We start from the raw sequence: 915814 nt of genomic DNA, 5'->3' as shown, positions 1-915814 counted from the left end.
ACGTGCGTTAGGGTTGTCGGAAGTCCGCCGCCGCGCCTTAACCCATCCGCCAAGCTTTTCGACTAGCATCGGGTCATGTCCATGAAACGCCCCACGCTGCGCGCCGCGCAGGCGATGCTGCTTCTGTCCCTGACCGCGGCGCCGGCGCTCGCCGACAGCGGCGGCTTTGCCATCGTCGTTCCGGGCCGCCCCGGCGTGCCGATCATCATCAACGGCCGCGACGTGTCCTATTCGGTGGTGGAGGGCGATTGGGGGCTGGAGCGCGGCACGCACCGGCAGCCGACCTTCTACGGCAGCCGCCCGGTGCGCCTGCCCGAGGTCGGGCACTATTATCCCGGCTCGAATCGATTGCCCGGCTATGGCCGGCTCGAGATCGAGCCGCCGGCGAACCGGCCGCTGCCGAAGCCGGCCGAGAGTTTCCGCCAGTCCTGGGAAGTGGAATCGCGTCCGCCGCAGCCCGCCGCAGCGCCGCTGCCGATGGATCCGCCGCAAGTGATCATCGCGCCGCCGCTGGACGAGGGCGGAGGGCGGCTGCCCGTCGAGCCCAACTACCGCAGACCGCGAGGCTAGGACCTTCGAGCTGCGCCGCGTCGAGACCAACCAAGAAAAGAGCCCTGTAGGAGAGAGTAACATGCGTCAGATGATGTCGGGATTGGTCGCGGCGATCGCCGTCGTGACGGTGAGCGCCGCGCCGGCGCTGGCTTGCGGCGGCGGCGTGTTCGCGGGCGCCTGCGCGCCCTGCGGCGCGGTCAGCGGCTGCGGTTCCGCGGCCTATGTGCCGTATGACTACGGCTACGGTTATGGCTACGGCTCCGCGGCGTTCGAGCGACTGCCGGACCCGACGCGCTATTACTACGTCAATCAGGGCCCGACCTATACCGGCCCGGGCAATTTCGCGCCGGCGCCGTATTACGACAACCGCGCCATCTCGGTGTGGCGCACCGGTTCGGCCTACACCGGCGGCGTCTATGCCGACGCGATGACGCATCAATATGCCGGCGCGCCGGCGATGGGCCCGGTGGTCTACAGCTACGGCCGCCGCCACGCCCGGCATCATCATCGCCACGGCATGCACCATCGCGCAATGATGCGCGGGCATTACGGCGCGCCGCGCCATGCACACGGACCGCGCAGCCATCACCGCCATCACGCGCCGCCGCGCCGCTATTACTGATCGCCTTTCGGGCGAGGGCAGGGCGCCCGTCCGCAGCGATGCGGGCGGGCGTCCGCGTTTCACGTCAGCGCATCAGCCCGAGCCGGCTGGCGCCGATATACAGCGCCAGCGCGGCGGCGTTGGAGACGTTGAGGCTCTTGATCGCGCCCGGCATGTCGAGCCGCGCCACGACGCTACACGTTTCGCGCGTGAGCTGGCGCAGGCCCTTGCCCTCGGCGCCGAGCACCAGCGCCAGCGGTTGCCGCAGCTCGACTGCGGCGAGGTCGGCGCTGCCTTCGCTGTCGAGCCCGACGGTGAGGAAGCCGCGGTCCTCGAGCTCAGTCAGCGCGCGGGCGAGGTTGGTCACCAGCACCAGCGGCACCAGCTCCAGCGCGCCCGAGGCCGATTTCGCCAGCACGCCGGTCGCCTCCGGGCTGTGCCGCGCGGTGGTGACGATCGCCTTGACGGCGAACGCCGCGGCCGAGCGCATGATCGCGCCGACATTGTGCGGATCGGTGATCTGGTCGAGCACCAACACGATGCCGTCCTCGGGCAGGGTGTCGATCCGCGGCGAGTCGAGCGGATCGGCTTCCGCCAGCATGCCCTGATGCACCGCGTCCGGCCCGAGCCGCCGGTCGATGTCGCCGGGGCGCACCATCTCGGGCGTCACCCTTGTGTCGATGTTCTCGTCGGCGAGCTTTCGCGCGGCGTTCTCGGTCAGCCACAGCTTGCGGATGCGGCGCGCGGGATTGGCCAGCGCGGCGGTGACGGTGTGCCAGCCATACAGGATCGCCGGACCGTCGGGATCACGCTCGCGCGCGCCGTGGCGCCCGCCCGATCCCTGCGGTCGGCCGCGATCCAGATTGTCGCGGCGCTGAAACCGCGGATTTCGCTCTTTCGGACTCATCGCGCGCTTGTCCCACGCGGCCGCGCGCAAGGCAATTTGGTCATGCCGCCTATTGGCCCAAGAAATTGTCATGTGATTGGTTGACTTGAGGGGGCCGCATCGCCCATAACCGCGCCGCGTTGCAGGCCCGCCCGCGGGCTCGCTGCGGCTGTCCGGTTCCGGTTTTGCCTGCCAAAGGCGTTCGGCCGGCGGCACGGGCGGGGGAGTGTCCCGAGTGGCAAAGGGAGCTGACTGTAAATCAGCCGCCTTATGGCTTCGCAGGTTCGAGTCCTGCCTCCCCCACCAATCATCTTATTGAAATCACAGAGCCGCTCTGCTGCTGCATCACGCCGACGATCCGGCGCGGCACCTTGCCGGTCAGAATGACCTTGCCGACCGCGCCGTCGCCACGTCGGCGAATACTCCTTCGGATAGTGCCCCCGCGTCTGATCCTTAGGGAAGCCGCTCCCGCATCTTTCGCTTCCCTGCCGGGGAGCGGACAAGCTGCGCCAATGGAACCGACCAGGCCCCCTGCGCGAAAATTTCCCGTTCGAGGTGAATGCAAAATCCCCTGGTAGTTTCCGAGTTCAGCATTCTCTTATGAATTTCAAATGGTTAAGGGGCGAGTCTCGATTCTGCCACACCTCGACCTCATTTCGCCACCTCATCGCCACACCACTTGCGTGCGGTTTTCAACATTGTTAGCACTGGTTCCATGTTCAAAATCGCTCAAATAGCTCTCGCTGCAGCCGTTGTCGGTCTGGTTTCCAGTACCGCCGCCTTTGCGGCGGAGCCGTTCACGATCTTGGACGCCATCAACCAGGCCGTGAAGACCAATCCTGGAGTGGGCGAGGCGGCAGCCAACCGGCGCGCGACGGAAGCCGAGATGAGGCAGAGCCAGGGGACGCTGCTACCGCAGGTCCGGCTCGAAGCCAGCGCCGGCCCGGAGATGCTGAAGCAATACGTCTCGCCGGAGCCGCTCAATAACGACGTTTATCTGCGCGGGCGCCAGGCCGGCGTCGTCGTGCGGCAATTGCTGTTCGACGGATTTGCCTCGATCAACGAAGTGTGGCGGCAGGCGGCCCGCGTCGATGCCGCGGCATTTCGGGTGCTGGAGCGCACCGAGCTGATCGGACTCGACGCCGCCGAAGCTTATATCGACGTGGTGCGCTATACCCGGCTGGTGGGGCTCGCCGAACAGAACCTCAGGGTCCATCTCGAGCTGCGCAAGAACGTGTTGGCGCGTTTCGAAGGCGGACGGGCCGGCGAGGGCGACACCCAGCAGGCCGAAGAACGCGTCGCCGCAGCACAGGCCGTGGCCGCGGAGTTCCGTCTCAGCCTCGAGACCGCACGCGCTAAATTCCGCAAGGTCGTCGGCCTAGAGCCGTACAATCTGCGCTTCCCCGGCCGCCTCCCGGAGATGCCGAAGAACAAGGCCGCATCGCTCGACGTCGCCTACAAGTTCAATCCGACGCTCCGCGCTGCCGGAGCCGACGTTGTGGCGGCGAAGCGCGGCTTCGACGCCACCACCGGCGCGTTCCTGCCGACGTTGTCGCTGGAAGGGCGGGCGTCGCGCGGCAAGGAGTCGATCCTCTACAACAATCAGTACGATCAGGTCAGCGGCAAGCTGGTGGCATCCTGGGACATCTTCAACGGCGGTCAGAGCAGCTGGCGGCGGGAAGAAGCCGCGCAGCGGATGATCGAGCAGCAGCAGCGCCAGGCTCGCCTGCAGCGTGATGCGCTCGAGTCGATCGACAAGGCCTGGGCGGCGCGGACCATCACAAATGATCGAGTCGCCGCGCTGGTGCGCGATGTCGAGGCCGCGCGCCGCACCTTCATCGCCTACAACAAGGAATACGAGCTCGGCCAGCGCACGCTGATCGACCTGCTCAACTCGCAGAACCAGTATTTCAACGCCAACGTGTCCTTGATCTCGGCGCGCGGCGTCGCGGTGTTCGCCGATTATCAGCTTCTCGCCACGATGGGGCAGATGCTGAACTATCTGAAAACCGGCCATCCGCCCGAGACCGAGCTGGTCGACGTGCATCCGAGCGGCTTCATCGGCTACAAGCTCGCGCCGATCCGGCTGGCGGCTCCGTCGCCCGGTCCGGAGCCGCTCAGCACGGTGCCGCCTGTGCAACTGTTCGGGTTCTATTTCAACGGGCCGCCGAAGCTGCCGACCGTGATCAATTTCGACGATCGCTGGGCTTCGCACGAGGTTGCCGAGAGCAGCGCGCTGTTCGTTGCCGCCGGGACTTATGGTCGCAACGCGTCAGCCGCGAAGTAACGACCGGCAGGCGCGCTTAGCCTGCCGCCCGGCGGAACGCCGCAGTTTACCCTAACATCAGTTCGTTACGCAGACGACGTAGGTTACGGCTGGTAAATGCAGATTTTCGGCTAATACAAATCAACAGCAATCGTGCTGGCGAGAGCCTTGTGGGGCGGGCTCTCTGAAACCCGAGGCGTCGGTGAATATTCAGTCCTCAGACTTCGATCTCACTGGAGCTTCGTCCACGACGCCCCCGAGCGCGCTGGCGTCGCACCCGGATCCGTTGAGCGACAGTCTGCTGTTTCTCGCCTCGCATCACGGACGCGCGCTCAGCCGCAGTGCGCTGTTGTCCGGCCTGCCGCTCGAACGTGGCATTCTCACTGTCGGTCTCTACGAGCGCGCAGCGCAGCGCGCCGGGCTCGAAGCCCAGCTCATAGAGCGTCCGCTGCAGGACATTCCGGCGCTGGTGCTGCCCTGCGTGCTGATGCTGCACGACGGTTCGACCCGGATCCTGCTGAGCATCGATGGCGCCGGGCGGCTGGTCGTGGTCGATCCGTCGCACGGCGATGCCCAGGCCGCGGAGCGTCTCGAGGCCGTCGCCGCGCAATATTCCGGCTTCGCTTACTTCGTGAGGCCGGCGACGGTCGCCGATCCGCGGGCGGTGGCGAGCGGCGATCTGCCGAAGTCGCACTGGTTCTGGTCGGTGGTCGGCCGGTTCGGGGCCAACTATGCGCACGTCGCGATCGCCGCCTTCATCGTCAACATCCTGGCGCTGGCGGCGCCGCTGTTCACGATGAGCGTGTACGACCGCGTGATCCCGAATGGTGCGATCCCGTCGCTGGTCGCGCTCGGCATCGGCCTTGGGCTCGCGATCGCGTTCGATTTCCTGCTCAAGGTGGTGCGCAGCCGGATCATCGACATGACCGGCAAGAAGATCGACGTCGTTCTGGCGGCCCGGATCTTCGAGCACGTGATGGCGCTGAAGATGGACAAGCGCCCGCCCTCGGTCGGCATCCTCGCCAACCAGATGCGCGACTTCGACTCGGTGCGGGAGTTCTTCACCTCCGGCACCGTGGTGTCGGCCACCGACATGCTGTTCGCGATCCTGTTCATCGCGGTGCTGTTCATGATCGCCGGACCGCTCGGCTGGATTCCGCTGGCGATGCTGCCGGTGATGATCATCGTCGGCCTGCTGATCCAGCGTCCGCTCGACAAGGCAATGCGGCGGATGCAGGCGGAGTCGGCGGCCCGCCATGGCATTCTGGTCGAGTCGCTGAACGGCATCGAGACCGTCCGCGCCGTGGCCGGCGAGAGCCGGGTGCAGACGGTGTGGGAACGTTCGGTCGCGGCGACGGCGCGCTCCAGCGAGGACGTGCAGTTCTGGGCCTCGCTGGCGATGACCGCGGCGAGCGTCGCCAGCCAGCTCTGCAGCCTGCTGCTGGTGGTGGTCGGCGTGTTCCTGATCCTCGACGGCAAGCTGTCGGTCGGCGCGCTGGTTGCAGCCAACATGCTGGCAGGCCGCGTGCTGGGACCGATCGCGGGCATCGCCGGGGTGATGACGCGTGCCACGCAGACGAGTTCGGCGCTGCGCTCGATCGACCGGCTGATGTCGCTGGAGCGTGAACGGCCGCCGGAGAAGATCTACGTCGCCCGCGAGATCAAGCAGGGCGCGATCCAGTTCAAGAACGTCAGCTTCTCGTACCCCAACAGCCAGGCCAAGGCGCTCGACAACGTCTCGTTCCAGATCCGGCCTGGCGAGAAGATCGGCATCATCGGGCGTGTCGGCTCGGGCAAGACCACGGTCGGCCGGCTCGCCACCGCGTTCTATCCGCCGGGCGAAGGCACCATCCTGATCGACGGCATCGACATCCGTCAGTACGACCCGGCCGATCTGCGCGCCGGCATCGGGTTCGTGCTGCAGGACACCGATCTGTTCTACGGCAAGCTGCGCGACAACATCACGCTGGGCCGCTCCGGCGCGACCGACGCGGAAGTGCTCGAAGCCTCGCGGCTGGCCGGCGTCGAGACCTTCATCGCCGGTCATCCGGAGGGCTACGACATGATGATCGCCGAGGGCGGCCGCAGCCTGTCCGGCGGCCAGAAGCAGGCGATCGGTCTGGCCCGCGTGCTGATCCGCAAGCCGCGTGTGTTGTTCCTCGACGAGCCGACAGCGCATTTCGACGTGCGCAGCGAAGGCGAATTCCTCGAACGGTTGAAGACACTCGCGAACGGCGAGATGACCATCATCGTCTCGACGCACCGGCCTTCGCTGCTGTCGCTGGTCGATCGCATCCTGGTTTTCGAGCAGGGCAGGATCGTCGCCGACGGCCCGACCGAACAGGTTCTGACCAAGCTGCGGCCGCAACCGACGGCGGCCCCGGCAGCCGCCGCGCGCGGGTGAGGGCTGGTCATGGCACAAACTGATTTCGCCTTCTCCAACGACGTCCGCGCCGCGGCCGAGTTGCGCACGCCGAAGACCGCGCGGATGTTGCTGTTCGCGTCGCTGGCGCTGTTCGTTACCTTTCTGACCTGGGCGCATTTCGCCGTGCTCGACGAGGTCAAGCGCGGCAACGGCAAGGTCGTGCCGTCGCGGCAGACCCAGGTGGTGCAGTCGCTCGAAGGTGGCATCATCGCCGAATTGCTGGTCCAGGAAGGCGCGATCGTCGACAAGGATCAGCCGCTGGCGCGGATCGAAGACACCAACTTCGCCGCACAATTCGGCGAGATTCGCGAACGCCGCGGCGCGATGGCGGCGCGGGTTCTGAGGCTCGAGGCCGAGACCGAAGGCCGTACCGGAGTCGCCTTTCCCAGCGAACTGGTGCAGGTCGCGCCGCGCGCGGTGGAGGCCGAGCGTCTGGTGTTCGAGGCTCACGTCCGCAAGCTCGTGCAGGACGTCGACGTCGTCCAGCAGCAGGAGATCCAGAAGACGAAGGAGATCGACGAACTGCGCGCCAGCGAGAAGCGCTTTTCCGAAACGCTCGCGCTACTCAACCGCGAGATCGCCTTGACGCGCAGGCTCTATGAACAAAAGGTCGTCCCGGAAATCGAGATGCTGCGGGCCGATCGACAGGCCACCGACATGCGCGGCCAGCTCGCGGTGGTGCAGGCGAGCATCGTCAAGACCGAGGCGGCGGTGCAGGAGGCGCGGTCGCGCCGGCTCAACATCACGACGGCGTTTCGTGCGCAGGCCGAGGACGATCTCGCCAAATCCCGCGGCGATCTCGCCGTGCTCGACGAGAACATCAAATCGGCGAAGGATCGTGTCCGTCGCACCGAATTGCGCTCGCCGGTCCACGGCGTCGTCAACAAGCTCAATATCACCACGATCGGGGCGGTGGTCGCGCCCGGCGCAAGCCTGATGGAAATCGTGCCGCTCGACGACACGCTGCTGGTCGAAGGCCGCATCCGGCCGCAGGACATCGCCTTCATCCGCCCCGACCACGAGGCGGTGGTCAAGCTGAGCGCCTACGATTCATCGGTCTACGGATCGCTGCACGGACGCGTCGAGCGGATCAGCGCCGATACCATCACCGACGACAAGGGCGACAAGAACGAGCGCGGCGAGACCTTCTACCGGGTGATGGTGCGGACCGAGAAGAACCATCTCGGTACCAACGAACAGCCGCTGCCGATCATTCCGGGCATGGTGGCCACGGTCGAAATTCTCACCGGCAAGAAATCGGTGCTGGATTATCTGATCAAACCCGCCCGCACCCTGCGCGACGAGGCGCTCCGCGAACGCTGACGTGGTACACGCCGTCGTGGCGGCAGCGATACGGTCAACAAATCCTGAATCGATAAATTTCGACGCGATTCGTTGGGGCCCGATTAGTTGCGATTCCAGCTACTTATGTGATCCTGCCGCGGTTTAACCGCGTTGAAGCGGCGTCCGCTCTATCCCTGATCCCACAAGATCCGGGACAGGGATCGACGCGACGACGTCGGCCGATGTCCCGGACAAAACGGGGCGTCAGTCATGTTGCGGATCGATCGGCCGCGGGCACTCCCGCGCGCGCTGGGGCTTGCGCTTGCCCTTTCGGCTGGGACCATGCTGTGCGGTACGGCGCCGGCCGACGCGCGGACCAAGAAGTCGCCGTCCGAGAGCGCGATCGAGAGTTCGCTGCCGGTGACGGCGCCGCAGGTTCGATTTTTCACCATCAACGCGGTGCTCGCCAAGCACGACGGGCTGCGACGGTCAGCGTCCGGGCCGGTCGAAATGGCGTCGACGGGGCCGGCATCGCCTTCGGCCGTCGCCAGCGATGCGCCGGCCTTGCCGGCGATCCCGACACCGACCGACGAGCCGTTCGGCCTGATGACCTTCCGTGCCCCTGAGGGCGTGTTGTGGACGAAGTGGCGCGGCGTCGAGGCCGCGATGGATGTGGACGCGGGCTCGGTCGGCCGGTGCAATCGCGACGACGCGCGCTGCTCGCCGTCGGAGCGTCGCTTCGTCGCGTTGATGCGGAGCGCGCGAGAGGCCGGCGATGCGCGAACGCGCGCCGAACTGGTCAACCGCGCCGTCAACGACGCCGTGCGCTACGTCACCGACTATCAGCAGCACGGCGTCGCCGATCGGTGGACGTCGCCGCTGCAGACGCTGCGCAGCGGGATCGGCGACTGCGAGGACTACGCGATCGCCAAATACGCGCTGTTGCGTGCGGCCGGCGCCGACGAGGCGGATCTGAAACTGGTGCTGGTTCGCGATCTCGCGGTGCGCCAGGACCATGCGGTGCTGGCGGTGCGGCTCGACGGCCGCTGGCTGGTACTCGACAATCGCCGCGCGTCGCTGCTGGACGGCCGCGATCTGCAGTCGTTCATGCCGTTGTTTGCGATCGATCACCGCGGCGTCAGCCTGTTTGCCGCGCCCTATGCCGCTCGCCCGCACCATGAGAGCGAGAGCGACATGGCGCCGGCCGCTGACGCCGGGACTGCGGCTGCAAGCTCCGCGCTGCCGCTGCAACTCTGACAGCTCGCGCGAGAAGGCTGCGCGAAGCTGTTCCTCCGCTTGTATCGGCGACCGATTTGCGTTCTTAATTGAACATAAATTGGTTCGGGGCAGGGGAAGTGCGATGAATTTCAAGCAAGCGATGTTTTGCGGGCTGCTGGTGCTGCCGGTTTCGCTCGGGTCAGTCGTGTCGGCTGGGGCAGAGATCATCCTGCCGGGCGCCAGCCTCTCGGTCTCCTGCGCCAATGGCGGCAACTACGTGCTGCAATCGGGCCCGGTCGCTTCGCCGGGCGAGATTGTCACCGCGCGCCTGTACCTCAAGCCGCATCGCGCCGTGCCGATGCGCCTGATTCCGATGGGCGATGGGTATCGGTATGCTGGCCGCGGCATTTGGCTCGACGGTATCGGGCAACAGGCGTTGCTGTATCGCAGCAAATATCAGCCGACCCCCTGCGTCATCGGTCGGAACTGAGCATTCCAATACGCACGCGTCTCGCGAAGACCAGGGCGGTCGCTCGCAAATAGTTCCGGCGTGCAGCGGCGTAAATCCGGCCATTTCGTGGCCGGAATACCGTTTTCGCCATGAACGCGGAGCGATCTCCTAAGTATTCGAGCCTCGTGGAACCCCGGGCCTTTCTCGTCCATCGAGCGGTATATTCTGATTCAATACTAGTCGATCGCCTCGAAATTCGATGGAACCTTAAGTATACGTTGGAATCATGGAAGTGTCGTCGTTCAAGTAAGCTTCTCTGAACTTAACCAAAATCCCTAAAACTAGCTGAAATAGAACGACAATTATTGACCGAATACAGGCGTTAAGACTATTTTAACCTCATGAGCGAGCCGCCACGAATGCGGTTCGTCGATGGAGGTTGTGGTCTATGAATGCTCCCGTCCTGCTGGCTCAGCTGTCTGGCTCGTCACAGCAACCATCGACCTCTCCAAAGTCATTGAAGCTGGCAAAGCCGCAGAGCGGGCAGGCGGTCACCGTCCATCTCGACGGTGCAGCCAGGATCGATTTCAGCGAGATTTCCAGCGAGAAGCTGACCTTCGTTCGCATCGGCGATCGATTGATCATCCTGTTCGACAACCAATCGACGGTCTCGATCGACCCGGTGTTCAGCAACACCGGCGCGCCGCTGCCGGAGGTGTCGTTCGAGATGGCGCTGGACCGGGTGCTCGACGGCACCGCGTTCGCGGAGTTGTTCCCGATCACCACTGATCAGTCGGTGCTTCCGGCGGCTGGTACGCCCGGCGCGCCGTCGTCACCGTCCGGCGCCAATTTCGGTTCGTTCACCATCGATGCGCTGTCGGGTGGCACGCCGCTGGATCTGCTCGGCGCTGAAGCCTCCGGGACGCAGGTCGGCACAGCGCAGCAGACCGCGACGTCGACGCCGATTCCGGGCGGGGCCGACACCGTCATCCTCAATGAAGACGGCCTGTTCGAAGGTCAGCCGGGCGGTCTCGGCGACACCGGCGGCACGCTGACCAGCTTCACCGGCTCGCTCAACATCGACTTCGGCACCGACGTGATCGGCCGCAGCCTGTCCTTCGCGGCGACGCAGCCGGGTCTGACCGGGCTGACCTCGGGCGGGCAGGCGGTCAACCTGCAATTCACCACCATCAATGGTCAGCCGGCGCTGATCGGCTACACCGGCAGCGATCCGTCGGTCGCGGCCAACCAGGTTTTCATCATCTCGCTTGATGTCAATTCGACCATCCAGGGCGCCTACACCGTCACGTTGCTGCGCCCGCTCGATCATCCGGTCGGCGGCACCGAGGACACGCTGAGCCTGACGATCGACGTCGTCGCCACCGACGGCAGCGGCGACACCGCGCCATTGTCGATCGTGATCAGCGTCAACGACGACTCGCCGGTGGCCGGGACGGTGGTGCCGACCGCGCTGGTCGAGCAGACCGGCGAGGGCAATCTGTTCGTCTCCAGCGCCGTGACGGCGTCGCTCGGCATCGGCTGGGGCGCCGACGGCGGCAACAGCAGCGTCGACGGCGGTTCGACCGGCTCGCCGGTCCTCGGCGACCGCTCGCTGGTGTTCGCCAATTCGACGTTGGTCACGCTGACGTCGCTCGGCCTCACCTCGAATGGCGAGACGATCAGCTACGCGCTGTCGGCCGACGGCACCTCGATCGTCGCCACCGCTGGCGACGGCCGCACCGTGTTCACGGTGGCGCTGTCCGACGTCGACAGCGGCAGCTACACTTTCACGCTGCTCGACAATCTCGACCATGTCGGCGTCAACGGCACGAGCCAGCCGCTGACCTTCGCGATCGTCGCGACCGACGCCGATGGCGATCCGGTGGCCTCGAACTTCACCGTCGACGTCACCGACGACGTGCCCGTCGCCAATCCGGGCGACATCGCGACCGTCGAGGACGAGTCGCTGTCGGGCGGCAACAACGAAGACGACGGTCTCTCCGCCTCGGTGAGCGGCGTGTCGCTCAACATCGACTGGAATTCCGACGACGCCAACACCGATTCCGGCCAGCCCGGCGATCGCTCGGTCGCGTTCAGCAATGCCGACGTCGCGGTGTCCGGTGCGTTCGGCGAAACACTGACTTCGCTCGGACAGCAGGTGAGCTTCACCATCCTGTCGACCGGCGAACTCGTCGGCTACACCGGCGAATCCGCCCCGACTTCGATTTCTGGGTCGAACGTCGTGTTCTACGTCGCGCTGTCGGACGTCGACAACGGCGAATACAGCTTCACGCTGGTGAAGCCGCTCGATCACGCCTCGGGCAACGGCGAGAACACGCTGGCGCTGAATTTCAACTACACTGCCACGGATTCCGACGGCGACACATCGTCGAGCGTGTTCCAGGTGCAGATCGTCGACGATATGCCGATCGCAAATCCCGGAACCACCGCGACGGTCGAGGACGAGTCGCTCACGGGCGGCAACAACGAAGCCGCCGACGGCTTGGCCGCTTCGGTCAGCAACGTGTCGCTGAACATCGCCTGGGGCGCGGACAACGGCAACGACAACAACGGCCAGCCGGGCGACCGCGCGGTCGCCTTCAGCAACGCCGCCGTCGCGGTGTCCGGCGCCTATGGCGAGGCGCTGACGTCGCTGGGACAGACGGTGCAGTTCACGCTGCTCGCGGATGGCACGCTGGTCGGCTACACCGGCGCGACCGTGCCTTCTTCGACTGCCGCCAGCAATGTGGTGTTGTTCGCCACGCTGTCGGACCTCAATAATGGCGAGTACAATTTCACGCTGAAGCAGCCGCTGGATCACGCGGCCGGCAGTGACGAGAACGCGCTGTCGCTGACCTTCAACTACACCGCCACCGATTCCGATGGCGACACCTCGTCGAGCACGTTCACCGTGAGCATCGTCGACGACGTTCCGCTGATCGGCACGCCTTATCAGGACGGCGTGGTCGAGGAAGAGCAGCCGATCGTCGTCGGCGCGGGCAACGAGGATTTCGGCGGCGCCGGCGATGCCGACACCGGCATCACGGTGGTCGGTGTGCCGATCGTCCTCAGCGACCGCACCACGCAGTCGACCGGCGGCACGCTGGCGATCGCCTGGGGCGCCGACGACGCCAATGACGGCAACGGCCAGCCCGGCGACCGCGCGGTCGCGTTCACCGCCGAAGGCGTTGCCGCGCTCGAGGCGCAGCAACTGACCTCGCGCGGCGCGGAAATCCACTACAAGGTCTTCACCGTCAACGGCGGCCAGGTGCTGGTCGCCTACACCGGCAGCGTCGAGCCGGCCTCGGTGCCGGCCAACACCAATGCCGCGATTGCGGCGCATGTGGTGTTCACAGTCAGCCTGTCAGATTCCGGTTCGGGCTCGTATCAGTTCACCCTGGTCGACACCATCGACCATCCCGGCGAAGTGCAGGGCGAGGAGTCGCTCGCGCTGCAGTTCCAGTTCACCGCCACCGACAGCGATGGCGACACCACCGCGCCGGCATCGTTCAGCGTCAAGGTGATCGACGACGCGCCGGTGGCGATCGGGACAATTCTCACCCGCACGGTCGAGGAAGAGCAGCTCGCCGGCGGCAACGAGGACACCCGCGGCGCTGGCGACGGCGATTTCACGCTGTTCGGCTTCGCCGACGTCACCACCGCGTCGGCCGGCGGCCCGCTCAACATCTTCTGGGGCGGCGACGATTCCAACACCGCCGGCAACGGCGGCTACACCGGCACGCAGGTGGCGGGCGATCGGTCCGTGGTGTTCGGCGGCAGCAACGGTGCTTATGTCGCCGATGGTGTCATCAGCGCGGCGGTCGCGGCGCAATTCATCGGCGTCAGCGGCGGCAACGGCGCGATCAATCTCGACACCCTGACGTCGGGCGGCCAGGCGCTGGTCTATACGTTGTCGGCCAACGGCACGGTGCTGACCGCGACCGCGGGCAATCAGACCGTGTTTACGGTGACGCTGTCGGATCAGGGCTCCGGCGGCTACGTCTTCAATCTGAGCGGCGTGCTCGACCACCCGGTGGCCGGCACCAGCGCGTCGCAGGAGGACACGCTGTCCTTCACCTTCACCTTCACCGCGCGGGACGGCGATGGCGACATCGCGCGGGACACCTTCACCGTCAACGTGATCGACGACAGCCCGGTGGCGAACACCGGCACGGCGTCTCGGGTCGAGGACGAGTCGCTGGCGGGCGGCAACAACGAGGCCGAGACTCCCAATCTCGGCGCATCGGTCAGCAACGTCTCGCTCAACATCGCCTGGGGCGCGGACAACGCCAATGACGGCAACGGCCAGCCGGGCGACCGCTCGGTCGCGTTCGGGAGCGCGAGCGTCACAGTCTCGGGCGCCTACCAGGGGACGACTCTGACCTCGCTCGGCGTCGCGGTTCACACCGCGGTGCTGTCGGACGGCACTTTGGTCGGCTACACCGGCGCGACGGTTCCGAACTCCACGAGCGCGAGCAACGTGGTGTTCTTCGCCACGCTGTCGGACGCCAATAGCGGCGAATACAGCTTCACGCTGGTCAAGCCGCTCGATCACGCCGCCGGCAGCGACGAGAACGCGCTGGCGCTGACCTTCGCCTACACCGCGACCGATTCCGACGGCGACACTTCGTCGAGCACCTTCACGGTCAGCATCGTCGACGACGCGCCGGTGATCGGCACGCCGTATCAGGACGGTGTGGTCGAGGAGGAACAGTGGATCGTGGTCGGCCCGGGCAACGAGGACACCTCGGGCGCGGCCGACGGCGACTATTGGGGCAGCTTCTTCGGTATCCCGTATTTCGTCGACGCCACCACCGAGACCACGGGCGGCACGCTGGCGATCGCCTGGGGCGCGGACAGCGCCAATGACAATAACGGCCAGCCGGGTGATCGATCGGTGTCGTTCACCGCGGCCGGCATCGCGGCGCTCGAGGCGCAACACCTGACCTCGCGCGGCGAGCAGATCCACTACAAGGTCTTCACGCTCAACGGCGGCGAAGTGCTGGTTGCCTACACCGGCGACATTGCGCCGTCGGCCGTGCCGTCGAGCACCAATGCGGCGATCACTGCCCATGTGGTGTTCATCGTCGGCCTGTCGGATGCCGGAAACGGCTCCTACGCGTTCAAGCTGGTCGACACCATCGACCATCCCGGCGCGGTGCAGGGCGAAGACGTTCTGTCGCTGGCGTTCGGTTTTGCCGCGACGGATTCCGACGGCGACACCGCCACCAGCAGCTTCACGGTGCGGGTGATCGACGACGCGCCGGTGATCGGCCGTCCGGACGACGAGACCGTCCGCGAAGTCAATCTGCCGACCACGAACTACGACACCACCCACCCGGACTATCCGAATTCGACGGTGCAGACCGGCGACCTGGACATCTCCTGGGGCGCCGACGACAACAATTCGGGTGCGATCAGCAACCGCTCGGTGGCGTTCACCACGTCCGCCGGCGCATCCGGGCTGACTTCGGACGGCTCGGCGATCAGCTACACCCTCTCCCCCGACGGCACCACGCTGACCGCGGTCACCGCCGACAGCCGCGTCGTGTTCACCGTCCAGCTCTCCGACAGCGGCGACGGCAGCTACACTTTCACCCTGTTCGACAGTATCGATCATCCGTCGTCCGGGCCGAACGATGACAGCCTGCCGCTGACCTTCGGCTTCAAGGCCACCGATGGCGACGGCGACACCGCCACCAGCAGCTTCACCGTCACCATCCGGGACGATGAGCCGACGGTGGGCCCGAACACGACGGTGCGGCTGGATGACGACACTCTCGGTGGCAACCCCGGCGGCAATGGCGATGATGCCGACGCGGTCGCGAAGACCGGCACGCTGGTGCACAATGGCGGCGCCGACGGCACCGCATCGGTGCTGTGGTCGAGCGTCGGCTTGACGCTGCCCTCGAGCTTCTGGTTCGAAGTCTCCGCGGACGGCACCGTGATGACGATCACGCAGGATCAGGGCAACGGCTATGTGCCGGTCCTGACCATGACGATCACCAACACGGCGACGGGTGCCTATTCGGTCGCGCAGGTCGCGCCGATCGATCACCCGCAAGGCACGATCCCGGGCTTTGAGGACAACGTCCAGTTCACGGTCTCCTATATCGTCACCGATGGCGACGGTGACACGGCGACCGGTACTATCAGCGTCAATGTCGACGACGACACCCCGACTGTCGCTGCCAATGCGCTGATCCAGCTCGACGACGACGCTTTGCTGGGCGGCAATGCCGGCGGCGTCGGCGACGATGTCGAATCCCCCGTGCTGACTGGCGTGCTGTCGCACAGCGGCGGTGCCGACGGCACCGCGTCGGTGCTCTGGGCGCCCAACGGACTCTCCCTGCCATTCGGCTTCTGGTTCACGCTGTCGCCCGACAGCAAGACGATGACGATCACCCAGTTGCAGGACGGCACCTATGTCGGCGTGTTCCAGGCCACCATCACCGACACGGCGACCGGCGCCTATCAGATCACCCAGCTCGCAGCGGTGAAGCACAACACGCCCGGCATCGAGGACAATGCCGAGATCTCGTTCCAGTACCGCGTCACCGATGGCGACGGCGACGTCGCAACCGGCACGCTGAGCTTCAATGTCGATGACGATACCGCGACGATCGGCGCCATTGCCACCCGGACGGTCACGGAGCTGACCGCCTCGGGTTTCTCCAACGCGTTCCAGGCCCAGAGTCTGTCCAACGTTTCCCTCAACATCTCCTGGGGTGCGGACGACGCCAATCCGACCGCGGGCGCGGGCGCGCACGACCGCTCCGTCGCCTTCGCCGCGTCGCTGGCGAATGCGGTGCCGGCGGGAATCACCTCCAACGGCTTCGATCTGATCTATCTGCTGTCGGCGGACGGTCAGACCTTGACTGCCTATCGCTACGAGAACGGCCACTATCTCACCGGCTCCGGCGGCGATCTCGGGGCCTCGCCCTCGAACTCGGCGCGGGTGTTCTCGGTGTCGCTGTCGGACGGCGGTAGCGGCTCCTACAATTTCACGCTGCACGACAACCTCGACCAGGCGAGCGGCCTCGCCGCCAACACGCTGCCGCTGAGCTTCGGCTTCACCGCGACCGACAGCGACGGCGATGTCGCCAGCGGTTCGTTCACGGTCGAGGTGATTGACGACTTGCCGATCACGACCGGTGCGCCGGATCTCGGCGCTGTGACGGAAGTTGCGCTGGCTGGCGGTCTGTCGCTCACGACCGGCGCACTGAACATCGACTGGAACGCCGACGATTTCGGCGGCCGCCACCTTGAATTCGTCACCTCCGGCGGCAATCCGGTGATCACGCCGGGCCTGACGTCGGATGGGGTGCCGCTGGTTTATGTCGTCCGCGCCGCCAGCAATGGCTTCGATCAGGAACTGATCGCCTACAAGACCGGCGACGCGCAGATCGACAGCAACGCCGTCTTCATCATCGCCCTGAATTCGCCATCGAACCCGACCTACGTGTTCACTCTGTACCAGAATCTCGATCACACCGGGATCAACGGAACGACGCTGCCGGTGACGTTCGAGGTGCGTGGCGTGGACGGCGACGGCGACGCGGTCGACCAGGCGGTAACGGTCAATGTGGCGGACGATACGCCGACGCTGACGCAAGTCTATCGTTACAACGACGTGCATGAGGCGCAGCTCAGCGGAGGCCCGGACGTCGATGGTCACAGCTTCGCGGTGCAGTTCGGCGCCGACGGCTACGGCGCGACGGCCTTCACCGGCGCGATCAAGCTCGATATCGGGCCGGGGCTTGCCGGCAATGTCAGCTTCGACGTGTCGGCGGGGGCCCACCGCGAGCCGCTGCTGACATCCGAGGGGCGGGCGATCACCTTCGTCAAGGTCGACGCCAACACCATCCGCGGCTACGTCGCGGCGGCGGACAACGGCGGCAACCCCGACGAGACGATTATCGAGATCAAGCTCACCGACACCGATGCGAGCGCGACCACGACGCTTTACGGGGTGATCGACCACATCGCCGTGCAGGACGGGTCGCAGATCGACGGCATCCGGGTCGATGCCACGGTGGCCTTCAGCGACGGTGACGGCGATGTCGTCACCGGCATCATCCGGACGACCATTCACGACGACGTTCCGGTCTCGACCGGCGCCGTCACGGCCTCCACCGTTCTGGACGACGATGCGCTCGCCGGAAACGCCGGAGGTGCCGGCGATGTTCCCGATGCGACGACGGCGAGCGGCGGACCCGGTGCGCTGTTCGCGATCGGCGCCGACGGTCTCAAGAGCGTGGTGCTGGGAACGACTACGGCATTCAGCGCGATCTATACCGACGCCAACGGCGTCTCGCACTCGGAAGCGGTCACCTGGGGTGCGCCGACCGTGATCGGTGGCGCAACCACCTGGATTGCCGCGGGCGCACACGGCGATGCGGCGAGGCTGACGATCGGCGCCGACGGTTCCTACACCTTCACGGTGCTCAAGCCGCTGGTGCATCCGACCTCCGGCGCGACCGAAGAGACCCTGACGCTGACGTTCAACTACACAGTGACGGATGGCGACAACGACGCTGCCGCCGGTTCGCTGACCGTCAATGTCAACGACGACACGCCGACGCTGGCGCAGGTCTATCGCTATAACGACGTGCACGAGGCGCAGCTCAGCGGAGGCCCGGACGTCGACGGCCACAGCTTCGCTGTGCAGTTCGGCGCCGATGGCTACGGCGCGACGGCCTTCACCGGCGCGATCAAGCTCGATATCGGGCCGGGGCTCGCCGGCAATGTCAGCTTCGATGTGTCGGCGGGGGCCCACCGGGAGCCGCTGCTGACCTCCGAGGGGCGGGCGATCACCTTCGTCAAGGTCGACGCCAACACCATCCGCGGCTACGTCGCGTCGGCGGACAACGGCGGCAACCCCGACGAGACGATTATCGAGATCAAGCTCACCGACACCGATGTCAGCGCGACCACGACGCTTTACGGGGTGATCGACCACATCGCCGTGCAGGATGGTTCGCAGATCGACGGCATTCGGGTCGACGCCACGGTGGCCTTCAGCGACGGTGACGGCGATGTCGTCACCGGCATCATCCGGACGACCATTCACGACGATGCGCCGGTCTCGACCGGCGCCGTCACGGCCTCTACCGTTCTGGACGACGACGCGTTCGCCGGCAATGCCGGTGGCGCCGGAGACGTTCTCGATGCAACGACCGTGAGCGGCGCGGCCGGCGCACTGTTCACGATCGGCGCCGACGGCCTCAAGAGCGTGGTGCTGGGAGCGACCACGGCCTTCAGCGCGATCTATACCGACGCCAACGGCGTCTCGCACTCGGAAGCGGTCACCTGGGGTGCGCCGACCGTGATCGGTGGCGCAACCACCTGGATTGCCGCGGGCGCACACGGCGATGCGGCGAGGCTGACGATCGGCGCCGACGGTTCCTACACCTTCACGGCGCTCAAGCCGCTGGTGCATCCGACCTCCGGCGCGACCGAAGAGACCCTGACGCTGACGTTCAACTACACAGTGACGGATGGCGACAACGACGCTGCCGCCGGTTCGCTGACCGTCAATGTCAACGACGACACACCGACGCTGGCGCAAACCTATCGCTACAACGATGTCGATGAATCGCATCTCGGCGGCGGCGCGGCGGTCGACGGTCACAGCTTCGCTGTGCAGTTCGGCGCCGACGGCTACGGCGCGACGGCCTTCACCGGCGCGATCAAGCTCGATATCGGGCCGGGGCTGGCCGGCAATGTCAGCTTCGACGTGTCGACGGGCGCGCACCGCGAGCCGATGCTGACCTCCGAGGGGCGGGCGATCACCTTCGTCAAGGTCGACGCCAACACCATCCGCGGCTACGTCGCGTCGGCGGATAACGGCGGCAACCCCGACGAAACGATCATCGAGATCAAGCTCACCGACACCGATGCGAGCGCGACCACGACGCTTTACGGGGTGATCGACCACATCGCCGTGCAGGATGGTTCGCAGATCGACGGCATCCGGGTCGACGCCACGGTGGCCTTCAGCGACGGTGACGGCGATGTCGTCACCGGCATCATCCGGACGACGATCAGCGACGACGTTCCGACGGTCGCGGTGATCGCCAACCAGTCGGTGACGGAAACGACCGCCTCGGGCTTCTCCAACGTGTTCCAGGTCCAGAGTCTGTCCAACGTCTCGTTGAATATTTCCTGGGGTGCGGACGACGCCAATCCGACCGCGGGCGCGGGCGCGCACGACCGCTCCGTCGCCTTCGCCGCATCGCTGGCGAATGCGGTGCCGGCGGGAATCACCTCCAACGGCTTCGATCTGATCTATCTGCGGTCGGCGGACGGCCAGACCCTGACCGCTTATCGTTACGAGAACGGCCACTATCTGAATGGATCAGGCAATGATCTCGGCACGTCGCCCTCGAATTCGGCGCGAGTGTTCTCGGTGTCGCTGTCGGACAGTGGCAGCGGCTCCTACAGCTTCACGCTGTACGATAACCTCGACCACGCCAGCGGCGCCGACGCCCTGCCGCTGAATTTCGGCTTCACCGCGACCGACAGTGACGGCGATGCCACCAGCGGCTCTTTCACCGTCGACGTCGTCGACGACGTGCCGCTGGTGACGGCCAACGCCGAGGAGGGCTCCGTCGAAGAGCGCTATCTCGACGGCCCACATCCGACCACGTTCGGCAACCTCGCGATCGACTGGAATGCCGACGATCGGAATGTGCATCTCACCTTCACCAGCACGACGATCACCGACGACCTCGGCAACGTGCTGGCGCTGACCTCGGGCGGAATCGCGCTGAAATACGCCATCGTCCCGGCCGACGGCAGCACCAACCCGCTCGATCAGAAGCTGATCGCCTACAAGGATGGCGACACGCCCGACAACCCGGTCTTCAGCGTCAACCTGATCTCGGCCGGCAATCCGTCCTACCAGTTCGTGCTGTATCAGGCGCTCGATCATTCGGGCAGCTACGACGACACATTGCCGCTGACCTTCAGCGTCACCGGCTATGACGGCGACGGCGACGCGGTGACGCAATCGCTCACCGTGACGGTCGAAGACTGGGCGCCGCTGGTCACGGCCAACGCCGAGGAGGGCTCGGTCGAAGAGCGCTATCTCGACGGCCCCCGTCCGAGCACGTTCGGGAACCTCGCGATCGACTGGAACGCCGACGACCGCAACGTTCATCTCACCTTCACCAACACGACGGTCACCGACGACCTCGGCAACGTGCTGGCGCTGACCTCGGGCGGAGTCGCGCTGAAATACGCCATCGTTTCGGCCGACGGCAGCACCAATCCGCTCGATCAGAAGCTGATCGCCTACAAGGATGGCGACACGCCCGCCAATCCGGTGTTCACCGTCAACCTGATCTCGGCCGGCAATCCGTCCTACCAGTTCGTGCTGTATCAGGCGCTCGATCATTCGGGCAGCTACGACGACACATTGCCGCTGACCTTCAGCGTCACCGGCTATGACGGCGACGGCGATGCGGTGACGCAATCGCTCACCGTGACGCTCGAAGACTGGTCGCCGCAATCGAGCGACGTCGACGCAAAGACCATCGAGGAGGCGGCGGGCAGCGTTTCAACCGGCAATGTCGATCTCGAGATCGATTTCGGCGCCGACGGCGGCAGCGCCGGTGCGTCGGTCACGTTCGTCTCGGCCGGGCCGCTCACCGTCAAGACCCAGGACGGCAACGCCGTCTCGCTGACCTCGCTCGGCGTTGGCTTGAGCTACGTCCTTTCGGCCGACGGCGCCACGCTGACGGCGTATCGTTTCAACGGCACCGATTACATCAGCGAAACCGGCGTCTCGCTCGGCAGCGACGTCGTCAATGCCTCGGCCGCCGCGGTGTTCACCGTCACACTGTCAGACGCCGGTACCGGCTCGTACAATTTCACCTTGCTGCAGCCGCTCGACCATCCGGCCGCGACGGGCTCCGTCCAGCAGCTGACGCTCGATTTCGGGTTCCAGATCAAGGACGGCGACGGCGACACCGATACCAACAATTTCAGCGTTATCGTCGACGCTGCGGGGGCGGTCTCGATCGGTTACACCGCGCCGGACTCGGCGTTGTTCGTCAACATGAGCGAGACCTCACAGACCGTCGATGGCCAGACCGTGGCCGCGCACAGCGTCACCGACCGGGCTTCCGTGACCGACCGGGTGGTCGGACTGGATCGTCTCGGCTCCATCACGATGGCCGATGGCGGCAGCGCCGGCGACATTCTGATCGGCGGCGCGGGCAACAACAAGCTGTTCGGCAACGGCGGCGACGACACTCTGATCGGCGGTGGCGGGCTCAACACGATCCAGGGCGGCACCGGGAACGACACGATCATCTACACCGCCGGCAGCGGCGGCATCGACACGGTCGACGGCGGCGCCGACACCGATACCCAGATCGTCAACGGCACGGCGGCCGCCGAAACGTTCAATATCAACGCCATCAATCTCGGCGGCGGCAGCTATCTGGCTGCGAATATCGACGCTTCCGGAACGGCGGCGGACGGCACGAACTTCGAAGTCGCGACGACGGCGGTGGAAGAGTGGTTGGTCAGCGGCGGTGGTGGCGGCGACACCTTCAACGTGTCCGGCGCACTGCTCGGAACCGGAATCGCGACGTCGACCCTGACGATCAACGGCGACGCGGGCAACGATACGCTCGACCTGACCGGATATGCCCACGACGTGCGGATCGTGTCGGACGGCGGTGCCGATGCGGACACGGTCAAATTCGCGTTCAAGACCACCGATGCGACCTATGCCAAAGTGTTCGCCCAGGACGGCGTGACGCTGATCGGCGTCGAGGTCACCTACAACGGCGTCACCAGCACCTTCACCAACTACGAGAGCTTCGTCTTCACCGACGGCACGCGGTCGCTGCCCGCGCTGTTCAATACGGCGCCGCTGGCGCTGGACGACACGGTCATGGCGTCCGAGGACGCGCCGCTGTCCATCGACGCGCTGCTCGGCCTGCTCAACAACGACAGCGACATCGACGGCAACACGTTGACCGTGACCGGCGTCGCGAACGCGACGCACGGCACGGTGGCGCTGAACAACGGCAATCCGATCTTCACGCCGACCGCGAATTTCTCCGGAGTTGCCGGTTTCGACTACACCGTCAGCGACGGCAACGGCGGCACCGCCACGGCGCACGTCACGGTCGACGTCGCGCCGAAAGCGGATGCGCCGGTGCTGTCGAGCAGCAGCACGAATCCGACCAAGGCGGAAGAAGTCGCGATCGACCTGTCGGTCGGCGCTGCGCTGGCCGATCTCGACGGCTCCGAGACCATGACCGTCTCCCTCGGCGGCGTGCCGAGCGGCTTCGTGCTGACCGACGGACAAGGCCATTCGGCGCTGTCGACCGGTGCCGCGATCGTCCTCACCGGGTGGACTCTATCCACGCTCAGCCTGACCCCGCCGTCGAACTACAACGGCGCGTTCACCGTCGAGGTCAGTGCCACCGTCACCGACAGCGCCGTGTTGTCGGACGGCCAGACCCACACCGACGTCCGGACCGAGGTCCAGTCGATCAATGTCGTCGTGACCCCGGTCAATGACGTACCGGTCGCGGGTGCCGACGCGCTGTCGTCGGTCAAGGAGGACAGCGGCGTCCGGATCATCAGCTTCACCTCGCTGCTCGGCAACGACTCCGCGGGCCCGGCCAACGAATCGGGTCAGACGCTGACCATCACGGCGCTGTCGAACGTCATCGGCGGCACAGCAGTGATCAACGGCACCAACATCCTGTTCACGCCGGCCGCCAATTTCAACGGCACCGCGTCGTTCGACTACACCGTTCAGGACAACGGCCAGACCGCCGGCATCGACGACTTCAAGTCCAGCGTCGGCCAGGTATCGTTCAGCGTGACCCCGGTGGCCGATGCGCCGGTCGGCACCAGCAACACGGTGACCGCGACCGAAGACGGCGCCCACATTTTCACGGCGGCGGAATTCGGCTTCACCGATCCGCTCGACAGCCCGGCGAACAACTTCACCGGCGTGGTGATCTCGACGCTGCCCATGGCAGGCACGCTGACCAACCACGGCGTCGCGGTGACGGCGGGCTCGCTGGTGTCGATCGCCGACATCAATGCCGGCTATCTGGTGTTCACGCCGGCGGCGAACGGCAACGGTGACGACTACGCCTCGTTCACCTTCCGGGTGCAGGACGACGGCGCAGTCAGCGGCGGCAACAGCACGTTCATCAACAACCAGTTCGCGTCGGGCTGGTCGGTTCCGGCCGGGGCTTCGGCCACTTGGGGCACCATGACCGGCGGGCCGAGCCAGATCACCGACCAGACTGCGGTCGCGTTCGCACAGAACATCGGCGGGCCGAACGCCAAAATCCAGACGGACACGGCGAATCAACCAAACGCGATCGCGCATGCCGGCGAAAGCTACCACTTGACCTTCGACGCCCTGAAGATCGTCGGTTACGGCACCGCACCGGTCACGGTGCAGGTCTATGCCGGCAACACGCTGATCGGACAGACCAGCTACACGTTGACCGGCGGCGCTCCGAGCCACAGCATCATTCAACTCACCACCAGCGTGGTGGGCGGGGGCAACGACAACCAGCCGCTCAAGGTGGTGTGGACCGCGGGCGGGGGGCATGGCGACGCGATCGTGATCGACGACGTCGCCCTCACGAAGGTCGGCGGCGCTGGCAGCAACCTGCTGGTCAACGGCGATTTCGGTCCCGGCAGCTACTACGTCGGTGACAACGTCGACGGCACGCCGCGGACGATGACGATCGACGTCACGCCGGTCAACGACCTGCCGGTGGCGGTGATCGACAACCCGTCCGGAGATGCACCGGGCTACACGATCACCGAAGACACCATTTGGGCGACCTTCAACGCAATCGGCAACGATACGCTCGATCCGGATGCGGGGGCGCCGAACAGCATCACGATCGGTGCGATCACCGTTCCGACCAATTATTACGGGATCACCGCCAGCGATCTGAGTGTGACCGTCGCCCCGGACAACAAGATCAGGGTCGAATTGCTCGGCACCAATTGGCAGAAGCTGGCCAACGGCACCTTCATGACGATCCCGATCAGCTACACGCTGCATGGCGACGGGACCGACGCCTCGACCGCGCAGATGATGATCCGGGTCACCGGCGTCAACGACGCGCCGGTGCTGGACGTCTCCAAATCTCCGGCGATCACGCTCGCGGAAGACGCCGGCGGACCCAGCTTCGCCGGCAAGGTGCAGGTCTCGTCGCTTGCCGGCTTCGCCGGGACTGCCGGGATAGGCAATGTCACCGACGATGGATATATTGTGGGCATCGCGATCACCGGAGCCAACGCGGCGAACGGCACCTGGTCGTGGTCAATCGACGGCACCACCTGGTTCCCGATCAACGCAGCCAGCCTGTCGGACAGCAACGCGCTGCTGCTGTATGGTAACTACTACGTCTATTTCCAGCCGGCCGCCGGCTTCGACGGCACTGTCAGCAATGGGCTGACGATCCGCGCCTGGGACCAGTCCGCGGGCACACCTGGCAGCTATGCCAACACCACCACGAACGGTGGCAGCACGGCGTTCTCGTCGGCCACCGACACGGTGGTGGTCACGGTGACGCCGTCGAACGACGCGCCGGACTTTGGCAACGGCGTCGTCGCAGGCAGCGTCACGCAGCAGATAGGCGTGCCGCCGGCGAGCGTGCTGACGAACGGCGGTTTCGAGTCCGGATCGGCCGGATGGACGGCAAGCAGCACCGAGGGAGGCAGCAATTTCGGCAGCGGCTTCCCGGGTGAGGGGTCGTACAATTTCACGGCGAACTCGTTTGGCGTGTACACCGCGGTCAAGGCTCAGTTGGCCCAGACCGTGTCGACCCTGCCCGGCGTGCAGTACACGCTGAGCTTCTCGGTCGCGACCACCAGCCTGACGCCGGATGCCCATGTCTACGTCAACTGGAACGGTCAGCAGGTCGCGGCCATTGCCAGTGGTCAGGCGTCGGGCGGGGGCTATCAGACCTTCACCGTCGCGGTCACCGGCACCGGCAGCGATACGCTGCAGTTCGTGATCGACGACGCCAACAATCCGGCCACGTTCGATGCCTGGTATCTCGACGCGGTCGCGCTCACGCCGACGGCTCACTACGAATCCACCAGCGGCACCATCAGCTTCAGTGACGACGATGTCGCGGACGTGCACTCGGTGTCGGTCACGACCCCGCAGGGCAGCAGCTATGTCGGCCATTTCGTCCCGGTGGTCGATCAGGCCGGCAACACCGTCAACTGGACCTTCTACGCCAGCGATGCCGAAATGCAGGGATTGCCTGCGAACTCGGTCGATCAGGTCTATACGCTGACGATCTCCGACGGCAACGGCGGGTTCGACACGCAGGACGTCACCGTGACGCTGGTCAAGCACGTCAATTCGGCGCCGGTGATCACCTCGTCGGCCCAGACCGGCGTGGAGACGGAAGATGCCTCGTTCGGCGTAGCGAATCTGGTTCAGAATCCGACCTTCGAACTGCCGGACGTGTTCAATCCGGTTCTGACGCCCTGGAGCGTCTCCGGCGGCGGCGCGACGATCTACGGCAGCGGCGCCAATGGCAGCGTGAACTCGCTCTATCTCAGCCCCGACTCGGCGATCAGCCAGACGCTCACGACGGTGGTTGGGACCACCTACACCATCAACTACTTCCTGCAGAATGGCGGCACGCCGTTCTCGGTCAGCGTCAACGGAACGCCGGTCTGGACGACAAATGCGGTGCTGTCGAACTGGACCGAATATTCGGTCACGTTCGTCGCCAGCTCGACCTCGACGGTGCTGTCGTTCGGCACCACCGGGGTGAACGGCGCCAGCCTCGACGAAATCTCGGTGCAGGCCGGAACCAGCCACGTCGTCGCCGGAATCGAATCCAGCAAGGGGACGATCACCTACAGCGACGCCAATCTTGTCGACACCCACACCGTGACGGCTGGCGGGCCGACGTTCTCCTGGTCGGGCGGCTCGCTCTCGCAGGCCCAGATCGATGCCCTGACAACCGCCAGCTCGCTGGCGCTCACCGCCACGGACAGCGTCGGGACCGGCACCGGATCGGTCGCCTGGAAGCACAGCATCGCCGACAGCGCGATCCAGTTTCTCGGCGCGGGCCAGACCCTGACCGGCACCTACACGGTCTCGATCGACGACGGCCGCGGCGGGTTCACGTCGCAGCAGGTGGCGATCACGATCAACGGCGTCAACGATGACGCATCGATCGGTGGTACCGGCACAGGCACCGTGAAGGAAGATGGCACACTGACCGCCGGCGGCACGCTGACGATCGCCGATGCCGACAGTGGGCAGAGCCTGTTCCAGACTCCGATGTCGCTGACCGGCACCTACGGTACCTTCACGTTCAACGCGACGACCGGTGCGTGGGGCTACACGCTCAACAACTCTGCCTCCAACGTGCAAGATCTGAATGCCACCGACGTCGTGCACGACACGCTGATCGTGACCTCGGCCGACGGCACCGCGAGCCGCACCATCGATGTCACGATCCAGGGCGCCGACGAAGTGGTGGCGTCGCCGCTGACGGTGAATGACACGACCAGCGCTTCGGGAAGGTATGCGTTCTCGCCGAATTCCTCGGCGCTGAACGCGGTGAATCTGGACGCGTCGACGCTATTCTCGGGCGGCACCGGTCCGGTCAGCTACAGCTATCAGCTCGTTTATGCGTCCGGCGACAGCAACTGGATCTCGTTGTCGGGCAATCAGTTCACCGGCAATCCGCATGACAGCCAGCGCGGCGTCTACGTCTACAAGGCGACCGCGACCGACAGCGTCACGTCGGTGTCGACCTATTTCGCTTTGAGTGTGCTGGATGACGGAGCGCTCGTCGTGCAGATACTCAATGACTCGGAAGGTTCTGCCACCAACTCGCCCGGCTGGGTTGCCGGCTACAGCGCGGAGTGGAGCGACCTGATCGTCGGCAACGTGGCGAACCCGAACAACGAAGCGAACGCCGCGGGCGGGTACGATGTCATGCTCGGGCAGGCCGGGGTCAACCGCTTCGATGGCGGCAGCGAAGACGACACGCTGTACGGGTTCGCCGGCAGCGACATCCTGAACGGCGGCTCCGGCAACGATTTCATTGATGGCGGCGCCGGGAACGACACGATCACCGGTGGCACCGGCAACGACGTGCTGGTCGGCGGCTCCGGCGCCGATCTGTTCAACTACACCATTGGCGACGGCAACGATATCATCGACGGCGGAGCGGGCACCGATACGCTGGCCATCGCCGGGTCCAACGGAAACGACACCCTCGGCGTCGTGATCGCCAACAATGCGATCACTCAATTCCCTGGTAACAGCGTGGTTAACGTCGAGCGTGTCATACTCGATTTGGGCCTCGGAACGGACACGTTGTCTTACGCCGGAACCACGCAGGATGTGATCGTCAACCTGACGACGGGGACGGCCACGGGTTTCGCGTCGATCGGTGGGGTCGAGAATGTCACCGGCGGTTCAGGTAACGACATCCTGGCCGGAAATGCGGGTGCGAACGTCTTCAACGGCGGCGCCGGGCGGGACACGATCGTGATCAACGCGGCTGTCGGATGGTCCGGCGATTCGGTCCGGAGCAACATCGCAGGCAACGGTAACGATGTCGGCACCGACACCATCGTCGGCTTCGACCTGGCGCAGGATACGCTGAAGATCGTCGCGACCAACGTCAGGAGCTTCGTGCACGGAACGGATACGGCGATCGGAACGGCGGGGAATTCCTCGGACGGCTCCGCGGCGAGCTTCACCGTGCTGACTGGCCTGGTTGAGCTGAACCAGTTTAACGATGGCAAGTGGACCGACACGGGGGATATCGCGATCACGTTCAATTCCTCGAACGGCGCCTTCACCGAAGCGAGCTTCGAGAGCCGTCTGCAGTACGACCTGACCGGCACGAACAACGGCGATACGCTGACGGGCGGCTCGCTGAATGACGTGCTCAACGGAAGCGGCGGCAGCGACCATCTGTCCGGCGGTGGAGGCAGCGACACGCTGACGGGTGGAAGCGGCAACGACACGCTGCGCGGCGGCACCGGTTCGGACGTGTTCAAGTTCTCCGAGACCGGCAGCGGGAACCTCGACGCGATCCTCGACTACAGCAGCGCTGAGGGCGACACGCTCGATCTGTCGGCTCTGCTCGATGCGGCTTACGGCTCAGGGAATAATGTCGACGCCAATTTCGTCAGGCTGGTGAATGAGGGCAACGACGTGAAGGTCCAGGTCGACGTCAACGGTGCGACGGGTGGCCAGAATTGGGCGGATGTCGCACTACTGCAGGGCTACCACACCGCCGGTAACACCGTTCTCGCGCAGTTCGAGAACACCACCCACACGCTGACCGTCGCGGCCTGAGCCTCGGCAAATGTCAAAGACCCGCCGGTGATCGCCGGCGGATCTTTTCATTTCGGTGCATCGTTGCCGGCGTAGTCGTCAGTGGCTCAGATCTTCTGCCCGCCCGGCCCGACGCCGACCGTGACGGTGATGCGCTGCACTTCGATGCGGCCCTGCGGAAACTTGACTTCGAGCGTCACGGTGTCGGTGCCGGTGAAGTCGGCCTTGCTCTGGTAGAACGCGACGAAGCCGGGCACTTCGAGCGCCAGACATTGCTTGTAGTTGGTGGCGCTGATCTTGCCGCGCTTGATCTTGACGGTGCCGTTGCGGGGCGGGCTGACCAGCCGGATCGAGGGCAGCGGACCCGAGCTGCAATCCGGCTGAACGTTGAGATAGACCCCGACGCGGACCGGCTTGCCGGCGGCGGCGCGAGCGCTGCGTTCGACCGTGGCGGCGGACGGGGCAGCAGGAGAAGGCGCCGCCGATTGGGCGGAGGCTGCAGTCGGCGCCGTCAGCGTGAGCGCGGTCAGCGCAGCGATAGCGGCCTTGCGCCTTGCCCTCGGTCCGTCGATCGTCGCCCGCATCGGTCGCTCGCTGTCGTCGTTGCAGGCGGCAGCTTGCCGTAGTCCGGCGACGGTTCGACGACAGTTGCGGAGGTCGCGCGGAAGTCCCGCGGCGCTTCGGCGTGGGTGGCAGAGTCGCGCACCTCAGGCGTTGCCAGTCAGCCGCAGGATCGCCTCGACGACGTAGCGGCTGGATTGCGCGATCCATTGCGTCGCGCCGCCGAGGCCGGCGAGCGGCATCAGAAAGACCAGTCCGATCAGGATCAGCATGCCATAGGGCTCGAGCCGCGCCAGCGGCCGTCCCAGCATCCGCGGCAGCACGCCGATGGCGATCCGGCCGCCGTCGAGCGGCGGGATCGGGATCAGGTTGAAGATCGCCAGCACGACGTTGATCAGCAGCGCATTCGCGAGGTTGCGCATCAGCCATTCGCCGGCCTCGCCGGGGATGTCGATCAGGCGGATGGCGATCGCGGCGATCAGCGCCAGCACCAGATTGATCGCGGGGCCGGCGGCCGCCACCAGGATCATGTCGCGCCGCGGATGCCGCAATCCGCAGAAATTCACCGGCACCGGCTTGGCATAACCGAACAGGAACGGCGACTGGATCGCGAGCAGCAGCAATGGCAGCAGGACCGTGCCGAATGGATCGATATGCTTGATCGGATTGAGCGTGACCCGGCCGAGCATCCATGCGGTGTCGTCGCCGCACGCCCGGGCCACATAAGCATGCGCCGCCTCGTGAAAGGTGATCGCGATGACGAGCGGCAGCGCCCAAACCGAAATCACCAGCATCATGGTGGAGAGAGGATCCGACATCGATCGTCCTGGTGGCGCCGGCGCCATCCGCCGATCCTGGTTCCCGATATAGGACCGTGATCCGATCCGCGCCACCGCAGCGAAGGCCGGGGCGGCGATTATGACCACGAATTCACTCTTTCCCGGCGGCGCGCTCCGGCCGCTCTCGGCGATCGATATGGCGGCGCTGCCTTCGCCATTGGAACCGGGGCTCGGCGCGGCGCATTATCCGGCGGAACTGCGATGGAACCGCTCCGGTCCGATCCAGTGGATGCCAAGGACCCGCCGACAATGCCCCCTTCCGTCCCGCCGACTGCGCGCAGGCCCGATCCGCAACTGCGCCGGGCGCAGCGCACCGACCTGCTGCTCCGGATCGCCGTGATCTGGCTCCTGCTGCTGGCGACCGCCTGGGTCGCCCAGCCTTATCTCGCCTCGTTATGGTTCTCGGTGTCCGGCCCTCGTACCGTCACCGCCCGGGGCGATCTGGCGCCGGCGGAGACCGCGACGATCGAGCTGTTCAAGCGGGTGTCGCCTTCGGTAGTGCACGTGTTCGCCCAGTCCAGCAGGCGATCGCCCTCGCTGTTCGAGCAGCAGCAGGGCGGCGTGCAATCAGGCTCCGGCGTGATCTGGGACGCCGCGGGCCACGTCATCACCAACAACCATGTCATTCAGGGCGCCGGCGCGCTCGGCGCGCGGCTGTCGACCGGAGAGTTCGTCACCGCGCGCGTCGTCGGCACCGCGCCCAATTACGACCTCGCAGTGCTGCAGCTCGAGCGGCCCCGCGCGGCGCTGCGCCCGATCGCGATCGGGAGTTCGTCGGACCTGCAGGTCGGGCAGTCGGCGTTCGCGATCGGCAGCCCCTACGGCCTGGAGCAGACGCTGACCACCGGCATCGTCAGCGCGCTGCAGCGGCGGCTGCCGACCGCGGCCGCGCATGAAATCAGCGGGGTGATCCAGACCGATGCGGCCATCAACCCCGGCAATTCCGGCGGCCCTTTGCTCGACAGCGCCGGCCGGCTGATCGGACTTAACACGGCGATCATTTCCGGGTCGGGGGCTTCGGCGGGAATCGGCTTCGCGATCCCGGTGGATTCCGTCAACCGCATCGCCACCGCGCTGATCAAGACCGGCACCGTGCCGGTGCCTGGGATCGGCATCATCGCCGCCGACGAGAATGAGGCTGCCCGGCTCGGCATCGACGGCGTCGTCGTCGTCCGGACGCTGCCGGACTCTCCGGCGGCGCGCGCGGGGCTCACCGGCGCCAGCGAAACCGGCATGGTTGAGGACGTCATCGTCGGCGCCAACGGCCAGGAGGTTCACAGCATGTCGGATCTCGCCGCGACACTCGAGCGCGTCGGCATCGGAAATGAGGTCAAGCTGCAGGTGATTCGCGATGGCCGCGCGCGGACCGTCAACGTTCAGGTCACCGACATCGCCCGATTGCGGCGCAGCTAGCCTTTCGCGGGGTCGTTGGCCCCCGGTGATCGCAGGGATCGTGCGGGATTTGAGTAGTCCGATCAATTCCGGACGCTGAACTTTCGGCTATCCGTAATACTACTGGTTCTCGCGTTAACGAGCCTATCAGAGCCCGACCGTATGCTTTGCGACATCAAAGGATGAACGCAAATGCTCAAGCTCAATCGAATCGGGAACAAACTCGGAATCGCTGGCCTCATCGGCATTTCTCTTGCGATCGGCATGGTGGTGAACCAGTCCATCACCGAATCGAAGGTGAGTGAAGCGACGCGGCTCGCAGATATCGAGGCCCAGGTTTCGGAAAAGGCGCTGATCGCCGAATCGGAAATGCGCAACATGCAACTGGCGGTGCGAGGCGTCCGGCTTTCGCGGTCGCTCAAGGAGCTCGATCAACGCGTCGGCCAGTTCGACAGCGCCCGGATTGCACAGGGCAAGTTGCTCGATGCGGCGATTTCGCTCGCGACTTCGGTTCCGGAGAAGAACACGTTCGCTGAAATCAAGAAGATGACCATCGAATACGCCGTCGGCGCCGGCGAGCAGGCCGAGCAGCATCGCCGCGGTCTCGATCTCAACCTCAAGCGAGCGACGATAGCCGCCGAGTGGGACAAAAAGGTCGAGGCGCTGGAAGCGGCGCTCGTCAATAGTCCGGCCATTGCGAGCCTGCAGGCTGCCGATGGGGATTTCGCCGGCATCCGTTCGATCGGCTGGAAATACTTCGTGGTCGACGACAAAGACTACAAAGCCCAGATGGACAGCAAGGTTTCGGCGACTGCCGAGGGGCTGAAGCGCGCCGGGGAACAGGCGCCTGACGCCAAGACCAAGGCGGCGCTGAGCGACCTCCAAGGAATGCTCCCGACCTATGCGAAGACCACGACCGAAGCATTCGCCGCCGACACGTTGAAGAACAGCATCAGCCGGGAGCGCACCGTCCCGATCGCCAACAAGGCGGCCAAGATGCTGCGCGGCGCGGTGGAGAAGTCGCAGCAATCCGTGCTCGAGGCCAAGGCGAAGACCGCTGCGGAGATCGCCTGGTCGGGCCGCGTCAATTTCGCGTTCGGCGCAGCGATCATTCTGGTGTTGATCGGCTCGGCGATATTCTCGTTCCTCGGCGTGGCGCGGCCGCTGACGCGGTTGAACGGGGCGCTCGGCCAGATTGCTGCGGGGCGGCTGGACGTGAAGATCGTCGGCGCCGAACGCGGTGACGAGATCGGTGATATCGGCAAAACCGTGGGCCTGATCCAGGCCAATGCCGAACAGAAAGCCCGTGACGAAGCCGAGGCCAAGACCACGCTCGATCGCGAGATCGCGATGAAGCGCAAGGCCGACATGATCCGGCTTGCCGACGAGTTCGAAGGGGCGATCGGCGAGATCGTCGACACGGTGTCGTCCGCTTCGGAAGAACTCGAAGCATCCGCCACGTCGTTGACGACGACCGCCGAACGGTCGCAATCGCTCGCCACCACTGTGGCGTCGGCATCGGAGGAAGCCTCCACCAACGTGCAGTCGGTGGCGTCGGCGACGGAGGAGATGAGTTCGTCGGTCAACGAGATCAGCCGCCAGGTCCAGGAGTCGGCGCGGATCGCGCAGGAGGCGGTCGACCAGGCCCGCCAGACCAACGACCGGGTCGAGGAATTGGCGCAGGCGGCGGCGCGGATCGGCGATGTGGTCGAACTGATCAACACCATCGCCGGACAGACCAACCTGCTGGCGCTCAACGCCACCATCGAGGCGGCCCGCGCCGGCGAGGCCGGCCGCGGCTTCGCGGTCGTCGCAAGCGAGGTGAAAGCGCTCGCCGAACAGACCGCCAAGGCGACCGGCGAGATCAGCCAGCAGATCAGCGGCATCCAGTCGGCGACCGAACAATCGGTGGCCGCCATCAAGGAAATCGGCGGGACGATCGGCCGGATGTCGGAGATTTCCTCGACCATCGCCTCGGCTGTCGAGGAGCAGGGCGCGGCGACGCAGGAAATCTCACGCAACGTTCAGCAGGCCGCCTACGGCACCCAACAAGTGTCGGCGAACATCACCGACGTCCAGCGCGGCGCGACGGAAACCGGAGCTGCGTCGTCGCAGGTCCTGCACGCGGCTCAATCGCTGTCCGGCGATAGCACCCGATTGAAGCTCGAAGTCGAGAAGTTCCTAGGAACCGTGCGCGCCGCATAGGGCGCCGCGCACGGTCAAGCGATCTTGGAGAGCGTCCACTGCGCCAGCAGGCCGCCGAGCGCGCCTGCGAGCGCGGTGAGCGCTGCGCCCCATGCGATATCGGTGCCGACCAGGGCCCAGTCCCACTGCCGCAGGATGGCCATGTTGGTGAGCTCGTAGGTCGCGTAGCAGAACAGGCCGAACAGCGCGCCGTAAAGCGCGTTGTGCCGCCAGTCGCCTGGCGCGGCGCCGTTGACGAAGATGACGATGCCGGCGGCGTAGAGCAGATAGAACGCGATTGCCGGGGCGACGCGCGGGGTGCTCAGCATCAGATCGCCGATGTGCTGCTCGAACATCCTTTTGCCGACGCTGCCGAGGAACAGAAAGTCCAGCGGCAACAGCACGACGAGCGTGGCGAAGTAGACGATCGCGTGGCGCTTCATATCGATCTCCGGTGAAAGGTTCCGGGCTCAACGGCGCCGATGCGCCCCGGTTCCCCAGCGAAACCGAACGATCCGCGACCCGGAACGAACAGTCGTGGCTGTCATTGTCGAGGCAAACCACGATCGTTCACGAAGGAGGCGCAGATGGGCAAAGCTTACTACGACATCATCGGCAGCGACGACAATTGGGGCATCCGGCACGACGACGACCCGACCGGCGAGTATGCCAGCAAGGAGGCGGCGTTCGAGGCGGCTGTCGCCGCGGCCTCCAACGCGATCAAATTCGGCCACGAAGTCCGGATCACCGTGCCGGGCCAGGACGGATCTGGCAATGCGCTGGGGACGGTCAGCAACTGACCGGATGACGGATGCGATTCGCTCCGGCTCGTCCCGGGCGCTTTCGTTTGCTTCCACAGCATCCTCGGCAACAGGAATGCCCGGCGCAGGGGCCGGGCATTCTCGCAGTTTCAGCTACGGTGTCTGCTGTCGAAACTCGTCTACGCGACCTTCGACAGCGCCGAGGGCTGTTCGACAGCCGGCTGCTCGGTGACCTCGTGGGTGATCACTTCGAACTGCAGCAATTGCGCGGTACCGAACGAGGTCGAGATCGCCACGTCGGCGGCGTCGCGCCCACGGGCCATGACGATGCGGCCGATCCGCGGGTGATTGTGGCGGGCATCAAAGGTGTACCAGCGGCCGTCGAGATAGACCTCGAACCACGCCGAGAAATCCATCGGAGCCGGGTCGATCGGCACGCCGATGTCACCGAGATAGCCGGTGCAGTAGCGCGCGGGGATGTTCATGCAGCGGCACAGCGCCACCGCGAGGTGCGCGAAGTCGCGGCACACCCCGATGCGTTCGGAATGTCCCTCTGCCGCCGTGCGATCGTTGCGGGCGTGGTGGTAGCCGAACTCGATCTGATTGTGGGTGTAGTCGACGATCGCCTGCACCCGCTCCCAGCCGGAGGTGATGCCGCCGAACAGCGACCAGGCGAGGTTCGACAGTTTGTCGGTGTCGCAATAGCGGCTGCCGAGCAGATAGATCAGAGCCTCGTCCGGCAGTTCGGCGATCGGCAGTTGCCGGGCGCCCGGCGCCGCTTCGTCGGGCAATCCGGAATCCTCGATCAGAAAATCATTACCGATATCGATGCGGCCCGCGGGCGCGACGATGCGCGTGCAGATGTTGCCGAACATGTCGATGAAGTCGCGCGCCGGAACGTCCGGCGCGAACCGGATCTTGTGTTCGCCGATGATGTGCTGCTGCCGGGACGGATGAACGCTGAGCAGCAGGTTCATCGGTGTTTCCTGGAAGCACTGGAAGGCGATGTTGTAGCCCGCTCGAATTTTCACCGCTGTCTCCGTCGCTCGCGTGCGCGTCGCTCTTGCGCGTCAATGTATGTGTCATCGACAATGACGGGACGTTCAGTCGGTTCCCCTCTAACCGCCTGAACCCTTGCGCAAATGTGCGGCAGAGAGCGATGAAAACTATTCCACCAGACCGAACAGCAGCACCGAACGTGCGGTGACCTGATAGATCGAGCCGCAGGCGAACTGTTCCTCGTTCGCACCGTCGGGCATGTTGGTGTCGAGCAGTAGCGACCATTTCGAACCGTGCGGAACCTCGGGCAGGGCGAAGTCGACGAGGCCGTCGAATGCGTTGGTGATCAGCAGCACGGTGTCGTCCTCGGCGTGGCGGCGAATGCCGGTCTTCCGGGCGCGGCCGTCGAGCAGCATGCCGAAGCACTTCACGTTTCCGTCCTCCCAATGCTCGTTCTGCATCGGACCGCCATTGGCGTTGATCCAGGTCACGTCACAGACGTCGAGTTCCTCGTCATATTGGCCCTGCAGGAATCGGCTGCGACGCAGCGTCGGGCAGTTCCGCCGAAGTTCGATCAGCCGCCTGGTGAAGCCGAGCAGGTCCTGCGCGGCGCCGTCATGGTCCCAATGCACCCAGGAGATCTCATTATCCTGGCAATAGGCATTGTTGTTGCCCTGCTGGGTCCGGCCGAATTCGTCACCGGCGAGCAGCATCGGCGTGCCCTGCGCCAGCAGCAGCGTCGCCAGCATGTTGCGCTTTTGGCGTTCGCGCACCCCGAGGATGTCTTCGTCCTGGGTCGGTCCTTCGGCGCCGCAGTTCCACGAGCGGTTGTCCGAATGGCCGTCCTTGTTGTCCTCGCCGTTGGCGATGTTGTGCTTCTCGTTGTAGCTCGCCCAGTCGTTGAGTGTGAAGCCGTCATGCGCCGTGATGAAGTTGACGCTGGCCCAAGCCCGGCGGCCCTGGCGATTGAAAACGTCCCCGGAGGCGGCCAGTCGCGGCGCCAGCGCCGACACCGAAGCTTCTCCGCGCCAATAATCGCGGATGGTGTCGCGGAATTTGTCGTTCCATTCCGCCCAGCCGGGCGGGAATCCGCCGACCTGATAGCCGCCTGGTCCGCAATCCCACGGTTCAGCGATGAGTTTCACCGAGCTCAGCATCGGGTCCTGATTGACCGCCTTGAGGAACCCGCTCTGCTCGTCGAAGCCGTGTACCTCGCGGGCGAGGATGGTGCCGAGGTCGAAGCGGAATCCGTCGATGTGCATCTCGCCGGCCCAGTAGCGAAGCGAGTCGGTGACCATCTGGATCACGCGCGGATGCGTCAGATTCACCGTGTTGCCGGTGCCGGTGTCGTTGATGTAATAGCGCTTCTGATCGGGCAGCAGGCGATAGTAGCTGGCGTTGTCGATGCCTTTGAATGACAGCGTCGGGCCGAGCTCGTTGCCCTCGGCGGTGTGGTTGTAGACGACGTCCAGGATCACGGCGAGGCCGACATCGTGCAGCCGCGCAACCATCTCCTTGAACTCGCGCAGGCTGTTCGGCACGTCCGCCGCGTAGCGCGGATCGGGCGCGAAGAAGCCGATGGTGTTGTAACCCCAATAGTTCACCAGCTTCTTGTCGAGCAGATAGCTGTCGTTGACGAAGGTGTGGATCGGCAGCAGCTCGACGGCGCTGACGCCGAGTGCGGCGATGTAGTCCACCACCGGCTGGCTGCCGAAGCCGGCATAGGTTCCGCGCAGATGTTCCGGCACCTCCGGATGCAGCTTGGTGAAGCCCTTGACGTGGGTTTCGTAGACGATGGTCTGGTCCCACGGCACGAATTTGCGGCCGGGCTCGCCCTTCCAGTCGAAGCCGGGATCGACGACGACGCATTTCGGCACGAACGCCGCGGAGTCGCGTTCGTCGAAGGTGGTGTCGTCGCCGGTCTCCATCTGATAGCCGAACACGGCGGGATCCCACTTCAGCTCGCCGGCGTGCGCGCGCGCGTAAGGATCGAGCAGCAGCTTGTTGGGGTTGAAGCGGTGACCGTTCTCCGGCTCGTAGGGGCCGTGTACGCGATAGCCGTAGAAGGTGCCGGGGCCGATATCCGGGATGTAGCCGTGGAAGACTTCGTCGGTGTATTCCGGCAGCTCGATCCGGCGCTCGGTGTCGCCGTCGAACAGGCAGACCTCGACCTTGGTGGCGTTCGCCGAGAACAGCGCGAAATTGGTGCCTTCGCCATCCCAGCAGGCGCCGAGCGGGTAGGGCAGGCCTTCGCGCACGTTGCCGGTCTCGTTGATGAGCTTGTAGGCCGGCGCGGGTTTCGTCGGCTGCTTCGCTTCGGCGATCGCCGCGGTGGTCGGCGGCGGCGGATCGAGAGTGTCGGTGTCGGTCATCGTCGTGCCTCCGGAAGCTGCCGCGTTGTCACGCAGGCGGCCGTGTGCGCCGCCGATGCCGATCGATCTCTCATGATGTCGTCCCCCATTCTGTCGACCGCGATAATGCCGCAGCCCCGCTTCGGTTCCATGACTGACGGACGGGAGGATCCGCGTAGATACCAGACATCAAACGGCCCGGAGCCGCATCGCGGTCCGGGCCGTTGATCGAGAATGCGTGTGGCTTACTTGTTGGATTTCGACGTGGTCGTGCTGTGCTGCTTCTCGAGGTTCTGCGCCATGTCGAGGTGGTGCTTGAGCGCGGGCAGGGTCTGGCCGGCCCAGTTCTTCAGTTCGGCGTTCTCGCCGCCGCGCGCGTAGCGGTCGAACAGCGAGACGGCGTCCTTGTGGGCGCTGACCTGCTGATCGATGAAGGTCTCGCTGAACTCGGCGCCGGTGGCGGTCTTCAGCTTCTCCAGTTTGCTCTGATGGGCGTCGTCGAGCGCGGTCGGCATCTGCGCCGTGACCTTTCCGCCCGATACCAGCGACTTCAGCTCGTTGCTGGTCTTGGTGTGGTCGGCGACCATCTGCTTGGCGAAGGCCTTCTCGGCGGCGTTGCCCTTGGTTTCGGCCAGCTTGTTCGACTGGATTTCGAACATATCGCTGATCGCCGCCTGCTTGACGAAGTCGGCGGTGGACGGCGCGACGCCGAGGACGGAATTGACTCCGGTCTTCTCGGTGATCGATTGCGCCAGTGCCGGGGAGGCCAGCAACAGGCATCCCAGAATGATTGCGGTGCGTTTCATCGAATGATCCTTCAGCTTGCGGCCTTGCGATTGACGCCCTTCCGGAGCGCCACGGTGTTGAGCTTGGTGTTGGCCGCTTTCTCTTCGTTCAGATTGGTGGTCAGGAAGCGGACGATGTCGTCGTGGCCGAGTTCCTCGGCCCACGCGATCAGCGTGCCATAGCGCGCGATCTCGTAGTGCTCCACGGCCTGGGCGTTGGCGACGATCGCGGCATCGAGCACCGACTTGTCGGCGATCTCGCTGGACGTCGCGTTGGCTTCCTTGATCAGGCCGTCGATCGCCGGGCAATCGGTGCCCGAGGGCGTCTCGCCGAGCTTCTTGAACACCTGATCGAGTCGCTCGATCTGTTTGCGTGTCTCTTCGAGATGCGCCTCGAGGCCCTGCGACAGATCGCGATTGGTGGCCTGCTCGATCATCGTCGGCAGCGCCTTGGTGATCTGCTGTTCGGCATAATAGATGTCGCGAAGTCCATGCACGAGCATGTCGTCCATCGTCTGGATGTCCTTGGTGAACAGACCCATCGTCGCCTCCTGTTGTGAGCTTCAGGGAGTGGTTTCCTGCACAACTGGAACGGGACATTTCGGTTCCTGCCCACCCGGTGACAGCGGCAGCCGGCTCGGCAATTGAGGGGTCGCCATCGCGATCGCGCAGGACGCCGGCTCCTGCCGTGGTGGGCGGGCGGCGCGTCTGGGCCCGCGGATCGACGGCTCATCGGCCGAATCGATCCGGCGGTGGGTGTTGAGACCGGCCGGCGAGCATGTTAGGGAACGGCCAGCGCGGGTGTAGCTCAATGGTAGAGCAGCAGCCTTCCAAGCTGAATACGAGGGTTCGATTCCCTTCACCCGCTCCAATGATTTCAATGGCTTATCGGATTTTTGGATTTCCAGCTGATCCACGCAGGCCTAGTCGCATTTGGGCGTGAGGGGCGTTCGCTGATTTATTCAGCGAATTCTGCGGTCATGAACATGCTGTTGGCCTACCTCACGAAGAACTGCTGCGGCGGGGACGCCGGCGCTGCGTGACAAGAGCGGTCCTCATGGCTCGCGCCGCCTGGCCACAAATTCCGCTGACGAGCGGGGGATTCAACCTGCTTGCCACTCGGTCGGCGGCAGCCTTGCTCGATCCACGGCGGCTCCGAGCGGCACTTCCACCCCATAAAGGGCCATCATGCGTTTACGGACACTACCTGATCCGGACCACCTGCCGGCTCTCGATCGGCGTTTCATCCACGAGCGGCCCGCGATCGATCTCGGACCGGACGGCCACAAGCCGCGGGTCCTGATGCTCTATGGGTCGTTGCGGCCACGCTCGTTCTCGCGGTTGGCTACCGAGGAGGCCGCTCGATTGCTCCGCCTGTTCGGCGCTGAGGTCCGCATCTTCGATCCCTCGGACATGCCGTTCCCGGACCAGATCCCCGGTGATGACCATCCCGCGATCCACGAATTGCGCGAGCACGCGATGTGGTCGGAGGGAATGGTCTGGTGCAGCCCCGAGCGGCACGGCACGGTCACGGGTTTGATGAAAGCGCAGATCGACAACCTGCCGCTCAACATGGGCGGGATGCGCCCGACCCAGGGGCGCACGCTCGCCGTGATGCAGGTGTCGGGCGGCTCGCAGAGCTTCAACGCAGTGAACACGCTTCGGCTGCTGGGCCGATGGATGCGGATGATCACGATCCCCAATCAGTCGAGCGTCGCCATGGCCTATCAGGAGTTCGACGATGCCGGGCGAATGAAGCCCTCGGGCTACTACGATCGCATCGTCGACCTGATGGAGGAGTTGGTCCGCTTCACGATCCTCACGCGTCCCCACGCGGCGCGTCTCGTCGATCGCTACTCGGAGCGCAAGGCGAGCGGAAAAGCCTTGGACCCGGCAAACGACCTTTCGGCGATCGCAATCGCACCGCAGATGCGTTCCCGATGAGCCGCGCCGATCATGATGTCGTCGTGATCGGAGGCGGGCAGGCGGGTCTTGCCGTGGCCTACTATCTCCTCCGCGCCGACGTCGATTTCGTCGTGCTGAACGCCGATGACCGTCCCGGCGGCGCCTGTCCGTGGAACGCGATGGCGAACTGCTGCGTCTCGAGTTCGAGGATCGACGCAGCATCACGGCGCGTGCAGTCGTCAGCGCCACCGGCACCTGGCGCGCACCTTACATTCCAGCCTATGCCGACCGCGACCGGTTTCACGGTGTTCAGCTGCACTCGGCGGAATACCAAAACCCCGATCCGTTTGCGGGAAAGCGGGTGCTGATCGTGGGCGGCGGCAACTCCGGTGCGCAAATTCTCGCGGAGGTCAGCGAGGGGGCCGAGACGGTCTGGGTCACCCGCAAGGATCCGGTTTTTCTGCCCGATGATGTCGACGGCCGCGTCCTGTTCGAGCGCGCGAGCGCAAGGGTGCGGGGAGACTTCGACCCGGTTGCCAACACCACGCTGGGCGACATCGTCATGGTGCCTCCTGTGAAAGCGGCGAGAGCTCGGGGCGTTCTCAATGCGGTCCGCCCGTTCGAGCGCTTCACGGAGAGCGGCGTGGTTTGGCGGGACGGAAGTGAAAGTAGGCACGACGCCGTGCTGTGGTGCACGGGCTTTCGACTCGCGACCGATCACCTGCGCTCGCTCGGCGTCGTCGAATCCGATGGACGAATCGAGGTCGTTGATCAGCGGTCTGTCAAGGAGCCCCGGCTTTGGCTGGCGGGCTATGGAAACTGGACGGGGGCCGCTTCTGCGACGCTGATCGGGGCAGGGCGCACGGCGCGCGAACTGGTCCCAAGGATCAGCGCAGCTCTTGCCGAAGCCGAGTCGTCCCGGGACCTCGACGGACGAACTTGAGCGACGTCGAACCATTTGAATGATGATTGTACGGCTTGCGACGATGGAAGTCGTCGCTGCTGATCGAGAGTGAATGCGTCGCGCCGAACGCTACAGTTGGCTGCAGGCCAGATGCCTTACGCGATATCGGAAGCGAAGCCAGTGAGTCGCCCAGGTTGTAAGTGATCTTGCCGGCGGCACGATGACCTCGATGGATACGGCTGCATTCCCTCGGGCGTGCGGGTCGACGACGCGATTCCGGTGCAAGACGAGTCCCCGCGTAACAAGACTTTCGTCGATGCGTCGGTCGCGATGTCATTTCCTTGTAGCAAAGCCTCCGTATGAAGATGCCGAACAAAGTGCGCGAATGTTCGGTTTTATCGAACAGCGCGTGGTGTCGGATCGGTGAGGCTCCATGCTGTCCAGTCGCGAAATCTGCGTCACCTATGCCAACGGCGTGGTCGCGCTCGAGCCGACCTCGCTGTCGTTCGAGCGCGGCAGCTTCGTCGTGTTGTTGGGCAGTTCGGGCGCTGGCAAATCCACGCTGCTCAGGGCGCTGAACGGGCTTGTCCGCCCTCGCTCGGGCGATGTCCTCGGCAGTGACGGCAAATCCATTTTCGCCAGCGCTGCGGCGCTGCGCTCGCATCGGCGTCGCACCGCCATGGTGTTCCAGCAGCATCACCTCATCGGGCGCCTGAGTATTCTGAAGAATGTGCTGATGGGCCGATTGGCGCATCATTCGTCGCTGCGGTCCCTGCTGCCGTTGCCGAAGGCGGACCGGATGGTCGCACTCGAGGCACTGGATCGCGTCGGCTTGGCTGCGCGGGCGCTGGAGCGCGCCGACCAGATTTCCGGCGGCCAGCAGCAGCGAGTCGGTATCGCCCGCGCCATGGCGCAGAAACCGGATATCATCCTCGCCGACGAGCCTGTCGCCAGTCTCGACCCTGCCACGGCGTTTCAGGTGCTAACCGATCTTCACCGGATTTGCCGCGAGGACGGCATCACGACCGTGGTCAGCCTGCATCAGGTCGATCTGGCCCGGCAGTTCGCGGATCGCATCTGCGCCTTGGTTCAGGGGCGGGTCGTGTTCGATGGCGCGCCCTCCGCCTTGAGCGACATCAAGCTCGACGCCATCTACGGCGCCTCGAATTCCTCGCCGATCAGCTCCTTCGCGCTTGCCGCCGAATAACCCATCCAAACGGGAGAACATCATGAATCGCCGTCAGTTCCTGCTTGTCAGCACCGCCCTCGGCTTGTCCGCCCTGTCGACGCCGGTGCTGGCCGACAAGGCCAACCCCGAAAAGCTGCGCGTTGCGCTGCTCCCCGACGAGAACGCCTCGACCCTGATCCAGAATGCGCAGCCGCTGAAGGCGTATCTCGAGCAGACCCTCGGCAAGCCGGTCGAGATCATCGTTACGACGGACTATTCGTCGATGATCGAGGCGATGCGTTTCGGTCGGATCGAGGTCGCGTATTTCGGGCCGTTCTCCTACGTGCTCGCCAAATCCAAGGCGCCGGAGATCGAGCCGTTCGCGGTCGGCGTGGAAAAGGGCAAGCCGAACTACAATTCCATCCTGATCGCGTCTGCCGATGGTCCGGTCAAAACGCTTGCGGACGTCAAGGGCAAGCCCTTCGCCTTCGGCGACCAGGCCTCGACCTCCAGCCATCTCGCCCCGCGTGCGCATCTCGCCAAGGCGGGTCTGATCGGCGACAGGGACTACAAGGTGGTCCATCTGGGCAAGCACGACGCCGTGGCGAGGGCCGTGGCCGCGGGGCAGGTGCCCGCAGGTGCGCTCTCGGAACAGATCTACCGCGTACTGGTCGAGACCAACAAGATCGACGCCACGAAGCTCGTGCAGATCGGCCTTTCCGATCCGATACCGAACTATCCGATGACGCTTCAAGGATATCTGGCGCCGGAGCTGAAGACGTCGATCCGCAATGCGTTCCTGAATCTCAAGGATCCTGCCATCCTGAAGCTGTTCCGCGTGGATGGACTCGCCCCGGCCACCGACAAGGATTACGACGTGCTGCGCGACATGGCCAAGATCCTGAACCTCGATATCGCCAAGCTCGGGTGAGGTGGTGACGCAAGTGCGGAGCTTCGAAGCCACGCTTGTCCGCGAAACACAGGCGGCGCGACGGGATTGGTTGCTGCTCGGCGGCATCGTCGCGACGGTGGTCGTGGCGCTGGCTTCGACCGGTTTCTTCGACCCGCAGCGCTTTATCGAGGCGGTTCCGGCCTTTCGGCAACTCGCGGCCGAAATGATCCCGCCGGATTTCTCGCGCTGGCAGAGTTGGCTGCGGCCGCTGGCGGATACGTTGGCGATGTCGATTGCCGGCACGGCGCTGGCGGTGTTGTTCTCACTGCCGCTGGCGCTGCTGGCGGCGCCCAACACCAGCCCCTACCGGGGCGTGGCTTTTCTCGTCCGGACGTTGCTGGCCTTGCTGCGTTCGGTGCCGGAAATCATTCTCGGCGTTCTGTTCGTGGCGGCGGTGGGTTTCGGGGCTCTTCCGGGCGTGCTGGCGCTGGCGCTCCATTCGGTCGGCATGGTGGGCAAGTTCTACGCCGAGGCGATCGAGCACGTCGATCCCAAGCCGCTGGAAGCAGCGCGGGCGGCCGGCGCCACGCCATTGCAGGTCATCACCCATGCGGTATTGCCGCAGGTGCTGCCGCAGCTCACCGATGTGACGATCTACCGGTGGGAGTACCACTTTCGCGCCTCCGCCGTGCTCGGCATCGTCGGTGCGGGTGGCATCGGTTTCGAACTGATGGCCGCGCTACGCCTGCTCAACTACGATCAGGTCTCGGCCATTCTTCTCGCTATCTTGCTCTGTGTAGTCATCGTCGATTCGATCGGCGGCTGGCTCCGCAAGTCCCTGAAGTGATCCCATGACTGATCTGCCGCTGGTGGTTCTGACCAATCGCACGTTCGATGATACACGCGCGCTTTTCTCCGGGCGCGCGCGGATCATTGCCAATCATCTCGAGACTCCGTGGCCCGCCGACGTGTTGTTGGCTCACGCAAGTATTGCCGACGCGCTGATGGCCTTCATGCCCGACTGCATCGACGCCGCGTTTCTCGATTCCTGTCCACGCCTGCGCGTGATCGGGGCCGCTCTGAAAGGCTTTGACAACATCGACGTCGAAGCTGCTACCGCGCGTGGCGTCACCGTCACTATCGTGCCCGATCTGCTCACGCGCCCGACGGCCGAACTCGCCGTGGGGCTGACGATCGCGCTTGGGCGTCACATCCTTGCCGGGGACACCGCCATTCGCCGGGGCGGGTTCAATGGCTGGCGACCGGAGTATTACGGCCTCGGCCTTGCCGGCTCTACGGTGGGCGTTGTGGGCTATGGCCGGGTTGGGCAGGCGATCGCGCGGTGCCTGTCGGGCTTTGGATGTCGCGTTCTGGCCTGCGACGCGAACTGGAATCCGTCGGTGCCGGACGATGCCGAGCGTGTAACGATGGACGTCCTCACCGGATCGGCGGATATCCTCATTCTCGGCATGCCCCTGACCCCGGCGACCCAGGGGATCGTGGGGCATGCCTTTCTCCGCTCGATGAAGGCGGGCGCCTTGCTGATCAATCCGGCGCGCGGCTCACTGGTCGATGAGGCCGCCGTGGCGGATGCGCTCGAAGGCGGCCATTTGGGCGGTTACGCCGCGGATGTTTTCGCGTGCGAGGACTGGGCTCGCGGGGATCGCCCTGGCGAGATCGAATCGCGCTTGCTGAGTATGACCACGAAGACCGTGTTGACGCCGCATCTCGGCTCCGCAGTCGTTGAATCGCGCAGGGCCATCGAATATTCCGCGGCGGACAGCATCTTGAGGGTGCTGGCTGGCGAAAAACCGGAAACGGCCCTGGCCTGACAGAACTGGCGGTAGCCGACCGTGCTGAACCTGACGCATGTCCGCAGTTTTTTGACGGTTATCGAGGCGCGGAGCATACGTGCCGGCGCGAGAACAGTCGGGCTTTCGCCCTCCACGGTTCTCGAACATCTCCGCCAGCTCGAGGCGTCGCTCGGATCGGTGCTGCTGGTTCGCCAGGCGGGGAATCCGCACTTGACGCCGGCAGGGGCACGGTTTCTGCCGCTGGCCCGGGCTCTGGTGGCTACAGCCCTGCGCGCGGCCGACCTGATCCAGCGTCCGCATCTTGCCGTTGCCGCCTCTAGCAACATCGGCACCTATCTGCTCCACCCCCGCATTGCGGCTTTCGAGCGTGACGCCAGGGTCGAAGTCCGCGTCTGGATTGGGAGCAACATGCAGGCCGCCGCCCGTCTCAAGAGCGGTGAGGCAGATCTAGCCGTCCTGGAGGCCTGGGAGGATACCGACGGTTTCGACGTCACCTGTTGGAGCGCCGAGACTCTCAAAGTGATCGTGGCGCCGGATCACCGCTGGGCTGGAAAAACATCCATCGACCGGGAAGATCTGACCAGGGAGTTGATCCTCACCGGCGAACCGGGCACCGGAACGGGGCGTATCCTGCGCGAGGCGCTGGGAAGCGTCGTTGCGCGCCTGCATTATCTCGACGGATTGGGGTCCACCGAAGGCGTCAAGCGTGCGGTGCGCGCCGGGCGAGGCATTTCGATCGTGATGGAATCGGCGATCCAGGATGAATTGCTGAACCGTACGCTGGTCGCGCTCGATGTCGACGGAACGAGTTTGGAAAAGCGCCTGTTGATCGTGAGATCTTCTCACCTGCCACCCACCGCCTCAGCATCGCGCTTCGCCGAGTGTCTTCTGGAGGGGCCGAATAGCAGCAGTGGGCCACCGGTGTCGCCGAACGCTGGTCGCCCGCTTTGAACTCGGGCTGAATTTGCGGACGATGGCTATCGGATCTGTGCGAGTGCGCTTTTCGAGAGGACTGACAATGGGCGGCCTAAGCGCTGCGTTGGTCCGCAGCCGCGGCACCTGATATTGAAAGCACGTGCCGACGAACTTCGATCGCACCGGTCGCGCGTCCCGCCAGCAGTTCGTAGGCCGGAGTCAGACCGGTGTCGAGATGGCCTTCGACCATATGGCTCGAGAGCTTCATCAGAAATCCGTCCAATTCGCGCTCGATGTCGTCGAGTTCTGCAGCGGTCGTTGCCGCGCGTGCCTTGTTGATCAGGGTTTCCAGCGCGTGCTCTTCGCGGATGGCGAGGGGGAGGTCTTGCGGAAACAGGTACCTGGCAAACCACAGCACCCCCGAAACGATGCCGCTGAAGCCGAACACAAAGATGTAGATCAGCACTTCGTAGCGATCGAAGAGACTCTCGTCTTCAGCGCCTGGGATGACGCACTGCGGCCGCCTCAGTCCTCGTCGATATGGATCACGCCGACGACACGGTCCTCGTGTAACAACTCGACTCGTATCCCTCTGCCGCCCTGCCAGAAATTGCCGGGCTGCAACGATTTGAGTGTCACGTCTTCCCAGAGCGTGCCGACCTGTTCATTGGCTGCGACGATAGGCGTTCGTTTCACGCCTCGTGGTGTCGTGAAAGGCGGACCTTTCTGTGCCACGGTGAGTAAGGCGCGGACAGCGCTCTCCACTCCCATCCTCTCTGATTGAATCGTCGGCGTGGGCGGTAAGGGATCGGCGTTTGCCGAAATGCCGACGACGGCCGCAGCGATGAACGTCAGCACGGCCACTATCTCGAGCTTCGGAATGCGTCGGCGACGCTCCAGCATGACGAAGAGACCGATACGGCGATGCCGTTGCCGGTGGTGCTGCGAATAACCCATGCCGTCTCCGCAAGCCCAGTGCCGTTCGGCTCTCTGCATGACGCGAGAGCGTTGAGCTTTTCCATTGACAGCCGTCGAGCGCGATTGCATGAATATGCGAATATGCGCATAAACGGAAATGGGCAATAGGCTTAATGGAGCCGTCTCATGTTCAGCAGGATGACAATGGATCCGATCGACCTCGTGTCGGCATTGGCCGAAGAGACGCGGCTGGAAGCCATGCGGCTTCTGTGGGACGGCCAGGAACACTGCGTCTGCGAGCTGATGAAGAAGCTGGGCGCCACCCAGTCGCGGATGTCGCGCCACATGGGCGTGCTGAAGATTGCCGGCCTGGTGGTCGATCGTCGTGATGCGCAATGGGTTCGCTACCGCCGGAATCCCCATCTCGATCCGCGTATCATTGCAGTCGTCGAGGCCGTCTTGGCATTGCCGTCGCGCGACAGGAGGGCGGCGGCATGACCACGTTGGAGACGAAAGCCGGGCGCGAGCCGCGGACAGCCGTCTGGCTGGCCGGGACCGCGGCATTCCTGGGTGCCTGGGGCCTGATCTACGCGCAATTGCAGCCGTTCTCCAAATGGGCGGTCGGGCTGCTTCCGCTCGATCCCGGCAGCCATGCGGCAGAGGCTGTCGAATTCTTCGTCTACGACACTCCGAAGGTGTTGATGTTGCTGACCCTCGTAGTGTTCGGCATGGGCGTGCTGCGGAGCTGGTTTTCGCCGGAGCGGACCCGCGCGCTGCTCGCCGGCCGGCGCGAAGGTGTCGGCAACGTCGCCGCCGCCGGGCTCGGCATTCTCACGCCGTTCTGCTCCTGCTCGGCGGTGCCGCTGTTCATCGGCTTTGTCAGTGCCGGCGTGCCGCTCGGCGTCACCTTCTCGTTTCTGATTGCCGCGCCGATGATCAACGAAGTCGCGCTCGGATTGCTGTTCGTGCTGCTGGGCTGGAAAGTGGCGCTCGCCTATCTGGGCTTCGGGCTCGGCATCGCCATCGTCGCCGGCTGGGTGATCGGGCGCTTCCATCTCGAAGGCTGGCTGCAGGACTGGGTCCGCAACGTTCGTTCCAGTGCCGTCGAGATCCCGTCGGCCGCCGTGACATTGGTCGATCGCCTCCGGGCCGGGATCGAGGCCGTGGTCGACATCGTCGGGCGGGTCTGGATCTGGGTCATCGCGGGGATCGCGGCCGGTGCCTTCATTCACGGCTATGTGCCCGCCGACCTGCTGGCTTCGATCATGGGGCGCGACGCGTGGTGGTCGGTGCCCGCAGCCGTCGTGCTCGGCATTCCGATGTATTCCAATGCCGCGGGTATCATTCCGGTGGTCGAAGCTCTGCTCGGCAAGGGCGCCGCGCTCGGCACCGTGCTCGCCTTCATGATGAGCGTCATCGCGCTGTCGGCGCCGGAACTGATCATCCTGCACAAGGTGCTGACCCCCCGGCTGATCGCCGTGTTCGTCGCTGTCGTTGCCTCTGGCATTCTGGCCGTCGGCTTTCTGTTCAATGCCTTATTCACATAGGAGCGTGTCGTCATGAAGGACGTCAAAGTACTCGGTCCCGGCTGTAAACGTTGCGTTACGACGGCCGAGATGGTGCAGGCGGAGGCCGACAGGCTCGGTGTCGCGATCGCCATCGAAAAGGTCACCGACTATGCGGCGATCGCCGGCTACGGCATCGTCTCGACCCCGGGGATCGTGGTCGACGGCAAGGTGGTCCACGCCGGCGGGCTGCCGAAAGCTGAAGATATCGCGCTCTGGCTCGCGTGAGGGGCCGCGGCTCGTCGGATCGCGACGGGCAGGCGGTGGTGCCGATGATGTCTAGGGCAACTCGCCGATGGTGGTTTGCTGCGGGCGCCACCGTGGTCTTGGGCCTCGTCGTGGCTGCCACAATCATCCTGCCGCGATGGTCGGGTGATCAGCCGGCGAAGGCCACGCCACATGATGACCCCGTCAGCGTGGCGATCAGTGCGGGCAAGCCGACGGTCGTCGAGTTCAGCTCCAATTGGTGCCGAAGCTGTCGCGACATGAAACTGATACTCGCGGCGCTTGCTCGTGAGGCATAGCGAGCAATTGAACGTCGTTGACATCGATCTGCTGTCGGCGACAACCAAGCGGTTGGCTCCGCAGTATCGGATTCAAATGATGCCGACCCAGGTATATTTTTCGATTCTGACGGTCGTGAAATCGATCGTCGCCTCGGCTCGATCTCAGGCGACGACATTCAACGACGGCTTGGGTTGCTCCCCCGGACCTCAACGGAGCGTCCATGAACGGTGCAGCGGCTATCGCCACGGCCTTTGCCGCCGGCATCGTCTCGTCGGCGACCCCTTGCGTCATTGCTGCCGTGCCGGTCACCATCGGCTTCGTCGGAAGCCGCTCGACGTCTCGTCGTCAGGCGCTGCTTCTGTCCTTCGCGTTCGTCGCGGGGATGACGCTGGCCTTCGTCCTGTTGGGGCTTGCGGCCGCTCGGCTCGGGTTGTTTTTCGGCGTGGCCGGCGGCTGGTGGGTTGTCATTGTTGGCCTGGTCCTCGCCGCTGCGGGCGTCTGGTTCTGGAAGTACGGCGAGCAATGCTCGATCACGCTTCATCCGTCAGCGACGAGCCGGCTTCGCGGTTCTGGGTGGATTGGCGCCGCGGGCTTCGGTGCCTTGACCGGAACCGTTATGACCCCCTGCGCCACACCGGCCCTCGCTGCCGCCCTCGGATTGGCTGGAACCGGCGCTTTTCTCGGGCAAGCGACCTGGATGGGAGCCGCGATGCTCTTCGCCTACGGATTGGGCCACAGCGCGCTGCTGTTCGTCGCCGGTATCGCGCCGACCTATGCGCAGACGCTGATGGGACGACTTGGACGTTTTGAACGATGGTCGCCCGGCCAGCGGACTTTTGCCGGCATCCTAGTCGTCGCAGGACTTTGGATTGCGTCGAGCGGCGTCCCCGTGTGGGCGGGCAACTGACGTGTTCGTCGAACAACGGCGGCGAAGGCATGTCCCGCCGGTCGTGGTTCGTCAAGCCAGCCGAAACGAACGTTCGACGGGCCGTGGTCCCGGATCACGACACGCGTAACTGGGACCACGGCATCGCGATCGTATCGATCGCATGTCAACGGAGAAGACAATGAGGCGTCCACTACTCTTTCTTGCGATCGGCTGCTGCCTGATCGCCTTCGTGGCTGGTGCACAGTGCGCCTCAGCCGATCCCGCGCCGACTAAGGCCGGCGCTCTGTTTGACGCCGTTCTGGGCCGGCCCGAGGCGAAGGTCACGGTGGAATAACACTCGTCGCTCGGCTGCTCCCATTGCTCCGATTTCCACGTCAACGTGCTGCCGCGCATCAAGGCGCAGTATATCGACACCGGGAAGGTGCGCTGGGTCGTGCGGGACTTTCCGCTGGGGCAATTGCCGCTGGCAGGTGCGGTTGTGGCCCGCTGCGCGGGTCCCGACCACTATCTCGCGCTGCTCGAGACGTTGTTCAAATCCCAGGCGCAATGGATGGCGGGCAAGGACCCTATCGGCAACCTTGAGCTCATAGCCCGCCAGGCCGGGATCGGTCAGGCTCGCTTCGACGCCTGTCTGAAAGACGATGCGCTGATCAACAGCATCATGAACAAAGCCCAGGACGCGCAGAAGCGTCATGCCGTGTCGGCGACGCCGACCTTCATCATCAATGGTGAGAAAGTGGAGGGCGCGATCCCCTTCGAGGAATTCGCCGCCACCCTCGATCGGCATGAAAAGAAGGCCGCTGGCAGGTAGGTCGGGACCGACGAAGCGTCGAGGCCGGAAATCTCCCATCGTCACGAGACGGACATGAAGCACTCATCCTGGTTCGAGCAACCGTCGTTACTTCTCGCCGCGGTCTTCGTCGTCAGCGTTGGCGCGCTCGGCGTGGCGTTTGCCGGCGAGCATTTGTTGGGAGCCGAACCCTGTATTCTCTGCCTCTATCAGCGCGTTCCTTACGCCATAACTGTAATATTGGCCGCGCTGGGCGCTATCTTGCCGATCTCATCGCTCCACAAGAGATTCGTCGTTGCGACATGCGGCGTGGTCTTCCTGCTCGGCGCGATGCTTGCGCTTTACAGTGTCGGCGTCGAGGAACATTGGTGGGCCGGGGTTGCAGGCTGCACTGGCAATCTTCCGGAAGGATTGTCTCTCGATCGGCTTGGAGACCGCACTCTAGTGAGACCGTTATTGCGCCCATGCGACGTCGAGGTGTGGCGGCTATTCGGGCTGTCGATGGCGGCCTACAACAGCGGTTTTCAGGCCATCCTCTGCGCTGGATGCGCCGTTGCTATGTGGCTCCATGACCGGATAAATCGGCATGATTGATGCTCGTCGCAAGCGGGCAGAACGATCTCGGTGTTCCGCTGGATATCGAGATTCGTGCCCCACCGTGCTGAGTCTTGTTCGGCGCGGTAGGCCTGGGCCTCGCCGATCGGTGATTGCCCCACCGCAAGTAGCCATTGAGAATCGGTCGGCGCTAGACTAATGGCGCTCGGATTGGCTCCCAGGGTTATCTTTCGGCGACAGCGGCCGGAACATTGTCGCGCTTGGTCGCAAGCCGTGTCGCGACAGCCATTGCTGCAAGCGTGGCGAGGTCGTTTCGCATTCCTCGGCAAGGCCGTCGGCAAACAACCGCCATTGGTCGAGGTTGCGATAGGGCACGCCAACGATGATAGGTATCCCCAACTGCACGGCCGCAGCGAGTGCATCGCGCAACCCTTTGCCCTCAGCCTCGAGTTTGCCGAATTTGTTGACGATCACCAGTTTTGGATCGTTATGCAGCGCCGAGCATAGCAGGGCTGCGGCATCGGCCAAGGCGCCGTGGTCCAGTCGGCATCCGCGCGCGTCTCTGCCGCGATCCTCAGAAACTCGCAAGATCGTTCCGGATGCAAGTTCTTCAACATCCATGTCGCATTTTTCGCGATCGGGATTGGCCTTGTTGTGTTGAACGAGACCTGCCACGGCCAAGCCGTCGGCACGAAGTCCATAGCCCAACTCTGAGATCGCGCGATCTGCAGCAATGCTATCAGAGTAGACGAGGGCGAGGATAGGAGCGGCGCACTGGGATCGTTTCATGGGGCAGTCACCAGTTGGAGTCACGGTTCGGCGCATGGTCGGGAGAAGCCATCCCCGTCAGTCGAATCGCCGCGCGCAATCGGACCCACGTGATGCCGGGTTGAAGAATGGTCAGCCCGCATGCAAGAAGCCTGCGGGCTGACTTTTACGGGAGCTATGCCTTGAATTGAGGCGACTTGAACGAGAGCCGCTTCGTCGTCTCTGAAGCGGACGCGATCTTGCGAATGTCGGCCCAGCTGTGTTTGTAGTCCGGAATGACGAGCTCGTTGACGCCGGCGTTGACGATGTTGCCTTGCACGCCGGTCGGGAAAGCAAACAGCATAAACGTCTGATTGCGTTTCGCCGTGGGCGTCGGCTGCACCATGGCCTGGGTCGAGCCGGCGTCGTTGAAGACCTCAACGAGGTCGCCCGCGCCCAAACTCAGGTCCTTCATGTCGTCCGGGTTCATTTCGATGAAGGGGTAGGGCATCCGGTCCATGACAAAGTCATTGTACTGGTCCATGAACGCATTCTGCCAAACCATATTGGTTCTCCCGTTGTTGACGAGGAACCGGTACTTCGCCTTCTGCTCGGCCTTGCCCGCCGCCTGCAAGCCGCGCCAGGGCGCTGCCATGAAGAAGGCCTTGCCGTCCTTGGTCGAGAACTTGCCGTCCGTATAGAGACGCTTGGTTCCGACAATCTTGTCGTCGACGACGGCGGTCGCTGGCTCCTGAAAGCCGTTGGTGCCCATCGTCTTCAGCCTGGCATAGGTGACGTGCTGGCCGCCCTTCTCATGTTTGGCGTAACCATCGAGGAAAGCGTCTTCCTCCGTCTTCCAGTCGAAGCCTTTGAACTGGTCGGCGTAGGCGGTCTTTCCCTGTTCGCGCAGCACGCGTTCCATGGTGTTGGCCAGCCGGGCGGCGATCAGGCAGTCCGGGATCGCGTTGCCCGGTGGGTCCATGTAGCGCTCGGTCAGCCGCATGCGCCTTTCGCCGTTCATCGAGGTGAGATTCATTTCACCGGAGATCGCCGCCGGCAACCACACGTGCGAGGCTTGGCCGATCTGGGTTGGGACGATGTCGACGTCGACCGAGAACAGCCCGCCTTGGCGAACCGCCGTCATGATCGCATCGACCATGGCCTTGCGGTCGCCCCATGGCACGGTGTTCATGGCGTCCTTCACCATGTCCGTCCGGCGTTTGTAGATCTGCTTGAACTTCAGGGCGTTCAGTGTCGTCTTGTAGTGGTCGCAGGCCCAGATGTGATGAACGCCACCCCGGCCTTCGATCAAGAGCTTGTCGACATAGGCTGCGGGCCGGCCGACATGCGCGTCCGAGGGACGCGAATAACCTTCCTGGTGGCCGCCCAGCCGGACCACGCCGCCCCCGGGGCGCCCGACATTGCCGGTCGCGAGAGCGAGATTCACGATCGCGCCGTTGGTGCGGTAGTTGTCGTTGCCCCAGATGATGCCTTTTTCATAACCCAGCATGGTGCGGCGGCGTTTGCCCCCCGCCTTCGGCTGGGCGATCCACTCGGCAGCCTTGACGATGTCCTCGGCCTTGAGACCGGTGATCTTCACGGCATCGGCCATCGAGGTTCGGTTGGCGGCCAGCGCCGCGGCGAAGTCGGTCAGCGGTTGATCGTTCGGCAGGCCGCCCGGTCGCGAAATGAGCGATGCGCCTTGGTCCGCAGGCAACGTGTTCGCCGCGATGAAGGCCTTGTCGATCCAACCCTTGTCGGCGATGTAGCTCAGCAACGCGTTGAATAGGACGAGATCGGTGCCGGGCTCGAGCGCGAGATGCAGCACACGGTCCTTGCCGGCCTCGGCCTCGCAGGCGGCAACAGTGACGGTCCGGCGGGGGTCGATGATAATGATGCGGCCCGCTTCAACCGCCTCGTCCGGGAGCTCTTTCTTCTTCTTGTCGACCGACGACCCGCGCAGATTCGGGATCCAGTGGTTGAGGAAATAGTTGGTCTGGGTCTCCAGCGGATTGGTGCCGATCGCGACGATCGTGTCGGCGAGTTCGGCATCCTCGTAGCAGTTGTTGAGTTCGCCGACGCCCATGTCCCGCGTGCCGTGGACCTCGGAATTGTAGGCGGGGCGGTTGTGAATGCGGACGTTCTTGACCTTCATGGCGCCGAAATAGAGCTTGCCGGTGCCCCAGGTGTTCTCATATCCGCCGGCCGAGCCACCATGGTCGAACATCGAAACGAACAGGCCATCCTCGCCTTGCTCGTTGATCACCGCGGCCGTCACGCGCGCCACCAGGTCCAGCGCGTCGTCCCAATTCGTTGGCTGCATCGAGCCGTAGCGCCACACCATCGGATCCGTCAGTCGCTGCAACTGGGTGCCGCGCTGCTGCGAGGTGTGGTTCTCCGCCATCCGAGCGCCGCGGATCGAGCCCAGGCCGGAATTCACAACGCAATCGACGTCAGGCTTGATGACAAGCTGTACGTCTTGGCCGTTCTGCCGGACGACGTTGTACATCGACGGTGCGTACCACGCGTTGGTCTCCGCAGCCTGCTGCTTGGAGAGATCAACGCCGAATTTGTTCGATTTTGCGTCGTAGCCGCCCTGCTTGTTGATCGGCCAAGTGTAAGCCTTGTAGCCGCAGCCGACGATGCAATAGTGACACGTAACGTTGTGCTCCTTGGCATCCGCGGGAATGATGGGCAGGCGATCGATTTGTCGCTTGTGGGTCATGATGTCCTCCCGTCAGAGCACGTTGGAAAGTCGGCCATAGAGTAGTTCATCGACGCCGTCCGCGTAGATGTCACCCTTGCCGTCGACACGCAGTGCATATTGCGCGAGGTTCTGTGTTGCATGCCCCCAGATCTGCTGACCTGCTTTCTCGCAGTCGTACCGTGCATAGTGGCCGGTACAGGTCAGGGTCTTGTCATCCGCGGTGTAGTGCAGCGGGAAGCCCTTGTGCGGGCAGACGGTGGAGAAACCGACGATGTCACCCTGGGGCCCAATGCCGCCCTCGACCCGAGTCCCCAATTTGAGCAGCACGCCTGGCGCATCTTTGTCGGGATAGCTGACTTCGAACGGTTCGTTGAGCTTCAGCTGCGACAAGTTCGCAAGCCGATTGGACGGATAGTTGATCCTCGCCGAGGTCGGTGCCGCGTTGGCCTCTGTCGGCAGCATGGTCGTTACGGCAGCACCAGCTGCGGCAAGGCTCGCACCGCTGAGGAAGCGGCGGCGGCCGGCATCGACCTGATTGTTGCATCTCTTCATCTGGTTTCGCTCCCGAAGTTTCGCGCTTTGATGCGCAATCATCTGCAGGAGATGGGCCACTCTCAAAAGGCGAGTGTAATCATGACTTCGCAGTGCGGTGAGACGATTGGCGCGGGCGTTCATGTTCGGAGTTTCGAACATGGTGCAATGCCGCTGGTTCAGGAAACCGACGGACGCGAACCGGGCGGGGGACGCGAGAACGCTTCATCGATTGCTTGAAGCATATGGTACTTGCCAGATGCACTGGCTCCTCATCCAGAGGAGCCCGGTGAAGCCGGGCGTCTCGAAGGATGGGCGACGACGCCGTGCAGGCGGCGCATGGTTCGAGACGGCGCCGCGCGCCTCTTCACCATGAGCTGTGCCTGTGGTGGGCCTCCCAAAACGCCAGCGCTGATTCCGTTGGAAACAGAACTGCTCCAGTGAAGGGTCTGCGAGGGAAGTAGGTACGAAGTGCTCCGCGTAGCGATCTATGCGCCACAGCGCTGCGATTCGGCCCTAATTCTCTCCGCTCAGGTTCAGGCGACGCATTTTGTCCCATAATGTGGTGCGCCCGATTCTCAGCAATTTGGAAGCCGCGCCGATTTCTCCGCTGGTCGCAGACAGAGCGCGTAGGATATGCCGTTTCTCTGCGCTCTGACGGGCGTCTTCGAGCGAGCCCATCTGGGCGTCGGAAGCCGAGTCGTCTGCCTGATCTGGAAAGAGATCGCCTGGCATGACCCATTGCCCCAGGCCAAGCGCAACGGCCCGCTCCATTCGATTGCGTAGTTCCCGCACGTTTCCAGGCCAAGCGTAGGCGAGGGCGGTCTCCTCGGCGAGAGCGCTGATCCCTTTCAACGATGTCTCAATCCGGCCTGCGCTTTCTTCGAAGAAGCGTTGCATCAGCCAAGGAATATCGTCGTGACGAGTCCGTAATGGCGGGATTCGTACAGTCACGACATTGATTCGATAGTACAGATCCTCGCGAAACCGACCCGTCTCGACCAGCTTCGGAAGATTGGCATTCGTCGCGACGATCAATCGACCCTTGAACGGGATGGGGCGTTCGCCGCCCAGCCGGTAGAATGTTCGCTCCTCGATCAGGCGCAGCAGTTTCGCCTGCAACTCGAGCCGAAGATCGCCGATCTCGTCGAGGAACAGAGCCCCTTCACCGGCGCGTTCGGCGTAGCCCAGATGTCGTTGCGACGCTCCCGTGAACGCGCCTTTCTCGTGACCCAGAAGCTCGCTTTCCAGCATCTCGCCCGGAATGGCGGCGCAGTTGACAGCCATGAACGGCCGTCTCTCGGGGCCCGACATCGCGTGAAGATATCTGGCGGCAACCTCCTTGCCGCTGCCGGTCTCGCCGGTGATGAGCACGGTCGAATTCAGCCTGGCCACGCGCAACAACAGACGTTCAAGGTCCTTCATTGCCGGCGAAAGCCCGAGCGCATGGCTGTTGGTGTCCGAGCGTGGCCCTATCAATTCCGTCAGCCGCAGCAGAAAGTCGTCCAGCTCGAACGGCTTGGTGAAATAGTCGTGCGCCCCGATCCTCATCAGTCGGACCGCCTGATCGATGTCGCCATGACCGGTGATGAACAGAAACGGCGGAAGCTTGGATGCTCTCGCGGCCTCACGAAACAGGTCTTCGCCGCCGATGTCCGGCAGGCGAATGTCGCAAACGATCGCCTCGAGCGGACTAGATTTGATGTTCTTCAGCGCATCCTGCCCGCATCGCCACCATCTGACCGTGGCGCCTTCAAGGGCCAGTCGCTGGACGATGCTCTCGCCCATGATCGCGTCGTCCTCGACAAGACCGATCGTGCGACCGTTAAGCGACATCAGACAACTCCACATCGGCAAATGGAACCAGCAGCCGTACGGCGGTTCCTCCAGCTAGCGGTCTTTCGACCTCGATCGTTCCACCCAGATCTGTGATCAGCCGATTGATAGTCCAAAGACCCAAACCTCCGCCTTCGATTGGAGGAGGAGCTCCCGAACGGCCTGTCAGCACTTCGGCTGCCGGTGGGGGCAGGCCCGGCCCGCGGTCAATGACGACAATCGTGATCTGCGTCGACGTTGCAGCGGACGAGACGCTCACTTCAGATGCGTCTGGGGCTGCGGCGACGGCGTTCAGGACGAGATTGAGGATTGCCTGGCGGATCGGCGTGCTCGGTATCGGCACCGACCCAGTCAAAGCATTGTCTATGACGATCTGGATCGATTTTCGTCGAGCTTCCGGCGTAATCAGAAGGCCGAGGTCGTTGATATCAGCGGGGGCAAGATCACGCGGAGCGGCGTCGGTTCGGTAAATCGCCAACGTGGTCCGAACCACGTCGCGGATGCCGGTGAGGCCTCGCTCCAGTAAGCCCAGGCTCGCGTTGCGAACGTTTGAGAGATGGCCATGAGCTTTGAGGGTCGACACCGCATTGAAAAGCCCGCCTAGCGGATTGTTGATCTCGTGCGCGATCGCCGATGCCATCCGCCCGAGACTGCCGAGCCGCTTTTCTTCGGCCAAGCGCTTGCCGAGATCCTCGCGCTCCTTCATCGATCTGACCAGTGCGTTGTAGCCGTGAAACAGACGGTTGAATTCGCCACGGGTTTCCGCAACGACGCGGTCTGGAATTGCGACAGCAAGTGTCTCCTGGTCGACGCCCAAATGTTGTGACAGGATTCGCACCGGCCGCATCATGCGCGCCACCAGCAGCCAGCCGGCCGCAGCGAGTAGGATGGTGAGGACGCCATTGGTGAGGACCAAGGTGATGACGACATTCTGCCGCTCGGCCGCCAAATGCCGCGTATCGAAGCTGGCGTAAATGATGCCGGCGGTGCGCCCGGGATAGGACAGAATGCGCGTGGCACTCGCCGTATTGGCGCCTGCGTCGAAGCTGAAGATCTCGTTGTCACTCAGAGCGGTGCCGGGTCGCTTGTCCTTGACGGTGGAGTTTATGGGATGCTGCTTGGGATCCGACGCGGCAATGACGATGCCGTCGGCATTGGTAACGATGGTTTCGGCAGGTCGAAGACTCTTGTTCAGCTCCTGAGCGCGCGCGATTGCATCAAATACCTCCCAGTTGTCTTCACGCAGGATCGACGGCGCGATTGCCGATGATAGGCCATCAAGATAGGATCGAGACAGATCGATGAGGTGGCGTTCCTGAGTGTCGGTGAGCCGCGAAAGCACCCGCTCGGATAGAACAAATCCCACAAGCATCATCAAGGCGGCGACTGCGAGCGGCACCTTCAGGGTGATCGGCCATGAACCGTCGAAGAGGCGGCGCATGGCGATCATCCAGCCGCCGCAACCAATGCGGCCTTCGATGCGATCGAGTCGAATAGCGCGGGATCCTCCATGCTGAATCCGTCCAGGCGCAACAGGTGAAGCACCGTTCGGCCTTCATCGTCATCGCTCATTCGAAGAAGCGCCGCGGTCAGTGCCGCCAGTCGTGGACCGTCATTCGGGGTTTTCGGGGCAGCGATCGGAGGAAAGCCCAGCGGCTCGGAAGCTTTCAAGACCCTTGTCCGCGCGGTCAGCGCCGGTTCGAGCTCGGAGAGCACGTCGTAGACATAGCCGTCCACGGAGCCAGAACCGGCAAGCCCCGACGCGACGGCTCTCACAACATTGCGATGGCCGTATGTGAAAAACGTTTTCGAAAAAAACGTCTCGGGTCGAAGGCGTCGCTCGGCCAGAGCCGCACGGGTGACCAGAAATCCGGAGTTTGAATCGGGATCAGAGAACGCGTGGATATCCCCCCGCAGATCGTGGACATCCGCGGCAACTCGCGCACGGTCTACGATCAGGTAGGATTGGTAAAGCGGCTTGCGATGCCACAATGGAACCGAGACCAACTGAAGCTCGGACCGATGGGCGACGAAGGGAAACCCACAGATCCATGCCGCATCAAGCTGTCCCGATGTCAGAAGAGCGGTAATTTCCTGATAGGTGCGCCGCGAAATCAGCGATACTTGATAACCTGTTGTGCGCTGCAAATAGGACTGCAGGCGTCCCAGCAGCTCAAGATCGGATATCAAGAAGACGGGCGTCAGGCCAAATTTGATCGGCGCATTCGGCCGTGGCTCCGCCGCATGAGCGTTCGACGACAAAACGAGCCCCGCAACCCAGCAGGCCAAGCCCCGTCTGCTTAGCACTTGGTCTGGACCGAAGCCCATTTCGTCCTCCCGGTATCCCTATTGGAGACGATCCTATCGTGGATCTGCTGGCACCGAAATAGGTAGTTTGAACTGCACCAGTCTTACGACGGGCGCTGCGGTGGGTTTCATGGTGAAAGAGAGCGCAAAGTGTTGATTGAGCTAATTCGGAGGGGTGATCTCACGGCCCGGCCGATGAGTGTGTTAGTATGATCGCTGAATCGACGCTCGGCTCTGATCTGCCCAAGAGCTGCAGCTTGGCGGCGTCCCGGGTAACGAAATGCCTAAACAGTTGAATCCGAGGGGACCATTTGTCCACTACGACTCCTGCTCGAAATGGGACCTATGCGCGGGACGCGTGATGGGCGGCCACCGTCTCGCGGTGGCTCGAGTCTCGAGAGTGCTATGCAGCACTTGGCCGCGCAGGATCTCAACTGGGTGTGGCGATTGGTGCGCTCCGCTTCTGAGCGCCTCAATAGGATGTCGTCGCTTGAAGGTCAGCGCGTGCCCTGGCAAGGCAGTAAATCGCGCTGAGATCTCGATCCTTGACCACGTTTTCGGCGGCGAGCTGCCTCACATCGAGGTTAGCACTTGAATCGCGACCCTGCTGTCCGCTAGATTGCTTTGATAATCGGACTCGGCGCAGCCGGGTGGCTCGGCCGGGCGCCTATCCCTCGGATCATTCAAAGCAACGCACCTGACGCTCCGCAATGCGCGATGCGCTGCCCATCCAGAGGATGGGGTTTGCTTGTCCCACGGGTCGAAATCCTAAATGTTCTCAATCGCTTCGCTTCGTCGCGTATGGTTTTCCAATCCGCGCGGCGATATCCTCGCCGGCATCGTCGTGGCGCTCGCGCTGATCCCGGAGGCGATCGGATTCTCGATCATCGCCGGCGTCGATCCCAAGGTCGGACTGTACGCCTCGTTCTCGATCGCGGTGATCATCGCTTTCGTCGGCGGGCGTCCCGGCATGATCTCGGCGGCCACCGCGGCGGTCGCCGTTCTGGTGGTGCCGCTGGTCCGCGACCACGGCGTCGAGTACCTGTTCGCGGCGACGATTCTGATGGGTGTGTTTCAGGTCATCGCCGGATTCCTGCGGCTCGATCTCCTGATGCAATACGTCTCGCGCTCGGTGGTCACCGGCTTCGTCAACGCGCTGGCGATTCTGATCTTCGTCGCGCAGTGGCCGCAACTGATCAACGTGACGTGGGTGACCTACGCGATGGTCGCCGGCGGGCTCGCCATCATCTATCTGTTTCCGCTGCTGACCAAGGCGGTGCCGTCGCCGCTGGTGGCGATCGTGATCCTGACCGTGATCTCGATCTATGGCGGGCTCCACGTCAACACCGTCGGCGACATGGGGCAGCTACCCTCCGCGCTTCCGCACTTCCTGATTCCCGATGTGCCGCTGACCTGGCAGACGTTGCAGATCATCGCGCCGTATTCGCTGACGATGGCGGCGGTCGGGCTGCTGGAATCGATGATGACCGCGCAGATCGTCGACGACCTCACCGACACGTCGAGCGACAAGCGGCGCGAGTGCAGGGGGCAGGGCATCGCCAATTTCGCCACCGGCTTCATAGGCGGGATGGGCGGCTGCGCGATGATCGGCCAGTCCGTCATCAACGTGAAATCCGGCGGCTGCACGCGGCTGTCGACGCTGGTCGCCGGCAGCTTCCTGCTGTTCCTGATCGTCGTATTGGGCCCGCTGGTCAGCCGGATTCCGATGCCGTCGCTGGTGGCGGTGATGATCATGGTCTCGATCGGCACCTTCAGCTGGAATTCGATCCGCGATCTGAAGATTCACCCGTGGCAATCGTCGCTGGTGATGGTGGTGACGGTGGTGGTCGTGGTGTGGACGCACGATCTGGCGCAGGGCGTGCTGGCCGGCGTGATCCTGAGCGGCCTGTTCTTCGCCAGCAAGGTGAGGGGCCTGTTCACGGTGAGCTCCGAGCTCGCGTCCGATGGAAGCTGCCGGACCTATCGGGTCGCGGGGCAGGTGTTCTTCGCATCAACCGAACGCTTCGCGGAAGCGTTCGACTTCAAAGAGGTGCTCGATCGCGTCGTGATCGACGTGTCGGCGGCGCATTTATGGGATATCTCCGCCGTCGGAATTCTCGACAAGGTGATCCTGCGCTTCCGGCGCGAGGGCGCGACCGTGGAGATCGTCGGCCTCAACGAAGCGAGCGAAAGACTGGTTCGCCGCTTCGCACTCCACGACAAGCCGGGCGCCGATACGCGCCCCGCCGGACATTGAGGAGGATTTCCATGAAACGGATTCTCGCCTGCATCGACGCCTCCGCTTATGCGACCAGCGTCTGCGAACTCACCACCTGGGCGGCCGGTCGTCTCTCCGCCAGCGTCGAACTGCTCCACGTCGTCCAGCGCAAGGATGCGGTGGCGGCGCGCCACGATCTCAGCGGCGCGATCGGTCTGGGCGTCAAGAGCGAGCTGCTCGAGGAATTGACCCGGATCGACGAAGCGGAAGGCAAGCTCGCGATCGAGCGTGGGCGCATCCTGCTCAACGAAACGGCGCGGCGGTTGGCCGAGGCGGGGATCGCGGACGTCCGCAAGCTGCACCGGCACGGCGGCATCCTCGAAACCATCATCGAACGCGAGGCCGAAGCCGATCTGGTGGTGATCGGCAAGCGCGGCTCGTCGAGCCAGTTCGCGAAGGAGCATATCGGCTCGGAAATCGAGCGCGTCGTCCGCGCCAGCATCAAGCCGGTGCTGATCGCGTCGAGCAAGATCCGGGAGCCGCGCACCGTCGTGGTCGCCTTCGACGGCAGCGCCGCGGCGTCCAAGGCCCTGGGTTTCGTCGCGTCGTCTCCGCTGTTCGAGGGGATGGCGGTGCATTTGGTGGTCGCCGGGCCGGACGATGCCGCGCATCGCAGCCGGCTCGAACAGGCGGCCGCGCGGATGTCCGATCGCACGCCCGCGCCGGTGAAGTTTCTGGGGCAGGGCACCGCCGAAAAGGTGATCGCCGACTACATGGCCGGTCAGCCGGACGGGCTTCTGGTGATGGGCGCCTACGGTCACTCGCCGCTGCGCGCGCTGATCGTCGGCAGCACCACCACGGCGATGATCCGGACGGTTCACGTGCCGGTGCTGCTGATCAGGTAGCGTCCCATCACCGCTGCCTATCCTCGTCGCCTGCGGCATCGTAGCGGTTCCGTTCGCGGAACTATGCCGGTGCGCGTGACTTGATGGGGCGAGCGCCCGACGCACGGATTGATTGTCGGGCGTCAGTCCACCGCGGGCTCCCGCCGCGATGCGATCTGCGCTCGCCAGAACAGCCGGGGAAAATCCATGCTCCATGTTGACGTTCCGACGCGCCAGGAAATCACGACGCTCAACCGTCGCCGTTCCGAGGCTTGCGTCTCGATCTATCTCGCCACCACGCCGCTGACGCAGAATATCGCCATCAGCAGGACTGAATTCGGGAATCTCTCGGAGCAGGCGTTCGCACAGCTCGAGGAGATCGGCTTCGACAAGCGGCGGCTGTCTCGCCCGCTGCTCGACGAGCGATGACCGCGGCGCAGGGCGCCGACACAATGCAGGTGAGAGCCGCTCTTCCGGAGTCGAGCCCCTGCAACAGAGCATGGCCTGAGCGGCCAGCGGCGGCGGTGCCTTCCTGGCCGTGCGATAACTGGGATGGCGCTATGTTCGGCGACAGCCGCAGCATGGTCGAGTTCAGGAGCACTATCGGGAACGATGAAAGTTCAAGCGAGTCCGGATGAGCAGTGCGGTCACGCTCAGGATCGACAGCGTGGTCGACCGTTCCGACAATGACAAATTCCGTCGTGATCTCAATGGGTCGAAACTGACAAAAATATCGGAACGGCCTCTGGGATCACTCCGATATTTCGAAGACTTCCAAGCTGAATACGAGGGTTCGATTCCCTTCACCGCTCCAGATCGCGCGGCCTAAATCGCCGGCCCGGATCGTCGGCTTTCGATCGCCCGCTTCAATGCTCTGGCCCGTCCTGACGGAACTGGAGCCAGCGCAATCGGAGCGTTCACGGTTCAGTCGTTCGGCGCCTCGTGATATCGCGCGACGAGAGCGACTTCGTTCGTCGAGCCGAAAACGACGCGACGCCCGCCAGATTGATCACTCGCCCAATGCTCTTCTCGACGATCGAAGCGCCGGCTTTATCGGGCCGACGGCCTGCGTCGGCTTTCGGCTCACCTCAAGCCGGGGGAATCTTCGGACTGTGGTCGAACGACACGCCGGATCCGGCTTTCACCGACAGGCTGTCGGGCATCTTTGCCGAGGCCTGGACTGACCCGTGACCTCCCACAATCCGCTCCATAACCGGCTCCATACGCAGACGGTCTATCTCGCGCGCGCCGCCGGCGCGTCGACGCGGCCTTGCGGCGTTGAAACCGCCACTGCGTCGTCCTGACGCAACGCCGGGACCTACATAGCACCTGAGGCGTCGGAAACAGGTGGGATTGCCCTGCTATATCTCGCAGCCGGCAGATTCGACGATCGGAGCATGTTTATGAAAGTCGCGGTATTCAACACCAAACCCTACGATCGGCAGTTTCTGGCTGCGGCCAATACCAAGGACGGGGACAGGCACGAGCTGCGGTTTCTCGAGCCGCGCCTCGGGCTGGATACGGCGCAACTGAGCGGCAATGCCGATGCGATCTGCGCTTTCGTCAACGACGGGCTCGACCGATCCATTCTGGAAAAGTTGAAGGCCAATGGCGTCCGGCTTGTGGCGTTGCGCTGCGCCGGCTTCAACAATGTGGATCTGATGGCCGCGCGCGATCTCGAGATCACCGTGGCGCGCGTGCCGGCCTATTCGCCGTCCGCGGTGGCGGAGCACACGGTCGCGCTGATCCTGTCCCTCAACCGCAGAATTCATCGCGCTCACGCGCGCGTGCGCGAAGGCAATTTCGCTCTGGATGGACTGCTCGGGTTCGATCTCAGGGGACGGAGCATTGGAATCGTCGGCACCGGCAACATCGGGCTGTGCCTGGCCGGCATCATGACGGGATTCGGTTGTCGCGTGCTGGGCTTTGATCCTCGGCCCAATCCTGCCTTCGAGGCGCTCGGGGGACGTCTCGTCGGCCTGGAGGAATTGCTGGCCGAGTCCGACATCGTCTCGTTGCATTGCCCGCTGACCCCGGACACCCGGCACATGATCGACGACACCTCGATCGCCAAGATGAAGTCGGGTGTGATGCTGATCAACACCGGACGCGGGGCGCTGATCGATACGCGGGCGGTGATCCAGGGGCTTAAGAGCAAGAAGATCGGCTTTCTCGGGCTCGACGTCTATGAGGAGGAAAGCGACCTGTTCTTCGAAAACCTGTCCGGGCAGATCATTCAGGACGACGATTTCGCGCGATTGCTGACATTCCCCAATGTTCTGATTACCGGCCACCAAGCCTTCTTCACGCAGGAGGCGCTGATGGAAATCGCCGAGACGACGATCCGAAATATCTCTCAGTTCGAGCTGACCGGACAAGCGGCGCATCCGATCTCGTTGGAATTGCGTGTCTGAACGTGGCCGAGCTGCTCGCGCTGCTTCCGATCCTGATCCTGCTGGTTTGCATGATCGGACTCGGCTGGACCGCGGCCCGCTCGGGTATGATCAGCGCCGCCGCAGGCCTCGCTGTCGCAGCGTGGGCCTTCCAGCCCGCGCCCGGCCTGATGTCGGTTGCAGGCCCTCTGGCGGAAGCGGCTTTCACCGCGACGACGATTCTGTGGATCATCTTTCCGGCGCTTGCGCTGCACGAATTCCAGATGCGCTCCGGGGCCTCGGAGCGGATCGGCAGCTGGCTCGTCTCGATTTCGGACAAGCGGGAAGTGCTTGCGCTGCTGCTGGCCTGGTTCTTTGCCTTGCTGTTGGAAGGAGCGGCCGGGTTCGGCACGCCGGTGGCGCTGGTCGCTCCGATGCTGGTGACGCTCGGCTTCTCGCCGGAGCGATCATTGCTGCTCGCGCTGATCGGCCACGCGGCCGGGGTCTCGTTCGGCGCGGTCGGCACGCCGATGCTGCCGCTGTTGCAGGTCCTGACGGTCGATCCGAAAGTCCTGTCCGGCACCATCATGCTGATGCACGCCGCACTCGGCTGGATGCTGGCGCTGGTGGTGTTTCGACTGGCTGCGCCGGCCAGCGGCGGCGCGACCTGGTTCGCCGTGCCGACGGCGGCGGCATTCTTTCTGCTGCCGGCGCTGGCGCTGGCGTGGCTGAGCGGACCTGAACTTCCCACCCTGGGCGGTGCCCTGATCGGCCTGTTGCTGTTCATCGCCGTGGCGAAGTGGCGATGGTCGACGGGAAGCCGGGCCCCGTCGGGCGCAAACGATGGCGTGATCTCGGCAATCCTGCCCTATGGGCTGGTCCTCGTCGCGATCCTGGCCACACGAACGGTGCCGTCATTGGCCGCATGGCTGCAGTCATTCACGCTGGAATGGACGCTCGGAGACCGCTTCGCCGGCTCGGTCAAGCCGCTCTATCATCCCGGCACGATGCTGATGCTCGCCCTTGCTGTTGCCGCCGTGGCGAGCCGGCGCAACCGCGCGGTGATCCTGCCGGCTGTGTCCAGCGCAGCCCGCCGTCTTCCGCTGGTGGCGCTGGCTCTGGTTTCGGTCCTGATGCTGGCGCGGATCATGGTTCACAGCGGGATGATCGATACCCTGGCCAACGCCGCCGCGGCACTTCTTGGATCGGCATGGCCGGTGGCGGTGCCGATGGTCGGCGCGCTGGGCTCCTTCGTGACCGGATCGGCGACCGCGTCCAACGTTCTGTTCGCAGGGTTTCAGGTCGCGGCGGCAGAGGCCGTCGGATTTGCACCGATGGCGGCGCTGGCAGGCCAAAGCTTCGGCGCCGCGATCGGCAATGTGATCGCTCCACACAATATCGTCGCCGGGGCTGCGACGGTGGGCCTGATTGGTGGCGAAGGAGCGGTTCTCAAACGGACCTTGCCGGTGTGCCTCGTCTACGCGCTGCTTGGTGGCGGATTGCTGATCGCATTCGAAGGGCTTCGGTGATGCCGACGATACCGATGCAGGCGGCAAAGCCTTCCGTCGCGTGTGCGCGGATGCCGAACGTAGGGACGATCAACCGTCTGGACCTCGTCCATGCCGCTCGTGATCATCGCCCGCGGCGGGCAGGGGCCTTGTCGGCGGCCGCGGACGCTTTCGGCGCGGTCAGCGCCAGCGCCGCCACGTTCACCACGCGATTGATCACGCCGTCGACGTCGTCGAGGTCGCAGGCGCCGTCCGACAGCCGAAGCAGCCGCTCGCTGTCGCGCACCGTCTGGTGTGCCATGGCCAGGGCGAAATGCAGCCCCCAATAGATCTCCGTGTCGGCCTTGCCGGGTAGCGAGCGCCGCAGCGCCGCGGCGAATTTCCGAAGATGATCGATCTCGCGGTTCTTGATCTTGCGGATCGCCGGGATCGCCTCGATCGAGGCGCGGATCATGAAGCGCGCCGCATCGGAGCGCTGGCTGTCGGGGCCGAGGCATCCGCGCATGGTCGGGCCGACCAGCGCGCGCAGCACGTCCTCGACCGGCGCGCGCCCGCCGCCCGCGGCCTCCGCCGCCTTCAATTCGTTCAGGCGTTCGCGATTGGTCGCGATCGAGCGCGTCACGAACAATTCGGTGATCAGCTCGTCCTTCGAGCCGAAATGGTAGTTCACCGCGGCGAGATTGACCTCGGCGGACGCGACGATGTCGCGCAGCGTGACGTCGCCGAAGCCGCGCTCGGCGTAGAGCCGCTCGGCCGCCCGGAGGATCGCTGTGCGTGTGGTGTCGGTGGACATGCCATGCCGTGGAAAATCGTCGAACTTGCATTTCAAACACCTGTATGAAACTATCGTTTCACAGCCGGAAGTCAATGCGTGCGCGTCTGCGACGTTTCGGCAGCCCACCGGTCCGCCGCCTTCGCGTCGCGCTCCCGCGACGCAGCGCGCAGCGCAGAATTGCCTTGCGGAGGCGGAGCGGCGGGGAGACAGTGCCGGCAACCCGTGTCGGCCGAACAGGGAAACAGTGAGGATCGCCTGATGGATTTCACGATGTCCGATCGCCAGCGCGAGTGGCTGGACCGCGTCACCGCCTTCATGAATACGCATGTCCGGCCGGCGGTGCCGATCTACAAGCAGCAGGACGCCGAAGGCGACCGCTGGAAGGTGATTCCGATCCTCGAGGATCTGAAGAAGAAGGCCAAGGCCGAAGGCCTGTGGAACATGTTCATGCCGCCGTCGTCGCACGAAGACGACGAATTCCGCGGCGCCGGCCTCTCCAATCTCGAATACGCGCTGCTGTCCGAGGAGATGGGCCACATCAGCTGGGCCTCCGAAGTGTTCAACTGCTCGGCGCCCGACACCGGCAACATGGAAGTGCTGATGCGCTACGGCTCCAAGGAGCACAAGCGGCAGTGGCTGCGTCCGTTGATGGACGGCGAGATCCGCTCGGCGTTCCTGATGACCGAGCCTGCGGTCGCGTCCTCGGACGCCACCAACATCGAGACCCGGATCGAGAAGGACGGCGACCACTACGTCATCAACGGCCGCAAATGGTGGTCGTCGGGCGTCGGCGATCCGCGCTGCAAGGTCGCGATCGTGATGGGCAAGACCGATCCGAATGCGCCGAAGCATCAGGCGCAGTCGCAGATCCTGGTGCCGCTCGACACCCCCGGCATCACGATTGAGAAGATGCTGCCGGTGTTCGGTTTCGACGACGCGCCGCACGGCCACGGCCAGGTGCTGCTCGAGAACGTTCGCGTCCCGGCGTCGAACCTGCTGCTCGGCGAAGGCCGCGGCTTCGAGATCGCGCAGGGCCGCCTCGGCCCGGGCCGCATCCATCACTGCATGCGCACCATCGGCAAGGCCGAAGAGGCGCTGGAGAAGATGGTGCGACGGCTGCAGTCGCGCACCGCCTTCGGCAAGAAGATCATCGAATATTCGATCTGGGAACAGCGCATCGCCGAGGCTCGGACCGACATTGAAATGAACCGCCTGCTGTGCCTCAAGGCCGCCGACATGATGGACAAGGTCGGCAACAAGACGGCGCAGCTCGAGATCGCGATGATCAAGGTCGCGGCGCCGAACATGGCGCTGAAGATCATCGACAACGCGATCCAGGCGTTCGGCGGCGGCGGCGTCTCCGACGAGGCCGGCCTCGCCAAGGATTACGCCAACATCCGCACGCTGCGGCTCGCGGACGGCCCGGACGAGGTGCACAACCGCGCCATTGCCCGGCTCGAGATGAAGAAGTATGCCAACGCGGCGCACTGACCGCGCAGGCCGCATAAAAACGTCATCGCCGGACTTGATCCGGCGATCCATCTCTTGAAAAGATGGATACCCGGGTCAAGCCCGGGTATGACTGTTTCTGGATTGTCGGAACGCGCGGCGCGTAACGCGCGAACAAGAACAAGGGAGCGTCACGTTGGTCGGGATCCGAAAAGACGACGAGTACACCGGCACCAAGCCGGTCGAGGAGCGGCATCGCGTCGACGAAGCCCGCCTCGCGGAATGGATGCAGCAGAACGTCGAGGGCTATGCCGGCCCGCTCGAAGTGCAGCAGTTCAAGGGCGGCCAGTCCAACCCGACCTATCGGCTCAACACGCCCGGCCGCTCCTACGTGATGCGGCGCAAGCCGTTCGGCAAGCTGCTGCCGTCGGCGCACGCGGTCGATCGCGAATTCCGCGTCATCGCCGCTCTCGGCAAGCAGGGCTTCCCGGTCGCCAAGGCCTACGCGCTGTGCACCGACGATGCGGTGATCGGGGCGGCGTTCTACATCATGTCGATGGAAGAGGGCCGGGTGTTCTGGGATCCGACGCTGCCGAGCCAGACGCCGGAGGCGCGCCGCGCGATCTTCACCGCCAAGATCGAAACCCTGGCGAAGCTGCATTCCTATGACCCCGAGGCGATCGGGCTTGGCGACTTCGGCAAGCCCGGCAATTACTTCGCGCGCCAGGTCGATCGCTGGACCAAGCAGTACAAGGCGTCCGAGACGCAATCGATTCCGGAGATGGACCGGCTGATGGAATGGCTGCCGAGCACGGTGCCGGATCAGCAGCGCGTCTCGGTGGTGCATGGCGACTACCGGCTCGACAACATGATCTTCCACGCCACCGAGCCGCGGGTGCAGACGGTGCTCGACTGGGAGCTGTCGACGCTCGGTGATCCGATGGCCGACTTCACCTATCTGCTGATGCAGTGGGCGATGCCGGGCCTCGACGGCGCCGATCTCAAGGCGCTGAACATCCCGACCATCGAGGAGGCGACCGCGATCTACAACCGCGCCGCCGGCATTCCCGAAGTCGACGACATGAACTGGTACTTCGCCTACAACACCTTCCGGCTCGCCGGCATCACGCAGGGCATAGCCGGCCGCATCCGCGACGGCACAGCCGCCTCCGACAAGGCCAAGGATTCCGCCGCCCGCACCGTGCCGCTCGCCAAGGCGAGCTGGGCCTATGCGCAGAAGGCCGGCGCGAAGTAAGCGAGGTCGGGCTCTACGCAAGAAACAGGCGCGGTCCGCAACGGGCCGCGCCTTTTGTCATCCGGTCTTTCCGGGGCGCCGCGCAGCGGCGAACCCGGAATCCCGAGATTGGTACGACGAGATTCCGGGTTCGCGCGTTTCACGCGCGCCCCCCGGAATGACTTCGTTTGCTAAATCGGCTTTCCCGCATAAGGCATCGACGCCGTCAGGCCGCCGTCGACCGGGAAGGCCTGGCCGTTGACGTAGCTGGCTTCGTCGCTGAGCAGGAACAGGCCCATGGTGGCGAGTTCGTGCGGCTGGCCGGCGCGCTTCAACGGGTTGAGCTGGCCGATCTTGTGGTCGGTGCCGCGGGCGCGGGCGCCGTCGAACACCGGCTTGGTCATGCCGGTCTCGATCAGCCCGGGGCACACCGCGTTGATGCGCACGCCGGTGCCGGACAGCGAATAGGCGGTGGTCTGCACCAGGCTGATGACGCCGGCCTTCGACGCCGCATAGGGATGCCCCGACGCGCCGCTCTTCAGGCCTGCGACGGACGCCGTGCAGACGATGGCGCCGTGGCCCTGTTTGATCATGTGCGGCATCGTGTGCTTGATCGCGAGGAACGGCCCGATCAGATTGATGCGCAGGATCTCCTGCCAGTGCTCCGGCGTCTGCTCGGGCAACGGCACCAGCCCGCCGCTGATGCCGGCATTGGCCCAGATGCCATCGAGCTTGCCGTAATAAGCGATCGCCTTGGCGATGAAGCCTTTGACGTCGTCCTCGGAGCCTGCATCCGCGGTCACCGCTTCGGCGGCGCCACCGGCCTTGCGCACCTGCTCGACGGTCTCGTGAACGCCCTCGGTGCGATCGACCGCGATCAGTTGCGCGCCCTCCTGCGTGAACAGCAGAGAGGCCGCGCGGCCGATGCCGCTGCCGGCGCCGGTGATGATGACGGATTTGCCTGCGAGGCGGCCCATGCGTTGCTCCCTGATGATTGCGGCGTTTGCCGTTGGACGGAATTCGGCCGAACGATTGAACGGTCCGCACCGCGCACGGACACACAAGTGACTTGAGGCGATGCAAGGTCTGACGTACAGCGACTTGAAACGGGAATGAAGGATTTTTTGCATGTCGAATGCGCCGCCTTCCAAGGACGACAAACCCTTCGTCGCCCAGCACTCCGTTCCGACGGGCGTCACCGCGACGCGGTGGTGGTGGGTGCGCCACGCGCCGGTGCGCAGCGACGGCGGCAACATCTACGGCCAGATCGATATCGACTGCGACTGCAGCGACAGGGTGGTGTTCGACGCGGTCGGCCGGGTGCTGCCGCGCAGCGCGGTATGGTACGCGAGCAGGCTGAAGCGGACGCATATGACCGCGGATGCGATCTTCGCCGCCGGCTTCCCGCGGCCGCCGCTGATCACGCATGACTCCGACCTCAACGAGCAGCATCTCGGCGACTGGCAGGGCACCAACCGCGCCGCGTTCTTCGCCAATCTGCCGATCAATCTCGATACCTTCTGGTTCGCACCGATCGACGAGCGTGCGCCGAACGGCGAGAGCTTCATGGACCTGTACGAGCGGACCAAACGCGCGATCGCGCGGATCACCGCCGCGCATCCGGGCGAGGACATCGTCGCGGTGGCGCATGGCGGCACCATCAAGGCCGCAATCGGCGTGGCGTTGCGCGACCAGCCCGAGCGCGGGCTCGCCTTCACCATCGACAATTGCTCGGTCACCCGGCTCGACCACATGATCTCGGACGGCCAGGAGGGCTGGCGGATTCCGATGATCAATCAGCAGCCCTGGATCGCCGATCCATCGCACGCCGCAATGCATCAGCCGGCAGGGCCGGAAGTGGCGACGCCGACGAAGCTCGCCTAGTCCGTCATTGCGAGGAGCGAAGCGACGAAGCAATCCAGTAACTCCGCGCACAGCGCTTCTGGATTGCTTCGCTTCGCTCGCAATGACGAGCAATTCATTCAGACCAATAACCAACAAAGGGAGAGAAACATGACGTTGTTCGATCTGACTGGAAAAGTCGCGGTGATCACCGGATCGTCGCGCGGCATCGGCAAGGCGATCGCCGAGCGGATGGCCGAGCACGGCGCCAAGGTGGTGATTTCGTCGCGCAAGCAGGACGCCTGCGACGCCGTTGCCAAGTCGATCAATGATGCGCGCGGGGCGGGGACGGCGCTGGCGATCGCCGCCAATATTTCCAGCAAGGACGATCTCAAGCGCCTGGCGCAGGAGGCGACTGCGGCGTTCGGCAAGATCGACGCGCTGGTGTGCAACGCCGCGTCGAATCCGTATTACGGCCCGCAGGCCGGCATCAACGACGATCAGTTCCGCAAGATTCTCGACAACAACATCGTCGCCAATCACTGGCTGATTAGCGAAGTCGTGCCGCAGATGATCGAACGCAAGGACGGCTCGATCACCATCGTCTCGTCGATCGGCGGCCTCAAAGGCTCGACCGTGATCGGCGCCTATTGCATCTCCAAGGCCGCCGACATGCAGCTCGCGCGCAACCTCGCCTGCGAATATGGCGAGCACAATATTCGCGTGAACTGCATCGCGCCGGGCTTGATCAAGACCGATTTCGCCCGCGCGCTGTGGGAAAACCCCGAGACGCTGAAAGCCTCGACCGCGCGCTCGCCGCTGCAGCGCATCGGCGAACCCGACGAAATCGCCGGCGCCGCGATCTTCCTCGCCTCCAAGGCCGGCACCTTCACCACCGGCCAGACCATCGTGATCGACGGCGGCGCGACGATCAGTTGAGGCGCTCTCTGACTTGCACGTCATTCCGGGGCGTGAGCGTAGCTCGCGAACCCGGAATCCCGAGGTTCAGGTCGGCAGTCGCAGAACATCTCCGGATTCCGGGTTCGCTCGCTTCGCGAGCGCCCCGGAATGACGAACGAAAGGATGCCGCTACATGCACCGACCTCATCCTGAGGAGCGCGCCCTTTTGGGCGCGCGTCTCGAAGGATGGTGGCGGGAGAAGGCGCGTGCGGCAATCCTTCGAGACGGCCGCTTCGCGGCCTCCTCAGGATGAGGTCAGAGCAAACAGCTGAGCAGCGCTACTCCACCGCCGCGTACACCAGATTCCGTACCAGCGTTCGGAAGTACTCGCGCTGTCCCGGGCCCTGCGACATGAACACCGCGAACAGCTCCTCCGCCGGATCGATCCAGAAGAACGTGCCGGCGATGCCGCTCCAGTAGAATTGCCCGACCGAGCCGGGGAAGGGGGCGATGCCGGGTTCGGTGCGCACCGCGAAGCCGAGGCCGAAGCCGTGCCCGGGCGGCAGGATGTAGTTGTCCGGCGGGATGTGCGCCTCGAGATGATTGCTCGCCATCAGTTGCAGCGTCTTGCGGCCGATGATGCGGGTGCCGTCGAGCGTGCCGCCACTCAGCAGCATCTGGCAGAACCGCGCGTAGTCCATCGTCGTCGACACCAGCCCGCCGCCGCCGGATTCCATCGCCGGCTTCTCCAGCATGTTGAACAGCGCCACCGGATCGTCGGTCCAGGGATCGGTCGGGAACGGCTCGGCGAGCCGGCCCTTGTTCTCGGCGCCGGTGTGGAATGCGGTCTCGGCCATCTGCAGCGGCGCCAGGACGCGCTCGGTCAGGAACGCGCCGAGCGTCTTGCCGGAAATCACTTCGATGACGCGGCCGAGAATATCCGTCGAGCGGCTGTAGTTCCACGCCGCGCCCGGCTGGCACACCAGCGGCATGCCGGCGATCAGGCCGGCGTGCTCCTCGTTGGTAATCTTGCGGCTGCGGATGCGTGACTCGCGATACATCTTCTGAATCGGGCCGTCGCTGACGTGATCGTAAGTGATACCGGAGGTATGGCGGAGAAGGTCCTGAATCGTGATCGGCCGCACCAGCGGCACCAGATCGAGCTTGCCGTCGCGCACCACGCCGACGCTGGTGTTCTCGAATTCGGGAATGAACTTCTGCAAAGGGTCGTCGAGTTGCAGATGACCGTCTTCGACGAGTTGCATGATGCCGACCGAGACGATCGGCTTGGTCATCGAGAAAATCCGAAACAGGCTGTCGGGACGCATCGGCGCGTCCGAGCCCGGCGCCTGCCGGCCGAGCGCCTCGAACCAGCCAATATGACCACGGCGTGACACCAGCACGGTCACGCCGGGGATGCTGCCCTTGTCGATCTCGCGCTTGAAAGCGTCGGACATCGTCTGCAGCCGGGCGGGGGACAGGCCGATTGCCTCAGGTTTTGCTTGGTCGAGCGGCGGGGTGAGTGGGGCCGCGGCGGATTTGGCGGCTGAGTGAGCGGTCATGGCGTCTCCCGATTGATCTTTTGTTTCGCGGCCTTACATGAGCAACCATGCGGCCTTTCTCGGTACGGCGCAGCGAGATTGGCCCAGAACTTCCGGCTTGAACAGTGTGCTTTTCCGCAGTAACCAGCCGCGGGTTTCGCCGCATGTCTGCTGCGCCGACAAGGATGGATATCGATGGCTAAAGCAAAGTTTGAACGAAACAAGCCGCACTGCAACATTGGGACGATCGGTCACGTCGACCATGGCAAGACGTCGCTGACGGCGGCGATCACCAAGGTTCTGGCGGAGACGGGCGGCGCGACGTTCACGGCCTACGACCAGATCGACAAGGCGCCGGAAGAGAAGGCGCGCGGCATCACGATCTCGACGGCTCACGTCGAATACGAGACGCAGAACCGCCACTACGCGCATGTCGACTGCCCGGGCCACGCCGACTACGTCAAGAACATGATCACCGGTGCGGCGCAGATGGACGGCGGCATCCTGGTGGTGTCGGCGGCCGACGGCCCGATGCCGCAGACCCGCGAGCACATCCTGCTGGCGCGTCAGGTCGGCGTTCCGGCGCTGGTCGTGTTCCTGAACAAGTGCGACATGGTCGACGATCCGGAACTGCTCGAACTGGTCGAGATGGAAGTGCGCGAGCTGCTGTCGAAGTACGACTTCCCGGGCGACGACATTCCGATCATCAAGGGCTCGGCGCTGGCCGCTCTGGAGAACTCGGATCAGAAGCTCGGCCACGACGCGATCCTGGAGCTGATGAAGGCGGTCGACGCCTACATTCCGCAGCCGGAGCGCCCGATCGACCAGCCGTTCCTGATGCCGGTCGAAGACGTGTTCTCGATCTCGGGCCGCGGCACGGTGGTGACCGGTCGCGTCGAGCGCGGCATCGTCAAGGTCGGCGAGGAAATCGAGATCGTCGGCATCCGCGACACCCAGAAGACGACCTGCACCGGCGTCGAAATGTTCCGCAAGCTGCTCGATCAGGGCCAGGCCGGCGACAACATCGGCTGCCTGCTGCGCGGCACCAAGCGCGAGGACGTCGAGCGCGGCCAGGTGCTGTGCAAGCCGGGTTCGGTGAAGCCGCACACCAAGTTCAAGGCCGAGGCCTACATTCTGACGAAGGAAGAGGGCGGACGTCACACCCCGTTCTTCACCAACTATCGTCCGCAGTTCTACTTCCGCACCACCGACGTCACCGGCGTCGTGCATCTGCCGGAAGGCACCGAGATGGTGATGCCGGGCGACAACATCGCGATGGAAGTGCACCTGATCGTGCCGATCGCGATGGAAGAGAAGCTGCGCTTCGCCATCCGCGAAGGCGGCCGCACCGTCGGCGCCGGCGTGGTGGCCTCGATCATCGAGTAACGTTGCGTAAGCAATCATCAGGGCCGCGAGTGCGCCGGGTCGTGCTCGCGGCCTTTCTATTCGGACTGCCGCTGTTTGCGGCCCAAGCGGCATGCCCGGACCGCCCGCCTTGCAAAGGTTGCGGTTGCAAGGGCGGCACCGGCTATCGGGCGCCGGACGGACACTGCGTCGGCTTTCGCGAGCTCGACAGGGTTTGCGGCACGCCGCCGAGCCGCTGTGTGTTCGAGAACGCGCCGGGGACGGGCGCCAACCGGGCGTGTGCGCTGGCGCCCCGGTCGAACCGGAAGTCCACAGGCGCTCCGCCTGCCGCGCCTGTGGAACCAGCCGAATAGACCAAAGCCTTAGCGCGTAACCCACTTGCCAGCGGGGCATCGCCTATGCTTCAACGGGCCCAATCGGCGGTGACGCTGATCTAGGAGTGTAGCTCAATTGGTAGAGCACCGGTCTCCAAAACCGGGGGTCGCAGGTTCGAGCCCTGCCACTCCTGCCAGGTCGCCGCTATCCACTTGATTTATCACAATTTAGTTCTGCTATGACGGCGGTCTCAATGGCGCCGGTGCAGCCCCGTTTCCGAATCGTCGACTCTATCCCCTGACGTGTCCTTCGCTGCACGGTCGCTTCCGATTGGTCGCGACCGCCCGGATCGTTGCATGTTCGCCGCCTATGCCTTCTGCGACGCCGCTTTCGGGCGAGCGTTCCGCTCGCGGGCCAGCCGCGCCTTGCGCTTCTTCCACCAGACATAGAGCCCCGTATAGGCGCTGATCGCCAGCGCAAGTCCGACGAACGCGACGAAGACGCGATAGGGCAGGCCGAACACCTTGGCCATATGCAGCGATTGCAGCCAGCGGCTGACGGTGTCGCCTGAATATGCCCCGGTCGGCATCCGGGAGCCGAGCAAGGCGCCGGTGCGGGCGTCGATGAACACGCCGGTCTGGCCCCGGTCGCTCTGCACGTCCCGCGACGTATTGGCATAGTAGATGAAAGCGTCGAAGCGGCGATTGTAGAACAGATGGCTGCGGAAATTGACGGTGAAGCCCTGCTGCGCCGCCAGTTCGTCCATCGCGCGGGAGGCGATGTCGTAAGCCTGCTGCCAGCCGAGCAGCGGCTTGCTCGTGTCCGCCTTGCGCGGCGGCGGCGTCTTGCTGAACTCCAGGAAGGTGGACATCACCGGCGTATAGACCTCCTGCCGCAGGTTGAGCATCACGCTCGACCACGCGAACAGGAACAGCACCGCCCACAGCCAAAGGCCGGAGGCGCGGTGGATGTCGTAATGCAGCCGATAGGTGCTGGACCTGTGCTTGATCAGCCAGGCCGGCAGCCAGCGCTTCCAGAACGGCGAGATCCGCGGGAAGGTGGAGACGATGCCGACCAGGCAATTCACCGTCCACACCAGCGCGACGATGCCGAAGAGCCATTGGCCGTAAGGAGCCGGCAGCGCCAGCGCATAGTGCAGCTTGTAAATGAAGCCGACCAGCGTGGTGCGATCGAATGGCGTCGCGCCGTATTTACGCACGCCGAGCAGGCGTCCGTCGTAAGGGTCGAGGAACGCGTCGTCCGCGTCAGGCGCTGTTGCATCGCGGCGCGTGATATTGAACCGGACCGAACGGTCCGGCTCGCGCAGAAAAGGAAATCCGTTGATCTGATAGCCCGGCAGCGCCGCAACCGCCCGTGCATGCAGCTCGAACGGATCGAGCATCGCGGCGGGCTGCCCCTGCGCGTCCAGGCGCGGCTGCACCACATATTGCCCGGGATTGACGAGAGTCTCGAGCTCCTTCTCGAACGCCAACAGGCTCCCGGTCACGCCGGCGACGATCAGAAACGCCGCCGCAAACAGGCCGGTCCATTTGTGGATGAAGACCGAGAACGAAATCATGCGGACCACGTCGTGGCCCGCGCGCAGGCCGGGCGTCGGCTCCGTCCGGCTCTGCGCGCATCATTCGTCATCGTCGTAGGCTTCTTCCGGATCAGAACCGGAACGTGGTCGACACAAGATAGGTGCGCGGTGCGCTGAGATAGATCTGTCGGTCCGCTGCGCTGGTCATCCAGTAGCTGCTGTTGCCGACGTTCTCCACCGCGAACCGCAACGTGATCGGCTTGCCGTTCCAGGGCGAGGCGAACGTGTAGCGCGCACCGAGATCGAACCGCGTCCAGGACGGCACCAGGAAACGGTTGGCCGCGTCGGCATAGGCCTCGCCGAAATGGATCGCGCGGCCGGTCAGCGTCAGACCGTTGGCGAATGGCGTGTCCCATTCGGTGCCGAGGCTGACCTGCACCTCGGGAATGCCGATCGCGCGCTTGCCGTCGTTGATGCCGTTCTGCGTTTTGGCCTGACGGGCATCCATGAAAGAGGCGCCGCCGAGCAAGCGCCAGCCAGGCGTGAGTTCGCCGAAGGTGTTGATCTCGACGCCGCGGTTGCGGTTCTCGCCGTCGATCGAGTAGATCGGCAGCGGCGAGTTCGGAACCGCGATCTGTGCCGGCTGCGAGATGTCATAGGCGGCGACCGTGGTGGTGAAGCGACCCCAATCGACCTTCACGCCCATTTCGTGCTGTACAGACTTGTAGGGCGGGAACACCTGTCCCTGATTCTGGAAACCGGCGTCCACGATCGTGCCCATCATCAGGCCTTCGATGTAGTTCGCGTAGACCGAGACGTTCTCCAGCGGCTTGATGACGAGCATGTAGGCCGGGGACCATGCGCCCGCATTGTAGCTCGAGGTCGTGGCGCCTGTAATCGCATTGAACGCGTCCGACGCAGCTTCCTGCCGGCGGATACCCATCGTGAACTGGATGCGCTTGTTCAGCACCGACATCGTGTCGGCGATGCCGTAGCTGTTCAGCGAACTGACATTGGCCTTGACGACATCCAGCTCCGGGATCGACTGGAAGGGCGCGGGGATCGGGTTGTAGATATTGGACCTGACCGGCGTGCCAGTGCTGCGCGAGCCGTCGATCTGGCCGCTCCACAGCGTGGTGTTGAAATTGATCTCGTGCAGCACCGGACCGGTTTCCACCGTGGCCCGAAAACCTGCCTGTTCGGTATGGTTGTGTCGGTTTTGCCGGTTGATGAAGGGCGTGGATGTGGTGTCGCCGAGGGCGTTGACGATGGTTGGATTGGCGATCGTCGGAGTGATGGCATTGTCGAAGAATCCGCCGCCGCCATAAATGGTCAGCCAGTCGGTGACGTCCACTTCCGCCTGGAAAAGCGCTGCTGTGTTCGATCCCTTGATGCCGGTCCAGGCCGGAATCCAGAAATTGGTCGGGGAGGGCGGCGCCGGCACGGCGGTCAGGCTCGTGCTCAACGTGCTGCGACCGCTGAGGCCGTTGCCGCTGAATTCGTTGTGGAGAATATCGGCGGAAACCCGCACGCGCTCGCCGCGATAATCCAGCGCCAGCGCGTGGCTCTGATCCCGCAGGCTCTGATTGTCGACCTCGGTATTGCCGTCGCGATAGCTGCCGTTGTAGCGGATGCCGAATTTCTTGTGCTCGCCGTAGCGCTGGCCGACGTCGAGATGGACGCCGCCTTGTCCGCGCGAGGCGAACGACGTGGTCAGTTCGGCGATGGGCTCGTTGCGCGCTCGCTTCAATACGAGATTGATGGCTCCGCCGATCGAATCGTCGGGCGACTGGCCGTTGAGCAGGCCGCTGAGGCCCTTGATGACCTCGACGCGCTCGACCGCGTCGAGAACGTTGAAGTTGTTGTTGCCGATCAGGCCGAAATAGCCGTTGATGCCGACGGCGGTGTTGCCGAGCAGGAAGCCGCGGATCACCGGCTGTTCGCGGCCGATATTGCGCGGCAGCGCCGAGGCGACGGCGGGATCGTTGACGAGAACGTCCGCCAGCGTACGCGCCTGCGTGTTCTCGACGAGCTCGCGCGTGTAGGTGGTCTGGTTGAACGGCGTATCGAGCACGCCGCGATTGCCGAGCAGACCGACTTGACCGCCGTTCGCGACCTGGCCGCCGGCATAAGACGGCGTCAACGCACCGACGGTGCCGCGGCTGGGCACGACATAGGGGACAGGAGCGACCGGCTGCAGCGGCGCCGCCGCACGGCGGGGCGCGGCGCGGGCGGCCGATGCTCGGCGGGACGGTGTAACGCTGGGCTTGCTTTGCCGTGTCGGAGCTTCGACGCTGATCGCGGGCAGCATCGACTGCGCATGCGCCGGTGTAACGAAATCGATCGCCAATGACAGAGTAAGATGGCTCACAGCACCTAGGCACGCCACGCGAGCCAAATTGTCGAGTATCACTTCCTTCGCCCCTCCCAGAAGACATCAACGAGCATGTGTCCGATGAGATGCGGTCTACGAAAACGATCGCGATCGCAAGATGGCCGCAATTAGAACGGCTCAAATTCGCGATTGCTTCCGGCGATGTGGCTTTGATGAAACAAATTGGGCCGCGAACACGACGCCACCTTCGCGAAGACGATGGTGTTGCTGGAATCATTCCGACATGGTGCGGTCCGCCGGCGAGGAAATGCGTCGATCGCTGCCGGCCGTGGACTACGCCGGCGATGGCACGCAACGCCTCGATCCTTCGAAGCGAATCCAACCGGCACGGTGAGCTCCGCGACGCGCCCGGCGGAGGCGGCGGAACGGGCCACAATCGTCACCAGCGCCAGCGCACGGCGGTTCGCGACGAATACACCCGTAATCACATGATCAGCGGCCGGGCCTCTTCGGCCATCCGCTGCAGCGGCGGCAGGAAGCGATCGATCATTTCGCCGGTGGTGATGCGGTCGACATGCGCGCCGATATTGGCGGCGGCGACGATGCTGCCGTCGTAGCGGCGAATTGGGACCGCGATCGAGCGGAAGCCCGGCTCGGCCTCGCGATCGACCAGCGAATAGCCGCGATTGCGGTCGGCGATGATAGTGGCGACCACGGTCGGCTTGTCGACGATCGTTTCGGGCGTCTGTACCACCAGATTCATGGCCTCGACCGTCGCGGCGAGTGCGTCATTGTCGAGCCGGCCGAGCAGCACCCGGCCCACCGAGGTGCAGAACAGCGGCAGCCGATAGCCGAGATCGATCCCCGCGGAGAACACCCGCGCCGGGCTGGCGCGCGCGACGAACACCGCATCGTCGCCATCGAGGATCGCCAGCGAGCAGACCTCCTTGGCGGTCGCCGACACCTCATCCATCAGCGGCTGCAGCACGGCGCTGATCTGGTTCGACGAGAGATAGGCCGAGGCGAGCGCGAGCACGCGCGGGGTGAGGGCGAACAGCCGGTCGTCGCTCGCCACATAGCCGGCCTTGCGCAGCGTCAGCAGCACACGTCGTGCGGTCGCGCGCGGCAGATCGCAGGCTTTGGCGATGTCGCTGAGCGTCATCGGCCGGCGCTCGACGCCGAAGGCTTCGATCACCCGCAGCCCACGCGCCAGGCTTTCGATGAATTCGGCGCCGTCGTCGCTGGCATCGGCCGGGTCGGCGGGACGTTTCAGTTTGGGCATGCGGTGCGTGGGTCCGTCCGGGGAGAGCGCCGCTTCGCAGTCGCGACAGTGACAATTTACCGGTGTTCGTGTGCCGAACACAAGTTCGGCCTCCGCGCGAAATACGCCTTGGCGGTTGGTCGGCGCGGCTCTGCAAACAGCTTGTGCACGTGCAGCATGGAATTTGCGCTTGCTCTTTTGCACATCAGAGGCAATCTTATTCTAATCGAACGAATGTTCGTCTAGCGAACTTTTGCGGCGGAGCGCGATTTTAATCATGCGACAAGGGTGCCCTGGCTTTTGCGAGGCTGTTGCGGCACCCCACACGCTCTGTCGCCTTCAAACACAAGGCAGCGCGTCGCAAGCTGCCCGGAGGAGGCCAACGCCATGATGAGTCAGGAACAAAACGATCTGATCAGCCGGATCGGACCGGCCACGCCTTGTGGCAAACTGATGCGCGCCTATTGGCAGCCGGCGGCGCTGGTCGACGAACTCGAAGGCGAGCGGCCGATCAAGCCGGTGCGGCTGCTGGGCGAGGACTTCGTTCTGTTCAAGGACGAATCCGGACGCTACGGCCTGATCGATCGCGATTGTCCGCACCGCGGCGCCGACCTCGCGTTCGGCCGGCTCGAAGGCGGCGGGCTGCGCTGCGCCTTCCACGGCTGGCTGTTCGACGTCGATGGCAAGTGCCTCGAGACGCCGGCTGAGCCCGCCAATTCGGTGCTGTGCCAGAACATCAAGCAGCGCGCATTTCCGGTCGTCGCCAAGGGCGGCATGCTGTGGGCCTATCTCGGCGCCGGCGAGCCGCCCGCATTCCCCGAGATCGATTGCTTCGTCGCGCCCGACACGCATGTGTTCGCGTTCAAGGGGCTGTTCGAGTGCAACTGGCTGCAGGCGCTGGAGGTCGGCATCGATCCGGCGCACGCGTCGTTCCTGCATCGCTTCTTCGAGGACGAGGACACCTCGCAATCCTACGGCAAGCAGTTCCGCGGCGCTTCCGCCGGGAGCGAGTTGCCGATGACCAAGGTGCTGCGCGAGTACGATCGCCCTATCATCAATGTCGAGCATACCGAATACGGCTTGCGGCTGATCGCGCTGCGCGAGATCGACGACGAGCGCACCCATGTGCGCGTCACCAACCAGCTGTTCCCGCACGGCTTCGTCATCCCGATGAGCACCGAGATGACGATCACGCAGTGGCACGTGCCGGTCGACGACAACAATTGTTACTGGTACGCGATCTTCACCAGCTACACCAAGCCGGTCGACAAGGTGAAGATGCGCGACCAGCGGCTCGAACTCTACGAACTGCCGGACTACAAGTCCCGCCGCAACAAGACCAACGACTACGGCTTCGATCCGCACGAGCAGGCGACCGCGACCTATACCGGCATGGGCGCCGACATCAACGTCCACGACCAGTGGGCGGTGGAGTCGATGGGCCCGATCCAGGACCGCACCCGCGAGCATCTCGGACAAAGCGACAAGGCGATCATCCAGTATCGCCGGCTGCTGCGTCAGGAGATCGCCAAGGCCGAGGCCGGCGGCAAGCCGCTGCTGGCGCTCGACGAGGCCAGTGCGCGCGGCATCCAGGGGCCCGCGACGATGGACGGCATCGGCCCGAGCCGCGGCTGGGAAACCTATTGGATGGAGGTCGACGTCAAGCGTCGTCGCGGCGCGCCCTGGGCCGCGCCGGTGCCGGCGGAGATCGCCGCCAAGGTGCCGCATCTGACGGCGGCGGAATGAACATGGGCGAGCGGAACGGATCGAGGATCGAGCGTTGAGTCTGGTTGAGAAGTACGGCCTCTGGTCCGACGAACAGATCGAAGCCGCCGCGCGGATGCGGCGGATCGCCGAGGAGCACGGTCTCGAGACCATCCGGTTCTCGTTTCCCGATCAGCACGGCATTCTCCGCGGCAAGACCCTGGTGGCGTCGGAGGCGTTGAACTGCCTCGAGTCCGGCGCCTCCATCACCACCACGATGCTGGCCAAGGACACCTCGCACAAGACGGTGTTTCCGGTGTTTCAGGCCGGCGGAGGCTTCGGCATGGCGGAGATGCAGGGCGGCGCCGACGTCGTCATGCTGCCGGACCCGACCACCTTCCGGATGCTGCCCTGGGCGCCGAACACCGGCTGGGTGTTGTGCGACCTGTACTTCGCCAACGGCCGAGCGGTGCCGTTCGCGACGCGCGGGCTGTATCGTTCGGTGCTGCAGAAACTGGCCGATCGCGGCTACGACTACATGGCGGGACTCGAGGTCGAATTCCACGTCTTCAAGGTCGAAGACCCGAAGATGCGGCCGGAGCACGCCGGCCAGCCCGGCGAGCCGCCCGAAGTCAGCCTGTTGTCGCACGGCTATCAATATCTCACCGAGCAGCGCTACGATCAGATGGAGCCGGTGCTCGAACTGATCCGCCGCGACATCGTCGCGCTCGGTCTGCCGCTGCGCTCGATCGAGGTCGAGTTCGGCCCCAGCCAGTGCGAGTTCACCTTCCAGCCCACCGTCGGCCTGATGCCGGCGGACCTGATGGTGCTGTTCCGCAGCGCGGTGAAGCAGATCTGCCGACGTCACGGCTATCACGCCACCTTCATGTGCCGCCCGCGGATCCCGAACGTGGTGTCGTCCGGCTGGCATCTTCACCAGTGTCTGATCGCGCGGGACGGCGGCCACAATGCGTTCGTGTCGGAGACGGACGTTCTGTCCGACCTCGGAAGGCACTACCTCGCGGGGCTGCTGCAGCACGCCCGCGCCGCGACGGTGTTCACCACGCCGACCATCAACGGCTACAAACGCTACCGCTCCTATTCGCTCGCGCCCGATCGCGCGATCTGGGGACGCGACAATCGCGGCGTGATGCTGCGCGTGCTGGGCGGGCCGGGTGATCGCGGCACGCGAATCGAGAACCGGGTCGGTGAGCCTGCGGCAAACCCGTATCTTTACATGGCCTCACAGATCCTGTCGGGTCTCGACGGCGTCGACCGCGCGCTCGATCCCGGGCCGTCGGCCGACACGCCTTACGAGACCAAGGCGGACCTTCTGCCGAAGTCGCTGCGCGAGGCGATCTTCGCGCTGCGCGACGATCCGTTCTTCCGGACCGCGCTGGGCGACGAGTTCGTCGATTACTACACGTTCATCAAGAATGCGGAAATCGAGCGCTTTCAGGCCGAAGTGACGGAGTGGGAGCAGCGCGAATATTTCGAGATGTTCTGAGCCGAAAGTCCACGAAATTGTCAATCAACAGTGAGGAGAGACGTATGGGTTGGGGATTGCGATCTGTGTATGCACTCGCGGCGGTCTCGTTGATCGCCACCGGCGCGCGCGCCGACACCATCAAGGTCGGCGTCATCGGCACGATGTCCGGGCCCTACGCGCTGTTCGGCAAGAACTACAAGATGGGCATCGACGCCTGGGTCGCCGAGCACGGCAACAAGGTCGCCGGGCACACCGTGGAGTTCGTCTATCGCGACGAGGTGTCGCCCAACCCGGCGCAGTCGAAGGCGCTGGCGCAGGAGCTGATCGTCAAGGAGAAGGTGCAGTATCTCGCTGGCCTGTACTTCACGCCGAATGCGATGGCGGTGGCGCCGCTGCTGCAGGAAGCCAAGGTGCCGATGGTGGTGATGAACGCGGCGACGTCGTCGATCACCGAGAAGAGCCCTTACATCGTCCGCACCTCGTTCACGATGTTCCAGAACACCGTGCCGGCGGCGAAGGTCGCAAAGGCCAAGGGCGCGACCAAGGTCGCGATCGCCGTCAGCGACTACGGTCCGGGCATCGACGCCGAAACCGCGTTCAAGAAGACGTTCGAAGCCGAGGGCGGCAAGGTCGTCGAGGCGGTCCGGATGCCGCTCAGCACCACGGATTTCGGTCCGATCATGCAGCGGATCAAGAATTCCGGCGCCGACATGATCTTCACGTTCCTGCCCGCGGGCCCGCCGACTCTCGGCTTCGTCAAGGCCTACATCGACAACGGCCTGAAGGCGGGCGGCGTCAAGCTGATGTCGACCGGCGACGTCGTCACCGAGCCGGATTTGCCGAACATCGGCGAGGCCGGGCTCGGCATTCTGTCGACCTATCACTATGCCGTCTCGCACGACTCGCCCGAAAACAAGGCGTTCCTGGCCCAGCTCCAGAAGGGCGGCGCCAAGCTCGACGAAGTCACCATGACGTCGGTCGCGGCCTATGACGGCGCGCGCCTGATCTACAAGATGATCGAGGCGACCTCCGGCAAGAGCGATCCCGACAAGGCGATCGCGGCGGTGAAGGGCATGGAGTGGGTGAGCCCGCGCGGCCCGGTCTCGATCGATCCGGACACCCGGCACATCACGCAGAACGTCTATCTGCGCGAAGTCGAGAAGGTCGACGGCAAGCTGATCAACAAGGAGCTCGAGACCTTCAAGGCGCAGCCCGACTGGGGCCTCGCAAAGTAGCAAACTGGCCGCCCTCTGCGCTGGAATGCGGAGGGCGGTCGCGGTAACAGGGGCGGGCGGCCGCGGGCCGCTTCGGAATCGAGCGCGAGGGCCGGGTCGTGAAGGCTGAGTTGGACACGTCGATATCGCGATCCTGTCGGGCTCGCCGGCCGATGCCGGCGGTGGCGACGGCGACGGTGTCGTGATGCAGACCGTTCTCGGAATTCTGCCGGACGCGCTCGCTTACGGCATGGTGCTGTTCACGATCTCGATCGGCCTGTCGATCATGATGGGGCTGATGCGGGTGGTGAATCTCGCCCACGGCGCGTTCGCGATGATCGGCGGTTATCTCGCCTCGTTCGCGCTGGTGTCGCTCGGCGTTTCCTATCCGGTCGCGATCCTGATCGCGGTGATCGGGACGGTGATCGTGTCGGTGCCGTTCGAGTTCCTGCTGTATCGCCGCATCTATCGCCGCTCCGACGAACTGACCCAGATCCTGCTGACGATCGGCATCACCTTCTTCATCGTCGGCATCGCCAATTACATTTTCGGTCCGACCTCGAAGCCGATCCCGCTTCCGGAGCTGCTCAAAGGCCCGTTCGATCTCGGCTTCCGCATGATCCCGGCGCACCGGCTGTTCGTGATCGGCTGCGGCGTGGTGACGGCGGTCGCGCTCTGGCTTCTGATCGAGAAGACCGAGTTCGGCGTGCGGCTGCGTGCGGCGGTCGACAATGGCGACATGGCGGAGGCGTTGGGCATCCGGACACAGGTCGTCTATTCGGCGACGTTCGCGCTGGCGGTCGGGCTCGCCGCGTTCGGCGGCGTCGTCGGCGCCGAGCTGCTGCCGGTCGAGCCGTTCTATGCGCTGCGCTACATGGTGACGTTCCTCGTCGTCGTCTCCGTCGGCGGCGCGGGGTCGGTCACGGGCGCGCTCGCCGCGTCGCTGCTGCTCGGCCTCGCCGACACCACCGGCAAGTATCTGGCGCCGGAGTTCGGCGAATTCTTCTTCTATGTCGCGGTGATCGTGATCGTGTACATCTTCCCCCACGGCCTGTTCGGAAGGGCCCATTGATGACGACCACTTCCGACACCGCCGGTCCGGTCGCCACCGCCGGCCTTCGCAACGACCTGATGGCCGCTGCGATCATCGCCGGTCTCGGGGCGATCGGCTATTTCGTCTTCCCTGATGATCTCGCCTTTCTGACGCGCGTGATCGGTCTGGCGTTCCTCGTCATCTCGCTCGATCTCGTCACCGGCTATTGTGGCGTCGCGACGCTCGGACACGCGGCGCTGTTCGGCGTCGCCGCTTACGCCGCGGGCAACGCCGCGCTGGCCGGCATCACCGATCCGATCGCGATGCTTCTCGTCGGTGCCGTCGCCGGCACCTGCACCGGCCTGGTGTCCGGCCTCTTGGTCACGCGCTTCCGCGGCCTTCCGCAATTGGTGCTGTCGATCGCCTTCGGCCAGCTCGTCGCCGCGCTGGCCAACAAGCTGTCGTCGATCACCGGCGGCAGCGACGGCCTGGCCGGCATTTCGCCGGGGCCGGTGTTCGGCGTGTTCAATTTCGACATGTTCGGCCGGACCGGCTACGTGTTTTCGGTGGCGGTGCTGCTGATCGCGATGGTGGCGCTGCTGCGTTTCGCGCGATCGCCGTTCAGCCTGATGTGCCGCGCGATCAAGGACGACACCCTGCGCGCGCGCATGATCGGCGTTCGGGTCTACCCGCGGCTGGTGATCATGTATTGCGTCGCGGGCGCTGTCGCCGGCCTCGGCGGCGCGCTGACGGCGATCAACACCGGCGTCGTCGGGCTCGACAGCGTCGGCTTCGAGCGATCCGCAGAGGCGCTGATCATGCTGATCCTCGGCGGCGCCGGCAATCTGTGGGGCGCCCTGATCGGCGCCATCCTGTTCGAACTGTTCCACCACTACGTCTCCGCGGCCAGCCCCTTCCACTGGATGATCCTGGTCGGCCTGTTGCTGATCGTGGTGGTGCTGTTCTTCCCGCGCGGTCTGGTCAACGAGGTCGTCCGGCGGATCGAGGACTTCCGGCAGGCGAGGGCGGTGCGATGACCCGCTTGCTCGAGGTTCAGAATCTGTCGCGGTCGTTCGGGGGCTTGCAGGTCACCGCCGATGTGTCGTTCGCGCTGTCAAGCGGCGACCGGGTCGCGCTGATCGGCCCCAACGGCGCCGGCAAGACGACGCTGGTCAATCTGATTTCCGGCGATCTGCCACCGTCCGGCGGGCGGATATTGCTCGCCGGCGAGGACGTCACCGCCGCCTCGATCCCCGAGCGGGTGCAGGGCGGGCTGGTGCGGACGTTCCAGGTCACGCGGCTCTTCACCACTCTGACGGTGGCCGAGAACGTCGCGTTGGCGGTGATGCAGCGTCGCGGGCTGACCAAGCGGATGTTTTCATCGGCGATGGATTCGGCCGAGGTGCGCGACGAATGGCAGGGTGTTCTGAGCCTGCTCGGCATCGCCCATCTCGCAGCGATGCCGGTGACGAAGCTCGCTTATGGTCAGCAGCGGCTGCTCGATCTGGCGATCGGGCTCGCGATGAAGCCGCGGGTCCTGGTTCTCGACGAACCGGCCGCCGGCGTGCCGCACGACGAGTCGCCGCGGATTCTCGAAGCCATCGCCAAGATGTCGCCGGAGATCGCGATCCTGATGATCGAGCACGACATGGATCTGGTGTTCAAATTCGCCAAGCGCGTCCTCGTGCTGGCGAATGGGGCGCTGATCTTCGAGGGAACGCCCGCGGACGTGAAGCAGAACGACGCCGTTCGTCAGGCCTATCTGGGAAGCTATGCCGATGCCCGCAGCACGTCTTGAGGTCGAGCGTCTGAGCGCCGGCTACGGCTCGGTCGGCATCCTGAGCGAGATGAGCTTCGCCGTTCGGGCCGGGGGCCGGTTGACGGTGCTGGGCCGCAACGGCGTCGGCAAGACCACGCTGCTCGCCACGATCATGGGCCTGACGTCGCACCAGGGCGGCGCCATTCGCGTTGACGAGCGGGATGTGACCGGACTGAAGACGTTCGCACGCGCCGCGTCGGGCCTCGGCTATGTGCCGCAGACCCGCGACGTGTTCCGGTCCCTGTCGGTGGAGGAGAACCTCTTCACCGGCCTCAAGGGCCGCCCGCGCTCCGAACTCGACGAGGTCTACGCGATGTTTCCGCGGCTGGCCGAGCGGCGGCATCACAACGGCGTTCAGTTGTCCGGCGGCGAACAGCAGATGCTGTCGCTGGCGCGCACGCTGCTCGGCAAGCCGTCGGTGCTGCTGCTCGACGAACCGCTCGAAGGGCTGGCGCCGGTGATCTGCGACCGGTTGATGGAAACCATCGTGAAGCTGGCGCAGTCCGGCGAGATGACCGTGGTTCTGGTCGAGCAGCAGATCGCGCGGGCGCTGGATTTCGCCGACGACGTCATCGTCATCGAACGCGGCCGGATCGCCTGGAGCGGTCAGGCCGATCAGCTTCGCGTCGAGCGGGAACTGGTCGATGCGCTGCTCGGCGTCGGGATCGGGTGAAACGTCGCATCGCCCCGCGGTCGCGCGCCGAGATCCGCCATTACCGCCCGTGAAGCCAAGTATCTGGCAGAAAGACGATTTTTCGAGCGGTGCGGACGGCCTGGGAGCTGCCGCAGGAGCGTCTCGGATACGCCGCCGGCTTGACGTTTTGCCGAACTCGCCATAAAAGGCGTCACTCGCTGCCGGCCCGCTTCGACGGATCTCCGGCGCGGCTTTCATTTCCCGAAAACAGGGCCCGGTTGGCGGCTCATCCTTCGCGAAGGGGTTCCTTGGCAGAGGTTGGGCGCAACAGGGCTGTTCGGATTTCTGAAAACCCGACATTCGACCGACCGATCTGGATCACACGATGGCCTTCAGCCCGTTCAAGTTCCTGCAGGAAGTGCGGAGTGAAACCGCCAAGGTGACATGGCCGTCGCGCCGCGAAGTCACGATCACCACCATCATGGTGTTCGTGATGGTGGCGCTCGCTTCGGTTTTCTTTTTTGCCGCCGACCAGGTGATCAGGATCCTGATCACCTTCGTGCTCGGCGTTTAACGGCAGGCCCCTCGACATGAGCATGCGCTGGTACATCGTCCACGCCTATTCGAACTTCGAGAAGAAGGTCTCCGAATCGATCCGCGAGCAGGCCAAGCAGCGCGGCCTGGAGGATCTGTTCGAGCAGGTGCTGGTGCCGACCGAGAAGGTCACCGAGGTGCGCCGCGGCCGCAAGGTCGACGCCGAGCGCAAATTCTTCCCGGGCTACGTGCTGGTGAAGATGAACCTCACCGACGAAGCGTTTCACCTGATCAAGAACACCCCGAAGGTCACCGGCTTCCTCGGCGCCGAGAACAAGCCGATGCCGATCTCCGAAGCCGAGGCGATGCGCATCCTGCACCAGGTGCAGGAAGGCGTGGAGCGCCCGAAGGCGTCGGTGTCGTTCGAGATCGGCGAGAACGTCCGCGTCGCCGACGGCCCGTTCGCGTCGTTCTCCGGCGTGGTCGAGGAAATCGACGAGGCGCGTTCGCGCGTCAAGGTCGCGGTCTCGATCTTCGGCCGCGCCACGCCGGTCGAACTGGAATTCGGTCAGGTCGAGAAGGTCTGATTGGGTAAGTGTCATTGCCGGGGCCTGGCTCCGGTTGTGGCGTCATTGCCGGGCTTGACCCGGCAATCCATCTTCTTCGAAAGATGCTTCTTGCGAAGAGCGATGGATGCCCGGATCAAGTCCGGGCATGACGGGAGTGAGCGAGGCGAAGGCTTTGCTCTGAACTGACGTGGGAGGTTCAAGACGATCGCCAGTCGTCGTGATGCCCCACCACGAAACCTGAAACCGCCGGCTGTGCCGGCAACAGGAGAAAAGTATGGCAAAGAAAGTGACCGGATACCTGAAGTTGCAGGTGCCGGCCGGTGCGGCGAACCCTTCGCCCCCGATCGGTCCCGCGCTTGGTCAGCGCGGCCTCAACATCATGGAGTTCTGCAAGGCGTTCAACGCGCAGACCCAGAAGGAAGAGAAGAACACCCCGATTCCGGTGGTGATCACGATCTACGCCGATCGTTCGTTCACCTTCGAGATGAAGACCCCTCCGATGTCCTTCTTCCTGAAGCAGGCGGCCAAGATCCAGTCCGGATCGAAGCTGCCGGGCCGTGACTCGGCCGGCAAGGTGACCTCGGCGCAGGTGCGCGAGATCGCCGAGAAGAAGATGAAGGATCTGAACTGCGACACCATCGAGTCGGCCATGCGCATGGTCGAGGGCTCCGCCCGTTCGATGGGCCTCCAGGTCGAGGGGTAACGGACATGGCAATCGGTAAGCGTCTGAAGAAGGCCCGCGAAGGCATCGACCGCACCAAGCTGTACGCGCTCGACGAAGCGGTGAAGATGGTGAAGGAGCGCGCGACCTCGAAGTTCGACGAGACCATCGAAGTCGCGCTCAATCTCGGCGTCGATCCGCGTCACGCCGACCAGATGGTCCGCGGCGTGGTGATGCTGCCGAACGGCACCGGCCGCACCGTGCGGGTCGGCGTGTTCGCGCGCGGCGCCAAGGCGGACGAAGCCAAGGCGGCGGGCGCCGACGTCGTCGGCGCCGAGGACCTCGTCGAGCAGGTCCAGGCCGGCAACATCAACTTCGACCGCTGTATCGCCACCCCCGACATGATGCCGCTGGTCGGCCGTCTCGGTAAGGTGCTCGGTCCGCGCGGCATGATGCCGAACCCGAAGATCGGAACGGTGACGATGGACGTCGCCGGCGCCGTCAAGGGCGCCAAGGGCGGCTCGGTCGAGTTCCGCGTCGAGAAGGCCGGCATCATCCAGGCCGGCGTCGGCAAGGCCTCGTTCACCGAGGAGAAGCTGGTCGAGAACATCAAGGCGCTCGCGGATGCGGTGACCAAGGCCAAGCCGACCGGCGCCAAGGGCACATATATCCAGCGCGTCGCGGTGTCGTCGTCGATGGGCCCGGGCGTCAAGGTCGAGCCGGGTTCGGTTCACTAAGCCCGTCGCAGCCTTGCGGCAAACTCGAGGCAAACCAGGGGCGGATGGGGCAAACCCGTCCGCCCCTTTGTTTTTGCTTCCAAAATCAAGAATCGACAGGAAAAGGAGACAGCATGGCGGACAAGGTTCTGGTGTTTTCGCGGTTCGCGAAGTCGATGCTGACGCGGTTCGGCGACAAGTTCGAACTGCTCGAGACCGGCGGCAAGCCGGCCAATGAAGTCTTCAGCGCGACCGAGCTTGCCGACGTTCGCGCGCTGCTCACCATGGGCGCGCAGCCGCTCGGCCGCGAGACGATGGATCTGCTGCCCTCGCTCGGCGCGATCGTCTGCTACGGCACCGGCTATGACGGCGTCGACCTCGAAGCCGCGGCGGAGCGTAACATCCTGATCGGCAACAGCCCGGCGGCGAATGCGTCGGCGGTCGCCGATCTGGCGATGACGCTGCTGCTCGGACTGATGCGGCGGGTGATTCCGGCGGACGCTTACTTACGCAGCGGCGGCTGGTCGGGAGCAAGGCCGTCGCCGCTGCTCAAGCCGCCGCGCGGGCTGACCGGCGCCAAGGTCGGCGTCTACGGCATGGGCGAGATCGGCCGCAAGATCGCGGCGCGCGTCGCGTCGTTCGAGACCGAGGTCGCCTATCACAGCCGCAGCCGCCACGACGTGCCGTATCGCTATGTCGGGAGCCTAAGCGAACTGGTCGACTGGTGCGACGTGCTGCTGGTCGCGGTCCGCGCCGGCCCGGATACGCAGCGCATCATCGATGCCGACATGTTGAAGCGGCTCGGCAAGGACGGCGTGCTGGTCAACATTTCACGCGGCTCGGTGATCGACCAGCCCGCGCTGATCGCGGCATTGGCCGACCACACCATCGCCGGCGCCGGCCTCGACGTGTTCGAAGAGGAGCCGTACGTGCCCGATGCGCTCAGCGAGTTCCCGAACGTGGTGTTGACGCCGCATATCGGCGGCCACACCCTCGATGCGCATGTCGCCATGCAGGATTGCGTGATCGCCAACCTCGAGGCGTTGTTCGAAGGGCGGCCGCTGCCTTATCGCGTCGACGCGTGATCGTCCCCGCCAAGGGAGCCGACGCATTGGGACCCGGAAGCCCGCGTAATGCAGTCAGGACGATTTAGTTCCCGCAGCATTTGGTAGATCTGCCCCAAATTGATGTGAGTTGTTGCGACACAATCGCAGTGTGTAGCTTCCGCCTCGGCCAAAGGGAGCATCGGCGATGGCGGCTTTCACGCTCAGGATCAATGGTCGGTCGCATTCCGTCGATGTCGATCCGGACACGCCGCTGCTCTGGGCGATCCGTGACGGCGCCGGATTGACCGGCACCAAATACGGCTGCGGCGTCGCGCAATGCGGCGCCTGCACGGTGCAGATCGGGGGCGCCACGCTGCGCTCCTGCTCGCTGCCGGTGTCGGCGGTCGAAGGCCGCGAGATCACCACGATCGAGGGGCTGCAGAGCAAGGAAGGCCGCGCGGTGCAGCAGGCCTGGGCCGCGATCGACGTGCCGCAATGCGGCTACTGCCAGTCCGGGCAGGTGATGAGCGCGACCGCGCTGCTCGAGCGCAACAGCAAGCCGACCGACCGCGACATCGATCTGGCGATGAACGGCAACATCTGCCGCTGCGCCACCTATGTGCGGATCCGCGCCGCGATCCATCAGGCCGCGAAATCGCTGGAGGGCTGAGCCATGACGATCCACGACCGCAGCCTCAGCCGCCGCGCCGTGCTGAAGGCCGGCGCCGGCCTCGCGATCGGCGTCTATGTCGCCAGCCGCACGCCGTCCTTCGCGCAGAACCAGCCGGCGCCGCAACAGGTCAACACCGCGCCCAACACCTTCCTGATCATCGCGCCCGACAGCACCGTCACCGTACTGTGCAAACACATCGAGATGGGGCAGGGGCCGCTGACCGGAATGGCGACGCTGGTCGCCGAAGAGCTCGATGCCGACTGGGCGCAGATGCGCGCCGATCACGCGCCGTCCAATCCGGCGCTGTACAAGAATCTGGCGTTCGGCGTGCAGGGCACCGGCGGCTCCAGCGCCATCGCCAATTCCTACGAGCAGATGCGCAAGGTCGGCGCCGCGGCGCGGCAGATGCTGGTCGCGGCGGCGGCCGAGAGCTGGGACGTGCCGGAATCGGAGATCACCGTCGAAAGCGGCGCGATCAAGCATCGCTCCGGCAAGCAGGGCACGTTCGGCGAATTCGCCGGCAAGGCGATGCGGATGCCGGCGCCGCGCGATCCGAAGCTGAAGGACCCGGCGGATTTCAAGCTGATCGGCAAGGAAGGCGCGGTGAAGCGGCTCGACAGCGTCGCCAAGTCCGACGGCTCGGCGATCTTCACGCTCGATATCAACGAGCCTGAGATGCTGACGGTGCTGGTGGCGCGGCCGCCACGGTTCGGCGGCAAGGTCGCCTCGTTCGACGCCGCAGCCGCAAAGGCGGTGCCGGGCGTGGTCGACGTCAAGCAGGTGCCGACCGGCGTCGCGGTCTACGCCAGGGGCTTCTGGCCGGCGAAGCAGGGCCGCGACAAGCTCGCGATCGAATGGGACGACGCCAAGGCCGAGCGGCGTGGCACCGCCGAGATCCTCGCGCAGTTCCGCGAGCTGTCGACCACGCCGGGTCGCGTGATCAAGGCGGAGGGCGATGTCGACGCCGCGATCGCGCAGGGCGGGCAGGTGATCGAAGCCGAATTCGTGTTCCCGTATCTCGCGCATGCCGCGATGGAGCCGCTCAACGGCTTCATCCACTGGCAGGGCGACACCGCTTCGGCGCGCTACGGCTGCCAGTTTCCGACGCCCGATCACGGCGTGATCGCCGAAGTACTCGGCCTCGGCGTCGACAAGGTCAAACTGCAGACCATCCTGGCCGGCGGCAGCTTCGGCCGGCGCGCGCAGCAATCCGCCCAGGTCGCGCGCGAACTCGCCGAGGTCGCCAAGGCGATCGGCCCCGGGCGGCCGCTCAAGCTGGTGTGGACCCGCGAGGACGACATGCGCGGCGGCTACTACCGGCCGTTCGGCGTCCACCGGATGCGCGGCGTGGTCCGCGACGGCAAGATCGTCGCCTGGAGCGACACCATCGTCGGGCAGTCGATCATGAAGGGATCGGCGTTCGAGTCGATGATGATGAAGGACGGCCTCGATCCGACGGTGTACGAGGGCTCGAACGAGCCGCCCTACGATATCGCGAATTTCAGATGCGACGTGCATCAGGTCGATCTCGGCGTGCCCGTGCTGTGGTGGCGCTCGGTCGGCCACACCCACACCGGCTACGCGGTCGAGGCCTTCGTCGATCAGTTGCTCGAGGCCGCGGGGCAGGACCCGGTCGAGGGACGCCTCGCGATGATGAAGGACAAGCCGCGCCACGCCGGCGTGCTGCGCGCGGTGGCGCAGAGCAGCGACTGGAAGAATGCCAGGCTGGAGCCGGGCCGTGCCCGCGGCGTTGCGGTGGTCGAGAGCTTCAACACCTTCGTCGCGCAGGTGGTCGAACTGTCGATCGGCGAGAGCGGCCCGAAGGTGCACAAGGTCTGGGTCGCGGTCGATTGCGGCGTCGCGGTCAATCCCGACATCATCCGGGCGCAGATGGAAGGCGGCATCGGCTTCGCGCTCGGCCACATCCTCTATGCCGAGCAGACGCTGGAGCAGGGCCGGCCGGTGTCGGGCAATTTCGACACTTATCGCTCGCTGCGGATCGACGAGATGCCGGAGATCGACGTCACCATCGTCGCCTCGACCGAAAAACCCACCGGGGTCGGCGAGCCCGGCGTGCCGCCGCTCGGGCCGGCGGTCGCCAACGCCATGGCGAAGCTCGGCGCGGGCCGCCCGCGGCAATTGCCGATCGTGCCGGGAGCCAGCGCATGAGCCGGCTGCGTCACGCTGGGATGGCGGTATTGGCCGGCGCGCTGGCCGCGGGGATGCTGGCGATCGCTGGGCCCGCGTTGCAGGGCGAAGCCGACGCGGCCAATACGTCCGCTGCGAACGCGGCGACGCTGCGGCCGGTGTCGGATTTCGCCAGGATCCGCGACAGGCAGGCGCGCGCGGTCGCGCTGTTCGAGGAGGCCGGCAAGGTGATCGCCTCGCCGCGCTGCATGAATTGCCACCCGGCGGGCGACCGGCCGACCCAGACCGACTCGATGCGGCCGCACCAGCCGCTGGTGGTGCGTGGCGAAGGCGGCCACGGTCCGCTCGGCGGCCTCGCCTGCAACACCTGCCACCACGACGCCAATTACGATCCGGCCCGCGTCCCCGGCAATCCGAAATGGGCGCTGGCGCCGCTGGAAATGGCCTGGCAGGGCAAGACGCTCGGCCAGATCTGCGTCCAGCTCAAGGACCGAACCCGCAATGGCGACATGGACATGGCCAAGCTGGTTCATCATATGGCGGAGGATGAGCTGGTGGGCTGGGGCTGGAATCCCGGCGCCGGCCGCACTCCGGCTCCCGGCACCCAGAAGCAGTTCGGGGCGCTGATCAAGGCCTGGGCCGACGCGGGAGCGGCGTGCCCGAAGGGGTGAGACGAGCCTGCTGCGACGGCGCGGCGCTGCCCTTGAAGTGGACCATTAATTGGTCCACTTTCATGGAGGTGATCGTGGCGAGGGCCGATCGATGCGGATCTCTGTAACCGAAGCGAAAGGGCAACTGACCGAATTGGTGCGGCGCGCCGAGGCGGGAGATGAGGTCATTCTCACCCGGCATGGACAGCCGGCTGTGCGTCTGGTGCCGGTCAAACCAGTGCGCGATGATGAATCATTCTGGGCGTTGATCGCGGAGGTGCAGCACGAGGCGGCTGCGAAAGCAACGCCCGGGCCTAGTGCGGCACGCAGCCAGGATTTCCTCTACGACGAGGACGGTCTCCCGAAATGATCGTGGTCGACACGTCGGCCTTGATAGCGATCCTGTTCGACGAACCGCAAGCCGAAGCCTGCGCAAGGGCAATCAGAGCGGATGGCGACCGATTGATCTCGGCGGGTACGGTTACCGAGTGCCTCGTCGTCGCCGCGCGACGAAATGCCGACGGCGCAATGGCCCGTTTGATCCACGGAGCGGGGTTCGAAATCGTCAGTGTGACGGCCGCTTCTGCGCGGCGTGCCGGCGAGGCTTACAAGCGATGGGGAAAGGGCCGGCATCCCGCCGGCTTGAATTTCGGTGACTGCTTTGCCTACGCTTTGGCGCAGGAATGTGCCTGCCCGTTGCTTTTCATCGGCGATGATTTTTCAAAGACCGATATCGAGAGCGCGCTCCAGAGCGTTTCATCGTTTGATTGAAGCGATCTGGCCCTTGCCGGATGCACTGACCCCTCATCCTGAGGAGCCCGGCGAAGCCGGGCGTCTCGAAGGATGGCGAACCCGCACGGCCCGCGGCGCATGGTTCGAGACGGCGCTGCGCGCCTCCTCACCATGAGGTTGTGCCTGTGGTGAGCGCCAGTGCTGATTCCACAGGAGGCAGAACGGCTCTCGTCGCCCATGATCGCGGCTCGTTGCGGACAAGGGCCGCGCCGCGCGTCGCCCCTTGTCGCCGCCCCTAGGCCCCGGGCGTGGTGGCCGCCCGACTCAGAACGCCTTGTTGATCGACACCGCCACCGCCTGGTTGATGATGTGGCCGGACCAGTTGCCGCTGAGGATTCCGGTGTCGGTGTAGCCGTCGGTGGCGCTGGCGAACGGCGCCGCGTAATTGATGGTCTGGTTCCTGGTGATGCCGAAGGTGTAGTTCACGTCGATGAACCAGCCGCGGTCGATGAAGTAGGTGCCGCCGACCGTCGCGGCGCCGCCCAGCACCCATTGCGTGCTGGAGAAGTTGCTCGGCTCGCCGGTGATGTTGACGTGGGTGTTGTTGATGGCCGCAAAGCCGATGACGTTGTTCAGGCTGGACTTGACCTGCGACAGCGACGGGCCGACGCCGAAATACACCATGCTGCGCTCGAACGAGTGGCCGACGAACGGAATGAAGTTGATCTGCTGGCTGATGCCGCTCTGGTAGGAACCGATCACCACATTGCCGGTGAAGCTGTCGGAATTGGCGCTGGTGAACGAGCCGACCTGCGGGTCGCGGACGCGGTTGTCGGTCGAATGCGCATTGATGTAACTGTAAGTGACCTTGGCGCCCCACAGCCAGTCGCTGCCGCCGAAATGCTGGAAGAAGCCGAGCTGCGCGGTCGGCGCGAAGCTGGTGCGGGGATCGAGCGACGGCGTGGTCGGGCCGCCGGCCGTCCCGAACGCGACCTGGGTGCCGCCCAGGAAGATCTCTGAGACGCCCTGGGCGTAGATGTTCTGGCTTTCATAGCTCTGCGAATTGACGCTGCCGCCGATGCCGGCGAACCACGCGGCGCGGGGCACCAGCGAGGCCGGCATGTAGATCGGAGCCACCGCCTTCAGTGCCGGCAAATCGGCGGCGCCGGCGGGCAGCACGGCCATCGCCGGTGCCACGAGAGTCAAAGCAGCCATCGTGCGTTTCATGAAAGTGTCCCGGAGGTTGTCGTGCGCTGCGTGAAAACAAGCGTACCGAGTTCAGGGACTCACCCGAATTCGAGGTGGGTAGCCTCATCGAGGAGGCGCAGGCCTGGAAGCGGCCGCGAATCAGCAGTTTTGAGGCTGCGCCAGCATGGTCATGATGGGTTGCGGGCCGCAAGCGACACAACTGATCGCCGGTAATAATACCAGTGGCAGCAGCGATCCGTCGTTTCGGGGAGCGTGGCGCGCGTTCCAAGGGCGTGCGCGCGGGCGCCGCCGCCCGGGCCGAAACTGTCCTTGCATAAAAGATGCCGTTTTCCTGACAACGGCCTTGGCAAGTCGGTTCAGACTCGTTAAACAGTTCCTTCCGGGCGTGCTGGCTGGTGCTGGCGCGCTCGTGCGCGCATTCCGATCACCGGTATCGATAGGAGACCAGTCCTTCAAGTCGTCCATCCCAGGATCGCTCGAAGGAAGGGGTACTGTCGTTTCGGGGAGTGCGGGCAGGGGTCGCAGGAGGTTGGTCCGGTTCGCCGGATCTGGCGTCCGACCGACTCCGGTCCTGTCCAAGACTGCAGGCGCCGACGTTGAAACGTATCGTTTCTTCAGAAGCTTAATCGCATGGCCTGCATAGACGGGTGAAGACCGGATTTTGTGTCCTGCCGCGTGCGGTGGGCACGGATAGGGTTCGAACCTCGACACCCCGTGAGGGCAGCGGCTTCGGCCGGCGTCCGATCGGGAGGGCAGGCTGTTCAAGATCGTCTTGCCCTTGGTGTCTGAAGACCGTGTGTCTTGAGGTCAGGTGAGGGCAGGACGGTGGGTGCAACCCGGCGGTCCTGTTCGCAGAGACCGCCAACCGGAAAGAGCTTGCTGTGGAAAGAGCGGCAAAAAAAGAGGCGGTCGAATCGCTGAACGGTCTGTTCCAGACCACCAGCGTTGCGGTCGTCGCTCATTATTCCGGCCTCACCGTGGCCCAGATGCAGAAGCTGCGTTCGCAGATGAAAGCCGCTGGCGCTTCCGTGAAGGTCTCGAAAAACCGTCTCGCCAAAATTGCTCTTGAAGGCACCGACGTCGTTGCCATCGGCTCCCTGTTGAAGGGGCCGACCGTGATCGCGACTTCCGACGATCCGGTGGCGGCGCCGAAAATTGCCGTCGAATTCGCCAAGGCGAACGAGAAGTTCGTCATTCTCGGCGGTTCGATGGGCAAGACTGTCCTGAATGTCGATGGCGTCAAGGCTCTGGCCTCGCTGCCGTCGCTCGATGAACTGCGTGGCAAGCTGGTCGGCCTTCTGGTCGCGCCGGCCACCAAGATTGCGCAGCTCACCACGGCTCCCGCGGCCAAGGTCGCGCGCGTGGTTCAGGCCTATGCCTCCAAAAGCGAAGCGGCCTGACGCTTCATCTCATTCAACCCTGGTTCGAACTGATACCCGTAAGGAACTGATTCAATGGCTGATCTGCAGAAGATTGTTGACGACCTCTCGAGCCTCACCGTGCTCGAAGCCGCCGAGCTCGCCAAGCTCCTCGAAGAGAAGTGGGGCGTGTCCGCCGCCGCCGCCGTGGCTGTCGCCGCTGCGCCGGGCGCCGCTGCCGCCGCCGTCGAAGAGAAGACCGAGTTCACCGTGATGCTTGCCGCCGCCGGCGACAAGAAGATCGAAGTGATCAAGGAAGTGCGCGCGATCACCGGCCTCGGCCTCAAGGAAGCCAAGGACCTGGTCGAGGGCGCTCCGAAGCCGGTCAAGGAAGGCGTCAACAAGGAAGAAGCCGACAAGCTCAAGGCCCAGCTCGAGAAGGCCGGCGCCAAGGTCGAGCTCAAGTAACCGCAGGTTACTCGAGCGAAATCCCCGGGCGGGCGTCAGCGCGACCGGGGATCTGCCCAGAACGTCGACGGCCGGGTCAAGCCCGGCCATGACGGGGCGGGCAGGGTGACTTCAGCGGTTGGGGCCGGTTCGCCGGCCCCGGTCGCGGCGGTTGGGGGCGGTGAGGAGTCGCCGGCCCCGGGTGGCCGTCACAGGAATGTGTGGGGATCAGTGGGGGAACCCCCTCGAATCTCCACATTGTCGACCCATATTGGTTCGGCAGCACGAAAGCGCAGGCGCGATGGACATGGTAACATTCCGCGCAGCCTCTAGGAGAATCAGCAATTTCGGGCTTTTTCGGTCTGTGACGAGATGGTTTTGACGGGCGGGTGCGCTAGCGCCCCGCACGTCGTTTTGCGTTCGGATTTGGTGTTGCGCGAATTTAGGACTTAGTTCCTGATATTCGGCTTCTGAATTTCGGATGTACGTAATTCAACCCGGGGGCGATGCGGATCGCGCTTCGGAAGGTTCGCCCCACCGGGCGACGACATGAGAGGCCACGATGGCGCAGCAGACGTTCACCGGTCGCAAACGCGTTCGCAAGTTCTTCGGTCACATCCGGGAAGTCGCCGAGATGCCGAACCTCATCGAGGTTCAGAAGGCGTCCTACGACCAGTTCCTGATGGTCGCCGAGCCTCCCGGAGGCCGCGACGACGAGGGCCTGCAGGCGGTGTTCCGGTCGGTGTTTCCGATCTCGGACTTCTCCAACGCCTCGATGCTGGAATTCGTTCGCTACGAATTCGAGCCGCCGAAATACGACGTCGACGAGTGCCGCCAGCGCGGCATGACCTATGCCGCACCGCTGAAGGTGACGCTGCGCCTCATCGTGTTCGATATCGACGAGGAAACCGGCGCCCGTTCGGTCAAGGACATCAAGGAGCAGGACGTCTACATGGGCGATATTCCGCTCATGACGATGAACGGCACCTTCGTGGTCAACGGCACCGAGCGCGTCATCGTCTCGCAGATGCACCGTTCGCCGGGCGTGTTCTTCGATCACGACAAGGGCAAGACCCATTCGTCGGGCAAGCTGTTGTTCGCGGCCCGCGTCATCCCGTATCGCGGCTCCTGGCTCGACATCGAGTTCGACGCCAAGGACATCGTGTTCGCGCGTATCGACCGTCGCCGCAAGATTCCGGTGACGTCGCTGATGTTCGCGCTCGGGCTCGACGGCGAAGAGATCCTGTCGACGTTCTACAACAAGATCCTCTACAAGCGCACCAAGGAAGGCTGGCGCGTGCCGTTCGATTCCGCGCGCTTCCGCGGCTATTCGACTGTCAACGACCTGATCGACGCCGACACCGGCAAGGTCGTGCTCGAGGCCGGCAAGAAGCTGACCGTGCGCGCGGCGCGCCAGTTGCAGGAAAAGGGCCTCAAGGCGCTGCGGCTGAGCGACGAGGAACTGGTCGGCAACTATCTGGCCGAGGACCTGGTCAACCCGAAGACCGGCGAAATCTACGCGGAAGCCGGTGAGGAAATCACCGAGAAGTCGCTGAAGGCGCTGAACGAGCAGGGCTACAAGGAACTGCCGCTGCTCGACATCGACCACGTCAATGTCGGTCCCTACATCCGCAACACGCTGTCGGCCGACAAGAACATGACGCGTGAAGACGCGCTGTTCGACATCTACCGGGTGATGCGCCCGGGCGAGCCGCCGACGCTCGACTCCGCGCAGAACATGTTCCAGTCGCTGTTCTTCGACGCCGAGCGCTACGACCTGTCCGCGGTCGGCCGCGTCAAGATGAACATGCGCCTCGACCTCGATGCGCCCGATACCCATCGCACGCTGCGCAAGGAGGACATCCTCGCGGTGATCAAGACCCTGGTCGGTCTGCGCGACGGCAAGGGCGAGATCGACGACATCGACCATCTCGGCAACCGCCGGGTGCGTTCGGTCGGCGAACTGATGGAGAATCAGTACCGCATCGGCCTGCTGCGCATGGAGCGCGCCATCAAGGAGCGGATGTCGTCGGTCGATATCGACACGGTGATGCCGCAGGACCTGATCAACGCCAAGCCGGCGGCCGCCGCGGTGCGCGAGTTCTTCGGTAGCTCGCAGCTCTCGCAGTTCATGGACCAGACCAATCCGCTGTCGGAGATCACCCACAAGCGTCGTCTCTCGGCGCTCGGCCCGGGCGGTCTGACCCGCGAGCGCGCCGGCTTCGAAGTCCGCGACGTGCATCCGACCCATTACGGCCGGATCTGCCCGATCGAGACGCCGGAAGGTCCGAACATCGGTCTGATCAACTCGCTCGCGACCTTCGCGCGCGTCAACAAATACGGCTTCGTCGAGACCCCGTATCGCAAGGTCAAGGAAGGCCGCGTCACCGACGAGGTGGTGTATCTGTCGGCGATGGAGGAGGGCCGCTACGCGGTGGCCCAGGCCAACATCTCGCTCGACGCCAAGGGCCGCTTCACGGACGATCTGATCGTTTGCCGCGCTGGCGGCACGCGTGACGTCGTGCTGATCCCGGCCGACCAGGTCGACTACATGGACGTGTCGCCGAAGCAGCTCGTTTCGGTGGCCGCGGCGCTGATCCCGTTCCTCGAGAACGACGACGCCAACCGCGCGCTGATGGGCTCGAACATGCAGCGCCAGGCGGTGCCGCTGGTTCGCGCCGAGGCGCCGTTCGTCGGCACCGGCATGGAAGGCGTGGTCGCCCGCGACTCGGGCGCTGCGATCGCCGCGCGCCGCACCGGCGTGATCGACCAGATCGACGCCACGCGTATCGTCATCCGCGCCACGGAAGATCTCGATCCGACCAAGTCGGGCGTCGATATCTACCGGCTGATGAAGTACCAGCGCTCCAACCAGTCGACCTGCATCAACCAGCGTCCGCTGGTGAAGGTCGGCGACCGCGTCGCCCGCGGCGATATCATCGCGGACGGTCCGTCGACCGACCTCGGCGAACTCGCGCTCGGCCGCAACGTGCTGGTCGCGTTCATGCCGTGGAATGGCTACAACTTCGAAGACTCGATCCTGCTCTCCGAGCGGATCGTCAAGGAAGACGTCTTCACCTCGATCCATATCGAGGAATTCGAAGTGATGGCCCGCGACACCAAGCTGGGTCCGGAAGAAATCACGCGTGATATTCCGAACGTCTCGGAAGAAGCGCTGAAGAACCTCGACGAAGCCGGCATCGTCTATATCGGCGCCGAAGTTCGCGCCGGCGACATCCTGGTCGGCAAGATCACGCCGAAGGGCGAAAGCCCGATGACGCCGGAAGAAAAGCTTCTGCGCGCCATCTTCGGCGAAAAGGCCTCGGACGTTCGCGACACCTCGCTCCGGGTGCCGCCGGGCGTGCAGGGCACCATCGTCGAAGTCCGCGTCTTCAACCGGCACGGCGTCGACAAGGACGAGCGTGCTCTGGCGATCGAGCGGGAAGAGATCGAACGCCTCGCCAAGGACCGCGACGACGAACAGGCGATTCTCGACCGTAACGTCTACGGCCGATTGGCGGACCTGCTCGACAACCGTCAGGGCGTCGCCGGTCCCAAGGGCTTCAAGAAGGACACCAAGATCACCCGCGCGGTGCTCGAGGAGTATCCGAAGTCGCAGTGGTGGATGTTCGCTTCGCCGAACGACAAGCTGATGGCCGAGATCGAGGCCATGCGGAAGCAGTACGACGAGTCGAAGAAGGGCCTCGAGCAGCGCTTCCTCGACAAGGTCGAGAAGCTGCAGCGCGGCGACGAATTGCCGCCCGGCGTGATGAAGATGGTCAAGGTCTTCGTCGCGGTGAAGCGCAAGATCCAGCCGGGCGACAAGATGGCCGGCCGCCACGGCAACAAGGGCGTGGTGTCGAAGATCGTGCCGATCGAGGACATGCCGTTCCTCGAAGACGGCACCCATGCCGACATCGTGCTGAATCCGCTCGGCGTGCCGAGCCGGATGAACGTCGGTCAGATCCTCGAGACCCATCTCGGCTGGGCCTGCGCCGGCATGGGCAAGAAGATCGGCCAGACCATCGACGCCTATTATCAGAGGCAGGATCTCAAGCCGCTGCGCGAGACCCTGAAGAAGATCTACGGCGACGACGAGACCATCAAGTCGCTCGACGATGGCGAACTGATCGAGCTCGGCCGCAACCTCAGCCACGGTGTCCCGATCGCCACGCCGGTGTTCGACGGCGCCAAGGAAGCGGACATCGAGGAGATGCTGAAGCTCGCGGGCTTCGACGCCTCCGGCCAGTCGACCGTCTATGACGGCCGCACCGGCGACGAGTTCGATCGCAAGGTCACGGTCGGCTACATCTACATGCTGAAGCTGCACCATCTCGTCGACGACAAGATCCACGCCCGGTCGATCGGTCCGTACTCGCTCGTCCCCCAGCAACCGCTGGGCGGCAAGGCGCAGTTCGGCGGCCAGCGCTTCGGCGAAATGGAAGTGTGGGCGCTCGAAGCCTACGGCGCCGCCTACACACTGCAGGAAATGCTGACGGTGAAGTCCGACGACGTCGCCGGCCGCACCAAGGTGTACGAGGCGATCGTGCGCGGCGACGACACGTTCGAGGCCGGTATCCCGGAATCGTTCAACGTGCTCGTGAAGGAAATGCGCTCGCTCGGCCTCAACGTCGACCTGCACAATTCCAAGCTGGGCGTGCCGCCCCCGGCCGAGGCGGCCGAGTAACGACGAGCGTCATGCCCGGCGGTTCACGCGAATTCATCTTCGCGCGAACCGGCCGGGCATCCCCGCCGCGCCGACGCATTGCGCGCGGACGGGAGCGACCAGAGAAATTCGAATTTGCTGCCGGTGACGATCGGTACGCGAGGAGAAGACGATGAACCAAGAAATCATGAATCTGTTCAATCCGACGACGCCGGCTCAGGTCTTCGACCAGATCCGGATCTCGATCGCGTCGCCGGAGAAGATTCTGTCGTGGTCCTACGGCGAGATCAAGAAGCCGGAAACCATCAACTACCGCACCTTCAAGCCCGAGCGCGACGGCCTGTTCTGCGCCCGCATCTTCGGGCCGATCAAGGACTACGAGTGCTTGTGCGGCAAGTACAAGCGGATGAAGTACAAGGGCATCATCTGCGAGAAGTGCTCGGTCGAAGTGACGCTGTCGCGCGTCAGACGCGAGCGCATGGGCCACATCGAGCTGGCCGCGCCGGTCGCCCACATCTGGTTCCTGAAGTCCTTGCCGTCGCGGATCGGGCAGTTGCTCGACATGACGCTGAAGGACCTCGAGCGGATTCTGTACTTCGAATACTACGTCGTGCTGGAGCCGGGTCTGACCGCGCTCAAGGAGCGTCAGCTCCTGTCGGAGGAAGAGTATCTCCGCGCGCAGGACGAGTACGGCCAGGACAGCTTCACCGCCATGATCGGCGCCGAAGCGATCCGCGAATTGCTGAAGGGGCTCGAGCTCGAGAAGATCGATGCGCAACTGCGCGTCGAGATGGCCGAGACCGATTCCGACATCAAGCACAAGAAGCTCGCCAAGCGGCTGAAGATCGTCGAGGCGTTCCGCTTCTCCGGCAACAAGCCGGAATGGATGATCCTGACCGTGGTGCCGGTGATCCCGCCGGACCTGCGGCCGCTGGTGCCGCTCGACGGCGGCCGGTTCGCGACGTCGGATCTGAACGACCTGTACCGCCGCGTCATCAACCGTAACAACCGCTTGAAGCGGCTGATGGAGCTGCGCGCGCCGGACATCATCATCCGCAACGAAAAGCGGATGCTGCAGGAGGCCGTCGACGCATTGTTCGACAACGGCCGCCGCGGCCGCGTCATCACCGGCGCCAACAAGCGTCCGTTGAAGTCGCTCGCCGACATGCTGAAGGGCAAGCAGGGCCGGTTCCGTCAGAACCTGCTCGGCAAGCGCGTCGACTATTCGGGCCGTTCGGTCATCGTCGTCGGTCCGGAACTCAAGCTGCACCAGTGCGGCCTGCCGAAGAAGATGGCGCTCGAACTGTTCAAGCCGTTCATCTATTCGCGGCTCGACGCCAAGGGTCTGTCGACCACCGTGAAGCAGGCGAAGAAGCTGGTCGAGAAGGAGCGTCCCGAGGTCTGGGACATCCTCGACGAGGTGATCCGCGAGCATCCGGTGCTGCTGAACCGCGCCCCGACGCTGCATCGTCTGGGCATCCAGGCGTTCGAGCCGGTGCTGATCGAGGGCAAGGCGATCCAGCTTCACCCGCTGGTCTGCGCCGCGTTCAACGCCGACTTCGATGGCGACCAGATGGCCGTGCACGTCCCGCTGTCGCTCGAAGCGCAGCTCGAAGCGCGCGTGCTGATGATGTCGACCAACAACATCCTGCATCCCGCGAACGGCCAGCCGATCATCGTGCCGTCGCAGGACATCGTGCTCGGCCTGTACTATCTGTCGATCCTGCGGGAAGGGCTGCCGGGCGAAGGCAAGGTGTTCGGCGACCTCGCGGAGCTGGAGCACGCGATCTACTCCAAGGTCATCCACCTGCACACCAAGATCAAATATCGCTGGGACTCGCTCGACGACGAGGGCAAGCCGTACCAGCGGCTGATCGAAACCACCGCCGGCCGCATCCTGCTCGGCCAGGTTCTGCCGAAATCGGTGAAGCTGCCGTTCGAGGTCATCAACAAGCTGATGACCAAGCGCGAGATCTCCAGCGTGATCGATCAGGTCTATCGCCACTGCGGTCAGAAGGAGACGGTGATCTTCTGCGACCGGATCATGGCGCTGGGCTTCTTCAACGCGTTCAAGGCGGGCATTTCCTTCGGCAAGGACGACATGGTCGTGCCGGCCTCGAAGTGGAAGATCGTCGACACCACGCGCACGCTGGCGAAGGATTTCGAGCAGCAGTACAACGACGGTCTGATCACCCACGGCGAGAAGTACAACAAGGTGGTCGACGCCTGGTCGAAGGCCACCGAGGAAATCGCCAAGGAGATGATGAAGGAGATCTCCGCGGTCCGGAAGGACGCCTCCGGCGCGGAGACCCAGGTCAACTCGATCTACATGATGGCCCATTCCGGCGCGCGTGGTTCGCCCGCCCAGATGCGTCAGCTCGCCGGTATGCGCGGCCTGATGGCCAAGCCGTCGGGCGAGATCATCGAGACGCCGATCATCTCGAACTTCAAGGAAGGTCTCTCGGTTCTCGAATACTTCAACTCGACCCACGGCGCCCGTAAGGGCCTCGCGGACACCGCGTTGAAGACCGCGAACTCGGGTTATCTGACCCGCCGTCTGGTCGACGTGGCGCAGGACTGCATCATCACCCAGGATGATTGCGGCACTTCGCTCGGCATCAAGATGCGGGCGATCATCGACGCCGGCACCGTGGTGGCGTCGCTCGGCTCGCGCATCCTCGGCCGCACCGCGGGCGAAGACGTGCGCGATCCGCAGACCAACGAGGTGATCGTCAAGAAGGGCGCACTGATGGAGGAGCGCGACATCGAAGCGATCCACCAGGCCGGCGTCCAGGAAGTGAAGATCCGCTCGGCGTTGACCTGCGAACTGGTCAACGGCATCTGCGGTAGCTGCTACGGGCGCGATCTCGCCCGCGGCACGCCGGTCAACCACGGCGAGGCGGTCGGCGTCATCGCCGCGCAGTCGATCGGCGAACCCGGCACGCAGCTCACGATGCGTACCTTCCACATCGGCGGTGCGGCGCAGATCAACGAGCAGTCGGTGATCGAGTCGAACTTCGAGGGCAAGGTCGTCATCAAGAACAAGGCGATCGCCCGCAACGGCGAGAACCACAGCGTCGCGATGGTCCGCAACATGGTGATTGCGATCGTCGATCCGGACGGCACCGAACGGGCCACCCACCGCATCCAGTACGGCGCGCGCATGCACGTCGACGAGGGCGACATGGTGAAGCGCGGCCAGCGCATCGCCGAATGGGATCCGTACAGCCGCCCGGTGCTGACCGAGGTCGAAGGCACGATCGATTTCGAGGATCTGATCGAGGATCAGTCGATCTCGGAAACGCTCGACGAATCCACCGGCATCGCCAAGCGTATCGTGATCGACTGGCGCTCGACCCGCGGCGGCGCGGATCTGCGTCCGGCGATCGTGGTCAAGGGCAAGGACGGCAAGGTGCTGAAGCTGGCGCGCGGCGGCGACGCCCGCTACATGCTGTCGGTCGACGCCATTCTGTCGGTCGACGTCGGCGCCAAGGTGAAGCCGGGCGACATCCTGGCGCGTATCTCGACCGAGAGCGCCAAGACCCGCGACATCACCGGCGGTCTGCCGCGCGTCGCGGAACTGTTCGAGGCCCGCAAGCCGAAGGACGCCGCCATCATCGCGGAAATCGCCGGCACCATCCGGTTCGGCCGCGACTACAAGAACAAGCGTCGGATCTCGATCGAACCGATGGACAGCGAAGAAGAGGCGCGCGAGTACCTGATCCCGAAGGGCAAGCACATCCACCTTCAGGACGGCGACATCGTCGAAAAGGGCGACTTCATCGTCGAAGGCAACCCGGCGCCGCACGACATCCTGGCGATCAAGGGCATCGAGGAACTCGCGGCCTATCTGGTCAACGAAATCCAGGAGGTCTACCGGCTCCAGGGCGTGTTGATCAACGACAAGCACATCGAGGTGATCGTTCGCCAGATGCTGCAGAAGGTCGAGATCACCGACCAGGGCGAGACCGACATGATCTCGGGCGAACAGATCGACAAGATCGAGTTCGACCAGCTCAACGCCAAGGCGCGCGACGAGGGCAAGAAGATCGCCACCGGAACGCCGGTTCTGCTCGGCATCACCAAGGCGAGCCTGCAGACCCGCTCGTTCTTCTCGGCGGCGTCGTTCCAGGAGACCACCCGCGTGCTCACCGAAGCCGCCGTCAACGGCAAGGTGGATCCGCTGGAAGGCCTCAAGGAAAACGTCATCGTCGGCCGGCTGATCCCGGCGGGCACCGGCGCCTCGATGGCCAAGATCCGCGAAGTCGCGATGAAGCGGGATCGCATGATCCTCGACGAACGCGAGAAGCAGGCGACCATCGTGCCGCCCGCCGCGCCGGAAGCCGAACCGCTGGCGTTGCCGCCGGTCGAGTAAGGCGCCGCTGCTGCGATGCAATCTGAAGAAGGCCGGCGAAAGCCGGCCTTTTTTGCATCTGCCCGGCTTTTGGGGCTACGCATTACGGTCCGTTCATGTTTCCTTCAGGTGAAAGCCGCCTTGCTGTTCATGAACGATGCGATCCGTGCTCCGGGAGCGCGGATTCCGCGCCAAAATCAGCGTTAAGTCTTTGAATATAAGCTGATTTTCGCACAGAATCGGTCTGCCGTGCGCCGGCGGGGCGGATCGGGTATGGCTGCGCGCGGCCGGACGGCCTGCGCCGATGTGTTGAAAGAACCAGATGTTTGACCTTGCGATCGTTGGTGGCGGCCCGGGCGGACTGATGAGCGCCTGGTATCTGAAAAAGAAGCTCGGACCGATGTGCCGGGTGACGATCTTCGAGGCGTCCGACCGGCTCGGCGGCAAGATCGTGTCGCGCACCTTCGACACCGCGCCGGCGCTGTACGAGGCCGGCGTCGCCGAATTGTACGACTACTCGATGACCGGGCCGGACCCGCTGCGCGAACTGGTGCAGCATTTCGGGCTGCAGACGATTCCGATGGACGCCGAACAGGTCCAGCTCGACGGCGAATTGCTCGACGACGTGCCGGGGATGCGCAGGAAATACGGCGACAAGACCGCCGACGCGATCCTCGCCTTCCGCAAGACCTGCAGCGAGATGGTGACGCCGCTGGAATATTACGAAGGCGTCGGCGCGCACGACAACGAACATCCCTGGGCCTGGACCAATTGCGAGCAACTGCTCGACAAGGAGATCGACGACCCGGTCGCCAAGCGCTTCTTCAAGGTGATGGCGCGGTCCGACATCGCCACCGAGAGCCACAACACCAACGGCCTCAACGCGCTGAAGAATTTCGTGATGGATATCGACGGCTATATCGGCCTGTATTCGATCCAGAACGGCAACGAGCAACTGATCGAGGGGCTGCGCTCCGAGGTCGACGCCGAGATCCAGCTCAACCACCGCATCCTCAAGGTCGGCAAAACCGAGAGCGGCCGCTACGAGCTGAACATGATGAACGGCAAGGGGCCGGAGACGCGCGACTTCGATCTCGTGCTGATGTGCCTGCCGCACAACTGGCTCGCGACGCTGGGCTGGGGCGACGAACAGCTCCGCAAGGCGATGGTCAAGCACGTCGCCTATTTCGACCGGCCCGCGCATTATCTGCGGATCTCGCTCTTGTTCGACGGCCCGTTCTGGGGCGACAAGATCCCCGGCGCGTGGTTCATGTCGGAAGCGTTCGGCGGCTGCTGCGTCTACAACGAGGGCGCGCGCCACGACGTCGGCAAATACGGCGTGCTGAACTTCCTGGTCGCAGGCTCCGACGCGCTGGCGTTCTCGAACCTCACCGACGACGAACTGACCGACCTGGCGCTGAAGTCGCTGCCGGCGGCGTTCGGCGACGCGCGCGAGCATTTTCTCGAATCAAAGACCCATCGCTGGCTGTCGTCGGTCAACTGCATCCCCGGCGGCCTGCCGGCGCGCGACGTGATGACCAATCACCGGCCGGAGCCGAAGAACCATCCGGGCTTCGTCGTGGTCGGCGACTATCTGTTCGATTCGACGCTGAACGGCCTGCTGGATTCCTCCGACGCCGCCACCGACATCATCGTCACCGAGACGATGAAGCTGCGCCGCGCCCGCGCGCTCGCCGGCAATGCGGCGTCCGACAAGATCGACGCGTCGTATTTCGCCAATTATCGCAACCAGGGACCGTATGCCGAGGTCTGGAGCCGGTTCACCGACCCCGATTATCTGCTGGCGATGATCAGGACGGTCTGGGACGTGCCCCAGGGCGTCAAACTGCTGGTCGCGGGCGCGGCCAGCGGCGAACTGGTCGGCGCGCTGCGCGAGCGCGGCATCGACGCCTGGGGCGTCGACAACAACCGCGGCATCCTCGCCAGGACGCCGGAGGCGCTGAAGCCGTTCAACCAGTTCGGCTCGATCGTCGATCTGCCGTTCGAGGACGCTTCGTTCGACATCGTGTTCGAGACCAGCCTGTGCCACGTCCCGGACAGTCGCGTCGTCAAGGCGATCCGCGAACTGAATCGGGTGACGCGCACCGGCCTGGTGTTCGGCTCGGTGACCAGCGACATGGATCCGGGCGTGATCGACCGCTACGACCTGCTGCGCGGCGTGAAGAAGCTCGGCACCTGGTGGGAGTGGTCGGAACTGTTCTTCAGCAACGGCTTCGATCTGGCGATGCATCGCAACGACGTGAGCGACAAGCTCTGGGAAGCGACCCTGAAGGCCGGCAAGGGCCCGGGCCAGTGGTACGGCGACGCCGACAGCCTGCGCTATTCGTTCTTCGACAAGGTCGACGACGAAGACGAGGACTGAGCGCTTTGCCGGCCTCGAGATGATAGCTTAGGATACGCCTTAGGATACGCCGTGGCTCACGAGTCACGGCGCTCGTCATTGCGGTCGTGCTGGCCGTCCATCCACGGTTCGACCCCCGGTTCGATACATGGCCCGAAAGCCGCCTGCCAAGCCACCGACCGATCCGGCCGACGCGCCGACGGCTGATCAATCCGCCGTTCCCGACGCGAAACCGGGCGAGGGCGACGCCGCCGCGTCGCCGCTCGACGAGAAATTCGCGATGCCGGTCGGCAAGACCGCCGCCGTGGTTCCTGGCACCAAGCCGCCGCTGAAGCAACTCGTCCAGGACAAGACGCCGCCGGCGCCCGCGAAGGCTGCGGCGGACGACGACGATGATGATGACGACGACGAGGACGAAGCGGCGGACGACGACGATGATGACGACGAGGAACTCGTCGTCTTCACCGCTCGCGAGGCCGCCGGCGCGCTCGCCACGGTGGCGCGGTTAGTGCGGCCGATCCTGCCGAACTACCGGAAGATGGTCGCGATCGTGGTGTTCGGCGTCGTCGTCGAAACCCTGTTCAACGTCATCATGCCGCTCAGCCTGAAGTTCCTGATCGACGACGCGCTCGGCGAGGAGGACTTCCAGGAACTCTACAAGATCCTGTCGATCCTCGCGGTCGCCGGCGTGATCACGTCGATCGTGGCGATCTGGTACGAGCGCTGGGACGCGCGGCTCGCCGCCGCGGTGATCAGCGACGTGCGCACCCGGCTGTTCGACCACGTCCAGCGCCTGCCGGCCGGCTACTTCGCCCGCACCAAGCGCGGCGAGACGCTGTCGCGGTTCTCGATCGACATGGCGGCGTTCGAGAACGTGGTCGAGATCTTCGCCAATACCGCGCTGCTGCCGCTGCTCGAGCTGATCGCCGGCATCATCCTGATGCTGTTCCTGAACTGGCAGCTCGCCGTGGTCGCGCTCCTGATCTTCCCGATCACGCTGATCGGCCCGCGCATCCTGACGCCGAAGGCGGTCAAGGCCAATTACGAGCAGAAGGTTCAGGAGGCCGGGCTGCTCGGCATGGTGCAGGAGAGCGTCGGCGCGCAGGCCGTGGTCAAGGCGTTCAGCCTGCAGCGCAAGATGTTCGGCTTCTTCACGCTGCGCAACAACACGACGCGGAACAAGATCGCCGAGGCGGTGTTCCTGCGCACGATGGTCGAGCGATCGGTCACCGTCGCGGTGCTGCTGCTGCACCTCGTGGTGCTGGCGATCGGCGCCTATCTCGCCACCAAGGGCCAGATCACGGTCGGCACCTTCGTCACTTTCGAGAGCGCGTTCTGGGAAGTGTCGTACAACATCGCGCATCTGATGCAGTTCATCCCGGTCGCGATCCAGGCCGCCGCCGCGGTTCGCCACATGGAGGAAATGCTCGACGAGCCGGTCCCGATCGCCGACCGGCCGGGCGCCGCCGAGCTGCCGCGCATCACCGACAACATCGCGTTCGAGCGGGTGACGTTCGGCTATGAGGGCGCGGAGCGGCCGGTGCTGGACAATCTCAGCCTCGAGCTGCAGGCCGGCAAGACCATCGCCATCGTCGGCCCCAGCGGCTCGGGCAAGAGCACGCTGCTCAACCTGATCCTGCGGCTGTATCAGCCCGACGAGGGCCGCGTCAGCATCGACGGCGTCGACGTCCGCAAGGTGACGCTGGATTCGTTGCGGCAGAGCATGGCCGTGGTGTTCCAGGAGAACATGCTGTTCAACATGTCGATCCGCGAGAACATCCGGCTCGGCAAGGAGGGCGCCACCGACGCCGAGGTGGTCGCGGCGGCGAAGAAGGCCGAGATCCACCGCTACATCATGAGCCTCCCGGACAAATACGACACCCAGGTCGGCGAGCGCGGCGACACGCTGTCCGGCGGCCAGCGCCAGCGCCTCGCGATCGCCCGCGCGATCGTGCGGGATCCGGCGGTGCTGCTGCTCGACGAGGCGACCTCTGCGCTCGACCAGACCACCGAAGCCGCGATCAACAAGACGCTGCTGAAGCTGGCGCGCGGCCGCACCATGATCTTCTCGACCCACCGGCTCGCCTCGGTGGTCGGGATGGACGAGATCATCGTCATTTCCAACGGCCAGGCGATCGAGCGCGGCTCGCACAAGGAACTGCTGGCCAAGGACGGCGTCTATCGCAAGCTGTGGGACGACCAGACCCACGGCCGCCACGGCAGCCGGAATGACGACGATGATGATGACGACGACGAGGAGGATTGATCTGGTACGGATCGACGGATCTCTCCCGGGTCCCAGGCTGCCGATCCTGGCGATCGGTATGCACGGCGTCGATCGCTTCGCGACTGCAAGGGCCGGGCAGGGGCCATCGCGCGCCGAGTTCCGATCTGCTCGATCGAAGTAGGTAGACGCACGAGGCTCCGAATCGGGCTTCGCCGATGCAAGGATGTGCTCCATGGGGGGGCCGTCTGCGTCAAAGCGCTCGGACCTTCGCATTCGGCATCGCACGCGAACCGAACGCAGGCTGCCGGTAACCAGTCGCAGCAGCTCCGGCGACGACGGGGCTGAGACGAGAGTATCCGGCCAATGGCGTTGCGTCGGACTGACAGCGAGCAGGACGGGACGGTCTGCGGATGCGCTCCAGCGGCCCGACCGCGACCGCGGCCCGAATTCCGGTCATCGACGCGCGATCGACGCCGTTGGTTCGCTGCGGCTCTGCTGGCGGCGATGGCTGCGCTGATGCTGCCGTCCGCGGCGGCCGCCGAGGACCTGAACGCCCGGGCCGCGGCATCGGCCAAGGCCGACGACGGCTCGCTGCGCGCGCGTCCGGTGTTGCCTCGTCAGCCGATCAGCGCGCCGCGCTGGACGGTCTCCGCCGAAGCGCTGTTTCTCGGTCGCTCCGGCGCGGGTCGTCAGCCGCTGGTGTCGCTCGTCCCCGGCGACGTGTACTGGTGGACGCCCACCGGCCCGAACACCACCAACGTCCCCGGCGTCGAAGCCCTGAACAGCGGCCAGCTCGGCCAGCGTCTCGCAGCCGGACAGAAGCTCGGCCTCGCATATCGCGATCCGTCCGGCATCGGCGCCGAGCTGTCGTATTTTGGTGTGCTCGGGCTGAAGGTCGCCAAGGCCACCGGGCCCGAGAACCCGGGGCAATGGCTGGTGATGAAGGCCCCCGGCACGTTCTGGCAGACCCAGGACTACGCCTACCAGTCGATGGTGTGGCAGAGCGACACCCGCCTGCACAGCCTCGAGGCCAATGCCCGGCTGGAGCTGTCGCCACGCGTCACATTGCTGGCGGGCGTTCGCTGGCTGCAATTGCGCGACAGGCTCGAAGGCACGCTCGATCCGGCCGATCTGGGCCAGCCGATGTGGAAGTTCACCATTCCGAGCCGGCTGTCGGATGCGGTGCCGGTCGCCGGCAGTCCGATCGTCGCCAATCCTCCGTTCTGGACGACCGAGACCACCAACGATCTCTACGGCATTCAGATCGGCGCCAATGCAGCGCTCTGGGAAGCCGGCCGCTTCTCCCTCGACGCAACGATCAAGGCCGGCGTGTACGACAATCGTGCCAGGCAGCTCACGCTGGTGAGCATGCAGAAGCAGATCTATCCGGCAGAGGCTGCCAGCAGCGCCGCGGCGTTCGTCGCCGAGGGTGGGCTGGTGGCGAAATATCGCATCACCGAGGCCGCCGCGCTCAAGCTCGGCTACGCGGCGCTGTGGTTAGACGGCGTCGCGCTTGCCCCGGGCCAGATTCAGCAGACCTCGACGACGCCGAGCAGCGTCACCGCGCAGGGCGTCAATCACCGCTCCGGCACGCTGTTCCAAGGCATGACGTTCGGCGTGGAGTATTCATTCTAGCGCGCCTCATCAATCAAACGAAGCATCTCCTCACCCCGGCCGTGCCGAGCGAGTCCGTGCCCTTCAGTTCTTCGTCAAATACAGCGGCGTCCGCAGGATGAGCTGATAGGCCGGCTTCGGCGTCCAGGCGATCTGGGCGGTGACGCCGAACAGGCGGTTGTCGTTATCGTCCATGCGGTCGAGATCGAACCGCAGGATCGGCTGGGTGAAGGCCGCGATCGGCGTCAGGGCGAGGAGCTGCGCGCCCCCGAACGACTGCACGCCGGCGCGGCCCGTCGCCTTCCAGTTGTTCTCCCATTGATAATAGCCGCCGAGCCAGCCGACCCAGTTGGGCCGGATCTCGGCGCGGTCGGCGTCGATCGCGGTCAGCGTCGATTGCACGCCGGCGAGAAATCCGCGGGTCTCGTCGGCGCGAGCGCGTAGCTCGCCTCCAGGATGGTATTCAGCGACGTGGTCGCCAGCGGCCCGGACGGCACCGCGCGGGTCAGGGTGGATTGCAGCGTCAGCGTCGGGATCGCGCCGCCGTTCTGCTGATGGATGTCGGCCTGAACGCCGACGTTCCAGCTCGTGATCGCGACCGCGGTCCAGTCGAAATCGCCGGCCTTCGAGGCGGTGGCGCTGAAGCCGCCATACAGCGAGACCTGGTCGTTGACGTCCACCGTCAGCGGCACATCGAACCCGACGCCCTGGCTGGACGGCAGCGACGGCGCGGGCAGGGCGGCCAGCGACCTCAATTGCGACAGCACCCCTGAGGGATGGCTGAAGCCGATCGACAGCGCGCCGGCCGGAACCCGCGAATAATAGCTGCGCAGATCGAGATAGACTTGCGGCGCGCTGGGCTTGGCGGGGGCATCGTCGTCGTCCGAATCCGCGGCGAAGGCGAAAGCGGGAAGCTGCAGCGCGACCAGCGTCGCCACGGCCACGCGCACCGCGATGCCCGCATGCCGCGCGCTGGCGCCGGATGCGGGCCGCCTGCTCGCCTGATCGCTCCGCCACGCTGTCACGGATCGGCCGCCCTCTCGCCGGCACGATCGGAACGCCGCCGGGCAGAATCAGTAAGCACGCCGGCCGGCCGGGTTGCAATGGCGGGAGACCGCGGCAAGTCCGGACAGCGGGGGAAATCGCCGGTCACGAATCGTTAACGCGACTCGGGCTGCCTGCAGGGCGCGGATACGACGGTTGCATGACCGATTCTGCCGAAACCGGTGCTTCCCGCGCCGGATCGCGCGCCCGGGCGCCATCGCAGCGTCCCCCGAAGCACGCTTTCTCCGCTCTCCGCGACCCCTCGAAAAGCCTTATATGGCGGGCATTTCGCGCAAACGGAGGGTGGACCGGCGCGCGGCCCCCGAACGACGGCGAATGCGCGGTTTTGCCTTGACTTGCGGGGCCTGCGCCGATAAAACCCGGCCACTTCAAGACAGGCGGTGAGCTTCGCCAACGTCGGAACGGACCACCCGGACGTCTTCACGGACTTCGGGCACCAACCTCGACCCAAGACGCTCAAACGCTGTCTCTATAAGCCAGGCAATGCCAGGACGTTCATCGTTCTCCGGAGTTTCGATCTCCTGAGGACTGTTTTGGAAGCATGACCTCGGTACGAGGCCGGTCAGCAGACGCTGTCCGGACTTTGCTGCGGTCCTCTGTTGCATGGAAGCGCTTTCCGCTCAGCAATGAGTGGCTGGCGCGATTTCGCTTTGCGCGATCGGACTTGCTCCGATCCTGCGAGGCGGCCGCTGGGGCGGGTGCCCCGAACGAATTTTGCGAGGCCCCATAAAGGTTTCGCGTGAAGCTAAGGGTGAAGGCGAAGATGCCGACGATCAACCAGCTGATCGCACGTCCGCGCGTTGTGCAGAAGTCGCGCAAGAAGGTTCCGGCGCTCCAGCAGTCGCCGCAGAAGCGCGGCGTGTGCACCCGCGTCTACACCACGACGCCGAAGAAGCCGAACTCGGCTCTCCGTAAGGTCGCCAAGGTTCGGCTGACCAACGGCTTCGAGGTGATCGGTTACATTCCGGGTGAAGGCCACAACCTTCAGGAGCACTCGGTGGTCATGATCCGCGGCGGTCGCGTCAAGGATTTGCCCGGCGTGCGCTACCACATTCTCCGCGGCGTCCTCGATACCCAGGGCGTCAAGAACCGTAAGCAGCGTCGTTCGAAGTACGGCGCGAAGCGTCCGAAGTAAGCGGGAAACTGAATCATGTCTCGTCGTCATGCGGCTGAAAAGCGCGAAGTTCTTCCGGATCCGAAGTTCGGGAACATCGTGGTCACGAAGTTCATGAATTCGGTGATGTATGCCGGCAAGAAGTCGGTCGCCGAGGGCATCGTCTATGGTGCGCTCGACCTCATCGAGGCCAAGACCAAGCAGCCGCCGCTGGGCGTGTTCGAGCAGGCGCTCGAAAACGTCATGCCGGCCATCGAGGTCCGCTCCCGCCGCGTCGGCGGCGCCACCTACCAGGTGCCGGTCGAAGTCCGCAGCACCCGGCGCCAGGCGCTGGGCATTCGCTGGCTGATCACGGCGGCCCGCGGTCGCAACGAGAAGACCATGACCGAGCGGCTGTCGGCGGAACTGCTCGACGCCTCGAACAATCGCGGCAACGCCGTCAAGAAGCGTGAAGACGTGCACAAGATGGCGGAAGCCAACCGCGCGTTCTCGCACTATCGCTGGTAACGGCGAAGCAACGGAATCAAGGAAGACGTCATGCCCCGCGTTCACGCCATCGAGGACTACCGCAACTTCGGCATCATGGCTCACATCGATGCCGGCAAGACCACGACGACCGAGCGCATCCTGTTCTACACCGGCAAGAGCCACAAGATCGGCGAAGTGCACGAAGGTGCCGCGACGATGGACTGGATGACGCAGGAGCAGGAGCGGGGCATCACGATCACCTCCGCCGCCACCACCGCGTTCTGGAACGGCAAGCGCCTCAACATCATCGACACTCCCGGCCACGTCGACTTCACCATTGAAGTCGAGCGTTCGCTGCGCGTGCTCGACGGCGCGGTATGCGTGCTCGACAGCAACCAGGGCGTCGAGCCGCAGACCGAGACGGTCTGGCGTCAGGGCGACAAGTATCGGGTTCCGCGCATCGTCTTCGCCAACAAGATGGACAAGACCGGCGCCGACTTCTTCAAGTGCCTGCAGGACATCGTCGACCGCCTCGGCGCCAAGCCGGTGGCGATCCAGCTGCCGATCGGCTCGGAGAACAACTTCAAGGGCCTGATCGATCTGGTCCGCATGAAGGCCGTGGTGTGGAACGATGAATCGCTCGGCGCCAAGTTCGAAGACACCGACATTCCGGAAGATCTGCTCGAGCAGGCCAAGGAATATCGCGAGAAGATGATCGAGGCCGCCGTCGAGCTCGACGACGACGCCATGGCCGCCTATCTCGACGGCAAAGAGCCCGACGAGGCGACGCTGAAGCGGCTGATCCGCAAGGCGGTGCTGAACGGCGCGTTCTATCCGGTGCTGTGCGGTTCGGCGTTCAAGAACAAGGGCGTGCAGCCGCTGCTCGACGCCGTGGTCGACTATCTGCCGTCGCCGGTCGACGTGCCGGCGATCAAGGGCATCGACGAGGACGGCAACGAAGTCGTGCGCAAGGCGGACGACAGCGAGCCGCTGGCGCTGCTCGCGTTCAAGATCATGGACGATCCGTTCGTCGGCACCATCACCTTCTGCCGCATCTATTCCGGCGTTCTGCAGAGCGGCACCGGCGTGGTGAACTCGACCCGCGAGAAGAAGGAGCGCATCGGCCGCATGCTGCTGATGCACGCCAACAACCGCGAAGACATCAAGGAAGCCTATGCCGGCGACATCGTCGCGCTGGCCGGCCTCAAGGAAGCGCGCACCGGCGACACGCTGTGCGATCCCGCGAAGCCCGTGATCCTCGAAAAGATGGAATTCCCGGAGCCGGTGATCGAGATCGCGATCGAGCCGAAGTCGAAGGCCGACCAGGAGAGGCTCGGCGTCGCGCTGGCGAAGCTCGCGGCTGAAGATCCGTCGTTCCGGGTGTCCACCGATCTCGAATCCGGTCAGACCATCCTCAAGGGGATGGGCGAACTGCATCTCGACATCAAGGTCGACATCCTGAAGCGCACCTACAAGGTCGATGCGAATATCGGCGCGCCGCAGGTGGCGTTCCGTGAGCGTATCACCAAGAAGGCCGAGGTCGACTACACCCACAAGAAGCAGACCGGCGGTACCGGTCAGTTCGCGGCGGTGAGCTTCATCGTCGAGCCGAACGAGCCCGGCGCCGGCTACGAGTTCATCTCCAAGGTCGTCGGCGGTTCGGTTCCGAAGGAATACATCCCCGGCGTCGAGAAGGGCATCGAGAGCGTGCTCGGCTCCGGCGTGGTCGCGGGCTTCCCGGTGGTCGACGTCAAGGTGACGCTGGTCGACGGCAAGTATCACGACGTCGACTCGTCGGCGCTGGCCTTCGAAATCGCCTCGCGGGCCGCCTTCCGCGAAGCGCTGCAGAAGGGCAAGTCGGTTCTGCTCGAGCCGATCATGAAGGTCGAATGCGTCACCCCGGAAGACTACACCGGTTCGGTGATCGGCGACCTCAACTCGCGGCGCGGCCAGATCCAGGGCCAGGACATGCGCGGCAACGCCAACGTCATCAACGCGATGGTGCCGCTCATGAACATGTTCGGTTACGTGAACAACCTGCGCTCGATGAGCCAGGGTCGCGCGACCTTCACGATGCAGTTCGACCACTACGCGGAAGCCCCGGCAAACGTGTCGGCGGAAGTCCAGAAGAAGTTTGCCTGATTGTCGCCGGCGTAAGCTGCGACTGAACGGAGAAGAACGATGGCCAAAGCAAAGTTTGAACGAAACAAGCCGCACTGCAACATTGGGACGATCGGTCACGTCGACCATGGCAAGACGTCGCTGACGGCGGCGATCACCAAGGTTCTGGCGGAGACCGGCGGCGCGACGTTCACGGCCTACGACCAGATCGACAAGGCGCCGGAAGAGAAGGCGCGTGGCATCACGATCTCGACGGCTCACGTCGAATACGAGACGCAGAACCGCCACTACGCGCATGTCGACTGCCCGGGCCACGCCGACTACGTCAAGAACATGATCACCGGTGCGGCGCAGATGGACGGCGGCATCCTGGTGGTGTCGGCAGCCGACGGCCCGATGCCGCAGACCCGCGAGCACATCCTGCTGGCGCGTCAGGTCGGCGTTCCGGCGCTGGTCGTGTTCCTGAACAAGTGCGACATGGTCGACGATCCGGAGCTGCTCGAACTGGTGGAAATGGAAGTTCGCGAACTTCTCTCCAAGTACGACTTCCCGGGCGATGACATTCCGATCATCAAGGGTTCGGCGCTGGCCGCCCTCGAGAACTCCGACCAGAAGCTCGGCCACGACGCGATCCTGGAGCTGATGAAGGCGGTCGACGCCTACATTCCGCAGCCGGAGCGCCCGATCGACCAGCCGTTCCTGATGCCGGTCGAAGACGTGTTCTCGATCTCGGGCCGCGGCACGGTGGTGACCGGTCGCGTCGAGCGCGGCATCGTCAAGGTCGGCGAGGAAATCGAGATCGTCGGCATCCGCGACACCCAGAAGACGACCTGCACCGGCGTCGAAATGTTCCGCAAGCTGCTCGATCAGGGCCAGGCCGGCGACAACATCGGCTGCCTGCTGCGCGGCACCAAGCGCGAGGACGTCGAGCGCGGCCAGGTGCTGTGCAAGCCGGGTTCGGTGAAGCCGCACACCAAGTTCAAGGCCGAGGCCTACATTCTGACGAAGGAAGAGGGCGGACGTCACACCCCGTTCTTCACCAACTATCGTCCGCAGTTCTACTTCCGCACCACCGACGTCACCGGCGTCGTGCATCTGCCGGAAGGCACCGAGATGGTGATGCCGGGCGACAACATCGCGATGGAAGTGCACCTGATCGTGCCGATCGCCATGGAAGAGAAGCTGCGCTTCGCCATCCGCGAAGGCGGCCGCACCGTCGGCGCCGGCGTGGTGGCCTCGATCATCGAGTAAGGCGAATAGGGAATAGAGAGTGGCGGGCAGGGACCTGTCCGCCGCTCACTACTCACCATTGGCTCACTGAAGAAAGATACGGCAATGAACGGCCAGAATATTCGCATTCGCCTCAAGGCGTTTGACCATCGGATTCTCGATACGTCGACGCGTGAGATCGTCAACACCGCGAAGCGAACCGGTGCGCAGGTGCGCGGGCCGATCCCGCTGCCGACCCGGATCGAGAAGTTCACCGTCAACCGTTCGCCGCACGTCGACAAGAAGAGCCGCGAGCAGTTCGAGATGCGCACTCACAAGCGCCTCCTCGACATCGTAGACCCGACCCCGCAGACCGTCGATGCGCTGATGAAGCTCGACCTGGCTGCCGGCGTCGACGTCGAAATCAAGCTCTGAGATTGGACCGTCCGGTTACTTAACGGACAGAAAGAACAGGAAGCACGCCGATGCGCTCCGGAGTGATCGCACAGAAGGTCGGGATGACGCGGGTCTTTACGGAGACCGGCGAACATATCCCTGTGACCGTGCTGAAGCTGGGCAACTGCCAGGTGCTCGCCCATCGCACCACCGAGAAGAACGGCTACGTCGCGCTGCAGCTCGGTTCGGGTGCGCGCAAGACCGTTTACATGCCGAAGGCGGAGCGCGGCCAGTTCGCCGTCGCCAAGGTCGAGCCGAAGCGCAAGGTCGCCGAGTTCCGCGTGTCCGAGGACGCGCTGATCCCGGTCGGCGCCGAGATCCAGGCCGATCACTTCGTCGTCGGCCAGTTCGTCGACGTCACCGGCACTTCGGTCGGCAAGGGTTTCGCCGGCGGCATGAAGCGCTGGAATTTCGGCGGTCTTCGCGCCACGCACGGTGTGTCGGTGTCGCATCGTTCGATCGGTTCGACCGGTGGCCGTCAGGACCCGGGCAAGACCTTCAAGAACAAGAAGATGCCCGGTCACATGGGCGTCGATCGCATCACCACGCTGAACCTGCGTGTGGTGCAGCTCGACGTCGAGCGCGGTCTGATCCTGGTCGAGGGCGCCGTTCCCGGCTCCAAGGGCGGATGGATCGCGGTGCGCGACGCCGTCAAGAAGGCGCTGCCGGCCGACGCGCCGAAGCCGGGCAAGTTCCGGCTCGCCGATGGCGGCGATGAAGCAGCGGCTCCGGCTGCCGAGCAGGAGGGTGTGTGAGATGGAATTGAAAGTCACCACTCTCGAAGGTCAGGAAGCCGGCTCGGTCCAGCTCTCCGACGCCATCTTCGGTCTCGAGCCGCGCCAGGACATCGTCCAGCGTTGCGTGATCTGGCAGCTCGCAAAGCGCCAGGCCGGAACCCACAAGGCCAAGGGTCGCGCCGAGATCTGGCGCACCGGCAAGAAGATGTACAAGCAGAAGGGCACCGGCGGTGCTCGTCACGGTTCGCAGCGCGTGCCGCAGTTCCGCGGCGGTGGCCGTGCGTTCGGTCCGGTGGTGCGTTCGCACGCCATTGATCTGCCGAAGAAGGTCCGGGCTCTGGCGCTGCGTCATGCGCTGTCGGCCAAGGCCAAGGGCGGCGGACTGATCGTGATCGACAAGGCCGAGCTCGAAGCCGCCAAGACCAAGGCTCTGGTCGGTGCGTTCTCGGGCCTCGGCCTGACCAACGCGCTGATCATCGACGGCGCCGAGGTCAATACCGGGTTCGCCACGGCGGCCCGCAACATCCCGAACATCGACGTGCTGCCCGTCCAGGGCATCAACGTCTACGATATTGTGCGCCGTCGGAAGCTGGTTCTGACGAAGGCGGCGGTCGATGCGTTGGAGGCGCGCTTCAAATGAAATCCATCGATCCGCGCCACTACGACGTGATCGTCGCTCCGGTGGTGACCGAAAAGGCGACCATGGCCTCCGAGCACAACAAGGTTGTGTTCAAGGTTCTGGGCGACGCCACCAAGCCGCAGATCAAGGAAGCCGTCGAGAAGCTGTTCGACGTCAAGGTGAAGAGCGTGAACACGCTGGTGCGTAAGGGCAAGTCGAAGTCCTTCCGCGGCACCTTCGGCACGCAGTCGGACGTCAAGCGCGCGGTCGTGACCCTGGAAGAGGGTCACCGCATCGACGTGACCACCGGACTGTAAGGCGGGACCGACCATGGCATTGAAAAAATACAATCCTACGACGCCGGGCCAGCGCCAGCTGGTGATGGTCGATCGTTCGGCGCTCTACAAGGGCAAGCCGGTCAAGACGCTCACCGAGGGCAAGCACTCGAAGGGCGGCCGCAACAACACCGGCCGGATCACCGTTCGATTCCGCGGCGGCGGCCACAAGAAGACCTATCGCGTGGTCGACTTCAAGCGCACCAAGGTCGACGTTCCGGCCAAGGTCGAGCGGCTTGAATACGATCCGAACCGCACCGCCTTCATCGCGCTGATCAAGTACGAGGACGGCGAGCAGGCCTACATCCTGGCGCCGCAGCGTCTTGCGGTCGGCGACACCGTGATCGCCGGCTCCTATGTCGACGTGAAGCCGGGCAACGTCATGCCGCTCGGCAACATGCCGATCGGCACGATCATCCACAATGTCGAGCTGAAGATCGGCAAGGGCGGGCAGATCGCGCGTTCGGCCGGCACCTACGCCCAGCTCGTCGGGCGCGACCACGACTACGTCATCGTTCGCCTCAATTCGGGCGAGCAGCGCCTGGTCCACGGCCGCTGCACCGCCACCATCGGTGCGGTGTCGAACCCGGACCACATGAACATCTCGATCGGCAAGGCCGGGCGCACGCGCTGGCTCGGCTGGCGTCCGCATAACCGCGGCGTCGTGATGAACCCGATCGACCATCCGCACGGCGGCGGCGAAGGCCGCACCTCGGGCGGCCGCCACCCGGTCACTCCGTGGGGCAAGCCGACCAAGGGCAAGAAGACCCGCTCGAACAAGTCGACCGACAAGTTCATTCTCATCAGCCGCCACAAGCGGAAGAAGAAGTAAGGAAGCCGGACATGGTTCGCTCAGTCTGGAAGGGCCCGTTCGTCGAGGGCTCGCTGCTGAAGAAGGCGGATGCCGCGCGTGCGTCGGGCCGTCACGACGTCATCAAGATCTGGAGCCGCCGCTCCACCATCCTGCCGCAGTTCGTCGGGCTGACTTTCGGCGTCTACAACGGCCAGAAGCACGTCCCGGTGGCGATCAACGAGGAAATGGTGGGTCACAAGTTCGGCGAGTTCTCGCCGACCCGCACGTTCCACGGCCATTCCGGCGACAAGAAGTCGAAGAAGGGTTGAGGACTAAGCCATGAGCAAACCCAAGCGCGAACGGGTCCTCCCCGATAACGAGGCCAAGGCCGTCGCCCGGATGCTTCGCGTCAGCCCGCAGAAGCTCAATCTGGTCGCTCAGCTGATCCGTGGCCGCAAGGCCGCGGCGGCGCTGGCCGACCTGCAGTTCTCGCGCAAGCGGATCGCGGTCGACGTCAAGAAGTGCCTGGAATCGGCGATCGCCAATGCCGAGAACAACCACGACCTCGACGTCGACGCGCTGGTCGTCTCCGAGGCCCATGTCGGCAAGGGCATCGTGATGAAGCGCTTCTCGCCGCGCGGCCGTGGTCGCTCGGGCCGTATTCTGAAACCATTCGCGCAGCTGACGATCGTCGTTCGTCAGGTCGAAGCCGAAGCAAGCGCTTAAAGCCAGGGCGCGGGAGACTTTCGATGGGTCAAAAGATCAATCCGATCGGGCTGCGGCTGGGCATCAACCGGACGTGGGATTCCCGTTGGTACGCCGGCAAGAACGAATACGGCAAGCTGCTGCACGAGGACGTCAAGATCCGCGCGATCCTGCACAAGGAATTGAAGCAGGCTGCGGTGGCGCGCATCGTGATCGAGCGCCCGCACAAGAAGTGCCGGGTGACGATCCACTCCGCGCGCCCGGGCGTCGTGATCGGCAAGAAGGGCGCCGACATCGACAAGCTGCGCAAGAAGGTCGCCGACATCACCGCGTCGGACGTCGTCATCAACATCGTCGAAATCCGCAAGCCGGAGCTCGACGCCACGCTGGTCGCCGAGTCGATCGCGCAGCAGCTCGAGCGCCGCGTCGCGTTCCGCCGCGCGATGAAGCGGGCGGTGCAGTCGGCGATGCGTCTCGGCGCCGAGGGCATCCGGATCAACTGCTCGGGCCGTCTCGGCGGCGCCGAAATCGCGCGTATGGAGTGGTATCGCGAAGGTCGCGTTCCGCTGCACACGCTGCGCGCCGACATCGATTACGGCGTCGCGACCGCGTTCACCACCTTCGGCACCTGTGGCGTCAAGGTGTGGATCTTCAAGGGCGAGATCCTCGAACACGATCCGATGGCGCAGGACAAGCGTATGGCCGAAGGCGACAATTCCCGCCCGCGCCGCGACGCTGCCTGATCTTCTGCTGAATAAGGTTTGAGGGCGTAAGCCATGATGCAACCAAAGAAGACCAAGTTCCGCAAGGCGCACAAGGGCCGCATCCACGGCGTTGCGTCGTCGGGCGCTACCTTGGCGTTCGGCCAGTTCGGGTTGAAGGCGATGGAGCCGGAGCGCGTCACCGCGCGCCAGATCGAAGCCGCCCGGCGTGCGCTGACCCGCCACATGAAGCGCGCCGGCCGCGTCTGGATCCGGATCTTCCCGGACGTTCCGGTGTCGAAGAAGCCCGCCGAAGTCCGCATGGGCTCCGGCAAGGGCGCGCCGGAATTGTGGGTCGCCCGCGTCAAGCCCGGCCGGGTGATGTTCGAGATCGACGGCGTCAACCAGCAGCTCGCCAAGGAGGCGCTGACGCTGGCCGCCGCCAAGCTGCCGATCAAGACGCGCTTCGTCGCGCGCATCGCGGAGTGACTGTAATGGCTGAGATGAAGAGCGGCGACATCCGCGCGATGAGCGAAGACCAGATGGACGACGCGATCCTCAATCTGAAGAAGGAGCGCTTCAACCTGCGCTTCCAGCGCGCCACCGGCCAGCTCGAGGACACCTCGCGGCTGCGCGAAGCCCGGCGCGACATCGCCCGGATCAAGACCATCGCCGCGCAGAAGCGCGCCGGCAAGACGAAGTAAGGACCACAGAGATGCCGAAGAGGACCCTGCAGGGCGTGGTCGTCAGCGACAAGCAAGCCAAGACCGTGGTGGTGCGCGTCGACCGTCGCTTCACCCACCCGATCTACAAGAAGACTATCCGGCGCTCGAAGAACTACCACGCGCACGATGAGAACGATCAGTTCCATCCGGGCGACATGGTGTGGATCGAGGAGAGCAAGCCGATCTCCAAGTTGAAGCGCTGGACGGTTGTCCGGGGCGAACCCAAGAAGACCGCCTAAGCGCATTCGCGCGTCAGTTGAGAGCGCGTCAGCGCATTAGAGAGAGGACGAGGTGCATCAATGATCCAGATGCAGACCAACCTCGACGTGGCCGATAATTCAGGCGCACGCCGTGTCATGTGCATCAAGGTGCTCGGGGGCTCCAAGCGCCGCTATGCCACCGTGGGCGACGTCATCGTGGTGTCGATCAAGGAAGCGATTCCGCGCGGCAAGGTGAAGAAGGGCGACGTCATGAAGGCCGTGGTGGTCCGGGTCCGCAAGGACATCCGCCGCCCCGACGGCTCCGTCATCCGCTTCGATCGCAACGCCGCCGTGCTGATCAACAATCAGTCCGAGCCGGTCGGGACCCGTATCTTCGGGCCGGTGCCGCGCGAGCTGCGTGCGAAGAACCACATGAAGATCATTTCGCTGGCACCGGAGGTGCTGTGATGGCCGCCAAGATTCGTAAGGGCGACAAGGTGATGGTGCTGAGCGGGCGCGACAAGGGTCGCACCGGCGAGGTATTCGAGGTCCGTCCGGCCGCCGGTGTGGCGCTGGTTCGCGGCATCAACATCGTCAAGCGTCACCAGAAGCAGACCCAATCCCAGGAAGGCGGCATCATCTCGAAAGAGGCGCCGATCGACCTGTCCAACATCGCGATCGTCGGCAAGGACGGCAAACCGACCCGGGTCGGTTTCAAGATCCTGGCGGACGGCAAGAAGGTTCGCATCGCCAAGAGCTCGGGAGCAGAGATCGATGGCTGAGACCGCATACGTTCCGCGCCTTCGCACGGAATACGACAACAGCATCCGCACCCAGCTGACTGAGAAGTTCGGCTACGGCAACGTCATGCAGGTTCCCAGGCTCGACAAGGTCGTGCTGAACATGGGCGTCGGCGAGGCCGTCAACGACCGCAAGAAGGCGGAGCAGGCGGCCGCCGACATGGCGCTGATCGCCGGCCAGAAGGCGGTCGTGACCTATTCGCGGGTGGCGATCTCGACCTTCAAGCTGCGCGAGAACCAGCCGATCGGCTGCAAGGTGACGCTGCGCAAGGCGAAGATGTACGAGTTCATCGACCGCCTGATCACGGTCGCGCTGCCGCGCGTCCGCGACTTCCGCGGCCTGAACCCGAAGAGCTTCGACGGCCGCGGCAACTATTCGCTCGGCATCAAGGAGCACATCATTTTCCCCGAAATCGACTTCGACAAGACCGGCGAGTCGTGGGGCATGGACATCACGGTGTGCACCACCGCGCAGACTGACGACGAAGCGCGCGCGTTGCTCACCGCATTCAATTTCCCGTTCCGGCAGTGAGACGCTGACAGCCCCGAGCTGATCTGCCTCTCAAACGCGGAAACCCAGGAGCCTGGCATGGCAAAGAAGAGTTCGATCGAGAAGAACAATCGTCGGAAGAAGATGACCAAGAACGCGGCGCCGAAGCGCGCGCGTCTGAAGGCCATCATCGCCGACAAGGACCTCCCGATGGAGGAGCGTTTCGCGGCGACCCTGAAGCTCGCCGAGATGCCGCGCAATTCGTCGGCCACCCGGATCCGCAACCGCTGCGAGATCACCGGCCGCGCGCGCTCGGTCTACCGCCTGAACAAGCTCAGCCGTATCGCGATCCGCGATCTGGGCTCGAAGGGCCTGGTTCCCGGCCTCGTCAAGTCGAGCTGGTAAGGAGGGGCGGAGATGTCTACGCACGATCCGATCAGCGATCTCATCACCCGCATCCGCAACGCGCAGATGCGTTCGAAGTCCAAGGTCTCGACTCCCGGCTCGAAGATGCGCGCCAGCGTGCTCGAAGTGCTGAAGAGCGAGGGCTACATCCGCGGCTACGCCAGCGTCGAGCATTCCTCGGGGCGCAGCGAGCTCGAGATCGAGCTGAAATATTTCGACGGCGAGCCCGTGATCCGCGAGATCGAGCGCGTGTCGCGCCCCGGTCGCCGGGTCTACGCGTCGGTCAAGAACTTGCCGCGCGTCAACAACGGCCTCGGCATCTCGGTGCTGTCGACCCCGAAGGGGATCATGGCCGATCACGACGCCCGCGACGCCAATGTCGGCGGCGAGGTTCTGTTCACGGTGTTCTGAGCGAAGCGCGATCCGCCGCACGAGGCGGTCGGGACGCGCCGAGACAACGGAAATTGGCGCATCTTCCGCGGCGTCGTTACGCCGGAGGATGTTTGGTTAGGAAGGATCGACCATGTCACGCGTTGGCAAGAAGCCCGTCACGGTCCCGTCCGGGGTGACGGCGTCCGTCGAGGGTCAGACCGTCAAGATGAAGGGGCCGAAGGGTCAGCTTCAGTTCGTCGTGCACGACGACGTCGACGTCAAGTTCGAGGACGGTTCGGTGAAGGTGGCGCCGCGGTTCGAGACGAATCGCGCTCAGGCGTTGTACGGCACTGCGCGCGCCCAGATCGCGAACCTGGTGGAAGGCGTCACCAAGGGCTTCGAGAAGAAGCTCGAGATCACCGGCGTCGGCTATCGTGCCGCACTGCAGGGCAAGAAGCTGCAGCTCGCGCTCGGCTACAGCCACGACGTGCTCTACGACATCCCGGAAGGGATCACCATCACGGTGCCGAAGCCGACCGAGATCAACGTCGTCGGCATCGACTCGCAGAAGGTCGGGCAGGTCGCGGCCGAGATCCGCGACTATCGTCCGCCGGAGCCCTACAAGGGCAAGGGCGTGCGCTATTCTGACGAGTTCATCTTCCGCAAGGAAGGCAAGAAGAAGTAACGGAGCCGGTCATGTCGAAGTTGAATGTCACGAATGCCCGGCGCAAGACTCGGGTCCGGATCGCCCTGCGGCGCACCGCCAACGGCCGCCCGCGGCTGTCGGTGTTCCGCTCGTCGAAGCACATCTACGCCCAGGTGATCGACGATCTGAAGGGCGAGACGCTCGCCTCGGCGTCGTCGCTGGAAAAGTCGCTGCGCGAGGCCGGCAACACCGGCGCGAACATCGACGCGGCGAAGGCGGTCGGCAAGCTGCTCGCGGAGCGCGCGGTGAAGCAGGGCGTCAAGGAAGTCGTGTTCGATCGCGGCGGCTATCTGTATCACGGCCGCGTCAAGGCGCTGGCGGATGCGGCCCGCGAGAGCGGCCTGAGCTTCTAAGTTTCGGTTTGAACGGATACAAGGATCGGGGCGACAGCCTCGCAGAGATTGGAAAACACCATGGCAGCTGAACGCGAACGCGGTGGACGCGAACGGAGCAGGGATCGCGAGGAGCGCGACAGCGAGTTCGTCGACAAGCTCGTCCACATCAACCGTGTGGCGAAGGTCGTGAAGGGCGGTAAGCGTTTCGGTTTCGCAGCGCTGGTCGTGATCGGCGACCAGAAGGGCCGGGTCGGTTTCGGCCACGGCAAGGCGCGCGAAGTGCCGGAAGCGATCCGCAAGGCGACCGAAGCGGCGAAGCGCAACCTGACCCGGGTGGCGCTGCGCGACGGCCGCACGCTGCATCACGACATCGCCGGCCGTCACGGCGCCGGCCGCGTCTATCTGCGCGCCGCTCCGGCCGGTACCGGCATCATCGCCGGCGGCCCGATGCGCGCGGTGTTCGAGACGCTCGGCATCCAAGACGTGGTGGCGAAGTCGATCGGCTCGTCGAACCCGTACAACATGGTTCGCGCCACCTTCGACGCGCTGAAGCACCTCGATTCGCCGCGTGCGGTCGCAGCGCGCCGCAACATCAAGGTTTCCACCCTGCAGGCCCGCCGCGTCGGCGGCGATGCGGAAGTGGTTGCCGAATAACGGCGTGATCGCGCGATCACGCTGACAGAGACAAGACGCGATCCGGAGTGAAGACGATGGCCAACGCCGCAAACATGATCAAGGTCGAGCAGATCGGCAGCCCAATCCGCCGCCATCACTCGCAGCGCGCGACGCTGGTCGGCCTCAAGCTCAACAAGATCGGCCGGGTCACCGAGCTTCAGGATACGCCTGAAGTTCGCGGCATGATCGCCAAGGTGCAACACCTCGTTCGCGTCGTCGACGAGAAGTAAGAGGGCAGGGCGATGAAGCTCAGCGAGATTTCCGACAATCCCGGCGCACGCAAGAAGCGCATGCGCATCGGCCGCGGTATCGGCTCCGGCAAAGGCAAGACCGGCGGCCGTGGCGGCAAGGGCCAGACCGCGCGCTCCGGCGTGCGCATCAAGGGCTTCGAAGGCGGCCAGATGCCGCTGCATCGGCGCCTGCCGAAGCGTGGCTTCAACAACATCTTCCGGCTGGAATTCGCCGAGATCAATCTCGACCGGCTGCAGGATGCGATCGACGCCAAGACGATCGATGCCGGCGCGGTGATCAACGCCGAATCGCTGGTCGCGGCCGGCGTGCTGCGGCGTTCGCGCGACGGCGTGCGGCTGCTCGGCCGCGGCGAGCTCAAGTCGAAGCTCACCATCGAAGTCCACGGCGCCACCAAATCGGCGATCGAGGCGGTCGAGAAGGCCGGCGGCACGGTGAAGATCCTGGCGCCGAAGAAGGACGAAGGCGAGGCTGCGTAACATTGCCGTCATCGCCCGCGAAAGCGGGCGCCGGCCTTGCCGGCGGCAGTGGAATTGACGACAGTCGCGCACCAAATTGATGCCCGGCGCTCACTCGGCGGCCCGCATCCGGCGGCACCACGGGACGAGTAGCGCGGGAGAAAGCCGGACATGGTCTCTGCAGCGGAACAACTAGCGGCAAACCTCAATTTCTCGGCGCTCGGCAAGGCCGAGGAGCTGAAGAAGCGGATCTGGTTCACGCTCGGCGCGCTGCTGGTGTATCGGCTGGGCACCTATATCCCGCTGCCCGGCATCGATCCCACCGTGTGGGAACAGGTGTTCAAGTCGCAGGCCGGCGGCATTCTCGGCATGTTCAACATGTTCGCCGGCGGCGGCATCCACCGCATGGCGATCTTCGCGCTGAACATCATGCCGTACATCTCGGCATCGATCATCGTGCAGCTCTTGACCACGGTGTCGCCGCAGCTCGAGGCGCTGAAGAAGGAAGGCGAGTCCGGCCGCAAGACGCTGAACCAGTACACCCGCTATCTCACGGTGATCCTGGCCGCGTTCCAGTCCTACGGCATCGCCGTCGGTCTGCAGGGCGCCGGCAATGTGGTGTCGGAGCCGGGCGCATTCTTCCTGCTGTCGACCGCGATCACGCTGACCGGCGGCACCATGTTCCTGATGTGGCTTGGTGAGCAGATCACCTCGCGCGGCATCGGCAACGGCATCTCGCTGATCATTCTCGCCGGCATCGTCGCCGAGCTGCCTTCGGCGCTCGCCAGCATGCTGGAACTCGGCCGTCAGGGCGCGCTGTCGACCGCCTTGATCCTGGTCGTGCTGGTGATGGCCGTCGTCGTCATCGCCTTCATCGTGTTCATGGAGCGGGCCCAGCGCCGGCTGCTGATCCAGTATCCGAAGCGCCAGGTCGGCAACAAGATGTTCGAGGGCCAGTCCTCGCATCTGCCGCTGAAGCTCAACACCTCGGGCGTGATCCCGCCGATCTTCGCGTCGTCGCTGCTGCTGCTGCCGACCACCATCGCGAGCTTCAATTCGGGCACCGGCCCGGAATGGTTCCAGTGGGTCGTCACCCAGTTCGGCCACGGCCGGCCGCTGTTCCTGGTGTTCTACATCGCGATGATCGTGTTCTTCGCGTTCTTCTACACCGCGATCGTGTTCAACCCGACCGAGACCGCGGACAATCTGAAGAAGCACGGCGGCTTCATCCCGGGCATCCGCCCCGGCGAGCGCACCGCGGAGTACATCGACTTCGTCCTGACGCGCATCACCGTGGTCGGCGCGATCTACCTGGCGATCGTCTGTCTGATTCCCGAAGTGCTGATTTCCTATGCGGCGGTGCCGTTCTATTTCGGCGGAACTTCGCTTCTGATCGTGGTCAGCGTCACGATGGATACGGTCGCCCAGGTGCAGGGTTATCTGCTGGCGCACCAGTATGAAGGCCTGATCCGGAAGTCGAAGTTGAGGGGCCGCAAGAAATGAGACTGATCCTTCTCGGGCCGCCGGGGGCGGGCAAGGGAACGCAAGCGGCTCGCCTGGTTCAGCAGTACGGCATCGTCCAGCTCTCCACCGGAGACATGCTGCGCGCCGCCGTCGCGGCCGGCACGCCGGTCGGGCTGAAGGCCAAGGACATCATGGCGAGCGGCGGCCTGGTGCCGGACGAGGTGGTGATCGGCATCATCTCCGACCGCATCGAGCAGCCCGACGCCGCCAACGGCTTCATCCTCGACGGCTTCCCGCGCACCGTGCCGCAGGCCGAGGCGCTCGATGCGCTGCTCAAGGACAAGAAGCTCGGCCTCGACGCCGTGGTCGAACTGCGCGTCAACGAGAGCGCGCTGCTGGCCCGGGTCGAGACCCGCGTCGCCGAGATGCGCGCCCGGGGCGAGGAGCCGCGCGCCGACGACAACGCCGAAGCGCTGGCGAAGCGTCTGGCCGCCTACCGCGCCCAGACCGAGCCGCTGGTCGAGTATTATTCGGAAAAGCGCAAGCTGCTGACCGTCGACGGTATGATGACCATCGACGAGGTCACCCGCGAGATCGGCCGAATCCTCGAGGCGATCGGCGAGGCCAACGCCAAGAAGGCCGCCAAGACCGCGGCTGCAAAGCGGGCGGTCAAGAAGAGCGCGAAGAAGCCGGCCAAGACCTCGAAGGCCAAGGCCGCCAAGGCCAATACCTCCAAGGCCGCCGGCAAGTCGAAAGCTCCGGGCAAGGTTTCGGCCAAGAAAGCTTCGGCCAAGAAGGCAGTTAGCGGCAAGTCTTCGAGCAAGGCGGCATCCGCCAAGAAGGCGTCGTCGGGTCTGAAGAAGCCGGCGAAAGCCACTAAAAAGGCTGGCAAAAAGGCCGCCAAGGTTGCGGGCAAGGCGCCCGCCAAGGCGACCAAGAAAGCCGACAAGTCGAAGGCCAAATCGACCGCCAAGGCGCCGAAGCGCGGCGCCAAGGTGACGAAGAAGGCGGCCAAGAGGGCAGGGACGTCCTCCGCTCAAAAGGCCAGGAAAGTCAACAAAAAGCGAGCTTGAACCTGGATTCGGTTGACGAACAGAAACGGAATCCTTTAATAAGGCCCGATATCCCGTCGGATAGGTTTCAGACGATGCCGGGCCCCAGAACGACCGAGGGGATGGCGTCGTGTTCGCGTTTGTGAACGCCAGACCGAGATAGCAAGAATCAGCCGGCCGGTTGCGGTCGGTGACAGGAGAGAAGTCTGTGGCCCGTATAGCCGGCGTGAATATCCCGACCAACAAGCGCGTGCTGATCGCGCTCCAGTACATCCATGGCATCGGCCAGAAGAACGCCGCGGATATCATCGAGAAGGTGAAGATCCCGGTCGAGCGTCGCGTCAATCAGCTCAGCGACGCCGAGGTTCTTCAGATCCGCGAAGTCATCGACCGCGACTATCTGGTCGAGGGCGACCTTCGCCGCGAGACCGGCATGAACATCAAGCGCCTGATGGACCTCGGCTGCTATCGCGGCCTGCGTCATCGCCGCGGTCTGCCGGTGCGTGGTCAGCGCACCCATACCAACGCGCGCACCCGCAAGGGTCCGGCCAAGGCGATCGCCGGCAAGAAGAAGTAATTTTGCGAACAGCGAACGGTGCGTGGCGAGTAGGGCTCTACTCGCGGCGCACTTTTCGCCATTCGCATTTTGGTGGAGCCGCTGGTGTTACGGCGGCGTTGAGATCACTCAGAAAGGTAGACCATGGCTAAGGAAGCCGGCCGCATTCGCCGCCGCGAGCGCAAGAACATCGCCTCGGGCGTTGCGCATGTGAACTCGTCGTTCAACAACACGACCATTACCATCACCGACGCGCAGGGCAATGCGATCGCCTGGTCGTCCGCCGGCACGATGGGCTTCAAGGGCTCGCGCAAGTCGACCCCTTACGCCGCGCAGGTCGCGGCCGAGGACGTCGCCAAGAAGGCGCAGGAGCACGGCATGCGCACCCTCGAGGTCGAGGTGGCCGGTCCGGGTTCGGGTCGTGAGTCGGCGCTGCGCGCGCTGCAGGCTGCCGGCTTCACGGTGACCTCGATCCGCGACGTCACCACCATTCCGCACAATGGCTGCCGGCCGCGCAAGCGCCGCCGGGTCTGATTTTTCCATCGCGGGTGGCGGCTTGCCGCCCGCGATGCTCGATATTTCGACGCGGATTGATCCGCAGTTTCCATCGCGAGTGACCGCGCCCTTATTATCGGCGGCGGACTGGCCAGGAAGGTGACACAGTGACGATCCAGAAGAATTGGCAAGAACTCATTCGACCGAACAAGCTCCAGGTGACCGCCGGCAGCGACGCCAGCCGTTTCGCCACGCTGGTCGCCGAGCCGCTCGAGCGCGGCTTCGGCCAGACGCTGGGCAACGCGCTGCGGCGCGTGCTGCTGTCGTCGCTGCAGGGCGCGGCCGTGCAGGCGGTGCATATCGACGGCGTGCTGCACGAGTTCTCCTCGATCGCCGGCGTGCGCGAGGACGTCACCGACATCGTGCTGAACATCAAGGACATCTCGCTCAAGATGCAGGGCGAAGGCCCGAAGCGGATGGTCGTCAAGAAGCAGGGCCCGGGCGTCGTCACCGCCGGTGACATCCAGACCGTCGGCGACATCGTCGTGCTGAACCCCGACCTGCAGATCTGCACCCTCGACGAGGGCGCCGAGATCCGCATGGAGTTCACCGTCAACACCGGCAAGGGCTACGTCGCCGCCGAGCGCAACCGTCCGGAAGACGCGCCGATCGGCCTGATCCCGGTCGACAGCCTGTACTCGCCGGTGCGCAAGGTGTCGTACAAGGTCGAGAACACCCGCGAGGGCCAGATCCTCGACTACGACAAGCTGACCATGACGGTCGAGACCAACGGCGCGCTGACCCCGGACGACGCGGTCGCCTTCGCCGCCCGCATCCTGCAGGACCAGCTCAACGTCTTCGTCAACTTCGAAGAGCCGCGCAAGGAAGTCACCCAGGAGATCATTCCGGATCTCGCCTTCAACCCGGCCTTCCTCAAGAAGGTGGACGAGTTGGAGCTGTCGGTGCGTTCGGCGAACTGCCTGAAGAACGACAACATCGTCTATATCGGCGATCTGGTGCAGAAGTCGGAAGCCGAAATGCTGCGCACCCCGAACTTCGGCCGCAAGTCGCTGAACGAGATCAAGGAAGTGCTGGCGCAGATGGGCCTGCATCTCGGCATGGAAGTGCCGGGCTGGCCGCCCGAGAACATCGACGAACTCGCCAAGCGCTTCGAGGATCATTACTAAGCAAATCGGCCTCATGGTTCGAGACGCGCTTTCAGCGCTCCTCACCATGAGGCCTCTCTCCTCATCCTGAGGAGCGGCGTAGCCGCGTCTCGAAGGATGAGGCACCACCGGGCGAACGCAGGCAGCCCACCTGCAACTCCGACGAACCGTCGGGACATTGAATTAGAGGACTACCACAATGCGTCACGGCAAGGTTCATCGGAAGCTCAACCGCACCGCCGAGCATCGCAAGGCGATGTTCGCCAACATGTGCGCCGCGCTGATCAAGCACGAGCAGATCGTCACCACGCTGCCGAAGGCGAAGGAACTGCGGCCGATCGTCGAGAAGCTGATCACGCTCGGCAAGAAGGGCGGCCTCGACAAGCGCCGCCAGGCGATCAGCGAGATGCGCGACCTCGACCAGGTCAAGAAGCTGTTCAGCGTGCTGGCGCCGCGCTACGCCGACCGTCAGGGCGGCTACACCCGCATCATCAAGGCCGGCTTCCGCTACGGCGACAACGCCCCGATGGCGGTGATCGAATTCGTCGACCGCGACGAAGACGCCAAGGGCAAGGACTCCGGCCCGACCCAGGACAGCGCCGAAGCGGCGTAAGCCAGCTTCCACGACACCCGAGTTTTCAGAAGGCGGCGCCGCAAGCGCCGCCTTTTTCATTTCGCATCAGCATCGCGTGTCCCACGATTGCAGGGCAGGGCGACGCACCCGATATCTCCCCACATGCAAGACGGGAGATAGCTCATGAAGATCGATCTGAGTGGCAAGACCGCGCTCGTCACCGGCTCGACCGCCGGCATCGGCCATGCCATCGCCAAGGGGCTCGCCGCGGCCGGCGCCGAGGTCGTGGTCAACGGCCGCAGTCAGGCCAAGGTCGATGCCGCGCTCGGCGCGCTGGATAAGGCAGTGCCGGGCGCCAAGCTGTGCGGCGTCGCCGCCGATGTCTCCACCGCGGAGGGCTGCGCCGCGCTGGTGATGGAGATTCCCCGCGTCGACATCCTGATCAACAATGCCGGCATCTTCGAGCCGAAGGGTTTCTTCGACATTCCCGACGCCGACTGGCAGCGCTTCTTCGACGTCAATGTGATGAGCGGGGTGCGGCTATCGCGCGCCTACATGCCGGCGATGCTGGAGCGCAATTGGGGCCGCATCGTCTTCATCGCCTCGGAATCCGCGCTGATGATCCCGAAGGAGATGATTCATTACGGCATGACCAAGACCGCGCAGCTCTCGGTGTCGCGCGGCCTCGCCGAAATGACCCGCGGCACCGCGGTGACGGTCAACGCGGTGATGCCGGGCCCGACGATGAGCGAGGGCGTGCAGACCTTCGTCGCCGATCTGGCCAAGCAGAACGGCCAGTCGGAGAGCGAAGCGGCGGCGAACTTCATCAAGCAGCATCGCCCCGGCTCGCTGATCCAGCGCTTCGCCACCGTCGAGGAGATCGCCAACATGGTGGTCTATGTCAGTTCCAAGGAAGCCTCCGCCACCAACGGCGCCGCGCTGCGCGCCGAGGGCGGGCTCTTGCAGACGATCGCGTAGGTCGTCGAGCTCACTGCCCGCGGCAGCGCGGGCACGACAGCGACAATTTCGTCATTCCGGGGCGCGCCGCAGGCGCGAACCCGGAATCCCGAGCTGTTCTGCATCCCCCGAGTCGTGCTCAGAGCGAGATTCCGGGTTCGCCCGCAGCTTCGCTGCGCGCGCCCCGGAATGACTCGCGGAGGGCGCGCGCTGCTACCACCCCTCCAGCACGATCTTGCCCACCGATGTGCCGCTCTCCAGCAGCGCATGGGCGCGCTTGAGATTCGCCGCGTTGATGGCGCCGAAGCTGTTCTCCAGCGTGGTGCGCAGCACGCCGGCGTCGATCAGGTCGGCGACCTCGTTCAGAAGATCGTGCTGCGCGATCATGTCGGGCGTGGTGTAGCTCGACCGCGCGAACATCGCCTCCCAGTGCAGCGACGCCGATTTCGGCTTCAGCAGCATCGGGTTCAGCGTCGCCGGGTCGTCGATCAGCGCCACCTTGCCTTGCGGCGCGAGGATCTCGACCAGCGCCGGGAAGTGCTGCTCGGTGCCGGTGAGGCTGGCGATCAGCGCCACCGGCGGCAGCTTCAAGGCCTCGATCTGCGGCTTCATCGCCCGGCTGTGATCGATCACCGCATCGGCGCCGAGATCGCGGCACCAGGACTGCGTCTGCGGCCGCGACGCGGTCGCGACCACGGTCAGCGCGGTGAGGCGGCGCGCGAGCTGGATCAGGACCGAGCCGACGCCGCCGGCGCCGCCGATGATCAGCAGCGTGCGCGGGTCGTGCGCCTTGCCGGGCCGCACGCCGAGCCGGTCGAACAGCAGTTCCCACGCGGTGATCGAGGTCAGCGGCAGCGCCGCGGCCTGCGCGAAGGACAGCGTTTTCGGCTTGCGGCCGACGATGCGTTCGTCGACCAGATGCAATTCGGCGTTGGTGCCGGAACGCCCGATCGAGCCGGCGTAGAACACCTCGTCGCCGGGCCGGAACAGCGTCACGTCGCTGCCCACGGACTCGACCACGCCGGCGGCGTCGTAGCCGAGGATCTTGATCTCGCCCGCCGGCGGCGCGGCGCGGTTGCGGACCTTGAAGTCGACCGGGTTGACCGAGATCGCCTTCACGGCGACGCGCAGATCGCGCGGGCCGGGCTCCGGCTTCGCCACGTCGACATCGATCAGCGCGTCGGCATCGTCGATCGGAAGGGATTTGCTGTAGCCCACGGCCTTCATCGAATGGTGCTCCTGTGCTCTCGGTGTTTCCTTGCGTCTAGGTGCCATTCCGGCGGTCAATTGCAAGCGTCCCGGCCGCCGGGCTATGCTGGGCACACGCATGATTGACCTGCCGGCGGTGCGCCGGAAGGCTACAATCCGCCGTTTTTGACCGCTTCGATTCGCGCGGCTCGTGGACTCACGCTGCCCCGTCAACCCTGGAACATTGCCTCATGTCTGCTGTCCGCATTTTCACGGCAATCGTGCTTTCGCTCGCGACTGCGCTGCCCGCGCTGGCGCAGGAGCGGCGGCTGCCGGCCTCGCAGGCCGAGATCAAGCTCAGCTACGCGCCGATCGTGCAGCACGCGCAGCCGGCGGTGGTGAACGTCTACGCCGCCAAGGTGGTGCAGAACCGCAATCCGCTCTTGGAAGATCCGATCTTCCGCCGCTTCTTCGGCGGCGGCCCGCAGCCGGAGCAGATCCAGCGCTCGCTCGGCTCGGGCGTGATGGTCGATGCCTCGGGCCTGGTCGTCACCAACAACCACGTCATCGAGGGCGCCGATCAGGTCAAGGTGGCGCTTGCCGACAAGCGTGAATTCGAGGCCGAGATCGTGCTGAAGGACAGCCGCACCGACCTCGCGGTGCTGCGCCTCAAGGACACCAAGGAGAAGTTCGCCACGCTCGATTTCGCCAATTCCGACGAACTGCTGGTCGGCGACCTGGTGCTGGCAATCGGCAATCCGTTCGGCGTCGGCCAGACCGTGACCCACGGCATCGTCTCGGCGCTGGCGCGCACCCAGGTCGGCATCACCGACTATCAGTTCTTCATCCAGACCGACGCGGCGATCAATCCCGGCAATTCCGGCGGCGCGCTGGTCGACATGACCGGCAAGCTGGTCGGCATCAACACCGCCATTTTCTCGCGCTCGGGCGGCTCGCAGGGCATCGGCTTCGCGATCCCGGCCAATATGGTGCGCGTGGTGGTGGCCTCGGCCAAGAGCGGCGGCAAGGCGGTGAAGCGGCCGTGGCTCGGCGCGCGGTTGCAGGCGGTGACGCCGGAGATCGCCGAGACGCTCGGCCTGAAGCGGCCGAGCGGCGCGCTGGTCGCGAGCGTCAGCAAGGGTAGTCCGTCGGAGAAGGCCGGGCTGAAACTGTCCGACCTGATCGTCGCGGTCGACGGCTTTGCGATCGACGATCCCAACGCGTTCGACTATCGCTTCGCGACGCGCCCGCTCGGCGGCACCGCGCAGATCGACGTGCAGCGCGGCGGCAAGCCGGTGAAGCTGACGATCACGCTTGAGACCGCGCCCGACACCGGCCGCGACGAGATCGTGCTGACCGCGCGTTCGCCGTTCCAGGGCGCCAGGATCGCCAACATCTCGCCGGCGATCGCCGACGAATTGCGGCTCGACCCCAGCGTCGAAGGCGTGGTCGTCACCGAACTCGCCGACGGCGCCACCGCGGCGAGCGTCGGCTTCCAGAAGGGCGACATCATCGTCGCGGTCAACAACAAGCGCATCGCCAAGACCAGCGACCTCGAGCGCATCACCAACGAGTCGTTCCGCCTGTGGCGCATCACCGTCGTCCGCGGCGGCCAGCAGATCAACGTCACGCTCGGCGGATGAGTATGCGTCACGCGCGCCTCTTCACCTCTCCCGGCGCGCGGGGAGAGGTCGGTCAGCGAACGCAGTTCGATGACCGGGTGAGGGGGCGTTTCGACACGGCCGAGCCTCTGCGTGAGGTCGAAGTCGTGCCGCTGCGACAAGTGGCTGCCCCTCACCCCACCCCTCTCCCCGCGAAGAGTGGGGCGAGGGAGCAGGCAGCGGCTGGGAGAACGCGCCCCTTCTCCAACGAACAGGCTGGCGCATGAGTCCCAAGCGCCCGACGCCATCGTCCAACCTGTTCGCCGCCGCGGGGCTCGAGCGCGAGGCGCCGCGGCCGTTGCCGGACCGGCTGCGGCCGCGCGCGCTCGGTGACGTCGTCGGCCAGGACCACATCCTCGGCCCCGACGGCGCGCTGACGCGGATGCTGGCGACGCGGACGCTCGGCTCGCTGGTGTTCTGGGGCCCGCCCGGCACCGGCAAGACCACCGTCGCGCGGCTTTTGGCCGACGCCACCGAGCTGCATTTCGAGCAGATCTCCGCGGTGTTCTCCGGCGTCGCCGATCTGAAGAAAGTGTTCGACGCCGCGCGCGCGCGCCGCGAGATGGGCCGCGGCACGCTATTGTTCGTCGACGAGGTGCACCGCTTCAACAAGGCGCAGCAGGACTCGTTTCTGCCGGTGATGGAAGACGGCACCGTGGTGCTGGTCGGCGCCACCACCGAAAATCCGTCGTTCGAACTCAACGCGGCGCTTCTCTCACGCGCGCGCGTGCTGGTGTTCCAGTCGCTCGATGCCGACGCCATCGAGCAACTGTTCGTCCATGCGGAAGCGGCCGAAGGTCGGACGCTGCCGCTCGACGCCGAGGCGCGGGCGGTGCTGGTGCGGATGGCCGACGGCGACGGCCGCGCCTCGCTGACACTGGCCGAAGAAGTCTGGCGCTCGGCGCGCGAGGGCGAGGTGTTCAACGCCGCGCAGCTCCAGGAGATCCTGCAGCGCCGCGCGCCGATCTACGACAAGGGCGCCGACGGCCACTACAATCTGATCTCGGCGCTGCATAAATCCGTGCGCGGCTCCGATCCGGACGCGGCGCTGTACTATCTATGCCGGATGTTCGACGCCGGCGAGGATCCGTTGTTTCTGGCGCGGCGCGTGGTGCGGATGGCGGTCGAGGACATCGGTCTCGCCGATCCGCAGGCGCTGGTGATCTGCAACGCCGCGAAGGACGCCTACGACTTCCTCGGCTCGCCGGAGGGCGAACTGGCGATCGCCCAGGCGGTGATCTATCTCGCCACCGCGCCGAAATCCAACGCCGCCTACACCGCCTACAAGGCCGCGATGCGCGCGGCGAAGCAGGGCGGCAGCTTGCTTCCGCCCAAGCACATCCTGAATGCGCCGACCGGGCTGATGAAATCCGAAGGCTATGGCGGCGGCTATCAATACGACCACGACACGCCGGAGGGCTTCTCCGGCCAGGAGTACTTCCCGGACGCGCTCGGACATCAGACGTTTTACGACCCGCCCGACCGCGGCTTCGAACGCGAGATCAGGAAGCGGCTGGACTATTGGGCGAAGCTGCGCGCGGCGAAGTCGTAATCTCGTAGGGTGGCGCTGAGCGAAGCGAAGCCCACGCGAACCTCCGCACGGTGCATCGTCTTCGTCGCGCGTGGGCACGGCGCTATGCGCCTCTTGCCCACCCCACGGACTGCCATTCCATACACCGTCATTCCGGGGCGCGCGAAGCGCGAACCCGGAATCCCGAGATTCCAGGTTCGGCGACCCCGCACCTGCGGTGCGCGCTCGCCGCCCCGGAATGACCGCGAGGGAGCAGGGCCTATCAGCAGTCGTCCCCGCCTGTGCGGGGACGACTCGTTGCCGATGCGGCGGTTGAACGCTCGACCGATATGCGCGGCTGCTACGCGCGCAGCGGACAGACTAGCCCGCCTGCCGTTTCGCGGCCGGCTCTTCGTCGAACCCGACGAACACCGCGGCCTCGTCGACCGACTTGCGTTCCGACACCACCGCATTCGCCGGGAAATCGTCGTCCGGCCAGCCGAGCGCGATCGCTTTCATGATGATCTGATCGTCGGCGATGCCGGCGTGTTCGCGCACCACCGGCGACTGCATGATGCCCTGGCTGTTGATGACGCAGCCGAGCCCGCGCGACCACGCGGCATTGACCAAAGCCGTGGTAACCGCGCCGCAATCGAACGGGGTGTCGTCGCTGCCGTCGAGCACGCGGTCGTAGGTGATGATGATGCAGACCGGCGCGTCGAACTGGCGGAAGCCGCGCAGCACCCAGTCGTTGCGCATCTCCTTGTCGTCGCGCGCGATACCCATCGCGGCGAACAATTGCTTGGCGACGCCGACCTGGCGGTCGCGATGGGTGCCCGCGAACGGCTGCCCAATGCGGAATTCGCGGCTGTGCGGCACGCCGGCCAGATTGCGCTCGGTGTTGCCGGCGCGGATCCGGTTCAGCGGCTCGCCGGTGATGACGGTGAAATTCCACGGCTGGGTGTTCATCGACGACGGCGCGCGCATCGCCAGCGTCAGAATCTCCTCGATCAGCGCGCGCGGCACCGGATCGGGCTTGTATCCGCGAATACTTCGGCGGCCGCGGATCACGTCATCGAACTGCATCTGTCTGGTTTCCCCCGTTGTTGCTTGGCCCGGATCATCGCGGTTTCCCGATCACGGCGCAAGGCGGCCCGGTGGCTGCTGCTATTCCGCGCGGCGGGATCGCCGCGGCGGAAGCCGCGTTGTGCTATGCTCGCAGGCAGCGAAACGGCTGGGACATTGACGATGCGACGTTGTTCGACGACACCGATTCACCCACGCACCGCGCGCGCCCGCAAGCGGCTCGCGCTCGTCGCGCTGACATTGCTGCTGGCCGCGTCGCCGGCGCGCGCCGACAGCGTCGAGGTCGCGCCCGGCGTGCAGGTCACGCGCAAGAGTTACAGCGGCCCCGCCAATCAGCAGCCGTTCTTCGGCTTCGCCGCCAAGACGCCTGAGCAGCGCGCCGCCGACGAGAAATTCGTGAACGATATGGTCGCGGCGACCGGCTCGCGGCAGAAGGCGTTCGACGAGGCCAGCCTGCGCGGCTGGCGCGCGATCAGCAAGGGCAACGCCTCGGAAGCGGCATTGCGCTTCAACCAGGCCTATCTGCTGGCTCCGCAAGAGAGCGCAGTCTATCATGGCTTCGCCATCGTCGCGATGATGCGATTCAACGACATCGACTATGCAGACGAATTGTTCAAGCGCGCCAGGATGCAGCCGCATCCGCTGAAGCCGCTGGCGTCCGATCACGGCCGCGCGCTGCTGATCGGCAAGCGCCCGCAGGACGCGCGCGCGGTGCTGGAGCAGGCGGTCACCGAGGCGCCGGATCTCGCCGACGCGTGGTCCAATCTCGGCTTTGCCCGGCTGCAGACCGGCGACGCCGCCGGCGCCTGCGCAGCCGCCAATGAGGCCGCCACGCGAAAACCGTCCAGCACCGTCTCCAGCGATCTGGCGTTGCTGCGTACCACGGCGGAGTGCAAGTAGTCGTGCGGACGGAGCATCGCCGCAGCAGCGGCGCGGATGCGCCGCGAGCCTAGCGGCCGATCTGATGTTTCAACGAGGTGAGGCCGAACAGCGCCTTCTGCGCGTCGTCGAGATGGCGGCCTTTGAAGAACGCCGCATCGATCACCGCGCCGAGCGCGAACAGAAGGGCAAAGACTACAAGGCCGCGCATCGCTCGATCCAACCTCGCCATCGCCCGGCGCGCCGCAGGTCGGCGCGAAGCGGACGGCGATAGTCTACATCGTCGCGGGCGCGCCGCAAAGCCGCGACCTTCGGCTGAGAACGTCCAGCCCCGCCCGCCGCGACGGCTTGCAGCGGATGTCGCGCCGCGCTGTTTCGCGGTAGACCAGTCGCTCATCCGAGAGGTTCACCCATGAAATCATACCGCAAGGAACTGTGGTTCGAGACGCCGGGCCGCCGCGCCTTCGTCAACATCACCCGCGAGGTCGAGGCCGCGTTGCGAGACAGCGGCGTGCGCGAGGGGCTGGTGCTGGTCAACGCCATGCACATCACCGCCTCGGTGTTCATCAACGACGACGAGAGCGGCCTGCACGCCGACTACGAACTCTGGCTGGAAAAGCTGGCGCCACACGCGCCGGTGGCGTCCTATCGTCACAACCGCACCGGCGAGGACAATGCCGACGCCCACATGAAGCGCCAGATCATGGGCCGCGAAGTCGTCGTCGCCATCACCGACGGCAAACTCGATTTCGGCCCGTGGGAGCAGATCTTCTACGGCGAGTTCGACGGCGGCCGGAAGAAGCGCGTGCTGGTCAAGGTGATCGGGGAGTAGCAGCGTCGTCACGCCGTCGCGTGAGCTTCGCGCCGCCACCAGCGCCGTCATTCCGGGGCGCGTGCCGGTCAGCGCGCGCCATGTAAACCCGGAATCGCGAGATTCGGGGCTCGCCCCCGCGTCCGGAATTGCGCCTGCGGCAATCATCCCCGAGGAATGGCATAGCGACATAGCGCAGCCGCCTCGCCGTTCGAGCTACGTCAATTGTTAAATAATCAAAGGTAGCATGCGCCATTCTCGTGGTTATACCGGGGGTGGCCGTGATCAGATCCTATTTCGAAGCCCATTGGGTCGCGGCGGCGCTGTGCATGGGCGTGGCGCTGTTGCTGCTGCTGCCGCTCGGCGTGCCCGGCGGCGATCGCGCGCTGCTGCTGGTCTATCTGGCCTCGCCGATCTACATGCTGCACCAGGTCGAGGAGCATCTCGGCGACCGCTTTCGCACTTACGTCAACAGCAAAGTGTTCGGCGGCGTCGAGGCGCTGACGCCCGGCGACGTGCTGCTGATTAATCTGCCCGGGGTGTGGGGCATCAATCTCGCCGCGCTCTACGCCGCGTATTTCGTCGCCCCCGGCTGGGGCCTCGCCGCGGCCTGGCTGATCCTGGTCAACGGCCTCACCCATGTCGGCATGGCGGCGCATCTGCGCGGCACCAACCCCGGCCTCGCCAGCGCCGCGCTGGTGTTCATCCCGTTCGGCCTGTTCGCGGTGATCGAAATCCCCGGCACGGCATTGCAACACGCGGTGGCGGTTGCGATCGCCATCGCCATCCACGCCGCCATCGCGCTGCACGCGCGGCAGCGGGCGATGGCGGGGCGGGGGGCGATGGCGCGGGCGTGAATCCGCCAAGGCCCGTAGTGTGGCGCCGAGCGCCTCGTCCGCCATAGCTCGAAGAGCGGCGGCGGAAGCAAAGCCCACGCGAAACGCGGTGTGCAACAGCGCGTGGTCACGGCGCTTGAGCGCCTTTGCCCACCCTACGCTTGCTTACGCTTGATGCGTCTCAGTCATTTGTGGTCCAGGGATCGATCACGGTCAGGCCGGCGGCGTCGAACGCGCTCGCGTCTCGCGACGCCACGGCGAACCCGTGTGCGGCGGCGATCGCGGTGATGTAGCCGTCGGGCGTGGGGAAGCCCTTTCCGGCCGCGCGCGCCTTGACGGCGAGATCGGCATAGCGCTGCGCAGCCGGAGTATCGAACGGCAGGATGCGGGTGGCAAACACGTCCAACACATCGTCGAGCGCAGCGCCCAAGGCGTTCTTACGCTTTCCGGCCGGCAAGGCGCCAACGCCGAACAGAAGTTCGGCGACGGTGATGCTGGACAGGAACAACGTCTCGGCAGACTGAGCATTGAGCCATTCGCGCACCCGCGGATCCGGATCGCGCGTCATCGCTTCGGAGACGACGTTGGTGTCCAGCAGGATCATTCGAGGCACCAATTCGAAAGCGTCAGGTCATTCAAACTTCATCGGCTCGGCCGGACGCGTGTCGCGGACCTGTTCGAGCGCTTCGATATCGGCATTGGTGATGTCGTGTTTCCGCCCGATCTCCTGCAAGGCGGTGCCGAGCCGCACGCGGCCCTCAGGACGGACAGCGGCCTCCAGAATGGCGCGCATCTCCGCTTCCGCGCTGCGATTATGCTGCGCCGCGCGGACCTTCAGGGCGCGATGCGCCTCGTCGGAGAGGTTGCGAATGGTGACTGCGACCATGCTGGCGTCCTCCGCGGGATAAAACCGATGCTATCAAACTAGGAAAAATGATAGCATCTTTCAAGGGTTGCCGGCGCTCAGGAACCGCCAGGACCTCCCGGGCGGAAGCGGGCAGGTTTGATCACGCCGAATGAATCCGCAGGCGGATCAGCCGAAGGCGTCATCCGCCTGACGCGACGAGCGAGCGCGGCCCGTAGGGTGGCGCTGAGCGGCTTGTCCGCCATAGCTCGAAGAGCGACGGCGGAAAGCGAAGCCCACGCGGCGCAGCGGCTCAGCATCGCGGAGCGACCTACACGTGGGCACGGCACTGACGCGCCTTTGCCCACCCTACGCCTGCTGAAATTCGCAGTTCAGGTCGATTCGGTCGGCGTGGAGATCGTAGGGCGGGTTAGCCGAAGGCGTAACCCGCCATTGCGAGGTTTCGGCCGAATTGCGGTGGACGAGTCGGCGGATTACGCGCCGCTAGTCCTCCCTGCGGGCTAACGACGGCGGACTTTCTGCTGGAGATACACGAACGCCATCGCGCCGTTCACAACTAATACCCCGAAGAACACGACAGCCGCGATCTGCGCAGGCGCCTCAACGATCATCAGAACGACGAGCAGCCCGATCGCCCAGGCGACGTTGATCATGATACGCTTGAACAACACGCCATGCGTCGGAATATCTGCGAGCCATTCGCTGAGAAAGAACCAAAGACCCATTCTGAAACTCCGAGCGACCAATTGCGCAGATAGTAGGCGGGTTAGCCGGAGGGGTAACCCGGCATTGCGAAGTTTCGGCGAATTGCGGTGGGCAGGGTGGCGGATTACGCTCCGCGAATCCGCCCTACGGGCTACGCCAATCCGCTACGACAAAATCAACGGAAGGTAAGTGTGGTATGGCGACGGAGATGGGGGAGTACCTCGTAGGTGCTTATTTGAAAATGGTGCTCAAGTGCGGTTTTGTCGACTACAATGCGCGGCCTCCGGGCGGAGGTCTCTCAGGGCTTGGAGAACTAGACGTTATCGGCTTCGATTTTGTACGGCAGAAGGCATATTTCTGTGAGGTGACGACGCATCTCGACGGATTGTTGATTGGCAAAGGTAAACAGAGCACGATCGATAAGCTAAAACGAAAGCATGTGCGGCAGAGAGAATATGCTGAGCGTCACCTCCATCTTCCCGATTACAAGATTCGTTACATGTTCTGGTCTCCGGTGGTCCGAAGGGGATTGATCAAAGAGCTTGAGGCCACCGGATTTGAGTTGTTCATCAATCAGAGTTATTTTGAAGCGATTGAGGAGCTCAAGAGAATGGCAAGGGCGTCGACTGCTGACGCGACTAATCCCGCCTTTCGCGTCCTGCAAATTCTAGAACACCTCCGCCAAACTCCTCGGGCAAAGGGGCGAGCCTAATTGGTAGGGCCGTAGGGTGGCGCTGAGCGAAGCGAAGCCCACGCGAAACGCGGTTTGCAAACGCGCGTGGGCACGGCGCTCCGCGCCTCTTGCCCACCCTACGCTTGCTAGTCCGCCCCTATGCGCTCTTCACTATGCTGGCAAATCATCAATTCTTCGCTCTCCAGAATGTAACAACCAAACTCGCAAGCGCCACGATCCATCCTGCTCTCAGAATTGTGGGCGACTTTCCAGCAACTTCAATCGTTCGAAGATACAAGAACCCTCCTATTAAGATGCCATAGTTGCTTCTAAATTCGGCAAGGCGCGATGCAACCTCAACGAGATCGGAGCTCTTTCTAGCTTCAATATCATTCTTCGGTTCAAAGCACTCGATGCCTGTAGCCTTTGAGCACTCAGAATCGCGCGTTTTTGGCAACAGAAGATCGTTCACCGGCTTCGGTGTCTTCTTAAGTTTGCTCATCTTAGAACCGTGCGGGAAACGCCCGCCCCCTGTTGGCTTGCTTATAGCAAAGCCGTCCCTAAGTGCTGTCTAGTGCTTCGCCATCGGCTTCGTCTACGAATCCTGGGCGTGCGAGAGATGCTGCAACCTGGCGAAAAGCATCACACCTACCCAGTGTTATTTCAACTCCTCTACAGTTCCTAAAGTTTCACTCGGTTCGGGAGTGAGAGCGTCGGCCGGCCTCAATCCAATGGCCCGAGGAAAATCATGAGCGATTGCAACAATTTGAAAGATTGTCGAATTTTCATTGTTATGGCCTATTCGTGTAGTTGTTGGTGTAGTAAGCTCCTGAGGTTGTTCTCCACATTTAGAACTTCGCACGAGCACCCAATTTTATGTCTGTCGAGTTCACCAGTTTCCACATATCTCCAGAAAACTAACATCGTGCCTCCGCCTCCAGAAAATAGATCGAGAACCAATTGTTCAGAATGCTCGCTCTTGACAAAATTCCCATAGGATCATATACCCACTCTCGTCCCGTCCACGAGGGGCGCTTCTAGAGGCGTCTTGGAGTGGGGCGGGGTGTGGCGCCTGCGGGCGGGGGCAGACGTGTTCTCCGCACTCGGGACGCTTCGGGTCGCCGTCCGGGCCCATTACGAGGCTCTGCCACTTGTTAGTTGGCTGGACGCGGCACAGGCGAAGGCGGGAGAAATCCCGCCGGATAAACAGGGTTTCATTACCCGGACCTGCGCCCGGAAGCACGGCCCTGAAGCGACAAGTCGCCACGGTGGAGCGCCGGAAGGCGTTTCCGCGGCCTCTGATTGCCGGCGATCCGGTGATCACGCTGCGGCAACCACGACCAAGGTGCGCCTTTCGGCGCTCCGCCGCCCCTCATCGTGCAAGGGGCGGAACGTCCGCAAAGCTCGGGCGCGGTTGCGCCGCGAGAACGCGGACGTTCGGCCGGGGCTGCCGTTGAGGCGGTTGTTCCGGTCCGCAGTCCAGCCGGCGTAAGCCGCGCCGGGCTGCGCGCTCCGAGCCGCGGCTCCGCGCCGCGCGGCGGTCCCGGATGTCGCTGCGCTCATCCGGGCTACCGGGCAGGCCACGCGCCGAGCGCACCGCATTCCGGCCGTGACCCGATGGCGCTTTTGCGCTAGGCACAGCCTCAACCCCGGAGCTTTCATCCTATGAGCCGTCGTACCAAGAAACCCCTCGCCAAGCGCGGCCCCGGCGGCGATCGCCCCAAAGCCGGCCGGCCGGCCGCGAAGCGGGGGCCGGCTGCCGGCGGGCCGGTGCGCGGCAATCGCGGCGAGGACGGCCGTCCGATCTCGGCGCGGCCGCAGCGCGAGCCGCGTGGCGAGCGCGCCGAGCGTCCCGCCGCCAAGCGTCCCGCCGCCGAGCGGCCGGCCGCTGAACGTCCCGCGTCCGATCGCCCGCAAGGCGCGCGTCCCGGCCGTCCGCCGGCCCGGTTCGGCGCGTCATCCGCCACGCGGCCGCCGCGTGCGCAGCGTCCCGAGGCCGCAGTCGAGCCCGAGAAGATCGTTCCCGAGGCGGCGCCGCTGCCGACCAAGGTCGAGACCGTGGTCGTCACCGCCGACGAGAACGGCATGCGGGTCGACCGCTTCCTCGAGGGGCGGTTTCCGGGTCTGTCGTTCTCCCATATCCAGCGCATCGTCCGCAAAGGCGAGCTGCGGGTGAACGGCAAGCGCGCCGATTCGAAGGACCGGCTGGAGGAGGGCCAGAGCGTGCGGATTCCGCCGCTCAAGCTCGACACGCCGAAGGCGCCCGGGCATCTGTCCGAAGCCGAGCAGAAGACGCTGGCGGCGCTGAAGGCGATGACGCTGTACGAGGACGCCGACGTGCTGGTGCTGAACAAGCCCGCCGGTCTCGCGGTGCAGGGCGGCAGCGGCACCACCCGGCACATCGACCTGATGCTCGAGGTGATGCGCGACAGCAAGGGCCAGAAGCCGCGCCTGGTGCATCGCATCGACAAGGAGACCGCGGGCTGCCTGCTGGTCGCCAAGACCCGCTTTGCCGCCACCGCGCTGACCGGTTCGTTCCGCCACCGTTCGGCGCGAAAAGTCTACTGGGCGCTGGTCGCCGGGGTGCCGAAGCCGAAGCAGGGCCGGATCTCGACCTATCTGGCCAAGGAGGAGAGCGAGGACGACAGCATCATGCGGATCGCCGAACACGGCGACGAGGGCGCCAGCCACGCGGTGACCTACTACGCGGTGGTCGAGACCTCGGCGCAGAAGCTCGCCTGGGTGTCGCTGAAACCGGTGACGGGGCGCACCCATCAGCTCCGCGCCCACATGGCGCATATCGGCCACGCCATCGTCGGCGATCCGAAGTACTTCAACATCGAGAACTGGCAATTGCCGGGCGGCCTGCAGAAGCGGCTGCATCTGTTGGCGCGGCGCATCGTGATTCCGCATCCGCGCGGCGGCGTGATCGACGTCTCGGCGCCGCTACCGCCGCATATGCTGCAGTCGTGGAACCTGCTCGGGCTGGAGCACGACCGGTTCGATCCGATCGAGCATGCGCCGGAAGAATGAGCGCGCAACGCGCCGGCGCGGCTTGCGGTTTTGCGGCGCGATGCCGACATGATGGCGATGAAACGGATCGCGCCCTTGCTGCTCGCCGCAGCGCTTCTTGTTCCGCCCGGCGGCGCCGCGTCGGCGCAGGTGATGATCGGGACGCAGCCCTCGCTGCTGCCACCGCCCCCGGCGCCGCCGCCGCCGCCGCGGGTGTATGTTCCGGAGGTGCCGAAGCTCGACGCCCCGGCCCCCACCCCCCGGGCGCAACTGCCGAACCAGCGCCGCTCGTTCGGCGACCGCATCACCGATTGCCTCACCGACGGCAACGCGGCGCGGCTGTCGCCGAACGACCGCGCGGCGTATTCGCGTGGCTGCGCCAATCAGTAGACACTGATCCGGAGTTTGAGCGATGATGATCGGCATCTCTCCGTCATGGCCGGGCTTGTCCCGGCCATCCACGTGTTCGAACCGCTGCGGCGCTGATGGCGTGGATGCCCGCGACAAGCGCGGGCATGACGTGTGGAGAGCGTCGTATCAATCGCAGCTCGCATCGAATGGACAACATCATGCGTGAACTGTTCGACGAGGTCGCGGGCAAGTCGATGCTCGATCCCGAGGAAGCGGTGCGGCGCACGACGCGTACTTCGCTGCCGAAGCGGTTCTACACCACGGCCGCGATCAGCGAGACGCCGGACGGCTTTGCGATCACGCTCGATGGCCGCAATGTGAAGACGCCGACGCGCAACGCGCTCGCGGCGCCGACGCGCGACCTCGCCGAGGCGATCGCCGCCGAATGGCAGGCGCAGCAGGAGCTGATCGATCCGACCACGATGCCGCTGACGCGGCTCGCCAACAGCGTGATCGACGGCGTCGTCGGCCGCATCGACGCGGTCACCGACGACGTCGCCAAGTACTTCGGCTCGGATCTGTTGTTCTATCGCGCCGGCCATCCGGACGAACTGATCGCGCGCGAAGCGCAGCATTGGGACCCGGTGCTGTTCTGGGCCGCGGAGGAATTCGGCGCGCATTTCATCCTCGCCGAGGGCATCATCCATGTCGACCAGCCCGAGCCCGCGATCGAAGCGGCGCGCGCCGCGCTGCCGCAGCATCCGTGGTCGATCGGCGCGCTGCATGTGGTGACCACGATCACCGGCTCGGCGCTGCTGGCGCTGGCGCTGGCGCACGGCCGGCTCGATCCGGATCAGGTCTGGGCCGCCGCGCATGTCGACGAGGACTGGAACATCGCCCGCTGGGGCCTGGACGACGAGGTCGCGGCGCGGCGGGCTGCGCGGCAAGTCGAGTTCCAGGCGGCAGCGCAGGTGGTGGCCGCGCTGTCGCCGCGCGGAAGTTAACGAGGGGTTTACGGGGCTGCGCTAGCCTGATCGGAATTCTCGCGCAGCGACGTGGTCCTCATGGCGATTTCGGTCAATCCGAACCTTCCGGTCATCGCCCTGCAGGGCGTGACCGCCGACGTCGCGCTGCAGCCCGGCACGGTGGTTCAGGCCAAAGTGCTGTCGGTGCTCGACAACAATCAGGTCCGGATCGCGATCGGCGGCCAGACCGTCGACGCCACCACGCAAATTCCGCTGCAGGCCGGACAGAGCCTGCAGGTCGCGGTGTCGCAGACCGAACAGGGCATCCGCCTCGCGGTGGTGAACCAGCCGGCGACGGCGTCGGTCACGACCGCAAATCTCGCCGCGTCCAGCGCCGCGCTCGACACCGTTACGCTCGCACCCCAGGCGATCACGCTGACGTCGCAAGCCGCGCCCAGCATCGTGCCGTCGGCGAACGCGCTGACGCCGCAGCAACTCACGGCGCTGACGAATGCGGCGCAAGTCGCAGCGACGCAGCAGACCGGGCTGTCGGCGCTGTTCGCCAATCTCGCCGCGGCGACCGATCTCGCCAGCCTGCCGCAGGCGGTGCGCGCGGCGGTCGAACAGGTGCTGGCGCAGCGCTCCAATCTCACGCCAGCTCTGACCGGCGCCGACATCCAGCGCGCGTTCCAGCGTTCGGGGATCTTTCTCGAAGCGTCGCTGGCGAGTGCGCAGCCGGCGACCGCCGGCACAGATCTCAAGGCCGCGCTGATCGTGCTGCGCCAGGTGCTGAGCACCGCGCTCGGGAGCAATGCGACCGCCGCGCAGCCGGCCTCGTCCGCAACGACGATGCAGCTCCTTCAGGCCGGGCAGGGCACCCAATTGCTGGCGCAGACCGCGCTGCTCGCCGCGCAGACCGGCCTTCTGAACGCGACCGATCCAACGACCGCGCAGGCGACGCCGTTCGCGGCCGCCGGCCTCGCGACAGCGACGCTCGCGACTTCGACCGCCGCGCCGGCGAGCGTTGCGAGCGACGCGGCCGAGCAGGCGCTGATCCGGAACGTGATCAATCAGCTCACCAACGTCAACGCATCCCCGTCCGCTTCGAACCCGACGGCGTCGACCCAGACCACGGCCGCGACGCTGAGCGCATTGCAGGCGGCGATCCAGGCCAATCCGCAGGCGGCGGCGCTGCTCGCCAAGACCGGCTTCGCCAACAACGCGCTGCTGCTGTCGCTGCTGCCGGCGGTGGCCGGCGGCGCGCGCGCGGGCAAGGTCGACGACAACGCCGTCGCGCGTACCAACACGCCGCCGCCGCCGATCGGCGGCGCGCTGCCGGCAGCGCAGCCGGTGATGCCGGCGAACCTCGATCCGCACGCGCCGCTCGACACCGCGCTGCGCCGGATACTCACCGAGACCGAAGGTTCGCTGGCGCGGCAGACGTTGCTGCAGGTCGCCTCGCTGCCGGACCGCGCCGATCTCGCACAGGCTAAGCTCGACGCGCCGCAGCCGCGCTGGAGCTTCGAGATTCCGTTCACCACGCCGCACGGCACCGCGGTGGCGCAATTCGAAATCTCCCGCGACGGCGACGACGGCCAGACCGGCGCGGCCACGCACCGGGTGTGGCGGGCGCGGTTCTCGCTCGACGTCGAGCCCGCCGGTCCGGTCCATGCGCTGATCTCGCTGCAGGGCGAGAAGACCTCGGTGCGGATGTGGGCGGAGCGGCCGTCCACCGCGGCGCAATTGCGCGCCGGCGCGTCGCAGCTCAGCGCCGCGCTCAGCCGCGCCGAACTGACGCCCGGCGATATCGTCATTCGCGACGGCGCGCCGACCGCGCCGCCGCCGGCTGCGGCCGGCCATTTCCTGGATCGCGCGCTGTGACCGTCAGCATCAAGAACCCGATCGCCGTCGCGCTGCACTACGATCACGACGGCGCGCCGCGCGTGGTCGCCAAGGGCAGGGGGACGATCGGCGCCAGGATCATCGAGGTCGCCAAAGAGCACGACGTTCCGATCGAGGAGAACGAAGTGCTGGCCGGCGCGCTGTCGCATGTCGAGCTCGGCGACGAGATTCCCGAGGAGCTCTACAAGGCGGTCGCCGAAGTGCTGGCGTTCGTGCTGAAGCTGTCGGGCCGGGCGCCGCGCTAAGCTTCTCGCCGTCATTGCGAGCGTAGCGAAGCAATCCAGCGCCGTGCATTGAGCCGCTGGATTGCTTCGTCGCTGCGCTCCTCGCAATGACGGTGAGGTTGATAGCTCGACGGCCATCGTTTCACCACGAGCCTCGCGCATCCTCCGCGCTTTATCCATCCTCGAGGACCATCCGTTGCTCACCCGTCGTTCCGCTCTCGCCCTCGGCGCCGCCGCCCTGCTACCCACCCCCCGGGCCTTTGCGGAAGTGGCGCCGCCGCGCAGCGAAATCCGCACCAGCCTCGCCAAGCGCTTCACCGATGAAGGCACGGCAGGTACTTTCGTCGGCTACAGGACCGACGATTACTTGATCATCGCCAGCGACGCGCAGCGCTCGGGCGAAGCTTTCCTGCCGGCGTCGACTTTCAAGGTGCCGAATTCGCTGATCGCGCTCGAGACCGGCGTGGTCGGTGATCCGGACAAGGATTTGTTCAAATGGGACGGCGTCACCCGCAGCATCGAGGCGTGGAATCGCGACCACACGTTGCGCAGCGCGATCGCGGTGTCGGCGGTACCGGTGTATCAGGAGATCGCCCGCCGGATCGGTCCGGAGCGGATGCAGAAATGCTTGGACCTGTTCGAGTATGGTAACCGCAACATCGGCGGCGGCATCGATCAGTTCTGGCTGACCGGCGATCTGCGGATCGACTGCATCCAGCAGATCGACTTCCTCGACCGGCTGCGCCGCCGCGCGCTGCCGGTCGCCAAACGCAGCCAGGATATGGTCGTCGACATCCTGCCGGTGACGAAAGTCGGCGACGCCGTGATCCGCGCCAAGACCGGGCTGCTCGGCGCCGAGAAGGGCCAGCCGTCGCTCGGCTGGCTGGTCGGCTGGGCCGAGAAGGGCGACCGGCAGACGGTGTTCGCACTCAATCTCGACGCCCGCGAACCGCGTCACGCCGCGGCGCGGATGACGCTGGCGCAGCAGTGCCTGACGGATATCGGCGCGATCTGAGCGCTTAGTTCACTTCGGAGGTGACCGCTGCGGCCGGCTTGCGCTTGCCGATCCGGCCGAGATGGGTGTCGTGGAAGCTCGATCCGTATTTCAGGCCGTAGCCGAGCATGCGGTCGAATCCGATATGGGCGAACCAGATCAGCGCCAGCGTGCCGGCCATCGGCCACAGCACGAGGATGCCGCCGATCGCCAGCGCCAGCGGCGCGACCGTGGTGTGCAGCGCGTTGTAGACGATCGCGCCGATCCGCGGCCCGGCGAGATAGCCGAGGAAGCCGAGATCGGGCGCGAAGAACAGGATCGCGTACAGCTCCCAGGGCGCATCCGCGATCAGATAGAACAGCGACGCGCCGACGAACAGCGCCGCGCCTTCGGCGCGGACCAGCGACGCAACGCCGCCGCTCACCGCGCCGGGATTGCTCGTTTCATGGGTGGGCTCGATCATGTGGGTGCTCCAGCGCGGGACACGCGATATAGGGCGGTTTGCGCTGCAGCGCCATCGCGCTTTCGCATCTGGCCGATGCAGTTTTGGCGGCAGTGGCGGGCTGCCGGCCGCTTTGCGTCCCGCAAAGCCGCGGCGCGGCCGGCCGGAACGCGCCGAAAGGGCTATTCCGGGCCGCCCCGAGGTGGTTTCCCCCTGCGAAAGCCCCGTGCTAGAAGGCCTTGATTATCGGGGCGATCCGGGGGCACAAACCCGGCACGCCTTGCGGCAGGACAACGACATCAAGAAGCGCGGCTCAACCTCATGAAACACATCCTAGAAGCACTCGACGAACGCCGGGCGGCGGCCAAACTCGGCGGCGGCGAGAAGCGCATCGACGCGCAGCACGCGCGCGGACGGCTCACCGCGCGCGAGCGCATCGACCTTTTGCTCGACAAGCATTCGTTCGAGGAGATGGACATGTTCGTCCAGCACCGCTCGACCGAATTCGGGATGGAGAAGACGAAAATTCCGGGTGACGGTGTGGTCACCGGCTGGGGCACCGTCAACGGCCGCAAGACCTTCGTGTTCGCCAAGGACTTCACCGTGTTCGGCGGCTCGTTGTCGGAGACCCACGCCGCCAAGATCACCAAGATCCAGGACATGGCGCTGAAGGCGCGGGCCCCGATCATCGGCCTGTACGACGCCGGCGGCGCGCGCATCCAGGAAGGCGTCGCGGCGCTCGCCGGCTATTCCTACGTGTTCCGCCGGGTGGTGCAGGCCTCCGGCGTGATCCCGCAGATCAGCGTCATCATGGGCCCCTGCGCCGGCGGCGACGTCTACGCCCCGGCGATGACCGACTTCATCTTCATGGTGAAGAACACCAGCTACATGTTCGTCACCGGCCCCGACGTGGTGAAGACGGTGACCAACGAGGTCGTCACGCCCGAAGAGCTCGGCGGCGCCTCCGTCCACGCCACCCGCTCCTCGATCGCAGACGGCGCGTTCGAGAACGACGTCGAGACGCTGCTGCAGATGCGCCGGCTGCTCGACTTCCTGCCGGCCAATTCGTCGGACGGCGTGCCGGAATGGCCGAGCTTCGACGACATCGAGCGCGAGGATTTTTCGCTCGACACGCTGATCCCGGACAATCCGAACAAGCCCTACGACATGAAGGAACTGATCCTGAAGGTCGTCGACGAGGGCGACTTCTTCGAATTGTCGGACGCCTTCGCCAAGAACATCATCACCGGCTTCGGCCGCATCGCCGGCCGCACCGTGGGCTTCGTCGCCAACCAGCCGATGGTGCTGGCGGGAGTGCTCGACTCTGACGCCTCGCGCAAGGCGGCGCGGTTCGTGCGGTTCTGCGACAGCTTCAACATCCCGATCGTCACCTTCGTCGACGTGCCGGGCTTCCTGCCGGGCACCGCGCAGGAATATGGCGGGCTGATCAAGCACGGCGCGAAGCTGTTGTTCGCGTTCTCGCAATGCACCGTGCCGCTGGTGACGCTGATCACCCGCAAGGCCTATGGCGGCGCGTTCGACGTGATGGCCTCCAAGGAAATCGGCGCCGACATCAACTACGCCTGGCCGACCGCGCAGATCGCGGTGATGGGCGCCAAGGGCGCGGTCGAGATCATCTTCCGTCAGGACATGAACGATCCCGACAAGATCGCGGCCCGCACCAAGGAATACGAGGACCGCTTCCTGTCGCCCTTCATCGCCGCCGAACGCGGCTACATCGACGACGTCATCATGCCGCACGCGACGCGGCGCCGGATCGCACGCGCGCTGGCGATGCTGCGCGACAAGCACGTCGATCTGCCGCCGAAAAAGCACGACAATATGCCGTTGTAGGGAGATAGAGACGACAATTCGATCTCTAGAAGATATTGCCCAGTGCTCCACGGAGGCGAGCGCTCGTTAACGAGACAAGGACGGCTAGTTCGTCATCAAGGTACTTGAACGGTGCTCATATGAGGGCAAAGGGGCACGCTGGAACTGAGTAGAAACGCTGTCAAAGGGGCGCGGCACAGCAATTCCGTTAGACCCTGATTGGTAGATCAGACATGTGGACCTCCTTGTCCGCCATATTATGCTGATAAAGGATGTCATGTATCGTCTGTCGTTGAATTTCGGGATGCGCGCACGGTCCTATAGTGACGCTCTTAATGGGTAGTCGGTCAGGCATATTTTGATCGTCAGGCCGCGCCTTCAAGTATGGAACTATCCCGATAGGCGATGCTCGGTAATTCTGGCCACGAAGGTACCTCGGCCCCGGCGGCCATCGGACCGCTAATCGCCATTCTTTCTCAACTTCAAACTGAGGGTGCTTCATTGTTGAGCAGCAATCTATGCATAGCGAGGCGAATTTCTGACTGAAGTCGACCTGCGACTGATGGTTTGCTAATATGTACTTTCGGTGATGCCTGAAGTATTCGAGGCCGCCTTCAATAACGTTGTTTACTATCTCTGTTTGTTTAGATGCATGGTAAACCATCGGTACGAGGTCGAAGTCGTTGGGTGACCAATTTACAAACATGAACCCACGCGTGGCGAATTCTATTGAGATGGGTACGGTATCTTTGCCATAGACGCGCCACTGATTTAGCAGGTTGTTCTCCTCGCACATACAAAACACGAAGATGTCGGTAGCGGATTTCGCTTGCTCGATCTCCTGCAATGTAACAAGTAAAATGTGTGATTCGTCCGAGTCTGTAAGGGTGCTGCTTTGATCCTCGATAATTTGGCGAAAGAGCTTCGCCCCGTATGTCAACTCTGATAGGTCGTTCATGTACCTGAAGTCAGAGAACCAAAGCTCGCCACTCTGAATGATATTAAGAAACGCTGCGCTAGACGTATAGTGAAAGAGCGACTCAGGGTATTCGTCGGGGTTGCTCCAGCCTGAATGACGAATGACGCTTTCTTCCAGCTCGCTGAATTGCAGCCCAGTTTGTGTTCTTTGACTCATTTGCTCCTCGCACCAATCAACGCTGTTAGGGGGCGTGCAAATGTCGCCTTTCTCGGCCTGATCCGCTTCAGCTCTTCAGCGCTATTATCCTCCGCGACCTCGAGATCGAACTGCGCCTGCAGGTTCATCCAGAAATTCGGCGTCGTGCCGAAATACTTGGCCAGTCGAAGCGCGGTGTCGGCCGTCACTGGGGTTTCCTGGCGCGCCAGCCGTTCGATCCGGGTGCGCGGCACGCCGCAGGCCGCGGCGACCGCATAGGGCGACACGTTCATCGGCAGAAGAAATTCCTCGCGGAGAATCTCGCCGGGATGAACAGGGGGAAGCTTCTTCGTCATCGTGGCCTCGCGCTAATGATAGTCGACGATCTCGACATCTTCCGGGGCGGTGTCTCTCCAGCGGAACACGATCCGCCATTGATCGTTGATCCGGACCGAATGATACCCCTTGAGGTCCCCGCGGAGCGCTTCCAGCCGATTGCCGGGAGGGAGCGCGAGGTCGTCGAGCGATCCGGCCGCGTTGAGCTGAACCAGCTTACGTCGTGTCACCGCGAGCAGGTCCGCGGGAAATCCCTTCGGCGCCCGCCGGTCGACCAGAATCGTTCGAGCAAACTTGCCACGAAAGCTGCGGATCATGCTGATCCCCAAATCGTGAGGAAGCGTATCACGGTGCGATACGTTCAGTCAACCCAAGGCTTCGTCGTGTTTGTCTGGTTCGCGAAGATCTCGAGACAGCAAGCAAGGCCAGTATAGGCGAAGCGTGAGCCGGCTCGTGGCTCCCCGACGCGTGGTATTTCGGGCCTCTTGTCCGCCGTTAGTTGTAGCGCCGCCTCCGCAACTTCGCTGGAATTGCGCCGCGAACAGGGACAAGATCGCCGCCTGAGCGCAACGCCTCCGCGGCATTTGTCGTCGCGGCCGATGGCGTAGGCGGCTCCGATTTCGAGACGAAACTGATTGCTCGATCCGGGAGGGCCGAACCATGCGTGCCCTGTTTCTCATCCTGCTGATCGCCGCAGCGGCCTTGGCCGGGTGGCTTTACTATCACGGCTCGTTCGACAGCTATCGGCAGAAGACCGGCGAGGCCTTCATTCGGGTCGGCGATTTTCGTGCGGCGCATCTGCCGTCTGCGAACTATGCCGGGCACTATCTGCCTTATGCGCTGTTCGCGCTGCAGGCCTATGATCCGGCCGGACCGGGCGGTTCGCCGAAGCTGAACGGACTGCTGGAGCGCCCGGCGCCGGACGATCCTTCGCGGAGCAGGATCACCGCCGAACTGCGCGATGGCTGGCTCGACGACTGGACCCTGATCGAGCAGGGTGAGGGGCCGTTGCCGTGTCCGGAGGGCGACGGGCAGTGCGGCGGCCGGGCACTCGGCGGGCTCGGTTACAAGGTGTTCGGTTCGCAAGCGCGCAACGAGATCGTCGTCGCGTTCCGCGGCACCGACTTCAAGGAGGCGCACGACTGGATCGCCAATCTGCGCTGGGTGACGCGGTTCCTTCCGTACTACGATCAGTACGCGCAGGTGCAGCGCCATATCGGGCCGATCCTCGACCGCGCCCTGGCCGCGCACGGACAGGCCGATCCGACGATCGTCGCCACCGGGCATTCGCTCGGCGGCGGGCTGGCGCAGCAGGCGGCCTACAAGGACGGGCGGATTCGCTTCGTCTACGCATTCGATCCCTCGACCGTCACCGGCTATTACGACCCCGATGTGCCGGGCAGGGAGAATTCGGTCGGGCTGCTGATCGACCGGGTGTATCAGCGCGGCGAGGTGCTGGCCTATCTGCGGTTCCTGATGACGCAGCTCTATCCGGTGGCGGCGTTCAATCCGCAGATCCGCACCGTGCGGTTCAGCTTCGGCGCCGAGGGCGGCGTCGTGGCCAGGCACAACATGGCGGATCTCGCCGCCGGCCTGCTCGAAACCGCGGGAGCGCCGGAGGCGTGGGCCGCGCGCGCGAGCCCGCTGCCGAATGCGCCCGGCAGCGATCCCGGCGACAACTGGATCTATCGCCTGGTCGACTGGATCAACCGGAAGTAATTGAACCGGCCGACGGCCGGTGACGACCAAGGCGATCGCTCCGCTCCGGTGCAGGCTGCGGCTGCCGGGCCGGTGCGCGATATTGTAAACGGCCGCGGTCTCGGGCACAGTTCGCCGTCCTTCCCCAGGTTCGCCCTCATGCATCGCCGCTTTATCGCCGTCCTCGCCTTCGCCGCCGTGCTGGCGCCTCTCGTGCCGGCGCAGGCCCTGGAGCAGATGCTGCTGAAGCCGCCGAAGGGCTTCAAGGTCGTGGCCGAGTCCAAGACCGACACGACGAGCACGGCGGTGATGGTTCCGGACGGCCAGAGCGCGGCGAACTGGACCGAGAAGCTGACGACGCAGATTCTGTTCAAGCAGGCCGAGCAGTCGCCCGCCGACTATCGGGCGCACTCCGAAAAGGCGGCGGCGGCCGAATGCCCGGGCGCGACCTTCGAGACGATCAAGGACGGCACCGAGAACCTCTATCCGATGGTCACATGGACCGAGACCTGTCCGAAGGCGAAGGACGGCGGCAAGTCCGAAGTTATCTGGTCGAAGGCCGTGCGCGGCCGCGAGAATTTCTATCTGTTGCAGAAGGCGCACCGCTTCGAGCCCAATGCCAAGCAGCGCAAGGCGCTCGCCCGGCTGTTCGATGCGTCGCGAGTGTGTGATACCCGCGTGCCCGGCCATCGCTGCAAACAGAAGTGAGCCGCGGCGCGATCGCTCGCGAGGCGGCGCGCGTGACGATGGAGCGGGCGGACCTCGCCACTCGCATCGACCCGTTTTCCACGTGGCGCCATGTCGGCCGCCGGCCTAATATGCCGGCGGACGGCGATTGCATCACGCGGCCAGTCGAGGCGAGTCGATATGACAGTTCCGTGGCATCTTGTCGGGCTTGCGTTCCTGATCTGCCTGGCCGTCTCGGCGCCGGGCTTCCGGCGGGTGTATTACTTCGTCAGCCTTTGCTATGCCGGCGCCATTGCGGCGCAGAGCCTGGTGTTCTGGCTGGTGTTTCACGACACGGTCGAGGGATGGACGCTGCTGCAGCTCGGCCTGCTGTTCGTCTACGGCGTCCGGCTCGGTGCCTTTCTTGCGATCCGCGAGCGCAACCCGGTCTATGCCAGAGAACTCGCCGGTGCGGAGCGGCGCACCGCCGGAGTGAAGCTGTGGCAGAAGGTGGCGATCTGGCTCGGCGTCAGCCTGCTGTTCACGCTGCTGTTCCTTCCGGCGCTGCTGACGCTGTCGTTGCAGGCGCAGGGCGCTTGGCCGGCCTCGACGCCGCTCGGCGTCATGGTGATGGTCGCCGGTCTCGTCATCGAGAGCGTCGCGGACTGGCAGAAATATCGCTACAAGCTGGCCAACCCGGCGCATTATTGCGACGTCGGGCTGTACCGCATGGTGCGCTGCCCGAATTATTTCGGCGAGATGCTGTTCTGGTTCGGCGTCTGGCTGTCCGGCCTGTCGGCCTATACGACGATCGCGGCGTGGCTGCTGGCGACGCTCGGGATGTTGTACATCGAAGCGCTGATGACGGCGGCGGCGGCCGGCCTCGAACGCAAGCAGGACGAACGCTACGGCACCGAGCCGGACTATCAGGACTACGTCCGGACCGTGCCGATCCTGTTCCCGGCCACCGCGATCTATTCGCTGCGCAAGCTGCGGCTCGCGTTCCGCTGACCGGGCGTGCCCGGCGAACGACGCTCGTCGTCGCAAACGAAAAAGCCCCGCGCGAACGGGGCTTTCGTCGATGCGGCGTCGATCCGGATCAGTAGCGGCGGAGGCAGCGGCCGGCACGCCAGAAATAGCCCGGCGGGCAGACGCGCGGTGCGACGACGCGCGGTGGGACGACGACCACCGGCGGACGGCGATACATCGGACGGCAGCGGCCCATCGGACCGCGGGCCCAACCTGGGCCGCAGCCCTGTGCGACCTGAATGACGTCGGCCGGTGCGGACGAGCCGAGCGGCGCCAGCGGAATCGCGCTGGCTGCACCAGCGCCGACAAGCGTGGCTGCGAATACGGTCGCTGCGAAGATGGCTTTCATGTTGTTTTCCTCTGTTGCCGCGGCGCGGCGCAACACGCGTCCGTGCCCCGGGCCGACCTAGTCGAGTCGCCGTGAATAGGCCATGAACGCCTTCGTTTCGACGAGAGCCGCCGTGCGGCCAGGATCGATGCGCAGCGCATGGAAATGCAGCGGATGCATCGCTGCATCCGCTGCTCAGGTCGATCCGCCGATCAAACTGTGTGCTACTTCGTTCCTTGGGACCCGGCCGGGCCGGTCGGCGATGTCGTGCCATCCGCCGTCGGCGGCACTGGCGGCGCCGCATTGTCGCGCGATGGAGCGGCTCCGGTGGTCGTCCCCGGCTGCCGATTGATGCCCGGCGTCGCGGCCGGCGCAGCCGGATCGGTGGCGGGCGCGGTCTGCGCAGTCTGGCCTGCGGATGTTTCCGGCGGATTCGGAATCACGATCGCCTCGTCCTTCGGATCGAGCGACGACGTATTCAGGCCGTAGAACACCGCCGCGAACACCACCACGATGGCGACGGCAAACGCCGCAATCCGGCCTGCGGTGGCCGGGCCTTGCTTCGATTCGGGATCGGCCTGAAGTTCGTGATCGAACTGCGACGGAGCCCGCCGATCGTCGGCCTGCATGCCGGGCCGAACAGGATCGTTGGGATTGCGTGGCGCCATGAAGTCCTCCTTTCGTCATCGCGGAATCAATCCATCGCGTCCTGATCCGTTCCCGGCCGATTTCGATCGGCATGGCCTTGGTCGCTTCGCCTGTTGCAGCGCGTCGGACACGATCGTTCGCGGAGAAGCGGTTCCGCGACGTTATCTTTAAGTCCACGGCGCGCAGAAGAGAACGAAACTGCGAAGTTCGGCGTGCAGTGCATCCGCCGTATTTTGTGATGCGCCAGCCACATGAACCGGCATAGACTGATTCCAAAGACCGCAGGAGCGGCCGGATGGTTGCGCGGTCCAACGTGTCATGAGGGCCGTATGGGAATCGACCAGGGACCGATCAGTCTCGACCAGAAATACACCCAGCATTCGGGACACATCTTCCTCACCGGCATTCAGGCGCTGGTGCGGCTGCCGATGGCGCAGGTCCGGCGCGATCGCGCCGCCGGGTTGAAGACCGCGGGATTCGTCACCGGCTATCGCGGCTCGCCGCTCGGCGGCTACGACCAGCAGCTCGTCGCGGCGCGCCGGCATCTCGAGCAATACAACGTCAAGTTTCAGCCCGGCGTGAACGAGGATCTCGCCGCCACCGCGATCTGGGGCACCCAGCAGCTCAATTTGTCGCCCGGCGCGCAATATGACGGCGTGACGGGCATCTGGTACGGCAAGGGCCCGGGCGTCGATCGCTGCGGCGACGTGTTCCGCCACGGCAACGCCGCGGGCTCGGCCAAGAATGGCGGCGTGCTGTGCCTCGCCGGCGACGATCACGGCGCCAAATCCTCGACCGTGCCGCATCAGTCCGACCACGCCTTCATCGCGGCCTTGATGCCGTATCTGTATCCGTCGTCGATCCACGAGATCATCGAGATGGGCCTGCTCGGCATCGCGATGTCGCGCTATTCCGGCTGCTGGGTCGGCATGAAGGTGATCACCGAGACGGTGGAGACCACCGCCGAGATCAATCTCGCCGACGAGATGACGCCGTTCGTGATCCCGAACGATTTCGAGATGCCGCCGGGCGGCCTCAATCTGCGCTGGCCGGACGACCGCTACGAACAGGACCGCCGGCTGCAGGACTACAAGGGCTTCGCCGCGATCGCCTTCGCGCGCGCCAACAAGGTCAACCGCATCACCATGGATTCGCCGAACGCGCGGTTCGGCATCATGGCGTCGGGCAAGAGCTACGAGGATGTCCGCCAGGCGCTGCGCGAACTCGGCATCGACGAGCAGGTGGCCGCGCGCATCGGGCTGCGGCTGTACAAGATAGGCATGCCGTGGCCGCTGGAGCCGGAAGGCGTGCGCGACTTCGCCCACGGCCTCGAGGAGATCTTCGTCGTCGAGGAGCGCCGCGAGATCGTCGAGAACCAGCTCAAGCAGCAGCTGTTCAGCACCCGCGACCGGCCGCGCGTGATCGGCAAGATGGACGAGCACGAGCATCGCTTCCTGCCGTTCGCGCAGGAGCTCAGCGTCGCCAAGGTCGCGACCTCGCTGGTCGACCGCCTGCTGGCGATGGAGATCGATCCGACCATCGCCGAAATGCTGCGGGCCAAGGCCGACTGGTTTCACGGCCGCGACGCCTCGCAGGTGCAGAACGTGGTGCCGATCGCGCGGACGCCGTATTTCTGCTCGGGCTGTCCGCACAATACGTCCACCAAGGTGCCTGAGGGCAGCCGTGCGCTGGCCGGCATCGGCTGTCACTTCATGTCGCTGTGGATGGACCGCAACACCGAGACCTTCACCCATATGGGCGGCGAGGGCGTGCCGTGGGTCGGCATCGCGCCGTTCACCGACGAGAAGCACATCTTCGCCAATCTCGGCGATGGTACCTATTTTCATTCCGGCTCGCTGGCGATCCGGCAGTCGGTCGCCTCGAAGGCCAATATCACCTACAAGATCCTCTACAACGACGCGGTGGCGATGACCGGCGGCCAGCGCCACGACGGCGATCTGTCGCCGCAGCAGATCACCTATCAGCTCCACGCCGAAGGCGTCCGCGCGATCTATCTGGTCTCGGAAACGCCCGACGCCTATCCGGCGGGCAGCATCGCGCCGGGCACCATCACGCGGCATCGCGACGAACTCGACGCGGTGATGAAGGAATGCCGCGAGATCGAGGGCGCGTCTGCGATCGTGTTCGTGCAGACCTGCGCCGCCGAGAAGCGCCGCCGCCGCAAGCGCGGCACGCTGGAGGATCCGCCGCGCCGTGTGATGATCAACGCCGCGGTGTGCGAAGGCTGCGGCGACTGCTCGGTGCAGTCGAACTGCATCTCGGTCGAGCCGCTGGAGACCGAGCTCGGCCGCAAGCGCACGATCAACCAGTCGACCTGCAACAAGGACTATTCCTGCCTCAAGGGCTTCTGCCCGTCCTTCGTCACCATCGACGGCGGGGCCTTGCGCAAGCGCGCGCCGGTCGATCTCGGCGGCCTCAGTGATCTGCCGGAGCCTTCGAGCCGGCCCGGCCTCGACAAGCCGTACAACATCGCGGTCGGCGGCGTCGGCGGCACCGGCGTGCTGACGATCGGCGCGCTGCTCGGCATGGCGGCGCATATCGAGGGCAAGGCCTCGATGATCCTCGACATGTCGGGGCTGGCGCAGAAGGGCGGCGCGGTGCTGAGCCACGTGCGCTTGTCGGACAAGCCCGAATACGTCACCTGTTCGCGGATCGTCACCGGCACCGCCGACGTGCTGATCGTCGCCGACGAGGTGATGGCGATCTCCAAGGAGACGATCTCGCTGTGCGAGCAGGCCCGCACCCACGGCATCGTCAACACGCATCTGATCCCGATCGCCGATTTCATCCGCAACCGCGATTTCGATTTCCAGACCCGCAGGGTCAACAGCGTGCTCGAAGGCGCGCTGCGCAAGGACTCCGCGTTCCTGGATTTCACCAAGGCGGCGGAAACGCTGCTCGGGGATTCGATCGCCACCAACATGATGATGATGGGCTACGCCTATCAGCAGGGCCTGCTGCCGCTGCAGGCGGCATCGATCGAGCAGGCGATCGAACTCAACGGCGTGTCGATCAAGATGAACACCCAGGCGTTCAATCTCGGCCGGCTCGCCGCCGCCGATCCGGCGCGGCTGGCATCGCTGCTTCAGGGCGCCGACGACACGGCACCGCGCAAGACCCAGGGCGAGATGTCGCTCGACGAGATCATCGCGCATCGCAGCGCGATGCTCACGGCATATCAGGGCAAGCGGCTCGCCATGCGCTACAATGATCTGGTGGCGAAGGTCCGCGCCGCGGCGGACGCCGGCGGCTATGGCGAGGAGCTGCCGCGCGCGGTGGCGATCAACTATGCCAAGCTGCTGGCCTACAAGGACGAGTACGAGGTGGCGCGGCTGCTGACCCAGCCCGCGTTCGAACAGCAGATCCGCGATCAGTTCGAGGGCGACTACAAGATCAGCTTCAACCTCGCGCCACCGATCCTGCCGGGCGTCGACGTCACCGGCCGCCCGAAGAAGCGGCAGTTCGGCGAGGGCATGCGCCCGGTGTTCCGGTTGATGGCGAAGCTCAGCTTCCTGCGCGGCACACCGCTCGATCCGTTCGGCTATCACCCGGAGCGCAAACTCGAGCGCGACCTGATCGCCGGCTATGAGAAGGACGTCGGCACGGTGCTGCAGCAACTCTCGCCGCGCAGCATCGACATCGCGGTCGAGCTGCTGTCGATGCCCGACCGGATTCGCGGCTACGGCCCGATCAAGGAAAAATCGGTGCAGGACGCCAAACTCCGCTACGCGGAATTGGTGCGCGATCTCGTCAATCCGCCCGACCTGCCGCGGCAGATGGCGGCGGAATAGCTCATCTTTTTTGTGCCCCGGACAAGGTGCATTGCGTCGCTTGCGGCGTGATGCACTGCAGATCCGGGGCCCCGGCTCGTATCGCGCGCCACAGACCGGGGTCCCGGGTCTGCGCCGCAGCGCTACGCGCTGCGTCTTGTCCGGGACACGGTCGAAGCGTTTTCCGGAACGCGGCAGGCAGCGTGCTTCAATGACAGTGCACTTGCCAATTCGTCTCCGACGCGCGAAACATCTGCGACAGCAAACGCCAGCGGAGAACTGCGTTGACAATAAGAGGCAAGGCTTTCATTGCCGGAATCTACGAACATCCCACGCGCCACGCGCCCGACAAATCCATCGCCCAGCTCCATGCCGAAGTCGCCAAGGGTGCGCTCGACGATGCTGGGCTGACCCACAAGGACGTTGACGGCTATTTCTGCGCCGGCGATGCGCCCGGCGGGCTGTGGCCGATGGTCGACTATCTCGGCATCAAACCGCGCCACGTCGATTCGACCGAAACCGGTGGCTGCTCCTACATCATCCATCTCGGCCATGCCGCGCAGGCGATCGCCGCCGGCAAATGTTCGATCGCGCTGATCACGCTGGCCGGCAAGCCACGCACCGGCGCGATGCCGCCGCGCGCGCAGGGCGCCGAGGCCGATTTCGAGACCGCCTACGGGGCGACCACCCACAATGCCTATGGCATGTGCGCCATGCGCCACATGCACGATTACGGCACCACCAGCGAACAACTCGCCTGGATCAAGGTCGCGGCGTCGCATCACGCGCAGTACAACCCGCATGCCATGCTGAAGGACGTCGTCACGGTGGAGGACGTCATCAATTCGCCGATGATCTCCGACCCGCTGCATCGGATGGATTGCTGCGTGGTCAGCGATGGCGGTGGGGCGCTGATCGTGACCACGGAGGAGATCGCCAGGAGCCTGAAGAAGCCGCTGGTGCGCCTGATCGGCCATGGCGAGGCGATGAAGGGTCCGCGCGGCGGCAAGGATCTCGATCTCACTTATTCGGCCGGCGTCTGGTCCGGCCCGCGCGCGTTCGAGGAAGCCGGCATCACCCCGAAGGATATCAAATACGCCTCGATCTACGACAGCTTCACCATCACGGTACTGATGCAGCTCGAAGACCTCGGCTTCTGCAAGAAGGGCGAGGGCGGCAAGTTCGTCGCCGACGGCAATCTGATTTCCGGCGTCGGCAAGCTGCCGTTCAACACCGATGGCGGCGGACTGTGCAGCAACCACCCGGTGAATCGCGGCGGCATGACCAAGATTCTGGAAGCCGTGCGCCAGCTCCGCGGCGAAGCGCATCCCAAGGTGCAGGTGCCGAACTGCGACCTCGCCATCGCCCACGGCACCGGCGGCATGCTCGGCATCCGCCACGCCGCATCGACCTGCATTCTGGAGCGCGTGTGATGAACAGCCCCGTGAAATATCCCGCGCCGCAAGGCAATCCGGAAACGAAGGCTTTCTGGGATGCGGCGAGCGAAGGCAAGCTGCTGATCAAGCGTTGCCAGGCCTGCGGCGAGGCGCACTACTTTCCGCGCGCGCTGTGCCCGTTCTGCTTCTCCGACCAGACGGTGTGGGAAGAGAGCAAGGGCGAGGGCGAGATCTACAGCTACAGTCATATGCGAAAATCCGCGACCGGCCCTTACGCCATCGGCTACGTCACGTTGAAGGAGGGCCCCTCGGTGCTGACCAATTTCGTCGATTGCGATTTCGCCTCGCTGAAAATCGGGCAGAAGGTCAAGGTGGTGTTCAAGCCGAGCGACGGCGGCGCGCCGCTGCCGTTCTTCACAGTGGTCTGATTACTTCCCTCTCCCTTGTGGGAGAGTGTGCCCGTGCGCAGCACAGGCGGGTGAGGGGTCGAAGCGCGCGATGCCGCTTGCCCTCACCGGACTGCAATCGGTGCGACGTCAGTGCAGCCATCTCCCACAAGGGGAGAGGGCGCAGTCGCAGGCGTAACACTAATAACAACAATGGAGAAGCCGATGTCGGCCCGCTACGATGAACTGATGGCCCTGAAGACGACGGGGCAGAACTACGCCTACACCGATCGCGACGTGATGCTGTACGCTTATGGCATCGGCCTCGGCGCCGATCCGATGGACGAGCGTGAACTCGCCTTCGTCAACGAGGCGACCTACACCGAGCGGCCGCTGAAAGTGGTGCCGACCTTCGCCTCGGTCGCGGCCTGGGGCGCGGGCCCCGGCGAGATGAATCTCAACCGCCTGCTGGTGGTCGACGGCGAGCGCGACATCACCTTTCAGCGGCCGATGCCGGTGGCGGCGAAGATCACCGCGGATTCGAGCGTGCTGGCGGTCTACGACAAGGGCAAGGACAAGGGCGTGGTGATCCGTCACCAGACCATCCTGCGCGACGAAGCCGGCGCCGAACTGGCGACGCTGCTGGCGTCGCGCTTCGCCCGCGGCGACGGCGGCTTCGGCGGCCCGGCGCTGGAGCAGCCCGAGCCGCACAAGATGCCGAGCCGTGCGCCGGATCGCTCGGTCGACATCACCACGCGGCCGGATCAGGCGCTGATCTATCGGCTGTGCGGCGACCGCAACCCGCTGCATTCCGATCCGGAGTTCGCCCAAAAGGCCGGGTTCCCGCGGCCGATCCTGCACGGCATGTGCACCTACGGCATCACCTGCCGCGGCGTGCTGCAGACCTACGCGGATTATGACGCCTCGGCGTTCCGGCAGCACGCCGTGCGGTTCTCGTCGCCCGTCTATCCCGGCGAGACCGTCACGATGGATTTGTGGAAGGACGGCAATGTGATCTCGTTCGAGGCCAGGGTGAAGGCGCGCGACGTCACCGTGATCAAGAGCGGCCGGAGCGTGTTGGGCTAAGGCCCGACGCCGCCGCAGATTCCGGATCCGGCCGCAACGCACTGGTTCCCGGATTTCGCGGACCGGCGGCGGGACACGGCCATGCGAGCGCGTGGGGGATTTTCGCCGGGGATGATGTTATCGAGTGCTCGATCGGATTAATTTCTCGACCACGACCGAACAAAGGCTGCCCCGATGAAGCTGACCCCCGACGCCGCAGGCACTTTCGCCATCGCTCCGACGCCGTTCCATCCGGACGGCAAGATCGACGAAGCCTCGATCGACCGGCTGACCGACTTCTACGCTGAGGTCGGTTGCGAAGGCGTCACGGTGCTCGGCATTCTCGGCGAAGCGCCGAAGCTCGATGCCGCCGAGGCGGAAGCCGTGGCTGTGCGGTTCGTCAAGCGCGCCACGTCGATGCAGGTGATCGTCGGCGTCTCGGCGCCGGGCTTCGCCACGATGCGCGCGCTGGCGCGGGCGTCGATGGACGCCGGCGCTGCCGGCGTGATGATCGCACCGCCGCCGTCGCTCCGCACCGACGAGCAGATCACCGGCTATTTCCGCCAGGCCGTGGAGGCGATCGGCGACGATATTCCCTGGGTGTTGCAGGACTATCCGTTGACGCTGTCGGTGGTGATGACGCCGGACGTGATCCGGCGGATCGTGATGGAGAATCCGTCCTGCGTGATGCTGAAGCACGAGGACTGGCCGGGGCTGGAGAAGATCAGCAGATTGCGCGAGTATCAGAAGGACGGTTCGCTGCGGCCGCTGTCGATCCTGACCGGCAATGGCGGGCTGTTCCTCGATTTCGAGATGGAGCGCGGCGCCGACGGCGCGATGACCGGCTATTGCTTCCCGGACATGCTGGTCGACGTCGTCAAGCTGTCGAAAGCCGGGCAGCGCGATCTCGCGCACAATCTGTTCGACGCGCATCTGCCGCTGATCCGCTACGAGCAGCAGCAGGGCGTCGGGCTCGCCGTGCGCAAATACGTGCTGAAGAAACGGGGCATCATCGCCTCGTCGGCGCAGCGCAAGCCCGGCTCGGTGCTGAGCGAGACCGCGCGGGAGGAGGTCGACTACCTGCTGTCGCGGCTCGCCCGCGTCGACAAGCGCGCCGATCTCGAATTGCGTTCGAACGCGGCGGAGTAGAGCGAATGTCCAGCGAAGCGCCGGCCGCACGTCCCGCGTCCACCATCCTGCTGCTGCGCGATCGGCCGGACGGCTTCAACGTCTTCATGATGGTGCGGCACTATCAGATCGAATTCGCCTCCGGCGCGCTGGTGTTTCCCGGCGGCAGCGTCGATCCCGGCGATCGCGAGATCATCGACCAGCCGGAGCTGTATTGCTGCGCGGAGGCCACCGGCGAACCAGCGCTGGATTTCCAGATCGCGGCGATCCGCGAGACCTTCGAGGAGAGCGGCATCCTGCTGGCGCGTCCGCGTGGCGCAGATCAGCTCGTCGCGGCCTCGCACGCCGCCGAAATCGAGGCCGCGCACCGCACCGCGCTGTGCGAGAGCAGGATCTCGTTCGCGCAGATCCTCGCCGACAACGGTCTGGTGCTGGCGCTCGATCTGCTGGTGCCCTATGCGCGCTGGATCACGCCGGAGAAGCTGCCGAAGCGGTTCGACACCTGGTTCTTCCTCGCCGAGGCGCCGCCCGAACAGCTCGGCATGCACGACGGCAAGGAGTCGACCGATTCGGTCTGGCTGTCGCCGCAGGAGGCGCTCGACGGTGGCGAAAACGGGCGCTTCACGCTGCCGTTTCCGACGACACGCAACCTGATCCGGCTCGGCAAGCAGCCGAACGTCCGGCAGGCGCTCGCCGACAGTCGCGGCAAACCCGTCGTGACGGTGATGCCGGTCATGAGCCGCGACGGCGACAAGCGAACGCTGCGGATTCCGGCGGAAGCCGGATACGACGGCGAAGTGTTCGAATTCACCGGCAGTTAGTTAGTTAGCAGGTGCGGCATCGCACTGCGGCGTGAATCGCTGCGGCGCGGCGGTCGTCACGAGCAGAAGTAGCATCCGACCTCTTCGGTTGACGCTGCTCGGAACGCGCGTCACATTTCCTGTCAGGCCCGCCAGAGGCCGACCAGGGAGCGAACGCATGACACAGCCTCTCGATCCGGTGTGGACGACGCACCGATCCCCCCGCATCACGCAACAACGACCGGTCAAGACGAATTTGAAAGTCGGTGCCGCCGCTCTCATCGCCGCGGCACTGCTGCACGGAGTCGCCTTCGCACAGACCGCGAAGGGCTCCGCCGATCACATCCGCGCTGCGACCGGCGCGATCGACGGCGCTGCGATCGTCGCCAACGCCAAGACGACGAACGACTGGCCGAGCTACGGGCTCGACTACGCGGAGACCCGTTTCAGCAAGCTCGACAAGATCAACGCCGACAACGTCAAATCGCTTGGCCTGCAGTGGAGCTACAGTCTCGGCTCGGATCGCGGCGTCGAGGCGACGCCGGTGGTGGTCGATGGCATCATGTACGTCACCGCCTCGTGGAGCGTGGTGCACGCGATCGACACCCGCACCGGGAAGAAGCTGTGGACCTACGATCCCGGCGTCGACCGCTCGAAGGGCTATCGCGGCTGTTGCGACGTCGTGAACCGCGGCGTCGCGCTGCACAAGGGCAAGGTGTTCGTCGGCGCCTATGACGGACGCCTCGTCGCGCTCGATGCCGCGACCGGCGCGAAGGTCTGGGAGAAGGACACACTGATCGATCACGAGCATTCCTACACCATCACGGGCGCGCCGCGGGTGATCAAGGGCAAGGTCGTGATCGGCAATGGCGGCGCCGAATACGGCGTGCGCGGCTACGTCACCGCCTATGATGCCGAGACCGGCAACCAGGCCTGGCGCTGGTTCACGGTGCCGGGCGATCCGTCGAAGCCGTTCGAGGATTCCTCGATGGAGGCGGCCGCCAAGACCTGGGATCCGGCCGGCAAATGGTGGGTCAATGGCGGCGGCGGCACCGCGTGGGACACCATCACTTTCGATCCCGACCTCAACATGGTCTATATCGGCACCGGCAACGGCTCGCCCTGGGCGCGGCATCTGCGCAGCCCGGCCGGCGGCGACAATCTGTATCTCGGTTCGATCGTCGCACTGAACGCCGACACCGGGAAATACATCTGGCACTATCAGGAGACGCCCGGCGACAATTGGGACTACACCTCGACCCAGCCGATGATCCTGGCCGATCTCACCATCGACGGCCAGCCGCGCAAGGTGGTGCTGCACGCGCCCAAGAACGGCTTCTTCTTCGTGATCGACCGCACCAACGGCAAGTTCATCTCGGCGAAGAATTTCGTCGATGTGAACTGGGCGACCGGCTACGACGCCAACGGCCGCCCGATCGAAAATCCGGAAGCGCGCGACCCGACCAAATCGTTCGACAGCATTCCGGGCCCGTATGGCGCTCACAACTGGCACCCGATGTCGTTCAATCCGCAGACCGGGCTGGTGTATCTGCCGGCGCAGGGCGTGCCGATCAATCTGACCGGCGAGAAGGCGCTGACCCAGAACAAGATGGAGCCGTTCAAGTTCGGCTCGACCACCGGCTGGAACGTCGGCTTCACGCTGAACGCCGTGCCACCGAAGAATCTGCCGTTCGGCCGGTTGCTGGCGTGGGATCCGGTGCAGCAGAAGGAGGTCTGGCGCGCCGAATATGTGGCGCCGTGGAACGGCGGCACGCTCACCACCGCGGGCAATCTCGTCTTCCAGGGCACCGCCGACGGGCGCTTCGTCGCCTACAACGCCAAGACCGGCGAGAAGCTCTGGGAGAGCCCGCTCGGTACCGGCGCGGTGGCGGCGCCGGCCACCTACATGGTCGACGGCGTGCAATACGTCTCGATCGCGGTCGGCTGGGGCGGCGTGTTCGGCATCAGCCAGCGCGCCACCGAAAAGGAAGCGCCGGGCACGGTCTACACCTTCGCGGTCGGCGGCAAGGCGCCGATGCCGGAATTCACCAAGTATCAGATGGGCAATCTGCTCACCGGCATCGAATACGATCCCAAGGACGTGCCGGAAGGCACCGCGATCTATGTCGCGGCCTGCGCCACCTGCCACGGCGTGCCCGGCGTCGACCGCGGCGGCAACGTCAAGAATCTCGGCTACACCTCGACCGCGAACATCGCCCATCTGAAGGACATCGTGTTCAACGGTCCGTACCGCGACAAGGGCATGCCGGACTTCACCGGCAAGCTCACCGAGGCGGATGTGGTCAAGATCCAGGCCTTCATCCAGGGCACCGCGGACGCGATCCGGCCGAAGAAATAGCGCCGCGCCGAGCACAGCGAGTTCCCGCGAAGGCTCGGCCATGATCTGCCCCCGTCCGTGAGGGCGGGGGCGACGAAAAGCGACCAGTCCGGCGGGCCGTCGCAGCAGGCCCGCCGACGGACATTGTTGTCGGCCGACGGACGCTATACCCTTCGCGGCGTATTTGTGGGACGATATACGCCCCGACGGGAGCAGCGGTTTCGCCAGCATGCCAAACGCCATTTCAGCGTTCATCCAGAGCGTGAGATCGCGCACGCTTTCGATCGGACAGATGACGTTCGGCAGCTTCCTGCTGCTGCTGACCATCATCGCCATGACCAGCATCGGCAGCGTGGTGGCGATCCGGCATATCGACGCCACCTTCGCCGAACTGCAGCGGCTGCAGAGCGTCGGGGATCTGGCCGAGGAGATCGAGCGCCGGATGAGCGATCTGCGCTTCGCGGCGCGCCAGGTGGTCAGCGAGCCCAGCGCCCAGCCGGCCGGCCGGGTGTTCGAGGCCGCCTCGACGCTGACCGCGCTGCTGAAGAAGACCCGTCTCGAACTCGATTCCGATCAGCGCGAGATGATCGACGGCGTCACCGAGCGGCTGAGCAATTATCGCGACGGCCTCGAGCGGATCACGGCTCTGATGCCGCGGCGGGCGGAGATGATCGCGACTGTTCCGCCGCTGCGCGAGGCGTTCGAGGGCGTGGTCGTCGGGCTTCAGGACCGCTCGCTCGCGGCGAGGCTGCACGGCGAGCACAGCAGGATCGCCGCTGCACTGCTGTCGCGCGATCTGGTCGGCGCGGGTGAAGCGGCGCAGCGGATGCGCGCGATCCCGATCGGCGAAGCCGCCGCCGCGACCGCAGTGCGCGACTATGCCGACGTGATCATCTCGACCACCGCGGTGGAGCAGGAGATCGCGTTGCTCGAGCGCAACGTACTGGGCACCGAAGGGCGGTTGATCGGGCGGGTCACCGAGTTGCTGCGCGATGTCGCCGGAAGGCGGGGCAGGGTGCTGTCGCGCGATCTCGCCCGGACGCTCACCGAGGACAAGTGGCAGAGCATCGTGCTCGGCTCCGCCGGCGTGCTCGTCGGCCTGATGGCGGCGGCGTTCGTGGTGCGGCGCACGGTCGGTCCGCTGACCGCGATCACCGCGGCGATCCGCCAGCTCGCCGCCGGCCGGCAATACACTGCGATTCCGGCGATCGACCTCAAGAACGAGATCGGCGACATCGCCCGCGCCGCGGAGGTGTTCCGACGGACCTTGGTGGAGGCCGACACTGCGCGCGAAGCCGCGGTGCGGGCGCTCGCCGAACAGCGCCTCGCCGAGGAAAGCTACCGCAAGCTGTTCGAGGGCTCGATCGACGGCATTTACGTCACTACGCCGGACGGCGCGCTGCTCAACGCCAATCCCGCGCTGGCGCGGATGATGGGCTACGACGACGCCGCGGAGCTGATGCGCGACACCCGCGACATCGCTCGCTCGATCTACGTCGATCCGCGCAAGCGCGAGGAGTATCGCGCGCTGATGCAGCGCGACGGCATGGTGCGCGAGTTCGAATATCAGGCCTTCAAGCGCAGCGGCGAGGTGCTTTGGCTGTCCGACAGCGCCAGCGCGGTGCGCGACGAGACCGGCGCGGTGATCCGCTACGAAGGCGCCGTCCGCGACATCACCGATCAGAAGCGCGCGGAAACCGCGGTCGCGGAAGGTCGCCGCCTGCTGCAGCAGGTGATCGACACCGTCCCTGCGGTGATCAACGTCAAGGACACCGAGCTGCGCTATCTGCTGATGAACCGCTACATGGCGACCATCTTCGGCATCGACCCGAACGACGCGATCGGCCGCACCACGACCGATCTGATGTCGCGCTACGGCTCGCACAAGACCGACGCCAACGACAAGCGCGTGCTGGAGACGGGCGAGGGGCTCGGCTTCTACGAGGAAGAATATCAGGACGCGACCGGCGCGATGCGGCAGTGGCTCGTCAACAAGATGCCGCTGAAGGACGCCGAAGGGAACATCGAGCGGATCGTCACCGTCGCGCTCGATATCGGCGAACGCAAGCGCGGCGAGCTCGAAATGCGCAAGGCCAAGGACGCGGCCGAAGCGGCGCTGCGCAATCTGCGCGAGACCCAGCAGTCGCTGATCGAGGCCGAGAAGCTCGCCGCCCTCGGTCGTCTGGTCGCCGGCGTCGCCCATGAGGTCAACAATCCGGTCGGCATCAGCCTGACGGTCGCCTCCGCGCTGGAGCGCAAGACCTCGGTGTTCGCCGCCGAGGTCGAGCGCGGCGATCTGAAGCGCTCGCGGCTCAACGAATTCCTCGCCACCAGTCGCGATGCGTCGTCTCAGCTCGTCGCCAATCTCAATCGCGCGGCCGAACTGATCCAGTCGTTCAAGCAGGTCGCGGCCGACCGCAACTACTCGGATCAGCGGCCGTTCGACCTCGGCGACCTGACCGAGCAGGTGGTGATGAGTCTGCGGCCGGGGTTGCGCAAGCACAATCTGACGCTGGACGTCGACTGCCAGCCCGGGCTGACGATGAACTCCTATCCGGGCCCGTATGGGCAGGTGCTGACCAATCTGTTCCTGAATTCGGTGGCGCATGCGTTCCCGAACGGCCGCGCCGGCACGGTCGAAATCAAGGTCCGCGCTTCCGGCAAGGACAATGTCGAGATCCTCTACGCCGACGACGGTTGCGGCATGAGTCTCGATGTGCGCCGGCGGGCGTTCGATCCTTTCTTCACCACCCGGCGGGATCAGGGCGGCACCGGGCTCGGCCTGCACATCGTCTACAGCATTGTCACCAACCGGCTCGGCGGCCGTCTCGATCTCGACTCGTCTCCGGGCAACGGCACGCGGATCCAGATGATCCTGCCGCGGGTCGCGCCGCGCGACGTCGTGGACGAGCCGATGACCGCGCAGGCCTGAGGGGGACGGCGTGTCGGCATGTCACGGCTGGCCTGAGCCACGCTGCTGCGTCTGAGCCGGCAGCGCGGCTGTGCAAGCCATAAGCATTGGAGCATTGGCAGGTTTCTTGCTTGCATGCGGTTGGCACGTTCAGGAAGCCCGGAGCGACGCATGCAGGCCGCTTTCTCGCCCCAACCTCATCGGACGGTGGATTCGTTTCAGACCGGTGTGCGCCAGGTCTGCGGCGGCTACGCCGTTCGCGCGGCGTCTTTCGGCGATTTCCCATTCACCGCCTGGACGGGTTTGCTCCGGACCGAGCCCGGGATCGAACTGGCCTATGTCCGCCTGTCGGGTGTGCAGGTCGAGCGAACGCCGGCGCATATCCGCTCGGATTCGGTCGACCATTTCGTGCTGACGATGCAATTCTCCGGTGAGGCGGAAATGATGCAGGGCACCGGCACTGCTGTGTTGCGGCCGGACGATATCTTCGTCAGCGACGCCACGCGCCCCAGCCGCTTCAGCTTCGCCAGCGGGGAGGTCGAGCAGGTCTCGTTTCATATCCCGCGCACTGTCGGACTTGGCCGGTTCGGCAAATTGCTGGATGGCCCGAGCCTGATCCGGGGCGACAGCGGCTTTGCAATCGCCCTGAAAGTGCTGCTGCAGCGGTTGACCTCGCAGATCGCTCACACCAGCCATACGACAGCAGGCGCAGCCGATGCCGCTCCTGCCGATCCGGAGCCGGAGGGCCGCGGCAATGAGACCTCCGAACGGCTCGAGGAAGCGTTCTTCTCGGTGCTGGCCAGCGCGCTGATGGACTCGAAGGCTTCGGGCCTTGTGCCGAGAGAGACGCATGATCGCCTGTACGAGCAGGCGCTCTGCATCATCCAGCGGCAGGCCCATGACCCGGGCTTCGGCGCTGGCCAGATATGTCGTGAACTCGCGATCAGTCCGCGCCAGCTGCAGCGGAGCTTTGCCCGCCACGGTGACAGCGCGCGAGAACAGATTCTCTCGACCCGGCTCGAACGGGCTCGCCGCCGGATTCTGAGCGAATCGCAGTTGACGGTGGGCGAGATCGCCTACGCGTCGGGTTTCAACGATCTGTCGTTCTTCTACCGTGCCTATCGCCGTCATTTCGGCGCCGCTCCCGGCGAACGCCGCTGACGTTCGCTTGCCCGCAAGTCTTCGGCTCGTCGCAGCAGCCCTCTCTCCGGTCTCCGGTCGCTTTAGTCCCAAACGTCGGTCGCTTCGGTCGATGTTTGCCGGCGCGACGTGGTCCTAACCTCTCCTGCGTTCCGAACCGGAGGAGGGGAATCCATGAACCAGCGTATCCTGCAAACCGCGGGCAACGAGCCGCTGTTTCCGATGTTGATCGGCGGAGAGGCGGTCGTGGCAAGCGGCAGCTTCGCCGTGTCGAATCCTGCGACCGGCGAGATCGTCGGCTACGCGCCGGATGCCGGAGCCGAGGAGCTCGACGCCGCTGTCGCCGCTGCAGCGCAGGCCTTCGCCGGCTGGTCGACGACGGACGACGCGACCCGCGCTGCCGCATGCCACGCCATTGCCGACACGATCGAAGCGCATGCCGAGGAGCTTGCGCACCTCATCACGCTCGAACAGGGCAAGCCGCTCGCCGGCATCGGGTCCAGGTTCGAAGTGCAGGGCGCCGTCGGCTGGAGCCGCTACACCGCCGGCCTCTCGCTCGTCACCGAGGTGCTGGCCTCGGGCGAAGGCGGGACGGTCGAGAAAGTCCGCAAGCCGCTCGGCGTGGTCGGATCGATCACCCCGTGGAATTGGCCGTTGCTGATCGCCGTCTGGCATATCCTGCCGGCCATTCGATCCGGCTGCACCGTGGTCTCCAAACCCTCGCCGTTCACACCGCTGTCGACGCTGCGCCTCGTCGCTTTGATGAACGAGGTTCTCCCGCCCGGCGTCGTCAATATCGTGACGGGCGACGACAGCGCCACCAGGCTCGGCGCGCTGATGTCGGCCCATTCCGGCATCCGCAAGATCGTGTTCACCGGCTCGACGCCGACCGGCCAGAGCATCATGCGCTCGGCCGCCGATACGTTGAAACGTCTCACGCTCGAACTCGGCGGCAACGATGCCGGCATCGTGTTGCCCGACGTCGATCCGGCCGCGATCGCCGAAGGCTTGTTCTGGGGCGCGTTCATCAACGCCGGCCAGACCTGCGCGGCCCTGAAGCGCCTCTATGTTCACGCGGACGTCTACGACGCGGTGTGCGAGGCCCTGACCGCTTATGTCGCCAAGGTGAGCATCGGCAACGGGCTCGACGACGGTGTCATGCTGGGGCCGATCTCCAACAAGATGCAGTTCGACAAGGTCGTGGCGTTGGTCGAGAGCACCAAGGCCAAAGGCCGCGTTCTGATCGGCGGAGAGCCGGGCGAGGGGCTGTTCTACCCGCCGACCCTGATCGCCGATCTCGCGAATGGAGATCCGCTGGTCGATCAGGAGCAGTTCGGCCCGGTGCTGCCGATCATCAAGTACACCGATATCGACGCGGTGATCGCCGCGGCCAATGCCAATCCGGCAGGTCTCGGCGGATCGGTGTGGTCCGGTGATCCGCAGAAGGCGCGCGCCATCGCCTCGCGTCTCGAATGCGGCACCGTCTGGATCAATCAGCACGGCATGATCCGCCCGGATGCTCCGTTCGGCGGCACCAAGATGTCCGGCCTCGGCGTCGAGTTCGCCCAGGACGGCCTGCACGAATACACCGACCTCCAGATCGTCATTTCCTGAAGGGCATCGCCATGACCAGCAAGATGAACCGCCGTCAATTCATCGGCCGCACCGCCGTCGCGGCCGGCGTTCTCACCGCGACCGGCGGGCTGCCGGGCGCCTCCATCAACACCGCCGACGCGCTGGATGCGAGCTACGACTACATCATCTGCGGCGCCGGCAGCGCCGGTTGCGTGCTGGCCAATCGCCTCACCGAAAACGGTGCGCGCGTGCTGCTGATCGAGGCGGGCGGGCCGGACGACAGCGAGAAGATCTCGACGCCGATCCGCGTCATCGAGCTGTGGAATTCGCCTTACGACTGGGCGTATTGGACCACGCCGCAGAAGCACGCCAACAACCGCCGGCTGTTCTGGCCACGCGGCAAGACGCTCGGCGGCTCGTCGTCGCTGAACGGCATGATCTATGTGCGCGGCGCGCCGACGGACTACGACCGCTGGGCGAGCTGGGGCAATGCGGGCTGGGACTGGAAGAGCGTGCTGCCGTACTTCCTCAAGTCGGAGGATTACGACGGCGAGCCGTCCGAGTATCACGCCACGGGCGGACCGTTGCACGTGACCTCCGAAGTCCGTCCGCATCCGGTCAATCTGGCGATGATGGAAGCGGCGGTGCAGGCTGGTCATCCCTACAATCCCGACTGCAACGGCGCGACCCAGATGGGCGTCGGCTTCTGCGATCTCAACACCCGCGGCGGGCTGCGGCAATCGACGGCGGTGGCTTTCCTGCGGCCGGCGCTGGAGCGTCCGAACCTGACGGTTATCACCAACGCGCGGGTGCACAAGGTCGAGATCGAAGGCGGCCGCGCGACCGGCGTGACCTACATGCAGCAGGGGAGCCTGCATACGGTCACCGCGACGCGTGAGGTCGTCGTGTCCGGCGGCGCGATCGAGAGCCCGCGGGTGCTGATGCTCTCCGGCATCGGGCCGCGCGCGCAGCTCGAGAAGCTCGGCATCGCCGTCAAGCGCGATCTGCCCGGGGTGGGACAGAACCTGCACGACCACACGCTGTTGCCGGTGACGTGGGAAGCGTCCAAGCCGGTGCCGCCGCCGAACAACATGGGCGTCACCCCGCTTCACGTCCATCTGTTCGCCAAGACGTCGCCGGACCGTCCCGAGCCCGATATGCAGCCGCTCGGTCTGTTCGCGCCTTACTACGCGCCCGAACAGGACGCCTCCGTGGCCAACGCCTTCACCTTCAACGCCGGCGGCGTGAAGCCGACGTCGCGTGGCGAGATCCGGCTGACATCGGCGGATCCCGCCGCCGACATCGAGCTCGATATCAATGTTCTGGCCACGGAGTACGACGTCGAGACGCTGGTGACCTGTATCAAAATGCTGCGCAAGATCGCCGATCAGCCGGCGCTCAAGACCTGGATCAAGCGCGAGATCTATCCCGGCCCGGCGGCGCAGAGCGACGCGCAACTCGCGGCCTACGCGCGCTCGGCGGTGATGTCGTATCACCACCAGTGCGGGACCTGCAAAATGGGCACGGACAAGATGGCGGTGGTCGATCCGCAATTGCGCGTCCGCGGCGTCGCCGGTCTGCGCGTCGTCGACGCTTCGATCATGCCGGAGGTGACGACCGGAAACACCAATGCGCCGGTGATCATGATCGCCGAGAAGGCGGCCGATATGATCAAGGCCGAACGGGCCTAGAGCTTTTCCGATTCTGATAGTATCAGAACCGGAGCTCTAGACTCTTGTTTTGACGCGTTTTCTTCACGCGAGCCGGCGTCCACTTCGCTCGAAAACGCTATAGAGCCTCATCGCGTGAAGTGATCCTGCTCGCGTCGCTTGCCAGGCGCCCGCGAGCCGGTCGGCGCGTAGGCGCTCGAAGCGGGCGCTTGCGCGGGCTCAGTCGGCCTCCGCCAGCCAGCGCAGCGTCGCCCTGAATAGCTGGCTGGATTTGCCGACCAGCGCCGTGCCCTGCATCACCGCCGACGTCTCGGTGAAGGAGCCGGAGACGCCGATGCCGACCGGCTCTTTCTGGCCGCCGAACAGTGGATTTGCATCGGGGCTAGGCGTGTGCTGGCTGACCGTGACCTCGCCCTTGAAGGTGTCACCGGTCGTGACGTAGCTGCCGGTGTAGAACAGATACGCGTCGCCGCCGTGGATCTTGCCGTTTCGGAACAACGCGACGCCGCTGCCCTTGCCGGAGCGGCCGTCCAGCAGATCGGCGTGGATCGAATACAGACCGTTCCTCATCACGTCCCCCCGCGCCAGTCGGTCGATCGCTGAGAGGCGCTGCTCACTTATGCCAAAGCCGGCCGATCGGCGTCAACGCGACAGGATCACCCGAAGTCGCTGCTGGGCGTTTCAAAGCTGTTCGAGCAGGGGAACACGAAGAGGCCGCGGGTCAGTGCCGGATGGCGACACGACTCCACGGCCCAATCGTCGAGATCTCGATGTGGCAGGTCGAAAGCCCGGCCCCACGCGGAGCCGGGCTCCGTCGTCGTTACGCGGCGCGGACGGTATGCAGGAACTTACCGACCTCGTGCTTGAGCCGATTGCTGTCGCTGGACAAGGTCTGGGCCGCGGACAGAACCTGCGAGGACGCCGAGCCGGTTTCGGTGGCGCCGCGCTGAACGTCGGTGATGTTGGACGACACCTGCTGCGTGCCTTGCGAGGCCTGCTGCACGTTGCGCGATATCTCCTGGGTCGCGGCGCCCTGTTCTTCGACCGCCGACGCGATGGTGGAGGCGATCTCGGACAACTTCTCGATGGTGCCGCTGATGCCTCGGATCGCGCCCACCGATTCGTTGGTGGCACTCTGGATGCTGGAGATCTGCTGGCTGATGTCGCCGGTCGCCTTGGCGGTCTGCTCGGCGAGGGCTTTCACTTCGGACGCCACGACCGCGAAGCCGCGACCGGCTTCGCCGGCGCGCGCCGCCTCGATGGTGGCGTTGAGCGCCAGCAGGTTGGTCTGGCCGGCGATGGTGTTGATCAGTTCCACGACGTCGCCGATCCGGGCCGCCGCCGCCGCCAGTTCGCCCACACGATCGTTGGTGGTGCGCGCCTGGTTGACCGCATCATTGGCCATCCGCGCCGATTCCTGCACCTGCCGGCTGATCTCGTTGACGGAGGACGACAGTTCCTCGGTGGCCGAAGCCACCGACTGGACGTTGGTTGAGGCTTCCTCGGACGCCGCCGCCACCATGGTGGCGAGTTCCTGCGAGCGTTCGGCGGTCGAGGTCAGCGTCGAGGCCGAGGCTTCGAGTTCGGTCGAGGCCGACGACACGGTGTTGACGATCTCGCCGATCGCAGTTTCGAAGCTGTCGGCGAGCTGGATCATGTCGGCCTTGCGGCGCTGCGCGGCGATCTGCTCCTGCTTGGCCTGGGCCTCGGCTTCGTCGCGGGCCTTCTGCTCGGCGTTCTTGCTGATCACCACCACGGTCTTGGCGATGTCGCCGACCTCGTCGCCGCGATTTGCACCCGGAATATCGGCGTTGACCTCGCCGGCCGCGATCCTGCCGAGCGCGTTGTTCAGCATGGTGAGCGGACGGGCGACGCCGATGAAAGTGAAGATCACCGAGCCGATCAGCGCCAGCATCACGGCGACGGCCGCCATGAAGCTGATCCGGTTGGCCGAAGCGAGCTCCGCATCGGCGGTCTCCTTGGCAGCGCGGAAGTTCTTGCTGGAGGCGTCCACCGCAGCGCGCATCAACTCGGCCGACTGGTTGGCGATCGCCAGCGTGGTGGCTGTCTGCTCCGTTCGGGCGGCTTCCAGCTTCAGCACGTCGTTCGTCATGCCGCCAAACGTCTTGGCGATCGCCGAAAGCTGATCGGTTGCGGCGGTCACCGACTTCTCGGTCGAAAGACTGCGCAGCCGGGCCAAAGCCTCGGTCATTTGGCCGGCGTGCAGTTCGACGGTCCTTTTCTGAGCTTCGTCTGCGGTCGCGGCGAAGCGCCAGGTCGCGGCGCGCATCGCGTTGAAGTGCGAATCTGCCTCGTACAGCGTCTTTTCCACGTCCAGCCGATTGGTCATCGCGAGCGCGGGCGAAGCCCGCAGGGCGTCGAAGGTTTTGCGCCAGTCGGACGATGCTTCGTTGCGCCGGGCGGTGACGTCGAAGATCTGCTTGATGGTCTTGCCCTGGGCCAACGACTGGGCCTCGTAGTCCTTTGCGAGCGTGGCGATCTTTTCGAGGCGCGCCTTGTTCTCCGGCATCACGGCGCGCTGGGCCGCCCCTTCGAGCTCCTTGTTGGTGCGCGCGCTCAATTCCGACAGCGCAAAGAGGGCTTTATCAAGTTCGACCGGGCTCTTCGCCAGCCGGCTGTCACGTACGGCGAGTTGCATCCGCCGCAAGGCGATATTGGCTTCCAGCGTGTGTTCGTTGATGTACTGCTGACGCTCGGCGAGCGTGTTGGCGGCCGTGATCTTCTGCTCGGCCATCATCTGGTTGACCAGCATGCCGCCGCTCAAAACAACACCCAGTAAGCCGGCAAGCCCAAGCTTGTTGCCGATCCGATCGAACTTCATCATCTAGCGCGAGCCCCTAAAGAGAAGAAAGTAGCTACCATCCTGGTAGCTACATAGGTATCATTATGGGGCGATCGCATTAGCGGAACATTAATGCTGATGACTAGTAGAAGTACTAGTGATGCGGCAAGGGTGTGTTGCCAAGGCAACAATTAGCGAGGCGGAGGCGCTGGCGAAGGCCGGAGGGCAGTCATCCATCGAAGCTGTTGTCCGAGGCGGGCCGTTTTCGTCGTCGCGCCCGGACTCGGGCATCCCGGGATGGAGCGAACCGATCGGCAAGGCTCGCAGATGGGGTAGGACAGAACGAGCCCGGCTTCTCGCGAAGCCGGGCTCTGTCGCATTATGCTGCGCGGACCGTGCTGAGGAATTTGCCTACTTCCGCCTTGAGCCGGTTGCTGTCGCTGGACAGGGTCTGGGCCGCCGACAAAACCTGTGAGGACGCCGAGCCGGTTTCGGTGGCGCCGCGCTGAACGTCGGTGATGTTGGACGACACCTGCTGCGTGCCTTGCGAGGCCTGCTGCACGTTGCGCGAGATCTCCTGGGTCGCGGCGCCCTGTTCTTCGACCGCCGACGCGATGGTGGAGGCGATCTCGGACAACTTCTCGATGGTGCCGCTGATATCCCGGATCGCGCCCACCGAGTCCTGGGTCGCGGTCTGGATGCTGGAGATCTGCTGGCTGATGTCGCCGGTCGCCTTGGCGGTCTGCTCGGCGAGAGCTTTCACTTCGGAGGCCACGACCGCGAAGCCGCGACCGGCTTCGCCGGCGCGCGCCGCCTCGATGGTGGCGTTGAGCGCCAGCAGGTTGGTCTGGCCGGCGATGGTGTTGATCAGTTCGACGACGTCGCCGATCCGGGCCGCCGCGGTGGCGAGCTGGCCGACGCGGTCGTTGGTCATGCGGGCCTGGTTGACCGCCTCATTGGCCATCCGCGCCGATTCCTGCACCTGCCGGCTGATCTCGTTGACGGAGGACGACAGTTCTTCGGTTGCGGAGGCTACCGACTGCACGTTGGTGGAAGCCTCCTCGGACGCCGCCGCCACCATGGTGGTGAGCTCCTGCGAGCGTTCGGCGGTCGAGGTCAGCGTCGAGGCGGATGCCTCGAGTTCGGTCGAGGCCGACGACACGGTGTTGACGATCTCGCCGATCGCAGCCTCGAAGCTGTCGGCGAGCTGGATCATGTCGGCCTTGCGGCGCTGCGAGGCGATCTGCTCCTGCTTGGCCTGGGCTTCGGCTTCGTCGCGGGCCTTCTGCTCGGCGTTCTTGCTGATCACCACCACGGTCTTGGCGATGTCGCCGACCTCGTCCCCGCGGGTCGCGCCTGGAATATCGGCGTTGAGTTCGCCAGCGGCGATCCGGCCGAGCGCGTTGTTCAGCATGGTGAGCGGGCGGGCGACGCCGATGAAGGTGAAAATCACCGAGCCGATCAGCGCCAGCATCACGGCGACGGCCGCCATGAAGCTGATCCGGTTGGCCGAAGCGAGCTCCGCATCGGCGGTCTCCTTGGCGGCACGGAAGTTCTTGCTGGAGGTGTCGACGGCTTCCCGCATCAATGGGCCCATCTGGCCGGCGGCCGTCAGCATCGCGGCCGACTGCTCGTTCCTGTTGCCGTCCAGCTTCACCGCCTCATTGGTCATACCGACAAAGATCTTGGCGTCGGCCGAGAGCTGGTCGGCGGCTGTAATGAGCGCCTTGTCGCTGGAGATCGTGCGCAGCCGGGCCAGAGTATCGTTCAAGGCGGCGGCGCGGAGTTCGATGACTTTCCTCTGGTTCTCGTCTCCGCTTGCCGTGTATCGCCAGTTCGCTGCGCGGATCGCGTTGAAGTGCGAATCGGCTTCGTACATCGCCCGCTCGATCTCAAGACGGTTCGCGGCCGTCGCCGGAGAGGCCTTCAGCGCTTCGAAGGACTTGCCCCAGTCGCTCGACACCCGGCCCCGCTTGGCTGCCAGCTCGAACGCTTGCTGGATGGTCTTGATCTGGGCCGATGCCTGGGTCTCGTAGTCCTTGGCGAGGGCGTCGACCTTCTCGAGCCGTTGCCTGTTCTCCGGCCTCACGGTGCGCGAAACGGCCGATTCGAGCTCCTTGCGGGTGCGCGCCGCCATCTCGGCGAGCGAAGCGATAGGCTTCTCCATTTCGGCGGGGGTCTTCGCGAGCCGGATGTCGCGCACGGCGAGCTGCATCCGCCGCAAGGCGATGTTGGCTTCCAGCGTGTGCTCGTTGATGTATTGCTGACGCTCGGCGAGCGTGTTGGCCGCCTCGATCCTCTGCTCGGCCATCATCTGGTTGACCAGCATGCCGCCGGCCAGCGCCACGCCCAGCATGCCTGCCAGCCCGAGCTTGTTACCAATTCGATCGAATTTCATCATCGCGCAGAATCCCAGGGTTGAGTAACCGTTTCATGGTAACGGAATAATCACGTGGTAGTTATGATTAGATTTTGCTTAGGAGTGATGAAATTCGGGACGCGTAAGAGTACCAGTGAACTTTCTGATATTACGGCGGGGGGATTAGTAAGCTGATGAAACTAATTCGCATCCCGTGCCGCAATTTCGATCCGAGCGAGATATCGCGGTTTGGTGCAGGCGGCGATCCAGTCGTCGATTGATCGATCGGCGAGGCGTCGTCGTGTCGTGTGGCGATGACCTCCCGACGGTTATCGTCGGACACCTCGGTGATCGGCATTAGCCGAAGACATCCGGCTGATCGCATGCCGGCGTCGCAGTCGTCCGGACCGCCGGACTTCCCGGGCGATCGCGATGCGGTCATCGGCGACAATGCCGCGACCCTGGAACTGACGTCGGCGGGGCGCCTGCGCGGGCACTGGGCGCCTGCCGAAAAGGCGGAGAAAACGAATTTGGCGCGCTCGGAAGGATTCGAACCTCCGGCCCTCGGAATCGAAATCCGATGCTCTATCCAGCTGAGCTACGAGCGCCTGACCAAGTCGACCGGCCGCTGGAAGCAGCCGGACATGTGCCGATTACCGCATTTTTGCCGGGATTTACAAGGGGGTGCGCAGAATTGCCCATGTTTTCGCCGGAATGCGGTGTTTAAGGATTTCCCAACCATGTGACGCCACATTGGGGAGCCTGGCGCACCTTGCCAGCCGTTTCCTCCTGACATTCCGGTTGTCGACCGATCCATGCGAAGATTGCTTGCAGCGCTGCTGTTGCCTCTGGTGCTGATGGTGTCGCCGGCCCATGCCGATCTGCGCATCACCCGCGATCACGGCGGCTACGTCACCGAGTACAAGGCCAAATACGAGCGCATCCGCGATCGCCGCGAGCGGGTGATCATCGACGGCATCTGCAATTCGGCCTGCACCATGGTGTTCGGCATCGTGCCGCTGAACAAGATCTGCGTCACCCCCCGCGCCAGCCTCGGCTTTCATCTGGCCTATTACGACAAGTCCTTCACCTTCGGCATCAAGGTCACCAGCCTGGAGGGCACCTCCGAGCTGATGGGCTATTATCCGCAGCCGGTGAAGGACTGGATCCGGCGCAACGGCGGTCTCACCAACGAGATGAAGAAGATCAAGAACGGCGTCGAGCTGTGGAAGATCGTCGATCCGTGCCCCGAGGACTTCTGATCGCATCGCCTCGCTGAACGCATGCGCGCGTTGCGCTGCCGATTTCGCGATTGCCGCCCGACCGCCGATCGGGCACTCATGCCGCGATGACAAAACCCACCGACCATCTCGCCGCACGCGCGGCGCCGGCGATCTTCGTGGTGCTGTGGAGCACCGGCTTCGTCGGCACCAAATACGCGCTGAGCGGCGCCGAGCCGCTGACCTATCTGGCGATCCGGATGGTGCTGGTGGTGGCGCTGATGGCGGTGATCGCCGCGATCGGCCGGCCGCGCTGGCCGAACCTCGCCGGCATCGGCCACAGCATCGTCGCCGGCCTGCTGGTCCACGGCGTCTATCTCGCCGGCACCGCGATCGCGATCGCGCATTCCGTGCCGGCGGGACTGTCGGCGCTGATCCCGGGGCTGCAGCCGATCCTGACCTCGACGCTGGCGAACCGCTGGCTCGGCGAGCGCGTCACCCCGCAGCAATGGGCGGGGCTGGCGCTCGGTCTCGGCGGGGCGCTGATGATCATGCACAACCGCACCATCAGCGGCGACGCCGGCTGGGGATGGTTCGCCTCGGGATGCTCGCTGGTCAGCATCACCGTCGGCACGCTGTATCAGAAGCGGTTCTGCGGCGGCATCGACTGGCGCGCCGGCAACATCGTGCAGTATCTCGCGGCGCTGGCGTTTTTCGCCGCGGGCGCATTCCTGTTCGAAACCCGCAAGGTCGAGTGGACCGCGGAGTTCGTGCTGGCGGTGAGCTGGCTCGCGGTTGTGCTGTCGATCGGCTCGATCGGGCTGCTGTACTGGCTGATCAGGCGCTCGGCCGCGACCTCGGTGGCGAGCCTGTTCTATCTGGTGCCGGCGGTGACGGCGCTGATGGCCTTCGTGCTGTTCGACGAACGGCTGGACGCGGTGGCGATCGCCGGCATGGCGACCTGCGCCGCGGCGGTGTTCCTGGTCAACCGCGCGCGGGTGTAGCAGCACGTCGTGCCGCTCGCCCGGATCCGCGCGGCGTGATGAATGCGGCGCCAAATCTCCCGGCCGTCACCCTCCGCGAACGCGGAGGGTCCAGTATTCCAGAGCGTTGGCGGGAGCGCACTGCAGAGCAACGAGCGCAATTGAATACTGGATCGTCCGGTCGAGCCGGACGATGACGTCAGGAGGTGGTGCGAGCCACTGAAGGATGGCGGCGAGCCCGTGCTGCTCATGGCTCGAGACGCCTGGCTTCGCTGCTCCGCGGACTCCTCACCATGACGGCACTGCTGACGATCCAGGAGGTCGGACCGGGTGCCCCGCACAGCAAAAAGCCTCCGGCGATGATCCGGAGGCTTTCGCTTTGCCGAGGCCGAAAGGCTCAGCGCTTCGACTTCTTGGCCTTCTTGCCGGCCTTCTTCGGGGCCTTCTTGGCGGTCTTCTTGCTGGCCTTGGCGACCTTCTTGCCGGCCTTCTTCACCGCCTTCGCCGCCTTCTTGGTGGTCTTCTTCGCCTTCTTGGCTACGCTCTTGGTGGCCTTCTTGGCGGATTTCTTGGTGGTCTTCTTGGCGGGGGCCTTGGCGGCTTTCTTCGCCTTCTTGGCGGTGGCCTTCTTGCCGGTCACCTTCTTCGCGACCTTCTTGGCCGCTTTGGTGGCGGCCTTGCGGGCCTTCTTCACCACCTTCTTGGCTTCGTCGGCCGCGGTGTTGATGGCGTCGGTCATCTGATCGAGCATCGGCTTGTCGTCGTCCATGTCATTCCCCGAGGGTTCACTAGATGGTTTACAGATGGAATCGACGATAGCCGATTCGCGTCAGTTAGTAGCGGTGCTAACCGAAGTTGTTCAACTCTGACGCAGTTCGGCGTAAGCGGCAAGCGCGCGCGCGCGTCCGACCTTGTGATCCACGATCGGCGCGGGGTAATTGCCGCCGAGTGCAACGCCCGCCGCGGCGCGTTCGAGCGGGGTCGCGGTCCACGGCTGGTGGATGAATTTGTCGGGCAGGGCGGCGATCTCCGGCACCCAGCGGCGCACATAGTCGCCGGCGGGATCGAATTTCTCTCCCTGCAGGATCGGGTTGAAGACGCGGAAATACGGCGCGGCGTCGGCGCCGCAGCCCGCGACCCACTGCCAATTGCCGGGATTACTGCCGGGGTCGGCGTCGACCAGCGTGTCCCAGAACCATTCTTCGCCGAGCCGCCAGTCGATCAGCAGATGCTTCACCAGGAACGACGCCACCACCATCCGGACGCGATTGTGCATCACGCCGGAGTGCCAGAGTTCGCGCATCCCGGCGTCGACGATCGGATAGCCGGTGCGGCCGCGCTGCCAGGCGTGCAGCCGTTCGGCGTCGGTGGTCCATGGAAAGGCGTCGAACGACGCCTGCAGATTGCGGTCGGCGAGATCGGGGTGGTCGTGCAGCAGATGCCGGCAGAACTCGCGCCAGCCGACCTCGCTCAGGAACTTGTCTACATCGCCGGCGATCGCCGGCCGCTTTGCGACGGCAAAGCGTGCGGCGTACCAGACCTGACGCGGACTGATTTCGCCGAACCGCAGATGCGGCGACAGCCGCGACGTGGCGTCGCGATCGGGTCGGTCGCGGTCCTCGGCGTAGCCGGGCAGGCGATCGAGAAAGGCCTTAAGCTTGTCCTGCGCGGCGCGCTCGCCGGCCGTCCAGTTCGCGCGCAGGCCGCCGGCCCAATCCGGGGCGGTCGGCTCCAACTGCCACATCGCCACATCGTCGCTAACGAGATCGGCGGCAGCGCGCAGCGTCTGCGGCGCCGGCAACGGCTTCGGCGGGTCGCCGAGGCTGAGGACGCGGCGCCAGAACGGCGTGAACACGCGCAGGCCGCGGCCGTCCTTGGTTCGGATGTCGGACGGTGCCACCAGCAGGTCGCCGGGATGGCGGTGGTGATCGATCCCGGACATGCTCAGCGTTTCGGCGAGGTCGTCGGCGATCGCGCGATGCGGTGCGATCTCGATCTCGTTCCAGTGCACCGCGCCGGCGTCGACCTGCCGCGCAAGTTCGCCAACGACCGCGGCGGCGGGGCCGCGGCGCAGGATCAGTCGCCCGCCGCGTCGTTCGAGCTCGGCAGCGAGCGCGCGCAGCGACTGCGCCAGCCACCAGCGCGAGGCGCCGCCGAGCGGCCGCGCCTGTGGCGGACGGAGCTGCGGGCTTTGCTCATCGAGGACGTAGATGCAGATCAGCGGGCCGCCGGAGGCCGCCGCTGCGTGCAGAGCCGGATGGTCGGAGAGCCGCAGGTCGTCGCGAAACCAGACGAGGACGGGGCGGGGGGCGTCGGTGCTCATCGGAAGATGCAATCCGGCAGGAGGGATTTTGATCCGTGGCGAGGGCTACAGGCTTGAAACCGGACAGGAAGTGAAGCGTATTGAGGACGACGGCTGATTGCAGGAGGTTGATTTGAAACGGTATGGCGTTCTCTACCTGGCGACGTTCATCATTCTGATCCCGCTGGATTTCCTGTTTCTGGGATTCATTGCGAAGGATTTCTTCGCCAGCCAGGTCGGCGAGATGCTCGGCCCGGTCCGGATGCTGCCCGCGGTTCTGTTCTATTCGCTCTACGTCGTCGGCATCATGGTGTTCGTCAATGGCGCGGCGACCGCCACATGGAAATCCGCGCTGGGGCTCGGCGCGCTGTTCGGCTTCTTCTGCTACGCGACCTTCGAGCTGACCGCGCTGGCGGTGCTGAAGCACTGGACCTGGCCGATGGTCGCCGTCGACATCTCCTGGGGGACTTTCGTCACCGCGGTGTCGGGCGCGCTCGGCCTCGTGATCGCCGACAGGTTGTCGCAGCGCTGATCTCCGCCACGGCTAGGCTGAACCGGACATGTCTACGGCGGCACTCGCGGGCGGCCGGCTGCTCGGTGCCCACGCACCGATAAGTGATGGCGCGACACTCTGAGCGCCGGCCTGCCTCGATAAAGCCTTTGCTGCGCCGCAACGCCGCCGGAGCGGCCTGCGATCTGACTGTCCGTGACCCTGGTCACTGCGACAGACCCGCAATCCTCTTAACGATGATCGTGCGTGGATGCAGGAACCTCGCAAGCCGGAATGAAGACTTAACCAAGCGTTTACGCCGGCATGGAAGTGCTGGTCGGCAACCAACATGAAGAGCAAGGAACCATGACTGCCGCTGCCCTGGCCGACGAGATCGGCATCGAACCCACCCGTATTTCGGACCGCTACACCGCCGCTCTGGCGCTCGGTGTCGTGCGCGATGGTGTGATCACCGGAGAGGGCCCGACGACCCGCGGCAGAGTCCATTTCTCGCGGACGCTCGACGAAGCAGACGCCGCCTGGTGTGCTCGCATCCTCACCGCCGCCGCGGTCGAGGACCAGCCGATCAGCCGCGCCGAAGCCGAGGCGCTGTTCGAGATCAACGCTGCCGCAGCCGAGCGCAAGGACGATGGTCGGTTCGACGATCTGTTCGCCAAGGCGGTCGTCCACCATGCCGCGGCCGCGTCGGGCCTGCCGGTGCCGTCGCGCAGCGTGGCGCTGGCGCCGGGTACCGACATCGAGTCCTGGGCGCCCACCAAGGCTGTGGGCGTCGACACCGAGGTTCTGGAGTGGATCTCGCGTCAGATGCGCGGCAGCGCGCGCCCGAACAATCACACCTTGATGCGGATGGTCGCGACCCTGGTCGGCGTCGCCACCCTGCCGCTGATCCAGTTGCCGCAGGTCTTCGACCTCGGCATGTAAGCGAGCTCTCTCAGGCTGAGCCTCGGGGCGGCGGGATCATCTCCCGCCGCTTTTTTATTGGACGGACGCTGCGGCCGGCCGGGTGTGGGCGCTCGGCCGACTTCATCCAAGATATCGCACGATTGCGCGAGGTCATTGTCTGTGATGCGGAATTTCGGCATCGGCAGCAACGGGATCCTGCCGCTCCGGGCGGTCGGGCCCGGTGAAATCAGGTTGCGGGTTCGTCCATTCTGGGCGACATCGGGCGGCCGACGGAGGACGGACCCGCGCAAGCGGAGCGAGGGAGGAACGCGCGCGCACCCGGCGACGGGCGGCGAGGCACCCCTTCGCAATAACTAGTTTTCCTCGGCGTCAGAATTGTTACAAGCACACGCACGCCGATTGCCGTCCCCGCCGGGAGGGCAGAACCACTCCCAAGGTCGCAAGCAACAAGAACATGTTCAAACGTATTCTGATCGCCAATCGCGGCGAGATCGCCTGCCGGGTCATCAAGACCGCCCGCCTGATGGGAATCGAGACGGTCGCCGTCTATTCCGAGGCGGACCGCGACGCGCTGCACGTCGAGATGGCCGATGAAGCGGTCCTGATCGGCCCGGCGGCGGCGTCCGAGAGCTATCTGGTGATCGAAAAGATCGTCGAGGCCTGCCGCAAGACCGGCGCCGAGGCGGTGCATCCCGGCTATGGCTTCCTGTCGGAACGCGAAGCTTTCCCGCGCATCCTGGCCGACGCCGGCATCGTCTTCATCGGTCCGAACCCCGGCGCGATCGCCGCGATGGGCGACAAGATCGAATCCAAGAAGGCGGCGGCCAAGGCCAATGTCTCGACCGTGCCGGGCTATCTCGGCGTGATCGAGGACGCCACCCACGCGGTGAAGATCGCCGACGAGATCGGCTATCCGGTGATGATCAAGGCCTCGGCCGGCGGCGGCGGCAAGGGCATGCGCATCGCGCATTCGACCAGCGAGGTCGCCGAAGGCTTCAACCTCGCCAAGGCCGAGGCGAAAGCCTCGTTCGGCGACGATCGCGTCTTCATCGAGAAGTTCATCGTCGATCCGCGCCACATCGAAATCCAGGTGCTCGGCGACAAGCACGGCAACGTCATCTATCTCGGCGAGCGCGAATGCTCGATCCAGCGCCGCAACCAGAAAGTGATCGAGGAAGCCCCGAGCCCGCTGCTCGACGAGGTCACCCGGCGCAAGATGGGCGAGCAGGCGGTCGCGCTGGCGAAGGCGGTGCAGTACGATTCCGCCGGCACCGTGGAGTTCGTCGCCGGACAGGACAAGAGCTTCTACTTCCTCGAGATGAACACCCGCCTGCAGGTCGAACATCCGGTCACCGAGATGATCACCGGCATCGACTTGGTCGAGCAGATGATCCGTGTCGCCGCCGGCGAGAAGCTGGCGCTGGCGCAGAAGGACGTCAAGCTCAAGGGCTGGGCGGTGGAGTCCCGCGTTTATGCGGAAGATCCGTTCCGCAGCTTCCTGCCGTCGATCGGCCGTCTGGTGAAGTACCGCCCGCCGACCGAGAGTTCGGCCGACGGCATCACCGTGCGCAACGACACCGGCGTGCAGGAAGGCGGCGAGATCTCGATCTTCTACGATCCGATGATCGCCAAGCTGGTGACGCATGCGCCGTCGCGCGCGGCGGCGATCGAGGCGCAGGCGCACGCGCTGGATGCGTTCTATGTCGACGGCATCCGCCACAACATCCCGTTCCTGTCGGCGCTGATGACGCATCCGCGCTGGCGCGAGGGCAATCTGTCGACCGGCTTCATCGCCGAGGAATTCCCGCAGGGCTTCGCCGCGCGTCTGCCGGCGGGCGACGTCGCCCGCCGCATCGCCGCGGTGGGCGCCGCGATCGACCGCGTCATCGGTGAGCGCAGGCGCAAGATTTCCGGGCAGATGATCGGCCGCGCGGTGATCCGCGAACGCCGCCGTTGCGTCTGGCTCGAACGCACCGAGATCGCGCTCGATGTGATCCGCGAGGGCGAGGGCTTCGTGGTGCGCTTCGTCGAGGCCGACGGATCGCTGGGGCAGTCGCATCAATTGCTGTCGTCGTGGATCCCCGGCGACCCGGTGTGGCAGGGGACCATCAACGGCAAGCCGGTCGCGGTGCAGGTCCGCTCGATCCCGAACGGCGTCCGGCTCGCGCATCACGGCTACGAAGTCGCGGTCAACGTCTTCACCGAGCGCGAGGCGTCGTCGGCACGCTGGATGCTGGAAGGCAACAAGGCCGACACCGGCAAGAAGGTGCTGTGCCCGATGCCGGGCCTCGTGATCTCGATCGCGGTGACCGAGGGCCAGGAGATCAAGGCCGGGGAGACGCTGGCGGTGGTCGAGGCGATGAAGATGCAGAACGTGCTGCGCGCCGAGCGCGACGGCACGGTGAAGAAGATCCACGCCGCGCCCGGCGCCACGCTGGCGGTCGACGCGCTGATCCTGGAATTCGCGTAAGGCCATGGCCTGGCGCGGCCGCCGCGGCGCGCTGCGGGCGATCCTCGAAGGATCGGCCTGCGTGCGGCCGGCGTCGGTCTATGACGCGATCTCGATCCGGATCGCCGACGATCTCCAGTTCCCGCTCGGGATGTTCGGCGGTTCGGTCGCGTCGCTGGCGATCCTCGGCGATCCCGATAGCGCGCTGATCACGCTCACCGAACTCGCCGAGCAGATGCGGCGGATGGCGCGCGCCGCGGCGCTGCCGGTGCTGGTCGACGCCGACCACGGCTACGGCAACGCGCTCAACGTCCGCCGCACCGTGCAGGAGCTGGAAGCCGCAGGGTGTGCCGGCCTCACCATCGAGGACACGCTGCTGCCGCAGGCCTATGGCGAGGCCGCGCCGCAACTGGTCTCGCGCGAAGAGGGGCTCGGCAAGATCAACGCCGCGCTCGACGCGCGGCTCGATCCGTCGCTGGTGATCATCGGCCGCACCGGCGCGTGTTCGATCAGTTCGCTCGACGATGCGATTGAACGGGCGGCGGCCTATGAGGCGGCCGGCGTCGATGCGTTGTTCTTCACCGGCGTGAAGGCGCGCGAGCAGCTCGAAGCGATCAGCGCCGCGACGCGGCTGCCGATCGTGCTCGGTAGTCCGCCGGCGGAACTGGCCGATTGGGAGTACCTCGCTGCGCAACGGGTGCGGATCGCGGTGCAGGGCCACGCGCCGATCGCCGCCGCGACCGAGGCGGTGTTCAAGACGCTGTCGGCGATCCGCGATGGCGCTGCGCCGAAGCAGCTCAGAGGTCTGGCGACGCCCGAGCTGATGGACCGCGTCACCCGCGCATCGCTGGTCGAGGAGCGCGGCGGCCGGTTTCTTGGGCTCGCACGCGAATGAGCAGGGCGATCCGGCAGGTGATCGTTCGCGGCCGTGTGCAGGGGGTCGGCTATCGCGCCTGGGTCGCGACGACGGCGCAGGCGCAGGGCCTCGAAGGGTGGGTCCGCAACCGCCGCAACGGCAGCGTCGAGGCATTGCTCGCCGGCGTGAGCGCGACCGTGACCGAGGTGATCGCGGCTTGTCACCACGGCCCATCTGCGGCGCGGGTCGATGCGGTGTTCGCGGAAGATGCAGATTCGGACGCACTCGATCAGCGGCATCCTGGCGAGCGGTTTTCGATCCTGCCGACGGTGTGACGTGAGTTGGCGCTGCAGCGCCGCGTGATGCTCTATCCGCGCGGTCCCCACAGGATGATCGCCGCGCCGGCGAGACAGACGCAGGCGCCGCTGACGTCCCAGCGGTCGGGGCGCACATGCTCGACGCTCCACAGCCAGATCAGCGAGGCGACGATGTAGATGCCGCCATAGGCCGCATAGGCGCGGCCGGCGGCTGTGCTCTCCACCAGCGTCAGCAGATAGGCGAACAGCGCGAGGGAGAGCAACCCGGGCGCTAGCCACCACACCGGCTTGCCCAGCCGCAGCCAGCCCCAGAACGCGAAGCAGCCGGCGATCTCGGCGATCGCCGCGCCGATGTAGACGAGGACGGTCTTCACGCCGGCGACCTCTCGCCTGCATTCTTCGCCGGCTCGGCGCGCTGTGCATCGACGGTCTGACCGAATATCTCGCCGAACGCCGTCCGCAGCGCGATGTCGGCGTCCGTCATCGTCACCGGCAGGCCGAGGTCGACCAGGCTGGTGACGCCATAGCGCGGATCGCTGATGCCGCAGGGCACGATCGCGGTGAAGTGGCTCAGATCGGGCTCGACGTTGATGGCGATGCCGTGCAGCGACACCCAGCGCTTCAGCCGGACGCCGATCGCGGCGATCTTGTCCTCGTGGTCCGCGCCCTTGTCGGGCCGCGCCACCCAGACGCCGACGCGGTCCTCGCGCCGTTCGCCGCGCACATTGAAAGCGTCGAGCGTCGCGATGATCCACTGTTCCAGCGCGGCCACATAGGCGCGGACGTCGGGGCGGCGGCGCTTGAGGTCGAGCATCACATAGGCCACCCGCTGGCCTGGGCCGTGATAGGTGAGCTGCCCGCCGCGCCCGGTGGTGTAGAGCGGAAACCGCGGGTCGAGCAGGTCGTCGGCCTGGCCGCTGGTTCCGGAGGTGTAGAGCGGCGGATGTTCGAGCAGCCAGACCAACTCGGCTGCGTCGCCGGCGGCGATCGCCGCCGCGCGTGATTCCATCGCCGCGACCGCGTCGGAGTAGGGCACCGGCTGCTCCGAGATCAGCCATTCGGCCGGCCGGGCGTCGGCAATGGGCAGGAAACCGGCGATATCGAGCGTCTGACGGGCATGAAGCGGCGCGTTAATCATTGGATAACCATAACGTGGTCAAGTTCGCACACTTTCATTCACAGCCTGCCGGTCCGGGTCCCAGTGCCAACACTCGATAACGTTTCGGTCGATCTCATGGTGGTGCTCGGCACCACCTCGATGCCCATTCACCAGGTGCTGCGGCTCTCCCGCGGCGCCATCATCGAACTGGACGCCACCGAGGCCGACGAGGTCAAGATCCTCGCCAATAACATGCCGGTGGCCAGCGGCGTGGTGCTGGTCGATCGCAATCGCATCGCGGTCGAGGTCAAACAGATGTTGACGCGATCACCAGATCGACGATGACGGCCTTGTACCCCCTTCATTGATTTGTTAAATGGGCGCCGTCGATCCGGTCGGGCGCCCAGCCCGAACCGGTCCCAAGCGCTCGTGGCGGAATTGGTAGACGCGCTGCCTTGAGGTGGCAGTGAGTAAAATCGTGGGGGTTCGAGTCCCTCCGAGCGCACCAAGCAATGCCTAATTGACTGAAATTAGGCCTTCTCTTCGAACATGCACGGTGCGGAGCTCCCGCGAATCAGCGGGAAAGCGACCCAGCCGGCGCGTGTCGTCACACCCATCCCCACCGAGTCGACGCCGACCTATCGCGCGAAGGTCACCGTCGCGCGCAGCCCGCCTTCGGGGCGATTGGTCAAGGCGATGCTGGCGCCGTGCGCCTGCAGAATGGCGCGGGCGATCGGTAGCCCGAGACCGGTGCCGCCGGTTTCCCGCGAGCGTGAGGTCTCCAGCCTGACGAACGGTTCGAACACGCGCGTGAGGTCGTTGTCCGGCAGACCGGGGCCATGATCCTCGATCACCACCCGGGCGTCGGTGCCGTCGTGCTCGATCCGGACCTCGGCGCCGCCGCCATAGCGCTGGGCGTTTTCCAAGATGTTGCGGAGCGCGCGGCGCAGCGGCACCCGCCGCAGCGGCAGCACGATCGGCTTCGCCGAACTGATGCGGATCGGTGGTCCGATCGCGCTCAGCTCGGCGGCCAGCTCCGACAATAGCGCGGCGAGGTCGACCGGTTCGGTCGGCTGGTCGGTGGAGACGCCGCGGGCGAAGGCCAGTGTGGCCTCCACCATCTGCTGCATCTCGTCCAGCGTCGCGATCATTCTTTCCTTGTTCTCGGCGTCGTCCACCATCTCGGCGCGGACGCGCAGCGCGGTGATCGGCGAGCGCAGGTCGTGGCCGAGCGCCGCCAGCATCCGGGTGCGCTCTCCCAGCATCCGCGACAGCCGCTCGTGCATCCGCGCCAGCGCATCCGACAGCGCACGGACTTCGCGCGGTCCGCCGGTCGGCATCCGGGGAGGCGGGGTGTCGAGGCCGAACCCGTCGGCGACCGAGGCGAGCTGGTCGAGCGGTCTGGTGATGCGCCGCAGCGCGAACCACAGCGCCGCCAGCACCAGTGCCAGCGAGACCAGCGTGGTGCCCATCACCTGCGGCGGCAGTTGAATGGCCGGCCGCTCGAAACGCGAGGTGACGTTGAGCCACTGCGCGTCGCGTAGCGGCAGCGACAGCTTGAACGCGACCGGGGCCAGACTGGATTTCATGAGCCGATCGCGAAACCGGGGTGGCGGATCGCTGAACCGGCCGCCATCGTGCCGCGAGACGAAGTCTTCCTGCATCCGCAATCCCGGCGGCAAGCCGAGATCGGCGCAATCGCGCTGGCCGCAATCGGCCCCGAGCAGGTCGACGGGATCATCGACAATCGGTGCCGTGGCCAGGTCGAACCGGGTCGAGCGTGAACTGGCCGCTTCGAGCAGGTCGTCCCGCGCTGTCGCCGGGGTCTTGTTCAGCAACGCGGCGACGGCGGTGACGCGTTCGACTACCTCGATGCGCTGCGCGACGCGGATCCGCTTGGCACGGTCGACCGTGAATAGCCAGAAGCTGACGAATTGGGCGACGAGGAGCGCTGCGAAGCTGAGCAGCGCCACCTGAGTGAGAAGGCTGCGCGGCCTGCGGCGGCTCATGACAGGTCCCGGACGTCGGCGGCGAGGCTGTAGCCGCCGGAACGGACCGTGGTGATGATCTTCGGATGCGCCGGGTCGTCCTCGATCTTGCGGCGCAGCCGGCTCACCTGGTTGTCGATGGTGCGGTCGAACACGTCGGCGCTGCGGCCGCTGGTGATGTCGAGCAATTGCTCCCGCGTCAGCACGAAGCGCGGCCGTTCCAGAAACGCCACCAGCAGTTTGAACTCGGCCGTCGTCAGCGCGATTTTCTCTGCGCCTTCGGCCACGCGGATCAGGTCGCGGGTATCAGTGTCGAGCACCCAGCCGGCGAAGCCGAGCTTGCGGCCGCCGAGACCGCCGGCCAGTGGCTCGCGCCGTTCGCTGCGGCGCAGGATCGCCTTGATCCGCGCCAGCAGTTCGCGCGGGCTGAACGGCTTGGCGAGATAATCATCAGCGCCGATCTCCAGCCCGACCACCCGATCGGTCTCGTCCGACAGCGCGCTCAGCATCAGCACCGGCGGCCCGCCGCCGGCACTGAGCCGCCGCGCCGCCGACAGCCCATCCTCGCCGGGCATCATCACGTCGAGGATGATCAGGTCGAAGCGCCCGGCCTTGAGCTGGGTGTCCATCTCGATCGCGTTGCTGGCGGCGCTGGCGCGCATGCCGTTGCGTTCGAGGTATTTCGTCACAGCCTCGCGAATCTCGCGGTGATCGTCGACGACCAGGATGTGCGGCAGTTGCGGTTGATCGGCCATGTCGTTGATCTAGCCCGACTTGCCCCGCGCCGGAAAAGACTTCTGTCGCAAATGATCGCAGGCCGGGGGTTTGCGACAGAGCGATACAAAATCCCTGCTGACCGACAAGCTGCTGCGACAGGGCGCGCCGATCTTCGCTGCATCCATTCTGGAGCAAGAGGAGATCACGACATGAAACGCACCACAATTCTGGCGCTCGGCGCCGTCGCCGCGGTGGTTGCCATCGCGGTCGTGGCGATCCCGGCGATCGCGGGACCGTTCGGCAATTGCGGCCCGCACGGCTTTGGCCCGATGGGCAATTGGGGCCCGGGCATGATGCAGTTCGCGCAAGGCGGCTGGGGCGGCCGCGGCGGCTTCGCCAACAATCCGCTGATCAAGACCCTCGATGCCAATGGCGACGGCGTCGTCTCGCCTGAGGAAGCCAAGGCCGGCACCGCGGCGCTGCTGAAGAAGCACGATGCCGACGGCAACGGCACGCTGTCCAAGAAGGAATTCGGCGACATGGTCGCCGAGATGTCGCGCGGATTCGCCGAGCGTCCCTTCGCGATGCTCGATGCCGACAATGACGGCCAGGTCAGCATCGTCGAGATCAACGCCCCGGCGCAGATGATGGCGCGGATGCACGCCTGGCGCCACGGCGCGTCGAAGCCGGACGCGGCGCCGCAGAAGCCGTGATCGAAATTGCGACGGCGCCCGGACAAGGCGCCGTCGTTCGATTCCAACATCACGAGGACACGTCGATGAACTCTCCCGCAGGCTATTCGCGCGTTCAGATCGCGCTGCACTGGATCGTGGTGGCGCTGGTCGCCGCGCAATACATCTTCAAGGATTCCATCGCCAACGCCTGGATGGCGTGGCAGCAGGAACTGCCGTTCGCGTTCGACCCGCGCATCCTCGCGCATATCGTCGTGGGGATGCTCATTCTGGTGCTGATCGGCTGGCGTCTGGTGCTGCGCGCCAAAGTTGGAGCGCCGTCCCCGCCGGAAGACGAGCCGGCTCCGATGCGCGCGATCGCCAGCTTCTCGCACGCCAGCTTCTACGTGGTGCTCGCCGCAATGTCGGTGAGCGGCGCCATCGCATGGTTCGGCGACCTGGTCCCGGCGGCGCTGATCCACAATCTGCTCAGGCTGGTTCTGCTGGGGCTGATCGCGCTGCATGTGTTCGCCGCGCTGCTCCATCACGTCGTTCTGAAGACCGACGTGATGCGGCGCATGGTCCGGCCGCAAGCCTGAGCGATCGCACGCTCTCATCCAGGCTCGGCTCGGCCGTCGGCCGCCCGTCAGTGATTCAGCGGCCGCGGCCTTGCGGTGACGTTGATCGGGCCGCGCTGCAGGGCGGCGGGGGCGATCGCGGCGCTGCCGGAGATCGGGCGGGCGGCGGCGCCGATCTCGGTCGAGCGCTGCTCCGTCTGTGCCGTCCGCGCGCCGGCGTCGCGCGACGCGCGGTGTGCCGGGATGCGAACCATCGCGCGGATCTCCGGCTGGGTCTTCTCGGGGATGCTGAACAGCGCTTCTGCCGGAACCGGGAAGGCGATCAGGTTGGTCGGGGTCCCGGCCGGTTTCTGCCGCGGCCAGGGCGCAGGCTTCGGCAGCGGCAGCTGCCCGCGCGCCAGGCGCCGGACGCCGTCGAACGACTCCGGCACGCGGCCGATGTCGAGGCCGAGATCGGCGATCGCCGGCCCCGGCAGCATTTCCGCGCTGGCGTAGCTGAAGCTCGGCACTTTCGGCCAATGCGAGATCGCGACCTGTTCGGTGACAGGGTGCAGCCGCCATTGCGACGGAACGGTCGGCGTCTTGGGGCGGTCCGGCGTCGCCGGCACGACGTGAACGATGCGGAAGCCGCGGGCCTTCAACTCGTGCAGGATCTGCGGCAGCGCCGCCACGGTGCGCGGCTGGATGTCGTGCAGCAGCAGCACGCCACGGCCCTTGGCCTGCAGCCGGCTCATCGCCAGGCTGTAGACGGCTTCCGGCGAAATGTGCCGCCAGTCGTCGGCGGGGAAGTCGGCGCTCCAGGTCTGGATCCCCTGCGAGCCCAGATAGCCTTCCACCGCCTCGGCGCGCAGCAGGCCGGGGATGCGAAAGAACGGCGCGATCGCCGCCCGGGTGCCGAGCGCGGCCGCGACCGCATCGATGCCCTCGTCGACTTCCTGCTTGGCCTGCTCGGCGGTCATCCGGTTGAAGCTCAGCGGATGGTTCTGGCTGTGGGTGCCGATGGTGTGGCCGCCGTCGCGCATCCTGCGCACGCCTTCCGGATAGGCATTCGCCATCCGCCCGACCACGAAGAACGTCGCCTTGACGCACTCCTTGGCCAGGATATCGAGCACGGCGTTGCTGTGGCGCGGCAGCGGGCCATCGTCGAAGGTCAGCACCACTTCGTGGTCCTGCAGCGGCAGTGTCTCTGCATATTGCATGGTGCCGATCCGCGGGTGCTCGCGCGGATCGACGACCAGCGTGCGGGAGGTGCCGAGCGCGCCGGGATTGCCGGGGCAGTCCGCGGCCATCGAGGGGGCGGCGGGAAGGGCGAGCGCTGCGGTCACGCAGGCGATGCCGAGCAGGGACCGGGTCCGCGCCCGTCGTCGAAACAGTTCACTTGCCATTACGTGACCACGCACCCCGGACCGTCAGATCAGTCGCTTCGCAGCATAGGATAGCGGTCTGAACGGCTGCTTAACCGTGGCATTGATCACGGTTTCACGCCCCGCGCCAGCGTGCCGATCAGCGCGTCGCATGAGACCCGGCGGCGACCGCCGGCTGCTCGTCCGGCGGCGGCACCGCGTGCACGACGCGATAATGATTGTCGCGCAGCCAGCGCAGGAAAGCCGGTATCATTTCAGCGGTTTGCGTGCGGGGGTCGTGAAACAGGATGATGCCCTTGCCGGCGGCCTTGAGCCGATCGGTGATCAGTTTGAGCTGGGCCTCCGGCGTCATGACGTTCCAGTCGCTGGCCCAGAGATCGGCACCCCACACGACGATGCCGCGCGACTGCAGCGTGTCGAGCAGCGCGGGCGTCGATTCGAAAAACGGAAACCGGAAGAACTTCGTCGGTGACACGGCGATGCCGTTGCGGCGGAGGATCGCCTCGTCGGCGGCGATGCCGCGGTCGATTTCCGCCAGCGCGTCGGCATAGCTCAGACTGGACAGATGTTTGTGCGTCCAGGTGTGATGCGCGACGGTGTGGCCCTCGACCGCGATCCGCCTCACCAGGCCGGGCGTCTCGGCGGCCGGCTTGCCGACCAGAAAGAACGTCGCCTTGACGCATTCGTCGGCGAGCGCCTTCAGCACCTTCGGCGTCGTCGCCGCAGGGCCGTCGTCGAACGTCAGCACGACCTCGTGGTCGTCCAATGGCAATGTCTGCGGAAAGCTCTTCGTCCCGATGCGGGGATATTTCGCCGCGTCGACCACCATGGTGCGCGCGGTGCCGAGCGCCCCGGGGCGGGCGCACTCGGCGGCCTGCGCGGCGGAGCCGAGAACCCCGAGAGCTACGATCGCGGCCAATGCTGTCGATGCGTTCATGACACCCCTTCCGGCTGATGATTGATCGCGGGTGCCACGAAATTCATTGCGCCGTGCATCACCGATTGAGTATTGCCAAAGTCATTCGATCCGCCGACCGACAGCGCATCTTGCCCGACGGCGCACGATATCTGCAACCGATAAAACCCGCGGGGTGCGCCATGGCCGACGAACTCGATACGGTCGTGCGAGCCGGGCCGTCCGTGCTCGATCAGCTCTCGATGCGGGACGAGGACGGCGAAATCAGGGTTGATTTCGTCGCAGCGATCGCTCGCGCCATCGAGCAGGAAAACGCGCCGTTTCTGCGCGAAATCGTCTCCGACCTGCACGAGGCCGACGTCGGCGACCTGATCGAGGCTCTCCAATCCGACGAGCGCGTCCGGCTGGTGGAACTCACCGGCGCCGATTTCCATTTTTCGGCGCTGAACGAGGTCGACGAGACCGTCCGCGAGGAAATCCTCGAGGAACTTGAGCCCGCGGCCGTCGCCGAAGGCGTTCGCGAACTGGATTCCGATGACGCGGTCGAGCTGCTGCAGGTGCTCGACGAGGACGATCAGGACGAGATTCTCGGCAAGCTGCCGCAATCCGAGCGCGACGCGCTGGAGCGCAGCCTCGACTATCCGGAAAACTCCGCCGGCCGGCGGATGCAGACCGAGTTCATCGTGGTGCCGCGCGACTGGAATGTCGGGCAGGCGATCGACTTCATGCGCGAGACGCCGGATCTGCCGGACCGGTTCTACGAGATCTACGTCGTCGACGGGATCAACCGTTGGCAGGGCGCGATCGCGCTCGACGCGCTGCTGCGGTCACATCGCAACATTCCGCTGGCCGATCTGATCGACGAGGACCGCCGCAAGGTCTCGGTGCTCGACGATCAGGAAGAAGTGGCGCGGATGTTCGGCAAGTACAATCTGGTCGCGGCGCCGGTGGTCGATCCCGACAACCGGCTGGTCGGTGTGATCACCATCGACGACGTCGTCGACGTCATCGAGGAAGAGGCCGACGAAGACCTCAAGGCGCTGGGCGGCGTCACCAGCGACGAAGAACTGTCCGACCGGGTCTGGACCACCGCCCGCGGCCGCTTCAACTGGCTCCTGGTCAATCTCGCCACCGCGTTCCTGGCGTCGTCGGTGCTGGGCATGTTCGAGGACCAGTTGCAGCAGATGGTCGCGCTGGCGGTGCTGGCGCCGATCGTCGCCAGCCAGGGCGGCAACGCCGCGACCCAGACCATGACCGTGGCGGTGCGGGCGCTGGCGACCCGCGAACTCGGCTCCAGCAATGCCTATCGCGTGGTGATGCGCGAATTGCTGGTCGGTCTCGTCAACGGCATAGGCTTCGCGATCATCACCGGCGTGGCCGCCTATGCCTGGTTCCGGGTCCCCGGCCTCGGTGTGGTGATCGGGCTGGCGATGATCACCAACCTGGTCGCCGGCGCGCTCGGCGGCATTTTGATCCCGATCGCGCTCGACAGGGTCCGGGCCGATCCCGCGGTGGCGTCCGGGACGTTCGTCACCACGGTGACCGACGTGGTCGGCTTCTTCGCCTTCCTCGGCATCGCCACGCTGTGGTTCGGGCTGAAGTAACCGCGCCTTCATCGGCTGTTAACACTGCTGACGGACCATCTCCCGATGGTCAATCAGTTGCAACGGCTGCGCCTGAAGGCGGATGGACGAATCGTCGAACTGCGCGACGGGCGGGAGTTTCCTCTGGCGCCGGCGGTTCCGGAGCCGGCGACGCCAGTCGTGCGCGATCTGCGTCGGCGCGCCCGGCTGAGTCAGACCGAGTTCGCGGTGCGGCTCGGCGTGCCGGTCGAGACCATCCGGAATTGGGAGCAGGGCAAGCGCGTGCCGCGTGGACCGGCGCGGGCGCTGCTGTCGGTGATCGCGCATGCGCCCGACACCGTGTTCGAAGCGCTTGCCGGAACCGCCCCTGCAAATCCGGCGGCCTCGTAGCCGCAGCCGATTGGCACGGCCGTGATCAAGGGACATAATGCGCAGAAGGGTCTGCGTGGCCGACTGCGAGACGACCGACATGCAGTTCGTTGAAGCCCATGGCGCGAAGATACCCCTGATCGGCCTCGGTACATGGGAGCTGAGCGGTCACGCCTGCGCCCGTATCGTCGAGCAGGCGCTGCGGCTCGGCTATCGCCATATCGATACCGCGCAGATCTACAACAACGAACGCGACGTCGGCGAGGGCATCCGCAATTCGCATATCCGGCGCAGCGAGATGTTCGTCGCCACCAAGGTCTGGACCACGCATTTCGCGCCCAACGATCTGATCCGCTCGACCAAGGAGAGCCTGCACAAGATGCGGCTGTCGGAAGTCGATCTGCTGCTGCTGCACTGGCCGAACGCGCAGGTGCCGCTGAGCGAGACGCTGGGTGCACTCGCTCACGCCAGAGAACTCGGCATGACCCGCCATATCGGCGTGTCGAATTTCACCGTGGCGCTGCTGAAGCAGGCGGTCGCGGTGAGCCCGGCGCCGCTAGTGTGCAATCAGGTCGAGTATCATCCGTTTCTCGGCCAGGCCAACGTACTCGCCGCCTGCGCCGAATTAGGCGTCGCGATGGTCGCCTACAGCCCGATCGCCAAGGGCACTGCCCGGCAGAGCGAGGCGCTTACGCGGATCGGCGCCGCGCACGGCAAATCCGCTGCTCAGGTTTGCCTGCGCTGGCTGGTGCAGCAGAACGTCCCGGCGATCCCGCGCACATCGCGGGTGGAGCGGCTGTCGCAGAACATCGACGTGTTCGATTTCGCGCTCAGCGACGACGAGATGCGCGAGATCTTCGCGCTGGGCAGCCCCGAGGGGCGGCTGGTGCATACCGCGACGGAGCCGGACTGGGACTGAGCGACATCGCGGCCGATTGACCCGAGCGCTGAAATCAAGCACCTCGCTGGCACCGCATTGCTGCCCAGGTGACCGATGTTCTTCGTGCTCTCCAAGATCCTCGGCTTCTTCATCCATCCGTCCAACACCATCGCGGTGATCTGCGTTGTGGGCTTGGTGCTGTTGCTGACGCGTTGGCGGCGGGCAGGGGCGGGGGTGCTGAGCGTGGGCGTCGTGGCGCTGCTGATCGTCGGCTATTCGCCGCTCGGCAGCGTGCTGCTGCTGACGCTGTCGGAGCGCTTCCCACCTTGGCAATACAGCGGCCGCGCCCCGGACGGGATCATCGTGCTCGGCGGCGCCATCGACTCCGAGGTCAGTGCCGCGCGCAACTCGCTCGAACTCGATTCTTCGGCTGAGCGCGTCATGGCCGCGCTCGAACTGGCGCGGGACTATCCGCAGGCGCGGATCGTCTACAGCGGCGGCAGCGGCAACCTGATGCAGAATTCGGTCGCCGAGGCGCCAATCGCCGCCGACCTGTTCGCGCGGTTCGGCGTCGCAGCGGACCGCTTCGTGGTCGAGAGCCGATCGCGCACGACGGCGGAGAATGCCAGTTTCACGCGTGAACTGGTATCGCCGAAACCGGGCGAGTTGTGGCTGCTGGTGACGTCGGCGTTCCACATGCCGCGCTCGATCACCGCGTTCCGCGCCGCCGGTTTCGACGTGACGGCCTATCCGGTGGATTGGCGGACGCGCGGCTGGCGCGACGCGGCGCTGCCGTTCAACCGGCTCAGTAGCGGGCTGGCGCGCACGGACGTCGCGGCCCATGAATGGGCCGGGCTGCTGGCGTATCGGTTGAGCGGCCGGACCACGAGCCTGCTGCCGTCGCCGTAGCGTTCAGTCGCTTCGGCCTTCAGTCGTGCCGCGGCAGGCCGAGCCGGTAGACGCCGCGGAAGTCGGTCGGGTCGGCCGGCTTGCCCTTGCGATAGATCACCAGCCGGCCGGCCATCGCGAGCTCGACGGCGGTGCGGCGGATCGGCATCAGCAGGCCGTGCCAGTCGCCCGCTGGAGAGATCGCATGCGCGATCTCCGGGGCGCTCAGTGTGCCGGGGCTGGCATTGGCCAGGATGGAGAGGAGCGCATCTTCGAGAGACGCGGGCGCGGCGGTGGTCGAATCCTGGATGTTCATCCGTCACACCTGCAGCATCGCGCCGTCGTTCGCAACCGCCACTCGCGCGGCTCTGATGTCGACGCGTTCTCTCGGTGGCAACTCCGCTCGAAAACGCTCCGATTGACAGCCGGCCCGGCGTCGCGATGATTGTGCCGCAGGCCCTGTGGAATCGGCTGCTTCTGGAGTTCATCGATGGCGCGCACGCTGGTGATCGGCAACAAGAACTACTCGTCCTGGTCGATGCGGCCGTGGCTGGCGCTGAAGGCCACCAACATCGCCTTCGACGAAGTGCTGATCCCGCTCTACACCGGCGACGCGGACAAGCGGCGCATTCTCGCTTTCACCGATTCCGGCAAGGTGCCGGTGCTGGTCGACGGCGACGTGACGATCTGGGAGTCGCTCGCGATCATCGAATACGCCGCCGAGCGATTTCTCAAGGCGCAGCTTTGGCCCGATGACGTCGCCGCCCGCGCGCATGCGCGCGCAGTGTCGGCGGAGATGCACTCCGGCTTCGCGGCGCTGCGCAACGAATGCGGCATGAACATTCACCGGCCGGTCGGTCCGAAGACGCTGTCCGAGGCGGCGCAGGCCGACATCGCCCGGATCAAACAGATCTGGACCGACTGCCGCGAGCGTTACGGCAGGTTCGGTCCCTATCTGTTCGGCGGCTTCAGCGGGGCGGATGCGATGTTCGCCCCCGTGGTGCACCGGTTCCGATCCTATGCGATCGAGCTGGATCCGATTTCGCAGGGCTATGTCGAGGTGATGCGGGCTCTGCCGGCGTTTCGCGAATGGACGGAGGCGGCGCTCGCCGAGACCCTGATCATCCCGAAATTCGAGGAGGATTGACCGGGTTCCCTGATCGCGCCTGGGAGACTGCCGAAAACACTGCGACGATCTGGCCTACCTCGCTGAAAAAGCTGCAAATTCGATGCGGAGCCATGCCCTCTGCTCACTGGTCATCGGACCCCCTCGCATGCTATAAAGCATCAGGGTTTTGGCCGGCTTTCGCAGGGGATCAGCGGCAGCCGGCGTTCTCTTGGCGCATGGAGTAGAGCGTTGAAGCACAAGTTCGTGGTTGGTGAAAACGTGTATTTTACCGCCAGCAACGTTGCCCGCCCGGCAGCGAGCGGTATTTACGAGGTCATCCGGTTGCTCCCGACCGATGGCCACGACTGTCAGTATCGCATCAAAAGCTCGTCCGAAACCTTCGAGCGCGTCGCCAAGGAAAGCCAGCTCACGGTTACCTGATCCGGCCGTTGGCTGACCGGCGTCGCAACGCCGGCAGCCCGCCGACCGATGGCGCGGCGGAGCTTTGGTTGCACGACTCGCCCGCAATGCTCGCGCGTATTTTGGTCGCAAATCCCGTGTTGATTTGATCCGGGTAGGCGCAAGGGGACAACGCGCATGGAGTGGGCGTCTTGGTCGGCGGCAGCCGATCGCATTCTGCATTCGCCGAATTTGCCGATCTGGGCCGCGATCGCCGCATCGGCGATCTTCGTCCTGATTCTCGTCATCGCGCTGTTGCGAGCCGACAGATCGGTGGCCAATGCCGTGCTCGGATTCATCACGCTGCTCGCCGTCGGCATCGCCGGCTTCGCGTCGTGGCGGCTGTTCGTCGACGGGGCGGGGCCGTCGCTGCACAGCGCGGAGGCGGAGCGCGCCATCAACACCACGCCGGCGCTGGCTTGTGTCGACGATCTCGCCGGCGACGCCGTGCAGGCCGCATGCGAACGCGCGTTGTTCTCTTCGCCGGAGACGGTGGCGGCGGCGGTGTCCTACGCCTCGGCGCGGCTGGCGCAACTGACGTCGCAGGGCGACGTCGCCTCGGCCGACAAGCGGATGACCCCCGAACTCGACCGGCTGCGGCGCTCGATCGAGCGCGACCGCTACGGCCTGATCGCCTATGTGCTGACCGCGCAGGATCGTTGCGTGCCGGATCAGTGCCCAGCCTTCCAGTCGCTGACCGATCACAGCCGGATCGCCGCCAATATGAACGAGCACGTCTACGAGACGACCGTGACCCGGGCCGCCCCATCGTGGGGCGCTGCAAATGGACCGCTCGCGGCGGCCGCGCCGGTACCGGGAGGCGTGCTCGGCGTCGCCGAGGCGCCGAGCGGCAAGCCGGTCAATATAGATTTCGCGACCTCGTCCTCGATCCCCCCGATCTCGATCATGACCGAGCCGGCGCCGGCCGCGCCGAAGCCGGCCGGTGCGAACGCGGCTGCCGGCCACGCATCGCCACCCGCCGCCAAGCGGCAGCCGGCGGCAGCCAACCCCCATTCTCCATCCAATGGCCTGGCTACAACGAATGGGCAGGCCCCGGCGAATGCTCAGGCCGCGGTCAGGCGCCCGCCGCCGCCGCCGAAACCGAAGCCGCCATTGGCTGCGCCGGTCCAGCTTGCGCCGGCGGGGGCAAATCCGGATAACTGATCGCGACCCCTCCCGCATCAGGATCGATCCGAACCATGGCGCTTCATCTGATCAAGCTGGCGGTCGGCTGCGACTCGGTGAAGGATCTGACCGACCGCGTCGCCGATCGCGCCAAACTGGCGCGCCAGCAGGGGCTGCCGCGCCAGCATATCCACATCACCCGGATGGTGCCGAAGCGCGATGCCGAGCTGCTCGACGGCGGCTCGATCTATTGGGTGATCCGCGGCGAGGTCGCCGCGCGTGAGAAGCTGATCGGCATCGAGCCGTTTCGGGACGGCGACGGCATCGGCCGCTGCCGTCTGATCATGGAGCCGAAGGTGCATCCGGTGAGCCCGCGGCCGATGCGGCCGTTTCAGGGCTGGCGCTATCTCACCGCCGCCGACGCGCCGCCCGACCTCGGCAAGGCCGCCGAGAGTATCGCGGCGATGCCTGAGCCGATGCGCCGCGAATTGCGAGAGCTCGGGCTACTGTAACTACACCGCGACGTTGTCGATCAACCTTGTATTGCCGAGCTTGGCGGCGACCAGAAGACGGATCGGACCGTCCTTGATCGACCGGACCGGCGCCAGCGTGTCGGCGTGGCGGGCTTCGAGATAGTCGAGCGCGAAGCCGGCTTCGGTGATCAACTTGGCCCCGACCGCCAACGCCGCTTCGGCGCTCTTGCCGGCCTTCAACAATTTCGCGGTCTCCTTCATCGCGCGGTACAGCGTCGGCGCCACCGCCCGCTGCTCGGGCGTGAGGTAGACATTGCGCGACGACATCGCGAGGCCATCGCGTTCGCGGATCGTCGGCGCGCCGATCACCTTGACGCCGGTGTCGAGGTCTGCCGCCATCCGCGTGACGACACGGAGCTGCTGGAAATCCTTCGAGCCGAACACGGCGACATCCGGCCGGACCTGCAGGAACAGCTTGCCGACCACGGTGGCGACACCGCCGAAGAAATGCGGACGGAAGCGATCCTCCAGTCCGGCGACGGCGGGGCCTTCGACGCCGATTCGGGTCGCGAAGCCCTCCGGGTACATCGTCTTAACGTCGGGATTCCAGATCAGGTCGACATTCTCTGTTGCGAGCTTCGCCATGTCGGCCTTCCAGGTCCGCGGGTAGGAGCCGAAATCCTCGTGCGGCGCGAATTGCGTCGGGTTCACGAACACCGACACCACGACCCTGGTGGCGCGCCGCTTCGCCAGCCGCACCAGCGACAGATGGCCGTCGTGCAGCGCGCCCATGGTCGGGACCAGCGCCACGGTGGCGTTGCGGCGCCGCAGATCGTCGAGCGCGCGGCGAAGCGCAGGGAGGGTGCGGGCGACGACAGGAGGACGGGGCATGGGGGCTCGCAAGCATGAAGCGCTGCCGGACGGCGGCGTCGAGGACTTCGATCTTATCAAAGCTCGCCTTCAGCCGCCAATACCAACGCGTTTTCCGGCGCCCGGAACGGCTGCCGTCGCGGTTACGATTCATGATGAAGCGGGAACGCCATTGATCCGGCAGTGCGTTCACGCAATTTTCTTGACCGCGGAGGTCGCCGCTTTGAAGATATCCACAAGGGGAGATCGATGCTGGTTCAGGCTCCGCAGGCACAGTCCGGCTCGGCGCGCGTCGTTGTCCTCGGCAACGAGAAGGGCGGCTCGGGCAAGTCGACGCTGGCATTGCACATCGTGGTGGCCCTGCTGAAAGCCGGCCAGCGCGTCGCGACGATCGATCTCGACTGCCGCCAGCAGAGCTTCACCCGCTCGATCGACAACCGCCGGACATGGGCGCGGCATACCGGGCTCGACCTCGAATTGCCGGAGCATCGTTGTATCAAGCTCGGCGAGACGATGCAGGTCGCCGACAACGAGGCGAGCGAGTTCGCGCAATTCGCCGACGCGGTGGCCGCAGTCGAACTCACGCACGACTTCATCGTGATCGATACGCCCGGCGCCGACAGCTATCTGATGCGGCTGGCGCATTCGATGGCCGATACGCTGGTCACGCCGATCAACGACAGCTTTCTGGATTTCGACGTGCTGGGCCGGGTCGACCCCGCCGGCTTTTCGGTCACCGGCCCCAGCCACTATGCGTCGATGGTGCTCGATGCCCGCCGCAGGCGGCGTCAGCTCGACGGCGTCGATACCGACTGGATCGTCGTGCGCAACCGTCTGTCGACGATGGGATCGCGCAACAATCAGCTCGTCGCCGGCAGTCTGAAGGAATTGGCGATGCAGATCGGCTTTCGTCCGCTCGACGGCTTCGCCGAACGCGTGGTGTATCGCGAGTTCTTTCCGCGCGGACTGACGGCGCTCGACGATCTCACCGAGGCGACCCTCGGGACCCGGCCGAGCATGGGTCACGTCACCGCGCGCGAGGAAGTCACGAGCCTGCTGCGGCAATTGAAGCTGCCGCTCGACGAACGCGGGCGTCGCCGCGCCGCCAACCGCGCCGAATGGTTCGCCCAGGTCGACAAGCCGCTCGAACTACACGACATCGTCGGCGCGTAGCAGGCGGGCGGTCGCCTCGTGCTTTGGTCGCAGCTTGCTGCGATGGCAGGGAATCGTCTGCTTCCGAAGCCTGCCGTGACCTTCATTCAATCCCGCAAGATGCTGCCGAGACAGCAAAAACAGCCTTCGATGTCTTCGCATTGTGCAGTTGCACAAGCGGCGAGCGGGAATCTCCTAATGTTTGATCTTCCCGTCATTTGGCGGTGATTTATAGTTGCGGTATCGGCGTACGAAGCCTCGGGCCTTGGTATTGCGCCGTTACAGGATGGACCATGACGCGCGGAATTGCCGTTCTGCTCACGCTGTGCCTCGTGACGGCCGCAGCGTATTTCACCGCTTCGAAGTGGGCGATCCGTCACGAGACGCTCACGTTCTTCGATGCCGCACGCAACCGGCCGGTCGCGGTCGACATCGCAGTGCGGCGCGACAAGGAGCTTCAGGCAGACGCCGGTCTGCTGGAACTGCCGGTCGCGGTCCTCAATCACGGAAACACCGTCCGCTTCACCGAATACTCGTTCCTCGCCAATCTGTTCGCCGCGCGCGGCTACATGGCGGTGAGCATCCAGCACGATCTCGACAGCGATGCGCCGCTGATGACGAAAGTCGGCGAGCCTTATGTCGGACGTCTGCCGGTGTATCAGCGCGGCATCGCCAACATCGAATTCGCGGTGAAGAAACTCGCCGAGTTGCAGCCCAATGCCGACTACGATCACCTGACGATGGTCGGTCATTCCAACGGCGGGGACATTTCGATGTACTACGCCAAGCTGCACCCCGACCGGATCAAGAAAGTGGTGACGCTGGACAATCTGCGGGTGCCGTTCATGATCGACGGCAAGTTCAGAATTCTGTCGTTCCGTTCCAAGGACCCGGTGTTCAAGCCCGATCCCGGCGTCGTGCCGGATCAGGAGATCTGCGACAAGGCCGGCATTACCGTGGTCAACACCGGCTTTCAGCACGTCGAAATGAGTGACCGCGGCCCCGAGTCCGTCAAGGCGTCGATCACCAGCGCGCTCGATCAGTTCCTCGACACCGAGGGAGCCAAGCCCGGACGCGTCAAGGCGCGGCAGGCACCGGGCTCAGGCCCTATGGCGCAGGTGAGGTGAGCCGCAGACTTCTGCCGTCGCGGCGCTCCCGGCATTGACCGTCGCCGGGGCAGACGCCACATAAGCCGCGTAATCACGCGCGAGCTTTGATGCCTCACGATCCGACCAAACCGTCCGAACGACCGCTGGCGGACACTGTCGATCGATCAGTGCGGACCAGCAATTCGTCGGACGAGATCGCGGCCTTCGTCGCCAGGGCGCGGGCGATGACGCCGGGGGCGGCCGGCGCACGCGGCCGGCTGGTGTTTGCGCTCGATGCGACGATGAGCCGGCAGCCGACCTGGGACATGGCCTGCGCGCTGCAGGCCGACATGTTCCGCGAAGCGGCGGCGATCGGCAGCCTCGACATCAGATTGGTGTATTACCGCGGCTTGAGTGAATGCCGCGCCAGCGGCTGGATCTCGTCCAGCGACGAACTGGCGCGGCTGATGGGCAGGATCGACTGCCGCGGCGGCCATACGCAGATCGGGCGCGTGCTGTCGGACACGCGCCGCGAGGCTGTCGCCTCCGGCGTGCGCGCGGTGGTGTTCGTCGGCGACGCCATGGAAGAATCGGTCGACGATCTCTGCGCGAAAGCCGGCGAACTGGGCATGCTGAAGGTGCCGGTGTTCATCTTTCAGGAAGGCTACGACCCCGTTGCCGAACAGGCGTTCCGGGAGATCGCGCGGCTGACGGGCGGGGCGTGGTGCCGGTTCGATCCGGGGGCGGCGGCGCAATTGCGCGAACTGCTGCGGGCGGCTGCGGCCTATGCGGCCGGCGGCCGCGATGCGTTGCTGCGGCTCGCCCGGGGAGGCGGGGGTGCGGCACTGCTGCTCGGGCAGATGAAATAGCCCCGGCGATGCTTTTTGACGGCGGCCGTCCTATATTGAGTCCATGACTCTGATCGTCGGCATCGTCGCCGTTTTCGTTCTCTACATGCTGCTGCAGATGGTCCGGTCGGCCAACCCGGCCGTGCTGGCGCGCGCGATCAAGGTCGCCGGCGGCATCGTGACGCTTGCGGCGGCCCTGTTCACCGGCGTCAAGGGCCAGTTGGCGGTGGCGATCCCGCTCGGCCTGTTCGGCGCCGGCCTGCTCGGCTGGGCGCCGATGGGCAATACCGGCTTCGGCAGGCTCGGCGGAGTGTTCGGGTCGGCCGGCCGGCGCTCGCCCGGCCAGACCTCGCAGGTCCGCACGTCCGCGCTGGAAATGACGCTCGACCACGAGAGCGGTGCGGTCAACGGCCGCATCCTGACCGGAGCCCATGCCGGCCGCTCGCTGGACGAGTTCGATCTTTCGGAACTCGCCGCGATGATGGCCGGCTTCGACGCCGAGAGCTGTGCGCTACTTGAAAGCTATCTGGACCGCCGGTTTCCCGCCTGGCGTCAGAACGCGCAGGGAGACGCGGCAGGGGGGCGTGGAAGCCAGGCGTCGAGCGGCAAAATGACGGCCGAGGAGGCCTATGAGGTCCTTGGCCTGAAGCCGGGCGCGGGGCCGGACGACATCAGCCGCGCTCACCGCGCCCTGATGAAGAAATTGCATCCCGACCAAGGGGGGTCGACGTACCTTGCCGCCCGTGTAAACGCGGCCAAGGATACTTTGCTTCGCACGCATCGCAGTTGACTCCGGCAACGCAACTCTACGCTACAGACTGCGAGGGCTCTGGTTCTCTGCTGACACCTCATGCCCGCCGATTCCGGCGTGGCTGTTGTCCGAGTTTTATCGCGCAATGATTGACGAGTGGTTTCCCGCGGCGACGGCGCACGGGATCTCGTCTCGCCGATGTTAGCCGTGACCGCGCAAACGCCAACGCGGCCGGGCGAGGGCCCGACCGCGTTGCGAGACGATCAAAAGCGGCGACTTAGTTCTTGATGGTGAAACAGGAGATGTCGGAGCGCTTCAGCTTTCGGCACACCGCTTCGGCCTCTTCGCGACCAAGTCCGGCGAAGCGGGCGCGATACAGCTTGCGGTCGCCCTTGGACACGACAGTCTCGGTGAACGGATCGGCCTTGCCGAGCATGCCGCGGGCCTGATCGCGCGCAGCTTCGAGCCGTGCCAGCGCCTGGGTCTCGCTCTCGAGCGCGCCGACCTGGATGATCCAGCCGGTATGGGTCACCGACTTGATCGCGCCGTTCTGTTGAACCGTGCTGGGCGACGGTGCGGGCGCCGGCTCGACCGAGGCCATCGCCTGGGCGTTCGACGGGGTCACTCGCGAGGCGGGCAACACGCCGAGTATGCCGTTGCCGGTGCCGTGATTGGCCGGCTGCTGGACCAAGTCGGCCTTGGCGATTGCGGCGGCGGAGGTTTCGGCGATCTCGCGGCGTGGCACCAGAATAGCGTTGGTGACGGGCGGTGCGGCGACGGCGGACGCGAGCTTGATCGGTGCCGATTTGACCTGAACGGTCTTCACCCGGACCGGCTTCATCGGCTCCAACGAGCCGGGGATAAGCGACAGCGGCTTGGTCTCGATCGTGCCGCTGTTGAAGGGGCCGGGCTCCGGCTTCTCGGGCCTGGCTGCGATGGCGCGGGTGACGGGAGCGGGCGGGACGGGGCGGGCCACCGTTTCGATCGGCTCCGGCGCGGCGGATGCGACCTGGACGGCACCCTTGACCTGGACGGTCGGCGACGGGCGAGTATCCGGCGTATCGTCTGCTTCTGCGACCTGTGTCTGCGACGGCGCCCGTTCGACGATCGCGGCGACCATGCGCCGGGTCGCGCCCTTATCGAGATTTTCGGCGAGAAGCCTGCGCATGATGGCGTCACGCGAACCGCCGCTGCGGCCGCCCAGCACCACGCCGACGAGGAATCGGTTGCCGCGGCGCATCGAGGTGACGAGGTTGAATCCTGAAGCGCGGGTGTAGCCCGTCTTGATGCCGTCGACGCCTTCGACATTGCCGAGCAGGCGATTGTGATTGCGGATCGACGCACCACGATAGTTGAACGACGCCGTGGCGAAGTAGCGGTAATAGCGCGGGAAGCGATCCTGGATCGCGCGGCCGAGGATCGACTGATCGCGCGCGGTGGTCACCTGATCGTCGTTCGGAAGGCCCGAGGCGTTGCGGTACACGGTGCGGGCCATGCCCAGTGCGCGCGCCTTGCGCGTCATCATCCGGGCGAAGTCCGTCTCGCTGCCGCCGACGGTTTCGGCGATCACCACGGCGGCGTCGTTGGCGGAACGGGTGACGAGGGCCTTGATCGCATCTTCGACGCGCAGCCTCTGGCCGGGGCGCAGGCCGAGCTTGGTCGGAGCCTGCGACGACGCATGCGCAGACACTTCCATCTCGCTGTCGAGCGACAGCTTGCCCGCCTCCAGCCGCTCGAACAGCATGTAGAGCGTCATGATCTTGGTCAGCGACGCCGGATGGCGCAGCGCGTCGGGATTGGTCGCGCTCAGCGTGGCGCCGGTGTTGGCGTCGACGATGATCGAGGCGAAGGCCGGATTGTAGCTGTTGCGTTCGACGTGATGCCGGGAGGAGCGGTGTTTTCGCCGGGCGTCCGCCGTGTCGGTGGTTGCGATGACGGCAGCGGCGATGGTGGCCAAGCCGAGTACGCAAACTCGCAAGACCCGCGAGCTGACATAGGTGTTGCGGTGCATGAACGTCCCCGTCCGATCTTTCATCAATCACCGGACCGTGAGGCAGAATTATGCCCGTCACGGCGGCAACGCTTCCCGGTTCGGCCTCGAGTTCAGCCGCGGAAGCCCGCCCCATCGAGTCGAGGACGAACGGTCGAGATTAAGCGGCTGTGTTAACGCAGCTTTTTCTCAAGAGCGCGAACAATCAGAGGTAGAGGTTAGGGGAGGCGCGTTTCCAAAAGGTTAAGCATCCGTTGCGGCAAACCCGAGGATTTCGTTCAAATCGGCCGGGCACCCGGCGCGAGTCCCGACCAGAATGGTGCAATGCAAAGAACAGCGACCGCCGATTCGGCGCGACGTGGTCAGCCTAGCCGGCAAATAATACCGCTCTTATGAGCTCTGAGCGGTCCGGTCTTCGGACGTTGCTTTAACGCGGGAGCGAACCCGGCCGTCTTGGCGGGCCGGGCTCACTTGGCGATGCGCAGCTTGGACAGCGAGTTGCCGATCTGGGCGAAGGCGGTGCTGATGCCGGAGGCGGTGGTGGTGGCGAAGAAACTGCCGCTGTCGGCACAGTATTTCAGAATCTCGGATTCCGGGTCGCCGTCGGTGTTGACCTGAATCGTGTAGATCACGGTCTTCGTCTCACTCGCAGCGGAGGCGGTGCGGATGTTGTCGCAGAGCAGCTTCTGACGGGCGTCGACATCCTTCGACCAACTCGAGCCGTTGCCGTACCAGCGGTCGATCGTGTTCATGCCGTCCGACAGCAAAATGATCGCGTCGGTGTATTTGTAATCCGAGTCCTTGGCCGGAGTGTTGAGGGGATCGCCGTTCTGCAGCGACATCCATGCCCAGTGCAGGCCGATCGGCTGATTGGTGCCGCCATTGCCCTGCAGCGCATCGATCTTGTCCTTTATGGTCTGAGCGCCACTCGCCGAATAGGCGGAGGTCATCGGCAGAATTTGCGCCGGGCAGGCATCGTAGTCGGCCGCCGGAAACTTCGTGGCCGTCGTGGTCGGTGCGTCCTTGGTGGTGTCCGCCGGCTGATCGCGATCGGTGACGCAGCCGCCCCATGTGCTGGTACTGGACACCGCCCAGGTGCCGCCGTTCTTCTGGCAGGTCGATTTGCTGGTGTAGCGCGACTTGCTGCAGCTAAAAGCCGTGCTATTCCAATAGTCCCATTTGATCCAGGACGCGTTCTTGTTGGCGCTGCCGACATTGACCATCTGCGCGAACGGCACGATCGAGACATAGACGTCCTCGGCGTCCTTCGCGTTGGCGCGCAAGTTGTCGACCAAGGTCTTTGCGGCCTTCTGCATTTCGGCGAGTTTGGTCGACCCGTATTGAACCATCGACCCGGTGACATCGAGCGCCATCGCGACGCGCAGCCGAGTGCCGCCCCAGGTTGCGGTGGCGGAGCTGCCGATCCCGAGCGTCGGGAAGCCGAACAGTCTCATGAATTCGGTGCTGATATCGCCGGAGCCTGTGAGCAGGACGGTCGAAGAGCCGGTGCTGTCCTTCGCCGTGTAGGTCGCGGTGACGGTGATGCCGGGAGCTTCGGTGTTGTTGTAGAGGCTGGCGAAATAGCTGTTCGCCTTCGCCGACACCTGGCCGGAGGTGATGACGCCGGACGACAGATCCTTCGACACCATCAGGGCGGCCGAATCGAGCGCCGCCTGCATCGAGGTGCGCGCCTTGTTGGCGCGGGAATAGTCGATCGCCGCGCCGATGAAGCCGATCATCGGCAACAGCGCGATCGCGAAGATGATCGCGACGTTGCCTCCCTCCGCCTTGACGAAGCGGCTCGAAACGTCCCTCGACCAAGGGGCTATGGACGTCAGCGACATCTGCAAATTCCCGACTGTAAGAAGATCGCCGGGATGTTCCATTCTACCGCTGAACGGCGAGTAAAGCCGATCTGCGAAAGTCGCTAAATTGCATGACAAATGCTGTCGGACCCGCGCCCAAGGTGAATCGCCCGCAAACGGCTCCACCGCGATTGCGGGCGAATCGGCAGGGATGCGTTAACCCTCACGGTTTCGGTGGGCGGAACGCTGTTTGGACAGCCTCCGGAATTTCCGCGCTTGCGGCGCACCGCGTGTGGACCCATATTTGCGGTACCCGGTCCTGTCGGATCGGCCCGCCGGGGTGGCGGACAGCCGGAGCTGAATCGTCGATCACATTTTGTGCGCGTTGCGGTTCCGGTGACGATGAGTTCCCTGGGGATTCGAATACCTGAGCCATGCTGCAACGAATTTCATATTCCGACTCCGTCCCCGCATCCGCCGGGCCATCGAACTGCCTGACCCGTATGGCGGGCGAAGGCGGGCGCTCAAGCGGCGGCAGCCCGACGACCTCGGTCATCACCAAGGTCAAGCCGAAGACCAAGCGGCCGAACCTGTATCGCGTTCTGATCCTGAACGACGACTACACGCCGATGGAGTTCGTCGTTCACGTGCTGGAGAAGTTCTTCCAGATGGATATCGAGGCGGCGACCAAGGTGATGCTGCACGTTCATCATCACGGCATCGGGGAGTGCGGCGTCTTCACTTACGAGATCGCCGAGACCAAAGTGACGCAGGTGATGGACTTCGCGCGAAAGCACCAGCATCCTCTGCAGTGCGTGATGGAAAAGAAATAGGTGGGGTGAGGTCGCTGAACTCGGAACGGCTCTTGCATCGGTTCTGTTAGCGGGTTTTCCCGGACTTGCTGGGTGCGCTGCCCGACACGGAAAGGAACGGGGCTTTCGTCGGCGGGTTGCGACACTATATGTCGAAAGGTTGTTGTTGCGCGACGTTGCGGCGGCGATCATGATGAGCGGGGGCCACAGAGGACGAGATGCCAACATTTTCGCAAAGCCTTGAGCAATCCCTCCACCGCGCGCTCGCGATCGCCAACGAGCGACATCACCAATACGCCACGCTCGAGCATCTGCTGCTCTCTCTGGTCGACGACTCCGATGCCGCCGCGGTGATGCGCGCCTGCAGCGTCGATCTCGACAAGCTGCGCGCGAGCCTGGTGAACTACCTCGAAACCGAATTCGAGAATCTCGTCACCGACGGTTCCGAAGACGCCAAGCCGACCGCCGGCTTCCAGCGCGTGATCCAGCGTGCGGTGATCCATGTGCAGTCGTCGGGCCGCGAAGAGGTGACCGGCGCCAATGTGCTGATCGCGATCTTCGCCGAGCGCGAAAGCCACGCCGCGTATTTCCTGCAGGAGCAGGACATGACGCGCTACGACGCGGTCAACTACATCAGCCACGGCATCGCCAAGCGTCCCGGCGTCTCCGAGGCGCGGCCGGTGCGCGGCGTCGACGAGGAGACCGAGACCAAGAGCGGCGAGGACTCCAAGAAGAAGGGCGACGCGCTCGAGACCTATTGCGTCAACCTCAACAAGAAGGCCCGCGACGGCAAGATCGATCCGGTGATCGGACGCAATTCCGAAATCAACCGCGCGATCCAGGTGCTGTGCCGCCGGCAGAAGAACAACCCGCTGTTCGTCGGCGAAGCCGGCGTCGGCAAGACCGCGATCGCCGAAGGCCTCGCCAAGCGTATCGTCGATTCGGAAGTGCCCGAAGTGCTCGCTGCGGCCACGGTGTTCTCGCTCGACATGGGCACGCTGCTGGCCGGCACGCGCTATCGCGGCGATTTCGAGGAGCGCCTGAAGCAGGTGCTCAAGGAACTCGAAGCGCACCCGAACGCGATCCTGTTCATCGACGAGATCCACACCGTGATCGGCGCCGGCGCCACGTCCGGCGGCGCGATGGATGCCTCGAATCTGCTCAAGCCTGCCTTGGCATCAGGCACGATCCGCTGCATGGGCTCGACGACGTATAAGGAATACCGCCAGCACTTCGAGAAGGACCGCGCGCTGGTGCGCCGGTTCCAGAAAATCGACGTCAACGAGCCGACCGTCGAGGATGCGATCGCGATCCTCAAGGGCCTCAAGCCTTATTTCGAGGACTATCACAAGCTGAAGTACACCAACGAGGCGATCGAGTCGGCGGTGGAACTGTCGTCGCGCTACATCCATGACCGGAAGTTGCCGGACAAGGCGATCGACGTGATCGACGAATCCGGCGCGGCGCAGATGCTGGTGGCGGAGAACAAGCGCAAGAAGACGATCGGCATCAAGGAAATCGAGGCCACCGTCGCGACGATGGCGCGGATTCCGCCGAAGAGCGTGTCGAAGGACGACGCCGAGGTGCTGAAGCATCTCGAAACGACCTTGAAGCGCGTGGTGTTCGGTCAGGACAAGGCGATCGAGTCGCTGTCGGCCTCGATCAAGCTGGCGCGCGCCGGCCTGCGCGAACCGGAGAAGCCGATCGGCTGCTATTTGTTCTCCGGCCCGACCGGCGTCGGCAAGACCGAAGTCGCCAAGCAGCTCGCTTCGTCGCTCGGCGTCGAGCTGCTGCGCTTCGACATGTCGGAATATATGGAGCGCCACACCGTCTCGCGGCTGATCGGCGCGCCGCCCGGCTATGTCGGCTTCGATCAGGGCGGCCTGCTGACCGACGGCGTCGATCAGCACCCGCATTGCGTGGTGCTGCTCGACGAAATCGAGAAGGCGCATCCCGATCTGTACAACGTGCTGCTGCAGATCATGGATCACGGAAGGCTGACCGATCACAACGGCAAGCAGGTCAACTTCCGCAACGTCATCCTGATCATGACGACGAATGCCGGCGCCGCCGATCTGGCGCGGCAGGCATTCGGCTTCACCCGCAACAAGCGCGAAGGCGACGACCACGAGGCGATCAACCGGCAGTTCGCGCCGGAATTCCGCAACCGTCTCGATGCGATCGTGTCGTTCGCGCATCTCAATGCCGACGTCATCGGCATGGTGGTGGAGAAGTTCGTGCTGCAGCTCGAGGCGCAGCTCGCCGATCGCGACGTCACCATCGAGCTGACCGACGAGGCCAAGGCCTGGCTGGTGCAGCACGGCTATGACGAGCAGATGGGCGCGCGGCCGATGTCGCGCGTGATCCAGGAGCACATCAAGAAGCCGTTGGCCGACGAGGTGTTGTTCGGCCAGCTCAAGGGCGGCGGCCACGTCAAGGTGGTGCTGGTCAAGGACGAGGCGGTCGCCGGCGTCGAGCTGGAGAAGATCGCCTTCGAATTCCTCGACGGCCCGGTGACGCCGAAGCCCGAGAATCTGCCGGGCGCCAAGAAGCGCGGCGCGTCCCGCAAGGCCAAGCCCCGCGCCAAGGATCAGGTCGAGAAGGCCTGATCAGGCCGCGAGCAAGTGACGAGTCAAGAAGGCCGGCGAGCAATCGCCGGCCTTCTTCGTTTGGGGTGAGTCGTCATCCTGAGGTGCGAGCACTGCGAGCCTCGAAGGATGCGGCGGCGAGGACGGCATTTGCGGCCCATCCTTCGAGGCCCGTCGAGCCGCGCTGTGGCGCGGCTCGACGGGCACCTCAGGATGACGTTGAGGCTCGTGGCGAGGGGCCGATGAAGCATTCGATTACTTGGCAGCAGGCGGCGCCGGCGCCTGCAGCGTTTCGCCATCCGGCGCGATCATCGCCCAGCCATAGGCTTTCAGCTTGCCGCGGCCGAGCGGCAGCACCATCGTGCCGAACACCGGCGTGCCGCTGCCGAGCGCGCCGCGATAGGGCGCCGGGATTTCATCGGTGCGCGCGAATTCATCGGTCGACCACACCACCAGCGTGCCCGACTGCTTCAGTCGCTGCGGCGTGATCCACGGGCTCTTGCCGAAGTCGGCGTCGATGAACACAGACGGCCGCGGCGAGGCGTCGAATGCGACGAAGCCGGCCTGACGGGCGCTGCCGGTGACGATGTCGAGCGGTCGGGTGGTGCGGCTCTTCCACACCGCCTGCATCGCATGCGACAGCGCGCGAGCCGGATACAGTTCGGTCGGCGGCGGGCCGTCGCCATAGGCCTTGGCATAGATCGACGCCGTGGTGGCGAACGGAACGCCGACCAGCACCAGCAGCCACGCCACCACCGCGAGTCGCGGGGCGCGCAGCACCAGCCGCCGCGGCAGCAGCAGGAGCAGCGCCAGCCCCGATAACGGCACCAGCGCACTGCCGGTGTAGGCACCGATCGTGAACCAGTCCGGCACGCTGCCGACCGCAACCAGCAGCGAGGGCACGAAAGCGGCGGCGAGGATCAGCGAGCGATCGAACCTGCTCGGCGTGTCGAGCTCGATCGTCGCCGGCGCGCCCTGCAGCGGCAGTCGCGGCAGCATCGCCAGCACCGCGATCAGGATCAGCCCGCCGTGCAGCCCGACCTGGCCGAATACGAAGGCGAAGGCCGCGCCGATCCGCGGCAGCAGATCGGCCGCCGCGCCCGCTGCGGCGGGCGCCGATGCATTCGCCTGACCGAGCCAGATCAGATGCGGCAGCAACACGACAAAGCACACCACCGCAGCGATCGGCGGGCCCAGCGTCCCCAATTGCCGGCGACCCTCGCGCGTGAGCAGGAGGTGGCCGAGCAACACCAGGATCAGGGCGAAGCCGGCGTGATTGGCATTGCCGAGCAGCGCGCAGACGACGCCGAGCCCGATCCAGCTCGACCGCGCTTGCCCGAGCACCGCCTGCCGATACAGCAGCACCGCCGCGACCGTGAGCGGCAGGCTGGCGATCGCGGGATCATAGCCGGTGACCTGCGGGCCGAAGCAGCCGATCAGAATCGTCAGCGCGACCGCCAGCGTCGCACCGGTGTTGCCGACGATGCCAGCGCCGAGCCGCCACAGCAGCACCAGCGTCGCCAGCGCCGAGCCGATCGAGAGCAGGAGCTGCGACCCGCTCCACCCACCGGTCAGCAGCGAGGCGATCTCGGTCAGCCAGGGCGCCAGCGGCGGATACTTCCAGGTGCCCGCCTGCAGTTCCTTGCCGAACAGCGCCATCTCGTAGCTGACAGCCTGCAGGCTCGGGAAGCTGAAGGCCGTGACGAACCACAGCCCGCCATAGATGCCGAGAATCCACAGCAACAGCCGTCGCGGCTCGCCGCGCAGGATCTGCAGCACCACGTCGCAGGCGCGCAGCAGCAGCCCGGGGGCCGCACCCGCGGGCGTTGTGACTGGCATGGCGTCAGGTGATGGTGGCGCAGTCGGCTGACCGGGCGATGTCTTCGAACTGGATGGCTTTGGCGGCGCAGCGGGGCGCTTTGAAACGTTGGGAGCCGGGCGGGGCGGCGCGCCCTTCGCCTCGACGGAGGGCGCCGGGGCCGCGACCGGCGCGGGCGCAGCGACCGGGGTCGCCGCGGTCTCGGCAGCGACATCGGAGCCTGCAGAGGTCGCGGCCGGGCGCGCGCCGCTCTTGCCGCCCTGATGTTTTTTGTTCGGCCGACGGTTTTTCGACGTGTTCCTGGGCTGCTTGCGCTTGATGGTGCGTCGTCCTCTGCAGATCGGCGACGCTGCCATCGAAGGCCGGGCCGATCATGAAGTCAGGACCGACGTTGTAGTCCATCCGGCCGCCGAGGCAATTGCCGGAAAGGCGACTTGCGGAGAACGGAATACTGCGGCGGCGGGGCGGACCGATCAGGCCTCGCCGAGCAGGACCTTGATCTTGCGCTGCAGCTCGCGCTTCTTCTTTTCGCTTTTGCGCAGGCGCTCGTTGAGATCGGCGGCGCCGGCATCGTCGCTGAATGCCAGTCCGACGGTGTTGCCACGACGCCAGACGATCGTCGACGGATAGGTCCGCGCCTTCTTCGTGACGGTCAGTGCGATCTGGTCGGCGACGCCGGCCGCGCTGCCGAATTCGATCGTGGCGCCGTCGTCCGAGATGTTCCGGACCACGCAGTCCCGGGTCGAGCCACGCGCATTGATCGCGGCGACGCCGCCATACACAACCTTGTCCCGCCGGGATTTTCGCCGATCGTCCATCGAGCCCTCCACGCGTGCGCGGCCCGATTGTAGGCGGCTTCGGCAGATGCGGAAGCGCATCGGCGAAGCGATCGTGGATTAACCTGAATCGATCGTGTGTCCGATCGGCGGAACTAGCCGTCGCGCACCGCGCGGGCGCGGTCCTTCTGGGCATCGAAGTCGCGGCGGCGGCGCGCCAGCTCTTCGGCACTCATGGTCGCGACGTTGTTGTAGTCGCGCTTCCAGGAGGGATCGTCGCTCCAGCGCAGCGGCGATTGCACCGTGGTCTGCGGCCCCGGCGCGCGCTCCAGCACGCGCAGTGCCAGCTCCAGCGTCAACGCCTGGGACGCTTCGTCGTGCGGCTTGCCGGCGGAATTGCCGAGCGGAAAATCGCTGAACAGGAATCGTGGCACCGCAGCGTGCTCGACGATGTCCTTGGCGCAGCCCATCACCACCGTCGAAATCCCGCCCGCTTCGAGCTGCCGCGCCATCAGCGACACCGTCTGGTGACACACCGGGCAGTTCGGCACCAGCACGGCGGCGTCGACGTTGTCCGCCTTGCAGCTCGCCAGAATCTCCGGTGCGTCGGTGTCGAGCGTGACGCGGTGGCTGCGGTTGGTCGGCGCGCCGAAGAAGCGTGGCGCGAGCTCGCCGATCCGGCCTGCGCGCGCCAGCCGCCGCAATTGCGGTAGTGGAAACCAGCTGCCGCTGTCGGTCGCGGTGGTGTGGGTGCGGTCGTAGGCGATATGCGAGATCCGCAGATCGTGATCCTGTGCCGTATCGCCGTCATAGACCTGATAGAATTTGGCGGCGCCATTATACGCAGCGCCCGGTCCCTGATCGCCCTTGTCCGGATCGAACGGCGCGGCGGTGGTGATCAGCGCGATGCGCGCCTGCGCCAGCGGCTTGGTCAGCGGCTGGAACGGCGCGCCGACGTGATGCGCCCAGCGATAGGGAACCTCATAGCCGATCGCTTGATAATAGGCGCGGGTCCGCGCCATGTAGGCGATCGGGACGTCGTCCTCGGGCGCGAAGGCGGTGGGTGCGCGGGTCTCGGCCATGTTGTGGTCCCGGATTGAACGGAGGATATCGATTGCTAGCTCGTCGGCACAGCGTGTCAACGATGCCGAGACCGGCGGTCAGGACCTTCGCGTGAGAATTCGGATGCTCATCAGCACGCTGCACCGCATCGTCGTCGTTCTGCTGATCGCGCTGACCGCGCAGGGCTCGGTGCGCGCAGAGGACGGCCCGTCGGCGAAGCAAAGCGAAACACAGAGCCAGCCCGAGCCGCCGGCGAAGCCGGACGAGGCGCCCGCGAAACCGGAAGCGCCCGCGCCGGCGGAGCCTGCAGCGAAAGCCGCCGAGCCCTCCGGGGAGGAACCCGCCGATCGCGACACCCGCGAGTCGATCTGCCTGATGATCGAATCGGCGGCGAAGGCGCACGATCTGCCGCTCGAATTCTTCGCCCGCGTGATCTGGCAGGAGAGCCGGTTTCAGCCGGACGCCATCGGGCCGGTGACGCGCAACGGCCAGCGCGCCCAGGGCATCGCCCAGTTCATGCCGGGCACGGCGACCGAGCGCAGCCTGCTCGATCCGTTCGACCCGGTGCAGGCGCTGCCGAAATCCGCCGAATTTCTCAGCGAGCTACGTAGGCAGTTCGGCAATCTCGGTCTCGCGGCGGCGGCTTACAACGCAGGCCCGCGCCGGGTGCAGGAATGGATCGCCGGCACCGGCCCGATGCCGCAGCAGACCCGCAACTACGTCTTTGCGATCACCGGGACGTCGGTGGACGACTGGGCCGGGGCGGGCAGCAACGCCAAGCCGAAGGATCGGGAGACCGGCGGGAATTGCCGCGAACTGATGACGCTGCTGCGGCGGGCACCCAACCCGTTCGTGACGCAGCTCGAAGCGCGGGTGAAGCTCGGCGCCGACAAGCCGTGGGGCGTGCAGCTCGCGGCCGGCTTCAATCGCGACCGGGCGTTGTCGATGTATGCGCGCGCGATGTCGCGACTGAGCGCGGTGATCGGCGACCACGATCCGAGCCTGTCGAGCGCGGTGTTCCGCAGCCGCGGTACGCGGCCGTTCTATCGGGTCCGGATCGGCGCCGAGACGCGGCCCGAGGCCAACGAGCTATGTAATCGCATTCGCCGCGCCGGCAGCGCCTGCCTAGTGCTGCGCAATCGCGGCTGAGTGGGCGCGGATCAGAATTCGGACCGCAGTTGCGCCAGCCTGGCGCGCAGTTGCACGTTGACGCGCTCGGTGGCGCGGATGCGCAGAGCGAGGTCGAGCGGCAGTTCGGATGGTTGCCGCCGCGGCGCGTCCAGCCGAAGACCGGCGCGGTTCTGACGCCGCCAGACGATCCGGCCGAGATAAGCGATGCTCTGGCGCGCGATCACGAGCTCCATGCGGTCCGGTACAGCCGCCGGATTGTCGAACTCGATCTGGGCGCCCTCCGCCGACAGATTGCGGACGACACAGTCGATCGTCGCGGTGCGGGCCTGGAAGGCCAGCCGTCCGCCGTAATAGACCCGTCTTCGTAAACTGCTGCGCCGTTCGAACATCGTCAGCCCCTCGCGATGGTTGTGGAGTGCTATCAGAGGTAGTGGCGAGGCGGGAATTCGACTGACGGTCAACCGATTGTTAAGGTAAACGGGCTGCGCGACCGCGCGGGATTCGCCGCGCGTCCGGCCAATAAGGTTTTCTCATTCGCAATGGCGCTTCCTCCCCATGAATCCTCGCGCTGGCAGAGCCCGATGCGCGCCTTTCTGCTGGGGCTGCGGGCGGTCGCGACCTCGGTCCTGTCGATGGTGCTGTTCGCCACCTTCATCGGCATCGGCGCGCTGGCGCATGACAGCGGCTTCAGCCTCGGCTGGGTGCTGCTCGGCACGCTGCTGGTGTGGGCCGGCCCAGCGCAGATCATCCTGATCTCGACGCTCGGGTCCGGCGCCACGGTGCTGCAGGCGGCGGTGGCGGTGACCGTCAGTGCGATCCGGCTGTTTCCGATGGTGGTGTCTGTGCTGCCGATGCTGCGGACGCCGACCACAAAGCTGCGTCACCTCGTGATGCCGGCGCATTTCGTCGCGGTGACGATGTGGGTCGAGTGCTTCCGCCTGCTGCCGCAGGTGCCGCGCGAGCGACGGATCGCCTTCGCCAACGGACTCGGCACCGGGCTGATATCAGTGTGCCTGATCGCCAATGTGATCGGCTATCTGTTGGCTGCCAACCTGCCGCAATTGTTCGGCGCCGCGATCCTGCTGCTGACGCCGCTGGCGTTTCTGCTGTCGACCGCGCGCAACTGCCGCGAACTCGCGGACATCGTCGCGCTCGGCCTGGGGCTCGCGCTGTTTCCGTTGGTCGCCTGGTTCAACACCGGCGTCGACGTGCTGATCAGCGGCATCGCGGCCGGTACCATCGCTTACGGTGTGCATCGCTTTCGGCGGAGGCCGGCATGAGCGGCTTCATCGGCGATTGGCAGGCGCTTGTGGTGCTGGTGCTCGCGGGGTTCCTGCCCAACGAGATCTGGCGGATGCTCGGGCTCTGGCTCGGCGGCGGAATCGACGAAGGCTCCGAACTGCTGATCTGGGTGCGCGCGGTGGCGACCGCGATCCTCGCCGGCGTCATCGCGCAGATTTTGGTGCTGCCGCCGGGCGCGCTGGCGGGCGTGCCATGGCCGCTGCGCATCGGCTCGGTCGCAATCGGGCTGCTGGTTTTCCTGATGACCCGACGATCGATCCTGATCGGTGTCGTTGCGGGCGAAGCGGTGCTGATCGCCGGGCAGTGGTGGCTGGGCTGAGTCCAACTTTTGCGGTGGTTGCCAGACGGCTGCATCCGATTAGGCTGGGATCGATTTCGGCATAGACTCCGGGAAATCTCCATGATTGCCACCGATGACATCCGCGAAGGTGAAGTCACCGTCACGCCGCCACCGCCGACCGACGCCGGCCTGGTGTTCATCGGCCGGATTCGCACGCCGTGGAGGTCGCGCGGCGAGACGCCGCGGCAGGGCAGTCCCGATGGCCCGGTGTGCCGGCTGGAGATTTTCGAGCCGTGGACCGAGGCGCTCACCGGCCTCGACAAGTTCACGCAGGTTCAGGTGGTCTACTGGCTGCACCAGGCGCGGCGCGATCTGGTGATCCAGCGCGGCCACGGCATCGACGGCCCGCGCGGCACCTTCGCGCTGCGCTCGCCGCTGCGGCCGAACCCGATCGGGATTTCGGCGGCCGCGCTGGTCGGGATCGAAGGCACGGTTGTGCTGGTGCGCGGTCTCGACTGCCTCGACGGCACGCCGCTGATCGACCTCAAGCCGGATCGTTGCAGTCATTCAATGGCGAAGTAGCAAGACAACGGCGCAATGTCGGGCGATCGACGAACGTCCCGACGATCGCTTCGTAGGTGACGATCCCGGTCAGGGCGATTTGTGTCTGGCATGCCACTCGCGCCAGGTGATCACCACGAAGGTCAACGCGCACAGCGGAAGCACAATGGTCCCGAGGACAAAGCCATAGGTCGACAGGCCGTCATGGTCCTGGGCTGCCATCACCAGATAGACGGTGTAGCCGACATAGAGCACCAGAAACAGCGCGCCCTCCCAACGGGCGATCAGGTTGCCGGTGAAGAAAATCGGCAGGCAGGCAATCGCCACCGCGACCATCACGGGGATATCGAACGCCATCATGGCCGGAGCGATGGAGAGCCCGTCCGGCACCACCCCGGCGGACAGGCCGAGCACGCCGAGAATGTTGAAGGTGTTGCTGCCCACCACGTTGCCGACGGCGATGTCGCGCTGACCGCGGATCGCGGCCATCACCGAGGTCGCGACCTCGGGCAGGGAAGTGCCCGCCGCCACAATCGTCAAGCCGATCACCATCTCGCTGATGCCGAGCAAGCGTGCGAAGGTGACGGCGGCATCGACCAGCCACGTCGCGCCGAACACCAGCATGGTCAAGCCGACGACCATCAGCGCAATCTGCACCGGCAGCCGCGAATCCCACCCTGATGCAGGGGCGGCGGTCGCCGGCTCCGCCTCGTCCGAGGCCGCTTCCTGTCGACGGCTCTGCACGATCAGAAACGCGGTATAGGCCGCCAGGAGGCAGACCAGGATCAGTCCGTCGATGCGCGACAAACTGCCGTCCCATGCCAGGGCGGTCAGCAGCAGGGATGCGCCGACCATGATCGGAACTTCCTGGCGGATCAATTGTCGATTGATGATCAAGGGCGTGATCAGCGCCGACACACCGAGGATGAAGAGCACATTGAAAATGTTGCTGCCGACGACGTTGCCGACCGTGATGTCGACCTGGTTCGACATCGCCGCCTGAATCGCGACCGCCAGTTCCGGAGAGCCGGTCCCGAAAGCCACCACCGTCAGCCCCACCACGAGCGGCGATATGCCGAACGAGAGCGCCAGTTTCGAGGCCCCCCGGACCAGAAGCTCCGCGCCGACAATGAGCGCAACAAGTCCCACCAGAAAACTGAGGATCGCCATCACTCTCGTGCCTCGTCAGCGGATGGCGCCGAGATGGCGACCTGGTTCCGGAAGTAAGCCTGCAATGTGCATTAAAGTCGCCGACCGGCGATTAGTGCCTCGAGCAGGATGACAAACGTCGAACCGCCATCCTGCTCCAGATTTGTTTGAGCACGAAGTTTTCCGAAAACCGGTATCCAATCTTCGGGATCGTGCTCTAAGCCTGCGCCAGCGCCGCCTTCAGCTTTTCGGCATGGCCTTCCAGCACAGCCGGGTCTTCTTTTTTGGTTGCCGGCGGCAGCAGCGGCGCGCCCTCGTGGCGCGGCATCACGTGCATGTGCAGATGATAGACCACCTGACCGGCGGCCGGTTCGCTGAACTGCTGCACCACGATGCCATCGGCCTTGAACGCCTTCATCGCGGCATGGGCGATCTTGTGCGCGCCGCGGGCGACATGGGCGAAGTCCTCGGCCGTGATATCGAGGATGTTGCGCGCGGGCGCCTTCGGGATCACCAGCGTGTGCCCGGGCGAGCGCGGCATGATATCGAGGAAGGCGAAGACGTGGTCGTCCTCGTAGATCTTGTGGCAGGGGAATTCGCCGCGCAGGATCTTGGCGAAAATGTTCTCGGGATCGTAGGCGGTCATGTCGGCTCCGGCGTTTTTCCGCGGCCATCTTTCGCCGCCGTCGGTGAGCGGGTCAAGCCGGATCGGCGGCGTCGCTCTTGCGGAACGGCCCGGCCTCGGTCAGTTCGCGTCCCATTTCGTCGACCACCATTCGCTCGCGCCTGAGATAATCCGCGATGGCGCGGCGCAGGGCGGGGTCGGCTATGTAATGCGCCGAGTAGGTGGTCTGCGGCAGGTAGCCGCGGGCGATCTTGTGCTCGCCCTGCGCGCCGGCCTCGACGGTGGCGAGGCCGCGGGCGATGGCGAAGTCGATCGCCTGATAGTAGCAGACTTCGAAATGCAGGAACGGGTGATGCTCGATCGCGCCCCAGTGCCGGCCGAACAGCGTGTCGCCGCCGATGAAGTTGATCGCGCCGGCGATCCAGCGGCCGTTACGTTTGGCCATGACCAGCAGCACGTCCTGCGCCATGCTCTCGCCGATCAGCGAATAGAACGCGCGGGTGAGATACGGCCGGCCCCATTTGCGCGAGCCGGTCTCGATGTAGAATTCGAAGAATGCGTCCCAGGCGTCCTCGGTGATGTCGCTGCCGGTCAGGCAGTGGAGGCTGATGCCGTTGGCCAGCGCGTCGCGGCGCTCGCGTTTGATCGCCTTGCGATGCCGCGAGGCGAGGGTGGCGAGGAAATCGTCGAAGGTCTTGTAGCCGGCATTGTGCCAGTGAAATTGCTGGTCGGTGCGTTGCAGAAAGCCCTGCGCGGCGAGGAAGCGCCATTCGCTTTCGCGGGCGAAGGTGACGTGGGCCGACGACGCCTTGGAGAGCCCGCACAGCGCCACCAGCCCGCCGGCGAGCGCGGTGGCGACCTGCTCGGTGTCGCCGCCGTCGCGGATCAGCAACCGCGGCCCGGTCGCCGGGGTGAAGGGGACCGAGACCTGCAGCTTCGGATAATAGCTGCCGCCGGCGCGCTCATAGGCGTCGGCCCAGCCGCGGTCGAACACATATTCTCCCTGCGAATGCGATTTCAGGTAGCACGGCACGATTCCGACAATCCGGCCGTTCTGCTTGGCGACGAGATGCCTGGGGCCCCAACCGGTTCGCGCGCAGGCTGAATTCGATTTCTCGAGTGCGGCGAAAAACGCGTGCGAGAGGAAGGGATTGTAAGCCGTTCTCGAAGTGGTGCAGGAGCTGCCTGAGAGGCCGGTCGAGGATGCGTCGGGCGCCACCGCGGCACGCGCGCAGGCATCCCAGTCGGCGGCGGCGATGGCGTCGACCGAGGGGACGGCTTCGAGCACGATGTCGGATGGATTCGTCAATCAGCAGACCGGTCGCTGGGGCGATCTAGGCATGTGAGCGTCATTCCCAGAGATTGGGCGTTTCCGGCTCGGCCCGCAAGGGTCGCACCCCTCACGGTTCCGGAACGAAGCCTTCGAAGATCATCTGGTCGGCATGGTCCGCGGCGCGGCGGCGCTGATCCGGGGTGCGGACTGTCCAGGCTAACAGCGCGCAGCGGAAGACTTTTTGCGCGATCCAGGGCGCCGGCGCAGGCAGATCGTCGACGCGGTAAGCCACGAAATGCGGCCGGGTGCGCAGGCCGTGGCGCAGCGCGACCATCGGGGTGCGCTGGGCCTTTGGCAGCTTCTCCCAATAGGCGTCGTCGTAGCGCCGCTCGGCGGTGATGCCGCGCGTCAGTTCGGGCGCGAGCTGGCGCAGCGCCAGCACCTGGTCGGGGTCGAACGACATCGCCGCGACCGGGCCGCGATAGGCCGCGAGCGCTTGCGTCAAACGTGTGGCAAGCTTGCGATCGCCGTCGAAATGGCTCTTCAGCTCGATCAGGAGCGGCACCCGGCCGCCCACCAGGTCGAGCAGGTCGCCCAGCGCCATCATCCGCTCGGCGGTGTCGTGGAAGCGGACCTGCTTCAGCGCGGCGGCGGTCAGGTCGAGCAGGGCGGCGCTGCCGTCGTTGAGTCGGCCGAGGGTGTCGTCGTGGTGCACCATCGCCTCGCCGTCGACGGTGAGCTGGATGTCGACCTCGATGGCGAAATTGCCGGCGACCGCGGCGCTGATCGCCGCCGGCATGTTCTCGACCACGCCGCGGGCGCGGTCGTGCAGTCCGCGATGCGCGATTGGACGAGCCGTCAGCCAGTCGGGAGCGCGCATCGCATCGGGTTCCGGATCAGGCGACTTCGAACAGTCCCTCGACCTCGACCGCGGCGTCCGCCGGCAGCGAGGCGACGCCGATCGTGGTGCGGGCATGGCGGCCCTTGTCGCCGAACGCGGCGACCATCAGGTCGGAGGCGCCGTTCATCACCTTCGGGCCGTCGGTGAAATCCGGCGTCGAATTGATGAAGCCGCCGAGCCGCACCACGCGCACCACCTTGTCGAGATCGCCGAGCGCGGCCTTGAGCTGCGCCAAGAGATTGATCGCGCAGCCGCGCGCGGCGGCGTTGCCGTCTTCGATGCTGACGCCGGCGCCGAGCTTGCCCTTGGCGATCAGCTTGCCGTCGCCGTCGAAGCAGAGCTGGCCGGACACCACCAGCAGATTGCCGGTGCGGACGAAGCCGACGTAATTCGCGACCGGGCTCGCGGGTTCGGGCAGGACGATGCCCTGCGCGGTCAGTTTCTGTTCGATAACTCCGCTCATAGCGGTCCCCATTTCTTTCTGGTCACATGGTCTGGTCGTCGCGTCCCCGCCCGGCCATGCGTCCGGGCGGGGACCTGTTTGGCCGATTGCGCCGGGTCTGGCAAGCAAGCCGGGCGCAGGGGTGTGAACAGCGCAGCGGGCGCAACGATCGGCCGCCGGTGCCGCGGCCTTCATGCAAGTTTGATCGAATTGCTCGTGAATTCACCGCAATCGGGTGTTCCATCGGACGGTGGCGTTGCGGCGCGACCGGCCGCTTACTATCCTCGATTGAATGTCTTCAAGGAGATCCACCCGCATGTCACGATCGACGAGCCTTCGCCTGAGCGTGCTGGCGACGACGATGTTCGGCGCCGCGGCGCTGTCCGGCGCGCCCGCCATCGCCGCTCCGAACGTTTCGTTCCTGCCGCATCAGGCGCTGTACGATCTCAGCCTGCTGAAGACGCGCAACAACGCCTCGGTCAGCACTGTGCGCGGCCGCATCCTGTACAATTTCTCCGGCAATTCCTGCGAGGGCTACACCTCGGACTTTCGTCAAGTTTCCGAGATCGAGAGCGGCGAGGGCAAGAACACGCTGAGCGACCTGCGCTCGTCGAGCTGGGAAGACGCCGCCGGCAAAAGCTATCGATTCAAGATCGACACCAAGATGAACGATGCCGATCCGACCGACGTCGACGGCATCGCGGAGCGGACCGGCGACACCATCACGGTGAAGCTGAAGCAGCCGGTGCAGAAGACCTTCACGCTCGACGGCAAGACGGTGTTTCCGACCGAGCAGATCGAACGCATCATCGCGGCCGCCCGCGAAGGCAAGACGCTGCTGGAACTGCAGGTCTATGACGGCTCCGACAATGGCGAGAAGGTCTACAACACGCTGACCGTGATCGGGCAGCCGATCCAAGGCGACCGCGCGGCGTCCGCACCCGATCCGTCGACCTCCGACGACGCGATGAAGTCGCTGAAGCGCTGGCCGGTGACGGTGAGCTACTACGATCACGCGGCGAAATCCAATTCCGGCGAGCAGACCCCGGTCTATGCGATGTCGTTCGAATTGTATGAAAACGGCGTGTCGCGGTCGCTGGTGCTCGACTACAACGATTTCGTGCTCGCCGGCGCGATGGGCAAGTTCGACGTCAAGACCAACAAGCCGTGCAAGTAGCCGGCTGGCGTCGCACACGCGCACGCCCGACCGGAAACCTCAATTAGTTCGTCATGGCCGGGCTTGTCCCGGCCATCCACGTCTTGGGCCTGTCCACGTAACAAACACGTGGATGCCCGGGACGAGCCCGGGCATGACGGTGTTTGTTGATGTCTCGGCGCTAGAGCCGTTCTGCTCGAGGTGGAATAAGGATTGATGATGCGTAGCCACAAGTACCTCCTCATGGTGAGGAGGCGCGCAGCGCCGTCTCGAACCATGCGCCACCGGCACTGCGTTGCCCCATCCTTCGAGACGCCCGGCTTCGCCGGGCTCCTCAGGATGAGGACTCAGTGCCTCTGGAAAGGCCGGATTGCTTCAATCAATCGATGAAGCGCTCTGAAGACGAAAGTGAGTCATCCCCGCGGCTTGTCCGGCCCGTCGTAAGCCAGCCCTTTGATCACCGCGGCGTTGCCGAATTTCTTGCGGAGATCGTCGATGGCGCGCTCTGCATGGGCGGAGCGGCGATCGATCATGTCGGTGTCGCCGGCTGTGGAGCCCGGCGCCAGCGCGCTGACGCCGGTGCCGATCAGGCGGAACGCGGTGCCGTCGATTTCCTTCGTGAGCATGTCGCGTGAAATTGCAAAGATGCGGCCCGCGAGCTGGGTCGGCGCATGAATCGTCTGCGAGCGGGTGCGCTGGCGGAAGTCGCCGGTTTTCAGCTTCAGCGTGATCGTCGAGCCGGCCAGCGCCGCGCCCTTCAGGCGCGACGACACCTTCTCGGACAATCGCCACAGAATGCGTTCCAGCGTTTCGAAATCGCGGATGTCGGTCTCGAAGGTGGTCTCGTTGGAGATCGACTTGGCGCCGCGATCCGGCACCACGCGGCGATCGTCGATGCCGCGCGCCAGCCGCCACAACCGCCGGCCTTCGTCGCCGAACTGCCGCATCAGCTCGATCTCGTCAGCCTTCTGCAGATCGCCGATGGTGCGAAAGCCGCGCTGCGCGACCCGCGCCGCGGTCGCCGGACCGACGCCGAAGATGAAGCCGACCGGCCGTGGCGCCAGCATCTCCCGGGCGTCGTCCTGATCGAGCGTCGCAAAGCCGCGCGGCTTGTCGAGATCGGAGGCGATCTTGGCGAGGAACTTGTTGCACGACAGCCCGACCGAGACGGTGATGCCGATGTCGCGCTCGATGTCGCGAGCGAATCGCGCCAGCACCTTGGCGGCGATCGTGCCGTGCATCCGCTCGGTGCCGGACAGATCGAGGAACGCCTCGTCGATCGACAGCGGCTCGACCAGCGGCGTGAGTTGCAGCATCGCCTGGCGGACCTCGCGGCCGACGCGGACGTATTTCGCCATGTCCGGCCGCACCACGGCCGCCGAGGGGCACAGCGCCAGCGCCTTGAACATCGGCATCGCCGAGCGCACGCCGAAGGTCCGCGCGATGTAGCAGGCGGCCGAGACCACGCCGCGCCTGCCGCCGCCGATGATCACCGGGCGGTCGGCGAGCTCCGGATTGTCGCGCTTCTCGACGGTCGCGTAGAACGCATCGCAGTCGATATGGGCGAGGGTGAGCGCCGGCAGCGCACGATGCCGGGCCAGCCGCGGGGAACCGCACGCGCCGCAGCGCCGCGCGCCCGCCTCGTTGTCGGCGAGGCAGTCGCGGCAGAAGCACAGCGGGCCGGGCGGCGAGGCCGAAGTCACGGCGTATCGCTCTCCCAGGGCTTGTCTTCCAGCACCTGCAGCGCGGCCGCGACATTGGTCGGATCGAGGTCGACCGAAGCCGCGAACGCCTTCACGGTCGCATCGTCGCGCATGATGAAATTCAGCACGCTGATCAGGAACTGCGGGTCGGCGGCCGACTGCCGCAGCGTTTCGGGGCCGATCCCGGTCTCGGCGAGGAACAGGCCCAGCCGCTCGGGGTCGGAGGCGATGAAGGACAGCGCCTGAATCGCCACGATTTCAGAAACTTGTCTCACATTGTGAACACGCTTTGGCATCGGTGATGTTTGCCTTTCCGTAACTTCTCGTCTCTATTTTATTCAATCATGCCCGAGTCTTGCATGGTCGAGTCGCGTGTCTTGCGACTTTTCGAACGGCGCCGCTCGCCGCAGGCGCGGGCATTCTCGAATCAGGATTGGAGGGCGGGATGGCCAAAACCGTCCTGATCGTCGAGGACAACGAGCTCAATATGAAGCTCTTTCGCGATCTACTGGAAGCCCATGGTTACCAGACGTCGGGAACGAGCAACGGCCATGAAGCGCTCGCCCTCGTTCGCAAGCTGCACCCCGATCTGATCCTGATGGACATCCAGCTTCCACAGGTGTCTGGTCTCGACGTTACCCGCTGGATCAAGGACGATCCTGAACTGCGGCACATTCCGGTGGTCGCGGTCACGGCGTTCGCGATGAAGGGCGACGAGGAACGCATCCGCGAGGGCGGCTGCGAGGCCTATCTGTCGAAGCCGATTTCGGTGGGCAAGTTCATCGAAACCGTGCGCCGTTTCATCGGATAGGAGAACGCGATGTCCGCACGCATCCTGGTCGTCGACGACATTCCGACCAACGTCAAGCTGCTCGAAGCGCGGCTGTCGGCCGAGTATTTCGACGTCGTGACCGCCGCCAACGGCGTGCAGGCGCTGGAGATCTGCGAGCGCGCCGAATGCGACATCGTGCTGCTCGACGTGATGATGCCGGACATGGACGGATTCGAGGTCTGCCGCCGGCTCAAGGCCAATCCGAAGACGCATTTCATTCCGGTCGTGATGGTGACGGCGCTCGACAGCCCGGCCGACCGGGTGCGCGGGCTCGAGGCCGGCGCCGACGACTTCCTCACCAAGCCGGTGTCGGACGTGGTGCTGATCGCGCGGGTGCGCTCGCTGACGCGCCTGAAGATGATGACCGACGAATTGCGGATGCGCGCGATCACCTCGCTCGAGATCGGCGTGCAGGCGCCGGAGCGCGAGGCGGTCAACGATCTCGGCAAAGGCGGCCGCATCCTGCTGGTCGACGACCGGCCGTCGTCCTACGAGCGGCTGGCGCCGCTGCTCGCTGCCGAACACGACATCGACGTCGAGCCCAATCCGTCCGAGGCGCTGTTCCATGCGGCCGAGGGCAATTACGACCTGCTGATCGTGTCGCTCGGCCTGGAGAATTTCGACGGGCTGCGGCTGTGCAGCCAGGCGCGCTCGCTGGAGCGGACGCGCCACGTGCCGATCCTCGCCATCGCCGACGCCGACAACAACGCGCGGCTGCTGCGCGGCCTCGAGATCGGCGTCAACGACTACCTGCTGCGCCCGGTCGACAAGAACGAATTGCTGGCGCGCGCGCGCACGCAGATCCGCCGCCGGCGCTACACCGATCATCTGCGCGACAACGTGCAGCATTCGATCGAAATGGCGATCACCGACGGGCTGACCGGGCTGCACAATCGCCGCTACATGGAAAGCCATCTCGCGACGCTGGCCGAACAGGCGGGGTCGCGCGGCAAGCCGCTGGCGCTGATGATCCTCGACATCGACTTCTTCAAATCGATCAACGACGGCTACGGCCACGACGCCGGCGACGACGTGCTGCGCGAGTTCGCGGTGCGGATCAAGAAGTCGATCCGCGGTATCGATCTGGCGTGCCGCTACGGCGGCGAGGAATTCGTGATCGTGATGCCCGAGACCGACCTGCACGTCGCCCAGATGGTGGCGGAGCGGCTGCGCCGCGCCATCGCCGGCGAGCCGTTCGCGATCGAGAAGGGAACGAAGCGGATCGAGGTCACGATCTCGATCGGCCTGTCGACGCTGGAGCGCAAAGGCGAGGCAGTGCGCGATCTCCTCAAGCGCGCCGACACGGCGCTGTACCGCGCCAAGCACGACGGGCGGAATCGGGTGGTCGCGGCGGCGGCGTGAGCCGAGGCGCCCTCTGCATCGAAACACGCGCCGCCGTCATCCTTCGAGGCGCGCCGTCCTTCACGGCGCGCCTCGAAGGATGACGTGGTTTGTGTGGTGACGCCCCGCAAAAGCAAACGGGGCCCGAAGGCCCCGCGAAACTCGATCAGCAAGCGCGGCGCTTACTTGATCTTTGTTACTTGATCTTGGCTTCCTTGAACTCGACGTGCTTGCGCGCGACCGGGTCGTACTTCTTCTTGGTCATCTTGTCGGTCATGGTGCGCGAATTCTTCTTCGCCACGTAATAGAAGCCGGTGTCGGCCGTGGAGACGAGCTTGATCTTGATGGTGACCGCTTTGGCCATGTCGGAACCTCGGATGTCGGGAATCAATCAGCGAGGTCGAACGTCAGGACCCGCGTTTGGCGGGCAAACTAGCCGCGAATGATCGAAAGTCAAGGTTTTCGCTCCAATCGGCGTCGCCACCGGGAGCCGGGGGCGGTTTCGGGCCGTTTCAGGCCGGACGACGCCGAAATATGGGCGATTTCGACAAGACGGCTGGCATCTGCATCGCAGATCCTCGCTGAACCGCTCTCGACACCGGGCCGGCGTGCCCCATGTTCGAAGCCGACCCGAATCCATACGAAAGTCGAGCAATGACCGCGATCGAGCCGAGCCTGAGGGTGGTGGACGACCAACGACCCGAGCCGCCGCCGCGCAAGGCCGGCCGGGAGGAGGGCGCGCCCTCGGGCCCGGCGATGGGCTTCGGCCTGACGCTGGCGATGGCAGCCGCCTCGGGAATCGCGGTGGCCAACATCTATTACAATCAGCCGATGCTCGGCGTGATCGAGCGCGACCTCGGCACGCCGTCGCTGACCGGCATGATCCCGACCGCGACCCAGCTCGGCTACGCCGTCGGTCTTTTCCTACTGGTGCCGCTCGGTGATCTGACCGACCGGCGCCGGCTGATCGCGTGGCAATTCGTGCTGCTCGCGGGCGCGCTGGTGCTGGTGGCGCTGGTGCCGTCGGCCGGGCTGATGATCGTCGCCTCGCTGGCGCTCGGCGCCTGTGCCACGGTGGCGCAGCAGGTGGTGCCGTTCGCCGCGGCGCTGGCCGAGCCGGCGCGGCGCGGCAAGGTGATCGGCACGGTGATGGCGGGGCTGCTGTGCGGCATCCTGCTGAGCCGCACGGCGGCGGGATTCGTCGCCGGCCATGCCGGCTGGCGCGAGATGTTCTGGCTGGCGGCGCCGCTGGCGCTGGTCGCCGCCGCGCTGATGGCGTGGCTACTGCCGCGCCACCATCCGCATCTGACGATCGGCTACGGCGCCGCGCTGAAATCGCTGCTGGCGCTGTGGCGCGAGCAGCCGAGCCTGCGCCGCGCCACGCTCGTGCAGGCCGCGCTGTTCGGGTCGTTCAGCGTGTTCTGGACCGCGCTGGCGCTGCATCTGCAGGAACCGCGCTTCGGGCTCGGCCCCGACGCGGCCGGCTTGTTCGGGCTGGTCGGCGTGGTCGGCATCCTTGCCGCGCCGATCGCCGGACGCATCGCCGACCGCAGCGGGCCCGGTCCGGTGATCACAATCGGCGCGTTGCTGACGGTGGTGTCGTGGGGGCTGTTCGGCCTGTGGGGCAGCCTGGCAGGGCTGGTGCTGGGGGTGATCGTGCTGGATTTCGGGCTGCAGAGCGCGCTGATCTCGAACCAGCACATCATCTACGCGCTGGTGCCGGACGCGCGCAGCCGGCTGAACACCGTGTTCATGACGGGCACCTTCATCGGCGGCGCGATCGGATCGGCCGGCGCGGCGTTGGCGTGGGGGCAGGGCGGCTGGCCGGCGGTGTGCCTCTTCGGCGCCGCGCTGGCGGCGGTCGCCCTGGTGCTGGAGCTGATGGCCCGCCGGGCGGCCCGGTAGGGCGCAGGCAATGCCGGGGCGCTCAGGCGCCCGGCAGCATGTCCTTCTGCATCTTGCCGCCATAGAAATGGAAGAACGGCACCGGCGCGTCGTGGCGCAGCGGGCCGGTGGCGAGCCGGCGGTGCAGCTCGCCGAGCACGTTCTTGGTCATCGCATGCAGATCGGCGAGCGGGCTGGAACCGAGCTCGACCCAGACCAGTTCGACCAGTTCGGCATCGGCGTGGACCACGCCCTCGACCCGGTGGGCGATCGCCGAGGCATCGGCGGTGAAGAAGCGGGTGTCGAAGCGCCGGACCCGGCCGGGCGGGGTGATGGCGCGGGCGATCAGGTACAGGCCGGACGGGTCGGGCAACAGCCCGGCCTCGGCGAAGGGCTGCCATGGGCCGTCGAGATTCGTCTTCGCGCTATCCGCCCTGCAGCCGAGGCACAGGCCGGTTTCCTCGCAGGCCTCGCGGATCGCCGCGATCGCCAGCGCGCGGGCGCGGGCGCGGGTGATCCTCGGGCTTCCCTTGAGCAGATTGGCTTCCAGCTCCGGCGGGATCTGCGCTGCGACCGGCACGCGGTTGTCGAACTTGTCGACCCGGCCGCCGGGGAACACGAACTTGCCGGGCATGAACACCACATTGTCGTGGCGGCGGCCGACCAGAACCTTCGGGATGCTGCCGCTGCGATCGACCAGGATCAGCGTCGCGGCGTCCTTGGGACGGAAATACGGATGGTGATCGGCTTCCTTCTCACCCTGTTCGACCGTGTGCGCAGCCTGCGTGACCGTCTCGCTCATCTCGCTTCCCCCACTTCCGTTTCTTTTTGCAGCCTGTCGGCTGTTAGAGTTTCTCTTTGAGCATGATCAGTTCCGAAGACCGGGCCCCGCCTTCGGGATCATACGCTATTTCTCCGGATTGTTCTCGTCGAAGCCGTGCATCCGGAACGCCCATTGCAGGCCGACCACCGCGCCCTTGACGGGCTGCAGCAGCGCCAGCGATGCGAACAGCGTGATAGGCAGATAAATCGCGAGCTGCAACATCACCGGCGGCGAGAAATTGGTCTCGATCGACAGCGCGATCGGCACCACGATGTGGCCGACGATGACGATCACCAGATAGGCCGGCAGATCGTCGGCGCGGTGGCCGGTGAAGTCCTGTCCGCAATGCGAGCAGTTATCGGCGGTCTTCAGGAAACCGCGGAACATCTTGCCTTCGCCGCATTGCGGGCAGCGGCCGCGGAAGCCGCGCCACATCGCCTGCCAGACATTGCGATCCTCGGTGGGAGCGTTGTCCGACGGCCAGACGATCGGCGCACGATTCACAACGGTCTTCATCGCTTTCCCTTTCCGGGCTTGTTCGGCTTTCGCTTCGATGCCTTGGCATCTTTCGTCTTGCCGGCCTTGCTGCGCCCGATGGCATTGCCTTTTGGCGGTTTCGACCCTTTGCCCTTGTGCGGAACTTTGCCTGGGCCGCGCGCGACGCTACGCGATTCACTTAAGAGCTCGAACCGCAATGCGCCAGCCACTGGTGCAGCTTCTACCAGACGAACATCGACGACGTCCCCCAGCCGATGCATGGCACCGCTGCGCGAGCCGATCAGCGCGTGGCGGGTTTCGTCGTAGTTGTAATATTCGTCGCCGAGTGTGCGGATCGGAATCAGTCCGTCGGCGCCGGTGTCGCTCAGCTTGACGAACAGGCCGGCCTTGGTGACGCCCGAAATCCGGCCCTGGAAGGTCGCGCCGATGCGGTCGGCGAGGTAATGCGCGATCAGCCGGTCGACGGTTTCGCGCTCGGCCTTCATCGCACGGCGTTCGGTCAGTGAAATCTGCGCGGCGACTTCAGCCAGCGTTTCCACGGTTTCGGTCTGCGGCAGCGCGCCGTCGCCGAGATCGAGCGCGCGGATCAGCGCGCGATGCACCACGAGATCGGCGTAGCGGCGGATCGGCGAAGTGAAATGCGCGTAGCGGCGCAAATTGAGCCCGAAATGGCCGTAGTTCTCCGAGGCGTATTCGGCCTGCGCCTGCGAGCGCAGCACCACTTCGTTGACGAGCGGCTCGGCGTCTTCGCCCTTGACCATCGCCAGGATGCGGTTGAACTGCGCCGGCTTCAGCGCGCCGCCCTTGGCGAAGGACAGGTCGAGCGTCTTGAGGAACTCGACGAGATTGTGGACCTTCTCCACGCTCGGCTCGTCATGCACCCGGTAGATCAGCGGCAGCGCCTTCTTCTCCAGCATCTCTGCGGCGGCGACGTTGGCGAGGATCATGAACTCCTCGATCAATTTATGCGCGTCGAGCCGTTCCGGAACGATGACGCGGTCGACGGTGCCGTCGGGCTTCAGCAGGATTTTGCGCTCAGGCAGATCGAGATCGAGCGGATCGCGGTCGTCGCGGCCGCGCTTGACGATCGCATAGGCGTCGTAGAGCGGCTTCAGGATGGTGTCGAGCAGTGGGCCGGTGGTGTCGTCCGGATGGCCGTCGATCGCGGCCTGAGCCTGCGCGTAGTTCAGCTTCGCCGCCGAGCGCATCAGCACGCGATGAAACGAATGCGAGCGCTTGCGGCCATCGGCACCGATCACCATGCGGACCGCGAGCGCGCCGCGCGGCTCGCCGGGCTTCAGCGAGCACAGATCGTTGGAAATCCGCTCCGGCAGCATCGGCACGACGCGGTCGGGGAAGTACACCGAATTGCCGCGCCGCAGCGCGTCGCGATCGAGCGCGGAGTCCGGCCGCACGTAGTAAGCGACATCGGCGATCGCGACGTGCAGGATCACGCCGCCTTTGTTGTTCGGATCGGGATCCGGTTCGGCATGGACCGCGTCGTCGTGGTCCTTGGCGTCGGGCGGATCGATCGTCACCAGCGGCAGCTCGCGCCAGTCCTCGCGGCCTTTCAGCGTCGCGGGCTCGGCGGCTTCGGATTCGCGCAATGCGGCCGACGAAAATTCCTGCGGGATGTCGTGGGAGTGGATCGCGATCAGGCTGACGGCCTTTTCGGTCGCGAGCGAGCCGAGCCGTTCCTTGACGCGGCCGGACGACAGTCCGTAACCGCGGCTGCGGATCAGGTCGACGCTGACGAGATCGCCGTCTTCCGCGCCGCCGGCATCGTGCGGCGCGATGTTGAGTTCGCGTCCGGCCTGTTTCTTGTCGACCGGCACCAGCCGGCCGCCGCCCTGCGGCGATGCGCGAAAGATACCGAGAATGCGCGGCTTGCCGCGATCGAGCACGCGGATGATTCGGCCGACATAAGCGGGACCTTGCTCGGGCGCCTCGGCCGGCTCGACATGCAGCAGCGCGCGGTCGCCGAGGCCCGCGGCGGTGCCGGGCTTGGGACGGCGCGGGATGTGGATGCGGATCTTCGGCGGATCGCCGTCCTGCTCGTCCCATTCCGAGGGCGTCGCGATCAGTTCGCCGTCGCTGTCGCGCGCAACGACGTCCGCGAGCAGCGTCGGGGGCAGGGCGGCCGGCTCGGCGACCTTGCGGCGGCCGGTTTTGCGGATCGTGCCGTCGTCGGACAGTTCCTTGAGACGGCGCTTCAGTTCGGCACGGTCGGCATTCTTCAGGCCGAACTCGCGCGCGATCTCGCGGGTGCCGACCTTGCCTGGATGCGCGCGGATGAAGGCGAGGAGGGTGGCCTTGTCCGGGAACTTGTCGTCGCGCGTCTTGCTCACATCTATCCGTTCTTGGCCGCGCTCTTTTTGGCGGGAGATTTGGGCTTGGCGGCTGCGGCTTTCGCCGTCTTGGTTGGCGAAGTCTTGGCCTTCACCGGCGCGCGCGCCGGGCTGGCGGCGGCGCCCTCGGCTTTCGGCTTGGCCTTCTTGGCCGCGGCTTTCTTCGCCGGCTTGGCGTCGCTCTTGGCTGCGGCTTTCTTGGCCGGCGCCTTCTTCTTGGCCTTAGCCCCGCCGCCCTTGGCGGCGCGCTCGTCGATCAGCGCGATCGCTTCCGGCAGCGTGATGGTGTCCTGGGTCTTGTCGTTCGGGATCGTGGCGTTGACGCCGCCCGCAGTGACATAGGCGCCGTAGCGGCCGGCCTTCACCGCCACCGGGCCGAGCGACGGATGATCGCCGAGCGGCTTGCCGGGATCAGAACCGAAGCGGCGCTTGCTCGGGCCCTTGGCGATCTTCTCGGCGATCAGCGTCACCGCGCGGTTGAGCCCGATATTGTGGACATCGTCGCCGGCCTCGAGGCTGGCGTAGGTCTTCTCGTGCTGCACATAGGGCCCGAACCGGCCGATCCCGGCCTTGATCGGCTCGCCGGTCTCCGGATGCTTACCGACTTCACGCGGCAGCGCGAGCAGGCGCAGCGCGACGTCGAGTTCGACGTCGGAGGGCGAGGTGCCCTTCGGGATGCCGGCGCGCTTCGGCTTCTCGCCTTCCGCATAGTCCTTGGCGTCGCCGAGCTGGATATAGGGGCCGAACCGGCCGGATTTGACCGCGACTTCGAAGCCGGTGTCCGGATCGAGGCCGAGCACGCGGTCGGCATCGCCGCCGCCGCCGTCTGCAGCAAGGGGGCGGGTGTGGCGGCATTCCGGATAGTTCGAGCAGCCGACGAAGGCGCCGAACTTGCCGGCCTTCAGATTCAGCCGGCCGGTGCCGCAGCTCGGGCACTGCCGCGGATCGCCGCCGTCTTCGCGCGGCGCATAGATGTGCGGGCCGAGCAGTTCGTCGAGTACGTCCAGCACCTGCGCGACACGCAATTCCTTGATGTCGTCGACGGCGCCGATGAAGTCGGTCCAGAAATCGCGCAGCACCTGCTGCCAGGAGATTTCATTGTTGGAGATGCGGTCGAGCTTCTCTTCCAGCGCCGCGGTGAAGTCGTATTCGACGTAGCGGGCGAAGAAGCTCTCCAGGAACGCGATCACGACGCGGCCCTTGTCCTCGCCGTGCAGCCGCTTCTTCTCGAGTTTCACATAGCCGCGATCCTTCAGCACCTGCAGGATCGAGGCGTAGGTCGAGGGCCGGCCGATGCCGAGCTCTTCCATCCGCTTCACCAAGGAGGCTTCCGAGAAGCGCGGCGGCGGTTCGGTGAAATGCTGCGTGACGGCGAGCGCCTCGCGCTTCAGCGCGTCGTTCTCGCTCATCGCCGGCAGCCGGCGCGAATCCTCGTCCTCGGAATCGTCGTCGCGGCCTTCCTGATAGGCGGCGAGGAAGCCGTCGAACTTGACCACCTGGCCAGTGGCGCGCAGCTCCAGCACCCGGGAGCCTGCTTTCGCCTCGATGTCGACGGTGGTGCGCTCCATCTCGGCCGATTCCATCTGGCTGGCGACGGTGCGGACCCAGATCAGCTCGTAGAGCCGGGCCTGATCGGAATCGAGCCGCTTGGTGACCTCGGACGGGCGGCGCGACATGTCGGTCGGGCGGATGGCTTCGTGGGCCTCCTGCGCGTTCTTCGCCTTGGCCTGATATTGCCGCGGCGCGTCCGGCACATAGGCGCTGCCGTAATCCTCGGCGATCACCTTGCGCGCCTGGGTGATGGCGGACGGGTCGATCTGGACGCCGTCGGTTCGCATATAAGTAATGAGGCCGGTGGTTTCGCCGCCGATGTCGATGCCTTCATATAGCCGCTGCGCGATCCGCATGGTGTGCGCCGGCGCGAAGCCGAGCTTGCGGCTGGCTTCCTGCTGCAGCGTCGAGGTGGTGAACGGCGCCTGCGGGTTGCGGCGGGCAGGCTTGGCCTCGACGCTGGACACCTTGAAATTGGCGGTCTCGATCGCCTGCTTGAAGTCGTCGGCCTCGGCGCCGGTGCCGATGTCGAGCCGCTGGATCTTCTTGCCGTCGGCGCCGACCAGGCGGGCCTCGAAGGCTTCGCCGCGCGGCGTCGTCAGGGTCGCGATCAGCGACCAGTATTCGCGCGGAACGAACTTCTCGATCTCCATCTCGCGGTCGCACACCAGCCGCAGCGCGACCGACTGCACGCGCCCGGCGGAGCGGGCGCCCGGCAGCTTGCGCCACAGCACCGGGGAGAGGGTGAAGCCGACCAGATAATCGAGCGCGCGGCGCGCCATATAGGCGTCGACCAGCGCGCCGTCGATCTCGCGCGGATGCTGCATCGCCTCTGTGACGGACTGCTTGGTGATGGCGTTGAACACCACGCGCTCGACCTTTTGGTCCTTCAGCGCACGCTTCTGTTTCAACACCTCCAGCACGTGCCAGGAGATCGCCTCGCCCTCGCGATCAGGGTCGGTGGCGAGGATCAGCTTGTCGGCGCCCTTGAGCGCCTTGGCGATGTCGTTGAGCCGCCCGGCGGCTTTCGGATCGATCTCCCAGATCATCTGGAAGTTGGCGTCGGGATCGACCGAGCCATTCTTGGCCGGAAGGTCGCGCACATGCCCGAACGAGGCCAGGACCTCGTAGGACGAGCCCAGATATTTGTTGATCGTCTTGGCCTTCGCAGGCGACTCGACAATGACGAGATTCATCGGATTCCAATGACTTAGCTGAGAGAAATGCGCCGTTTTCGCGAGACTCGCGCCAGCCGCATTGCCCGGAACATGGGTTCTGGTGCGGTCGCTGTCAAATCGGTCCGGTCATGCCGCCGGCCCATAGCGACAGAAAAGCGCGTGACCAGACACGAAACTTAAACCTAGAGTTGCACAACCTAGAGTAGTAATACGTACGCCAGACTCACCGATAGGGGCCTTCGATACCCCTGAAAGGAACCCGGCCCATGGTGTCACGACGTGGCAGCGGCTCACGCGATCGCAATGGCGGCCCGGTCGAAGCGGCCGGCTACCTCGTCGAGGCGATCTCAGAGCTGATCCAGATCGCCGACGTCCACCGACTGGATATGCTGTGTTATCTGCTCGACATGGCGCGGCTGGAGGCCAACGAGATCGTCCGCCACCGCAACGGTTGCCGTTCGGAGAGCAAGTGAAGAGGCTCGCGCCACGGATCAGATGATCGAGCTAACCTCGCGGGCTGCTTCGGCTTTCAGCGTTCATACGCGGCTTGAACCCCGGTCAGCGCGGCTGCCGCGCGGCGGGTGGAACCAAGGCTGGCGTTTACGTCTTATTAACCGAACTGGTTCACGATTCGAATAAGCAGGAGGCGGGCCGGATGTACGTCCGCCTCCAAGATGGCTCGAAGTGTCACCACTTCGGGCCGTTGCTTTTTGGGGGGCGGGCCGGCTGCTTGCGCCCTCAGGCCGCTCGCAGGCCGGCCGCGGCGGACAGCGCCGAGGCGAGCGCCTTCTCGCGATGCTCCGGGCCGAGCTGGATGCCGTCCGCAGAGATGATTTCGGGGGCGGCGATGCCGATGAAGCCGAACACGAAGCGCAGATAGCTTTCCAGATGCTCGCCGACCGCCATCGGCGTATCGGCGCCATAGAAGCCGCCGCGCGACGCCGCAATGATCACCCGCTTGCCGGCGGCCAACCCTTCGACGCCGGTGGGACCGTATTTGAAGGTCTTGCCGGCGACGAGGATGCGGTCGATCCAGGCCTTGAGCTGGCTCGGAATGGTAAAATTATACATCGGTGCGCCGATCACCACGACGTCAGCGGCGAGGAATTCGTCCAGCACCGTCTGACCCGCGGCCAGGTCGGATTGCAGCGACGGCTCGGGGGCGGCGCCCTGGGCGGCGGCGAGATGCGGACCCGACAGGTGCCGCAGCGGCTCGGCGGTGAGGTCGCGATAGGTGACGGTCAGTCCCGAATTGGCCTGACGGAGCCGGTCGACGATCGCGGCGGAGACCTGGCGGCTGACCGAGTGGGGGCCGAGCACGCTGGAGTCGATGTGAAGCAGTTTCATTGGCGTCTTCCTTGGTATAGATTTGTAACTGACGCACTATGAGTGACTGCGAAAACCGCACAAGAAGGCACTATTTTGAAACTCGAGCACAGCGATCTGCCTGCGCACAGCGATGTTCCCGGGCACAATGATGTGCCTCTCGGGCCGGGCGCCCACGCGCGCAGCGATTGCCAGGGCGTCAATTCGGTGCTTTCGCGGGTCGGCGACAAATGGACCGTGCTGGTGATCATGCTGCTGCGCGATGGGCCGCGGCGCTTCAACGAGCTGAAGCGGATGATCGGCGGGATTTCGCAGCGGATGCTGACCCTGACGCTGCGCGGGCTCGAGCGCGACGGGCTGGTGACGCGGACCGTGTTTCCGACGGTGCCGCCGCGCGTCGACTACGAACTGACGCCGCTCGGGCACGGCCTGAGCCAGCCGGTGCAGGCGCTCGGCACCTGGGCGCGCGAGCATCTGCCGGAAATCGAGACCGCGCGGCGCGCCTTCGATGGTCGCGGCTCGTCGAACTGACGCGTCAATTCAGCGACACCAGCCCGCCGCCATGGCGCTCCAGCCGGCCGGCAAGCTCCAGCTCCAGCAGCACAGTGCGCACCACCGCCGGAGAGATGCCGGAGAGCCGGATCAGATCGTCGATCCCGACCGGGCTCGGCCCGAGCAGGTTGACGATGCGGCTGCGGTCGCTGGGATCGGGATCGCTCGCCGGCGGCGGGTGGTCGGGTTCGCGGCCCGGCAGCTCGATCGGCCGCTCGAGGATCGGCGACACCGCCTGGATGATGTCGGCGGCGCAAGTGATCAGCGTCGCGCCCTGTTTGATCAGGTCGTTGGTGCCGGCGGCGCGCGGATCGAGCGGCGAGCCCGGGACCGCGAACACTTCGCGGCCCTGATCGGCGGCGCGCCGCGCTGTGATCAGCGAACCGGAGCGATACGCCGCCTCGATCACCGCGACGCCGACCGACGCGCCGGAGATCAGCCGGTTGCGGCGGGGAAAATCCTTGCCGCGCGGGACGTGGCCGAGCGGCATTTCCGAGATCGCCGCGCCGCGCGCTTCGACGATGTCGAGCAGCAGATCCTCGTGCTCGGCCGGATAGATCTTGTCGTGGCCGCCGGCCAGCACCGCGACGGTGCCGCTGCCGAGGCTGGCGCGATGCGCCGCCTGGTCGATGCCGCGCGCCAGCCCGGAGATCACCACGAAGCCGCTGGCGCCGAGGTCGCCGGCGAGAAGCTGAGCGAATTTCAGCCCGGCGCCGGAGGCATTGCGCGAGCCGACGATCGCGATCATCGGCCGCTGCATCATGGCGAGCGCGTCCGGCAATGCGTGGACGCCGAGCAGCGGCGGCGCGTCGTCGATCAGCGCGAGGCGAGGGGGATAGCCCGGCTCGCCCGGCGCGACCAGCTCGACGCCGAGCCGGCGACCACCTTCGATCTCGCGCCGCGCCTCGTCTTCGCTCGGGATGCGTCCGGCGCGCGCCGCGCCGCCGCGCCGCGCCAGCTCCGGCAACCGCTCCAGCGCCGCGCGCGCCGAGCCGAAATGATTGATCAGCGAGCGGAAGGTGCGAGCGCCGACATTGTCGGCGCGGATCAGCCGCAGCCAGTCGATCCGCTGCGCCTCGGTGAGAAGACTCGTTCCCTGGTCGCTGGTACTTTCGGCCACGCACCACCCCCGCCGGGAGTGTTGCGCAACTTATGCGAGTGGACAAGTTCGACGAAGGCGGAAGCTGATGAGGTATCGGGCGCCGTCACCCTGAGGTGGCCGCGTAGCGGCCCTCGAAGGGCGACGGCATGGTAAGAAGGGGACGAGCGCCACGCTGTGTGGCACATCCTTCGAGGCTCGCTGCGCTCGCGCCTCAGGATGACGGCGCGTGAGAAGCAAGCTGCGTAGCGGTCGCTACTTCTTCTCGCCGATCCTGCTCTCGGTGCCGGCCTGCAGCCGCTTGATGTTTTCGCGGTGCATGTAGAACAGCAGCAGCGTCAGCACGGCGAACAGCGAGGCGAGTGCGGGGTGGCCGAACCACCACAGGAAGATCGGGGTGATGAAGGCGGCGACCAGCGCGGACAGCGACGAGTAGCGCGCGGTGAAGGCGGTGGCGAGCCAGAGCAGGCAGAACACGATCGCCGCCGGCCAGAACAGGCCGATCAGCACGCCTATATAGACGGCGACGCCCTTGCCGCCCTTGAACTTCAGCCAGACCGGAAACAGGTGGCCGAGAAACGCGCCGAGTGCGGCCAGCATCGCGGCTTCGGCGCCGCCGAAACTCGACGCGATGATCACCGCGGCGGTGCCCTTGAGCGCGTCGAGCAGCAGCGTGGCGGCGGCGAGGCCCTTGCGGCCGGTGCGTAGCACGTTGGTCGCGCCGATATTGCCGGAGCCGATCGAGCGCAGATCCTGCGTTCCGGCGAACCTGGTCAGGATCAGGCCGAACGGAATCGAGCCGAACAGATAGCCGAGCAGCAGTGCTGCGATGTAGATCCCGATCATCACAATTCTCCAAACAACTCTAGCGCGTCGGCAACAAAGTCAGGCTTTCCCGTCATTGCGAGGAGCGAAGCGACGAAGCAATCCAGCGTGGTGCACGGCGCTTCTGGATTGCTTCGCTTCGCTCGCAATGACGAGAACGGAAGCCCTTATCGTCCGGACTGACGCAGCCCTTCAAATCCACTTACACATGCTCGTACACCGTGCGGCCGCCGACGATGGTGCGGACCACCCGTCCGGAGAACCGCGCTTCGTCGAACGGGGTGTTCTTGCACTTTGATTTCAGTTCGTTCGGATCGACGATCCACGGCGTGTCGAGGTCGATCACGATCAGATCGGCAGGACTGCCGGCGCGCAGCGTGCCGCTGGGCAGGCCGAGCAGTTCGGCCGGGCGGGTCGACATCGCGCGGATCAGGCTCACCAGATCGAGCTCACCGGCGTGGAGCAGCCGCAAGCCGGCCGGCAGCATCGTCTCCAGCCCGATCGCACCGGCGGCGGCCTCGGCGAAGGGCAGCCGCTTGACCTCGACGTCCTGCGGATTGTGATCCGACATGATGACGTCGATCAGCCCGGAGGAGACGGCGGCGATCAGCGCCTTGCGGTCGTCCTCGGTGCGCAGCGGCGGCGACAGCTTGAGGAAGGTGCGGTACGGGCCGATGTCGTTCTCGTTGAGCGTGACGTGATTGATCGACACCGACGCCGAGACGTTGATCCCGGAATCGCGCGCGCGCTGCAGGATCTCCAGCGACTCGATGCAGGTCAGCGATGCGGCGTGGTAGCGGCCGCCGGTCAGCGCGGCGAGGCGGACGTCGCGCTCCAGCACCACGGCCTCGGCGGCGTTCGGCACGCCCGACAGCCCGAGCCGGGTGGCGAATTCGCTCTCGTTCATCACGCCTTCGGCGACCAGATCGGGGTCTTCGGTGTGGTGCACGATCAGCGCGTCGAAATCGCGAGCGTAGGTCAGCGCGCTGCGCATCACCCGCGCGTTCATCACGCTGCGGTCGCCGTCGCTGAACGCCACGGCGCCGGCGGCCTTCAGGAGGCCGATCTCGGTCATCTCGGTGCCGTTCAGCCCCTTGGTCAGCGCCGCCATCGGATGGATGTTGACGATCGCGGTGTCGCGGGCACGGCGCATCACGAAGTCGACCGTCGCCGAATTGTCGATCACCGGCGAGGTGTTGGGCTGGCAGACGATGGTGGTGATGCCGCCTGCGGCCGCGGCCTGGCTGGCCGACGCGAAGGTCTCGCGGTGGCTGGCGCCGGGCTCGCCGACGAAGGCGCGCATGTCGACCAGGCCGGGGGCCACCACCATGCCGGCGCAATTGACGATGTCGGTGCCTTCCGGCACGCCGGCGGCGCCGATGCCGCGGCGGGCGTCGCGGATCACGCCGTCGGCGATCAGCACGTCGCCGATGCCGTCGAAATCGCGCGCCGGATCGATCAGGCGGGCATTGGCGAGCAGGATCGGGCGGCGGTCGATCAGCATCTCAGTTCCGTTCCAGCTTCACGCGTTGGGCAGGTTGCGGGCCAGCGCTTCGAGCACCGCCATCCGCACCGCCACGCCCATTTCGACCTGTTCGCGGATCACCGATTGCGCGCCGTCGGCGACGATCGAGTCGATCTCGACGCCACGATTCATCGGCCCCGGATGCATCACCAGCGCGTCGGGCTTGGCGTAGGCGAGCTTCTTCTGGTCGAGCCCGAAATAGTTGAAATATTCGCCGCTCGACGGCACGAAGGAGCCGTTCATCCGCTCGCGCTGCAGCCGCAGCATCATGACGATATCCGCGCCGTCGAGCCCCTCGCGCATGTCGCGTGCGACCTCGACGCCCATCCGCTCGATTCCGCGGGGCAACAGCGTGGAGGGCGCGACCACGCGGACGCGCGCGCCCATGGTGTTGAGCAGCAGGATGTTGGAGCGCGCCACCCGCGAATGCATGACGTCGCCGCAGATCGCGATCACCAGACCTTCGAGCCGGCCCTTGTTGCGGCGGATGGTCAGCGCGTCGAGCAGCGCCTGGGTCGGATGCTCGTGCGCGCCGTCGCCGGCATTGATCACCGAGCCGTCGACCTTTCGAGCCAGCAATTCGACAGCGCCGGAGGCGTGATGGCGGACCACGAGGATATCCGGGTGCATCGCGTTGAGCGTCACCGCGGTGTCCATCAGCGTCTCGCCCTTGCGCATCGAAGACGACGACACGCTCATGTTCATCACGTCGGCGCCGAGACGCTTGCCGGCGATCTCGAAAGAGGACTGCGTCCTCGTCGAGGCCTCGAAGAACAGATTGACCTGGGTGCGGCCGCGCAACGAGGCGCGCTTCTTGTCGACCTGCCGGTTGAGCTCGACATATTCCTCGGAAAGGTCGAGCAGGCCGGTGATGTCGGCGGCGGAAAGCCCTTCGATCCCCAGCAGATGCCGGTGAGCGAGGACAAAGGTCGATTTCAATGCGGGGGTCATTAAAGCAAGAGCTATAGGGAGACTTGCCGGAGCGGGCAAGCGCGATCCGCACGCCTGCGCAGAATATCCCCTGCGGTCGGAAAGATGGCCACGCCGATACGACGACGGAGCAGAGGGAACCTGCCCCCGGTCGGGAGGCCTCTTTCGCATCGAGGGGTGCAGACGCAAACGGTGACCAGCGAATTGCAACGAGACCGAAATCGGTCAATTTGGACCGATAGGCTTATCCTCCCTCTCGCGGGCAATCCTGCAATGTATCGGATCGCCGATCGGTTGCGGAGTGTCTCGCAGAATTAGGAACTTGACCGAATGTGCGCCCGCCAACCCGGCGGGAAACCTGATCTTGCGGTGTATGAGAAATGTGCCGTCCGGCTCTTGGGTAAGCGCACCGCTCCGCATCAATTGGAGCAATCCTGCTTCCTCCGGCAATACGTCGTAGCTTGCGACAGCCGCAGAGCTTATGACCTTCGCGGGGTCAATCTCGATGACGCCGCCTGGGCTGAAACGCAACAATTGTTGCTCCAGGCTCGCAATTGCATGCATTTGCGCATCCACATTCGACGTGTCGCCGGTAGTCGACGAGGCCGGCCCGTACCTCGGCGTCAGGATTGTATTGGGCTTCTGATTGCCCCGAAGTTGCACAGCGCCGGATGGTAATCCGAAACTGGTGAGTTCAGAGCGACCGAAGACTAGGTCGGGCGCCCGCCCGATGTCGCGCTCCACCGCGATTGCGGTGTCGGCAGCGTCGACATCCACGTTGGAAGAGTGCGGTAGGCAGACCTTCGCAGGCAGACTCGTCACTCGCTCAGCGGGCAAGCCGGTGGCGCCGCTGGCGTATTTGCTGGCCAGCACCACGCGTTCGATACGATCCACGGCGCCAGTGAATTGCCAGATGGTCGCAACGAAATTCGTGATCACTAGATAGAGTGGCTCGGATCCGGGCTCGACGATGATCGTGCCGGCACGTGTGACATCGTCCATCGATCCGAGCGCGACGTTCGACAGCGCATTAGTCTGGTGGGTCCCAAGCACAACGACCTTTGCGGACGATGACGCCTTCGGCATGGCGCACTTGGCATGGACTTTTGCTTCGAACCGACGAATGGACTCTTCAGCCCCAGGGGTCGAGTCGTAGGCACGCGCGTGATAGGCGGCGTACTCCTTCGAGCTGATGATGCCGTCCTGATCGGTATCGAGAGTACGAAAGAATGTCTCAAAAGCGGTTTTTAGTTCAGACCAGGTAACAGCGCCATCGCCATCGGCATCGAACGCCATCAGCGTTTCCAGTACATCTGTCGCAGAATTTGTTCCCGGAGCGTCCATCGTGGGTATCGTCTGCGTGGCGATTTGAGCTTCTGCGAAGCTGACTAGGCCGTCACCGTCAGCATCCCAACTCATCATCTTCGCGACAGAGGCCTCCACTCGGTCAATCGTCTGGACGGCCAACCGGCCAATTTGCCTCTCGAACCTCAATAATGTTCGCAGTTCCTCAGCGGTGACGGCACCATCTTGATCCAGGTCAGCGCGTGTCAATTGGGCGAGAGTGCTAGATCGAAATTGGGCAGTTCGCATTGAGGCGATAATATCAGTGTCCGCAATGGTGAGGGCGCCGTCGATATTGGCGTCCGTCGCTACGAATGTTTCTCGTGCCCTCTCCGTGAAGCGACTAGCCGTAGTGTTGGCCGGCAAGCGGAACTGCAAATACCAAGTTGCCGCCAGCCGCCTGCTTGTCGTGAGGTCCATCGCCTGCAAGGCATTCGGGGCGAAGACAAAGCAAAAAAGTGCAAATACCGCCGCTGGACGCATAGTTGTTCCTTGATGCAGATTCAACCAAAAGTGATAGCACGGTTGGCGTCGCTGGCGAATGGTCGGGGTGCAGTCGGTTAATGAAGTCGAAATTTTCTGCTTCGAGACGGGTTCGGCTCCAATTTCCCGGATAAGGACTTCCTGTATGATGGAGCCATTGCGAGCCGTACCGCCATGGCTGCAGCGGTGGTGGGGATTCCGCGCTACGTTGGTGGGGAGCGAAGTCTCTGGTAAAGCGGTGCGGACTGTTTCGCGCGACGCAAAGGAGCCCCCATGCCGACGCTTGCGACCGCTTTGCTCGACGCTCTCAAGGATCACGGCGCCAGGGAGATCTTCGGCATCCCCGGGGATTTCGTGCTGCCGTTCTTCAAGGTGATCGAGGAGAGCGGAAGCCTGCCTTATTTCACGCTGAGCCACGAGCCGGCGGTCGGCTTCGCGGCGGATGCGGCGTCGCGCTACCGCGGCGGCATCGGCGTCGCGGTGGTGACCTACGGCGCCGGCGCGTTCAACCTGGTCAATTCGATCGCCGGCGCCTATGCGGAGCGCTCCCCGGTCGTGGTGATCGCCGGCGCGCCGGGCGCTCGCGAACGCACCAGCGGCTATCTGCTGCATCATCAGGTCCGCACCGTCGACACGCAACTCGCGGTGTTCCGGGAAGTCACCTGCGCGCAGGCGGTGCTGGACGATCCGGCGACAGCATCAGCCGAGATCGCCCGGGTGCTGCGCAGCGCGCTGGAACTGTCGCTGCCGGTCTATATCGAATTCCCGCGCGACATGGTCGACGCCAAGGTCGAGCCGGTCGAGAAGCTGCCGCAGCGGGCGGCCGACCCCGGCGCGTGCGCCGAATGTTCCGAGGAGATTCTCGACCGGATCGCCAAGGCCAAGTCGCCGGTGGTCGTGGTCGACGTCGAAATCCGCCGCTACGGCGTCGAGAAAGAGGTCGCAGCTCTCGCCCGCAAGCTCGGGCTGCCGGTGGTCACCACGTTCATGGGCCGCGGCCTGCTCGAAGGCGACGACGACGTCGTTGCCGGCACCTATATGGGCGCGGCCGGCGATCCTGGTCTGTCGGCGCTGGTGGAAGAGTCCGACCTTGTGCTGATGTTCGGCGTGATCCTGTCGGATACGAACTTCGCACTGTCGACCAACATGACCGATCCGCGCCGCACCGTTCTGGCGACCGGGCGCGAAGTGCAGATCGGCCATCACGTCTATCGCGATCTGCCGCTGGCGGATCTGATCGCCGGGCTCGACGCCCACGCCACGCAGCATCCGCCGCGGCCGCGCAACGCCGGGCAGGGCATGGTCTACCCGCGCAAGCTCGTCGCGGATTCAGGCGCGATCGCGCCGTCCGATATCGCCACCGCGATCAACGATCTGTTCGACAAGCACGGCAAGATGCCGATGACGGCCGACATCGGCGATTGCCTGTTCACCGCGATGGAGATCGACAACACCGCGCTGGCGGCGCCGGGTTACTACGCCGGCATGGGTTTCGGCGTGCCGGCCGGCGTCGGCGTCGCGGCGACCGGGTTGCGGCCGCTGATCCTGGTCGGCGACGGCGCGTTCCAGATGACCGGCTGGGAGCTCGGCAATTGCAAGCGCTACGGCCTCGATCCGATCGTGGTGCTGTTCAACAATTGTAGTTGGGAGATGCTGCGGGTGTTCCAGCCGGAGTCGAAGTTCAACGATCTCGACGATTGGCACTTCGCCGACATCGCGCCGTCGATCGGCGGCCATGGCGTGCGCGTCAGAACGCGGGCCGAACTGGCCGCCGCGCTCGATGCCGCGGTCGCGCGGCGCGGGCAGTTCTCGCTGATCGAAGTGATGCTGCCGCGCGGCGCCACCTCGCACACGCTGGCGCGTTTCGTCAAAGGCTTCAAGGCCGCGCGCGAACGGATGAAGTGAGCGCGTGCGCGTGATACGCCGCCTTTCGCTGGCTTTCTTCAGTATTATGCTGACGACGCCAGTGGTTGCGCAACCGCTACCCGGCGACTTTGTCTATCTGCGCGACCTCGATCCGAGCATCCAGCAGGACATCCGCTATGCCGGCGTCAACAATTTCGTCGGCCGCAGGCTGCCCGGCTATGAGGCGAACGAGTGTATCGTCAAGCGTTCGGTCGGGCTGGCCTTGCAGAAGGTGCAGCGCGAACTCGCGCCGCAGAACGTCTCGCTGAAGATGCTCGATTGCTACCGACCGGCGCGGGCGTCGCGCGAGATGGTGGCGTGGGCGCAGGACGGCCACGAGACCGCGGCGCAGCGGCGCTACAATCCGGGCTTCAGCAAGAGCGAGCTGTTCCGGCTCGGCTACATCGCAGAATATTCCGGCCACTCGACCGGCGCCGCGGTCGACGTCACGCTGGTCGATCTCACCGCGCCGCAGGGGCCTTCGTTCGATCCGGACCGGGCCTATGCCGATTGTATCGCGCCGGAAACGCGGCGCGCGCCGGAGGAGAGCGTCGACATGGGCACCGGCTACGACTGCTCCGACGCCAGGGCGCATACCGCGGCCAAATCGATCACGGCGGCGCAGCGCCGCTGGCGCAAGCTGCTGGTGTCGGCGATGGCGCGGCAGGGCTTCGTCAATTTCAGCAAGGAATGGTGGCACTTCTCGCTGCCAGGCGGCGGTCGCCGGGCCTACGATTTTCCGATCGTACGCCGGCTGCGGTAATCGCGGGCGGCGAGGGGGCCGGTCGTAGTCGGACGAGGTGCCACGATCCGCGAACCGGCGTGATCTTGCGCGCGTTTGTGCGTAACATGCCGGCGAATCTCTTTCCCTGCCTGGAACAATCATGACCGACAGCGCTTTCGCGACCCACGACGTCTTCAACCAGTCGCCGCCGTTCGAGGAGGTCGATCTGTTCGGCGCCGACCGGCCGCTGGTCGAGGCGGTGACCTTCAACAATGGCGGTCATGCGCATGTCGAACTGGAGGCGTTCGGGCGGATCTGGGGCTCGGCGCATATGGCCGAGCGCGGCCGGCTCGCCAACGAGCACACGCCGAAACTCAAGACCTTCGACGCCAAGGGCCTGCGCCGCGATCAGGTCGAGTTTCATCCCGCTTATCACGAACTGATGCAGGAGAGCTTCCACGCCGGCATCCACAATTCGACCTGGGACCATCACGGCAAGGCCGCCGGCGGCTCGGCGGAGGTGGTGCGCGCGGCGAAATTCTACATGGCCGCGCAGGTCGAAACCGGGCACCTGTGCCCGGTGACGATGACGCGCGCCTCGGTCGCGGCGCTCGCCGGACAGCCCGATCTGCTGGCGCAGGTGATGCCGGTGCTCGGCACCAAGCGCTACGATCCCGCTTTCGCGCCGTGGGCCGAGAAGCGCGGCATGAGCATCGGCATGGGCATGACCGAGAAGCAGGGCGGCACCGACGTCCGCTCCAATGCGACGCGCGCGATCCGCGACGGCGACGGCTACCGCATCATCGGCCACAAATGGTTCATGTCGGCGCCGATGTGCGACGCCTTCCTGGTGCTGGCGCAGGCCGACGAGGGGCTGAGCTGCTTCTTCATGCCGCGCTTCAAGCCGGACGGCTCGGTCAACGACATCCAGTTTCAGCGGCTGAAGGACAAGCTCGGCAACCGTTCCAATGCGTCGTCGGAAGTCGAATTCACCGGCGCCTATGCGGTGCCGGTCGGCGAGCCGGGGCGGGGCATCCGCACCATCATCCAGATGGTGCAACTGACGCGGCAGGATTGCGCGATCGCCTCCGCCGGATTGATGCGTTCGGGTTTGGCGCATGCGCTGCATCACGCCCGCCATCGCAGCGTGTTCCAGAAGCATCTGATCGATCATTCGCTGATGCAGTCGGTGCTCGCCGACATGGCGCTGCAGGTCGAGGCTTCGGTGGCGCTGGTGATGCGGCTGTGCCGGGCATTCGACCAGGCGCCGTTCGATCATCTCGAGGCCGCCTATATGCGGCTGATGACGCCGGCGGTGAAATACTGGGTGTGCAAATCGGCGCCGCCGTTCGTCTACGAGGCGATGGAGTGTATGGGCGGCAATGGCTATGTCGAGGACGGCATTTTGGCGCGTCACTACCGTGAAGCGCCGGTGAATGCGATCTGGGAAGGCTCCGGCAACGTGATGTGCCTCGACGTGCTGCGCGCGATGTCGCGCGAGAGCGACGCCGGCACCGAGGTGCTGCAGAGCCTGATCCAGGACACCGCCGGTCTGACCGGCGCTCCCGCCGCCGCGAGTCTCGTCGCACGCGCCTTCCTGCAAGCCGACAACGAACGCACCGCGCGGCTCGCGGTGGAGACGCTGGCGAAACTCGCCGCCGCCGCCGCGCTCAACGAAATCCATCCGCCGCACGCCGAACTGTTCGCGCGCACCCGGCTGACGCCGGAGCCGGCGACCATGTACGGCGCTGCGGACCTGTCGGCCGAGCAGGCGCGCAGCCTGCTGGCGCGGGCGCTGCCGGAGATGTGAGTTCAGTCCGCCGTCATATACCCTCGTCATGCCCGCGCTTGTCGCGGGCATTCACGTATTCGGCGGTACGTCGTCCAAAGACGTGGATGGCCGGGACGAGCCCGGCCATGACGGGTGGGTAGGTCCATCTGAATCTTTGAAGCACGCGTCGAGCAAGCGCGTTTAGCCGACCGTAACGCCCTCTGAGAAATACCAGCGGCCTTTGTGCTTGCGGAATTGCGAGCGTTCGTGGTGGGTCTGCTCGGCCGCGCCGCCGCGGCTGAAGCGGGCGACGAATTCGACGGTGCCGCGGCTACCCTTCTCGTGGCGATCGAGCACCAGCAGATCGACGAAAGTCGATTGCTCCATCCAGGTGCGGTTGGCGTCGTGGTCGAACAGCTCGCGCGTGTCGGGATCGGTGGTCTCGACGATGTAGTCGAAATCCTTCAGCGCATAGGCCGCGTAGCGCGAGCGCATCAGCGCTTCCGGCGTCGCGGCGGGGCGGGCGCGGGCGAGCAGGGGTCCGCAGCACTCGTCGTAGGGCTTGCCTGATCCGCAGACGCAGTTCATCGCACCAGGTCCGTCACGATTGAAGATCGATCAGCCGGCGCGGTTCAGCGCCGTCAGCCGGTCGAGCGCACCCTGCAGAATGTAGATCGCGGCGTGTTCGTCAATGATCTTGGCCCGCTTGGCGCGGCTGACGTCGTTGGCGATCAGCTCGCGCTCGACCGCTGCGGTCGACAGTCGCTCGTCCCATAGCCCGATCGGCAGCTCGGTGAGCCTGGCGAAATTGCGCGCGAAGGCGCGGGTGGATTGCACGCGCGGCCCCTCGCTGCCGTCCATGTTCAGCGGCAGCCCGAGCACGAAGCCGCAGCCGTTGCGTTCGGCCGCCAGCGCCAGCAGGCGCTTTGCGTCGGCCGTGAAGGCTGTTCGCGCGACGGTCTCGATCCCGGTGGCGAGCCTGCGGTCGGGATCGGACACGGCGACGCCGATCGTCTTGGTGCCGAGGTCGAGACCGAGCAGGGAGCCGCGCGCCGGCCACAGGGCGGCGGCCTCGATCAGCGGAAGGATGGGAGCAGGCATGGCGTCGCATAGCAGCCCATGGCCAAGGGCGCAAAGCCGATCCCACGCAATCCGGGACGCTCGGTTCTGGCCCGTGAGGAGCCGCCGCGCCGAGAGGAGTAGTTTGGTCTTGGCTGCGAGAATGGTGCTTAAATACCGAAGATCGTGGAGGTTTTCCGACCTGCTGCCCTGATTTGAGCAATATCATCTGTCACTCAAATATCAGTTGATATCTGAAGCAAGTTCGATCGCGTCTCCCGATGCGATCGACGGAAGGGACGACCATGACCGAACCAGTCCGCACTCCGATCCACCCGACTCCCGGCAAGCCCCTGATCGAAGCCAATGTGGGGGCAGGGTTCTGGCGCAAAGGGCCGGCCGATACGCTGCCGCCGCCCGACATGATGGGCCCGTATATGCGTAACCGTCCGGTTCCGGCCGAACAGGTTGAAGGGCGCAAGGCATGGATCATCGGCAGCGGCATCGCCGGGCTGGCGGCCGCCTTCTACATGATCCGGGACGGCGGGATGAAGGGCGAGGACATCACCATCCTCGATACGATGCAGATCGCCGGCGGATCGCTCGACGGCGCAGGCAATGCCGACGATGGCTACATCATCCGCGGCGGCCGCGAGATGAACTTCAACTACGACAATTTCTGGGACCTGTTTCAGGACGTGCCGGCGCTGGAACTGCCCGAGGGCTACAGCGTGCTCGACGAATATCGGCTGGTCAACGACAACGATCCGAACTGGTCGAAGGCGCGGCTGATGCACAGACAGGGCGAGATCCGCGATTTTTCGACGCTCGGCCTGAGCAAGCTGCACCAATGGGAGATCCTCAAGCTGCTGCTCAAGCGCAAGGAAGATCTCGACGACATCACCATCGAGCAATATTTCAGCGCGAGCTTCCTCGAAACCAACTTCTGGTATCTGTGGCGCTCGATGTTCGCCTTCGAGAACTGGCAGAGCCTGCTGGAAATGAAGCTCTACATGCATCGCTTCCTCGATGCGATCGACGGGCTGACCGACATGTCGGCTCTGGTGTTTCCGAAGTACAATCAGTACGACAGCTTCGTCGTGCCGCTGACCCGGATGCTCGAGGGGAAGGGCGTGAAGGTGCAGTTCGGCACAAGGGCCTATGATCTCGACATGGTCGAAGAAGCCGGCCGCCGCACCGTGACCGCGATCCGCTGCAAGAAGGACGGCAAGGACGACAGCATCGCCGTCGGTCCGAACGACGTGGTGTTCGCGCTGACGGGATCGATGACCGAGGGCACGGCTTACGGCGACATGGACACCGCCCCTGTGCTGGCGCGCGGCAATGCCGAACCGGGCGACGACAGCGACTGGATGCTGTGGAAGAACCTGGCGAAGAAGTCGCCCGTGTTCGGCAAGCCTGAAAAATTCTACGGCAATGTCGCGGGCTCGATGTGGGAATCGGCGACGCTGACCTGCAAACCTTCACCGCTAGTCGACAAGCTGAAGGAATTGTCGGTCAACGATCCGTATTCCGGCAAGACCGCCACCGGCGGAATCATCACCTTCACCGATTCCAACTGGGTGCTGAGCTTCACCTGCAACCGCCAGCCGCATTTCCCGACCCAGCCCGACGACGTGCTGGTGCTGTGGGTCTACGCGCTGCTGATGGACAAGGACGGCAATCACGTCAAGAAGCCGATGCCGGCCTGCACCGGCCGGGAAATTGTGGCGGAGCTGTGCTATCATCTGGGGATCGTCGATCAGCTCGACGCGGTCGTGGCCAACACCAAGGCTCGTCTGGCGCTGATGCCCTATATCACCGCGCAATTCATGCCGCGGGCGGCGGGCGATCGCCCGCGCGTCGTGCCCGAGGGCTGCACCAACCTCGCCCTGATGGGTCAATTTGTCGAGACCAGCAACGACATCATCTTCACGATGGAAGCCTCGGTGCGCACGGCGCGGATCGGCGTCTATACGCTGCTGGGCCTGCCCAAGCAGGTCGCCGACATCAGCCCGACGCAATACGACATCCGCAACCTGCTGAAGGGGGCGCGCGCGATGAACAACAACGAGCCGTTCCCGGGCGAGCGGCTGTTGCATCGCCTGCTCGACAACACTTACTACGCCCATATCCTGCCGCTGCTGCCGGAGCACGACGACACCTTGCGCGAACGCGCCGAGGCCGAACTGTCCACGCTGCTGGGGAAGGGAAGCCAGGCGCTCGGCGCGGTCGTCGGCTGGCTCGACCGGATGCGGGACGGACTGCGAGACACATCGAAATAACGACGAGCGGAGGGAAGCGGGAACGCTTCCTTCCGCTCGCGTTGCAACGGACCGATCGAATGCGAAAGACACGGGAACAGAGCCGGCTGGAGACGCGGGAACGCCTGATCGCGTCGGCCCATGCCGCGATCCGGCGCGACGGCATCGGCGGCCTGTCGCTGCGCCGGCTGTGCGAGGAGGCCGGCTATTCCCAGGGCGCGTTCTACTCGAACTTCGCCAGTCGCGACGACCTGCTGCTGGTGCTGATGCAGCGACACGTGCTCGGCGAAGTGGAAACGCTGCGGCGCCTGGTCCAGGTGATGGACGGTGAGGCTCTGGGCGATGTTCCTGCAACGGTCGCCGCGCGGCTCGCCGATCTGGCGAAGCAGACCGAATGGTCGCTACTATCCATCGAACTGCAACTGCACGCCCAGCGCGATGCGCGGTTCGCCGACGCCTACAACGCGGCAAAGATCAGCTATCATGCCGAGTTCGCGCGGCTGGTCGAGGATATCCTGCAACGCCACAACCTCGCGCCGGCGCTGCCGCCGCTGCAGATCGGCATCGGCCTCTACGCGCTGTGGTCGGGCCTTGCCGTGCAGGGCACGGTTCCGGGCGCCGGGCCGCGCGATGAAATCTTTCTTGCGTTTCTGCGCGCCGTGATCGGCGGATCGCCATCGCCCGCTGACGGGAGACAGCCCTCCGCCGATCAGTCGGCATCGTGAGAAATGGCGGTCAGCGGATCGCCACCGGATTGATCATGCTCTGCACCGCGCCCTTGAACCGCGGCTGGCCGAGCACGAACATGAACTCGTAGACCTTGTCGCGGGCGAGGTCGGCGGTGTTCATGTTTTCCAGGATGTAGGTGCCGTTCATCGGCAGCAGGATCTGGTGGACCTCGAAGATGTTCTTGCTCTCGAACGGCACAACCTCGACGCCCCAGGTGTCGGCGCCGACCGCGACCACGCCCTTCGAGGTCAGATATTTCGCACCCTCGACGCCGACGCCGGGTTCGCCGGTGTTGTAGCGCTTGTCGTCCTTGCCGATCAGGCTGATCCAGCCGGTGTGAAACAGCACGACGTCGCCCTGACGGATTTCGACGCCCTGCTTCTTGGCGACTTCCTCGATCTCCTTGACGTTGAAGGCGGTGCCTTCCTTGACCACGTCGGTGCCGAAATGCGCCGCCATGTCGAGCAGCACGCCGCGCGTCACCATCGGCGGCACCTTGTCGATGCCGAGCTTCTTCAGGCCGGTCGCGTCGCCGAAATCGGCGATCTTGTTGCCGTTGTAGTAGACGTGCTCGACGCCGATATGACCGAGGCCGTCGATCTGGCTGCCGACCCCGACCCAGCCCTCGATGATGTCGTCATTGTAGGTGGTCTTGCTCGGGCCCATGCCGGGGCTGCCGGCCTGGCCGGGCTGCACGACGGTGATCTTGAAGGCGCGCGGCGGATAGGCGGGGGTCTTGGTATCGACCGGGATGCCGAGCGCGTAGACTTTGCCGGTCTTCACCAGTTGCGCGGCCTTCAGAGCCAGTTCGGGCGTCAGATAGTTGGCGGCGCCGATCTCGTCGTCGGGCCCCCATTTCGATTTGGTCCAGTCCTGTGCAGGGGCTTGGGCCTGGGCAATTCCGATCGAGCCCAGCAAAGCCAGCGTGCAGCCGAGCGTCAGCATCTTCAGCATGGCAGTTTTCTCCCGATTTTTGTTTCTTGACGATTGTCGTCGGACCGCGATGCCGTTGCCGGTCGCGTGCCGCGCGCGATCTTCGGCCGGAACACGAACCCGCGCCATCGGCATCATTCGGCGCGACGACACGGCGCGGCGCTACAAATCGCCGCAGAAATCAGGACCGCTCTTGCTGTGGTGCAAAAGTGCGTCGCTGCAATCGCGAACGAGGTCGCTTGGTCCCGGATAGCCGGGGGGCCGAACTGCGTGCTAAAGCGGCAGCGGCGAGCAAAGACGCCCGCCGCCGTTCCCCTCATCGCGAGCGTTGACCATGTGGCCGGATCGCCGTCTTCTCGACCTGTTCGATATCGAGTTTCCATTCGTACTGGCGCCGATGGCTGGGGCGATGGATACGGAGCTCGCGATCGCGGTGGCGCGCGGCGGCGCGCTGGCGTCGCTGCCTTGCGCGATGCTGACCGCGGACAAAGTGCGCGAGCAGGTCGGGATCTTCCGCCAGCAGGTGTCGGCACCGATCAATCTGAATTTTTTCTGCCACACGCCCACCGCCGCCGATCCGGCGCGCGAGGCTGTGTGGAAGCAGAGGCTCGGTGCCTACTATCAGGAATTCGGCCTCGATCCGGCGGCGCCGGTGGCCGGCGCCAATCGTGCGCCGTTCGATGCGGCGATGTGCGAACTGGTCGAGGAATTGAAGCCGGCGGCTGTCAGCTTTCATTTCGGCCTGCCGGACGAGCCGTTGCTGCAGCGCGTGAAGGACGCCGGCTGCCGCGTGCTGGCGTCGGCGACGATCGTTCGCGAGGCGATCTGGCTCGAGGAGCGCGGCGCCGATCTGATCATCGCACAGGGCGCCGAGGCGGGCGGCCATCGCGGCATGTTCCTGACCGAGACCATCGCCGAGCAGCCGGGCCTGTTCGCGCTACTGCCGCAGGTGGTCGATGCGGTGCGGGTGCCGGTGATCGCCGCTGGCGGCATCGCCGATGGACGAGGCGTCGCCGCGGCGCTGGCGCTCGGGGCGTGCGGCGTGCAGATCGGCACGGCCTATCTGCGCTGTCCGGAATCGCGGATCAGCGCGCCGGCACGCGCCGCGCTGGCGCAGGCCACCGACGCGTCGACCGTCATCACCAATGTCATGACCGGCCGGCCGGCGCGCGGCGTCGCCAATCGGGTGATGCGCGAAATCGGGCCACTGTCCGCTGACGCGCCGGCATTTCCTCATGCAGCTTCGGCGCTCGCGCCGCTCAAGGCCGCGGCGGAGAAACTGGGCCGCACCGACTTCACCAACCTCTGGGCCGGGCAGGCGGTGCGCCTGGGCCGTGACATGCCGGCGGCGGAATTGACCCGTGCGCTGGCCGGCTCCGCGCTGGCGCGGCTGAGCCGGCTCGCCGGCTGATCCGGCCCAGCCGGCGAGGTTGCGGCGCCAAAGCCGGCTCTGCTATACGGCGCGGATCGATATCTCCGGAAAGGCCATATATAATGTCGGTCGATGCCGCCACCGTCCGCCGCATTGCGCATCTGGCGCGGATCGCCGTGACCGACGACGAGGTCCCGCATCTGCAGGGTGAACTGAATGCGATGCTGGCGTTCGTCGAGCAGCTTTCGGAGGTCGACGTCGACGGCGTCGAGCCGATGACCTCGGTGACGCCGATGCAGATGAAGAAGCGCGCCGACGTGGTCAATGACGGCGAGATCGCCGATCAGGTCGTGGCGAACGCGCCGGCGACGGAAGATCATTTCTTCCTGGTGCCGAAGGTGGTCGAATAGGAGCGTGCCGATGTGCCTGCTGTGCGACGACGAGAAGGCCTATCAAGCCTATATGGACTATCTCGACGCCATGGAGCGCCAGGGCAAGGTCGCCGATCCCGACAAGGCGATGGACGCGGTGCTGGACGGCCTGCAGGCCGCCGACAAGGCCAGGCGCGACGCGCCCGAGAACGACAAGACGCTGTCGCCGTTCTTCTGCAGCCCGGTCAATAAATAGAGGCTCGCTACGCCTTCTTCAGCTTGCGGACGCGGCGCAGGTCGGCGTTGATCTGCGACTGCCAGCCGGCGCCGAGCGCGCGATAGGCGTCCAGCACGTCGGCATCCAGCCGCAGCGTCACCGAGCTTTTCGGCTGCGCTCCCAGCGGCGGACGGCCGCGGCGGATGATCTTGTCGCCGTCGCGGATTTCACCGGTCCGGAAAAATTCGTCGAGCAATTCGGGGGCGTCGTCGGGATCGTCAGTCAAAGGCTCGCCGAAAGAGCGCGGCCCAGCGGACTTCTTCCTTGGCATGACAGTACCTCATCGAAATAACGTGACGGTCGCCGTTACGAGGCGTCCAGACAATGACGACCATGCGTGAACCGACATATCCGGCCGTGATGTAACGGCTCTCTCCGTAGTCGAACCGATCGTCGAGCTTCGTCACGATGCGTCCGGCAAAAGCCGTTGCAGCATCCATGGCGAAATCGAGACCGCGATGCCGCCGGGTCCAATCGCGTTTTGCCGGATCGAACGTGATCGCCATTGAATTATGTAACTACAATAATCTTGCCGTCAATGGGCCGACTGTAGCCGTGGCGCGCAGATCGGCGCAATCGCTTCAATTCCGGGGGGCGCTGTGCTAGCCAGCCGCAAGTCGCGGCGCTTCGCGCGCGATCCCGGATCTGCCAGACACGCGTGCTTTGACCCATGACCGACCTGACATCGCTGACGCTCGCCGAGGCCCGTGACGGCCTGGCGCAAAAGTCCTTCACCGCGGTCGAGCTGACCGAGGCGCATCTTGCGGCGATCGAGGCCGCGCGTGAACTCAATGCCTATGTGCTGGAGACGCCGGAGCAGGCGCGGCAGATGGCGCAGGCGGCGGATGCGCAGATTGCCAAGGGCGAGAGCGGGCCGCTCGCCGGCATCCCGCTCGGCATCAAGGACCTGTTCGCGACCAAGGACACGCGGACCACGGCCTGTTCGAAAATTCTCGGCGACTTCCGGCCGCCCTACGAGTCCACCGTCACCACGCAGCTCTGGCGCGACGGCGCGGTGCTGCTCGGCAAGCTCAACAACGACGAGTTCGCGATGGGCTCGTCGAACGAGACCTCGTGCTTCGGGCCAGTGGTCAATCCGTGGCGCCGCGCGGGCTCGGATGCCCAGCTGGTCCCCGGCGGCTCATCGGGCGGCTCGGCCGCGGCGGTCGCCGCGGGCCTCTGTCTCGGTGCCACCGCCACCGACACCGGCGGCTCGATCCGGCAGCCGGCCGCCTTCACCGGCACGGTCGGCATCAAGCCGACCTATGGCCGCTGCTCGCGCTGGGGCATCGTCGCGTTCGCGTCGTCGCTCGACCAGGCCGGGCCGATCGCCCGCACCGTGCGCGACAGCGCGATCCTGCTGCGCTCGATGGCCGGCTTTGACCCGAAGGACACCACCTCGGTCGAGCGCCCGGTGCCGAACTACGAGGCCGCGATCGGCGGCTCGGTGAAGGGCATGAAAATCGGCATTCCGAAGGAGTACCGGCTCGACGGCATGCCGGCCGAGATCGAGAAATTGTGGATGCAGGGCGCCGAGTGGCTCAAGGCCGCCGGCGCCGAACTGGTCGAGGTGTCGCTGCCGCACACCAAATACGCGTTGCCGGCCTATTACATTGTGGCACCTGCGGAAGCCTCGTCGAACCTCGCGCGCTATGACGGCGTCCGCTACGGCGCCCGCGTCAACGGCCGCAACATCGTCGAGATGTACGAGAACACTCGTGCCGCCGGCTTCGGCGCCGAGGTCAAGCGCCGCATCATGATCGGAACCTATGTGCTGTCGGCCGGCTATTACGACGCCTATTATCTGCGCGCCCAGAAGGTCCGCACCCTGATCAAGCGGGATTTCGAGCAATGCTTCGACCAGGGCGTTTCCGCGATCCTGACGCCGGCGACGCCGTCGGCGGCGTTCGGCATCGGCGAGAAGGGCGGCGCCGATCCGGTCGAAATGTATCTGAACGACATCTTCACGGTGACGGTGAACATGGCGGGCCTTCCCGGCATCGCGGTTCCCGCCGGCGCCGATGGGCAGGGGCTGCCGCTCGGGCTGCAACTGATCGGGCGGCCGTTCGACGAGGAAACTCTGTTCTCGCTCGGCGAGGTGATCGAGCAGGCGGCGGGGCGTTTCACGCCCGACAGATGGTGGGCGTAGTCCGCCCGCAACGCACCCGGTTTTGCGTTGCGTTTCCCGTTTTGTTTGGCCATGCTCGAACGAGTGGGCAGGATTGTTGAATGAGCGCCGATGATGGGGTGCCGTCCGCGCAGAGCGTCGACGGGATTTTGGGATCGTCCGAGATCGCGGTCGCGATCGAAAACGACCGCTACAAGCATCTGCTCGACAATGTTCCGGTTGCCGTCGCGGTGTCGCGGGGCAACGGCGAAGACCAGCGGATCGTCTATATCAACCACGCCTTCGAAGATCTGATGTCGCTGACCCCGGCAGATGTCGAGGGGCAGGGCTGGAGCTGCCTCGACGCGCTGGTCAATGAAGACGATGCGGCGCAATTGCTCGGCGCGGCGATCCGCGACGGCGAGGATTTCATCGGCGTATTCCGCCCCGCCGCGCCGTCCGAGCGGGTGCTGATCGTGCAGGCCTACGCCTCGGTGATCGAAAGCGACGACGGCGTCGAGAATTTCCGGATCGCGGCGCTGGTCGACGTCGGCGGCCGCGAGCGGGCGCAGATCGAGCTTTTCGAGTCGCAGATCCGCGAACGCGATACGCTGATGCGCGAGCTGCAGCATCGGGTGAAGAACAATCTGCAATTGGTCACGGCATTGGTTCGGCTCGAAGCGCGATCGGCGGCTGAAGGCGAGAACGTCGCATTGGCGCGGCTGGCGAGCCGGATCGATGCGCTGACCGCGCTGTACCGGATTCTGTCCGCGGACAATGCCGCCGGCAGCGATATCGATCTCGGCCAGTACCTCTCGGACGTCACCGAGGCGGTGATGCAGGCCCATGGCAGCGAGGCGATTTCCTACGAGCTCAGCGCCACCTATTGCCCGCTGTCGGTCAACATCGCGATGCCGGCCGGGCTGCTGGTCAACGAGATGCTGACCAACGCGCTGAAATACGCCTTCGTCGGGCGGGCTGGCGGCCGCATCAAGGTGATCTGCAGCGTCGACAACGGCCGTGTCTCGGTGATCGTGTCGGACGACGGCGCCGGCCTGCCGGAAGGCCAGGAATGGCCGTCGCCGCGCAAGCTCGGCGCGCTGATCCTGCAGACACTCAAGGAAAACGCCCGCAACGTCACGTTCCGGGCAGAGAGCATTCGCGGGCAGGGCACGCTGTTCGCCCTCGGTTTCGAAGCGCCGCCGGCTCCCGCAGCGAATTGACTGCCCGCATTGGTCACGGCCGAGGTGCATGGGCGCACCGATTGACGTTTTTCAAACAATAGTTACTGTGTAACTATTGTTGTTGTGGGAGGGGTTATGGGCAAGTATGAGCCGTTGACCGAATTCCTGAAGAAACAGTCCGACGCGGAAGTGCGGATGAGCTTCACGCAAATCGAGCGCGTGATCGGCAGCAAGCTTCCGCCGGTCGCGCAACGCCACCGCGCATGGTGGAGCAATTCGCCGACCAATAATGTGATGACGAAGGCTTGGCTCGAGGCTGGATTTCGCAGCGAGCAGGTCGATATGGAGAGCGGCAGACTGGTGTTTCGCCGCGAGCAGCCGGCTGAATCGCGACGCGTTGCGGCCGGTGCGAAGCCGGGGCGCCATCCGCTGTTTGGATGCATGAAAGGCACGGTTCACGTTCCGGAAGGTGTCGATCTAGCTGCCCCTGCGGATCCTGAGTGGGGCGAAATCGCCTATGGAAGGGACCTGCCGGAGAGGTTGCGATAACGTGCGGCCGCTCTTGCTTGATACCTGCGCGTTGATTTTCTTTGCCACGAGCGACGAGGAGTCGGGTGAGGCGCGAGCCGCCGTGCAACAGGCCCACGAGTCCGGACAAGCGATCATGGTGTCGCCGATTTCGGCTTGGGAGATCGGATTGCTCGTCTCGCGCGGCCGGCTCAATCTGCTGATGTCGCCGCTGCGCTGGTTCGATCAGGTGATGGAGCGGTCCAGTCTGTCTCTGGCGGCGCTGACGCCCGACGTGCTGGTCGCCTCGTCGTTCCTGCCGGGCTTCCCGCACCGTGACCCGGCGGACCGGATCATCGCCGCGACCGCCCGCGAATGCGGCTATCGGCTGATCACGCGCGATCGGTCGTTGTTGGCATATGCGCGGGAAGGGCATATTCAGGCGCTTGCTTGCTGACCACGCGCCGCTCGAAGGACACACCATGAACGCACCCGTCAAACCGTCCCAGCTCATCAAGGGCGCCACCGGCGATTGGGAAATGGTGATCGGGCTGGAGATCCACGCCCAGGTCTCGTCCAACGCCAAGCTGTTCTCCGGCGCGGCGACCGAATTCGGCGGCGATCCCAACAGCCACGTCTCGCTGGTCGACGCCGCGATGCCCGGCATGCTGCCGGTGATCAACGAGGAGTGCGTGAAGCAGGCGATCCGTTCAGGATTGGGACTGAACGCCCAGATCAATCTGCGCTCGGTGTTCGACCGCAAGAACTATTTCTATCCGGATCTGCCGCAGGGCTACCAGATCAGCCAGTACAAATCGCCGATCGTCGGCGAAGGCGTCGTCGTGGTCGACCTGCCGGACGGCGACAGCGTCTCGGTCGGCATCGAGCGGCTGCATCTCGAGCAGGACGCCGGCAAGTTGCTGCACGATCAGGACCCGACCTCGACCTTCGTCGATCTCAATCGCTCCGGCGTGGCGCTGATGGAGATCGTCTCCAAGCCGGATCTGCGGTCGTCCGAACAGGCCAAGGCCTACGTCTCGAAGCTGCGCACCATCCTGCGCTATCTCGGAACCTGCGACGGCGACATGGAGAAGGGCAGCCTTCGCGCCGACGTCAACGTCTCGGTGCGCAAGCCGGGTGAGCCGTACGGCACGCGGTGCGAGATCAAGAACGTCAACTCGATCCGCTTCATCGGCCAGGCGATCGAATACGAAGCGCGCCGCCAGATCGGCATCCTCGAAGACGGCGGCGCGATCGTGCAGGAGACCCGGCTGTTCGATGCGGGCAAGGGCGAGACGCGGTCGATGCGTTCCAAGGAGGAGGCGCACGACTATCGCTACTTCCCCGATCCAGACCTGCTGCCGCTGGAATTCTCCCAAGCCTATGTCGACGAGCTCAAGACCGGGCTGCCGGAACTGCCGGACGAGAAGAAGGCCCGTTTCATCGGTGCTTTCGGACTTTCGTCGGACGATGCCGGCGTGCTGGTGAGCGAGCGCGAGAGCGCCGATTTCTACGAGGCGGTGCTGGCGAAGCTGCCGGACGCTGCGCGCGACGGCAAGCTCGCGGCCAACTGGGTGATCAACGAACTGTTCGGACGCCTCAACAAGGACGGCCAGAGCATCGACGCCTCGCCGGTCTCGGCCGCGCAGCTCGCCGCGATCGTCGACCTGATCGGCGAGGGCGTCATCTCCGGCAAGATCGCGAAGGAACTGTTCGAGATCGTCTGGACCGAAGGCGGCGATCCGCGCGAACTGGTCGAAGCGCGCGGCATGAAGCAGGTCACCGATCTGTCGGCGATCGAGAAGGTGGTCGACGACATCGTCGCGAACAATCCCGACAAGGTCGCGCAGGCGATCGCCAAGCCGGCGATGCTCGGCTGGTTCGTCGGACAGGTGATGAAATCGTCCGGCGGCAAGGCGAACCCGCAGGCCGTCAACGATCTCCTGAAGCGCAAGCTCGGTCTCTGACGCGCTGCGGGCGTCGTCTTCGCCGCCGCAGCGGCGGGTGAAGGCGGCGCGCGGCGCGAACGATCGCTCTCGAATCATTCGTCTCGATTCGCGCGAAACCCGCGCTCCGGCGCACTCGTTGTGCGCCAATGCGGGGGTGTGCATGAAAATATTTTCATTGCCAAAAATTGCGACTCAGAGTCCGCGCGCAGTCCCTTCGCTCCGACTCGGCGCGGCGCGCGCGTGCGCAAAGCGTGTACTTAGCGCGACTAATCAATTCGAGAAATCCCTGCAATCCGGGCGTTTCCTGTGATCTTGACAAACGCGGACGCAGGTTTTTTGCGCCTAAACTCGATCGCGCGATGAATCGAGCGACGCACCGATTTCAAAGACGCCGTTGCCACGCGGCCAAACAGCCATCAACACTTCCTTAAGCGGGACACTGTTTTTTTCGATGTGTTGGTGTATTCGGGAAGTAGTGCATCTCGATTCCCGAGTGCACGCAGCAGCAATCGAGCCATCTCACTTTATCGGAGGGCAACATGGCCAAGAAAGCGAAGAAGGCAGTAAAGAAGACGGCGAAGGTCGCCAAGGCCAAGAAGGCCAAGAGCGCCGTCAAGAAGACTGCGAAGAAGACCAAGAAGGTCACCAAGAAGGCCGCCAAGAAGTAAGCTCGTTTCGGCGAGAGCCGGCAGGTCGATGCCGGCAGCGTCACAAGGGCCATCGGCGCGGTTCGCTCTTCGGAGCGGCCCCCGGCGAAGGTTCGGGTCGACGAAAGAGGGTGTCGGCGAGACATCAGGTCAAACGGCTGGTTTTCTGGACAGGGTTCGCCCGCGTTCAAAGAGTCCGGCAGAAGAAACGGTTTTTCTTCGAACGGTGCGGATGCTGGGTCCGCGGTTTCACGGCGGTCATCGCGTGTGAGATTTGGTCCTGACGTGTTCGCCGACGCCCTCGTTGTTTCCGTCTCCGAGTTTCGATGTCCGGCTCGTGATCAGTTCCGCCTTCGGGCGTGGCGTGGCGCGGCGTTGCTGCCGCCCCTTTTTCCTCCCATCCGTTTCGTCCTCCCATCGCTGACCCGCCGCTCCGGTTTTTCGCCGGGAGATGCCTGCCGCACTCTCGACGGTTGCCGCGATGGTTATCGGTTCGCCAAATCGGAAGGTGAATCGACCGTAAGCGATTCGAAGAAATCGCTGTGTCGCAGCGGTTTCTGCAATGCGCGCGGCGCGACGGCGCCTTCGCGTTCAGAATCCGTTCATCGCGACGCTTAAACTGCTCTTCAAATTTGACCGACATGATCACCCCATAACGCGCCGGGACACGGCGGTGGGGACGACAGATCAGAGGACAGGAGCCGCGCTCGGTTCAGCCGGCCAGGATGGAGAGTCAGATGCTGCAGGGACATTTCAATACCGAGACTGCGCTGCCGATCGAAGCCGGCGAAAGCCCGGACGTGCTGTTCGATCTCGGCCTGTTGTTCGCGTCGGGCCGCGGCGCGCCGGTCGATCTGATCGCGGCGCACAAATGGTTCAACCTCGCCGCACTGCGGGGCCGCGCGGACGCGATCGAATTGCGTCGCGAAGTTGCCGAGCAGATGTCGAAAGACGAGATCGCCGCGGCGCAGCGCGAAGCCCGCGCCTGGATCACCTCGCACTGATCTCGCCGTCGCGACGGCGGTGCGGGCCGGCATCGTCCGGCGGTCGCATCCTGGCCGTGCTGACTGCCGCCTTCGGCCGCGGCCTTTCTTTCGACTGCTCCATCGCGGAGCCGGGGAGGAGGGAAGGGATGCCGTTAGTTTCGAACCACTCTCAGCTCACCGTCGATCCGGAGGTTCACTCGATCCGGATGCCGGCTGCACGGATCACCTCGGCCCACAGCAGCTTCTCGTCGGAGAGCATCTGGCTCAACTCTTCGGGCGACGAGGCGGCCGGCACGATCATCTGGGTCTTCAGTTTCGCGATCACTGCCGGTTCGGACAGCGACTGGCGAACCGCTTGGTTGATCGCAGCGACCAGCGCTGGCGGCGTTCCGCCCGGCGCGATCAGCGCGTTCCAGGCATCGGACTGAACCTCGATGCCGCTCTCCTTCAAGGTCGGGACTTCCGGCAGGAATGGCGAACGCTCCGGCGTCGTCACCGCCAGGATCCTGATCGCGCCCGACGCCTGCTGCGGCGCCACCGCAATCGCCGGCAGGCAGGCCGCCTGAACGTCGCCGCGGATCAGTGCGGTGACGGCGTTGGGCGATCCGGCATAGGGGATGTGGACCATCCCGGCGCCGGCCTTCTGCGCGATCGCCTCCATGCACAGTTGAGACAGCGAGCCAGCGCCGATCGAGGCGTAGGCAAGACTGCCTTTACGGTCTTTCAGCCGCGCGACGAAGTCGGCAACGCTGTTGATCCCGAGGCTCGCGGGCACCGCCAGTACGCTCGGCATTCGCGTCAGCATCGTCACCGGTGCTATGTCGCGCTCCGGATCGTAAGGAAGTTTGGCGAACAGCATCCGGTTGATCACCAGCGGGCCGGGGATCGAGATGCCGAGCGTCGCTCCGTCCGGCGCAGCCTTCGCAGCGGTTGCGGTACCGATATTGCCCGAGGCGCCCGGCTTGTTCTCGACGACGAAGCTTGCGCCCGGATGGCGCGCCTGCAGGCTGTCGGCCAGCACGCGGCCCACCATGTCCGGCGTCGATCCTGCCGCGAACGGCACCACGATCCGCACCAGCTTCGGCGGCCAGGGCGGCGGCGAAGTTGCGCCGGCGGCGTTCGCCGTCACGGCGGTCGCGCCGAGCAGAACCGTCAGTCCAAGCCATGCGATCGTGCGCAGCAACGACCGTCGACCATCGGCTCCCAGCATTTGCATCCGTCCCGTAAAGAATGATACCCGGAATTCGCGCGTGTGATCGGCCGACCTGCCGTGTCGCATGCAGCGGCGCGGACCATAGTGGGATTTGACCGGCGCGGAAACCGACGCGGTGCCGGCAGGGACGGGAGTTGCGCGATGGGACTTGCGATGATGATCCTCGGCCTGGCGCTGTTCATCGGCGTCCACGTCGTGACCACGCAGCGCGACCTGCGGGCCCGCCTGATCGGGATCGGCGGCGAGGCGGTCTACAAGATCGGCTATGCCGTTCTGGCGATCCTCGGAATTGTGCTGATCGCCTACGGCTTCGGGGCGTATCGTGCGCATGGCTGGATCGACGTCTGGTATCCGCCGCGATGGACCAAGCACCTCTCCGCCCTGCTGATGCTGCCGGCGGCGATCCTGCTGGCGGCGGCCTATTCCCGTGGCCGCATCTATCGCGCGGTCAAGCACCCGATGATCACCGCGGTGAAACTGTGGGCCGTCGCGCATCTGATCGCCAATGGCGACCTCGGCTCGATCATTCTGTTCGGCTCGCTGCTGGCCTGGGCGGTCTACGATCGCATCTCGCTGAAGCGGCGCGCCGACCCGGGCGGCCCGCCGATCCCGGTCGGCGGCCCGAAAAACGACGTCATCGCCATCCTCGCGGGCGTCGTGCTGTATCTGGCGCTGGCCTTTGCTTTCCACCCCTACGTCGTCGGCGTTCCCGTGTTCGGAGCCTAAGCATGTCTATTCAATCGACCATCAAGCGGAAGACCGCTCCGGATATCCGCGCGCGCAAGGGTGGCGATCCGATCGTGATGCTGACCTCGTATCACGCCCACACCGCCTCGCTGGTGGATCGCTATTGCGACGTCATCCTGGTCGGGGATTCGCTCGGCAACGTGATGCACGGCTTCGAGACCACCATCCCGGTGACGCTCGAAATGATGATCCTGCAGGGGCACGCGGTGATGCGCGGCTCGCAGCATGCGCTGGTCGTGGTCGACATGCCGTTCGGCTCCTACGAGGCGTCGAAGGAGCAGGCGTTTCACTCCGCCGCGCGCATCCTCAAAGAGACGCATTGCGGTGCGGTGAAGCTCGAGGGCGGCGTGCGAATGGCGGAGACCATCGCGTTTCTCACCGAGCGCGGCATTCCGGTGATGGGCCATATCGGGCTGACGCCGCAATCGATCAACACGCTCGGCTCGTTCCGTGCGCAGGGCCGCGAGGAGGGGAGCTGGGAGCCGATCGAGGCCGACGCCCGGGCCGTCGCCGACGCCGGCGCGTTCTCGGTCGTGGTCGAGGCGGTGGCCGAACCGCTCGGGCGCAAGATCACCGAGACCATCGCGATTCCGACCATCGGCATCGGCGCCAGCGCCGCCTGCGACGGCCAGGTGCTGGTGCTCGAGGACATGCTCGGCCTGTCGCCCTGGGCCCCGAAATTCGTCAAGCGGTTCGGCAATCTCGGCCCTGGCATCGAGGCGGCGATCAAGGACTATGCGGCGGAGGTGCGGTCGCGCGCCTTCCCGGGGCCGGAACACGTCTACGGAATGAAGGTGAAGAGCTGAGCCTGGCGCGCCGGTTAATCGTGTCGAGGCATCCCCTTGATCCGGCTGGCTTTGCCTTGCCTCCGCCATAACGCTAGGGTATCGCCGCCGCGACGTCGGAAGACGGGCGCGCGCCGGTTTTGCAGGAACGCGGCTCGGTCGAGACAGGAAATCCTTAAGTGTCTGAATTATTTAACGAAGTCGATGAAGAAGTTCGTCGCGAGCGGCTCAAGCAGCTGTGGGACAAATATTCGCTCTTCATCATCGCCGGCGCGATCCTGATCATTGCCGGCGTCGGCGGCTGGCGCGGCTATCAATACTACGAGGGCAAGCGGGCTGCGGAAACGGGCGTGGCGTTCACCGCCGCCGCCGATCTGGCGGAGCAGAACAAGCATGCCGAGGCCGAGGCTGCGTTCAACAAGATCGCCGAGACCGCATCGGGTGGCTATCGCACGCTGGCGCGTCTGCGCGCCGCGGCCGAGGTCGCGCAGCGCGATCCGAAGGAAGCGGTCAAGGTCTACGACGCCATCGCCGCCGATCGCAGCGTTCCGGCGCAGGACCGGGATCTCGCCACGCTCCGCGCGGCGCAGTTTCTGATGGACAGCGCCAGCTATACGGAGCTTTCGCAGCGGCTCGAGCCGATCGCCGGCGCGAATGCCGCCTATCGTCACAGCGCACGTGAGATGCTGGCGCTATCTGCCTGGCGCGCCAACAATGTTGCGGCGACGCGGCAGTGGATCGAGCAGATCAATACCGATGCCGAGACACCGGCCAGCCTGCGCAACCGCGCCGAGGTGCTGCAGGCACTGCTGCCGCCTGCCGCCAAGAGCTGAGTTCGACGCCGACCGGCACCAACGCCCGTTACTGAGTACATGTGAGACATCGTCCATGCGCCGTTCGCACCGCCTGATCTCCCTCGCCGTATTGCTCGCTTTGTCGAGCGGACTGGCCGGCTGCGGCAGCCTCGGCGGATGGGATCCGACCGACATGTTCGACTTCCTCGACACCAAGAAGAAGCTGGCGGGCGAGCGCAAGCCGGTGTTTCCGGAAGGCGTTCCCGGTCTCGAACAGGGCGTCCCCAAGAGCCTCTACCGAGGCTCTGTCGAGGAGCAGCAGCGCGAGCAGGCTGCAGCGGCGGCCGGCGCCGTCGAGCCGCCGCCAGCCGAAGCCAGGCCGAAGCGAACCAGGTCCCGCGGCAATTCCGCTGCGGTCCGCCCCGCGGCTGCGCCGCAACCCGACGCCGAGCCCGCCCCCGAAGAGGAAGGCAGCACTGCGGCCGCGCCGCCCGCGCCCAAGCCGGTGAAGCAGTCGCGCCGCCGCGTCACCACGCCGCCGGCCGACGAGCCGGCGCAACCGACGCAGGCGGGTGCGGCGACCGCGCCGTCGGCGTTCCCGGCGCCGCTGCCGAGCGGTACTTTCCAGCGCTGATACCGGTCGCCGGGCGTCTCCCGGCATGCCGCGACATTGACAGGCGACCGCTTCTCGGCGCACGGATCAGCCATGTCATTCACACTCGCCATTATCGGCCGACCCAATGTCGGCAAATCGACGCTGTTCAATCGCCTGGTCGGGCAAAAGCTCGCACTGGTCGATGACACCCCGGGCGTCACGCGCGACCGTCGCGAAGGCGAGGGGCGCCTCGGCGATCTGGAATTCACCATCATCGACACCGCGGGGCTCGACGAGGGCGCCAAGGGATCGCTGACGGCGCGGATGCAGCAGCAGACCGAAACCGCGATCGAACTCGCCGACGCGCTGATGTTCGTGTTCGACGCCCGCGCCGGCCTCACCCCGAACGATCGCGCCTTCGCCGATTTTGCCCGCCGCGCCAACAAACCGGTGGTCCTCGTCGCCAACAAGAGCGAAGGCAAGGCCGGCGAACTCGGCGCGATGGAATCCTACGCGCTCGGCCTCGGCGATCCGGTGCAGATCTCCGCGGAGCACGGCGAGGGCCTGAGCGAATTGTACGACGCGCTGCGCGCGCTCATGCCGGAGCCGGATGTCGAGGCAGAGGACGACGAGGAGATCGAAGGCCTCACCGAGGAGGACTTCTCCAAGCGTCCGATCCGGGTCGCGATCGTCGGCCGCCCCAACGCCGGCAAATCGACCTTCATCAACCGCCTGCTCGGCGAGGATCGGCTGCTGACCAGCCCCGAGGCCGGCACCACGCGCGACTCGATCGCCGTCGAGGTGAACTGGAAAGGCCGCGACTTCAGGATATTCGACACCGCGGGGCTGCGGCGCCGGTCGCGGATCGAGGAGAAGCTCGAAAAGCTCTCGGTTGCCGATGCACTGCGCGCGGTGCGCTTTGCCGAAGTCGTGGTGCTGATGATGGACTCGCAGAACCGCTTCGAGGAGCAGGATCTGCGCATCGCCGACCTGATCGAGCGCGAGGGCCGCGCGCTGGTGATCGCGGTCAACAAATGGGATCTGGTCGAGCAGCAGGGCGGACAGATCGGGCAGCTCCGCACCGACGCCGATCACTGGCTGCCGCAGATCCGGGGCGTCCCGATCGTCGCCACTTCGGGGATGCTCGGTGAAGGCGTCGACCGGCTGATCGACGCGATCCAGGACGCCTATGCGGTGTGGAATACGCGGGTGTCGACCGCGGCGCTGAACCGCTGGTTCGAGCAGGCGGTGGCGCAAAATCCGCCGCCGGCGGTCGCGGGTCGGCGGCTGAAGCTGAACTACGTGACGCAGACGAAAGCGCGGCCGCCGAGCTTCGTGGTGTTCTGCTCGCGCGCCGACGCGGTGCCGGAATCCTATCTGCGCTATCTCGTCAACAGCCTGCGCGGCGTGTTCAAGCTGCCCGGCACGCCGGTCCGCATCACGCTGCGCGAAAAGGCCAATCCTTTCGCACACAAGCGCAAACGCAAATCATGACCGCGGCCGACCCCGCTTCCGGGACGAGCGCGCCGGCTCCGGGTGCGCGCCCCGCCGCGGTCGGCTTCATCTTCGTCACCATCCTGCTCGACATGCTGAGCGTCGGCATGATCCTGCCGATCCTGCCGAAGCTGATCGAGAGCTTTGCCGACAACAACACCGCGGACGCGGCCAAGATCTACGGCCTGTTCGGCACGGCCTGGGCGCTGATGCAGTTCGTCGCGTCGCCTGTGCTGGGCGCGCTGTCCGATCGTTTCGGCCGCCGCCGGGTCATCCTGCTGTCGAATCTCGGCCTCGGGCTCGACTACATCCTGATGGCGCTGGCGCCGACGCTGGCCTGGCTGTTCATCGGCCGGGTGATCTCCGGCATCACCTCGGCGAGTATCTCGACCTCGTTCGCCTACATCGCCGACGTGACCCCCGCGGAGAAGCGGGCGGCCGTGTTCGGCAAAGTGGGCGCCGCATTCGGTCTCGGCTTCATCTTCGGTCCCGCGATCGGCGGTTTGCTCGGCGGCGTCGATCCGCGGTTGCCGTTCTGGGTGGCGGCCGGCTTGAGCCTGTGCAACGCGCTGTATGGCCTGTTCGTGCTGCCGGAATCGCTGCCGCCGGAGCGGCGGTCGCCGTTCCGCTGGCGGGCCGCCAATCCGATCGGCGCGGTGCAGTTGCTGTCGTCGAATGCGATACTCGCCGGCATGGCGATCGTGGCGTTCTGCGCCGAGGTCGCCCATGTGGCGCTGTCCGCGACCTTCGTCCTCTACGCCAGCTATCGCTACGCGTGGGATCAGACCACGGTCGGTCTCGCCTTGGCCTTCGTCGGCTTCTGCACCACCGTGGTGCAGGGCTTTCTCGTCGGCCCCGCGGTCAAGCGGCTCGGTGAGCGGCGCGCCCAAGTGATCGGCTATCTCGGCGGCGCAGCGGGCTTTCTGATCTATGCGCTGGCGCCGACCGGCGCGCTGTTCTGGATCGGCATTCCGGTGATGACGCTGTGGGGCATCGCTAAGCCGGCGACCGCCGGGGTGATGACGCGCCTGGTGGCGCCGGCGCAGCAAGGACAATTGCAGGGCGCAACCACCAGCATGAACAGCATCGCGGCGCTGATCGGGCCTTTCCTGTTCACGGGCATCTTCGCCTATTTCATCGAGCCCGATGCGCCGATTTGGTTTCCCGGGGCGCCGTTCCTGCTCGCCGGCGCGCTGCTGATGGTTTCGATGCTACTCGCAGGCATCTCGACGCCGCCGCAAAGCAAATCAGGCGCCGCAAGCGGCGCCTGAAAGCTGAAACTCGTCGCGTTCGTCGTCATTGCGAGAAGCGAAGCGACGAAGCAATCCAGCACGGCACTCGGTATCTGGATTGCTTCGCTACGCTCGCAATGACGGTGTTGGGGTTACTTCTTGACCAGCGGGCACTCGCTCTGGGCCAGTGGCCGCGCGGCGTCTTCGGCGGAGATGTCGGCGACCTTCTTGTAGTAGTCCCACGGCGCCTTCGATTCGGCCGGGGTCTTCACTTCGAACAGGAACGCCGGCACCATGCGCCGGCCGTCGGCGCGGATGATCGACTTGCCGAACGGCGTGTCGTCGGCCGGGATCTCCTTCATCTTGGCCACGACCTTGGCGCCATCGTGCGGATTGCCGCCCATCGCCTCCAGCGTCTTGAGGTAGTGCAGCACGGCGGCATAGACGCCGGCCTGCGTCATCGACGGCTTGGCGTTGTTCTTGGACTGCTCCGAGAAGCGCTTGGCGAAGGCGCGGGTGTTGTCGTTGAGATCCCAATAATAGGATTCGGTGAAGGTCAGGCCCTGCGCGACCTTGAGGCCGAGCGAATGCACGTCGTTGATGAACAGCAGCAGCGCGGCGAGCTTCTGGCCGCCGGCGGTGATGCCGAATTCCGAAGCCTGCTTGATCGAGTTGGTGGTGTCGCCGCCTGCATTGGCGAGGCCGATGACCTTGGCCTTCGACGCCTGCGCCTGCAGCAGGAATGACGAGAAGTCGGCGGTGTTGAGCGGATGCTTGACGCCGCCGAGCACCTGTCCGCCATTGGCCTTCACCACAGCGGTGGTATCCCGCTCGAGCGCGGCTCCGAACGCGTAGTCCGCGGTCAGGAAGAACCAGGTGTTGCCGCCGGCCTTGGTCAGCGCCTGACCGGTGCCGTGCGCCAGCATGTAGGTGTCGTAGGTCATCGAGATGGTGTTGGCATTGCACGCCTTGCCGGTCAGGTCGGCGCTGGCGCCGCCGGAGTTCATCAGGATGGCGTTCTTTTCCTTGACGAGATTGCTGATTGCCAACGCCACGCCGGAGTTCGGCGTATCGGTGATCAGGTCGACCTTGTCGACGTCGATCCATTGGCGGGCGACGTTGACGCCGATATCCGGTTTGTTCTGATGGTCGCCGGCGACCAGTTCGATCTTCCAGCCTTTCTTTTCGAGACCGGAATCAGCGATGGCCAGCTTTGCGGCGACGACCGAGTTCGGTCCGCCGATGTCGGCGTAGAGGCTCGACATGTCGTTGAGAACGCCGATCTTGGCGGTCTTGTCCTGGGCAAACGCGGGCGATGCGAAGGCGGCGCCAGCGAGCGCAATGGCCACGGCGCGACGGCACGAGAAGATAACTCTCATTCATTTCCCCCTTGGGTGGTCGATTGTGAGCGGGTGTCGCCCCCGCTTGCCGTTAGTCAATCGCGCCACCGGGCCGAAGTCAATCGGCGGAGGGGTCTTTCAAGGTTCGGGACGCCGCGTCGAACAACTTGCCGGTCTCGGTCCAGGACGGCAGGCACAGCGGTACCAGTAGCTCTGCGATCTGATCCGGTGTCGGCAGCGTTTCCGGGTCTTCGCCGGGCATGATGGTGCCGCGCAGCTTGGTGCGGGTGGGGCCCGGATCGAACAGATTGATGCGGATCGGGGTGGTGTTCACCACTTCCTTGGCCCAGACTTGAACTAAAGTCTCAAGTGCCGCCTTTGAGGCCGCGTAGGGGCCGCGATAGGCCGGGGCCTTGCCGCCCGCCCGCGACGTCATGAACACCGCGCGTCCGGCATCCGACATCCGCAGCAGCGGCTCCATGCAGCGGATCATCTGGAAATTGGTGGTGAGGTTGATGCCGATCACGCCGGTCCAGGACTTCATCTCGATGTGTCCGAGCGGCGACGACGGGCCGGCGATGCCGGCATTGCCGACCAGCACGTCGAGCTTGCCATGGCGCTCGTGGATCGAGGCGCCGAGACGGCCGATCGCATCGAAATCGGTGAGATCCAGCGGCACCAATGTCGCGGCGTGTCCGCCGTCGGCGCGGATCGCGTCGTCGAGTTCTTCAAGTCCGCCCTGCGTCTTGGCGACGGCGATCACATGAGCACCGGCCCGGGCGAGGGCACGCGCGGTCGCGTAGCCGATGCCGCGCGAAGCGCCGGTGACGAGTGCGATGCGGGAGGCAAGGGGATGGGTCATGACATGCTCTTCCGGTGTGATGGCCGGGTTCGTCCCGGTCATCACGACTTTCTAAAGACGTGGATGCCCGGCACAAGGCCGGGCATGACGAACTTTAGTAAGAAGATCGCGTGAGCGGTCAGCTCGCTTCGGCGAGCAGCGACAACTGGCGCGGCGATGCTTCGGTCTGATTCAGGTCCGTCAGCGGGGTCGGATACTCACCGGTGAAGCAATGGTCGGTGAATTTGGGCTGGGCCGGGTCGCGGCCCGGTTCGCCCATCGCCCGGTAGACGCCGTCGACCGACAGAAACGCCAGCGAGTCGGCGCCGATCAGCTCGCGCATCTCATCGAGCGAATGTGTCGCCGCCAGCAGACCGGCGCGGTCCGGCGTGTCGATGCCGTAGTAGTCCGGGTGAGTGATCGGCGGCGAGGCGATGCGGAAATGGACCTCGGTGGCGCCGGCGTCGCGCATCATCTTGACGATCTTCTTCGAGGTCGTGCCGCGCACCAGGCTGTCGTCGATCAGCACGATCCGCTTGCCCTCGATCGCCGCGCGATTGGCGGAGTGCTTCATGCGCACGCCGAGTTCGCGAACGCTCTGCGTCGGCTGAATGAAGGTACGGCCGACATAGTGATTGCGGATGATGCCGAGTTCGAACGGCACGCCGCTTTCGCGGCTGTAGCCGATCGCCGCCGGCACGCCTGAATCCGGTACCGGTACCACGACGTCGGCCTCGACATGGCTTTCGCGCGCCAGCTCGGCGCCGAAGCCCTTGCGGACGTCGTAGACCGAACGGCCGCCGACGATCGAATCCGGCCGCGAGAAATAGATGTATTCGAAGATGCAGGGCCGCGGCGGCTGCGGCGGGAACGGCTTGTGGCTCTGCGCACCCTTTTCGTCGAACACGATGATTTCGCCGGGCTCGACGTCGCGGACGTGTTTCGCGCCGATGATGTCGAGCGCGCAGGTCTCAGACGCCAGGATCGGGCAGCCGTCGAGTTCGCCCAGCACCAGCGGGCGGATGCCGAGCGGATCGCGCGCGCCGATCAGCTTCTTGTTGGTCAGCGACACCAGTGAGTAGGCGCCCTCGATCGCGCGCAGCGCCTCGATGAAGCGGTCGATGAAGCGGCCGCGCTTGGATTGCGCGACCAGATGCAGGATCACCTCGGTGTCGGTGGTCGACTGCATGATCGCGCCGCTCTGCACCAGTTCGCGGCGCAGGGTCAGGCCGTTGGTGAGATTGCCGTTGTGGCCGACCGCGAAGCCGCCGGCGTTGAGTTCGGCGAACAGCGGCTGGACGTTGCGCAGGATGGTCTCGCCGGTGGTCGAATAGCGGACGTGGCCGACCGCGAGATTGCCCGGCAGCCGCGCGATCACGTCGGCGCGGGAGAAGGTGTCGCCGACCAGGCCGAGTCGACGCTCGGAGTGGAAGCGGCCGTTGTCGAACGAGACGATGCCGGCGGCTTCCTGGCCGCGGTGCTGCAAGGCGTGCAGCCCGAGCGCGGTGATGGCGGCGGCATCCGGATGGCCGAAGATGCCGAACACGCCGCACTCCTCGCGCAGCGTATCGCCGTCGGTGTCGAACACGTCGTTATCCAGAATATGGTTATCGAGAACTTGCGTGTCGCGGGCGTCCAGAGCGGGCGTTGCGGCGTCGTCGGAAGAGCTGTTGATCGCGTCCATCGCGCCTCTCACTGAGCACGCGTCAGCGTGCGTCGGGTTTGCCCTCTATCAGCTTTTTCAAACTGTCGCGGGCGGGTTTGCTGTAGCCGTCGCCACTGCCGGGCGTAGCCGACTCATCGGTCTGCTCGTCGTCCGACTTCTTCTTGAACCTTTTCAAGATGGTATTTTCAGGGTCGTCCGGCAAGAGCGTCATCAGCCAATCACCGCTTCCTTGCAGCACGGTGCGGGATTTTGCGTTGGTCACCCAATCGGGACGCTGCTTTTCGGGAACCAGCCAGTTGAAAAACAGATAGGCCACCACCACGATCAGCAGGCCGCGGGCGAGGCCGAACAGGAACCCCAGCGTCCGATCCAGCGCGCCGATCCGCGAATCCAGGATCATGTCCGAGATGCGCACGGTGATGATCGACACCACGATCAGGGTGCCGAGGAACACGCCGGCGATCACGACGACGGCGGCGACCGTATCGTTCGAGAAATAGGTCTTGGCGGTCGGCAGCAGCTTCTGGAAGGCATACAGCGTCACCAGGGCGGCCGCGCCCCAGGCCGCGATCGACAGCACTTCGCGCATGAAGCCGCGGACCATCGCCAGCAGGCCCGACACCAACATCACCGCGAGGACAACGAAATCGAGGATCGTGATCGGCATCGGTTCGTCGGGTCCGCTCGGTCTGCAAAACGGGGAATCGGCGTGCGCAGCGCCGCTCCAGATGACGGTGGTATGGCACGCCGCGCAAGGCGAGAAAACCGCCATCCGGGCCGTCGCCACAGCAATGTTCCGCTGGGTTAAAGGTTGGTGGCTGCTGCTGCCGCAAAGCGCGCGGGTTGTATAGCGGCGCCGTCCGTAAAGGTCACGCCGGTTCAGCCCTCCTGCCGCCGGAATCGCGCCGGTGTGGCATTTTTCTCCGACGAACTACTGTCGCGGCCCGCGGGGCGCGGCGTTCCGCGTGCCGCGATGTCGGCGACCAGGCTGGTGAGGCCGCCGACCGTCTGCAGCGCCATCCCGGCGTCGGACGGCGCATCGCCACGGGCGGTCTCGGGCAGGATGGCGCGGGCGAAGCCGAGCTTGGCGGCTTCCTTCAGCCTCGCGGCGGTCTGCGCCACCGGCCGCACGGCGCCCGACAGCGAGATTTCGCCGAAATACACCGCATCGGTCGGCAGCGGCGAATTCGCCAACGACGACACCAGCGCCGCGGCGGCGGCGAGGTCGGCGGCCGGCTCATTGATCCGCAGGCCGCCGGCGACGTTGAAATAGACGTCGTAGCCCGACAGCTTGACGCCGCAATGCGCCTCCAGAACCGCCAGCACCATCGACAGCCGGGCCGAATCCCAGCCCACCACCGCGCGCCGCGGGGTGCCCAGCGTGGTCGGCGCCACCAGCGCCTGCAACTCCACCAGCACCGGGCGGGTGCCCTCGATGCCCGCGAACACCGCGGTGCCTGGCGAGCCGAGATCGCGCTCGGACAGGAACAGTTCGGACGGGTTGGCGACTTCGCGCAGGCCGAGTCCGGTCATCTCGAACACGCCGATCTCGTCGGTCGGGCCGAACCGGTTCTTCACCGCGCGCAGGATGCGGAACTGCTGCGAGCCTTCGCCCTCGAACGACAACACCGCGTCGACCATGTGCTCGACGACGCGGGGACCGGCGATCTGGCCGTCCTTGGTGACGTGGCCGACCAGGATGATCGCGGCGCCGGACTTTTTCGCAAACCGGATCAGCGCCTGCGCCGAGGCGCGCACCTGCGTCACCGTGCCGGGCGCCGACTCTACGGTGTCGGTCCACATCGTCTGGATCGAATCGATCACGATCAGCCGCGGCGTGGCGCCTTCGGACAGCGTCGCGATGATGTCCTCGACCGAGGTCTCGGCGGCGAGTTCGACCGGCGCCGCCGCGAGGCCGAGCCGCTCGGCGCGCAGCCGCACCTGCGCCACCGCTTCTTCGCCGGAGATGTACACCGCGCGATGGCCGCTACGCGCCATCAGGCTGGTGGCCTGCGTCAGCAGCGTCGATTTGCCGATGCCCGGATCGCCGCCGACCAGCAGCACCGAGCCGCGGACGAAGCCGCCGCCGGTGACGCGGTCGAGTTCGGCCATGCCGGAGGGCAGGCGGGGTGCGTCGACGCTCTTGCCGGCGAGCGATTCCAGCTTGAACGGCCGCCCGCGTCGCTTGGCGCGAATGCTGACCGGCACGGCGCTGTCGCCGGCTTCCTCGACCAGCGTATTCCACTCGCCGCAGGACTCGCATTTGCCCTGCCAGCGATTATAGGCCGCGCCGCAGTTCTGGCAGACGAAGGAGGGCGATGCTTTGGCCATCATGGGTGCACTTGCGAGTCAAAGTGTCGATCGAGTCAGGTGACGATTGAGTCACCGCGTCGACATTTTTGTTCATATTTTGTTCTTTACGTCAACCGCGGCGGCGTCGGTGCAGACGTCGATGCCGCAGAGGGGATCGGGGCAGACCTGGATCAAGGCCTTCGGCCGGAAGGCGCGGCAGTGTGGCTTCCGATTCTGAACGCAGAGCGGAATAACCAACATGAAGATCGCTATCCCCACGGCGGACTGGGTCACTGTCAGCGGCCACGCCGGTCAGGCGCGGCAATGGCTGTTGTACGATCTGGCCGGGCATCGAGGCGACGCGCCGCTGCCGTCCCCGGCGCGGATCGAGCTGACCAAGGAGCAGCTGCCGCACTATTTCAAGGACGACGGCCCGCATCCGCTCGACGGCGTCGAACTGATCGTCGCCGGCAGCGCCGGCGACGGCTTCGTCCGCCACATGAAGAAACGCGGCGCCGACGTGCTGCTCACCGGCGAGACCGATCCGGCCACCGCGATCGACCTCCTCATCAAGGGCGAGGCGCTGCCCGATCAGCGCTTCGACATCACCACGACGCTGTGCCGGCTGCGGGATTTGTTCTCGCGGCATTGAGAGCATGAGCTCGTGGGGCATTCGATCAGCTCGGCGTTCATACGGCCGACGGATCAGGCCGAGTGTAAGAAAATAGTCATATTTTGCGTCTTGCAATGATACTGAAATGTGATACTATATGAAGCTGAGCAGGAAGCATCAGGTGATCTTGGATGCGATCTTTGCGACGCCGGTTTGCGCCGGCATTGTCTGGAACGACGTTGAAGCTCTGTTTCGGGCTTGTGGCGCAGAGATCAGCGAAGGGAGCGGGTCGCGAGTCCGGGTTGTTCTCAACGGCGTCCGGGCTGTTTTTCATCGACCGCATCCGCAGAAGGAGACCGACAAGGGCGCCGTGAAGTCCGTCCGCCGCTTTCTGATCGAATCGGGAATAGAGCCATGACGACGATGAGCTACAAGGGCTATCAGGCGGTTGTCGAATACGACGAGGACGCCGAAATCTTCCACGGCGAGGTCACCGACCTTCGCGACGTGATCACCTTCCAGGGTAAATCCGTCGCTGAACTCAAGAAAGCTCTTGCCGGCTCGATCGAGGATTACCTGGCCTTTTGCAAGGAGCGCGGCGAAGAGCCGGAAAGGCCGTTCTCCGGTCAGTTCGTCGTGCGTACCGATCCGGCCCTGCACAAGGACGTCTCTACCGCCGCAAGGCGCGCCGGCGTCAGTCTCAACAAGTTCGTGGCTTCCGCTCTGGAAAAGGCAATTCGCCGCTAGAGGCGACGTGGGCGACGCTGCCACGGCATTCCACGACATACTTGTTTGGTGGATCTGCCCCGCATGCGCCAGCACAGCGGTCGTCGCAAAGCGTGATCGGCCCCTGCTGTGCGCGCAGCGCTGACTTCGCTAAGGTCGGCGGATGCGAGACGACGAGCGCAAAGCCTACGAGCGACGCAAATGGCGGCAGGTGGCCGGGCATTTTGCCATGGGCGCTGTGTTCGGCGCGCTGTTCGCGGTTGTGCTGCTGCTGGGCAATTACTTCGGCCTCGCCAAAGTCATCGACACCAGCGAGGCGCCGATGCTGATCCGCGCGGTGCTGGTCGTCGGCATCGCCGGCTCGTTCGCGTTTCTCGCGGCGATCACCGGCTTCCTGTTTCTGGTGCACGAAGACTGAGCCGGCTGGCCGATCAGGTGAGAGGCTCCGTCATTGCGAGCGCAGCGAAGCAATCCAGAGACGCGGTGCACTGCGCCTCTGGATTGCTTCGTCGCGGAGCCTGTGCCCGGACGGCGCGAAGCGCCGATCCGGGTGCTCCTCGCAATGACGCTGAGAGTTCGTGCGTGGGACTCAGCCGGCCGTGGCGGTTCGCACGCCGTCGCCCTCAGTCGGTTTCTCGTCCGGCTTCGCGTCGCCGCCTTTGTAGACCCTCGCGTAGCGCGGGCCGAGGCTGGTCAGGACCTCGTAGCCGATGGTGCCGAAATGATGCCCGAGTTCGTCGACGGTGATGCCGTCGCCGATCAGCGTCGCCATCTGGCCGCGGCGCGCGGCGTTGGCGGGCAGGTCGGTGACGTCGACCGCGAGCAGGTCCATCGACACCCGCCCGGCGACCGGGCAGCGCTGGCCGGCGATGATCACGTCGGCGCCGCGGGTGCCGTCGTTCGAGCCGGCAGCGCGAAAGTATCCGTCGGCATAACCAGCCGACAGCACCGCGATCTTGGTCGGCCGCCGCGCGGTCCAGGTGCCGCCATAGCCGACGCTGTCGCCGCGCTCGACGCTGCGGACCTGAAGGATGCGGGCTTTGAGATCGACCACCGGCAGCATCGGATTGTCGGCCTCCGGCGTCGGGTTGATGCCGTAGAGCGCGGCGCCCGGACGCACCATGTCGAAGGCGAATTGCGGGCCCAGAAAGATGCCGGAGGAGGCCGACAGCGACGCCGGCACGCCGGCAAACAGGCCGGCGATCTCGCGAAACGCCGTGACCTGCCGGGCGTTCATCGGATGGTTGAGTGCTTCGGCGGCGGCGAGGTGACTGATCACCAGCGTGACGCCGTGATCGCCGGTGGCGATCCGTGGCACGATGCCCTGCGCTTCGGAGATCGTCAGGCCGAGCCGGTTCATGCCGGTATCGATGTGGATCGCCGCGCCGCCATTCCAGTGCGTGCGGCGGCAATAGACGTCCCACTCGGCGAGTTCGTAGAGGTCGCCGATCACCGGTCGGCAATTCAGCCTGGCGAATTCATCGCCGGTGCTCTGGAAGAAGCCGTCGAGAACATAGATCGCCGCGTCCGGCGCAATCGCGCGGGCGGCGCCGGCTTCGGCGAGCGTTGCGACGAAGAAGGTCTTGCAACCCGCCGCGGCGAGGGCCTTCGTGACCGGCGCGATGCCGCAGCCATAGGCGTCGCCCTTGACCACGGCGGCGGCTTCGGCCGGGACCGCGGTCTTCTCCAGCTTGCGCCAGTTGGCGACGATCGCGTCGAGATTGATGGTGAGGATGCCGGGCGCAGTGGCGGTCGCCGCGGCCAGCGCCGCCGCTTGGGCGGCTTCAGGTGTCAAAAGGCTGGCGACGGTCGCATTCGGATCGGGGAGGATGTTCATGCCGCACAATAATCGCTGCCCGAATTCCATTCAACGGGAGTTGCTGCAGCTCAGATCCGTTCCGGCAGATGGCCTTCGCTGACCAGATCGCTGAAGCGCGTGAACTGGCCTTCGAACTGCAGGTCCACCGTGCCGGTCGGGCCGTGGCGCTGCTTGGCGATGATGACCTCCGCCTTGCCGTGAACGAGGTCCATATCCGTCGTCCACTTCTCGTGCTCGGGCGTGCCGGGGCGCGGCTCCTTGTTCTGCAGGTAGTACTCTTCGCGGAACACGAACATCACGACGTCGGCGTCCTGTTCGATCGAGCCCGATTCACGCAGGTCGGAGAGCTGGGGCCGCTTGTCGTCGCGGGATTCGACCTGACGCGAGAGCTGCGACAGCGCGATGATCGGAACGTTGAGCTCCTTCGCCAGCGCCTTCAGGTTGGTGGTGATCTCGGTCACCTCCTGGACGCGGTTGTCGCCCTTCTTGCTCGAGCCCTGCAGTAGCTGGATGTAGTCGACCACCAGCAGGTCGAGGCCCTTCTGCCGCTTCAGCCGGCGCGCGCGCGCGGTGAGCTGAGAGATCGCCAGGCCGCCGGTTTCGTCGACGTAAAGCGGCAGCGTTTGCAGCTCGATCGAGACGTCGCGAATCCGTTCGAAATCGGTTTCCGAAATGCCGCCGCGCCGGATCTTGCTCGACGCGATCTCCGCCTGCTCGGCGAGAATACGCGTGGCGAGCTGCTCGGCCGACATTTCGCAGGAGAAGAAGCCGACGATGCCGCCATTGACTGCCTTGGTCGTGCCGTCGGCCTGGACCTCGCCGCGATAGGCCTTGGCGACGTTGTAGGCGATGTTGGTGGCGAGCGCGGTCTTGCCCATGCCGGGACGGCCGGCCAGCACGATCAAGTCGGAATGCTGCAGCCCGCCCATCCTGGTATCGAGATCGCGCAGGCCGGTGGCAATGCCGGACAGCTTGCCGTCGCGCTGGAATGCCTTTGCGGCCATGTCGACCGCGGTGGTCAGCGCCTGCGAGAACCGCTGGAAGCCGCCGTCATAGCGGCCGGACTCGGCGAGCTCGTACAGCCTGCGCTCGGCGTCCTCGATCTGGTTGCGCGGCGCGAAATCGACTGGCGCGTCGAACGCGACATTGACCATGTCGGTGCCGATCCCGATCAGGTCGCGGCGCAGCGACAATTCGTAGATGGTCCGGCCGTAATCATGGGCGTTGATGATGGTGGTGGCTTCGGCCGCCAGTCGGGCCAGATATTGCGCGACCGTGAGGCCGCCGAGATCGAGGTCGGCGGCGAGGAAGGTCTTGAGCGTGATCGGCGTCGCGACCTTGCCGGCGCGGATCAGGCTGGTGGCGGTCTCGAAAATGGTCTGGTGGATCGTTTCGAAGAAATGCTTCGCCTCGAGGAAGTCCGACACCCGGTAGAACGCGTCGTTATTGACCAGGATGGCGCCGAGCAGGGCTTGTTCCGCCTCGATATTGTGAGGCGCGGTCCGGTAGGCAGGCGCGGCGGCGTCGGGCGCGAGCTTCAGAACATTCGAATCGATTGCAGCCATAGCTCTGAATTGTTCTTTCGAATTTGTCGGATGCGGGGCGCGACTAAAGCGCCGATTCAACTGCCAGCGGAAGCGTCAATCGCGCGTTATGCACCAGCTCGAAGAAGAGTGTGGATGAACCGATGCACCCGAGGCGGCGGGCTTGACGAACCGGCGTTGCGGAAGCCGCCCGCCGGGGCGGGGCTCCATTTGTCGCAGCCGGATTGAACCGCGGGACCGCGGGGCCATACCTAAAGGATCGTGATCGGATTTTTCACAGCAGAAGCAGGCAGACCAGTCCGATCAATCCCGTCGCGGTTCCGAAAGCGAGCAGGGCATAGTCAATCGCGATGTCCTTCGGGACGGGGAGGCGTGTTTTTTGAGGCTGTTCGATCATGGAACGGATCAAGCGCCTCGCCGGAAAATTGATCTGTGATCACGATCACATCAGCGGGTGGTCATTCGAGGAACGGTTCGAGCGGCGTCGGGGTTGATCACGCAGAATAACGAAGTTGAAACACGGGAACGGCGATGGCTCAGAAACAGCGACGCGACGTATCCGACCGGCTCTGGCTGGAATCGCTGATCGAATCGTTCGAGGCGACCTCATGCGGCGACGGGCGTGCGGTTCCCTGCGATCGGGCGCTTCTGACCGCCACGCGTGAGCATCTCGAGATTCACAAGGGACCGCGCGACGGCGAGCGCAAGGTCCGGCTGGTTCACGCCGCTTGATCTGGATTGCGCTGGCGTACTTCCGGCAGGCCAAGGAGTGCTCCGCCAAAGCTGGCCGAGCCGCCCGGCGCATCCGAGCCGGTCGGACGTGACGGATCGACGGCGCGATTGCGCGGCTGGTATGCGACTATTCGTTATGACAAAACAGCGTCATCTCTTCCCTTCCAATCATTTTCCAATCGGCTAAAAGGACTGCGCCGCGGGCGCGGCCGTTCATGCATTGGAGGATCAAATGTCGAGCCGAGCGCTCATTTCAGCGGCGGTGATGCTTCTGATCGCCTCCATCACGCCCCCGGCGCAGGCGCAGAACCTCGAGGCCGGCAAGAGCCCGGCCCAGCTTTTCTCAGGGAATTGCGCCGTGTGCCACAAAAGCGCGCGCGGTCTCGTTCGCTCGATACCCCCCAATTCCCTGGCGTCGTTTCTGCGTCAGCACTACACGACCAGCGGCGACATGGCTTCGATGCTCGCGGCCTATCTGATTTCCAACGGAGCGACTGACACCCGCTACAGGCAGAACGACGTCAGGACCAATCCCGGCCAGCAGGACGGCCGCTCGGGGCGCAGGCAGCGGCCCGGCGCGGAAGAGGCTGCAAAGCCGGAGACAGCCAAACCAGAGGCGGCGCGACCCGAGGCTCCGGCGCAGGCCGAAGAAGGCACGCGCCGCGGCCGCCACAGCAAGCGTCCGCCCAAACCCGAAGCCGACAAACCCGCCGACGGCGCCGCCGCGACCGAGACGGCTGCGCCTGCCGAGCCCCCTCCGGCGAAGGATCGCCGCCAGCAGAGCCGGAAGGACAAGCCGGCGAAGGGCGCGCCTGCCAACGCGGCCAAGGGCGAAGCAGCGAAACCGGAGCCAGCCGCAAGCGAACCGGCTGCAGCGAAGCAGGACGCCGCGAAAAAGGAAACTGCCAAACCGGAAACCTCCGCATCGGAGCCGTCAAAACCGGAAGCCTCGACTTCCGACACGACCAAACCCGACACGACCAAACCCGACACGACCAAACCCGATACGCCCAAGCCCGATGCGTCGAAGACGGACATCGCAAAGCCGGAAGAGCCGAAGACGGAGGCCGTCAAGTCCGAGCCGCCGAAGTCCGACACGCCACAGTCCGTGCCAGCGGAGCGGGCCGCAACGCCTGGCGCGGTACCGCTGCGCCCCGATCCGGTTCCTGCGGTGACGCCGGCGCCGAAGCCCGCCGACACGCCGCCGGCGACTGCTCCGCTTGCGAAGCCGGACGAGCCGCCAGCGCCTGCGGCTTCGACGGCGCCTGCTGCGACGCCTGCGCCGCGGACCGGCGCGCCGGCCGCTGCGGCAGCCCCGTCCAGCGAACCGTCCGTCACCGTGACGCCGACCCCGCCGCCGGCCGAGCAAGGCAGTTCGCCCGACGTGCCGGTTTCACGATAGACCGCGTCGTCTTGATGCAAAAAAGCCCGGCATGCGAATGCCGGGCTTTTTCGTCGAGGTGTCTCGCTGAAGAGCGCTTACTGCTCGGCCGGCTGTTCTTCTTCCTGCTCCGCGTCCGGATCGAAGAACTCGCCGGCAGCGGCGATCGCCTCGGCGGCGGCGTCCTGGTCTTCCCGGCGGGTCGAGATGTCCTCGCCGCGATTGATCCGCTCGGCTTCCTCGGCGCTGCGCGCCACCGTCACCGACACGCCGACTTCGACTTCCGGATGCACCGCGACCTCGATGGTGTGCTTGCCGATGGTCTTGATCGGCGCATCGAGCAGGATCTGGCTGCGGCTGATCATGACGCCTTCTGCCTCGAAGCTGGTGACGATGTCGCGCACCGACACCGAACCGAACAACTGGCCGGTTTCGGAGGCCTGACGGATCACGATCACATTGTGACCGTCGATCTTCTCCGCGACCTTCGCGGCTTCAGCCTTGGCCGCGATGTTGCGCGCCTCGAGGTCGGCCTTCATGTGCTCGTACTTGTCGCGATTGGCAGCGGTCGCGCGCAGTGCCTTGCCGCGCGGCAGCAGGAAATTGCGGGCGTAACCGTCCTTGACGCGAACCAGCTCGCCCATCTGGCCGACCTTGGCGACGCGTTCCAGCAGAATGACTTCCATGTTGTTCTCCTCGAGTTGCTTGATAGGGGTAATAATCAGGTGGCGGTCGGGGGCGGCATCGAGCGGCGCTGGTAGTAGCGCTGACGAAAGCCGAATGCTGCGTCGCCGATGCCGAGCGCGATCAGGCCGAGTGCGGGCCAGAGAAAGATCAGCACGAGCGCGTAAGTCGAACTCAACAGAAAGCCGCGATGGCGGGCGGACATCGTCAGCGTGTGCAGCGTGGCCGCCCCGGTCAGCCCATAGGCGACCAGCATCGCTGCGCTGGCGGTCTTGCCGATCAGTGCGACCAGACCGCCGGTAAAGCTGAGGCCGATCGCGAGCGACAGCACCGCCAGCGTCATCGCCGGCAGCGCCACCGTTCGCAGATCCGGCCGCGGCCGGGTCAGCCGGCCGGAGGTGATGGTGATCCTGGCGGCGAGCCACAGATTCAGCGTCAAGGTCAGCATCGCGACCGAGGCGGCGGCCGGCGGGGCGACTGCGACCAGCGCGTCGATCAGCTTGTCGGTGTCGGCGGAGTTGCGCGAGCCCAGCGCCCGCTGCAATCCGCTGCGCAGGCCCTCGCTGATCGTCGCCCCGTCGGTGCCGAGCGTCAGCATCGCCGCCATCGTGGTCAAGGTGGCGAAGCCTGCCATCCACGCCACGATTCGGCCGACCGGATACCACTCCAGCGCGGCCGGGGTGGCGCTGTCCGCGGTCTCGACCGGTCGCGCCAGCATCGCGAGGCGGCCGAGCCAGTAGGCCGGCGCCACGACGGTGACAAGGAAGGCGATGGCATAGGAGAAACTGAAGATCGCGGCGAGCCCGGCGGCGCCGAGCAGCCCGCCGGCTGCGGCCCCGGCCGCGCCCCAGCCGAGTGCGGCCACCATCAGCGGCAGCGGCGCCAGATAGAACAGCAGCAATGAGATCAGCGCGCCCGAGATGATCGAGGCGAACATCAACGCCGAGGCACAGCCAGCGGCAATCGCGATCAGGATCTGGATCATCATCAGCTGTCCCGCTCCTTTCGAGCGGTTAGAGGCGGTTCGCCCCAACCATCGGCATCCGGGTCAGCGGAGCCTTATGACTTACGTCACGTGATTTGCGACACGTGACGACGAAGCAAAGTGAAACCCGCGGCGCGAACGCCGCGGGTGAAAACGATCAGCGAATGACGTAGGGCAGCAGACCGAGGAAACGGGCGCGCTTGATGGCGCGCGCGAGTTCACGCTGCTTCTTGGCGGAGACCGCGGTGATGCGGCTCGGCACGATCTTGCCGCGCTCGGAGACGTAACGCATCAACAGCTTGGAATCCTTGTAGTCGATCTTCGGCGCGTTCGTGCCCGTGAACGGGCAGGTCTTGCGACGGCGGAAGAACGGACGGCGTGCACCTGCTTCAGCCATGATTCTTACTCCTCGCTCGCTGCGGCAGTGTCGGCGTCTTCGCGCGGACGGCGCGGACCGCGGTCGCCCCGGAAGCCACCGCCCTCGCGGTCGCCACGGCCTTCACGGTCGCCCCGGAAGCCGCCCTCGCGGGGGCCACGGTCGTCACGCTCGCGGTCGCGGTCGGCCTTGCGCATCATCGCCGAGGGGCCTTCCTCGTGCTCTTCGACGCGCACCGTCAGGTAGCGGATGATGTCTTCGTTGATGCGCTCCTGGCGCTCGATCTCGGCGACCACCGCGGAGGGGCCGTCGATGTTGAGCAGCATGAAATGCGCTTTGCGATTCTTGTTCATGCGATAGGTGAGGGAGCGAAGTCCCCAGGCTTCGGTCTTGGTGACCTTGCCGCCGAGGCCCTCGATGACGCCCGTGATCTGGGTCGTCAGTTCCTCGACCTGCTGCGTGCTCGCGTCCTGACGCGCGAGAAAAACATGCTCGTAAAGAGGCATGACAGTCCTTTCCATGTTGGCGCAGAACCGGCGGCAAGCCCTTCGAACCCTTCGGAAAGGACTCGACTGCTCAGAAGGCGGAAGCACGGGACGACGAGCCGACTGGCTCTGCCGCATCAAATTCGCCAGAAAGGTGAAAATGCTGAGACCGTCCGTTCAGCTCCCGGCCGGGATCTGCGGATGCGCGGGTTATACGGATTTTGATCGCAATGGCAAGGGTGGGGTCAATGCTGGCCGGCAACGGAGCCGAATGACGGATTTCGGGCGGCCAGTGGTTCGGCCTCCGTCATACCGCGGACCTCGTCCGGAGTTCCCCGGTTATGTGGGCATCCGGCTCGAGCGCGGGAACCAGGCTGGGTGCATCGTCGATCGAGTCGCAGTGCACGACCACCCCTTTCCCGAGCCGTTTCGCCTCGTACATCGCGCTGTCGGCCGAGCGCAACAGGTCGTCGGCGGTCTTTCCGTCACGCGGGAAAGTGGCGCTGCCGATGCTGACACCGATGCTCAGCGGGACATCCTTGCCGAGATCGAACGGCTCGGCGATCCGCGCAATCACCCGGTTGGCGATCTCGACGCTGTCCGCCGCTTCGGTGGCGGGAAGCAAGATGACGAACTCGTCGCCGCCGACCCGGAAGATCAGGTCGTCGCCGCGCACACAACCGCGCAGCCGCTCGGCCACGACCACCAGGACGGCGTCGCCGAGCTCGTGGCCGTAGCGGTCGTTGGCCGCCTTGAACCCGTCGAGATCGAGCCAGAGCACCGTCAGCGGCTGACAGCCGTTCCCGGACGTGCCGGTCGCATCTCGGAGCAGTTCCTCGAAGCGCCGATGTTGCATGGTGCGGTTCGGCAGGCCGGTCAACTGATCGTAGTTGGCCAACCACTTGTTCTCGCGCTCCGAGAGAAACAGATTGAGCAGAACATCGTAGTTTTCGAACAGCAGAATTCCCATTCCCAGTCCCCAGGCCGGGATCAGCAGCCCGACGAGGTACATTTGCGGAATTGGGGAAAAGATCATCGCCACGGTGTAGGGCGTCGCGAGGATGCAGATCTGCACGAACCCGTAGCGCGGCATGCCGGCGTTGCGTGACACGATCGCGCTCGTGAGGCCGGCGATCACGATGGCGACGAGCACGAAGAGCGGCCATTCGTCCGACATGACGCAGAGAGCGCAGCCGATCGAATAGCTGAGAGCCCATGACAGGCCGAGATACAGGGGCAGAGCGGTGGCAGGCCGGTCCGAGGCCTGTGCTTTCAGCATCTGACGGGCGACGATGCCGCGCGCGATGCCGAATGCCACTTCGATCGCGACCCAGGCGTAGGCCCACGCCGCGCCCGTGATCACTGCCGCCATGACCGTCAGCAAGGTCGTGGACAGGGTGGCGAGGAACAGCGTGCGCGTCTTGGTCTGGCTGTGCAGCAGCAATCGGCGCAGGATTGCATCGGGCTGCGGTCGAGGGCCGTTGACCAACCATTTGATAAGACGCGGCGCGACAATCGGATGTCCGACATCGGCTGCTTCATGGGGGTGAAGCTTGGTTCGGGTCACGCGGCGCATCTTGGCGAACGGCTCCTTGTTGTCCCCGATGCTTATTCCAGCGACGGTTTATGGAGGCCTTTCGCACCTGTTTGACGTTCGGATACAGTAAACGATCCATTGCCCATCGCGACTGAGAGGTTGTCGCGATCGTCCATCGTGGAGATCCGCGGTGGCTTCGCGGCTGCAGCGAACATCTCCAAAACTCTGGACCGGCCCGCGAGTTTGCGCTGGTCAGCTTGACACAGCCGGCTCGCGGGGTGTCTTACGGCGCCACTCCAGACAGGTTCAGGAACGCAGATGACGGCAGCATTCACATTCCCCGGGCAAGGCTCTCAGGCGGTCGGCATGGGCAAGGCGCTGGCCGATGCCTTCCCGGCGGCACAGGCGGTATTCGACGAGGTCGATGCCGCGCTCGGCGAAAAGCTGAGTGCGATCATCTGGGAGGGGCCGGCTGAGACGCTTCAGCTCACCGAGAATGCCCAGCCGGCATTGATGGCGGTTTCTCTGGCCGCGCTGCGGGTGCTCGAAGGCGAGGCGGGGCTGAATATCGGTCGTGACGCGGCCTTCGTGGCGGGCCATTCGCTCGGCGAATACTCCGCGCTTGCCGCCGCTGGATCCCTCAGCGTCAGCGACACCGCCCGCCTGCTGCGCATCCGGGGCCTGGCGATGCAGAAGGCGGTTCCGGTCGGCGTCGGCGCGATGGCCGCGCTGCTCGGGCTGGATTATGACGCGGCCGTGGCAGTCGCGAGCGAGGCGGCCCAGGGTCAGGTCTGCCAGGCTGCCAACGACAATGGTGGCGGTCAGGTCGTCGTCTCGGGCCACAAGGAAGCCGTGGAGCGCGCCGTCGAGATCGCCAAGGGCAAGGGGGCCAAGCGCGCGATGCTGCTGCCGGTTTCGGCGCCTTTCCATTGCTCGCTGATGCAGCCCGCAGCCGAGGCGATGGCAGAGGCTTTGGCGGGTGTGGCGATCCGGTCGCCGGCGGTGCCGCTGGTTTGCAACGTGCTGGCCTCGCCGATCACCGACCCCGATGAGATTCGCCGTCGATTGGTCGAACAGGTCACGGGCACCGTGCGCTGGCGCGAGTCGGTGGCGTATATGGCCGGCCACGGCGTCACCCGGTTCTTCGAGGTCGGCGCCGGCAAGGTGCTGAGCGGACTGGTCAAGCGGATTACCGACGGCGCGACGGGGCTGGCCATCGGCAGTCCCAATGATCTCGCGGCCGCCAAGGATGCAATCAAGGCCGGACAATCGACGTAACCGGCGGCGAAGGAGACGACATGTTCGATTTGACGGGACGAACCGCGCTGGTCACCGGCGCAACCGGCGGCATCGGCGGCGCGATCGCGCAGGCGCTGCATGGTCAGGGCGCGACGGTGGCGATTTCCGGCACGCGGCGCGAGGCGCTGGACACGTTGGCGGCGAAGCTCGGCGAGCGCGTTCACGTGCTGCCCTGCAATCTGTCGGATTCGGCCGAGGTCGAGGCGCTGGTGCCGGCGGCGGCCGAAGCCATGGGTCAGCTCGACATTCTGGTCTGCAATGCCGGCATCACCCGCGACAATCTGTTCGTGCAGTTGCGTGACGAAGATTGGGACGAGGTGATCAAGGTCAATCTCACCGCGACGTTCCGGCTGACCCGCGCCGCGACCAAGCTGATGATGCGCAAGAAGTTCGGCCGCATCATCGCGATCACCTCGGTGGTCGGCGTCACCGGCAATCCCGGGCAGGGCAACTACACGGCGTCGAAGGCCGGGCTGATCGGCATGATCAAGACGCTCGGCGCCGAATATGCCAAGCGCAACGTCACCGCCAATTGCATCGCACCGGGCTTCATCGCGACGCCGATGACCGATGTGCTGAACGACAAGCAGCGTGAAGCGATTCTCGGCAAGGTGCCTGCAGGCCGGCTGGGCACCCCCGAGGACATCGCGGCTGCGGCAGTGTATCTCAGTTCGAACGAAGCCGCCTACGTCACCGGGCAGACCATCCACGTCAACGGCGGGATGGCCATGATCTGACCTCCGGCGGCATCTCCGCTGCAACTCCTTGGCATCGCAGGCGGCGTATCGCGTCGGCGGCCGTGTCTTGTGGTCAATGCATCGGAAGTATGATAACCGGAGCACCGGCGGATAGGCAAAGAAGGCCATTGCAGGAAGTCCAAACCCTGTATATTGCCGATGGAGACCTGCCGCTGGGGGCGGTCGGTTTTCGACCTCGGGGACGGGGCAAAATCAGTACACTTTCGCGATTGCGACGGGAACTCAGCGAGTTTGACGCACCACGAAGGCTCGTATCGTCTGTCGGTCGGGTCGGAACAGCACGGGGTTAGAGAATGAGTGAGATTGGCGAGCGGGTTAAGAAGATCGTGGTGGAGCACCTCGGTGTCGAGCCGGAGAAGGTGGTCGATAGCGCCAGCTTCATCGATGATCTCGGTGCCGACAGCCTGGACACCGTCGAACTCGTGATGGCGTTCGAAGAAGAGTTCGGCTGCGAAATTCCCGACGATGCCGCCGAGACGATTCTCACCGTCGGCGACGCCACCAAGTTCCTCGAAAAGAACGCGAAGAGCTGACGCTCTGCGCGGTGAACGATGAAGCCGGACGGACCGTGCACCAACGGTCCACCGGCTTCTTGCTTTGGACCGCGCATTCTGGCCCGGAGTACGAAAAATGAGACGTGTCGTCGTCACAGGCCTTGGCATGGTTTCGCCGCTCGGCTGTGGCGTCGATTCGTCCTGGAGCCGGATTCTCAAAGGTGAAAGCGGCGCACGCAAGATCGCCGCTTTCGACGTCTCCGACCTGACCAGCCAGATCGCCTGCGTCATCCCGCGCGGCGACGGCACCGACGGCACCTACAATGCCGACCAGTGGATGGAGCCGAAGGACCAGCGCAAGGTCGACGACTTCATCGTCTATGCGATGTGCGCCGCACGTCAGGCTCTCGACGACGCCGGCTGGCATCCGTCCACCGAAGAAGAGCGCTGCGCTTCCGGCGTGTTGATCGGCTCCGGCATCGGCGGTCTGCAGGGGATCGCCGAGACCGCGCTGATTCTGAAAGAGCGCGGACCGCGCAAGATCTCGCCGTTTTTCATTCCGGGCCGCCTGATCAATCTCGCATCGGGCTATGTGTCGATCGAGTTCGGGCTCAAGGGACCGAATCACTCCGTCGTCACGGCATGCTCGACCGGCGCGCATGCGATCGGCGACGCGTCGCGGCTGATCGCGCTCGGCGACGCCGACGTGATGGTCGCCGGCGGCACCGAATCCCCGATCAGCCGCCTTGCGATGGCCGGCTTCTGTGCCGCGCGTGCGCTGTCGACCGGTTTCAACGAAACGCCACAGAGTGCGTCGCGCCCCTACGACAAGGATCGCGACGGCTTCGTGATGGGCGAGGGCGCCGGCATCGTCGTGCTCGAGGAGTACGAACACGCCAAGGCGCGCGGCGCGCGGATCTACGCCGAAGTGACCGGCTACGGCCTGACCGGCGACGCCCATCATATCACGGCGCCGGCGACGGACGGCGACGGCGCATTCCGCTGCATGAGCGCGGCGATCAAGCGCGCGGGCATTGCGGTTTCCGATATCGACTACATCAACGCGCACGGCACTTCGACGCCGCTCGGCGACGAGATTGAACTCGGCGCCGCGCAGCGGCTGCTCGGCAACGCCGCGTCGCGCGTGTCGATGTCCTCGACGAAATCCTCGATCGGCCACCTGCTCGGCGCTGCCGGCGCGGTCGAAGCGATTTTTTGCGTGCTGGCGATTCGCGACAATGTCGCGCCGCCGACCATCAACCTCGACAATCCGTCGGTCGAAACCGCGATCGACCTCGTACCGTGGAAGCCGCGCGAACGTGAAATCAACGTCGCGCTGTCGAACTCTTTCGGCTTTGGCGGGACTAATGCATCGTTGATCCTGCAGCGTGTCGTCGATTGACGCGCTGCAAACGCTTCAACGTTTCGCCGTAATCCCTGCTAAATCCTACGACATCGGGCAATATGGGGGTATGATCGGCTGCGACCCCGATGACGTCTGGAGCAATTCCACGCCGGATCTCCACAGCAACGACGTAATCCCGAACGCCGCTAGTGCGATCTTGCACCCATCCACCAGACCACAGGAATCAGGTTGCACCGATGAGTGAAAGGCCGCCGATCTCGCCGAGAAGTCCGCGCGCGGCGCTGGAACCCGAGCAACTGCCGCCGCCGCCGAAGCGATCGGATCGCGCGCGCAATCCGCTGGTGATCATAGGCAACGCCATCATCACGCTGGTGCTGGTGCTGATGATCGGCGCGGGCGGCATCTACGTCTACGGCAAGCAGAAGATCGAGGCCGACGGCCCGTTGCAGGACGACAAGGTCGTCAACATTCCGCAGCGCGCCGGACTGGGGGATATCGCGGAGATCCTGCAGCGCGAAGGCGTGATCGAAAACAATCGCTGGGTGTTCATCGGCAGCGTGCTGGCGTTGAAGGCGCGGGCGGATCTCAAGCCGGGCGAATATTCGTTTCAGAAGAACGCCAGCCTACGCGACGTGATCGGCACCATCGTCGAAGGCAAGGTAGTTCAGCACGCCGTGACGATTCCGGAGGGCCTGACCTCGGAGCAGATCGTCGCGCGTCTCACGGACAACAACATCTTCACGGGAAGCCTGCGTGAAATTCCGCGAGAAGGAACATTGCTGCCGGAGACCTACAAGTTTCCGCGCGGCACGCCGCGCGAGCAGGTGATCAACCGGATGCAGCAGGCGCAGAAACGCGTCCTGAGCGACGTCTGGGAACGCCGCAATCCGGAGATCCCGATCAAATCGCCCGAGCAACTGGTGACGCTCGCTTCGATCGTGGAGAAGGAGACCAGCAAGGCGGATGAGCGAAGCCGCGTCTCCGCCGTGTTCGTCAATCGCCTGCAGAAAAAGATGAGGCTGCAGTCCGACCCGACGATCATCTACGGCCTGGTCGGCGGCAAGGGCACGCTCGGCCGGCCGATCAAGCGCAGCGAAATTCAGCAGCCGTCCCCGTACAACACCTATGTCATCGATGGTTTGCCGCCGGGCCCGATCGCGAATCCCGGCCGGGCTTCGCTGGAAGCTGCGGCCAATCCGGCGCGAACGCGCGATCTGTACTTCGTCGCGGACGGCAGTGGCGGCCATGCCTTCAGCGACAGCTACGATCAGCATCTGAAGAACGTCGCCAAGCTGCGGGCGCTGGAGCGGCAGACACAGAACGATACGATGGAGCCCGCGGAGGATACTCCGCCGACGGCGACGGTCACTCCGGATGCGAACGCATCGGTCCCGCCTGCGCCGGCGGCGAGACCCGGGAGAAACGGCGGTGCGTCCAAGAGGCGGCCGAACGGTGCCGCTCCGGCCGCGGGCGGTCAGGATTAGTCGCGCGGCTGTTCCCATCATACGCCGTGATGGGCTAAGCTCGGCCACCCACGCTTCACGCGAATCTCAATCCTGCAATCTGCGGAGTCTGTGAGCGATGTCTTTGTCGAGCATGACGGGGTTTGCGCGCAGCCACGGCAGCAGCGGCCCCTATTCGTTCGAATGGGAACTGAAGTCCGTCAATGCGAAGGGCTTCGATTTCCGGCTGCGCATCCCGCAGGGTTGGGACGATATCGAAGCCGGGGTGCGCAAGCGCGCCGCCGAGGCGCTGTCCCGGGGCACGGTCTACGCCAACCTCACGGTGAAGCGCGCCGATGCAGCCTCGACGGTGCGCATCAACGAGGATGTGCTGACCTCGGTGCTGAAGATCGCGACCGATCTCGCAGGCAGGGTCGATGCGGTGGCGCCGAGCATCGACGGGCTGATGTCGATCAAAGGCGTGATCGAGGTGTTCGAGCCGGAGGCCGACGAGGCCGAGGAGAAAGCCGCGCGCGGTGCGGTCGAGGCCGCCTTCACGCATGCGCTCGACAGCCTGATCGAGATGCGCAAGCGCGAAGGCGCGACGCTCGCCGGTGTGCTGTCGCAGCGGCTCGACGAGATCGAAACCCTGGCCAAGAAGGCCGAGGCCGCCCCAGGACGCAAGCCGGAGGCGATCAAGGCACGGCTCGCCGAACAGGTCGCCGCGCTGCTGGAGACGTCGGAGCGGTTCGATCAGGATCGGCTGCATCAGGAAGCCATCATGATGGCGACCAAGGCCGACATTCGCGAAGAACTCGACCGCATCGCCTCCCACGTCGCGCAGGCCCGCGAGATGCTGGACACCGGCGGCGCCGTCGGCCGAAGGCTCGACTTCCTGTCGCAGGAGTTCAACCGCGAGGTGAACACCTGCTGCTCGAAGTCGATCGATATCGAACTGACCAATACGGGCCTGGCGATGAAGAACGTGGTCGAGCAGTTCCGCGAGCAGGTGCAGAATCTGGAATGAGCATGATCGACGCGGCGACGGGAAGCTTGAACGGCGTCGAGCGGCGCGGGCTGATGTTCGTGCTGTCGTCGCCATCGGGCGCCGGCAAGACCACGCTGTCGCGCATGCTGGTGAAGGAAGCGGCGTCGCTGCAGATGTCGGTCTCGGCCACGACTCGCCCGAAGCGGCCGGGTGAGGTCGACGGGCGCGACTACTTCTTCGTCGACCGTCCGAAATTCGACGCGATGGTCGCGGCCGGCGAGTTCCTGGAATGGGCCAACGTGTTCGACAATTGCTACGGCACGCCGCGCGCGCCGGTCGAAGCGGCGCTCTCCGCAGGCAAAGACGTGCTGTTCGACATCGACTGGCAGGGCACGCAGCAACTGCGCAGTCATGCGCCGAACGACGTCGTCAGCGTATTCGTCTTGCCGCCATCCGTGCAGGCGCTCGAGCATCGTCTGCATACGCGCGCCCAGGATTCCGACGAAGTCATCCACGGTCGGATGAAGAAAGCCGGCGACGAGATGAGCCACTACGACGCTTACGACTACATCGTCGTCAACGACAATGTCGGCATCGCGTTCGAGTCGGTGAAGGCCATCCTGCGCGCCGAGCAGCTCAAGCGCGAGCGGCAGGTCGGGATCGACGCGTTCGTGCGCGACATGCGGCGCGAACTCGAGAAGTAGCGGGCGGGTATCGACGCCTCTTCCGTGCAGCCTCGGTCAAGCGGCCGGACGCTTCTGCGCGCGCGCCAGCAATTCCTCGATCTCGTCGGTGCTCTTCACTTCGGTTTGGCGCTGGCGCGCGGCCTTGATCCAGGCCGGCGGCTCGGCGGGCTGCGTCGGCGGCGACGGATCGACATCCAGAGCGCTATGCTCGGCGGCGACGTCATCGGCTGCGGCCGATCTCGGCGCGTCGCGCCAGATATCCGGACGGCCGTTGGGATCGCGACGAACGACAGGCTCGCGCCTGCCGAATTTGACGATGCCGCCGACGATCAGGCCGGCGAGGGCGAGCGCGGCGAGAAGCGCCGCGATCAGCGTGGATGCGGATCCGCTCGCGGACAGCGCTGCCGCAGCGGGCGTGGCGCCCTTGGCCGCCGCCGATTGCGCAGCCGTGCGCAGCTTGCTCGACGCATCCGCCGTCGAAGCAGGGGACGCATCGATCGTGGTGGCGTCCGACCAGCGTTGGTCGATCGGCGAACCTCGGCCCGCACTGGGCTGATCGCCCGTCTGGGCCGAGTTCTGCGGAGTGGACGATGATGTGATCGCAGGAAGTGGCGCCGGGAACTGAGACGCCTGTGCCGGTTCGGCCGCTTCGCGCATCGGCGCGGGTTCTGGCTGAGACTCGAATTCGGCGCGCGCATTGGCGATCGACGGATGCAATGTCTCTGCGGTTGTTCGGACCGGTTTGGGCGAGGCTTTCGGCCCGGCAGCGGCGGTCGTCGGATCGGCTGGAGTGTTCGTGCCGCTTGCGGCCGCGTCGGTCGAGGCCGTGTCGGCCGGCTTCGCCGACTGTTCGCCCGTTGCGCGAACGTACCAGCATTTGCGCTTGTTGGTGTGGTCGGTCCGGTAGAACCAATGGCTTCCCGCCGGCGCCGGTCCCTTCGGGCCGGCGAGACATTCGCCGGCGTGTGCGGCGCTATCGGGAACGGCGGTGAGGGCGAGGCTTGCGACCAATCCGGCGCCGGCGGCGCTGAGGACCTTCGCAGTGGACTGACTCATGGCATCCCCCGATCATGATGCGGTACGGAAACTCGGCGTGCCGTGTTTTCCGCATCAAATGGGGTCGCAATAAGCCGCAAATCCGGTGGGCTTGGGACAAGAATCGGGCCTGCATTGCGGGTGGAATGGAACCCGCAATGCAGTTCCGCGGGAGCGCGATTAGTTGGTCAGCATGATGCGGCCGACGACCTTGCCGGCGCGCAACTGATCGATCCACTTCTGCACGTCGGTCATCGGCTCTTCCTTCATCGGCGTCGGCTTGATCTTGCCGGTGCGCGCCAGCGCCAGCAATTCCTTGGTCTCTTCGAGCGTGCCGACCATGAAGCCCTCGACGGTCATGCGCTTGTAGATCCACTGCACCATCGGCAGGCTGAACTGACCGCCCATCAGGCCGGACACGACGATCTTGCCGCCGCGCGCCACGGTACCGACGGCGAAGTTCATCGACTTGTCGTTGCCGGCGAAATCCACGATGCAGTCGAAGCCGCCGTCGTTTTCCTTGACGATGCGCTTGATCACATCCGGCTCGGACGGATCGTAGGCGAACGAGGCGCCGTTCTGCAGCGCCGCGTCGCGCGCGGCCGGGCTGAGATCCGCGACCGAGATCGGCTGCTTGAACATCGCCTGCGCGAGCGACAGGCCCATCATGCCGACGCCGCCGAGGCCGATCAGCAGGATGTTGCGCTGACGCGGCAGGTCCACCAGGCGCTTCAGCGCGCCATAGGCGGTGATGCCGGAGCACATCAGCGTCGCCGCGACATTGGTCGGCAGCGGGTCGTAGTCGAGCAGATACTTCGCGTCGGGCACCAGCACGTGGGTGGCGAAGCCGCCGTCGATCGCGACGCCGAGGAAGCGGTTTTTGGTGCAGAGGTTCTCGTCGCCGGCGAGGCAGTCGCGGCACTTGCCGCAGCCGATCCAGGGAAACACCGCCTTCTTCTTGCCGACCAGATCGGCCGGCGCATCGGGGCCGACTTCATCGACCACGCCGGCGATTTCGTGGCCGAGCGTGAACGGCAGCGTCATGCCACGCGTCGTGTCGAGCTTCTTGCCGCCGCCGAGATCGGCGTAGCCGTCCTGAATGTGCAGATCGGAATGGCACAGCCCGCAGCGCTCGATCCGGACCAGCACTTCGCGGCCCTGCGGCTTCGGCGTGTCGATGATGGTCTCGCACAGCGGGGCGTCGAATTTCACCAGCGATTGGCGACGCATCTGCGTCATGTCGGTCTCTCCCTTAGGGTGTGTTTTTTGTAGCTCGTATATCGGTCAATTCATTCGCCATGGCAACAAAGCCGGAGACCGGCACGGTCTCGGCGCGGCGTGTCGGATCGATCCCGGCGGCCTCGGCCAGTCGCGCCGGATCGACGCCGAGCGCCTTGAGGCTCTGCCGGAGCATCTTGCGGCGCTGTCCGAACGCGGCGGCCGCGACCTGCTCCAGTGCCGCGCGGTCGCAAGGATGGGGCGCCGCGCGGGGGACCAGGCGGACCACGGAGGAGGTCACCTTGGGCTGCGGCACGAAGGCCGAAGGCGCGATGTCGAACAGCATCCCGGTCTCGCACCGCCAGTTCGACAGCACCGCGAGCCGGCCGTAGGCGTCGTCGTCTTCGCGCGCGACGATGCGCTGCGCCACCTCGCGCTGAAACATCAGCACCATCATGTCGTACCAGGGCGGCCACGGCTCGGCGCAGAGCCAGCCGATCAGGAGCGGCGTGGCGATGTTGTAGGGCAGGTTGGCGACGATCTTTGCGCGCGCATTCCCCAGCAGCGGCCGCGGATCGAAGTCCATCGCGTCGGCGCAGACGATCTCCAGCCTGCCCGGGTAGTGCGCGGCGATTTCCTCGAGCGCGCCGAGCGCGCGCTCATCGCGCTCGATCGCTATCACGCGCCGGGCGCCGGTGGCGAGCAGCGCGCGGGTCAATCCGCCGGGGCCGGGGCCGATCTCGACCACGGTGACATCTTCGAGCGGGCCGGCGGCGCGCGCGATCCGGGCGGTGAGATTTAGGTCGAGCAGGAAATTCTGGCCGAGCGATTTCTTCGCGGCGAGGTCGTGGCGCTTGATCACGTCGCGCAGCGGCGGCAGGCCGTCGATCGCGCTCATGGCGAAGGCGCCGCAGCCATCCGGGCCGCGAGTTTCAGCGCGGCGATCAGGCTCGAAGGATCGGCGCGCCCGGTGCCGGCGATGTCGAATGCCGTGCCGTGATCGGGCGATGTGCGGATGAAGGGGAGACCGAGCGTGACGTTGACGCCTTCGTCGAAGGCGATGGTCTTGATCGGGATCAGCGCCTGGTCGTGATACATGCAGATCGCGCAGTCGTAGGTCTTGCGAGCGGCGGCATGAAACATCGTATCGGCGGGCAGCGGCCCGCGGGCGTCGATCCCGTCGCGGCGCAGGATTTCCACCGCCGGCGCGACGATGGCGCGATCCTCGCCCCCCAGCGCGCCGTCTTCGCCGGCGTGCGGGTTGAGGCCCGCGAGCACGAGCCGCGGCGCGGCGATGCCGAGGCGGCGTTGCAGATCTTGCACCACGATGCGTGCGGTCGAAACGATCAGTTCGGTCGTGAGCTGCGCGATCGCGTCGCGCAGCGAAACATGAATGGTGACCGGCACCACGGCGAGGCTCGGACACCACAGCATCATCACCGGCTGTGGCGCGGCCCCGTCGCCGCGCGCCAGTTCGGCGAGGAATTCGGTGTGGCCGGGGTGCGCGAAGCCGGCCTGATACAACACGCTCTTGGCGATCGGATTGGTGACCACTGCGGCCGCCCGACCGGCGCCGACATCGTCCACCGCCCGGCGGATCGACGCGATCGCAGCGGCGGCGCTGGTGGCGTCCGGCCTGCCGGGGTCTGCCGTCGCGGCATGTCCTGTCGCCACGACGGGCAGGGCGGTCGCAAAGGTCTCGGCGGCCTGTTCGGCACACACCTCCGCGATCGGGATGTCGACGCCCAACAGCTGCGCGCGCCGCGCCACGCAATCGCGGTCGCCGAGCAGATAGAACGGCGGTAGATCGACCGCGTCGCGGCGCATCCACGCCGCGATCGTGATATCGGGGCCGATGCCCGCGGGCTCGCCGAGCGACAAGGCTAGTGGTCTGGTCATTCCTGGTCCGTCGCCGGACGCGGCCGTGCCGCGCGAACTCGCGCGGTGCCTGTCCGCGGCCCTAGCGATACTCGATCATCGCGGCATTGCGCGACTCGCGCAAATAGTCCTTCGACTTGGCCTGAAATTTTTCCGCGTACATCTTTTCGCGGATTTCGCGCTTCATCGGCGTGTCGGCCGTGGTGGGCTTGCGCGAGCACAGCGCCACCATCTCGATCCCCTGCTTGGTCGCTTCCGGCGCCGTCATCTGGCCGACCGGGGTCTTGTCCAGGATCTCGCGCAGCGCAGGCGGGAGGTCGGCCGACGTCTTGACGACCGTGCCGCGGATCGCCGCGTTCGGCAGTGCCTTGAAGATGCGATCGGCGTCCGCGCAACTCTGCACGCGGCCGCGCAGCGACTCGGCTTCCTTGCGCCGAGCTTCCACCGCGCCCGCGCCGGAGCCGCGCGACACGATCAGCACGACCGGTCGCATCCGATACTCGAAGCTCTCGGTCGTGGCCTTTTCGTCGCCGCCCTTTGCGGCGAGCTGCGCCTGGATATCCTTCTCGCCGACCAGCAGGCTGTCCTTGAAGCGGCCGCGCACCAGGCTGGTCCAGACCATCTCGGCCTTGATCTTGGACTTCAATGTGCCCGGGCGGATGCCCTGAGCGGCGAGCATTTTCACCATCTGATCCGGCGACATCCGCATCCGCGAACTCATGCTCGCGAACGACGAATCGATGTCGGAATCGGTCGGGTTGACGCCGAACTTCTTGCCTTCCCTGATTTTGACTTTCTCGTCGATCAGTTCGTCGAGAATCTGCTGACGCGTGCGGGATTGGTTCGACAGTCTGTCGAGCTTGGAGCGCTGCTCGATGTCGAAATTGGTGATCGGCTCGCCATTGACCATGACGGCGACGGACTGCGCGCGCGTGGGTCCGATTCCGCCCCACATGGTGACGGCGCAGGCCAGCGCCAGAGCGAAAATACGAAAGGAAACCTTGGTCGTCATGGGTCGCATATGCCTCCCAGCCGATGTGATTGATCAGAAACGGGGGCTGCCCGAATGTGGTCGGCGCTACTGGCTGAAAACGCCGCTCGACGCGCCCGATACGCTCTGTTGCATCGCGCTCATGCCGATGGTCCGCAGCCCGATTTGCAGCATGACCGAATGATTCAGCGTCGGCGTTGTTCCGTAATTGGCGTACGAATAGCCGGTGACATAGTTCACCGCCATCACGAAACAGTCGTCCACATAGCCGGCACCAACAATGTACTGATTGATGCGGTTTGCCTCAAGGTCCCACCGGGCGCCGCCCGAGACGACCCAGTTCGACGCTACCTTGACGGAACCCGTGGTGAGGATCCCCTGACGTCGTGTCAGGAACCCGAGGTCCGGCTGCGCCGCGTAGCTGCCGTAGATCATGCTGACGGACCAGCGATTGAACGAAGCGCTGGCTTCGGCCTCGAAGCGGTTGACGGCGAGCGTCGCCTCGTCGAGGCGCGCACGGGTGGTGAACTTGTAGGTCGAATTCGGCGAGTACGAGACGCGGCCGACATAGTCGGAACGGGCCGTCGCGAGACCGGAATCGAGGCCGGTATTGGTGATGTCCCTCACCGCGTAGGAGTTCTGTCCGAACAACTGATAGGATTGGCCGAACAGGACGTTGATCGCGCCGCCACGATCGAATTGTGTGGTCGCCTGAATGCCGACATTGGCGCGGCCGCCGCCTTCGACGCGGTCGTATCCGGAAAACTTGTCGACGCTGAACAGATTGCTGGTGTCGAACACCATGCTCTGCGCGTCCTCGTTCGGCAGCTTGCCGGCGTAGGTTTCATTCGGGCGAACGATGACCTGCGCGATCGGCTCGATCGTCGTGGTGCCCCACGGCTGCACGTTGATGAACGGATAGCGATATTCGAGGCCGATCGTCGGCATCACCCGGAACGCCTGGGTGTCGCCGACAGGGAGATAGTTCGACACGCCCGGCTGGTTCGAGATCGACGAATCGATCGCATCCATGCGGACGGACGCGAACGGCGTCCAGATCTGACCGTAGGGGTCGGTGAACGACCGGCGCCATTGCGCCTCGGCGGTTGCCCGGGTGTAGGTGCCGGGAATGCCGCGCAGCAGGCAGCTCGACGGCAACCCCTGAAGTGTATCCGCCGACATCGCTGCAATTGCGCCATTTGCGCACAGCCCCGTCGTATTGGCGATCGTGGTGATCGGGTCGAACTGCGCGGTCTGGCGGCTCAGGCTGGTGAGGTTGGTCCTGAAGCTGACCTCGCCGCCGAAGATGTTGCGATCGAGCGTCTTCGAATAGTCGAGCACCGGGTGGATGACCGGAATCTGGCCCTGAATGTCGGCGGCCGCCCAACCGAGATAGTGGATCGCCCGCAGATCGAAATAGGAGCGGTTACCGACGCCGGTCAGATAAATCTGCGAGGTCGCTTCCGTGGTCTGATTGAGGAAGGTGCCCCAGCTGTCGCGATATTGTGCCAGCCGATAGTCGAGGAAGAACGCGCGGTCGGACAGCAGCACGCCTTCCCAGCCGAACACCCATTTGTCGTTCAGCGCAAACTCGCCTTTGGTATCGACGGCGCCGCGCAACGTGCGGTTGCCCGGATTGGTGCCGAAGGCCGCGGGATCGGTCTGGCTGATGCCGTAAGCGCGGATCTGATAAGCGCCGTCCAGCAAACGCTGGCGGAACTCGGTCTGCATCAGCACGCCCTGCTTGGTCGTGATCCGCGGCGTCAGGGTGATGTCGTAATCCGGTGCGAGCGCCCAATAGAACGGAACTTCGAAGCCCACGCCGAAATTGGTGTTGCTCGTATAGAACGGCATCAGGAAGCCGGTCTTGCGCTTCACCGTCGGATCGGGTGTCGAGAAGTACGGCAGATAGGCCAGCGGAACGCCGAAGAATTCGAGTTGGGCGTTCTCGAAATACAGCATCTTGTCGGTCTGGTCGTGGATGATCCGCGCGCCCTTGACCTGCCACAGCGGGGGCTTTTTCGGATCATCCTTGCAGGGCGCGCAGGCGGTGTAGACGCCGTTCTGAAACACGTTGTAATCGCCATCGGTGCGATCGGCGCGCGACGCCGCGATGCGGGTGTCTTCGGCGGTGTCGACGCGCAGCGAATCGACGAACCCGTCCCGGTAGTCGTCGCTCAGATCGAGCATGTTGGCGTAGGTGATCTTGCCGGTCGCGTCCGTCATGCGGACGTTGCCTTCGGCGCGCAGACGCTTGGTGTTCTGGTCGTACACCAGCCGATCGGCTTCGACGGTGGTGCCGTTGAAGAACATCTGGACGTTGCCGACGGCCGATACCCGCTGGTTGTTGTAGTCGTAATTGACCTCGGTCGCCTGGACGAGCATCTGCCCGTCCGTCCCCGTCTGGGGCGGACGCGGCCGTACCGGGCGCGGATTATAGGTGTAGCTCTGCGCCTCCGCCGACGAGATCGACGCAAGATCGACGGCGCCCGCCAGCAGCAGGGCGGCCAATGGAATCGCGCAACTGGCCATGAGGGAGCGCTTACTGCGCACGATGGTGCGCCGCGGCAAGGCAGGCAGCTCGTCTCGGAGGGCGGCGATCATGGCCACTACCCGTCCTCCTGGTACAGCAAGGCCAAAAAACCAGCGAGGCCGCCCACACACACGGGCAACCACGCCGCAGCAAGCGGATGCATCAATTCAGCCTTGCTCAAATCCTCAGTCACTTTCGACAGGATATAGAGCAGAAAGCCTGCCCCCACGCCACTCAAAACCATCTTTTGCACGCCGCCGAAACGGAAGAATCGCAAGCTGACAGAAGCAGCTAGCATCACCATCGCGGCCAGCAAAAACGGCTTTGCCAGCAGCTTGTGATACTGCAAGCGGTACCCCGCCGTCGCGAATCCGGAACTCTCCGAGGCCCTGATGTAGGCCGGAAGTTGCCAAAATGACACACTTTCGGGCGTGGCAAAGCTGTTCCGGACCTGCGCCAGCGTCAACGCCGTCGGCAGCCGGAGGCTCTCCTGCTCCTCGGGTGCGGAATCGAGGGTGAATTTTCGAACGTCTTTCAGCAGCCAGTAGCCGGGCTCGAGCACCGCCTCGCGGGCTTCGATTCGGTCCTTGAACTGGAAATCGGGCTCGAACCGGAACACGCTGATTCCGGTCAGCACCGCTCCCTGCTGCTGGCTCCGCGCCGCGTTGATGATCGACTGTCCCTCGGGGCTGACCTGATTCATCCAGAAGCCGTTGGCATCCTGCAGGCTGCCCGAGCCCTGGCCGAACAATTCGGCCTCCATCTGCTTGGCGCGTTCCTGCATGTAGGCCGACATCGGATTGAAGACCGCGCTGGCGAACACGCCCAGCGCGAGCGCGCTCCACAGCGCCGGAGCGATGAACTGCCACGCCGACATGCCGGCGGCGCGCGCGATCACCAGTTCGAGCCGGCGCGACAGGGCGAGGTAGCAGGTCATGGCGCCGATCAGGATGCAGAACGGCAGCAACCGTTCGAGCAATTGCGGCACCCGGAAAAACGACGCCTGGGCGATCACGAAGGCAGAGACGGCAAGGCCGCCGGCGCGGCGCAACAGATCGATGTAATCGACGAACACCAGCAGCACGAACAGGCCGAAAAACACGCCGAGAGCCGACGTGACGAAACGGGCGGCGAAATAGCGTCCGAGCGTGTTCAACACCATGGCGGGCACCGCATCACGCCGGCATCGGCCGCCGGACCAGCCGGCTGAGCGAAGCGGTGAGGGCGTTGAACGCGTCGACGAGCAGTGCGGGCGGTTCGATCACCACGTTGCGCCGGATCAGCCAGACGCTCACGGCGATCGCGACGGCGAGCAACAGATATTGCAGGCCGGCAATATAAGGCGTGTGGTTGGCGACCACGGACAGCGCGAATCCCGCGAGCCGGACGACGAACGCGCACAGAACCGCGCCGACCATCGAGAAATTCCGACTCTGGCGCGTGGTTCTTGGCATTCCCAGAAATGCGAATGTCACTGCCGCGAAGAAGAACGGATAAATCGGCGCCAGCAGGCGGTCGTGCATCTCCGAGCGGAACTGCGTCGGCAATTGAACCAGCAGCGGATCTTTCGGATCCGGCCAGATCAATTCCCAGAGATAATGCTCGCGGATCCCGTAGGCGACGTCGCGGGCCCGGGAGAATTTCGACATATCGAACGCATAGCGGCTGAAGGCGACCAGCGCCGGCTCCTGCTTGCCGCCCTGGAAACGTTCGAGATGGCCATCCTCGAGCACGAGGAAGGAGCCGTCCTTGTTCTTCAGCACCGTGCCGTGGTCGGCGATGATGCTGACACGATCGTTCGGGTCGCGGCGGTCATCGATGAAAACGCCGACGAGAAGCCCGCCGGGCTGCCGCTCGCGGACGCGGATGGTCAGGTTCTGCTCGAGCTGCGCGAAGCGGCCGGGCTGCAGCACATTGGCGAGGACATCGGCGGTGATTTCGCTGTCCCACCGGGCGATGCGACGCAACCCGTCCGGCGCGATATAGGAGCCGATCAGGGTGACGAGACCCGCGACGACGATCGTGGCATAGACGAACGGCCGGAACAGTCGCAGCGGCGACAGGCCGGCGGCGTTCATCACGATGATTTCGGAGTCGGTCGCGAGCCGGTTCAGCGTATGCGCCACCGCGATCATCAACGCGATCGGGGCGATCACCAGGATCAGCACGGGGACGGCGAGGCCGGTCAGGCCGAGAAACGTCACGATGGTCTGGCCCTGGCTGGTCATCAAGTCGATGCCACGCAAAGCCTGGGTGATCCAGATCACGCCGGTGAGGCTGGCCATGACCACCGCGAACGACGTGAGAGTCGTGCGGAAAATATAGCTATCGATGGAGCCCATCGGCCGGTGAATTCCCCTGCGCCCGGATCGATCGCCACCAGGATTCGATCTGAATCCTCCCCAGGGGGCAATCTCACGGGCCGTCCCACGATCGCATTACCATCTGTCTGATCTGTCAACAAAATGGCTGACCGGCGGCGGCTTCCGGATATGGTTAATCCTGTTCAACTGTACCCCGCTTGCCACGCATTGGATCTCGCGGGTGGTGCTCCTGCACCGGTCGCGTGCGCGCAAGCTGGAACCCGGCAGACCGGCCGGGGACGAATCGTCGATCGTTTCAACGGGGTAACGATGCGCCGCTCCAGATGCCGGCTTGACTTGGGGACGCTGGGCACCAAAACAACAAGTCGCACCCGTGCCTGCCGGATTCCGTCACTGCCCGACAGCCCCTATTTGGAGGAATAGCCATGCCCGACGCCGTCAAGGTCGGCTTCGTCCCGTTTTCTGCTGCCGCGCGCGGTACGCTGGTCGTGTTCTGCGACGACGCGCTGAAATTCGGCTCGGCCACCAGCAAGGCGCTGGGGGTGGCGGTCAGCACGGTCAAACGGGCTGTGGCGGCGAGCCAGTTCAAGGGCAAGTCGGGCTCCGCGCTCGATCTGCTCGCGCCCGAGGGTCTCAAGGTCGGGCGGCTGGTCGTGATCGGCACGGGCAAGGCGGCTGCGCTCAAGGACTACGACGTCCTCAAGCTCGGCGGCGCGATCGCCGGCAAGATCGGCGCCGGCGATGCTGCGGTCACGGTGATCGCCGAACTGCCGGGCGGCGCGATGAAGCCCGAGCAGGCCGCGGCGATCGCCTCCGGCATCCTGCTGCGGGCCTACAAGTTCGATCGCTACAAGACCAAGAAGAAGGACGATGACACGAATGCGCTGAACGCCAACGTGTCGATCGCTGTGGCGGACGCCGCCGCGGCAAAGAAGGCATTCGCGCCCGACAGCGCCGTCGTCGACGGTGTGATCATGGCGCGCGAACTCGTCAACGAGCCGCCGAACGTGCTGTATCCGGAAGAATTCGCCAAGCGCGCCGCGCAACTGAAAAAGCTCGGCGTCGACATCCAGATCCTCGACGTCAAGGCGATGACGCAGCTCAAGATGGGCGCGCTGCTTGGCGTGTCGCAGGGCTCGGCGCATCCCGGCCGCACCGTGATCATGCGCTGGAACGGCGGCAAGCGCGGCGAACAGCCGGTCGCCTTCGTCGGCAAGGGCGTGTGCTTCGACACCGGCGGCATCTCGATCAAGCCGTCGGCCAGCATGGAAGACATGAAGGGCGACATGGGCGGCGCCGCCTGCGTCGTCGGCCTGATGCACGCGCTCGCCGCGCGCAAGGCCAAGGTCAATGTGATCGGCGCGATCGGTCTGGTGGAGAACATGCCGGACGGCAACGCGCAGCGCCCGGGCGATATCGTGACGTCGATGTCGGGCCAGACCATCGAGATCATCAACACCGATGCCGAGGGCCGTCTCGTGCTCGCCGACGTGCTCTGGTACGTGGCGCAGAAGCACAAGCCGAAATTCATGGTCGATCTCGCCACGCTGACCGGCGCGATCATGGTCGCGCTCGGCACCGATCACGCCGGCCTGTTCTCGAACAACGACGAACTCGCCGAACGGCTGACCGCGGTCGGTGTTTCGACCGGCGAGAAGGTGTGGCGGATGCCGCTCGGTCCGGAATACGACAAGCAGATCGACTCGCAATTCGCCGACATGAAGAACACCGGTTCGCGCAATGGCGGCTCGATCACCGCGGCCCAGTTCCTGCAGCGTTTCGTGGGCGACACGCCGTGGGCGCATCTCGATATTGCCGGCACCGCGATGGGCGCGCCGAAGACCGACATCAACCACAGCTGGGGTTCGGGCTACGGCGTTCGGCTGCTGAACGCGCTCGTTGCGGAGTACTACGAAACCAAGAAGTAATCCGATGCGATGACGGAAGTCCTCTTCTATCACCTGCAAGGACGGACGATCGAACAGGTGCTGCCGCCGCTGCTCGAGAAGTCGCTGGCGCGCGGCTGGCGAGTGGTGGTGCAGACCGGCTCGGAGGAACGCGCCGACACGCTCGACGCGCATCTGTGGACCTATCGCGACGATTCGTTTCTGCCGCACGCCACCTGGCGTGTCGCCGATGCCGCGCAGCAGCCGATCGTGTTGACGGCCGAGGAGAGCAATCCGAACGCCGCCACGGTACGCTTCTTGCTCGACAACGCAGCTTTGCCTCCCGACGCGGAGGGCTACGAACGGATGGTGTTGCTGTTCGACGGCGACGATGACGACGCGGTGGGCATGGCGCGCGATATGTGGAAGCAGAGCAGGTCGCGTGGCTTCGAGGTGACTTACTGGCAAGCCGACGCTGCCGGCCGATGGCAGAAGCGCGAATAGCCGGTCGCGACGTTAATGATATTCTGGCATCCTGCGGGCAATGCCGAGGCGGCCATTGTGGCGCCGTAAATCGATGTTTGGACAGATGCTTATGCTGCGGGATGGGACCCAATCGATCGTGCAACACAAGTTCTCTTGCCGCCCAGTCGTGCTGACTCTCGTGCTGGCCATGCCGCTTCTCGCCGGATGTTCCGGCACTTCCGATCTGCTGTCGCGTGACGCCGACTGGTTCGCGCGGCCGGGCCGGGTGTTCATCAAGAACATCTCGATCGAGACGCCGCCGCTGACGCCCGACAAACCGGTCACAGCGGAAGACCTGATCTCCGCCGACGGCATGTGTCCGGGCATGGCGCAGCCGGGCGCGGCCGACGCCAATGCGCAGGGCGGTGACCCTGCTGCCCCGGCCATGACGAGTAGCGGTACGGTGGCGCTCGGCCACACCGAATGCGACGTCGCCCGTGGCGCCGGTGCGCCCGACAGCGTCAACCTCTCGACCAACGAGCGCGGTCAGCGCGTCGTGCTGCTGACCTACGCGCGTGGTCCGCGCGCCGGAATCTACACCTTCACGGCAGGGCGGCTGACCTCGATCGAACGCGTCGCCGAACCGGCCCCGCAACCGCGGGCGGCGAAGAAGCGGAGCAGGTCGTAGCGGCTGCGCTTCCGCCCCCTCAGCCCTGCGCTTCGTCCATCGCCGAGCTCGCGTTCAGCCATTGTTCCTCGGCCTTCTGCAACGCTGCTTCGGCCTTCGCGCGTGCGGTCGAGAGCTGCGCGGCCTGTTTTGGATCGCGCGTGTACAGGTCCGGCAGCGCAAGCGCCGCATCGATCTTGGCGATAATCGCGGTGATCCGCTCGATCTCGACCTCGGCGTCGGCGATCTGCTGCTTCAGTGGAACGCGTTTTTCCGACTTCTGGCGCGGCGGCTTAGCCCCGGTGCCGTCTGAGCCTCGCTCCCTGGGCTCGCGCGATCCGCTGCGCGCGCCGCGTGACGACAACACCGCCCGACGATAGTCGTCGAGGTCGCCGTCGTAGGGTTTCACCTTGTGATCGGCAACCACCCACAACTGATCGGCGCAGGCGTCGATCAGGTAACGATCGTGCGACACCATGATGACCGCGCCGGGAAAGTCGTTGATGGCCTCGGCCAACGCGGCGCGGCTGTCGATGTCGAGATGGTTGGTCGGCTCGTCGAGGATGATCATGTTCGGGCCGTAGAAGGTCGCGAGGCCGAGCAGCAGCCGCGCCTTCTCGCCGCCCGACAGGCTCTTGACCAGCGTGTCCGCGGCCTTGCCGGAAAACCCGATCTGGCCGGCGCGGGCGCGGATCTTGCTCTCGGGTGCGTCCGGCATCAGCCTGCGGATGTGGTCGTAGGGCGAGCCGTCTTCATTCAACTCGTCGAGCTGGTGCTGGGCGAAGTAAGCGACCGACAGCTTGTCGGCGCGCGTCACGGTGCCGGAGAACGGCGTCAGCCGGTCGGCCAACAGCTTCACCAGCGTCGACTTGCCGTTGCCGTTGGCGCCCAGCAGAGCGATGCGGTCTTCGGTGTCCACGCGCAGCGTGACGTGGCGCAGCACCGGGTGCTTCGGATCGTAGCCGATCGAGACGTTGTCGGCGGCGATGATCGGCGGTGACAGCGTCTTCTCCGGCGGCGGGAAGACGATGTCGGGCACGTCGTCGCTCACCAGCCGCGTCACCGGCTTCATTTTTTCCAGCATCTTGACGCGGGATTGCGCCTGGCGCGCCTTCGAGGCCTTGGCCTTGAAGCGGTCGACGAACTCCTGCAGGTGCTTGCGCCGCGCTTCCTCGCGCTTGGCGTTCTTGGCGTCGAGCGCTTCCTTGTTGGCGCGGAACTCGGCATAGGCCGAGTAGGTGCCCCGGAAGTGCACCAGCCGGCCGCGATCGAGGTGCAGGATCTCGTTCACCGAGGTGTCGAGCAGATCGCGGTCGTGGCTGATCACGATCACCGTGCGCGGATAGTTGGCGAGGTGATCCTCGAGCCACAGCGTGCCTTCGAGGTCGAGATAGTTGGTCGGCTCGTCGAGCAGCAGCAGATCCGGCGCGGCGAACAGCGTCGCCGCGAGTGCCACCCGCATCCGCCAGCCGCCGGAGAATTCCGAGCACGAGCGGGCCTGGTCCGCAGCGGAAAAACCCAGACCGCTGAGAATGGCGGCGGCGCGCGCCGGCGCCGAATGCGCGTCGATATCGACCAGCCGGGTCTGGATGTCGGCGATGCGATGCGGATCGTGCGCGGTCTCCGCCTCCTGCAGCAGGGCATCCCGCTCCAGGTCCGCCTTGAGCACGACTTCGAGCAGGGTCTCCGGGCCGTTGGGCGCCTCCTGGGCGAGGCTGCCGACCCGCCAGCGCGGCGGCATGGTGATGCGCCCGGTCTCGGTCGCGAGGTCGCCGCGGATGGCGTGAAACAGCGTCGACTTGCCGGCGCCGTTGCGGCCGATGAAGCCGACGCGGGCGCCCGGCGCGATCTGCACCGTGCTCTGGTCGATCAGCAGCCGTCCGGCGATCCGGACCGAAATGTCGGACAAAGTGAGCATGAGCGGGTTTTGACCGGGACCGCAGCTAAAGGCAACCACGATCGGCCGGATTGTGATCGAGGTCGGCGCAACGCCGGGGGCGGACCGCTGCGATCGCCCGACGGCGCGGCTTGCCGTGCCGCGGCGGCGCCGATATAAGCGCGCAACTCTCCCGCCCCAAGCGTTTCAAGGACATTTACATGGCTGTTCAACGGACTTTCTCGATCCTCAAGCCCGATGCGACCGAGCGCAACATCACCGGCGCGATCAATGCTCTGATCGAAAAGGCCGGCCTGCGCATCGTGGCGCAGAAGCGGATTCACATGACCCGCGGCCAGGCCGAGACCTTCTATGCGGTCCACAAGGAACGCCCGTTCTTCGGCGAGCTGGTCGACTTCATGACCTCGGGTCCGGTCGTCGTCCAGGTGCTGGAAGGCGAGGGCGCGATCGCGAAGTACCGCGACGTGATGGGCGCGACCGATCCGTCGAAGGCGGCGGATGGCACCATTCGCAAGCTGCACGCCAAGTCGATCGGCGAGAACTCGGTGCACGGTTCGGATGCGCCGGAGACCGCCGCTATCGAGATCGCGCAGTTCTTCGCCGGCAACGAAATCGTCGGCTGAACAATCGACGAGATGAAACCGCACGCCGCTGATCGGGCGGCCGCGGTGACACAGGATAGGGAGGGGGCGTGGGCTGGACGAAAAGTCCTCGACCGGGCCCCCGTGGGGCGATGTCGCTCGTTTCAAGAGCGACATCCAGCAGCCAGCGTTTGGCTGTCGTCCGGGGATGACGCGCTGGTGATTGCGCGCTGATCGTCATGTCCGAAAGAATGCCCCGCGGCGTGGGCGAAGGCCTCAGGCCGTGCCGGCGATCACGTCGCCGTCGTGCCCATGTGAGCAGCCGGCATGATGGTGGCCGTCGTGTGTGACCTGCGTCCACGCATAAGCGTCGCGGACGATGTGGTAGCAATCGCAGGCGCGGTTCTCGAGCCCCGGCCGATCGATCACGCGCACCGCACCGCGGGTCTTCTGCACGATGCCTTCGGCTTCGAATTGCAGCAGCGCGTTGGTGATGCTGGCGCGGCGGACGCCAAGGCTTGCGGCCAGCAACTCATGGGTGATGTAGAGCACGTCGCTCTGAATGCGGTCGTTGGCCAGCAGCAACCATCGCGCCAGGCGCTGGTTGATCTCGTGGCGGGCGGCGCAGAGCACGCTCTGGCTGTTCTGGGCGATCAATGCCGGAACATAGCGTAGCAATTGCTCGCGGATTTGCGGCCGGCTCGCCAGCACGCGCGACAGATCCTCGGCCTCGATCCGCAGTGCGGTTCCCGGCATGGAAACGATCGAGCGCTGCGACGCCACCGACGTGCCGAGCACCAATGGGACCCCGACATATCCGAACACGCCGACCATTGCGGTCTCGACATAGTCGGTGCGGCTTCCGGAAACGTGAGAAACGAGGCCGTCCTCGATGAAGTGGATGCACTCCACCGGCCGGTTCGCCTCCTGCAGCACGGCGCGTCCCTTGAACTCGATCGGCCGCAGCATCGGCTTGAGGGCCTGAAAATCGTCGGGTGAGAGTTGCGCCAGAACGCGGTTCTTCACCGTCGAAGGGCATTCGTTATCGTTGATGTGGCTGGGCACGATCAGGATCAACTCCTCGCACGCGGGGCGATTGTCAGGTTGCGAAGGGAACCAGCCGCGGCCGATTCAACCGCAACAGTAGTCAAGTGCGGCGCGCATGAACATCGCGCGGGGTGTTCAAAATTGTCGCATGCCGTGAAAGGACCGGATGGGCGGCGCAGTGAGGGACGGATCTCCCAGGCACGCGTATCCGCGCCTCGTCCGGAACCCGGTTCGGAACCGGCCTGAAGGCGACGGTGAGCGGGCCGGTCGGACCGGCGAACTACGCGGCGCAACTATGCGGCGCTTATTTGTGCGCCACCCGCGAGGCTTGCTAACCGGGAAAAATCATGTTGCAATTGACCCGCAATCGGATGTGGGCCGTTCGGCTTTATGTTTCGCGACTCGAAAATCAGCACTTTGCAGTCGAGGCTTGAAGATCAGGGCTTGAAGATCAGGGCCTGGAAGCAAGGCTTGGAAGCAGGCAGGGCGACGGGATCGCCGTTTGTGGCGTGGCACGCAGATAGCGAGCCGCGTCTTTTTTGTGTCTAGACAGGAGACAGGCGATGCAAAAGGGCACCGTCAAGTGGTTCAACCCCACCAAGGGTTATGGCTTCATCCGCCCCACCAGCGGCGACAAGGACGTCTTCGTCCACATCTCGGCGGTCGAGCGCGCCGGGCTCAGCACCCTGAATGAAAACCAGGCGATCGAATACGAGCTGGTCGAAAACCGCGGCAAGACCTCGGCGGAGAACCTGAAAATCACCTGAGCCGGTTCGTTCGTCGGGTCTCGCCTGCACCGGCTGAAGGCCGGGGGGCGTGGCCGCGAGCGGCGATCAGCTTGCTGCGGGCACGATCAGCGTCTGATCATTCGCGTCGATCGAGGTCGATCTGCAGAGATCGCCCTCGAACCGCGTTTGGCCGGATGCGACCATTTGCAAGGCTCTCGGGTAGATCCGGTGCTCGATCGCCAGCACGCGGTCCGCCAGCGTGTCGGCGGTGTCGTCGTCGTGCACCGGCACGGCGCCCTGAATGACGATCGGGCCGGCGTCGGTCTCCGCGATCACGAAATGCACGGTGGCGCCGGAGATCTTCACGCCGGCGCGCAGGGCCTGGCCGTGCGGATCGAGGCCCGGAAACGACGGCAGCAGCGACGGATGGATGTTGAGCATCCGGCCGTACCAGTGATTCACGAAGTCCGCCGTGAACAGCCGCATGAAGCCGCCGAGGCAGATCAATTCGATGCCGCGCGCGTCGAGCGCCGCCTGCAGCACCGCCTCGAAGCCGGCGCGATCCTTGCCGAACGGTTTGCTTTCGATCACCAGCGCTTCGATGCCGCTGCGTTGCGCGATCGCCAGCCCACCGGCGCTCGCGGTGTTGGCGATCACGACGGCGATTTCGGCGGGAAAGCCGTCTTCGGCCGCGGCTTCGATCAGCGCGGCCATGTTCGACCCGCGCCCGGAAATCAGGATGGCGACGCGACGCTTGCTCACGTGATCACCAGGAGAGATCGAGGTGACCGTCGTAGACGACGCGGTGCTCGCCCTTCGCCGCGATCACTTCGCCGAGCAGATGCACGCTGTCGCCGGCGCCGGTCAGCGCCTCGGTGACCGCGTCGACCGCATCCGCCCTGACGATCGCGATCATGCCGATGCCGCAGTTGAAGGTACGCAGCAATTCCAGTTCAGCGATGTCGCCTTGCTCGGCGAGCCATTTGAACACCGGCAGAACCGGCAGCCGCGGCAGATCGATGCCGACGCCGAGATGCTTGGGCAGCACGCGCGGGATGTTGTCGGTGAAGCCGCCACCGGTGATATGCGCCAGCCCCTTGATGGCGCCGGTCGCGCGGATCGCGTGCAGGCAGGATTTCACATAGAGCCGCGTCGGCGTCAGCAGCGCGCCGCCGAGCGTCATCACCGGCGAGAACGGCGCCTTCGCGTCGTAGGGCAGGCCGGACTTTTCGACGATCTTGCGGACCAGCGAAAAGCCGTTGGAATGCACGCCGGAGGAGGCGAGCCCGATCACCGCATCGCCCGCGGCGATGTCCGGCGACGGCAGCAATGTGCCGCGTTCTGCGGCGCCGACCGCGAAGCCGGCCAGATCGTAGTCGCCGTCCTTGTAGAGGCCGGGCATCTCCGCGGTCTCGCCGCCGATCAGCGCGCAGCCCGACTCGCGGCAGCCTTCGGCGACGCCTGCGACGATTTCGGCCACGGCTTCGGGATCGAGTTTGCCGCACGCGAAATAGTCGAGAAAGAACAGCGGCTCGGCGCCCTGCACCACGAGATCGTTGACCGACATCGCCACCAAGTCGATGCCGATGCCGGCGTGAAGCCCGGCCTCGATCGCCACCTTGATCTTGGTGCCGACGCCGTCGGTCGCCGCCACCAGCACCGGGTCCTTGAAGCCCGCGGCCTTCAAGTCGAACAGTCCGCCGAAGCCGCCGATTTCGGAATCGGCGCCGGCGCGGGCAGTCGCCCGCACCATCGGCTTGATCAGGTCGACGAGACGATTGCCCGCGTCGATATCGACGCCGGAATCGGCATAGGTGAGGCCGTGCTTCCGCTCGGTCATGGCCGGCTCCCGCAAGAAAAAAGGCGCTGTGCGGCAACGATTGCCGCCCGGCATCGAGCCGCCGCCGATGAACCCCCGGTCGGTCGCGCTAGACCTAAGTCCCGCTTGTCCGCGCCCGACCAATGGTTTTGGGGTGGTTACGTCGGATTCCGCCGGCGTGCAATGGCTCGCAAGGGGACCCAGCATGTACTATGTAGACAACCAGCCCTTCCCGCCGTCGAAAGTTCAATGGTTTCGCCGGATCTGGGCTGGAAGCCGGGAACGTCGCGTGAGCATTCCGAATATTATTACACTGGGCCGGATCCTGCTGGTGCCGGTCATTGTCTGGGCCATTGCATCGAACGAAATGGCAGTCGCGTTCGCGGTCTTTGTGATCGCCGGCGTCAGCGACGCGATCGACGGCTTTCTCGCCAAGCGCTTCAATATGAGCAGCGAACTCGGGGCGCTGCTCGATCCGCTGGCCGACAAGGCGCTGTTGGTCTCGATCTACGTGTCGCTCGGCATCTGGGGGGCGATCCCGCGCTGGCTGGTGATCCTCGTGGTGTCGCGCGACATCATGATCGTCGGCGCGGTGATCATTTCCTGGCTGTTCGGCAAGCCGGTGCCGATGAAGCCGCTGATGGTCTCAAAGCTCAACACAGTGGCGCAGGTTGGTTTTGCGGCACTCGTGCTCGGCGCGCTCGGCTTTGGCTTTCAGCCGGCGCCCTACGATTTGATCCTGATGATCCTGGTCACGGTCTTGACGTTGCTTTCCGTCTCCTTCTATCTCGTCGAGTGGACGCGGCATATGAGCACGATCGAGCCTGACCGCTGAAGCGCGTCTGCCGGCCGCGCGGAGCGGGCCGGCCTGGAGCGACCCCGTGGCAGTCCGCGTACAACCCCGTCAACTGGCTCTGGACCTGCCGCATGCCGAGAGCCTGTCTCGCGAGGACTTCCTCGAAGGCACGGCCAATTCCTCGGCGCTCAAACTGATCGAGAGCTGGCCCGACTGGCCGAACCGGATCATGCTGCTGGTCGGACCGGAAGGCAGCGGCAAGAGCCACCTGGCGTCGATCTGGGCCGAACTGGCCGGGGCGCGATCGACCTCGGCCCAGGCGCTGACCACCGCGAACGTCCCTGGCGAACTCGCCACCGGTGCGCTGGTGGTGGAAGACTTGACGCCTGGCAATTTCGACGAGCGCGCGCTGTTTCATCTGATCAATCTGGCGCGCGAGGACGAGGCCTATGTCCTGATCACCGCGCGGCTGGCGCCATCTGCGTTTCCGGCCGAGTTGCGCGATCTGCGATCCCGGCTGCGAGCGGTGCCGGTGGTGACGCTGTTGCCGCCCGACGATGCGCTGTTTCGGGCGCTGATCGTCAAATTCTGTGCGGATCGCCAGATGAGCATCGACGCCAATCTGGTCGGCTATCTCGCCAACAGGATCGATCGGTCGTTCGCCGCAGCGCGCCTGACTGTGGAGCGGCTCGACGCCGAGGCACTGCGGCTGCGCCGACCGGTCACTCGTGCCTTGGCGGCGGACGTGCTGCGGGACGACTGAACCGCCTGCGGCATCCGGGCCTGCCGGCTCGGCTTGACGGCGTCCGCGCCAAGTCTCTCAATGTCATGGAAACGTCTTGTGCGTGCAGCATTGTCTCGCCGCACCGCCGCTTCCGGCACGACGACCCGCACCGCACTGGACCGACTGCACATGGACTCCGAGCAAGTCATTGTCATTGAAGAAAAAAAAGGTGAAGCCGAGCCGGCTTCAGTGGTCGCCGCCGGCCCTGAGCGCTTCATCAATCGTGAACTGTCCTGGCTGCATTTCAATCGGCGGGTGCTCGAAGAGGCGGTCAATCCCTCGCATCCGGTGCTCGAACGCGTCCGGTTTCTGTCGATTTCGGCCAACAACCTTGATGAATTCTTCATGGTCCGCGTCGCCGGCATCAAGGCGCAGGTCCGCGAAGGCATCACCGAGCGCAGCCCCGACGGGCTGACGCCGGCCGAGCAACTGGTGCTGATCAACGAGGCGGTCTCCCGTCTTGCGACCGATCAGCAGGCGATCTGGCGCGACCTGCGCGGGATTCTGGCCGAGGCGGGGATCGTGCTGCTCGACGGACGCGATGCCACCAAGTCCCAGCGCGCCTGGATCGAGGACCATTTCCTCCACAACATTTTTCCGTTGCTGACGCCGCTCGCGATCGACCCGGCGCATCCGTTCCCCTTCATCCCCAGCCTCGGCTTCACCATCGGCCTGCAGCTCGCGCGCGTGTCGGACGGCAAGTCGATGAACGCGCTGATCCGTATGCCGGGGAAAATCGACCGTTTCATCCGGCTTCCGCCGAACGGCAAGGACCATTCCGTCCGGTTGATGACGCTGGAACAGGCGACGTCGCTGTTCATCGGCCGGCTGTTTCCTGGATACGTCGTCAAGGGGCAGGGCTCGTTCAGGGTGATCCGCGACAGCGAACTGGAAATCGAGGAAGAGGCCGAGGATCTTGTCCGGCTGTTCGAGACCGCGCTGAAGCGGCGGCGCCGCGGGTCGGTGATTCGGCTCGAAGTCGACTCCACGATGCCTGAAGAATTGCGCGCGTTCGTTCAGCGGGCGCTGACGACCGCGGACGACGAGGTGCTGCTGGTCGACGGCGTCCTGGCGATGAACGAGCTGTCGCAACTGACGCGGGTGGATCGTTCCGACCTCGAATTTCCGCCTTACGTTCCGCGCCATCCGGAGCGCGTGCGCGACCATGGCGGCGACATCTTCGCGGCGATCCGCAAGAAGGATCTGATCGTCCATCATCCCTACGAGTCGTTCGACGTGGTGGTGCAGTTTCTGCAACAGGCGACCCGCGATCCGGACGTCGTTGCGATCAAGCAGACGCTGTATCGGACGTCCAACAATTCGCCGATCGTGCGCGCGCTGGCGGAAGCCGCCGAAGCCGGCAAGTCGGTGACGGCGCTGGTCGAACTGAAGGCGCGCTTCGACGAGGAAGCCAATATCCGCTGGGCGCGCGATCTCGAGCGCGCCGGCGTGCAGGTGGTCTACGGCTTCCTGCAACTCAAGACCCACGCCAAGCTGTCGCTGGTGGTGCGCCGTGAAGGCAACACCCTGACCACTTATGTCCACACCGGCACCGGGAATTATCACCCGGTCACCGCTCGTATTTATACCGACTTGTCGTACTTCACCTCCGATCCGATCATCGGCCGCGATGCGGCGCGGGTGTTCAATTACATCACCGGCTACGCCGAGCCGAGCGACATCGAGAAGATGGCGGTGTCGCCGCTGACGCTGCGCAAGCGCATGCTCGAGCACATCCACGGCGAGATCGCCTTCGCCCGCCACGGCAAACCAGCGGCGATCTGGTTGAAGATGAATTCGCTGGTCGATCCGGATATCATCGACGCGCTTTACGAGGCGTCGCGCGCCGGTGTCGCGGTCGAACTGGTGGTCCGCGGGATTTGCTGCCTGCGGCCCGGCGTGCCGGGCCTGTCCGAGAATATCCGTGTCAAATCGATCATCGGTCGGTTCCTCGAGCACGGCCGTGTCTACTGCTTCGGCAACGGGTACGGCCTGCCGAGCGCCAAAGCAGCGGTCTACATCTCCTCGGCCGACATGATGCCGCGCAATCTCGACCGCCGTGTCGAGATTCTGTGCCCGCTGCAGAATCCGACCGTGCACCAGCAGGTGCTGGAGCAGATCATGGTCGCGAACCTGAAGGATACCGAGCAGAGCTGGCAGTTGTTGCCGGATGGGTCGTCGACGCGTATGAAGGCGGCGAAGGGCGAGGAGCCCTTCAATGTGCACAACTACTTCATGACCAATCCGAGTCTGTCCGGCCGTGGAAAGTCGCTCAAGGAATCTTCGCCGCGACGCCTCACGCGCCGTTCGGAGCGCCATCAGTCCTCTTAAGGAATTCGCGCGGTGAGGAAGCGGGCGCGCAGGCGCGAAACCAGCGTCGCGGTGATCGATATCGGCTCGAATTCCGTGCGTCTCGTGGTCTACGAGTCGCTGGCGCGCAGCCTGGTCACGGTTTTCAACGAAAAGGCACTGTGCGGGCTCGGGCGCGAAGTACAGAGCACGGGTCTGCTGGCGACCGATGCCGTCGACAAGGCGCTGACCGCGCTACGCCGGTTCCGCGCGCTGATCCGTGTGATGAGGGTAGGGCGGGTCCTTGCGATCGCGACCGCGGCGTGCCGCGACGCCAGCAACGGTCCCGAATTCATCGCCGCCGCCGAGCGGATCTGCGGCGTCACGATCGAAATCCTGTCGGGACCGCGCGAGGCCAAACTGTCGGCGCTCGGCGTGATTTCCGGCGTGCACAAGCCGAACGGCATCGTCGGCGATCTCGGCGGCGGTTCGCTGGAACTGGTCGATGTTCGCGGCAACCTGGTCCGCAAGGGCGTGACGCTGCCGCTCGGCAGTCTGGCGCTGCAGGACGCCTCACAGAAATCGCTCAAGCGCGCCGAACGCATCGCCAAGGAAGCACTCGCGGGGGCTCTTCCGCTCAAGGCGGCGCGGGGGCGCACGTTCTACGCGGTCGGTGGGACTTGGCGCGCGCTCGCCCGAATCCACATCGCCCAGAGCGGCTACTCGCTCAAGGTGATGCATGGCTATTCGCTTCCGGCGGCGGAGGCGCTGCAGTTCGCCAAGCGCCTGCGCGTGCTGGCATCGACCAATCAACTCGCCGACCTCGATCTGGTGGCCGATGCGCGGCGGCCGCTGTTGGCTTATGCGGCGCTCGTGCTCGAATATGTGATCGAGGCCGCCAAACCGAAGACCATCGTGTTTTCGACCTACGGCGTTCGTGAGGGGCTGCTCTACGAACAACTGCCGCCCGCGGAACGCGCCAAGGACGGCCTGATCTCCGCCGCTCAGAACCTCAACCTGTTGTTGTCGCGTTCGGCGCGCCACGCCGAAGAACTGATCGAATGGACCGATCGGCTGTTTCGGGTTGCGAAGGTTCGCGAGGCTGGATCCGATCGCCGACTGCGGCATGCCGCCTGCCTGATGTCGGACATCGGCTGGCGGGTGCATCCCGACCATCGCGGCGAGCAGACGCTGGCGCTGATCACCAACGGCAATTTCGGTGACGTGACGCATCAGGAGCGCGCCTTCATGGCGCTCTCGGTGTTCTATCGCTACGCGGGGTTCAGTGAACAGAACGAGCCGCCGGGCCCGGTTCGCGAACTGGTGACGCAGGCGATGGACGAGCGTGCGCGCCTGCTGGGCGCTGCTTTTCGGGTCGCGCATCTGATCAGCGCGGCGCGGCCGGGCGTGCTGCCGGCGACGCATTTCCGAACCAGCGAACGCAAGCTGATGCTGGTGTTCGAGCACAGGCTTGTCGATCTCGTCGCCGACCGTGTCGGCAGCCGCTTCAAGCAGCTCGGCCGCATGGTCGGCCGTACGGGCAGTATCGTGCGGCGGTAGCGCTCAGTCGCGGTCGACGTGGATCACGCGGCCTTTCTCTATCGCGAGCGCGAGCCGGCCGTGCTTCAGCGCCAGCGCGGCATCGCCGAACAATTCGCGGCGCCAGCCGCGCAGAGCACCGACATCGGCTTTGTCGTCGCCGGCGATCTGTTCGAGATCGTCGACCGTCGCGATCACCTTGGCGGCCACCGCATGGCGCTCCGAGGTCATGCGCAGCAACACCTTCAGCAGCTCGACGATCGCGCCGCCGTTGGAATTGTTGCGCGGCTTGTCGATCTTGGGCAGCGTCTGCGGGTCACGCGCCAGACCGCGCTGGACCGCGGCGACGATTTCGGAGCCCCATTTCGAGCGGTCGAAGCCTTTCGGCAGCGAGCGTAGATTGGCGAGCCGCTCCAGCGAGGTGGGCGCATGGGTGGCGATGTCGCCGAGCGCGTCGTCCTTGAGCACGCGCGAGCGCGGCACGTCGCGGGTCTGCGCTTCCTGCTCGCGCCAAGCCGCGACCTCCATCAGCACCGCAAGCTCTTTCGGTTTGCGCACGCGGGTCTTCAGCCGCTCCCAGGCGCTTTCGGGATGGAAGTCGTAGGTTTTCGGCGAGGTCAGAACTTCCATCTCCTCGCTGACCCAATCGCTGCGGTCGCGCTTCTTGAGGTCGGCATCGAGCGCGGCGAAAACATCGCGCAGATGGGTGACGTCGGAAACGGCATAGTGCAGTTGTTCGTCGGTCAGCGGGCGGCGCGACCAATCGGTGAAACGATGGGTCTTGTCCGGGCGGTGGCCGGTGATGCGCTCGACGAGCTGGTCGTAGGCGATGCTGTCGCCATAGCCGAGCACCATGGCGGCGACTTGTGTGTCGAAGATCGGGTGCGGCACGATTCCGGCGCGATGCCAGACGATTTCGATGTCCTGCCGGGCGGCGTGGAAGACTTTCAGGACCCTCTCGTTCGCCATCAGGTCGAAGAACGGCTTCAGGTCGATCCCGGGCGCCAGCGTATCGACAACGACCGCGTCATCCGCGCTCGCCATCTGCACGACGCAGAGCAGGGGATAATAGGTGGTCTCGCGCAGAAATTCGGTATCGACCGTGATGACGGGGTGGCTGGCGAGGCGGGTGCAGGCGTTGGCGAGCTGCTCGGTTGTCGAAATCAGGTCCATCAAACTCTGTCACGTTCCGGAAATGGTGGCACGGGCCGACAAGCGGCGCAGCGCCGTCCACCCAAAAGCCGTCGAGTCCAGAGCACTAGACACGCTCGCCGTGCGGCGATCAAGTTCCGCAGAAGGTTTCCAGCACCCGTTCATGGAGCTGCGGCGGCTCCGCATAGCGGGCGAATTCCGGCTGTTCCCGGAAGGGGTTGGTGAGCACCGCCAGCAACTCGTCGAACGGCGCGAAGTCGTTCCGGTCGACCGCCGCCCGGATTACCGCTTCGACCCGGTGGTTGCGGGGAATATAGGCCGGATTGACCGCGCGCATCGCCGCCTGCCGGGCGGCTCCGTCCTGCTGCTCGGCCGGGAGCCGGGCCCGCCAGCGCGGCGCCCAGTCGTCGAACGCGGACGGGTCGTCGAACAACGCCCGCACCCCGCCGAGATCGGCCGGCTCGAACGCGGCGTCGCTCAGCCGGCGGAAGGTGAGGGTAAAGTCGGCGCTTCCCCTGCTCATGGCGGCAAGGAAATCCAGCGAGAGCTGCGCGTCGTCGGGTTGGGCCGTGAACAGGCCGAGCTTGGCTGCAAGTCCCGCCAGATAGGCGGCATTGAAGTGTTCGGCGAAGCCGCCGAGGGCGGTCTGGGCGATCTCGACGCCCTTGTCGTCATCGTCGGACAGCAACGGCACCAGACACTCGGCGAGCCGGGTCAGGTTCCACAGCGCGATCGGCGGCTGATTGCCGAAGGCATAGCGGCCCATCTGGTCGATGGACGAAAACACCGTCTTCGGATCGAACGTATCCATGAAGGCGCAGGGGCCGTAATCGATGGTTTCGCCGGCGATCGACGTGTTGTCGGTGTTCATCACGCCATGGATGAAGCCGATCATCATCCAGCGCGCGATCAAATCGGCCTGGCGCGCAATCACGCCCTCCAGCAGCGCGAGATAGGGCGCATCGGCCTCCGCCGCTTCCGGATAGTGCCGGGCAATGACGTGGTCGGCCAAGGCTCGGACGGCGTCGCGATCGCCGCGGGCGGCGAAGAACTGGAAGGTGCCGACGCGGATGTGGCTCGATGCGACGCGTGTCAGCACCGCGCCCGGCTGGATCTCGTCGCGCATCACCCGTTCGCCGGTCAGCACCGCGGCGAGCGAGCGCGTGGTCGGGACGCCGAGCGCCGCCATTGCCTCGCTGACGATATACTCGCGCAGCACCGGGCCGAGCGCGGCGCGGCCGTCGCCCATCCGCGAGAACGGCGTTCGGCCCGAGCCCTTGAGCTGGATGTCGCGGCGGACGCCGTCGCGGTCGATCACCTCGCCGAGCAAAATGGCGCGGCCGTCGCCGAGCTGGGGCACGAAATTGCCGAACTGGTGCCCGGCATAGGCCATCGCGATCGAGGCCGCTCCGTCCGGAAGGCGGGTCCCGGCGAGGATTTCAGCGCCTTCGGGCGTGTCGAGCCGGTCCGGGTCGAGACCTAGCTGCTGCGCCAACGGGCGGTTCAGCCGGATCAGCCGCGGGGCGGCGACGGGGGTCGGTGCCACCCGCGCGAAGAAGGTCTCCGGCAGCGCCGCGTAGCTGTTGTCGAACGGAAAATGGACTGTCATCCGGCACCAGATAGGAATGGTTCGCCGCAATGACAATCGGTCGGAAAGCGGCCTGGATCAATATGTTCAGCGAGTTTCTTGCGGGCGTTTGCCAGCGGCCCCGTCGTCGCCGCTGCTCCAGCCTGAAACGGGCGCTGGTCCCACGCCGGAATGCAGCCGCGACGAGGCCGCATTTGGTTGCCGCGATGGGTTCGCTCGGGTAAACCCTGACGCTCTCCGCAAAGGCTGCGGACGCTCGATTCTGCCCCAAGACGGCTTTCCCGGGATTTCCATGCACCGTTACCGAACCCATACTTGCGGCGCGCTCCGCGACAGCGATATCGACCAGACCGTCCGCGTCTCCGGCTGGTGCCATCGCATCCGCGACCATGGCGGCGTGCTGTTCATCGATCTGCGCGACCATTACGGCATCACTCAATGCGTCGCCGATCCGGACTCGCCGGCGTTCAAGGACGCCGAGAAGCTGCGCGCCGAATGGGTGGTGCGGATCGACGGCCGCGTGCGCCGTCGGCCCGGGGGCACTGAGAATCCCGATCTGCCGACCGGCGCGATCGAGCTGTTCGTCAGCGAGATCGAGGTGCTGGGTCCGGCGGGCGAACTGCCGCTGCCGGTGTTCGGCGAGCAGGACTATCCCGAAGATGTGCGCCTGCGATACCGGTTTCTCGATCTGCGTCGCGAGAAGCTGCATCAGAACATCATGACCCGCGGCGCGATCGTCGACTCGATGCGCGCGCGGATGAAGAGCCAAGGCTTCTTCGAATTCCAGACGCCGATCCTGACCGCGTCGTCACCCGAAGGCGCGCGCGACTTCCTGGTGCCGAGCCGGATTCATCCCGGCAAATTCTACGCGCTGCCGCAGGCGCCGCAGCAGTACAAGCAACTGCTGATGATGTCGGGCTTCGATCGCTACTTCCAGATCGCGCCGTGCTTCCGCGATGAAGATCCGCGCGCCGACCGGCTGCCGGGCGAGTTCTATCAGCTCGATGTCGAGATGAGCTTCGTCACCCAGGACGACGTTTTCGCCGCCATGGAGCCCGTGATTACCGGCGTGTTCGAGGATTTTGCCAAAGGCAAACCTGTGACAAAGTCGTGGCCGCGGATTCCTTATTTCGAAAGCCTGCGAAAGTACGGCACCGACAAGCCGGACCTGCGCAATCCGATCGAGATGCAGGACGTCTCCGAGCATTTCCGCGGCTCCGGCTTCAAGGTGTTCGCGCGGATGCTCGAGGAGGAGCGCAACCAGGTCTGGGCGATCCCCGGTCCGGGCGGCGGCAGCCGCGCGTTCTGCGACCGGATGAACTCCTGGGCGCAGGGCGAAGGCCAGCCGGGCCTCGGCTACATCATGTGGAGTGAGCCAGCGGCCCAGATGGAAGTCGAAGTGGATGGATCTGGCAAAGAGATACCAGGAACATACAAGGAGGTTAGTCCCAATATTGTCGGCCGTGGTCCGCTCGCCAACAATATCGGCCCGGAGCGCACCGAGGCGATCCGCGTGGCGCTCGGCCTCAAGGCCGGCGACGCCGCGTTCTTCGTCGCGGGTGATCCGGCCAAGTTCGTCAAGTTCGCAGGGCTGGCGCGCACCAAGGTCGGCGAGGAGCTGAACCTGATCGACAAGGATCAGTTCGCGCTCGCCTGGGTGGTCGACTTCCCGATGTACGAGTACAACGAGGACGACAAGAAGGTCGACTTCTCGCACAACCCGTTCTCGATGCCGCAGGGCGGCATGGACGCGCTGGTCAATCAGGACCCGCTGACGATCAAGGCGTTCCAGTACGACATCACCTGCAACGGCTACGAGATTGCGTCGGGCGGCATCCGCAACCATCGCCCCGAGGCGATGGTGAAGGCGTTCGAGATCGCGGGCTACGGCGAACAGGAAGTGATCGACCGCTTCGGCGGCATGTATCGCGCCTTCCAGTACGGCGCGCCGCCGCATGGCGGCATGGCGGCCGGCGTCGACCGCATCGTGATGCTGCTGTGCGGCACCAACAATCTGCGCGAGATCTCGCTCTTCCCGATGAACCAGCGCGCCGAAGACCTGCTGATGGGCGCGCCGTCTCAGGTGGCGCCGAAGCAGTTGCGTGAGTTGCACATCCGTCTCAATCTGCCGGAAAGCTGAGGACGTCCGAGTCGACGATCCAAGTGCCGACGAAGCTGCCGGGAGAATTCATGGCGTCCAATACCGAAGACCTGCAAACCGCGGCGCTGGCCTATCACCGGCTGCCGCGGCCCGGCAAACTCGAAGTGCACGCGTCGAAGCCGCTGGCCAACCAGCGCGACCTCGCGCTCGCCTATACGCCGGGCGTCGCGGCCGCGTGCAACGCCATCGCTGCCGATCCGGCGCAGGCGGCCTCGCTCACGGTGCGCGGCAATCTGGTCGCCGTGGTCACCAACGGCACCGCGGTGCTCGGTCTCGGCAATATCGGTCCGCTCGCTTCCAAGCCGGTGATGGAGGGCAAGGCGGTCCTGTTCAAGAAGTTCGCCGACATCAACGTGTTCGACATCGAGATCGCGGCCGACACGGTCGAGCGCGTGGTCGAGACGGTGGCGGCGCTGGAGCCGACCTTCGGCGGCATCAATCTCGAAGACATCAAGGGGCCGGAGTGTTTCGAGATCGAGGCGCAGCTCAAGGAGCGCATGAAGATCCCGGTGTTTCACGATGATCAGCACGGCACTGCGATCATCGTCGGCGCCGCGGTCAAGAACGCGCTGCTGCTGAAGGGCAAGGAGCTCAGCGAGATCAAGATCGTCACCGCTGGCGCCGGCGCCGCGGCCTTGGCCTGTCTGAACCTGCTGGTGTCGCTCGGCGCGCAGCGCAAGAACATCTGGGTCTGCGACCTCGAAGGCCTCGTCTACGAAGGCCGCAACGTGCTGATGGACCGCTGGAAAGAGGTCTATGCGCAGAAGACCGACAAGCGGACGCTCGCCGACGTGATCGGCGGCGCCGACGTATTTCTCGGTCTCTCCGGCCCGAAAGTGCTGACCCCCGAGATGGTCAAGCAGATGGCCGACAAGCCGCTGGTGATGGCGCTCGCCAATCCGACGCCGGAGATCATGCCGGACGAGGTTCGCAAGGCGCGTCCCGACGCGCTGATCTGCACCGGACGCTCGGACTTTCCGAACCAGGTCAACAACGTCCTGTGCTTTCCCTACATCTTCCGCGGCGCGCTCGATGTCGGCGCCACCGCGATCAATGAAGAGATGAAGATCGCCGCGGTCGATGCGATCGCCCAGCTCGCGCGCGATCCGCCGGCCGATCCGGTGGCGGGCAGCCTCGACACCGACGAAGTGCTCGGCTTCGGCGAGGGATCGCTGATCCCGAGTCCGTTCGATCCGCGGCTGATTCTGCGGATCGCGCCCGCGGTGGCGATGGCGGCGATGGATTCCGGCGTCGCGACCCGGCCGATCACCTCGTTCGACGATTACTACGCCCAGCTCGAGCGCTTCGCGTTCCGCTCCGGCCTGGTGATGAAGCCGCTGTTCGCCAAGGCGAAGACGCAGCCGGTGCGGGTGATCTACGCCGAGGGCGAGGACGAGCGCGTGCTGCACGCCGTGCAGGTGATCCTCGAGGAAAAGCTGGCGCGGCCGATCCTGGTCGGGCGGCCCTCGGTGGTCGAGGCGCGGATCAAGCGCTCCGGCCTGTCGATCAAGCCCGGCGAGGATTTCGACCTGGTCAATCCGCAGGACGATCCGCGCTACCGTTCCTACGTGCAGTCCTATATCGACATCGCCGGCCGCGCCGGCGTGACGCCGGCCGCGGCGCGCACGGTGGTGCGCACCAATTCGACCGTGATCGCCGCGCTCGCGGTGGCGCGCGGCGAGGCCGATGCGATGATCTGCGGCCTCGACGGCCGCTACATGAATCATCTGCGTCATGTGCGTGACGTGATCGGCTCGCTGCCCGGCGTTTCGGACTACGCGGCGCTGGCGCTGCTGATCACCAGCAAGGGCGCCATCTTCATCGCCGACACCCAGGTGCGGCCCAATCCGACCGCGGAGGAACTGGCCGAGGTGGCCGCGCTCGCCGCAGTCCACGTCCAGCGCTTCAACATCAAGCCGCGGATCGCATTTCTGTCGCATTCGGATTTCGGCAGCTATCCGACCGACTCGTCGATGAAGATGCGGCGCGCCACGGCGATCCTCGCCGAGCGGCATCCGGAGATCGAGGCCGACGGCGAAATGCAGGGCGACACCGCGCTGTCGCAAAGTGCGCGCGAACTGATCCTGCCGCATTCCCGGCTCGAAGGCGGCGCCAACGTGCTGATCATGCCGAATCTCGATACCGCGAACGTCGCCTACCAGATGATCAAGGTGCTGGGCGACGCGTTGCCGGTAGGGCCGATCCTGATCGGGCCGGCGCGGCCGGCGCATATCCTGACGCCGTCGGTGACCGCGCGTGGCATCCTGAACATGACGGCCGTTGCGGTGGTCGAGGCGCAGGAACGGGCAGGGCGGACTCAGCGGACGCTGTTCGGCTGAGCGTATTTTTCCGACGCGTTGACCGACGCAAGCGGGTATCACCTGGCCCTAAACGGGCTCGTCGTGGTGCGTAAGACTTCGCGCCATCATTTGACCGTTTGAAAAGCGTCAGTCGACCCCTCATACTTGCGGCGCGTCTGCGCCGCTTTTTCCGTTGCCAGTGGGGTCGAAAATGCCTGCCTTCATCGCTCTCGGGCGCTTCCTGTTTTCCGTGCTGTTCATCTTCTCCGGAGCCAGCAAGCTGCTCGACGTCGCCGCGACCACTCAGATGACGCAGAAGATCGTCATTCCGGAGATGCTGGCGACCTACACGTCACAGCTCGAGGGGCTGGCCGGCGGCATGCCGTTCGCGCAGATGCTGGCGATCGCGGCCGGCGTCACCGAACTGGTGTGCGGTCTGATGATCGCGTTGAACTTCGGCGCGCGGTTCTTCTCGCTGGTCCTGATCCTGTTCGTTGCAACGAAGATCTATTACTACCATGATTTCTGGAACCAGGCCGGCGCCGACGCGCAGATCAACATGAACCTCGCGCTGAAGAACCTGTCGCTGATCGGCGGATTGTTCATCATCGCCGGCATCGGTCGCGGCGCTCGCAACGTCGAGTCGACCCACACCGAGGTTTAGAGCGGCTCATCGATTGATTGAAGCGATATGGCCGTTGCCAGATACACGGACTCCTCATCCTGAGGAGCCCGGCGAAGCCGGGCGTCTCGAAGGATGCGGCGACGCAGGGCCCGTGACGCATGGTTCGAGACGGCGCTTCGCGCCTCTTTGCCATGAGCTTGTGCCTGTCGTGTGACTATTTAGTCCGACGCCACGGGGTGACGCCGACATCATGGTCGGCGTCGAGCAGGATCCGATCCGCCGCTGTGAGGCCATGGGCGGCGAGAAGCTGTTGCGGCGTTCGCGCGGGCACGCCGGGAAAGCACGGCTCGCCGCCGGGCAGACGCACCCGCGGCGCTTCCGACAGCCAGAACGTATCGTAGCGATCGAAGAACATCGCGAACACGTCCGGCCCGCCGATGATCGCGACCATGCCGGACTGCACGCCGATGTGCGCGCAGGCCTGCTCGAACGATGCGCCTGCAGGATTCCAGCGCACCGCATTGGGGTTGGCTTCGTCGGGCGCAAGGCTCGCAATCTGCCGTGTCACCAGCAGCCGCTTGCGCTTCGGCGAGTTCGGCTGGTCCTCGAACGAATTGCGGCCGTGGACGATCAGCGCGGCGCGGTCGAGCGCCTCCGAAAAGAACCGCTGGTCGCCCGGGAATTTCAACGCTTCCGGCATCATGCCGGAGGCGTCCGCGAGATGGCCCTCGGCGGAGACGATCACGAAGCCTTCGATTCGCAGCGCCGGCGCGCCCGTCATCGGGTCTCCAGAGGACAACAGCGCAAGCGGTGTCCGATCACTCGGAGATGGTCTGGACGACGGAGCTTACCGGACGGGAACTGACGGTCGGCAACGCGTTGCTCTTGGCGAGTTCGTCGTCGTATTTGGCCATCGTCACGACCGGCGCCTTGGCCTTCATCTGCACGACCTTGTAGCCGCCTTCCTTCAGGCGCCGCAGCAATTCGGGCAGCGCCTCGGCGGTGCTCTTCTGGAAGTCGTGCATCAGGATGATGCCCTTGCCGAGCTTGTCGACCTTGGTCATCACGGTGTCGACGACCTGCTGCGGCTTGCGCGCCTTGAAGTCGAACGAGTCCAGATCGCAGGAGAACATCGAGACGTTGCGGGTGCCGAGATAGGTGACCATTTCGGGCGGATGCCGCAGCGCCGGGAAGCGGAAGAACGGCGACGGCGCGGCGCCGAGCGCCCATTTCACGGCGGCGAAGCCCTTCTCGATCTCGTCCTTGCGCTGGTCTTCGCTCAGCTTCTTGTTCGAGAGGTTGGCGTGCGACCAGGTGTGCGAGCCGATGGTGTGCCCGGCCGCCGCGACCTGCTTGAGGATCTCCGGATAATAGGTGGCGTGTTTGCCGATCGGGAAGAAGATCGCCTTGGTGCAGTGATCGGCCAGCGCCTTCAGCACCGCCGGCGTGTTGCCCGGCCACGGGCCGTCGTCGAAGGTGAGCACGACCTCCTTGTCGCGCAGGAAGTCGAGCTGCTTGAAATGCTCGAATCCGAAGCCCGGGCCGCCCGTGGTGTCGATCTCGACCACGCGGCCGACGCCGATCGCGTCGGGATTGGCACAGGCCTGTTTGGCGGGCGCGGGGGCGGGGGCGGGCGCGGCCTGTTGCGGCGCCGGCTGTGCGGTCGCCCCGGTGGTCTTCGGCGCCGCCTGCGACCAGGCTGCGCCGGCTGCAGCCAATGAGACCGCACTCGCGACCAGGAGACCCGTTGCTATCCGCATGTCTGTGTCCTTCCGCCGTCGTCTGCCGCCAGCGCAACGTGCCGAAACGGCAGAAGCGCGCGCATTTTGCCGTCAAACTAGAGGCAGAAAACCGGTCCGGGCAACGGTTATTCGGCCCCCGCGTCGAGTTGCCCGCAGATTCGAACGCCTGCAGACGCACAGCGGTCGGCGGGCGAAATCGGGCAGGACCGCGCAGCGGCGGAGGCGGAGGACCGGGCTACCGAAGGCCGATGATGAAATCGGTCCCCCGGCCGGTTTCGCCGCTCGCGGTGATGCCCTGATCGGAGATGATCAGCGATGCGCCGGTCGTGACCGCTTCGGTGATTCGCGCCATCGCCTCCGGGGGAATCGTCAGACGATCCAGCGCCGCGGCCGGACCGTCTGTTTCCTGCGATGCTTTCACCGGCGTCGGCAAAGCCTTCTTTGAACGGCGGGAATCGCTCGAATCACTGGCCCGTCGGGAGGCCGGCAGCGACACCACCGTCCAGCGGATGCCGTCGTCCTTCGCCAGTTCGGCGGTGAACACGTGCGTGCCGAGCGGGCGCTCGCCGGCCGCGATCTCGACCGGAACGTCGAACAGCGGGGTCATGTTCTGCCGGACGTAGAGCTTCTTGTCCTTGCCGCTGACGAACACGGCGATCTGGCCGCCGCCGCGCTTGGCCGCCGGCAATTCCGCCGCCGGCGCCGCGTCCGGATCACTGACGCGAGACTGATCCTTGTCGGGGCTGGTGCTTTCGCTGTCGGCATTGGGGGCGCCGCCGACCTTATCCGCAGACTGAACGTCCGGCGCCTTCTCTTTGGAAGAAGGCGTTTTTTCGGTCGCGGGCGGGCTCGATAGGTGGGCGGGTTGTGGGCCCGGGGGCGCAACCGCGGCAGTCGTCGCCGGGTCGCCGGCGTCCGGCTGCGCTTTGGTCGCGTCAGCCACATTCTTGGCGACGCTCGCGGTCTGCTCCGCGGCCTCGTCGGCGGCGATCGCGCCCGCCGTCGCCTCGGCGTGCGCCTCGGCATTGGCCGTGCTCAGCGCGGGCATCGGTTCTGGCGAGGAGGTTCCCTGCGCGTGCGAGTCGGACAGCACGAGCGCTGCGCTGCGGTCCGCCGCGCTGGCGTCGGCGGTCTTCACCGGCCGGGGGGTATCGAGCAGGATGCCGGCACGCAGTTCCGGATGCAGACCGGCAGCCGGGGCGCCGGCCGGCTCGGCCGCAGCGGCCTTGTCGGATTTCGACGAGACGCTCGGCTTCGGCGGATCGGAGGCCATCGGCGCGTCCATCGGCGGCGTGCGCCTGGTCGCCAGCAAAGCGTGGGTGAAATTGGTCGGCGTGATGTCGCCGGGCGTGACGATCACGCGGGCGCCCATCCTCGTCCAGCCCCACATCTTCATGGCGAACGAGTTCGGCATGCGGATGCAGCCGTGCGAGGCCGGGTAGCCCGGAATGACGCCGGCATGAAGCGCAATCCCCGACCAGGTGATGCGCTGCATGTAGGGCATCGGCGCGCCGCTGTAGATGTTGGAGCGGTGCCATTTGTTTTTCTGGATGACGCTGAACACGCCCATCGGCGTGGAATGGCCGCGCATCCCGGTCGAGACCGGCGTCTCGGCGAAGACGCCGTTGGCGTCGTAGACGCGGAGCTTCTGCTGATCGATCGAGATCGAGATCACCAGCGGCCCCTGCGGTTTGGCGGTCGGCTTTTCGAGCAGCTTATGCTGCCGGGTGTCGAGACGCGGCTGCTTCCGTTGATACCGCTTGGGCGCCGGCTGCGCCGGGATGTAGACCGCTTCGTCGTCCTCGGGCCACCACCAGCTCGCAGCGTGGGCCTCCGAGGACAGCGCGAACACGCTCGCCGCCGTCAGGATCCCGGCGCGCCAGGCGGCTTTGGAGAGCAAGCCGGGGCCGAGATTGTTCTGCACGGCTCGCGGAGCGTCTCCGCGCGAGATTGAAGATTGTTCCAGGCGCACGCGGTGGTCCTCGAATCTCTTGAGCGATCTCAGATGAGTGTCGCAACCGCGAAACTCATTCACCAGCATCGTCGCGGTATTCCCGCGCAGTTGAATCAAGCCTAACAAAAAAGCTTCACAGGAGGTTAAACGAGAGTCGAAGGACGCCGGCATCTTTCACAACGGTTCGTCGCCCCCCACATGGCTGGCAGCCTGCTTACGGAGATTTCGATGAGACCTCGCCACAGATCGCTTGTGACCCGCCTGACATGCGCTGCGCTTGCCGCGCTGGCAGTGACCACTCTGGCCAGCGCGCCGGCCGGCGCCGCGGAGGATCCCGATCTGATCTTCCGTCGCTCGACGGTGTTCAAGCTGCTCAGCCCCAACGACAAGCTGGCGACCTACGGGATCGACGACCCGGAGATCCAGGGCGTCGCCTGTCACTTCACCGTGCCGGAGCGGGGCGGCTTCAAGGGTTGGCTCGGCCTGGCGGACGAAGTCTCCGACATCTCGCTGGCGTGCCGTCAGATCGGTCCGATCCGGTTCAAGGACAAGCTCGAACAGGGCGACGACATGTTCAGCAAGCGGCGCTCGATGTTCTTCAAGAAGATGCAGATCGTTCGCGGCTGCGACGCCAAGCGCAACGTGCTGGTGTACATGGTCTACTCGGACCGGCTGGTCGAGGGCTCGCCGAAGAACTCGACCTCGTCGGTGCCGATCATGCCGTGGGGCGCCGCTGACCCCGCCGTCCAGAAGTGCAGCGACTTTTTCAAATAGTCGGCTTTTTGCGAGTCGGCTTCTTGCAAGCCGGCTGTTTCAAGTCATCGGGTCGATTTGCCAGCGGAGCGGCAGATGCTGTCGCTCCGCTGCTTCGTCTGCGCCTTACACCTCCCGCCGGGACCTAGCGGGATTGCGTCGTGAAGGGGCGGTTCGTCACCGCCGGACCCGCCGGATCCCGATAGCCCACCAGCCGGACCAGGCCCTGGGGAATGGACTGGGTCGCCGGGTGACCGAACAGGTTCTGCAGCGCCATTTCTCCCGGCGATCCGACATTGCGGATCCTGGTGACAGCAGCAGTGATACCACCTGCAACGGGCTGTTCGCCGGGTGCGGTCACGCTCGGCACGCGCGCGTCGGTTTTCATCTGCGCTCCTCCACTAAGCCTAATTAACGCGCATCGCCCGGAATTGTTGCGGGCCGCCGCCGGGCGTCGATGCGGTGATGTCTGGGGTCGGTCGTCTCGAGCCGCGCATTATTCGCGTGAAATCGGCCCGGGCAGGTCGTCGTGTCGGTCGGCACCATGAATGCCTCGACACGCTGTCGGCGCTTCTCTATCGACCGGCGCCGTTCGTACCAAGTACGCGATGGAAACAAGTTTAATACAATCTGCACATCGGGCAAATCGACCGCCCGCCGCCGGGCGCTGCGGCATTGAGACGCTCGCCCGACCCGGATACGCACTAATCGTTGCGGATGACAATTTGATGGCATGCCGCTGCAACTTGGGCAGGGGGCCGGCGGCGGTCAAAAAACGCGTCGGCGGAACTGTCGAACGAGGCTGAGCCCGCCATTGTGTTTCGTCGCCTCGCTCGCGACGAAACAATTCGGCCCGGCGACGAAACCATTTTCCGTTTGAACGCAGACATCCGGAAACCGCCCTTGGTTATCAAGCGCTCAACAGAGGCGGCGGTTGCCGCCGACGTCCGGTACGGAGATACGTGATGCGAACCCTGAGCCTGATCCTCGCTTGTGCCTTCGTCGTGGCCGGCCCCTCGGTCGCCGGCTCTTCGCAAGGTGCTCTGCCGGGAGTCGGGGCCTTTTCCTATATCGGCTTCGGTTCCGGTTCGTCCGATCTCGGCTCGCCGATTGCACAAGCGGTCACGCCCATCCTCGTTGCGGCCAGGTGAGAATTGTCGACGTGAAGGTTTCTCGTGTCGGCCGGTGGCCGCTGGTCTGCGGCGGCGCCGCAATCGTGCTCGGTGCGTCGTTGCTGACTGGAACCGGCGCACAGGCGCAGACCCGCTCGCTGCTGAATGTCCAGGATCCGCGGATCGAGTTCATCCGCCAGTGCACCGCGCATATGGCCGGACGCTGGACGCATCCGCGCGCCGTGTGCGGCTGTCTGCACGATCACGCCGCCGCGGCGGTCCCGGATAGTGACCTGCGCGAGGCGCTGCTGCGCGGAATGCGCGAGAGCGGCGTGCCGACGATCCAGAGCGAATGGGTGCCCCCGGCCAAGCAGTCGCAGATCAGCGCGACCTTCACGCTGATCGCGAAGCCGGCGCTGCAATGCATGTTCGATCCGGCCGACTAGAGCCGTTCTGCTTCCGATGGAATCAGCGCTGGCGTTCAGGGATCCTAGCCGCATGCACAACCTCATGGTGAGGAGGCGCGAAGCGCCGTCTCGAACCATGCGCCGCTGGCCATCATGCGTCGCCCCATCCTTCGAGACGCCCGGCTTCGCCGGGCTCCTCAGGATGAGGAGTCAGTGCATCTGGCAAGGGACATATCGCTTCAATCAAACAATGAACCGCTCCAGACGACGATCACGACACCTCGGTCTCCGAAGCCACCGACCTAACGCCGCTGCAGCCGCGGAACGCATTTGCGCGTCGAGGTCACGCCCGCCGTGGTGAGCGTGGCGCCCATGACTTCCTTGATCTGCCCGTTCGGGCACGAACCGTCGTCGACCTGAATCTTCTGGCCGAGCCGCAAATCGACGATGTCCTGCTCGCGCGACACCTGTTGCTGCGCGGCCGCCGGCGCGGCGAGCGTCAGCAGCGTGACGGCGCTCGTCAGCATTATCGCGAAACGAAGCGGGCGGACTTCACCAACGTCGGACATCTGATCTCCCTTATGCGCCGAGCGCAACGATGGCTTGATTCGGACGCCCGGCCAAACTGTCTGCAAATTCCGGCAATCTGTGGTTTGATCGCGGCCGCCGGATCGAACAACAACAATGGAGCAGCCGCCGCATGAGCGTGTCCGACCTTCACCGCCGAATTCTCGATGCTGTCGATGCCGGCTTCGACGCACAACTGGCCACCACGCGCGATTTCGTCGCGATCCCGAGTACGCGGGGTGCCGAGGGTCCCTGTCAGGACATGATCGCCGATCTGCTCCGGCAACGCGGCTACGAGGTCGACGACTGGCACATCAATGTCGACGACCTCAAGGATCTGCGCGGCTTCGGGCCGATCGAGCATGATTTCTCCAAGGCGCGCACGGTGGTCGGCACCTATCGCCCGGCCAACAATCAGGGCCGGTCGCTGATCCTGCAGGGACATTGCGATGTCGTTCCGGCCGGGCCGCTGGAGATGTGGGACACGCCGCCGTTCTCGCCGGTGATCAAGGACGGCCGGATGTACGGCCGCGGCGCCTGCGACATGAAATCGGGCACGATCGGCGCGCTGTACGCGCTGGACGCGATCAAGGCCGCAGGGCTGACGCCGACCGGGCGGATTCACCTTCAGTCGGTGATCGAGGAGGAGAGCACCGGCGTCGGCGCGTTGTCGACGCTGCAGCGCGGCTATCGCGCCGACTGCTGCTTCATTCCGGAGCCGACCGATGGAAAGATGGTGCGCTCGCAGGTCGGCGTGATCTGGTTTCGTCTGAAAGTGCGCGGATTTCCAGTGCACGTGTTCGAAGCCGGCTCCGGCTCCAACGCGATCACCGCGGCCTATCATCTGATTCACGCGCTGGAGAAGCTCGAAGAGGATTGGAACAAGCGCGCCGCGGGCGATCCTCACTTCAAGAGCGTCGTGCATCCGATCAACTTCAACCCCGGCATCATCAAGGGCGGCGACTGGGCGTCCAGCGTCCCGGCTTGGTGCGACGTCGACTGCCGCATCGCGATCCTGCCGGGCTGGTCGGTCGCCGATCATCAGGCCGAGATCCTCGCCTGCGTCGCAGCCGCGGCGAGGGATCATCGCTTCCTGTCGAACAATCCGCCGCAGGTGGAGTGGTCGGGCTTCCTCTCCGAGGGCTACGAGCTGAAAGACTCCGCTGCGCCGGAAGCCGCGTTCGGGAAGGCCTATGACGCCGTCTATGGCGGGGCGACGCCGGATCTGGTTTTCACCGCGCTGACCGATACGCGGTTCTACGGGTTGAACTACAATATTCCGAGCCTGTGCTTCGGCGCCAGCGGCGCGGCGATGCACGGCTTCAACGAGTATGTCGATCTCGCCTCTCTGCGGCAATCCACCAAGGCGACCGCGCTGTTCATCGCCGAATGGTGCGGCGTCGAGCCGGTTAGCGCATGACCTGACAGGTAATTGCGTTCGGCGGATCGTCATGCACGATCCGCCGAACGCTTGCAGACGCACACCGAGCCCGCGCCGCCCTCGGCGAGAATGCGGGCCGCAAGGAGGGATGATGACGCCGCTCGACCTGATCAATTCGCGACCGTTGCCGTTTGCGGCCCTGATGGGCGTCAGTTTCGTCGAGGCCGGGCCCGATCGGGTGGTCGCCACCATGCTGGTGCGCCCGGAGCTGTGCACGCTCGGCGATGCGATCCATGGCGGGGCAGTGATGGCGCTGGCGGATACGGTCGGCGCCGCGGCGACCTTCGTCAACCTGCCGGCCGACGCCAAGGGCACCACCACGCTCGAGAGCAAGACCAATTTCATCGCCGCAGCCAAAGCGGGAACCTCCGTCCGCGCGATTGCGACGCCGGTGCATCGGGGGCGGCGGACTCAGGTCTGGCAAACCCGGATCGAGACCGAAGAGGGGCGGCTGGTCGCGATGATCACCCAGACGCAGATGGTTCTTTGATACCTTTTTACGAGGAGCTAGGGCTCCGTATGATCCCTAGAGTGCGGTGCAACAACACCGTCTTGCTGCGTCAATTTGCGCTCGCTCAAGGTTTGTTAAGCGGCTTGGAATTATACCTTTTTCGCGAAGTTCGATGGCGGTGCGCCAGTCGTTTCCCTGGCGTGCCCGCCATTTGATCTTGAAATTAATTGTGCGTCGCACAATATACTTTCGGTCTAGGGAATCGAACGCCTCCTTGAGGGCCGTCCCCAGAGGAGATGTGAATCTATGTACGACGCACTCATCGCCGATCTCACCGGTTCCAAAGGGACGATCAGGTCGCTGATCAACCAGGAACTGCCGCTGCTCCGGGACCACATGCTGCGGCTGGATGCCGAGAGCCGGCGTGACCGGTTCAACGGCTATGCCGACGAGGGTTTCATCGACCGCTACGCCATGAAGTGCGGCGGCGACGGCACCATCATCATCGCCTATTTCGCCGAGGACGGCATGGTCCATGCGGCGGCCGAATTGCATCAGCCCGACCTGTCGACCGACTCGCTGCCCGAGATCGCCTTCAGCGTCGAGGCCCATCTGCGGCGCAAGGGCATCGGCAGCATCCTGTTCAAGCAGTTGATGGAGGTGGCGCGGTCGCTCGGCTACGAGAATCTACGCATCACCACCGGATCGCAGAATCAGGCGATGCGCGCGCTGGCCAACAAGTTCGGCGCCCACCTGACGTTCCGGCAGGGCGAGTCGACCGGCACGATCGATCTCAAGCAGCAAGCAGCGCCCGGCAGCCAGCCGACGATCGAAATCCCGGCCGGCGCTGCGAGTGCGCTGATCGATTTCAATCAGGCGTGCTGGAATCTGTTTCTCAGAATGTCGGGTATCAACCGCGCCGCCTGAGCCCTGTTCGGATTTCAGAATCTGAATTCCGAACGCCGCTGTGGAATGCGACTCTGAAAATGCCGACGCCGCGTGCTGATGCCCGCGGCGTTTTCTTGTTCTGTCTATCGACTACTCGAAAGCGACTACTCGAAAGCCGAGGCGGTCTGCACGCCCGGCGCGTCGTCCGTCGCTCAGACGCGCTTGTCGTTGCCGATCACCCGGCGCGACACACGCCGCTCGACGACCACCGAACGCTGGCTGCCTTGTTCGCCGGTGATCACCCGGGTCGTGCGCGCGGCGGCACGGCCGGCCTTGCGGACTTCGCCCTGCACCTGCTCGACCGGCAGCCCCATCAGCGACGCGGCAATCTCGGCCTGCGATTCCAGATCGTCGGTGATACCCATGGCGGCAAAAATCGCCTCCTCCAGCGTGGGAGGATCGCGCCGCACGCGGCGCACGCCATACTTCGTATTCCAGTCTTCGCTCATCGACCGCCCCGGGTTTGTTGGGGAATACCTAGTTGAGCCGATGCTGCAATGCAATATTGAATCGGCAGGACGCCCGAGACCTTGGTCGATACCAACCCCGGGGCGATTGCGGCAGATCAATTCAATCCGCAGTTCATGGCAGCCCTGCGTCATCTCGGACCGCAGGGCTGCGTCACGCCGTCGCCGCTACGATCGGAAGATCGTGAATCCGAGGATCAGCAGAATGATGAAGATCACCGCGAAGATGTAGAACAGGATCCGGGCCAGATCGGCGGAGGCGGCGGAAATGCCGGTGAAGCCGAAGATGCCGGCGATGACCGAGATCACCAGAAAGATCAGGGCCCATTTCAGAATTGTCATTACCGTCGTCCCTCGTGACGCATGCGTTTTGAACGAGCGGCGGCAGCCTTGGTTCCCGGAGACCGGGATGATGCTATTGTCGGACCGATGTCGAGTTGGGGGCGGCGCGTTCTTCTGTTATCCGGGGGACGGGATTTGCCGGCCGCCGCGGCTCCCGCCATGGTCGCGGCGAGGAACGGGGCGAGCCGACGGGCGTATAGGACGACGTCAGCAGCCGGATCGGCAGCCGCGACGAAGCAACCAGGGCGCAAGGGGGCAGGAAGCCGATGACGAGATGTGCAGGCGGCGCGCGTTGGATCGCTCGGGGAATCGCCGGCGGATTCGTTGCGACCTTGCTGCTGCCGGTCACCGCCGCGCCGGCGCGGGCGCAATCCGCCGACCTGGTGCTGTGTGACCGTATCGCCGCCGATCCGGCTGACCCGGACAAGCCTGCCGGCGTCAGGGGCGTCGCCGAGATCGCGCCGGCCGACGTCGAGACAGCAATCCGATATTGCCGCAACGCCGCCGGTTCGCGTCGCGCGATCTATGCGCTGGGGCGGGCCTATGCGGCCAACAAGCAGCCGGCGGAGGCGATCGCCGCGTTTCGAAAGGCGGCCGACAAGGGCAGCACATCGGCCATGGTCGAGCTCGGGGTCGCCTATGCGTCCGGCGCCGGCGTCGCCAGGGACGACGCCAAGGCCCGGCAATTGTTCGAGCGCGCAGCCGAGGCCGGCAATCCGCGCGGCGTCAGCAATCTCGCAGCGCTGGGCGGCGGTGCACCGGCGGATGCCGGAAAAACCCGTGCACTGCTGGCCAAGGGGGCGGACACCAACGCCGAAGCGCAATATCAGCTCGGCATGATGCTGGCGGAGGGAGTCGGGGGGCCGAAAGACGACGTCGCCGCGCGTGCGCTGTTCGAGAAGGCGGCCGCCCAGGGCCACCCGGCTGCGCTCGAGCGGATGGGGGCCTTTGCGCAGAGCGGGCGCGGCGGCACACAGGATTCGGGCGCTGCAAAAGCGTTCTACGAAAAGGCGGCCGCGCTCGGCAACGCCGATGCCGCTGCGGCGCTGAAGCGGGCGAATTGCCAGTTCGCGATCAAGGACAAGCAGGGAAGGCTCGTGACCAACCTTTGCTTCTAGGGCAATTCCGGTCCGACAAAACCGAACTGGAGATCCAGATTCTTGATTTGTCGCGTTTTCTTCAAGCCGACCGGTATCCACGTCGCCGGATCCCGCTCCAGGGGCCGGCGCGATTCTGTTCGGCGCAGAATTCTTGTATCGAATCGATGATTGGATCACGGCTGGGAGCGGTCGGCGAAGTCAGCTGTCTGATCCGGGTCAACAACGGGGCGTTGCCGATATGAACAGAAGCATGGGGCCGGACCAGGATTCCGGCCGAATCGCCTGGGCGATGCGCGATTGCTCCTGGACCGGCGTCTGCGCGCGCCGCGCGCCTGTCGTCGCCGTCGACCGGTCGACCTCGGCCAGGGGGCACGCATGAGCCGGCACAAGAACAGCGTCGGGCTGCTGGTCAGCGCAGTCGGCGTCGTCTTCGGCGACATCGGCACCAGCCCGCTGTACGCCATGAAAGAGACTTTCGCCGGTCATCATCCGATCCCGGTATCGCCGGAGAACATCTTCGGCGTGTTGTCGCTGGTGTTCTGGACGGTGATGCTGCTGGTCACGGTGAAATACGTGATCCTCATCATGCGTGCCGACAACCACGGCGAAGGCGGCAGCCTCGCGCTGCTGGCGCTGGTGACCGAGCTGACGCGCGGGCGGCGCGTGCACTATCCGTTGATGCTGCTCGGCGTGATCGCTGCGGCGCTGTTCTACGGCGACAGCATGATCACGCCGGCGATCTCGGTGCTCAGCGCGGTCGAGGGCCTCGAGGTCGTGACGCCCGACCTGAAAGCGTATGTCGTGCCGATCACCGCGGTGGTGCTGACGGGGTTGTTCGCGATCCAGTCCCGCGGCACCGGGCTGGTCGGCCGCCTGTTCGGCCCGGTGATGTGCATGTGGTTCGTCACGCTGGCGCTGCTCGGCATCGCCAACATCGTCCGTGCGCCGGAAGTGCTGGAGGCGATCAGTCCGACCTTCGCGATCGAATTCGTCATCCGTCATCCGCTGATGAGTTTCTACGCGCTCGGCACCGTTGTGCTGGCGGTCACCGGCGGCGAGGCGCTGTACACCGACATGGGCCATTTCGGCCGGTTTCCGATCCGGCTGGGCTGGTTCGGCCTGGTGCTGCCGGCGCTGCTGCTGAACTATTTCGGCCAGGGCGCGCTGTTGATCGCCGATCCGTCGGCGATCCAGAATCCGTTCTTCCGGATGGGACCGGAATGGATGGTGATGCCGATGGTCGCGCTGGCGACGCTGGCTACCGTGATCGCGTCGCAGGCGGTGATCTCCGGCGCCTTCTCGGTGGCGCGGCAGGCGATCCAGCTCGGCCTGCTGCCGCGGATGACGATCGTGCACACTTCGGGCGAGGAGGCGGGCCAGATCTACGTGCCGTTCACCAACTGGACCTTGTACTTCGCGGTGATGGCGCTGGTGATCGGCTTCCAGTCGTCGAGCAACCTGGCGGCGGCCTACGGCATCGCGGTGACCGGCACGATGATGATCGACACCATTCTGGTGGCATTCGTGATGGCGCTGTTGTGGCGCTGGAACATGGCGCTGGTGATCGCCGTGGCGGGCACGCTGCTGCTGGTCGACTTCGCTTACTTCGCCGCCAACATCATCAAGGTGGCGCAGGGCGGCTGGTTCCCGCTGTTCATCGGCTTCATCTCGTTCACGGTGCTGACGACGTGGCGGCGCGGCCGCGCGCTGGTGCGCAAGCAGCTCAAGAAGCAGGCGGTGCCGCTCGACGTGGTGCTGCGCGCGCTCGGGCCCAACGTGTCGCGGGCCCGCGGCACCGCGGTGTTCCTGACCGCCGCGACCGACGGGGTGCCGCCGGCGCTGCTGCACAACCTCAAGCACAACCAGACGGTCCATCAGCGCGTCGTGCTGGCGACCGTGACCACCGCGGACACGCCCTATGTGCCCGACAGCGAGCGCGTGCACATGACCGATATCGGCGACGGTTTCCATCGCCTGATCATCCGCTACGGCTTCATGCAGACCCCCGACATTCCGGCGGCGCTGACGCTGTGCAAGCAGTTCGGGCACGAGTTCAACATGATGTCGACCTCGTTCTTCCTCAGCCGCGAGACCTTCGTGCCGAGTCTCAATCCGGGCATGGCGTTGTGGCGCGAGCGGCTGTTCACCTTCATGACGCTGAACGCGACCCGGGCGACGACCTTCTTCAAGATCCCGACCGACCGCGTCGTCGAACTCGGCACCCAGCTCGAAATCTGATCGCGGCTTTGCCGCGCGCAGGCGAGGGCAAGACGAAGGGGACAAGACGAAGGGGAGGACGACGCGCGATCTCGCGCGTTGGCCCTCAGGCCAGCCCGAGCGCGAAGGCCAGCGTGCCGATCGCGGCGTGCGAGACGATCAGCGGCCAGATGTTCCGCATCCACAGATAAGCAACGCCCCACACCACGCCGAGCAGGAAGGTGTTGAGCAGCAACGTCGGATCGCCGTAGCAGAGGTGGATCAGCGAGAACATCGCCGCCGAATACATCACATAGGCCCAGCCGCCGCGCGACAGCTTGTCGGTGATCAGTTTCGGGATCGAGCGGCACACCACTTCCTGGCACGGGCTCGATACCAGAACATAGAACGGCGCGAAGCTCAGCCACGCCGGCGGCTTGGCCTCGAAGGTGAAGAACTGCGTCTGCAGCAGCATCACCGCGGCGATGGCGAGTGTGACCGCCGCGCAGCCGAGCCAGTGACTCCATTGATGCGGCTTGCCGAATCCCAACTCGGCGAAGGACACGCCGGCCCACAGGCACAGGCCGATGCAGACCCCCGAGACCAGCAGCAAAGCGTGGATCCGGTAGGAGAATGGCAGAACGTCGAGCTGGATTGCGATGCCGGGACCGGCCAGCAGCAGCGCAAGCCCGGCGAGCGGCGCGAACCGCCAGCTCTGCAAGCGGGCGGGGATGCTGGTGGGGTTCGAGTCGATCTGTCGCAAATCTGTCATCTCGCAATCACACGGCATTCGCCGTGCACATGCCAGTCACAACTGCGCCAGTGATAAATGTTCCCCTAAGCGTCGATCAGCGCCGGCTGCTACTACCGACGCCGACGCCGACGCCGATGCTTCCGCCGAGCCTGACGCAGGTCGCGCTGCCCTCGACCTGGACGAAGCCTGGGCCGAATGCGGCACAGGGATTGGTCTTGCTCTGCTTCGGGGCGGGGGCGGCGAGCGGCTTCGTCGGACGCCCGTCCTGCGACAATCCCCTGGACGACTGCTGGGACAGTCCCTGGGGCGATCCTTGGAGCAACGCTTGCGCCGTTGCGGCGAGCGGCCATGTGACGACGACAAAGGCGATCAGCAGGGTTCTCATGGCGCCTTGATTATCGCAGAAACCTCACGCCTTCCACCTGCGGCTCGCGGCCGGGGACGGTTCCGGTTCCGCCGCAAACAAGCCGCAATTGCTGCGCTGATCTGGCCTGCGGTGGGAAACCGCAGGGCAGCATCGGGCAATGCGCTTGACGTTGCTGCCGGGCTCGGATTTGAGGAAGCGATTGTCTTTGAACAACTGCCGCAAGGCGCTGCTGCGCCGGTCGCACGCATTTCCACGGGGATTTCGATGAGAACGATGGTTGTCATGATGACGCTGCTGGCTTCGAGCGCGGCGCTCGCGCAGACCACGACGGCGCCGAGCAAGCCGCCGATGATCGGGGATCGGCCGCTGGTGCAGGTCAAGCCGCGTGGCGAGGCGACGGCCAGGAACGGTGCCAACAATCCGGCCGGCAAGCCGTCGATCGCGGCTCAGCTGCAGGGCTGTCTCGAGATCGAGGACGGCAGCAAGGAACGGCTCGACTGCTATGACGCGATCTATCCGCCGAAGCCGAAGACGCCGAAGCCCGGCGCCAAACAGAAGCCCGCCAAGGCGGTTTCCGACTGCCGCCTGACCAAGGAGGAGGACGAGCGACTGGCCTGCTACAACGGCTTCGCCCAGGCGCTGCCGAAACCGCCGAAGACCTGAGGCGGACATCCTGACCGTCGGGAACCATCGCCGGGGCGCGGCCTTGTCCAGCACCGGATGAAGTCTTTCGCAGCAGATACGCCGCTCGGCCGGCTGATGACCGCACCGATGCGGCCGGGACGGCTCGACTGGATCGGGCTGCGCCCGGCCCGCCGCGCGCCGGTGCTGATCGCCGCGCAGGCGACGCTGATCGCCGGTCGCGGCATCGATGGCGATCGTTATCGCACCGCCTCGGACGGCGCGCGGCAGGTCACACTGATCGCAGCGGAAGATCTCGCCGCCGTCGCGGCCTTCCTCGGCCGCGACGATGTCGCTCCCGATCTCTTGCGTCGAAATTTCGTCACCCGGGGCGTCAATCTCATGGCCCTGAAGGGACAGCGGTTTCTCATCGGCGCGGCGCTGCTCGAAGGCGCGGGGGATTGCGCGCCGTGCAGCCGGATGGAAGAGACGCTCGGGCCGGGCGGCTATAATGCGATGCGCGGTCGCGGCGGCCTCACTGCTCGCGTTCGCGAGGGCGGAGTGATCCGGCTCGGCGATCCGATCGAACGCGTGTAGATGTGGCACGGGTCGAGCCGCGGAGTTTGTCGTTTCATTGCAAAGGAGCCGATCGATGGCCCACCGCCTGCTGGTTTTGTACGGCTCGTACCGCTCCGACCGGATGGGCATCAGGCTCGCGAACTACATCGTCGCGGAGCTGCGTGCACGCGGCGACGATGTCGAACTGATCGACGCCAAGGCGGTCGGGCTGCCGATGCTCGACCGGATGTACAAGGAATATCCGAAAGGCGAGGCGCCCGCTGCGATGGAAACGCTGGCTGCGAAAATCCGCGCGGCGGACGGCTTCGTGTTCGTCACCGGCGAATATAATTGGGGGCTGCAGCCCGGCTTGAAGAACCTCACCGATCATTTTCTCGAAGAATGGTTCTGGCGGCCGGCGGCGATCGCGAGCTATTCGGCCGGGCGCCTCTCCGGCGTGCGTGCGGCGACCGCGTGGCACGGCACGCTCAGTGAAATGGGCATGGTGGTGATCTCGTCGACGCTCGCGGTCGGTCCGATCGCGCAGACGCTCGACGCCGACGGTCGGCCGACGGGCGACGCCGGCAAATCGCTGGCCCGCGCGTTCCCGCGCTTCGCCGAGGATCTCGCCTGGTGGGCCGAGGCCGCGAAGGCGCAGCGCGCAAAGCTCGAGCCGCCGTATTGAGTGCGGCCGCGCCGCGCACTACATCCGGGTGATGCACGAAATCACCGAAGCCGAGATCGCCACGATGGTGCGCACGTTCTACACGCGGGCCCGCGACGACGATCTGATCGGCCCGATCTTCGACCGCGCGGTCGAGGACTGGGATCATCACATCGCGCAGATCACCGATTTCTGGTCGTCGATGCTGCTGAAGACCGGGCGCTACGGCGGCCGGCCGATGCGGCCGCACCTGGTGCTCGGGCTGGAGCCGGCGCATTTCGACCGCTGGCTGGCGTTGTTCGAGGCCACCGCCAGTGAACTGTTCACGCCGGACATCGCCGCGGCATTCATCGTCCGCGCCCGCCGCATCGCCGACAGTTTCGAGATGGGCATCGCCACCACGCAGGGCAAGGTCACGGTGCCGCGCCACGGCGTGTAGTGCGAGATTGTTGCACCGTCATTCCGGGGCGCGAGCGTAGCTCGCGAACCCGGAATCCCGACGTTGTGGCATTCCGCGCACAGAACAGCTCGAGATTCCGGGTTCGCGCGCCGTTGGCGCGCGCCCCGGAATGACGTTGCGGTGCGGTTGATTACTTCGCCTTGGCGATCTTGTCCTGCGTCTTCGTCTCGAAGTCGGAGGCGTCGTGGCGTTCGTGGAGCTGGCTCGCCGGGTCGCCGGTGACGCGGTTGACGATGCGGCCGCGCTTCACTGCGGGGCGCGAGCCGATCGCCTTGGTCCAGCGCTGCACGTTGGTGTAGCTCCCGACGTCGAGGAAGGTGGCGCTGTCGTTATACAGCACGCCGTTGATGAGCCCGCCGTACCAAGGCCACACCGCAATGTCGGCGATCGAGTAGTCCGCGCCGGCGAGATATTCGCTGTCCGCCAGACGGCGGTCGAGCACGTCGAGCTGGCGCTTCACCTCCATTGCGAAGCGATTGATCGGATATTCCCATTTCTCCGGCGCGTAGGCGTAGAAATGGCCGAAGCCGCCGCCGAGATAGGGCGCCGAACCCATCTGCCAGAACAGCCAGTTCAGGCACTCGGTGCGGCCGGGAATATCCTTCGGCAGAAACGCGCCGAACTTCTCGGCGAGATACAGCAGGATCGAGCCGGATTCGAAAACGCGGATCGGCGGCGAGGCGGAGCGATCCAGCAGCGCCGGGATCTTGGAGTTCGGATTGACCGCGACGAAGCCGGAACCGAACTGATCGCCGTCGCCGATCCTGATCAGCCAGGCGTCGTATTCGGCGCCGCTGTGGCCGAGCGCCAGCAGTTCCTCGAGCAGGATCGTGACCTTCTGGCCGTTCGGCGTCGCCAGCGAATAGAGCTGCAAAGGATGCTGGCCGACCGGCAGTTCCTTGTCGTGCGTCGCGCCGGCGACGGGCCGGTTGATCGACGCGAATTGGCCGCCGTTCTCCTTGTCCCAGGTCCAGACTTTGGGCGGCGTGTAGGGGGCGTCGGTCATGCGGGGCTCCGGCTGTTTCGGATTGTCGTTGCGGCGGGAAGCTGAGATTGGCGCGCGCGCCGCGAATGGCAAGAGGTGCGCGGCCGGATGTCTAGACCGCCGCGCTGTAGGCGGGCTCGTCGTCCGCGTCCGACCAGACGGTGGCCCCGCCGGCGCGCTTGGCGGCATAGAGGGCGCGGTCGACCCGCTCCAGCAATTGCGCCGTCGCGCCGGTGGCGAGCGCGCCGTCGGCGACGAGCACGCCGGCGCTGGCGCCGATGCGCACCGGCAGGTCCGACAGCCGATACGGCAGCGAGAGCTCGAACACCGCCCTGCGCGCCAGCTCCAGCGCCTCGGTGCGCCCGTCCGCGCCGGCGGCGACCGGCTTCAGCAGCATGAATTCGTCGCCGCCGAAGCGCGCGGCGATGCCGCCGGCGCCGACGCAGTCGGTCAGCCGCGCCGCGACCTGGCGCAGCAGATCGTCGCCGGCATTGTGGCCGTGGCGATCGTTGACCGGTTTGAAGCCGTCGAGATCGATCGCGATGATGGCGAAATTGCCGCCGATGGTGGCGAGCGACTGCAGAAACGCGGCGCGGTTCGGCAGGCCGGTGAGGAAGTCGTGGGTCGCCTGCAGCGCCAGCCGATGCCGGGCTTCGAGGCGCTCGACGAAGGCGGCGCTGAGATGCCTGGAGGCTTCGCGCAGGGTGAGCCAGAAGAATATCAGCATCACGGCGCCGACATTGTAGGCGAGCTCGGGACGCAGCAGGCCGGCGACGACGGTCGGCATCAGCAAGGTCGCCGCAGCGGTCAGAATGACCCAGGGCCGGATCGCCGCCCGCGACACCATGCCGACGCAGAACGACATCGACAGGCCGAACGCCAGCCAGGCTCCGGGCGCGTCGCCGAGATGCAGCGTCCGATAGGACAGCGCGCCGAGCGCGAGGCTGAAGGCGCAGGCGCCGGCGCCGTAGATCCGCTCCCAGCGCACCACGTCGGCATCGGACAATTGCGCGGCGCGGGATTTGTAGCGCAGCAGCGAGGCGATCCGGGCCGAGGCGGTGATCAGGATCAGCGCCGCGATCACCGCATAGCCGGGGTCGCCGTCGATCACCGCCAGCGCCACGGCGCCGACCACCGAGGTGACGCTGATCGCCATCACCTGCGGCAGCGCGGTGTAGAGCAGATCGACCAGCTCGCGCCGGACCCGCGGATCAGGATGCAGGTATCTGGACAACATCGTAAGGGGCATGGCCGGCACCATGTCTGCCGAGTTCCTAACAACTGATAGGTAAGTGAGTGGGGCGTCTGGGCTTCGATATCGGCATCGTTAAGGAATGGTTGAAAGCGCCGCCGGCGCGGCGGGCAGCGCAGCGCTTCCCGAGGTCGCGGCGCCCGACGTGGCACGGCGCTGCGCGCCTTTTGCCCGCCCTACGACGATGCTTGCTCGTTCGTCATTCCGGCGCACGCAGCGCATCGCGGAATGACCGGGGCGTGCGGGCTTGACCGCGCCGGCGCGAGCGCCAACAACAGCCGCCGGACTGGCGTGGACGAACCGGAGCAGGGCGATGCCGCATCTCGTGATCGATTACTCGGGCGACGACCTTAACCGCGACCGCATCGCGCCGATGATGGACGGGCTCGCCGTCGCCGCCGCGGCGACCGGGGTGATGCACGCCGCCGACATCAAGGTCCGCGCCCGCGGCTTCGACGATTATCTCGTCGCTGGCCGGCGAGACAGCTTCGTGCATCTCGCCGTGTACCTGTTGGCCGGCCGCACGCCGGAGCAGAAGGAAGCGCTCGCCAACGCGCTGCGCCAGACCCTAGTCGAGCACTGCCCCGACATCGTCAGCCTCAGCGTCGACATCCGCGACATGGACCCGGTGGCGTACAAGAAGCGGTTGAAGGGGTGAGGCGGAACGGCTAATCGGCGATGCGGTGAGTTATGGGTTTCGCTTCGCTCACCCGGGCGACTTCCGCTTATCGAGTCTCGGCCTTGCTCGCTCCGTGTTCCTCAAACAAGGCGGCAACCTTTGACCATGAGAGCTTGTAGCCGTACGAGTTGCCGTTTGGAAACCATACTGCCGATCCGTTTGAAATCTTTAGCTCACCGAGTTTGCTCTCGTTCTTCTTGATTTCAATACAAACATCTGCTCGGCCGACTTCTAAAGGAGGGGTCCTGAGGAAAACGCGATGAGTGGCCAATTCAGTAATCTCCAAAATCTGCGAACCAGAGTCAGTCTAATTGAGTTCAGGGAGGACACAAGGTGATCAAAAGTAGCGGCGCCTCATTGGTGCGACCGGCAGTCACCACCACTTCAAGCATCCGGTAAAAGCTGGTAAGGTGACGGTCCCGCATCCGAAGATCGTCCGTTCGGTCACTCGGCAGGCAGGCCTGAAGGAGGTCCGGTGAGCGCAACGTCCGGCTACCTCGCGCTGGTCTACAAGGACCGCGACACCTCCTACGGCGTCGCCTTTCCCGACGTGCCCGGTTGCATCTCGGCGGGCGACACCTTCGAGCAGGCGATCGACAACGCCGCCGAAGCGCTCGGCGGCCATCTCGCGCTGCTGCGCGCCGACGGCGACCCGATCCCGCAGCCGCGCAGCCTCGAACAATTGCGCGACGATCCGGAATTCACGGCGGACGCCGCCGCCGTGGTGGCGTTCGTCAGGCCGCAGGCGGCGAGGGCGGCGGCGGAGTAGTTTGGTGCGAAATTGTAGCGTGGGTTGAGCGCAGCGAAACCCACGGCAGCCAGAACGAAGCGATGGGTTTCGCTTCGCTCAACCCATCCTACGCTTGCTGCAGCGAGGGGTGACGCGGGTCGCTCTTCAGCAGCGCATATTGCGCGTCGGCGAGCTTCCTGATCGGCGCGGGGAGATCGTCATACGCCGCCCAGAACCGCGGCGCGGCGAGGTGCTTCACAGCTCGCGCGACTGGCCGGCGCGATGGGCGGCCAGCGCCTCGGCTGCGAGATCGTCGAGCCTGCCGGCCTCCGCGTCGCGGGCGATCGCGGCGTCGAACTGCTCCGCATCGAACGCCTCGAACCACGCCCGAAACCGCGCCAACTCGCGCGGCGGCAGTCGTTCGACGGCCTTTTCGATGTCCTCGGCAGTGGTCATGAGCGCAAGCCTAGCAGCAAAGGCGAGGCGGCAAAAGGGCACTTCCGGAGCCGGGATCGAGCGCGGCGGACTAGGATCTGCGTCGAAGGACGCGCGACTATGGGCAGGCTTCATGCAGAGCCAGGCGAGGCTCCGGGCTACTCTCCGCGGGTACGAAGCGAATCTCGCGTTCGCTGCTGCCTGATACAGCCGCGAGCCCGAACCGCCCGAGATATCTCAGGCCGAAGTAGTATCTGGAGGAGGGCGGATTAGTCGCGATGGAGCCGCTCGCATCGCCCGGCTGCAATACTTCAAATCGGCGTCTTGCACCGGGGTCGATGTCGTCGGCTCGTTGCCCCTTTGAGCGCAGGCCGACAAGTTGCTTCGCAAACGCGGTTAGTTCCAGAAAGCTCTCCCGGTCGCAAGACAGCCGGGAGAGCGCGCGCCCCGGGAGAAAGCGATAAATATCATAGTTGATGCCAATCAAATAATCCTGTCCGTCGTCGCGCGCGTAGACGACGGCTCCCGAATTGTAAGGCTTATCCGAAACCTCGATCCAATCCGTGGATGTGGAGGATTTGGAATCGCCGACCTGCATCAGCGTCAATCGCTCCTTCATCCCGAGCCCCCACGCCATCGCGTAGGTCATCTCGTAATTTGTCGGCGTGAGACGCGTCGTGACGGATCGAGTCGTCGTCCCGAACCAGGCCGCGTGGACGGCCCCAAGGACGACGAGAACGACCAGAACCTTGATCGAAAGACCTTTCATCATCTAACCGCTATGCGTGTGCTCGGACGCTAAATTACCTTCAAGGCTACGGACAGCGCCGCCGCGCGTCGAATGGCGGATGACGCTCCGCTAATCCGCACGGGCTACGAGCGACGCCTCCGATTCCGAGGCTTGCGTGACGTCGCCGCGGCCTGCCAGCAGGCCGGCGACCGAGATGTCCTCGTCGAGCGCTTCCCAATGCAGGCCGACGCGGCTCAATTCGACCTCGGCGCGCTCGGCCGGCGTTGCCCGCAATAGCCGCGGAAACCACGCCAGCGGCACGCCGAGGGTGCGACCGTCGGACAACTCGACCCACATTGTATGATCGTCAAAGCGGACGCTGGTGGCCGAAATGGTCATGCCATGCTCTCAGGATCAGGTCGCGGTTGTCCGCGACGGCGGCGGCATCGTAGCCCCGTAGCCCGGATAAGCGAAGCGCCATCCGGGGACGGCTATCCAGTCATGCTAAGTCCCGGGTATCGCTACGCTCACCCGCCCTACGAGCTAATCCGCCCTACGAGCTCTTGCGTCTCAGAAGTCAGGGCGTAGGTAGCTTCTGCGAGCATCGACGATGGCCAATGTTGTCTCGGAAAGGCGATAGAACGTGTATACACATTCTATGAACATGAAGGCGGCAAGTCCCGATAGAGCTACGCGTATGGAGTTGCCGGCAATCGAAAGAAGTTCCGGTAGATAGGGGGTGCCTAGCTGAAGACGATTCTTCTCAAAAATCATCAGAATGCTATTGGATGATGCTGAAGTGCTAATCAGCACCAGCAGGCAAAGGCTGCAAATCGCAATGGTGATGAAGTACGCGGAGCGCGTCTGAAAGTTCACCGCCAAGGCGCCGAGTCGTTCAAGTTCGGCCCTTCGCGTCTCATCTGAGGGTGGTGGGAGTTTGGCGTCAGCGAGCGAGTAGTCGGAACAAAGGGCGGTAAAGACAAATCCTGTCAATACGCTCAGTGCTGTAACCATCATTCCGCTATTTGCTGCGATATCAAGGAGGCAGGCAGCGGCGAGGCTCGCCACCGCTGATCCGCATAGTCGAATCAAGTAGCCCTCACGGCTTCCGGTCCGCGAGTTGTGATATGTCTTGTAGTTTGCTTTGACTAGCGCCAACATGACTTATCCGCCGATCAGCGGGATGATCTTGGTGCGCATCAGTTTGATTAGTGCGTCTTTAACTTCCAAACGGTTCGCCTTGCCATCGGGCGAAACGGCAACATCAAGAGGATATTTGGTTGAAAAGTTATTCTCGCCAAGGAAGTACACGGTTCGAACTCTTCCGTCTTCTCGCACCAATGCACTAACGGCGATGATGTCGTCGTCATCCAATTCGATCATTTCGCTTGAATTAACGAGGTCGGCTATGGAGCGTTTTCGATCAGGCAATGTTCCTTTGGCGTGTTTCGCCATTTTGGCGACTTCTTCTCCAAATCCCTCGCCGTATTCGGTGGATTTAATAGCGATCACGCCTGAACGTCCGAATAGGCCCTTCCGCTCTGGTCGTTCTCGGGCTGTCCGAAATGTGAGCTTGATTTCAACTGGCTCGCCCTTTCCAATTTCGTCGGAAATGCTCTTAATGGTTTTGGATGTGACAGTTGCGTTGGACTTTAGAAGGTTGCTGAAGCACTGTCGTATTCCTTCGTAATCGCCAAATTGACCATTGTAGGTCACGCCAATTAAGATTCGTCCGTCTCGCAGTCGGGTGAGTAGGTAGTGAAAAGTCCGTAGATTTAGACTGTCGGCAGAGATGGTGCCGAGTTTATTGTTGCGGTATTCTTGGCCGTAGTAAGCTCCTTCAAATTCGCCGAAGTGAAGCTGGTTTTCAACGAGTTCGTAGTGTGTGAACGGCAGGTCGAGACCAAGTTTGATCCTTGTGGCGACCGTCTCGTTATTTACCTCGAGAGGAGTTGTGTTCGCGATTCTTGCTCTTATGGTTTCGAACTCACCAAGTGTGAATCCTGTCTGAGTAAGTTCCTTGTTCTTGTTTTCGCTCTTTTCCGTTTTGACCAAGTAGTGGAATGAGGCCGTGATCTGTCGATTGATATGTCGTTTGGCCACAGTCTGACCTATTTAAATGGAGGTTTACGAGATGCGGGGGGCGGAGCCGGAGGGAAAGTCGTTCCCGATGCGCGCTGGCTCTGCAGGGCCTCCCAGGACGGAAATAAACGGTTATAAAAGCTATTCGGGCCTCAAGGGCGGCGATTACTCGCCGCCCTGCAGCTTGTGGAATTGGTAGTTAGCTACACCCCGTCGTGCTGCCGCAGGTATCGCACTTCATACAAGTCCCGTTCCGCACCAGCGTGAAATTCCCGCATTCGCCGCAGCTGTCGCCCTCGTAGCCCCGCGCCTTGGCTTCGGCGCGGCGTTCGGCTTTCGAGGCTGCGGGCTGGGTCGCGGCGGCGGCGCCGGCGCGGCTCCATTGCAGGGCTTCGAGCTTTTCGGTCGGCGACAGATCGTGGTCGGCTTCCTGCTTCAGCGCGGTGGCGCCTTCGAGGACGTCGCCGATGCGGGAGGTCGACTTGGCGTGGGTGTCCGGCTGCGAGTAGGCCATCTTGACCGGCGCTGAGCCGCCGTCGGGCGCGGCCGGCGCGCTGCGCATCACCACCAGATTGTCGGTGCGCGAGCGGGTGAGGCCCTTCGACAGATATTTGGTCGCGGCGTGCTGGCCCGGCGTGGAGCCTTCCGGCGCCTTGCCTTCGTCGACGCCCTTGCCGATGGCGTCGAAGCCGGTCTCGCTCGGGTCGACATGGGCGAGGTCGAAGCGGCCCATGTAGCTGACGGCGAGTTCGCGGAACACGTAGTCGAGGATCGAGGTCGCGTACTTGATCGAGTCGTTGCCCTGGACCGGGCCGGCGGGCTCGAACCTCGTGAAGGTGAAGGCGTCGACATATTCCTCGAGCGGCACGCCGTATTGCAGGCCGAGCGACACCGCGATCGCAAAATTGTTGATGAAGGAGCGGAGGGCCGCGCCTTCCTTGTGCATGTCGATGAAGATCTCGCCGATCCGGCCGTCGTCATATTCGCCGGTGCGCAGATAGACCTTGTGGCCGCCGACCACCGCCTTCTGGGTGTAACCCTTGCGGCGATCCGGCATCTTCTCGCGCTCGCGCATCACCACGATGCGCTCGACCAGGCGCTCCACCACCTTCTCGGAGATCTGGGCGGTGCGCGCCGCCATCGGCTTCTCCAGGAAATTGTCGAGCGCGTCGTCGTCCTCGTCGTCGTCGGCAATCAGCTGCGAGTTCAGCGGCTGCGACAGTTTCGAGCCGTCGCGATACAGCGCGTTGGCCTTCAGCGCGAGCTTCCACGACAGCATGTAGGCGGACTTGCAATCCTCCACCGTGGCGTCGTTCGGCATGTTGATGGTCTTAGAGATCGCACCCGAGATGAACGGCTGCGCCGCCGCCATCATCCGGATGTGGCTCTCGACCGACAGATAGCGCTTGCCGACCTTGCCGCAGGGATTGGCACAATCGAACACGCTGTAGTGCTCGGCCTTCAGGTGCGGCGCGCCTTCCACGGTCATGGCGCCGCAGATGTGGATATTGGCGGCCTCGATCTCGCGCTTGGAAAAGCCGATCGCGGCGAGCAGGTCGAAGTTCGGCGCGGCGATCGCCTCGGCTTCGAGCTTCAGCGTCTCGCGCAGGAAGTCCTCGCCGAAGGTCCATTTGTTGAAGGCGAATTTGATGTCGAAGGCGGTCGGCAGCGCGGCCTCGACCTTCGCCAGCGCCTCGTCGGTGAAGCCCTTAGCCTTCAACGTCGAGACGTTGATCGCCGGCGCGTTGCTGAGCGAGCCGTGGCCGACCGCGTAGGCCTCGATCTCGGCGATCTGGTTTTCCGGATAGCCGAGGATGCGCAAGGCCGCCGGCACGGCGCGGTTGATGATCTTCCAGTAGCCGCCGCCGGCGAGCTTCTTGAACTTCACCAGCGCGAAATCGGGCTCGATGCCGGTGGTGTCGCAATCCATGACGAGGCCGATGGTGCCGGTCGGCGCCACCACCGAGACCTGCGCGTTGCGATAGCCGTGCAGTTCGCCGAGTTCGAGCGCGCGGTCCCACGCCGCTTTGGCATGCGCGATCGCTTCGGGGATCGGGCAGCCGGCATGGTCGAGCGGCACCGGGGCCACCGACAGCGCCTCATAGCCGCGGCTCTCGCCATGGGCAGCGCGGCGGTGATTGCGGATCACGCGCAGCATATGGGCGGCGTTCTTCTTGTAGCCGGGGAACGGGCCGAGCTTCTGGGCCATTTCGGCCGAGGTCGCATACGATACGCCGGTCATGATTGCGGAGAGCGCGCCGCACAGCGCGCGGCCTTCCTTGGAGTCGTAGCTGAGGCCCATGGTCATCAGCAGGCCGCCGATATTGGCGAAGCCGAGGCCGAGCGTGCGGAACTCGTAAGACAGCTCCGCAATCTGCTTGGACGGGAACTGCGCCATCAGCACCGAGATTTCCAGCACCACGGTCCACAGCCGGCACAGATGCTCATAGGCGGGCAGGTCGAACACATTGGCGGTGGTGTCGTAGAAGGTCAGCAGGTTGGCCGAGGCCAGATTGCAGGCGGTGTCGTCGAGGAACATGTATTCCGAGCACGGATTCGACGCGCGAATGTCGCCCGAGGCCTTGCAGGTGTGCCAGTCGTTCATCGTGGTGTTGAAGTGCAGGCCGGGATCGGCGCTGGCCCAGGCGGCGGTGCCGATCTTCTCCCAGAGATCGCGGGCCTTCAGCGTCTTCATCACCTTTTTGGTGGTGCGGCTGGTCAGATTCCAGTCCCCATCCGTCTCCACCGCGCGCAAAAAGTCGTCCTTCAGCGACACCGAGTTGTTGGAGTTCTGGCCGGAGACGGTGAGGTAGGCCTCGCTATCCCAATCGGTGTCGTAGATCGGGAAGTCGATCTCCTTGTAGCCCTGCTTGGCGTACTGGATGACGCGCTTGATCATCGCGTCGGTGACCAGCGCGCGGCGCGCGATCTTGACCTCGCGGCGCAGCGCCGGGTTCTTGTCGGGGTCGAAGCAGTCGTCGCCGGAGCCCTGGCAGTTGACGCAGGCCTTCAGGATCGCCTTGAGGTGCTTCTGGTTGAGCTTGGAGCCGGTGACGAGGGCGGCGACCTTCTGCTCCTCCTTCACCTTCCAGTCGATATAGGCCTCGATATCCGGATGGTCGGCGTCGACCACGACCATCTTGGCGGCGCGCCGCGTGGTGCCGCCGCTCTTGATCGCGCCGGCGGCGCGGTCGCCGATCTTGAGGAAGCTCATCAGGCCCGAGGAGCGGCCGCCGCCGGACAGCCGCTCGCCTTCGCCGCGCAGGCGGGAGAAGTTGGAGCCGGTGCCGGAGCCGTATTTGAACAGCCGCGCCTCACGCACCCACAGGTCCATGATGCCGCCCTCGTTGACGAGGTCGTCCTCGATGCCCTGGATGAAGCAGGCGTGCGGCTGCGGGTGCTCGTAGGCGGATTTCGACTTGGTCAGCTTGCCGGTCTTGTAGTCGACGTAATAGTGGCCCTGGCCGGGGCCGTCGACGCCGTAGGCCCAGTGCAGGCCGGTGTTGAACCATTGCGGCGAATTCGGCGCGACCATCTGCGACGCCAGCATGTAGCGCAGCTCGTCGTAGAACGCGCGGGCGTCGTCCTCGGACGAGAAGTAGTCGCCCTTCCAACCCCAATAGGTCCAGCAGCCGGCGAGGCGATCGAACACCTGCTTGGAGGAATGTTCGGAAACGAAGCGCTCGGCCTCGGGCAGGGCGGCGAGCGCCTCGGTGTCCGGCACCGAGCGCCACAGCCAGGACGGCACGGTCTCTTCCTCGACCCTCTTCAAGCGCGCGGCGACGCCGGCCTTGCGGAAATATTTCTGCGCCAGCACGTCGGAGGCGACCTGCGACCAGGCCTCGGGCACTTCGACATTCTCGAGGCGGAACACCACGGAGCCGTCCGGATTGCGGATCTCGCTCGTCGTCAGCCGGAACTGAATCGCCGCGTAGGGTGACTGGCCGTCGGTGGTGTAGCGCCGTTCGATCTTCATCTCGTGCCCCGTTCAATGTGCCGGACCCCGTGGGCCCGAAAGTTGTTGGTCGCGAACCTTTTGGTTCGCCTGCGAGCCGTGGTCCGGCCCTGTTCTGTCTCGGAGGCAGCGCCCGCGATTGCCTTCAACCGCGGCCCTGATCCTCTAACGCCCCACGCATCAATGCGAGCCGTTTCGCGACCCGTCTTTTGCGCCCGAACAGCCGGTTTCGGGCACAGATGACCCCATACCCCGGTGCCGTCAGGCTTGTCGGAGGTGGTCGGCTCGGTACCCTTCTGGGAATGTCCGGCGGGACCAAAAACCACCTCGCCGGACAGGCCCTAAAGCTAGGCCGACTCCGTCTGACCCGTCAAGCAATAGTGCGGGTTCCTGAATCAAATACTAAATGTGGTGGAACTACGTGGAAAACAGGGGGCTCGGCCGCGTCCTGATCGGCCCAAGTATCGGTGAGTCCTCACGGATTCCAAAGGGTAAAAATTCGCCCGACGGGGTCGGAATCCGGACTGCACCCGCTGTTCACAGGGCAGGTATATTTTCGCGCGAAGGGGTTGCCATGGCCGACTCACCGCGCCGCGCCACCGGACCGCTTTTTCGGGTGGTGACGGGACGCCAATACCGGCATGGTGGCGCCGTTCTTCCTGCCGGGTGTTCCCCATGTCCGACCCATCTCCCGCCGCCGCGCCGCCGCGCGTGGCGACCGGCGGCCTCGTCCTGCTCGCCGTCACCTCGGTGGCGTGGGGGCTGTCCTGGCCGGTGTCGAAATATGTGATCTCGGAATGGCCGCCGCTGCCGGCGCGCGGCCTGCCCGGGCTGGCCGGCTCGCTGCTGCTGTTCGCCTATGCGGCGCTGCGCGGCGACTCGCTGCTTGTGCCGCGGGCGCTGTGGGGGCGGCTGGCGGTGTCGGCGTTCTTCAACGTCACGCTGTGGATGGTGGTGATGGGGCTGGCGCTCTTATGGATGCCGGCCGGCGAGACCGCGGTGATCGGCTATTCGATGCCGGTGTGGACCGCGCTGCTGGCGTGGCCGCTGCTCGGCGAGCGGCCGACGGGGCGGCGCGTGCTGGCGCTGGTGTTGGGGTTCGGCGGCATCGCGGCGCTGATGGGGGCGGACGGCTTTGCCGCCAGCACCGCGAAGCTGCCGGGCGTGGCGCTGGCGCTGACCGGCGCGATCGGCTTCGCGCTCGGCACCATCTTCCTGAAGCGGTTCCCGATCAAGCTTCCGGGCGCGACCTCGGCGGCGTGGCAGATCGGGCTCGGCTGCATTCCGGTGACCGCGGTCGGCTTCGCCTTCGAAGTGCCGTCGCTCGACGCGCTGTCGCCCTATGGCTGGGCGGGGCTGGCTTATCTGACGCTGATCCAGTTCTGCCTGGCCTATCTGTGCTGGTTCGCCGCATTGCAGCGGCTGTCGGCCTCGGTCGCGGCGATCGGCACCATGTCGGTGCCGGTGATCGGCGTGGTGGCCTCGGCGATCGCGCTGCACGAGCCGCTCGGCCTCGGCCAGATCGCGGCCCTGGTGCTGACGCTCGCCGGCGTCGCGCTGGCGACGCGGTCGTAGGGCCGTCTCGTCTCGCGACTGCGGCATCCCCGCCGCGCGGCAAGTAGACCGCACCGCAATCAGCAACGTGTGCAGCGCACCGCGACGGCGAGGGAGCAAACAGCGGTGCTAATCGCCACCTCGTTGTGCATCGCATGGCGATGTTGCTCTGCAAAAAGTATCAACTAATCATTTGATCAACTAATCAATCTGATTTCTCGACAGCCGCGAACAATTCTGATCAGATCATCGCGACACCGGAATGCTGCGTCCGTGGCGCCAGCGGCCTCGAGAGCCGCGCCACCAAAACCAAGAGAGCGCTTCAAAGCCCCAGACCATCGCATTGGCTCACCAGGGAGGAATGCCAAATGTCGGATGATGCCGTGTCGCCCTCTGCAAGATCGCTCGCTGCCCAATCCCGGACCAAGCTCAGCCGCCGCCAGTTCGTCGCCGCCACCGCCATCACTTCGGCGGCGCTGGTCACCGCACCCTACGTCCGCGGCGCCCACGCCGCCGGCAAACTGACGATGGGGTTCTGGGACCATTGGGTCCCCGGCGCCAACAACACCTGCACCGAACTCGTCAAGCAATGGGGCGAGAAGGAGAAGGTCGAGGTCTCGATCGACTACATCCCGAGCCAGGGCAACAAGAACCTGCTCACCATCGCAGCCGAGGCGCAGGCGAAATCCGGCCACGACATCCTGTCGATGCCGACCTGGTGGCCGCACGCCAACGCCGAACTGATCGAGCCCGTCAACGACCTGATGGAAGACCTGATCAAGCAGAACGGCAAGGTCAACAACACCGTCGAATATCTCGCCAAGCGCGACGGCAAATGGCTCGCGGTGCCGTCCTGCATCGGCAGCCAGATCAAGGGGCCGTGCACGCGCATCGACCTGTTGAAGAAGCACGCCAATCTCGACATCCAGGCGATGTACCCGGCCGGCAGCGAGCCGAAGGACGACGACTGGAATATGGAGACGTTCCTGAAGGCGGCGGAGGCCTGCCACAAGGCCGGCGTGCCGTTCGGCATCGGACTCGGCGAGACCTCCGACAGCGTCGACAGCGCCGGCGCGTTCTTCCAGGCGTTCGGCGCGCAGCTCGTCGACAGCAAGGGCAACGTCACGGTGAAGACCGACGAGGTCCGTCAGGTGCTCGAATTCTACAAGAAGCTGATGGCGTTCCTGCCGGCCGACGTCACCGCCTGGGACGATTCGTCGAACAACAAATGGATCGTGTCCGGCCGCGGCGCGATGATCATGAACCCGCCGAGCGCCTGGGCGGTCGCCAAGCGCGACGCGCCGCAGGTCGCCGAGCAGCTCTGGACCCACGGCTTCCCGAAGGGGCCGAAGGGCCGCTACGCGCCGTTCCTGCCGTTCTTCTGGACCACCTGGACGTTCTCCAAGAACAAGGAGGCGGCCAAGAGCCTGCTGCGGCACCTGTCGCAGCCGGACTCGATCGAGAAACTGGTGGCGGCGTCGGGCGGCTACGACCTGCCGGCCTTCGCCAACCTGACCAAGCTCAAGGTCTGGGCCGAGCAGGCGCCGCCGAAGGGCACGCTGTTCAGCTATCCCGATCCGTATCAGCGCCAGACGCTGTCGATCGCCGCATCGCCGGCGCCGCCGAAGATCGCGCAGCAGATCTACGCCCAGGCGACGCTGACCAAGATGTGCGTGCGCCACTATCAGGGCGAGGCGATGGAGAAGACGCTCGCCTGGGCCGAAGGCGAGTGCGAGGGCTTCATGCGAAGCTGACGATCCAAAATCGTCCTTCCGTCATTGCGAGGAGCGCAGCGACGAAGCAATCCAGGCGCGCCGTGCACTGAGCTGGATTGCTTCGCTTCGCTCGCAATGACGGGGAGATTCCGCCGGCAATGCGCCGATGCCGGCGATTCATAGGAGGAGCCTTCGATGGTCGACATTCCGTACCAGCCGGGCAGGGTCGCCGCGGCGTCCACCCGCCGCCGGCGCGGCGGGCTGGCGGCGATGATGAAGCGCAAATCGATGGTGGCGTTCCTGATGGCGCTGCCGCTGATCGTGCTGATCGGGGTGCTGGTGGTCTATCCGGCGTTCTACGCGGTGCACCTGTCGACGCTGAACAAGTCGATGCAGCGCTTCGTCGGCTTCGACAATTTCCTGTTCCTGTTCAAACGCGACACCTTCTGGCTGGTGGTGCAGCAGAGCTGCATCTTCGCGATCACCGCCGTGGTGTTCAAGGCGCTGCTCGGCTTCATCGTCGCGCATTTCGTCCACAACGTGCCGGCCAAGGGCCAGCGCAAATGGCGCGGCATGCTGCTGGTGCCGTGGGTGATCCCGCCGGCGATGTCGACGCTGGCCTGGCTGTGGCTGTTCGACCCGTCCTATTCGGCGTTCAACTACACGCTCGGGATGTTCGGAATCGGCCCGATCCCGTGGACCGGCGACGCGTCCTGGGCGCGATTCTCGGTCATTCTGGTCAATATCTGGTACGGCGCGCCGTTCTTCATGATTATGTATCTGGCGGCGCTGAAATCGGTGCCGGAGCAGCTCTACGAAGCGGCGGCGATCGACGGCGCCAATTGGTGGCAGAAGCTCTGGTATGTGACGCTGCCGATGATGCGAAACATCATCGCCATCACCACGCTGTTCTCGCTGATCGTCACTTTCGCCAATTTCGACATCGTCCGCATCCTCACCGCCGGCGGCCCGCTCGACCACACCCACATCTTCGCGACCTGGGCGTTCCGGATCGGGATCGAGGGTTCGGACATTCCGCTCGGCGCCAGCGTGTCGCTGTTCATGCTGCCGATCCTCGGCGTCGCGGCGATCTTCATCCTCCGTGACATCAACAAGCGCGGGAACGAAAGCTGATGGCCTCGACACTCACGATCGACAAGGCCGCGCCGCGGCGCAATCCCGGCTACGGCAGCATGAGCCGCGACCGCGCCTGGGCGCTGAAATGGTCGTACTTCTTTCTCACGATCTTCGCCGTTTTCTCGCTGGTGCCGCCGCTGTACATGCTGATCACCTCGCTCAAGAGCAGCCAGGAGATTTCGGCGGCGACCAATCCGTGGTGGGTGTTCCACCCGACGCTCGGCAACTACATCCAGTTGCTGACGTCGAACCAGTTCCTGACGTTCTTCTTCAACTCGGCGATGGTGTCGATCTTCGTCGTCACCATCACCATGCTGATCAGCGTGCCGGCGGCGTTCGCGTTGGCGCGGATGCGGTTCTGGGGCTCGGCGACGCTCGCCACCGGCGTGTTCCTGACCTATCTGATTCCGGACACGCTGCTGTTCATCCCGCTGTTCAAGATGTTCGCCACCTTCGGCGACTGGAGCGGCATCCAGCTCATCAACCGCTGGTACGTGCTGTTGATCATCTATCCGACACTGACGGTGCCGTTCTGCACCTGGATCATGATCGGCTATTTCGCCTCGATCCCGAAGGAGCTCGACGAGGCCGCGATCATCGACGGCGCGTCGTGGTTCCAGACGCTGACGCGGATCTTCATTCCGGTGGCGCTGCCCGGCATCATCGCCGCGACGATCTTCGCCTTCACGGTGTCGTGGGCGCAGTTCCTGTATCCGCTGGTGTTCACCACGTCCACCGATCAATTGGTGCTGCCGGTCGGCATCATCACCACGCTGATCAAGGGCGACGTGTTCAACTGGGGGCAGATCATGACCGGCGCTCTGCTCGGCGCCGCGCCGCCGCTGATCATCTACGCATTTCTGATGGACTACTACATCGCGGGGCTCACCGCGGGCGCAACCAAAGGGTGACACATGGCTGAAGTGAATTTGCGCAAGGTGGTGAAGCGCTACGACGACGTCGAGGCCGTCCGCGGCATCGACCTCGACATTCCCGACAAGGAATTCGTGGTGTTCGTCGGACCCTCGGGCTGCGGCAAGTCGACGACGCTGCGGATGATCGCCGGGCTCGAGGACATCTCCGACGGCGACATCGTGATCGGCGGAGACGTCGTCAACGACGTGCCGCCGAAGGACCGCGACATCGCCATGGTGTTCCAGAACTACGCGCTGTATCCGCACATGACGGTGGCGGAGAACATGTCGTTCGGGCTGCGGCTGAAGAAATATCCCAAGGCCGAGATCAAGAAGCGCGTCGACGAGGCGGCGCGGATGCTGGACATCACCGACCTGATCAACCGCAAGCCGAAGCAGCTCTCCGGCGGCCAGCGCCAGCGCGTCGCGATGGGCCGCGCCATCGTCCGCAATCCGAAAGTGTTCCTGTTCGACGAGCCGCTGTCCAATCTCGACGCGCAATTGCGCGTGCAGATGCGGTTCGAGATCAAGCGGGTGCACCAGAAAGTGCGCACCACCACGGTCTACGTCACCCACGACCAGGTCGAGGCGATGACGCTGGCGGACCGCGTCGTGGTGATGAACAATGGGCGGATCGAGCAGGTCGGCACGCCGAACGAATTGTATCACCGCCCGGCGACGCGCTTCGTCGCCGGCTTCATCGGCTCGCCTTCGATGAATTTCATTCCTTGCACCTTGGAGGAGAATGCCGGCCGGCTGCAGATCCGGCTGTCGGACACGCTGGCGATGCCGGTGCCGGAGCAGAAGGCGGCGCATTATCGCGGCATAGCCCGCGACAAAAAATTGCAGCTCGGCATCCGCCCCGAGCACATCGCCGACGCCAGGGCGACGCTGGAACCCGGCGTCGCGGCGTTCGACGCGCTGCTCGACATCACCGAGCCGATGGGGATGGAGACGCTGATCTATTTCAATCTCAACGGCAGCGAGGTCTGCGGCCGCGTCAGCCCGAATGCCGGGGCGCGGGATGGAGGCATGTTGCGTTTGGCGGTGGACCTCAACAATATGCACCTGATAGACGAGGGGACCGGCCTCGTGATCTGAAGGCCGGACAGAGAGACGTCCACGGGGCTGGAATGACGACCAACAAGAAGAAACTGCTGATCACGGAATCGCTGTCGGAACCGGGAAGGGCGCTGTTCGCCGAGCGCTCCGACATCGACGTGATCGAATTCCCCAATATGATCTCGGCGTCCGATTTCGAGGCGCTGCTGCAGGCGGAAGCGCCGGTGCACGGCGTGGCGCTCGGCGCGACGCGGTTCGGCGAGGCCGAGCTGGAAGCGTCCCGCGACATGAAGGTGGTGGCGCGGATCGGCGTCGGCTACGACGCGGTCGACGTTCCGGCGCTGTCGAAGCGCAAGGTGCCGCTGATGACCGCCGGCACCGCGAATTCGCCCTCGGTCGCCGAACAGGCGCTGTTCATGATGTTGACGCTGGCCAAGCGCGGCGTCGAGCTGCACGCGCTGGTCAAGACCGGCGCCTGGGCGACGCGGCTCGGGCTGTTGCCGTTCGACCTGTTCGGCAAGACCGTGCTGATTGTCGGCTTCGGCCGGATCGGCACCCGCACCGCCAAGCGTTGTCTCGCGATGGAAATGACCGTGCTGGTGTACGATCCCTACGTGCCCGCCGCGGCGATCGAAGCGGCCGGCTGCGAGCCGCTCTCCGATCTCGACGCCATGCTGCCGCGCGCGGATTTCGTCAGCCTGCACTGCCCGAAGACTCCGGAGACCACCGGGATGTTCGACGCTGCGCGGCTGGCGAAGATGAAGGCGACGGCGTATCTGATCAACACCGCGCGCGGCGGCATCGTCGTCGAGCAGGCGCTGTACGACGCGCTGGTCGCGGGCCGGCTCGCCGGTGCAGGCCTCGACGTGTTCGAGGTGGAGCCGCCGCCGCTTGGTCACAAATTATTCGATCTGCCCAATGTGATCATCGCCCCGCACGTCGCCGGCGTCACCCGCGAAGCGCTCGACCGGATGGGCGAGCAGACCGCGCGCAACATGCTGAGCGCACTCGACGGCGCCCCGATCGCCGCGAATGTCGTCAATCAGGACGTGCTCGGTTAGTTCGACAAATCTCGGCCCCGTCATTGCGAGGAGCGTAGCGACGAAGCAATCCAGCTCCGTGCACTGAGAGTCTGGATTGCTTCGCTTCGCTCGCAATGACGGCGACCAACGATCGTTGCATCACACGAAATAACAATTGGGGAGGCTCATCGTGGCATTGAAAGAGTACGGCGATTTCGACGGCGTCGGACTCGCCGAGCTGGTACGTCGCAAGCAGGTCACGCCCGGTGAACTGCTCGACGAGGCGATCGCGCGGACCGATGCGCTCGACGACAAGCTCAACGCGGTCGTCGTTCGGCATGACGACTATGCGCGACAGCAGATCGACAACGGCTTGCCCGAAGGTCCGTTCACCGGCGTGCCGTTTCTGCTGAAGGATCTCGATCTGCTCGCCGGCACCCGCACCACTTTCGGCGCCAGCCTGTACAAGGACTTCGTCGCGCCGCACACCGGCACGCTGGCGGGCCGGTTTCTCGCTTCGGGCGTGACGATCTTCGGCAAGAGCGCGAGTCCGGAATTCGGGCTGATGCCGACCACGGAATCGCGGCTGCACGGGCCGACGCGCAATCCGTGGAATCTCGATCACTCCTCCGGCGGATCGTCGGGCGGCGCCGCCGCGGCGGTGGCGGCGCGGATCCTGCCGGTGGCGCATGCCAGCGACGGCGGCGGGTCGATCCGGATTCCGGCGTCGGCCTGCGGCGTGTTCGGGCTGAAGCCGACGCGGGCGCGCAATCCGCTCGGGCCGGATCGCGGCGAGGGCTGGGGCGGCTTCGCCTGCGGCCATGTGGTGAGTATCACCGTGCGCGACAGCGCGGCGATGCTGGATGCGCTGCATGGCCCCGAGCCGTCGAGCCCCTACGTCGCGCCGGCGCCGGAGCGGCCGTTCGCGCAAGAGGTCGGCCGCGATCCGGGGCGGCTGCGGATCGCCTTCACCGACGCCTCCACTTATGGCGATGCCATCGATCCGGAGATCGCGGCCGCGGTGCGCGATACCGCGAAGATGCTGGAAGGCCTCGGCCACCACGTTGTACAGCGCGCGCCGAAGCTGCCGGCCGACCCGGCCGACGTGATCGCCACCATCGTTGCCTGCAATACCGGGCTGACGGTGAAGCTCGCCGAGCAGGTGCTCGGCCGCCCTGTGACCGATCGCGACTTCGAGAAGCTGACGCTCGCCAGCGCCGCCAATGCCGGCCGCGCCAGCGGCATCGACTATTGCGCCGCGCAGCTCGCGGCGTTTCGGATCTCGCACGCGCTGTCGGATTTCTTCGCCGATATCGACGTCTTCCTGTCGCCGACGCTGTGCCTGCCGCCGCTCGAAATCGGCGAGCTCGACACCATGGCCAGCGATCTGTCCGGGATCAGTCCGTTGCTGCGGCGCTACATCCCCGGCACCAGCCTGTTCAACATGTCGGGCCAGCCGGCGATGTCGGTGCCGCTGGCGTGGACCGCGAGTGGCCTGCCGATCGGTATGATGTTCGCGGGCCGGTTCGGCGACGAGGCGACGCTGTTGCGTCTCGCTTCGCAGCTCGAACGGGAACGGCCCTGGAAAAGCCGCAGGCCACCGGTTTGCGCCTGATTTAGTCCAGCTTTTCGCCGGCATTCTCAGAAACAAAACGACCAAGGTCGGCGTTGACGCGCCGCCTTGGCTGTCATTTCGTATGTATTTGAGGGGGACTTTGACGTGACTGGCAACGATCCGACCGATCAGGCGCTGGCCGTGATCGCGAGCATCTTCGAAAAGCCGGCCCCGAAGCCGGACGCGAAGGCGCGCGGCGAAAAAGGGGACGACGCTTCCTCGGACGTTGCTGCGCAGGACGACATCGCCGACGACACCTCCCGCGAAGACGCTTTTCGCGACGACACTTCCCGCGACGACACCGCGCTCGATGAGATCGCGCGGGACGAGACCGCGCAGGGTGGCGGGGACCCCGCGGCAGACGACGTCGTCTCGGTGCAGATCGAGACCGTGGAGATCGTCGAGATCACCATGACTTCTTCGGAGCAGCCCGAGCCGGCCGACGTGGTGAGCGATGCCGGGCCCGAGGATCTCGATGCCTTGACGCGCCACGGCCCGGGGCCGCTCGAGGCGTTGCGCTTCAAATGGAGCGTGCGGCACGAAGACGACGGCTACTACGTCGACGAAACCATCGGCACCTCGTCACAGCCGATCGTCGCCGGCCCGCTGTCGCGCGCCGAGGCGATCGCCTTCATCGACACCCGCGAGCGCCGCACCCGCCGCCGCTTCGAGCGCCTGCGCAACGAGATCGTCTCCGGCCCGTCGGAGCGCGGCGTCGAGGACGACGACAGCGAGCTGTAGGATGGTGGGGGTGATTTCGGCCCCCGACTCGACAATCAACTAACATTGCGATCTATTCGCGCCTCGGGGGTGGGGCGTGATCGGCTGGTGGCGACGTCAGGGTGGCATTCGAAGGGCGGTCGGCGTCATCGCCGGCCAACTTTTTGTTGTGCAACTGCTGTTGGCCGGCGTGGTCGCCACCGAGATGGCGGTCGCAGACGCGATCGGGATTCCGACGATCTGCTCGAGCAGCGTTGCGCCGACCGGCGACGGCTCGGACCATTCGAACACCCCGATCCATCACGTCACCTGTTCGATCTGCACATTCGCGTCGCTCTCCGGCCCGCTGCCTGAGCCGGATGTCGTCGCGATTCTCAGGACCTCGCTGGACGTTGGCTCCGGCAGCGACAGCATATCGACGATCCGCGAAGCGGATCGGTTCGAGCCGCGCAGCTCACAAGGCCCTCCGCAAGCCGCCTAGCTGACTTCGTTCGCTAGACGCACTTTGCTGGAGTACCCCCGATGCAACGTTTTCTGAGCGCGCTTTGCGCTGCGTCCGTCGCTGCCGTGACGGTCCCCGATCTTGCCTTTGCCCAAACGTCGACCCAAGCCAACACCGGCCTGCCGAGTGTGGTGGTCGAGCCGCCGACGCGAAAGCCGACAAAGAAGCGCCAGGCGAGCGCCACGGCTCCGCGGGCGCCGGCGCAGGCGGCGGTCAGCACCGCGCCGCCGAGCAGCGGTGCGCCGGTGATCCAGACCACCGCCGGACCGGTGCAGGGCATTCGCGCGCTCACGGCGTCGTCTGCGACCCGGACCGACACCCCGATCGAACAGATCCCGCAATCGATCCAGGTGGTGTCGCGCCAGCTCATCGAGCAGCAGGGCGCGGTGACGGTCACCGAGGCGGTGCAGAACGTCAGCAACGCCCAGGCGGTCAATCCGTTCGTCATCGCCAACACCGACCTGCAGCAGCTCAAGATCCGCGGCTTCTCTGCGGAACTTTGGCGCGACGGGATGGTGAGCATGTACAACCCTGGCGACCGCGACGGGCTGGTCAATGTCGAGCGCATCGAGGTGCTGAAGGGCCCGAACGCGATCCTCTATGGCGGCGGCCCCGGCGCCCCGATCGGCGGCGCGGTCAACGTCGTCTCGAAACTGCCGACCGACAAGGCCAGCCAGGAATTCGGCATCGGGCTGGGCAGCTATCAGTACTGGAACCCGTTCTTCGACATCAACCAGCCGCTCAACCAGGACAAGACCGCGCTGTTCCGCGTCACCGGCGAGTACACCGGCAACAAGAGCTACATCGATGTGCTTGACTCCAAGCGCTACAGCATCAATCCGACCCTGACGCTGACCAATCGCGAGGACACCACGCTGACGATCCAGGGCTTCCTGTCGCGTCAGCAACAGCAGGCCTATCCGGGGCTGCCGGTGTACGGCACCATCCTGGGCGACTTCCGCGCGGCCCGCGATCTGTATATCGGGCCGTCCAACATCGAGCCGAGCTATTCGAAGACGCACGGCGCCACCGTCACGCTCGATCATCAGTTCAATTCGGTGTGGTCCGCGAACATCAAGGCGCGCTGGAGCCAGTCGGAATTCGATCAGCTGTCGCAATGGGCGTTCGGCGGCGATGCGACCGGTGCAGTGCCGGCGTTCGCGCCGTCGACCTGGCTGCTGTCGAATCTCGAAGTGTTCCAGAAGCAGCAGGAATTCACCATCAATCCCAGCGTCAAGGCGAAGTTCGACACCGCGATCAGCCGCAACACGCTGCTGATCGGCGCGGACTACAGCCGCGTCACCGATCGCGGCTTCATGACCGGCGACAATCTCGGCAACACCTGCTTCCTGACCACCTTCGCGTGCCCGCCGGCGGCGGTCGACCTGCAGAATCCGGTGTTCGCGATCCCGTACACGCGGCCCAATCCGAGCGCCGGCGCGGAATACGCGGCGTATTTCAACTTCGACAACACCTACACCACCAAGGGCGGTTACGCGCAATTGCAGTCGTCGCTGTACGACCGTGTCCATGTGCTGGCCGGCGCGCGCCTCGCCAATATCGACATCAGCTACACCGAGAACGCGCTGGTGGTGCCGTCGACCTTCGTCACCGACACCACGAAATTGCTGCCGCGCGCCGGCGTGGTGGTCGATCTGGTCAAGGGGCTGTCGGCCTATGCCAGCTACAGCGAGGGCATGCGCTGGGCGGGATTCACTCAGGCGGTCGCGCGGCCGGAGCCCGAGTTGTCGCAGCAAGTCGAAGCGGGGTTGAAGTTCAATATCAGTGCCGAACTGTCCGGCAGCGTCGCGGTGTTCGAGATCCATCGTGACAACGTGCCGGTGACCATCGCGCTCGGCGTCGCCGGCCTGACGCAGCAGAAATCGCGCGGCTTCGAGACCGACATGACCTGGCAGCCGAACCGCAACTGGAGCTTCCTCGGCAGCTACGGCTACACCGATGCGACCTTCGCCGGAGCGTTCACCGACTCCTCGGGCGTCATCCCGGCCGGCAACAAGCTGCCCTACGTGCCCGAACATTCCGGGCGGGTGTGGGCGAATTACAAGTTCGATCCGAACGTGCTGCCGGGTTGGAGCGTAGGCGCCGGCGTCTATGCGGCATCGAGCCAGTATGTCGACAACGCCAATCTGTGGAAGACCGACGGCTACTACACGGTCGATGCCAAGATCGGCTACGAGAAGGACGGCTTCCGCGCCTTCATCGCGCTGAAGAACCTGACCGGGGAAGAGTACTTCACGCCCTATGCCTGGCTCGGCGGTCAGGTGGCGCCGGGCGCGCCGCGAATGGTCTACGGCCAGCTCAGCTATCGCTTCAATTGAGGTCCGCGATGTCGATGACCAGGCGGCAGTTCACTCAAACCGCGGCCTCGGCTGCCGCGGCGATCGCGGTCGGCGAGCGTACCGCTGCTGAAGCGGCGGATCGGTCGGCTCCGGGCAAACCCGCGCCGGAGACTCCGGCGCACGACATGTCGGCGATGCCGGCGCATTGGATCGGCAAGGAGCAGATCGCGTTCCTGATCTATCCGGAGTTCACCGCGCTCGACATGGTCGGCCCGCATCACATGCTGACCGGGCTGATGGGGGCGACGGTGCACATCGTCGCCAAGACGCGCGATCCGGTGAAGAGCGACACCGGGCTCGTCTTCGTGCCGTCGGCGACGTTCGCGGAGTGTCCGGCCGATCTCGACATCGTTTGCGTGCCGGGCGGCACGCAGGGGACGCTGGCGGCGATGCAGGACGAGGCGACGATCCGCTTTCTCAGGGATCGTGGCAGCCGTGCGCGGTTCATCACCTCGGTCTGCACGGGATCGCTGGTGCTCGGCGCGGCCGGATTGCTGGACGGCTACCGCGCCACCTCGCACTGGGCCGCCAAACCAGTATTGCCCGTGTTCGGCGCGATCCCGAGCGAGGGCCGGGTGGTGCGGGACCGCAACCGGATCACCGGCGGCGGCGTCACCGCCGGGATCGATTTCGGGCTGTCTCTGGTCGGCCAGTTGCGCGATCGTCAATATGCGGAGGTGGCGCAACTGATCGCCGAATATGCGCCGGAGCCGCCTTATGATGCCGGCACGCCGGCGCGTGCGCCGGCCGAGGTGCGCGCGCTGACCGAGCCGATGTTCGTCGACTTTCTCAAACAGGCAGAAGCCGTCGGCCGCGCCGCCTTCGCGCGCAACAAGACGTTGTAGTCGGCACCGGCCGTGCGCCTGACTGGTTTCATCCAGCACGAACGGCGCCCGCGCGGGCTCCGTTCGTGTTTCTGTTACTTGGCTTTCGAGAACGCCTGCGAGATTCGCGCCCAGGTCTTCTCGTACACCGCGGCGGTTTCGTCGAGGCCGGCTTTCAGCGCGTTCCATGTCTCGTCACCGGCAGCCGACAACTGCGTCAGCTTGGGGCCGAGCGTCTTCTCGGTCTCTTCGGTCCAGCGGCGCATGGACGATTCCATCTCCTTGCGGCCTTGTTCGATCGCCGATGCGGCGCTGGTCTGAAACGTTTCCAGCGACGACACGAAAGCCTGGCGCTGGGCTTCGGCGCGGGCGGCGAGCGCCTCTTTGACGAGGCCGGCCTGGTCACCGGCGGTGCCGAGGAATTTTTGCAGCGCCAGCTCGACTTCGTTCCATTGCGCCGAGACTGCCGACATCGCCGCGTCGGTAGCTTGCTTGGACGCTCCGAGGTCGCCCTGCAGCGCGCTGACTTGCGCCTGGAAGGCGTCACGCGCGGTGCGCAGTTGCGCCAGCGCTTCCTGAGCCTTCGCGTTCGACGCGTCCCCGATCTTGGCGGCGGCTTCCTCGATCTTGGCGAGCGTCGCGGCAGATTCGTCGAGTTTCTGCTTGGTCCATTCCAGATAGGCTTGGGTGAGATCGGGCTTCGTCATGGCAGCCTCCTTTTGGGGTCAGGCCGTGGGTGGTGGATGCGATCCGGCGGAGCGGGGCGAATGCTCGGCGATCGGTTCATGCTCGGCGCGGATGCCGAACAACTCCGCCTGCGCCAGCCGACGGACGGCGATTTCGAGCTTCCGTGTCCGCTCGGCATCGAATGTGTCCCAGCCGAGTGAACTCAGCATGACGTTGCGCAGGGTGCGGAAATTGGAGATTGCGCCGAGCACGATCGCGGTGCGGATCTTCAGATCCTCGTCGGTCGGCGAACGGCCGGTCGCGGCGGCGACTTCCGCGATCAGGGCGCTCTGAAAGCGCGCGACGGATTGATAGTAGATGATGCGAAACGCATCGTCGGCGTCGCGCTCGCAGCGCACGAAGAACACCGTCCAGGCTTCCGGCTCGGCGTTGCCGGCGATGAACTGGAAGAAGCGCATCACCACCGCGTCGATGTGGCCGACCGGATCGACGCTGGCGGTGCGCAGCGTGTCGATCAGCGGCTCGATGCGGGAGCGCATGTAGTCGGCGATCGCCTGCGCGGCGGCGAGGTAGAGCTCGCGCTTGCCGCCGAAATGGTAGGGGATCGCCGCCTGGTTGACGCCGGCTCGCTCCGCCAACTGGCGCGTGCTGGCGCCGTCGTAGCCGACCGACCCGAACACCTCGATCGCCGCCTCGATCATGCGGGCGCGGGTGTCGCTGGCGGGCGGTGCCACGGGCCTGTCGTCTGCGGCGTGTCTGTTCGGCATCATCGTCGGCATCATCGTCAGCATCTCATGGGCTGACCTAATTCATTCGAATGAATGAGGCGTTGAGATGGATCAAACCGCTGCTCGGCCGGCTTGGGCGAGGGTGGCAGGCAACGGGCTGTGGGCAGTCGGGAGCGGACAGCAGCGAGGCGGGGACGCGCGGTCAGCAACGGCCAGCCGGCAGCCACGGTAGGCGAGGCGATGCCGGTCGACCGCAAGCGAAGGGCGTTGCTCGCATGTCGAACCGGCTGACGGAGGCAGGCGTACCTCGTTCGTGCCCGCATGGAGCGGCCGTTCGCCCGACGAAAAAAGGCGCCCCGCGAGGGGCGCCTTAGTTGTTGTCGAGCCTGTCGGCCGATCCGGCCGATACGCGGCTTACTGCGAGTAGTACATGTCGAACTCGACCGGGTGCGGCGTCATTTCGAAACGCATCACTTCGGTCATCTTCAGTTCGATATAGGCGTCGATGAAGTCGTCGTCGAACACGCCGCCGGCCTTGAGGAAGGCGCGGTCCTTGTCGAGGTTCTCGAGCGCCTCGCGGAGCGAACCGCAGACGGTCGGGATCGACTTCAGCTCTTCCTTCGGCAGGTCGTAGAGGTCCTTGTCCATCGCCGGACCCGGATCGATCTTGTTCTTGATGCCGTCGAGGCCGGCCATCAGCATCGCGGCGAAGGCGAGATAGGGGTTCGCCATCGGATCCGGGAAGCGGACTTCGACGCGCTTGGCCTTCGGCGAGGTGGTGTAGGGGATGCGGCAGGAGGCCGAACGGTTGCGGGCCGAATAGGCCAGCAGCACCGGGGCTTCATAGCCCGGGACCAGACGCTTGTAGGAGTTGGTCGACGGGTTGGTGAAGGCGTTGATCGCCTTGGCGTGGGTGATGATGCCGCCGATGTAGTGCAGGCAGGTCTCCGACAGGTCGGCATATTTGTTGCCGGCGAACACCGGCTTGCCGTCCTTCCAGATCGACTGATGCACGTGCATGCCCGAGCCGTTGTCGCCGAACACCGGCTTCGGCATGAAGGTCGCGGTCTTGCCGTAGATGTGGGCGACCTGATGGATGCAGTATTTGTAGATCTGCATCTGGTCGGCCATGTGGGTGAGGGTGTCGAACTTCATGCCGAGCTCGTGCTGGGCGGAAGCGACCTCGTGGTGATGCTTCTCCACCTTGACGCCCATCCGCGCCATCGCGCCGAGCATTTCCGAGCGCATGTCCTGCACCGAATCCTGCGGCGGGACCGGGAAGTAGCCGGCCTTGGTGCGGATGCGGTGGCCGAGATTGCCGCCTTCGTATTCGGTGTCCGAGTTGGTGGGCAGTTCGGAGGAGTCGAGCTTGAAGCCGGTGTTGTACGGGCTCGACGAATAGCGCACGTCGTCGAACACGAAGAACTCGGCTTCCGGGCCGACGAATACCGAGTCGCCGACGCCCATCGCCTTGACCTGGGCCTCGGCCTTCTTGGCGATGCCGCGCGGGTCGCGGTTGTAGGGCTCACCGGTCGACGGCTCGAGGATGTCGCAGGTGATGACCATGGTGGTCTCGGCGAAGAACGGGTCGATGACCGCGGTCGTCGGATCGAGCATCAGCATCATGTCGGACTCGTTGATCGCCTTCCAGCCGGCGATCGAGGAGCCGTCGAACATCGTGCCCTCGGCGAAGATTTCCTCGTCGATCATGCTGACGTCGAAAGTGACGTGCTGCCACTTGCCGCGCGGGTCGGTGAAACGAAGATCGACGTATTTGACGTCGTTGTCCTTGATGGATTTCAGGACTTCTTTGGCGGTCGTCATGAGTACCCCTTGTGCTTAAGGTCGTCGTAAATGCTGAAGGTGGTCGTGCGTTTGCGGCCGCACGCGGCCGCAAGGTGATGCGATCAGGCGGACGGTGATAGGCCGATGGATCAGATGGCGTCCAGTCCGGATTCGCCCGTCCTGATGCGGATGGCTTCTTCGATATTGGAGACGAAGATCTTGCCGTCGCCGATGCGGCCGGTCTGGGCGGCACGACGAATGGCGTCGATGGCCTTTTCGACCAGATCGTCGGCGATTACGATCTCGATTTTGACTTTCGGGAGGAAGTCCACGATGTATTCCGCGCCGCGATAGAGCTCCGCGTGGCCCTTCTGCCGGCCGAAGCCCTTGGCTTCGGTGACGGTGATACCCTGCAATCCGACTTCCTGAAGCGCTTCCTTGACCTCGTCGAGCTTGAACGGCTTGATGATGGCTTCGATCTTCTTCACTTAGACTCTCCCCGGACTTCCCACGTGACTCGGCAGTTGTATGACAGATTGCGCGGCGCTGCGCAGTGGATCGATGACACCGCGGGCCGAATGGGTGAGCAGCTCCGTCTGCGGTCCGGACATGCCTGAAAACCGGAGACGGTCGCGCGCAGACCCCGCCGAGATCGGCGAGCGCGGGAGATCGAAACATGGCTTCCGTAAAAGCAGGGTCCATGCCAAGTTGCCAATATGGCTGATTATGGAGCGTTATCAGATTATTAAGAGCGCGTCCGCGTAGACTTTGGAGACTCGCGGTGATCGCGTCTGACTAATGATGAGGCGATCAGCTTATTATATGTGCATTCGATGGGGCGGTGTGGGCGCGTTCGGGCGCCTGCTGCCTTTGTGTGAGGCGAGAGTACTGGGAATTGGGCATGGAGCTGTTGACGCCGGCTGAAATGGACCGCGCAGACCTGCTGACGATCGCCTGGGGTTCATCCGGCTTCGCCTTGATGCTGCATGCCGGGAGGCACGTCGCGCAGGCTGCGATCGAACTGGCCGAGACCGGGCCGATCCTGGTGATCGCCGGTCCCGGCAACAATGGCGGCGACGGCCTGATCGCGGCCACCGAACTGGTGGCGCTCGGCCGTACCGTCCACGTCATGCTGCTCGGCGAACGCGACGCGCTGAAGGGCGATGCGGCGCTGGCGGCGCGGGAATGGAAGGGGCCGTTGCTGCCGTTCCTGCCGCAATCGATCGGGACGCCGTCGCTGATCATCGACGCGCTGTTCGGCTCAGGTCTCAATCGGCCGGTGAAGGATCAGGCGCTGGAGATCATCGAGGCGGTCAACGCCACCGGCGTGCCGGTGCTGGCCGTCGATCTGCCGAGCGGCATCAACGGCGCCAGCGGCGCGGTGCTGGGCGCAGCGATCAAGGCGCGCGAGACGGTGACGTTCTTCCGCCGCAAACCGGGGCATCTGCTGGTGCCGGGGCGGCTGTATTGCGGCAAGCTGAAGGTCGCCGATATCGGCATCGATCCAGCGGTGCTCGACGAGATCAGGCCGCAGGCCTTCGAGAACGATCCGGATCTGTGGCTCCAGCATTTCCCGGTGCCGCGCGCCGACGGCCACAAATACGGCCGCGGCCATGCCGTGGTGATCTCCGGCGAAATGTCGCAGACCGGGGCGGCGCGGCTCGCTGCGCGCGGGGCGCTGCGGGCCGGTGCGGGGCTGGTGACGCTGGCGTCGCCGCGCGACGCGCTGGCGGTGAACGCCACGGCGCTGACCGCGGTGATGGTCCGGGCGATCGACACGCCGGAGGAATTGGCGGGGATGCTGGCGGACCGGCGGTTCAACGCGGTCGGCGTCGGTCCCGGCGCAGGCGTCGATGACCGGACTCGCGGCAATGTGCTGGCGGCGCTGGCCGCGGGCGCCGGCACGGTGCTCGACGCCGACGCGCTGACGGCCTTCGCGGGCAATCCCGAAGCGCTGTTCGAGGCGATCAAATCCGGCGCTAATCCACAGGTTATCCTCACCCCGCATGAGGGTGAATTCCCGCGACTCTTCAGTGATATGAGCAACAAAAATCCACTTCGCTCGAAACTCGAACGTGTCCGCGTAGCGGCGCAACGTTCCGGGGCCGTGGTGCTGCTCAAGGGGCCGGACACGGTGGTGGCGTCGCCGGACGGCCGCGCCGCGATCGCGTTCAACGCGCCGCCCTGGCTCGCCACCGCCGGAGCCGGCGACGTGCTGACCGGCATCATTACCGGGCTGCTGGCTCAGCGGGTGGCGGCGTTCGAGGCGGCCTGCATCGGGGTGTGGATGCACGGCGAGGCGGCCTGCGAGGCCGGGCCGGGGCTGATCGCGGAGGACCTGACCGAGACGCTGCCGGCAGTGACCCGGCGGGTGTATGACGGGCTCGGCATCGAATACTGAGGCCGGTTCCACGAAACCGTGGAGTTGGAGAGGCTTGGGCCTCGCAGCTCAGGTGACGAGGTAGCTCCGCAGCAACCGCGGCGCCGACCATTTCGCGGCGAAGGCTTCCATCAGCCACAGGCCGGGATGCTCGGCGGCGAAGGCGATGCGCTGGGTCTGGCCGGCGTCGATCGCCAGCGTGTCCAGCCAGAACGGCTTCCAGCCGTCGTCGAGCCGGTCGAGCAGCCGGAAATGATGGCCGTGCAGATGAAAGATCATCGGCATCGTCGCGCGGTTGACCAGCGCCAGCACCACCGTGCGGCCGCGCTTGACCTGGAACGCGGGGCCGGCGGCTGGGGAGAATTTGCCGGGCGCGAACCAGTCGAGCTGTCCCGGCGTCAGCGCGCCGAGCGGCAGCTCCACCCGCAGCGCCGAGCCGAGCGGAAGCTGCGCCGGCAGGCCGTTGTCGGGCAGCGGCGCGGGCAGTGGCCGCGGCGCGGGGCGCAGCGCCGGCTCGCTCGACGTGATAAGTCTCGCGATCGGCGTCGGCTTGCCGCCGTCGAGCAGCGTGATCGCCGAGGTCGAGCCCGGCGGCCTTGTGGCATCGAGCAGCACATCGACGCGGGTGCCGGGCGCCAGCACCAGGGTGCCGTTGCGCGCCAGGAAGGGTTCGGCCGGCTGGCTGTCGAGGGCGATCACCCGGACGTCGTGATCGTCGATTCTAAGAGCAATGACATTGCGCTGGCAGGCGTTGATGAAGCGGAGCCTGAACCGGCCATTGGCGCGCAGCGCGATGTCCGCGGTCGGCTTGCCGTTGATCGTGTAGAGCCATGGCGTATCGCCGGAATCGGTTCCGGCGGCGAGCGGCCGGCCGTCGCTGCCGAGCCTTGCATCCTCGATCAGCACGACCTCGTCGCCATCGACCTGCGGCGGCGTCGCCTCCTGCACCACCAGCGGCAGCGCCGGCATCGGCGCCGGGCCGCCGTCGGCGGTTAGGCGCAAATCGGCGAGCAGGGTGCCGGCGGAGCGCAGCGGCAGCACGAAACTGTCATTGCCGCCGGGCGGCACCGGCTGTCGGCCGATCAGCGGTTCGGCGGCGGCGACGCCATCGAGGCCGCGCCAGCTCAGCAGCGCCGGCTGCTTCAGCTCATTCTCGAACCGCACGGCAACCTCGTCGCCGCGCCGCAGCACGACGGTTTCGGCGAGCGCCAGCATCGGCCGCGCCACCGGCTCGCCGCCGGCTTTCAACACGGTGTTGCCGATGCTCGCGCGGAGCGTCAGGCTCTTGCGGGTCGCCGCCGTCTGGGCGGCACCAGGCAGCGGCAGGCCGGCGAGCGCGGCGCCGCCGAGGCCGGCGAGAAGGGTGCGGCGCGACAGCGGGAAGGGGGCGTTGGTCATCGTCGATGCGGACCATGTTCGGGCCGCGCTGTCCACTGCGGCGGGCCGCCGCGGAAGCCGCAGTGCAGCGGGATTTTCTTGATGCACAACCTATATGTCATGTTATAAGCCCGCCGCCCGCGGCATCGCGGCCGGACATGATGCTCTTCGCGGGCGTGGCGGAATTGGTAGACGCGCTGGATTTAGGTTCCAGTGACGAAAGTTGTGGGGGTTCGAGTCCCTCCGCCCGCACCACGCAAGTGCTCTTGCTCATGACGCATTTCCGGTGGGCCGGGTCCGCAGGGACACGCGCCCGCCAAGCCACCGGTGCAGGCGAGACGCCGCGCATCGCAACACTCGACACCTCCAGCCGCCCGGCTGGGTCACACGGAAGAAGATCGACGCCATGCAGGTCAAGGAAACCGTCGCCGACGGGTTGAAGCGCGAATTCGAAGTCAATGTCCCGGCTGCGGACATCGACGCCCAGGTCGACGCGCGTCTGGTCGACCTGAAGGACAAGGTGAAGCTCAATGGCTTCCGTCCCGGCAAGGTCCCGGTCAGCCATCTGAAGCGCGTCTATGGCCGCTCGGTTGCCGCCGAGACCATCGACAAGCTGGTGCGCGAGACCAATGACGGCATCTTCGCCGAGCGCGGCTTCCGCCTCGCCACCGAGCCGAAGATCACGATGCCGCAGGATCAGAAAGTGGTCGAGGACATCCTCGCCGGCAAGTCGGACCTGAACTATACGGTCGCGATCGAAGTCGTGCCGACGATCGAACTGGCCGACTTCAAGAGCTTCTCGGTCGAGAAGCCGGTGGTCGAGGTTTCGGATTCCGACGTCGACGACGCGATCAAGCGGATCGCCGAGGCCAACCGCGCTTACGCCGAGAAGGCAGAGGGCGCCAAGGCCGAGACCGGCGACCGCGTCACGGTGTCGTTCAAGGGCACGATCGACGGTGTCGCGTTCGACGGCGGCACCGGCGAAGACATTCCGGTGGTGATCGGCTCGAACAGCTTCATCCCGGGCTTCGAGGACCAGCTCGTCGGCATCGGCGTCGGCGAGACCCGCACCATCAAGGTGTCGTTCCCGGCCAATTACGCCAGCGAGACGCTGGCCGGCAAGCCGGCCGAGTTCGAGACCACGGCGACCAAGGTCGAGGCGCCGCAGGACGTCACCATCGACGACGAATTCGCCAAGACACTCGGCATGGAATCGCTCGACAAGCTGAAGGAAGCCGCGAAGGCGCGCCTCGCCGCCGAATATGCCGGCGCCACCCGTCTGCGGGTCAAGCGCCAGTTGCTCGACCGCCTCGACGAGACCCACAAATTCGACGCGCCGCCCTCGCTGGTGGAGCAGGAATTCGCGGTGATGTGGCAGTCGATCAACGCCGAGATGCAGCAGAACGGCAAGAGCTTCGCCGACGAGGACACCACGGAAGAGGCGGCGCGCGAGGAATATCGCAAGATCGCCGACCGCCGCGTCCGGCTCGGCCTGGTGCTGTCGGAAATCGGCGAGAAGAACAAGATCCAGGTCACCGACGACGAGGTCAGCCGCGCCGTGATCGAGCGCGCCCGGCAGATGCCGGGCCGCGAGAAGGAGGTCTGGGACTTCTACCGCAGCAACAACGAGGCGCTGGCCCAGCTCCGCGCCCCGATCTACGAGGACAAGGTCGTCGATTTCATCCTCGAGCTCGCCACCGTGACCGAGAAGCCGGTCAGCCGCGAGGAACTGTACAAGGACGACGACGACAAGACCGCCGCCTGAGCCAGTCTACAGCTATTCCAGCGGCCGCCGTGACCACCCGTCACGGCGGCCGTTTCGCGTCGTGAGGCGGCGTTAACGATGCCCTGTGAAACCGGGCCGAATCCCGGCCGGCGGTTTTGCCGTTGCCTGCCGAATCAGTATCAACTCGGGCGAGAAACGGGTCTCACCCTTGTCGCCGCGCAATCGGCCCATATCTGAGCACTCGCTTCACGTCCTGCATCACGGGACGATCGCTCGCTGCGGAGCCCTTCGTCCTGGCCCGTGAGCCGTCGTCTTCGACAACCCTCAGGTGAATTATGCGCGATCCGGTGGAAACCTACATGAACCTCGTGCCGATGGTGGTCGAGCAGACCAACCGCGGTGAACGGGCCTACGACATCTTCTCGCGCCTCCTGAAAGAGCGGATCATCTTCCTGACCGGACCGGTCGAGGACGGCATGTCGACTTTGATCGTGGCCCAGCTTCTGTTTCTCGAAGCCGAGAATCCGAAGAAGGAAATCTCGATGTACATCAACTCGCCGGGCGGGGTGGTGACGTCGGGTCTGGCGATCTACGACACCATGCAGTTCATCCGCCCGCCGGTGTCGACGCTGTGCACCGGCCAGGCCGCCTCGATGGGCTCGCTGCTGCTCGCCGCCGGCCACAAGGACATGCGGTTCTCGCTGCCGAACGCCCGGATCATGGTGCATCAGCCGTCCGGCGGGTTCCAGGGCCAGGCCACCGACATCATGCTGCACGCCCAGGAAATCCTGAACCTGAAGAAGCGGCTGAACGAGATTTACGTCCACCACACCGGCCAGACCTACAAGGCGATCGAGGACGCGCTGGAGCGCGACAAGTTCCTCACCGCCGAGATGGCGCGCGACTTCGGCATCGTCGACAAGGTGATCGACAAGCGCGCCGAGGAGTCGGCGCCAGGTCCGAAGGTGCCCTGATCGGGATCTCGGTTGGGTCAGAGCCTCGTGAAAACCTCAGGGACAGCCTCGATGTTCCGCTTTCGTCCCTGTCTCGCGTGACAAACGCGCAACTCTGCACTGATTTCAGGAATGCGGGGTCGCGCGCACGCGGCAAATCACGCTATTGTCACGCGCCTGAGCGTGCTGCCGATTAGCGAAATCTTGATAGACGGGTGCCAGCATGGTTGGCTGAACCTGATCGACGAAAGTGTTTGGGGGATTCGAAACGGTCGCGATTGGTGCGGCCACAGAAGTGCGGGGGTCTTTTCTGGTATGGGATTTGCTCCATTTATACCAAATCTGCCGGGTCCAGCCGGCAGACGAGGTCACCAGAGACGGCCGAACTGCGGACGGAGAACGAAATGAGTAAGGTCGGTACGAGCGATTCAAAGAACACCCTGTACTGCTCGTTCTGCGGAAAGAGCCAGCACGAGGTCCGCAAGCTGATCGCCGGCCCCACGGTATTCATCTGTGATGAGTGCGTGGAACTGTGCATGGACATCATCCGGGAGGAGAACAAATCCTCGCTGGTGAAGTCGCGCGACGGCATCCCGACCCCGAAGGAAATCTGCAAGGTCCTCGACGATTACGTGATCGGCCAGAACCATGCGAAGAAGGTGCTCTCGGTCGCGGTCCACAACCACTACAAGCGGCTCAATCACCAGACCAAGCACAACGACGTCGAGCTGGCGAAGTCGAACATCCTGCTGATCGGCCCGACCGGCTCCGGCAAGACGCTGCTGGCGCAGACGCTGGCGCGGATTCTCGACGTGCCGTTCACCATGGCAGATGCGACGACGCTGACCGAAGCCGGCTATGTCGGCGAGGACGTCGAGAACATCATCCTGAAGCTGCTGCAGGCCGCCGACTACAATGTCGAGCGGGCGCAGCGCGGCATCGTCTATATCGACGAAATCGACAAGATCTCGCGCAAGTCGGACAATCCCTCGATCACCCGCGACGTCTCGGGCGAGGGCGTCCAGCAGGCGCTGCTGAAGATCATGGAAGGCACGGTGGCTTCGGTCCCGCCGCAGGGCGGCCGCAAGCATCCGCAGCAGGAATTCCTGCAGGTGGACACCACCAACATCCTGTTCATCTGCGGCGGCGCCTTCGCGGGCCTCGAGAAGATCATCTCGGCGCGCGGCCGGTCGACCTCGATCGGTTTCGCCGCGCAGGTGCTGGCGCCTGAAGACCGCCGCACCGGCGAGATCTTCCGCCACGTCGAGCCCGAGGATCTGCTGAAGTACGGCCTGATCCCGGAATTCGTCGGCCGTCTGCCGGTCGTGGCGACGCTCGAGGATCTGGACGAGGCCTCGCTGAAGAAGATCCTGACCGACCCGAAGAACGCGCTGGTCAAACAGTATCAGCGGCTGTTCGAGATGGAGAACATCGAGCTCACCTTCGCCGACGAGGCGCTGGGTGCGGTGGCGCGCAAGGCGATCGAGCGCAAGACCGGCGCCCGCGGCCTGCGGTCGATCCTCGAGAGCATCCTGCTCGAGACGATGTTCGATCTGCCGGGTCTCGAAGGCGTCGAGGAAGTCGTGATCTCGCGCGAGGTCGTCGACGGCACGGCGCGTCCGCTCTACATCTACGCCGACCGCGCCGATCGCGCGGCGGAGAGCAGCGCCAGCGCATAATGGGTGCCGCCCGCCCGGAATCGTCCGTGCGAAAGGCCCTTCGATACCGGGCTGCCGAGGTCACTCGGCAGCCCGTTTCTGTCTGTGCCTCTGCTCGCGCATGCCTGACAAAGCAACGCCTTTTCCACGACTTGACACCCCCCCGGCGGATAGCCACCTAATGGTCACGGCGATGACACGCGTTATCAGGATTCGCCTTCAAATCCGGACGAGTGGGGCCTGACCGGCCGAAACGCGCCGGTACACTCGGCACCTTGTGGTGGCTGCGCCGGGGGGCGGGCCACGAGCAAGGGGGCACAACGAAAGGAACGGGCCATGACCGCCACGAAACCAAGGCCGACCATCGTTTTCGGCGAAAGCCACTCCTACCCAGTTCTTCCGCTGCGCGACATCGTCGTCTTCCCGCACATGATCGTGCCGCTGTTCGTCGGCCGCGAGAAGTCGATCCGCGCGCTCGAAGAGGTGATGAAGAACGACGCGCTGATCATGCTCGCGACGCAGAAGAACGCGTCGGATGATGATCCGGCGCCGGATTCGATCTACGAGATCGGAACGCTCGCCAGCGTGCTTCAACTGCTCAAGTTGCCCGACGGCACCGTGAAGGTGCTGGTCGAAGGTCTGGCGCGCGCCAAGGTCGAGAGCTACACGGATCGCGCCGAGTATTACGAAGCGCAGGCCCAGTCGATCGCCGACACCGACGCCACCAGCGTCGAGGCGGAAGCGCTGTCGCGGTCGGTGGTGTCCGACTTCGAGAGCTACGTGAAGCTCAACAAGAAGATCTCCGCCGAGGTCGTCGGCGTGGTGCAGTCGATCACCGACTTCGCCAAGCTGGGCGATACCGTAGCCTCGCATCTCGCGGTCAAGATCGCCGACCGCCAGGGCATCCTGGAGACGCTGTCCGTCACCGCGCGCCTGGAGAAGGTGCTCGGCCTGATGGAGAGCGAGATCTCGGTGCTGCAGGTCGAGAAGCGCATCCGCTCGCGCGTCAAGCGCCAGATGGAGAAGACCCAGCGCGAGTACTATCTCAACGAGCAGATGAAGGCGATCCAGAAGGAACTCGGCGACGACGAGGGCCGGGACGAACTCGCCGATCTCGAAGAGAAGATCGCCAAGACCAAGCTGTCGAAGGAAGCCCGCGAGAAGGCCCAGCACGAGCTCAAGAAGCTGCGCCAGATGTCGCCGATGTCCGCGGAAGCGACCGTCGTGCGCAACTATCTCGACTGGCTGCTGTCGATCCCGTGGAACAAGAAGTCCAAGGTGAAGAAGGACCTCGAGGCGGCGCAGGCCACGCTCGATAGCGATCACTACGGGCTGGAGAAGGTCAAGGAGCGCATCGTCGAGTATCTGGCGGTGCAGTCGCGCGCCAACAAGCTGTCGGGCCCGATCCTGTGCCTGGTCGGCCCGCCCGGCGTCGGCAAGACCTCGCTCGGCAAGTCGATCGCGAAAGCGACCGGCCGCGAGTTCGTGCGCGTGTCGCTCGGCGGCGTGCGAGACGAGGCCGAGATCCGCGGTCACCGCCGCACCTATATCGGTTCGATGCCCGGCAAGATCATCCAGTCGATGCGCAAGGCCAAGACCTCGAACCCGCTGTTCCTGCTGGACGAGATCGACAAGATGGGCGCCGATTTCCGCGGCGATCCGTCCTCGGCTCTGCTCGAGGTGCTGGACCCCGAACAGAACTCGACCTTCAACGACCACTATCTCGAGGTCGACTACGATCTGTCCAACGTGATGTTCATCACCACGGCGAACACCCTGAACATCCCGGGGCCGCTGATGGACCGCATGGAGATCATCCGGATCGCGGGCTACACCGAGAACGAGAAGGTCGAGATCGCGCGCAAGCATCTGATCCCGCAGGCGCTGACCAAGCACGGCCTGGATTCCAAGGAGTGGTCGATCGACGACGACGCGCTGCTGCTGATGATCCGGCGCTACACCCGCGAAGCGGGCGTGCGTAATCTCGAGCGCGAACTGTCCACGCTCGCCCGCAAGGCGGTCAAGGACCTGATGCTCTCGAAGAAGAAGTCCGTGAAGGTCACCGAGAAGGCGATCGAGGAATATCTCGGCGTGCCGAAATTCCGGTTCGGCGAGATCGAGCTGGAAGATCAGGTCGGTGTGGTCACCGGGCTGGCATGGACCGACGTCGGCGGCGAGCTGCTGACGATCGAAAGCGTGATGATGCCGGGCAAGGGCCGCATGACGGTCACCGGCAATCTGCGCGACGTGATGAAGGAATCGATCTCGGCGGCGGCGTCCTACGTCCGCTCGCGCGCGATCACCTTCGGGATCGAGCCGCCGTTCTTCGAGCGGCGCGACATCCACGTCCACGTGCCGGAGGGGGCGACCCCGAAGGACGGTCCGTCGGCCGGCGTCGCGATGGCGACCACCATCGTCTCGGTGCTGACCGGGATTCCGATCCGGCGCGACATCGCCATGACCGGCGAGATCACGCTGCGCGGCAGGGTGCTGCCGATCGGCGGCCTGAAGGAGAAGTTGCTGGCGGCAGCCAGAGGCGGCATCAAGACGGTGCTGATCCCCGAGGACAACGCCAAGGACCTCACCGAGATCTCGGACGCGATCAAGGGTGGTCTCAACATAATCCCGGTCGCCCGGATGGACGAGGTCATCGCCAATGCGCTGGTCCGCGCCCCGGTGCCGATCGTGTGGGAAGAGGAAACACCGTCCAAGATCCCCGGCAAGCCGGAGAGCTCGGAGGCCGACGAAGCCGCCGGCGGGCTCACCGCCCACTGAGCGGCACGAGCCTCACAACGACATCAGCGGCGCCCTTCGGGGCGCCGTTTGCGTTTGGCGAGGTGGACGTGTGTCGGGAAGGCGTGGCGTGGGGAAGGCAGGGCGTGGTGGGCGGCGAGAGATTCGAACTCCCGACCCTCTCGGTGTAAACGAGATGCTCTAACCAGCTGAGCTAGCCGCCCGCGGGGCTATCTAGCCCGGCGGTCGTGGTCTGCGCAAGCCGAGCGGGCGGCCCGCGCCGAATGGCGCCGCGGCTCGCGTGGTGATATGCAGGCGTCGTCGAGCCGGGAGGAGCCGCATGAGAATCGTCTACGCCGTCGTCGTTTTCGCGTTGCTGGCCGGGTCGGCTTTCGGGCAGACCGCGCCGATGCAGAAGTACGGCGACCCGGACCCGGAGAAATCCAGGACCGAGATCGAGGCCGAGAAGCAGGCCGAGAAGGCCTATCAACGCTCGCTCAGCAACGTGCCGAATGCGACCGGGCCGGTCGACCCCTGGGGCAATGTGCGTGGCGGCGACGCGCAAAAGGCCGCCGCAAAGCCTGCGCCCGCGAAACGCGCCAAGCCGGCCAATCCGTCGAACTGAGTCCGAACCGCCGGGCTCTCTCTCAGCCGGCCGGTGGAGCCACGGTCGGCCGCGCTCCGATTCGCTCCAGCACCGTGAAGAACGCCGGCACGAACAGCACCGCGAGTCCGGTGGAGGCCAGCATGCCGGCGACCACGGCGATGCCGAGCGAGGTCCGCGCGCCGGCGCCGGCGCCGGAAGCGAAGGCCAGCGGCAACATCCCGAAGATGAAGGCGAACGACGTCATCAGGATCGGGCGGAAGCGCAGCCGCGCCGCTTCGACCGCGGCTTCGGCGGCCGGCAGGCCCTCGGCGCATTTCTCGCGGGCATATTCGACGATCAGGATGGCGTTCTTGGCGGCGAGCGCGATCAGCAATACGATGCCGATCTGGGTGTAGAGGTCGTTCGGCAGCCCCGACAGCTCCAGCGCCGCCACGGTGCCGAGCAGCGTCAGCGGCACCGCGAGGATCACCGCGAGCGGCTGCAGCCAGCTTTCGTATTGGCCGGCGAGCACGAAATACACCAGCAGCAGCGCGACGGCGAACACGTAGTAGATCTGATTGCCGACGACCTGTTCCTGATACGACATTCCGGTCCAGGCGGTACCCATCGACGGCGGTAGCGAATGGGCGGCGACGTCGCTCATCAGCGTCATGGCCTCGCCGGAGCTGAAGCCCGAAGCCGGGCTGCCGACGATCGTCGCGGCGGGATAGAGATTGTACAGCGTCACCAGCGGCGGCCCGACGTCGTCGGTGAGATAGGCGACGGCTCCCAGTGGCACCATCTGCCCGCCGGCGCCCTTGACCTTCAGCTTCAGCACGTCGCCGGGCTGCAGCCGGAACGGCGCGTCGGCCTGCACATAGACCTGGAACACGTTGTTGAACTTGGTGAACTGATTGACGTAGGTCGAACCGAGATAGGTCTCGACCGCAGAGAACACCTGGCCGACGGTCACGCCCAGCGTCTCGGCCTTGATCCGGTCGACCACCAGCCGCAACTGTTTGACGTTGCCCTTGAAGGTCGAAGCGGCATTGGCGATGCCGGTCTGGGTCGAGGCGTTGGCGGCGAGCTGTCCGGCGGCGTTCTGCAGCGCGAGGAAATCGGAGCTGCCGTTCTTCATCTCCACCATCATGGTGAAGCCGCTGGAATTTCCGACGCCCTGGATCGGCGGCGGCATCAGCACGATCGCCGTTGCGGTGTCGATGGTCTGCAGCGCCTGACGCACCTTGGCGACGATCGCATCGATGCCGAGATCCTTGGATTTGCGCTGGTCCCAGTCGTGCAGCACGACATAGAGCATGCCGGCATTGTACAGCGTGGCATTGTTGTCGAGCGGCGAGATGCCCGACACCCCGATCACGCTTTCGACGCCCGCGGTCTGCCTGACGATCTCCACCGCCTTGGCGACCGCCGCTTCGGTGCGCCGCGCCGAGGCGGCGTCGGGCAGCTTCAGGCTGACGATGAAATAGCCCTGATCCTCCGACGGCAGGAAGCTCGTCGGCACCCGCGACAGGCCGTAGAAGGCGACACCGATCAAAGCGAGCCCGACCAGCGTCGTGGGGATGCTGAAGGCGACCAGCCTGCGGATCAGCGCCGCATAGGCGGTCTCGCAGCGGGCATAGACCGCGTTGAAGGCGCGGTAGACGAAGGCGCGCTGCTCGGGCGGAACCGGCGCGCGCAGCCACAGCGCGCATTGCGTCGGCTTCAGCGTCACCGCGTTGACCGCCGAGATCAGCGCGGTCGCGGCGATCACCAGGGCGAACTGCTGATACATCTTGCCGGTCAGCCCGGGCAGCGCCGCGGCCGGCAGGAACACCGCCAGCAGCACCAGGGTGATGCCGATGATCGGGCCGAACAGTTCCGACATCGCCTTGACGGCCGCGTCGCGGCTCGACATCCCGCCCGCGATGTGCCGGGCGACGCCCTCGACGATGACGATGGCGTCGTCGACCACGATGCCGATCGCCAGCACCAGCGCGAACAGGCTGGTGGTGTTGACGGTGAAGCCCATCATCGACATCGCCGCGAAGGCGCCGATGATGGTGACCGGCACGGTGGTGGCGGGCACCAGCATCGCCCGCCAGTCCTGCAGGAACAGCAGAATCACCACCAGCACCAGCACGGCGGCGATGATCAGCGTCTCGTAGACTTCGTCGACCGAGGCGGTGATGAACTTGGTGCTGTCGAACGACACCTTGTAGTTGAGCCCGGCCGGGAAGGATTTCGCCATCTCGGCCATCTTGGCATTGACCGATTGCGCGACCGTCAGCGCGTTGGCGCCCGACAACAGCGAGATCGCGATCGCGGCGGACGGTTTGCCGTCGAGCGTGGCGGTCTGCCCGTAGGAGGCGGCCCCCAGTTCGACGCGGCCGATATCGCCGATGCGCACGAGCTTGCCGCCGCCTTCGTCGACCGCCTTGACGACGATCTTTTCGAAATCGGCGGCGTCGTTGAAGCGGCCGGTGACGTCGAGCGCGTATTGGAAGTTCACCATTTCGGGCGTCGGCGGTCCGCCGACCAGACCGGCGGTGACCTCGCTGCTCTGCTGTCGGATCGCGGACACCACGTCGCTCGGGGTCAGGCCGTAGCTCTGCAGACGATCCGGATCGAGCCAGATCCGCATCGCATAGGACCCGGAGCCGAGCACCGAAACGTCGCCGACCCCGGGCAGTCGGGCCAGCTCGTTTTCGAGGTTGATCTTGGCGTAGTTGGCGAGAAACAGATTGTCGTACTGGCCGTCCGACGAATACAGGCTGACGAATTGCAGGATCGCGGTCGACTTCTTCTTGACGTTGAGGCCCTGCGTCGACACCGAGGTCGGCAATTGCGCGCTCGCCAGCGAGACGCGGTTCTGCACCAGCACTTGCGCCATGTCGGGATTGGTGCCGATGTCGAAGGTGACGACGAGGCTGTAGCTGCCGTCACTGGCGCTGGTCGACTGCATGTAGATCATGCCTTCGACGCCGTTGACCTGCTGCTCGATCGGCAGCGCCACCGAATCCATCACCGTGCGCGCGCTGGCGCCCGGATAGGTCGCCGTGACCGCCACGGTGGGCGGCACCACGTCGGGATATTGCGACACCGGCAGCCGCATCAGCGACAGCGCGCCCAACAGGATGATCAGAAACGCCAGCGTGTTGGAAAGCACCGGCCGTTCGATGAAGAAGCGCGAGAACATGGCAACGCCTCGTGAGGGCCGGAGAGGTCAGGGCTTGGACGCGCCGGTTCCGGGCGTCAGACTTGCGGGGGCCGGCTTGGGGCCGGTGGGAGCGGCCGCCATGGCGCCCGACACCGGCTCCACGGTGTTGCCGGCCACCGCGCGCTGGATCGCGCCGATCACAACCTTGTCGTCGGCGGACAGCCCTTTGGTGATGACCCGCAACTGCCCCTGCAGCGCCCCGGGGGTCACCTGGCGCTGCTCCACGACGTCGTTCTTGCCGACCACCATGACGTAGCTGCCGGTCTGGTTGGACATCACCGCGGTGTCGTCGACCAGCAGCGCGTCGTCGATCTTGCCGACGGGGACGCGGACCCGGACGAACAGGCCGGGCACCAGAGCCACGTCCTTGTTCTCCAGCTCGCCGCGCAACTGCAGGGTCCCGGTGGCGGTGTCGACCTGCGGCGCGATGTAGTCGACCTTGCCGACATATTGGAACGCGGTGTCGGCCGACAGTGCGACCTGGATCGGCAATTCCATCCGGTCTTCGCGCATGGTCTTCAGGGTCTTGCCCTGTTTGGCGAGCGCGTCGCGCAGATTGATCTGCTGCTGTTCGGTGATGTTGAAATAGACGTAGAGCGGATCGACCTGGAGGATGGTGGCGAGTTTGGTCGGGCCGGACGAGCCGACCAGCGCGCCGATATTGGCGAGGCGGCGCGTCACCACGCCGTCGAACGGCGCGCTCACGGTGGCATAGGCGAGGGAGGTCTTGGCGAGCGCCAGCGAGGCCTCGCTGGCCGCGACCTGGGCATTGGCCGACGCCAGATTGGTCTGGGCATCGTCGACATTGCGCTGGGTGGCGACCTCCTTCTGCCCGAGGGTGGCCTGGCGGTCGTATTCGCGCTTCGCATTGACCTGCTTGGCCTTGGCGCCGTCGAGCTGGGCCTGCTGCAGATCGACCTGGGCCTGATACTGGGCAGGTTCGATCTTGAACAGCACGCGGCCCTTCTTCACCGCTTCGCCGTCGCGGTAGTCGATGCTCTCGAGGAAGCCCTGCACGCGGGCTTCAAGATCGACCGACGCGACCGGGGCGGTGTTGCCGGTGAATTCGGCATAGAGCGTGACCGGGGCGCGGGTGGGCGTGGCGACGGTGACCTTGGCGGGCGGCGGCGCCACGTATTTGTTCTGCTCCTTGCATCCCGACAGGACCAAAGGCGCGCACAACAGGCCGGCGATGACCGACCATCCTCTTGCGGACGGAAGCGACGGAAGGTGTCCCCAAGCCATCAGGTGGATCTCCGCTTTCTCGCCCTCTCCGAATATCCGGGCGCGACATGGAACCCAGATCAGATTCCCAAATGCGGGTCCATCGATCCGCCACACTTCGAGACGCGCGATGGCTTGATTCTTCCGTCCAATCGTCTGCGGACGATCGGATGGTTCGTGGGGCGGGAGGGACCGTTCGAGGCGATGGCGGCTGGCGAGGTGGCGCCTGCGCTTACGCCCGCTCCTCGAAAATCATCGCCAGATGCACGATGGTGCGGACTGCGGCTTCCATGTCCTGGCGGCTGACCCATTCGAGCCGCGAGTGGAAGGCGTGTTCACCGGCGAAGATGTTGGGGCAGGGCAGTCCCATGAACGACAGCCGCGAGCCGTCGGTGCCACCGCGAATCGACGTCGTGACCGGCGTGAGCCCGGCGCGGCCGATCGCCTCGCGGGCGTTCGCGACCAGTTCGGGATGGCGGTCGAGCACCTGCTTCATGTTGCGGTATTGTTGCTTGATCTCGATGGTCGCGGTCGAGCGCGGGTAGGCGCGCATCACCTCGTCGACGATCCGCTGCAGCAGCGCTTCCTTCTCCTGCAGCCCTTCTTCCGTGAAGTCGCGGACGATGAAGCTCAGCGTCGCCTGCTCGAGCGCGCCGGCGATGCCGATCGGATGCAGGAAGCCGTCGCGGCCCTCGGTGGTCTCCGGCGAGCAGGCATCCTTGGGCAGCCGCTCGACGATCGCCGCGGCGATCTTGATGGCGTGCTCGATCTTGCCCTTGGCGAAGCCGGGATGGGCGCTGACGCCGGTAATGGTGACCACCGCCCCGTCGGCCGAGAAGGTCTCGTCCTCGATATTGCCGGCGGTCTCGCCGTCCATCGTGTAGGCGAAATCGGCGCCGAGCTTCTCCAGATCGACCTTGTCGACGCCGCGGCCGATCTCCTCGTCCGGCGTGAACAGGATCTTGAGCGTGCCGTGCTTGATCTGCGGATGCGCGAGCAGGAACGCCACCGCGTCCATGATCTCGGCGATGCCGGCCTTGTTGTCGGCGCCGAGCAGCGTGGTGCCGTCGGCGGTGATGATGTCGTGGCCGATCTGCTGCGCCAGCGCCGGATGCTCGGCGAACCGGATGACCTGGCTCGAATCCGCCGGCAGGACGATGTCGCCGCCCTGATAATTCTTCACGATCTGTGGCTTGACGCCTTCGCCTGAACAATCGGGCGAGGTGTCCATATGCGAGCAGAAGCAGATTGCGGGGACGTTCGGCTTGTCGGTGGTCGCCGGGAGCGTGGCGTAGACGTAGCCGTGCGCGTCGAGATGGGCGTCGGACAGGCCGAGATCGCGCAGCTCCTGCGCCAGCAGGGCGCCGAGGGTCTTCTGCTTCGCGGTCGACGGGCAGGTGGGGGAAGCCGGGTCCGACTGGGTGTCGATCGCGACGTAGCGCAGGAAGCGCTCGGTGACGCCATGGGTGAATGCGATGTCGCCGACGCCGGTATGCACGGTCAGGACCGCCAGACTTCAGAAAAGCGTGGAAAACGCGATGCCGGTGGATCGCGATCCCGGCGGCCGCGAGGGGCTCCCGGGATCGCGTGGATGATTCGAAGGAGAAAGCTCAGATGGCTTCCTTGAGTTCCTTCGCGGCGCGGAACGCGACCTTCTTGCTGGCCTTGATCTGAATGGTTTCGCCGGTGGCCGGGTTGCGGCCGGTGCGGGCGGCGCGCTTGCGGACCTGCAGGATGCCGAGGCCGACGATGCGGATGCGCTCGCCCTTCTTCAGGTGCTTGGTGATGCGGCCGACCAGATCGCCGAGAATGGCTTCGGTCTGCTTCTTCGACAGCTCGTGCTCTTCGGCGAGCGCCGCGGCGAGATGCTTCAGGGTAACGGTCGTGGGTGTCGCGGCTTTCGCAACTGCTTTCTTCGCCATATTTTGCTCTCCGGGTTTTGTAGTGGCTTAGGAAACTAAGACGTAGCAGGCCTTAGACGATTCGGGTGGGGACTGCATACGCTGTTTTGCCTGCAAACAGCGCATTATTTGCATTGCAGGCCCAAAAACCGCCGACATCAAAGGACAACAGCGCCCCCCGGCACGCCGAAACGGAGCTTTCGCGCAAGCGGCTTGACTTGGGAAGGACGCCCCGTTAGATCGACCGCCTGCGCGGGACGCAAACCACGCGGGAGTAGCTCAGTTGGTTAGAGCGCCGGCCTGTCACGCCGGAGGTCGCGGGTTCGAGCCCCGTCTCTCGCGCCATTTAGCCCTGTAAAATCAGGTCTTTGGCGAAACCGCAAAGTCCCCCGCCGATCTCCGGATGATGTGTCACGCGATGACTCGCGAGGTGTGTCGGCGCGCCTCGCGACCCGACGCGCGGGACGATGCCGCATCGCGATTGCGCGCAGAGCATGCTGCCGACGCCGCGCTTCAGCTTTTATTCAGCTATTCAGCACATTTTCGAAATGTCGCCGGGGCGGGAGGCCGTGTCCTGACCCCGAACTCGGCCCAGACCAAAACAAAGGCCGCCCGGAGGCGGCCGATCTCAACGATCCGTGAGGGAGGATGCGGGCGCTGCCCGGCGTCTTATCTCACCGTCGAGGTTTCCGAACTGGTGATGGCGATCTGCTTGGTCGGCTTCACGACGTGGGCGGTCTGGCTGTAGTCGGCGCTCACCCGCGCGGAAATGCCCAGGACGGCGACGGCGATGCTGGCCACGAGCGCCACGACCACGATCTTCAGGTGGGTCGCCCGGTCCGCTGAATGAATTGAGTGGTTCATCTGTCGCCTCCGCGCGGTGCTTCTTGCCGCTTCGATGCGCACAGATTTATCCGGCGTGTGTTTCAGGAAAGTTTCGCCGGTTCCGAAAATGGTTTCGTCTGCGGACGGTATGGTTTCCCGGAGGTATACGGGGTTTTCGCAGCCACAGACCAATCTTTGAACCGGGGTTTGAAAGTGCGTCCGGGAAAACCCCAGCGCTGTGCGCATGACGAGGTACCTAGGTGTCAACACAGCTTGTCTTGCGCCCCCTGTTGCACTGCGCTAAGCGGTAGAACAATTCAAATGCAAACGAGTCTGCGGCGGTGCACCACCGCGGGATAGGGAACGGTGATGAGCGGCATTCTGCCGAACTATCTACCAATCGTCGTATTCATTCTTGTTGCGGCTGGACTGAGCTTTGTCCTCCTGGTGGCGCCTTTTGCCGTCGCCTATCAGCAGCCCGACCCCGAAAAGCTCTCGGCGTATGAATGCGGGTTCAACGCTTTCGGCGACGCCCGCATGAAATTCGACGTCAGGTTCTACCTGGTCGCCATCCTGTTCATCATCTTCGATCTCGAAGTCGCTTTTCTGTTTCCCTGGGCGGTCGCCTTCGGGAAGCTCGGGGCGACCGGCTTCTGGTCGATGATGGTGTTTCTCGGCGTACTGACCGTCGGCTTCGCGTATGAGTGGAAGAAGGGTGCGCTCGAATGGGATTGAGTCCAGCCTCGATGCAGCAGCCGACGCCGTCGACGCGACCTGAAGGCGCTCAGCCGCTGATCGCGCGAGCCCCCAGCGGCATCATCGATCCGAACACCGGCAAGCCGGTCGGCGCCGACGATCCGTTCTTTCTCAGCGTCAATCGCGAGCTGTCCGACAAGGGTTTCTTCGTCGCCGCGACCGACGATCTGATCACCTGGGCGCGCACCGGCTCGCTGATGTGGATGACCTTCGGGCTCGCCTGCTGCGCGGTCGAGATGATGCAACTGTCGATGCCGCGTTACGACGCCGAGCGCTTCGGCTTCGCGCCGCGCGCCTCGCCGCGGCAGTCCGACGTGATGATCGTGGCCGGCACGCTGACCAACAAGATGGCTCCGGCGCTGCGCAAGGTCTACGACCAGATGCCGGAACCGCGCTACGTGATCTCGATGGGATCATGCGCCAACGGCGGCGGGTACTATCACTATTCCTACTCCGTGGTGCGCGGCTGCGACCGCATCGTCCCGGTCGACATCTATGTGCCGGGGTGCCCGCCGACCGCAGAAGCCCTGCTGTACGGCGTGATGCTGCTGCAGAAGAAGATCCGTCGGACCGGCACGATCGAACGCTGAAGAAGAAAGCTGCTTCATGGACGACAACGGGCTCGACACCCTGGGTCAGACGATCGTCGGCGCCTTGCCGGGCGCCGCGATCGGTCATTCGATCGCGTACGGCCAACTGACCGTGACGATCGACGCCGCGAAAGTCGTGGAGGTCGTGCGCTTCCTGCGCGACGATCCGCGCTGCCGTTTCGTCAACATCGTCGACGTCACCGCGGTCGACTATCCCGGCCGGGTGCCGCGGTTCGATCTGGTCTACCACTTCCTGTCGCCGGCGCTGAACGCGCGGGTCCGGCTGCGCGCCGAGGTCGGCGAGACCACGATGGTGCCGTCGATCATCAGCGTGTTTCCGGGCACCGACTGGTTCGAGCGCGAGGTCTACGATCTCTACGGCATCGTCATCACCGGCCATCCCGACATGCGCCGGATCCTGACCGACTACGGCTTCGACGGCCATCCGCTGCGCAAGGACTTTCCGCTCACCGGTTTCGTCGAGGTCCGCTACGACGACGACCAGAAGCGCGTGGTCTACGAGCCGGTGCGGCTCAACCAGGAATTCCGCAAGTTCGACTTCCTGTCGCCGTGGGAAGGCGCGGACTATCCGATCCTGCCCGGAGACGAGAAGGCGGGGGTGAAGCCGTGATGCCGATCGCCATGAACCACTCGCCATTCGCTATTCGCCCTTCGCTGTTCGCCCGTGTGCGGAGCTTGCCCCATGGCTGACGCCGCTACCGAGGCCGCTGGTCTCCGCAACTTCACCATCAATTTCGGACCGCAGCATCCGGCGGCGCACGGCGTGCTGCGGCTGGTGCTTGAGCTCGACGGTGAGGTCGTGGAGCGGGTCGATCCGCATATCGGGCTGCTGCATCGCGGCACCGAAAAGCTGATCGAGCAGAAGACCTATCTGCAGGCGATCCCGTATTTCGACCGGCTCGATTACGTCGCGCCGATGAATCAGGAGCACGCATTCTGCCTCGCGGCGGAGAAGCTGCTCGGCATCGAGGCGCCGCGGCGCGCGCAACTGATCCGCGTGCTGTATTGCGAGATCGGCCGCATTCTCTCGCACCTTCTCAACGTCACCACCCAGGCGATGGACGTCGGCGCGCTGACGCCGCCGCTGTGGGGGTTCGAGGAGCGCGAGAAGCTGATGATGTTCTACGAGCGCGCGTCCGGCAGCCGGATGCACGCGGCGTATTTCCGCATCGGCGGCGTGCATCAGGATCTGCCGCCGAAGCTGATCGCCGACATCGACACCTGGTGCGACAACTTCATCCAGACCGTCGACGATCTGGAGACGCTGCTGACCAACAACCGCATCTTCAAGCAGCGCAACGTCGATATCGGCGTCGTGACGCTGGAACAGGCGTGGGAGTGGGGTTTCTCCGGCGTGATGGTGCGCGGCTCGGGCGCCGCCTGGGATCTGCGCAAGTCGCAGCCCTACGAGTGCTACGCCGAGATGGATTTCGACGTTCCGATCGGCAAGAACGGCGATTGCTACGACCGCTACTGCATCCGCGTCGAGGAGATGCGGCAGTCGGTCAGGATCATGAAGCAGTGCATCGCCAAGCTGAATGAGCCCGCCGGGCAGGGGCCCGTCGCCGTCGACGACAACAAGATCTTCCCGCCGCGCCGCAGCGAGATGAAGCGCTCGATGGAAGCGCTGATCCATCACTTCAAGCTCTACACCGAAGGCTTCCGCGTGCCGGAAGGCGAGGTCTATGTCGCGGTCGAAGCGCCGAAGGGCGAGTTCGGCGTCTATCTCGTGTCCGACGGCACCAACAAGCCCTACAAGTGCAAGGTCCGCGCCCCCGGCTTCGCCCATCTGCAGGCGATGGACTTCATGTGCCGCGGCCATCTGCTCGCCGACGTCTCGGCCATCCTCGGTTCGCTCGACATCGTGTTCGGAGAGGTCGATCGGTGATCGCGCCAAAGCCCATCCAGTTCGACCGCGCCACCGGCGCTCTCGAGGGCGCCAGCGCCGTCGAGCGCCTGGCCGCGTTCGCGCTGGTGATGGGCGCGCGGGTGTCGTCGACGTTCTCGTATCGCGGCTACAACGCCGCGGCGAATCTGATGCGCAAGGCGCTGCCGTCTCGCGATATCGCGATCAAACTCAATCCGGATGCGACGTTCGTGTTCCCCTATGGCGACGGTTACTGGAGCAAGCTGCTCGAGCGGTCGTATCGCTACGAGATCGAACTCGATCTGCTGTTTTCCGATTCGGTCGATGTCGACTACACGTTGATCGATTGCGGCGCCAACTACGGCTACTGGTCGGTGCTGGTATCGAGCAGGCCGTTCGGCGCGCATCGGGCGATCGCGATCGAGCCTTCGCGCGACAATTTCACCCGGCTGGCGCACAATGCCCGCGTCAACGGCGACCGCTTCGAGACGATGAAGTGCGCGATCGGCGCCACCCGCGGCACCGCGCGGTTGTCCGGCACCAAGCACGAGGCGCTCAGCATCGTCGGCAAGGCTGAAGCGGCCGGCGAGGACGTGCCCGTGATCCGGCTCGACGATCTGCTCGACGACGGAATGATTGCCGGCGACGGCAAATATCTGGTCAAGCTCGACGTCGAAGGCGTCGAGATCGACGCGATCCGCGGCGGCGAGCGGCTGCTGCAGGGCGATACCGCAATTCTCTGCGAGGAGCATGGCAGCGACAAGGACCATACCGTGTCGCGCTTCATCCTCGAACAAACCCCGCTGAAGCTCGTGGTCTACGACCCCGGCACGAACCAGTTCGAGGCCGTCGTCGACCTCGCCATTCTCGACCGTATCAAGGTCGCGTCGAATGTCGGCTACAACGTCGTCGGAACTGCGAGCGCGTTCTGGCAGGCCCGGATCCAAAATCTGAATGCGAGCGCGGCCAAGCGCGCGATGAGAAACTGATCATGTCCGTTCGTCGTCTGGCTCCCAAGGAGCTGCAGCCCGAGAGCTTCTCCTTCACCGAGGAAAACCTCGCATGGGCGAAGCGTGAGATCACCAAGTACCCGCCCGGCCGCCAGTTCTCGGCGGTGATCGCGATCATGTGGCGGGCGCAGGAGCAGTGCGGCGGCTGGCTGCCGGAGGCGGCGATCCGGGTGATCAGCGACATGCTCGAGATGCCGCATATCCGCGCGCTCGAGGTCGCGACCTTCTACACGATGTTCCAGCTCAATCCCGTCGGCAAAAAGGCGCATGTGCAGGTCTGCGGCACCACGCCGTGCCGGCTGCGCGGCGCCGGCGAACTGATCGAAGTCTGCAAGAGCCGCATCCATCACGACCCGTTCCATCTGTCGGCCGACGGCGACTTTTCGTGGGAAGAGGTCGAGTGCGCCGGCGCCTGCGTGAACGCGCCGATGGTGCAGATCTGGAAGGACACCTACGAGGACCTGACGCCGGAGAGCCTGAACAAGGTGCTCGACGGCTTCGCCGCCGGCCAACCGCCGAAGCCGGGTCCGCAGAACGGCCGTCAGTACGCTGCGCCGAGTACCGGTCCGACCACGCTGATCCATGGTGGTATCAACGTCGCCACCGACACCAACGAGGGCCCGGCGCTGACCGATCAGGAGCCGAAGAAGGCCACCGAAGCCGCCAATGTGCAGGAGCGGCCCGCACCGAAGGCGCCGGCTGCCGACGCCAGTGAAAAGAACCCGCCATGACCGAGCCGAGCAAAGCGGCCTCGGGCCGCGCGGAGAGGGCCGAACCGATGCGCCAGCCGTACTATATTGCGATGCACGCGGTGGTCGCCGCGGGCTTCATTTTTCTGCTGCAGCGCTACGCGCTGAGTGCGACACTCGAATCGAGCCTGCTGTGGGCGCTCACCTTTGGTGGATGCGCCGCCGGTCTCGCTTACATGCAATCGAATCGCTGACAGGGAACGCCGCAAGCCATGCTGGACGACAAGGACCGCATCTTCCGGAACCTGTACGGGCTCGACGATTGGGGCCTCAAGGGCGCGCGCCGTCGCGGCCAATGGGAAGGCACCAAGGCGATCATCGACAAGGGCCGCGACTGGATCATCAGCGAGATGAAGGCGTCCGGCCTGCGTGGCCGCGGCGGCGCCGGCTTCCCGACCGGCCTGAAATGGTCGTTCATGCCGAAGGACAATGCCGACGGCCGGCCGAGCTACCTCGTCGTCAACGCCGACGAATCCGAGCCGGGCACGTGCAAGGACCGCGAAATCATGCGGCACGACCCGCATACGCTGGTCGAGGGCTGCCTGGTCGCCGGCTGCGCGATGGGCGCCCATGTCGGCTACATCTACGTCCGCGGCGAATTCATCCGCGAGCGCGAGCATCTGCAGGCGGCGATTGATCAGGCCTACGAGGCCAAGCTGATCGGCAAGGACAACGTTCACGGCTGGCCGTTCGACCTCTATGTCGCGCACGGCGCCGGCGCTTATATCTGCGGCGAAGAAACCGCGTTGCTCGAGAGCCTCGAAGGCAAGAAGGGCCAGCCGCGGCTGAAGCCGCCGTTCCCCGCCAATGTCGGCCTGTACGGCTGCCCGACCACGGTCAACAACGTCGAGTCGATCGCGGTGGCGCCGGACATCCTGCGCCGCGGCGCATCGTGGTTCGCCGGCATCGGCCGGGCCAACAATGTCGGCACCAAGCTCTACGGCATCTCCGGCCACGTCAACACGCCCTGCGTCGTCGAAGAGGCGATGAGCATTCCGTTCCGCGAGCTGATCGAGAAGCACGGTGGCGGCATTCGCGGCGGCTGGGACAATCTCCTGGCGATCATTCCCGGCGGCGCGTCGTGCCCGCTGATCCCGGCCGAGGATTGCCAGGAGCTGATCATGGATTTCGACGGCACCCGCGCGGTGAAGTCGAGCTTCGGCACCGCCGGCGTCATCGTGATGGACAAGTCCACCGATGTCGTCGCCGCGATCGCCCGCATCAGTTACTTCTTCAAGCACGAGAGCTGCGGCCAGTGCACGCCGTGCCGCGAGGGCACCGGCTGGATGTGGCGCGTGCTCGACCGGATGGTGCACGGCCGCGCCCACAAGCGCGAGATCGACATGCTGCTGGAAGTCACCAAGCAGGTCGAAGGCCACACCATCTGCGCGCTCGGCGACGCCGCGGCCTGGCCGATCCAGGGCCTGATCCGCGCCTTCCGGCCCGAGATCGAGCGCCGCATCGACGATTTCTCGCGCAAGGCCACGCTCGACGATCAGGGCGTGCTCGATCCGGCGCATATGGAGCCGGCGGAGTAACAGCCATGATCAAGATCATCGTCGACGGCAAGGAAGTCGAGGTTCCGCCGGAATACACGCTGCTGCAGGCTTGCGAGTCCGCCGGCGCGGAGATCCCGCGGTTCTGTTATCACGAGCGGCTGTCGATCGCCGGCAATTGCCGGATGTGTCTGGTCGAGCTGAAGGGCACGCCGAAGCCGGTGGCGAGCTGCGCCTGGGGCGTGCGCGACTGCCGGCCCGGTCCGAACGGCGAGCCGCCGGAGATCAACACCCGATCGCCGATGGTGAAGAAGGCCCGCGAGGGCGTGATGGAATTCCTGCTGATCAACCATCCGCTCGACTGCCCGATCTGCGATCAGGGCGGCGAGTGCGACCTGCAGGACCAGGCGATGGGCTACGGCGTCGACACCAGCCGGTTCGCCGAGAACAAGCGCGCGGTCGAGGACAAGTATCTCGGCGTGCTGGTCAAGACCTCGATGAACCGCTGCATCCAGTGCACCCGCTGCGTGCGCTTCGCCGCCGAAGTCTGCGGCGTGCCGGAGATGGGCGCGACCGGCCGCGGCGAGGACATGGAGATCACCACCTATCTCGAAAGCGCGCTGACCTCGGAGCTGCAGGGCAATCTGGTCGACATCTGCCCGGTGGGCGCGCTGACCTCGAAGCCCTATGCGTTCGCGGCGCGGCCCTGGGAGCTCGGCAAGACGCAGTCGGTCGACGTCATGGACGGCTTGGGCTCGGCGATCCGGGTCGACACCCGCGGCCGCGAGGTGATGCGGATCCTGCCGCGCGTCAACGAGGCGATCAACGAGGAGTGGATCTCTGACAAGACCCGCCACATCGTCGACGGGCTGCGTACCCAGCGTCTCGACCGGCCCTATGTCCGTATCGACGGCAAGCTGCGCGCCGCGAGCTGGCCGGAAGCGTTCGCCGCGATCAAGGCGAAGCTCGCCGGCGTCGACAGCAAGAAGGTCGGCGCGATCGCCGGCGATCTCGCCGCGGTCGAGGAGATGTTCGCTCTCAAACAACTACTCGCGGCACTCGGCTCGTCGAACCTGGCGACGCAGAACGTCGCGGCGTTCGATCCGAAGGCGGGCCGGGCGTCCTACATCTTCAACCCGACCATCGCCGGCATCGAACAGGCCGACGCGCTGTTGATCATCGGCTCCAATCCGCGCAAGGAAGCGGCGATCCTCAACGCCCGCATCCGCAAGCGCTGGCGCGCCAGCGGTCTGCCGGTCGGCGTGATCGGCGAGCAGGCCGACCTGACATATCCCGCGACGTATCTCGGCGCCGGCGCCGAGACGCTGGCCGACATCGCCTCGGGCAAGCACTCTTTCGCCGAGACGCTGAAGCACGCCAAGAACCCGATCGTGCTGGTCGGCGCCGCGGCGACCTCGCGCCGCGACGGCGCCGCGCTGCTGGCGGCGGCGGCCAAGCTCGCGACGGATATCGGCGCAGTCAAGGACGGCTGGAACGGCTTCGCGGTGCTGCATCCGGCGGCCTCCAGCGTCGGCGCGCTGGACATCGGCTTCGTGCCGGGAGCCGGCGGCATCGACGCCGCGCAGATGACCACCGCCGGTGCGCTGGACGTGGTGTTCGCGCTCGGCGCGGATGAAGTGAAGCTGCCGGACGGCGCGTTCGTGGTTTATATCGGCACCCATGGCGACCGCGGCGCGCATCGCGCCGACGTCATCCTGCCGGGCTCGGCCTACACCGAGAAGTCCGGCATCTACGTCAACACCGAAGGTCGGGTGCAGATCGCCAATCGCGCGGCGTTCCCGCCCGGCGATGCGCGCGAGGACTGGGCGATCATCCGGGCGCTGTCGGATGCGCTCGGCGCCAAGCTGCCCTACGACTCGCTGGCTGCGTTGCGCAAGGCGATCTTCGCCGCGGTGCCGCATCTGATGCGGGTCGACCAGATCGAGGCCGGCGACGCCGGCGCCGTCCGCACGCTCGCCGCCTCCGGCGGCAGCGTCGACAAGGCGCCGATCAAACCGGCGATTGCCGATTTCTACATGACGAACCCGATCGCCCGGGCGTCCGCCGTGATGGCGGAGTGCTCCCGCCTCGCGTCGGGGCAGATGCTGACGGCGGCGGAGTAGGCGAGGCCCATGGCTGATTTCTTCATGACCAACCTGTGGCCGCTGATCATCGTGATCGGGCAGAGCGTGCTGCTGCTCGTGCTGCTGCTGATCTCGATCGCCTACATCCTGCTCGCCGACCGGAAGATCTGGGCGGCGGTGCAGATCCGGCGCGGCCCGAACGTGGTCGGGCCTTGGGGCCTGCTGCAATCCTTCGCCGATTTGCTCAAATTCGTCGTCAAGGAGCCGACGGTTCCGTCCGGCGCCAACAAGGGCGTGTTCCTGCTGGCGCCGCTGGTGACCTGCGTGCTGGCGCTGTCGGCCTGGGCGGTGATTCCGGTCAACGCCGGCTGGGTGATCGCCGACATCAATGTCGGCGTGCTGTACATCCTCGCGGTGTCGTCGCTGTCGGTCTACGGCATCATCATGGCCGGCTGGTCGTCGAACTCGAAATACCCGTTCCTGGCGGCGCTGCGCTCGGCGGCGCAGATGGTGTCCTACGAGGTCTCGATCGGCTTCGTGGTGATCTGCGTGCTGCTGTGCGTCGGCTCGCTCAACCTCACCGCGATCGTCGAGGCGCAGAACTCGCAATGGGGCATCCTCGGCTGGTACTGGCTGCCGCTGTTTCCGATGTTCGTGGTGTTCTACGTCTCGGCGCTGGCGGAAACCAATCGCCCGCCGTTCGACCTGGTCGAAGCCGAGTCCGAACTGGTCGCCGGCTTCATGGTCGAATATTCGTCGACGCCGTATCTCTTGTTCATGCTCGGCGAATACGTCGCGATCGTCACGATGTGCGCGATGGGCACGATCCTGTTCCTCGGCGGCTGGCTGCCGCCGGTGCCCTACGCGCCGTTCACCTGGGTGCCGGGCATCGTCTGGTTCGCGCTCAAAGTCCTGTTCATGTTCTTCCTGTTCGCGATGGCGAAGGCGATCGTGCCGCGCTACCGCTACGACCAACTGATGCGGCTCGGCTGGAAGGTGTTCCTGCCGCTGTCGCTGGCGATGGTGGTGATCGTCGCCGCCGTCCTGCAATTCGCGGGGCTCGCGCCGAAATGAGGCCGTCATGAATATCAACGCAACCGCCCGTTCGCTGCTGCTGACGGAATTCGTATCGGCGTTCTTTCTCGCCATGCGCTATTTCTTCAAACCGAAGCCGACGATCAATTATCCTTTCGAGAAGAACCCGATCTCGCCCCGCTTCCGCGGCGAGCACGCGCTGCGCCGCTATCCCAACGGCGAGGAGCGCTGCATCGCCTGCAAGCTGTGCGAGGCGGTGTGTCCGGCGCAGGCGATCACCATCGAGGCGGGGCCGCGGCGCAACGACGGCACCCGCCGCACCGTGCGCTACGACATCGACATGGTGAAGTGCATCTATTGCGGTCTGTGCCAGGAGGCCTGCCCGGTCGACGCCATCGTCGAGGGGCCGAACTTCGAATTCGCCACCGAGACCCGCGAAGAGCTGTATTACGACAAGGCTCGGCTGCTCGCGAACGGTGATCGTTGGGAGCGCGAGATCGCCAAGTCGATCGAACTCGACGCGCCGTACCGGTGAGCTGACGCCATGTCCATGCCTGTCCTGTTCTTCTATCTCTACGCCGGGGCCGCGATCGCCGCCGCGGTGATGGTGGTGTTCGCGCGCAACCCGGTGCACTCGGCGCTGTTCCTGATCCTGGTGTTCGTCAACGCCGCCGGCATGTTCGTGCTGATGGGCGCCGAATTCCTGGCGATGATCCTGATCGTGGTCTATGTCGGCGCGGTCGCCGTGCTGTTCCTGTTCGTGATCATGATGCTCGACGTCGACTTCAGCCGGCTGCGCGAGGGCTTCCTCGAATATCTGCCGTTCGGCCTGCTGATCGGCTTCATCTTCCTCGCCGAACTGCTGCTGCTCGCCGGCGGCTGGGTGATCACGCCGACCGTCACCAAGACGATCACCGCGCCGATCCCGACCGACGTCAGCAACACCGAGGCGCTGGGCCTCGTGCTGTACACGCGCTACATCCACTACTTCCAGATCTCGGGTGTGATCCTGCTTGTGGCGATGGTCGGCGCGATCGTGCTGACGCTGCGCCACAAGAAAGCGGTGAAGCGGCAGAACATTCCCGAGCAGAATGCCCGGACCAAGGAGACCGCGATGGCGATCCGTCAGGTCAAGCCGGGGCAGGGCCTGTCCGACAGCGACTCCGCGGAGTGGGTGCGATGAACGAGATCGGTCTGGGTCACTTCCTGTCGGTCGCCGCGGTGCTGTTCACGCTCGGCATCCTCGGCATCTTCCTCAACCGCAAGAACGTCATCATCATCCTGATGTCGATCGAGCTGATCCTGCTCGCCGTCAACATCAACCTGGTGTCGTTCTCGATCTATCTCAACGACATCGTCGGCCAGGTGTTCGCGCTACTGGTGCTGACCGTCGCCGCGGCCGAGGCCGCGATCGGCCTGGCGGTGTTGGTGGTGTTCTTCCGCAACCGCGGCACGATCGCGGTTGAAGATATCAACCTGATGAAGGGCTAGGGCATGATCGTCCATCACCCGCTGCGGTCCCGCGGCGCGATCCGGCTCGCAGCGAAGGCGCACGCATGATCCAGGCAATCGTATTCCTGCCGCTGATCGGCGCGCTGATCGCCGCGATCATTGCTCTGGCCGGCGCGCATGCCCGCAACCCCAGCGGCGACACCATGGATCACGGCGACCATGGTCACGGCCACGCCGCGCATGCCCACGATGCGCATGGTCACGCCGCGCATGACGACGGCCACGACGATCACGGCCACGGCCCGGTCGAACCCGCGGCGTTCGGTTCGCGCACCACCGAGGTGATCACCACCGCGCTGCTGCTGATCTCCTGCGCGCTGTCGTGGGTGACGCTGGTCGACGTCGGCTTCATGCATCACGACGCTCGCGTCGCGCTGTTTCCGTGGATCAATTCCGGCGACCTGCAGGTCGCCTGGGCGCTCCGGGTCGACACCCTGACCGCGGTGATGCTGGTGGTGGTGACGACGGTGTCGTGCCTCGTCCATCTGTATTCGATCGGCTACATGCACGAGGACCCGCACCGGCCGCGGTTCTTCGGCTATCTGTCGCTGTTCACCTTCGCGATGCTGATGCTGGTGACCGCCGACAATCTGTTGCAACTGTTCTTCGGTTGGGAAGGCGTCGGTCTGGCGAGCTACCTCCTGATCGGCTTCTGGTATCAGAAGCCATCGGCCAACGCCGCCGCGATCAAGGCCTTCGTCGTCAACCGCGTCGGCGATTTCGGCTTCCTGCTCGGCATCTTCACCGTCTTCGTGCTGGTCGGCTCGACCGATTTCGACACCATCTTCGCGGCTGCGCCCGGGCTCACCGGCAAGACCATCAACTTCTTCGGCTGGAACGCCGACGCGCTGACGCTGGCCTGCCTGTTGCTGTTCATGGGCGCGATGGGCAAGTCGGCGCAGTTCCTGCTGCACACCTGGCTGCCGGACGCGATGGAAGGCCCGACCCCGGTATCGGCGCTGATCCACGCCGCCACCATGGTGACCGCCGGCGTGTTCATGGTGGCGCGGATGTCGCCGCTGTTCGAGCTGGCCCCGAACGCGCAGGCCTTCGTGATGCTGATCGGCGGCACCACAGCGTTGTTCGCGGCGACGATCGGTCTGGTGCAGAACGACATCAAACGGATCGTGGCGTATTCGACCTGCTCGCAGCTCGGCTACATGTTCGTGGCGATGGGCGCGGGCGCCTATTCGGTCGGCATGTTCCATTTGTTCACGCATGCCTTCTTCAAGGCGCTGCTGTTCCTGGGCGCGGGCTCGGTGATCCACGCGATGCACCACGAGCAGGACATCCGCCACATGGGCGGGCTGAAGGACAAGATCCCGTTCACCTACATCGTGATGGTGATCGGAACGCTGGCGCTGACCGGCTTCCCGCTGACCGCCGGCTACTTCTCCAAGGACGCGATCATCGAGTCGGCCTACGTCTCGCACAATCCGATGGCGTTCTACGGCTTCCTCATGACCGTCGTCGCCGCGCTGCTGACGTCGTTCTATTCGTGGCGGTTGATCTTCAAGACCTTCCACGGCGAGCCGCACGACCAGAAGCACTATGAAGCCGCGCACGAGAGCCCGCTGACGATGACGATCCCGCTGTTCGTCCTCGCGGTCGGCGCACTCGCCGCCGGCTATCCGTTCAAGGAACTGTTCGCCGGCCACGGCGTCGAGGAGTTCTTCCGCAATTCGCTCAAGATGCATCCCGGCATCATCGAGGAGATGCACCACATCCCGGCCGGGATCGCCTATCTGCCGACGGTGATGATGGTGGTGGGCTTCCTGGTGTCGTGGATGTTCTACATCCGCCGGCCGTATCTGCCGGTCGAGCTCGCGACGCAGCAACCGCTGCTGTACAAATTCCTGCTCAACAAGTGGTACTTCGACGAACTGTACGAGGTGATTTTCGTGCGGCCGGCGAAGTGGATCGGCCGGCAGCTCTGGAAGAAGGGCGACGGCATGCTGATCGACGGCCTCGGCCCCGACGGCGTCTCGGCGCGGGTGCTCGACGTCACCCGCGGCGTCGTCAAGCTGCAGTCCGGCTATCTCTATCACTACGCATTCGCGATGCTGATCGGCGTGGCCGGTCTGACCACCTGGTTCATGCTCGGCGGGGGAGGCCGCTAATGTCGGCTTCAATCATGACCTGGCCGGTTCTGTCGGTCGTCACCTTCCTGCCGCTGGTGGGCGCCGCGCTGGTCTATCTCGCCCGCGGCGACGACGAGGCGGCGCGCCGCAACGCGCGCTGGATCTCGCTGTGGACCACGCTGATCACCTTCGCGGTGTCGCTGATCCTGGTGTGGCGCTTCGACGCCGCCGACCCGGGCTTCCAGTTCGTCGAGAAGGCGCCGTGGCTCGGCGCCACCATCACCTATCACATGGGCGTCGACGGCATTTCGCTGCCGTTCGTGATCCTGACCACCGCGCTGATGCCGTTCTGCATCCTCGCGAGCTGGAAATCGATCACGATGCGGGTGCGCGAATACATGATGGCGTTTCTGGTGCTGGAAACGCTGATGATCGGCACCTTCTCGGCGCTCGACCTGGTGCTGTTCTATCTGTTCTTCGAAGGCGGCCTGATCCCGATGTTCCTGATCATCGGCGTCTGGGGCGGTCCGCGCCGGGTCTACGCGTCGTTCAAGTTCTTCCTCTACACGCTGCTCGGCTCGGTGCTGATGCTGCTGGCGATCATGGCGCTGTACTGGACCGCCGGCACCACCGACATCCCGACGCTGATGAACACCGCGATCCCGCGCAACCTGCAGACCTGGGCGTGGCTGGCGTTCTTCGCATCGTTCGCGGTGAAGATGCCGATGTGGCCGGTGCACACCTGGCTTCCGGACGCGCATGTGGAGGCGCCGACGGCCGGCTCGGTCGTGCTGGCGGCGATCATGCTGAAGATGGGCGGCTACGGCTTCCTGCGGTTCTCGCTGCCGATGTTCCCGGATGCCTCGGTGTATTTCGCGCCGCTGGTGTTCAGCCTGTCGGTGATCGCGATCGTCTACACCTCGCTGGTCGCGCTGATGCAGGAGGATATCAAGAAGCTGATCGCGTACTCCTCGGTCGCGCATATGGGCTTCGTCACCATGGGTATCTTCGCCGGCAACACCCAGGGCGTCGCCGGCAGCGTGTTCCAGATGATCTCGCACGGCATCGTCTCGGGTGCGCTGTTCCTCTGCGTCGGCGTGATCTACGACCGGATGCACACCCGCGAGATCGCGGCCTATGGCGGCCTCGTCAACCGGATGCCGATCTACGCCTTCGTGTTTCTGGTGTTCACCATGGCCAATGTCGGCCTGCCGGGTACCTCGGGCTTCGTCGGTGAATTCATGACGCTGTTCGGCACCTTCCGGGTCAATATTCCGACCGCGACCATCGCCTCGCTCGGCGTGATCCTGTCGGCGGCCTATGCGCTGTGGCTCTACCGCAAGGTGGTGTTCGGCGCGCTGACCAAGCCGGCGCTGGCCGACATCAAGGACCTGACCTGGCGCGAGGGGATCATCCTGGCTCCGCTGGTGGTGCTGACCATCCTGTTCGGCTTCTATCCGAAGCCGGTGCTGGACATGTCGGCCGCATCGGTCCAGCAACTCGTCAACAATTACGCCGCCGCCGCGACTGCCGTGAAGGCAGCCGCGCTTCCGTAACCGGCAAGGACCGTACGCTATGAATTTCGAAACAGCCGGTTATTCGCTGCTGCCGATCCTGCCGGAACTCGTTCTGGTGATCGGCGCGATGCTGCTGCTGATGTTGGGCGCGTATCGCGGTCAGCGAACCACCGGCCTCGTCACCACGCTGGCGGTCTTGCTGCTGGTTTTGACCGGCGCGCTGGAGCTGATGCTGCCGGCCGGCAAGCTCGTCACCTTCGGCGGCAGCTTCATCGTCGACGATTTCGCCCGCTACCTGAAGGTGCTGGCGCTGATCGGCTCGGCGGTGACGCTGATCCTGTCGGCTGAGATACTCGCCAATCCGGCGCGGCGGATGTTCGAATATTCGATCCTGGTGCTGCTGTCGTCGGTCGGCATGATGCTGCTGATCTCGGCCGGCGACCTGATCATGCTGTATCTCGGCCTCGAACTGATGAGTCTCGCGCTCTACGTCGTCGCCGCGAGCAATCGCGAGGACGCCAAGTCGAACGAAGCCGGTATGAAGTATTTCATCCTCGGCGCGCTGTCGTCGGGCATGCTGCTGTACGGCGCCTCGCTGATCTACGGCTTCACCGGCACCGTGCAGTTCGCCGGCATCGCCGCCGCCGCCAAGGACGGCAGTATCGGCCTGATCTTCGGCCTGGTGTTCCTGCTCGCCGGGCTGTGCTTCAAGGTTTCGGCGGTGCCGTTCCACATGTGGACGCCCGACGTCTACGAAGGTGCGCCGACCCCGGTGACGGCGTTCTTCGCTTCCGCCCCCAAGGTCGCCGGCCTCGCGGTGTTCACCCGCGTGACGCTGACGGCGTTTCCCGAGATCGTGTCGCAGTGGCAGCAGATCGTGGTGTTCGTCGCGATCGCCTCGATGGCGCTCGGCTCCTTCGCGGCGATCGGGCAGAAGAACATCAAGCGCCTGATGGCGTATTCGGCGATCGGCCACATCGGCTTCGCGCTGGTCGGCCTGTCGGCCGGCACGGTCGAAGGCGCGCAGGGCGTGATCGTCTACATCTCGATCTACGTGGCGATGACGCTCGGCGCGTTCGCGGTGATCCTGGCGATGCGCCGCAACGGCCTGCATGTCGAGAACATCAGCGACTTCGCCGGCCTGTCGCGCACCAATCCGGCGCTGGCGTTCTTCTTCGCCATGCTGCTGTTCTCGATGGCCGGCATTCCGCCGCTCGCCGGCTTCTTCGCCAAGTTCTACGTGTTCATGGCGGCGATCAAGGCCGGGCTGTTCGCGCTGGCGGTGATCGGCGTCGTCACCAGCGTGGTCGGCGCCTATTATTATCTGCTGATCATCAAGGTGATGTATTTCGACGAGCCGGCGCCGGGCATCGACCGGGTGCGGCTCGAATTGCGCGGCGTGCTGGCGGTCGCCGGGCTGTTCAACATGCTGTTCTTCATCTATCCGGCGCCGCTGGTGAATGCGGCGAGCGCCGCAGCCAAGTCGCTGTTCTAGGTGGCGTTCGCCCTTGGACCGAAGGCGCGCGCGGCCGGCGTCGGCCTGAAGGTTTTCGACGAGACCGGCTCCACCAACGCCGACGCGATGGCGTATGCCCGAGCGGGGGGGCGGACGCCTTGCTGGTTTGTGACGACGATGCAGACCGCGGGACGCGGTCGTCGCAATCGGGTCTGGGTGGCGCCGCGTGGCAATCTGGCGAGCTCCGTCTTCGAGAGCTTCAATGTCACCCCTTCTGTCGCCGCAACCCTCGGCTTTGCTGCAGGCGTCGCGCTCGAGAAGGCATTGCGGGAGGTGAGCGTCGAGGCCGCAATGCGGTCGCCCACTTCCGCTGCGAATGATTATCGGCTGAAGTGGCCCAACGATATCCTGGCAGGCGGATCGAAGCTGGTCGGGATGAATCTCGAAGCCGAGACGTTGCCGGACGGACGCCTCGCCGTCGTGGTCGGAATGGGCACGAACGTGGTCGCTGCGCCGGAAGGTCTTCCGACCGCGGTGACATGCTTGAGCAAGCTCGGCGTCGGCGCCAGCGCGGAAGACGTATTTGCGGCGCTGTCGGATTCGTGGCACGAGATGCGCGGCATCTGGGATGACGGGCGTGGTTTCGCCAAGATCCGCGATCTCTGGCTGGAACGGGCCGCCGGGCTCGGTCAGACGGTTTCGATCCGGTCGGGCTCGTCGGTAGTGACCGGGATATTCGACACCATCGATGAAACAGGCTGTATGGTCCTGATAACGTCCGATCGGAGACGCATTCCGATCGCGGCCGGCGACGTCTATTTCGGCGATGCGGCGTCAGCAAAGGCTGCAGATTAATGGCACGACCCGACGATTTGGTTTTTGCACCGCTTGGCGGTGTCGGCGAAATCGGCATGAATTTGTCGATCTACGGCCTCGGCAACCGCCAGCAGCGGAGCTGGCTCGCGGTCGATCTCGGCGTCTCGTTCGGCGACGAGGAGCATCTGCCCGGCATCGACCTGATCATGCCGGACATCCGCTTCCTCGAGAAAGAGAAGAAGAACCTGGTCGGGCTGGTGCTGACCCACGCCCACGAGGATCATTTCGGCGCCATCATCGACCTGTGGCCGAAGCTGCGCTGCCCGATCTACGCCACCAAGTTCAGCGCCTCGCTGTTCGCCGCCAAGCTCGCGGCGGAGCGCACCACGCTGAAGATTCCGATCACCGTGGTGCCGTCCGGCGGCCGGATCGATCTCGGCCCGTTCAACGTCGAATTCATCCCCGTCGCGCATTCGATTCCTGAATCGCATGCGCTGGCGATCCGCACCTCGGCGGGACTGGTGCTGCACACCGGCGACTGGAAGATCGATCCGACCCCCGTGGTCGGCCCGCCGACCGACGAGAAGCGGCTGCGCGAACTCGGCGACGAGGGCGTGCTGGCGCTGATCGGCGATTCCACCAATGCGGTGCGCGACGGCCATTCGCCGTCGGAGACCGAGGTGGGGGCGTCGCTCACCGGTCTGATCAAGGCCGCCAAGGGCCGCGTCGCAGTCACCACCTTCGCTTCCAATGTCGGCCGCATGCGCGCCGTCGCCGACGCCGCGAAGGCGGCGGGGCGGGAAGTGGTGCTGGTCGGTCGCGCGATGGATCGCGTCTCCCAGGTCGCGCGCGAGTGTGGCTATTTCGACGGTGTGCAGGGCTTTCGCGGCTCCGAATATTACGGCCATTTTCCGCCGGACAAGGTGCTGGCGCTGTGCACCGGCAGCCAGGGCGAGCCCCGCGCCGCGCTGGCGCGGATCGCGCGCGACGATCACCCCGACGTCACGCTGAACAAGGGCGACTGCGTGATCTTCTCGTCGCGCACCATTCCGGGCAACGAGAAGGCGGTCGGCGGCATCATCAACGGGCTGGTCAATCAGGGCATCGAGGTGATCACCGATCGCGATCATCTGGTGCACGTCTCCGGCCATCCGCGCCGCGAGGAGCTGCGCGAGCTGATCTCCTGGGTGCGGCCGCAATTGCTGATCCCGGTCCACGGCGAGGCGCTGCATCTGAACGAGCACGCCAAGCTGGCGCGGCAGATGGGGGTGCCCAAGGTGGTGGTCTGCCGCAACGGCGATCTGGTCCGGCTCGGGCCGGGCGATCCGGCGATCATCGACCAATTGCCGGCTGGCCGGCTGTACAAGGATGGGACCATCCTCGAGGAGGAGAAGTCGCGTGCGGTGGTCGAACGCCGCAAGATGGCGTTCGCCGGCTGCGCCTTCGTGGCGCTGGCGCTGACCCAGACCGGCGACATGGTCGACGATCCCGAAGTCGAACTGATCGGTGTCCCGGAAAACAACAGCGCCGGCGAGCCGCTCGACGACATCGTGTTCGACGCCGTGGTCGCGACCGTCGAGGGGCTGCCGAAGGCGCGCCGCCGCGATCCGGATGCGGTCGCGGAATCGGTGCGGCGCACGGTGCGCTCGGTGGTGCAGCAGCACTGGGGCAAGAAGCCGTTGTGCTTCGTGCACGTGCTGAGGGTTTAGGGGCGTATAAGTAACAAGATCAAGGACGGAGGGGTGTCATGTTGGGCCGGCTGAATCATGTGGCGATCGCGGTCAAGGATGCGGAGCAGGCGGCGAAGATCTACGGCGCCGCGTTCAACGCCGAGATTTCCGACGCGGTGCCGCTGCCGGATCACGGCGTCATCACCGTGTTCGTGACGCTGCCGAACACCAAGATCGAGTTCATCCAGCCGCTCGGCGAGGCATCGCCGATCGCCAAGTTTCTCGATCGCAATGCCGATGGCGGCATCCATCACGTCTGCTACGAAGTGCCGGACATTATCGCGGCGCGCGATACGTTGATCAAGGAAGGCGCCCGCGTGCTCGGCGACGGCCAGCCCAAGATCGGCGCGCACGGCAAGCCGGTGCTGTTCCTGCATCCGAAGGATTTTTCGGGCGCGCTGGTCGAGATCGAGCAGTCGTAAATGATCAGCCAGATCGGCAGCCTGCTGGCGATCTACTTCGTGCTGTGGTGGGTCGTGTTCTTCACGACGCTGCCGTTCGGCGTGCGCAACCGTTCCGAGGTCGATGCGACGGAGGACGACGTTCCGGGCAGCGATCCCGGCGCTCCGGTCGCGACGCTGCTGGCGCGCAAGGCGCTGTGGACCACCGTGATCTCGGCGACGATCTTCGCCGTCGCGCTGTATGCCTATCGCTCGGGCTGGCTCGGCATCGAGCGGCTGTCGAAGCTGATGGGATTCCCGCTGTAGCGCCCGCGTTGCTGCGCCTCGCGATCGTCGCACGCAGCCGACGCCAGCCCCTTAGTCAAGGGTTCCGAGATGAGTTTCACCGATATCGCCACCCGGGTTCACAACCACAATTACAGGATGGACCCCGTCGTCCGGACGCTGCTCGACACCGACTTCTACAAGCTGCTGATGCTGCAACTGATCTGGATGAAGCATCGGGATACGCCCGTCACCTTCGGGGTGATCAATCGAACGAAGTCGATCCGGATCGCCGACGAGATCGATATCGGCGAGTTGCGGGCGCAGCTCGACCATGCGCGGACGCTTCGATTCTCGAAGCGGGAAATGATCTGGCTGGCCGGCAATACGTTCTACGGCAAGAAGCAGATCTTCCGGCCCGAATTTCTGTCGTGGCTCGAGACCTTCGCGCTCCCGGAATACGAAGTCGAAGTGCGTGACGGTCAGTACGAACTTCGATTCGCCGGCCCGTGGCCGCTCACGACCATGTGGGAAATTCCGGCTCTCTCGATCATCAACGAGCTGCGCGCGCGCAAAGCGATGCGCAATATGGGGCGCTTCGAACTCGACGTCCTCTATGCGCGCGCCAAGGCGAAGCTGTGGGGCAAAGTCGAGCGATTGCAGGTGCTGAAGGCGACCGGGCGGTTGAAAGTCGGTGATTTCGGCACCCGTCGACGACATGGATATCTGTGGCAGAGGTGGTGTTGCGAGGCTTTGCAGGAAGGCATCGGCGACGCCTTCATCGGCACGAGCAACGTCCACGTCGCCATGGAAATCGGCTCGGAGGCGATCGGCACCAACGCGCATGAACTGTCGATGGTCTATGCGGCGCTGGCGGGCGATGACGATCAGCTCGTTGCGGCAACGCGCTACGCGGTGCTCGACGATTGGCGTCACCTGTACGACGGCAACCTGCTGGTCATCCTCCCGGACACCTACGGGACGACGTCGTTCCTGCGCAATGCGCCGGACTGGGTGGCGGATTGGACCGGCGCGCGCCCGGACAGCAAGCCGCCGATCGAGGGTGGCGATGAATTCGTCGACTGGTGGAAAGCCAAGGGGCGAGACCCGAAGGAGAAGCTCCTCGTGCTGTCCGACGGCATGGATATCGACTCGATCGAACAATCCTTCCGGCACTTCAAGGATCGGGTCCGGGTCAGCTTCGGCTGGGGCACGAACCTGACCAATGATTTCCGGGGGTGCGCGCCGAGCGGCGGCAATGCCCTCGATCCGATTTCGCTGGTGTGCAAGGTCGTCGAGGCGGCGGGTCGTCCGGCCGTGAAACTGTCCGACAACCCCACCAAGGCCACGGGGCCCGACGCGGAACTCCGGCGCTATCTCGGCATCTTCGGTACGGAAGGCATGTCGGACCACGCCGTCGACGTGTAACCGATCCATCCACATCGCCTGATTCGGTGCATCGATCCGGAGGCCGTGGCGCGTGACCGATGCGCCGAACGGCCGCGATGATTCGCATGGGATACTGACAAGGCTGAACACGCCGGAAAAGAAAAAGCAGGGCGCGTGCCCTGCTTAAAAACTGTGTCGACCCTAATATTTTCCCGAATGATTTGGATTTATTGTTTTGATTGACGGGCGACGCTGCATTGTTGCGCGTCAGGGTTCCTCCCGAGACTTGGACCGCCAGACTTTGCCCGAAGGCTCTGCCTGTTGTCATATTCGTAGCGGAAGTTTTTTGACTTGTCACCATTTCCGGCAACGAATGTTCAAATTTAAGGCACGCCGTGAAATGAACGAAAACTCGCCAAATGCGTGTGATTGTCGATATCATTTTGAATCGCGGGCGTCGGCGCAGCGAGGTCGCCGCAATCGACAGCGGTAAATCTGCATGATATTTCGCCACGATGGAGCACAGGCTGTGATGCGCCGACGTCTCGGGCGGATAATTCCGGTTTTCGCAGTCGCGCTTCTGGTGCAACTGCTGTCGCCGATCGGCGCCTTCCGCTTCGTCGCCTCCGCGATCGCCGATCCCGCAAACTCCATTCACCTTTGCTCCGCGATGTCGTCCGGCGAGCCGGGCGAGACCCAACCGGCCGATCGCTCGCATGACGGCGCCTGCTGCGCGATTTGCTCTGTGGGGCTCGGCGGCGGTCCGACGGCTGCACCGGCGAGCCAGGATTTTGCCGTCATCGAGCGACCGCATCAGCGCGTGATCTGGTCGCGGACGGAGCCGGCGCCTCCCGCGTCGCGCGCCCACGTCAACGCGCAGGCGCGCGCGCCCCCGCAACGCATCGTCGTGTAGCAACACTGCCTGGCTGCGGCGTTCGCGCAGCGATTTTCAACCAGTTCAATGGACCGGACCCAGGTCGGATGCGTCGCGCATCCGCCCGTCGCTGGTCCGCTTCATCCCCTTCAAACCCGATCGAGGATCCGACCATGAACCGATTCATCCGCACATTCGCCTCTGCCGCTATCATCAGTCTGCTGTCCGTCGCCGCTGCGCAGGCGGTCGAAATCAAGGCCGGCGATCTGGTCATCACCCAGGCCTGGAGCCGCGCCACGCCGGGCGGCGCCAAGGTCGCAGGGGGCTACCTGACCATCGAGAACAAGGGCGCGACCGCCGACCGCCTGATCGCGGGCTCGGCAGACGTCGCCGGCAAATTCGAGATCCACGAGATGTCGATGGACAACGGCGTGATGAAGATGCGCCAGCTCGATAAGGGGCTGCCGATCGAGCCCGGCAAGACCGTCAAGCTCGCGCCCGGCGGCTACCACATCATGCTGATGGATCTGAAGGGAGCGCTGAAGGAAGGCGAGAAGGTGCCGGTGACGCTGCAATTCGAGAAGGCCGGCAAGGTCGAGGTCACGCTCGATGTCGCGGGCATAGGCGCGAAATCCCCGGGCGATGCCGGCGGCAGCATGATGAAGATGGACCACAAGGGCCATTCCGGGATGAAGCACTGATGCCGCGGCGTCGTGTTGGAATCGCGATGGCCGCCTGTGCGGCCGTCGCGGCGATCGGCGGTCCGGCCGCGGCCCATGTCTCGCTGCAGCCCAACGAGGCGGTGGCGGGCGGTTACTTCCAGACGGCACTCAGCGTGCCGCATGGCTGCGACGGCACCCCCACGCGCGCGGTCCGGGTCAAGATTCCGGACGGCGTATTGTCGGTGAAGCCGCAGATGAAGCCGGGTTGGAGCATCGAGATCAAGATGCGCAAGATCGAGGGCGAGCAGCCGAAGCTGCACGGCAAGACCATCACCGAGACGGTCGACGAGGTGGCGTGGCGCGGCGGACCGTTGCCCGATGCGTTCTACGACACTTTCGGCCTGGTGATGAAGCTGCCCGACGCGGCCGGAAAGACCTTGTACTTCCCGGTGGTGCAGGAATGCGAGAAGGGCGTGCATCGCTGGATCGAAATCCCGGCCGCCGGGCAAAAGCCCGACGCGCTGAAGGAGCCCGCGCCGGCGCTTCGGCTGAAGCCGAAGGCTCCGTGACCGGGGCATTCGCCCGGTCGCGGCGCAATGCCGGGCGATGGCTGGCATGGGTAACGGCTTTCGCCGTGCTCGTGCTGCCGTCGCTCGCGCAAGCCCACGCCAGTCTGGTCGCCAGCGATCCCGCCGCCGAGGCGGTGCTGGCGGCCGCGCCGGCGACGATCACGCTGACCTTCAACGAGCCGGTCACGCCGCTGGCGCTGCAATTGATCGACGCCAAGGGTCGGTCGAGCCCGGTCACCGACATAGCTGGCGATGGCGACACGTTGCGCTTCGAGCCGCCGGCGCCGCTCGCTGCGGGCGGTCATGTGGTGAGCTGGCGGGTGGTTTCGGCCGATGGCCATCCGGTCGGCGGCTCGCTCACATTCTGGATCGGCGCGCCGGGCGCGAGCCTGCCGGCAATTGTCGTGCCCGACGATCCGATGCGGCGGACGGCGATCTGGGCGACGGGCATCGTCACCCAATCCATGCTGCTGGCCGCGGCCGGCGGCGCATTCTTTCTCGGCTGGATCGCGACGTCGGCTGCCCTGCCGGGCCTCGTGGCCGGCTGCGGGGCAGTCGCGGTGCTGGGGCTCGGCGCGCTCGCATTGTCGGTCGGTCTGCAGGGCCTCGATATACTGGACCTGCCATTCGCGCAGCTCGGCAGCGCCGCGGTGTGGCGGGAAGGGGCGTCCGGCTCGTTCGGACGGGCAACGACGCTCGCCGCGGTCGCATTCGGCCTGGCGCTGCTGGCATTGCTGAGCCGCGGCTGGCTGGCGCGGGGGCTATCGCTCGGCGCGGTGATCGGCGTCGGCGCCGCGTTCGCCGCGAGCGGACATACCGCAACCGCCGATCCGCGTTGGCTCGCGGCCTCGGCGATGCTGGTGCACGGCGTGAGCCTGGCGCTGTGGATCGGTGCGCTGGTCCCGCTGGCGGTGGCGGTCCGAACAAGCCGCGCGATGGCCGAAATCACGCTCCGCCGGTTCTCGCGCGCGATTCCGGTCGCGATCGCCGCGCTGCTGCTCAGCGGCGTCGTGCTCGGCGCGATCCAGCTCGGTCGGATCGAGGCGCTGTGGACTTCTGACTACGGCCGCATCCTGATAGGCAAGCTCGCGCTGGTCGTGCTGTTGCTGCTGATCGCGCTGTGGAATCGCCTCCGGCTGACGCCGCAGCTTGCGGCCGGCATGCCACGCGCGGTGCCAGCACTGCGCCGGACGATCGCAGCCGAACTGGTGCTGGTGATCGCGATCCTCGGCGTGGTCGGGCTGTGGCGGTTCACCCCTCCGCCGCGTGCTGCCGCCGTCACGGTGGATGACAGCGCCTTCGTCCATGTTCACGCTGCTCGCGCGATGGCCGGCGTCACTCTGGCACCGGGCCGCGCCGGTCCGATCGAGATCGAGGTTGCGCTGCAGACGCCGGACGAGGCGACGCTCGCGGCGCAAGCGCTGACCGTGACGCTCGCCAATCCCGGCGCCGGGATCGAGCCGGCCAGCGCCGAGGCGGAACGTCGGCCGGACGGCCGCTGGCGGGTGCGAATGTCGGCGCCGGTCCCGGGGCGCTGGACGCTGACGCTCGGTATTCTGATTTCCGATTTCGACAAAGTGACGATCGAGGCGCCGGTCGTGATCCGCTAGCCGCCGTTGCGGGCCGCGGCCGTAAAATGGCGCAATTTCCGGCGGTTTTCGTAAAGTTGCGCCGCCCCGCCCTTGTGTTTTGCTGCCCGATCCGGTTTCACTGGCGCAAACCAGAGCCCCCCTGATTCTTGAGCAAATCCCATGCGTTTGTCGCGATTCTTTCTGCCGATCCTGAAGGAAAACCCGAAGGAAGCCGAGATCGTCTCGCACCGGCTGATGCTGCGCGCCGGGATGATGCGGCAGGAGGCCGCCGGCATCTATGCGTGGCTGCCGCTCGGCCACCGGGTGCTGAAGAAAATCGAGCAGATCGTGCGCGAGGAGCAGAACCGCGCCGGCGCGATCGAGCTGCTGATGCCGACGCTGCAGCTCGCCGATCTGTGGCGCGAGAGCGGCCGCTACGACGCCTACGGCCCGGAGATGCTGCGCATCGCCGACCGGCATAAGCGTGAGCTGCTGTACGGCCCGACCAACGAGGAAATGATCACCGAGATCTTCCGCGCCTATGTGAAGTCCTACAAGAGCCTGCCGCTGAATCTCTATCATATTCAATGGAAATTCCGCGACGAGCAGCGTCCGCGATTCGGCGTGATGCGGGGCCGCGAATTCCTGATGAAGGACGCGTACTCGTTCGACGTCGATGAGGCCGCGGCGCGAAAATCCTACAACCGGATGTTCGTCGCGTATTTGCGGACCTTCGCGCGGATGGGGCTGAAGGCGATCCCGATGCGCGCCGAGACCGGGCCGATCGGCGGCGATCTCAGCCACGAATTCATCGTGCTGGCCGAGACCGGCGAGTCGGGCGTGTATTGCGACCGCGACGTGCTGAACTTGCCGGTGCCGGACGAGACCGTCGATTATGACGGCGATCTGACGCCGATCATCAAGCAGTGGACCTCGGTCTATGCGGCGACCGAAGACGTGCACGACGCAGCACGCTACGAGAGCGAAGTGCCGGAGGCCAACCGGCTGAACACGCGCGGCATCGAGGTCGGGCAGATCTTCTACTTCGGCACCAAATATTCCGACTCGATGAAGGCCAATGTCGCCGGTCCCGACGGCACCGATGCGCCGATTCACGGCGGCTCCTACGGCGTCGGCGTGTCGCGGCTGGTCGGCGCGATCATCGAAGCCTGCCACGACGACAACGGCATCAAATGGCCGGAGGAGGTGGCGCCGTTCCGGGTTGCGATCCTGAATCTGAAGCAGGGCGACGCCGCGACCGACGCGGCGTGCGAACAGCTCTACCGCGACCTTATCGCCAAGGGCGTCGATGTGCTGTACGACGACACCGATCAACGCGCCGGCGCGAAATTCGCGACGGCGGATCTCATCGGCATTCCGTGGCAAGTCCTGGTCGGGCCGAAGGGCCTCGCCGACGGCACGGTCGAACTGAAGCGCCGCAGTGACGGCTCGCGCGAGAACATCGCACTGGCGGAGACGGTCGCACGGCTCGCGCCGTAAGACTTATCCACCGGGGGCTCGGCTGAAATAAGCCCGAATCGTGTGAAATTCGGAGCATGGATCACAGCATGACTGAGCCAGTTCGAACTCCTCCTTTCGCGCCATTCGAATGGCTCCTGTCCGGGCGCTATTTGCGTGCGCGTCGCCGTGAGGGTTTCATCTCGGTGATCGCCGGCTTCTCGTTCCTCGGCATCATGCTCGGCGTCGCCACGCTGATCATCGTGATGGCGGTGATGAACGGCTTCCGCAAGGAACTGCTCGACAAGATCCTCGGCCTCAACGGCCATCTTCTGGTGCAGCCGCTGGAAAGCCCGCTGACCGACTGGAAGGAAGTCGCGGACCGCATCAGCGGCGTGTCGGGCATCAAGCTCGCCGCTCCGGTGATCGACGGCCAGGCGCTGGCGTCGTCGCCGTTCAACGCCTCCGGCGTGCTGGTGCGCGGCATCCGCGCCGACGACCTCAACAATCTCTCGTCGATCGCCAATCACATCAAACAGGGCTCGCTCGAAGGCTTCGACGAGGGCCAGGGCGTCGCGATCGGCCGCAGGCTGGCCGATCAGCTCTCGCTGCACGCCGGCGACAGCGTCACGCTGGTCGCGCCGCGCGGCGCGGTGACGCCGATGGGCACCACGCCGCGGATCAAGCCGTACAAGATCGCCGCGGTGTTCGAGATCGGCATGTCCGAATACGATTCGACCTTCGTGTTCATGCCGCTGAAGGAGGCGCAGGCCTATTTCAACCGCAACAACGACGTCACCGCGATCGAGGTCTACACCACCAATCCGGACAAAATCGACGCCTTCCGCAAAAGCGTCACCGAGGCCGCGGGCAGGCCCGTCTTCCTGGTCGACTGGCGGCAGCGCAACTCGACCTTCTTCAACGCGCTGCAGGTCGAGCGCAACGTGATGTTCCTGATTCTGACGCTGATCGTGCTGGTGGCGGCGCTGAATATCGTCTCGGGCCTGATCATGCTGGTGAAGGACAAAGGCAGCGACATCGCCATCCTGCGCACCATGGGGGCAACGCAAGGTTCGATCATGCGGGTGTTCCTGATCACCGGCGCGGCGATCGGCGTAGTCGGCACGCTGACCGGCTTCGTCGTCGGCCTGGTGATCTGCCTCAACATCGAATCGATCCGTCAATTCCTGTCCTGGGTGACGAATACCGAGTTGTTCTCACCCGAATTGTACTTCCTGTCCAAGCTGCCGGCCGAAGTCGATTTCGCCGAGACCAGCGCGGTGGTGATCATGGCGCTGACGCTGTCGTTCCTGGCGACGCTGTATCCGTCGTGGCGCGCGGCGCGGCTCGATCCCGTCGACGCGCTCCGGTACGAGTGAGGCGGCCTGACATGACGCAGGATCTGGAGCAGGACGCAGAAGACATCCCGGTCGTGTACCTTCACGACATCAAGCGGCAATACACCCAGGGCGAAGCCACGCTGACGATCCTCGACGGCGCCAAGCTGGCGCTGTGGGCGGGGCAGTCGGTGGCGCTGGTGGCGCCGTCGGGTTCGGGCAAATCGACGTTGCTGCATATCGCCGGCCTGCTGGAGCATCCCGACGAGGGCGAGGTCTATGTCGGCGGCGCCGCGACCTCGGCGCTGACCGACGCCGAGCGCACCCAGATCCGGCGCACCGACATCGGCTTCGTCTACCAGTCGCACCGGCTGCTGCCGGAATTCACCGCGCTGGAAAACGTGATGATGCCGCAGATGATCCGCGGCCTGAAGCGCAGCGAGACCGTCAGCCGCGCCAAGGAAATCCTGGCCTATCTCGGACTCGCCGACCGCATCACCCATCGCCCGGCGGAATTGTCGGGCGGCGAGCAGCAGCGTGTCGCAATTGCGCGCGCTGTCGCCAATGCCCCCCGCGTCCTGTTCGCCGACGAGCCGACCGGAAATCTCGATCCGCACACCGCCGATCACGTCTTCCAGGCGCTGATGCAGTTGGTGCGGGCGACGCGCGTGGCGATGCTGATCGCCACCCACAATATGGAGCTGGCCGGCCGGATGGATCGCCGGGTGTCGCTCGAAAACGGCGTCGTCGTCGAACTGGAATAGGCGCGGCGGCTGCAGTTCGTCATTCCGGGGCGCTCGCGTGAGCGAGCGAACCCGGAATCTGAAACAAGCACTCTGAAACAAGCACAGCGGCTCCCCGGCTTCGCCCAACAACCTCGAGATTCCGGGTTCGCGCCGGACGGCGCGCCCCGGAATGACTGGCTGGGCGACCGATGCGGGCGGCCTCAGTGCCGGCGGCGTTGCTTGCGCAGCTTCTTCTTCGCGGGCTGCGGCGCTGTGTACCACGGGTTCTCGATGCACTCCGCGGCGCGGCCGGAGGCCGACATCCGGCATTGCGGGATCGACGTGTAGCTGCACTCGTCGTACCAGTCGCGGTAGTTCTGATAGATCCGCAGGCAGACCGGATAGTCGCGAGCCTCCGCGATCCCGGTCAACCCGAGCAGGGCCAGCATCCCGCCCAGCAGTGTCTTGCGCATCTCGGAACTCCTTCGAGGATCGCTTCGCTCAACGCGCGCGCTGCCGCCGCGCCGGCCCCGCGGGTGGCTGATACCACGGATTTGTGACGCATTCGCCGGCGATGCCCGATGCCGCAGGCCGGCATTGCTCGATCGAAATATAGCGGCATTGGTCGAACCGCACCGGGCCGTAGATCCGCAGGCAGACCGGATAGTTGTCGTAAGGGGCCTGGGTTTGCGCCGCGGCGGCCGATGCCAGCGCGAAGGGCGACGCCAGGGCAGCCAGCAGAACCACAGATACAACCCGCATCGAAATCTCCGAAAATGAGGGAGCCGGCCCGGCCGGAGGCCGGCACCGACTCGGCTGCAGACTCATCGCTCATCCCGTGCGCCCGCGAACATTTTACGTCAACGCGGCGGGCAGCCGAAGGGGCATGGCTGAATAACGGGGATGTCGACGTTTTGTTAACGCTTCCCGAGCGCCCCGATGGGGCTAACTTGACTCAAGAACAAAATGAGAACAATGTTCTGCGTATGTTCACGTGGTCAGGGAGCGGACGATGTTGAAGATCTTCATCCAGGAAGCTGCGGCGTTGACGTCGATTGCGCTGTTCATCAGCATGGTGGCGGTTTGGGCGCAGGTGCTGCCGCAGCTCTGAGGCGGCGGGCAGGGCGCGGCGCCGGCAGCAGCAAGCGCGGCGCAGACAGCGGGGATAAGGTCGCGCGGCTGCCTTGCGCGGCCACGTCCGGCGGACCACCATTCCCGCCGAGTCGGCCGCGCGCGGCGCGCGCCGACCGAGCACTTCTCACCGCACGCCATCCACGCCCGATCGAAAGCCGCACCGCCGATGAGCAACGCCGGATTCGTCCATCTGCACGTCCACTCGGCCTATTCGTTGCTGAAAGGCTCGATGAAGATCGCGCGACTGGCGGACCTCGCCAAGGCCGACCACCAGCCGGCGCTGGCGCTGACCGACACCGACAACATGTTCGGCGCGCTGGAATTCTCCGACAAGCTCGCAGGTTCGGGCATTCAGCCGATCGTCGGCCTCGAGCTAGGCATCGACTTCGGCGATCAGGACCCGACCTCGCGCAACGCGGCGCTGGCGGCGCCGGCGCGGATCGTGCTGCTGGCGACGCGCGAGCGCGGCTACCGCAGCCTGATGCGGCTGAACTCGCGAGCGTTCCTCGAGACCCCGGTGAACCAGCCGCCGCATATCAAGTTCGACTGGCTGGACGGCGAGACCGAGGACGTGATCGCGCTGACCGGCGGGCCGGACGGTCCGATCTCGCTGGCGATGCTGACCGATCCGGCGCTGGGACGGCTGCGCTGCGAGCGGCTGGCGCAGGCATTCGGCGACCGGCTCTATGTCGAATTGCAACGCCACAACACCGATTTCGAACGGCGCGCGGAAGCCGGCCTGATCGACATCGCCTACGACATGGGGCTGCCGCTGGTCGCGACCAACGAGCCGCATTTCGCCACCGCCGACGATTTCGAGGCGCACGACGCGCTGCTGTGCATTGCCTCCGGCAAGCTGATCGCCGAGACCGACCGGGTCCAGCTCACGCCCGACCACCGCTTCAAGACCCGCGCCGAAATGGCGGTGCTGTTCGCCGATCTGCCGGAGGCGCTGGCCTCCACCGTCGAGATTGCCCAGCGCTGCGCCTATCGGCCGCTGACCCGCAAGCCGATCCTGCCGCTGTTCACCGTCGGCGCCAGCGTCAACGACGCCGAAGAGGCGGCCGCCGCGGAGGCCGCCGAGCTGCGCCGCCAGGCCGAGCAGGGGCTCGCCGACCGCATGCGCATCCACGGCCTGTCACAGGGCATGACCGAAGAGGACTACCAGAAGCGGCTCGCCTTCGAGCTCGACGTCATCACGCGCATGAAATACGCCGGTTACTTCCTGATCGTGTCCGACTTCATCAAATGGGCCAAGGCGCACGGCATTCCGGTCGGCCCGGGCCGCGGTTCCGGCGCGGGTTCGCTGGTGGCGTATTCGCTGACCATCACCGACCTCGATCCGATCCGCTTCGGCCTGCTGTTCGAGCGCTTCCTCAATCCGGAACGCGTCTCGATGCCCGACTTCGACATCGACTTCTGCCAGGACCGCCGCGGCGAAGTGATCGAATACGTCCAGCAGCGCTACGGCCGCGACCAGGTCGCTCAGATCATCACCTTCGGGACGCTGCAGGCGCGCGGCGTGTTGCGCGACGTCGGCCGCGTGCTGCAGATGCCGTACGGGCAGGTCGACAAGCTGACCAAGCTGGTGCCGCAGAATCCGGCTGCGCCGGTGACGCTGAAGCAGGCGATCGAAAGCGAGCCGAAGCTGCAGGCCTTCCGCGATGAGGACCCGGTCGTCGCCCGCGCCTTCGACATCGCCCAGAAGCTCGAGGGCCTGACGCGGCACGCTTCGACCCATGCCGCCGGCATCGTGATCGGCGATCGGCCGCTGTCCGATCTCGTGCCGATGTATCGCGATCCGAAATCCGACATGCCGGTCACCCAGTTCAACATGAAATGGGTCGAGCCGGCGGGCCTCGTGAAGTTCGACTTCCTCGGCCTGAAGACGCTGACGGTGCTCGACGTCGCGGTGAAGCTGCTCAAGCAGCGCGACATCCACATCGATCTGGCGACGCTGGGGATCGAGGACCCGACCAGCTATCAGATGCTGGCGCGGGGCGATGTGGTCGGCGTGTTCCAGGTTGAAAGCCAGGGCATGCGCCGCGCGCTGGTCGACATGCGCCCGGACCGTTTCGAAGACATCATCGCGCTGGTCGCGCTGTATCGCCCGGGCCCGATGGCGAACATTCCGACCTATTGCGCGCGCAAGCACGGCGACGAGGAGCCGGAATATCTGCATCCGATGCTGGAGCCGATCCTGAAGGAGACCTTCGGCGTCATCATCTACCAGGAACAGGTGATGCAGATCGCCCAGGTGATGGCCGGCTATTCGCTCGGCGAAGCCGACCTGCTGCGCCGCGCCATGGGCAAGAAGATTCGCGCCGAGATGGAGAAGCAGCGCGCGATCTTCGTCGAGGGCGCGACCAGGAACGGCGTGCCGAAGGACTCCGCCGACACCATCTTCGATCTCTTGGCGAAGTTCGCCGATTACGGCTTCAACAAGAGCCACGCGGCCGCCTATGCGCTGGTGTCGTATCACACCGCCTACATGAAGGCGCATTACCCGGTCGAGTTCATCGCCGCGTCGATGACGCTCGATCTCAACAACACCGACAAGCTGTCGGAATTCCGCGCCGAGGCGCAGCGACTCGGCATCAAGGTCGAGCCGCCGTCGGTGAACCGCTCCGGCCCGACCTTCGAGGTCGGCGCCAACATTATCTACTACGCGCTCGCCGGCCTGAAGGGCGTCGGGCTGCAGGCTGTGCAGATGATCGTCGAGGCGCGTGGCGACAAGCCGTTCGCGTCGATCGCCGACTTCGCCGCCCGCGTCAGCCCGCGTGCGATCAACAAGCGCGTCGTCGAATGTCTGGCTGCCGCCGGTGCGTTCGACTGCCTGGATCCCAATCGCGCGCGGGTGTTCGCCGGCGCCGATGCGATCATCGCCGCCTGCCAGCGCAGCCACGAGGCGGCTACCTCAGGCCAGAACGACATGTTCGGCGGCCTCGCCGACGCGCCGGAGGTGGTGCTGCCGCAGATCGAACCGTGGCTGCCGGCGGAGCGGCTGCGGCGCGAATACGATGCGATCGGCTTCTTCCTGTCCGGCCACCCGCTGGACGATTACGCCACCGCGCTGAAGCGGCTGCGGGTGCAGTCCTGGGCGGATTTCTGCAAGGCGGTGAAATCCGGCGCCACCGCCGGCAAGGTCGCCGCCACTGTGGTGTCGCGGATGGAGCGGCGCACCAAGACTGGCAACAAGATGGGAATCATGGGCCTGTCCGACCCGACCGGGCATTTCGAGGCAGTGCTGTTCTCCGAGGGGCTGGCGCAATATCGCGAGGTGCTGGAGCCGGGCGCCGCGGTGTTGCTGCAGCTCGGCGCCGAGCTGCAGGGCGAGGACGTCCGCGCCCGCGTGCTGCACGCCGAGCCACTCGATGCTGCCGCGGCCAAGACCCAGAAGGGGCTGCGGATCTTTCTGCGCGACACCAAGCCGCTCGATTCGATCACAAAACGCTTGCAGCCGCCGGACTCCAAGGTCGCCGGAGGCAACATTGCGCTGGTGCTGAGGCTCGACCCGCAGACCGAGGTCGAATTCGAACTGCCGGGCCGGTTCCAGGTTTCGCCGCAGATCGCCGGCGCCATCAAGGCCGTGACCGGCGTGGAGCTGGTCGAGACTCTCTGAGGGCCGGCCGGCGGTGCTGCGGCTTTGGATTCGTCTGGAACCGCGCCGCGCCGGCGGTCGCGGGCCTTTCGCGGCCGCGCGGCACCCGTTATGAAAGGTTCACAGATCGGGACTGCGCGTCAGGAGAACATTATGGCAGCCAAGACGAATTTCCGGGGGTCGTTCACCGCCTTGGTCACGCCTTTCAAGAACGGTTCGCTCGACGAGCAGGCTTTTCGCAGTCTGGTTCAATGGCAGATCGCAGAAGGCACGCACGGGCTAGTGCCGGTCGGAACCACGGGCGAAAGCCCGACGCTGAGCCACGAGGAGCACCACAAAGTCGTGGAATGGTGCGTCGAGGAGGCCAAGGGGCGTGTGCCGGTGATCGCGGGCGCCGGATCGAACTCCACCCGCGAGGCCGTCGAACTCGCCAGGCACGCCGAAAAGGCCGGCGCGGACGCTGTCCTGGTGGTGACGCCGTACTACAACAAGCCCACCCAGGAGGGCATGTATCACCACTTCAAGGCGGTCAACGACGCGATCGGGATTCCGATCATCATCTACAACATTCCGCCGCGATCCGTCGTCGATATGTCGGTCGACACCATGAGCCGGCTGTACGAGCTGAAGAACATCGCCGGCGTCAAGGACGCCACCGCCAATCTCGGACGGGTGTCGCAGCAGCGCCACGCGATGGGGCCCGATTTCATCCAGCTCTCCGGCGAGGACATGACCGCGCTGGCCTACATGGCCGCGGGCGGGCACGGCTGCATCTCGGTGGTGTCGAACGTGGCGCCGAAGCTCTGCGCCGATCTGATGGGAGCGGTGCTTGCGGGCGACTATCCGGGCGCCTTGAAGATCCAGGACCGTCTGGTCCCGTTGCACGATGCGGTGTTCAAGGAGCCCGGCGTGGCCGGCGCCAAGCACGGGCTGACGCTGCTCGGCCGGATTCTGGAAGAGGTGCGGCTGCCGCTGCTGCCGGTGACCGAGCCGACCGGCAGCACGATCCGCGCCGCCATGACGCATGCCGGCCTGCTGAACTGAGTCCCGCGGACCTGCACGAACGGGCTGCGCAATAGAAGTGCTGAGGGTGGTCGGTATGCTCAAGGAATTCCGTGAATTCGCGATGAAGGGCAACGTCGTCGACCTCGCGGTTGGCGTCATCATCGGCGCGGCGTTCGGCGGCATCGTCAGTTCGCTCGTGGCCGACGTCATCATGCCGATCATCGGCTCGATTACTGGTGGGCTCGATTTCTCGAACTACTTCACGCCGCTGTCGAAGGTGGTCACGGCGAATACGCTGGTCGAAGCCAAGAAGCAGGGCGCGGTGCTGGCCTGGGGCAACTTTCTGACGCTGACGCTGAACTTCCTGATCGTCGCCTTCGTGCTGTTCCTGGTGGTGCGGGCGATGAACCGGCTGAAGCGCAAGGAGGAGGCAGCGCCCGCGCCGCCGGCGAAGCCGACCCCGGAGCAGGAACTGCTTGGCGAGATTCGCGATATCCTGAAGAGCGGCAACCGCCCGCAGGTCTAAGCGGGACAGAGAGATTCAGCCGCAATGGCCGAGAAGAACGAACGCGCGATCAAGGTGGTCGCGGAGAACCGCAAGGCGCGGTTCAACTACGCGATCGAGGACACCGTCGAGGCCGGCATTTCGCTGACCGGCACGGAGGTGAAGTCGGTTCGCGGCGGCAAGGCGACGATCGCTGAATCCTACGCCGATTCCCGCGGCGGCGAGATTTGGCTGATCAACGCCACCATCCCTGAATATCTGCAGGCCAACCGCTTCAATCACGAGCCGAAGCGGCCGCGCAAATTGCTGCTGCACAGGAAGCAGATCAACAAGCTGATGGGCGCGATCGAGCGCCAGGGCATGACGTTGGTGCCGCTGAAGCTGTATTTCAACGAGAAGGGTCGCGCCAAGCTGCTGCTGGCGCTCGCCAAGGGCAAGCAGTTGCACGACAAGCGTGAGACCGAGAAGAAGCGCGACTGGAGCCGCGAGAAGGGGCGCTTGCTACGGGCGCGCGGCTGACGCGCTCCGCTGGAAGCCGCTCGGCTCGGCTACGCGTCCAGATCCGCGCGGACGCGCGCGAACACGTCGTGGAACATCTTCGGCGTCAATACGCGGGTGTTCGTGTTGTAGCGCGAGCAGTGATAGCTGTCGTACAATCGCAGCGTGCCGGCTTCGTGGACCGCGCCGTGCCCGAACGGCGCCTGTGAGGCGCGAAGGCCGAGTGCCTTCAACGTCGAATCATGCGCGATCCGCCCCAGCATCACGACTGCGCGCAGCTTCGGCATGGTCTCGATCGTCGGCGCCAGGAAGTTCCGGCAGGTATTGATCTCGACGGGCAGGGGCTTGTTCTGCGGCGGCACGCACCGCACCGCGTTGGTGATGCGGCAGCCGACCAGCTTCAGGCCGTCGTCGGGCCTGGCCTCGAAGCGGCCGGTGGCGAAACCGTATTCGATCAGCGTGGCGTAAAGCAGATCGCCGGCATAGTCGCCGGTGAACGGCCGGCCGGTCCGGTTGGCGCCCTGTACGCCGGGAGCGAGGCCGACGATCAGCAGCCTGGCATCGGCATCGCCGAACGACTGAACGGGTGCGTTGTGCCAGCCGGGCTCACGGGTCCGCAGCTCGCGGCGGAATTCCGCGAGCCTCGGACACATCGGGCAATCCCGATCGGGTTCTGTGATCGGACGCAGAACGCCGGCCCGTGGGCCGCGCGTCGGCGCCTTGTCAGTCTTCGAAATCGTCGTCACCGCCCCTGGGAGCCATCGCAGCCGAGCGTTGCAGGAACTGAGGCGTATGGCGGGGCTCACGCGGCGGCGGGCGGTCGGCCGGATCGCGGCCGATCTTGGACTGCAATTCCACCAGGTCGGTGAAGACGTCGGCCTGGCGCCGGAGTTCGTCGGCGATCATCGGGGGCTGGCTCGAGATCGTCGAAATCACAGTGACGCGGACGCCACGGCGCTGGACCGCTTCGACCAGCGAGCGGAAGTCGCCGTCGCCGGAGAAAAGCACCATCTGGTCGATATGCTCGGCCAGTTCCATCGCGTTGACCGCGAGCTCGATATCCATATTGCCCTTGACCTTGCGGCGGCCGGAGGCGTCGATGAACTCCTTGGTCGCCTTGGTGACCACGGTGTAGCCGTTATAGTCCAGCCAATCGATCAGCGGACGAATCGAGGAATATTCCTGATCCTCGATGATGGCGGTGTAGTAAAAGGCGCGGATCAGCGTGCCGCGACCGTGAAATTCCTTGAGAAGACGCTTGTAATCGATATCGAAACCGAGCGTTTTTGCAGTCGCATAAAGGTTGGCGCCATCGATAAACAGCGCGATTTTGTTGCTCGCAGGGGTGGACATCCAGATCTCTCGTGTTTTGTCGTTAGGTCTTTGGCGTGGCAGAAAAAGCCATGCGTTAAAGTCGGATTTTCACGAATAGCCGTCGGCGCTGGGCTGCCGGCACAATCTTCAACCGCACGAAGCATCGACCGGTATTGTATACTTTTCCTTCTGAAAAGAAGCGTTTTGTTGTCGGACCCGTGTTCGTCCCAGTAATGGGTCGCCAATCGGCCGTATACCGGTGCATTATCAGAGTGAGGGTTCACGGCCAAATGACAAATTGGTTCTTGCGCATCGCTTCAACCCCCTATACCTACGCCGGATAACCCGCATTTTGGTCCTTTGAACGGAGCGACTAGCGATGGCGCGTGTCACCGTGGAAGATTGTATTGATAAGGTCGACAACCGGTTCGACCTGGTCCTGCTGGCGGCGCATCGTGCACGCATGATCTCGTCTGGTTCGCAGCTCACAATCGACCGTGACAACGACAAGAATCCCGTTGTTTCGCTTCGAGAAATTGCCGAGCAGACGGTCTCGCCGGAAGACCTGAAAGAAGAGCTGGTGCATTCCCTGCAGAAGTTCGTCGAAGTCGACGAGCCGGAGCAGGACACCGTTCCGTTGATCGGTTCGGCCGGCGCCAGCGTCGATGCCGACGACACCGAGGTCGCGCTGGAGCGCATGACCGAGGAAGAACTGCTGAAGGGCCTCGAGGGCTTGGCGCCGCCGGAAGAGCAGCCTGAAGAAGACGAGTAGGGCGCTCTCGCGCCAGATCCTGTCCCGAATTCATACAACGGCCCGGATTGCTCCGGGCCGTTAGTTTTTGGGGCCGGGCGAAATGCCTTGCGGTCGATCAAACCTCTGTCGGATGGCTGGTTTTCGCGTTCATCTGTCTTCCCATCGTGACAAAACGCTTTACTGTTGTGCGGTCGGATTTCCATAAGAACTGAATCCTTCGACCGGTGTAATCCGCGGCGCCCGGCGCTGCGATTGAGGTTTGTCGTATGGCGTCAGGCCGCCGCATCCCGAGACAGATGGAGGCCATGGCCGATGCGGCCACAGTGGCCGCGCCTGTTGCCGTCCCGCCGAAGCCGCGCGGCGCGCGGGCTCGGATGATGCGGCAGTACGACCTGGTCGAACTGGTCCGGAGCTACAATCCGAACACCGACGAGGACATGCTCAACCGCGCCTACGTCTACGCGATGAAGGCGCATGGCGAGCAGACCCGCGCCTCGGGCGACCCGTATTTCTCGCATCCGCTCGAAGTCGCGGCGATCCTGACCAATCTCAAGCTCGACGATGCCACCATCGTCGCGGCGCTGCTGCACGATACGATCGAGGACACCGAGGCGACCCGGACCGAGATCGACAGACTGTTCGGCCACGAGGTCGGCTCGCTGGTCGAGGGGCTGACCAAGCTGAAGCGGCTCGAACTGGTGTCGCGCGAGGCCAAGCAGGCGGAGAATCTTCGCAAGCTGCTGCTGGCGATCGCCGACGACGTTCGCGTCCTGCTGATCAAGCTCGCCGATCGTCTGCACAACATGCGCACGCTGGACTTCGTGCCGCCCGCGTCGCGCCAGCGCATCGCCGAGGAGACACTCGACATCTACGCGCCGCTCGCAGGCCGTATGGGCATGCAGGAGATGCGTGAGGAGCTGGAGGATCTGTCGTTCCGGACGCTCGATCCCGAGGCGTCGGCGGTGGTGATGCAGCGGCTCGACGCATTGGCGGAGCGCAACCGCAATCTGATCGGCGAGATCGAAACGCAGCTCTGCGCCAATCTCGCCAAGAACGGCATCGCCGCCGAGGTCACCGGCCGGCGCAAGCGGCCATTTTCGATCTGGACCAAGATGGAGCGCAAGTCGGTCGGCTTCGAACAATTGTCGGACATCTACGGCTTTCGCGTCGTGCTGAACGACGTCGAGGCCTGCTACCGCGCGCTCGGCGTCGTGCACACGACGTGGCCGATGGTGCCGGGGCGGTTCAAGGACTACATCTCGACGCCGAAGCAGAACGACTATCGCTCGCTGCACACCACGGTGATCGGCCCGGGCCAGCAGCGCGTCGAGCTGCAGTTCCGCACCCAGGAGATGAATCAGATCGCAGAATACGGCATCGCCGCGCACGCTTTCTACAAGGACGGCGTCGGCTCGCCGACCGAACTGCTCAATCGCGAATCCAACGCCTTCGCCTGGCTGCGGCACACCGTCGAGATGCTGTCGGAGAGCTCGAATCCCGAGGAATTCCTCGAGCACACCAAGCTCGAGCTGTTCCACGACCAGGTGTTCTGCTTCACCCCGAAGGGCAAGCTGATCGCGCTGCCGCGCGCCGCCAACGTCATCGATTTCGCCTATGCGGTGCATACCGACGTCGGCAACAGCGCGGTCGGCTGCAAGATCAACGGCAAGTTCGCGCCATTGTCTTCGGAATTGCAGAACGGCGACGAGGTCGAGGTGCTGACCTCGAGCGTGCAGTCGGCCCCGCCGGCTGCATGGGAGTCGCTGGCGCGGACCGGCAAGGCGCGCGCCGCGATCCGCCGCGCCACCCGCACCGCGATGCGCGATCAATATGCCGGCCTCGGCCGCCGCATCGTCGAGCGGCTGTTCGCGCGCGCCAAGATCGAATACGCCGACGACAAGTTGAAGGGGGCGCTGCCGCGGCTGGCGCGAGCCTCGATCGAGGACGTGATGGCCTCGGTCGGGCGCGGCGAGATGAAGGCGTCCGACGTCGCCCGCGCGATGTACCCGGACTACAAGGAAGAACGCACGGCGCGGTTCGGCGCCAAGAAACCGGAGAAGTCGGGCACCAAGACCGTCGGCGAACCGAGCAAGGTCGGCGCCGCGGTCCCGATCGGCGGGATACATTCCGGACTGCCGGTGAAGTTCGCGCCGAACGGCGGCGCGGTGCCGGGCGATCGGATCATCGGCATCGTCACGCCCGGTGAGGGCATCACGATCTATCCGATCCATTCGCCGGCGTTGAAGGATTTCGAGGAAGAGCCGGAGCGCTGGCTCGATGTGAAATGGGACATCGACGAAACAACGCCGCAGCGTTTCCCGGCGCGGCTGTTCGTGCAGAACGTCAACGAGCCCGGCAGCCTCGCGCAGATCGCCGGCGTGATCGCCGAGCACGACGGCAATATCGACAACATCAACATGAGCCGCCGCTCGCCGGACTTCACCGAACTCACCATCGATCTCGAGGTCTACGACCTCAAGCATCTCAGCGCCATCATCGCCCAGCTCCGCGCCAAGGCGGTGGTGGCCCACGTCGAGCGCGTCAATGGATAGCGCGGCGCCGCAAGTCCTTCCGTAGTACGTCCCGCAGGTTCAACATGCCGAAATTCTCTCCTCTGCGTCTCGGGGTCAACATCGACCACATCGCCACGGTGCGCAACGCGCGCGGCGGCCGCCACCCCGATCCGGTGCGCGCGGCGCTGGCGGCGATCGAGGCCGGCGCCGACGGCATCACCGCCCATCTGCGCGAGGACCGCCGCCACATCCGCGACAACGACATGGAGCGGTTGAAGGCGGAGATTTCCAAGCCGCTGAATTTCGAGATGGCGGCGACCCCGGACATGGTCCGGATCGCGCTCGGCGTGAAGCCGCACGCGGTCTGCCTGGTTCCGGAGCGGCGCGAAGAACTCACCACCGAAGGAGGGCTCGACGTCGTCGGCCAGCGCGACTCGCTGGCGCCCGCGATCGCGCGGTTCAACGACGCCGGCGTTCGCGTGTCGCTGTTCATCGCCGCCGACCCCGCGCAGATCGAGATGGCCGCGAAACTGAAGGCGCCCGCGATCGAGCTGCACACCGGCGCCTGGTGCGACGCCATCACCGACGACGAACCGGCGAAGGCGTCGGAGGAGTGGCGGCGGATCGTCGCCGGCGCCGCGCTGGCGCAATCGGCCGGGCTCGAAGTCCACGCCGGACACGGCCTCGACTATGCCACCGCCGAGACGATCGCGGCGCTGCCGCAGATCGTCGAACTGAACATCGGCTTCTACATGATCGGCGAGGCGCTGTTCGTCGGCCTCGGCGAGACGGTGAAAGCGATGCGGTCGGCGATGGACCGCGGCCGCGCCAGGGTGATCGCGGCATGATCATCGGCATCGGTTCCGACCTGATCGACATCACCCGGATCGCCAAGGTGATCGAACGACATGGCGAACGGTTTATCGATCGCATCTTCACCGAAACCGAGCGGGCGAGGGCCGGGCGGCGCGACAAGCAACCGAATCTGGTGGCCGCCACCTACGCCAAACGGTTCGCGGCCAAGGAGGCGTGCTCCAAGGCGCTCGGAACCGGGATTCGCCAGGGCGTCTGGTGGCGCGACATGGGCGTGGTCAATCAACGGGGAGGTCGGCCGACGATGCTCCTGACCGGGGGCGCCAGGGCGCGGCTCGATGCCCTGACCCCGGCCGGAATGATCGCCCAGATCGACCTCTCGATCACGGATGAATGGCCGCTGGCACAGGCCTTCGTCGTCATTTCGGCGATTCCTGCGGTGACGCCCGGAGCTTGACGCAGGGCTTCCGCCGCAGGAAAAGTGACTGATACGTCATAGGATTAGCGAGTTTTGTCGGGACGGTTGATTGCACCCTTGCCGACAACGGTCTACAACCGCGCGGAACCCCCTGCGGGTCGAATCTGTGGTGAAGCAGCCCTGTCGGGCCTTCGCCGTCTCCAGCAGCTTCTCATCGCGAAGCGGTTCGCTTCACCTGAGAACAGTCGTCCACCGCGCGGCCGCCCGCGACGGGAATCGGGAAAGCGATGAGCGTGACATCCGGTACGAAATCTGAAAGCGGCATTGGCGAAACGATCCGCGTCGTCATTCATGCCCTCATTATCGCGCTGGTGATCCGGACCTTCCTGTTCCAGCCGTTCAACATCCCGTCCGGCTCGATGAAGGCGACGCTGCTGGTCGGCGACTACCTGTTCGTCTCGAAATATTCCTACGGCTACAGCCACTATTCGATCCCGCTGTCGCCGCCGATCTTCTCCGGACGGATCTTCGGCGCCGAGCCGAACCGCGGCGACGTCGTGGTGTTCCGGCTGCCGAAGGACGATTCCACCGACTACATCAAGCGCGTGATCGGGCTGCCCGGCGACCGCATCCAGATGCGGGAGGGGCTGCTCTACATCAACGAAAAGCCGGTGGTGCGCGAGCGGCTGCCCGACTACGTCGGCGAGGACCCGTGCGGCTCGGACGCCACCGCCCGCGTCAAGCGCTGGAAGGAGACGCTGCCGAACAACGTTTCCTACGAGACGCTCGATTGCGTCGACAACGGTTTCTACGACAACACCAATGTCTACACCGTGCCGCCCGGAAACTTCTTCATGATGGGCGACAACCGCGACAATTCCACCGACAGCCGCGTGCTGTCCGCCGTCGGCTACGTTCCGTTCGAGAACATCATCGGGCGCGCCCAGATGATCTTCTTCTCGATCGCCGAGGGCGAACACGCCTGGCAAATCTGGCGCTGGCCGACCGCGGTGCGCTGGAGCCGCATCTTTTCGATCGTGCGATGATCGAGGATGTAACCAGCATCGACAGCCCGCCGACGGCCAGCGACTCTGCTGCGCCGACGTCGCCGGCCGAACCGCCTACTGACCGCAAACGGCGCAGCAGGGCGAAGTCGAAAGCCATGGCGGTCGCGATCGAACAGCGGATCGGACACAGCTTCGCAGACCCGGCACTGTTGAATACCGCGCTGACCCACGTGTCCGCTTTGAAGTCCGCGCGCAATCGTTCCGACAGCTACCAGCGGCTGGAGTTTCTAGGCGATCACGTGCTCGGCCTCGTCGTCTCCGACATGCTGTATCGCGCCTTCCCGAACGCCGACGAGGGCGAGCTGTCGAAGCGGCTTGCCGACCTGGTGCGCAAGGAAACCTGCGCCGACGTCGCCCGCAGCCTCGATCTCGACGAAGGCGTCAGGCTCGGCACCGTCGGAGCCGGCGCGGGTGCGCGCCTGCGCAAATCCGTGCTCGGCGACATCTGCGAGGCCGTGATCGGCGCGGTGTTCCTCGATGGCGGCTATCCGGCCGCGGCCGAGTTCGTGCAGCGCAACTGGACCGAGCGGATGCGCAAGCCGGCGCGCTCGCTGCGCGATCCCAAGACCGTGTTGCAGGAATGGGCGCAGGGCAAGGGCCTGCCGACGCCGGTGTATCGCGAGGTCGAGCGCACCGGGCCGCATCACGATCCGCAATTCCGCGTCGCCGTCAGCCTGCCGGGGCTCGATCCCGCCGAAGGCGTCGGCGGCAGCAAGCGCGCCGCGGAGAAAGTCGCCGCCTCGGTGATGCTGGCCCGCGAAGGCGTCAGCGCTGGCGGTCACGATGCCTGAAATCACTGAAGCGGCTCCGGCCACCCGTTGCGGCTTCGTCGCGCTGATCGGCGCTCCGAACGTCGGCAAGTCCACGCTGGTCAATGCGCTGGTCGGCTCAAAGGTCACCATCGTGTCGCGCAAGGTGCAGACCACGCGCGCGCTGATCCGCGGCATCGTCATCGACGGCGGCTCGCAGATCGTGCTGGTCGATACGCCCGGCATCTTCGCGCCGAAGCGCCGGCTCGATCGCGCGATGGTGCGGACGGCATGGACCGGCGCGCACGACGCCGATCTGGTGTGTGTGCTGCTCGACGCCCGCAGCGGGATCGACGAACAGGCCGAGACGATCTTCGGCAATCTCGCAAATGTCGGTCATCCGAAGGTGCTGGTGATCAACAAGATCGATCTGGTGCCGCGCGAAAAGCTGCTGGCGCTGACGCAGGCCGCCAACGAGCGGCTGCGGTTCGACCAGACCTACATGGTGTCGGCGCTGTCGGGCGACGGCGTCGATGATCTCCGCCGCGGGCTCGCCGCGGGCGTCCCCGTCGGCCCGTTCCACTATCCCGAAGACCAGATGTCGGATGCCCCGCTGCGGCATCTCGCGGCCGAGATCACCCGCGAGAAGATCTTCCGCAAGCTGCATCAGGAACTGCCGTATCAGTCGACGGTCGAGACCGACGTCTGGACCGAGCGCAGTGACCGCTCGGTGCGGATCGAGCAGACGATCTTCGTCGAGCGCGAAAGCCAGCGCAAGATCGTGCTCGGCAAGGGCGGGGCGACGATCAAGTCGATCGGCGCCGAAGCCCGCAAGGAAATCGGCGAGATCCTCGAACAGAAGGTCCATCTGTTCCTGTTCGTCAAAGTGCGCGAAGACTGGGAGAACGACCCGGATCGCTACCGCGAGATGGGCCTCGAATTTCCGAAGGAATAGCGGCACCGCAATGAGCGTTCCTAAGAATGTCTACTGGTTCGAGGTGCTGCTGCTGGCATCGCTGTTGCTCGACTGCATCTCGGTGGCGTTTCAGGACCGCACGATGGATCCCGAGATGTCGGCCAGCGTCATCGCCGCCGCCAACACCATCGCGGCGGCGCTGATCATGCTGCTGACCTATCTGGTCTGGCTCGCCGCCCACGGCCGCAAGAAATGGGCGCGCGCCGTGCTGACCGCGTCGCTGGTGTTCTCGGTGGTGTCGCTGATGCAGATCATCGGGAGCAGCGGCCTGGAAGCCGGTCTGTGGATCGACATCGTGTCTTCCGCGCTGACCGCGGCGGGGATCTATCTGTCCTACACCGGCGACGCCCGCGGCTGGTTCAACGCCTGAGGCTCGTCCGCCACGGCTGCGCTCCGGCGAATAATCCTGTACGATCATGCCATGGAATGGAGCGACGAGGGCATCATTCTCGGGGTCCGGCGGCACGGCGAGGCCGGCGCGATCGTCGAGTTGCTGACGCGCGGCCACGGCCGTCATCTCGGCCTGGTGCGCGGCGGCGCGTCGTCGCGGCTGCGGCCGCTGCTGCAGCCCGGCAACAGCGTGCTCGCGGTCTGGCGCGCGCGACTCGACGAGCACCTCGGTTACTACCAGCTCGAAGGCACGCGGATGCGCGCCGCCACGATGCTTGCGTCGTCGCACGCGGTCTACGGCATCACCCATCTCGCGTCGCTGGCGCGGCTGCTGCCGGAGCGCGACCCGCACGAAGACATCTACGAGATGCTGGAGCACACGCTCGACGATTTCGACGACGTCGCCGAGGCGGCGACGCATCTGATCCGGTTCGAGCTGGCGATGCTGGCGGAGCTCGGCTTCGGTCTCGATCTGTCGTCCTGCGCCGCGACCGGCGCGACCGCCGAACTGATCTACGTCTCGCCGAAATCCGGCAGCGCCGTGTCGCGCTCCGCCGGCGAGCCGTGGCGCGACAAGCTGCTGCGGCTGCCGGGCTTTCTGCGCGACGACCATGACGGACGCAACGGCTGGTCCGACCAGGATCTGCGCGACGGCTTCGAATTGACCGGCCGCTTCCTGCTGCGCAACGTGCTGGAGCCGCGCGGGCAGGGCCATTCCGACGCCCGCGACGGCTTCATCAATGCGGTGGCGAAGCATCTGGCGCGGGTTGCGATCCCTTGAGCATTCGACGGGATTCAGAAGTAGCGCGGCAACCGCGGGCCTGGCAGCAGATCGTAGGGCGAGCGCCATCCCGGCAGGGCGGCGATCCGGCCGAGCCACGCATGCACCGCCGGATGGTTCGTGGGCAGGTCGAAGCCGGTCTCCTCGTCGGGGAACGACAAATACGCCATCATCGAAAAATCGGCGATGGTTGGCGCGTCGCCGGCGGCGAAGGCGCGGTCGCTCAGATGCGTGCCGAGAATGGTGAGCGCGTCGTCGATCCGCCTGCGAAAATACGCCTGCACGTCCCGGTTCGCCGAGGGCATATAGGTGCGCGAGAAGCGGTAGGTCGCGCAATAGCTGCTGAGCTTGTGGTTGTCCCAGAACAGCCAGCGCAGCACCTCGAATTTTTCGTCGGCGCTCGCGCCGCCGAACCGGCCGTGACGCTCGGCGAGCTGCAGCAGGATCGGCGCGGTTTGGGTCAGCCGCGCGCCGTCTTGTTCCAGCACCGGAATCTCGCCCATCGGATTGACGCGCGCGCGCCATTCCGGGGTCCGGGTGACGCCGCTGCCGAAGTCGGTCCAGACCGGCTCGAACGTCTGTCCGCACAGCGTCAACATCAATGCGAGCTTGTAGCTGTTTCCGGATTCGGGGAAATAATGCAGGCGGTAGGTCGGCACTCTGCCTCCTGGGCGGCGCGTTTCGCCGCGCTGCGTGCTCGAGTGGGGGTGTTCTCATGATTAGAACAAAGAATTTATAAAACAGAACAAATGTTCTGTGAAGTGGTTAAGGGCGAGGCGGCTGTCGACAACATGGACAGGATGGAATCCGAAGTCAGCGACCGCGAACGCCCGGTGATGGAGGCGACGTTGCGCCTGATCGGGCGCGGCGGGCTCAAGGGCGTCACCCACAGGGCGGTCGCGGCCGAAACCGGCTTGTCGCTCGGCGCGATCACCCATTATTTCGGCACGCGCGATCTGCTGGTGGAGGCCGCGCTGAAATTCGCTCTGATGCGTGAGGTCAAGCGTCTGCGCGCGCTGGCGCTGAGCCTGCAGAGCGACGCGCTCGACGTGGAAGCGTGGATCGACGCACTGGTCGGCTGGTACACCAAAGAGCTCGCCTCCGATGCCGAGATCCACACCGCCTGCTACGAGGCGTTCCTGGCGGCGGCGCGCGACGATCGCTACCGGCCGATCGTCGCCGAATGGTACGAGACCTGGCGACGCAGCGCCGAGCTGGCGCTGACCGCCGCGGGCTCCGGCAGCCCGCGGCTCCATGCGGAGATTTTCGTCTCGGCGCTGGTCGGGATCGTGCTGCAGCAGCTCGCGGCTCCGCGCCGGAAGTTCGGGGCGGAGACGCGTGCTGCCTTGTCGGAACTGGTGCGCGGCCTGATCGGAAGCAGCGGGCGGACGTAAGCAGGTCGAAGCCTGTTCGAAGCCTCATTGGCCTCATTCTGCTGCCCGATTATGCCATCCGCAGCGGGAAACGACCGTTCAAAGACGGTTTTGATGTGCGGGTCGCCCGCGAAACAGCCGTAGAACTTGCCGGAAACCCAGCCAAAGGCTAACTCCACCCCATGGGAAAACGACTGATTCCGCCGGAGCCGGCCGAGATTCACGAAGTCCAGCTTCGTGACGCTCTGGAAGAGCGCTATCTCGCTTACGCGCTCTCGACCATCATGCATCGCGCGCTGCCGGACGCCCGGGACGGGCTGAAGCCGGTGCATCGGCGCATCCTCTACGGCATGCGCCTGCTGCGGCTCGACCCCGGCACGCCGTTCAAGAAGTCGGCCAAGATCGTCGGCGACGTGATGGGTTCGTTCCATCCGCACGGCGACCAGTCGATCTATGACGCGCTGGTGCGCCTCGCGCAGGACTTCTCCTCACGCTACCCGCTGGTCGACGGCCAGGGCAATTTCGGCAATATCGACGGCGACAATCCGGCCGCCTACCGTTACACCGAAGCCCGCATGACCGACGTCGCGCGGCTGCTGCTCGACGGCATCGACGAGGACGGCGTCGCGTTTCGGCCGAACTACGACGGCCAGTCGAAAGAGCCGGTGGTGCTGCCCGGCGGCTTCCCGAACCTTCTCGCCAACGGCGCGCAAGGCATCGCAGTCGGCATGGCGACCGCGATCCCGCCGCACAACGCCGCCGAACTCTGCGACGCCGCCCTGCATCTGATCGAGAAGCCGGACGCCAAGTCGAAGGCGCTGCTGCGTTTCGTGAAAGGCCCGGACTTCCCGACTGGCGGCATCGTCATCGATTCCAAGGAGAGCATCGCCGAGGCCTACACGACCGGCCGCGGCGCGTTCCGCACCCGCGCTAAGTGGCTGCAGGAAGAGGGCGCGCGCGGCACCTGGGTCGTGGTCGTCACCGAGATTCCCTGGCTGGTGCAGAAGTCACGGCTGATCGAGAAGATCGCCGAATTGCTGAACGAGAAGAAGCTGCCGCTGGTCGGCGACATCCGCGACGAATCCGCCGAAGACGTGCGCGTCGTGATCGAGCCGAAGTCGCGCGCGGTCGACCCGGCCCTGATGATGGAATCGCTGTTCCGGCTCACCGAGCTGGAAAGCCGGATCCCGCTCAATCTCAACGTGCTGGTGAAGGGCCGCATCCCCAAGGTGCTCGGCCTCGCCGAATGCCTGCGCGAATGGCTCGACCATCTCCGCGACGTGCTGCTGCGCCGCTCGAACTATCGCAAGGCGCAGATCGAGCACCGGCTCGAAGTGCTCGGCGGCTATCTGATCGCCTATCTGAACATCGACAAGGTGATCAAGATCATCCGCACCGAGGACGAGCCCAAGCCCGTCCTGATGAAGGCCTTCAACCTCACCGACGTGCAGGCCGAAGCGATCCTCAACATGCGGCTGCGGTCTTTGCGCAAGCTCGAGGAATTCGAGATCCGCACCGAGGACAAGAATCTGCGCGCCGAGCTGAAGGGCATCAACGCGATTCTGAAATCCGAGACCGAGCAGTGGGCCAAGGTCGGCGAACAGGTGCGCAAGGTGCGCGAGATGTTCGGGCCGAAGACGCCGCTCGGCAAGCGCCGTACGCAATTCGCAGACGCCCCGGAGCACGATCTCGCCGCGATCGAGGAAGCCTTCGTCGAGCGTGAGCCGGTCACCGTGGTGATTTCCGACAAGGGCTGGGTGCGCACGCTGAAGGGCCACGTCGAGGATCTGTCGGGCCTGAACTTCAAGCAGGACGACAAGCTTGGGCGGTCGTTCTTTGCCGAGACCACGTCGAAGCTGCTGCTGCTGGCGACCAACGGCCGATTCTATTCGCTCGAGGTCGCCAAGCTTCCCGGCGGCCGCGGCCATGGCGAGCCGATCCGGATGTTCATCGACATGGAGCAGGATGCCGCGATCGTTGAGATGTTCGTGCACAAGGGCGGCCGCAAATTCCTGATCGCCAGCCATGACGGCCAGGGTTTTGTCGTCGGCGAGGACGACTGCGTCGGCACCACCCGCAAGGGCAAGCAGATCATCAATGTCGAGATGCCGAACGAGGCGAGGGCGCTGACCGTCGTCGGCGAAGGCTCGGACAGCGTCGCGGTGATCGGCGAAAACCGCAAGATGCTGATCTTCCCGCTCGACCAGGTGCCGGAGATGACCCGCGGCCGCGGCGTGCGGCTGCAGAAATACAAGGACGGTGGCCTGTCCGACATTGCGACCTTCGCATCCAAGCAGGGTCTCGGCTGGCGCGATTCCGCCGGCCGCGAGTTCAGCGTGACGATCAAGGAACTGGCTGAATGGCGCGGCAACCGCGCCGATGCCGGTCGGCTGCCGCCCAAGGGTTTTCCGAAGTCGAACAAGTTCGGCCGCGGCATCGAGTAGCCGCGTTTCCGCGCGGCAACGCGCTTACGATCCCCCGGGATCCACGCCGTCGAAGCCGGGCGTCCGGCTTCGCTGTGCGCATTTCGCCTCGATATTCTTGCCGGCGGGCTCGATGGCGCCGGCCGACTTATTTGCAATCAATGACTCCGTCGACGATGACCACCATCATCTGACCACGATTCACACGTTGGGTCGAAATCGGTATCCATTTGCAATTGCTGGTCGATTGCAAAAAGGAGACCAAGAATCATCCAATCTGACGAAATGGATGTGAAAACGCCTCGACCTGATCCGGAGATTCCCCTGCAGCCCGCGGTTGCGGCGGCAGGTTGGCGCTCGCCCCGTGGCGAGCCTTCGTTGTCGAATATGTTCGGCTCGATCCAGACCCGCGCCAGCGGATCGTTCTGGCGCAAGCTGGTCGCGTTTCTCGGCCCCGGCTATCTGGTCGCGGTCGGCTATATGGACCCCGGCAACTGGGCCACCTCGCTCGCCGGCGGCTCCAAATACGGCTATGCGCTGCTCAGCGTCGCGCTGGTCTCCAACGTCATGGCGATCATTCTGCAGTCGCTCTGCACCCGGCTCGGCGTCGGCGCGGGGCGCGACCTGGCGCAGGCCTGCCGTGACGCGTATCCGCGCTGGGTGTCCTGGCCGCTGTGGCTGTCGGCGGAGATCGCGATCACCGCCACCGATCTCGCCGAGGTGATCGGCACTGCGATCGGCCTCAATCTGCTGTTCGGCATTCCGCTCGAACTCGGCGTGCTGATCACCGCCGCCGACGTGTTTCTGGTGCTGGCGCTGCAGGCGTTCGGCTTCCGCTGGATCGAAGCCTTCGTGGTGGCGCTGCTCGGCGTGATCGCTGCCTGCTTCGCGATTCAGATCGCGATGGCCGATCCGGAGTGGGGCGCGGTGATCGCCGGCTTCGCTCCAACCACGAAGATCCTCACCGAACCCGGCATGCTGTATCTGGCGCTCGGCATTCTCGGCGCCACGGTGATGCCGCACAATCTCTATCTGCATTCCGGCCTGGTGCAGACCCGCGGCTTCGGCGACAGCGTCCCAGAACGTCGCGAGGCGATCAAACTCGCCACCATCGATTCGACGGTCGCGCTGACCTTCGCGCTCACCATCAATGCCTCGATCCTGATCCTCGCCGCGGCAACCTTCCATCACACCGGCAAGACAGACGTGGCGGAGCTCGATCAGGCGCACGCCCTTTTGGCGCCGATGCTCGGCTCGACGCTGGCGCCGACGCTGTTCGGCATCGCGCTGCTAGCCTGCGGCCTTAACTCGACCATCACCGCGACGCTGGCCGGGCAGATCGTGATGGAGGGCTTCATCCAGTTCAAGATGGCGCCATGGCTACGCCGGATGGTGACGCGGATGATCGCGATCGTGCCGGCCGTGGTGGTGACGATCTGGTTCGGCGAGAAAGGCACCGGACAATTGCTGATTCTCAGCCAGGTGGTGCTCAGCCTGCAATTGCCGTTCGCCGTGGTGCCGCTGGTGATGTTCACCGCCAGCCGCGCCAAGATGGGCGTGTTCGTCGCGCCGCGCTGGCTGACGACGGCGGCGGTGGCGATCGCCGCGATCATCATCGCGCTGAACATCAAGCTGGTGTTCGACTTCGTGACCGGCGCGTAGTACCTGAAAACTCAGTCCTGCGGCTCCGGATGCTCGCCCGAGGCATCGACGCGGATCCAGCCGCTGGAGGCCAGCCGCTGCTGCGGCAAATAGCGGCCCTTGTAGTCCATCTTCTTGGAGCCCTCGATCCAGTAGCCGAGATAGACGTAAGGCAGTCCGAGCCGGCGGGCGCGGGCGATGTGGTCGAGGATCATGAAGGTGCCGAGCGAGCGGTTCTGTTCGCCCGGCTCGTAAAACGAGTAGACCATCGACAGTCCGTCATTGAGCACGTCGGTCAGCGCCGCGGCGATCAGATCGCCGCCGCGGCCGGTGATGCCGGTGTCGGGAGTGCGCCTGCGGTATTCGATGATCCGTGTCTCGACATGGCTGTCCTCGACCATCATCGCGTAGTCGAGCACGGTCATGTCGGCCATGCCGCCGTGGCGATGGCGCTGGTCGAGATAGGCACGGAAGACGGAATACTGCTCGGAGGTCGGCACCGGATTGCGCTGCTCGCCGACGATGTCGGCGTTGCGCGCGAGGATCTTGCGCTGGTTGCGCGAGGGTCGGAATTCGTTGGCGATCACGCGGACCGACACGCAGGACCGGCACTGGTCGCAGGCCGGGCGGTAGGCGATCGACTGGCTACGTCTGAAGCCCCCATGGGTGAGAAGGTCGTTCAGCTCGCCGGCCTTGTTGCCGACCAGATGGGTGAACACCTTGCGCTCGTGCCGGCCCGGCAGATACGGGCATGGCGAGGGGGCCGTCAGATAAAACTGCGGGGTGTCGCGCGAGTGCTGTGTCACGTCGGTTCGTCAACCTCCACCGCGACACAGCATCGCGCCACGACCGCTCTGGGTCAATCGCTTTGGCTTATCAATACGAACGCGCCGGCTGTGGTGCGGCCGCCATGCTGTTGATCACCACCGTTCCGAGCAGGATATCGTGGAGCAGCCGGCTGCGGCCGTTGAACAGGCCGACCAGCAGCACCAGCGGCGTCAGCATCGAGACCGACAGCCAGAACAGGAACGCGTGCACCACGCCGAGCACGAAATAGCCCGGCTCGCCGGTCCACGTCGCCATTTCGATGCCCATCGCCCGCATCCCGAGCGTCGCCGAATGCGGCCCGCCGAGCGACGCGCCGTAATAGATCAGCGCCCAGATCACCGACGCCGGCGATACGATCCAGAACAGCATCCAACCCAGTCCGAGAGTGATCACGCCGAACACGGTGATGAAGATGATGGCCAGAATCACCGGGATCGAGAGCACGACCAAGTCTATCAGAAACGCGAACACGCGCTTGGTCAGCACACCCTGGAATAGTTCCGGATTGCGCCAGGGATCGAAGGTTTCGCCTTCGTCGCGCCAGTCGGTATTTCCACGCGCACCAGGCCCGTTCGAACCGTAGTCAGACATGACCCTCGCTCCCTTGCTTCGTGCCGCAAATCACGACGCGCTGGAAATGGCGACGGTCGGCGTGCCTTGCAAGGCCGCCGCGACATTACAAAGCGGCAACCGGACCCGCGATCCGGAGGCGAGCGGTCCTGATATCAGCCCTGTTTCTTCAGCTTCTCGGCGGCCTGCGGGGCGAAGTAGGTGAGCACGCCGTCGGCGCCGGCGCGCTTGAAGCCGAGCAGGCTTTCCATCATCGCGCGCTCGCCGTCGAGCCAGCCATTGTTGGCGGCGGCGGCGATCATCGCGTATTCGCCGGACACCTGATAGGCGAAGGTGGGCACCGCGAAGGTTTCCTTCACGCGGCGGACGATGTCGAGATAGGGCATGCCCGGCTTCACCATGACCATGTCGGCGCCCTCGGCGAGATCGAGCTCGACTTCGCGAATTGCCTCGTCGGTGTTGGCCGGGTCCATCTGATAGGTGCGCTTGTCGCCGGTCAGCGCCTTGGCCGAGCCGATCGCATCGCGGAACGGGCCGTAGAACGCGGAGGCGTATTTCGCCGCATAGGCCATGATCTGGACGTCCTGGAAGCCGGCGTCGTCGAGGCCTTCGCGGATCGCGCCGATGCGGCCGTCCATCATGTCGGACGGCGCGATCACGTCGCAGCCGGCCTCGGCCTGGACCAGCGCCTGTCGGACCAGCACCGCGACGGTTTCGTCGTTGAGGATGCGGCCGTCCACGATCAGGCCGTCATGGCCATGGCTGGTGAACGGGTCGAGCGCCACGTCGCACAGCACGCCGATCTCGGGGAACTCCTTCTTGATGGCGCGAACCGTCCGGCACACCAGATTCTCGGCATTGGTCGCTTCCGTGCCGTGCTCGTCGCGCAGCGACGGCTCGGTGTACGGGAACAGTGCAATGCAAGGGATGTCGAGTTTGGCGGCGCGCTCGGCGGCGCGAACCACCTGATCGACGCTGAGCCGCTCGACGCCGGGCATCGAGGCGATCGGCGCACGCTTGTTGTCGCCGTCGATCACGAACATCGGCCAGATCAGATCGTCGGTGGTCAGCACGTTCTCGCGCACCAGCCGACGGGCCCATTCGGTCTTGCGGTTGCGGCGCGGGCGCACCGTGAGGTCGAGGGATGGGGCGGACGGCCGGGGGGCGGGGTCGCGCATTTCGATGGGACGGCCGAATTTGATCGCCATGTTGCCAACTCTCCCTGTGGGCGTCCGATTTGGTGCATCAAAATAGCATTTTGGCACCCCCGCGTCACTGCGCTGTTGATTTGGCGCAATCGGCTGCGGCCCCCACGATCACAGGCGATTGATTTTGCCAGTCCGGCGGGCCAAGACTCACGGCCGATCGACCACCGCCGAACTGCGAGCCGCATGTCCGAAATCCAGCCCTCGTCGCGTGACCACGCCCCGCGCGACCCCTCGATCGGGGTCGCGGCGATCGCGCCGGAACGCGACGACCTCCACGAGAACGACTGGACCCAGCGCCTGGTGCTGTTCCTGCGCGTGATGGCGGTGATCTCGATCTGCAAGGGACTGTATCACTGGGCCCAGATCACCGGCTTCGTCGGCGGCGAAGACGACGCCTTCGAATATCAGTCAATGGCGTGGCAGACGGCCACGGTCTATTTCGCCGTGATCGAACTCGTGGCGGCGATCGGGCTGTGGCTGGCGACGCCCTGGGGCGCAGTGGTCTGGTTGACCACTGTGGTGTCGATGGCGGTGATCGAGCTGATGTTCCCGGCGATCTACGGCGGCAGCCTGCTGGTCGTCTCGATCGAGGCGCTGCTGCTCGCGGCTTATCTGGCGCTGGCCTGGATGGCCGCCCGTGAACGACCGCCATAGCCGCAAGTTCGGCCGACCCGGCCGCAATGTGCCGGCGGCGATACCAACAACCATAAGAAAAGAGGGGGAGCGCACCATGAGCCAGCTTCATTCCGGCGGAACCGCCGGCAACCTGATCGTCGACGCGGTCGCGCGCTACGCCGACCGGCCGGCGATCGCCGACGACAATCTGCGCTGGACCTATCGCGAATTCGGCGAGGCCGTCGGCCGCTTCATCACGCTGTTCCGATCCGTCGGCCTCGCCAAAGGCAGCGCGCTGTCGATCCTGTCGTCGAATCGCGCCGAGTCCTGGGCCGCAATTTCGGCGGCGACGGTGATGGGCCTGCGCTATACGCCGCTGCATCCGATGGCCGCCGAGGATGATCATGCCTTCATCATCGAGGACGCCGAAATCGACGCGCTGATCGTCGAGACCGGCAAATTCGCCGCGCGCGGGCTGGCGATCCGGGCGCGCGTGCCGGGGCTGAAGCATCTGTTGTCGTTCGGCGCGGTCGAGGGTGCGCGCGACCTGCTGGCCGGGTTCGACGGCGTCGAGCCGGCGCCGCTGGTCGACGACAGCGCGACCGCGGACATCGCCTGGCTGGCTTACACCGGCGGCACCACGGGCCGCTCCAAGGGCGTGATGATCCCGCATCGTTCGCTGACGACGATGGCCGTCATTCTCTATGCCGACTGGGACTGGCCGGCGGAAATCCGGTATCTCGCCGCAACGCCGATCAGCCACGCCGCCGGGATCACGGTCTATCCGGTGATGATGCGCGGCGGCTTCACCCGGCTGGTGCAGGGCTTCGAGATCGACTCCTATTGCCGTGTGGTGGCCGAAGACAGGATCACCGCCACCTTCCTGGTGCCGACGTTGATCTACGCGCTGATCGATGCGCAGGAGGCGAGGGCGCGCCACGATCTGTCGTCGCTCGACATGATCGTCTACGGCGCGGCGCCGATGTCGCCCGACCGGCTGCGCGAAGGCATCAAGATCTTCGGCAACATCTTCGTGCAACTCTACGGCCAAACCGAAGCGCCGCAATGCATCACCACGATGCGCAAGATCGACCACGACGACTCAAAGCCCGGCCGTCTCGGCTCGTGCGGACGTCCGAGCCCGCTGCTCGACGTCAAGCTGCTGGATTCCGAACTGCGCGAGGTGGCCGTCGGCGAGCCTGGAGAAATCTGCGTGCGCGGCACGCTGGTGATGGACGGCTACTGGAAGCGCCCGGAGGCGACGCAGGAAGCGTTTCGCGGCGGCTGGCTGCACACCGGCGACGTCGCGGTGAAGGACGCCGACGGTTATTTGTACATCGTCGACCGCACCAAGGACATGATCATCTCCGGCGGCTTCAACATCTATCCGCGCGAGGTCGAGGACGCGCTGATGGCGCATCACGGCGTCGCCTCCGCTGCTGTGATCGGCGTCCCGGACGACAAATGGGGCGAGGCGGTCAAGGCCTTCGTGGTGCTCAAGCCCGGCGCGAACAACGACGCGGCGGAACTGCAGGCGCATGTCAAGGAGCGACGCGGCGCGCCGTGGTCGCCGAAGTCGATCGAGTTCGTCTCGACCATTCCGGTGACCGGCCTCGGCAAGATCGACCGCAAGGTGCTGCGCGCGCCGTATTGGGAAGGCCGCACGCGCGGCGTCGCGTAAGATTTTCCGCGAATTGCGCGGGGTAAGGTTCCGGTCACCTTAAAGGGTTCGGTCAGGTCCGTTACGGGAATCTTTCGAATTCTAACGAAGCTGTTCTCAAATGCGACAGGGGGGACGCAAAGCGCTTTGAATCCGCCCCCATACGTGAATCAAACGTTGCAAGAAGTGGCCGATTTGCAGGCTTAATCCGCGATTCACTGTCTTCAATTCATGATCTCTTTATTGTCTTATTTAAGCCGATCTTCAAACGCCCCGATTAAGTTGGACCTATCAGACGGGACACAAGTTTCGTCGAATAAGTCGATCATAAAAAGACGACAGGGGAAGTGTCATGATCAAAGCCGTTGCCACGGCAGCCGAAGCCGCCGCGCCCGCAGTCGCAGGACAAGCGCCGGTCCAGCCGCTCTATCTCGAGGCCCTGACTCTGGTGGAGCGGCTGCATCGCCGGCTGCTCGACGTCATCAAGGACGAGTTCGACCGCCGCGGTCGCGCCGACATCAATTCGGTGCAGGCGCTGCTGCTCTACAATATCGGCGACAAGGAACTCACCGCGGGCGAACTACGCACGCGCGGCTACTATCTCGGCTCCAACGTCTCCTACAATCTGAAGAAGCTCGTCGAGCTCGGCTTTCTCGATCACCAGCGCTCGCGCGTCGACCGCCGCTCGGTGCGGATCCGGCTCACCGCGCAGGGCCAGGAGGTTCGCCACATCGTCGATGCGCTGTATCAGAAGCACGTCAGGACGGTGGAGCAGGTCGGCGGCATTTCCAGCGAGGAGTTCGCCACGCTGAACAAGTCGCTGCACCGGCTCGAGCGGTTCTGGACCGACCAGATCCTGTATCGGCTCTGATTCCCGATCCGGGAACGCGCCGACGCCAGCCGGCTCACGCCAGGCGCTGCCCGAACGAGGCAGGCACGGGCGCTTTCCGTTCCTTCCAGGCTCCGTCGTCATCGGCTCTCCGCGAGGGGAGCCGATTTTTTTGCTTCGTCATCTTGCAGCGCCGAGATTTCCGGGTCCCGGACGGGAACTTTCCGCGCTGCCGCGACTTGTTTTCGTGAAGCCGCTGGAGAGAGCGATGCTGGTGGAGCGAGGATTGCGGGTCATGAATGTCGACGTGATCGGACAGGCATACGATATCGCCGCCAATTATCTGCGCCGCACCGGCGTGATCCCCGACAGCTCGGCGACCAACGATGCGCTGCTGGAACTGATCGTGCGGATGTTCCATCGCGGCGAGACCAATCCGATCAAGCTCGCCAACAAGGCGATTTCCAACTTCGAAGCCGCCAAGATGGCGGCTTGAACCCAGAGGCACTTGCATGCAACGAGCCGTCGATCGCGTGATCCAGACATATGGTCTGCTGACCAGCCGTGAAGCTGCGGAAGAGGCGCAGACCAAGGTCGAGAGTTACATCCGGACGCTGTTCGAGGCCGGTGAGACCGATGACAACCGCCTCACCGTCTGCGGTCTGGTGTATCTGCGCGAACTCGACGGCAGCAACGATCCGGTCAAGGCGGGCTTTACCGGCCTCTAGGGCAGGTCCAGTCATCGATCCAGACCGGATCTTTGATTTGACTCCTTCTGTATACTCCTTCTGTATTCTTCGCGAACCGACTTCCACTTCGATCGAAGCCGATGGAATGGTGAGCCGAAGATGATCCGTTGGGTTGCAGGATTGGTGGCAATCCTCCCGGCGATCGTGGTGTTCGCCGGCGCCGTCGCCGGATCCGAGACGCCGCGCAAACGTTCGCTGATCGAGGACCTCGGCATCAAGCGGATGTTCGGCTGGCCTCCGAATGGCCACGACGTGCTGCGGCTGATGCACGAGTTCGACATGGTGCAAATTCGCGCCGCCGGTATCGCCGCAACGCGTGGCAACGACGCCGTGCAGCGGTTCGCACTCGAGCAGGCCGAACGCGCGCAGGAACGCGAAGCGGCGATCGCGCGGCTCAACATGTTCGCGCTGCTGAACATCGATTTCGCTGCCGACCCGAGCCTGGTGCGACGCAACGAACTCGCCGGCCTGCAGGGCGCGGTCGGGGAGGCTTTCGTCCGCGATTACACCGCCAGGCAGAAGGACGACATCGCCGACACGATCGGCATGCTGCAGCGCTATCTGCTGAATCCCGACAACGACGACGTCCGCCGCTTCGCCGAAGCACAGCTGCCGTTGTTGAAGCAGGCGCTGCGGAGTCTTCCGCCAGCTTCGGCGCCGTAGGCGACGAAGGCGTGCGCGTGGCCCGCGGGGCGCCGGCTCGGCTTCTGATCGGCTACATGGGGCCGATGTATCCCAGCCGAGGCGCCAAGCTCTCGATCGTGGCCGCGAGCGTCGTGGTCTTCGCCGAGATGAAGCAGTTGATCGCCGAGCTGGACCGCAATCCGCCGCCGGACGGTGCGCCGGATCTGCCGCCGCCGGACAAGCGGTGACGCTGGCGACGTCCCGAAAGCCCTCGCCGAGAGGCTCAATAGGTGCGAATTCCTCGCGCCGGCTGCCTGTCAACCGGATTTCGCGTCGCGGGCCGAAATTCTTGCGGCGCCGTCGCAGCGGTGCGCTACAAGGCGCGGGAGATTTTCAAGAGCAAGGCGAGGGCATGGACAAGAAGGCGATGCGCGAAGAGGCCGAACGGCTGATGCGCGAGGCGATGGCGAACCGCAAGGTGACGGTGAAGCAGGGCGACACCGTGCTGATGGTGACCTGCGGCAAATGCGGCGCGCCGAACAAGGTCAAGGCGCCGAAAGGCGTCACCCGCGTCGCCTATGTCTGCAAGGAATGCGGGGCGAAGCAGGAGACGATGTGAGGGGCGGTCGAGATCCGTCACGATGCGGAGGAGCCCGGATGAGCGCAGTGACGTCCGGGGACAATCGGTGGTGATTCGAAATTGAAGTCTCGCCTATCGCGGTGCGCATCCGTCCGCCGCCCCCTCGCACGAAGGTCGTCAGGCTCATGCTCACACTCCACCACCTCAACGACAGCCGCTCGCAGCGCATCCTGTGGCTGCTGGAAGAGATCGGCGCGCCCTACGAGCTGAAGCGCTATCAGCGCGACGCCACCACGCGGCTGGCGCCGCCCGAGCTAGCCACGGTGCATCCGCTCGGCAAGTCGCCGGTGATCACCGACAGCGACCTGACGCTGGTCGAGTCCGGCGCGATCGTCGACTACATCCTGCGCCGCTACGGCGAGGACAGCGGCCTTCGCCCCGCCGAGGGCACCCGCGACTTCGAGGCCTATCAGGAATGGCTGCACTACGCCGAAGGCTCGGCGATGCTGCCGCTGATGCTGCAGCTCTACACCAGCCGCCTGAAAGACGCCGCCGCGCCATTGCAGCCCCGCATCGACAGCGAGATCGCCAACCATCTCGGCTTCGTCGAGGGCGCGCTGAAGGGCAGGGCATACTTCGTCGGCGACAGCCTCACCGGCGCCGACATCATGATGAGCTTCGTCGCCGAAGTCGCGGGATCGTTCGGCAGGCTCGCGCCTTATCCGGAGCTCACCGCGTGGATCGCGCGGATGCACGCGCGTCCGGCGTTCGTTCGGAGCGTGGAGAAGGGCGGAGCTTATCGGATGGCGTGAGGGTGACTCGTTGCACCAGCGGTCGATTCGACGAGACGATTGCAGCGGATTCGGGAGCCATGGGTTATTGGATCGGGAACCAAGGGGCGCTTCTCCGCGATGCTGATCAACTTGGAGGGAAATTGCGGAAGCGCCCCCTCCTGCAAACCCTTCGCATCCACCATATCTGGGTCTGATCGGAGCGCATGGCCGCAAATGTGGCGGGCGTCCTTGGCCCGCCGGCGCGGATATGCTATGGCCCAGCCGCCGCTTCCGAACCGCTATCCTGTAACCGCTCGCACCCGCCTCAACCGGCTGCGGCGGTGGAGACATTGCCCATGAGCACTTCAGCCAAAACCGCGTCCGCGCCCGACAGCTTCTTCTCCGCCTCGCTCGAGCAGGCCGATCCCGAGATCGCCGCCGCGATCAAGGGTGAACTCGGCCGCCAGCGCCACGAAGTCGAGCTGATCGCCTCGGAGAACATCGTCAGCCGCGCCGTGCTGGAAGCGCAGGGCTCGGTGATGACCAACAAATACGCCGAGGGCTATCCGGGCGCGCGCTATTACGGCGGCTGCGAATTCGTCGACGTCGCCGAAAATCTGGCGATCGAGCGCGCCAAGAAGCTGTTCGGCGCGGGTTTCGCCAACGTCCAGCCGAACTCCGGCAGCCAGATGAACCAGGCGGTGTTCCTGGCGCTGCTGCAGCCCGGCGACACCTTCATGGGCCTCGATCTCGCCGCCGGCGGGCATCTGACCCACGGCGCGACCGTCAACATGAGCGGCAAATGGTTCAAGCCGGTGCACTACACCGTGCGCCGCGAGGACCAGACCATCGACATGGATGCGGTCGCCAAGCTGGCGGAGGAGACCAAGCCGAAGCTGATCATCGCCGGCGGCTCGGCCTATCCGCGCGCCTGGGACTTCAAGCGCTTCCGCGAGATCGCCGACAGCGTCGGCGCCTATTTCATGGTCGACATGGCGCATTTCGCCGGCCTCGTGGCGGGCGGCGTCCATGCCTCGCCGGTGCCGCACGCCCATGTCGTCACCACCACCACCCACAAATCGCTGCGCGGTCCGCGCGGCGGCCTGATCCTCACCAACGACGAGGCGCTGGCCAAGAAGTTCAACTCGGCGATCTTCCCCGGCCTGCAGGGCGGTCCGCTGATGCACGTGATCGCCGCCAAGGCGGTAGCGTTCAAGGAAGCGCTGCAGCCTGACTTCAAGGTCTACGCGAAGAACGTCGTCGAAAACGCCAAGGCGCTTGCGGAAACGCTGCGAGCGGCCGGCTTCGATCTGGTCTCCGGCGGCACCGACAACCACCTGATGCTGGTAGATCTGCGGCCGAAGGGACTGAAGGGCAACGTCTCCGAGAAGGCGCTGGTCCGCGCCGCGATCACCTGCAACAAGAACGGTATCCCGTTCGACCCGGAAAAGCCGTTCGTGACCTCGGGCCTGCGGCTCGGCACCCCGGCGGCCACGACCCGCGGATTCGGCGTCGCCGAGTTCCAGCAGGTTGGGAACCTGATCGCCGAAGTGCTGAACGCCATTGCACAATCCCCCGACGGCGCCGCGCCGCTGGTGGAAGCCTCGGTGAAGCAGCGGGTGAAGGAATTGACCGACCGCTTCCCGATCTATCAGTAACTAAACACCGTCATGCCCGGGCTTGTCCCGGGCATCCACGTCTACGGCGTGGCAGCGGGAGAAGACGTGGATGGCCGGGACAAGCCCGGCCATGACGACGGGAGGGACTAAACCTCCGGAGAGCACTGAGGACGCGTCGCGATGCGCTGCCCGAACTGCAACAGCCTCGATACCCAGGTGAAGGACTCCAGGCCCACCGAGGATTCCTCGGTGATCCGGCGGCGGCGGGTCTGCATCGCCTGCAATTTCCGCTTCACCACCTTCGAGCGGGTGCAGCTCCGCGAGCTGACCGTGATCAAGCGTAACGGCCGCCGGGTGCCGTTCGACCGCGACAAGCTGGTGCGCTCGCTGCAGATCAGCCTGCGCAAGCGGCCGGTCGAGCCGGAGCGGGTCGAGCAGATGGTGTCGGCGATCGTGCGCGAGCTGGAGAGCGGCGGCGAGGCCGACATCTCGTCAGAGACCATCGGCGAGATCGTGATGGACCACCTGCGCAAGCTCGACGACGTCGCCTATGTCCGCTTCGCCTCGGTCTATCGCAATTTCCGCGAGGCAAAGGACTTCGAGGCCGTGCTGGGTGAGTTGTCCGGCGAGGAGGAGTCCCGGCCGGCGCTGGTCCGCAAATGATCTTCCGCATCCTGGAAGACCAATATGCCGAGCGCGCCAAGGTCGCAAAAGCGGCCGAGAAGGCCGGCAAAGCCGCCGATCGGCGCTTCATGCAGCTCGCGCTGACGCTCGGCCGCCGTGGACTCGGCCGCACCGGCACCAATCCCGCGGTCGGGGCAGTGCTGGTCAAGGACGGCGTCATCGTCGGCCGCGGCTGGACCCAGGACGGCGGCCGGCCGCATGCCGAAGTCGAGGCGCTGGCGCGGGCCGGCGCAGCCGCGCGCGGGGCGACCCTCTACGTCACGTTGGAGCCGTGCTCGCATCACGGGCGCTCGCCGCCCTGCGCCGATGCGATCATCGCCGCGGGCGTTGCCCGCGTGGTGTCGGCGATCGAGGATCCCAATCCGCTGGTGGGCGGGCAGGGCCATGCCAAGCTCCGCGCCGCGGGCATCGCGGTCGATCTCGGGCTGTGCGCCGAAGAGGCCGCGCGCGATCACGCCGGCCATCTGTTGCGCGTTCGCGAAAAGCGACCGCACGTCGTGCTCAAGCTCGCGGTCTCGACCGACGACAAGATCGCGGCTGCCGGCCACAAGACGGTGGCGATCACCGGCGAGGAGGTAAGGCTGCGGGTGCATCTGTTGCGTGCGCAGTCCGACGCGATCCTGGTCGGGATCGGCACCGTGCTCGCCGACGATCCGGAACTGACCGTGCGGCTGCCCGGGATGGCGGCGCAGTCGCCGACCCGGGTAGTGCTGGACCGCAGCCTGCGGATCCCCGGCGATAGCAGGCTGGTGCATTCGGCGCGGACCACGCCGCTGTGGCTCATGGCCTCCGACATCGCCGAGGCCGCCGCCGCGACGCGGCTCGGCGCGGCCGGTGCGCAGGTCATCCACGTTGCCGACTGCGAGGCCACGCCGGGGCTCGACTTGCCCGCAGTGCTGCGCGCTCTGTCGGACAAGGGCGTGACGCGGCTGCTGGTCGAAGGCGGCGCGCGGGTCGCGAGCGCCTTCGTCGCGGCCAAACTCGCCGACGAGATCTGGCTGCTGCGCGGCGACAAGACGATCGGCGAGGGCGGCGTCGATGCGCTGGACGGACTCCCGCTCACCGCCATCACCCAATCGCCGGCCTGGCGCGCGCGCAGCAGCGAGCGCCTCGGACCCGACATTCTCACCATCTACGAGCCCACCTAAGAGGCCGCACCGCATGTTCACCGGCATTGTCACCGATATCGGCGAGATCGAAGCCCTGACGCCCACGGCGCAGGGGCAGCTCCACCGGCTGCGGATCGGCTGTTCCTACGACCAGACCACGATCGCCGACGGCGCCTCGATCGCCTCGAACGGAATCTGCATGACCGTGGTCGGCTCCGGCACGGCGGGCGGCCGCACCTGGTACGAGGTCGACGCCGGCGCCGAGACGCTGGCGATGACCACGGCGCAGCATTGGGGCGTCGGCACCCGGCTCAATCTCGAACGCGCGCTGAAGATCGGCGACGAACTCGGCGGCCACATCGTCACCGGCCACGTCGACGGCGTCGCCACCGTGGTGGCGCGCGAGGAACTGCCGGACATGGCGCGGTTCACGCTGGAAACCTCGCGAGAGCTGGCCCGCTTCATCGCGCCGAAGGGCTCGGTGACGCTCGACGGCACCTCGCTGACGGTCAACACCGTCGAGGACACGCGGTTCTCGGTGCTGATCATCCCGCACACGCTGACCGCGACGATCCTCGGCGACTGGCGCGAGGGCGGCGCCGTCAATCTCGAGGTCGACCTGATGGCGCGCTATGCCGCCCGCCTCAGCGAGATGAAATAGGCGGCGGCACAAACGAAGTGGTCATGCGCGGGCTTGACCCGCGCATCCATCCTCTTAACAAGAACGCATCCAAATTCTCTCGAAGGCGATGGATTGCCGGGTCGAGCCCGGCAATGACGACCAAAGGCAAGGCACCAGAATGGCAGACGCGCGGCGCGCTCCCTTGAAAGACCAGACCGACGTTTCCGGCGCGCGCGTCCTGATCGTCGAGGCGCGGTTCTATGACGACATCCAGGACGCGCTGCTGGAAGGCGCCGTCGCCGAGCTGAAGGCTGCCGGCGCGACGCACGACGTGCTGACCGTGCCCGGCGCGCTGGAGATCCCCGCCGCGGTCGTGATCGCGATCGACGCCGCGGAGGCCAACGGCAAGCCCTATGACGCGGCGATCGCGCTCGGCTGCGTGGTGCGCGGCGAGACCATCCATTTCGAGATCGTGTCGATGGAGTCGGCGCGGGCGCTGATGGATCTCAGCGTCGCGCGAAAGTTTCCGCTCGGCAACGGCATCATCACCGTCAACACCGACGAGCAGGCCTGGGCGCGGGCGAAGCCCGGCGACCTCAACAAGGGCGGCGACGCCGCGCGCGCCGCATTGGCGATGCTGCGGATCAAGCGCCGTCTGGCGCGGAGTTGATGATGGCCGATCCCAAAAAGCCGGTGATCAAGAAACCGGTGCCGAAGGGCGAGCGCAAGGCCAACCGCCGCGGTGCGGCGCGGCTCGCCGCGGTGCAGGCGCTGTACCAGATGGACATCGGCGGCGCCGGCATCGACGACACTTTCGCCGAGTTCGAGAGCCACTGGATCGGCAACGAGGTCGAGGGCGACCAGTATCTGCCGGCCGAGGCAGCTTTCTTCCGCGATATCGTCTCCGGCGTGGTGCGCGACCAGAAAAAGCTCGACCCCCTGATCGACGACGCGCTGGCGAAGGGCTGGCCGCTGGCGCGGATCGACGCGATCCTGCGCGCGGTGATGCGCGCCGGCGCCTACGAGCTCGAACACCGCAAGGACATTCCGGCCCGCGTCGTCGTCTCCGAATATGTCGACGTCGCCCACGCCTTCGTCGAGAAAGACGAGACCGGCATGGTCAACGCCGTGCTCGACCAGATCGCGCGGCAATTTCGCGAAGACGAATTCACGAAGTAATCGAGTCGGTTCGTTCGGCTGTCATTCCGACTTGCGCGTGACGCGCACAAGCCGGAATGCACCTGTGAGACGTTCCAATTCCGGCTAGAGCACTTCATCGATTATTGAAGCGATATGGCCGTTGCCAGATGCACGGACTCCTCATCCTGAGGAGCCCGGCGAAGCCGGGCGTCGCGAAGGATGGGGCGACGCATGATGGCCAGCGGCGCATGGTTCGAGACGGCGCTTCGCGCCTCCTCACCATGAGGTTGTAGTTGTGGTGAGCGTCCAGAAACGGCAGTGCTGATTCCGTCGGAGACTGAACGGCTCTAGAATTGCCAGTTGGCCGGCACCCAGGCGTAGCCGCCGTCGATCTTCAGCATCCGCCCGAGTCCGGGGAATGGATAGTGGAAGCCCAGCACCAGAAGCTTGTCGGCCGCGGCGCGGTCGAAGATTCGCCGGCGCGACTGCAGCGCGGCGTCCTTGTCGCGATCAGGACCCGGCCGCCACGGCCGATCGACATTGACGACGGGGTGATAGGCCAGATCGGCCGTGAGTAGCAATTGGTCCGATCCGGAGTGAACGAGGAACGCGGCCATGCCGGGCGTGTGTCCGAAGGCGGGCAGCGTCGTCAGTCCGGGCACGATCTCGGTGCCGGCCTGGTACAGCACGACGTCGGCGGCGACCGGCTCGACGCTCCGCTTGATTGCCGCGGCGAACCGGCGCCGAAACTCCTCGCCGACGGGAAGATACGACAGGTCCGGCTCGCCGCGGACGAAGAAGGTCCAGTCCGCTTCCGGCGCATAGACGGTCGCGCGCGGGAAGGCCTTGCCGCCTTCGGCGCTGCGCAGATTGCCGACATGATCGGGATGAGTGTGTGAGATCACTACCGCGTCGATGTCGTCGGCGCGCAGTCCGATCGTCGCGAGATTGGCGAACAGCCGGCCGCCGTTCGGGCCCATGGTCTGTGCCGCGCCGGCTTCGATCAGGATGCGGCGGCCGCCGGTCTCGATCAGCAGGGTGTTGAGGTTCAACGTCATCGTGTCGGTCGGCAGGAAGGCCCGTCGCAGCACCTCGCTCAGTTCGACCTCGGGCGCGTCGTGGGCATAGACGCTGGGCGGGCCGCTGAGCAGGCCATCGCTCAGCACGGTTGCCTGAATATCGCCGACGTGGAACCGATAGGCGCCCGAATTGCGCACCACAGCCAGCGCCTTCGCGCAGGTGGCGCCGCTGATGTTTGCGACCGGGCCGACCGCAGCGGCCAGCATGAGGCGTCGTCGGCTGATCTTGAATTCGGCCATGCCTGTCCTCCTGTCCCACGCTCCGCTTCGCTGGGGCGCGGAGCCCTATCGATGTAGGCAGGCGGTCGTGTTACAGAAACCGGAATTTCCGGATATTCGTTTTCCGCCAAATGAATAACGCTGTGCCGGCGGCAGGAGTTGGAGATGGCGTCCGACGACAACCTCTACCGCGTCGACCTCAACCTTCTCGTGGTGCTGAAGACGCTGCTGGAGACGCGCAGCGTCACCAGGACCGCAGAGCAGAACGGGATGAGCCAGCCGGCGGTGAGCAGGGCGCTCGCCAAGCTGCGAGAGCTCTTCGACGACGCGCTTCTGGTCAAGGCCGGCACGGTGATGCGGCCGACGATACGGGGCGGCCAGCTGCTCGAACCGGTTCAGAAAGCGCTGGCCGGCGTTGCCGATGTACTCGCGACCCGACCGGCCTTCGATCCCTGCAGCACCGCGCGCGTCTTTCGCGTCGCGACGACCGACTATGGTGCCACGGTGATCCTACCGCGGCTTGCGGGCCTGATGTTCGCGCTGGCGCCGAGGGCCAGCGTCGAGATCGCTCCGGTCGATGGACAGACGTTCAAGAACCTCGGCGAGACCAACACCGATCTGGCGCTGTACAGCGACAACCCCGTTCCCGCTCACCTGCACAGCCGCGATTTGTTTCGCGAGAGCTTTGCCTGTCTGGTGCGCGCCGGTCACCCGGTGCTCGATCGGTCCGCGGGAAGTCGCATGACGCTGGACGACTACGTCGCCGCCTCGCACATCCTCGTCACCGTTGTCGGCGGGCGCGCTGGCCCGGTCGATACGGCGCTGAGGTTGCTCGGCCGGGCGCGCCACATTGCCGTGCGCATTCCTTACTTCGCCACCGCCGCCCAGGTGGCGATGAGTTCGGATCTCGTGCTCACGATTCCGCGGCGCGCGGCCGAGACCTTCTCCAATGACCAACGCTTGTGTCTGGTCGAGCCGCCGCTCGAGCTTCCCAGCTTCGGCTATCGCATGGTCTGGCACGAGAAGGTTCACGCCGAGCCGGATCACGTCTGGCTGCGGCGACTGATGCTTCGTGCCGTTCGCACGGACGCGGATCCGCCCGATGACGCGGGCGCGTCGCGTGCATCCGCCTGAGTTGACGGCGAGATGCGCTCGACCGCCCGGTGCTCGGCCGCGGTGCGGCTTGCGCTCGCCACCGTTGTGGCCTTTCAGTAGCGGCCGACCTTCGACCCAGATTGGCGCTCGCGTGCCGGTCGCAAAACTGCGGTGGACATGCCCTCCGGTGAAGACGATCTGATCGCCCGTTACTTCAAGCCGCTCGCGACCGATCCGGGCGCGCTTGGGCTGGTCGACGACGCGGCGGTGCTGGCTGCGTCGCGGGACGATCTGGTGCTGACCACCGACGCCATCGTCGAGGGCGTGCATTATCTGCCCGGCGATCCGCCCGAGGCGATCGCCCGCAAGGCGCTGCGGGTGAATTTGTCGGACCTTGCCGCCAAAGGGGCCACGCCCGCGGGCTTTCTGCTGACGCTGGCGCTGCCTAAGGTCGACGAGGCCTTTCTCGGGCCTTTCGCAGCCGCGCTCGGCGACGACGCCGCGACGTTCGGCTGCCCGCTGCTCGGCGGTGACACGGTGTCGACCCCGGGCCCGATGATGATCTCGGTCACCGCGCTCGGCCGGGTGCCGCCGGGCCGCATGGTGCGGCGCAACACGTTGCGCGCCGGCGACCGCATCGTCGTCAGCGGCACAATCGGCGACGCCGCCCTCGGGCTCGACCTGCTGCAGGGCGCGCGAGCAAACATCGCTGATGAGCACCGCGCCTTCCTGATCGATCGTTATCGCGTGCCGCGGCCGCGGCTGTCGCTGGCGCAGGCGGTGCGTGACCACGCCGGCGCAGCGATGGACGTGTCCGACGGACTGGCAGGCGATCTCGCCAAGATGTGCACCGCCTCCGGCGTAACCGCAATTCTCGACGCCACCGCCGTTCCGCTGTCCGACGCGGCGCGGGCGATGCTGGCGGGCGAGCCGGCGAAGCTGGCGCGCGTGCTCGGCGGCGGCGATGACTACGAGGTGCTGTGCGGCGTCGCACCTGGTCAGCTCGATCTGTTTCTTGCTGCAGCGCAGCGAGCGGGTGACGCGCTTACCGTGATCGGCTCCGCCGAGGCTGGAACCGGCGCGCCGCGCTGGCACGATGCCGAGCGCCGTGACATTTCGCTGTCAGCTCTATCATACAGTCACTTCTAGCGCTTAGTCGCTGGTATTCCGGCGCGAGGGATACGGCTGGAATTCGCCTCAGCCTCCGGGAAAAGCCCGGGTTAGTCCCTTCGCAGCGATTGCGGAGCAACCGTGATTTTGGCATGGTCCGCGGCGATTTGGGGCTGCTCCGCAAGAGAGCAAGCCATCTTTTTGCGCGCCTGCGGCATCACGGCCATAGGCACGGGGGTGAAACTCGGGACTGAGGCATCAGTAATGACAGCTTTATGGGTGATCGTGCTCTGCGGAGCGCTTGCGATCGTATACGCCATCTGGGCGACCTCGTCGGTGCTCGCCGCTGATCAGGGCAACGCGCGGATGCAGGAAATCGCCGCCGCCGTTCGTGAGGGCGCGCAGGCCTATCTGAAGCGCCAGTATATGACCATCGCCATCGTCGGCGTGGTGATCTTCGCGCTGCTCGCTTACTTCCTCGGCGTCCTCGTCGCGATCGGCTTTCTGATCGGCGCGGTGCTGTCGGGTGCGGCCGGCTTCATCGGCATGAACGTGTCGGTGCGCGCCAACGTTCGCACGGCGCAGGCGGCGACCACGTCGCTGGCCGGCGGCCTCGAACTCGCCTTCAAGGCGGGCGCAATCACCGGCCTTCTGGTCGCGGGTCTCGCGCTGCTCGGCGTGACGCTGTATTTCATCTATCTGATCCACTACGCCAACCTGGCTCCGAACAGCCGCACCGTCGTCGACGCGCTGGTGGCGCTCGGCTTCGGCGCGTCGCTGATCTCGATCTTCGCCCGTCTCGGCGGCGGCATCTTCACCAAGGGTGCGGACGTCGGCGGCGATCTGGTCGGCAAGGTCGAAGCCGGCATTCCGGAAGACGATCCGCGCAACCCGGCGACGATCGCCGACAACGTCGGAGACAACGTCGGCGACTGCGCCGGCATGGCCGCCGATTTGTTCGAGACCTATGCGGTGACCGCGGTCGCCACCATGGTGCTCGCCGCGATCTTCTTCGCCGCCGCGCCGGAACTGCTGCTCAACATGATGACGCTGCCGCTCGCCATCGGCGGCATCTGCATCCTGACGTCGATCGCCGGCACCTTCTTCGTCAAGCTCGGCGCCTCGCAGTCGATCATGGGCGCGCTGTACAAGGGGCTGATCGCCACCGGCGTGCTGTCGCTGATCGGCGTCGGCGCCGTGATCCACCAGTTGATCGGCTTCGGCCCGCTGGCCGGCGTCAACTATACCGGCCTGGCGCTGTTCGAATGCGGCATCGTCGGTCTCGCCGTCACCGGCCTGATCATCTGGATCACCGAATACTACACCGGCACCGACTTCCGGCCGGTGAAGTCGATCGCGCAGTCGTCGGTCACCGGCCACGGCACCAACGTGATCCAGGGCCTCGCCATCTCGATGGAATCGACCGCGCTGCCCGCGATCGTGATCATCGCCGGCATCCTGATCACCTACAGCCTCGCCGGCCTGTTCGGCATCGCGATCGCCACCACGACGATGCTGGCGCTGGCCGGCATGATCGTGGCGCTCGACGCGTTCGGTCCGGTCACCGACAACGCCGGCGGCATTGCCGAAATGGCCGGCCTGCCGAAGGAAGTCCGCAAGGCCACCGACGCGCTCGACGCCGTCGGCAACACCACCAAGGCGGTGACCAAGGGCTACGCGATCGGCTCCGCCGGTCTCGGCGCGCTGGTGCTGTTCGCGGCGTATAATGAAGACCTCAAATTCTTCATCGCCAACGCCGCGAAGTATCCGTACTTCGAGGGCGTGCTGCCCGACTTCTCGCTGAACAACCCCTACGTCGTGGTCGGCCTGCTGTTCGGCGGCCTGCTGCCGTATCTGTTCGGCGCGATGGGCATGACCGCGGTCGGCCGCGCCGCCGGCGCGATCGTCGAGGAAGTGCGTCGCCAGTTCCGCGAGAAGCCCGGCATCATGAAGGGCACCGACAAGCCGGATTACGGCAAGGCGGTCGACCTGCTGACCAAGGCGGCGATCAAGGAAATGATCATCCCGTCGCTGCTGCCGGTGCTGTCGCCGATCTTCGTCTACTTCGTGATCTACGCGATCGCGGGCGGCGGTCCGGCCGGCAAGTCGGCGGCGTTCTCGGCGGTCGGCGCGATGCTGCTCGGCGTCATCGTCACCGGCCTGTTCGTCGCGATCTCGATGACCTCGGGCGGCGGCGCCTGGGACAACGCCAAGAAGTACATCGAGGACGGCCATTTCGGCGGCAAGGGCTCCGACGCGCACAAGGCGGCGGTGACCGGCGACACCGTCGGCGATCCCTACAAGGACACGGCGGGTCCGGCCGTGAACCCGATGATCAAGATCACCAACATCGTCGCGCTCTTGCTGCTGGCGGTGCTGGCGCACTGAGGCTCGACGACTGGTCGAAACGAAAGCCCCGCGGCGAGAGCCGCGGGGTTTTTGCATGACGGGAGCTTTGTCGTCTGGCTCGCGCTTAACGCGTCCGGCACCCGTTCAGCGCGCGCACGCCCGCCTGATGGAAGGCCTCGGTTGCGGCGGATTGAACCTATTGGAACCGGATGCGTTACTCGTTCTCAACTTTCTCGAGGAATGTGACATGAGCGGCGTGAGCGAGATCAAGGAACATATGGAAGTCATCGGCGCCGACGGCGTGCATGTCGGCACCGTCGACAAGGTCGAAGGCAACCGCATCAAGCTGACCAAGAAGGACAGCGGCGAGGGCAGCCACAAGGGCCATCACCATTTCATCGACGGCGGCCTGGTGGCCGAGGTCGAAGGCGACAAGGTGCGGCCGTCGGCCAACGCCGCCGTCGCGGTGTCGATGGAAGAAGAGAAGTAGGCAGCGCTACCGCAGCGGTGCAGATCATGAAACCCCGCGGCGGAAGCCGCGGGGTTTTTTGTTCGGCCGCGCTTCGGGTCGGGCCTCCTGGTGAGGAGCCGCGCTCTTGCGCGGCGTCTCGAACCATGGATGTTCATCTCATCCTTCGAGACGCCGGCTTCGGTTTGCGAGCGACGCCGGAGTCCTGAGGGATGAGGGGCGGTGCATGGTGCAGGCGCCCGGATTGCTGTTCAGATCCTGACGAGGAGCTCATCGATGTCACTGTCGTCCGCCAAGAACTACGCGCTCCGCGCCGCCAAATCGCAGGACCAGAAGGAGGCGATCGAGCTGTTGTCGAAGGCGATCCTCGAGCTGGCGTCGTCGATCGAAACCACCGACGCCAAGATCAAGAAGATCAACAAGTCGGGATAGGCTCGGCGGCGATGCGGTCGCCGCACGGCGGACCGGGGCCGGAGGTGACGCGTCAGGCATGCTGCAAGGAGAACGATCATATCGGTTCGCACCACAACGCTCGCCGCCAACGGCCTGACCTTCGCCGTCGACGAAGCCGGTGAGGGCGACACCACGGCGCTGCTGCTGCACGGCTTTCCGGAAGCTCGCCAGTCGTGGCATCGGCAACTCCCGGCGCTGGCCGCGCTCGGCTGGCATGCGGTCGCGCCGGATCTGCGCGGCTATGGCGGCACCACGCGGCCTGCCGAGCAAGCGGCCTATCATCTCGATCACCTCACCGACGACGTCGCCGCGCTGTTTGCGGCGCTGGGCGGCAAGCGCAACATTCTGATCGGCCACGATTGGGGCGGGGTGATCGCCTGGCAGGCCGCGCTGCGGGGCAAGGTCGCGCTCGACGGGCTGATCATTCTCAACGCGCCGCATCCGGACGTGTTCGCGCGCGTGCTGGCCGACGGCTGGGGGCAGAAGCGGAAGTCCTGGTATGTCGCGTTCTTTCAGTTGCCGTGGCTGCCGGAATGGCTGATGACCCGCAACGACGGCGCAGCGCTGGTGCAGATGTTTCACAAGCATAGCCCGACGATCTCGGACGCGCAGGTCGAGATCTATCGCCGCAACGCCGTGCAGCCGGGTGCGGCGACGGCGATGATCAATTACTACCGCGCCAATTTCAGCGCGCTCGGCGGTGGCGCCGGGGCGCATCCGAAGCTCGCGGTGCCGACCCTGATGATCTGGGGCGAGAAAGATCTGGCGCTCGACATCGTGCTGACCGAGGGCAACGAGGCCCATGTGGCCGACTTCACGCGACGCCGGCTGCCCGGCGCCTCGCATTGGGTGCAGCAGGATGCGCCCGATCAGGTCAACGACCTGATCGCCGAATGGGCGCGCGGCAAAGGACTGGCGTAGCGCGCGCCGACCGCGCGCGCCGCTCGCGATGCGATCAGCGGAAGCTGATCAGCCTGAACAGCGGCGCCAGATAGCTCATTTCCTGGCCCGAGGTCGGCGTGGTGCGGCTGATGAAGTCGAAGATCTTGCCGTCCTGCATGCCATAATTGGCGATGCGGCGGACCTGCCGGTCCTGGTCGAAATAAATCGCGATCACGCGCTGATCGACCACCTTCTGCGGCATGAATGCCACCGGACGCTCGGCGCGCTGCGAGATGTAGTAGAAAACCTCACCGTTCAGGGTGGCGACGGTGGATGGGGTGCCCATCACGATCAGCACCTGGTCCTGGCTGGCGCCGATCGGAATCTGCTCGAGCGCGCCATTGGGGAGGATATAGCCCTTCTGGAATTGCTCGGAGGTGCAAGCGGACAGTCCCGCGCCCAGCAGCGCCAGCGCCAGTGCCGGGCCGAGCCGACGACGGGCCATCGCGCGGAGGCCGTCGCGGCGGCTTCGTTCGATCGAAATACTCATTCGGAAGCAGGCTCCATCCCCTTGCATCGCGCAAGGCGTTGACGTACCGGGCAGGCACTCGGATTGCAATCCCGAAGGGCCCGCGTCAGGAACCCGCAATGATCTGGCCGTTCAATCACCTTCGTCCGCCCCGGACGCCGCCGCGCCGCACCATCGAAGCGATCTATGGCATGATCGTGGCGCAGGCGCGAGAACCCGCGTTTTATCAGCAATATGGCGTCTCCGATACGGTTAACGGCCGATTCGAGATGATCGTCGTGCATCTCTGGCTGGTGCTGCGACGGATTCGCGCAATCCCGGATTCGGCGACGTTCGCTCAGGCGCTGTTCGATTGTTTCTGCAGTGACCTCGACGCGAATCTGCGCGAACTCGGCGTCGGCGACCTGACTGTGCCGAAGCGGATGCAGGCGTTCGGCGAGGCGTTCTACGGCCGCTCGGCGGCCTACGATCTGGCGTTGACCGAGGGCGACGAAGCGCTGGCGATGACGCTGGACCGGAACGTTCTTTATGGCGCAGATATTGGGAACGGGCGGCGGCTCGCGGCTTATGTCGGGCAGGTGATCGAGACACTCGACGGCATCGCGCCGTCCAAGCTACGCAATGGCGAGTTGCGGTTTCCGGCGCCGCCGGCTGCCTGAGCGCGGAAGGACAAGACGATGAGCGGCGACAACCCCTGGCGCGTACCGATCGTGGTGATGCAGATTCCGGAGACCGGGCTGCATCGCGAGATCGAGGCAGGCGAGGCCGAGCGCGCGGCGTTGGCCGCGCTCGGCGGGCTGCGAGAGATCATGTCGGCCAAGGCTGCGTTCGACCTGACGCCGGAGAGCGGCGGCCGGGTGCGCGTCACCGGCCGGGTGCAGGCCAGGATCGGCCAGATCTGCGTGGTGACGCTCGATCCGATCGAGAGCGCGATCGACGAAGACGTCGACCTGATTTTCATGCCGGCGGAGCAGATTCGCGAATTGTCGGAGACGGTCGATGACGACGGCGAGCCCGATCCGGGCGATCCGCCGGAGGCGATCGAGCGCGGCATGATCGACATCGGCCGGGTCGCGGCCGACGCGCTGTTTCTCGGCGTCGATCCGTATCCGCGCAAGCCGGACGTGGTGTTCGAGCCGGTGGTCGAGCCCGATGCTCCCGAAGAGCATCCGTTCGCCGCCCTGCAGGCGTTGAAGGCTCCAGCGAAGCCGTCGCGATCACGCAAGCCGAAGGGCGATTAGCGTCCACGCGGACGCCTGATCCGGGCAAACGCGTGGAATTCGCATCTGCGCTGCGTTTTCCCCAACGGGGAAATGCGACTTAAATCTGCCCGGTCAAGATGTTGTATCGGGTGCGGGAACGGCTATTGTCCGGCCCGTTCGGTGTGCAGCGCTGCACGCCCGAGCGCCATCCGGCGCATTTTTCAGACGCGGCCAAGCGCTTTAGGGCCGCAAGCGAACGGGTTTCCGATACGCCATGCCGGTGAAGGTTCGAATCGCGCTGGACGCAATGGGTGGTGATTTCGGTCCATCCGTCATTGTCCCAGGCGCCGCCATCTCGCTCGGCCGCCATCCCGACGCTGAATTCCTGCTGTTCGGCGACAGCGCGCTGATCGAGAAAGAGCTCGCTGCGTACCCGGCGCTCAAGAAAGTCTCGCGCGTCATCCACACCGACGTCGCGGTCAGCATGCACGACAAGCCGAGCCAGGCGCTGCGTCGCGGCCGCAAGGTGTCGTCGATGTGGCTGGCGATCGAAGCGGTGAAGAAGGGCGAGGCCGACGTCGCGGTGTCCGCCGGCAACACCGGCGCGCTGATGGCGATGGCGCGATTCTGTCTGCGCACGCTGCCGGGCATCGACCGCCCGGCGATCGCGGCGACCTGGCCGACGGTGCGCGGTGATTCGGTGGTGCTCGATCTCGGCGCCACGATCGGCGGCGACGCCGAGCACCTCAAGGCGCTGGCGGTGATGGGGGCTGCGATGGCCAGCGTGCTGTTCGACCTCGAACGGCCGACCGTCGGCCTGCTCAATATCGGCGTCGAGGAGATCAAGGGCGGCGAGGAAATCCGCGAGGCCGCCGAACTGCTGCGGGCGATGCAATCGCCGCGCTTCGAATTCGTCGGATTCGTCGAGGGCGACGGCATCGGCAAGGGCGCCGCCGACGTGATCGTGTCGGAGGGCTTCTCCGGCAACATCGCGCTCAAGGCGGCCGAGGGAACGGCCCGGCAGATCAGCGAATATCTGAAGGCCGCGATGTCCCGGACCTGGCGGTCCAAGATAGGCTATCTGTTCGCGCGCGACGCCTTCAAGGCGCTGAAGGACAAGATGGACCCGAACAAGTCCAATGGCGGCGTGTTCCTCGGACTTAACGGAATTGTGGTCAAGAGCCACGGCGGAACCAGCGCCGACGGCTTTGCGTATGCGGTCGATGTTAGCTATGACATGGTCCGCTACGATCTCCTGACCAAGATCAATCAAACGCTCAATCGTGAAGCCGGCGCGCTGGTCTCGACGCCGACGGCGCAGGAGGCTGTCTCGTGACGGTGGTTCGTTCGGTCGTGCTGGGCTGCGGCGCTTATCTGCCGGAGCGGATCCTCACCAACGCCGAATTGGCCGCGAAGGTCGACACCTCGGACGAGTGGATCGTGCAGCGCACCGGCATCCGGGAGCGCCACATCGCCGCCGAGGGCGAATACACCTCGCATCTCGCCACCAAGGCAGCGCAGGCCGCGCTCGACGACGCCGGGCTCACCGCCGACCAGATCGACCTGATCGTGCTGGCGACGTCGACGCCCGACCACACCTTTCCGGCGACTGCGGTGCAGGTCCAGGCTGCGCTCGGCATGACCCATGGCGTCGCCTTCGATCTGCAGGCGGTCTGTTCGGGTTTCGTGTTCGCGGTCGCCACCGCCGACAACTTCCTACGCGGCGGATCGGCCAAGCGTGCGCTGGTGATCGGCGCCGAGACCTTCTCGCGTATTCTCGACTGGAACGACCGCGGCACCTGCGTGCTGTTCGGCGACGGCGCCGGCGCGATCGTGCTGGAAGCGCAGGAAGGCTGGGGCACGTCGGCCGATCGCGGCGTGCTGACCACGCATCTGCGCTCCGATGGCCGTCACAAGCACAAATTGTACGTCGACGGCGGACCGAGCTCGACGCAGACCGTCGGCCATCTCCGCATGGAAGGCCGCGAAGTGTTCAAGCACGCGGTCGGGATGATCACCGGGGTGATCATCGACGCGTTCAACGCCAGCGGCACCAGCGCCGACAATGTCGACTGGTTCGTTCCGCATCAGGCCAACAAGCGGATCATCGATGCCTCGGCGCAGAAACTGCATATTGCACCGCAGAAAGTGGTGATGACCGTGGACCGCCACGGCAACACCTCGGCGGCCTCGATTCCGCTGGCGCTGGCTGCTGCCGTCGCCGACGGCCGCATCCAAAAGGGCCATCTGGTGCTGCTGGAAGCCATGGGCGGCGGCTTCACCTGGGGCTCGGCGCTGCTGCGCTGGTAGTTGCTCGTGTAAAGTTTTAGCAGCATTTCCATTGCGTTCCGTGCTAATCTGAATGCTGGCGGAGGTTGACCGCCGATTGCTAAACACCTAGTTTCAGCACGGATTTTTCTTTCGCCGAGAGGTGGGGCAGGCGATGACCGGGACCGGACGAACAGTCACACGTGTCGATCTTTGTGAGGCGGTCTACCAAAAGGTGGGCTTGTCGCGCACGGAGTCGTCGGCGTTTGTCGAACTGGTATTGAAGGAGATCACCGACTGCCTCGAGAAGGGCGAGACGGTGAAACTGTCGTCGTTCGGTTCGTTTTTGGTGAGACAGAAGGGCCAGCGCATCGGCCGTAATCCCAAAACCGGGACTGAAGTGCCGATCTCGCCGCGGCGGGTGATGGTGTTCAAGCCTTCGGCGATCCTCAAGCAGCGCATCAACGCCAACGGCGCCGCGGAACCCTCGATGGCGGCGTCCGCGAACGGCGCGTCCGAAGGCAAGTCCGAGTCGGCGTCGGGCACCTGACCACAGGAGACTGCATTTGGACAAAGCGCCGGATGCATTCCGAACCATCAGCGAAGTCGCCGACGAACTCGACATTCCGCAGCATGTGCTGAGGTTCTGGGAGACGCGATTCACCCAGATCAAGCCGATGAAGCGCTCGGGCGGCCGGCGCTACTACCGGCCCGATGACGTCGATCTGCTCAAGGGCATTCGCCGGCTGCTGTACGGCGAAGGCTACACCATTCGCGGCGTGCAGCGGATCCTCAAGGAGCACGGCATCAAGTCGGTGCAGCGGCTCGCCGACAACGAGGCCAGCGCGACCTTCGGCGCGGTCGAGGAAGCGATCGGCCGGAGCGTCGCCGAGGAGGACTACGAGCCCGCGCCCGGCGGCGGCATCGATCTCGACGACGACGATTATGACGGCGAGAACGAGGGCCTCGACCTCCACGCCATGATGGAGGAACCGGATCTGCGCGCGGCGCCGGCGCCGGCACCGGCCCGGTCGGCCACCCCGGCGGCGCGCCGCGCACCGGTTTTCGACGCCGAGGACGACGACGACCTGCCGGCCATGGCGTCGCCGGCGCCACGGCTGAATCTGCCGCCGCTGGACCTGCCGCAGGTGAATTGTGCGCCCGCCCGTCCGCCGGTCGATCTCGCCCCGCTGAAGGCCGTGCTGCAGGACCTGATCGCCTGCCGCGAAGCCCTCGACGCGGCGATGAAGGACGGCTGAGCCGGCCGTTTCGCCGCCCCGGGACCCGCGATTTGACGCCGCGCGCCTTGCGCAAGGCGCCGATCGAAGCTACAGCATCAGGGCCGAAACGGCATCGGAGCGTGGCGCAGCCCGGTTAGCGCACTAGTCTGGGAGACTAGGGGTCGAAGGTTCAAATCCTTTCGCTCCGACCATTTTTAGGCTGTGACGGCTGAATTCCCGAACGACCCCGACGCGAAGTCGGCTGTTGCGGCGTTCATGCACAACGCGATCTTCTACCGTCGCTCGAATTTCGACAACCGCTCGGAGTGAGCTCGTGCGCCTGGTCCCGCGGTGTGATTAGTACCCCGACCAAGTAGCCGGACATCGTGCAAATTCGAGGGCTCGCCGAGACGCAAGCATCGCTCTTGCGGCGCGACGCCGCCGTCCGGACAGCTTCCGCCCAACATCGAAATGTCATAGCGTGCCGAATCTCTGCAACGCTGAGGACCGGCCATGCGATTCCGTGTGCGAAAAGCCGCTCATGTCCTCGAACGCTCCGGGCTGGCGCTGGCGGGGGCGGCGTGCGGGATGTTCGTCGGCGCGCATGTCGGGACCAGCATCGGCGCGCTGACCACGATCGCCTTCCTGCTGGCGATGATCGCGGTCGGCGCGGTCGGATTTTATCTCGGCATCGATATTCCGCCGCTGCCGTTCCACGCCGGAGAGAGCGAGGCCGAGCACGCCGAGCGGGGCAAGGTCGATGCCGCGGAATTCCTCAGCGCGGTCGGCACGTTCTGCGCAACGCTTGCGGCATTCGCCTCGGTCAGCCTTGTGGTGCTGCATCAGGCACCGCATCTCGCCTGGACGGTCATGATCCTCACCGGTTGGCTCGGCGGCGTCATGATGCAGATCGTCGCCGGCACGATCGCGCGGTCGCGGAAATGATCAGCGGCAGCCTTCGCATCTGAGTTTCATCGAGCGGACAACGAACCGCCCTCGCGAACGAGGGCGGCTGTCAGAACCAAGCCGGGGAGGACGCCCGCCGCCGCGTATGAAACGGGGTGACGGGCGGTGGCGTTGGCTATTTCTTGCCGAGCAGGCCGGTCACGGCCGCCGGCAGCGGAATTCGGGCGACGAGCTGCGGCGCGAACACCAATGCGGCGATCGCCAATGCGATCAGCACCGGCAGCAGTTCGAAGGCGCTGACCTGCGCCACCAGCCAGACGGCAACCACAAGCGCCGCGAGTTCGGCAGCCAGATACAGTAGCACCGTGGTCAGGCTCGGCCGCGCCAGCTTGCCGAGCGGCGGCGCGAGAAAGGCGATGAACACCGCGACGACCAGAACCGCGACCAGCAGCAGAAACAGGAAAGCCGCGGTCTGAAAGGTGGCTGCCAGCATCGTCACGCTCCTCGATCCGGATGAAGGCGAAGACTAGGACGATTCCGCCGGGGACGAAAGCAGCGTCGGTGTCAGGAACGCACCTGACGACGAACGGCAGGCACGGCATCGCGCGCCGATCCACCGGCCGCTCGGCCGCGATGGACTCGTGCGCGCCGCGCCCTCTATGCTGGCTCGGCAGCCGCGGCTCGAACCGCGACGCGACGACATCAGGGAGGACATGCGGCCATGAGGGATTTCGCCGGCAGGATTGCGGTGATCACCGGCGGCGGCACTGGAATGGGCCGCGAACTCGCCCGCCAGCTCACCGCCGAGGGCTGCCACGTCGCGATCTGCGACGTCTCGGCCGAGGCGATGGCCGAAACCCGGCGGTTGTGCGAGGCGGACGGGCTGCCGCAGGGGGTGCGGGTCACGAGCCACATCGCTGACGTCTCGATCGAAGCCCAGATGAACCGATTTCGCGACGAGGTCGCGGCGCAGCACCGGACAGATTGCGTCCATCTGCTGTTCAACAATGCCGGGATCGGCGGCGGCGGCAGCATGATCATCAACAGCCGCGAGCAATGGGAACGCACCTTCAACATCTGCTGGGGCGGCGTGTATCTCGGCACCCGGATTTTCCTGCCGATGCTGATCGCCGCGGACGAGGGCCACATCGTCAACACGTCGAGCGTCAACGGCTTCTGGGCGTCGATCGGGCCGACCACGCCGCACACCGCTTACAGCGCCGCGAAGTTCGCGGTGAAGGGCTTCTCGGAAGCGCTGATCGGCGATCTGCGGCTCAACGCGCCGCATGTGAAATGTTCGGTGGTGATGCCGGGCCACATCGGCACGTCGATCGTCGCCAATTCGCGCAGGATCCAGAACAGCGACGCGGGCGACGAACTCGACGCCGACGAGATCGCGGCGATCCGCAAGCGGCTTGCGGCGGCCGGCTTGCCGGAGGCGCAGATGTCGGACGACGATGTCCGCGCGATGGCGACGGAACGGGCGCGCAGTTTCCTCGAGGAGGCGCCGACCAGCGCGGCGGCGGCGGCGCGCATCATTCTCGATGGCGTGCGTGCGGAGCGCTGGCGCATTCTGGTCGGCGACGACGCGCATCTGCTCGATCAGCGCGTCCGCTCCATGCCGGAGCGCGCCTACGAGATCGACTTCTACCAGAGCTTCGCCGCCGACATCGGCTGGAAGCTCGGCTGAGCGACGACCATCAGAACCGACTTCGGGAGGCATGCCATGGATGCGACGATCGCGTCGGAGACATTCGATTTCGCGGTGATGGTCTCCGACCTCAACGCGCTGCTGCGGCTCAAGACCACCGTGATCGGCATGAAGATGTTCGCGACCGCCGCCGAGATGGAGGCGATTCCAAAAATCCGGCGGCCGAGCGCGATCCACACCACCGACCAGATCGTCAGCATGGCGTCGCGGCTGGGCTGGACCGTCGGTATCACCGGCGACGATCTGGTCGGCGCGCAATGCCGCGCGGTGATCGGGCTCGGTCCGCAGGACGAGCAATGGCTCGACGGCCGGTCCTATGTCGGCGTGTGGCATGCGACGCCGGAGGATGCGCGCAAGCGCCAACAGGCGCTCGACGTTGTCCCGTTCGGGCAATATCAGGCGATGGCGGTATCGCCGCTTTCGAGCGGCCGGCTCGATCCGCCCGACATCTGCCTCGTCTATGCGACGCCCGGACAGATGATCATCCTGATCAACGGCCTGCAATATGCCGGCTACAAGAAGTTCGAATGGGGCGTCGTCGGCGAAACCGCCTGCGCGGATTCCTGGGGCAGGGCGCTCGTCACCGGCGAGCCGAGCCTGTCGCTGCCGTGCTTCGCCGAACGCCGCTACGGCGGCGTGCCGGATGAAGAGATGCTGATGGCGCTGAAGCCGGCGCAGCTCGCCAAGGCGATCGACGGCATGAAGCAACTCGCCAAGAACGGCCTGCGCTACCCGATCGCCCCCTACGGAATCCAGGCCGACGTCCGCGCCGGCATGGGCGTGTCGTACGGCGGGAAGTAACAAGCCCTCATCCGTCATTCCGGGCCGCGAGCCTTGGCTCGCGAACCCGGAATCTCGAGGTTCGGGACGGCGCGGATGAACAGCTCGGGGTTCCGGATTCGCCGCTACGCGGCGCCCCGGAACGACTGCTGTGAGGCGAAGCGTCGCCGCGCGACGTTGGACGTCTCCGTCCCTCAATACGCGTTCTCGCCCTTCAGCAGCGCCCACGGCGTTCTCAGCAGGATGTAGAGGTCGAACAGCACCGACCAGTTCTCGATGTAGTACAGGTCGAATTCGACGCGCTTCTGGATCTTCTCTTCGTTGTCGATCTCGCCGCGCCAGCCGTTGATCTGGGCCCAGCCGGTGATACCCGGCTTGACGCGGTGGCGGGCGAAGTAACCGTCGACGGCTTCGTCGAAGAGACGATGCTGCAGCTTGCCCTGCACCGCGTGCGGGCGCGGGCCGACCAGCGACAGGTTGCTCTTGAACACCACGTTGAAAAGCTGCGGCAGCTCGTCGAGGCTGGTGCGGCGGATGAATTTGCCGACGCGGGTGACGCGGGGGTCGTTCCTGGTCACCACCTTCGACGCGGTCGGGTCGGCGAGGTGGTGATACATCGAGCGGAACTTGAACACGTCGATGCGCTCGTTGTTGAAGCCGAAACGCTTCTGCCGGAACAGCACCGGACCGGGGCTGTCGAGCTTGATCGCGAGTGCGACGAGCGCCATCACCGGCGCCGCGGCGAGCAGGATCAATCCGCCGACGAGGTGGTCGAACAGCCGTTTCGTCACCTGATCCCAATCGGTGATCGGCGCCTCGAACACCTCCAATGTCGGCACGTTGCCGACATACGAATAGGCGCGAGGACGGAAACGCAGCTTGTTGGTGTGCGCCGACAGCCGGATATCGACCGGCAGCACCCAGAGCTTCTTCAGCATGTCGAGGATGCGGGTCTCGGCCGAGATCGGCAGCGCGAACAGCACCAGATCGACCCGGGTGCGTCGGGCGAATTCGAGAATGTCGTCGATCTTGCCGAGCTTCGGCGAGCCCGCGCAGGTGCCGAGCGCGCGGGAATCACTGCGATCGTCGAACACGCCGAGGATGTGGATGTCGGAATCGTCGTCTTTCTGCGCCCTCAGGGCGTTGATCAGCTTCTCTCCGTTTTCGTCGGAGCCGACGATGATGGTGCGGCGATCGAGACGGCCCTGGCGCGCCCAGTGCCGGACCAGATTGCGCAGCACCAGACGGCCGCCGATGAGCAGCGTCAGGCCGATGACATAGAACGACGACAGCCACAGCCGCGAGACGTCGCCGCCGACCTTGGCGAAGAACGACGCGCCGATGAACAGCAGAAACACGAACGACCACGCCGAGATCATCCGCGTCATCTGTTTCAGCGTGCCGCGAAACACCTGGACCTGATAGATGTCGGCAGCCTGGAAGGCGATCACGGCGGTGACGGTCATGCCGAGGATCGCGGCGATGTATTCCCATTGCAGGCCGTCGCGGCGCGCGACGTAGCCAAGATACAGCGCGATGCCGACGCCGGCGATCAGCACGAAATCGGCGAGCCGCACGATGCCGGCGATCACGATCGGTGAATAGGCTTCGGGGACCTTTTCGTTGGTCACCGCGAGCGCGGCCGGCGACAGCCGCTTGCGCCGCTCGACGGGCGGCCGAGTCGGATCATTGGCGACCGCCGCCTGCGCTGCGGCGGTTTCGATCATGGAGCGGGCGCTGATCGGTTCCACGTCACGATTTCCGTTATCACCGGCGCGCGACCGTGCCGCGCGAATCCTCGGCGACTAGAGGGTAAAAATTGCAAGAAAACGTTAGCGCAATTGTAGACTATTGATGCTCGGCGACGGCCTCTCCGGCGATGCCTTCTCCGGCAAAGGCGTCGCGGTAGCCGGCCATCACGCCTTCGACCATCGCCTTCTGGGAGAAATGCAGGAAGATCCGTTCCCGCAGCGCGCGGGCGCGATCCTGCGCGCCGGGCAGATCGTCCAGCGCCGCCTTGATCGCGTCGGCCATGGCGGCGGGCCGGCCCGGTGCGAACAGGGCGCCGGCATGCTCGGGGCCGAAGATCTCCGGGATGCCGCCGACATTGGCGGCGATCATAGGAATGCCTGCGGCGGCGGCCTCGATCACCACATAGGGCATCGAGTCGCCACGCGACGGCACCACCAGCAGGCGCCCCTTGGCAAAGCCGTCGCGCGCCTTGACGTGCCCGACGAAGCGTACCGCCTCGTTCAGGCCGAGCTGCTTGACCTGGGCCTTCAACGCCGCGGATTCCTCACCGTCGCCGCCGAGTGTCAGCGTCACCGGGCGGCCGTCGGCGCGAAGCCTTGCGACGGCCTCGACCAACAGGTCGGCGCCCTTGATCTTGCGGAATTCGCCCACATAGGCGACGTCGGTGACGTCCTCGGCGGGCTTGATCGGATCGAACTCGCCGGCGGTGACGCCGTTGAACACGCAGCGTACCAGCCCGTCGGGCTTGCCGATCATCCGCTCGTAAGTGTTCCGCGCGAATTCGCTCTCGAACAGAAAAAGTTCGGTGCGGTTCATCAACAGCCGCTCCATTCGGCTGTAGAGCTGTCCCTTCGCGGTCGAGGTCGGATAGTGCAGCGAGCCGCCATGCGGGGTGTAGACCCGGATCGCATGCGCGGGCTTCGGGACGACGCGCATGAATACGCCGGCCTTCGCGCCGTGGCCGTGCAGCACGTCGGGCTTCAGGCCGCGGACCAGCCGGGTGAAGCGGAACCACATCCACGGATCGGTAGGGGACGGTTCACGGCGGATCGGCATCCGGTAGACGCCGAGCTTCAGCCGCGGCGCGATCTCGGCGAGCGCGGCCGCGGCGCGGTCGCCCCCGGTGAGGCTGTCGGTGATCAGCGCGACCTGGTGGCCGCGATCGGCCTGGCCATTGGCGAGGTCGAGGATGTGGCGAATGATACCCCCCACCGGCGCGCGGACAGCATGGACGATCCGTAACGGCTGGTTCGGGGGCGGAGCCATGTCAGGAGCCGCGCGCGTCGACGCGCGCGCCGGGGCTGGGCTGCATGCCGGATCGCGCCATTGGGTGAGCGCCGGGAAGGTGACCATGCTGCATTGCTGAATCCGCGAGAAATTATCGAGTCGAATTAACGGCTTTCGTGGTTAAGAAACGGTGATAGCGCGTTGCGTGGCGCGCGATTTGAATGGTCCGGAAGTTCGATTTTAACGCGGCGGCAACCTTAATCGTTTGTAATCGGAGGATCACGAGACGAGTCTTCGCGTCAAGTAGGAGTTTGCAATGCAGTTCGCGTTCTGGCGTCGGACGAAGGACGAGGCGGCCGACAAGGAGGCGGTTTCGTCGGCAAATTCAGTCGCCACAGCCCCGTCGAAGGCAGAGCGTATCAAGGCTGCGGCAAAAGAGCCGATGTTCAGCACGTCATTGTCCGACGAGCCGATCATCAAGCGGGCGAAGGCTGCGCCGGCGCCCATCGCGCCCCCGACCAACGGCGATATCGACCTGCGGCTGATCGGGCAGGCGCTCGCGCGCAAGAAGCATCTGATCATCGCGCCGACGTTGCTGGCGCTGGTGCTGTCGCTCGCCGTCGTCAATCTGATCACCCCGCGCTACAAATCGGAAGCGCGCATCCTGATCGACGGTCGCGAGAACATCTTCCTGCGCCCCACCGGCGAGCGCGACGAACAGCGCAATGCGGTCGACCCGGAAGCGGTGACCAGCCAGGTTCAACTTCTGCTTTCGCGCGAGCTCGCGCTCGAAGTCATCAAGCAGAACAAGCTGTCCGAGCGCCCCGAATTCGACCCCGTCCTGAAGGGCATCAATCCGCTGAAGTCGTTGCTGGCGCTGGTCGGCATCGGCCGCGACCCGTTTTCGATGACGCCGGAAGAGCGCGTGCTCGACGCGTATTACGAGCGGCTCACCGCCTATGCGGTCGACAAGTCGCGCGTGATGGTCGTCGAATTCCAGTCGCAGGATCCGGAGCTCGCGGCGCGTGTCGCCAATTCCATCGCCGACGACTATCTGGTGTTGCAGCAGAATGCCCGCCAGGCGCAGGCGCGGTCCGCGGGGCAATGGCTGTCCGGCGAGATCGAATCGCTGCGCAAGAAGGTCGCCGAAGCCGAATCCAAGGCCGAGGACTTCCGCTCGAAGTCGAGCCTGTTCATCGGCACCAACAACACCACGCTGTCCAATCAGCAACTCGGCGAGCTCAATACCCAGCTCGGCAACGCGCGCGCCCTGAAGTCCGACGCGGAGTCCAAGTCGCGGCTGATCAAGGAGATGCTGCAGGGCGGTCGCCCGATCGAGGCGTCCGAGGTGCTGAATTCCGAGGTGATGCGGCGGCTGACCGAGCAGCGCGTGATGCTGCGCACTCAGCTCGCCGAACAATCCTCGACGCTGCTCGACAACCACCCGCGGATCAAGGAACTGAGGGCACAGCTCGCCGACCTGGATCGGCAATTGCGCGACGAGGCGATGAAGCTGTCGCGCTCGTTCGAGAGCGACGCGCGAATTGCCAGCGGTCGGGTCGACAGCCTGGTCGCAAGTCTCGAGCAGTTGAAGAAGCAGGCCTCGTCCACCAACGGTCAGGACGTCCAACTGCGCGCGCTCGAGCGTGAAGCCAAGGCGCAGCGCGATCTGCTGGAATCCTACCTGGCGAAATATCGCGAAGCGACCACTCGTGAGACCATCGATCAGGCGCCGGCCGACGGCCGCATCATCTCGCGCGCCATCGTGTCGAACACGCCGGCCTATCCGAAGAAGCTGCCGATCGTGCTGATCGCCACGCTGGCGACGCTGATCCTGAGCGCCGGCGGAATCGCCACCGGCGAACTGCTGCGGATGACCCAGCCGCGCGGCGCCGGGATGCCGATGCCTTCGAACGAAGCTGCGTTCGCAGCGACGGCACCGGCGTTCGTTTCAACCGCCGGGGTGTCTGCAAATCCGCCGTCGCCGCCGCGCGAAGCCGCTTCCGAACGAACGGACGATATCGAGAAGTTGGCGCACCGGCTGTACGGCGCCGGCGACGCTGCGCGCAAGATCACCGTGCTCGGCACCGGCGACACCGACAACGTCACGGCGACGGCGCTGACCCTGGCGCGACGTCTCGCACGCGGCACCAAGGTGGTGCTGGTCGATCTGTCGGAATCCTCCGCGATGCTGAAGGCGGCGTCGTCCGATCCGGCCGCGCCGGGGCTTGCGGAACTGATGCAGGGTGAAGCCTCGTTCGGTCAGGTGATCACGCGCGACCGCAGCTCGGCGCTGCATCTCGTCAGTGCGGGGCGCCCAGGCTTCGACCGCAATCTTCTGCAATCGCCCCGGCTGATCGTGGCGCTGAATGCGCTGCTGCGGGTCTACGATCATGTCCTGCTCGACGCCGGCACCGCGGCCGATCTGCCCGCAGAACTGTTGACGGCGCAGGCCCGGGCCGTCGTGGTGCCGGCGGCCGACATGCCGGCGGACGCCCGCATGAAGATGGTGGAGCAGCTCGAGGCGGTCGGCTTCTCGGAGGCGACGATGGTGAGCGCTGCGGCGCGGCCGTCTGATCTCTTCGAACCCGGCGAGCGCACCGTCGCTGCGTGACCAGTTGCGATATCGCTGATTGAAAATGCCCGGGTACTGCCCCGGCATTTCCTTCGCTGCGAAGGATCGTTTCGATCAGCGCTGCAGCGCGCCGCGCAGCCGCTGGGCGATCTGCATCAGGGCAGGGGTCTGCTTGACGGCGCGTTTGGCGCGCGCAACCGATGCCATCGCGACGGCCGCGATCCGGCCGCGCGGCGACAGTGCGACGAAGCTGTCGAAGATCGGCTCGAGGTCCTTGCAGAACAGCTTCTTGTAGTCGTCGGAGCCGATGCCGAGATCGAGCCGGCGATAACCCCGCTCGGCGTAGTGATCGATGATCGAGCGCATCAGGATCAGCCCGGGGCTGTAGCGCGAGACATCCGACAGCGTGTAGGTGTTGAACATCATCGAGTAGCGGTGGCCGTCGGCGACGCCGGCGAACATCGCGATCATCTCGTCGTCGGATTCCAGCGCATGAATCTCGATCGCGCGGCCGCCGCCGGGGAGTTTGGTCAGGCAGGCCCGGCGGATGAAATCCGCGACGCCCGGATCGGCGAACACGTTCGGCAGTTTCTGCGCCGCCATCCGGATCGGCTTGATCCGGAAGAAGGCATCGAGCACGCGTTCGATGTCGGCGTCGCTCTCCGCCTGAACGTAACGATAGCCGGGCAGCGCCTGCAGCTTCTTCTCCTTGGTCTTGAGACGGCGTCGGAACGAATTGCTGATCCGGTGGGTCGGCGGCGCGGCGGGATCGACCAGCAGCACCGGACAGTCGTTGATCGAGGGCTGATGCGCGAGCTGCGCCATCGGATTATCGAGTCCGCGCCAGCGCAGCGGCTGCTGACACAGCTCCAGCACGTCGGCGCCATCGGCTCGGGCGCGCAAGCCCGCGATCAGCGCAGCGAGGTCGTTCGCATCCGCCGACTGCGCGACGTCGCGACGCCATAGCGGCATGTTGAAAGTGGGGTGCTTGCCGCCGAGGAAACGCGCGATCCGAACGCCGAAGCGTCGTTCCAGCCCGAGCGGGAGCAGCAACAATGGCCGCTGCTCGGCGTCGCTGGCGACGACGATGAAGGGTTCGACGCGATCGGCGATGCCGACATGGCGCTGCCATGCGTCGAGAAGGTCGAAACGCTGGTACGGCGTCGAAAACTGCTCGGGCTGTTCCAGTGCGCGCCAGATCGCTTCGGCCGAGGCCATGTCGCGGAAAATATCGACGCGCGCAATGCGACCGGGCTGCACCGACGACGACGCGTGTTCCGCGGAACGGCCTTCGCTGAGCACGGCCATCATCGTCATGTGAATTCCTTTAGATGAATCTTTACGCTTTTCAGCGTGTCCGGACCTTTACAAAGAAATCTCAACAAACAGTAATGAGGTGGCGGGAAACGCGGCGATGGGCGCTGCGGCGTCGGGAGCAGACCTTGTCAGCGAGCGGTTTTTGGGCGTCGGCAGGGCTCGAGCTTGCGTATTTCAGCGGTCTGGCGCGGCTCGCCCAGTTCGGCGGGAGGGGGTGCGGCGTCATCCTGCGTTTCGACCGTGTTCGGCCGACGCGCAGGGACAGATTCCAGCCGCTGCGCAGCCGTGAGATCACGCCGCAATGGCTCGATCGCCTGCTACGCGCGCTGCGCCGCTGGAACTGTGACGTGATTTCGCCCGACGAGGTGCTCGACCGCATGTCGCGGCCCGACGCGAGGGGACGCTTCGTCTGCCTGACCTTCGACGGCGGCTCACGCGACCTCATTACTTACGGCCATCCGGTGCTGGCCCGGCACGACGCGCCGTTCGCGGTGTATCTGCCGACCGCGTTTCCCGACGGGCTCGGCGAAGCCTGGTGGCTGGCGCTTGAGCAGGTGATCGCCGGTCATGATCGCATCGCTCTGGTGATCGATCACACCGAGCGCCATTTCGACACGGCGACCACCGACGACAAGTACCAGGTCTTCCACTTTCTTGGGAGCTGGCTGCGCGCGCTGTCGCCGCCGGATCTGACGGCTGCGATCCACGATCTGTGCAAGCGCTATGGCGTCGATCTCGCAAGGCTCACCAGCAGCGCGGTGATGAATTGGGAGGAGGTGGCGAGGCTCGCCTCGGATCCCAGGGTCACGATCGGCGGCGCGACGGTGAACTATCCGCTGCTCGGCAATGTCGACGACACGGTCGCGCAACGCGAGATCGCGATGGGCCGGGCGGTTCTGCGCGCGGCGCTCGGCCGCGACGCATCGCACTTCGCGTACCCCTATGGCGAGCGCGGCAGCTTCACGCGACGCGATGTGCAGATCGTCGAGCGGGAGGGCTTTGCCAGCGCGGTCACCGCGATCCCCGGCGTGATCGATCGAACCGCGTCGCCGCAGATGCTGCCGCGGATCGCATGGGACGGACGTCGGAGTTCGCTGCGTGGATTGCGGGTGGTGCTGTCTGGGGTGATGCCGGGGGCGGCATCGCAACTCGGGCGGCGTTACTGACGGTCGGGACGCGACATCCAGGTCACGATCGGCATCGCCGGCAGCACCCAGCCGAGCCCGGCGACGACGTAATAGACGATCTGCAGCCACTTCGATTCGGCGATCACCGGCGCCTGCGCGATTGCCATCGCGACCAGCGACCATACGATCGCGAGCACCAGCAGCGCGACGGTTCCAATCAGTTTTCGGGTCCGGATGTTCATGTCGAAATCACACGCACTTGATAGGTTCTCGCGACGCCTTGCGCGTGGGAACGGCGCGACTATAAGGGTCGCGAAAATCCGTTCAAGGTATGCTTTATGACCGCTGCCGCGGAGCCAGACCGTTCCCCCGTGCGTCGATCTCGCGTCCGTGCCGTCCGGATCTGGCTGACGCTGGTCGCGGCATTGATTGCGGTGATGGTGCTGGTCGGGGGTGCGACGCGGCTGACCGAGTCCGGGCTGTCGATCGTCGAATGGAAGCCGGTCACCGGCACGCTGCCGCCGCTCACCGATGCGCAATGGCACGCCGCGTTCGACGGCTACAAGCAGATCCCGCAATATCGCGAACTCAATGCCGGGATGACGCTGCATGAGTTCAAGACCATCTTCTGGTGGGAATGGAGCCACCGCCTGCTCGGGCGGGTGATCGGTATCGCCTATCTGCTGCCGTTCCTGTGGTTTCTGTGGCGCGGCGCGATCGGCCCGGAGTGGAAGCGGGCGCTGTGGGGCATCTTCGCGCTCGGCGCGCTGCAGGGCGCGGTCGGCTGGTGGATGGTGGCGTCGGGACTATCGCAGCGCACCGAAGTGTCGCAGGTGCGGCTCGCGATCCATCTGACGCTGGCGCTGATCATCTATGCCGCGATCGTCTGGACGCTGCGACGGCTCAGCGACAAGCCGCCGCTCCCGGCTGCGGCGCGGCTGAAATTCACGGCTTTGGCGCTGCTGGCGATGACGCTGCTGCAGCTCTTCCTCGGCGCGCTGGTCGCCGGGCTGCGCGCCGGACGGGTGTTCAACACCTGGCCGCTGATCGACGGCGCGCTGATCCCGTCTGCCGAGCGGCTGTGGTTCGAGCAGCCATGGTGGAAGAACCTGTTCGACAATCACCTCACCGTGCAGTTCGATCATCGCATGATGGCCTATGCGCTATGGGCGCTGGCGGCGTGGCACGCGATCGACGCGCTGCGGGCGCGCGCGGGAGCTGCCGCCGGCGGCGCGCTGTGGCTGTTCGCGGCGCTGTCGTTGCAGGCGGTGCTCGGCATTCTCACGGTGCTGCATGCGACGCCGATCGGCCTGGCGCTGGCGCATCAGGCGATGGGCATCGTCGTACTGACCTTGGCGGTGCTGCAGGTCGAACGGCTGACCACGCCGCGGCCGAAACAGGTCCAGCCCGCGGTGGCGCTGCCGGTCGGGCAACCCGGCTGAGCCAGCGCGGGAATGCCGCTACGGCGCTTCCCCATCGAAGTTCGGCCTGTGGCGCCGTTCGACATAGGCGCTGATGAAAGGCGACAGGAACGCGATCGGCCAGATGTATTTGGGCGAATGCGGGTCGATCAGACACGCCACCAGCGCGGCACAGAACAACACCAGAGCGAAGGCCGGCGTGGCCAATGTCGCCCAATCGTTCTTCCGCGCCACCGCGATCGCCCACAGCACGGTGTTGAACAATGCGATCAGCAACAGATTGAAGCTGTACAGCGTCGTGACGTTGGGCGAGTCGTAATTGTTGCCGTACAGCCCGCAAGTCACCGGCAGCAGGATGATCGACAGCAGGAAGAACAGGTTCAGCAGAACTTCGGCGCGGCCGGCGTGGGTCGCGTAAGCGAGCCGGCGCTGATGGCTGTACCAGAACATGCCGGCGACGATGAAGCTGAGCAACAGCGTCGACAGAAAGGCGCCGTAGAGGTGCCAGATCTCCCGCCATTGCGGATCTGCGCTGGCGAATTTCTCGCGCGGCGCCTGGTAGGCGAGCAGCGTCATGGCGACGCCGAACACGGTGTTGCTCAGCGCCTCCATCCGGCGCATTTCGAGATGCCCGCCGCTCATCGCCGCCTCCGGGCGCCGCCCGGCGTCAGCCGCCGAGCGCCTCGTCGAGATCTGCGATCAGGTCTTCCTTGTCCTCGATGCCGATCGACACGCGCACCATGTCCGGCGCGGCGCCGGCCGCGGTCTTCTGCGCGTCGTCGAGCTGGCTGTGCGTGGTCGAGGCCGGATGGATAATCAGCGAGCGGGTGTCGCCGACATTGGCGAGATGCGAGAACAGCTTCACATTGGAGACCAGATCGACGCCGGCCTGATAACCGCCCTTGAGGCTGAACGTGAACACCGCGCCGGCGCCCTTCGGCGCGTATTTTCGGGCGAGGGCATTGTACTTGCTCGACGCCAGGCCGGAATAGTTCACGGCCGACACCGCCTTGTGGGTCGACAGGAATTCGGCGATCGCCTTGGCGTTCTCGCAGTGCTTCTGCATCCGCAGCGGCAGCGTCTCGATGCCGGTCATCAGCAGGAAGGCGTTGAACGGCGACAGCGCCGGGCCGAGATCGCGCAGGCCGAGCACGCGGCAGGCGATCGCGAAGGCGAAATTGCCGAAGGTCTCCTGCAGCTTCAGCCCATGATATTCGGGGCGCGGCTCGCTCAGCATCGGATATTTGCCGCCCTTCGACCAGTCGAAGGTGCCGGCGTCGACGATGATGCCGCCGAGCGAATTGCCGTGGCCGCCGAGAAACTTGGTCAGCGAATGCACGACGATGTCGGCGCCATGGTCGATCGGGCGGATCAGATACGGCGTCGCCAGCGTGTTGTCGACGATCAGCGGCACGCCGGCACTGCGCGCGACCTCGGCGATCGCCTCGATGTCGGTGATGCTGCCGGCGGGATTGGCGATCGACTCGATGAAGATCGCCTTGGTCTTCGGCGTCACCGCGCGCTGGAAGCTGTCGATGTCGTCCGGATCGGCCCACACCACGTTCCAGCCGAAGCTCTTGAAGGCGTGGGTGAACTGGTTGATGGAGCCGCCGTACAGCTTTCGCGCGGCGATGAATTCGTCGCCGGGCATCAGCAATTGCTGCATCACCACGAGCTGCGCGGCGTGGCCGGACGCGGTGGCTAGCGCGGCGGTGCCGCCTTCGAGTGCCGCGACGCGCTCTTCCAGCACGGCGGTCGTCGGATTGGTGATGCGGGTGTAGATATTGCCGAACGCCTGCAGGCCGAACAGCGAGGCGGCATGATCGGCATCGTTGAACACGAAGGAGGTGGTCTGGTAGATCGGAGTCGCTCGCGCCCCGGTGGTCGGATCGGGCTGCGCGCCGGCGTGAACGGCGAGCGTGGCAAATCCCGGGCTGCGTTCGGTCATGGTCGATCCCTCCGTCGGTCTGGCTGATGGTTTGGCGCTATCTGAGCGTAACCCCGGGTAAGGTCAAGCGAGGTCGTGCCGAGCGGCGGCAGGCCGCGCAGATTCAGTTGGTCTCGCCACGCGGGCGGGTGGCGCGGTCGGAGGCCGCGGTATCGCCGCCGGCGAGGCTGGCGCGGTCGAGCGACAGCCGCATGCCTTTGACCGGGACAGGCGCGCGCTTGGAGCTGAGTGTGCGCGAATTGACGCCCATCCAGGAAATCTCCGACGACAGCCGGCCGTATTCGATCTTCGGGCAGCGGTTCATCACCACTTGCAGCCCGGCGGCTTCGGCGCGCGCGGCGGCCTCGTCATTGCGGACTGCGATCTGCATCCAGATCACTTTGGGCGGCGGCGACAATGCGAGGGCTTCCTCGACGATCGGCATCACATGCGCCGAGGCGCGGAAGATGTCGATCATATCGACCGGCCGATCGATGTCGCGCAAGCTCGCGACGAACGGCTTGCCGAGCAGGCTGTTGCCGACCTGGCCGGGATTCACCGGGATCATGTCGTAGCCGCGCTCGGCGAGATATTTGAATACGAAGTAACTCGGCCGCACGTTCAGCGGCGACGCGCCGACGACCGCGATGGTCTTCACGCCGTTGAGGATCGCGCGGATGTAGTCGTCCGAGTAGCTATCGTGATTCATCCGCTTGTCATGTCCGAGGCCCTCATGGTGAGGAGGCGCGGCAGGCGCCGTCTCGAACCATGAATGCGTGAGGCCCCATCCTTCGAGACGCGGCCTGCGGCCGCTCCTCAGGATGAGGAAGCCGTCTGGTGGCGGCGTGTTTATCTGTCCTTCCACTCCGGCTTGCGCTTGTCGAGGAAGGCGCCGATGCCTTCTTCGGCGTCGGCCGCCATCATGTTCTCGGCCATCACTTGCGACGCGTAGTGATAGGCGTCGGCCAGATTCAGCTCGGCCTGGCGATAGAACGCTTCCTTGCCGATCTTGACGGTGTGCGACGATTTGCTGGCGATGGTCTCGGCGAGCCCGATCGCGGCGTCGCGTTCGGTGCCGTGCGGCACCACGCGATTGATCAGTCCGATCGCGCGGGCCTCGTCGGCCTTCACCGGCTCGCCGGTCAGCAGCATGTGCATGGCGTGCTTGCGCGGAACGTTGCGCGATAGCGCCACCATCGGCGTCGAGCAGAACAGGCCGATGTCGACGCCGGGCGTCGCGAAGGTCGCCTGCTCGGAGGCGACCGCGAGATCGCAGCTCGCGACCAACTGGCAGCCCGCCGCTGTGGCGACGCCTTGCACCGCGGCGATCACCGGCTTCGGCAGCAACACGATCGCCTGCATCATCGCGCTGCAGGCGGTCATGATTCGGGTGAAGCTGGCGCGACCGCGGTCGGCGTCGTTGCGATGCGCGGTCAATTCCTTCATGTCGTGGCCGGCCGAGAACGCCGGCCCGTTGGCCGCGATCACCACCGCGCGGACGCCGTCGTCGCGGCCGATCAGATCGAGCGCGGCGTGAATATCTGCAATCAGCTCGAGCGACAGGCTGTTGCGCGCAGCGGGACGGTTCAGCGTCAGCACCGCGACACCGCCGTCGATCGTCTCGCGCAGCAGGATCGGGGACGGCGAATTCGCCGTGAAGACGGGCAGGGCTGTCATGAAAATATCCGGGACGAGAATCCAGCGCTGGGAACGAGCGTCACCATACTGTAACAAACCCGGCGAAACGAGAGCAGGGCAGGAAAGACATGACGCACGCGAGGATGAGTGTAGCTGATCTCGAGAGCTTTTTGAATCGGGAGTTCCCGCAGGCGTTCGGCTACGGCGACATCTCGATCGAATCCGCCGATGGACGCTCCAGCCTGCTGCGGCAGCGCTACAGCGACCGCATGCTGCGTCCGGGCGGAACCGTGTCGGGGCCGACCCTGATGGCATTGGCGGATTTCGCGATGTACGTCGTGTTGCTGTCCGCGATCGGTCCGGTCGCGCTCGCCGTCACCACCAATCTCAACATCAATTTCCTGCGCAAGGGCCAGCCCGGGCAGGACGTGGTCGCAGTGGCGCGGCTGCTGAAACTCGGCAAGCGGCTGGCCGTCGGCGAGGTCACGTTGCTGTCGGGGACGTCGCCCGACCCGATCGCCCATGTCACATCGACCTATTCCATTCCGATCGCTTGAGCTTTTCTGAGGTATTATTACACCGTAATTGTAAGATGCTGATTCGAAAGCATAATTTTGCGCGCGTGGGGATTGACGGCGACGTGCGGCTTATCTACAAGCCAGCCCAAGTCCGGTGCATTGCGCCGAATTTCCCCCTGTCATGGATCATTCTCATGAAGACGTTTTCGGCCAAGCCCGCCGAAGTCACGAAGAAGTGGGTCATTATTGACGCCACTGGTCTCGTGGTTGGCCGGCTCGCCACGCTGGTCGCGATGCGGCTGCGCGGCAAGCACCTCCCGACCTACACCCCGCACGTCGATTGCGGTGACAACATCATCATCATCAACGCCGCCAAGGTGGTGCTGACCGGTCGCAAGCGCGACAACAAGGTCTATTACCACCACACCGGCTTCATCGGCGGCATCAAGGAACGTACTGCGAAGTCGATCCTCGAAGGTCGGTTCCCGGAGCGCGTCGTCGAGAAGGCTGTCGAGCGCATGATCCCGCGCGGTCCGCTTGGTCGCGTGCAGATGGGCAATCTGCGCGTCTATCCCGGCGCCGAGCATCCGCATGAAGCTCAGCAACCCGAAACGCTCGACGTCGGCGCGATGAATCGCAAGAACAAGAGGGCCGCATAAGATGTCCGAAACCATGCAGTCCCTCGACCAGCTCTCGGCGCTGAAGACGACCCAGCCGGATGCGCCGACCTACACCAAGAAGGTCGACAAATTCGGCCGCGCTTACGCCACCGGCAAGCGCAAGGACGCGGTCGCCCGCGTCTGGATCAAGCCGGGCGCCGGCAAGGTCACCGTCAATTCGCGTGAGGTCGAAGTGTATTTCGCCCGTCCGGTGCTGCGCATGATGATCCAGCAGCCGCTGGTCGCCGCGGCCCGTGCCGGCCAGTACGACGTGATCTGCACCGTGGCCGGCGGCGGCCTGTCCGGCCAGGCCGGCGCGGTGCGCCACGGCATCTCCAAGGCGCTCACCAATTTCGAGCCGGAGCTGCGCGGCGTCCTGAAGAAGGGCGGCTTCCTGACCCGCGACAGCCGCGTCGTCGAGCGCAAGAAGTACGGCAAGGCCAAGGCCCGTCGTTCGTTCCAGTTCTCGAAGCGCTGATCTTTCGCTTCACCGTCGATCGAAAGGGCGTCCTTCGGGGCGCCCTTTTGTTTTGAAGTCGTTGTTTGTCCGTCCTGTTCGGCGTGACCTAGCTCCCGCTGCGCGCTGTCATTTTTCATCTTATTTTCCGAAACTTCGCCGCCAAAGCGAGCTGTTGCGGACACGCGATCTCAACGCGGTGCAGCCAAATTGCGATCAGCAGGGGGCACTTCTGCCGCATCGGCAGCGTTGCAAATCCTCGTGTTCGATGAATCCTGGGTAGTTCGCATCATGTCGCTCGATTTTTCGACGTTGCTCTTGGTCGCGACGCTGATCTGCACGCTGCTCGGGGGGATGCTTCTCTACTTCGCCGGACAAGAGAAAATCCCTGCGCTCTACTGGTGGGGCGCCGCTTACCTGATCGGCGCGGCCACCGTGGCGCAATGGCAGATTCTCGGACCGTTGCTGCCGGAAGCCGTAGTGCTGTCGCTGGCGAGCGCGGGTTTCATCGCCTGCGGGATGATGTGGAACGCCGCGCGGGTGTTCCACGGCCACAAGCCGAACTGGCCGGGCCTGGTTCTCGGCGCGATCGCCTGGCTCGCCGCCGTGATCAGCCTGCCGCCGGAATTGTCGTCGCTGCGCATGACGCTCGGCGCCGGCATCGTCGCGATCTATGCCGCCCTGACCGCGAACCAACTGTTCGCCGAGCGCCGCAAGGCCGTGATGCGGCGCTGGCCCGCCATGCTGGTGCCGCTGCTGCACGGCGGCGTGCTGATGCTGCCGATCGTGCTCGCCGAACTGGTGCCGACCCATGGCAACGCATACACCAAGAACATCTGGTTGCTGATCTTCGCGATCGAACTCGTGCTGTACGCGATCGGCACGGTCTTCGTGGTGTTCATGCTGGTCTCGGAACGCACCGTGCGCGCCCACAAGACCGCGGCGGCGCTCGATCCGCTCACCGGCCTGTTCAACCGGCGCGGCTTCTCGGAAGCCACCGCGCGGATGATCGAGCGCGAAGCCGCGGCGGGGCGTCCGGTCACGGTGATGATCTTCGACCTCGATCACTTCAAGTCGATCAACGACCGGTTCGGTCATCCGGCGGGCGACGAGGTCATCAAGCTGTTCGCGGCGATCGTGTCCGGCTCGCTGCGGATGTCGGATCTGTGCGGGCGGATCGGCGGAGAAGAATTCGCGGCGCTGTTGCCGTGCTCCATCGACGAGGCGATGACCGCGGCGGAGCGGGTGCGCGAAACCTTCGAGGGCTGCGGCCTGGAAGTCGACGGCGCGCCGATCGCGACCACCGTCAGCATCGGCGTCGCCGGCGGACCGGCGAATGTCGAACTCGACGTGCTGCTCGCCGCGGCCGACACCGCGCTGTATCAGGCCAAGCGTGGCGGTCGCAATCGCGTGGTCGCCACCGTCGAACAGCCGCTGTCGCTGGAGCAGGGCCGCCGCCGCGCCGCGCAGCGTCACGAGCCGGTCCAGCAGGTGATCGTCCGCAACGCGATGAGCATCGGCGCCTGACAGAAGATCGCGCCGGTCGGCTTCAATTGCCGCCCGGAGTGCGATAAGACGCTGGCCCCAGCAAACAACACGGGCCGAGCGCATGATCACCGAAATCGCACAGATCGACATCAAGCCCGGCAGCGAAGCCGACTTCGAAGCGGCCGTCGCCAAGGCGGGCGCAGCGTTCGGCCGCTCCAGGGGCTTCCACGGTTTCGAACTGCACCGCTCGATCGAGAAGCCGCAGCGCTACCGCTTGATGGTGAAATGGGAGACGCTGGAAAACCACACCGTGGACTTCCGCGGCTCCGAGAATTTCGCCGAATGGCGCGGACTGGTCAGCGGATTCTTCGCATCGCCGCCCGAGGTCGAGCACACCGATACGGTCGTCACGATTCCGGGCTAGCGGCCAGCACGGCCGGCGGCGCAGCGGCGACCATTTCGGTGGTCGGACCTTCCGCGCGCAGATGATTGATCACGACTCGTCCGATCGCCATCAGCGGCAGCGCCATCGCCAGCCCCCACAGCCCGAACACGATGCCGAGCAGGATCTGCATCGCGAACAGCGTCGCCGGCGGAATGTCGATGGCCTGGCGCTGGATCAGCGGCGTCAGGATGTAGCTTTCCAGGGCGTGAACGCCGAGGAAGAGCAGGAATGCGCTGACCACGGCGAACCAGCCTGACGCGATCGCGGCGAGCACGATGATCAGGCCGCCGAGGATCGCGCCGACGGTCGGGATGAAGGCGAGCAGTCCGGCCTGGATGCCGAGGATGAAGGCGCCGGGAATCCCGATCAGCGACAGCCCGGTGGCGGTTACGGCGAACACCACCGTCATGGTGATGAGCTGCGCCAGCAGCCAGCGCTTCAGCATGTCGCCGGTGTCCTTGACGATGGCGCTGGCCTGGGTCCGATAACGCAGCGGCGCGACCCGCTCCAGCCCGCGCCGGTAGACGCCGGGCTGCGCCGCGAAGGCGAGGCCGAGAAACAGCACGATGAAGAAGTTGCCGACCGCGCCGATGGTGCCGAGGATCAGCTTCAGCGTCTGACTGACGATCGCGCCGCCGCCGGAGGCGAGATCTCCGGCGCTCGGCAGGTTGCGCGGCTGCGGCGGAGGCTGAAGCTCGCTGGCGGCGGGACCGCCGGGATTGGCGGCGGCGGCGACATGGCTGAGTTCCATGAAGCTGGTGTCGACGCCCTGCCGCTCCAGAAAACCCTTCACGTTGACGATCTGGGTCTTGATCGTGCCCGACAGCGCGGCGGCCTGCTGGGCGATGGTGTTGCCGCCCAGCACCGAGACGCCGACGAACATCACCGTCAGCACGCAGCAAACCAGCGCCAGCCGCAGCCCATGCGGGCCACCGACCACCTTGCCCGCCAGATCGGTCAGCGCATTGAGGAACACCCCGAACAGAATGCCGGCAAAAATCAGAAACAGCGTGCCTGCGAAATGCCAGGAGGTGTAGAGCAGGGCGCCGAATGCGACGGTGCTGATGCCGCCGACGGCGATCGCCCAGGCGAGGTCGTTGCGGGCCTGGATACGATCGAGCACTGGGATGGTCACGTGGAGTTCCTCTGATGTTCGACGGAGCATTCCGTCAAATTGCGCACGAAGCAAGCGGCCGCGTGAGATTGCGCGAGTCCATTGCGAGAGAATCGCGCGTCATGAATTCGTAGCCGGCTGTTAACCATCAGCCGGGCGTCCCCATTTTCGCCGCGATCGCTCTGCGATATGGTCGTAGTTCGGTGCCGATGTGGGCAGGCAGCGACTCGTGGCTCGTGCAGGTCCGTAATGGGCGGCTGACCACGGCAATGGTATTTGGGGATCGATGGGGATTCGCGAACGAGATTCGATCGGCCGCGCTGCGCGTGCAGTTGCCGCTGCGGGCGCATGTCTGGTTCTCGCCAACTGCGCGCAATCCGGCAAATTCGCCCGCGTCGATCCGAAATACGGCGTTTCATCCAGCCCCCGTGTGGTCGCGATGGGCGAACCGGTGCCCAAGGGCGGCGGAACCTACCGCATCGGCAAGCCCTATGTCGTCGGTGGGCGGACGTATGTCCCTGAAGAAAATACCAACTATCGCGCCGAAGGGCTGGCGTCCTGGTACGGCGACAATTTTCACGGACGTCTGACGGCCAATGGCGAGGTGTTCGACATGGCGTCGCTCTCGGCGGCGCACCCGACCTTGCCGATCCCGTCCTATGCCCGCGTCACCAATCTCAGCAACGGCCGATCGCTCGTCGTTCGCGTCAATGACCGCGGCCCGTATCACGGCAACCGCCTCATCGACGTCTCGAACCGCGCCGCAGATCTCCTTGAATTTAAACACAAAGGCACCGCGCGCGTGCGGGTCGAATATGTCGGCCGGGCGCCGCTGGAAGGCTCCGACGACCGCCAGCTCGTCGCGACCCTGCGGACCAACGAACCAGCCCCGGCGCCGGCGACCGTCCGGATTGCCTCGGCCAGACCGTTCGTGCCGGACATGCAGGGCGGCGGCCTCGCGACCCGGGCGATCCGCGGTGATGTTCCGATGCCCGAGGGCCGGCCGTATTCGCTCGGCAGTACGGCGATGGACGTCGCCTCGGTCGGCGCGACCTCGGAGATCTCCGCCTCGCGCAGTTCGCGCGCGGCTGGCCGAACACTGGCGCGCAATCAGCACGCTGTTTCCTACGACAGCAGCGGCAGCTACACCGAGACGGGCGCGCGCGCGGAGGCACCGCCGCCCGGCAGCGACGAAATCGGCAGCCTGCTGTCGGCGCGCGGGCTGTACTGAGACCGCGGACAGAGCCCCGCGGACTGAGTCTTGCGGCTCACATCACCTGTTTCAGGAAATCGATCAGCGCCGCATTCACCTCGGCGGGCTTCTCCTGCTGGATCCAGTGGCCGGCGCCGTCGATAATCAGTTTCTGCTTCAGATTCGGCAGCACCCGCTCCATTGCCGCGACATGCTTGCCGCTCATCTTGTCGGAAATCACCGGGTCTTTCGCGCCGGCGATGAACAAGGCCGGTTGGTGAATCTGCGCGCCATCCCACGGCGCGGTCAGCTCCCAATTGCGGTCGATGTTGCGGTACCAGTTCAGCCCGCCGCGAAAGCCGCTCTCCTTGTACTGCTCGATGAAGAAGGCGAGTTCGGCTTCGCTCAGCCAGTTCGGCAGCGGCAATGCCGCCGCCGACCGGCCGATGAAGCCGCGCCCTTCCGGAACGAACAGCGAGCGCGCCGGGTCGGAAAATCCGCCGCACAGCATGCCGCGGACGGTCGCCGCGACGTCGCGCTCGAACTCGGCTTCGGCGACGCCCGGCTTCTGGAAGTACTGCCAATAGAAATTGGTGACGCCGGCGGCGCTCAGAAGCTCGAGCGGCCGGCCCTTGCCGCGCCAGGGCGGCGGCACGCTCAGGCCGGCGACCGCGGTGAACAGGTCCGGGCGAAACAGCGCGGCGTGCCAGGCGACCGGCGCGCCCCAGTCGTGGCCGATGATGGCCGCGCGAGTCTCCTTCAACTCGGCGACGAGCGCGACCATATCGCCGACCATGTCGAAGATGCTGTAGGCCTCGATCGATTGCGGCGCGCTGGAGCGCCCGAAGCCGCGCATGTCGGGCGCCACGACGCGAAAGCCGGCGTCGGCGATCGCGCCGATCTGATGCCGCCACGAATACGACAGTTCCGGCCAGCCGTGGCACAGCAGCACCAGCGGGCCCTCGCCCTGTTCGCGCAAGAACAATTCGATCCCGTTGACCGCAACGGTCCTGGTCGATTCCATCGCGTTTCCGCCCTGAATTGATTGGAGTTTATGTGGCAGCCGAGCGGTCCGCACGATAGGATCGATCCGGCGTCACCACAATCGAAAACGGCCCGCGGCTACCGTCCAGTTGGACAGGCAGAGTCGGTCGGCGCCGTCGTCGACAGCGATCCCGGAACACGGTCCATGGCCCTGATCACCGCATCATTCTCCGCCGTCCTGCGCAGCCGCGCGCCGCGCTGGCGCGCGCTGCTGGCCGGGCTGCTGGCGTTGACGATCGGGGCGGGCCCGGTCGTCGCCGCGAACCAGAGCGTACAGGGCGCCAAGAAGGAAGAGGTCGCGGGCGGCTACGACACCGATGCGCCGAGCGCGATCCTGATCGACGGCGAGAGCGGCAGCGTGCTGTTCGAGAAGAACGCCGACGAATTGCGCCCGCCGTCGAGCATGCTCAAGCTGATGACCGCGGAGCTGGTGTTTCACCTGCTGGCCAAGGGCGAGATCAAGCCGACCGACGAATACAAGATCAGCGAATACGCCTGGCGGCGCGGCGGCGCGCCGGCCGGCAATTCGACGATGTTCGCCGAGATCCACAGCAAGGTCGCGGTCGAGGATCTGCTGAAGGGCGCGATCGTCCAGAGCGGCAACGATTCCTGCATCGCGCTCGCCGAAGGCATCGCCGGCAGCGAGCCGGCATTCGTCGAGCGGATGACCAAGCGCGCCCGCGAGATCGGGCTGACGCAATCGACCTTCGCCAACTCCAACGGTCTGCCCGACCCAGGCAACAAAATGACCGTGCGCGAACTCGGCCGGCTGGCGCGCCACATCATCCGGACCTATCCGGACGACTACAAACTGTTCAGCGAGAAGGAATTCACCTGGAACAAGATCCGGCAGACCAACCGCAACCCGCTGCTGAATGCGTTCAACGGCGCCGACGGGTTGAAGACCGGCTACACCAAAGAGGGCGGCTACGGCCTGGTCGGCTCCGCGGTGCAGAACGGGATGCGGCTGATCGTCGTGGTGAACGGCATCGACGACATCGACGACCGCGCCGCCGAGGTGAAGAAACTTCTGGAATGGGGTTTCCGCAATTTCGAATCGCGCCCGCTGTTCGCGGCGCAGGCGACGGTCGGCTATGCGCGGGTGTTCGGCGGCGAGAAGCGCTATGTCGGCCTGACGCCGATCGAGCCGGTGCGGGTGATGGTCCGCAAGAACGGCAGCGACAAGCTGCTGGCGCGGATCGTCTATACCGGGCCGGTGGCTGCGCCGGTCGAGGCCGGCCACCGCATCGGCGTGGTCCGGGTCTGGCGCGGCCCCAATCTCGCCGTCGAGGTGCCGCTGCAGGCGGCCGAGGCCAACCCGGTCGGCTCGACCATGCGCCGCGCCATGGACGGCGCCGGCGAGCTGGTGATCGGGGTGTTTCGCGCCGGCTTTGCAAAGCTCTGAGAATGGTTGAACAGACCACCAAATCCACCTCATCTCGCGGCCGTTTCATCACCTTCGAAGGTGGGGAAGGGGCTGGCAAATCGACTCAGATCAAGCTGCTGGCGCAGCGACTGGAGAAGGCGGGGCTGGTGTCGCTGGTGACGCGCGAGCCCGGCGGCTCGCCCGGCGCGGAGGTGATCCGGCATCTGCTGTTGTCGGGGATCGGAAATCTGATCGGCGGCGCGCAGGCCGAGGCGTTGCTGTTCGCGGCGGCGCGCGACGACCATGTCCGCACGCTGATCGAACCGGCGCTGGCGCGCGGTGTCTGGGTGCTGTGCGACCGGTTCTACGACTCCACCCGGGTCTATCAGGGCAAGCTCGGCGAGGTCAGTCCGGCGCTGCTGAATGCGTTGCAGGACGTGACCATCGGCGCGATGAAGCCGGACCTGACCGCGATCCTCGACGTCCCGGTCGAGATCGGAATGGCGCGCGCCGCTGTCCGCCGCGGCAAGGCGGCGCCCGACCGGTTCGAAGGCGAGACCATCGATTTCCATCGCAAGCTGCGCGACGCCTATCGGCAGATCGCCACCGCCGAGCCGGCGCGCTGCGTGCTGATCGACGCCGACGCCGAACCGAAGCTGGTCGCCGACCGGATCTGGCTGACGGTGCAGGACCGGCTGCTTCAGTGGCCGCAGGCCAAACCGAAGACGGCGCCAAAGGCGAAAGCCAAGCCGAAGATCAAGACCAAGGCAAAAACGGCATGAGCGCGCGCAAGGGGGCCGCCGAGATCGCCGCGAAATCGCCGCGCGAGACCACCGCGCTGTTCGGACATGCTGCCGCCGAGCAGGCGCTGCTCGACTCCTACCGCAGCGGCCGCATCGCCCATGCCTGGCTGATCGGCGGCGCGCAGGGCATCGGCAAGGCGACGCTGGCCTATCGGATGGCGCGCTTCGTGCTGGCGCATCGCGATCCGCAGGCCGACGCCGTGCAGGGCGCAGCCTCGCTCGAACTCGACCCGTCGCATCCGGTGGTCCGCCACGTCGCCGCCGAAGCGCATGGCGGGCTGCTGACGCTGGAGCGCTCGCTCAACGACAAGGGCGTGCGGCGCAACGTCATTACCGTCGACGAGTCGCGCGAGACCATCGGCTTCTTCGGCTCGACCGCCGCGGTGGAAGGCTGGAGGGTCTGCATCGTCGATACCGTCGACGACCTCAACGCGTCCTCCGCCAATGCGCTGCTCAAGGTGATCGAGGAGCCGCCGCAGCGCTCGCTGTTTCTCCTGATCAGCAATTCGCCGGCGCGGCTGCTGCCGACGATCCTGTCGCGTTGCCGCAAGCTGATGCTGCGGCCGCTGGCGACCGACGACGTCATCGCCGCGGCGCTCGCGGCCACCGATCTCGCGCCCGGCGATCCCAAGCTCGCGGAGGTCGCCGCAGCTTCGGAGGGCAGCGTGTCGCGGGCGCTGACGCTGCTCGGCGGCGACGCGCTGTCGCTGCAGCAGAAGACCACGGCGCTGCTCGACAGCCTGCCCAATGTCGATCCGCGCGCGCTGCATGCGCTGGGCGAAGCGATCGGCGGCACCGACCGCGCCACGCTCGCGGCCTTCGTCGACGGCGTCGACCGCTGGATGGCCGGACGGCTGCGCAGCGGCGACGCCAACGCGAATCTGCCGCGCCTTGCACGGCTGGCGGAGGTGTGGGAAAAGATCGGCCGCGCCGCGCGCGACACCGAAGCCTATAATCTGGAGCGCAAGCCGCTGGTTTTCTCGGTGTTCGGGCTCCTCGCGGAGGCGGTGCGCTGATGCGCCAGGGCGATCACACAGGCTGATGGTCAGCGCCGCCGCCCTCACTCGATCCTGTTGTTGAAAGGCGTCCGCGCAGATGGCGCAGCGAAATTCATTCTACATCACCACCGCGATCTCCTATCCGAACGGCGCACCGCATATCGGCCACGCCTACGAGGCGATCGCGACCGACGCGCTGGCGCGATTCCAGCGGCTCGATGGCCGTGACGTGTTCTTCCTGACCGGCACCGACGAGCACGGCCTGAAGATGATCCAGACCGCGCAGAAGGAGGGCGTCGAGACCCACGTGCTCGCCGCCCGCAATGCCGGCCGCTTCCGCGACATGGACGACCGCTTCGGCATCTCCTACGACCGCTTCATCCGCACCTCGGAAGAGCAGCATCACCGCTCCGTCCAGGAAGTCTGGAAGCGGATGCAGGCGAACGGCGACATCTATCTCGACAGCTATGCCGGCTGGTACTCGGTCCGCGACGAGGCCTATTACGCCGAGGACGAAACCGTCGTCGGCGAGGACAAGGTGCGCCGCGGCCCGCAGGGCACGCCGGTCGAATGGGTCGAGGAGCGGAGCTACTTCTTCAAGCTGTCGGCCTATCAGGACAAGCTCCTGAAGCTGTACGAGGACCAGCCCGATTTCATCGGCCCGGACTCGCGCCGCAACGAGGTGATCAGCTTCGTCAAGGGCGGGCTGAAGGACCTGTCGGTGTCGCGCACCACCTTCGACTGGGGCGTCAAGGTGCCGGGCGATCCGGAGCACGTGATGTATGTCTGGGTCGACGCGCTGACCAACTACATCACCGGCGTCGGCTTCCCCGACGAAAGCGACGCCAACTGGCACTACTGGCCGGCCGACGTGCATGTCATCGGCAAGGACATCATCCGCTTCCACGCGGTGTACTGGCCGGCGTTCCTGATGTCGGCGGGGATCCCGATCCAGAAGCGCGTCTACGCCCACGGCTTCCTGTTCAACAAGGGCGAGAAGATGTCGAAATCGGTCGGCAATATCGTCGACCCGTTCAATCTCGCCGATCAATACGGCGTCGATCAGGTGCGCTACTTCTTCCTGCGCGAGGTGCCGTTCGGTTCCGACGGCAGCTATAATCACGAGGCGATCGTCAACCGCATCAATGCCGACCTCGCCAACGACCTCGGCAATCTGGCGCAGCGCTCGCTGACCATGGTCGCCAAGCAGTGCGACGCTCAGGTGCCGGAGCACGGCGAGTTCAGCGAGGCCGACAAGGCGATGCTGGCGATGGCCGACGGCATGATCGCGATCGCCCGCCCGGCGATGGCGACGCAACAGATCCATCAGGCGCTCAACGCGGTGTGGGCTGTGGTGGCGGAAGCCAACCGTTACTTCGCCGGCGAAGCCCCATGGGCGCTGGCCAAGACCGATCCGCCGCGGCAGAAGACCGTGCTCTACGTCACCGCCGAAGTGCTGCGGCAGGTCGGCATTCTGGCGCAGCCGGTGATGCCCGGCTCGGCGACGAAGCTGCTCGACATCCTCGGCGTCGCAGCGGACGCGCGCGACTTCGCGGCGCTGCCGACGCGGATCGTGCCGGGCACGCCACTGCCGGCGCCGGCGCCGATCTTCCCGCGCTATGTCGAGCCAACGGCGGCTGCGTGAAGCCATGCTGATCGACAGCCACTGCCATCTCGACTTCCCCGACTTTACCGACGATCTCGCCGGCATCGTCGCCCGCGCCGAGGCGAGCGGGGTGGGGCGGATGGTGACGATCTCGACACGCGTCAAGCGGCTCCCGGAGCTGCTGGCGATCGCCGAGCGGTTTCCGAACGTGTATTGCTCGGTCGGCACTCATCCGCATCACGTCGACGAGGAAGACGGGATTTCGGCCGAAGAACTGATCGCGCTGGCGCAGCATCCCAAGGTGGTGGCGTTCGGCGAGGCCGGGCTCGATTACTTCTACGAGCACGGCTCGCGCGACGCGCAGGAGCGCGGCTTCCGCACCCATATCGCCGCGGCGCGCGAAACCGGGCTGCCGCTGGTCATCCACACCCGCGAGGCGGACGAAAATTGCGGCCGCATCCTCGAAGACGAGATGGCCAAGGGCGCGTTTCGCGCGGTGCTGCATTGCTACACCGGCGGCCGCGACCTAGCGCTGCAGGCGATCGATCTCGGGCTGCTGATCGGCTTCACCGGCATCGTGACGTTCAAGAAATCCCAGGCGCTGCGCGACCTCGCCGCCGAATTGCCGGCCGACCGCGTGCTGGTCGAGACCGACGCGCCGTATCTGGCGCCCGGCAAATATCGCGGCAAGCGCAACGAGCCGGCTTACGTGGTGGAGACCGCCAAGGTGCTGGCCGAGGTGAGGGGCGTGACGCCGGACGAGATCGCGCGCCAGACCACGGCGAATTTCTTCAACCTGTTCGGCAAGGTGCCGCCGCCGGCCGCCGCCTGATCCATTCCGCGACGGAGTCCGCATGACGCTGATCCTCACCATCCTCGGCTCGGGCTCCTCTGCCGGCGTGCCGCGCCCGGCGCTGGGCTGGGGCGCCGCCGATCCCAGCAATCCGAAGAACCGCCGCCGCCGCTGCTCGCTGCTGGCGGAGCGGGTGACTCCTGACGGCATCACAAGGGTGCTGATCGACACCTCGCCGGACCTGCGTGAGCAACTGATCGACGCCGACGTCGATCATCTCGACGCCGTGTTCCTGACCCACGAGCACGCCGACCAGACCCATGGCATCGACGATCTGCGCTCGGTCGCAATGGCCATGCGGCGACGGATTCCGGTCTATCTCAATCAGTCGACCGCCGAGCACGTCGTGTTCCGCTTCCACTATTGCTTCGCGACTCCGCCGGGCAGCTCCTATCCGCCGATCCTGGACGAGCATCGCGTCGAGGCCGGCGAGAGCCGCAGCATCGCGGGCGCTGGCGGCGAGCTGACGCTGACGCCGTTCCTCGTCCAGCACGGCGACATCCCGGCGCTCGGCTACCGCATCGGCGCCGCCGCCTACACGCCCGACGTCCACGACATTCCCGAACAGAGCTTCGCCGCGCTCGAAGGCCTCGACCTGTGGATCATCGACGGCCTGCGCTACAAGCACCACGCCAGCCACTTCAACGTCGAAGCCGCGCTGAAATGGATCGCCCGCTTCAAGCCGAAGCGCGCGGTGATCACCAACATGCACGCCGACATCGATTACGAAACGCTGCGCGGCGAACTACCCGACGGCGTGGTGCCGGGGTTCGACGGGATGCGGCTCGAGGTCGCGGGCTGACGGCCGCGAACAGCCGACAACCTCTCGGTCCGTCATTCCGGGGCGCTCACGAAGTGAGCGAACCCGGAATCTGAAACGGGCAGGGCGTAACGGCGACCTCGCACAACAACCTCGAGATTCCGGGTTCGCGCTACGCGCGCCCCGGAATGACTGGCTTGGGATGCGAGTGCTGCAAAGATTGACGAGCCTTGCGACTGCTCGCCATGGCCAGCAATGACGTGAACGAGCCTCTCATCTGTCATTCCGGGGCGCGCGAAGCGCGAGCCCGGAATCCATAGCCCCAGAAGCCAGCGACTTGATGGAGGCGGTTGGACGAGCGCCCGGCGTCGCCGCGCCGCTGCGGCGTATGGATTCCGGGCTCGTGAGCTTCGCTCACGCCCCGGAATGACGAACGTGAAGCTGTCCCGCCGCGGCGCTTGTCTGCCCGGAATGACGTGAAGTAACTACTCCGAAATCGCCTTCGCCGATTTGACCTGATCGCGCAGCATGAATTTCTGGATCTTGCCGGTCGAGGTCTTGGGGATCGCCGAGAACACGATGGTCTTCGGCGTCTTGAAGCCGGGCAGATGCTCGCGGCAATAGGCGATGATTTCGGCCTCCGAGGCGCTGGCGCCGTCCTTCAGTTCGACGAAGGCGCAGGGGACTTCGCCCCATTTCGGATCGGGCTTGGCGACCACGGCGGCAAACAGGATCGCCGGGTGCTTGTACAGCACGTCCTCGACCTCGACCGAGGAGACGTTCTCGCCGCCGGAGATGATGATGTCCTTGGAGCGGTCCTTGATGATGACGTAGCCGTGAGCGTCGAGCACGCCGAGATCGCCGGTGTGGAACCAGCCGCCGGCCAGCGCTTCCCGGGTCGCCTTCTCGTTCTTGAGATAGCCCTTCATCACGATGTTGCCGCGGAACATCACCTCGCCGATGGTCTCGCCGTCGCGCGGCACTTCCTGCATCGTCTCCGGATCGAGCACGGTGACGGCTTCCTGCAGCGGGTAGGGCACGCCCTGCCGGCGCTTGAGCTGGGCGCGCTCGGCGACGCTGAGATCGTCCCAGCCGGGCTGCTCGGCGCAGACCGAGGCGGGGCCGTAGACTTCGGTCAGGCCGTAGACATGGGTCAGCTTGATGCCGACCTGCTCGGCGCCGGCCAGCACCGCGACCGGCGGCGCGGCACCGGCGATCAGGCCGACCACGGGCTTAGCGGCCGCGCCCTTCGGCGCCTCCGGCGCGTTGATCAGCGCATTGTAGACGATCGGCGCGCCCGACATGTGGGTGACGCCGTGGCGCGGGATCAGATCGAAGATCTTGGCGGGATCGACCTTGCGCAGGCAGACATTGACGCCGGCCGCGGCGGCCAGCGTCCACGGGAAGCACCAGCCGTTGCAGTGGAACATCGGCAGCGTCCACAGATACACCGGATGCGCGCCGAGATTGGCGGCGAGAATATTGCTGACGGCGTTGAGATAGGCGCCGCGATGATGCGTCACCACGCCCTTGGGATTGCCCGTCGTGCCGGAGGTGTAGCCGAGCGCGATCGCATCCCATTCGTCCTGCGGCCGCTGGCCGACGAAGCCGGGATCGCCGGAGGCGACGGCGTATTCGTATTCGAGTTCGCCGATGCGGTGGTGGCCGGGAAACATCTTGTCGTCGACGTCGATCACCAGCGGCTTCGGGCCCTTCATCAGCTTCAGCGCATCGGCGATCACCGCGGCGAATTCCGGATCGACCAGGATGAGCTTGGCGCCGCCATGCTCGAGCTGGAACGCGATCGCCGGGGCGTCGAGCCGGATGTTGAGCGCGTTCAGCACCGCGCCGGCCATCGGCACCGCAAAATGCGCCTCGACCATCGCCGGCACGTTGGGCAGCATCAACGCCACCGTGTCGCCGCGGCCGATGCCGCTGCGCGACAGCCAGGAGGCGAAGCGGCGGCAGCGCGCGCGGGTCTCCTTCCAGGTGTAGTGACGGCCCTCATAGACCACGCTGGTGTGGTCCGGATAGACGTTGGCGGTGCGTTCGAGGAAGCTCAGCGGCGACAGCGGCACGTAATTCGCCGGCGTCTTGTCCAGCCCGATGCTGTAGTGACCTTGCGGAGCGCTCATGACGAACCTGCCTCTCACTTCACAATGGCGGCGCGTCTGATGACCCGCAACGCCTCACAGAAACCCGATCGAAATCCACGGCACCGCGGCGACGATGATCAGGCCGACCATCAGCGCCAGCAGATAACCCAGGATCGGGCGCACGCCCTCGGCCGGATCGACCCGGCCGATCGCGCACGCCGCATAATAGCCGACCCCGAACGGCGGTGCGAACAATCCGATGCCCATCGCCAAAATGACCACCATGGCGTAGTGCACTTCGTGGATGCCGACTGCGCGGGCGATCGGAAACAGCAGCGGCCCGAACAGCACGATCGCCGGAATACCTTCGAGCACGCTGCCGAGGATGACGAAGGCGACGATCGACACCGCCAGAAAGGTCGCCGGGCCGCCGGGCAGGCCGGTCATCGCGGTGGCCAGCGCCCGCGAGAACCCGGACTGCGTCAGGCCCCAGGCCATGCCGGTGGCGGTACCGATGATCAGCAGGATCGCGCCGGACAGCGCCGCCGTCTCGATCAGCATCGGCATCACCCGCTTCAGGTCGAACTTCCGGTAGATCAGAATCCCCGCAAACACCGCATAGACGATGCCGATGGTCGAGACTTCGGTGGCGGTGGCGACGCCTTCGACCACGGCGGCGCGGATCACGAAGGGCAGCGCCAGCGCGGGCAGGGCGATGATCAGGGTCTTGCCGATCTGGGCGCCGCTGGCGCGCTTGATATGGCTGAGGTCCTCGCCGCGATAGCGCCACCACACCAGCATCGACAGCGTGATCGCCAGCACCACGCCCGGCAGCAGCCCGCCGGTAAACAGCGCCGCGATCGACACGCCGGTGACCGAGCCGATGGTGATCAGCACCAGGCTCGGCGGAATGGTCTCGGTCTGGGCGCCGGTGGCAGCGAGCAGGGCGACCAGATCGCCCGGCTTGGCGCCGCGCTCCTTCATTTCCGGAAACAGCACCGGCGCCACCGCGGCCATGTCGGCGGCCTTGGAGCCCGAGATGCCGGAGACCAGATACATCGCGCCGACCAGCACGTAATGCAGGCCGCCGCGGACATGGCCGAGCAGGCTGGCGAGAAACGCCACCATGGCGCGCGCCATCCCGGTCATCTCGATCAACAGCCCTAGGAAGACGAACAGCGGCACCGACAGCAGGATCAGATGGCTCATGCCCTCGTCCATCCGGCCGACCAGCACCATCAACGGCGTCGAAGTGGTCAGCGCCAGATAGCCGTAGATCGCGAGGCCAAATCCGAATGCGATCGGCACGCCGGCGAACACGCAACAAGCGACCACGCCGACAAAGAAAATCACCAGATTGAGATTGCCGAGCGGCTTGAACAGCGGCTGCGCCAGCCAGAACGCGCCGATCAGTACGGCGACGGTGAGGGCGGCAGCGGCCACCAGCCGCCAGTCGCCGAACCGGATCAACCGCAGCGCCGCGAACAGCGTCATCAACGCCGTGCCGACCGGCAGCGCGGCGGCGCGCCAGGCATTCGACAGCGACAGCGCCGGCGTGGTGATGTAGCTTTCCTCATAGGCGTATTCGAAGGCCGGCGCCGCAATCAGCAGCAGGAACGCCAGCGCCGCGCAGATCGCGACGAGGTCGAGAAATGCCCGCAGGCGCGGTGAGGCGGCTGCCACCAGCGCGGTCATCCGCATGTGTTCGCCACGGCGGAACGCCACCGCCGCCCCGAACATCGCCAGCCACAGGAACAGGATCGAGGCGAGTTCGTCCGACCAGATCAGCGGGCTGTGAAACACGTAGCGTGACACCACGCCGGCAAACAGCACGACGATTTCCGCGACCACCAACAGGGCCGCGGGAATCTCGACCAGCAGCCCCAGCCCGGACTCCAGCGCGCTGATCAGCGACTTGCGCGTTGCAGTCCCGAGCGGCTGGCCAGCCGCCATTTGCGGAATCTCGGCGTGGGTCATCGCGACGGATCAGGCTAGCTTGCCGACGGATTTCTCCAGCAGCGACCAGGCCTGCTCGCCATATTTGCCTTTCCACTCGGCGTAGAAGCCGGCGGCGCGCAGCTTGTCGCGGAACGGCCCGATGGTCGGCTGGTTGAACGTCAGGCCCTTGCCGGCGAGTTCGTCCTTCAGCCCGGCGTTGAGCTTGGCGACGTCGCCGCGCTGATTGACGCCGGCGGCATTGATGTTCTTGGCAACGATTTCGCGCAGATCGGCCGGCAGCCGTTCCCAGGCCCGGCGGTTGGCGAGAAACCAGAAGCCGTCCCACATGTGGTTGGTCAGCGAGCAGTATTTCTGCACTTCATAGAGCTTCGCGGTGGAGATGATCGCGAGCGGATTCTCCTGGCCTTCGACCACCTTGGTCTGCAGCGCCGAATAGACCTCGCTGAAATTGATCGAGGCGGGCGAGGCGTCGAACGCCTTGAACATCGAGGTCCACAGCGGCGACACCGGCACGCGGATCTTGAGGCCCTTGAAGTCGTCCGGGCCGGTGATCGGCCGCGTCGAGGTGGTGGTCTGGCGGAAGCCGTTGTCCCAGATCTTGTCCATCACCACCAGGCCGGCCTTGTTGATCTCGCCGCGGACATAGGCGCCCAGCTCGCCATCCATGGCCTTCCAGACCGTGTCGTAATCCGGGAACGCGAAGCCGATGCCGTTGATCGAGGCCGCCGGCACCAGCGTCGACAGGATCAGGCCGGACAGCGTGAAGAACTCGACGCCGCCGGAGCGAATCTGGCTCAGCATGTCGGTGTCGGAGCCGAGCTGGTTGCTCGGGAAAATGTCGATCTGGACCCGGCCATTGGTCTCGGCCTTGATCGCCGCCGCCATCTCGCGGGCACGGACGTTCATCGGATGGGTGTCGGGCAGGTTGTTGGCGTATTTGTAGACGAACTCGGCCTCCGCCGCGCGCGCCACCCATGGCGCGCCGATGCCGCCGAGCGCTGCCGCCGCCGATGCCTGCAACAATGTCCTGCGCGAAACGCTCATCCTGAATCCTCCTGCCAAGCCGTCTTCTTGTGCGAACCGACCCGTCGAGTCGACGGGTCTCTGGTCAACATTTCGGCCCAACGCGGTCAAGCGATTTCCGGCGACGCGACGGCGCTGGAATGGACGAACCGGTCCGGCGGCCGGATGGACGGACGCAGTCCGACGGCGCGCTTCGGCCGACGGTCAGGGTTGGGCCGGACGGAGCGCGGCCCACGGCGCGCTTGCAGCCGCCGAGGACGAGCGATGCGCAGCAATGGCATGCCGGCCGGCGGCAGACCGCGTCAGCACTTCTGGAATTCCAGCCAAGTCTCTGGCTCAATTGGTTCATTTATATATTCCATAATATACCTTATGCGAATTACGGATTGTTGTCGGCGCTCCGGGACCATCGATGTTGTTGCGCACCCCATAAGACTGCACTTCATCCCAAATGAACGTCGCGGCACATCCCATAAGACCGTCGCGCTTCAGAGAATCGGAATTCTCGTCCGCGTCTGCTGGCGGGCCGCTGGCAGCCTTTGATCCAAGTTCAGCCCGAAGCCTGGTTTGCCCGAGAAGCGCTTGAGAAACGTTCGGACCGCTGATGGGTGCCTAAAGCGCGTCTAGGGCAACTTAAGGTGGCTGGCCACAGTCCCCCCGGACACACACCCCCCTTTCCCTTGACCACCTCGATCCAGCACCGGTCGGCCGCACCAAGTCCTCGAGGCTCGCCTAACATGTCGGTTGTCGTTTGTGGCCATGCGAACGAACCCAACCGCGTCGGCCTTAGCGGCCGATGGCTGGTTTCGCGGCAAGAGTTCTTTGCAGCACGGGTCATTGCGACGGCAAACGGCATCGAGATCGAGACTTCCTTTCCGGCAGGAGTACAAGGTCTTCATCCCGGCTAGGTCTTCGCCCGGCTCAGCGGTGCTCGGGTCGGGCTGCGCTAGCCAGCTTCCTCTTAGAAGAGCTTGGCTTCGATTTTGTTGCTTTGCACAGCGTGGAGTTGCCATCTAGACGGCTTCTTGTGATCTTGTTGGGTGAACAACTGGCTGAGATCACCCTATCCTTCAGAATCCCCTGGGGTTCCGAGGAAGCCCTCTTGGGCCTCCTGTGGCGATATTGATGAGCATCATTAGGAGAGCGAGGCGATGGCGTTGCTCCATATCCCCCTCAATCAAGTTGAGGAACGACATATCCTTGAGCTGATATCGGCTAGAGCACCGGAAACGAACGTCGTTGAGTACAAGCGCGAGACTTACGGCAACGCCCTGCGTGACGACCTTGAATTCTTGGCGGATGTATCTTCACTGGCGAACACTTCGGGCGGCGACCTCATTATTGGCATCGCCGCCACGCAAGGAATTCCCGACCAACCTGTACCGTTCGTTGGTGATTCCGATGCCGAAATAAATCGCCTCGAAAGTAGAGCTCGCGCCGGGCTTCAACCGCGCATCTCTTTCGAATCCAAGGCGGTCCCGGTTCAGGGTGGTCACATCCTTATTCTCCGCGTTGCCCGGAGCTACAACCCGCCTCATCGTGTCGTTCGCGAAAATAGCAACAGATTTTGGTCTAGATCGACAGCAGGAAAGTATGAGCCGAACGTAGACCAACTGCGCGAATTGTTTACGCTTGCGCCTCGAATTGAGGATCGGACTAGAGAGTTCAGGGCAATCCGTCTTGCCCGACTGGCGTCGGCAGACGCTCCGGTCACGCTCATGCACAAGGACATTCTTGTTTTGCATATCGTGCCCTTCTCCGCATTTGATCGTGACGCCCCACTTCCGATTGCAAAACTTGAACAGGATTACACCTCCTTCCATCCAATTGGATCAAGGCAGTCACAGGCACTCAAGATCAACTTCGACGGCCTTCTTACGATGTCGAACGGAAACCGCAGCGCGAATGTTGAGCGTGCGTATGTTCAACTGTTCCGAGGCGGAATTGTTGAAGCTGTCGACGGGCTATGTGTTCGGGCCAGCGGCGAGCCGCTGATATCAGTTGTTTCTGTGGAGCGAAGCATAGTCAAAGATGCCATGCGATTTATGCAGGATCTAAATGCTATCGGCATCGAAGCACCTTACGCTGTCCTTGCGAGTTTACAGACAGCAGACCGAGCCCGTTTCAACTATGCTCAGCCGAACGATGGTGCATGGTATGACCGGATGGGCTCGTACACCGATCGATCTCAGTACGCCTTCAACGAAGTGATCTTCGATTCATGCCCCAGGGATATTCAAGCCTGCGCACAAAGGATGCGGCCGTTATTGAACCAACTTGCTCAATCTGGTGGTATGGCCGAGTCAACGAGCTTCCAAAAAGACGGGTCATTTGTTTTCGGACAGTGAAATTGTGCGAATGCACGGTTTAGAGACTCCGTTGACAGCCAGGCGACGCCAGCCCCGCTTCCAACGCCGACTAGAGAATCGCAAAGTCGAGACCTCCGATTGAGAAGGTCGCGCGCAAAACCGCCCTCCTCGACTTATGCGCGAATCGTCTATTGGTGGCGCACGACATCGACGAAATGTCAATATGTTGTGCCAAAAAGAAATCATCTCGAACAAATCTTGCTGGAACTCCGGCCGATACCTAGGTGGCAGAACAAAGCCCGAACGGCGCCGACAAGCCACTAGTTCCAGGAGTTCAAATGAACGTTCTCTCTCAGGGTCCTTGGCCAACGCTATCTGATTACGACGCCCTGCTCATGGACGTCGCGCGCCGCATACAACTGACGAAAACCAAGCACGAAATTGCAGAAACGAATTTCCGAGCACTCTGCCAGTATGTCGACCGCGAGGGCAGCCCCCTCGAAAACAAGGTCATCGAGTGCTATCCGAGCGGAAGCTTCGCGACCGGGACGGCCATCGCGTCGCGCGTAGCAAAAGCACAACACGACGTCGACGTCGTGATGGAGCTGGATGTTCCGCCAAATTCACCACCGAGAGACATCATCAGTTTGCTGTTTCTCGCAATCAATGGCGAGGAAGGAAGCCGCTACTATGGTAAGGTCACGCAGAACAGCCGCTGCGTAACCGTCGAGTACGGCGACGGCACGACAGTTGACCTCATGCCCATCGCGCGAATTGCGGGGCCGGAGCGTGCTGGCAACTTGTTTCATTTCAAGCGAGAGACCGGTGAGACGCACCATAAGCCTGTAAATCCGTGGGGATTTGCGAAATACTTCAACGATCACGTTGACTTCGACCCAGCGTTCTATGACCTGTTTAAAGGCCGTCGCCTTCTGGTTGAAGGCCAGATCGTTGAAAAGGCTGAGACCCAGCCGATGCCTAACCACGTACCGGTCGAGGAGAAGTCTGCCCGAGTAGTCGCCTTACAGTTGCTCAAGCGGAATAGGGACATTGTGTGGCGCGCGCCAAATCGCACAGGCCGCAAGCCTCCCTCAGTTGCCTTGGCCGCAATGGCGCTCGACGCCGGCACCGTCCATGCTAGCCTCCTCGACGAGGTCATCGCTATCGCGTCGCACATCCGTAGTCGTTTGGTAGAGAGCGACGGCCCGCGCGGCACAGTGCAAGTCTTCAACCCGGCGTACCCGCCAGACGAGTTCACCGATAGATGGCCCGAGAATGAGGCCGCGCAAGAATTATACGATGGTGACCTCCGCCGCCTGATCGTTAATCTCTACAAGTTGCGCAATGAAAATTTCAGCCTTGCAGAGCAACAAGAGGTGTTGGAGCGTCTGTTTGGCGAAACCGCGGCTACCTACGCGATCGAGAGCACCCTCGATGCCCGGCTACGCGAGATGGACGCTAACCGTCTTCATCTTGGCAGCACAGGCAAGGTGCTGGGCGCTGCCGCCGCCGCCGTGGGCGGCACCACTGCTGCCCGAGCGGCAACGCGCGAAGGCGGAGGCGAGCTGTCGGAATGACCACCATCGATCAACAGATCGAAGCCATGGCCGTGCGCTGGCCTAGCTTTAAGATCATAGACAAGGGTGCGTCGCACGTCGAATGGCATGGAGTGATTGCGCCCGACAAGCGTGAACATCTTGTGCGGGTGAAGCATCGGATTCCGATGGTTCTTGAAAATATATCCCTTCGCGACGCGCAGCCGCGAGTACAGGTGCTCAATCCGCTTCTTGAGAGCCACCCCGATTATGAAGAAGGGCCGATCCCTCACGTCTATCCAAACAGAGATGATCCGAAGTTGCCGTATCTGTGTCTGTTCAGCCCGGCGTTGCGCGAGTGGGACATAAACGACCTCATCGCTAACACCACAATCCACTGGACAGCAGAATGGCTATACTTCTATGAGGGATGGCTCGTGACTAAGAAATGGCGCGGCGGAGGTCGTCACGTCAGCCCGACGACAGAAGAGAAGCGTCTTGAGCCAGCCGCCGCGTCGGTCTAGCGGAACCCACCAAGGGCTTCGCGAACCGTTACATTGGCCCGAAGGCAAGCCATTCCGCATCCTCTCGATCGATGGGGGCGGCATACGCGGCATCTTGCCCGCAGAGATGCTTAGCCTGATCGAACGTCGCTATCTTGATGGCCGATGCGTCGGCGATTACTTCGATTTGATAACCGGTACTTCCACCGGTGGAATCATCGGGTTGGGACTCTCAATAGGAAAGACCGCCAAAGCCATCCTCGATCTCTACAAGATACATGGACCCTGCATCTTCCCACCTGCGCGATTCAACATCTTCAACGTTCGCAAGGTTTGGCGATTGATACAGGGCGCGCAGCATCATCGATACGACTCGGCGAAGCTTGAAGAGCCGCTCCGAGATATATTCGGATCATCTAAGATCGGCGATGCAAGCCGTAGGCTCTGCATTCCTTCTTTTGACGGCTTCACTGAAGTCAACGTGTTTAAAACTCCCCACCACCGCGACTACAAGATGGATTGGAAGGAAGATATGGTCACCGTCGCGATGGCCACGGCCGCTGCCCCCACGTATTTCCCGGTTTATAAGAACGGCGAACGCATGTTCGCTGACGGCGGAGTATGGGCAAACAACCCTGTTATGATCGGGCTAGTTGATGCTCTTGTCTGCCATCAAATCCAGCGCCGACAGGTTCACATCCTGTCGTTGGGCACCGGTGATACCGAAATTCGATTTAGTGAGGGACAGATATTGCACGGCGGGCTCTGGGACTGGGCAGAGATCATCTCGTCAGCGATGCATTTGCAAAGCCAAAATGCCACCGGTCAAGCCGGATTGTTGATCGGCCGTGACCAATTAATCCGATTAAACGCGCCGCCGCCCGCAGGGCAGAAGCCGATCGACCTTGATGATTGCGCCCGGGCGTGCGCTGAGTTGCCAGGGATCGCAAAGAAGTTGATCGACGAAAATGGTGACGCCATCCGTGATCGATTTCTTTTCGCCCCCGCTGAGCCTTATCCTGCGTTCTACGGCTCACGTGCGCCATCGTCATGACATTACCGGAAAGGGGTCACAGACAAAACCACTGCCCTACACCGTATTTGACGTTTCGAGGTTTGTGTTTACGGGAGGAGCCGTCAAACCTACCCAGTGCGCCCCTGTGCGAGTGATGCCTTCAGAGCGTGCCGCCTCAAAAGACGCGCAAGGAACCCTGCCCTTATGGCACGTAAAGCTGACCAAGCTCATACTGAATACCTTGGCGATCGGGGCACCGATCCGTTGTTCAGTTGGCATGCCGCCCAGGAAATCCCGAAGCCAAAGGATTGGCAGGCATTTCAGCGCGGATGTGTGATCCTCTTTCAGCAAGACCTCAAGGATCCGCATGCTCAGGAATACGGACGAAACGGCCAGAAACAGCGTGGCATTGACGTCCTCGGCCGACGGGACGCCAACCCAGATCACCATGTAGGAATCCAGTGCCGTCGTATCGATAAACCGATGCAAAAGGCGAAGATCCTTGCAGACAGCCTTGAAGCTTTGACGATCAAAGCCGGGCTGAAGGAGATCATCTTCGCGACCACATGCCCAAGCGACACCGGCATGACTGACGCCGCGAATGAGGTCGAGCGTGAGCTCAGGGCCGAGGGGCACGATCTCCGGGTAGTAGTTCTTTCATGGTCGGATCTGGAACTAAAGATATCGCAACATCCTGCGGCGCTGGCGTTCTTCAATCCGGCGGCCGTCGCATCTTCGTCTGCGCAGTCACCCGTCAAACTCGACCACGACACCATCAATGCACTTGCCGACGCATTCGCCCGTCGCCAGCCCTCGTTCCAACCGGTGATCCCGGCTGATATCGCTTTGCCATCTGACAACTCGGAAGATCCTGCCCTCCACGGCAAGATCGACCTATTGCGCGACCTCTTCCGGAACATGAACCTTGCACCGGCCGCCAGGGACGGTCTCATCAAGCTCAAGTCAACGGAGGAGCTGTCGGCGAAGCCTTGGGCCAGATTTCGCATCGAAACCAATCTCGGCTCGATCGCGATGTCGTTGGGCCGTCATGAGGAGGCCGCAGGACTGTTCGAGAAGGCTTACGAAATCCGGCCAACGGATGCGAATGCCGTAGCGAACCTCGCCGTCGCGCGCACCATTCAAGGGCGTCCTGAAGAGGCAATGTCGCTCGCGCAATCCGCACTTGCTGCCACTCCGAGGTCCGACCAAGCCGTCTCATTTCTGCTTCAAGCAGCCGCTAGATCGAGCTGGCAGGGCGATCCCGAGAGCCTGATACCAACCGATCTCGTTGGGTCCGTTCATGCCGACCTCGGATTGGTCGAATTCCTGCGTAAGCGAGAAATCCCGGGATGGGCGGAAAAGACTCGCGAGATCGCCGCCAAGCATTCGGATCTGCCCGAATTCAAGCGCGTCTTCGCCTTGGCCATTCTTGAGCTCGCGATCGGAGGCGATGCGTTCTTCGGCCGACCGGGGATCATCGCACGCGAAGACCTCGAGCGCGCGACGAACGACATGTTGGACGTTGCTAAATCCTGTTTGGACACTGGCTACGCCGATCTCTACGATCTCTTCGCGTATGTGAGCAACGCAGCATCGCTATTGCGACTGTCGGGCCACCCAGCGGAGTGCGAAGCCCTCCTCCTCCGTGCGCTGCCAGTCCTGCCAGATCGCCCATCTTTGAAGCAGATGCTTGCGCTCTCCCAATTGGCGCAGGACAAGTTCGAAGATGCGGAAACGACACTTCGTCACGAAACCGATCCAGAGAGTCGCCTACTCGCCGCCGAGATGGCCGCGCGTCGTGATCCAAAGGAAGCTATAGGCATCATCGAGGCAATCGATGCAGGTGAAAACCACCACTTCCTTGAGTTGAAATGGCGGATACTCGGGGACATCGCACTCCGCGCGCGCGATTTCCCGCGGGTCGAAGCCGCCGTAGTGAGCCTTGCTGAACTGCCTTCCGGCACGATTTTGGCCGACATCCTCCGTTTGAGACTCGATGCGAGGCGCGGCGTCGATGAAGAGGACCGATGGGCCCGTTTGCGGGAGCTGTCGAAGCGCGACGCGACGCTCGAAAGCAATCTGTTTCGTTATCTCGTGGCCGAGGAGATGAGAGAACAAGGTCTCTGGGATGAAGCTGCACGGTTGATCGAACCGATTGCCGACCTGCAGCATCTCTCACCGGCCACGAGGCTGTATCTCGGCTGTCTGGCCGATGCACGGCGCGATCAGACCTTGCGGAACGCGGTCTCGTCAGCGAGTTCAGCGGTTATCAACGATCCTGAGACACTTTGGCTGGTCGCAACGCATTCCTGGAATATCGGCGACCTTCCGGAATCCCGTCGTGCGCTCGATAAGCTGCTCGCGGTCCAACCGGACGACGGTTCGGCGCGCCTGCTCAAAGTCGAGCTGTTGCTTCGCTCGGATGATCTCGACAACCTGCTGCCTGAACTCGACCGTCCGATCGAGCAGCTTCGCTTCCATCGACTGACCGACAGGTTTCGGGTTGCGGCACTCCTTGGAAATTTCGGTCACATGGATCGGGCCGTCGCATACGCCTACCGCCTCTTCCAAGAGAACAAAGGCATGTCTCAGGCGTGGATGTGCTTCTCTGGACTGGTCCTTCGAGAAAGTACGGACATCAAGGCGGCGGAGGAAGACTGGAAACTCTCCGCGGTCGCCGACAACGCAGCAGTGGACATCGAATACGATGATGGCGAGAAGAATTTCATCATCATCGAACCAGACGCAGCGATCCGGAGATTAGATGCCGACTCATGGGAGCCGGACCACCAGCTCTCGCGAGCGATCATGGGCCTCAAGGTCGGTGATCGTGTTACGAATCCTGCCAATTCGAAAGCCGGAACGATCCGGGAGATCAGGCACAAGTATGTCGCGAAATATCACTTCGTTCTCGCGCATCACGAGTCTCGTTTTCCTACGGTTGGCGCAATCAGGTCGATGTCGATCGACGCATCAACGCCCGAAGGCATTGCCCCGATTTTGGACGAATTGAAGGCCAGGCGGGATTGGGTCGAGCAGGAGCAATCATCGTACCTGAACGGAATTTCGCCTTTGGCCGTCTTGGGTCATCGGATCGGAAGCGATGTCATCGACGTCGCCAACGGGATCGCGGGACAAGGGTTGTGGTTGAAGGTGGCTCGCGGCAACGAACTTGAACGACAGAGTGCGGTCACCGCGATCGCGGACAACGGGGCATCGGGATGCGTGATGGACACGCTCGCGTTCTGGACTTGCTGGAAGCTGGAGGCGCTGGGAGCGGTCTCCGATGTTTGCGGTCCGATCCACCTGTCACAAAGCACGATGGATCATCTTTACGCCCGCCGAGAGCAAATCAACCAACATTCGCGGTCCGGTCTCAAGAGCGCGCAGTACCGTGATGGCGGATTAGCCATGACGGAAGTTGCCCCGGCAGTTATTCAGGTTTGGCTGAAGGATCTCGACTCTGCGATCGATTGGGCAAGACAGCACGCGATCATTTGCCCCCTGATCGCTTCCGAAAAGCTCCCCGACGAGCTTCGTCACTTCCTGCGATCTCCAGCAAGGGGCATCTTTGATGCGCTCATGATTGCGTTCGACAAGGATTGCCTGCTCATCACGGACGACCTTCCGACACGAGAGATCGGCCAGTTCTTCGGTTTCGGTCGAAGTTCATGGTTGCAGTCTGTATTCCTCGTCGCATTCAACCGGGGGAAGATTGATTTCGAGACTTACACAAAATGGATGAGCCACCTCATCGGTGCTGCACACGGTTATATCGGGGTCTCCAGCGGCAACCTGATGATGGCGGCCAAGATCGATCACGAAGCGGGGCAATGTCCCGGATACTTCTTCAAAGAGATCAGCAAAATGATTGGCGGCACCGTCGCCGATCCGATCTCGCATATCAATGTCGTGATCGAATTCCTGCGTTATGCTTGGACGACCGATGCCGCCCGGCCCTACCGCGAGAGCGCCAGTGGATATCTCATGGAGCAATTAGTACGGGAAAGAACGAGCGATTACGCCAAAATATTACGAACAGTTGCGATCCGCTTGAAAACTATTGGTGAATTCATCGCATACATGTCGGTTTGGTTGACCGGGCATTTTCTTCGGATCGATCGTTAGTCACATCCGAAATCGACTCAATGAACGCATCGATCTTAACGCTCAGATCGTCACTCAAGTGGTCACTTCGCACTCAGTCGGTGACGGATCGACCGCTCCCCCATCAGTCCACATGCGCTCGTTCCAACTCTCGCAGAGCAACTGTCGGCCTGCTGAATGAGTACTTCGCCCCTCGCCCGGATTTCTACCGACCGGGCCGCGAGCATCATCGTCATTGCGCGAGCTTTGCCAAGCTCGTTCTTCAGGCCTTTCGGTCGCCTCCGGAAAGCGGCGTCGGATGGTGCTTCGGAGCCATGCCACGCTCACGGGTCGAAGGTCAGTCAGATCGCCCGTACTGTGGGCCAGCACCCGTCTTCTTCGTGGCGACCTGTGCGCGATTGGCAAATGGTGCCGAGGAGCTTTCGGGCAACGTCGCCAGTGCTCGCGTCCTCCCCGTAGAGCCGGATGGCGTCCGCCGTTTGGATTTCGATCAAACGGTCGCAGCGGCGACACGAGATGCGCAGAATCTGGCTGGCCAGCGAAGACAGACGCTGCCGGGTTACACGGCCGTCAGGGCTCTCCTGAGCTTGTGGTTCGGCAAGTACAGCTCGCCAGTACTCGTCAGGTATATCACCCCATGGACGGCTTTCCGGAGCGCCCTTCCGGGATGCTTCCGCAGCGAGTTTCTCCATTTGCTTCGGGGTGGGCATACGCCAGCTTGCAGGTCGATCGGACATGGCGCATAAGAACATATCATGAACATCGAGTCCAGCCTGGTTGAGGTGGCAAAAAATCCAAACTGACAATCCAAGGGAGATCCGGGGGCCGCCATCCCTCTCCTGTTCTCGAACGCAAAGCTTTCCGAAGCAAATGTCCCGTAAGGATCCGCGAAATCTAAACCAAAACTGGACGGCGCCATGACCCTGCTGGATTTGCCTTCGACGGTGTGCGCCATAGGGGACGTGCACGGACGTGCCGACCTCCTGGCATCTCTGATCGATTTCATTGAGGATCAGTCAGCTCGAGCCCCGCAGGGTCCTCGAGTCTATTTCCTGGGAGACATCGTTGATCGTGGGCCTGACAGTCGCCGAGCGATGGATATCGTTTGCGAGACGCTCCGGCGCTGGCCCGAAAGCCGCCTCCTCATTGGCAACCACGACTTCCTTTTTCGCGACGCGTTGACTTCACAGAGGCTGGTGCACGGCTGGTTTGATCGTGGTGCAATCTCCACCCTCACCTCATACTTGGGCAACTCGGATTCGTACTCCTTTGACGATCTCGCGCTCATCAAGACTCGATATCCCGAACACCTCCGCATTCTTCAATCCGCCTCGTTGATCGAATGTATCGGCAGATATGCATTTGTTCATGCTGGGATCGACCCCAGCGATCCAATTGACCGTCAAGATTTGACGGCTCTTCTCCAAATCAGGGCACCGTTCTTAGATCACGTGGGACCGCTCTCGCATATTGTCGTTCACGGTCACTCTCCGTTGATGCCACCGTACCCGGTTGTAACTGAGAATCGGATCTCGATAGATACCAGCGCCGTCCACTCTGGCGTCTTGACGATGGCGGCGATCGACACGGAAAACGACCGGATCCAGTTCTATTCGACTGGCCACGGAGGAAGGGTGAATGAAGTCGATCCGGTTCGTCTAGACCGAGGCTTCGGAACGGTTGTGCTCCAGTTTGCCAAGTCCCCCTCCCCGAACCGTGCAGTTCATCCTGAACCGGGACATCTGGAAAGTTGCCAAAGAAACTTGCGAGATAGTTTCACGATGGGATCGTCCGCTCCGAATCAGTCTTGTGACATTTCTCGCGGATTTGCTGGCCCCTGCCCCAACACGCCTGTGAACTTTCAAAGGGCCTTTAATGGCCCTTCAAAGCCGCTTCAAAAGCCTTCGTGAATGAAATGCGGCTCACGGTTGACGACCATTCGAAAACGAGGGACAAAAGGAAATCCCCCCGCGAGCCAGTTCTCAGAGATTGAATGGAGAACTGCGTCATGCGTGAGCCGAAGCTTGAAGTGAGCTTATGGGGTTTCAGAATTAGTGCGGTAGGGATGCAGGCGGTTTGCGCTGCCGTGTTGATCTTTCTTGCGGCGCTGGTGGCTTGGAGATTTTAGCATACGCTCCTAGCCGCCGATCCCGGCTATCCATAGCTAGTCCGTTTTGTTGTTGGAAAACGCCAAGTGTCGCTAACATGCATCAATGGCTTCTTGACTGCCCATGAACAGAGACCATTCTGGCATTATGGCATACGATTTTTCGAGTCTGTCTCACAACGAATTCGAAGACTTAACTCGCGACTTAATAGGCCGTGAGATTGGCAAGCGTTTCGAGGCATTTCCCGAGGGGCCAGACTCTGGGATGGATGGTCGCCATGCTTCAGCCGATGGCGACATCATTCTTCAGGCGAAGCACTATCATCGCTCCGGCTTTTCGCACCTAAAGGCGACGATGGCGAAGGAAGGCCAAGCAATCCAGCGCTTGCAGCCGAAGCGATACATCTTAGCGACATCAACACCGCTCACACCAAAGAACAAGAGCGTCCTTAGCGAGGTTATCGGGCCGGCGTTGCAAGGCCCAGGCGACATTTTCGGGCCAGATGATTTAAACGCCCTCCTACGCAAGTATCCTGACATCGAAACAGTTCACCAAAAGCTCTGGATTCAGAGTACCGCAGTCCTGGGAACGGTTCTCACTGAGGCAGTCGAAAAGGCTCTAGCAAAGCAAGGACAAATTCCAGCTGTACTGGCGGACCTTCTACCTTCAAAGACGGACAGCAACGTTCCCGCGGCTGCACGAGACACGATATTTCTGATCAAGGCATCGCCGATTGATGACGAATTCGCCCTGTGGCTCGCTCCCAAGCTCGAGGCCGAGGGCTACCGCGTATTTGCTGACATCTTGACGCTCCAACCAGGCGATCGATGGCGCAGGGAGATCAACCAAGCCCTGCAGTATCGAGCGGCAAAGATCCTACTGGTTTGCCGAGATGCCACTCTCGCCGATCAGCACGTTCAGGATGATTTGGACATCGCACTCGAGATGGCCAAAGAGCTCGGAGATACCCGGTTCATCATTCCGATGCGACTCGAGCAGGGAAAGAAGGTCAAGGGCGTCGGGGATGCCGTTACTGTGGATTTCGTTCGCGGTTGGGGAGAAGGTGTAGGCCTCCTGCTCGACGCATTGCAGCGCCAAAGAGTCCTGCGCGCTGCGGGCGAACCATTGATTAATCCCAACTGGGAGATCTTCAGGCGCCGCGGTGCGATTCCGCTTGTAGACGAGCCGGAGCGATTGACCTCAAACTGGCTCCGTGTCGCCGAAGCACCTGACTTCATTCGATATTTCGAAGGGTCAGGTGTGATCGACGATCGATTGCTCGATCGGGCACTCGAGGAGTTTCACTATCCCGCCGAGAAACAGAAAGAAGGGATTGTCACCTTCGCTGATCAGTCGGAAGTCGACAGTGCTTTCGCGTCTGTTGGTCGCTTCAGGCTGAAACACGAGATTCCGTTGCTGGAATTCATCGAACAAGGCCACCATGCAATCGGGATCGATCGACAGGTTGCGTCCAACCTGATCGTCGCCATGATCAAGAAGGCGTGGCTTTCATTCTGTAGAGAGACGGGCTTCGTTGAGTATTACTATTCGAACGGAGTTGGTGTACACGCCTCCGCCGCTCAGGTTCCAACTGGACATCGTATTCCTTGGGGCAAACAGGGCGACCGACGATCATCCATGCTTCGCAATGTTGCCAAGGGGCATATTTGGCAATTTGGGCTTACCGCGATGCCCTACTTCTGGCCTTTCTGGCACATGAAGCTCAAATCAAGAGTCCTGTTCTCTATCGACAATGATACCCCAGAAGGGCTTGGCATCGATGATGTCAGGAAAATGCATCGGCTGCGCAGAAACGTTTGCAAGGGGTGGCGTAACAAGCAGTGGCATGGGCGAATGCTCGCGTTTTTGGAGCTATTGTCGGGCGACTCCGCTTACATCCGACTATCGCTTGCTACCAATGCAACGCTCGTAATCGACGCAGCTCCAATGCTGTTCACGTCACCGGTGAGCACCGCTCTTCCCGATGTTCTCGACGCAGACGAAGAAGAAGCCGACACCAGCACGCTCGGCCGCCCCGACGAGGATGAGGTTGACGTATGAAGTTTCCTGAGAGGTCGCTTCGAGCCGAGCATTTCGGAGAGCCACAGCTGGAGTTTGGGTTTTCGCAGCTCAGTCCGCACCCTAAGGACGGATTATTCCTCTACGGTCCCCATGCCAGGGCGAAGAAGACTCGGGATATTCGAGTTGGTGTGGTCGGGACTCCCGAGGGAATTGGGCACTTCAGGAAGTGGGGGCACCTGCTCCATATTGGAGTCCAAGTTCCACCGCCTGTGAAGGGTGAGAAGAAAGAACGGCTGCATTTAGCGAACTTTCCCGGTCTCGAAGCGGCATTTGGAATCTCTTTCGAACCAGACGAATGCAGCGCTCTTTCGATCAATCTCAAGGACATCGATCGCGCGACCCGGATCGTCAACCTGAACGAGGCAGTGGACAAAGTTGCTCGTCTGTATATCGACCGCGTCAAGCAACACTTGCGCAACGACGAGCGATCGGTCGATGTCTGGATTCTTGTGCTGCCGGAAATCGTATACGAGCGTTGCAGGCCTCAGTCCAAGCGGACCGGTCTGCCGATGGAAAAGGGAGACTTCACCAAACGGCAGAAGGCGAAAGAGAATATTCCGTTGCTTGCTCTGATGGGAGTTGTTGATCAGACCGAGGAAGCCATCTTTGAGGACGTTCCGGACTTTCATCGCAGGATCAAAGCCGAATTCCTCGCAATTGCCCCAACACAGCTTATTCGTGAGACGACGATAGCGCCCGGCGCGTTTGTAAACAAGGCGGGGTACCCGCAGCGAAAGACGCAGGACGGTGCGACCGTCGCATGGAATCTGGCAACGGGTCTCTATTACAAGACCCAGCCGAAGCCTCCTTGGCGTCTGGCCCACGTTCGACCCGGTGTTTGCTATATCGGCATGGTCTATAAGAGCCTACCGAACGATCCTAATGGTCATGCCTGTTGCGCGGCTCAGATGTTTCTCAACGAGGGAGATGGTGTCGTCTTCCGCGGTGCCAATGGTCCATGGAAGACCGGAGACTATGAGTTTCATCTTAGGGCACCTGCAGCGAAAAACCTTCTTTCCCTCGTCTTACAGACCTACGCCGAGACACACGGCGAGCCTCCAAACGAACTCTTCATCCACGGCCAGACCTACTTCAATGACGAAGAGTGGAACGCCTTCGTCGAGGCCTCCCCCAAGGAGACCAATGTTATCGGCGTGCGAATTCGACCGACAGGTGGTGAGACCAAGTTGTTTCGCGATGGTGACTACCCGGTCCTGCGTGGAACGGCGCTTCTGCTTGATGAAAAGACTGCCTATCTCTGGACGACGGGATATGTGCCACAATTGGATACATACATTGGGCCAGAAACACCAAACCCGCTCCACATCACCGTGATGAGAAGCAAGCTTGCAAAGCCGGACATCGGTACGGTGCTTACCGACATCATGGGACTTACTAAGATCAACTACAATTCGTGCAACTTCAATGACGGCTTACCGGTGACCGTTCGGTTCGCGCGCATGGTTGGCGATGTTCTCACGATGGGATCTGCAAAGGGACAGGAGCGTCAGCCGTTCAAATTCTATGTGTGAGCGCCCCCAACAGTCAGCACCATAACGAATATTCCGGCCGGGACACATTTTCGTACGGTGTTTCAGGCTATCTTGATTCTCAACGGCGTGCCGTTGTGTGCGACATCAAATTCAGAACCCGGCTGTCCGGGTATCCCTCAGTATCGATTTCAGACAGCAAACAGCTCGCCTATTGCGCCGATAACATTTCGACTGAAGAATGAATTGTGGTGGAGATAGTTTTCGGGTGACGCGATGATGGCTATTGGTGTGATGATCGACGCGATGGAATACGCCGAAGAACGGACGAATTATTCAAATGTCGCGGCTATGATCGAGTTTTACGAAATGAGCATCAGAGCACGAGGCGATGTCGCCTCGATAAATCGGTACGACGCATTGCTTCGGCGTATTGCCCCTGCGCTCGAATATGAGAAAACGTTTGGCGCGGGGAGTTTGTTGAACCTTGAAGATCCGGACAATGCTGCACTCATTCGAGCAGGGATTATCAAGCATCACAAGGTCGAAGCCGCTCTACGCCACCGCGGACGCACCTGCGCACTCGGATTCACGAAGGAGGCTTCGGCTCTGGATTCGGTTCCAGGCTAGCATCCTCGAATGCAGCAGAGATTGCTGCAGCCAAAGTTGAATATTGTTTCAAAAGCAATCGCCCCGGTGCGCAGACTATGAAGAACATTGCATCGGTGTCATGGTCGATTACACAGAACACCGCATAACCGAAGGGAAGGTCACAAGGTACGGCAACAATGCTCTTGCCGCGTCGGGGTTCAGACGTGATGCGGTCAATGGCCTCAAAAAGACCATCGATACTGTCGTCAAAACAACCGATGACGCGGCCGCTCTCGTCGATCACGTAATATCCGACTTTCCCGTTTCTGGTATCGCGAACAATCAATGCCAAGGTGTCTCTATCCCATTTCGACTGCTTGATGCACCGCCGTACCATTCCGTTTAACAGTCGGTCAATCGTTGAACGGCGAGATTTTCAGGATAAGGTAGTTGAAGGGGATCGCCGCGCCCGCGTCTTTATCGACAATACACTGCGATCCGACATTCCATGCCAGTTTCGACCAATCCCAGTCGTTCTGGTCGGTCTGGATGATCGCGAATGAGCCATCGCGCAACGCTACCGTGGTCCGGCTGTCCGAGAAGTCGAAGCCGAGATTGAAAGAATGGATCTGCCTTTTCTTACTACGCTTGTTGGCGCAACCCGTCGGGTAATTTTCCTATTGACTTGTCGGCAAAGTTCGCTATTTGTTCTCTTCATGTCAAGCGAGACCAGCAACCTTCAACCCTCCCGAAAGCGCCTCCCGCGCACGGCGGCTTCGCGCTTTTCATACATACGCTGATACCCACGACGCCTCGCTTTTGAAGGTATCGCGGATGCCGCCCAATCCGCTTTGGGACTAGCGTATTCATGTCCAGACCCCAGCGCTCCGATCGTCCGCCGCACCAAATCTCGAAGTTTCTTCAGAGCGCTCAGGACGAGGCTGGTGCCCTGTTCTTTCCGCCGAAGACCACGGTGCGGTGCGTGGGCCGTCCAATGTTTCGAACCCAGTTGGCACGCGACGTCGGCTGCCTTCTCGACCTCGATCCAACGGTGATCTCTTGGACCTGCCTGCCTCTGGTCCTGAGCCGCCGCAACCGCCACCACGTCCCGGACTTCTCAATCACCCGACCCGAAGGCGTCAGCCTGTTGGACGCCCGGCCCATGTTGGGAAAGCGGCCCCTGCCCGAATGGGTTGTCGAAGCAACTCAGGCGATGGGCTACCAGCACGAGACGCACCAGGAAGCTGAGCTGCGTGGGAGCATCAGGCTCGAGAACGCCCGTGACCTCCTCCAATACGCAGCCTACCGCCCCTCCTTGGGCGATCGCGTCCGTATCCTCGCCCTACTCGAGGAAAACGGCTCCATGCCCCTCTCAAGCTGCCTGGAGGCCATTCGGAGCGGGCACGACGCGATAGCAGTCGTCGCCTCGCTGGCGCTGCAGCGGTTCATCGAGATCGAGCTCGATGACGCTCGTATTGGTCCCGGCACCATAGTCTCCCGCTTCCGCGGCTGATCCCTTCCTCTGTCTCCCCGTCCACCTTCACCGAGCGCACCTCGTGCGTCCGGAAGCAATGGAGCACGTCATGTCGTATATGGTCACTGGTCGCATTCCCGTCCCCGAGCTTCGATCCGACATCGAACGCCTGCGTCGTCTCTTAGATGACCTTGAGCGCATTCGTCGTGGAGATCATCCCAGCGCGGCCCGAATTGCCAGAGCGCCCATCTTGAACAACTGGGAAATGGCGCAGCGCCTCGAGCTGTGCCTCACCGGCGTCGTCAATGGCCATCCCATCATCACCGATGACAAGGAGGCCTACACCTCGGCTCTGTGGGTGATTTCTCCGGAGCTTGGATACGCCAGAACGTTCTCCCGTCTGTATCGGCTGGGTACTCCCTACGCCGATCCCAGTCTCCACTAAGCGTTCGATCTTCGGAGACAGCGATGAACCTGAGAAACCTTTCGAGATCGCGCGTGGTCTCACGTCAACGGACGACTGACGTGGGCGTGGCAGTCGCGCGGCACCTGCTGGTTCGATCCCTGCGCCAGAACCGTATGCATCACGTACTAGCCGGATGCGTTTCCGTCGTTGGCTTCGTCCTGCGTAACGCTGCCGATGGTGAGACTTTCGAGGAAGCGGGGCGCACGCTCTATCGCAACCCAGATCGTGCGAAGCGCGTCATCCGTCCGGAAATCCTGCATTGGGACAGTGAGGCGTCCGTTCGACAGACTCGCGAAAACGACCTGGGCAAGACGTTGGCCGGAAACGATCACGTCATCGGCTTCGCCTACGATGAGGACGCTTTTCCGCTGGCGTTTCGCCTGGCAGCTGATGGGATTTTGCCCCTCGCAGTCGCCGACTTGTCGGTCCTCAAAGCAGCCTCCCGTGCGGCCGGAATTCGTGGCCTAGCTGACGAAGTTCTGGCCACTGCTGTGGGAGAGCCCCTCGCCTTGCTGAGTATGGTGATCAAGCCAGGTCGAAGCAGGCTGCATATCGAGCGGAGCCTCAGGAGGGTCAAGAAGGATCAGCTCGCAAGGAGCTCTCAGGGGCGATCCTCTGTAGTTACCATGCCGAGCTTGGACGATCTGCACGGGTTTGGGGAGGCAGCTGTCTGGGGCCACGAACTTGCTAAAGACCTCGAAGACTATCGGGCCGGGCGATTGCCATGGGCGGATGTCGATCGCGGCGTCCTGATCTCTGGTCCAACCGGTACAGGCAAGACGACCTTCGCACAGGCTCTGGCTCGAACCTGCAGGGTTCCGATCCATATCCACTCGCTCGCCCGCTGGCAGGCAGCTGGCTATCTGAATGACCTTCTAAAGGCGATGAGGAGAGCTTTCCGTGACGCCATCGTGGATGCTCCCAGCATTCTCTTCATCGACGAGCTCGATTCATTCGGGGATCGGGAAACGCTCGAGGGAAGGCACGAACAATACTCCCGAGAAGTCATCAACGCCTTCCTGGAATGCCTCGACGGCGTAGACGGACGTGAAGGCGTGGTGGTCGTGGGGGCGACAAATCTGCCGGATAAAATCGACAAGGCGATCCTGCGGCCGGGCCGTTTGGGAAAGCATGTCAAAATCCCCCTTCCCGACCTCGACGCTCGCATTGGGATTCTGCGACACCATCTCCGAGGCGACTGCACCTCAGCTGATCTGGCCGACATCGCGTTGCGCCTAGAAGGCGCTTCCGGAGCTGTAATCGAACAGCTAGTCCGGGACGCAAGGCGCAAGGCTCGCTCCGAACGCCGCCCCATGACCTTTGCCGACCTTCTGCACGGCCTCCCTGTCAGGATTGTGCAGACCGAAGAAGCCTTCCACGAGGCCTGCGTACACGAGGCTGGCCATGCGCTCGTTGGCCATTTCCTCGGGGGTCAGTCGGGCAACCGCCTGATTGAAAGCCAAGTCTTCCGGGAGGTCGGGATGGACGGCTCTGGCGGCCGAACGGTCATGCGGCAGATTCCCGGCCGGAATCTCGGCAAGGCAGCGTACTCGGCGCAAATCGCGATCCTTCTGGCTGGCATTGCGGCCGAGGAAATTGTGTTCGGCGACCATGCCGATGGCGGCGGCGGTACGGAGGATTCCGACCTCCGACAGGCAACCCTGATTGCGGCGACGATGGAGGTCTCACTCGGTCTCGGCAGCAGTCTCGTTTACCTGTCCTCGAGGCGCCCGGACGCAGTCCTCGCGCGACTGCAAACGGACCCACTGCTCCGGCAGCATGTCGCTACGACTTTGGACGGAAGCTTCATGCGAGCAAAGAGGATCATCACAGATCGAGCGACGGCATTCGATAGAATCGTCGGGCTTTTGTTGGAGCGCGGATGCGCATCTGCGGAGGAGATCGAATGCGAAATCGCCACGGCTTGAATCCCTTCGGCATTCTCTTCAAACCATGAGTTACCCAGTAACTTTACGTAAGTCAGCTTTCTAACACTCGTTCGGGGGATCTAGATCGATGGATTCAGCGCTGCTAAATGGACCCCGTTGCTGTTCTTCAAAGGACTCAATCCTTAAAGGATGCGCCTCGCCTTCCTGCGCGAGAAACCCCACCTATGACCGCTCTGTCGGTCGCAACCGAAGGAGAAAGGTGATGCAAGCAATCGTACGCGCCTCCCCCTCCTTCGCGCCGTCCACGCTCCTCCTCATAGCCTCAGCGATAGCGGTCTAAATTACAGCTGCAGTCGTTGACGTCGTTTCCAGAACTCCTGGAGACCAAAGGAAGCCTCGGCGACGGGTATGCGCCGAGACGAGGAGTTGCGTGTCATGAACTACAACGAGCAATTTCAACCTCCCTACGATCCGTCTGATCCCAATCGCTCTTCCGCCGGCGGCCGCAGTAACGCGCCCGAAATTCACGCCGATGACGTCTCCGGGAGCTTGCGCATAGCGGGCTAAAGAACCGGCGAAAGCGCTCTGGAAATGAAGATGAAGTCAAACGTGAGAATGAAGGCCGAAAGGCCGTCGGCAATTATTCGACTGAAGAGGCTCCTCGTCTCGAAGTTCGGCGCCGGGCGCCCGCATCTCCCGATGATGAACCCGAATGGGATCTGCCGTCCGCAGAAATCGATCCTGCGCCGGGCCCGGCTAAAGCAAAGAAGCGTGGTCGCCGTGTCGGCACCCGGCCGGGAGCAATTCGCAGCGGGCAGGAAGACCATTACGTCGGAGAGACGCCGATGATGTGTTTGGAGGACAAACTCGTCGGGGCACGCTCCCTGCTCGCTCTCGATTTCCTAACGGTCATCGATGCCTTCACCCGCAACGTAACCGACGTCATCGACGAACTTGCTCCTCTGTCCGTGGACGTCCGGGGCGAAGCGAAGGTGCAAAGGATCGACTACGCGATCTTCCATAAGGATGGACAGCGCGATCTTGTCTTGGTGTGGACCGTGTCCTGGCTGATGCAACGGACTAGGGAACTTGGCGTAACGCCTAGGGAATTCATTGATGCAATGACGTCGGCAGCCCGGCGCATTGGCTTTGGATTCCGCCTTGAAACCGAGGACGATATCCGCGTTCAGCCCCGCCTCTCGAACGCAATAATGCTTCGGCGTCACCTCGTCGGGTACGGCGAAAAAGATCGGAAGCTCTTCGCTATCGATGCGCTGGCTCAGTTGCCTAAGGAATCGTCGGTCGCCGCCTTGCAGGAGCAGGTGGGCAGCCGGTTCGATGCATTCGCCCTCGCCCTCCAGCTCGACTGGCTCGGACACATCAAGATGGATGGTCGAACCGCGTTCAGCCGTCGTTCGACTTTCGTGAAAACCTAATCTCGCTTGCGTCAGGAGGATTACCAATGAACCTTGGGCACGTTCCCGTTCAACTCCGCACTGGAGCAACGATCCGCCTCGACACCCGCCGCTACATCGTCGGTCCGCCTGGCGACCAGGTTCGTGTATTCACCGATAAGGAGTCTGGCACCGAGAAGGCGTTAGCAAACACTGCAATTCTGCACATGATGCGTTCGGGCCGGATTACGACCGACGCTGCCTTTCGTGCTCTTCCCCCGGTCGTCCAAGACAATCTGCAGGTGGACTGGGGCGCATTCTCCGATGTCGAACGGTTGTCGGCGGAACGAAAGTATCCTTTCGTCAAAGCTATCGATGACCTCCCCGCACCCTTTCGAGACAGGCGGAAGCATGTCTTGCCTGCCATCGAGCGCGTGATCGCTGAAGCAACAGACGATCTGCGTCCGCCCAGGGAGGTCACGTTTCGTCGCGCTCGAGAATGGTACCTGCGCTGGCTGGTAGCTGGCCGGGACATCCGCGCTCTGGTCGACACTCACCGAAAGAAAGGCAATCGGACACCTCGTCTGGCGGAATGGCACAAGCAGGAGATCATGAACGGTATTGACGAAGTCTATCGAAACGAAATCGCTGGCTCGAAAGCCGATGCCCGAGAAGCGGCCGCTCGTCACATTTTGCTTCGCGCGGACCGGGACGGCCTTGCCCTTCCGTCGCTTGGTGCCAAGGAAGTAATTGGAAAGCATTTGGTCTCGCGAATGATCAACAAGATGGAGGTCTACGATTTGACCGTCGCGAGACATGGTAAAAGACAAGCAGACTTTCTGATGAAAGCGGTTCGAAAGGGACCTGCCTGCAGCATGCCGCTTGAAGAAGCGGAAGTTGATCACACGCGGCTGGACCTGATCGTCGTAGACAAGAATGGCCTCGTCCTCGGTCGCCCATGGCTCACCGTGATCATCGATCGTTGGTCACGGATGATCCTTGGCCTGTCACTCAGCTTCACGCCGCCTTCCTGGGTTAGCGTCATGGAAGCGCTTAGGGTCGCAGTCCAGCCTAAAGACGGCTTGCTTGCGAAGATCAGTTCGGCGGCCGGACGGGACGTCACCTTCCGCTTTCCTTGGCCCTGCTACGGCCCCATGACGCGATTATTCTGCGACAACGGCGCTGAGTTTCGCTCAAGGTCCATGAGGCAGACCGAACGCGCATTGAATATGCAGATCGTCGACCTGCCCAGAGCAGCGGGCTGGCTCAAAGGTCGTGTGGAGCGCTGGTTTCGGAGCCACAATCAGGGAGTCATTCACAAATTGCCGGGCACGACCAAGTCGAACCCTCGCGACCGCGGAACCTACAATTCCGAAAAGCACGCGGTCCTCACTCTCGAAGACGCAAATTGGATCATCGCGAAATGGATCGTGGATGTCTATCACACGACCATTCACTCCGAGATTGGGGAGACCCCGCTGGACCGATGGACGAGAGGCATTCTCGAGGTTGGAGAGCGCCCTGCTCCGCCTGAGGAACTCCTCGTTCCGCTGACCGGTCTAGTAATTGATCGTCACCTGAGATCCCCCGGTATTGAATTCGAAGGCCTTCGGTGGAATTCCAATGCCTTCTCGGGACTCCGGAACAGACTTGCCGGAAACAGCGCTGTGACGGTTCGGATCGACCCACAGGACTTAAGGACGGCGTACATCCTCGATCCAACCGCCTTGGACGCTAAAGCGAAATGGGTTGAAGGTTACCTCCAGGCAGATGAAGAGGTCGCAAAGCTGACACTCTATCAATATCGGGTGCTGAAGAAGGCGCGTCAGAATTCAGACGACGAATGCTTTGATCCGAAAAAGGCTCTAGCTCGGGCGAAATCGAGCCAAGAGATCATCGATCTCATCGACGAACGCAGCCCCCGCAAGAAACTGCCGAAGAAGGCGGTTCGCTTCTTGACCGACGGTCGCAACCCTTCCGAGCATCTCCGTGGCGAGCACCTTTCCCCGGATGAAAGCGAACGGAAGTTGGACTCCTACGATCCGGATCGCACTCTGATGTCATCACCGCCAGACGAGCGCGGCCCCTACCGCGATCGTACTCCGGCGGTCGAAACCCCACCTTCGCGGGCGATTCTTGACTCCCCGGAGGTCGATCTAGCCGCCTTCTCAGCCAGTGCTGACGCCGAACTCGAGCCGAAGCGCGTTGTAACACCCGATCAATCACCGCAAATCTTAGTTGTAAAGCGGCGCTCTCTGGACTAGTCGACGGAGTCAACGATGACGTGGAATACTCGCTCTGTAGAAGAACGCCGAAAGCATATCGGCAGCTTTGTTGCCGTCACGCCGACGATGAAACGAGCAACGGATGTGTTCCGTCGCTGCTACCGCGAATACCACGAAGGTCAGCAGGCGAGTTGTTCTTTCGTCGTCGGCGAGACCGGTGTCGGCAAGACGACCGCTGCGAACGATTTTATGGAGGAAATCCGCGAAGAATATCGCGGTACGCTCAAAGACGGAATCGATGTCCATACGATCGATCCCAAAACCTATCCTACGAACATGAGCGTCACGTTTCAGCAGCCTGGGCGCGGCCTCGTTCGCCCGATTCTCAAGATTATGGTCAGCAAGAAGACGACCTACAAACAACTGTTTGGTGAGACGCTAGCCGCGCTCGGCATGCCCACCAAGCGCGCGACCTTGGCGGAAATGAAATCGATCGTTCGCCACCAAATCGAGGGTCAAGGCGTGCGAATGATTATCTTCGACGAATGCCAACACATCGTAGATAGCAGCCAAATTCGCGATCCCTACGAGGCAGCGGATTTTCTAAAGGAGCTGATGAAAGAGACGCGCGTCCAAATCTGCTGCGTAGGGCTCCACTATGCAACGGACTTCCTACTGGAGAATGGGCAGCTCGAGACCATGAAGAGCGAGGAACATCATATGAGGCCGTTCCCGCTTGATTTCAACGAAAGTGCCGAATTGTGCATGTTTTTGCGGTCCCTGTCCGATGACTTGCCCTTCGACCGCAAGCCGCAACTGTTCACGCCTGCGCTGGCCCTTCGACTTCACCTGGCCTCCGATGGCTACGTTGGGTATATTACTAAGTACGTCTCAATGGCAGCGAAGGACGCGATCGACCAGAACCTCGACACGGTGACAATGGATCTCATTGGCGACGCATATGCTCGCAAGCATAATGTCCCCGACAAGGAGAACCCGTTCCGGGTGAAAGGCGAGATCGACGAGGATGGCTTCCAGAAGATCAAAGCCGCCCGCAGAAAGATGCTTGAGGAAGAGGCTTGTAAGAGCCGTGCAACCCGCCGAAGAAAAGACCGGGAGAAGTCACTCAGAAAGGCAGCTGCGGCGGCATGAGAGTTGACAAGCTACCTCTATTGGTCACCCCGGGCGAAGACGAACCCGCACATGGGCTTCTTTTGCGTTTCGCGAAACGTAATGGCGTCAAAGATCTTCGCACAATGAGAGAGCTGACCGACATGTCAGTTGCGAGGTTGCGACTGGGACATGGCGCCGGGCACCTTGCCGAACTCCTTCAGTGCAGTCCGGACCTGTTCATGCGTTCGACGACAGAACCCATCGTTCGCGGAGTCGTGTCGCTACGAGGCGAGCGATTGCGAACGTCAGACCACCTCCTCATAAAGCGGCGGAGAGTATGTCCTACTTGCATTACGGAAGCGGCTCACCAGCGCTTTTGGTTCGACCTCTCCTTCGTTTCGACATGCCCAAGGCATCAAGTGACGCTTGTTGATGCATGCTCTTGCGGCACTGCACTCACCTGGAAAGATGTCGACATCGAAAAATGCTCCCATTGCCAAGACGGAAGCGTATTTCGGATGACGCTTAAGTCACCCGGAAATGACGTTTTGGCAATGAATCGTTGGGCCTTAGGCAAGCTTGGGGTTGGCGACCCCGTACCTGTCCCTATCCTCGACGGGATGCCCTTGTGGACCGCTTTGAATATTGTGAACCGCGTCGGCGTGCTAGCGGCCGAGGGCTATACGTGCTGGCGTGGTGTAGACGGGTACGATACGCCAGCACACCAACTGCAAGCTAACGGATTCCGGGTTCTTCAGCTGGGGCTTCTCGACCAGGCATTAGATGAAGTGTACGAACAGTATCTGACGGCAAAGACAAGGAAGCTCGCCGAGACGCTCAGGACAATCTACGGATTCTTCGGTCAATGGTTCAAAATCTGGTACCACAGCAAGCACTTTGTCGAGCAAGCGAGACCGTTCGCTGAGATCGTAATCGCCAACGCGGCACGCAAATCCGTATTCGACATCGAAGTGAAGAAATGAGAGTAACTTGCTTCGCTCACCACTCCCCCTATGGGTCGTTCCCGCCGAAGACGAACCCCCACACGGGTTGCTGCTTCGGCTCGCTGAACGAAATGGCATCCAAAGCCAAAGCCAGCTTTCAGCCTTGACCGGACTATCGGTGCGAGAGCTACGGAATGGGGCCGGAATCGAACGCCTCGCCGCTGTGGCGCACTGCGACCCGGCCCATCTCATGAATTCGGCCCCGATCGTCTCGGACGGCGGGCTAGCCATTCGAGGAGAGCGCTTCAGTGCGAGGCACGCAGTGAGGCAGTCCGTACGTCGCCTCTGTCCGGAATGTGTAGTGGAGTCCTCTCATCATCGGTTCTGGTTCGATCTAAAATTCGTCACTACCTGCCCTGCCCATGGCAGGAAGTTGATCCAGACCTGCTCGTGTGGACAACCGCTATCGTGGACAGATGTTCGCATTTCGAAGTGTTGCCGATGCGATAACGGAGATGTCACTAACATCCCCTGGGTGCAAGCTAGGCCTGATATCTTAGAAATGGATCGGTGGATTCTCTCGAGGCTGCGGGTCGGCGGGGCATCTTCCGTTCCGATCCTCGATTCCATAAATGTGGGCACTGCTCTGCATGTGATCCAAAACGTTGGCTTGCTCGACCTCGGGGGTTACCAAACGGCGTGGCCCGAACCGAGAGATTTCGGAGTGTCGGTGGCCGAGGCGCGTTCGCGAGGCTTTCGGATTCTCAAACATGAACGGCTGAACGACGTTTTAGACAGTGTTTACACGGCGTTTGCAGCCTCAAATTCAGGTAGGGCAGCCACAATCAAGAATTCCTATGGCTGGTTCGGCGAATGGCTTCTAGATCTGCAGTTTCAGGAAGCCTCTGCTCGTATTCATGAGACGATCGTCGTGAGAGCGACGAGACGAAAGCGGTCACAACCTTCCTTTAGAAACGGGCCGGGTCTTGGTCATGCAACTTAAGTAGCAGCTTTCACGACGGGGCATCCCATTTCGTCCCAACGACAACGGCTATTGGCCAAAATCGGTATGCAGTGCCCAGCCTGCCACGTACGCTGAACAGCGCAGTTAACCCGGCTCTCATCAATCCTCGATAGCACCTGGACGTTGATTGAAGCACTGGGGCGATATTGATGTGTGACGAGAATAATCAGGATGATGAAGGCAGCGGCGATCAGAGCGGCCAGGGCACACCGCCAACATTAAGGCCGCCGTCCAGTTCACGACGAGATCCGAAGGCTGGTCATCGAGGCACCCTGCCAACAGAAGAACAGACTGATCGTCCAGCTGAACCTACAGGCGACTTCCAGCGCCCGCGCCTGCGGCAACTTGAAAACGGATACGCAATGGTGTGGGACGGCGAACAATGGCTGCTGTTCGATGACGAAGGAGACTTCGTGGGGTGCTTTCACGATGCCGCAGATGCAATGAACGAGGCCTATCGGCGGAAGCCTTGGGGACGATTCGGAATGTGATCAGGCGGCCTGTTGAGCGTCGAGCCACGATTGTCGAAGTGCCATAAGCTCTCCAAACCGTTCCTTTTGCTTTTCCGTTCCACGCAACATGGCGCCGTGCGCTTCGCCTTCGATCATGTTGATCATACTGACCGAACCATGGTTGTGTTCAAACTGGAGCAAGTATTCGATCGCCTGCAGAATGAAAGCGACCTGCTTCTCATCGTTCCAGCCCTTCTTGAGTACGACGGTCTTCTTACCATCGACTACCTCGACATCGTAGGGGAACAGTTCGTGTCCTGGCTTGATCGGCTCAATCATGTTGCCCCTCTTTTCCTCCTCGAAAAACGATGTGCGCGATACATGCGCTAAATCCGTGGCGATCGAGGGGATCCGACCGCGCCTGCAATGATGATGCTGTCAGCACCGCTTCGGCGCAATACCATAAAGACGGACCGTCGCGATTCGAGTAACAACTCGCGTTAGAGCGCGCTTTTGTTTGACTATAGGACCCTATGAAGTGAGAAGGAGTCAGACAGATGGATATCTATATGACCACTAGCGAACGGACCGCTTTATCTGCGGTCGATTCTCGCAAACTTGATGAACTTATCGACAAGGCGGTAGATGAAGAACGATCGGGGTGCCTCGGCACGCTCAACCTGAGACTGTGTGGTCCTTTTGTCTCTGGCCGTCTCGATACCTTAGAACGCACTCTTTCAAGGTATCGAGAAGCGAAATCGTCGCGAAAGCGAGAGGAAGTGGCCTACGATTTGGAGAGGGCTAAGCGAGATTTGAGCTCTGCCGTCCGAACAATGCAGGAACGTGCCGATGAAGAGATGCGGGATCAACAGCATTTCCATGTCGAAGGCGAGATTGCTCCGCCGTACCGGTTCAGCCATAAGCTAACTGCAAGGGTCAGCTATCGATGGCGGAAGACTGTCGATGACGATTGGACGCATGGCAACATCACATTCGTGCACAATGTTGACACGCTTGCCCATCTCCGCTTTCCGCCTTCGAAACGCAAGTTGAGCGCCCGTAAGCAGCAGCAGGAGCTTCAGAAACAGCTATCCGACACCTGGGAACATATGATGAGGAGCGCGCTCTATTCGGTCAGAGACTATTTGAAGGAAGGTAGAGATCCAGTTGCGATACCAGAGACCTTTGTGGCGAAGGCCGATGCCAGCGGGCACTGAATAACTTCAGCACTAGATTCTGGGACAGGGAGGTCTAAGAGCGTCGTAGCCCGCACAGATACGTCCGCCTCGCTGATACTAACGTCACAGCAATCGTTATCCTTCCCTGAAACAATCACCTGCCAGGAGTTGATTCCTCCATGGTTGAACGCAAAGTCATCAAGGGCCTCTTAGACGATTGCATTTGCGCTGGTGTTCTTAGCTGCTCAGCTTAAAACAAGGGCGGCATTGGGGCCCGCCTGGAGTAATTGTTCAGATGGCTCTGAAACGTAAGACAATCGATCTGGACTTGGCGCGACTGCATTACAATGCGGCCCGAAGCCGCTGCGCACGTCAAGCAGACCGCGTGGCGGCCCAGATCGCAGAAGGCCGGGACGCCGCCAGGGCGCAAGCGCTTCTGGCAGTCCTGAAGATTCGCGAAATGCACTCGCGTAGCTATTTGGAAGCTATCAAGGGATGGCATCGCAAACACCCCCACGTCCGAGTCGCGAAATCCGTGAAGAAACGGCTGCGGAAGCGAAAACTCCGCGATGGAAAGAGGGAGGATAGGACTTCACAATGGGACGATCAGGTCAAGGCGGCACTCTCCGAGAAACTCCAGAATGCGCCCAACTATTTGACCTACGTGCTTGAGCTTTGGGACAGATATCTTGCTCTTAGGCTGCCGAACGGACATTTCGTGAAGGAAATCTGCAGCGGCGACGCCAACAAGATCGCTCAGAGAGTTTGGGAGATGATGCTCGCATCTCACTTTGACGCGCTAGGCTTCTCAATGACCAGCGCGGACGAAGGTCCCGACCTCCGCATCGAGCAGGATGGGCGCGTACTCTGGGTTGAGGCTGTATGCCCGACAGCTGCAGGAATTCCCGAACAATGGATGCAGCCACTGAAAGCCGGAGACTTCGTTGTCGGAGATGTTCCTCACAACGAAGTGCTGCTGCGTTGGACGGCGGCGATCAAGGAGAAGAGCGAAAAACTCGGGAAATATCTGGAGAAAGGCATAGTTCGTCCCGAGGATTCCTTTGTGATAGCGGTCAACGGCGGTCAGCTTGGGCGTTTTCCTCTCAACGAAGGCATCTCGCAAACGCCCTACTCATTTGAAGCCGTCTATCCAGCCGGGCCGACGACGCTAGAGATCGACCTCAAAACCAACCGTGTGGTGAGGTCTTTCAAGTCGCTTCGCATGAACGTAGAGAACGCCAATGGAGAGCCGGTGCCGACGACGGCATTCATGGACGGCGCGAACGCAGGTGTAAGCGCCGTTTTTGGTTATTCCTGGGATCGATCGAAGACACCCATACTCACCGCGGACGTCGTTCACAATCATCTGGCGGCTGAGCCGGTCGCCAGGGGACTTCTTGGACCCGATAACACCGAATGGGGCAAGGTTTCAGAAACTAACGGTGAGGTCGAGGTTGGGAAGCTACCCAAGTGAGCTTCCCCATCCTCTTAGCATCACGGCGGGGCCTGATTTCTCAACGCCGTTGGCAGCGTGGCCAGGTCGCCGCAGCTTGTTCGTAGAAGTACCGAGACCAAACATTACGGCTCGACGACAAAGGCGCCTCACTGCTCGACCAAAGCTCTGGCCAAATCAAACATCTTGATGAACTCGATCTTACGTTCCACCACCACTCTCAACTGCTGCGGCGTTGTGAGATTTTCTGCATGAACACTGCATTCTACGACGCCTCTTGCGTCGTCATCACCTTCGAAAAGCACCTCGAACTCGAAAATCTCGTCGCCGTTTTGGTGTCGCCACAATTCGCATGTGAGCGCGCCGTTTCGAACCGGGCTCTGCTTCGGCCAGGATGAGTAGTAGAATTCTTCGGGCTTTGGAGGGGGCGGCGGAAGGTATCGAGGCAATGAGAAGCTCGAGATAGGACGGATGGTAGGCGTCACAATGTTGGCTAACGAATTTCGCATCGCTGCGTCAATCCCGGTGATGCCTGCCAGAGAGTCTTGAATCCGTTTGAACGCAGAGAGATCATACGCACCAGACGCCGCCAGTATTCTAGCTGAACTTAACGCGTGTCCATGTTGTTTCAAAGCGTCGACTCCACGCAATGAAGGCAGCGACACGCGTGCTAGAGCTTCAAGATGTTTTTCGGTCGCAGGTTCGCGCGTGATCTTCTCATGAAACGCGGGTGGTTTAGGAGCAGGCGGCAGCCGCATGACTGCGCTCGGGGAGGATTGGACGGCTGAACTTGAGTTTTCGTCGTCTACAGCGTCGTCGATCCTTCCTCTCATCAACGCCAACGGCCCCGAGGTCGCGAATTCTACTCTGACCCGCGACGCGGGTCTCGATCCATCGTTCGACATCGCCCACTGAAGTAGAACGGGCGGTGCCGCTACGTCTCGGCCGACGTGGAATTTCCATAGGATTTCACGGCAGCTCTTAATCCACTCGGGATAGCGCACATCGCGATAGCTAGCGATCTCCTCATCCGTCGGAGCCGAGTATTCGACAATCTTGGTTTCTCTAAATCCGACGGTGGTGGTCGTGGGTGGCGGATTGAAATCGGTGCGCAGGGGGTGCTTGCGCCGCAACTCCTCGATAAGCTGGTCCACCTCTCCTTCAGTCAACGGCGTGGCGACCTTGCCGACGACTTTTACGAAGCGCTCAGCGTCGGCGGTTTTGCAGCGAATGGATATCTTAGGTTCAAGGTCGCGATAGGCTTCCAAATCCTTCTTGAGCTCACGAATCTGCTTCGCTTCGGTCGTCTCCGCTGGAGGACGACGCCAACTCTGATCAATCATCAGGTATGGGACGCCCAGATCGAGTGCCATGCCCGCCGGACCGCCATCGTCCGTGAAGAGCCTCACCTCGTGACCAGCGGCTTGTCTATTCAACGCTGAGACGATGCCGATGAGCTTTTCGTCGGCTTTGTCGTAGTCGAGATGATCTTTGTAGGCCGGGTCAGGCAGAACACTCGTCATTCTGCGAAGAAGCACCTTAGGTTCGGAGGGCCGGATCAACGCGTCTTGGGCACCTTGCGTAAGCATGCTGCGGAAGCGGCCGAAAATATCGAGAGCGCGATCGCGCGTGCGTCCGCTACCCTTCTTGTGCCTATCGATTTCATCCAAGACTGGCTTCGTGAGAATCAGCACGATCGGGTCGTGTCCAAGCTCCTCCCAAGGGAGTTGCTCAAGAGCCTTGAACTCGAAAAACAGATTTGTGTCGGGGACGAGATGCAGGTCCATGGCGTTCGCTGTTGCAACCGTGGATAGATAGCGCCTGCCGACACGTGATCACCGGATTCGTACTGTGCCAAGGCATTTCTGGCTCCAAGTGCGCCGGAAACGCTTCCAGCTGCTGTGAGAGAATGCCTCTTTGAGGGTGTTTTAATACCGACCTCTCCAGCTAGGCAAAGTTCGGAAAACGCGACGTCTTTATGGGGTAAAGACACCCGGTCACGACGGTCTTATGGGGTGTGCCGCGTTTTCTTATGGGATGCGACCTATACTGAATCCATTGGCAAATTTGCATTTTCTGGGCGGCTGTTATGTGGGGAGCAACAGATGTCGGACACCCCATAGACTTGCATTTCTAAGCTTCGGCGGCGGCGGAGTGCCTGCAGCCATCCTACCTGGGACAGATGTCTCGCAAGCCGCAGCGGTGCCCGAGTCAGGCTGTGATTGACCACTTCCTGCCGGAAGCCCGGCTCCGGCGTCGTTTGGCAGGATCGATCCAAGGGCGCGACTGCCGGTTCGCTCGGTCAGATCAAGCTGCCGTCAAGCCGATCTTCAATTTTGCTACCCATCTCGGCCGCGGGCTGCGTCATCGCATTCGATTGTCCTAGTCGATGGTTCATCTTCTTTTGCGCTGGTGTCCGCCCCACCCTTGCGTTTCGGTCCGGAAGTTCGCCATCTTTTGCAGCCGCGCGGCGAAGACCGTGACGAGATCTCGTGGGTGCCAGGCATTTTGTGAGGCGTCGTCCGAGGCGCTGAGTGTTCGTCGAAACCACAGCGCATACAGCGCTGGCAGGAACAGAAGCGTGAGTGCGGTTGCAACCAAAAGGCCGCCCATGATGGTCACGGCCATCGGTCCCCAGAAGCTCGATCGCGACAAGGGGATCATCGCAAGGATCGCCGCCATGGCGGTCAGAACGACAGGACGCGCACGCCGTACGGTAGCGTCAATGATCGCCACGCCGCGCGGATGTCCCGCCGCAACGTCCTGTTCGATCTGGTCCACCAGGATCACCGAATTGCGAATGATCATCCCGGCGAGTGCAATGAGCCCAAGGAGCGCCACGAAGCCGAAAGGCTTCCCAGTGAGGAGCAGTCCAAGGCACGCTCCGATGAGGCCGAGAGGGGCCGTGGACAGGACGATCGCCAGCCGGGAGAAGCTCTGAAGCTGGATCATCAGCACGGTCAACATGACGGCGAGCATGATCGGCATCACCGCGGCGAGGGATCGATTGGCCTTCGCTGACTCCTCAATCGCTCCCCCCATTTCGATCCTGTATCCAGCCGGCAGACGGCTCCGCAGATCGGCCAGTCCGAACCACACCGCCGCCGACACGTCAGGAGCCTGCGCGCCGTGGCGAACGTCGGTTCTGACAGTGATCGCCATTTCGCGATTTCGTCGCCGCTGGATCGCCTCCTCGGTCTGCTGCTCTATGCGCGCAACCTGGGACAGCGGCACCGGGACTCCGTTGATCGACACCACCGTCAGATCGTCGATGGCCCCGACATCGCCGCGCTGGGTCGCGGTTGCCCGGGCCACCACCAAGACCTTTTCTGTCCGGTCACGGATGCTGGTCACCGTGTAGCCGGTGACCAGCATCTGCAGCGTCTGCGAGACGGCTTGCGGGTCGAGGCCAAGCGCGCGCGCGCGGTCCTGATCCATCACGAGCTTGATCGAGGGCATGCGCTCGTTCCAATCGAGCTGCGGTTCGACTACATCCGCGTTCGTGCGCATGACATCGCGGACCTGATAGGCGATCGAGCGTACCGTGTTCGGATCTTCGCCGATAACCCGGAACTGGACCGGAAAGCCGATCGGCGGACCGAAGTCGAGGTGGTTGACGCGAACGCGGGCTTGAGCGAAAGCGCCGTCCGATACGGCGCGTTCGAGCTTGGCCTTGATCCTGTCCCGGGCAGCGGGATCTTTTCCGACCACAACCAATTCGGCAAAAGCTTCGTTGGGGAGCTCCGGACTGATATCCAGCAGGAATCGCGCTGTTCCCTGCCCCACATAGGTCGTCGACGTCGCGACATCATTGTCGTCGGCAATCAGGGCTTCAACCTGCTTGGCGATATCGAGCGTCGCCGCCATCGAGCCGCCTTGTGGAAGCCGCAGCTGCACGAACAACTCTGTACGTTCTGAGCTCGGGAAAAACTGCTTCTGCACGGCCCCGAAAGCGAAGATGGAAACCACGAACAGCGCGACAGTTACACTGACCACGAGTCCGCGGCGCCGGACGCACCATGAGATGACTGCCCGCAGTCGACGATAGATCGCCGTATCGTAGACCGAGCCATGACTGCCGGCGTGCCCCTGCACTTCCGGCAGCAGCTTGCACCCGAGATACGGCGTGAAGGTCACCGCGACCATCCATGACGCCAGCAAGGCGATGCAGACGACCCAGAATATGCTGCCGGTGTATTCCGCGGTACCGCCTGCGGCGAAGCCCACGGGCAGAAAGCCCGCCGCTGTAACCAGCGTGCCCGTCAACATCGGAAAGGCCGTTGATTCCCACGCAAAAGAGGCTGCTTTGACCCGGTCGAATCCTTGTTCCATTTTCACCACCATCATCTCGACAGCGATGATGGCGTCGTCAACGAGGAGGCCGAGGGCGATAATGAGCGCGCCGAGCGAAATCCGATGGAGGTCGATCCCCATCGCCAGCATGATCGTGAAGACGATCCCCAAGACCAAGGGAACCGACGCCGCGACCACGATACCGGTCCGCCACCCCAGCGATACGAAGCTCACCAGGAGGACGATGCCGAGCGCCTCCAGAAATGAGCGCATGAAGTCGGCGACGGCCTCCTGAACAACGGCAGGCTGGTTGGCAACGCGCTCGAAGACAAGGCCGGTCGGCGTGTCGCGTTGAACGCCGGACATCACGGCGTCGATGTCCTGACCGAGATTCAGGATGTTGCCGCCCCTTTGCATGACCACGCCGAGGGCCAAGGCCGGCACCCCGCGTTGGCGCAAGAGGAATTCCGGCGGATCGACGAATCCCCGACTGACCGACGCGATATCGCCCAATCGGAGCACGGTGCCATTGGTCGACGCGATCGGAGTTTCCTCCACCGCTCTTACACCATCGAGAGCACCGCTCACCCGCAGCGGGATGCGTGTCGACCTGGTCTGCACGATCCCCGCCGGATTGAGCGCATTCTGCTTGGCGAGACTGGCGAAAATCGTCTGCGGCGTGATCCCGAGGTTGACCAGCTTGACGTGGTCGAAGTCGACGAAGATGCGTTCTTCCTGCGTACCGTAAATCGTCACCTTGGAAACGTTCGGCACCTTCAACAACTGCCGTCGTGTCGCTTCGGCGATACGCTTGAGCGTGGCGTAGTCGGCGCTCTCCGATCGTAGGGTGTAGAGTACGGAGTCGACGTCGCCATATTCGTCGTTCACTTCAGGTCCGTTCACCCCCGCGGGCAGGTCAGGCTCAAGATCCCTCATCTTTTTGCGCAATTGCAGGAACAGCAGTGACACCAGCGAGGGCGGCGCGTTGTCCGTAAAATCGAGCTGCGCCGCGACGAAGCCCGGCTTCGAATAGGTGATGACCTTGTCGAACCAGGGCAATTCCTGGAGCTTCTTCTCGATGCGGTCGGCGACCTGGAATTGCATCTCCTCTGCGGTGGCTCCAGGCCAGGTCGCCGTCACGATCGCGGTCTTGATCGTGAACGACGGATCTTCGGCTCGTCCCAGGCTCCGGTACGAGAGCGTCCCCGCGACACCAATCATAATGATCAGGAATAGCATTAGTACTGGATGGGCGACCGCCCAGGCGGAGAGATTGAAACGATGCATCGCTCCCTCCCCGATCAATACGTCAACGTCGAGATAGCACGGACGGTCAAGCCAGGGTCGAGCTTTTCGACTCCAAGCGCGACCACCCTCTCGCCCTCGGCGACCCCGGAAGAAATCAAGACGGCACGATCATCGTAACGATCGATCTCGACCCTCCGGCCAGTCAGTCTCCCCTCGCCGTCAACGACCCATACCGACGGGCCGCTTCCATGGTCAAACAGCGCCGTCAATGGCAAGCGGGCACTATGCCCCGCCGACATCTCACGCAGCGTCAGCGTCGCACTCATACCGAGCCTGAGTGCTTCTCCTGCATCGGGTATGCTGAAGCGGGCCGCGTAGGTGCGCGTCGTCGGATCGGCCGCAAGAGACAGCTCTTTTAGCCGAACCTCGAATGTCCTGTTGGGAAGAGACCATAGCGATAACGTGGCCGTGGCGTTCCGGACCTGCTCGACGTAGGTCTCCGGAAGCGCAACTTGCGCCTCCATCTCCGGCAATCGCGCGAGGCGGACGGCCGCCTGACCAGAGGTGATCACCTGCCCCGGCTCCACCAGGGTTGCCGTAATCACGCCGTCAGCGTCGGCTTCGAGCGTGGCGTAGTCCCTCGCGTTAAGTGCGAGTTCTAAAGATCGCTGCGCCCGTATCAAGCGGCTTCTGGCTTCCTCCGCCACCGCATGCCCCTTCTCCACGGTCGCGTTGGCCGCCCAACCCTTTCTCTGGAGTTCGGTCGCACGCCGCTCGTCCGCTTCGGCCTGCGTCAGATTGGTCTTGGCTGCCTTGACTTCAGCCTCGGCCTGATCGAGCTGAAGCCGCAAATCGTTTGCGTCGAGTGTCAGAAGGGCCTGTCCCTTGTGGACGCGGTCACCATTGCGCACCAGTCGCTGGGCGACCTTGCCGCTCACCCGAAACCCGAGATCGCTCTCGATGCTCGGCCTGATCGTTGCTGCGAACGTTCGTTTCCTGGCCCTCTCATCGAAGCGAACAGGCGCGACCATTACGGGTCGCGCGACGCTGGGATCGTTGTTCGATCCGTCGCCCTTCGAACTAGCGGAGTCACATGCGCTCAGCAGAAGCGCGGCGACGAGAACACAGCTCGGTGCGAAGAATGATGCTTTGGCCATCGCCATGTCTTTCTGGTCGATATCGAACGCGGGAAATACGTGGAGCTGCTGTGCCCTGCCAACGCATCAGCCGACTGCGGATGACGATGTCCGCGGCCGGCTGCGCGGGTTGTCACATCCGGCCGATCCCCATGCGGCCAAGCAGTCCATCCTTGTCGATAAAATGATGCTTGAGCGCGATCAGCGTGTGCCCGATGACAAGAACTGCCAGCGCGAGGCTCAGAGCGAAGTGGATTCCGGTCACTGATTCCGCGATCAGCTGATTCTTCTCGATCGGAACAGGAAGCACCAAACCGAAGAGCGTCGCAGGATGTCCATGGGCCGCGCTCATGATCCAACCGCTCACGGGAACACCGATCATCAGGACGTAGATCAGCAGGTGCAGGACGTGACTGGCCCGACGCAGCAAAGGCGAGTACGCCTCGGGCAACACTGGGGCCGGATGGTTCAATCGCCAAAAAAGGCGGAAGACGACCAACAGAAAGGCGATCACGCCGATCGATTTGTGGGCGTCGTACAGGATGAATTTCTCGGGTGTCGGCGGCAGATTCGCCATGTACACGCCCAGCCAAACCATCGCGACCATGATCGCGGCCACGCCCCAGTGAAGATAGACTGCCGTAACTGTATACCGTTTGTCTTCCATAACTCGCTCCTAACCGATCCGTACGTACAGTTATTTTTAACGAGTAGGGCGAGTTGTCAATATATCCGTACGTACGGTATCGTAATTTGGTCGGGGTCACTTTGTTCGTTGCACCGACCGGATTGGTGGAGGGGCCTATGGCCAGGGTTCGAACTGAAGCGAAACGAGAGGCGATCCTCGAAACGGCCGCCGAGGTGTTCAAGGAGCGTGGCCTCGACGGCACCTCGATGTCTGAAATAGCCAAGCGGCTTGGCGGCTCCAAGGCGACGCTTTACGGCTATTTCCCCTCCAAGGAGGAGCTATTCGTTCACGTCAGTCTAGGGGTCGTGAGCAAGCAGATCTTGGACATGATCGAGACCATGCCCAATCGTGCAGCCGATGATCCGCGTGACGTGCTTCTCAATGTGGGGAGACAGCTAATCAGACGAGTCAGCAATGAAGATGCGATCACAGCATATCGCCTTGCAGTTGCGCATGGTCGAATCGGAAATTTGGGACGCATCTTCTATGATGCCGGCCCTGGAAAAGGCCTGAAGGTCTTCGCCGCCTATATCGAGGCCGCAACCAAGGCTGGGCACCTTTCCGCAGCCGACCCTGCCGCGGCAGCCCACCACCTCATGGCGCTCTTCGAATCCGAGACAACGTATAGAAGAGCGCTGCAACTCGACGACGACATTTCTCCCGAAGAAGTCGAGCATACTGTTACGCGCGCGGTCGACGTATTTCTAGCGGCTTACGGGGTACCAAAGGCCTCCCAAGCCACGCGTGAATGAAGGCTCTCTTGTGAAGGTTTGTGGATGCTGACCCCATGATGGTGGCGCGGCGCGCACTTCGGGGCCGGATTACGCAAACCTCCAAGGGAGGAAACCGTGGGAGGTATGGCGAGGCCGGAGTCATGCAGATCGTCGAAAGAGGAGTTGAGAAATCCGATCCTTCCTTGCAGATATCGCCGTCCGTGGATCATCCTGGTCACAGCTAAGGAATGCCGTATCGCCCGGCTTGACCCGTCGTTTGAAGGCGTCCGGCAAGAATCCTCTTGGTTCAAGTATCCCAGGTCGCCCCCGGTAGCTGAGGGTAGCGTCGAATTCCGACAATACGACGTCGTTATGGGGGGAATCGCGCGAACCTTATGGGGTGAAATCTCCTAGAAATCATTGGAGAATCTCCACTTGGACGTCGTCTTTATGGGGTAAGCTCCACTTCCCTGAACTCGCCCCCGCTCTCCGCCTGCTTCGCTGAACGGCGCGGCCGGTCGGCACGCTCGTGGGACATGGGCGGCATGGCGGCGATGCGGTTGGCCGGTGCGGAATATTGCGGTAAGTCGCTGCCTCTCCTGGTTAGCGCACGCGGATGCGGGCCGAAACCGCATCTGACGGATCAGCACTCATGGACGCCACAAATTTCGTGCCCCCGGCAACCGCTGCCGGACGCGGCAGACCGTTGAATTCGCCCGCGCAGGTGTTGCTGGCGAGCCTGATCGGCACCACGGTCGAGTTCTTCGACTTCTACGTCTATGCCACCGCCGCGGTGCTGGTGTTTCCGACGCTATTCTTTCCCAACAGCGATCCGACGACGGCGCTGCTGGCGTCGTTCGCGACGTTCTCGATCGCGTTCTTCGCCCGTCCGCTCGGCGCCGTCATCTTCGGCCATTTCGGCGACAAGGTCGGCCGCAAGACCACGCTGGTCGCGGCCCTGCTGACCATGGGGATTTCGACGGTGGTGATCGGCCTGTTGCCGAGCTACCACCAGATCGGCGTGCTGGCGCCGCTGATGCTGGCGCTGTGCCGGTTCGGCCAGGGCTTCGGCCTCGGCGGCGAATGGGGTGGCGCCGTGCTGCTCGCCACCGAAAACGCGCCCGTCGGCAAGCGTAGCTGGTACGGCATGTTTCCGCAGCTCGGCGCCCCGGTCGGGTTGTTTCTGGCCTCCGGCGTGTTCTGGCTGCTGCTGCATTTCATGTCGCAGGACGCGCTGCTGAGCTGGGGCTGGCGCATCCCCTTCATCGCCTCGATCGCGCTGATCGCGATCGGCCTGTGGGTGCGGCTGTCGATCACCGAGACGCCGGAATTCCAGCAAGCGATCGACAAGTCCGAGCGTGTCTCGGTGCCGGTGGTGGAAGTCTTCCGCCATCACAAGCGCAGCATGGTGATCAGCACCTTCATGGCGCTGATCACCTTCGTGGCGTTCTACATCTGCACGGCATATCTGTTGTCCTACAACGTCAAGGTCGCCGGGGTGTCGTTCCGCGACGCGCTGCTGGTGCAGGTCTACGGCTCGGTGCTGTTCGGCCTCTCGACGATCGCCGCCGGCAAGCTCGGCGACCGTTTCGGACGCCGTGCCCTGCTCCTCGGCAGCACGATCATCCTCGGCCTGTTCTCGTTCGCGCTGGCGCCGCTGCTGTCCGCTGGTCTGGTCGGCATCTACGCGTTCACCACCGTCGGCATGCTGCTGTTCGGCCTGAACTACGGCGTGATCGGCGCAGCGCTGGCGGCGCCGTTCCCGACCCGGGTGCGCTACACCGGGTCGTCGATCACCTTCAACATGGCGGGCATATTCGGCGCGTCGCTGGCGCCCTATATCGCGACCTGGCTGCAGGCCAATTACGGCCTGAGCCATGTCGGCTACTACCAGCTCGCGGCCGCTCTGGTGTCGCTGCTCTGCATCTTCGCCGCGAGGAAGGCCGAGATATAGCCGCAGATCGTCGCTCATGAGGAGCGACGATCTCTTCGCTGCGAACCAGGCACAGCCGTGGCGGCGATGCGCGCCGGGAGATCGCGGCACGCATCGATCGCGTCTCAGTTCTTCGGGGCGGCCTCGCCCTGCTCGCCCTTGGCGCCGGCCGGTCCGGCCGGACCCGCGGAACCTGCTGGGCCGGTCGGACCGGCGGGCCCCGCCGGACCAGCAGCACCCGCGTCGCCCTTGGGGCCTGCCGGGCCTGCCGGACCCGCTGGGCCAGCGGCCCCCGCAGGACCGGCCGGGCCCACGGCGCCGGCGGCGCCAGGCTCGCCCTTGGGACCACGCAGGCCGCAATTGGCGACCAGCCGGTCCTTCAATGTCTCGTTGCCGGATTTCAGGTCGAGCTTGCAGGTCTCCGGCAGATACGACAGCGTGAACCGGAAGCGCCGCGAGGACGAACTCTTGACCTTGTCACCGGTCGCGACGACTTCGACCTCCTGATTGGGTTTACTGGTCTTGCCGGTGATCACCAATTGGCCGCTGGTGATCGACAGCGTGTCGAGTTCGAGCGCCATCGCCGTGCCCGAACTCATGACCAGAATTGCGGTCCCAACGAGAATGGATCGTCTTGCCATCAAGCGTACCCCCATGCGTGTTCGACCGGCGCGAAGCGCCAACTGCGTTGCCTGGCCGGCGCGGCTCATCCGCGACCGCCGCTATCGAGGATAGCCGAACGCACGCGCCAGCATAGCCGCACGTGCGCGACATTTTCGATACGCGCGGCAAGTTCCGTGGATGATGCGGCAAACAGCGGTGCCGGGTCGCGATCGGCGTTGCGAACAAAGCAGGAATCAGGGACCGTCGGTCCTCATCCCGACAGGCGCTGATTCGTGTCTCTGCCCGCCACCTATCTCGACGGCCTCAATCCGGAGCAGCGTTGCGCCGTCGAGCACGGTGTGGGCGAGGGTCCCTGCCCGCCGCTCTTGGTGATCGCCGGCGCCGGCAGCGGCAAGACCAACACGCTGGCGCATCGCGTTGCGCATCTCGTCGTCAACGGCGCCGACCCGCATCGCATCCTGCTGATGACGTTCTCGCGCCGCGCCGCCGCCGAGATGACCCGCCGGGTCGAGCGCATCGCCCGCCGCGTGATGGGCGATGGCGCCGCGCGTGGCGGTGCGCTGAACTGGGCCGGCACGTTTCACGGCATCGGCGCGCGGCTGCTGCGTGAATACGCCGAGCGGATCGGGCTCGATCCTGCGTTCACGATCCACGACCGCGAGGATTCCGCCGACCTGATGAACCTGGTCCGCCACGACCTCGGCTTCTCCAGGACCGAAAGCAGGTTTCCCGCCAAGGCGACTTGCCTGTCGATCTACTCGCGCTGCGTCAATGCCGGGCTGGCGCTCGATGTCGTGCTCGGCGTCAACTATCCGTGGTGCGCCGGCTGGGCCGCCGAGCTGAAGCAGCTGTTCGCCGGCTATGTCGACGCCAAGCAGCGCCACAACGTGCTCGATTACGACGACCTGCTGCTGTACTGGGCGCAGACCATGACCGAACCGTCGCTCGCCGACGAGATCGGCTCGCGGTTCGATCACGTGCTGGTCGACGAATATCAGGACACCAATGCGCTGCAGGCGCAGGTGCTGCTCGGGCTGAAGCCCGACGGCCGCGGCCTGACCGTGGTCGGCGACGACGCGCAATCGATCTATTCCTTCCGTGCCGCGACGGTGCGCAACATTCTCGATTTCCCGAAGGCGTTCAGCCCACCTGCCCGCATCGTCACGCTCGACCGCAACTATCGCTCGACGCAGGCCATCCTCGGCGCGGCCAACGGCGTGATCGACCTCGCCGCGGAGCGCTTCACCAAGAACCTCTGGACCGACCGCGCCATCGGATTGCGGCCGCAGCTCGTCGCCGTCCGCGACGAGGCCGATCAGGCGCGCTACATCACCGAGCGCGTGCTCGAGCATCGCGAGAGCGGCACCACGCTGAAGCAGCAGTCGGTGCTGTTCCGGACCTCATCGCATTCGGCGCCGCTCGAGCTCGAGCTGACCCGCCGCAACATTCCCTTCGTCAAATTCGGCGGGCTGAAATTCCTCGACGCCGCCCACGTCAAGGACATGCTGGCGCTGTTGCGCTTCGTGCAGAACCCGCGCGACCGCGTCGCCGGTTTCCGGGTGATGCTGCTGATGCAGGGCATCGGCCCGGCCTCGGCGCAGAAGGCGCTGGACGCGATCGGTGGCGACGCCGATCCGCTCGAAGCCCTCGCCCACGTCCCCTCGCCGCCGCGCGCAGGCGCCGACTGGCGCGATTTCGTCGATGCGATCGGTGACCTGCGTGACGGCCGGGTCGGCTGGCCGGCCGAGATCGAGCGCGCGCGGCTGTGGTACGAACCGCATCTCGACCGCATCCACGACGACGCGGTGACGCGGCGCGCCGACCTGGTGCAATTGGCGCAGATCGCATCCGGCTATCCGTCGCGCGAGCGCTTCCTCACCGAGCTGACGCTCGACCCGCCGGATGCGACGTCCGATCAGGCCGGCGTGCCGCTACTCGACGAAGACTATCTGATCCTGTCGACGATCCATTCGGCGAAAGGCCAGGAATGGAAATCGGTGTTCGTGCTCAACGTCGTCGACGGCTGCATGCCGTCCGATCTCGGCACCGGCACCTCGGCCGAGATCGAGGAGGAGCGCCGCCTGCTCTACGTGGCGATGACACGCGCCAAGGACGATCTGCATCTCGTGGTGCCGCAGCGCTTCTTCACCCACGGCCAGAACGCGATGGGCGACCGCCACGTCTACGCCGCGCGCAGCCGCTTCATTCCGGACAGGCTTCTGAACCTGTTCGAGCGCACGAGTTGGCCGAAGGTCACGGCCTCGCCCGGCTATCCGACCCGACAGGCGCCGCCGATCGACATCGGCGCGCGGATGCGCGGGATGTGGCGCTGAGGGGGCGTCGCGCGCGACAACATGCTCACGCCGCGGCGGTGACCGTGCCGCCCAGCGCGTTGTCGACGATCACCGGGCTGTCGAACCACGAGATCACCGGCTCCGCGCCGTAAAGCTGCGCCACGCGCGTCCGCCATTCGCCGGCATAGACCTTTTCGGCGGCTTCGCGCGACTCCCAGAGATACACGCCGCCGGCGGTGCTGCCGTCCTCGGAGCGGATGTAGTATTTGCGGATCAGCCCCGGCATCTTCTGATATTTCGGCGCGCTGCTGCGAAACCGCCGCGCCGCTTCCTCCAGGCTAATCGGCTCCGACAGCGCGAACTGCACGATGGTGGTGATCATCGAAACCTCCCAGATTGATTTGATCTATCCTAGCGCGAAACCCGCGGTGCCGCTGCTCACTTTCCGTGAAACCGCGGCTTGCGGCGCTGCAGGAAGGCGTCGACGCCTTCCTTGTGGTCCTCGCTGAAGCCCGCGAGCGCGAACTGGTCGAGGTCCATGTGGCTGGCGAGGTCGTCCAGCGCGTGCGCCAGCCGGTTGACGGTAAGCTTGGTCATCGCCACCGACAGCGGCGGCTGCGCCGCGACCTTGTCGGCCAGCGCCATCGCGGCGGCGAACGCCTGCCCCGGCTCGGCCAGATGCTCGACCAACCGCCATTCATAGGCCTCGTTCGCGCTGATCTTGTCGTCGGCGAGGATCACCGCCTGCTTGGTCCGCGCCGGGCCGATCAAATGCAGCATCCGCGGTACGCTCTGCCAGCTCATGTTCATGCCGAGGCCGATCTCCGGCACGCGGATATGCGCGTCGCGCGCCATCACCCGGAAATCCAGCGCCACCGCCAGCGCCGCGCCGCCGCCGATGCAGAAGCCCTCGATCGCCGCAAAGGTGATCTGCTCCATCTCCTGCCAGGCGCGCGTCAGCCGCGGGCCGAGCTTGAGATGCCGGCGCAGCTCGCCGAGATCCATTCCGGCGCGGCTGCGTCCCTCCGGGTCCTTGAGATCGAAGCCGGCGCTGAACGCCCGGGCGCTGCCGGCCAGCACCACGACAGATGTGGCGCCGTCGTCCTCGAAGCTGCGCGCGGCGTCGGTCAATTGCCGCATCGCGTCCGGCGACAGCGCGTTGATGCCGTCGCCGCGGTCGAACCGCACCACGGCGACGCGGCCCTCCGGCCCGAGCCCCCGCTCGATCGTCACGAACTCCCCCACGATGCCTCCCGAACTGCATTCTTGGTTGTTCCGAGGCTAGCAGCTTCCCGGCTCGACAGCGCAACAATTTCCAATCTATGTTGCGTCGCATGAGCGAACATCACCACGGCCATTCTCACGATCACGACCATTCGGAATTGTCGGACACAGAGCTGCGGGTGCGCGCGCTCGAAACCATCCTCACCGAGAAAGGCTATGTCGAGCCGGCCGCGCTCGACATCCTGATCGAGACCTACGAAACCAGGGTCGGGCCCCGCAACGGCGCCCGTGTCGTGGCGAAAGCCTGGACCGATCCGGCGTACCGCGCGCGTCTGCTGAAGGACGCGACCGCCGCAATCGCCGAGCTCGGCTACACCGGCCGCCAGGGCGAGCATATCGTCGCCGTCGAGAACACGCCCGCGACGCACAATATGATCGTGTGCACGCTGTGCTCCTGCTATCCGTGGTCGGTGCTCGGACTGCCGCCGGTCTGGTACAAATCCGCGCCGTACCGTTCGCGCGCCGTGAAGGAACCGCGCGCGGTGCTGGCCGATTTCGGTGTCACCCTGCCCGGCGACACCGCGATCCGCGTGTGGGATTCGACCGCGGAGATCCGCTATCTGGTGATCCCGATGCGGCCCGATGGCACCGAGGGTTTCAGCGAGGACCAACTGGCCGATCTGGTCACCCGCGACAGCATGATCGGCACCGGCGTGGCACAGCCTCCGGCGGAGACTGTGTGATGGACGGCGCGCACGACATGGGCGGCATGGACGGCTTCGGACCGGTGGTGCCGGAGGCCAACGAGCCGCTGTTTCATGCCGCATGGGAGCGACGCGCCTTCGCGCTGACGCTGGCGATGGCGCGGCCCGGTGGCTGGAACATCGACATGACGCGATTCGCCCGCGAGAACCGTTCGCCGTTGGATTATCTGTCGAAGAGCTACTACCAGATCTGGCTCGCCGGCCTCGAGCGGCTGATGGCGGAACGTGGACTGGTCACGTCCGACGAGATCGCCGCCGCCCGGCCGCTGCATCCGCGCCGCGACGTCGCAGCACTGCCGGCAGACGATGCCGGGCCGATGCTGGCGCGCGGCGCGCCGACCGAACGTCCTGCGTCGGCGCCGGCTCATTTCGCGATCGGCGACCGCGTCCGCGCCAGGAACATCCACCCGCACACCCACACGCGGCTGCCGCGCTATGTCCGCGGCCATGCCGGCGTCGTCGAGCTGGTCCATGGCGCGCATATTTTCCCGGACAGCCACGCGCTGGGCGCCGGCGAACAGCCGCAATGGCTCTACACCGTCACCTTCGACGGCCGCGAATTGTGGGGCGACGACGGCGACCCGACGGTGCGGATCTCGGTCGACGCCTGGGAGAGCTATCTGGAGCCGGCACGATGACGGCCGAGGCCGCCGCGGTCGCGGCGCAGAGCGTGCCGGGCCTGCCGCGCGACGATGACGGCCCGGTGTTCCGCGAGCCCTGGGAAGCGCACGCCTTCGCGATGGCGGTGACGCTGCATGCGCGCGGACTGTTCACCTGGCCGGAATGGGCGGCCGCGCTCGCCGACGAGATCAAGCGCGCGCAGCAGCGCGGCGACCCCGACGATGGCGACACCTATTACCTGCATTGGCTCGCGACGCTGGAACGGCTGATCGCCGACAAGGGCGTCGCCAGCGCCGCGACGCAGACGCGCTATCGCGACGCCTGGGACCACGCCGCCGACCGCACCCCGCACGGCCGGCCGGTCGAACTGCGACCGGACGATTTCGCCGCGACGCGGTGACCGGGTCGCCATTGCGGTCCGCTCGCCGCGCCTCGAGCAGACCCGAGCCGGCTTGCGACATTCGGTACCGCAGACGTCTCGCAATCGGATGATGTCTCGTTAACTCTGCCGCGGCAAATTCGCTCCAGAACCGAACCCGATCAACGAAATCGGCCGACACGAGTGTCATTGTGCCGCTTCGGTCGCGCATCGACGTGATGCCGCGGCGGCCCCGAGTCGAGATTCGATGTTGCAGCTCGAAGCCTGTGAACGGTCCATCGGATGGGCGGCGGAAGGTGCTGGCCGTTATATCGCCGACTCTACGCGGGACGTCGGCAGATTCCTCGGCCGCGCCGCCGCGCTCGGCCCGCATGCGGCAGTGACGCCGTTTCAATCGCCGAACTGGCTGGCGCCATGGCTGCGCGTTCTGGCACCGTCGGCCGATGTCGAGCCGCTGCTGATCACCGTCCGCGACAGCTCGCGCGGCGAGATCGCGATGCTGCTGCCGCTGGTGCTGCGGCGGTTCTGTGGTCTGACGCTGGTCGAATTCGCCGACCTTTCGGTGTCCGATTACGGCTTTCCGTTGCTCGGCCCGGCGGCGCCGACGACGCCCGCCGCGGCCGCCGAGGCTTTCGAGGCGGCGATCGCGGCGATGCCGCCGGTCGATGTGATCCGGCTTTGCAACCTGCCGCGCGCCGTCAACGGCCGCGCCAATCCGCTGGCGATGCTGCCCGGCACGTCGCCCGGCTCGGTGCGCAACGCCGCCGCCCTGCCCGCCAGTTGGGACGACTACCTCGCATCGCGCCCACGCAAATTCCGAAAGGCGCTACGCCAACATCACCGCGCCTTCGACGCGGTCGGCGGCGCCACCGCCCGCATGATCACCGACGACGTCGAGGCGAGCCGTCTGCTCGACCGGCTCGATCGTTTCCAGCGCGCGCGGATCGCCACGCGCGGCAAGCGCTACGTGCTCGACCAGCCGGCCTATTCGAATTTCTATCGCGAAGTGTTCGAGCGCGGCGTCGCGCAGCGCTTCGCGATGCTGTCGGTGCTGGAATCCGGCGGCACCATCGTGGCGCTCGCCTACAGCCTGCTGCATCAGCAGAGCTGCACGACGGTCCGGCTCGCCCATCTCGGCGAGCAATGGAGCCGCTGCTCGCCGGGCATCGTGCTGGCGAGCGAGATCATCCGCTGGCTGATCGAAAACGGCGTCCGCAGATTCGATCTCGGCGCCGGCGGCTACGACTACAAGCAGCGGCTCGGCTGCGAGCCCGAGCAATTGCTGGCGCTGGAAAAGGCGATGAGCATCAAGGGCCGGATGGCGCTGTCGGCCTGGTCGACATTCGCCGGCCGGCGCGCGCTGCTTCAGTCGCTCGCCGCCAAGGCGTCGTAGACCAGCTTCTTGAATGCCGGCACGTCGCGTCCCCGTTCGCGCTCGGTCTGCTGCATCAGGATGGTGATCACGCCGAGTTTCGGATCGACGCCGAAATAGGTGCCGCTGCCGCCGTCCCATTTCAATTCGCCGATCGAGCCCGGCGGCGGCGGCTTCGCCTCGCCCGGCTCGATGCGGACCGCGAGACCGTAGCCGTAACCGAAGCCGTCGCCGGGGAAATAGAAGTAGTCCCTTTCGACCCCCGAGCCCGGGCCGATCTGGTCGGTGGTCATCGCCTTGAACGCCGCCGGGCTGAGATAGCGCCGCCCGTCGAGTTCGCCGCCACCCAGGATCATCCGGGCGAAGCGCGCATAGTCGGTAATGGTCGAGACCAGGCCACCGCCGCCGGATTGCCACTCCGGATGGGCGCGGCGTTGGCGCTCGGAGTCGACCAGCACCGTATCGTCCGGCAGCGGCTCGGCCATCAGCGCCCGCTCGTCGTCGCTGTCCGCGACGTATTTGGTGTCGGTCATGCCGAGCGGATCGAAGATCCGCTGCTTCTCGAAGCGATACAGCGTGTCGCCCGTCACGACCTCGATGACGCGCCCGAGCACGTCGGTGGAATGGCCGTAGCGCCACAGCGTGCCGGGCTGGCGCGCCAGCGGCAGTCGGGCGATCCGCTCGGCGAATACGGCATTGTCGAACGCGCCGGCGAAGATATCGGCGTCGCGATAGGCCTGCTGAATCAACTCGCCGCCGATATATTCGTAGGTGATGCCCGACGTGTGCCGCAGCAGATCCTCGATCGTCACCGGCCGGTCCGGGGCGACGCGCTTCAGCACCGGCTCGCCATTGGGCCCGACGGATTCGATGCCGACCTGGACCTCGGCGAAGGCCGGAATGTACTTCGACACCGGATCGGCCAGCGACAGCCTGCCTTCGTCGATCAGCATCATCGCCGCGACGCTGGTGATCGGCTTGGTCATCGAGCGCAGCGCGAAGATCGTATCCGGCGTCATCGGAGCGCGCCGCGTCACGTCGCGCACGCCGAAGCACTGCAGATAGGTCGGCTTGCCGCGCTGTGCGATCAGTACCACGGCTCCGGGCAGCCTGCCGGTGGCGACCTCGTTGTCGAAAAAGGTGGTGACCGCGGCGAAGCGGCCGCCGGGCGGAGATGATGCATCGCTCGCGCAATCGGCCGCAGCGGCGGGCGCGATCGGCAGCCACAGCAGTGCCAGCGCCAAAGCGGCGAGACGGATTTCAGCACACGGTTGCGATCGAGCTGGCGGCACGTGATCCTCGGCTTGCCGATGTTGCCGCGATCATCGCGATCGGCGCGCCGGAGTCCATCAAACGCAGGTGTGATGGCGATGACTTTTGCGCGAGCTACGTCGTCGTCGCCCGATATTCCCGCCATCCCTTGGCGCGCAGCGCGCAGGCCGGGCACTCGCCGCAGCCATAGCCCCAGTCGTGCCGCGCGCCGCGTTCGCCGAGGTAGCAGGTGTGCGAATGTTCGCGGATCAGATCGACCAGCGCGCTGCCGCCGAGATCATGCGCGAGCTGCCAGGTCGCGGCCTTGTCGCGCCACATCAGCGGCGTATGCAGTTCGAAGTCGCGCGCCATGCCGAGGCTGATCGCGCCTTGCAGCGCCTTGATAGTGTCGTTGCGGCAATCCGGATAGCCGGAGTAATCGGTCTCGCACATCCCGCCGACGATGTCGGCGATGCCGCGGCGATAGGCGAGCGCGGCCGCAAACGTCAGGAAGATCAGGTTGCGACCGGGTACGAAAGTGTTGGGAAGCCCGTCGGCGCCCATCGCGATTTCGACGTCCCGCGTCAGCGCGGTGTCGGAGATCGCGCTCAGCGTCGGGATCGCCAGCGTATGGCTGTCGCCGAGCCTCGCGGCCCAGTCCGGATCGATCGCACGAAACCCGTCGAGCAGCTTCGCCCGGCAGTCGAGTTCGACGGCGTGGCGCTGACCGTAATCGAAGCCGATCATCTCGACCCGCGCAAAGCGCGACAGCGCCCAGGCCAGGCAGGTGGCGGAATCCTGCCCGCCGGAGAACAGCACCAGCGCGGTCTGGTCGGAACGTGGTTCGATCATGCGCGTCGCTCTAGCACCGCGCGCGGCTCGCGCCAATCAAAGCAATTTCGCTGGGACGGACGGCCCGGTTGCGGCATAGGAAGCCGACCCTCCTCCTGTCCGGACCAGCTTCATGACCCCTTCCCGCGACATTTCCCGCCTGATCGAGATCATGGCGCAGCTCCGCACGCCGGACACCGGCTGCCCGTGGGATCTGGAACAGGATTTCGCGTCGATCGCGCCCTACACCATCGAGGAAGCCTTCGAGGTGGCCGAAGCGATCGCCCGCAACGACCTCGACGATCTGCGCGACGAACTCGGCGACCTGCTGCTGCAGGTGGTGTTTCATGCCCGGATCGCCGAGGAGCGCGGCGCCTTCGCGTTCGGCGACGTGGTCGCGGCGGTGACAGCCAAGATGATCCGCCGCCATCCGCACGTGTTCGCCGACGCGCAGGGCAACATCGCGCCGTCGCATGTCGAGGGCGTCTGGGACCGGATCAAGGCCGAGGAGAAGGCCGAGCGCGCCGCCCGCCGCGGCGAGACCGAAGCGCCGCCGGCATCCGTGCTCGCCGGCGTCAAGCCCGGACAGCCGGCGCTGTCGCGGGCGATGGAACTTCAGCGCAAGGCCGCCCGGGTCGGCTTCGACTGGAACGACCCGCGCGAGGTGCTGAAAAAGATCCGCGAGGAAGCCGACGAGATCGAGGACGCGCTCGATCGCGGCGACAAGGCCGACATCGCGGAGGAGACCGGCGACCTGATGTTCGCGCTGGTCAATCTCGCCCGCCACACCGGCGCCGATCCGGAAATGGCGCTGCGCGGCACCAATGCAAAATTCGAGCGCCGCTTCGGCCACATCGAGCAGGCGCTGGCGGCGCGCGGCCGGACGCCGGACAGCGCCAGCCTCGCCGAGATGGACGCGCTGTGGGACGAGGCCAAGCGCGCCGAGACGGGTCGCTGAGCCCGCCGAAACCCCAAAGATAAACCCGCCCCCCGGTTCCTTTGAGGGCACCGGCATCCTATCTGTTGCGCTAGTGTAAACAGCAGAGGGGGCGGCGCTGGCGCCATGTTATCGGTAGAATTGGCAATCGTTGTCGGACTGATCGTCGCCAACGGTTTGCTGTCGATGTCTGAGCTGGCGATCGTGTCGTCGCGACCGGCCCGGCTGGCGCTCATGGCTCAGAAAAACGTCCGCGGTGCCCGGCAGGCGATGGTGCTGGCCGACGATCCCGGCAAATTCCTGTCGACGGTCCAGATCGGCATCACTTTGGTCGGCGTGTTGTCGGGTGCGTTCTCAGGCGCGACGCTCGGTCAGCGCCTGAGCGAGACGCTGGCCGAACTCGCCGTGCCGTTTCCCGACATCATCGGCTTCGGCCTGGTGGTAACGCTGATCACCTATGGCACATTGATCGTCGGCGAACTGGTGCCCAAGCAGGTCGCGCTACGCGATCCGGAAGCGGTCGCGGCCAAGGTCGCCCCGGCGATGAGCGTGATCGCCAGCGTGTCCCGGCCGGTGGTGTTCATCCTCGATCTGTCCGGCAAGGCGATCCTGAAACTACTCGGCCAGGGCGGCGCCGCCGAAGAGAAGATTTCCGAGGAAGAGATCCACAACCTGGTGCTGGAAGCGGAGACCGCCGGCGTGCTCGAGCCCGGCGAGCGCGAGATGATCGCCGGCGTGATGCGGCTCGGCGACCGGCCGGTCGGCGCGGTGATGACGCCGCGGCCGGAGGTCGATTCGGTCGACCTCGCCGATCCGCCCGAGGCGATCCGGGAAGCTTTTCTCAACACGCCGCACTCCCGCCTGCCGGTGACCGATGGCGAACGCGACGATCCGATCGGGATCATCCAGGCCAAGGACATGCTCGAAGTCTATCTGCGCGGCGACAAGCCGGATTTGCGCGCGCTGGTACGCGACGCTCCGGTGATCCCGTCCTCCGCCGACGCCCGCGACGTGCTCGCCACGCTGCGGAAATCGTCGGTGCATATGGCGCTGGTTTATGACGAGTTCGGCGCCTTCGAGGGCGTGGTCACGACCGCCGACATTCTCGAATCGATCGTCGGCGCGTTCGGATCGGAGGCCGGTCCTGCGGAGCCGGCCGCGGTGCGCCGCGAGGACGGCTCCTATCTGATCGCGGGCTGGATGCCGGTCGATGAATTCGGCGATCTGTTGCCGGTGCCGATCCCGGAACACCGCGATTATCACACCGTCGCAGGGCTGATCCTGCAGCATTTCGGCGCGCTGCCCGTGGTCGGCGACCGGTTCGACTATCAGGGCTGGCAGATCGAGATTCTCGATCTCGACGGCCGGCGGATCGACAAGATCATGGCGACGCGGAGCGCCGACGTCGGGGCGGCGGCATGACGACGCCGGACACCGGCACGGCCGACAGCCGCGCCCGGGCCCTGACCGCGGTGCGCGCGGCGCATACCGCGATCTGGGCGTTCTTCGCCAGTTCGATCGTGGCGATCCCGATCGCCACCCTGCTCGGCCAGCTCACCGCCGCGCTGTGGATGAGCCTGTTCGTCTGGGGCGAGGTGGTGGTGCTGGTGCTGAACGGGATGCGCTGTCCGCTGACCACGGTCGCGGCGCGCTACACCGACGACCGCGCCGACAATTTCGACATCTGGCTGCCGCGCTGGCTGGCGCGTCACAACCAGCGGATCTTCGGCGCACTGTTTGCGGCGAGCCAGTTGTTGCTTGGGTACGCGCTGGTCACCGACTGACCCGCCTTCCTGAAACGGCGACGGCCGCCCGGTTGCCCAGGCGGCCGCGCAGGTCCCCACCCGCCGAAAAACTCAGAACGGAATATCGTCGTCCATGTCGCTGCCGCGGCCACCGCTCGCCGCCACCGGCCGGCGTGGCGCGCTGCTCGGGCCGCTCGAGCCGAAATCACCGCCCGACGAATCATCGGCTCCATAGCCGCCGCCGCTGCCGCCGGCGCGGCCGTCGAGCATCGTCAGAACCGAGTTGAAGTTCTGCAGCACGACCTCGGTCGAGTAGCGCTCGGCGCCGCTCTGATCGGTCCATTTGCGTGTCTGCAGTTGGCCTTCGAGGTAAATCTTCGAGCCCTTCTTGAGGTACTGTTCGGCGATCTTGCACAGCCCCTCGCTGAAGATCACCACGCGGTGCCATTCGGTCTTTTCCTTGCGCTCGCCGGTGGCGCGGTCGCGCCAGCTTTCCGACGTCGCGATCCGCAGATTGGCGATCGGCCGCCCGTCCTGCGTCCGCTTGATCTCCGGATCAGCGCCGAGATTCCCGACCAGGATCACCTTGTTCACGCTTCCCGCCATCGCCGTCTCCTTCGAATCGAAACCAAACACCGCGCAAGGCCCGGCCCTACGCCACGCGCCCGACGCCCCGCTGTCGCCCTAGCGCTTACGCTGTCCGCCGCGCGCCGCCCATCCTCTGGCGGCAGTAAACACCGCGCTCGCCCCCGTTATCCACCGGGAACGCGCGATTATGTTCTATTTTTGTTCGCCGAAAAAGCAATTTCAGCACGTGAGTCAGCGGGATTTTGCGTCGGCCGCTCTGGCCCCGCCGTGGCCCAGCGGCGAACACTGGTAGTTAGGTGCGGGCCAAAGCCGAATTGTTCGTGAAGATTCATGACGTTCCGGATCCTCTTCGTCGGCGAGTGTTGCTTTTCGGAGACTGCTTTTTCCGAAGAGCGGCGTATAGTTCCTGAAGTGAACATTAGGCGCTCGCGCCGTCGGCCTCTGCGGTGGGGACAACGCAGAAGCAGCCCAAAGACGGATCAACTGGGGACATTGCGATGAAAAAGTTTTTGCTGGGAAGCGTGGCTCTGATTGCGTTGGGTGCGGCGCCGGCGATGGCTGCCGATCTGGCCGCCCGTCCTTACACCAAGGCTCCGCCGATGATCGTCGCCATGTACGACTGGTCCGGCTTCTACATCGGCGCCAACGGCGGCTGGGGCACCAGCCGCAAGTGCTGGGACTTCGCGGGCACCACTGCGACGCCGCTTGCGACGAATGTCGGCGAAGGCTGCCACGATGCGTCGGGCGCCACCGCCGGCGGTCAGATCGGCTACAACTGGCAGATGGGCACCTGGGTGTTCGGCCTCGAAGCGCAGGGCAACTGGGCCGATTTCAAGGGCTCGAACGTCACGGTTCTCGGCGGCCTGTTCGACAACCAGAGCAAGGTCGAGGCCTTCGGCCTGTTCACCGGCCGGATCGGCTACGCCTGGAACAACGCCCTGCTCTACGCCAAGGGCGGCGCGGCGGTCGTCAACGACAAGTACGAGTTCATCCGGCGGGCCGACGGTCTCGTGACCGGGACGGCTTCGGAAACCCGCTGGGGCGCGGCGGTCGGCGCCGGTCTGGAATACGGCTTCACCCCGAACTGGTCGTTCGCGGTCGAATACAACCATCTGTTCCTCGACAAGAAGGACGTCACCTTCACCAACACCGCTGTCGAGCGCGTCAAGCAGGACGCCGACATCGTCACCGCCCGCATCAACTATCGCTGGGGCGGCCCGGTCGTCGCGAAGTACTGAGCTTCACGCTCTCCCACGGGAGACGAAATCCGAGATACGAAAGGCCGGCCTCGCGCCGGCCTTTCTGCTTTTTGGCCCCGGTGGCCGTGCAGAGCGTGCCGGATAAGCCGGCCGCCATGCGGCGCGCGCGATGGTCGATCGCCGGAACGGCGACACCCGGACGGCGTTGAAGCCGCGCCGCAACAATCGGTTGATGACCGCGCCGCGGCTCTGGAAATCGTTTCCCGTTCTTCCTATGTTCCAGGCTCCACCCAACTGGCGCCCGCCCGGACGATCGCGGCTGTGCGCCCCAACCTGCGCGACGTCGCGTCTGGACCCCTGCATGGACGAAGTGATCAAGGCGAAGCGCCAGCCGCCCCAACAGCAGTCCGCGGCCTCGAGCCGGACCGCCATCACCATTCGCGGCGCCCGCGAGCACAATCTCAAAAACGTCGACGTCGTGATCCCGCGCGACAAGCTGGCGGTGTTCACCGGCCTGTCCGGCTCCGGCAAATCCTCGCTGGCGTTCGACACCATCTATGCCGAGGGCCAGCGCCGCTACGTCGAATCGCTGTCGGCCTATGCCCGGCAGTTCCTGGAGATGATGCAGAAGCCGGACGTCGACCAGATCGACGGGTTGTCGCCGGCGATCTCGATCGAGCAGAAGACCACCTCGAAGAACCCGCGCTCCACGGTCGGCACCGTCACCGAGATCTACGACTACATGCGCCTGCTGTGGGCGCGCGTCGGCGTGCCGTATTCGCCCGCTACAGGTCTCCCGATCGAGAGCCAGACGGTGTCGCAGATGGTCGACCGGGTGCTGGCGCTGCCCGAGGGCACGCGGCTGTATCTGCTGGCGCCTGTGGTGCGCGGCCGCAAGGGCGAGTACCGCAAGGAGCTCGCCGAATGGCTCAAGAAGGGTTTTCAGCGCGTCAAGATCGACGGCGCGTTCCACGAGCTGGCCGAGGCGCCGACGCTCGACAAGAAATTCCCGCACGACATCGACGTCGTGGTCGACCGCATCGTGGTGCGCCCCGACATCGGCCAGCGCCTCGCCGAGAGTTTTGAAACCGCGCTGAAGCTCGCCGAAGGGCTGGCGGTGATCGAGTTCGCGGATGCGCCGCCGCCGTCGCCATCCTTCGAGACGCGCCCTGCGGGCGCTCCTCAGGATGAGGACGAACCCAAGCGCGGCAAGGCAAAGAAGGGAGCCCCTCACCCTGAGGAGGCGCAAAGCGCCGTCTCGAAGGGTGAGGCTGCGGGCAAGAAAGTCGCGAAGATCCACGACAAATCTGGTCCAGAGCGCATCCTGTTCTCGGAAAAATTCGCCTGCCCGGTGTCCGGCTTCACCATTCCGGAGATCGAGCCGCGCCTGTTCTCGTTCAACAACCCGTACGGCGCCTGCCCGGAATGCGGCGGGCTCGGCATCGAGCAGCATATCGACGCCGACCTCGTCGTGCCCGACAAGGAGCTGACGCTGCGCAAGGGCGCGATCGCGCCGTGGGCGAAGTCGTCGTCGCCCTACTATCTACAGACGCTGACGGCGCTCGCGAAGTTCTACAAATTCACGCTCGATACCAAATGGAAGGACCTCACCAAAAAGGTCCAGAACGCCCTGCTCCACGGCTCCGGCGACGACGAGATCAAGTTCTCCTACGAGGACGGGGTGCGCTCCTACGACACCAAGAAACCGTTCGAGGGCGTCGTCACCAATATCGAGCGCCGCTTCCGCGAGACCGAGAGCGAATGGGCGCGCGAAGAGCTCGGCAAGTATTTTTCCGACGTGCCCTGCGAGGCCTGCCACGGCCATCGGCTGAAGCCCGAGGCGCTGTGCGTCAAGATCGGCGGCAAGCACATCGGCGACATCTCCGAGCTCTCCGTGAAAGCCGCCGGCGAATGGTTCGAGGCGGTGCCGGCCGCGCTCAACACCCAGCAGAACGAGATCGCCGTCCGCATCCTCAAGGAGATCCGCGACCGGCTGAGTTTCCTGCTCGACGTCGGCCTGAACTATCTGACGCTGGCGCGCGCCGCCGGCACGCTGTCGGGCGGCGAAAGCCAGCGCATCCGGCTGGCCTCGCAGATCGGCTCGGGCCTCACCGGCGTGCTCTATGTGCTCGACGAGCCGTCGATCGGCCTGCACCAGCGCGACAACGCCCGCCTGCTCGACACCCTCAAACGACTCCGCGATCTCGGCAACACCGTGATCGTGGTCGAACACGACGAGGACGCCATTCGGCTGGCCGATTTCGTGCTCGATATCGGCCCCGGCGCCGGCGTCCATGGCGGCCACATCGTGGCGCAGGGCACGCCCGACGAGGTGATGGCCAATCCGAAATCGCTGACCGGCAAATATCTCACCGGCGAATTGTCGGTGCCGATTCCGGAGCGCCGGCCGCCCAACCATCGCCGCACGCTCAAGCTCGTCAACGCCCGCGGCAACAATCTCAAGAACGTCACCGCCGAGATTCCGCTCGGCCTGTTCACCTGCGTCACCGGCGTCTCAGGCGGCGGCAAGTCGACGCTGTTGATCGACACCTTCTACAAGGCGATCGCCCGCAAGCTGAACAACGCCAGCGAGCCGCCGGCGCCGCACGACCGCATCGAAGGCCTCGAGCACATCGACAAGATCATCGACATCGACCAGTCGCCGATCGGCCGCACCCCGCGCAGCAATCCCGCGACCTACACCGGCGCGTTCACGCCGATCCGCGAATGGTTCGCCGGCCTGCCCGAGTCCAAGGCGCGCGGCTACGAGCCGGGCCGGTTCAGCTTCAACGTCAAGGGTGGCCGCTGCGAGGCCTGCCAGGGCGACGGCGTCATCAAGATCGAGATGCACTTCCTGCCCGACGTCTATGTCACCTGCGATGTCTGCAAGGGCAAGCGCTACAACCGCGAAACGCTCGAAGTGCTGTTCAAGGGCAAGTCGATCGCCGACGTGCTCGACATGACGGTCGAGGAAGCCGCCGACTTCTTCAAGGCGGTGCCGCGCGTCCGCGAGACCTTCAAGACGCTGCACCGCGTCGGCCTCGACTACATCCATGTCGGCCAGCAGGCGACGACGCTCTCCGGCGGCGAAGCCCAGCGCGTCAAGCTCGCCAAGGAACTGAGCAAGCGCGCCACCGGCCGCACGCTCTACATTCTGGACGAGCCGACCACCGGACTCCATTTTCACGACGTCGCCAAGCTGCTCGAAGTGCTGCACGAGCTGGTGGCGCAGGGCAATACGGTGGTGGTGATCGAGCACAATCTCGAAGTCATCAAGACCGCCGACTGGGTGATCGATTTAGGCCCCGAAGGCGGCGACGGCGGCGGCGAAATCGTCGCCTGGGGCCCGCCGGAAGATATCGTCAAAGCGCCGCGCAGCTACACGGGGAAGTTTCTCAAGCCGGTGCTGGAGAAGAAGGGGCTGACGGCGATGAAGAAGAGGAAGGCGGACGAGGCGGCGGAGTAAGGGCCGCACCAATGTTGTTCAAGCGAAGGCCATTTGATGCGTTCGTTCCATGCGGGCGACGTCAGCGACGTTTCGATGGCGGCGTTGAAAACGAAAAGCTGCGCTGCTGTCGAAGCCGCAATGTGTCGGTAGGACGAATGGTGTGCGGCGCCCCCCGATCGCCGCCGCGTGCCGTGACCACTTGCAGGTCCGGATTTTCGATCATCACGCCATGAATATCCTGCGTGTGCGCCGGCGTAGCCGTATAGATGCTGGCGTAAAAGTCAGCAACAGATACAGCGTCGCCGAACTCGGATACAAGGCGGGGAATGTCACCGTGCAATTGCGATTTGGCGCTGTCGCGGCCTTTCATGTCGAATAGGTACAGGCCGCCTTCGTGTTGCGGATCGTAAGCCAACATATGTAGGCCAGACCGCCCGTAGTGCGCTAACGTGCTGGCGTTGTCGTGCAGTACGTCGTTGTACTCCTGTCGCGCGCGATGCGACTTTGCAAAGTGCAACATCCAGTAGTTCCATCCGTTCGGATTGTGAATAGAAAACGGGCTAACATAGCTGGCGCATCGCTCGAACGCTTCAAACACAAGCCGCTCAGTAGCGCCAAGCCACGCTTGATTGTTCATCATTAGCCCGAGATTTGACACGCTGTCCGCGTCAACTCCAATCGGATTTAGGCGTGCGTTCAACGCATTTGGATCAGTCTTTTTCAAGAACGAAATCAAGGCCTCAATGGCGAAAGTGTAGAAAATCTCAGGTGACGAAAACGAGGCGATTATGTCGGTAAGCGTTTCGTGCGCTACGCGACTGTTGCCGCACTGATCCAGATTAAACAGAACGCTTTGCACTCGATTGTATTGCAGAAACTCACGTATCTCGGCGCAGACGCTTTCGAATTCCTGCTGCCGGTAGTGAACTTCAAGATGAAGACGTGGCTCACTTTCCTTAATCCCGGCGAGCAGAGGCGCGACGTGCTGCTTTAGGATTTCAATAGCGCCGGGATCGAAATCGTTGAAGATTAGTACACATTCTATATCTAATGGCGACATGCCTTCATTAGCGCGTCTCAGGTTCAGTTCGATTGAAGCGGCACGCAATTCCTCAATGAAGATCAACGGCGATCCCGATGCGCCACAATTGTAGACGCCGCCGCCAGCGAATCCATCAACTATTGCAAATCGGAACTTTGATTGCTGCGGAAGCTGGCAACGGACCCTAATGTAACGGGCAAAGTACTGTCGGATGATTTGGTGCTTGCGGCGCGAATGTTCTTCTAACGTCGCGCCATCTTTCCACGTGTAAGGCTTTGCAACCATAAATACCCCCGGCGACCGGGTCTAGGCTCCGATCGTTCGATCTAATGCTGGCATCCCATCCCAGTGTTGACCGCGATACTCGCGGCCGTTCGCCTTCTTGGATCGCCGCTTGTTATCTTTACCCCAAGTGCCCCACTGCTTAAAAAAGAAGGTGGTGTTGAAACGCTCACACTGTTCGTAAATTTCGTCGATCCATTCTTCGCGGATCGGTCTTGCGGAACGACCGCTTTCGCCACCCACAATCGCCCAATCAATTCCGCATAAATCAACCGCGCCGACCGATCCTATCAAGGGTTCGAACGACAAGAAACGGATTGCTGCTGGCACTGTGCGTAAGTGATCGATGCGATCTACAACAGCGCCATTTTCAACACTCGTCCCCAGCCATACGTTCGGGAGAACGGTAGCAAGGTGGGATCGCACGAAGGTGCTCATCCGCGCCGGGCGTTTTGTTAAGATCTGATAGTGATGACGCGGCGTGTCCCGCATCACATCCCATACCTTATTTATGAAGGCGTCGCTCACCCGTTCGTGGAATAGATCGCTCATCGAGTTGACGAAGATCTTCTTTGGCTTCCGCCACCGGTACGGGATTGCAAGCGCGTCGGCATCTTCGCGCACGACGCCATTCCAGATAACTCGTTTTGAACTTCTCCGCGTTAAGCCAGCGTATTTCGCAACCTGCATGGCTTGCAGGCGGCGAGCCATTTCCATCGCGTAACAGTTGGTGCAGCCCGCGCTTACGATCGTGCAGCCGACCACGGGGTTCCACGTGGCATCGGTCCATTCGATCTGTGTTTCAGCCATCGTTCGCCCCAGTGCAGCACTTATAGGAAAGTGACCAAAAATAGTTCACAATCCACAAAAATGCGGATTGACGCCATCACTCGCCAATTGGGCATCCCGCAGCAGGCTGTACCGTCTGGGAAGCTCCACTTCGATGAAGCGAGCGACATCTATAGATGCCGCGTGTGGCCCCGTCACACCCGAATTTGAATCGCCCTCCCGCCCCCACCCGTCTACACTCCCCCCCATGACCCGCCTCACCGCCCTCACGCTCGCAATCACCCTCGCGCTGCTTCCCCTCGCCGCCTCGGCGGCTTCGCCCAAGAAGCACGCCAAGCGGGCGCAGAGCAGCGGCCTGCCCGGCTATGTGCAGCCGCCGAGCAATTCCGTGCCGCTGTTCATGCAGAAGTTGTCCCGCTCGCAGCGGGCGATGCTGCGGCCGAAGCGGCCGTGGTACATCGATCCGACGCCGGAATATTATCGCTGGAACGGCGGCTGGGCCGGCGAATGGCGCTATCTCGGCCGGCCGGGCTTCTATCGCGGCCGCTACAATGGCGGCAGCTTCGGGCCTTGCTGGACGCAGACGCCGATCGGGCCGGTGTGGAACTGCGGCTGAGGCCGGTCCACAGTCTCTCAGTCGTCGGTGCGTAGCTCACGCATCCGCTTGCACGGCCCGGATGTCGTCCGCCGTCAGGCGCGGATGCTCGGCGATGATCTCCGCGGTCGATAGTCCGGCGCCGAGTTTGCGCAGGATCAGTTCCACCGGAATGCGCGTGCCCCGCACGACCGGCTTGCCGCCCATCACGTCGGGATCGATCTGGATACGTTCGTGGCGCATGATATGGACTATAGCATAATTCATGGCGCCTGCCATGCTCCGGCTGGAGCCTCGGCCGGACTTGCTCGACGCGACCTTTGAACCGGATCTCGCTCGAACCCCATTGCCTCCCCCGCCCCACCCGGTCCAATACTGCCGCCATGGCCTATGCCGATTTCAAGACCTTCCTGCGCGAACTGTACGAAGGCGCGTCGCCGCGCGGCGTGGTGTTTCGCTATGGCGTGCTGGCGTTCGACATCGTCACGGTGCTGTTCATCATCGGCACCTCATTCGTGCCGTCGAACGACCTCGTCGAGACGCTGGACGTGGTGTTCGGCGCGCTGATCCTGATCGATTTCGCCGCAAGGCTGCTGATCAGCCGGCACCGAATGAAGGATTTCACCCGGCTCGCGACCTGGACCGACATCATCGCGATCGTGTCGTTCCTGGCGCCGCTCGCCGGCGAGGGCGGCGGCTTCCTGCGCATCCTGCGCACGCTGCGGCTGCTGCACGACTACCAGATGCTGTCGCGGCTGCGCAACGACAGTGACTTCTTCCGCCGCAACGAGGAAGTCGTGATCGCCGTGACCAATCTGGCGGTGTTCATCTTCGTGATGACGGCGATCGTCTACGAGACCCAGCGCTCGCACAATCAGCAGATCGCCAACTACGCCGACGCGCTGTATTTCACCGTCACCGCGCTGACCACCACCGGCTTCGGCGACATCACGCTACCGGGAACGGTCGGCCGGCTGATCAGCGTCGCGATCATGATCTTCGGCGTCACGCTGTTCTTCAATCTGGCGCGGGCGCTGATTAGTCCGAACAAGGTGCGTTTCCCCTGCCCGGTCTGCGGCCTGCAGCGCCACGATGTCGACGCGGTGCACTGCAAGGCGTGCGGTACCGTGCTGAACATTCCCGATGAGGGGCGGTGAGCTAGACGTTTCGTCGATTGATTGAAGCGATATGGCCCTTGCCAGATGCACTGACCCCTCATCCTGAGGAGCCCGGCAAAGCCGGGCGTCTCGAAGGATGGGGCGACGATGCAGTGCCGGCGACGCATGGTTCGAGACGGCGCTTCGCGCCTCCTCGCCATGAAGTTGTGCCTGTGGAGAGTATCCCAGAACGCCAATGCTGATTCCATCGGAGACAGAACGGCTCTAGCGCAGCCCGGTGCCCTTGCAACGCTGGCAGGTCACCACCTTGTCGCCCTTCTTCAGCGTGCCCTTGCCTTCGCAATTCTTGCACTTCTGTTTCTTCTTGACGTTGGGGCCCTTTTCGTTGGCCATGGTGCTCTCCCGATGCGAAGCGGCCGATGCGGCGCCCGCCCTCCATAGCATCGTTCGACCGGCCGCGGCGAATATCGGACGAGGATCAGCCCTTCGCCTTGGGGATTCCCCGTATTGCGCCCGCCCCATCGTCATGGCTTAAGCGCGCATGTCTTCGGCACACACGTCTTCGGCACGCATGTCTTCGGCACCCATCGACAACCGCGGCGCCCGCCGCAATCACCCACATGCGAGACACCGCGACGCCCTTGAAATCGCGGGGCGCGACTCCACCTGAAAGCCATCGGTGCTGCCAGGGGTGGCGGTGAAATCATCGACTGAAACTGAATCAAGGGGGACGCCATGAGCGGGACGACGATCGCAGCCAGCGTGCGCGACAACAAGGCGCAAAGCCGCTTCGAACTCGATGCCTATGGCGAGATCGCTTTTGCGAATTATCGCCGCGCCAACGGCCACGTCGTCATCACCCACACCGAAACGCCGGCGCCGCTACGCGGCCGCGGCATCGCCACCGGCCTGGTCCGCGGTGCGCTGGATTTGATTCGCGCCGACGGCCTGAAGGTCACCGCCGGCTGCGGCTTCGTCGCCGATTATCTCGACGCCCATCCGGAATATGCCGACCTGACGCGATAGAGCGTTTCATCGATTGATTGAAGCGATCTGGCGCTTGCCGGATGCACTGACTCCTCATCCTGAGGAGCCCGGCGAAGCCGGGCGTCTCGAAGGATGGGAAACGCGCACGGCCCGCGCACATGGTTCGAGACGGCGCTTCGCGCCTCCTCACCATGAGGTTGTGCCTGTGGTGAGAGTCCTGGAGCGGCCACTGCTGATTCCACCGGAGGCAGAACGGCTAGGCAGTATCCTCGAATCGTCAGACGGCATCGCAAACAGAAAGACCCGCGCGAGCGGGCCTTTCGATCGCACCGAATGCTGCCGGATCAGTCCTTGAGATCGTCCGGCACTTTGCCGCCATTGGCGGCGAGCTTGGCCATCACCTGCTTGTGCAGCCAGATGTTCATGCTGGCGCTGTCGCCGGTGTCGCCGGTGTAGCCGAGTTCCTTGGCGAGCTCCTTGCGCGCCGACAGGCTGGAGTCGATGTCGAGCGCCTTCATCAGGTCGACGATCGAGGTGCGCCATTCCAGCTTCTCGCCCTTGGCCTTCACGGCCTGGTCGAGGATCGGGGCGACATCGACGGTGCCCGCCGAGGTCTGCGCCGGTGCCGTTCCTGCAGCCGCAGGCGTCGGCTCCGCGCTGCCGCCCGGCGCGGCGTCTGCCTTGCTGCCGAAAATCGCGCCCATGATCTTGCCGAAAATGCTCATTGGTCTCTCCAGGTAATGGACTCGGGTGATGGTCTCTTGGCCGGGCCGCGGCGATCTGCGCCGCGCCCGGCAGGCGAAGCTACCGCGTCGCGGCGAGCTTGCCAAATATGTCAACGCCGTGAAGCCGGGGATGGTGCAGCGCGAATGAACTAATTATTTGTTCGCATCTGCACGCAAACAGCCCGACCCTGGTGGAACTAATCGGCGCCGCAACTAACTGCGCCGCGCGGCGCCGCGACAAATCCGCTCTCACCGAAGCGTGAGCAACCTGCGGGTGCGATCGGCGTTAGGCTATCGTCACAGGTCGCGGCAAAGCCCAGGTCACAGGACCAGTTCGCTCGTTGCTCTCGCGTCTGGTTGAAGTGCTCCTGATCGTTTCCGCGCCCAGATAAGCCCGGCCCGCCGCCATCCGGCGAAGGATCCGGCTCACAGCACGTGATCATCACCTGTGCTCACATGGGAGAAACGCGCATGGCCACGATCCACCCCGCCAAAGCCACCGATGCCCGCCCGCTCGGCGCGGCGGCCGAGCCGCCGGTCCGCCGCATCGCGCTCGCCGATCTGCACGACGCGCTGCGGCGCGGCTGGGACGACTTCAAGGCGGTGCCGAGCCACGCCGTCATGCTGTGCGTGATCTATCCGGTGCTCGGCCTGGTGCTGGCGCGGCTCGTGCTCGGCTATTCGGTGCTGCCGCTGCTGTTTCCGCTCGCCGCCGGCTTCGCGCTGATCGGGCCGTTTGCGGCGCTCGGGCTGTACGAGTTGAGCCGCCGCCGCGAAGCCGGCGAGGACGCTTCGGCGTGGCACGCCTTCGACGTGCTGCGCTCGCCCTCGTTCGGCGCGATGCTCGGGCTCGGCGCGATCCTGCTCGCCGTGTTCGTGGTGTGGATCGCGACCGCGCAGGGAATCTACGTGTCCACCTTCGGCCATGTGCCCGCTGCGGCGATCCCCGATTTCGTCACCCGGGTCCTGACCACGCCGGAAGGCTGGAGCCTGATCGCGATCGGCTGCGGCGTCGGCTTCCTGTTCGCGGTGGCGGCGCTGTGCGTCAGCGTGGTGGCGTTTCCGATGATGCTCGATCGTCAGGCCGGGGTCGGCGAAGCGGTCACGGCGTCGCTGCGCGTCGTCGCCCGCAACCCGATCGAGATTGCCGCCTGGGGCCTGATCGTCGCCGCGCTGCTGGTGCTGGGCTCGCTGCCGGCGTTCCTCGGCCTGGCGGTGGTCATCCCGCTGCTCGGCCATGCCACGTGGCACCTCTACCGCAAGGTGATCGAGCCCAATCCCCATCCGCCGCAGATTCCGCCGGCGAGCCCGATCAAGCGCTCCGCGGCCGACTTCCCGGCGACGCTGCTGCAGTGGAAGCGCAAGGGAAGCTGAGCGTCTCCGAACGGACGCTCCAATGCCACCGGCCGCTCCTGGGCGCCGGTGGCATTTTGGTGTTGTGCATTGCGGTAAATCAAATGACGCCCCGACATGAACAACCATTCAGCATGCGCTCAGCGCATACTATCTGAAGCGATTTAACTAGTCGATTAACTTGCCGCCCGGAATTCGACTTCATCTCCTCGATTCAAAATTCGTTATGGAGGCTTGAGTTCTGCCGTATAAGTGCATTATATTGCCGCTTCCGGTGTCTGGTTGCCGCCGGGAACCCGCTGTGCGTCTGGCTCCCAACCATGCGAGAGCCACACAGCTCTGCGCGGAAGAGTTAATCATTCCTTCCCAAAGGTATGTCCATATCGCCTAGCTGCGGTGCAGCATTTACGCTGCTGGTTGCGGCGACTCTGCCCTATATTCCAGTCAACGGTTCGGCCGACGAAGAACTGAACCGTGAACTAAGGAGACTATCCATGTTGCTTTCGCTCATCCGCGCCCTCCGGGCGTTCCGGGATTATCAGCGCAACCTCGCTGAACTCTCGCAGCTCAGTGATCGCGAACTGGCCGATATCGGACTCGACCGCTCGGACATCCCGCGCGTGGCGTCCGGTCACTTCAATGGCTGACCGTCCGAACCGACCTGCTCGCCGATAGCGCCCGCGTCATCGCGGGCGTTGTCGTATCCGGCCCCCGGAGCGGCCCGCGGACCTGACCGCGAGGGCCCGAAACGGATTTGACCCGCCGCTGAAACGCGCTAGCTGTAGCGCATGACCAGCGCTGTTCATCCCACCCAACCCGTTCATATCATCGGCGCCGGCCTCGCCGGCTCGGAAGCCGCCTGGCAGGTGGCGCGCGCCGGCGTGCGCGTCGTGCTGCACGAGATGCGGCCGCACCGGACCACCGAGGCGCACAAGACCGACGGCCTCGCCGAACTGGTCTGCTCCAATTCGTTCCGCTCCGACGACGCCGCCAACAACGCGGTCGGCCTGCTGCATGCCGAAATGCGCCGGCTCGGCTCGCTGGTGATGCGCGCGGCCGACGCCAATCAGGTCCCGGCCGGCGGCGCACTGGCGGTCGATCGCGACGGCTTCTCCGCCGCCGTGACCCAGGCGCTGGCCGAGCATCCACTGATCGAGATCCGTCGCGAGGAGATCGGCGGCCTGCCGCCGGACGACTGGGGCAACGTCATCGTCGCCACCGGCCCGCTGACCTCGGCGCCATTGGCCGAGGCGATCCGCGCGCTGACCGACGAATCGGCACTGGCGTTCTTCGACGCGATCGCCCCGATCGTGCATCGCGACACGATCGACATGTCGATCGCCTGGTTTCAGTCGCGCTACGACAAGGCCGGCCCCGGCGGCAGCGGCGCCGACTATCTCAACTGCCCGATGACTCGCGAGCAGTACGACGCCTTCGTCGATGCGCTGATCGCGGGCGACAAGGTCGACTTCAAGGATTGGGAGAAGGACACGCCGTATTTCGACGGCTGCCTGCCGATCGAGGTGATGGCCGAGCGCGGCCGCGAGACGCTGCGCCACGGGCCGATGAAGCCGGTCGGGCTGACCAATCCGCACAACCCGACGGTCAAGGCCTACGCCATCGTCCAGCTCCGCCAGGACAACAAGCTCGGCACGCTGTTCAACATGGTCGGCTTCCAGACCAAGCTGAACTACGCCGCGCAGCAACGCGTCTTCCGCACCATCCCGGGGCTGGAAAATGCTGAGTTTGCAAGGCTTGGCGGGCTGCATCGCAACACGTTTCTGAACTCGCCGAAGCTGCTCGATGAAAGCCTGCGGCTGCGCGCCGCGCCGCGGCTGCGCTTCGCCGGGCAGATGACCGGCTGCGAGGGCTATGTCGAATCCGCCGGCATCGGCCTCCTCGCCGGGCTCAACGCCGCCGCCGACGCGCTCGGCCGATCCATGACGCCGCCGCCGCCGACCATCGCGCTCGGCGCCCTGCTCGGCCACATCACCGGCGGCCATATCGAGACCATCGACGCCGGCCCGCGCTCCTTCCAGCCGATGAACATCAATTTCGGCCTGTTCCCGCCGCTGGCCAACGCGCCGACCCACGGCCCCGACGGCAAGAAGCTGCGCGGCCCGGAAAAGTCGGTCGCCAAGAAGCAGGCACTCAGCGCGCGCGCGCTGGCGGATCTGGATTCCTGGATCGCTGAAAGCCTGAAGCTGCCGGCGGCGGCGTGAGCCCAGGCACCGTGGACCGACTTCACTGAGTCGCCACATGTTACTCCGTCATCCTGAGGCGCCGCCGCGCAGCGGCGGCCTCGAAGGATGGACCGCAAGTGCCGTCTCCGCACCCTTCGAGGCTCGCCGAAGATGGCGAGCACCTCAGGATGACGGCTCTTTGCTTGTCGCAAAGCTCTGGAGGGCCGCACTACATTCTGAAAACGTGCGTCCGCGATGCCTTCCACAGCGTCCACAGCGTCGCCAGCCGAGAGCGTTCGAACGGCGCGAACAGGTCGGTGTCGGCCTGTGCCATGCGGTCGAGATCGCGCCGGACGAGTGCCAGCGGCAGGAAGGCGCGCCTCACAGCCTGCGGCATCTCGCCGAGCAGCTTCAGCGCGGTGTCGAGATGGCGCAGCGCCTCGGCGATCAGCTCGTCGAGCGCCTGCCGCAGCGCCGGCGTTTCGCGGCCCGCATAGGCCTCGGCCTCGCCGCTGCCGTTCCGCGCCAGAATGTCCAGCGGCACGAAACACTGCCGCCGCGACGCATCGATCGGCAGCCGCGCGACTACGCGCCCAAACCCCTGTGCCAGGCCGGCGTGGCGGGCGAGATGATCGACCGCCTCCGAGCCCTGATCGAGCATCCGCGCCGCCAGCGCGAACAGCGCGCCGTCGGTGTCGGCGGCATACGCCTCGAGCACGTCGAGCGTCGGCATCGGATCGTTGTAGAGGTCGAACAGATGCGCCTCGATCAGCTGCGCCAGAGCCGCGACCGGCAATCCGTGCTGCCCGATCGCGCGCAGCAATTCGGCGGCGACCGGATTGCCCTCGATGCCGCCATGCGCGGTGCCGGCCAGCGTGTCGGTCCACCATTGCAGCCTGATCTCGCCCGGCAGCGGCTGGCTGACCTGGTCGCGGACGCGGACGATCTCGACGTTGAAGGCGTACAGCGCCAGCAGCGCGCGCCGGCGTGGCGGCTCGACGAACAGCGTCGCGGCATAGCGGTCGAAATCGTGGCTGCGCACCAGTTCGGCGCAGAACGCCGCAGAGGCGTCGCCGTCGCCGCTCGCGCTCATGGCACCGCGATCAGCGCCGCGGCGACGCGGCGGCGCTCGCCGATCATGATGTTGTAGGTCCGCACCGCCGGTCCGGTCTGCATCACGTCCAGCACGATGCCCACGGCGCGGAGCTGATCACGCAACGGACGCGGCGCGATCCAGACGTCGGTGCCGGTGCCGACGATCAGCGTGTCGATCGCATTGGCGTGGTCGAACACCCGCTTCAGCGCATAGCGGTCGATCTGCTCGGGCCGGGTGACGTCCCAGCCCCACACAGCCTCGGGCAGGAACAGCAGCGAGCCGACATGCGACATCTCGCCGAAATAGAACCCACCTTTGCCGTAGGCCTCGACCGAGGCCGTGCGCGGAAAATGCGGGATCTCCGGGCGATCCGCCAAAGCTCAGCGCTTCCCCGACTTCACGGGCTTCTTCGGCTTCTCGGCCGTCTGCGGAATCGCGGCGCCCTCGGGCGTCGTCAGCGCCGCGGCCTTCTCCGACCTTTCGGTTTTTTCCGACGGATCGTCCAGCCGATGCGTGCCGACGCCGAGATAGATCAGGATCGGGGCCGCGATGAAGATCGAGGTGTAGGTGCCGACCAGCACCACGCCGAACATCATCACCGCGGTGAAGGAGTGGATCGCATTGCCGCCGAACAGCAGCAGTGCGAACAGCGCCAGCGTCACGGTGACGTGGGTGATGATCGAGCGCGACAGCGTCGAGTTGATCGATTCGTTCAGAAGCTGCGGCATCGGCATCTTCTTGTAGCGCCGCAGCATCTCGCGGATTCGATCGTAGATCACGACGGTGTCGTTCAGCGAGTAGCCGAGAATCGTCAGCAGCGCCGCGATACTGGTGAGGTCGAAATCGACCTGGCTGATCGACATGAATCCGATCGTCAGCACGATGTCGTGGACGTTGGCGATCATCGCGCCGAGCGCGAACTGCCATTCGAACCGGAACCAGAGATAGACCAGGATGCCGAGAATCGCGAGCATCAGGCCGAGCATGCCGTAGGCCAGGAGCTCGCTGGAAACCCGCGGGCCGACCACTTCGACGCGGCGATATTCGACGGATTCGCCGAGCGCGCCGCGGACCTTCTGCACCGCCTCCTGCTGCGCGGCGTCGCCGCCGGGCTGTTCGGCGACACGGATCAGCACCTCGGACGGACCGCCGAACTGCTGGAGCTGGACGTCGCCGAGCCCGAGCTTGCTGAGCGTCGCCCGCATCCCGGCGATATCCGCGGTGCCGGACTTGTCACGGACCTCGAGCAGCGTTCCGCCCTTGAAGTCGATGCCGAAATTCAGCCCGTGGGTGAAGAACAGAGTGATCGCGACGATCGACAGCAGCGCCGAGATCGGAAAGCTGATCCGGCGGAACTGGGTGAAGTCGAAATGGGTAACGTCTGGCACGATCCGCAGCGACGGCAGCCAGCCCATGATGCTGACGACAGTCAGCACCACGACCAACCCGCCCAGCCCGATCAAAATCCACTGTGTCGATGTCACTTGCAGCTCTCTCGGATGGGGGGCGTCAGATCGGCACGGTGTGCGGCCGCTTCCACCGCACCCAGGTGGCGACGATCAGTCGGGTCACGGTGAAGGCGGTGAACACGGTGGTGATGATGCCGATGCCGAGCGTCACCGCGAAGCCGCGCACCGGACCGGTGCCGATGTAGAACAGCACCGCGGCGGCGATGAAGGTGGTGATGTTGGAATCGAGAATCGTCGACAGTGCCCGCTTGAAGCCGGCGTCGATCGCCGAGATCGCGTTGCGGCCGGCGCGCAGCTCCTCGCGGATGCGCTCGTAGATCAGCACGTTCGAGTCCACCGCGATGCCGACGGTGAGCACCACGCCAGCGATGCCGGGCAGCGTCAGCGTGGCGTTGAGCAGCGACAGCACGCCGAAGATCATCGCCACGTTGACCGCCACCGCGATGTTGGCGAACACGCCGAACAGCCGGTAGGTCAGCAGCATGAAGATGATCACGAGGATCGAGCCGACATAGGCCGCGAGTTCGCCCTTCTCGATCGAATCCTGGCCGAGGCCGGGGCCGACGGTGCGTTCCTCGATGATCGTCAGCGGCGCCGGCAGCGCGCCGGCGCGCAGCAGGATCGCGAGGTCGTTGGCGCCCTGAACGGTGAAGCTGCCCGAGATCTGGCCGGAGCCGCCGGTGATCGGCTCGCGGATCACGGGTGCGGAAATCACCTCGTTGTCGAGCACGATCGCGAACGGCTGGCCGACATTCTCGGTGGTGGCGCGGGCGAATTTGCGCGCGCCGTTGGTGTTGAAGCGGAAGCTGACGATCGGCTCGCTGGTGCGCTGGTCGAAGCCCGGCTGGGCGTCGGTCAGATCAGCGCCGGACACCAGCACCTGCTTCTTGATGACATATGGCTGCTTCGGCGACGACGAACTCATCAGCACATCGGAATCCGACGGCGCGCGGCCGGCCTGCGCCTGCTCGGGCGACACCGAGGAATCGACCATGCGGAAGTCGAGCTTGGCGGTCTTGCCGAGCAGCTCCTTCAATCGGGTCGGGTCCTGCAGACCCGGCACCTGGACGAGAATGCGGTCGGCGCCCTGGCGCTGGATCAGCGGCTCGACGGTGCCGAGTTCATTGACGCGGCGCTCCACAATCTGGATCGACTGGTCGACCGACTGGCGCACCCGTTCGGCGATCGCCGCCGCCGGCACCGTCAGCCGGATCAGGCCCCCGCCTGCGTCGGTGACGTCGAGGCTGCGCTGGCCGTTACTGCCGAGCAACCCGCCGAGCGGCTGCGACAGCTCGCGCAGCTTGGTGAGCGCGGTCGGAACCTCGTTCTCCTTGCTGATCCGGACCTCGACCTGATCGCCCTTCGTCGCCAGTCCGGTATAGGCGATCCGGGCTTCGCGCAGCACCCGGCGCGCATCGTCGCGCACCGAATCGAGCTTGTCCTTCTTGACCGAATTGGCGTCGACCTCGAGCAGGATGTGCGAACCACCCTGCAGGTCGAGGCCCAGCACCAGATGGCGCTGCGCCCATTTCGGCCAGGTCTTGACGGTGTGGTCGGGGAAGAAGTTCGGAACGGCGCAAAGGCACACCGCCAGCGCCGTCACAATGACCGCCAGCGCCTTCCACCGTGTGAAATACAGCATCGAGTTGTCCCGTCAGAAACCTGAGAAGGCGCAGCGACCGCGTCAGCTCGACGCGGTGTCGTCCTTGGCCGAGTCCTTGGCCGATTCGGCCTTGTCGTCGGCGTCCTTGTCCTTGGCCTTGCCCTTGCCCTTCTCGGGAACGTCCTTGACCGGCTCACCCTTGGCGCGGACGCCGGTGATCATCTGGCGCATCTGACGCGCGCGGACGCCGTCGGCAAGCTCGAACTCGATCTGGTCGTCGTCGACGACCTTGGTGACTTTGCCGACCAGGCCGCCCGAGGTGATGATGGTGTCGCCGCGGCGAATGTTCTTCACCAGTTCGGCGTGCTCCTTCACCTTGCGCTGCTGCGGACGCAGGATCAGGAAATACATGATGACGAAGATCAGCGCGAACGGCAGCAGCGACATCAGCATGCTGTTGGCGTCGCCGCCGGCGGCAGCAGCCTGAGCAAATGCAGGAGTAACAAACATCCGGATTCCCCGTGAAAAAAGCGAGCCGGCGCGGCGCGGGGGCGACGTCCGGGGGGCGCAAATTCGCGCGGACTATAGCGGCCGCGGTCCCAATTGCAACGCTGCCAACCCTCTCATTTGCCCTCCGTTTCCGCCGCTTGCCCGGCCTGTCGCAGACCGATATGGCTGCCGAAACAGGAAGTGCAAGCATGGCCCGGAAGACCAAATCCAAACCCGCCCGCCCGGCGGCAAAGAAACCCGCCGCCAAGCGCCGCAGCACCGCGCCCAAGCCCGCCGCAGCGGCCCCGGATTCGGCGACGCTGGAGCGCATCGCGCGGGCGCTGGAAGGCATTTCCGCACATCTTTCGGGCAGTTCCGCCCCGTCTGCGCAGGCGACGCTGGCCGGGGCCGAGGCCTTCGTCTGGCATCCGGAGGGACGGCTCGCGCCGGTTCCCAAGGTCAGCCGCGTCGATCTCGACCTGCTGCAGGGCATCGACCGGATGCGCGACACCCTGATCGACAATACCGTGCGATTCGCGACCGGCCTGCCCGCCAATAACGCTTTGTTGTGGGGCGCGCGCGGCATGGGCAAATCGTCGCTGGTCAAGGCGGCTCACGCTCATGTCAACGCCCGGCCCGACGTCGCCGGCACGCTGAAGCTGATCGAGATCCACCGCGAGGACATCGAGAGCCTGCCGGCGCTGATGACGCTGCTGCGCGCTTCCGACGATCGCTTCATCGTGTTCTGCGACGACCTGTCGTTCGACGGCAACGACGCCTCGTACAAATCGCTCAAGGCGGTGCTCGAGGGCGGCATCGAGGGCCGGCCCGACAATGTGATTCTGTACGCGACCTCCAACCGCCGGCATCTGCTGGCGCGCGAGATGGTCGAGAACGAGCGCTCGACCGCGATCAATCCCGGCGAGGCGGTCGAGGAGAAGGTGTCACTGTCCGACCGCTTCGGGCTGTGGCTCGGCTTCCACAAATGCAGCCAGGACGAATTCCTGACGATGGTGCGCGGCTATTGCGCCCATTACGGGATCAGCGTCGACGACGACACGCTGCAGCGCGAGGCGCTGGAATGGTCGACCACGCGCGGCTCGCGCTCCGGCCGCGTCGCCTGGCAGTTCGTGCAGGACCTCGCCGGCCGGCTGAAGGTGCGGCTCGGCGGCAAGTAATCGGATCTCATGAACTCTTTGCGTCATTGCGAGGAGCGCAGCGACGAAGCAATCCAGCTCTGGGCGAAGGACTGGATTGCTTCGCTGCGCTCGCAATGACGGCGCGGAGAGTTTTTCATCCGAAAGCGAACGCTCACAAGACCAAGAAAAATGCCCGACCTTGCGGCCGGGCATTTCGCTTGTCAGGCACTTCCCTCGACGGCGTTGCTCAGGCGCCGTTGAGGAACTTGAGCGGATCGACCGGGGACGATCCCTTGCGGATCTCGAAGTGAAGCTGCGGTGAGCCGACTTCGCCGGTCTGTCCGGATTTCGCGATGGTCTGGCCGCGCTTGATGGTCTCGCCGCGCTTGACCATCAGTTCGCTGGCATGGGCGTAGGCGGTGACGTAGCCGTTGGAATGCCGCACCAGCACCAGATTGCCGTAGCCTTTCAGCTCGTTGCCCGAATAGGCCACGACGCCGTCCTCGGCCGCCTTGATCGGGGTGCCTTCCGGCACCGCGAGGTTGATGCCGTCGTTCGACTTGCCGTTGGTCTTGGCACCGTAGGCGGTGATGACGCGGCCGCGCACCGGCCAGCGGAAGCTCGGCAGCGCGCCGGTCGCCTCCGCCGCCTTGACCGGCGAGGCTTCGGCAGGCTCGGCCGCCGCAGGCGTTTCGGTCGGCGAGACCAGGCGCGCCTTCTGCACAGGATCGGCCGGCGCCGCGGCGGCCATCCGCACCGGCGGTGCGGCGACGGGCGCGGCAGCGACCGGGGCCGGAGCGGCGGCGGGAGGCGCCGCTGCGGTCGCGCGGCTGCCCGGCACGTTGATCTTCATGCCGGGTTTGAGCCGCGTGTTGGTGTCGAGACGATTGGCGCGGGCCAGCTCGCTCAGCGAGATGTTGTTGCGGCGGGCGATGTTCATCAGCGTATCGCCGCTGTTGACGTAGTGCACCCGCGGCGGCGTCGCGGCGGCGACCGGCGCGGGGGCCGAAGCGACCGGACGGGCGACCGGCGGCGCAGCGGCCGGCGCCTGCAGGGTGGCGGTGCGGCTCGGGATCACCAGCGACTGGCCGGGCTGCAGACGGCGCGGCCCCTTGTAGCCGTTGGCGTGCAGAATATCGGCGGTCGAGACGTTATAGCGGCGCGACAGGCCTTCCAGCGTATCGCTGGTTCCGACGATGATGGTGGTGCCGCTGGCCGGAACTGGTGCCGGCGCGGGAGCGGGAGCCGGCCGTGCCGCGGCGACCGAACGCACCGGCACGGTGCCGGTCGCCTCAATCGGCGCGCGCGCGGGCGGCTCGTACGACCCGACGCCGCGTCCGCCGCCGGACATGCCGCTGCCCCCGCCCGCGACCGGATAGGACGACGGCGTGGAGATCGGCGGCAAGGCCTGCGACTGATAATGCGGCTGGGCTGCCTGATATTGTGGCCGCGCATATTGCGGCAGCTCGCGCTGCTCGGAATAGCGCTGTTGCTGTTGCTGCGGCCGCTGCACCGACCCGGTGGTTTCGACGGGCCCGAACGGAGCCTGCTGAAAACGGGTCTGCATGTCCGCGCTACACGCGCTGAATCCGACCGAAACGAACGCCAGCACCGCCATTTGCGGGGCCCGGCGCGAGTAAAGCAACTCGACTACGCGGGACATGGTTACTCACTCATACGCAACTCAAGGTAAATTGAGTAAACACGTCGGCAGTAAACAAGCGTTTAACCCTGCGTCACGACGGGTCTTGACGTGCGATGCTCAGAGCTCGCGGGCGATGCCCGGCAGCGCCGGCACGAACCGCACATCCACCAGCGGTTTGCGGAGGAAACCGTCGTTCTTGCGCTGCACCCGGATCAGCGTCTGCCGGCCGTTGCCCGGCCCGATCGGTGCGATCAGGATGCCGTCCGGGTCGAGCAGGTCGAGCAGCGGCTGCGGCAGCTCGGCCATCGCCGCGGTCACCAGGATGCGGTCGAAGGTGCCCTGCCCCTCCGGCAATGCGAAACCGTCGCCCAGCACCACCTCGACATTGGCGTAGTTCAGCTCCTTCAGCCGGGCGCGGGCGCGGTCGGCGAGCGTCTTGAAGCGTTCGACGCTGACGACGTCGCGCACCAGCAGCGACAGCACCGCTGCATGGTACCCCGAGCCGGTGCCGATCTCGAGCAGACGGAGGCCGGGCTGGAGCTGGAGCTGCTCGGTCATGTAGGCGATGACGAAGGGCTGGCTGATGGTCTGGCCGCAGGCGATCGGCAGCGCGGTGTCGCGCCAGGCGCTGTCGCGATGCACCGGATCGACGAAGCGGTCCCGCGGCACCGATTCCATCGCCTGCAGCACCCCGCGGTCACTGATGCCGCGGCGTCGCAGGCTCAGTTGAAACAGCATCTTTTCCGGCGGCGCCGCCACGGTGATCATCGTCCCTCGCTCGGCCGGCACGGGACCGCAGCGGCCCCGGTTCCATCGCCGAATTCCGCGATTCGATCAAATTGTTGGATGGACGAGGGAATTCTGGCAAGCCTGTGCTTGGATGCCTCGCAGCGGCCGCAGGTTGCGATTGCTTTGCACTGGGGTTTTTGCGAGTTTACAATCGAGATGTCAGCCCAGATTGCGGGCGGCTCCAAGGGGATACCCAATGACGATCGACAAGCCGGCCCGCACCGTCTTCCTGGTCGAAGACGAGGCGATGATCAGGATGATGGTCGTCGACATGCTGGAGGAGCTCGGCTTCAGCGTCGCCGCCGAAACCGGCGAGATCAACGAAGCCGTCAAGCTCGCCGGCACGACCGAATTCGACGTCGCGATCCTCGACGTCAACGTCAACGGCAAGGTGATCTCGCCGGTCGCCGACGTGCTGAAGGCGCGCAACCGCCCCTTCATCTTCGCCACCGGCTACGGCACCCAGGGCGTGCCGGAAGACTACCGCGACCGCCCGGCGCTGCAGAAGCCGTTCCAGATCGAATCGCTGAAGCAATTGCTCGACACCACGCTGCGCGGCGCGGCGTAGTTCGCCGCCCCAACGGATTCGACGTCATCCCTTCGAGGCTCGCTACGCTCGCGCCTGCAGATGACGGCAGCTTGTAGGGTGGGCAAAGGCGCCCTTGCGCCGTGCCCACGCGCAACGATCACATCGCTGCGGCATCGCGCGCGTGGGCACGCTCCGCTTTGCCCACCCTAGTAACCTTACGACGTCCAGATCACCCCAGCGTCTGCGCCAGCGTCGCGGAGAACGCCTCGTCGGTGCGGTCGAGCCGCAGCGGCGTGACCGAGACGTACTTCGCCGCCAGCGCGGCGAGATCGGTGCCCTCGGCGGGCATGTCGACCACGGCGATGCGCTCGAAGCCGATCCAGAAATACGGATTGCCGCGGCCGTCGTGGCGCTCGTCGATCCGCAGGAAGCCCTGATTGCGCTTGCCCTGCCGGGTCACCTGGACGCCCTTGACCTCGTCGGGCGCGCAGGCCGGGAAGTTGATGTTGATCACCGTGTTCTTCGGCACGCCGGCCTTGATCGCCTTGCGCAGGATTTCGGGACCGTGCGCCTTGGCGGTGTCCCACAGCGGCGTGTTGCGGGTCTCGAGCGTGAATTCCTGCGACAGCGCGAACGACGGAAACCCCAGAATGGTGCCTTCCAGCGCACCGGCGATGGTGCCTGAATAAACCACGTCCTCGGCGACGTTGCGGCCCCTGTTGACGCCGGACAGCACCAGATCCGGCGCCTTGTCGCCGAGAATGTGCCGCGCGCCCATGATCACGCAATCGGTCGGGGTGCCGCGCACGGCGAAATGCCGCGGACCGACTTCACGCAGCCGCAGCGGGTCGTTCAGCGAGAGCGAATGCGATACGCCCGACTGGTCGAGTTCCGGCGCCACCACCCAGACGTCGTCGGACAGCGCGCGGGCGATCTCCTCGACCGCCTTGAGCCCGGGCGCATGGATGCCATCGTCATTGGTGCACAGAATCCGCATGTCGTTCGGGCGCCTTTCGTCAGTTCGTCGGTGATGGACGTGGTCTTATCCGGCGGACGACCGAGAGGCAAATAGCGACCGCCGCTTCCGTGTGATGCCTATCACAGTCGTCGGAGAATGTTGCTGGCAGGGTTCAGCCATCGACACGCCGCGCCGCGGCCGACCCAAGGGAGCCGACCATGACCGCCACCCGCACGCAAATGATCCGCCGAATCGGTTTCGCGCTGCTCGTCGCGGCCCTGCTCCCGGCAGGCTCGAGCGCGAGCTTCGCCTACAGCTCGGAAGCCGCGCAGATGTGCACCAACGACGCCTTCAAGCTGTGCTCGTCGGAAATCCCGAGCATCCCGAAGATCACCGCCTGCATGCGCAGCAACCGCACCAAGCTCTCGACCGGCTGCCGCGCCGTGATGGACCGCGACTTCGCCGCCGCGAAGTCGCACAAGGTGGCGTCGAAGTGATCACGCGTCCCGGGCGCGGCGCAGCGCGCAGCGTTTTGGCCATTGCCTATCAGCATGTCGTCCCCGCGCAGGCGGGGATCCATACGCCGCAGCGTCTCGATTGAATCGCTGCGGCAGAGGCCCGTCTTCAACTTGAAAAGCCAGGGGATATGGGTCCCCGCCTGCGCGGGGACGAATCGTTGCGGCTGCAGCGGTTGCACATTCGACCGAAATGCGACCGCACCCGCCTCACCGGGACCCCGGATCTGCGCAGCGGCACTGCGTGCCGCGGCGCGTCCGGGGAACATGGAGGTCAGATGCAGAGCCCCAGCAGCTTGATGGTGCAGTCGCGCTTGGGCTGAGGTTTCGACTTGCTCGGATTGGTCTTGCCAGACTTCTCCTTGCCAGGCCTGTCCTTGGCGGATTTGTCCTTGGCAGGCTTGTCCTTGCCGGCCTTGTCCTTGGCCGGTTTCGATTCAGGCTTCGGTTTCGGTTTCTCGTAATCGCCGGCGATCACCATCGCCCAATAGGTCCGGCCGCTGGCGCTCTTGGCGTTGGCTATGCCGACTTTCGAGGCGCCCTTCAGCAACAGATTGCGACGGTGGCCCGACGAATTGATCCACTGCCCGAGCGTGCGCGGAAAATCGGCGTATCCATAGGCGATGTTCTCGGCGGCGCTGCCGGCGTTCGATCGCGCCACGCGCGCGGTGAACGAGCCTGCGACGTCGTGATCGAGCACGTCCTTCGCCGCCATCGCGCTGGCCTGCTCCTGCGCGACCGCATTCAGGGTCGCGTCGAGCGTCACCGCGCCCTCGCCGTTCTTGGCGCGGAACTGCGAGATCAGTTCGGCCGGCGATTGGGCGAAAGCGGGAGTCGCGAGAACTCCCGCCAGCAGCACCGTCATTGCGAGGAGCACCCGGATCAGCGCGACGCGCTGTCCGGGCACAAGCTCCGCGACGAAGCAATCCAGCGCCGAGTACGGCGCTTCTGGATTGCTTCGCCGGAGCTTGTCATCGGGCGGTGCACAGCACCGACCCGTTGGGCTCGCAATGACGGGGAGAGTCATCGCGCCTACGCCTTCGCGATCGCCTTCAGCCCGCCCATATAGGGCAGCAGCGCGTCGGGGACGGCGATCGAGCCGTCCTCCTGCTGATAGTTCTCGATCACCGCGATCAGCGCGCGGCCGACCGCGGTGCCGGAACCGTTGAGCGTGTGCACGAAACGCGGCTTGCCGTCCGGCCCGCGCGAACGCGCATCCATCCGGCGCGCCTGGAAGTCGCCGCACACCGAGCACGATGAAATCTCGCGGTAAGCGCCGCCTTCCCCTTGCCCCGGCATCCAGACCTCGATGTCGTAGGTCTTCTGCGAGGCAAAACCCATGTCGCCGGTGCACAGCGTCATGACGCGATAGTGCAGCCCGAGCCGGCGCAGCACTTCCTCGGCGCAAGCCAGCATCCGCTCGTGCTCGTCCTTGCTCTGCTCCGGCGTGGTGATCGACACCAGTTCGACCTTGGTGAACTGATGCTGCCGGATCATCCCGCGCGTATCCCGCCCCGCCGCACCCGCCTCGGCGCGGAAGCACGGCGTCAACGCCGTCAGCCGCATCGGCAGCTCTTTCTCGTCGAGGATAGATTCGCGGACGAGATTGGTGAGCGAGACTTCGGCGGTGGGGATGAGCCCGAGGCGCCTGTCAAGGCGTTGAACACCATCGAACTCGGTGGTCTCCCAATAGTTCTGAATCATAAAGAGCGAAGCGGCGCTCTCCATCAATCGTTCCGCATATTGATCGACCCATTCGCGTGAAAAAGGCCCTTCACCTGGTCCCAGTGAGCTTTTTGCATGTCGCTTAATTGCGTCCATGACTTCGGATTCCCAGTTAGGATTGCGCGGGTCGGTCCAGAACTGATCATCTTCAAACTTCGGCATTTGCGCCGTTCCGAACATCGCCTCCTCTTTGACAAGCAGCGGCGGGTTCACTTCGGTGTAGCCGTGCTCGCCGGTGTGAACATCGAGGAAGAACTGCCCGATCGCGCGTTCGAGCCTCGCGAGCCCCTTCTTCAGCACGACGAAGCGTGCGCCGCTGATCTTCGCGGCGGCTGCGAAGTCCATCATCCCCAGCGCTTCGCCGAGATCGTAATGCGGCTTCGGCGTGAACGCGTAGTTGCGCTTGGCGCCGAAGCGATGATGCTCGACATTGCCGTGCTCGTCGGCGCCTTCCGGCACCTCGGTGAGCGGCAGGTTCGGGATTTCCGACAGCGCCTTCTTCAGCGCCTCGTCGGCCTTCTTCACAGCCTCTTCCAGCGCCGGCATGGTGAGCTTGAGCTCGGCGACCTCGGCCATCAGCGCATCGGCCCGCGCATTGTCCTTGGCCTTCTTGGCGTCGCCGATCTCCTTCGACGCCGCATTGCGCCGCGCCTGCGCCTGCTCCGAGGCGAGGATCGCCGTGCGCCGGGTCTCGTCGAGCTTGATCAGGCTGTCCGCGATCGGCGAAAGCCCGCGCCGCGTGAACGCCGCGTCGAACGCAGCCGGATTGTCGCGGATCGCTTTGATGTCATGCATGGAATTGGCCCCGTCATGGCCGGGCTCGTCCCGGCCATCCACGTTTTGCGGTGGAAGGTCTGTAAAAGACGAGGGTGTCCGGCACAAGGCCGGGCATGACGATGGTCAGGCGCTCGCCAACCATCTCCTGAGTCGTCATCCTGAGGCGTGAGCGCAGCGAGCCTCGAAGGATGCGGCGACGCGGACTGCGCGCGGCAAGTGCGCCCGCGGCCATCCTTCGAGCCGGCCAGCCTCGCCCTTCGGGCGATGCCGGCCTCCTCAGGATGACGGCAAAATGCGTAGAGAGTCCTACCCCGCAGCCGGCGGTGGAGCCTCGGTCGAATCGGCCGATGCTGCCGCCGCCGCCTTGGCCTTCAGATCCCTCTCGACGAACGCCACGGCGAAGATCGAGCCCTCGTAGAGAACCATCAGCGGCAGCGCCAGCGACATCTGGCTGATGACGTCGGGCGGCGTCAGCACCGCGGCGATCACGAACGAGCCGACGATGAAATAGCGCCGCTTCTCGCGGAGCTGCTTGGAGGTCAGCACGCCGATGCGGCCGAGCAGCGTCAGGATCACCGGGAGCTGGAACGCCAGGCCGAAGGCGAAGATCAGCGACATCATCAGCGACAGATATTCGCCGACCTTGGGCAGCAACTGGATCTGCGCGGTCTCGTCGCCGCCGATCTGCTGCATCCCGAGCGAAAACCGCACCAGCATCGGCAGCACGATGAAATACACCAGCAGCGAGCCGAGCGCGAAGAACACCGGCGTCGCCACCAGATACGGCAGGAAGGCGTTCTTCTCGTGCTTGTAGAGGCCGGGCGCGACGAATTTGTAGATCTGCGTCGCGATGATCGGGAACGAGATGAAGCCGGCGCCGAACATCGCCAGCTTGAGCTGGGTGAGGAAGTATTCCAGCAGCGCGGTGTAGATGAATTTCGAATTCTCCGCGCCCGCGACCCAGACGAACGGCCACACCAGCACGTTGTAGATCTGCTTGGCGAAGAAGAAGCAGAAGATGAAGGCGATGCCGAAGGCGAGCAGCGCCTTGATCAGCCGCGAGCGCAGCTCGATCAGATGATCCATCAACGGCGCCTTGGAGGCTTCGATGTCCTCGGCGCTCATGAGGCTTTGGCGTCCTTGGCGGGTTCGGAGTTGGCGGGGTCGGAATTGTGAGCGGGCGCGGGGTGCGCCAGATCCGGCGGCGCCAGATCGTTGGTGGCGAGCGCGTGGGTTTCGGCCGGCACCGGAAGCGTGCCGTGCCCCGCGGCCTGCGCCTCGCTGACGATCGCCAGCGGCTCGCCGGTGACGGCCTGATGGCTGGTGGCCTCGATGAAGGTCTCGGGCGTCGGCGGCGCCGGGGTGGTCGGCTCGACCGGCGGGGTGTCGAGCGCACTCTTGTCGATTGCCGCGGCTTCGGAGAGCTCGCTGCCGAGCTTGGTCAGCATGTTGTTGGTCGACAGGCCTGCGGTCGCTTCCTTGACCTCGTCGAACGACTTCTTGAGGTCGGCCATCTCGGCCTCGCGCATCGCTTCCTGAAACTGGCCCTGGAATTCGGAGGCGAGCTTGCGCGCCTTGCCCATCCACTGGCCGACCATGCGGAGCACGCCGGGGAGTTCCTTCGGGCCGATCGCGACCAGTGCGACGACTCCGATCACGACCAGTTCACTCCACCCGATGTCGAACATGAGAACTGCCGAAGATGCCAAACTGCGCTTGCGGGCCGACATCGGCAGCCGCCTCAGCGATCACTCCTGCCCGAGGCGGCTTGCGACCACAAGCGCCTTCGCTTTGCCACCACTTTGCCGCAAGCAAAATCAGCCCGCGACACGCCCGGCAAAGGCGTCGGCGTCAGACCGCCTTGCTGCCGACGTCGGTACGATTCGGCTGCGCGCCGGCCGTCGCGTTGTGATCGAGCGATTTCACGGCGTCGGGCTTTTCGGCAGTCTTTTCATCGTCCTGCAAGCCCTTCTTGAAGGACTTGATACCCTGGGCGACGTCGCCCATCAGGTCGGAAATCTTGCCGCGACCGAACAGCAGCAGGACGACCGCGATAACGACGATCCAGTGCCAGATACTGAGTGAACCCATCCTGCAATCTCCCGAAACTCGACCGGCGCACCAGCCCGTGGCCTTTGTCAGAAACTAGGGGCAAGAGCGGCCAAAAACAAGGATTTAAGCCGCGGCAACGGCGTCGTGATCGTCGCGGCTGGAGGTTCCTGTCGTCGCGCTTAACGCGAGTCAGACCGGCTCGTGACCGTCTTTGTTGTCGCCGTTGCCGTCGTCCGCCTCGGTTTCGTCGACCTCAGCGGTATCAAGCTCCGCGGTTTCGGTATCAGCCGCGTCCGACGCGCCCGTTTCGTCGTCGAACTGATCGTATTCGAGCGTCTCCGGCACCGCCTCGTTCGCGGCGCCGGTATCCGTGGCGTCCGATCCGTCCTCATCGGCTTCAGCGAAGCCGACCTCGGCCTCCGCAGGCTGATCCTCGGACGTCTCGGCAAAGCCGGTCGCGGATTCGCCGATTTCAGCCTCGACGGTCGCAGCAGAAGCGGTCTCCGCCTCGGCCGCCTGAGCCGCAGCACCGGCTTCGTCGAATTCCGGGTCGGCGACCGGCGCCAGCGCCAATTCGAGATCGCCGGATTCCAGCGGGTCTTCGTCCTCACGCAGCGTCGGATCGTCCGACGGCGTCGGCACGTTGAAGCCGGTCGGCAGACGGGTGTCGAGCAGACCCGAGCCCTTCAGCTCTTCGAGGCCCGGCAGATCGCTCAGCGCCTCGAGGCTGAACTGCGACAGGAAGCTCTCGGTGGTGCCGAAGGTCAGCGGCCGGCCCGGAGTCTTGCGGCGGCCACGCGGCCGAATCCAGCCGGTCTCCAGCAGCACGTCGAGCGTGCCCTTCGAAGTCACCACGCCGCGGATCTCTTCGATTTCGGCGCGGGTGATCGGCTGGTGATAGGCGATGATCGCCAGCATCTCGATCGCGGCCCGCGACAGCTTGCGGGTCTCGGTGGTCTCGCGCGTCATCAGCCAGGCGAGATCGCCGGCGGTGCGGAACGTCCATTTGCTGGCGATGCGCACCAGGTTGACGCCGCGATGCGCGTAATCGGCCTGGAGTTGCGCCAGCGCCGCCTTGATGTCGACGCCGTCCGGCATCCGCTTGGCGAGCGCCGACTGTTCGAGCGGTTCGGTCGAGGCGAACAGCAGGGCTTCCAGAAGGCGCAGTTCCTCGGGCCGGGTTTGCGGCTGCTGTTCGGCGCTGACCTCGGATTGTTCGACTTTGGGTTCGAACTCCACGATGCGCTTCTCCGCCAGACTTGCCATGGCTCGCTCTCCTTCTTCCACTACCCTGCCGGAACGTCCGGCACGGCCGCCGCTTCCATCGCTGGAGACGGCGGACGCTTACGAAAATACAAAGGCGCGAGAGGCCCCGACTGATGCAGTTCGACTTCGCCCTCGCGCACCAGCTCCAGCGCCGCGGCGAAACTCGACGCCAGCACCGTTGCCTTCTGCGAAGGATCGGCGAGATAACGCAGCAGATACTCGTCGAGCCGGCTCCAGTCCTCGGCGAGGCCGACCAGCCGCTCCAGCGACGCGCGCGCCTCGCTCAGCGACCACACCGTGCGCCGCGCGAGATGCACGCTGGCGAGCACGCGCGACTGGCGCTGCGTCGCATAGGCGCTGAGCAGGTCGTACAGCGTCGCCGTGAATTTCGGATGCTTGATCTCGTCGATCGCCTCCGCCATGCCGCGTGGAAAGATCTCGCGCTGCAGCTGCGGCCGCGTCATCAGCCGGTTGGCGGCTTCGCGGATCGCCTCCAGCCGGCGCAGCCGGTTGGCGAGCGCGGTCGCCATGTCCTCGGCGCTCGGACCTTCGGCCGCCGGCGGCTCCGGCAGCAGCAGCCGCGATTTCAGAAACGCCAGCCACGCCGCCATCACCAGATAGTCGGCGGCGAGCTCGAGGCGAATCTTTCGCGCTTCCTCGATGAACAGCAGATATTGGTCGGCGAGCGCCAGGATCGAGATCTTGTGCAGATCGACCTTCTGCTGCCGCGCCAGCGTGAGCAGCAGATCGAGCGGGCCTTCGTAGCCCTCGACGTCGATGACGAGCGCCTCGTCCTGGTCGACCTGCTCCGCAGGCCGGCCAGTGTCGAATTGCAGAATTTCAGCAGTCATGCGCTCATCCCTGCGCGGACGATCAAGGTTTCGAGTTCGGCGCGTGCGGCTCTGCGGTCGAACGGTTGCGGCGGCTTGCGCGACGCCAGCGCCGCCTCTGCGCGCTGCAGCGCCAAGCCGGTCAGCTCCGTCGCCTCGGCGGCCACCTGCCGCATTTCGTCGAGCTTGCCGTTGCAATGCAGGACGACGTCGCAGCCGGCCGCGAGGCTCGCGCGCGTGCGATCCGCGATCGTGCCCTCCAGCGCATTCATCGAGACGTCGTCGCTCATCAGCAATCCTTGGAACCCGATTCGCTTGCGAATCACCTGATCGATGATTGTCGCAGAAGTCGTCGCGGGTTGGGCGGGATCGAGGGCGCTAAACACAACATGTGCAGTCATAGCCATCGGCAGATCGGCGAGCGGCTGAAACGCGGCGAAATCGGTGCGTTCGAGCTCGTCACGGGGCGTATCGACCGTCGGCAGGCGGAAATGGCTGTCTGCGGTGGCGCGTCCATGGCCGGGGATATGTTTGAGGACCGGCAGCACGGAGCCTTGCTCCAGGCCCTCGGTGACCGCACGGGCGATCGCCGCCACCTTGGCGGGCTCGGTGCCGTAGGCGCGATCGCCGATCACGGCATCGGCGCCTGCCACCGGCACGTCGGCGAGCGGCAGGCAGTCGACGGTGATCCCGAGATCGTACAGGTCCGCGGCAATCAGCCGGGCGCTGAGACGCGCCGCGGCAAGACCGAGCTGCGAATCGATATCGTAAATCGCCGAGAAAACAGCCCCGCGCGGGTAAACCGGCCAATGCGGCGGGCCGAGCCGTTGCACGCGTCCACCCTCCTGATCGATCAGGACCGGGGCGTCGGGCTGGCCGATCTCGGCACGTAATTGTTGAACCAATCCGGCAAGTTGAGCCGGATTGTCGACGTTCCGCTTGAATAGAATGAAGCCCCACGGCCGCGATTCACGGAGAAATCCGCGCTCGTCGTCGGTGAGACCAAGGCCGGATATTCCGGTGATGAAGGCGCGCGAACTCATACAGGGCCGCTTAGCCCGCGCGCGCCTCCAGGGTCAAGGAAACGGCCGTTAATTCCTCTGGACGACGCACTGTCCGCCGGCACTTTTCAGACTGCTGCAGAGTCTAGACGCCTCTTCGGAGCTGCCGAACGGCCCGACCATGGCACGGTAATACACGCCCTTGCTGCCTAGATCAGCACGCTTGATCACCGGCGACCGCGGACCGAGCACGGAGGGGAACTTACCTTGCAGCGTCCGATAGGACGCCTTGGCATCCGCCTCGCTGCGCTGCGACGAGACCTGCACCACATAGCCGCCGGCGCCGGCCGATTCAGCGGCCGGCAGCGAGGCCACCCGCTGATTAGGGGCCGGAGATCCGCCGGAATTCGGCGACAGCGACAATGGCGCAGTACCGGCGGAGGCGTTGGCGTCCTCCAGCGGGCGCGTCGCCGGCCGCTGCGCGGGAGCGGACGGAGCCGGCACGCGGGCAGCCTGCCGGGTTGCAGGAGCTGCGACGTTGACCGGTGCCGCGGCCTGATCGGCCTGATCAGGACGGATGCTGAAGGTCTTGATCCGCCGCGGCTCCTCGCCGGCGAGCGTGCCGTTGTTCGGCGGCGCCAGGTTCGGCTTCGGGCCGGGCGCGACGGCTGAGACTGCGGGTGGATTTGGGTTCTGATTGAGCTGCGGCAGCACCACGCGCGTGCCCTGCCCCGCCCGAGCCGGGTCAGCCGGCTGCTCTTCGCGGGACACCAGCGCTTCGATGTTGTTGCCGGCAGCCAGCCGATCCTGGATCGGTTTGCCGGCAGCGTCCGCGGAGGCGGATGGCGCGGCCATCACCTTTGTCGGGCTGGTATCGGCCTTGATCACCGGCGGTTCGCCGGTACGGGGGCCGCTGGTGAAACTGCGATACGCGAATGCGCCGCCGGTGCCCACAACGGCGAGCGCGAGCACCGCCACCACGGTCATCATATTGTTGCGGCGAGGCTTGTAGGCACGGCTGTCCGGCTCGTCGGCATAGCCGTCATCGTAGCCATACGGCGCTTCGGGATAGTTCGCGTCCGGGCGCACCTCCGCTGGATCGAGCTGGCCATACAGTGCATCGTCGTAGCGGGCGGGCACGAATTGCGGCTGCTCCAGCGGCAAGGGCTGCTGCACGGGGTAGCGCGGGTCGTGATAATTCGGCACCTCGGCCGCCTGCTCGAAAACACTCTGGTCGAACGATCGCGGCTCGAAGGGCGTCTGGTCGTAGCCGGGATCGGCCAGCCGCGGAGACACGGCAGTGACGAACGACGGCGGCCGGCTGAAGTCCGGCTCGGGTGCGGGCGGCGGCGCAGGTTCCGGATCGGCGGCACGGCGATGCTGCAACCACGACGGCGTCGGCGGCAGCCCATCCTCCTCGATCGGTGGCGGCGGAGGGCTGCTCAGGCGAAAGTCGGTCGCTCGCGACGACTGTCGACCGGACGGCGGAGCCTCGCTCCCGAATGGATCAGTCTGACCGATCAGGCGCGCGAGTTCTGCGAGCGGGTCATTCTCGGGCTTGCGCTGGGCGTAGGCCGAGTGGTCCTCGTCGTCCGCCGGGTAAGGTCGGTCCTGATATCGGTTGGTCATGTGATGTCGCGTCCCATTCGGGAAAGCCGCCAAACCCGCTTACGCAGAAGATCAACTGCTCTCAAAAGCCGCCACAGATCCCCATCTGACCGGCTGTCCCCCTACCTCATCTCGTCCGGCGCAGTGACGCCGAGAATGGCAAGCCCAGATGCCAGAACCGAGACGACGCCCTGGACCATTGCCAGTCGCGCCTTGGTAATCTCTGCATCATTATTGATAATGAAGCGTAAATGAGGCAAATCGCGCCCGCGCGTCCAGAGCGCGTGAAATTCGCTGGCGAGATCATAGAGATAGAAAGCGACCCGGTGCGGCTCGTGGGCCAGCGCCGCGGCCTCGATGGTGCGCGGGAACAGCGCCAGACGTCGCAGCAGATCGAGCTCCACAGGGTCGGTCAGCCGCTCCACGTCCGCGGCCTTCAGGAAAGCGATGCGATCCTCGGTCGCGTCTGGCAGGTCCGGGAACGCTTCCTTGGCGTTGCGGAAGATCGAATGGCCACGGGCATGGCCGTACTGGACGTAGAAAACGGGGTTGTCCTTCGACTGCTCGATCACCTTGGCGAGGTCGAAGTCGAGCACCGCATCGTTCTTGCGGAACAGCATCATGAACCGGACGGCGTCGGAACCGACCTCGTCGACCACCTCGCGCAGCGTGACGAAATCGCCCGAGCGCTTGGACATCTTCACCGGCTCGCCGTTGCGCAGCAGGCGGACGAGCTGGACGATCTTGACGTCGAGCGCGCCCTCGCCGCCGGTGACCGCGGTGATGGCAGCCTGCATCCGCTTGATGTAGCCGCCATGATCGGCGCCCCAGACGTCGACCATGTTGCCGAAGCCGGCGTCGAACTTCACCTTGTGGTAGGCGATGTCGGAAGCAAAGTAGGTGTAGGAGCCGTCCGACTTCAGCAGCGGCCGGTCGACGTCGTCGCCATAGGCGGTGGCGCGGAACAGCGTCTGCTCGCGGTCCTCGTAGTCCTCGACCGGCGCGCCCTTCGGTGGCGGCAGACGGCCCTGATACACGTCGCCCTTGGCGCGCAGGAAATCGATGGTGTCGGCGACCCGATTGCGCTCGCCCTCGATCAGCGAACGCTCCGAGAAGAACACCTCATGCGTGATCGCGAGCGCGGCGAGATCGGCCCTGATCATCTCCATCATCATCGCGATGGCTTTCGCGCGTACCGCCGAAAGCAACTGCGGCTCAGTCATTTCTTTCAACGCTGGGCCATGTTCGGCGGCAAGCGCAGTGCCGACCGGAACGAGATAGTCGCCCGGATACAGTCCTTCCGGGATCTCGCCGATCGGCTCGCCGAGCGCTTCGCGATAGCGCAGGAACGCGGAGCGCGCCAGCACGTCGACCTGCGCACCGGCGTCGTTGATGTAGTATTCGCGGGTGACGTCGTAGCCGGCAGTCTCCAGCAGATTCGCCAGCGCATCGCCGAACACCGCGCCGCGGCAATGGCCGACATGCATCGGCCCGGTGGGGTTGGCGGAGACGTATTCGACGTTGACCTTCTCGGCGCCGCCGATCCGGCTACGGCCGTAGCTGGCGCCCGCGTCGAGCACCGCGCGTAGCGCCTGCGCCCACACCGCCGGCTTCAGCGTCAGATTGATGAAGCCCGGTCCCGCGATCACCACCTCTGCGATCTGGTCCTCGGCCCGCAGCTTCTCGGCGATCTTCTCGGCGAGATCGCGCGGCTTGGCCTTGGCGTCCTTTGCCAGCACCATCGCGGCGTTGGTCGCCATGTCGCCGTGCGAGGCGTCCTTTGGTGGTTCGACCACGATGCGCGACAGATCCACCCCTTCAGGCAGCGTGTCCTCGCCGGCGAGCGCGACACAGGCCGCGTGCACACGCGCGAGAATCTGGGCGAAAAGATGCGTCGGGATCGCTTGATCGGGCATGGATTTCAGTTCTGAAAAAGGGAATTGGCCCTAGTCGGCCGGTCCGGCCGCCTAACGCAAATCCGGGGTCGAGTCAAAAAGCCGCTGATGTTCGGTCAGCGCGTAACGGTCGGTCATGCCGGCGATGAAATTTCGGATCCGGCGGAAGCGGTCGGCCTCGCATTCGGCGACCGGGCCGTCGGCCGGCAGCCAGTCCGGCGGCAGATCGTCCGGGTGGTCGCAATAGCGCCGGAAAAGGTCGGCGACGATCGCCTCGGCGTCGTTCATCACCGCCATCACGCGCTCGGCGCGGTACATATGGGTCCAAAGAAACGTCTTGATCTGGGCCTCCGCAGCGGCCGTTTCGGCCGGAAAGGCGACCATCGCCGTGCTGGCACGGCGCACGTCCTCGGCCGATCGTGGCGCCGCCTCGCCGAGCCGCCGCATCGTCTCGGCCGTGACAGCACTGATCAGATGCGAAATCAGCTCGCGCACCAGTTCCGCCCCCCGCCGGCTCTCGTCCAGAGCGGGATAGCGCCGACCAATCTTGTCGATGATCGAGGCGGTCAGCGGCACGGCGCGCAGATCATCGACCCGGAACAGCCCGGCGCGGAGACCGTCGTCGATGTCGTGGGCGTCGTAGGCGATGTCGTCGGCAAGCGCCGCGACCTGGGCTTCGAGCGAGGCAAAGCTCCATAATTCGAGGTCGAAGCGCTGGCTGAATTCGACGATGCCGATCGGTGCGCCGCTCTCGGCATAACGCGGCAGCGGCCGGCCGGCGCGGTCGGTGAGCGGGCCGTTGTGCTTGACCACGCCTTCCAGCGTCTCCCAAGTGAGATTCAGCCCGTCGAAATCCGGATAACGGTGCTCCAATGCCGTCAGCACCCGCAATGTCTGCGCATTGTGGTCAAAACCGCCGTGCGCGCGCAGGCAAGCGTCGAGCGCGCGTTCGCCGGCATGGCCGAACGGCGGATGGCCGAGATCATGCGCCAGCGCCAGCGTTTCGGTCAGATCCTCGTCGAGGCCGAGCTGGCGTGCGATCGCGCGGGCGATCTGGGCCACCTCGAGGCTATGTGTCAGCCTGGTGCGATAGTGGTCGCCCTCGTGAAACACGAAGACCTGGGTCTTGTGCTTCAGCCGGCGGAAGGCATTGGAATGGATCACCCGGTCGCAATCGCGGCGGAACGCGCTCCGGTTGCTGCTCGGCGGCTCGGCGAACTGCCGGCCGCGGCTACGGTCCGGATCGCAGCTGAAGGCTGCGCGAGGAGCTGCCATTCCGACCGACACGCTGAAGCTACCCCCGACCCGTTTGATTCTGCGGCACGCTGCACTTAACTATGGCTTGCATGCAAATCCAATGACGGCACAATCCCCCGAGGGGATATGGAGCGACACATGACCGACTCAAGCGTCACCATCAGCGAACGGGCGGCGCGCCGGATCGGCGAGATCCTGAAGGGCGAAGGCGACGGCGCGATGCTGCGGATCAGCGTCGAAGGCGGCGGCTGCTCGGGCTTCCAGTACAAGTTCGACGTCGATCGCGCCAGAACCGACGACGATGTCGTGATCGCGCGCGACGGCGCGGTGGTGCTGGTCGATTCCGCGTCGGTGCCGTTCCTCGCCGGCTCCGAAGTCGACTTCGTCGACGATCTGATCGGCGCCTCGTTCCGGGTCAACAACCCGAACGCCACGGCGTCCTGCGGCTGCGGGACGAGCTTTTCGATCTGAGCGAGCAGCCGATCAGCGCGCGTCCGGGAACAGCGCCCGTGCGTTGCCGTGCGCGATCCTGGCCGCGATCGCCGGCGGCAGTTGCGACAGCCACGCGCGATAGCCCGCCATGATCTCGCCATAGGCGGCCCAACGCTCGTTGACCCAGGTATCGGAGCCGAGCAGGAAGCGATCCGGAAACCGCTCGAACAGCCCGCGCCATTCGGGCGTCAGCGCGCCGCCGTTGCCGACGATGCCGCTGCGATAGGACAACTCACCCCACAGCTTCGGATACTTCGCCAGCAGCGCGGCGACGCGATCGGACGACAGGCCGAACCCGGTATGCGCCCAGATGATCCTGGCGCGCGGATTGTGCCGCATCAGGATTTCGACGGCTTCCTCGTCGGCGTGAGCGTGCAGATAGAGGTCGTGCGCGACCGCGAAATCGACGGTCTTCTTGACCACTTCGGTATCGGCCGCCGATCCGGTGAGATGGAATTCACCGATGCCGCGGTAGTAACCGCGTTTGAATTCGTCCTGCACCAGCTCGAAGATCACCGGGTCCTTGAACCAGGTCTGGATGTCCGGCCGCACCCGGTAGGGCCGGATGAACGGCACGATCTGCAGCCCGTTTGCTTTGGCGTCCATCAGCACATGCGTGCCCTTGTTGGGGCGGCTGGTCGCCAGGATGCCGGTGACGCGATGGCGCTTAAGCAGCGCCAACACCTCGTCGGGCTGATAGTACGGCGTAGGCTCCCAGTTGTAGTGCAGATGCGCGTCGAAGATTTCGATCGGCTCGTCGGCTCTGGTTCGATCCGACGCCAGTCCGAGCACCCCGATCGCAACGAGGCTCGCGGCCAAGCGACGAACGAACAAGCGCCGCATCACTCCGCCGCCACCGCGCGCGGGCGCTCGCCGTCGGGCAGTTCCTCGTGCTGCGGCTCGAGCCGGCGCTTCAATTTCCGGTCGATCCTGTCGAGATAGATGTAGATCACCGGGGTGATGAACAGCGTCAGCAATTGCGAAACGCACAGCCCGCCGACCACGGCGACGCCGAGCGGTTGGCGCAGTTCGGCGCCGGCGCCGGTGCCGAGCGCGATCGGCAGCGTGCCGAAGATCGCGGCGAAGGTCGTCATCATGATCGGCCGGAAGCGCAGCAGCGCCGCCTCGCGGATGGCGTGCTCGGCCGAAAGCCCGACCCGTCGCCGCTCCAGCGCGAAGTCGACCATCATGATCGCGTTCTTCTTGACGATGCCGACCAGCATCACGATGCCGATCATCGCGATCACCGACAGCTCCATCTTGAACAGCATCAGCGTCAGGATCGCCCCAATGCCGGCCGACGGAAGCCCCGAGATGATCGTGATCGGGTGGATGAAGCTCTCGTAGAGGATGCCGAGGATCACGAACGCCGCGAACACTGCAGCGAGGATCAACACGCCCTGCCCGCGCAGACTTTCCTGAAACACCTGGGCCGTGCCGGAGAACCCGGTCACGATCGTGACCGGCAAATTGGACTCCTGCTCGATCTGGGTGATGCGATCGACCGCGGCGCCGAGCGACTGGCCTTCCGCGAGATTGAACGAGATCGTCACCGCGGGCTGCTGACCTTGGTGATTGATCTGCAGCGGGCCGACGGTGGGCACCATCTTCGCCACCGCGTCGATCGGAATGGTCTGGTTGTTGCCGGTCTTGAGATACAGCTTCGAGATGTCGTTCGGATCACCGCGAAACTGCGGCTGCACCTCGAGGATGATCTGGTAGTCGTTCGACGGCATGTAGATGGTGCCGATCTGCCGCGCGCCATAGGCGTTGTAGAGCTGGTTGCGGACCTGATCGACGGTGATGCCGTAGACCGCCGCCTTCTCCCGATCGATCTCGATCGTCATCTGCGGGTTCTTGATGTAGAGATCGGTGGTGACGTCGAGCAGGCCCGGCAATCTGGCGATCTTGTCGCGCATCTCCGGCGCCAGCCGGTACAGCGCCTCGGTGTCGCCGCTCTGCATCACATATTGATACTGGCTCTTGGAGATGCGTCCGCCGATCGAGAGGTTCTGGATGCTCTGAAAGAACACCTGCATGCCGGGGATCTGCCCCGCTTTCTCCCGCAACCGGGAGATCACCTTGGCGGCCGGATCGCGCTCCTTGATCGGCTTAAGCGCGATGAAGAGCCGGCCGTAGTTTGCGGTGGCATTCGGTCCGCCGGCGCCGACCGTGCTGTTGATGTAGTCGACAGCGGGATCGGTCTTGATCACGTCGACCAGCGCGAGTTGGCGTTCCTTCATCGCCTCGAACGAGGTGTCGGTCGCGGCTTCGGTGACGCCGATCATGAAGCCGGTGTCCTCCTGCGGAAAGAACCCCTTCGGCACCACCATGTAGAGATAGATCGTGCCGCCGAGCGTCGCGAAAGTGACCAGCAGCATCAGGAATTTGTGCGCCAGCACCCGGTCGAGCGCCCATTCGTAGCCGCGCAGCCAGCCGCTGAACATCGCCTCGAAGCCGCGCAGGACGATGTTCTCCTTCTTGTGCGGGTCGTGCGCCTTGAGCATTCGCGCGCACAACATCGGCGTCAGCGTCAGCGACACGAATCCGGACACCAGGATCGCCACGGCGATGGTGATCGAGAATTCGCGGAACACGCGGCCGACGATGCCGCCCATCAGCAGAACCGGGATGAACACCGCGATCAGCGAAAACGTGATCGAGATGATCGTGAAGCCGATTTCGCGCGCGCCCTTCAGCGCCGCATCGAACGGCCGCATGCCGTGCTCGATGTGGCGCATGATGTTCTCGAGCATGACGATAGCATCGTCGACCACGAAGCCGACCGACAGCGTGAGCGCCAGCAGCGTCATGTTGTTGATCGAGAAGTCGAGCATGTACATCACAGCGAAGGTGCCGAGCAGCGAGATCGGCACCGCCAGCGCCGGGATGAAAGTCGCCGACGCCTTGCGCAGGAACAGGAAAATCACCATGACCACCAGCACGACGGCGATCGCCAGCGTCTCCTGGACGTCGAACACCGCCTGCCGGACCGACACCGAGCGGTCCATCATCACGGTCATCGCGACCGAGGGCGGGATCTGGGCCCGCAACGACGGCAGCTTGGCGCGAACGCCATCGACCACGGCCACGGTGTTGGCGTCGGGTTGTTTCTGGATCGCCAGCACGATCGAGCGCTCGCCGTTGAACCAGGTCGCCAGCCGGTCGTTCTCGACGCTGTCGTAGACCCGGGCGACTTCATCGAGTTTGACCGGAGAGCCGTTGCGCCACGCCACGACGATGTGGCGGTAGTCGGCCGCCTTGTCCATCTGGCCGGAAGCCTGCAGCGCGAAGTCCTGCTTCGGCCCGCTCATGGTGCCGACCGGGGTTGAGGAATTGGCGCGCGCCACTGCGACGCGGATATCCTCGAGCGACAGCCCGCGTGCCGCGGCGGCTTCCGGATCGGCCTGCACCCGAATGGCGAACTTCTGCGCGCCGTAGATCGTCACCTGCGCGACGCCCGGGATCTGCGACAGCGCCTGCCCGATCGTGATGTCGCCGTACTCGTTGACCGCCGACAAGGGCAACGTCGGCGAACTCAGCGCCACGAACAGCACCGGGAATTCAGCCGGGTTCACCTTCCGAAAGCTCGGCGGCGTGGTCATCTCGATCGGCAGTCGCCGCTGCGCGATCGTCAGCGCGGTCTGCACGTCGAGCGCGGCGGCGTCGATTTCGCGGCCGAGGTCGAACTGGATGGTGATGACCGACGTGCCCTGCGACGAATTCGACGACATCGACGAGATGCCGGCGATCGTCGAGAGTTGCCGCTCGATGATGCCGGCGACCGACGCCGCCATGGTGTCGGCGCTGGCGCCCGGAAGGGTGGCGGTGACCGCGATGGTCGGGAAGTCGACTTTCGGCAGCGCCGAGACCGGTAGCAGCCGGTAGCCGAAGATCCCGAAGGCGATGATCGACGCGGTAATCAGCGTGGTCAGCACCGGCCGGCGGATGCACAGCTCGGAAAGGGTCATGATCTCAGGCTCCGGCCTTGCGGCTGCGCGGCTCGACCCTGGTGCCTTCCGACAGCAGCAACTGGCCATCCGTCACCACGTCTTCGCCGCCCGCAAGGCCGTCCGTGATCACGGACTCCCCCATGAAGGTGCGGCTGACGGTGACCGGCTGGATATGCGCGGCGCCATCCCTGATCACGAACACGAAATTGCCGCTCTGGCTGCGTTGCACCGCCACCGTCGGCACGGCCACGGCCTCCTCGGTCCGCACGGTCAGCTTGGTATTGACCAGCGTCCCCGGCCATAGCGTCTCGTTGCGATTGTCCATAACGCCGCGGACCGTGACCATGCCGGTGGTGGCGTCGACGGTGTTCTCGACCATCGCCACCTTGCCCTCTTCCGAGCGGCTGCTGCCGGGAATGGTGGCGACGACCTTGGTGGCTCCCGCCTTCATCGCGTCGCGCAGATCGACCAGCACCCGCTGCGGGACCGCGAAGGTGACGTAGACCGGCGCCATCTGATTGATGGTCGCCAGCGGCGCGGTGTCGGCCGGGCGGACGAAATTGCCGATCTTGACGTTGGCGGCACTGATCCGGCCGGAAAACGGCGCGCGGATTGCGGTGAAGCTCTTCTGGACCCGCAGATTGTCCAGCGCCGACTGCGCGCCCCTGATGGTTCCGGCGAGAATGTCGGCCTGGGTCTTGGCGTTGTCGAGGTTGACCTGGGTGGTGGCGCCTTTCCCGATCAATTCGTTGTAGCGGCGCAGGTCTCGCTCGGCCCCGGCGAGCTGGGCGCGGTCACGGGCGAGATTGCCTTCGGCCTGCTCGATCTGGGCGTCGATCTGTCGCGAGTCGAGCGTGAACAGCAGATCACCTTGGTTGACCCGCGCACCGTCCTCGAAATGGACGTCCACGATGGTGGTTTCGAGCCGGGATTTCAGCGCGACGCTGGAGATCGGCGTCACCATGCCGATCGCGTCGACATCGACCGGGATCGGTTTGCGGATCGCCTTCACCAGCTCGACCGACACCACCCGCGGCCGTTGCGCGCCTTTGGATGCGACCTGGCTTTCGGACCAGTACGGTCGCAAGGCAATTGCCGCCACGGCAGCCGCGCCCAAAATGCAAGAGGCGATGATCCAGCGACGTTTCGTCATGACGCTCCGCTTCGAACTTGGCGCGGCGGACGGAATCCGCCGCCCGCTCGCTCCCGAGGCGCCATTACGCCCGATTTTTCTGAGGCTTACCACAGCCCCCGCAGGCATGGTATGGCAGCAGCCGGGATTTTTATCGACGGATCATGACATGCGGATCGCCACCTGGAATGTGAACTCCGTCAGGCAGCGGCTGGACCATCTGGTGAGCTGGCTGAAGGAGTGCGACCCTGACGTGGTCTGCCTGCAGGAGATCAAATGCGTCGACGAAGCGTTCCCGCGCGAGCCGATCGAAGCGCTGGGCTATAACGTCGTCACCCACGGCCAGAAGACCTTCAACGGCGTCGCCCTGTTGTCGAAATATCCGCTGGAGGAAGCCACCCCCCGCCTCGCCGGCGACGACAACGACGTGCACGCACGGTTCCTCGAAGGCGTGGTGTCGCTGAAGCGCGGCGTGGTCCGTGTCGCCTGCCTCTATCTGCCCAACGGCAATCCTGTGGAGAGTGAGAAATATCCTTACAAGCTCAGTTGGATGTCGCGGCTTCTTGAATATTCACAGCAGCGCCTGAAAACCGAGGAGCCGCTGATCCTGGCCGGCGATTTCAATGTCATTCCGCAGCCCGCCGACGTTCACAATCCGGCCGGCTGGTTCAACGATGCGCTGTTCCGGCCGCAGACGCGCGAAAGCTACCAGGCCCTGCTCGGCCTCGGCCTGACCGATGCGCTGCGCGCCACCACAGACGCTCCAGGGCAATACACGTTTTGGGACTACCAGGCCGGAGCCTGGCAGAAGAATTGGGGACTGCGGATCGACCACCTGCTGCTGTCGCCGCAGGCTACCGACCGGCTCCGCAATGTCGGCATCGACGCTTACGTGCGGAACTGGGAAAAGCCGTCCGACCATGTGCCGGTGTGGGCGGATTTGGATCTGGACGTGGGCTGACGCGACGTGGATCAGAACACAACTCTGTGACAAGCCAGAACTGAGCAAGGCGAAGCACGGCGCAGTCCTTCGTGATCACCATTCGCGAAGCCGTGTCGGCACTGATCCAGGAGACGGACGCCACTTGGTATCAATCCAGCCGCGGCATCTCAGCCATGGCAGGCCCATTTGCAATTACATCAGCGGATACCGCCGAACTTTTCGATGTCAAACCGCGCAGTTACCGCGGCTATTTGACGCGACGATTGAATCGGCGACCGAGCGGCCTCCATACGCCGCGATGAGCAGACCTGGCTCACTACACCGCGCCGAAACCAACGCTCTGCAAGGCCTCGCATTGTATTTGTCCGCGCGCCCGCTGCATTGCACCATTGGTTTTTCAGCGAACTAATTGCCATCCATCTACACCGAACGTAGCGGTTGACGGATTCAACCCCGAAACACGAACATGCAACCAGAAGCGACCAAAGCTCTGGCCGAACGATCTCGCATGTGTGAGAGCGCCGGTAACAAGAAGCACCGAATATTATGAACGCCGAGGAGGAAACATGGCGAACGACAAGCTCATCATCAATCGTAGAACTGTTCTCAAGACCGGTCTCGCTGGTGCGGCCGCGCTGGCAACACCGACGTTCTTCATCCGCGACGCCTGGGCGGACGACTTCTGCAACATGCCGAAGGGCAAGGAAGTCACGTTCGGCTTCAACGTGCCGCAGTCCGGCGCCTATGCCGACGAAGGCATGGACGAGCTCAAGGCCTATCAGCTCGCGGTCAAGCACCTCAATGGCGAGGGCGACGGCGGCATGCTCAAGACGATGAAGCCGCTGGCGCTCAAGGGCAACGGCGTGCTCGGCAAGAAGGTCGCATACGTCTCCGGCGACACCCAGACCAAGGCCGACCAAGCGCGCGCCACCGCCAAGCGGATGATCGAGAAGGACGGCGCGATCATGATCACCGGCGGCTCCTCGTCCGCCGAAGCGGTCGCTGTGCAGTCGCTGTGCCAGGACGTCGGCGTGATCTTCATGGCCGGCCTGACCCATTCCAACGACACGACCGGCAAGGACAAGCGAGCCTACGGCTTTCGCCACTTCTTCAACGCCTACATGTCGGGCGTCGCGCTCGGTCCGGTACTCGCCGAGGCCTATGGCAAGGACCGCGTCGCGTATCACCTGACCGCCGACTACACCTGGGGCTGGACCCAGGAAGAGTCGATGAAAGACGCCACCGAGAAGCAGGGCTGGAAGACCGCCAAGGCGGTGCGCACCCCGCTGGGCGCAGCCGACTTCTCGCAGTACATCACGCCGGTTCTCAATTCGGGCGCCGACGTGCTGATCCTGAACCACTATGGCAAGGACATGATCAACTCCTTGACCCAGGCGGTGCAGTTCGGCCTGCGTGACAAGATGGCGAATGGCAAGAAGTTCGAGATCGTGGTGCCGCTGTTCTCCGAACTGATGGCGCAAGGCGCCGGCGATGCGATCAAGGGCATCTACGGCACGGCCAATTGGGACTGGAAGCTGGAAGACGCAGCCACCAGCGCCTTCACCAAATCGTTCGGCGCGGCCTATGGTACGCCGCCGTCGCAGGCGGCGCAGACCTGTTACGTTCAAGCGCTGCTCTATGCCGACGCTTGCGAGCGCGCCGGCAGCTTCAACCCAACGGCGGTGATCAAGGCGCTGGAGGGCTTCGAGTTCGACGGCATGGGCAACGGCAAGACGCTGTACCGCGCCGCCGATCATCAGTGCTTCAAGGACGTGCTGGTCGTGCAGGGCAAGGACAAGCCCAAGGACAAGTTCGACCTGCTCGAGGTTCGGAAGATCGTGCCGGCGTCTCAGGTCACCTACGACCCGAGCATCTTCGGCGGCGAACTCGGCTCCAAGGACGCCAAGAAGTGCGGATAGTCTGACCTTGTCGGATTTACCGCAAGCAATTCGGTAGGCCTGACTCCTATTCCGGTCGGTTGCGTTCCAGCGACGCAGCCGGCCGGCTGTGTCTTGCGACGGTAGTCGTCACGACATGGCAACGCTCGTACAGCCAATACCAGTTTCAGGGTGACGATTCTCGTCGCCGGACGATTTCGTGGACACGCGCCGCGCGTGGCTCGATGGGAGATTGACGACGCATGGACGCCATTTTTCTGCAGATCCTGAACGGCCTCGACAAAGGAGGAGCCTATGCGCTGATCGCGCTCGGGCTGACCCTCGCCTTCGGCACGCTCGGCGTGGTGAACTTCGCGCACGGCGCGCTGTTCATGCTCGGCGCGTTCTGCGCCGTGGTGTTCAACAAGCTCCTGACTTTGGAAATCGTCAAAGTCGACCCAACGCGGACCACCCCGTGGGGCTCGCCGCTCGAGGTCAAGACGCCCTACGTCCAGGCGATGCTCGGCGACTGGGGCAAAATTCTGATCGACTACTCGGTGCCAGCGTCGATCCTGCTGGCGATTCCCGTGATGCTGCTGATCGGCATCATCATCGAGCGCGGCCTGATCCGGTTCTTCTACAAGCGCCCGCATGCCGACCAGATCCTGGTCACCTTCGGCCTCGCCATCGTGTTGCAGGAGATCGTCAAGCACTTCTTCGGCGCCAATCCGATCGCGCAGTCCGCGCCGCAGATCTTCTCCGGCAGCCTGCAGTTGACCGAGGCGATCGTCTATCCGTACTGGCGCATCGTCTATCTGGCGTTTTCGCTGGCGGTGATCGCGGCGGTGTTCGCCTTTCTGCAACTCACCACCTTCGGCATGGTCGTGCGGGCCGGCATGCAGGACCGCGAGACGGTCGGCCTGCTCGGCATCAACATCGAGCGCCGTTTCACCATCGTGTTCGGGCTCGCGGCGGTCGTCGCCGGTCTGGCCGGGGTGATGTACACGCCGATCGTGCCGCCCGACTATCACATGGGGATGGATTTTCTGGTGCTGTCATTCGTCGTCGTCGTGGTCGGTGGCATGGGATCGCTGCCCGGTGCGGTGCTGGCGGGTTTCCTGCTCGGCATTCTGCAGTCGTTTGCCTCGATGAACGAGGTCAAGAGCCTGGTGCCGGGCATCGACCAGATCATCATCTATCTGGTCGCCGTCGTGATCTTGTTGGTGCGCCCACGCGGATTGTTGGGGCGCAAAGGCGTGATGGAAAGCTGATCAGATGAAGCACACCTCCAAATTCGCCGACATCGCTCTCCTGATCGGCTTCGCCATCGTGGTGGCGCTCGGGCCGGTGATCTTCACCCCGATCGGCGCCGGCTATCCCGACTTGCTGCAGAAATTCGCGATCTACGGCATCTTCGCGATCGGATTCAACATCCTGTTCGGTCTCACCGGCTATCTGTCGTTCGGCCACGCCGCGTTTCTCGGCGTCGGCTCCTATGCCGCGGTGTGGTCGTTCAAGCTGGTCTCGATGGACCTGCTGCCGGCGGTGGCGTTCTCGGTCATCCTCGCAGGCTTGCTGGCGCTGGCGATCGGGTTCATCAGCCTGCGGCGCTCGGGCATCTACTTCTCGATCCTGACGCTGGCCTTCGCGCAGATGTGCTACAATATGGCGTATTCGGTGCTGACGCCGATCACCAATGGCGAGACCGGATTGCGGGTGTTGCGGCAGGATCCGCGGCATCTCGACGCCGCGCTTGGTTACGTGTCGCCGACGCCGTCGCTGCTCGGCCTGCCGATCACCGGATGGACCGGCTTCTACATTTGCGGAGCGGTGCTGGTGGCGGCGTTCGGCCTGTCGATCGCGATCTTCCGCTCGCCGTTCGGCATGACGCTGCGCGCGATCAAGTCGAACCAGAATCGGATGGGCTATACCGGCTATCATACCAGGCCGTATCTGCTGTCCGCCTTCGTGATTTCCGGCATGTTCGCGGGCCTGGCCGGCTCGTTGCTGGCGGCGACCGATCCGCTGGTCGGCGCAGAGCGCATGCAGTGGACCGCGTCGGGCGAGGTGGTGCTGATGACCATCCTCGGCGGCTCCGGCACGCTGCTCGGTCCGGTGCTCGGCACCGGCCTGATCAAGTATTTCGAGAACATCTTCTCGGCCTACAACGAGCAGCAGCTCCAGCTCATCTTTGCGTTCCTTCCCGATGCCGTCCGCGACGGCGTGGTGAAGACCGCCGGCCTGTTCGTCGGCGAAGGCTGGCAGCTCACCCTTGGCCTGTTGTTCATGGCGGTGGTGTGCTTCCTGCCCGGCGGCATCATGGAAGGCATCAACCGGCTGCTCGGCTTCAAGCACACGCCAAGGGTCAAGTCGCTCGGCGACTCGCCGCAGCGCGATGGCCTCGGTGAGAGCGTGATCGAGGAGATGCCGTCGAGCCACGGCGCGGCGGAGGCCGACAAGAAGGTCGCCGAGAGCAAGGCTGCCGAGAAGAAGAGGGCCGTTGCGCCATGATTGCGACCAACGACATCGTCCTGCACATCGACCACGTCCACAAGACCTTCGCGGGCCTGCACGCGCTGGCCGACGTGAATCTGGACATCCGCGAGGGCGAGACCCACGCGATCATCGGGCCGAACGGCGCCGGCAAGTCGACGCTGCTCAACGTCTGCGTCGGCGTGCTGCCGCCGACCCAGGGCAAGGTGATGTTCCACGGCACCGAGTTGACCGGTCTCAAGCCCTACGAGATCAACCAGCTAGGCGTGGCGCGGGTGTTCCAGACGCCGGAAATCTTCGCCGATCTCACCGTGCTCGAAAACGTGATGATGGCGATGCTGTCGCATCGCGACGGGGCGTTCCGGCTCAAGCTGCTGTCCCGGTTCGACGAGCAGGGCGAAATCGGCCAACGTGCCATCCAGGAGCTGCGCGAGCGCGGCCTCGGGGGGCACCTCTATCACCTCGCCGGCGCGCTGTCGCGCGGCGACAAGCGACGGCTCGAGATGGTGATCGGGCTGGTGCAGAAGCCGAAATTGTTGTTGCTCGACGAGCCGACCGCCGGCATGGCCCGCGCGGATACCAATGCGACCATCGAGATCCTGCGGCAGATCAAGGATTCGGGGATGACCATCGTCATCATCGAGCACGATATGCATGTGGTGTTCTCGCTTGCCGACCGCATCACCGTGCTGGCCGGCGGACGCGTGATCGCGCAGGGCGTGCCCGAGGAGATCAAGGGCAATCCGAAGGTGATCGAGGCTTATCTCGGCGAGGAACAGGTATGAGCACGAAGACAGTCGAGCGTTCCATTGCAGGTCATGCCGGAGCCGCTCCGTTCTTTTCCTGCCGTGGCCTCAATGCCTATTACGGCGACAGCTACATCGTGCAGAACGTTTCGTTCACGCTCAACAAGGGCGAGATCCTGGCGCTGCTCGGCCGCAACGGCGCGGGCAAGACGTCGACGCTGCGAGCGATCGCCCGCGCCTCGACACCGGAACTGCACAGCGGCGAAGTCATGCTCGATGGCGTCAAGCTGCACGGGAAGCCCAACTACTTCGCGGCGGAAGCCGGCGTGCAACTGGTGCAGGAAGATCGCCGGATCATCCCCGGCATGACCGTGGAGCAGAACCTGCAGCTCGCGATCATTTCCGGGAGCAAGGGCTGGCAGTTCGAGCGCATCTACGAGCTGTTCCCGCGACTGGCGGAGCGGCGCAAACAGGAGGGCGTGACGCTGTCGGGCGGCGAGCAGCAGATGCTGGCGATCGCACGTGCCCTCGCCCGCGACCTCAAACTGCTGCTGCTGGACGAACCCTACGAGGGCCTCGCCCCGGTGGTGCGTCACGACATCGCCAAGGCGCTGCGCGAAGTCCGCGCCGCCGGCATCACCAGCATCATCGTCGAGCAGAATGCGGTCGCGGCGCTGGAATTGTCCGATCGCGCAGTGATTCTCGATACCGGCGAGGTGGTGTTCGACGGCTCCGCGAAGGAAGTGCTCGACAGCGAGGATCTGCGCCACCGCTATCTTGCGATCTAAGCCGGAGGCTTCATCACACGCAAGATCTGGATCGAGCATCCAGCGTTGCGGGCAGAGCCGTGCTTTTCCGTTCATCAGTCGGCCGAAGGCGGGGTGCCATGTCCGTCGTCAGGTGCGCTTGATTGTCCGGAAACTGGCCCACAGGCCAAGCAGCCCGACCAGCAACAACAGCGTCCACTGTGGCAGTTTAAACAGCCAGCCCGACTCCGGTTGACCCGCGATGATGGCCAGGAACACGCCGGCAAAGCAGCACCACAGCACCGAAATGAACCAGACCAGATAGCGCGAGGCGTTTGCGTGACGAGGCAGGCCGCCAATGAACAAGGCGGCTGCGGACAGGCAAAGCGCTGCCGAACCCATGTGCCAGACAGCGTAGAGAACCAGCTTCGGCCAGATCTCCAGAGTCGACGTCAACAGGGGATCGACGACGCCACTGCCACCCATGAAAATGTGGATGGCGGCGGCAATGGCAGCAAGGCCTGATGCGGCCGCGAGCAATCGATTCATGCGTCCTCAAATCGGAGGGGTTAGCTGGCCCGAAGTTTCGATCCGCATATTGCTCAGTCGGCGCGACGGTTCGAGCCGATGAAAACCTTCAAAGGACAATATCGTGTCGAAATGACATGGATACGATCGAGAAGTAGGTAGCTTGCGATCCGCATCGGACGTCTTTGGTACCCTGTTCAGTTCCAGGGCGCGGACGGTGTCTCGCGGAGCCGCAAAAGGAAAACAACCGGGCGACTGCTGTTGCGCTGCAAGCCTGCAAATCTGGAGACGGCTTGAGCCGGACGCTACGACCGAGCGATACGCGCCAACACCTGCGCAAGGTCCTTCGGAAATACTGTTTCTTCCGTCTGCTCGATCTCTTCCGATTTCCACCATCGTATCGTTTGCATCGCTGATCGCTCTTCTTCAGTTGCGCCATGCAATCGAACGCGATCGCGGTCACAACGGCCGACAAAGAAGATGTCTCGGCCCTGAATCAGCGAGCCTTTATGCTCGAAACTGTCAGTTACCGAATGCACTGGCCCTTCGAGATTGGTTTCGAGCTGAAGTTCCTCCAGCAGCTCACGGTGCGCGGCCGCCAACGGAGTCTCACCCAATTCGACACCGCCACCTGGCGTCGCCCAAAATACGAATTCGCGTGCCGATCGCAGAACAGCGAAGCGGATCAGAAGAACCTCACCCTCGGAAGACAACAGAATAACGCGTGCGGAAACGCGAGTGCTAGGGTCGCCATTCGCCTCGCTCAACGCCGACCGCCCGCGCCTACTTTGGAGAGGTTGCGTACTCAAAGCGAAGCGCCCGCTCGGCATCAGTCCCGCCGACCCTGCACCCAATGCTCGAGCATCTGCAGCGCCATGGCGCGATCGTCGTCCGAGGCCTTGGCGAACGCCCGATTGTAGCTGTCCTTGATCCAGGCCTCATCCGGCGCGGCGCTGTCGCGGGCGAGCGTCAGCCACATCAGGCCGCGGGCGGCCTGCCGGGGCAGTTTCTCGCCGTTGAACAGCAACTGTCCGAGCATCGCCTGGGCCTGGTGCTGGCCCTTCTGCGCCGCCAGACCGAGCCAGCGCGCGCCGTAGCGGAAATCGCGCGGCATGCCGATGCCGTCGATATACAGACGCGCCAGATCGTATTGCGCGTCGGCATTGCCGAAATACGACGCCGCGTAGGAGAACATCTCCCGTGCCCGTTCCGTGTCGCGCTTGATCTTCGAATTCGGGATGCCGTCGAGATAATAGCGGCCGAGCGCCACGAAGGCGTTGGCGACGATCGCGGCCTGCGGCGCGGACGGGCTGTCCTCGGCATGGGCGTTGGCGATCTTGCTGAAATAGTCGAACGCACGCAGGTCGTCCTGGACCACACCATTGCCGTCGGCATACATCCGGCCGAGCCGCCATTGCGCGATCGGGTGGCCGCCTTCGGCGGCATATTGCAGCGCCGTCAACGACGTGGTCGCAGCCTCCGTCGGGATCGCCTTCTTCAGCACCGGCGCGGTACCGGGCTGCGACGAGGCGACCGGGATCGCGGTGTTCTCGGGATTGACGGGGGTGCCCTCGAAGGCGGACGCCGGCGCGATGGCCGCCGTGGCGCCCATCATCAAAGCAACAAAGGTCGTACGCTCAAACATCCGCATCGTATTGCATCTCGCGGGCCAGACCCGGCTTCAGCCGGGACTTCATCCAAATCGCCCCCAACCGAATGTTGGTCTTCCGAGCCCGCGCTTTGGACTTGCGCGAAACCGGTTGGGCGGAGGTCAACTTTCTGTCAAAGGCATCCCCGGCCCCGGTCGAGGCCGATCCAACTTCGGTGCGGGTGCTGTGATTGAGCAAGATCGTCTTCGTCGGTTGCAAGCCGACACATTCCTTCATGTCTTTGGCGACATGACGGCCGACCAGTTTCGAACCCGCGGCACACGATGACTTTTTGAAGGTTTCAGCGCGGCCGAAACAGAGCGATGTGGCAAGCCGATCGCGCGCATGCGCCGAGGCCGCTGTCATCCCGCGACCGCGAACCGTCGATCTGCCCTGCACCAAGACGTCCATTGCGCACCCGTTTCGCCGACCACGAACTGGCCCTCGGAGCCCGTCGCGGCGGAGACATACCCAACAACCCAGACCTGTTGTCGATCGGTCTGTCTTTGGATCATGATCTCATCGAGCGGTGTGGCTAAAAAGCGGCGCGCCTACCAACGACCGTCAAAGACGGTTAAATGATCCGGAACTGTTGCGACACAGCAACAACCGTTGCTGCGCGGCCACCCTACGTACGGTAAAATGCGGAAGGCGTCAGGCGTTGAGGACACGGCCATAGGCGTCCAGCACCGCTTCCTTCATCATCTCCGACAGCGTCGGGTGCGGGAAGACGGTGTGCATCAGCTCTTCCTCGGTGGTCTCGAGGTTCATCGCCACCACGTAGCCCTGGATCAGCTCAGTGACTTCGGCGCCGATCATATGAGCGCCAAGCAGTTGGCCGGTCTTTTTGTCGAAGATCACCTTGACCAGGCCCCGATCCTCGCCGAGCGCAATCGCCTTGCCGTTGGCGGTGAACGGGAAGCGCCCGACGCGGATCTCCCGCCCCTGCTCCTTCGCCTTCGCCTCTGTCAGCCCGACGGAGGCGATCTGCGGATGGCAGTAGGTGCAGCCGGGGATCAGGCTCTTGTCGAGCGGATGTGGATGCAAGCCCTTGATCGCCTCGACGCAGACCACGCCCTCATGCTCGGCCTTGTGCGCCAGCATCGGCGGACCGGCGACGTCGCCGATCGCATAGATGCCGGGGACGCTGGTTTGGCCCAGGCCGTCTGTGACGATGGTGCCACGGTCGAGTTTCACGCCGAGCTTCTCGAGTCCGAGATTCTCGACATTGCCGACCACGCCGACCGCCGAGATCACCCGGTCGAATTCCTGCGTCTCGACCTTGCCGGTGCCGGGATCGATGGTGGCGACGACGCTGTCCGCCTTCTTGTCCAACTTGGTCACCTTGGCGCCGGTCAGGATCTTGATGCCCTGCTTCTCGAACCGCTTGCGCGCGAGGGCGGCGATCTCCGCGTCCTCGACCGGCAGGATCTGCGGCAGCACCTCGACCACGGTGACCTTGGCGCCCATAGTGTGGAAGAACGACGCGAATTCGATGCCGATCGCGCCGGAGCCGACCACCAGCAGCGATTTCGGCATGGTCTCCGGCACCATCGCCTCGAAATAGGTCCAGACCAGCTTCCTGTCCGGCTCCAGCCCCGGCAGCACGCGCGGCCGCGCGCCGGTGGCAACGATGATGTGCTTGGCCTGATAGCTGCCCGGCCCCAGCGCGCCCTTCGGCGCCTCGGTCTTCGAGGCCGCGACCGTGATCTTGCCCGGCGCGTCGATCGTCGCGGCGCCCCAGATGATCGAGATCTTGTTCTTCTTCATCAGGAAGCCGACGCCGTCATTGAGCCGCTTCGACACGCCGCGCGAACGCGCCACCACCGCCTTCGGATCGAACGCGATGTTGTCCGCCGACAGCCCGTAGTCCTTGGCGTGCTGCATCAGATGATAGACCTCGGCCGATCGCAGCAGCGCCTTGGTCGGGATGCAGCCCCAGTTCAAACAGATGCCGCCGAGATACGACTTCTCGACGATCGCGGTCTTGAAGCCGAGCTGCGCCGCCCGGATCGCAGCGACATAGCCGCCGGGGCCGGAGCCGATGATGATGACGTCGAAGGAGGTGTCGGACATAACTACTCGCTCTTTGTTGTCTTCCCCTCTCCCCTTGTGGGAGAGGGTGGCTGCACGCCGTCAGGCGCGCAGCCGGGTGAGGGGTCGGGCACGGCATCCCAGATCGACTCGAGCACGGTTTGCGAACGCGCGAGGATATCGTTGTTCCAGAAGCGAAGGATGCGAAAGCCACGGTCCATCAGGTCCCGATCACGCACTTGATCGCTCTCGCTATCGGCGTGCTGACTTCCGTCGGCTTCCACGATTAACCGCTGCTCGAAACAGACGAAATCGACAATCCATGAGCCGATCGGCACCTGGCGGCGAAACTTCAGGTGAGCCAGCCGTCGCGACCGCAATAGCCGCCAAAGAGCACGTTCCGCATCGGTAGCGCCTGCGCGAAGCGTCTTCGCAAAAGCGCGTTGTTGATGCGGCACACGCTGGATCATGCCCCCTCACCCGGCCGCCTGCGGCGGCCACCCTCTCCCACAAGGGGAGAGGGAAGAAAAGCTACACCATCATCATCACAGGATTTTCGATCAGTGTCTTGAAGGCACCGATCAGCTCGGCGCCGAGCGCGCCGTCGACTGCGCGGTGGTCGCAGCTCAGCGTCACGCTCATCATCGTGGCGATCTCGATCTTGCCGTCCCTAACGATCGGGCGCTGCTCGCCGGTGCCGACCGCCAGGATGGTGGCGTGCGGCGGGTTGATCACCGCGGTGAAGTCCTTGATGCCGTACATGCCGAGGTTGGACACCGCGGTGGTGCCGCCCTGGTACTCTTCGGGCTTCAGCTTGCGCGCCCGGGCGCGCGCGGCGAAATCCTTCATCTGCGCGGAGATCGACGACAGCGATGCGGTCTCGGCGCTGCGGATGATCGGCGTGATCAGTCCGCCCGGCATCGCGACGGCGACGCCGATGTCGGAATGTTTGTGCTTGAGCATTCCGGCTTCGGTCCACGACACGTTGGCGTCGGGGATGCGCTGCAGCGCGATCGCCATCGCCTTGATGACGAAGTCGTTGACCGACAGCTTGTAGGCCGGCTTGCCGTCCTTGTCCTTGGGGGCAGCCGCGTTGATGTCCTCGCGCGCGGCCATCAGGCGGTCGAGGTTGCAGTCGATCGTCAGATAGAAATGCGGAATGGTCTGGGTCGACTGCGTCAATCTTTGCGCAATCGTCCGCCGCATGCCGTCATGCGGCACCACCTCGTAGCTGCCCTCGGGATACAGCGCGCGGATCTGCTGGTCGGACAGCGACGGCGCGACGCTGGGCGCAGCGGACGACGCTGCCGCTGCAGGCGCCTTGAGGCCGCCGCCGGCTTTCGCCTTTTCGATGTCTCGGGCGATGACGCGGCCATGCGGGCCGGTGCCTTCCACGCGGCCGAGTTCGATGCCGGCATCCTTTGCAAGCCGCCGCGCCAGCGGCGACGAGAATACGCGGGCGCCGTTGTTTTGCGCGGGTTGGGACTGTGTCGCACCGCCCTTCGAGACGGGCGCTTTCGCGCCCTCCTCAGGGCGAGGGGCCGAGTTCGCGGCCGGCTTGTCGCCATCATCCTTACCTGCCTCACCCTTCCCAGCGGCACTGCCCTCATCCTGAGGAGCCCGCGCAGCGGGCGTCTCGACGGATGATGCCGCGGGCTTCTTCTCGTCCTGCTTCGGCGCTTCCGCCTTGCCCGCCCCCGCTCCGGCCGCCGCCACATCCTCGCCGTCGCCGGCGAGCACCGCGATCACGGCGTTGACCGCAACATCCTGGGTGCCCTCGGGCACCAGGATCTTCGCCAGCGTACCCTCGTCGGAGGCCTCGACTTCCATCGTCGCCTTGTCGGTCTCGATCTCGGCGATGACGTCGCCGCTCTTGACCTGGTCGCCCTCCTTCTTCAGCCACTTCGCAAGGTTGCCCTTCTCCATGGTCGGGGACAGCGCGGGCATCAGAATGTTGATCGGCATGGCGTGAATACCTTACTGCGGCCGTTCGGTGGTGCTGCCCAGATCGGACGGGCGCGCGATCTCGGCCTCGAACATCTCGACGATGCGGCCCAGCGCCTCGTCCTCGGTGTAGTTGCTCTCGCGCGCATAGGCGCGCGCGGCGTGGCGGGCGATGTCGACCAGCAGCAGCCCCCACATATCGGGCTCCTCGAACGCGCGCATGAACGCGATCGATAGCCCGCCGTCGAGCACGAAGGCGCGCAGCACCTCTGTGGCGTCCTCGCGGCCGACCACGTCCGGCGGCAGCGGCTGTTGCTTGGGGCCGGTCATGGCCTCACCGATAGCAGACGGCTTTGGCCGCCTCGACGACTTCGGCGACGCTCGGCAGCGCCAGCTTTTCGAGATTGGCGGCATACGGCATCGGCACGTCCTTGCCGGACACGCGCTTGACCGGCGCATCCAGATAATCGAACGCGTGCTCCATGATGCGGGCGGCGATCTCGGCGCCGACGCCGTTCTGCTGCCAGCCCTCCTCGACCGCGACCGCGCGACCCGTCTTCTTCACCGAGGCGATGATGGTATCGGTGTCGAGCGGTCGCAGCGTGCGCAGATCGATCACTTCGGCCTCGATGCCGTCTTTCGCCAGTTCCTCGGCGGCCTTCAGCGCGTAGGTCATGCCGTGCGACCACGAGATGAGCGTGACGTCCTTGCCTTCGCGCGCGACGCGCGCTTTGCCGATCGGGATCACGAAGTCGTCGAGCTTCGGCACCTCGCCGGATTGCCCGTACATCATCTCGTGTTCGAGGAAGATCACCGGATTGGGATCGCGGATCGCGGCCTTGAGCAGGCCCTTGTAGTCGGCGGCGGTCGACGGCGAGACCACCTTGAGGCCAGGGATCTGCGCGTACCAGGCCGAGTAGTCCTGGCTGTGCTGAGCGGCGACGCGCGAGGCCGCGCCGTTGGGCCCGCGGAACACGATCGAGCAGCCGAGCTGGCCGCCGGACATGTACAGCGTCTTGGCGGCGGAGTTGATGATCTGGTCGATCGCCTGCATGGCGAAATTGAAGGTCATGAATTCGACGATCGGCTTCAGCCCGGTCATCGCCGCGCCGACGCCGACGCCGGCGAAGCCATGCTCGGTGATCGGGGTGTCGATCACGCGGCGTTCGCCGAATTCCTGCAGCAGGCCCTGCGTCACCTTGTAGGCGCCCTGATACTCGGCGACCTCCTCGCCCATCACGAACACGTCGGGATCGCGGCGCATCTCCTCGGCCATCGCGTCGCGCAGCGCTTCGCGGATGGTCTGCGTCACCATCTCGGTGCCGGCGGGAATATCGGGATCGGCCGGCGCAGAGACGACAGGTGCTTCAGGGGCATCCTGCGCGGGCGCCGGCGTGGACTTCGCTTCGGCGGCTTCCGGCGCGGCGGCCGGCGGGGCCGACTGCGCGCTCTTGGTCTGCGCGGCCGGGTCGGACGCCTTGTCGGCATCGGCGGCGCTTTCGCCGTCGCCCAGGATGGTCGCGATCGGGGTGTTGACCGCGACGTCGTTGGTACCTTCGGGGATCAGGATCTTGCCGAGCGTGCCGTCATCGGCGGCTTCGACTTCCATCGTCGCCTTGTCGGTCTCGATCTCCGCGATCACGTCGCCGCTCTTGACCTTGTCGCCTTCCTTCTTGAGCCATTTCGAAAGGTTGCCCTTCTCCATGGTCGGCGACAGCGCGGGCATCAGAACTTGAGTTGGCATTTGGGCTCCGCAGTCATTCAATCATGCGCGTGATCGCCGCGTAGCGGCACCAGCGCATTCGGCGCAATCGGCGTCAGCGACGGACATCATCAGCGATACACATCGGTGTAGAGTTCGGCGGGATCGGGCTCGGGATCGTTCTGCGCGAAATCGGCAGCCTCGTTGACGATCTTGCGGATCTCGGCGTCGATCTTCTTCAGATCGTCCTCGGTCATCTCCAGTCCGAGCAGACGCTGCCGCACCTGTTCGATCGGGTCCTGATCGTTGCGGATCTTGTCGACCTCCTCGCGGGTCCGGTACTTCGCCGGGTCCGACATCGAGTGGCCGCGGTAGCGATAGGTCTGCATCTCCAGGATGTAGGGGCCGTTGCCGGCGCGGCAATGCGCCACCGCCTTGTCGCCCGCGGCCTTCACCGCGCGAACGTCCATGCCGTCGACCTGCTCGCCGGGAATGTTGAACGAGATGCCACGCTTGGAGAAATCGGTCTGCGCCGACGAACGCGTCACCGACGTGCCCATCGCGTAGCGGTTGTTCTCGATGACGTAGACCACGGGGAGCTTCCACAGCTCCGCCATGTTGAAGCTCTCGTAGACCTGCCCCTGATTGGAGGCGCCGTCGCCGAAATAAGCGAGACAGACGCTGCCATTGTCGCGATAGCGATTGGCGAAGGCGATGCCGGTGCCGAGCGAGACCTGCGCGCCGACGATGCCGTGGCCGCCGTAGAAGTGCTTCTCCATGCTGAACATGTGCATGGAGCCGCCCTTGCCCTTGGAGTAGCCCCCGCGGCGTCCGGTCAGTTCGGCCATCACGCCCTTGGCGTCCATCTCGCAGGCGAGCATGTGGCCGTGGTCGCGATAGCCGGTGATGACCTGATCGCCCTCGCGCAGCGCCATCTGCATGCCGACGACGACGGCTTCCTGGCCGATATAGAGATGGCAGAACCCGCCGATCGCACCCATGCCGTAGAGCTGGCCGGCTTTCTCTTCGAAGCGGCGGATCAGCAGCATGTCGCGGAACGCGTGCAGCTCCTGTTCCTTGGAGAAATCCGGGACCCGCGGTTTGTTCGGCGCAGACTCTTTGTCGTGCCCCGTCTCCTTCGCGGCGCTCTTCTTGGGTGCGGCCATGGCGATTCCGATGAGAGAGAAGATCAGCCTCTCTACCGTAACTTAATCGGTCGTGAAAGGAGCCGCGCGCCGCAGCACGCAATTCAGTTTGCCGCACTGCAACGAAGCGAAACTTTCGACATCGTTTGTGTGGGTTTTTGGAATATGCGGATCAACGCTGCGGATTCATCCGCACCAGATCGGCCGGATTGGCGAAGTCGAGCTGATAGCGCACGCGCTCGTCGAGCATGTCCGGGTCGAGGCGATCCGACCGCAGCAGCGCCACGCGCTTTTCGCCCTCGGCGCGCTCATGCTTCAGCCGAACCAGTTCGGAGGTCAGCGCGATGATCTCCTGGTCGAGCTCCTGCTGCGCGGTCAGCCCGTAGCGTCCCGTATAGGCGTTGATGCCGAAATACGCGATCACCGCCGCGGCGATCGCGTAGAGCGCGACCCCGGCGAGGATCGATTTGAGGCGGCTGCGGGTGACCATGGAGCGACCATGCGACAGCGCGGTTAATGCAGCGCTAACGGTGGCGCCTGCCGCTTATTTGTGCTGCTGCGCCACCCATGCGGCGAACGCATCGATATAGGTCTGCAGGAAGTCGCGCAGCGGTTCTTTGACGAGATCGCCGGCCTCGTTGAAGGCGTCGCCGATGCCGCCGATATAGGCCTCCGGCTGCTGCAGCACCGGCATATTCAGGAACGTCAGGCACTGCCGCAGATGGTGGTTGGCCCCGAACGCCCCGATGGCGCCCGGCGAATTGGAGACGACGCCGGCGGGCTTCCCATCGAACGCGCTCTTGCCGTAAGGCCGCGAGCCGACGTCGATTGCGTTCTTGAGCACGCCCGGGATCGAGCGGTTGTACTCCGGCGTGACGAACAGTACCGCGTCCGACGCCTTGATCTTGTCGCGGAATGCGATCCAGTCGGCCGGTGCGCTGGCCTCCAGATCCTGATTGTAGAACGACAGATCGTGCAGCGTGACGATCTCAGGCTTCAGCGTCGCGGGCGCGAGCTTGGCCAGCGCCTGCCCGAGGCGAAGTGAAAAGCCATTGCTGCGCAGGCTGCCGATGATGACAGCGACGCGATACGGAGCGGCCATAGGCGAAAATCCTGGAGGTTCGGGGAAAGGAGCGGTCAGGTTGGCATGACCCTAACGCGCCGGCGGTGTCGTGGACATTACACGACACCGCGCGCGCGCCGTGCTGACGAATTTTTGATCTACTCCGCAGCGTTCGCGCGACCGGCCAAAACCTCGTCGTTGTGCGCGCCGAGCTTCGGCGTGTTCTGCACGGGGTGTGGACGCTCGCCGTCGAACATGATCGGCAGGCCGGCGACCTTGAGTCCGCTTCCGGGCATTGTCCGCAGCATGTCCGCGGCGGCGAGCTGTTCGGTGGCGGCAAGCTCCGGAATATCGTTGACCGGGCTCACCGGCACGCCGGCGCGTTTCAGCGCGCTCAGCCATTCGGTGGCGCTGCGCGTCGTCAGCACCGGCTGCATCAGCGCGATCAGTTCACCCCGATGCGCACTGCGATCCTGAACCCGGGCAAAGCGTTCGTCGGTGATCCATTCCGGATGGCCGAGCACTTCCGCACATCTCGCGAACAGCCGGTCGTTGCCGGCGGCAATGACGATCGGCCGGTCGGCGGTCTCGAACACCTGGTACGGCGCCAGCGTCGCGCTCGCTGTGCCGTGACGCGTCGGCGCCTCGCTGTCGAGCAGGAAATTGTTGAGCTGGATATCGACCCAAGCAACCGCGCTGTCGAACAGCGAGGTGTCGACCACTCCGCCTTTCCCGGTGACATGGCGCTGCTGCAGTGCCGCGAGCGCGCCGATGACGCACCATTGCGCGGTGGCCCGATCGTTGATCGCGGGCGCACAGAACGTCGGCGGATCACCCTCCGATCCGGTGAGCGACATCACCCCGCCATAGGCCTGCAGCAGCGGATCGAAGCCCGGCTCGCGGCTCAATGGTCCGGTCTTGCCGAACGCCCAGACCGAGCAATAGATCAGCCGCGGATTGATCGCACACATCACGTCCGGCCCGATGCCGCAATCCGCGACCACACCCGAGCGCAGATTCTGGATCAGGATGTCGGCATCCTTCACCAATTCCTTCAGCCTCGCGACATCGTCCGGATTCTTGATGTCGAGCGTCACCGAACGCTTGTTGCGGTTGAAGGTGTGAAACAGCAGCGAATCGCCGTTGATGAAGGGCGGGCCCCAGTGCCGGGCGTCGTCGCCGCCGTCATGCTTCTCGATCTTGATCACGTCGGCGCCCATGTCGCCGAGGATCATGCCGGCCATCGGCCCTGCGATCGCCTGCGCGATCTCGATCACCTTCAGGCCGGCGAGCGGTCCACCCATCTGCTGCTCCGTTTCGATAGACATGCCGGGGTTGGCGCGGCACTGTTTCCGTGCCGGGACGCAAATTGCAAGTCCATCTCAACAGTGGGACCCTGCCATGACGATCAGCGCCGAATTCCTCATCACCTCGTTGATCGTGGTGGCCTCGCCCGGCACCGGCGTGCTCTACACGCTTGCCGCCGGGCTCTCGCGCGGCGCGCGGGCCAGCGTCGTCGCTGCGTTCGGGTGCACGCTCGGCATCGTCCCGCACATCGCCGCCGCGATCCTCGGCCTCGCCGCCCTGCTCCACACCAGCGCGATCGCGTTCCAGACCTTCAAATATCTCGGCGTCGCCTATCTGCTGTACATGGCGTGGGCGACCCTGCGCGAGCGCGGTCCCCTCAGCATCGAGAAGGAGGTCGGCGCGCGCTCGGCGCTGCAGGTCACCGTTACCGGCGTGCTGATCAACATCCTCAACCCGAAGCTGTCGATCTTCTTCCTCGCCTTCCTGCCGCAATTCGTCTCGGCCGACGAGGCGCACCCTCTGGGGCGGATGGCCGAGCTCAGCGGCGTCTTCATGCTGATGACATTTGCGGTGTTCGCGATCTACGGCCTGTTCGCCGCCTGGCTGCGCGACCATGTCGTCACCCGCCCCCGCGTGCTGACCTGGATGCGCCGCAGTTTCGCCGCCGCCTTCGTCGCTCTCGGCGCCAAGCTGGCGGTCGCGGAGCGCTGACGCAACTCTACGTTCGCGCGCGGACCTCGTTGAGCAGGAAATTGCCGAACCGCTTGCCGCGGTTGCGCAGCACCTTGAGCAGCCCCTGATCCACGAAGTAAGTCAGCAGGATGCTGTCGCGGGTCTCGACCCGGTCGTGCACCGGGTCGGCAGAGTGCCAGGTGTCGTCACCGACGGCAAAAGCGTAGCCGGAGTTCGGCGCGAACTTCATCTGCCGCGCCTTCGGCATCGAGCCGTCGGGCAGTACGTCATGGAAGATGGTGCCGATGTCGGTGTTGGCCTCGTCGCGCGGCAGATAGAGCTGCACGGTGATGCCCTTCCAATGGGTGTCGGTGTGCGGCGTGATCTTGTAGCCCGGAACATCGCGGGTCAGGATCGGAATCGGAAACATTCCGACATCGTTGAATTTTGGACCGAACCGCTTCGCCAGCGCCGGGGCGAGCTTCCGCCGGAACGCGTTCTTCACCGGCTCCGAGCACAGCGCATCGCCGACCATCTGCCAGACCCCGCGCTGCTCTGGCGGCAGATGCCGGATATATTCCGGAAACAGGTCGATCTTGACCCGGGTATGGGTGCCGTCGGCGAGATCATTGCCCTTGCTGCGGCCGTGCATCGGCCGGTAATCGTTGCTGCGCGGCAGCGCCTGGAGCATCGCCGCGTACACCAGGGCCGGAAAGATCCCCATGAACTCGAGATGGTAGAACGGCTCCATAACCACCGCCGCAGCATCGATCGCCCCGACGACGTGATTGATCAAGGCAGTCGTTGCCTCCTCCACCTCGGACGGCCGCCGCTCAACCACCTGATCCATGTCGATTCCCCACTGCCCGCCGAAGTCCGCGAATGATATTCGCTCTCACCCAAAGTGGGACAATTCGCCGCAATCGCGGCAATTATTTGTTCGGCGCGATCAGGAATTTCTCGCCGGTCGCGCGCTTGTTGTAGACCATGATCGCCTTGAGCGAGAGCGCTTCCCTCAGCGACACCACCTGCGTGTAGTGGCTGGCGAATGTGGTCTTGATCTCGGCAGCGACGCGGGCTCGCAGCCTGGCTGCGTCGTCGGCGCCGATCTTCTGCAGGAACGGAAACAGCAGCCAGCCGCCGACCGCCCAGATCATCCCGAAATTGCGCGCGATCTCCGTCGGCCGCGTATCCAGGCCGCCGTAGATATAGACCTGCTTCAGCACGTTCGAGCCGTAGCGGCTGTACTCTTTCGCCGTCTTCCCGATCGCCGCTTCCATGCAGGTCAGGATCTGGCCCGCGAGCCTGCCGCCGCCGATCGCATCGAAGGCGATGGTCGCGCCGGTCGTCTCCAGCGCTTGCGTCAATTCTGCCATGAAATCCGGCGAGGTCGAATCGACTACATATTTCGCGCCGATGTCGCGCAGCAGTTTCGCCTGCGCCTCGCTGCGCACGATGTTGACGAGATCGATACCGTCTTTCAGGCAGATCCGGTTGAGCATCTGGCCGAGATTGGACGCCGCCGCGGTGTGGACCAGCGCCTTATGGCCTTCGCGCCGCATCGTCTCGACCATGCCGAGCGCGGTCAACGGATTGACGAAGCAGGACGCGCCTTCGGCGGCCGTGGTCCCGTCGGCCAGTTGCAGGCAGTCGGCAGCTTTCATGACGCGGTACTGCGCGTACATCGCGCCGCCGATCATCGCCACGGTCTTGCCGAGCAGTGCCTGCGCGCCAGCCGAATTGCCGGCCTTGACCACGGTGCCGGCGCCTTCGTTGCCGACCGGCATCGACTGATCGAGCCGCCCGGCCATCGCCTTCATCGCGCTATCGGGCACCTTGGCCGTGATCACCGGCGCATCGGGCGTGCCCGAGGCCTTGGCGGTCGTCATGTCGGCGGCACCGAACAGCAGGCCGAGATCGGACGGATTGATCGGCGTCGCCTCGACACGGACGACGACCTCGTCGTCACCGGGCTCCGGGATGTCGACCGGCACCAGCGACACTTCGAGTTCGCCGGTCGCCTTGATCAGCGAACGCAGTTGCAGTCCGGTGGTGGCCTCGGTCACGCGTTTTCTCCCTGCTTGTTGTCAGCGCGGCCGCACAGTGCTGCAGCCGCGCGCAGGGTTCAAGGCGAAGTGGCCGTGGCAGCGATCACTTATCGCTGCAGCGGACGCGCCGTCAGCGCAACGCCTTCAGCGCTGCCTTGCCGGCGAAATGCGCCTGGGTGCCGAGCTCCTGCTCGATCCGCAGCAGTTGGTTGTACTTTGACGTGCGGTCGGCACGCGCCAGCGAACCGGTCTTGATCTGCCCACAATTGGTCGCGACCGCGAGATCGGCGATGGTCGAGTCCTCGGTTTCGCCTGAGCGATGCGACATCACCGCGGTGTAGCCGGCCTTGTGCGCCATCTCGACCGCGGCCAGCGTCTCGGTCAGCGTGCCGATCTGGTTGACCTTGATCAGGATCGAATTGGCGTAGCCGTTCTTGATGCCGTCATACAGCCGCGTGACGTTGGTGACGAACAGGTCGTCGCCGACGAGCTGGCATTTGTCGCCGATCAGGCCGGTAATCGCCTTCCAGCCTTCGATGTCGTCCTCGGCCATGCCGTCCTCGATCGACACGATCGGATAGCGCGCCACCAGATCGGCCAGATACTGCGCCTGCTCCTGCGGGCCGAGGCTCCTGCCCTCCGCTTCATAGACGTATTTGCCGTTCTTGAAGAACTCGGTCGAAGCCGGATCGAGCGCGATCATCACGTCCTCGCCGGCCTTGTAGCCGGCCTTGCCGATCGCAGCCATCACGAAGTCCAGCGCGGCGTCTGCCGACGGCAGGTTCGGCGCGAAGCCACCCTCGTCGCCGACATTGGTGTTGTGCCCGGCCTTCTTCAACTCGCCCTTCAGCGTATGGAAGATTTCCGACCCGCAGCGCAGCGCTTCGCTGAAGCTCGCGGCGCCCACCGGCATGATCATGAATTCCTGGAAGTCGATCGGATTGTCGGCATGCGCGCCGCCGTTGATGATGTTCATCATCGGCACCGGCAACGTCCGCGCCGAGGTGCCGCCGACATAGCGATACAGCGGCAGATCATACGACGAGGCGGCCGCCTTGGCGGTGGCGAGCGAGACGCCCAGAATGGCGTTGGCGCCGAGCCGGCTCTTGTTCGGGGTGCCGTCGAGCTCGATCATGGTTTGGTCGATCTGGACCTGCTGCTCGGCGTCCATGCCGCCGAGGGCGTCGAACAGCTCGCCATTGACGGCCTCGACCGCCTTCAGCACGCCCTTGCCGAGATAGCGGCTCTTGTCGCCGTCGCGCAGCTCGACCGCCTCGTGGGCGCCGGTGGAGGCCCCCGACGGCACCGCGGCGCGGCCGACCGAGCCGTCCTCCAGCACGACATCGACCTCGACGGTCGGGTTGCCACGGCTGTCGAGGATTTCGCGGCCGATGATGTCGACGATGGCGGTCATGGATGCCTCACTGAAGATTTACGGGACAAGGTTTGCGCCGCTTCTACAGCATGGCTTCCGGGCCGAAAAGGCCGTCGCACGGATGACGGGCGGGTGACGAAAGGCTAAGACGGCGGCAACGGAGACCGCCATGTCCAGATCGCCCCGCAAGACCCCGAAATCCGCCGGCCTGCAGCTCGGCCGCGCCGTCGCCTGGCCGGCCACGCCGGACGAAGCCCAGCTCGACCGCGTCCCCAATCCGCAGGCCGGCACCGATTATCTGGTGCGCTTCACTGCGCCGGAATTCACCTCGCTGTGCCCGGTCACCGGCCAGCCGGACTTCGCCCATCTGATGATCGACTACGCGCCGGGCGCCTGGCTGGTGGAATCCAAATCGTTGAAGCTGTACCTCGCCAGCTTCCGCAATCACGGCGGCTTCCACGAGGACTGCACAGTGTCGATCGGCCAGCGGATCGCTGCCGAGATCAAGCCGAAATGGCTCCGCATCGGCGGCTACTGGTATCCGCGCGGCGGAATTCCGATCGACGTGTTCTGGCAGACCGGCAGGCTGCCGAAGGGGATGTGGGTGCCGGACCAGGGCGTGGCGCCCTATCGCGGACGCGGTTGAGCCGCCGCGACTGCCGCCCCCGCGTCAAAACAATCAAGCTCAAAGTCGAAGGAACTCAGTTGGTCCAGGAACGTTGCATTGGAACTTTCCTCGGCCAGACGGAGTGTCAAATTGAATCGGCGGCAAGTTCTGACGGGCCTTGCGGCGATTCCGTTGTTGCAATCTCAGGCCAGCACATCGGCTGCTCAGGCGGCGGACAAGCCTCGGGCGTTCGAACCCTCGGTGGTGCGGCAGCTGGCGCGCGAACTGGCGGGCAAGGCCTATCAGGCGCCCGACAGCAAGCTGCCGTCGCCATTGGCGGATCTGGACTATGACGCCTATCGGGCGATCCGCTTCAATCCGGACCGTGCATTGTGGCGCGCAGACCGGCTCCCCTTCCAGATCCAGTTCTTTCATCGCGGCTTCTTGTACAAGAACCGGGTGACGATCTTCGAGGTTGCGAACGGACAGGCGACGCCGGTCCCTTATCGCGCCGATGATTTCTCGTTTGGAGCCACGGCTCCACCATCGTCGGATCTCGACCTCGGCTTCGGCGGCTTCCGGATCCACACTCCGCTCAATTCGCCGGACTATTACGACGAAGTCTGCGTGTTCCTGGGCGCGACCTATTTCCGGGCTGTCGCAAAGGGCCAGCACTACGGACTATCCGCGCGCGGCCTGTCCGTCGACACGGGACAGAGCGGCGGCGAGGAATTTCCGCTGTTCAAGACATTCTGGCTCGAACGGCCGTCGCAGGATGCGTCGTCGATCGTCGTGCACGCGTTGCTCGACAGCAAGAGCGTCGCAGGCGCGTACCGCTTCACCATCCGTCCGGGCGCGACCACCGTGTTCGATGTCGAGACGGCGCTTTATCCGCGCGTCGACCTCCAGCATCCAGGGCTCGCGCCGATGACGAGCATGTTCTTCTTTGGCCCGAACGATCCCAGCGATGTACCCGATTTCCGTCCGGCGGTGCACGATTCCAACGGCGTCGCGATGTTCAACGGCCGCGGCGAGCAGCTGTGGCGACCGCTGTGCAATCCCCGCGATCTGCAGATCAGTGCGTTTGCCGACCAGAATCCTCGCGGATTCGGCCTGATGCAGCGGGAGCGCGATTTCTCGGCCTATCAGGATCTGGAATCGCGCTTCGAGCGACGGCCGAGCCTTTGGGCCGAGCCGATCGGCGATTGGGGCGAAGGCGTCGTCAAGTTGATCGAAATCCCGACCAAGGAGGAAGTCCACGACAATATCGCCGCGTTCTGGGAGCCCAAGGGGCCATTGAGAGCCAAGGGCGAGCACATCTACACGTACCGTCTGCACTGGGGACCGGACACGCAGAAGCAGGCTTCGCTGGCGCGGATTTCGCGGACAGGCATCAGCGTGCGGGCCGATGCGGACCGGTTGTTCGTGCTCGATGTCATCGGCGATCAGCTCAAAGGGCTGGATCCCGGATCGGTCCAGGGCATGGTGTCGGCTGACAAGGGCGAGATTCGCAACGTCGTCACGCAACCCAATCCGCTGACCGGGGGCTGGCGACTGAGCTTCAACCTGATCGGCAATCAGCCGCCGATCGAGCTGCGTGCGGCTCTGAAGGCGGGCGACCAATGGCTGTCCGAGGTTTGGGTCTATCGATGGACGCCGTGAGCCGGCCGATATCGGACGAACTGGCCCATCCGACGAGGCGCTCGCCCGCGCCCCTGCCCGCCGAAGCGCCGTTGGCGATGCCGGAGCAGTCTTTCGCGGAGGCGCCGCCCCGTATGATCGATCGGTCGGCAGCGTCGAAATCCGGTGCGTGGCGCCGGTTGCTGATCATGCTGGGCACCGCCGCGCTGAGTTATCTCGGCATTCATGAAATGTACCAGGTTCTCCAGGTCGGCGGCGTGACCGTCCTCGAAGGCTTGGTACTGGTTCTGTTCGCCGCCCTGTTCGCATGGGTGGCGCTGTCGTTCATTTCGTCGCTCGCGGGGTTTGCGACGCTGCTGCGGGGCTGGCGCGATGATCTCGATCTCGTCACCGACGGCCCGCTGCCCGTGGTCACGTCCCGCGTCGCCATGCTGCTGCCGACCTACAACGAAGATCCGCAGACGGTGCTGGCGCGCCTGCAGGCGACGCGCGAGTCCGCCGAGGCGACCGGCAGCGGCGCGCAGTTCGACTGGTTCATTCTCAGCGACACCACCGATCCCGCGGTCTGGGCCCAGGAAGAAAAGTGCTTCCTTGCGCTCGCCGCCACCGGCGACCGGCTGTTCTACCGCCACCGCGCCGACAATCGCGCGCGCAAGGCCGGCAATATCGAGGACTGGGTCAAGCGCTTCGGCGCGGACTACGATTTCATGATCATTCTCGACGCCGACAGCGTCATGACCGGCGACGCGCTGGTGCGGCTGGCGGCAGCGATGGAACGGCATCCCGACGTCGGCCTGATCCAGACGCTGCCGGTCGTGGTCAATGCGCGAACCCTGTTCGCACGCCTGCAGCAGTTCGCGGGCAGGATGTACGGACCGGTGATCGCGGCCGGCGTGGCCTGGTGGCACCGCTCGGAAAGCAACTACTGGGGTCACAACGCGATCATCCGAGTCGAGGCGTTCGCCGCCTGCACCGGCCTGCCGAACCTGCCCGGGCGCAAGCCGTTCGGCGGCAGCATTCTCAGCCACGACTTCGTCGAAGCGGCATTGTTGCGTCGCGCCGGTTGGCGCCTCCACATGGCGCCGACGCTGCGCGGCAGTTACGAAGAGGTGCCGCCGACGATGCTGGATTTCGCCGCGCGCGACCGGCGCTGGTGCCAGGGCAATCTTCAGCACGCCGCGATCCTGCCGGCCCGTGGTCTGCATTGGGTGTCGCGCCTGCACTTCCTCACCGGGATCGGCGCCTACATCACCGCTCCGATATGGCTGACCTTTCTGGTCGCCGGCATCCTGATTTCGCTGCAGGCGCAGTATGTGCGACCGGAATACTTCCCGAAGGACTTCTCGTTGTTTCCAGTATGGCCGGCGCAGGACCCGATCCGCGCGGCCTGGGTGTTTGCCGCCACGATGGGCCTGCTGATCGTGCCGAAGCTGCTGGCGCTGATCCTGGTGCTGATCCGGCGCGACACGCGGCTGGGCTTCGGCGGCGGCTTCCGCGCGTTCGCGGGCCTGATATTGGAAACGCTGATGTCGGGCCTGACCGCGCCGGTGATGATGATCTTCCAATCCACCGCGGTCGGCCAGATCGTGATGGGCCAGGATTCCGGCTGGCAGCTTCAGCATCGCGGCGACGGCTCGATCCCGTTCCGCGACGTCGCCCGCCGCTACGCGTTGCCGACGCTGATCGGCATCGCCATGGCGACCAGCGCACTACTGGTATCGTGGCCGCTGTTCTGGTGGATGACCCCGGTGGTCCTCGGCCTCGTCCTCGCGATCCCGGTGGCTCTGCTCACCAATCGCTCCACGCCGGCGCGGCCCGCTCTTCTCCCGACCCCGGAAGACCTCGATCCGCCGCCGATCCTCGCCCGCGTCCGCGACATCGCCGCAACGCTGCCGGCATCGAGCATCGCCGAGGATCCACTCGTCGCCCTCCGCGATGACAGCCGGCTGCTCGACATTCACATGGCCGGCCTATCGCGACACCCGCCCCGCGGGCGTGGCCGTGTCGATCCGACCGTGGCGCTCGCCCGCGCGATGATCGACGATGCGCATTGTTTCGAGGAGGTCGTGGCGTGGCTGAACCAGCGCGAGAAACGCGCTGTGATGGGCGACCGCGACTTGCTCCTTCGCGTCGTAGCCATGCCCGCCACCACTGCAAGCGCGAACGCTTCGCGCTGAAGGAGAAGCTGACAGGCGCACGAAGGCAGGGTCTGCTCCGCCGCAGATCAATCTATGCGCCGCTCCAGGTTTCGCGCTGCTACCAGCTCCAACCCGGCATCGGTTGCGGTGGGTAGGCGCGGCCGCCCCGCTGCTGACGATAGTTTCTCGGCTGCGGCTCGGGACCGCGCTGGAAGAAGAAGCCGAAACCGCCGTCGTCCCATCCATCGTCGCCATCGGCCACCACGACAGCGGGGGTCGGCTTGCGGGTGATGAAGCCGCCCTGTGGATGGTCCTTCAGGACCGCGACGAACTCGGTGCGGTAGTTGGTCTCGGCGCTCAGCGGTTCATCCGAGATGACGATCGAGCTGCGCGGCAACGCCGTCGGCCCGACACGGTCGAGCACCTCCTGCGGAATGGTGATGCGATCGAGCGCGGCCTTGGCGCTGTCGCCCTCATCGATCGTCACGGCGCTCCAGCGCAGCCCGGTGTCGCTGTTCGCCATCGCGGTGAAGATATGCGTGCCGATCGGCCTGTCGGAATCCCGGATGGTGACCGGAACCTCGATGGTCGCATCGAATACCTCGCCGCCGCCGTCCGGCGCGGGCTTGTGGGTGTTACGGCGGGCGTAGAGCTTCTGCGTCGCTCGGCTGATGTAGATCGAAACCGGCTCCTGCGCGAGCTTGGCATCGCTCGCCAGCCGAGCCGCCTCGGTCTTGTTGAGATCCGCTGCCTTGGCCGCATCCTTCGCGGCCGCTGCGGCGGTTCGCTTCGACTCAGCATCGGCCTTGGCAGCGTCGAGCTGTGCCGTAGCCTCGGCCGCAGTCTGCGACGCCTTCTGCTGCCGCTCCTCCGAGCGCGCTTTGGCCTCGTCGGTTTTCGCCGCGGCCAGCGCCTTGTCGGCGGCTCGCAGCGAGGCATCGGTGCGGACCTTGAGCTTCTCCAGCTTGCGCAGCGAAGCCGTCAGCGGCGCCGCCTGCTTCGCCGCGGTTGCTGCGGCCTTCTTCGCCTCGGCGGCGATGCGCGTCGCCTCCTCGGCCTCGCGGGCCAGCGACTCGGCGCGCGCCGGCGTGGACGCGACGGCCGCCGCGTTCGGCATCAGCAGCGCCGGATGCGAAATATCCATCGGAGCCGCGTCCATCGGAGAAACGATCACCCGCATCCCGATCCGCGTCCTGTCGAAGACCTTCTCCGCGAAATTGTAGGGCATCCGCACGCAACCGTGCGACGCGGCGTAGCCCGGCAGCGGGCCGCCGTGCAGCGCAATGCCGTTCCAGGTGATGCGCTGCATGTGCGGCATCCACGCATCGTCGTACATGCTGGAGCGGTGGTCCCGGTTCTTCTCGAGGATCGCGAACACGCCCGCCGGCGTCTCCCGCCCGGTGGTGCCGGTCGAAACCGGCGCGCGCAGGATCCAGCCGTCGGCGTCGTACAGCGTGACCTGCTGCGACTTGATCGAGATGATCGCCATGATCGGTTCGCCGGCCGGCCGGGGCGCCACCGCTTCGACCGGTGCCGGTTTCGCGCGTTGTTTTGCCGCCGCGCCGTCTGTCAGGAACGCCGGGGCGACGATCGCAGCCACCGCGCCCGAAGCCCCGATGATAAGATGGCGCAACCTCATGGCCTGTCGCCCGGTCTTCAATCCATCCACCACGCGGTCTCCGCTTGAAATGATGATCGCAGCGCTATCGCCGGGAAACTGGTTCTCGACATGACGAGACCCATTTTTTTCAATGCGGCGACCGATTTCGTCAGAAAGCCTGAACCATTCTAACGGCGATTCTCGCTTTCCCGACAGCCGGCAGGATGCCTCACGCAGGTTCCGGCCGGTCGCTCGCCACCGCATCCGCCGGCTGCCGCGGTCGCAACACCACGTCCAGGATCGCCCCCAGCGCCAGCATCGAGCGCCCGCGTCGACAGGCTGGCTGCAAAGCCCGACGGCGCGATGATGTTCAACGTAGGCGGCAGGCGCGGCCGAACGACCGTGCTGTCGCCATGCGGCATCAGATCGTTCCGGCCCCGGGGCGCCGCTTGGCGAGCGCGTCGAACTCCATCAGCGTGCGCAGCAAGCTCTCGAAGTCGCGCAGCGGCACCATATTGGGGCCGTCGGATGGCGCGTGATCCGGATCGGGATGGGTTTCGATGAACACGCCAGCGACGCCGACCGCGACCGCGGCGCGCGCCAGCACCGGCACGAATTCGCGTTCGCCGCCCGAGGAGGTGCCCTTGCCGCCCGGCTGCTGCACCGAATGCGTCGCGTCGAAGATCACCGGCGCGCCGGTGGTCCTCGCCATGATCGGCAGCGCGCGCATGTCGGAGACAAGCGTGTTGTAGCCGAACGACACCCCGCGCTCGGTCACCAGCACCTTCGGATTGCCGGCGCTGGTGATCTTGGCGACGACGTTGCCCATGTCCCACGGCGCCAGGAACTGGCCCTTCTTGACGTTGACGACCCGGCCGGTCGCGGCCGCTGCCAGCAGCAGATCGGTCTGCCGGCACAGGAAGGCCGGGATCTGCAGGATGTCCACCGCCTCCGCGGCGCGGGCGCATTGCCCGGCCTCGTGCACGTCGGTGAGCACGGGAAGCCCGATGCTGTCGCGAATCTCGGCGAAGATCGGCAGCGCGCCTTCGAGGCCGATGCCGCGTGCGCTCGCCGCGCTGGTTCGGTTGGCCTTGTCGAACGACGTCTTGTAGACGATGCCGATGCCAAGACGCTTGCCGATCTCCTTCAGCGCCGAGGCGACCTCGAGCGCATGCGCGCGGCTCTCGAGCTGGCACGGCCCGGCGATTACCGACAGTGGCAGCGCGTTGCCGAATTTGACGTTCCCCGCGGCGACGATGGGCGCGGGCGCAATGCTCTTGTTCAACGGACCATTCCTTTTTCGAAGATCAGCGTCGCGCCGCACAGATCCGGCACGACCAGCCTGTCGATGTGGCGCGTCGCGCCGATCCCGTTCTGCTGCAGCAGGCGTTCAACCACGGCCAGTTCGTCCACGGCAATCCGCAATCCGGCGAACCGTGCGCCGCCTGCGTCAGCCGTAACGCCGACGCCATATTGATCGCGGAACGACACCGGCTCGACGATGTCGATGTCGCCGCATTCGGTCTGCGCGGTCACGCCGATCGACGACGCGTGCAGATCGCGCAAGCCGGTGAAGTCGCCGAGAAAGATATGGTGATCGGTCGGGTTGTCGGCAGTCATCACCACCGCCTTCGCCGCGCGCGCGCCATTGGCGTGGACCTGAAACAACGGATTCCAGAAATTCTCGGGATGATGATGCTGACACACCGCAAAGCCGGCGTCGGGCGACAGCGGATCGCGCGCGAACGCCAGCGAGAAGCCGAGCTTGACGATGCCGCCGTCGGGCCTCTGCCCTTCCCGGCCGAAACTGAAGATCTCGCCCGCGCCGATTCCGGCTGCCGCATAACCACGCGCGTCTGCTTCGGCATCGCGGCTGGCGAGCAGCAGCATCGAGAAGCCCTCGCGCCGCGCGAGATAATCGCGCTGGAAGGCGCCGAAGGAAAACGCATCCGCGCGGTGCGGCTCGATCTTGTCGGGTTCGGCGACGGTGAGGATCTCGACGAAGAATCCGTCGAACTGCGCGATGCGATTGTGCGTGCCGAAGGGATGGCGGTTGCGCGCGCCGACGCTGAAGCCGAGGCGCTGATACGCCTCCGCTGCGGCGTCGAGGTCGCGCACCGCATGAACGATATGGTCGAGGCCGCCGGGCATCAGGACAAGGCTTTCATCATCGCGGGCATGATTACTCGACTGCCGAGAAAGAGGTCGGCAGCAAAAGCTGGTTGGTGATGGTGTCGACGATCTGGCCGTCGGCCTCGGTCTCCGCCTTGGCGGCCAGCCAATCCGGGTCGGACGCGAACGCGGTCCATTTCCGCTCGCGCTCGGCGAGACTCTCCCAAGCGAGAAAATAAGTCAGTTCCTGGTTCGACGCGCCGACCAGCGTCGTGAAAAATCCGGCCTGACGGATGCCGTGCTTTTCGAACATCTTCAGCGTGATCGTCTCGAACCGCTTGAGCAGCGCCGGCAGCCGGCCGGGCACGCAGCGGTATACCCGGGATTCGTAGATCATGTTCCCTCCGATCGTTGCAGAGGCCTTATAGCTACCGTTCGGCGCGCTGTCTTGGGGCTCGCCGAGATCCCTGCCCAGTTGTCATTGATCAATTCATCGCCGCGGATGACTTTAAGCTCGACAGCGGCGAGCGCCAGACCAGCGCGCAGATCGACATGATCCGGCGCGACCACAGTGCCCGCTTCGAGTTCGCCGCGTGTTGGCTGCGAGGTCATCTGCAACCGCCACGCGACGCCACCGGATGAGACGTGTTCTGCGGCAACGGTTACGGCGCGCGGATTGTCGGGCCGGCGCGAAGAGGACTTGCCGCCTGACCCCGCAACCGCAGTCACGCCGACATTCCCGTGCTATCGTAGAGCGGATGGCAGGGGCCCACACGCTCTCGCCGCGCGCTACGTCACCGGAGCAGGATCGATGAGTCGAACGCTGTTGCAGATCGCATTCATGCTGGTGCTGACCGGCCCGGCGCTGGCGCAGACGTCGGGCGTCGTCAGCGGCGGCAGCAACGATGTGATCGTCAACGGCAAGCCGGCGGCACGCGCAGGCGACGCTACGTCCAGCGGTGCGATCGTCGAAGGTTCGACCAACGTTTTCATCAACGGCAAGCCCGCCGCGATCGTCGGCGGTCGAACCAATTGCGGCGGCGTGGTGGTCGGCGGCGGCGGCGGCGGCGGCAACGTCTTCATCAACGGCAAGCCGATGGCGCGCACGGGCGATTCCACGGCGGGCTGCCCGAAGTGATGGAAACTACACCAGCCGGCTGCGCACCAGCGCCGCTTCGATGAAGGACGAGAACAGCGGATGCGGTTCGAAACAAGCTAGCGCGCTTAAGCTAAAAAAGCGTGCCTTGCGCTCGGTCCACAATCCTATAGCCTGAGTATTTTGCAGGACTCACTCCTTCGCCACGCTCCAAATGTCTTACTACAGCTTCAACATATACCTGCAGATACTCATCAATTTGATCAGCGTCGAACAAAGATAGATCCCGCCCGTAGTAGGCGCAGAACTCTCTTTGAGTGGCGTTATCGCCCGGACCAGCATAAAGATACTCCACGTCGGCCCCTTCAAAGTCGTCGCGAGCAAGTTGATTAGCTGCGACTGAGCAGACGAAATCAAGCTGCCAACCGAGAGGTCGCGTATCCTTACGAAAGCCCGGGATGACTAAATAAGCGGACTGCCGGTTCTGAACTCTCACAAAGGGAGCTTTGATACCAATGTGAATATTGCTTCCGCGATACCTCGCGATGCGTACGGCTACATAGCCGACTCGATGGCAAACGGACTTGTTGGCAACAGCATGAGGTCCGACCGCCTTGATAATTGCGGAGTTCTGTATTCGCCCTTTGGGATTTCCGGTTCCTTCGCAGAAGCACACAGCTTCCTGGAGTGAGCTGGCCCCGCGGAAGATATCATAGGCAGCTCGGATTGAGGGGTCATGATTGAAGCCCCCTCCCCGCGGACGTAAGTACAGCTCCTCGATCCTCTCGAACACGTCCTGAACATCGATCTTACTCGGCTCAGGTCCCAAGAAACGCCCTACATCCAGCACGTTTACTAAGAATAGACCCGCCATTGGGCCACCTCGGTTGTTCTCGATTTGATCTTTTACACTGAATTGCGAATTCCCTTCAACGAAAAATGCGCACGAATTTCCTCGTCCCTAATTCTCATTCCAAATCGAGCAATAACCTCTTCAGAATTCCACAGTTTGGCCCATGGAGAACCCTCGTCGTGAGTTAAATCCCGCAAATCCCAAGGCCCAAAGCCCTGATAGAGATCGAAGATCTCTTCGACGAATTTCCCATCATCCGGGAGAAGATTGGGCCTCACCGCCAGTACTTCTCCAGTAAGAAGGTCGAATTTGCTGGCGCGCGTATCAATTTTGAACTTGCCGTGATGCTTGAAGGCATCACGAACTACACGAACTACTGGGCCATTCTCCCAAGCTTCGAACTCGTTCTTAATTAGTGGTCTTTCTTTGTAGACTAAATACCAGCCATGGCAGAAGTAGATCAACTTCAACAGACTGATTTGCGTAAGATCGAGCCGCTTTCGGTCAGCATAATCCAGGAGATAGTTAGCTATCTCCCTGGCATCATACGGAGCTGTGGAAAACGTAGTCATGACGAGAACATATCATGAACAATCTTGGTTGCACTAGGGCTTTTAAAGACAGTTCTGTAGGGATAGCAACCCGCGCAACTACACCAGCCGGCTGCGCACCAGCGCCGCTTCGATGAACGACGAGAACAAGGGGTGCGGTTCGAACGGGCGGGATTTCAGTTCGGGATGGAACTGCACCCCGATGAACCACGGATGATCCTCGTATTCGACGATCTCCGGCAGCACGCCGTCCGGCGACATGCCGGAGAAGCGCAGGCCGTGCTGTTCGAGCCGGTCCTTGTAGGCGGTGTTGACCTCATAGCGATGGCGATGGCGCTCCGAGATTTCCAGCACGTCGCCATAGACCTTCGACACCCGGCTGCCGCGTTTCAGCGCAGCGGGATAGGCGCCGAGACGCATCGTGCCGCCGAGATCGCCGGCGTTCGAGCGCCGCTCCAGCTCGTTGCCGCGGACCCATTCGGTCATCAGGCCGACCAGCGGCTCCGAGGTCGGCCCGAACTCGGTCGAATTGGCCTGCTCGATGCCGGCGAGATTGCGCGCCGCCTCGATCACCGCCATCTGCATGCCGAAGCAGATCCCGAAATACGGCACGTCGCGCTCGCGGGCGAACTGCGCCGCCTTGATCTTGCCCTCGGCGCCGCGCTGGCCGAAGCCGCCGGGCACCAGGATGCCGTTGACGTGTTCGAGGAACGGCGCCGGGTCCTCGTTCTCGAACACTTCGCTCTCGATCCAGTCGAGCTTGACCTCGACCTTGTTGGCGATGCCGCCGTGCGACAGCGCCTCGATCAGCGATTTGTAGGCATCCTTCATCCCGGTGTATTTGCCGACGATGGCGATCGTCACCGCGCCTTCGGGATTGCGGATGCGCTCGTTGATCTGGTGCCAGCGCTCCAGCGCCGGCGGCTGCTCGGCCGCAATCGCAAATGCCGCCAGCACTTCGTCGTCGAGGCCGGCGGCGTGATACGCTTCCGGCACCGCATAGATGCTGTCGGCGTCGCGCGCCTCGATCACCGCGCTCTCGCGGACGTTGCAGAACAGCCCGAGCTTGCGGCGTTCTTCCTTGGGGATCGGCCGGTCGGTGCGGCACAGCAGGATGTCGGGCTGGATGCCGATCGAGCGCAATTCCTTGACCGAATGCTGGGTCGGTTTGGTCTTCAGCTCGCCGGCGCTCGGGATGTAGGGCAGCAGCGTCAGGTGAATGTAGATGACGTCGCCGCGCGGCAGGTCGTTCTTGATCTGACGGATCGCCTCGAAGAACGGCAGGCCCTCGATATCGCCGACGGTGCCGCCGATCTCGACCAGCACGAAATCGTAGTCGTCGTTGGAATCGACGATGAAGTCCTTGATCGCGTTGGTGACGTGCGGGACCACCTGGATGGTGGCGCCGAGATAGTCGCCGCGGCGTTCCTTGGTCAGGATGTCCTGATAGATCCGGCCGGTGGTGATGTTGTCCTGCCGGGTGGCGGGCCGCCCGGTGAAGCGCTCGTAATGGCCGAGATCGAGATCGGTCTCTGCGCCGTCGTCGGTCACGAACACTTCGCCGTGCTGATACGGCGACATCGTCCCCGGATCGAGATTGAGGTAGGGATCGAGCTTGCGAAGACGGACCTTGTAGCCTCGCGCCTGCAGCAGCGCACCGAGTGCCGCTGATGCCAGACCTTTGCCGAGCGAGGAAACCACGCCGCCGGTGATGAAGATATACCGCGCCATGGGAGCCTACCTTTAAGGCCCTCGGTCCGATTCGCCAAAGCGATTCGTCCCCAACGGGCGAACTTCAGAATGCCTGTGGGTGACGCCGAAATATCAGCGTCTTCAAACGATTACTGACGGCAGCTCAGACTCTTCGGCAGCTACCGCCAGCGCATGCCGGCAATGCTTATTGCGACTGCGGCGGGGCCGGGGCGGCCGGCGCCTGATTCTGCGGCTGGTCGGCCTGCTTCAGCGAATCGAGCAGACCGCCGCCCTGCGAGACCGGAGGCGCCGGGACGCCCGGTGCCTGCTGGGTGGTCGGAGCCGCCGTCGGGAGGATCGACGTCGGCTTACGGTTGTAAGTCGCGAGCCACGACAGCAGCAGGCTGGTGATGAAGAAGCCGACCGCGAGAATCGCCGTGGTCCGGGTGAGCAGGTTCGCGGTGCCTCGGCTCGACATAAAGCCACCGCCACCGCCACCGCCGACGCCCAGGCCACCGCCCTCGGACTTCTGCAACAGCACAGTGCCGATCAGCCCCAGGACCAACATCAGGTGGATGACGATAATGACAGTCTGCATGATACCCTTCCATCACAAGCCCGGATCGCCGAAAGGCCGACATGGCGCCAGCGCGCGGCTGCTCGACAGGCTTGCGGGATAAACGAAGTCGCGCGGTGTCTACACGATCGATGGGGGCATTGTCACCCCCCGGAAGGCCTCCGCACCGGGACGGATAAGCGCTTTATGACACTCAGTTAGGGACAACCGGCGGCGATCGCAAGGAAGTCGGACGCCTTCAGGCTGGCGCCACCGACCAGGGCGCCATTGACATGCGGAACCGCCATCAGCTCGCTGGCATTCGAGGGCTTCACCGAGCCGCCGTAGAGCAACCGCATCAGCTCCCCCTCTGCGTTGAAGCGCTGGATCAGGGTCTGGCGGATAAATCCATGAACTTCCTCGACATCCGCTGCTGTCGGGGTCATTCCGGTGCCGATTGCCCAGACCGGCTCATACGCCACCACCAGATTGGCGGCGGTAGCTCCGTCCGGCAGCGAGCCGGCAAGCTGGCCTGCGACCACGTCGAGGGTATGGCCGGCGTTGCGCTCGCCCTGGGTTTCCCCGACGCAGACGATGGCGACCAGCCCTGCCCGCCACACTGCTTGCGCCTTGGCGCGGACGATCGCGTCGGTCTCGGCGTGGTCGGCGCGGCGCTCGGAATGGCCGACGATGATGGCGCGGGCGCCGGCATCCGCCAGCATTTCGGCCGAGATATCGCCGGTATGCGCGCCTGCGACATTGGTGTGGCAATCCTGTGCACCGATCGTGACCGGCAGCGCGCCGCCGGGATGGGCCGCGAGCCGCTCGGCGAACGCCGCAACCAGGGTCGCGGGGGGGCAGACCAGCAGATCGATCCCCGACGAAAGTTGCGGCGCGCCTTCCAGGATCGCGTCGAGCTCCGACGACGCGGCCTTGAGGCCGTTCATTTTCCAGTTTCCGGCAATCAGCGGACGAACGGCGGGGACCGGCATGGACACTCTCGGGTTTCTGGGTTGCTCAATCCCGCTAGCAGAGCCGTTTGCGATGCTCAAGAGCGCGTGATCGCGCAGGTCAGCGTCGCGTCGACGCTTCCTGCGATGCGGTGGCAGCCGCGCGACTGCCGGGTGCGGCTGGTTGCGACGCCGCGACCGCCACTTTAAGATGGATTTTCAAGCCGGCGACGCTAATTTGCGCCACCGCGCGCCTGAGCGCGGCCGGTTCCCTCCTGCGAAAAGTGAGTCCATGCTTCGAGGAATACGCAACGCCTCATCCAATTGGGTCGGCAAGACCATCATGATGATCGTGATGGGCGTGCTGATCCTCAGCTTTGCGGTCTGGGGCATTGCCGACATTTTCCGCGGGTTCGGCCGATCCACGCTCGCCACCATCGGCGACACTGAGATCACCACCGAACAATTCCGACAGACCTACAACGATCGCCTGCAGCAGATCGGCCGCCAGTTCGGCCGGCCGCTGACGCCAGATCAGGCGCGCGCCTTCGGCATCGATCGCCAGGTGCTGCAGCAGGTCATCGCCGAGGCGGCGCTCGACGAGGATGCGCGCCGGCTCGGGCTCGGCCAGTCCGACGAAGAGACCATGAAGAGCATCCTCAACGATCCGAACTTCAAGGGCGTGGGCGGCGTGTTCGATCCGAACCGCTTCCAGCAGGTGATCCGCCAGTTCGGCTTCACCGAGCAGCGTTACATCGCCGAGCAGCGCAAGGTCGCGCTGCGCCGGCAGATCGCCGGCACCGTCACGGCCGGCCTCGCGCCGTCGAACGCGATGCTGCAGGTCGCCAGCCAGTTCCAGAACGAGCAGCGCGCGATCGACTATCTGAAGCTCACCGATGCGCAGGTCGGGACCATCGAGCCGCCCTCCTCCGAAGCGCTCGCGGCCTACTACGAAGATCACAAGACGCAATTCCGCGCGCCCGAGTATCGCAAGGTCGCATTCGTCACGGTGACGCCCGAGGCGATCGCCAAATGGACAGAGGTGTCCGACGCCGACGCGCGCAAGCTGTTCGACCAACGCAAGGACAAGCTCTCGACGCCGGAGAAGCGGCAGATCTCGCAGATCGTGTTTCCGAATGGAGAAGAGGCGCAGGCCGCGCGCGCCAAGATCGCCGAAGGCGCGTCCTTCGACGATGTCGCCGCGCAGCGCGGTCTGAAGCCGGCCGACGTCGAACTCGGCCTGGTCAGCAAGGCCGAAATGCTCGACCCGGCGGTGGCGAACGCCGCGTTCGCGCTGCCGCTCAACGAGGTCAGCCAGCCGATCCCGGGCGCCTTCGGCACCGCGCTGGTCAGGGTCTCCAAGATCGAACCCGGCGTGCAGCCGAGCTATGAGAGCCTCGCCTCCACGATCAAGCGCGACGTCGCACTGGAGCGCGCCCGTGCCCAGGTGCAGGAGTTGCACGACAAGATGGAAGACGCCCGCGCCGGCGGCGCCAACGTGATCGAGGCGGCGAAGACGCTCGGGCTCGATGCGGTGACCATCGAGGCGGTCGACCGCTCCGGCCGCGGCCCGGACGGCCAGCCGGTCAAGGACATCCCGCAGGGTCTCGAACTGGCGACCGCCGCGTTCAACAGCGATGTCGGCGTCGATACCGAATCGATCAACTATCAGAACGGCTATGTCTGGTTCGACGTGCTCGGCGTGACGTCGTCGCGCGAGCGCAGCCTCGACGAGGTCAAGGATCAGGTCGAGGCGCGCTGGCGCACCGAACAGGTCACCAGCCGGCTGCGGACCATGGCGGCCGAGATGGTGCAGAAGCTCGGCACCGACGGCAAGCTCGCCGAGGTCGCGCCGCAGGGCGTCAAGGTCGAGACTGCGACCGGATTGAAGCGTGAGGGAAACACCCCCGGCGTGCCGGCAACGGTGATCGAGTCGGTGTTCAGGACGCCGAAGGACTCGTTCGGCCAGAGCCTGGGCGGCACCGGCAACGAATGGTTCGTGTATCGCGTCACCGACGTCACGGTGCCGCCGGTCGACCTCGCCTCCGCGGAGACGAAGAAGCTGAAGGACGCGCTGGTGCAGCGGATGAACGACGAGCAGGTCGGCGAATATATCGCCTGGGTCGAAAAGCAGATCGGCACCAAGATCAACCAGCAGGCTGTGGCGCAGGCGACGGGGGCGGCGACCAACTGACGAAGGCAACCGCCTTCGCCCGTCGCCGATGGGGACCATGATCGATTTCAAGGCAGTTATCGCGAAGGTCGCGACGGGGGCGTCGCTGACCAGGGACGAAGCGGCGAACGCGTTCGACGCCATGATGTCGGGCGACGCGACGCCGTCACAGATGGGCGCGCTGCTGATGGGCCTGCGGGTCCGCGGCGAGACCGTCGACGAGATCACCGGCGCGGTGACGACGATGCGCGCCAAGATGCTGACGGTCGCGGCGCCGCCCGACGCGGTCGACGTCGTCGGCACCGGCGGCGACGGCTCCGGCTCGGTGAACGTCTCGACCTGCACGTCGTTCGTGGTCGCCGGCTGCGGCGTCCCGGTCGCCAAGCACGGCAACCGCGCGCTGTCGTCGAAATCCGGCGCTGCCGACGTGCTCAATGCACTCGGCGTCAAGATCGACATCACCCCGGACCACGTCGGCCGCTGCGTCGCGGAGGCCGGCATCGGCTTCATGTTCGCGCCGACCCATCATCCGGCGATGAAGAACGTGGGTCCCACCCGCGTCGAGCTCGCCACCCGCACGATCTTCAATTTGCTCGGGCCGCTGTCGAATCCCGCCGGCGTCAAGCGCCAGATGATCGGCGTGTTCTCGCGGCAATGGGTGCAGCCGCTGGCGCAGGTGCTGAAGAATCTCGGCTCGGAGTCGATCTGGGTGGTGCACGGCTCCGACGGGCTCGACGAGATCACGCTGTCCGGCCCGACCGCCGTCGCCGAATTGAAGAACGGTGAGATCAAAACCTTCGAGGTCAGCCCCGAAGACGCCGGCCTGCCGCGCGCGCCCGCCGATGCGCTGAAGGGCGGCGATGCCGAGGCCAATGCGGTGGCGCTGCGCGCGGTGCTGGAAGGCATGCCGGGGCCGTATCGCGACGTCGCGCTGCTCAACGCCGCGGCGACGCTGATCGTCGCCGGCAAGGCGAAGGATCTCAAGGAAGGCGTCGCGCTCGGCGCCCAATCGATCGACAGCGGCGCTGCGGAAGCACGGTTGAAGAAGCTGATCGCGGTGTCGGCGACCGCCTAAGCAGGGTGAAATCGGTTTCGTCATTGCGAGCGAAGCGAAGCAATCCAGAGCGCAGTGCACGGAGCTGGATTGCTTCGTCGCTTCGCTCCTCGCAATGACGAGCTCTTGAAACGAGTGCTTTGAGTGACCCTACAGGGAGCGTCCCGGTGTCCGACATCCTGACCAAGATCGAGGCCTACAAGCGCGAGGAGATCGCCGCCGCCAAGCGCGAGCGACCGCTTGCGGCGCTGGAGGCAGATGCGCGCGGCGCCCCGCCGGCGCGCGGCTTCGTCCGTGCGCTACGGGCCAAGCATGAAAACGGCGACTATGCGCTGATCGCCGAAATCAAGAAGGCGTCGCCGTCGAAAGGCCTGATCCGCGCCGATTTCGATCCGCCGGCGCTCGCAAAGGCTTACGAACAAGGCGGCGCGGCCTGTCTCTCGGTGCTGACGGATACGCCGTCGTTCCAGGGCAGCCTCGACTACCTGGTCGCGGCGCGCGCGGCGGTGTCGTTGCCGGCGCTGCGCAAGGACTTCATGTACGACACCTATCAGGTGGTCGAAGCCCGCGCCCATGGCGCCGACTGCATCCTGATCATCATGGCGGCGCTCGATGATGCGGAAGCCAAAGACATCGAGGACGCCGCGTTCGATCTCGGCATGGACGTGCTGCTCGAAGTCCACGACCGCGCCGAACTCGATCGCGCGTTGAAGCTGCGTTCGCCGATGATCGGCGTCAACAACCGCAACCTGCGCACTTTCGAGGTAACGCTCGCGACCAGCGAGGCGCTGGCCCCGCTGATCCCGAGCGATCGCCTGATGGTCGGCGAAAGCGGCATCTTCACGCCCGACGATCTCGCCCGCCTCGCTCGCGTCGGCATGTCGACCTTCCTGGTCGGCGAAAGCCTGATGCGCCAGCAGGACGTCACCGCCGCGACACGGGCGCTGCTGGCGCGCGAGACGACGCTGCAGCAAGCCGGAAGCTAACTTATGGCGAGCTTTTCGCCACGCTGCAGCCTTCACCCTCCCCTTGAGGGGGAGGGTCGGCACGGGACGCGCATCGCGCGGCACGTGACGGGGTGGGGTGACAGCCTCTCGTCAGCACCGTGCTTCACCATGAATTCCTTGCCCGCGGCCTCACCCCACCCCGGACGGCTGCGCCGTCCGACCCTCCCCCTCCAGGGGAGGGTGAGCAAACGCTTCGACCTCGCCCCTCCACTCATCGTGAGGCCCGCCTGTGGCTAAGAAAACCACCAAGTCCACTGTGCCATCCCCCACCCTCACCCATATTGGTACCAGCGGCGAGGCGCGGATGGTCGACGTTTCGGACAAGGAGGCCACCGAGCGCGTCGCGGTCGCCGAAGGCCGCGTGGTGATGAAGAAGGCGACGCTCGACCTGATCCTGAGCGGCGACGCCAAGAAGGGCGACGTTCTCGGCACGGCGCGGATCGCCGGCATCATGGCGGCGAAGCGCACTTCGGAGCTGATACCGCTGTGCCATCCGCTGGCGCTGTCGAAGGTCACGCTCGATATCGTCCCCGACAAGAAACTGCCCGGCTGCATGGTCCGCGCCACGGTGAAGGTCACCGGCCCGACCGGCGTCGAGATGGAAGCGCTGACCGCGGTGTCGGTCGCCTGCCTGACGATCTACGACATGATCAAGGCGGTCGAACGCGGCGTGCGGATTGAAGGCATTCACCTGATCGCCAAGACCGGCGGCAAGTCCGGCGACTATGTCGCCGGTGCGACACCCAAATAGGATAGGCTGCCGCGGCGATCACGAGGAAGATCACGCCGATGCCTCCCGTCTCGACACAAGCTTCCCCGCCCACCGGCCTCAGCGAGGCCGAAGCCGCAGCGCGGCTCGCCGGCGAAGGCCCCAACGAACTGCCGAGCCCGGACCGGCGCACGCTGTTCGGGATCGTGCTGGAGGTGATGCGCGAACCGATGCTGGCGCTGCTGATCGGCGGCGGCGTGGTCTATCTCGCGCTCGGCGATTTCAAGGAGGCGGTGATCCTGCTGGTGTTCGCCAGCCTCTCGATCGTCATCACCGTGGTCCAGGAGAGCCGCACCGAGCGCGTGCTGGAAGCGCTGCGCGACCTCACCAGCCCCCGTGCGCTGGTGATCCGCGACGGCGAGCGCCGCCGCATCGCCGGCCGCGAGGTGGTGCGCGGCGATCTGATGGTGCTGTCCGAGGGCGACCGCGTCGCCGCCGACGCCGTGCTGCTGTCGGCCGACGACATCCAGGCCGACGAGTCGCTGCTGACCGGCGAATCGGTCCCGGTGCGCAAGATCGCGCGCGACGAGGCCGACGCCGCGCTATCGCACCGGCCCGGCGGCGACGATCAGCCGACCGTGTATTCCGGCTCGCTGGTGGTGCGCGGCAGTGGCCTCGCCGAAGTGATCGCTACCGGCCCGCGCAGCGAGATCGGCAAGATCGGTCAGGCGCTCGGCACGATGCAGACCGAGCGTCCACGGCTGCAGACCCAGACGCGCAAGGTGGTCCGGGTCTTCGGGATCATCGGTGGCTCGTTCAGCCTGCTGGTGGTCGTGCTGTACGGCACGCTGCGCGGCGGCTGGCTGGACGCGGTGCTGGCCGGCATCACCGTCGGCATGTCGATGCTGCCGGAAGAATTCCCTGTCGTGCTCACGGTGTTCATGGCGATGGGGGCGTGGCGGATTTCGCAGGCCCGGGTGCTGACGCGCCGCGCCGCCGCGATCGAGTCGCTCGGCTCGGCGACGGTGCTGTGCACCGACAAGACCGGCACGCTGACCGAGAACCGGATGTCGGTCGCCGAACTGCGGCTGATCTCCGGCGAGACTTTCCGGCCGCGCGAGGCGGACGACCTGCCGGACGCCTTTCGCGATCTGCTCGAAACCGGGCTGCTCGCCTCCGCGCCCGATCCGTTCGATCCGATGGACCGCGCGCTGCACCGGCTCGCAGGCGACCACCTGGCCGATGGCGCGGGCGCGCGAAGCATGGTGCATTCCTACGGATTGCGCCGCGATCTGCTGGCGATGACGCAGGTCTGGCGCGATCACGACGATCCCGGCGATTTCATCGTCGCCGCCAAGGGCGCGCCGGAGGCGATCGCCCGGATGTGCGGCCTCGACGACGCCGAACTGCGGCGATTGTCGCAGACCATCGACGCGATGGCGGCCGACGGCCTGCGCGTGCTCGGCGTCGCCCGCGCCACGCATCCGAACGACGACTGGCCGGAGACGCCGCTCGGCTTCGGCTTCGAATTCATCGGTCTCGTCGGCCTCGCGGATCCGTTGCGCGCGGCGGTGCCGGCCGCCGTCGCCGATTGCCGCGCCGCCGGCATCCGCGTGGTGATGATCACCGGCGACTATCCGGCGACCGCGCAGGCGATCGCGCGGCAGGCCGGCATCGACGCCGAAACCTGCGTCAGCGGCGACGAGATCGCGCGACTCGACGACGCCGCATTGGCGCAGCGGCTGCAGGGCGCCACGGTGTTCGCCCGGATCATGCCGGAGCAGAAACTGCGCATCGTCGACGCGCTCAAGTCGAGCGGCGAGGTCGTCGCGATGACTGGCGACGGCGTCAACGACGCGCCGTCGTTGAAATCGGCGCATATCGGCATCGCGATGGGCGGACGCGGCACCGACGTCGCGCGCGAGGCCTCGGCGATCGTGCTGCTCGACGACGACTTCGCCTCGATCGTCAAGGCGATCCGGCTCGGCCGCCGGATCTACGACAATCTGGTCAAGGCGATGGGCTTCATCTTCGCCGTCCACGTGCCGATCGCCGGGCTGGCGCTGCTGCCGCTCTTGTTCGGCCTGCCGATCCTGCTCGGGCCGATCCACATCGCGTTCCTGGAAATGATCATCGACCCGGTGTGTTCGATCGTGTTCGAGGCGGAGACCGCCGAGGACGACGTGATGCGCCGCCCGCCCCGCGATCCCGAACAGCCGCTGTTCACGCCGGCGCTGATCGGCTGGGGTTTGGTCCAGGGACTGCTGGTGTTCGCGCTGGTCGCAGGCGTGTTCGTGATCGGCCAGTTGCGCGCAATGCCGGAGACCGAACTACGCGCGATCACCTTCTTCGCGCTGGTGCTGAGCTTCGTCTGCCTGATCTTCGTCAACCGCTCGTTCTCGACCTCGATCCTGGCGGCGCTGCGCCGCCCGAACCCGATGCTCGCTGTTGTGCTGGCGATCGTCGGATGCGTGCTCGGCCTCAGCCTCGCCTGGCCGTGGCTGCGCGATCTGTTCAAGTTCGGCCCGCTGCACTGGGACGATCTCGGCCTGACCGCGGCGGCCGCGCTCGCGGTGCTGATCCTGCTCGAACTGATCAAGCCGCTGTGGCGCGGCCGGATCGGCAGCGCCGCGCCGCGGCGACAAGCCTGAGTCCCGCCACCGCGACGCCGATGGTTTGGCGACGCTACGCCGACAGCCGGTCGACCGCCTGACGGTCGATCACGAAGCGGCTGGTGTTGGCGCAATCTTCGCAGCGATAGATGTGCCGCTCGAACTCACAGGCACGCCGCCCGACCGGCCGCGGCTCGACGCGTGCGAGCTGCATGGTCGCGCCGCAGACGGGGCAGCGCGCGGGATCGAACGTGCTTTGAAAGTTGCGCCAGACCATGATGCCTCCTCCCCACTGGCTGAACCTGCTCGAACGACTCGCTGTCGGTGTCGCGGCCGAAGCCGCACAGCCGGATCGCGGCGCCGCCCTTCGGCGGCGGGTCGTCGTCATCCAGCCGACGCAGCGCCGCGAGGATCGCGGCCAGCGGCACGGTCCGGCCGGAACCCGGCAGCGACCGCAGCCAAGGCTGCTGCTCGATCGCGTTGGCGTCGGACGCCCATGAGGAAAGGATGGCCCGCTTCTCCGCCGTGCCGAGCGCGTCGTCGCGCAGCACCTGATCGGGATGGTCGTAGACCTGAGCGGAATGGTCGTAGACCCCAGCGGGATGGTCGTAGACCGAAGCGGGATGTTGCAGGGAGCCCGCGATGACGCCGGGCTCCGGAATAGTCGTGGTGACGTGCATATCAGTCCTCCCGAGTGACTCCTTTCAGAACGGGACGCACGAAAAATAGACGAGCCGATCCGGCTTTCAAGTACCCGGTCAAAATTTTTCCGACCGGCAATTCACCCGCGTACCAGGGGGCTCTTGACACCGACCACGCGGGTGCGCCTCAGACATCGGCGCGTAGTTCGCCGCTGATCGTTCGAGACTGGATGGATCAACACTGGGAGTGAGGAGGCATCCATGAACATGCGCCCGTGCCAGCGGTTGTGCATCGCAGCGAGCCCCGGGTGGACATCCCGGAACCCGGGCCCGTATCCGGTGCGACAGGTCGGAGACTGTGCAAACAGGAATTTAACAAGTCTGCGCTGCAATACCGGAACCGCCGACTCCCGGCGGGGTTGCGACAGGCTCGCGTGATGACCCAACAACAGCGACGATTTGCACGTGTGCGCCCCAGCGGGCTGGTATCAAGTTCTGCAAGCCTGATCGTCGGCCCCAAGGTGCCGGTGATTCCGTGTCGCATGGTGGATTACTCCGCCGGCGGGGCCTGCATCGAGTTGAATGCCGACGCGACGCTGCCGACGCGGTTCGAGCTGCTACACGGCGGCACCAAGAAGAAATGCAGGATGGTGTGGAAACGCGCCCGCCGGATCGGCGTCTCGTTCTGAGAATTCACCTGCGAATATTCGACCAAAAGGTTGTCAGGGATGCATATCCGGCGGCAGCGGCGGGCTCTCCCGCAGCAGGCTGATGGTCACCCGGCGGTTGGCGGCCAGCATCGGCGCTTCCGGAAACAGCGGTTCGCCGTCGCCCTTGCCCGCCACCGACTTCACGCGGCTCGATGACAGTCCCTCGTGTTTCAGGATCTGGCGCACCGCATTGGCGCGCCCGGTCGACAGATCGAACGCGTCGTAGTCGTCGTTGTCCGGCACCGGCGTCGCGGCGGTGTGACCGACGATATTGACCCGCAGCGAGATCGCACGCAGCGGCGCCGCCAGCCTTGCGATCAGCATGCGGGTCCGCTCGTACGGGACCGACGAGCCGTCCGGAAACATCGGCCGGCCGTCCTGATCGGTGAGTTCGAGATTGAGGCCGGTCGGAGTTTCCTCGAACACCACGTTCTTGGACAATTCGGACAGTTCGGGCACATCCTGCAACGCCTGCCTGAGCGACGCCGACGCCAGCGCGAATTCGCGTTCGGCCTTGGCCTGCGCCGAACTGCCCGCGCCCCCGGCCTGATCCAGCGAGGCGTTGTCGGTGCTGGCGACCCTGCCCTGAACCGGCATGCCGTCGGTCTCGACCGTACCCGAATAGCGCGCCTGGTACTGCACGCCGAAGGCGTCGCGCATCGAGCCGGCGACGATCTGCAGCTTCTTGACGTCCTGGGTCGAGAACGACACCAGCACGACGAAAAAGCTCACCAGCAGGCCCATCAGGTCGGCGAAGGTGACGAACCAGCCGTGAGCGCCGGCCTGCTCTTCCTGGGCCTTTTTCTTGCAACGGCCGTTCCCCGTCAGCATCGGCAGGGATCCGATGCTGTGGACGGGTCGTCAATCAAGTCACTGTGGATGCGCATGGGCGGAGCGCCGGTGATCAGATCCGGCGCAGCGATGATCTCGAACGTGTCGAAGACGTTGTCGCTGCGCGTCTCCCGGTGTTCTAAACAGCACGCGTGAACAAACGGTTGTCGTTCGTCGACAATGTTCCTCGACCAGATTCGGTGCAATTTAGCTGACCCTGTCCCTCCCTCTCTTCGCGTTAGGTATTCGCAGATGACAAGCACTCTCACTCCTGGCGCGGCCGAGGCGCTGCTGTTTGATCTTGGACGGGTCGTGATCGACTTCGATCTGGCACGCACGCTCAAAGCCTGGGCGGTCGAACTCGGCAGCGACCCGTCCGCGATGATGGCGATGCTGGCGCGCAACGACACCTTCCATCGCTACGAGACCGGCCACGTCACCGACGCGGAATTCTTCGCCGCGGTGCGCGAGGCGCTGCGGCTCGACCTGTCCGACGATCAATTGCGCGAGGGCTGGAATGCGATCTTCATCGGCGAGATGCCGGGGATCGCGGCGCAACTTGCGCGCGCCGCAAAGCATCTGCCGCTGTATGCGCTTTCCAATACCAACGACGCGCATGTCGCGCATTTCCTGGAGCACTATGCTGAACTGCTGACGCCGTTCCGCGAGCTGTTCCTGTCGTCGCGGATCGGGATGCGCAAGCCGAACGCCGAGGCCTATGACTTCGTGGTGGCGGCGATCGGCGTGAAGCCCGAGCGCATTGTGTTCTTCGACGATCTGGCCGAAAACATCGCGGCCGCGCGCGAGCGCGGGCTCCGCGCCGTCCATGTACGCTCCTCCGCGGACGTGGCGCAGGCGCTGGATCAACTCGGGCTGTGACGGCCCGCGCACGAGTGCCGACGATTGCCATGACCGCCGCAGCCTCCGACCTCGACTGGGACCACCCGAACCCGTTCACGCTGACGATGGTGCCCGGCCCGGCCGACATCGACGGCCTCAACCACACCAACAATTCGGTCTATGTGCGCTGGTGCGACAGCGTCGGCTGGGCGCATTCCGAAGCGCTCGGTCTCGCGCTCGCCGACTGGCAGCGGATCGACCGCGCGATGGCGATCCGGCGCGGCGAATACGACTACCTGCTGCCGAGTCATCTCGGCGATGAGTTGCTGCTCGGCACCTGGGTCTATGGCAGCGACGGCAAGCTCCTGATGGAGCGCCGCTTCCAGCTCATCCGGCTGCGCGACCGCGCCACCGTGATGCGCGGGCGCTGGCAGCTCGTCTGCATCGAAATGTCGAGCGGCCGCCCGCGCCGCCTGCCGCCGGAATTCGCGCAGGTCTATCTGCCGGTGATGGTGCAGGCGAAGGACGAGGCCGTGGCAACGCCGTCCGCAGGACCGGCGTAGCCGCCGCGGCGCTACTGCGGCGGCGTGCGGCAGTCCATCGAGTACACCAATTCGCCCCGGGCGGTGCGGCCGATCGGCTGGCACGGCACATAAGCGCGGGCGGCGGCGGGTGCGGAGGCCGCTGATGGCGCCGCTGCGGCGGCAGGCGGGGCCGCTGGTGCGTTGATGGGCGCCGCAGGCGACGTCGCCTGCGCCGCGGGTGCGGCCGGCTGGGCAGCCGGCGCAGCCGGCTCGGGGGCGCTCGCCGCTGGCGGCGCATATTCCGGATTGGCGGACGGCATCCAGCCCCGGCTCCAGTCGTGCCGGATCGCATAGGTGGTGCCGAACGCGATCAGCCCGATGACGCCGACGATCCGCAACAGCCATTTCGCAAAATCATCGCCCATCTGCGCACTCCCTGTCCGGCGGCCCGAACCTCGCCACCCTCCCGTCCTACCGCTCGGGGGCTTCTGCAGACAATTAGGATTTCGTTTGACCCGCGCGGCACGCGGGTCCGGCGGAGCCTTTGGCGGATCTTGCGCAAGCGTCGCGACGCCCCTAAAGCCGGATCATGACACGCCACCCTCGCCTTGCCGGACCGGATCGGTCCGCCGCCAGCCCCGGAGCGCGCCGATGGCGCTGATGCCGGTCGCCGATGCGCTGGCCGCGGTGCTCGACTGCGCAGCGGGCCTTGCCGAGGAGATGGTCGCGCTCGACGACGCGCATGGCCGCGTGCTGGCGCGCGATCTCGCAGCATTGCGGACCCAGCCGCCGCAGCCGATGTCGGCGATGGACGGCTATGCGGTGCGCGCAGCCGATGTCGCGACCGCGCCGGCGCGGCTCACCGTGATCGGCGAGATCGCCGCCGGCCGGCCGGCGGAACAATCCGTCGGCCCAGGGCAAGCGCTGCGGATCTTCACCGGCGGCGTCATCCCCGACGGCGCCGATACCGTGGTGATCCAGGAAGACACCGTGCGCGACGGCGATCAGGTGACCATCACCGAAGCCGCCCGCCACGGCCGCCACATCCGCCCCGCCGGGATCGATTTCACCGAGGGCGAAGTGCTGCTGCGTGCGGGCCACAGGCTCAGCGACCGCGACCTCGCGCTCGCCGCCGGCATGAACCATCCAGCGCTGCCGGTGCACCGCAGGCCGCGCGTCGCCATGCTCGCCACCGGCGACGAGCTGGTGATGCCGGGCGCAGCGCTCGGCCCCGGCCAGATCGTCTATTCCAACGGCTACGCGCTGCGGGCGCTGGCGCGCAGCGAGGGCGCCGAGGTGATTGATCTCGGCATCGCCGCCGACACCATCGAGGCCACCCGTGCGGCGATCGCGCGCGCCCGCGACCTCTGCGTCGATGTGCTGGTGACGACCGGCGGCGCGTCGGCCGGCGACCACGATCTGGTCAAGTCGTCGCTGGAGGCAGAAGGCACCACGATCGCGTTCTGGAAGATCGCGATGCGGCCGGGCAAGCCGATGATGCACGGCCGGCTCGGCCCGATGCGGGTGATCGGCCTGCCCGGCAATCCGGTGTCGTCCTATGTCTGCGCGGTTCTGTTCATGGTGCCGCTGATCCGGGCGCTGTCGGGGCGGAGCGAATCGATGCATCGGCGCCTCCCCGCCGTGCTCGGCGCCGACCTGGCCGCCAACGACCAGCGCGAGGACTATCTGCGCGCCCAACTGGCGCTGCGCGACGACGGACAATGGCTGGCGACGCCGGTCGACCGCCAGGATTCGTCGCTGCTGGCGCGGCTGTCCGCAGCGCAGGCGCTGATCGTCCGTCCGCCCTTCGCACCGGCCGCCGCAGCGGGATCGAGCTGTCTCATCCTTAAGCTTCCGGAATAGCGATCCGCAAATTTGTTGACCTGAAATTAAGAGGTTGCGGAACACATACTGAACATATAGTGTTCGTTCATGATTTGTTTCGAGTAATTGCGCCTCGCCTGTCGAACTTCATGGCGCAATGAACGGACGGCACGACGACACGGCGATCGTCGCCAGATCTGGGGAATGGTCGAGATGCTGACGCGCAAACAGTTCGAGTTGCTGAAATTCATCAACGAGCGGCTGAAGGAAGCCGGCGTTCCCCCCTCGTTCGACGAGATGAAGGACGCGCTCGACTTGCGCTCCAAATCGGGCATTCACCGCCTGATCACGGCGCTGGAGGAGCGCGGCTTCATCCGCCGCCTGCCCAACCGCGCCCGCGCCATCGAGGTGATCAAGCTGCCCGATCTCGGCGGCAACAGCGGCGGCGGCCGCCGCGGCTTCACCCCGAGCGTGATCGAGGGCAATCTCGGCCGGGTCCGCCCGCCGAGCCCGCAACGCGACGACGACGATTCGGATCGCAACGTCGCGGTGCCGGTGATGGGCCGGATCGCCGCCGGCACGCCGATCGAGGCGCTGCAGACCCGCAGCCACACCATCAGCGTGCCGCCGGACATGCTCGGCTCCGGCGAGCATTACGCGCTGGAAGTGCGCGGCGATTCGATGATGGATGCCGGCATCCTCGACGGCGACATGGCGCTGATCCAGCGCAACGAGAGCGCCGATACCGGCGACATCGTGGTGGCGCTGATCGACGAGGAGGAAGCGACGCTGAAGCGCTTCCGCCGCCGCGGCGCATCGATCGCGCTGGAGCCCGCCAATTCCGCCTACGAGGTCCGCATCCTGCCGCCGAACCGGGTGCGGATTCAGGGCAAGCTGATCGGGCTGTATCGCAAGTACTGAGCGGCACGCCTCGCACGAACGAGGCGCGGGCTCAGTCCTCGTCGTGCTGATCCGGCGCCGCCGGCGTGGCGTCGACCGGTGCGGGACGTGGCGGTGTCCGCTGCGTCGGAGCGCTGCCCGGGGATTCTTGTGGCACGTCGGCGGGCGCCGGTGACCACGGCCGGTCGAGCCCTTTCGGCCGCACCGCGACGGTCACGAAGCCACCGTCCGCGCCCTCGTTTCGTCGCAACGCCAGCGCGCCGCTGCTTTTCAGCAGTTCGGCGCTGATCAGACGCGCGGCGCAATCCGGCGGCGGCTGTGCCAGCGCGATCACCAGCGTCGCCCGCGCGCAGTCATCAGCGACACCATCGGCCCGGAACGACAGCGCCACCAACCCGCCATCCGCCAGCGCCGCGACGCAGCCGTCGGCGTCGCACGACACGCCGTCACGCAACGACGGTGCGTCTGCCGCACGCGAATCCGCATCGGCCGCGAGCCATTGCCTGATCCTGAACTGGTCGCCACCGCTCTGCATCAGCCGCAGCCTTCCATCGGGCCCGCGCAACGCGACCTGCCGTCCGTCACCGGCGATCAGAATCTCGGGCTGCGGCGTCAGCAGCGCCCAGCCGGTCGAAAGCCCCAGCAGCGCCAGCCCGGCATAGCGCAGCGGCGTGCGTAGCAGGCCGAGCAGAACGACGCCGAGCGACGCGAGTAGCAATGGCCCGCTCCCGAACGCCGCGATCCTGCCGATGGCGCCCGGCAGCGCCGCGACCCACAGCGACACCACGATCATCCAGTCGATGCCGATCTCCATGATCCGCCAGAACACCCCGTCGAGACCGAACGGCATCGCCGCCAGCCCGAGCAGGCCCGCCGGCATCACCATCGCCGACACCACCGGCATCGCCAGCAGATTGGCGATCACGCCGTATGGTGTGACGCGGTGGAAGTGATAGGCCGCATAGGGCGTGGTCGCGAGCCCCGCGACCAGCGACGCCAGCGCCAGCATCGCGATCTCGCGCCCGCCCCACAGCGCCGCGCGCGCGGTCGTCGAACTGTCCGCGGTGGCGAACAGCCCCGGCATGCCGATCTGCACCAGGGCGACCAGCCCCAGCGTCGCCGCGAACGACATCTGGAAGCTCGGATGCACCAGCGATTCCGGCGCGATCAGCAGCACCACCAGGGCGGCGATCGCCAGCGTGCGAAACGTGATGGCACGGCGATCGACCATCACCGCGATCAGCACCACGGCCGTCATCAGGAACGAGCGTTGCGTCGCGACCTCGGCGCCGGACAGCAGCAGATAGAATGCGGCAGCGGCGAGCGCCGCGGCGGCGGCCGCCTTCTTGATCGGAAACGTCACCGTCAGCGCCGGGATCAGCGCGAGAGCCGCGCGCACCGCGAAGAACACCACCCCGGCCACGACCGCCATGTGATAGCCGGAGATCGACAGCACGTGGCCGAGCCCGGAGACGAACATCGCGTCGTTGACCGGCGTCGAGATCGCGTCGCGGCGGCCGGTGATCAGCGCAGTGGCGATCGAACGCTGGTCGCCGTCGAGCGCGAGCCGGATCCGCGCGTCGATCGCGTCGCGCATCCCCTGCATCGTCGCCGCGTAGCGCAGCCGCCAACCGCCGGCGGCAGGCGGGTCCTGCGTGATGACCGCGCCGAGCGCGAAGCCCGAGGCGGCGATTCCCTGGAAATACAGATCACGGCCGAAATCGTAAGCGCCCGGTCGCAGCGGCGACAACGGCGGCAGCAGCCGCGCCTTCAGCGATACGAAACTGCCGACGGCGGGCGCCGTGCCCTTGCGCACCGACAGCCTCACGCGCGGCAACGCCGGCGCGCGGCCGGCGGTATCCATCTCGGTGACGCGCAGCACGAATCGGTCGGTACGCTCGCGCTCCTCGCGGGTCTCGACGAACCCTTTCAGCGTCGCCGCCTGCACCGGCTTCGCCAGTACGGGATGGGCGATCCGCTGCGCCTTCAAAGCGATCACCGCGAAGCCGGCGGCGAACGCGGTGATCAGCACCGCGAGCGGAAACGCCCGGTTGCGCCGGAGCAGAAATGCCGCCACGCCGAACACCGCCGCCGCCAGGCTGGCGACCCAGGCAACCGGCTCGTGGTCGGCGGCGAAGTACAGCGCGATCCCGGCGCCGAATGCGACCGGCACGAACGGCAACAGCCGGCCCGGCCCGGCCTCGGCGCGGGCCCAGTCGCGCAGCGTCTCAGCGGCCGCCGGCCACAGCCCCGCGCCCCAAGAAACGCCAAAAGGCGCGCGCGCTCCGGCCCGGGTCGCGGCGCGCGTCGGCCAGGTCCGTGCCTTGGTCCGTGCTCCGGCCCGATCGCCCCGCTCCACGGCGCCCGCCCCTCAATCAGCGCAGCGCTCAGAGTGGCGGAGATCGCGATGGCCGGCAACAATAGCCGGCGGAAGCGTCAGGTTTTACCGCCGACTTCCTTGGCGAAGGTATCGCGCAGCCCGATGGTACGATTGAACACCGGCTTGTCCGCAGTCGAGTCCTTGTCGCGGACGAAATAGCCCTGGCGCTCGAACTGCACCGGCTCGGCCGCGTCGCTCGCCGCCACCGCCGGCTCGATCCGGGCGTCGGTCAGCACTTCGAGCGACTGCGGATTGAGGTCGGCGGTGAAGTTCGCAGCGCTCGGCGCCGGGTTGGCGAACAACTGATTGTAGACCCGGATCTCCGCCGGCACCGAGGACGCCGCCGACAGCCAGTGCATTGTCGCCTTGACCTTGCGGCCGTCCGGCGCGTTGCCACCGCGGGTTTCGGGATCATAGGTGCAGCGCAGCTCGACGATCTCGCCGGCGTCGTTCTTCACGACGTCGCGGCACTTGATGAAATACGCGTAGCGCAACCGCACCTCGGTGCCGGGAGACAGCCGGAAGAATTTCTTCGGCGGGTTCTCCATGAAGTCGTCCTGCTCGATATAGAGCTCGCGGCCGAAGCTGATCTTGCGGGTGCCGGCGGCGGGATCGTCGGGATGGTTGATCGCGTCGAGCTCTTCGCTCTGCCCTTCCGGATAGTTCTCGATCACCACCTTCAGCGGCCGCAGCACCGCCATCCGGCGCTGCGAGCTGCGGTTCAGCTCCTCGCGGATGCAGAATTCCAGCATGCCGACGTCAACCACGCTGTTGGCCTTGGCGACGCCGATGCGCTTGACGAATTCGCGGATCGCCGCCGGCGGCACGCCGCGCCGCTTCAGGCCGGCCATCGTCGGCATCCGCGGATCGTCCCAGCCGGCGACATGGCCGCCGCGCACCAGTTCGGTCAGCACACGTTTCGACAGCAGCGTGTAAGTGATGTTGAGCCGCGCGAATTCGTACTGTTTCGGCTGCGACGGCACCGGCAGTTTGGAGAGCAGCCATTCGTACAGCGGCCGGTGATCTTCGAACTCCAGCGTACAGATCGAATGCGTGACGCCCTCGATCGCGTCCGACTGGCCGTGGGCGTAGTCGTAGCTCGGATAGATCGACCATTTGTCGCCGGTGCGCGGATGATGCGCATGCAGGATGCGATACAGCACCGGGTCGCGCAGATTGATGTTGCCGGACGCCATGTCGATCTTGGCGCGCAGCACGCGCGCGCCGTTCGGAAACTCGCCGGCCTTCATGCGCCGGAACAGATCGAGATTCTCCGCGACCGAGCGATCCCGGAACGGGCTGTTCTTGCCGGGCTCGGTCAGCGTGCCGCGCGCCTCGCGGATTTCGTCCTGCGACTGGTCGTCGACATAGGCGTCGCCGTTCTGGATCAACAGCTCGGCCCAATCGTAGAGCCGATCGAAATAATCCGAGGCGAAGAACATGTGCTCGCCCCAGTCGAAGCCGAGCCAGCGCACGTCGGCCTGAATCGAATCGATATATTCCTGCTCTTCCCTGGTCGGGTTGGTGTCGTCGAACCGCAGATTGCAGCGGCCGCCGAATTCCTGGGCGATGCCGAAATTCAGCGCGATCGACTTGGCGTGGCCGATGTGCAGATAGCCGTTCGGCTCCGGCGGGAACCGGGTCACGACCTGGCGGTGCCGGCCGGCCTCGAGATCGGCCTGGACGATGTCGCGAATGAAGTCGCGCCCTGCCTCGCCCGTCGCTGCGTCTGCCGTGGTCATGAATCGATCTTTCTGCCTGGTCGGAACCCGAGGCGGTATCTGCCAAATCCGGGGCCCCGCGCCAACCCCCGAAGGTCGCGCGGACCACTTTAGTTATGCGCCGATCCTGCTATACACCCTCCGCGCCGCCCCGGCGCGCCTCCAATCCCAGTTCAGAATGACCCGACCTGTCGTCACCCGCTTCGCGCCCTCGCCCACCGGCTTCCTCCATATCGGAGGCGGTCGCACCGCTCTGTTCAACTGGCTGTACGCGCGCAAGCACGGCGGCAAGATGCTGCTGCGAATCGAAGACACCGATCGCCAGCGATCGACCCAGCCGGCGATCGACGCCATTCTCGACGGGCTGAAATGGCTCGGCATCGAATGGGACGGCGACACCGTCTACCAGTTCGCCCGGGCGGCGCGGCACCGCGAGGTCGCCGAGCAATTGCTGGCGGCCGGCAAGGCCTATCGCTGCTACGCGACCGCCGAGGAATTGACCGCGATGCGAGACAAGGCCCGCGCCGAGGGCCGCTCGAAACTCTACGACGGAAGCTGGCGCGACCGCGATCCGGCCGACGCGCCGCCGGACATGAAGCCGACGATCCGGCTCAAGGCGCCGCTCGATGGCGAGACCGTGATCGAGGATCAGGTTCAGGGCCGCGTGGTCTGGCAGAACGAAAATCTCGACGACTTGGTGCTGCTGCGCGGCGACGGCACGCCGACCTACATGCTCGCGGTGGTGGTCGACGATCACGACATGGACGTCACCCACGTCATCCGCGGCGACGACCATCTGATCAATGCCGCGCGGCAGAAGCAGATCTACGATGCGATGGGGTGGGAACTGCCGGTGATGGCGCACATCCCGCTGATCCACGGCCCGGACGGATCGAAGTTGTCGAAGCGCCACGGCGCGCTCGGCGTCGACGCCTATCGTGCAATGGGCTACCTGCCGACGGCGCTGCGCAACTACCTGGTGCGGCTCGGCTGGAGTCACGGCGATCAGGAAATATTCACCACGCAGGAGATGATCGACGCGTTCGACCTGCCGGCGATCGGGCGGTCCGCGGCGCGGTTCGATTTCGCCAAGCTGGAAAGCCTCAACGGTCACTACATCCGCCAGAGCGACGATCAATCTCTCGTGACCCTGCTCACGGATTTGCTGCACTACGTCCCGCAGGGACCCGCGATCGCCGCCAAGCTCACCGACACCACCCGTGCCCAGCTTGTCCAGGCGATGCCGGGGCTGAAAGAGCGCGCCAAGACGCTGCTCGAACTGCTCGACAATGCCGGCTTCATTTTCGCCGACCGTCCGCTCGCGATCGACGCCAAGGGCCAGGCCGTGCTGACGCCGGACATTCGCGCCCTGATCGGGCGTCTGCGCACCGCGCTGGAGGACGTCTCGCCATGGACCGCGGCGACCACCGAAGCGGCGATGCGGACCTTCGCGGAACAGGCCGGGCTCAAGCTCGGCGCGGTTGCGCAGCCGCTGCGTGTCGCGCTGACCGGCCGGACCACGTCACCGGGGATTTTCGACGTTCTGGCGGTGCTGGGGCGGGAGGAATGCCTGTCGCGCCTTGCCGATCAGGCGGCATAACGGCCCCCGGGATCGGCCCAAGACGGGCCGTCTTGCGGTGCACACTGCAATAAGCTACGCCTTTCCTGTGTGCTTTTAGGCCAACCAGTCTCGCTCGCATCTTCGGTGCGCCGTTGCTGGTTTCGACAACGAACATCGGGGACCACACGATGGACGCAACGACTAACAATAAGACAGCAACGCTCACGGTTGGAAACAACAGCTACGAACTTCCCATTCTGACCGGAACGGTGGGCCCCGATGTCGTCGACATCGGCAAGCTTTACGCTCAGACCGGAATGTTCACCTACGATCCGGGCTTCACCTCGACCGCGAGCTGCCAGTCCAAGATCACCTATATCGACGGCGACGCCGGCGTTCTCGAATATCGCGGTTATCCGATCGAGCAACTCGCCGAGAGGGGCGACTTCCTCGAGACTTGCTACCTGCTTCTGTACGGCGAATTGCCGACCAGGGCGCAGAAGGACGATTTCGACCTGCGCATCACCCGGCACACCATGGTGCACGAGCAGATGGCCCGGTTCTTCCAGGGCTTCCGCCGCGACGCGCATCCGATGGCCGTGATGGTCGGCGCGCTGGCGGCGTTCTATCACGACTCCACCGACATCAACGATCCGAAGCAGCGCATGATCGCGTCGATGCGGATGATCGCGAAGATCCCGACGCTGGCGGCGATGGCCTACAAGTACTCGATCGGCCAGCCGTTCATGTATCCGAAGAACTCGCTGTCCTTCGCCGGCAACTTCCTCCACATGTGCTTTGCGGTGCCGTGCGAGGAGTTCAAGGTCAACCCGGTTCTGTCGGCGGCGCTCGACAAGATCTTCACGCTGCACGCCGACCACGAGCAGAACGCCTCGACCTCGACGGTGCGCATCGCGGGCTCCTCGGGCGCCAACCCGTTCGCCTGCATCGCGGCCGGTATCGCCTGTCTGTGGGGCCCCGCGCATGGCGGCGCCAACGAGGCTGCGCTGGCGATGCTGAAGGAGATCGGCTCGGTCGACAACATTCCCGAGTTCATCACCAAGGTGAAGGACAAGAACTCGTCGGTGCGGCTGATGGGCTTCGGCCACCGGGTCTACAAGAACTACGATCCGCGCGCCAAGATCATGCAGCAGGTCTGCCACGAAGTGCTGGCCGAAACCGGCCATCACGGCGACCCGCTGTTGAAGGTGGCGATGGAGCTCGAAAAGATCGCTCTCAGCGATCCGTACTTCATCGACCGCAAGCTGTACCCGAACGTCGACTTCTATTCGGGTATCACGCTGAAGGCGATGGGCTTCCCGACCGACATGTTCACCGTGTTGTTCGCCGTGGCGCGCACCGTCGGCTGGATCAGCCAGTGGAGCGAAATGCTCGAGGATCCGCAGCAGAAGATCGGCCGCCCGCGCCAGCTCTTCACCGGCCACACCCGCCGGGAATATGTCGGCATCGACAAGCGCGACTGATCGCTCGAAGGTCGTCTGTTAGGAACGGCGAACCGCCCAGGCGGTTCGCCGTTTTGCTTTGTGGCCCTCGCCCGGACGGAAAGCCCGAGCGCAGCTTCAGTAGCGCGCGCGATCGGGCAGCGTGCGGAATTCCTGCCAAACCTTCTGCGCATCGCTCCGCATCATCTGAGCGATTCGAACTTTGCGCTTGGCGTAGGGTTTCTTCATATCGGCGCCGATGTTCGAATCGTCGAACAGATCGGCGTAGTCGGTCCAAGACGCCGCGAAGAAGATCCGGTCGAGCCGCGCCCAATAGGCCGTCGCGTAGCACATCGGGCAACATTCGCAGCTGGTGTACATGGTCGCGCCGCGCAGGTTCGGCGCGCCGACTTTCTTGCACGCGGCGCGGATCGCATTGACTTCGGCGTGCGCCGACGGGTCGTTGTCGCGCAGCACGCTGTTGCCTGTCGCCGCGAGCACTTCGCCATCGCGTACGATCACGGCCCCGAACGCGCCGCCGGTCTTTTCGACGACGCCGGCCTTGCGCATCAGCGCGATCGCCTGGGTCATGTGCTGGCGATCCTGCTCGGTGATAGCGGCAGCGGCCAGCGGCTTGGCCTCCGCAACCGTCGCGCCTGCCGGCAACATCGCAGCGCCGAATGCCGCAGCGCCGGTTGTGAGGAAATTCCTGCGGTGGACGACGGTCGCTGATGCGAACAACGTGTCGAGCGACGACGCAGCTTTGATCGGTGATTTGGTCATGTTGGCGAACTCCGGTTGCGGCAATGCCGGTCCGCTCCGATCCGCGCGGCCGCGAACGGAAGCTTCAATGCTTCGACACGCTAGTTCCCAATAATTGAGAATTAATTGCAACAACGTCCACCGCAATCGGCGGTCGCGCGCCTCAGTGTTGGCGAAGTACGTTCAGGACAATCTCGGCCGCGCGCGCGCTCGGCGTCTGTGCGCCGGTCGACATGATGTCGTCGATCCGGGCGAAGGCCGCGAGTTGTCGCGCGCGCATCGGCGTGTCGGACAGCACCTCGCGTAGCGCCGGCACCAGCTTCTCCGGCACGCAGTCCTCCTGGATGAATTCCGGAACGACGTTATCGCCGACCACGAGATTGGCGAGGATCACCGAGGCCGAGCGGATCACCCGCTTGCCGATCCACGCCTCCATCGCGCCGGCCTTGTAGACCGCCACCATCGGCACCTGCGCCAGCGCCAGTTCGAGCGTCACCGTGCCGGATTTGGCGAACGCCGCACGCGCGATTCGAAACGCCGCCTTCTTGTCGGCATCGCCGACCACGATCCGCGGCTGCACCGGCCATTCGCGCACCCCCGCCTCGACCGCCTCGCGCAGATGCGGCACCGTCGGCAGGATCAGGTCGAGATCGCCGTGCTCCGCCTGCAGCCGCTTCAGCGTCTCGCCGAAAACCGCCATCTGGTGAAAGATCTCGCTGCGCCTGCTGCCCGGCAGCACCACCAGCACCGGCGGCTCTGCGTCGCGCCGCGCCTGCTCTGTGGGGCTCGGGCGCAGATGGGCGATCTGCTCGGTCAGCGGATGGCCCACATAGGTGCAGGGCGGGCCTTGCAGCCTGCGATATTCCTCCGGCTCGAACGGCAGCAGCGCCAGCACGTGATCGACATAGCGGCGCATCGCGCGGGCGCGGCCGGGCCGCCAGGCCCATACCGTCGGCGACACGTAGTTGACGATCGCGATCGACGGATCGCGCGCCCGCACCCGTCGCGCGACGCGGTGCGTGAAGTCCGGGCTGTCGATGATGATCAGCATGTCCGGCTGGGCGAGAAGCACGGCTTCAGCCGTGCTGCGGATCCGGCGCAGGATCGAGGGCAGCCGCCTGACCACGGCGGAGATCCCCATGATCGACAGCTCCTCGATCGGAAACAGCGAGACCAGCCCCTGCTCGGCCATCGCCCGTCCGCCGACGCCTTCGAACACGACGCCGTCGCCGAGGCGCTGCTTCAGCGCCCGCATCAGCGCGGCGCCGAGCCGGTCGCCGGATTCCTCCGTCGCGATCACGAACAATCTGCGCACCGCGGCTTGGGTCACCGCGGCTTTGGTCGATGTCGCGACCGTCATTCCGCCACTCCCGTCACGAACAGGCCGGCCCTGTCGGCGGCAGCGATCATCGCCTGCGGCTCGGCGACCAGCGTGTTGCCGGCGGCGACGGCGATGCCCGCGAGTCCGGCAGCCGCCACGCCTTCGATGGTGCGCGGGCCGAGCGTCGGCAGATCGAACCGCAGATCCTGGCCGCTCTTCGGCGCCTTCACCAGCACGCCACGGCCGGGCTTGCCGGCGATCCTGCCCTGCGCCCGCAGACGCGCCAGATTGGCGAGCAGCGCATCGGTGCCGCCGATATCCTCGACCGCCACCACGTGCCCCTCGATCACGATCACGGCCTGACCGATGTCGAACGGGCTCAACGCCGCCAGCACGGCCCTGCCCCTGGCGATGTCGGTGCGATGTCCGGCGTCGGGGGCTATTCTGGTGAGTTCACCCGGCGGCATCAGCAACTCCGGCGCGACATCCTTGACGCCGTGGAGCCGGAAGCCCTCGCGCTCGAAGATCCGGCCGATGCTGGTGAGCAAATGATCGTCGCCGCCGCGATACGCGGCCATCACGCTCGGCAGCACGCGGAGCGCGCCCCAGTCGAGCCGGACCGAGGTCAGGGCCGGCCGAATCAGCGAGCCGATGAACACCACGTCGCGGCAATGCTCGGCGCGCAGCAACCGCTTCAACCGGCCGAACTGGCCGATCGAGATCCAGTGATGGCGATATCGCGCGATCTCGTTCGGATCGCAGAAGCCGCGTAGCCCGATCAGCAACGGCGTCATCTGTCGCGCCTGCACCGCATCGGCGACCGCGAACGGCAACGCGCCGCCGCCGGCGATGACACCGATTGGCGAGCCGATCTGCGGGCCGGGAGCGGTCATCGCGCGGCCGCCGCCGGCCTAGGCGTCGGCTTCAGCGTCGTTGTCGTCGGCAAGAGCGCTCTCCGCCACCGAGCACAGCGGCCGACGGCGCCGGCCGAGGCGCTTGCCGTCGTCGATGAAGGCGACGATCTCCGCGATCGCCGGATCCTCGACGGTCCGCGGCCGCACTCGCTCGAGCCGATCGGCGAGCGCTCCCGGGCTGTAGAACAGGTCGTTGAAGAACGAGCGAACAAGGTTGAGCCGCTCCCTGGTGAATTTGCGCCGGCGCATGCCGACGATATTCAACCCCGAGAGCTTCGCATAGATGCCGGCAGCGAGCGCGTAGGGAATGACGTCGTCGCGCACGCCGCTGATGCCGCCGAGCATGACCTGGGCGCCGACGCGGGTGAATTGCTGCAGCACCGTCATGCCGCCGATGAAGGTGAAATCGCCGATCTCGCAATGGCCGCCGAGCGTCGCCGCATTGGCGAAGATGACGTCGTTGCCGACGATGCAGTCGTGGCCGACATGGCTGGCGGCCATGAAGAACCCGCGATCACCGACGCGGGTCACCCCGCCCCCGCCGACGGTGCCGGTATTCATCGTCACGTTCTCGCGGATGGTACAGCCGTTGCCGATCAGGAGCTGAGTCGGCTCACCCTTGTAGCCGGTCGATTGCGGCGCGCCGCCGAGCGAGGCGAACGGGTGGATGGTGCAGCTTTCGCCGATCGTGGTGTGGCCGGTGAGGTTGACGTGACTGATCAGCCGGGTGCCGGCGCCGATCGTCACATTGGGGCCGACGGTGCAGAACGGCCCGATCGTCACGTCGTCGCCGATCACGGCGCCGTCTTCAATTCGCGCGGTCGAGTCGATGTTGGTCATGAATTCCGGTTCAATCCGTCAGCATCGCGCCGACATCGGCTTCCGCGACGGTCTGGCCGTCGACGATCGCATCGCCGTGGAACCACCACATCGTCTTGCGGCGGCCGATGCTCTTCATGTGATACTCGATCGTATCGCCCGGCAACACCGGCTTGCGGAACTTGCACTTGTCGATGGTGAGGAAATACACCGCCCGCGGCTTCTCGGTGCCGGTCACCGACATGATGCCGATGACGCCTGCGGTCTGCGCCATGCCCTCGATCATCAGCACGCCGGGAAACACCGGCCGCTCCGGGAAGTGTCCCTGAAACGCCGGCTCGTTGAAGGTCACGTTCTTGACGCCGATGCCGCTGTGGTCCTCGCGGATGTTCCTGACGCGATCGATCAGCAGGAAGGGGAAGCGGTGCGGCAGGGTCTTGAGGATGGTGTTGATGTCCACATTCTCGAAACGTATCGGCGATTCCATCAGCCCCGGCCCTCATCTTTTCCGTCGTCGGACTTCGGCGTCGCGCCCGCACCGCCCCGCATCAGTCGCTCGACCGCGATGATCTCCCGGAACCAGTGCTTGGTCGGTTTCGCGAAGAACCCGCCCCAGCGCTCGCCGGCGGGGACACTGTCCTTGACCGCGCTCATCGCGGTGATCTGCGCACCGTTGCCGATCGTGACGTGATTGTTGACGCCGACCTTGGCGCCCAGCGCGACGTTGTCGCCCAGCGTCAGGCTGCCGGCAAGGCCGCATTGCGCAGCGATCACACAATGTCGACCAATTGTTACGTTGTGGCCGACCTGCACCTGATTGTCGATCTTGGTGCCTTCGCCGATCACCGTATCGCGCAGCCCGCCCCGGTCGACGGTGGTGCCGGAGCCGATCTCGACGTCGTTCTGGATGATCACCCGCCCGACCTGCGGCACCTTCTGATGGGTTTGGGCGAAGATGAAGCGGAAGCCGTCCTGCCCGATGTGACAGCCGGGGTGGATCAGAACGTTGTTGCCGATCAGCGCGAACTGGATGGTGGTGTTGGCGCCGACATTGCAGTCGCGACCGATCTTGACCCCGCTCGCGATCACCGCCCCCGCCCCGATCACGCTGCCGGCGCCGATCTCGACGTCAGGCCCGATCACCGCCAGCGGATCGACGATCACGCCGTCCTCGAGCCGCGCGGTGGGATGGATGACAGCCGATGGAGCGATGCCGGTGCTGCCGAAACCCGACAGCGGCCGCATCGCGTCTTCATGGATGTGCCGCGCATAGGTCACGAACGCCCGGACCGGGCTCTTCACCCGCAGCACCGCCACATGTGACGGCACCCGGCTCTCATAACGCTCCATCACCAGGCAGGCCCCGGCGTGGGTCTGCTCCAGTTCGGCGACGTATTTGAGGTTCTCGAAAAAGCCGAGATGCATCGGACCCGCCTCGTCGAGCGAGGCGATGCCGGTGATGACGCGGTCGCCCTGTGAAGGGTCGACCAGCTCAGCCTTCGTCAACGCGGCGATTTCAGCCAACGTCGACGAAGGACGCGGTTTGAAGAACAAAGTCGAGGTCATCCTGCGGTCGCAGTCCCGACCGCGGGACTTAGAACGAAGTCCCGCCGCCGAATTTGAATTCCTGGACGCGGTCGTACTTGCCCTTGGTGATCGGGATTGCGTAGTCGAACCGCAGCGGACCGAACGGCGAGGCCCAAATCAGGCCGACACCGACGGAGGTGCGGACCAGATTGGTGTCGTCGTAGTTGAGGCCGGCGCAGGTGCCGATCGAGGTCTGGCTCGCCGGCGTACAACCGGGCGTATTGACTTCGTTGGTGAGCGTCCACGACGTCGGGCCCTTGTAGTCGAACAGCGAACCGGCGTCGGCATAGACGGCGCCCTTGAGCCCGACTTCCTTCGGCAGGAACCAGAACGGCATCTGCAACTCGACCGATGCGCCCCAGTAGTTGGTGCCGCCGAGCGCGTCGCCGCCGTAGCCGTAGAAGGCATACTGGCCGATGTCGCGCGGACCGATGCCGTTCGGCGCGAAGCCGCGGACCAGGTTCGGACCCATCTGGAAGTGGTCGAGCATGCGCAGCTGGTTGCCGCCATAGGTGCTGAGATTGCCGGCCTGGAGGTGGACGATGCCGACCAGATCCGAAACCAGCGGCGTGTAGTACTTGGCATCGAACGCCGACTTCAGGAACTTCACGTCGCCGCCGACGCCGGCGAAATCCTGGCGGAAGTCGACGAGCAGACCGTTGGTCGGGTTCCGGGTGTTGTCCAGCGTGTTGTAGGTCAGGGTGTAGCCGACCGACGAGGTCCAGTAGGCGCCGTTGGACAGGCCGATGCGGACCGGCAGCGAGGCTTCGCCGTCGCCGTAGCAGCCGAGCGCGCCGTAGCCGGTGTTGTTCGGGTTACCGGCGGCGATGAACTGCGGAGTCGGGAAATAGTTCGAGGCGCCGAGGTTGTTGTTACAATTGTTCAGGTACGACGGCAGCGTGATTTCCTGCCGATACAGCGAATAGCGCAACTGCAGGGTCAGGTCCTCGCGCAGCGCGAAGCCGAGCCGCGGGCTGATGCCGAGCGTCTTGGTGCCGTACGAGATGTAGCTGTTGGCGAGCTGTTCGCGCTGATACAGGTCGAGGCCGAGCGCGACGCGGTAGTCGAGCAGGTACGGCTCCACCAGCGACAGCGAATAGCCGCGGGCATACTGGCCGTATTGCACGGTCGCCTTGGCGAACAGGCCGCGACCGAGGAAGTTGCGCTCCGAGACGCTGACTTCGCCCATCGCACCGTTGCTGGTCGAATAGCCGCCCGAGACCGAGAAGTCGCCGGTCGATTTCTCTTCGAGATTGACCACCAGAATGACGCGGTCGCTCGACGAACCGGGTTCGGTCGAGATCTTCACGGACTTGAAAAAGTCGAGGTTCTTCAGCCGGCGCTCGGCACGATCGACCAGCGCGCGGTTGTAGGCATCGCCTTCGGCAATGTCGAACTCACGCCGGATGACGTAGTCGCGGGTGCGGGTGTTGCCGACAACATTGATCCGCTCGATATAGACCCGAGCGCCCTCCTCGATCGAGAACACGATCGAGACGGTGTGGGATTCGAAATTGCGGTCGCCCCGCGGTCGCACGACGGCGAACGCATAGCCGCGACGCGACATCTCGATCTGCATTTCCTCGACGGACTTCTCGAGCGCCTCGGCATTGTACAGCGAGCCGACATTCACACGCGAGAAGCTGCTCAGCGAATTGGCGTCGAAATTCGGAATGGTCGATTCGAAGTTCACCGACCCGACGCGATATTGCTGGCCTTCCTCGATCTTGAAGGAGACCAGAAAGCCCTTGCGCTCCGGATCGTACTCGGTCAGCGCGGCAACCACCTGCACGTCGGCGTAGCCGTTCTTCAGATAGAAGCGCCGGATCAGGTCGCGGTCGGCCTCGACCCGATCCGGGTCGTAAACGTCGCCCGAGCCGAGGAAGCTCAGCAGGTTGGACTCGCGGGTCTTGATGACGTCCTTCAGGCGGTAGGAGGAGAACGCCTGGTTTCCGATGAACTCGATCGACTTGACGCCGGTCTTGGCGCCTTCGTTGACGACGAACACCAGGTCGACGCGATTGTTCGGCTGCTCGATGATCTGCGGATCGACGCGAACGTCGTAACGGCCGGACCGGCGATAGATTTCGGCGATCCGCAGCGCGTCGGACTGCACCATCGGGCGGGACAGCGTGCCGCGCGGCTTCGACTGGATTTCAGCCGAGATCTGCTCGTCCTTGATCTTCTTGTTGCCCTCGAAAGCGAGCCGGCCGATCACCGGGTTTTCCACGACGCTGACGACGATGCGGCCGCCGCCGCCCTGATTGATCCGGACGTCCTGGAACAGACCCGTTTCGATCAACGCCTTGAGGCCGTCGTCGATGCTGCCCTGGTCGAGCCGGCCACCTGGGCCCGGCTTGAAGTAGGAGCGAATGGTATCGGCTTCGACCCGGCGGTTGCCCTCGACCTGGATCGAGGAGGCAGACTGCGCGGCCGCAGGCGACGCCGTCAATACAGCAGTCGCCGTCGTGGCGACCGGTACGGCGAAAAACACCAGGGCGGCAGCAAGAAGTCCCCCCCGCAACAATCGCATTCCAGCATTCATGCGCAACGCGCCCTTGTCATTCCAGTGCCAACGCGCAGCCCCACGCCGGCAGAATCCCCAACTTGCCTTGCTTGTAGACAATTTTGCCGAGCCGGCAAACGTCCATTCGCAGTGCGATTTCAATTTCGTTCCAATACGTTGCCCATCGGCCACGTTCAGGTTCCGCGCTACGATGAAGCCAGGTGCAGGATGTCGTTGTAGGTCGCGAAAACCATCAACATCAGCACCAGTCCCAACCCTATCCGGAAGCCCATTTCCTGCGCCCGCTCCGACAGCGGACGGCCGCGGACGGCCTCGATGGCGTAGAACATCAGATGGCCGCCATCGAGCAGCGGCACCGGAAACAGGTTGAGCAACCCGATCGAAATCGACAGCACCGCCGCCAGATGGAGCAGCGGGGTGAAGCCGATGGTCGCGACCTGCCCAGAGATCTGAGCGATTCGCAACGGACCGCCGAGCTGGTCGGCCGCCTCGCGGCCGGCGAACAGGCCGCCGATATAGGAGAAGGTCCGATCGACGACGAACCAGGTCTCCTTGATTCCCATCCAGAACGCAGCCGGCGGGCTCGGCCGCTCGGTGGTCACCTCATTGGCGGCGGTCGAGCGGCTGATCCCCAGAATGCCGAGACGCTGGGCGTTGCCGAACCGGTCCTTGATCTCGCGAAACTCCGGAGTCGCCTTCAGTTCGACGGTCTCGGCACCGCGCTTAACGGTGAAATTCAGTTGGCGCCCGGCCTCGGTGCTGACGGTGCGCTGCATCTCCTGAAAGTTCTGAATCGGGCTTCCGTCGATCGCGACGACGACGTCGCCCGGCTTGAAGCCGGCCGCCTCGGCCGCACTTCCCGGCTGGATGTTGTCGACCCGGGCCGTCGTGCTCGGGACGCCGAACACCGAAAACAGGAAGGTGAACAGCACGATCGCCAGGATGAAATTGGCCACCGGCCCGGCGACGACGATAGCCGCGCGCGGTCCCACCTTCTTGTGGTGGAAGCTGACCGAGCGCTCCGACTCGCTCATCTTCGACAGCGATTCGCTGGAAGGCGTGCTGGCCTCGCTCTCATCGCCGAAGAACTTCACATAGCCGCCGAGCGGGATCGCCGACAGTTTCCAGCGGGTTCCGTGACGGTCGTTGAATCCGGCGATCTCCGGACCGAAGCCCAGGGAGAAAGTCAGTACCCTGACACCATTCCAGCGGGCGACCAGAAAATGACCAAGTTCGTGGAAGAACACCACTATCGTCAGCACAAACAGAAAGGGCACCACGTAGCCCACGAGTCCGTGGCTCAACGTGTTGAACCCATTCATAAAAAGATCGGCCATCCCATTCCTCTCAAGCAGAACCGACGGCCCTGTTCCCCAATGCTCTAGGATGCCTTTGCGGCAATTTGAGGCAATAGGGTGGCGGCCATATTTCGCGCGTTATGGTCAACGGCGATGGCATCGTCGGCGCTGCTGAGCGGGGCCAGATTGCCGGCGCGGATCCACCCGTTCAGGGTGTCCTCGACCAGCCGGGCGATCGCCCCGAACCTGATCTTCTGGGCAATGAAGGCGGCGACCGCGATCTCGTTGGCCGCATTGTAGACGGTGGTCGCGCCGTTGCCGGCGCGCAGCGCGTCATAGGCCAGCCGCAGGCCCGGGAACCGTTCGAAATCCGGGGCTTCGAACGTCAACTGGCCGATCTTGGCGAGGTCCAGCCTGGCGGCGCGGCCGACGATCCGGTCCGGCCAGCCGAGGCAATGCGCGATCGGGATTCGCATGTCCGGAGCGCCGAGCTGCGCCACCACCGAATGGTCGGCGAATTCGACCATGCCGTGAACGATCGACTGCGGATGCACCAGCACGTCGATCTCGTCCGGCGACAGCGCGAACAAATACGACGCCTCGATCACCTCGAGGCCCTTGTTCATCATCGAGGCCGAATCGATGGTGATCTTCTGGCCCATGCTCCAGTTCGGATGCTTCAGCGCCTGCGCCAGCGTCGCCTGCTCGATGTCGGCGGCGGACCAGGTCCGGAACGGCCCGCCGGAAGCGGTGATGATGACGCGGGTCAGTTCGTGGCGGTTGCCCGAGGCCAGCGCCTGGAATAGCGCGTTATGTTCGGAGTCGGCCGGCAGGATGCAAGCTCCCGCGGCGACTGCCCGGCTCATGAAGAAGTCCCCGGCGCAGACCAGACACTCCTTGTTGGCGAGCGCCACCGTGGCGCCACGATCGACCGCGGCCAGGGCCGGCTTGAGACCAGCCGCGCCGCTGATCGCCGCCATCACCCAGTCGGCGGGCCGCGACGCAGCCTCGATCACCGCGCTCTCGCCTGCCCCATAGGCGATGTCGGTTCCGGCCAGTGCAGCGCGCAACTCGCCGAGCCGGGCCGGATCGGCCACCGCGACGAATCTGGCGTTGAACTCCTTCGCCAGCTTGGCGAGGCCGGCGACGTTGGCGTTGCCGGTCAGCGCCTCGACCCGATACTTTTCCGGGGCGGCGCGCAGCAGGTCCATCGTGCTGTCGCCGATCGACCCGGTGGCGCCGAGGACGCTGATGGTGCGGACGCCATCATGCGCGGCGCCGGTATTCTTTAATGGGACTGCACTCATCGGATCACCACACCATAAGACCGCGGCCAATACCATCCAGCGATTCCCGCGTCAGCCCGATCACAGCGGCGAACGCCACCGCCGCGACATAGCCGTCGAGCCGGTCGAGCAGCCCGCCATGGCCAGGGATGATGTGGCTGGAATCCTTGACGCCGAACTGGCGCTTGACCGCGGATTCGAACAAATCGCCGAGCTGGGAAACAGTTGAGAGAACCGCTGCAAGGATAAGCAGAGGAACGATTTTCCCGAATCCGGCCAGGGCGAAGCCGAGTCCGACCAGCAGGCTGAGGACGAGGCCGCCGATCGCGCCCGCCCAGGTCTTCTTCGGGCTGACGCGCGGCCACAGCTTCGGACCTCCGATGCCGCGGCCGGCAAAATAGCCGCCGATGTCGGTGCCCCAGACGATCAGGAAAATCAGGATCAGCGCAGGAAACCCGTAGTCCGGGTCGAGTCGCACCAGGATCGATGCGATCAGCGCGATCGCCGCATAACCGAGCCCCGAGGTGGTCCAGCGCCGCGGCTGATCGCCCAGCACCGCCAAGCCGCCGACGCCGAGCACGGCCGCCAGCATCGCCGGCGCCGGCTTGTCGAACACCAGCCCGATGCCGCAGACCAGCAGCGTCAGGCAGCCGATCACCAGCACGCGAAAATCTCGCGCGGCGCCGACGATCGACAGCCATTCCAGGAAAAGACCGATGGCGACGGCGGTCGCGAGCACGGCCCATGCCCAGCCGCCGAAATAAGCGATGGCGATCGCAGCCGGCGCCAGCACGAGCGCAGCGGCGAGACGCAACAAGAAGTTCCGGGAGCCCTGCTCGGCTGCCGGCGCCGGCGCCGCGTTGTCCTGGCTCACGCGCGTCACGATCCTGTTTTCGCGGCCAAGCCGCCGAAACGACGCTCGCGCCGGGCATATTCGGCGATCGCACCTTCCAGCGCGGCCTTGTCGAAGTCCGGCCAATGGATCGGCACGAACACCAGTTCACTGTAGGCCGCCTGCCACATCAGGAAATTCGACAATCGTTGCTCTCCGCTGGTGCGGATGATCAGGTCCGGATCGGGAATGTCGGGCGCGTCGAGATAGCGGCCCAGCGTCTCGATATCGATCGTCGCCGGATCGCGCTTGCCCTCGGCGACCTCGCGCGCCAGCCGCTGGGCGGCGTTGGCGATCTCCTGCCGGGAACCGTAGTTGAAGGCGACCACCAGATTGAGCTTGGTGTTGTTGCGGGTCAGTTCCTGCGCCTCGTCGAGCATCGCGCACAGATCGCGATCGAGCCGGTCGCGCTCGCCGATCACGCGGACGCGCACGCCGTCGCGGTGCAGGGACGCCAGGTCGTTCCGGATGAAGCGTCGCAGCAGGCCGAACAGATCGCCGATCTCGCTTTTCGGCCGGGCCCAGTTCTCCGAGCTGAACGAGAAGATGGTCAGGTACCGGATGCCGATCTCGTTCGCCGCCCGGACGACGCGGCGGAGCGCCTCGACGCCGCGGCGATGCCCCTCGGCCCGCGGCAGGCCGCGCGCCGCGGCCCAGCGGCCATTACCGTCCATGATGATGGCGACATGCGCCGGAATGACGGGAGGATCCGACCGGTCAGTCGCGGTGGCGGCAGCTTTCGACATAGGCCAATTCCCGAAGCGTCATCCCGCGAAGACGTACCCGTTCGCTGCCAGAAATATTTCCAGATCAATAAGTTATGATAGCTTCGATCACAAGACTGGATACCGCCATCGTGGCACTAGGCCTGATTCTCTCACCGCCGCGAATGCATTTTCGCCCGCTTCCGACCGGTCGAGGCCCCTGCCCGACCGCCTCCGCGCCACCGCTGCAACCCCGACCCGGGCGCATGCGGCGACGCCAAGATGAAAAAGCTAGACGGTCAGGATTTCCTTTTCCTTGCTCGCGAGCAACTGATCGATCTCGGAAATCGCGCTGTCGGTCGCCTTCTGCACTTCCTGATCCAGCCGCTTCTGATCGTCCTCGGAGATCTCGTGGGCCTTCTCCAGCTTCTTGATCGTATCGAGGCCGTCGCGGCGCACGTGGCGGACCGCGACGCGGGCGGCCTCGGCGTATTTGTGCGCGACCTTCACCAGTTCCTTGCGGCGATCCTGGTTGAGTTCGGGAATCCGCAGCCGCAACACCTGGCCCTCGGTGGCCGGGCTGAGGCCAAGGTTGGAGTCGACGATCGCCTTTTCGACCGCCCTGACCATCGACTTGTCCCACACCTGCACCGACAGCAAGCGGGGCTCGGGCACGGTGACGGTGGCGAGCTGATTGAGCGGCATGTGGGTGCCATAGGCATCGACCTGCACGGGCTCCAGCATCGAAGCCGCCGCGCGGCCGGTGCGCAGGCCGCCGAGTTCGTGCTGCAACGCCTGCGACGCGCCCTGCATCCGGCGCTTCAAATCATTGATGTCGAACTTTTCGGACTGCATGCCAGTCACTCCCTCTCGAATTCTGAATCCTCATCGCGACGCCTCGCGGCACGCGAAACTCAACCCGCGACGACAGTCGCCCGGCCCGCGCCGCCCAGCACGGCGCCGATCGATCCCGGCTCGGCGATGGAGAACACGATGATAGGCAGCGACGTCTCGCGGGCAAGCGCGAAAGCCGTCGCATCCATGACCTTGTAGCCGCCGGCGAGCGCTTCCGAATGCGTCAGCCGCTCGAACCGCTTCGCATTCGGATCGCGCTTCGGGTCGGCCGTATAGACGCCGTCGACATTGGTGGCTTTCAGCACCGCGCCGGCGTCGATCTCGGCGGCGCGCAGCACGGCGGTGGTGTCGGTGGTGAAGAACGGATTGCCGGTGCCGCCGGCGAGCAGCGCGATGCCGCCTGCGGCGAGCGTCTCGAGCGCGGACGCGCGAGTGTAGAGATCGCAGACTTCGGGCATCAGCAGGGCCGAGAAGGTTCTCGCCGCCTGGCCGTGGCGCCGCAGTGCTTCGCCGAGCGCGAGGCAGTTCATCACGGTGGCCAGCATACCCATGGTGTCGCCGGTCGGGCGCGACACGCCGCGCGCCGAGACCTCGACGCCACGGAAGATGTTGCCGCCGCCGACCACGACGGCGATCTCGACGCCGAGGCCGCGCGCCGCGATCAGGTCGCCGGCGACGCGATCGATGGTGGGCTGATCGATGCCGTAATGCTGGGGGCCGGCGAAATACTCGCCCGATAGCTTGACCACCACACGACGATAGATCGGCTCACCCATGATGCGGTCGCGTCCCCGGTGGATTCACTCCCGGCCGGGCGGCCGGGAGGCGGTCACGTGAAAAGCGATTACTTCTGGCCCAAGCTACTTCTGGCCCGAGACCGCGGCGACTTCGGCCGCGAAGTCCGAGGTCTGCTTCTCGATGCCTTCGCCGAGCGCGTAGCGGACGAAGCCGGTGATCTTGATCGGCGCGCCGATCTTGCCCTCGGCTTCCTTGACCGCCTGACCGACGGCCTTGCCCTTCTCGTCGTGGATGTAGGCCTGCTCAAGCAGGCAGACTTCCTTGTAGTAGGTCTTCAGGCCGTTCTCGACGATCTTCTCGATCATGTTCTCAGGCTTGCCCTGCTGGCGATACTTGTCGGCCATCACCTCGCGCTCGCGGCGGACGACGTCCGGGTCGAGCCCGGCCGGATCCAGCGCCTGCGGGTTGGCGGCGGCGACGTGCATCGCGAGCTGGCGGCCGAGCGCGGCCAGTTCGTCGGTCTTGCCGGCGGATTCCAGCGCGACGATCACGCCCATCTTGCCGGCGCCGTCGATCACCGCACCGTGGACGTAGCTCGCGACCACGCCCTGCGACACTTCCAGCGCAGCAGCGCGGCGAAGGGTCATGTTCTCGCCGATGGTGGCGATCGCGTCCGAGATCGCACCGGCGACGGTCGAGGAGCCGACCGGCGCGGCGTTGATCTTGTCGACGTCGGCGCCGACCTTGAGCGCGACCTGGGCGATCATCTTGACCAGGCCCTGGAACTGCTCGTTGCGCGCGACGAAATCGGTCTCGGAATTGACTTCGATGACGACGCCCTTGACGCCGTCGGTCAGGGCGCCGATCAGGCCCTCGGCGGCGACGCGGCCGGCCTTCTTGGCGGCCTTCGACAGGCCCTTCTTGCGCAGCCAGTCGACCGCGGCATCCATGTTGCCGTCGTTCTCGGCGAGCGCCTGCTTGCAGTCCATCATGCCGACGCCGGTGGTTTCGCGCAGCTCCTTGACCATCGCTGCAGTAATCGTTGCCATGCTCGTAGTCCTTTGCCTGTCAGGGCGCGACGCGTGGCAGGAGCCCGCGGCACGCGATCAGGAATTTCATTGCAGATTTTGACGACGGAACGTTGCGGCCGGACGTCCCGGCCGCAACGGCTCGCGCTATTCCGCCTCGGCGGTCAGCCCCTTGGCCTGGGCGACCCAGCCATCGACGCGACCCGGCAGACCGACTTCTTCGCCGATCTGATGCGCGGTATCGGAGTTGAGCTCGGCGAGCTGCCAGTAGTGGAAAATGCCGAGGTCGTTGAACTTCTTCTCGATGTCGCCGGACACGCCGGCGAGCTTCTTGAGGTCGTCAGGCGTGCCGCGCGGACCCGAGAGTCCCTGGAAGCCGGCGGTGGCCTGCACGACCGGCAGGTCCTCGCGCAGCGGACGCGACGAGGCGCCGATGTCGATGCCGGAATCGCCCTGCGCGCGCGAGATGCCGTCGATCACCGCGCGGGCGATCAGGTCGCAATACAGCGCGATGGCGCGGCCGGCGTCGTCATTGCCGGGCACCAGATAGGTGATGCCCTTCGGGTCGCAATTGGTATCGACGATCGCCGCGACCGGGATGCCGAGGCGCTGGGCTTCCTGGATCGCGATGTCTTCCTTGTTGGTGTCGATCACGAAGATCAGGTCCGGCAGGCCGCCCATGTCCTTGATGCCGCCGAGCGAGCGGTCGAGCTTGTCGCGCTCGCGCTGCAGCGTCAGCCGCTCCTTCTTGGTGTAGGCGTTGGCGTCGCCCGAGTTCAGCACGTCGTCGAGATGACGCAGCCGCTTGATCGAACCGGAGATCGTCTTCCAGTTGGTCAGCGTGCCGCCGAGCCAACGCGAATTGACGAAATACTGCGCCGACCGCTTGGCGGCGTCGGCGACGGCGTCCTGGGCCTGCCGCTTGGTGCCGACGAACAGCACGCGGCCGCCCTTGGCGACGGTGTCGCTGATCGCCTGCAGCGCGCGGTGCATCAACGGCACGGTCTGCGCGAGGTCGATGATGTGGATGTTGTTGCGGGCGCCGAAAATGTACTCGGCCATTTTCGGATTCCAGCGGTGCGACTGGTGACCAAAGTGGACGCCGGCTTCGAGCAGCTGACGCATAGAGAATTCGGGAAGTGCCATAGGTTTATTCTCCGGTTGTTCCTCCGGAAGCGTGTGAGCAACGAGCGTTGGGACAGGACAATCCTGCCTTCCGGCCCGGTGCCACCGGACGGCGATTAAGCCATGCTTCCGTGTGAGATGGCGCGGGTTATAGCCGGATTCCCCGATAACGCAAGGCGTAGCGCCTCGGTCTCGCCGCCCCCGCCCGGCTCCGGCCGCCGCCCCGTGCTTGAACCTTAGCCGGATGCCGGCGTCTCATCTTCAATGCGTGACCTGGCTCACGCTGAAAAGCTTCGTCCGGGTGCAGACTGGCATGCGCACCACGCGAGTCCAGGAGGAAGTCATGAAGAGGTTCATCGCGCTGGCGGCGCTGATGGTGACGAGCACCGTGGCCCAAGCCGGCGACACCTATTCGTTCGACATCGGCGGACGCACGATCCGGATCGAGAAGCCGCGGGATTGCGACGACGCGTCCTGCGTCTCCGTCTCGATTCCCGGCGTCTACGAATCCAGACCGAAGCGCGCCAAGCGTTCCCGGGCCGAACAGGAGGATGCGGGCGACGACCTCCGCGACGGCCGGAAGCCGGCCCAGCAGTCCCGCAAGCCGCTCGCCCAGCCCGAGCCGAAGGACACCGCCGCCGGCGTCGATCCGAAGGAACCGACCAGCACGGCGCCCAAGGTCGCGGCGCCGCCCCCGCACGTTCCCGCAGCGACCACAAGCGATCCGGCGACCGCCGCGCCAGCAACCACCGCGAACCGGGCTCCGGAGCCGCCAGCAGCGGCACCTGCGGCTTCTGCCGAAAGCCCGCAGACGCAACCGCCTGCCCCGGTGGTCGCCGCCGTGCCGCCGTCGGTTCCCGCGCAAAACCAGACCGCGCCTGTGGTCGACAAGCCGTCGCCCCTTGGCGTCTGGCTGACGGAGGAAAGAGAGGGCAAGATTCGGATCGAGCAGTGCGGCCCGCATCTGTGCGGCTACTCGGTCGACGCCAGGTCGAACCAGAACGGCGAAAAGATCCTGATCAACATGAAGCCGGGCGGCGACAACAAATGGAGCGGCCGGATCTACGATCCGAAATCGGGCAGCCGATATGACTCCACTATCGCCCTCAACGGCTCGGACCGACTGAAGGTGCGGGGCTGCGCTTTCGGCGGCATGTTCTGCGGCGGCCAAGTATGGAGTCGCGTAGAATGACTGATAGTTGGCGCACAATCCTGATCTGAAATCTCAGATCCCTACCAATTCCCGTTAGCGCCTTAACGGCGCTTTCCCGCCAGTTCAGAAGTTCCAATTAAGCCGATGGCAAGACGGCATAATCCGCGTCAGTCACCTGTTCCATCCAGGTCGCGAAGCTGCCGTCGAGCGCCTCCTGCATCGCGATGTGAGTCATGCCGTTGGTCGGCGATGCGCCGTGCCAGTGCTTTTCGCCGGGCGGTATCCAGACCACGTCGCCGGCCCTGATCTCCCGGACCGGGCCACCTTCGGTCTGAATCCGACCGACGCCGGTGACGACGTAAAGCGTCTGGCCGAGCGGATGGGTGTGCCAGGCCGTCCGTGCGCCGGGTTCGAACGCCACTCGGGTTGCCGCCAGCCGCGCCGGGGCCGGCGCGGAGACGATCGGGTCCTGCCACACCGTCCCGGTGAAATAGTCCTTTGGCGCCCGCTGGGTCGGCCGCGAACCGGCTGCGAAAATATCCATGTCTGCCCTCTGCGGTCTGGTTACGCCTTGCCGGCCTTTTCCTTGAACGCGGCATAGCGGGCCTTGGTTTCGGCGTTCATCGGATACAGCCCCGGCAGCACAGCGCCGTTGTTGACCTCCTCGACGATCCAGCCTTCCATCCGCTCCTGCTCCGGGCCCTCGGCCAGCACGTGGTCGAGCAGCGCCTGCGGGATCAGCACCACGCCGTCCTGGTCGGCGACGATGATGTCCTTCGGGAACACCGCGACCCCGCCGCAGGCGATCGGCTCGCCCCAGCCGACGAAAGTGAGACCGGCGACGGACGGCGGCGCGGCGGCGCCGTTGCACCACACCGGCAGCCCGGTCCCGAGCACGCCTTCCAGATCGCGCACCACGCCGTCGGTGACCAGCGCCGTCATGCCGCGCTTCACCATCCGCGCACACAGAATGTCGCCGAACACGCCGGCGTCGCTGACGCCCATCGCATCGATCACGGCGATGCAGCCTTCGGGCATCGCCTCGATCGCGGCCCGGGTCGAGATCGGCGAGGCCCACGATTCCGGCGTGGCGAGGTCTTCGCGCGCCGGCACGAAGCGCAGCGTGAACGCCTCGCCGACCAGCCGCGGCTGGCCCGGCCGCAGCGGCCGCGCGCCCCGCAGCCAGACATTGCGCAGCCCCTTCTTCAACAACACCGTGGTGATGGTCGCGGTCGACACGCGCGCGAGGGTGGCGATGGCGTCGGGGGTCAGTGACATGGACGAGCAGCTCCTCGAGAGATTTGCACCGCATCTTGCTGGCGCGACCTCCGCCGTCAAGCCGCATGCCGCGCTCGGCAGCCCACCGCGGAACGACTGATCACCACACCTTATCGCCCGTCCCGACGGAGTGTTATCGCAAACACGATGAGTAGGAGTTGATTTTCGCGCACGCGAGAAACAGGCTATGGCTGAAGCTCGCAGTGATGAGATCTCAGGGATATGGCGCTCACCCCTCCACGCATGCTGCCGAGCGGCGACGCCGCGATCACGGTCGATTTCGGCCGCGAGATCAGCACCGAGGCCAATCAGCGCGTGCTTGCGCTCGACGGCCTGCTGGCGCAGCACGCGATCGCCGGCGTGCGAGAGACGGTGCCGACCTATCGCTCGCTGCTGGTGCACTACGATCCGGAGCAGATCGGTTTTGAGGCACTCGCCGAGCAATTATCGGCGCTGGCGCGGTCACATATCGAAGCGGCGACGACCGCGAAACGGCGCTGGCGGATTCCGGTCTGCTATGGCGGCGAACACGGCGTCGATCTCGAGGACGCCGCCGCCATGCTGAAGATCACACCGGACGATCTGGTCGCGCGCCACGCCGGCGGCGAATATCGCGTCGCGATGATCGGTTTCACGCCGGGCTGGTCGTATCTGTCCGGACTCGATCCGGCGCTCGCCATTCCACGACGACAAGCGCCCCGCCTGCTCACACCCGCGGGTACGATCTCGGTCGGCGGCGTGCAGACGGGCGTGCAATGCCTGCCCGGCCCGAGCGGTTGGCATCTGCTGGGGCGCACGCCGGTCAGGACTTATCACTTGCATCGCGATCCGGTCTTCCTGCTCGAGCCCGGAGACGCCGTCAGCTTCGTCCGGATCGACGCCAGGGAATTCGCCGAACAGGATCGCGCCGCCGCGCACGGCGAAATCGTCGCCGAGTTGTCGGCGTCATGAGCAAACTTCTGATCGACAATGTCGGCCCGGCGAGCTCCGTGCAGGATGCGGGACGCCACGGCGCGCAACGCTACGGGCTGACGCCGAGCGGCGCGATGGATCGTTTGTCGCTCGCCGCCGCAAATGTGCTGGTCGGCAACGACGCGTTCGCGGCCGCGATCGAATTGGGGCCGCTCGGCGCATCATTCACCGCACGCGACGGCGCGGTGCGTCTGGCGCTGACCGGCGCGGAGCGGCCCGCCGCGATCGATGGCTGCGCGATCGGACTTGGCGAGTCGTTTCTGCTCGCCGACGGAGAGACTTTGACGTTGGGAATCGCGCGCAGCCAAGTGTTCAGCTATCTGGCGATCGCGGGAGGCATCGGTGGTGAGCCGATGTTCGGCAGTCTCTCGGTCAACGCCCGCGCCGGCCTCGGCAGTCCCTACCCGCGCCCGCTGCAGGCCGGCGACGCCATCCCGGCCGCGTCGGCAGCCGTCGCGTCCGAACGTCGCCTCGATCTGCCGAAGCCGCCCGACGGGCCGATCCGCGTCGTGCTGGGCCCACAGGACGACGAATTCGGCGACGCCGTCGCGACCTTCCTCGCCAGCGAGTGGAAAGTGTCGGCGACCAGCGACCGGATGGGCTATCGCCTCGAAGGTCCGGAAATCCGCCATCTGCACGGCCACAACATCGTCTCCGACGGCACCGTCGACGGCAGCATTCAGGTTCCCGGCAATGGCCAGCCCATCGTGCTGATGCCCGATCGCGGCACCAGCGGCGGCTATCCGAAAATCGCAACGGTGATCACGGCCGATCTCTGTCGCCTTGCGCAGCTTCAGCCCGGGCGGCCGTTCCGCTTCAAGTCGGTGAGCGTGGACGAGGCGCAGGCCGAGTACCGCATCATAGCCGGGCTGATCCGCGCCCTGCCCGATCGACTGCAGGACGCGCATCATGCGAGGCTCGACCTCGACGCGCTGCTCACGGCCAACGTCGCCGGTGCAGTCACCAACGCGCTCGACGCCTGAGATCGCTTCAAGGAGATGACGTAGGATGAAGATCGATCTGAACTGCGACCTCGGTGAAGGTTTCGGCGCGTGGAGCATGGGCGACGATGCGGCGATGATGCGCATCGCCACCAGCGTCAACGTCGCCTGCGGCTTCCACGCCGGCGATCCGGACATCATGCACAAGACGGTCGCGATGGCGAAGGCGCATGGCGTTGCGATCGGCGCGCATCCGGGCTTTCGCGATCTGCATGGCTTCGGCCGTCGCCCGGTGCCGGGCATCACCGCGGCCGAGATCGAAAACCTCGTGGCCTATCAGATCGGCGCACTGCAGGCGGTCGCATCGCTGGCGGGACACAAGGTCACCCATGTGAAGGCGCACGGCGCGCTGTCCAACGTCGCCTGCGAGGACGACATGACCGCGCGGGCGATCGCCGCCGCGATCAAGGCCGTCGATCCGACGCTGATCTTCGTGGTGCTGGCGAATTCGAAGCTGGTCGATGCCGGCGACGCCGCCGGCCTGGAGATGGCGCACGAAGTGTTCGCCGATCGCGCCTATGAGGATGACGGCAATCTCGTCTCGCGTCGCAAACCCGGCGCCGTGCTGCACGATCCGGCCGTCATCGCCGAGCGGGTGCTGCGGATGGCGCAGGACGGCGCCGTGGTGTCGGTGACCGGCAAGGTCATCAAGATGCGCACCGACACCGTGTGCATTCACGGCGACACCACGGGCGCGGTGGCGATCGCCCGCGGCGTCAGGCAGACGCTCGAGGACAACGGCATCAAAGTCGCGCCGTTCGCCCAACCGTGACCTGAGCCCGCTACTCGCCGAGCAGGCTCAGCAGTTCGGAGGTCAAGGCGCCGTCGGCGCCGGCTAGTTCGTCCAGCATCGAAAAGTGATGATGCCCGGGCAGCGTCCGCAACCTGACCGGCAGTCCGAAGCGGCGCGCGACCTCGGCGTAGTCCGCCGATTGCCGCCGCAACTCGGGCAGTTCATCGCCGCCCACCACGAGACTTTGCGGCGCCGCGCCGGCATGGATGCGGCGAAGCGGACTCAGTTGTTCGATTTCCTGCCGGTCCAGTCGCAACAGATCATTGAGATAGCACAGCGCGATCGGCTCCAGGTCGAAGATGCCGCTGATGCACAGCGCGCCGCTGACCGCGGGACGAGCGCTGGCGACCGACGCCAGATGGCCGCCGGCGGACCAGCCGCCGACCACGAGCCGTCGCCGGTCAAAGCCAAACCGATCGGCATCGGCGACGAGAAAATCCAGCGCCTGATCGATCTCGCCGACGATCTCGGACAGTCGCGCGGCCGGCGCCAGCGTGTAGCCCACCACGGCGACATCGACGCCGCGCGCGTTCGGGCCATCCGCCACGAAGGAGAACATCTCCTTGCTGTTGCGCTGCCAATAGCCGCCGTGCAGGAACACCAGCAATGGTGCGCCGGAGACCCCGGCGGCGAAGTAATCGAGCGACGTTCGCTCCTTGTCGCCATAAGCCAGATCCAGCCGGGCGCGCGGGGCGGCCCGGCGGACAGCGCTGCGTGCGCGCCACTGCTCCAGCCAGAGCGGACTGTCGGCGACAGCCGCGCTGTTGTTGTAGGCCGCGTCGAGCGTCGCGCGGTCCATGCCGCGAAAAACGGCTTTCGCCTCATCCTGCACTGAGACGGTCAATTCAGGAATCCGCCGTCGCCGCAGCCGGCTGCTTGCCGGCGAGATGGCTCGTCAGTCGCTTGGTGACGTCGCGACGCAGAGCGTTGAACTCCAGCGACGCCACATCCCGGGGGCGCGGCAGGTCGATGTCGACCTCGCAATCGATCCGGCCCGGCCCGGCCGACATCACCACCACCCGGTCCGCGAGCAGCACCGCCTCCTCCACCGAATGCGTCACGAAGATCACCGTCAGCCGGGTGGTCCGCCACAGCTCGATCAGTTCCTCCTGCAGCGTGCTGCGCGTCAGCGCGTCGAGCGCGCCGAATGGTTCGTCCATCAGCAGAATGTCGGCGTCGTTCGCCAGCACCCGCGCGATCGCGACGCGCTGTTTCATGCCGCCGGACAATTGATGCGGATAGCGATCGGCGAATGCGGACAGCCCGACCATCGCCATGAATTTCTCGGTGAGCTTGGCCACTTCCTTCGGCGCGATCCGGCGATGGCTCGGTCCGAAACCGATATTCTCCCGCACCGTCAGCCATGGGAACAGGGCGTAGTCCTGAAACACCATGCCGCGATCGGGGCCGGGGCCGTCGACCTTGCAGCCATAGACCGCGACCGAGCCCTCCGTTGCGGTCTCGAATCCCGCGATGATCCGCAGCAAGGTGGATTTGCCGCAGCCGGAAGCGCCGAGCAGGCAGATGAACTCGCCCTTGCGGACCGTCAGATTGGCGCCGCGCAGCGCCTCGACCGGACCGTTCGAGGCCTCGTAGATCTTGTTGAGGTCGCCGACCTCGAGGATCACAGGCGATGCGCCGCGGACGGCGGAATGATCAAGCATGATGCTGCGGACTCCAGCGAAGGAAGTAATTGCTGAGCAGCACCAGAATCCGATCGGACAGGAATCCGGTGATGCCGATGATGATCATGCCGGTGATGACGAGGTCGGTGCGCGACAGCGTGCGGCCGTCCATGATGACCGCGCCGAGCCCTTCCGGCACACCGGTCATCTCGCCGACCACGATCAGGATCCAGGCGAAGGAAGCGCCGAGACGCAGGCCGTTGAAGATGCTGGGCAGCGCCGCCGGCAGCACCACGGCGCGGAACAATTGCGGGCCGCGGCAGCCCAGCATACCCGCCGCCTCGAACAGCCGTGCGTCGACCGATTTCACCCCGAAGATCGTATTCAGCAGGATCGGATAGAACGCGCCGAGGAAGACCAGGAACACCGCCGATTTCGGACCGAGGCCGAAGAAGATCATCGACAGCGGCAGCCAGGCGGTGACCGGGATCGGCCGCAACAGCGACAGCGTCGGATCGAGCATCGCGCGCAGCAGCGGAATCCGGCCGATCATCAGCCCCAGAGGGATTCCGACCAGCGCGGCCAAAAGGAAGCCGCCATAGACCCGCTGCACCGATTTCCAGAAATGGATCGGCAGGCTGCCGCTGTAGGCGTCGTCATAGATCCCGCCGAACGCGAAGTCCCACATCATCACGGCGACGCCGGACGGCGGCGGCACCAATCGCGTGCCGGTCCAGCGCACCAGCACGTCCCACAACAGCAGCAGGCCGAGCGGCACCACGACGGCGAGTGCGATGCTGCGCAGCCTCACGGCGAAAGAGCGGCCGCGCAGCCGCGGTTGGGCCCGGCCGGCCGCGACCGGAGCCGCGGCGACCGGGGTGGTCGCTTTGGCTCCGCCGAGATCAGGCCGGGAGATGGTGCCCTCGAGACTCATCGCGGAGCTCACGACGCCGAGATGGCTTTGACGAAGCTGGGGTCGATGAAGGTCGTGTAGTCCGGCAACTGCCGGATCTGCTTCTTCGCCAGCATCTGCGAACCGTAATATTGCGCCTGTTTCAGAAACAGATCGTCGATGTTCCAGGTCAGCTCGACATTCGGCGCCGCCTGCTCGATCGACGGGCGCTGCTGCCCGAGCTTCTGCATCGCCATCGCGGTGAACGCGTCGCGATCGCCCATGGCGAATTCGCTGGCCTTGCGGTGGATCTTCAGCAGCGTGCGGATCAGTTCGGGGTCCTTTTCGATCAGTTCACGGCGCGTGCTCAGCACCATGTTGAGCGAGCCGGTCGGGGTCGAATACGGGTACTCGACGATCTTGCCGACGCCGTTGGCGAGGCTGATGCCGGCCGCGGGTTCGGCGCCGACATAGGCGGCGATGTCGCCGCGCGCGAGCGCCGGCGCCATGTCGCTGAACGAGACCCGGACGGCCTCGATGTCCTTGATGGTCATGCCTTCGGCGCTGAGACGGTCGAGGATCACGACCTCCTGGGTCGATCCCGGCCAGATCGCGACCTTCTTGCCCTTGAGGTCCTTGATGCTGTTGATGCCCGAATCCTTGCCGGCAACCACCGCCATGCCGCGGTTGCAGGCGGCGCCGACCACCACCACCGGCTCGCCATTGGCGCCGCCGAGCGTCGCCGCCGCCAGGCCGAAGATGCCGAAATCGACCGAGCCGGTGACCACCGCGTTCTTGCCGTCGGTCGGGCTTTCGAACGGGATCACCTCGATCTTGAAGCCGGCCGGCGTGAACTTTTCATAGAAATACGGGGTGATGCCGTGGATCAGCTTCAGCGTCCCGACCTTGATGACGCGATCGGCCGCGAGCGCTCTGACGCTCGTCGAGGCGAGCGCGGTCGCGGCGGCCGCGAGGCGAATGAAGTTCCGTCTGGATGTGGTTGGCATGGCGATCCTCGCTGCTGCATTCCGGCAAAGCAACTGTAGGTGCGACGCAACAACATCAGAAATTTATTGTTTATATCGGTTTGATAAGCTGCCTTAATAGAACGATGCTCGCTCCGCTCGATCTCCGCCTGTTGCAGACCTTCATCGTCCTGGTTCAGACCGGCAGTTTCTCGGAAACCTCACGCCGGCTGGGACGGACCCAGCCCGCGGTCAGCCTGCAGCTCAACCGGCTTCAGGAAGCCACCGGCGCGCCGCTGTTCACCAAGGTCGGGCGCAAGCTGGTGCTGACCAACCACGGCGAACTCGTTCTCGGCTATGCCCGCACCATCATGGGTCTGCAGGACGAACTACGCTCCCGTCTCGCCGCGCCCAAGCTCGACGGCATGGTGGTGCTCGGCATGCCGGATCTCTATGCGGCCTACCTGCTGCCGGGCATCCTGTCCGACTTCCGCAGCGCCTATCCCAACGTCAATGTCGAGCTGAGATGCGCGCTGTCGAGCCGGCTGATGGCGTCCGTCGAACGCGCCGAAATCGATCTCGCGATCGTCACCGGAATGCCCGCTTTCAAGGTCGGCGAACTGGTGGCGCAGGAAGAACTGGTCTGGGTGACCTCGGAACGCGGCTCGGTCCATTTGGAAAACCCCGTGCCACTGGCGATGCTGCCGCCCGGCAACATCTTCCGCGATTTCGGGCTCGCCGCGCTGGAAAGTATCGGCCGGACCTGGCGGCTTCGCTGCATCAGCGAGAGCATCGGCGGCATTCAGGCGGCGGTGTTCGCGGGCATCGCGGTCAGCGTGGTGGGAAAGAGTTCAGTGCTTCCCGGCATGCGCACGCTGGGGCGTGGCGACACCTTCCCGGCGCTGCCCAAGGTCGATCTGGTGATGTACCGCTCCGCCCGCCGCGCCAATCCGGCGGCCGAGGCCCTCGCGGGGGTGATCGTCCGACACTTCGCCAACACCGCCCTGGCGCCGTCGGCGCGGTTCGTCCGAACCCAGGCTGGCAGCGGATCCCACGATTAGTTCCACGATCACAATAGCCGCAGATGCGGCGTACCGAAGGCGACGGCTACGATTAGACCGATGGCCGCGCCGAGCACGATCAGGTCGGCATCGAGCAGGAGGTTGGCCCACGTCCGGGCGTGGCTGGTGGTGATCGCCGGATTCTGCTGTCGCATCGTTTGACTCCCAAGCTCGCAATGGAACAAGAAAGCCTGATCTCGCCGACGCGCAAGATGGCCAACCAAATAACAACGCCGATGCCGTCCGGGTCCCGGAACCGGGAAAGATTCCCTCTTTTGGAACCGGCCGGAGCGACATCGTTCTCGGGCCATCCGCCGGAACCGCCTTGTCAGCGCCGCCGAAGGGGTTTAGCTCGGGGTCCTCAATCAGGCAGTTTCAAACCGATGCAGCAGGCGGCCGCGCCAAAAATCAGTTTTGTCTCGCTGGGATGCCCCAAGGCGCTGGTGGATTCCGAGCGGATCATCACCCGGCTGCGCGCCGAGGGTTACGAACTCGCGCGCCAGCACGACGGCGCCGATCTCGTCATCGTCAACACCTGCGGCTTCCTCGACAGCGCCAAGCAGGAATCGCTCGCCGCGATCGGCGAGGCGATGGCCGCCAACGGCAAGGTCATCGTCACCGGCTGCATGGGCGCCGAGCCGGAGCAGATCGAGAAAGCCTATCCCGGCGTATTGTCGATCACCGGCCCGCAGCAATACGAGAGCGTGCTCGACGCGGTGCATCGCGCCAAGCCGGCGCTGCACAATCCGCATCTCGATCTGGTGCCGGAGCAAGGCATCCGGCTGACGCCGCGGCACTACGCGTACTTGAAGATTTCCGAAGGCTGCAACAACCGCTGCAGCTTCTGCATCATCCCGAAGCTGCGCGGCGATCTCGCGTCGCGCTCCGCCGCAGACGTGCTGCGCGAGGCCGAGAAGCTGGTCGCCGCCGGCGTCAAGGAACTGCTGGTGATCTCGCAGGACACCTCTGCTTACGGCGTCGATCTGAAATATGCCGAGAGCCCGTGGAAGGACCGCAGCGTCCGCGCCAAATTCATCGATCTGGCCCGCGAACTCGGCGATCTCGGCGCCTGGGTGCGATTGCACTACGTCTACCCCTACCCGCATGTCGACGAAGTCATCGGGCTGATGACCGAGGGCAAGGTGCTGCCCTATCTCGACATCCCGTTCCAGCACGCCAGCCCCGACGTGCTGCGGCTGATGAAACGCCCGGCGGCGCAGGACAAGACGCTCGACCGCATCAAGCGCTGGCGCGCGGAGTGCCCCGATCTGGCGCTGCGCTCGACCTTCATCGTCGGCTTTCCCGGCGAGACCGAGCGGGATTTCGAGTTCCTGCTGGACTGGCTCAATGAGGCCGAGATCGATCGCTTGGGCGCGTTCAAATACGAGCCGGTCGCCGGCGCGCCGTCGAATGCACTCGAAGGTCAGGTGCCGGACGAGATCAAGCAGGAGCGCTGGAACCGGTTGATGGCGCGACAGCAGGCGATCTCGGCGCGGCGGCTGAAGCGCAAGGTCGGCACGCGGCAGCAGATCATCATCGACGAAATCGGCCCGACCGTCGCCAAGGGCCGCTCCAAAGCCGACGCCCCGGAGATCGACGGCAGCGTCTATCTGACCAGCCGCCGCCCACTGCGCGTCGGCGAAATCGTCACCGCGAAGATCGACCGCGCCGACGCGTATGATCTGCACGGGACGGTGGCGGGGTTCTGAAGCGCAGCTACCAACGCGCGTGCCCCGGATGCTGCGCAGCGCGCCGCAATTGCGGCGTGGTGCGCTGCTGATCCGGGGTCCCGGTTGGGCCGCTCGCGAAGAAACCGGGGTCCCGGATCTGCGGCGCAGCGCTGCGCGCTGCACCTTGTCCGGGACACGGATTTTGGGCGCTACGGCTTCAGAATCGACGCCCCGGTCGTCACACGCCCTTCCAGATCGATATGCGCCTTGGCGGCGTCTTTCAGGGCGTAGGCGCGGTTGATCGGGACGTGCAGCTTGCCCTCGATCACCGCCGAGAACAGCGTGTCGGCGCCTTCGATCAGTTCCTTGCGGGTGCCGACATAGTCGTTCAGCTTCGGCCGCGTCGCGAACAGCGAGCCGTGATTGTTGAGTTCGGCGAGCGCGAACGGCGGCACCGGCCCCGATGCGTTGCCGAACGAGACGAACAATCCGCGCGGCTTGATGCAGGACAGCGATCCCGGAAACGTCGTCTTGCCGACGCCGTCATAGACCACGTCGCAGAGTTCGTTGCGGCTGATCTGCTTGACCCGCGCGACGAAGTCCTCCTCGTTGTAGAGGATGACGTGATCGCAGCCATTGGCCAGCGCGAGATCGGCCTTGGCCTTCGAGCCGACGGTGCCGATGACATGCGCGCCGAGCGCCCGCGCCCATTGGCAGGCGAGCAGACCGATGCCGCCGGCTGCGGCGTGGATCAGGACGCGGTGACCCGGCTCGACCTTGAAGGTCTTGTGCAGCAGGTACCACACCGTCAGGCCCTTGAGCATCAGCACCGCGCCCTGCTCGTAGGTGATGTGATCGGGCAGCTTCACGAGCTTCGCGGCTTCGATGTTGCGCTCGGTGGCGTAGCCACCGAGATTCGAATAGTACGCGACGCGATCACCGGGATGGAAATTGGTGACGTGCGGTCCGACCGCTACCACCTCCCCCGCCGCCTCGTTGCCGGCGATGAACGGCATCGTCGGCGCCTTGTACAGGCCGGTGCGGAAGTACACGTCGATGAAGTTCAGGCCGACGGCGTGCTGGCGGATGCGGACCTCGCCGTCTCCGGGCGGTGCCAGCTCGATGGCCTCGTAGACCAACGCCTCCGGACCGCCAACCCGATGGACCCGCACAGCTTTCGTCATCATCGTCCCCTTAGGAATTTACGCAACGCGCAACCGAAGGCCATCCTCGCGGCGTTGTCAACCGACCTCGCCGCGGCGGATGCAAGCATCGGCGCTACGTCACTGCGGCCGGACTCGTCGGATCAAGCGAATGGCTGCATCAGCGGTCCCGATATAGATCGCGATCGCGCAAAGAGTCACCGTGACCGGGGCCGGGACTTCGAAATGCCGCATGATGACGTAGATCGCCAGCACCGCCCAGATTGCGATCAGGATCAGGTTGAATTTGCGAAAGCGCGCCACCCGAACAGGATGCAGCACGTTGAAAGGCACGAAGGTGAGGACGATCAGCGCGGCGATGCCGATGCTGGCTGCGATCGGTGGCGGATGCAGCAGAAACAGGTAGAACGCCGCCGCATTCCACAATGCCGGGAAGCCACGGAAGTGATTGTCGGCCGTCTTCATCTTGCGGTCGGCGAAGTACAGCGCCGAACTGATCACGATGCCGACGCCGAGAATGGGAGCGGCGATCGGCATCAGCAGGCCGCTCGCGGTGATCGCATAGGCCGGGACGAACACGTAGGTGACGAAATCGACCACCAGGTCGAGCACGTCGCCGTCCCAGTCCGGCTGCAGCCGCTGCACGTCGAATCGCCGCGCCAACGGCCCGTCGATGCCGTCGATCACCAGCGCGAGGCCGAGCCAGCCGAACATCGCCGCCCAATGCTCGCGGACGGCTTCCAGCATCGACAGCAAGGCGATCCCGACGCCGGCTGCGGTCAGGAGATGCACCGAAAACGCGGCCATGCGCTTGGCGCGCGGCGCCGGGAGGGGATTCGGCTGGTCCAGCGGGGTCATGAGGCTCTCTGCATATCAGGTCCGGACCGCGTTTGCATCGGGCGCGGCCGCCGTCGCGCACCACGCCGGGAGCATGAATGTCGCAGAGCGGGCTTGAAATCGGCGCGGCGACTGACGATTGTCTTGCCATGACCCAAAGCCTGCTCGAGCCCAACAGTTACGACGTCATCGTGGTCGGCGGCGGCCCCGCCGGCCTCGCCGCCGCGATCGCGGTCGCCGAGACCGGGGCGCTGACCGCCCTGATCGCCCGCAAGGTGCCTTACGCGGACAACCGCACCACGGCGCTGCTCGGCGATTCCATCGACCTGCTGGAAAAACTCGACGTCTGGCGCCGCTGCGCCGGCAAGGCGGCCGCGCTGCGGACGATGCGGCTGGTCGACGACACCAACCGGCTGATCCGGGCGCCGGAGGTGCGGTTCGCGTCCAACGAGATCGGCATGGATGCGTTCGGCTTCAATATCGAGAACCGCAATCTGATGCTCGCGCTGGAAGAGCGCGCCGCGGAGGTCGCCAATCTCGACCGGTTCGACGACGAGGCCGAATCCGTCGCCCCCGGCGATGAGACCGCCGTGGTCCGCACCCGTCAGGGCCAGACCCTGTCGGCCGCGCTCGTGATCGGCGCCGATGGCCGCACCTCGCAATGCCGGCAAGCCGCCGGAATCACGGTCAGCAGCCGCGCGCTCAACCAGTCGGCGCTCACCTTCAACGTCGGGACGGCGCGGCCGCACCACAACGTCTCGACCGAATTCCACACCCCTGAGGGCCCCTGCGTCTTCGTGCCCCTGCCCGGCCGACGGATGAGCGTCGTCTGGGTCGCCGCGCCGAAGGAAGCGCAGCGGCTGATGGCGCTCGGCGACGACGAACTCTCCGCAGCCGCCGAAAAGCAGTCGCACTCGATCGTCGGCCGCCTCAGCGTCGAGCCCGGCCGCAACCTGTTTCCGCTCGCGATCGAGAAGCCGAGCGCCTACGGCCGGCGCCGGATCGTGCTGGTCGGCGAAGCCGCGCACGTGGTGCCGCCGATCGGCGCCCAGGGTCTCAACATGGGGCTGCGCGACGCCGGCGACATCGCCGAGATCGTCCAGGATGCGATGGCGCGCGACCAGGATCTGGGCGGCGATGCGGTGATCGCGCGGTTCGGCCGCGCCCGCGGCGCCGATGTCGCCAGCCGCACCTTCGCCATCGACATCGCCAATCGCACGTTGCTGAGCAATCTCTTGCCGGCGCAGGCCGCGCGCGCGGTCGGGATGCAGTTGATCAGTTCGGTCGGGCCGCTGCGGCGTCTGGCGATGCGCGAAGGCATGTCGCCGTTCTGGCGATCGCTGTAGAGCATGATCCCGAAAAGTGGCGACCGGTTTTCGGATCAGATCATGCTCAGGAAATATATGTTCGCTATAATGGCAACTGCCCGGTCCTGATCAGCCACATCACCGTCGTCAGCGTCACCACCGAGACGAAGGTGCCGATCAGGACGGCGACCGATGCCGGCTCGACCCAGGTGTTGTACTGCCGGGCGATCACGAACACATTCAGCGCCGGCGGCAGCGACGCCATCAGCACCGCGGTGGCGGCCCATTCCAGCGTGAACGGCCCGAACGCCAGCATCAGGCCGAACACGATCAGCGGATGCAGCAGAAGTTTCACCGCGACGATGCCGGGGATCTCCCACGGCACCCGTCCGAACGGACGCAGCGCCACCGTCACGCCGAGCGTGAACAGCGCCACCGGCGCGGCGGCGTTCTGCAGAAACTGCAGCGTATTGTCGACCGCGGCCGGCAATTGCACGTGGAATGCCGCTGCGGCAGCGCCGCAATAGGCCGCGACGATCAACGGATGCAGCACGATCTCGCGCACCACGTGGACGATGGTCGGCAGCAGCGGCCGCCGTTCGCCGGCGGTCAGCGCCATCGCCAGCGGCACGATCGAGAACAGGAAGATGCTGTCGAAGCAGAAAATCAGCGCGACCGGAACCGCGGCTTTGGTTCCCAACACCGCGAGGGCCAGTCCGGGGCCCATATAGCCGATATTACCGTAGCCGCCGGCGAGGCTCGCCATCGTCGCTTCGCGCAGCGACAGGCCGCCGATGGTGCGGCCGATCAGACCCGAAATGAAGAACGCGCACGCCGTGCCGAACGTGGTCGCCAGCACGAATGGCAGGTTGTTGAGTTCCTCGAACGGCGTCTTCGACATGATCCGGAAGAACAGCGCCGGCAGCGACACGTAGAGCAGGAAGAAGTTCATCCAGGCGAGGCCGTTTTCCGGCAGCCGCTTCAGCCGGCCGCAGGCGAAGCCGACGAAGATCAGCCCGAAATACGGAAGCGCGAGGTTCAGAATGTCGATCATGCGGGACTGCTGGGGCGACCGGCTGAGGGGATGATCGACCGGTAACAGGGATATGGACGTTGCGCCACGGCGAGCGGAAAGCCCGGTTTCGCACTAGCATCGGCCGCAATCCTGGTCTATGCGACTCGGATGATCAAGACGAGAACCGCCAAGTTTCAGATCGGGCAGATCGTCCGCCACCGGATTTTTTCGTTCCGCGGGGTAGTGTTCGACATCGATCCGGAATTCAACAACACCGAGGAATGGTGGCTGTCGATCCCGGAAGAGGTGCGGCCGCACAAGGACCAGCCGTTCTATCATCTGCTCGCCGAGAACGCCGAGTCGGAATACGTCGCCTATGTCTCGGAACAGAACCTGCTGCCGGACGATTCCGGCGAACCGATCCGGCATTCGCAGGTCGCCGAAATCTTCGTCAAGGACAAGGCCGGCGGCTACCGCCCGCGCAATCCCTCGCTGAACTAGTTCGGCATATCCCGCCAAAGCCAGCGGGTTCATCAAACACATTCGAACAGAGATTAAGACAAAGGGCGCCCGAGGGGCGCCCTTTTCGTTTCGCGGAATATCAGGCTTACTTCGCGGCCGGATTGGCGCCCGCCGGAGCCTGCGCCTCGAGTTTCTTGCGCTGTTCTTCGGCGCGCTTCTGCAGCTCTTCCTGCAGCTTCTTCTGGGTCTCTTCGAACTGCTTCGGGTCGGTCGGCGGGCCGTCATAGGCCTTTGCGAATTCCGCCAGCGGCAGCGGCAGCGTCAGCGGTGCGCCGTTCGAATTGATCGCCTGCACGACCAGATTCTGGCCCTTCTTCATGCTGGCCAGCAATTCCGGGGTCGCTTCGTAGTCGGACATGCAGCCGTTGGCGAAGCAGATCACATACGGGCTCTGCTGCGGCGCGTTGCTGTCGACGATGATGCGGGTGCCGTGAACGAGTTGCATGCCGAGCGGCAGCGTCACGCGGAGGATCTTCTTCGGCTCGCCTTCCGGCTCGATGATCACCGCCGCGATCACCGGCTGGCCGGACTCGATGCGGCCGTCCTTGCCGGTGAAGCAGACCTGCTTGGCGTTGGCGTCCTGGCCCTTGAGGCAGAACTTGGTCCACGGCGCATAGATCAGCTGAACCTGCTGCTGTTCTTGTTGCGGCGCAGCGGCAGGCGCCTGAGCGGCGGGACCGCCCTTCGGCGCCGCCTTCGGGGGAGCCTTCGGCGCCGGGGCCGCCTTCGGAGCGGCCGGCTGCTGCGGGGCCTGCGCTTGCGCTGCGGAAGCGACGGTCAGGGCGGCAACGGCCGCCGCCGTGAGCAGAACGAATGCCCGCCCGCGCGGCCCGGCCGTCGCGACCAAGTTGCAAGACTTCATTGCGGAAAACCCTTTCTGAAACGGTCGCACACCCCACCGCGACGCGCGGAGCTGACATCTGGCCGTTTGGCCGGTCTCTCGGTGCCAATTGAGGCAGTTACGTGACGGGCCGGTCAGGCGTCGTCGAGTGATGGCCTTCAATACATCGGCGCACGAAAAGATCAATGGCGACAATCATCCGCGGCCCGTTTCCTCACTCGCTTGTGGTAAATTGCCGTGGTGGACAGCACCGAATCAGATGGCCGATTCGCGCCCTGCGCAAGCCTGCTCGCAGGGGTGATGGCGAGGGCCGCCGTCATCGGCTTTGTGGTTTCGTTCAGCCAGTCGGCTCTGGCCGGACCAGAGTCGGCGGCGAAGCCGTCCTATGCGCTCGCAATGCACGGCGACCCCGCCCTGCCCGCCGACTTCACGGCAATGCCCTATGCCAATCCCGACGCGCCGAAAGGTGGCCGGCTGGTGGAAGGTTTGCTCGGCACCTTCGACAGCCTCAATCCGTTCATCGTCAAGGGCATCGCGGTGCAGCGGATACGCGGCTACGTCGTCGAGAGCCTGATGGCGCGCGGCAACGACGAACCGTTCACCCTGTACGGGCTGCTGGCGCAATCGGTGGAAACCGACGACGCGCGCAGCTACGTCACGTTCCGGATCGACCCGCGGGCGCGGTTCTCCGACGGCAAACCGGTGCTGGCCGAGGACGTGCTGTTCTCCTGGCAATTGCTGCGCGACAAGGGGCGCCCCAATCATCGGCAGTACTACGCCAAGGTGGCGCGCGCGAAGGCCCTTGATCCCCTCACGATCCGCTTCGATTTCGGCGATGTGCAGGATCGCGAACTGCCGCTGATCCTCGGGCTGATGCCGATCTTTCCCAAACACGCCGTCGATGCCGAGACCTTCGAGGAGACATCATTGTCGCCGCCGATCGGATCGGGGCCGTATCGCGTCAGCGCGGTGAAGGCCGGCGCCAGCGTGACCCTGACGCGAAACCCGGATTATTGGGGGCGCGATCTCCCGGTCAATCGCGGGCTGTGGAACTTCGACGAGATCCGGATCGAATATTTCCGAGAGGCGAATTCGCACTTCGAGGCCTTCAAGCGGGGATTGTACGACTATCGCGTCGAGACCGAGCCGCTGCGCTGGCACGACGGCTACGACTTCCCAGCCGCCCGCGACGGCGCGGTCATCCGCGACGCCGTCAGGACCGGCTTGCCGCAGCCGACCGAGGTGCTGGTGTTCAACACCAGACGTCCGGTATTCGCCGATATCCGCGTCCGTGAGGCGCTGCTGCAATTGTTCGATTTCGCCTGGATCAACCACAACTACTTCTTCGATCTGTACACGCGCGCGGCGGGCTTCTTCGCCGGCTCCGAACTCTCCGCGTATGCCCGCGCGGCCGATTCCGGCGAGTTGAAGCTGCTGAAGCCTTATCTGTCTCGTCTGCGGCCCGACTTCATCGACGGCAGCTACCGCCTCCCCGCCAGCGACGCCTCCGGCCGCGACCGTGTCGCGATGCGCCGCGCATTGTCGCTGCTGGCGGAGGCCGGCTACGAGCTCGACGGCACGATCATGCGCCGACGCGACGACCACCAGCCGCTCGCTTTCGAAATCCTGGTGACCACACGGGATCAGGAGCGCATCGCGCTGGCCTTCGCCCGCGACGTCAAACGGGTCGGCATTCAGGCGTCGGTCCGCACGGTCGACGCGGTGCAGTTCGACCAGCGGCGGATCTCGTTCGATTTCGACATGATCCCGAACCGTTGGGACCAGTCACTGTCGCCGGGCAACGAGCAGTACTTCTATTGGGGCGCGGAAGCCGCCGATACCAACGGCACCCGCAACTACATGGGCGTGAAGGATCCGGCAGTCGACGCCATGATCGCGGCGATGATCGCCGCACGGGAGCACCCGGAATTCGTCGACGCCGTGCGCGCGCTCGACCGCGTTCTCGCCTCGGGCTTCTACGTGATCCCGCTCTACAACATCCAGGAACAATGGATCGCACGATGGAATCGGATAGAACGGCCGAAAGCGAATGCCCTGACCGGCTACCTGCCCGAGACCTGGTGGGCGAGGCCATCGACACAAAGGTGATCATGTGAGCCAGCCCAACGCGTCGCCGACGCTCGACGGACTGTTCCGCCGCATCCTGGCGCGACAGCCCGACGCGGTCGCCCTGATCGATCCCGCCGACAAACCGCGCATCACCGGACAGGCTCCCTCCCGCCTCACCTATGCGCAGGCCGACAAGGCGATCTCGGCGCTCGCCGCCCACTTCACCGCGGCCGGCTTGCCGGCGAATTCGGTGATCGCGCTGCAGATGCCGAATACGATCGAATTTCCGCTGACGATCCTGGCCGCACACCGGGCCGGTCTGATCGTCGCGCTGCTGCCGCAACTCTGGCGGCAGGCCGACATCACCACGGCGCTGAACCGTACCGGGGCGCGCGCCATCGTCTCGACCCGCTGGATCGACGGCGTCAGCCACGCCGATTTGGCGATGAACGCCGCGGCCGAGGCGTTCTCGATCCGCTATGTCGGCGGCTTCGGCGACGATCTGCCGGAAGGCATGGCGTCGCTCGACGTCGCGATGGCCGAACACGTCCCTGCAATCGAGCCGGTGGCCCAGGACGCGCGCCGCGCCGCGATCATTTCGTTCGACACCACGCCGGACGGCGTGCGGGCGATTCCGCGGACCCATCTCCATATGATCGCTGGCGGTCTCGCAATCTTCCTCGAAGGCCGCGTGCCGCAAGGCGCGATGCTGCTGTCGGCGCAAGCGCCGTCCTCATTCGCCGGGCTCGCCTCGTCGATGGTGACATGGCTTCTGAGCGGCGGAACGCTGGCGCTGCACCATCCGTTCGACGAAACGGTGCTGGAATCCCAGATCCGCGATCTCGGCTGCGACACGCTGGTGGCGCCGGCGCCGCTGGCGTTGCGGCTCGGCGAAAGCGGACTGGCCGGAATGCCGACGCTGCGCAATGTCGTCGGTCTATGGCGCGCGCCGGAGCAGGTTGCCGCGAGCCCGGCCTGGATCGCTGCGCCCGCGACCTTCACCGATATCTATCTGTTCGGCGAGGCGGGCCTGTTCGGCGCGCGGCGGGTCGAGGATGGAATGCCCGCGGTGATCATGCCGGGACCGCACAGCGCGCCGCACAACCAGGCCGGATCGTCGGCGGCCGGCGAAATCCTGATCACGCCGAAAGGCACCCTCGGGCTACGCGGGCCGATGGTCACGCTCGCCGCCTACGCGCCGCTGCCGCCGCTCGGCAGTCCGGTGTCGGCGCCGCCTCCCGACCATGTCGACACCGGGTTCGCCGCCAGGCTCGACCGCACCAGCGGCGCGGTCTGTATCACCGCACCACCGTCCGGGGTGATGTCGGTCGGCGGCTATCGATTCCTCGCGCAAGACCTGCAGGAGTGGGCGAAGCGGCTCGGCCAGGGCGCCTTGCTCACGGCGTTGCCCGACCGCTGGAGCGGATATCGCCTCGCGGGCCGCGCCCAGGACAATGCACGGGCTCGTGAAGCACTTTCAGAACTGGGCCTAAACCCTTTGATGGTCGAAGCCTTTCGCGATGCTCCACCGCGCGGCGAAGAATCTGCGAGTCAATATTGACCTCGCATTAAGGGTGACGAACTAGGGTCGGACGCTGTCGACAGCGAAGAACCGGCTCTCAGAGATGTCGTATCACGCGCCCATCCTCGTCGTTTCAGGCAACGACACCTCGCCGATTCTGTCGGCCCTCGCGGATGCCCGGTTATCACCCGCGGTAACGACCGGCTGGCTCGAGGCCGGCGCCGCGGTCGCGCGGCTGCAGCCTTCGGCGGTGATCGCCAACGGCGCGACCGGCACCTCGCTCGGAATATTGGCCAAGCAGATCGAAGCGATCCAACCTTATGTGCCGCTGATCGCCCTCGATCCACGTGGCGTCCTGCCGGACAATGCGATCGGCTTCGAGGGTGGCGATTTCGCGCGCCTTGCGGCCCGGCTCCGCGCGGCGCTTCGCGTCCGCACCCTGCACGCCACCACGCTGCGGCGCCTGATCGACGATGGCGACGTGCCTCGCACCCCCGACAGCGATCCGATACAGGATGCCACCGTGCTGCTGATCGGTCGCGGCGCGGCCTATCCGGCATTGTCGGTGGCGCTCGGCGAACGCGTCGGCGTGGTCGGCGCGCTGTCGATCGAAGCGGCGGCAAAGCACCTCAATGCCCGCGACCTCGACGGCATCATCCTGGCCGAAGGGTTCAGCCCCCGCGTGGTCGATGCGTTCCTGACCGTGCTGGCCGAGGACCCCCGCTTCCGCAATCTTCCGGTGGTGGTCACGGTGCCTGCGCCCGACCATCACGTCGACCTGCCCAATCTCGATTTCGCCCAGGGCGATCCGGCGCGCATCGTGGCCGACGCGCTGCCGCTGGTCCGCCAGCACGCCTTCGAGGCGCGGCTCGGCCGCACGCTACGATCGCTGGACGCCGGCGGCCTGATCGATCCACGCAGCGGCCTGCTCACACCTAGCGCATTCGAACGCGATTTCGCCACCGCCGTTTATCACGCGCAGGCGCGCGGCGGTGGCTTGTCGGTGGCGAAGTTCACGTTCAACCGGGCCGACCAGCGCGTCCTGTTCGACACCGCGCGGATCGTCAGCCGGCTGATGCGCAAAATGGATTTCGGCGTCCTGCAAGCCGACGGCAGCATCCTCGTGGTGTTCGCAGACGCCGATCTCCGCAGCGCGCAGGCGATCGCCCGGCGCCTCACCGCGGTGATGAAGCAAACCTCGCATTCCAGCCGGCGCGAGGGCCGGATCGATCCCGACGTTCAGCTCTCGACGTTGATGCCGGACGATTCCGCCCGCACGATCCTGTCGCGGCTGACCAAGCTCGACACAAGACGCGCGGCCTCCTGACAGCCGCGCCGTCGCCGACGCTCACGCCGCCTTCTTGGCTTCGGCCAGTTCGGCGAGCTGTTTCATGATATCGGTGGTGCCGGCGAGCCGCTCCTCCGGCGTCTTCCAGACCTGGAAGAACACCACCTTCATATCCGGACGAACCTTGGCGGCGTCGCCATGGCGCTTGATGAAGGTCACCAGCCGGTCCGGATGCGCGAACGCGTTGTCGCGGAAGGTGATGACCACGCCCTTCGGGCCGGCATCGACCTTCTCGACATTGGCGTGCCGGCAATACGCCTTGATCGCCGCGACCTTGAACAGATAGCGCACCTCGTCCGGCAACGGCCCGAACCGGTCGCGCAGCTCGGCGGCGAAGTTCTCGATCTCCTCGTCGCTGTCGAGATCGGCGAGCCTTCGATACAGCGACAGCCGCACCGACAGATCGTTGACGAAGTCTTCCGGGATCAGCACCGGCATGCCGATGGTGATCTGCGGCGACCAACGGTCGGCGACCGGCTCGACGACGCCGGCCTTGAGGTTGGTGATCGCCTCCTCCAGCATCTGCTGATACAGCTCGAAGCCGACTTCCTTGATGTGGCCGGACTGCTCTTCGCCCAGCAGATTGCCGGCGCCGCGGATGTCGAGGTCGTGTGAGGCGAGCTGAAAGCCGGCGCCGAGCGTCTCCAGCGATTGCAGCACCTTCAGCCGCCGCTCCGCCTGCGCGGTGATGTTGTGCTGCGGCAGCGTGAACAGCGCGTAGGCGCGCAGTTTCGAGCGGCCGACGCGGCCGCGGAGCTGATACAATTGCGCCAGCCCGAACATGTCGGCGCGGTGCACGATCAGCGTATTGGCGTTCGGAATGTCGAGGCCGGATTCGACGATGGTGGTCGACAGCAGGATGTCGTATTTGCCGTCGTAGAACGCCGACATGATGTCCTCGATCACCGTCGGCGGCATCTGGCCGTGGGCGACCGCGACTTTCATCTCTGGGACGTGCTTGTCGAGGAAGTCCTTGACCTCGGCGAGGTCGTCGATCCGCGGCACGACGTAGAACGCCTGTCCGCCGCGATAGCGCTCGCGCAGCAGCGCCTCGCGGATCATCAATGGATCGTGCGGGGCGACGAAGGTGCGCACCGCGAGCCGATCCACCGGCGGCGACGCGATGATCGACAGGTCGCGCACGCCGGTCATGGCGAGTTGCAGCGTGCGCGGGATCGGCGTCGCGCTCAGCGTCAGCACGTGGACCTCGGCGCGCAACTGCTTCAGCTTCTCCTTGTGGGTGACGCCGAAATGCTGTTCCTCGTCGACCACGACGAGGCCGAGATCCTTGAACTTGATCGCCTTGCCGAGCAGCGCGTGGGTGCCGACGACGATGTCGATCTGGCCTTCGGCCAGGCCCTTCTTGACCTGCGTCAGTTCCTTCGGCGACACCAGCCGCGACGCTTGGCCGACATTCACCGGAAAGCCGCGAAAGCGCTCGGTGAAGGTCTTGGCGTGCTGCCGCGCCAGCAGCGTGGTCGGCACCACCACGGCGACCTGCTTGCCGTCGAGCGCCACCGCGAAGGCCGCGCGCAGCGCCACTTCGGTCTTGCCGAAGCCGACGTCGCCGCAGACCAGGCGATCCATCGGCATGCCGCGTTCGAGATCGCCGAGTGCGGCATTGATCGCCGCGAGCTGATCCTCGGTCTCCTCATAGGGGAAGCGCGCGCAGAATTCGTCGTAAAGATGCGGCTCGACATGCAGCTTCGGCGCCTCGCGCAGATGCCGCTCGGCCGCGACCTTGATCAGTTCGCCGGCGATCTGGCGGATGCGGTTCTTCAGCTTGGCCTTGCGCGCCTGCCAGCCCGAGCCGCCGAGCCTGTCGAGTTCGACAGTGGTGCCGTCGGAGCCGTAGCGCGACAGCAGTTCGATGTTCTCGACGGGAAGAAACAGCTTGGTGTCGTTGGCGTAATGCAGTTCGACGCAGTCGTGCGGCGCGCCGCCGACCTCCAGCGTCTGCAGCCCGATGAAGCGGCCGATGCCGTGCTCGACATGGACGACGATGTCGCCGGTGGCGAGACTGGTGACCTCGGAGATGAAGTTGTCGAGCTTCTTGGCCGACTTGCGCTGCCGCACAAGGCGGTCGCCGAGCACGTCCTGTTCGGTGATCACCGCGAACGCATCGGTCTCGAAGCCGGATTCGAGGCCGACCACCGCCAGCATCGCCTCGTTGCGCGGCGTCGCCTGCACCGTGCGCCAGGAATTGACGCTGGTGAGATGGACGAGCTTGTGGTCCTTCAGCATGCTCGCCATGCGGTCGCGCGAGCCTTCGCTCCACAGCGCGATCACCACCTTCTTGCGCGCCGCCTGCAGCGACTGCACATGGGCGACCAGCTTCTCGAAGACGTTGACGCTGGTGTCGGCGCGCTCCGGCGCGAAGCTGCGCCCGGCGCGCGCGCCGGCGTCGATCACCGAGCCACCGGCATCGTCGGGCACGGCGAACGGCGTCAGCCGCGCCAGCGACGTGCCTTCCAGCCGCGCGGCCCATTCCTTGTCGGTGAGATAGAGCTGATCCGGCGGCAGCGGCTTGTAGATCGCGCCCGAGCCCGGCTGGTCCATCGCCTCGCGCCGCGCCTCGTAGTAATCGGCGATCTGCTCGAAGCGCTCGCGCACGGCGTCCTCGCTTTGTGGCTCGATCGCCACCGGCGCGCCGGGCAGATAGTCGAACAGCGTGTCCATCCGCTCCTGGAACAGCGGCAGCCAGTGCTCCATGCCGGGATGGCGGCGGCCTTCGCTGATCGCGGTGTAGAGCTGGTCGTCGCGATCCGGCGCGCCGAAGGCTGCGACGTAGCCCATCCGGAAGCGGCGGATGGTTTCGGTGACGAGCTGGAATTCCGACACCGGCACCAGATCGAGGCCGCGCATCGAATGCTGCGTGCGCTGGGTCTCGGCATCGAAGGTGCGGATCGATTCGAGCTGGTCGCCGAAGAAGTCGAACCGCACCGGCATTTCCAGCCCGGCCGGAAACAGATCGAGGATGCCGCCGCGCACCGCGTATTCGCCGGGCTCGCGCACCGTCGAGGCGCGGCTGTAGCCATTGTGCTCGAGCCAGGCGACGACCGAGTCCATCGGCACCACATTGCCCGGCGCGACCGACAGCGCCTGCGCGGCGATCACGTCGCGCACCGGCACCCGCTGCACCGCGGCATTGACCGTGGTCAGCACGATCAACGGCTTGTCGGAGCCCGCCAAACGCGACAGCCGCGCCAGCGCGGTGACGCGCTGCGCGAGAATGCCGGCATGCGGCGAGACGCGGTCATAGGGCTGGCAGTCCCACGCCGGGAACTGCATCACCGCGACGTCGGGCGCGAAGAACTCCAGACTGCGCGCGAGCGCCTGCATCCGCGGGCCGTCGCGGCAGATCACCGCGAGGCTGACCGCCGGCGGCTTCGGCTTCGCCGCGACCGCGCGCGCCAGATCGGAGACGATCAGCCCCTCGGCGCCCTCGGCGACATTGGCGAAGGTCAGCGCGCGGCCGGGCGCCAGCAATTCCGCGGGCGATCGTGACGGCGCCTTCATGCCGGGTCGCCCTGATGGCCGTAGGTCTTGATCCGGTCGAACAGCCCGTTTTTGAACTCGGCGGGCAGCGTGTCCGCGCCCGCCACCGCGTTGTACAGGTCGTGGTCGTTGAGCTCGATCAGCCGCTCCAGCTCGTCCAGTTCGGCGTCCTTCAGCGTCCCGATCTCGGCGTCGGCGAACTGACCGAGAATCAGGTCCATCTCGCGCGTGCCGCGGTGCCAGCAGCGGAACAGGAGCCGTTTGCGGCGGTCGTCGAGGCCACCGCTCGATCGTGTCGTACCGGTCATCGTTGGAAACCTTGCTAAACGCGGAAAGCCCGGACGTGCCGGGCGGGGTTGATATAGCGGTCGGCGCAGCCGATGTCAGCCCGCCCTGGCGCATTGCAATCGGCGCGAAATGCATTCAAGCCTGCCGCAAATGTCCGCCCAACCGAGCCGGTTCGATGCGCCCTGCTCTGCTCAATCCCCTGTTCGCGCCGGTCACCGGCCTCTCCGGCGTCGGTCCGAAGCAGGACAAGCTGTTCCGTTATCTGCTCGACCGCGACGACACTCCGCGGCTGGTCGATCTGCTGCTGCATCTGCCGGTCAGCGTCATCGACCGACGCTCCCGGCCCAAAATCCGCGACGCCGAGCCCGGCACCGTGGTGACGCTCGAAGTCACCGTCGATCGCCATCGGCCCCCGCCGCCCGGCCGCTCGCGCGCGCCGTATCTGGTGTATGCCAGCGACGGCACCGGCGACGTGATCCTGACGTTCTTCCGGGCAAAGCCGGAATTCGTCGAGAAGCTGCTACCGGTCGGAGCCAAGCGCTACGTCTCCGGCACCGGGCAGCTCTACGACGGCACGCTGCAGATCGTGCATCCGGACCGCGTCGTCGACGAGGAAGGCTTCGCGAAACTCCCGAAGATCGATCCGGTGTATCCGCTCACCGAGGGGCTGGCGATCGGTTCGCTGCGCCGCGCGGTGGCGCAGGCGCTGACCAAATTGCCGGCGCTGCCGGAATGGATCAGCCCCGAGGTGCTGCGGCGCTGCAATTTTCCTCCCTTCGCGGAGTCCCTGCAGCGCGTCCATGTTCCGAATGAGCCGACCGACATCCTGCCCGACGGCCCGTTCTGGTCGCGGCTGGCTTATGACGAACTGCTCGCAGGCCAATTGGCGCTGGCGCTGGTCCGCGCGCAGCTCCGTCGGCCGGCCGGCGCGCGCAATGCCGGCGACGGCAGGCTGCGTCACAAGATCATCGACGCGCTGCCCTATGCGCTGACGACGTCGCAGCAGGAAGCGGCGGCCGCAATCGCCGGGGATCTCACCCAGCCGGTGCGGATGCTGCGGCTGCTGCAGGGCGACGTCGGCTCCGGCAAGACCGTGGTGGCGCTGCTGGCCGCCGCCGCCGTGGCCGAGGCGGGCAAACAGGCCGCGCTGATGGCGCCGACCGAGATCCTCGCGCGCCAGCACATCAAGACCATCGCGCCTTTGGCCGAGCGCGCCGGGATGAGCGTGGCGATCCTCACCGGCCGCGAGAAAGGCAAGGAGCGCCGCGAACTGCTGGCGCGGCTCGAACGCGGCGAGATCGACTTCCTGGTCGGAACCCACGCGCTGATCCAGGACGACGTGATCTACAAATCGCTGGCGCTCGCCGTGGTCGACGAGCAGCACCGTTTCGGCGTCCGCGAGCGGCTGGCGCTGACCTCGAAAGGCGACGCCGTCGACGTGCTGGTGCTGAGTGCCACGCCGATTCCGCGCACGCTGGTACTGACCTATTTCGGCGACATGGACGTCTCCGAACTACGCGAGAAGCCGGCCGGCCGGCAACCGATCGACACCCGCGCACTCACCGACAGCCGGCTGCCCGAAGTGATCGACGGCATCGGTCGCGCCATCGCCGCCGGCAAGCGCGTGTACTGGATCTGCCCGCTGGTCGAGGAATCCGAAAACGTCAAACTGACCGACGCCGAACAGCGCTTCGAGTCGTTGTGGCAACGCTTCGGCGACGATCAGGTCGGCCTGGTCCATGGCCGGATGAAGGGCGCCGACAAGGACCGCGTGATGGCGCAATTCGCCGGCGGCGAAATCAGCGTGCTGGTGGCGACCACCGTCGTCGAGGTCGGCGTCGATGTGCCCGAAGCCAGCATCATGGTGATCGAGAACGCCGAGCGCTTCGGGCTGGCGCAACTGCACCAATTGCGCGGCCGGATCGGCCGCGGCAGCGAGGCCTCGACCTGTCTGCTGTTGTACCGCGAGCCGCTCGGCGAGATGTCGGCGGCGCGGCTGCGGGTGATCCGCGAGACCGCCGACGGCTTCCGCATCGCCGAGGAAGATCTCAAGCTGCGCGGAGAAGGCGACGTCCTCGGCACCCGCCAGAGCGGCCTGCCCGGCTACCGGATCGCGCGCTCCGAGGTGCACGGCCAACTCGTCACCCAGGCGCGCGACGAGGCGATGCGCATCCTCAAAGACAACCCGAAGCTGGAAGGTTCATCGGGCGAAGCGCTGCGCTGCCTGCTGTATCTCTACGAACGCGACGAGGCGATCCCGCTGCTCGGCGCCGGTTAGTAGCCATCGTCATTCCGGGTTCGCGCTATCGCGCGCCCCGGAATGACAAAAGCGGACGATCTTTGCGGTGCTTTTGCGGCCGCGCCGGACGGCTGTCCTCACCCGACCGTGTCGGGCGCCTTGATCCGGCGTCGCGAGAACGCCGATTCCGGCTCGCCGGCGGCCTTCTTGGCGGCCAGCGCGGTGGCGGCGAGCGCCGCGATCTTGCGCTGCGGATCGGAGCCCGGCTGCACCACGCCCGCGGACATGATCAGGGTCGCCGCCTCTTCGGCGCTCATGTCGACACTGATGACCTTGCTCTTGGGCACGTAGAAGAAGAAGCCCGTGGTCGGGTTCGGGGCGCACGGCAGGAACACCGAGATGTGCTCGTCCTGGCTGGGAATCCGCGTCGCGACTTCCTTGTTCGGTGGCAGCGAGATCAGCACGATCGACCACATCCCCGGCGACGGAAACTCCACCAGGCCGACCTTGCGCAGGCTGGAGCCGTTGCCCGAGAACAGCGTCTCGAACACCTGCTTCAGGCCGCGATAGATCGCGCGCACCACCGGCATCCGGCCGAGCAGCCGCTCGCCGAGATCGACCAGCGATCGTCCGATCAGATTGGCGGTGAGGAAGCCGAGCAGCGTCAGCGCGACGAAGGCCACGACCAGGCCCGAGCCCGGGATCGCGAACGGCAGGTAGGTCTCGGGGCGGTAATCCGGCGGCACCAGTGGACGGACAAAGCCGTCGACCCAGTTCACGAACCACCAGGTCAGATAGAAGGTGATCGCGACCGGGCCTGCGACCACCAGACCAGTTAGGAAGTAATTCCGAACGCGGCCCATGAACCCACGCGGCGGGTCCGGGACGTTCTCACCGAGATCCAGGCTTGGTTGATCGTTCATCAGGCTTCCAGGTCGAAAACATCCAAATTCGCAGCAAAGCCACGATGCGCTCGTCCAGCCTAGCAGACAATGACCGGCCCGTATGACCCGATCGGAGTGCTCCGCCCGGACCGGGCCGAGCGCCCGTGCCGCACGTCCCCGATATAGGGGTTTAGTGTCACCTCAACAACAGCCGGGGTGTGGATAGAACGGCCGCCTACGCCTATTCGACGGTCACCGACTTCGCCAGATTGCGCGGCTGGTCGACGTCGGTCCCCATCACGACGGCCGTATGGTAGGCGAGCAGTTGCACCGGGATCGCATACACCAGCGGCGTGAACGCCGCCGCCATGTCCGGCATCACGATGGTCACCAGTGACTCCACCGTCGCCTCCTCGGCGCCCTTGGCGTCGGTGATCAGGATGATCCGGCCGCCGCGGGCAGCGACCTCCTGCATGTTCGACACGGTCTTTTCGAACACGCGATCATACGGCGCGATCACCACCACCGGCATTTTCTCGTCGATCAGCGCGATCGGACCATGCTTGAGCTCGCCGGCGGCGTAACCTTCGGCGTGAATGTAGGAGATTTCCTTGAGCTTCAGCGCACCCTCGAGCGCCAGCGGATAGCTGGTGCCGCGGCCGAGATAGAGGACGTCCTGCGACTTGGCGATGTCGCGCGCCAGCCGTTCGACCTGATGCTCGGTCGCGAGCGCGGCCGCCATCAGCCGCGGCAATTCGATCAAGCCGTGGACCAGCTTGGTTTCGTCCTGCGCAGACAATTCGCCGCGGGCCCGGCCCGCCGCCACTGCCAGCGCCGCCAGCACCGTGAGCTGGCAGGTGAACGCCTTGGTCGAGGCCACGCCGATTTCCGGGCCGGCCAGCGTCGGCATCACCGTTTCGCTGTCACGGGCGATCGTCGAGGTCGGCACGTTGACGACCGACAGCGTGTGCAGCCCCTGCTCCTTGGCGTAGCGCAGCGCCGCCAGCGTGTCGGCGGTCTCGCCGGACTGCGAGATGAAGATCGCCAGATCGCCCTTGCGCAGCGGCGCCTCGCGATAGCGGAACTCGGAGGCGATATCGATCTCGACCGGCAGCCGCGCGAACCGCTCGAACCAGTATTTGCCGATATAGCCGGCGTAGTTCGCGGTGCCGCAGGCGGTGATCGAGATCCGCTGGATATCCTTGAAGTCGAACGGCAACTTCGCCGGCAGCGAGACCTGCTCGGTCGCCATGTCGAGATAGCGCGCCAGCGTATGGCCGACGACTTCCGGCTGTTCGTGGATTTCCTTCGCCATGAAGTGACGGTAGTTCGCCTTGTCGACGACGAAGGACGACGCGCCGGATTTCATGACGCCGCGCTGGACGATATCGCCCTTGGCGTCATGAACTTCCGCGCCCTTCCGGGTCAGCACCACCCAGTCGCCGTCGTCGAGATAGCTGATATCGTCGGTCAGCGGCGCCAGCGCGATCGCGTCCGATCCGAGATACATCTCGCCGTCGCCATAGCCGATCGCCAGCGGCGAACCCTTGCGCGCGCCGATCATCAGGTCGTCATGGTCCTTGAACAGGAACGCCAGCGCGAACGCGCCGCGCAGCCGCGGCAGCGCGGCCTTCACGGCTTCGACCGGCGACGCGCCCTTGCGCATCGCCGCGTTGACCAGATGCGCGACCACTTCGGTATCGGTCTCGCTCGCAAACGTCGCGCCACCGGCTTCGAGCTCGGTGCGCAGCTCGCGGAAATTCTCGATGATGCCGTTGTGAACCACCGCGACGCCGTCGGCGGCGTGCGGATGCGCGTTCGCCACCGTCGGCTTGCCATGCGTCGCCCAACGGGTATGGCCGATGCCGGAATGGCCGCCGAGCGGCTCCTTCTTCAAGCAGGCTTCGAGATTCCTCAGCTTGCCTTCGGCGCGGCGGCGTTCGAGGTGCGCTCCTTCCAACGTCGCGACGCCGGCGGAATCATAGCCGCGATATTCGAGCCGTTTCAGCGAGTCGACCAGTTGCTCCGCAACCGGTCCGCGCCCCAGAATCCCGATGATGCCGCACATGCGGTTGGATACCCCCGAAGGCCGGCGACGTCCGGCGTCGCCCGATATGTAGCGAGTTGCGCAAAAGCACAGGTAGTCAATAATTATTGCGGATTGCGACAGGGTTAAGCGACGCGGCGTTAACCAAGCGCATCACCATGATCAATCCGCCTTCGGTTTCTTGCCCCGCGCTTTGGCTTCGCGGAACCGCTTGGCCCAGCCCTCGCGCACGCTCTGATCGTTGCGTTCGACCGCGAGTGCATCGTCCGGCACGCTTTTGGTGATGACCGATCCCGAACCGATATAGGCGCCTGCACCGATCTTGACCGGCGCGACCAGCGACGAATTCGAGCCGACGAAGGCGCCGGCGCCGATCTCGGTGCGATGCTTGTTGAAGCCGTCATAGTTGCAGGTGATCGTGCCGGCGCCGATATTGGCGCCAGCGCCGATATGCGCGTCACCGATATAAGTGAGATGATTGACCTTGGCGCCGGCGTCGATCTGCGCCGCCTTGGTCTCGACGAAATTGCCGATCTTGGCGCCGTCGCCGAGCGAGGTGCCCGGCCGCAGCCGCGCATAGGGACCGACCGACGTCCTCTTGCCGAGCGACGTCTCGACGATGTGCGAGAACGAATGAACCACCGCGCCGTCGCCGATGCTGACGCCGGGGCCGATCACCACGAACGGCTCGATCGTAACGTCCTTGCCGAACGTCGTGTCGGCGGCGAGATGAATCGTCTCGGGCGAGATCAGCGTCACGCCCGCGGTCATCGCAGCCTGGCGCAGCCGCGCCTGCATCACCGCTTCGGCTTCGGCCAGTTGCGCCTTGGTGTTGATGCCGCGGACCTCGTCTTCGCCGGTCTCGATCACGCTGGCGACGAGGCCGCGCTTTCGCACGATGCCGACCGCGTCGGTCAGATAGTACTCGCCCTTGGCGTTGACGTTGCCGATTTCCGCAAGGACGTCGAGCGCGATGCGGCCGTCGATCGCCATCACGCCGGCATTGCACAGCGTGATTTTCAGTTCGTCCGGGCTGGCGTCGGCCTGCTCGCGGATCGCGGCCAACTGATCGCCGTCGACCACCAGCCGGCCGTAGCCGGTCGGGTCCGCGGCGCGGAAGCCGAGTACCACCAGCGCCGAACCGTTGCGCAGCGGCTCGCGCAGGCGGGCGAAAGTCTCCGACGAAATCAGCGGCGTGTCGCCGAACGCGATCAGCAGATCGTCGGCGCCGCGCGCGATCGCCTCCTTCGCCGCCAGCACCGCATGCGCGGTGCCGAGGCGCTCCGCCTGCACAAAGGTCTCCACCTCGGGCCGGACGCGCCTGGCCTCGTCGGCGACGGACTGATGGTCGGGGCCGATGACTACGGCCAGTCGATCCCCATCGCCGTTCGGCGCGGCGGCCAGCACATGCGCGAGCAGCGGACGGCCGGCCACCGGGTGGAGCACTTTCGGCAGCGACGATCGCATCCGCGTCCCCTCGCCGGCGGCGAGTACGATTGTCAGGCTGGCTGTCGTGGTCATCCGTATAATCCCGAAGGCTGCCGATTTGCAGCCCTCTTAAAGGGTTTTGCGACGAAGGGGAAACAGCTTCGAAGACCGAGGATGCCTCAGCCGACGGCGGCGAGCGCGAATTTCCCTGCTAATGTCAGCAACGTGATTCGCTTGGGCGGCGGGGGCTTCGGACGTTCGAATGGCGAGGAACAGCGATGATCTGGCGGACAGCTTCGCGACCGACGAGTCGGGCGGCTGGCTGGCGCGTTTCGTGGCGGACGAGGAAGACCTCGACACGCGCGCCAAATGGAAACTGGCATCCTGGGCGGCCGGCTCGCTCGGCGCCCTGGTGATCGCGATTCTCGCGACGCAGACGGCCACTGAACGCAAGCGCGACCAGGTCGCCGCCGCGGATCTCGTGCGGCAGTCGCAGCAGATTCAGCGGCTCGCCAAGGAGAGCCAGAGCGAGGCCAGCCGGCTGGCCGCGGCGATCGACACGCTCAACAGCGATCGTGACCGGCTGTACTCGCGGCTCGGCTCGCTCGAGCAGGGTCTCGAATCGGTGACGGGCTCGATCGCGCGCGTGCAGGCGTCGGCCAAGCCGGCGGCGGGTCACGACAAGGCAGCCGCGACGGCGCTCCCCGAGATTCCGATCAAAGAGCCGCCAGCGCTGCAGATCGCGGCGGTCGATTCCAAATCGAGCGCACCGGCCACCCCGTCAGTGCCGCCATCGGCCGCGGTCGTGCAGCCTGCCCCCTCTCCACCCAAACGTGCCGTCGCGGCGACAGCCGCTGAACCTGTTTCCCCGTCTCCCAAGGTCGATCAGCCCGAGCCGCCGCTCCAGACGCCCGTAGCTGCCACACCGGCATCGGCCGTCAGGTCGCCCTCCGCTGTTCCGGCCTCGACACCCGCCCAGGAAGCGGACACCAAGCGAATCGACAGGATCGCCCTGGCGGCGGTCTCGCCCGCGACGCCGTTGATCGCGTCCCGGTCGATGCTGGCGCCACCGGACTCCGCCGCGGGCAAACTCCTGGAGCCCCGGCCGTCCGCAGCGCGCGGTGGTCCGGAGGACGAGCCGGAAGCCGACTCAGCCGATGAGACGCCGGTCGTGGTGCCACGCACCGAATTCGGCGCCGAACTGGGCGGAGCAAATTCGCTCGAGGGGCTGCGCAGCCTGTGGCGCCGGATGTCGAAGGCCCACAAAGAGCTGAAGGACATGCAGCCGATCGTCATGGTGAAAGAAAACGCCAGCGGAGGTCAGCTCCGATTGGTCGTCGGCCCGTTCAACGACGCCGCGGCGGCGGCCGGGCTTTGCGCCAAGATCGGCGCCGCCGACCGCGGCTGCGAAACCTCGGTGTTCGACGGCCAGCGCCTGCCGCTGATCTCGACCGCTCCGCCGCCCCGGATGCCGCGCAAGCGCCCGCCGAAAGTCACCGCCGCGCCCGAGCCGCCGCCCCCACCGGAGCCGCAGCCGGCGCCGAAGCCGGCGTCGCTGTCAGGTTTTCTCGGCATCCGCTGACGCCCGGCCGAGCCGCATCAACGCGGCGGGTTGTTCGCAGCCGAAAACCGCAGCATAATCGCAGCATGAAAAAACACCCGTTCCGCCTCACCCCGTATCAGGTGCAGTGGCTCCTGATCGTCGGCTTCCTCACCGTCGGCTATGCGCTGTATCTGCGCTATCTCGCGATCGAACTCTCGACCGTGGCGCTCGCCTGCGACGCTGGCCTGCAATCGATGTTGTGCAAGACGCGATTGCTGATGACCTACCTGTTCCGCAATTCCGTGTTCGGAATCGCGGCTGTGGTGATCGCCGTGCTGCACTTCATCCGGCCGTCGATCGTGCTGCTGACCGCGGGTCTGGTCGCCGCCGGTTTCGGCATCGTGCTCTACAACATCGCCCTGTCGGGGATCGCGATCGGGCTGCTCATCTTGGGATTTGCACGGCCCGCGCCCGCCACAGCGTGAGCGCCAGCATCGCATACACCGCGCAGGTCCAAAGCGACTGCCAGTTCTTCGGCCCTTCGTTGAACACCGTGTAGAACGCGCAGACCGCGAACACCCCGGCGAACACGGATTCGGCGATCGGCCGCACGCCCTGCTGCGGCCGGTTCAGCAGCATCATCAGGAACAGCGGCAGCACCGCCATCGTCAACGACGCGAACGGGAAATCGCGGTAACGCGGATCGAAGGTGAAGCCGAGCGCGGTCTGGGCGCCGATCAGCGTGGTCACCACGACCGACGAACCAAGCGCATAGGTCAGGAACGATCGGTTGCGCTGTTCGAGCGGGCCGAACAGTTCGAGGAAGGTCGGGACCGCCCGGCCGACCATCAGCGCATGCGCCGCCAGAATCGGCGTCAGCACGCCGCTCGCCAGCAGCAATCCCCATTGCAGCCAGCGGCCCCAGCCGTAGCTCTCCACCAGCATCTTGTCGACGGCGATGCCGAGCAGCACGCCGCCCGCCGTCGCCGACACGCCCACGGCAAGCCAGGAGGCCAGCCGCGGCGACCAGGGTCTGCGGCGCAGCGTCAGCATCGCGGTCGCAAAGATCACCACGCTGAGCCCCATCCCCGCGGCCATCGACAGCTTCCACTGCGGGAAATTGCTGATCGGCACGCCCGCCGGGTACTTCAGCTCGCGCTTGTCGGCGTCGATCAGCCCCCAATAACCACCCACCGTGCCCTCGAGATCGCGCTTCCATGGCTGGTCGTAGGCTTCGATGAGATTGACCCGGAAGTTCTCCGCCTTGGCGAGGCTGAGAATGTCGGACACGACCCGCGCCTGGTTGGTGCGTGACGGCAGCGCGCCCTCGCGCATCCGCCCGGCGCTCGGCCAGCCGGTCTCGCCGATCAGGATTTCCTTGGCCGGGAATGCGACCGCGACGCGCTTGCGGATCTGGTCGACATGCGCCGCGGCATTGCGCGCACGGATCGGCAGATCTTCCCAGTACGGCAGGATGTGGATCGTGACGAAATCCACAGCCTCGTAAATCTCGCGATTGCGCAGCCAGTATTCCCAGACGTCCGCATAGGTGACCGGCGTCTTCACCTGCGACTTCACCAGACGAATCATCGCAGCGAGATCGCCCGCCGTCATCTCGCCCCGCAGCAAGACTTCGTTGCCCACGACGAGCCCGGTGATGACGTCAGGATAATCCTTGGCCAACCCGACGGCGACGGCGATTTGCGCCAGGTTCTTGGCGCGCTCGTTGCCGAGCCAGATGCCTTGCAGCACCTTAAGCCCGACCTTGGCGGCGATCGCCGGCAATTGCACGAGGCCGTTGTCGACCGAATAGGTCCGCACGCACTTCGATATCTTGGCGAGTTGCGTCAGGTCCTGCTCGATCTGATCGGCGCCGATCTGCGTCGTCGGATCGAGCGGCGTCTGCGCACCGCGGAACGGCGCATACGACACGCATTCGAGCTTGGCGTTCGGATCGATCGGCGCGCGCGCGAGATTGACCGGCGTGGCGATCCACCACCAGACGCCGAAGATGATGCCGAGAGAAATCGGGAGAAGCGCCAGCGGCGTGCGAAAAGTAATGGGTTCCGTCCTCCAGAATGACCGTCGATTACCCGCTCGCAGGCGATCTGCCAAGGGCATAAGCTGACGCAACCTCCGGCGCGCCGAAATGAACGCACGTTAAGCTACGTGAATTCGCCGCCATGTATCAGCCCGTCGATTGTCATTGCTGGACAAATCCCGAAATGTCCGTCATGGGAATCGCGCAGGGTCACGCCTCGTTCGGCGAGGATTCAGGCGGCATCGGGCGATGGGGACCGAGGCCGTCGTGGCTCGGCCAACAGATCGGGGACGCTATGCGACGAGTAATCCTTGAGTTCCGGAATGCGCTGTGGCGCGGCCTGGCCGCGACCGGACTTGCCCTGCTGATCGGGATCGGCGGCGCGATCGCGCAGAGCGGCGATTTGCGCGCCCAGGATCAGAACAACAAGCCTGCGGCCAACGCCAATCAGCCAGCGCAGGCGCCCGTCGATGCCCTCAAGGAAAGCCAGCGCAAGACCGACGAATTCGTCGAAGCCGCCCAGGCGATCAACGGACCCGCCGGCAATCCGGAATGCGTCTGGCTCGGCCGCCGCGTCGTGGTGCTGATGTGGCGCGACGACCTCGACACCGCGTTCCGCCATCTCGACCTGTACGATCGATTCGGCTGCCCGACCGGCCACATCCAGGCCGCGTTCCGCTGCCTGGTCCGCTCCGGTCCGATCGATCCGAAGGTGCCGGAAGGCCTCAGCGGGCGCGTCCACGCCTGCTGGATCAATCCGACCGCGCAGCCGGCGGCGGCGACAGCGGCTCCGGCAGCACCCGCAGGAAAGCCCGCGGCGAATCCGCAGCCCGCCGCTCCGGCGACGCCGGCGCCTGCTCAGAATCCTGCTCCCAATCCCGCGCCGGCGAAATAAGCCGGCGCGGTTCGGAACGTTCGGAAATTTTCGCGGTTGGCGGGTGTCCGCCCTTAAATCGCCACGGCGGCGTATGAATTGATCGCCAACGGGGCCGAGCGCTATGCTTGAATTGCTACCGCCTTGGTCGGACCTCGGGGACGGGTCCGCTGACCAGCCATCTGGCCCCCGTATGGTTTAGTCGCGATGCGCGCCGTCGTCGCTGTTCTGCTGTTGGTCATTGCCGCTCACGCCGGTCTCTGGGGCCTCCTCAGGGACAAACAGAAAGCTCCCGACTTCACCGGCATTCTGCCGAGCTTGTCTTACGCGCCGTTCGACGGCTCGGCGCATCCCGACGTCGACAATATTCCGAGCGCCGAGCGAATCCGCAGCGACCTGAAGACGCTGTCGCCGATGACCCGGGCAATCCGTCTGTACTCGTCGACCGGCGGCGTCGAGCTGGTGCCGCCGATCGCCAATGAAGTCGGGATGAAGGTCACGGTCGGCGCCTGGATCGACAAGTTCACCGACCGCAACGAGCGCGAAATGCAGGCGGCGATCGAGCTCGCCAAGCGCAACAGCAACGTCAACGGCATCGTCGTCGGCAACGAAACCATCTACCGCGCCGACCAGAAGGTCGAGGACCTGATCAACCTGATCCAGCGCGTGAAGAGCCAGGTCAACGTCCCGGTCACCACCGGCGAGATCTGGAACATCTGGATCGAGAATCCCGAACTGGCGTCCTCGGTCGACTTCATCGCCGCGCACATCCTGCCCTATTGGGAAGGGTTTTCGGACAAGCAGGCGGTCGATCAGGCGCTGATCATCTACCAGAAACTGCGCGACGCCTTCCCCGGCAAGCGCATCGTCATCGCCGAATTCGGCTGGCCGAGCGCGGGCTACAATCTCAAATCGGCGATCCCCGGCCCGTTCGAACAGGCGGTGACGCTGCGCAATTTCGTCAGCCGCGCCGAAGCCATCGGGATGGAATACAACATCGTCGAGGCGATCGATCAGCCGTGGAAATTCTTCGAAGGCGGCGTCGGTCCGTATTGGGGAATCCTCGACGCCTCGCGCAAGCCGAAATTCGCCTGGACCGGCCCGGTGGTCGATCCGGCCTATTGGAAGCTCGCCGGCATCGCGCTGCTGGTCGGCATCCTGCTGTCGCTGCCGATCCTGCAGCTCGCCGCCCCCACGGCGATGCAGACGCTGCTGTTGTCGTCGGCCGCGCACGGCGTCGGCGCCTGGGTCGCCACCGTGTTCGGCTATTGGACCGGGCATTACTTCCTGTTCGGCTCGGCCTTCGCACTGACCCTCGGCATGATCCTGCTGGTGCCGCTGGTCGCGATCGCGCTGGCGCGGATCGAGGAAATCGCGGTGGTCGCGTTCGGCCGCAAGCCGCGGCGGCTGATCACCCGCGCGATGACCGAAGCCCAGGAGAAGACGCAGGCCGCGGCGCTGGCCAAGGGCGAGCCGGTGCACTTCCCCAAGGTGTCGATCCACGTCCCGGCCTATTTCGAGCCGCCGGAGATGCTGAAGCAGACGCTCGATGCCGTGGCCAAGCTCGACTATCCGAACTTCGAATGCGTGGTCATCATCAACAACACGCCGGACCCGACCTTCACCCAGCCGATCCAGGATCATTGCCGCGAACTCGGCGAGCGCTTCAAGTTCATCAATGCCGAGAAGGTGCAGGGCTTCAAGGCCGGCGCCTTGCGCATCGCGATGGAGCGCACCGCCGCCGATGCCGAGATCATCGGCATCATCGACGCCGATTATGTGGTGACGCCGGACTGGCTGAAGGATCTGGTGCCGGCGTTCGACGATCCGCGGGTCGGTCTGGTCCAGGCGCCGCAGGAGCATCGCGACGGCGATCGTTCGCTGATGCACTACATCATGAACGGCGAATATGCCGGCTTCTTCGACATCGGCATGGTCCAGCGCAACGAGGTCAACGGCATCATCGTGCACGGCACGATGTGCCTGATCCGCCGCGCCGCGATGGACATGGCCGGCGGCTGGTCGAGCGACACCATCTGTGAGGACTCCGACCTCGGCCTCGAGATCATGGAGCACGGCTGGCTCACCCACTACACCAACACCCGCTACGGCTACGGCCTGCTGCCGGACACCTACGAGGCGTTCAAGAAGCAGCGCCACCGCTGGGCCTATGGCGGCTTCCAGATCATCAAGAAGCACTGGCGCCGCTTTCTGCCCGGCAACAGCCGCCTGTCGCAGGATCAGAAGCGCGAATTCGGCCTCGGCTGGCTGAACTGGCTCGGCGCCGAAAGCCTCGGCGTGGTGGTGGCGATCCTCAATCTGATCTGGGTGCCGATCGTCGCCTTCGCCGACATCGCGATTCCCGACAAGATCCTGACGCTGCCGATCATCGCGTCCTTCGTGGTGACGCTGGCGCATTTCGTGGTGCTGTATCGGCTGCGGGTGAAGATCAACGCGCCGCGGATGCTCGGCGCCATGATCGCCGCGATGTCGGTGCAGTGGACGGTGTCCCGCGCCGTGGCGCAGGGCCTGATCACCGAACACCTCGCCTTCGCCCGCACCTCGAAGGGCGGCCTGACCCTGATGTCGGTCGAATTCCAGGCATTCTGGGAGGCCGTGATCGGCGTGCTGCTGCTGATCGGCGCCGGCGTCCTGATCGCCTCGAACTCCTTCCGCCAGATCCACGAGATCTACATCTTCGCCGGCGTGCTGGTGTTGCAGAGCCTGCCGTTCCTGGCGGCGGTGGTGATCGCGATCCTCGAGAATTCGCGAATCAATTCGTTCCAGTGGTGGACCGACACCCGGGTCCGCACCGCCGAATTGATCGGACTGAGGCCGGTGACGCTGCCGCCGGCGATCCCGGCGCGGCAGAAGGTCGCCCAGGAAATCCACCACGACGCCGCCTGAGGACTTTTCAGGCGCACCAGCGGCTGATTGCTTGGACGAAAAGCCGGCCGTAAATATCTGTGTGCTCGGACCAATTCGTCACAAGCGGGGAACATTCACCCCGCCCTCGGCTATTGACCCGCGCGCCCCCGCCCCCTACACAGCGCGGCACGTGAGCGCGTAGCTCAGCCGGTAGAGCACGTGACTTTTAATCATGGGGTCGAGGGTTCGAGTCCCTCCGCGCTCACCACACTGACCGATTCCGGTGCAGTCGCTTCGCCCATCCCGATCCTCCTGGACCACAGAATTCATGCGCATCACCCTCGTCGGCTCGCGACATTTCGGCGTGGCCACTTTGGAGATGCTGCGCAGCCGTGGCGTCGCGGTGCCGCGCGTGGTGGTGGCGGACGGCGGCGACCGGCTGGCTCTGGCGGCCGAGGCGGCCGGGATTGCGGTGACGGTGCAGGCCAGCCCCAAGCTCGTCACCGCCGACGAGATCGCGCCGGACACCGACCTGATCGTCGCCGCGCACTGCCATGCCCGGGTCGGCCGCGACGCGCTGGCGTCGGCCCGGCTCGGCGGCATCGGCTATCATCCGTCCCTGCTGCCGCGGCACCGCGGCATCGCCGCGGTGGAATGGACCATCCGCGAGGGCGACCCGATCACCGGCGGCACGGTCTATCACCTCGCCGACCGGATGGATGCCGGCGCGATCGCGCTGCAGGAATGGTGCTTCGTGCAGAAGGGCGAGACCGCCCGGGAGCTATGGGAACGCGCGCTGGCGCCGCTCGGGATCAAGCTGCTGGCGGAGGTGATCGACCACGCCCGCGCCCATTCGGTGCTGCCGGCGCAGCCGCAAGACGAACGATTCGCCACGCGAGCGCCCCGAACGACAATTTGACGCAAGTTGATCGTCATCTCGTTACCGGTTAAGGCCGCACCTACGACTTTCGTACTCACGAAAAATTGTTCCTGCTCAATGTGGCCGCCCCCGCTCGCGACCATAGTGCGCCCATCGAACGCTGCTTGCGGCCGTTCGATTCACAGAACAACTCGTTTGAGGTTTTCAAAATGGCTGAAAAGACGCTGACCGGCCTGTCGGTCGAGGAGTCGGAAGAGCTCCACAAGCACGTCATCGATGGCACCCGCATTTTCGGTGCGATCGCGATCGTCGCTCACTTCCTCGCCTACGTTTACTCGCCCTGGCTGCACTAAGGAGTATTGACCATGAATCAAGGTAGAATCTGGACTGTGGTCAGCCCGACCGTCGGCCTGCCCCTGCTGCTCGGCAGCGTCACCGTGATCGCGATCCTGGTGCACGCCGCTGTTCTCAGCAACACCACCTGGTTCCCGAAGTACTGGAACGGCAAGACCGCGGCGATCACCTCGACCGTCAACGTCGGCTGATTCGGCTCATTCGAGCTTCGCTACGAAACCGGGCTCCCATATGGGAGCCCGGTTTTTTGTTGGAACGGCGCTTCGGGAAGGCGCGGCCGCTCAGGCCTGCCCCTTCGGCGCTGCCAATTGCGTCGCAGTGCGCTTCATCGTCTTGGCGACCAGCAGCGCCTGCTCCTTGGTCAGCGCGAAGTCCTGCACGCCCTTCTGCGTCGTCAGCGACAGTATCATCACATCGGGCTGGTTTTCCGGCCAGCCGGTGGCGAAGGCGGTGACGAAATCCGCCGAAGTGGAACGCTGGGTCATCGATCGAACTCCTTGCAAGCTGGCGGCTTGTTGACCGAAAGCCGGGTTCCTTGCAAGGGCGGTTCGCGGCCTGCCGCGCTATCTCGCGGGCACGAAGGCGGTGACCTCGATTTCGACCTTGGCGCGCGGATCGACCAGTCCGGAAATGTAGAGCAAGGTCGAGGGCGGAAAATGCCGGCCGAGCGTGTCGCGCCAAGCCGCGGCGATGCCGGGACCGGCGGCGGCGTAGTCCTCGCGGCTGGTGAGATACCAGGTCAGCCGGACGATGTGCTCCGGTCCTGCGGCGGCCTCGGCCAGCAGCGTGACGATCCGCTTCAAGGCCGCGCCGACCTGGTCGGCGAGATCGTCCGATTCGTACTCGCCCTTGTCGTTGGTGCCGGTCTGGCCGGCCAGCACGAGCCATTGGCCCGGCCCGATGAAGGCAACGCCGTGCGAGAATCCGCGGGGCTTCGTCCAGTCGGCCGGCTGCAAGGTCCGCATCACTCATCCTCCCTTTGTCTGCGAGCCGGCTTGCGCGGCTCTTCCGCCTAGTCGGGCACAGGAGCCGCCGAAAATCAACCACGCCGATCTACGTTCGCGCGGGTTGCCAATCCCGGCACGGTCGCCGATAGAGCAGGTGGAAACGCTTGGCGATCAGAACAGCAGAACAATCCGCCGATGACCCGACAACCTTCGAAGAGGATGGCCGCGCTGTGGATGTCCGGCTGGCTCAGCCTGATGGTGATCATCGCGGTCGCCGGCCGTGAGACGCTGCGCGAGCTGAACGTCTTCCAGGTGATGGAACTGCGCTCCGTCATCGGCTTCGCGATGCTCTATCCGCTGATACGCGCCGCCGGCGGCTTCGCCACAATGTCGACGGCGCGACCGCTGTCGCACCTCGCCCGCAATCTGGTGCACTACGTCGCGCAGCTCGGCTGGTTCCTCGCGCTGACGCTGATCCCGATCGGCCAGGTGGTTGCGATCGAGTTCACCATGCCGATCTGGATCGCGATCCTGGCGGCGACCTTCCTGGGCGAGCGCCTGAACGTCTGGAAGATCGCGGCTGTCGCGCTCGGGCTTGTCGGCGTCTTCGTGATCGTCCGCCCCACCGCGGGCGCAATCGAGCCCGGCCAGTTGATCGCGCTCGGCGCGGCGCTCGGTTTCGCCGTCACGATCACGCTGGTCAAGTCGCTGACGCGGACCGACAGCACCCTGACGATCATCTTCTGGATGCTGATCATTCAGTCCGCGCTCGGTTTTATTCCGGCGCTGTATGTCTGGCAGTGGCCGTCGAACTACGCGTGGATCTGGATCGTGGTGATCGCGTTCTCCGGCACGTTCTCGCACTACTGCATGGCGCGGGCGCTGTCCTATGCCGACGCCACCGTGGTGGTGCCGATGGACTTCCTGCGGGTGCCGCTGAGCGCGACCGCGGGCTGGCTGCTCTACGGCGAACGGCTCGACGCCTACACCGTGTTCGGCGCCATCCTGATCCTCTCCGGCAATCTGCTCAACCTGCGCGCCGTGCGGACGGCCGCACCCGCGCGTTCCGAGGTCTAGAATTCTCCGGTTCTGATCGAATCCGAACCGAAGCTCCGGATTATTTCCTTCACGCGTTTTCTTCACGCGAACCGGTGTCCACTTCGCCAAAACGCTGCCGTGGACCGCGGCGTCAGAGCCCTGCGGCCTTGCGCAGCGCCGCGTTGATCCGATCCTGCCAGCCGGGCCCGTCGCCCTGGAAATGCTCCAGCACGTCCTGATCGATCCGCAGCGAGACCATTTCCTTGATGCCGGGCAGCGCCCGCTTCTGAACCACCGGCGCTTCGACCGGCTTGGTCGTCGCCTTCTTGAAGGCGGCTTCGGCTTCGGTGCGGGCATCGTTCAATGTGCGCGGGCGGCGTGGCGGCTGAGACATGACGTCCTCTCGATGAGTGACTTGAGTGAGTTGTATCGACGGCTGGCGGATCGATCACGGAACGAGCGCAACGGCACATACTGCCGCGAGTCGCACCGGCGTGGTAACGAACCGTTCACGATGCATTGCACTCGGCAATGCGCGGTGAAGCGGCGTAGATGAAGTTGAGGCCTGTCGCAGAGCGATAACCGACAATACGCCGCCTGCGCTGCATTGCAGAATCGATTTCTTCAAACCACCGCATTTGTGTTGCGACATCGTCAGAGTTCCTGGTGTATAGTTCGTGCAACTCGGATGGTTCGCTCGCCGGGTGCGCGTGAATGGACGGGCGTACACTCGATGTCCCAACCACTGGATGCTGAGGAGGTCACGATGCCAGCGATTGCTGAAGTCCTGTCGACCAAAGCCCCTCGATCTGCACCGCGTGGATGCGATCTGCCGATCTGCCCGGTCTGCGCGGATTCGATGGTCGCAGCCGAAGCCTCCGCGTTCGTCAAAGAGAGCATCGTCAGCTATCTCTGGACCTGCGACACCTGCGGCTACGGCTTCGTAACCAAGCACTCGCTGAAGCGCTTCGCCTGTAACTGATCGCAGCCGCGCGCTCGTCATCGTGGGGCGATATCACCCTGCGCCCAGTCGGCTCGGGTCTGCATCCGGAACGTCTCGAACGTACCGCACGCGATCGCCTCGCGCATGTCGCGCATCAGCCGCTGATAGTACGCGATGTTGATCTCAGACAGCAGCATCGCGCCGAGCGTTTCGCCTGACTTGACCAGATGATGCAGATAGGCCCGCGAGCAGTTGCGGGTCGAGGGCCAGTTGCTCGCCTCGTCCAGCGGGCGCGGATCGTCGGCGTGGCGGGCATTGCGCAGATTGACCGGTCCGAACCGGGTGAACGCGACGCCGTGGCGTCCGTTCCGGGTCGGCATCACGCAATCGAACATGTCGATGCCGCGCGCTACCGCTTCGAGCATGTCTTCGGGTGTGCCGACGCCCATCAGATAGCGCGGACGGTCGGCCGGCAGGATCGGCGCCGCCTCCTCGATCATCGCCAGCATCACCTCCTGCGGCTCGCCGACCGCGAGGCCGCCGATCGCATAGCCGTGAAAGCCGAGTTCGATCAGCCCGCGCGCGCTGGCATGGCGCAGTTCGGGCACGTCGCCGCCCTGGACGATGCCGAACAGCATGTGGCCTTCGGGTGCCCGTTCGAACGCGCGCTTGCAGCGCTCGGCCCAGCGCAGCGACAGCAGCATCGCGCGCTCGATGTCGGCCCGCTCCGCCGGCAGCCGCACGCATTCGTCGAGCTGCATCGCGATGTCGCTGCCGAGCAGCAGTTGCACCTCGATGGCGCGTTCCGGCGACAGCTCGATCGCGGCGCCGTCGATATGCGAGCGGAAATTCACCGCCTGCTCGGAGACTTTGCGAAGCTGCGCCAGCGACATCACCTGGAAGCCGCCGCTGTCGGTCAGCATCGGGCCGTTCCAGGTGGTGAAGCGCTGCAACCCGCCGAGCGCGGCGATCCGCTCCGCGCCCGGGCGCAGCATCAGATGATAGGTGTTGCCGAGCACGATGTCGGCGCCGGCGTCGCGCACCTCGCGCCAGTGCAGCCCCTTCATCGCGCCCGCGGTGCCGACCGGCATGAAGGCCGGCGTGCGCACCACGCCGTGCGGCGTGGTCAGCCGCCCGGTGCGGGCCGCGCCGTCGGTCCCGAGCAGGTCGAAATGGTTCGGCACGCTCATGCGGGCTCCCGGAACAGCAGGCTGGCGTCGCCATAGGAATAGAACCGATAGCCGGATTCGATGGCGTGGCGGTAGGCCGCCTGCATCGTCTCCAGCCCGCAGAATGCCGACACCAGCATGAACAGCGTCGAGCGCGGCAGATGGAAATTGGTCATCAGCACGTCGACCGCGCGAAATTTGTAGCCCGGCGTGATGAAGATCGCGGTTTCGTCGGCGAATGGCGCGATCGTGCCGTCGTCGCGCGCCGCGCTTTCCAGCAGCCGCAGCGAGGTGGTGCCGACCGCGACGATCCGCCCGCCTTGCGCGCGCGCGGCGTTCAGCGCCTCGGCGGTGTCGCGGCTGATCGTGCCCCATTCGGCGTGCATGCGATGCTCGGCGGTGTCGTCGGTCTTCACCGGCAGGAAGGTCCCTGCCCCGACATGCAGCGTCACCCGGTGCAGCGTCACGCCGCGCGCGGCCAATGCCGCGTCGAGTTCCGGCGTGAAGTGCAGTCCCGCGGTCGGCGCAGCGACGGCGCCCTCGTTGGCCGCGAACATGGTCTGGTAGTCGGCGGCGTCCTGATCGTCGGGCGCGCGCTTGGAGGCGATATAGGGCGGCAGCGGCGTCGCGCCGAGTTCGGCGATCGCCTGATCGAGCGCAGGCCCGTGAAAGACGAAAGCCAGCGTCACTTCGCCGGCGTCGCCTTTGGCTTCCACCGTGGCGTCGAGATGGCCGAGAAGACAGACCCGGCCGTCATGGCCGAAGCGGACGACGTCGCCTTCGGCGAGCTTCTTCGCCGGCTTGACCAGCGCCTGCCAGCGCGAGCCGTCGAGCCGCTTGATCAGCGTCGCCTCGATCCTCGGCTCGGTCGTGCGGCCGATCCGACGGCCGCTGAGCTGCGCCGCGATCACCCGCGTATCGTTGACGACGAGTTGGTCACCCGGCTGCAGCAGCGCCGGCAGGTCGCGCACGATGCGATCCTCCGGCGCCGCGCCGGGGCGCACCACCAGCATCCGCGCGGCATCGCGCGGGCTCACCGGCCGCAGCGCGATGTTCTCGGCAGGCAGGTCGAAGTCGAACAGATCGGTGCGCATCCGGTATCCGTCATCGCCGGACTTGATCCGGCGATCCATCCTCTTCGAAAGATGGATGCCCGGGTCAAGCCCGGGCATGACACCTTCTATGTGGCGCCGTCGGCGTCAGGAGCCGACCTCAGCAGTTCAAGCCGCCGCGTCGGCGGCCATCGTCGCCTTGACGATCTTGTCGGGGCTCTGCACCGGCTCGCCGCGCTTGATCTTGTCGACGTTCTCCATGCCCTCGATCACCTTGCCCCACACCGTGTACTGGTTGTTGAGGAACGAGGCGTCGTCGAAGCAGATGAAGAACTGGCTGTCGCCGGAATCCGGGTTGGCGGCGCGCGCCATCGAGGTCGTGCCGCGGACGTGCGGCTCCTTGTTGAACTCCGCCTTCAGCTTCTTGCCGGAGCCGCCGGTGCCGGTGCCCTGCGGGCAGCCGGTCTGCGCCATGAAGCCCTCGATCACGCGATGAAACACGATGCCGTCGTAGAAGCCCTCGCGCACCAGTTCCTTGATGCGGGCGACGTGGTTCGGCGCCAGATCGGGACGCATCTCGATTTTGACCTCGCCCTGCGTGGTTTCGAGGATCAGGATGTTGTCGTTGTCAGCCATGCTCTCTTCTCGTTCGGTTGGGGGATTGATCTGCGATCGTCGAACCGCAGCGTGAAGGGACGTCCGGCGACGGCGTTGCCCATGCCTTGCGTGAACGGCAAGGGCGTGCACCGCTGCAATGTCTCCATCACCGCGATCCGATAGGCGAGACTGTCGGATCCCGGCGTAGTCGCACTTTCGAAGGTGATCCGCGGCTTGCCGAGGATCTCGCCACTGCGCTTGAAGCTCACCAGCACCGTGATCTGCTTGCCCGGATCGCCGGGCGTGAGCTGCGGCGGACGCCAGCATTGTTTCAGCGCCGCAAACAGCCCGTCGAGATTGTCGATCCGCGCTTCCTGCCCGAGCGCAGCGCGGTTCGATGCGCCGATCGCAGAGGCGATCAGCACCGCCGCGACAACGAACTGTCGGCGCGGCGGCATGTCGGCCGCTTACTTGACGTCGGCGGCGACCTGGACCTTGACCATCTTGTCGGGGTCGGTCACCGAACCGCCGGGCGAACCGGCCGAGGCCTTCTTCAGCTTGTCCACGACATCCATGCCGGACACCACCTCGCCGATCACGGTGTACTGCCCGTTCAGGCTCGGCCCGTCGTCGAACATGATGAAGAACTGCGCGTTCGCGCTGTCGACGCTGTCGCCGCGCCGGGCCATGCCGACGATGCCGCGCTTGAACGGCACCTTGGAGAACTCCTGCTTCAGGTTCGGATATTTCGAACCGCCGGTGCCGTTGAATTTCTCGCCGTCGCCGGTCTGCGCCATGAAGCCCGCCATCACGCGATGGAACGGCACGTTGTTGTAGAAGCCGTCGCGGGCGAGCTGCTTGATGCGCTCTGCGTGCTGCGGCGCGATGTCCGGCCGGAGCTGGATCACGATGCGGCCCTTGGTGCTGTCGATGACGATGGCGTTCTGCTTGTCGAGGCTGGCGGGAAGCGGTTGCGCCAGCGCCGGCAGCGCGAACACCAGCGCGGCGATGATACCCATCAAACGGATCATGGAAACTCCGGATTGCAAAAGCCGGCTAGCCGGCGAATTTCGATTTCAGACTGGCCGCGACATCCGGCGGCACGAAGGCGGAGACATCGCCGCCCATGGCAGCGATCTGCCGCACCAGTGTGGCGGTGATCGGGCGCACGCCGACCGAGGCCGGCAAAAACACCGTGTGGATCGCCGGCGCCATGGTCTCGTTCATGCCGGCGATCTGCATTTCGTAGTCGAGATCGGTACCGTCGCGCAGGCCGCGGATCATCAGCGTCGCGCCGACCTGCTGCGCCGAGGTCACCGTGAGATTGTCGTAGGTGGTGCAATCGAACGCACAACCAGCGGCCGCGGCGACAGGCTCGAACACCGTCCGCACCATCACCAGCCGCTCCTCGGTGGTGAAAAGCGGCTTCTTGCCGGGGTGGATGCCGATCGCCACCACGAGCTTGTCACACAGCGCGACCGCATGGCGGACGACGTCGAGGTGGCCGTTGGTGACGGGATCGAAGGAGCCGGGATACAGCGCGATACGGGACATGCTCCCGTCTAGCGCGGCGGCCCGATGCCCGCAAGCCGATCTGGTTCCGGCCCGGTCCGGGGTTTTATTTCGCTCTGCGGATCGAACCGGAAGGCCACCTCGCGCGTCTATTCCGCGACAGGTGGGTCGCTGAAAACATTACGGTTTTACGCGCAGTGTTTCACGGAGCCTTTACCGGAGAAACAAATTTGCGTCGCCACGAAACCAATTGGTGCAGCGACGAAGATGTTCTGAAACCGGCCTTGGGTACACCACCGGCATTGGGAAGCGACAAAAACCAACGGGTCGCAAGGCCCGACGACAGGGGACCAAGATGATCAAGGCTCTTTCCATAGTCGCCGTCGCAGCCTTCATGGCTGCCGCCCTCACCCTTCTCCCGGGTTTTGCGCCGCGCGTGGAAGCCAGCGTTCCGGTCGCGCTCGCAAAGGGCGACCGGCTCGACATCCGCCCGCTCGGAACCAGCTGTTCGGAACAGGCCTGGCCGAATTTCGAGCCGTCCTGCCTGCGCAACGCGGCCGCCCGCACCGCCCCGGTCCGCGAAGCCCGTCTTGTGACTGCGGAACGTCCGTGAGGCTCGTGCGTTAGCTGACGAACCACCCAAGCGCCATCCCTCCAGGGGCGCTCTTCGAAGGCCCTCGGTGTGCCCGCCGGGGGCCTTTCGATTCGTGCTTTGCTTGGCCTTACGGCGGCCGATCAGCCGCCGTTGCCGTTGTCGGTCTCTTCCGCCTCGGGGATGTGCTCGACCGACACCACCTTCTCGTCGTCGGCGGTGTCGAACACGATCACGCCCTGGGTCGAGCGGCCTGCGACGCGGATGCCTTCGACCGGGCAGCGGATCAATTGGCCGTTGTCGGTCACCAGCATGATCTGGTCCGAATCCTCCACCGGGAACGACGCCACCAGCTTGCCGTTGCGGTTGTTGACCGACATCGCGACGATGCCTTTGCCGCCGCGGCCGGTGGTGCGGTACTCGAACGACGAGGTCCGCTTGCCGTAGCCGTTCTCCGAGATCGTCAGCACGAACTGCTCGGACGCCGACATCGCCACATAGCGCTGCTCGCCGAGTTCGATCGCTCCGACCGAGGCCTCCTCGCCCTCGACGATTGCGGACTCGTCCTCCACCGCCGCCCGCTCCTCGACGCCGCCGCGGCGCACCGCATTGGCGCGGCGCAGATAGGCCGCGCGCTCGTCCGAGTTGGCGTCGAGATGGCGCAGGATGCTAAGCGAGATCACCTTGTCCTCGGGCGCTAGAGCAATGCCGCGCACGCCCATGGATGAACGACCTTGGAAGACTCGGACACCGAATTCCTTGCCGTCTCTTTGGTCCGAGACAGGAAATCGAATGCACTGACCATTGGCAGTTGTCAGCAGCACGTCGTCGCGCTCGGTGCAGATCTGCACGTCGACGATCGCCTCGCCGTCGTCGAGCTTCATCGCGATGATGCCGGACCGACGCACGTCGACGAAGTCGGACAGCTTGTTGCGGCGGACATTGCCGCCGGTGGTCGCGAACATCACGTCGAGCGCGGCCCAGGACTGCTCGTCCTCCGGCAGCGGCATGATCGTGGTGATGCGTTCGCCCTGCTCCAGCGGCAGGATGTTGATCAGCGCCTTGCCGCGGCCGTTCGGCGGCGCGATCGGCAGCCGCCACACCTTCTCCTTGTAGACCTGGCCGCGCGACGAGAAGAACAGAACCGGCGTGTGCGTCGAGGCGACGAACAGCCGCGAGACGAAATCCTCCTCGCGGGTCGCCATGCCGGAGCGGCCCTTGCCGCCGCGGCGTTGCGCCCGGTAGGTCGACAGCGGCACGCGCTTGACGTAGCCGGCGTGCGACACCGTCACCACCATGTCTTCGCGCTGGATCAGGTCCTCGTCTTCGACCTCGCCTTCCTGCTCGATGATCACGGTCTTGCGCGGCGTGGCGAATTCCGTCTTCACCGCGATCAGTTCGTCCTTGACGATGGTCTGCACCCGCGCCCGCGAGCGCAGGATGTCGAGATAATCGGCGATTTCGAGCGCGAGCTTGTCGAGCTCTTCGGAGATCTCCTCGCGGCCCAGGGCCGTCAGGCGCTGCAGCCGCAGATCGAGGATCGCCTTGGCCTGCTCGAACGACAGCCGCGCGGTGCCGTCTTCGTTGAGCTTGTGCCGCGGGTCGTCGATCAGCGTGATCATCGCCGCGACGTCGGCCGCCGGCCAGTCGCGCGACATCAGGGTTTCGCGCGCCGTGTTCGGATCGGGCGAATTGCGGATGACGCGAATGATCTCGTCGATATTCGCCACCGCGATGGCGAGGCCGACCAGGATGTGGGCGCGGTCGCGCGCCTTGTTCAGCAGATATTTGGTCCGCCGCGTCACCACCTGCTCGCGGAACGCGACGAACAGCGTCAGCAGATCCTTGAGGTTCATCAGTTGCGGACGGCCGGCGTCGAGCGCCACCATGTTGGCGCCGAAATTGGTCTGCAGCGGCGTGAAGCGGTAGAGCTGGTTCAGCACCACGTCCGGCACCGCGTCCCGCCGCAGCTCGATCACCACGCGAAAACCGTCGCGGTCGGATTCGTCACGCAGATCGGAGATGCCCTCGATCTTCTTCTCGCGCACCAGATCGGCGATGCGCTCGACCATAGTGGCCTTGTTCACCTGGTACGGGATCTCCGAGACGATGATCGCCTCGCGGTCCTTGCGGACGGTCTCGATCTCGACCTTGCCGCGCATCACGATCGAACCGCGGCCGGTGTGGTAGGCGAGACGAATGCCGGCGCGGCCGAGAATGATGCCGCCGGTCGGGAAGTCCGGACCCGGTATGATGACGTTCAGATCGTCGATCGACAGCGCCGGATCGTCGATCAACGCGATGCAGGCGTCGATCACCTCGCCGAGATTGTGCGGCGGGATATTGGTCGCCATGCCGACGGCGATGCCGCCGGCGCCGTTGACCAGCAGGTTCGGGAACTTCGCCGGCAGAACCTGCGGCTCGTTGAACGAGCCGTCGTAGTTGTCCTGATAGTCGACGGTGTCCTTGTCGAGATCGTCGAGCAGCAATTGCGCGATCTTGGTCAGGCGCGATTCGGTGTATCGCATCGCGGCCGGCGCATCGCCGTCGACCGAGCCGAAATTGCCCTGACCGTCGATCAGCGGCACGCGCATGGAGAAGTCCTGCGCCATGCGCACCATCGCGTCGTAGACCGACTGGTCGCCGTGCGGATGATACTTACCGATGACGTCGCCGACGGTGCGCGCCGACTTGCGATACGGCTTGTTCCACTCGAAGCCGTTCTCGTACATGCCGTAGAGAATCCGGCGATGGACCGGTTTCAATCCGTCGCGCGCATCCGGCAGCGCACGCGCCACGATCACGCTCATCGCGTAATCGAGATAGCTGCGCTTCATCTCGTCGAGAATGGATACGGGGCGGATATCCGAGGGCGCCTTGGGCTCCCCGGGCTTCTCGTCGTCTTTGTCGGACAAGGGTGATTTCCGGTCAGATTCTGATCAGAATCATATAGCGCATCGAGGTCGCGCAAGCCACCCTTGCGCAGCCGTTTTCGCTGCTTTTTCCCGCCGATTTTCCAATGACTTAGCGGATGTTTCGGGGAGGCCTCAGCGAGCCGCCGCAAAGCGGCCCGCAATGCCGGCGCCGCAGCGAAATCAGTCCTCGCGCAGCACCGCGCCGAAGCGCTCGATCACGGCGTCGCGCTTGGTCTCGTCGACCCGCACCGTCATGGCGTAACGGCCGTCGTGCAGCTCCTTGGACAGCACCTCGGCGTTGCGATGCAGCCAGCTCACGCCGGCGCCGTCGGCCGCGTCGACGCTCAGATCGAGCACCGATCGCCACGCCGCCAGCCGCTGCTCGATCGCCAGCAGCAGTTCGTCGACGCCCTCGCCGCTCACCGCCGACACCAGGAAACACGGATGATCGGGCGAACGCCGCGACGCGACGTTCTCCAGCTCTTCGCGCTGTTCGGGCTCGAAGCGGTCGATCTTGTTCCAGATTTCGAGAATGCGCCCGCCGTCGGCCTCGACGCCGAGCTGGCGCAGCACAGCGCCGACGTCGCGCTCCTGCGCTTCGGCGTCTTCATGCGAGATGTCGCGGACGTGCAGGATCAGATCGGCTTCCAGCACCTCCTCCAGCGTCGCCCGAAACGCCGCGACGAGTTGGGTCGGGAGGTTGGAAATGAAGCCGACGGTGTCGGACAGCATCGCTTTGCCGCCATGCGGCAAAGTCAAGGCACGCAGCGTCGGGTCCAGCGTCGCGAACAGCATGTCGGCGGCCTGCACGTCGGCGCGGGTCAGCCGGTTGAACAGCGTCGACTTGCCGGCATTGGTGTAGCCGACGAGTGCCACGACGCGATACGGCACGCGCTGGCGGCCGGCGCGATGCAGCCGACGCGTCGCCTGCACCTTCTTCAGCTCGTTTTCGAGCCGGGAGATGCGGTCGCCGATCAGGCGGCGGTCGGCCTCGATCTGGGTTTCGCCTGGGCCGCCCATGAAGCCGAAGCCGCCGCGCTGGCGCTCGAGATGGGTCCACGACCGCACCAGCCGCGAGCGCTGATAGTTGAGATGCGCGAGTTCGACCTGCAGCGAGCCTTCCTTGGTCTTGGCGCGGCGGCCGAAGATTTCCAGGATCAACCCGGTGCGGTCGAGCACCTTGACGTTCCAGGCCTTCTCCAGATTGCGCTGCTGGATCGGCGACAGCGCGCAATCCATCACCACGAGGTCGGCCTCGTGCGCGGCGATCACGCCGACGATCTCCTCGACCTTGCCCTTGCCGAGATAGGTCGCCGGGCGGATCTGACTGATCGGCGTCAGCACCGCCTCGGCGACTTCCAGATCGATGGCGCGCGCAAGCCCCGCCGCCTCGTCGAGGCGGGCGTCGCTGTCGCGCACCGCAAGGATGCCGCCGGCATCCGGATCGGTCTTGCGGACACGCAGATACGGCCCGACGACGATCACACGCCCGGTTTGGCCGTCTGCTGCCGACCGCGGACGGTCGGCGCCCCCGTCAAAGCTCCGGGGTTCCAATCAGCACCATCTCAAGCTGGTGAATCCTCGCCGCCTTCGAACAACTGGATCGGCGCACCCGGCATGATCGTCGAAATCGCATGCTTGTAGACCAGCTGCGAATGACCATCGCGCCGCAACAACAGGCAAAAATTATCGAACCAAGTGACAATGCCTTGCAATTTGACCCCGTTCACCAGGAAAATCGTCAAAGGAGTCTTCGTCTTTCGAACGTGGTTCAGGAAGGTGTCTTGTAGGTTTTGTGCGCGGTCTGCCGCCATTTTTATTCCCGCAATTGGAATTGTCTTTTTTTGCCGCGGCGCGTCTCTCTAGCGGAGCTTCGCCTCGGTTGTCAGCCTCCCTGAGATCCCCCTCCGGAGACTGACAGGGAGATTAGACGGCACGCGTGCTTGTTAGGCAAGCAGCTAAATCGGACGCCGTGCCGAGCGGGACACAAAATTCAGGAAAAGGCCGCAAATCGGTGAAACTGCTCGCGCAGGCGGCGGGCAACCGGGCCCGGCGTGCCACTTCCGATCGCATGGCCGTCGATCGCGACCACCGGCATCACGATCATGCTCGCCGCAGTGACGAAGGCCTCCGCCGCATCCGCCGCTTCGGCGGGCGTGAACGGACGCTCCTCGAACCGGATCTGCAGCGCCTCCAGTGCCTCGATCAGCACGCCCCGGGTGATGCCCGACAGGATGCCCGAGCTGTCCGGACGCGTCACCACTCGCCCCTCTTTGGTGACGATCCAGGCGTTGCTCGACGAGCCTTCGGTGACGAAGCCGTCGCCGTCGACATACCAGGCTTCGTAGGCGCCGGCTTCGCGCGCCGCCTGCTTGGCCAGCACGTTCGGCAGCAGCGCCGTCGATTTGATGTCGACCCGCGGCCAGCGATTCTCCGGCACGGTGATCACCTTGATGCCGCGCGCCGCATTGTCCTCGCCCCTGGCCGGATCGATCGTGCGCGCCGTCACCACCACGCTCGGCTTCACCGCTTTCACCGGAAAGCCGTGATCGCGCCGCGCCACGCCGCGGCTGATCTGCAGATAGACGATGCCGAAGCGCACGCGATTGCGCCGCACCACCTCGTGCAGGATCACCGCCAGCGACGACAGCGGCATCGGCAGCGCGATCCGCAACTCGCCGAGGGATCGCTGCAGCCGCGTCAGGTGCCGCGGCATGTCGACCAGCTTGCCGCCGCGGACCTCGCAGACCTCGTAGACGCCGTCGGCGAACTGATAGCCGCGGTCCTCGATGCTCACGCTGGCGTCGCGCATGTCCTGATAGCGGCCGTTCACATAGGCGATGCGCGACATCGGGCAGTTCCGGTGATGAGTTCAGGTGAAGCGACGCTCAGCCGACGCCGAGCGCCTTGAGCTTGCGATGCAGCGCCGAGCGCTCCATCCCGACGAATTCGGCGGTGCGCGAGATGTTGCCGGAGAACCGGCTGATCTGCGCGATCAGATAGTCGCGCTCGAACACTTCGCGCGCCTCGCGCAGCGGCAGCCCCATGATGTGCTCGCCGTTGTTGCCGGTCGGCATCGTCGGCACCATCGAGCCGACGTCCTGCGGCAGCATGTCGGCGGTGATCACCGAATCCGGCCCGCCGCCGGCCAGGATCATCACCCGCTCGACGTTGTTGCGGAGCTGGCGGACATTGCCCGGCCAGACATGAGACTGCAGCACCGCCATCGCGTCCTGCCCGATCTGACGCTTCGGCAGGCCGGTCGCCGCCGAGATCTGCTCCATGAAATACTCGATCAATTCCGGAATGTCCTCGCGCCGCTCCGACAGCGGCGGCACCCGGATCGGCACCACCGACAGCCGGTGATACAGATCCTCGCGGAACCTGCCTTCGGCGATCTCGTCTTCGAGGTTGCGCGCGGTCGACGAGATGATGCGCACGTCGACATTGATCTTGGCGGTGCCGCCGGAACGCTGGAAGGTCTGCTCCACCAGCACCCGTAGGATCTTGTTCTGGGTCTCGCGCGGCATGTCGGCGATTTCGTCGATGAACAGCGTGCCGCCATGGGCCTCTTCCAGCGCCCCCGCCTTGCGCGCGTGCTCGCCGTTCGGCTCGATGCCGAACAGTTCGACCTCCATCCGCTCCGGCGTGATCGCGGCGGCGTTGATCACCACGAACGGTCCCTCGGCGCGACCGGAGGCGTTGTGCAGCGTGCGCGCCGCGAGCTCCTTGCCCGATCCCGACGGCCCGACGATCAGGATGCGGCTGTTGGCCTTGGCGGCGCGCTCGATGGTCTGGCGCAACTGGTTCATGCAGGCCGAGCGGCCCATCAGCGTCGAGGCCGACGGCGCCTGCTGCTTCAGTTCGCGAACCTCACGCTTCAGCCGCGAGGTCTCCAGCGCGCGCGTCGCAACCAGGATCAGGCGGTCGGACTTGAACGGCTTCTCGATGAAGTCGTAGGCGCCGCGTTTGATCGCCGCCACCGCGGTTTCGATATTGCCGTGGCCGGAGATCATCACCACCGGCACCTCGGCGTGCTCCTTCTTGATCTGCTCGAGCAACTGCAAGCCGTCGAGCTTGCTGCCCTGCAGCCAGATGTCGAGGAAGATCAAATTCGGACGCCGGTTCGCGATCTCCGCCAACGCGGAATCGCTGTCGCGCGCGGTGCGCGTCGTGAAGCCTTCGTCCTCGAGAATGCCGGCGACGAGATCGCGGATATCCGCTTCGTCATCGACGATCAAAATGTCATTCGCCATGTGTCGAGCCTGTCATTCTAGCCGCTGTTCGCCGCTTCTATCTTGGGTTCGTTGCCGGCCTTGGCTTTTGGTTCACCGGCTGGCGGTGCCACGGGCTGCCCGGACATCGCGAATCGCAATCGCATCCAGGCGCCCCGCTGCCCGGGCCGAATGTCGGATGCGTCGTTGAGTTCGATCCCGCCGCCATGGTCGACCAGCACGCGCCCGACGATTGCGAGCCCGAGGCCGGTGCCTTTCTCGCGCGTGGTCACGTAGGGTTCGAGCAGGCGCGAGCGGCTTTGTTTGGGCAGACCGATGCCGTTGTCGATGACGTCGATGACGACGTCGTCGCCGTCGCGCGCCGCCACCACCTCGATCCTGCCCTTGCCGAGCTCCTCCGGCGGCACCGCCTCGATCGCTTCGGCGGCGTTCTTGATGATGTTGGTCAGCGCCTGCGATATCAGGCGGCGGTCGAACCGGGCGCGCAGCGGGTCGTCCTTGATGTCGGCCTCGATGTCGACCTCGGGATGGCCGACGCGCATCAGGAACACCACCTGGCGCACGGTGTCGGCGACGTCCTCGCCCTCGATCACCGGCTTCGGCATCCGTGCGAAACGCGAGAACTCGTCGACCATGCGGCGGATATCGTCGACCTGGCGGACGATGGTGTCGGTGCACTGCTCGAAGATGCCCTTGTCTTCGATGATCACCTTGCCGAACTTGCGCTTGATCCGCTCCGCCGAAAGCTGGATCGGCGTCAGCGGGTTCTTGATTTCGTGCGCGATCCGTCGCGCGACGTCGCCCCAGGCCGAAGTGCGCTGCGCCGACACCAGCTCGGTGATGTCGTCGAGGGTGATGATGTAGCTGTCGCGCGCGTGGCCGGTCTGCTCGGCCGTGACCCGCACCGACAGGATCCGCTCGCGGCCGTCGCGGGTGATGGTGATCTGGCCCTGCACCAGCCGCTGCGAGCCTTCGCACGCGGTCGCCATCATCTCGTCGAGCTCCGGAATCACCTCGGACAGCGGATGGCCCAACGTCTCGGATTCCGAATGCCCGATAAGCTTCTCCGCCGAGCGATTGAGAATGCCGATGCTCAGCGAGCCGTCGACGCCGATGATGCCGGCGCTCGCCGATGACAGCACCGCCTCGATGAAGCGGCGGCGGCTGTCGATCAGATCGCTGGCGCTGACCAGTTCGTCGCGCTGGGTGCGCAGTTCCTGCGTCATCTTGTTGAAGGTCTCGCCGAGTTGCGACAGATCGCCCTCGGACTTGAACACCGGTACCTGAACGTGCAAGTCGCCCGTCGAAACCATCTGCGCCGCGCCCATCAGCCGGCGGATCGGCGCCACCAGCCAGTTGGCGAAATTCAGCCCGATCAGCACCGAGGACATCAGCACCGTCAGCGCGATCACGGTGAACATCAGCGCGAACGCGACCTGCACGCCGAGCCGGCGCGATTCGATCTCGGCATATTCGGCGACGCTCGCCTGGGTCTGCCGCAGTTGCGCCACGACCCGCGGGTCGAGCAGCCGCGCGACGTAGAGAAAGGTGTCGTCGAAGCTCTTCAGCCGGATCACCGCGGCGACGTAATTGGCCTCGATGAACACCGCGATCTGCGGCTCGCTGTCGTCGACATTGCTGAGGAATTCGGGGGCCGGCGTGTCGAAATCGCGCTGGATTCCGGTCTGCGCCGACTCGACGATGTTACGGTCCTTGTCGATCAGCATGGCGCCGGGAAGATTGCGCGACGCGGCATCGGTGGTGAGGAATTCGCGGAAGGATTTGCGGTCCTGGTCGAACAGCGGCCGCACCCGCGAGATGTCGTTCGCCATGCCGATGATGTCGCCGCGGATCAGTTGGCCGTGCTCGTGCAGATAGGCATTGGCGACGATCAGCGAATTCTGGATCACCGCCCGGGTCGGCCCGGAAAACAGCCGGTCGAGGCCGCGGTCGAGCGTGACATTGGCGACGACCGACACCAGCACCGCCGGCAGCACCGCGATCACCGAGAACAGGCTGACGATCTGGACGTGGAGCCGCGCCGCCGCCCGTCCGCGCCGCCGGGCCTGGATGATCTTCCAGACCTCGCGGACGATGATCGCCACCAGCAGCAGGATGGTGGCGCCGTTGATCAGCAGGAAGGTGACGACGACGGCCCGGGTGGGCGAAATCGGCGTCAGTCCGGTCAGGACGACGAAGGTGAGGAATGCCGACAGCAGCGCAACACAGACCGCGATCGGCGCCAGCAGCCGACGCCAGATGGCGGCGCGCGGTTCGGCGATCGACGGGTCGTCAACGGTTGGGGTCGACGTCTCTGCGCTGGTCATTCTGGCAATAATCAATGAATGCGACGGGTCACCGCCACAAAGGCAAGTGATGCATTCCTACAACATTGTTGCTCAATTACGACAATATCGCGGCGCGCCGCCCGAAGAACCTCGGGCGGCTACGCAGTTCACAGCATAAAGCCTTGACCCAGCGTGTCAGCCGCCGGTCCGATAAACCTGGATATCGAGGTCGCGGATCTTCTTCCGCAGCGTATTGCGGTTCAGACCGAGCAGGTCGGCGGCTCTGATCTGGTTGCCACGGGTGGCCGCCAGCGCGGCCGTCAGCAGCGGCACCTCGATTTCGCGCAACACGCGGTGATAGAGGCCCGGCGGCGGCACCCCGTTCGGGAAGCCCGAGAAGTGCGACGAGAGATACATTTCGACCGCTCCGCCGAGATTATCGACGGTGTGGGCGACGCTGCCGCCGGAAACCACGGCCGGCGGCGCCAGTTCGCCGTCGATCACCGAGGCGGTGATCACGTCCTGCGGATACAGCGCCGCGAGCCGCCGCGCCAGATTCTCCAGTTCGCGAACGTTGCCCGGCCAGCGGTGCTGCTTCATCCGCTCCAGCGCCGCACTGTCGAGCTTCTTGGCCGGAAGGCCGTCCTTCTCGGCCAGCGCGAAGAAGTGCCGCACCAGGTCCGGCAGATCCTCGATGTGCTCGCGCAGCGGCGGCAATCGCAGCGGCACGACGTTGAGGCGGAAGAACAGGTCCTCGCGGAACAGCCCCTGCTGGATCAGGATGCGCAGATCCTTGTTCGACGCGGCGACGATCCGCACGTCGGTCTTGATCGGGGTGCGGCCGCCGACGGTGGTGTACTCGCCCTGCTGCAGCACCCGCAGCAGCCGGGTCTGCGCCTCCATCGGCATGTCGCCGATCTCGTCGAGGAACAGCGTGCCGCCTTCGGCCTGCTCGAACCGGCCGGAGGCGCGGGTGTTGGCGCCGGTGAAGGCGCCGCGCTCGTGGCCGAACAACTCCGACTCGATCAGGTCACGCGGGATCGCCGCCATGTTGACCGCGACGAACGGACCGTTGCGGCGCTTGCCGTAGTCGTGCAGCGCGCGCGCCACCAGCTCCTTGCCGGTGCCGGATTCGCCGGAAATCATCACGGTCAGGTCGGTCTGCATCAACCGCGCCAGCACGCGGTAGATTTCCTGCATCGCCGGCGAGCGGCCGACCAGCGGGATCGAGTCGAACTCGTTCTCGTCGTTCTGGTTGCTGGAGCGCTCCTTCGGCTCGGCCAGCGCGCGGCCGACGATCGCGATCAGCTCCTTGAGGTCGAACGGCTTCGGCAGATATTCGTAGGCGCCCTTCTCCGACGCGCGGATCGCGGTCATGAAGGTGTTCTGCGCGCTCATCACGATGACCGGCAGATTCGGCCGCATCTTCTTGATCCGCGGCAGCAGATCGAAGGCGTTTTCGTCCGGCATCACCACGTCGGTGATCACCAGATCGCCCTCGCCCTGGCTGACCCAGCGCCACAGCGTCGCGGCATTGCCGGTCAGCCGCACTTCGTATCCAGCGCGCGACAGCGCCTGGTTGAGCACCGTGCGGATGGCGGTGTCGTCGTCGGCGACAAGAATACTACCTGCGGGCATTGCTCGTCCTCATCTTGCAGTCTGTGAGGCGGATGACGCCGGCACGTCCTCGCCGTTGCTCTGATTGTAGTTCTTCGCCGTGTTGTACATCGGCAGCAGCACGCGAAAGGTGGTCTTGCGCGGCTGCGATTCACATTCGATGATTCCGCCGTGGTCGCCGACGATCTTGGCGACCAACGCGAGGCCGAGACCCGAGCCGGACGCCTTGGTGGTGACGAACGGATCGAACAGGTTCGGCATCAGGTCTTCGGGCACGCCGGGACCGTTGTCCTTGACGCAGAATTCCAGCGGCAGCGACACCCGGGTCTTCTTGCCGGGCACCGACAGTCGCACGCCGGGACGAAACGCGGTGGTGAGCTGGATCTCGGCGTCGCTGCCGAGATCGACCACGGCTTCGGCGGCGTTCTTCACCAGATTCAGGAATACCTGAATCAGCTGATCCTGATTGGCGAGCACCGGCGGCAGCGACGGGTCGTAGTCCTCGACGAACTTGATGTTGCGCGCGAAGCCCGACTGCGCCAGCCGCTTCACATGATCGAGCACCGAATGGATGTTGACCGGGCCGCGCGCCACGGGGCGGTCGTCGCCGAACACTTCCATGCGGTCGACCAGCGTGACGATACGGTCGGCCTCGTCGCAGATCAGCCGCGTCAGCATCCGGTCTTCCGACGACGCCTGCTGTTCGAGGAGCTGCGCCGCGCCGCGGATGCCGGACAACGGGTTCTTGATCTCGTGCGCCAGCATCGCCGCCAGCGCGATCACCGAGCGCGCGGCGCTGCGGTGGGTGAGCTGGCGGTCCATCTTGTCGGCGATGGTGCGCTCCTGCAGCATCACCACGATGTGGCCGGGACGTTCGTTCAGCGGTGCGACGTGCAGATCGACCTGGCGATCGACGCCGATCCGCGGCGTGCCGAGATCGACCTTGTATTCATTGACCGGCGAATTGCCGCTACGGACCTGTTCAATCAGCGCCAGCAGCGGGCTGCCGAACGGCACCAGTTCGGTCAGCGATTGCCGCCGGAGTAACTGGGTCGAAATCTCGAAGAATGATTCCGCCGCCATGTTGGCGTCGATGATCTTGCCGTCCGGGCCGACCAGCAGCACGGGATTCGGCAGCGCGTTGAGGATCGCATCGCTTTCGGTCGGCTTGGCGTGGCGCGGTTCGAAGACGGCGTTCATGCGGCGGCTCTCCAGGCGAAATCGTCATAGGCGTCAGTGAGCGCATGATGCACACGGGCCGGGTTTTCTTCGGTGAGGATCGTCGTCCGCCAGTGCTTCAGCGTCGCCGGCGGCGCGCCGCTGGCGGCGGCGGCGACGTCGAGCGACCAGCCGAGGTGTTTTCGCGCATGGCGCAGTCCGATGCGCTCGCCATACAGGCCGAGCACGCCGTCATACAGCGCGCGCAGATAAGCGAGCTGATCGGCCAGCGACGGCATCGCCTCGGCGATCCCGGTCTGTAGGCGGCGGCCGATCTGGCCGGGCAGCCAGGGCTGCCCCTGCGCGCCGCGGCCGATCATCACCGCGTCGGCGCCGGACTGATCGAGCGCTTCGACCGCGTCGTGATACGAAGTGATATCGCCATTGACGACGAGCGGAATGCCGACGGCGTCGCGAACCGCGCGGACCGCGCGCCAGTCGGCTTCGCCCTTGTAGAACTGATTGCGGGTGCGGCCGTGCACGGTCACCAGTTGCACGCCGGCAGCCTCGGCCCGCCGCGCCAGCTCTGCCGCGTTGTGCGAGCGCTCGTCCCAGCCGAGCCGCATCTTCAGCGTCACCGGCACGCGCACCGCGCCGATCGTCGCTTCGATCAGCGTCAGCGCGTGGTCGAGATCACGCATCAACGCCGATCCGGACTGGCCGCCGGTCACATGCCGCGCCGGGCAGCCCATATTGATATCGATGACGTCGGCGCCGCCGGCTTCGGCGATCCGCGCGCCCTCCGCCATCCAGTGCGGCTCGCAGCCGGCGAGCTGAACCACATGCGGGCCCTCGTCGATGGCGTCGCAGCGGCGGACCGACATCGCGCGCCCCTGCACAAGATCTTCGCTCGCCGTCATCTCGGACACGACCAGTCCGGCCCCGAGAGCTGCGACCTGCTGGCGAAAAGGCGCATCGGTGATGCCAGACATCGGCGCCAGCAGCACCCGATTGGCCACCGCAATATTGCCAATTCTCAAAGGCGGCGAACCTGTTACTGTAGGTCGGGTCAAAAGCTGCTCATTCTGTCGCCAGCGCGTCATTGCGACCGGTCTAGCTCAATGTTTGAGCATCATAGGCTATTGCCTACAGTTTAGCCAGTTATACCAGACATGCAAGTGCGTTGCAGCAATTCTCCCTGACTGATCGCGGAAACATGCTGAATCGACGCCCGAGCATGCTAAGGCCTCTCCCCGCCCGCCCCCAACGCCTGTTCCCTCCAGAGACTGAACGCCGATACCGATGCCGAACGCTCCCCGCACCGCCGCTATCATCGTCGCCGCCGGACGCGGCCTTCGCGCTGGCGCAGGCGGCCCCAAACAATATCGCACGCTCGCCGGACGGCCGGTCATTGCGAGGGCTTTGCAGCCGTTCTGTGCGCATCCGGAGGTGTTCGCGGTCCAGCCCGTGACCAATCCGGACGACACGGCGATGTTCAACGAGGCGGTCGGCGGTCTCGACTTCCGGCCCGCCGTCGGCGGCGGCGCCACCCGGCAGGCGTCGGTCCGCGCCGGGCTGGAGGCGCTGGCCGAGCTCGCCCCGGACATCGTGCTGATCCACGACGCGGCGCGTCCCTTTGTCACGCCCGATCTGATCTCCCGCGCGATCGTCGCGGCCGGCCGGACCGGCGCGGCGCTCCCCGTGATCGCGGTCAACGACACCGTCAAGCAGGTCGATGCCGAGGGCTGCGTCGTGGCGACGCCGGACCGCGCGCAATTGCGGATCGCGCAGACCCCGCAGGCGTTCCGCTTCGACATCATCCTCGATGCGCATCGCCGCGCCGCGCGCGACGGCCGCGACGATTTCACCGATGACGCCGCGATCGCCGAATGGGCGGGATTGACGGTGTCCACGTTCGAGGGCGATGCTGCCAACATGAAACTGACCACGCCGGAAGACTTCTCGCGCGAAGAGAGCCGCCTCACCGCGGCGCTCGGCGATATCCGCACCGGCACCGGCTACGACGTCCATGCCTTCGGCGACGGCGACCACGTCTGGCTGTGCGGGCTGAAGGTGCCGCATAATCGCGGCTTCCTGGCGCATTCCGACGGCGACGTCGGCCTGCACGCGCTGGTCGACGCCATCCTCGGCGCGCTGGCCGACGGCGACATCGGCTCGCACTTCCCGCCGACCGATCCGCAATGGAAGGGCGCGGCGTCCGACAAGTTCCTGAAGTACGCGGTCGACCGCGTCACCGCGCGCGGCGGCCGCATCGCCAATCTCGAAGTGACGATGATCTGCGAGCGGCCGAAGATCGGCCCGTTACGCGACCCGATGCGTCAGCGCATCGCCGAGATCACCGGCCTGCCGGTGTCGCGCATCGCCGTCAAGGCGACCACCAGCGAACGACTCGGCTTCACCGGCCGCGAGGAAGGCATCGCCGCCACCGCGTCCGCCACCATCCGGCTCCCCTGGGACGCCGACGGACTGGCCTGCTAGCGATGAGCGGCAACGACGCCCGCGCCGGTTCCCGCGCCTTGGCCCGCTCGTTGCTCGATCTGTGCCGCTCGCGCAAGCTCACCATCGCCACCGCCGAATCCTGCACCGGCGGCCTGGTCGCCGGCGCCCTCACCGACATTCCCGGCTCGTCCGACGTGATCGACCGCGGCTTCGTCACCTATTCGAACGAAGCCAAGCACGCCATGCTCGGCGTCGAGACCGCGACGCTCAACACCTTCGGCGCCGTCAGCAAGGAAACCGCCCTGGCGATGGCGGTCGGCGCGCTGGAGAATGCCGACGTCGATCTCGCGGTGTCGATCACCGGCATCGCCGGCCCCGGCGGCGCTGTCCCCGGCAAGCCGGTCGGCCTGGTGCATTTCGCCGTCGCCGCCCGCGACGGCCGCATCATGCACCGAGAGCAGCGCTTCGGCGCGATCGGCCGCAGCAACGTCCGCCAGCGCTCGGTGGTCGAAGCGCTGCGGATGCTGATCGAGGTCGCGCGCGGCCCGAAGCCGGCCGTGAAGGCGAAGCGCGCGCCGGCGATAGACGTCCACAAGCGCGTCGCCCGCACCCCCCGCCGCGCCGCCGCCAGCAAGCGCGTGCCGCCGAAGCGGCCGGTGAAGCCGAAGAAGCCCTGACCGCTCGGTCTTTCGCCGTCATGGCCGGGCTTGTCCCGGCCATCCACGCCTTGCGGCGTTACAAGGCCCAAGACGTGGATGCCCGGCACGAGGCCGGGCATGACGGGTTGATAGGCAATTAGTTACACCCCCGTCATTGCGAGGAGCGAAGCGACGAAGCAATCCAGCGCCGAGCACGGGGCTGGGTTGCTTCGCTTCGCTCGCAATGACGCAGAGGAACTAACTACGCCCGCGACAGCTTCGGCGCGCCGCCATAGACCTGATCGGCGCGGGTCTCGAAGGCGGCGGCGAAGCGGTGGAAGGCGGTGTCGAACATCGCGCCCATCAGCGTCGCCAAAATGCGGCTCTTGAATTCATAGGCGATGAAGAAGCCGACTTCGCTGGCGCGCTCGGTCTTCGCCACGAAGGTCCAGCGGTTTTCCAGATTGCTGAACGGGCCCTGCAGATACTCGACGAGAATCTTGAGATTGGCGCGGTCGAGCGTGACGCGGCTGGTGAAGGTTTCCTGCACCAGTTTGAACGACACCGTCATGTCGGCGATGATCACTTCGGTGCCGTCGTCCTGCGGCGTTCGCTGCCGGACCTTCAGCGCCTTGCACAGCGGCACGAATTGCGGATAGCGCTCGACGTCGGCGACCAGATCGAACATCTGTTCGGCGCTGTGCGGCACGCGGCGTTTGCTGGAAAATTGCGGCATCGTTGCGAACCCGGCGTCTCGAACTCAGCGCGACAGCGCCGCGCGCGCCGCCCGCAGCTTGGCGAAATCGTCGCCGGCGTGATGCGACGAGCGCGTCATCGGGCTCGCCGACACCATCAGGAAGCCTTTGGCATAGGCGGTCTTGGCGTAGCCGCCGAACTCGTCCGGCGTGACGTAGCGCATCACCGCGTGGTGCTTGCGGGTCGGCTGCAGATATTGGCCGATGGTGAGGAAATCGACCTCGGCCGAGCGCAGATCGTCCATCACCTGCAGCACCTCGTGGCGCTCCTCGCCGAGCCCGACCATGATGCCGGACTTCGTGAACAGCGTCGGGTCCAGTTCCTTCACCCGCTGCAGCAGCCGGATCGAATGGAAGTAGCGCGCGCCCGGCCGCACCGACAGGTAGCGCGATGGCACGGTTTCGAGATTGTGGTTGAACACGTCCGGCTTGGCGGCGACGACGACCTCGAGCGCGCCGTCCTTGCGCAAAAAGTCCGGCGTCAGAATTTCGATCGTGGTGGTCGGGCAGGCCTCGCGCACCGCGCGGATCGTCGCGGCGAAATGCGCGGCGCCGCCGTCGGCGAGATCGTCGCGGTCGACCGAGGTGATCACCAGATGCTGCAGGCCGAGTTTTCGCGTCGCTTCGGCCACATAGGCCGGCTCGTTCGGATCGAGCGCGCCGGGCATGCCGGTCTTGACGTTGCAGAACGCGCAGGCCCGGGTGCAGGTGTCCCCCATGATCATGAAGGTGGCGTGCTTCTTGTCCCAGCACTCGCCGATGTTCGGGCAGCCGGCCTCCTCGCACACCGTGACGAGGCCATTCTCCTTGACGATCGAGCGGGTCTCGCCATAGCCGCGGGTGGTCGGCGCGCGGACGCGGATCCAGTCCGGCTTCTTCGGCGACAGCGCATCCGGCCGCGCCGCCTTCTCCGGATGCCGGGGGCGGACGGGGGTGGATGACACCGTATCGACGAGGACGACCATGGGCTGCCTGAAGGTGAGCGAGAACCCTACCTAATCCGACCGCCCCCGTCCCGCAACCCGGGCTGCTTGCGGGCGCTTATCCCTTGGAATAATGCTCGATTTCTCGGCATTCCCGGCGGCGCGCGGCGCTGCCGCCCTCGCGAGCCCTCGGCCCCCATGGTCTCCTCCCGCCTTCCCGCCCCGGCGCCCGGCGCGCTCGGCCCGCTGCTCGGCCGGCGCTTCTTCGCGCGCAGCGTGCACGCCGTCGCGCCGGAGCTGATCGGCGCGACGCTGTTGTTCGACGGCGTCGGCGGCGTCATCGTCGAGGTCGAGGCCTATCACCACACCGACCCGGCGGCGCATTCGTTCGGCGGGCAGACCGCGCGCAACGCCGTGATGTTCGGCCCGCCCGGCTTCGCCTATGTCTATCGCTCCTACGGCATCCATTGGTGCGTCAATGTCGTCTGCGAGGCCGAAGGCTCCGCCAGTGCGGTGCTGATCCGCGCGCTGGCGCCGACGCATGGGGTGGATGCGATGCGCAAGCGGCGCGGCCTCGACGATTTGCGCAGCCTCTGTTCCGGCCCCGGCAAGCTGACGCAAGCGCTCGGCATCAGCATCGCCGCAAATGGCCTGCCGCTCGACGCCCCGCCGTTCGCGATCCATCGCAAGATCGGCGAGCCGGACATCGTCACCGGCCCGCGCATCGGCATCACCAAGGCCGCCGAACTTCCGTGGCGGTTCGGGCTGAAGGGCTCGAAATTCTTGAGCAAGGTCTTTGCCACTCGATAGACTTGCCTATCTTAGCTTGCCTAGGGACTAGTATAAATTCAATCAATAGAGGACATTTATGATTTCAGGCTTTCCGGATGCAGAAAGACTTCAGGCCGCTGTGGACCAATTTGATCAGATAAATCGACGCAAGAGCAATCCCGCTGAGTACATCCACGAGCGCCTTGCGAAAGAGATAGCGTCGTTTCAATCCAGTGGAAGTCGGAATTAACGTTGTGGGTTCCGGAGCAGCCGCTCCATTTCGGCTGAGATCTATGACTACGTCAAACCCCGACATCCTAATTTTCGATGGCGTCGATGATAGGGGCGCAAATGTGCGCCTTCTGCAGCACTATACCCAGACAGCAGTGATGTTGGTGGTCATGCCGAAAGCAAATGATAAGCCATTCCGTATTGGGTTCACCTGATCAACACTGCAGCGCGTAATCGCCGCGGTCTCAATTCGCCGCCGCCCTCGCCCGCCGCAGATGCTCCGGATACCAGGCCGTGAAGATCGCGGTACCGATCAGGATGGCGTAGGAGATCAGCTCGTAGCCGAGCTCCGACAGCGCGAACTGCTGCATCTTGCCGAATGCCAGCACGGCGCTGACGGTGAAGGCCGACGCCCAGACCGCGGTCATCAGCACGTTGACGCGAATGAATTTCGGATCGTTCCACAACGACGGATCGACGTGTTCCTTGGCGTAGTCGAGCGTGAACGGCTTGCCGAGCACGATCGTCAGCCAGGCGCCGAGCGCCAGCGCGCCGTTGGCGAGTACGCCGAGATGGCGCAGCGTCCACGTATCGTGGAAGCCGATCACCGCGATCGTCGCGCCGCTGAAGAACGCCGCGCCGACCCACAGGATGATGCCGCGGTGGAGCCGCAGCACCCCCATCAGAATCGTCAGTGCCAATGCCACCGAGAGCCCGATCTCGACCCGCAGCAGTGTGTCGCGGGCGATGATCAGGAACGACAGCCAGGGGGCGAAGGAGAGCATAATCTTGACGAAGGCGAGCATCGGACCGGTCCTATTGATACCCGATCCTAAGCGATGGTCGCAGTGTCATACTTTGGCGCCGATCAATGGCGCTGCGACGAAGCGCTCGCAAAACGGCCGTCATTGCGAGCGAAGCGAAGCAATCCAGGTCTCACGCACGAAGCTGGATTACTTCGTCGCTTCGCTCCTCGCAATGACGAGATCCGGCTCATTCAAAGCGCTCAGCCGAGGGTGTGACACACCGCCTCGAGGCGATTGCCGTCGGGATCGGCGAGAAACGCCGCGTAGTAGCCGGGGTGGTAGTCGCGCAGTCCCGGCGCGCCCTGATCGGTGCCGCCATGAGCCAGTCCGGCCTGCCAGAACGCATCAACCGCTGCGCGGCTCGCCGCCTTGAAGCACCAGTGCCGGCCATAGGCCGGCTCCGGCCGCTCACCTTTGCGGATCGACAGATAGACCCGCTCCGGATGATCCGGCCGGGCACGCTCGCCATAGCCGAGCCAGTCGCCACGCGCGCCGACCTTGACCACGCCGAGTGCCGCCATGATCGCGTCGTAGAACGGCTCGGCCACCGCGATATCGGCAACGGTGATCGAGACGTGGTCGAGCATCGCGGCTCAGCTCGCGTTCTTGATCCGCAGCAGCGCTTCGAGGATCTTCATCTTGCGGGCGATCGCGGCCTCGCGCTTCTCGCGCTCTTCCTCGACGACTTCTTCGGCGGCGTTGGCGACGAATTTCTCGTTGGCGAGCTTGGCTTCGGCGCGCTTGATATCGGCTTCGGCCTTGCCGAGCTCCTTGTCGAGCCGCGCCTGCTCGGCGGCGAAGTCGATCAGGCCCTTCAGCGGCAACGCAGCGACGTCGCCGCGCACCAGCAGTTGCACCGCGCCCTGCGGCGCGGCGTCGGCGAACGAGATCTCGCCGACCCGGGCCAGCCGCTTGATCACATCGCTCCAGCGCTCGGCGCGGCCGCGCGTGGCGGCGGAGGCGCCGACCAGCACCAGCGGCGTCAGCGTCGCCGGCGTGATGTTCATTTCGGCGCGCACCGAACGCATCGCGCTGACCAGATCGACCACCCAGCCGATCTCGGCCTCGGCGGCATCGTCGGTGAAGTCCGGCACCGCGGTCGGAATGCTGAGCAGCGCCGCCCCGACCATCGGATCGCTCGCCGCCGACGCGGTCATCACCGCGAGCTGATCGTCACTCATCCCGGATTTGCGCGACCACGGCGCCAGCACCAGCAGGCCGTCCCGCGGCGCGGTGACCGCCCACAGCTCCTCGGTGATGAACGGCATGAACGGATGCAGCAGCTTGAGGATCTCGTCGCGCGCCCACGCCACCATCGCGCGGGTTTCGGCCTTGGCCGGACTCTCCTCGCCCATCAAGACAGGCTTGGCGAGTTCGAGATACCAGTCGCAATACACGTTCCAGACGAACCGATAGGCCGCGCCCGCCGCGTCGTTGAAGCGATAGCTCTCGATGGCCTCGGTGACCTCGCGCGTCGCGCGCACGGTCTCGTGCGCGATCCAGCGGTTCAGCGTCTCTTTCGCCGTGGTGTAGTCGAAATCCTTCGGCGCGGCGCAGCCGTTCATCTCGGCGAAGCGGCAGGCGTTCCACAGCTTGGTGGCGAAGTTGCGATAGCCTTCGACGCGGCTCGACGCCAGCTTGATGTCGCGGCCCTGCGCCGCCATCGCCGCCAGCGTGAAACGCAGCGCGTCGGCGCCGTATTGCTCGATCAGGTTGAGCGGATCGATGACGTTGCCTTTCGACTTCGACATCTTGGCGCCCTTCTCGTCGCGGACGAGGGCGTGGATGTAGACCGTCGGGAACGGCACGTCGTTCTTGAAGTGCAGCCCCATCATCATCATCCGGGCGACCCAGAAGAAGATGATGTCGAAGCCGGTGACCAGCACATTGGTCGGATAGTAACGCTCCAGTTCGGGCGTCTCGTCCGGCCAGCCGAGCGTCGAGAACGGCCACAGCGCCGAGGAAAACCAGGTGTCGAGCACATCTTCATCGCGCGTGATGAAGTTTTCGCGCAACGCTGCATCCTGCGTCATCGCATGCGCCTGCTCCGGCGTCAGCACTTCCTGCTCGACGTAATAGCCGAGCGCGTTGCCGACCGCCTCTTCCTCGGTCTCGGCGACGAACACCTTGCCGTCCGGGCCGTACCAGGCCGGGATCTGATGGCCCCACCACAATTGCCGCGAGATGCACCACGGCTGGATGTTCTCCATCCACTCGAAATAGGTCTTCTCCCAGTTCTTCGGCACGAACGTCGTCGCGCCCGAGCGCACCGCGGCGATCGCCGGCTGCGCCATCGTCTTGGCGTCGACGTACCACTGGTCGGTCAGGAAAGGCTCGATCACCACGCCCGAACGGTCGCCATGCGGCACCATGTGGACGTTGGGCTCGATCTTCTCCAGGAAGCCGAAATCGTCGAGCCGCTGCACGATGATTTTTCGCGCGGCGAAGCGGTCCTCGCCGTCGATTTCCTCGGCGAATTCGCGCGCGCCCTCCGGCAGCCCCTCGAGATAGGCGCTGTTGTCGGCGACCGCGATCCGGCCCTCGATATCGAGAACGTTGATCTGCGGCAGATGGTGACGGCGGCCGACCTCGAAATCGTTGAAGTCGTGTGCCGGCGTGATCTTCACCGCGCCCGAACCCTTCTCGGGATCGGAATATTCGTCGGCGACGATCGGAATCCGCCGGCCGACCAGCGGCAGGATGACGTGCTTGCCGATCAGATCGACATAGCGCCCATCCTCCGGATTCACCGCCACCGCGGTGTCGCCGAGCATCGTCTCCGGACGGGTGGTCGCGACGACGATGTAGCTCGACGGATTCTCGGGATCGAAGGGGACTCCTTCGAGCGGATAGCGCAGATGCCAGAGATTGCCCTTGACCTCGATCTGCTGCACTTCGAGATCGGAGATCGCGGTGAGCAGCTTCGGGTCCCAATTGACCAGCCGCTTGTCCTTGTAGATCAGCCCCTGCCGGTGCAGCTCGACGAACACCTTGGCGACCGCGCGGGACAGGCCCTCGTCCATGGTGAAGCGCTCGCGCGACCAGTCGCAGGACGCGCCGAGCCGCTTGAGCTGATTGACGATGACGCCGCCGCTCTCGGCCTTCCACTGCCAGACCCGCTCCAGGAATTTCGCCCGGCCCATTTCGCGGCGGCCCGGCTCCTGGCGCTCCATCAGCTGCCGCTCGACCACCATCTGGGTGGCGATGCCGGCGTGGTCGGTGCCGGGCTGCCACAGCACGTCGCGGCCGCGCATCCGCTCGAACCGGCACAGAATGTCCTGCAGCGTGTTGTTGAGCGCGTGGCCCATATGCAGCGAGCCGGTGACGTTCGGCGGCGGGATCACGATCGAATAGGGCTCGGCGTCGCGGCGGTCGGCGCGGCCGGCCTTGAACGCCTCGGCGTCTTCCCAGGCGCGCGCGATGCGGCCTTCGATCTCGGCGGGCTGGTAGGTTTTCTCGATCATGGCCATGCAATCAAAAAAGGCGCGTTGCCGGGCGGCGACGCGCGCATCCGTTCGAGGGCTAGAAACCTTCCAGCGCGCCGCAAGTCAACGCCGCAAGTCGATCATGACGGGCCGGCGGTCGAGCCGGCCTCCTCCGGCCGCGCCCGGGACGCCCTCGCCGGGGCTAGCGGCCGCGCGAGACCCGCTCGATTTCCTGGCGCACGATCCGTTCGACCAGGGTCGGCAGATTGTCGTCGAGCCACGACTTCAGCATCGGCCGCAGCATCTCCTTGACGAGATCCTCGAGGGTGCGGGCGTTGTTGCTCAGCACCGTGTTGGCGAGCGAGTTGAACGCGGATTCCACAGCGGAGACGGTGGCGCGCGACATGATCGGCGCCTGCGGCGGCTCCTCGGACCAGGATGAGGTCGAGGGCTGATAGGCGGGCTCCGCCATCGCCGGCTTCGGCTCAGGGGCAGCCGGCCTGGGCGCCGCGGCCTCGGCGAATTCGAGATCGTCTTCGACCGGCTTGCGGTAGGACGCCTGCGGCAGCGGAGTCGGGGTCGGCGGAGCCGGCTCGGGCTCCGGCTCCGGCAGCGCCATTTCGTCGGTCAGTTCGAGCACGTCGCCATCGGGCTGCGGCGGCCGCACCTCTTCCTCGGTGGTCGAGGCATCGAGCCCCGCCAGCAGCGCGTCGATGTCGTCCTGGTTGTTGCTGGCCTCGGCCGCTGCCGGTGCGGGCGGCGGCGCAGGGGCAGGCGCCGGCTGCGGCGGCGCGGCGGGCTTGGGGGCTGCGGCCTGCGGGGCCGGGCTCGGGGCTGGCGGAGGTGGGGTCATGGCCGCGGGCTTGCTCGGCGTTGGAACCGGTTTCGGCGGTTCCGGCTTCGGGGCGGCGGCGACCGGCGGTTTGGCCACGTTCGCGGGCTTGGCTTCGTCATCCGCGATGATACGACGGATCGACGCCAGAATCTCCTCCATGGAAGGCTCTTGGGCCCTTGCAGGCTGCGTCATCTCCGACTCCACATCATCACGCCCTCGTCGGCGTTGTACACCAAAGCTCTGCAGGATGGCCCGGTTCCGGATCGGTTCGGCCGACTTTCATCGGCGAACGCCTGACTTGTCCCCAGCTCAAGTCCCGCGCGATCCAACGCGGGCGCGTTGCGCATCGCGAGGCGCAGCACCGCAACGCGCGCACCCGTCGCCGACACGAATCGCCCCGACCGCACGGACTACGCTACGGCACGCTACGAATTGATTGCAAGCAAGCGGAGGATAAGCGCGCCGATACGGCGTGCCCGCCGAAGGTGAGATCAGCGACCGTCGGGCGTGCGAACGCCGATCCAGGAATCGCGGACCTGCTGATAGTGGACGGTCGGATCGTAGACATCGGTCTTCAGGCCGAGCACCTGCGGCGTCAGCCGACCGATCGCGCTCAGCACCGAATAGGACGCCACCACGCGATCGTGCTGTGCGGTCACCAGCGACACCCGCGCATTGACCAGCGCCTGCTGTGCGTTGAGGACGTCGAGCGTGGTGCGCTGCCCGGCCCGCGCCTCTTCGCGCACGCCGTTGAGCGCGATTTCCGACGCCTTGACCTGGGACTGTGCCGAGGCGACCTGCGCCCGGCCCGCCTGCAACTGCCCCCACGCCTGCACGATGGTGGCGCGGGTCTGGTCGCGAACCTGCTCGAGGTTCAGTCGCTGCTGCGCCAGCGATTCCTTCGATTGCCGGATCAGCGAGTATTCGGCGCCGCCCTGATAGATCGGCACCGAGACCTGGGCCAAAGCCGACGCGGTGAACTGACGCGGCGTCGTGATCGACTGCTCGTAACCCTGCTGGGCGTTGGCCTGCAGCGTCACCGTCGGGAACAGCGCGCCCTCGTTGATCCTGACGTTGAGGAAGCTGACGTCGATGCCGAACATTGCGGCGGTGACGTTTGGATTCTGGGTCAGACCGAGTTCGACAGCCTGCGCCAGCGTCGCCGGCAGGAAGCGATCGACCGGCGAGCCCGGCGCGAGCCCGGACGGCTCACTGCCGATGATGCGACGGTAGTTCGCGCGGGTGGTGGTGAGGTTGGATTCGGCGGTGAGCAACTGGGTGTTGCCGGCCGCGAGCTGCGCCTGCGACTGCGCCACGTCGGTGCGGGTCACCTCGCCGACATTGAAGCGGTCGTTGGTCTGTTTCAGGGTCTGGTCGAGCACGCGAACGTTGGACTTCTGCACCTCGACGGTCGCCGCGTCGCGCAGATAGTCCATGTAGATGGTCGCGGCCGACAGCAGCACCGATTGTTCCAGAACGCGCAGGCCCTCGCGCGCCGACGACACCTGGCTCTCGGCGGCCCGGGTCCTGTTGGCGGTCTGGTTGCCGTTGAACAGCGTCTGCGAGACCGTGGCCCCGAACGCCCGCGGATAGTTGCTGCCGCTCAGATGAAAGCTGTTGCCGGCGACGATCGAATTGACGTCGGTATATTGATAGCCGCCGCTCGCGGTGATCGAGACCTTCGGTCGATAGCCCGACAGCGCCTGCGGCACCGATTCGTCAGTCGATCGCACCGAAGCGCGCTGCGCATTGAGCTGGGGATTATTCTGATAGGCGCGAATCAGCGCGGCCTCGATCGTCTCCGCGAGGACGGGAGTCGGCCCCAGACACGCCAGAAAGATGCCGGCCGTCACGAGACCGGAAAACCGCTTCACCCCATCCATCCCTGGCAATCCAATCCTGCAGTTCATTTACCACCGGAGCAGCGCCCCTGCGGATCGCGCACAACATTTCGGCTCGCGCGCGTCCCACCAGACATTAAGGCACCGAACGATGCGAAGGAACCCCCGCGGCTTCCCGCAGAATGAAACTTATGCATTGGGGCATCCGTGCCACACTTCTGATTTGCAACGGGAAATCGCCCGCTCGCGCTAGAAGGTAAAGGCCGGAGCCCGGCGCAGGCCGGGCAATATCGGAACCGAGGTGTCGAACAGCACCCGGGAGCCGAAATCGCAATGCGACCGGGTGATCACGATGGCCCGCTGCGGCCGGCTGGTGGCGAACACCCCGACCAGACGGCCGCCCATTTTGAGCTGGTCGTAGAGTTTGGTCGGCTCGATCTCGGTGGCGCCGTTGAGGATGATGGCGTCGAACGGCGCCTCAGCCGGGGCCCCCTCGCCGCACGGCGCGACGCGGACCGTCACGTTGCCGAGACCGAGCGCGGCAAGCGTCGCTTTCGCCTGCGCCGCCATCGCTTCGTCATCGACAGTGGTGACCACCCGAGCGGCCAGCTTGGCCACCAGCGCGGCGACGTAGCCGGTGGCGCCGCCGACGACCAGGACATGGTCGTCATGGCCGATCTCGGCGGATTGCAGCAGCCGCGCGGTCACCGTCGGATTGAGCAGAACGTGGTGGAAGTCGCCACCGGTTCCGTCGAGATCGATGTCCTGGTCGAGATAGGCCAGCGACTTCTGCGCATCCGGGACGAACACTTCACGCGGAACCAGCCGCATCGCGTCGATGATTCGCCAGTCCGTCACGCTGTGCGGCCGGATCTGACCGTCGACCATGTTCAGGCGTGCGCGCGCGAAGTCCGACATCGGTGTTCCCTGCAGAAGTGAAGCCGCGTCATCCATGATGCAACGCAGTCGAAAACGCAATAATCCGCAAACCCCGCAAAAAGCCGGGCCGGCATCCCTTTTCATCGTCCCGGCAAACACCAGATCAAGGCTGAAGCGGCTCCCGCCTGCGGCGGCGTCACTCCAACGTCACGACATGTGGATTTCCGCTTTCCATTGCCGAACGGCTTTGTTATACGCTGCCCCGCGAAGTTCGCTTCGGCTCGTTCCCTGGTAGCTCAGTGGTAGAGCAACCGGCTGTTAACCGGTTGGTCGCTGGTTCGAATCCGGCCCGGGGAGCCAACATCTTTTTCGCACATCGCTGACCTTGGTGGCTGTCGGTCGGCGATGTCGATCGGCGGCGGGACGGTGTGCGGTCCCAATTCATTCGAATTCACCGAACAGCCGCCGGACAGAGTGAGCGCGCGACGATGCGCCTGTCCGAACGCCGAGATGCCCCCCCTCCCTCGAGTCGCATACGCCGTGGTCACGGCGGGCCGTTCCCTCACGCCGCTTTGAATCTGCCCTGTTGCATCGCAGGAACCTCTCTCCCTGCATCACGTTGCGTCGCTATCGGGATCGACGTGATCAAGATCATCAACAGGAGACCCTCCCATGTTTCGATCAATCGCTTTTGCCGCTGCTGCAGCGACCGTTGCGCTGGCCATCGCCACCCCCGCCTCGGCGCAGCGCGCCGCGCAATATCCGGGCGCCTGCTCACAGATGTATCCGAACGCCGACTGCCGCGGCTACAACATGAACAGCCCGTACAACGGCACTTACCAGGCACGTCGTGACTATCGCGACAGCAATGCGTTCTGGCCCGGCAACGTCGCGGCCGGCGTGGTCGGCGGCGCGATCGGCGCGGCCGGCGCGATCGCCACCGCGCCGTTCCAGACCGGCTATCAGCAGGATTACGGATGGAACGGCGGCGTGACCGAGGCCTACGCCCGGCGCAACGGCTTCGTCTGCATGCCCGGCACCACCTTCCGCGGCGAGGACGGCCGGATGCATCTCTGCCAGTAAGCGGCACGCAAATGCGCTGAGCGAAAGCCGTCCCTCGCGGGGCGGCTTTTTGCTGCGCGCACCGGGCTCACACGCAATGGTACTGGCCACAGCGAGACCTTCCGAGCTATTGCCCAATACGGCACCGCTCTCAGGCACCCCAACCGTAAGGCGATACTATACGCGGACTCGTACGCGTTCTCTGATTCTTGCATAGAGAGGTATGTCTGCCACCGATCGCATTTCGACAGCAACTGCAAAATTCTGATCCTCGGACGACCAACCGCTCTCACAACGAACGACGAGGTAGTAGCTATCACCATACTTACCGACATTCCGGTGCATCGCAAACGTGGCGCACTGCAGCGTTCCACGCTCCCTACGCTGGGCTCCGGGTTTCAAGTCGCACTTGTGAACTCCATCAAAACTGAATGGCTCTCCCTCGTTGGCCTCCCATTTGCGGAACGCCGCGAAGACCTGTTCTGCGCTCGCACCACGAATAAGATGAAATCCCATTTTGATGCCAGCGTAGTCAAAACGAGTATGGCGGACGGGCGGATCAAAGCTAAGGGAAACGCGTATCTGCCGTGCCCCTTTCTGCTGAAAAACCGCAGGGATTGGAATTTCATACACGGCGAATTTATCCCCGGCCAAGGAGTCCTCCGCGTAGAGGATTACGCGGTTGTCTTCCGATACAAGCGCTCGGCCTACGTCCGCGACGCCGTAACCGAGCACGTTGAACGCTGCGTCCGCGTCATCGCCCAAGCATGCAAGCGCTGCTTCGGGCTGCTCCGCGCTTAGACCTAACAATGCGCGAACCAAGTTGGCCGAAGCATCTGGGAAACTCCCAAGAATAAGCCCCGCCTTGTGCGCGACCAAAGGCGCAGCAAATGACGTTCCTGAATGAAACTTCAATAACTGCTGAAGATATTGGTTGTGAGTTGACAGAATGCCAGCATTCGCTCGGTTTGAGCCGCTTTGGAGGCTCTGCGTCGGGCCATCAAAAACCGCAGTCCCGCCGAAGTCAACAAGGTCAGGCTTCATGACCTGATTTGCTCCTGGGCCGATGCGCGTAAACGGAGATGGTTGCGCGATCCCGGCAATTGGTCGAACACCTACATTGTCGGCATCTACTGGGGAAAGGCCGTTCGAGTGCGCTATTGAACCAACTGTCAAAACATTAACAGCACTAGCTGGCTCCAAAATGCGATTAGATTCTCTCAGCAAAAAACGCGGGTACTCGGCAACAATGCCATCGCCAAGCGCGGTCAGTTCTGCCGAGGAGGCATTTCCGGCAGACACAATCACCACGACATCGAGTTCACGCGCCAAGAAATCGAGTACGGCAGCCCATGCACTAGGCTTTGCTCCAACCGGACGCTTGATATCACCCAACGATATGTTGATGACACGGCAACCGTAATCATCATGCAGACGGCGTATTGCGTTGTCCATTTGGGTCGGAACAAGTTGATCATCATCGAAGCGCCCTGCGGCGTTAACAACACGAGCGCTAGCTATTCGAAACTTTGCTTCAAAAGGCGGGGCCGCTAATTGTTGACGGAGGTCCCCGTAAGCCGCAATGCCGGAGACTGGGGTACCGTGCCCCTTTTCATCGCTGTCTCCTAGGGCGGCGGGCTGTCCGAAAGCAACGACTACGGAGCCTATCAGATATGGGTGTGCCGACGTGAGACCACTATCGACGATTCCAATAGTTATGGCGTCGGCGGCAGCGGCAACAGAATCCGGCATAGTGCCTACGGTAAGCTCGCTCGCCGCTAGCTCGGGCCAGTCGGGCGTTGGCGGCCGATCAACTGCGCGGACTTCTGGTAGCTCCAGTATTGCGCGAATAGCTTCCCCGGCACCCTCAATGCGCATGAGCAAGGCGGAGCTACCCCGGTACGTGCTGACGACCGTTCCATCATGTTCTCGGAGTGACGTGGTCACCCGGTGAACGAACAGGTCAGCGTTAAAGTCAGCCACGGGCCAGAGCTCAACGTCGAGCCTTTCGCGATTGTCGGTAAATGATGCGGGAGAAACGAAGCCCTCCGACTGAAGTACCGTCCCGATACGGTCCTCGGCTGCTAGGTCGCCCACAGATTCTATTGCTTCAATTAATCCAGCATGCGGCTGACCCTTTTGGCCTTCTGGCTTCTCCCCGTTATACGCTTCGACCTTTTGTTTGAACGCAGTAAGCTCGGAGTCGTCGGCAAAGAGAATAATCGTCCTGTCCGGCTCAATGGCCAGGACCGTGAGGTCGAGCCTTGCCCAGTCTTCTTCACTCACAATACCCGTCGTTACCACCTTAAGAATAAGGGCGGGGTCTATGTCTCCAATCTTTGGCCGCGCCTTGTGCCGATCAACTGCATCAATCACTTCAGCTTGGATTTTCGCACCGTGAGCGCTGGGCTCTCTGCCGGAGGGTTTTCCGAAACCATGCTTTCTACGGTCCATCTCCCCGACGAGGCGTTGCAATGAAAGGTGCTCGTATGTGGCCATCTTGTTTGCAATCGATGATGCGAACTAGTGCGGGTGCAGTCTAGCTCTTACTTCTTTACGGCGCTGCGCTTCTCGCATAGCGAAATCAAAGTCAGATTCGATGAGTGTCTTGGAGCGCTTTAGAATCGAACGTTTGATAGCATTGTCACATACGCGCTCAACGTCAGCATAGGACATGCCTTGAAGGTCCGCGACTTTGTCTGCAATCGAAAAGGGAGCAGGAAAATTTTTGAGCTTAAGTTCGCACAACTTTCTTATTTCGCGCTGTGATGGAAGGTCGAAAATAATGACTTCGTCGAACCGTCGCCAGATTGCTGCGTCTAGAGATTCTTCGAGATTGGTGGCAGCAATGAGAAATCCTCTGCCCTTGAATCGATCAATAAGCATGAGCAGACTGTTGACTACCCGCCGCAATTCATTGTGCTCGGAACCATCCGCTCTCGCACGGGCCAACGCGTCAAATTCGTCAAGAAAGAGCACGCAGGGCTGATCAGCTGCGCTTTCGAACACCTTTCGTATATTGGTCGCGGTTTCTCCTAAAAATGACGAGATGATTGCATCAAGTCGAGCAACGACGAGCGGAAGCCCAAGCTCGCGTGCAAAAACTTCAGCTGTTAGTGTTTTCCCGCAACCCGGGGGCCCACAGAAGAGCAATTTCGATCTGATCTCCAAACCATGGCGGCGCAACAAGTCCGCGCCACGAAACTCTTCCATCAAACCGAGAAAAGTTTGGACATTGCGTGTTGAAAGAATCAGTTCGTCTCGAGAACGCCTTGGGACCACCACTTCGACTAAACTGGAATACGAACTATCTTTCGGCAGCTTAAGCGTTATTAGAGGCAATCCCGGCTCAATGGCCGTGATGGGTTTTCGTCGGGGGGACCTCATGGCCGACCTTCTGGTGTCGCCATATCGCGACCCAACCCGAATCCTAGGCTGCAATCGTCCGCCATCACAAGTCTAAGGTGTCTCATAGCCCGCCAAAATCTTCTCAGGAAAGGAATCCCTTTTGCCGATGTCGACCGCCGAAGGCAATTGCGGGGGCTCCCCTCCGATTCCAAGAGAAATTACAGGATATTGCGGAGCTCTGCATCCATTTGATGACCGTAGAGCGTCCGTGGGGGCGTCGTCGCAAATCGTAACAGATCGAGGGCGCAACGAGTGGTGGAACAATCCATACCCCATCTGGGCGCCGACGCACACCGGACCATCGGCATCGACAGCGCGACCAGCGGCCGAGCTAAAACCGGAGATCGATAAAATTCGAACGATCGGTTCAACCTGAACCCAAAACGTGTTCGGCACAGTGCGGCTCGACAGGAGCCGACCATGAGTGAAGCCGAATACGCCCGCCTGCTGGACGACGTCAGCCACGCTTTCGCCGAAGGCGACCAGGACAATGCCCGCGTGGCAGGCCAGGTGACGTCGATGCGCCGCGCCGCCAACGACAATCAGATCGAATGGCCGCTGATCCCGTTCCCGTCCGGCTGGCACGCGTCCTGAAACACGGCGACGCGTCCGACCAGGCGACTGGTTCTCACCTGCCCGTTCCGACCGGCCGATCTCGCTGAATTTGGCTGGGATGGTTGGAGGCCACGTCGGGAATCGAACCCGAGTAAACGGTTTTGCAGACCGGCGCGTAACCACTCCGCCACGTGGCCCCAACGGCCGACTTCTATAGGCCCGGAGCCGGAGAGGCAACAGCCTCGCTCCAGACCGTTGCGACGGGGCGGCCGCGCCCGCATCTCCTGCCGTCACGGCGCGCTGTCGTTCGCGCCGCGCTATTTCAGCACGATCCAGGCCGGCGCATGGTCGCTGGCGTCCGGCATGCCGCGAATCGCACGGTCGACGCCGCCGCGCGCCAGCCGCTGCGCGCTGGCCGGGTCGAGCAGCAGATGATCGATCCGCAGTCCGGCGTCGCGCTCGAACCGGTTTCGCCAGTAGCTCCAGAAGGTGTACGGCGCCTGCTCGGGATGCAGCGCACGCAGCGCGTCGGTCCAGCCCTGCTTCAGCAATGCAGCGAACAGCGCCCGCGGCTCCGGCTGCACCAGCGCGTCCTTGTCCCAAGACCGGGTCGGGTAGATGTCGGCCGGCGTCGGCACCACGTTGAAGTCGCCGGCCAGCACCACCGGTACGCCGCTGTTCAGCAGCTTGGCCGCATGCCGGTTCAGCCGCTTCATCCAGGCGAGCTTGGCGTCGAATTTCGGCCCGGGCTGTGGATTGCCGTTCGGCGCGTACAGGCAGCCGACGATGATCCCGGCGACGGCAGCTTCCAGATAGCGGCTCTGGAGATCTTTGGCGGAGCCCGGCAAGGCCCGGCGGGTGACCACGATCTCGGCGCGCTTGCGGGCCAGAATCGCGACGCCGTTCCAGCTCTTCTGTCCGACCCAGGCGGCGGAGTAGCCCGCCTTGCGCAGCGCCGCGTCCGGGAAGTCGTCCTGCGCAGCCTTCAGCTCCTGCAGGCAGACGATGTCGGGCTTCGCCGCCTTCAGCCAGCCGAGCAGCACCGGCAGCCGCTTGTTGACGTTGTTGACGTTGAAGGTGGCGATCTTCACCGGCATCTCCTCGCAAGCATCCCTGCGCAGGCGGGAACGCCGACGCCCGGCTGCGGTTGCTTTGCTGTCAACGCAGGAGGCCACAATGTCCAAGGACGACCATCAACCCACCCCGGTCGCGGGCCGCGCGGCCACCGTCAGTCCGGCGGCGACCAAGAGCCAGCAGCAGGCGCCCGGCACCGGCGACAATCCGTCGCCCGGGGCCGCCAAAGACGCGGCCGCAGCCAAGCGCGAGGCCGAAGACAAAGGATAGCGCGTCAGCCGCGCTTCTTCCGCCTGTAGTCCCGCTTCTTCGGCTTCGGCGCCAGCTCCGGCATCTCGGCCTGGACCTCGCGATAGCGCGCCAGCATGCGGTCGAACGCGGCCAGCAGCACGGTCTCGATGTCCGGGCGGTGCTGCAGCCGGCTGAGCAGCAGCGCGGCGGCCTCCAGCGTCGACAGGCCGTCGCTGCGCGGCTCCTTGCGCAGCTTGCCGTAGCGCGACGGCGCGGCCGGATCGAGGATCACGCGCTGGCATTTCAGCATCCAGGCGTTGCGCCACCACAGCGCCTTGGCCTGGCTCCAGGTGCCGTCGAGCAGGATCACGCCCTCGATGTCGTCGAGGATGTCCTCCTGAAACGGCTCGGCCTGGCCCTTGCGGTCGATCGCGATGATCTCGGCGCCGGTGGCGAGTTCCGACGCGCGCGCCGAGCCGAGATATAGCACCGCCCAGCGCGACGGGTCGCGCACCGGGCGGCCGAGCGCCTTCGACAGGCTCGGCCACGACAGCCCGATCTTCACCACCGCATTACTGAAATGCTGCGCGGCCAGCCGCGCGCTGCCGAGCCCGCGGTCCTGCTCCTGCGGATGCTGCAGGATCAGAAGCTGGATCTTGCTGGTGAGCGGCTCGACGCTGTCGCAGATGCACAGCGGCTGCGGCTTGCCGCAGCGCGCGCATTCGGGGATCGGCTCGGCGAGCGGAAGGGCGTGAGGTGTCTTATCGGTTGCCATGCGTTGCCGCCTATTCCGCCGGCGCAACGACAGACGCGGGCTTTCGCCTGCGCCACTGCCGCGCCCGGTCGATCAGCAGATAGATCACCGGCGTGGTGTACAGCGTCAGCACCTGCGACACCAACAATCCGCCGATGATGGTGATGCCGAGCGGCCGCCGCAACTCGGTGCCCGGCCCGACCGCGACCACCAGCGGGATCGCTGCGAACAACGCCGCCAGCGTCGTCATCAGGATCGGCCGGAAGCGGACGATGCAGGCCTCGAAGATCGCGTCCGCGGACGACATCCCGCGCATACGCTCGGCCTCCAGCGCAAAGTCCACCATCATGATTCCGTTCTTCTTGACGATGCCGATCAGCATGATGATGCCGACGAATGCGATCACCGTCAGTTGCGTGCCGGTGACCAACAGCGCCAACAGCGCGCCGAGACCGGCGGAGGGCAGCGTGGAAATGATCGTCAGCGGATGCGCAAGGCTCTCGTAGAGCACGCCGAGCACGATGTACATCGCAATCAGGGCGGCGAGCAGCAGCAGCGGCTGCTTGCTCGAGGCGGCGCCGAAATCGCCGGCGGTGCCGTCGAACGAGCCGCGGATGCCTTCCGGCATGTGCAGTTCGTCGACCGCGCGCTGGATATTGGCCGTCGCATCCTGCAACGGCACGTCCGGCAGCAGGTTGAACGACACCGTTGTCGAGGGGATCGACTGCGAGTGGTACACCGCGAGCGGCGACAGCCCTCGTCTGGCCTTCACCACCGCCGACAGCGGCACCTGCGCGCCGTCGGCGCCGGCGACGAAGATCCGGTCGAGATCGGTCGGGTCGTTCTGGAATTTCGGATCGATCTCCAGCACCACCTGATACTGGTTGCGCTGGGTGTAGATCGTCGCGATCTGGCGCTGCGAGAACGCGTTGTTGAGCGCATTGTCGATGTCCTGGACCGATACGCCGAGCCGCGACGCCATGTTGCGGTCGATCGACAGCGTCAGTTCGAGCCCGCCGTCGTCGCGGTCGCTGGAGACGTCGGTGATGCCCTCGACGGTCTGCATCCGCTTGGAGATGATCGGCGCCCATTTCTGCAATAGATCGAGGTCCGGGCTGGCGATGGTGTACTGATAATTGGAATCGCTCTGCCGGCCGCCCGCGCGCAGGTCCTGTGCGGCGAACATGAACAGCCGGATGCCCGCCACCTGGCCGAGCTGGCGGCGCAGCCGGTCGATCACCTGCTGGGTCGTGACGCCCGCGCGCTCGGCCGACGGCTTCAGATTGATGAACATCGTGCCGCGATTGGAGCCGCCGCCGCCCGGGCCGCCACCGCCGCCCAGCACCGAGCCGACGCCCTCCACCGCGGGATCGGCCATCACGATGTCGGCGAGCTGTTCCTGCAGCTTGCGCATCGCCTGGAACGAGACGTCGGCCGAAGCGCGCGTCGATCCGATGACGAAGCCGGAATCGTCGATCGGGAAGAAGCCCTTCGGCACCTGGACGTAGAGCGTCACGGTCAACGCGATGGTGGCGAAAAACACCAGCATGGTGAGACCGGGAAAGCCGAGCACCGCGCGCAGCGTCCAGGCGTAGAACCCGACGATGCGGTTCAGCGTGCCGTCGAAGGCGCGGTCGTACCAGTTCGGCTTGCGCGGCGTCGTCTCGGCGCGGATGAAATGCGCGCAGATCATCGGCGTCACCGTCAGCGACACCACGGTCGACACCGCGATCGCATAGGTGAGCGTCAGCGAGAATTCGCGCAACAGCCGCCCGACGAGTCCATCCATGAAGATCAGCGGCGCGAAAGCCGCGACCAGCGACAGGCTGATCGACAGCACGGTGAAGCCGATCTGCTTCGCCCCTTCGGTCGCGGCGCGGATCGGCTCCATGCCGCGCTCGAGATTGCGATACATGTTCTCGATCATCACGATGGCGTCGTCGACGACGAAGCCCACCGCGATCGCCAGCGCCATCAGCGACAGATTATTGATCGAGAAGCCGGTCAGCCACATCCCGGCGCAGGTGCCGGCCAGCGCCAGCGGCACCGACACGCCGGCGGCGATCGTCGGCGTCAGCCGGCGCAGGAAGGTCAGCACCACCACCATCACCAGCACGGCGGTCGCCAGCAGCGTCCACAGCATGTCGTCGACGCTGGCGCGGATCGTGCCGGTGCGGTCGGTCACCACCGAGATCTCCACCGACGCCGGCATCCAGCGCTTCAACTCCGGCAACAGCGCCTTCACGCGATCGACGGTCTCGATCACGTTGGCGTCGCCCTGCTTGGTGATCTGGATCAGCACCGCGGGCTGCTTGTTGTACCAGGCGATCTGCCGGCTGTTGCGGGTGGCGTCGGACACCGTGGCGACGTCCGACAGCCGCAGCGTGTTGCCGCCGGTACTCTTGATCACGATGTCACGGAATTGCGCCGCGGTGCGCATCTGCGGGTTGGTCGCGATCGTCTCGCTCTGGCGGTCGCCGTCGAAGGTGCCGACCGGGCCGACCGGATTGGCGTTGACGATCGCGGTGCGGACGTCGTCGGTGGCGATGCCGGCATTCGACAACGCCACCGGGTTGAGCGCGATCCGCACCGCCGGCTGATCTGCGCCCGAGACGGTGACGTCGCCGACGCCGGGCACCTGCGAGATCCGCTGCGCCAGCACGGTGTCGGCGACGTCGTAGATCGCGCTCACCGGCATCGTCTTCGAGGTCAGCGCCAGGATGAACACCGGCGCCGCAGCGGAATTGAACTTGCGGAATTTCGGCAGCGTCGGCAGGTCGGTCGGCAGGTCGCTGACCGAGGCGTTGATCGCCGCCTGGACGTCGCGCGCCGCCTTGTCGATGTTGCGTCCGATCGAGAACTGCAACTGGATCCGCGTGGTGCCAAGCGAACTGGTCGAGGTGATCTTGTCGAGGCCCGCGATCTCGCCGAGCCGCCGCTCCAGCGGTGCGGCGACGGTCGCGGCCATCACCGAGGGTGCTGCGCCCGGCCGCGACGCCGTCACCATCACCATCGGGAAGTCGACGTTGGGAATCGCCGCCACCGGCAGGAAGGCGTAGGACACCAGGCCGAGCAGAAACAGCCCGATCGCCAGCAGCGTCGTGCCGACAGGTCGGGCGATGAACGGCCCGGACATCGAGGCCATCAGCGCGTCTCCTCCGCCGGGCCGGCCAGAGGCGGCGACGGCGTCGCCGGCGGCAGCGCCCGCTCGAACCGGCGGTTGATCCGGTCGAGCGCGAGATAGATCACCGGCGTGGTGTACAGCGTCAGCAACTGGCTGAGCAGCAGGCCGCCGATGATCGAGATGCCGAGCGGAAACCGCAGCTCGGAGCCGGTGCCGCTTTCGACCGCGAGCGGCAGCGCGCCGAACAGCGCCGCCAGCGTCGTCATCATGATCGGGCGGAAGCGCAGCAGGCAGGCCTGCACGATCGCATCGTAGGACGACATCCCCTTGTGCCGCTCCGCCTCCAGCGCGAAGTCGATCATCATGATGGCGTTCTTCTTGACGATGCCCATCAGCAGGATGATGCCGATCAGCCCGATCACCGACAGGTCCTGCCCGAACAGCATCAGCGCCAGGATGGCGCCGACGCCGGCCGAGGGCAGCGTCGACAGGATGGTGATCGGATGGATGAAGCTCTCGTACAGCACGCCGAGCACGATGTAGATCGTCACCAAGGCGGCGAGGATCAGCCAGGGCTGGCCGGACAGCGATTTCGAGAACTCTGCGGCGTCGCCGTAGAACACGCCGACGATGCTGCCGGGCATTCCGATCCGGGTCTCGATCACCCTGATCTCATCGACCGCCTCGCCGAGCGACGCGCCGGGCGCGAGATTGAAGCTGAGCGCGACCGAGGGGAACTGCGCCTGATGCGAGATCGAGAGCGGCGCCGTGGTTCGCTTCAGTTCAGCCACGGCAGACAGCGGCACCTGCGCGCCGTCGGTGCCGGGCACGTATAGTTTCGACAGGATCGAGGGATCCTTCTGGTAGACCGGCATCGCCTCCAGCACCACGCGATACTGGTTGGCCTGGCCGTAGATCGTCGAGATCTGCCGCTGCGCGAAGGCGTCGTTCAGGGTGTCGTTGATCGCCTGGATGCTGACGCCGAGCTGTCCGGCCCGCTGCCGGTTGATGTCGAGCATGGCGCGTAGGCCCCGCTCCTGCGCCTCCGACGAGACATCGCGGAACAGCGGATCGTCGCGCAGCTCGGCGACCAGTTTCGCGGCCCATTCCGACAGCAGCGCCCCGTCGGTCGCGGTCAGCGTGTACTGATACTGCGAGCGGCTGGCCTGGGTCGAGATCTGCACGTCCTGCACGGCCTGGAAGTACACCGTCATGCCGGGGATCGACGCCACCCGCTGCTTCAGCCGCTCGATGACCTCGCCGACGCCGGCCTTGCGCTCGCCGCGCGGCTTCAGCGTCATCACCAGCCGGCCGACATTGGTGGTCGGATTGACCGGGCCGGCGCCGATCACGGAGACACGCCGATCACGTCCGGATCGGCCTTGATGGCGTCTGCGGCCTCGGTCTGGCGCGCCTGCATCTCGGCGAAGGAGACGTCCTGCCCGGCCTCGGTCACGGCGGTGATCGAGGCCGTGTCCTGCAGCGGCAGGAAGCCCTTCGGCGCGACCACATAGAGCGCCAGCGTCGCCACGATGGTGAGGAACGTCACCACCAGCGTCGCGCGCTGATGCTTCAGCACCCAGAGCAGGCTGCGGTGATAGGCCTCGGCGCCGCGATCGATCCATCGCGTGATGGCGGCGAGCCCCGGCACCTGGCGCTCCTCATGGGCGTGCTTGAGCAGCCGCGAGCACATCATCGGCGTCAGCGTCAGCGACACGATCGCCGAAGTCACCACCGCGATCGTCAGCGTCAGCGCGAATTCGCGAAACATCCGGCCGACCAGGCCGGACATGAACAACAGCGGGATGAACACCGCGATCAGCGACATCGTCAGCGAGATCACGGTGAAACCGATTTCCTTGGCGCCCGACAGCGCCGCCTGCATCGGGTTCTCGCCCTCTTCCATGTGGCGGACGATGTTCTCGATCATCACGATGGCGTCGTCGACGACGAAGCCGGTGCCGATCGTCAGCGCCATCAGCGACAGATTGTCGAGGCTGAAGCCGGCGAAATACATCACGCCGAACGAGGTGATCAGCGACAGCGGCAGCGCCACCCCGGCGATGATCGTCGCCCGCATCGACCGCAGGAACAGCAACACCACCAGCGTCACCAGGCCGACGCTGAGCAACAGCGTGAACTGCACGTCGTTGACCGAGGCGCGGATCGTCTCGGTGCGGTCGCTGACCACGGTCAGCTTGACACCGGCCGGGATGATCTTCTGCAGCTTGGGGATCTCGGCGCGGATGCCGCGGACCACGTCGATGACGTTGGCGCCCGGCTGGCGCTGGATGTCGAGGATCACCGACGGCGTGCCTTGGTACCAGGCGCCGGTGCGGTCGTTCTCCAGCCCGTCGAGGATGTTGGCGACGTCGCCGATCGTCACCGGCGAGCCGTTGCGATAGGCGACGATGATCGGCCGGTAGGCGTCGGCGGTCGCGATCTGGTCGTTGGCGGCAATGGTGTAGGCCTGCTGCGCGCCGTCGAGCGAGCCCTTCGGGCCCGAGACATTGGCGCCGGCGATCGCGGTGCGCAGGTCTTCCATCGAGATGCCGTAGGCGGCGAGCCGGGCGAGATCGGCCTGCACCCGCACCGCCGGCTTCAATCCGCCGAGCACAGCGACCCGTCCGACGCCGCTGATCTGCGCCAGCCGTTGCGCCAGCATCGTATCGGCGATGTCGCTCATCGCCCGCAGCGACGCGGTCGTCGACGTCAGCGCCAGCGTCATCACCGGGGCGTCGGCCGGGTTCACCTTGGCGTAGGTCGGCGGATACGGCAGGTTCTTCGGCAGGATGCCGGCGGCGGCGTTGATCGCCGCCTGCACGTCCTGGGTCGCGCCGTCGATGTCGCGGTTGAGGTCGAACTGCAGCGACACCTGGCTGACGCCGAACGACGAGGTCGAGGTCATCGCCGTCAGCGACGGGATCTGCCCGAGCTGCCGCTCCAGCGGCGCGGTGATCAGCGACGCCACCACGTCGGGGCTCGCGCCCGGCAGCCGGGTCGAGACCTGCACGGTCGGAAAATCGACCTGCGGCAGCGCCGACACCGGCAGCGAGAAATAGCCGAGCACGCCGCCGAGCAGCAGCGCCACGCCGAGCAGCGAGGTCGCGATCGGGCGCCGGATGAACGGCTCGGAGACGCTCATGCTTCTGTCCTCAGCGCTGCGGCTTCATGTATTCACATCGGCGGCGGCGAAGGCTCACTGCGCCTTCGCAGCCCCCGCCGATTCGGCGCCCGCCGCGGGAGCCGCCTGCCCGTTCGGTCGCTGCGCGCCTGCGCCGCCCTCGCCGCCGCGGCGCTTGCCTTTCTCGGCGCCGCCTTCGCTCTGCTTGCTCGGCTCGCCGGGCGGGCCGCTGCCGCGCTTGCGCGGCGCGAGGTCGACGGCCGGCGTCTGGCTGCCGTCGCCGATTCGGACCGTGGCGCCTTCGGACAGATTGGCGAAGCCGGTGGTGACGACACGATCCGCGGGCGTCAGCCCGCTGGCGATCACCGCCTCGGTCTCGTTCTGCTGCGTCACCTTGACGGGCCGCGCATGCGCCACATTGTCCTGGTCGATGACGTAGCTGAACGTCCCCGCCGGTCCGCGTTGCACCGCCGAGGTCGGCACCACCACGACCTGGTTGAGCGTTTCGACCTTGAGCCGGACATTGACGAATTGCCCCGGCCAGAGCTGAAATCTGGCGTTCGGAAATTCCGCCTTCAGCTTCACCGTGCCGGTGGTCTGGTCGACCTGATTGTCGATCCCCCGCAGAATGCCGGTGTCGATGACGGTGACGCCGTCATTGCCGAACACGTCGACCGGCAGTGTGCCCCGGGCCGAGGCGGCGTTGACGCGCACGATCTGCTGCTGCGGCAGGCTGAACTGCACCGCGATCGGCTGCAATTGGGTGATCACGACGATGCCGGTGGCGTCGGCGGACTTGACGATGTTGCCCTTGTCGACCTGGCGCAGGCCGGCGCGGCCGGAGATCGGCGCCACCACTTTGGTGTAGCTCAGCGTCGCCGCGGCGTTGTCGATCGCCGCCTGGTCGGAGCGCACCAGCGCCTCGAGCTGCGCCACGGTCGCCTTCTGGGTGTCGGCCTGCTGCTTGGAGCCGGCGTTCGACGCCGCGAGCTGCTGATAGCGGGCGAGATCGATCTTGGCGTTGGCGAGCTGCGCCTCGTCCTGCGCCTTCTTCGCCACCGCCTGATCGTATTGCGCCTGATAGATCGCCGGATCGATTTCGGCGAGCACGTCCCCGGCCTTGACGTCCTGGCCCTCGGTGAAATTCACCGCGACCAGCTTGCCGTCGACCTGGGCGCGCACGGTGACGTTGGCGAGCGCCTTCACCGAGCCGACGCCGTCGAGATAGACCGGCACGTCCTTCACCGCCGGGGTCGCCGCCAGCACCGGCACCGCCATGTCGCCACGCGGTCCACCGCGCCCCGTGACGGCCGCCGGCTTGGTCTGGAACGCGGTCCAGGCGATGTAGCCGAGCCCGGCGAGGATGATCGCGGTCACCAGCAACGACACCGTCCGCCGCCGCGCGCGCGACGCAAGACTCTTCGCGCCGGCACTCTTCGCGCCGGCCCCGGTGCCGGACGCGTCGTCGGTCTCCGGCTTAAAGAGCATTGAGCGGTCTTTCCATCCTCGGCTCCCAGCCGCCCCCGAGCGCCTGAAACAGGCTGACGATCGCCAGATAGCGCGCCAATTGCGTCTGGATCAGCGCATCCTCAGCCGTAAATAGTGTCAGTTGCGTGTTTAAGACAGTCACGATGTCGGCCGTACCGGCACGTAGTTGCTGTTCGGCGAGACCGAAGGCGCGCCGCGACGAAGCCACAACCTGCCGCTGCAGCCGTAGCCGCTCGGTGTTCTGCTTGATCGATTCGAGCGCGTTGTCGACGTCGGCGAAGGCCGACACCACGGTCTTGCGATAGGTCTGCAGCAGTTCGTCCTGCTGCGCCCGGGTCAGATCGAAATTGCCCTGGATGCGGCCGCCGTCGAAGATCGGCTGCGTCAGCCCGGCGGCGAGGCTCGAGAACGTCGCCTGCGGCGTGAACAGCGACGCCAGCACCGTGCTCTGATAGCCGCCCTGCCCGGTGAGCTGAATGCTCGGGAAGAACTGCGCCCGCGCGCTGCCGACATTGGCGGTGGCGGCGGCGAGCTGCGCCTCCTGGCGGCGGATATCGGGCCGCTGCGTCAGCAGTTCCGACGGCAATCCCGGCGTCACCCGCGGCGACGAGATCCGGTTCAGCGAGCCGCCGATGATCTTCACGCTCTCGGGCGGCCGGGACACCAGCGTCGCCAGCGTGTGGATATTCTGCGCCAGCGTGAGCTGCAACGGCGGCACCGCGGCGCGCTGGTTCGCCAGCACGCTCTCCTGCTGGGCGACGTCGAGATCGCTGCCGGTGCCGGCGGCGAGCCGCAGCTTGATGGCGTCGAGAATCCGCTGCGCGCTGGCGATGTTTTCGCGCGAGGTGCGGAGCCGGTCCTGCGACGCCAGCACCTGGAAATAGGCGTTGGCGACGCTCGCCATCGTCGTCAGCGCGACGACGTCGCGATCGAATCGGGTGGCCGTGGCGGTCTCTTCCGCGGCCAGCGCGGCGTCGTGATTCTTGCCCCAGAAGTCGATTTCGTAGCTCGCACTCAGCGACGCCGAATAGGTCGCATAGCGGCGGCCGGCGATCGTGGTGTTGGTGATGTTGCTGCCGGAGGTCTTGTTCTGCGAGCCGCTTCCGTTGCCGGTCAGCGACGGCAGCAGCGCCGCCCCGGTGATCCGCGCCTGGGCATCGGCCTGCAGGATGCGCGCGGTCGCCGCGGCGATGTCGAGATTGACGGTCTGCGCCTCTTCCATCAATTGCGTCAGCTCGGCCGAACGGAAGCCGCGCCACCAATCGAGCGTCGGCGGCGCGTCGACGGTCTTCAGCGACGCGGATTTATAACGTGGCGGCAGATCCAGCGCCGGGTCCGGCAGGTCCTTGGTCAGGATGCAGCCGCCCGCGCTGAGGACGAGCGCCGAGGCGGCGACCATCCTCACGGACCGACCAAGGTAGCGCAATGTGGTGCTCATGCAGGGCGCGAACCATCGCTGGGCGCGGCGTATCGCCACGCACCTCGCACCGGATTGACGCCCGGCGGACGATGCCTTCTGATAGTCACTTGCAAGCAGATCACGGAAAGCGCCTTCTGAACCCCGCATCTATTGTAGCTGGCGGAATGAACGGCGCACAGGCCCGTCGGGCTCTGCAATTGTGACATAATATGTCTGGCGGCCGCCAACCCGCCCGCCGAGTCGGTGGATCGCCTTGTTTTATGGGGTTTTCCCCAACTTGACCCTGTTCCCACTTGCGGCAAAGCTTACAAAGATTTCATCTGTTCGTTGCCGTTGTGGATCGACCCTGCCCGCTCGCCGCGTCCAAGCACACTCGTTGCTGAAACTTCGGCGGAGGCCCGTCGTAACTCGGGAACAGTGGTGGGCTAAGGGGGCCGGGAATGCGCGTCGCAGTTGTTGGAACGGGAATCGCAGGCAATGCCGCCGCTTGGGCACTGTCGTCGCGATATCCCGTGACGGTCTATGAGCGCGAGTTGCGCGCGGGCGGTCACAGCCACACCGTCACGGTCGATTACGGCGGCACGCCGATCCCGGTCGATATCGGCTTCATCGTCTACAACCAGCTCAATTATCCCGACCTCACCGCGCTGTTCGCCCATCTCGGCATCGAGACGGTCGAGAGCTGCATGAGCTTCGCGGTCTCGGCCGATTCCGGCCGATTCGAATGGAAAGGCGGCGGCTCGAACTGGCTCGAAACCGCGCGCGGTCTGTTCGCGCAGCCGAGCAATCTGCTGTCGCCGTCTTATCTGAAGATGCTGCGGCACATTCTGGTGTTCAACGAGCAGAGCGTCGCCGACTTCAAATCCGGCGCGCTGGCGGGTCTGTCGCTCGGCGAATATTTCACCAGCCGCAAATTCGCGCCGCGGCTCTTGACCGACTATCTGGCGCCGATGGGCGCGGCGATCTGGTCGGCGCCGGCTGCGGAGATCCTCGACTTCCCGGCCGAGAATTTCGTCGCCTTCTTCAACAACCATCGCCTGCTGCATTACGAGCGTCCGATCTGGCGCACCGTCAAGGGCGGCAGCGCGCGCTATGTCGAGAAGCTCACCGCCGGCTTCGAGCATCTCAGGCTCGGCGCAGCGGTGACGGCGATCGAGCGCACGCCGAAGGGCGTGATCGTGCGCGACAGCCTCGGCCATGCCGACGTCTATGATCACGTCGTGATCGGCGCGCACAGCAATCAGGCGCTGGCGATGCTGGCCGATCCCAGCGACGAGGAACGCGATATCCTCGGCGCGATCGGCTATGCGCCGAACCTGGTCTATCTGCATCGCGATCCGCGGCTGATGCCGAAGCGCAAGCACGCCTGGGCGTCGTGGAACTTCCTGCGCTGGCAACGCGAAGGCTCGCCGGTCAACGACGTCGCGGTGACCTATTGGATGAACCGGCTGCAGGGCATCGACGATTCCAAGCCGCTGTTCGTCAGCCTGAATCCGCCTTTCGCGCCCGATCCGGCCTTGACCTTCGGCCGCTATGACTGCGACCATCCGCAATACACGGCGGCAGCCTTCGCCGCACAGCGCCGGATCGGCGAGATTCAGGGGCAGCGCCGGACCTGGTTCTGCGGCGCATGGACCGGCTACGGCTTCCACGAGGACGGGCTGCGTTCCGGCCTCGCCGTCGCCGAAAATCTGGGCGCGCCGGTGCCGTGGCGGGCGCCGCGGCCCGAAGTCCGGGAAGCCGCGGAATAATCATGACCCACCCCGCCGACAAGGCTCCAGCGACGACGGGCGGCCCGCCCGCTGCCGCAGCCGTGCTGTATTTCGGCGATGTGATGCACGCCCGGCTGAAGCCGATGGGCCATCGCTTCAACTACCGGGTGATGTCGCTGTTGATCGACCTCGACCGGCTTACCGAGGCGGACCGGATGACGCCGCTGTTCGGCGTCAATCGCCGCGCGCTGTACTCCTTTCACGAAAAGGATCACGGCGACCGCGACGGCGGCACGCTGCGCGGCTACATCGAGCGTTGCGCATCGGCGCAGGGCGTCGACCTCAATGGCGGCCGGGTGCTGCTGCTGACCTATCCGCGTCTGCTCGGCTACACCTTCAATCCATTGTCTGTGTATTTCTGCTACGGCGCCGATGGCGGCCTCGCGATGGTCGTCTACGAGGTCCGCAACACCTTCGGCGACATCCATTCTTATGCGCTGCCGGTGAAGCCCGGCGAGATCACCGCCGCCGGGCTGCGCCAGGCGCAGGACAAGCTGTTCTACGTCTCGCCCTTCATCGAGATGGCGATGCGCTACCATTTCCGTGTGTCGCCGCCCGGCGATGCCGTGAAAGTGCGCATCCTCGAGACCGATGCTTCCGGTCCACTGCTCTCCGCCACCTTCAACGGCCGTCGCCGACCGCTGTCGACCGCATCGCTGCTGCGCTCGTTCGTCGCGCTTCCGCTGATGACGATCAAGGTGATGGCGGCGATTCACTGGGAAGCGCTGCGGCTGTGGATCAAAGGTGCGCGATTGGTGCCGCGTCCGCCCGCGCCGCCGCCAACGAGCGGCTTTGCAGCGCGGCCTCCCGATGCTTATAGTAACAATACGTGAGCCCAGCGTTTCCATCTGTCCGACCTGGGCGAGATCGATGGAAATTGAAATGTCCGAGCTGGTGTTCCTGACCCCCGAAAATGTCGATGCGAAGCTCGCCGGGCTGCCGCGTGTGGTGCGGATGGCGCTGGCGTTCGGGGCGCGGCTGCGACGCGGCACGCTGGACGTCACCCTGCCCGACGGCCGGCGGTTCCGCATGGGCGGCGCCGAGCCGGGCCCCGCCGCGGAGATGCGGCTGCACAATTACGCCTTCGCCTCGCGGCTGATCAACGGTGGCGACATCGGCATCGCCGAGGCCTATCTCGCCGGCGATTGGGACACGCCGGACCTGACCCAGTTCCTGTATCTGTTCTGCGTCAATCACGAGCTGATCCAGGCGATGCTCGGCGAAAACCCGATGATGCGCTTCGTCCAGGTGGTCCGGCACTGGTTCAACCGCAACACCAAGCGGCAGGCGCGGCGCAACATCTACGCGCATTACGACATCGGCAACGCGTTCTATTCGGCCTGGCTCGATCCGAGCATGACCTATTCCTCGGCGCTGTTCGAGGACCACACCCACGACCTCACCGCGGCGCAGATCAACAAATATCAGCGGCTCGCCGAGGCGATCGACCTGCGGCCGGGCCAGAGGGTGCTCGAGATCGGCTGCGGCTGGGGCGGCTTTGCCGAATACGCCGCGAAGAACTTCGACGCCCGCGTCGTCGGCCTCACCATCAGCAAGGAGCAGCGCGACTTCGCCCAGGAGCGGATGCAGCGCGCCGGCCTCGCCGACAAGGTCGAGATCCGGCTGCAGGACTATCGCGACGAGCGCGGCCAGTACGACCGTATCGCTTCGATCGAGATGATAGAGGCGGTCGGCGAGCAGTTCTGGCCGCGCTACTTTTCACAATTGCGCGACCGGCTGCTGCCCGGCGGGCTGGTCGGGATTCAGGCGATCACGATTCAGGATCGCTTCTTCCAGGCCTATCGCCGCGAGGTCGATTTCATCCAGCGCTACGTCTTCCCCGGCGGAATGCTGCCGTCGCCGGAGATCCTGAAATCGCTCGGCGAGCGGTTCGGCGTGCCCGTCATCCGCGAGCGCATCTTCGGAGAAGATTATGCCAAGACGCTCGCGACCTGGAGAGACAATTTTCGCGAGGCGTGGCCGACCCTGACGCCGCTCGGCTTCGACGACCGCTTCCGCCGGCTATGGGAGTACTATCTCGCTTATTGCGAGGCCGGATTCCTGTCCGGCAATATCGACGTCCGCCAGGTGGTGTTCGCCAAGACGAGCTGACATCTGCGATCTCCCACCCGCGCAACGGCCCTCTCCGCTGCACAATGATGCAGCAGGGCTGCCTTGTGCCGTGCAGCCGCGTCACCTAGGTTGTGATCCCGCAACCGAACGTCAGCTTCCGGACATGATGATCATCAAGAACGACGTCGTCGACGCCATCGGCAACACGCCCCTGATCAGGTTGAAGCGCGCGTCGGAGGCGACCGGCTGCACGATCCTCGGCAAGGCCGAGTTCATGAATCCGGGCCAGTCGGTGAAGGACCGCGCGGCGCTGTTCATCATCAAGGACGCGATCGCCCGCGGCGCGCTGCGTCCCGGCGGCGTCGTGGTCGAAGGCACCGCGGGCAACACCGGCATCGGGCTGGCGCTGGTCGCCAACGCGCTCGGCTTCCGCACCGTGATCGTGATCCCGCAGACGCAGAGCCAGGAAAAGAAGGACATGCTGCGGCTGTGCGGCGCCGAACTGATCGAGGTGCCGGCGGTGCCCTACGCCAATCCGAACAACTACGTGAAACTGTCCGGCAGGCTCGCCGAACAATTGGCGAAGACCGAACCGAACGGCGCGATCTGGGCCAATCAGTTCGACAACGTCGCCAACCGGCAGGCGCATATCGACACCACCGCGCCGGAGATCTGGCAGCAGACCGACGGCAAGATCGACGGCTTCGTCGCCGCGGTCGGCTCCGGCGGCACGCTGGCCGGCGTCTCGATCGGGCTGAAGCAGAACAACCCGAAGATCCGCGCCGTGCTGGCCGACCCGATGGGCTCGGCGCTGTACAATTACTACAAGAACGGCGCGCTGAAATCCGAAGGCTCATCGATCACCGAAGGCATCGGCCAGGGCCGCGTCACCGCCAATCTCGACGGCGCGGTGATCGACGACGCCTACCAGATCCCCGACGAGGAAGCGGTCGCGATCGTCTACGACCTGCTCGAACACGAGGGCCTGTGCCTCGGCGGCAGTAGCGGCATCAACGTCGCCGGCGCGATCCGTCTCGCCAAGGATCTCGGCCCCGGCGCCACCATCGTCACCATCCTGTGCGACTACGGCAGCCGCTATCAGTCGAAACTGTTCAACCCGGACTTCATGCGCAGCAAGAATCTGCCGGTGCCGGAATGGATGGAGACCAAGAGCACGATCGCGGTGCCGTTCGAGAAGGTATGAGGGGGAAGCGCAGGCGCCCTCTTAGCCGCCAGAGCTTTGCATGCGGCGCTGCAGGTTGGAAGCCGGCCAGCGGCCCTCGGTCGTGCTGGCGAAGAACCGCAAAATCACATCGGATTCCGCCTGAGTGATCCGGCCACCCGACACCCGCTCGTCTAGGCGGCGGCTGAGTTCGCCTTTGTCGTCTGGATTTTTGTCGCGATCGGTCATTTACGGCCTCCTCGTCAGCTCCTGGAGAATGATCACGAGCCTCGCTTCGGCGCTTAGGGATCGAAGCTCCTTGTCGATCACCTGAAAACTACAATCTGTCGGAAGCAGAGCTTCCTCTTCATGGAAGTTCGGCGACAGCCACCAAATCGCTCTGGCACTGAGCGCCCGAATGATGAACAAAACGTTGCCGCCGAAGGCCGACGTTTCCGAAAACGACGCGCTCGTGAACGCCGGAAATCGAACGATTTGTCCTTCGGCATAGCTTGCGCTGAAGGCGCTGAGATCTTCGGAGTGATAGCCGCGGAACACCGTGCTCGGTTTTCCCGTGATCGCTGCGATCTTGCCGAGCGCTGTGTTTAGGACCTCGGCGAACGCGGTCACATCGGGATTGGGGTGGCCGGACCAGAGCTCCCTGTTGATGTAGCTATGCCAGCCGTTGGCGGTAGAGTAGACGTAGAACGCGAGCGCCTCGAAGTTAGAAATCTGTTCGTGAAATTGGGCATCGAGTTGATCGATCTTGCAGATCTTTCGGAGGCATCGCGAGGCCTCGTCAAGCCCGATCAACCGCGTCAGCACATCGAAAAATCTGGCCCCGCGCACGGGATTGCACCTGAATGATGGTGGGCAGGCTCTCTGCCTGGATTCAATCGGCAATACGCCACCTTCTTGGTTAGCGAACAATGAAGAAAAGCGGCGGGAGTACGGCTCAGCTCAGGCAATCATCAAATCCTCGCCGGGCGCGATCCGTGGCTTCGTGCCTCGGTGTGCTACAGCTGCTGACGGAACGCTGGCCGGCAGCCGATCCGGCACCGTGACAACCGCATCGCGGTCGGCACCTATCAGGTATATGATCCTATGACCGTATCCGTCTCGTCCGGTTCGCGACGGCGCTTCTCGGGAGCGCTCGTGCGGCGGAACCGGACGCGGAGGCCTGAGTGACGCGCCTCGCAAGCACGGCGCCCGAAAGGCCGAAGTCACCACCCGCCGCCCACACGAGCAGCTGCCCTTTTGGGCTACACCGGCGCACCCAGGCGGGAGAAATCCGGACGCTCCCTGCGTCCGGAAGCACAGTCCTCATAATGGCCGCGGTGGGCGGCGCCCGGCGTTGCGCGATGGCTCGAGCGAAAGTTATCGCGCCCCCCAACTCGCGCCTCCCGGCGCGCCCCGCCCCTCGCTGTGACAGCGCCGGGCGCACAGCTCGGGCTCCTCGGAGTCGCGAGACCAATCCGTCGTGGCTGTTTGAAAACGCTCGGCGCGTGGCCTCGCCGACAACCGGCGCATTGTCGGGACCCGGTTAACCGCGCGGCAACCGCGCCTGCAACGCCGGCGGCATCATCAACCCGGCCTTCACCCCTGACGGCGCTTCCTGCGGCCAACAAGGAGCGCGTCATGCCGGTCTTCAGATATTTCATCACCGTCGGGCCAGCGTTGCTGGCGCTGCTGATCGTCATCGATGCGGTGTACGGCGACGGCCCGCCGCGGTTCAACGATGCGATCTACAACAGCGCCCTGTACGCGCCTCGCGTGGCGTCCGTCGGCGCCCGGCAGCCGAGCGGCTTTGCCGACGACATCACGCCGGCCGATCGCATCAAGACAGTGTTCGGGCAATTCTCGGCGAGCGACCGCAAGGGCCTGAAGCGCTACTCGTCAACGTCCCGCGCGATCTGAGCGGCCGGCGGAGCGGAACGCTCGCAGCGCCGTGCAGCGTCACCGCAGAATCTGGCTCAAGAACAGCTTGGTCCGCGCGTGCTGCGGATGGGCGAAGAACGCTTCCGGCTCGTTGGCTTCGACGATCTGGCCCGAATCCATGAACACCACGCGGTTGGCGACTTCGCGGGCGAAGCCCATCTCGTGGGTCACGACCAGCATGGTCATGCCCTCGTCGGCGAGGTCGACCATGGTGTCGAGCACTTCCTTGACCATCTCGGGATCGAGCGCCGAGGTCGGCTCGTCGAACAGCATCACCTTCGGGTTCATCGACAGCGCGCGGGCGATCGCGACGCGCTGCTGCTGGCCGCCGGAAATCTGTCCCGGATAATTGCCGGCCTTTTCGGGAATCCGCACCCGCTCGAGATATTTCATCGCCGTCGCCTCGGCGTCCTTCTTCGGCACGTTGCGCACCCAGATCGGCGCCAGCGTGCAGTTTTCCAGCACGGTGAGATGCGGAAACAGGTTGAAGCTCTGGAACACCATGCCGACTTCGCGACGGACGGCGTCGACATGTTTCAGGCTCGGCCCGAGGTCGATGCCGTCGACCACGATCTCGCCCTCCTGGAATTCCTCGAGCGCGTTGATGCAGCGGATCAGCGTCGACTTGCCGGAGCCCGACGGACCGCAGATCACGATGCGCTCGCCACGGCCGACATCGAGGTCGATGTCGCGCAGTACGTGGAAATCGCCGTACCATTTGTTCAGCCCTGCGATCGAGACGATCGGTTTTTCGGCCATCAAAGCAGTCCTCTGTCAGGTGCGCCGGTGGGCATTGAGCCGGTGCTCGACGAACAACGAATAGCGCGACATGCCGAAGCAGAACACGAAGTAGATCAGCCCGGTGAAAGCGAAGCCGGTGAACAGCGTGGTCGGCGTCGACCAGGTCGGATCGGCGAAGGCGGCGCGGAGCTGGCCGAGCAGATCGAACAAGGCCACGATCGACACCAGCGAAGTGTCCTTGAACAGAGCGATGAAGCTGTTGACGAGGCCCGGGATCACGTGGCGCAGCGCCTGCGGCAGCACGATCAGCCCGGTCGTCTTCGCATAGGACAGCCCGAGCGCGCTGGCGGCTTCGGCCTGCCCGCGCGGAATCGCATTCAGCCCACCGCGCACCACTTCGGCGTTATAGGCGCCGGCGAACAGCGCGACACCGATCAGCACACGCATCAGCCCGTCGATGGTGAAGTTGCCGGGCAGGAACAGCGGCAGCATGTAGGTCGCGAAGAACAGCACGGTGATCAGCGGCACGCCGCGCCAGAACTCGATGAAGCCGATCGAGAACAGCCGGATCAGCGGAAACGTCGAGCGCCGGCCGAGCGCCAGCGCGATCCCGATCGGCATCGAGGCGACGATGCCGGTGACCGAGACGACCAGCGTGACCAGCAATCCACCCCATTGCCGCGTGCCGACGATCGGCAGCCCGCCGCGATCGAGCCGCAGCACCGCGATCACCACGGCGATGCCGATGAAGGTCGCGAGCGTCGCCAGCAGCGGCCGTCCGCCGTTGCGCAGCCCGGTCAGAAGCGCGACGAGCGCGGTGACGATCAGCGCCGTCAATCCGAGATCGATCCACACCGGCTGGCCTGAAGCCTCGATCCAGTCGCGCAGCCAGACCAGCGGCGCGACCAGCCAGGACAGCGCCGCGGCGATCCACAGCAGCGGCTTGCCGATGCCGACCCCGATCACGCCGCCGCCGGCGAGCTTGGTTCCCGCTTCGACGAGGCTGCCGACCAGGCCCGACACCAGCTCGGTCGCCCAACTCACCGCGAAGCCTTCCAGCCCGCCGCCATGCAGCAGGAAGAACGCCAGCACCGGGAAAGCGACGAAGAACAATCCGGCATTCAGCGTCTTCGCCGGCGCGCGCGGAATCAGCAGCGGCAGCAGCAGCAGGGCTGCGAGCGCGAAGGTCAGGTCGACGCGCCAGCGCTCCGGCTGCGGATAGAAGCCGTAGACGAATTGCGAGGCCTTCGCCTGCACGAACGGCCAGCACGCGCCGACGTCGCGATGCAGCGTTTCGGACAGGCAGTCGGTGCGGTTGCTGCCGGTCCAGACCGCGTCGACCAGCAGGAATTTCACCGCCGGGACGACGGTGAAGTACAGCAGCAGCGCGCCGACGATGGTCAGCAGGATGTTGGTCGGCGAGTTGAACAGCCGCGCCCGCATCAGCCCGACGAAGCCGGTGGTCTTCACCGGCGCGGGACGCGGCGCGACCTCCTCGGAGCGGACGAAAGCCGGCGTGATCGATCCGAGCTCGCTCATGCGCCCATGCTCCGGTTGATCCGCCAACTGTACAGACTCATCAGGGCGCTGGTGATCAGAGAAATCAGCAGATAGACGCCCATGGTGATCGCGATCACCTCGATCGCCTGCCCGGTCTGGCTGAGCGTGGTGCCGGCGAACACCGAGAACAGATCCGGATAGCCGATCGCGACCGCGAGCGACGAGTTCTTGGTGAGGTTGAGATACTGGTTGGTCAAGGGCGGCAGGATCACCCGCATCGCCTGCGGAATCACTACGAGCCGCAAGGTCGCGCCGCGCGACAGGCCGAGCGACGCGCCGGCTTCCATCTGCCCCTTGTGCACCGACAGAATGCCGGCGCGGACGATCTCGGCGATGAAGCCCGCCGTGTAGGTCGCCAGCGCCAGCGTCAGCGCCACGAATTCCGGCGCAATCCGGGAGCCGCCGGCGAAATTGAACCCCTTCAGCGCCGGGATCTCAAATCCGAACGGCCGGCCGAAGATCAGCACGGCGATCAGCGGCAGGCCGATCAGCAGGCCGAGACTCCACGGCCAGACCTTCATCGGCTTGCCGGTGTCGAACAATCGACGCCGCGCATAGATCGGCAGCACGATCGCTACGATCACCGCGATCAGCAGCGCCACGAGAAAGCCGTCGAGCCCGGCCTCGCCGACCGGACGCGGAACGACGATGCCGCGGTTCGACAGAAAGAAACTGTCGAACACCGACACGCTCTGCCGCGGCCCCGGCAGCGCGCCGAGCACGGCGAGATACCAGAACAGGATCTGGAACAGCAGCGGCAGGTTGCGGATCAGCTCGACATAGCCACCGGCGATCCGCGCGATCAGCCAATTCGGCGACAGCCGACCGAGCGCGACGAGAAAGCCGAGCAGCGTCGCGAAGAAGATGCCGATCGCCGACACCACCAGCGTGTTGACCAGACCGACCAGAAACACCCGGGTGTAGCTGTCGGATTCCGAATACGGAATCAGCGTCTGGCTGCCCCCGAAGCCGGCGGTCTGCGACATGAAGCCGAAGCCCGACGCGATCCGCTGGTTGGCGAGATTGTCGCGCGCATTGTCGACGATCTCGTAGCCGATCCAGAACAGCACCGCGACGAACAGCAACTGCGCGATCAGCCCTTTCCAGCCGGAGCGACCGCCGAGCGCGCGGCGCAGCTTCGCGCCGAACTGCGACGGCGGTGGTCTGGCCTCGATCGCCACGGCCGATCCGCGCGTCAGCGGATCGGCGGCGCGTACATGATGCCGCCCTTGTTCCACAGCTTGTTCAGGCCGCGGGCGATCTCGAGCTTGGAGCCGGCGCCGACGTTACGCTCGAACGACTCGCCGTAATTGCCGGTCGCCTTGATGATGCGCGCGACCCAATCCTTGCTCAGGCCGAGCTGTTCGCCGAGATTGCCGTCGGTGCCGAACACGCGCTTTAGCTCCGGCTTATCCGATTTGGCCATCTCGGCGACGTTGCTGCGGGTGACGCCGAGTTCCTCGGCGTTGATCATCGCGAACAGCGTCCACTTGACCACGTCGAACCACTGGTCGTCGCCGTGGCGGACCAACGGTCCGAGCGGCTCCTTCGAGATCACTTCCGGCAGCACAACGTGGTCGGCCGGCGCCGTCAGTTTCAGCCGCTGGGCGTAGAGCTGGGAGACGTCCGAGGTGAACACGTCGCAGCGGCCGGATTCATAGGCCTTGATCGCCTCGTCGGCGTTGGCGAAGGCGATCACCTCGTACTTCATGTTGTTGCCCTTGAAGTAGTCGGCGACGTTCTGCTCGTTGGTGGTGCCGGTCTGCACGCAGATCGAGGCGCTGTTGAGCTCGAGCGCGGAATTGACCTTGAGGGCTTTCTTGATCAGGAACCCCTGCCCGTCGTAATAGCTGACGCCGGCGAAGTTGACGCCGAGCGAGGTGTCGCGCGACAGCGTCCAGGTGGTGTTGCGCGACAGCACGTCGATCTCGCCGGACTGCAGCGCGGTGAAGCGGTCCTTGGCCGACAGCGGCACGAATTTCACCTTGCTCGGATCGTCGAAGATCGCCGCCGCGATGCCGCGGCAGACGTCGACATCGAGACCGGTCCAGTTGCCCTTGTCGTCCGGCGCCGAGAATCCAGGCAGGCCCTGGCTGACGCCGCAGGACAGGATCCCGCGGTCCTTGACGGTTTTGAGCGTCTGCGCGCCCGCGCTCTGGGCCGCGAAGCAGGCGGCGACGGCGATGGCGGCAACGAGGGATACGCGTTTCATCGAAAAACCTTTCAAGGAATGTGCTGCCGCGTCGATCGGCGTTGGAAGTGACGGTGCGTTGCTGCGGCGCTTGCGGCACGAGCAGCCGGTCGATCCGCGCAACGTGCCGGCATCGCCATCGCTGCGGCTCCGTGAGGAATGACCCCGGGTCGACATCTACGCGAGTCCCTCCGCACGGCGTCCAGACGGCTCGTCGCATCACACAACGAGTTGGACGCCGGGTCAAGGGGTTGACGGCCGTCTTCCCAAGCCTGCTATTAGGCAAATCGTTCGGCAGCCGCCGCGCCGCTCAGTGCGCGATCACGATGGCGGCTATTTCATCAGCGAGCCAATATGGACTCTTCCGATCACGGCGGAACAGCATCGCCGCTCAGCCCGCAGACCCGGCTGGTCACCTCGGGCCGCGACACCAAGGCGCAGAAGGGCTTCGTCAATCCGCCGGTGGTGCGCGGCTCGACGGTGCTGTATCCGACCGCCGAAGACCTGCACGCCCATCGCGGCGAGTATTCGTATGGACGTCACGGCACGCCGACCACCAGGGCGCTGCAGCAGGCGCTGATGGCGCTGGAAGGTCCGCAATGCGCCGGCGTCGGCCTGGCGCCGTCGGGCGTCTCGGCGATCTCGACCGCCCTGCTCGCGGTGCTGAAAGCCGGCGACCATGTCCTGGTGTGCGACAACGCCTATCGCCCGACGCGGCTGTTCTGCGACCAGATGCTGAAGCGTTTCGGCGTCGAAACCAGCTATTTCGATCCGCTGGTCGGTGCCGGAATCGCCGCGCACCTGAAGCCCAATACGGCCGTGGTGATGGTCGAGGCGCCCGGCTCGCAGTCCTTCGAAATGCCCGACATTCCGGCGATCGCCGAGGTCGCTCATACGCATGGCGCGCTGGTGATCGACGACAACACCTGGGCGACGCCGCTGTATCACCGCTCGCTCGATCAGGGCGTCGACATCTCGATCCAGGCCGGCACCAAATATATCGGCGGCCATTCCGACATCATGTTCGGCACCATCGCCGCCAACGCCAGAACATGGCCACAGGTGGCCGAGGGGATTCGCCAGCTCGGCGTCTGCGCCGGGCCGGACGACGTGTTCCTGGCGCTGCGCGGCCTGCGCACGCTGGCGGTGCGGCTGGCGCAGCATCAGCAATCGGGACTGGAGATGGCGCGCTGGCTCGGCGAGCGGCCCGAGGTGCAGCGCGTGCTGCACCCGGCGCTGGAGAGCGACCCGGGACACGCGATCTGGAAGCGCGATTTCACCGGCGCGTCCGGCCTGTTCTCGATCGTCCTGCAGCCTGCGCCGCAGAAGGCGGTCGACGCGTTGCTCGACACCGTCAAGCTGTTCGGGATGGGCTATTCATGGGGCGGTTTCGAGAGCCTGGCGATCCCGTTCGACTGCGCGACCTACCGCAGCGCGACCAAATGGAATCCGGGCGGGCCGACGCTGCGGCTGCATATCGGCCTGGAGAGCGTCGATGATCTGAAGGCCGATCTGGAACGCGGCTTCGCGGCGTTCAACGCCGCGCGGTGATTGTCGACAGTTCGGTCTGACGCGTCATCCCGGCAGCCTGATCGAACGCGCGACGATTGAGATCGGCGACAACCTCTCCCCGTCATGGCCGGCCTTGTGCCGGCCATCCACGCCTTGAGGCGCGGCTTGCGAGAAGGACGTGGATGGCCGGGACGAGCCCAGCCATGACGAACTCAAATGTCGGAACGCCTGCCCCGCAAGCGCTCAGTTCGGCAGGCTCTCCGAGCCTTTCGAATGGTTCTTGATGATCAGCATGATGTTGCGGATGTAGATGACGGTCGCCATCGACTGGCCGAGAATGATCACCGGCTCGCGTTTGGCGATGCCGTAGACCAGCGTCATCAGCCCGCCGCCCATCGAGAAGAACCAGAACGCCATCGGCACCACGCTCTTGCCGGCGCGCTCGCTGGAGATCCACTGCACCACGAAACGCGCGGTGAACAGCAATTGCGCGACCAGGCCGAAGGCGAGCCAGAAATCGAACTTGGCGACGAACACGTCGTAAAGATAATCGCCCAGAGCCTGCCCGTATTGAATCAGCATTCGTTCACCTCGGTCGCGGCTGGCACGGCCTTCTTGCGGCGGATCAGCCACCAGACGCCGGCGAGATCCATCAGCCCGACCCACAGCCGGTCGAAGAAGCCGTAATTGGAAACGCCCGACAGCCGCGGCCGGTCGGCGACGTCGACAAAAACGATGTCGTAGCCTTCCCGGCGCACCAGCGCCGGCAGGAAACGATGCAAGCCATCGAAATACGGCAGGGCCAAGAACACCTCGCGGCGGAACGCCTTCAGGCCGCAACCGGAATCGCGAGTGCCGTCGCGCAGGATGGCGTCACGCACCTTGTTGGCGACGCGGGACTGCAGCTTCTTGAAGCCGGTGTCCTTGCGGCCGACGCGCTGGCCGGCGGCCAGGCCGGAGCGCTCGCCGCCGTGTTCCAGCGCCTTGATCAGGTCGGGTATGAAGGCCGGATTGTTCTGGCCGTCGCCGTCGAGCGTCGCCACGATCGCGCCGCGCGCGGCACGGACGCCGGTGCGCACCGCCGCCGACTGACCGCAGGATTTGGCGTGCCTGATCTGGCGCAGATTGGCGCGCTCGCGCCGCAGCGCCGCAAGACGCTGCGGCGTGGCGTCGGTCGAGCCGTCGTCGACATAGACGATCTCGTAGACCCAGCGCCCGTCCAACGCCGCGGCGATCTCGGCGATCAGCGGGGCGACATTGTCGGCCTCGTTACGCACCGGCACCACAATGGACACCGCGGGCGGCGTACTGGAGTCTGGCATGGTTTCAGGCATGGTTCGGAACAATCCGGGGGCCGTCGGGAACTTGCGGCCGGGGCGCAGGCCGGCGCGACCGCTTCTGATGGGGCCAAGGCTTAGGGGGTCAAGGCTTATGGGGCCAAGGCGTCGCGGGCAACCCCTTTGACGCGGTCCCAGGACGGCCCGGGCAGCGGGTCGATGGTGCCGTCGGGGCGGATCGTGAACGCCAGCCGCCGGGCCGCGAACCAATAGCGCACCGCGAGCGCGCCGAGCAATCCAATCAGCGCCCCGGCGACGACGTCGCTGGGATGGTGCGCCAGCAGCACCAGGCGGGTGATCGCGATCGTCACCGTATAAACGATCATCACACCGGTCAGGCGCGGCCACAGCGCCGAGACCGCGAAAGCCAGCGCCGCGGCGGTGATGGTGTGCCCCGAGGGGATGCTCGCATAGGCTTCGCTCCAGGCGAACCAGGTGAAATTGAACGGATCGGCGGAGCCGCCGACGAACGGTCGGCCGCGGCCGACGATGCCTTTGAGCACCTCGCCAGCGAGCACCGGCACCAGAACCGCAAGGAAGACGTACTGAACGCGGGTGCCGATCCCGATCAGAACCGCGCGGGAAGCCCCCTGCAGCCGTGGCAGCAGCAGCCATAAAGCCACCAGCAAAGCCGCCAGCGTCCACAGCACGTAGCGCGACTTGGCGAAGTCGGTCAGGATCCTCACCGGCCACAGCGAAGCCGTGCCACGCGTCGGCATCAGTCCGATCCAGACGGCATCGACGGCGAACATCAGCAGCACGGTCGCGACCGACGCGAGCGCCGTCAGCGCCAGGATCGACCGCGCGCCGCGGCGGGCGGCGGCGGCGCGGCGCGAATGCGACGGCGTGCGCATCAGCCGCGCCAATGCCTGCCTCAGAACGGCACCCAGTTCGGCCGGATAGCCGGTCGCCATGTTACTGCGTGCCTTCGGATCGGAAGATCGCGATCGAGACCGGTTTGCCCTGGGAGAAGTTGTAGCCGTCGATCCGCGTCGCCACGTTGTAGCGCAGCCCGATCGCCTCGGCCCGCTGCGCGAAGGCGCGCTCGCTGCGGGCTTCCACCAGTGCGAAGCGGCAACTGCCCCCGAGCAGGAAGTCGGCGGCGCCGGAGCCGTCGGTGAGCAGCGTGTCGGTGCCGGTCATGAACACCAGGCTCGGCTCGTGATAGCCGACCGCGGCGGCCTTTGGCCCGACGCACACCACCTTGCGCAGCGCCTGCGCGATCTCGACGCTGGGGAACACCGGCCGCAGCGTCGGCACCACGACGCCGAGCGTCGCGGTGATCAGAAACAGCGACGCCAGCGACGCGTTGAGCAGCGACGCCTCGGCGCGATTCTCATCGAACAGCCGCCACGCGAACAGCCCGAAGATCAGCGATGCTGCGACGAACGGCCAGGCGAAGAACGCCGGCTGCCGCGTCAGAACGATCGCGCCGATGATCGCGATCGACAGCACCACCACCGGGATCGCGAACCACCAGGCCGCGCCGCGCGTCAGCCAGGAGCGCGACAGCACGCTGCGCTCGATTGCGCCCGCGGTCATGATCGCGATCGCCGGATACAGCGGCAGCACGTAGTGCGGCAGCTTGGTGATGACGATCTCGAACACGATCCAGGACGGGATCAGCCACGCCAGCAGGAACTGCGCGCCGGGTTCGCGCCGCGCCCGCCAGATCGCCGGCGCCGCCATCGCGGCGAGCGGCGCGCCGGGCCAGAACGTCACCCAGAACAGCAGGAAATACAGGCCCGGCGGCGCGCCGTGGGATTCCTTCGGGCTGGCGATCTTGCTCAGCATGTCGCCGCCGACCGAGTCGGCGAAGAACGTGTCGCCGGCGCGCAGGAAGATCGCGATGAACCACGGCAGCACCAGCAGCAGCATCCACGGCACGCCCGCCAGCGGCTTCAGCCGCCAAAGCCAACCCACCGAGCGATCGAGGATCGCAAGCGGGATCACGGTCAACGCGATGAACATCAGGATCAGCGGACCCTTGAGCAGGATGCCCGCGGCGACCGCGGTCCAGAACACCGCCGCCGCCACCCATGAATTGGTGCGGTCGTCGCCGCGCTGCCAGGCGAGATAGATGTGCGCCATCGCGCCCAAGGCGGCGGTGACGGTGAACAGCAGGAACGCGTCGGTCTTGGCCAGCCGCGCCTCGACGCCGAGCAGGATCGAACTGCACAACAGCAGACCCGCGACGACGGCGCCTCGCCGCCCGATGAAGGCCAGCGCCGCCCAATAGGTCATCAGCACCGCACCGATCGCGCCGGCCATCGACGGCACGCGGTACAGCCAGATCCGGACCTGGGCGCGCGGCAGGCCGAGTTTCGATGCGGTCTCGACCACTGCCGCTTGAAGCCAGTAGATCCCGACCGGCTTCTTGTAGCGAACCTCGTCCTGGAAGCGGATGTCGACGAAGTCGCCGGTCTCGACCATCTGCTTGGTGGCCTGCGCGAAGCGGGCCTCGTCGCGGTCGATCGGCGGGATGTTGAAGAAGCCCGGCAGGAAGAACACCAGCCCGACCAGCGCCAGAAAGATCACGGCGCGAAAGTGGCTGACGGACACGAAATCCAGCACGGCCACCAGCCCGCGGCCGGGGTCGATGGCGTTTTTTGGCTCGCGGGGGGCGCCGAAGCGGCGTGCTGCAGAGGTCTCGATCATCGGTTTCGCATACGCTGAAACCAATAGCCGGACAACCACTTGGCCGGGCTGCTACTGGATTCTCACCACGACTGTTGCTGCCGCGCCGACCGCGTCCATCACGGTGAGGCGGACGAAGCCGGGACCGGGCGGCGCGATCAGCCGCTGACGCCGGCCGTCGATCTCGCCGGCCGACAGGCCGTTGACCATCACCGTCATCGGCAGCACGCCGCCCGAGACCTTGACCGGCAGCGCGCCGGTCGCGGCCTGGCTGAGCGCGTCGATCCGCGAGCCGTTCAGCGGAAACTGGATCTTCAACGCCTGCTCGTTGCCGGCGCGGACCAGGTCACCCGCGGGCCGGAAGCGGCGCAGCGGCAGCGGCAACTGGGCGTTGCCGGCGGTGAGCGTGCCGCGGGGGGGCTTGGGGAGCGCGGCGCGCAGATGCCCGGTGCGCGCAAATGCGTCGAACAGCACCGGCGCGGCGGCGACCCGGCCGATCAGCCCGGGCACCGGCGCGCCGTCGGGCCGGCCGACCCAGACGCCGATCGTGAACTTGCCGTCGAAGCCCACCGACCAGGCGTCGCGATAGCCGTAGGACGTCCCGGTCTTGAACGCGATCTGGTTGCGGGCGGCGTTTTCCGGCGGCGGGGTGCCGAGCAGGACGTTGCCGACCTGCCAGGCCGCGACCTTATCCAGCAGACGCAAAGTCTCGCGTTCACCATTGGAATCACTGGCGATCTCCCGCAGCGGCAGCACACTGCCGAGGCGCGCGACACCGCTGAAGAGCTGCACCAGATCGGTCAGCCGGACGCCGACGCCGCCGAGGCCCATCGCCAGCCCGGGCGCTTCGTCCTTCGGCAGCACCAGCCCGACTCCGGCCTGTTTCAGCCGCGACGCCAGCCGGCTGGCGCCGACCCGGTCGAGCAGCTCGATCGCCGGGACGTTGAGCGACAGTTGCAGCGCTTTGCGTACCGACACCGTACCCTGGAACGTCATGTCGAAATTCTCCGGCGCATAGGCGCCGTAGCGGACCGGCCGGTCGTCGATCAGGCTCTCCGGGTGGACGAAGCCGTCCTCGAAGGCGAGCCCGTAGATGAACGGCTTCAGCGTCGAGCCGGGCGAGCGCACCGCGCGGGTCATGTCGACCTGCCCGGCGCGGCGCTCGTCGAAATAGTCGGCCGAGCCGACATGGGCCACTACGTCGCCGGTCTCGTTATCCACCGCGACGATGCCGATCGAGATGTCGGGACCGAGCGCGACCGCGCGATCGCGCGCCAGCGCTTCGAGCGCGCGCTGGATGCCCGCATCGAGTGTCAGCCGGATCAACGGCGCGTCCTTGACGATCGCAGTCGCCTGGTCGGCGGAATGCGGCGCCAGGATCGGCATCGGCTTGCGCTGGCGAATGACGGGCACCGCCCTCGCCTGCGCGGCGTCCTCGGCGCTGACGACGCCGTCCTCGACCATGCGCGCCAGCACCCGATCGCGCGCCGCCTGCGCCGCCGCCGGATGGCGGTCAAGCCGCCGGGTCTCCGGCGACTGCGGCAGCGCCACCAGCAGCGCGGATTCCGCGAGCGTCAGCCGCTTCGGCTCCTTGCCGAAATAGGCGATCGACGCGGCGCGGATGCCTTCGAGATTGCCGCCATACGGCGCCAGCGCCAGATACAGATCGAGGATCTGCGGCTTGCTCAGCTTCCACTCCAGTTCGATGGCGCGAACCATCTGGCGCAGCTTGGCGTGGAGCGAGCGCTCGCGCCGCGGCTCCATCAGCCGCGCGAGCTGCATGGTGATGGTCGATCCGCCGGAGACGATGTGTCCGTGAGTGACGAGTTGCAGCGCGGCGCGGCCGATCGCCCAAGGATCGACGCCCTGGTGCGACCAGAACCGCTTGTCCTCATAGGCGATGAGCTGCGCGAGATAGCGCGGATCGACCTGCGTCTGCGCATCGACCGGCAGCCGCCAGCGCCCGTCCGCCATCGCATAAGCGCGCAACAGCTTGCCGTGGCGATCGACCACGCTGACGGAGGTCTTGCGCGCCTCGTCGAGCGGCAGCGGACCGAGCGAAGCAATGTAGGCGGCGAGGCCGCCGATCGACACGACGACTAAGATGGCAGCTACAATTGCCGCCGTCTGAATGAGCGACCGCCCTCTCCGCACGTCATGGCCGGGCTTGTCCCGGCCATCCACGTCTTTCTCCGCCGACACGCTGTTCGTGGATGCCCGGGACAAGCCCGGGCATGACGAGAGTTGGCTATTTAGGTCGGCGCTCATTTCGCCTTAGTCACCTCGACGCTGCCGGTGCCGGTGCGGCCGTAGCGCGAGGGGTTGTACATGTCCTCGACGGTGGCCTGCGGCAGCACATATTTGCCGGGCGACACCGCGCGGACGATGTAGGCCACGGTGAACACCGCCTTGTCCTCGGTGCGACGGTCGATCGCGGCGGTGAAGCGGTCGTCGCGGAACTCGGTGTTGACCGGCTCCTGGCCGTTTTCGATCCAGTCCAGCGTGCCGCTATCGCCCGACGACACCAGATGCGGATTGTCGATCTCGAGGCCGGCGGGCAGATAGTCCGCGATCATCACATGGGCGAATTCCGGCTTTGCCTCGGTGACCGTCAGCACCACCGCGAAGCGATCGTTCTGCTTCGCCTTGCTGATGTCGGCCGGCTCGCCACTGAGCGTGAAGTAGTTGCGCTCGATCTTGAAGCCGTTGCTGGCGGCGGGCTCCGGCGTCACCGGCGAACCGCTGACGGTGACCACCGCCTGCACCGGCGCGTCGCCGGTGTTGGCGATCCTGACCGGCTGGCCGCGCACCTCGTCGGCCTTGTAGCTGCGATACAACGCGGTCTTCACCGCGCTGCCGTTGATGTCGAGGCTGATCGCTTCCTTGGCGAGCGCGCGCGCCGCCAGCACGAGCCACGCGTTCTCCTGCGTCGAGGTGTAGGGCGTCAGTCCCCTCGCCGCTTCGACGCGCTGCACGGCGGTCGACAGTGTCGCCTTCGGCGCGTTGCCTTCGCTGGCGAGCGAGACCAGCGCCGCGGCGTCGCGCAGCGCCGAGCCGTAGTCGACGCGGCCGAACTGGATCACCGGTTTCGGCGCGAGGTCGCCGGCTGCCGCCGCATAGACCCGCTCGGCGCGGGTGCGGTCGCCGACCAGCGCCAGCGCCGCGGCGAGCTGCGCCTTGGCGATCGGCGTCGCCAGTTTGTCGAGCTTGGTGTCGGCGAGATAGCGCAGATCGCCGATCGGGGCCGCGCCGTTGCGGGCCAGCACATACAGCCCGTAAGCGAGATTGCGGCCGCCGTCCTTTTCCGGCTCCTCGGCGTTCACCACAGCATTGCGGATGCGGTCGAGCGCGCTGCGGAACGCGACGTCGGGGACGACGAAGTTCTTCTCGCGCGCCCGCGTCAGGAAGTCGGCCACGTAAGCATCGAGCCAGGGATCGTCGCCGCCCGACGACCACATCCCGAACGAGCCGTTCGAGCCCTGCCGCGCCAGCAGCCGGTCGATCGAGGTCCTGATCCGTTCGTCGACGCCGGTATCCATCGCCAGATGCGCTCCGGCGGCGAGCTCGTTGACATAGAGCAGCGGCAGCGCGCGGCTGGCGATCTGCTCGGAGCAGCCGAACGGGTAGCGGTCGAGCGCCTTCAGAATGGTCGCGGCATCGAGCGCGGTCGACTGGCTGACCGACAGCGACACGCCGCCGGTGCCCGGCACCAGATCGGCGAACATGTCAGACGTCAGCGTCAGGCTCTCCTGCTTCGCCAGCGTGCGGATCGCGCGCCGCGCCAGGGTTTGGTTGGCAGGGCGGACGTCGAGCACATAGTGCCGCGCCAGCGCCAGCCCGTTCGGGCCGCTGATGGCGACGTCGAGCGCCGCCGTGCCGGCGCCGCCGGCCTCGACGGCGAGCGAGGCCGAGCCGCGCTGCTTGGCGGCGAGCTTCAGCGTGGTCGACGCGGGACCGGAGAGCTTCACCGGACCGGTCGCAGTGACCTTGATGGTGAAGTCGCCGGGCGCGCCTTCGACATTGTCGAGGTCGAGCGCCATGGTGCCGCGATCGCCGTTGCGCAGGAAGCGCGGCAGCGTCGTGGTCAGCACCACCGGGTCGCGCACCGTGACGTCGACATTGGCGCGGCCGACTTTGGTGGCGGTCCACGCCACCGCCATCACCCGCGCGGTGCCGGCGAATTCCGGAATGTCGAAGCTGATCTCGGCGGCGCCATCGGCGCCGACGGTGACGATGCCCGAATACAGCGCCAGCGGCTTCTGCGTCGGCGGGCTGCCCTGCAGCTCGGCGCCGGCACCGTCGCCGCCGGAGCGGATCTGGCCGCGGGTGCCCTGCATGCCGTCGATCAACTGGCCGTAGAGGTCGCGGACCTCCGAGGTCATGCGGCGCTGGCCGAGATAATAATCGTCCGGCGCCGGCGGCTTGTAGTTGGTCAGATTGAGAATGCCGACGTCGACCGCCGCGACCACGATCTTGGCGTCCTCGCCGGGCGCGAGACCGCCGATCCTGACCGGCAGTTTCAGCGTGGTCGACGGCCGCACCAGCGCCGGCGGCGACAGCGTCACCTGCAGCGTCCGCGCCTTCCTGTCGATCGAAATCCACTGCACGCCGATGGCGCGGCCGGGCATCCGTTGAGCTGCGGCGTCGAGCGGCCGGCGCAGCGTCGTCACCACATAGGCGCCGGTGCCCCAATCCTTGCCGACCGGAATCTTGACCTGCGTCGAGCCCTGCTTCACCGCCAGCGACTGCGTCGTCAGCAGCCGGTCGCCGAGCACGTTGACGGTCAGGAGGCCGGCGGTGCGCGCATTGACCGTCACCGTCATGCTCTCGCCGGAGGCGTATTCGGGCTTGTCGACGGAGGTCTCCAGCAGATCGGGCGTGTCGGCCGAGCCATCCGAATACCAGCCGACGTCGAACTGCACCGAGGTGACCGGGCCGTCGGCATCGGCGGTCTTGACGTCGAGCCGGTAGCGGCCGGTTTCGGGCTGGAACGACAATTGTCCGGGCTTGCCGGGCGCCACCGCAAGGTCGCCATCGGCGACCCGCTTGGTCGACTTCACCGGCTCGAAATCCCATGAGGAATTCTGCCGGTACCATTGATAATGCGATTCTATTTTCAGCAGCTCGTAGCGCAGCCCGGAGCGCGCCAGCGCGGTGCCGTCCGGGTCGACGAAGGCGACCTCGAACTTGGCGGCGTCGCCGTCGGCGACGTTCTTGTCGGCGAACAGCGGCTTGACGCCGATCATCGCCGCGGTCGGCGCGACCGGCAGCACCAGCTTGCGCTCGACGGCGCGGCCGCCGGCCTCGCGCATCCGGATGAAGATCTGCGCCTCCTGCGGCCGGGTCGACGACGGCGGCTTCGCGAGACTCAGCGGGAAGGTCGCGCTGCCATTGTCGTCGGCCTCGGGCAGGTTCTCCAGCGGGGCGCGCTCGTTGCTGGTGGTCTCCTCGTCGGCGACGCCGAACTGGTAGCCGGGATAGCCCGGACGGCCTGCGGCCGGCGCGATCAGCAGGTCGCCTTCCAGCGCCAGCCCCGAGGCCGGCGCGCCGTATAGGAAGCGGCCGTCGACCTTCAGTTCCACAGGAGCATCAGCTTTGATCTGCTTGTCCTTGGTAGAAATATCGAATTCGATCCGGTCGGGGACGTAGTCTTCGACCATGAAGGTGGTTTCGCCGACGCTGGCGCCCTTCGGATCGGTGAAGGCTCGGACGCGCCAGGTCCCGGTCGGCACCGCCGAGTTCAGCGCCACCGACAGGCTGCGGCCACCGGCGCCCTGATCGGACAGCACGGCGCGGCGGAATTCGACGCCGTCCGGCCGCTCGATCACCAGCGTCATCGGGCCGCCGACGAGCGCGTTGCCCTGGCCATCGCGCAGCAGCGCGGTGAGATGCACGGTCTCGCCCGAGCGATAGACGCCGCGCTCGGCATAGACGAAGGCGTCGGCGCCGGCGGGCACCGCGCGGCCGGTGACGCCGCGGTCGGACAGGTCGAAGGCGTTGGATTTGAGGCTGAGGAAGGCGTAGTCGGCCTTCTCGCCGGTCACCGTCAGCAGCGCCGGCGACGCCCCGCCCTCGCCGCGCGACAGCCCCGCCTCGAACAGCACGTGGCCGCTGTCGTCCGTCTTGCGGGTGGCGAGGATCTCGTTGTTGCGGGCGATCAGCCGCACCTCGGCCTTCCCCACCGGATCGGTCGAGGCCAGCGAATTGACGAAGACATGGATACCGTCATTGCCGGAGAACGCGGTGACGCCGAGATCGGAGACGATGAACCATTGCGTCGCGAGCTGGCCGTCGTCGTCCGCATTGGCGACCGGCCCTTTCGGCGAAGCGGTCATCACATAGACGCCGGGCTGCAGGTCGCCGAGCACCTGATCCACCGCAAACGCCGTGGTGACGTCGGCATTCAGCGCCGCCGGCGCGGTGTCGAGTTCGCCCGACCACACCTTGGCGCCGCGCTGGCTGCCGAGATCGTCGAGCTGGTAGCGGCTCAGCGTGCGCTGGAAGTCGCTGTCGACCACGGTGTTGATCAGATTGCGGTCGCCGATCCGGAACACCTGCGCCGACACCGTCGGGGTGTTGACGCTGACCAGCGGGATGCCGCGCTGGCCGGTGCGCGGCAGCACATAGGCGCGGCCGGTGAAGCGCACCAGCGGCTTGCGGTCGCGGACATAGATGTTGAACTCGGCCGATTTCGGCAGCGTCTCCTTGACGGTCGACGGCAGCCCGGCGCGCAGATTGATGTTGTAGCGCTCGCCGTGCTTGAGCCCCTCGACGCAGAGCTGCTTGTCTTCGGAGGTCAGCGCCGGCTTGTCGGTCCCGGCCAGCGCCAGATACGGCGCGAAATCGGTGCGCTTGGCGAGGTCCTCGGAGAACTGGAAGCACGCCCGCGGCGAGGCCGAATCCGAGTCCACGGTATAATCGAGCAGTCGGAAGCCGTGATCGTCACGCAGCTTCTCGTACTGGCCGCGGACCTCGGCGACCTCGCGCAGGTCGAGCGACAGCCGCAGCGCATCCAGCGCCGGCCGCCACAGCCGCCGGTCCGCCATGGCGCGGCCGAGCACCGCCAGCGCCTCGGCCTCCTCGCCGGCATTGCCGGCGCGCTGATAGGCGAGATAGGCGGCGGTCGAGGCCCGCTCCAGCAGGAAGGTCCGTTCCGAGCTGGTCGGCGCCTTGATCTGGAACACGGTCTTGGCGAGCCGCAGCCAGTTGCTGCCGTCGGCCGGATCGACGGTGGCGATCTGGCCCATGATCTGCAGCCCGGTGCGGTAATCCCCGCGCTTGAAGGCGGCGTCGGCGTCGGTGCGCAGGCCCGCCGCCGGCTTGGCGATGGCGCCGGCCTCGCTCTTGATCTGGGCCTCGAGCTTGATCGCCGAATCCGCCAGATCGTCGCGTTTGAACGCCTTGTCGGCGGCCTGCGCGGTGGCCAGCCCGAGCGCCAGCGTGGCGCAAAGCGTGATGGCGCGAACCAAACCGATCATGTCGAACTCCCCTGCCGCGGACGTGCGCCGCGTTCCGAGACGAAAGCAAATGCCTGAAACAAATGCCTGAAAATGACGCGCCGATGGCCCCGCGTCCGCACCGCCGGGCGCCGCAGCCTAGCCGGATGACCGTGACGGTCCAATGTCTGCCGTCCGGTGTCTTGTTTCGGGTCCATCAGATTCGCATCTTCGCGCGCCGGCGCGCCGAACACAACGCGCCGCCCCCCTTGGACGGCCGATCTCCGCAATTGGTTCGAGGCGGTTGCCGCGGAAGCGGATTTTTTGTATCGGCGGTGCTAGAACGCCCCCGACGGTCCCATAGCTCAACTGGATAGAGTAGCGGATTTCTACTCCGCGGGTTGCAGGTTCGAATCCTGCTGGGATCGCCAAACTTTTTATGGATGCGGAGTTATTCTCGATAATCTCTAAGGAGACGTGGCGACTCCTACTTGGATTATTCGAAAGGATCCTCGCGAGGACAAGTGACGTTGTTCGTCATCCTAGACGAATCTCTCGGTGCTAAGGCCGCAGTGAGGAGAGCCAAAACTCTCTACTGGACCAGACGAATTGCTGTGAATCTGTCATTGCTGGCACCGACTGATTCGGCTTCGATGTCGGGCAGCTTCCAAGATCCGAATCTCTATTTGAACAATCACATTGTATCACGTTGCCGCTTTGCGTTCCTAACAGCTGAAATCTGGAATGCATTGGCTACAGCCAACGCAAGAACGTAGCCAAACAGCATTCATCTGGGGCTATCCATATGGCTATTGATGGACCAAACACATTTCGAGGAAAATGGTCGCGCGCTGGGGTACCGCACAAAGGTTGGAGCTGCATCAACTTGGAGGATTTGGGAGAACCCTCGATGCAATGCGAAATGTGCGAATCCAGCGAGATTCGATACGTTCACTACATGCAGCACCCTAACTATCCGGCTGTCTTAGCGTGTGGGGTCGTCTGCGCCGGCCATATGGAAGAGGACATTGCTGGCGCATCAAGCCGCGAACATTCCCTTAGATCACTCGCTCGACGACGGGCCAATTTTCCAAGTCGCAAAGCTTGGTACTTAAATCGAAACGGCAGACCGCAAATCAAAATTGGACGGTTTACTGTTACGATGTTTCAGAAGCCTAATGGCTGGGGAGGAGTAGTGAATCATCCCAGGCTCACGAACGGCGCATTCACGCGGGAGCGCTTCCCTGATCTCCAAAGCGCCCAAAAAGCAGCGTTTGACACTCTGTCGTTTTTAGAACAGCAACTTTAGCGATTCAACCAGTTTGTGGAGGTACTGATGGGAGGCAGCGGACGCTTCTATATCAGCGGAAACTATATCTATGGCCCAAAGGACAGCGGACGATTCTATATTGCTAATGGATACATTTACGGCCCCCGCAATAGCGGAAAATTCTACATCGCCAACGGGTATATTTACGGACCAAGATCGTCGGGAAGATGGTACATCGCCAATGACTACCTTTATTCCTCTTCAACGAGCGACGAACACCCACCATTCATGGACGATTGAAGTCTGCGCGCAACGATCATCTTTGTGTCAAAAATACTCCCTTACATCTGCAATTCGTCATATTGATTGTTTTGATTGTTACGGGACCTCTCTACGCTATCTTTCGCCACGATAGCAGCATCAACTCACCGGCACCCTCGGCTTCCGCTTCCTCACCACCGGCGCAGCAACCACCGGCGCAGGCACCGGCTGCAGCGTCACCACCACCGGATTCGGCTTGTGATCCATCGCCGCCCCCGTCGCGGCGTCGACGCCCATGCCGACGACGCCGCCGAGCAGGATGTTGCCGGCGAAGCCCGCACCGCCGCCGCCGGAGATTTCGCGGGTCAGCGGGATGATCTGCGGCTCGTAGCCCTCTTTGCTGAGGCTGACGGTGATGTCGGCGTTGCGGTTGACCTCGACGACGCAGGGCGTGACGCAGGAAAACGGGGCATCGGTCCCTGCGACACTGGCCAGCGCGCCCGACGGCGTGCTCGCGATCGAGATGTTTTCGGTGGTGCCGCGCGTCACCGACGCGCAACCCGACAGCAGCAATGCGGCCGAAACCGCCCCAACCCATAACCGCATACTGATCCCCCTGTTTCCGGCGCACCAAAGCGCAACCTTTCAGAGGGAATTCAAGACGGTGCCGGCGGCGGAGGCCGCAGATGAGACGCAGGGTCAAAGGTCTTTCGCGTTCTCCACACCGCGGCCGTGCGCTGCGACGCGCAGGGACGACAGTTCTCCATCGTCCCGCCCTGGCCTCGCCCGCAACGGCGTGCCTCAGTCCAGCAGCCAGCGCAGCGAATGGCGCAGGCGCTTTGTGCCGTCGGTTTCGAACCAGCTTCCGTGGGCGAAGATCACGCGCTCCGGTGTCCATCCCAGCAGATGGCGCGCGGCGTCTTTGGTAGCGTCGCGCTGCCGGTTCATGGCGAAGCGATAATGCGCAGGCGCCATGCCGTCGGGCGCCGTCGCGCCCGCCAGCCACGCCAGCGGTCGCGCCACCGGGCCGAGCTTCGCGGGCTCGAGGTTCTCGACGAAATCGGTCAGGATCAGCGTCCTGGTGGGGCGATGGAAGAACGCGACTTCGTTGACGCCGAAACCGCCGGTGATCAGCAACTGATCGAGATCGGCGGACCATGCGCCGGGCGGCGATTCGCCGAGGTCCTGGTCCAGCACCACGCCCGACTTGATGACCGGCGCGCGCGTTCGCAGGCCCGGGACGGCCCAGGTCTTCGCATCCGGACAACGGTCTGTCCAGCCCTTCAGGAACTGCCAGTGCGCGATGTTCGGCGCGACCAGATGCGCAATCGGCCCGAGACGCTCGATCGCGGCTTTCAGATCATCGGAATAGCTCGTCGGCGAATGCAGCCAGACCTCGCCCGAGGCCAGCCGGACCACGGTCATCCGCACCGGAACCTCCAGCCCCATTGCGCTGAGCGGCCCGCTGTCGACGATCCAGAGGTCTTCTCCGACCGGCTTCAATGTGTCGGTCGGCAAATACGCGACGGAGTTCGCTTCGGACATCGAATGCTCATTCTGCAGTGACGGGTGCGGCGGGATCGCAGCGCGCTGGCTCAAAGCCCGGGTGGACGCATTCGTTCCTGAATAGACCGCAGCGGCGCCGGAACAGCGTCGCCCTGTGCGGGTTCCTCTCCGGCAACAGAGGAGACGACCATGTCCATCGACGATTTCAAAGGCACCACGCCCGCGTTTCTGCCCGAGGAATTCTTCAACGGCCGGCTGGAAGGCTGGGGCGTGCTGGAGAGCCTGATCGGCGGGCTGCAGAAGCGCGCCACGATCACGGCCGAAGGCAGATGGGACGCCGCCACCCAGGCGGTCCACTTCACCGAGACCTACCGGTTCGACGATGGCCATGTCGACACGCTGAACTGGACCATCCGCAAGCTCGCGCCGGGCAACTACAGCGGCGTTGAGCCGCGGCTCGACGGCGAGGCCAAGGGCGAACAGGCCGGCTGCGCCTTCCATTGGCAGTACACCCGCGAAACCCCGCAGAAGGACGGCTCGACCACCAAGCTCAATTTCGACGACTGGTTCTACCGGATCGACGACAACGCCTGCATGGTGCGCGGCAGCGCCGGCCGCGCCGGCATTCCGTTCGCGACCGCGCATGTCACTTATCGCAAGCTGACGTGAGGCGACCTTGTATCACCGCTCCGCGCTGATCGCCGGAGCCGGCCCTGCCCGCGCCGCGTCGAGATGCGGCGCGAGAATGTCCTTCACGACGCGGCGCTTGTCGCGCATCACCTCGGACTCGCCCATCTGGCCGACTTCGTGCAGCCATGGGCCGCACCATTGCAGCGGGCCGTCATAGGTGCCGATGCCGTCGCGATACGCCACGAAGCGCGACGGCGATTGCACGAGTTCGCGGAGATCGTAGCGGCTGTACAGCGGCCCCCAATTGGCGCCGCCGGTGTCGAGACCGATGAACCAGTCCTGGCCGAAATCGAGATCGAGATCGCGCACCGCGGCATGGCGCATCATGCTGAAGCCGGCCCACAGAAACCATCGCCCATTGGCCGGCTCGGCGAAGCGCACATAGCCGTAGAAGTCCTGCGTCGCCAGCGGCGCGAATGGATCCTCCGGCGCGGTCGGAAACAGGTCGTGGTCGAGCAGGCCGAACGCCTCCGGCGCGCCGGGCCGCAGCACATTGTGCCAGATCCAGTTCAGCGCGATGCCGTGTGACCGGCTGCTCTTCTTCCACGGATTTTCGGGCGCGCGCAGATAGTCCACGCCGTGCGCCCGAGCGACGCGCTCGATCTGCGATGCGACTTCGTCCTCCGGCGAATTGTCGACCACGACATACAATGTATCGGGAAAGAAATGCCGCAGCAGCGTCGCCTGCAGCTCGATCGCCTCCGGGTCCATATAGGCGACCGTCACCAGCACCTTGCGGCCGGCGATGCTGCGGGCCACCGCGGCTGGATCGCCGACCCGCGCGGGCGCGCGCCGATATTGTCTGTCGATCCATCGATAGCGCGCGGTCTTGATGCCGTGCGACACCGGGCGCAGGCGCTGCCAGTCGGCCCAGGTATACTCGCTCAACGGTTTCGGCATGCTGGGTCCGTCATTGTCTTGGTATGTGGTCGGGCTGCGCGCGGCGGAGATGCCGCGGGCCGTCACCGGCCGGCCGTCAGGCGCTCCGGGTTCTCGATGATGTCGGCGGCCCTGTCGAGCCCGCGATAGAGATCCTCCGCGACGCCGTAGGCGATGCCGTTCGCGCTCCAGCGATCGCGCTGTGAATCCGGGGCCGCCGCCGCGAGAGCCGCGGTCAGCGCCTCCTGGGTGAACGGGGTCGAAATCACCTGCCCGGCCTTCGCCTTGACGACGTGGGGCGCGTAGCCGCATTCGGCCGTGGTGATCACCGGCAAGCCGTTGATCAGGCTTTCGAGAATCACGGTCCCCGTGGTGTCGTATCGTGCCGGGTGAAGCAGCAGATCGGCAGCCGCCATCAGTTCCGGAATGTCGGCGCGGAAGCCGAGCAACTGGACACGATCGGCGACGCTGACGCCGCGGGCCCAGCTCAGCACCTGCCCGGCCTGCTTGGTGCCCTGCTTGATCCCGGCGATCACCAATCGTGCCGAACCGGACTCCTTCAGTGCCGTCAGCGTCCGATCGAGTCCCTTCACGCTCGGCTGGTTCGCGATCGCGAGCCAGAGCTGATCCGTGGCGGCGATCCCAAGGCCCTCGCGCAGCCGCTCGCGCGTGCCGTCGGTGCGATATTCGGCGTGCCGACGGCCGGGATCGATGGTCGGCGGCAGAATGGTGATGCGGTCCGGCTCGGTCGACCAGACGCTGCGAAAGTCACGCGCCTGGTTCTCGCTCAGCAGCATGCAGGCCGTCTTCTGCCCCTGCCGGAAGCTGTCGGCTTCGAGCAGCAATTGGATCCGGCGACGCGCGCTCCATTTCGCCAGCCAGCCGACGCGGCGCGCGGCGAGGCACGGATCGGCGCAATACAGCACGTCGAGGCCGAGCAGCTTGCCGAAGCCGACGACCCGATCGAACCGGCCCTCGCAGCGCTCGACCACCGCCTCCGCGAATGTCAGATCGCGACGGTGATTGCTGAAGGCGCGGTTGGGCAACAATTCGACGTGCAGCCCCTCCGGAATCTCGCCCTTCTTCCGTTCGGCGAAGATCGTCACCTCGTGGCCGCGCGCCATGAGGCGCGACGCGATCGCCATGCAGTCCCGCTGCAGACCGCCGGCGGAGAACAACGTGACGATGGCGAACGCAATTTTCATCGATCGACTCTCGGGGCGGCGTTGACGTCGGGCGCGGCAGCGTTGCTCAGAACTGCCGGCTCCGCAACAGATAGGCCGGAATCGCCAGCCCCGCGCCGATCGCGCCGACGATCGAAACGACGCGAATGAAAGCCTGCGCCGACCCGACGAGTTGACCGACCGACTGGCCCGACGTATCGGCGGCCACCGAGATGTAGCCGAGCAGCGCCTGGCCGAAGAACGCGCCCGGCACCATCGGAATGCAGCCGGCGAGCGCGATGGCGTGGCAGGCGATGCCGAGCCAGCGCCGCCCCAGAATTGCGATGCAGGAGGTGCCGATCGCGGCGAGGAAGGTCGCGGCCTCGAGGCTCGCGCCGTGCTTCTGGCTGAAGGTGCGGATGCCGAGCGCCAGCGCGCCGGCGACCGCGCACCACGCCAGCGACCGCCAGCCGAAATTGAACAGCACGCCGAAGCCCGCCGCGGCGATCGCACCGAACGCGGCCTGGTGCGCGAGATGAGGAAGCATCGCGATCAGATCGTCGGTCACACGTGGATCCTCAGCACGAATTCGGCGACCCACAGCCCGGTCACGGCGAACACCATGATCATGATCACCCAGACTGCGCGGGCGCTGCCCATCGTCGGATAGCCGTCGAGCACGTCGGTCTGCGCATTGGTCGACGGCACGCCCGGCACCAGCAACAGGATGGACGCCATCATCGCCAGCTCGATTGTGCCGCTGCCGGCCAGCCGCGCGCCGAGGCCGCCGAGCGTCGCGGCAATGCAGCCGATGATCGCGGCGACCACGAACACGTTGACCCGACGCCCGAGCAGCCAGTGCCGGATCCGCTGCCCGATTCCCGCCGCCGCCAGCATCGGCACGAACGACAGCCAGTCGGCGCCGAGCAACCGGCCGAATGCGGCGCAGGCCGCGCCGGTGGCGATCGCCACCAGCCACGGCGGATGCCGCGGCGTGTCGCGCTGCAGCCGATCGAGCTCGCTCTCGATCTCCTCCGGCGTCATTCCTCCACGCGAAGCGCGCAGCACCAGGTCGCGCACCGCGAAATCGAGCCGGTGGTTCACGCCGTGGGGGCCGATCTGCATCATGCGCGTGATGGTGTGGCGGCCGCGCTCCAGCGTGATCTCGAACGAGGCGTAGCCGGAACGCATGCCCAGCACCTCGACGCCGAGCCCGCCGGCGATCATCAGCGCGCCCTCGTGGACGACGCGAACCGAGGCACCGCTCTGCGCCAGGATCGCGCCGGCGCGCAGCGCCACATGCGCGATGCGGTCGAGCGCGTGGTGATGGACTTGATCGGCCTCACCGGTATCTGGATGGTCATCCATCTTGCTATTTCAGTTCTCAAACCACGAAACGGAGCATTCGAGCCACAACCGTCCGCCAATTCCGTGACGAACATATACCTGTTGCCCGAAACACGGACGATAGTACCATCTGGTAGTTTGTCGAATGAGGCGTCGAGTCATTGATTGCGATCACTTCCAATTCGGAAGCGCGGGACTATGCTGACCCGGTTCCTGGCGTGATGCCATTTCGAGGAATGAGGTTGGACATGAAAATTCCGATGTTCGTCGTGGCGCTCATCGCCGCCGCAGTTATTGTCTTCGCCGCCATGAGCTCCAAGCAGGAGAACGTCGCATCGAACGAGGCGACCGGACCGTCAGCGATCGCGCTCGCCCCGGTCAGCCCGCTCAAGACCCTCACCTCTTCCAGTTGCGCCTCGGACGGTTGCCCGGTGTCGTGCGAGTCGGGCGAGACCCTGCTGTCGGCGATCTGCGTCAGCGGCAGCAAAGGACGGTTTGCCGACGCCCTGCGGGTCGAGAACGGCGTCCTTACCGCAAGCTGCGGCACCAAAGCGAGCAGCATCCTGGTCTATTGCGGCCGCCCGTAAGCCGGCCGGCGATCTGCAGCCGCCTGCGAAGGCGAGCGGCTGCACGATCCGTTCGAACGATCAGCCCTTCACGCCGAGCAGTTCCACTTCGAAGATGAGAGTGGCATTCGGCGGAATCACGCCGCCGGCGCCGCGCGCGCCGTAGCCGAGTTCGGGCGGGATGATCAGCGTGCGCTTGCCGCCGACCTTCATGCTCGCGACGCCCTCGTCCCAGCCCTTGATCACGCGTCCCATCCCGATCGGGAATTCGAACGGCTCGTTGCGATCGACCGACGAGTCGAATTTCTTGCCCTTGACGCCATTCTCGTACAGCCAGCCGGTATAGTGCATCACGCAGATCTGGCCGCGCGCGGGCGATGCGCCGGTGCCGACGGTGGACTCCTCGATCTTGAGGCCGGAGGGCGTGGTGACGGTCTTGGCAGTTTCGGACATTGCGGGGGTACTCGTTGTCAGGGTCGCGGTTGCGGACAGGGCCGCGACGAGAGCGATGGCCAGCATGGCGCCGGCACGGGGGGCGAAAGGCATCGGGATTGTCCTCGAAAAGGTCGGATCGATCGCGATCGAGGCCCCGTTCTAGACGCAACAGGCCCGTATCACAACCATCGGACGGAACTCGCGCGCCCGGGAACACGCGCGCCGCGCCCGCTCCCGCCACTTCACGCATTGCGCGCACCGCTCCGGGCGGTAAGCTGCAGCGGGGCAGTGGCGCGATGCGAAACGGGTTGTATTCGATTCACATCAGGATGCTCGACGGAGTCCGTGGCTGGTCCAACGGAATCATCATCCTGCGCGACGGCAAACTGCTCGGTGGCGATCCGTATTTCTGGACGGTCGGCGACTACACGATCGGCGACGGCCATTGGAAGGGCGAGTTGCTGACCCGCCAGCACACGCCCTACGCAGAGACCCTGGCCCGGCCGGTGTTCGCCGGTCGCGAGGTCACGACCGGCTTCACCGGCACATTCGCCGACGATCGCTCCGAAGTCTTCGGCACGTCGCTGGTCGGCAGCCGCAGCGTCAGCTTCCGCGCCACGCTGCGCCGGCTCGCCGACATCGGCTGACACGATCGGCCCGGCGATCCGGGCCGACCGTGTCGGAACGCGCCGGACGGACCGCGCTTACTTCTTCATGCCGTCCTTCGACATGCTGTCCTTGTGCATGCCGTCGTCCTTCTTCATGCCGTCTTTCGACATCGTGTCCTTCTTCATGCCGTCCTTGGACATGGAGTCCTTCGCCATGGAATCCTTGGACATCGTGTCCTTCTTCATGTTGTCCGTCTTGTCCATGGCGAAGGCCGCCGGCGCGAAAGCGAGGCTGAGCGAAAGCGCGGCGGCGGAAACGCCGAGGGCGATGCGGGTGCTGATGGTCATGTTGCTGTCATCCTGTTGCAAACGATCGGGACGCGGCGAGCGCCGCTACAAGTCCAGACGGACACAGCGATGGGTTTGTTACGCGCGGACAGGGAATAATTGCCGACGACGACCGCGATCATTCGGGTGCGCCGCAGCATCGCACGTGCGGCATCGAACACCTCCGCCTGGGCTTGCCGACGCTCGGCTCCGCCTACGAGCGCGCTAACTCGCCCGCTTTCGCTTCGCGTTCAGCGCATTGACCACGCGGCTCACCGGCGGGCGGCCGAGCAGCGAGGCGACGCTGTTGGTCGCGGCGACGAGCTTGTCCATGTCGACGCCGGTCGCGATCCCCATGCCCTCCAGCATGTACACCACGTCCTCGGTGGCGACATTGCCGGTGGCGCCCGGGGCGTAGGGGCAGCCGCCGAGGCCGCCGGCGGCGCTGTCGATGACGCGCGCGCCCTCCTCCAGGCCGGCATAGAGATTGGCGAGTGCCTGGCCGTAGGTGTCGTGGAAATGCATCGCCAGCGAGGCCATCGGCACCGCCTCGGCGCAGGCGCGCAGCAGTTCGCGGACCTTGTTCGGCGTGCCGACGCCGATCGTGTCGCCGAGCGAGATCTCGTAGCAGCCGAGATCCCACAGCGTTGTCGCGGCGTCGACCACCGCCTGCACCGGCACGTCCCCGTCGAACGGACAGCCGAGCACGCAGGAGACATAGCCGCGCACTTTGACATTGTCGGCCTGGGCGCGAGCGATCACCGGCTTGAAGCGCTCGATCGATTCCGCCACCGAGCAGTTGATATTGGCGCGCGAGAACCCTTCGGACGCCGAGGCGAACACCGCGACGACCCGCGCGCCGGCGGCGCGCGCCGCCTCGTAGCCCTTCTCGTTCGGCACCAGCACGTGGAATTCGCCTTGCAGCTTCAACGATGCGCGCAGCACCTCGTCGGAGCCTTGCATCTGCGGCACCGCCTTCGGCGATACGAACGCGCCGACTTCGACGGTGGAAAGCCCCGCGCTTACCAACGCTTCGACAAAGGCGATCCGATCGGCGACGCTGACCGGCGTCTTCTCGTTCTGCAGCCCGTCGCGCGGGCCGACTTCGACGATGCGGATGGTGTCGGTCATTGGACTACTCCGAAGTATCACGTCATGGCCGGCCTTGTGCCGGCCATCCACGTCTTCAGCCGAACAGCGTTAAAGAACGTGGATGGCCGGGACGAGCCCGGCCATGACGGCGATGGCAATTATTCAGGGTCCGGCTCGATCTCGGCGAGTTCGGCGCCTTCCTGGACTATGTCGCCGACCTTGCACTTCAGCGCCGTCAACGTCCCGGCGAACGGCGCGCGCAGGGTCTGCTCCATCTTCATCACTTCGAGCGTCAGGATCGCCGCGCCCTTGTCGAGCTTGGCGCCGACCTCCGCGAGCAGCGCCACCACGGTGCCGGGCAGCGGCGCGACGATCTTGTCCTCGCCGACGGCCTCCTCGCTCTCGCCGCCAAACGGATCGACGAGGTGCAGATCGAACCGGCCGTTGCGGGTGCGCACATAGAGTTCGTGGCCGTCGACCACCGCGTTGACGCGCGAGCGCGTCTCGCCGAGCGTCACGTCGATGCCGTCGCCATTCTGCGACCAAGCGAACGCGATTTCGCTGCCGCCGATCGTCAGCATCGACGATCCGCCGCCATAGGTGAGCTGAACCTGATGATCGCTGTGATCGTGGCCCTGCCCGCGCCGGAACACGAAACTGCGCTTGCGCCGGCCGACCGGCATCCAGCCCGACGCGCGCCACGGCGACGGCCCTTCGGATCGCGCGGCGTCGTCCTCGGCGCGCAGGATCGCGGCAACCGCCGTCGCCAGTTCCAGATCAACGACCGTCTCCGGCGCAGCGGTCAGCGCCGCCAGATCGCGCTCGATGAAGCCGGTGTCGATCGCGTTGGCGCGCACTTCGGGATGCGTCACCAGCGCCGACAGGAAGGGGATATTGGTGACGACGCCGCGGACGTCGGTCTCGTTCAGCCCGCGGTCGAGCCGGTCGATCGCCGCCTCCCGCGTCGGCGCCCAGGCGATCACCTTGGCGAGCATCGCGTCGTAATACGGCGACACGCTGTCGCCGGCGCGATAGCCGGCGTCGATGCGCAGGCCGTCGATCTCGGGCGGCGTGCGCCAGGTCGTGATCCTGCCGACCGACGGCATGAAGTTCTTCGCCGGATTTTCCGCATAAACCCGCGCCTCGATGGCGTGGCCGTTGAGCGTCAGTTGGTCCTGCGTCATCGGCAATGCCTCGCCGAACGCGACGCGGAGCTGCCATTCGACCAGATCGACGCCCGAGATCAGTTCGGTCACCGGATGCTCGACCTGCAGGCGGGTGTTCATCTCGATGAAGAACACGTCGCGGCCGTCGGAGACGAATTCGATGGTGCCGGCGCCGACATAGTTCACCGCACTCGCGGCGCGCCGAGCCGCCTCGCAGACTTTGTCGCGCCCGGCGGCGTCGAGCGTCGGCGACGGCGCTTCCTCGATCACCTTCTGGTGCCGGCGCTGCAGCGTGCATTCGCGCTCGAACAGCGAGACGAGATTGCCGTGGCTGTCGCCGACGATCTGCACCTCGATATGACGCGGATTGTCGACGTATTTCTCGATCAGCAGCGTATCGTCGCCGAACGCCGCCTTGGCCTCACGCTTGGCGCTGACGATCGCCTCGGACAATTCATCCGCTTTGCGCACGACGCGCATGCCGCGACCGCCGCCGCCGGCCGACGCCTTCACCAGCACCGGGAAGCCGATCCTGTCGGCGGCCGCGGCCAGCGTCGCGTCATCCTGCGCGGCGCCGTGATAGCCCGGCACGAGCGGCACGCCGGCCTTTTCCATCAGCGCCTTGGAGCCCGATTTCGAACCCATCGCGGTGATCATCTGCGGCGTCGGCCCGACGAAGACGAGGCCGGCGTCGGCGCAGGCCTGCGCGAACTCCGCGCTCTCCGACAGGAAGCCGTAGCCGGGATGCACCGCCTCGGCGCCAGTCTGCCTGGCGGCCTCGATGATCCGCGCGATATTCAAGTAGCTGTCCGCCGCCCGCGCAGGTCCCAGCAGCACAGCCTCATCAGCCTCGCTGACATGCAGCGCACCGGAATCCGCTTCGGAATAGACAGCGACGGTGCGCAGCCCCATCGCCCGCGCGGTGCGGATGACGCGGCAGGCGATCTCGCCGCGGTTGGCGATCAGCAGCGTGCGGAAACGCTTGTACAAGCCTGTCGTTGTCATCATTACATCCTGAACAGGCCGAATGTCGTCGGCTCGATCGGCGCATTCGCCGACGCCGATAGCCCGAGTCCGAGCACCAGCCGCGTGTCGGCGGGATCGATCACGCCGTCGTCCCACAGCCGCGCCGTGGCGTAGTACGGATTACCCTGCGCCTCGTATTGCGCGCGGATCGGGGCGCGAAACTCGTCTTCCTCCTCCGCGCTCCAGGCGCCGCCCTTGGCCTCGATATTGTCGCGGCGCAGCGTGCTCAGCACCATCGCCGCCTGCTCGCCGCCCATCACGGAGATCCGCGCGTTCGGCCACATCCACAGAAACCGCGGCGAATACGCCCTTCCGCACATGCCGTAATTGCCGGCGCCGTAGGAGCCGCCGATCACCACGGTGAATTTCGGCACGTTGGCGGTGGCGACCGCGGTCACCAGCTTGGCGCCGTCGCGGGCGATGCCGCCCGCTTCATATTTCTTGCCGACCATGAAGCCGGTGATGTTCTGCAGGAACACCAGCGGAATGCCGCGCTGGCAGCACAGCTCGATGAAATGCGCACCCTTCAGCGAACTTTCGCTGAACAGGATGCCGTTGTTGGCGATGATGCCGACCGGAAAGCCCCAGATATGCGCGAAGCCGCACACCAGCGTGGTGCCGTACAGCTTCTTGAACTCGTCGAATTCGGAGCCGTCGACGATCCGCGCGATGATGTCGCGGACGTCGAACGGCTTGCGCTGTTCGGCCGGGACAATTCCATAGAGTTGTTCGGCCGGATACAGCGGCTCGCGCGGCGCGCGCATGTTCAGCACCGCCCGCTGCGGCGGCTTCAAGGTGCCGACGATTCTCCGCGCGATGCCGATCGCGTGGGCGTCGTTCTGGGCGTAGTGGTCGGTGACGCCGGACTGCCGCGAATGCACGTCGGCGCCGCCGAGTTCCTCGGCGCTGACCACCTCGCCGGTCGCGGCCTTCACCAGCGGCGGGCCACCGAGGAAGATGGTGCCCTGGTTGCGGACGATGATGCTCTCGTCCGACATCGCCGGCACATAGGCGCCGCCGGCGGTGCACGAGCCCATCACCACCGCGATCTGCGGGATGCCCTGCGCCGACATGTTGGCCTGGTTGAAGAAGATCCGGCCGAAGTGCCGCTCGTCGGGAAACACCTCGTCCTGCTGCGGCAGGAAGGCGCCGCCGGAATCCACCATGTAGATGCAAGGCAGACGGTTCTGCCGCGCGATGTCCTGCGCGCGCAGATGCTTCTTCACCGTCATCGGGTAGTAGGTGCCGCCCTTCACCGTGGCGTCGTTGGCGACGATCATGCACTCGCGCCCGGCCACACGCCCGACGCCGGTGACGATCGAGGCCGAATGCACGTCGCCGCCATACAGCCCGTTGGCCGCCAGCGGCGACAATTCGAGAAACGCCGTGCCGGGGTCGAGCAGCAGGTCGACGCGGTCGCGCGGCAACAGCTTTCCGCGCGCGGTGTGTTTGGCGCGCGATGCCCCGCCGCCACCGCCGGCGACGTCCTCGAGCTTGCCCTTCAGCTCTGCGACCAGCGCGCGCATCGCCTCGGCATTGCGCGCGAAATCGGCCGAGCCGGGATCGATCTGGGAGTGCAGCGGCATGGCGTTTCCGGCTTTTATGGCTCGCCTCGGGGATGAAGCGTTCGGCTCATGGTGTCATCGCGCGGGCGCAGGACGCAACCCCAACCTGCGGCGCCCGACCTCCGCTGCGGATAACGGTCCGGAGCACCCGCGGCTTGCGTGGAGAGGCCGCGAGCAGCCTCCGGCCAATGTCATTGGCAACCGGCGATGGAAATCGTCCGCACCCGGTCGAGGCGTGCGATCGGTGGTCCGGCCCAATACCGCCGCTCGGCGAATCCGGTCAGTGCGTCCAGGGCTCGCCGCGGCGGAAGGCAAAATTGTCCGCATAGGCCGCCCGCCGGCGCACCGGGAGCTTCGGCTCCAGCACCTGATACGGGATGCCCTCGCGCTCGCAATAGGCGATCGCCTCCTCCCGGGTGTCGAAGCGCAGGCTGATCTGCTGCTGCATGTCGCCGGACGAGGTCCAGCCCATCAGCGGCTCGATCATCCGCGGTTGTTCGGGCTCGTAGTCGAGTTGCCAGTCCCGGGTCTTGGCGGTCCCGGACTGCATCGCGTTCTTGGCGGGCTTGAAGATCCGTGCGGTCATCGAAGGTTCGGGCCTGTCAGGTGCATTGCTGCGGTTTGGTGAAAGCGGCGCTCATAGTGTACCTTGGTGTGTCTTTCGAAGTCGAACATTTGCGTCAATTGTGAGGGGCGCGAAACGCAGGAGTTCGTGATCGGTACGGGCCACTTGTGATTCCATCACGAGGCGGCTGGTGTCGGAAATGGGTATATTCGGTCCCCGGCGTCATGACAATCGACCGGGACCGAGCACAACGGTTTCATAAAAAGACACGGGACGAACGGCTCCATGGAAATTCAGGCAATTCTCCCCGGCAAAGGCCGCGATCTGCGGCTGGACCTGTTCCGCGGCGTGGCCAACTGGGCGATCTACCTGGATCACATTCCGGACAATGTGGTGAACTGGATCACCACCCGGAACTACGGCTTCAGTGACGCCGCCGACCTGTTCGTGTTCATTTCCGGCTACACCGCCTCCTTCGTCTACGCCAAGATGATGCTGGAGCGCGGCTTCATCGTCGGCGGCACCCGGCTGACCAAGCGGGTCTGGCAGCTCTACGTCGCGCACATCGTGCTGTTCGTGATCTACATCGTCGCGATCGGCTACGTCGCGGTGCGCTTCAGCGATCCCGACATCATCAACGAATTCAACGTCGCGGGCCTGGTCGACAATCCGATCGAGACGCTGCGCCAGGGCCTGCTCTTGAAGTTCAAGCCAGTCAATCTCGACGTGCTGCCGCTCTACATCGTGCTGATGGGGCTGTTTCCGCCGGTGCTGTGGCTGATGCTGCGCAAGCCCGACGCGGTGATGATCGCCTCGTTCGCGCTGTATTTCGCCGCGCGCCATTTCGACTGGAATCTGCCCGGCTATCCGGGCGGCACCTGGTACTTCAATCCGTTCTGCTGGCAACTGCTGTTCGTGTTCGGCGCCTGGTGCGCGCTCGGCGGCACCACGCGGTCGCGGTCGATCATCAATTCCAGCTATATGCTGTGGTTCTGTATCGCCTACATGGTGTTCGCGCTGGTGATGACGATGGCCGGCCGGTTTCCGACCCTCGGCGAGATGTTCCCGACCTGGCTGTTCGAGACCTTCAACCCGAACGACAAGACCAATCTGGCGCCCTACCGCTTCCTGCATTTCGCGGTGCTCGTCGTGCTGGTGGTCCGCTTCGTGCCGAAGGACTGGAAGGGTCTGGAATCGCCGATCTTCGACCCGCTGATCAAATGCGGCCAGCAGTCGCTCGCGGTGTTCTGCGTCGGCGTGTTCCTGTCCTTCGTCGGCCATTTCGAACTGATGATGAGCTCGGGCTCGCTGCTGGCGCAGATCATCGTCAGCGTCACCGGCATCGCGCTGATGACGCTGGTGGCCTACTACATCACCTGGTCGAAGAAGCAGGACAAGCCGCTGAAGCCGGCGATCGCCGCGGCGGCACCCGCTCCCCAGCCCGCCGGCATGGCGGCCTCGGCCGCGACCGTGGCGGCGGCCGGGCTCGGGCCGGACGCTTCACGCGCGGCCGCGCCGGCTCCAGCGACGGCTGCTCCGCAATCGGTCCCGTCGGCCGGATCGGCGAAGACGTGATTTGAAAGGCTGAGAGCCGGAGCGCGGCGGCGACGTTCCGCTGCGAAGATGGTCGGGGCAACAGGATTCGAACCTGTGACCTGCAGTACCCAAAACTGCCGCGCTACCAGGCTGCGCTATACCCCGATGCCGTGTCGGTTCGCCGTCGATACACGCTTCCGCCGGCTCCAGCAAGCCGCCGGCTCAGCGGCCCTTGAACAGCGGATGGCCGACCCGGTCGCCGGCGACGATGCCGAGCTTCTTCGCGGTGCCGCCGATGACTTCGAGCACGCCGGCCACCGGCCCGCCGGACGAAATGATCGCCGTCGACATCGGTTCGGTGTTCTCGGCGATCCGCAGGATGCTGCCGTCGGCGCGGATGAAGATCATGTCGAGCGGGATGTAGGTGTTCTTCATCCACATCGACACAGGCTGCTCCGGCCGGAAGTCGAACAGCATGCCCTGCCCTTCGGGCATCTGCTTGCGATACATCAGGCCGGTTTCGCGCTCCTGCTCGGTGGTCGCGACCTCGACGCTGAAGACGTGCACGCCGGTTCGGGTGACGATCTCCAGCGTCTCCATCTTGGCCGCCTGCGCGTTCTGCGCGGCGAACGCGCACAGCAGCAGCACGGCGACCAGCGCGCTCAGCACCCGGCCGGCATATCCCCTACAAGAGCTCGTCATCGATGCGACCTGTCCGTCCCTGCGTTTCGAAATCGGCGCGACCCTAGCGCGACGATCATGGCAAACGCCAGACCACACGCCGCCGATCGCCCGCTGGCGGCCGGCAACGGTTCACAACTCGGCGATCTGCGACGGGTCGAGATCGACCGATGTGACGGGACAGATCCGGGATGGCGCGAGCGCCACGCCGGTCAGTGCGAGGACAATCCCGGGGCGCCGTTTTCCGGCTGGATCTCGGCGGCCATCATCCCCTTGGAGCCCGGCCCGAACCGCACCAGCACGTACTGGCCGGGACGCAACTCGGTCATGCCGTAGCGCCGCAGCGTTTCCATATGCACGAAGATGTCCGGCGTGCCTTCGCCGCAGGTCAGGAAGCCGAAGCCGCGCAGGCGGTTGAACCACTTCACCTGGGCGCGCTCGAGCCCGCTGGTCGGGGTGACGCTGACATGGGTGCGCGGCGGCAGCATCTGGGCGGGATGGATCGCGGTCGACTCGTCCATCGAGACGACGCGGAACGCCTGATAGCCCTTGGCGCGCTGGACGCATTCCACGACGATGCGCGCGCCCTCATAGGCGGTCTGGTAGCCGTCCCGGCGCAGCACGGTCACATGCAGCAACACATCCGCAGCGCCGTTGTCGGGGACGATGAAGCCGTAGCCCTTCGAAGCGTCGAACCATTTGATGACGCCACCGATCTCGACCAGGTTCGCGGATTCGCCGATGCCCGCGAAGGCACTGCCGATACCATCGCGCGGCGTGAATTCGTCGCGATGCGCGAATTCCACAGCCCCAGGCCGTCCGGCACCGCCTGCCGCCACGCCTGGCTTTTTGGACTCAAAACCGTCCGACCCCATGACCCCGGACCCCGCGCGTCAAAAGTACAACCGTGCCGCTTCCGCGACGCCAGCAATCCGCGTGCCCCAGTTCCATGACTAATCAGGATTGCGCCGCCGCGAATCTGTTAATCCAAAGATAACACTGCGATGCCTGTCGCAAAGACAAAAAACGCGTGATGCGACAGCTATGAACAGGCTTGAATACCTGCGAATCATACGGGGATTCAGTTGCCGACGAATGGCCCGAGCGTTTCGCCGATGTCGTGTCGGATCACCAGATCGGCGATTTCGTCCTGCTCTGTCGGCTCGTTGTTGATGATCACGAGCTTGGCGCCGGACTCCTTCGCGAGCATCGGAATCCCGGCAGCGGGCCACACCACCAGCGACGATCCGATCGCCAGAAACAGATCGCAATTCTGCGCGAGCTGGCTGGCATAGCGCATCTCGTCGACGGGCATCGCCTGGCCGAACGAGATCGTGGCGGTCTTCACCGGCTCGTCGCAGGCCGTGCAATGCGGCGCATGGCCGGCGCGTCGAAACCACTGCCGCACCCAATCGAGCTCGTGGCGTTTGCCGCAGCCGATGCAGCGCGCATAGGTGGTGTTGCCGTGCAACTCGACGACGTCGCCGGCGGCGAAGCCGGACGCCTGATGCAGATTGTCGATGTTCTGGGTGATGATTGCCGGGACCTTGCCGGCCTTGTACAGCGCCGCGAGCGCGCGATGGCCGCGCCCCGGCTGCGCCGCCGCGAAGGTGTCGTCCATCGCGAAGCGCCGCCGCCAGGCCTCGTCGCGCGCGTCCTGCCGCGCGACGAACTCCTCGAACGGGATCGGACGGTTGCGGGTCCACAGCCCGCCCGGCGAGCGAAAGTCCGGAATGCCCGATTCGGTGGAGATCCCGGCGCCGGTGAACGGCACGATCACCGAGGCGCCGGCGATCATGTCGCCGAGCTGTTCAACCCCGCTGCGCAGGTCTGGTGCGATCATGGCTGCAACAATCCAACAAACATCAAACCCATCGCAATTCGTCGCATCGGGCGCAAGCCGGGCCGGCGCGGGACGGATATGCCGTCGTCGGTTCGCAAGGCCGGGCCGATCACGAATGGGTTCCCGTTGCACCGATTCCAGCCCACATTTTTTTGAATTGCAACCGGGCCGACCCGAGCCGATAGTCGGGGCGTCTCTACGGATGACCTCCCCGAAAAGAGCCCCGTGACCTCCAAGGCGGGGCTCTTTTTTCGTCGTCCGGTTCGCCGCATTCCCCTGCACGCGATATCATCGACGACACGGGCCCTCGAGCACCGCTCTGGGGCCCGTGTTTCTGTGCGCGGCGCCGAATTCATCGATGACGCGTGAAACGGCGCGCGGCATGCCGCGCGGTCGGCCCACGCTTTCCAATCTTGCCGTTTCTTGCCGTTTCGTCGCAAGATCGCGCCGCCACCCGCCTCACGGAGACACCATCAACATGCGTTTTCTGCACACCATGCTGCGCGTCCGCAATCTCGACACGGCGCTGCAATTCTTCTGCGGCGCGCTCGGCCTCGAGGAGGTCCGCCGCATCGACAACGACAAGGGCAAATTCACCCTGCTGTTCCTGTGCGCGCCGGAGGACAGGGAGTTGGTCGGGCAGTCGAAGGGACGCCCGGCCCCGACCATCGAGCTGACCCACAATTGGGACGAGGAGAGCTATGGCGAGGACCGCTTCTTCGGCCACCTCGCCTACGAGGTCGACGACATCTACGCGACCTGCGACCGCCTGATGAAGATGGGCATTACGATCAACCGCCCGCCGCGCGACGGCCAGATGGCGTTCGTGCGCTCGCCCGATCTGCATTCGGTCGAACTGCTGCAGAAGGGCGACGCGCTGCCGCCGCAGGAGCCGTGGGCGTCGATGCCCAACACCGGTCACTGGTAATCGCCAGCGCAGCGCGGGACCACGAACTAACAAGACTGGCGTTCACCTCACCGCGTTTTGTTCCGGATCGAGCGTCCTCGAAAACAGTCGGCCTCCAGGAACCAGCATCGCTGCATGACGTTGGTTCTGCAATTGATGGAGGCTGACATGGCGCGTGGACTACTTCTCTGGCTGATCGGCATTCCGATCCCGATCATCATTCTGCTCTGGCTGTTCTTCGGCTGATCACGCTCGATGATAACGCGACAGGCCCCGTCATTGCGGGGCCTGTTTGCATTCCAAAGAGGGCGGCGTCGATCGACGGGGTGACGTCGCGCCCTCGTCGTCTCAACTGACGAATTTGACGCCGACCGTCGTGCCGCGCCGCCACACCACTTCGCAATTCCGGCCGGTTCGGGAATCGCGCGAGAACGCCAGCCGGAGTTTCGGTCCCAGCGAGATCGCATCCGCCAGGGTGAGCTTGGCGCCCGAGGTCGACAGATCGACCACCTCGCAAGGCCGCGCCGCGAAGCCGCCATCCAGCGTGATCCAGCCGCTCTGTCGCACCGATTTGCGCGAGTCGCGCTTGTTTCGTTCTTTGGCCATGTCCGCTCCGTTGCCCCCGGTCTAGGCCCGCGGCATTGAAAAAACGTTGCAAACTTGAGCGAAATTTCGGGGTATTTGCGGTTCTTGGCGCGGCGGACTTGCCCGGCCCGGCAAACGCCACTATACGTTCGCCCGCCGCTGACGTTCGGGCCCCTATGGCCGCACGCTCGGAGGCGCCGCCGATCAGCGCATCGCGTTGAAATGGCTCGAGAATACGACGTACGACCGTGCGTTTCCGCCGGCCAGCGACCCCGAATCCGGTTCGCGCGCCACGCGGCTTCGCTCCCTTCGTCTATCGGTTAGGACGCCACCCTTTCACGGTGGAGAGAGCGGTTCGATTCCGCTAGGGAGCGCCAAAACTTCCCCCCCGAATAAGTGAAAGAGCGCCATTTCCCGCCGGTGTGTCCGACACGGAACGACGCACATGGCGGCACACCTCGGGTTTCGAGGTCCAGGCAGCGGCTTCACGTTCCAGATTGCGGCCCTGAAGCCTTCGTCGACGAGTCTGTTCGCCGGCTAGGCGATTTGCCGCCGCAGGAATCAGCCTCGATCATAGTGAACGCCGTTCACTATGATGTCGTTCGAAGTCGGGACCTTCCCGGAACGTGGCGATCTACCAGGCGTAACGCACCACGCCCTTGCCTGCGTAGCTGCGGCTGACGTCGGAGAATTCGCCATCGAACGTCGCGGCCACTGACCAGCCGCCGTTGAAGGACATTTCTGCCGAGGCGGAAGTCAGCGCGGCGTTGCGGGCGGCGCCGTTGACGATGAAGCTCGAGCCGGGCAGCGACTGGAACACGGCGCTGACGTTGCGGTCGGCATTGTAATCATGCGCCCAGGCGGCGCGGCCGCGCAGCGTCAGGAGTCCTTCCGCCATCGCCCATGACTTGTCGCCGCGCAGGCCGAGTTCGGTGCGGGTCGCCGTGGCGGTCTTGGTGGCGTAGTTCAGCGCGAAACCGCCGATGCCGTTCGCTGCGGATGCCCTCGCCTATGCGGACGGCCGCAAGCGCACCCGCACCGAGCGCGACGCCTTTGCGATGTTCGTCAAGGCGCCGCCGCGCGCCTTTGAGGCGCGTTGGAACGTCCCGGCCGGCACCGGTCTGATCGCGACCGCATGACCGCGGCTTGAAGTCGGCTCATCTGAACCGATGCCATCGCGGGCATCGCCGATCGCGCAAGACGTCGCGCCTCGTCGGTCGTATGCGGATCGGCCCGGCAGTCGCTCAGTTATCACTCGCCAGCAGGCGGGCCATGGCGTCCGTGATCGTGTGCTCATCGTAGGGCTTCGAAAAGAATCGGCTCCCGGTGGGCAGGCTGCTCTCTTCGAGGATGGCGTCGCCGGACGCGACGATCAGTTTCACCGGCGGCCATCGATCGCGGATGTAGTACGACAGCTTGATGCCGTCCATCGTACCCGGCATCTGAACGTCGGTGAAAACCAGGTCGATGTCGTCGCGCGATTCGAGAATGCGAATTGCGGCGTCCGCATCGTGCGCTTCCAGCGCTTCGTAGCCGGCCGACAGCACCAGATCGACGGCCCCCATCCGAATGACGGTGTTGTCTTCGACCACGAGGACGACGGCCTTGCCGTTCTTCATCTGCCACTCGGGTGGTTGGGCGCTGCGTTGTTGGTCCATTGATCTGAAGCCAATTGAGATCCTATGCCGCGGTCGAACGGCTGTTTTCGCTATCGGCGTCTTCCCGATGGCTGATTGTCACGACGGTGCCGGGGCCCGCATCGCTCAGCTCGATCGTCGCCAGCAAATTCTTGGCGAGCGCGTCGACAATTCCGGTGCCGAGGCCGGGCTTCGGCGCTTCGCTCCCGACAGGCATCCCGACCCCGTCGTCGGCGACCGAAAGCGTCCAATCTTTGCCCGACGAGCGGTAGTCGATCACGATCGTGCCGGTGAGCCGATCACGGAAGGCGTGCTTGAGGGCGTTGATCACGAGTTCGGTGACGATCAGACCCAGGCTCACCGACGTGTCCGCAGCCACGGTGCTGTCGTCAGCTCTCACGACGATGGAGAGGCGGCCCGGGTCGTCGATCATCGATGCACCCAGGCTTTGCGAAAGCTGAGTGAAATAGGTTCGGAGTTCGACGGTTTCACCGGTGGAGGTCGAGAGTTGGCGTTGCAGGGCCGCGATCGACATCACCCGGTGATGGGCGCTGTGGAGATGCCCGCGCGCTTCTTCCGACTGGATCCGACGCGCGCTCTGCATCAGAACGCTCGCGATGATCTGCAGGCTGTTGGCGACGCGATGCTGGACTTCCTGCAGCAGGATCGCCTTTTCGCGGACGAGATCATCCTTCAATCGGGATTCGGCGCGCGCGTCGGTGACATCGGTCACCGCCACCAGGAGCCGGACGCGATCCTTGACGCCGTCATCGAGCATCCGGGCGTTGACGACCAGGTTTCGTGCATTCAGTTTCGGCCTGCGCAGATCGATTTCGTAGGCTTCGATCTGCGCGCTTCCCGAAGCGGTCGCCCTCAGCAGCGAGGCGAGCTTGGGCATGTCCCATTCGCCGTTGCCGAGTTCGCTGAGGCGTTTGCCGGGAACGGTCGCGGGATCGATTTCAAACGCGCGGCAGAACGATGCGCTCGCAGCAATGACCTTCTGGTCTTCGGACAGGAACAGCAGCGGTTCGTTCGACGCCACCACGACGGCGAGCGTGCTCGCCGCCTCGAAATACACGGTCGGGGTCTCTGGCATGAATGGCCCTCGGGGGCCGGAGACTCAGGGTGCGAGTCATGAATCGGCAGGAGCGTGGTCACAGCCCGGAGGCTGACGCTCTGGAACAGCCTAACACGCCATGCGCACAACTGCGTCATCCTAACGACTGCAGTGCAGCGTACGCTGCTGATTCGACCGCGTCGGTTCCTCGATCGTGAACAATGCGACGCAAGGTTAGGTCCGATTTGCTGTAATTCAGCAGGAAGCACGCGGGCTTTGCCGCACGCGCAAGTGCGCTCGACAGAAGTGGTCGAAATTGACCTCTATCTCTACTGCGACCGCGCGACGGCGTGAGCGGAGAATGAGGAGCGTTCGACGCAGGCCGATGTCGGTCCCTACGCTGCCGCCGGCCTGTCGTGCGGACGCAGCAGCACCCAATACGAGTCCGGTTCGGCCTTGACGGCGTAGCGGTCGACCTGGCCGCAGCGGGCGCATTCGAAGGTGCGCAGTTCGTGGATGCTCTCGATCGGCGACACCCGCGCCAGCGCCGTCCGCGCTCCGCATGCAGTGCATCCGGGCCGTCGTCGTTCGTCCATAACAACTTCCTGATCAGACCGTTCGCCGATCATCATAGGGGCGAACCCGCCGCGGAAGTTGACGCAGCGCAAGCGACTCAGCGCTCGCGACGAATTTCGACAGCCGAGATTGGATGGGCTCGGACCACCCGCCGCAATGCGCACCAGCCCTGCGCGCCCCGCGGCACCAAGTCGGAATACCGGCGAACATTTTGCGCCGCGGTCCGTTGCGCAGGGGTATGTTCCGCGTGTTCACGGCACAGGAGATTCCCATGACACTTTCGGACGGACCGGCAGACGGACCAGAGCGGCTTCAGGCCACGGTCGAGGCGGCGATCGGCAAGCACTGGAAGGCGTATCTGATCGAAGGCATCCTGCTTCTGGTGTTCGGCTTCGCAGCGATCCTGCTGCCGCTGCTCGCCAGCCTCGCGATCACGATCCTGCTGGGCTGGCTTTTTCTGGTCAGCGGCATCGCCGGCCTCGCCTTCAGCTATTGGGCACGGCAGGCGCCGGGCTTCTGGTGGTCGCTGGCCTCAGCGATCCTGGCGGTGATCGCGGGCGTGATCCTGATCCTGATGCCGGTGCAGGGCACCCTGACCCTGACTTTGGTGATCGGCGTCTACTTCCTGGCCGAAGGCGTTGCGACCATCATGTACGCGCTGCAGCATCGCGGTCGGCTGTCCGAACGCTGGGGCTGGATGCTCGCCGCCGGCGTTCTCGACATCATCGTGGCGTTCATCATCATCTCGGGATGGCCCGGCACCGCGGCCTGGGCGGTCGGCCTGCTGGTCGGCATCAATCTGGTGTTCGGCGGCACGTCGCTGATCGCGATGGCGCTCGCCGCCCGCAACAAGGCGTCATGAAGCCGTCGGCGATCATGACGCCGTAACGGCGATTGCCGCGGCTCAGCAGCCGCGGCAGATGCTCTTGATCTTGCGGTCGAGCGCCGCGTCGGCCGGATCGACCTCGTCGATCGAACGCTCGGGCGGAACGTCCGTGCGCCGCGGCTGCCGGTGGCCGACGGGCGCCTGCCCGGTGACGCCCTGATCATTGGTCAGGGCCGGCGGCACCGACGGATTGGCCGGCCCACCCAGCCCGCCCGCGCCGCCGCTGCGCGACCCTGCCCCCATCCCGCCGCTCGTACTCGCGCCGCCGGAGCTTCCGCCGGACGCACCGCCGCCCGATTGCGCAAACGCCAGGCCGCCACCTGCGAGCGTCAAGGCCGTGGCCACAATGATCAGCTTTCTCATCTCGATCTCCTTGCCCTGCGCTTCGGGCTGCATCTGGAGCAACAACGCTTGATGAACGTTGCGGTTGCCGTCTCTGGTTGCGGCCCGGGGTCGCTCGTCACGACTCGGGCGGATAGAGATGGACGTCGCCACAATAGTCGGTCACACGATAGCGCGAAACCGCGCCGGTTCCATCATCGCCATGTAGATAGTTTGGGCCGACCGGCGCCTTGCCGTAGCCGCCGGGAATGTCGAGCACGTATTCCGGCTGGCACAGGCCGGAGACGCGGCCGCGTAGCGCCCGCATCAGCGCCTGCCCTTCCGCCAGCGTGGTACGCAGATGCGCGGTGCCGGGCGCGAGGTCGCCGTGGTGCAGATAATACGGCTTGATCCGGCATTCGACGAAGCCGCGCATCAGCGCTTCCAGCGTCTCCGAATCGTCGTTGACGCCGCGCAACAACACCGACTGGCTGACCATCGGAATGCCGGCATCGATCAGCCGCGCACACGCCGCGCGGGCAGCCGCGGTGAGTTCGCGCGGATGGTTGGCGTGCAGCGCCACCCACGTGGTTGTCCGGGGTGTCTGCAACGCCCGCACCAGCTCCGGCGTGATCCGCGCCGGATCGGCGACCGGCAGCCTTGTGTGAAACCGGATGATCCTGACGTGATCGATCGTCGCGAGTTCGGCCATGATCTCGGCGAGCCTGCGCGGCGACAGCATCAGCGGATCGCCGCCGGTGAAGATCACTTCCCAGATTTCCGGATGGGCACGGATGTAGTCGAGCGCCGCCGCGGTCGCCTCGCGCGACAGCGCGTTGTCCTTGCCGGGACCGATCGTCTCGCGGCGGAAACAGAACCGGCAATACACGGCGCAGACATGCACCAGCTTCAGCAGCACGCGGTCGCGGTGGCGATGCACGATGCCCTCGACCGGCGCATGCGCGGCGTCGCCGATCGGGTCGTCGCGCTCGATCGGCAGCGTCGCGAGCTCCTCGGCACGCGGGATGTATTGCCGCGCGATCGGATCGTCGGGATCGTTCGGATCGATCAGCGCCGCGACATCGGGCGTCACCGCGATCGCGTAGCGCGCCGCGACCTGCTCGAGGTCGTCGCGCGACTGCGCCGGCGCCAGTCCCTGCGCGATCAGTTCAGACGGCTGGCGCAGCGTCGCGGCGGCGGGCGTTTGCAATCGGGTGACCTTGCTCATGACGCCTCGCCCGCCGGCGGCGTCCACACCACCTGATCGATCCTGGTCGCGCCCGCCGCCAGCATCACCAGCCGGTCGAAGCCGAGTGCGACGCCGCTGGCTTCGGGCATCTGTCCCACTGCGGCGAGGAAATCCTCGTCGAGCGGATAGCGCTCGCCGTAGCGGCGCTGTTTCTCGTCCATCGCCGCATTGAATCGCGCGCGCTGCTCGGCGGCGTCGGTGAGTTCGCCGAAGCCGTTGGCGAGTTCGACGCCGCAGGCATAGACCTCGAAGCGCTCGGCGACGCGCGCATCGTCCGTCCTGGTTCGCGCCAGCGCCGCCTCCGGTGCGGGATAGTCGCACAGCACCGTCAGCCGTCCCTCCCCGAGCCGCGGCTCGATATGCTCCACCAGCACCTTGCTGAAAATATCCGACCAATTGTCATCGTCCGCGATGCGCACCTTGCCCGCAGCCGCCCGCGCCAGCGCGTCGCGATCGCCCGCGCCATCGACGATGGTCGCGAGCAGATCGATCCCGGCGAAGCGCTCGAAAGCGGCGGCGACCGTCAGCATCTCGTGCTCCGCCTGCGGATCGCAGCGCCGCTCGCGAAACGCGAAGCCGCCGACGCCCGTGGTCCGCGCCGCCAGCGCAATCAGCGCGACACAATCGGCGATCACCGCCTCGTAGCTTTCGCCGGCGCGGTACCATTCCAGCATGGTGAATTCCGGCAGATGCAACCGTCCGCGCTCGCGGTCGCGGAACACGCGGGCGAATTCGAAGATCCGCTCCTCGCCGGCGGCGAGCAGTTTCTTGCAGGCGAATTCCGGCGAAGTGCGCAGGAAGCGTGTCCGGCGCTCGCCGTCGGGCCCCAGCAATTCGGTACGCGGCGCGTGCAGATGAGTCTCGTTGCCGGGCGACAGTTGCAGGATCGCGGTCTCGACCTCGGCGAAATCCGCCGCGGCGAACCAGTCCCGCGCCGCCCGCGTCACGGCGCTTCGCGCGCGCAAAAAAGGCTTTCGGTCCAGATACCTGCCCCGATCCCACCACGGCGACGCGTCCACCCGGCTTTGCATCTCAAGTAGCCCCCGCGGCAAAGCGCAAAACGCTGGCATAGTCGGGGCAAATGGGTATGTTGCGGCCCGAAACCGTTTCGCAGGCCGCCGGATGCCAACGCCCGGATCGGGCCCGGACCTGAACCACAGGAAATAATCCTTTGAGAGTCATCGCCAGTTCTATTCGCAAGGGCAACGTCCTCGAGCAAGATGGGAAGCTTTACGTCGTCCTGTCCGCCGAAAACATCCACCCCGGCAAGGGAACTCCGGTCAGCCAGATCGAAATGCGCCGAATCAGCGACGGCGTGAAGATCTCGGAGCGCTACAAGACCACCGACCAGGTCGAAAAGGCGACGATCGAAGAGCGCAATTACAGCTTCCTGTATGAAGACGGCGAAGGCTTCCACTTCATGGAGCCGGAATCCTTCGACCAGGTTCAGGTCACCAAGGACGTGGTCGGCAACAGCGCGCCCTATCTGCAGGAAGGCATGGTGGTGAAGCTGTCGATGCACGACACCACCGCGGTCGCGATCACGCTGCCGCAGCGCGCCACGCTCGAAGTGGTCGAGACCGAGCCGGTCACCAAGGGCCAGACCGCGTCGTCGTCCTACAAGCCGGCGATCCTGTCGAACGGCGTCCGCACCGCGGTGCCGCCCCACGTCGGCGTCGGCACCCGGATCGTGGTTCTGACCGAAGACGGCTCCTATGTCGAGCGCGCCAAGGACTGACCTGGACTGACGCACCAACGGCGCTTCGAAGCCGATCCAAGCCCGCCGCACCCCGGCGGGCTTTTTCGTGGGCTCGGGGCCATGCCCCCTGCGCACCTCCCGGGCTTGGCCGACGGACCAAAACACCGTTAGATGACCTCCGGACTGCAGGAGGCGCGTCGCGTTTTGAGATCCAGGTGGGTCGGACAGACATTGCTGCGGAGCATGCGCGGGCTGCCGGCGCTGCTGATCGCCGCTCTCGCCGCCGCCACGCCGGCCCGGGCTGACGATTTCCGCACCCCGACCGTGACCACGCTGCGGACCGACTGGAGCGCGGCCCTGAGCCAGTTGCGCTCCGAACTGGGCGGCCGGCCCGCCGTCGCCGCCGAATTCATCTTCAGCGGTCGCCGCGGGCTGCGGGCCTATGATCCGCGTCGGATCCCGGCGCTGGTCCGGCTCAACGCCATCAGCGCGCGGTTCTTCCCCGGCATCGGCCGCAGCGCGGTGCCGGTGCTGCTGCCGTTCGACGTCGCCGCGCTGCTCGACGCCGATCCGAAGGCCGAGCCGGATCAGGCGCTGCTTTTGCGCGTCCAGGCCGGCTTCCGTCCGGTCGAGATGTTCGACGCCGGCCCCTCCGGCTACGACGCGGTGTTCGCGCTCGAGCCCGGCGCCGGCGACGACATGCCGCCGCGGGTGTTCGCCAGCCCCGTCGAGGTGCAGATCACCGGCTCGAACCTGATCTACGACATCGCCGATCCGTTCGGCGGCAAGGGCGAGCCGGTCAAGGCGCTGGCTGCGCAGTATCCGGACCTGCGCCGTTTCATCCGCGAGGGCCATGTGCGCTACGCCTTCACCCGGTTCGGCGTGGCCTATGTGGTGTCGATCCAGTGCCTCGACTCGGTTCCGAAAGCCAGGCGCCTCGCCTGCCGCGAAAGCTATCCGGTGGCCGAGCGCTTCCTGACGGCGCTGCGCATCGCCGGCGGCCGGCCGCATCGTCCGCGCCGCGATATCGAACCCGCGATCGCCGAGCGGCCGACCGCGCTGTCGCCGGATTTCAGCTATCGGCCTAGCGGCGACATCATCGCCAATTCCGGCTTCCGCAAGCAGCAGGGCCGCCCCGATTTCACCGTCTACGCGCAGATGCGGTTTCCGATCGAGAACCAGCCGGCCTATGCGCGGTCGCAGTCCTATGCGCGGCATCGCCCCGCTGTCGGCGGCAACGGGCCCTATGCCTATCCGTGGCGGGACAATTTCTGCGAGAGCCGCAGCTTCGGCGTCGGCCAGTGCGCCACCGGCTTCGGCCATCAGGGTCAGGACATCCGCCCCGGCGCCTGCCTGCCCGGCCAGGCCGATTGCGACGTCAAGCAGCAGGGCGTAGTCGCGGTGCGCGACGGCGTGCTGATCCGATCGCCGAAGCAGCAGGCGGTGACGCTGCAGGTCAATACAAGCCGCGAGCACATCCGCTTCCGCTACATGCACATGAATCCGTGGGAGCTCGACGCCGACGGCGTGCTCAACGGCCGCCGCGTCGATGAAGGCGAGCGCTTCGGCGTGGTCGGCAACTATCTCGATCGCCCCAACGGCACCTCACGCCATCTGCATTTCGACGTGCAGGTGTTCACGCCGGACGGCTGGCTCTGGGTCAACCCCTACGTCACGCTGATCGCCGCTTATGAGCGGCTGCTCGGCGAACGTGGCAGCGAGATCGTGCCGGAGGCCGCGTTTCCGCCCGCAGTCGCGCGCGCGGGTCCGGAGGAGTGAACAATCCGGGTGAGCGGGCGCGTCTCAGTCGCGCGGGGGCGTCTCTTTCGGGACGAACACGCTGACGGCCTTCGGCAGCATCTCGAACCGGGCCGGAGTGGAGGTGACGATTTCACCATCGGCATTGATCGGACGTCGCTTGCGGGTGTGGATTTCAAACGACACGCCGCGCTCGGCCCGGACTTCGCGCCACATCACGTGCCGGCCTTTGCGGAAATCATAGGCCATCGCCAGCAGCTTCCACAGCCGGCCGAATTCGAGCGAGTACAGATCGAAACGCGCATCGTCGATCTCGGCGGTCTGCTCGACCGCCATCCCGCCGCCATAGTAGCGGCCGTTGCCGACGGCGATCTGCAAAGTCCTCACCCGGACCGAACTGCCCGACGAAACGATCACGGCGCGAAACGGCCGCATTCGGCTCAGCACTTTCGCTGCCGTGATCGCGTAGCTCAGGCGGCCGAACCGGCGCTTGCTCTCGCCGCTCAGCTCGCGCGCGAGTTCGGTGCTCAGTCCGACGCTGGCGACGTTGAAGAACTTGTGGCCGTTGACCGAGCCGAGATCGATCCGCTTGCGGTGACCGGCCGCGATCACGTCCGCAGCGGCCTCGATGTCGAGCGGCAGGCAGAGCGTCCGCGCGAGATCGTTGGCCGTGCCGGCGGGAATGATGCCGAGCGGCAATCCGGTCGTCACCAGCGCGGGCGCGGCTGCATTGAGCGTGCCGTCGCCGCCGGCGACCACCACCGCCTCGGCGCCGTCGGCATGGGCTTCGATCCAGCGCTGAAGGTCGTCCGGTTTGCCCGGCGGGGACTTCAGCACGTCGAAACCGGCCGCCCTCAGCCGCGACTCCGCGATGCCCCCGGCCTCGCCGCCGGACCGGCTCCCGCCATTGACCACCATCAGCAGGCGCCGCAGCGAAATCGCCGCCGAGCCGCTCCCATCGTCCGCCCCGCCGGTTTCGCTAGCCGGCGACAGGTCTTCCGAAGTCGGAATGACGTGAGTTTCGGTCATGCAGGATCCATCTGGACGAGAACTGGCAGGCGAGCCGGCGGACGGCGAGCCGGAATGGCGACGACACCGGATAACGCCCCGCCGCCGAAAGGTGCCGCCCCGAGACAACTTGTCGCTTCGCCTCCGCTGCAACCGCGCGCGCCCACGGCAAGTCTGCGCCAGCAGGTGGCGCCGGGCGCTGTCGCCCCGCCACCGGCCTCGGCTCTGGCGGCCCGCAGCAAAGCCGTTAAACTCGCGCGATGACACGCTGCGATTCCAGTTTCCAGCCGACCCGTCGCCTTCTGCTGCAATCCGCGCTCGGCGCGGCCATCTTGTGGCCCGCGGCGGCGCGCGCCGCCCCGGCCGGCTTCGACGAATGGCGCGACAGGTTCCGCGGCCGCGCGCTCGCCAAGGGCATCTCGGCGCAGACCTGGGACCGCGCGATGGGCCGGCTCGAGCCGGACATGAGCGTCTTCAAGAAGATGCAGAAGCAGCCGGAATTCCACGAGCAGCTCTGGCAATACATCAACCGCCGCGTCTCCGACTGGCGCATCGGCAACGGCCGCGTGGCGCTGCAGAAGAACGAGGCGCTGTTCGCCAGGATCGAGCGCGACTACGGCGTCGAGCGCGGCACGCTGCTGGCGCTGTGGGGCGTCGAGACCGCCTATGGCGACCCTTTGGTGCAGCAGAACCACATGCGCCCGGTGTTTCCCTCGCTCGCAGCATTGGCCTGGAACGAGCCGCGCCGCCGCGCCTATTGGGAAACCGAACTGATCAACGCGCTCAAGATCGTCGACCGCGGCTGGTCGACGCCCGAGGAGATGCGCGGCTCCTGGGCCGGTGCGATGGGTCACACCCAATGGATGCCCGAAGTCTGGCTCAATGTCGGCATCGACTACGACCGTGACGGCCGGGTCTCGCCGTTCGGCCGCCCCGATGACGCGCTCGGCTCCAGTGCCAGATATCTCGTCAATCGCGGCAAGTATCGGCGCGGCGAGCATTGGGGCTACGAGGTCAGCGGCCCCGGCGGCGCGATCAGCGGCAGCCGCTCCTATCTCGCCTGGTCGCGCTCCGGCGTCGCCCGCGTCGACGGCGAACCGTTTCCCGATCCGCAAGCGATGGCGCAGATGTGGGTGCCGGTCGCGGGCGGCCCGCAATTTTTGCTGGGGCCGAATTTCTACGCGGTGCGCAGCTACAATCCGTCGATGAACTACGCGCTGGCGATCTGCCATCTCGGCGACCGCATTCTCGGCGCCGGCCCGTTCGCCAATCCGTTCCCCGGCTCCGAACGCGCGATGACGCTGGCCGAAGTGCAGGAGATGCAGACACGGCTGACCCGCGCCGGCTTCGACACCGGCGGCACCGACGGCCGGGTCGGCAACGACACCATGAAGGCGGTGCGCGATTATCAGACCCGCGCGGGCATGCAGCCCGCCGACGGCTATGGCGGGCTCAAGCTGCTGGCGCGGCTGCGGCAGGGGCCGTAGGTCGCCCGCGATGCCGCATCACTGGACCTGGCACCGGGTGAAGGCGCTGGCGCACGAAGAATGGCGCGCGCTGGTCACCATCAATCCGAGCGACCGCCCCTGGCAGATGCCGGCCTCGGTCGCGCTCGCCGCCGGACTGCCGATGCTGATCGGCGCGTATTTCGATCACCTCGATTACGGCCTGATCTCCTCGCTCGGCGGCATGGCGTTTCTGTATCTGCCGCGCACGCCGCTGCATCATCGCATGGCGGCGATGATGGCGGCGTCGTTCGGCTTCCTCGCCTGCTACACGGTCGGACTGGTGGTGCATCTGCTGCCGTTCCTGCTGGTGCCGGCGCTGACTTTCGTCGCCATCATGGTGACGATGGTGTGCCGGTTCTATCGGGTCGGGCCGCCCGGCAGCCTGTTCTTCGTGATGGCGGCGTCGATCGCGGCCTACACGCCGAGCGATCTGATGCAGGTGCCGCTGAAGGTCGGGCTGTTCGCGATGGGCAGCCTGCTCGCCACCCTGATCGCCCTGATCTACACCCTCTACGTGTCGCGGATCCGCGATCCGTTGCCGATCGAGCCGTTGGCGCAAGCCGATTTCGATGTCGTCGTACTCGACTCGGTGCTGATCGGCTGCGCCGTCGGCGTCTCGCTGGCGCTGGCGCAGGCGCTGCAACTGGAGCGGCCCTATTGGGTGCCGGTGAGCTGCCTCGCGGTGATCCAGGGCCTGTCGGTGCGGGCGATCTGGAACCGGCAGTTGCACCGCATCCTCGGCACCGTGCTCGGTCTGGTGATCGCCGCCGCGCTGCTGTCGCTGCCGCTGGAAAAATGGAGCATCGCGTTCCTCGTGCTGGGCCTCAGCTTCGTGATCGAGACCGCGGTGATCCGGCATTACGGCTTCGCGGTGATCTTCATCACCCCGCTGACGATCTTCCTCGCCGACGCCGCCACGCTCGGCCACGGCGTCCCGGTCGAGATCATCGAGGCCCGGCTGATCGACACCGTGCTCGGCTGCCTGGTCGGCTTTTTCGGCGGCATCCTGCTGCACAACGCCAATTTCCGCCGCTGGGTGCGCCCGGCTATCCGCAGGCTGACGCCGCTGCGGCTGGTGCCGGACCGCGCGCCGAAGCAGCCGTGACCAGATCCGCCAAAAGTCCGGGTGCGGATCGCGGCGCGCCGTGGGATAATACCCGCCTTCGCCCTCATTGCTGGATGTGTCGCAGGATCGTGCCGTGACCGATGTGCGCCCGCAGGCCGAGACCTTTCAGGCCCCGCTCGACGAGATCGTCTGGAACACCGCTTTCCGCCGCGGCTTCGCCGAGGCTCGCTCCGGGCGGCTGCCGAAATTCGACGACGAGCTGATGTTCCAGGACGGCCTCGCCTGGGTCTACGAATGGGGCCGGCAATTCGCCATCCTCGCCCCGCCCGACCTGCCGCTGGTGCTGCCCGATGAAGGCGCGCTCAACCCGAAAGCGGTCGAGCTGTTCCGCGAGATGGTGATGCAGGGCGAGATTTGTACGTAGGCCAGCGGCCGCGTCAGTTGTTAGTTCGTCATGGCCGGGCTTGACCCGGCCATCCATCCTTCTTCAGGTGATGGATCGCCGGATCAAGTCCGGCGATGACGTCCGTGTGGTAGCAGCGCTTCGATCAACAAAGGCGCGCGCGTCACCGGATCATCGACGGCCCGGGATCCGGCACCGCGACGTCGATCACGCGAAACTGCACGCGCTCGGCGCCCTGCCAGCGGTCGATCGCAAGGCAGCCGGCAACGTGGAGTTGCTGTCCGCGGTTTTCCGCGAGCGCCTGACCGAGCTTCTGGCCGACGCTGCGAAACGCGATGCCGTTGACGATGGCGCCGTCGCCGGACCTGAACCGCAGCCGCAGATGCGCCTGCCCGACTTCGTCGGCATAGACCAGCTGATGCGCCGGCAGCGCGATGATCGGCTCGGGATTGCCGGCGCCGAACGGGCCGGCGCGGTTGAGCGTGGCGGCGAATTCCGGCGTGACGCCACGCGCCGACACCGCGCCGTCGATCGACAGTTCATTGACGTGGCGCGACTTGGCGACGTCGGCGGCGAGCGCGGTCTCCAGCCAGCCGCGGAATTCGGCGAGGCGTTCCTTGCGCAGCGTCACGCCGGCGGCCATCGCGTGGCCGCCGCCCTTGATCAGGATGCCCTCGGTCACGGCATTGCGCACCGCGCGGCCGAGATCGACGCCGCCGATCGAGCGGCCCGAGCCGGTGCCGATGCCGCCCGGCTCCAGCGCAATGGCAAAGGCCGGACGGCCGAACTTCTCCTTCAGCCGCGACGCGACGAGCCCGACCACGCCGGGATGCCAGCCCTCGGATGCCGTGACGATCACCGCGCCCTTGTCCTCGAGCCCGAGTGACGCCATCGCCTCGGCTTCCGCCTGCGCCTCCGCCATCTGCTCGATGACGCGGCGTTCGGTGTTGAGGCGGTCGAGCTCGGCGGCGATCCGTGCCGCCTCCGAGACGTCGCCTTCGAGCAGCAGCCGCACGCCGAGATCGGCGCGGCCGATTCGGCCGCCGGCATTGATCCGCGGGCCGAGCATGAAGCCGAGATGCCAGACCTCCGGCGGTCCGTTGAGCCGCGCCACATCCATCAGCGCGGTGTGGCCGACATGGTCGCGCCTTCGCAGCGCGATCAGCCCCTTGGCGACGAAAGCGCGGTTCAGCCCGATCAAGGGGGCCACGTCGGCGACGGTGCCGAGCGCGACGTGATGCAGCATGTCCAGCAGATTCGGCTCCGGCCGTTCCACCGTCCAGAAGCCGCGATGGCGCAGTTCGCGGTTGACCGCGACCAGCGTCATCATCACCAGACCGACGGCGGCGAGATGGCCGAGCCCGGACAGATCGTCGGGCCGGTTCGGATTGATCAGCGCGTCCACTTCGGGCAGTTCGTCGACGGTCTGGTGATGATCGATCACCACCACGCTCATGCCGAGCCGCCGCGCTTCGGCCAAAGGCTCGAGGCTGGTGGTGCCGCAATCGACCGTGATCAGCAACGTCGCGCCCTTGTCCGCCAGCATCCGGATGGCGTCGACGTTCGGGCCGTAGCCTTCGAAGATGCGGTCGGGAATGTGGATCAGCGGATCGAGCCCGCAATGCCGCAGATGCCAGGCCAAGAGCGCCGCCGAAGTCGCGCCGTCGACGTCGTAATCGCCGAAGATCGCCACCTTCTCGCGCTTCGTCGCGGCATCGGCGATGCGCGTGGCGCCGGCTTCCATCTGCGTCACCGAGGATGGATCGGGCATCAGCTTGCGGATCGTCGGATCGAGGAAATCGGCGACCGCGTCGATCTCGACGCCCCGCCCCGCGATCACCCGCGCAAGCATCTCCGGCAATTGATAGCGCTGCGCGATCGCCTGCGCCTTCGCGGTGCCGCGCGCATCCAGCCGATCGCGCCACAGCTTACCGGTGGCAGAGCGGGTCACGCCGAGAAACGCCGACACTGGATCAGGCGGCAATGCGGATGCGGGCAAGGTCATGGCGCGTGGAGATAAGCACGAGTTGAGCACGAGGCAAACCGGTGCCTCACCTCATGCATTGAATCGTCATCCTGAGGTGCGAGCGAAGCGAGCCTCGAAGGATGCGGCGACAAGCGCCGTGCCCGCGGCGCATCCTTCGAGGCGCGCAAGGGCGCGCACCTCAGGATGACGCTGAGATGTGTCGCAGCGCTGCGTTCAGCACCCCAGCCGGTCGGCGATGCCGCCGAAATCCGCGGCGACGATGTCCCAGGCGCCGGTCGCCTCGTAGTCCTGCTTCTGCAGCGGGCCGTATTCGGTCGGGCGGGCGACGAACGCGGTCTTCAGGCCGAGCTTCTGCGCGGCGTCGAGGTCGTTGTTGTGGGCGGCGACCATCATCACCTGCCCGGGCGCCAGGTTCAGCAGCCGCGCGGCGCCGAGATAGGTCTCGGGGTCGGGCTTGTAGTGCTCGAACAGATCGCCGCCGAGGATCAGGTCCCATGGCAGCCCGACGGTCTTGGCCATCCGCGTCAGCAGCCCGACATTGCCGTTCGACAGCGGGCTGAGGATGTACTTCGTCTTCAGTCGGGTCAGGCCGGCGACGACATCCGGCCACGGCTGCAGCCGGTGCCAGCCGGTCGTCATGTAGTGCAGATCGTCGTCGGTCAGCCCCGCGATGCCGAACTCGACCACCAGCTTTTCCAGCGAGCGGCGGTGCAGATCGTCGAGGATGATGAAGCCGCGCGACGGATCCTTGCGGACCGCGTCCATCGACGGCACATAGGCCTGCCGCCACGCATCGACCAGCCCGGCCCAGTCGCCGGCGACGCCGCGCTTCGCCGACCACGCGGTGAAGTCGGAGATCAGGCTGCTACGCCAGTCGACCACGGTGCCGAAGATGTCGAACACCAGGGCCTGCACGTCTGTCGGTTCGGCTCTTCCGGCCATCGCTTCTCTCCCTTGCTACGTATACCGACCTCATGGTGAGGAGGCGCGCAGCGCCGTCTCGAACCATGATTTCCAGCCACTCATCCTTCGAGACGCCCCGCTTCGCCTGCGGGCCTCGCCGGGCTCCTCGGGATGAGGTCTGCGCCCCTTGCCATCGTCATTCCGGGGCGCGCGTGAAACGCGCGAACCCGGAATCTCGAAGGCCAATGCCGGTCTCAGATTCCGGGTTCGCCCGCAGCTTCGCTGCGTGCGCCCCGGAATGACGAACTAGAAAACCTTCCGATATTGCATGAAGCCGGAATCGTCGGCGATGCGGTCGTACAAGAGGCGCGCGGTGGCGTTGCCGGTCTGCGTGAGCCAGTGCACCCGGCTGCAGCCGTCGGCCTCGGCGCGCGCGTACACCGCCTCGATCAGTTTGCGGCCGAGGCCGAGCCCGCGCGCGCTGTCGGCGACGAACAGGTCCTGCAGGTAACAGTAATCGCCCGCCGTCCAGCACGAGCGGTGATACAGGAACTGGACGATGCCGGTGAGCTTGCCGTCGACATAGGCGCCGAGCAGATACATCGGCTCGGCGGGATCGTGAAACCGCGCCCAGGTGACGTCACTGGTGCCGGGCGCGATCGTCGCCTTGTAGAATTCGAGATAGCCGGCCCACAGCGGCTCCCATGCGGCGCGCTCGTCGGGGCCGACAGGACGAATCTCGACGGCCATGGCCGGCTCTCCTTAATCGAGGTGGAATTTCTCGAACTGGCGGTGATCGGCCTTGATGTAGCGGACGGTGCCGGTCACCGAGCGCATCACCACGGTTTCGGTCTGGATCACATGCTTGCGGAACTTGACGCCGGAGAGCAGCGAGCCGTCGGTGACGCCGGTCGCGGCGAACAGGCAGTCGCCCTTCACCATGTCCTCGATCTGATAGACGAAGTTCGGGTCCTCGATGCCCATCGACTCGGCGCGGTTGCGCTTCGAATAGGTGTCGAGCAGCAGCCGGCACTGCATCTGGCCGCCGATGCAGCGCAGCGCCGCCGCGGCCAGCACGCCTTCCGGCGCGCCGCCGGTGCCCATGTAGATGTCGACGCCGGTGTTCTCCGGGTCGGCGCAGTGGATCACGCCGGCGACGTCGCCGTCGGTGATCAGTTGCACGCCGGCGCCGGTGGCGCGGATCTTGGCGATCAGCTCGGCATGGCGGGGCCGGTCGAGCACCAGCACGGTGATGTCGTGCACCGACACGTCCTTGGCATTCGCCAGGCGGCGGATGTTGTCTTCGGGCGGAGCATCGATGTCGATCACGTTCTTGTCGTAGCCGGGGCCGATCGCGATCTTCTGCATGTAGACGTCGGGCGCGTGCAGCAGTGTGCCGCCTTCGGCCATCGCCATGGTGGCGATCGAGCCCGGCATGTTCTTGGCGCACAGCGTGGTGCCTTCGAGCGGGTCGACCGCGATGTCGACCTTGGGGCCGCCGTCGATGCCGGCGCCGACCTTCTCGCCGATGAACAGCATCGGCGCCTCGTCGCGCTCGCCCTCGCCGATCACCACGGTGCCTTCGATCGGCATCTTGTTGAGCTCGCGGCGCATCGCGTCCACCGCGGCCTGGTCGGCGCCCTTCTCGTTGCCGTGGCCGCGCAGCCGCGCAGCCGACACCGCCGCTCGCTCCGTCACGCGCACGATCTCGAGCGTCAGGATGCGCTCCAGCAATAATTGCGGCGGAACGGAAATGGTGGTGGACATCGGCCCTCTCCTCAAACTCTGCCCGCACCCCAGCGGCGCGGGCGTAATTGTCTCTGGCGTCTTCTAGTTTTTCTCGATCCGGATGACCTGCGGCCGGCCGCTGATCACCTTGTCGCGCTGCACCGCCTGCAGCGCGCGCCGCACGGCGTCCTCGCTGGTGGCGTAAGTGATCAGGATCACCGGCACCGGCGCGGACTTCACCGGCTTGCCGTTCGCATCGGTGGCCCGCTCGGGCTGGCGCTGCACGATCGATTCGATCGAGATGTCCTGCTCGGCGAGCCTGGTCGCAATCGTCGCCGCGGTGCCGGCGTGGTCGCGCGCCATCAGCCGCAGATAATAGCCGCCCTCGTGGCGCTGCATCGGCGCCTTGGTGATCGCTTTGAGCTTGCCCACCGGGCGGCCGAACGGCGCGGTAAGGATGCCTCGCGCGACGTCGGCGATATCGGCGACCACGGCGGACGCGGTCGCAGCCGCGCCGGCGCCGGCGCCGACCAGCGTGATCGGCGGAATGCCGTCGCCGTCGATCGTCACCGCATTGGTGACGCCCATCACCTGCGCGATCGACGAGGACTTCGGCACCATGGTCGGATGCACGCGCTGTTCGATGCCCTGCGGCGTGCGCACCGCGACGCCGAGCAGCTTGAGGCGGTAGCCGAGGTCGGCGGCGGCGCGCAGATCCTCAGGCGTGATCGAGGTGATGCCTTCGACATGAACCGCGCCCTGCGCGACCTTGGTGCCGAAGGCGAGACTGGCGAGAATCGACAGCTTCTGCGCGGTGTCGTGGCCGTCGACGTCGAACGCCGGGTTGGCCTCGGCATAGCCGAGCCGCTGCGCGTCCTTCAGGCACTCGTCGAACGACAGCCCCTCCTGCTCCATCCGGGTCAGGATGTAATTGCAGGTGCCGTTGAGGATGCCGTAGATGCGATGGATGTCGGTGCCGGCGAGGCCCTCGCGCAGCGTCTTGATGACAGGAATAGCAGCGCCGACGGCGGCCTCGTAGTTCAGCGCGACGCCGTGCTTCTCGGCGAGCGCCGCGAGCTTGAGGCCGTGCTTGGCGATCAGCGCCTTGTTGGCGGTGACGACCGACTTGCCGGCGGCGAGCGCCGCCTCGATCGCCGGCCCCGCCGGCTCGTCGACGCCGCCGATCAGTTCGACGAAGCAGTCGACCTCGGGATCGGTGGCGATCGCCAGCGGGCTCTTGGCCCATTTGATGCCGGAGAGATCGATGCCGCGCTTCTTGGCCTTCGACCGCGCGGTGACCGCGACGACGCGCACGGTCCTGCCGCAACGCGCCGCGAGGGTGCGCTGCTGCTGTTCGATGACGCGGACCACTTCGGCGCCGACGGTGCCGAGACCCGCAATACCCACTCTGAGTGGCGCGACCATGACGCGCTGAACCTGCTGCCGGAAGGCTGAAAAACCGGAAAGACCCGAGACGAGGAACCTGGGCCGACGAACCGGGCCGAAGGCCGCAAGCGGGCCTCCGGAACCGGGCCCTATCGCCGGGTGGCGAGAGGAACCACGTTGTGCAACGTTTCGACGCCGCTTTCAAGGAAGCGCCGGACGCCGCGCGCCGCCTGGCGGATGCGCTGCTCGTTTTCCACCATCGCGATGCGGACGAAGCCCTCGCCGTGCTCGCCGAAGGCGACGCCGGGCGACACCACCACGCCGGATTTTTCCACCATCAGGGTGGCGAACTGCATGCTGCCGAGTTCGCGGAACGCCGGCGGCAGCGGCGCCCAGGCGAACATCGAGGCCGACGGCGGCGGGATCTCCCAGCCGGCGCGGCCGAAGCTCTCGACCAGCGCGTCGCGGCGCTTCTTGTAGGTCTCGCGCATCTCGCGGATGCAGTCGTCGGGGCCGTTCAGCGCCGCGGTGGCGGCGACCTGCACCGGGGTGAAGGCGCCGTAATCGAGATACGACTTCACCCGCGCGAGTGCAGCGATGATCCGCTCGTTGCCGACCGCAAAACCCATCCGCCAGCCGGCCATCGAGAACGTCTTCGACATCGAGGTGAACTCGACGGTGACGTCCATCGCGCCCGGCACCTGCAGCACCGAGGGCGGCGGGTTGGAATCGTCGAAATAGACCTCGGCATAGGCCAGATCCGACAGGATCATGATCTCGTGCTTCTTCGCGAACGCCACCAGGTCCTTGTAGAAATCGAGGCTCGCCACATAGGCGGTCGGGTTCGACGGATAGCAGACGATCAGCGCGATCGGCTTCGGGATCGAATGGATGATCGCCCGTTCGGCCGCGGCGAAGAAATCGGGCGTCGGCTCCGACGGCACCGAGCGGATCACGCCGCCGGCCATCAGGAAGCCGAAGGCGTGGATCGGGTAGCTCGGGTTCGGGCACAGCACCACGTCGCCGGGCGCGGTGATCGCCTGGGCGACGTTGGCGAAACCTTCCTTCGAGCCCAGCGTGGCGACGACCTGGGTGTCGGGGTTCAGCTTCACGCCGAACCGGCGGTCGTAATAGGCCGCCTGCGCCTTGCGCAGCCCGGTGATGCCGCGCGAGGCGGAATAGCGGTCGGTGCGCGGCTTGCCGAGCGTCTCTTTGAGCTTTTCGAGCACATGCGGCGGCGCCGGCAGATCCGGATTGCCCATGCCCAGGTCGATGATGTCGGCCCCGGCATTCCGCGCGGCTGCCTTGGCCCGGTTGACCTGTTCGAACACGTAAGGCGGCAAGCGGCGGATGCGGTAAAATTCTTCCATGGTCCTCGACTCCGGGGTGCGGCTGGATGGTTACCGCGTTCTTGATCGGAGGGGAATCCGATTCAGGCGCAGAAACGCTCCCATTGGCACGATTTTGCGGCGGATCGGGTCGAGGACGGTGTTTCTGCTGCGCCGGCCTGCGAACGGTGACCCACCACCGTCGCCGTTCGTGCACCGGCGACGCTGACGGCTATTTGGCGGCGGCCGGCTTGGCCGCGCTGGCATTGGCCTGGCGCTCGCGGGCGGCGATCAGCTCCTGCTCGATCTTGTTGCGCTCGGCGGGGGCCAGCACGGCCTCGTCGCGGTTCGCCGGCAGGTCGTTGACCGCCGGGAAGGCCTCCGCCTCCTTCGGCTTCTCGACGTTGTCGCTGGCGCCCATCAACGGCATGTCGGACAGCGAGATCGAGCAACCGCCGAGGCCTGCCCCGATCAGCAGCACGGCCACGGCCACAGCGACGCGCCGACCCGCGCGATCCCGGCTGCCGTCCCGCGCGATCTTCGACCTCGTCTCTCGCATCACCCGCAAACGCTGTTCCTTTGCTTGCGGCATCGACCGGCCGCTCGCCGAAGCAATCTTCGTCACACACCCGAACCAGGGCGCCCGCAAAACCTTAACCAACCACGGCGGCCCTCGCCACCCCGACCCTAGGCGACACGGCCAAGTCAGTGGGATGCCAATGTGGCTAAATCAAGCGCAAATTGTCGCACTGCAACACATCGAGTTCAGCGCCGTTTACCGAACTATGCCATCATCGGCGCGCCGACGACAAAATCGTATAAGACATTCGAACAGGGTTGAAGCGTCCTCCCATGACCGACATGCTACCAGACACGACGACGGCGAAGACGTTCGATCCCGAGGCTTTTGCCCGGAATCTGGCGCAGGCGATGGAGTGTGGCAGCCAGGCGCTGGCGACGATGATGAAGCCGCGCGAGACGATGGACGGCGCCAAGCCGCCGACCGAACTCACCGAAATCGTCAAGACGCTCACCAGCGTCGCCGAATACTGGATGTCGGACCAGACCCGCGCCGCGGAGCTGCAGGCCAGGCTCGGCAAGTCGTATCTCGACCTGTGGGGCAACGCCGCGAAGAAGCTCGCCGGCGAGAAGGTCGAGCCGACCATCGAGCCGCCGCCGCGCGACAAGCGCTTCGCCGACCCGGACTGGCGCAAGAACCAGTTCTACGAATTCATCATGCAGGCCTATCTGCTGACTTCGCAGTGGGCCAACGAGCTGGTCGAGAAGGCTGACGGGCTCGACCCGCATACCAGGAAGAAGGCGGCGTTCTACATCCAGCAGATCACCAACGCGCTGGCGCCCTCCAATTTCGTCCCGACCAGTCCGGAACTGACGCGGCTGACGCTGGAGAACAGCGGCGACAATCTGGTGCGCGGCATGAAGATGCTCGCCGAGGACATCGCGGCCGGCAAGGGCCACCTCAAGATCCGCCAGTCCGACCCGGCCAATCTCGACGTCGGCGTCAACATGGCGACGACGCCGGGCAAGGTGATCTTCCAGAACGAGATCATGCAACTGATCCAGTATCAGCCCGCGACCGAAACGGTGCTGCGCACGCCTCTGCTGATCGTGCCGCCATGGATCAACAAGTTCTACATTCTCGATCTCAAGCCCGAGAAGTCGTTCATCAAGTACTGCGTCGACCAGGGCCTCACCGTGTTCGTGATCTCCTGGGTCAATCCGGACAGGAGCCTCGCCGACAAGAGCTTCGCCGACTACATGAAGCTCGGCCCGCTCACCGCGATGGACGTGATCGAGAAGACCACCGGCGAGATGAAGGTGCACACCATCGGCTATTGCGTTGGCGGCACCCTGCTCGCCTCGACGCTGGCATGGCTCGCCGAGCGTCGCCGCCAGCGCGTCACCTCGGCGACGTTCCTGACCACCCAGGTTGATTTCACCCATGCCGGCGATCTGATGGTGTTCGTCGACGAGGGCCAGATCTCGGCGCTGGAGCGCGACATGCAGTCGACCGGCGTGCTCGAAGGTGCGCGGATGGCGATGGCCTTCAACATGCTGCGGTCGAACGATCTGATCTGGTCCTACGTCGTCAGCAACTATCTCAAGGGCCAGCCGCCGTCGGCGTTCGATCTGTTGCACTGGAATTCCGATGCGACCCGGATGCCCGCGGCCAACCACTCCTACTATCTGCGCAACTGCTATCTCGACAACAAGCTGTCGGCCGGCACCATGGTGCTCGACGGCACGCCGCTCGACCTCGCCAAGGTCAAGGTGCCGATCTACAACCTCGCCACCCGCGAGGACCACATCGCGCCGGCCGAGTCCGTGCTGTACGGCTCGCAATTCTTCGGCGGCCCGGTGAAATACGTCCTGTCCGGCTCCGGCCACATCGCCGGCGTGATCAACCCGCCCGCGGCGAACAAATATCAGTACTGGACCAACGAAAACATCCGGGTCGGCTCGGTCGCCGAATGGCTGAAGGGCGCGCAGGAGCACAAGGGCTCGTGGTGGCCGGACTGGCGCGAATGGGTCGGCAGCTTCGACCCCGAGCAGGTCCCCGCCCGCGCCATGGGCAACGAAACCTATCAGCCGATCGAGGACGCGCCGGGAAGCTACGTCAAGGTTCGGTCGTAGCTTCTTCGCCTCGTAGCCTCTTCGCCTCGTCGCCTCTGCGTCATCGCGAGCGCTGCGAGAGAGCGCCTCAGGTCCCGGACACCCAGGCCAGCACCAGCGCGAAGCCGGCGAGGCCCACGGTGACATGGGTGCCGAGCAGGACGTTGGCCGCGACCGGGGAGCGTCGCGCCAGCGCGGCGATGAAGCCGGAAAATGCCGAGACCGCGAACAGCCCGGCGGCGATCTTGCCGAACGAGACGCTGCCGGTCGGCGCTGCGCCGTCCGGTGTGCCGTGCAGCAGCATCACCAGCGTCTCCAGCCCGCCGAAGCCGAGCAGCAGATGCAGCGCCACCAGCCCCTGCCGGCGCTCGCCGCGCATGAACAGCAGCAGCAGATACAGGCCGAGCGCGGTCGCGGCGCTGAGGATCACCAGAACGGGAGTTGACGTCATTCAGCCTCCGCATGCCGCACGACGCAGCCTGCGGATTAAAGCAGGAGGCGGATAGTTCGTAAATCCGCCTGAAGGCTGGGTCAGGAGGGGGCGCGACCAAAATTTCGTCATGGCCGGGCTCGTCCCGGCCATCCACGCCTTTGTTGCGGCTTCCGCTGCAAGACGTGGATGCCCGGCACAAGGCCGGGCATGACGAGTTGAAACGAACGTGCCTATTTCATTGGCCGCATTTTCGGCCAGGCTCTCAGGATGACGCCTGCCTCTGCGCCGTCACGTGCAGGATGACGGCCGGCTTGTCGTCGTAGCCGACGTCCTGGTTGGCCTCGATCGTCAGCGACGCCCACGCGCCGGCCTCGGCGTAGCGTTCGCGCAGCCAGTCTTCCGACGGATAATTGTAGTAGCGCGCGAGCTTGTCGCGGCCCTCGCCTTCGCCGGCCTTGTAGCTCGCATAGAACAACCCGCCGGGCTTCAGCGCCCGCCGGACTCGCGCCAGCACATCACCGAGCTGGTCGCGCGGCACGTGCAGCAGGCAGGCATTGGCCCAGACGGCGTCATACAGCGCCTCGGCGTCGAGTTGGTGGAACAGCAGCGTCTCGACCGGGCGGCCGAGTTTGAGCGCGGCCTGCGCGGCCATCTGCGGCGAGCCGTCGGTCGGGCGGACGTCGAAGCCCTGCGCTATCATATGCGCGCTGTCGGCGCCTGCGCCGCAGCCGAGTTCGAGGATCGACGCGCCTTGCGGCAGCGTGTCGAGAAACTGGTTCAGCCGCACATGGCGGTGCTTGCTCCACGCCGCGTAGTCCGCGGCGTTGCCCTGATAGAAGGCGAGCGTATCGGGATCGAAGGCGTCGGACATGGCGGTGACTAGTCCAGACCCGGCGTTTCCGGCAGCCCCAGCATCAGCCGCATGTTCTGCACCGCGGCGCCCGAGGCGCCCTTGCCGAGATTGTCGAGCCGCGCCACCAGCACCGCCTGGCGATGCGCGTCGCTGCCGAACACGCAGAGTTCGAGCCTGTTGGTCTCGTTCAGGGCCTCCGGCTCGATCCGGCCGTCGCTGATCGGCGCACTGTCGCGGGGCAACACCGACACGTAAGCACTGCCGGCATAGCGCGCCTCCAGCGCCGCCTGCAGATCCGCCACCGCCGGCTTGCCCGGCAGCGTATCGAGATGCAGCGGCACCGACACCAGCATGCCCTGCCGGAAATTGCCGACCGACGGGATGAAGATCGGCCGCCGCGTCAGCCGCGCATAGAGCTGCGTCTCGGCGAGATGCTTGTGCGCAAAGCCGAGGCCGTAGAGTTCGAACGCCGGCGCGGTGCCGGCCTCATAGGCCGCGATCATCGCCTTGCCGCCGCCGGAATAGCCGCTGACCGCGTTGATCGACACCGGATGGTCCGCCGGCAGCAGGCCGGCGTCGACCAGCGGCCGCAGCAGCGCGACCCCGCCGGTCGGATAGCAGCCCGGATTGGAGACTTTTCGCGCGGCGCGGATCTTGTCGGCCTGGTCGGGCGCCAGCTCGGCGAAGCCATAGGCCCAGTCCGGCGCGACGCGAAACGCGGTCGAGGCGTCGAGCACTTTCGGCGCATCGCTGCCCATGCCGTCGATCGTCGCCACGGTTTCTTTCGCCGCATCGTCCGGCAGGCACAGGATGACGAGATCGACCTCGGCCATCAGCGCGCGCTTGGCGGCGACATCCTTGCGCTTGTCGTCGGCGATGTCCTTGACGATGACCTGGCCATGCCGGGCCAGCCGCTCGCGGATGCCGAGCCCGGTGGTGCCGGCGGCGCCGTCGATGAACACGGCCGGCTTACCGGTCTTGCTCGTGGAAGCCTTGTTGGCCGTGTCGGTCAGGGTCATCTCGGTTTCCTTCACTCTGCGGGCGCGAACGCCGTCGCGTGCTCTATGTAGTCCAACTGCGGCCGCAGCGCGATCATCTGCGCGGCGATCTCTTGCGCGGCCGGATCGCCCTGCCGCGCCAGCGCACTCGCCACCGCGACGTGATCGGCATCGGATTTGTGCTGGTTCAGCTTGAAGCTGCCCTCGACCAGATCCACCCGCATCATCACGCCGACGATCGCCTTCTTCATCGCGCTGCGTCGTCCGGCCGTCATCTTCGCCGCCGTCCACGGCCGCTTCGGCGCGAGCGTGGTTTCGAAGATGGCGCTGACCTCGTCAAGATGCCCGTCGAGCTCGGCCTCCGACATCACCGCCGCCGGCCCGCTCAGATGCACGCTCTGATACAGCCAGGTCGGCACCTGATCCGGCGACGCGTACCAGTCCGCCGACACATAGGCCCCCGGCCCGGTCACCGCCATCAGCCACGGCGTGCGGCTGTCGGCGAGCGCCGCCAGCGCATTGCCGCGCGCGACGTGAAACGACAGCAGCGGCGTGCCGTTGCTGGAATAATTCAGCGAGAACGGCAGCGGCGACGCGACCGGCTTGCGGCCGTCATGGGCGCAGGCGAGACCGAAGCCGCGCGCCGCCGCAAAGGCAAGGCATTGCGACCGGTCGGGCTTGAAGGGTGGCGGCACATACATGGCAGGCTCCTGTGTCGGGACGGAGCCGCCGGGATCAGTTCGCGTGTGGAAGGGGGAAGAAGATCGACCTGCCGCGGACCGAAACCGGCGGCAGGGGCAACGCTGTCAATCGCGAACAGCCGCTCCCACCGCGCAAATGCGGCGGCGGTAGGCTTTGGCGATGGTCACGGCGCTGATCATGCCGGCGTTGATAGTTGCAGAAACTGATACCGTCAAGCCGCGATGCCGCTCCGCAACACTGCTCTGACAAATCGGCGGCAGCGCCCGTCATGCTTGCAAATCGACCGTCTGCATTGTATTTCCCGCGCACTGGTCGGCAGTTCACCAAGGCGTCGCTGTCCCGCAAGGGAAGCTAAACCTGCCAATTTCCTGATCGGCAGACACTTGTCCCGTGCCGCGTCGTAAGCCAGCGACCATCGACTTTTTCGTTCGGCACGATCGAGGATAAGTCATGACCAGAACCGTTTTCCCCTTCGCCGCGCCCGATGTCTCGACGCTGGCGCGTGCGCTCCATCGCGAACTCGACGCCCAGGACCGCAAGCTCGGCCACGTCCAGCTCCTGAACCTGCTGACGCGCGCCGCGGGCTATCGCAACTTCCAGCATTTCCGCGCCCAGTTCGATGCAGCCGACCAGTTGCAGCGGCAGCCCGAACCGGAGCCGGTGGCCGACCTGCAGAAGGTCGTCCGCGTCGCGCGCTATTTCGACCGCGCAGGCGGGCTGACGCGCTGGCCGAAAAAGGCCAGCCACCGCCTGCTGTGCCTGTGGGTGCTGTGGTCGCGGGTGCCCGCCGGCCAGGAGATGAGCGAGAAGCCGTTCAACGAACTGCTCGCCGCGCATCACGGCTTCGGCGACCACGCGCTGCTGCGCCGCGAGTTGTGCGATCGCGGCCTGATGACCCGGACGCGCGACGGCCGGGTCTATCGCCGGATCGAACAGAAGCCGCCGCCCGAAGCCGTAGCCCTGATCCGCGCCCTCGCGCCAAGGCGCGCGGTGATCAGTGCAACGCCGGATGTATCAAGATGAACTCGCCCCCCGCACGGCCCGCCCCCTCTCCCGCTTGCGGGAGAGGGCTGGGGTGAGGGCGACGCGAGTCGCTGACTCTCGGCTTCGTCGAAACGCCCCCTCACCCGTCCGGCGTCGCTACGCTACGCCGGACGACCTCTCCCCACGCGCGGGAGAGGTTCCTTCCCGTCATTGCGAGGAGCGAAGCGACGAAGCAATCCAGAATCCTGTGCTCGGCGCACTGGATTGCTTCGCTTCGCTCGCAATGACGATATCAGCGCGCCTCCGACAGCCCTCAGATCACCGGGCTCCACGGCGCCGGCACCAGACGGTAGCCGCTGCCGTCTTTCTGGACGTAGCCGTTGGCCGGGAACGGATAGTGGAAGCCCTGCACCCGCATCTTCTCGGCCACCAGCATGTCGTAGACCTTGCGGCGGGTGGTCTCGGCCATCGCCGGGTCCTGGTCGAACATCAGGTGCCAGCCCGGATTGGCGACGAACAGCGCCGGCAAATTGGTGATGTCGGACTGGATGAACACCTTGTCAGCGCCGGACGACAGCACGAACGAGGTGTGCCCCGGGGTGTGGCCGGTCGCCTCCACCGCCATCAGGCCCGGCGCGACATCCTTGCCCCAGTCGTACGGCGTGACCTTCTTGTTCAGCCCGGCCTCGAACACCCGGCGCGCGTTCTTGAACACGCCCTGCATCCGCTCGCCACTGGCGCGGCTCATCTCGCCGTCGTCCATGAAATACTTCCACTCCGCCGCCGGCACCAGCACCTCGGCGTTGGGGAACGCCGGCTGGTTGTCGGCGCCGAGCAGGCCGTTGATGTGGTCGCCGTGGAAATGCGAGATCACCACGATGTCGACCGCCTTGGCGTCGAGCCCGGCCGCCGCCATGTTGCCAGCGAACTGCCCGACATTGCCCTTGCTCGAGGCGAACGCGCCGGGGCCGTTGCCGGTGTCGACGACCACCAGCTTGCCGCCGGTGTTGATCACCAGCGGGGCGAAATTGATCGAGATCTTGTCCTTGGGCAGGAAGGCGGCTTCGAGCGCCTTGTTGACCTCGTCCTTCTTGGCGTTGAGCACGAAGCTGTCGCCGAGCGGAAAGGTGTTCACGCCGTCGGAGATCACGTTCACCTGCGCGTCGCCGACCTTGTAGCGGTAGAAGCTCGGCGCCTGCTTGTCGGCGAGCGGTGCGGCGGCCTCGGCGGGTGCGCTGCGCAGCAACGGCGATACGGCGAGTGCGGCGGCGGCAGTCAGGGCGTGACGGCGGGTCAGGTCCATGGCGTGTCCTCGATCGGGTTGGTTCGAGCCTGCGGCAGTCTACGCCGCCGGCGGTGACTTGTTGACGTCATGACGACAGTTTGATCGCGTGCCTCGGTGAAGCCAACACCGCCGGCTGCGCCCTATTCCCGCCGGCGCGTCAAATCGACCGCATGATCCAGTTCGCGCCGATCGACAACGCGTCGCCGAACAGCAGCAGCACCGCCGACCACACCAGCGCCGACAGCACATTGGCGATCTGGAACTGCCAATACGGCATCTCGAAGATGCCGGCCGCGAGCGGCACCGAGGCGCGCAGCGGCCCGAAGAAGCGGCCGATGAAGATGCTCGGCACCCCCCATTTCTGCACGAAGTCCTCGCCGCGCAGCAGCAGCCCCGGGAACTTCGACAGCGGCCAGATCTGCGCGACGCGGTCCTTGTAGCGATAGCCGAACCAGTACGACAGCCAGTCGCCCAGCGAGGCGCCGAGCGCGGCGCCGAGCCACACCGGCCAGAAACTGATGCCGCTGGCGCCGACCAGCGCGCCGATCGCCACCAGGGCGCCCCAGGCCGGCACCACCAGCGAGATGAAGGCGAGCGATTCCCCGAACGCCAGCACCAGCACCACCGGCGCGGCCCAGGCCTGGTGCTCGCGCACGAAATCGATGAGGCCGCGAAATGCTTCTTCCATTGTCCCTTCCGACCTGCGGGCGACCCGCCGGCGGTTCATCCTGCTGTCGCATAGCACGGTCCCCCGCCCGGTCGACAAGCGCCGCCCCCCGTGACGGATTGCCCGGGGCCGGCCGCGACATGGTTCTGGACCCGTGGCCGGCGGTTTGCACCTCACACAGCCGCGACTGCTCCGGAACAGCGGTATCATGCAACTGATGGCGCAGGCGGCGCCCTTCCCATATCCCCGGCTCCGGCCTATATGCCCGTTCCAGCGGGCAGCCGGCCGCCGGCCTGCCGGCGTCACCATCCACAGCGCTTCCATGGCATAGTTGAGCCTAGCGATTCGCCCGGCGCGCGCCGCCGGCAGCAGCACCCACGATCTCCGGACCGACTTCAGGACAGCTTCAAGACTCATGGCCAAGGCATTGAAGGCGAGCAGCAAATCGAAAACGCCCGGCGACCTGTTCGGGGCCGCGCCGAAATCCGGCGCGTCGCGCCCGGCCGCCAAGCCGACCGGCGGCGCCGAGGCCGGCTACACCGCCGCCGACATCGAAGTGCTGGAAGGGCTGGAGCCGGTGCGCCGCCGCCCCGGCATGTATATCGGCGGCACCGACGAGAAGGCGCTGCATCACCTGTTCGCCGAAGTGATCGACAACTCGATGGACGAGGCGCTGGCCGGCCACGCCACCTTCATCGAGGTCGAGCTCGGCGCCGACGGCTTCCTCACCGTCTCCGATAACGGCCGCGGCATTCCGGTTGATCCGCATCCGAAATTTCCGAAAAAGTCGGCGCTCGAAGTGATCATGTGCACGCTGCACGCCGGCGGCAAATTCGACAGCAAGGTGTACGAGACCTCCGGCGGCCTGCATGGCGTCGGCGTCAGCGTCGTCAATGCGTTGTCGTCGCTGCTTGAAGTGGAGGTCGCGCGCGGCCAGCAGCTCTACCGCATGGTGTTCGCGCGCGGCATCCCGCAGGGCAAGCTCGAGAGCCTCGGCAAGATCAACAACCGCCGCGGCACCCGCGTCCGCTTCAAGCCCGACGCCGACATCTTCGGCGCCAAGGCGGCGTTCAAGCCGCAGCGGCTGTTCAAGATGGCGCGCTCGAAGGCCTATCTGTTCGGCGGCGTCGAGATCCGCTGGAAGTGCGATCCCGAATTGCTGAAGGGCCTCGAGGACGTGCCTGCCGAGGACACCTTCCACTTCCCCGGCGGCCTGAAGGACTATCTCGGCGCGGCGATCCACGCCGACACGCTGGTGCATCCGGATATCTTCTCCGGCAAGTCCGGCCGCAACGGCGCCCACGGCGCCTGCGAATGGGCGGTCGCCTGGACCGCGGACGCCGACGGCTTCCTGTCGTCCTACTGCAACACCGTGCCGACGCCCGACGGCGGCACCCACGAATCCGGCATGCGCTCCGCCCTGCTGCGCGGCCTGAAGGATCACGCCGAGCGCGTCGGCCAGGGCAAGCGCGCCTCCTCGATCACCTCCGAAGACGTCATGGTCGGCGCCGCGGTGATGCTCTCGGTGTTCGTGCGCGAGCCCGAGTTCCAGGGCCAGACCAAGGACCGCCTCGCCACCGCCGAGGCGCAGCGCATCGTCGAACAGGCGATCAAGGACCCGTTCGACCATTGGCTGTCCGGCAACCCGGTGCAGGCCAACAAGCTCCTGGACTTCGTCGTCGAGCGCGCCGAGGAGCGGCTGCGCCGCCGCCAGGAAAAGGAAATCTCGCGCAAGACCGCGGTGAAGAAGCTGCGGCTGCCCGGCAAGCTCGCCGACTGCACCAACACCGCGGCCGAAGGCTCGGAGCTGTTCATCGTCGAGGGCGACTCGGCCGGCGGCAGCGCCAAGCAGGCGCGCGACCGCAAGACCCAGGCCGTCCTGCCGTTACGCGGCAAGATCCTCAACGTCGCGTCGGCGACCAAGGACAAGGTGGTGGCGAACGCCCAGCTCTCCGACCTGATGCAGGCGATCGGCTGCGGCACCGGCGTGAACTACCGCGAGGAAGATCTGCGCTACGCCCGCATCATCATCATGACCGACGCCGACGTCGACGGCGCGCATATCGCCTCGCTGCTGATCACCTTCTTCTATCGGCAGATGCCGAAGCTGATCGACGAGGGCCACCTCTATCTCGCGGTGCCGCCGCTGTATCGCCTCACCCACGGCGCCAAGACCGTCTACGCCCGCGACGACGCCCACAAGGACGAGCTGTTGAAGAAGGAATTCAACGCCAACGCCAAGGTCGATGTCGGCCGCTTCAAAGGCCTCGGCGAGATGATGCCCGCCCAGCTCAAGGAAACCACGATGGATCCCGCCAGGCGCACGCTGCTGCGCGTGGTCCTGCTCGCCGACGACCGCGACGGCACCGCCGATTCCGTCGAGCGCCTGATGGGCACCAAGGCAGAGGCCCGCTTCGCCTTCATCAGCGACAAGGCGGAATTCGCGAGCGAGGATCTGCTGGACGTGTGAGGCTTACCGCGCGAGCAACCGCATTCGAAACAGACGAGAAAGGCACGGAATTCCCCATGCGCACACTGTTCCTCGTCATCGGCATCATCGCCCTGTTGATGGGCCTGGTCTGGACCGGCCAGGGCGCCGGCCTGATCCAATGGCCGGAACAGAGCTTCATGATCAATCAGTCGCAATGGATGTGGTACGGCGCTTCCACCGCGTTCGGCGGATTCCTGCTGATCATGATCTCGCGCAAGGTGTGACGCTCCGGCCGTAGGGTGGCGCTGAGCGCAGCGAAGCCCACGCGACACGAGCGATCTCGCCGGATCACGCGTGGGCACGGCGCTCCGCGCCTTATGCCCACCCTACGTCCGATTGATCGAAGCGATACGATCCTTGCCAGATGCACTGCCCCTCATCCTGAGGAGCCCGGCGAAGCCGGGCGTCTCGAAGGATGGGGCGACGCAGTGCCGGCGGCGCATGGTTCGAGACGGCGCTGCGCGCCTCCTCACCATGAGGTTGTAGCTGTGGTGAGCGTCCCGGAACGCCAATGCTGATTCCAGCGAAGGCAGAACGGCTCTTCCAACCCCCGTCCGGCGTTGCCGGGTCAAGCCCCGTATGACGGACACGCCTCACCTTCTGAACGTCTTGATCTCCGACACCGAGCCGTCGCGATAGGTCAGTTCGACCGACACCGACTTCACGCCCGGCGCCAGTTTCAGATAGGGCGTGGCGCTGCTCGGGATCGCGACCGGGTCGCGCATGTCGCAGGCCGGCAGCTTCAGCGCCTTGTCGGGCACCGCGCTGTCGATGCCGATCCGCACCTCGCGGATCGCGCAGCGATACGACATCAGATGCGTGTAGTAGACCAGCAGTCCGTTGTAGTCGCGGAACGACAGCCAGCTCGTCGCGGTCATGTCGAGGATCTTGCGCTGGTCGCGCAGCAAGGCGGCCTCCGGCTCGAACCGGATCGGAAACGGCCCTTGCGTCTCGCCGAGCGCATCGACATAGCGCACCTCGATGGTCGCGGCCGCGGCGTCGGCCGGCAATTGGATCGACGGATTCGGCATCCGCTTGCGGGTGCGCGGATCGAGCGTGTCCATGAAGCCGGTCTCGCGGAATTCGCCGCTGTCGCCGAGCCGCCAGGAAATGCCGAGCGTCGGATCGGCGATCGAGAACACCACGGTCCAGCCGCCATTGTGGCGCGAGAAGCTGGCGATCGGCGCGTTGAGACTTTCCGAGGTCGGCGGCTTCAGCGGCGCCACCGGCGGCAGCGCGGCGACCTTCTGCGACGGCTCGGCGGACGCCACCGGCGCGGCCGCGGCTGCGCCGGGCTTCGCCGCGCCGTTCAGAAACACGTCGTCGACCATCTGGTCGAAATACACCGGCACCTGCCGATGCCCGACGGTGTCGGCCATCTCGCTGACCGCGCGGCGCGTCCGCTGCGCGACCTGCACCAGATTCTCGCCGGGGTCGAGCAACTGCTTGGCGAACACCCGGGTGAACACCGAATTCGGATCGGCGTCGGTGTCGGACAGCCGGTCGAGCGCGGTCTGCCGCGGCCCGGCGGAGAAGATCGAGAACACGCCCTCGGGCAGCGTGGTCATCGGCGCCAGCCCGCCGCGGCCACTCAGCGCGCGGACTCCGCGGCGCTCGAACGGATTGTTGCGGCAGGCGTCGAACACCAGGATCGCGGTGCGCGCGCCGCGATTCTGCAGCCGCTCGACGATGCGGTCGGCGAGCACAGAAGCGTCGCGGACCAGTTCCTCCTGGCCTTGCGTCGCCGCCGGCACGTCGGTCGGCAGCAGGTAGTTCTGCCCGGAAATCTCGAAGCCGTGGCCGGCATAGAAGAAGAACGCGGTGTCGCCGGGCTCGATGATATTGTCGAACGCCAGCAGGCTCTGGCTGAACGCGGTGCGATTCTGATTCTCCGCGATCATCACTTCGAAACCGAGCGTGCGCAGCGCGTCGCCCATGGTGCGGGCGTCGTTGACCGCCTTCTGCAGCTTCGGTACGTTGCGATAATCGTTGTTGCCGACCACCAGCGCGACGCGTTTGGCGGCCTCGGCCGGCACGCTGCAGATCAGCACCGCGGCGATCACCCCGATCGCCGATATCCCCCGCCGCATCAGCGATCGCATTCAAAACGTCCCAGACAGACCGACGGCCGGATCGCGCCGCCTGCGCCATAGTCGGTCAGAACCCGAGCATGGTTCAACCGATTTCGGCGGGGGGTGGCGGCGGCGATCCGGCCTGGGGGTGGCGCGGACCTTGGGGGAGGTCCGCGCCGCGTCCGCGCTCACGCAGCGCGGACGGTCTCGAGGAACTTGCCGACTTCGAGCTTGAGGCGGTTGCTGTCGTTGGCGAGCGATTGCGCCGCCGACAACACCTGGCCCGACGCCGAGCCGGTCTCGCTGGCGCCGCGCTGGACGTCGATCACGCTCGACGACACCTGCTGGGTGCCCTGCGCCGCCTGCTGCACGTTGCGCGAGATCTCCTGCGTCGCGGCGCCCTGCTCTTCCACCGCCGATGCGATCGTCGAGGCGATCTCGGACATCTTCGAAATCGTCGCGCCGATCTCGCGGATCGCCGACACCGACTGATCGGTCGCGGCCTGGATGCCGCTGATCTGCTGGCTGATCTCGCCGGTGGCCTTCGCGGTCTGCTCGGCCAGCGCCTTCACTTCCGAGGCGACCACCGCGAAGCCGCGGCCGGCATCGCCGGCGCGCGCCGCCTCGATCGTGGCGTTGAGCGCCAGCAGATTGGTCTGGCCGGCGATGGTGTTGATCAGGTCGACGACGTCGCCGATCCGCGCCGCAGCGGCGGATAGTTCGCCGACGCGCTCGTTGGTCGTCTGCGCCTGCCCCACGGCTTCCTGGGCGATGCGTGCGGACTCCTGCACCTGGCGGCTGATCTCGGTGACCGAGGACGCCATCTCTTCGGTCGCGGACGCCACCGACTGCACATTGGCGGACGCCTGCTCGGAGGCTGCTGCGACCGTCGTCGTCACTTCCTGCGCGTGCCGCGCGTTCGAGGTCAGCGTCGTCGCCGACGCTTCCAGTTCGGTCGAGGCCGACGACACCGTCTGGATCACCTCGCCGACCGCGGCCTCGAAGTCGTGCGCGAGCCTCGCCATGTCCTGCTTGCGCTGCGCGGCGAGCTTGCGGTCCTGATCCGCCTTGGCCGCGGCGTCCTGCTTCGCCTTGTCGTCGAGCATCACCTTGATGCCTTCGACCGCGTTGGCGGTCTGCCCGATCTCGTCGCGACGCCCGGTGCCGGAGATCACGACGGTCTCGCCGCGGGCCATCGCCTGCAGATCGCCGACGAGGCGCCCGATCGGACGCGCAATGCCGAACTGCACGATCGCGAAGGCCAGCGCCAGCACCGCAAGGAAGGCGCCTCCGATCATCAACACGGTGAGACGGATGGCGCTCGCGACGTCGGCGGAAATGGTCTGCTGACGCGCATGGATGTCCTTGTCGATACGGGCTGTGATTGCGGACTGGGCCACACGCAAGGCTTGGTTGTCGTCGCCCATGCTTTTCGCCAGCTTCACGGCCGCTTCTTTCTGATTGGCCATGGCCGCCTTCTCGACGAGCACGTATTTGGCCACGACGACGTCCTCGAACTGCCGCACGATGCGGTCGAAATCCGCCGCATAGGTGGGAAGCCCCTTCTTGGCCTCGGCGATGTAGTCGGTGAATTCTCTCTGCGCCGCCGCGGCCTCCTGACTGACCTTCTGCAATTCGGCCTGATCAGTTTCCGCAATCACCCGCCAGGACAGCCGACCGAGATTGAAGACGCGCGCATTGGCCCGGATGTTGGCCTTCATGCTCTGCACATCCCCGTCCAGCATCTCGGCATAAAGCCGCTCGATCTCGCCCATTTTCGCCGCGGCGAACCAGACGCCGCCGGCGACCACGATGCTCAGCAGCAGGAAGCACGCGGCGATCTTGTAGAATATCTTGACGTTGGAGAGATTCATTTCCCGTACCTCGATTGCCGTTCCGACATCTCGCGCCGCCAGGCGCATGCTTGCGTGTGTCGTCCACATCCGGAAACCGTTCCGCAGCGAGACTTCGCGCGCCTCCTGTGCGGGGCGCCGAGCTCGGAACGAGATTCCGAGCTGCAGTCTTTTTGCAGGTCAGCTCACCGCTACATGCACGACAGTCGTTATCTATCGGAAGACCGCTAAATGCCGGTAAGTACAAATTCGGTCATTCAGGACAGACGGAAAAAGAACCGGTCGAGATCGCTCCACGAGTAGGCATGCGCGCGGGTTCGGCGTAGTTGATCACGCCATGAGCGTCGAGTTGTTGGATGACGAGCCGGAGCTGCTGCGGGACTTCTCAATTCTGCGAAGCCAGGACCCGATTGAAGCGCGCAATGTGATGCGGCGTTACGGCGTCGAAGTGATCGCCCCCGACAGCGAAGGCTTCTTCGTGCGGACCAATCTCGCTGAGCTTCCGCATGTGGGACTCTACTTCGCCGGAAACGCGACTCCGACTAAAGTCTTAGTCCCCGAACGTTCGGTCGCTCTGGTGCACGTCTGTCTGCACGGCCACGCACGATTGACCAGTGGCTCGCATCGCCTCGAATTCACCGAAGGCGCCGCGTTTGTGTGCTCGCCGGGTCGCCGCGTGCAGCTCGATCTGAGTGAGAACTTTCGACAACTCGTTCTGCGGATTCCCCAGCAGACGCTCGAGCGCACGATGGCGTCGCTGATCGGCTTCACGCCGCATCGGCAGATCGTCTTCGAACCCGCGATCGCGAACAACGATCCCCGCTATCTCGGTTTTCGCGACCTGCTGAAGCTGCTCGCGAGCCGGCTCGACCCGGCGTTTTCGGCCTGGCCGAAGAAGCTCCTGCTGCAGCTCGAGCAGGCCTGCATCACCTCGCTGCTGTGCTGCAGCCGGCACAATCTCGTTCACTTGCTGGATGTCCCCGACCGCGAGTCGACGCCGTCCTGGCTGTTGCGGGCCGAACATTACGCCGAGACCCGCTGCGAATCCGACATCACCGCCGACGATCTGGCGGCCGCCGCGGGAGTCAGCGTCTCGACGCTGACGCGCGCGTTCATCAAACATCGCGGCCATTCGCCGGCCGCTCTGATCAAGCGGGTCCGACTGTCGCGCGCCAAGCAACTGATCGAGACGGGTGCGGCGACCACCGTGGTCGGCGTCGCGCTGCGCTGCGGCTTCGCCAATCCGAGCCGCTTCGCCAAGGATTATCGCGAAGCGTTCGGCGAGTCGCCGACGGAGACGCTGCGGCGACGACGCCCGCAGGGCTGACGCGCCTTTGCCCGGACCGCGCGCCTGTCTGCTGTTCGCGTTGCGCCGTCGCCGTCGCCGATGGTGCGGCGGCGTGCGGTGCGGCTGGGCAAGGAGAAAGCGGCGGCCGGGTCGTTGACAGCACGGCCGTGGTGGATTGACCTGCGGACGCGACACGTCGATTCAACCCGACGGTTTGCTACGACACCGGACAAGGCCAGGGAGGACTTCTGTGAAGAAAATGCTGACGCTCATCGCGCTGACTTTGCTGACTGCCGTGATGATTTCCGAGGCGGCTTTTGCCGACAGGTGCGGACCGGGCAAGCGCTACTATAACGGCCGCTGCGTCTGATCAGCCCGGCACGATTGGTTTGAAAGGCCCGCGGTGCGGGTCTTTTTTTCGAGTCCTCTGATCGTCCAAAATCCGCAGGTCTTCCGCGCGCGGATCCGACCTGAAACGCTGGCGCGCGGCACCGCTGCGCCGGGATTGTCGCGAGGCGTTCCGGGAGCAGCGGCCACGGCGCCCGCAAGCCCGACGCGCGGTCGCTCCGGCCAAGGCGCCCGCCGGCTGCCCAAAAACCCGCCAGAACCGCCGTTTCGTTAAGTGTTTCGAGCGGTTTCATCCGCCGCTGCATTGACTTTGGCCGATTCAGGCCTATGTTCCGGCCTTGAAGCGGCCCGGTATCGAAACGCGATGCCCGTTGTGCCGTCTGTCTGCGATCAGACTTCCCCGTGCAACTATGCGTGCCGCTCCGGGGTTGGGCGCGACAGCCTATTTCCAGAATCAAGGCGGCGGTTTCGACCAATGGCGTGATCCCGAACTCCGAAGTTTCGGTCCGGGTCAGGTTGCGCCGACAACAGAGGCTCAATGTCCTTTTCCAATCTCGGCCTTTCAGACAAGGTCCTCTCCGCTGTCGCGGCAAGCGGTTACACGACCCCCACTCCGATCCAGGAACAGGCGATCCCCCACGTGCTCGCCCGGCGAGACGTCCTCGGCATCGCCCAGACCGGCACCGGCAAGACCGCGGCCTTCGTGCTGCCGATGCTGACGATGCTGGAAAAGGGCCGCGCCCGCGCGCGGATGCCGCGAACCCTGATCCTCGAGCCGACCCGCGAACTCGCCGCCCAGGTCAAGGAACAGTTCGACAAATACGGCGCCGGGCAAAAGCTCAACGTCGCTTTGCTGATCGGCGGCGTCTCGTTCGGCGATCAGGATCTCAAACTGACCCGCGGCGTCGACGTGCTGATCGCCACGCCCGGCCGCCTGCTCGACCACACCGAACGCGGCGGCCTGCTGCTCACCGGCGTCGAGATGCTGATCATCGACGAAGCCGACCGCATGCTCGACATGGGCTTCATTCCGGACATCGAACGGGTCTGCAAGCTGGTGCCGTTCACCCGCCAGACGCTGTTCTTCACCGCGACGATGCCGCCGGAAATCCGCCGCGTCACCGAGACCTTCCTGCACAATCCCGAAAAGATCGAAGTCAGCAAGCCGGCGTCGACCGCCGTGACGGTGGCGCAGTCGCAGGTCCCCTGCGGTCGCGAGCCGCACGAGAAGCGCGAGACGCTGCGCCGCCTGATCCGCGCCGCCACCGATCTGCAGAACGCGATCATCTTCTGCAACCGCAAGCGCGAAGTGGCATTGCTGGCGAAATCGTTGCAGAAGCACGGCTTCAGCGTCGGCGCGCTGCACGGCGACATGGACCAGAGCGCGCGCACCGCAGCCCTCGAAGCCTTCCGCAAGGGCGAATTGCCGATCCTGGTGGCCTCCGACGTCGCCGCACGCGGCCTCGATATTCCGGAAGTCAGCCACGTCTTCAATTTCGACGTGCCGCATCATCCCGACGACTACGTCCACCGCGTCGGCCGCACCGGCCGCGCCGGCCGGCTCGGCACCGCGATCTCGATCGTCGCGCCGTCCGACCAGAAATCGATCGCCGCGATCGAAAAGCTGATCGGCAAGGAGATTCCCCGCGTCGACGCCGGCCCGGCCGGCGACGCCGACGAGGAGCAGACCGAACGCACCGAGCGGCCCGCGCGGTCGTCGCGGCGCTCGTCCGAATCGCGCAGCCGCGAGCCGCGTGGCGAAGACCGTCCGGCCCGCGAATCGCGCGGTCCCCGCCGCGAAGGACGTGGTGAAGGACGCGGCGAAGCGCGTGGTGAAGCGCGCCCTGCCCGCGAGCCGCGTGAGGCCCGTGCGCCGGCGCCGGTCGAAGCCCGCGAGGTTCGCGAGCCCCGTGAACCGCGCGAGAGCCGTGAACCGCGCGAGGCCCGCAAGCCGCGCCGCGAACCGCGCAACGCTCCGATCGCGCCCGCCGCCGCTGCACCGGCCGCCCATGCTTCGTTCGGGTCGGCGCCGCCGGCGCGGGACCTGTCGTCCGAGCCGGGCGACCACTCGCATCTGCCCGCCTTCCTTCTGCGTCCTGTGCGCGCACGGGGCTGACGCGAGGGCGATCGGCACCGGAAATTTACCGGGCATTCACCCTCGCGACGTAGCTTTGCAACCCATGATGGAGGGTTGGGGGCGATCCCCGACGACGGGGGATCTGGCCGCCATGCAGAATGATCACGAGCGCACGTTGGCCTATGCCGAGCTCGCGCTGAACCAGATCCGGGCGCTCCGGCACGGAGCGATGCCGCGCAACTACGAGATCTGGTACGTCTACGCCACAGGCTACAATGCGGAGCTGAACAAGGCGATCAACGACGCGCTGGCGGAGCAAGGCCGGCTGTCGGACTCCGACCTCGAGCAGTTGTACGACTGCTATCTGTCGCACGGCCGCACCCACGAGCGCATCGACCGGATCGGCGCGCGCGTCGTCAGCGAGATCGACGACATGATGTCGCTGCTGGGCGACGCGCTCGGCACCACCGCCACCTTCGGAGACAATCTGAAGGGCGCCAGCCAGAAGCTGTCGCTCACCACCGATCACGAGCAGATCAAGGCGATCGTCGAGCGGCTGGTGGCATCGACCCGCGAGATGCAGGAAGCCAACACCGCCCTCGAAGAGCGGCTGTCGACCTCGCGGCAGGAAATCACCAATCTGCAGGCCAGCCTGGAGGCGATCAGCGCCGAGAGCCTGACCGATCCCCTGACCGGCCTCGGCAACCGCAAGCATTTCGATCGCGTCGTCAACGAAGCGGTGCGCAGCGCCGCCGTGAGCCGGCTGCCGTTGTCGCTGCTGATGATGGATATCGATCACTTCAAATCGTTCAACGACAATTACGGCCACCTCACCGGCGATCAGGTGCTGCGGCTGGTCGGGATGACGTTGAAGCAGAACATCAAGACCAAGGACATTCCGGCGCGCTACGGCGGCGAGGAATTCGCCGTGGTGCTGCAGAACACGCCGTTGCGCCAGGCGCTGGTCGTCGCCGACGACATCCGCCGCACCGTGATGTCGAAGGAATTGAAGAAGAAGTCGACCGGCGAGATTCTCGGCCGGGTGACGCTGTCGGCCGGCGTCTCGACGCTGAAGCCGGACGACGACGCCTACGCCCTGATCGAACGCGCCGACGCCTGCCTGTATTCGGCCAAGCGCAACGGCCGCAACCGGGTGATCTGCGAGACCGATCCGGAATTCCGCCAGGTCGAAACCGCCAAGGTGGCGTAGTCACACGGCGCGAACGATCGACGCGTCGACCATCAACGCGTCACAGGACTTTGTTTAGTCGACTTGCGTTTCGGCTTCGGGACGACCTTTTTCTTCGCACGCTTCGCTGCGCGCGGCTTCAGGGCCTTCGCCCGCTCGGCCGCCGCAAGCGCCTCCCGCGACCACTGTGCGAGTTCGTCCGGCTCGTCGAGCAGCCGGTCCGGCAGTCGCCAGTACGAGGCGACGGTGACGGTCCGCAGGCGGGTCGTGTAAGCGAAAGGCTTCGAGCCCTCTTCCTGGTATTTGGAGATCGTCGCCGCATCGGCGCGCAGATAGAGCGTGCCCTGAATCACCAGCGCGAAGGTGATGCCGTCGGCGGAAATGCCGAAACCGGAGAACATCCGCCGGATCGTCACCGGCCCGAACGGCGCGAACAAATCGGCGAGATAGTCACGATCCATCGGCGGGCCCAGCCTCTTCCGGGGATGAGCATAGTCATCTCCGCACAGCTTCGCCACCGTGTCCCGGGCGCGGCGCAGCGCAAAGCGCTGCTCCGCAGAACCGGGACCCCGGTTACTCGAGCGGCGGCCAGAAAAGCCGCGGCGAGCGCAAGAAACAGAAAGCCGGGACCCGGATCTGCAGCGCGCCACGCCGCGGAGAGCGGCGCGCTGCGCCGCGTCCGGGGCACCGGCTGCGGACTACTTCTTCACCGGCGCATAGAACGTGCCGTCGATCTCGGCGATATCGCCCTGATCGAGCGCCGGCACCTGCAGCACGGTGCGCGGCGGGTACGGGCCGTCGCCCCAGATGTCCTTCTGCACCTTGTTGACCACCGGCCGATATTTCGCGACGTCGGTGACGAACACGGTGAGCCGCACGGCATCGTGCCTGGTTGCGCCGGCGGCTTCGGCCGCGGCGAGCATGTTGTCGAACATCCGCCGCACCCGCGCCTCGTCGCCCTCGACCATCTTTCCGGTGGCGCGGTCGGTGCCGCGCATCCCGCCGATGAACACGAAATCGCCGGCGCGGGCGCCCATGCTCCAGGTGCCGCTCGGCGTGATCGTCTTGTCGGTCGGGGCGATGATCTGCACGGCGGACTTGTCCTGCGCCGGTGCGATGCCCGGCAAGGCCATGGTGCCGGCAGCGGCGATCAGCAGCGCGCGGAGCGGACGGTTCATGCGGTTCTCTCCTTGGGGTCGGGTTCGGACGAGATGATCTGCCGCCGGCGCCAGAACGGCGCGTCGGCGAAGCGCTGCTCCGAGGCGTACATCGCGTTCTGGGCCGCGAACTGATGCGCGACGCCCTGCAGATAGTCGCGCTCATAGGCTGCGCCGGCGTCGGCATCGCCCCTGGCCAGGCCGAGCGCCGCCCCCGCCGCCTGGGTGCCGCTCCACAGCGCGGTGGCGAGGCCGTTGGCGCCGATCGGATCGAGTGCCGCGGCGGCATCGCCGGCCCGCACGATGCGGCCCTCGACGAGACGGCCGACGGTGATCGACGCGGCCGGCGCGATCGCCGGCGGCGTCTCCGCCGCGGACGCCTCCAGCCCGAGGCTCGCGAGCCGCGGCGCGATCGCGCGGGTGCCGGCTGCGAGGCCGGCCCAGCGCACGCCGTCCTGCGCGACGCCGGTTGGGACGAGATCGCTGTCGGTGAACAGGCCGAGCATCATCCGCCGGCCGGGCAGCGGCGACATGTACCACCAGCCGAGTTCCACCGCTTCGACCAGCGTCGCCGCCACGGTCTCGGCATCGTCGGGCAGATCGAGCACGCGCCACGCCGCGATCAGGCGGTCGAGCCGCCGGCGCTGCGCGGCCTCCCCGGACGACAGCGCCGCGCGTCCGGTGCAGTCGATCACCGCGGGCGCCGAGATCACGGCCCGATCGGCGAGCGTCAGTTCGACACAAGCAGGCCGGTGCGCGATCGCGGTCACGCTGGTCCGCGCCTGCTCGAGGTCGTGCGCGAACAGAGCCGTCCGCATCAGCCGTTCGAACTGGGCGCGATCCAGATGATAGCCGAGCCCCTCGTGGTCCGGCGCCTTGCGCAGCGTGGCGTCGCCCCAGACCGAGAACCGGCCGTCGCCGGGCAACGTACTGTCGGCGTCGAGCAGGTGCGGCCATTGCAGCGCTTCGAGCAATGTCAGCGCTTTCGGCGACAGCGTTTCGCCGCGGTTCGGCACCGCTGAATCGGGGGCGATCAGGATCGGACGGTGGCCCGCCAGGACGAGCCGCCGGGCGGCGGCCAATCCCGCCACGCCGGCGCCGATGATGGCAATGCGGTCCATCCGCTTAGCGCTGCGGGTTCGGCTCGACGATGTCCATCGAGCCGCGCTGCACCTCGACGAACACCTGCTCCGGCACGCCGGCCAGCCCCTTCGGCCCGGGCCGCTTCACCACCACGCCCATCCGCGTCCACAGCTCGATCATCCGCCGCAGGCCGTCGGTGTAGCCGGCCTCGACATGCAGGCCGATGCCGGCCGCGCCGCGCGCCCACGGCACGCGCGTGTGATAGAACCGCAGCCGCTCCTCTGCGGAGAGATCGGTGCGCATCATCTGCTTGTAGAACGCCTCGGGCAGCACATCGACCGGCAGCAGCGCCGGCCACCACACCGGCGTCGGGAAGCCCGACGCGGTCAGCACCGCCTGGCAACTGAACGCGTCGCCCTGCCATGGCACGCCCATCCAGCGCGTCAGATCGCCCGGCGCCTGCGGGCCGATCGGCGCGCCCTGATCCGGCTTGTCCGGATTGCCGGCGAAGACGTTGACCGGATTGAGCTGCAGCCCGAGATCCTGATTGAGCGATCTGCGGTTCGACAGCGCGATCCGGAACGGCAATCTGGTCTCGTCGGGGCCGCGATACAGCGCCTTGTGGCGGATCGGCCAGGTGATCTCGACGCCGGGATGAAACGCGCCGCCGGAGCAGGCGTCGAGCGCCGCGCGCGTCATCGCTTCGGGCCGCAGTTCGACCGGCAGATCGTCGAGCGTCTTCACCGCATCCGCGGCGGCGTTGGCGTAGTCCGCCTCGAACTTGCCGTCGGCCCACAGCTCCAGCACGCGATATTGCGTCGGCGTCAGCGCCAGCCACGAATGCCGGCTGTCCGGATAGTTGACGCCGTCGCCGAGCATGATCGGCACCGCATAGGCGCGCTGATCCTCGCCGCCCGGCCTGCGGAAGATGTCGAACACCTTCTTGCGCGCCGCCCTGGTATCAGCAGTCGGCTTGGCCAGCGTTTCGATGATCGCGGGGTCGGACAGGTCGCCGACGTCGTGCCACGCCGCGCCCAGGAACGACGCCGCCGCGACCCATTGCATCGCGCCGGCGCGGCGCAGGATCGGCAGCACGTCGCGGCGGAACGAGACCTTGTCGGCCGGCGCCTGCAATTGGCCGGAGGCGATCATCGCCTCGCGCGCGGCATCGTACAGCGTCACGATCGGTTCGAGCTGCGGCGCGAATTTCGGCCCGCAGCACACGACCCACGCCGGTTCGCAGTCGACGCTCGCGCCGTCGATGCTGACGCTGGCCTTGACCCAGCCGTCGGCCCAGTCGTCGTGCCAGCCGTCATTGTTGGTGAAGTCGCGCACCGGATTCTGCGGCAGCGAGGAGCGCGACACGCCGTCGGCGGCGAACACCAGCAGGCGGCCCTTGTCGTCGGTGCGCAGATGGCCGAGCGGCACGTCGAGCGTCTGCCAGAACCGGCCCTTCATGCGATAATTGTCGTCGCCGCCCGCGCCGTTCACCGAGGCGCCGGAAATCGCCACCGCGCCGGGATCGATGCACAGCATCGCCTCGCGCTTGTCGAGCGCGATGAAGGCGTTGCGCTGCGCGCCCGGCACGCCCGGTGCGGCTGCGCCCTGATCCATCGCGTTGACGAAGCCGTACCAGGAGGCCTTGGTGTTGGCGACGTGCACGCTCCACTTCGCCTGCGTAGCGTCGATCTCGCGGACCACGCGGCCCTGATCGTCGTAGCCGAACAGCCGGAAGCGCTGCACCTGCTTCTTGATGCGGCCGCGCGGATCCTTGAAACCGCCGTCGGGCTCGGACAAAAGGCCGGGGACTTCGGGGGCGAGAAACCAATCGTCGGCATTGCCGACGCGCGAGAAGCCGATCGCCGGGAAGACCGCGACCTTGGCGATTTTGGCGCCCTGCGGCGCCGGCTGTTGCGCGTGCAGCGACGAGATCGCCGCCTTGCCGAGGATCGGCCCGCCAAGGCCCAGCGCCGCGGCGCCCAACAGAAAATCCCGACGCTTCATACCGAAGCTCTCCCCTGCAAATAATACCTGCAAGGTCTTCGCAACTGGAACTTAAAGCCGGATTAATGCCGCTGCAGCACTGGAGCGAAGCGATCGTTTTTCGATGTTTTCTATCGAGGCCCGGCGTCGAACGCCGGGCGAGGCTGCCGGGCTACGCTCAGCCGTCGATCTTGGCCGGCTGCAATTCGACCGACTCGCCGCAGCCGCAGGCCGAGATCTGGTTCGGATTGTTGAACACGAACTGCGCCTGCATCCTGTCGGCCTTGTAGTCCATCTCGGTGCCGAGCAGGAACAGCACGGCCTTGGGGTCGATCAGGATCTTGACGCCCTTGTCCTCGATCACCTCGTCGCTCGCCTTCAGATCGTGGGCGTATTCGACGGTGTAGGACTGGCCGGCGCAGCCGCCGTTCTTGATGCCGACGCGCAGTCCGACGATCTCGCTGTCGGCGCGCGACATCAGGTCCTTGACGCGGGTCGCGGCAGCGTCGGTCAGGCGCATCACCTGCGGGCGCGGCCGGCGAGCGGGCTTTTCGGTGTTGGAAAGCTGTGTCATCTCCGACATGTGTTCACGTCCTCGTGGCGGTTCAAGGCCGCCCGTGTGTGACATTGTTCTTCTCAGTCAGTCCCGTCATTGCGAGCACCCGGATCGGCGCTCCGCGCCGGCCGGGCACAGGCTCCGCGAAGCAATCCAGGGGCGGCACACGCGCGGCACTGGATTGCTTCGTCGCTCCGCTCCTCGCAATGACGGCCAATCGTCTCACCACATATTCAGCACGAGCCGCGCCTCGTCGCTCATCCGCTCCGGCGTCCACGGCGGCTCCCAGACGATCGCGACGTTGACCACGCCGACGCCCGGCACGGTGGCGACCGCGTTCTCGACCATGGTCGGCAGTTCCGCCGCCGCCGGGCAGTTCGGCGTCGTCAGCGTCATGTCGACGTCGACGGTGCGGTCGTCCTTGATCTCGACCTTGTAGATCAGGCCGAGTTCGTAGATGTCGGCCGGGATTTCCGGGTCGAACACCGTCTTCAGCGCCGCGACGATCTCGGTGCCGAGCCGCTCGGTCTCCTCGGGCGGCAGCGCCGAGACGGTCTGCATATTGGCCTTGGCTTCGATCGTATCGGTCATGCGAACAGGTCCCGCGCCTTGATCAGCGCATTAGCGAGTTGGTCGACTTCCTCACGGGTATTATACATGCCGAACGACGCTCGGCACGTCGCCGTGACCTGGAACCGTTCCAGCAACGGCATCACGCAATGGGTTCCCGCCCGCACCGCGATGCCCTGGCGGTCGATCACGGTGGCGATGTCGTGCGGGTGAGCGCCCTTCATCTCGAACGAAATCACCGGCCCCTTGCCCTTGGCGGCGCCGATGATGCGCAGCGAGTTGATCTCGCGCAGCCGCTGTTCCGCATACGTCAAAAGATCGTGTTCGTGCGCGGCGATGCGCTCCTTGCCGATCGAATTGACGTAGTCGATCGCCGCCCCGAGCCCGACCGCCTCGACGATCGCCGGCGTGCCGGCCTCGAACCGGTGCGGCGGGTCGCCATACGTCACCCAGTCCTGCGCCACTTCGCGAATCATCTCGCCACCGCCGTTGTAGGGCCGCATCTTGGCGAGCACATCGTACTTGCCGTACAGCACGCCGATCCCGGTCGGGCCGTACAGCTTGTGGCCGGTCATGATGTAGAAATCGCAGTCGATGTCCTGGACGTCGATCGACAGATGCACAGCGCCCTGGCTGCCGTCGACCAGCACCGGAATGCCGCGGTCGTGCGCCAGCTTCACTACCTCTTTGACCGGAACGATGGTGCCGAGCGCGTTCGACATCTGCGTGATCGCGACCAGCTTGGTCTTGGGCCCCAGCAGCTTCTCGAATTCGTCGATCAGGAAATTGCCGTCGTCGTCGACCGGCGCCCATTTGAGAACAGCACCCTGACGTTCGCGCAAAAAGTGCCACGGCACGATGTTGGAATGGTGCTCCATGATCGAGAGCACGATCTCGTCGCCCTCGCCGATATTCGGCGCGCCGAACGACGACGCCACCATGTTGATCGCCTCGGTGGCGTTGCGGGTGAAGATGATCTCTTCCGGCCGCTTGGCATTGAGGAACTGCTGCACCCGGCTGCGGCCGCCCTCATAGGCTTCGGTCGCCGCGTTGGCGAGATAATGCAGGCCGCGATGCACGTTGGCGTATTCGCTCTCATACGCCTTGGTCATCCGCTCCAGCACCATTCGCGGCTTCTGCGCCGAGGCGGCGTTGTCGAGATACACCAGATCCTTGCCGTAGACCTTCAGCGCCAGCGCCGGAAAATCCTCGCGGACTTTGGCGACGTCGTAGGATCCGTTTGAAACCGCGGGATGTGCCATGTCAGGCCTTCCAACTCGAGAGCGATCGCAGCAGTGCCGCATCCACTCCCTCTCCCCGCGCGCGGGGAGAGGGCTGGGGTGAGGGGGCGTCTCCGCGAGGCCGAGACTCGGCGAGACGCCCCCTCACCCGGATCATCGCTACGCGAAGATCCGACCTCTCCCCGCGCGCGGGGAGAGGTGAAGTGCGTGCTCGCTTCTGGCTCCGGGACGCCGACTGCATGATTGTCCGCCCTACCCCCGCGCCGCCAGCCAGCGCTCGGCGGCGCCGATCGCGAGTTCGCGCAGATTGTCGTCGGCGATCGCCTCGATCGCCTCGCCGACGAAGGCCTGGATCAGCAGCGCCTCGGCCTCCTTCTCGGCGAGACCGCGCGCGCGCAGATAGAACAGCAACTGATCGTCGAGCGCGCCGATCGCGGCGCCGTGGCCGCAGGTGACGTCGTCGGCGAAGATCTCGAGCTCCGGCTTGTTGTCGGCCTCGGCCTCGTCGGACAGCAGCAGCGCCCGCGTCATCATCTTGGCGTCGGTCTTTTGCGCCGGCTGGCGCACGTTGATGCGGCCCTGGAACACCGAGTGCCCGCGATCGTCGGCCACCGCGCGAAAGCCTTCGCGGCTGACGCAATGCGGCACGTCGTGATTCATCACCAGCGTGGTGTCGGCGTGCTGCTTGCCGTTCAAGAGATTGACGCCGTTGGTTTCGACATGCGCGTGCTCGCCGGCGATCGTCACGGTCGACGAATAGCGGCTGACCAGCGCGCCGGTCGCGATTCCGACGACGTTGTAGTGTGCATGCGCGCCGACGCGCACTTCGGCCGCGGCGATGTTGAACGCCTCGCGCGAATCTTCGATCAGCCGGACGTGATCCAGCCGCGCGCCGTCGCCGATCGCGATCACCGCCGCGTCGTGCACCTGATAGACGCCCGCGCCTTCTCCGGCGACGTAGCTCTCGACCACGGTCGCGGCGGCATCCTTGCCGAGCGAGACCAGCGTGCGCGTGAACATCGCCGATGCTGCTCCGCCCGAGGCGATGTGCAGGATGTGCAGCGGCCGCGCAGGCTTGGCGCCGTCGGCGACATCGATCACCACACCGTCGGTCATCAGCGCGGTGTTCAGCGCCGTCATCGGGTTGGAATTGTCGAGCGACAGCAGCCGGTCGTCGCCGGCGTCGAGCGCATCGCGCAGGCTGCGGATCGACAGCCCCGGCTCCAGCGCCGCAAGATCCGACAGGCTGGTCGCCAGCGCGCCGTCGACCAGCACCAGCCGGCGGACGCCCTCGATCGCGTGCAGCTTCACCGCCGCCTCGGCCCGCGCCAGCGCCGCGGCGTCGGGCGCAGGCGCCACCGGCAGCACCTCGCGCATCAGCGCGCGCAGATCGGTGTACTTCCAGTCCTCGATCCGGCGATGCGGCAGGCCGGTGCGCTGGAACGCGTCAAGGGCCTCGCGGCGGGCGTCCGCGACCTTGCCGGCCTCCGGCTGGCGCGCGGCGACGCTCGCTAAATTCGCGCCCGCCATGTCCATCTTGTCGGTCTTCGCCACTGCGATATTCATCTTGATCCGTCCGATCCGCCTTAGGCCGCAGCGTCCTGATATTGCGCGTAGCCATTGGCTTCGAGTTCGAGCGCCAGTTCCTTGCCGCCGCTCTTCACCACCCTGCCGCGCGACATCACGTGGACGTGGTCGGGTACGATGTAGTCCAGGAGCCGCTGATAATGGGTGATCACCACCATCGCGCGGTCCGGCGTGCGCAGCGCGTTGACGCCTTCGGAGGCGATGCGCAGCGCGTCGATGTCGAGGCCCGAGTCCATTTCGTCGAGGATGCACAGGCTCGGCTGGAACAACGCCATCTGCAGCACTTCGTTGCGCTTCTTCTCGCCGCCGGAGAAGCCGACATTGACGCCGCGCTTCAGCATCTCCTGCGGAATGCCGAGCGAGCTTGCGACCTCGCGGACGCGCTTGAGGAAATCCGGCGTCGACAGTTCGACTTCGCCGCGCGACTTGCGCTGCGCGTTCAGCGCGGTGCGCAGGAACGTCATCGTCGCCACGCCGGGAATTTCGACCGGATACTGAAACGCCAGAAACACGCCCTTGGCGGCGCGCTCGTCCGGCGCCATCGCCAGCAGGTCCTCGCCCTTGAACAGGATCTCGCCGCCGGTGACTTCGTAGCCCGGCTTGCCGGCGATCACGTGGGAGAGCGTCGACTTGCCGGAGCCGTTCGGCCCCATGATCGCGTGCACCTCGCCGGCATTCACGCTGAGCGTCAGCCCATGCAGAATTTCGCGCTCGGCGACGCGGACCTGGAGATTTTTGACTTCGAGCAGTGCGGACATTGCCAGCCTTCCTGTGTGGCCCTCGTCCTGAGGAGCGCGCCTCGCGCGCGTCTCGAAGGACGAGTTGATATGACTTTATCGTTGCCATCCTTCGAGACGGCCGCTTCGCGACCTCCTCAGGATGAGGGCTTCCGGATTATCCGACCGAGCCTTCGAGGCTGATCGAGATCAGCTTCTGGGCCTCCACCGCGAACTCCATCGGCAGTTGCTGCAGCACGTCCTTGACGAAGCCGTTGACCACGAGGCCGACCGCTTCTTCCTGCGACAGCCCACGCTGCACGCAGTAGAACAGCACGTCCTCGGAGATCTTCGACGTCGTCGCTTCGTGCTCGAACAGCGCCGAGGCGTTCTTGGCCTCGATATACGGCACGGTGTGCGCGCCGCACTGGTCGCCGATCAGCAGCGAGTCGCAGGCGGTGAAGTTGCGCGCGCCCTTGGCCTTGCGGTGCGCGGTGACGAGGCCGCGATAGGTGTTCTGCGAGCGGCCGGCCGCGATGCCCTTGGAGATGATCCGGCTCGTGGTGTTGTTGCCGAGATGGATCATCTTGGTGCCCGAGTCGACCTGCTGATAGCCGTTCGAGATCGCGATCGAATAGAATTCGCCACGCGAATTGTCGCCGCGCAGAATGCAGCTCGGATATTTCCAGGTGATCGCCGAACCGGTCTCGACCTGGGTCCAGGAGATCTTGGAATTGTTGCCGCGGCAGTCGCCACGCTTGGTGACGAAGTTGTAGATGCCGCCCTTGCCTTCCGAATTGCCCGGATACCAGTTCTGCACCGTCGAGTACTTGATCTCGGCGTCGTCGTGCGTGATCAGTTCGACCACGGCGGCGTGCAGCTGGTTCTCGTCGCGCTGCGGCGCGGTGCAGCCTTCGAGATACGAGACGTAGGAGCCCTTATCGGCGATGATCAGCGTGCGCTCGAACTGGCCAGTGTTGCGCTCGTTGATGCGGAAATAGGTCGACAGCTCCATCGGACAGCGCACGCCCGGCGGCACGTAGACGAACGAGCCGTCGGAGAACACCGCAGAGTTCAACGTGGCGTAGTAATTGTCCGAGGTCGGCACCACGGTGCCGAGATATTTCTTCACCAGGTCCGGATGCTCTTTGATCGCTTCGGAGATCGGCATGAAGATCACGCCGGCCTTCTTCAGCTCGGCCTGGAACGTGGTCGCCACCGAGACCGAATCGAACACCGCATCGACCGCGATCTTGCGGCTCGGCGTGTTCGGCTCGCCCGGCCGCGGCTCGACGCCTTCCAGCAGCGCGACTTCACGCAGCGGAATGCCGAGCTTCTCGTAGGTCTTCAGGATCTCGGGATCGATCTCGTCGAGCGAGCCGATCGTCTTCTTCGGCTTCGGCGCCGAATAGTAATACAGATCCTGGAAATCGATCTTGGGATAGTCCACCCGCGCCCAGGTCGGCTCGGTCATGGTCAGCCAGCGACGATAGGCCTCGAGCCGCCACTGCAGCATCCAGTCCGGCTCGTTCTTCTTCGCTGAGATGAAGCGGACGATGTCTTCCGACAGCCCCTTGGGAGCCTTGTCGGATTCGATCAGCGTCTCGAATCCATATCGATATTGATCGACGTCGATCTGGCGAACCCGATCGACGGTCTCTTGGACGGCAGCCATTTAAACCTCCGCTCGCGGTTTCAAGGACCGCGGTGGATCTGCTGGAACATGCTTACACGATCCGGCGCGGGATGAAACCCTCTTAGAACCGTTCAAGCTCTGTTTCATGATCCCTTTTAGTTAGGTTGCCCGCAAGCTTTCGCCAAGCCTTCAGGCATCGATCAATGTCGGATTCGCTACTCGACCAGCCAAGACTGAGCCGTATCGCCGACTGAGCAAGTTCCGGACCAAAGCCCATTGCCTCCAAGACGTGTGACGGCCGGACCTTTCCCGACGAACACGCCGACCCGGACGACACCGCGATCCCGGCGAGGTCGAAGCCGATCACCGCGGTCTCGGCGCGGAGTCCCGGCACCGCGACCAGCGTCGTGTTCGGCAGCCGCGGCACGGATTCGGCGATGATCACGCTGCCTTGGGTTTGCCTCAGGTTTGCCTCGAGCCGATTCCGCAGTTTTTCGACCCGCGGCATGTCCGTCGCCATCGCTGGAATCGCCGCGGCGACGGCTGCGCCGAAGCCCGCAATACCGGCGATATTCTCTGTCCCCGCACGCCGCCCCAGCTCCTGCCCGCCACCGCGCAGCAGCGGCTCCAGCCCCTGCAGATGGCTTGCGAGGACGAGCGCTCCGACCCCTGTCGGCCCGCCCAGCTTGTGTCCCGACACGGATATCAGATCCGCGCCTAAATCGTTGATGTCCAACGGGATCTTGCCCAGCGCCTGAATCGCATCGACATGCAGCAGGCCATCCGCGGCATGGACGATTTCGGCAATATCATGAATGGGTTGCAGCGCGCCGGTCTCGTTGTTGGCGAGCATCACCGAGACCAGCGCAGGGCGCGCGCCCGCCATCAGGCTCCGGAGGTGATCCAGATCGACAACGCCTTCACCTGTTACCTGAACGGTCTCGACGCGCGCGTGCGGAAACCGCCCGCCGGCCAGCACCGAGGCATGCTCGATCGCCGAAACGACAAGGTGTTCAATCGCCTGGGAGCCGACGCGAAGACCGGGCGTGAGCGCCAGCATGTTGGCTTCGGTACCTCCTGACGTAAATACTACATTGCGCACCTCGGCGCCGACCGCCGCCGCGACCGCCGCACGCGCCTGCTCGAGCAGCCCCCGCGCGGCGCGCCCCTCGGCGTGAATTGAGGACGGATTGCCGGCCGTCTCCAGCGCCGCTGCGATCGCCGCCCTGGCCTCCGGCCGCAAAGGCGTCGTCGCATTCCAGTCGAGATAAGCGCGGTCGGCCTTCAGCAATTCCCTGTCCTTCTGTAACAGCCTGAGACGGTTCCATTTTCGGGAACCTGCGAGCGTGGGATCGGATCCGGCGCGTGGCGATGTTCAATATGCTTGCAATTGGCCCTGCGCTCCATGCTAGAACGCAGCTCCCCGTTCATCCCGCCGTTGCCTGATCTGCCGGACGGCGGCCAACGGTCGTTTTGGCAGGGCCCGCGCGCGCCCGACGCGCCAGGCCCATCCCAATCTACCAAGGATCGCTGATGCCTGAAGTCATTTTCACCGGTCCCGCAGGCCGCCTCGAAGGCCGCTACCACCCGGCCAAGCAGAAGAACGCGCCGATCGCGATGGTGTTGCACCCGCATCCGCAGTTCCGCGGCAGCATGAACCACCCGATCGTCTATCAGGTCTATTACGCCTTCGTGGCGCGCGGATTTTCGGTGCTGCGGTTCAATTTCCGCGGCGTCGGCCGCAGCCAGGGCTCGTTCGACCACGGCACCGGCGAATTGTCCGATGCCGCTTCGGCGCTCGACTGGGCGCAGACCATCAACCCCGAAGCCCGCGCCTGCTGGGTCGCCGGCTTCTCGTTCGGCGCCTGGATCGGCATGCAGCTGCTGATGCGCCGGCCCGAGGTCGAGGGCTTCATCTCGATCGCGCCCGAGCCGAACCGCTACGATTTCTCGTTCCTGGCGCCCTGCCCGTCGTCCGGCCTGATCGTGCACGGCGAGAAGGACATCGTGGCCCCCGCCAAGGACGTCAACACGTTGGTCGAAAAGCTGAAAACCCAAAAGGGCATCGTCATCGACCAGCAGACCATCCCCGGCGCCAACCACTTCTTCGAAGACAAGATGGAGCCGCTGATGGAGACGGTGACGTCCTATCTCGACATGCGGCTCGCCAACGTCCGGTAACATCTGCTCCGTCATTGCGAGCGCAGCGAAGCAATCGAAAGCTCGGTGCACCGGACTGGATTGCTTCGTCGCTCCGCTCCTCGCAATGACGGATTGGCCTCACGGCCGCGCCAGCAGCCCGCCTGTCATCGGGAACGCCACCCCGGTGGTCGCCGGATAGCTGAGCGGCAGGCCCTTCAGCCCGCGCGCGGCGAGGAAGCCGAACGCCTGCGCCTCCATCGCATCGGCCGACCAGCCCAGCGCATCGGCGCTCTCGACCTGCGCCGGCGCCAACCGCTCCCGCAGCATCCGCATCATCGTCAGATTGCGCGCGCCGCCGCCGGTGACCACGAAGCTTTGCGGCGGCTTCGGCAGCAGCGGCACGATCCGCGCGATCGCCCCGGCTGTGAACGCCGTCAGCGTCGCCGCGCCATCGGCGGCCGACCAGTCCCGCAGCGGCAGCGACGCGAAGTCGTTGCGGTCCAGCGATTTCGGCGGCGGCTGGACGAGGAACGGATGCTGCAGGGCTTCGGCAAGCCAGCCGCTGTCCGCAGCGCCCTGCGCCGCGAGCCGCCCCTCGCAGTCGAACGGCTTTCCGATCGTGCGGAATACGAAATCATCGAGCAGCGCATTGCCCGGACCGGTATCGCAGGCGATCAGCGTCTGGTCGCCGTCGATATAGGTGATGTTGGAAACGCCGCCGATATTGACCACCATGATCGGCCCCTCGCGGCCGAGCGATCGCGCCAGCGCGCGATGATACACCGGCACGAACGGCGCGCCCTGGCCGCCTGCGGCGACGTCGGCTGCGCGGAAATCATGCATCACCGGAATCCGGATCGCCTTCGCCAGCGCCAGCGCGTCGCCGATCTGCACCGTCAACTTCGCCGCGGGTCGATGCAGCACCGTCTGGCCATGGAATCCGACGATGTCGACGGCGCCGGCGGCGATCCGGTGGTGCGCCATAAAGGCCGCGACCGCCTCGGCGTGCGCGATCGTCACCACGCGCTCGGCCTCGGCGAGGATGCCCGGCCGCGCGTCGCGCCGGTCGAGATGCGGGGCCTCGGCCAGAGCCTGACGCAGCAGCCCGCGCTCGGTCTCGGTGTAGGCCCGATAGCCGGAGGGTCCCAGCGCCGACACTTGCCGGCCGTCGGTCTTGATCAAGGCGACGTCGACGCCGTCGAGCGAGGTCCCGCTCATCAATCCGATCGCCGTCATCATCATGGCATCGCGCCTTTCGGGCCGCTGCGGAACGTCCAACTTGTGTCAAACACGCAGTTCTTATAATGCCACACGGTAACGCGATCGAAAGCCCTCACGTGCATTCCGCGCAGCCGATCTGCGCGATGCGTGAAATAACAGTGATCAGAGATCGATAAAGATGACCGCATTTAAGTCCGATTTTATGAATGTGCTCCAGAGCAGGGGCTTCGTTCATCAGATGTCCGACCCGGATTCGCTGGACGCGCTTGCGGCGCGCGGCGCGGTCGTCGCTTATGTCGGCTACGACTGCACAGCGCCGTCGCTGCATGTCGGTCATCTCTTGTCGATCATGATGCTGCATTGGCTGCAGGTCACCGGCAACAAGCCGATCGCGCTGATGGGCGGCGGCACCACGCGCGTCGGCGATCCGTCGGGGCGCGACGAAACCCGCAAGATCCTGACCTACGAGCAGATCGACGCCAACAAGGAGTCGATCAAGGGCACGTTCTCGAAGTTCATCAAGTTCGGCGACGGCGCCAGCGACGCGCTGATGGCCGACAATGCCGAGTGGCTGACCAAGCTCAACTACATCGAGATGCTGCGCGACATCGGCCGCCACTTCTCGATCAACCGCATGCTGACGATGGATTCGGTGCGGATGCGGCTCGAGCGCGAGCAGGAGCTGTCGTTCATCGAATTCAACTACATGATCCTGCAGTCCTACGACTACGTCGAACTGGCGCGGCGCTACGGCTGCAATCTGCAGATGGGCGGCTCCGACCAGTGGGGCAACATCGTCACCGGCGTCGACCTCGGCCGCCGCATGGGCACGCATCAGCTCCACGCGCTGACCTGCCCGCTGCTGACGACATCGTCCGGCGCCAAGATGGGCAAGACCGCCGCCGGCGCCGTCTGGCTCAACGGCGACATGCTGTCGCCCTACGATTACTGGCAGTACTGGCGCAACACCGAGGACGCCGATGTCGGCCGCTTCCTCAAGCTGTTCACGCTGCTGCCGATGGACGAGATCGAGCGGCTGGCGAAGTTGCAGGGCGCCGAGATCAACGACGCGAAGAAGGTGCTCGCCACCGAGGCGACCGCGCTGATGCACGGCCGTGAGACGGCGGAGAAGGCGGAAGCGACGGCGCGGACGACGTTCGAACAGGGCGGCACCGCGCAGGATCTGCCGAGCATCGACGTCACCCGCGCCGAGCTCGACGCCGGCATCGGCGTGCTGGCTGCATTCGCCGAGAAGGCCGGCCTCGTCGCCTCCAACGGCGAAGCGCGGCGGCAGATCAAGGCCGGCGGGCTGCGGGTCAACGACGTCCTCGTGACCGACGAGAAGATGGCGCTGACTGCGGCCGATCTCACTGCCGAGGGCGTGATCAAACTGTCGATGGGTAAGAAGAAGCACGTCCTGCTCAAGCCCGCATAGCCCCATTCGCCGCGAGCGCTGTTCTTTGCAGCGGAAACGCGCTCCATGGAGCCAACGTTTCTCGGGAAGGACCGCACCTTGGACCAGCGCGCATCGCAGCGGACCGGCCTCGTCGTGCTCGGCGTGTGTTTCGTGCTGTCGCTGCTCGGCCGCGGCCTGGGCGAGAGCTTCACCGTCTTCCTGCTGCCGATCTCGCAATCCTTCGGCTGGGACCGCGCCGAGGTGGTGTCGATCTATTCGCTGACAGCGCTGTGCAGCGGCCTCGCCTCGCCCTTCGTAGGCCGGCTGTTCGACCGCTCCGGCCCCCGCGTGGTCTACATGCTGGGTCTGCTGCTGCTCGGCGGCGCCTTCCTCGGCGCGGCCATCGCCCAGCAACTCTGGCAATTGCAGATCGCCGTCGGCCTGTGTGTCGGCCTCGGCATCGCGCTGACCGGCACCGTGCCGAACTCGATCCTGCTCGGCCGCTGGTTCGGGGCGCGGCTGCCCACCGCGATGGCCGTGGTGTATTCCGCGACCGGCGCCGGCGTTCTGTTGCTGCTGCCGATCGCGCAGGTGCTGATCGAACGCTCCGGCTGGCGCGGCGCCTACGAGATGCTCGGCGCGGCGATGCTCCTGCTGCTGGTGCCGCTGCTGATGCTGCCATGGCGGCGCTATGCCGCCGGAGCTCCCCGCGCGATGCGAGCAGCGACGCTCGACGCGCCGGACGACGGCTGGACGCTGCGCGCGGCGATGCGCCACCACGCCTTCTGGGCGCTGTTCGCGACGTTCTTCTTCACCGCGATCGGGATGTATGCGATCGCCGCGCAGGTCGTCGCCTATCTGGTCGATGCCGGCTTTCCGCCGTTGCAGGCGGCGACCGCCTGGGGGTTCTCCGGCGTGGTGCTGGTGATCGGCATGCTCGGCGTGAGCTGGCTCGACGGCGTGATCGGCCGTCGGCCGTCGATCCTGTTCAGCTATGCGGTCTCGATCGCCGGCATCGTGATGCTGTGGCTGCTGAAATCCTATCCCAACTACGTCCTGCTGACCGGCTTCGTCGTCTGCTTCGGCAGCATGATCGGATCGCGCGGCCCACTGATTACGGCGACCGCGATGAAGCTGTTTCGTGGCAGGCACGTCGGCCTGATCTACGGCACGATCGCGATCGGCAGCGGGCTCGGATCGGCGATCGGCTCATGGTGCGGCGGCCTGATCCACGATCTCAGCAACAGCTACGATCCGGTGATCGGCTTCGCGCTGGTCAGCGTGCTGATCGGCATGATTCCGTTTCTGGTTGTGCCGGCGCTGCGGGAGCGACAATAAGCGCTCGCTACTGCTACGCAGTGGCAGACATCGGTCATGATTTCGCAATCGCTGGCGTGGCATAGACCCGGCATTGGCGGCACACGCGCTCCCGTGATCAGCAAAATGTGTTCGGCGGATTTGCGCTCGATCACATCGCCCAAGCCACGAAGCCGGGCACCGTCTCCCGGTGAGCTGCTGATCCCCTGGGCTGCTCGCGCCGCGCTTTCGTTTCGGAGACATCATGACCACAACAACTCTCGACACCACCGAAAAACGCCCCAGTGAATACGGCTCCCTCGCCGTCACCCTTCACTGGGTGATCTTCTTTGCCGTGATCGCTCTGTTCGCCTCCATGAACTACGCGCAAGGGCTGGAAAAAGCCGATCCGCTGCGCGGTACGCTGTACAATTGGCACAAGGCGATCGGCACCGTGGTGCTGGGCCTCGCCGTGCTGCGCCTTCTGTGGATCAAGGTCCACGGCGCGCCGGATCTGGTGCCGTCGCCGCGCGTTACCGAGGTGATCGCCCGGATCAGCCACGGCCTGCTGTATCTGCTGCTGATCGCCCTGCCCGCCACCGGCGTCGGCATGACGCTGTTCTCCGGCCGCGGTATCGATCTGCTCGGCATCCCGCCGCTGCTCGAAGCCAACAAGGCGGTGGCCGGCGCGCTGCACGCGGCCCACGGACCGCTGTTCCTGGCGACGGTGATCGTGGTCTTCATCCACGTCGTCGGCGCGCTGTGGCATCAATACGGCCGCCATGACTCCACGCTCGGCCGCATGGTGCCGTGGCTGCGGACCAAAGAATAAGCGCCCGGCGCGAAATTTTCGATCAGTTCGGCGGCGTCGGGAAATCGGCGCCGCTGTTCTGTCGGCCGGTGTTGAACTCGAAGATCTTGCGCAACACGCCCGGCGCCATCGCCGAGATCGGATTGATCCGCAGCACCGGCTGACCGGGCGTCCCCACGACCTCGTAGGTCACGCCGATCAGGCCCTCGTTGCTGCCGCCGCCGAGGAACAGGCCGACGATCGGGATCTGCCCGAACATGTTGTTCAAACCGTACATCGGCACGAAGGTGCCGCTCATCCGGACCTGGTTGGCCGGATAGTCGATCGAGCCCTCGATGGTCGCGCCGATGGTCGGCCCCTTCACCACGCCGTCGCGCACCGAGAGCTGGCCGTTCTCGCGGGTGAACTCGGCACGCAGCCGTGAGAACGCCAGCCCCGCCGAGGTGCCGCCGGGCGCGCCGGCGGCGGCGCGTTCGAGGGCGGCTTCGCCCTTGACGGTGAAGTCGCGGACGTTGATGAGCCCTTCCTTCGGGCGGGGCTCGGCAGTCGGCGGCTCGACCGCGAGCGCGAGCTGGCCGCCATACATTTTCGAGTAGGTGTCGGAGAAGCGCAGGAATGCGCCGGCGTCGTTGGTCTCGAGGTAGATCACCTCGCGGCCGCGGTTCTTGCCGCGCAATTCGGCGGTGATCGGCGTATCGCGACCGAGCTTGCCGCTCAGCGTGAAGGTGCGGAACGCACCGTTGCGCCGGATCAATTTGACATCGACGCTGCGCAGCGCCTCGCCGAAGTAGCCCGCGACAGCGCCGAGCTTGAGATCGAAGTCGAAATCGATGCTCTTGGCCTTGGCCTTGGGTTCGGCCTGGGTGCCCGACAGCGCCGACTTGATGAAGCCGCGGCCGTCGAACACGTCGCCGCGGATCACCACCTTCAGCACCCCGTCCTGACCGCGCTCGGCTCTCAGCGTGGACTTGTCGCCTTCGGACGGCGAATACACCGGGAAGTTCGCGTTGATCAGGTCGCCGTCATCATCGACTTCCAGCGAGCCCTTGATCAGCGTGCCGCTGCCCTCGATCTGAATGTCCTCGAACCGGATCGCTTGCGGCTTCTGTATCACGTTGAACGTTGCGCGGCTCGTCTTGCCCGACGGCTTGGTCCAGCCGGGCAGGATGTTGTCGAGCTTCAGGGCGGTGAGGTCCGCGTCGATACCGAACTTGGTCTCCTGCTCGCCGTCGCCGATCTTGCCGACCAGCTTCACCGGCACGGCCCCGGAGACGGCGCTGCCGAGATCGAGCCCCAGCTTGGCGCGGCTGGCGTCATCGAGCGTCGACTGCAGCCGGACATCGGCCTCACCCTCGGCCGGCTTGCGATAGTCGAGCGTCGCAGGCTGGCCGTTGATCTTGACGTCGCCCTTGACCTGATAGCCCTGATTGTTGGCGATCACCTTCAGCGTATTCGCCTCGAGCTTCTGTCCCATCACCAGCTTGTCGGCGGAGAAACCGGTGACGTCGGCATTGATCGAATAGGTGGTGTCGGCCTTGGTCAGCTCGCGCTGGATCGGCATGCCGAGCATGATCTGCGCATTGACGGCGCCCTTGCTGGTGTTCGGATCCATCGGCACGTTGCTGACGTCGCTGAGACGGCCCGACGACAGCACTTCGGCGACGGCCGGCACCGGAGCGTCGAGCTTGAATTTGATCCGCGACGGCGACGGCTTCGGCGCCATGTCCGGCACCTCGAACAGGATATCCGACAGCGCGATCTTCCGACCGCTCTGCGTCTCTGAATTGGCCTGCGCGATCGCGACCGCAGCGGTGCGACCGGTCACGCGGACGCGCATGTCGGCGTCGCGCACCCACGGCATGCCATCGACCGGGTGGATCGTCGCGCCGGTGCCGACAATGTTGACCAGCAGTCCCTCGTCCGGGATCGGCGGCCCACGCCGGGACAGGTTTTTCACCGGCGAATTGACGGCGATGTCGATGCTCTGGATCGAGCCCTTGTCGATCCGCTCGTTGACCCATTCCCGCACTTCCGGGACGACCAGGATCGGCCACATCCGCTTCAGCGCCGAGACCGACATCGGCGTGCCGGCCAGTCCGAGCTGCAGCCGCGGCTCGCCGCTGTAGTCGATACTGCCGGAGCCGGCGACGCCGATCTCGCCATTGTTGACGTCGGCCTGGGTCAGCAGCACACGGCGATTGTCGGTGTCGAAGCTGAGCCGAACGGCGATGCTGTTGAAAATCAGCGGCGCCTCACCCTGCGCGCCGGGCAGCACGATGGTCCCGCCGGACAAGGCGAGCCGCCAATCGGGCGTGCTGCCGTTGGGCGGTTCGAGCGCCGCCAACAGCGTGACGCGATTGGCGCCGGCGATGATCTTGAACGGCGCCATCAGCACGCGACGGTTGGCGTCCCATTCGAAGTTGAATTCCGCCTGATCGATCGCCATCGGATAGTCGGGCGTGTCGTAATCGATCACGGTGCCGGCGCCGGCGACCAGCTTGCCGCGGAAATAGGTCGGCAGACCATCGCGGCCGAGTTCGCCCTTGAGGTCGCCGGTCAATGGGAAGTCGGCGCCATAGGTCAGGTTCTTCAGCCGCAGCGCCAGCAGGATATTGCGCGTCGGCACCTGATTGGCATGCAGTTCCACGGCACGAACGCCATCCAGCGCCGGCCCGACCTCGACCCGCAGCGACCACGGCTTGCCCCCGCCCTCGCCGAAGCTCAGCGCGACACCGCCGCGGCTGGGGCGGCGCAGGCTCAGGCTGATGTTCTCGAACGTCCAGCGATTGCCGCGCTGCTGGTCGTCGACGACGAGATTGCCGTTCTTCAGGCCGATCTCGTTGAGGTTCTGGCCATCGAGCCCGGTCAGGCTCAGGCTGTCGAGCCAATCCAGCCCGGCGAGCAGGCTCTTCGTCGCGTCGTCGGTGGCGGTTGCCGCGGGCGAGCCCGGCTGCGCCGGCGACACTGCGCCGCCTTGTCCGGGCGCCGTAGCGGCAACGGGCGGCTGGCCCGGGAGCGTGAACTCCTGCGGCTTGCGGGTCGAGGCGACGCCTGTCGCGATCGGCCGCTCGGTGTCGCCCGTCGACACCGTCACTTGACCATCAGGCGTGATCCGGATCGCCAGTTCGGCGTCGACCAGGCGCAGGCTCTCCGCACGCAGCTTGCCGATCAGCAACGCCCGGCCGGACAGCCGGACTTCCGCTTTCGGCGCAGTGGCGACGACGACGTGGTCGCGGTCGCGCACCACGATATCGCGGATCCGGACCGCGACACGGATCCGTCCGACCCGCTCGATCTGGGTGCCGCCTACCTCGACGGTGTTACCATTGCCGATGTTCTCTGCAATCGCATCGGCGAGCCAAGGCGTCGCCATGTCGAGATTGATCGGTCCGGCACCCAGCCGCAGCCACAGACCGCCAAAACCGGCCGCCAGTACGACGCCGACCACCAGAACGGCAATCGAGATCCGCCGCAACCAAGGTGCGCCGGATAACCGGTGCTGCCAGCGCCGCATCGAATCGTCGACCCGGTGAAAGCCGAGATTCCGCCGAGCCAGCAACTTACGGGCGCGATGGCGTCCAGCCTCGTCGTGCTCCGGATCCCAGCCGCTATCCTGCCAGCATTCGGCGCCGTGGTCATCGCGGGAGGGATGCGGCCCGGAAGCGTTTTGCGATGGGTCGCTGGCCATGGCCTCTCGGTGCGCGCGCTCTGTCGCAGGCTGATCGCCGAGGGAGGTTTTTGCGCCGACGCGCAGGATACGCTCCTGTGGCGGCATTTCTGCCAAATCCTCGGTTGAACTCTTGAATCGCCAGCCGGCGGGCCGACGCAACAATCGGATGGTCTGGACGCCGAATCCTTGCAACCATATCCCGAGGCCAGCGGATTTGCCCAGCAGCGGCAGCGCCGCAGCGATCTCCGGAGCGTCTTGTTTGACCTGTCGAAAGCGACGAAAGGAAGGCGTATGTCCAAGCAAACGCGCAAGAATCCCTCGAAATCCGAAGCGATGAAGAAGCCCGCGACGAAATCTGCGGCCGCCGTCAACAAGTCTGCAGCGACGCCATCAGCGAGCAAAGCCGCTGCCAAGGCAAAGCCGGCGGGCGCGGCCAAAGCCAAAGCGACCGGCAAGACATCTACCGCAAAGTCCGCAGCATCTGCCGCCGCCGGTCCCGCCGAGGGCGCCAAGGCGCCGGTTTTCAGCCTGCCTCGCGACGGCGGCGAAACCGTCACGCTGGCAAGCTTTTCCGGAAAGAAGCTCGTGCTCTTCTTCTACCCGCGGGCGAACACGCCGGGCTGCACCAAGGAAGCGATCGACTTCACCCGGCTGAAGCAGGCCTTCGACGATTGCGGCACGGCGGTTGTCGGCGTCTCGGCGGATTCGGTGAAGGCGCAGGATTCCTTCCGCGACAAGCACGGCCTGGCGACGCCGCTATTGTCCGATCCCACCCATGCGATGCTCGCGGCCTACGGCGCCTGGGGCGAAAAATCGTTATACGGCCGAAAGTTCGAAGGGATTATTCGCAGCACGGTTCTGATCGGCCGCGACGGCAAGATCGCGCGGGTGTGGCGCAATGTGAAGGTGGACGGCCATGCCGACCAAGTCCTCGCCGCCGCGCAATTGCTGTGATTCCATTTTCCGAAAATTAACCATGAGGGGGTCAAATCTGCCCGCGCGTTGAGCCGACGAACCGTATCCGTCCGGCGCGGGAGTATCGATGTCCTACCGTTCCGGTCACCCTTCCGAACACCAGCAACACCACGCTCCGCATCACGGTCGCCAGGCGCCGTACCGGGCGCACCGCCCGCCGCCGGGGCCTCAGCCCCGGATCGCAGCGGAGGCCTCGAGCTACACTTTCGCCCATGCCGGCCGGCAGGTGCGGATCGGGCCCGTGCTGTTCTGGATCGTGGTCGGAACCATCGTCCTGCTCGGCTGCTGGTCGGCGGCCACCGCGACCTATTTCGCATTTCGCGACGACGTCCTGACCCGGCTGATCGCCCGCCAGGCGGAGATGCAATACGCCTATGAGGACCGCATCGCCGAGCTGCGCGCCAAGGTCGATCGCACCACCAGCCGGCAATTGCTGGATCAGGAACAGTTCGACCAGAAGCTCGACCAGGTGATGCGCCGGCAGACCATGCTGGAGTCGCGCACCAGTGCGATGAGCACCCTGCCCGACGTCGCCGTCACCGGCAGCATCAAGAGCTCGCGGACGCCGACGACCGACAGCGCGCCAGCCGGCCCTCTGAAGCCGTCGCCGATCAACGACACCGTGATCTTCGTTGCCCCGCCGGATCGCGAAGCGCGGCTGGAATCACGCTCCCCCGCAGCCGCGCCGGCGCTGCCGACGACGCAATACGCCAAGGCCCAGGGTCTCGACACCGCGCTGACGAAACTCGAGCAATCGCTCGACCTGGTCGAGAAGCGGCAGATCGCGACGCTCGGCTCGGTCGAGGAGAGCTTCGAGTCGCGCGCTCGCCGGATGCGCGGCGTGCTGGCCGATCTCGGGCTAGACGCCCGTGGGCTGGAAGCCGCGGCTCCGCGCGCCGGCGTCGGCGGACCGTTCGTGCCGCTGAAGCCGCCATCCAGCAACGCCAGCGCATTCGACCGACAGCTCTACCGGATCAATCTCAGCCGCACCCAGCTCGACCGCCTCAATCGCGCGCTGGCTCTGGTGCCCTATCGCAAGCCGGTGGTCGGTGAGGTCGAGCTGTCATCCGGTTTCGGCGTCCGCACCGACCCGTTTCTCGGCCGCCCGGCGATGCACACCGGCCTCGATTTCCGCGGCAGCTCCGGCGACCCGGTCCGCGCCACGGCGGTCGGCAAGGTCGTGAACGCCGGCTGGCAGGGCGGCTACGGCCAGATGGTCGAGATCAACCACGGCAACGGCCTGTCGACCCGCTACGGACATCTGTCCAAGATCATCGCCAAGGTCGGCCAGAGCGTCCAGATCGGCCAGGTGATCGGCGAAATCGGCTCCACCGGCCGCTCCACCGGCCCGCATCTGCACTACGAAACGCGGATTGATGGGGAAGCGGTGGATCCGCAGAAGTTTCTCCGGGCGGGGGTGCGGCTGGCGGGGGCGGGGTAATCCCAAGGCTCGACGCAACTACTAGAGAATTGAGACATGAGATACGCTAAAGCTAGCGATACTCACTCCGCCCTTTCGTATCTTCCCGATTTCCGGGGAGTTTCATCACAGGAAGATATTGAAGACCGGTTCTACGCTTCCGCGAAGATGATTATGCAGAGTTACAAACTAGTACGACAGGGAAGTTGTTGGGACATATCCGCGCTTGAGCTCTACCTCTACCATCCAGCGATTTGGTGCGATCCTTCGACCCACGCAACACGCTTCAGCAACGATCAGCAACTTGATTGGGGCACTTGGTACGTCCATCGCAATACCTCTCCAGCTCCGAACCGATCTGGCTTAGATATAACGGCCGGCTTTCCATCAGAGAGAATATCCGCTGGATTGCTAGTTGCGGCACTTGGCGAGAAAGACGGCTCGGCTACCGCGCTCAAGGCAATCGTCCGATTTGACCGCCCTTACTCTTTTGTTCGACGCGACAGGTGGTCCGCCGACGAGAAAAAAACGTTATGTGAAATAAATCACGAGAGTATTGAAGTTGGAATATTGAGGCTTTGTGAGAGAGAAACGGCGCAGGAAACGCCGCTCTTCATCGGTCCGCGGAAGCGCTTAGGAAAGTCCGTCCCAGAAAAATTTAGGAATGCTCACCTTCGAATGGCGACGCGCCGCTGGCCAACGAGTCCCAACATGGTTTCGTTCTCGCCAAGAGGCTAATCCTCCTCGATACTGCCCGGCCCCGAGCCGAACGCCCTCTGTGCGAGCGTCGCGGCCATGAATTCGTCGAGGACGCCGGCGGTTATCGGAGGTCTGCACGCTGGTGCGCAGGTCCTTCGCCATCTTGATACGGCTGCGGCACGTAGGAGCGGGTCTGGTGGTCCCGGCCGATGTCGTTATTGCGGCTTCAGCTCGACCTCATACAGCCGGACGCGAAGCACAGCGCCGCGATCGCGGCTCGAAGAAAAACGATGGTGAAAGGCGGCAGCTCTTTCAGAGCCACGCCCACGAAAAAGAACGATGCTCCCCACAGGATCGACAGCGCGATCAGCAGCGCCCAATCCCGTGGATGAATAGGATGAATTCCTGACGCCATGATCGCACCTCGCGACGCCAGTCATCTTGCAGAGAGTGTCGCGCCGCCACCCGAATTCCGAAAGCCGGCCGCACACAGCCGTTCAAAGGCGCGGTGCCTGGAGTCACTCCCGCGGGCGTGGCTTCAAGACGACCTCGACGATCTTTGCCTCGTCGTCGTCGGGCGCGGCATCGGTGGCGCGCGCATAACTGGCGAGCGCTGCAAGCGACAGCGGTAGCTCCAATCGCAGCGCTTTCGCCAATTCGATCGCGTAGCGTGCGTCTTTGTGCCGGAGCGCCGCAGTAAAGGTGGCGTTGGTGAAGTCGCGGTCGATCATCCGCGGGGCCTGCCGCAGCACCTGCGGACTGGCAACGACACTGCCCGCGATCGCTTCACGCACCAGGGCCATGTCGAGGCCGGCCTGCTCGGCCATCGCAATGCCTTCGGCGATGCCGGCGATCTGGATCGCGCCCATCAGATTGTTGATCAGCTTGTAGACAGTGCCGGCCCCGACCGGTCCGAAATGCCGGATCGTCCGGCCAAGCGGCGCAAGATATGGGCGCGCCGCGTCGAGATCGCTCGGCTCGGCGCCAATCAGCAAGGTGAGTTCGCCGCGTGCGGCAGCGTCGGGCAGGCCCGTAACGGGACAATCGATGTAGATCAACCCACGCGCGCGCAGCGCCGCGGCGAGTTCGAGCGCATGTTGATGCGAGACGGTCGAACATTCGATCGCGACTGCACCAACCTTCGCCGTCGTCGCGACACCATCGGCCCCAAGCCAGACGGCTTGCGACGCCTCATCGTCGGCGACCATGGTCACGATCGCATCGGCAGCGTGTGCGGCCTCGGCCGGCGTCGCAGCGCGGCGCGCGCCGCGGCTGATCAGAGCGTCGGCTTTCGCCGGATTGCGATTCCATACCGCGACCTCGAAGCCGGCGTCGAGCATCCGGCCGGCCATGCCATGGCCCATCTTGCCGAGACCGATGAAGCCGACCTTTGCGGGAGCGCCCACGCTTAGTCGACGTCCTCGACCGCCCCCGGCCCCGTGCCGAACGCGCGCTGCGCCAGGGTCGCGGCCATGAATTCGTCGAGGTCGCCGTCGAGCACGCCGGCGGTGTCGGAGGTCTGCACGCCGGTGCGCAGGTCCTTGACCATCTGATAGGGCTGCAGCACGTAGGAGCGGATCTGGTGGCCCCAGCCGATTTCGGTCTTGGCGGCCTGATCGGCGGCGGCCTGCTCCTCGCGCTTCTTCAGCTCGATCTCGTAAAGCCGGGCGCGCAGCATGTCCCACGCCTGGGCGCGGTTCTTGTGCTGCGAGCGGCCGGCCTGACAGACCACCGCGACGCCGCTCGGGATGTGGGTCAGGCGCACCGCGGATTCGGTCTTGTTGACGTGTTGGCCGCCGGCGCCGCCGGACCGCATGGTGTCGACGCGGACGTCGGATTCGGCGATGTCGATCTTGATCGAATTGTCGATCACCGGGAAGATCTGCACCGACGAGAACGAGGTGTGCCGGCGGGCATTTGAATCGAACGGCGAGATCCGCACCAGCCGGTGGACGCCGGCTTCGGTCTTCAGCCAGCCATAGGCGTTGTGGCCGGAAATCTGGATCGTCGCCGATTTGATGCCGGCTTCTTCGCCCTCGGATTCTTCGAGATATTCGACCTTGAAGCCGTGCTTCTCGGCCCAGCGGGTGTACATCCGCAGCAGCATCGAGGCCCAGTCCTGGCTCTCGGTGCCGCCGGCGCCGGCGTGGACTTCGAGATAGGTGTCGAAGCGGTCGGCCTCACCCGACAGCAGCGCTTCCAGCTCGCGCCGCGCCACTTCCTTCTTCAGCGCCTTGAGCGCCGCCTCGGCTTCGCGGACGACGCCCTCGTCGCCCTCGGCCTCGCCGAGTTCGATCATCTCGACGTTGTCGGTCAGCTCACGCTCGACCTTGCCGATGCCGGTCAGCGAATCCTCCAGCGAGGTTCGCTCCTGCATCAGCTTCTGGGCCTTCTGCGGATCGTTCCAGAGGTCGGGATCCTCGGCGAGCTTGTTCAGCTCCGCGAGTCGGACGGTCGACTGGTCGACGTCAAAGATGCCTCCTCAGCAGCCCGACTGACTGCTTGATCTCTTCGACGAGGCGTTCGGTTTCTGCGCGCATGGAATCTCTGCTGGGCGGCGGCCCCCGAAAGGTGGCCGCAAAACTGTGAGACGCGATTTAGCGGGCGACGCGGCAAAGCGCAATCGCCCCGATCAAGCGGCCCGTCAGTAAAGGCCGCCCGTCCCCGGTCGCATGAAGCCGCGATCGTCCGGCGGCGGGGCCTGCTGCTGGCGGCCGTCGGCGTCGGCGACGCCGATCACAGAATAATTGTCCGGCGGCGCGGTGCCCGGCTTGAACGCCTCGAGGATGGTGCGGCCGCCATCGCCCGGACCTGCGCGCATCCCGCTCTTGGCGTCGACGCGGACCAGCTTGATGCCCGCCGGCACGCGGAACGGCACCGCCGGCTTGTCGGCGAGCGCGAGCTTGAAGAAGTCCTTGGCGACGGGCGCGGCGAGATGGCCGCCGGTAGCGCCGCGGCCGAGATTGCGCGGCTTGTCGTAGCCGAAATAGATCCCGACCACGAGGTCCGGCGAGAAGCCGATGAACCAGGCGTCCTTTTCGTCGTTGGTGGTGCCGGTCTTGCCGGCGATCGGCTTGCCGACCTCGCGCACCACCGTGGCGGTGCCGGCCTGCACGACGCCCTCCATCATCGACGTGATCTGATAGGCGGTCATCGGATCGAGCACCTGCTCCCGGCGATCGACCAGTTGCGGCTCGGGCTGGTTCTTCCATCCCTCCGGCGCGTCGCAGCCGCGGCATTCGCGGGCGTCGTGCTTGAAGATGGTGCGGCCGTAGCGATCCTGGATGCGGTCGATCAGCGTGGCCTTCACCCGCCGTCCGCCGTTGGCGAACATCGAATAGGCGGTGACCATCCGCATCACCGTGGTCTCGCCGGCGCCGAGCGCATAGGACAGATAGTTCGGCAGTTCGTCATAGACGCCGAACCGCTTGGCGTATTCGCCGATCAGCGGCATGCCGACGTCCTGCGCCAACCGCACCGTCACGGTGTTGAGCGAGCGTTGCAGCGCGTTGCGCAGCGTGACCGGACCGTAATATTTGCCGGTCGAGTAGTTCTCGGGCCGCCACACGCCGGCACCCTGCCCCTGGTCGATTTCGATCGGCGCGTCGATCACCACGGTGGACGGCGTATAGCCGTTGTCCATCGCCGCCGAATACACCAGCGGCTTGAACGACGAGCCGGGCTGCCGATAGGCCTGCGTCGCCCGGTTGAACTGACTCTGGTCGAACGAAAAGCCGCCGACCATCGCCAGCACGCGCCCGGTCCACGGATCCATCGCCACCATCGCGCCCGACACTTCGGGGATCTGTCGCAGCCGATACTGCCCTTCGACAGGCTTGCCTTCCTTGTCGAGCATCGGATCGGCGTAGATGACGTCGCCGGCCGACAGCACCTGCGACACCGACCCCGGCGTCCGGCCGCGCTGCGGGCCGGTCGCGGCTTTGGCCCATTTGACGCCGTCGAGCGCGATCAACCCGGTCTCGCGCTTCTTCGACACCGCGCCGCCGAGCTCGCGGCCGGGCTGAAAGCCGATCCGCGCCGACTGGTCGGAGGTCTCGAGCACCACGGCCATTCGCCACGGCGAGATGTCGGACAGCGACTTGACCTCGGCGAGCTTCACACCCCAGTCGCCGCTGATATCCAGCTTCGAAACCGGTCCTCGCCAGCCCTGCGCTTCGTCGAATTTGACGAGGCCGGCGGTCATCGTCTTGCGCGCCTCGACCTGCAGTTTCGGATCGAGCGAGGTGCGAACCGACAGGCCGCCTTCGTACAGCTTCTTCTCGCCGTAGCGCTCCAGGATATCGCGGCGGACCTCCTCGGCGAAATACTCGCCGGCGAAAGTGTGCGCGCCAGTGCCGCGGCTGGTGACGGTCAGCGGCTCCTTGCGCGCCTTGTCGGCGTCGGCCTGCTTGGTCCAGCCGTTTTCCACCAGGCGGTCGATGACGTAGTTGCGGCGCTCGACCGCTCGGTCGTGGTTGCGGATCGGATGCAGCGCCGCGGGGGCTTTCGGCAGCGCCGCCAGATAGGCCGCTTCCGACAGGGTCAGTTCGTTGACCGATTTGTCGAAATACACCAGCGATGCGGCGGCGACGCCGTAAGCGCCGAGCCCGAGATAGATCTCGTTGAGATACAGTTCGAGAATACGGTCCTTGGAATAGGCCCGCTCGATCCGCATCGCCAGCAAGGCTTCCTTGATCTTGCGGGTGAACGACACTTCGTTGGTGAGCAGGAAGTTCTTGGCGACCTGCTGGGTGATCGTCGACGCACCCTGAGGCCGCCGGTTGGACCCGATGTTCTGCGCGTAAAGGATCGCGGCGCGCGCCATGCCCTGATAGTCGATGCCGCCGTGCTCGTAGAAATTCTTGTCTTCGGCCGCGAGGAAAGCGTTGATCACCAGCTTCGGCACAGCCTGAATCGGCAGATACAGCCGGCGCTCCTTCGAATACTCGCCGAGCAGCGAGCCGTCCGTCGCATGGACGCGCGTCATCACCGGCGGCTCATAATCCTGGAGCTGAGAATAATCGGGCAAGTCCTTGGAGAAGTGCCAGATCATCCCGGCCGCGGCGGCAACGCCGACCAGGAACACGATCGTCCCGGCCGCAAACAGAAAGCCGAAAAACCGCAGCAGCAAGCGCATCAGTTGAGTTCCGTTTCACCGAGGACCGCCGGACGCGGCGAATTTCCCTTGGACGAGATTGGCATTGTACGCAACCGGCATCGCCGCCGGGGCCGGCCTCAATTCCGGACCGAAAACGTAACCGCACTGCGGTCTTATAGAACTTCCGCTGTGGCCAAACTAGGGCCCGGTCGGGCCGAACGACGGGGTCAGTTCGGCCTGCCGGCCGAGACGAGCCGCTTGGCGAAAAACGAATCGATCGCCTGAGAGACCGCGCCGACCGTCTTGGTGCGCCACTGCTCGGAGACCAGTTGCTTGAGGTCGCCTTTGTTCGAAACGTAGCCCAGTTCGATCAGCACCGACGGCACGTCGGGCGCCTTCAGAACCCGGAAGCCGGCGGATTTGAGGGGATTCTTGTGCAGCCGGGTCGCGCTCTTCATTTCCCGCATCAACGTCCGGGCGAACCTGTTCGAGAACGTCTTGGTCTCGCGCTGCGCGAGATCGATCAGGATGTCGGCGACCTCGGTAGGCTCCTCGGTCAGGTCGACGCCGCCGATCGCGTCGGCCCTGTTTTCGGCGTCCGCCAGCCGCTGCGCCTCTGCGTCCGAGGCCCGGTCGGACAATGTGTAGATGGTGGCGCCCTGGGCGTCGCCCTCGCCGCGCGGCAGAGCGTCGGCGTGAATCGACACGAACAGCGCGGCGGACTGGGCGCGGGCGATCTTCACCCGGTCGTTGAGCGGGATGAAGGTGTCGTCGGCGCGGGTCAACACCACGCGATACTTGCCGCCTTTTTCCATCTGGTCGCGCAGCGCCAGCGCGAATTCCAGCACCAGCGTCTTCTCGGCGACGCCGCTGGCGGATTGAGTGCCGTTGTCGATCCCGCCATGTCCGGGATCCAGGACGACGACCGGCCGCGGGTCGTCCCCCTTGGCCGCATCGGCCCCGGCCGCTTCAGTTTTGGCGGCAGCGGCCCCGACAGGCACCGCTGAGGTGGCATCGGCCATGCTGACCGAGGGGCGCAGTTCCGGGGCCTTCCCGGCGCCCAGCGACTCGACGAAGGCTGTGCGATCGACCGAATCGAGTTCGACCACCAGCCGCGCCGGCTGGCCGTTGGCCGCGTCGAGCATGTCGGCCCTGGCGATCTTCGCCGGCCCCGCCAATTCGAGCACGATCCGCGATCCGCCCGGCATCACCAGACCGTAGCGAAATGCCTTGATCAGGCCGCGGCTTGCGCCATTGGCGCCCGACGGCAGACGGAAATTGATCTGCGGCAGGTCGATCACGACGCGATAGGGATCCGCCAGCGTGAACGCGCGCACGGGAACCTTGCTGTCGAAATCGACGATGAAGCGGGTCTGTTTGTCGTCACCTGCAAGACGGGCGTCGGAGGCGATCGGGAAGCCGCTCGGGACCGGCACGGCGGCGTTTTGAGCCAAAGGGGCGTTCCCAGCTTCGACAGCGCCGCCTCGGGAGGGGACTGCGCACATCCATGCTGCAGCGCACGCAAAAGCTGCGCTGAACAAAACAAAATGATTTGCGCGCCCCTGCAACGAATCCCGGCCCCTGTCCGCTGGTCCTTTTACTGCATTAGAACCGCGTGGTTAATCGCCGCTTAAGCAATGCGATTCGAATTAGATGCAGTGTTGCCGGGCAGCGACGCTCTCCTTGCAAGCGAGAGCCAATCCACGTATGTATCTGGTGCTGACGGTCTAATCTTCCGGTTGTGTCGCGTTCAGCCTTTCGGCGCAGCGTGGAATCCCTCGACAATGAGCAGCGGGATTTTGCGTTTTTTCCGTCCCCTCCGAGTCAGCGCAGTGCGCGGCCAGGCAGGTGCGTCGGTTCGGCCCGAGCGGCGTCCGGTCCCCGGGCCTCTATCCTACCAGGGACGGTCCAGACTCTTCATGACCGACCAGTCCGGCCTTCCGGCCGGATGATTCGTGCCGGTGAGCGCTTCGGCGCGAGACCGGTCCTTCAGCAAGAAGACACGGCGGATGCTTTGCCGCCACTCGTTCAGACGGGCCGACGCTTGATGCGCCATATTGCGATGCCGAACCGGACCCACGCAAAGGCCGCGCCGCCGCGAAGCAACAGCTTCGCCACGCGCAATGCCTCGGGTTCAATGCCGGCACGGCGCGGTGAAGTGCGTTTCGGCCTTCCCCTCACCCCCGAATCAGGTGGACCGTCGCGTTATCCGACCGCGCCTTTTGCGCTGGCCGTCTCGCGCGCTTTCCGCCGCCAAGAGTTCAAAAATGCCCAACAAGATGCTGATCGACGCCACCCACCCGGAAGAGACCCGGGTGGTCGTGGTCCGCGGCAACCGCGTCGAAGAATTTGATTTCGAGACCGCCCAGCGCAAACAACTGCGCGGCAACATCTACCTCGCCAAAGTCACACGGGTCGAACCGTCGCTGCAGGCCGCCTTCATCGAATATGGCGGCAACCGGCACGGTTTCCTCGCCTTCAGCGAAATCCATCCGGACTACTACCAGATCCCGGTCGCCGACCGTCAGGCCCTGATCGAGGCCGACGAGCGTGCGCATCGCGAGGCCGAAGAAGAGAGCGAGCAGCGCTCGACGCGTCGCCGGTCGCGGCACCGCAGCCATCGCCGCCGCGGCAATGGCGAGCGGGTCACGAGCGAGATCGTCGAGGCTTCGGCTGACGTCGCGGCCGAGCCGCACGATCAATCCGCCGACCACGCAGACATCAACCACACGGACGATGGACACGAGCAAGCCGACCACGAACGGCTGATGCACGAGTTCCCGGCGCACGACGCCGGCGATGCGGCACAGGTGACGTCGGACGAATCCGAAGGCCATGACGGTCACCACGATGCCGACCGCCGGGAGCATCAGGGCGATTCGGGCGAGCACCACGACGAGCCGGCCGTTGCACCGAGTATCGTCGCGAGCGAACAGCCCGCCCTGCCCGACTTCGCAACCGGCGCGGCGCCGATCGCGCCGGAAGCCGAGGCGCACGATCCCGAGGACAATAGCGGCTACGCCGAAGACGCGCCGTTCCCGATCGCCGAAGCCGCCGAGCAGGAACACGGCGATGATGCCGGCGACGATCTGACCGACGCCGAGCACGACATGGATTCCGAGGAAGACTCGGATTCCGAAGCGGACGACGACGAAGACGACGAGTCCGAGGAAGACATCGTCGAATCCGTCGGCGGCGACGATGTGCTGGAAGAGGTTCCCGAGCGCGCCTTCCGGCCGCGCCGGCAGTACAAGATTCAGGAAGTCATCAAGCGCCGCCAGGTGATGCTGGTGCAGGTCGTCAAGGAAGAGCGCGGCAACAAGGGCGCGGCGCTGACGACGTATCTGTCGCTCGCCGGCCGCTACGCCGTGCTGATGCCGAACACCGCGCGCGGCGGCGGCATCAGCCGCAAGATCACCTCGGCGCAGGATCGCTCCCGCCTGAAGGAAGTGGTGCAGGATCTCGACGTGCCGGAGGGCATGGGCATCATTCTGCGCACCGCGGGCGCCTCGCGCACCAAGCCCGAGATCAAGCGCGACTTCGAATATCTGATCCGGATGTGGGAGACGGTCCGCGACGTCACGCTGAAATCGCAGGCGCCGACGCTGGTCTACGAGGAAGGCTCGCTGATCAAGCGCTCGCTGCGCGATCTCTACAACAAGGAGATCGACGAAATCCAGGTGGCCGGCGAGCCCGGCTATCAGGAAGCGCGCGATTTCATGCACATGCTGATGCCGAGCAACGTGCGCGCGGTGAAGCTGTATCGCGACGGCCAGCCACTGTTCTCGCGGATGGGGGTGGAGAGCCAGCTCGACGCGATGTTCTCGCCGACCGTGCAACTGCGGTCCGGCGGCTACATCGTCATCAACCAGACCGAGGCGCTGGTCTCGATCGACGTCAATTCCGGTCGATCGACCCGCGAACACCATATCGAGGACACCGCGCTCAAGACCAATCTCGAGGCTGCCGAGGAAGTCGCCCGGCAGTTGCGTCTGCGCGACCTCGCCGGTCTGATCGTCATCGACTTCATCGACATGGACGAGAAGCGCAACAACCGTGCGGTCGAGCGCAAGCTCAGCGATTGCCTGCGGCAGGATCGCGCCCGCATCCAGGTCGGCCGGATCTCGCATTTCGGCCTGCTCGAAATGTCGCGCCAGCGCATCCGCGCCAGTGTGCTGGAAAGCTCGACCGAGCCCTGCCCGCATTGCGGCGGCTCCGGCCACGTTCGGTCGGTCTCGTCGGTGGCGCTGCAATTGCTGCGCGGCCTCGAAGAAATCCTGATGAAGGGCGCGACCCACAATCTGATCGTGCGCACCCGCGCCGATGTCGCGCTCTATGTCCTCAACCAGAAGCGCGGTCACCTGCGCGACCTCGAAACCGGCTTCAAGGTGACCTTGTCGGTGATGGCCGACCCGACCGTCACCGGACAGCAGTCGTTCGTGATCGATCGCGGCGAGCAGGTCCACACGTTGGAATCCGCCAAGGCGCTGCTCGCAGCGCAGGTCGCGGCTTACCCGGTGCAGGCCGAAGAGCCGTATGAAGACGACGAGGGCTACGAGTTCGAGGCCGAGATCGAAACCGACGAGACTGTCGGCCTGACCGACGAGCAAGCCGGCGACAGCGCCGAGGGCGAAGGCGAAGGCGACGCCCGCAAGCGCAAGCGCCGCCGTCGTCGCCGGCCGCGCACCGGCGAGGCCCGTGAAGCGGGCGCGCCACGCGAGGATGGCGATGCTGTCCTGATTCCCGAGGCTGTGGAGACCGTTTCCGAGGACGACGGCGAAGACGGTGACGATAGCGCCGACAGCGCTGAAGGAGACGGCGAAGCCCGAGCCGATCAGGCGAACGGCGAACGTCGTCCGCGTCGCCGTGGCCGCCGCGGCGGTCGGCGCCGGCGTGGCGCTCCCGAGGGAGGTCTCGAAGACGGCGCCTCCGGCTCGATCGTCGACGATCTTGGAGAGTTGGAAACGTCGGAGGCCGCCGAGGCTGCAGCCGACATGGACGGCGGTGGATCGGACGGACGCTTGCTCGGCAAGCGGCACGAGCCTGACATCGAAGACGATGAGACCGCCGAGCCGGTCGCGGCTGCGTCGTCGCCCGCCATCAGCGAGCCGGAAGAACGCGCTGAGCCGGCGCATCTGGTGCAGAGCGAGTCGACTGACTCGGCTCCTGCCCAGGAGTCCACTCCGTCAGCTCAGGACGATGCCGCGGCCGAGCGGGCTGCCGCACGTCGTCGGTCCACGGTGCGCGAAAAAGTGAACTTCGGCTCGTCGGAGCCGAAGCCGGAGGTTTCGACGCCGCTGGCGATCGAGCCGGCCGCGCAACAGCCCGAACAGGCGCAGCACGTGCCGGAGCCGCAGGCCGCGGTCGAGCCGGCCTCCGAAGCCCCTCGTCGCGCCGGATGGTGGTCGCGCCGCTTCGGCGGCGGCAACTGACCAGCCGCAAGTAATCTGACAAAAAACCGCCCGGTCAAAAGCCGGGCGGTTTTCGTTTCAGGGACCGGTCGGCTGATCAGCCGGTGGTGATTGCGGTCTCGACGTCGGACGGGTCGATGGTCTTGTTGAGGTTGGCGTGCAGCCGGTCGTGATCGAGTTCGCCCTCCCACCACGACACGAACACCGTGGCGATGCCGTTGCCGGTGATGTTGGTGAGCGCCCGCACCTCGCTCATGAATTTGTCGATCGAGAACACGATCGCCATGCCCGGCACCAGGGCCGGATTCACCGCCGCAAGCGTCCCCGCCAACGTCACGAACCCCGCGCCGGTGACTCCGCTCGCGCCCTTCGACGTCAGCATCGCGACCAGCAGAATGGTGAGTTGTTCGGTGAACGACAGCTCGATGCCGAGCGCCTGCGCGATGAACAGCGTCGCCAGCGTCATGTAGATGTTGGTGCCGTCGAGGTTGAACGAGTAGCCGGTCGGCACCACCAGACCCACCACCGATTTCGAGCAGCCGAGCCGCTCGAGCTTTTCCATCAGCTGCGGCAGCGCGCTCTCGGACGACGAGGTGCCGAGCACGATCAGCAGCTCGTCCTTGATGTAGCCGAGGAACTTGAAGATGTTGAAGCCGACGAATTTGGCGATCAGCCCCAGCACGACGAACACGAACAGCGCCGCGGTCGTGTAGAACAGCGCGACCAGGCCGATCAGATTGCCGAGTGCGGCCGGGCCGTATTTGCCGATGGTGAAGGCCATCGCACCGAACGCCCCGATCGGCGCCGCCTTCATCACGATCGCGATCACGCCGAACACTGCATGCGCGGTGTCGTCGATCACGTCGCGCAGCCGATGCCCGCGCTCGCCGAGCGCCATCAGGGCGAAGCCGAACAGGATCGCGAACAACAACACCTGCAGGATGTCGCCCTTCGCGAACGCTCCGACGACACTCTCCGGAATGATATTCAGGAAGAAATCGACGGCGTGCATGTGGCTGGCCTGGTCCACATATTTCGCGACTGCCCCGGCGTCTGGCTTGGTGGCCAGCCCGTGCCCGACCGGCACCAGATTGCCGACGATGAGACCGAGGATCAGCGCGAATGACGAGACCACTTCGAAATACACCAGCGCCTTGATGCCGACCCGGCCGACCTTGCGGGCGTCCTGGATATGCGAGATGCCGGAGACGACGGTGCAGAAGATGATCGGCGCGATCACCATCTTGATCAGTTTGACGAAACCGTCACCCAGCGCCTTGATCCATGGATTGGTCGCCAGATGCGGCGACAGCCAACCGACCAGCACGCCGAGCGCGATCGCAATCAGCACCTGGATATAGAGCACCTTGTACCAGGGCTTCGCGCTGGCTTGATGCGACGTTACTGGAACGCCGACATCGGTCATCGTCGACATGGCATCACTCCACTGGTCTCGATGTGCCTGTCTTGATGACGTCGGGACGACCACAGGCAGACCGGTCGGCCAAATCGATTCGGAATTGAACGGAAGCGTGCCGGATCACCCTCGCCGGCCGTCGAACAGCCGCCGGATCACGGGCAGCATCGCCGCGCCGAGCGCGTTCTTGAGCAGCGCTCCGGCGAGGAACGGCACCACGCCGACCGACCACGCTTTCGCGGCGCCGAGATGCAGGCCGTAAGCGAGCCAACCGAAGCCGAGCATGAGGATCGCGAGGTGACCCAACGCCATTGCCACGAACAGCCTCGGCACCGAGCGATCCCAGCCGCGTTCGGCGAACCAGCCGACGACGAAGGCGGCGACGACGAATCCCGCCAGATACCCGGCTGTCGGCCCCGTCAACGGCGCAAGTCCGCCGATCGGCCCGGCGAACACCGGCAGGCCGAGCGCCCCCACCGCCAGATAGGCCAGCACCGTCGCGCCGCCCAACCGCGCCCCATAGGCAGCGCCGATCAGCAGGACAACCAGTGTCTGCAGCGTCATCGGCACCAGCGGCAACGCCAGGTTGAACTTCGCCGAGACCGTCAGGAGCACGCAGCCGACGCAGATCAGGGCGATCGCCCGGAGGATTTCGACGGAAACGCCCGCGCGCTGCGGCCACAGCATCGCGGCAAGCGCGATGTGCCGCCCGGAGGACGGTGGCGCGGACGAACCGATCTGCAACGGATTTCTCCAGGAAGGAATTATTCGCGGGTGCCTATAGCGACGAAATGCCGCTGAGATCAAGCCTCGAATCTGCATCCCTCCGTCACGTGGCCGGGATGTTCACCCCAGCCAGGCGGTGATGCGGCGCACCGCCTCGCGCATGTCGTCCGCCGAGCGGGCGTAGGAGAACCGGACGAAATTCTTGCCCCGGACCGGATCGAAATCGGTTCCGGGGGTCGCCGCCACATGGGCTTCGGCCAGCATCCGCTTGGTGAAGTCGAAGCTGTCCGCGGTGAATTTCGAGACGTCGGCATAGAGGTAGAACGCGCCGTCGGCCGGCAGGAAATCGGCCAGCCCGGCTTGCGGCAAACCTGTGATCAGGATCTTGCGGTTTTCCTCGTAGCCGCGCTTCACCGCTTCCATCTCGTCGCGGCCGTCGAACGCCGCCTCTGCCGCGATCTGCGACAGCGTCGGCACCGAGATCGCCAGATTCTGCTGCAGCCGCTCGACCGGCCGCACCAGCGGCTCGGGCAGCACCATCCAGCCGACACGCCAGCCGGTCATGCAGAAGTACTTCGAGAACGAATTGATCACGACGGCGTTCGGCGACAGCTCGGCCGCGGTCACCGCCGGGAACGCGTAGTCGAGGCCGTGATAGATCTCGTCGGAAATGAACCGGATGCCCTCGCTCTCGGCGACCGCGATCAATTCGGTCAACGCCGCACGCGTCATCATCGTGCCGGTCGGATTGGCGGGACTGCCGACCAGCACGCCCTTCAGCGGCGCCTTGCGGTGCGCGGCGAGCAGCGCCTCCCCGGTCAGCGCATGTCGCGTCTCGCTATGCGTCTCGATCGGCACCGGCACGCAGCCGAGCGCGGTGAGGATGTGGCGATACGGCGGATAGCCGGGCACGGTCACCGCGACCCGATCGCCGGGTTCGAACAGCGCCAGGAACGACAGGATGAAAGCGCCGGAGGACCCGGTGGTGACGACGATGCGATCGGGATCGACCTCGGTGGCATAGACCTCGCGATAGTGCCGCGCGATCCGCGCGCGCAGCGACGGAATGCCGAGCGCCGAGGTGTAGTCGATGCGGCCCTGTTCCAGCGCCTGATGCGCGGCGGCGAGCGCCGTGCGTGGTGCGGACGCCCATGGCTGGCCGACCTCCATGTGAATCACGTGACCGCCCGCGGCCTCGATCCGCTCCGCGGCCGCCATCACATCCATCACCATGAAGGGCGGTACATCGCTCCGCGCGGACGCCGTCAACAATTGACGCGCCGCCGCTGTCTTGGTCGCATCGCGCATTGAAATCTGCTATCTCCCGCGCGGTTCGGTTCGGCGAAACCCGGCGGACGTCGCGCTGCTGCCGTATTGCTGGGCTGATCAGGGGATATCCGTTATTCGAACCTCGGCCAATGCCCAAAGTGATGGTTGAAGCTCTGCTTGAAGAACTGCGCCGGAAGACCCGTTCGCAGGCGTCGCGGCTGGTGGCGATTGCGACCGCCGCGGCGCTGGCGCTCGCCCCGGTTCCCGGCCTTGCGCAAGCCCCGCAGCAGAAGGGGCCGCCGCTGCTGCGCGACACCGAGATCGAGAATCTGCTGCGCGACTATACGCGGCCGATCCTGCGCGTCGCGGGCCTCGAAAAGCAGAACATCCGGGTCGCCATCATCAACGATCCGAATTTCAACGCCTTCGTCGCCGACGGCCGCCGCATCTTCGTCAATTACGGCGCGCTGATGCAGTCGCAGACGCCGAACCAATTGATCGGCGTGCTGGCGCACGAGACCGGCCATCTCGCTGGCGGTCATCTGTCCAAGCTGCGCACCCAACTCGCGCAGGCGCAGACGCAGATGATCGTCGCGATGCTGCTCGGCGTCGGCGCGATGGTGGCGGGCTCCAAGGCCGGCCCGAACAGCGGCGCCGGCAATATCGGCGCGGCAGCGATCTCGGCGCCTCAAGAAATGATCCGGCGCAATCTGCTGTCGTATCAGCGCCAGCAGGAAGAGAACGCCGACAAGGCCGCGGTGAAATTTCTCGACGCCACCGGCCAGTCCGCGAAGGGCATGTACGAGACCTTCCGCCGCTTCACCGACGAGAGCCTGTTCGCCGCGCGCGGGGCCGATCCCTATGCGCAGTCGCATCCGATGCCGGCCGAACGCGTCCGCGCACTGGAAGAACTCGCGCGCTCCAGCGCCAATTGGGACAAGAAGGACGATCCCGGGCTGCAGCTCCGCCACGATATGATGCGGGCCAAGACCTCCGGCTTCATGGAGCGTCCCGACACCGTTAACCGGCGCTATCCGCCGTCGAACACCAGCCTCCCCGCACGCTACGCCCGCGCCATCTCGACTTATCTGCACGGCGATCCGCGCTCGGCGCTGGCCCAGATCGACGGCCTGATCCAGAGCGAGCCGAACAACCCCTATTTCTACGAGCTGCGCGGCCAGGCGTTGCTCGAAGGCGGCCGGCCGCAGGAAGCGATCGCGCCGCTGCGCAAGGCGTTGTCGCTCAGCCGCGGCGCGCCCCTGATCGAAATGCTGCTCGGCCAGGCGCTGGTCGCCTCCGGCAACAAGAGTACCACCGACGAGGCGATCCGGATTCTGCGCGCCGCCTTGTCGCGCGAGGCCGAAGCGCCGCTCGGCTATAGCCAGCTCGCGATGGCCTATGGCCGCAAGGGCGACTACGCCGAGGCCGATCTCGCCTCGGCCCAGGCGGCGTTCCTGCGCGGCGACAACAAGACCGCGCGCGAACTGGCGTCCCGCGCCAAAACCCGCTTCCCGGTCGGCTCGCCGGGCTGGGTCAAGGCGGACGATATCGTCGAAGCGAAACCAACATCCAAATAGCGTACTGCGTGTGATCGCCGATCACACGCGTATCGGCCGCAGACGGGGGCAGTCTGGCAAATACATCGCGGCGACAGAGTGTCTCGATGTTTGCCATGCCGCGCCCTCGCGCCTAGAGTCGCGCGGCTACCAGAAGAGGGAGAGACATCCATGATGAAATCGAGACCGCAAGACGGCGGCACCGCACGCAGGCTGATCACGCGCGCGTTGGCCGGCGTCATGCTGCTGACGATGTACGGCTTCGGCATGATCGCAACCACGGGCTTGGCGATGACGGCGAGCGTAACGCCGGCCTACGCACAGCGCGGCCGTGGACGCGGTGGTGGACGTGGACGCGGACGTGGCTGGGGCGGCGGCGGCAATGCCGGCGCGGCGATCGGACTCGGCATCGGCGCCGCCATCATCGGCGGCGCGATCGCTGCGAGCGCCGCGGAAGACGCCCGCCGCCGCGATGCGATCGGCTACTGCTCACAGCGCTACCGCTCGTTCAACCCGGCGACCATGACCTATATCGGCAACGACGGCCGGGCTCGCCCCTGCCCGTAGTCGAAATGCGTGGTTGATCTGCGTTGAAAGCACTGACCACGGTGCGCGATCATTCGCTATAATGAAGTGGTGATCGCGCACCGCCCCGCCCCGCCTCGACACGGCTCGAGCCGTTCCCGCTTTCACGGTGCCACAAAGCGTCACTACAGTCGGGCTGTCCCGCGCCGCGCGCGGGCTTGCTCATTTCCTAGGCACACAGGAGTTCAATCGATGTCTCTCCATATCGGCGACACCGCGCCCGATTTCACCGCCGACACCACCAAGGGTCGGATCTCGCTGCACGATTGGGCCGCCGATTCCTGGGTCTTCTTCTTCAGCCATCCCGCCGATTTTACCCCCGTCTGCACCACCGAAATGGGCAAGACGTCGAAGCTGTCGCAGCAATTCGCTGCGCGCAACGTCAAGCCGCTCGGGCTTTCGACCGACACGGTGTCGGAGCATCTGAAGTGGATCGACGACGTCAACGATACGCAACAGACCGATCTGCAGTTTCCGATCGTCGCGGATGCCGACCTCACGGTGGCGCGGCTCTACGACATGATCCATCCCAACCAGAGCGAAACCGCAGCGGTGCGTTCGGTGTTCATCATCGACCCGAACAAGAAGATCCGGCTGACCATGACCTACCCGATGAATGTCGGCCGGAATTTCGACGAGATCCTGCGGGTGATCGATGCGCTGCAACTTGCGGACAAGTATCGCGTCGCCACCCCTGCGGACTGGCGGGCCGGCGACAAGGTGATCATCCCGCTGTCGCTGCAGGGCGAAGACGCCGTGAAGGCGTTTCCCCAGGGCTGGGACGCGCCGCGTCCCTATCTGCGCCTGACCACCGTCAAGTAGCCCACGGCGTCACACAGTCAGACGGTGCCGGCGGTCGCGACGACGAACGCCGGCGCCGGCCCCGATCGCTACGGCCGCCGCCGCTTCGCGGCAGGCGGGTTTTGGTGCGCCCGACCGGAACGTGTTCACAAATTGCGCGTAATTGGGCGGGAAAAGCGCTATGAAGCGCACGAATCCGTGCGCCATACGTATCCGATTGTCCGTCTGAAGGGATTGCCCATGCTGTCGTTCCGCCGCTTTGCCGCCGCCCTGCTCGCGCTCGTTTTGATCGGCGCGCCAGTTGCCGCCGCGGCGCAGAAATTCTCCGACGAGCAGCGCAGCCAGATCGAACAGATCATCAAGGACTATCTGGTGTCGCACCCGGAGGTCCTGGAAGAGGCATCCGACGAACTGAGCAAGCGCCAGGCCAATGCCGCCGCCGAGAAGCATCAGGCCGCGATCAAGGACAACGCCCAGGCGATCTTCAATTCGCCCCGCGGCGTGACGCTCGGCAACAAGGACGGCGACGTCACCTTCGTCGAGTTCTTCGATTACAATTGCGGTTACTGCAAGCGCGCGATGACCGACATGCTCACGCTGATGAAGGAAGACCCGAAGCTCAAGATCGTGCTGAAGGAGTTTCCGGTGCTCGGCCCGCCCTCGGTCGAAGCGGCGCAGGTGGCGATCGCGGTGCGCATGCAGGCGCCCGACGGCAAGAAGTATCTCGACTTCCACCAGAAGCTGATGGGCGGCCGCGGCCAGGCCGACAAGGCGCGCGCGATGGCCGCCGCCAAGGACGCCGGCTTCGACATGGCCCGGCTCGAGAAGGACATGGCGAGCCCGGAAGTGCGCGCCACCATTGAAGAGAGCTTCAGGCTCGCGGAAGCGATGGGGATGAACGGCACGCCGAGCTACGTGATCGGCAAGCAGGTGGTGGTCGGCGCGGTCGGCCTCGACACGCTGCGCCAGAAGGTGGCGCTCGCCCGCTGCGGCAAGGAGCAGTGCTGAGCTCTGCGGACGTCACCCCTCATCGGGCTTCCCGGGGAGATCGGCAGCAAGGCCGCCGCCCCGTGGCGGCCTCGATGGCGCGATGGACCGCGCTCGTCGAGCCGCCGGCTACGGACGGCAGTCGGTTTCAGCGACGTGAACGCGGTCGGCGTGGAGCGACCATTCGTTCAGCCGCTCCATCTGACAGAATTTCTGTTTGGCGATCTCGGTGGCGTCGCGGCTGTTCGCCGCCTCGACCTCCAGGGAGCTCTGGCAAATCTCGGCCTGGCGGCCGTTCTCGCCGAGGATGTCCTTCATAAATCGCACGATGTAGCGGGCCATAGTGCCTCCCGTTGAACGTCTTCGCGATGCAAGCAGCATGCCTGAGATCAGGCGCGTCGAACCGCGGGCGTTTGCTCGGGCGGTCCGGCCTCGTGCGCGTCCGCGTCAGCGGAGGCACCCATCTTTGAAATCAAACCTACGCCTCCAGTTTCCGAATTGCCAAACCAAAACCGCGGCATTCCGCGCTCCAGAAATTCGGCAGCGACGCCGGACCGTTTTTTGAAGGAGCAAGGTCTCCACAGAACGGGCTTTCGCGACGCTGGTTCCACGCGGATGTCGCGGGTCTCGCTTGCGCCCTCGCAAGGCGCACCGCATCGCAAGGAACGCCGATTGCGTTTTCCTGTGCGCCGATCGCCCGCAGAGATTGTCCGGCTCATCATCCGCTGCAAACGGATCGCAAGCATTTGCTGAAACTTGCCTTGCCATGCTCGTCCAAAGCATCAGCCGATTCAGGCGTCGCTGGAACGTGTTCAGGCTTCCCCTCAGCCGTGAGGTTACCTATAACGCCGGACAATCAAGTGAATTTTGCCTGGACCCGGTGCTGCAGCGCCGGATTTCGGCCCGACGGCGCGCCCGCCGGAGAGCTTCGCTGACATTGCCGGAAATTCGGATGCCGCAAACGATTTACGTGCTCAATGGCCCGAACCTGAATCTGCTCGGGACCCGGGAGCCGGAGATTTACGGCCACGCAACGCTGGCCGACGTCGAAAGGCTGTGCATCGAGACCGCGGCCGGCTGCGGCCTTTCGGCCGTCTGCCGGCAGTCCAACCACGAGGGCGAACTGATCGACTGGATACATCAGGCGCGCTCCGAGCAGGCCGTCGGGATCGTGCTGAACGCCGGGGGCTATACCCACACGTCGGTGGCGCTGCATGACGCGCTGGTCGGGGTGCAGATCCCGGCCGTGGAAGTCCACGTTTCCAACGTTTTTGCGCGCGACAGCTTCCGCCACCATTCCTTCATCGCGAAGGCCGCCTTTGCCAGCCTGTGCGGCTTCGGCATCGACGGCTACCGGCTGGCCATCCTTGGTCTCGCCGCGAAAATCGGCGCCAACGCCTGACCCGAGGCCTGACCCGCCCCATTCACTCAAGACATCTGGATCGAAACATGGCCCGCCAGCCTGACACCAAGACCGCCGCGAAACCCAACGACGACAAGGCGACCGACGACAGCACGCTGATCCGCGAACTCGCACTGCTGCTCGACGAGACCAATCTCACCGAGATCGAGATCGAGCGCGCCGGGCTCCGCGTCCGCGTCGCCCGCAACGTCAGCATCGCGGCCTCGGTGCCGATGGGCTATGCCCCGGCGCCCGCCGCAGGAGGCGCGATCACCGCAATCGAGACCGCGGTGATCGACATCGCCAAGCATCCCGGCGTGGTGCCCTCGCCGATGGTCGGCACGGTGTATTGGGCGCCGGAGCCCGGCGCCAAGCCGTTCATCGAGGTCGGCTCCCGGGTGTCCGCCGGCGAGACGCTGTTCATCATCGAGGCGATGAAGACGATGAACCAGATCCCGTCGCCACGGGCCGGCACCGTCACCCAGATCCTCGTCGAAGACGGCCAGCCGGTCGAGTTCGGCGAGCCGCTGGTGGTGGTTGAGTAAGAGCGACCAGGGAGTTTCCGACTAGCGAATTGAACGGCGCCCCGGTCGTCTTCCCATTCGCTACTCGCACCTCGCCTTCGCCCCTTTGGCCCTTACAGCTCGGTAGTCCGATGTTCGACAAGATCCTCATAGCCAATCGCGGCGAGATCGCCTTGCGGGTTCTGCGCGCATGCAAGGAACTCGGCATCGCCACCGTCGCGGTGCATTCGACCGCTGACGCCGACGCGATGCACGTCCGCCTCGCCGATGAAAGCGTCTGCATCGGCCCGCCGCCGTCGAAGGACAGCTATCTCAACATACCCTCGCTGCTCGCGGCCTGCGAAATCACCGGCGCCGACGCGGTGCATCCCGGATACGGCTTCCTGTCCGAGAATGCGCGCTTCGCCGAGATTCTCGCCGACCACAATCTGCAATTCATCGGCCCGAAGGCCGAGCACATCCGCCTGATGGGCGACAAGATCGAGGCCAAGAAAACCGCCAAGCGGCTCGGCATCCCCGTGGTCCCGGGCTCGGACGGCGCGGTCGGCCCGGACGACGACGCGATGACGATCGCCAAGGAGATCGGCTTCCCGGTGCTGGTCAAGGCCGCCGCCGGCGGCGGCGGCCGCGGCATGAAGGTCGCGCACACCGCCGAAGATCTGTCGATGGCGATCTCCACCGCCGGCAACGAGGCCAAGGCCGCCTTCGGCGACGCCTCGGTCTATCTGGAGAAGTATCTGCAGAAGCCGCGCCACATCGAAATCCAGATCCTGGGTGACGGCCGCGGCGGCGCGATCCATCTCGGCGAGCGCGACTGCTCGCTGCAGCGCCGGCACCAGAAGGTGTGGGAGGAAAGCCCCTCCCCGGTGATCAGCGCGGAAGCGCGCGCCCGGATCGGCGGCATCTGCGCCAAGGCGATGCAGGACATGAACTATGTCGGCGTCGGCACGATCGAATTCCTCTACGAGGACGGCGAGTTCTACTTCATCGAAATGAACACCCGGATCCAGGTCGAGCATCCGGTCACCGAGATGATCACCGGCATCGACCTCGTACTGGAGCAGATCCGGATCGCCGCCGGCGGCGACCTGCCGGTGGCGCAGGACGAGATCGTGCTCAACGGCCACGCCATCGAGTGCCGGATCAACGCCGAGAATCCGGTCAATTTCCGCCCGTCGCCCGGCAAGATCGCGCGCTACCACCCGCCCGGCGGGCTCGGCGTCCGGATCGATTCCGCTGTGTTCCAGGGCTACACCATCCCGCCATATTACGACTCGCTGGTCGGCAAGCTGATCGTGCACGGCAAAACCCGCGGCGAATGCCTGATGCGGCTGCGGCGCGCGCTGGACGAGATGGTGGTCGACGGCATCGAAACCACGCTGCCGCTGTTCCGGGCGCTGGTGCGCGAGCCCGGGATCATCGACGGGGATTATCACATCCACTGGCTGGAGCAGTATCTCGCGGGCGGCGCGCTCGAGGGCCGCTAGAAATTTCCCGAACCGGGGAACCGTTCTCCGAGTTCGGCGTTGGGCTGGTTGCAGATTGGGCCGCCTCGCGGGGAATGTTCTTGTTTTGTATTAGAATGACGGAGACCGCGCGGTGACGCCGGAATCCACGCGGCGACGCGCTTTCATCCAGATTTCCCTGCTGTCGCTCTCCTTCGCCGTCCTGGTTCTCATCAGCTTGGCGTCGGTGTTTCTGCTGCAGAAGGCCCGCAAGGACGGCGCCTCGGTGGCGCACACCCTGGAGGTCGAGAACCAGATTTCGCTCGCCCAGTTGCAGATGCGCCGTGCCGAAAGTTCGGAGCGCGGTTTTCTGCTGACGGGGCGGCCCGAATTCGTCGAGGAGTTCGAGAATTCGTCGGGTCGGGTCGTGCCTATGCTGCGGCGCCTGCAGCTACTGGTGGCCGACAATCCGGTTCAGCGCCCCCTGATCGAGCGGAGCATCGCACTCGCGCAGGCCAGGATCGACAAGTTCAAGCAACTGATCTCGCTCGCCCAGCTCGACCGCGCCGAAGAGGCCCGGAGATTGGTGCAGGACGACAGCGGCCGCGAGGCCATGAACCAGTTCGCCAGCTTCATGGCCGCGATGCGGGCCGAGGAGAACAGGCTGTTCGTGATGCGGACCGCGGCGGCCGATCGCAGCCAGTCGCTGACGTCGATCGTCACGACCGCCGGCTCCGGCCTGGTGCTGGTGCTCGCCGGGCTCTCGATCTTCCTGGTGCGGCGATCCGCGCGCGCCCGCGACGAAGCCGAAGCTCTGCTGCGCGAGAACAATCTGAACCTCGAAAGCACGGTTTCCGAGCGCACCACCGACCTGCGCGAGGCCAACGAGGAGATCCAGCGCTTCGCCTATATCGTGAGCCACGATCTGCGCTCGCCACTGGTCAACATCATGGGCTTCACCAGCGAACTCGAAGAGCTGCGCAGTGACATCTTCCGCCGCATCGCCACACTGAGCCGGGAAGTCGCCGACAAACAGATGCCGGAAAAGGCCGACAGCGACGGTGAGCCGGAACTGGAGCCGGCCGACCAGCAGCTCTCGGAGGATTTCACCGAGGCGCTCGCCTTCATCAAGTCGTCGATCGGCAAGATGGACCGGCTGATCAGCGCGATCCTCAACCTCACGCGCGAAGGCCGCCGCCAGTTCCAGCCCGTTCCGATCGACACCAGGGAGTTGATCGAGAACATCGTCTCGACGATGGCTCATCAAGCCGCCGAGGCGAACGCCGAAATCCGCATCGAGCCGTTGCCGGAGATCGTCAGCGACCGGCTCGCGCTCGAGCAGATTTTCTCCAACCTTATCGACAATGCGCTGAAATATCTCAAGAACGGGGTTCCCGGCGACATCCGTGTGCGCGGCCGCCAGAAACTCGGCTTCGCGATCTTCGAAATCGTCGACAACGGGCGGGGGATCGATCCCAAGGACCATCAGAGAATCTTTGATCTTTTCCGCCGTGCCGGTACACAGGACAGGCCCGGCCAAGGGATCGGGCTCGCCCACGTTCGCGCGCTCGTTCGCCGGCTGGGCGGAACCATGTCGGTGTCCTCGACGCTCGGCGAGGGCTCCACCTTCATTATCACGTTGCCGATGAAATGGACTGCGGCGACCAATCGGGAATCCCGCTCATGAGCAATCCAGTCACCATCATCATGATCGAGGACGACGAGGGCCACGCGCGCCTGATCGAGCGCAATATCCGCCGCTCCGGCGTCAACAACGAGATCATTCCGTTCACCTCCGGTACAGCGGCACTGAACTACCTGTTCGGTCCCGACGGGTCCGGCGTCGAACACCAGAATCGAGCCCTGCTGGTTCTGCTCGATCTCAATCTGCCCGACACCAGCGGCATCGACATTCTGCGGCGCGTCAAGGAAAACGATCATCTCAAATGCACGCCGGTCGTGGTGCTGACGACCACCGACGACGCGCAGGAAATCAAGCGTTGCTACGAACTCGGCTGCAACGTCTACATCACCAAGCCGGTGAACTACGAGAGCTTCGCCAACGCGATACGTCAGCTCGGCCTGTTCTTTTCCGTGATCCAGGTTCCTCAAACCGAGGCTCCATGACTCCTTCTTCGCCGACCCTGCTGTATATCGACGACGACGAGGCGCTCGGGCGCCTGGTCAGCCGTGGCCTGAAGCGGCAGGGCTTCTGCGTCGAGCACGTCCTGAGCGGCGAAGCCGGGCTGGCGCGGTTGCGTCAAGGCGGCATCGACGTGGTGGCGCTGGATCAATACATGCCCGGCCTCGACGGGCTGGAAACGCTCGAGCAGATCCAGAACATTCCGGATGCGCCGCCGGTCGTGTTCGTCACTGCATCACAGGATTCCAGCATCGCGGTGACCGCGCTGAAAGCCGGCGCCGCGGACTATCTGGTGAAGGACACCCAGGGCGACTTCGTCCCCCTGCTCCAGGTCGCCGCCGACCAGGCGCTGCGCCAGGCCGTCATCCGCAAGGCGCGCGACGACGCCGAAGCCGAAGTCCGCGCCTCGCGCGACCGCTACGCTGCGCTGGCCGCGGAGCGCGAGATGCTGCTGCGCGAGGTCAACCACCGCGTCGGCAATTCGCTGCAGATCATCGCGTCGCTGCTGCATCTGCAGGCCTCCTCCAGCAAGGAGAGCGAGGTCAAGGCGGCGCTGACCAACGCGATGGGGCGCGTCGCCGCGGTGGCGCAGGTGCACCGTCGGCTGTACACCTCGCACGATCTCAAAAGCGTGATGCTGAACCAGTATCTCGAAGCGCTGCTCGAGGATTTGCGTCGCTCGGCTGAAGGCAACCGGATGTCGCGTCTGACGCTGGAGGCGGAGGCGGTCGAGATCGATCCCGACCGCGCGGTCGCGATCGGCATCGTCGTCAACGAACTGGTGATGAACGCGGTGAAGTACGCCTATCCGGAAGGAAAGGGCCCGATCCACGTCATTCTGAAGGCCCAGGGCGACGATCTCGAACTCGCGATCTCCGATGACGGCGTCGGCCTTGCGGTCAAGGCCAATCCGCACTCGACCGGCATGGGCCAGCGCATCGTCAATGCCATGGCGACCAAGCTCGACGCCAGCGTCGAGCGCGACCCGGCACATTCCGGCACCCGGATGGTGCTACGTTTCCGCCGCACCAAGAGCCCGGCGGCGGCACCGGCACCGGCCCCAGCGACTGCCTGACGCGTCGATACGTAATCCCAGCCTTGTGCCGACCAGCCGCGCCTTGCTACGGAAAGCCACGCGAAAGGCTGCCATGCCTCGTAGCAAGCTCCAGATCAGACACCGGCGACATCTCGCGAGTAACCCACATGCTTCCCTGGACCAGATTGGCCACCGCACCGATCCCAGGCGGCGACGAACTCCGGCTGATGCAACGTGGCGCTGAGTTCTCGATCCGGCTGGGCGCCAACGAGCTGATGAACAGCCGGCTCGGCGGCTCCGAGGAAGCGCTGGCGACCCTTGCCTGCAAGAAGCTGGACGGCCGACGCCAGCCGCGGGTTCTGATTGGCGGTCTCGGCATGGGCTTCACGTTGCGTGCTGCGCTGGCGGTGTTCGGAAACGACGCCGCCATCGAGGTCGCCGAGCTCGTGCCTGAGGTGATCGACTGGGGCCGCGGCCCAATGGCAGAGCTGTTCGGCGATTGCCTGGACGACCCGCGCGTCAGCATCGTCGCGCGCGATGTCGGCGAACTGATCCACGCGGCCGCAAACGGTTACGACGCGATTCTGCTCGACGTCGACAACGGCCCCCAAGGGCTCTCCCGGAAATCGAACGACCGCCTGTACGATGCCGCCGGCCTAGCCGCCGCCCACGCCGCCTTGCGCGATGGCGGCGTCTTGGCGCTGTGGTCGTCGGGGCCGGACGACGACTTCACCCGACGGCTGCGGCGGACGAACTTCGCCGTTAACGAAGTGCCGGTGCGAGCGGTCGGCAAGCGCAACGGGTCTCGGCACTGGATCTGGCTCGCCGTGCGGAGCTGACCGACAGGTCGATCGCCACGTTGCGGGTCGACGCCTGGGTCCCGTTCCGATCCGCTGAACCTGCAGCCGCGCGAGGTCGCCCGATCGCATGAGCCCTGCTATGCTGTGCACATGGCCTCCCGCGACTCCGCCGCCTCCGAGATCACCCCCGAAGTGCTGCTGCGCGCTTACGCCTGCGGCATCTTTCCGATGGCCGAGAGCGTCGACGACCCGACGCTGTTCTGGGTCGAGCCGGAACTGCGCGGCATCATCCCGCTCGGCGGCTTTCGCGTCGCCTCACGCCTCGCGCGCACGGTGCGGTCGGACGCCTTCACCGTCACGGTCAATCGCGACTTCAAGGGCGTGATCGACGGCTGCGCCGCCCCGCAGCCCGGCCGCGACGACACCTGGATCAACCGCCGGATCCGCGAGCTGTATATCGGCCTGCACGGCATCGGCCATTGTCACAGTGTCGAGGTGTGGCAGGATGGCAATCTCGCCGGCGGGCTGTACGGCGTCAGCCTCGGACGCGCCTTCTTCGGCGAGAGCATGTTTCACCGCACCCGCGACGCCTCGAAGGTGGCGCTGGTGCATCTCGTTGCGCGGCTGCTTGCCGGCGGCTACGAGTTGCTCGATACTCAGTTCGTGACGGATCATCTGCGCAGCTTCGGCGCGATCGAAGTCCCCCGGCAGCGCTATCGCTCGCTGCTCGACGACGCACTGCAAGGCATCGCCGCATTCGATGCGCTGCCTCTCGATCAGCCTGTGACGGGGGCCAAAGCGCTCGAGATCATTGCGGCCCACTGAAGCCCGGTGACCGCCGATCAACGCTGCGGCAGGCGCGACTACTGCCGGAATGCCGGAAACGGCGGCGGCGGGGCCTGCTGGGTTTGACGCGGCGGCTGCCTGCGACGCTGTTGCGGCGGCGCGGCTGCGGGCTTCGGCGCATCCGGCTGGGCATTGACCACGGTCGTCTCGGGGTTCTTACAATCGGTCAGCCAGATATCGTAGATCGGATGCTCGACTGCGTGCAGACCGGGACTGGCCGCGAACATCCAGCCGGAGAAGATCCGCTTCACCTCGCCCTGCAACGTGATCTCGTCGACCTCGACGAAGGCGTCGGTGTTGGCGGCCTCGGTCGAGGGCCGCGTGTAGCAGGCGTCAGTCTTCACCCGCAGCGCGCCGAACTGCACGGTCTCGCCGATGTCGGCGTCGAAGCTGATGGTGCGGCCGGTGATCTTGTCGAGCCCGGTGAAACTGGCTTTCTTGTTGACGATCTTCTGCGCCGGCGGCTCGGTGACGATTTCGTCGCCGGGCTGCAGCGTCGCCGGCGTCGGGGGCGCGCCGCGCGGCTGGCGCTGGCCGGGCGGCAGGCCCGGCAGCGGATTGGCGCCCGGCGGCGCGGTGGCGATGCCGTTGTCGGGCTGTCCCGGCGGAACATTGGCGGTCGCCGGCGGCGACTGCGGAATGATCGTGGTGCCGGGCGGCGGCGGCAGCGGCTGCGACTGCACCGGACCGGGCAGCGCCGAACCTTGCGGCGGCCGGGTCGGCGCCGGCAGCACGCGGCCCTGCGGCGGCAGGTCCGGAACCTCTTCCTCGTCGTCCATCTGCGGAGCGCCACGCGGGATCGCACCGGGCGGACGCGGCGCCGGGTCGGAGAAGATATTGCCGATCTGCGCCTGCGCCGGCGGCGCGAGCGTGATCAACGGGGCGGCGATCAGCGCCGCAAGACCGACAAAACAGAGGCTTCGGGACATTCCGCGCGGCTTCAATGACGAATCAGGCTTGCGACATTCTACAGCTTCGGCCGCTTGCATCGGTCCCGGTTAACACGCCGAATACGGCGGGGGAAGGGCGACTGCCGGCGGCCTGTCGGCTGGCCATCCGCCGCCGCACCTGAAATAATCGGCACAGGCGCAAGCGCGGGATCAACCCGACGCCGCCACCATTCCGGATCGAACCGGAAGGAACCGGGGAGACGACGGGCATGACCGACCGAATTCGGCTGGACGGCAGGGTGGCGCTGGTCACCGGCGCCGCAGGGGTGATCGGCCGCGCGACCATCCAGCTTCTCGCCGAACGCGGCGCCCGCATCGTCGCGATCGACCGCGATCAGAACGCACTCGACCAGGCGGTCGCCACCCTTCCCGCCTCGGCGCAACCGCTCGCGCTCACCGCCGACGTCACCCAGGAAGATCAAGTCGCGGCCTATGTGCGCACTGCGGTCGAACGCTGCGGCCGGATCGACGTGTTCTACAACAATGCCGGCATCGAGGGCGATATCGCGCCGATCGTGCGCACATCGCTCGACGCCTTCCGCCGCGTGCTCGACGTCAACGTCGTCGGCGTGTTCCTCGGCATGAAGCATGTCCTGCCGGTGATGCTGCAGCAGGGGTCCGGCAGCATCATCAACACCGCCTCGATCGCCGGACTGATCGGCTCCAACGACATCGTCGCCTACACCGCCAGCAAACACGCGGTGATCGGAATGACCAAGACGGCGGCGCTGGAATGCGGCGACAGCGGCGTGCGCGTCAATTGCGTCTGCCCCGGACTGATCGACAGCCGGATGCTGAGCGCGATCGTCGAAGGCCGCAATCCAGGCCCGACGCCGGTGCCGAACGACAAGGTCGTCGACCGGATTCCGGCCCGCCGGCTCGGCACTGCCGCCGAGGTCGCCTCCGTGGTGGCGTTTCTCGCCTCCGAGGAGGCGAACTACGTGTCGGGCGCGGCCTACACCGTCGACGGCGGCCGCACCGCGAGCTGATCGTTCTCTCTCACCAGGTCCAGCAAAACCATGCCAGCAAAACTCGATCCCGATGCCGCCGCTGTCTACAAGGCGTTCCAGGACGCGGGCCGTCCCGCCTACGAAGATCTCACCGCCGACGAAGCGCGCGCGTACTACGACGCTGCCCGACTCGTCAGTAATCCCGACCCGCGCGAACTCGCCTCGATCCAGTCGATCGTGATCCCGGGACCCGCAGGCGACATCCCTGCCCGCGTCTACACCCCGAAGACGCTGCGTCAGGACAACGGACTGGCGCCGGCGCTGGTGTTCTTTCACGGCGGCGGCTGGGTGATCGGCAATCTCGACACCCATGACGTCGTCTGCCGCGCGATCGCCGACGAAGGCCAACTGATCGTCATCTCGGTCGACTACCGCCTCGCTCCCGAGCATAAATTCCCCGCCGCGGTAGAGGATGCGATAGCGGCGACCCAATGGGTCGCCGACAATGCGCGCAAGCTCGGCATCGACCCCGAACGCATCAGCGTGGGCGGCGACAGCGCCGGCGGCAATCTGTCGGCGGTGGTGACGATCCACGCCCGCGACCATGGCGGGCCGATGCTCGCCGGCCAGGTGCTGATCTATCCGGCGACCGACTTTTCGATGAGTCATCCGTCGCACAGCGAACCGGAGACCAGCATCCTGCTGACGCATTCCGTGATCAGATGGTTTCGCGATCACTATCTCGGCGGCGCGCAGGCCGAACACGACTGGCGCGCCTCGCCGGCCCGCGTCGAAACGCTGGCCGGTCTGCCGCCGGCCTTCGTGATGACCGCCGGCGCCGATCCGCTGCGCGACGAAGGCGACGAATACGCACGACGCCTGGCGGATGCGGGCGTGCCGGTGACGCATCGCGCCTATCCCGGCCAGTTCCACGGCTTCTTCACGATGGGCAAGCTGCTGCAGAAGGCCAACGTCGCGGTCACCGAGATCGGCGACTGGCTGAAGGCGCTGTAGCCGGCGCGGATTGACCGACGTCAACGTCGCCGCGCGCCGAACCGGCGAGGTTGGCCCTCCGCAATCAGAGGGCCGCCGACGCGCGGCGCAACGGCTTTCGATGACCGACATTCCAAGAACCCGCTGGGGCGGCCTCGCCGACGGCAAGGCTGCGGCCACCGGCTTTTTCCGCGTCGAACAGATCGACGGCGTATGGTGGTTCGTCGACCCCGACGGCGGCCGCTTCCTGTCGAAGGGCGTGACCGCGGTGAATTTCGACCACGACAACGTCAAGGGCACCGAGCGCCATCCCTATCGCGAGGCATGCCTGCACAAATATGGCAGCCGCGACGCCTGGCGCAGCGCCGTTGCCGATCGCCTGCACCGCTGGGGCTTCAACACGCTGGGCGCGTGGTCGGAGCCGGAGCTCGCATCCGCGGGCCACGCCCCGCTCGCCTCCGCCGCCGGCGTGGTCTATCTCGCCACCGCCTACAGCGACGGCCGCGGCTGGCCGCAATCCGATCCGTTCGCTCCCGCCTTCGAGACGTTCGCGCAGCAGCGCGCCCGCGAGATCTGCGCGCCGCGGCGCGACGACCAGAGCGTGCTCGGCTGGTTCATCGACAACGAACTGCAATGGGGCCCGGACTGGCGCGGCGAGAACGAACTGCTGCCGGTGATCCTGCGCGACGGCGTGGCGCCGCATTCGCGCAAGGTCGCCGTCGAGCTGTTGCGCAGCCGCTACGGCAGCATCGCCGACTTCAACGCGGTGTGGGGCAGCTCGGTATCATCGTGGGACGCGGTGGCGACCGAGCCGATCGCGGCCCCACCCTTCACCCGCAATTTCTTCACCCACGATCATGCCCAGGAGCGTGACCCGCTGCGCGGGCGTTACTTCGCCGATTGCGATGCCTTCGCCGGCTTGCTCGCAGAACGCTACATGGCCGTCAGCGCCGCGGCGATCCGCGCTGCGGCACCACACCATCTCGTGCTCGGCAGCCGCTTCGCCTACGCGCCGCAGCCGCAAGTGATTGCTGCGGCCGGCCGGCATTGCGACGTCATCAGCATCAATTGCTACGACGCCCTGCCCGACGCAGTGATCGACGCCTATGCCGGATGCGGCCGGCCTTGCCTGATCGGCGAGTTCTCGTTCCGCGGCGACGACGCCGGGTTGCCGAACACGCAAGGCGCCGGCCCGCGCGTCGAGACGCAAGCCGATCGCTCCGCTGGTTTCGCGCGCTATGTCGGTGCGGCGCTGCGCCATCCGAACCTGATCGGCTATCACTGGTTCCTGCACGCCGATCAGCCGGCCGAGGGGCGCTGGGATGGCGAAAACTCCAACTACGGCGTCGTCAGCATCGACGACGAGGTCTACGCCGAACTGACCGAGGCGATGCGGGTGGTCAATGACGACGCCGAGTGGCTGCACGCCGGCGCCGCCGCGGCGCGCCGCCACGTCGCGACCCAGCCGGCGGCCTGATCACGCCGCCCGGGCCGCACGGCGCAGAGCCTGTGGCGGCTGGCCGAAGGCGCGGATGAAGGCGCGGCGCATCCGCTCCGGATCGCCGAAGCCGGTCGCGAGCGCGACCTGCTCGATCGCTTCGCCCGACGCTTGCACGCGGCTCTTGGCGACTTCAATCCGCAGCCGCTCCACCGCTTTCGCCGGCGTCGACCCGGTCTCGGCGATGAAAGCGCGGGTGAAGTGCCGCGTGCTCATGCCGGCCTGCTCGGCGAGCCGCTCGACGGTGAGGTGTTCGCCGAGATGCTCGCGCACCCAGCCGAGCAAGGATGCGAACCGTCCGGATGGCGCCTGCAATTCCAGCAGCGACGAGAATTGCGACTGCCCGCCGGCGCGGCGCTGGGCCAGCACGAGCTGCCGCGCGGTGTCGCGCGCGATCGCATCGCCATGCTGCTCGGCGATGATCGCCAGCGCCAGATCGATGCCGGCGCTGATCCCGGCCGAGGTCCAGACCTCGCCGTCGCGGACGAAGATGCGGTCGGGCTCGAGCCGCACCCGCGGATAGCGCTCGAGGAAATCACGCGTGCGGCTCCAATGCGTCGTGGCGCGCCGGCCGTCGAGCAGGCCGGCCTCCGCGAGCAAGTACGCGCCGGAACAGACGCTGGCGATGCGACAGCCGCGCGCCGCCGCGGCGCGCAGGAACCCCAGCGTCCGGGAGCAGCCGGCGGCGGCGCGCACCCCGTCGCCTCCTGCGATGATCAGCGTCCGCATCGCGCGATCGTGCCGCAATCCGTGCGCCAGCATCTCGACTCCGGATGAACTACGCACTGCACCGGGCGTCGCGGCGATGATCCTGATCGGCTCACCGCTGCGCGCGTAGCGGCCGGCGATCTCGAACGCGGCGATCGGACCGGCGGCGTCCAGCAACTGGAAGTCAGGGTAGATCAACACACCGATCATCGCACGCTCCAGCCGTCGTCCGAGATACGCATTGGTCCGAGATACGCATTGTCTGAAATCGAGGGATATCCGCCATTTCGGACATCAGACCACCATGTCAGGATCGCCTCGTCAAGTGCAGCTCACGCATGAAGGAGATTCCCATGGCCCAGTTGCAGATCGGAATGTTGCTGTTCCCCAACCTCACCCAGCTCGACCTCACCGGGCCGTTGCAAGTGTTCTCGCGCTTACCGGATACGACAGTGCATCTGGTGGCGAAGACGCCGGAGCCGGTGCCGAGCGACACCCCGTTGTCGCTGCCGCCGACGACGACCTTCGCCGACTGTCCGCAGTTCGACGTGATTTGCGTGCCCGGCGGCGGCGGCACGGACGATCTCGTCAATGACGAGGAAACGCTGATCTTCCTGCGCAAGCAGGCGGAGGGCGCACGATACCTGACCTCGGTCTGCACCGGATCGCTGGTGCTCGGAGCCGCGGGCCTGCTGCGCGGCTATCGCGCCACGACGCATTGGACGGCGATCGACGATCTCGCTGCTTTCGGCGCAATTCCGGATCGCAGCCGCGTCTGCATCGACCGCAACCGCATCACCGGCGGCGGCATCACCGCCGGAATCGATTTCGCGCTGACGCTCGCGGCGCTGCTCGCCGACCGCACCACAGCAGAGTCGATTCAACTGATGCTGGAATACAACCCCGCGCCGCCGTTCAATGCCGGCTCGCCGGAAACGGCCCCGGCCGAGGTTCTGAAGATGATGAAAGAGCGCATGCAAGGCGCACGGCAGCGCCGAGTCGACGCGATCGCCCGCGCCGCGGCCCGCCTCAATGCGGATGCGGAACCTGCGGCCTGAGCCGCCGCGGGATCAGTTGCCCGGCGTCCAGGGCTGATAGTCGCCGGTCGCCTTCGGCCGGCGGCCGGCGGACAGCGTCGAGCCGGACGGACGATACGCCATCGGCGTTCCGGTCAGATTCGGCTGGTGCGGCTTCATCCATTCGTGCGGCTGATAGGTCTCTTCGGTCGGCGGCACGTCGACGATATGATGCAGCCAGCCGTGCCACTCCGGCGGCACCCGCGTCGACTCGGCATAACCATTGTAAAGCACCCAGCGCCGCTCGAAGCCGAGCGTCGGATCGATCTTGCCGCCCTTGGTCCGAAAGTAGCGGTTTCCACCCTCGTCGGTCCCGACCAGCTCGCCGAACCGCCACGTCCACAACTGGGTGCCGAACGTAAAACCGTTCCACCAGGTAAAAATCCGCAGCAAAAACAGTTTCATGGGACGCATCCATCGGCAGCGACAGTGTCCCCTGATGCCACTGGCGACGGAGAATGTCCAGCCGTTGCGACTGGTTTCGAACATCGGGATTCAGCGGTTCCGCAAAATGAACGCAATCCGTTCACGACCGATACACGCGAATGTTGCGAAGCTCCGGCCCGGTCCGGGGAACAGACAGGAACGACGACGGCTTCAGCGTGTTGTGTTCCCGAACGTGTTTCAGACGATTTCCGATTGATGGAGTCCAAGATGTTGAATTTCAAGACGTTGACCGCTGTGGCCGCGCTCGTGATCGCGATGCCGCTGGCGACCGCTGACCTCAGCTTCGCCCAAGGCAGCATCGGCGGTGGTGGGGCCGCCGGCGGTGGCGGAGGCGGAGGCGGCGCTTCGATGGGCGGTGGCGGCGGCAGCATCGGTGGCGGTGGCAGCATCGGTCGCGGCGGTGGTGGCGGCGGTCCCGCGATCGGTGGCGGCGGTCCCCGGATGGGCGGCGGAGGTCCCGCGATCGGCAGTGGTCCGCGCATGGGCGGCGGCAGCGTTGGAATCGGCGCCGGCCCGCGCGGGCCGGGATTTGCCGGCGGCGGTCCCCGTGGCCCCCGCTATCACGGTGGCGGTCATCGCGGCCCCCGCTTTTCGGGTGGCGGCTATCGCGGCGGATATTACGGCGGCGGCTTCTGGCCGGGCGCGTATGCAGGCGCCTTCGTCGGCGGCTCGTCCTACTACTACAACGACCCTTATGGCTACGGCTACTACGACGAACCCTCCGTGGTCGTCGTTCCAGGCGAGGACCGCGACGACGCTTATTGCTCGCGGCGCTTCAAATCTTACGACCCGGCCTCGGGCACCTATCTGGGCTACGACGGCAAGCGTCACGCCTGCCCGTAAGCAACAGGTCGCAACCAAGCTATTCGAACGGCGCCCATCCGGGCGCCGTTTTCGTTTTGGTCAGGAACGCAGCGCCAATCCGACGCTGCCCAGTGTCACGGTCAGCGCGATCACCTCGCGCAGCCCCAGTGGCTCGTGCAGCATCGCAGCCGACGCCAGCACGCCGACCACCGGCACCAGCAGCGTGCCGATCGAAGCCGTCGCGGCCGGCAAGCGCTCGAGCGCCGCGAACCAGCAAACGTAGCAGACGCAGAACTGCACCAGCGTCATATAGACCATCGACGCCCAGCCGATCGTCGACAGCGCCGCGAAATGCGGGTCCTCCAACGCGAGCCCGGCAACCGCGACCGGAATGCAGCCGAGCCCGATCTGCCAGGCGGCGAGCGACAGCGGCGGCAGCGCCAGAGGGAAATGCTTCGTCAGCACGGTGCCGGATGCAACGCAGACCGCGCCGGCGACCGCGAACAGGATACCGGGCAGCTTGTCGAGACTGGCGTCGAAGCCGCCGCCGCCGATCAGCACGGTGATGCCGCCGAGCGCGACCAGCAAGGCGCCTGCCCGGGTCGCCGACAATCGCTCGCCCAGCACAGGCCATGCCAGCACCGCGACCCACAACGGAATCGAAATGCCGAGTACCGCCGCGTCGCTTGCGCGCAGCCACAACAGCGCGAGCCCCATGCAGGCGACCCATCCGCCGATCGTCAGCAGCGACACCAGGATCAGTCGCGACCATAGGACGCGCGGCACCGTCATCGTCTGCCCACGCCACACGGCGATCGACGCCAGCGCCAGGGCGCCGACGATCCCCGCCAGCCCCCGCGAGGACAGCGGCGGCAGTTCGGTCAGCAGTTGCTTCATGATCGGGAAATTCAGGCCCCAGCCGATCGAGGCGACGCCGAGAAACGCGAGCCCGAGCGGCGAAATCCGGCCGCGCGCAGCCGCGTCTTGAACCGTCGTCATGTTGGCGTTGCCCCCGGCGTGCTTTTCCCGCCACGATGACCGAAATCCAGCGGCGCGGCCATCCTGAATGTTGCGCGGAGCAAGGCGGGCTATTTCGTCGCGGCGCAGGGCGGATCGCGCCGCCTGAAGGCTTTCGCCCTGTTTTCGCCGCTGTATTCGGGTGCAAGCGGCGAGAAGCGTACGTTTTAGGACGCCGGACCGGCTTCACTTGGCCGGCCGATGCTGACAGAATCGCGCGAATCGCCCGCTCACCGGGGACAGTGATTGCATAGCAACCAACCCATCAGACGCGTGACCCACATCGCCGCCCTGTTGCGCGCGTCGACGGCGACGCTGGCGTTGAGCATCGGGATCAGCGGGTTTTCGATCGAGGCCCAATCAGCACCCAAGAACGTCCCGCTGCCCAAGCCGCGACCGATCTCGCGCAGCATCGTGCCGAAGACGACCCCGGCGACAGTCGCGTCCGTTCCCCGGCCCTCGGCGACGCTCGCGACCGCAGCACCCACGGCGCCCTCGATCGATCCCGCGCGGCCGCATGCGGCAGCGCCGATGGTGACGCGCAAGCCGGCGACGCGTTCGGCGGTGGCCGCGACGGCGCAGACATCGCAGGCCGACGCCAACGCGCTCGAAAACGTCATCGAGCAGGTCCGCAAACGCAAGGCCGCCGATGCGACGCAGATCGCCGACACGATCTCCGATCCGCTGGCCCGCAAGCTGGCCGAATGGATCATCCTGCGCGCCGAATACAACGGCGCCAGCGTCGAGCGTTACCGCGCCTTCGTCCGCGCCAATCCGAGCTGGCCGTCGCAGACATTCTTCCGGCGCCGCGCCGAAGCCGCGCTGTGGGACGACAACCGCAACGACGACGCGGTACTGGCCTATTTCGACAACGAAAGGCCGCTGTCCGCAAAGGGCAAGCTGGCGCTGGCGCGCGCGGCGCTGGCGCGCGGCGACCGTCGCACGGCGGAACAGCTCGTACGCGACGCCTGGCGCAATGACTCGATGTCGGGGGCGCTCGAAACCGCCGCGATGGAAATGTTCGGCGCGCTGATCACACCCGGTGATCACAAGGCGCGGATGGACGCGTTCCTCTACGGCAACGACAACGATCCCGGCCTGCGCGCCGCGAAACGGCTGGGCGCTGCACAATTCGCGCTGGCGAAGGCCCGTCTCGCGGTCGACAACAAATCCGCACAGGGCAGAGCTTTGCTCGACGCGGTGCCTTCAGATCTGCACAGCGATCCCGGCTACATGTTCGCCAGGATCCAGACGCTGCGCCGCGACGAAAAGATCGCCGAGGCCGGACGCCTGATGCTGACCGTCCCGCGCGACCCTAACCGGCTGTACAATCTCGATGAATGGTGGATCGAGCGGCGGCTGCTGGCGCGCAAGCTGATCGATATCGGCGATTATCGGCTGGCCTATCTGGTGGCCCGCAATGCCGCGACGCCGACGCGCGAAGTCTACAAGACCGAGCAGGAATTCACCGCCGGCTGGATCGCGCTGCGCTTCCTCAAGGATCCGGCGACCGCCGCGCAGCATTTCGCCCGGATCGGCACCGACACCACCAATCCGACCGCGCTGGCGCGCGCCGGCTATTGGCAGGGCCGCGCCGCGGAGGCGATGGGCCGCACGCAGGAGGCCCGCGCCGCCTACTCGGCTGCGGCCGCTCAATCGACCAGCTACTACGGACAACTGGCCCGCGCCAAGCTCGGCCTGCCGCATCTCGATCTGAACGGCACGCCGTCGAGCCATGGACGCGGCGTCGAGCGCCTCGAGGTCGTGCGCGCGGTGCAACTGCTCTACGCGATCGGCGAAGGCGACGTGGCGATTCCGATCTTCGCCGATGTCGGCGAAAACGGCGACACCGACGCCCTGCTCGGCCTGTCCGAACTCGCGGCCCGCAACAACGATGCGCGCGCGATGCTGCTGGTCGGCAAGGCGGCGCTCAACCGCGGCCTGCCGTTCGATCACTACGCCTATCCGATGGTGGGCATTCCGCAGTTCAAGCAGTTCGGCCCGGAGGTCGAGCGCAGCATCGTCTACGCGATCGCGCGCCAGGAAAGCGGTTTCAATCCGGCCGTGGTTTCGCCGGCGCAGGCCTATGGGCTGATGCAGGTGACGCCCAACGCCGCGAAATATGTCTGTCGCCGTCACGGCTGCACCTACGACGCGGGGCGCCTGAAGGGCGATTCGGTCTACAACGCCGCGCTCGGCGCGGCCGAGTTGGGCGGACTGATCGACGATTACCGCGGCTCCTACATCATGACCTTCGCCGGCTACAATGCCGGCCGCGGCAGTGTCCGCAAATGGGTCGAGCGTTACGGCGACCCGCGCGACCCCAAGGTCGACGCGGTCGACTGGGTCGAACTGATTCCGTTCTCCGAAACCCGCAACTACGTGCAGCGCATCATGGAGAACCTGCAGGTCTATCGCGCGCGATTCGGCGGCGGCAGTCGCCTGCAGATCGACGCCGACCTGCGCCGCGGCGCCGCGGCGGTCGAGTAGCGCCGCCGCCGGGAGCAGCACGACGCGGCCCGGTTGATCTCTCGACGAGCGCCTTCACGCCTCGAGCTTCTTGAACGGTCGGTCGCACCGAAGCCCCGGACGACGAGCAGCAGAGAACCGACTGCGCTTGCGATCCAGTCATTGAAGCGCGGCTGCGGCGAGCGCGTCTCATCGATTGATTGAAGCGGTAGGGCTCTTGCTGGATGCACTGCACCCTCATCCGAGGAGCCCGGCGAAGCCGGGCGTCCCGAAGGATGGGGCGACGCCATGATGGCTGGCGGCGCATGGTTCGAGACGGCGCTTCGCGCCTCCTCACCATGAGGTTGTGCCTGCGGCGAGTATCTCCGAACTCCAGCTCTGATTTCCATCGGAGACAGAACGGCTCTCGCTGCCACAACGAAAAACCCCGGCGGTTGCCCGCCGGGGTTTCGTGACACGTTCCTTGTGGAACGATCAGGTCAGGATCAGAACACGCGCTGAACGCGGAGGTTGCCGCTCCAGGTGCCGAGGTCCTTGAGCTCGTAGTTCGCGGCCGGCTTGGTCGCGCCCGGAGCCAGGGCCACCAGACCCGAATGGCTCTGGTCGAGGTAGGTGTACATCACTTCGCCCGAGAAGGTCAGGTTCTTGACCGGGGTCCAGCGGGTGACGGTGCCGATCTGAGCGATGCGGAAGTCCGGGTTACAGGTGAACCCGACAGCCGTGGCGCAGATCTGGGCAGTCGCCGTGCCGTTGTAGTCGATCGAGGTGTACGAACCGAACAGCGAGGTCGACCAGAAGGGGCTCCAGTTGTGGTTGAACGCACCACGGACGCCCCAGGCCTGGGTCTTGGTGATGCCCGAGCCGTTGATGTTGTTGGTGCCCGAGAAGACGCCATCCGCAGCGCCCGCCAGAGCAAGGCTCTGGTAGCCGACGCCGGAGTTGCCGTACATCGCGAACGAGGTCGGGCTCACGCCGCCGAGCACGTAACGGGTCGCACCGTCAGCATAGGTCGCCGTGAAGTTGATGCTGTCGCCGGGGCCGGTCGGCAGGTTCTTGAGCGAAATCGCGCCCTGCACAGCGTAGCCCCAAGTGTCGCTCGGATGACCCGAGGTCTCGAGGGCAGGCGTGTAGTAGCTGGCGCGAACCTGGTGGGCCGCGGCCGACACCTGGAACAGGCCCCAGGCCTGGTCGACGCGGATCTTACCGACGATGTCGGGGATCTGCGTGCCGGCATAGGAGTTGGTGCCGAACACGCCCGAGGCGAAGCCGGCGTTGGTCAGGCCCGAGGTGTTGTACAGCGCCGACTGCAGATAGGACGACTGGTCTTCGAGCGAGATCGAGCCCGACACGCCGTTGCCGAATTCCGCGGTGTAGGCGACCTGGTTGATGCCGGTGACGTCGTCGTAGCCGCCGATCAGGAACGAGGTGTTGTTGCCCGG

At 65.2% G+C, this 915814-nt stretch carries 835 protein-coding genes, 15 tRNA genes, 8 pseudogenes and 1 other annotated feature (1 of these 859 only partly in view); of the genes and pseudogenes, 476 read left to right on the top strand and 382 right to left on the bottom strand.

Annotation, left to right across the window (positions count from 1 at the left end):
- The first annotated feature begins 75 nt into the window (after nucleotides 1–75).
- Nucleotides 76–570 carry a hypothetical protein gene (locus SR870_RS08785; protein ID WP_416221141.1) on the top strand — a complete coding sequence of 165 codons (495 nt, stop codon included), beginning with the start codon at nucleotides 76–78 and terminating at the stop codon, nucleotides 568–570.
- Between the two features lie 61 nt (nucleotides 571–631).
- Nucleotides 632–1174: a hypothetical protein gene (locus SR870_RS08780; RefSeq protein WP_322517593.1), complete on the top strand. Its 543-nt coding sequence runs from the start codon at nucleotides 632–634 to the stop codon at nucleotides 1172–1174.
- 64 nt (nucleotides 1175–1238) lie between these two features.
- On the opposite strand, the gene rlmB is transcribed toward SR870_RS08780, so the two are convergent.
- Nucleotides 1239–2060, bottom strand: a complete 822-nt coding sequence (rlmB, locus tag SR870_RS08775; RefSeq protein ID WP_322517592.1) for a 23S rRNA (guanosine(2251)-2'-O)-methyltransferase RlmB — start codon at nucleotides 2058–2060, stop codon at nucleotides 1239–1241.
- A 199-nt stretch (nucleotides 2061–2259) separates the two neighbouring features.
- On the opposite strand from rlmB, the gene SR870_RS08770 reads away from it, so the two are divergent.
- The 7 genes from SR870_RS08770 (at nucleotide 2260) to SR870_RS08740 (ending at nucleotide 29040) form a co-directional block, all read left to right on the top strand.
- A tRNA-Tyr gene (locus SR870_RS08770) sits at nucleotides 2260–2345 on the top strand.
- 409 nt (nucleotides 2346–2754) lie between these two features.
- On the top strand, nucleotides 2755–4326 hold the full coding sequence (locus SR870_RS08765) for a TolC family outer membrane protein (protein WP_322517591.1): 1572 nt from the start codon (nucleotides 2755–2757) through the stop codon (nucleotides 4324–4326).
- 181 nt (nucleotides 4327–4507) lie between these two features.
- The gene (locus SR870_RS08760; RefSeq protein WP_416221140.1) at nucleotides 4508–6709 is read left to right on the top strand and encodes a type I secretion system permease/ATPase; all 2202 of its coding nucleotides are present in this window, start codon (nucleotides 4508–4510) and stop codon (nucleotides 6707–6709) included.
- Between the two features lie 9 nt (nucleotides 6710–6718).
- Nucleotides 6719–8053 carry an HlyD family type I secretion periplasmic adaptor subunit gene (locus SR870_RS08755; RefSeq protein WP_322517590.1) on the top strand — a complete coding sequence of 445 codons (1335 nt, stop codon included), beginning with the start codon at nucleotides 6719–6721 and terminating at the stop codon, nucleotides 8051–8053.
- A 303-nt stretch (nucleotides 8054–8356) separates the two neighbouring features.
- The gene (locus SR870_RS08750; RefSeq protein ID WP_322517589.1) at nucleotides 8357–9271 is read left to right on the top strand and encodes a transglutaminase-like cysteine peptidase; all 915 of its coding nucleotides are present in this window, start codon (nucleotides 8357–8359) and stop codon (nucleotides 9269–9271) included.
- Nucleotides 9272–9374: 103 nt separating this feature from the next.
- A complete protein-coding gene (locus SR870_RS08745; RefSeq protein ID WP_322517588.1) occupies nucleotides 9375–9722 on the top strand; it encodes a hypothetical protein in 348 nt (115 codons plus the stop codon).
- A 478-nt stretch (nucleotides 9723–10200) separates the two neighbouring features.
- Nucleotides 10201–29040, top strand: coding sequence for a DUF5801 repeats-in-toxin domain-containing protein (locus SR870_RS08740; RefSeq protein ID WP_322517587.1), 18840 nt, complete (start codon nucleotides 10201–10203; stop codon nucleotides 29038–29040).
- A gap of 86 nt (nucleotides 29041–29126) precedes the next feature.
- Here the strand turns inward: SR870_RS08740 and SR870_RS08735 are convergent, their stop codons facing one another.
- Both SR870_RS08735 and SR870_RS08730 read right to left on the bottom strand, forming a co-directional pair.
- Complete coding sequence (locus SR870_RS08735; RefSeq protein WP_322517586.1) at nucleotides 29127–29603, bottom strand: hypothetical protein; 477 nt, start codon at nucleotides 29601–29603, stop codon at nucleotides 29127–29129.
- Between the two features lie 123 nt (nucleotides 29604–29726).
- Entirely contained in the window at nucleotides 29727–30398 is a 672-nt protein-coding gene (locus SR870_RS08730) for a site-2 protease family protein (RefSeq protein ID WP_322517585.1), read from the bottom strand.
- Between the two features lie 270 nt (nucleotides 30399–30668).
- On the opposite strand from SR870_RS08730, the gene SR870_RS08725 reads away from it, so the two are divergent.
- Both SR870_RS08725 and SR870_RS08715 read left to right on the top strand, forming a co-directional pair.
- The gene (locus SR870_RS08725; RefSeq protein WP_322517584.1) at nucleotides 30669–31832 is read left to right on the top strand and encodes a S1C family serine protease; all 1164 of its coding nucleotides are present in this window, start codon (nucleotides 30669–30671) and stop codon (nucleotides 31830–31832) included.
- Between the two features lie 171 nt (nucleotides 31833–32003).
- Complete coding sequence (locus tag SR870_RS08715; protein ID WP_416221139.1) at nucleotides 32004–34016, top strand: methyl-accepting chemotaxis protein; 2013 nt, start codon at nucleotides 32004–32006, stop codon at nucleotides 34014–34016.
- A gap of 14 nt (nucleotides 34017–34030) precedes the next feature.
- Here SR870_RS08715 and SR870_RS08710 read toward each other — a convergent pair whose 3' ends face one another.
- Nucleotides 34031–34438, bottom strand: coding sequence for a DUF2177 family protein (locus SR870_RS08710; RefSeq protein WP_322517581.1), 408 nt, complete (start codon nucleotides 34436–34438; stop codon nucleotides 34031–34033).
- A gap of 144 nt (nucleotides 34439–34582) precedes the next feature.
- On the opposite strand from SR870_RS08710, the gene SR870_RS08705 reads away from it, so the two are divergent.
- Entirely contained in the window at nucleotides 34583–34795 is a 213-nt protein-coding gene (locus tag SR870_RS08705; RefSeq protein ID WP_011503608.1) for a hypothetical protein, read from the top strand.
- A 140-nt stretch (nucleotides 34796–34935) separates the two neighbouring features.
- On the opposite strand, the gene SR870_RS08700 is transcribed toward SR870_RS08705, so the two are convergent.
- The 4 genes from SR870_RS08700 to SR870_RS08685 all read right to left on the bottom strand — a co-directional run bounded on the left by SR870_RS08700 (nucleotide 34936) and on the right by SR870_RS08685 (nucleotide 39433).
- Nucleotides 34936–35787, bottom strand: a complete 852-nt coding sequence (locus SR870_RS08700; RefSeq protein WP_322517580.1) for a transglutaminase family protein — start codon at nucleotides 35785–35787, stop codon at nucleotides 34936–34938.
- 135 nt (nucleotides 35788–35922) lie between these two features.
- Complete coding sequence (gene glgX / locus SR870_RS08695; protein WP_322517579.1) at nucleotides 35923–38127, bottom strand: glycogen debranching protein GlgX; 2205 nt, start codon at nucleotides 38125–38127, stop codon at nucleotides 35923–35925.
- A 224-nt stretch (nucleotides 38128–38351) separates the two neighbouring features.
- Nucleotides 38352–38912 (bottom strand): DUF4142 domain-containing protein, encoded by a 561-nt coding sequence (locus SR870_RS08690; protein ID WP_322517578.1) that lies wholly within the window; start codon nucleotides 38910–38912, stop codon nucleotides 38352–38354.
- 11 nt (nucleotides 38913–38923) lie between these two features.
- Nucleotides 38924–39433 (bottom strand): ferritin-like domain-containing protein, encoded by a 510-nt coding sequence (locus tag SR870_RS08685; protein ID WP_322517577.1) that lies wholly within the window; start codon nucleotides 39431–39433, stop codon nucleotides 38924–38926.
- 255 nt (nucleotides 39434–39688) lie between these two features.
- Here SR870_RS08685 and SR870_RS08680 point away from each other — a divergent pair.
- From SR870_RS08680 to SR870_RS08640, 9 genes and pseudogenes are all read left to right on the top strand, one after another.
- A tRNA-Gly gene (locus SR870_RS08680) sits at nucleotides 39689–39762 on the top strand.
- 317 nt (nucleotides 39763–40079) lie between these two features.
- Nucleotides 40080–40835: an arsenical resistance protein ArsH gene (gene arsH, locus SR870_RS08675; protein WP_322517576.1), complete on the top strand. Its 756-nt coding sequence runs from the start codon at nucleotides 40080–40082 to the stop codon at nucleotides 40833–40835.
- Nucleotides 40832–40921: pseudogene (locus SR870_RS08670) on the top strand (hypothetical protein); the annotation flags it as partial. The gene arsH and the pseudogene SR870_RS08670, both read left to right, overlap by 4 nt.
- Nucleotides 40922–40965: 44 nt before the next feature.
- Nucleotides 40966–41739, top strand: a complete 774-nt coding sequence (locus tag SR870_RS08665) for an FAD-dependent oxidoreductase (RefSeq protein ID WP_322517575.1) — start codon at nucleotides 40966–40968, stop codon at nucleotides 41737–41739.
- 394 nt (nucleotides 41740–42133) lie between these two features.
- Nucleotides 42134–42907: a phosphonate ABC transporter ATP-binding protein gene (phnC, locus tag SR870_RS08660; protein WP_322517574.1), complete on the top strand. Its 774-nt coding sequence runs from the start codon at nucleotides 42134–42136 to the stop codon at nucleotides 42905–42907.
- Nucleotides 42908–42929: 22 nt separating this feature from the next.
- A complete protein-coding gene (phnD, locus tag SR870_RS08655; RefSeq protein WP_322517573.1) occupies nucleotides 42930–43799 on the top strand; it encodes a phosphate/phosphite/phosphonate ABC transporter substrate-binding protein in 870 nt (289 codons plus the stop codon).
- Nucleotides 43800–43812: 13 nt separating this feature from the next.
- The gene (gene phnE / locus SR870_RS08650; RefSeq protein WP_322517572.1) at nucleotides 43813–44607 is read left to right on the top strand and encodes a phosphonate ABC transporter, permease protein PhnE; all 795 of its coding nucleotides are present in this window, start codon (nucleotides 43813–43815) and stop codon (nucleotides 44605–44607) included.
- Between the two features lie 4 nt (nucleotides 44608–44611).
- Nucleotides 44612–45592, top strand: a complete 981-nt coding sequence (locus SR870_RS08645) for an NAD(P)-dependent oxidoreductase (protein WP_322517571.1) — start codon at nucleotides 44612–44614, stop codon at nucleotides 45590–45592.
- Nucleotides 45593–45613: 21 nt separating this feature from the next.
- A complete protein-coding gene (locus tag SR870_RS08640; protein WP_322517570.1) occupies nucleotides 45614–46525 on the top strand; it encodes a LysR substrate-binding domain-containing protein in 912 nt (303 codons plus the stop codon).
- A 76-nt stretch (nucleotides 46526–46601) separates the two neighbouring features.
- Here SR870_RS08640 and SR870_RS08635 read toward each other — a convergent pair whose 3' ends face one another.
- On the bottom strand, nucleotides 46602–46955 hold the full coding sequence (locus SR870_RS08635; protein WP_322517569.1) for a hypothetical protein: 354 nt from the start codon (nucleotides 46953–46955) through the stop codon (nucleotides 46602–46604).
- A gap of 59 nt (nucleotides 46956–47014) precedes the next feature.
- Nucleotides 47015–47446, bottom strand: a complete 432-nt coding sequence (locus SR870_RS08630; RefSeq protein ID WP_322517568.1) for a hypothetical protein — start codon at nucleotides 47444–47446, stop codon at nucleotides 47015–47017.
- A 165-nt stretch (nucleotides 47447–47611) separates the two neighbouring features.
- Here SR870_RS08630 and SR870_RS08625 point away from each other — a divergent pair, with 165 nt between their 5' ends.
- The 6 genes and pseudogenes from SR870_RS08625 (at nucleotide 47612) to SR870_RS08600 (ending at nucleotide 51752) form a co-directional block, all read left to right on the top strand.
- The gene (locus tag SR870_RS08625; RefSeq protein WP_322517567.1) at nucleotides 47612–47905 is read left to right on the top strand and encodes a metalloregulator ArsR/SmtB family transcription factor; all 294 of its coding nucleotides are present in this window, start codon (nucleotides 47612–47614) and stop codon (nucleotides 47903–47905) included.
- The gene (locus tag SR870_RS08620; RefSeq protein ID WP_322517566.1) at nucleotides 47902–48954 is read left to right on the top strand and encodes a permease; all 1053 of its coding nucleotides are present in this window, start codon (nucleotides 47902–47904) and stop codon (nucleotides 48952–48954) included. Before SR870_RS08625 ends, SR870_RS08620 begins: the two co-directional genes overlap by 4 nt.
- A gap of 12 nt (nucleotides 48955–48966) precedes the next feature.
- On the top strand, nucleotides 48967–49200 hold the full coding sequence (locus SR870_RS08615) for a thioredoxin family protein (protein ID WP_322517565.1): 234 nt from the start codon (nucleotides 48967–48969) through the stop codon (nucleotides 49198–49200).
- A gap of 499 nt (nucleotides 49201–49699) precedes the next feature.
- Nucleotides 49700–50386: a cytochrome c biogenesis CcdA family protein gene (locus tag SR870_RS08610; protein ID WP_322517564.1), complete on the top strand. Its 687-nt coding sequence runs from the start codon at nucleotides 49700–49702 to the stop codon at nucleotides 50384–50386.
- Nucleotides 50387–50717: 331 nt separating this feature from the next.
- Nucleotides 50718–51179: pseudogene (locus SR870_RS08605) on the top strand (thioredoxin domain-containing protein); the annotation flags it as partial.
- 54 nt (nucleotides 51180–51233) lie between these two features.
- Nucleotides 51234–51752 (top strand): disulfide bond formation protein B, encoded by a 519-nt coding sequence (locus tag SR870_RS08600; RefSeq protein WP_322517563.1) that lies wholly within the window; start codon nucleotides 51234–51236, stop codon nucleotides 51750–51752.
- Between the two features lie 156 nt (nucleotides 51753–51908).
- Here the strand turns inward: SR870_RS08600 and SR870_RS08595 are convergent, their stop codons facing one another.
- From SR870_RS08595 to SR870_RS08570, 6 genes are all read right to left on the bottom strand, one after another.
- Nucleotides 51909–52502, bottom strand: coding sequence for a DUF2478 domain-containing protein (locus SR870_RS08595; protein WP_322517562.1), 594 nt, complete (start codon nucleotides 52500–52502; stop codon nucleotides 51909–51911).
- A 154-nt stretch (nucleotides 52503–52656) separates the two neighbouring features.
- Nucleotides 52657–55185 (bottom strand): arsenate reductase (azurin) large subunit, encoded by a 2529-nt coding sequence (locus tag SR870_RS08590; RefSeq protein WP_322517561.1) that lies wholly within the window; start codon nucleotides 55183–55185, stop codon nucleotides 52657–52659.
- Nucleotides 55186–55197: 12 nt separating this feature from the next.
- Nucleotides 55198–55719 carry an arsenate reductase (azurin) small subunit gene (locus tag SR870_RS08585; protein WP_322518229.1) on the bottom strand — a complete coding sequence of 174 codons (522 nt, stop codon included), beginning with the start codon at nucleotides 55717–55719 and terminating at the stop codon, nucleotides 55198–55200.
- 495 nt (nucleotides 55720–56214) lie between these two features.
- Nucleotides 56215–57534, bottom strand: coding sequence for a sigma-54 dependent transcriptional regulator (locus SR870_RS08580; RefSeq protein WP_322517560.1), 1320 nt, complete (start codon nucleotides 57532–57534; stop codon nucleotides 56215–56217).
- A complete protein-coding gene (locus SR870_RS08575; RefSeq protein WP_322517559.1) occupies nucleotides 57524–58984 on the bottom strand; it encodes a HAMP domain-containing sensor histidine kinase in 1461 nt (486 codons plus the stop codon). Before SR870_RS08575 ends, SR870_RS08580 begins: the two co-directional genes overlap by 11 nt.
- On the bottom strand, nucleotides 58981–59823 hold the full coding sequence (locus SR870_RS08570) for a PhnD/SsuA/transferrin family substrate-binding protein (RefSeq protein WP_322517558.1): 843 nt from the start codon (nucleotides 59821–59823) through the stop codon (nucleotides 58981–58983). Before SR870_RS08570 ends, SR870_RS08575 begins: the two co-directional genes overlap by 4 nt.
- A gap of 648 nt (nucleotides 59824–60471) precedes the next feature.
- Nucleotides 60472–60525 (top strand) — a sequence feature (sul1 is cis-regulatory element that is thought to sense ions involved in sulfur or methionine metabolism; They are found in Alphaproteobacteria).
- 88 nt (nucleotides 60526–60613) lie between these two features.
- On the opposite strand from SR870_RS08570, the gene SR870_RS08565 reads away from it, so the two are divergent.
- The 5 genes from SR870_RS08565 to SR870_RS08545 all read left to right on the top strand — a co-directional run bounded on the left by SR870_RS08565 (nucleotide 60614) and on the right by SR870_RS08545 (nucleotide 66844).
- Nucleotides 60614–62098 (top strand): SulP family inorganic anion transporter, encoded by a 1485-nt coding sequence (locus SR870_RS08565; protein WP_322517557.1) that lies wholly within the window; start codon nucleotides 60614–60616, stop codon nucleotides 62096–62098.
- An 11-nt stretch (nucleotides 62099–62109) separates the two neighbouring features.
- Nucleotides 62110–62964 carry a universal stress protein gene (locus SR870_RS08560; protein ID WP_322517556.1) on the top strand — a complete coding sequence of 285 codons (855 nt, stop codon included), beginning with the start codon at nucleotides 62110–62112 and terminating at the stop codon, nucleotides 62962–62964.
- A 186-nt stretch (nucleotides 62965–63150) separates the two neighbouring features.
- Nucleotides 63151–63372 (top strand): hypothetical protein, encoded by a 222-nt coding sequence (locus tag SR870_RS08555; RefSeq protein ID WP_322517555.1) that lies wholly within the window; start codon nucleotides 63151–63153, stop codon nucleotides 63370–63372.
- A 974-nt stretch (nucleotides 63373–64346) separates the two neighbouring features.
- Nucleotides 64347–65357: a 2-hydroxyacid dehydrogenase gene (locus SR870_RS08550; protein ID WP_322517554.1), complete on the top strand. Its 1011-nt coding sequence runs from the start codon at nucleotides 64347–64349 to the stop codon at nucleotides 65355–65357.
- A 2-nt stretch (nucleotides 65358–65359) separates the two neighbouring features.
- Complete coding sequence (locus tag SR870_RS08545) at nucleotides 65360–66844, top strand: L-lactate permease (protein WP_322517553.1); 1485 nt, start codon at nucleotides 65360–65362, stop codon at nucleotides 66842–66844.
- A gap of 103 nt (nucleotides 66845–66947) precedes the next feature.
- Here the strand turns inward: SR870_RS08545 and SR870_RS08540 are convergent, their stop codons facing one another.
- Nucleotides 66948–67616 (bottom strand): TetR/AcrR family transcriptional regulator, encoded by a 669-nt coding sequence (locus tag SR870_RS08540; protein WP_322517552.1) that lies wholly within the window; start codon nucleotides 67614–67616, stop codon nucleotides 66948–66950.
- A 240-nt stretch (nucleotides 67617–67856) separates the two neighbouring features.
- Here SR870_RS08540 and SR870_RS08535 point away from each other — a divergent pair, with 240 nt between their 5' ends.
- Together SR870_RS08535 and SR870_RS08530 are read left to right on the top strand one after the other, a co-directional pair.
- Nucleotides 67857–69089, top strand: a complete 1233-nt coding sequence (locus SR870_RS08535; protein WP_322517551.1) for an acyl-CoA dehydrogenase family protein — start codon at nucleotides 67857–67859, stop codon at nucleotides 69087–69089.
- 154 nt (nucleotides 69090–69243) lie between these two features.
- Nucleotides 69244–70302 (top strand): phosphotransferase family protein, encoded by a 1059-nt coding sequence (locus SR870_RS08530; protein WP_322517550.1) that lies wholly within the window; start codon nucleotides 69244–69246, stop codon nucleotides 70300–70302.
- A gap of 170 nt (nucleotides 70303–70472) precedes the next feature.
- On the opposite strand, the gene SR870_RS08525 is transcribed toward SR870_RS08530, so the two are convergent.
- Nucleotides 70473–71258: an SDR family oxidoreductase gene (locus SR870_RS08525; RefSeq protein WP_322517549.1), complete on the bottom strand. Its 786-nt coding sequence runs from the start codon at nucleotides 71256–71258 to the stop codon at nucleotides 70473–70475.
- 151 nt (nucleotides 71259–71409) lie between these two features.
- Here SR870_RS08525 and SR870_RS08520 point away from each other — a divergent pair, with 151 nt between their 5' ends.
- Both SR870_RS08520 and SR870_RS08515 read left to right on the top strand, forming a co-directional pair.
- A complete protein-coding gene (locus SR870_RS08520) occupies nucleotides 71410–72165 on the top strand; it encodes a histidine phosphatase family protein (RefSeq protein ID WP_322517548.1) in 756 nt (251 codons plus the stop codon).
- A 129-nt stretch (nucleotides 72166–72294) separates the two neighbouring features.
- Nucleotides 72295–73062, top strand: a complete 768-nt coding sequence (locus SR870_RS08515; RefSeq protein ID WP_322517547.1) for an SDR family oxidoreductase — start codon at nucleotides 72295–72297, stop codon at nucleotides 73060–73062.
- Between the two features lie 299 nt (nucleotides 73063–73361).
- Here SR870_RS08515 and SR870_RS08510 read toward each other — a convergent pair whose 3' ends face one another.
- Nucleotides 73362–74585 (bottom strand): serine hydrolase domain-containing protein, encoded by a 1224-nt coding sequence (locus SR870_RS08510; protein ID WP_322517546.1) that lies wholly within the window; start codon nucleotides 74583–74585, stop codon nucleotides 73362–73364.
- Between the two features lie 174 nt (nucleotides 74586–74759).
- Here SR870_RS08510 and tuf (SR870_RS08505) point away from each other — a divergent pair, with 174 nt between their 5' ends.
- Both tuf (SR870_RS08505) and SR870_RS08500 read left to right on the top strand, forming a co-directional pair.
- A complete protein-coding gene (tuf, locus tag SR870_RS08505) occupies nucleotides 74760–75950 on the top strand; it encodes an elongation factor Tu (protein ID WP_322517517.1) in 1191 nt (396 codons plus the stop codon).
- Nucleotides 75951–76364: 414 nt separating this feature from the next.
- A tRNA-Trp gene (locus SR870_RS08500) sits at nucleotides 76365–76440 on the top strand.
- 171 nt (nucleotides 76441–76611) lie between these two features.
- Here the strand turns inward: SR870_RS08500 and SR870_RS08495 are convergent.
- From SR870_RS08495 to SR870_RS08485, 3 genes are all read right to left on the bottom strand, one after another.
- Nucleotides 76612–77823 carry a PepSY-associated TM helix domain-containing protein gene (locus SR870_RS08495; RefSeq protein WP_322517545.1) on the bottom strand — a complete coding sequence of 404 codons (1212 nt, stop codon included), beginning with the start codon at nucleotides 77821–77823 and terminating at the stop codon, nucleotides 76612–76614.
- Nucleotides 77824–77914: 91 nt separating this feature from the next.
- Nucleotides 77915–80155, bottom strand: a complete 2241-nt coding sequence (locus tag SR870_RS08490) for a TonB-dependent siderophore receptor (RefSeq protein ID WP_322517544.1) — start codon at nucleotides 80153–80155, stop codon at nucleotides 77915–77917.
- 448 nt (nucleotides 80156–80603) lie between these two features.
- The gene (locus SR870_RS08485; protein WP_322517543.1) at nucleotides 80604–81401 is read right to left on the bottom strand and encodes an IclR family transcriptional regulator domain-containing protein; all 798 of its coding nucleotides are present in this window, start codon (nucleotides 81399–81401) and stop codon (nucleotides 80604–80606) included.
- Nucleotides 81402–81767: 366 nt separating this feature from the next.
- Here SR870_RS08485 and SR870_RS08480 point away from each other — a divergent pair, with 366 nt between their 5' ends.
- From SR870_RS08480 to SR870_RS08400, 17 genes are all read left to right on the top strand, one after another.
- Nucleotides 81768–83126, top strand: a complete 1359-nt coding sequence (locus SR870_RS08480) for an aromatic ring-hydroxylating dioxygenase subunit alpha (protein WP_322517542.1) — start codon at nucleotides 81768–81770, stop codon at nucleotides 83124–83126.
- A 94-nt stretch (nucleotides 83127–83220) separates the two neighbouring features.
- Nucleotides 83221–84591: a glutamine synthetase family protein gene (locus SR870_RS08475; protein ID WP_416221158.1), complete on the top strand. Its 1371-nt coding sequence runs from the start codon at nucleotides 83221–83223 to the stop codon at nucleotides 84589–84591.
- Between the two features lie 44 nt (nucleotides 84592–84635).
- Nucleotides 84636–85808: an ABC transporter substrate-binding protein gene (locus SR870_RS08470; protein WP_322517540.1), complete on the top strand. Its 1173-nt coding sequence runs from the start codon at nucleotides 84636–84638 to the stop codon at nucleotides 85806–85808.
- 184 nt (nucleotides 85809–85992) lie between these two features.
- Nucleotides 85993–86859 carry a branched-chain amino acid ABC transporter permease gene (locus tag SR870_RS08465; RefSeq protein ID WP_322517539.1) on the top strand — a complete coding sequence of 289 codons (867 nt, stop codon included), beginning with the start codon at nucleotides 85993–85995 and terminating at the stop codon, nucleotides 86857–86859.
- Nucleotides 86859–87857, top strand: coding sequence for a branched-chain amino acid ABC transporter permease (locus tag SR870_RS08460; protein ID WP_322517538.1), 999 nt, complete (start codon nucleotides 86859–86861; stop codon nucleotides 87855–87857). Before SR870_RS08465 ends, SR870_RS08460 begins: the two co-directional genes overlap by 1 nt.
- Nucleotides 87854–88618, top strand: coding sequence for an ABC transporter ATP-binding protein (locus SR870_RS08455; RefSeq protein WP_322517537.1), 765 nt, complete (start codon nucleotides 87854–87856; stop codon nucleotides 88616–88618). The genes SR870_RS08460 and SR870_RS08455 overlap by 4 nt, the downstream gene beginning before the upstream one ends.
- Nucleotides 88599–89312 (top strand): ABC transporter ATP-binding protein, encoded by a 714-nt coding sequence (locus SR870_RS08450; RefSeq protein ID WP_322517536.1) that lies wholly within the window; start codon nucleotides 88599–88601, stop codon nucleotides 89310–89312. Before SR870_RS08455 ends, SR870_RS08450 begins: the two co-directional genes overlap by 20 nt.
- Nucleotides 89313–89658: 346 nt before the next feature.
- Nucleotides 89659–89847 carry a preprotein translocase subunit SecE gene (gene secE, locus SR870_RS08445; RefSeq protein ID WP_322517535.1) on the top strand — a complete coding sequence of 63 codons (189 nt, stop codon included), beginning with the start codon at nucleotides 89659–89661 and terminating at the stop codon, nucleotides 89845–89847.
- 16 nt (nucleotides 89848–89863) lie between these two features.
- Nucleotides 89864–90394 carry a transcription termination/antitermination protein NusG gene (nusG, locus tag SR870_RS08440; RefSeq protein ID WP_011441168.1) on the top strand — a complete coding sequence of 177 codons (531 nt, stop codon included), beginning with the start codon at nucleotides 89864–89866 and terminating at the stop codon, nucleotides 90392–90394.
- Nucleotides 90395–90650: 256 nt separating this feature from the next.
- Nucleotides 90651–91079, top strand: coding sequence for a 50S ribosomal protein L11 (gene rplK, locus SR870_RS08435; RefSeq protein WP_322517534.1), 429 nt, complete (start codon nucleotides 90651–90653; stop codon nucleotides 91077–91079).
- Nucleotides 91080–91084: 5 nt separating this feature from the next.
- Nucleotides 91085–91774: a 50S ribosomal protein L1 gene (rplA, locus tag SR870_RS08430; RefSeq protein WP_322517533.1), complete on the top strand. Its 690-nt coding sequence runs from the start codon at nucleotides 91085–91087 to the stop codon at nucleotides 91772–91774.
- A gap of 113 nt (nucleotides 91775–91887) precedes the next feature.
- Complete coding sequence (locus tag SR870_RS08425; RefSeq protein WP_322517532.1) at nucleotides 91888–92838, top strand: 2-hydroxyacid dehydrogenase; 951 nt, start codon at nucleotides 91888–91890, stop codon at nucleotides 92836–92838.
- A 166-nt stretch (nucleotides 92839–93004) separates the two neighbouring features.
- Nucleotides 93005–93469 (top strand): (2Fe-2S)-binding protein, encoded by a 465-nt coding sequence (locus SR870_RS08420; RefSeq protein ID WP_322517531.1) that lies wholly within the window; start codon nucleotides 93005–93007, stop codon nucleotides 93467–93469.
- A gap of 3 nt (nucleotides 93470–93472) precedes the next feature.
- Nucleotides 93473–95641 carry a xanthine dehydrogenase family protein molybdopterin-binding subunit gene (locus tag SR870_RS08415; protein WP_322517530.1) on the top strand — a complete coding sequence of 723 codons (2169 nt, stop codon included), beginning with the start codon at nucleotides 93473–93475 and terminating at the stop codon, nucleotides 95639–95641.
- The gene (locus SR870_RS08410) at nucleotides 95638–96291 is read left to right on the top strand and encodes an Isoquinoline 1-oxidoreductase subunit (RefSeq protein ID WP_322517529.1); all 654 of its coding nucleotides are present in this window, start codon (nucleotides 95638–95640) and stop codon (nucleotides 96289–96291) included. The genes SR870_RS08415 and SR870_RS08410 overlap by 4 nt, the downstream gene beginning before the upstream one ends.
- A 91-nt stretch (nucleotides 96292–96382) precedes the next feature.
- Nucleotides 96383–96640: a type II toxin-antitoxin system prevent-host-death family antitoxin gene (locus SR870_RS08405; RefSeq protein WP_322517528.1), complete on the top strand. Its 258-nt coding sequence runs from the start codon at nucleotides 96383–96385 to the stop codon at nucleotides 96638–96640.
- Nucleotides 96637–97041 (top strand): type II toxin-antitoxin system VapC family toxin, encoded by a 405-nt coding sequence (locus SR870_RS08400; protein WP_322517527.1) that lies wholly within the window; start codon nucleotides 96637–96639, stop codon nucleotides 97039–97041. The genes SR870_RS08405 and SR870_RS08400 overlap by 4 nt, the downstream gene beginning before the upstream one ends.
- 285 nt (nucleotides 97042–97326) lie before the next feature.
- Here the strand turns inward: SR870_RS08400 and SR870_RS08395 are convergent, their stop codons facing one another.
- Entirely contained in the window at nucleotides 97327–98217 is an 891-nt protein-coding gene (locus SR870_RS08395) for a hypothetical protein (RefSeq protein ID WP_322517526.1), read from the bottom strand.
- Between the two features lie 875 nt (nucleotides 98218–99092).
- Here SR870_RS08395 and rplJ point away from each other — a divergent pair.
- From rplJ to SR870_RS08360, 7 genes are all read left to right on the top strand, one after another.
- Nucleotides 99093–99611: a 50S ribosomal protein L10 gene (gene rplJ, locus SR870_RS08390; RefSeq protein WP_322517525.1), complete on the top strand. Its 519-nt coding sequence runs from the start codon at nucleotides 99093–99095 to the stop codon at nucleotides 99609–99611.
- A gap of 54 nt (nucleotides 99612–99665) precedes the next feature.
- Entirely contained in the window at nucleotides 99666–100037 is a 372-nt protein-coding gene (gene rplL / locus SR870_RS08385; protein ID WP_011441176.1) for a 50S ribosomal protein L7/L12, read from the top strand.
- Nucleotides 100038–100578: 541 nt separating this feature from the next.
- Nucleotides 100579–104703, top strand: a complete 4125-nt coding sequence (gene rpoB, locus SR870_RS08380) for a DNA-directed RNA polymerase subunit beta (protein WP_322517524.1) — start codon at nucleotides 100579–100581, stop codon at nucleotides 104701–104703.
- A gap of 151 nt (nucleotides 104704–104854) precedes the next feature.
- Nucleotides 104855–109057 (top strand): DNA-directed RNA polymerase subunit beta', encoded by a 4203-nt coding sequence (rpoC, locus tag SR870_RS08375; RefSeq protein WP_322517523.1) that lies wholly within the window; start codon nucleotides 104855–104857, stop codon nucleotides 109055–109057.
- Between the two features lie 301 nt (nucleotides 109058–109358).
- A complete protein-coding gene (locus tag SR870_RS08370; RefSeq protein ID WP_322517522.1) occupies nucleotides 109359–111419 on the top strand; it encodes an FAD-dependent oxidoreductase in 2061 nt (686 codons plus the stop codon).
- Nucleotides 111420–111546: 127 nt separating this feature from the next.
- Nucleotides 111547–113664, top strand: coding sequence for an ABC transporter ATP-binding protein (locus SR870_RS08365; RefSeq protein ID WP_322517521.1), 2118 nt, complete (start codon nucleotides 111547–111549; stop codon nucleotides 113662–113664).
- A gap of 465 nt (nucleotides 113665–114129) precedes the next feature.
- Nucleotides 114130–115260 (top strand): hypothetical protein, encoded by a 1131-nt coding sequence (locus tag SR870_RS08360; RefSeq protein ID WP_322517520.1) that lies wholly within the window; start codon nucleotides 114130–114132, stop codon nucleotides 115258–115260.
- 63 nt (nucleotides 115261–115323) lie between these two features.
- On the opposite strand, the pseudogene SR870_RS08355 reads toward SR870_RS08360, so the two are convergent.
- Nucleotides 115324–116189 (bottom strand): annotated as a pseudogene (locus SR870_RS08355) (hypothetical protein).
- A gap of 878 nt (nucleotides 116190–117067) precedes the next feature.
- On the opposite strand from SR870_RS08355, the gene rpsL reads away from it, so the two are divergent.
- The 32 genes from rpsL to SR870_RS08195 all read left to right on the top strand — a co-directional run bounded on the left by rpsL (nucleotide 117068) and on the right by SR870_RS08195 (nucleotide 137262).
- Nucleotides 117068–117439 (top strand): 30S ribosomal protein S12, encoded by a 372-nt coding sequence (rpsL, locus tag SR870_RS08350; RefSeq protein ID WP_011441182.1) that lies wholly within the window; start codon nucleotides 117068–117070, stop codon nucleotides 117437–117439.
- A gap of 15 nt (nucleotides 117440–117454) precedes the next feature.
- A complete protein-coding gene (rpsG, locus tag SR870_RS08345) occupies nucleotides 117455–117925 on the top strand; it encodes a 30S ribosomal protein S7 (RefSeq protein ID WP_322517519.1) in 471 nt (156 codons plus the stop codon).
- Nucleotides 117926–117955: 30 nt separating this feature from the next.
- On the top strand, nucleotides 117956–120028 hold the full coding sequence (gene fusA / locus SR870_RS08340) for an elongation factor G (RefSeq protein WP_322517518.1): 2073 nt from the start codon (nucleotides 117956–117958) through the stop codon (nucleotides 120026–120028).
- 39 nt (nucleotides 120029–120067) lie between these two features.
- Complete coding sequence (gene tuf / locus SR870_RS08335; RefSeq protein WP_322517517.1) at nucleotides 120068–121258, top strand: elongation factor Tu; 1191 nt, start codon at nucleotides 120068–120070, stop codon at nucleotides 121256–121258.
- An 84-nt stretch (nucleotides 121259–121342) separates the two neighbouring features.
- Complete coding sequence (gene rpsJ / locus SR870_RS08330; protein WP_002712302.1) at nucleotides 121343–121651, top strand: 30S ribosomal protein S10; 309 nt, start codon at nucleotides 121343–121345, stop codon at nucleotides 121649–121651.
- Between the two features lie 50 nt (nucleotides 121652–121701).
- Nucleotides 121702–122427, top strand: coding sequence for a 50S ribosomal protein L3 (gene rplC / locus SR870_RS08325; protein WP_322517516.1), 726 nt, complete (start codon nucleotides 121702–121704; stop codon nucleotides 122425–122427).
- 1 nt (nucleotide 122428) lies between these two features.
- A complete protein-coding gene (rplD, locus tag SR870_RS08320; protein WP_322517515.1) occupies nucleotides 122429–123049 on the top strand; it encodes a 50S ribosomal protein L4 in 621 nt (206 codons plus the stop codon).
- A complete protein-coding gene (locus SR870_RS08315) occupies nucleotides 123046–123345 on the top strand; it encodes a 50S ribosomal protein L23 (RefSeq protein ID WP_322517514.1) in 300 nt (99 codons plus the stop codon). The genes rplD and SR870_RS08315 overlap by 4 nt, the downstream gene beginning before the upstream one ends.
- 13 nt (nucleotides 123346–123358) lie before the next feature.
- Entirely contained in the window at nucleotides 123359–124195 is an 837-nt protein-coding gene (rplB, locus tag SR870_RS08310) for a 50S ribosomal protein L2 (RefSeq protein WP_322517513.1), read from the top strand.
- A gap of 11 nt (nucleotides 124196–124206) precedes the next feature.
- Nucleotides 124207–124485: a 30S ribosomal protein S19 gene (gene rpsS, locus SR870_RS08305; RefSeq protein ID WP_011441189.1), complete on the top strand. Its 279-nt coding sequence runs from the start codon at nucleotides 124207–124209 to the stop codon at nucleotides 124483–124485.
- 10 nt (nucleotides 124486–124495) lie between these two features.
- Entirely contained in the window at nucleotides 124496–124882 is a 387-nt protein-coding gene (gene rplV, locus SR870_RS08300; RefSeq protein WP_011441190.1) for a 50S ribosomal protein L22, read from the top strand.
- Nucleotides 124883–124905: 23 nt separating this feature from the next.
- On the top strand, nucleotides 124906–125604 hold the full coding sequence (gene rpsC, locus SR870_RS08295) for a 30S ribosomal protein S3 (protein WP_322517512.1): 699 nt from the start codon (nucleotides 124906–124908) through the stop codon (nucleotides 125602–125604).
- A gap of 33 nt (nucleotides 125605–125637) precedes the next feature.
- Nucleotides 125638–126051: a 50S ribosomal protein L16 gene (gene rplP / locus SR870_RS08290; protein ID WP_119857377.1), complete on the top strand. Its 414-nt coding sequence runs from the start codon at nucleotides 125638–125640 to the stop codon at nucleotides 126049–126051.
- A gap of 5 nt (nucleotides 126052–126056) precedes the next feature.
- The gene (rpmC, locus tag SR870_RS08285; protein WP_011441193.1) at nucleotides 126057–126266 is read left to right on the top strand and encodes a 50S ribosomal protein L29; all 210 of its coding nucleotides are present in this window, start codon (nucleotides 126057–126059) and stop codon (nucleotides 126264–126266) included.
- A gap of 11 nt (nucleotides 126267–126277) precedes the next feature.
- Nucleotides 126278–126526 carry a 30S ribosomal protein S17 gene (gene rpsQ / locus SR870_RS08280; protein WP_011441194.1) on the top strand — a complete coding sequence of 83 codons (249 nt, stop codon included), beginning with the start codon at nucleotides 126278–126280 and terminating at the stop codon, nucleotides 126524–126526.
- Nucleotides 126527–126586: 60 nt separating this feature from the next.
- A complete protein-coding gene (rplN, locus tag SR870_RS08275) occupies nucleotides 126587–126955 on the top strand; it encodes a 50S ribosomal protein L14 (protein ID WP_011441195.1) in 369 nt (122 codons plus the stop codon).
- Complete coding sequence (rplX, locus tag SR870_RS08270) at nucleotides 126955–127269, top strand: 50S ribosomal protein L24 (protein ID WP_011441196.1); 315 nt, start codon at nucleotides 126955–126957, stop codon at nucleotides 127267–127269. Before rplN ends, rplX begins: the two co-directional genes overlap by 1 nt.
- Nucleotides 127262–127819, top strand: a complete 558-nt coding sequence (gene rplE / locus SR870_RS08265; protein WP_322517511.1) for a 50S ribosomal protein L5 — start codon at nucleotides 127262–127264, stop codon at nucleotides 127817–127819. Before rplX ends, rplE begins: the two co-directional genes overlap by 8 nt.
- A 57-nt stretch (nucleotides 127820–127876) precedes the next feature.
- Nucleotides 127877–128182: a 30S ribosomal protein S14 gene (gene rpsN, locus SR870_RS08260; RefSeq protein WP_011441198.1), complete on the top strand. Its 306-nt coding sequence runs from the start codon at nucleotides 127877–127879 to the stop codon at nucleotides 128180–128182.
- Between the two features lie 12 nt (nucleotides 128183–128194).
- The gene (gene rpsH, locus SR870_RS08255) at nucleotides 128195–128593 is read left to right on the top strand and encodes a 30S ribosomal protein S8 (RefSeq protein WP_322517510.1); all 399 of its coding nucleotides are present in this window, start codon (nucleotides 128195–128197) and stop codon (nucleotides 128591–128593) included.
- Nucleotides 128594–128705: 112 nt separating this feature from the next.
- Nucleotides 128706–129239: a 50S ribosomal protein L6 gene (rplF, locus tag SR870_RS08250; RefSeq protein WP_322517509.1), complete on the top strand. Its 534-nt coding sequence runs from the start codon at nucleotides 128706–128708 to the stop codon at nucleotides 129237–129239.
- 11 nt (nucleotides 129240–129250) lie between these two features.
- Nucleotides 129251–129613: a 50S ribosomal protein L18 gene (gene rplR, locus SR870_RS08245; RefSeq protein ID WP_322517508.1), complete on the top strand. Its 363-nt coding sequence runs from the start codon at nucleotides 129251–129253 to the stop codon at nucleotides 129611–129613.
- Between the two features lie 60 nt (nucleotides 129614–129673).
- Entirely contained in the window at nucleotides 129674–130249 is a 576-nt protein-coding gene (gene rpsE, locus SR870_RS08240) for a 30S ribosomal protein S5 (protein WP_322517507.1), read from the top strand.
- Nucleotides 130250–130305: 56 nt separating this feature from the next.
- Nucleotides 130306–130500 (top strand): 50S ribosomal protein L30, encoded by a 195-nt coding sequence (gene rpmD / locus SR870_RS08235; RefSeq protein WP_011441203.1) that lies wholly within the window; start codon nucleotides 130306–130308, stop codon nucleotides 130498–130500.
- A 12-nt stretch (nucleotides 130501–130512) separates the two neighbouring features.
- A complete protein-coding gene (rplO, locus tag SR870_RS08230; protein WP_322517506.1) occupies nucleotides 130513–130998 on the top strand; it encodes a 50S ribosomal protein L15 in 486 nt (161 codons plus the stop codon).
- Between the two features lie 150 nt (nucleotides 130999–131148).
- Nucleotides 131149–132480: a preprotein translocase subunit SecY gene (gene secY, locus SR870_RS08225; protein WP_322517505.1), complete on the top strand. Its 1332-nt coding sequence runs from the start codon at nucleotides 131149–131151 to the stop codon at nucleotides 132478–132480.
- On the top strand, nucleotides 132477–133514 hold the full coding sequence (locus SR870_RS08220; RefSeq protein WP_322517504.1) for an adenylate kinase: 1038 nt from the start codon (nucleotides 132477–132479) through the stop codon (nucleotides 133512–133514). Before secY ends, SR870_RS08220 begins: the two co-directional genes overlap by 4 nt.
- A 187-nt stretch (nucleotides 133515–133701) precedes the next feature.
- A complete protein-coding gene (rpsM, locus tag SR870_RS08215; RefSeq protein ID WP_322517503.1) occupies nucleotides 133702–134070 on the top strand; it encodes a 30S ribosomal protein S13 in 369 nt (122 codons plus the stop codon).
- 123 nt (nucleotides 134071–134193) lie between these two features.
- Nucleotides 134194–134583 carry a 30S ribosomal protein S11 gene (rpsK, locus tag SR870_RS08210; protein WP_322517502.1) on the top strand — a complete coding sequence of 130 codons (390 nt, stop codon included), beginning with the start codon at nucleotides 134194–134196 and terminating at the stop codon, nucleotides 134581–134583.
- Between the two features lie 128 nt (nucleotides 134584–134711).
- A complete protein-coding gene (locus tag SR870_RS08205; protein ID WP_322517501.1) occupies nucleotides 134712–135731 on the top strand; it encodes a DNA-directed RNA polymerase subunit alpha in 1020 nt (339 codons plus the stop codon).
- Between the two features lie 178 nt (nucleotides 135732–135909).
- A complete protein-coding gene (rplQ, locus tag SR870_RS08200; RefSeq protein WP_322517500.1) occupies nucleotides 135910–136323 on the top strand; it encodes a 50S ribosomal protein L17 in 414 nt (137 codons plus the stop codon).
- Nucleotides 136324–136467: 144 nt separating this feature from the next.
- Nucleotides 136468–137262 carry an SDR family oxidoreductase gene (locus tag SR870_RS08195; protein ID WP_322517499.1) on the top strand — a complete coding sequence of 265 codons (795 nt, stop codon included), beginning with the start codon at nucleotides 136468–136470 and terminating at the stop codon, nucleotides 137260–137262.
- 192 nt (nucleotides 137263–137454) lie between these two features.
- Here the strand turns inward: SR870_RS08195 and SR870_RS08190 are convergent, their stop codons facing one another.
- A complete protein-coding gene (locus tag SR870_RS08190) occupies nucleotides 137455–138468 on the bottom strand; it encodes a zinc-binding alcohol dehydrogenase family protein (RefSeq protein ID WP_322517498.1) in 1014 nt (337 codons plus the stop codon).
- Nucleotides 138469–138680: 212 nt separating this feature from the next.
- On the opposite strand from SR870_RS08190, the gene SR870_RS08185 reads away from it, so the two are divergent.
- Nucleotides 138681–140072, top strand: coding sequence for a DegQ family serine endoprotease (locus SR870_RS08185; protein ID WP_322517497.1), 1392 nt, complete (start codon nucleotides 138681–138683; stop codon nucleotides 140070–140072).
- A 241-nt stretch (nucleotides 140073–140313) separates the two neighbouring features.
- Nucleotides 140314–141642, top strand: a complete 1329-nt coding sequence (locus SR870_RS08180) for a replication-associated recombination protein A (RefSeq protein ID WP_322517496.1) — start codon at nucleotides 140314–140316, stop codon at nucleotides 141640–141642.
- A gap of 339 nt (nucleotides 141643–141981) precedes the next feature.
- On the opposite strand, the gene SR870_RS08175 is transcribed toward SR870_RS08180, so the two are convergent.
- Nucleotides 141982–142686, bottom strand: a complete 705-nt coding sequence (locus SR870_RS08175) for a nitroreductase (RefSeq protein ID WP_322517495.1) — start codon at nucleotides 142684–142686, stop codon at nucleotides 141982–141984.
- A gap of 162 nt (nucleotides 142687–142848) precedes the next feature.
- On the opposite strand from SR870_RS08175, the gene SR870_RS08170 reads away from it, so the two are divergent.
- Nucleotides 142849–143586 carry a tetratricopeptide repeat protein gene (locus SR870_RS08170; RefSeq protein WP_322517494.1) on the top strand — a complete coding sequence of 246 codons (738 nt, stop codon included), beginning with the start codon at nucleotides 142849–142851 and terminating at the stop codon, nucleotides 143584–143586.
- Nucleotides 143587–143635: 49 nt separating this feature from the next.
- On the opposite strand, the gene SR870_RS08165 is transcribed toward SR870_RS08170, so the two are convergent.
- The gene (locus SR870_RS08165) at nucleotides 143636–143776 is read right to left on the bottom strand and encodes a hypothetical protein (protein WP_322517493.1); all 141 of its coding nucleotides are present in this window, start codon (nucleotides 143774–143776) and stop codon (nucleotides 143636–143638) included.
- A gap of 201 nt (nucleotides 143777–143977) precedes the next feature.
- Here SR870_RS08165 and SR870_RS08160 point away from each other — a divergent pair, with 201 nt between their 5' ends.
- Both SR870_RS08160 and SR870_RS08155 read left to right on the top strand, forming a co-directional pair.
- Complete coding sequence (locus tag SR870_RS08160; RefSeq protein WP_322517492.1) at nucleotides 143978–144397, top strand: secondary thiamine-phosphate synthase enzyme YjbQ; 420 nt, start codon at nucleotides 143978–143980, stop codon at nucleotides 144395–144397.
- Between the two features lie 260 nt (nucleotides 144398–144657).
- Nucleotides 144658–145233 carry an HXXEE domain-containing protein gene (locus SR870_RS08155; RefSeq protein WP_322517491.1) on the top strand — a complete coding sequence of 192 codons (576 nt, stop codon included), beginning with the start codon at nucleotides 144658–144660 and terminating at the stop codon, nucleotides 145231–145233.
- A gap of 160 nt (nucleotides 145234–145393) precedes the next feature.
- On the opposite strand, the gene SR870_RS08150 is transcribed toward SR870_RS08155, so the two are convergent.
- The 3 genes from SR870_RS08150 to SR870_RS08140 form a co-directional block, all read right to left on the bottom strand.
- Nucleotides 145394–145816, bottom strand: a complete 423-nt coding sequence (locus tag SR870_RS08150; protein ID WP_322517490.1) for a type II toxin-antitoxin system VapC family toxin — start codon at nucleotides 145814–145816, stop codon at nucleotides 145394–145396.
- A 27-nt stretch (nucleotides 145817–145843) separates the two neighbouring features.
- A complete protein-coding gene (locus SR870_RS08145) occupies nucleotides 145844–146098 on the bottom strand; it encodes a FitA-like ribbon-helix-helix domain-containing protein (RefSeq protein ID WP_322517489.1) in 255 nt (84 codons plus the stop codon).
- Between the two features lie 479 nt (nucleotides 146099–146577).
- On the bottom strand, nucleotides 146578–146802 hold the full coding sequence (locus tag SR870_RS08140; RefSeq protein WP_322517488.1) for a hypothetical protein: 225 nt from the start codon (nucleotides 146800–146802) through the stop codon (nucleotides 146578–146580).
- 176 nt (nucleotides 146803–146978) lie between these two features.
- On the opposite strand from SR870_RS08140, the gene SR870_RS08135 reads away from it, so the two are divergent.
- Nucleotides 146979–147494: a hypothetical protein gene (locus tag SR870_RS08135; RefSeq protein WP_322517487.1), complete on the top strand. Its 516-nt coding sequence runs from the start codon at nucleotides 146979–146981 to the stop codon at nucleotides 147492–147494.
- A gap of 148 nt (nucleotides 147495–147642) precedes the next feature.
- Here the strand turns inward: SR870_RS08135 and SR870_RS08130 are convergent, their stop codons facing one another.
- Complete coding sequence (locus SR870_RS08130) at nucleotides 147643–147957, bottom strand: hypothetical protein (RefSeq protein WP_322517486.1); 315 nt, start codon at nucleotides 147955–147957, stop codon at nucleotides 147643–147645.
- 1163 nt (nucleotides 147958–149120) lie between these two features.
- Between SR870_RS08130 and SR870_RS08125 the strand changes: the two genes are divergently transcribed.
- The 6 genes from SR870_RS08125 to SR870_RS08100 all read left to right on the top strand — a co-directional run bounded on the left by SR870_RS08125 (nucleotide 149121) and on the right by SR870_RS08100 (nucleotide 154924).
- Nucleotides 149121–150488, top strand: a complete 1368-nt coding sequence (locus SR870_RS08125) for an RluA family pseudouridine synthase (RefSeq protein ID WP_322517485.1) — start codon at nucleotides 149121–149123, stop codon at nucleotides 150486–150488.
- A gap of 48 nt (nucleotides 150489–150536) precedes the next feature.
- Complete coding sequence (locus SR870_RS08120; protein ID WP_322517484.1) at nucleotides 150537–150857, top strand: hypothetical protein; 321 nt, start codon at nucleotides 150537–150539, stop codon at nucleotides 150855–150857.
- Nucleotides 150858–151036: 179 nt separating this feature from the next.
- Nucleotides 151037–151822 carry an ATP12 family chaperone protein gene (locus SR870_RS08115; RefSeq protein ID WP_322517483.1) on the top strand — a complete coding sequence of 262 codons (786 nt, stop codon included), beginning with the start codon at nucleotides 151037–151039 and terminating at the stop codon, nucleotides 151820–151822.
- A gap of 60 nt (nucleotides 151823–151882) precedes the next feature.
- On the top strand, nucleotides 151883–153664 hold the full coding sequence (locus SR870_RS08110; RefSeq protein ID WP_416221138.1) for a flagellar hook-length control protein FliK: 1782 nt from the start codon (nucleotides 151883–151885) through the stop codon (nucleotides 153662–153664).
- The gene (locus SR870_RS24155) at nucleotides 153661–153930 is read left to right on the top strand and encodes an EscU/YscU/HrcU family type III secretion system export apparatus switch protein (protein WP_416221137.1); all 270 of its coding nucleotides are present in this window, start codon (nucleotides 153661–153663) and stop codon (nucleotides 153928–153930) included. The genes SR870_RS08110 and SR870_RS24155 overlap by 4 nt, the downstream gene beginning before the upstream one ends.
- Nucleotides 153931–154105: 175 nt before the next feature.
- Entirely contained in the window at nucleotides 154106–154924 is an 819-nt protein-coding gene (locus SR870_RS08100) for a penicillin-binding transpeptidase domain-containing protein (protein ID WP_322517481.1), read from the top strand.
- A 4-nt stretch (nucleotides 154925–154928) separates the two neighbouring features.
- On the opposite strand, the gene SR870_RS08095 is transcribed toward SR870_RS08100, so the two are convergent.
- Nucleotides 154929–155366, bottom strand: coding sequence for a DUF4260 domain-containing protein (locus SR870_RS08095; RefSeq protein ID WP_322517480.1), 438 nt, complete (start codon nucleotides 155364–155366; stop codon nucleotides 154929–154931).
- 300 nt (nucleotides 155367–155666) lie between these two features.
- Between SR870_RS08095 and SR870_RS08090 the strand changes: the two genes are divergently transcribed.
- Nucleotides 155667–157199, top strand: coding sequence for an acyl-CoA carboxylase subunit beta (locus tag SR870_RS08090; RefSeq protein WP_322517479.1), 1533 nt, complete (start codon nucleotides 155667–155669; stop codon nucleotides 157197–157199).
- Between the two features lie 187 nt (nucleotides 157200–157386).
- On the opposite strand, the gene SR870_RS24150 is transcribed toward SR870_RS08090, so the two are convergent.
- The 3 genes from SR870_RS24150 to SR870_RS08080 form a co-directional block, all read right to left on the bottom strand.
- Nucleotides 157387–157974 carry a DUF2971 domain-containing protein gene (locus tag SR870_RS24150; protein WP_416221157.1) on the bottom strand — a complete coding sequence of 196 codons (588 nt, stop codon included), beginning with the start codon at nucleotides 157972–157974 and terminating at the stop codon, nucleotides 157387–157389.
- Nucleotides 157975–158309: 335 nt separating this feature from the next.
- Complete coding sequence (locus tag SR870_RS08085) at nucleotides 158310–158648, bottom strand: HigA family addiction module antitoxin (protein ID WP_322517478.1); 339 nt, start codon at nucleotides 158646–158648, stop codon at nucleotides 158310–158312.
- A 12-nt stretch (nucleotides 158649–158660) separates the two neighbouring features.
- Nucleotides 158661–158945: a type II toxin-antitoxin system RelE/ParE family toxin gene (locus SR870_RS08080; protein ID WP_322517477.1), complete on the bottom strand. Its 285-nt coding sequence runs from the start codon at nucleotides 158943–158945 to the stop codon at nucleotides 158661–158663.
- A 343-nt stretch (nucleotides 158946–159288) separates the two neighbouring features.
- Here SR870_RS08080 and SR870_RS08075 point away from each other — a divergent pair, with 343 nt between their 5' ends.
- The 3 genes from SR870_RS08075 (at nucleotide 159289) to SR870_RS08065 (ending at nucleotide 162003) form a co-directional block, all read left to right on the top strand.
- Nucleotides 159289–160347: a lipase family protein gene (locus SR870_RS08075; RefSeq protein WP_322517476.1), complete on the top strand. Its 1059-nt coding sequence runs from the start codon at nucleotides 159289–159291 to the stop codon at nucleotides 160345–160347.
- Between the two features lie 138 nt (nucleotides 160348–160485).
- Nucleotides 160486–161034, top strand: a complete 549-nt coding sequence (locus tag SR870_RS08070; protein ID WP_322517475.1) for a hypothetical protein — start codon at nucleotides 160486–160488, stop codon at nucleotides 161032–161034.
- Between the two features lie 159 nt (nucleotides 161035–161193).
- The gene (locus tag SR870_RS08065) at nucleotides 161194–162003 is read left to right on the top strand and encodes a DUF1295 domain-containing protein (RefSeq protein ID WP_322517474.1); all 810 of its coding nucleotides are present in this window, start codon (nucleotides 161194–161196) and stop codon (nucleotides 162001–162003) included.
- 88 nt (nucleotides 162004–162091) lie between these two features.
- Here the strand turns inward: SR870_RS08065 and SR870_RS08060 are convergent, their stop codons facing one another.
- Nucleotides 162092–162370, bottom strand: coding sequence for a GCG_CRPN prefix-to-repeats domain-containing protein (locus tag SR870_RS08060; protein ID WP_322517473.1), 279 nt, complete (start codon nucleotides 162368–162370; stop codon nucleotides 162092–162094).
- A 203-nt stretch (nucleotides 162371–162573) separates the two neighbouring features.
- Entirely contained in the window at nucleotides 162574–163017 is a 444-nt protein-coding gene (locus SR870_RS08055) for a hypothetical protein (protein ID WP_322517472.1), read from the bottom strand.
- A 309-nt stretch (nucleotides 163018–163326) separates the two neighbouring features.
- Here SR870_RS08055 and SR870_RS08050 point away from each other — a divergent pair, with 309 nt between their 5' ends.
- The 11 genes from SR870_RS08050 (at nucleotide 163327) to SR870_RS08000 (ending at nucleotide 181219) form a co-directional block, all read left to right on the top strand.
- Nucleotides 163327–166809, top strand: a complete 3483-nt coding sequence (locus SR870_RS08050; protein WP_322517471.1) for an indolepyruvate ferredoxin oxidoreductase family protein — start codon at nucleotides 163327–163329, stop codon at nucleotides 166807–166809.
- Nucleotides 166810–167072: 263 nt separating this feature from the next.
- On the top strand, nucleotides 167073–168221 hold the full coding sequence (locus SR870_RS08045; RefSeq protein WP_322517470.1) for a thiolase domain-containing protein: 1149 nt from the start codon (nucleotides 167073–167075) through the stop codon (nucleotides 168219–168221).
- The gene (locus SR870_RS08040) at nucleotides 168221–168613 is read left to right on the top strand and encodes a Zn-ribbon domain-containing OB-fold protein (protein ID WP_322517469.1); all 393 of its coding nucleotides are present in this window, start codon (nucleotides 168221–168223) and stop codon (nucleotides 168611–168613) included. Before SR870_RS08045 ends, SR870_RS08040 begins: the two co-directional genes overlap by 1 nt.
- A 183-nt stretch (nucleotides 168614–168796) precedes the next feature.
- A complete protein-coding gene (locus SR870_RS08035; protein ID WP_322517468.1) occupies nucleotides 168797–169657 on the top strand; it encodes a MaoC family dehydratase in 861 nt (286 codons plus the stop codon).
- Between the two features lie 174 nt (nucleotides 169658–169831).
- Nucleotides 169832–170785, top strand: a complete 954-nt coding sequence (locus SR870_RS08030; RefSeq protein ID WP_322517467.1) for a dihydrodipicolinate synthase family protein — start codon at nucleotides 169832–169834, stop codon at nucleotides 170783–170785.
- Between the two features lie 5 nt (nucleotides 170786–170790).
- On the top strand, nucleotides 170791–171585 hold the full coding sequence (locus SR870_RS08025; RefSeq protein WP_322517466.1) for an NUDIX hydrolase: 795 nt from the start codon (nucleotides 170791–170793) through the stop codon (nucleotides 171583–171585).
- 157 nt (nucleotides 171586–171742) lie between these two features.
- Entirely contained in the window at nucleotides 171743–173923 is a 2181-nt protein-coding gene (locus SR870_RS08020) for a PQQ-dependent dehydrogenase, methanol/ethanol family (protein WP_322517465.1), read from the top strand.
- Between the two features lie 208 nt (nucleotides 173924–174131).
- Nucleotides 174132–176834 carry a PAS domain S-box protein gene (locus SR870_RS08015; protein ID WP_322517464.1) on the top strand — a complete coding sequence of 901 codons (2703 nt, stop codon included), beginning with the start codon at nucleotides 174132–174134 and terminating at the stop codon, nucleotides 176832–176834.
- Between the two features lie 150 nt (nucleotides 176835–176984).
- Nucleotides 176985–177974 (top strand): helix-turn-helix domain-containing protein, encoded by a 990-nt coding sequence (locus tag SR870_RS08010; RefSeq protein ID WP_322517463.1) that lies wholly within the window; start codon nucleotides 176985–176987, stop codon nucleotides 177972–177974.
- A 153-nt stretch (nucleotides 177975–178127) separates the two neighbouring features.
- Nucleotides 178128–179567, top strand: a complete 1440-nt coding sequence (locus SR870_RS08005; RefSeq protein ID WP_416221136.1) for an aldehyde dehydrogenase family protein — start codon at nucleotides 178128–178130, stop codon at nucleotides 179565–179567.
- 11 nt (nucleotides 179568–179578) lie between these two features.
- Nucleotides 179579–181219 (top strand): GMC family oxidoreductase, encoded by a 1641-nt coding sequence (locus SR870_RS08000; RefSeq protein ID WP_322517462.1) that lies wholly within the window; start codon nucleotides 179579–179581, stop codon nucleotides 181217–181219.
- Between the two features lie 198 nt (nucleotides 181220–181417).
- On the opposite strand, the gene SR870_RS07995 is transcribed toward SR870_RS08000, so the two are convergent.
- The 4 genes from SR870_RS07995 to SR870_RS07980 all read right to left on the bottom strand — a co-directional run bounded on the left by SR870_RS07995 (nucleotide 181418) and on the right by SR870_RS07980 (nucleotide 186968).
- Nucleotides 181418–181768 carry a GrlR family regulatory protein gene (locus SR870_RS07995; protein WP_322517461.1) on the bottom strand — a complete coding sequence of 117 codons (351 nt, stop codon included), beginning with the start codon at nucleotides 181766–181768 and terminating at the stop codon, nucleotides 181418–181420.
- Nucleotides 181769–182018: 250 nt separating this feature from the next.
- Entirely contained in the window at nucleotides 182019–184040 is a 2022-nt protein-coding gene (locus SR870_RS07990) for a methyl-accepting chemotaxis protein (protein WP_322518227.1), read from the bottom strand.
- Nucleotides 184041–184380: 340 nt separating this feature from the next.
- Nucleotides 184381–186399 carry a methyl-accepting chemotaxis protein gene (locus tag SR870_RS07985; RefSeq protein WP_322518226.1) on the bottom strand — a complete coding sequence of 673 codons (2019 nt, stop codon included), beginning with the start codon at nucleotides 186397–186399 and terminating at the stop codon, nucleotides 184381–184383.
- 492 nt (nucleotides 186400–186891) lie between these two features.
- Nucleotides 186892–186968 (bottom strand) — tRNA-Arg (locus SR870_RS07980).
- Nucleotides 186969–187175: 207 nt separating this feature from the next.
- Here SR870_RS07980 and SR870_RS07975 point away from each other — a divergent pair.
- A complete protein-coding gene (locus tag SR870_RS07975) occupies nucleotides 187176–187622 on the top strand; it encodes a hypothetical protein (RefSeq protein WP_322517460.1) in 447 nt (148 codons plus the stop codon).
- An 86-nt stretch (nucleotides 187623–187708) separates the two neighbouring features.
- On the top strand, nucleotides 187709–188584 hold the full coding sequence (locus SR870_RS07970) for a DMT family transporter (protein ID WP_322517459.1): 876 nt from the start codon (nucleotides 187709–187711) through the stop codon (nucleotides 188582–188584).
- A gap of 376 nt (nucleotides 188585–188960) precedes the next feature.
- Here the strand turns inward: SR870_RS07970 and SR870_RS07965 are convergent, their stop codons facing one another.
- Together SR870_RS07965 and SR870_RS07960 are read right to left on the bottom strand one after the other, a co-directional pair.
- A complete protein-coding gene (locus SR870_RS07965) occupies nucleotides 188961–189332 on the bottom strand; it encodes a hypothetical protein (protein ID WP_322517458.1) in 372 nt (123 codons plus the stop codon).
- 90 nt (nucleotides 189333–189422) lie between these two features.
- The gene (locus SR870_RS07960; protein WP_322517457.1) at nucleotides 189423–190886 is read right to left on the bottom strand and encodes a deoxyribodipyrimidine photo-lyase; all 1464 of its coding nucleotides are present in this window, start codon (nucleotides 190884–190886) and stop codon (nucleotides 189423–189425) included.
- A gap of 112 nt (nucleotides 190887–190998) precedes the next feature.
- On the opposite strand from SR870_RS07960, the gene SR870_RS07955 reads away from it, so the two are divergent.
- From SR870_RS07955 to SR870_RS07935, 5 genes are all read left to right on the top strand, one after another.
- A complete protein-coding gene (locus SR870_RS07955) occupies nucleotides 190999–191397 on the top strand; it encodes a DUF2177 family protein (protein ID WP_322517456.1) in 399 nt (132 codons plus the stop codon).
- Nucleotides 191398–191721: 324 nt separating this feature from the next.
- Nucleotides 191722–192297, top strand: coding sequence for a hypothetical protein (locus tag SR870_RS07950; RefSeq protein WP_322518225.1), 576 nt, complete (start codon nucleotides 191722–191724; stop codon nucleotides 192295–192297).
- 436 nt (nucleotides 192298–192733) lie between these two features.
- Nucleotides 192734–194749, top strand: coding sequence for an acetyl/propionyl/methylcrotonyl-CoA carboxylase subunit alpha (locus tag SR870_RS07945; RefSeq protein WP_322517455.1), 2016 nt, complete (start codon nucleotides 192734–192736; stop codon nucleotides 194747–194749).
- A gap of 4 nt (nucleotides 194750–194753) precedes the next feature.
- Entirely contained in the window at nucleotides 194754–195623 is an 870-nt protein-coding gene (locus tag SR870_RS07940; RefSeq protein WP_322517454.1) for an isocitrate lyase/PEP mutase family protein, read from the top strand.
- Entirely contained in the window at nucleotides 195620–195919 is a 300-nt protein-coding gene (locus SR870_RS07935; protein WP_322517453.1) for an acylphosphatase, read from the top strand. Before SR870_RS07940 ends, SR870_RS07935 begins: the two co-directional genes overlap by 4 nt.
- 32 nt (nucleotides 195920–195951) lie before the next feature.
- On the opposite strand, the gene SR870_RS07930 is transcribed toward SR870_RS07935, so the two are convergent.
- Both SR870_RS07930 and lipB read right to left on the bottom strand, forming a co-directional pair.
- Complete coding sequence (locus tag SR870_RS07930; protein WP_322517452.1) at nucleotides 195952–196275, bottom strand: YnfA family protein; 324 nt, start codon at nucleotides 196273–196275, stop codon at nucleotides 195952–195954.
- The gene (gene lipB / locus SR870_RS07925; protein WP_322517451.1) at nucleotides 196272–197039 is read right to left on the bottom strand and encodes a lipoyl(octanoyl) transferase LipB; all 768 of its coding nucleotides are present in this window, start codon (nucleotides 197037–197039) and stop codon (nucleotides 196272–196274) included. Before lipB ends, SR870_RS07930 begins: the two co-directional genes overlap by 4 nt.
- A gap of 63 nt (nucleotides 197040–197102) precedes the next feature.
- Here lipB and SR870_RS07920 point away from each other — a divergent pair, with 63 nt between their 5' ends.
- Both SR870_RS07920 and SR870_RS07915 read left to right on the top strand, forming a co-directional pair.
- A complete protein-coding gene (locus tag SR870_RS07920; RefSeq protein ID WP_011441262.1) occupies nucleotides 197103–197345 on the top strand; it encodes a FliM/FliN family flagellar motor switch protein in 243 nt (80 codons plus the stop codon).
- A gap of 78 nt (nucleotides 197346–197423) precedes the next feature.
- Nucleotides 197424–197508: transfer RNA gene (locus tag SR870_RS07915), tRNA-Leu, on the top strand.
- 130 nt (nucleotides 197509–197638) lie between these two features.
- Here SR870_RS07915 and SR870_RS07910 read toward each other — a convergent pair.
- Nucleotides 197639–199009, bottom strand: coding sequence for an ATP-binding protein (locus SR870_RS07910; protein WP_322517450.1), 1371 nt, complete (start codon nucleotides 199007–199009; stop codon nucleotides 197639–197641).
- Nucleotides 199006–199743, bottom strand: a complete 738-nt coding sequence (locus tag SR870_RS07905) for a response regulator (protein WP_322517449.1) — start codon at nucleotides 199741–199743, stop codon at nucleotides 199006–199008. Before SR870_RS07905 ends, SR870_RS07910 begins: the two co-directional genes overlap by 4 nt.
- Nucleotides 199744–199914: 171 nt before the next feature.
- On the opposite strand from SR870_RS07905, the gene SR870_RS07900 reads away from it, so the two are divergent.
- On the top strand, nucleotides 199915–200418 hold the full coding sequence (locus SR870_RS07900; RefSeq protein ID WP_322517448.1) for an EF-hand domain-containing protein: 504 nt from the start codon (nucleotides 199915–199917) through the stop codon (nucleotides 200416–200418).
- Between the two features lie 65 nt (nucleotides 200419–200483).
- Nucleotides 200484–200975, top strand: coding sequence for a cytochrome b (locus SR870_RS07895; RefSeq protein WP_322517447.1), 492 nt, complete (start codon nucleotides 200484–200486; stop codon nucleotides 200973–200975).
- Nucleotides 200976–201022: 47 nt separating this feature from the next.
- On the opposite strand, the gene SR870_RS07890 is transcribed toward SR870_RS07895, so the two are convergent.
- Nucleotides 201023–202339 (bottom strand): polysaccharide deacetylase family protein, encoded by a 1317-nt coding sequence (locus SR870_RS07890; protein WP_322517446.1) that lies wholly within the window; start codon nucleotides 202337–202339, stop codon nucleotides 201023–201025.
- Nucleotides 202340–202457: 118 nt separating this feature from the next.
- Nucleotides 202458–203255, bottom strand: a complete 798-nt coding sequence (locus SR870_RS07885; RefSeq protein ID WP_322517445.1) for a polysaccharide deacetylase family protein — start codon at nucleotides 203253–203255, stop codon at nucleotides 202458–202460.
- Between the two features lie 161 nt (nucleotides 203256–203416).
- On the opposite strand from SR870_RS07885, the gene mgtE reads away from it, so the two are divergent.
- The 4 genes from mgtE (at nucleotide 203417) to SR870_RS07865 (ending at nucleotide 206975) form a co-directional block, all read left to right on the top strand.
- Entirely contained in the window at nucleotides 203417–204838 is a 1422-nt protein-coding gene (gene mgtE, locus SR870_RS07880; RefSeq protein WP_322517444.1) for a magnesium transporter, read from the top strand.
- A 57-nt stretch (nucleotides 204839–204895) separates the two neighbouring features.
- Complete coding sequence (locus SR870_RS07875; protein ID WP_322518224.1) at nucleotides 204896–205207, top strand: helix-turn-helix domain-containing protein; 312 nt, start codon at nucleotides 204896–204898, stop codon at nucleotides 205205–205207.
- A 79-nt stretch (nucleotides 205208–205286) separates the two neighbouring features.
- On the top strand, nucleotides 205287–206105 hold the full coding sequence (locus SR870_RS07870; protein WP_322517443.1) for an aldo/keto reductase: 819 nt from the start codon (nucleotides 205287–205289) through the stop codon (nucleotides 206103–206105).
- 75 nt (nucleotides 206106–206180) lie between these two features.
- Nucleotides 206181–206975: a YdcF family protein gene (locus SR870_RS07865; RefSeq protein WP_322517442.1), complete on the top strand. Its 795-nt coding sequence runs from the start codon at nucleotides 206181–206183 to the stop codon at nucleotides 206973–206975.
- A 19-nt stretch (nucleotides 206976–206994) separates the two neighbouring features.
- Here SR870_RS07865 and SR870_RS07860 read toward each other — a convergent pair whose 3' ends face one another.
- Nucleotides 206995–207270, bottom strand: a complete 276-nt coding sequence (locus SR870_RS07860) for a DUF3253 domain-containing protein (RefSeq protein WP_322517441.1) — start codon at nucleotides 207268–207270, stop codon at nucleotides 206995–206997.
- 174 nt (nucleotides 207271–207444) lie between these two features.
- Here SR870_RS07860 and SR870_RS07855 point away from each other — a divergent pair, with 174 nt between their 5' ends.
- The 4 genes from SR870_RS07855 (at nucleotide 207445) to SR870_RS07840 (ending at nucleotide 210158) form a co-directional block, all read left to right on the top strand.
- On the top strand, nucleotides 207445–208101 hold the full coding sequence (locus SR870_RS07855) for a glutathione S-transferase family protein (RefSeq protein ID WP_322517440.1): 657 nt from the start codon (nucleotides 207445–207447) through the stop codon (nucleotides 208099–208101).
- 210 nt (nucleotides 208102–208311) lie between these two features.
- Entirely contained in the window at nucleotides 208312–208503 is a 192-nt protein-coding gene (locus SR870_RS07850; protein ID WP_322517439.1) for a hypothetical protein, read from the top strand.
- A 156-nt stretch (nucleotides 208504–208659) separates the two neighbouring features.
- Nucleotides 208660–209685, top strand: coding sequence for a hypothetical protein (locus SR870_RS07845; RefSeq protein ID WP_322517438.1), 1026 nt, complete (start codon nucleotides 208660–208662; stop codon nucleotides 209683–209685).
- A 35-nt stretch (nucleotides 209686–209720) separates the two neighbouring features.
- Nucleotides 209721–210158, top strand: coding sequence for a DUF1489 domain-containing protein (locus SR870_RS07840; RefSeq protein WP_322517437.1), 438 nt, complete (start codon nucleotides 209721–209723; stop codon nucleotides 210156–210158).
- Here SR870_RS07840 and panC read toward each other — a convergent pair whose 3' ends face one another.
- On the bottom strand, nucleotides 210159–211010 hold the full coding sequence (panC, locus tag SR870_RS07835) for a pantoate--beta-alanine ligase (protein WP_322517436.1): 852 nt from the start codon (nucleotides 211008–211010) through the stop codon (nucleotides 210159–210161). It lies immediately after the preceding gene.
- 228 nt (nucleotides 211011–211238) lie between these two features.
- Between panC and SR870_RS07830 the strand changes: the two genes are divergently transcribed.
- From SR870_RS07830 to SR870_RS07815, 4 genes are all read left to right on the top strand, one after another.
- Nucleotides 211239–212162, top strand: coding sequence for a division plane positioning ATPase MipZ (locus SR870_RS07830; protein WP_322517435.1), 924 nt, complete (start codon nucleotides 211239–211241; stop codon nucleotides 212160–212162).
- 272 nt (nucleotides 212163–212434) lie between these two features.
- Nucleotides 212435–213268, top strand: a complete 834-nt coding sequence (locus tag SR870_RS07825; protein WP_322517434.1) for an alpha/beta fold hydrolase — start codon at nucleotides 212435–212437, stop codon at nucleotides 213266–213268.
- An 89-nt stretch (nucleotides 213269–213357) separates the two neighbouring features.
- On the top strand, nucleotides 213358–214098 hold the full coding sequence (locus SR870_RS07820; protein ID WP_322517433.1) for a VWA domain-containing protein: 741 nt from the start codon (nucleotides 213358–213360) through the stop codon (nucleotides 214096–214098).
- Between the two features lie 43 nt (nucleotides 214099–214141).
- Complete coding sequence (locus SR870_RS07815; RefSeq protein ID WP_322517432.1) at nucleotides 214142–214867, top strand: DnaJ domain-containing protein; 726 nt, start codon at nucleotides 214142–214144, stop codon at nucleotides 214865–214867.
- Between the two features lie 238 nt (nucleotides 214868–215105).
- On the opposite strand, the gene SR870_RS07810 is transcribed toward SR870_RS07815, so the two are convergent.
- Entirely contained in the window at nucleotides 215106–216839 is a 1734-nt protein-coding gene (locus SR870_RS07810; RefSeq protein ID WP_322517431.1) for a D-alanyl-D-alanine carboxypeptidase, read from the bottom strand.
- Nucleotides 216840–217285: 446 nt separating this feature from the next.
- The gene (locus SR870_RS07805; RefSeq protein ID WP_322517430.1) at nucleotides 217286–218662 is read right to left on the bottom strand and encodes a pilus assembly protein; all 1377 of its coding nucleotides are present in this window, start codon (nucleotides 218660–218662) and stop codon (nucleotides 217286–217288) included.
- A gap of 464 nt (nucleotides 218663–219126) precedes the next feature.
- Here SR870_RS07805 and clpS point away from each other — a divergent pair, with 464 nt between their 5' ends.
- Nucleotides 219127–219456, top strand: coding sequence for an ATP-dependent Clp protease adapter ClpS (clpS, locus tag SR870_RS07800; protein WP_322517429.1), 330 nt, complete (start codon nucleotides 219127–219129; stop codon nucleotides 219454–219456).
- 197 nt (nucleotides 219457–219653) lie between these two features.
- The gene (gene clpA / locus SR870_RS07795) at nucleotides 219654–222044 is read left to right on the top strand and encodes an ATP-dependent Clp protease ATP-binding subunit ClpA (RefSeq protein ID WP_322517428.1); all 2391 of its coding nucleotides are present in this window, start codon (nucleotides 219654–219656) and stop codon (nucleotides 222042–222044) included.
- Nucleotides 222045–222278: 234 nt separating this feature from the next.
- On the opposite strand, the gene SR870_RS07790 is transcribed toward clpA, so the two are convergent.
- From SR870_RS07790 to SR870_RS07775, 4 genes are all read right to left on the bottom strand, one after another.
- Entirely contained in the window at nucleotides 222279–223862 is a 1584-nt protein-coding gene (locus SR870_RS07790) for an ArnT family glycosyltransferase (RefSeq protein ID WP_322517427.1), read from the bottom strand.
- 4 nt (nucleotides 223863–223866) lie between these two features.
- Nucleotides 223867–224244, bottom strand: a complete 378-nt coding sequence (locus SR870_RS07785; RefSeq protein WP_322517426.1) for a hypothetical protein — start codon at nucleotides 224242–224244, stop codon at nucleotides 223867–223869.
- Between the two features lie 71 nt (nucleotides 224245–224315).
- Nucleotides 224316–224720: a PilZ domain-containing protein gene (locus SR870_RS07780; protein ID WP_322517425.1), complete on the bottom strand. Its 405-nt coding sequence runs from the start codon at nucleotides 224718–224720 to the stop codon at nucleotides 224316–224318.
- A 53-nt stretch (nucleotides 224721–224773) separates the two neighbouring features.
- Nucleotides 224774–225700, bottom strand: a complete 927-nt coding sequence (locus SR870_RS07775; protein WP_322517424.1) for a glycine/sarcosine/betaine reductase selenoprotein B family protein — start codon at nucleotides 225698–225700, stop codon at nucleotides 224774–224776.
- 103 nt (nucleotides 225701–225803) lie between these two features.
- Here SR870_RS07775 and SR870_RS07770 point away from each other — a divergent pair, with 103 nt between their 5' ends.
- Complete coding sequence (locus tag SR870_RS07770; RefSeq protein WP_322517423.1) at nucleotides 225804–226829, top strand: lytic transglycosylase domain-containing protein; 1026 nt, start codon at nucleotides 225804–225806, stop codon at nucleotides 226827–226829.
- Between the two features lie 11 nt (nucleotides 226830–226840).
- Here the strand turns inward: SR870_RS07770 and SR870_RS07765 are convergent, their stop codons facing one another.
- Nucleotides 226841–227200 (bottom strand): PilZ domain-containing protein, encoded by a 360-nt coding sequence (locus SR870_RS07765; protein ID WP_322517422.1) that lies wholly within the window; start codon nucleotides 227198–227200, stop codon nucleotides 226841–226843.
- Between the two features lie 150 nt (nucleotides 227201–227350).
- On the opposite strand from SR870_RS07765, the gene SR870_RS07760 reads away from it, so the two are divergent.
- From SR870_RS07760 to tsaA, 3 genes are all read left to right on the top strand, one after another.
- Nucleotides 227351–228091 (top strand): AzlC family ABC transporter permease, encoded by a 741-nt coding sequence (locus SR870_RS07760; protein ID WP_322517421.1) that lies wholly within the window; start codon nucleotides 227351–227353, stop codon nucleotides 228089–228091.
- Complete coding sequence (locus tag SR870_RS07755; RefSeq protein WP_322517420.1) at nucleotides 228088–228432, top strand: AzlD domain-containing protein; 345 nt, start codon at nucleotides 228088–228090, stop codon at nucleotides 228430–228432. The genes SR870_RS07760 and SR870_RS07755 overlap by 4 nt, the downstream gene beginning before the upstream one ends.
- An 81-nt stretch (nucleotides 228433–228513) precedes the next feature.
- Nucleotides 228514–228975: a tRNA (N6-threonylcarbamoyladenosine(37)-N6)-methyltransferase TrmO gene (gene tsaA, locus SR870_RS07750; protein ID WP_322517419.1), complete on the top strand. Its 462-nt coding sequence runs from the start codon at nucleotides 228514–228516 to the stop codon at nucleotides 228973–228975.
- Between the two features lie 69 nt (nucleotides 228976–229044).
- On the opposite strand, the gene SR870_RS07745 is transcribed toward tsaA, so the two are convergent.
- From SR870_RS07745 to SR870_RS07725, 5 genes are all read right to left on the bottom strand, one after another.
- A complete protein-coding gene (locus tag SR870_RS07745) occupies nucleotides 229045–230124 on the bottom strand; it encodes a calcium/sodium antiporter (RefSeq protein WP_322517418.1) in 1080 nt (359 codons plus the stop codon).
- A 196-nt stretch (nucleotides 230125–230320) separates the two neighbouring features.
- The gene (locus tag SR870_RS07740) at nucleotides 230321–230749 is read right to left on the bottom strand and encodes an HIT family protein (protein ID WP_322517417.1); all 429 of its coding nucleotides are present in this window, start codon (nucleotides 230747–230749) and stop codon (nucleotides 230321–230323) included.
- 52 nt (nucleotides 230750–230801) lie between these two features.
- On the bottom strand, nucleotides 230802–232037 hold the full coding sequence (locus SR870_RS07735; RefSeq protein ID WP_322517416.1) for a GNAT family N-acetyltransferase: 1236 nt from the start codon (nucleotides 232035–232037) through the stop codon (nucleotides 230802–230804).
- A 91-nt stretch (nucleotides 232038–232128) separates the two neighbouring features.
- Complete coding sequence (locus SR870_RS07730; protein WP_322517415.1) at nucleotides 232129–232881, bottom strand: glycerophosphodiester phosphodiesterase; 753 nt, start codon at nucleotides 232879–232881, stop codon at nucleotides 232129–232131.
- Nucleotides 232882–232897: 16 nt separating this feature from the next.
- The gene (locus tag SR870_RS07725) at nucleotides 232898–233365 is read right to left on the bottom strand and encodes a RidA family protein (RefSeq protein ID WP_322517414.1); all 468 of its coding nucleotides are present in this window, start codon (nucleotides 233363–233365) and stop codon (nucleotides 232898–232900) included.
- A 295-nt stretch (nucleotides 233366–233660) separates the two neighbouring features.
- Here SR870_RS07725 and SR870_RS07720 point away from each other — a divergent pair, with 295 nt between their 5' ends.
- On the top strand, nucleotides 233661–234521 hold the full coding sequence (locus SR870_RS07720; protein WP_322517413.1) for a cell envelope integrity EipB family protein: 861 nt from the start codon (nucleotides 233661–233663) through the stop codon (nucleotides 234519–234521).
- A 392-nt stretch (nucleotides 234522–234913) separates the two neighbouring features.
- On the opposite strand, the gene SR870_RS07715 is transcribed toward SR870_RS07720, so the two are convergent.
- Nucleotides 234914–236203, bottom strand: a complete 1290-nt coding sequence (locus SR870_RS07715) for a DNA polymerase IV (RefSeq protein ID WP_322517412.1) — start codon at nucleotides 236201–236203, stop codon at nucleotides 234914–234916.
- Nucleotides 236200–236499, bottom strand: coding sequence for a DUF3572 domain-containing protein (locus tag SR870_RS07710; protein WP_322517411.1), 300 nt, complete (start codon nucleotides 236497–236499; stop codon nucleotides 236200–236202). Before SR870_RS07710 ends, SR870_RS07715 begins: the two co-directional genes overlap by 4 nt.
- A gap of 149 nt (nucleotides 236500–236648) precedes the next feature.
- On the opposite strand from SR870_RS07710, the gene SR870_RS07705 reads away from it, so the two are divergent.
- Nucleotides 236649–237014, top strand: coding sequence for a response regulator (locus tag SR870_RS07705; protein ID WP_322517410.1), 366 nt, complete (start codon nucleotides 236649–236651; stop codon nucleotides 237012–237014).
- A 9-nt stretch (nucleotides 237015–237023) separates the two neighbouring features.
- On the top strand, nucleotides 237024–238397 hold the full coding sequence (locus SR870_RS07700) for a PleD family two-component system response regulator (RefSeq protein ID WP_322517409.1): 1374 nt from the start codon (nucleotides 237024–237026) through the stop codon (nucleotides 238395–238397).
- A gap of 175 nt (nucleotides 238398–238572) precedes the next feature.
- Here the strand turns inward: SR870_RS07700 and rpmG are convergent, their stop codons facing one another.
- Nucleotides 238573–238740 (bottom strand): 50S ribosomal protein L33, encoded by a 168-nt coding sequence (gene rpmG / locus SR870_RS07695; RefSeq protein WP_011441304.1) that lies wholly within the window; start codon nucleotides 238738–238740, stop codon nucleotides 238573–238575.
- 290 nt (nucleotides 238741–239030) lie between these two features.
- Here rpmG and SR870_RS07690 point away from each other — a divergent pair, with 290 nt between their 5' ends.
- A complete protein-coding gene (locus SR870_RS07690) occupies nucleotides 239031–240281 on the top strand; it encodes an MFS transporter (RefSeq protein ID WP_322517408.1) in 1251 nt (416 codons plus the stop codon).
- 22 nt (nucleotides 240282–240303) lie between these two features.
- Here the strand turns inward: SR870_RS07690 and SR870_RS07685 are convergent, their stop codons facing one another.
- From SR870_RS07685 to topA, 4 genes are all read right to left on the bottom strand, one after another.
- Nucleotides 240304–241062 (bottom strand): NUDIX hydrolase, encoded by a 759-nt coding sequence (locus SR870_RS07685; protein WP_322517407.1) that lies wholly within the window; start codon nucleotides 241060–241062, stop codon nucleotides 240304–240306.
- A 105-nt stretch (nucleotides 241063–241167) separates the two neighbouring features.
- On the bottom strand, nucleotides 241168–241599 hold the full coding sequence (locus SR870_RS07680) for a DUF983 domain-containing protein (protein ID WP_322517406.1): 432 nt from the start codon (nucleotides 241597–241599) through the stop codon (nucleotides 241168–241170).
- On the bottom strand, nucleotides 241596–243929 hold the full coding sequence (gene rnr / locus SR870_RS07675; RefSeq protein WP_322517405.1) for a ribonuclease R: 2334 nt from the start codon (nucleotides 243927–243929) through the stop codon (nucleotides 241596–241598). Before rnr ends, SR870_RS07680 begins: the two co-directional genes overlap by 4 nt.
- A 2-nt stretch (nucleotides 243930–243931) precedes the next feature.
- Nucleotides 243932–246676 carry a type I DNA topoisomerase gene (gene topA, locus SR870_RS07670; protein ID WP_322517404.1) on the bottom strand — a complete coding sequence of 915 codons (2745 nt, stop codon included), beginning with the start codon at nucleotides 246674–246676 and terminating at the stop codon, nucleotides 243932–243934.
- 248 nt (nucleotides 246677–246924) lie between these two features.
- Between topA and SR870_RS07665 the strand changes: the two genes are divergently transcribed.
- Complete coding sequence (locus tag SR870_RS07665; protein ID WP_322517403.1) at nucleotides 246925–247131, top strand: hypothetical protein; 207 nt, start codon at nucleotides 246925–246927, stop codon at nucleotides 247129–247131.
- Nucleotides 247132–247396: 265 nt separating this feature from the next.
- On the opposite strand, the gene SR870_RS07660 is transcribed toward SR870_RS07665, so the two are convergent.
- On the bottom strand, nucleotides 247397–248005 hold the full coding sequence (locus tag SR870_RS07660) for an FMN-dependent NADH-azoreductase (RefSeq protein WP_322517402.1): 609 nt from the start codon (nucleotides 248003–248005) through the stop codon (nucleotides 247397–247399).
- Between the two features lie 132 nt (nucleotides 248006–248137).
- Between SR870_RS07660 and SR870_RS07655 the strand changes: the two genes are divergently transcribed.
- On the top strand, nucleotides 248138–248515 hold the full coding sequence (locus SR870_RS07655; RefSeq protein WP_322517401.1) for a helix-turn-helix domain-containing protein: 378 nt from the start codon (nucleotides 248138–248140) through the stop codon (nucleotides 248513–248515).
- 4 nt (nucleotides 248516–248519) lie between these two features.
- Here the strand turns inward: SR870_RS07655 and dprA are convergent, their stop codons facing one another.
- From dprA to SR870_RS07630, 5 genes are all read right to left on the bottom strand, one after another.
- The gene (gene dprA, locus SR870_RS07650) at nucleotides 248520–249656 is read right to left on the bottom strand and encodes a DNA-processing protein DprA (protein WP_322517400.1); all 1137 of its coding nucleotides are present in this window, start codon (nucleotides 249654–249656) and stop codon (nucleotides 248520–248522) included.
- A 234-nt stretch (nucleotides 249657–249890) separates the two neighbouring features.
- Complete coding sequence (gene plsY, locus SR870_RS07645; protein ID WP_322517399.1) at nucleotides 249891–250484, bottom strand: glycerol-3-phosphate 1-O-acyltransferase PlsY; 594 nt, start codon at nucleotides 250482–250484, stop codon at nucleotides 249891–249893.
- 178 nt (nucleotides 250485–250662) lie between these two features.
- Nucleotides 250663–251964, bottom strand: a complete 1302-nt coding sequence (locus tag SR870_RS07640) for a dihydroorotase (protein ID WP_322517398.1) — start codon at nucleotides 251962–251964, stop codon at nucleotides 250663–250665.
- Nucleotides 251965–251982: 18 nt separating this feature from the next.
- Entirely contained in the window at nucleotides 251983–252936 is a 954-nt protein-coding gene (locus SR870_RS07635) for an aspartate carbamoyltransferase catalytic subunit (RefSeq protein WP_322517397.1), read from the bottom strand.
- Between the two features lie 204 nt (nucleotides 252937–253140).
- Complete coding sequence (locus tag SR870_RS07630; RefSeq protein ID WP_322517396.1) at nucleotides 253141–254742, bottom strand: EF-hand domain-containing protein; 1602 nt, start codon at nucleotides 254740–254742, stop codon at nucleotides 253141–253143.
- A gap of 273 nt (nucleotides 254743–255015) precedes the next feature.
- Between SR870_RS07630 and ipdC the strand changes: the two genes are divergently transcribed.
- The 3 genes from ipdC (at nucleotide 255016) to SR870_RS07615 (ending at nucleotide 259181) form a co-directional block, all read left to right on the top strand.
- Nucleotides 255016–256647, top strand: coding sequence for an indolepyruvate/phenylpyruvate decarboxylase (ipdC, locus tag SR870_RS07625; protein WP_322517395.1), 1632 nt, complete (start codon nucleotides 255016–255018; stop codon nucleotides 256645–256647).
- A 46-nt stretch (nucleotides 256648–256693) separates the two neighbouring features.
- Nucleotides 256694–257410, top strand: coding sequence for a M15 family metallopeptidase (locus SR870_RS07620; protein ID WP_322517394.1), 717 nt, complete (start codon nucleotides 256694–256696; stop codon nucleotides 257408–257410).
- 121 nt (nucleotides 257411–257531) lie between these two features.
- On the top strand, nucleotides 257532–259181 hold the full coding sequence (locus SR870_RS07615) for an acyl-CoA dehydrogenase family protein (protein ID WP_322517393.1): 1650 nt from the start codon (nucleotides 257532–257534) through the stop codon (nucleotides 259179–259181).
- 162 nt (nucleotides 259182–259343) lie between these two features.
- Here the strand turns inward: SR870_RS07615 and SR870_RS07610 are convergent, their stop codons facing one another.
- The gene (locus SR870_RS07610; RefSeq protein WP_322517392.1) at nucleotides 259344–259730 is read right to left on the bottom strand and encodes a YchJ family protein; all 387 of its coding nucleotides are present in this window, start codon (nucleotides 259728–259730) and stop codon (nucleotides 259344–259346) included.
- Between the two features lie 30 nt (nucleotides 259731–259760).
- On the bottom strand, nucleotides 259761–260243 hold the full coding sequence (gene ruvX, locus SR870_RS07605; RefSeq protein ID WP_322517391.1) for a Holliday junction resolvase RuvX: 483 nt from the start codon (nucleotides 260241–260243) through the stop codon (nucleotides 259761–259763).
- A gap of 263 nt (nucleotides 260244–260506) precedes the next feature.
- Here ruvX and SR870_RS07600 point away from each other — a divergent pair, with 263 nt between their 5' ends.
- Together SR870_RS07600 and SR870_RS07595 are read left to right on the top strand one after the other, a co-directional pair.
- Entirely contained in the window at nucleotides 260507–262486 is a 1980-nt protein-coding gene (locus SR870_RS07600) for an oleate hydratase (protein WP_322517390.1), read from the top strand.
- Nucleotides 262487–262545: 59 nt separating this feature from the next.
- A complete protein-coding gene (locus tag SR870_RS07595) occupies nucleotides 262546–263190 on the top strand; it encodes a TetR/AcrR family transcriptional regulator (RefSeq protein ID WP_322517389.1) in 645 nt (214 codons plus the stop codon).
- Between the two features lie 10 nt (nucleotides 263191–263200).
- Here the strand turns inward: SR870_RS07595 and SR870_RS07590 are convergent, their stop codons facing one another.
- Nucleotides 263201–264148 (bottom strand): cyclase family protein, encoded by a 948-nt coding sequence (locus SR870_RS07590; RefSeq protein WP_322517388.1) that lies wholly within the window; start codon nucleotides 264146–264148, stop codon nucleotides 263201–263203.
- A gap of 313 nt (nucleotides 264149–264461) precedes the next feature.
- On the opposite strand from SR870_RS07590, the gene SR870_RS07585 reads away from it, so the two are divergent.
- From SR870_RS07585 to SR870_RS07575, 3 genes are all read left to right on the top strand, one after another.
- Nucleotides 264462–265538: a nitronate monooxygenase family protein gene (locus SR870_RS07585; protein WP_322517387.1), complete on the top strand. Its 1077-nt coding sequence runs from the start codon at nucleotides 264462–264464 to the stop codon at nucleotides 265536–265538.
- Between the two features lie 83 nt (nucleotides 265539–265621).
- Nucleotides 265622–265909, top strand: a complete 288-nt coding sequence (gene gatC / locus SR870_RS07580; RefSeq protein WP_011441324.1) for an Asp-tRNA(Asn)/Glu-tRNA(Gln) amidotransferase subunit GatC — start codon at nucleotides 265622–265624, stop codon at nucleotides 265907–265909.
- A 10-nt stretch (nucleotides 265910–265919) separates the two neighbouring features.
- Nucleotides 265920–266126 carry a hypothetical protein gene (locus SR870_RS07575; protein ID WP_322517386.1) on the top strand — a complete coding sequence of 69 codons (207 nt, stop codon included), beginning with the start codon at nucleotides 265920–265922 and terminating at the stop codon, nucleotides 266124–266126.
- Between the two features lie 7 nt (nucleotides 266127–266133).
- Here SR870_RS07575 and SR870_RS07570 read toward each other — a convergent pair whose 3' ends face one another.
- Together SR870_RS07570 and SR870_RS07565 are read right to left on the bottom strand one after the other, a co-directional pair.
- On the bottom strand, nucleotides 266134–266418 hold the full coding sequence (locus tag SR870_RS07570; protein ID WP_416221135.1) for a BrnA antitoxin family protein: 285 nt from the start codon (nucleotides 266416–266418) through the stop codon (nucleotides 266134–266136).
- Nucleotides 266366–266653 carry a BrnT family toxin gene (locus SR870_RS07565; protein WP_322517384.1) on the bottom strand — a complete coding sequence of 96 codons (288 nt, stop codon included), beginning with the start codon at nucleotides 266651–266653 and terminating at the stop codon, nucleotides 266366–266368. The genes SR870_RS07570 and SR870_RS07565 overlap by 53 nt, the downstream gene beginning before the upstream one ends.
- 164 nt (nucleotides 266654–266817) lie before the next feature.
- On the opposite strand from SR870_RS07565, the gene gatA reads away from it, so the two are divergent.
- From gatA to SR870_RS07530, 7 genes are all read left to right on the top strand, one after another.
- A complete protein-coding gene (gene gatA / locus SR870_RS07560; protein WP_322517383.1) occupies nucleotides 266818–268296 on the top strand; it encodes an Asp-tRNA(Asn)/Glu-tRNA(Gln) amidotransferase subunit GatA in 1479 nt (492 codons plus the stop codon).
- A gap of 80 nt (nucleotides 268297–268376) precedes the next feature.
- Nucleotides 268377–269477, top strand: coding sequence for a sensor histidine kinase (locus SR870_RS07555; RefSeq protein WP_322517382.1), 1101 nt, complete (start codon nucleotides 268377–268379; stop codon nucleotides 269475–269477).
- A gap of 96 nt (nucleotides 269478–269573) precedes the next feature.
- Entirely contained in the window at nucleotides 269574–269987 is a 414-nt protein-coding gene (locus SR870_RS07550; protein ID WP_322517381.1) for a hypothetical protein, read from the top strand.
- Nucleotide 269988: 1 nt separating this feature from the next.
- The gene (locus SR870_RS07545) at nucleotides 269989–270402 is read left to right on the top strand and encodes a type II toxin-antitoxin system VapC family toxin (RefSeq protein WP_322517380.1); all 414 of its coding nucleotides are present in this window, start codon (nucleotides 269989–269991) and stop codon (nucleotides 270400–270402) included.
- Nucleotides 270403–270427: 25 nt separating this feature from the next.
- Complete coding sequence (gene gatB / locus SR870_RS07540) at nucleotides 270428–271912, top strand: Asp-tRNA(Asn)/Glu-tRNA(Gln) amidotransferase subunit GatB (RefSeq protein ID WP_322517379.1); 1485 nt, start codon at nucleotides 270428–270430, stop codon at nucleotides 271910–271912.
- A gap of 521 nt (nucleotides 271913–272433) precedes the next feature.
- Nucleotides 272434–272562, top strand: a complete 129-nt coding sequence (locus SR870_RS07535; RefSeq protein ID WP_322517378.1) for a hypothetical protein — start codon at nucleotides 272434–272436, stop codon at nucleotides 272560–272562.
- Between the two features lie 716 nt (nucleotides 272563–273278).
- Nucleotides 273279–273545 carry a hypothetical protein gene (locus SR870_RS07530; RefSeq protein WP_322517377.1) on the top strand — a complete coding sequence of 89 codons (267 nt, stop codon included), beginning with the start codon at nucleotides 273279–273281 and terminating at the stop codon, nucleotides 273543–273545.
- A 175-nt stretch (nucleotides 273546–273720) separates the two neighbouring features.
- On the opposite strand, the gene SR870_RS07525 is transcribed toward SR870_RS07530, so the two are convergent.
- Nucleotides 273721–274737, bottom strand: coding sequence for a tripartite tricarboxylate transporter substrate binding protein (locus SR870_RS07525; protein WP_322517376.1), 1017 nt, complete (start codon nucleotides 274735–274737; stop codon nucleotides 273721–273723).
- A 144-nt stretch (nucleotides 274738–274881) separates the two neighbouring features.
- Here SR870_RS07525 and SR870_RS07520 point away from each other — a divergent pair, with 144 nt between their 5' ends.
- The 6 genes from SR870_RS07520 to SR870_RS07495 all read left to right on the top strand — a co-directional run bounded on the left by SR870_RS07520 (nucleotide 274882) and on the right by SR870_RS07495 (nucleotide 280426).
- Complete coding sequence (locus SR870_RS07520; RefSeq protein ID WP_322517375.1) at nucleotides 274882–275466, top strand: NnrU family protein; 585 nt, start codon at nucleotides 274882–274884, stop codon at nucleotides 275464–275466.
- 2 nt (nucleotides 275467–275468) lie between these two features.
- Nucleotides 275469–276293, top strand: a complete 825-nt coding sequence (gene panB, locus SR870_RS07515; RefSeq protein ID WP_322517374.1) for a 3-methyl-2-oxobutanoate hydroxymethyltransferase — start codon at nucleotides 275469–275471, stop codon at nucleotides 276291–276293.
- 158 nt (nucleotides 276294–276451) lie between these two features.
- On the top strand, nucleotides 276452–277105 hold the full coding sequence (locus SR870_RS07510) for a tetratricopeptide repeat protein (RefSeq protein WP_322517373.1): 654 nt from the start codon (nucleotides 276452–276454) through the stop codon (nucleotides 277103–277105).
- Between the two features lie 55 nt (nucleotides 277106–277160).
- Complete coding sequence (locus tag SR870_RS07505) at nucleotides 277161–277700, top strand: hypothetical protein (RefSeq protein ID WP_322517372.1); 540 nt, start codon at nucleotides 277161–277163, stop codon at nucleotides 277698–277700.
- 72 nt (nucleotides 277701–277772) lie between these two features.
- Nucleotides 277773–279155 (top strand): ribosome biogenesis GTPase Der, encoded by a 1383-nt coding sequence (gene der / locus SR870_RS07500; protein ID WP_322517371.1) that lies wholly within the window; start codon nucleotides 277773–277775, stop codon nucleotides 279153–279155.
- Complete coding sequence (locus tag SR870_RS07495) at nucleotides 279152–280426, top strand: TCR/Tet family MFS transporter (protein ID WP_322517370.1); 1275 nt, start codon at nucleotides 279152–279154, stop codon at nucleotides 280424–280426. Before der ends, SR870_RS07495 begins: the two co-directional genes overlap by 4 nt.
- A 113-nt stretch (nucleotides 280427–280539) precedes the next feature.
- On the opposite strand, the gene SR870_RS07490 is transcribed toward SR870_RS07495, so the two are convergent.
- The 4 genes from SR870_RS07490 to SR870_RS07475 form a co-directional block, all read right to left on the bottom strand.
- Nucleotides 280540–281766, bottom strand: coding sequence for an ABC transporter substrate-binding protein (locus SR870_RS07490; protein ID WP_322517369.1), 1227 nt, complete (start codon nucleotides 281764–281766; stop codon nucleotides 280540–280542).
- A gap of 79 nt (nucleotides 281767–281845) precedes the next feature.
- Complete coding sequence (locus SR870_RS07485; protein WP_322517368.1) at nucleotides 281846–282589, bottom strand: SDR family NAD(P)-dependent oxidoreductase; 744 nt, start codon at nucleotides 282587–282589, stop codon at nucleotides 281846–281848.
- A 118-nt stretch (nucleotides 282590–282707) separates the two neighbouring features.
- A complete protein-coding gene (gene purF / locus SR870_RS07480) occupies nucleotides 282708–284252 on the bottom strand; it encodes an amidophosphoribosyltransferase (protein ID WP_322517367.1) in 1545 nt (514 codons plus the stop codon).
- A 22-nt stretch (nucleotides 284253–284274) separates the two neighbouring features.
- Complete coding sequence (locus SR870_RS07475) at nucleotides 284275–284901, bottom strand: CvpA family protein (protein WP_322517366.1); 627 nt, start codon at nucleotides 284899–284901, stop codon at nucleotides 284275–284277.
- Here SR870_RS07475 and SR870_RS07470 point away from each other — a divergent pair.
- A complete protein-coding gene (locus SR870_RS07470; RefSeq protein ID WP_322517365.1) occupies nucleotides 284891–285085 on the top strand; it encodes a hypothetical protein in 195 nt (64 codons plus the stop codon). The genes SR870_RS07475 and SR870_RS07470 overlap by 11 nt on opposite strands.
- 28 nt (nucleotides 285086–285113) lie before the next feature.
- Here the strand turns inward: SR870_RS07470 and radA are convergent, their stop codons facing one another.
- The gene (gene radA, locus SR870_RS07465) at nucleotides 285114–286565 is read right to left on the bottom strand and encodes a DNA repair protein RadA (protein WP_322518223.1); all 1452 of its coding nucleotides are present in this window, start codon (nucleotides 286563–286565) and stop codon (nucleotides 285114–285116) included.
- 220 nt (nucleotides 286566–286785) lie between these two features.
- Here radA and SR870_RS07460 point away from each other — a divergent pair, with 220 nt between their 5' ends.
- The 4 genes from SR870_RS07460 to SR870_RS07445 all read left to right on the top strand — a co-directional run bounded on the left by SR870_RS07460 (nucleotide 286786) and on the right by SR870_RS07445 (nucleotide 288283).
- Complete coding sequence (locus SR870_RS07460; RefSeq protein WP_322517364.1) at nucleotides 286786–287178, top strand: hypothetical protein; 393 nt, start codon at nucleotides 286786–286788, stop codon at nucleotides 287176–287178.
- Between the two features lie 118 nt (nucleotides 287179–287296).
- Nucleotides 287297–287557 (top strand): type II toxin-antitoxin system HicA family toxin, encoded by a 261-nt coding sequence (locus tag SR870_RS07455; protein WP_322517363.1) that lies wholly within the window; start codon nucleotides 287297–287299, stop codon nucleotides 287555–287557.
- Nucleotides 287554–287886: a type II toxin-antitoxin system HicB family antitoxin gene (locus SR870_RS07450; protein ID WP_322517362.1), complete on the top strand. Its 333-nt coding sequence runs from the start codon at nucleotides 287554–287556 to the stop codon at nucleotides 287884–287886. The genes SR870_RS07455 and SR870_RS07450 overlap by 4 nt, the downstream gene beginning before the upstream one ends.
- A 142-nt stretch (nucleotides 287887–288028) precedes the next feature.
- Nucleotides 288029–288283 (top strand): hypothetical protein, encoded by a 255-nt coding sequence (locus SR870_RS07445; RefSeq protein ID WP_322517361.1) that lies wholly within the window; start codon nucleotides 288029–288031, stop codon nucleotides 288281–288283.
- Nucleotides 288284–288454: 171 nt separating this feature from the next.
- Here the strand turns inward: SR870_RS07445 and alr are convergent, their stop codons facing one another.
- The 3 genes from alr to SR870_RS07430 form a co-directional block, all read right to left on the bottom strand.
- Nucleotides 288455–289702 (bottom strand): alanine racemase, encoded by a 1248-nt coding sequence (gene alr / locus SR870_RS07440; RefSeq protein ID WP_322517360.1) that lies wholly within the window; start codon nucleotides 289700–289702, stop codon nucleotides 288455–288457.
- A 50-nt stretch (nucleotides 289703–289752) separates the two neighbouring features.
- Nucleotides 289753–291249 carry a replicative DNA helicase gene (locus SR870_RS07435; RefSeq protein WP_322517359.1) on the bottom strand — a complete coding sequence of 499 codons (1497 nt, stop codon included), beginning with the start codon at nucleotides 291247–291249 and terminating at the stop codon, nucleotides 289753–289755.
- A 253-nt stretch (nucleotides 291250–291502) separates the two neighbouring features.
- The gene (locus SR870_RS07430) at nucleotides 291503–291625 is read right to left on the bottom strand and encodes a hypothetical protein (RefSeq protein WP_322517358.1); all 123 of its coding nucleotides are present in this window, start codon (nucleotides 291623–291625) and stop codon (nucleotides 291503–291505) included.
- Between the two features lie 134 nt (nucleotides 291626–291759).
- Here SR870_RS07430 and SR870_RS07425 point away from each other — a divergent pair, with 134 nt between their 5' ends.
- On the top strand, nucleotides 291760–291960 hold the full coding sequence (locus tag SR870_RS07425; protein WP_322517357.1) for a hypothetical protein: 201 nt from the start codon (nucleotides 291760–291762) through the stop codon (nucleotides 291958–291960).
- 232 nt (nucleotides 291961–292192) lie between these two features.
- Nucleotides 292193–293362 carry a hypothetical protein gene (locus tag SR870_RS07420; RefSeq protein ID WP_322517356.1) on the top strand — a complete coding sequence of 390 codons (1170 nt, stop codon included), beginning with the start codon at nucleotides 292193–292195 and terminating at the stop codon, nucleotides 293360–293362.
- A 77-nt stretch (nucleotides 293363–293439) separates the two neighbouring features.
- Here the strand turns inward: SR870_RS07420 and rplI are convergent, their stop codons facing one another.
- The 5 genes from rplI to SR870_RS07395 form a co-directional block, all read right to left on the bottom strand.
- Nucleotides 293440–294027: a 50S ribosomal protein L9 gene (gene rplI, locus SR870_RS07415; RefSeq protein ID WP_322517355.1), complete on the bottom strand. Its 588-nt coding sequence runs from the start codon at nucleotides 294025–294027 to the stop codon at nucleotides 293440–293442.
- Nucleotides 294028–294062: 35 nt separating this feature from the next.
- Complete coding sequence (locus tag SR870_RS07410) at nucleotides 294063–295013, bottom strand: hypothetical protein (RefSeq protein WP_322517354.1); 951 nt, start codon at nucleotides 295011–295013, stop codon at nucleotides 294063–294065.
- A gap of 154 nt (nucleotides 295014–295167) precedes the next feature.
- Nucleotides 295168–295407, bottom strand: coding sequence for a 30S ribosomal protein S18 (rpsR, locus tag SR870_RS07405; protein WP_011503386.1), 240 nt, complete (start codon nucleotides 295405–295407; stop codon nucleotides 295168–295170).
- A 5-nt stretch (nucleotides 295408–295412) separates the two neighbouring features.
- A complete protein-coding gene (gene rpsF / locus SR870_RS07400) occupies nucleotides 295413–295892 on the bottom strand; it encodes a 30S ribosomal protein S6 (protein ID WP_322517353.1) in 480 nt (159 codons plus the stop codon).
- Nucleotides 295893–296178: 286 nt separating this feature from the next.
- A complete protein-coding gene (locus tag SR870_RS07395) occupies nucleotides 296179–297447 on the bottom strand; it encodes a GGDEF domain-containing protein (protein WP_322517352.1) in 1269 nt (422 codons plus the stop codon).
- A gap of 279 nt (nucleotides 297448–297726) precedes the next feature.
- On the opposite strand from SR870_RS07395, the gene fabD reads away from it, so the two are divergent.
- The 7 genes from fabD (at nucleotide 297727) to gmk (ending at nucleotide 304459) form a co-directional block, all read left to right on the top strand.
- Nucleotides 297727–298686: an ACP S-malonyltransferase gene (gene fabD / locus SR870_RS07390; protein WP_322517351.1), complete on the top strand. Its 960-nt coding sequence runs from the start codon at nucleotides 297727–297729 to the stop codon at nucleotides 298684–298686.
- Nucleotides 298687–298706: 20 nt separating this feature from the next.
- The gene (gene fabG / locus SR870_RS07385; protein WP_322517350.1) at nucleotides 298707–299444 is read left to right on the top strand and encodes a 3-oxoacyl-[acyl-carrier-protein] reductase; all 738 of its coding nucleotides are present in this window, start codon (nucleotides 298707–298709) and stop codon (nucleotides 299442–299444) included.
- Nucleotides 299445–299758: 314 nt separating this feature from the next.
- Nucleotides 299759–299998 (top strand): acyl carrier protein, encoded by a 240-nt coding sequence (locus tag SR870_RS07380; RefSeq protein ID WP_002716125.1) that lies wholly within the window; start codon nucleotides 299759–299761, stop codon nucleotides 299996–299998.
- Between the two features lie 97 nt (nucleotides 299999–300095).
- Entirely contained in the window at nucleotides 300096–301361 is a 1266-nt protein-coding gene (gene fabF, locus SR870_RS07375) for a beta-ketoacyl-ACP synthase II (RefSeq protein WP_322518222.1), read from the top strand.
- Between the two features lie 200 nt (nucleotides 301362–301561).
- Nucleotides 301562–302809: an endolytic transglycosylase MltG gene (gene mltG, locus SR870_RS07370; RefSeq protein ID WP_322517349.1), complete on the top strand. Its 1248-nt coding sequence runs from the start codon at nucleotides 301562–301564 to the stop codon at nucleotides 302807–302809.
- Nucleotides 302810–302906: 97 nt separating this feature from the next.
- Nucleotides 302907–303794 (top strand): YicC/YloC family endoribonuclease, encoded by an 888-nt coding sequence (locus SR870_RS07365; RefSeq protein ID WP_322517348.1) that lies wholly within the window; start codon nucleotides 302907–302909, stop codon nucleotides 303792–303794.
- A 2-nt stretch (nucleotides 303795–303796) separates the two neighbouring features.
- Nucleotides 303797–304459, top strand: coding sequence for a guanylate kinase (gene gmk, locus SR870_RS07360; RefSeq protein ID WP_322518221.1), 663 nt, complete (start codon nucleotides 303797–303799; stop codon nucleotides 304457–304459).
- Between the two features lie 36 nt (nucleotides 304460–304495).
- Here gmk and SR870_RS07355 read toward each other — a convergent pair whose 3' ends face one another.
- The 8 genes from SR870_RS07355 to lptF all read right to left on the bottom strand — a co-directional run bounded on the left by SR870_RS07355 (nucleotide 304496) and on the right by lptF (nucleotide 314438).
- The gene (locus SR870_RS07355) at nucleotides 304496–305497 is read right to left on the bottom strand and encodes a hypothetical protein (RefSeq protein WP_322517347.1); all 1002 of its coding nucleotides are present in this window, start codon (nucleotides 305495–305497) and stop codon (nucleotides 304496–304498) included.
- Nucleotides 305498–305656: 159 nt separating this feature from the next.
- Complete coding sequence (locus tag SR870_RS07350; RefSeq protein ID WP_322517346.1) at nucleotides 305657–306715, bottom strand: alcohol dehydrogenase; 1059 nt, start codon at nucleotides 306713–306715, stop codon at nucleotides 305657–305659.
- Nucleotides 306716–306728: 13 nt separating this feature from the next.
- Nucleotides 306729–307592, bottom strand: coding sequence for a 16S rRNA (adenine(1518)-N(6)/adenine(1519)-N(6))-dimethyltransferase RsmA (rsmA, locus tag SR870_RS07345; RefSeq protein ID WP_322517345.1), 864 nt, complete (start codon nucleotides 307590–307592; stop codon nucleotides 306729–306731).
- Nucleotides 307589–308593, bottom strand: coding sequence for a 4-hydroxythreonine-4-phosphate dehydrogenase PdxA (gene pdxA, locus SR870_RS07340; RefSeq protein WP_322517344.1), 1005 nt, complete (start codon nucleotides 308591–308593; stop codon nucleotides 307589–307591). The genes rsmA and pdxA overlap by 4 nt, the downstream gene beginning before the upstream one ends.
- 61 nt (nucleotides 308594–308654) lie before the next feature.
- Nucleotides 308655–309584 (bottom strand): peptidylprolyl isomerase, encoded by a 930-nt coding sequence (locus SR870_RS07335; RefSeq protein WP_322517343.1) that lies wholly within the window; start codon nucleotides 309582–309584, stop codon nucleotides 308655–308657.
- A gap of 66 nt (nucleotides 309585–309650) precedes the next feature.
- Complete coding sequence (locus SR870_RS07330; protein ID WP_322518220.1) at nucleotides 309651–312167, bottom strand: LPS-assembly protein LptD; 2517 nt, start codon at nucleotides 312165–312167, stop codon at nucleotides 309651–309653.
- 5 nt (nucleotides 312168–312172) lie between these two features.
- Complete coding sequence (gene lptG, locus SR870_RS07325) at nucleotides 312173–313258, bottom strand: LPS export ABC transporter permease LptG (RefSeq protein WP_322517342.1); 1086 nt, start codon at nucleotides 313256–313258, stop codon at nucleotides 312173–312175.
- 13 nt (nucleotides 313259–313271) lie between these two features.
- Nucleotides 313272–314438, bottom strand: a complete 1167-nt coding sequence (gene lptF / locus SR870_RS07320; RefSeq protein ID WP_322517341.1) for an LPS export ABC transporter permease LptF — start codon at nucleotides 314436–314438, stop codon at nucleotides 313272–313274.
- Between the two features lie 407 nt (nucleotides 314439–314845).
- Here lptF and SR870_RS07315 point away from each other — a divergent pair, with 407 nt between their 5' ends.
- The 3 genes from SR870_RS07315 (at nucleotide 314846) to SR870_RS07305 (ending at nucleotide 317459) form a co-directional block, all read left to right on the top strand.
- Nucleotides 314846–316348, top strand: a complete 1503-nt coding sequence (locus tag SR870_RS07315) for a leucyl aminopeptidase (RefSeq protein WP_322517340.1) — start codon at nucleotides 314846–314848, stop codon at nucleotides 316346–316348.
- A 9-nt stretch (nucleotides 316349–316357) separates the two neighbouring features.
- Nucleotides 316358–316810 carry a DNA polymerase III subunit chi gene (locus SR870_RS07310; RefSeq protein ID WP_322517339.1) on the top strand — a complete coding sequence of 151 codons (453 nt, stop codon included), beginning with the start codon at nucleotides 316358–316360 and terminating at the stop codon, nucleotides 316808–316810.
- A 118-nt stretch (nucleotides 316811–316928) separates the two neighbouring features.
- Entirely contained in the window at nucleotides 316929–317459 is a 531-nt protein-coding gene (locus SR870_RS07305) for a hypothetical protein (RefSeq protein WP_416221134.1), read from the top strand.
- A 19-nt stretch (nucleotides 317460–317478) separates the two neighbouring features.
- Here SR870_RS07305 and SR870_RS07300 read toward each other — a convergent pair whose 3' ends face one another.
- Nucleotides 317479–319356: an ABC-F family ATP-binding cassette domain-containing protein gene (locus SR870_RS07300; protein WP_322517337.1), complete on the bottom strand. Its 1878-nt coding sequence runs from the start codon at nucleotides 319354–319356 to the stop codon at nucleotides 317479–317481.
- A gap of 179 nt (nucleotides 319357–319535) precedes the next feature.
- Between SR870_RS07300 and ndk the strand changes: the two genes are divergently transcribed.
- Nucleotides 319536–319958 (top strand): nucleoside-diphosphate kinase, encoded by a 423-nt coding sequence (gene ndk, locus SR870_RS07295; protein WP_011441375.1) that lies wholly within the window; start codon nucleotides 319536–319538, stop codon nucleotides 319956–319958.
- Nucleotides 319959–320192: 234 nt separating this feature from the next.
- Here the strand turns inward: ndk and SR870_RS07290 are convergent, their stop codons facing one another.
- Entirely contained in the window at nucleotides 320193–320981 is a 789-nt protein-coding gene (locus tag SR870_RS07290; protein ID WP_322517336.1) for a Crp/Fnr family transcriptional regulator, read from the bottom strand.
- Between the two features lie 545 nt (nucleotides 320982–321526).
- Between SR870_RS07290 and SR870_RS07285 the strand changes: the two genes are divergently transcribed.
- The gene (locus SR870_RS07285) at nucleotides 321527–321730 is read left to right on the top strand and encodes a cold-shock protein (protein WP_322517335.1); all 204 of its coding nucleotides are present in this window, start codon (nucleotides 321527–321529) and stop codon (nucleotides 321728–321730) included.
- A 66-nt stretch (nucleotides 321731–321796) separates the two neighbouring features.
- Here the strand turns inward: SR870_RS07285 and purN are convergent, their stop codons facing one another.
- Together purN and purM are read right to left on the bottom strand one after the other, a co-directional pair.
- The gene (gene purN / locus SR870_RS07280) at nucleotides 321797–322453 is read right to left on the bottom strand and encodes a phosphoribosylglycinamide formyltransferase (protein ID WP_322517334.1); all 657 of its coding nucleotides are present in this window, start codon (nucleotides 322451–322453) and stop codon (nucleotides 321797–321799) included.
- 4 nt (nucleotides 322454–322457) lie between these two features.
- Complete coding sequence (purM, locus tag SR870_RS07275) at nucleotides 322458–323531, bottom strand: phosphoribosylformylglycinamidine cyclo-ligase (RefSeq protein WP_322517333.1); 1074 nt, start codon at nucleotides 323529–323531, stop codon at nucleotides 322458–322460.
- A gap of 268 nt (nucleotides 323532–323799) precedes the next feature.
- On the opposite strand from purM, the gene SR870_RS07270 reads away from it, so the two are divergent.
- From SR870_RS07270 to ppx, 4 genes are all read left to right on the top strand, one after another.
- Complete coding sequence (locus SR870_RS07270; protein ID WP_322518219.1) at nucleotides 323800–324345, top strand: CDP-alcohol phosphatidyltransferase family protein; 546 nt, start codon at nucleotides 323800–323802, stop codon at nucleotides 324343–324345.
- A gap of 46 nt (nucleotides 324346–324391) precedes the next feature.
- Complete coding sequence (locus tag SR870_RS07265; RefSeq protein ID WP_322517332.1) at nucleotides 324392–325069, top strand: DnaA ATPase domain-containing protein; 678 nt, start codon at nucleotides 324392–324394, stop codon at nucleotides 325067–325069.
- Nucleotides 325070–325219: 150 nt separating this feature from the next.
- A complete protein-coding gene (locus SR870_RS07260; RefSeq protein WP_322517331.1) occupies nucleotides 325220–327421 on the top strand; it encodes an RNA degradosome polyphosphate kinase in 2202 nt (733 codons plus the stop codon).
- 12 nt (nucleotides 327422–327433) lie between these two features.
- Complete coding sequence (gene ppx, locus SR870_RS07255; protein WP_322517330.1) at nucleotides 327434–328939, top strand: exopolyphosphatase; 1506 nt, start codon at nucleotides 327434–327436, stop codon at nucleotides 328937–328939.
- A gap of 3 nt (nucleotides 328940–328942) precedes the next feature.
- Here ppx and rnd read toward each other — a convergent pair whose 3' ends face one another.
- Entirely contained in the window at nucleotides 328943–330091 is a 1149-nt protein-coding gene (rnd, locus tag SR870_RS07250; RefSeq protein ID WP_322517329.1) for a ribonuclease D, read from the bottom strand.
- A gap of 109 nt (nucleotides 330092–330200) precedes the next feature.
- Nucleotides 330201–331679, bottom strand: a complete 1479-nt coding sequence (locus tag SR870_RS07245; protein ID WP_322517328.1) for a protein adenylyltransferase SelO — start codon at nucleotides 331677–331679, stop codon at nucleotides 330201–330203.
- Between the two features lie 271 nt (nucleotides 331680–331950).
- On the opposite strand from SR870_RS07245, the gene aspS reads away from it, so the two are divergent.
- The 3 genes from aspS (at nucleotide 331951) to SR870_RS07230 (ending at nucleotide 336783) form a co-directional block, all read left to right on the top strand.
- Nucleotides 331951–333798, top strand: a complete 1848-nt coding sequence (aspS, locus tag SR870_RS07240; RefSeq protein ID WP_322517327.1) for an aspartate--tRNA ligase — start codon at nucleotides 331951–331953, stop codon at nucleotides 333796–333798.
- 50 nt (nucleotides 333799–333848) lie between these two features.
- Complete coding sequence (locus tag SR870_RS07235; protein ID WP_322517326.1) at nucleotides 333849–336158, top strand: NADP-dependent malic enzyme; 2310 nt, start codon at nucleotides 333849–333851, stop codon at nucleotides 336156–336158.
- A 172-nt stretch (nucleotides 336159–336330) separates the two neighbouring features.
- A complete protein-coding gene (locus SR870_RS07230; RefSeq protein WP_322517325.1) occupies nucleotides 336331–336783 on the top strand; it encodes a DoxX family protein in 453 nt (150 codons plus the stop codon).
- Between the two features lie 175 nt (nucleotides 336784–336958).
- On the opposite strand, the gene SR870_RS07225 is transcribed toward SR870_RS07230, so the two are convergent.
- The 3 genes from SR870_RS07225 to SR870_RS07215 all read right to left on the bottom strand — a co-directional run bounded on the left by SR870_RS07225 (nucleotide 336959) and on the right by SR870_RS07215 (nucleotide 340611).
- Nucleotides 336959–337525 (bottom strand): dihydrofolate reductase, encoded by a 567-nt coding sequence (locus SR870_RS07225; RefSeq protein ID WP_322517324.1) that lies wholly within the window; start codon nucleotides 337523–337525, stop codon nucleotides 336959–336961.
- 37 nt (nucleotides 337526–337562) lie between these two features.
- The gene (locus tag SR870_RS07220; RefSeq protein WP_322517323.1) at nucleotides 337563–338504 is read right to left on the bottom strand and encodes a polysaccharide deacetylase family protein; all 942 of its coding nucleotides are present in this window, start codon (nucleotides 338502–338504) and stop codon (nucleotides 337563–337565) included.
- A gap of 217 nt (nucleotides 338505–338721) precedes the next feature.
- Nucleotides 338722–340611, bottom strand: a complete 1890-nt coding sequence (locus SR870_RS07215; RefSeq protein WP_322517322.1) for a L,D-transpeptidase — start codon at nucleotides 340609–340611, stop codon at nucleotides 338722–338724.
- 57 nt (nucleotides 340612–340668) lie between these two features.
- Between SR870_RS07215 and SR870_RS07210 the strand changes: the two genes are divergently transcribed.
- On the top strand, nucleotides 340669–341214 hold the full coding sequence (locus SR870_RS07210) for a CreA family protein (protein WP_322517321.1): 546 nt from the start codon (nucleotides 340669–340671) through the stop codon (nucleotides 341212–341214).
- 124 nt (nucleotides 341215–341338) lie between these two features.
- On the opposite strand, the gene SR870_RS07205 is transcribed toward SR870_RS07210, so the two are convergent.
- Entirely contained in the window at nucleotides 341339–341581 is a 243-nt protein-coding gene (locus SR870_RS07205) for a hypothetical protein (RefSeq protein ID WP_322517320.1), read from the bottom strand.
- 577 nt (nucleotides 341582–342158) lie between these two features.
- Here SR870_RS07205 and SR870_RS07200 point away from each other — a divergent pair.
- Both SR870_RS07200 and SR870_RS07195 read left to right on the top strand, forming a co-directional pair.
- Nucleotides 342159–342344, top strand: coding sequence for a hypothetical protein (locus tag SR870_RS07200; protein ID WP_322517319.1), 186 nt, complete (start codon nucleotides 342159–342161; stop codon nucleotides 342342–342344).
- An 83-nt stretch (nucleotides 342345–342427) separates the two neighbouring features.
- A complete protein-coding gene (locus SR870_RS07195; protein WP_416221156.1) occupies nucleotides 342428–342751 on the top strand; it encodes a hypothetical protein in 324 nt (107 codons plus the stop codon).
- A 263-nt stretch (nucleotides 342752–343014) separates the two neighbouring features.
- On the opposite strand, the gene SR870_RS07190 is transcribed toward SR870_RS07195, so the two are convergent.
- Complete coding sequence (locus tag SR870_RS07190; protein WP_322517318.1) at nucleotides 343015–343281, bottom strand: DUF6719 family protein; 267 nt, start codon at nucleotides 343279–343281, stop codon at nucleotides 343015–343017.
- A gap of 131 nt (nucleotides 343282–343412) precedes the next feature.
- On the opposite strand from SR870_RS07190, the gene SR870_RS07185 reads away from it, so the two are divergent.
- The 3 genes from SR870_RS07185 (at nucleotide 343413) to SR870_RS07175 (ending at nucleotide 346098) form a co-directional block, all read left to right on the top strand.
- Nucleotides 343413–344699, top strand: a complete 1287-nt coding sequence (locus tag SR870_RS07185; RefSeq protein ID WP_322517317.1) for an ArgE/DapE family deacylase — start codon at nucleotides 343413–343415, stop codon at nucleotides 344697–344699.
- 112 nt (nucleotides 344700–344811) lie between these two features.
- Nucleotides 344812–345210, top strand: a complete 399-nt coding sequence (locus tag SR870_RS07180) for a PaaI family thioesterase (RefSeq protein ID WP_322517316.1) — start codon at nucleotides 344812–344814, stop codon at nucleotides 345208–345210.
- 267 nt (nucleotides 345211–345477) lie between these two features.
- Nucleotides 345478–346098, top strand: coding sequence for a GNAT family N-acetyltransferase (locus SR870_RS07175; RefSeq protein WP_322517315.1), 621 nt, complete (start codon nucleotides 345478–345480; stop codon nucleotides 346096–346098).
- A gap of 173 nt (nucleotides 346099–346271) precedes the next feature.
- Here the strand turns inward: SR870_RS07175 and SR870_RS07170 are convergent, their stop codons facing one another.
- A complete protein-coding gene (locus SR870_RS07170) occupies nucleotides 346272–346568 on the bottom strand; it encodes a hypothetical protein (protein ID WP_322517314.1) in 297 nt (98 codons plus the stop codon).
- 186 nt (nucleotides 346569–346754) lie between these two features.
- On the bottom strand, nucleotides 346755–346928 hold the full coding sequence (locus tag SR870_RS07165; RefSeq protein ID WP_322517313.1) for a DUF1328 domain-containing protein: 174 nt from the start codon (nucleotides 346926–346928) through the stop codon (nucleotides 346755–346757).
- A 266-nt stretch (nucleotides 346929–347194) separates the two neighbouring features.
- Here SR870_RS07165 and SR870_RS07160 point away from each other — a divergent pair, with 266 nt between their 5' ends.
- Both SR870_RS07160 and SR870_RS07155 read left to right on the top strand, forming a co-directional pair.
- Nucleotides 347195–348046 (top strand): tetratricopeptide repeat protein, encoded by an 852-nt coding sequence (locus SR870_RS07160; protein ID WP_322517312.1) that lies wholly within the window; start codon nucleotides 347195–347197, stop codon nucleotides 348044–348046.
- Between the two features lie 357 nt (nucleotides 348047–348403).
- Nucleotides 348404–350266: a potassium transporter Kup gene (locus SR870_RS07155; RefSeq protein ID WP_322517311.1), complete on the top strand. Its 1863-nt coding sequence runs from the start codon at nucleotides 348404–348406 to the stop codon at nucleotides 350264–350266.
- An 85-nt stretch (nucleotides 350267–350351) separates the two neighbouring features.
- Here the strand turns inward: SR870_RS07155 and SR870_RS07150 are convergent, their stop codons facing one another.
- Both SR870_RS07150 and SR870_RS07145 read right to left on the bottom strand, forming a co-directional pair.
- Nucleotides 350352–350996: a CPBP family intramembrane glutamic endopeptidase gene (locus SR870_RS07150; protein WP_322517310.1), complete on the bottom strand. Its 645-nt coding sequence runs from the start codon at nucleotides 350994–350996 to the stop codon at nucleotides 350352–350354.
- Between the two features lie 76 nt (nucleotides 350997–351072).
- Nucleotides 351073–351363: a hypothetical protein gene (locus tag SR870_RS07145; RefSeq protein WP_322517309.1), complete on the bottom strand. Its 291-nt coding sequence runs from the start codon at nucleotides 351361–351363 to the stop codon at nucleotides 351073–351075.
- Between the two features lie 246 nt (nucleotides 351364–351609).
- Between SR870_RS07145 and SR870_RS07140 the strand changes: the two genes are divergently transcribed.
- Genes SR870_RS07140 through SR870_RS07125 form a run of 4 tightly spaced genes read left to right on the top strand, consistent with a single transcriptional unit; the run spans nucleotide 351610 to nucleotide 353627 of the window.
- Nucleotides 351610–352008, top strand: coding sequence for a hypothetical protein (locus SR870_RS07140; RefSeq protein WP_322517308.1), 399 nt, complete (start codon nucleotides 351610–351612; stop codon nucleotides 352006–352008).
- 57 nt (nucleotides 352009–352065) lie between these two features.
- Nucleotides 352066–352563 carry an MOSC domain-containing protein gene (locus tag SR870_RS07135; protein WP_322517307.1) on the top strand — a complete coding sequence of 166 codons (498 nt, stop codon included), beginning with the start codon at nucleotides 352066–352068 and terminating at the stop codon, nucleotides 352561–352563.
- 55 nt (nucleotides 352564–352618) lie between these two features.
- Nucleotides 352619–353209, top strand: a complete 591-nt coding sequence (locus SR870_RS07130) for an NADPH-dependent FMN reductase (protein WP_322517306.1) — start codon at nucleotides 352619–352621, stop codon at nucleotides 353207–353209.
- Between the two features lie 31 nt (nucleotides 353210–353240).
- A complete protein-coding gene (locus SR870_RS07125) occupies nucleotides 353241–353627 on the top strand; it encodes a group III truncated hemoglobin (RefSeq protein WP_322517305.1) in 387 nt (128 codons plus the stop codon).
- Between the two features lie 151 nt (nucleotides 353628–353778).
- On the opposite strand, the gene yghU is transcribed toward SR870_RS07125, so the two are convergent.
- Complete coding sequence (gene yghU, locus SR870_RS07120; protein ID WP_322517304.1) at nucleotides 353779–354654, bottom strand: glutathione-dependent disulfide-bond oxidoreductase; 876 nt, start codon at nucleotides 354652–354654, stop codon at nucleotides 353779–353781.
- Between the two features lie 91 nt (nucleotides 354655–354745).
- A complete protein-coding gene (locus tag SR870_RS07115; protein ID WP_322517303.1) occupies nucleotides 354746–355882 on the bottom strand; it encodes a diguanylate cyclase domain-containing protein in 1137 nt (378 codons plus the stop codon).
- 316 nt (nucleotides 355883–356198) lie between these two features.
- On the opposite strand from SR870_RS07115, the gene SR870_RS07110 reads away from it, so the two are divergent.
- The 3 genes from SR870_RS07110 (at nucleotide 356199) to SR870_RS07100 (ending at nucleotide 357333) form a co-directional block, all read left to right on the top strand.
- Nucleotides 356199–356543, top strand: a complete 345-nt coding sequence (locus tag SR870_RS07110) for a 5-carboxymethyl-2-hydroxymuconate Delta-isomerase (RefSeq protein ID WP_322517302.1) — start codon at nucleotides 356199–356201, stop codon at nucleotides 356541–356543.
- A 377-nt stretch (nucleotides 356544–356920) separates the two neighbouring features.
- On the top strand, nucleotides 356921–357043 hold the full coding sequence (locus SR870_RS07105; protein ID WP_322518217.1) for a type II toxin-antitoxin system HicA family toxin: 123 nt from the start codon (nucleotides 356921–356923) through the stop codon (nucleotides 357041–357043).
- The gene (locus SR870_RS07100) at nucleotides 357040–357333 is read left to right on the top strand and encodes a type II toxin-antitoxin system HicB family antitoxin (protein ID WP_322517301.1); all 294 of its coding nucleotides are present in this window, start codon (nucleotides 357040–357042) and stop codon (nucleotides 357331–357333) included. Before SR870_RS07105 ends, SR870_RS07100 begins: the two co-directional genes overlap by 4 nt.
- 88 nt (nucleotides 357334–357421) lie before the next feature.
- On the opposite strand, the gene SR870_RS07095 is transcribed toward SR870_RS07100, so the two are convergent.
- The 7 genes from SR870_RS07095 to SR870_RS07065 form a co-directional block, all read right to left on the bottom strand.
- Nucleotides 357422–357553, bottom strand: coding sequence for a hypothetical protein (locus tag SR870_RS07095; protein ID WP_322517300.1), 132 nt, complete (start codon nucleotides 357551–357553; stop codon nucleotides 357422–357424).
- Nucleotides 357550–357750, bottom strand: a complete 201-nt coding sequence (locus SR870_RS07090; protein ID WP_011441415.1) for a hypothetical protein — start codon at nucleotides 357748–357750, stop codon at nucleotides 357550–357552. Before SR870_RS07090 ends, SR870_RS07095 begins: the two co-directional genes overlap by 4 nt.
- A 97-nt stretch (nucleotides 357751–357847) precedes the next feature.
- Nucleotides 357848–358501, bottom strand: a complete 654-nt coding sequence (locus SR870_RS07085) for a hypothetical protein (protein ID WP_322517299.1) — start codon at nucleotides 358499–358501, stop codon at nucleotides 357848–357850.
- An 87-nt stretch (nucleotides 358502–358588) separates the two neighbouring features.
- Nucleotides 358589–358858 (bottom strand): DUF2442 domain-containing protein, encoded by a 270-nt coding sequence (locus SR870_RS07080; protein ID WP_322517298.1) that lies wholly within the window; start codon nucleotides 358856–358858, stop codon nucleotides 358589–358591.
- A 171-nt stretch (nucleotides 358859–359029) separates the two neighbouring features.
- Nucleotides 359030–359527, bottom strand: a complete 498-nt coding sequence (locus tag SR870_RS07075) for a hypothetical protein (RefSeq protein ID WP_322517297.1) — start codon at nucleotides 359525–359527, stop codon at nucleotides 359030–359032.
- A gap of 96 nt (nucleotides 359528–359623) precedes the next feature.
- Nucleotides 359624–360562, bottom strand: a complete 939-nt coding sequence (locus SR870_RS07070) for a hypothetical protein (protein ID WP_322517296.1) — start codon at nucleotides 360560–360562, stop codon at nucleotides 359624–359626.
- Nucleotides 360563–360740: 178 nt separating this feature from the next.
- Nucleotides 360741–364517, bottom strand: coding sequence for a vitamin B12-dependent ribonucleotide reductase (locus SR870_RS07065; protein WP_322517295.1), 3777 nt, complete (start codon nucleotides 364515–364517; stop codon nucleotides 360741–360743).
- A 654-nt stretch (nucleotides 364518–365171) separates the two neighbouring features.
- Between SR870_RS07065 and SR870_RS07060 the strand changes: the two genes are divergently transcribed.
- The 11 genes from SR870_RS07060 (at nucleotide 365172) to SR870_RS07010 (ending at nucleotide 377942) form a co-directional block, all read left to right on the top strand.
- Nucleotides 365172–366071, top strand: coding sequence for a DMT family transporter (locus tag SR870_RS07060; protein WP_322517294.1), 900 nt, complete (start codon nucleotides 365172–365174; stop codon nucleotides 366069–366071).
- A gap of 347 nt (nucleotides 366072–366418) precedes the next feature.
- On the top strand, nucleotides 366419–367804 hold the full coding sequence (locus SR870_RS07055) for an ABC transporter substrate-binding protein (RefSeq protein ID WP_322517293.1): 1386 nt from the start codon (nucleotides 366419–366421) through the stop codon (nucleotides 367802–367804).
- Nucleotides 367805–367960: 156 nt separating this feature from the next.
- Entirely contained in the window at nucleotides 367961–368899 is a 939-nt protein-coding gene (locus SR870_RS07050; RefSeq protein ID WP_322517292.1) for a sugar ABC transporter permease, read from the top strand.
- Nucleotides 368899–369813: a carbohydrate ABC transporter permease gene (locus tag SR870_RS07045; protein ID WP_322517291.1), complete on the top strand. Its 915-nt coding sequence runs from the start codon at nucleotides 368899–368901 to the stop codon at nucleotides 369811–369813. The genes SR870_RS07050 and SR870_RS07045 overlap by 1 nt, the downstream gene beginning before the upstream one ends.
- Nucleotides 369814–369816: 3 nt before the next feature.
- On the top strand, nucleotides 369817–370917 hold the full coding sequence (locus SR870_RS07040; protein WP_322517290.1) for a sn-glycerol-3-phosphate ABC transporter ATP-binding protein UgpC: 1101 nt from the start codon (nucleotides 369817–369819) through the stop codon (nucleotides 370915–370917).
- 32 nt (nucleotides 370918–370949) lie between these two features.
- Nucleotides 370950–371939: a hydroxyacid dehydrogenase gene (locus tag SR870_RS07035; protein ID WP_322517289.1), complete on the top strand. Its 990-nt coding sequence runs from the start codon at nucleotides 370950–370952 to the stop codon at nucleotides 371937–371939.
- Nucleotides 371940–372090: 151 nt separating this feature from the next.
- Complete coding sequence (locus tag SR870_RS07030) at nucleotides 372091–373515, top strand: amidase (protein ID WP_322517288.1); 1425 nt, start codon at nucleotides 372091–372093, stop codon at nucleotides 373513–373515.
- Between the two features lie 105 nt (nucleotides 373516–373620).
- The gene (locus tag SR870_RS07025) at nucleotides 373621–374256 is read left to right on the top strand and encodes a hypothetical protein (protein ID WP_322517287.1); all 636 of its coding nucleotides are present in this window, start codon (nucleotides 373621–373623) and stop codon (nucleotides 374254–374256) included.
- 76 nt (nucleotides 374257–374332) lie between these two features.
- The gene (locus SR870_RS07020) at nucleotides 374333–374716 is read left to right on the top strand and encodes a hypothetical protein (protein WP_322517286.1); all 384 of its coding nucleotides are present in this window, start codon (nucleotides 374333–374335) and stop codon (nucleotides 374714–374716) included.
- A 41-nt stretch (nucleotides 374717–374757) separates the two neighbouring features.
- Nucleotides 374758–377076 carry a TonB-dependent siderophore receptor gene (locus SR870_RS07015; RefSeq protein ID WP_322517285.1) on the top strand — a complete coding sequence of 773 codons (2319 nt, stop codon included), beginning with the start codon at nucleotides 374758–374760 and terminating at the stop codon, nucleotides 377074–377076.
- An 8-nt stretch (nucleotides 377077–377084) separates the two neighbouring features.
- Nucleotides 377085–377942 (top strand): DJ-1/PfpI family protein, encoded by an 858-nt coding sequence (locus SR870_RS07010; protein WP_322517284.1) that lies wholly within the window; start codon nucleotides 377085–377087, stop codon nucleotides 377940–377942.
- A 74-nt stretch (nucleotides 377943–378016) separates the two neighbouring features.
- On the opposite strand, the gene SR870_RS07005 is transcribed toward SR870_RS07010, so the two are convergent.
- The 4 genes from SR870_RS07005 to SR870_RS06990 form a co-directional block, all read right to left on the bottom strand.
- Nucleotides 378017–378628: a hypothetical protein gene (locus tag SR870_RS07005; RefSeq protein ID WP_041798238.1), complete on the bottom strand. Its 612-nt coding sequence runs from the start codon at nucleotides 378626–378628 to the stop codon at nucleotides 378017–378019.
- 18 nt (nucleotides 378629–378646) lie between these two features.
- Nucleotides 378647–379342 (bottom strand): CerR family C-terminal domain-containing protein, encoded by a 696-nt coding sequence (locus tag SR870_RS07000; RefSeq protein ID WP_416221133.1) that lies wholly within the window; start codon nucleotides 379340–379342, stop codon nucleotides 378647–378649.
- Nucleotides 379343–379750: 408 nt separating this feature from the next.
- On the bottom strand, nucleotides 379751–381160 hold the full coding sequence (gene glnA / locus SR870_RS06995) for a type I glutamate--ammonia ligase (RefSeq protein WP_322517283.1): 1410 nt from the start codon (nucleotides 381158–381160) through the stop codon (nucleotides 379751–379753).
- A gap of 110 nt (nucleotides 381161–381270) precedes the next feature.
- Nucleotides 381271–381609 (bottom strand): P-II family nitrogen regulator, encoded by a 339-nt coding sequence (locus SR870_RS06990; protein WP_011158515.1) that lies wholly within the window; start codon nucleotides 381607–381609, stop codon nucleotides 381271–381273.
- Between the two features lie 413 nt (nucleotides 381610–382022).
- Here SR870_RS06990 and SR870_RS06985 point away from each other — a divergent pair, with 413 nt between their 5' ends.
- Nucleotides 382023–383522 carry an NAD(P)H-hydrate dehydratase gene (locus tag SR870_RS06985; protein WP_322517282.1) on the top strand — a complete coding sequence of 500 codons (1500 nt, stop codon included), beginning with the start codon at nucleotides 382023–382025 and terminating at the stop codon, nucleotides 383520–383522.
- Nucleotides 383523–383570: 48 nt separating this feature from the next.
- Here SR870_RS06985 and SR870_RS06980 read toward each other — a convergent pair whose 3' ends face one another.
- Nucleotides 383571–384899: a multicopper oxidase family protein gene (locus SR870_RS06980; protein ID WP_322517281.1), complete on the bottom strand. Its 1329-nt coding sequence runs from the start codon at nucleotides 384897–384899 to the stop codon at nucleotides 383571–383573.
- Between the two features lie 149 nt (nucleotides 384900–385048).
- Between SR870_RS06980 and SR870_RS06975 the strand changes: the two genes are divergently transcribed.
- The 5 genes from SR870_RS06975 to lon all read left to right on the top strand — a co-directional run bounded on the left by SR870_RS06975 (nucleotide 385049) and on the right by lon (nucleotide 391990).
- Nucleotides 385049–385133, top strand: a tRNA-Leu gene (locus tag SR870_RS06975).
- A gap of 151 nt (nucleotides 385134–385284) precedes the next feature.
- Complete coding sequence (tig, locus tag SR870_RS06970) at nucleotides 385285–386643, top strand: trigger factor (RefSeq protein WP_322517280.1); 1359 nt, start codon at nucleotides 385285–385287, stop codon at nucleotides 386641–386643.
- Between the two features lie 296 nt (nucleotides 386644–386939).
- On the top strand, nucleotides 386940–387578 hold the full coding sequence (locus SR870_RS06965) for an ATP-dependent Clp protease proteolytic subunit (RefSeq protein ID WP_322517279.1): 639 nt from the start codon (nucleotides 386940–386942) through the stop codon (nucleotides 387576–387578).
- 383 nt (nucleotides 387579–387961) lie between these two features.
- Entirely contained in the window at nucleotides 387962–389236 is a 1275-nt protein-coding gene (gene clpX, locus SR870_RS06960; RefSeq protein WP_322517278.1) for an ATP-dependent Clp protease ATP-binding subunit ClpX, read from the top strand.
- A 315-nt stretch (nucleotides 389237–389551) separates the two neighbouring features.
- On the top strand, nucleotides 389552–391990 hold the full coding sequence (lon, locus tag SR870_RS06955; RefSeq protein WP_322517277.1) for an endopeptidase La: 2439 nt from the start codon (nucleotides 389552–389554) through the stop codon (nucleotides 391988–391990).
- 105 nt (nucleotides 391991–392095) lie between these two features.
- Here lon and SR870_RS06950 read toward each other — a convergent pair.
- Nucleotides 392096–392172, bottom strand: a tRNA-Val gene (locus SR870_RS06950).
- 116 nt (nucleotides 392173–392288) lie between these two features.
- Between SR870_RS06950 and SR870_RS06945 the strand changes: the two genes are divergently transcribed.
- Nucleotides 392289–392573, top strand: coding sequence for a hypothetical protein (locus SR870_RS06945; protein ID WP_322517276.1), 285 nt, complete (start codon nucleotides 392289–392291; stop codon nucleotides 392571–392573).
- 22 nt (nucleotides 392574–392595) lie between these two features.
- On the opposite strand, the gene SR870_RS06940 is transcribed toward SR870_RS06945, so the two are convergent.
- From SR870_RS06940 to SR870_RS06925, 4 genes are all read right to left on the bottom strand, one after another.
- Entirely contained in the window at nucleotides 392596–395730 is a 3135-nt protein-coding gene (locus tag SR870_RS06940) for an efflux RND transporter permease subunit (protein WP_322517275.1), read from the bottom strand.
- Nucleotides 395731–395757: 27 nt separating this feature from the next.
- A complete protein-coding gene (locus SR870_RS06935) occupies nucleotides 395758–396996 on the bottom strand; it encodes an efflux RND transporter periplasmic adaptor subunit (RefSeq protein WP_322517274.1) in 1239 nt (412 codons plus the stop codon).
- 211 nt (nucleotides 396997–397207) lie between these two features.
- Nucleotides 397208–398473: a peptidase T gene (gene pepT / locus SR870_RS06930; RefSeq protein WP_322517273.1), complete on the bottom strand. Its 1266-nt coding sequence runs from the start codon at nucleotides 398471–398473 to the stop codon at nucleotides 397208–397210.
- A 112-nt stretch (nucleotides 398474–398585) separates the two neighbouring features.
- Nucleotides 398586–398897: an HU family DNA-binding protein gene (locus tag SR870_RS06925; RefSeq protein ID WP_011441458.1), complete on the bottom strand. Its 312-nt coding sequence runs from the start codon at nucleotides 398895–398897 to the stop codon at nucleotides 398586–398588.
- A 247-nt stretch (nucleotides 398898–399144) separates the two neighbouring features.
- Here SR870_RS06925 and SR870_RS06920 point away from each other — a divergent pair.
- Nucleotides 399145–399221 (top strand) — tRNA-Asp (locus SR870_RS06920).
- Nucleotides 399222–399545: 324 nt separating this feature from the next.
- On the opposite strand, the gene SR870_RS06915 is transcribed toward SR870_RS06920, so the two are convergent.
- Entirely contained in the window at nucleotides 399546–399740 is a 195-nt protein-coding gene (locus SR870_RS06915; RefSeq protein WP_322518215.1) for a hypothetical protein, read from the bottom strand.
- Between the two features lie 330 nt (nucleotides 399741–400070).
- Here SR870_RS06915 and SR870_RS06910 point away from each other — a divergent pair, with 330 nt between their 5' ends.
- The 28 genes from SR870_RS06910 to SR870_RS06775 all read left to right on the top strand — a co-directional run bounded on the left by SR870_RS06910 (nucleotide 400071) and on the right by SR870_RS06775 (nucleotide 427710).
- A complete protein-coding gene (locus tag SR870_RS06910; protein ID WP_011441460.1) occupies nucleotides 400071–400436 on the top strand; it encodes an NADH-quinone oxidoreductase subunit A in 366 nt (121 codons plus the stop codon).
- Nucleotides 400437–400447: 11 nt separating this feature from the next.
- Nucleotides 400448–401047, top strand: coding sequence for an NADH-quinone oxidoreductase subunit B family protein (locus tag SR870_RS06905; RefSeq protein WP_322518214.1), 600 nt, complete (start codon nucleotides 400448–400450; stop codon nucleotides 401045–401047).
- Nucleotides 401048–401063: 16 nt separating this feature from the next.
- Complete coding sequence (locus tag SR870_RS06900) at nucleotides 401064–401678, top strand: NADH-quinone oxidoreductase subunit C (RefSeq protein ID WP_322517272.1); 615 nt, start codon at nucleotides 401064–401066, stop codon at nucleotides 401676–401678.
- Between the two features lie 72 nt (nucleotides 401679–401750).
- Nucleotides 401751–402956 carry an NADH-quinone oxidoreductase subunit D gene (locus tag SR870_RS06895; RefSeq protein WP_322517271.1) on the top strand — a complete coding sequence of 402 codons (1206 nt, stop codon included), beginning with the start codon at nucleotides 401751–401753 and terminating at the stop codon, nucleotides 402954–402956.
- On the top strand, nucleotides 402953–403924 hold the full coding sequence (locus SR870_RS06890) for an FkbM family methyltransferase (RefSeq protein WP_322517270.1): 972 nt from the start codon (nucleotides 402953–402955) through the stop codon (nucleotides 403922–403924). The genes SR870_RS06895 and SR870_RS06890 overlap by 4 nt, the downstream gene beginning before the upstream one ends.
- A 2-nt stretch (nucleotides 403925–403926) precedes the next feature.
- Nucleotides 403927–404676 (top strand): NADH-quinone oxidoreductase subunit NuoE, encoded by a 750-nt coding sequence (gene nuoE, locus SR870_RS06885; protein WP_322517269.1) that lies wholly within the window; start codon nucleotides 403927–403929, stop codon nucleotides 404674–404676.
- Entirely contained in the window at nucleotides 404673–404888 is a 216-nt protein-coding gene (locus SR870_RS06880) for a hypothetical protein (RefSeq protein ID WP_322518401.1), read from the top strand. The genes nuoE and SR870_RS06880 overlap by 4 nt, the downstream gene beginning before the upstream one ends.
- A gap of 18 nt (nucleotides 404889–404906) precedes the next feature.
- A complete protein-coding gene (nuoF, locus tag SR870_RS06875; protein WP_322517268.1) occupies nucleotides 404907–406232 on the top strand; it encodes an NADH-quinone oxidoreductase subunit NuoF in 1326 nt (441 codons plus the stop codon).
- A 5-nt stretch (nucleotides 406233–406237) separates the two neighbouring features.
- Entirely contained in the window at nucleotides 406238–408313 is a 2076-nt protein-coding gene (nuoG, locus tag SR870_RS06870) for an NADH-quinone oxidoreductase subunit NuoG (RefSeq protein ID WP_322517267.1), read from the top strand.
- 9 nt (nucleotides 408314–408322) lie between these two features.
- Nucleotides 408323–409348 carry an NADH-quinone oxidoreductase subunit NuoH gene (gene nuoH / locus SR870_RS06865; RefSeq protein WP_322517266.1) on the top strand — a complete coding sequence of 342 codons (1026 nt, stop codon included), beginning with the start codon at nucleotides 408323–408325 and terminating at the stop codon, nucleotides 409346–409348.
- 7 nt (nucleotides 409349–409355) lie between these two features.
- Complete coding sequence (gene nuoI / locus SR870_RS06860; protein ID WP_322517265.1) at nucleotides 409356–409844, top strand: NADH-quinone oxidoreductase subunit NuoI; 489 nt, start codon at nucleotides 409356–409358, stop codon at nucleotides 409842–409844.
- A gap of 9 nt (nucleotides 409845–409853) precedes the next feature.
- A complete protein-coding gene (locus tag SR870_RS06855; protein ID WP_322517264.1) occupies nucleotides 409854–410492 on the top strand; it encodes an NADH-quinone oxidoreductase subunit J in 639 nt (212 codons plus the stop codon).
- On the top strand, nucleotides 410489–410800 hold the full coding sequence (nuoK, locus tag SR870_RS06850; RefSeq protein ID WP_011441472.1) for an NADH-quinone oxidoreductase subunit NuoK: 312 nt from the start codon (nucleotides 410489–410491) through the stop codon (nucleotides 410798–410800). The genes SR870_RS06855 and nuoK overlap by 4 nt, the downstream gene beginning before the upstream one ends.
- 65 nt (nucleotides 410801–410865) lie before the next feature.
- Entirely contained in the window at nucleotides 410866–412941 is a 2076-nt protein-coding gene (gene nuoL / locus SR870_RS06845; RefSeq protein ID WP_322517263.1) for an NADH-quinone oxidoreductase subunit L, read from the top strand.
- Nucleotides 412941–414458, top strand: coding sequence for an NADH-quinone oxidoreductase subunit M (locus SR870_RS06840; protein ID WP_322517262.1), 1518 nt, complete (start codon nucleotides 412941–412943; stop codon nucleotides 414456–414458). The genes nuoL and SR870_RS06840 overlap by 1 nt, the downstream gene beginning before the upstream one ends.
- A gap of 19 nt (nucleotides 414459–414477) precedes the next feature.
- Nucleotides 414478–415914: an NADH-quinone oxidoreductase subunit NuoN gene (gene nuoN, locus SR870_RS06835; RefSeq protein WP_322517261.1), complete on the top strand. Its 1437-nt coding sequence runs from the start codon at nucleotides 414478–414480 to the stop codon at nucleotides 415912–415914.
- Nucleotides 415915–416730: a biotin--[acetyl-CoA-carboxylase] ligase gene (locus SR870_RS06830; RefSeq protein WP_322517260.1), complete on the top strand. Its 816-nt coding sequence runs from the start codon at nucleotides 415915–415917 to the stop codon at nucleotides 416728–416730.
- Nucleotides 416730–418400 (top strand): ribonuclease J, encoded by a 1671-nt coding sequence (locus SR870_RS06825; protein WP_322517259.1) that lies wholly within the window; start codon nucleotides 416730–416732, stop codon nucleotides 418398–418400. Before SR870_RS06830 ends, SR870_RS06825 begins: the two co-directional genes overlap by 1 nt.
- A 38-nt stretch (nucleotides 418401–418438) precedes the next feature.
- Nucleotides 418439–418843 carry a methylmalonyl-CoA epimerase gene (gene mce / locus SR870_RS06820; protein WP_322517258.1) on the top strand — a complete coding sequence of 135 codons (405 nt, stop codon included), beginning with the start codon at nucleotides 418439–418441 and terminating at the stop codon, nucleotides 418841–418843.
- Nucleotides 418844–419128 carry a DUF1467 family protein gene (locus SR870_RS06815; protein WP_322517257.1) on the top strand — a complete coding sequence of 95 codons (285 nt, stop codon included), beginning with the start codon at nucleotides 418844–418846 and terminating at the stop codon, nucleotides 419126–419128.
- Between the two features lie 69 nt (nucleotides 419129–419197).
- Nucleotides 419198–420514 (top strand): nicotinate phosphoribosyltransferase, encoded by a 1317-nt coding sequence (locus SR870_RS06810; RefSeq protein ID WP_322517256.1) that lies wholly within the window; start codon nucleotides 419198–419200, stop codon nucleotides 420512–420514.
- A gap of 493 nt (nucleotides 420515–421007) precedes the next feature.
- Nucleotides 421008–421388: a DUF2946 family protein gene (locus tag SR870_RS06805; RefSeq protein ID WP_322517255.1), complete on the top strand. Its 381-nt coding sequence runs from the start codon at nucleotides 421008–421010 to the stop codon at nucleotides 421386–421388.
- Nucleotides 421389–421522: 134 nt separating this feature from the next.
- Nucleotides 421523–422050 carry a copper chaperone PCu(A)C gene (locus SR870_RS06800; protein WP_322517254.1) on the top strand — a complete coding sequence of 176 codons (528 nt, stop codon included), beginning with the start codon at nucleotides 421523–421525 and terminating at the stop codon, nucleotides 422048–422050.
- A 26-nt stretch (nucleotides 422051–422076) separates the two neighbouring features.
- Entirely contained in the window at nucleotides 422077–422580 is a 504-nt protein-coding gene (locus SR870_RS06795; RefSeq protein WP_322517253.1) for a YcnI family protein, read from the top strand.
- Complete coding sequence (locus SR870_RS06790) at nucleotides 422577–424190, top strand: copper resistance CopC/CopD family protein (RefSeq protein WP_322517252.1); 1614 nt, start codon at nucleotides 422577–422579, stop codon at nucleotides 424188–424190. Before SR870_RS06795 ends, SR870_RS06790 begins: the two co-directional genes overlap by 4 nt.
- Nucleotides 424191–424331: 141 nt before the next feature.
- Nucleotides 424332–425651, top strand: coding sequence for a proline--tRNA ligase (proS, locus tag SR870_RS06785; RefSeq protein ID WP_322517251.1), 1320 nt, complete (start codon nucleotides 424332–424334; stop codon nucleotides 425649–425651).
- A gap of 56 nt (nucleotides 425652–425707) precedes the next feature.
- On the top strand, nucleotides 425708–426988 hold the full coding sequence (locus SR870_RS06780) for a lipoprotein-releasing ABC transporter permease subunit (RefSeq protein ID WP_322517250.1): 1281 nt from the start codon (nucleotides 425708–425710) through the stop codon (nucleotides 426986–426988).
- A 23-nt stretch (nucleotides 426989–427011) separates the two neighbouring features.
- Nucleotides 427012–427710 (top strand): ABC transporter ATP-binding protein, encoded by a 699-nt coding sequence (locus SR870_RS06775; protein WP_011441487.1) that lies wholly within the window; start codon nucleotides 427012–427014, stop codon nucleotides 427708–427710.
- A 182-nt stretch (nucleotides 427711–427892) separates the two neighbouring features.
- Here SR870_RS06775 and SR870_RS06770 read toward each other — a convergent pair whose 3' ends face one another.
- Nucleotides 427893–428144, bottom strand: a complete 252-nt coding sequence (locus tag SR870_RS06770) for a DUF3551 domain-containing protein (RefSeq protein WP_322517249.1) — start codon at nucleotides 428142–428144, stop codon at nucleotides 427893–427895.
- Nucleotides 428145–428172: 28 nt separating this feature from the next.
- Nucleotides 428173–428433: a DUF3551 domain-containing protein gene (locus SR870_RS06765; RefSeq protein ID WP_322517248.1), complete on the bottom strand. Its 261-nt coding sequence runs from the start codon at nucleotides 428431–428433 to the stop codon at nucleotides 428173–428175.
- 538 nt (nucleotides 428434–428971) lie between these two features.
- On the opposite strand from SR870_RS06765, the gene dnaE reads away from it, so the two are divergent.
- From dnaE to smpB, 4 genes are all read left to right on the top strand, one after another.
- Nucleotides 428972–432427: a DNA polymerase III subunit alpha gene (gene dnaE / locus SR870_RS06760; RefSeq protein ID WP_322517247.1), complete on the top strand. Its 3456-nt coding sequence runs from the start codon at nucleotides 428972–428974 to the stop codon at nucleotides 432425–432427.
- Between the two features lie 132 nt (nucleotides 432428–432559).
- The gene (dapA, locus tag SR870_RS06755) at nucleotides 432560–433450 is read left to right on the top strand and encodes a 4-hydroxy-tetrahydrodipicolinate synthase (protein ID WP_322517246.1); all 891 of its coding nucleotides are present in this window, start codon (nucleotides 432560–432562) and stop codon (nucleotides 433448–433450) included.
- Nucleotides 433451–433505: 55 nt separating this feature from the next.
- Nucleotides 433506–433937: a large conductance mechanosensitive channel protein MscL gene (gene mscL, locus SR870_RS06750; protein WP_322517245.1), complete on the top strand. Its 432-nt coding sequence runs from the start codon at nucleotides 433506–433508 to the stop codon at nucleotides 433935–433937.
- 24 nt (nucleotides 433938–433961) lie between these two features.
- The gene (gene smpB, locus SR870_RS06745; RefSeq protein ID WP_011441492.1) at nucleotides 433962–434435 is read left to right on the top strand and encodes an SsrA-binding protein SmpB; all 474 of its coding nucleotides are present in this window, start codon (nucleotides 433962–433964) and stop codon (nucleotides 434433–434435) included.
- Nucleotides 434436–434464: 29 nt separating this feature from the next.
- On the opposite strand, the gene SR870_RS06740 is transcribed toward smpB, so the two are convergent.
- Together SR870_RS06740 and SR870_RS06735 are read right to left on the bottom strand one after the other, a co-directional pair.
- Nucleotides 434465–435067, bottom strand: coding sequence for a uracil-DNA glycosylase (locus SR870_RS06740; RefSeq protein WP_416221132.1), 603 nt, complete (start codon nucleotides 435065–435067; stop codon nucleotides 434465–434467).
- A gap of 70 nt (nucleotides 435068–435137) precedes the next feature.
- Complete coding sequence (locus SR870_RS06735) at nucleotides 435138–435767, bottom strand: NYN domain-containing protein (protein WP_322517244.1); 630 nt, start codon at nucleotides 435765–435767, stop codon at nucleotides 435138–435140.
- 340 nt (nucleotides 435768–436107) lie between these two features.
- Between SR870_RS06735 and rpoZ the strand changes: the two genes are divergently transcribed.
- The 9 genes from rpoZ to recO all read left to right on the top strand — a co-directional run bounded on the left by rpoZ (nucleotide 436108) and on the right by recO (nucleotide 444189).
- Entirely contained in the window at nucleotides 436108–436500 is a 393-nt protein-coding gene (rpoZ, locus tag SR870_RS06730) for a DNA-directed RNA polymerase subunit omega (protein WP_011441495.1), read from the top strand.
- A 248-nt stretch (nucleotides 436501–436748) separates the two neighbouring features.
- Nucleotides 436749–439034, top strand: coding sequence for a bifunctional (p)ppGpp synthetase/guanosine-3',5'-bis(diphosphate) 3'-pyrophosphohydrolase (locus SR870_RS06725; protein ID WP_322517243.1), 2286 nt, complete (start codon nucleotides 436749–436751; stop codon nucleotides 439032–439034).
- A gap of 44 nt (nucleotides 439035–439078) precedes the next feature.
- Entirely contained in the window at nucleotides 439079–439843 is a 765-nt protein-coding gene (locus SR870_RS06720; protein WP_322517242.1) for a pyridoxine 5'-phosphate synthase, read from the top strand.
- Entirely contained in the window at nucleotides 439840–440265 is a 426-nt protein-coding gene (acpS, locus tag SR870_RS06715) for a holo-ACP synthase (RefSeq protein ID WP_322517241.1), read from the top strand. The genes SR870_RS06720 and acpS overlap by 4 nt, the downstream gene beginning before the upstream one ends.
- 248 nt (nucleotides 440266–440513) lie before the next feature.
- Nucleotides 440514–441272, top strand: coding sequence for a signal peptidase I (lepB, locus tag SR870_RS06710; RefSeq protein ID WP_322517240.1), 759 nt, complete (start codon nucleotides 440514–440516; stop codon nucleotides 441270–441272).
- The gene (gene rnc, locus SR870_RS06705; protein ID WP_322517239.1) at nucleotides 441269–442084 is read left to right on the top strand and encodes a ribonuclease III; all 816 of its coding nucleotides are present in this window, start codon (nucleotides 441269–441271) and stop codon (nucleotides 442082–442084) included. The genes lepB and rnc overlap by 4 nt, the downstream gene beginning before the upstream one ends.
- Nucleotides 442077–442997 (top strand): GTPase Era, encoded by a 921-nt coding sequence (gene era / locus SR870_RS06700; protein WP_322517238.1) that lies wholly within the window; start codon nucleotides 442077–442079, stop codon nucleotides 442995–442997. The genes rnc and era overlap by 8 nt, the downstream gene beginning before the upstream one ends.
- A 10-nt stretch (nucleotides 442998–443007) precedes the next feature.
- Nucleotides 443008–443388, top strand: coding sequence for a hypothetical protein (locus tag SR870_RS06695; RefSeq protein WP_322517237.1), 381 nt, complete (start codon nucleotides 443008–443010; stop codon nucleotides 443386–443388).
- A 51-nt stretch (nucleotides 443389–443439) separates the two neighbouring features.
- Nucleotides 443440–444189, top strand: a complete 750-nt coding sequence (gene recO / locus SR870_RS06690) for a DNA repair protein RecO (protein WP_322517236.1) — start codon at nucleotides 443440–443442, stop codon at nucleotides 444187–444189.
- Nucleotides 444190–444203: 14 nt separating this feature from the next.
- Here the strand turns inward: recO and SR870_RS06685 are convergent, their stop codons facing one another.
- Complete coding sequence (locus tag SR870_RS06685) at nucleotides 444204–444848, bottom strand: glutathione S-transferase family protein (protein ID WP_322517235.1); 645 nt, start codon at nucleotides 444846–444848, stop codon at nucleotides 444204–444206.
- A 90-nt stretch (nucleotides 444849–444938) separates the two neighbouring features.
- Here SR870_RS06685 and SR870_RS06680 point away from each other — a divergent pair, with 90 nt between their 5' ends.
- From SR870_RS06680 to SR870_RS06670, 3 genes are all read left to right on the top strand, one after another.
- Nucleotides 444939–445583, top strand: a complete 645-nt coding sequence (locus tag SR870_RS06680; protein ID WP_322517234.1) for a TetR/AcrR family transcriptional regulator — start codon at nucleotides 444939–444941, stop codon at nucleotides 445581–445583.
- A 161-nt stretch (nucleotides 445584–445744) separates the two neighbouring features.
- A complete protein-coding gene (gene parC / locus SR870_RS06675) occupies nucleotides 445745–448006 on the top strand; it encodes a DNA topoisomerase IV subunit A (RefSeq protein ID WP_322517233.1) in 2262 nt (753 codons plus the stop codon).
- A gap of 264 nt (nucleotides 448007–448270) precedes the next feature.
- Complete coding sequence (locus SR870_RS06670; protein ID WP_322517232.1) at nucleotides 448271–449647, top strand: Nramp family divalent metal transporter; 1377 nt, start codon at nucleotides 448271–448273, stop codon at nucleotides 449645–449647.
- 11 nt (nucleotides 449648–449658) lie between these two features.
- Here SR870_RS06670 and SR870_RS06665 read toward each other — a convergent pair whose 3' ends face one another.
- The 3 genes from SR870_RS06665 to hemB all read right to left on the bottom strand — a co-directional run bounded on the left by SR870_RS06665 (nucleotide 449659) and on the right by hemB (nucleotide 452232).
- Nucleotides 449659–450432, bottom strand: a complete 774-nt coding sequence (locus SR870_RS06665; RefSeq protein WP_322517231.1) for an arginyltransferase — start codon at nucleotides 450430–450432, stop codon at nucleotides 449659–449661.
- Nucleotides 450433–450502: 70 nt separating this feature from the next.
- Nucleotides 450503–451045, bottom strand: coding sequence for an RDD family protein (locus SR870_RS06660; RefSeq protein WP_322517230.1), 543 nt, complete (start codon nucleotides 451043–451045; stop codon nucleotides 450503–450505).
- 134 nt (nucleotides 451046–451179) lie between these two features.
- Nucleotides 451180–452232, bottom strand: coding sequence for a porphobilinogen synthase (hemB, locus tag SR870_RS06655; protein WP_322517229.1), 1053 nt, complete (start codon nucleotides 452230–452232; stop codon nucleotides 451180–451182).
- A gap of 183 nt (nucleotides 452233–452415) precedes the next feature.
- On the opposite strand from hemB, the gene SR870_RS06650 reads away from it, so the two are divergent.
- The 15 genes from SR870_RS06650 to nusB all read left to right on the top strand — a co-directional run bounded on the left by SR870_RS06650 (nucleotide 452416) and on the right by nusB (nucleotide 463275).
- Nucleotides 452416–452886: a DUF6163 family protein gene (locus SR870_RS06650; RefSeq protein WP_322517228.1), complete on the top strand. Its 471-nt coding sequence runs from the start codon at nucleotides 452416–452418 to the stop codon at nucleotides 452884–452886.
- Nucleotides 452887–452962: 76 nt separating this feature from the next.
- Nucleotides 452963–454528, top strand: coding sequence for an AMP-binding protein (locus SR870_RS06645; RefSeq protein ID WP_322517227.1), 1566 nt, complete (start codon nucleotides 452963–452965; stop codon nucleotides 454526–454528).
- A gap of 331 nt (nucleotides 454529–454859) precedes the next feature.
- On the top strand, nucleotides 454860–455378 hold the full coding sequence (ldtR, locus tag SR870_RS06640) for a transcriptional regulator LdtR (RefSeq protein ID WP_322517226.1): 519 nt from the start codon (nucleotides 454860–454862) through the stop codon (nucleotides 455376–455378).
- A gap of 226 nt (nucleotides 455379–455604) precedes the next feature.
- Nucleotides 455605–455832, top strand: coding sequence for a hypothetical protein (locus tag SR870_RS06635; protein WP_322517225.1), 228 nt, complete (start codon nucleotides 455605–455607; stop codon nucleotides 455830–455832).
- A 16-nt stretch (nucleotides 455833–455848) separates the two neighbouring features.
- The gene (locus SR870_RS06630) at nucleotides 455849–456064 is read left to right on the top strand and encodes a hypothetical protein (RefSeq protein ID WP_322517224.1); all 216 of its coding nucleotides are present in this window, start codon (nucleotides 455849–455851) and stop codon (nucleotides 456062–456064) included.
- Nucleotides 456065–456184: 120 nt separating this feature from the next.
- Complete coding sequence (locus SR870_RS06625) at nucleotides 456185–456748, top strand: DUF4142 domain-containing protein (RefSeq protein ID WP_322517223.1); 564 nt, start codon at nucleotides 456185–456187, stop codon at nucleotides 456746–456748.
- Between the two features lie 11 nt (nucleotides 456749–456759).
- Entirely contained in the window at nucleotides 456760–456957 is a 198-nt protein-coding gene (locus SR870_RS06620) for a hypothetical protein (protein WP_322517222.1), read from the top strand.
- 164 nt (nucleotides 456958–457121) lie between these two features.
- Nucleotides 457122–457328, top strand: a complete 207-nt coding sequence (locus SR870_RS06615) for a hypothetical protein (RefSeq protein ID WP_322517221.1) — start codon at nucleotides 457122–457124, stop codon at nucleotides 457326–457328.
- 146 nt (nucleotides 457329–457474) lie between these two features.
- On the top strand, nucleotides 457475–458101 hold the full coding sequence (locus SR870_RS06610) for a glutathione S-transferase (protein WP_322517220.1): 627 nt from the start codon (nucleotides 457475–457477) through the stop codon (nucleotides 458099–458101).
- A gap of 317 nt (nucleotides 458102–458418) precedes the next feature.
- Nucleotides 458419–459720, top strand: a complete 1302-nt coding sequence (gene glyA / locus SR870_RS06605; protein WP_322517219.1) for a serine hydroxymethyltransferase — start codon at nucleotides 458419–458421, stop codon at nucleotides 459718–459720.
- Between the two features lie 141 nt (nucleotides 459721–459861).
- Nucleotides 459862–460344, top strand: coding sequence for a transcriptional regulator NrdR (gene nrdR, locus SR870_RS06600; RefSeq protein WP_322517218.1), 483 nt, complete (start codon nucleotides 459862–459864; stop codon nucleotides 460342–460344).
- Complete coding sequence (ribD, locus tag SR870_RS06595; protein ID WP_322517217.1) at nucleotides 460341–461513, top strand: bifunctional diaminohydroxyphosphoribosylaminopyrimidine deaminase/5-amino-6-(5-phosphoribosylamino)uracil reductase RibD; 1173 nt, start codon at nucleotides 460341–460343, stop codon at nucleotides 461511–461513. Before nrdR ends, ribD begins: the two co-directional genes overlap by 4 nt.
- Nucleotides 461514–461526: 13 nt before the next feature.
- Nucleotides 461527–462135, top strand: a complete 609-nt coding sequence (locus SR870_RS06590; RefSeq protein ID WP_322517216.1) for a riboflavin synthase — start codon at nucleotides 461527–461529, stop codon at nucleotides 462133–462135.
- Nucleotides 462136–462274: 139 nt separating this feature from the next.
- Nucleotides 462275–462766, top strand: coding sequence for a 6,7-dimethyl-8-ribityllumazine synthase (ribH, locus tag SR870_RS06585; RefSeq protein WP_322517215.1), 492 nt, complete (start codon nucleotides 462275–462277; stop codon nucleotides 462764–462766).
- 2 nt (nucleotides 462767–462768) lie between these two features.
- The gene (gene nusB, locus SR870_RS06580) at nucleotides 462769–463275 is read left to right on the top strand and encodes a transcription antitermination factor NusB (RefSeq protein ID WP_322517214.1); all 507 of its coding nucleotides are present in this window, start codon (nucleotides 462769–462771) and stop codon (nucleotides 463273–463275) included.
- A gap of 308 nt (nucleotides 463276–463583) precedes the next feature.
- Here the strand turns inward: nusB and SR870_RS06575 are convergent, their stop codons facing one another.
- On the bottom strand, nucleotides 463584–464555 hold the full coding sequence (locus SR870_RS06575) for an MBL fold metallo-hydrolase (protein ID WP_322517213.1): 972 nt from the start codon (nucleotides 464553–464555) through the stop codon (nucleotides 463584–463586).
- A gap of 144 nt (nucleotides 464556–464699) precedes the next feature.
- On the opposite strand from SR870_RS06575, the gene SR870_RS06570 reads away from it, so the two are divergent.
- The 6 genes from SR870_RS06570 to SR870_RS06545 all read left to right on the top strand — a co-directional run bounded on the left by SR870_RS06570 (nucleotide 464700) and on the right by SR870_RS06545 (nucleotide 470931).
- Nucleotides 464700–465668, top strand: coding sequence for a LysR family transcriptional regulator (locus tag SR870_RS06570; protein WP_322517212.1), 969 nt, complete (start codon nucleotides 464700–464702; stop codon nucleotides 465666–465668).
- Nucleotides 465669–465806: 138 nt separating this feature from the next.
- Nucleotides 465807–466778 carry a thiamine-phosphate kinase gene (gene thiL, locus SR870_RS06565; RefSeq protein ID WP_322518212.1) on the top strand — a complete coding sequence of 324 codons (972 nt, stop codon included), beginning with the start codon at nucleotides 465807–465809 and terminating at the stop codon, nucleotides 466776–466778.
- 225 nt (nucleotides 466779–467003) lie between these two features.
- Nucleotides 467004–469127, top strand: coding sequence for a sodium-translocating pyrophosphatase (locus SR870_RS06560; protein ID WP_322517211.1), 2124 nt, complete (start codon nucleotides 467004–467006; stop codon nucleotides 469125–469127).
- A 208-nt stretch (nucleotides 469128–469335) separates the two neighbouring features.
- A complete protein-coding gene (locus SR870_RS06555) occupies nucleotides 469336–469578 on the top strand; it encodes a DUF2171 domain-containing protein (RefSeq protein WP_322517210.1) in 243 nt (80 codons plus the stop codon).
- 255 nt (nucleotides 469579–469833) lie between these two features.
- Nucleotides 469834–469989 carry a hypothetical protein gene (locus SR870_RS06550; protein ID WP_011664230.1) on the top strand — a complete coding sequence of 52 codons (156 nt, stop codon included), beginning with the start codon at nucleotides 469834–469836 and terminating at the stop codon, nucleotides 469987–469989.
- A 75-nt stretch (nucleotides 469990–470064) separates the two neighbouring features.
- Entirely contained in the window at nucleotides 470065–470931 is an 867-nt protein-coding gene (locus tag SR870_RS06545) for an alpha/beta fold hydrolase (protein ID WP_322518211.1), read from the top strand.
- 34 nt (nucleotides 470932–470965) lie between these two features.
- Here SR870_RS06545 and SR870_RS06540 read toward each other — a convergent pair whose 3' ends face one another.
- Nucleotides 470966–471442 carry an outer membrane protein assembly factor BamE gene (locus tag SR870_RS06540; RefSeq protein WP_322517209.1) on the bottom strand — a complete coding sequence of 159 codons (477 nt, stop codon included), beginning with the start codon at nucleotides 471440–471442 and terminating at the stop codon, nucleotides 470966–470968.
- A 98-nt stretch (nucleotides 471443–471540) separates the two neighbouring features.
- On the opposite strand from SR870_RS06540, the gene SR870_RS06535 reads away from it, so the two are divergent.
- The 8 genes from SR870_RS06535 to SR870_RS06500 all read left to right on the top strand — a co-directional run bounded on the left by SR870_RS06535 (nucleotide 471541) and on the right by SR870_RS06500 (nucleotide 477056).
- On the top strand, nucleotides 471541–472080 hold the full coding sequence (locus SR870_RS06535) for a ubiquinol-cytochrome C chaperone family protein (protein WP_322517208.1): 540 nt from the start codon (nucleotides 471541–471543) through the stop codon (nucleotides 472078–472080).
- 18 nt (nucleotides 472081–472098) lie between these two features.
- Nucleotides 472099–472662 carry a DUF177 domain-containing protein gene (locus SR870_RS06530; RefSeq protein ID WP_322517207.1) on the top strand — a complete coding sequence of 188 codons (564 nt, stop codon included), beginning with the start codon at nucleotides 472099–472101 and terminating at the stop codon, nucleotides 472660–472662.
- A gap of 235 nt (nucleotides 472663–472897) precedes the next feature.
- Nucleotides 472898–473959 (top strand): phosphate acyltransferase PlsX, encoded by a 1062-nt coding sequence (plsX, locus tag SR870_RS06525; protein ID WP_322517206.1) that lies wholly within the window; start codon nucleotides 472898–472900, stop codon nucleotides 473957–473959.
- Entirely contained in the window at nucleotides 473956–474933 is a 978-nt protein-coding gene (locus SR870_RS06520) for a beta-ketoacyl-ACP synthase III (protein WP_322517205.1), read from the top strand. The genes plsX and SR870_RS06520 overlap by 4 nt, the downstream gene beginning before the upstream one ends.
- 133 nt (nucleotides 474934–475066) lie before the next feature.
- Nucleotides 475067–475441, top strand: coding sequence for an integration host factor subunit alpha (locus SR870_RS06515; RefSeq protein WP_322517204.1), 375 nt, complete (start codon nucleotides 475067–475069; stop codon nucleotides 475439–475441).
- A 16-nt stretch (nucleotides 475442–475457) separates the two neighbouring features.
- Entirely contained in the window at nucleotides 475458–476150 is a 693-nt protein-coding gene (locus tag SR870_RS06510; RefSeq protein ID WP_322517203.1) for a MerR family transcriptional regulator, read from the top strand.
- Between the two features lie 95 nt (nucleotides 476151–476245).
- Nucleotides 476246–476323, top strand: a tRNA-Pro gene (locus tag SR870_RS06505).
- A 301-nt stretch (nucleotides 476324–476624) separates the two neighbouring features.
- Nucleotides 476625–477056, top strand: a complete 432-nt coding sequence (locus SR870_RS06500) for a hypothetical protein (protein WP_322517202.1) — start codon at nucleotides 476625–476627, stop codon at nucleotides 477054–477056.
- 136 nt (nucleotides 477057–477192) lie between these two features.
- Here SR870_RS06500 and SR870_RS06495 read toward each other — a convergent pair whose 3' ends face one another.
- Nucleotides 477193–477510: a hypothetical protein gene (locus tag SR870_RS06495; protein WP_322517201.1), complete on the bottom strand. Its 318-nt coding sequence runs from the start codon at nucleotides 477508–477510 to the stop codon at nucleotides 477193–477195.
- Between the two features lie 228 nt (nucleotides 477511–477738).
- Here SR870_RS06495 and SR870_RS06490 point away from each other — a divergent pair, with 228 nt between their 5' ends.
- Together SR870_RS06490 and SR870_RS06485 are read left to right on the top strand one after the other, a co-directional pair.
- Complete coding sequence (locus tag SR870_RS06490; RefSeq protein WP_322517200.1) at nucleotides 477739–478707, top strand: SDR family oxidoreductase; 969 nt, start codon at nucleotides 477739–477741, stop codon at nucleotides 478705–478707.
- 36 nt (nucleotides 478708–478743) lie between these two features.
- Nucleotides 478744–479529, top strand: coding sequence for a DUF169 domain-containing protein (locus SR870_RS06485; protein ID WP_322517199.1), 786 nt, complete (start codon nucleotides 478744–478746; stop codon nucleotides 479527–479529).
- A gap of 173 nt (nucleotides 479530–479702) precedes the next feature.
- On the opposite strand, the gene SR870_RS06480 is transcribed toward SR870_RS06485, so the two are convergent.
- Nucleotides 479703–481259, bottom strand: coding sequence for an undecaprenyl-phosphate glucose phosphotransferase (locus SR870_RS06480; RefSeq protein WP_322517198.1), 1557 nt, complete (start codon nucleotides 481257–481259; stop codon nucleotides 479703–479705).
- 97 nt (nucleotides 481260–481356) lie between these two features.
- Complete coding sequence (locus SR870_RS06475) at nucleotides 481357–482526, bottom strand: glycosyltransferase family 4 protein (RefSeq protein WP_322517197.1); 1170 nt, start codon at nucleotides 482524–482526, stop codon at nucleotides 481357–481359.
- A gap of 277 nt (nucleotides 482527–482803) precedes the next feature.
- On the opposite strand from SR870_RS06475, the gene SR870_RS06470 reads away from it, so the two are divergent.
- On the top strand, nucleotides 482804–485101 hold the full coding sequence (locus SR870_RS06470; protein WP_322517196.1) for an exopolysaccharide transport family protein: 2298 nt from the start codon (nucleotides 482804–482806) through the stop codon (nucleotides 485099–485101).
- Between the two features lie 75 nt (nucleotides 485102–485176).
- Here the strand turns inward: SR870_RS06470 and SR870_RS06465 are convergent, their stop codons facing one another.
- Complete coding sequence (locus tag SR870_RS06465; protein ID WP_322517195.1) at nucleotides 485177–486379, bottom strand: GNAT family N-acetyltransferase; 1203 nt, start codon at nucleotides 486377–486379, stop codon at nucleotides 485177–485179.
- A gap of 125 nt (nucleotides 486380–486504) precedes the next feature.
- Between SR870_RS06465 and SR870_RS06460 the strand changes: the two genes are divergently transcribed.
- On the top strand, nucleotides 486505–487545 hold the full coding sequence (locus SR870_RS06460) for a polysaccharide deacetylase family protein (RefSeq protein ID WP_322517194.1): 1041 nt from the start codon (nucleotides 486505–486507) through the stop codon (nucleotides 487543–487545).
- On the opposite strand, the gene SR870_RS06455 is transcribed toward SR870_RS06460, so the two are convergent.
- Entirely contained in the window at nucleotides 487539–487748 is a 210-nt protein-coding gene (locus SR870_RS06455; protein WP_322517193.1) for a DUF2842 domain-containing protein, read from the bottom strand. The two genes, SR870_RS06460 and SR870_RS06455, sit on opposite strands and share 7 nt — an antisense overlap.
- Before the next feature lie 96 nt (nucleotides 487749–487844).
- On the opposite strand from SR870_RS06455, the gene SR870_RS06450 reads away from it, so the two are divergent.
- Nucleotides 487845–488948 carry a COX15/CtaA family protein gene (locus SR870_RS06450; protein ID WP_322517192.1) on the top strand — a complete coding sequence of 368 codons (1104 nt, stop codon included), beginning with the start codon at nucleotides 487845–487847 and terminating at the stop codon, nucleotides 488946–488948.
- Between the two features lie 18 nt (nucleotides 488949–488966).
- Here SR870_RS06450 and SR870_RS06445 read toward each other — a convergent pair whose 3' ends face one another.
- From SR870_RS06445 to SR870_RS06430, 4 genes are all read right to left on the bottom strand, one after another.
- On the bottom strand, nucleotides 488967–489569 hold the full coding sequence (locus SR870_RS06445) for a TMEM175 family protein (RefSeq protein ID WP_322517191.1): 603 nt from the start codon (nucleotides 489567–489569) through the stop codon (nucleotides 488967–488969).
- Between the two features lie 25 nt (nucleotides 489570–489594).
- The gene (locus SR870_RS06440; RefSeq protein WP_322517190.1) at nucleotides 489595–490875 is read right to left on the bottom strand and encodes an O-acetylhomoserine aminocarboxypropyltransferase; all 1281 of its coding nucleotides are present in this window, start codon (nucleotides 490873–490875) and stop codon (nucleotides 489595–489597) included.
- 103 nt (nucleotides 490876–490978) lie between these two features.
- Nucleotides 490979–491563, bottom strand: coding sequence for a CoA-binding protein (locus SR870_RS06435; protein ID WP_322517189.1), 585 nt, complete (start codon nucleotides 491561–491563; stop codon nucleotides 490979–490981).
- 140 nt (nucleotides 491564–491703) lie between these two features.
- Complete coding sequence (locus tag SR870_RS06430) at nucleotides 491704–492531, bottom strand: enoyl-CoA hydratase (RefSeq protein WP_322517188.1); 828 nt, start codon at nucleotides 492529–492531, stop codon at nucleotides 491704–491706.
- An 89-nt stretch (nucleotides 492532–492620) separates the two neighbouring features.
- Between SR870_RS06430 and SR870_RS06425 the strand changes: the two genes are divergently transcribed.
- From SR870_RS06425 to SR870_RS06405, 5 genes are all read left to right on the top strand, one after another.
- A complete protein-coding gene (locus tag SR870_RS06425) occupies nucleotides 492621–493049 on the top strand; it encodes a PaaI family thioesterase (protein ID WP_011441557.1) in 429 nt (142 codons plus the stop codon).
- Nucleotides 493050–493204: 155 nt separating this feature from the next.
- The gene (gene rplM, locus SR870_RS06420) at nucleotides 493205–493669 is read left to right on the top strand and encodes a 50S ribosomal protein L13 (RefSeq protein ID WP_322518210.1); all 465 of its coding nucleotides are present in this window, start codon (nucleotides 493205–493207) and stop codon (nucleotides 493667–493669) included.
- Nucleotide 493670: 1 nt separating this feature from the next.
- On the top strand, nucleotides 493671–494147 hold the full coding sequence (gene rpsI / locus SR870_RS06415) for a 30S ribosomal protein S9 (RefSeq protein ID WP_322517187.1): 477 nt from the start codon (nucleotides 493671–493673) through the stop codon (nucleotides 494145–494147).
- 270 nt (nucleotides 494148–494417) lie between these two features.
- Entirely contained in the window at nucleotides 494418–495653 is a 1236-nt protein-coding gene (locus tag SR870_RS06410; protein WP_322517186.1) for a GGDEF domain-containing protein, read from the top strand.
- 82 nt (nucleotides 495654–495735) lie between these two features.
- Nucleotides 495736–496038 carry an antibiotic biosynthesis monooxygenase family protein gene (locus SR870_RS06405; RefSeq protein WP_322517185.1) on the top strand — a complete coding sequence of 101 codons (303 nt, stop codon included), beginning with the start codon at nucleotides 495736–495738 and terminating at the stop codon, nucleotides 496036–496038.
- Here the strand turns inward: SR870_RS06405 and SR870_RS06400 are convergent.
- Complete coding sequence (locus SR870_RS06400) at nucleotides 496022–497194, bottom strand: AI-2E family transporter (RefSeq protein ID WP_322517184.1); 1173 nt, start codon at nucleotides 497192–497194, stop codon at nucleotides 496022–496024. The two genes, SR870_RS06405 and SR870_RS06400, sit on opposite strands and share 17 nt — an antisense overlap.
- 265 nt (nucleotides 497195–497459) lie before the next feature.
- On the opposite strand from SR870_RS06400, the gene SR870_RS06395 reads away from it, so the two are divergent.
- Entirely contained in the window at nucleotides 497460–498404 is a 945-nt protein-coding gene (locus tag SR870_RS06395) for a septal ring lytic transglycosylase RlpA family protein (protein ID WP_322517183.1), read from the top strand.
- 37 nt (nucleotides 498405–498441) lie between these two features.
- Here the strand turns inward: SR870_RS06395 and SR870_RS06390 are convergent, their stop codons facing one another.
- Nucleotides 498442–499389 (bottom strand): alpha/beta hydrolase, encoded by a 948-nt coding sequence (locus SR870_RS06390; protein ID WP_322517182.1) that lies wholly within the window; start codon nucleotides 499387–499389, stop codon nucleotides 498442–498444.
- Nucleotides 499390–499554: 165 nt separating this feature from the next.
- Between SR870_RS06390 and SR870_RS06385 the strand changes: the two genes are divergently transcribed.
- From SR870_RS06385 to SR870_RS06360, 6 genes are all read left to right on the top strand, one after another.
- Nucleotides 499555–500814, top strand: a complete 1260-nt coding sequence (locus tag SR870_RS06385) for a D-alanyl-D-alanine carboxypeptidase family protein (RefSeq protein WP_322517181.1) — start codon at nucleotides 499555–499557, stop codon at nucleotides 500812–500814.
- Between the two features lie 2 nt (nucleotides 500815–500816).
- Complete coding sequence (gene tmk / locus SR870_RS06380) at nucleotides 500817–501557, top strand: dTMP kinase (protein WP_322517180.1); 741 nt, start codon at nucleotides 500817–500819, stop codon at nucleotides 501555–501557.
- The gene (locus SR870_RS06375; protein WP_322517179.1) at nucleotides 501554–502594 is read left to right on the top strand and encodes a DNA polymerase III subunit delta'; all 1041 of its coding nucleotides are present in this window, start codon (nucleotides 501554–501556) and stop codon (nucleotides 502592–502594) included. Before tmk ends, SR870_RS06375 begins: the two co-directional genes overlap by 4 nt.
- 79 nt (nucleotides 502595–502673) lie before the next feature.
- On the top strand, nucleotides 502674–504221 hold the full coding sequence (metG, locus tag SR870_RS06370; protein ID WP_322517178.1) for a methionine--tRNA ligase: 1548 nt from the start codon (nucleotides 502674–502676) through the stop codon (nucleotides 504219–504221).
- A 4-nt stretch (nucleotides 504222–504225) separates the two neighbouring features.
- Nucleotides 504226–505014 (top strand): TatD family hydrolase, encoded by a 789-nt coding sequence (locus SR870_RS06365; protein WP_322517177.1) that lies wholly within the window; start codon nucleotides 504226–504228, stop codon nucleotides 505012–505014.
- Between the two features lie 22 nt (nucleotides 505015–505036).
- A complete protein-coding gene (locus SR870_RS06360) occupies nucleotides 505037–505837 on the top strand; it encodes an MBL fold metallo-hydrolase (RefSeq protein WP_322517176.1) in 801 nt (266 codons plus the stop codon).
- Between the two features lie 443 nt (nucleotides 505838–506280).
- Here SR870_RS06360 and SR870_RS06355 read toward each other — a convergent pair whose 3' ends face one another.
- The 3 genes from SR870_RS06355 to SR870_RS06345 are packed head-to-tail and all read right to left on the bottom strand — an operon-like array spanning nucleotide 506281 to nucleotide 510894.
- Nucleotides 506281–507930: an acyl-CoA synthetase gene (locus tag SR870_RS06355; protein ID WP_322517175.1), complete on the bottom strand. Its 1650-nt coding sequence runs from the start codon at nucleotides 507928–507930 to the stop codon at nucleotides 506281–506283.
- A gap of 54 nt (nucleotides 507931–507984) precedes the next feature.
- On the bottom strand, nucleotides 507985–509868 hold the full coding sequence (locus tag SR870_RS06350) for a TRAP transporter large permease subunit (protein WP_322517174.1): 1884 nt from the start codon (nucleotides 509866–509868) through the stop codon (nucleotides 507985–507987).
- A gap of 9 nt (nucleotides 509869–509877) precedes the next feature.
- Nucleotides 509878–510894 (bottom strand): TRAP transporter substrate-binding protein, encoded by a 1017-nt coding sequence (locus SR870_RS06345; RefSeq protein WP_322517173.1) that lies wholly within the window; start codon nucleotides 510892–510894, stop codon nucleotides 509878–509880.
- Nucleotides 510895–512024: 1130 nt separating this feature from the next.
- Between SR870_RS06345 and SR870_RS06340 the strand changes: the two genes are divergently transcribed.
- From SR870_RS06340 to SR870_RS06320, 5 genes are all read left to right on the top strand, one after another.
- Nucleotides 512025–513221 carry an ATP-binding protein gene (locus SR870_RS06340; RefSeq protein WP_322517172.1) on the top strand — a complete coding sequence of 399 codons (1197 nt, stop codon included), beginning with the start codon at nucleotides 512025–512027 and terminating at the stop codon, nucleotides 513219–513221.
- A 299-nt stretch (nucleotides 513222–513520) separates the two neighbouring features.
- Nucleotides 513521–514759, top strand: a complete 1239-nt coding sequence (locus tag SR870_RS06335; protein WP_322517171.1) for a nucleotidyltransferase — start codon at nucleotides 513521–513523, stop codon at nucleotides 514757–514759.
- Entirely contained in the window at nucleotides 514756–515241 is a 486-nt protein-coding gene (locus SR870_RS06330) for a hypothetical protein (RefSeq protein WP_322517170.1), read from the top strand. Before SR870_RS06335 ends, SR870_RS06330 begins: the two co-directional genes overlap by 4 nt.
- Nucleotides 515216–516274, top strand: a complete 1059-nt coding sequence (locus SR870_RS06325) for a CBASS cGAMP-activated phospholipase (protein WP_322517169.1) — start codon at nucleotides 515216–515218, stop codon at nucleotides 516272–516274. Before SR870_RS06330 ends, SR870_RS06325 begins: the two co-directional genes overlap by 26 nt.
- A 165-nt stretch (nucleotides 516275–516439) precedes the next feature.
- Entirely contained in the window at nucleotides 516440–520363 is a 3924-nt protein-coding gene (locus SR870_RS06320; RefSeq protein ID WP_322517168.1) for a PIN domain-containing protein, read from the top strand.
- A 75-nt stretch (nucleotides 520364–520438) separates the two neighbouring features.
- On the opposite strand, the pseudogene SR870_RS06315 reads toward SR870_RS06320, so the two are convergent.
- Nucleotides 520439–520658: pseudogene (locus tag SR870_RS06315) on the bottom strand (hypothetical protein); the annotation flags it as partial.
- A 601-nt stretch (nucleotides 520659–521259) separates the two neighbouring features.
- On the opposite strand from SR870_RS06315, the gene SR870_RS06310 reads away from it, so the two are divergent.
- From SR870_RS06310 to SR870_RS06295, 4 genes are all read left to right on the top strand, one after another.
- A complete protein-coding gene (locus SR870_RS06310; RefSeq protein ID WP_322517167.1) occupies nucleotides 521260–522252 on the top strand; it encodes a metallophosphoesterase in 993 nt (330 codons plus the stop codon).
- A 321-nt stretch (nucleotides 522253–522573) separates the two neighbouring features.
- Nucleotides 522574–524511, top strand: coding sequence for a toll/interleukin-1 receptor domain-containing protein (locus tag SR870_RS06305; protein ID WP_322517166.1), 1938 nt, complete (start codon nucleotides 522574–522576; stop codon nucleotides 524509–524511).
- Nucleotides 524508–526064, top strand: coding sequence for a hypothetical protein (locus SR870_RS06300; RefSeq protein WP_322517165.1), 1557 nt, complete (start codon nucleotides 524508–524510; stop codon nucleotides 526062–526064). Before SR870_RS06305 ends, SR870_RS06300 begins: the two co-directional genes overlap by 4 nt.
- Nucleotides 526065–526301: 237 nt before the next feature.
- Nucleotides 526302–526652, top strand: coding sequence for a hypothetical protein (locus tag SR870_RS06295; protein ID WP_322517164.1), 351 nt, complete (start codon nucleotides 526302–526304; stop codon nucleotides 526650–526652).
- Here the strand turns inward: SR870_RS06295 and SR870_RS06290 are convergent.
- Both SR870_RS06290 and SR870_RS06285 read right to left on the bottom strand, forming a co-directional pair.
- Nucleotides 526612–526965 carry a hypothetical protein gene (locus SR870_RS06290; RefSeq protein ID WP_322517163.1) on the bottom strand — a complete coding sequence of 118 codons (354 nt, stop codon included), beginning with the start codon at nucleotides 526963–526965 and terminating at the stop codon, nucleotides 526612–526614. The two genes, SR870_RS06295 and SR870_RS06290, sit on opposite strands and share 41 nt — an antisense overlap.
- Nucleotides 526966–527026: 61 nt before the next feature.
- The gene (locus SR870_RS06285) at nucleotides 527027–527188 is read right to left on the bottom strand and encodes a hypothetical protein (RefSeq protein ID WP_322517162.1); all 162 of its coding nucleotides are present in this window, start codon (nucleotides 527186–527188) and stop codon (nucleotides 527027–527029) included.
- 293 nt (nucleotides 527189–527481) lie between these two features.
- Here SR870_RS06285 and SR870_RS06280 point away from each other — a divergent pair, with 293 nt between their 5' ends.
- The 10 genes and pseudogenes from SR870_RS06280 to SR870_RS06245 all read left to right on the top strand — a co-directional run bounded on the left by SR870_RS06280 (nucleotide 527482) and on the right by SR870_RS06245 (nucleotide 537633).
- The gene (locus tag SR870_RS06280) at nucleotides 527482–528126 is read left to right on the top strand and encodes a hypothetical protein (RefSeq protein ID WP_322517161.1); all 645 of its coding nucleotides are present in this window, start codon (nucleotides 527482–527484) and stop codon (nucleotides 528124–528126) included.
- A 70-nt stretch (nucleotides 528127–528196) separates the two neighbouring features.
- Entirely contained in the window at nucleotides 528197–528532 is a 336-nt protein-coding gene (locus SR870_RS06275) for a DUF6634 family protein (protein ID WP_322517160.1), read from the top strand.
- Between the two features lie 23 nt (nucleotides 528533–528555).
- The gene (locus SR870_RS06270) at nucleotides 528556–530481 is read left to right on the top strand and encodes an AAA family ATPase (protein ID WP_322517159.1); all 1926 of its coding nucleotides are present in this window, start codon (nucleotides 528556–528558) and stop codon (nucleotides 530479–530481) included.
- 806 nt (nucleotides 530482–531287) lie between these two features.
- Nucleotides 531288–531878 carry a hypothetical protein gene (locus SR870_RS06265; RefSeq protein ID WP_322517158.1) on the top strand — a complete coding sequence of 197 codons (591 nt, stop codon included), beginning with the start codon at nucleotides 531288–531290 and terminating at the stop codon, nucleotides 531876–531878.
- Nucleotides 531879–531904: 26 nt separating this feature from the next.
- Entirely contained in the window at nucleotides 531905–534100 is a 2196-nt protein-coding gene (locus tag SR870_RS06260; protein WP_322517157.1) for a transposase family protein, read from the top strand.
- 15 nt (nucleotides 534101–534115) lie between these two features.
- Nucleotides 534116–535213 (top strand): TniB family NTP-binding protein, encoded by a 1098-nt coding sequence (locus SR870_RS06255; protein WP_322517156.1) that lies wholly within the window; start codon nucleotides 534116–534118, stop codon nucleotides 535211–535213.
- Nucleotides 535210–535590, top strand: a pseudogene (locus tag SR870_RS24145) (TniQ family protein); the annotation flags it as partial. The gene SR870_RS06255 and the pseudogene SR870_RS24145, both read left to right, overlap by 4 nt.
- A 138-nt stretch (nucleotides 535591–535728) precedes the next feature.
- On the top strand, nucleotides 535729–536157 hold the full coding sequence (locus SR870_RS06250) for a hypothetical protein (RefSeq protein WP_322517155.1): 429 nt from the start codon (nucleotides 535729–535731) through the stop codon (nucleotides 536155–536157).
- Nucleotides 536158–536164: 7 nt separating this feature from the next.
- Nucleotides 536165–537121 carry a TniQ family protein gene (locus SR870_RS24140; RefSeq protein WP_416221131.1) on the top strand — a complete coding sequence of 319 codons (957 nt, stop codon included), beginning with the start codon at nucleotides 536165–536167 and terminating at the stop codon, nucleotides 537119–537121.
- Nucleotides 537122–537291: 170 nt separating this feature from the next.
- Nucleotides 537292–537633 (top strand): hypothetical protein, encoded by a 342-nt coding sequence (locus tag SR870_RS06245; RefSeq protein WP_322517154.1) that lies wholly within the window; start codon nucleotides 537292–537294, stop codon nucleotides 537631–537633.
- On the opposite strand, the gene SR870_RS06240 is transcribed toward SR870_RS06245, so the two are convergent.
- Nucleotides 537634–537933, bottom strand: a complete 300-nt coding sequence (locus tag SR870_RS06240) for a hypothetical protein (protein ID WP_322517153.1) — start codon at nucleotides 537931–537933, stop codon at nucleotides 537634–537636.
- A gap of 218 nt (nucleotides 537934–538151) precedes the next feature.
- Between SR870_RS06240 and SR870_RS06235 the strand changes: the two genes are divergently transcribed.
- Together SR870_RS06235 and SR870_RS06230 are read left to right on the top strand one after the other, a co-directional pair.
- Entirely contained in the window at nucleotides 538152–538811 is a 660-nt protein-coding gene (locus SR870_RS06235; RefSeq protein ID WP_322517152.1) for a hypothetical protein, read from the top strand.
- Nucleotides 538812–539067: 256 nt separating this feature from the next.
- Nucleotides 539068–540246: a hypothetical protein gene (locus tag SR870_RS06230; RefSeq protein WP_322517151.1), complete on the top strand. Its 1179-nt coding sequence runs from the start codon at nucleotides 539068–539070 to the stop codon at nucleotides 540244–540246.
- Nucleotides 540247–540374: 128 nt separating this feature from the next.
- On the opposite strand, the gene SR870_RS06225 is transcribed toward SR870_RS06230, so the two are convergent.
- The 4 genes from SR870_RS06225 to SR870_RS06210 all read right to left on the bottom strand — a co-directional run bounded on the left by SR870_RS06225 (nucleotide 540375) and on the right by SR870_RS06210 (nucleotide 547569).
- The gene (locus SR870_RS06225; protein ID WP_322517150.1) at nucleotides 540375–542012 is read right to left on the bottom strand and encodes a PIN domain-containing protein; all 1638 of its coding nucleotides are present in this window, start codon (nucleotides 542010–542012) and stop codon (nucleotides 540375–540377) included.
- Nucleotides 542013–542619: 607 nt separating this feature from the next.
- The gene (locus tag SR870_RS06220) at nucleotides 542620–545805 is read right to left on the bottom strand and encodes an efflux RND transporter permease subunit (RefSeq protein ID WP_322517149.1); all 3186 of its coding nucleotides are present in this window, start codon (nucleotides 545803–545805) and stop codon (nucleotides 542620–542622) included.
- A 14-nt stretch (nucleotides 545806–545819) separates the two neighbouring features.
- Nucleotides 545820–546923 carry an efflux RND transporter periplasmic adaptor subunit gene (locus SR870_RS06215; protein WP_416221155.1) on the bottom strand — a complete coding sequence of 368 codons (1104 nt, stop codon included), beginning with the start codon at nucleotides 546921–546923 and terminating at the stop codon, nucleotides 545820–545822.
- Between the two features lie 112 nt (nucleotides 546924–547035).
- A complete protein-coding gene (locus tag SR870_RS06210; protein ID WP_322517147.1) occupies nucleotides 547036–547569 on the bottom strand; it encodes a cytochrome b in 534 nt (177 codons plus the stop codon).
- 137 nt (nucleotides 547570–547706) lie between these two features.
- On the opposite strand from SR870_RS06210, the gene SR870_RS06205 reads away from it, so the two are divergent.
- Together SR870_RS06205 and SR870_RS06200 are read left to right on the top strand one after the other, a co-directional pair.
- Nucleotides 547707–548342: a TetR/AcrR family transcriptional regulator gene (locus SR870_RS06205; protein WP_322517146.1), complete on the top strand. Its 636-nt coding sequence runs from the start codon at nucleotides 547707–547709 to the stop codon at nucleotides 548340–548342.
- A 613-nt stretch (nucleotides 548343–548955) separates the two neighbouring features.
- Entirely contained in the window at nucleotides 548956–550257 is a 1302-nt protein-coding gene (locus SR870_RS06200; protein ID WP_322517145.1) for an MFS transporter, read from the top strand.
- A gap of 104 nt (nucleotides 550258–550361) precedes the next feature.
- On the opposite strand, the gene SR870_RS06195 is transcribed toward SR870_RS06200, so the two are convergent.
- Nucleotides 550362–550877 (bottom strand): collagen-like protein, encoded by a 516-nt coding sequence (locus tag SR870_RS06195; RefSeq protein WP_416221130.1) that lies wholly within the window; start codon nucleotides 550875–550877, stop codon nucleotides 550362–550364.
- Between the two features lie 255 nt (nucleotides 550878–551132).
- Between SR870_RS06195 and SR870_RS06190 the strand changes: the two genes are divergently transcribed.
- Nucleotides 551133–553193, top strand: a complete 2061-nt coding sequence (locus SR870_RS06190; RefSeq protein ID WP_322517143.1) for an ATP-dependent helicase — start codon at nucleotides 551133–551135, stop codon at nucleotides 553191–553193.
- A gap of 25 nt (nucleotides 553194–553218) precedes the next feature.
- On the opposite strand, the gene SR870_RS06185 is transcribed toward SR870_RS06190, so the two are convergent.
- Together SR870_RS06185 and SR870_RS06180 are read right to left on the bottom strand one after the other, a co-directional pair.
- Complete coding sequence (locus tag SR870_RS06185; RefSeq protein WP_322517142.1) at nucleotides 553219–553536, bottom strand: YdhR family protein; 318 nt, start codon at nucleotides 553534–553536, stop codon at nucleotides 553219–553221.
- A 56-nt stretch (nucleotides 553537–553592) separates the two neighbouring features.
- Entirely contained in the window at nucleotides 553593–554399 is an 807-nt protein-coding gene (locus SR870_RS06180; RefSeq protein WP_322517141.1) for an enoyl-CoA hydratase/isomerase family protein, read from the bottom strand.
- An 89-nt stretch (nucleotides 554400–554488) separates the two neighbouring features.
- Between SR870_RS06180 and nthA the strand changes: the two genes are divergently transcribed.
- The 4 genes from nthA (at nucleotide 554489) to SR870_RS06160 (ending at nucleotide 557535) form a co-directional block, all read left to right on the top strand.
- Nucleotides 554489–555121, top strand: a complete 633-nt coding sequence (gene nthA / locus SR870_RS06175) for a nitrile hydratase subunit alpha (protein WP_322517140.1) — start codon at nucleotides 554489–554491, stop codon at nucleotides 555119–555121.
- Complete coding sequence (gene nthB, locus SR870_RS06170) at nucleotides 555121–555780, top strand: nitrile hydratase subunit beta (RefSeq protein WP_322517139.1); 660 nt, start codon at nucleotides 555121–555123, stop codon at nucleotides 555778–555780. Before nthA ends, nthB begins: the two co-directional genes overlap by 1 nt.
- The gene (locus SR870_RS06165; protein ID WP_322517138.1) at nucleotides 555777–556163 is read left to right on the top strand and encodes a nitrile hydratase accessory protein; all 387 of its coding nucleotides are present in this window, start codon (nucleotides 555777–555779) and stop codon (nucleotides 556161–556163) included. Before nthB ends, SR870_RS06165 begins: the two co-directional genes overlap by 4 nt.
- A gap of 226 nt (nucleotides 556164–556389) precedes the next feature.
- A complete protein-coding gene (locus tag SR870_RS06160) occupies nucleotides 556390–557535 on the top strand; it encodes a GNAT family N-acetyltransferase (protein WP_322517137.1) in 1146 nt (381 codons plus the stop codon).
- Here the strand turns inward: SR870_RS06160 and SR870_RS06155 are convergent.
- Both SR870_RS06155 and queC read right to left on the bottom strand, forming a co-directional pair.
- Nucleotides 557508–558806: a serine hydrolase domain-containing protein gene (locus tag SR870_RS06155; RefSeq protein ID WP_322517136.1), complete on the bottom strand. Its 1299-nt coding sequence runs from the start codon at nucleotides 558804–558806 to the stop codon at nucleotides 557508–557510. The genes SR870_RS06160 and SR870_RS06155 overlap by 28 nt on opposite strands.
- A 94-nt stretch (nucleotides 558807–558900) precedes the next feature.
- A complete protein-coding gene (queC, locus tag SR870_RS06150) occupies nucleotides 558901–559617 on the bottom strand; it encodes a 7-cyano-7-deazaguanine synthase QueC (RefSeq protein ID WP_322517135.1) in 717 nt (238 codons plus the stop codon).
- A 112-nt stretch (nucleotides 559618–559729) separates the two neighbouring features.
- On the opposite strand from queC, the gene mazG reads away from it, so the two are divergent.
- The 3 genes from mazG (at nucleotide 559730) to SR870_RS06135 (ending at nucleotide 562317) form a co-directional block, all read left to right on the top strand.
- Complete coding sequence (mazG, locus tag SR870_RS06145; RefSeq protein ID WP_322517134.1) at nucleotides 559730–560554, top strand: nucleoside triphosphate pyrophosphohydrolase; 825 nt, start codon at nucleotides 559730–559732, stop codon at nucleotides 560552–560554.
- Nucleotides 560555–560659: 105 nt separating this feature from the next.
- Nucleotides 560660–561955 (top strand): hemolysin family protein, encoded by a 1296-nt coding sequence (locus SR870_RS06140; protein WP_322517133.1) that lies wholly within the window; start codon nucleotides 560660–560662, stop codon nucleotides 561953–561955.
- Nucleotides 561952–562317, top strand: coding sequence for a hypothetical protein (locus SR870_RS06135; protein WP_322517132.1), 366 nt, complete (start codon nucleotides 561952–561954; stop codon nucleotides 562315–562317). Before SR870_RS06140 ends, SR870_RS06135 begins: the two co-directional genes overlap by 4 nt.
- 72 nt (nucleotides 562318–562389) lie before the next feature.
- Here SR870_RS06135 and SR870_RS06130 read toward each other — a convergent pair whose 3' ends face one another.
- A complete protein-coding gene (locus SR870_RS06130) occupies nucleotides 562390–562884 on the bottom strand; it encodes a single-stranded DNA-binding protein (protein WP_322517131.1) in 495 nt (164 codons plus the stop codon).
- A 479-nt stretch (nucleotides 562885–563363) separates the two neighbouring features.
- On the opposite strand from SR870_RS06130, the gene SR870_RS06125 reads away from it, so the two are divergent.
- Together SR870_RS06125 and uvrA are read left to right on the top strand one after the other, a co-directional pair.
- A complete protein-coding gene (locus SR870_RS06125) occupies nucleotides 563364–564104 on the top strand; it encodes an outer membrane protein (protein ID WP_322517130.1) in 741 nt (246 codons plus the stop codon).
- A 322-nt stretch (nucleotides 564105–564426) separates the two neighbouring features.
- Nucleotides 564427–567531, top strand: coding sequence for an excinuclease ABC subunit UvrA (gene uvrA, locus SR870_RS06120; RefSeq protein WP_322517129.1), 3105 nt, complete (start codon nucleotides 564427–564429; stop codon nucleotides 567529–567531).
- 61 nt (nucleotides 567532–567592) lie between these two features.
- Here uvrA and SR870_RS06115 read toward each other — a convergent pair whose 3' ends face one another.
- Both SR870_RS06115 and SR870_RS06110 read right to left on the bottom strand, forming a co-directional pair.
- Entirely contained in the window at nucleotides 567593–568840 is a 1248-nt protein-coding gene (locus tag SR870_RS06115) for a three-Cys-motif partner protein TcmP (protein WP_322517128.1), read from the bottom strand.
- A gap of 21 nt (nucleotides 568841–568861) precedes the next feature.
- Nucleotides 568862–569647 (bottom strand): DUF5131 family protein, encoded by a 786-nt coding sequence (locus tag SR870_RS06110; protein ID WP_011441604.1) that lies wholly within the window; start codon nucleotides 569645–569647, stop codon nucleotides 568862–568864.
- Between the two features lie 226 nt (nucleotides 569648–569873).
- Here SR870_RS06110 and SR870_RS06105 point away from each other — a divergent pair, with 226 nt between their 5' ends.
- Nucleotides 569874–570242, top strand: a complete 369-nt coding sequence (locus SR870_RS06105) for a hypothetical protein (protein WP_322517127.1) — start codon at nucleotides 569874–569876, stop codon at nucleotides 570240–570242.
- 36 nt (nucleotides 570243–570278) lie between these two features.
- Here the strand turns inward: SR870_RS06105 and SR870_RS06100 are convergent, their stop codons facing one another.
- Entirely contained in the window at nucleotides 570279–570500 is a 222-nt protein-coding gene (locus SR870_RS06100) for a DUF433 domain-containing protein (protein WP_322517126.1), read from the bottom strand.
- A 104-nt stretch (nucleotides 570501–570604) separates the two neighbouring features.
- Between SR870_RS06100 and SR870_RS06095 the strand changes: the two genes are divergently transcribed.
- Nucleotides 570605–571378, top strand: a complete 774-nt coding sequence (locus SR870_RS06095; protein WP_322517125.1) for an ion transporter — start codon at nucleotides 570605–570607, stop codon at nucleotides 571376–571378.
- 225 nt (nucleotides 571379–571603) lie between these two features.
- Here the strand turns inward: SR870_RS06095 and SR870_RS06090 are convergent, their stop codons facing one another.
- Nucleotides 571604–571732 (bottom strand): hypothetical protein, encoded by a 129-nt coding sequence (locus tag SR870_RS06090; RefSeq protein ID WP_011441608.1) that lies wholly within the window; start codon nucleotides 571730–571732, stop codon nucleotides 571604–571606.
- A 342-nt stretch (nucleotides 571733–572074) separates the two neighbouring features.
- Here SR870_RS06090 and SR870_RS06085 point away from each other — a divergent pair, with 342 nt between their 5' ends.
- Nucleotides 572075–572365: a GNAT family N-acetyltransferase gene (locus tag SR870_RS06085; RefSeq protein ID WP_322517124.1), complete on the top strand. Its 291-nt coding sequence runs from the start codon at nucleotides 572075–572077 to the stop codon at nucleotides 572363–572365.
- 305 nt (nucleotides 572366–572670) lie between these two features.
- On the opposite strand, the gene SR870_RS06080 is transcribed toward SR870_RS06085, so the two are convergent.
- On the bottom strand, nucleotides 572671–573051 hold the full coding sequence (locus SR870_RS06080; protein WP_322517123.1) for a DUF3597 domain-containing protein: 381 nt from the start codon (nucleotides 573049–573051) through the stop codon (nucleotides 572671–572673).
- Nucleotides 573052–573522: 471 nt separating this feature from the next.
- On the opposite strand from SR870_RS06080, the gene SR870_RS06075 reads away from it, so the two are divergent.
- The 3 genes from SR870_RS06075 to trmFO all read left to right on the top strand — a co-directional run bounded on the left by SR870_RS06075 (nucleotide 573523) and on the right by trmFO (nucleotide 576626).
- A complete protein-coding gene (locus SR870_RS06075; protein ID WP_322517122.1) occupies nucleotides 573523–574425 on the top strand; it encodes a DUF2189 domain-containing protein in 903 nt (300 codons plus the stop codon).
- A 473-nt stretch (nucleotides 574426–574898) separates the two neighbouring features.
- Complete coding sequence (locus SR870_RS06070; RefSeq protein ID WP_011441614.1) at nucleotides 574899–575051, top strand: DUF1127 domain-containing protein; 153 nt, start codon at nucleotides 574899–574901, stop codon at nucleotides 575049–575051.
- Nucleotides 575052–575192: 141 nt separating this feature from the next.
- The gene (gene trmFO / locus SR870_RS06065; RefSeq protein ID WP_322517121.1) at nucleotides 575193–576626 is read left to right on the top strand and encodes a methylenetetrahydrofolate--tRNA-(uracil(54)-C(5))-methyltransferase (FADH(2)-oxidizing) TrmFO; all 1434 of its coding nucleotides are present in this window, start codon (nucleotides 575193–575195) and stop codon (nucleotides 576624–576626) included.
- 190 nt (nucleotides 576627–576816) lie between these two features.
- On the opposite strand, the gene SR870_RS06060 is transcribed toward trmFO, so the two are convergent.
- The 5 genes from SR870_RS06060 to yajC are packed head-to-tail and all read right to left on the bottom strand — an operon-like array spanning nucleotide 576817 to nucleotide 581265.
- Nucleotides 576817–577680 (bottom strand): phytoene/squalene synthase family protein, encoded by an 864-nt coding sequence (locus SR870_RS06060; RefSeq protein ID WP_322517120.1) that lies wholly within the window; start codon nucleotides 577678–577680, stop codon nucleotides 576817–576819.
- The gene (locus SR870_RS06055; RefSeq protein WP_322517119.1) at nucleotides 577677–578060 is read right to left on the bottom strand and encodes an Mth938-like domain-containing protein; all 384 of its coding nucleotides are present in this window, start codon (nucleotides 578058–578060) and stop codon (nucleotides 577677–577679) included. The genes SR870_RS06060 and SR870_RS06055 overlap by 4 nt, the downstream gene beginning before the upstream one ends.
- Before the next feature lie 3 nt (nucleotides 578061–578063).
- Nucleotides 578064–579167 carry a protein translocase subunit SecF gene (gene secF / locus SR870_RS06050; RefSeq protein ID WP_322517118.1) on the bottom strand — a complete coding sequence of 368 codons (1104 nt, stop codon included), beginning with the start codon at nucleotides 579165–579167 and terminating at the stop codon, nucleotides 578064–578066.
- A 25-nt stretch (nucleotides 579168–579192) separates the two neighbouring features.
- Nucleotides 579193–580794 (bottom strand): protein translocase subunit SecD, encoded by a 1602-nt coding sequence (gene secD / locus SR870_RS06045; RefSeq protein WP_322517117.1) that lies wholly within the window; start codon nucleotides 580792–580794, stop codon nucleotides 579193–579195.
- 42 nt (nucleotides 580795–580836) lie between these two features.
- The gene (gene yajC, locus SR870_RS06040) at nucleotides 580837–581265 is read right to left on the bottom strand and encodes a preprotein translocase subunit YajC (protein WP_322517116.1); all 429 of its coding nucleotides are present in this window, start codon (nucleotides 581263–581265) and stop codon (nucleotides 580837–580839) included.
- Between the two features lie 188 nt (nucleotides 581266–581453).
- Between yajC and SR870_RS06035 the strand changes: the two genes are divergently transcribed.
- Nucleotides 581454–582422: an ATP-binding protein gene (locus tag SR870_RS06035; RefSeq protein ID WP_322517115.1), complete on the top strand. Its 969-nt coding sequence runs from the start codon at nucleotides 581454–581456 to the stop codon at nucleotides 582420–582422.
- Between the two features lie 208 nt (nucleotides 582423–582630).
- Here the strand turns inward: SR870_RS06035 and SR870_RS06030 are convergent, their stop codons facing one another.
- Entirely contained in the window at nucleotides 582631–584046 is a 1416-nt protein-coding gene (locus SR870_RS06030; RefSeq protein ID WP_322517114.1) for a peptidoglycan DD-metalloendopeptidase family protein, read from the bottom strand.
- A 99-nt stretch (nucleotides 584047–584145) separates the two neighbouring features.
- Nucleotides 584146–584796: a protein-L-isoaspartate(D-aspartate) O-methyltransferase gene (locus SR870_RS06025; RefSeq protein ID WP_322517113.1), complete on the bottom strand. Its 651-nt coding sequence runs from the start codon at nucleotides 584794–584796 to the stop codon at nucleotides 584146–584148.
- A gap of 217 nt (nucleotides 584797–585013) precedes the next feature.
- On the opposite strand from SR870_RS06025, the gene SR870_RS06020 reads away from it, so the two are divergent.
- A complete protein-coding gene (locus SR870_RS06020; RefSeq protein ID WP_322517112.1) occupies nucleotides 585014–585385 on the top strand; it encodes a response regulator in 372 nt (123 codons plus the stop codon).
- 190 nt (nucleotides 585386–585575) lie between these two features.
- Here the strand turns inward: SR870_RS06020 and surE are convergent, their stop codons facing one another.
- Nucleotides 585576–586343 carry a 5'/3'-nucleotidase SurE gene (gene surE / locus SR870_RS06015; protein ID WP_322517111.1) on the bottom strand — a complete coding sequence of 256 codons (768 nt, stop codon included), beginning with the start codon at nucleotides 586341–586343 and terminating at the stop codon, nucleotides 585576–585578.
- Nucleotides 586344–586522: 179 nt separating this feature from the next.
- Here surE and SR870_RS06010 point away from each other — a divergent pair, with 179 nt between their 5' ends.
- Complete coding sequence (locus tag SR870_RS06010; RefSeq protein WP_322517110.1) at nucleotides 586523–586801, top strand: hypothetical protein; 279 nt, start codon at nucleotides 586523–586525, stop codon at nucleotides 586799–586801.
- Nucleotides 586802–587093: 292 nt separating this feature from the next.
- Here the strand turns inward: SR870_RS06010 and SR870_RS06005 are convergent, their stop codons facing one another.
- The 11 genes from SR870_RS06005 to SR870_RS05955 form a co-directional block, all read right to left on the bottom strand.
- A complete protein-coding gene (locus SR870_RS06005) occupies nucleotides 587094–587684 on the bottom strand; it encodes a CAP domain-containing protein (protein WP_322517109.1) in 591 nt (196 codons plus the stop codon).
- A 167-nt stretch (nucleotides 587685–587851) separates the two neighbouring features.
- On the bottom strand, nucleotides 587852–589339 hold the full coding sequence (gene serS / locus SR870_RS06000; RefSeq protein ID WP_322517108.1) for a serine--tRNA ligase: 1488 nt from the start codon (nucleotides 589337–589339) through the stop codon (nucleotides 587852–587854).
- 288 nt (nucleotides 589340–589627) lie between these two features.
- The gene (gene tatC / locus SR870_RS05995; RefSeq protein WP_322517107.1) at nucleotides 589628–590446 is read right to left on the bottom strand and encodes a twin-arginine translocase subunit TatC; all 819 of its coding nucleotides are present in this window, start codon (nucleotides 590444–590446) and stop codon (nucleotides 589628–589630) included.
- Nucleotides 590443–591009, bottom strand: coding sequence for a Sec-independent protein translocase protein TatB (gene tatB, locus SR870_RS05990; RefSeq protein ID WP_322517106.1), 567 nt, complete (start codon nucleotides 591007–591009; stop codon nucleotides 590443–590445). Before tatB ends, tatC begins: the two co-directional genes overlap by 4 nt.
- Nucleotides 591010–591172: 163 nt before the next feature.
- Entirely contained in the window at nucleotides 591173–591412 is a 240-nt protein-coding gene (locus SR870_RS05985; protein ID WP_322517105.1) for a twin-arginine translocase TatA/TatE family subunit, read from the bottom strand.
- 150 nt (nucleotides 591413–591562) lie between these two features.
- The gene (gene scpB / locus SR870_RS05980; RefSeq protein WP_322517104.1) at nucleotides 591563–592639 is read right to left on the bottom strand and encodes an SMC-Scp complex subunit ScpB; all 1077 of its coding nucleotides are present in this window, start codon (nucleotides 592637–592639) and stop codon (nucleotides 591563–591565) included.
- Nucleotides 592640–592659: 20 nt separating this feature from the next.
- Complete coding sequence (locus tag SR870_RS05975; protein WP_011441634.1) at nucleotides 592660–593490, bottom strand: segregation and condensation protein A; 831 nt, start codon at nucleotides 593488–593490, stop codon at nucleotides 592660–592662.
- Entirely contained in the window at nucleotides 593487–594512 is a 1026-nt protein-coding gene (gene nagZ / locus SR870_RS05970; protein ID WP_322517103.1) for a beta-N-acetylhexosaminidase, read from the bottom strand. The genes SR870_RS05975 and nagZ overlap by 4 nt, the downstream gene beginning before the upstream one ends.
- A gap of 48 nt (nucleotides 594513–594560) precedes the next feature.
- Nucleotides 594561–596099: an SPOR domain-containing protein gene (locus SR870_RS05965; RefSeq protein WP_322517102.1), complete on the bottom strand. Its 1539-nt coding sequence runs from the start codon at nucleotides 596097–596099 to the stop codon at nucleotides 594561–594563.
- A gap of 101 nt (nucleotides 596100–596200) precedes the next feature.
- Nucleotides 596201–597994 (bottom strand): arginine--tRNA ligase, encoded by a 1794-nt coding sequence (gene argS, locus SR870_RS05960; RefSeq protein WP_322517101.1) that lies wholly within the window; start codon nucleotides 597992–597994, stop codon nucleotides 596201–596203.
- Between the two features lie 51 nt (nucleotides 597995–598045).
- The gene (locus tag SR870_RS05955) at nucleotides 598046–599260 is read right to left on the bottom strand and encodes a deoxyguanosinetriphosphate triphosphohydrolase (RefSeq protein ID WP_322517100.1); all 1215 of its coding nucleotides are present in this window, start codon (nucleotides 599258–599260) and stop codon (nucleotides 598046–598048) included.
- A gap of 108 nt (nucleotides 599261–599368) precedes the next feature.
- Here SR870_RS05955 and erpA point away from each other — a divergent pair, with 108 nt between their 5' ends.
- A complete protein-coding gene (gene erpA / locus SR870_RS05950; RefSeq protein WP_322517099.1) occupies nucleotides 599369–599701 on the top strand; it encodes an iron-sulfur cluster insertion protein ErpA in 333 nt (110 codons plus the stop codon).
- 12 nt (nucleotides 599702–599713) lie between these two features.
- Here the strand turns inward: erpA and SR870_RS05945 are convergent, their stop codons facing one another.
- The 3 genes from SR870_RS05945 to SR870_RS05935 are packed head-to-tail and all read right to left on the bottom strand — an operon-like array spanning nucleotide 599714 to nucleotide 604828.
- Nucleotides 599714–600565, bottom strand: a complete 852-nt coding sequence (locus tag SR870_RS05945; RefSeq protein ID WP_322517098.1) for an amidohydrolase family protein — start codon at nucleotides 600563–600565, stop codon at nucleotides 599714–599716.
- Nucleotides 600565–603693 carry an efflux RND transporter permease subunit gene (locus tag SR870_RS05940; RefSeq protein WP_322517097.1) on the bottom strand — a complete coding sequence of 1043 codons (3129 nt, stop codon included), beginning with the start codon at nucleotides 603691–603693 and terminating at the stop codon, nucleotides 600565–600567. The genes SR870_RS05945 and SR870_RS05940 overlap by 1 nt, the downstream gene beginning before the upstream one ends.
- 4 nt (nucleotides 603694–603697) lie before the next feature.
- Nucleotides 603698–604828, bottom strand: coding sequence for an efflux RND transporter periplasmic adaptor subunit (locus SR870_RS05935; RefSeq protein ID WP_322517096.1), 1131 nt, complete (start codon nucleotides 604826–604828; stop codon nucleotides 603698–603700).
- Nucleotides 604829–604976: 148 nt separating this feature from the next.
- On the opposite strand from SR870_RS05935, the gene xth reads away from it, so the two are divergent.
- The 6 genes from xth to SR870_RS05905 all read left to right on the top strand — a co-directional run bounded on the left by xth (nucleotide 604977) and on the right by SR870_RS05905 (nucleotide 611654).
- Entirely contained in the window at nucleotides 604977–605768 is a 792-nt protein-coding gene (gene xth, locus SR870_RS05930) for an exodeoxyribonuclease III (protein WP_322518209.1), read from the top strand.
- A 548-nt stretch (nucleotides 605769–606316) separates the two neighbouring features.
- Nucleotides 606317–607669 (top strand): substrate-binding protein, encoded by a 1353-nt coding sequence (locus SR870_RS05925; RefSeq protein ID WP_322517095.1) that lies wholly within the window; start codon nucleotides 606317–606319, stop codon nucleotides 607667–607669.
- A 221-nt stretch (nucleotides 607670–607890) separates the two neighbouring features.
- On the top strand, nucleotides 607891–608898 hold the full coding sequence (locus SR870_RS05920; protein ID WP_011441647.1) for a branched-chain amino acid ABC transporter permease: 1008 nt from the start codon (nucleotides 607891–607893) through the stop codon (nucleotides 608896–608898).
- 4 nt (nucleotides 608899–608902) lie between these two features.
- Nucleotides 608903–610138, top strand: a complete 1236-nt coding sequence (locus SR870_RS05915) for a branched-chain amino acid ABC transporter permease (RefSeq protein WP_322517094.1) — start codon at nucleotides 608903–608905, stop codon at nucleotides 610136–610138.
- The gene (locus tag SR870_RS05910; protein WP_322517093.1) at nucleotides 610135–610905 is read left to right on the top strand and encodes an ABC transporter ATP-binding protein; all 771 of its coding nucleotides are present in this window, start codon (nucleotides 610135–610137) and stop codon (nucleotides 610903–610905) included. Before SR870_RS05915 ends, SR870_RS05910 begins: the two co-directional genes overlap by 4 nt.
- Entirely contained in the window at nucleotides 610902–611654 is a 753-nt protein-coding gene (locus tag SR870_RS05905) for an ABC transporter ATP-binding protein (protein ID WP_322517092.1), read from the top strand. Before SR870_RS05910 ends, SR870_RS05905 begins: the two co-directional genes overlap by 4 nt.
- A gap of 108 nt (nucleotides 611655–611762) precedes the next feature.
- On the opposite strand, the gene SR870_RS05900 is transcribed toward SR870_RS05905, so the two are convergent.
- The 13 genes from SR870_RS05900 to SR870_RS05840 form a co-directional block, all read right to left on the bottom strand.
- Nucleotides 611763–612161: a hypothetical protein gene (locus tag SR870_RS05900; protein WP_322517091.1), complete on the bottom strand. Its 399-nt coding sequence runs from the start codon at nucleotides 612159–612161 to the stop codon at nucleotides 611763–611765.
- A gap of 284 nt (nucleotides 612162–612445) precedes the next feature.
- On the bottom strand, nucleotides 612446–612907 hold the full coding sequence (locus tag SR870_RS05895) for an NUDIX domain-containing protein (RefSeq protein ID WP_322517090.1): 462 nt from the start codon (nucleotides 612905–612907) through the stop codon (nucleotides 612446–612448).
- A 62-nt stretch (nucleotides 612908–612969) separates the two neighbouring features.
- Entirely contained in the window at nucleotides 612970–613791 is an 822-nt protein-coding gene (locus tag SR870_RS05890; protein ID WP_322517089.1) for a tetratricopeptide repeat protein, read from the bottom strand.
- A complete protein-coding gene (locus SR870_RS05885; protein ID WP_322517088.1) occupies nucleotides 613778–614200 on the bottom strand; it encodes a hypothetical protein in 423 nt (140 codons plus the stop codon). The genes SR870_RS05890 and SR870_RS05885 overlap by 14 nt, the downstream gene beginning before the upstream one ends.
- A gap of 243 nt (nucleotides 614201–614443) precedes the next feature.
- Nucleotides 614444–615865: a dihydrolipoyl dehydrogenase gene (lpdA, locus tag SR870_RS05880; protein ID WP_322517087.1), complete on the bottom strand. Its 1422-nt coding sequence runs from the start codon at nucleotides 615863–615865 to the stop codon at nucleotides 614444–614446.
- Nucleotides 615866–615867: 2 nt separating this feature from the next.
- The gene (locus SR870_RS05875) at nucleotides 615868–616293 is read right to left on the bottom strand and encodes an endonuclease domain-containing protein (RefSeq protein WP_322517086.1); all 426 of its coding nucleotides are present in this window, start codon (nucleotides 616291–616293) and stop codon (nucleotides 615868–615870) included.
- Between the two features lie 61 nt (nucleotides 616294–616354).
- Nucleotides 616355–617788, bottom strand: a complete 1434-nt coding sequence (locus SR870_RS05870) for a pyruvate dehydrogenase complex dihydrolipoamide acetyltransferase (protein ID WP_322517085.1) — start codon at nucleotides 617786–617788, stop codon at nucleotides 616355–616357.
- A 12-nt stretch (nucleotides 617789–617800) separates the two neighbouring features.
- A complete protein-coding gene (locus SR870_RS05865; RefSeq protein ID WP_011441656.1) occupies nucleotides 617801–618097 on the bottom strand; it encodes a DUF5076 domain-containing protein in 297 nt (98 codons plus the stop codon).
- 4 nt (nucleotides 618098–618101) lie between these two features.
- Nucleotides 618102–619511, bottom strand: a complete 1410-nt coding sequence (locus SR870_RS05860; protein WP_322517084.1) for a pyruvate dehydrogenase complex E1 component subunit beta — start codon at nucleotides 619509–619511, stop codon at nucleotides 618102–618104.
- A gap of 89 nt (nucleotides 619512–619600) precedes the next feature.
- On the bottom strand, nucleotides 619601–620635 hold the full coding sequence (gene pdhA / locus SR870_RS05855; protein ID WP_322517083.1) for a pyruvate dehydrogenase (acetyl-transferring) E1 component subunit alpha: 1035 nt from the start codon (nucleotides 620633–620635) through the stop codon (nucleotides 619601–619603).
- 151 nt (nucleotides 620636–620786) lie between these two features.
- Complete coding sequence (locus SR870_RS05850) at nucleotides 620787–621104, bottom strand: septum formation initiator family protein (protein ID WP_322517082.1); 318 nt, start codon at nucleotides 621102–621104, stop codon at nucleotides 620787–620789.
- A 54-nt stretch (nucleotides 621105–621158) separates the two neighbouring features.
- Nucleotides 621159–621716, bottom strand: coding sequence for an NAD(P)H-dependent oxidoreductase (locus SR870_RS05845; protein WP_322517081.1), 558 nt, complete (start codon nucleotides 621714–621716; stop codon nucleotides 621159–621161).
- A 119-nt stretch (nucleotides 621717–621835) separates the two neighbouring features.
- On the bottom strand, nucleotides 621836–622981 hold the full coding sequence (locus tag SR870_RS05840) for a CoA transferase (protein WP_322518208.1): 1146 nt from the start codon (nucleotides 622979–622981) through the stop codon (nucleotides 621836–621838).
- Nucleotides 622982–623084: 103 nt separating this feature from the next.
- Between SR870_RS05840 and SR870_RS05835 the strand changes: the two genes are divergently transcribed.
- The gene (locus tag SR870_RS05835) at nucleotides 623085–623696 is read left to right on the top strand and encodes a LysE family translocator (protein ID WP_322518207.1); all 612 of its coding nucleotides are present in this window, start codon (nucleotides 623085–623087) and stop codon (nucleotides 623694–623696) included.
- Between the two features lie 7 nt (nucleotides 623697–623703).
- Here the strand turns inward: SR870_RS05835 and SR870_RS05830 are convergent, their stop codons facing one another.
- The 3 genes from SR870_RS05830 to eno all read right to left on the bottom strand — a co-directional run bounded on the left by SR870_RS05830 (nucleotide 623704) and on the right by eno (nucleotide 627119).
- The gene (locus SR870_RS05830; protein ID WP_322517080.1) at nucleotides 623704–624507 is read right to left on the bottom strand and encodes a hypothetical protein; all 804 of its coding nucleotides are present in this window, start codon (nucleotides 624505–624507) and stop codon (nucleotides 623704–623706) included.
- Nucleotides 624508–624589: 82 nt separating this feature from the next.
- Nucleotides 624590–625723, bottom strand: coding sequence for a zinc-binding dehydrogenase (locus tag SR870_RS05825; protein ID WP_322517079.1), 1134 nt, complete (start codon nucleotides 625721–625723; stop codon nucleotides 624590–624592).
- Between the two features lie 112 nt (nucleotides 625724–625835).
- Nucleotides 625836–627119, bottom strand: coding sequence for a phosphopyruvate hydratase (gene eno, locus SR870_RS05820; RefSeq protein WP_322517078.1), 1284 nt, complete (start codon nucleotides 627117–627119; stop codon nucleotides 625836–625838).
- 130 nt (nucleotides 627120–627249) lie between these two features.
- Here eno and queF point away from each other — a divergent pair, with 130 nt between their 5' ends.
- The 3 genes from queF (at nucleotide 627250) to mdoH (ending at nucleotide 631505) form a co-directional block, all read left to right on the top strand.
- Nucleotides 627250–627726: a preQ(1) synthase gene (gene queF, locus SR870_RS05815; RefSeq protein ID WP_322517077.1), complete on the top strand. Its 477-nt coding sequence runs from the start codon at nucleotides 627250–627252 to the stop codon at nucleotides 627724–627726.
- Nucleotides 627727–627837: 111 nt separating this feature from the next.
- Nucleotides 627838–629349 carry a glucan biosynthesis protein G gene (locus SR870_RS05810; RefSeq protein ID WP_322517076.1) on the top strand — a complete coding sequence of 504 codons (1512 nt, stop codon included), beginning with the start codon at nucleotides 627838–627840 and terminating at the stop codon, nucleotides 629347–629349.
- Complete coding sequence (mdoH, locus tag SR870_RS05805) at nucleotides 629337–631505, top strand: glucans biosynthesis glucosyltransferase MdoH (RefSeq protein ID WP_322517075.1); 2169 nt, start codon at nucleotides 629337–629339, stop codon at nucleotides 631503–631505. Before SR870_RS05810 ends, mdoH begins: the two co-directional genes overlap by 13 nt.
- Nucleotides 631506–631584: 79 nt before the next feature.
- Here mdoH and SR870_RS05800 read toward each other — a convergent pair whose 3' ends face one another.
- The 5 genes from SR870_RS05800 to SR870_RS05780 all read right to left on the bottom strand — a co-directional run bounded on the left by SR870_RS05800 (nucleotide 631585) and on the right by SR870_RS05780 (nucleotide 635907).
- The gene (locus SR870_RS05800; protein ID WP_322518206.1) at nucleotides 631585–633105 is read right to left on the bottom strand and encodes a L,D-transpeptidase; all 1521 of its coding nucleotides are present in this window, start codon (nucleotides 633103–633105) and stop codon (nucleotides 631585–631587) included.
- 382 nt (nucleotides 633106–633487) lie between these two features.
- Nucleotides 633488–634351: a 3-deoxy-8-phosphooctulonate synthase gene (gene kdsA / locus SR870_RS05795; protein ID WP_322517074.1), complete on the bottom strand. Its 864-nt coding sequence runs from the start codon at nucleotides 634349–634351 to the stop codon at nucleotides 633488–633490.
- On the bottom strand, nucleotides 634348–635217 hold the full coding sequence (locus tag SR870_RS05790; protein WP_322517073.1) for a VOC family protein: 870 nt from the start codon (nucleotides 635215–635217) through the stop codon (nucleotides 634348–634350). The genes kdsA and SR870_RS05790 overlap by 4 nt, the downstream gene beginning before the upstream one ends.
- 31 nt (nucleotides 635218–635248) lie before the next feature.
- Nucleotides 635249–635575, bottom strand: coding sequence for an NIPSNAP family protein (locus tag SR870_RS05785; protein WP_322517072.1), 327 nt, complete (start codon nucleotides 635573–635575; stop codon nucleotides 635249–635251).
- On the bottom strand, nucleotides 635572–635907 hold the full coding sequence (locus SR870_RS05780; protein ID WP_322517071.1) for a hypothetical protein: 336 nt from the start codon (nucleotides 635905–635907) through the stop codon (nucleotides 635572–635574). Before SR870_RS05780 ends, SR870_RS05785 begins: the two co-directional genes overlap by 4 nt.
- Before the next feature lie 82 nt (nucleotides 635908–635989).
- Between SR870_RS05780 and SR870_RS05775 the strand changes: the two genes are divergently transcribed.
- Nucleotides 635990–636316, top strand: coding sequence for a PAAR domain-containing protein (locus SR870_RS05775; protein ID WP_322517070.1), 327 nt, complete (start codon nucleotides 635990–635992; stop codon nucleotides 636314–636316).
- 91 nt (nucleotides 636317–636407) lie between these two features.
- On the opposite strand, the gene SR870_RS05770 is transcribed toward SR870_RS05775, so the two are convergent.
- The 5 genes from SR870_RS05770 to tpiA all read right to left on the bottom strand — a co-directional run bounded on the left by SR870_RS05770 (nucleotide 636408) and on the right by tpiA (nucleotide 640918).
- Nucleotides 636408–637148 carry a hypothetical protein gene (locus tag SR870_RS05770; RefSeq protein WP_322517069.1) on the bottom strand — a complete coding sequence of 247 codons (741 nt, stop codon included), beginning with the start codon at nucleotides 637146–637148 and terminating at the stop codon, nucleotides 636408–636410.
- A 32-nt stretch (nucleotides 637149–637180) separates the two neighbouring features.
- The gene (locus SR870_RS05765; protein ID WP_322517068.1) at nucleotides 637181–637699 is read right to left on the bottom strand and encodes a Panacea domain-containing protein; all 519 of its coding nucleotides are present in this window, start codon (nucleotides 637697–637699) and stop codon (nucleotides 637181–637183) included.
- Nucleotides 637700–637777: 78 nt separating this feature from the next.
- Nucleotides 637778–639409: a CTP synthase gene (locus tag SR870_RS05760; RefSeq protein ID WP_322517067.1), complete on the bottom strand. Its 1632-nt coding sequence runs from the start codon at nucleotides 639407–639409 to the stop codon at nucleotides 637778–637780.
- A 166-nt stretch (nucleotides 639410–639575) separates the two neighbouring features.
- On the bottom strand, nucleotides 639576–639968 hold the full coding sequence (secG, locus tag SR870_RS05755) for a preprotein translocase subunit SecG (protein WP_322517066.1): 393 nt from the start codon (nucleotides 639966–639968) through the stop codon (nucleotides 639576–639578).
- Between the two features lie 176 nt (nucleotides 639969–640144).
- On the bottom strand, nucleotides 640145–640918 hold the full coding sequence (gene tpiA, locus SR870_RS05750; RefSeq protein WP_322518205.1) for a triose-phosphate isomerase: 774 nt from the start codon (nucleotides 640916–640918) through the stop codon (nucleotides 640145–640147).
- A gap of 250 nt (nucleotides 640919–641168) precedes the next feature.
- Between tpiA and SR870_RS05745 the strand changes: the two genes are divergently transcribed.
- From SR870_RS05745 to SR870_RS05725, 5 genes are all read left to right on the top strand, one after another.
- A complete protein-coding gene (locus SR870_RS05745) occupies nucleotides 641169–643070 on the top strand; it encodes a peptidylprolyl isomerase (RefSeq protein ID WP_322517065.1) in 1902 nt (633 codons plus the stop codon).
- Between the two features lie 37 nt (nucleotides 643071–643107).
- Nucleotides 643108–644124 (top strand): anthranilate phosphoribosyltransferase, encoded by a 1017-nt coding sequence (trpD, locus tag SR870_RS05740; protein ID WP_322517064.1) that lies wholly within the window; start codon nucleotides 643108–643110, stop codon nucleotides 644122–644124.
- 146 nt (nucleotides 644125–644270) lie between these two features.
- Nucleotides 644271–645089 (top strand): indole-3-glycerol phosphate synthase TrpC, encoded by an 819-nt coding sequence (gene trpC / locus SR870_RS05735; RefSeq protein ID WP_322517063.1) that lies wholly within the window; start codon nucleotides 644271–644273, stop codon nucleotides 645087–645089.
- Nucleotides 645090–645339: 250 nt separating this feature from the next.
- Entirely contained in the window at nucleotides 645340–645861 is a 522-nt protein-coding gene (gene moaC, locus SR870_RS05730; protein WP_322517062.1) for a cyclic pyranopterin monophosphate synthase MoaC, read from the top strand.
- Nucleotides 645862–645899: 38 nt separating this feature from the next.
- Nucleotides 645900–648470 (top strand): cation-translocating P-type ATPase, encoded by a 2571-nt coding sequence (locus SR870_RS05725; protein WP_322517061.1) that lies wholly within the window; start codon nucleotides 645900–645902, stop codon nucleotides 648468–648470.
- Between the two features lie 125 nt (nucleotides 648471–648595).
- Here SR870_RS05725 and SR870_RS05720 read toward each other — a convergent pair whose 3' ends face one another.
- Nucleotides 648596–649111 carry a hypothetical protein gene (locus tag SR870_RS05720; RefSeq protein ID WP_322517060.1) on the bottom strand — a complete coding sequence of 172 codons (516 nt, stop codon included), beginning with the start codon at nucleotides 649109–649111 and terminating at the stop codon, nucleotides 648596–648598.
- A gap of 398 nt (nucleotides 649112–649509) precedes the next feature.
- Here SR870_RS05720 and SR870_RS05715 point away from each other — a divergent pair, with 398 nt between their 5' ends.
- The gene (locus tag SR870_RS05715; RefSeq protein ID WP_322517059.1) at nucleotides 649510–649761 is read left to right on the top strand and encodes a PilZ domain-containing protein; all 252 of its coding nucleotides are present in this window, start codon (nucleotides 649510–649512) and stop codon (nucleotides 649759–649761) included.
- Between the two features lie 33 nt (nucleotides 649762–649794).
- Here SR870_RS05715 and SR870_RS05710 read toward each other — a convergent pair whose 3' ends face one another.
- Nucleotides 649795–650613 (bottom strand): flagellar motor protein MotB, encoded by an 819-nt coding sequence (locus SR870_RS05710; RefSeq protein ID WP_322517058.1) that lies wholly within the window; start codon nucleotides 650611–650613, stop codon nucleotides 649795–649797.
- A gap of 252 nt (nucleotides 650614–650865) precedes the next feature.
- Between SR870_RS05710 and SR870_RS05705 the strand changes: the two genes are divergently transcribed.
- Nucleotides 650866–651492, top strand: a complete 627-nt coding sequence (locus SR870_RS05705) for an HAD family phosphatase (protein ID WP_322518204.1) — start codon at nucleotides 650866–650868, stop codon at nucleotides 651490–651492.
- Nucleotides 651493–651521: 29 nt separating this feature from the next.
- The gene (locus tag SR870_RS05700) at nucleotides 651522–652016 is read left to right on the top strand and encodes a thioesterase family protein (RefSeq protein ID WP_322517057.1); all 495 of its coding nucleotides are present in this window, start codon (nucleotides 651522–651524) and stop codon (nucleotides 652014–652016) included.
- An 11-nt stretch (nucleotides 652017–652027) separates the two neighbouring features.
- Here the strand turns inward: SR870_RS05700 and SR870_RS05695 are convergent, their stop codons facing one another.
- On the bottom strand, nucleotides 652028–652402 hold the full coding sequence (locus tag SR870_RS05695) for a hypothetical protein (protein ID WP_322517056.1): 375 nt from the start codon (nucleotides 652400–652402) through the stop codon (nucleotides 652028–652030).
- Nucleotides 652403–652628: 226 nt separating this feature from the next.
- Here SR870_RS05695 and glp point away from each other — a divergent pair, with 226 nt between their 5' ends.
- Nucleotides 652629–653840: a gephyrin-like molybdotransferase Glp gene (glp, locus tag SR870_RS05690; RefSeq protein WP_322517055.1), complete on the top strand. Its 1212-nt coding sequence runs from the start codon at nucleotides 652629–652631 to the stop codon at nucleotides 653838–653840.
- 174 nt (nucleotides 653841–654014) lie between these two features.
- Nucleotides 654015–654722 carry a transcriptional repressor LexA gene (gene lexA, locus SR870_RS05685; RefSeq protein WP_322517054.1) on the top strand — a complete coding sequence of 236 codons (708 nt, stop codon included), beginning with the start codon at nucleotides 654015–654017 and terminating at the stop codon, nucleotides 654720–654722.
- Between the two features lie 31 nt (nucleotides 654723–654753).
- Here lexA and SR870_RS05680 read toward each other — a convergent pair whose 3' ends face one another.
- Together SR870_RS05680 and SR870_RS05675 are read right to left on the bottom strand one after the other, a co-directional pair.
- Nucleotides 654754–657060, bottom strand: coding sequence for a ComEC/Rec2 family competence protein (locus tag SR870_RS05680; protein ID WP_322517053.1), 2307 nt, complete (start codon nucleotides 657058–657060; stop codon nucleotides 654754–654756).
- Nucleotides 657061–657137: 77 nt separating this feature from the next.
- Nucleotides 657138–658823 carry a glutamine--tRNA ligase/YqeY domain fusion protein gene (locus SR870_RS05675; protein ID WP_322517052.1) on the bottom strand — a complete coding sequence of 562 codons (1686 nt, stop codon included), beginning with the start codon at nucleotides 658821–658823 and terminating at the stop codon, nucleotides 657138–657140.
- A gap of 157 nt (nucleotides 658824–658980) precedes the next feature.
- Between SR870_RS05675 and gltX the strand changes: the two genes are divergently transcribed.
- Together gltX and gltA are read left to right on the top strand one after the other, a co-directional pair.
- Nucleotides 658981–660402, top strand: a complete 1422-nt coding sequence (gltX, locus tag SR870_RS05670) for a glutamate--tRNA ligase (RefSeq protein WP_322517051.1) — start codon at nucleotides 658981–658983, stop codon at nucleotides 660400–660402.
- A gap of 149 nt (nucleotides 660403–660551) precedes the next feature.
- The gene (gltA, locus tag SR870_RS05665; RefSeq protein WP_322517050.1) at nucleotides 660552–661847 is read left to right on the top strand and encodes a citrate synthase; all 1296 of its coding nucleotides are present in this window, start codon (nucleotides 660552–660554) and stop codon (nucleotides 661845–661847) included.
- A gap of 96 nt (nucleotides 661848–661943) precedes the next feature.
- On the opposite strand, the gene SR870_RS05660 is transcribed toward gltA, so the two are convergent.
- The 15 genes from SR870_RS05660 to SR870_RS05590 form a co-directional block, all read right to left on the bottom strand.
- Nucleotides 661944–662588, bottom strand: a complete 645-nt coding sequence (locus SR870_RS05660; RefSeq protein WP_322517049.1) for a nucleoside deaminase — start codon at nucleotides 662586–662588, stop codon at nucleotides 661944–661946.
- Between the two features lie 142 nt (nucleotides 662589–662730).
- Nucleotides 662731–663927, bottom strand: a complete 1197-nt coding sequence (gene lpxB, locus SR870_RS05655; RefSeq protein ID WP_322517048.1) for a lipid-A-disaccharide synthase — start codon at nucleotides 663925–663927, stop codon at nucleotides 662731–662733.
- Nucleotides 663924–664781, bottom strand: a complete 858-nt coding sequence (locus SR870_RS05650) for an LpxI family protein (RefSeq protein ID WP_322517047.1) — start codon at nucleotides 664779–664781, stop codon at nucleotides 663924–663926. Before SR870_RS05650 ends, lpxB begins: the two co-directional genes overlap by 4 nt.
- A gap of 18 nt (nucleotides 664782–664799) precedes the next feature.
- Nucleotides 664800–665642 (bottom strand): acyl-ACP--UDP-N-acetylglucosamine O-acyltransferase, encoded by an 843-nt coding sequence (gene lpxA, locus SR870_RS05645; protein ID WP_322517046.1) that lies wholly within the window; start codon nucleotides 665640–665642, stop codon nucleotides 664800–664802.
- A gap of 10 nt (nucleotides 665643–665652) precedes the next feature.
- Nucleotides 665653–666108, bottom strand: a complete 456-nt coding sequence (gene fabZ, locus SR870_RS05640; protein WP_322517045.1) for a 3-hydroxyacyl-ACP dehydratase FabZ — start codon at nucleotides 666106–666108, stop codon at nucleotides 665653–665655.
- Nucleotides 666108–667187, bottom strand: a complete 1080-nt coding sequence (gene lpxD, locus SR870_RS05635; RefSeq protein ID WP_322517044.1) for a UDP-3-O-(3-hydroxymyristoyl)glucosamine N-acyltransferase — start codon at nucleotides 667185–667187, stop codon at nucleotides 666108–666110. Before lpxD ends, fabZ begins: the two co-directional genes overlap by 1 nt.
- A 28-nt stretch (nucleotides 667188–667215) precedes the next feature.
- On the bottom strand, nucleotides 667216–669753 hold the full coding sequence (gene bamA, locus SR870_RS05630) for an outer membrane protein assembly factor BamA (RefSeq protein WP_322517043.1): 2538 nt from the start codon (nucleotides 669751–669753) through the stop codon (nucleotides 667216–667218).
- Between the two features lie 167 nt (nucleotides 669754–669920).
- A complete protein-coding gene (gene rseP / locus SR870_RS05625; protein WP_322517042.1) occupies nucleotides 669921–671072 on the bottom strand; it encodes an RIP metalloprotease RseP in 1152 nt (383 codons plus the stop codon).
- A gap of 44 nt (nucleotides 671073–671116) precedes the next feature.
- A complete protein-coding gene (gene dxr, locus SR870_RS05620) occupies nucleotides 671117–672340 on the bottom strand; it encodes a 1-deoxy-D-xylulose-5-phosphate reductoisomerase (RefSeq protein WP_322517041.1) in 1224 nt (407 codons plus the stop codon).
- A gap of 4 nt (nucleotides 672341–672344) precedes the next feature.
- The gene (locus SR870_RS05615) at nucleotides 672345–673193 is read right to left on the bottom strand and encodes a phosphatidate cytidylyltransferase (RefSeq protein ID WP_322517040.1); all 849 of its coding nucleotides are present in this window, start codon (nucleotides 673191–673193) and stop codon (nucleotides 672345–672347) included.
- A 5-nt stretch (nucleotides 673194–673198) separates the two neighbouring features.
- Entirely contained in the window at nucleotides 673199–673957 is a 759-nt protein-coding gene (locus SR870_RS05610) for an isoprenyl transferase (protein WP_322517039.1), read from the bottom strand.
- A gap of 249 nt (nucleotides 673958–674206) precedes the next feature.
- Nucleotides 674207–674770 carry a ribosome recycling factor gene (gene frr, locus SR870_RS05605; protein ID WP_322517038.1) on the bottom strand — a complete coding sequence of 188 codons (564 nt, stop codon included), beginning with the start codon at nucleotides 674768–674770 and terminating at the stop codon, nucleotides 674207–674209.
- Between the two features lie 59 nt (nucleotides 674771–674829).
- Entirely contained in the window at nucleotides 674830–675546 is a 717-nt protein-coding gene (gene pyrH / locus SR870_RS05600) for a UMP kinase (RefSeq protein WP_322517037.1), read from the bottom strand.
- A gap of 84 nt (nucleotides 675547–675630) precedes the next feature.
- Nucleotides 675631–676557, bottom strand: a complete 927-nt coding sequence (gene tsf, locus SR870_RS05595) for a translation elongation factor Ts (protein ID WP_322517036.1) — start codon at nucleotides 676555–676557, stop codon at nucleotides 675631–675633.
- Between the two features lie 126 nt (nucleotides 676558–676683).
- Nucleotides 676684–677682, bottom strand: coding sequence for a 30S ribosomal protein S2 (locus SR870_RS05590; RefSeq protein ID WP_322517035.1), 999 nt, complete (start codon nucleotides 677680–677682; stop codon nucleotides 676684–676686).
- A gap of 247 nt (nucleotides 677683–677929) precedes the next feature.
- On the opposite strand from SR870_RS05590, the gene SR870_RS05585 reads away from it, so the two are divergent.
- The gene (locus tag SR870_RS05585; RefSeq protein WP_322517034.1) at nucleotides 677930–678853 is read left to right on the top strand and encodes a DUF2147 domain-containing protein; all 924 of its coding nucleotides are present in this window, start codon (nucleotides 677930–677932) and stop codon (nucleotides 678851–678853) included.
- A 97-nt stretch (nucleotides 678854–678950) separates the two neighbouring features.
- Here SR870_RS05585 and SR870_RS05580 read toward each other — a convergent pair whose 3' ends face one another.
- Both SR870_RS05580 and SR870_RS05575 read right to left on the bottom strand, forming a co-directional pair.
- On the bottom strand, nucleotides 678951–679358 hold the full coding sequence (locus SR870_RS05580) for a cupin domain-containing protein (protein ID WP_322517033.1): 408 nt from the start codon (nucleotides 679356–679358) through the stop codon (nucleotides 678951–678953).
- A 20-nt stretch (nucleotides 679359–679378) separates the two neighbouring features.
- The gene (locus tag SR870_RS05575) at nucleotides 679379–680092 is read right to left on the bottom strand and encodes a ribonuclease activity regulator RraA (protein ID WP_322517032.1); all 714 of its coding nucleotides are present in this window, start codon (nucleotides 680090–680092) and stop codon (nucleotides 679379–679381) included.
- Between the two features lie 222 nt (nucleotides 680093–680314).
- Here SR870_RS05575 and pxpB point away from each other — a divergent pair, with 222 nt between their 5' ends.
- The 3 genes from pxpB to SR870_RS05560 are packed head-to-tail and all read left to right on the top strand — an operon-like array spanning nucleotide 680315 to nucleotide 682837.
- A complete protein-coding gene (gene pxpB / locus SR870_RS05570; RefSeq protein ID WP_322517031.1) occupies nucleotides 680315–681043 on the top strand; it encodes a 5-oxoprolinase subunit PxpB in 729 nt (242 codons plus the stop codon).
- Nucleotides 681040–682047: a biotin-dependent carboxyltransferase family protein gene (locus SR870_RS05565; protein ID WP_322517030.1), complete on the top strand. Its 1008-nt coding sequence runs from the start codon at nucleotides 681040–681042 to the stop codon at nucleotides 682045–682047. The genes pxpB and SR870_RS05565 overlap by 4 nt, the downstream gene beginning before the upstream one ends.
- A gap of 25 nt (nucleotides 682048–682072) precedes the next feature.
- Nucleotides 682073–682837: a 5-oxoprolinase subunit PxpA gene (locus tag SR870_RS05560; RefSeq protein ID WP_322517029.1), complete on the top strand. Its 765-nt coding sequence runs from the start codon at nucleotides 682073–682075 to the stop codon at nucleotides 682835–682837.
- A gap of 10 nt (nucleotides 682838–682847) precedes the next feature.
- On the opposite strand, the gene SR870_RS05555 is transcribed toward SR870_RS05560, so the two are convergent.
- From SR870_RS05555 to SR870_RS05540, 4 genes are read right to left on the bottom strand one after another with little or no spacing between them, the layout of a single operon-like run.
- Nucleotides 682848–683657, bottom strand: a complete 810-nt coding sequence (locus SR870_RS05555) for an alpha/beta hydrolase (RefSeq protein ID WP_416221154.1) — start codon at nucleotides 683655–683657, stop codon at nucleotides 682848–682850.
- Nucleotides 683658–683703: 46 nt separating this feature from the next.
- Entirely contained in the window at nucleotides 683704–684522 is an 819-nt protein-coding gene (locus tag SR870_RS05550) for an ABC transporter ATP-binding protein (protein WP_322517027.1), read from the bottom strand.
- The gene (locus tag SR870_RS05545) at nucleotides 684515–685417 is read right to left on the bottom strand and encodes an ABC transporter permease (RefSeq protein ID WP_322517026.1); all 903 of its coding nucleotides are present in this window, start codon (nucleotides 685415–685417) and stop codon (nucleotides 684515–684517) included. The genes SR870_RS05550 and SR870_RS05545 overlap by 8 nt, the downstream gene beginning before the upstream one ends.
- Nucleotides 685418–685425: 8 nt before the next feature.
- Nucleotides 685426–686382, bottom strand: coding sequence for an NrtA/SsuA/CpmA family ABC transporter substrate-binding protein (locus tag SR870_RS05540; RefSeq protein ID WP_322517025.1), 957 nt, complete (start codon nucleotides 686380–686382; stop codon nucleotides 685426–685428).
- A gap of 104 nt (nucleotides 686383–686486) precedes the next feature.
- Between SR870_RS05540 and SR870_RS05535 the strand changes: the two genes are divergently transcribed.
- Nucleotides 686487–687401, top strand: a complete 915-nt coding sequence (locus SR870_RS05535; RefSeq protein WP_322517024.1) for a LysR substrate-binding domain-containing protein — start codon at nucleotides 686487–686489, stop codon at nucleotides 687399–687401.
- Between the two features lie 8 nt (nucleotides 687402–687409).
- On the opposite strand, the gene SR870_RS05530 is transcribed toward SR870_RS05535, so the two are convergent.
- Nucleotides 687410–687556, bottom strand: a complete 147-nt coding sequence (locus SR870_RS05530) for a hypothetical protein (RefSeq protein ID WP_322517023.1) — start codon at nucleotides 687554–687556, stop codon at nucleotides 687410–687412.
- Nucleotides 687557–687784: 228 nt separating this feature from the next.
- On the opposite strand from SR870_RS05530, the gene rimO reads away from it, so the two are divergent.
- The gene (gene rimO / locus SR870_RS05525; RefSeq protein ID WP_322517022.1) at nucleotides 687785–689110 is read left to right on the top strand and encodes a 30S ribosomal protein S12 methylthiotransferase RimO; all 1326 of its coding nucleotides are present in this window, start codon (nucleotides 687785–687787) and stop codon (nucleotides 689108–689110) included.
- Nucleotides 689111–689280: 170 nt separating this feature from the next.
- Here rimO and SR870_RS05520 read toward each other — a convergent pair whose 3' ends face one another.
- Entirely contained in the window at nucleotides 689281–690255 is a 975-nt protein-coding gene (locus SR870_RS05520) for a quinone oxidoreductase (RefSeq protein WP_322517021.1), read from the bottom strand.
- Between the two features lie 99 nt (nucleotides 690256–690354).
- Nucleotides 690355–691092, bottom strand: coding sequence for a phosphatidylcholine synthase (gene pcsA / locus SR870_RS05515; RefSeq protein ID WP_322517020.1), 738 nt, complete (start codon nucleotides 691090–691092; stop codon nucleotides 690355–690357).
- A gap of 128 nt (nucleotides 691093–691220) precedes the next feature.
- Between pcsA and SR870_RS05510 the strand changes: the two genes are divergently transcribed.
- The gene (locus SR870_RS05510) at nucleotides 691221–692417 is read left to right on the top strand and encodes a UbiH/UbiF family hydroxylase (RefSeq protein ID WP_322517019.1); all 1197 of its coding nucleotides are present in this window, start codon (nucleotides 691221–691223) and stop codon (nucleotides 692415–692417) included.
- Between the two features lie 64 nt (nucleotides 692418–692481).
- Here SR870_RS05510 and SR870_RS05505 read toward each other — a convergent pair whose 3' ends face one another.
- Nucleotides 692482–693432, bottom strand: a complete 951-nt coding sequence (locus SR870_RS05505) for an AEC family transporter (protein WP_322517018.1) — start codon at nucleotides 693430–693432, stop codon at nucleotides 692482–692484.
- Nucleotides 693433–693561: 129 nt separating this feature from the next.
- Here SR870_RS05505 and hspQ point away from each other — a divergent pair, with 129 nt between their 5' ends.
- Entirely contained in the window at nucleotides 693562–693894 is a 333-nt protein-coding gene (hspQ, locus tag SR870_RS05500) for a heat shock protein HspQ (protein ID WP_322517017.1), read from the top strand.
- Nucleotides 693895–694000: 106 nt separating this feature from the next.
- On the opposite strand, the gene SR870_RS05495 is transcribed toward hspQ, so the two are convergent.
- Nucleotides 694001–694777 (bottom strand): invasion associated locus B family protein, encoded by a 777-nt coding sequence (locus SR870_RS05495; protein ID WP_322517016.1) that lies wholly within the window; start codon nucleotides 694775–694777, stop codon nucleotides 694001–694003.
- 279 nt (nucleotides 694778–695056) lie between these two features.
- Here SR870_RS05495 and SR870_RS05490 point away from each other — a divergent pair, with 279 nt between their 5' ends.
- The 3 genes from SR870_RS05490 to SR870_RS05480 all read left to right on the top strand — a co-directional run bounded on the left by SR870_RS05490 (nucleotide 695057) and on the right by SR870_RS05480 (nucleotide 699675).
- Nucleotides 695057–696865 (top strand): extracellular solute-binding protein, encoded by a 1809-nt coding sequence (locus SR870_RS05490; RefSeq protein ID WP_322517015.1) that lies wholly within the window; start codon nucleotides 695057–695059, stop codon nucleotides 696863–696865.
- Between the two features lie 4 nt (nucleotides 696866–696869).
- Nucleotides 696870–698387, top strand: a complete 1518-nt coding sequence (locus tag SR870_RS05485; protein ID WP_322517014.1) for a class I adenylate-forming enzyme family protein — start codon at nucleotides 696870–696872, stop codon at nucleotides 698385–698387.
- Nucleotides 698388–698451: 64 nt separating this feature from the next.
- The gene (locus SR870_RS05480) at nucleotides 698452–699675 is read left to right on the top strand and encodes a GGDEF domain-containing protein (protein WP_322517013.1); all 1224 of its coding nucleotides are present in this window, start codon (nucleotides 698452–698454) and stop codon (nucleotides 699673–699675) included.
- Between the two features lie 21 nt (nucleotides 699676–699696).
- Here SR870_RS05480 and mfd read toward each other — a convergent pair whose 3' ends face one another.
- Nucleotides 699697–703215, bottom strand: coding sequence for a transcription-repair coupling factor (mfd, locus tag SR870_RS05475; RefSeq protein WP_322517012.1), 3519 nt, complete (start codon nucleotides 703213–703215; stop codon nucleotides 699697–699699).
- Nucleotides 703212–703502, bottom strand: coding sequence for a succinate dehydrogenase assembly factor 2 (locus tag SR870_RS05470; RefSeq protein WP_322517011.1), 291 nt, complete (start codon nucleotides 703500–703502; stop codon nucleotides 703212–703214). The genes mfd and SR870_RS05470 overlap by 4 nt, the downstream gene beginning before the upstream one ends.
- A gap of 155 nt (nucleotides 703503–703657) precedes the next feature.
- On the opposite strand from SR870_RS05470, the gene recG reads away from it, so the two are divergent.
- Nucleotides 703658–705760 (top strand): ATP-dependent DNA helicase RecG, encoded by a 2103-nt coding sequence (gene recG / locus SR870_RS05465; protein WP_322517010.1) that lies wholly within the window; start codon nucleotides 703658–703660, stop codon nucleotides 705758–705760.
- A gap of 98 nt (nucleotides 705761–705858) precedes the next feature.
- Here recG and SR870_RS05460 read toward each other — a convergent pair whose 3' ends face one another.
- The 3 genes from SR870_RS05460 to glmU all read right to left on the bottom strand — a co-directional run bounded on the left by SR870_RS05460 (nucleotide 705859) and on the right by glmU (nucleotide 710173).
- A complete protein-coding gene (locus SR870_RS05460) occupies nucleotides 705859–706644 on the bottom strand; it encodes a DUF502 domain-containing protein (protein ID WP_322517009.1) in 786 nt (261 codons plus the stop codon).
- Nucleotides 706645–706846: 202 nt separating this feature from the next.
- On the bottom strand, nucleotides 706847–708673 hold the full coding sequence (gene glmS, locus SR870_RS05455; RefSeq protein WP_322517008.1) for a glutamine--fructose-6-phosphate transaminase (isomerizing): 1827 nt from the start codon (nucleotides 708671–708673) through the stop codon (nucleotides 706847–706849).
- Between the two features lie 141 nt (nucleotides 708674–708814).
- Nucleotides 708815–710173: a bifunctional UDP-N-acetylglucosamine diphosphorylase/glucosamine-1-phosphate N-acetyltransferase GlmU gene (gene glmU, locus SR870_RS05450; protein ID WP_322517007.1), complete on the bottom strand. Its 1359-nt coding sequence runs from the start codon at nucleotides 710171–710173 to the stop codon at nucleotides 708815–708817.
- A gap of 169 nt (nucleotides 710174–710342) precedes the next feature.
- Here glmU and SR870_RS05445 point away from each other — a divergent pair, with 169 nt between their 5' ends.
- Both SR870_RS05445 and SR870_RS05440 read left to right on the top strand, forming a co-directional pair.
- Nucleotides 710343–711662, top strand: a complete 1320-nt coding sequence (locus SR870_RS05445; protein ID WP_322517006.1) for an SPOR domain-containing protein — start codon at nucleotides 710343–710345, stop codon at nucleotides 711660–711662.
- A gap of 65 nt (nucleotides 711663–711727) precedes the next feature.
- The gene (locus tag SR870_RS05440) at nucleotides 711728–712108 is read left to right on the top strand and encodes a hypothetical protein (RefSeq protein ID WP_322517005.1); all 381 of its coding nucleotides are present in this window, start codon (nucleotides 711728–711730) and stop codon (nucleotides 712106–712108) included.
- On the opposite strand, the gene SR870_RS05435 is transcribed toward SR870_RS05440, so the two are convergent.
- Nucleotides 712068–713744: a beta-(1-6) glucans synthase gene (locus SR870_RS05435; protein ID WP_322517004.1), complete on the bottom strand. Its 1677-nt coding sequence runs from the start codon at nucleotides 713742–713744 to the stop codon at nucleotides 712068–712070. The two genes, SR870_RS05440 and SR870_RS05435, sit on opposite strands and share 41 nt — an antisense overlap.
- 215 nt (nucleotides 713745–713959) lie before the next feature.
- Here SR870_RS05435 and SR870_RS05430 point away from each other — a divergent pair, with 215 nt between their 5' ends.
- From SR870_RS05430 to SR870_RS05405, 6 genes are all read left to right on the top strand, one after another.
- Nucleotides 713960–714559 (top strand): beta-1-3, beta-1-6-glucan biosynthesis protein, encoded by a 600-nt coding sequence (locus SR870_RS05430; protein ID WP_322518203.1) that lies wholly within the window; start codon nucleotides 713960–713962, stop codon nucleotides 714557–714559.
- Between the two features lie 186 nt (nucleotides 714560–714745).
- A complete protein-coding gene (locus SR870_RS05425; protein WP_322517003.1) occupies nucleotides 714746–717445 on the top strand; it encodes a glycosyltransferase in 2700 nt (899 codons plus the stop codon).
- A 153-nt stretch (nucleotides 717446–717598) separates the two neighbouring features.
- Nucleotides 717599–717674: transfer RNA gene (locus SR870_RS05420), tRNA-Lys, on the top strand.
- A gap of 60 nt (nucleotides 717675–717734) precedes the next feature.
- A complete protein-coding gene (locus SR870_RS05415; RefSeq protein ID WP_322517002.1) occupies nucleotides 717735–718325 on the top strand; it encodes a formyltransferase family protein in 591 nt (196 codons plus the stop codon).
- 170 nt (nucleotides 718326–718495) lie between these two features.
- Complete coding sequence (gene pufB, locus SR870_RS05410) at nucleotides 718496–718639, top strand: light-harvesting antenna LH1, beta subunit (RefSeq protein WP_011441749.1); 144 nt, start codon at nucleotides 718496–718498, stop codon at nucleotides 718637–718639.
- A gap of 12 nt (nucleotides 718640–718651) precedes the next feature.
- Complete coding sequence (locus SR870_RS05405) at nucleotides 718652–718831, top strand: light-harvesting protein (protein ID WP_011503017.1); 180 nt, start codon at nucleotides 718652–718654, stop codon at nucleotides 718829–718831.
- Nucleotides 718832–718921: 90 nt separating this feature from the next.
- Here the strand turns inward: SR870_RS05405 and SR870_RS05400 are convergent, their stop codons facing one another.
- Together SR870_RS05400 and SR870_RS05395 are read right to left on the bottom strand one after the other, a co-directional pair.
- A complete protein-coding gene (locus SR870_RS05400; protein ID WP_322517001.1) occupies nucleotides 718922–719125 on the bottom strand; it encodes a hypothetical protein in 204 nt (67 codons plus the stop codon).
- Between the two features lie 78 nt (nucleotides 719126–719203).
- Nucleotides 719204–719605 (bottom strand): RidA family protein, encoded by a 402-nt coding sequence (locus SR870_RS05395; protein WP_322517000.1) that lies wholly within the window; start codon nucleotides 719603–719605, stop codon nucleotides 719204–719206.
- A gap of 177 nt (nucleotides 719606–719782) precedes the next feature.
- Between SR870_RS05395 and SR870_RS05390 the strand changes: the two genes are divergently transcribed.
- A complete protein-coding gene (locus SR870_RS05390; RefSeq protein ID WP_322516999.1) occupies nucleotides 719783–720664 on the top strand; it encodes a DMT family transporter in 882 nt (293 codons plus the stop codon).
- A gap of 112 nt (nucleotides 720665–720776) precedes the next feature.
- On the opposite strand, the gene SR870_RS05385 is transcribed toward SR870_RS05390, so the two are convergent.
- A complete protein-coding gene (locus SR870_RS05385; protein WP_322516998.1) occupies nucleotides 720777–721019 on the bottom strand; it encodes a BrnA antitoxin family protein in 243 nt (80 codons plus the stop codon).
- A 372-nt stretch (nucleotides 721020–721391) separates the two neighbouring features.
- Between SR870_RS05385 and SR870_RS05380 the strand changes: the two genes are divergently transcribed.
- Nucleotides 721392–721607 carry a hypothetical protein gene (locus tag SR870_RS05380; RefSeq protein WP_322516997.1) on the top strand — a complete coding sequence of 72 codons (216 nt, stop codon included), beginning with the start codon at nucleotides 721392–721394 and terminating at the stop codon, nucleotides 721605–721607.
- A gap of 17 nt (nucleotides 721608–721624) precedes the next feature.
- Here the strand turns inward: SR870_RS05380 and tgt are convergent, their stop codons facing one another.
- From tgt to coaD, 6 genes are all read right to left on the bottom strand, one after another.
- Nucleotides 721625–722758: a tRNA guanosine(34) transglycosylase Tgt gene (gene tgt / locus SR870_RS05375; protein WP_322516996.1), complete on the bottom strand. Its 1134-nt coding sequence runs from the start codon at nucleotides 722756–722758 to the stop codon at nucleotides 721625–721627.
- Nucleotides 722755–723831, bottom strand: coding sequence for a tRNA preQ1(34) S-adenosylmethionine ribosyltransferase-isomerase QueA (gene queA, locus SR870_RS05370; RefSeq protein ID WP_322516995.1), 1077 nt, complete (start codon nucleotides 723829–723831; stop codon nucleotides 722755–722757). Before queA ends, tgt begins: the two co-directional genes overlap by 4 nt.
- 126 nt (nucleotides 723832–723957) lie before the next feature.
- Entirely contained in the window at nucleotides 723958–724425 is a 468-nt protein-coding gene (locus SR870_RS05365) for a peptidylprolyl isomerase (RefSeq protein ID WP_322516994.1), read from the bottom strand.
- A complete protein-coding gene (locus SR870_RS05360) occupies nucleotides 724401–724844 on the bottom strand; it encodes a hypothetical protein (protein WP_322516993.1) in 444 nt (147 codons plus the stop codon). The genes SR870_RS05365 and SR870_RS05360 overlap by 25 nt, the downstream gene beginning before the upstream one ends.
- Nucleotides 724845–724853: 9 nt before the next feature.
- Nucleotides 724854–725417, bottom strand: a complete 564-nt coding sequence (locus SR870_RS05355) for a peptidylprolyl isomerase (protein ID WP_322516992.1) — start codon at nucleotides 725415–725417, stop codon at nucleotides 724854–724856.
- Nucleotides 725418–725442: 25 nt separating this feature from the next.
- Nucleotides 725443–725940, bottom strand: a complete 498-nt coding sequence (gene coaD / locus SR870_RS05350) for a pantetheine-phosphate adenylyltransferase (protein ID WP_322516991.1) — start codon at nucleotides 725938–725940, stop codon at nucleotides 725443–725445.
- 313 nt (nucleotides 725941–726253) lie between these two features.
- On the opposite strand from coaD, the gene SR870_RS05345 reads away from it, so the two are divergent.
- Entirely contained in the window at nucleotides 726254–726511 is a 258-nt protein-coding gene (locus tag SR870_RS05345) for a hypothetical protein (protein WP_322516990.1), read from the top strand.
- A 122-nt stretch (nucleotides 726512–726633) separates the two neighbouring features.
- On the opposite strand, the gene gyrA is transcribed toward SR870_RS05345, so the two are convergent.
- The 9 genes from gyrA to dusB all read right to left on the bottom strand — a co-directional run bounded on the left by gyrA (nucleotide 726634) and on the right by dusB (nucleotide 739806).
- A complete protein-coding gene (gyrA, locus tag SR870_RS05340) occupies nucleotides 726634–729405 on the bottom strand; it encodes a DNA gyrase subunit A (RefSeq protein WP_322516989.1) in 2772 nt (923 codons plus the stop codon).
- Nucleotides 729406–729585: 180 nt separating this feature from the next.
- Complete coding sequence (gene hflX, locus SR870_RS05335; RefSeq protein ID WP_322516988.1) at nucleotides 729586–730959, bottom strand: GTPase HflX; 1374 nt, start codon at nucleotides 730957–730959, stop codon at nucleotides 729586–729588.
- Nucleotides 730960–730970: 11 nt separating this feature from the next.
- Nucleotides 730971–731219, bottom strand: a complete 249-nt coding sequence (gene hfq / locus SR870_RS05330) for an RNA chaperone Hfq (protein ID WP_002711839.1) — start codon at nucleotides 731217–731219, stop codon at nucleotides 730971–730973.
- Nucleotides 731220–731398: 179 nt separating this feature from the next.
- The gene (locus tag SR870_RS05325; protein WP_322516987.1) at nucleotides 731399–732256 is read right to left on the bottom strand and encodes a D-amino-acid transaminase; all 858 of its coding nucleotides are present in this window, start codon (nucleotides 732254–732256) and stop codon (nucleotides 731399–731401) included.
- 37 nt (nucleotides 732257–732293) lie between these two features.
- The gene (locus SR870_RS05320; protein ID WP_322516986.1) at nucleotides 732294–733661 is read right to left on the bottom strand and encodes a sigma-54 dependent transcriptional regulator; all 1368 of its coding nucleotides are present in this window, start codon (nucleotides 733659–733661) and stop codon (nucleotides 732294–732296) included.
- Between the two features lie 17 nt (nucleotides 733662–733678).
- Nucleotides 733679–735967: a PAS domain-containing sensor histidine kinase gene (locus SR870_RS05315; RefSeq protein WP_322516985.1), complete on the bottom strand. Its 2289-nt coding sequence runs from the start codon at nucleotides 735965–735967 to the stop codon at nucleotides 733679–733681.
- 156 nt (nucleotides 735968–736123) lie between these two features.
- Nucleotides 736124–737566, bottom strand: a complete 1443-nt coding sequence (gene ntrC, locus SR870_RS05310) for a nitrogen regulation protein NR(I) (RefSeq protein WP_322516984.1) — start codon at nucleotides 737564–737566, stop codon at nucleotides 736124–736126.
- A gap of 9 nt (nucleotides 737567–737575) precedes the next feature.
- On the bottom strand, nucleotides 737576–738745 hold the full coding sequence (locus SR870_RS05305) for a nitrogen regulation protein NR(II) (protein ID WP_322516983.1): 1170 nt from the start codon (nucleotides 738743–738745) through the stop codon (nucleotides 737576–737578).
- A complete protein-coding gene (gene dusB, locus SR870_RS05300; RefSeq protein ID WP_322516982.1) occupies nucleotides 738742–739806 on the bottom strand; it encodes a tRNA dihydrouridine synthase DusB in 1065 nt (354 codons plus the stop codon). The genes SR870_RS05305 and dusB overlap by 4 nt, the downstream gene beginning before the upstream one ends.
- A gap of 199 nt (nucleotides 739807–740005) precedes the next feature.
- On the opposite strand from dusB, the gene SR870_RS05295 reads away from it, so the two are divergent.
- The gene (locus SR870_RS05295) at nucleotides 740006–741202 is read left to right on the top strand and encodes a bifunctional 2-C-methyl-D-erythritol 4-phosphate cytidylyltransferase/2-C-methyl-D-erythritol 2,4-cyclodiphosphate synthase (RefSeq protein WP_322516981.1); all 1197 of its coding nucleotides are present in this window, start codon (nucleotides 740006–740008) and stop codon (nucleotides 741200–741202) included.
- Between the two features lie 2 nt (nucleotides 741203–741204).
- Nucleotides 741205–741840, top strand: coding sequence for a CinA family protein (locus SR870_RS05290; protein ID WP_322516980.1), 636 nt, complete (start codon nucleotides 741205–741207; stop codon nucleotides 741838–741840).
- A 223-nt stretch (nucleotides 741841–742063) separates the two neighbouring features.
- Here the strand turns inward: SR870_RS05290 and SR870_RS05285 are convergent, their stop codons facing one another.
- On the bottom strand, nucleotides 742064–742537 hold the full coding sequence (locus SR870_RS05285) for a type II toxin-antitoxin system RatA family toxin (RefSeq protein ID WP_322516979.1): 474 nt from the start codon (nucleotides 742535–742537) through the stop codon (nucleotides 742064–742066).
- A 24-nt stretch (nucleotides 742538–742561) separates the two neighbouring features.
- Nucleotides 742562–743521: a lipoyl synthase gene (lipA, locus tag SR870_RS05280; RefSeq protein WP_322516978.1), complete on the bottom strand. Its 960-nt coding sequence runs from the start codon at nucleotides 743519–743521 to the stop codon at nucleotides 742562–742564.
- Nucleotides 743522–743677: 156 nt separating this feature from the next.
- Between lipA and SR870_RS05275 the strand changes: the two genes are divergently transcribed.
- Nucleotides 743678–744289, top strand: a complete 612-nt coding sequence (locus tag SR870_RS05275; RefSeq protein WP_322516977.1) for a DNA-3-methyladenine glycosylase — start codon at nucleotides 743678–743680, stop codon at nucleotides 744287–744289.
- Nucleotides 744290–744726: 437 nt separating this feature from the next.
- Here SR870_RS05275 and SR870_RS05270 read toward each other — a convergent pair whose 3' ends face one another.
- The 6 genes from SR870_RS05270 to SR870_RS05245 form a co-directional block, all read right to left on the bottom strand.
- Nucleotides 744727–745287, bottom strand: coding sequence for a hypothetical protein (locus SR870_RS05270; protein WP_322516976.1), 561 nt, complete (start codon nucleotides 745285–745287; stop codon nucleotides 744727–744729).
- A 200-nt stretch (nucleotides 745288–745487) separates the two neighbouring features.
- Nucleotides 745488–745874 (bottom strand): VOC family protein, encoded by a 387-nt coding sequence (locus SR870_RS05265; RefSeq protein WP_322516975.1) that lies wholly within the window; start codon nucleotides 745872–745874, stop codon nucleotides 745488–745490.
- Nucleotides 745875–745880: 6 nt separating this feature from the next.
- Nucleotides 745881–748751: a valine--tRNA ligase gene (locus SR870_RS05260; protein WP_322516974.1), complete on the bottom strand. Its 2871-nt coding sequence runs from the start codon at nucleotides 748749–748751 to the stop codon at nucleotides 745881–745883.
- 163 nt (nucleotides 748752–748914) lie between these two features.
- Entirely contained in the window at nucleotides 748915–749739 is an 825-nt protein-coding gene (locus SR870_RS05255; protein ID WP_322516973.1) for a DUF2497 domain-containing protein, read from the bottom strand.
- Nucleotides 749740–750038: 299 nt separating this feature from the next.
- The gene (locus SR870_RS05250) at nucleotides 750039–751430 is read right to left on the bottom strand and encodes a TolC family outer membrane protein (protein ID WP_322516972.1); all 1392 of its coding nucleotides are present in this window, start codon (nucleotides 751428–751430) and stop codon (nucleotides 750039–750041) included.
- Nucleotides 751431–751637: 207 nt separating this feature from the next.
- Nucleotides 751638–752306 (bottom strand): protein-L-isoaspartate O-methyltransferase, encoded by a 669-nt coding sequence (locus SR870_RS05245; RefSeq protein WP_322518202.1) that lies wholly within the window; start codon nucleotides 752304–752306, stop codon nucleotides 751638–751640.
- Nucleotides 752307–752552: 246 nt separating this feature from the next.
- Between SR870_RS05245 and SR870_RS05240 the strand changes: the two genes are divergently transcribed.
- Nucleotides 752553–752627: transfer RNA gene (locus tag SR870_RS05240), tRNA-Asn, on the top strand.
- Nucleotides 752628–752939: 312 nt separating this feature from the next.
- A complete protein-coding gene (locus tag SR870_RS05235) occupies nucleotides 752940–753350 on the top strand; it encodes a hypothetical protein (RefSeq protein ID WP_322516971.1) in 411 nt (136 codons plus the stop codon).
- A 156-nt stretch (nucleotides 753351–753506) separates the two neighbouring features.
- Here SR870_RS05235 and SR870_RS05230 read toward each other — a convergent pair whose 3' ends face one another.
- A complete protein-coding gene (locus SR870_RS05230) occupies nucleotides 753507–755828 on the bottom strand; it encodes a S8 family peptidase (RefSeq protein ID WP_322516970.1) in 2322 nt (773 codons plus the stop codon).
- A gap of 24 nt (nucleotides 755829–755852) precedes the next feature.
- Complete coding sequence (locus SR870_RS05225; protein WP_322516969.1) at nucleotides 755853–756716, bottom strand: ATP-binding protein; 864 nt, start codon at nucleotides 756714–756716, stop codon at nucleotides 755853–755855.
- A 441-nt stretch (nucleotides 756717–757157) separates the two neighbouring features.
- Here SR870_RS05225 and SR870_RS05220 point away from each other — a divergent pair, with 441 nt between their 5' ends.
- Nucleotides 757158–757331: a hypothetical protein gene (locus SR870_RS05220; protein ID WP_322516968.1), complete on the top strand. Its 174-nt coding sequence runs from the start codon at nucleotides 757158–757160 to the stop codon at nucleotides 757329–757331.
- Between the two features lie 84 nt (nucleotides 757332–757415).
- Here the strand turns inward: SR870_RS05220 and SR870_RS05215 are convergent.
- A tRNA-Cys gene (locus SR870_RS05215) sits at nucleotides 757416–757489 on the bottom strand.
- A gap of 120 nt (nucleotides 757490–757609) precedes the next feature.
- Nucleotides 757610–758383 carry an exodeoxyribonuclease III gene (locus SR870_RS05210; protein WP_322516967.1) on the bottom strand — a complete coding sequence of 258 codons (774 nt, stop codon included), beginning with the start codon at nucleotides 758381–758383 and terminating at the stop codon, nucleotides 757610–757612.
- An 85-nt stretch (nucleotides 758384–758468) separates the two neighbouring features.
- Between SR870_RS05210 and SR870_RS05205 the strand changes: the two genes are divergently transcribed.
- Nucleotides 758469–758636, top strand: a complete 168-nt coding sequence (locus SR870_RS05205) for a hypothetical protein (RefSeq protein WP_322516966.1) — start codon at nucleotides 758469–758471, stop codon at nucleotides 758634–758636.
- A 4-nt stretch (nucleotides 758637–758640) separates the two neighbouring features.
- On the opposite strand, the gene SR870_RS05200 is transcribed toward SR870_RS05205, so the two are convergent.
- The 5 genes and pseudogenes from SR870_RS05200 to SR870_RS05180 form a co-directional block, all read right to left on the bottom strand.
- Nucleotides 758641–759372 (bottom strand): tRNA-uridine aminocarboxypropyltransferase, encoded by a 732-nt coding sequence (locus tag SR870_RS05200; RefSeq protein ID WP_322516965.1) that lies wholly within the window; start codon nucleotides 759370–759372, stop codon nucleotides 758641–758643.
- 10 nt (nucleotides 759373–759382) lie between these two features.
- Nucleotides 759383–762496, bottom strand: a complete 3114-nt coding sequence (locus tag SR870_RS05195) for an efflux RND transporter permease subunit (RefSeq protein ID WP_322516964.1) — start codon at nucleotides 762494–762496, stop codon at nucleotides 759383–759385.
- Nucleotides 762496–765620: pseudogene (locus tag SR870_RS05190) on the bottom strand (multidrug efflux RND transporter permease subunit). Before SR870_RS05190 ends, SR870_RS05195 begins: the two are co-directional and overlap by 1 nt.
- Nucleotides 765621–765674: 54 nt before the next feature.
- Entirely contained in the window at nucleotides 765675–767087 is a 1413-nt protein-coding gene (locus SR870_RS05185) for an efflux RND transporter periplasmic adaptor subunit (protein WP_322516963.1), read from the bottom strand.
- The gene (locus SR870_RS05180; protein WP_322516962.1) at nucleotides 767077–768525 is read right to left on the bottom strand and encodes an efflux transporter outer membrane subunit; all 1449 of its coding nucleotides are present in this window, start codon (nucleotides 768523–768525) and stop codon (nucleotides 767077–767079) included. Before SR870_RS05180 ends, SR870_RS05185 begins: the two co-directional genes overlap by 11 nt.
- A gap of 422 nt (nucleotides 768526–768947) precedes the next feature.
- Between SR870_RS05180 and SR870_RS05175 the strand changes: the two genes are divergently transcribed.
- From SR870_RS05175 to SR870_RS05160, 4 genes are all read left to right on the top strand, one after another.
- Nucleotides 768948–770258, top strand: a complete 1311-nt coding sequence (locus SR870_RS05175; protein WP_322516961.1) for an NAD(P)/FAD-dependent oxidoreductase — start codon at nucleotides 768948–768950, stop codon at nucleotides 770256–770258.
- A 2-nt stretch (nucleotides 770259–770260) separates the two neighbouring features.
- A complete protein-coding gene (locus tag SR870_RS05170) occupies nucleotides 770261–771112 on the top strand; it encodes a DUF1365 domain-containing protein (protein WP_322516960.1) in 852 nt (283 codons plus the stop codon).
- 49 nt (nucleotides 771113–771161) lie between these two features.
- On the top strand, nucleotides 771162–772391 hold the full coding sequence (locus tag SR870_RS05165; protein WP_322516959.1) for a cyclopropane-fatty-acyl-phospholipid synthase family protein: 1230 nt from the start codon (nucleotides 771162–771164) through the stop codon (nucleotides 772389–772391).
- Between the two features lie 127 nt (nucleotides 772392–772518).
- On the top strand, nucleotides 772519–773556 hold the full coding sequence (locus SR870_RS05160; RefSeq protein ID WP_322518201.1) for a cysteine synthase A: 1038 nt from the start codon (nucleotides 772519–772521) through the stop codon (nucleotides 773554–773556).
- A gap of 21 nt (nucleotides 773557–773577) precedes the next feature.
- On the opposite strand, the gene SR870_RS05155 is transcribed toward SR870_RS05160, so the two are convergent.
- Both SR870_RS05155 and SR870_RS05150 read right to left on the bottom strand, forming a co-directional pair.
- Nucleotides 773578–773763 (bottom strand): hypothetical protein, encoded by a 186-nt coding sequence (locus SR870_RS05155; RefSeq protein ID WP_322516958.1) that lies wholly within the window; start codon nucleotides 773761–773763, stop codon nucleotides 773578–773580.
- A complete protein-coding gene (locus SR870_RS05150) occupies nucleotides 773764–774363 on the bottom strand; it encodes an ADP-ribosyltransferase domain-containing protein (RefSeq protein WP_322516957.1) in 600 nt (199 codons plus the stop codon).
- Between the two features lie 789 nt (nucleotides 774364–775152).
- On the opposite strand from SR870_RS05150, the gene SR870_RS05145 reads away from it, so the two are divergent.
- On the top strand, nucleotides 775153–775431 hold the full coding sequence (locus SR870_RS05145) for a hypothetical protein (RefSeq protein ID WP_322516956.1): 279 nt from the start codon (nucleotides 775153–775155) through the stop codon (nucleotides 775429–775431).
- Between the two features lie 39 nt (nucleotides 775432–775470).
- Here SR870_RS05145 and SR870_RS05140 read toward each other — a convergent pair whose 3' ends face one another.
- From SR870_RS05140 to SR870_RS05125, 4 genes are read right to left on the bottom strand one after another with little or no spacing between them, the layout of a single operon-like run.
- Nucleotides 775471–776211: an amino acid ABC transporter ATP-binding protein gene (locus tag SR870_RS05140; protein WP_322516955.1), complete on the bottom strand. Its 741-nt coding sequence runs from the start codon at nucleotides 776209–776211 to the stop codon at nucleotides 775471–775473.
- Between the two features lie 15 nt (nucleotides 776212–776226).
- On the bottom strand, nucleotides 776227–777732 hold the full coding sequence (locus SR870_RS05135) for an ABC transporter permease subunit (RefSeq protein ID WP_322516954.1): 1506 nt from the start codon (nucleotides 777730–777732) through the stop codon (nucleotides 776227–776229).
- On the bottom strand, nucleotides 777729–778934 hold the full coding sequence (locus SR870_RS05130; protein ID WP_322516953.1) for an ABC transporter permease subunit: 1206 nt from the start codon (nucleotides 778932–778934) through the stop codon (nucleotides 777729–777731). Before SR870_RS05130 ends, SR870_RS05135 begins: the two co-directional genes overlap by 4 nt.
- Nucleotides 778935–778948: 14 nt before the next feature.
- Nucleotides 778949–779965: an amino acid ABC transporter substrate-binding protein gene (locus tag SR870_RS05125; RefSeq protein WP_322516952.1), complete on the bottom strand. Its 1017-nt coding sequence runs from the start codon at nucleotides 779963–779965 to the stop codon at nucleotides 778949–778951.
- 333 nt (nucleotides 779966–780298) lie between these two features.
- Here SR870_RS05125 and metC point away from each other — a divergent pair, with 333 nt between their 5' ends.
- A complete protein-coding gene (metC, locus tag SR870_RS05120; protein WP_322516951.1) occupies nucleotides 780299–781495 on the top strand; it encodes a cystathionine beta-lyase in 1197 nt (398 codons plus the stop codon).
- A gap of 204 nt (nucleotides 781496–781699) precedes the next feature.
- On the opposite strand, the gene SR870_RS05115 is transcribed toward metC, so the two are convergent.
- The 6 genes from SR870_RS05115 to SR870_RS05090 all read right to left on the bottom strand — a co-directional run bounded on the left by SR870_RS05115 (nucleotide 781700) and on the right by SR870_RS05090 (nucleotide 792908).
- Nucleotides 781700–782038: a lipid-A-disaccharide synthase N-terminal domain-containing protein gene (locus SR870_RS05115; RefSeq protein WP_011441800.1), complete on the bottom strand. Its 339-nt coding sequence runs from the start codon at nucleotides 782036–782038 to the stop codon at nucleotides 781700–781702.
- Nucleotides 782032–782790 (bottom strand): glycosyltransferase family 2 protein, encoded by a 759-nt coding sequence (locus SR870_RS05110; RefSeq protein WP_322516950.1) that lies wholly within the window; start codon nucleotides 782788–782790, stop codon nucleotides 782032–782034. The genes SR870_RS05115 and SR870_RS05110 overlap by 7 nt, the downstream gene beginning before the upstream one ends.
- Nucleotides 782791–782885: 95 nt before the next feature.
- A complete protein-coding gene (locus tag SR870_RS05105; protein ID WP_322516949.1) occupies nucleotides 782886–783707 on the bottom strand; it encodes a phosphatase PAP2 family protein in 822 nt (273 codons plus the stop codon).
- A 1-nt stretch (nucleotide 783708) separates the two neighbouring features.
- Nucleotides 783709–785451 (bottom strand): glycosyltransferase family 39 protein, encoded by a 1743-nt coding sequence (locus SR870_RS05100; protein WP_322516948.1) that lies wholly within the window; start codon nucleotides 785449–785451, stop codon nucleotides 783709–783711.
- A gap of 51 nt (nucleotides 785452–785502) precedes the next feature.
- Complete coding sequence (gene pbpC, locus SR870_RS05095; protein ID WP_322516947.1) at nucleotides 785503–787698, bottom strand: penicillin-binding protein 1C; 2196 nt, start codon at nucleotides 787696–787698, stop codon at nucleotides 785503–785505.
- A complete protein-coding gene (locus tag SR870_RS05090; RefSeq protein WP_322516946.1) occupies nucleotides 787695–792908 on the bottom strand; it encodes an alpha-2-macroglobulin in 5214 nt (1737 codons plus the stop codon). Before SR870_RS05090 ends, pbpC begins: the two co-directional genes overlap by 4 nt.
- 312 nt (nucleotides 792909–793220) lie before the next feature.
- On the opposite strand from SR870_RS05090, the gene SR870_RS05085 reads away from it, so the two are divergent.
- Nucleotides 793221–793297 (top strand) — tRNA-Arg (locus SR870_RS05085).
- A gap of 1259 nt (nucleotides 793298–794556) precedes the next feature.
- Here the strand turns inward: SR870_RS05085 and SR870_RS05080 are convergent.
- Together SR870_RS05080 and SR870_RS05075 are read right to left on the bottom strand one after the other, a co-directional pair.
- Nucleotides 794557–795003: a translation initiation factor 2 gene (locus tag SR870_RS05080; protein ID WP_322516945.1), complete on the bottom strand. Its 447-nt coding sequence runs from the start codon at nucleotides 795001–795003 to the stop codon at nucleotides 794557–794559.
- A 195-nt stretch (nucleotides 795004–795198) separates the two neighbouring features.
- Complete coding sequence (locus SR870_RS05075; protein ID WP_322516944.1) at nucleotides 795199–795942, bottom strand: DUF4336 domain-containing protein; 744 nt, start codon at nucleotides 795940–795942, stop codon at nucleotides 795199–795201.
- A gap of 150 nt (nucleotides 795943–796092) precedes the next feature.
- Between SR870_RS05075 and SR870_RS05070 the strand changes: the two genes are divergently transcribed.
- A complete protein-coding gene (locus SR870_RS05070) occupies nucleotides 796093–796572 on the top strand; it encodes a DUF3833 family protein (protein WP_322516943.1) in 480 nt (159 codons plus the stop codon).
- A gap of 12 nt (nucleotides 796573–796584) precedes the next feature.
- Here the strand turns inward: SR870_RS05070 and SR870_RS05065 are convergent, their stop codons facing one another.
- The 4 genes from SR870_RS05065 to SR870_RS05050 form a co-directional block, all read right to left on the bottom strand.
- Nucleotides 796585–797493, bottom strand: coding sequence for a hypothetical protein (locus tag SR870_RS05065; protein WP_322516942.1), 909 nt, complete (start codon nucleotides 797491–797493; stop codon nucleotides 796585–796587).
- A gap of 62 nt (nucleotides 797494–797555) precedes the next feature.
- Nucleotides 797556–798677 (bottom strand): glycosyltransferase family 4 protein, encoded by a 1122-nt coding sequence (locus tag SR870_RS05060; RefSeq protein ID WP_322516941.1) that lies wholly within the window; start codon nucleotides 798675–798677, stop codon nucleotides 797556–797558.
- 46 nt (nucleotides 798678–798723) lie between these two features.
- Nucleotides 798724–799203, bottom strand: coding sequence for a threonine/serine exporter family protein (locus SR870_RS05055; protein ID WP_322516940.1), 480 nt, complete (start codon nucleotides 799201–799203; stop codon nucleotides 798724–798726).
- Nucleotides 799200–800003, bottom strand: a complete 804-nt coding sequence (locus tag SR870_RS05050; RefSeq protein ID WP_322516939.1) for a threonine/serine exporter family protein — start codon at nucleotides 800001–800003, stop codon at nucleotides 799200–799202. Before SR870_RS05050 ends, SR870_RS05055 begins: the two co-directional genes overlap by 4 nt.
- A 227-nt stretch (nucleotides 800004–800230) precedes the next feature.
- Between SR870_RS05050 and SR870_RS05045 the strand changes: the two genes are divergently transcribed.
- Nucleotides 800231–800569: a hypothetical protein gene (locus SR870_RS05045; RefSeq protein WP_322516938.1), complete on the top strand. Its 339-nt coding sequence runs from the start codon at nucleotides 800231–800233 to the stop codon at nucleotides 800567–800569.
- Nucleotides 800570–800629: 60 nt separating this feature from the next.
- Here SR870_RS05045 and SR870_RS05040 read toward each other — a convergent pair whose 3' ends face one another.
- Entirely contained in the window at nucleotides 800630–801067 is a 438-nt protein-coding gene (locus SR870_RS05040) for an FKBP-type peptidyl-prolyl cis-trans isomerase (RefSeq protein ID WP_416221153.1), read from the bottom strand.
- A gap of 212 nt (nucleotides 801068–801279) precedes the next feature.
- On the opposite strand from SR870_RS05040, the gene SR870_RS05035 reads away from it, so the two are divergent.
- Nucleotides 801280–801630 (top strand): GrlR family regulatory protein, encoded by a 351-nt coding sequence (locus SR870_RS05035; RefSeq protein ID WP_322516936.1) that lies wholly within the window; start codon nucleotides 801280–801282, stop codon nucleotides 801628–801630.
- A 57-nt stretch (nucleotides 801631–801687) separates the two neighbouring features.
- Here SR870_RS05035 and SR870_RS05030 read toward each other — a convergent pair whose 3' ends face one another.
- From SR870_RS05030 to SR870_RS05010, 5 genes are all read right to left on the bottom strand, one after another.
- Nucleotides 801688–801939: a pentapeptide MXKDX repeat protein gene (locus tag SR870_RS05030; protein ID WP_322516935.1), complete on the bottom strand. Its 252-nt coding sequence runs from the start codon at nucleotides 801937–801939 to the stop codon at nucleotides 801688–801690.
- 204 nt (nucleotides 801940–802143) lie between these two features.
- Entirely contained in the window at nucleotides 802144–803049 is a 906-nt protein-coding gene (locus SR870_RS05025) for a hydroxymethylglutaryl-CoA lyase (protein WP_322516934.1), read from the bottom strand.
- A 119-nt stretch (nucleotides 803050–803168) separates the two neighbouring features.
- A complete protein-coding gene (locus SR870_RS05020) occupies nucleotides 803169–805181 on the bottom strand; it encodes an acetyl/propionyl/methylcrotonyl-CoA carboxylase subunit alpha (RefSeq protein ID WP_416221128.1) in 2013 nt (670 codons plus the stop codon).
- A 2-nt stretch (nucleotides 805182–805183) separates the two neighbouring features.
- The gene (locus SR870_RS05015; RefSeq protein WP_322516932.1) at nucleotides 805184–806788 is read right to left on the bottom strand and encodes a carboxyl transferase domain-containing protein; all 1605 of its coding nucleotides are present in this window, start codon (nucleotides 806786–806788) and stop codon (nucleotides 805184–805186) included.
- A gap of 259 nt (nucleotides 806789–807047) precedes the next feature.
- A complete protein-coding gene (locus SR870_RS05010) occupies nucleotides 807048–807353 on the bottom strand; it encodes an ETC complex I subunit (protein ID WP_322516931.1) in 306 nt (101 codons plus the stop codon).
- 264 nt (nucleotides 807354–807617) lie between these two features.
- Between SR870_RS05010 and SR870_RS05005 the strand changes: the two genes are divergently transcribed.
- The gene (locus SR870_RS05005; protein ID WP_322516930.1) at nucleotides 807618–808907 is read left to right on the top strand and encodes an OpgC domain-containing protein; all 1290 of its coding nucleotides are present in this window, start codon (nucleotides 807618–807620) and stop codon (nucleotides 808905–808907) included.
- A gap of 49 nt (nucleotides 808908–808956) precedes the next feature.
- Here the strand turns inward: SR870_RS05005 and SR870_RS05000 are convergent.
- The 4 genes from SR870_RS05000 to SR870_RS04985 form a co-directional block, all read right to left on the bottom strand.
- Nucleotides 808957–809033: transfer RNA gene (locus SR870_RS05000), tRNA-Pro, on the bottom strand.
- Nucleotides 809034–809090: 57 nt separating this feature from the next.
- On the bottom strand, nucleotides 809091–809570 hold the full coding sequence (locus SR870_RS04995; protein ID WP_322516929.1) for a DUF192 domain-containing protein: 480 nt from the start codon (nucleotides 809568–809570) through the stop codon (nucleotides 809091–809093).
- Between the two features lie 191 nt (nucleotides 809571–809761).
- Entirely contained in the window at nucleotides 809762–810424 is a 663-nt protein-coding gene (locus SR870_RS04990; protein WP_322516928.1) for a cold-shock protein, read from the bottom strand.
- Nucleotides 810425–810630: 206 nt separating this feature from the next.
- Nucleotides 810631–811392, bottom strand: coding sequence for an SIR2 family NAD-dependent protein deacylase (locus SR870_RS04985; protein WP_322516927.1), 762 nt, complete (start codon nucleotides 811390–811392; stop codon nucleotides 810631–810633).
- 478 nt (nucleotides 811393–811870) lie between these two features.
- On the opposite strand from SR870_RS04985, the gene SR870_RS04980 reads away from it, so the two are divergent.
- Nucleotides 811871–812320: a VOC family protein gene (locus tag SR870_RS04980; RefSeq protein WP_322516926.1), complete on the top strand. Its 450-nt coding sequence runs from the start codon at nucleotides 811871–811873 to the stop codon at nucleotides 812318–812320.
- Between the two features lie 327 nt (nucleotides 812321–812647).
- Here SR870_RS04980 and SR870_RS04975 read toward each other — a convergent pair whose 3' ends face one another.
- A complete protein-coding gene (locus tag SR870_RS04975; protein WP_322516925.1) occupies nucleotides 812648–812905 on the bottom strand; it encodes a PilZ domain-containing protein in 258 nt (85 codons plus the stop codon).
- Between the two features lie 281 nt (nucleotides 812906–813186).
- Between SR870_RS04975 and SR870_RS04970 the strand changes: the two genes are divergently transcribed.
- Nucleotides 813187–813261: transfer RNA gene (locus SR870_RS04970), tRNA-Glu, on the top strand.
- 257 nt (nucleotides 813262–813518) lie between these two features.
- Here the strand turns inward: SR870_RS04970 and SR870_RS04965 are convergent.
- A pseudogene (locus SR870_RS04965) lies at nucleotides 813519–813872 on the bottom strand (autotransporter domain-containing protein); the annotation flags it as partial.
- Here SR870_RS04965 and SR870_RS04960 point away from each other — a divergent pair.
- Nucleotides 813868–814023 (top strand): hypothetical protein, encoded by a 156-nt coding sequence (locus SR870_RS04960; protein ID WP_322516924.1) that lies wholly within the window; start codon nucleotides 813868–813870, stop codon nucleotides 814021–814023. The pseudogene SR870_RS04965 and the gene SR870_RS04960 overlap by 5 nt on opposite strands.
- 105 nt (nucleotides 814024–814128) lie before the next feature.
- Here the strand turns inward: SR870_RS04960 and SR870_RS04955 are convergent, their stop codons facing one another.
- The 3 genes from SR870_RS04955 to SR870_RS04945 form a co-directional block, all read right to left on the bottom strand.
- On the bottom strand, nucleotides 814129–814503 hold the full coding sequence (locus tag SR870_RS04955; protein WP_322516923.1) for a response regulator: 375 nt from the start codon (nucleotides 814501–814503) through the stop codon (nucleotides 814129–814131).
- Between the two features lie 61 nt (nucleotides 814504–814564).
- Nucleotides 814565–815617, bottom strand: a complete 1053-nt coding sequence (locus SR870_RS04950) for a sensor histidine kinase (RefSeq protein ID WP_322516922.1) — start codon at nucleotides 815615–815617, stop codon at nucleotides 814565–814567.
- A gap of 356 nt (nucleotides 815618–815973) precedes the next feature.
- The gene (locus SR870_RS04945; protein WP_322516921.1) at nucleotides 815974–816174 is read right to left on the bottom strand and encodes a hypothetical protein; all 201 of its coding nucleotides are present in this window, start codon (nucleotides 816172–816174) and stop codon (nucleotides 815974–815976) included.
- Nucleotides 816175–816425: 251 nt separating this feature from the next.
- On the opposite strand from SR870_RS04945, the gene SR870_RS04940 reads away from it, so the two are divergent.
- The gene (locus SR870_RS04940) at nucleotides 816426–817016 is read left to right on the top strand and encodes an HdeD family acid-resistance protein (RefSeq protein ID WP_322516920.1); all 591 of its coding nucleotides are present in this window, start codon (nucleotides 816426–816428) and stop codon (nucleotides 817014–817016) included.
- Nucleotides 817017–817058: 42 nt separating this feature from the next.
- On the opposite strand, the gene SR870_RS04935 is transcribed toward SR870_RS04940, so the two are convergent.
- From SR870_RS04935 to epmA, 3 genes are all read right to left on the bottom strand, one after another.
- Nucleotides 817059–817403, bottom strand: a complete 345-nt coding sequence (locus tag SR870_RS04935; RefSeq protein ID WP_322518200.1) for a hypothetical protein — start codon at nucleotides 817401–817403, stop codon at nucleotides 817059–817061.
- Nucleotides 817404–817500: 97 nt separating this feature from the next.
- A complete protein-coding gene (locus SR870_RS04930; protein WP_322516919.1) occupies nucleotides 817501–818589 on the bottom strand; it encodes a lysine-2,3-aminomutase-like protein in 1089 nt (362 codons plus the stop codon).
- Nucleotides 818586–819641 (bottom strand): EF-P lysine aminoacylase EpmA, encoded by a 1056-nt coding sequence (gene epmA, locus SR870_RS04925; RefSeq protein ID WP_322516918.1) that lies wholly within the window; start codon nucleotides 819639–819641, stop codon nucleotides 818586–818588. Before epmA ends, SR870_RS04930 begins: the two co-directional genes overlap by 4 nt.
- 140 nt (nucleotides 819642–819781) lie before the next feature.
- Between epmA and efp the strand changes: the two genes are divergently transcribed.
- Together efp and SR870_RS04915 are read left to right on the top strand one after the other, a co-directional pair.
- A complete protein-coding gene (efp, locus tag SR870_RS04920; RefSeq protein ID WP_322516917.1) occupies nucleotides 819782–820348 on the top strand; it encodes an elongation factor P in 567 nt (188 codons plus the stop codon).
- Nucleotides 820349–820552: 204 nt separating this feature from the next.
- A complete protein-coding gene (locus tag SR870_RS04915) occupies nucleotides 820553–822088 on the top strand; it encodes a M23 family peptidase (protein ID WP_322518199.1) in 1536 nt (511 codons plus the stop codon).
- A gap of 24 nt (nucleotides 822089–822112) precedes the next feature.
- Here SR870_RS04915 and SR870_RS04910 read toward each other — a convergent pair whose 3' ends face one another.
- Nucleotides 822113–823096, bottom strand: coding sequence for a lipid kinase (locus tag SR870_RS04910; RefSeq protein ID WP_322516916.1), 984 nt, complete (start codon nucleotides 823094–823096; stop codon nucleotides 822113–822115).
- Between the two features lie 239 nt (nucleotides 823097–823335).
- Between SR870_RS04910 and SR870_RS04905 the strand changes: the two genes are divergently transcribed.
- The 3 genes from SR870_RS04905 to SR870_RS04895 all read left to right on the top strand — a co-directional run bounded on the left by SR870_RS04905 (nucleotide 823336) and on the right by SR870_RS04895 (nucleotide 826073).
- Nucleotides 823336–824562 (top strand): lytic murein transglycosylase, encoded by a 1227-nt coding sequence (locus tag SR870_RS04905; RefSeq protein ID WP_322516915.1) that lies wholly within the window; start codon nucleotides 823336–823338, stop codon nucleotides 824560–824562.
- 10 nt (nucleotides 824563–824572) lie between these two features.
- Nucleotides 824573–825688: an FUSC family protein gene (locus tag SR870_RS04900; RefSeq protein ID WP_322516914.1), complete on the top strand. Its 1116-nt coding sequence runs from the start codon at nucleotides 824573–824575 to the stop codon at nucleotides 825686–825688.
- A 94-nt stretch (nucleotides 825689–825782) separates the two neighbouring features.
- Nucleotides 825783–826073 carry a hypothetical protein gene (locus SR870_RS04895; protein ID WP_011441846.1) on the top strand — a complete coding sequence of 97 codons (291 nt, stop codon included), beginning with the start codon at nucleotides 825783–825785 and terminating at the stop codon, nucleotides 826071–826073.
- A gap of 142 nt (nucleotides 826074–826215) precedes the next feature.
- Here the strand turns inward: SR870_RS04895 and recJ are convergent, their stop codons facing one another.
- The 7 genes from recJ to SR870_RS04860 form a co-directional block, all read right to left on the bottom strand.
- Nucleotides 826216–828057, bottom strand: coding sequence for a single-stranded-DNA-specific exonuclease RecJ (recJ, locus tag SR870_RS04890; RefSeq protein WP_322518198.1), 1842 nt, complete (start codon nucleotides 828055–828057; stop codon nucleotides 826216–826218).
- 195 nt (nucleotides 828058–828252) lie between these two features.
- The gene (locus SR870_RS04885; protein WP_322516913.1) at nucleotides 828253–828981 is read right to left on the bottom strand and encodes a haloacid dehalogenase type II; all 729 of its coding nucleotides are present in this window, start codon (nucleotides 828979–828981) and stop codon (nucleotides 828253–828255) included.
- 267 nt (nucleotides 828982–829248) lie between these two features.
- Nucleotides 829249–829692 (bottom strand): GNAT family N-acetyltransferase, encoded by a 444-nt coding sequence (locus SR870_RS04880; RefSeq protein ID WP_322516912.1) that lies wholly within the window; start codon nucleotides 829690–829692, stop codon nucleotides 829249–829251.
- Between the two features lie 12 nt (nucleotides 829693–829704).
- The gene (gene glpX, locus SR870_RS04875) at nucleotides 829705–830709 is read right to left on the bottom strand and encodes a class II fructose-bisphosphatase (protein WP_322516911.1); all 1005 of its coding nucleotides are present in this window, start codon (nucleotides 830707–830709) and stop codon (nucleotides 829705–829707) included.
- 63 nt (nucleotides 830710–830772) lie between these two features.
- Complete coding sequence (locus SR870_RS04870; protein ID WP_322516910.1) at nucleotides 830773–832095, bottom strand: homoserine dehydrogenase; 1323 nt, start codon at nucleotides 832093–832095, stop codon at nucleotides 830773–830775.
- 110 nt (nucleotides 832096–832205) lie between these two features.
- On the bottom strand, nucleotides 832206–833426 hold the full coding sequence (locus SR870_RS04865; protein ID WP_322516909.1) for an LL-diaminopimelate aminotransferase: 1221 nt from the start codon (nucleotides 833424–833426) through the stop codon (nucleotides 832206–832208).
- Between the two features lie 190 nt (nucleotides 833427–833616).
- The gene (locus SR870_RS04860; protein ID WP_322516908.1) at nucleotides 833617–833877 is read right to left on the bottom strand and encodes a hypothetical protein; all 261 of its coding nucleotides are present in this window, start codon (nucleotides 833875–833877) and stop codon (nucleotides 833617–833619) included.
- Nucleotides 833878–834236: 359 nt separating this feature from the next.
- Between SR870_RS04860 and phaC the strand changes: the two genes are divergently transcribed.
- Nucleotides 834237–836039 (top strand): class I poly(R)-hydroxyalkanoic acid synthase, encoded by a 1803-nt coding sequence (gene phaC, locus SR870_RS04855; protein WP_322516907.1) that lies wholly within the window; start codon nucleotides 834237–834239, stop codon nucleotides 836037–836039.
- A 67-nt stretch (nucleotides 836040–836106) separates the two neighbouring features.
- Here the strand turns inward: phaC and SR870_RS04850 are convergent, their stop codons facing one another.
- The 4 genes from SR870_RS04850 to SR870_RS04835 form a co-directional block, all read right to left on the bottom strand.
- On the bottom strand, nucleotides 836107–836469 hold the full coding sequence (locus SR870_RS04850; RefSeq protein WP_322516906.1) for a hypothetical protein: 363 nt from the start codon (nucleotides 836467–836469) through the stop codon (nucleotides 836107–836109).
- Between the two features lie 244 nt (nucleotides 836470–836713).
- Nucleotides 836714–837322, bottom strand: coding sequence for a class I SAM-dependent methyltransferase (locus SR870_RS04845; protein WP_322516905.1), 609 nt, complete (start codon nucleotides 837320–837322; stop codon nucleotides 836714–836716).
- 8 nt (nucleotides 837323–837330) lie between these two features.
- Complete coding sequence (gene argC, locus SR870_RS04840) at nucleotides 837331–838323, bottom strand: N-acetyl-gamma-glutamyl-phosphate reductase (protein ID WP_322516904.1); 993 nt, start codon at nucleotides 838321–838323, stop codon at nucleotides 837331–837333.
- Nucleotides 838324–838334: 11 nt separating this feature from the next.
- Nucleotides 838335–839003 carry an FMN-binding negative transcriptional regulator gene (locus SR870_RS04835; protein WP_322516903.1) on the bottom strand — a complete coding sequence of 223 codons (669 nt, stop codon included), beginning with the start codon at nucleotides 839001–839003 and terminating at the stop codon, nucleotides 838335–838337.
- 451 nt (nucleotides 839004–839454) lie between these two features.
- Between SR870_RS04835 and SR870_RS04830 the strand changes: the two genes are divergently transcribed.
- Nucleotides 839455–840027, top strand: coding sequence for a DUF2087 domain-containing protein (locus tag SR870_RS04830; RefSeq protein WP_322516902.1), 573 nt, complete (start codon nucleotides 839455–839457; stop codon nucleotides 840025–840027).
- A 274-nt stretch (nucleotides 840028–840301) separates the two neighbouring features.
- Here SR870_RS04830 and SR870_RS04825 read toward each other — a convergent pair whose 3' ends face one another.
- Nucleotides 840302–841291, bottom strand: a complete 990-nt coding sequence (locus tag SR870_RS04825; protein WP_322516901.1) for an MBL fold metallo-hydrolase — start codon at nucleotides 841289–841291, stop codon at nucleotides 840302–840304.
- A gap of 139 nt (nucleotides 841292–841430) precedes the next feature.
- Nucleotides 841431–841961, bottom strand: coding sequence for a DedA family protein (locus SR870_RS04820; protein WP_322516900.1), 531 nt, complete (start codon nucleotides 841959–841961; stop codon nucleotides 841431–841433).
- Nucleotides 841962–842355: 394 nt separating this feature from the next.
- Between SR870_RS04820 and parE the strand changes: the two genes are divergently transcribed.
- Together parE and SR870_RS04810 are read left to right on the top strand one after the other, a co-directional pair.
- A complete protein-coding gene (parE, locus tag SR870_RS04815; protein WP_322516899.1) occupies nucleotides 842356–844410 on the top strand; it encodes a DNA topoisomerase IV subunit B in 2055 nt (684 codons plus the stop codon).
- 56 nt (nucleotides 844411–844466) lie between these two features.
- The gene (locus SR870_RS04810; RefSeq protein WP_322516898.1) at nucleotides 844467–844655 is read left to right on the top strand and encodes a hypothetical protein; all 189 of its coding nucleotides are present in this window, start codon (nucleotides 844467–844469) and stop codon (nucleotides 844653–844655) included.
- Between the two features lie 369 nt (nucleotides 844656–845024).
- Here the strand turns inward: SR870_RS04810 and SR870_RS04805 are convergent, their stop codons facing one another.
- The gene (locus SR870_RS04805) at nucleotides 845025–846533 is read right to left on the bottom strand and encodes a caspase family protein (protein WP_416221127.1); all 1509 of its coding nucleotides are present in this window, start codon (nucleotides 846531–846533) and stop codon (nucleotides 845025–845027) included.
- 158 nt (nucleotides 846534–846691) lie between these two features.
- A complete protein-coding gene (locus SR870_RS04800) occupies nucleotides 846692–848377 on the bottom strand; it encodes a methyl-accepting chemotaxis protein (protein WP_322516897.1) in 1686 nt (561 codons plus the stop codon).
- Nucleotides 848378–848693: 316 nt separating this feature from the next.
- Between SR870_RS04800 and SR870_RS04795 the strand changes: the two genes are divergently transcribed.
- From SR870_RS04795 to SR870_RS04785, 3 genes are all read left to right on the top strand, one after another.
- Entirely contained in the window at nucleotides 848694–849683 is a 990-nt protein-coding gene (locus SR870_RS04795; RefSeq protein WP_322516896.1) for an AraC family transcriptional regulator, read from the top strand.
- 847 nt (nucleotides 849684–850530) lie between these two features.
- Nucleotides 850531–852108 carry a DEAD/DEAH box helicase gene (locus SR870_RS04790; protein ID WP_322516895.1) on the top strand — a complete coding sequence of 526 codons (1578 nt, stop codon included), beginning with the start codon at nucleotides 850531–850533 and terminating at the stop codon, nucleotides 852106–852108.
- 103 nt (nucleotides 852109–852211) lie between these two features.
- Complete coding sequence (locus SR870_RS04785; RefSeq protein ID WP_322518196.1) at nucleotides 852212–853279, top strand: GGDEF domain-containing protein; 1068 nt, start codon at nucleotides 852212–852214, stop codon at nucleotides 853277–853279.
- Nucleotides 853280–853311: 32 nt separating this feature from the next.
- Here the strand turns inward: SR870_RS04785 and SR870_RS04780 are convergent, their stop codons facing one another.
- The 11 genes from SR870_RS04780 to SR870_RS04730 form a co-directional block, all read right to left on the bottom strand.
- Nucleotides 853312–853776 (bottom strand): TfoX/Sxy family protein, encoded by a 465-nt coding sequence (locus SR870_RS04780; RefSeq protein WP_416221126.1) that lies wholly within the window; start codon nucleotides 853774–853776, stop codon nucleotides 853312–853314.
- Nucleotides 853777–853956: 180 nt separating this feature from the next.
- Nucleotides 853957–854436 (bottom strand): RidA family protein, encoded by a 480-nt coding sequence (locus SR870_RS04775; protein WP_322516894.1) that lies wholly within the window; start codon nucleotides 854434–854436, stop codon nucleotides 853957–853959.
- Complete coding sequence (locus tag SR870_RS04770; protein ID WP_322516893.1) at nucleotides 854433–855536, bottom strand: NAD(P)/FAD-dependent oxidoreductase; 1104 nt, start codon at nucleotides 855534–855536, stop codon at nucleotides 854433–854435. Before SR870_RS04770 ends, SR870_RS04775 begins: the two co-directional genes overlap by 4 nt.
- Nucleotides 855537–855540: 4 nt before the next feature.
- On the bottom strand, nucleotides 855541–857502 hold the full coding sequence (gene goxA, locus SR870_RS04765; protein ID WP_322516892.1) for a CTQ-dependent glycine oxidase GoxA: 1962 nt from the start codon (nucleotides 857500–857502) through the stop codon (nucleotides 855541–855543).
- Between the two features lie 157 nt (nucleotides 857503–857659).
- Entirely contained in the window at nucleotides 857660–858064 is a 405-nt protein-coding gene (gene sufA, locus SR870_RS04760; RefSeq protein ID WP_416221125.1) for a Fe-S cluster assembly scaffold SufA, read from the bottom strand.
- A 195-nt stretch (nucleotides 858065–858259) separates the two neighbouring features.
- The gene (locus SR870_RS04755; RefSeq protein ID WP_011441875.1) at nucleotides 858260–858628 is read right to left on the bottom strand and encodes an SUF system Fe-S cluster assembly protein; all 369 of its coding nucleotides are present in this window, start codon (nucleotides 858626–858628) and stop codon (nucleotides 858260–858262) included.
- Nucleotides 858625–859869: a cysteine desulfurase gene (locus tag SR870_RS04750; protein WP_322516891.1), complete on the bottom strand. Its 1245-nt coding sequence runs from the start codon at nucleotides 859867–859869 to the stop codon at nucleotides 858625–858627. Before SR870_RS04750 ends, SR870_RS04755 begins: the two co-directional genes overlap by 4 nt.
- 231 nt (nucleotides 859870–860100) lie before the next feature.
- The gene (gene sufD, locus SR870_RS04745; protein WP_322516890.1) at nucleotides 860101–861414 is read right to left on the bottom strand and encodes a Fe-S cluster assembly protein SufD; all 1314 of its coding nucleotides are present in this window, start codon (nucleotides 861412–861414) and stop codon (nucleotides 860101–860103) included.
- 20 nt (nucleotides 861415–861434) lie between these two features.
- A complete protein-coding gene (gene sufC / locus SR870_RS04740; RefSeq protein ID WP_322516889.1) occupies nucleotides 861435–862193 on the bottom strand; it encodes a Fe-S cluster assembly ATPase SufC in 759 nt (252 codons plus the stop codon).
- Nucleotides 862194–862329: 136 nt separating this feature from the next.
- Entirely contained in the window at nucleotides 862330–863826 is a 1497-nt protein-coding gene (gene sufB, locus SR870_RS04735) for a Fe-S cluster assembly protein SufB (RefSeq protein ID WP_322516888.1), read from the bottom strand.
- A gap of 82 nt (nucleotides 863827–863908) precedes the next feature.
- On the bottom strand, nucleotides 863909–865075 hold the full coding sequence (locus tag SR870_RS04730) for a cysteine desulfurase family protein (protein ID WP_322518193.1): 1167 nt from the start codon (nucleotides 865073–865075) through the stop codon (nucleotides 863909–863911).
- Nucleotides 865076–865320: 245 nt separating this feature from the next.
- Between SR870_RS04730 and SR870_RS04725 the strand changes: the two genes are divergently transcribed.
- Nucleotides 865321–865968, top strand: coding sequence for an alpha/beta hydrolase (locus SR870_RS04725; RefSeq protein WP_322516887.1), 648 nt, complete (start codon nucleotides 865321–865323; stop codon nucleotides 865966–865968).
- Between the two features lie 99 nt (nucleotides 865969–866067).
- On the opposite strand, the gene SR870_RS04720 is transcribed toward SR870_RS04725, so the two are convergent.
- Nucleotides 866068–867171 (bottom strand): anhydro-N-acetylmuramic acid kinase, encoded by a 1104-nt coding sequence (locus SR870_RS04720; RefSeq protein ID WP_322516886.1) that lies wholly within the window; start codon nucleotides 867169–867171, stop codon nucleotides 866068–866070.
- A gap of 157 nt (nucleotides 867172–867328) precedes the next feature.
- Here SR870_RS04720 and tyrS point away from each other — a divergent pair, with 157 nt between their 5' ends.
- The 3 genes from tyrS to SR870_RS04705 all read left to right on the top strand — a co-directional run bounded on the left by tyrS (nucleotide 867329) and on the right by SR870_RS04705 (nucleotide 870674).
- Nucleotides 867329–868585 carry a tyrosine--tRNA ligase gene (gene tyrS / locus SR870_RS04715; RefSeq protein ID WP_322516885.1) on the top strand — a complete coding sequence of 419 codons (1257 nt, stop codon included), beginning with the start codon at nucleotides 867329–867331 and terminating at the stop codon, nucleotides 868583–868585.
- 78 nt (nucleotides 868586–868663) lie between these two features.
- Nucleotides 868664–869884 carry an MFS transporter gene (locus SR870_RS04710; protein ID WP_322516884.1) on the top strand — a complete coding sequence of 407 codons (1221 nt, stop codon included), beginning with the start codon at nucleotides 868664–868666 and terminating at the stop codon, nucleotides 869882–869884.
- A gap of 223 nt (nucleotides 869885–870107) precedes the next feature.
- Nucleotides 870108–870674, top strand: coding sequence for a cytochrome b (locus tag SR870_RS04705; protein ID WP_322516883.1), 567 nt, complete (start codon nucleotides 870108–870110; stop codon nucleotides 870672–870674).
- 22 nt (nucleotides 870675–870696) lie between these two features.
- Here the strand turns inward: SR870_RS04705 and SR870_RS04700 are convergent, their stop codons facing one another.
- A complete protein-coding gene (locus tag SR870_RS04700; RefSeq protein ID WP_322516882.1) occupies nucleotides 870697–874128 on the bottom strand; it encodes a DUF3971 domain-containing protein in 3432 nt (1143 codons plus the stop codon).
- A gap of 21 nt (nucleotides 874129–874149) precedes the next feature.
- Here SR870_RS04700 and SR870_RS04695 point away from each other — a divergent pair, with 21 nt between their 5' ends.
- The 3 genes from SR870_RS04695 (at nucleotide 874150) to SR870_RS04685 (ending at nucleotide 876739) form a co-directional block, all read left to right on the top strand.
- Nucleotides 874150–874449 (top strand): hypothetical protein, encoded by a 300-nt coding sequence (locus tag SR870_RS04695; protein ID WP_322516881.1) that lies wholly within the window; start codon nucleotides 874150–874152, stop codon nucleotides 874447–874449.
- A gap of 165 nt (nucleotides 874450–874614) precedes the next feature.
- A complete protein-coding gene (locus tag SR870_RS04690) occupies nucleotides 874615–875277 on the top strand; it encodes a peroxiredoxin (protein ID WP_322518192.1) in 663 nt (220 codons plus the stop codon).
- Between the two features lie 88 nt (nucleotides 875278–875365).
- Nucleotides 875366–876739, top strand: a complete 1374-nt coding sequence (locus tag SR870_RS04685; protein WP_322516880.1) for a M23 family metallopeptidase — start codon at nucleotides 875366–875368, stop codon at nucleotides 876737–876739.
- A 713-nt stretch (nucleotides 876740–877452) separates the two neighbouring features.
- Here SR870_RS04685 and prfB (SR870_RS04680) read toward each other — a convergent pair.
- The 6 genes and pseudogenes from prfB (SR870_RS04680) to SR870_RS04655 all read right to left on the bottom strand — a co-directional run.
- A pseudogene (gene prfB / locus SR870_RS04680) lies at nucleotides 877453–877677 on the bottom strand (peptide chain release factor 2); the annotation flags it as partial.
- Complete coding sequence (locus tag SR870_RS04675) at nucleotides 877644–877832, bottom strand: hypothetical protein (protein WP_416221182.1); 189 nt, start codon at nucleotides 877830–877832, stop codon at nucleotides 877644–877646. The gene SR870_RS04675 and the pseudogene prfB (SR870_RS04680), both read right to left, overlap by 34 nt.
- Nucleotides 877833–877935: 103 nt before the next feature.
- Nucleotides 877936–878823 carry an NAD(P)-dependent oxidoreductase gene (locus SR870_RS04670; RefSeq protein ID WP_322516879.1) on the bottom strand — a complete coding sequence of 296 codons (888 nt, stop codon included), beginning with the start codon at nucleotides 878821–878823 and terminating at the stop codon, nucleotides 877936–877938.
- 2 nt (nucleotides 878824–878825) lie between these two features.
- Nucleotides 878826–879957, bottom strand: a protein-coding gene (gene prfB / locus SR870_RS04665; protein ID WP_322516878.1) for a peptide chain release factor 2 whose coding sequence is annotated in 2 segments (ribosomal slippage) — nucleotides 878826–879887 and nucleotides 879889–879957 — 1131 coding nt in all. Because the reading frame shifts where the segments join, the coding sequence is not laid out codon by codon here.
- Between the two features lie 104 nt (nucleotides 879958–880061).
- On the bottom strand, nucleotides 880062–882554 hold the full coding sequence (locus SR870_RS04660; protein WP_322516877.1) for a penicillin-binding protein 1A: 2493 nt from the start codon (nucleotides 882552–882554) through the stop codon (nucleotides 880062–880064).
- A gap of 188 nt (nucleotides 882555–882742) precedes the next feature.
- Complete coding sequence (locus tag SR870_RS04655) at nucleotides 882743–884083, bottom strand: N-acetylmuramoyl-L-alanine amidase (protein WP_322516876.1); 1341 nt, start codon at nucleotides 884081–884083, stop codon at nucleotides 882743–882745.
- A 699-nt stretch (nucleotides 884084–884782) separates the two neighbouring features.
- Between SR870_RS04655 and SR870_RS04650 the strand changes: the two genes are divergently transcribed.
- Nucleotides 884783–887947, top strand: a complete 3165-nt coding sequence (locus tag SR870_RS04650; protein ID WP_322516875.1) for an Rne/Rng family ribonuclease — start codon at nucleotides 884783–884785, stop codon at nucleotides 887945–887947.
- A gap of 76 nt (nucleotides 887948–888023) precedes the next feature.
- Here SR870_RS04650 and SR870_RS04645 read toward each other — a convergent pair whose 3' ends face one another.
- The 3 genes from SR870_RS04645 to SR870_RS04635 form a co-directional block, all read right to left on the bottom strand.
- The gene (locus SR870_RS04645; RefSeq protein ID WP_322516874.1) at nucleotides 888024–889361 is read right to left on the bottom strand and encodes a dicarboxylate/amino acid:cation symporter; all 1338 of its coding nucleotides are present in this window, start codon (nucleotides 889359–889361) and stop codon (nucleotides 888024–888026) included.
- A 105-nt stretch (nucleotides 889362–889466) separates the two neighbouring features.
- Nucleotides 889467–890030, bottom strand: a complete 564-nt coding sequence (locus SR870_RS04640; protein ID WP_322518191.1) for a biotin transporter BioY — start codon at nucleotides 890028–890030, stop codon at nucleotides 889467–889469.
- A gap of 159 nt (nucleotides 890031–890189) precedes the next feature.
- The gene (locus SR870_RS04635) at nucleotides 890190–891377 is read right to left on the bottom strand and encodes a pyridoxal phosphate-dependent aminotransferase (protein WP_322516873.1); all 1188 of its coding nucleotides are present in this window, start codon (nucleotides 891375–891377) and stop codon (nucleotides 890190–890192) included.
- Nucleotides 891378–891499: 122 nt separating this feature from the next.
- Here SR870_RS04635 and SR870_RS04630 point away from each other — a divergent pair, with 122 nt between their 5' ends.
- The 4 genes from SR870_RS04630 to SR870_RS04615 all read left to right on the top strand — a co-directional run bounded on the left by SR870_RS04630 (nucleotide 891500) and on the right by SR870_RS04615 (nucleotide 895288).
- Entirely contained in the window at nucleotides 891500–892915 is a 1416-nt protein-coding gene (locus tag SR870_RS04630) for a M48 family metalloprotease (RefSeq protein WP_322516872.1), read from the top strand.
- Between the two features lie 150 nt (nucleotides 892916–893065).
- Nucleotides 893066–893461, top strand: coding sequence for a BA14K family protein (locus tag SR870_RS04625; RefSeq protein ID WP_322516871.1), 396 nt, complete (start codon nucleotides 893066–893068; stop codon nucleotides 893459–893461).
- Nucleotides 893462–893671: 210 nt separating this feature from the next.
- Entirely contained in the window at nucleotides 893672–894301 is a 630-nt protein-coding gene (locus SR870_RS04620) for a peroxiredoxin (protein WP_322516870.1), read from the top strand.
- A 219-nt stretch (nucleotides 894302–894520) separates the two neighbouring features.
- Nucleotides 894521–895288 carry a DsbA family protein gene (locus SR870_RS04615; RefSeq protein WP_322516869.1) on the top strand — a complete coding sequence of 256 codons (768 nt, stop codon included), beginning with the start codon at nucleotides 894521–894523 and terminating at the stop codon, nucleotides 895286–895288.
- A gap of 108 nt (nucleotides 895289–895396) precedes the next feature.
- Here SR870_RS04615 and SR870_RS04610 read toward each other — a convergent pair whose 3' ends face one another.
- Entirely contained in the window at nucleotides 895397–895609 is a 213-nt protein-coding gene (locus SR870_RS04610; RefSeq protein ID WP_322516868.1) for a hypothetical protein, read from the bottom strand.
- Between the two features lie 610 nt (nucleotides 895610–896219).
- On the opposite strand from SR870_RS04610, the gene aroQ reads away from it, so the two are divergent.
- From aroQ to aat, 8 genes are all read left to right on the top strand, one after another.
- Nucleotides 896220–896669, top strand: coding sequence for a type II 3-dehydroquinate dehydratase (gene aroQ / locus SR870_RS04605; RefSeq protein WP_322516867.1), 450 nt, complete (start codon nucleotides 896220–896222; stop codon nucleotides 896667–896669).
- A gap of 47 nt (nucleotides 896670–896716) precedes the next feature.
- On the top strand, nucleotides 896717–897214 hold the full coding sequence (gene accB / locus SR870_RS04600) for an acetyl-CoA carboxylase biotin carboxyl carrier protein (protein ID WP_322516866.1): 498 nt from the start codon (nucleotides 896717–896719) through the stop codon (nucleotides 897212–897214).
- 110 nt (nucleotides 897215–897324) lie between these two features.
- On the top strand, nucleotides 897325–898680 hold the full coding sequence (gene accC / locus SR870_RS04595; RefSeq protein ID WP_322516865.1) for an acetyl-CoA carboxylase biotin carboxylase subunit: 1356 nt from the start codon (nucleotides 897325–897327) through the stop codon (nucleotides 898678–898680).
- Between the two features lie 112 nt (nucleotides 898681–898792).
- Nucleotides 898793–900325 carry a sensor histidine kinase gene (locus SR870_RS04590; RefSeq protein ID WP_322516864.1) on the top strand — a complete coding sequence of 511 codons (1533 nt, stop codon included), beginning with the start codon at nucleotides 898793–898795 and terminating at the stop codon, nucleotides 900323–900325.
- Nucleotides 900322–900765, top strand: a complete 444-nt coding sequence (locus tag SR870_RS04585; protein WP_322516863.1) for a response regulator — start codon at nucleotides 900322–900324, stop codon at nucleotides 900763–900765. The genes SR870_RS04590 and SR870_RS04585 overlap by 4 nt, the downstream gene beginning before the upstream one ends.
- A complete protein-coding gene (locus SR870_RS04580; RefSeq protein WP_322516862.1) occupies nucleotides 900762–901856 on the top strand; it encodes a histidine kinase dimerization/phosphoacceptor domain -containing protein in 1095 nt (364 codons plus the stop codon). The genes SR870_RS04585 and SR870_RS04580 overlap by 4 nt, the downstream gene beginning before the upstream one ends.
- A 128-nt stretch (nucleotides 901857–901984) precedes the next feature.
- Entirely contained in the window at nucleotides 901985–902656 is a 672-nt protein-coding gene (locus tag SR870_RS04575; RefSeq protein WP_322516861.1) for a spermidine synthase, read from the top strand.
- A 111-nt stretch (nucleotides 902657–902767) separates the two neighbouring features.
- Nucleotides 902768–903442: a leucyl/phenylalanyl-tRNA--protein transferase gene (gene aat, locus SR870_RS04570; protein ID WP_322516860.1), complete on the top strand. Its 675-nt coding sequence runs from the start codon at nucleotides 902768–902770 to the stop codon at nucleotides 903440–903442.
- 38 nt (nucleotides 903443–903480) lie between these two features.
- On the opposite strand, the gene SR870_RS04565 is transcribed toward aat, so the two are convergent.
- Nucleotides 903481–904392 carry a DUF2155 domain-containing protein gene (locus SR870_RS04565; RefSeq protein WP_322516859.1) on the bottom strand — a complete coding sequence of 304 codons (912 nt, stop codon included), beginning with the start codon at nucleotides 904390–904392 and terminating at the stop codon, nucleotides 903481–903483.
- A 230-nt stretch (nucleotides 904393–904622) separates the two neighbouring features.
- Between SR870_RS04565 and SR870_RS04560 the strand changes: the two genes are divergently transcribed.
- From SR870_RS04560 to SR870_RS04550, 3 genes are all read left to right on the top strand, one after another.
- Nucleotides 904623–905402 (top strand): SDR family NAD(P)-dependent oxidoreductase, encoded by a 780-nt coding sequence (locus tag SR870_RS04560; protein WP_322516858.1) that lies wholly within the window; start codon nucleotides 904623–904625, stop codon nucleotides 905400–905402.
- Between the two features lie 30 nt (nucleotides 905403–905432).
- Entirely contained in the window at nucleotides 905433–906377 is a 945-nt protein-coding gene (locus tag SR870_RS04555; protein ID WP_322516857.1) for an alpha/beta hydrolase, read from the top strand.
- A 100-nt stretch (nucleotides 906378–906477) separates the two neighbouring features.
- Nucleotides 906478–907833 (top strand): agarase, encoded by a 1356-nt coding sequence (locus tag SR870_RS04550; RefSeq protein ID WP_322516856.1) that lies wholly within the window; start codon nucleotides 906478–906480, stop codon nucleotides 907831–907833.
- Here SR870_RS04550 and SR870_RS04545 read toward each other — a convergent pair whose 3' ends face one another.
- On the bottom strand, nucleotides 907834–908772 hold the full coding sequence (locus tag SR870_RS04545) for a GlxA family transcriptional regulator (RefSeq protein ID WP_322516855.1): 939 nt from the start codon (nucleotides 908770–908772) through the stop codon (nucleotides 907834–907836).
- A 143-nt stretch (nucleotides 908773–908915) separates the two neighbouring features.
- On the opposite strand from SR870_RS04545, the gene SR870_RS04540 reads away from it, so the two are divergent.
- Complete coding sequence (locus tag SR870_RS04540; protein ID WP_322516854.1) at nucleotides 908916–909620, top strand: DJ-1/PfpI family protein; 705 nt, start codon at nucleotides 908916–908918, stop codon at nucleotides 909618–909620.
- A 12-nt stretch (nucleotides 909621–909632) separates the two neighbouring features.
- On the opposite strand, the gene SR870_RS04535 is transcribed toward SR870_RS04540, so the two are convergent.
- Nucleotides 909633–910043, bottom strand: coding sequence for an NADH:ubiquinone oxidoreductase subunit NDUFA12 (locus tag SR870_RS04535; protein ID WP_322516853.1), 411 nt, complete (start codon nucleotides 910041–910043; stop codon nucleotides 909633–909635).
- A 249-nt stretch (nucleotides 910044–910292) separates the two neighbouring features.
- Here SR870_RS04535 and SR870_RS04530 point away from each other — a divergent pair, with 249 nt between their 5' ends.
- The gene (locus SR870_RS04530; protein WP_322516852.1) at nucleotides 910293–910928 is read left to right on the top strand and encodes a BA14K family protein; all 636 of its coding nucleotides are present in this window, start codon (nucleotides 910293–910295) and stop codon (nucleotides 910926–910928) included.
- 60 nt (nucleotides 910929–910988) lie between these two features.
- Here the strand turns inward: SR870_RS04530 and SR870_RS04525 are convergent, their stop codons facing one another.
- A complete protein-coding gene (locus SR870_RS04525; RefSeq protein WP_322516851.1) occupies nucleotides 910989–911888 on the bottom strand; it encodes a DMT family transporter in 900 nt (299 codons plus the stop codon).
- Between the two features lie 248 nt (nucleotides 911889–912136).
- Complete coding sequence (locus SR870_RS04520; protein ID WP_322516850.1) at nucleotides 912137–912451, bottom strand: hypothetical protein; 315 nt, start codon at nucleotides 912449–912451, stop codon at nucleotides 912137–912139.
- On the opposite strand from SR870_RS04520, the gene SR870_RS04515 reads away from it, so the two are divergent.
- Nucleotides 912438–914396: a lytic transglycosylase domain-containing protein gene (locus SR870_RS04515; protein ID WP_322516849.1), complete on the top strand. Its 1959-nt coding sequence runs from the start codon at nucleotides 912438–912440 to the stop codon at nucleotides 914394–914396. The genes SR870_RS04520 and SR870_RS04515 overlap by 14 nt on opposite strands.
- 464 nt (nucleotides 914397–914860) lie before the next feature.
- Here the strand turns inward: SR870_RS04515 and SR870_RS04510 are convergent, their stop codons facing one another.
- Nucleotides 914861–915814 carry the 3' portion of a porin gene (locus tag SR870_RS04510; RefSeq protein ID WP_322516848.1) on the bottom strand. The gene runs 489 nt beyond the window's last position, so 954 of the gene's 1443 nt are visible here — the last part of the coding sequence; its start codon lies beyond the right edge, outside the window — the gene reads right to left on this strand; the stop codon is at nucleotides 914861–914863.

This window comes from Rhodopseudomonas palustris (assembly GCF_034479375.1).
GTDB lineage: Bacteria > Pseudomonadota > Alphaproteobacteria > Rhizobiales > Xanthobacteraceae > Rhodopseudomonas > Rhodopseudomonas palustris_M.
This window is presented reverse-complemented; position numbering and strand designations above follow the sequence as displayed.

Coding starts and splice junctions, on each gene's coding strand:
- SR870_RS07475 (WP_322517366.1), bottom strand. CDS start 284,901: ATGCCGATCACGATCCTCGATTTCGTTGTCCTCGCGGTGATGTTGGTG.
- SR870_RS07395 (WP_322517352.1), bottom strand. CDS start 297,447: ATGCGCCGCGTGACCCGAACCAAGCTTCACCCCCATGAAGCAGCCGAT.
- SR870_RS04690 (WP_322518192.1), top strand. CDS start 874,615: ATGTCCAAGCAAACGCGCAAGAATCCCTCGAAATCCGAAGCGATGAAG.
- pdhA (WP_322517083.1), bottom strand. CDS start 620,635: ATGGCCGCACCCAAGAAGAGCGCCGCGAAGGAGACGGGGCACGACAAA.
- sufA (WP_416221125.1), bottom strand. CDS start 858,064: ATGTCGGAGATGACACAGCTTTCCAACACCGAAAAGCCCGCTCGCCGG.
- SR870_RS07990 (WP_322518227.1), bottom strand. CDS start 184,040: ATGAAGTTCGATCGGATCGGCAACAAGCTTGGGCTTGCCGGCTTACTG.
- nuoE (WP_322517269.1), top strand. CDS start 403,927: ATGTCCGTTCGTCGTCTGGCTCCCAAGGAGCTGCAGCCCGAGAGCTTC.
- SR870_RS07300 (WP_322517337.1), bottom strand. CDS start 319,356: ATGCTCACTTTGTCCGACATTTCGGTCCGGATCGCCGGACGGCTGCTG.
- glnA (WP_322517283.1), bottom strand. CDS start 381,160: ATGACGACCGCCAAAGAAGTCCTGAAATCCATCAAGGACAACGACGTC.
- goxA (WP_322516892.1), bottom strand. CDS start 857,502: ATGAAGCGTCGGGATTTTCTGTTGGGCGCCGCGGCGCTGGGCCTTGGC.
- SR870_RS05245 (WP_322518202.1), bottom strand. CDS start 752,306: ATGTCGGACTTCGCGCGCGCACGCCTGAACATGGTCGACGGTCAGATC.
- SR870_RS06060 (WP_322517120.1), bottom strand. CDS start 577,680: ATGAGCGCGAGCGGCGACGGCGACGCCTCTGCGGCGTTCTGCGCCGAA.
- SR870_RS05545 (WP_322517026.1), bottom strand. CDS start 685,417: ATGAGTCTCGAGGGCACCATCTCCCGGCCTGATCTCGGCGGAGCCAAA.
- erpA (WP_322517099.1), top strand. CDS start 599,369: ATGACCGACTCAAGCGTCACCATCAGCGAACGGGCGGCGCGCCGGATC.
- rpsQ (WP_011441194.1), top strand. CDS start 126,278: ATGCCGAAGAGGACCCTGCAGGGCGTGGTCGTCAGCGACAAGCAAGCC.
- SR870_RS05550 (WP_322517027.1), bottom strand. CDS start 684,522: ATGCTTGATCATTCCGCCGTCCGCGGCGCATCGCCTGTGATCCTCGAG.
- SR870_RS06125 (WP_322517130.1), top strand. CDS start 563,364: ATGAAAAAGTTTTTGCTGGGAAGCGTGGCTCTGATTGCGTTGGGTGCG.
- SR870_RS06980 (WP_322517281.1), bottom strand. CDS start 384,899: ATGACCAACGCCCCCTTCCCGCTGTCGCGCCGCACCCTTCTCGCCGGC.
- sufD (WP_322516890.1), bottom strand. CDS start 861,414: ATGAATATCGCAGTGGCGAAGACCGACAAGATGGACATGGCGGGCGCG.
- SR870_RS08365 (WP_322517521.1), top strand. CDS start 111,547: ATGGCCCGAAAGCCGCCTGCCAAGCCACCGACCGATCCGGCCGACGCG.
- SR870_RS05675 (WP_322517052.1), bottom strand. CDS start 658,823: ATGACCACGGCAGACGCAGCGACGGGCGAGGCAGGGCGCGACTTCATT.
- SR870_RS05125 (WP_322516952.1), bottom strand. CDS start 779,965: ATGAAACGCGTATCCCTCGTTGCCGCCATCGCCGTCGCCGCCTGCTTC.
- SR870_RS05555 (WP_416221154.1), bottom strand. CDS start 683,657: ATGGACCGCGCGACGCTCGACGCGGCCTACAACAACAGCGCGGCTGTC.
- SR870_RS07760 (WP_322517421.1), top strand. CDS start 227,351: ATGGCGCTTCCTCCCCATGAATCCTCGCGCTGGCAGAGCCCGATGCGC.
- SR870_RS08550 (WP_322517554.1), top strand. CDS start 64,347: ATGAAAGTCGCGGTATTCAACACCAAACCCTACGATCGGCAGTTTCTG.
- alr (WP_322517360.1), bottom strand. CDS start 289,702: ATGAACATCCTCCCCGATCCGAATGCGACCGTCGCCAGCCTTTTGACA.
- SR870_RS08075 (WP_322517476.1), top strand. CDS start 159,289: ATGCGTGCCCTGTTTCTCATCCTGCTGATCGCCGCAGCGGCCTTGGCC.
- SR870_RS06020 (WP_322517112.1), top strand. CDS start 585,014: ATGACGATCGACAAGCCGGCCCGCACCGTCTTCCTGGTCGAAGACGAG.
- SR870_RS05080 (WP_322516945.1), bottom strand. CDS start 795,003: ATGCGGTTATGGGTTGGGGCGGTTTCGGCCGCATTGCTGCTGTCGGGT.
- SR870_RS08065 (WP_322517474.1), top strand. CDS start 161,194: ATGACAGTTCCGTGGCATCTTGTCGGGCTTGCGTTCCTGATCTGCCTG.
- pyrH (WP_322517037.1), bottom strand. CDS start 675,546: ATGGGTGAGCCGATCTATCGTCGTGTGGTGGTCAAGCTATCGGGCGAG.
- nrdR (WP_322517218.1), top strand. CDS start 459,862: ATGCGCTGCCCGAACTGCAACAGCCTCGATACCCAGGTGAAGGACTCC.
- SR870_RS07585 (WP_322517387.1), top strand. CDS start 264,462: ATGTGGCCGGATCGCCGTCTTCTCGACCTGTTCGATATCGAGTTTCCA.
- SR870_RS05900 (WP_322517091.1), bottom strand. CDS start 612,161: ATGAATCGATTGCTCGCGGCCGCATCAGGCCTTGCTGCCATTGCCGCC.
- SR870_RS06610 (WP_322517220.1), top strand. CDS start 457,475: ATGCTCACACTCCACCACCTCAACGACAGCCGCTCGCAGCGCATCCTG.
- SR870_RS06800 (WP_322517254.1), top strand. CDS start 421,523: ATGAACCGATTCATCCGCACATTCGCCTCTGCCGCTATCATCAGTCTG.
- SR870_RS05390 (WP_322516999.1), top strand. CDS start 719,783: ATGACCCGACAACCTTCGAAGAGGATGGCCGCGCTGTGGATGTCCGGC.
- SR870_RS05070 (WP_322516943.1), top strand. CDS start 796,093: ATGTCCATCGACGATTTCAAAGGCACCACGCCCGCGTTTCTGCCCGAG.
- SR870_RS08165 (WP_322517493.1), bottom strand. CDS start 143,776: ATGCGCGGCCTTGTAGTCTTTGCCCTTCTGTTCGCGCTCGGCGCGGTG.
- SR870_RS05395 (WP_322517000.1), bottom strand. CDS start 719,605: ATGCGGACCTTGCAGCCGGCCGACTGGACGAAGCCCCGCGGATTCTCG.
- SR870_RS07365 (WP_322517348.1), top strand. CDS start 302,907: ATGTCTTTGTCGAGCATGACGGGGTTTGCGCGCAGCCACGGCAGCAGC.
- SR870_RS06250 (WP_322517155.1), top strand. CDS start 535,729: ATGAATCGTTGGGCCTTAGGCAAGCTTGGGGTTGGCGACCCCGTACCT.
- SR870_RS05830 (WP_322517080.1), bottom strand. CDS start 624,507: ATGGATCAGGTGGTTGAGCGGCGGCCGTCCGAGGTGGAGGAGGCAACG.
- recG (WP_322517010.1), top strand. CDS start 703,658: ATGCGCCCTGCTCTGCTCAATCCCCTGTTCGCGCCGGTCACCGGCCTC.
- SR870_RS06425 (WP_011441557.1), top strand. CDS start 492,621: ATGACGCACGCGAGGATGAGTGTAGCTGATCTCGAGAGCTTTTTGAAT.
- SR870_RS06615 (WP_322517221.1), top strand. CDS start 457,122: ATGGACAAGAAGGCGATGCGCGAAGAGGCCGAACGGCTGATGCGCGAG.
- SR870_RS06880 (WP_322518401.1), top strand. CDS start 404,673: ATGACCGAGCCGAGCAAAGCGGCCTCGGGCCGCGCGGAGAGGGCCGAA.
- rpoZ (WP_011441495.1), top strand. CDS start 436,108: ATGGCGCGTGTCACCGTGGAAGATTGTATTGATAAGGTCGACAACCGG.
- SR870_RS07680 (WP_322517406.1), bottom strand. CDS start 241,599: ATGAAGACCGTTGTGAATCGTGCGCCGATCGTCTGGCCGTCGGACAAC.
- ndk (WP_011441375.1), top strand. CDS start 319,536: ATGGCTGTTCAACGGACTTTCTCGATCCTCAAGCCCGATGCGACCGAG.
- SR870_RS08170 (WP_322517494.1), top strand. CDS start 142,849: ATGCGACGTTGTTCGACGACACCGATTCACCCACGCACCGCGCGCGCC.
- arsH (WP_322517576.1), top strand. CDS start 40,080: ATGCGTTTACGGACACTACCTGATCCGGACCACCTGCCGGCTCTCGAT.
- SR870_RS06985 (WP_322517282.1), top strand. CDS start 382,023: ATGGAGCTGTTGACGCCGGCTGAAATGGACCGCGCAGACCTGCTGACG.
- SR870_RS04975 (WP_322516925.1), bottom strand. CDS start 812,905: ATGGCCAAAGAACGAAACAAGCGCGACTCGCGCAAATCGGTGCGACAG.
- SR870_RS08460 (WP_322517538.1), top strand. CDS start 86,859: ATGACGACCACTTCCGACACCGCCGGTCCGGTCGCCACCGCCGGCCTT.
- SR870_RS05155 (WP_322516958.1), bottom strand. CDS start 773,763: ATGACCGATCGCGACAAAAATCCAGACGACAAAGGCGAACTCAGCCGC.
- nusB (WP_322517214.1), top strand. CDS start 462,769: ATGGCCGATCCCAAAAAGCCGGTGATCAAGAAACCGGTGCCGAAGGGC.
- SR870_RS08585 (WP_322518229.1), bottom strand. CDS start 55,719: ATGAAGAGATGCAACAATCAGGTCGATGCCGGCCGCCGCCGCTTCCTC.
- SR870_RS07845 (WP_322517438.1), top strand. CDS start 208,660: ATGGAGTGGGCGTCTTGGTCGGCGGCAGCCGATCGCATTCTGCATTCG.
- SR870_RS08610 (WP_322517564.1), top strand. CDS start 49,700: ATGAACGGTGCAGCGGCTATCGCCACGGCCTTTGCCGCCGGCATCGTC.
- SR870_RS05255 (WP_322516973.1), bottom strand. CDS start 749,739: ATGACGCAGCCTGCAAGGGCCCAAGAGCCTTCCATGGAGGAGATTCTG.
- SR870_RS07610 (WP_322517392.1), bottom strand. CDS start 259,730: ATGAACTGCGTCTGCGGATCAGGCAAGCCCTACGACGAGTGCTGCGGA.
- SR870_RS04585 (WP_322516863.1), top strand. CDS start 900,322: ATGAGCAATCCAGTCACCATCATCATGATCGAGGACGACGAGGGCCAC.
- SR870_RS07060 (WP_322517294.1), top strand. CDS start 365,172: ATGTCCGACCCATCTCCCGCCGCCGCGCCGCCGCGCGTGGCGACCGGC.
- SR870_RS06905 (WP_322518214.1), top strand. CDS start 400,448: ATGCAGCAGCCGACGCCGTCGACGCGACCTGAAGGCGCTCAGCCGCTG.
- yajC (WP_322517116.1), bottom strand. CDS start 581,265: ATGTTTGTTACTCCTGCATTTGCTCAGGCTGCTGCCGCCGGCGGCGAC.
- SR870_RS08725 (WP_322517584.1), top strand. CDS start 30,669: ATGCCCCCTTCCGTCCCGCCGACTGCGCGCAGGCCCGATCCGCAACTG.
- SR870_RS05145 (WP_322516956.1), top strand. CDS start 775,153: ATGCCGGTCTTCAGATATTTCATCACCGTCGGGCCAGCGTTGCTGGCG.
- gatC (WP_011441324.1), top strand. CDS start 265,622: ATGTCGGTCGATGCCGCCACCGTCCGCCGCATTGCGCATCTGGCGCGG.
- SR870_RS07185 (WP_322517317.1), top strand. CDS start 343,413: ATGAGCGTGTCCGACCTTCACCGCCGAATTCTCGATGCTGTCGATGCC.
- rnd (WP_322517329.1), bottom strand. CDS start 330,091: ATGGACCTGATTTCGACAACCGAGCAGCTCGCCAACGCCTGCACCCGC.
- SR870_RS06355 (WP_322517175.1), bottom strand. CDS start 507,930: ATGAGCGCTCCGCAAGGTCACTACAGCATCGGGCTGGACAAGACGCCG.
- SR870_RS04580 (WP_322516862.1), top strand. CDS start 900,762: ATGACTCCTTCTTCGCCGACCCTGCTGTATATCGACGACGACGAGGCG.
- tig (WP_322517280.1), top strand. CDS start 385,285: ATGCAGGTCAAGGAAACCGTCGCCGACGGGTTGAAGCGCGAATTCGAA.
- SR870_RS04850 (WP_322516906.1), bottom strand. CDS start 836,469: ATGACGTCAACTCCCGTTCTGGTGATCCTCAGCGCCGCGACCGCGCTC.
- SR870_RS04910 (WP_322516916.1), bottom strand. CDS start 823,096: ATGACCGAAACTCACGTCATTCCGACTTCGGAAGACCTGTCGCCGGCT.
- SR870_RS08110 (WP_416221138.1), top strand. CDS start 151,883: ATGGCGATTTCGGTCAATCCGAACCTTCCGGTCATCGCCCTGCAGGGC.
- SR870_RS04940 (WP_322516920.1), top strand. CDS start 816,426: ATGACACTTTCGGACGGACCGGCAGACGGACCAGAGCGGCTTCAGGCC.
- SR870_RS08180 (WP_322517496.1), top strand. CDS start 140,314: ATGAGTCCCAAGCGCCCGACGCCATCGTCCAACCTGTTCGCCGCCGCG.
- coaD (WP_322516991.1), bottom strand. CDS start 725,940: ATGTCCCGTATCGCGCTGTATCCCGGCTCCTTCGATCCCGTCACCAAC.
- SR870_RS05065 (WP_322516942.1), bottom strand. CDS start 797,493: ATGCCGAAACCGTTGAGCGAGTATACCTGGGCCGACTGGCAGCGCCTG.
- SR870_RS05265 (WP_322516975.1), bottom strand. CDS start 745,874: ATGCTCGACCACGTCTCGATCACCGTTGCCGATATCGCGGTGGCCGAG.
- SR870_RS07430 (WP_322517358.1), bottom strand. CDS start 291,625: ATGATCGAACAGCCTCAAAAAACACGCCTCCCCGTCCCGAAGGACATC.
- SR870_RS08595 (WP_322517562.1), bottom strand. CDS start 52,502: ATGAAACGATCCCAGTGCGCCGCTCCTATCCTCGCCCTCGTCTACTCT.
- SR870_RS07450 (WP_322517362.1), top strand. CDS start 287,554: ATGACGACGATGAGCTACAAGGGCTATCAGGCGGTTGTCGAATACGAC.
- SR870_RS07150 (WP_322517310.1), bottom strand. CDS start 350,996: ATGACAGATTTGCGACAGATCGACTCGAACCCCACCAGCATCCCCGCC.
- SR870_RS06295 (WP_322517164.1), top strand. CDS start 526,302: ATGGCTATTGGTGTGATGATCGACGCGATGGAATACGCCGAAGAACGG.
- SR870_RS08780 (WP_322517593.1), top strand. CDS start 632: ATGCGTCAGATGATGTCGGGATTGGTCGCGGCGATCGCCGTCGTGACG.
- SR870_RS04985 (WP_322516927.1), bottom strand. CDS start 811,392: ATGATCGCACCAGACCTGCGCAGCGGGGTTGAACAGCTCGGCGACATG.
- SR870_RS06940 (WP_322517275.1), bottom strand. CDS start 395,730: ATGTTCTCGCGCTTCTTCATCGAACGGCCGGTGCTTTCCAACACGCTG.
- SR870_RS07985 (WP_322518226.1), bottom strand. CDS start 186,399: ATGAAATTCGATCGAATTGGTAACAAGCTCGGGCTGGCAGGCATGCTG.
- SR870_RS06240 (WP_322517153.1), bottom strand. CDS start 537,933: ATGATTGAGCCGATCAAGCCAGGACACGAACTGTTCCCCTACGATGTC.
- SR870_RS07525 (WP_322517376.1), bottom strand. CDS start 274,737: ATGCTGGGAGCCGATGGTCGACGGTCGTTGCTGCGCACGATCGCATGG.
- SR870_RS05925 (WP_322517095.1), top strand. CDS start 606,317: ATGGCGAACGACAAGCTCATCATCAATCGTAGAACTGTTCTCAAGACC.
- SR870_RS08515 (WP_322517547.1), top strand. CDS start 72,295: ATGACGTTGTTCGATCTGACTGGAAAAGTCGCGGTGATCACCGGATCG.
- lexA (WP_322517054.1), top strand. CDS start 654,015: ATGCTGACGCGCAAACAGTTCGAGTTGCTGAAATTCATCAACGAGCGG.
- nuoI (WP_322517265.1), top strand. CDS start 409,356: ATGAATATCAACGCAACCGCCCGTTCGCTGCTGCTGACGGAATTCGTA.
- hemB (WP_322517229.1), bottom strand. CDS start 452,232: ATGGCGATCAAATTCGGCCGTCCCATCGAAATGCGCGACCCCGCCCCC.
- SR870_RS07905 (WP_322517449.1), bottom strand. CDS start 199,743: ATGGCCGATCAACCGCAACTGCCGCACATCCTGGTCGTCGACGATCAC.
- SR870_RS07935 (WP_322517453.1), top strand. CDS start 195,620: ATGAGCAGGGCGATCCGGCAGGTGATCGTTCGCGGCCGTGTGCAGGGG.
- SR870_RS07505 (WP_322517372.1), top strand. CDS start 277,161: ATGCGCCGTTCGCACCGCCTGATCTCCCTCGCCGTATTGCTCGCTTTG.
- SR870_RS05285 (WP_322516979.1), bottom strand. CDS start 742,537: ATGCCGCAATTTTCCAGCAAACGCCGCGTGCCGCACAGCGCCGAACAG.
- SR870_RS08540 (WP_322517552.1), bottom strand. CDS start 67,616: ATGTCCACCGACACCACACGCACAGCGATCCTCCGGGCGGCCGAGCGG.
- glpX (WP_322516911.1), bottom strand. CDS start 830,709: ATGTCCACCACCATTTCCGTTCCGCCGCAATTATTGCTGGAGCGCATC.
- SR870_RS05185 (WP_322516963.1), bottom strand. CDS start 767,087: ATGCTCTTTAAGCCGGAGACCGACGACGCGTCCGGCACCGGGGCCGGC.
- SR870_RS06810 (WP_322517256.1), top strand. CDS start 419,198: ATGAGTTTCACCGATATCGCCACCCGGGTTCACAACCACAATTACAGG.
- SR870_RS04725 (WP_322516887.1), top strand. CDS start 865,321: ATGCCTGAAGTCATTTTCACCGGTCCCGCAGGCCGCCTCGAAGGCCGC.
- rpsN (WP_011441198.1), top strand. CDS start 127,877: ATGGCAAAGAAGAGTTCGATCGAGAAGAACAATCGTCGGAAGAAGATG.
- SR870_RS06560 (WP_322517211.1), top strand. CDS start 467,004: ATGACAGCTTTATGGGTGATCGTGCTCTGCGGAGCGCTTGCGATCGTA.
- SR870_RS06490 (WP_322517200.1), top strand. CDS start 477,739: ATGAGGGATTTCGCCGGCAGGATTGCGGTGATCACCGGCGGCGGCACT.
- SR870_RS06160 (WP_322517137.1), top strand. CDS start 556,390: ATGTTGCAGCTCGAAGCCTGTGAACGGTCCATCGGATGGGCGGCGGAA.
- SR870_RS06245 (WP_322517154.1), top strand. CDS start 537,292: ATGTGTGACGAGAATAATCAGGATGATGAAGGCAGCGGCGATCAGAGC.
- rpsL (WP_011441182.1), top strand. CDS start 117,068: ATGCCGACGATCAACCAGCTGATCGCACGTCCGCGCGTTGTGCAGAAG.
- SR870_RS06495 (WP_322517201.1), bottom strand. CDS start 477,510: ATGCTGGCAGCCACCTTTCAGACCGCGGCTTTCCTGTTTCTGCTGCTG.
- SR870_RS08360 (WP_322517520.1), top strand. CDS start 114,130: ATGGCTGCGCTGATGCTGCCGTCCGCGGCGGCCGCCGAGGACCTGAAC.
- SR870_RS06300 (WP_322517165.1), top strand. CDS start 524,508: ATGAAGTTTCCTGAGAGGTCGCTTCGAGCCGAGCATTTCGGAGAGCCA.
- SR870_RS05935 (WP_322517096.1), bottom strand. CDS start 604,828: ATGACGAAACGTCGCTGGATCATCGCCTCTTGCATTTTGGGCGCGGCT.
- SR870_RS04950 (WP_322516922.1), bottom strand. CDS start 815,617: ATGCCAGAGACCCCGACCGTGTATTTCGAGGCGGCGAGCACGCTCGCC.
- rpsC (WP_322517512.1), top strand. CDS start 124,906: ATGGGTCAAAAGATCAATCCGATCGGGCTGCGGCTGGGCATCAACCGG.
- SR870_RS06475 (WP_322517197.1), bottom strand. CDS start 482,526: ATGGCTCCGCCCCCGAACCAGCCGTTACGGATCGTCCATGCTGTCCGC.
- SR870_RS04775 (WP_322516894.1), bottom strand. CDS start 854,436: ATGAACCGTCCGCTCCGCGCGCTGCTGATCGCCGCTGCCGGCACCATG.
- SR870_RS08190 (WP_322517498.1), bottom strand. CDS start 138,468: ATGAAGGCCGTGGGCTACAGCAAATCCCTTCCGATCGACGATGCCGAC.
- SR870_RS04645 (WP_322516874.1), bottom strand. CDS start 889,361: ATGTCGACGATGACCGATGTCGGCGTTCCAGTAACGTCGCATCAAGCC.
- SR870_RS06105 (WP_322517127.1), top strand. CDS start 569,874: ATGACCCGCCTCACCGCCCTCACGCTCGCAATCACCCTCGCGCTGCTT.
- SR870_RS06575 (WP_322517213.1), bottom strand. CDS start 464,555: ATGGCCGAATTCAAGATCAGCCGACGACGCCTCATGCTGGCCGCTGCG.
- recJ (WP_322518198.1), bottom strand. CDS start 828,057: ATGACCTTGCCCGCATCCGCATTGCCGCCTGATCCAGTGTCGGCGTTT.
- SR870_RS07740 (WP_322517417.1), bottom strand. CDS start 230,749: ATGACCGCCTACGATCCCGAGAACATTTTCGCCAAGATCCTGCGCGGC.
- lptF (WP_322517341.1), bottom strand. CDS start 314,438: ATGGGCTCCATCGATAGCTATATTTTCCGCACGACTCTCACGTCGTTC.
- SR870_RS07785 (WP_322517426.1), bottom strand. CDS start 224,244: ATGGACTACAACGTCGGTCCTGACTTCATGATCGGCCCGGCCTTCGAT.
- SR870_RS06385 (WP_322517181.1), top strand. CDS start 499,555: ATGGCCCTGATCACCGCATCATTCTCCGCCGTCCTGCGCAGCCGCGCG.
- SR870_RS05710 (WP_322517058.1), bottom strand. CDS start 650,613: ATGCTGACGGGGAACGGCCGTTGCAAGAAAAAGGCCCAGGAAGAGCAG.
- SR870_RS05725 (WP_322517061.1), top strand. CDS start 645,900: ATGCCTCCCGTCTCGACACAAGCTTCCCCGCCCACCGGCCTCAGCGAG.
- SR870_RS06925 (WP_011441458.1), bottom strand. CDS start 398,897: ATGGCGAAGAAAGCAGTTGCGAAAGCCGCGACACCCACGACCGTTACC.
- SR870_RS08090 (WP_322517479.1), top strand. CDS start 155,667: ATGAAACACATCCTAGAAGCACTCGACGAACGCCGGGCGGCGGCCAAA.
- SR870_RS06135 (WP_322517132.1), top strand. CDS start 561,952: ATGACGACGCCGGACACCGGCACGGCCGACAGCCGCGCCCGGGCCCTG.
- SR870_RS08525 (WP_322517549.1), bottom strand. CDS start 71,258: ATGGGCCGCCTCGCAGGCAAATCCGTCATCATCACCGGCGCCGGCAGC.
- SR870_RS04995 (WP_322516929.1), bottom strand. CDS start 809,570: ATGACGAGCTCTTGTAGGGGATATGCCGGCCGGGTGCTGAGCGCGCTG.
- SR870_RS07485 (WP_322517368.1), bottom strand. CDS start 282,589: ATGACCCATCCCCTTGCCTCCCGCATCGCACTCGTCACCGGCGCTTCG.
- SR870_RS05275 (WP_322516977.1), top strand. CDS start 743,678: ATGGTCTCCTCCCGCCTTCCCGCCCCGGCGCCCGGCGCGCTCGGCCCG.
- SR870_RS07705 (WP_322517410.1), top strand. CDS start 236,649: ATGGCCAAAACCGTCCTGATCGTCGAGGACAACGAGCTCAATATGAAG.
- aat (WP_322516860.1), top strand. CDS start 902,768: ATGGCCTCCCGCGACTCCGCCGCCTCCGAGATCACCCCCGAAGTGCTG.
- nuoG (WP_322517267.1), top strand. CDS start 406,238: ATGATCAAGATCATCGTCGACGGCAAGGAAGTCGAGGTTCCGCCGGAA.
- acpS (WP_322517241.1), top strand. CDS start 439,840: ATGATCATCGGCATCGGTTCCGACCTGATCGACATCACCCGGATCGCC.
- glyA (WP_322517219.1), top strand. CDS start 458,419: ATGAGCACTTCAGCCAAAACCGCGTCCGCGCCCGACAGCTTCTTCTCC.
- SR870_RS06550 (WP_011664230.1), top strand. CDS start 469,834: ATGTCACTGTCGTCCGCCAAGAACTACGCGCTCCGCGCCGCCAAATCG.
- SR870_RS05575 (WP_322517032.1), bottom strand. CDS start 680,092: ATGTCACTGACCCCCGACGCCATCGCCACCCTCGCGCGCGTGTCGACC.
- SR870_RS07790 (WP_322517427.1), bottom strand. CDS start 223,862: ATGCCAGTCACAACGCCCGCGGGTGCGGCCCCCGGGCTGCTGCTGCGC.
- SR870_RS06770 (WP_322517249.1), bottom strand. CDS start 428,144: ATGCGCAAGACACTGCTGGGCGGGATGCTGGCCCTGCTCGGGTTGACC.
- SR870_RS08735 (WP_322517586.1), bottom strand. CDS start 29,603: ATGCGGGCGACGATCGACGGACCGAGGGCAAGGCGCAAGGCCGCTATC.
- ntrC (WP_322516984.1), bottom strand. CDS start 737,566: ATGCCCGCAGGTAGTATTCTTGTCGCCGACGACGACACCGCCATCCGC.
- SR870_RS04640 (WP_322518191.1), bottom strand. CDS start 890,030: ATGCTGTGGCCGCAGCGCGCGGGCGTTTCCGTCGAAATCCTCCGGGCG.
- SR870_RS04835 (WP_322516903.1), bottom strand. CDS start 839,003: ATGTATGTGCCGCCACCCTTCAAGCCCGACCGGTCGCAATGCCTTGCC.
- SR870_RS07805 (WP_322517430.1), bottom strand. CDS start 218,662: ATGTCGCTGACGTCCATAGCCCCTTGGTCGAGGGACGTTTCGAGCCGC.
- SR870_RS04845 (WP_322516905.1), bottom strand. CDS start 837,322: ATGTCCGACGCCTTCGATCCCGATACGCTCGCCTTCTATCAGGGCAAC.
- SR870_RS08175 (WP_322517495.1), bottom strand. CDS start 142,686: ATGCAGTTCGATGACGTGATCCGCGGCCGCCGAAGTATTCGCGGATAC.
- SR870_RS05560 (WP_322517029.1), top strand. CDS start 682,073: ATGAAGATCGATCTGAACTGCGACCTCGGTGAAGGTTTCGGCGCGTGG.
- SR870_RS05250 (WP_322516972.1), bottom strand. CDS start 751,430: ATGGATGGGGTGAAGCGGTTTTCCGGTCTCGTGACGGCCGGCATCTTT.
- parE (WP_322516899.1), top strand. CDS start 842,356: ATGGCCAAGGCATTGAAGGCGAGCAGCAAATCGAAAACGCCCGGCGAC.
- tuf (WP_322517517.1), top strand. CDS start 74,760: ATGGCTAAAGCAAAGTTTGAACGAAACAAGCCGCACTGCAACATTGGG.
- SR870_RS08715 (WP_416221139.1), top strand. CDS start 32,004: ATGCTCAAGCTCAATCGAATCGGGAACAAACTCGGAATCGCTGGCCTC.
- SR870_RS05435 (WP_322517004.1), bottom strand. CDS start 713,744: ATGCCCTTGGCAGATCGCCTGCGAGCGGGTAATCGACGGTCATTCTGG.
- SR870_RS08745 (WP_322517588.1), top strand. CDS start 9,375: ATGAATTTCAAGCAAGCGATGTTTTGCGGGCTGCTGGTGCTGCCGGTT.
- SR870_RS07530 (WP_322517377.1), top strand. CDS start 273,279: ATGCTGCAGGGACATTTCAATACCGAGACTGCGCTGCCGATCGAAGCC.
- SR870_RS06140 (WP_322517133.1), top strand. CDS start 560,660: ATGTTATCGGTAGAATTGGCAATCGTTGTCGGACTGATCGTCGCCAAC.
- SR870_RS08085 (WP_322517478.1), bottom strand. CDS start 158,648: ATGACGAAGAAGCTTCCCCCTGTTCATCCCGGCGAGATTCTCCGCGAG.
- ipdC (WP_322517395.1), top strand. CDS start 255,016: ATGCCGACGCTTGCGACCGCTTTGCTCGACGCTCTCAAGGATCACGGC.
- SR870_RS05790 (WP_322517073.1), bottom strand. CDS start 635,217: ATGCCCGGCGGCCTCGACCATATCGTTCATGCGGTGCGCGACCTCGAC.
- SR870_RS06270 (WP_322517159.1), top strand. CDS start 528,556: ATGAACCTGAGAAACCTTTCGAGATCGCGCGTGGTCTCACGTCAACGG.
- SR870_RS08615 (WP_322517565.1), top strand. CDS start 48,967: ATGAAGGACGTCAAAGTACTCGGTCCCGGCTGTAAACGTTGCGTTACG.
- glmU (WP_322517007.1), bottom strand. CDS start 710,173: ATGACCACGACAGCCAGCCTGACAATCGTACTCGCCGCCGGCGAGGGG.
- rlmB (WP_322517592.1), bottom strand. CDS start 2,060: ATGAGTCCGAAAGAGCGAAATCCGCGGTTTCAGCGCCGCGACAATCTG.
- SR870_RS06455 (WP_322517193.1), bottom strand. CDS start 487,748: ATGAACATCCGGACCCGAAAACTGATTGGAACCGTCGCGCTGCTGGTG.
- phnD (WP_322517573.1), top strand. CDS start 42,930: ATGAATCGCCGTCAGTTCCTGCTTGTCAGCACCGCCCTCGGCTTGTCC.
- SR870_RS07490 (WP_322517369.1), bottom strand. CDS start 281,766: ATGAGAGTTATCTTCTCGTGCCGTCGCGCCGTGGCCATTGCGCTCGCT.
- SR870_RS05440 (WP_322517005.1), top strand. CDS start 711,728: ATGAAAAAACACCCGTTCCGCCTCACCCCGTATCAGGTGCAGTGGCTC.
- SR870_RS07220 (WP_322517323.1), bottom strand. CDS start 338,504: ATGCGGATAGCAACGGGTCTCCTGGTCGCGAGTGCGGTCTCATTGGCT.
- mltG (WP_322517349.1), top strand. CDS start 301,562: ATGAGTGAAAGGCCGCCGATCTCGCCGAGAAGTCCGCGCGCGGCGCTG.
- SR870_RS07945 (WP_322517455.1), top strand. CDS start 192,734: ATGTTCAAACGTATTCTGATCGCCAATCGCGGCGAGATCGCCTGCCGG.
- tuf (WP_322517517.1), top strand. CDS start 120,068: ATGGCCAAAGCAAAGTTTGAACGAAACAAGCCGCACTGCAACATTGGG.
- SR870_RS05040 (WP_416221153.1), bottom strand. CDS start 801,067: ATGCTGGCCATCGCTCTCGTCGCGGCCCTGTCCGCAACCGCGACCCTG.
- SR870_RS05800 (WP_322518206.1), bottom strand. CDS start 633,105: ATGAGGTTGCGCCATCTTATCATCGGGGCTTCGGGCGCGGTGGCTGCG.
- glgX (WP_322517579.1), bottom strand. CDS start 38,127: ATGACCGACACCGACACTCTCGATCCGCCGCCGCCGACCACCGCGGCG.
- SR870_RS08040 (WP_322517469.1), top strand. CDS start 168,221: ATGAACAGCCCCGTGAAATATCCCGCGCCGCAAGGCAATCCGGAAACG.
- phnC (WP_322517574.1), top strand. CDS start 42,134: ATGCTGTCCAGTCGCGAAATCTGCGTCACCTATGCCAACGGCGTGGTC.
- eno (WP_322517078.1), bottom strand. CDS start 627,119: ATGACCGCCATCGTCGACATCATCGGCCGCGAAATCCTCGACAGCCGT.
- SR870_RS08480 (WP_322517542.1), top strand. CDS start 81,768: ATGATGAGTCAGGAACAAAACGATCTGATCAGCCGGATCGGACCGGCC.
- SR870_RS06200 (WP_322517145.1), top strand. CDS start 548,956: ATGGACGCCACAAATTTCGTGCCCCCGGCAACCGCTGCCGGACGCGGC.
- SR870_RS05470 (WP_322517011.1), bottom strand. CDS start 703,502: ATGACCGGTACGACACGATCGAGCGGTGGCCTCGACGACCGCCGCAAA.
- SR870_RS06320 (WP_322517168.1), top strand. CDS start 516,440: ATGGCACGTAAAGCTGACCAAGCTCATACTGAATACCTTGGCGATCGG.
- SR870_RS06635 (WP_322517225.1), top strand. CDS start 455,605: ATGCTGGTGGAGCGAGGATTGCGGGTCATGAATGTCGACGTGATCGGA.
- SR870_RS08160 (WP_322517492.1), top strand. CDS start 143,978: ATGAAATCATACCGCAAGGAACTGTGGTTCGAGACGCCGGGCCGCCGC.
- SR870_RS08455 (WP_322517537.1), top strand. CDS start 87,854: ATGACCCGCTTGCTCGAGGTTCAGAATCTGTCGCGGTCGTTCGGGGGC.
- SR870_RS07595 (WP_322517389.1), top strand. CDS start 262,546: ATGCGAAAGACACGGGAACAGAGCCGGCTGGAGACGCGGGAACGCCTG.
- SR870_RS08765 (WP_322517591.1), top strand. CDS start 2,755: ATGTTCAAAATCGCTCAAATAGCTCTCGCTGCAGCCGTTGTCGGTCTG.
- SR870_RS05700 (WP_322517057.1), top strand. CDS start 651,522: ATGACCGCCGCAGCCTCCGACCTCGACTGGGACCACCCGAACCCGTTC.
- SR870_RS04915 (WP_322518199.1), top strand. CDS start 820,553: ATGCGCGGGCTGCCGGCGCTGCTGATCGCCGCTCTCGCCGCCGCCACG.
- SR870_RS04705 (WP_322516883.1), top strand. CDS start 870,108: ATGACCACAACAACTCTCGACACCACCGAAAAACGCCCCAGTGAATAC.
- SR870_RS06670 (WP_322517232.1), top strand. CDS start 448,271: ATGGATGTGAAAACGCCTCGACCTGATCCGGAGATTCCCCTGCAGCCC.
- SR870_RS05945 (WP_322517098.1), bottom strand. CDS start 600,565: ATGCGGCGCTTGTTCGTTCGTCGCTTGGCCGCGAGCCTCGTTGCGATC.
- rpsI (WP_322517187.1), top strand. CDS start 493,671: ATGTCCGAAACCATGCAGTCCCTCGACCAGCTCTCGGCGCTGAAGACG.
- SR870_RS07950 (WP_322518225.1), top strand. CDS start 191,722: ATGACTGCCGCTGCCCTGGCCGACGAGATCGGCATCGAACCCACCCGT.
- SR870_RS05355 (WP_322516992.1), bottom strand. CDS start 725,417: ATGATCCGTTTGATGGGTATCATCGCCGCGCTGGTGTTCGCGCTGCCG.
- rpsJ (WP_002712302.1), top strand. CDS start 121,343: ATGAACGGCCAGAATATTCGCATTCGCCTCAAGGCGTTTGACCATCGG.
- SR870_RS06540 (WP_322517209.1), bottom strand. CDS start 471,442: ATGAGTATTTCGATCGAACGAAGCCGCCGCGACGGCCTCCGCGCGATG.
- SR870_RS06165 (WP_322517138.1), top strand. CDS start 555,777: ATGACGGCCGAGGCCGCCGCGGTCGCGGCGCAGAGCGTGCCGGGCCTG.
- rpsG (WP_322517519.1), top strand. CDS start 117,455: ATGTCTCGTCGTCATGCGGCTGAAAAGCGCGAAGTTCTTCCGGATCCG.
- SR870_RS05540 (WP_322517025.1), bottom strand. CDS start 686,382: ATGCCAACCACATCCAGACGGAACTTCATTCGCCTCGCGGCCGCCGCG.
- rplO (WP_322517506.1), top strand. CDS start 130,513: ATGAAGCTCAGCGAGATTTCCGACAATCCCGGCGCACGCAAGAAGCGC.
- SR870_RS04535 (WP_322516853.1), bottom strand. CDS start 910,043: ATGAAACTGTTTTTGCTGCGGATTTTTACCTGGTGGAACGGTTTTACG.
- SR870_RS06430 (WP_322517188.1), bottom strand. CDS start 492,531: ATGACAGCCCTGCCCGTCTTCACGGCGAATTCGCCGTCCCCGATCCTG.
- SR870_RS08535 (WP_322517551.1), top strand. CDS start 67,857: ATGGATTTCACGATGTCCGATCGCCAGCGCGAGTGGCTGGACCGCGTC.
- SR870_RS05890 (WP_322517089.1), bottom strand. CDS start 613,791: ATGCGGATGTTTGAGCGTACGACCTTTGTTGCTTTGATGATGGGCGCC.
- SR870_RS05415 (WP_322517002.1), top strand. CDS start 717,735: ATGCGCATCACCCTCGTCGGCTCGCGACATTTCGGCGTGGCCACTTTG.
- SR870_RS05205 (WP_322516966.1), top strand. CDS start 758,469: ATGTCCAAGGACGACCATCAACCCACCCCGGTCGCGGGCCGCGCGGCC.
- SR870_RS05705 (WP_322518204.1), top strand. CDS start 650,866: ATGACAAGCACTCTCACTCCTGGCGCGGCCGAGGCGCTGCTGTTTGAT.
- SR870_RS07825 (WP_322517434.1), top strand. CDS start 212,435: ATGACGCGCGGAATTGCCGTTCTGCTCACGCTGTGCCTCGTGACGGCC.
- SR870_RS05850 (WP_322517082.1), bottom strand. CDS start 621,104: ATGGTCACCCGCAGCCGCCTCAAATCGATCCTCGCCGGGGTCGCGCTC.
- SR870_RS05650 (WP_322517047.1), bottom strand. CDS start 664,781: ATGACCGCTCCCGGCCCGCAGATCGGCTCGCCAATCGGTGTCATCGCC.
- SR870_RS08095 (WP_322517480.1), bottom strand. CDS start 155,366: ATGATCGAGCCCACCCATGAAACGAGCAATCCCGGCGCGGTGAGCGGC.
- argS (WP_322517101.1), bottom strand. CDS start 597,994: ATGCCCGATCAAGCGATCCCGACGCATCTTTTCGCCCAGATTCTCGCG.
- SR870_RS07015 (WP_322517285.1), top strand. CDS start 374,758: ATGCAACGTTTTCTGAGCGCGCTTTGCGCTGCGTCCGTCGCTGCCGTG.
- epmA (WP_322516918.1), bottom strand. CDS start 819,641: ATGCAAAGCCGGGTGGACGCGTCGCCGTGGTGGGATCGGGGCAGGTAT.
- SR870_RS07535 (WP_322517378.1), top strand. CDS start 272,434: ATGGCCAAGAAAGCGAAGAAGGCAGTAAAGAAGACGGCGAAGGTCGCC.
- SR870_RS04630 (WP_322516872.1), top strand. CDS start 891,500: ATGGTTGAAGCTCTGCTTGAAGAACTGCGCCGGAAGACCCGTTCGCAG.
- rpsE (WP_322517507.1), top strand. CDS start 129,674: ATGGCAGCTGAACGCGAACGCGGTGGACGCGAACGGAGCAGGGATCGC.
- SR870_RS06465 (WP_322517195.1), bottom strand. CDS start 486,379: ATGACGATGATGGCCGTGCTCAGCGAAGGCCGTTCCGCGGAACACGCG.
- nusG (WP_011441168.1), top strand. CDS start 89,864: ATGAGCATGCGCTGGTACATCGTCCACGCCTATTCGAACTTCGAGAAG.
- SR870_RS04960 (WP_322516924.1), top strand. CDS start 813,868: ATGCCGTTCGCTGCGGATGCCCTCGCCTATGCGGACGGCCGCAAGCGC.
- SR870_RS05200 (WP_322516965.1), bottom strand. CDS start 759,372: ATGGCAACCGATAAGACACCTCACGCCCTTCCGCTCGCCGAGCCGATC.
- lptG (WP_322517342.1), bottom strand. CDS start 313,258: ATGGTGTTGAACACGCTCGGACGCTATTTCGCCGCCCGTTTCGTCACG.
- SR870_RS04625 (WP_322516871.1), top strand. CDS start 893,066: ATGATGAAATCGAGACCGCAAGACGGCGGCACCGCACGCAGGCTGATC.
- secY (WP_322517505.1), top strand. CDS start 131,149: ATGGTCTCTGCAGCGGAACAACTAGCGGCAAACCTCAATTTCTCGGCG.
- pdxA (WP_322517344.1), bottom strand. CDS start 308,593: ATGACCAGACCACTAGCCTTGTCGCTCGGCGAGCCCGCGGGCATCGGC.
- SR870_RS05590 (WP_322517035.1), bottom strand. CDS start 677,682: ATGGCACTTCCCGAATTCTCTATGCGTCAGCTGCTCGAAGCCGGCGTC.
- SR870_RS07820 (WP_322517433.1), top strand. CDS start 213,358: ATGCCTCACGATCCGACCAAACCGTCCGAACGACCGCTGGCGGACACT.
- SR870_RS07600 (WP_322517390.1), top strand. CDS start 260,507: ATGACCGAACCAGTCCGCACTCCGATCCACCCGACTCCCGGCAAGCCC.
- rnc (WP_322517239.1), top strand. CDS start 441,269: ATGATCGAGGATGTAACCAGCATCGACAGCCCGCCGACGGCCAGCGAC.
- SR870_RS05315 (WP_322516985.1), bottom strand. CDS start 735,967: ATGACCAGCGCAGAGACGTCGACCCCAACCGTTGACGACCCGTCGATC.
- SR870_RS07005 (WP_041798238.1), bottom strand. CDS start 378,628: ATGACGAAGCCCGATCTCACCCAAGCCTATCTGGAATGGACCAAGCAG.
- SR870_RS07810 (WP_322517431.1), bottom strand. CDS start 216,839: ATGCACCGCAACACCTATGTCAGCTCGCGGGTCTTGCGAGTTTGCGTA.
- SR870_RS05915 (WP_322517094.1), top strand. CDS start 608,903: ATGAAGCACACCTCCAAATTCGCCGACATCGCTCTCCTGATCGGCTTC.
- SR870_RS06095 (WP_322517125.1), top strand. CDS start 570,605: ATGGCCTATGCCGATTTCAAGACCTTCCTGCGCGAACTGTACGAAGGC.
- SR870_RS06195 (WP_416221130.1), bottom strand. CDS start 550,877: ATGGCAAGACGATCCATTCTCGTTGGGACCGCAATTCTGGTCATGAGT.
- SR870_RS08685 (WP_322517577.1), bottom strand. CDS start 39,433: ATGGGTCTGTTCACCAAGGACATCCAGACGATGGACGACATGCTCGTG.
- SR870_RS08005 (WP_416221136.1), top strand. CDS start 178,128: ATGAACCAGCGTATCCTGCAAACCGCGGGCAACGAGCCGCTGTTTCCG.
- SR870_RS06965 (WP_322517279.1), top strand. CDS start 386,940: ATGCGCGATCCGGTGGAAACCTACATGAACCTCGTGCCGATGGTGGTC.
- SR870_RS08565 (WP_322517557.1), top strand. CDS start 60,614: ATGTTCTCAATCGCTTCGCTTCGTCGCGTATGGTTTTCCAATCCGCGC.
- SR870_RS07635 (WP_322517397.1), bottom strand. CDS start 252,936: ATGACCCCCGCATTGAAATCGACCTTTGTCCTCGCTCACCGGCATCTG.
- SR870_RS05965 (WP_322517102.1), bottom strand. CDS start 596,099: ATGACCAACCGATATCAGGACCGACCTTACCCGGCGGACGACGAGGAC.
- SR870_RS08410 (WP_322517529.1), top strand. CDS start 95,638: ATGAGCCGGCTGCGTCACGCTGGGATGGCGGTATTGGCCGGCGCGCTG.
- metC (WP_322516951.1), top strand. CDS start 780,299: ATGGACTCTTCCGATCACGGCGGAACAGCATCGCCGCTCAGCCCGCAG.
- lipA (WP_322516978.1), bottom strand. CDS start 743,521: ATGGTCGTCCTCGTCGATACGGTGTCATCCACCCCCGTCCGCCCCCGG.
- SR870_RS07245 (WP_322517328.1), bottom strand. CDS start 331,679: ATGACAGTCCATTTTCCGTTCGACAACAGCTACGCGGCGCTGCCGGAG.
- SR870_RS05425 (WP_322517003.1), top strand. CDS start 714,746: ATGCGCGCCGTCGTCGCTGTTCTGCTGTTGGTCATTGCCGCTCACGCC.
- SR870_RS04870 (WP_322516910.1), bottom strand. CDS start 832,095: ATGGTCGCGCCACTCAGAGTGGGTATTGCGGGTCTCGGCACCGTCGGC.
- nuoH (WP_322517266.1), top strand. CDS start 408,323: ATGGCTGATTTCTTCATGACCAACCTGTGGCCGCTGATCATCGTGATC.
- SR870_RS05460 (WP_322517009.1), bottom strand. CDS start 706,644: ATGAACGATCAACCAAGCCTGGATCTCGGTGAGAACGTCCCGGACCCG.
- SR870_RS06500 (WP_322517202.1), top strand. CDS start 476,625: ATGCGATTCCGTGTGCGAAAAGCCGCTCATGTCCTCGAACGCTCCGGG.
- SR870_RS07615 (WP_322517393.1), top strand. CDS start 257,532: ATGACCGACAGCGCTTTCGCGACCCACGACGTCTTCAACCAGTCGCCG.
- SR870_RS08035 (WP_322517468.1), top strand. CDS start 168,797: ATGTCGGCCCGCTACGATGAACTGATGGCCCTGAAGACGACGGGGCAG.
- SR870_RS05225 (WP_322516969.1), bottom strand. CDS start 756,716: ATGAGGTCCCCCCGACGAAAACCCATCACGGCCATTGAGCCGGGATTG.
- SR870_RS04825 (WP_322516901.1), bottom strand. CDS start 841,291: ATGGACCTGACCCGCCGTCACGCCCTGACTGCCGCCGCCGCACTCGCC.
- SR870_RS07555 (WP_322517382.1), top strand. CDS start 268,377: ATGAGCGCCGATGATGGGGTGCCGTCCGCGCAGAGCGTCGACGGGATT.
- SR870_RS08495 (WP_322517545.1), bottom strand. CDS start 77,823: ATGATTTCGTTCTCGGTCTTCATCCACAAATGGACCGGCCTGTTTGCG.
- fabZ (WP_322517045.1), bottom strand. CDS start 666,108: ATGGAATCGCCGATACGTTTCGAGAATGTGGACATCAACACCATCCTC.
- SR870_RS06910 (WP_011441460.1), top strand. CDS start 400,071: ATGAGCGGCATTCTGCCGAACTATCTACCAATCGTCGTATTCATTCTT.
- SR870_RS07730 (WP_322517415.1), bottom strand. CDS start 232,881: ATGCGCGCTCCCGACTGGCTGACGGCTCGTCCAATCGCGCATCGCGGA.
- SR870_RS24150 (WP_416221157.1), bottom strand. CDS start 157,974: ATGTGCGAGGAGAACAACCTGCTAAATCAGTGGCGCGTCTATGGCAAA.
- SR870_RS04720 (WP_322516886.1), bottom strand. CDS start 867,171: ATGATGATGACGGCGATCGGATTGATGAGCGGGACCTCGCTCGACGGC.
- tsaA (WP_322517419.1), top strand. CDS start 228,514: ATGATTGCCACCGATGACATCCGCGAAGGTGAAGTCACCGTCACGCCG.
- SR870_RS04805 (WP_416221127.1), bottom strand. CDS start 846,533: ATGCGATCGCTGATGCGGCGGGGGATATCGGCGATCGGGGTGATCGCC.
- SR870_RS05875 (WP_322517086.1), bottom strand. CDS start 616,293: ATGATCCAGCGTGTGCCGCATCAACAACGCGCTTTTGCGAAGACGCTT.
- SR870_RS05135 (WP_322516954.1), bottom strand. CDS start 777,732: ATGAGCGAGCTCGGATCGATCACGCCGGCTTTCGTCCGCTCCGAGGAG.
- SR870_RS06340 (WP_322517172.1), top strand. CDS start 512,025: ATGGCGTTGCTCCATATCCCCCTCAATCAAGTTGAGGAACGACATATC.
- SR870_RS06660 (WP_322517230.1), bottom strand. CDS start 451,045: ATGTCTGACTACGGTTCGAACGGGCCTGGTGCGCGTGGAAATACCGAC.
- SR870_RS08080 (WP_322517477.1), bottom strand. CDS start 158,945: ATGATCCGCAGCTTTCGTGGCAAGTTTGCTCGAACGATTCTGGTCGAC.
- SR870_RS07160 (WP_322517312.1), top strand. CDS start 347,195: ATGACGAGATGTGCAGGCGGCGCGCGTTGGATCGCTCGGGGAATCGCC.
- SR870_RS06855 (WP_322517264.1), top strand. CDS start 409,854: ATGTCCATGCCTGTCCTGTTCTTCTATCTCTACGCCGGGGCCGCGATC.
- SR870_RS07445 (WP_322517361.1), top strand. CDS start 288,029: ATGCGAGACGACGAGCGCAAAGCCTACGAGCGACGCAAATGGCGGCAG.
- SR870_RS05090 (WP_322516946.1), bottom strand. CDS start 792,908: ATGATCGGTTTGGTTCGCGCCATCACGCTTTGCGCCACGCTGGCGCTC.
- SR870_RS08400 (WP_322517527.1), top strand. CDS start 96,637: ATGATCGTGGTCGACACGTCGGCCTTGATAGCGATCCTGTTCGACGAA.
- rpsF (WP_322517353.1), bottom strand. CDS start 295,892: ATGCCTCTTTACGAGCATGTTTTTCTCGCGCGTCAGGACGCGAGCACG.
- SR870_RS08690 (WP_322517578.1), bottom strand. CDS start 38,912: ATGAAACGCACCGCAATCATTCTGGGATGCCTGTTGCTGGCCTCCCCG.
- SR870_RS04685 (WP_322516880.1), top strand. CDS start 875,366: ATGTCCTACCGTTCCGGTCACCCTTCCGAACACCAGCAACACCACGCT.
- SR870_RS05295 (WP_322516981.1), top strand. CDS start 740,006: ATGCCGAACGCTCCCCGCACCGCCGCTATCATCGTCGCCGCCGGACGC.
- SR870_RS05430 (WP_322518203.1), top strand. CDS start 713,960: ATGCGACGAGTAATCCTTGAGTTCCGGAATGCGCTGTGGCGCGGCCTG.
- SR870_RS07590 (WP_322517388.1), bottom strand. CDS start 264,148: ATGCTGAAGATGCTGACGCTCGGCTGCACGCTGGCTTTGCTGGGCTCG.
- queF (WP_322517077.1), top strand. CDS start 627,250: ATGTCCAGATCGCCCCGCAAGACCCCGAAATCCGCCGGCCTGCAGCTC.
- SR870_RS05060 (WP_322516941.1), bottom strand. CDS start 798,677: ATGAAAATTGCGTTCGCCATCGTCACGTTGTTCTCCGCCGGCGGTCTG.
- SR870_RS05865 (WP_011441656.1), bottom strand. CDS start 618,097: ATGACCGGCCCCAAGCAACAGCCGCTGCCGCCGGACGTGGTCGGCCGC.
- lpdA (WP_322517087.1), bottom strand. CDS start 615,865: ATGTCCGACACCTCCTTCGACGTCATCATCATCGGCTCCGGCCCCGGC.
- SR870_RS07380 (WP_002716125.1), top strand. CDS start 299,759: ATGAGTGAGATTGGCGAGCGGGTTAAGAAGATCGTGGTGGAGCACCTC.
- SR870_RS05910 (WP_322517093.1), top strand. CDS start 610,135: ATGATTGCGACCAACGACATCGTCCTGCACATCGACCACGTCCACAAG.
- SR870_RS06010 (WP_322517110.1), top strand. CDS start 586,523: ATGACCGCCACCCGCACGCAAATGATCCGCCGAATCGGTTTCGCGCTG.
- SR870_RS07045 (WP_322517291.1), top strand. CDS start 368,899: ATGGCCTCGACACTCACGATCGACAAGGCCGCGCCGCGGCGCAATCCC.
- SR870_RS04885 (WP_322516913.1), bottom strand. CDS start 828,981: ATGGCCGGAAGAGCCGAACCGACAGACGTGCAGGCCCTGGTGTTCGAC.
- SR870_RS07895 (WP_322517447.1), top strand. CDS start 200,484: ATGAACTCTCCCGCAGGCTATTCGCGCGTTCAGATCGCGCTGCACTGG.
- SR870_RS05940 (WP_322517097.1), bottom strand. CDS start 603,693: ATGACCCTTTCCGAGCTGTGCATCCGCCGGCCGGTGCTGACCACGCTG.
- SR870_RS06515 (WP_322517204.1), top strand. CDS start 475,067: ATGACCGGGACCGGACGAACAGTCACACGTGTCGATCTTTGTGAGGCG.
- SR870_RS06350 (WP_322517174.1), bottom strand. CDS start 509,868: ATGACCCACGCCGAGATTCCGCAAATGGCGGCTGGCCAGCCGCTCGGG.
- SR870_RS08150 (WP_322517490.1), bottom strand. CDS start 145,816: ATGATCCTGCTGGACACCAACGTCGTCTCCGAAGCGATGACGCGCGAT.
- SR870_RS04795 (WP_322516896.1), top strand. CDS start 848,694: ATGAGCGTCGAGTTGTTGGATGACGAGCCGGAGCTGCTGCGGGACTTC.
- SR870_RS04675 (WP_416221182.1), bottom strand. CDS start 877,832: ATGGCGTCAGGAATTCATCCTATTCATCCACGGGATTGGGCGCTGCTG.
- SR870_RS08750 (WP_322517589.1), top strand. CDS start 8,357: ATGCTGTGCGGTACGGCGCCGGCCGACGCGCGGACCAAGAAGTCGCCG.
- SR870_RS07035 (WP_322517289.1), top strand. CDS start 370,950: ATGACGACCAACAAGAAGAAACTGCTGATCACGGAATCGCTGTCGGAA.
- SR870_RS05305 (WP_322516983.1), bottom strand. CDS start 738,745: ATGAACGCCGTCTTCGAACCGCGCCACGCCAAGCCGACCGAAAGCGAT.
- SR870_RS06235 (WP_322517152.1), top strand. CDS start 538,152: ATGGATATCTATATGACCACTAGCGAACGGACCGCTTTATCTGCGGTC.
- SR870_RS07660 (WP_322517402.1), bottom strand. CDS start 248,005: ATGAAACTGCTTCACATCGACTCCAGCGTGCTCGGCCCCCACTCGGTC.
- SR870_RS06075 (WP_322517122.1), top strand. CDS start 573,523: ATGGCCACGATCCACCCCGCCAAAGCCACCGATGCCCGCCCGCTCGGC.
- lpxD (WP_322517044.1), bottom strand. CDS start 667,187: ATGACCTCGACTTTGTTCTTCAAACCGCGTCCTTCGTCGACGTTGGCT.
- SR870_RS06395 (WP_322517183.1), top strand. CDS start 497,460: ATGGGGATTCGCGAACGAGATTCGATCGGCCGCGCTGCGCGTGCAGTT.
- SR870_RS07455 (WP_322517363.1), top strand. CDS start 287,297: ATGAAGCTGAGCAGGAAGCATCAGGTGATCTTGGATGCGATCTTTGCG.
- SR870_RS04810 (WP_322516898.1), top strand. CDS start 844,467: ATGCGCACACTGTTCCTCGTCATCGGCATCATCGCCCTGTTGATGGGC.
- gltA (WP_322517050.1), top strand. CDS start 660,552: ATGGACGCAACGACTAACAATAAGACAGCAACGCTCACGGTTGGAAAC.
- clpX (WP_322517278.1), top strand. CDS start 387,962: ATGAGTAAGGTCGGTACGAGCGATTCAAAGAACACCCTGTACTGCTCG.
- SR870_RS06115 (WP_322517128.1), bottom strand. CDS start 568,840: ATGGTTGCAAAGCCTTACACGTGGAAAGATGGCGCGACGTTAGAAGAA.
- SR870_RS05695 (WP_322517056.1), bottom strand. CDS start 652,402: ATGGGCGATGATTTTGCGAAATGGCTGTTGCGGATCGTCGGCGTCATC.
- SR870_RS07165 (WP_322517313.1), bottom strand. CDS start 346,928: ATGACAATTCTGAAATGGGCCCTGATCTTTCTGGTGATCTCGGTCATC.
- SR870_RS04900 (WP_322516914.1), top strand. CDS start 824,573: ATGCCGCATCACTGGACCTGGCACCGGGTGAAGGCGCTGGCGCACGAA.
- SR870_RS06935 (WP_322517274.1), bottom strand. CDS start 396,996: ATGGCTTGGGGACACCTTCCGTCGCTTCCGTCCGCAAGAGGATGGTCG.
- SR870_RS08730 (WP_322517585.1), bottom strand. CDS start 30,398: ATGTCGGATCCTCTCTCCACCATGATGCTGGTGATTTCGGTTTGGGCG.
- panB (WP_322517374.1), top strand. CDS start 275,469: ATGTCTATTCAATCGACCATCAAGCGGAAGACCGCTCCGGATATCCGC.
- SR870_RS06405 (WP_322517185.1), top strand. CDS start 495,736: ATGATCACCGAAATCGCACAGATCGACATCAAGCCCGGCAGCGAAGCC.
- SR870_RS07040 (WP_322517290.1), top strand. CDS start 369,817: ATGGCTGAAGTGAATTTGCGCAAGGTGGTGAAGCGCTACGACGACGTC.
- SR870_RS07135 (WP_322517307.1), top strand. CDS start 352,066: ATGAAGTCTTTCGCAGCAGATACGCCGCTCGGCCGGCTGATGACCGCA.
- SR870_RS04555 (WP_322516857.1), top strand. CDS start 905,433: ATGCCAGCAAAACTCGATCCCGATGCCGCCGCTGTCTACAAGGCGTTC.
- rpmC (WP_011441193.1), top strand. CDS start 126,057: ATGGCTGAGATGAAGAGCGGCGACATCCGCGCGATGAGCGAAGACCAG.
- SR870_RS08485 (WP_322517543.1), bottom strand. CDS start 81,401: ATGCCCAAACTGAAACGTCCCGCCGACCCGGCCGATGCCAGCGACGAC.
- SR870_RS04540 (WP_322516854.1), top strand. CDS start 908,916: ATGGCCCAGTTGCAGATCGGAATGTTGCTGTTCCCCAACCTCACCCAG.
- SR870_RS06450 (WP_322517192.1), top strand. CDS start 487,845: ATGACCGCTGCCGCGGAGCCAGACCGTTCCCCCGTGCGTCGATCTCGC.
- SR870_RS06840 (WP_322517262.1), top strand. CDS start 412,941: ATGTCGGCTTCAATCATGACCTGGCCGGTTCTGTCGGTCGTCACCTTC.
- purM (WP_322517333.1), bottom strand. CDS start 323,531: ATGACCGAGCGGAAGCACGGCCTCACCTATGCCGATTCCGGCGTCGAT.
- SR870_RS08120 (WP_322517484.1), top strand. CDS start 150,537: ATGATGGCGATGAAACGGATCGCGCCCTTGCTGCTCGCCGCAGCGCTT.
- mscL (WP_322517245.1), top strand. CDS start 433,506: ATGCTCAAGGAATTCCGTGAATTCGCGATGAAGGGCAACGTCGTCGAC.
- SR870_RS06555 (WP_322517210.1), top strand. CDS start 469,336: ATGAGCGGCGTGAGCGAGATCAAGGAACATATGGAAGTCATCGGCGCC.
- trmFO (WP_322517121.1), top strand. CDS start 575,193: ATGACCAGCGCTGTTCATCCCACCCAACCCGTTCATATCATCGGCGCC.
- gltX (WP_322517051.1), top strand. CDS start 658,981: ATGACCCGACCTGTCGTCACCCGCTTCGCGCCCTCGCCCACCGGCTTC.
- SR870_RS05020 (WP_416221128.1), bottom strand. CDS start 805,181: ATGACAACGACAGGCTTGTACAAGCGTTTCCGCACGCTGCTGATCGCC.
- SR870_RS06365 (WP_322517177.1), top strand. CDS start 504,226: ATGCTGATCGACAGCCACTGCCATCTCGACTTCCCCGACTTTACCGAC.
- SR870_RS06695 (WP_322517237.1), top strand. CDS start 443,008: ATGAGCGTTCCTAAGAATGTCTACTGGTTCGAGGTGCTGCTGCTGGCA.
- glmS (WP_322517008.1), bottom strand. CDS start 708,673: ATGTGCGGCATCATCGGGATTCTGGGGCGCGGACCGGTTGCGGAGCAA.
- SR870_RS07550 (WP_322517381.1), top strand. CDS start 269,574: ATGGGCAAGTATGAGCCGTTGACCGAATTCCTGAAGAAACAGTCCGAC.
- SR870_RS08000 (WP_322517462.1), top strand. CDS start 179,579: ATGACCAGCAAGATGAACCGCCGTCAATTCATCGGCCGCACCGCCGTC.
- SR870_RS06725 (WP_322517243.1), top strand. CDS start 436,749: ATGGCGTCAGGCCGCCGCATCCCGAGACAGATGGAGGCCATGGCCGAT.
- SR870_RS07685 (WP_322517407.1), bottom strand. CDS start 241,062: ATGAGCGAGACGGTCACGCAGGCTGCGCACACGGTCGAACAGGGTGAG.
- queA (WP_322516995.1), bottom strand. CDS start 723,831: ATGCGCACCGATCTGTTCGACTTCGACCTGCCTGCCGAGAACATCGCG.
- SR870_RS05520 (WP_322517021.1), bottom strand. CDS start 690,255: ATGACGAAAGCTGTGCGGGTCCATCGGGTTGGCGGTCCGGAGGCGTTG.
- SR870_RS04955 (WP_322516923.1), bottom strand. CDS start 814,503: ATGAAGAACGGCAAGGCCGTCGTCCTCGTGGTCGAAGACAACACCGTC.
- SR870_RS05510 (WP_322517019.1), top strand. CDS start 691,221: ATGACCCAAAGCCTGCTCGAGCCCAACAGTTACGACGTCATCGTGGTC.
- SR870_RS07420 (WP_322517356.1), top strand. CDS start 292,193: ATGTCGAGCCGAGCGCTCATTTCAGCGGCGGTGATGCTTCTGATCGCC.
- mgtE (WP_322517444.1), top strand. CDS start 203,417: ATGGCCGACGAACTCGATACGGTCGTGCGAGCCGGGCCGTCCGTGCTC.
- rplN (WP_011441195.1), top strand. CDS start 126,587: ATGATCCAGATGCAGACCAACCTCGACGTGGCCGATAATTCAGGCGCA.
- SR870_RS07700 (WP_322517409.1), top strand. CDS start 237,024: ATGTCCGCACGCATCCTGGTCGTCGACGACATTCCGACCAACGTCAAG.
- SR870_RS04820 (WP_322516900.1), bottom strand. CDS start 841,961: ATGGAAGAAGCATTTCGCGGCCTCATCGATTTCGTGCGCGAGCACCAG.
- SR870_RS08710 (WP_322517581.1), bottom strand. CDS start 34,438: ATGAAGCGCCACGCGATCGTCTACTTCGCCACGCTCGTCGTGCTGTTG.
- SR870_RS06805 (WP_322517255.1), top strand. CDS start 421,008: ATGCGCCGACGTCTCGGGCGGATAATTCCGGTTTTCGCAGTCGCGCTT.
- SR870_RS06445 (WP_322517191.1), bottom strand. CDS start 489,569: ATGAGCGGCGGGCATCTCGAAATGCGCCGGATGGAGGCGCTGAGCAAC.
- SR870_RS06070 (WP_011441614.1), top strand. CDS start 574,899: ATGTTGCTTTCGCTCATCCGCGCCCTCCGGGCGTTCCGGGATTATCAG.
- SR870_RS05025 (WP_322516934.1), bottom strand. CDS start 803,049: ATGACCGACACCATCCGCATCGTCGAAGTCGGCCCGCGCGACGGGCTG.
- SR870_RS06335 (WP_322517171.1), top strand. CDS start 513,521: ATGAACGTTCTCTCTCAGGGTCCTTGGCCAACGCTATCTGATTACGAC.
- fabG (WP_322517350.1), top strand. CDS start 298,707: ATGTTCGATTTGACGGGACGAACCGCGCTGGTCACCGGCGCAACCGGC.
- rpmG (WP_011441304.1), bottom strand. CDS start 238,740: ATGGCCAAAGCGGTCACCATCAAGATCAAGCTCGTCTCCACGGCCGAC.
- SR870_RS05445 (WP_322517006.1), top strand. CDS start 710,343: ATGGCGAGGAACAGCGATGATCTGGCGGACAGCTTCGCGACCGACGAG.
- SR870_RS07720 (WP_322517413.1), top strand. CDS start 233,661: ATGTCACGATCGACGAGCCTTCGCCTGAGCGTGCTGGCGACGACGATG.
- SR870_RS08025 (WP_322517466.1), top strand. CDS start 170,791: ATGTCCAGCGAAGCGCCGGCCGCACGTCCCGCGTCCACCATCCTGCTG.
- SR870_RS06030 (WP_322517114.1), bottom strand. CDS start 584,046: ATGTCCCGCGTAGTCGAGTTGCTTTACTCGCGCCGGGCCCCGCAAATG.
- SR870_RS08705 (WP_011503608.1), top strand. CDS start 34,583: ATGGGCAAAGCTTACTACGACATCATCGGCAGCGACGACAATTGGGGC.
- SR870_RS08220 (WP_322517504.1), top strand. CDS start 132,477: ATGAGACTGATCCTTCTCGGGCCGCCGGGGGCGGGCAAGGGAACGCAA.
- SR870_RS05180 (WP_322516962.1), bottom strand. CDS start 768,525: ATGAGCACCACATTGCGCTACCTTGGTCGGTCCGTGAGGATGGTCGCC.
- secG (WP_322517066.1), bottom strand. CDS start 639,968: ATGCAGACTGTCATTATCGTCATCCACCTGATGTTGGTCCTGGGGCTG.
- SR870_RS08575 (WP_322517559.1), bottom strand. CDS start 58,984: ATGATCGCCATGCGCCGCCTCTTCGACGGTTCATGGCCGATCACCCTG.
- SR870_RS04980 (WP_322516926.1), top strand. CDS start 811,871: ATGCGTTTTCTGCACACCATGCTGCGCGTCCGCAATCTCGACACGGCG.
- uvrA (WP_322517129.1), top strand. CDS start 564,427: ATGGACGAAGTGATCAAGGCGAAGCGCCAGCCGCCCCAACAGCAGTCC.
- rimO (WP_322517022.1), top strand. CDS start 687,785: ATGCAGCAGGCGGCCGCGCCAAAAATCAGTTTTGTCTCGCTGGGATGC.
- SR870_RS06085 (WP_322517124.1), top strand. CDS start 572,075: ATGAGCGGGACGACGATCGCAGCCAGCGTGCGCGACAACAAGGCGCAA.
- SR870_RS08420 (WP_322517531.1), top strand. CDS start 93,005: ATGGCGGCTTTCACGCTCAGGATCAATGGTCGGTCGCATTCCGTCGAT.
- rpmD (WP_011441203.1), top strand. CDS start 130,306: ATGGCCAACGCCGCAAACATGATCAAGGTCGAGCAGATCGGCAGCCCA.
- dxr (WP_322517041.1), bottom strand. CDS start 672,340: ATGAGTGCAGTCCCATTAAAGAATACCGGCGCCGCGCATGATGGCGTC.
- xth (WP_322518209.1), top strand. CDS start 604,977: ATGCGGATCGCCACCTGGAATGTGAACTCCGTCAGGCAGCGGCTGGAC.
- SR870_RS07770 (WP_322517423.1), top strand. CDS start 225,804: ATGCTCATCAGCACGCTGCACCGCATCGTCGTCGTTCTGCTGATCGCG.
- SR870_RS08395 (WP_322517526.1), bottom strand. CDS start 98,217: ATGGCTGCTTTGACTCTCGTGGCACCGGCGATGGCCGTGCTGCCCGCC.
- SR870_RS06330 (WP_322517170.1), top strand. CDS start 514,756: ATGACCACCATCGATCAACAGATCGAAGCCATGGCCGTGCGCTGGCCT.
- SR870_RS07755 (WP_322517420.1), top strand. CDS start 228,088: ATGAGCGGCTTCATCGGCGATTGGCAGGCGCTTGTGGTGCTGGTGCTC.
- SR870_RS05075 (WP_322516944.1), bottom strand. CDS start 795,942: ATGTCCGAAGCGAACTCCGTCGCGTATTTGCCGACCGACACATTGAAG.
- SR870_RS06130 (WP_322517131.1), bottom strand. CDS start 562,884: ATGGCGGGAAGCGTGAACAAGGTGATCCTGGTCGGGAATCTCGGCGCT.
- SR870_RS08450 (WP_322517536.1), top strand. CDS start 88,599: ATGCCCGCAGCACGTCTTGAGGTCGAGCGTCTGAGCGCCGGCTACGGC.
- SR870_RS08465 (WP_322517539.1), top strand. CDS start 85,993: ATGCAGACCGTTCTCGGAATTCTGCCGGACGCGCTCGCTTACGGCATG.
- SR870_RS06025 (WP_322517113.1), bottom strand. CDS start 584,796: ATGATCACCGTGGCGGCGCCGCCGGAAAAGATGCTGTTTCAACTGAGC.
- SR870_RS07970 (WP_322517459.1), top strand. CDS start 187,709: ATGACAAAACCCACCGACCATCTCGCCGCACGCGCGGCGCCGGCGATC.
- SR870_RS06390 (WP_322517182.1), bottom strand. CDS start 499,389: ATGGAATCGACCAGGACCGTTGCGGTCAACGGGATCGAATTGTTCTTG.
- SR870_RS08520 (WP_322517548.1), top strand. CDS start 71,410: ATGTCGAATGCGCCGCCTTCCAAGGACGACAAACCCTTCGTCGCCCAG.
- SR870_RS06900 (WP_322517272.1), top strand. CDS start 401,064: ATGGACGACAACGGGCTCGACACCCTGGGTCAGACGATCGTCGGCGCC.
- accB (WP_322516866.1), top strand. CDS start 896,717: ATGGCCCGCCAGCCTGACACCAAGACCGCCGCGAAACCCAACGACGAC.
- nuoN (WP_322517261.1), top strand. CDS start 414,478: ATGAATTTCGAAACAGCCGGTTATTCGCTGCTGCCGATCCTGCCGGAA.
- SR870_RS07900 (WP_322517448.1), top strand. CDS start 199,915: ATGAAACGCACCACAATTCTGGCGCTCGGCGCCGTCGCCGCGGTGGTT.
- SR870_RS05110 (WP_322516950.1), bottom strand. CDS start 782,790: ATGCCTGAAACCATGCCAGACTCCAGTACGCCGCCCGCGGTGTCCATT.
- SR870_RS05270 (WP_322516976.1), bottom strand. CDS start 745,287: ATGCTCGCCTTCGTCAAGATTATGCTCTCCTTCGCCCCCTGGCTGTCG.
- SR870_RS08185 (WP_322517497.1), top strand. CDS start 138,681: ATGTCTGCTGTCCGCATTTTCACGGCAATCGTGCTTTCGCTCGCGACT.
- nthA (WP_322517140.1), top strand. CDS start 554,489: ATGAGCGAACATCACCACGGCCATTCTCACGATCACGACCATTCGGAA.
- SR870_RS05760 (WP_322517067.1), bottom strand. CDS start 639,409: ATGGCGCGGTATATCTTCATCACCGGCGGCGTGGTTTCCTCGCTCGGC.
- SR870_RS05770 (WP_322517069.1), bottom strand. CDS start 637,148: ATGGCGGGTCTATTCTTAGTAAACGTGCTGGATGTAGGGCGTTTCTTG.
- SR870_RS07190 (WP_322517318.1), bottom strand. CDS start 343,281: ATGTCCGACGTTGGTGAAGTCCGCCCGCTTCGTTTCGCGATAATGCTG.
- SR870_RS07630 (WP_322517396.1), bottom strand. CDS start 254,742: ATGCGTCCAGCGGCGGTATTTGCACTTTTTTGCTTTGTCTTCGCCCCG.
- SR870_RS06005 (WP_322517109.1), bottom strand. CDS start 587,684: ATGACGGTGCTGCTGGCGGGAGTTCTCGCGACTCCCGCTTTCGCCCAA.
- SR870_RS06110 (WP_011441604.1), bottom strand. CDS start 569,647: ATGGCTGAAACACAGATCGAATGGACCGATGCCACGTGGAACCCCGTG.
- rpoB (WP_322517524.1), top strand. CDS start 100,579: ATGGCGCAGCAGACGTTCACCGGTCGCAAACGCGTTCGCAAGTTCTTC.
- SR870_RS07410 (WP_322517354.1), bottom strand. CDS start 295,013: ATGATGATCCAGATCCTGATCGCGATTGCCGCTGGCTGTGCCTCGGCG.
- SR870_RS07425 (WP_322517357.1), top strand. CDS start 291,760: ATGGCTCAGAAACAGCGACGCGACGTATCCGACCGGCTCTGGCTGGAA.
- rplC (WP_322517516.1), top strand. CDS start 121,702: ATGCGCTCCGGAGTGATCGCACAGAAGGTCGGGATGACGCGGGTCTTT.
- sufC (WP_322516889.1), bottom strand. CDS start 862,193: ATGTCCGCACTGCTCGAAGTCAAAAATCTCCAGGTCCGCGTCGCCGAG.
- mce (WP_322517258.1), top strand. CDS start 418,439: ATGTTGGGCCGGCTGAATCATGTGGCGATCGCGGTCAAGGATGCGGAG.
- SR870_RS07330 (WP_322518220.1), bottom strand. CDS start 312,167: ATGATCGCCGCCCTCCGAGACGAGCTGCCTGCCTTGCCGCGGCGCACC.
- SR870_RS07175 (WP_322517315.1), top strand. CDS start 345,478: ATGTACGACGCACTCATCGCCGATCTCACCGGTTCCAAAGGGACGATC.
- SR870_RS04790 (WP_322516895.1), top strand. CDS start 850,531: ATGTCCTTTTCCAATCTCGGCCTTTCAGACAAGGTCCTCTCCGCTGTC.
- SR870_RS07575 (WP_322517386.1), top strand. CDS start 265,920: ATGTGCCTGCTGTGCGACGACGAGAAGGCCTATCAAGCCTATATGGAC.
- pufB (WP_011441749.1), top strand. CDS start 718,496: ATGGCTGAAAAGACGCTGACCGGCCTGTCGGTCGAGGAGTCGGAAGAG.
- SR870_RS06410 (WP_322517186.1), top strand. CDS start 494,418: ATGTCGCTCGATTTTTCGACGTTGCTCTTGGTCGCGACGCTGATCTGC.
- lpxB (WP_322517048.1), bottom strand. CDS start 663,927: ATGACGGTCGCGACATCGACCAAAGCCGCGGTGACCCAAGCCGCGGTG.
- SR870_RS06220 (WP_322517149.1), bottom strand. CDS start 545,805: ATGCATCGTTTCAATCTCTCCGCCTGGGCGGTCGCCCATCCAGTACTA.
- SR870_RS05400 (WP_322517001.1), bottom strand. CDS start 719,125: ATGACCCAGCGTTCCACTTCGGCGGATTTCGTCACCGCCTTCGCCACC.
- era (WP_322517238.1), top strand. CDS start 442,077: ATGCCTGAAATCACTGAAGCGGCTCCGGCCACCCGTTGCGGCTTCGTC.
- rplD (WP_322517515.1), top strand. CDS start 122,429: ATGGAATTGAAAGTCACCACTCTCGAAGGTCAGGAAGCCGGCTCGGTC.
- tyrS (WP_322516885.1), top strand. CDS start 867,329: ATGACCGCATTTAAGTCCGATTTTATGAATGTGCTCCAGAGCAGGGGC.
- sufB (WP_322516888.1), bottom strand. CDS start 863,826: ATGGCTGCCGTCCAAGAGACCGTCGATCGGGTTCGCCAGATCGACGTC.
- SR870_RS07350 (WP_322517346.1), bottom strand. CDS start 306,715: ATGACGCAGATGCGTCGCCAATCGCTGGTGAAATTCGACGCCCCGCTG.
- SR870_RS05345 (WP_322516990.1), top strand. CDS start 726,254: ATGATCAAGGCTCTTTCCATAGTCGCCGTCGCAGCCTTCATGGCTGCC.
- SR870_RS06215 (WP_416221155.1), bottom strand. CDS start 546,923: ATGGCCAAAGCATCATTCTTCGCACCGAGCTGTGTTCTCGTCGCCGCG.
- SR870_RS06570 (WP_322517212.1), top strand. CDS start 464,700: ATGGCGTCCGACGACAACCTCTACCGCGTCGACCTCAACCTTCTCGTG.
- SR870_RS05775 (WP_322517070.1), top strand. CDS start 635,990: ATGAGTCGAACGCTGTTGCAGATCGCATTCATGCTGGTGCTGACCGGC.
- aspS (WP_322517327.1), top strand. CDS start 331,951: ATGCACCGTTACCGAACCCATACTTGCGGCGCGCTCCGCGACAGCGAT.
- dapA (WP_322517246.1), top strand. CDS start 432,560: ATGGCAGCCAAGACGAATTTCCGGGGGTCGTTCACCGCCTTGGTCACG.
- SR870_RS07570 (WP_416221135.1), bottom strand. CDS start 266,418: ATGCCAAGGAAGAAGTCCGCTGGGCCGCGCTCTTTCGGCGAGCCTTTG.
- SR870_RS04800 (WP_322516897.1), bottom strand. CDS start 848,377: ATGAATCTCTCCAACGTCAAGATATTCTACAAGATCGCCGCGTGCTTC.
- SR870_RS08020 (WP_322517465.1), top strand. CDS start 171,743: ATGACACAGCCTCTCGATCCGGTGTGGACGACGCACCGATCCCCCCGC.
- rpsR (WP_011503386.1), bottom strand. CDS start 295,407: ATGGCTGAAGCAGGTGCACGCCGTCCGTTCTTCCGCCGTCGCAAGACC.
- SR870_RS07865 (WP_322517442.1), top strand. CDS start 206,181: ATGTTCTTCGTGCTCTCCAAGATCCTCGGCTTCTTCATCCATCCGTCC.
- SR870_RS06895 (WP_322517271.1), top strand. CDS start 401,751: ATGGCTGACGCCGCTACCGAGGCCGCTGGTCTCCGCAACTTCACCATC.
- SR870_RS08135 (WP_322517487.1), top strand. CDS start 146,979: ATGGCGACGGAGATGGGGGAGTACCTCGTAGGTGCTTATTTGAAAATG.
- SR870_RS04575 (WP_322516861.1), top strand. CDS start 901,985: ATGCTTCCCTGGACCAGATTGGCCACCGCACCGATCCCAGGCGGCGAC.
- rplB (WP_322517513.1), top strand. CDS start 123,359: ATGGCATTGAAAAAATACAATCCTACGACGCCGGGCCAGCGCCAGCTG.
- fusA (WP_322517518.1), top strand. CDS start 117,956: ATGCCCCGCGTTCACGCCATCGAGGACTACCGCAACTTCGGCATCATG.
- SR870_RS05765 (WP_322517068.1), bottom strand. CDS start 637,699: ATGACTACGTTTTCCACAGCTCCGTATGATGCCAGGGAGATAGCTAAC.
- aroQ (WP_322516867.1), top strand. CDS start 896,220: ATGCCGCAAACGATTTACGTGCTCAATGGCCCGAACCTGAATCTGCTC.
- SR870_RS05490 (WP_322517015.1), top strand. CDS start 695,057: ATGGCGAGGGCCGCCGTCATCGGCTTTGTGGTTTCGTTCAGCCAGTCG.
- SR870_RS08070 (WP_322517475.1), top strand. CDS start 160,486: ATGCATCGCCGCTTTATCGCCGTCCTCGCCTTCGCCGCCGTGCTGGCG.
- SR870_RS06265 (WP_322517158.1), top strand. CDS start 531,288: ATGATGTGTTTGGAGGACAAACTCGTCGGGGCACGCTCCCTGCTCGCT.
- SR870_RS04935 (WP_322518200.1), bottom strand. CDS start 817,403: ATGAGAAAGCTGATCATTGTGGCCACGGCCTTGACGCTCGCAGGTGGC.
- SR870_RS06740 (WP_416221132.1), bottom strand. CDS start 435,067: ATGTGTCCGAGGCTCGCGGAATTCCGCCGCGAGCTGCGGACCCGTGAG.
- SR870_RS07055 (WP_322517293.1), top strand. CDS start 366,419: ATGTCGGATGATGCCGTGTCGCCCTCTGCAAGATCGCTCGCTGCCCAA.
- SR870_RS06305 (WP_322517166.1), top strand. CDS start 522,574: ATGAACAGAGACCATTCTGGCATTATGGCATACGATTTTTCGAGTCTG.
- SR870_RS07665 (WP_322517403.1), top strand. CDS start 246,925: ATGGTGTCACGACGTGGCAGCGGCTCACGCGATCGCAATGGCGGCCCG.
- tatB (WP_322517106.1), bottom strand. CDS start 591,009: ATGTTCGACATCGGGTGGAGTGAACTGGTCGTGATCGGAGTCGTCGCA.
- SR870_RS08600 (WP_322517563.1), top strand. CDS start 51,234: ATGAAGCACTCATCCTGGTTCGAGCAACCGTCGTTACTTCTCGCCGCG.
- SR870_RS06825 (WP_322517259.1), top strand. CDS start 416,730: ATGGCACGACCCGACGATTTGGTTTTTGCACCGCTTGGCGGTGTCGGC.
- SR870_RS04560 (WP_322516858.1), top strand. CDS start 904,623: ATGACCGACCGAATTCGGCTGGACGGCAGGGTGGCGCTGGTCACCGGC.
- rpsS (WP_011441189.1), top strand. CDS start 124,207: ATGGTTCGCTCAGTCTGGAAGGGCCCGTTCGTCGAGGGCTCGCTGCTG.
- SR870_RS05840 (WP_322518208.1), bottom strand. CDS start 622,981: ATGGGTGGACCGCTCGCCGGCCTGAAGGTGATCGAGATCGCGCAGGCG.
- SR870_RS07180 (WP_322517316.1), top strand. CDS start 344,812: ATGACGCCGCTCGACCTGATCAATTCGCGACCGTTGCCGTTTGCGGCC.
- SR870_RS06915 (WP_322518215.1), bottom strand. CDS start 399,740: ATGAACCACTCAATTCATTCAGCGGACCGGGCGACCCACCTGAAGATC.
- fabD (WP_322517351.1), top strand. CDS start 297,727: ATGACGGCAGCATTCACATTCCCCGGGCAAGGCTCTCAGGCGGTCGGC.
- SR870_RS06680 (WP_322517234.1), top strand. CDS start 444,939: ATGTTCTGTGAAGTGGTTAAGGGCGAGGCGGCTGTCGACAACATGGAC.
- lipB (WP_322517451.1), bottom strand. CDS start 197,039: ATGATTAACGCGCCGCTTCATGCCCGTCAGACGCTCGATATCGCCGGT.
- SR870_RS07870 (WP_322517443.1), top strand. CDS start 205,287: ATGCAGTTCGTTGAAGCCCATGGCGCGAAGATACCCCTGATCGGCCTC.
- SR870_RS05010 (WP_322516931.1), bottom strand. CDS start 807,353: ATGACCGCACGGATCTTCAAGCCCGCCAAGAACGCGATGCAGTCCGGG.
- SR870_RS05530 (WP_322517023.1), bottom strand. CDS start 687,556: ATGCGACAGCAGAATCCGGCGATCACCACCAGCCACGCCCGGACGTGG.
- SR870_RS05745 (WP_322517065.1), top strand. CDS start 641,169: ATGCTTCGAGGAATACGCAACGCCTCATCCAATTGGGTCGGCAAGACC.
- SR870_RS05005 (WP_322516930.1), top strand. CDS start 807,618: ATGGAAATTCAGGCAATTCTCCCCGGCAAAGGCCGCGATCTGCGGCTG.
- glp (WP_322517055.1), top strand. CDS start 652,629: ATGGCGCTGATGCCGGTCGCCGATGCGCTGGCCGCGGTGCTCGACTGC.
- SR870_RS06205 (WP_322517146.1), top strand. CDS start 547,707: ATGGCCAGGGTTCGAACTGAAGCGAAACGAGAGGCGATCCTCGAAACG.
- rplI (WP_322517355.1), bottom strand. CDS start 294,027: ATGGAAGTCATTCTGCTGGAACGCGTCGCCAAGGTCGGCCAGATGGGC.
- SR870_RS05580 (WP_322517033.1), bottom strand. CDS start 679,358: ATGGATATTTTCGCAGCCGGTTCGCGGCCGACCCAGCGGGCGCCAAAG.
- pbpC (WP_322516947.1), bottom strand. CDS start 787,698: ATGAGCGCCGACCTAAATAGCCAACTCTCGTCATGCCCGGGCTTGTCC.
- SR870_RS08055 (WP_322517472.1), bottom strand. CDS start 163,017: ATGGCGCCACGCAATCCCAACGATCCTGTTCGGCCCGGCATGCAGGCC.
- SR870_RS05105 (WP_322516949.1), bottom strand. CDS start 783,707: ATGGCGACCGGCTATCCGGCCGAACTGGGTGCCGTTCTGAGGCAGGCA.
- SR870_RS04530 (WP_322516852.1), top strand. CDS start 910,293: ATGTTGAATTTCAAGACGTTGACCGCTGTGGCCGCGCTCGTGATCGCG.
- SR870_RS06360 (WP_322517176.1), top strand. CDS start 505,037: ATGACGCTGATCCTCACCATCCTCGGCTCGGGCTCCTCTGCCGGCGTG.
- SR870_RS08405 (WP_322517528.1), top strand. CDS start 96,383: ATGCGGATCTCTGTAACCGAAGCGAAAGGGCAACTGACCGAATTGGTG.
- SR870_RS04550 (WP_322516856.1), top strand. CDS start 906,478: ATGACCGACATTCCAAGAACCCGCTGGGGCGGCCTCGCCGACGGCAAG.
- SR870_RS05985 (WP_322517105.1), bottom strand. CDS start 591,412: ATGGGTTCACTCAGTATCTGGCACTGGATCGTCGTTATCGCGGTCGTC.
- SR870_RS06815 (WP_322517257.1), top strand. CDS start 418,844: ATGATCAGCCAGATCGGCAGCCTGCTGGCGATCTACTTCGTGCTGTGG.
- SR870_RS08030 (WP_322517467.1), top strand. CDS start 169,832: ATGAAGCTGACCCCCGACGCCGCAGGCACTTTCGCCATCGCTCCGACG.
- SR870_RS06645 (WP_322517227.1), top strand. CDS start 452,963: ATGAGCCAGCTTCATTCCGGCGGAACCGCCGGCAACCTGATCGTCGAC.
- SR870_RS07725 (WP_322517414.1), bottom strand. CDS start 233,365: ATGAGCGGAGTTATCGAACAGAAACTGACCGCGCAGGGCATCGTCCTG.
- SR870_RS05905 (WP_322517092.1), top strand. CDS start 610,902: ATGAGCACGAAGACAGTCGAGCGTTCCATTGCAGGTCATGCCGGAGCC.
- ldtR (WP_322517226.1), top strand. CDS start 454,860: ATGATCAAAGCCGTTGCCACGGCAGCCGAAGCCGCCGCGCCCGCAGTC.
- ribD (WP_322517217.1), top strand. CDS start 460,341: ATGATCTTCCGCATCCTGGAAGACCAATATGCCGAGCGCGCCAAGGTC.
- pcsA (WP_322517020.1), bottom strand. CDS start 691,092: ATGACCCCGCTGGACCAGCCGAATCCCCTCCCGGCGCCGCGCGCCAAG.
- clpA (WP_322517428.1), top strand. CDS start 219,654: ATGCCAACATTTTCGCAAAGCCTTGAGCAATCCCTCCACCGCGCGCTC.
- SR870_RS08370 (WP_322517522.1), top strand. CDS start 109,359: ATGTTTGACCTTGCGATCGTTGGTGGCGGCCCGGGCGGACTGATGAGC.
- SR870_RS05220 (WP_322516968.1), top strand. CDS start 757,158: ATGAGTGAAGCCGAATACGCCCGCCTGCTGGACGACGTCAGCCACGCT.
- SR870_RS07855 (WP_322517440.1), top strand. CDS start 207,445: ATGGCGCGCACGCTGGTGATCGGCAACAAGAACTACTCGTCCTGGTCG.
- SR870_RS06945 (WP_322517276.1), top strand. CDS start 392,289: ATGAGAATCGTCTACGCCGTCGTCGTTTTCGCGTTGCTGGCCGGGTCG.
- ribH (WP_322517215.1), top strand. CDS start 462,275: ATGGCAGACGCGCGGCGCGCTCCCTTGAAAGACCAGACCGACGTTTCC.
- SR870_RS07050 (WP_322517292.1), top strand. CDS start 367,961: ATGGTCGACATTCCGTACCAGCCGGGCAGGGTCGCCGCGGCGTCCACC.
- SR870_RS08630 (WP_322517568.1), bottom strand. CDS start 47,446: ATGGGTTATTCGCAGCACCACCGGCAACGGCATCGCCGTATCGGTCTC.
- SR870_RS06720 (WP_322517242.1), top strand. CDS start 439,079: ATGCCGAAATTCTCTCCTCTGCGTCTCGGGGTCAACATCGACCACATC.
- SR870_RS07495 (WP_322517370.1), top strand. CDS start 279,152: ATGACCGCGGCCGACCCCGCTTCCGGGACGAGCGCGCCGGCTCCGGGT.
- SR870_RS07890 (WP_322517446.1), bottom strand. CDS start 202,339: ATGGCAAGTGAACTGTTTCGACGACGGGCGCGGACCCGGTCCCTGCTC.
- nuoK (WP_011441472.1), top strand. CDS start 410,489: ATGAACGAGATCGGTCTGGGTCACTTCCTGTCGGTCGCCGCGGTGCTG.
- rplA (WP_322517533.1), top strand. CDS start 91,085: ATGGCAATCGGTAAGCGTCTGAAGAAGGCCCGCGAAGGCATCGACCGC.
- SR870_RS08145 (WP_322517489.1), bottom strand. CDS start 146,098: ATGGTCGCAGTCACCATTCGCAACCTCTCCGACGAGGCGCATCGCGCC.
- SR870_RS05785 (WP_322517072.1), bottom strand. CDS start 635,575: ATGATCTACGAATCCCGGGTATACCGCTGCGTGCCCGGCCGGCTGCCG.
- gatA (WP_322517383.1), top strand. CDS start 266,818: ATGACCGACCTGACATCGCTGACGCTCGCCGAGGCCCGTGACGGCCTG.
- SR870_RS05050 (WP_322516939.1), bottom strand. CDS start 800,003: ATGGATGACCATCCAGATACCGGTGAGGCCGATCAAGTCCATCACCAC.
- lepB (WP_322517240.1), top strand. CDS start 440,514: ATGAGCGTGACATCCGGTACGAAATCTGAAAGCGGCATTGGCGAAACG.
- SR870_RS07335 (WP_322517343.1), bottom strand. CDS start 309,584: ATGACGACCAAGGTTTCCTTTCGTATTTTCGCTCTGGCGCTGGCCTGC.
- clpS (WP_322517429.1), top strand. CDS start 219,127: ATGGCGGGCGAAGGCGGGCGCTCAAGCGGCGGCAGCCCGACGACCTCG.
- topA (WP_322517404.1), bottom strand. CDS start 246,676: ATGAATCTCGTCATTGTCGAGTCGCCTGCGAAGGCCAAGACGATCAAC.
- ruvX (WP_322517391.1), bottom strand. CDS start 260,243: ATGCCTGCTCCCATCCTTCCGCTGATCGAGGCCGCCGCCCTGTGGCCG.
- SR870_RS06100 (WP_322517126.1), bottom strand. CDS start 570,500: ATGGCAGGCGCCATGAATTATGCTATAGTCCATATCATGCGCCACGAA.
- SR870_RS07435 (WP_322517359.1), bottom strand. CDS start 291,249: ATGGCTGCAATCGATTCGAATGTTCTGAAGCTCGCGCCCGACGCCGCC.
- SR870_RS07860 (WP_322517441.1), bottom strand. CDS start 207,270: ATGAACATCCAGGATTCGACCACCGCCGCGCCCGCGTCTCTCGAAGAT.
- SR870_RS05845 (WP_322517081.1), bottom strand. CDS start 621,716: ATGGCCGCTCCGTATCGCGTCGCTGTCATCATCGGCAGCCTGCGCAGC.
- SR870_RS05165 (WP_322516959.1), top strand. CDS start 771,162: ATGTCCGAGCTGGTGTTCCTGACCCCCGAAAATGTCGATGCGAAGCTC.
- SR870_RS04615 (WP_322516869.1), top strand. CDS start 894,521: ATGCTGTCGTTCCGCCGCTTTGCCGCCGCCCTGCTCGCGCTCGTTTTG.
- SR870_RS08475 (WP_416221158.1), top strand. CDS start 83,221: ATGCGGCGGATCGCCGAGGAGCACGGTCTCGAGACCATCCGGTTCTCG.
- SR870_RS04650 (WP_322516875.1), top strand. CDS start 884,783: ATGCCCAACAAGATGCTGATCGACGCCACCCACCCGGAAGAGACCCGG.
- SR870_RS06435 (WP_322517189.1), bottom strand. CDS start 491,563: ATGAATCACGATAGCTACTCGGACGACTACATCCGCGCGATCCTCAAC.
- rplL (WP_011441176.1), top strand. CDS start 99,666: ATGGCTGATCTGCAGAAGATTGTTGACGACCTCTCGAGCCTCACCGTG.
- SR870_RS07110 (WP_322517302.1), top strand. CDS start 356,199: ATGCCGCATCTCGTGATCGATTACTCGGGCGACGACCTTAACCGCGAC.
- SR870_RS06625 (WP_322517223.1), top strand. CDS start 456,185: ATGATCCGTTGGGTTGCAGGATTGGTGGCAATCCTCCCGGCGATCGTG.
- SR870_RS05405 (WP_011503017.1), top strand. CDS start 718,652: ATGAATCAAGGTAGAATCTGGACTGTGGTCAGCCCGACCGTCGGCCTG.
- SR870_RS05385 (WP_322516998.1), bottom strand. CDS start 721,019: ATGTCTCAGCCGCCACGCCGCCCGCGCACATTGAACGATGCCCGCACC.
- SR870_RS07235 (WP_322517326.1), top strand. CDS start 333,849: ATGGCGTCCAATACCGAAGACCTGCAAACCGCGGCGCTGGCCTATCAC.
- frr (WP_322517038.1), bottom strand. CDS start 674,770: ATGCAGTCCGAAAAGTTCGACATCAATGATTTGAAGCGCCGGATGCAG.
- SR870_RS07210 (WP_322517321.1), top strand. CDS start 340,669: ATGAGACCTCGCCACAGATCGCTTGTGACCCGCCTGACATGCGCTGCG.
- SR870_RS05195 (WP_322516964.1), bottom strand. CDS start 762,496: ATGGCCTCGATGTCCGGGCCGTTCATCGCCCGACCTGTCGGCACGACG.
- SR870_RS04880 (WP_322516912.1), bottom strand. CDS start 829,692: ATGGCCGTCGAGATTCGTCCTGTCGGCCCCGACGAGCGCGCCGCATGG.
- mazG (WP_322517134.1), top strand. CDS start 559,730: ATGACCCCTTCCCGCGACATTTCCCGCCTGATCGAGATCATGGCGCAG.
- SR870_RS07155 (WP_322517311.1), top strand. CDS start 348,404: ATGAGCCGGCACAAGAACAGCGTCGGGCTGCTGGTCAGCGCAGTCGGC.
- SR870_RS04945 (WP_322516921.1), bottom strand. CDS start 816,174: ATGGACGAACGACGACGGCCCGGATGCACTGCATGCGGAGCGCGGACG.
- SR870_RS08125 (WP_322517485.1), top strand. CDS start 149,121: ATGAGCCGTCGTACCAAGAAACCCCTCGCCAAGCGCGGCCCCGGCGGC.
- rplF (WP_322517509.1), top strand. CDS start 128,706: ATGTCACGCGTTGGCAAGAAGCCCGTCACGGTCCCGTCCGGGGTGACG.
- SR870_RS06440 (WP_322517190.1), bottom strand. CDS start 490,875: ATGACCGAACGCAGCCCGGGATTTGCCACGCTCGCCGTTCACGCCGGC.
- SR870_RS07140 (WP_322517308.1), top strand. CDS start 351,610: ATGAGAACGATGGTTGTCATGATGACGCTGCTGGCTTCGAGCGCGGCG.
- SR870_RS06795 (WP_322517253.1), top strand. CDS start 422,077: ATGGCCGCCTGTGCGGCCGTCGCGGCGATCGGCGGTCCGGCCGCGGCC.
- rseP (WP_322517042.1), bottom strand. CDS start 671,072: ATGGCCGATCTTTTTATGAATGGGTTCAACACGTTGAGCCACGGACTC.
- SR870_RS05170 (WP_322516960.1), top strand. CDS start 770,261: ATGACCCACCCCGCCGACAAGGCTCCAGCGACGACGGGCGGCCCGCCC.
- accC (WP_322516865.1), top strand. CDS start 897,325: ATGTTCGACAAGATCCTCATAGCCAATCGCGGCGAGATCGCCTTGCGG.
- SR870_RS08195 (WP_322517499.1), top strand. CDS start 136,468: ATGAAGATCGATCTGAGTGGCAAGACCGCGCTCGTCACCGGCTCGACC.
- nuoL (WP_322517263.1), top strand. CDS start 410,866: ATGATCCAGGCAATCGTATTCCTGCCGCTGATCGGCGCGCTGATCGCC.
- rsmA (WP_322517345.1), bottom strand. CDS start 307,592: ATGAGCGCGATCGACGGCCTGCCGCCGCTGCGCGACGTGATCAAGCGC.
- SR870_RS05360 (WP_322516993.1), bottom strand. CDS start 724,844: ATGCCGCCGCGCCGACAGTTCGTTGTCGCGGCGGTGCTGATCGCCTCT.
- SR870_RS07225 (WP_322517324.1), bottom strand. CDS start 337,525: ATGACGGGCGCGCCGGCGCTGCGAATCGAAGGCTTCGTGATCGTCTCC.
- SR870_RS07775 (WP_322517424.1), bottom strand. CDS start 225,700: ATGGCCGAGACCCGCGCACCCACCGCCTTCGCGCCCGAGGACGACGTC.
- SR870_RS08315 (WP_322517514.1), top strand. CDS start 123,046: ATGAAATCCATCGATCCGCGCCACTACGACGTGATCGTCGCTCCGGTG.
- SR870_RS06255 (WP_322517156.1), top strand. CDS start 534,116: ATGACGTGGAATACTCGCTCTGTAGAAGAACGCCGAAAGCATATCGGC.
- SR870_RS07260 (WP_322517331.1), top strand. CDS start 325,220: ATGGACTCCGAGCAAGTCATTGTCATTGAAGAAAAAAAAGGTGAAGCC.
- SR870_RS05565 (WP_322517030.1), top strand. CDS start 681,040: ATGAGCAAACTTCTGATCGACAATGTCGGCCCGGCGAGCTCCGTGCAG.
- SR870_RS07520 (WP_322517375.1), top strand. CDS start 274,882: ATGGGACTTGCGATGATGATCCTCGGCCTGGCGCTGTTCATCGGCGTC.
- SR870_RS05325 (WP_322516987.1), bottom strand. CDS start 732,256: ATGTCGCGCATCGCCTATGTGAACGGCCGCTATCAGGACATGCGCGAC.
- rplK (WP_322517534.1), top strand. CDS start 90,651: ATGGCAAAGAAAGTGACCGGATACCTGAAGTTGCAGGTGCCGGCCGGT.
- SR870_RS04515 (WP_322516849.1), top strand. CDS start 912,438: ATGGTGACGCGCAAGCCGGCGACGCGTTCGGCGGTGGCCGCGACGGCG.
- serS (WP_322517108.1), bottom strand. CDS start 589,339: ATGCATGACATCAAAGCGATCCGCGACAATCCGGCTGCGTTCGACGCG.
- SR870_RS06280 (WP_322517161.1), top strand. CDS start 527,482: ATGTCCAGACCCCAGCGCTCCGATCGTCCGCCGCACCAAATCTCGAAG.
- tatC (WP_322517107.1), bottom strand. CDS start 590,446: ATGAGCGCCGAGGACATCGAAGCCTCCAAGGCGCCGTTGATGGATCAT.
- secE (WP_322517535.1), top strand. CDS start 89,659: ATGGCCTTCAGCCCGTTCAAGTTCCTGCAGGAAGTGCGGAGTGAAACC.
- SR870_RS08645 (WP_322517571.1), top strand. CDS start 44,612: ATGACTGATCTGCCGCTGGTGGTTCTGACCAATCGCACGTTCGATGAT.
- SR870_RS04750 (WP_322516891.1), bottom strand. CDS start 859,869: ATGGCACATCCCGCGGTTTCAAACGGATCCTACGACGTCGCCAAAGTC.
- SR870_RS06765 (WP_322517248.1), bottom strand. CDS start 428,433: ATGCGGGTTGTATCTGTGGTTCTGCTGGCTGCCCTGGCGTCGCCCTTC.
- SR870_RS05975 (WP_011441634.1), bottom strand. CDS start 593,490: ATGACTGCTGAAATTCTGCAATTCGACACTGGCCGGCCTGCGGAGCAG.
- SR870_RS08140 (WP_322517488.1), bottom strand. CDS start 146,802: ATGGGTCTTTGGTTCTTTCTCAGCGAATGGCTCGCAGATATTCCGACG.
- SR870_RS07285 (WP_322517335.1), top strand. CDS start 321,527: ATGCAAAAGGGCACCGTCAAGTGGTTCAACCCCACCAAGGGTTATGGC.
- SR870_RS06650 (WP_322517228.1), top strand. CDS start 452,416: ATGTCCGAAATCCAGCCCTCGTCGCGTGACCACGCCCCGCGCGACCCC.
- SR870_RS07215 (WP_322517322.1), bottom strand. CDS start 340,611: ATGCCGGCGTCCTTCGACTCTCGTTTAACCTCCTGTGAAGCTTTTTTG.
- SR870_RS08015 (WP_322517464.1), top strand. CDS start 174,132: ATGCCAAACGCCATTTCAGCGTTCATCCAGAGCGTGAGATCGCGCACG.
- phaC (WP_322516907.1), top strand. CDS start 834,237: ATGACCGACATGCTACCAGACACGACGACGGCGAAGACGTTCGATCCC.
- SR870_RS05290 (WP_322516980.1), top strand. CDS start 741,205: ATGAGCGGCAACGACGCCCGCGCCGGTTCCCGCGCCTTGGCCCGCTCG.
- hfq (WP_002711839.1), bottom strand. CDS start 731,219: ATGGCGGCAGACCGCGCACAAAACCTACAAGACACCTTCCTGAACCAC.
- SR870_RS07080 (WP_322517298.1), bottom strand. CDS start 358,858: ATGACCATTTCGGCCACCAGCGTCCGCTTTGACGATCATACAATGTGG.
- SR870_RS08560 (WP_322517556.1), top strand. CDS start 62,110: ATGAAACGGATTCTCGCCTGCATCGACGCCTCCGCTTATGCGACCAGC.
- SR870_RS05230 (WP_322516970.1), bottom strand. CDS start 755,828: ATGGCCACATACGAGCACCTTTCATTGCAACGCCTCGTCGGGGAGATG.
- der (WP_322517371.1), top strand. CDS start 277,773: ATGTCATTCACACTCGCCATTATCGGCCGACCCAATGTCGGCAAATCG.
- SR870_RS08555 (WP_322517555.1), top strand. CDS start 63,151: ATGCTCCATGTTGACGTTCCGACGCGCCAGGAAATCACGACGCTCAAC.
- SR870_RS04545 (WP_322516855.1), bottom strand. CDS start 908,772: ATGATCGGTGTGTTGATCTACCCTGACTTCCAGTTGCTGGACGCCGCC.
- SR870_RS05885 (WP_322517088.1), bottom strand. CDS start 614,200: ATGGACGTCTTGGTGCAGGGCAGATCGACGGTTCGCGGTCGCGGGATG.
- SR870_RS05480 (WP_322517013.1), top strand. CDS start 698,452: ATGTCGTATCACGCGCCCATCCTCGTCGTTTCAGGCAACGACACCTCG.
- SR870_RS05260 (WP_322516974.1), bottom strand. CDS start 748,751: ATGATCGAGAAAACCTACCAGCCCGCCGAGATCGAAGGCCGCATCGCG.
- SR870_RS07090 (WP_011441415.1), bottom strand. CDS start 357,750: ATGACCACTGCCGAGGACATCGAAAAGGCCGTCGAACGACTGCCGCCG.
- SR870_RS05715 (WP_322517059.1), top strand. CDS start 649,510: ATGACCCAACAACAGCGACGATTTGCACGTGTGCGCCCCAGCGGGCTG.
- SR870_RS07085 (WP_322517299.1), bottom strand. CDS start 358,501: ATGATGAAAGGTCTTTCGATCAAGGTTCTGGTCGTTCTCGTCGTCCTT.
- SR870_RS07205 (WP_322517320.1), bottom strand. CDS start 341,581: ATGAAAACCGACGCGCGCGTGCCGAGCGTGACCGCACCCGGCGAACAG.
- rplQ (WP_322517500.1), top strand. CDS start 135,910: ATGCGTCACGGCAAGGTTCATCGGAAGCTCAACCGCACCGCCGAGCAT.
- SR870_RS08470 (WP_322517540.1), top strand. CDS start 84,636: ATGGGTTGGGGATTGCGATCTGTGTATGCACTCGCGGCGGTCTCGTTG.
- gmk (WP_322518221.1), top strand. CDS start 303,797: ATGATCGACGCGGCGACGGGAAGCTTGAACGGCGTCGAGCGGCGCGGG.
- trpD (WP_322517064.1), top strand. CDS start 643,108: ATGATCGATTTCAAGGCAGTTATCGCGAAGGTCGCGACGGGGGCGTCG.
- SR870_RS05100 (WP_322516948.1), bottom strand. CDS start 785,451: ATGATCGAGACCTCTGCAGCACGCCGCTTCGGCGCCCCCCGCGAGCCA.
- rplM (WP_322518210.1), top strand. CDS start 493,205: ATGAAGACGTTTTCGGCCAAGCCCGCCGAAGTCACGAAGAAGTGGGTC.
- SR870_RS05720 (WP_322517060.1), bottom strand. CDS start 649,111: ATGCACGTCACCACGACTATTCCGGAGCCCGGCGTCATCGCGGGCTCC.
- SR870_RS08755 (WP_322517590.1), top strand. CDS start 6,719: ATGGCACAAACTGATTTCGCCTTCTCCAACGACGTCCGCGCCGCGGCC.
- SR870_RS07995 (WP_322517461.1), bottom strand. CDS start 181,768: ATGAGGAACGGTCTGTATTCGATCCACGCCGATCTGCTGGACGGCCGC.
- SR870_RS04525 (WP_322516851.1), bottom strand. CDS start 911,888: ATGACGACGGTTCAAGACGCGGCTGCGCGCGGCCGGATTTCGCCGCTC.
- proS (WP_322517251.1), top strand. CDS start 424,332: ATGCGTTTGTCGCGATTCTTTCTGCCGATCCTGAAGGAAAACCCGAAG.
- SR870_RS08060 (WP_322517473.1), bottom strand. CDS start 162,370: ATGAAAGCCATCTTCGCAGCGACCGTATTCGCAGCCACGCTTGTCGGC.
- SR870_RS04635 (WP_322516873.1), bottom strand. CDS start 891,377: ATGCGCGATGCGACCAAGACAGCGGCGGCGCGTCAATTGTTGACGGCG.
- SR870_RS05610 (WP_322517039.1), bottom strand. CDS start 673,957: ATGTCGAAAGCTGCCGCCACCGCGACTGACCGGTCGGATCCTCCCGTC.
- SR870_RS04755 (WP_011441875.1), bottom strand. CDS start 858,628: ATGACCGATACGATCGAAGCCAAGGCCAATATGCAGACCGTCTCGGCG.
- SR870_RS04610 (WP_322516868.1), bottom strand. CDS start 895,609: ATGGCCCGCTACATCGTGCGATTTATGAAGGACATCCTCGGCGAGAAC.
- SR870_RS06035 (WP_322517115.1), top strand. CDS start 581,454: ATGGCCCGGAAGACCAAATCCAAACCCGCCCGCCCGGCGGCAAAGAAA.
- SR870_RS07840 (WP_322517437.1), top strand. CDS start 209,721: ATGGCGCTTCATCTGATCAAGCTGGCGGTCGGCTGCGACTCGGTGAAG.
- SR870_RS06225 (WP_322517150.1), bottom strand. CDS start 542,012: ATGGACCTGCATCTCGTCCCCGACACAAATCTGTTTTTCGAGTTCAAG.
- SR870_RS05920 (WP_011441647.1), top strand. CDS start 607,891: ATGGACGCCATTTTTCTGCAGATCCTGAACGGCCTCGACAAAGGAGGA.
- tsf (WP_322517036.1), bottom strand. CDS start 676,557: ATGGCAACGATTACTGCAGCGATGGTCAAGGAGCTGCGCGAAACCACC.
- SR870_RS05115 (WP_011441800.1), bottom strand. CDS start 782,038: ATGCTGATTCAATACGGGCAGGCTCTGGGCGATTATCTTTACGACGTG.
- rplP (WP_119857377.1), top strand. CDS start 125,638: ATGATGCAACCAAAGAAGACCAAGTTCCGCAAGGCGCACAAGGGCCGC.
- SR870_RS07965 (WP_322517458.1), bottom strand. CDS start 189,332: ATGGACGACGACAAGCCGATGCTCGATCAGATGACCGACGCCATCAAC.
- SR870_RS05140 (WP_322516955.1), bottom strand. CDS start 776,211: ATGGCCGAAAAACCGATCGTCTCGATCGCAGGGCTGAACAAATGGTAC.
- SR870_RS05160 (WP_322518201.1), top strand. CDS start 772,519: ATGATCATCAAGAACGACGTCGTCGACGCCATCGGCAACACGCCCCTG.
- tgt (WP_322516996.1), bottom strand. CDS start 722,758: ATGAGCGTGCCGAACCATTTCGACCTGCTCGGGACCGACGGCGCGGCC.
- rplX (WP_011441196.1), top strand. CDS start 126,955: ATGGCCGCCAAGATTCGTAAGGGCGACAAGGTGATGGTGCTGAGCGGG.
- rplV (WP_011441190.1), top strand. CDS start 124,496: ATGAGCAAACCCAAGCGCGAACGGGTCCTCCCCGATAACGAGGCCAAG.
- rpsK (WP_322517502.1), top strand. CDS start 134,194: ATGGCTAAGGAAGCCGGCCGCATTCGCCGCCGCGAGCGCAAGAACATC.
- SR870_RS06470 (WP_322517196.1), top strand. CDS start 482,804: ATGCAGTTCGCGTTCTGGCGTCGGACGAAGGACGAGGCGGCCGACAAG.
- SR870_RS07230 (WP_322517325.1), top strand. CDS start 336,331: ATGCCTGCCTTCATCGCTCTCGGGCGCTTCCTGTTTTCCGTGCTGTTC.
- scpB (WP_322517104.1), bottom strand. CDS start 592,639: ATGGCAAGTCTGGCGGAGAAGCGCATCGTGGAGTTCGAACCCAAAGTC.
- secD (WP_322517117.1), bottom strand. CDS start 580,794: ATGCTGTATTTCACACGGTGGAAGGCGCTGGCGGTCATTGTGACGGCG.
- fabF (WP_322518222.1), top strand. CDS start 300,096: ATGAGACGTGTCGTCGTCACAGGCCTTGGCATGGTTTCGCCGCTCGGC.
- SR870_RS05380 (WP_322516997.1), top strand. CDS start 721,392: ATGCCAGCGATTGCTGAAGTCCTGTCGACCAAAGCCCCTCGATCTGCA.
- SR870_RS07565 (WP_322517384.1), bottom strand. CDS start 266,653: ATGGCGATCACGTTCGATCCGGCAAAACGCGATTGGACCCGGCGGCAT.
- SR870_RS05860 (WP_322517084.1), bottom strand. CDS start 619,511: ATGCCAACTCAAGTTCTGATGCCCGCGCTGTCGCCGACCATGGAGAAG.
- pxpB (WP_322517031.1), top strand. CDS start 680,315: ATGGCGCTCACCCCTCCACGCATGCTGCCGAGCGGCGACGCCGCGATC.
- SR870_RS05505 (WP_322517018.1), bottom strand. CDS start 693,432: ATGATCGACATTCTGAACCTCGCGCTTCCGTATTTCGGGCTGATCTTC.
- SR870_RS05235 (WP_322516971.1), top strand. CDS start 752,940: ATGTTTCGATCAATCGCTTTTGCCGCTGCTGCAGCGACCGTTGCGCTG.
- SR870_RS06735 (WP_322517244.1), bottom strand. CDS start 435,767: ATGTCCACCCCTGCGAGCAACAAAATCGCGCTGTTTATCGATGGCGCC.
- SR870_RS08580 (WP_322517560.1), bottom strand. CDS start 57,534: ATGTCGCTTAACGGTCGCACGATCGGTCTTGTCGAGGACGACGCGATC.
- SR870_RS05320 (WP_322516986.1), bottom strand. CDS start 733,661: ATGGCGAATGACATTTTGATCGTCGATGACGAAGCGGATATCCGCGAT.
- SR870_RS07130 (WP_322517306.1), top strand. CDS start 352,619: ATGGCCCACCGCCTGCTGGTTTTGTACGGCTCGTACCGCTCCGACCGG.
- SR870_RS05045 (WP_322516938.1), top strand. CDS start 800,231: ATGAAAATTCCGATGTTCGTCGTGGCGCTCATCGCCGCCGCAGTTATT.
- SR870_RS04905 (WP_322516915.1), top strand. CDS start 823,336: ATGACACGCTGCGATTCCAGTTTCCAGCCGACCCGTCGCCTTCTGCTG.
- SR870_RS07830 (WP_322517435.1), top strand. CDS start 211,239: ATGCTGGTTCAGGCTCCGCAGGCACAGTCCGGCTCGGCGCGCGTCGTT.
- SR870_RS05030 (WP_322516935.1), bottom strand. CDS start 801,939: ATGACCATCAGCACCCGCATCGCCCTCGGCGTTTCCGCCGCCGCGCTT.
- SR870_RS06230 (WP_322517151.1), top strand. CDS start 539,068: ATGGCTCTGAAACGTAAGACAATCGATCTGGACTTGGCGCGACTGCAT.
- gatB (WP_322517379.1), top strand. CDS start 270,428: ATGAACGCACCCGTCAAACCGTCCCAGCTCATCAAGGGCGCCACCGGC.
- SR870_RS05495 (WP_322517016.1), bottom strand. CDS start 694,777: ATGAAGTCTTGCAACTTGGTCGCGACGGCCGGGCCGCGCGGGCGGGCA.
- SR870_RS05035 (WP_322516936.1), top strand. CDS start 801,280: ATGCGAAACGGGTTGTATTCGATTCACATCAGGATGCTCGACGGAGTC.
- SR870_RS08590 (WP_322517561.1), bottom strand. CDS start 55,185: ATGACCCACAAGCGACAAATCGATCGCCTGCCCATCATTCCCGCGGAT.
- SR870_RS06530 (WP_322517207.1), top strand. CDS start 472,099: ATGAGCGGCGACAACCCCTGGCGCGTACCGATCGTGGTGATGCAGATT.
- SR870_RS04830 (WP_322516902.1), top strand. CDS start 839,455: ATGACCAGAACCGTTTTCCCCTTCGCCGCGCCCGATGTCTCGACGCTG.
- SR870_RS07315 (WP_322517340.1), top strand. CDS start 314,846: ATGCCCGACGCCGTCAAGGTCGGCTTCGTCCCGTTTTCTGCTGCCGCG.
- SR870_RS08425 (WP_322517532.1), top strand. CDS start 91,888: ATGGCGGACAAGGTTCTGGTGTTTTCGCGGTTCGCGAAGTCGATGCTG.
- SR870_RS08050 (WP_322517471.1), top strand. CDS start 163,327: ATGGGAATCGACCAGGGACCGATCAGTCTCGACCAGAAATACACCCAG.
- tmk (WP_322517180.1), top strand. CDS start 500,817: ATGGTTGAACAGACCACCAAATCCACCTCATCTCGCGGCCGTTTCATC.
- mfd (WP_322517012.1), bottom strand. CDS start 703,215: ATGAAGGCGCCGTCACGATCGCCCGCGGAATTGCTGGCGCCCGGCCGC.
- recO (WP_322517236.1), top strand. CDS start 443,440: ATGGAATGGAGCGACGAGGGCATCATTCTCGGGGTCCGGCGGCACGGC.
- SR870_RS06630 (WP_322517224.1), top strand. CDS start 455,849: ATGCAACGAGCCGTCGATCGCGTGATCCAGACATATGGTCTGCTGACC.
- SR870_RS06260 (WP_322517157.1), top strand. CDS start 531,905: ATGAACCTTGGGCACGTTCCCGTTCAACTCCGCACTGGAGCAACGATC.
- SR870_RS06185 (WP_322517142.1), bottom strand. CDS start 553,536: ATGATCACCACCATCGTGCAGTTCGCGCTGTCGGAGCCGATTAGCCTG.
- SR870_RS04930 (WP_322516919.1), bottom strand. CDS start 818,589: ATGAGCAAGGTCACCCGATTGCAAACGCCCGCCGCCGCGACGCTGCGC.
- SR870_RS06780 (WP_322517250.1), top strand. CDS start 425,708: ATGGATCACAGCATGACTGAGCCAGTTCGAACTCCTCCTTTCGCGCCA.
- SR870_RS08785 (WP_416221141.1), top strand. CDS start 76: ATGTCCATGAAACGCCCCACGCTGCGCGCCGCGCAGGCGATGCTGCTT.
- rplR (WP_322517508.1), top strand. CDS start 129,251: ATGTCGAAGTTGAATGTCACGAATGCCCGGCGCAAGACTCGGGTCCGG.
- SR870_RS07640 (WP_322517398.1), bottom strand. CDS start 251,964: ATGCTGATCGACCGCCGCCCGATCCTGCTCGCCAATGCCCGCCTGATC.
- SR870_RS04565 (WP_322516859.1), bottom strand. CDS start 904,392: ATGTCCCGAAGCCTCTGTTTTGTCGGTCTTGCGGCGCTGATCGCCGCC.
- SR870_RS08115 (WP_322517483.1), top strand. CDS start 151,037: ATGCGTGAACTGTTCGACGAGGTCGCGGGCAAGTCGATGCTCGATCCC.
- SR870_RS06345 (WP_322517173.1), bottom strand. CDS start 510,894: ATGAGCGTTTCGCGCAGGACATTGTTGCAGGCATCGGCGGCGGCAGCG.
- SR870_RS05365 (WP_322516994.1), bottom strand. CDS start 724,425: ATGGCTGACAACGACAACATCCTGATCCTCGAAACCACGCAGGGCGAG.
- nthB (WP_322517139.1), top strand. CDS start 555,121: ATGGACGGCGCGCACGACATGGGCGGCATGGACGGCTTCGGACCGGTG.
- SR870_RS07940 (WP_322517454.1), top strand. CDS start 194,754: ATGGCCTGGCGCGGCCGCCGCGGCGCGCTGCGGGCGATCCTCGAAGGA.
- bamA (WP_322517043.1), bottom strand. CDS start 669,753: ATGAATGCTGGAATGCGATTGTTGCGGGGGGGACTTCTTGCTGCCGCC.
- SR870_RS04770 (WP_322516893.1), bottom strand. CDS start 855,536: ATGGACCGCATTGCCATCATCGGCGCCGGCGTGGCGGGATTGGCCGCC.
- SR870_RS07690 (WP_322517408.1), top strand. CDS start 239,031: ATGACCGCGATCGAGCCGAGCCTGAGGGTGGTGGACGACCAACGACCC.
- rplE (WP_322517511.1), top strand. CDS start 127,262: ATGGCTGAGACCGCATACGTTCCGCGCCTTCGCACGGAATACGACAAC.
- argC (WP_322516904.1), bottom strand. CDS start 838,323: ATGACCCTGACCGACACGGCCAACAAGGCTTCCACGAGCAAGACCGGT.
- SR870_RS06375 (WP_322517179.1), top strand. CDS start 501,554: ATGAGCGCGCGCAAGGGGGCCGCCGAGATCGCCGCGAAATCGCCGCGC.
- SR870_RS07010 (WP_322517284.1), top strand. CDS start 377,085: ATGTCGATGACCAGGCGGCAGTTCACTCAAACCGCGGCCTCGGCTGCC.
- SR870_RS07780 (WP_322517425.1), bottom strand. CDS start 224,720: ATGCGCTTCCGCATCTGCCGAAGCCGCCTACAATCGGGCCGCGCACGC.
- SR870_RS07125 (WP_322517305.1), top strand. CDS start 353,241: ATGCACGAAATCACCGAAGCCGAGATCGCCACGATGGTGCGCACGTTC.
- SR870_RS07960 (WP_322517457.1), bottom strand. CDS start 190,886: ATGAGCACCGACGCCCCCCGCCCCGTCCTCGTCTGGTTTCGCGACGAC.
- dusB (WP_322516982.1), bottom strand. CDS start 739,806: ATGACGCGCTGGCGACAGAATGAGCAGCTTTTGACCCGACCTACAGTA.
- SR870_RS08625 (WP_322517567.1), top strand. CDS start 47,612: ATGGATCCGATCGACCTCGTGTCGGCATTGGCCGAAGAGACGCGGCTG.
- SR870_RS08510 (WP_322517546.1), bottom strand. CDS start 74,585: ATGACCGCTCACTCAGCCGCCAAATCCGCCGCGGCCCCACTCACCCCG.
- nagZ (WP_322517103.1), bottom strand. CDS start 594,512: ATGAGTTCGCGCGCCTTCATCACCGGAATATCCGGCCTTGGTCTCACC.
- SR870_RS06090 (WP_011441608.1), bottom strand. CDS start 571,732: ATGGCCAACGAAAAGGGCCCCAACGTCAAGAAGAAACAGAAGTGCAAG.
- lpxA (WP_322517046.1), bottom strand. CDS start 665,642: ATGACCAACATCGACTCGACCGCGCGAATTGAAGACGGCGCCGTGATC.
- SR870_RS06275 (WP_322517160.1), top strand. CDS start 528,197: ATGTCGTATATGGTCACTGGTCGCATTCCCGTCCCCGAGCTTCGATCC.
- rpoC (WP_322517523.1), top strand. CDS start 104,855: ATGAACCAAGAAATCATGAATCTGTTCAATCCGACGACGCCGGCTCAG.
- SR870_RS08620 (WP_322517566.1), top strand. CDS start 47,902: ATGACCACGTTGGAGACGAAAGCCGGGCGCGAGCCGCGGACAGCCGTC.
- thiL (WP_322518212.1), top strand. CDS start 465,807: ATGCCCTCCGGTGAAGACGATCTGATCGCCCGTTACTTCAAGCCGCTC.
- metG (WP_322517178.1), top strand. CDS start 502,674: ATGGCGCAGCGAAATTCATTCTACATCACCACCGCGATCTCCTATCCG.
- radA (WP_322518223.1), bottom strand. CDS start 286,565: ATGGCCAAAGCATCGCCCTCCTTCGTCTGCCAGAACTGCGGCGCGGCC.
- yghU (WP_322517304.1), bottom strand. CDS start 354,654: ATGACCGACGCCCCCTACACGCCGCCCAAAGTCTGGACCTGGGACAAG.
- SR870_RS07115 (WP_322517303.1), bottom strand. CDS start 355,882: ATGCCCCTTACGATGTTGTCCAGATACCTGCATCCTGATCCGCGGGTC.
- lon (WP_322517277.1), top strand. CDS start 389,552: ATGACCGCCACGAAACCAAGGCCGACCATCGTTTTCGGCGAAAGCCAC.
- SR870_RS04660 (WP_322516877.1), bottom strand. CDS start 882,554: ATGCGCTTGCTGCTGCGGTTTTTCGGCTTTCTGTTTGCGGCCGGGACG.
- SR870_RS06485 (WP_322517199.1), top strand. CDS start 478,744: ATGGATGCGACGATCGCGTCGGAGACATTCGATTTCGCGGTGATGGTC.
- SR870_RS07170 (WP_322517314.1), bottom strand. CDS start 346,568: ATGAGCGAAGACTGGAATACGAAGTATGGCGTGCGCCGCGTGCGGCGC.
- SR870_RS05870 (WP_322517085.1), bottom strand. CDS start 617,788: ATGCCGATCAACATTCTGATGCCCGCGCTGTCCCCGACCATGGAGAAG.
- SR870_RS07975 (WP_322517460.1), top strand. CDS start 187,176: ATGCGAAGATTGCTTGCAGCGCTGCTGTTGCCTCTGGTGCTGATGGTG.
- queC (WP_322517135.1), bottom strand. CDS start 559,617: ATGATCGAACCACGTTCCGACCAGACCGCGCTGGTGCTGTTCTCCGGC.
- SR870_RS07145 (WP_322517309.1), bottom strand. CDS start 351,363: ATGAGAACCCTGCTGATCGCCTTTGTCGTCGTCACATGGCCGCTCGCC.
- mdoH (WP_322517075.1), top strand. CDS start 629,337: ATGGACGCCGTGAGCCGGCCGATATCGGACGAACTGGCCCATCCGACG.
- SR870_RS07745 (WP_322517418.1), bottom strand. CDS start 230,124: ATGGCGATCCTCAGTTTTCTGGTGGGACTTGTTGCGCTCATTGTCGGC.
- SR870_RS07200 (WP_322517319.1), top strand. CDS start 342,159: ATGCGAACCCTGAGCCTGATCCTCGCTTGTGCCTTCGTCGTGGCCGGC.
- SR870_RS05015 (WP_322516932.1), bottom strand. CDS start 806,788: ATGCCGCTGCACTCCCAGATCGATCCCGGCTCGGCCGATTTCGCGCGC.
- surE (WP_322517111.1), bottom strand. CDS start 586,343: ATGCGGATTCTGTGCACCAATGACGATGGCATCCATGCGCCCGGGCTC.
- SR870_RS08010 (WP_322517463.1), top strand. CDS start 176,985: ATGCAGGCCGCTTTCTCGCCCCAACCTCATCGGACGGTGGATTCGTTT.
- SR870_RS07355 (WP_322517347.1), bottom strand. CDS start 305,497: ATGAGTCAGTCCACTGCGAAGGTCCTCAGCGCCGCCGGCGCCGGATTG.
- SR870_RS07885 (WP_322517445.1), bottom strand. CDS start 203,255: ATGAACGCATCGACAGCATTGGCCGCGATCGTAGCTCTCGGGGTTCTC.
- nuoF (WP_322517268.1), top strand. CDS start 404,907: ATGCTGGACGACAAGGACCGCATCTTCCGGAACCTGTACGGGCTCGAC.
- SR870_RS04620 (WP_322516870.1), top strand. CDS start 893,672: ATGTCTCTCCATATCGGCGACACCGCGCCCGATTTCACCGCCGACACC.
- SR870_RS05175 (WP_322516961.1), top strand. CDS start 768,948: ATGCGCGTCGCAGTTGTTGGAACGGGAATCGCAGGCAATGCCGCCGCT.
- SR870_RS08415 (WP_322517530.1), top strand. CDS start 93,473: ATGACGATCCACGACCGCAGCCTCAGCCGCCGCGCCGTGCTGAAGGCC.
- hspQ (WP_322517017.1), top strand. CDS start 693,562: ATGATCAAGACGAGAACCGCCAAGTTTCAGATCGGGCAGATCGTCCGC.
- SR870_RS06080 (WP_322517123.1), bottom strand. CDS start 573,051: ATGAGCATTTTCGGCAAGATCATGGGCGCGATTTTCGGCAGCAAGGCA.
- SR870_RS06310 (WP_322517167.1), top strand. CDS start 521,260: ATGACCCTGCTGGATTTGCCTTCGACGGTGTGCGCCATAGGGGACGTG.
- SR870_RS07765 (WP_322517422.1), bottom strand. CDS start 227,200: ATGTTCGAACGGCGCAGCAGTTTACGAAGACGGGTCTATTACGGCGGA.
- rpsH (WP_322517510.1), top strand. CDS start 128,195: ATGTCTACGCACGATCCGATCAGCGATCTCATCACCCGCATCCGCAAC.
- plsX (WP_322517206.1), top strand. CDS start 472,898: ATGCCGGTGAAGGTTCGAATCGCGCTGGACGCAATGGGTGGTGATTTC.
- tpiA (WP_322518205.1), bottom strand. CDS start 640,918: ATGCCGGTCCCCGCCGTTCGTCCGCTGATTGCCGGAAACTGGAAAATG.
- SR870_RS05535 (WP_322517024.1), top strand. CDS start 686,487: ATGCTCGCTCCGCTCGATCTCCGCCTGTTGCAGACCTTCATCGTCCTG.
- SR870_RS07065 (WP_322517295.1), bottom strand. CDS start 364,517: ATGAAGATCGAACGGCGCTACACCACCGACGGCCAGTCACCCTACGCG.
- SR870_RS08130 (WP_322517486.1), bottom strand. CDS start 147,957: ATGAGCAAACTTAAGAAGACACCGAAGCCGGTGAACGATCTTCTGTTG.
- SR870_RS06590 (WP_322517216.1), top strand. CDS start 461,527: ATGTTCACCGGCATTGTCACCGATATCGGCGAGATCGAAGCCCTGACG.
- panC (WP_322517436.1), bottom strand. CDS start 211,010: ATGCCCCGTCCTCCTGTCGTCGCCCGCACCCTCCCTGCGCTTCGCCGC.
- dnaE (WP_322517247.1), top strand. CDS start 428,972: ATGAGCAACGCCGGATTCGTCCATCTGCACGTCCACTCGGCCTATTCG.
- SR870_RS07710 (WP_322517411.1), bottom strand. CDS start 236,499: ATGCCAAAGCGTGTTCACAATGTGAGACAAGTTTCTGAAATCGTGGCG.
- parC (WP_322517233.1), top strand. CDS start 445,745: ATGGGAAAACGACTGATTCCGCCGGAGCCGGCCGAGATTCACGAAGTC.
- SR870_RS07815 (WP_322517432.1), top strand. CDS start 214,142: ATGACTCTGATCGTCGGCATCGTCGCCGTTTTCGTTCTCTACATGCTG.
- SR870_RS06210 (WP_322517147.1), bottom strand. CDS start 547,569: ATGGAAGACAAACGGTATACAGTTACGGCAGTCTATCTTCACTGGGGC.
- SR870_RS04865 (WP_322516909.1), bottom strand. CDS start 833,426: ATGGAAGAATTTTACCGCATCCGCCGCTTGCCGCCTTACGTGTTCGAA.
- SR870_RS04990 (WP_322516928.1), bottom strand. CDS start 810,424: ATGGGGTCGGACGGTTTTGAGTCCAAAAAGCCAGGCGTGGCGGCAGGC.
- SR870_RS07460 (WP_322517364.1), top strand. CDS start 286,786: ATGAAGATCGCTATCCCCACGGCGGACTGGGTCACTGTCAGCGGCCAC.
- smpB (WP_011441492.1), top strand. CDS start 433,962: ATGGCCGAGAAGAACGAACGCGCGATCAAGGTGGTCGCGGAGAACCGC.
- SR870_RS07910 (WP_322517450.1), bottom strand. CDS start 199,009: ATGAGCCGCCGCAGGCCGCGCAGCCTTCTCACTCAGGTGGCGCTGCTC.
- SR870_RS07620 (WP_322517394.1), top strand. CDS start 256,694: ATGCTGACGACGCCAGTGGTTGCGCAACCGCTACCCGGCGACTTTGTC.
- SR870_RS07310 (WP_322517339.1), top strand. CDS start 316,358: ATGACGGAAGTCCTCTTCTATCACCTGCAAGGACGGACGATCGAACAG.
- SR870_RS06535 (WP_322517208.1), top strand. CDS start 471,541: ATGATCTGGCCGTTCAATCACCTTCGTCCGCCCCGGACGCCGCCGCGC.
- purF (WP_322517367.1), bottom strand. CDS start 284,252: ATGGACGCGATCAACAGCTCTTCCGACGACGCCGCAACGCCCGCTCTG.
- SR870_RS05660 (WP_322517049.1), bottom strand. CDS start 662,588: ATGACCAAATCACCGATCAAAGCTGCGTCGTCGCTCGACACGTTGTTC.